Genomic DNA, 922,746 nt, shown 5'->3' with positions numbered 1-922,746 from the left:
GAGAAGGCTTACGTTTCCCCATAAGTTCTTCCTCCGGTTTCTCCTCTCCCTTTGCCTTCTGGTCCTTAGTTAGACATAGAAGGACCCTGCATATTTTTGCAGGGCTTTTTTTTTTGATAAACCTCTGATATCTAATTTTCTTTGTCATGATTCGTCAATGAAGTTGTCCTTCTCTTTTATGAGGGATAATGATAAAGTAATGAATAATAAGTTAGTTAGGAGAGGTTTAATTGATTCAACGTTTTATTGAAATTGGACAAGGATATTCCGATATATATGAGTTGCTGGAAGTAGGCCGCAATCAGAAACATCGAGTTGCAAGGCTTTTGGCTATGCATTCTACTATTGATGATAAAAAGGTAACATCATTGGTTATCGTCATGCAGCCCACAGATCCCGGGAAATTCCAGCCACTTTACATTTGCCGTGAAGGTATACCGAACCCTCACGCCACCAAAAACAAACGCTATGAGCTTTTTGAGAACTTGGCGGAGGAACTGGATAGACCAATTATTGAAATCGACGTGAAACCTTCGGTGCTCTTTGCAGAAATCGAGTTGTACTACCAACACTTAATCGGCATTTTGCGAATGAATAGATATTTGCCCCCATTAGGTTGAAAGATGTTGATGCCAGAAATTGAAAAAAGCTGACTCCGCATGAGTCAGCTTTTTTCAAATTCCCATTTTATAATCATATTCTTTCGCTTTATCCGGTTTGGAGTTTTCGAACTCCACCTTCAAAAAAGGCTTGTAAGAAAGGTCCACTTTTTTAACGAACGAATAATTATTCAGCTTTTCCACTAGTGGTTCCACTTCATCCATATTCGTATAAAGCACTACATATTTCAACTTTTTTGAAACATAATGGATATTTCCAAATTTCCTAAGCATTTTGGCTTGTTTTAATGTATGTAAATAGACGATGATTCCCTGTCTCGCTCCAAGCATATCAATAACTCCCTTTTATAAAGGTTTTAACTAAGTGTAGCATAGCAGAATCTTTACTTTCAACCAAGAAAAAAAGATTATAAACGAAATTCTCTCACTATTATGAATATACACACTGTGAAGGGAGACAAACAACGATGGATTTAAACCAAATTTGGAGTCAATTTATTGATCATCTATTAGATAATGATGAAATTACCCAAGCTTCGATAAAAAAGTTCACAGGTATACCATTTATATATATCCATTATCATCCGGCACAAAATGGTAATAGTAAGCTTTCCTTCTTAATAAAAAAAGCTGCAAGCCTTTCAATGCGTGGCAAGCAGCTTCATTGTGAAACCATTTTCGTACGACAGGAAGAACATTTATATGTATTCCGGCATCGTTTTTATGTGCCGCAGCAAAAGATGTTTTGCTGTGGCAACCTATGTCCGGATTGTATCTTATATCGCAGTTAATCACTTTGTAACGTATCAGGTTGACCAACTGTCTCGTTGAAGATTCCTTACATGACACAGCCACCGAACTCCGTAGCAATATCGAATTTCGGTGGCTGCATGTTCTTATATAGCGGCCTGAATGTTCACGATTCTTGCCATTACTTTAAGCAGAGCATCCACAACTTCCGCCGGTTCCGCAGCTTCCCGTTGAACATCCACCTGATGAAACAAAAAATGGATTCCCCGCTGGGGTTTTGACCTGTTCAGAAACGGCTCGGCCAATTCTTCCGCTTATTTCATCAAGAACGGATTGTAATTCGGTCTCCGCCAGCTTAAACCTTGCTACGGCAGGATGCATATCCATGTCTCGTTTAGCTTGCCTGGTTTCTAAATTGATGCGTTTATAATCCGGATGATATTTACCGAACCTCTGAACATCTTCAAATAGATCCTTTAGCGAAGTAAACTTGGAAATTTTCCGCTGTGCCTCTTTGTCGCTTTGTAATTTATATAAACTAAGAAGGTATTCTTCCCCTATTTCAGAATGAAGGATCATTTCAGCTAATCCATCAGCCTGTTGTAAAATGTTGATGATTTCCATAGTAGCAAGCATTAACAAGCTCACCTCCACAACCATTTTACCATTTCTCCCTTTTAGATGCTAATGGTTTGATTAAATCGAGGAAGTGATATGTACCTCAATCTCTTTTTGCAACCCTGTTTTTTCACCTGAACTATTCAAGACTTCCAGCTTAATTTTATGCATGCCATTCGGGACTTCCTTTAAGATAAATGCTGCCGTTTTCATATCGACTTTCTTTTGATTATCAATAAATACGGACACAGTTGCCAATTGTTCAGGATTTGATTCAGAAAAACCATAGTTTTTCAAGTAGCACTCGACATAGACAGAGTTGCCTTTTACAAAAGTTTTTACCCGAAAGTCCTCATCTGAGTTTCGGATGCTCGATACAGTGGTGGCAGCTTTATGTGTAGAAACATCTTGCATGGCTACTCCTGAATTTTCAGGTTCCGGTATTTTCTTTCCACAACCCGACGCTGCCATCAACACTGTGAGAGCCAAAATCAACTTTCTCATTCCATCGTCCCCCTTTTGCCTTTATTGTTCGCCAAAAGGAGTAATTTACTCTTATTTTCTTCATTCACCTGAAGCATTCATCGCTTGAAACATATGAAGCATCATTGAGGCAACCTGAACGCTATCCGAAAATTTAGAGACCCGATGTGGAATCGACTTCTCAAAATAATATTTCGCTTCGGTTTCAAACACATCCACTTCATGGGGATTACGCATTAACCTTTTGTACCATGCAGGCTGAATCCTCAAGTAATTACGCATATCTTCGTTTGTTTGAATGAATTCATATATATTCTGACGCATGAAAAACCCTCCTTAATCTTTGGTGAATAAAAAAGGGTTAGCTCTCTGCTCTTTTTCTTTTGGGGGAGGACTGGTATCACCTGACTTATTCCCTTGGAAAGCAGATAGTACTCCTTGGATTGCACCGATGGCCTGATTGGCATTCGTAATATATTGTTGAATCTGCCCCATATCCATATTTTTAACTGCACTCATTAACGAACCGATCAACTCAGTGCTTTGGTCTCCCTTTTCAACCGGCGGTGATGGGGACCCTGTATTCACTTTGGACTCGCCCACACTGCCGTCAGCCTGCCAGCGTGGATGATCTTCTCCGAGTAAATACCACTCTTCAAAAAGTTCCTGCCATGTTGCTTGTTTGCTTCTCACTTCATTCACTAAATTAGGATGTTCCTTTACAAACTCCCGAAATCCATCCACGGAGGGCCGCTTTCTTTTTGCCATTACTCTCACCTCACACTTAGACATCGCCTATTGCACCATATGCTAAAGGTAAATAAAAAGTGCATAACATTCCTTTTAAAATGCAATTAGATGATTTGGGGATGAGTACCCTTATAGTTCCAAAAGGGTATGCTGCCGTGACTGCGGATATCCAAGTTGGTTATGTAAACCCCTCCATTGGCGATCGATTCCGTGCAAATTAATACTTAGGCATACAATCATCATCAAGGGAAAGGTCAACCGTGATGATGGGGAACTTGCGCTACAAAGACAGGGACCTTTTTCATTTTCAAAATATAATCCAGAACAAGAAAACGGACCCAAATCGGATCCGTTTTTTTTATCTCTTTATGAAATTCTGGGTGTAGTACTTTTTATATACCCCGACGCCCAGACCTGTAAATTCCTCGTTCAGCATCGCATCCCGATGCCCTTTGCTATTTAGCCAACCTTCCATGACTGCAGCTGCGTCAACATAATTAGCCGCTATATTTTCACCTGCTGACCTGTATTTTACATGGCCTGCATCGAGACGCTTTTCCAAATCCCCATTTGTTTCAGTAACATGGGTTCCTTCAGGTGCGTCCGTCATTTCCCGGCTATGAAGGTAAGCAACCTCTGCAGTTGGCGCATCCCATTCTAAAGGCTTCAAATCAAACCTGCTGCGCATTATATTCGTAATATCGAATATTTGCTGCTCATTGCCCTCTTCCACTTTCGCCAAGTCTTCATCAGAAAGGTCCTTAACTGTCACAAGTTCACCATGATAGGTCAACTCATACGGCTGTTGTTTCAATAAGGCGGAATCATTCAAAAATCGGATGCTTGAAACAGTCCCGGTGAATTTATCCAAATATAGCTGAACATTAATATTCCCTAAATCAATCAACGGCCTCATGTTCATATCTTCCTCCGACAATTCAAAACGATAGGAACTGTGACCAACTTCAATATCAACAGTGGGTTCCACATATAAGCTGGAATAGATGGCATCAATCGATTGTCCAATTTTAAAAGGAGCGACATTGACCTCATCACCGATTCCATAAGCAGATACCACTTTTTCATTTTCAACGGCTAATTGGAAATAATTATCATAGTCCTTTTTATAAACCCACCATTCATATCCATAGGCGGACATATCAATTCGATCTGGCTTACCATATTCCTTTTCTATCTCTTTTGCATTTTTCCCGATCGTTACCGCCAGACCTTCTGTCACTTCAGTAACCCCTTCCTTTTCAGAGGAAGGGCTTTTTTCATTTATATGTCCATTGGGGTTAACACCTTTGTTACCATCAATAAGAGGGTTTCCTTCATCTTCATCGCCGATATTAAGATAAATACCTATTACGAAAAAAATAATAATTAACACCAACACCTTACCTAAACCGCGCAGAGGAACACTCCCTCTCTCTATCTAATTTATGTATCCAATGCAAAAACCTTTCTTACCTGATTATATCACTGTTCAATCATAATTTTCTAATTTACGATAGACTGTCCCTTCATTAAATTTATTTAAAAAATGGAACTTTTGCGAATGATTAAAATACCATGGTTGAGTTCATTGCAACTTCCACCATTTCGTACTATTATAAAATATAGGATAAAATGGTATATTATAAACATACTTGGAGATTTTTAATATATTCATGTACATAATATTTTCCCGGTATGTCATTTTAATTCTCAATAGTAAACATAGGAGGTACTACTCGTGAAATTTGAAAGCTTTGGAATCGAAAACATCACAGCCGACTTAAACCGATTAGATGACCTAATGCCGCAATATGGTTTAATACGTGCAGAACAATGGGATTACGAAAGAGTTAGTTACGATCGTAAGTTCGACTTAAAAGAAGGCACGTTTTACCTGAGAATACTTGGCTATGCTACAGAGGGTGATGTAGGCGCTCACAGGGCCGTCATCAAACTAATGGTTCCTCTATTAGGAAAACACTATTATCCACATGGAGTTGAATATGGTGAAGGAGAGGATTTCCCTGCATCACTAGTTAAACAAAGTGAAAAAATCCTCGCTCAAATTAAAGAAGAACTTACACAATTCAACGGCCTGTAAAAGCCGTTAGTGAAAAGTAGGTACAAAGAGAGAGGATCATGTGTGATGCTCTCTTTTTTTATATCCATTACAAAAGCCTGATGCTTATTTTGCACCAGGCTTTTTCGTTATTTTAAAATCCTAGGATCGCCTTTATTAAAGATGTTGTTTCGCCGCCATGATAAATGACATAAAGCAGGATGTACACAGCTACTCCAGTAATCCCAGTGAAAAACCAAATGATGCTTGTCGCAGGCCCAATTTTTTTATGAATGGCGAATTTACCTTTAAACCCAGTGGTAAGCATGATGATCCCCAAAACAGCTCCAGTTGTTGCAAGCGTTATATGGAAAATCAAAAAAATCGTATAATAAATTTTAATGTCAGCGGGTCCGCCAAATGACGTACTACCGATGAAGACCGTCCGGGAAAGATATATAGTGAAAAAGATTACCGCAAAAACCGCAGCTGCCATCATGGTTTTTTTATGGGTCTCGATTTTGCGTTGTTTAATTTGATACCAGCCTATTGCAACAGTGATGGCACTTAATACAATGAAGGCTGTACTTATCGTTGGAAGGATTGGTAAAGACATATGAATTGTAGTCCTCTCTATATTTATTAATCAACTACCATTTTATAAGAGGCAATCATAAAATTCAATAAAATCAAGGATTATTAACAGAATGCTCACTTTTATAGAATAGGCAAGTCAAATCACTGGCTATTTGGTTTAAATCGAAAATCAGGCAAAGGCAGATAAAAGACTTGTCCGCCCCAGACCAGTCTTTTATCGTACAATTATTCTACAGTCTGAAAATCCGAAGGTATCGGATCGATATCATTTTGGCCGCCATTCTCCTTTTTGAACCAAGCAAAGAAAATGACACCCAATACGTAGCCTAAAACGATTTCTTGAATCACCTTCATCAAAACCCCGCCAAGCTGTTGATCTTCAAGCAGTGGCAGTCCATTGAACATTTCTGGGCCACTGAGCGTTAAACCTGACAGTGCTGAAGCCGGAACGCAAAGTTCCATGGCACTGGCCCAAGATTCCGCATTGGTGAATGTATCATACATCGGATCATTAGCAAAAATGATTAAAGCGCAGGCAGGGGTCATTAGAATGCCACTCCCGAATATATAAGCTACTTTTTTCACACCTGATAGACTTTCACGTTCGGGCAGCTGATTGACAAGCGGGAACCACATCAAAACAGCAGTCGTAAATAAAAGGATCGTGTAGCCGGCATGAATCCACATCCCCGTTTTGATATAGTCGAACACTAACGGGATATGGTACAGCGAGAATAGAACATTAAATAGTAAAAGGGCGACAAGAGGTCTCGTAAAAAATTGAAATAACGCCTTCACTCCCCTTGAATTTATGAAAGTTCTCATAAGCCAATCTGGAATCGCAATGATAAATAAAGGCGGAATCACGAGATAGAGCAGTGCCATTTGAAACATGTGTGCACTGAACATGATATGGCTCAATAAATCCAGTGGGGATCCTTTTACCACATAAAGGAGGAACATGGCTATCAAAAAATAAGTTGCCTGTTTAACGGAAGGCGATGAACTGCCCGGAAACTTCTCCCCTTTTTTTGTCACCAGCCAAAAATAGCCTACGGTTATAAGTACGAGGGCGGCAAAATAATAAGGACTCCACAAAGCGCGAAATCCGAAAATATCAATAGACAAAAAAATCACCTCGTTCATAAACTTTTTCTTACTTTCATTATACCTAAAATGAAACATTGTAACAAATATAGATAAACTTGGATTGTTTTTCTGGAAAATCACCACATAAAGAAAAACCGGCTATCATTCAATAGCCGATTTTCTTTATGGTTTATAACCAAACAATCGTTGTGAACACAAGGACAGTTATCAAGCCGACTGCAAGGCCGGAAAATAAGAACAATGCAATGGTGCCATGCCCTTTATGCTTCATGTGCATGAAATAATACAATTGGAAAATCACTTGTACAACTGCCAGCAGCAAAATGACTGGCTTAATGAACCAATGTGAAAAACCCTCAATTCCTACTGCAGCAAAAGCAAGTAATGTAAAGAAAATCATAAGTGTAAATGATATCACTTGGTGTTTCATCTCTTCAGCATTTTTCTTACGGCGATATTTTAAATCGACATTCGGGTTCGCTGAATTTGATTGTTCATTCGCCATCAGTTATCCCACCATTCCCATTAAGTATACGACAGTAAAGATAAACACCCAGACTACGTCAATGAAATGCCAATAAAGACTCGCAACGAAAAATTTAGGAGCGTTATACAAATTCAAGCCCCTTCCTGCATTACGCACCATAAGACAAATGATCCAAGCCAAACCGAATGCAACGTGCCCTCCGTGAAAACCAACTAACGTATAAAACGCTGAGCCGAAGGCACTGCTCGTAAATGTATGATGGAATTCATGAACATAGTGATTAAATTCATAAATCTCGAGTCCAAGAAAACCTAAGCCAAGTGCAACCGTAATGACAAGCCAAGCCTGCATTTGTTTAAAGTGGTTATTTTTCATATGATACATCGCATACACACTAGTCAATGAACTGGTCAATAACAGCATGGTTGCTACAAAAGTAAGGGGTAATTCGAATAAATCTTTAGCTAGGGCTGCATCACCATTTGGAACTTTATCCTTCAATGCTAGATAAGTTGCAAATAATGAGGCGAATAATACCGTCTCTCCACCAAGAAACAACCAGAATCCCAAATACTTATTTTTACCTTCTAAAGTCGCTTTCTCGGGAGAAGCAGGCCAGGTAGCATCCGTGAATCTTTCATCTGTCTGCATTATGCCTTACCTCCCTTGTCTTTATCGTCCATAAGGTCTTCTTTATGAATATGGTACCCATGATCGTCTTTAACGGAACGGATAAACATTGAACCAAATGTTACCAAAAGTCCCACTATCATTATAGGCAGGGTCCAAGTCTTATCATCCATATGGTATAAAGCACCGAATGCGGCGATAAATAAACCGGAAGCAATCGTTAAAGGAAGAATGGATGAATTAGGCATATGGATATCCCCAAGTGGTTCTGCAGGAGTCATTTCCTTTTTCCCTTCCATTTTTTCAACCCAGTAAGGATCTAATCCCCGGACTAACGGAAGCTGTTTAAAATTATAAAAAGGCGGTGGTGATGGAATGGCCCATTCCAGCGTACGGCCATCTCCCCAAGGATCATTTCCGACTTTTTCATTCTTCACAGATGTAATGATGATATTGATGACCATAACCAAGACACCAAATGCCATCAAAAAGGCTCCAACAGTACTAATCATATTACCTGTATTGAAACCTTGATCGTCCAAGAATGTAAATACGCGACGAGGCATCCCCATCAAACCTAAGAAATGTTGAATGAAGAATGTTAAATGGAAACCAATCAAGAAAGTCCAAAATGTGATCTGCCCCAATTTTTCGCTTAACATCGTTCCAAACATCTTCGGCCAATAGAAATTGATTCCAGCCAGTAAACCTAATACAACCCCACCGACGATTACATAGTGGAAATGAGCAACAACGAAATAACTATCATGGTATTGATAATCAGCAGGTGCAGATGCGAGCATGATGCCTGTTACGCCACCCATTGTAAATGTAGGGATAAAGGCAACTGCATAAAGCATCGGAACCGTGAACTTGACGCTTCCTCCCCACATCGTAAAAATCCAGTTGAATATCTTAATACCTGTCGGTACAGCGATAGCCATGGTCGCAACGGCAAAGATTGCATTTGCGATCGGACCTAGACCAGTGGTAAACATATGATGCGCCCAAACCATGAAACCTAAGAAACCGATTAAAACGGTTGCAAATACCATCGATGAATAACCAAACAATCTTTTTCTGGAGAATGTAGCGAAAATTTCGGAAAAAATACCGAACGCCGGAAGAATCAGGATATAAACTTCCGGGTGACCGAAAATCCAGAATAAATGCTCCCAAATAATCGTATTTCCCCCTGCCGCTACATCAAAGAAATTCGCGCCAAACATCCGATCAAACATCATTAACACCAATCCCACGGTAAGCGGAGGAAAAGCGAATAATATCAATGCAGATACGACGAAAGTTGACCAGGTAAACAGCGGCATACGCATATATGTCATACCAGGCGTACGCATATTAATAATGGTTACAAGGAAATTGATCCCTGCAATTAGTGTTCCAAAACCTGATATTTGTAATCCGAGGACGTAAAAATCAATGCCATGACCTTCGGAGTGCAGGGAAAGTGATGCATAAGATGTCCAGCCTGCATCTGGAGCCCCCCCTAAAAACCATGAAAGATTCAGAAAAATTCCGCCAAAGAAAAACAACCAAAAACCTAACGAGTTCAAAAATGGGAACGCAACATCACGTGCCCCTATCTGTAATGGTACAACCGCATTCATTACAGCAAACACTAACGGCATGGCCGCCAGAAATATCATAGTCGTACCGTGCATGGTCAATATTTCATTATAAAATCCGGCACTTACGAAATCATTGTTTGGGATTGCCAGCTGGATACGGATAAACATCGCTTCCAAACCGCCGATTACAAAGAATAACCCGCCAGAGATAAGATATAAAATGGCGATTTTCTTATGGTCTACCGTCGTCAGATAATCCCAAACCGTAGCGCCAAATCCTTTTTTATTAGCGTACGTACTCACGATTTAACCTCCTTAATCAATGTTCTATTTGTCTTCCACCTTAAGCTCCAATAGATAAGCTGCCAGTGCATTAATATCTGAATCTGAAAGTTCGCCGTAAGTACCGGTCATCGTGTTGCCCGGTTTATACTTCTCAGGATCCTTGATCCATTTTTTCACATTCTCTTCCGTATGATCCAATACGCCAGCTACTTTTTGACGCTCACCGAATGTAGCCAGATTCGGAGCCTGACGAGCTGCTTCAGGCCTGCTGTCATTTGGTGTCACCGCATGGCAGCCTATACAGCTTTTATTAAAGACATCTTCACCCTGTTTGGCTAGATCACCTTCAACGACAGGTTCCTTCGCGGCTTTCATATCTTTAGTCCACGCTTCAAAATCGCTTTTAGACTTCGGTACGACCTTAAAATCCATCAAAGCATGTGAAGGACCGCAAAGTTCAGCACATTTTCCGTAGAACAAGTTGTTCGAATCTTCTGCCTTTTTACTATCGAATTCTAAGAAAAACTGATTGACCCCTTCTGTATTTGTATCCATCTTTCCTCCGACAGACGGTACCCAGAATGAATGCTTAACATCTGAAGCAGTTAAGTTGAAGTACACTTTTTGATCTGTTGGCACAACCAAATCCTGACTTGTTACAACGCCGAGGTCTGGATATTCAAATTCCCACCAATAAAGGTTTGCCCTAACATTCACGACAAGTGCATCCTTCGTTTTTCCATCCTTATCTTTCTTATCCATTGCCTTTGTGTCGGCTAAGTCGAAAGTCGTGACGACGGTCGGAACAGCCAGAACAATTAAAAGAAGGATAGGAATAACAGTCCAGATAATTTCGAGTTTATGACTTCCTTCAATTTGTTTCGGTATTGTTTCGTCGCCTTCCTTCCGACGGAAGCGTAGTAAAACTACAACGAACAAAATAATCACAACAATAATAACCAGTACCATGATTAGTGTACTCAATATCAGTAAGTCATACTGAGATTGCGCAACATCACCTGCTGGCTTCAGGGCGGATAGAAATGGTTCGCCGCAGCCCGAAAGGACAAGTCCTACAATACCCAGCAGAGCAATCAGGCGCCATTTGTGCAGCCTTTTTTTCATAGCTTCAGAAACCCCTCTTTCGTCAAAATTTTCTCACAAAAATAAAAATGGGCGCAATTGCGAATATTCTCTCTATGTCAATTTCTAAAAAAGAAAGAATCCCTAATCCAAGGAATTATTAAGATGATTCATGTAACCGCTCTTATGTATGACCCCGTTGGTTCCGTTAATATGTATGAATGGCGGTCAGTGCATTATTTATCAGTAAGCTGGAGCCTGTAAAAGAACAGGACGCCAGCTTATTTAAACCAAAACTATATGAGAGTGACAATGACCATCGCTACAAATAAAATGGTCATATAATTTAAAGAATATACAAACATGGATGTTGCCCATTTAACATCATCTTTCTTTTTATACCCCTTAATCCCCAAAATAAGCCAACCCGTGCTCAATAATGCAGCAAGAATAACTAGCGGAGTTCCTAATGGAGTTAAAAAGAAAGGAATGAACATTAAACAGACGATCCATAGCATAATCGATCTTTTTGCCGCCTTGAACCCTTTTACTACCGGAAGCATGGGTACCCCAGCTGCACGATATTCTTCGACACGCCTCATTGCAAGTGCATAAAAATGAGGAGGCTGCCACAAGAACATGATCGCGAACAGGACCCAGGCGATCTTATCAAGGCCCGGGTCGACTGCAGCCCACCCGATAAGTGGAGGCACCGCTCCGGATATACTGCCTATAATCGTATTCGAGACAAATCTACGTTTGAAAACCATTGTATATAAAACAACATAGGCGAAGACGCCGAATGCTCCTAGTATGGCAGTTGTCATATTAGTCAATGCAAGTAAAATCAGCCCTGCAGCAATTAAACCGAAACTTAATGCCAATACCTTTGAAGGCTGTACTTTCCCAGTTACCGTTGGACGGTTTTTCGTTCTTTCCATTAAATGATCGATATCACGGTCATAATAATTATTGAAACTGCAAGATCCCGCCATTATGAGCGCCGAACCTGCAAGTGTATAAAACACTACATCTAGATTGTGTAAGAAGCTAAGCCCCGAAAAATGAAGAGCTAACCACACGCCGGTAAAAGCTGTAATTATATTTGAATTGACAATCCCCACTTTTATAAGTGCGAGAAAATCCTTCCAAGCTGTTGTTTCAGGTATATCCGATTGAAGGGCGGCTTTACTGTCCTCCATGACAGCTTCTGACAAACCCCTTGTTTCTGACATTTGTTTTCCTCCTTTAAATCATTCAAAACAGACGCAAATGCAAAAAAAAACTTACATATGCTATAGAACATTATTTCATACTTTTTAATATTTGTAACCAAGGAAGCGTAAACAAAAAGTAAATTATTTACCAATGACCGTTGTCAATGGAATCCATCGAGAGCTTTCATTCTTAAATATCATGCTTAATAACAGTAAAATTTAGTAAAATCATTTCTTCAATATATTAAAACACATTTTTGGAAGCTTTTGTGAAAATTTTTCGGATATTTTTTGACCAATTTGTGTCTCAATAATTTACTTCTCTTGTATGCTGTTCATCAAGAACATGAATAATATGCTATTATCATCATCCCCTAGGCTCTATCCCTATTTTGCTCCTACTTGAAGATTTACACTCCCTTTATTTCTATCAAAGTCTTTAGTAACTTTCAACTATTTCAGGCATTTTAATTAATAGTTATAATATTAACTGAACTTGTAAAATCATTCTATTTTGTGTAATATCGAGGAAGTTCGACAAATATTATGAAAAACCTTATGCTATTATTAATTTTATGGAACAACCCTAATTTGCTACAGAGAAAAAGGTGGGGCTACTAGTGAAATCGTCTCTTAAATGGTTTGCTGTTTTAACAACGGTTGTAATGCTTTTCATCTTACTTGGTGGAGCTTTAGTCACGAAGACGGATTCCGGCATGGGATGCGGCAGGTCCTGGCCATTGTGCAATGGCCAATTGATCCCGGACAAAATCACGATTGAATTGGTCATTGAGCTTTCCCATCGACTCGTTTCAGGAGCTGGAGGTTTCCTTGTTTTAATATTATCGTATATGTCTTGGAAAAAAATCGGCCATATCCGTGAAGCACGTTTCTTATCCGTCCTTTCTTTTGGTTTTCTGTTACTACAAGGGTTGATCGGAGCCGCTGCCGTCATTTGGTCACAATCCGATTTCGTCCTTGCCCTTCATTTTGGCATATCGCTCATTTCCTTTGCTGCCGTCTTTTTACTGACACTGTTGATTTTTGAAGTGGATAAGAAATTCGAAGCAGAAAAACTTATCGTTGACAAACGAATGAAATTCCATATTATTGGCGTATTGATTTTTTGTCTGGTGGTCGTATATACAGGTGCTCTCGTAAGGCATACAGAATCCAGTCTTATCTGTAAGGATTGGCCTTTATGCGTAAATGACAGTCTTGCACTACCCTCCAACCTTTATGAATGGATTCAGATGGGGCACCGTGCAATGGCAGGCGCTATTTTTATTTGGGTATCATATGTGGCTTATATCGCAAAAAAACATTACAAAAATCAAAAAGTGTTATATGGCGGTTGGATTGCTGCATTCATTCTCGTATTTTTACAAGTTACCGCCGGTGCCTTTATCATTTTCTCAAGGCAAAACTTATATATCGCACTGACACACGCATTATTCATTGCCTGCTTTTTTGGTGTAATGAGCTATTTGATGCTATTGACATCAAGAAGCAAAAAAAATGCCCTCGCCAAGCAAAAAAGGAACTCCGCGCACTCTGTCAAAGGACAGGATGAACAGGATATAACGCCAACGGTACCCGCCCGTTAATGTCTGATTGTTCAATCAATAATATAATAAGATAAAACAAAACCACCATTCCCGGGAATGGTGGTTTTGTTTTATCTTATAGGGAAGTTCAATGACCGTACATTGCCTAAAAAGAGGGGATAGGGCAGCTTAAAACCTCAACCTACCCCCATATACCCCAAATCATTCACAAGGTCACAGTCAGCGATATTACTTAGTTATTTCAATCAATAAGTCTCCAGTACTGATCGCTTCTCCATCTTTTACATAAATATCCTTAATGGTCCCGGAGAATGGTGCTTGCACGGTCGTTTCCATTTTCATCGCTTCCGTAATGATCAGGTGATCACCCTGCTTGACCTGATCGCCTTTCTCGACCACTACACGAATAACCGTACCTGGCATTGTCGCACCAAGTTGTTCTTTATTTTTAGGGTCAGCTTTCATTTTTGATACAACGGAAGATTTAATGTTTTCATCCTTGATGATCACTTCACGTGATTGACCATTCAACTCAAAATACACAACCCGTGTTCCATCAGCCAATGGCTGACCGATTGAAACCAATTTTACGATGAGCGTTTTACCCTTTTCAATTTCAACTTCGATCTCTTCCCCTAGCCTCATACCATATAAGAAAGTTGCGGTATCGAGGTTGGAAACATCACCAAACAGCTCATTCGTTTTATTGTAGTCCAAGAATACTTTTGGATATAAGGCATATGCAAGCACATCGAAATCAGTGACTGCCCGTCCCAATTCCTTGAATAATTCTTCTTTAAGAGCTGCAAAATCCACTTCTTCCAATAATTCACCCGGTCTTACTGTTATAGGTTTCTTCCCTTTCAGGATAACTTCCTGAAGTTCTTTAGGGAATCCCCCAACTGGCTGACCTAGATAACCTTCGAATAACTCTATGACTGAATCAGGGAAATCGATGGATTTGCCTTTTGACAGAACATCTTCTTCAGACAGGTTATTTTGTACCATGAATAAAGCCATGTCCCCAACAACTTTGGATGAAGGTGTTACTTTAACGATATCGCCGAACATTACATTGACACGCTGGTACATTTCTTTAACTTCATGCCAGCGGTCCCCCAGCCCCACTGCTTTGGCTTGCTGCTGCAGATTGCTATATTGACCGCCTGGCATTTCGTGTTTGTAAACTTCGGTATGAGGTGCATTCATGCCGCTTTCGAAGTCATGATAGAATTTTCTGACCTCTCCCCAGTATTCTCCTAAACGCTCTAGTGAATCGACTTCCAATTTAGGCTGTCTGCTTGACCCCTCCAACGCATAATGAAGTGTTTGTACACTTGGCTGCGAAGTCAGTCCAGCTAAAGAACCAATCGCCGTATCAACGATATCCACACCAGCTTCGATCGCTTTCGAATACATGTAAATTCCATTCCCGCTTGTATCATGAGTATGCAGATGGATCGGAAGGGATGTCGTTTCTTTCAGTTCCGATACAAGGCGGTAAGCAGCATCAGGTTTCAAGAGGCCGGCCATATCCTTGATCGCTAAAATATGGGCACCGGCATGTTCTAGTTCCACGGCCATTTTTTTATAGTAGTCGATATTATACTTGCTGCGTGATGGATCATTCAAATCCCCGGTATAACAAATGGCCGCTTCCGCAATTTTGCCGGATTGACGGACTGCATCAATAGCCAATTCCATCCCTTTAACCCAGTTTAAACTGTCGAAGATACGGAAAACATCAATGCCTGCATCCGCTGATTTCTCTACGAATTCACGAATGACATTATCAGGGTAATTTTTATAACCAACTGCATTCGAAGCCCTTAAAAGCATTTGTAATAGGACATTAGGTGCTTTTTTCCTGAAACTTATCAGCCTATCCCAAGGATCTTCTTTCAAGAATCGATATGCGACATCGAAAGTTGCCCCACCCCACATTTCCATTGAAAATAAATCAGGAAGTAGTTTTGCTGTAGGCTCAGCGATATCAAGGATATCTTTCGACCTAATTCTCGTCGCCAGTAAAGATTGATGTGCATCGCGGAAAGTCGTATCGGTGATCAATACCTCTTTCTGTTCTTTGATCCAATTGACCAGACCCTCTGCACCTTGCTCTTCAAGTATATTTTTTGTACCCGAGATAAGCGGCAGGCCACCAACATTCGGAATTGGAGCTGGATCAAAAACAGGTTTTTTCTTTTTCTCGACTCCCGGGAATCCATTCACGGTCACATTTCCGATATATGAAAGCATTTTTGTCCCACGGTCTTTTCTAATTGGGAAGCTAAATAATTCCGGTGTTGAATCAATGAATGATGTATCATATTCCCCATTAATGAATTTTTCATGTTTTACAACATTTTCAAGGAAGGGGATATTTGTTTTAATACCACGAATCCTGAACTCCTTAAGGTTACGAACCATTTTGGAAGCTGCCTGTTCAAATGAAAGCGCATGAGTAGAAAGTTTAACGAGAAGGGAATCATAATATGGTGTGATGACCGCACCTTGGAATCCATTCCCAGCGTCCAGACGAACACCGAATCCCCCACCGGACCGGTAGACCATCATTTTCCCGGTATCAGGCATGAAATTATTCAATGGGTCCTCAGTCGTCACCCGTGATTGAATCGCATATCCATGTGTTTTGATTCCTGACTGTTCGGGAATCCCGATCTTTTTGCCATGGAGTTCATGCCCTTCTGCTACCATGATTTGGGATTGAACGATATCAATGCCCGTAATCATTTCAGTAATGGTATGCTCAACCTGAACCCGTGGATTGACTTCAATAAAGTAAAATTCGCCATTTGCGACAAGGAATTCGACCGTACCAGCGTTTACATAATCAATATTTTTTGCCAACTTGACGGCTGCTTCACAAATCCTTTCCCTTAAATCCTCGGAAAGGGAAACGGAAGGTGCCACTTCCACAACTTTTTGATGCCTTCTCTGAACGGAACAGTCACGTTCATATAAATGGACGATATTCCCATGAGTATCAGCCAAAATCTGAACTTCGATATGCTTCGGATTTTGTATGAATCTCTCTACATAGACTTCATCATTACCAAAAGCTGCTTTAGCTTCTGATTTTGCGCGATCATAAGCCTCTTCAACTTCTTCGATTTTTTCGACAATCCGCATTCCGCGTCCGCCGCCGCCTAAAGAGGCTTTTATGATAATTGGAAAACCGTATTGTTTACCAAATTCCTTTACTTCTTCAACACTGGTCACCGGTCCATCGCTACCAGGGATAACCGGAATATCAGCCAGTTCAGCTTGTGTTCTGGCTTTTACTTTGTCACCAAACATATCTAGGTGTCTTGATTCTGGTCCGATGAAGATTATGCCTTCTTCCTCACAACGTTTCGCAAATTCAATATTTTCTGAAAGGAAACCATAACCGGGATGAATCGCATCGACACCGCTCATTTTAGCGATCGCAATTATGCCTTCAATATCCAGGTATGCATCAATCGGCTTTTTGCCTTCCCCAACCAAATATGCCTCATCCGCTTTATATCGGTGATAAGAACCATAATCCTCCTTTGAATAGATTGCAACTGTGTGAATGTCTAATTCCGTACATGCCCGAAAAATCCGTATCGCTATTTCTCCACGATTTGCCGCAAGTACTTTTTCTATACGTTTCCCCATTGCTACCACCCTAATCAATATGTATTTTTATTGAATATATAGAAAAAAAGCGTGAAAGACTTTCACCACTCTTTATTCAAGAATTTATTTCCCAACTAAGGAGACCATTCTGATCAAGCTCATTTTATTGCGGATGTAATTATTTCGATATATTTTATATTTTCGTTTTTTACATCCGATAGAGACTAAAAAGAGCTCTGCACCAATAGCAAATGAAAATTTAGCTATAATAATATATTATCAATTTGATTTAACATTCAATTAATATAACCATAATACTAAAATTAACTGAATACAATAAAAAAATAAAAAATTACATATATTCGTATATAAAAACAAGGAATTAGCTCTGCCTTTCCGACTTACTATCCCATTGTTAATCAAAGGCATTCGATTGGAAAATCCCACATATTTAATGATTGATAGAGAAATTTGAAATGTGAAGATAACCATTGAACATTTCAACGAAAATTCAAAAAATAAAAAAAACAAAAAATAAAAAACACAATAGTGCTTCTACGGATTAATTAGTATGTCACTTTTGAATATAGTATAACACTATTAATTAATTATGTATATAAATAAAAAACTCAAACAATCATCGAGATTTGTTTGAGTTAGTATGTTTTATCTATTATTTTTTTAATGATGCTTCATGCAAAACTGACAATTCCTGTTCAAGGGCCTCCAAAAGGGATTTACCCTCGGTTTCCTCTACCAAACCTAATCGTACGGCAAAATCAATTTCTCGTGATAGGCCGAACATTTGTGTATCAAGTACCTCTTCATATAAAGGACATTGAGGCATAGTGAGATTTTCCATTTGAACTTTTATCAGTTTTAGAATCTTGTCAGCATCTGCTTTTAATAAAGCATAAGCTTTTTCTCGATGATTGACAAGCATATCAGATGCCATGTTAAATCCCCCCGCTCAGAGCGATTAAATCTTATCTCTAAATTCTACCTTTAGTTTTGTGAAAAAGCAAGGACATTGACAAACAATTTGCCATTGGGATATCACTGCCACCTCTCAAATGAATATATCCAGCCATGGAAATTGTTCACCATCGTGTAGATGTGACATTTCAATTATAATTGATTATAATCATTAAAGAGCAACAGAAAGGAATGAGATATTTGGAACCTATCGTATTTATAAATGGAAAAGTGAAATATCCAATTACGCTAGATCCTGGAGTATGGATTTTTGATGACCGTAAAGTTGAAATCGATACATATTTCCACGCTGAAAGAGTCCAAGTCAATGAATTAGAAGAATATACGATTGCCGCCTCCAAACATTGGCAAAAAGAAATACAGGAAGGCGCAATAATGCCACCCACAATAAAAACGGAACGAAAGTTTGAGAAGCAAAGATTGCTGGAAGGGACTTTCGGCATCCCTTTTGAACCTTTTTTAAAAAATGCCGAACCTGAAAATGGGGTAACTGAAGTCATCGTTACAACCGATAATGAGGAGCTTACATTCCCGTTGGAAACGGCACTTGAATTTTTCCTGGGCTTTTCCAAGGATGGAAAGCCGCTTAAAATATCTGATGGCGGCCCTATGGAAATTTATTTCGGAGACGCTTCCAACATCAATGATCCGATAAAAAATGTACGGTCTTTCACTGTTAAATAAGACTTAGTCCATTCTTACCGAAATCTTTAGAGCAATCGGCAAGGGACATCCCTTGCCGATTGGATTATAAAAGCGTAGCTGCGAGTTGGGCCAATCCAGATCTTTCCCCTTTTATCAATTTAACATGGCCGGCAATGCGCTCTGTCTTGAATTTTTCCACCACATAGGTCAAACCATTATTATATTCATCTAAATAAGGATGATCTATTTGCTCCGGATCCCCCATTAATACAATTTTGCTTCGCTCCCCGACTCTCGTCAAGATGGTCTTGACCTCATGTTTTGTTAAGTTCTGCGCTTCATCGATGATGATGAACTGATCCGGGATGCTCCTTCCCCTGATATAGGTCAGGGCTTCCACTTCAATCGAACTCATGCCAGCTAGAATGGCATCCAATTCCCCAGGTTTTTTCGTATTGAATAAAAATTGGAGATTATCGAAAATAGGCTGCATCCAAGGTCTTAATTTTTCTTCTTTTTCCCCTGGCAGATAACCAATATCTTTACCAACAGGAACAATTGGCCTGGCAACCAGAAGTTTCTTATATTGTGACAAATCTTCAGTTTGCATCAATCCTGTAGCCAATGCCAATAAAGTCTTGCCTGTCCCCGCCTTACCAATGAGCGTCACAAGCTGGATATCCGAACGAAGCAATAAATCAAGGGCCATCGTCTGCTGGACATTTCTCGGTTTAATTCCCCAAATATGTTCCCCTTCATACATCAATTTCTTGACTAGCCTGCAGTTCTCATCCACTATCCCAATCGCAGAAGCTGAACTCCCCAGCGTGTCCTTCATCAACAGGAATTGATTTGGGTAATATGAATCTTTTGTCAGTTCCTCCAGTGCCAGAAAACTTTTTTCATAAAACTTATTCAGATTATCAATCGATACAAACACTTCTTTGTGCCCAGCGTATATATGGTCCAGTTCTACGACACGATCATTTAAAAAGTCCTCTGCCTCAAGTCCGATGGCATCGGCTTTAACCCTGACGAGAGTATCTTTGCTTACCAAAATGACCGTTTTTCCATCTTCCTTCGTCTCTTCTTCCAAAGATAAATTTTTCGCGACTGCCAATATCCTGTTATCATTCGTTTTCTCCACAAAAATTTCCTGAAGCTTATGAAATGAACGGTGGTTGAGTTCAATCCTTATGCTGCCTCCATTATGAAGCGGAATGCTCTGATGAAGCTTCCCTTTTTCACGAAAGCTATCGATCAATTTCGATACTTGCCTGGCATTCCTTCCGATTTCATCCATATACCGTTTTTTCGAATCCAATTCTTCTAATACGACTGCCGGAATGACAACTTCATTATCTTCGAATGAATAAATCGAGTACGGATCCTGCAACAGGACATTCGTATCTAAAACATAGATTTTTTTCCCCAATATGACGCCTCCTGCCTGCTCTTTAGGATATGCCTTACCATTTACTACACTCAGAAGTTATGTAGCGGACGAGACTGTTGATAAAATATATGTTCATTTGCATAAAGATAGAAGAACATTTACAGACTATAAAGAAAACTTCCAGCAAAAAATGCTATCCCCAACATTGAAGACAACATGTTTGGCTGCATTTTATACTTACATGAATCAGACTTGGGCAATGGTGGACAGGCTGGAACCAACAAAAAACATTAAGGAGGTTGCACTTTGCAAAAATTCATATTGTCGCTCGCTGCTGTTCTGTTGATGACAGGTTGCTCAATGAATAATAAAAATGAAGTGTCTGAAAATAATGCGAAAAACAATTTAACGAAAGTCAATAACTCGACCATTAAGGAAGCAGACAGAAATACAGGTCAGCAAACAGCGGAAAGACTCACAGGTTTGGCTAAATCCATTCCTGAGGTGAACGATGCCACCGCAGTCGTACTTGGCAAATATGCCATCGTCGGAATAGATATCGACCAAGATATTGAGCGTTCACAGGTCGGAACGATAAAGTACTCAGTTGGAGAAACTTTAAAACATGATCCTGAAGGTGCAAATGCCCTCATCGTCGCTGACCCGGATATAAATGAGCGGATCAGGGAGGTGGCCAGAGACATTAAAGACGGTAAACCGGTAACCGGGATACTAAATGAACTGGCTGACATCACAAGTCGGGTCATTCCTGAGGTTCCTGGTGATATTTTAACCCCAACGCCGTCCAAGAACATTGAAAAGGAAAAAAATAAACTTGATGATGAAACGGAAAGAAAAGAACTCGATAAAGAGCAAAATGACCAATCCAATCACTTTAAAGAATGAATATTCCTAACCCGAAGTCAATCTTCGGGTTTTTGCCTTTATCCGCCATGAACCAACTTACGTTAACGTTCATATGTTAGTTTCACTTTATCCTCGTTTTACCATAAAAATATTGGTATACTTAAAAGCATATTCAAATTGAAGTGAGGTTCAACTAATATGAAGGTTAAATGTGTAATATGCGATCAAATTGAATCTATACCTGATGATAGCCCAGAAGCTAAGAAACTTCGCAACCGCCCTATACATACCTATATGTGCAATACATGCAACCAACGCATAGAAGAGCGTACGAACGAACGGATTGCAACCGGAAACTTCCGTCTTTACCGGACTATCAAAAATGAAGATGAATGGTAGAATAAATTATAAAGTTTCCCTGATTGGTCTCACCAATGGAATTCTGCTTGGATTGATAATGAAGTGGGTCGAAATGTTTTCCGGTAAACAAGTTTATAAGCTCCTATTGAATGTGGATTTCCTTCCTTTAATCGGAGCTGTTTCCTGGACCGAGGCAACATTGTTCTTTTTCCATCTCCTTTTCTCACTGGCAATTACGTTCAGTTACGTTTATATTCTTCGTCCTTTAAAGATTTTCAGGAATTGGAACAAATACACACTTGCATTTTTCACGATCATTCCAGCAATCATGCTTTACTTCCCATTATCGGCGCTGTCGAAAACAGAAGCTGTCCTTCCTTCTGATTTGACAGCTTTCTTTTTGTGGACAATCTTACATCTTTTTTACGGACTTTTCCTCCCCAAAGCAATATAAAAAAGAACCGTGCGTATATCGCACGGTTCTTTTTATCATTACTCGATATTTTTATACTTATCTGGCTCTAACTGTATTTGGTCTAACATGATATCAATCAATTCAATCGGATAACGTTGCTTTTTCATTTCGTCCCCCAAAAGATATTCGACGAAATAAAAAGGTTCTGTTTTTGAAACCGAATCGATTATCACCTGATGATCATCTTTCAGCATCTGCATGAAAAACATTTCTGTATCACGTGCTGCTGTATCATCAGGCCTTGCATCACAGACAACTTTGATCGTCAACCAATTGTATAAAGCATCCTGTAATGATTTCATCATCTTAAGCCTGTTCTTCTTTTCTCGAATTATGAAGACGGATTCGATAAATCCCCAGAACAAGCGAAGCGATGACTAATGCTTCCCCCATAGGAAGAAACACAGCAAAGAAAGAAAGAAGGGTACATCCAAGTGCCATTACCACATAAATGACCACATTTTTTAGCAAAGGTAACTTTTTGGCAAAACCTAACTGATAGACTAGGATGCATAATCCAAAGACCGTCAAATATAAATACCACATTCCCGCTTCAGGATTTTCATCCACTCTGTACAATGCTGCAAAAAATGATAATCGCTCTTGGATATCCAATCTTTTCTCCTCCTCTTGCTATTTATTTTTCTTCAACAGCAACTTTTTTTCTTTTAGCTGCTCTTTCACGTTCGTTTTTATCAAGAATTTTTTTACGAAGACGGATTGAGTCCGGAGTTACTTCACAGTACTCGTCATCGTTCAAATATTCTAGAGCTTCTTCAAGTGACATGATTCTTGGTTTTTTCATGGAAGAAGTTTGGTCTTTATTTGCTGAACGCATATTTGTCATTTGTTTCGCTTTAACGATATTGACAGTCAAATCGCTATCACGGTTATGTTCCCCGACGATCATGCCTTCATAAATATCCGTACCTGGCTCAACGAAAATAACCCCGCGGTCTTCTACTTGCATAATACCATATTGTGTAGTTTTTCCTGATTCCATGGAAACAAGAACACCTTGACGTCTTCCGCCGACTTGACCTTGTGCCATTGGTTGATAGCTGTCAAATGAGTGGTTCATGATACCATATCCACGTGTAATCGTTAAGAACTCAGTTGAATATCCAATAAGTCCGCGAGCTGGAATCGTGAACAGTAAACGAACTTGACCGCTTCCGCTATTGATCATATCCAATAATTCACCTTTACGGGCTCCCATTGATTCCATGATCGAACCAGTGTGCTCCTCAGGTACGTCGATTTGTACACGTTCAACTGGCTCACAACGGACACCATCAATCAAACGAACGATAACTTCCGGTTTAGAAACTTGCAGTTCATAACCTTCACGTCTCATGTTTTCGATCAGGATGGAAAGGTGAAGCTCACCACGGCCTGAAACAATCCAGACATCCGGAGAATCAGTATTTTCGACTCTTAAGCTGACATCCGTCTGTAATTGGCTTCTCAAACGCTCTTCGATTTTACGAGCTGTAACGAATTTACCTTCACGGCCTGCGAATGGGCTGTTATTTACAAGGAAAGTCATTTGTAATGTTGGCTCATCAATACGCAGGATAGGTAGAGCTTCAGGGTGTTCGGTCGGACAAACCGTTTCCCCTACGTTAATATCCTCCATACCAGAAACGGCAATTAAATCACCGGCAACTGCTTCTTGGATTTCAACTTTCTTCAAGCCAATATAACCAAAGATTTTCGTTACACGGAATTGTTTAACCTTTCCATCAAGTTTCATTAATGAAACTTGTTGACCTACATGCATTTTACCGCGGAATACACGGCCAACCCCAATACGTCCTACGTAATCATTATAGTCAAGTAAAGCCACTTGGAATTGAAGCGGTTCATCTGAGTTATCAATTGGTGCTGGGATCGTTTCGACGATTGTTTCGAAAAGTGGGGTCATGTCTTTTTCTTGTTTAGTAGGATCTGAATCCAAGCTTGCAGTACCAGCAATACCTGAAGTGAAGACTACTGGGAATTCTAACTGTTCTTCTTCAGCTCCTAGTTCGATGAATAAGTCAATTACTTCATCTACCACTTCATTTGGACGTGCAGAATCTTTATCGATTTTGTTCACGACAACGATTGGTGTAATCTTTTGTTCCAATGCTTTTTTCAACACGAAGCGAGTTTGCGGCATACAGCCTTCATATGCATCAACAACAAGAAGAACGCCATCAACCATTTTCATGATCCGTTCCACTTCACCACCAAAGTCGGCATGACCCGGTGTATCCAAAATATTGATTCTTGTATCTTGGTATTGAACTGCTGTATTTTTCGCAAGAATCGTGATTCCGCGTTCTTTTTCAATCGCATTAGAATCCATCGCACGTTCTTCCACATGTTCATTTTCACGGAAAGTACCAGATTGCTTAAGCAACTGATCCACTAACGTCGTTTTACCATGGTCAACGTGGGCAATGATGGCTATATTACGAATATTTTCTCTTAATTTCAAAAAATTCACTCCTAAAAAAGTTTGTGTATAACGTATCACTAGTATTAGCTTACATATTATATCACAAACATACTAGAAACAAATACAGAAATTATGTACAATAGATATATTAGGGGTGATATTAATGAACATTAAATGGAATTTCTTAATATTAGCGGTATTGGCAACATCCAGCATTGGCTCCATTGGCATCTTCATTGCTGAGAAGAGCTTGATTGGAATATTAGCTGCAATCGTCATTCTTTGCGGAATCATGGGGTTCGGTTTCACTCAGAAGAAGAAATTGCGTGAAGCCGGGAAGTTATAATATAAAAAACTCGCTGACAGACAGCGAGTTTTTTTTTGTTAATTATTTCATAACGAACATTTAAATCCATACGTCCCAAACTTTGGTACTGCCTTCAATTAGGCCTTGATACTAATGACTGGAATTTCCTGATAAGTATTTATCGAATACTTCTTTATGGAGCCCTGGTTTAGATACGAAAAGTGAGTCACCTTTTAAGAAATCCAATTTGTCACCTTTAATATTACTAACTTCCCCGCCCACTTCCTCAACCAGTAAAACTCCTCCGGCAAAGTCCCAAGGCATGAGTCTCATGGTTATGTATGCATCAATCCTTCCAGCTGCTACGAAAGCCAGCTCCAATGCTGCGGAGCCATAAGAACGTGTCCCTCTTGCATCCCGAACTAGCGGTGCCAAAAGATTCGGATCGATTCTTCGGTTTTCCGTTACCCAGCTTGCATTAATGGAAATTATCGCTTTGCTTACTGATGCCTCTTCAAGAGATGGCAGCCTTTGATCATTCAGAAATGCTCCTTGCCCCTTAATCGCATGATATAATTCATCACTAAAGACATCATAAACCATGCCGATTTTTCCGATGCCATCCACATAAACCCCAAGGGAAATTGCAAAATTCCTCTGTTGATGAATGAAATTCAACGTTCCATCAATTGGATCGATGATCCACACAGTACCTTTTAGGTCTTTAATATCATTGCCCATTCCCTCTTCCCCGAATATGCGGTGTTCAGGGAAAACTTCGTTGATTTTTTCGCAAAAAAACTTTTCTATCCCCTTATCCATATTAGTAACCAAATCATTCGGATTCGTTTTCATTTCAATATTCAACTTGGTTTTAAAGGACGCCCTTAGCCTAGTACCCGCTTCTTTCATCCATAACTTCGCATATGTATCCATTTCCTTGACCGATGCCATTATAATATCCCCGTCCTTTGTGATCAGAAACTACATTAAAATGATCCTTTTCTAAAGATTAAAGCAAATATAGCTTGCCTTCAAGTTTTTAACATCTTAAATTTTCCATTTTTTTAACATGAGGAAAGAAGATTCCTTGACCACCTATCCATTAATCGGTTTTCGCAATTATGAGCTAGCCAGCACAAATACTTTCAAGCCACTTTGAATTTACGTTTCCCTTCCTTATTAAAGGGACCTGGACTAAATAAAATACTACCTTATTTATTATATTGGACATTTAATGAAAAACGGACACATTATTTTTTAATAAAATAAAGTGTCCGCTCATCTATAATAAAATTCCTTGTATTGAAATTGATTCATTTCCTTTATTCATTCTCCTTCAAGATCTCTGCAGCCAATCAGTTACAAGGCTTTCAGTTTCAACAATTCCAAGCGGATGCGTTCTAGCCTTTGCTTGCATTGTGACCTCTTTTGGTCATTTTCTTCACCGATTGCTTCAAAAAGGGTTGCTAATTCATAGTCCATTTCCATCCTTAACACTGCAGCTCTATGTCTTTCAACTTCTTTAGCTTTTAATGCTTGGTTCATGACTTGTTTCATAATTAACATTCTCCCTTCATCAATTAACGTAATTTTCTGAATTTATTTTATCATATGACTTCCTACCTCAAATAGCAACTAATTTGTGCTATAACCTATAAGGAATTTTACATGCCAACCCAAATCGTATTTTTTTATATATTACTTTTACTTATGCTACAATATGTGCAGATATTACGGTAGGAGAGATGAAAATGAATATAGCAAGTTTTACAGCAGATGATTTTGATGTTTTTAAAATTGATGGATTGGAACCGCGCATGGATGCTTTAAAAGAACGGATCCAGCCCAAATTACAAGCACTTGGAGAGCACTTTTCTCAAAAACTGTCAGTTATGACCGGCGATGAAATGCACCCTCATGTTGCAAAGCATGCTAGACGGTCAGTGAATCCTCCTAAAGATACTTGGGTTGCTTTCGCTGCCAATAGCAGAGGTTATAAAATGATGCCGCATTTCCAAATCGGGTTATGGGAAACGCATATGTTCATCTGGTATGCCGTGATTTATGAAGCCCCTAATAAAACTGAAATCGGAAAGAAACTGGAGCAGCAGGCAGGCCGATTAGTCAATAGCATTCCCTCCCATTATGTTTGGTCAATTGACCATACAAAACCTGATGTCATCAATCATGATGGTCTTGGAGTAGATGATTTGAATTCAATGTTCACTCGTTTGCAAACTGTAAAAAAAGCCGAAATCCTTTGCGGTATAAAAATTTCCCGTGATGACGCTATTAAGTTAAAAGATGATGATTTCATTCAAACCATTCAAGATGCGTTTGAACATCTTTTACCCTTATATCAATTAAATTAAACACAGTTGCTTCGTATTCGGATTGAATATCGGGTGCCTTCAATTATTAAACTGGTTAAGAAAAAAGGAGAGCCTTAATGGCTCTCCTTTCCTCATTTTTGCACTACTCCTTTGCTTGCTTGTATCAAATCACCAATTTGATCTTCCTTACCTGTCTCGAAGCATTCGATGATCTTGCTGCCGACAATGACACCATCGCAGTATTGTATTGCATCACGGACATGATCTGGCGTCGATATGCCGAACCCAGCAAGAACGGGAACCGGACTTATCTCTTTTACCTTCTTTAAATAGCCTCCAAGTTCTTCCCCAAAGGCGTCACGGGCACCCGTAATGCCTTTGACTGTAACTGCGTAGATGAATCCCTCCGCCCCTGCAGTAATCTCAGTGATACGCTCTTTCGAAGACGTGAGTGTCACAAGTCGGATAAGAACGATCCCTGCAGTTTTGATTGATGAAAAGATGGCTTCTTCTTCAATCGGTAAATCGGGGATGATGCACCCGGAAATCCCTGCATTGAGACAGTCATTCGTAAACTCTTTAAGTCCATATGCCAGGATCGAATTCGTATATCCCATTAAAATAATTGGGATGGTCACTTCATTTTTGATTTCCATTACTTTTTTCAGGACATCTTTTAAAGTTGTTCCATTTTCCAAAGATCTGATGCCGGCTTGTTGGATAACCGGTCCATCAGCGACAGGATCAGAGAATGGTATACCTAGTTCAACGGCAGTCGCACCGCTGTTTTCAAGAAAAAGAAGCTGGCTCTTTAACCGTTCAAGCCCTCCATCCCCTGCCATAATATAAGGGATGAATGCTTTTTCCTTCTTCGTTTGACATTCTTCAAGCGCATTTGTTAATTTATTCATGTTCACTACCCCCCATCAATGATTGGACCGTTTCAACATCCTTATCACCACGGCCGGACAGGCAAATCACCAGTCCTGTTCCTTTCTCCATTTCTTTAGCAAGCTTTAAACCGTAGGAAATGGCATGTGAACTTTCTAAAGCAGGGATGATCCCTTCCTCCCTTGAAAGCATCGCTAGAGCTTCCAAGGCTTCATCATCGGTTACGGAAGTATATTTCACCCGATTTGTATCTTTTAAGTAACTATGTTCAGGCCCTACCCCTGGATAATCCAGCCCTGCAGAAATTGAATGTGCCTCCTGGATCTGACCGTCCTCGTTCTGCAGTACATACATGAATGCCCCGTGGAGCACCCCAGGTTTCCCCTTAGTCAAACTTGAAGCGTGTAATGGTGTTTCAAGTCCATGCCCTGCCGCTTCCACTCCGTATAATTTTACCGTTTCATCCTCAATGAACGGATAAAACATTCCCATTGCATTACTTCCTCCGCCTATGCAAGCAACTACTGCATCCGGTAGGGAGTGAACCACCTCCGAATATTGACGCTTTGTTTCATTCCCTATCACGCTTTGAAAATCACGTACAATAACGGGGAATGGATGCGGACCAAGAACTGATCCCATTATATAATGGGTGTCATCCACATTCGCCACCCAATATCGTAACGCCTCATTCACTGCATCCTTCAGTGTCCCGCTTCCTTGTGATACAGATATGACCTTGGCTCCCAAAAGCTCCATCCTGAATACATTCAATTTCTGTCTCCTGATATCTTCTTCTCCCATAAAGATGATGCATTCCAACTTCAGCAAAGCACACACAGTCGCCGTTGCAACCCCATGCTGTCCTGCACCCGTTTCGGCAATCACCTTTTTCTTGCCCATTTTCTGAGTCAGCAAAGCCTGACCGATCGTATTATTTATTTTGTGGGCTCCGGTATGATTCAAGTCTTCTCGCTTCAGATAAATATCTGCACCACCTGCAAGCCTCGTTAAGTTCTCCGCAAAATAAAGTGGTGTTTCCCGACCGATATACTGTTTCAGGTAATAATTTAGCTGCCTTTGGAATTCAGGATCATTTTTAGATTGTTCATATACTTCTTCAAGCTCCGTAATCGCCGCCATTAAAGTTTCCGGAACGAAACGGCCTCCATATGCTCCAAAATGTCCAGTTTTATCAGGCTGTGTATAAGTGTTCATCAATTCATTCCTCTTTTCCGGCTGTATATTTTGCCTCATTAATAAATGCCTTTATTTTTACGGCATCTTTTAATCCGTTTGTTTCAACGCCGCTGGCTACATCAACTGCGAATGGTGAAACGGCATTAATCGCTTTTCCGACATTTTCCGGAGTCAGCCCACCCGCTAGAATTACCTTCCCCAGTGGCAGATCCGCTTTTCGGATCATATCCCAATCCAAAGTCAATCCCTTTCCAGATGAACTCTTAGGAAGATCTACTAATAGATAATCTGCTGGGTATTCTCGAAGGTTTTCAAGGTCTTTCTCTGAATTGACGGCAAAGGCCTTGATAACCGGTAGGGGCATTCTGCGGGCAAAGCTGGCAGACTCGTTACCATGAAGCTGAATATAATCCAATCCTGCAATTTCAGCACTTTTTATCACTTCTTGTTCAGTTTGATTAGCAAACACTCCGACCTTTTTAACCTGTCCAGCTAGATTTGCTCCGAATTCTCCTACTATCTCTGGCTCAACCTTCCTGCTACTCTCGGCAAAAATGAAACCAATGAAGTCTGCTCCGGAACTAACAGCAGTCTGAGCGGCTGCCAATGTCTTTATCCCACAGATTTTCACTAACATATTAATCTCCTTATATACTCATTTGCAATTCGGCCATCGTGTGCGGAAGATTTGATGCAGTCATCAGTGTCTCCCCGACTAAAATCGCTTTTGCACCAGCTTCCTTCACACGCATCACGTCTTCTTTTGTTTTGATTCCACTTTCACTGATAATGATATGGCGTTTAGGATCAAGTAACTTCGCCAGTCGTTCCGTTACAGCCAAATCCACTTTGAAGGTCTTTAAATTTCGATTGTTAATCCCTATTAACTCTGCATTCAGCTCTAGAGCCCGTTCCAGTTCGGCTTCATCATGGACTTCCGTCAATACTTCAAGCCCTTTTCTTTTTGCATATTGATATAATTCATGAAGGCGTTCTTTAGAAAGTGCTGCCACAATCAATAGAATGATAGTGGCACCAGCTTGATGGGCGCGATCGATTTGGATTTCATCGATGATGAAATCTTTGCACAACCTGGGAATCCGTATGGCCTCGCTTACGATTCTCAAATCTGCAATTGATCCTTTAAAGAAAACCTCATCCGTCAATACGGATATCGCTGCCGCTCCGCCACTTTCATATGAAAGGGCCTGCTCGATCGGATTTACATTGATTTTAATGTCCCCTTTTGAAGGGGAAGCCCGTTTTATTTCCGCGATAATCGCCATTGATTTCGCCATTTTCAAATTTTTCACCAAAGATGGTCTGACTATGTTGATCATGACCGAATCGTCTAAGCCCCTTTCTTTTAATTTTGCGACTTCCACCTTTTTCTGTTCGATGATTTTCGTTAAGATATTTTCCATTACATGACCACCTTATTTCTATTGCCATAAGCAATCAGATTTTCTAACTTTGCAAGAGCCGATCCGCTATCAAGGCTTTCTTTAGCCATGGAGATTCCCTTTTTGATCGTTGCTGCCGTACCATGTGCGTATAATCCCAATCCAGCATTCAATAAAACGGTATCACGATAGGCCCCTTTTTCCCCTTTGAGAAGCCTAAGCATGATATCGGCATTTTGTTTTGCGTCACCGCCGCGGATGGCATCATTTCCGTAAACCGGCAGATCCACTTCTTCAGGGTGCAGCGTAAATGGGATAATATCCCCTTGCTCCAAAAGCACGAGTGAATTTTCTCCCTGCAGGCTCGCTTCATCCATAAACCCGGCACCATTTATCACGACCGCGCGTTTCCTGCCTAATTTATGTAGGACTTCCGCAAAAAGCTCGAGCATATCACGTCGATTAATTCCCATTAATTGCGTGTCGAGTTGGACTGGATTTGTCAGAGGACCGATTAGATTAAATATCGTCGGGATTTTCAGTTCTTTTCTCACTTTCATTATCCGTGCAATATTAGGGTGGACCGATGGAGCAAATAAGAATGTGATCCCATTTTCCTCCAACAGTTCTTTTAACATGTCAGGCTCCAAGTACAAATTAACACCTAATTCTTCCAATACATCCGCACTCCCCGTTTTGCTTGAAATGCTGCGGTTTCCATGTTTGGCAACCTTGACACCGGCCCCGGCAAGAACGAATGCTGATGCTGTACTTATATTGAAGCTTTGTGACCCATCTCCTCCCGTTCCGCAATTATCCATAACATTAATAGAGCTTGTTCGTACACTTCTTGCTTCTTTTCTCATGACTCTGACAAGGCTTGCTATTTCACCTGCGGTTTCCCCTTTGGATTTTAGGGCAATGATGAAAGCTGCCATCTCGCTTTCGGTTATATCTTTAGAAAATAACGCTTGGGCTGCTCTGCTCATCTCTTCTTCCGTCAATGTTTGACGCTCTGCTAACTTCGCTAAATACTCCTTCACCGCTAACTCCCCCAGTCGTTTTTTTATAAGATGGATTGTTCCTTCTCAGATTGGAAGGTTCCCGCAATCTCATAAAATTGATGTAATAATTCCTTGCCGATTTTCGTCCCTATTGATTCAGGGTGGAACTGTAAACCGTAAAGCGGGAAATCTTGATGTTTCAGGGCCATAATCTCCCCATCATCCAGTGCTACTGCCGTCACAGTCAGTTCATCTGGCAAACTCGCCCTTTCAACTACAAGGGAATGGTAACGCATTACCGGGAATTGTAAGTCCTGTTTGGCAAATACACCTGTTCCATCATGTTCGATAACCGATGTTTTCCCATGCATGATTTGTTTCGCTCCAACCACATTCGCACCAAAAACCGCCCCAATGGCCTGATGCCCCAAACAAATGCCTAATAGCGGAACCTTTTCATAAAAATTACGGATGATTTCCATACTGATACCAGCATCTTCCGGCCTGCCGGGTCCCGGGGAAATGACGATTGCCATTGGATTCAGTTCCTCAATTTCCGCAAGGCTGATTTCGTCATTCCTTTTTACTATGATTTCTTTTTCCACTTCTCCTAAATATTGATAAAGGTTATAAGTGAACGAGTCATAGTTATCAATTAATAAAATCATTTTGTGTGAACCTCCATTAAAGCGCGTGCTTTATTTTGTGTTTCTTCAAATTCCGTTTTTGGATCTGAATCATATACAATTCCTGCCCCTGCCTGTACATAGGCCTTGCCATCTTTAATGATCATCGTCCGAATGGCTAATGCCATATCAAGATCCCCTCCAAAACCTATGAACCCTATCGAGCCCGAATACATCCCCCGTTTACAATTTTCCAGTTCATTGATCAGCTCCATTGCCCTGATTTTTGGAGCACCTGAGACTGTTCCGGCAGGGAGGCAGACCGTCAGCGCATCTAAACTCGTGAACCCTTCCCTAAGCTTTCCGCTAACCTTCGAAGCAATATGCATGACATGCTGATATCTTTGAATTTCCATTTCCTCGGTAAGGTGGATTGAACCGATTTCGCAAACCCTGCCAAGATCATTCCTACCCAAATCAACAAGCATCTTATGCTCGGCAAGTTCCTTTTCATCCATCAGCAGGCTTTTTTCGAAGCCTTTATCTTCTTCATCCGTTTTCCCTCTTGGTCTTGTACCGGCAATGGGATTAACATGAACCATTCCTGATGAAACACTGATCAAACTTTCTGGAGACGACCCAATAATTGTATAGTCACCAAATTCTATATAAAACATATAAGGAGAGGGGTTGGCTAAACGTAAACGACGGTAGGCATCGAAAGGCTCCCCATCGAAGTCCGCTTTGAACCTTTGTGATAAAACAACTTGGAACACTTCACCAGCTATAATCGCTGATTTAACTTCAAGGACCATTTTCTCGAATTCATCCTGACTGAAATTCGATTTGAATTCCAAATATTCCGACGATATTTCCTTTGACGGTTTACTTGCCTGATTGATTTTTTCCTTCATCCCCAATAAACTTTTTTCACTATCTTCTTCCGCAGTCAAAAGATGGATCTTCTGTAGAACATGATCGAATATATACAGTTCTTTATAAAAGAGAAAATGAGCATCAGGCATTTGCAGAGAATCAGGAGGCACCGGACCTATATTTTCATACAGACGAATGATATCATAGCCCATATATCCGATTGCACCACCGTTAAATGGCGGAAGATGTATGGGAGCCTCTCCTATCTCCACTAGTAATTCGTTTTTTAGAAACTCGATGATATTGATGTTCTTTACAATTTGATCACCTGTTTCAGTATCTTTCACATTTACTTGGCCAGCAAGTGATGTCACTTCCAGATAAGGTTTTGAACCTAGATAGGAGTAGCGGCCGTTGTCATGATGCGAATTTGAGCTTTCCAATAAAAACTTCTGGTCACCATCTAATTTCTGAAATATGGCAATGGGTGTGTGGATATCCCCTTCAATTGTGTCCATTTTGAAACGGAGTATTTTTTTTTCATCCAAATTATTCATCTCTCAATTCCCTCCCGATTCTTATGCGCTCTTATAAACCCCTGGAAGGGAAAACCCTTTTGGCCAAGTGCCGGAGTTTTCATTTCCTCTGGTTTTTTGATTTTTTCTCTAAAAGGTATATATATTGAAATCCCAATAAAAAAATCCCCCGCAAACACAAATATGTGTCTGCAGAGGACGGTAAACCGCGGTGCCACCTCAAGTTGGAAAAACGCATCATTTTTCCCTCTCAAGCAAGAAATGAAAAATTCTTGCGATTACCCTTTAACGGTGGCAGCCGAGTTTCCCTACTTATTTCAAGAAACCACTCATAAGTCCATTCATCTTCTTATATCGTACCGGTTTCCACCTATCCCGGCTCTCTGTTACGCATCTAAAAAGATTACTACTCTCATTCATAGATTTAATTATCATTTCCATAAAAACGCAAAAAGGCCCCTCATCCAAAGGACGAGGAACCCGTGGTACCACCTTAATTAGCTAAATTAGCTCACTTTACGGCATTAACATGCCTATCTCCACTAACGATGAGATAATCGCCAAAGCCTACTCCGTTCATCCGTTTCGGTTTGGGGCTCGGAAGTCCATTCGCTTAAATTCGTTCACCAGTTTTCAGCAACCACTGGCTCTCTGCAGAACATCATTAAGGTACTCTTCTTCGTCACTGCCTTTATCATTTTCTTGCTTATTATGTTAAAACAATCTTTTCAGTAAGTCAATGGAGTTTTCTAAAAATATTTTTAATTTTTCATTTTTATCCATTCCCCGTCATCGATTCCTTTTGCCTTCTTAATAACAAGATAGGCTGAATAAGTGCTGACTGATTCAAACTCATCCGTATACTTTTTTTCATCCGCCTTACCGGGAACTATTTCCTTGAATCTTCGGTAAGCCTTCATAAATTCTTCCTTTTGTATTTTATTTTCATAAGCCTTTTCTACAGCTTCAAAGAATTTGATCACATCTACGATTTCTTCAGTAGACCAATCAAGATCCATTGGATATTGATAATCCATACCCTAAACACGCTCCTTCTAGATAGTTTTTCATGCTGTCCGGCAGACCATGCATCATCAGTCTGCCCATTTTGAGCGAATTGCTTCCGCCTGGTCGATAATCCGACTGAATAGTTCAGCAGTCGATGGTACATCATGAATCAGCCCCATCACTTGTCCAGCCCAAGCAAAGCCTTCACCTTCGACACCGTCATGGATATAACGCTGATTCGCTTTTCCGCTTATGTAATCCTTCAATTGTTCATATCCGCCGTTTTCTTTTTCTATTTCAAGGATCTTATCGGTCCAGCTGTTTGCAATTACCCTTGCTGGTGCACCAATGGAACGCTTGATGACAACCGTATCATTTTCTGTGCCGGAAACCAAGGCATTTTTATATAATTCATGTGCATGAACACATTCCTTGACTGCTATGAATCGTGTTCCCATCTCGATTCCTTCGGCACCAAGTGCCAATGCTGCCATCAAACCTCGTCCATCGCCAAAACCACCCGATGCGATGACTGGAATATTAACGGAGTCCACAACTTGAGGAATTAACACAGAAGTTCCGATATCATCACGGCCTAAATGTCCTCCACCCTCCTGACCAACTACCATCACCGCATCTGCCCCAAGCTGTTCAGCCTTCATTGCCTGCCTTCTTGCAGCAACAAGCACGAGTTTTTTCACCTGGGTTCCTTTGACGTAATCAAGAAATGGTGCAGGGTTGCCGCCGGTTACGGAAACAGCTGCGATATCCTCTTTCAAGGCTGCTTCCAGCATGTGTTCATAAGGTCTCCCATGCTGACCGATTGCAAAGTTCACACCAAACGGTTTATCCGTCAATGATTTGGTTTTTCTAATTTCATCTGTCAGTTGCTCCGGGTTGTCCAAGGACATGGCCGTTACCTGCCCCAGCCCTCCTGCATTCGAAACTGCCGCAGCCAGGTCTGCATATGCTAAATGGGCCAATCCCCCTTGTACGATTGGGTATTGAATACCTAACAAATCGGTCACACGCGTTTTCCACTTCAAACTCCTCAGCTCCCTTTTCATTTTATGTGGTTTGTTTATTTAGCTCTCAAAAATCATTAGTTTCATTATGGCAAATATTGTTTAACCGTTCAATTTTTAAACTCACCTACAATATTGATAAAAGAAGAATTCTTGAGTAAATCCAGTAAATACTAGGAAAATGGACATTTATAATCTGCTCATAATTTTATTGAGCCCCTTAACAATAAAGACATATATAAATTGTTTAAGTCAGGACATTAAAGTCACTCTAGGCATTTATTATAAGACGTGCTATAATTCATATGTTTTATGTCTATCCACAAGTTTACTAACCATACGATGGAATCGGAGAAACATACGATCATTAATAGAAAGGGAGTATGTACTCCCAAATATTACGTACCTATTTTATTGAAAAGGGGCCACAAAGAATTGTCACAGAATGAAACACCCTTATACACTGCCTTATTGCAGCATGCAAAAAAAAATCCCGTTCAATTTCATATTCCAGGTCATAAAAAAGGAAAAGGAATGGACGCTGATTTCCGTAATTTCATTGGAGAAAATGCATTATCTATAGATTTAATCAATATCGCTCCACTCGATGATCTCCATCAGCCAAAGGGGATCATTAAACAAGCTCAGGATCTTGCCGCTGAAGCTTTTGGGGCGGATCACACATTCTTTTCCGTTCAAGGAACAAGTGGAGCAATCATGACGATGGTCATGACAGTTTGCGGACCTGGGGACAAAATCATCGTCCCAAGGAATGTACATAAATCCGTAATGTCTGCCATTGTGTTTTCCGGAGCTGTTCCCATTTTCATCAATCCTGAAATAGACAAAGATTTGGGCATCTCACACGGAATCACCGTAGATGCCGTCGAAAAAACTTTAAGGGAACATAGCGATGCAAAAGGATTGCTTGTCATCAATCCAACCTATTTCGGCATTTCGGCTGATTTGCAAAAAATAGTGGAAGTTGCTCATTCCTACAAAATCCCAGTACTGGTAGATGAAGCACATGGTGTCCATATACACTTCCATGAAGACTTGCCGATGTCAGCCATGCAAGCTGGAGCGGATATGGCTGCAACGAGTGTTCATAAACTGGGCGGTTCACTAACGGGAAGTTCCATATTAAATGTAAGGAATGGATTGGTTTCCGCAAATCGTGTTCAAGCCATATTGAGCATGCTCACAACCACCTCAACCTCCTATATCCTTCTGGCTTCCCTGGATACGGCCAGAAGACAACTTGCGACGGTAGGCAGGGAAATGATTGATGAAGCAATCAATCTCGCAGGGTATATCCGCGAGGCCGTTAATGAGATTCCTTATCTTTACTGTGTCGGCAGCGAAATTCTCGAGAGTGAGGCAGCCTTTAGTTATGACCCGACTAAATTGATCATATCCATCAAGGAATTGAATATTACCGGATACGACGTTGAGAAATGGCTTCGTGAAAAGCATAATATCGAAGTGGAACTTTCTGACTTGTACAATATCCTTTGCCTGATAACACCTGGAGACTCAAAAACAGAAGCGGACCTTCTGATTACTGCCCTTAGAGACTTGGCCGATGAGTTTAAGGAAATGGCGGCTGAACATGAAAAGATCGAAGTCCTGCTTCCTGATACACCACCCTTGGCTTTATCACCAAGGGAAGCATTTTATGCAGAAACCGAAGTGGTTCCCATTGAGGAATCTGTCGGCAAAATTAGCGCTGAGTTCATCATGGTTTACCCGCCTGGAATCCCAATCTTCATACCAGGTGAATTGATTACTGAAGATAATATCAATTACATCCGGAAAAACATCGAGGCCGGCCTTCCTGTTCAAGGCCCTGAGGACCCAGAAATAAAATATTTACGTATCATTAAAAATTGATTGATCCCATCAAACCAGAGCGAAGTGCTGCTCTGGTTTTTTTGCCCCCTTTATTATTGAGCATGTAGCTCCCGATAAACTGAAGATTTTCGCTTCATTGACTTCTATAAAAAGGGTGCTCCAGGTTACAATCCTGAAACACCCTTAAATTCTATTAATCTTATAATCCTGTTTCGATTTATTTTTCAGAGGCAGCTGTATCACAGCTTTGGCAGTTGTGATTGTGTGTATATAGTACACTTACTTTTTCATCTTCAAAATGTTCAATCGTGCTATTGCAAGTTTGACATACGATAGTTCCCATTTTTACAACCCCTTCCTCTATATTGTATGCATCAATGACGTAATGTAACCGCTTTATATGAATTATAATATAACACATTTATTATTTCAAGCTAAAAAGTATAACATATATACTTTTTTCCCATTTAATGAACCCTCTTGTAGGAAGCAATTGACTCCAATCGTTCGTTAGACGATTCCTTTTTGGGCCCTGGAGCTCATTTCATCACACCTCTTGCTTTTGCATAGCAAGGTGAAAAAGGAATTTCGTCTTTTAATTTACATATAGATATGTATATAATACATCCATAAAATGTTAATATAATCTTACATCCTATCGATTTAAGGGGGATCCACATGACTGAAAATGCCTATATCAAACTTGTTCCTGAGTCCGTGAAAGGGACTGTAACCATCGAAGATGTGAAAGAACTGCTGAACTATTATCAAATGATCACAGCGAAAACCGGAAAGCAACTGGATTGGGACTATGATAAGAAAGCATTTCCTTATGAAATGAAAGAACCAGAAAAGATGAAAGATAAGGCCATATATCTCCAATCCAAAGAAGATCGATATCACATGATATTGATAGGCGTTGACCAAGAAGTCGTTAAGGATGAAGACGGATCAGAGCGGATTCAATCCTATATCCAATTTACCCTCCCTGAAACAGCAACTTTCGGTGATAAGGGGAAAGCTAATGAACTGTGCAAGTTCCTTGCAAAGAAATTACGGGCGCAGCTACATCTCTTCAATAAACGGGTGATGTATTATTATCCAAGGAAATAAAAAACCTGCAGAAGCCGGAATTGGCTCATGCAGGCGTTTCAATTAACTTTGGATCAAGAATCTCATAACCATTCTTTTGAAAACCTTTCACGATATCCTCAATGGCTTCACTCGTCCATTGCCGGTCATGCATCAGTAAGTTCGCACCATTTCCTAAATAAGGGCTGTTCAACATGATCTCCCTTAAAGCTTTTTTATCCTGATACTCTTTTTCCCAGTCGTATCCATATGTCCAATTCATGACCAACATTTTTTCTTTCTCAGCGACTTTTTTTGAATGCTCGGTATTCAATCCAAATGGCGCCCTGAAGTACTTAGGGCGTACCCCTGTAATGCCTTCTACCAAATTGTTCAATTTTACGATTTCCCGCTCTTGTTCCTTTTCGGTTAACTGTTTTAAATTCACATGGGAATAAGTATGATTACCGATAGAAAAACCCATTTCATGAATTTCTTTTAGCTCCGCTTTATTTTCATCATTTCCAAGAAAGTGACCGTTCACGAAAAAAATCGCAGGTACTTCAAGGCGCTTCAGCGTCTGGGCGATTTTCAGAGAATATTTATCAGGTGTATCATCAAATGTTAACAGCACAACTTTCGGATTTGCATCCCCAATTGGTTTAAATGACCAATATTCTTTGTCCACCCGATATTCTGCCTTTACATGCCCATCGACAATTGTTTTTGACGTTTCGTTTTTCAGATCTTTCTCTTGCTGGCTTTCATCTTGGACCGTTGTTGTCGTTTCCACACTTTTTTGATTATCATTTTCCGTTCGACTGGAACTCGGACCATTGCATGCCATCAATAAAAATGATATTAATGTAAATAATGCTACTCCTTTGTTAATCATGGTTCCTCCGTGGTTTCTTGTGTCATTGCGGCTTGCTTAAAAATTCAATAAACGGGTACTAGCATTTCCAAAAGGATTTGCAAAATACCGTAGCATAATAGACTTATCACGGTAACAAGCATTGTTCGCCTATTGGATTTTAAAATCATTTTACCAATGTAAATGGCTAGATAGGAAAAGACCAGAAACATGAATACTTTGAAAACGAAACGATCGTTAACAGACAGCCATTCAACTAATGTATACCCACTCCAAACGATTAGTTGAAAGAGGATTACCAGATAATTTTTCAAGTGATCCACCCCATTTTGATATGAATATATCAGCCATGATCTTTTTATTGGCAAAAAATATTCCTTTAACATATCGCTCATCTTATTTTTTTATCCTTTATTACCTTTTTCAAACCCTTTCAAGGAAAAAAGTAAGAAGTCCTTTTATAGCTTATGCCCTTTTTACCCTTTTCATTTAACAAGCGTGAAGAAAATCATGACTGGGGAGTCATCCTTCATATTTGTATATCTGGCAAACAAAAAAAGCGTACTGCATTAGGCAGTACGCTTTTTTATAAAAATCAATTACTTGATGATGTGAATAGGAGTTCCAAGGGCAACTTCAGCAGCTTCCATTGTGATTTCCCCTAAAGTTGGATGTGCATGGATTGTCATTGCGATATCTTCGGCAGTCATTCCTGCTTCGATAGCCAAACCAAGTTCTGCAATCATATCAGAAGCGTTTGGTCCTGCAATTTGTGCTCCTATAACCAATCCGTCTTCTTTGCGAGTGATAAGCTTCACAAATCCGTCCGTATTATTTAAAGAAAGAGCACGTCCATTTGCAGCGAATGGGAATTTAGAAGCAAGCGCTTCGATTCCAGCTTCCTTCGCTTCTTTTTCATTATAACCGACAGAAGCAAGTTCCGGTTCAGAGAATACAACAGCCGGAATAGCAAGATAGTCGATTTCAGATGAATGTCCTGCAATGGCTTCAGCTGCAATTTTACCTTCATAAGAAGCTTTATGAGCCAACTGAGGTCCAGAAACGATATCACCGATTGCGTAAATGTTTTTTACGCTAGTACGGCATTGTTTATCCGTTTCGATCAAACCACGATCAGTCATTTTGATTCCGACTTGCTCCAGGCCGATCTCTGCCGTATTTGGACGACGTCCAACTGTTACTAAAACGTAATCGGCTTCAACTTTTTTCTCTTCGCCTTTTACTTCATAAGTAACGGTTACACCTGTTTCAGTTTCTTCCACGCCTTTAGCATTTGCTTTAGTAACAATTTCAGCACCCTTGTTTTTAAGGTTACGCTTAACAAGTGCTGCCATTTGTTTTTCAAAGCCTGCAGAAAGGATTTCTTCCGTACCTTCAAGGATGGTAACTTTAGTGCCGAAGCTTGCGAATGCTCCGCCAAGCTCAGTTCCAATGTAACCTCCGCCGATTACCACGATCGAACTTGGAACTTCTTCCAAAGCAAGAGCACCAGTGGAATTAAGTACACGTTTCGTATATTTAAATGACGGAATCTCGATTGGCGATGAACCAGTGGCGATGATTGCGTTTTTAAATGTATATGTTTGGGCTGAGTCTTCATTCATAACACGGATGCTGTTTTCGTCAACGAAATAAGCTTCTCCAGTTACAACATCAACATTATTACCTTTTAATAGGCTGCTTACACCGCCTGTTAATTTTTTAACAACAGAACCTTTCCAAGCTTGTACTTTAGAAAAATCAACAGAAACTTTTTCTGCAAAGATACCCATATCTTCTGAATGCTGAGCTTCATGGAAACGGTGTCCAGCCGAAATTAAAGCTTTCGATGGGATACAGCCTACATTCAAACAAACTCCGCCGATTGTTCCTTTTTCAACGACCGTTACTTTCTGTCCAAGCTGTGCTGCGCGAATTGCGGCAACATATCCCCCTGGGCCTGAACCGATCACTAAAGTATCTGTTTCGATTGGAAAATCTCCTACTACCATTGTTTACGCCTCCATTAACAATAATTCTGGGTCGTTCAATAACTTTTTGATATGATTCAATGCATGTTGAGCTGTTGCTCCATCAATCATGCGGTGATCAAAGCTCAGTGATAATGCCAGAACTGGAGCGGCGATAATTTCCCCGTCGCGTACAATTGCTTTTTCGGCAATGCGTCCAATCCCTAGAATGGCAACTTCTGGATGATTGATTACAGGTGTGAACCATTGACCGCCTGCGGAACCGATATTCGTAATGGAGCAAGAAGCACCTTTCATTTCGTTAGGAGCCAATTTGCCGTCACGGGCTTTCGTCGCTAATTCATTAATTTCTTGTGAAATAGCAAAAGTTGATTTACGATCTGCATCTTTTACAACTGGAACGAGCAGTCCTTTGTCTGTGTCTGCCGCAATTCCGATATTGTAATAGTGTTTATGGATAATCTCACTAGCCTCATCATCAAATGATGTGTTAAGCATAGGGAATTCACGCAATGCACTTGTTAACGCTTTAACAACATAAGGTAGGAATGTAAGCTTGATTCCTTTTTGTGCAGCAATTTCCTTGAATTTCTTACGGTGAGCAACCAATAGCGTCACATCGACTTCATCCATTAATGTAACATGCGGAGCTGTCTGTTTGGATTTCACCATTGCTTTGGCGATCGCTTTTCTCATGCCGCTCATTTTTTCGCGAGTTTCAGGATATTGCCCTTCTGGAATTGAAACTTTTTGTTTTTCGGTTGTTTCCGTATCATTTTGTTGTGAAGCTTCACTTTGAGCTGCCGGTTGCTGTGGAGCAGTTTCGCCGTTTTTGAAAGCATCTATGTCATCTTTCATGATGCGGCCGTTATCCCCAGAACCAGAAATCTCACGAATATTTACCCCTTGTTCGCGTGCATATTTCCTAACAGAAGGCATGGCGATGATACGTCGTGAAGGATCTGCCTCAACTTGTGGTTGTGATCCCGCGCCCGTTACACCATTATTTTCTTGAACCGGAGCAGTCTCTTTCTTGACTTCCTGTCCAGCTTCAGCAGTTGCTTGAACCTGGGCCTCCGTATTCTTCTCACCTTCTGCCTTCGCTTCTTCTCCATGATCCCCTTTAAACTGAAGATTTTCATAACCTGGAGCATCGAAAGTTACAAGTACATCGCCAACAACGGCAACCGTTCCTTCTTGAACAAGGATTTCTTCAACGGTACCTTCCACCGGTGATGGGATTTCAACAACGGCCTTATCGTTCTGAACCTCGCAAAGCACGTCATCTTCTTGAATCTTATCTCCTGGTTTTACAAACCATTTCACTATTTCACCTTCGTGTATACCTTCTCCGATATCAGGGAGTCTAAATTGGAATGCCACTGAGTTCAACCTCCTATATTAAATCATACTTAGTGCTTTGAATAAAGTCCTTTATCTTGCATTACCGTTAATGCGATATTACTTTCCCAAGCAGGACATTCATTCCCATTACTTAAGATTGTTAAAACTTCAAGACTTTAGTCGCCGTTTCAATAATGTCTTTATAATTAGGGAGCCATACTGTTTCAGCTTGTGAAAACGGGAATACCGTATCAGAAGCCGCCACTCGCAACACTGGAGCATCTAAGCTCAAAATGGCACGTTCGTTAATTTCCGCTACGACATTCGCTGCTATACCAGCTTGCTTTTGTGCTTCTTGAACAACGATAGCGCGTCCAGTTTTTTCTACAGAAGCAATGATTGTATCGATATCCAATGGAGATACAGTCCGTAAGTCGACCACTTCGACGGAATGTCCTTCCTTAGCCAATTCCTCAGCTGCCTTGATGGATTCCTGTACCATCGCACCATACGTAATAATGGATAAATCCGTTCCTTCTCTTTTCACATCCGCTTTTCCTAATGGAATTGTATATTCTTCTTCAGGAACTTCCTGACGGAAAGAACGGTACAATTTCATGTGCTCAAGGAATATGACAGGGTCATTATCACGAATAGCTGAAATCAATAAGCCTTTTGCATCGTAAGGAGTGGAAGGGATAACTACCTTTAACCCTGGTTGCTGAGCCATTAAACCTTCCAAGCTATCAGCGTGCATTTCCGGAGTATGCACTCCGCCCCCAAAAGGTGAGCGAATTGTAACCGGTGCACTGTAACGTCCGCCTGAACGGTAGCGCATACGAGCAAGCTGACCGCTTACGGAATCCATTACTTCATATACAAACCCGAAGAATTGAATTTCAGGAACAGGACGGAAACCTTGTAAAGAAAGACCGACCGCTAATCCACCGATTCCAGATTCAGCAAGAGGTGTATCGAATACACGATCTTCACCGAATTCTTTTTGAAGATTTTCCGTTGCACGGAAAACTCCTCCATTAACACCAACATCTTCCCCAAAAACGAGTACATTCTCGTCATTCTTAAGTTCTGTACGTAATGCTTCTGTAATTGCTTGAATCATCGTCAATTGAGCCATGGCTTACTTCGACTCCTTCTCTTTATAAATTTCATATTGTTCTTTTAAGTTATAAGGCATTTCTTCATACATGATTTCAATCAGGTCTGTAACCTTCTGCTTAGGTTCTGCATCTGCCAATTTGATCGCTTCTTTAATATCGTCTTTTGCTTTTTCTATCGTTTCGTTCTCTAATTCTTCATTCCAAAGTTTTTTGTTTTCCAAGAACTTGCGGAAACGAACCAATGGATCTTTCAGTTCCCACTCGTTATCCATTTCGGAAGTACGGTAACGTGTCGGGTCATCCCCAGCCATCGTATGCGGACCATAACGGTAAGTTAATGTTTCAATCAATGTAGGGCCTTCACCATTAATTGCACGTTCACGCGCTTCTTTAACGGCTGTATAAACGGCCAACGCATCCATACCATCAACTTGGATGCCAGGGATACCTGCAGCCACACCCTTCTGGGCTAATGTTTTCGATGCTGATTGCAAATCAACCGGTGTCGAGATTGCGAAACGGTTATTTTGCACGATGAAGATAGCCGGCGCTTTAAATGCACCTGCAAAGTTAATTCCCTCATAAAAGTCACCTTGTGAGGTTCCGCCGTCACCAGTATATGTGATGGCCACAGCTTTTTTCCCGCGTTTCTTCAACCCAAGAGCAACTCCTGCAGCTTGGATATATTGAGCGCCGATAATGATTTGAGGGGAAATTACATTGACGTCTTCAGGAATTTGATTTCCCTTAAAATGTCCCCGGGAGAATAAGAATGCTTGCCAAAGCGGAAGGCCATGCCAAACGATTTGCGGAACATCACGGTAGCCAGGCAGAATGAAATCTTCTTTTTCCAAAGCATACTGGGAAGCGATTTGAGAAGCTTCTTGACCGGCAGTCGGTGCATAGAAACCTAATCTACCTTGGCGGTTCAGTGATATAGAACGTTGATCCAAGATGCGTGTATAAACCATACGACGCATTAATTCTTGCAATTGTTCATCACTTAAATCAGGCATTGCCGCTTCATTAACGACTTCTCCCTCTTCATTTAAAATTTGAAAAGTTTCAAATTGTTCTTCTACTTTCTTAAGCTGATCCTGAACATTAAATTTAGCTTGTTTAGTTTTTTGAGCCATTTGGCACCTCATCCTTTCATTAAAAAGGTTTGCTATTATTATTCTATAAAGCAAAAATAGTTTGCTTTTTAGTTTCTTCAACAATTCATTCTTTTATTTTTCCCTTAAGACCAATCCTCAAACGTGGATATGCTTAATATGTCTCAATCTTATTCTGTACCATAAAAAAAATCAAGGAAAATGATACAAGAATTTTTATAGATTAAGTTTACAAGATGAATTAACATCAAGTCAATCACTTGGAGTTCCTTATAATTTTGATTTTATAGAATTTCCAATACTCATACTTCTTCTCTGTATTAGTTTTGACTTTACAACTGTACTATTAAATTTCCCCTAATTTTCAATTTAAGGATGGCAAAGGATAACATTTAAATCCCCCAGCATATCGGATCAATTCCAAAACCGCTTTAACTATAGGCATTTGAGCCTTCGGAATAATATTCCAAAAAAATTTTCAAACGCTTTCATATAAGTCTGCTGTTAGAATTTTGATTATCGTTTTTTTTTAGTACAGGTATGAAAATTCCCCTCAAGCTGGTTGCACAAAAAAGGCTATTCTAGAATTTTCCAGACCCTAAATGAACTGGATTGAACAAAAATATGGGCTGTGAGTGAGAATCACAGCCCATCATTATTTATATTATTTTGTTGAATCAGCCATTTCTATGCCGGAACTATCATAAAAACTTTCTTTTTTTTGATTTGATTTTTCCGTTAATGCATTAAATTCCTCATTCGCTTTCAAAACCTCTGTATAAGAGGTATTTATTTTCTCGATTTGCACTTGTAATTCATCCATTTTCAAATCCTCTTTTTTAAATAGTTCATATAATTCACGATCATAAGCCAGACTTTGTTGATATGCATCATATAAATTATCGTAGGTGCTATAGCGCTCACTCATGACCTTTTTCATTTCAGTCGCTTCTTTTTTTATTTTTTCATCCTCTATTTTCCCGATTTGTTCATCTATCTGATTGAATTGTTCTTTTGAGGATTGCATACTGCTTTGTTCCTTTTCAATTATTTTTTCCCTTTGGTCGATATTCTTGGTGGCTTCATCTGAAAGCTCGACGATCTGTTCATAATCATCCAATCCAAGTTTAATTATTTTCTCATATTTTTCTTTTTCTTTTTTCTCCAAATCATTAAGTGGCTCTTGATGCTCGGTGAAATCACTTTCCTTTTCTGCAGTTTTCTCTAGGATTTTGTGGATTCTTTCTTCCGGTGAACCATTAAAACAACCAGTCAAGATCACAAAAGAAAGAAGTAAAATAACATATGGACCAAAACGATTCAACATAGACAGCTCCTTCTGATAGTACTTCGAAGATTCATATTTCTCTAAATTCCCTTATTAGCCGCAAACACTTGTTACAATCATATTCCGAACAGGTTTTTTTCATTACTGGGCGCCAGCCTACACCCTTTAAGCCATACTGCATAGGCTGTAGGGACCGTTTCAAATCAGAGTGGTCAGCATTTTAATAATACAAAAAACGGAGGTATGAAATTATGTATGGAGGTTACAACCAGGATTGTTGTTATCCGGTTTCCGTTGCACCCAGCTATGGTTATGGTGATGGTGGAGGCGGCTGCGGCTTTGGAGGCGGCTTCGCTCTAATCATTGTCCTGTTCATTCTGTTAATCATTGTCGGCGCGTGCTTTTGCTAACCAGATAATTACTATTACCTTTACCCGAAAATGTTAACTATTTACCCTAATTCACAAAAAATGATTTATTTTTTTAAATAGACCTCAACACGCAAATAATATAATGGCTGGGATAGGAATTAATGACTTGATTCCATCCCTTCCATTTTTCTTTCATTAGATCATCCATTAACTTTCAGTATTTTTTTTGTTAAAATAATCCTATACATATTATAAGAATTTTTGTGGGGTGAAAGATTATGCTTACCATGGATGATTTTGTTAATGAAGACGATCCAATCTTAAGGCAAGTCGCGGTAGAGGTTCCGCTTCCGGCATCAAATGAAGATAAGCAACTTTTAGCCAGCTTGATGGAATATGTCCAAAACAGCCAGAAGCCCGATATTGCTGCACTATACGGGTTAAGGGCAGGAATTGGCTTGGCTGCACCACAGGTGAATGTTTCAAAAAGGATGATCGCGGTTCATTTGAAAGAAAAAGATGGTCAACTGTATAGCTATGCACTTTTCAACCCTAAACTCATCAGCCATTCAGTGGAAAAAGCATATTTGACATCCGGAGAAGGCTGCCTTTCCGTAAATCGTCCCGTTTCCGGCTATGTGCCCCGTTATGCTCGAATAACGGTTGTGGGTACGGACCTGGAAGGAAAATCGGTTCAGCTCCGCCTGAAAGGCATCGCAGCCATTTGCTTTCAACATGAAATCGACCACCTTAATGGAATCATGTTTTATGATCATATCAATCCGGAAGACCCCTATGCCATACCGGAAAATTCAATTGCGGTGGAAAGGTAACGTAATAAGCAAAACCCCCGTCTGTTGGTTGACGGGGGTTTTGTTTTTTATATCAGTTCAAGTTCCTTCAAACCAAAAAGTATGCCATCATCATCGACATCCTTGGTTACAAAGTCGGCCTCTTGCTTCACAAGTTGACCGGCATTCCCCATTGCCACGCCATATCCCGCTACTTTTAACATCTCTATATCATTTAAGCCATCTCCAAAGGCGTAAACATCCTCCAGAGCAAACCCGACTTTTTCCATTAATATTTTAATGCCTTCAGCTTTTGAACCCCCGAATGGAAGAACATCCGTTGAATACTCATGCCATCTAATGAAATGGAAGTCATCATATTTCCCAACAAAGTTCCCTTCTTCATCTTCCGAACAGAATAATAAGGCTTGGTATATATCATGGTCCTCATAAAAATCTGCCACATGTTCAGGGTGGGGAAACTTCAGGCTGCTTAATGCTTCTTCAATTCTGCTATGATGTGGAACACTCGATTTCATTGTCTCCTCATTCATGAAAACGATCGGTATTTCATTTTTTTCAGAATGTTCGTGGAGCCGTTTTATCTCAGGTATGCTCAAAGGGTTTTTATAAACGACTCTCCCTTCAAAAACAACGTATTGTCCATTGAAACTTACAAATGTATCGATACCAAGCTCTTCCCTTAAAGATTCGAACATAAACGGAGCCCTTCCTGTGGCAATCGCTACAAAAACCCCGCTATCCTGCAGTTGCTTAATGGCTTTTTTTGTTGAAGCAGGTAACTTTTTTTCATGATCAAGCAACGTTCCGTCAATATCAAAGAATACGATTTTCACTAACGATTCACTTCCAATTCATTCATTTTTTCCTTTTTTAATATGTACCCATTTAATAATTGTCATCAAGATAAGTCAAGTAACACAACCGGATTCCACTCAATTTACGTTTTTTATTCACGAATGGGCATATACTATTCTTAATAGAAAAATAACTCAGGCTTCTTAGATTACTTCTCCCATCCTTCTTGCCTCCAAAAATCCCAGCTGCATGTTTGAATGAGCCTTTTTTTTCAAAAATGGGCCAAGGACCTGTAAAGACGTATTTACATTATTGAATAATCCTATACAATAATAATTAAGGGAGCGTGATCGCCATGTTAAAAAAGCTTCGTAAAAAGCTTGCTAAACAATGGAATGATCTTTTAAGAAAAAAATCTATCGCATAATTTGCCACTCATTCCTGCCTTGGCCGTCATCCATATGCGAATTTTTTTCGGACAGTCCTTCAAAAACTTGCGGAGGGCTTCTTCCTTGTTGTAAAGTTCTTGTTAAGCATTCTTTCTTTCTATCTTGGCTTTTATATGGTCAGGTGAATACATATTTCAATAAAGATATGAGGCGTAGTGTTTTCATGAAACGCTGTACACAGTCGTACTGTATTAATTAGAAAGAAATCGTTTACGAAAAAAAAGATCCCATGATTTAAGTTTTACACATGGCAAAAACGGATAGGATATAAGATAGAGGAAGACACAATTGGATTGATACCAGAATCGGCCATCTATTTTTTTATATACTTTTATACATTGGTATATTTAATTCATCAAACCCCTTCCGTTTTTATGGCGGAGCTGGGTTTATTTTTACATGATGTTGAAAAACATGAAAAAATTGTTGTTTTTATATATAATGAAAAAAGCAATGCAAACAAGTGAGGAGAGATTAAAATGGTTTTTAAGGTATACTATCAAGTAACCATATCAGAGGTTCCCATCAGGGAGAATACTAAAACAATGTTTGTCGAAGGTGAATCCGTTCGTGACGTTCGTTTAAAATTAAAAAAGGAACCTTATAACGTAGAAATCGTATTACCTGTAACCGGAGCATATTTAGAATATGAAAAACAAAATGAAGATTACAAAGTATTGGAGCTATAATTTATGAAATTTGTAAAAAACGATCAAACAGCTGTATTCGCCCTGGGCGGTTTAGGCGAAATCGGTAAGAACACATATGCTGTTCAGTTTCAAGATGAAATCATCATCATTGATGCTGGAATTAAATTTCCTGAAGATGAGCTTCTCGGTATTGACTATGTGATTCCAGATTACAGCTATTTAGAGAAAAATGTAGATAAAATTAAAGGTGTTTTCATTACTCATGGCCATGAAGACCATATTGGCGGGATTCCTTATTTACTTAGAAAAGTGAATGTCCCTGTGTACGGCGGAAAACTGGCACTTGGACTGCTTCGTAATAAATTGGAAGAACACGGCCTTTTACGTCAGACAACCATGATTGAAATCAGTGAAGATGAAGTGATCAAGTTCCGGAAAACGTCCGTCTCATTCTTCCGCACAACTCACAGTATCCCTGACTCTTATGGAATCGTTGTAAAAACACCACCTGGACAAATTGTCCATACTGGTGATTTTAAATTCGACTTCACACCAGTGGGCGAGCCTGCAAACCTGACCAAGATGGCTGAAATCGGTAAAGAAGGTGTATTGTGCTTACTCTCGGATAGCACTAATAGTGAAGTGCAGAACTTTACTATGTCCGAAAGCCGTGTCGGCGATACCATTCAAGACATTTTCCGTAAGGTTGACGGCCGGATTATTTTTGCAACGTTTGCATCGAACATCCATCGTCTTCAGCAAGTTGTTGAAGCAGCCGTGGCTAACGGCCGTAAAATAGCCGTTTTTGGCCGAAGCATGGATTCAGCCATATCAATTGGACAAGATCTTGGTTATATTGTAGCGCCTAAAGATACATTTATTGATGTACAGCAATTGAATCGTATGCCTGCGAATAAAGTAACCATCCTTTGTACAGGGAGTCAAGGTGAACCAATGGCAGCATTGTCGCGCATAGCGAATGGCACTCACCGTCAGATTCAAATCATTCCTGGTGATACTGTAGTATTTTCATCTTCACCTATCCCAGGTAACACAATCAGTGTTTCCAGAACGATCAATCAATTATATCGTGCAGGAGCAGACGTCATTTCAGGTCCTTTGAATGACATTCATACATCAGGACATGGCGGACAGCAGGAACAAAAGCTAATGCTTCGTTTGATTAAACCAAAATTCTTCATGCCAATCCATGGTGAATACCGTATGCAAAAACTACATGCCCGCCATGCAGTCGATTGCGGAGTTCCGGAAGAAAATTGCTTTATCATGGATAATGGTGAAGTTCTATCCCTAAGTGAAAACACAGCGCAAATTGCTGGTAAGATCCCTTCAGGTTCGGTTTATATCGATGGAAGCGGCATCGGGGATATCGGTAATATCGTTCTCCGTGATCGTCGAATCCTTTCCGAGGAAGGCCTTGTCGTTGTCGTTGTCAGCATCAATATGAAGGAATTCAAAATTGCATCCGGACCTGACATCATCTCACGCGGATTTGTTTATATGAGAGAATCTGGAGACCTTATCAGCGATGCTCAATCCTTGATAACTAAGCATTTAAATAAGGTGATGGATCGAAAAACTACACAATGGTCTGAAATTAAAAATGAAATTACAGACACTTTATCTCCATTCCTATATGAAAAAACTAAACGCCGTCCAATGATCCTGCCGATCATCATGGAAGTCCAATAATAAAAAAAAGCCCAGCCATCATTTGGCTGGGCTTTTTTTGTTTAGATTTGTAAATCTCGAACGTTGAATTCCACTCCAGGCACTCGCTTTCCGCGGGCGGTCCGGGAGCCTCCTCGGCTCCTTAGCGCCTGTGGGGTCTCCCTTGGACGCGTACTCCCGCAGGAGTCTCGAACACCCATTCCAATCAACTTTGTTTTAACAGTTAGATAGAACTCCTTTTGCCTACAGGCTTTTTTGTTTTAAAAAAGGAGTATTAACACTTGAGGTGATAAGGATGCTTGAATAGATTTTCTATCGTATCTTAATGGAAAGCTTCCAAAAGTAAACTGATAAGAAGCATATATTTGTTGATTCCACACTGTGGAAAGCCAGTGCCGGAAACACGAGTTTATCAAGTACGCCTTCAAGAAGAACTAAATCAAAATAGAGAGTACAAATCATCCAACCTATTTGTGCGACTTGTTCACTTTTATCACAGTGTACGAAAGTAAAGATCATTTGTGTCATTATGTAGATGTAAAATCTATATATGCGAAACGCAAAGAAACAATATTGCGTGTACTCGCAGATGTAAAAGAAAAGAATGGTTTTCGTAGGACTACTTAAGGGAATTAAAAAATTGTCGATGCAGGCAATTCTCTATAACTACTTCAAATCCAATAAAAAAACAAAAAGGTTTCGGAATGAGACCATTCCAAAACCTTTTTGTTTTCCTTTGATAAAAGCGCTGCTCGATTTTAGCATGACACTTACTTATTCTACAATCTTTTTTTCGAAACGATTGATGTCGGAATCTGCTCCAATGACGATCAATATATCGCCTTTATGAATTAAATCGTTTGCCTGAGGAGAAACATTGATTTCATTCCCTCTTTTGATCGCGACTATATTCAGCCCATAATGAGCACGGATATCAAGGTCAAATATCGAGTTTCCATTCATCTTTTGGCTTGCAACAATTTCGACGATGGAGTGTTCATCAGAAAGCTCTAAATAATCGAGAATATTATTGGAGACGATATTATGGGCAATCCTTCTCCCCATATCTCGTTCGGGGTGCACGACATAGTCGGCCCCGATTTTACGAAGAACCTTCTCATGATAATCATTTTGCGCTTTAACCGTAACATTTCCGACACCCAATTCCTTAAGCATAAGAGTCGTCAATATACTAGCTTGAATATTCTCGCCAATCGCTACAATGACGTGATCAAAATTCCGAATCCCTAAGTTTCTCAGTACATTTTCATCTGTCGTATCCCCTACTACGGCATGTGAAGCTATTCTGGCAAATTCATTCACTCGATCTTCGTCAGCATCGATAGCCAGAACCCCTAATCCTTCTTCAGCTAATGTCTTGACTATGCTGCCGCCAAAACGGCCAAGTCCAATCACCGCAAATTCTTTTTTCACAATAAGCCCTCCAACGTCATTCGTTCTCTCTTTAGAGCATGTTCTGTACTGAAAAGCATTTTTTACGCTTCGCTTCCTTTAAACGTTATATAGTCCGTTAAGTGATTGATCGCGAGTTCAATCGCAGTTTCATCCGGACTTAACTTAGCGTGGTGCAATCCGTAATCCGATGAAACCCCCAGCCAGAACATGAATCCTGGAATCTCCTTTAACATATAACCAAAATCTTCACCAGTCATCGCTTCCGTACAGCGATGCAAATGAACAGCAGTTGACTTCTCTGTAAATTCCATGAATTCCCGGGTCAACCGTTCTTCATTATACACCTGGTGATACATCGCACCATAGTCGATTTCAGCCAAGCACTCATATCCCACTTGTATGCCATCCACAAGCGCTTTTATTCTTGCCTTGACCTTTACCATCGATTCGGGGTTAAGGGTGCGTATTGTGCCTTCTAACCGCGCTGTCTCCGCAATAATATTTTGAACGGTGCCTCCAGTAATCTTCCCAACTGTAATGACAGCTGAATCAAGTGGATTGACATTCCTGGAAACGATTGTTTGCAGCTGCCCTACAAGCGAGCATGCCGCAATGACCATGTCATTTGTTTCATGCGGATAGGCTGCATGCCCTCCTTTCCCCCTCAAATCGATGAATAATTCAGATGTATTGGCAAATAGAAGCCCTTCTTTAACGGCAATCGTCCCAACTGGATACTCTGGAGCAATATGTAATGCAAGAATCATATCCGGCTTCCATTTTTTCATCGTTTCCGATTTAAGCATGGGTTCAGCTCCGCCAGGACCCTCTTCTGCGGGCTGGAAGATGAATAGCAAGTCATCATCGATTGGATTTTCGGTGAAATATGTCAATAATCCCAAACCTATGCTCATATGAAAATCATGACCGCAGGCATGCATATATTCATCGTGGTTGGATGCGAACGGCAATCCAGTTTCCTCTTTTATCGGCAGACCGTCAATATCAGCCCGGTAGCCAATTGTTTTCCGCGGGTTCATTCCCTTCACTTTCACGAATATCCCAGTCCGCCAAGTTTCTATTTCCATTCGCTCCGGGGCCAGTTTCATTATGTAATTCAGTAGGTATTGCTGCGTCTTGAATTCTTTGAACCCTATCTCCGGTATTTGATGCAAATCACGCCGGATCTCGGCAAAAGGATTTATTTTCACATTATTTCCTCCTATACAGAAAGCGTGGATATATTTATCCACGCTTCAGGCAATATTCACTAAAGAAATTAAAGTTGACGAAGTTCTTGCATGATTTCTGTTTTTGATTTTGTTTTTTCGTCAATTTGTTTAATGACCCTCGCCGGGATACCAGCAGCCACGGAGTAAGGAGGAACGTCTTTCGTTACAACTGCACCAGCCGCCACAACTGAACCTTGACCGATTTTCACACCTTCTAGTACGACCGCATTAGCTCCGATTAAAACATCATCTTCCAAAATGACCGGTTGTGCGGAAGGCGGCTCGATGACACCTGCTAAAACGGCACCTGCACCTACGTGACAGTTTTTACCCACTGTTGCACGCCCGCCCAGTATTGCGTTCATGTCGATCATTGTGCCTTCACCGATGACAGAACCAATATTGATTGATGCACCCATCATGATTACTGCGTTGTCTCCAATGGATACTTGGTCACGGATTATTGCGCCAGGCTCGATACGGGCTTTGATGCCTTTTAGGTCCAATAAAGGAATGGCAGAGTTTCGGCGATCATTTTCAACTACATAATCCTCGATTTTTGATCCTGCTGCCTTGATTGCTTCTTCGACTTCAGACCACTCACCGAATACAACACCTGTATTTCCTGTTATGAAAGTTTTAGAAGCTGGACCAAAATCCATGCCTTCTAAATCGCCTTTGACATATACCTTTACAGGTGTAGATTTTTTACTATTTGAGATAAAAGAAATAATTTCGTTTGCATCCATTTTATTCATTCCGGGTAAACCTCCTAAATATGTATCATTACTCGTTTTAAATTTACCAGACAACTGCCGGCAAGACAAGTTGAATGTCACTCTTATATATTATTCTCCCCTATTGACATTTTCGTCAGCTGACCTATAACATTCCTTGGTCGCGAATATGCTCTTTCACCACTTCCGTGAATGCTTGCACTTGCTTTAACTGGAAGGCAGATTCATAGCCGCAAAGCCATGTATCTCGTTCGATTGAGTGGTTATGCCCATCCAGTAGAGGGATTTTAAAAACATTCGTATCTTTATCATGTAAAGTGATGGCTGGCAGGATTGCATATCCTATACCATTGAACACCATTTGTTTGCATGTTTCGATTTGATCCACGACAATGGTGTTTTTTGGCGTCGTTTTAAATTGCCGATGCCACCAGTCCTGGATTTCCTGATAATAATTCGAATCGCTTTTAAACTGAATGAATGGCCGGTCCGTTTCGAACACTTGATTCAGTTCCTTCATTTCAGTATCCACCAAATAAAGCATATCCGTAAACAAATGCTGTTTTACCCCTTTCCAATCCGGGGCTCCCCTTATGATGCCAATATGCACCTGTCCTTCATACAAAGACTTTAAAATTTCACTGCTCCAGCCAGTGATTAAGGAAATTTTGGCATACGGATATTTTTGAACGAACTTTTTCAATACTTGGGGCAGCCAATTTTGGCCGACAATCGAAGCACAGGCTATTTTCAAAGTCCCATATACTTCATGGTCCATAGCTTGAATACTTTCCCTGACCTTTTCTTCTTTTTCGATGACCTCATTGGCCAAACGAATTACCGCTTCACCTGCAGGCGTCAGTGACAGCCCTTTTTGTGAACGCAGAAACAGTTTCGAGCCCCAATCCTTTTCTATGGATTGTAAACGCTGTGATAAAGCCGGCTGGGAAACGAACAACCGCTCAGCTGCTTTTCTCATATTCATTTCCTGAGCAAGCACGGATAATAAATGAAATTCTGAAAATGACATACACACCAACCTCTTGATAATTAATTCTTATCATGATGATTTAATTTATTTAAATTTTATTATCAACAAAGTCGGCTTATAATACAAGAGAAAAGAAACGGGGTGAATATCCTTTGACGATCATTTTACTGCTTGTCATCAGTTTTGCAGCATCCTTTGTCGGCACATTGGCTGGGAGCGGCGGCCTTATCGGAATGCCATCCCTTCTTTTGATAGGTTTACCCATACACCAGGTTATTGGTTCAGTCAAATTTTCCAATATGTTTTCTTCTTTTTCTAGCTTTTATATTTTATTCAAGAAAAAACAGCTAAAATTGAAGGATGCCCTCCAGTTAATCCCATTTGCCCTTTTCGGTGGCTTATGCGGTGGCCTGCTTGCTAATTCATTCTCTGAGAAGGCAATGAATTTGTTAGCCATCTGTCTCTTGACTGTCGCTTTGATCATGAATTTCATAAAAAAACCGCAACCTTCCGATGAATCGGATTGGCATCTCCCAAAAAAGGTTTATCCATCCCTATTCGGAATCAGTGTCTATGACGGAATGTTCGGACCCGGACAGGCAACCATGCTCATGTATACCTTTTTAAGAAATGGTGCCACCTACCTTCAATCCCTGGCCTTTACTAGATTCCAAACTTTCATTAGCTGTACAGCTGCATTCATTACCTATTTCATTGCCGGTAACATTGCATGGGAGATTGCCATTTATTACACGATCGGTTCCCTTATCGGATCACAGCTAGCCTTGCGTGTGGCGCAAAAAATCTCCACTCGACAATTGAAATTCATTTTACATTCGGTTACGATCGCATTGTTAATTCAATTGGTCATCAGAGTCGCGTTTCCTTAAATGCAAAGGCAAACTCTCCATATAAAGAGTCTGCCTTTTTTCCCTACGCCTTCTTATTCTTCCTTAGTCTCGTAAGTAACAGGAAGCTGATTACAGAGAAGACTAGAACAATTAGATAAATAGTCTGTAGAGACAATGTAAGTCCTTCCTGTAAAACATTTACCACATTTTCAGGAAGCGACATGCGTTCTTCACTGTTCAACAGTTTATTTGCCGTATCTATCGTCACTCCCGAGCCGGCTGGCGCATGTTCATTCAAGTAGGCTTGAAGCCTCATATTCATGATTCCTCCAAGTAATGCAGCACCTACAGTATTTCCTAAATTACGCATGAACATATTGGAAGCTGTCGCAATGCCCCTTCGTTCCCAGCTGACGGTTTTTTGAATGACGACAATGAATGAGGTAGAAGTCAAGCCCATGCCTACACCGACAAAGAAGGATCCCATGGCAGCAATAATCGGCCCAGCCTCCGGCTTCATCCACACCAGGATCAAGCTCCCAAGGATCAATGAACACCCTCCAAGGAGGGAGGTTGATTTGAATCCTATTTTCATCAATAACCTGCCAGAGACCATTGATGCGATCGGCCAGCCAATTGACATGGCTGTCAATGTAAAACCAGCTACCGTAGGCGAGCGTTCCATCACCCCCTGAACGAATGTCGGGAGGAAACTTGATAATCCGATCATCATCACCCCTGTCGTCAGGGATACAAGATTGGCAATCAGAATGGAACGCTCCTGCCAAATTTCAAATGGCATCATCGGTTCGGCCGCTTTCTTTTCCTGAAGAATGAATAAGATGAAGGTGATGATGGCCACTAATGCCAAGGATATGACTGGAGCTGAAGCCCATGACCATTTCACTCCTCCTTCTACGAGTATCACCATAAGAGTGGATATGGATAACGTCAATAGCGTTGCACCTAGGTAATCGATATCACGTTTTTTCTTTTCGATATTTTCATGAAGGAAAAACCAAATCCCAATAAAAGATAATAAGCCCAAAGGGATATTTATCCAGAAGACAAGCTTCCAAGTCAGGGACTCAACGAGCAAGCCGCCCAAAGCTGGCCCCATGACAGCCGAAATGCCCCACACGCTCGATAGATACCCTTGAACGCGTGCCCTCTCTTCATTTTTATAAATATCACCAACAATTGTCGAAGCTACAGGAGCTACTGCCCCCGCCCCAAAACCTTGTATAAAGCGATATATGATGAGTTCCGTCATAGAATCTGCAAAGCCGCAAAGAAGGGAGCCAATTAAGAAGACAATGATTCCAAATAATAAAACAGGTTTTCTCCCGAGAATATCCGATAGCTTTCCATATATCAAGACTGTTACAGCGTTCATTAGCAAATAACCTGAAAACACCCAGCTGTAAAGTGAAAAACCGCCTAAATCACTTACAATGGCTGGCATTGCCGTCGAAACGATCGTTCCTTCAATAGCATTCATAAACATAGCCAACATGATGGCAGCTAATATGAAGGGACGTTTCAATTTTTTATTCTGCACCTTAGCACTATTCACTTCTTGGCCCAATTTCAGCATCCTCCCCTAATAGACCCTACTGTTTATAGACTTTACCACTAGCTGGATTAAATATGTAAAAACAAGAAAACTCGCCAACTGGCGAGTCTTGAGGTTAACTATCATTTTAAGCCTTACTTATTTATCGGGTGTATTTTGTTTAAATACCTTTTTCAGGATTGCTCTTCTCGTTAAGATACCTTCAAATACATGTTCGTCATTCTCCACACAGACAAAAGGATGATCAATCAACAATTCCACACCCTTGGTCAATGTATCTTCAATATGCAGGCGAGGTATTTCTATATTCATTATTTCGGAAACTTTTTTATTCTCAAGATTATCAAATTCAATTCGTTCCAGTCCCAAGATTGAATCAAGAATGACTGGTGTGCTAATTAAACCATGCAGTTTATACATCGGATCTAACACAGGAATGGCCGTATAACCGCTCTTTGTTAATACCAATAGTGCATGTTCTAAATTATTGGTTACCTGCACGTGGGCCACGCGTTCAGAAGAAATCATTAAGTCTTTAACGCTGGATTCCAATAAATCCCCATCATGAGTACCGATCATGTTAAAACCCCTTACCATATGTTTTTATATACAGCTCTTTCTATAGTTTAACATATGTAAGCAGAAAAGGCTCATTCCTAGACCAATAAAATCCCAAACGGCGGGATTTCTGCAAGAGATCTTTAGCCTTTACTAGTTTTGATGTTAACCTGTTTAAAACCGCATTCCGGGCATTGATAAATCACATTTTGGTTCGATTGTGCCGTTAATACATTATCCATTTCTCTTTCCTCACCGCATGCTGGGCATATTACCATTGGATTTTTCATTTTACATCCCTCCAATTAATAAGATGTGTAAATTTCACTGCTTCATTCACAATAAAAAAGCCGCTTCCAAAGGAGGCGGCTTTTCGTAATTTTTTTAAGATTGAAGAAGATCAAAGATTTCAATGGTAATCATATCAATATTATCGAATTGATATTTGGATGATTTCCCTTTATCACTGTATACTTCAAGCTCGAACATTTCTGTTTTGCTGAAATATGTAACCTGGCACTTTTTCACACCATCTATTTCAAAAAAACGTTGAGCAGATTCAGATTCCTTCGCTTGCTCTTGAAGACTTTTCAATCTGGTAAGGATGCCCTGTAATTGAGACATACTCCCTCTCCTTTCTGAATAAAACCTTTTCGATAGGTTTTCACTATACCATACTTTTCTATCCAGTAGCCACGCTGAAATAAATTCAGAATAATTTAAAACTTCATTCTTTACATGGCACTATTAACAGAATAAAATAAGGAATGGATTTTGTACATGAAAAATTTTTTGGGGGTAGATTCTGTTGCAAAACATTAGTGAACTTGGTTATCGCATTTCATTGATTGATGGTTTTGATTTGGATAGAAGAAATCGTACAGGTACATATGTAATTGCCGATGAAGACATCACATTAGTCGAAACTTCCGCCAGCCCTTCCATCCCCCACTTAATGAAGGGGCTCGAACATTTGGGAATCGCCCTCGAAGATATTACATATATCATTCTTACCCATATTCATTTGGACCATGCAGGTGGAGCAGGACTTTTTTTACAGCATTGCCCGAACGCCAAAGTGATCGTCCATCCAAAAGGTGCACGTCATCTAGAAGATCCAACACGTTTGATTGCTGGGGCTAAAGCAGTCTATGGTGAAGAATTCAACAAGCTTTTCGATCCGATTTTACCTATTCCGTTTGAAAGAATGCTGATTAAACATGATCGGGAATCCCTGCAAACAAGTGATAATTCAAAGTTGACCTTTTATGACACTCCCGGGCACGCAAACCATCATTTAAGCATATTCGATTCGGTTTCAAAAGGGATGTTTTCAGGTGACACCATAGGCATCTATTATCGTGAACTCGATGAAGAAGGTCTGGAATTTTACTTACCTTCCACATCGCCAAACCAATTTAACCCCGAAGCGATGCTTGCAGCAGCGGAATTGTATGAAAGCATCGGCGTCGAACGTATATATTTTGGCCATTATGGGGTTTCCGAAAACCCTAAGGAAGTATATAAACAACTTCATTACTGGCTGCCTAAATTTGTTGCGACTGCCAAGTCGGCATATAAGGAATATGCGAGCTTTGAGGAACGAGTGGCAGCGACCAGTAAAAATATTTTCACGGAAGTCGCCTTTCATTTAGGCGAAAAAGGAATCACCACAGATCATCCTGTTTTTGAAATCATCGCCATGGACCTGAATGTTTGTTCCATGGGATTGATAGACTATCTGGTAAAACAGGAAAAAGTTAAGTAGAACGGTACTTGGGGTGTTTTCCTATTCAAATGTCCTGGCATCCTCTATAATGAAAAAATAAACCTTACCTAAAGAATACATGGAGGATTGAAATGAAAGACGTTACGCTATATACCCAACCTGATTGCCCTCCCTGCAAAATCATGAAAATGTTCTTTGATGATAATAATGTCGTTTACAAAGAAAAGGATATTAAAGCAGATGGACAAGCCCGAAAAGAATTAACGAATAAATACGGTGCCTATTCCACACCTACGGTCGTCATCGATGGGAAAGCCATTGTTGGTTTTGAATTGGACGAAATAAAAAAAGAACTGAATATATAAAAAAAGTCTAGAGAAGGCCGTGACCTCCTCTAGACTTCTTCATTTCAACTCCATATTTTTCAATTTAAAGAACTTTCCTTATTTCATTTTATCACTTTCATACTTTACATCCATTACCTTCCAAACGCCATTTTCCTTTTTCAAAGTAACTGATTCAACATGTTTTTCCATCGATACCGGTCCGTCCCCAGTGTCCTGGAACTCCTCCTGAACATAAATGACATCACCGTTTTTCCCATATACAATTTCCGTATTCTTGTCATAACTGAAAAAAGGGATATAATACGGAGCGAAATCTGATCCAAATGCGGTATAACCGCCATCGACTTTCACTACATTCGCTTGGACAAACTTCTTGATGAAATCACCTGTGAAATGTTTATCCAACTTCCCTTCTATCGCTTCCTTAGTACGTACTTTCTCACTGATCGAACCTTGGTTCTCCATGGCATCCTGTACCAAAGATAGTACTTCCTCTCTATGTAAGCCCTCCGCTGAAGCAGTGAACCCTCCACTCAAAAATAAAAGGACACTGGCAAGACATGCAACTAGATACTTCCTCATTACAATCATCTCCTTGTTATAGAGTTTCTCCTAATGGTTATGATTTTTGCCTATGCCTTTCAATACCCGTCAAAATCAAAGCCAAACTACAAAATCAAATTCTTCGGGATACCTTGATACCATTACCCATTCTTCACAATAAAAAAGGAGATTTCATGATATTGAAATCTCCCTCTCACAATTATCGAAAAGCATAGTAAAAAATAAAACCGGCAACCAAAATCGTCCCGACGAAAAGGGAAACGAATACCGGGTTCATTAAATAAGGATGTTCTTTAACGGAATCATCGATAGTCGAATCATATCTGGCCTTCACTTTCTGTGCCCTTGCTACAGAATAAGTATAAAAGAGCAGATATAATGCCATGATTGTAACGATTATGATTAGAATCCAGATGTACGTGCTCAAAATATGTCTCCTCCAAGCGCATCATTTCTGCTTATCGTTACACATTTAAAGCGATTATATTCATGAATCGATATTTATAATAGTGCTTCATTTTCATATAAATAACTATAAGAAAGATCACAGAAAATGTATTCCTTATTATTCAGGGGATATGAAAAGGTCCGTATAGTTTCCCCCGTTTCGATATCACTGTATAAATCGGATAGTATTCCTTTTTTCTCATTGCGCATCTTTACGATATTTTCGAGAAAATAAGGTCTCCAGCTCCAATTTTTATTCATATAATTGGGTTGGACTAACCATTGCCCGTCCTTATGTAGGATATTGGGGGATTTTTGATACCCCTCTTCATCACAAATATAAAGCCGAAAACATACAGAATCCAACTTTTTCGCCAAAATACCGAGAAAATCTTCATGGGAGCCGTTCCGCTTTTGCTGTTTTAAGAAATTTTGCATATTCTCGTTGAATTGCAAAGTCTTTTGATAAACGGCTTCAAGCTTCTTGGTCTCTAAAGAAATGAAGGACTGACATTCTTGATGGAATTTTTCACGAAGTAAATCTTTATTAATGAATTCGCCTTCCGGTTTCGCCAAAAAATACCCTTGATAATATCGTCCCCCATTCTTCCATGCAAAACGAAGCTGGTATTCGGACTCAATGTTCTCAAATAGTAAATTGGCGCCGATTTTTCGCGCAAGCATGCTTAGAGAAAACAGGATTACCTGATAGGCATCTCCACCTGAAATGCGAAGCTGGTCCAGGTTAACTTTTAAAATATTCGGAGAAATCTGTGCGATTCGGTCCAATTGCGTATCTTGTCCTAAATGATCTAAAGCTATCTTAATCCCATATGTTCTAAAGTAAGCAAGCACATGCTGCAAAGGATCTAAGTTTTCCGGGCTGATTGTGTCTGATAATTCCAGTACGATCCGGTGCATTTCCTCCGGTTGAAAATGACGATGTAAAATCTCCATGAATTCTTCGCCATGATCCAGCATAAGCAAATTAGGATCCCTGTTGATAAAGATAAGAAAATCTTCACCATAGTCTTTTATTCTCTCCAAAGCAATTTCAAGTACGTAATTATCCACTTCCACCCTATACTCTTCCGGCACTGCAGAATTGTGAAAAAAAGGTCCAAGGCTTTTATATTCCGATTGTTCCTCATAGCGCCCTAGAATTTCATACCCGATTACCTGATGTTGATCTGCACTGAAAATCGGTTGAAAGAATGGTGTCACCCTGTCTAAATTCTTTAATATCTTTTCTGTATCCATGATGCATCTTCCCCCTAATTACGAAAACACCAATATGCCAAAATTATACCATTAGTTTCTTGCATTGATAATAAATATTTTAATTCCTACTGCATAACTCTTTTTTCAGAACCACATTCATCCAATCCATTTGAAAAGAAACACATTGAAAAAGCATTGTCCATAAATGGAACAATGCCTTATGTCTTATCAAAAAGGGAAGAACCACGGGATCGTGATCACCATGATAACGCCAATGAAGATCTGTATGGATATCCCGATCATGATAAAATCTTTATGCTTGTAATCACCCGCCGTCATCACAAGCGCGTTGGTAGTGGCAACCCTTGGAGTCGATAACGCCAAACTGCCAGCAACGGCAAGGCATATAAACACAGGTAGGGGATCGATGCCTTGATTCACCGCAGATGTCAGTGCAATGGGCGTCATGATTACCGCCGCGGCTCCATACGGGATGAATTGGCTCAGGATCAGTGTCAGGAGATAAAAGAACGCTAATATGCCGTGTGCCCCGATATTACTGAATAAAACGGCCAGCCAATCACTTATCATCCTCACTCCGCCCGTATTATCCAATGCAGCCGTTATTCCGAACATGGCTGCAATCAAAAGAACAGGTTCCCAGTTAATCTTTTGGTAAGCATCCTCCATCGAACGGACACAGCCAGTGATCACCATCAACAATGCGGCCGTCAATACCGATAGTACGGCAGGGACGGACTCCATCGATAATAGAATGACCATCAATGCAGTGATTCCCAAGGCAATCCATGCTTTGCCCTTGGAGTTGACCGGAGAGCCATCTTCCGAGGTACTTCCAATAACGATGACATCCTGTAAATCCGAGGAAATCCTCTCAATGTTCTCCCATTCCCCATGTATCAGGATTGCATCCCCCGGTTTAAGGCGTTCCGTTCCGACATCGGCTTGAATATATTCGCCATTCCGATTGATTGCAAGCACATTACATTGGTATTTCTCACGAAAATGCACATCAATCAAGGTTTGATTTTCATAATCCGAGTTCGGGACGATCAATATTTCTGTCAATCCAAATCTACTGCTAAGAAAATGTTTCTTTATTTGTTCGGTATTGAAATGTTTAAACTCCAGTTCATAGTTAAGTGCCAATCTCTCAACTGCTTCTTCTTCCCCAAACACCAAAATGATATCTTCAGGATGAAGAACCTCATCCGCCCTTGCTGAAATCGTCAGCTGTCTTTGCAACAGCGGTAATTGCTTATCCTTTGGCTTCCGCTGGATTTCAATCAAAGTCAATTCATACTGAATAGGAAGCTGGAGGTCAGACAGCCTTTCTCCAACAATATCAGAAGTAGCGGGTATATGCAGATAATGCAATCTGTCATATACTTTGTACATGCCTGCAAGCTCCCCTGCCGACAGTCCCTTGACACTATTGTTCGCGGCAATCGTCTTCTCGGGAAGCAACAGGCGTCCGAGTGTCAACATGAAGAATAACCCTGCTGCAAAGGCGATCAAGCCCACGGGTGTAAAGTCAAAAAACTCTAATGTCCCTATTCCGTTTTGCCGTAAGACATCAGCAACGATCATATTGGAGGGAGTACCTGTCAGTGTTAATAGCCCTCCAATACTGCTTGCATAGGCAAGTGGCAATAAATACCTTGTCGGACTTGTTTTTTGTTTTAAGGCCATGCTCATAACGAGCGGAAGCAGTATGGAAACAATTCCTGTTCCGCTTAAAAAGGCACTTAATATTCCTGCTGTCAGCATGACGATAAGCAGCGATTTCCATTCACTGCCCCCACATAAACCCAACAACTTATTTCCTGCCTTTTCCACGATTCCTGTATTTAACAGGCCGGCACCGACTATAAATAGCCCAGCCAGCATGATGACCACTTGGTTCGCAAACCCGGCCACTAGTTCATCCAATGTAAGAATCCCCAGTAAACCCAGAATGGATAGTGCACTAAGTGCAATTAAATCTGCTCGAAATTTCCCTTGTATAAAAAGCGCGATCGCGCATAGAAGTATAATCAGTGTAATAAACATTGGTTCGGTCATCATGTTACCTCCGTATAGATGTTCAATTTCAAACCGGATACGGTTTCATCAAACTCCAGTTTACATGTTTTTCATATGCTCATAGAAGATATTTTCTTCATTTTATGTATATTGTTTGTTAGTATGAGGAAGTAACATTTTTATATTAGATAGGTTGATTAATTTGAATAAACCCATATCCAGAAGAACATTCTTAAAGAAAAGTTTTGGTACATTGGCTACCTTAACCGGTTTAGGTATTGGCGGAAACTATTATGCCCATAATTTGGAACCTAAGTGGTTAGAAATCAAGCATAAAATCATCAGCCACCCGCTTATCCCAAAAGGTTTTCATGGCATGAAAATGGTCCAATTCAGTGATACGCATTTAGGCTTTCAATTTCAGCTTAAAGATTTACAAGCAATTGTCAATAAGATAAACCAACTGGACCCTGATGTTATTTTATTTACCGGAGATTTGATGGACCAGCCTAATAAATATAAGGATTACCAGAAAATCCCTCTCGTTTTAAATCAGCTCAAAGCGCCACTTGGAAAGTTCAGCATCTACGGTAACCATGATCATGGGGGATATGGCTCAGAAATTTACAGCGATATCATGGAAAAATCCCATTTTACCATGTTGCAAAATACCTCAACTAAGATTACCTTATTAACGGCTGAAGAAATAGTCATTGCCGGGGTTGATGATGCCATGCTAGGAAAACCTGATTTTGAAAAAGCACTATCTGGCATTCCTGAAGAAGTGTTCACCATTATGCTTTCGCATGCCCCTGACCTTGCCGACACATCAAGGACTTATGACATCCAGTATCAAATAAGCGGTCACAGTCACGGAGGACAAGTACAAATCCCCTTTGCCGGTGCCCTTGTAACTCCCCCATACGCTGAAAAGTACCGGGAAGGCACGTATGAAATCGATTCATTAACTTTACATGTTAATAGAGGGCTTGGCACTACCCGTCTCCCATATCGTTTCCTTTCACGTCCGGAGTTGACAGTTTACGAATTCCAATCCGAAAAATGATAGGAAAAGAATACAGGGGAAAACCGCCAGACTTTTTAACAAAACCTGTGCGAATAAAACGACTTGTTGCCATAAATCATGTGTAATGGACTCCTATGAATTATAGCATTAGAAGTATATCTGAGAAAACCAGGTTTTTTTTACCAGTACCAAATGGTAGTTGCCATAAAGGTTATACCATACTTAAATAGCCGCACAGGAAAGTTCCGATACACCCTAAAACAGACACCGTTATATAGATAAGGCTATCTATATAACGGTGTTTCCTAATAAGTTCAAGTGTTTCCATGCTGAATGTTGAAAAGGTCGTAAAAGCACCCAGGAAACCTATTGTCAGAAAAACCTGCAAAGATAAAGCCCAGCTTTCTTTCTGTGGAAGCGCCATTCCAAGCCCAAAGGAACCTATAAGGTTAATCAGTAAAATGCTAATGGGTATCGAGACGGCTGGCAATAGCCTATTAAAAATAATCTGCAAGACATATCTTGAGGCCGCTCCCAAAAAGCCTCCTATAAATACCAAAAGAACCTCAATCAAAGGGACTCACCTCTCCGTCTATTAAAAAGTCCCAGTCCGAAGAAACCAGCAACCAAACCAAAAAAAAGCGTGGCACCAATATACAGTCCCGCCAATGCCAGAGAAGTCTGCAGTAGATCCACCACTTCTTGTGAAAATGTGGACATCGTGGTGAAACCGCCGCAAAACCCGCTGCCCAGCGCTAAAAAAACAAGCGATCTCTTTTTCGAGGCGAAATAGCCATTGATCATTCCAAGTAAAAAGCTGCCTACTATATTTATTAAGAGGGTTCCAAACGGGAAGAAGGAATGACCAGCAGTCAAGATTACGCAATATCGCAATATCGCTCCAGCCGCTCCTCCAAAACCGACTGCAAAAATGCTTTTAAACCGATCCATCAAGGTCCCCCCAAATTATTCTCATAAGTAGATTCATTATAACAGATTAAGATGAAACAGGCTCTTTTCTTAAAAAAATCCATACTATGTAAAGAATTTGAGAAAAGGAGGCAAATTATGCAAACACAGTATTTTCCTTACTACCACTATCCGCAGACCATTATGCTACAGAACGATTACAGAAATGCATATGGGAATGAATATGGACCTGAATATTGGAATGACGAGCGCTTCTTTCCTTTCTTTCCGCTATTGGCGCCTGTAGCTTTTGTTGCAGGATTGGCAATTGGACCGTTGCTATTCAATAACCGTCCACCTATCTATCCTGTCTATCCTCCATATCCTCCTCCATACCCGCCCGCTTACCCTCCTTACCCCGCTTATCCAGCGTACCCTGCTTATCAAGGCTTTCAGGGTAACCAGCAACAATTCGGCGCACAGGCTGGGGTATCTGAAAATATCAATATATACACTAAATAAGGGTTGGAAAGAAGGCGACAAAAGCGCCTTCTTTTTCTTGGACTAAAAGGCGTCGGATTGAATTTTACTTCCCTATATATTTTGAAGTGGTATAATATGAAAATGAATAGATGGTAAAGTGTTGGGAAATGATGGTCATACCCTAGAGATGTACATGCATTATTTTTTCACTTTTTTCTGCCTGGTTGCACACACGTCTCTATTTCAACCAATATATAAAAACGGGTTTTTACTGAAGGAAGTCTGTTTATAACGTCCTTCTAACCTCATTAAGAAAAGGAGTTTCCACAATGAACCAAACGAAAGGACATTCTGAAAGGGATGAGTTTTCGATAAACTCCCTTGCCCAAGCCGTGTTTATTGTCAATAAACATGCAAAGACTGCATTGGAGCCCAAGAATTTATATAATTTAAAACGACTCGCATTAAGCAAGCTTATGCAAGAAGGAAAAGCGAAGAAGATTGGACTTCATTTCTCTGATAACCCTCGCTTTGCAGCACAACAATCCGACGTCATTGTCGAATGCGGATCATATGTTTTTCATTTACCTCCCACAAAGGAAGATTTGAAAAAACTACCCCACCTCGGCAGCCGGGCAGCTTCCATACGGAACCCTAAAGCCGCGTTGTCATTATCCAAGGCAAAACAGATCCTGCAAACTTACGTTGGACAAGCAGGTGAAAAACAACCGAACAATACCAACATCGAGAAAAAGGCTCACGGACGTGGGTCGGTCAAGCAACCTTTTCACAATCCATTCCCATCCTCCTTTTTAGGAAAAGGTTCCAAGTATTAATCATTGATAAACCAAACGGGCCGTGAGGTAACGCCTCATCGGCCCGTTTTCACATTCATAATACCAATCTGTCTATCAACTTTATAAGCTCTGCAATTTCTGGCTTGCTGATTTGTGCGTTAGCCCCTACGACCTGACCTTTATGACGAAGGCTGTCAGTAATCAAAGAAGAGAAAATAATCACCGGCAACCCAGCGAGTTCCCCGTTTTCCTTTATTCTTCTAGTCAAATGATGTCCATTCATTTGAGGCATCTCAATATCGGTAATTACAAGATGCACTTCATCTTCAACCACTTTTCCTGATTCAATTAAATTCTCCAGATAATTAAATGCATCAAGTCCATTTTCATAAAACTCCAAGTACTTGAATCCCGCTTCTGACAATGTATCAAAAAGCAGCTTTCTCAGTAATGGAGAATCTTCTGCAATCAGGATTCTCTTGTCTGAATTTTGCCGGGTACCAAGCTTTTTAACCTGTTGGATGTTTATTCCTGATTCTGGATTGATTTCGACCACTATTTTTTCAAAATCAAGTAATAGTAACATTTCTCTATTTAATTTTATTACTCCGATAATCTGACTTTCAAGGCCTTGATACATATCCGAAGACTTTTCGATTTGGGACCAGGAAATACGGTGGATCTGTGTTACGGTATGGACATGGAAAACCACTTTTTGCTGATTGAATTCAGCCACTATGAATTTATCCTGCTCAGGAGTTTCAGATGGCGGAAATCCTAAAGCATACGCCACATTCACAACTGGCAGGACTTCTCCACGAAGTTCAATGATCCCCTCCACATTTGGATGGGAATGAGGGACAAGCGTGATGGGGACAGGATTAATGATTTCCTTCACCTTGATTACGTTAATGCCGAATTTATTCTTTCCGAGACCGAATTCCACTATCTCAAGCTCATTCGTGCCACTTTCCAGTAATATTCCTTTATTTGCTTCCATTGTGTCATCTCGCCCTTCTCTTACTTTTTCATTTCATAATTCCACGAAAAATTATGGTTTTATCAATGAACTCATACCTAATAATTCGGTTAAATATTTCTTTTGTTTAGAGCACAGATAAAAAAAGGATCAAGAAGTGATTATCTATTGAAGCCAAACTAAAAAGGGACCCATCAGAGTCCCCCTTTTTCCAAGTTCATTTTTCACCATTGCCATTCCGCCCATCATATCGATCGTAAAGGGCCTGTCTCTTCGACATTCCCCCCTCCATGATATAACCGACATGGGTATAAAGCAGACCTGATAGGGTGGTCGCAAAATAACGCCCTTCATCCCTTCCAAACCCTATTCGCATTTAGAGGAAAGCAACAAAGAATATAAAATAAAGCTTATATGCATGTGGAAAAGTGAATTGATGATGGTCCCCCCGATTAAAACGAATAAACCATTCGTTTTCCCTCAATTTCCATTATAAAAAAATACTCATCTCAAATGAAACTTAGAATAGCAGGCCAGTTGGGTCATTTCATCTCTTTCGCGACGTATTCTTTGGATTGAGCCAACCTTTTTTAACAAAGAATAAAAACATCATCAAGGCAATTCCGCCCATCATTCCAAGAATGAGGAAATAGCCATAATGCCAATTTAATTCCGGCATATATTCAAAATTCATCCCATATACGCCCACTATGAAGGTCAGCGGCATGAAAATGGTAGTGATGACAGTCAATGTCATCATCGTTGAATTCATATTATTAGAGTTCACAGACAAATAACTATCACGTATATCGGATGAAAAATCTCGATAGGATTCAAGCATTTCAGCCAATTTAAGAAGATGATCGTACACATCATTAAAATAAAGGTGCTGATCTTTCAAGTAATTCAGTCGCTCCGATGAAATCATTCTGTACAATAAGTCACGCATCGGCAATATGGTCCGACGGAGCCTGGACATATCTGTACGTAAATCGAAAAGCTGATCCATCAATTCGTTAATCGTGTCATTTTCAGTATTTTCCTCAATGCTACCCAATTCGCTTTCAATTTTATAAACAGGTGGGAAAAATTCATCGACGATCCTGTCAATTATCCTATGCATCAAGAAAAAGGGACTCTGCTTCAACATTTTATTACCAGCAATTTCTTCCCGTACCTTTTCCAGTTCAATCATATCTTCCTTATGAAAACTGACTATCCATTTTTCACCAACGAACATATCCAATTCCACTGCTTTTAATGCCTTCTCCCTTAGAGCATGAATCACAAGAAATTGGTAACCCTCATAAAAATCCATTTTTGGACGTTGATTAAAATCATCCAGGCAATCTTCAATTGCCAGCGGGTGAAAGTGAAAATGATTGGATAAAAGTTCGATTTCCTTGTTTGTGGGGTTGGAAAAATCAACCCAGAACCACTCGATATCCGGATTATTCATTTCCGTTAGCGGTAAATCAAAACTGATTTCTTGATTAGAAGTAATTGCGCAAGTCCTTATCAAATGTATCAACCCTCAAAATTTTCTTATCATACATTATACCTTTAATTCATTAATCTCAAAAAGTTTTCTCCCCCATCCAAACTAAATGATAAAATAGAATGAATGAGTCAAACATAACATAATTCATGTAGTTAGATAAGGGAGGATATTCATAGATGGAACATTTAATAAACCCTCTAGTAAAAGACGTACAAATATCAGGAATCCGTAAATTCTACAATATGGTCGCTGATATCGAAGGCACCATTTCCTTAACGATAGGACAGCCTGACTTTCCAACTCCAATGCATATTAAAGAAGCGGCAAAACAAGCCATCGATAATGACTATACCGTTTATACTCACAATGCCGGCTATCTGGAATTAAGGGAAGCCGCTTCAAAATATGTAAAGGATAAATACAAGCTTAGCTATGATCCGGCGAATGAAGTCCTAGTGACTTCTGGTGCCAGCGAAGGCATAGATATTACCTTTCGGACGATTCTCATCCCAGGGAACGAAGTAATATTACCGGGTCCGGTATATCCGGGATATGAACCCATCATTAAGATGTGCGGTGCAACACCTGTTTATGCCGATACAACAAAAAATGGATTTCGTTTGACTGCAGATATAATTGAAAAGTACATAACCGATCATACACGGTGCATCGTTCTGCCCTATCCATCGAATCCGACCGGGGTAACATTATCTGCCGAAGAATTATTGGACATTGCCGAACTTGTAAGGGGCAAGGACATATTCATATTGGCTGATGAGATATACAGTGAACTGGTATTCGATCAGGAGCATGTTTCGATTGCCACTTTCTTAAAAGAACAAACCATCGTCCTGAACGGATTGTCCAAGTCCCATTCCATGACCGGGTGGAGGATTGGCCTTCTGTTTGCGCCTGTAGCCATCTCTCAGCATATCCTGAAGGTTCATCAATACAATGTAACTTGTGCCTCCTCCATATCGCAGAGAGCTGCCTTGGCAGCATTGACGGCAGGCAGAGATGATGCCATTCCCATGAAGACTGAGTATTCCCGGAGACGGGAATACGTATACAGTCGCTTACAAGCGATGGAACTGGAAATAGTCAAACCAAATGGTGCCTTTTACTTCTTTATAAAGCTGCCAGAAGGCTATGCCTCTTCCCTTGATTTTTGCCTCAAGCTTGTTCAACAGGAAAAAGTGGCAGTGGTCCCTGGAGATGCCTTCTCTCCCCTTGGCGAAGGGTACTTCAGGATATCTTATGCCTATTCCATGGAAACCCTTGAAAAGGCTTTGGACCGTATTGAAGCTTTTTTAGCTAAAAAGTAACCGAAAAAAAAAGTGGCCTTCAATTGAATGAACAATTGAAGGCCACTTTCCTAATTTTCAAAGATGTCAGGCTACCGAAGGTTTTTCACAAAACCAGTCAACTAATACAATCTCCGTAAAAAACGAATTTCCCGATATCCTTCTTCCTTATTTGTCGTGGTAAGGCTCACTTCAACGATGGATCCAAGTAAATCAGCCATCACTTCTTCAAATTCCTTTGCGGAGCGCGGCTTTGAAAAACCTAAACTCTTCAATTCGCGCATCAGGATCTGAAAACCGGCATTCGTTTCGATATGACTGAATTTCACCGGCAAGATTAGCGGACTTTCATTCATTAATTTCAGATCCCAACGAATGGGCTTTGTTTGATGAATGGTTTTTTCTCGTTTAAAGCCTTCAATCCTTACAATATATCGACCATCTTCTAATTCCTGGAATTTCATATTAATATCATCGAATTCGCCCATAGCTTTCACTCCTTTTTGTAAAGGCTGTCGCTATCAGCTTATTCATGGTAAAGAAATGCTAGCACTTAATTATAATGTTTATATAACGCCTGTGTACCGCTATTTTCCTCGCCAGCTTCTGCCAGCCCCTCATATAGGGATTTGCTTAGGCTTAATCCAGGAGCGTCCATTCCCATTCTTTCCGCTTCATCAAGTGCAATCTTCATATCCTTGATAAAATGCTTGATATAAAAACCAGGTTCAAAATCCCCTTCAACCATACGCGGCACAAGATTGGACAGTGACCAGCTTCCGGCAGAACCCGATGATATGCTTCTTAATACCCGTTCCGGATCCAACCCCGCCTTTTGGGCATAGGAAATCGCTTCAGTCACTCCGATCATATTAGATGCAATGGCGATTTGATTGCACATTTTCGTATGCTGTCCCGAACCAGCCGGGCCTTGATGGACAACATTGCTGCCAATGATATCAAAAATGGGCAGGACCGCTTCAAATGCCTCACTAGACCCGCCGACCATGATCGTAAGCTTTGCATCACGGGCACCGATATCTCCTCCGGAAACCGGTGCATCCAATGATTCCATGCCTCTTTTCTTGGCTTCCTCCGCTATTTTCACTGCCAAAGACGGAGTCGAGGTCGTCATATCGATTAAATGGGTTCCTTGTTTCCCGTTTTCGATAAGCCCATTTTTCCCAAGATAGATTTCTTCCACATCACTAGGGTATCCTACCATGGAAATGATCACATTAGCTTTCTGCGCAATTTCCTTTGGTGCAGATGCCCACTTCGCACCCTGTAAGAGCAGTTCACTTGCCTTATCCTTCGTCCTTGTATAAACAAATACCTCAAATCCCGCCTTAAGTAGATTTGCGGCCATGCTTTTTCCCATAACTCCTAAACCTATGAAGCCGATCACTTTGTTCGATTGTATCACTGCAGATTCCTCCAAATCATTTTGTTTCAAAAATCCTTAAATGGACTTTATCATTCCTCCGTCAACTAAATAGGACTGCCCCGTTAAATATGTATTGGCACCTGAAACAAGGAAAGTAACGAACTTTGCAAATTCCTCAGGCTCCCCATAACGGCCAACAGGGATTTTGTTAATGGATTGTTCAGTCATCTCCTCAGGAGTGACGCCTTGTTTCTCTGCATTCATTTTATCAAGGTGCTGAACGCGGTCCGTTGCGATTCTTCCTGGTCCAACTGTATTGATCAATATCCGGTCTGGTGCTAATTCTGAAGCTAACGTCTTTGACAATCCAACGATTGCAGTCCGGAATGTATTCGATAGAATCAATCCTGGAATCGGTTCCTTAATGGATGAAGAAGCAATATTAACAATTTTCCCGCCCTGTTTTTTTAAATGTGGCAAGCTCTCTCGGATTGTCCTTATGAAGCTTAGTAAATTAAGTTCGAAAGATTGTTGCCATTCTTCATCATTGAAATCTGTAAATGAACCCCCTGGAGGACCTCCGGCGTTATTAATAAGAATATCGATACCTCCGAACTCTTCAGCAGTCTGCCTAACCAAGCTTTTAATATCTTCAGCTTTTGTTATATCCGTTACCATATAAGCAACTTTACCCGCCCCAAGCTGCGATATTTCCCTTTGCACGGCAGCAAGCTTTTCTCCATCACGGCTGGCTAGCATGACATTTGCTCCTTCTTTAACCAATTCAGCTGCCATGGCCTTCCCCAAACCTTGACTTGAAGCTAAGATCAAGGCATTTTTCTTTTCCAAATGTAATTCCATATTTTATCATGACCTCCATTTTCTCAAATTTATAATTCCATTATATCGCCATATTCGAAAAGTGAAAAATCTGAATAATCATTATTGTGATTTTTTATATCCAGCGGTCACAAAAAAATTGCCGGTTGGATAACCCAACCGGCGTCAAAGGGGGAAATGAGAATGTCAGCTGCCCTAATAGAGCTAAACAACTGTGCTTGCTTTTTATTTACCCCCATTTTGGTGCAATAAACATTTTTTCTTAAATGTTCAAGCAAAAATTATAGGAAAGCACCCCATCCGAAGATTCTGTGGATGGGGTGCCATTTTTCCTCATTTTTTTTATTTCTTCAAAGCGTTAATTACCGCTTCTTTCACATTATCATTCGTATCCAACCCTAAAACTTCCTGAGATAGTTTTTTCATCTCTTCAAGCGAAAGTTGGCTAATTAAAGAACGTGCTTTTAAAATCGAAGTGGCACTCATTGAGAATTCATCAAGACCCAATCCGATCAAAATCGGTATGGCAATTTCATCTCCAGCCATTTCCCCGCACATCCCGGCCCATTTCCCTTCTTTATGAGCTGCATCTATGACCATTTTAACCAGGCGTAAAATCGCTGGGTTATATGGTTGATATAAATAAGATACTCTCTCATTCATTCGGTCAGCGGCCATCGTATACTGAATCAGGTCGTTAGTGCCTATGCTGAAGAAATCGACTTCCTTAGCAAATATATCAGCCATCACTGCAGTTGAAGGGATTTCAACCATAATTCCGACTTCAATTTTTTCGGCAACTTGAATGCCATTATCAAGCAATTCCTGCCTAACTTCAGCCAAGACGGCTTTAGCCTCACGGAATTCAGCTAGTGTGGCGATCATCGGGAACATGATTTTCAAATCCCCATAAATGCTTGCGCGAAGCAGGGCACGGAGCTGAGTCCGGAAAATCTCCTGCTCATTTAAGCAAAGGCGAATCGCACGGTATCCAAGGAAGGGATTCATTTCCTTAGGAAGCTCTAAATAAGGCAACTCCTTGTCTCCGCCTATGTCAAGCGTTCTGACGACTACAGGCTTACCTGACATACCTTCCAGCACCGCTTTGTATGCCTCGAACTGCTCTTCTTCACTTGGAAAGTCATTTCTGCCCATATAAAGAAATTCCGTACGATATAACCCGATGCCTTCACCGCCATTTTGATGAACGCCATCCAGATCTTTCGGAGTACCGATATTTGCAGCCAATTCCACATGATGGCCATCATTTGTAACGGTTTGTTCATGAACCAGTTTAGCCCACTCAGCCTTTTGCATGGCATAGGCTTCCTGCTCCTCTTCGTAGCGTTTCACGAGTTCCGGAGTAGGATTTATGTGCACTTCACCCTTTAGCCCGTCAATAATGACCAAGTCACCATTTTCAATGGACGAGGTCACTGATTTTGCTCCAACGACTGCTGGAATTTCCAATGAACGTGCCATTATGGCTGAATGGGATGTACGTCCACCGATATCGGTCGTAAACCCTTTGACGTATGCCGGATTCAACTGTGCTGTATCGGATGGAGTCAAATCCTCCGCAATGATGATCACTTCTTCAGCAATCATGCTTGGATTTGGAATATGAACACCTAAAAGATGCGACAGTACCCGTTTCGTGACGTCACGGATATCCGCTGCCCGTTCCTTCATGTATTCATTATCCATTTGTTCAAACATCGTAATGAACATGCTTGCGGTTTCATTTAAGGAAAACTCAGCGTTGACGCTCTCTGATTGTATTTTATCCTGAATGGGAGTTATAAGTTCCGGATCAGCCAAAACAAGCAGGTGTGCGTCAAAGATAGCGGCTTTATCGGCCCCTAAATCTTTTTCGGCTTTATCCCTGATTATCTCCAATTCATTTGTTGACTTTTGAATAGCTTCCTTAAAACGGGATATTTCCGCCCCGACATCTTCTATGCTTCTTTTTTCAATCGATAAATCTGGCTCTGTCAGTCGATAGGCTTTAGCGATGGCTATTCCGTTTGAAGCTGCTATTCCACTAATCAAAGTGGACATTATTCTGCTAATCCTTCTCTGTTCAACGTTTCAGCAAGTGTATTTAGTGCATCATTTTCATCGCTTCCTTCAGCAGAAATCGTAATTTCCGCACCTTGGCCAATACCCAGTGACATTACACCCATAATGGACTTAAGGTTCACTTTTTTCTCTTTATAAGAAAGGTTTATTTCTGAATCAAATTTTCCTGCAGCTTGTACAAGCAATGTAGCCGGACGGGCGTGAATTCCTGTTTCTGCAGTTACTGTAAATGTTTTTTCTACCATATAAATCAATCTCCTTTAAGATAAATTAACAAAAATAGGTTATGTAAGGGAGTTTCTCCATCCACTCAGGAAAGAAATGAAAAAAGAAATGCCCTTTTCCTTATCAGAATAGCATTATCATTCCCAACAAACAAACCAAAACTATTGGTACCTACAAAATATTACAAAAATATAGATGGAACTGCAACTATTACTTTTCAGATTCTTCAAAGATTAAATGGACAACTGTGCATTTTTGGTAAAAAAAGCCCTGAAACTCAGCATAATGAAAAGGACCACCGTTAATGAAACACTTCCGAGAATCCCGATTAATATTGCAATCTGGTATTCAATGGCGATGAGCGGGCTTATCCCAGACAGGATTTGCCCTGTCATCATTCCTGGAAGGAAGATAATCCCCATCCCGAGCATATTGTTCAAAGTCGGGAGCACTGCGGAGTCGAATGCAGCATCCACATATTTCTTCACAGCCCTCGCTGGAGTCGCCCCAAGCATCAACATCGCTTCCACCTTTTCACGATTACTGCTAATCCCATCATGGAGGTTTTTAAGCGCCAATGTCACTCCAGTCATGGCATTCCCCACGATCATCCCTGCAATTGGAATGAAATACCTCGGCTCATACCATGGCGTGAAATGGATCACGACCACATTAAAATAAAACAAGGCCGCCATGGGTCCTGACAACATACTTAGGATAACCATCCTTTTGATTTTCTTATTAATTGTATAAGGCACTTGCTTAAAAATATTATGGATGGAAAACAGGGTCATCGCACATAAAAATCCTAAAGAAAGTAAAGGGTGGGGATTTTCAAAGATATATGTCAAAACATATCCGGCAAGAATGAGTTGGACCGTCATCCGTACCGTAGCGAGCATGATTTGCTTTTCCCGTGAAATCCCTCGCCATTTCACGATTATGAGCAGAATCACTACAAATAGGTAAGCCGCACAAAGACGCCAGAACTCAATATCTATTATCCCATTCGCCTCCATTAATAGTCACCCTCCTTCGCCTTTTTCAGAACGATTCTCTTTTCAGCACATATTTCCGCAAGCTGTTTTGAATGGGTTATCATGATGACCGTTCCTTTTTCCCGCTTCACTTCTTCTAAAAAACGGCTCATGACCGTCAGCTCGGCTTCTTCATCAAGAGCTGAAGTCGGCTCATCCAGCAAATACATCTCTGGTTTCAATAAAAGTAACCTCGCCAGTGCCAGCCTCTGTTTCTCTCCGCCAGAAAGATTCTCCGCCCCCTCGTCTAAAGACTTCTGCAACTGGACGGTTTCAAGTGCTTTAACCAATTCGGCTTTATCCTTTTTTTCCCGTTCGGTCAATTCCAGGCCAATCTGCAGGTTTTCTTCAATCGTACCCGGTAAAGTGAACGGTGCCTGAGAAAGCATTGTGACCTTACGCCGGAGCTCTATCGGGTTGAATTCATCCAGCAACCGATCCTGATAATAGATCGAACCGCTATCCGGGTCATCCATCCTGTTCAATAATCGGAGCAGTGAGGTTTTCCCTGCACCGCTTTCCCCGGTCAAACAAGTAACCATACAAGCGGATATTCTCAAATCATCAATTTTCAAAATCCCTTTATACCTAATATTTTCAAGCCTAAATATCATTTTTACACGCCTGCCTCCCTTACTTCCACCTTATCATTATAAGAAACTATCATGATATGAGGTAGCGATGATGTAAAAATTTCAATGATTTTCATTTTCTTTCCCTTTTTTATAGGTTAGTATTATTCCTGCCGAATATATCCATGACGGACGTGGAAAACACCTAAATAAATGGAGGGACTTATCATGAACGGAAATTCCTTTTTACATTCTTATCTGAATGTTTTTCTCCTGACTGCACTTTGCCTGATCACGTTGTCTGGCTGCCAGGCTGCATCAGATAACCTAATTAAGCAATCCAAACAGGAAGATTCAATTTCCAACGAAGACATCCGATCCAGTGCGGGTTCTTCAAATGAAGAAAAAGGCAAGACATTCACAGCCGAGATCATTAAAGTTGTTGACGGAGATACAATAAAAATCAAAATGGCTAATGGAAATGAAGAAACGGTCAGGCTCCTTTTGGTAGATACTCCAGAAACCGTGCACCCATCCAAGCCCGTTCAGCCTTTTGGACCTGAAGCAAGCAAATTCACCAAGGAACTAATGCCAGCGGGTTCTGAAGTGGAAGTAGAAACTGGCATAGGTGAAAGAGATAAATATGGCCGACTGCTGGCCTATTTTTATGTTGACGGTAAAATGGTGAATAAACTCCTGCTTGAAAAAGGACTGGCCAGGGTAGCCTATGTTTATGCACCGAACACGAAATATCTAGATGAATTGGAAAATATTCAGAAACAAGCCCAAAAAGACGAAATCGGTATTTGGTCAATTGAAAACTATGCAACTTCAAAGGGGTTTGATGATTCGAAGTCCGTAGAAGCTTCAGTGGAAAAGCCAACTGCATCTTGCAGTAACCCGCAAATTAAAGGGAATATAAACTCTAAAGGCAACAAAATATATCACATTCCTTCGGGCCAATATTACGAAATAACCAAACCGGAAGAAATGTTTTGTACCGAACAAGACGCACAGGATGCTGGATTCCGAAAATCGCAAAGTTAACAAATACAATGGTTAATAGTATGCCCGCTTCGGAAATCACAATTAAGAACGTATAAGGGGGCTTAAAAGAGGATCAGTTTGCCTGCAGTTTTTTTATTTAAAAAAGTTCCAGCTTGATTTCAGAAATCCGCTCCCTTTCCGCCGACCGTCCGCCGGGCCTCATCAAAGCAAGCAGTTAGAGGGTCTCGGCCAGACAGTTATTCGGGAGGAGTGTCGCAAATTGTTTTACTTTCATGGTTCGGGATGTGACCATTCTGAACTCCCTTTGTCGATAAACTGAACACCTCCCCATGATATATGGCTTTACATTAAATGAAAAACACATCCAATCTAAGGATGTGTTTTTCATTTGGCCATCCCCTCATTAAAGTTCTATTGAATCAACATTTCCCTATTAATAAGATCCTCGTTAATCCCTTTAAAACCCACTGTTTATTCCTTCCATTTACCCTTTATGCCATTTGGCTTTAGCCGAACGATTTATTTATGGTAGAAGCACCCGGGAATACAGGAAAGTGCACTTTCTAAAGGTGGCTTGCTTAATGGAAGATTTCTCAGCACTAACGTCTGAATTTACGCCGATGATCCATCATATAATCCGCTCACTTTCCATCTATAAAAATAAGGATGAATATTTTCAAGTAGGATTGATTGCTTTATGGGAGTCATATAGGAAATTCGATGAGGAATACGGTAAGTTCTCCAACTATGCCTTTACGGTAATTAAAGGAAAAATTCTGAACGAATTAAAGCACCACCATAAATATGAAGCCCACACCGAACCATTTGACTCCTTCATTCTAGAGATTAAAGATCCATTTTCAATACACGATGAGGCTTTTGCCATCGATAATATCTTAACCTACACGGATGGATTGACACTGAATCAGCAACGCTGGCTTTTACAGACGTACTTGGAGAATAAAACGGTGACTGAAATTGCTGAAGTATATCAAGTTACTACCGCAGCCGTAAATTCATGGAGAAGGTCCGCTTTAAATAAATTAAGGAAACAATTGATTTTTCCATAATGAATAATTTAGGGTGGCTCAATCATGAGCCACCCCCCAAAATATACATTAACTTCTCGCTTCTTCTAAATACGTATAAATTATCACACCGTTATGTTGAGCATTCCCCCGAAAATGTTTAAAGTCTTCCCTTTTAACAAGAACCTCACGAAAAGGTAAAAATTCTTCTTTTGTTATCCTGAATTCATCCATTTCCCGATTTGCCAGTTTATCGAGTACATCTTTTGCTTCTTCTGCATTCATAAGATTGTCCTCCTTAATTATCAAATGTTCTATCATTTCTACAGGAGAAATTCCGTTTTTATTTTAACATAAGCTTGCCACTTAATATAATTCAGAACTTTTTGAGGCCCACTGCTACATAATTCTTTACGAATGCTTTAAAATAGTGCAAACTGTATAGTAAAATATCATAATGTAAAATGATTGGCATTTTTTGTACATAGAATTACATACTGGTACGCATAACTGCGTTCACAAGATATACCAAATTATGCCACATCATTACATCTGCTTCATTACAAGAAATCGTACCTTCCTTTAAAAGTTTAGCTTACTGTACCGACATAAGAGATAACTTTTTCTCTTACTAGCACTTCCCACGTCAAAATCTAAACTGCAAGATGTTCGAATAATCCAATTACTCCATAGTTACTTTTTGATCATTGGAAACAAAATGGGAAAGGATGATTACCATGAAGAAAGCGGAAGTTGGAAATATCATTGAATTTAGAGAAGGCTTAAAAGGAATCGTCGAGAAAGTGAACGAGAACTCAGTAATCGTGGACGTCACGTATATGGAAAATTATCGTGATTTGGAACTTGAACAGAAAACCGTCGTCAACCATAAAAATTATAAAATCATAGGATAATTCAATGTACTCAAACGGGATGGTTACTAGATGACCATCCCGTTTTTCACTTTATCGAAATCCTCCGAATTGATTCTCCCGCTTTTTGTAACCATTTCCATTTCATACCGTCTAATTCATTAAAGGGCAAAACACCTGTATTTGATGCAGGTATATCCAAATTCAGATTGGAATTTCTATCAGAAAGATGAGGGGAACACATGATTAGTTGGACACGTTATATTGGCTGTGTCACATTCGCCGCTTTTCTTCTGTCTGGCTGCGGTACGACCATAGACGAAAATGCAGATGAGCCACAGGAAGATTCAGTAAAAGAAGGGAACGAAGGCAATACTTCTCAAGGAGATAATCACAATAACCGAAGTGATAACAAAGTAAGACTGATGGAGCAAAACCTGCAGTATACAATTAACGGGGAAGCAAAAGAAAAAACAGCTTTCCTAAAAAAAAGTGATAACCAGCCGTTCAGCCTCTATGTTTTGCAACAATTCAGATTAAGTGCCGAAGAACCAGGAAAGGATATTGTGTTCCTGACTGAAGATGACTCCATTTATATGAGAATCGAATTGTTGAAGGCGGATGTCAATTGGGATGAGGTGGAAAAAAATGTTCAAGCCCAGCTGAAAAGCATTTCAGAAACAATTAGCGATCCTTCACTTGATGTCGAGGGCGGAACGGGCTTTGAAGTGGAAAGCGGCGATGATGTGATCACTTCCATATTGCTCAAGGATGAAAAATCACCCGTCCGCTTAACTATATTCACGAAAAAAGATAGAGATTACCGGGATGCTTTTCTAGAGATGGCTAAGACGCTGATGAAAAGGTGAACATCCACTATACCCTGATACGGAGGGCTAAGGACTGGCCCCCCGTTCTTCATTACTCCTTCCCCGCCTTGCTTTTCCAGACCAATATTAAAAAAAGGAGGCTTATGTATCCAAAAACCGGATAAATATATCCTAGTAACCTTCCATATCCGAATTCACTGATGATCAAAGCTATTAAAAAAATCACCGCTATGATCATCATGCTTGGCAATTTAATATAATTGCTGATTTGCCTCTGTAATCCATATATGTTTCCGATGACCGAAGTGAATATCTCCCCGTAAATCACCAAAATGAACATCCAATATAACTGACTGGCTGCCGTTCTCATAATAACCGCTGAAGGAATTTCATATCTATTCACGTCAGGAAGTGTCATAAGCGAAAAATGCCCCGTCAATAAAATGATCGTCAGGAATATCCCCCCAAGAATTGCACCATGTTTAATGACCTTTTCATCTCGAACCTCATACGCAACCGGAACCAGCACAGCCTGTGCCAAAGCAAGGTTAAAGGCTGTATAGGCAAATGGTGACAAAATCATTTTCACGGTGATCACTTCATCAGGAACTTTTGTAAGGGTCTTAAAGAAATCCCCATTATCCAAAGTCGAGAAAAAAAGGATCAAGCTAAAGCAGATCATGATCGGTACAACAAAAGAGTTCACAGTGAAAACACCGCGCATGCCCATCATCAGGACCAAGGATGCCAGTATGATCGTAGACCAACTTCCTATACTTTTAGACACGCCAAGTTGTTCTTCAAAAACGGCTCCTGAACCCGATATCATGACAGCCGTCACCCCTAACAGCATGATAAGGAAAAAGAAGTTGATGATTCCCGCTATTTTCCTCCCAAAAAGAAATTGGTTGAACTCCTCATAAGAAGATGCTCTTATCCTTGCGGAAATGAGCATGATTTTCGTCCCAGTGAAAATGAAAATATAACCTGCTATTAAAATCCCGATAAAGCCATAAGAGCCATAACGGGTAAAAAACTCGACAATCTCTTTTCCAGTTGCAAATCCTGCACCGACGACTGTGCCTACATAAACTGCTGCAATCTGAAAACTCCCTGACCACCTTGACAGCATACTCTCCCCTCCTCACTACATTTATATGTAAGGAAGAGATATTTAAGACAAGCCGAGCGATATTCCTTTCGTCGGCTGTTTTTTTCCTGGGCTAACATTCTCTCATTGTGAAGTCTGAAACTCCCTATGCATTTCTCTGTGGAGCTTAAATCAGCACTTTTCATGCCCAACATTCCGAACGTATGAAAGATTTAAAAAAACGCTTGGAATTATCTCCAAGCGTTCGTATCATACAGCCTAATTTTTCATAATGCCTTATCATCTACAGTGGAGAGCCATTCGTCTATCACCTTTACAACGGACTGTACAGTACCGTCATCAAATGGAGATTTCAGATTCGCAGATTCAACAAGATCAAGGAACGACTTGCTGCCTCCAAGTTGGCACAGATTCAAATAATCACCCCAAGCCGTTTCATCTTTTTCAGCCGACCTTTTCCAGAATTGGAAAGCACAAATCTGGGCCAATGTATAGTCTATATAATAGAAAGGTGATTGATAAATGTGGCTTTGCCGCTGCCAATACCCGCCATTCTCCAAGAATTCATTTCCTTCATAATCGCGATGTGGCAAATATTCCATCTCGATCTTACGCCAAGCCTGCTTTCTTTCAACGGGGGAGGCATCAGGATTTTCATAGACAAAATGCTGAAATTCATCAACAGCTACCCCATACGGAAGGAATATGAGGGCACCGCTTAAATGGGAAAACTTATACTTTTCCGTATCTTCCTTGAAAAACAGCTCCATCCATGGCCAAGTTAAAAATTCCATGCTCATCGAATGGATTTCACATGCTTCATATGTAGGCCAATAATACTCAGGAATGTCAAGTTCACGGCTGCGATACACTTGGAATGCATGGCCTGCCTCATGCGTCAAAACATCTATATCCCCGGAAGTACCGTTGAAATTAGAAAAGATGAATGGAGCTTTATAGTCTTCTATAAAAGTACAATAGCCACCGCTTTCTTTTCCTTTCTTCGCCACAAGGTCCATCAGGTCATTATCAATCATATAGTTGAAAAACTGATTAGTTTCAGGCGAAAGCTCCTGGTACATCCTTTTCCCATTTTCGATGATCCACTCAGCATCGCCTTTTGGAATGGCATTACCCGTTCTGAAATGAAAATTCTCATCATAATAGTTCAGTTTCTCCAATCCAAGACGTTCGCGCTGACGTCCCTTCAGCCGGGTGACAAGCGGTACCACTTCCTCTTTCACCTGCTTGCGGAATGCAGCAACCATTTCAGCATCATAATCAGTCCGTGTCATTCGATAATACCCAAGTTCCACGAAATTCCCATAACCTAGCGCTGTCGAAATCCCATGCCTCACCTTGACAAGGTCATCGAATATACGATCCAATTCCGCCTGCTTTTCTTCAAAGAAACCGTAATATGCCTCACTTGCATTTTTCCTTAACTCACGGTCCGAGGACTCCATAAAAGGCTGGAGCTGCGCAAGTGTTAATTCTTTTCCATCAAAGTGAATTTTTGCTGAGGCAATCAATTGTGAATATTCACTTGATAATTTATTTTCTTTTTGCAGCTGTGGTATGATTTCAGGCGAAAAAGTTTTGAGTTGGGCCTCTGCCAGGTCAAATAGTTGAGTTCCCCATTTCTTCTCAAGCTCCTTACGATATTTCGAGCGAACGAGTTCATTGTAAAATTTTGAAGTTAACTCTTCCATTTCAGGGGAGAAGTCATCTAAATAATCATTCTCAGCTTTATAAAAATCATCATTTGTATCAATGGAATGCCGTATATAGACCAAATTAAACATCGTACCTACATAATTTCGGATTTCATTTATTTCTTCCATGGCTCTTATTTGCGCATCAGCATTAGCAGCGTCAGTAAACTTTTCCAAAGCTTTCATGAATCGGGTTTTAATTTCATCCATTTCAGGACGTTTATATTCATACTCATTAAATTTCATATGTACGCTCCTTTTCACGATTTAAAAACATTTTATCAACCTGAGTAGCGTTATTCATCGAATTCGTTTTCAAGACACATTCACCATTATCACGGTTATCGTAATATAATTTAATTCGCCACAGCGTTATTAAAAACCTTTATGTCCTCAAAACAAATTCAGATTTTATCAGAATAAAAAACCAGCACCTGTAGTGAAATCCGGGTGCTGGTTCTTTAGCTAATTTTGAGCGGAATACCCAATCTTTTTAAGCAATTCGATAACGGTGGCCTTTTCATCGTGCGTAAGTACACTCATGATATCATCGATTCTTTTTTCATGCTCAGGAAATACTCCTTCAATAAAGGCCTTTCCTTTATCCGTTATTTTTGCAAAGGTTACACGGCGATCCTCTTTACATGCTATTCGCTGTAGATATTCCTTCTGTTCAAGTTTATCCACGACATAGGTAATGCTGCCGCTAGCTAGCAGGATTTTTCCGCCTATTTGCTGAAGGGGCTGATCCCCTTTATGATAAAGCAATTCCAATACGGCAAACTCAGTTGGATTCAAACCCTCTTCAGCTATATGTTTATTTACCACATCATTAATAGATCGATGGGCTCTAGACATCACAATGAACAGTTTCAAAGACTGTTGGATGTTATTATTCTCCATAACTTCACAACCTTAAAAATTTTTAATTAAAATATCTTGAATTAAAAGTTATTATATGACATAAAGACTTTTTTGTCAATCTACCCTGTTAGTATGCACTATTGTTTAATCATTCATTTTGATATACTTGAAAAAAAAGCTAAAGTAGTGACAATCATGAAAACAAGGCATAAATTAACCGCATATCTACTTATTGTTATTTTACCATTAATTATTCTCTCAATCATTTATTGGGTACATTTAGAACGTTCCATTCAAAAAGAAAGACAGGAACAAGCTGAATGGGCGGGAACGGTTTATCAAGAATACATAGATCAAGTTATCAGAGAAACGAAGGAAAACCTTGAGCTGCTTAGCCTTAGCAGTTCCGTGCTTTATATGGATAACAAAAAAACCGAACTTCTTATGAAATGGATCAAAGATACAGATTCCAGGTATGCCGGAATCTATTGGCTAAATCGTGACGGTGTCTCCATTTCAGGGACGAATAAGAATTTCAATCATTACTATTTAATTGAACAGAATGATATAGAACTTGCAGTAAAAACCCAAAAAGCCGTTGTTGTAGGAACAAAGGAGCTATATAGCCCTGATTACAATTATTTTTCCATTTTTGCTCCCATTCTGGATCATGATAAAAAAGTGCAAGGGTTTTTATTGGCACATATCAGGCTGGATCATATGGAAAATATATTAAAGATTCTCAGCCCTGGTCATACCTTTAAATTGGAAACAAAGGACAAAACCCGAATTTTAGATATAAATGCCGACGAATTTACTGGACATTCTAAATGGGTGGATGTTCCTTTGACCGAAGTCGATTGGAAACTATCCGTCAAAGTGCCCGATAAGATTAACACAAATAACATCAATGTATTTTTAATGCTTGTCTTTTTCACCTTCTTTTTTACTCACATGATTTATACCATCGTGGAGGAGCTGATCGTTCGCAGGAATACCAAAAAACAAAAGTTACTAAACGAAAGGCAAAAAATAGATTTTGTCGGTACATTGGCTGCCAGTACTGCACATGAAATAAAAAACCCACTTACCGGCATAAAGGGGCTAGTGCAGTTATTGGTTGAAAAACACCCTGAAGAACAAGATCAGTTCTATTACTCTGTCATCATGAAGGAAATTGAACGGATCAATAGTATCGTCAGCGAATTTTTGATTTTAGGGAAGCCGATGGCCCAGACTTTATCCTTATATGATATCCGCAGTATCATTGCTGAATTGAGACCAATAATAGAATCAGAAGCACGTCACTTCAATATTGAAGTGGAATGGAATATCATAAAGGAGCCGATCCTGGTTCATTGTACAAAGGACCAACTCAAACAAGTCATCCTCAACATTGCCAAAAACGGTTTCGAGGCCATGGAAGTTGGGAAAAAGTTAAGGATTCGAATTCACCATGAAAATGAATGGGCTAAAATCATGATCACCGACATCGGGCAAGGACTGAAAGAAAAAGAAATAGGTAAAGTGTTCGATCCCTTCTATACATCGAAAAAGGAAGGAACGGGATTAGGGCTATTTGTGTGTAAACGAATAATTGAATCTTTTAACGGTACCATAGAGTTTTCAAGTAAACCTCTGAAAGGTACAACCGTAACAATCAGCTTACCGCTGATAAAAGACCACCCTTAGCAAAACTTTGAAGAGTTTCATTTTTTTATCAATGCCAGTAACGATTCCGATTTATTTAAAGGTGTCATGCATACGGTGCATGCTTCTTGAATCTATTTATGGAATAGGTAAAAATCTTAATCAGGAAGAAGGAAATATACAGATGGGAAGTATCGCTGCCATTAAAACAAAACCGCAAAAACAAGATATGACTCTGAAAATCATGATCATAATTGGCATATGCCATTTAATGAATGATTCTCTTCAGGCCGTCGTACCGGCCATGTTCCCAATCCTCGAAAAATCAATGTCGCTAACATATACACAGCTGGGAATGATTGCATTCTGCCTGAATATCGTCTCATCCCTCCTGCAGCCGGCAGTTGGATTCTATACGGATAAAAAGCCAATTCCATATGCATTGCCCATTGGGTTGACCAGTACTTTAATTGGGGTCATCATTCTCTCAATTGCCCCAAACTATACCATTATCCTTGGTGCAGTCATCTTGATGGGCTTAGGGTCGGCCATATTCCATCCGGAAGGCTCTAGGGTGGCCTATATGGCAGGCGGACCAAAAAGAGGCCTGGCACAATCGATTTATCAGGTCGGCGGGAATAGCGGGCAGGCACTTGCCCCACTCATCACAGCCATCGTGCTTGTTCCTTTTGGTCAAAAAGGCGCACTCTGGTTTGCCCTGGTTGCCTTGATGGCCGTTATCCTATTGCTGTATATTGCCAAGTGGTATTCCCAAAAATTAGTTCACTTCCAGCCTAAAAAGCTTGCTGCAAAAATAATCAATAAAGAGCGGTCCCATAAAGTGGCCAAAGCCCTGGTATTGATATTATTCATAATCTTTGCCCGTTCCTGGTATGTATCGTGCATGACGAACTTTTACAGTTTTTATTTGATCGAGCAGTATTCATTCACGATAAAATCCGCACAATTTTTCCTATTTGCCTTTTTGGCCGCCGGTGCTGTAGGTACATTTTTTGGAGGTCCGCTTGCTGATAGATTCGGGCGTAAAAATGTCATTTTCTTTTCTTTCGCTGCCAGCATGCCAATAACCGCACTTTTACCATTCGTACCTCCTACAGCCGCTTTTATTTTATTATTGATGGCGGGATTCATTATAATGAGCAGTTTTTCCGTCACTGTAATATACGCACAGGAATTGGTCCCGGGAAAAGTCGGAACGATGGCAGGCTTGACAGTGGGGTTAGCCTTTGGAATGGGTGCCATTGGATCCGTTTCATTGGGAGCCATTGCAGATATAATTGGAATCGAATCCATGATTAAGCTAGTGGGATTCCTTCCATTACTGGGGATCATCAGCATACTGCTGCCGACTGATCTGACATTGAAAAAATGGTATACAGAAGAATGACTGCAAAATAGTTTTTTCCTGGAACATTTTCTTTATGTCTAAATACAATAAATTATTGTTCCGCCCAAAAATTCACTAATGAGTAAGTACCATACAAAGGAGAAATTTATGAGTGGAGTTTTATTAGGCAGCATCCTATCTGCTATGTCTACAGGGTTTGGTGCGTTACCAATCTTGTTCATTCAAGGTTCAATCACACATCGATTCAGAGACACGCTTCTGGCATTTACGGCTGGAATTATGATGGCTGCTTCGTTATTGAGCCTGATCCCGGAGTCTCTGGCCACCGGAGGATATATGCAGCTAGTCATTGGGGTTTTTCTCGGGGTAATGACATTAACGATCATGGAAAAAAACATTCCTCATATCGATCTCAGCCATACGAAAAGTGGCATTCAGTTCGATGAAAAGGCTTTGCTCATCATCACTGCCATTACACTCCATAATATTCCTGAGGGTCTTTCTGTTGGGGTGAGTTACGCCTCTGATACTGCTGATACAGGTAATTTGATCGCTTTTGCCATCGGCCTGCAAAATGCTCCGGAAGGCTTACTAGTCGCCTTGTTTTTAATTAATCAAAAAATCGGTAAACTCACAGCGTTCCTGATAGCTACCTTAACCGGTACCATCGAAATAATTACCGGCTTACTAGGTTTTTATTTAACCTCTTACATTGGGTTCCTGGTTCCATACGGCCTAGCTTTCGCCGCCGGGGCCATGCTTTTCATCGTTTATAAGGAATTGATTCCTGAAAGCCATGGGGATGGTAATGAACGCACATCTACCTATTCCTTCATTGTCGGCCTTTTGTTCATGGTCATATTATTGGAAGTTTTGTAACTCCCGAACTTCCTCCATGGCTGGCTCCATCAAGTGAGTCAGCTCTTACTTTTCATTAATCAGTGTAACCCATTCAGAAAAATTAAGACTTCTAAACCAATCCCGATGCATGAAGGACACCTTCTGGTGGCCTCCCCTCGATATATACCCCAAATCCAAAGGAAATTCAAAAGATATATTGTCTTGATTATATAAGTCTTTCATTAATTGTTTTCTGATATGTTTACAAAGGTTCATTTCACCAGAAATCACACAAAGTTGCTTGTCTCCTTGCCTGCTACTTTAAAAAATCATGCATGCATTCAAATCCCCTCTAAAAGGAAATGTCGTCATTAAAGGGTTGCTGCACAATAACAACCATCTCTTCTCGCTTATTTCTCACTTCCACTGATGAATGATGTTGAAGGATTAAATACTCATTTATAAGTTTGTCAAGCTGCTCACTTTGGCGAAGGGTATACTCATGATTTAGTCCATACATTTTGGCCAGCTCCATCATTTCCCAACGCTTCATTCGAATCTCAGAACAAATTTCCGTTGCACACCTAGAATTCATAACAACATTCACTACTCCTGCCTTTTTAAAGTTACATTATAATAAAGAAGTATTACAAAATATGCCTTATATGTAAATAGATTCGCAAAAAAAGACAAAACTTCTTAAATTGCGATAATGCTTTACCTACCAGCAGACAGGATATGACGGAAATTTCTAAGCATGAACCTCTAGATTGATTATGACGATTTCATATGAAGCCCGCTCCGAAAATCGATTCGAAAGTTCTGCAATTTGGATGTCATTCTTATTTTCCGCTTAATTACTTCGGAAGCTTCTCTATAATGGAAGCACAATATTTTTTATGGTTACAACCCTTAATTGTGATTCCAAGATAATAAATAATGAAAAAAGGAATCCAATAAAGGATTCCCCATTAACTAATGAAAAATTTCATATGCTTTCCGTTAACTAAAAAAAGGTTTGGAACATCCCCTTCTGCATTACTCAAATGGCAAATAAATATGAAAGCTCGTCCCTTTTCCCACTTCGCTTTCCACTTCTATATAGCCATTGTGCTCTTCAATGATTTTATAGCTGACCATGAGCCCGAGCCCCGTTCCCCTATCTTTCGTCGTATAAAAAGGTTCACCCAATTTTTTTAGCATTTCCGTTGAAATCCCCATGCCTTTGTCAGTAATTGAAATGCAAACGTATTTCTCTGAAAATCGGCTTGTTTTAATGGAAACAGATCCCCCATCCGGCATGACTTCCAATGCATTTTTGATGATGTTAATGAACACTTGCTTTAACTGGTTCGCTTCACATAACACGTTAAATTCATCTTCTTCAAAGTCTGTCTCGAATTGAATATTTTCCAATAGTGCCTGAGCGGCCAGTAATTCCAGTGTCTCTCTCAATATGGTATGAACATCCTGTTTGAAAATTTTTAGCGCCTGCGGTTTTGCCAGTACCAAAAATTCCGTGATAATGGTTTCGATTCGCTTAATTTCGGAAGTAATTACATGAAAGTATGTGGAAAACTCCCCCTTAACACCATCCTCAAGCAACTGGATAAAACCTTTTAAGGCTGTCATTGGATTCCTGATTTCGTGAGCAATTCCCGCCGCCAGTTCACCTACTACATTCAAAGTATCCGATTTTCGGATTTGTTCCTGCATTTCGAGATTTTTACTCACATCACGGAAAATGCTTAAATTCAGGTTCGAATATAAATTTTTCCTCGTCAAAAATTCAATATGCTTAACCCTTCCATCTTCGTATGTTATCGGAATGATGGAAGAGTAGACCTCATGCTTATAAACATTTTCAATGTGAGCGTTCAAGACTGGAGCATTTTCAGGAATTTTTTCGATGAATCCCTTTACAGATAAAGATAGCAGTTTGCGCTTCGAAATCTCCAATATTTTCTGACCAGCTTCATTAATATCGGTGAACCCTTCATGATTCCATAAAATCAAGCCGTCTAATGTTCCCTCAAAAATCTTCCTGAACTTCTTTTCACTATCCCTTAATTCCTTCTCAATCAGCCAGCGCTCACTGACATTTCGAAAGATCGTTACGTTATATCCGTCACCTTCATGTTTTTTGGCAGTCAATTCAAGCAATTTAATTTGGTTATTAGGCATTTTATAAATCAGCTCACCCCGCACCTGGGTGTCTCTTTCAAACGTCTCCATCATCTGGCCAAAATGGTTTTTATTGCTGTACACGTATTTCCAGATATGACTGCCGATCAAATCCTCTCTGCTGGATTCGAATATTTTACATGCTGAATGATTGACCCGAAAAATAATCCCGTCATCATTCCAGAATATGATTGCGTCCATGGACTGATCGAATAATTCGGCAAAAATCCGTTCGCTCGTCTCTAACTTTTTTTCTATTATATTTGATTCTGTAATTTTTCGAAGCACCGACATATATAATTCATTTCCTACCGTTGAACTTAACGAGAAAGTGAAATGATGCAGTTCATCCCCAACCTTTATCTCTACCTCTCCTTTGAAGTTCGACTCATCAAAGGCTCTTTGTATGCTCTCATCCCAATATTCCCTATAATATGGGGATATGAGGTCCCTCATATTCTTACCGACAATATCTTTTTTCGGGATGCCCAAGACATGGATAAAGGCATGGTTCACTTCCATTATTATTCCTGAACTGTCAAATAGAACGATGCTTTCTATGGCTGTATCGAAAATGTCCAAAAACATCTGCCTTGACATCCTTGTTTCCCTTGACGAAGAAACATCCAATGTCACATCCCCCAAACGGTAGAACTGCTGTCCTTCGGAAAAAGAGCCTATACGTATAAACTCTATTTGCTTAAGGGCTCCGGTATGTAGCTGGATAATTTGCCTTTCACTTTCATTCGAGGTTTTTAGGGAACTTGAAACTTCCTGGTTATTTAAAGGGATGACATCGAGAAAATCAGTTATCTTCATGGACTCCAGCTGCTCTTTCGCGGTTTCCAGCAGGGCACAAGCAGCATCATTGGCATAAGTGAGACGCAGTTCCTCATCAACCCTAATATAAGGCTCTGACATCGAATTGAAAATGTTCAAAAACCCTTCGATCTGTTTATTCAATTTTAAAATTTCCTGTTTATATTCCGTTTCATTCTCATAACCGATTTTCATATTAACCCCCCTCATCAAAACCCATACTTACCAACTTTATTCGACATCCATCTTGATTTTCCCTCGGTATTTTTCGAAAATCGGCGCAATCAAACCATTCCAAAATTATCCTATATATCAAATTATAGTATATTGAATACTATAAAACTTAGCGTTAAGCTTAATTTAAGGTTATTATAATAAATTTAATAAATATTGATTTAGTACAAGGTATTTAGGGTATAAGAAATAACAATGCTTTCTAGCTACCTTAAAAATTTATTAAATGGAGGCAACGATGAAACAACGTGATTTTTTCTTCGATAACGCCAAGTTCATTCTTATGGCTTTTGTCGTCTTTGGACATTTGCTGAATACGTATATACATGACAGTGAAACGATATATGCTTTATATAAAACCATTTATTCCTTTCACATGCCTGCCTTTATCCTTGTTTCAGGGTTCTTTGCGAAAGGTTTTTATCAAAAAGGGTATTTAGGTAAAATTACTAAAAAACTGATTTTGCCCTATATCATTTTCCAATTGATATATACCGTTTACTACTATTTCTTATATGAACGTTCTGCCATTACTGTAGACCTGCTTGACCCCCAATGGTCGCTATGGTTCCTGATCAGTTTATTCTGTTGGAACATCATGCTCCTTGGTTTCTCAAAGCTAAAGCCATCTGTAGGCATAGGTTTATCTTTTTTAATCGCATTATTGATTGGATATATTGACAATATCTCCAATTATCTTAGTCTCTCCAGGACATTCGTTTTTTTCCCGATGTTTTTGATTGGGTACCATTTAAGCAAGGAACATTTAAAAAAACTATTCACTCCCAAAGTTCGTTTGGCTTCACTTAGTGTCATGTTATTGATTTTTATCGGTTTTTATTTAAATGCCGATATCAATTATAAATGGCTGCTCGGTTCGAAACCATATGCCGAACTTGAAGATGCGACAATCGTGTCCATGTTTAAACGCCTGGGATTTTATGGATTGAGCATAATTTCAGTGTTCAGCTTCCTTTCGTTCATTCCACGCGGACAATACTTCTTTACGAACTGGGGTAAACAAACCCTTTATGTCTATCTGCTGCATGGTTTCTTCATTCGGTTTTTCCGTGAAAGCACCATCCAGGAATACTTCAGCAATACAGAGAGCTTTATCATGCTCGCTGGCCTCTCATTCTTGATTACCGTATTATTATCAAGTGAAATGATCGCTACCATGGCGCAGCCGATCATCGAATTGAAAGCGACCAAGACAAAACGTTTCATGACTAAAACGAAAGAGTATATTAAACAAGCTTTTTAAATAAAACGGATGAAGCATTTTCTGCTTTATCCGTTTTCGACTTTCAAGCTGAAAAGATTCCCCTTCAATACCATAACTCATTTTTCAAATGGAGTACGCTATGGTAAAATTACTCGTTAGTGCTTGTTGGCTTAAAAAGACATGTACACGAAAGGAGCCAGGCGTTTCTTTTACGCCCTTTAACATGAATATAATAATCAGTACTCTTAACGCAAAATATATCCATACATCGCTATCCATCCGATATTTAAAAGCTTATGCCCAGCCAGATTATGATGTACAGCTGGCAGAATATACGATAAAAGATCCAATTATGAACATAGTTGGTGACCTTCATTCCAAAAAACCTGATGTCATAGGGTTCAGCTGCTATATTTGGAACATCGAGGAAACAATGAAAGTCGTAGCCATGCTGAAGAAGATCAATCCAGAATTGGTTATCATTCTTGGCGGACCTGAAGTCACCTATGATGTTGGGGAATGGCTTGATCAAATTCCCGGGGCTGATTTCATCGTAATTGGCGAAGGTGAAGTCACCTTCAAGGCCCTTTTATCTGAAATTGAAGGTTCGAATGACTATAAGAAGGTCGGCGGCATTGCGTATCGACAGGATGGAAAAAAAATCATCCAGCCTCAGAACGGCAAGGTTGATTTGAAATCCCTCCCTTCTCCCTATCGTTTGGAGGAAGACCGCGGCGATCTATCTAAACGTGTCACCTATATCGAAACTAGCCGAGGGTGCCCGTTCAGTTGCCAATTTTGCCTTTCATCGATTGAAGTGGGTGTCAGGTATTTTGATCGTGAAAAGATTAAAGAAGATATCAGGTACCTTATGGCTAATGGTGCCAAGACCATTAAGTTCGTTGACCGAACCTTCAATATCAGCCGAAGCTATGCAATGGAAATGTTTCAATTCTTAATCGATGAACATCTTCCCGGTGTGGTTTTCCAGTTCGAAATCACGGCGGACATCATGCGTCCGGAAGTTATCCAGTTCTTGAACGATAATGCCCCTGCAGGATTGTTCCGCTTTGAAATAGGGGTACAATCGACGAATGATCATACGAATGATCTAGTTATGAGAAGGCAGAATTTCGAAAAATTGACCAGAACCGTCACGATGGTAAAAGAAGGTCAGAAAATTGATCAGCATTTAGACCTAATTGCCGGGTTACCTGAAGAAGATTATCATTCTTTCAGAAAGACTTTCAATGATGTTTTCGAGCTCAGACCCGAAGAGATGCAGCTTGGTTTCTTAAAGATGCTTCGTGGTACTGGCTTACGGATACGTGCTGATGAACACCAATATATATACAGCGAACATGCTCCATATGAAATCCTAGGAAATAATGTTTTATCCTTTGATGACATTGTCCGCATTAAACAAGTTGAAGATGTCCTTGAAAAATACTGGAACGATCATAGAATGGATCACACCACGGAATATCTTGTCAAAACAGTATTTCAATCACCATTCGACTTCTTTCAAGATTTCGGAACCTATTGGGATGATCAAGGCTGGTCACGAATCGGACATCAGCTTGAAGACTTGTTCAGACGCTTACAGCAGTTTTTGGCTTCCCGGGAATCTGCTGAACTGAAAAACATTATCGGACTCATGAAATTGGATTATTTCATGAACCAAAAATACAAACCACGTAAGCCTTGGTGGGAAGCTTCATTAGATAAAAGTGGGCGGAAAGAGATATATGAAGAGATTCTGGATAAACCTGAAAAGCTTGGTTCCTCTTTCACAGCCTTGGCACTTAATGAAAAAGAAATACACAAGCACACATTGCTCGAGGCACTTCCCTTTGATTTGGAAACGTATTTAGCTGAGGGAACAATCGTCGAGAAACCATCGTTCATGCTTGCCTATTTTGATCCGAGTGGTAAGGGATCAACGATATTCCCTCTCTCAAAATCTGACAGCATTATTTTTTAAGAATAAGGACGGACCCAAGAATTGGGTCCGTCCTTATTTACTTATCACTATCACGTTTTTTATTTTCTTTTGCCAAAATTTCATAAATTTTGGTTGCGTTCATATCGCCGCTAAATTCGATTCCAAATTCAGTTCGTACATGTTGTCCCATCTTTTCCTGGCTGTTCTGTTTTTCTTTATCCATTAACTTCTTCCTTTTCTGCCTTGCTTTGAATTACGGTTGGCACCTTTCATTGCATTTTCCTCCAATGCGAACTCATTGGAAAATTCATTTTCAGCCTGGTTTCTTTTTGGCGTTTTACTTGCTTTGACAGCACCATCCACATTGGCTTTCCGTTTCATTTTCATCCACCCTTTTCATATAGTTTACATTTTAGAATGGGGTAAAAATGCCTGAAATTATTCAGGGATAATATAGGGACAGACGAGAAAAATAACCGTAAAACGGAAAGGGAGACACTACATGAAAAAGAAATTGGATTCACCAATTGTCGACGATACACAACCACACCAAATTAACGCACCAAGCTTTAAGGGAACCGGCATAAAACCACAGGCTCCATTCGTCAATGATTATGGAGTCGTCATTGGCGACAGTAAATATGCATCTGAAAACTCACCACTCGAAAATTGGAGCGAAAATACAGACCCGGAAATCATGGCTGGAGACGAATGGATACACCCCACTAATGATATAGGCTGGAATTCAACTGAAAACCGTGAACTGTTAGAGGCTAAAAAAGCGCCGCAGCCGCCTTTCATGCATCCCGATAAGGATGTGAGCACTGATACGGATTGAATCGTTCTTGAGGGTCCAAGGAACTAGTGAAACCTCATTAAAATACAAGGGGTGCATCATATACACCCCTTCTTCTCATTTTACCTGCAAAATCAACTTCCCTTTCGTTTGACGGGCATTCATTTCCTCATGAACGGCTGCTGCCTTTTCAATTGGGTAGATGCCGCCGATAGTTAGCTTAAGTTCCCCGGACGTGACGTAAGAAAAAAGATCTTGAATGCTAGGCAACAGCAAATCTGGGTGTTTCATGATCTGTGGCAGGAAAAAACCTACGACGGATTGATTGCGCCTCATTAATTGCTGCGGGTTCATCGTATAAGGCTTACGACTGGCATTACCAAAAACCACGAGACGTCCAAATGGAGCCAAACATTTCAAAGTTTTATTGAAAACATCCCCTCCTGCCATTTCCAGCGCCACGTCTACTCCCTTTCCGGACGTGACCTCACGGACTTTCATTTCCCATCCTTCTTTCGTGTAATCGATAAGTTCATCTGCCCCCATCGATTTAGCCAGTTCCAACTTTTCCACTGTGCTGGCGGTAGCAATCACTTTTCCAGCCCCGAAGATTTTGGCTAATTGTACGGCAATCGTTCCCACTCCACCTGCAGCAGCATGGACCAATACCGTTTCCCCCTGTTGCATGCGTCCCATTGTCTTTAGAATATGATAGGCGCTCAGACCTTGAAGTGGCAGGGCAACAGCTTCATGAAACTGTATGGCATCAGGAAGCGGAATGGCCGAGAATTCATCTGAAAGGGCATATTCTGAATATCCACCCGATTCAATTAAACTCACTACCCTTGTACCGGGTTTGATTTTGGTCACCTTTCCACCAACTTCCACCACAACGCCAGCCACTTCCGCACCTGGAATGAACGGAAGCGGCGTAGGTACCACATATTGCCCTTCCCTTCTCGCTGTATCTGCATAATTGACGCCGACACAATCGATTTCAATCAGAACTTCATGCCCAGTTGGCACGGGCCTTTCCATTTCTGTCAATTTCAGTACTTCCGGTCCGCCGTATTCTTCAAAATGAATGGCTCTCATCTTTATCCCTCCCTTATTAATTCCCTGTAAATTCCGGTTTTCTTTTTTCTTTGAATGCTGCAACTCCCTCCAGATGATCTTCTGTGGAGGCCATCAAGGTTTGCGTGATACGTTCCTGTTCGAGCATTTCATCAAGTGTAGCCGTAAATGAATGGCTAACGAGCTTTTTCATCATCCCATAAGCTTTTGTCGGTCCATTTGCCAGCTTTTCCGCAAGTTTCAATGATTCCTCTTCAAGTTGATTGAGTGGATATATATAATTAATGACACCTAACTGGTATAAGCGTTCCGCAGAAATTGGCTCGGCAGTAAAGAAGAGCTGCTTTGCAAGGTGGGGCCCTACTAATTTAGGTAAAAAATACGAACCACCTCCATCAGAGATCAGGCCTACCTGTGAAAAACTCATGGCAAATTGACTATCATCGGAAGCCACGATCAAATCACAGGCGAGTGCCAAATTAAATCCGGCCCCTGCCGCAAATCCATGGACGGCAGCGATTACGGGAACCTCAGAAGCATCCAGAGCCAATATGCATTCATTCATTCTGCCAACATGATCATACAATTGACTTGCAGAGGCCTTCCCCATTGACTTAACGTCACCTCCCGCAGTGAATGATCTTCCCGCCCCTTTGATAATGACTGCCCTTATATGTGGTGTTTGTTTTACATCCTTAATCGCTTTCGTTAAGCTTGCAATCATATCCGGGCTAAATGCATTCAAGCTTTCAGGACGATTCAAAGTCAGGATCATTACATTATCGGTTACCTCTGTCAATAAGTGTTCTTTTAACATTTACCCATCCCCTTTTTCTATTTGATCAACCAGCCGCCATCCACCAATAAATCCGTCCCAGTCATATAGGAAGCCTCCGGCGAAGCAGCAAAGGTAATGACATTACTTATTTCCTCCGCTTTCCCCACTCTTTCCAGTGCCGTGTTCCGTTGAATCGACTTTACGAATTTTTCATTTTGCAATCCATCCTCCGTTAAAGGCGTTTCAATGAATCCCGGTGATACGGAATTGACCCGAATGCCGGCTGCAGCGAGTTCCAGTGCCAATGATTTCGTTAAACTGATGACCCCTGCTTTAGCAGAGCTGTAATGCGGGATGAATGCCCCTGCCTGATGTCCTGACAGTGAAGCCACATTCACGATTGCCCGATTGATGGCTTTATTTCCACTGCCAACTCCTTCTTCCATCACTTTTCCCAAGTACTTGGAAACTAGAAAGACACTTTTCAAATTGACATGTTGAATCATATCCCAATCAGCTTCAGATGTATCCAAAAGCTTCGAGGACTTTGATCCACCTGCATTATTGATTAAAATGTGAAGGTCACGATATTGTTCCTTCACATACATGGCCAGATTCTTTACATCTTCCTCGACGGTAACATCTGCAGGGAAAATGTCGGCTACGGGAATCGTGTGCCTTGCATTGATTTCTGCAGCTGCTTCCTCCAGCTTTCCTTTCGTCCGCCCTACCAACAACACTTTTGCCCCTTCGTCCGACAGGCGCATCGCTGTAGCTTTCCCAATACCGGAACCTGCACCTGTCACCACCGCTATTGACTGTAAAAATCTCATGCCCTTCACTCCTTATCCAGGTATTGAACTACGTTTCCTGCCTTTTCAATTCAGCTTCGATCTTTCCATCCACCAACTCTGGGACAAGATCCATCGAACCTTTTTGCGCCGCCAATTCCAAATCTGCGATCAAGCTGTGTTTGTCAAACAACTGTCCGACATATGATGATTTCAGGATATCAAAGGCATTTTCGCTATTCGTTCGATAAAGCGCTTTTGCAGCCTTTGCTGCATCGTTGAGTATGAACGTACCTTGTGATCCAGCAATCAGGCAATCTATCAAATGACCTGCCCCGTAAAAGTCTTCCAGACTGAATTCACCAGAGTTTCCCGAACAAACGATGATGATCGTTTCTGTTTTATGATGTTTTTTTATTTTTTCAGCAACTGACGGATTATTTAACAAAGATGCGATATAAACCTTTTTGGCAGCGGCTGAATTCCTTAGCGCAACCGTTCCATTAGTCGTGGACAATATTAAAGTTTTGCTAGGTACCAACTTACTCAATAGCGTCGGACTTGGATACATTAAATCATCAACCGGCTTTGCTTTTAGTTCCCCTGCCACTATGGAATCCCCCTGGTCCAATTCCTGGCATTTCACCAAGGCATCCACTGGATCCATGACAGGTATCACCTGGCGTGCTCCATCATGAAGTGCTGAAATAATCGTTGTGGTCGCTAATAACACATCCAGGATGACCGCAACTTTATCCCCCTCTTGAAGCTTTTCCCTATTTATCTCTTCTTTTTTTAGTAGCAAATGAATGTTTTGTATATATTCCATTTAATTAAACTTCCTTCGCAGCTACATTTGCAGCATGAGTGAGTAAGCTTTTAACCGTTTTTCCGAGATTGGAAAAACGGGGATCATTTGTCTGGCCTTTTTTATATCGATAATAGATTTGCTGAAGGATGACAGCTAACTTAAAATAACCAAAGGTTAAATAAAAATCGACGTTGGAAACATCCCTGCCGCTTCTTGCTGCATACGACTCGATAAATTCCCTTCGTGTCAGGAAACCGGTTAAAGTCGTGATTGACGCTTGACCCACACCGAATTTGATAAGTTCCGGGTCACCGCTTTCCGTCCAGTAGCTTAAAGCCACTCCTAGATCGGCTAGCGGATCACCAACGGTGGACATTTCCCAATCAAATAAACCAACCATCTCTGTAAGATCCTTGTTAAACATGGCATTATTGATCTTATAGTCATAATGGATAATTGAAGTCTGGCTATATTTCGGGATATTCTGTTGAAAATAATCGATAAGCGGACGAATTTCCTTGTTTTCATCTGTCTTTGCTCTCTCATAGCGGGAAATCCATCCGCGTACTTGTCTTTCAATGAACCCTTCAGGTTTGGAAATTTCCACCAACCTCGTTTTCTCATGGGGAATCGAGTGAAGATCAGCAAGCCGATTGACCATCACATATGAAAGCTGTCTGCACTTTTCAACAGTAGGCTCGATTCCCTTGGGAAATTCGGTATCTATTACAATTCCATGTTTCCTTTCCATTAGGAAAAAAGGGGCCCCCGCAATCGATTCATCATCCGAGAACAGAATAGGCTCGGGAGCTGCTTGAAAATATGGGTTGATTGAAGAAAGGATATGATGTTCACGCTTCATATCATGTGCCTTTGGAGCAACAGGACCAAGAGGTGGCCTTCTGAGGACAGCCTCCCACTCACCAATTTTCAGCTGATAGGTCAAATTGGAATAGCCCGTGGAAAATTGTTGCAATTCTAACGGTTCATTTGGAAGATCCAATACATTTTTTCTTAGGAAACCTTCTAATGCAACAATATTCAGTTCCTCGCCGGGCCGAACAGGAATCGTATCGTCAACCATGTTCTTCCCTCCTTTAGACTTTTTTCATTCTAATTATGAACAAGATGTGAAATGAGCTTTTCTTTAATAAATTCAGGAATAGGTTCACTTTTTTGATTCAAAAAATTAAAACAGACTAAAACTGCACTTCCCCTAGCAATCACTTCCCCAGTTTGTGAACAGAGGATATCATGGACCATTTCACAACTTTTCGTACCTACCTTTGTCAAAGATGTACGGATGGTCAAGAGTTGATTGAAAAATCCCTGAGCAATAAAGTCGCATTTAGTGGAGGCTAACAAAAAATTCCAAGATTCGACATTCGCCGCTAGGCCTAAATCTTCAAAAAATTTCATGCGTGCTTCTTCGAGGTATATGAAATAGCTTGTGTTATTGATGTGGCCCAAAGCATCCGTTTCGGAAAAACGGACGTTGACTTCCAATTCATGCATAAGACCCCTCCTTGATTAACGATGTACGAAAGCAGGTTTACGTTTATCCAAGAAAGCGGAAACCCCTTCTTTAACATCTTCAGTTTGGAAGATTTCTTGAAAAAGATTCGTTTCAATCTCTAGACCTTGTTCAAGCGTTGCCTCACTTCCTTCATTAATCGCTTTCTTGATTCTCGAAAGTGCCTGAAGTGAGTGCCTTGTCAATCGTGAGGCCAAGATTTTCGCTTCCGATAAGCCGCAGCCTTGCTCAACGACTTTATTGACAAGCCCGATCTTTTCCGCTTCTATGGCACCAAGCGGATCACCGGTAAATATAATCTCTTTTGCTTTTGCGTTTCCTACAAGTCTGGACAAACGCTGTGTACCGCCAGCTCCAGGAAATAAGCCCAATTTTACTTCCGGCAGACCAATTTGAACCTGTGTTTCTGCCACTCTCAAATCACACGCCAGAGCCAGTTCGCATCCACCGCCCAAAGTCAGGCCATTTAATACAGCTATCGTAGGTTTAGGTAACTGGTCGATTTTGGTTAGGATGGCATGACTTTCCTTTACCATTTCTTTCATATTCGGGTTCCCCATCATGTTAGGGAATTCTTTTATATCAGCACCAGCGGCAAATGCGATATTGCCTGCACCGGTTATGAGTACCGCAACAGTTTCAGTATCTTTTGAAAGTTCATCGAATGTTTCTCCCAATTCTCTGAATACTTGTTTACTGATTACGTTTAATGGAGGATTATCGATGGTGATGACCGCAAGCTTATTTTCCTTAACCACTCTAATTAATTTTGTCATCAATTCTTCACTCCTTGGTTTGGATAATCATACCAGCCTTTTCCTGTTTTCCTGCCTAATTGTCCTTTATTCACCTTTTCTTCTATACAAGCATTTGGCTTGTCTTCTGGATTTCCAGTTTCATTGTATCGCTGCTTCATGACAAAATATCCCACATCAATACCTGATAGATCCATCAGTTCAAAAGGGCCGATGGGATGGCCTAAAGCTTTCCTGCAAATTAAATCGATATCCTTATAGTCCACAATTCCTTCCTCATACAAATATAAGGCCTCACGCTGCAACGCTCCCAAAATTCGGTTTGCTACGAATCCCGATATCTCTTTCCTTAACAAAACTCCTGTCCTATTCATTCTCTCTGTGACTTCCATCGCAAGTTTCGCTGTTTCCTCCGATGTTTGATCACTCACGACAACTTCAACACAATCCATTATTAGAGGCGGGAAAAAGAAATGCATATTAATGAACTTATCCGGACGATTCGTCACACTAGCAATCAGGCTATTGACAATCGTTGAACTATTCGTTGCAAAAATGGTTTCTGCTGGCGCCAATTCTTCAAGTCTAGCGAAGACTTCCCGTTTCACATCAAGTTTTTCAACAACCGCTTCAATGATCAAATCAGCTCCACTGGCCGCTTTCTCAAGATCGGTGGTATATTGAAGACGGCTAAAAGCAGCCAACTTACGATCTTCGGACAATTTTCCTTTTTGAACCCATTTAGTCAAAATGACGTCCAATTTTTCTTGGGCTGTATTCAACGCGTTTTCCTGAACATCCTGAAGAATCGTTTCGTAACCTCCAAGTGCAGCAAGCATCGCAATTTGATGCCCCATCTGCCCAGCCCCAATTACGGTTATTGATTGAATTTGCTTGTTGGTCATGCCTTCTATCTCCCTTCTACTAACTGGTTAGTATGTAACCTGGTCACGCTTCAATTCCCTGCAGAATCATCCCCATAAAAATGGCTGCAACTTCCTGTTCGGTTTTTTCACCTTCTGGGTCGAACCAATGATAGCTCCAATTGGCCACACCCAAAATAGCAAAAGAGATGATGGATGCATCGAGATTGGAACGTAGTTCTCCGTTCTCGATGCCGCTAATCAGCACTTGCTCGATTTTATTACGGAACTCATCCCGCTTAGGAAGGATTTGTGCAAGTTTTTCATCACTTAGATTTTTCATTTCACGGAAAAACACCGTTGCGCTGGATTTTTTGGTTTTGATGCTTTTTAACAGCATCAATACCATATCGAAAAGCTTATCCCTACAACTTTTCCCAGGATCCAACATGATTATTTCCTGCTCACTAAGCAACTCGCCTATATAAGCTAGATGAATATCCATAAGCAACTGCTCTTTGCTCGTAAAGTAATAATAAAACGTTCCCTTCGTAACCCCGACCGACTCGACGATATCGGAAATCGACGTTTCACTAAAGCCCTTCTTTTCAAATAAGCGTATGCTATGTTCTGTCATTTTTTCTTTCATGTTTGCATCCTCGCAATCTGTTAAAATTTCAGCTGAATTGATATCATACGCGTTCGTACTATCAAAGCCCTCTTATTTCCTGGAAAGTTCTTCTCTTAAAGCACGCCTTAAAATCTTTCCGACATTTGTTTTCGGTAACTCATCACGAAATTCAACGAAATGCGGAACTTTATAAGCCGATAGGTTTGCTCGGCAGTAATCGATGATTTCCCGTTCATTTGCCGTTTTATTATTTTTAAGTACAAGCACAGCTTTTACCGACTCCCCTCGGTAAGCATCTGGAACTCCGATGACAACCGCTTCCTGGACAGCAGGATGTTCATAAAGAACTTCCTCTACATCTCGCGGATATATATTATAACCACTTGCGATGATCAAATCTTTTTTCCTGTCGACAATATAGAGATAACCGTCTTCATCAACTTTGGCGATATCACCCGTATAAAGCCAACCATCCCTAAGGGTCACCGCCGTTTCCTCCGGCATATTCCAGTAACCTTTCATCACTTGAGGTCCTTTGACGACCAATTCCCCCAATTCGCCAGGGGCCATTTCTTTTGTCCCGTCCCCCAGGTCCATCACTTTATATTCAGTCGAAGGGAAACCAATCCCGACGCTCCCAGGCTTCCTTTTTGCAAATGCCGGGTTACAATGCGTTGTTGGCGAAGCTTCCGTAAGACCGTAGCCTTCCAATATCTTCGCACCTGATTTTCGTTCGAACTCACGCAGCAGTTCCACGGGCATCGGTGCACTTCCGCTGTTACAGACCTGGATTGAGCCCATTCCATATTCTTCTGCCTTTGGATGATTCGTCAACGCTACATACATGGTCGGTACACCAGGAAAAGTGGTCGGCTGTTCACGCTTAATTGTTTCCAGCACCTCTTCTATTTCAAATCGTGGCAGCATGATGGAATCACCCGCAATATACACGGATAAATTCATTGCGGACGTCATTCCAAAAACATGAAAAAGCGGGATGACCGACAGCGTTCTTTCAGAGCCCATTTTTAATTCATGCTTGAAGAATTCATACGATTGAACGACATTGGCCAGAATATTGCTGTGAGTCAGCATCGCCCCTTTTGAACGGCCGGTTGTTCCTCCTGTATACTGTAGAACGGCTATATCATTTTCCGGATCGATTGATACGTGATTGATTTTGCCGTCCCCCGCCTTCATGAATTGGTCAAAAGAAGCATCAGGCTGGAAATCTGCATCCGAAGACTGAAGGCTTACGGCGATGATATTTTTCAGATTTGCATGTTGCTGAACACTTTTCACTTTCGGGTATAATCCATCCAATACAACGATCGTTTCAGCACCGGAGTCATGTAAAATATGCTGAAGCTCCCTTTCAACCAGCATTGGGTTGATTTGGGTGATAATGGCTCCTGTTGCCAACGATCCATAATAAGCTATAACGTATTGCGGACAGTTAGGTAGCATGATGGCGACACGATCGCCTTTTTGAACACCTTTTTTTTGCAGGGCTGAAGCAAAGGCTTGCGACGCATGAAAAAGTTCCTGATAGGATATCTTTCGGTCATAAAAAGTAATAGCTGTATTGTTTGGATAGGACTGACATGCATTTTGAAGGATCCTTTGCATCGGAAACTCAGGGACTTTTATTTCCTTTGAAATTGAATCAGGATAAACGGAAAGCCATTTTTTTTCATTCATCATTTCATACCCTCCAGCCATATTTACTCATCTTTCATTACTTTGCATGTGAACCCCCATCGACAATCAAGATATTTCCAGTCACAAAATCGGATGCCTTTGAGGCCAGGAAAACCGCTGCCCCTTTCAAATCATCATCACTCCCTAATCTTTTTAGCGGCGTGGAATCCAAGATAGGATTCTTTCCTTGCTCAAGAACCCCTTTCGTCATTTTTGTCGGAAAGAACCCGGGTGCGATTGCATTAACATTGATATTATGCTGACCCCATTTAACAGCTAAATCCTTCGTTAAAGTAATGACCGCCCCTTTACTCGTATTATATCCGACCGTATCGAGCACCCTCGGGTCGGTCCCCCCTAATCCGGCAACGGAAGCGATGTTTATGATTTTCCCATGTCCCTGTTCAATCATGACCCTGCCTGTTGTCTGGCTCATGATAAAGGTTCCGGTTACATTGACATTCATCACCTTCTGCCATGCTTCAAGGGGCATGTCGACGGCTGGTGCCCCCCAGGATGCCCCGCTATTGTTTACTAAAATGTCGATGGCACCAAATTCACGGTAAGTTTCGTTAACAACTTCCTGTACATCTGAAGGATTGGTGATATCACACTTCAGGGAAAGCGCCCTGACTCCAAACTTTTCGATTTGTGAAGCAACTTCGTCGCATGCCTCCTTCTTCCTTGAACAAAGAACGACATTTGCCCCAGCTTCGGCAAAGCCGGTCGCTATTTGTGCTCCCAATCCTCTCCCTCCACCGGTTATGATCGCCGTCTTTCCAGTTAGATCGAATAAGTCGGTAACTTTCATATTTTCACCTCATGCTTTTGCTGGTATTTTCGAAGTTCTATCTTAGCAACTTGTGAGCGGTGAACTTCATCGGGACCATCAGCAAGCCTTAAAGTCCGTGCATTTGCCCAATGTGCAGCAAAAGGGAAATCATCGGAAATCCCTGCAGCTCCAAAGCCTTGGATGGCCCTGTCCAGCACATTCAATGCCATATTTGGTGCCACCACTTTTATCATGGCAATCTCCGCCTTCGCTTCCTTGTTCCCGACAGTATCCATCATATAAGCAGCTTTTAAGGTCAGAAGTCTTGCTTGTTCGATTTCAATGCGTGAATCAGCAACCCACTCCATGATCACACCTTGTCTCGCCAATGTTTTACCAAAAGCGACACGGTTTTGAATGCGCTTACATAATTCTTCAAGAGCTCTTTCAGCAGCGCCGATCAGCCTCATGCAATGATGTATCCTTCCGGGTCCGAGTCTTCCTTGGGCAATCGCAAATCCTTTGCCTTCCCCCCATAGAATATTCGTTGCCGGGACCCTCACATTTTCAAAAGTGATTTCGGCATGGCCATGCGGGGCATGATCATAACCAAACACAGGGAGCATTCTCTCGATTTTGACACCCGGTGTATCCAGCGGTACAAGAATCATTGACTGTTGTTCATGCTTGGACGCCTCAGGATCCGTCTTACCCATGACGATGGCAATCTTGCATCGGGGATCACCTGCGCCTGAAGACCACCATTTTCGGCCGTTTATGACATACTCATTACCCGTCTTTTCTATCCTGCATTCGATATTGGTCGCATCGGAAGACGCCACTTCCGGTTCTGTCATCGAGAAACATGAGCGAATTTCCCCAGCAAGCAAGGGCTTCAGCCAGAGTTCCTTATGTTCATCTGAACCGTATCTCACCAACACTTCCATATTACCAGTGTCCGGCGCATTACAGTTGAAGATTTCAGGCCCTATCGACGACCTACCCATGATTTCACAAAGCGGGGCATATTCTAGATTTGTTAAACCCGCGCCATAACCGCTATCAGGTAAAAATAAATTCCATAATCCTTCTTCTTTTGCTTTTGCCGTCAATTCAGATAAAATCGGGGGTATTTCACTCCAGCGGCTCTTCTGTGCTTCAAGCTGCTTCTTGTATATTGATTCATTTGGGTAAACGTGCTTTTCCATGAATTCCGTTAACTTCTTTTCCAGATCTTTCACCTTTTGAGTATGTTCAAAGTTCAAATTGAATTCCTCCTTTTAAACTTACTAACCGGTTAGTATGTTATTACTCTTAAAGTATATACATAATATTCAGATTTTTTCAACGATTAAATCATTATTTTCTTGTCATTCGTGGCCCTGCATCCGGACCTTTTCGTTCTCACTATATTCCCTTTGTTGGACGGTTGGAAAGATACAAACGATTTTCGTACCTTTTTTCAGTTCACTTGTGATGAAAACTTTTCCTCCGTGCTTTTCGATGATTCTAAAACAAACGGAAAGACCCAATCCCGTTCCTGTTGTTTTTGTAGTGAAAAATGGCTCTCCTACTTTTTGAAGGGAGTTTTCCGGGATACCCTCCCCTTCATCCAAAATGCTCAAAAAAACTTCCCCATTTTTTTCATTTATGCTCACAAAAATATTTCCGCCATTCGGCATCGATTCTATGGAATTTTTTATCATGTTTATTAATACTTGCTTGATTTGATTTTCATCAAAGTACATAAAAATAGGTTCTGAATCATAATTTTTATGAATTTGAATATTGTTCAGTACGGCATTTGTCTCCAACAGCGTTACGACATGGTTGCAGCTCTCCTTTAAATCCTTCTCAAGAAAAACCGCCTCAGCAGGTTTCGATAGCAGCAAGAGTTCATTCAGAACTTGCTCGATTCGATTTATTTCCGAAAAAATAATATCATAGTATTCCTGCTTTTCAGAACCGCCATCTTTAATCAACTTCACGAATCCCATTATCGCTGTCATCGGGTTCCTGACCTCATGTGCAATCCCTGCCGCAAGTTGGGCAGCCGTTGATAATTTGCTTGATGTGATTGCCAGGTGTTCGTTTTGGCTCACAAGCTTTTCCTCCGCATGTTTACGTTCATTGATTTCCGATAATATGCCCGCCGTCCCGATAAATTTCCCAGCGTCATCGTAAATTAGTTTAACGAATGCTTCAACCCAACTTGTTCCCTTTTTCGCATTTAGTTTAATGTCCGCACGAAAATATTTATCCCCTCGATGAAAGGAGTCCGCAAAGGTCTTTAATACGTCTTGATAAGAAGCGTTATCCATATGCTTAGAAAAGTGAAGCCCCAGGGATTCATTCACGGTTGCACCACTCATTGATTTCCATGCCGGGTTTAAATACAACCATTTACCTTTCTCATCCGTTTGGAAAACGACCTCATTGAAGCTATTGATTAATTCTTTAGAATAATTGGAGATAATGCGATAACGCCCTTCGCTATCCTGCAACAAAGCAATCGTTTTCCGGTTATGATCGAAGATGGCACCCAAACACCAGGCAATGGTTAAAATTACGATTAAATATATTCCTGCAAAGGCGGAAAACCTTCGTTCTTCATGCCCCAGCCACCCTATATAGGGTAATATCAATATGAAGAAAAGGGCAGGGACAAAGATCCTTCCAGTATATTTCTTCACTTCTTCCACCTCCTCACCAAAATGATTTATACTTCATCCGAATGAATTCAAAGTAAGGGGGCAAATTAAGCATATTTTTGTATGTTTAAATAGTTGAATTACTCACTTATAGGTAAATTTCAACATTTTTGTCCATGATTCCTGCAAACAAAACAAAAAACCTTTCCTAGATGGAAAGGTAATGTTCTACTTAAATCATTTACCCAATGATGACACGTTCCTTTGGATAATGATAATTTTCCGTAACTTCTTTATGGCCTATGATATACAGGAGGGACGTTATCCCAACACGGCCAATGAACATAATGATCATAATGACAATCTTACCCGTATTACTGAGTTCAGGCGTAATTCCCATCGAAAGTCCAACTGAACCAAAAGCCGAGCATACTTCAAAAATGATTTGCATCAAAGTAAAATTCTCAGTAATCGATAAAATGAAGACCGCAATTATGCAAAGGAGCGATCCCATGATCATAACTGCTGTCGCCTTACGAATATCATCGGGATGAATCTCCCGCTTGAACACTTTAATGGAACGCCTTCCCCTCATGAAATTCCATAAAAATAGAATCATGATGGCCAGAGTCGTTGTCCGTATCCCTCCCCCGACTGAACTTGGGGATGCTCCAATGAACATTAAAATGCTCAGCAATAAAAGGGTCGGTTCCGAAAAATCGCTCACATTCATCGTTGCAAGGCCACCACTTCTAGTATTCGATGACATAAATAGAGAGTAAAAAAAAGATTCGTGCCAGTTTTTATCTTTAAAAAACCCGTTCATTTCCAGCAAGTGAATCAGGATCGTTCCCCCAATGATAAGGGAAAAGAAAGTGACTGATGTCAGCTTCGTGAACAAAGAAAAATGAAACTTATAAGTACGGGCTTTATTGGATAAAAACTCTTTCAACTCAATCAAGACAGGAAACCCGATTGCTCCAAGGGTAAGCAGGATAATCGTGATGAACTGTACAAAATAATCGTCTTTAAATGGAATCATTGAAATACCGGTAATATCAAAACCAGCATTCGTGGTGGCACTTATGGCTAAAAATAAGCCATTTAAAAAGGCTTCTTTCCAGTTAGGAAAATAATTCAGAAAGTAAATGCCTAAAACTAGAGCTCCAATCATTTCAATTACGACAAATATCTGAATGATTTGAATCAATAATTTAACAAGCCCCGAAAGATTCGATTGGTTTTGATCTGTCATGATCAATTGTCTTTCCTTCAAACCGATTTTCTTACCCAAAATCAACCAAAAAAACGTTCCAAGTGTCATAATGCCAATACCGCCAAATTGGAGAACAAACATTAGAATGAAATAGCCTACCTCATTATACACTTCGGGTAAACTAACAACTGTTAGGCCTGTTACACTAACTGCACTTACGGCTGTGAATAATGCATCCATGAATTTAAATTCCACGCCTGGCTTAAGAGCAACCGGCAGACTCAACAGTATGGTCGAGATACTTACGGCCAAAAAGTAATAACCGACGATAAGCTGAGCGGGTGTTAACTTTGATAATATTTTTTTGATAGCAAACATAAAGAGTTTCCTTTCTTACTCCTTTATAGTTATGCGAATCACATAACCATTAAAAATCTAGTTTACCCTTTTTTCATTCTTTTTTCATTCTTTTTTCCATTCTCTTTTAAAACTGACTTACTTACAACAAATAGGCAGGTTTACCAATAACTTTGATGCTGCTCATATAAGTAAAACTCCACATTCTACTTATACTATCATTACAGCGGCAAAAGCCGTTGAAAAAGTAAAGGGGAGATTCAAATGGCTAACAGCAGTAACAACCTTCTTGTTCCTGGAATCGAACAAGCATTAGAACAAATCAAATATGAAATTGCATCTGAATTCGGTGTACAATTAGGTTCCGATACTTCAGCACGTGCCAATGGTTCAGTTGGCGGAGAAATCACGAAACGTCTTGTACAACAAGCACAATCTCAACTTAAAGGTCAATAATTCTTATTACAATTTAATATCCATGGCTAAGAGTCCAGCTGCATGCTGGACTCTTTTTAATCATTATGTCCATTTCCGTTTCCATTATTGCCTTTACCCCATTTCGACTTATCCCAATCTTTCTTATCTTGTTTATATTGCTTATCATGGTTATCTTGCTTACCATGTTTATCCTGCCTATCCTGTTTATCTTGCTTACCTTGTTTATCTTGTTTATCCTGGTTATTTTGCTTCCCTTGTTTATCCTGCCTGTCGTGCTTTTTATGATCATTATTATTCTTTTCATTGACTGATGGAACTTTTTTCACATCGATCTTTTTATCACTCTTTTCATTTTTCTGCTCGTTCTTTGATTGGTTGCTGTGATCGCTATCCGATTTTCCTTTTGGCTTGTTGCTTTTTTCCTTGTTTCCATTTATGGCATTCCGTTTTCCAATTGTATCTACCCGTTCGGTTTGTTCCTTAATTTTGGTAAATTGCGTTGCCGGGCCTTTCCTTTCAGTCGGTTTGGCTTCATTTGCCGGCTTTTGCTTTATTTCAATTGCATCATTCTCTTTTTTCTTTTCCCAATCCGATTTGTTTTCCGTACTCAGCGTTACACCCTTCTCTTTCGGAATAACAACCTTTCCCTCGATTTTTTTATCTGGCGCTGGAGCAGGCTCCCTCTTATTGACTTTTACCTTTCCTTTATCTTTATTCAACTTCTTTTCGAGATACCTACCCGTGGATATGCCTTGTTCCCTTGCTTGCTTCCGATCGCTTTTTGTTGCCTGGATCACTTTCATTCTTGTATCAGAAACATTATCCTGCTTAGATATTTCTTTTATCTCTTCTTTTAAATTCTTATCCAGTTCTTTATTTTTTTCCAATAACGTTGTGGAAACGACTATTTGTTTATTTCCTTTCAAATAACCAAGTTGCTTCGTCGTTTCAACGATTCGGTTTGTAACAGTCTTTATATTCTTGCCTTTCCAGTCCTTCAGATGATCAATCACAAGCTTGCCGTCTTCATTTAAACCGGTAAGTTTGAGAACTTCTAAATCATCGTCAAGCTCCAATTCAATGCTTGGATTCACATCTATCGTCATATATGCCGACACGGGACCAGAGAAATAAGAAGGAAGAATCGAAAAGAGTATCAAGAAGGTGGAGGCAATGCTTAGCACGGCCGTTTTTTTGAAAGATGAATAAAAATTGGAAAAAGCTAAAGTGAAATTTTGTTTAGCAGGTGAAAAAGTGATTTCCTCACCCACTTCATATACCCGTTCCTGCCTTTTGGTTTTCAGAAATTCACCCTCGGGGGTCAATAGGGTTACATATCGCTTATTAACTGAAAGAATAACTCCTTTTTTCATCCATCGATAGCCCCTTTTATATAATCATTCAAATACAAAAAATCTCCGTTTATTATGATTGCCACAGCAATGATGTACTTTCTGTTCCGTTCAATCGTTTTTCTGCTTACTTCCACTTTTCCCTCAAGCTGTTTTACGGGCAGCCGCTTTTTTGCAAACAGGGTTTCTTTCAGTTCGTCATCTTCCATTAACAATTTAGCGATCATGATAGCTCCCTTCCTGGCATCTGCATGTTTGGGAGAGTTTTCAACTAAATCCTCAAATGACAGACCAAAATCCTGTAGATGGCTTATATAAAGCTGAATTTCTTCTTTTCTTCTTTCCGATTCCTTCTGCTTCTCGTATTCATTGATGGAATTTTCATTATCGATATATATATGGCTTTGATCATTATCATCATTCAGTGATAAATCCAATAGTACTTCTTTTTGTTTGGATTGGCTTCTTAAATAATCTATAACCCTTCGTTTAACGAGGGTTTCGGCAAATGCCAATAAAGAACGGCCTTTTTCCGGGGAATATTTATCGATTGCCTCGTTAAAAGCAATCATACCAATACTGAATTCATCATCCGATTCGTATATGTAACGTTTGCAAACCGACGAGACGGTTTTCGCAATAAAAGGTTTGAATGACTCTATAGTATCATTACGAAGGCTAATATCCCCTTGTTGAATTTTCAATACGGTTTCTTCTAAAGAACGCTTTTTTTTGAATGCTGTAAACAACAATCCAAGCATTTGCTCACCTCGCTCCTGTTGAACATAAAATACGCATCAACATACTTATCTTAAGCGGAGGGAGTCTAAAAGACAGTACCAAAAGAACTATTTTTGCAATTTAAATGAAATCACATAATATATCAACATGATAAAATACTTAGTTTTTTCTCGTTTATTACAGTGCAATTACAGTAAAATAACTTTTTCCGGGTTTTCGTCCAATACAATGGGACAATTGTCATTTTTATAACCGGAATTTAATATTCACATCTTTTAACATATCATACGTAAACATACCTGCGCTTTTGAGGGTAATCTCCATAAATACATTAAGAAGCAAAAAAAATAGGCGTGACCAGCACGCCTGTTTTTTTAAGCTTCCTGTATTTTTTTCTCTTCTTTTTCTTTTTTGCTTGAAATGATCCAAGCACCTGCTGCAATTCCAATCAAAACAGCCCAGAAAATCGATTTCCAAAGAGTTGATTCAGGGAAATGATGATCGATGACAGCCAATGAAGGGTGTGCAAGTGTGTGTACCGCCAATTTCACTCCAACCCAACCCACAATCAAAAATGCTGCCATTTCAAGTGAAGGACGCTGATGAAGCAACTTCACGAATGCAGTTGCTGCAAATCGCATAATGACCAATCCAATCAAACCTCCGAGGAACATGACAGCGAATTGCCCTCCGTCAATACCGCCTACTTTCATCCAGCCTGTTGCAGGAAGTGTAACAGCCAGTGCGACGGCAGCCAACATGGAATCGATTGCGAAAGCTATATCAGCCGCTTCAACCTTTACCACGGTCATCCAGAAGCCAGATTGCTTTTTGGGTTTCTTGATTTCCTTATCACCTTTACCAGCGTATTTTTTGTAAATGTTCTGAAAAGCAATGAAAAGTAAATAAATCGCACCGATTGCTTGAACTTGCCACACGTCGACAAGAAAGGAAATAAGGAATAAACTTGCAAAGCGGAAAACAAAAGCTCCCATCAGACCATAAAACAAGGCTTTTCGCTGTTGTTCTTTTGGCAAATGCTTAACCATGACAGCCATGACGACTGCATTATCCGCAGCAAGTATCCCTTCCAATCCAACCAAGATAAGAAGGACCCAGCCATATTCCAATAATATTGATGCTTCCATCCATTCAACCTCCAATAGTTAGTATTTCCTTCCTATTGGCATTGGCAAAATAAAAAGACCTCTGCCGTATAGGCAAAGGTCTTGCTGAACATGAAATCATGTCAACAAAGCCGATGAATGTTTAACATCCACGTAATGACGACTTTGTTTTAGGGCGAACCCTAACGCTACTCCCCTTTGAAAAGGAAAATCAGTTATTAAGTATATTAATAGTATACGCGCGAGTTATGAAAATAACAATCTTTTTTATAAATGGATCTCACTTTCGGTTCCCTTTGGATAATTTCATCAATCGCAAATATTCTTTGCCGAAACGAATCCAGTTCGGTTTGGCAGAAAAGTAGTTCTGAAACAGCGATAAAAAACTCGGGTATTTCCCTTCATATGGATACCATTGTATTTCTGTATTGTTTTTACCATTATCGATCATGATCGCTTTTTCATGGCAAAAAATCTTCAATCCATGCTCGCCATGATAGCGGCCAACCCCACTTTGTTTGGCACCGCCAAATGGTAAATGATGATTAGCAACCGTTATCAGCACATCATTGATCGTCACCGCCCCGGTTACTAACCGTGACGCAATCCTGCTTGCTTTTTCCCTATCCATTGTCCAAACGCTGGAATTGAGTCCATATTCACTTTCATTTGCCAGGGCGATCACTTCTTCCTCCGTATCGAAAGGTATAACAGGCAACACGGGTCCGAACGTTTCTTCTTTCATGATTTTCATGGAATGATCGACATTGGACAGAATTGCCGGCGGAATGAAATGGGTCTGTCCCTTTTTCCACTCTTTTGGAGGTGTTCCGGTTTCAAGTACGGCCCCCTTATTCAGTGCATCCTCCAGGTGTCCAGCCACAATATCAACTTGTGCCGGGAAAGTCATTGAACCGATATCATCGTTCGATTGCACTCCCTGCCTCATGGACTTCGTTTTTTCTTTAAGAAGCATTAGAAATTCCTTATAAACAGGTCGTTCCACATATACCCTTTCTACACTCATGCACACCTGCCCACTATTTGTGAAAGCCCCCCATAGAGCCCCGTTCACAGCCCGCTCCAAGTTAGCATCACGCAGAACGATCATCGGATCCTTACCGCCAAGCTCCAGAGTCGTTGGGATCAGGTGTCTTGCTGCGACCTCACCAATCATTTTTCCAGTCCTTACAGATCCAGTAAAAAATATATAATCTGGTTTTTGCTCAGTTAATGCCGCACCCAATTCTTTCCCTCCATGGGCAAACTGTATAGTCCCTTCTGGGAAACCAGCTTCAAGAAACAGATTTTCGATGCACACACCAACTAAAGGAGTTACCTCTGATGGCTTGGCGATGACTGTATTTCCCGCTGCTAGAGCATTAAGAATAGGTACCATGGAAAGCTGCAGCGGATAATTCCATGGTGAAATGACGAGAATTGTTCCACGGGGCATATAATGGATATAAGATTTTTTACCAATTAACATGAGTGGAGTGGTGACCTTCCGTCCGGAAAGAGTCTTCACTGCATGTTTCTCGATATGCTTGATTGCATCAATCGTGGGCATGATGTCAGCAACCAGCGCTTCAATTTTCACTTTTCCCGTATCTTTTGAAACGACTTCAGCTATTTCATCCATTTTTTCAACCATCAATAATCGAAGCCGTTTTAAATAGTGCAGTCGTTCCTTGATGGGAAGATTCGACCATGATTGGAACGCATGTCTTGATTTCTTATATATATGAGGAATCGACTTCAATGGCGTTGGGACGATTTCCGCAATCTTCTCACCTGTTGCCGGAGAAAACACTTCCAACTTGTCATGTATTTCTTCCATAACTACTCCCCTTGCTTTACCTTATTTTTATTGGTAATCCATATCATTTTTATCCTTTAAATAAAGATCGACCTAGGAGGAACCCCTTCCCTGAAATGCAGCAAAACTTCTCGGCTGCAGTGCTGTCAAAACGCCCTTTCTAAGTGACATTTTATAGTAGCGACTCTATTCCACTCCTTAATATGCCAGGACGGATTGATAAGAGTGCCTGACTACTTTTCTTAAACACTTCATGAGAGAAACGTTCATAAACTACTAAACGTACGAGTTTTTTCCTGAACCTTCTTATATAATGCCAGAGACGCAGCAGCCTGTATAATATAATCGATTGGAACCAAGTTCACAACCGTTACCCTCTCCCCATAAAATCCCTGTTCGATTCCCTGCAACATAATTGGAGCTAAGTATACCTCTTAAGATGAGTTATTCTTTTAGCAAATTCGTGTACAGTATCCGCGACATCACGTCACGTTTTACAATTCATTTGGTGAAACCCATGAACTACGGCCCAGTCATCAATAACCTTGAATAGTAATCTCTATAGCTCCGCATAAATGGAATATATAGTAAAAAGTTTTCGGTATTAAAAGGAGTATTCACATTTACTATCGAAGGTAATGTATAGGAATCCAAATTTGGCTATAAGCAAAAAGGAAATCCGGGAGACTAGTTTATCGGTTTTAGTGTTTAATATTGGGTAATGGAGGATAAATTCATATTATCGAATAAAAATTATTATCTATATAACCGATTTTCCGTTACTATATAAGAAGGCGATTTTTTCGCGCATACATATTTGAGGTGAGCGCACAAGTGAAAAGAATAATTAAAGCATACGACTTCCCTATTTTCATCGCTGTCGTATTACTCTGTTTGTTTGGTTTAGTCATGATTTACAGTTCGAGTATGGTTACTGCTGTTGCTCGATACGGTCAGCCCATGGATTTCTTTTTTGAGAAACAAAAAACGGCCTTTCTCATTTCATTCCTGGCAATGATCGTCACGATGATCCTTCCTTATAAGATGTACAAAAACAAAATGTTCTTGATGTCTATGATGTTTGGAATGGCCGGTGTCCTTTTGATGCTATTTATCTTCGGCCATACAGCTGGAAATGCCACAAGCTGGTTCAAGGTAGGGACAGCATCGATCCAGCCAGCAGAATTTTCCAAATTGGCGATAATCATTTATCTGGCCGCCATTTACGGAAAAAGGCAGGATCGAATCAATAGTATTGATAAAGCCGTCATCCCCCCGATTTTCTTTCTGGTATTCATCTGTTTTTTAATCGGGATACAACCTGACTATGGAACGGCAGCAGTCATTTTCCTGATTTCAAGTACCATGATCATTTCATCCGGGATGTCTTTTAAGAGCATATTCAAACTTTCTTTGATTACTGCGATATTCGTTGCGATATTCGCATTAGGAGTACTCGTGACAGGTAATTTCTCATCCGTCCTCTCAGAAAATAAGGTGTCTCGTTTTACGGGGTTTGCAGACCCTTTCGGAAAGGCAGGAGAAAGCGGGTATCAACTCGTCAATTCATTATTCGCGATAGGATCCGGTGGCCTTACTGGAGTGGGACTCGGTGACAGTGTACAAAAATACGGGTACCTGCCTGAATCACATACTGATTTCATCATGGCCGTCATTGCAGAAGAGCTCGGGATATTCGGAGTCGGGTTCGTTCTTTTGACACTAGGTTTTATCGTCCTAAGGGGGTTTGTGCTTTCAGCAAAATGCAAGGATCCTTTTGGAAGTCTTTTATTGATCGGCATCTCATCCATGATCGGCATTCAAGTTGGCATCAACGTTGGCGGAGTGACTGGTCTTATCCCAATTACAGGGATCACTCTTCCATTCATCAGTTATGGAGGATCTTCCTTACTGCTGCTCATGCTTTCAATGGGCATATACCAAAATGTCGTAATGCGAATGAATATACTTGAACAGAAAGAACAGGTCGTGTCCATCCCAAAAGATGAGATTGCGTCTTCAAAATAATCGATCAAATACACCCCTGACATTTATTTTCATGTCAGGGGGTTTCCTTCTCTGTAAGGTTATTGAACTTCACATAAAAAAACAGGCAGTCGAAACCGACCGCCTGTTTTTTTCATTTATAATGGATACCGATTTTCGTAAAGCCAGAAATCAGACTGAGCAAAGGACAAAGTAGGCAGAAGAATGCAAATGGGGCATATTCAAGGGTTGAAACACCCAATACCTGTGTCAGGAATACACCGCAAACACCCCAAGGAACCAGAGGATTCACAACTGTTCCCGCATCTTCAAGTACCCTCGCAAGCGTTTTGGGCTGCAAGCCTAAATCTTCATATTTCTGCTGAAAGGCTTTCCCAGGCAGTATAACTGACAAATACTGTTCACCCACCAGGAAATTCACACTGATTCCTGCAAGTACAGTAGCGGAAATCACTTTCGCTACACTCGTCAATGAATCCTGGATCGCTTTTAAAATAGAAGGTATGACTCCCAATTCGAACAATAGTCCGCCCATGGCCAATGCCAACAACACCATCGAAACGGAGAACATCATACTTTCAATCCCGCCCCGCGATAAGATTGAGTCAAGTTGATCCATTCCACTCTTGAGTACAAATCCGCCGTATAAAATATCTGCTAGTTTTGCAACCGTCAAATTAGGCGTTTGAATGAAAGCGATGATGGCTGCCGAAATGATTCCTGCCGACAATGTCGGAATGGCTGACACCTTTTTCAAAGCCATGATTAGAACGATGACAAACGGAATCAAACTCCATATGCTTATATTCGTTTCCATTTCCAGGGCTTTGGTCATGGCTTCGATTTCCTCAACACGAGCAACTTTGACATTCGGTGAAAGGAAGTAAAAGATGATTAGCGATATTAAAAAACCTGGAATCGTAGTCCAAAGCATATTATTAATATGTTCAAACAATGGTGCTCCAACCGTTCCCGATGCAAGGTTGGTAGAGTCGGATAATGGAGACATTTTATCCCCAAGAAATGCACCGGAAATGATTGCACCGGCTGTAATCGCCAACGATAAATCCATCGCAGTCGCCATACCTATTAAAGCAACGCCGATTGTGGCTGATGTTGTAAGTGAACTCCCGATACAGAGCCCAATTAGCGAACACACCAGAAACGTGATCGCATAGAAATATTCCCCAGAAATCCAGTCAAACCCATAGTACATGATGGTAGGGATCGTCCCGCTTGCCATCCAGATGGAAATCAGCATTCCAATGAAAAAGAATATATAAATGGCTCCCATACCAGTACCTGCACCTTTGACGATAGCCGCCTCCATAATCGAAAATGGCAGCTTCTTGATCTTCCCATAAACAAATAAGAAAAGGATTGCCGCAATTATTGGAATATGGGGGGCAAGTCCATAATGTATGATACCAGTTGCAATGATTAAGAATAGAATGGCCAAAACCCCAATTGCTTCAAGTAAGGAGAGTTTTAGCTTTGCATCTTCAAGACGCATGATGTATTTCCCCGCTTTCAATGTTGTATATTCTCTGAGGTAAGGCTTGGACCTTTTCACTCCTCACAATTACTGAAACGCTTTTAAGCACTAAAGTACTAGCTAAATATATAGGAGTTTCAGGAGATTGTCAAAGGAATATTTTAGTATAATACGATTTTATCAGCGATACTTCTCTTCACTGATAAAACGCAAACCATTACCACTCTCCTTCCGATAGATATATGTTCAATTCATTCCATCATAATGACTTTTATGTGATTCGATGATTAATTGGGCTAATTGCAATGCCTTGGTTGACTCATTGATCTTTACTAAATAATGAAACAGCTTTTTCTCATAATGATCGATCAGGACTATGTAGCCTGTTTTCCGGAAATAGGGCAGAGCTTCTTCTTCTATTAAACGGTAGAATTTTTCTTCCTCTTCCTGGATTGCATATAGATGCAATTGAAAATAAAAGGGTGGCATGCCATTATGTTTTTGGGCAAGTCTCAATCCTTTTTTAGCTAGGTCCGTGAGCTCTGTATCATTCAATAACTTTCCTTTTATCGCGTTGTTGATGTATCCATCCAAAAACATCGTGTAAAAAGGATTATCTTCATCAACGAGTTGAAGCGCCCTTTCGTATAATTTTCGTGCATCATCAAACCTTTTCCTTCTATAACATTCGAAAGCAAGATTGTTAAGGAGCTTGGATTTACGATCATATGCCTGGCACGTATCACACATTTTTATTAAGGAATCGTATTTTTTCTTGGTATCATCAAAGTCGTGAAGTTCCCTTGTGTTCAACTGAACAAGCATCATCGTTTCGGTATCGATGATTCTTAGTACATTCAATGTTTTCTGAAAATAGGCTAGCGCTTTTTCAGCGTAATAGTAGGATGCAATATTGGAATGTGTTGAATGGTGTGCCAGTGCAAGATGATAATAATACTCATTGTGATGGTATCCGGAATGATCAATGCTCGTAAGGATGTTGATGCAATCCTTGAATTGTCCAGTCAGAAAATAATAGATGCCCATAATATGTTTTAAATAATTGCGTTCGTATGATGAGAGCTGTGACTCTTTCCCTTGGATGATTTGTATCGTTTCAAACGCTTTCTCCGGAAGGTTCATGAATAGATGATACCTTGATAGGATTAAATTATAGGAAGCATGAAAATCAGGAAGCTCTCTAAGCGGCTCATCTTCTATTTCTTTTTTTAATCTAGCGGTGTCTTCCGTCTGTTGTGAAATCAAAGCATTCTGCCACTCATCAAGCTTTCCGCTCAGCAGATGGTATTTTCTCACTTCTTCTGTTATATCAATTTGCAGCCTCTCGGATAACAGGGTTATCATCTCTTTGGAATACTCGGTAATCCCACGTTCAATCTTGCTTAAATGTGTAATGGAACAAATTCCTTGTACAAGCTCCTTTTGTGTCATTTGAGCTTTTTCCCGATAAAACTTAATGATTTTACCCTCCACCAAAAATTCCCCCATGTAACTTTTTCCTCCCATTATAGCAAAAAAAGTAAAAGCCCCAGGAAAATTTCTTTCCTGGGGCAAATGCTATTGATTCGTTTCTAGTCCTATGAGACGTAAAAAGTATTCCAAACCTTTATTGCCGATTTTTTCTTTCGGCACTTTATTACTTGGTGCATCCGGCCCTTTCGCCAAGAAGTTTTTCTCGACATGGCGGACGTCCAATTCATCAACGATACCGTCTTGATTGATATCTTCTTTCACTAAGGAGTTATCTTTAATACCATATGCATCAACGACTTCCTGAATATCTTTAATGTCGATGACTTTATCTTTATTGATATCTCCTGCTAGATTCATATTTGGCCTGATTCTAATATTCTGTCCTAGAAGTGTTCCATCTTTTTCTTTACCTGGAACGAAGTTTGTATAGCTCTTAAGATGTGATGGCGTTTCAACGACAAGCGTATATTCTTGGTTTGATGCAGGAATCCCTTTGACTATATATTGTCCCCAATCATCAAGTGTTCCAGGATATTTTTTCCCAGCTTTTGATTGCGCATAAACTTTCACACCGATTTTGGTGATATTTCCTGGCTTTATATAACCTTCCTCACTTAAAAACGCTTCTGGAGAAATCGATCCGTTTAAAGTTGAGTGCTTAGAAATAATTTTATATCGGTCAACGCTGTAATGTGGAAGATCGGTTGCAGTATTGCCTCCTTGTTTTATATAAGAAGCTTCCCCTACATCCAATCCCGCATATAAATGATAAAAGGTATCATCGACAAGTTTAAAGGATACATCCAGTAAAGGCATATCTCCGTTTAAACCTTTAAATGCCTTTCCTGTTAATTCAGCGCCAACTTTGACTACATTAAAATAATCAGCATCATTAACGACTGGCTTGGTTAAAGAAACATCCAACCCTTTTTCTTTTGCATATTTTTTTATTTCACTAGAAAGTTTAGCATTTTTAAATTGATAAAGGTCACCTTCATACTTGATCGTATATTCTCCTGAAAGGAACCGTTTTACATTATTGACTGATAAAGTCATGGTAAAGGTATCATCCTTTTTCAGCACTTCTTTATCATAGTTTGATGTTACATATTCAGTCCCTTCTTTTAAAAACACATAATCTTGAGGATTCATTGCTGTTGCCATATCTGTAGTTGCCAACCTTAGATAAAGTGCATCATTTGCAATATCACTTTCTTCGATTCCGAATTTCGTATTTCCTTCAGGATCGATTGGGAATTCCCTGCCAAAATATGCGTATTTGCTCGTATCGTAAAACATAGTATTGGAAGTTTGGTCATAGTCCAAACCTTTCTCTTGAAGTACTTTTACTGTCGCATCATTGACATTGCCGTGTACATAGAAAGCCTTCTGACCATCTTCTTCTGTAAACATCGAGTCATTTATTTCATATACGCCTGGTTCTTTGTCCCATTTTACGTCTGGAGGGGTGTTATCGACTATTGCGGCCGTGCCAGCTGAGTAGGCTTTTCCCGACTCATCACTTCCTATGAACTCTAGAGTGTAGTCCCCTTCTGGAAGTTTCTTATACGTATCGGAAATCGGATGCTCTGGATCGTTTGTAAATGGATATACATGACCAGTAAACGCAAAAAGAATATAATATGGTCTATCTGGTTCGAACCTAGAAGCATTGAGGCTCCCTACGAATCCTAATGGCTTACCGGACTTCGTATCTTTTAGGATAACATCCACCGTTTCCATTGGGCTTTTCAACTGAAACATTGCATTCATAAATGGATTATAGTATTGCCAAAACGGAAAATCATTAGCAATTGATGGACTGTCCGTTTCAACATAATCAATACCTTTATCCGTTACGGTGATCGAAAATGGAATTTGATACGTTTCTTCATCATTTTCAGAATTTGTGATGTGAAGGTATCCTTCATATGCCCCTTCTTTTGCTGTTGCAGGAACGATGATGGTTGGTTCGATTATTTTGGAATTACCTTTGGCCACTGTAACCGACTTCTTCACTTTTACCTTTACGCCATTTGCATTGGCATCTTGTACACCTTTAATATTTTTATGGTATTCAACATCAATGGTATATTTTTTCTTTTTTCCCTTATTTTCAATTTCCACTTTTTTCGTGAGTTCAATCGCTTCATCATTGTCTCTTATATATTCCCGGCCAAATGCAAGTGAGCCCGTTTCCTCGTTAATTTCTGTCGTTTTATCACCTTCGACAATTTCGGTTTTATCCAATACTTTTATCGAAGTATCCACATGCACGGCATCATAGGCATCGATACGGCCTGCCCCTACTTCATTCACCGAATGATCTTTTTGTAAATCAACGGATGTATTCATGAGTGCTTCTTTCACATCAAATGGGTCATAATCCCCGTGTTCTTGTAATATTAAAGCAGCAACACCCGTAACATGCGGTGTAGCCATTGAAGTGCCTTGCATACGTCCGTAAGATGTGGTGTAATCAATTCCATCATCTGGACTATTGATATATTCCGGCTCTGTGGAGAAAACGGCAACGCCCGGCGCAACTAAATCTGGCTTAATATCGTAATTTCCGTTAACTGGACCTCTGGAACTGAAGTCTGCCAAATTATCTCCGACTGTTTTCGTATTCCCTGTATCTTTAAATGTAAGGGATCCATTTTCAACAGCTTTTAATTTTACCCCATCTTCTTTGGTTAATCGGAAAGTAGGGATAAAATCAGTTCCTTCCCCAACATATGAGGTGATTTCGCCATCCACATTGTTATAGATGATAACTGCTTTTGCCCCAGCGGCCTTTGCATTCTTTATTTTCACATCAAACGTAAGCGTTCCCCGCTCAATAAGAGCAATTTTATCTCGAACATCTTTCCCTTTAAAGTCGCTTTCCTGTCCAATGCCGGTATAAACGACCGGAAGCGATTGACCAGTTAATTCTTCAATCCGATCCGAAAAGTTTTTACCTAAAAGTTTCATGTTTTCAAATGTATTCTTTCCAGCCTCAGCAGTTATGGTAGGGATCTTCATGGCAGAATCACTTGCCCCAACTGAAATGCCAAGGGCAGCTGTTCCAGGAGAGCCTAAAGTTTTCGCACCTGGCCCCGCATTACCGGCAGCAACAACGGAGACAACTCCAGAAAGCATTGCATTGTTGATCGCTACAGAAGTAGGATCAAGCGGATCATTGACAGATGATCCAAGTGATAGATTCATGATATCCATACCATCACTGACTGCTTTATCAATTCCTGCTATTACACCTTCATTTGAACCGGAACCATACGGTCCTAATACACGGTATGTATAGAGGTCGGCTTCAGGAGCAACACCTTTCACTGCATAATCCACTTCATTTGTTTTTGTTGCGGCGATCGTTCCAGAAACGTGTGTGCCATGAGCTGTATAGTAAGCAGAACCACTGCTGGTGAATTCCGGTTGACCGGATGATTTCCAATTTTCATAGGTTGTCTCCATCGGGTCTGCATCATTATCGACGAAATCCCAGCCCTTAACCGATGAAGGCTCAATGTCCTTAGGATTCTCGCCTTTTTTACTTCTGTATCCTTTATATGCTTTGGTTAAATCGGGGTGATTATAATCGATGCCAGTATCAAGGACACCAACTTTGATCCCTTTTCCTTTTATATTTTCTTCATGAAGTTTATCTACTCCAATTTGAGGAATGCTATCAGCCATTTTTGGAGTGATTCCTTTTTCTTGAACCGGAAGCTCCAATTGGATTTTTGCATTATTCCAGATTCGTTTAACTGCCCCTGATTGAAGTAAATCTTTTACCGCAACTCCTGGCAACGTCATGGAAACGCCGTTAAATGCATGTTTATATTCTCTGTTTATCGTTAATTTACTGGAATCATACTTGGAAAAATCTTTTTTCTTTTTCAAAGATTTAATATAGCTATTAAATTCTTGATGTGACTGATCTACGTTATTTTTTGCGGAAGCAATCGTCATTTTTTTCCCAAGCACCGCTTGTTTTTTGACGGCGACCTGTGCAGGAGCTTGTTCGAACTCAACAATTACGGAAACCAGCTCCGGGCTATTTGTTTTTATATCTGGAGAAATGGTGAAGTTAGGACCAGCGTTTAGCTTCTGAATTGCTTGTCGTTGTTCCTTGGATAAGTTCGATAAAATGTCTTCAACATTTTTATGGGTAACCGTCACTTCTGGTTTCTCCGCCAATGGATGAATCGAAAAGGTTGTAGATAGAAGAAGCCCGGCAGCAAGGGTGCCTGATACAACATGTTTCCCTTTAGAAAATTTCATTATTCCGTTCCTCCTTATTTTTTAGAAGATTTAGTATCTTCTGTTAAATAATAGAGGATAGATGTTAATGCTGTAAATTGGGGTAATAATCTTGGTTGTATCTCCCTATAGAACGAGAAAAACCCCCTTTATTATCATGACGATTGGAGGGTTATGATGTGATTCTATCCATCCATTTTTCACTAGCATGCATTCTATCAGGCCGAAAGAACTATATCAATCGAGGAAATTACCCCACATTTCCGAAAGTACTTTACGAGTGCCAACATACAGGAAGGTCATAATGTTAGACAATTGAAGTTATAGTACATTGTATAATGTACGAAAAGAAACTTTGAATATTAAAAAAGATCCAGATAATGAAAAAAAGCCCGTGTACATCACACGGACTTTCTTCATTATTTCAAATCTATTGGATTATATAATTCCACGTCAGGATTTTTATCTTGGAACCAACGAAGTGCAAACTCATTTTCAAATAAGAATGCATATTTATCAAACCGGTCTTTAACAAGGATGCTTCTTGAGCTATGAAGTTTTTCATCTAGCTTTTCATCTTCAGCCCAACGTGTGATTTTACTGCCCAAACGCTCCATCAAGACTTCAACATTGTACTCATTCCTCATTCGATGCTCGAATACTTCAAATTGAAGTTGTCCAACTGCACCAAACAGATATTCTAGATTTAGATTTTAAATTTCATCAACTGCTGCATTCGTATGTGTAATTATACTAATCCTTTTATTATAATACTATTTGCGACGCATTTTCCTGGACTTACACCTTTAATCAAACTCCATCCCCTTAAATGAAAATAGCCAACATCTCCTCTTTTCAAAAAAAGGTTAATGTTATACAATAAGTTTGTTAAGCATTTCACAAACTTCCGTTGAAAAGTATCCATCCAAGAAGGATGGATACTTTGAAGGCTACATTAACAAGGATATATAGATAGGTAATGTAATTAAAGATAGAATGGTACTAATTACAAATGAAGATGCTGTTTCAGTTGATAACGAATCAAATCTAGTTGAAATCATTGCCGCTACAGCAGATCCCGGAAATGATACTAGCAAAATAGCTTTAATTGTATCTGCATGATCAAGGCCAATTAGATGGGCAACCAGAATCATATATAATGGAATAGCCACAACTTTTAAAATGGAAATACCAAAAGCAATTGGTCGTAAGCTAATCTTACGGATACCCACGGTTACACCAACAGCAAATAATGCAACCCCAGATGTCACTGACCCAATTTGATCGAGCGCATTTTTTATGATATCCGGTGCCTGGAACCCTAATAGTGTTAATACAACAGCAAGTAAGGGAATACATGCAAGCGGTTCGCTAAGACCATGCAAAACGATACCCAAAATGTTTGTTTTTTCATCTTTAGATTTACCCAATCTGGATTGTCCGACCGTACCAACTATTGTTGCTAATGGATCCAGAAGGGCATTCACCACAATACCGGTAATCGCAATAGGTATAGCTATCTCTTGCGCCCCAAACAAACTGCCTAATACAGATATCCCCATAAAAGCAAAAGCTGGCTGAGTTGCGTTTAATGAAAACATAGATGCTGCAGTTAAATCGTATTTAAACACCAAACGAGCCACTATTAAAAGGATAATGTAAAAGCCAATAACACCTATGGTCATAGTTAAGAAAAATGACCATTGATTAATTAAGGTTTGTTTTGAGGTTGTTGTGATCCCAATGAATAAGTGTGCAGGTAATGCAAATTTTGTAACTAACGTATTAAGCCCTTTGGATGATTCTGAATTAAAAACTTTAAAATAGCCACCCAAATAACCAATAATAATTGTAAAAAAGATTGGTATCAATGTTAAAAATATATTCCCAATATTCACTCGAGATGCACTTCTCTTTCCAAAAAATTGTCCTATTTAAAAGATTCTAATATGACTGACTTATACGGAGATTCCCCTAAAACGGATCCCTATTCTTTTGAGACAACAAAATAATCTGGAATTATTTCCTATGAATAGTTTTGTACTCCGGCTTCCACATGGATTCTGTAATTGCTTTTTCAATATCTGTTATATCCGCTTTCGCAACTCCTTCTTCAATGGCTGTCTTGGCCACTTCGATGGCTACAGATTTAGAAACCTCTTGCAATTGTTTGATTGAAGGGAGTAAAGAAGCACCATGCTTATTGCTATCCGATAATCTTGAAACAGCAGATGATGCTGCTGCAAGCATGCCCTTAGAGATTATTGTTGCTTCTGCGACAATTGCACCAAGTCCAAGTCCTGGAAAAATATATGCATTATTAGATTGTCCGATTGTATAAGTCACACCATTATAGTCAACATCATCAAACGGGCTTCCTGTCGCTATTAAGGCTTTACCTTGAGTCCACTTTATAAGGTCTTCAGGAACAGCTTCCGCTAAGGCAGTCGGATTTGACATCGGCATAATAATAGGATGTTCCACGTGCTTTGCCATTTCTTTTACAACTTCTTCTGAGAAAGCTCCTGTTTGACCAGAGGTGCCTATTAAGATGGTTGGTTTAACCTTTTTTATTACCTCTAATAACGGGATAATTCCGACTTCATTCCGAGCCCATTCCTCGACTTCTTCAGCTTTCCGGCAATACGACTTTTGGAATTTCAAAACATCCGGAATGTCATCTATCAACAATCCACGATAATCGACGGCCCAAAAGTTACCATATGCCTCTTCTCTGGAAATGCCATCAAGGATCATGGCTTCAACCATCTGATCAGCATTACCGATTCCTGCTGCACCTGGACCAAAAACAACAACTCTTTGTTCCTTTAAAGGAACACCAGTTACTTGTAATGCAGACTTTACGGCGGCTAGTGTTACTGCACCTGTACCTTGTATATCATCATTAAAAGTGAGGATCTTTTCGCCATAATTATCGATTATATTTCGTGCATTTATATTTCCAAAGTCTTCCCAGTGAAGTAATACCCTTGGGAAGAAGGCTTGAGACTTTTTAACAAATAAATCAATGAATTTGGTGTATTCATCACCGCGAACACGCCCAAACCTGTTACCAATATACAGTGGATCACTAATCAGGCTTTCATTGTCAGTCCCAACATCCAGGACAATAGGCAGCACCCTGCTTGGATCAATTCCCGCAGCTGCAGTGTAGACTGCCAATTTGCCAATGGCTATGTTAATTCCGCCAACTCCCTGATCTCCGATTCCAAGAATACTTTCAGAATCTGTAACAACTATTAAATCGATATCATCAGATGAAAGGTCCAGGTTTTTAAATGCATCTTCCATTCCCTCCATATTATCAATAGATAGGTATAGACCTCCTGGACGGTGATATTCTTGGGAGTACTGTTGAATGGCCTCTCCTACAGTAGGTGTGTAAATGATCGGAAGTATTTCACTTAGATGGTCTTTAAGTAGGCGGTAAAACAGTACCACATTCCTATTAAATAAATCATATAACATTCCATTCTTCCGAATATTGGTAGGTTGAGTGGAGAATTGTTCATAAGCTCTTTTTACTTGTTCCTCAAGAGTAAGCACCTGGGATGGCAGCAAGCCTACCAATCCTAGTTCATTTCTTTCTTCCTTAGTGAAAGCAACCCCTTTATTAATAAAAGGGTTTGACAGAATACCTTTTCCTCTTAAAGTTGTTTCCAAGCCCTTTTTTGTCTTTTCATATGCTGTCATAGACGTACCCTCTTCCTAAAAATGTATATTTAAAAATGATCATTACCAGGCAATAGAGTATATTCTTCCCCGGGGAAGTGTAATTACTAAAAGAAAACTGTAAAAAGGAAAATAAATATACAGCACATAAAAACTTAAATATTTCCTCATTACTGCTTATTTGTTCAATCCTTGTGAAAAATTTATAAATAACTCAATCGCCAGTCTATATCTTAGTAGTCATTTACGGGGGACACTAGCTTATTTAACTAATTTTAGTATTATGTAATTAAAAAAAGTAAGCAGCCATTTGGCTACTTACAGATAACGTTGAATAATATGGCTCTTGTCATCATTAAATTTGTGTTGGGAGACTGGTCGGCCTACCGTTCCATAGATTACCTTAACATCCAGGACCCCGATATCCTTCATGAATTTTAAATATTTCCTTACTGATACCCTGGATATACCCGCCACATTTACGACTTCCTCTGTTGAAAAGGGAGCATTTTTAAATACCCGTATCACATTCCATATAATCTTTAAGGTATCTTGAGCCAATCCTTTCGGTAATTCCTCTGGTAAATGAATTTCTTCTTGATGCAATATTCGATAATCTAATTCTTCTTGATTTAGCATATTTTTATCTTGAATAAAATCTGATTTGTTCCGATATGCTGATAAGGCCGCGTTAAAACGTTCAAATTCAAACGGCTTAATTAAATAATCAACAGCGCCTAGTCTTAATGCTTTCTGAATCCTCTCAATGTCCGACGCAGCAGAAATGACAATAACATCTATCTCTTTTTCACTTTCTCGAATTTGTGAGAGTAAATCGAGTCCATTTTTCCCTGGCATGAAAATGTCTAATAGAACTAACCCTATTCTTTGATTTTCCAATACATTCAGAGCTTGATCCACTGAGGAACAGACAGCAGCTAATTCGTATCCATCGACTTGATTCAAATAGCGCTTATTGAACTCTGCAACCATCGGGTCATCTTCTACGATCATTACCTTAATCATCCTACATCACCCTTGCTTTTGTATGGTATATAAACCACAAACGTTGTTTCTTGACCTTCTTTTGAACTAATATCGAGATCTCCACCTAGCTTATCCAGGCTTGCCTTAACCAAATATAAACCAATCCCCCTGTCCTCTCCTTTTGTTGTAAATCCTTTTAGAAGGATATGATTAAGATTGGCATCAGATATTCCCTGTCCAGTATCATGAACTTCAATAGTTAAAATATCATCTGCATAATCAAACTTTAATTCAATTCGTTTAACGGGCCTTTTTTCCACTGCTTCTATAGCATTGTCAATCAAATTTCCTATTATCGTAATTAGCTCATGAGTAATAGATGCATTTTCTGGTTCTGGCAATTGAAAGTCAGAGGATAATGCCAGCTTAGCACCTGCTTCCCTGGCATAACTTAGTTTTCCAATTAAAAAACCGGCTAGTACTGGATCTTTAACGGTTTTGGTAATAAAGCCAATCTCGTTTTCTCTGTGGTCAACAAGATCACTAATATATGCTGCAAGCTGATCATAGTAATGCATATGCACCATACCAAGTATTACATGAAGTTTGTTCATGAATTCGTGCGACTGGGCCCTTAACGATTCAGCATATAAACGGACTCCAGTCAGCTGTTCCGCCAGCAGATGTATTTCAGTTTTATCACGAAATGTAGCCACGGCACCTACGATTTCATCCTTCACAAATACTGGTACCTTATTCACTAGTAAGACACTATCTTTTAAATCCTGCTCTTTATCTAATTCGACCTTGCCGGTCTCCAGGATTCTATCCAGGTTTGAGTCAGGCATGTAACTAGTTACCTTTTTACCCGTTGGATTTTCATTAATGCCCGCTTTTTTAAATATCTTTAAAGCTGCTTTGTTTACGAGAGTAATGGTTGAACTCTGATCTACCGCTATAATTCCCTCCCGAACTGATTGTAAAATGGCGTTTCGCTCTTTTAAAACCTTCGCAATAGCAAAAGGTTCCAGCCCAAATAATATTTTCTTAATATACCTTGCCAAAAGTATTGCCCCGGCAATTCCGGTTAATATTCCAAAAACGGTTCCTACATAAATATTAAAACGGCTTTTTAAAACAGCATCATTAACTTTTTGAAGAGAAATACCGACCACCACGGCTCCAATTTGATTATCCTCTGAATCATAAACAGGGGTGAAAGAACGCAAAGACCTGCCTAAAGTTCCTTTGGAAATAGATATGTGCTCTCTACCTCGTAATACATCTTTCTCATCCCCTCCAACAAATTTTTTCCCTATTTTACTTGGATCGGGGTGAGTTTTCCGAATTCCATTATTATCGATTATTACTACAAATTCTACATCTGTCGATTTTTTTATCCTATTGGTAAATTGCTGAACTTCCTGATTTTTCCCACTTCCACTTAACGCTTCAATTACAAGCGGCGTTTGTGCTGCCATGCGTGCTACGTTTACTGCTTTTTCAGTCTGGCTCTTCTCTATTGTATCCGCAACAGTTTGGCTAATAAGAATATCTGTAATAAATAATGATAGGGCTACTACCCCACACACCAGTATCATAATAGTAAACTGTAGACTCCATTTCCCTTTTTTCACTGCTACACACCTCTTTGGTCTAAAAACTCTATTAACTTTAAGGAAGATACTTTTTATGTTAAGTATGTTCATTTTGCTTACATCACACAATTATTCGGTACTTTATCAAGTTCCAAAAAGGTAGCCAATTGATTTAATTCAATTGTGATAAGATATTACCTAACCATTTGTCAATCGTATCCTTAAAAATACTGATTCATCTGCAATATTTTCCAATGATAAAACCGACTATACCTTCGTAGGCTTGGGTATAAATGCATACCTCGGTAGTTGAATATAAGTTATTTTTGCTATTCTCCTCCTGCACCAGGGTTAAAGCCACAAATTTTCAATTATTATTATGCAGTTCATTAAGAAGTTTCGCGGAATATCCCAGCAATTCTTACCATGCTAAAAGTTGCTACGATTTTCTTATTTAACCTTTCCAATTAGTTACTATTTAATTTTCAAAAATACAGCTGTCTAACATCTTCTATCTCCCTGTTTCCGTTTATCTAAAGTCGACATGTTTAAAACAGGGGTAATGATTAAAATACCCGCATTTTCAACAGATTTCAAATCAACAATGTATTAAGACAGTACTCAAGGTTTAGACTTACTCATCAATTGTGTAAAATGGCCTAAACATAGAAAAGATCATTTAATTACTAGAGATATGTTAATGATCATGAAAAAAGATTAGTAATTGTAGTCATCAGTGAAGATGTATACCGGGCATTTGAAACCTATAAATCGAAAATACATGCAAATCCTACTTATGTATTTATAACATCAGTCTTTATTGTTTATATTACTTTTATCTGGAATCTGCTTTTTTGATTACACAAAAAAAGCTTGCAGATTTAGACCCTAAAAGGACCTTATTCTCCAAGCTGAACAATCTCCACCATCCGAAGTTTTCCAGTTAAACTATTGATTTAAATGATATACATCCCAAATGTCAGGGGTTACTGATCCAATGTACCAAGCTAATCCTCCGCCTAGGTGATTTTGTTTTAACAGTAAGTCGAAGCCTGATTGATTTTGAAGTTCCTCCATAAATTTGCTCTATAGATAATTTCACATAATAACAGGTAAATATAGCCGCGGAAACATGTTTAAGGTACTATCAAAAAAACCTTTCGATATTTAAACAATGCTCCAGATAATGAAAAAAGCCCGTGTATATTACACGGGCTTTTCCATTATTTCAAATCCATTGGATTATATAATTCCACGTCAGGATTTTTATCTTGGAACCAACGAAGTGCAAACTCATTTTCAAATAAGAATGCATATTTATCAAACCGGTCTTTAACAAGGATGCTTCTTGAGCTATGAAGGTTTTCATCCAGCTTCTCATCTTCAGCCCAACGTGTAATCTTACTGCCCATGCGCTCCATCACGACTTCAACATTGTACTCGTTCCTCATTCGATGCTCGAATACTTCGAATTGAAGTTGCCCAACCGCACCAAGCAGATATTCTTCCATCCGAACCGTTTTGAAGAGCTGAATTGCCCCTTCTTGTACAAGTTGGTTAATTCCTTTATGGAAATGCTTCTGTTTCATGACGTTTTTAGCTGTTACCCTCATGAATAGTTCCGGTGTAAACTGAGGCAGCCTTTCAAACTGGAACATGTCTTTGCTAGTTGTGATCGTATCTCCAATCTGGTAGTTACCGGTATCATATAAACCGATGATATCTCCGCTTACCGCTTCATTTACGGTGTTCCGATCATCAGCCATGAATTGGGTAGAAGAAGACAGGTTAATCGGTTTCCCTGTCCTGCTCAAGTTTACGCTCATTCCACGCTCGAATTTACCGGAGCAGATACGAAGGAAAGCAATTCGGTCACGGTGTTTTGGGTTCATATTCGCTTGGATCTTGAAAATAAAGCCAGAAAAATCATTACTAACAGGGTCCATTTCACCAGACGTTGTCATCCGTGCTTGTGGAGCTGGTGCAAATTTCAAATAAGCATCCAAAAACGTCTGAACACCGAATGTCGTTAAAGCACTTCCGAAAAATACGGGACTTAGTTTTCCATTCGCAATGTTTTCTTCAGAGAATTGGTTACCCGCTTCCGTTAACAGCATGATTTCTTCCAAAGTTTGCTCATATAACTGGGAATCCTTAAGTTTATGATCCACTTCGAGTTCACCTTCGTCATTCAACGGAAGGAAACGCTCTTCCCCTTCAGTTTTGAACTGTTCAATCCGATTATTGAACCTGTCGTAAATGCCCACGAAGTCTTTTCCCATCCCAATCGGCCAGTTCATTGGATATGTTTCTATACCTAATACCTCTTCGAGTTCGGCAAGCAATTCAAGCGGCGTTTTACCTTGTCGGTCCATTTTATTGATAAAAGTGAAAATCGGGATGCCCCTCATCCGGCATACTTTGAATAATTTAACTGTCTGATCCTCGATACCCTTTGCCGAATCGATAATCATCACGGCGCTATCAACAGCCATCAGTGTACGATAGGTGTCTTCACTAAAATCTTGGTGGCCTGGTGTATCGAGAATATTGACACGGAAATCATCATAATCGAATTGCATGACTGAAGATGTAACGGAAATTCCCCGTTGCTTTTCAATCTCCATCCAGTCACTTGTTGCATACTTCCCTGTTTTTCTAGCTTTAACTGTTCCGGCATCACGGATCGCGCCGCCAAACAGCAATAATTTTTCTGTCAAAGTCGTTTTCCCGGCATCCGGGTGAGAGATGATTGCGAAGGTCCGTCGGGATTGAACCTCGTCTATTAATGTAGTCATAAAATGTTCCTTTCATTATTGGAGTCATCAAAAAAAATTTATAGGAGATTTACTATATTTTTTACATTGGAATAGCAACCTTTCTTTGTATGAAAAAATCCTGATCCTACACAATATATGTAAGAAAAAATATATCATAAGGCATGAGCCTTGGCTACTCTGCATTCATGTCAATCAACCTTTCTATTTTAACACGATATGAAGGAAAGATGTAGAGGTGAATGAAACACCATAAGAGGATTTGTCCAGATGGCAAAACAAAAGACGCTTAATCAGCGCCCCTTATCTTTATCCTTATGGTTATCGTTCATTTATTCATGGTTTAACTCATTTACCTTGCAGTTTTAATCGCTTTTTGATTCCGCTTGTTCTTCCAACGTTTTTTTACTTCCTTGAATATGATGGGAGCAGCAAAAATGAGGGCCCTTTTTAATAATTTTTTCATTTTTCATCCGTCCTTTCTTTCTTATCCTATACCCGATTATTTTAATTTCAACCATAAAGGCTTTTCCTTTTGGACATGGCATCCCCGTCAAATTTCAAACCAGGAAAATTCTCTGCACGACAATACCGTTATACTTCCCTTTATAAAACCCTAATATTATTTTCCCTAAATGGGAATGTATAAATTGCTTCCATTTGTTTTATCCTTTATAAAGGTGGGTATATACTAAAAAACTGGAAATTTCTCCAGGGGTTAGTGGGTTAATAATATAGGCTTTCACATATTATCAAGCATCTTCGTATGATACTTTAACTTGAATGTGGATGCTTGATAATGTGTGAATTGATTTTCCCATCCAGGTAAAATCATCACCATTAATATTTTTTACTTTTTAGGAGGATTCATCGAATGACAGTAACAGGTAAAGTGAAATGGTTCAATAGTGACAAAGGATTTGGATTCATCGAAGTACCAAACGAAGATGATGTATTCGTACATTTTTCCGCCATTCAAGGAGAAGGTTTCAAGAGCCTTGATGAAGGTCAAGAGGTTGAATTTGAGATCGAAGAAGGAAACCGCGGACCTCAAGCCAAAAACGTCGTAAAACTCTAAAGCATAGATACACAAACATAATTGATAGGCAATGTAAAAGGATGCCGCCATATTGGGCGGCATCCTTTCCTATATATGTGTACAAGCGAATTATTCACGTTATCTTTCATTAAAATGATCCACAATGAAGCCAGGAACATGTTCGCCAGAAAAACTCTTAATGTCCACATCTCTGCTTTCTTTATAATAAAAGGCAGCTGAATACTCTCCGCCCCAATCGATTTGGGCATTATCAATGGCCGTCTCGATTTCCAAAGCCGTCTTAATTTTCAAGCGATTTGGCTGTTGTTCAATCTGCTGTGCAAGTTCACTTTCAGAACTCGAATGATAAATTTCCGAATCGGTCTTCGCAACCAGGATATAAGAGATATCATCAGCCATTAACCGAGCTTTTTCCGATTGTCCGGTACTTTCCATCCATTTTGAAAACTGAGTATATGAAGAGTCCCAATTCATATAAATGGTTTTGTTATTATTCAAAAGAATTTCGATGGTGGCATAATCACCAAAAGAAGATGTCATTTGGGCGAACGATTGATTATTCAGATCCTCAGACAATGCCTGTACGGCAGTTTCCAGCTGTTGGCCGTCCGTAATCGTTATTGATTTGTCCACTTGTCCGCTCGCCGTTATCTTGATTTTAGATATGTCTTCAGTAGAAACATTCAATAACTCATTAACCATTTTTTTATATTCATTCGACTCATATATTTTCGCCAATAGCGGCATGTAAGAGTCGTAATTTTGCAAATGGTACTCTCTTGCTAACCGTTTGCCATTCTTGAGTTCATACATCAGAAATACGGATTGTCCATCATTCAATTCACCAATGGAAACCTTTTTACCCTTATCGATAATTTCCTGATGCAATAACCTGATCGCTTCTATATTTTCCTTCTCATTAAGATAATTGGAAGCTTTATTCGACGTGTCATCATCTTCAAAAAACAAAGGAGAATCGCCAATATAAATTTGGCTAATCATCTTTTCATCAGGAACCTTGGCCTTATACTGAATGGGATCTATTTTTATAAAGAGTGTCAGCACAATGATAACCACTATAAATGTTACATAACCTTTCAGCTTGACCCGTATTCGCCAAGTCTTTTGCAGGACGATTTCCCCTAAATAATATCCAAGCAAAGAACCGACGGCATATCCGAAGAAAATCCACCCAGGTTTTCCTGTCGTTTCGCTAAAATAAAGACCTGTGAACAGCATCATGCATAATGTCAGGACGAATTTAAATAATGGCTTAATCTTCGGGTAAACAAATGCCTGCGACACATGCTCCAGCTTTCTCCTCTCATAGAGAAAAAGAGAGCTGATCAGAAATAGAAAGGTTACTATACTATAAATTAATGTATTAATAGAGAAAAAAGTGATTTTTTCCATCTCCGTTGCTGCTAATAAGGGGGAGATGCCATTCATATTGGCACTAAGATAATAATCTGTTGAAAATCCTTCTATCAAAAACTTCACATTGGCTGCAAACAAAACAAACAGCCCCACCGGCAAAGCAAGAAAAATATAGGTCAGCAATCCTTGAAATGCTGATAATCCCGTCACCATTCCAACAAGAACGGCAACAGAAAAGATCAAAGCTTCCAAAATAAATGTAGTCCCCATCCAAGACCATATATCCGTCATGGTATATAGCCTTTCTACATCAATTGCCGAGTGAAATAATATCAATATTGAGCCTGTAAGTAAAATCGGTAAACCCATGAAGCCAATTCCCGTCCCAATCATATGAACGTAGATGCTGCGTCTAGTAATCGGTAAACTATGAATAAAGTCTGAAGCTTGTTTCATTTGTAAGAACCGAAAAAGGAAGATGGCAAGTAATACTGGAATAACGATGACCAAGACAAACTGTATCATCTGCTGACAGGAAAAAAGGTTTTCGAATTCCACATATTCATTGTTCTCATTCAAGATAATCGCTAACATTTCCAGAGGCAGGGCAAATATGAGGCCTACGAGATACAGGAAGCCAATCCAGCCAGTGCTTCTGAATATATAGATAATCAGTTCTCTATTAAACCAGGTTATTCTGGATGACATAACCGATATCCCCCATTTCATAAATGAATATCTCCTCTAGAGTAAGTGGGAGAATATCTAATATTTCTGGCTGATACTGATTAAAGTGCGATTTAATCATGGATTCTTTACCTTTAACGATGCAAACGATCACGCTGCCGCGTCTTTCCTTATTAAGAATTTGAATTCCGCGGTATAAACCGTGGGGAATTTTATGTTTAAAGGCAATTTGCACTTTGTGTACATCCGCTTTTAAGTCATTCAAATCCTTTTCGATAACAAGTTCACCCTTGTGCAAAATCCCTACATGATCGGCTAAATCTTCAATTTCCCTGAGATTATGGGACGATAGTAAAATCGTCATACCCCTTTCCGATACATCCTGAATCAACAACTGTCTCACATTTTTACGCATGACCGGATCTAATCCATCAAAAGGTTCATCCAGGATGAGAACTTCCGGCATCGTCGAGAGTGCGAGCCAAAAAGCAACCTGTCTCTGCATCCCCTTCGATAGTTTATGTATTTTAGTTTGGATGGGGATCTGGAATACTTCCTGTAATTGATAGAAACGTTCTTGATTCCACTCACTATAAATATGACTATAAAAACCTGCCATTTGCATGATCGTATAGTTAGCCAGGAAATAAGGTATATCAGGAAGGAAGAAACAACGATTTTTCACTACACGGTTTTCAAACACATATGATCGATCAATAAGAACTTCACCTGCGTCCTGTATCAGATTGCCTGAAAGCATTTTTAATAAAGTCGTTTTCCCTGCCCCATTTGAACCTAATAACCCGAATATGGAGCCTTTTTGTATGAACAAGGTGACGTTTTTGATCGCTTCTTTTCCTTCATATAATTTACTCACCTGTTTTATTTCAATCATGATTCTCCCCCCTTTGCCAATGGACTGATTTCCTTTATTAATCTATAAATTTCATGTTTATCGATTCCGATATACAGAGCTTCAGCGAGTACCTTTGAGAGCTCCTTTCTGATCTTTTCTTCTTTTAATGAGTTTTTTAAAGATTTAGGAGGTGCCACGAAATTCCCTTTGCCTGGCAATGTATATATAAACCCGTCAGATTCAAGCTGCTTGTACGCTTTCTGGATCGTATTCGGATTGATGGTCAATTCCTGAGCCAATATTCGTATGGATGGGAGCTGATTATGTTCCTGTAAAACTTCATTGATCATTAGTTCCTTAAACTTATCCATCAATTGCTCATATATCGGCTTTCCACTTTGGACATCCAACTCAAACATCATCAACCCCTCCTAGCAAATGGGTGTATTACATCTCCTAATACAGTACATTATAAAACAATATCTTCCAATTTAAAACCAATTTCAAACAATACTACCCATACATTTGCTTTCATTTTGTTTAAAAAGACTTACAGTAGGGAACTAAAGATAATAAGAATAAACAAAGGAGTTGTTTTCATTGAAACCATTATATACAGCTACAGTTACCGTACACGGTGGTCGTGAGGGACATGTTAAATCAGAGGACGGGATTCTGGATTTCGATGTGAGGTCACCGAAGGAATTAGGTGGTTCCGGTGAGCGTGCTACAAATCCTGAACAGTTATTTGCAGCCGGTTATGCAGCTTGTTTTGACAGTGCCTTGAATCTTGTTCTGCAAAAAGAAAAGAAAAAAGTCGATACTTCCGTGACGGCAAATGTCACGATTGGTAAAGATGAGGAAGACGGTGGTTTTAAATTAGCTGTAAGGTTGGATGTTTCGATTCCCGACCTAAGCAGGGAAGAAGCCGAAGACTTTTCCAAAAAAGCTCACATGACCTGCCCTTATTCAAAAGCAATTCGCGGGAACGTCGATGTCACCTTGATTTTAGTATAAAAATATGTAAGGGAATGGATACGGCATTAAGGCCGGCTCCCTTCCCTTTTTACTATTTCACTTCTTCCAATCCCTTCAACTTCAAAAGAAAGCCCAGACCTATTACCGCCATGATGATCAGTGACCCTAATGCCATCCGGCTCGCCAATGTACCGAGGTCATGGAATACCAACGTTATCGTTCCATATAAAAGCGGACCGATTATGGAAGAAACTTTTCCGGAGAATGCAAATAGTCCAAAAAATTGCCCCCTCTTCTCTACCGGGGTCAATTCAATGATATATGTCCGTGATGTCACCCACATCGAACCTAGTGAAATACCAAACATACTCCCTGCAACCCAAAACCAAAGAGCGGTTTGTGCGAAGACTGCTATAAATAAAGCGACCAAGAGCAGAACTCCCACATATGTCACTGCTAGCCGCGGTCCCTTCGACTGAGTGATATATCCAAACAGAAACGATCCGGCAATACTCGATACTGTCGATACCAAGTAAAGCAAAATGAATCCGCTTGAGGAAAATCCAACTACAGTCTTGGCATATACGGCCATCATGCCTATAGTGGTAGCAATTGCATCATTTAAAAAGAAATAAGCAATCATGAATGTAAAAACCAATCGATAGGATTGCATCTCTTTAAATGTTGATTTAATTTCCTTATAACCGGATAAAAAAGGTTGTTTCGCTTTTTGCTGTTTTGGAGTCTCTTTTAAGAAAAAGAATAAAGGAAGGGAAAAAACCAGAAATAAAATCGCCGTTGGAATAAAGGCTTCATGTGAACTCCCTTTACTAATGAATGGATAGATCGACAGTCCCACTAACGTTCCAAGATAACCTACCGCCACTCCAAATCCTGATATAAGCGGCAATTGCTGTTTCGTGCCTAAATCACTCATCATCGTATCATAGAAAACAAGACTCGAATGATAGAAAAACTTTGCTATCACAAATAAAAGAATGACGATCGCTAAGGAAATTGGAATGCCCAGAAGCTTTCCATCGAACGGAGCCCCTCCAAATACCCCCATTAAAAATGTACATACAACAGAAATGAGTGTAAAAATTATAATGTATTTTTTCATTTTTCCCGTTCGATCGATCATGACTCCGAACAGCGGGGAAAACAAAACAAGAAACAAACTGGCAATCGCATTAGCGTAGGAGATGAAGGTACTTGCAATCTGATCAAGAACGGCATTTTCCCCAATCTGTTCCTGGAGGAAGAATGGAAAGAAAATCGTATTTATATTAGAAGAAAAAATCGTATTGGCAAAATCGTAAAACGCCCAAGAGAGAATGGGCAGGGAAAAATATAAACCAAAATTCCCCTTCCATTTTTTAGACTTCGGTTTCACCTGCAATTCCATCCGCTTTCCCTCCTTTATAGATGCTTAAATTATATGTATTCCATACCTTTACAATAAATCCTTTAAGTCTGGATTATAACATTGTGTAAAACATGATTTTTTCCTGCCTAACATGTAAAATTATGAAATAAGGCTGTCCTGCTAACTCCTTCTTTATATTCTTTAAGTTTGGGTAAAGGATATTTAAAATAATGTGCCTAATAGGAGTGTGAAAGATGATTGCATTTATTCTTATTATCTTGTTAACCATACTTGTCCTGTTCGCTATCTACGCTAAAAGATCAAAGAGTGATTTCCCTGAAAGCTTCATAATGCAGCATTCCCCCCTTAAAATTGGACATCGCGGTGCATCTGGATATTGCCCCGAGAATACAATGGCATCTTATATTAAAGCAATTGAATTGGGAGCTGATTTCCTGGAAGTGGATATCCATCTTAGTAAAGATGATGTACTTGTGGTTCATCATGATCCCACACTGGATCGAACCACAAACGGCAAAGGGAACCTCCGTGATTACACGGCAGCCGAATTAAAGGAACTTGATGCAGGAAGCTGGTATCATTCTCGCTATAAAAACGAAAGGATTCCTTTACTGAGTGAGGTATTGGAGAATTTCGGGTCAGAAGTTGGAATCTTAATCGAAATAAAACATCCATCTGCTTATCCTGGCATTGAACAGAAACTTGCAGAAGAATTAGAGAAATTCCAAGAATATTCAACAAGTAAAAATAGGATAATGGTACATTCGTTCGATATGGAATCCATGAAAAGGTTTCATCAATTAATGCCGGACATACAAGTGGGCGTATTGATAAAACGGCGAATTAATGACCAAAAATTAAAAGAGATTGCCGAGTTTGCATCATTTTTGAATCCAAAGCAAACGATTTTAAGTACGAAGCTGCAAATGCGAATCCAAAAGCACGGGATGAAAGTATATACATGGACCGTTAACAATAAAAAACAAATGCGCATGTTCAAAAAGATGCAGTTAGATGGTATCATTTCTGATTTTCCTGATTATTTCCTGGATTGAAACTTTGAATGTGTTTGCCTATTATTTTTTCTTTAAAAACGTTCCAGTTGATTTCAGAAATCCGCCCCTTTCAACATCAAGCGGGATCTTGGCTAGCCAGTTATTCGGTAGGGGGTCGCAAATTCCTTCAAGCCAGTCAGGGTTTCATTTCAAGTATTCTTTAATAATCATGGTTCGGGGTGAGACCATTCGATCTCCCCCTTTGTCGACAAACTGAACAATCCGCAAATGCGGATTGTTTTTTTTAATAACATTGAAATGATTGTATCTCATGCCCATCCGTACCATTATAGGCCCATCACTGTTGGCCTCGTCTCCATCGATAACCTGCCACGGAATTTAACCGACAAGTGGGGGAAAGCCAAAATGAGCGGACATTCTTAAGCCATACATAAGTATGTTGGTAAAAGCACCCTTTCATTGAACCAGTGTCAATTGCCTTATACATCCATCGTGAAAGTTGTGGAATAATTAAAGACGGAGCTATATGAGGCGGGCCTCCTCCATAGGACGGACCAGGCGGAATCCTTACATCCATTATTTGATCTTTTAATGGATTATCCATGCTTCGGGGATGTGCATTTTGATATAAATTATTTTCAGTACCGTTATGACGGTTCTGTTTATCGAATGAATTGAACTTCCTTTTATCCGTATGTAGACGTATGACCATGTGTGCAATCTTCGCTCTCGAATCTAGGTTCTATATGACCTTTAACGAGAAATTAATGCACCAGAAAATATTCCCTGTTTATTTTTTGAAAAAATCCCTATATTTTTTGGCTTTCTTGTACTAGAATTTGATATAGTGTTCTTAATGATTTAAACTTATTCAAGTCCCTAAATCGTTTTTGGGGCGAACTAAATTTTCTTATCTTAGAAAAAACGAGGGATTCCTATGTGGGAATTATTATTAGAATTCGATTATCAGACCGTTCGCCATGCGGTATGGGCAGGTTACTTATTTACCTTTGTCTTTCCACTGGCTGCGTTTTACTTCTTAAATAAAAAGCAATCACTCTTGAACGACAAATATCAAGCTTCCGTTCATTCAGATAAAAGTAAATCTCCTGTTCAGAAAGGCAGCACTTTTGACTGGCGCGGTGCACAGCGCTTTTTCACATTTATCCGGCACAAGGATTCACCCGATGATTCCGATGAGCCAAGCCTCCTTCTCGTTGTTTAAACATTAACAATTCGAGGAGGAAATTATAATGAAGAAGAAAAACATGTTTCTAATTGCCGTCCTATTTTTGGCAACGACCCTTTTGACAGGATGCTCAGCAGCAACGAGCGGTCCATTTCATACTGCATTGGTTAATCCTATGACAAAAATGCTAGAATTTAATGCTGATTTATTTAATGGCAACTATGGTATAAGCATCATCATGATGACATTTTTGATTCGCCTTATATTGCTTCCACTGACTGCCAAGCAATATAAAACACAGCTTAGCATGAAAACGAAGATGAGTGGGCTGAAACCGGAAATGACAGCAATCCAGCAGAAAATCAAAGAGACGAAAGATCCAGCTAAACAAAAGGCCCTTCAACAGGAAATGATGCAGCTTTACCAAAAACATGGAGTCAATCCTTTAAACATGGGCTGTCTGCCGCTCTTAATTCAAATGCCGATTCTAATGGGCTTTTATTATGCGATTCAAGGTTCCCATGAAATTGCGACACATAGTTTCCTTTGGTTCAGTCTTGGCCAGCCGAATATTGCCATGGCGATTATTGCTGGTGTCATTTATTACTTCCAATCGGTCATTTCCATGAGACAAATGCCGGAAGAACAGCAGAAACAAATGAAGATGATGAGCCTGCTCTCACCAGCAATGATTTTATTCATTTCTTTCTCTGCTCCTGCTGCATTGCCGCTGTATTGGTCGATCGGAGGCATATTCATGATTGTTCAGTCAATCGTGCTTCAGCGAATATATAAAAAAGACCATGCCGCTGTCTCGGCTGTAAAAGAAACGGGTATTAAAAAAAGCTAATCCACTTGGATTAGCTTTTTTCATATCAGTCACTTTCCAGCTTCACTGAAACTCCTCAAGCTTGCCTTGATGGACAGTGAAGGGATTTTTAGGGCGAAATGCACTTTATTTTATTTCTTCGGCAATGGATTTGTTGTTGAAACCTTTTCGAAAAACCTCTCTACATATTCGAAATCCGTGTAAAAGAACAATAATAGATCACCCGGTTGTGATGTTTCCCAGGCTTTTACGAATGCATCCAATTCATTAGGTTCGATGAATGTCCGATCTTTATGTAACCCAGCTTCTACGGCAGCTCCCTGAAGCAGCCCCGCTACTTCAAACGGCTCCCTTCCACGCAAATCATCATCTTCTTTAATGATGAACAGATCAGAATTCATGGCCGCCACCTTGGAGAGCCTGATAAGCTCTTCATCAATACGGTCCCCCGGTCCTGCCAAAACAGTGATAAGACGATTTTTGTTATAGGCACTGACCGTTTCGAATATAGCCTTCAATCCTGCTTCATTATGTGCATAGTCGATGATGATCGTGCGCTCTTTCAATTTTTTTAAATTGAAACGTCCTTTGGACAAATTCGTATCAGGCATAAATGTGGCAGCCTTCCTTCTTAGTTCTTCCATTGAAATGCCTTGTGTTTCGGCTGCGGCTAACGCCTGAAGTAAATTGGCGATATTATGACGTGCCATGCCTGAAATCGTAATTGGAATAATGGTGCAATCCATAAATTGATGGATGACTCCATCAGATGAATGACAAATCACGCCTTGTTCATTGACGTACCAAACTTTACCTCCCCCATTTATCGCAGCCTTCACGTGAGGCTGGGTGGCATCAGTAGAGGTGTAAATAACCTCCCCATCTGTATAGGCGTTCATGGCAGCTACATTCGGATCATCTGCATTCAGCACACAATAGCCTGTTTTCATTACGACTTCGGCTACCAGCCTCTTTAATTTTATGAGATCATCCAATGTATCGATTCCATCATGGCCGAGGTGATCCTCACTTACATTGGTAATGATCCCCACATCACATTTACGAAAAGCCAGACCTTCACGCAGAATTCCGCCCCGGGCCGTTTCCAATACGGCTACATCAACTTCAGGATGGGCCAATATCATTCTTGCACTGACAGGGCCACTGCAGTCACCTTGATCCAATACCTCATCGCCGATATAGACTCCATCAGAATTTGTCATACCCACCTTTGTTTTTTCATTAGTAAGAAAATAATGAACCAATCGCGTTGTTGTCGTCTTTCCATTTGTACCGGTCACTGCAATGATCGGTATAGCCGCCTCTTCCCTAGTCGGAAATAAGTAATCGACAATGGCTTTGCCTACATCCCTTTTTTTTCCTTCACTCGGATAATGATGCATTCGAATTCCCGGTGCAGCATTCACTTCAATAATCGCAGTCCTTGAATGTTCGATTGGTTTTGATATATCCTCACAGATAAAATCTATTCCGGCTATATCCAAACCGATCGCTTTCGCGGCAGCAACAGCCATATTTTTAATGGTAGGGTGAACCTGGTCCGTTACATCGATTGCCTTTCCACCAGTCGAAAGATTTGCATTGCCGACAACTTGAACCAACTCCCCTTGATTCGGAATGGTATCGAGCGTCCGGTTCGATTTTTCCAAGTAACACGTCACGGTATGTGTAAGTGGAACTTTTGACATCGGCTTTTCATGACCTTCTCCCCGCAACTCATTACAATTTTCCTTTTCTATCAAACTGCGAATCGTTTCCTTACCGTTGCCAATAACATAGGGAGGAAGCCTCAAACTAGCGGCGATAAGTTCTCCGTTGACTATCAGTAACCGATAATCATGTCCTTCAATATGCCGTTCGACAATGTACTTCTCCACATGCAACTCCAAACAATTAATTACATTGAATAGTTCATCCTTATTTTTGATATGGGTGATGACACCCTGCCCCTGTCTCCCATTATACGGTTTTATGACCAGTGGAAAACCCAGCCTGTCCGCCGAGGCAAAGATATCTTCAATGGAGTGGGCAACTTCCCCTTCAGGTACAGGGAGACCACACCCTCTTAAAATTGATTTAGTCAATGATTTGTCACATGAATTCTCAACGGCAATATTCGAAGTTTGGCTAGATATTGTCGCCTGGACATACTTCTGCCTTGTACCGGTTCCTAACCGCAGTAAGCTTTCATCACCCATTCGCTCGACAGGGATATCTTTTGCCTGCGCTGCCTTAAAAATGGCTTCGGTACTTGGCCCCAGTTTATTTTTATAATATAACTGCTCTATTTGTTTTACATAAGATTGTACATTTATAAGTTTCTCACCATTCAGGATGGCTTCCACGATATCTTTTGCTGCTAAAAAAGCTTGAAGACCTGAGTGAGGCTCCTGATAGTCAAAGGTAACATAATAAACACCCTTCTTTTCCATCATTATCGTTTTTCCACGAACGGCTTCGATTCCGGCCAAGTTTTGAAGCTCAATCGTTATATGCTCCAATATATGTCCCATCCATGTTCCTTTTCTCAGCCTTTCGGCGAAACCGCCTCGATACCCTTTTGAACATGTATGGCTTCCCAAGTTCGGGAGCGCCTTTAACAATTTTTCATTGAATCCAGGTATTGAATCAGATGGTTTCTGTTCAAGTTCCCCTATATCCAATTCAATGCAAATCGTAGGTGTGTAAGCAAAATAATTAGGTCCTTTTAAATAACGGACTCGATTGATCATCATTGTTGGATCCCCTTTTTCATCAACAATTTCCTGGTAAGCAGGTCAAAACGGTATCCCCTGGTTAGTGCATGAAGATTAAATCCCGAGAGAGTCAACTCTTCACTGCCATTATCAGAAGATGTGATATTGATATAATCACTGGTGCTGCCATCAAGAACCAATACTTGATGTTGGCCAACTACTTCAAAATGACCGTCTTTAACTAAAATTGCTGTATTTTCATCAATGCCAATACCCATAATTTCTTTATTCCCTGCAATCGCACTTAACAGACGATCAAAGCGGCCACGCTGGGAAAAATGTTGATCGATTATCAGGCCGTCAAGGAAGCCAAAGCCTACCCCAATTTCAACCTTTAATTTATTGGCATTCAGCATCGTGTCAGCAGCGACGATCATGTACTTACCTAAAATCGAAGCGCCAGCACTTGTCCCTGCTATCACCATTCCTTTATGCCAGGCTTTAGAAAGGGCATCGTGGAACTTGGTTTTCCCAATCAGTTCAGACAATCGGCTTTGATTTCCCCCTGAAATGAAGATAGCTGAAAAAGATTTCAGCTGTTCACAAATTGCAGGATCATCTGCATCCTGCCTTGAATCCAGCTTGATCACTTCCACCCTGTTCACGCCTAAATCCCTGAAGATCTTGATATACTCTGCACTCACTTCCTCAGGAATTTCACTTGCTGTAGGCAATATTCCTATTCCGCCGTCGTTATGGGTTGTAAGCTCGACAAATTTATTTAATACTTCACCTTCAAGGCACTTATCCTCTGCCCCGCCAATGATAAGTAATTCACCACAATTCATTCATCATACTCACCTTTACAAATGGATTAACATCATGAAACAGAACACATAATGACTAGTATGGCAAATTCTTTCAGTCTTCATTCATAAAAATGGAAAACTGCATAATTTTGTTTAACTTAATGGAAAAAGAGGAAAAGTAATAGAGTAAAAAAATAAAAGGAGTGTGCAAAAATGAGCCAAAACCAATTAAAAGAAAAAGTATTGAACATCATTCGTGATCATAAAATAGGAGTTTTATCTACAGTTGAAAACAACAAACCACATTCACGCTATATGACATTTCTTAACGATGAATTAACTTTATACACACCAACGAGTGGAAAGACGGAAAAAATTGATGAAATTGAAAAGAATCCTAATGTTCATATTCTGATCGGCTATGATAATGAAGGATTAGGCGATTCCTACCTGGAAATCTCAGGTACCTCGAAAATTAACGATTCACAGGATTTGAAGGATAAATTATGGAATGAATCATTTGAAGATTGGTTCGAAGGTCCGAAAGATCCCAATTATTTAATCCTTCAAATTAAACCGGAAAGCATTCGGTTGATGAACAACAATGGTGAACCTCCACAAGAATTATCATTATAATTTGTCACTAACGAGTAAAGGGACCAAACTCACGACTATAATAAGAATATCGCTAAAAAACCAATAAAAGCCCGCACTCATGTGAGTGCGGGCTTTTTTCAAGATTAAACCAACTCTGATTGGAGATAATGCAAAATCAGATTGGCTGTATGTTTTAATGAAGAGACATGCGTCCGCTCGAAGGCATGTGAAGCATCAATCCCCGGTCCGATTAGACCATGTACGACATCATAGCCTGCCCGGATCGCTGCGGAAGCGTCCGAACCATAATATGGATAAATATCGACGCGGTAGTCGACAGCATTTGCTTTGGCAAGGGCGACTAGATGCTGACGTAATTTATAATGATAAGGACCCGAGGAGTCTTTTGCGCAAATGGAAACGCTGAATTCATCCGTAGATTGTCCATCACCGATCGCTCCCATATCGACAGCTAGATATTCCACTGTTTTCTCAGGGATATTGGAATTACCGCCATAGCCGATTTCTTCATTGTTTGAAATCAGGAAATGGGTCGTATATGCCATTTTTATCTTTCCTGCGGAAATGAGGTCAATGATATGAAGCAGGATGCCGACGCTTGCTTTATCATCCAAATGCCTTGATTTCAAAAAGCCTGTATCCGTAACTTCCACTCTCGGTTCAAAGGAAACAAAATCTCCAACAGAAATGCCAATGGCTTCAGTTTCCGCTTTAGTTTTCACGACAGCATCTACCCGGACCTCAATTGTCTCATCATCACGCTTGGCATCCCCGGCATTTTTATAAACGTGGACAGAGGTCTGATTGATTAAGATGGTCCCAGTGATAATTGCTCCGTCAGCTGTGTGGATTTTACAATACTCCCCTTCCACTGAGTTCCAGCGAAAACCGCCGATCATCGACAATTTAAGGCGGCCATTTGCCTTGATTTCCTTTACCATGGCTCCCAGAGTATCGACATGGGCAGTAAGCAATCGATGTTTGCCATCATCTTCACCTTTTAATGAAGCAAGCAATGCCCCTTTATTCGTGATCTTGTAAGGAACCTTCCTCTGCTCCATGAAATCAGCCGCGTATTTAATCGCTTGATCTGTATAGCCGGAGGGGCTAGGTATGGACACCAATTCTTTTATGTATGATACGATCTCTTCTTCTTTGATCAAACTCATGCATATCTCTCCTTTCCTCTTTGTTCATTATATCTTTTCATGGGAACTTTTAACATATTAAAAGACCGCCAAAAGACGGTCCTATTAATCGATTTAACTCATATGGGCCAGGACAGGCAAGATGGCCATAACTAATGTTGAAATGCCATATAACGCTAAATTATCCATATTAACTTTTCTTTTCCACTTATCTCGCCATACTTTGTATCTGCCCATATCTTCGTTCCTCATAAAAAAACCTCCTTCATGATGAAAGTTCAACTTATTTCACCTGTCTTTGTTTGTTGGACATTTCCTTCATATATTCCAAGAAGGCAATTCTCTTTTCGTCTGGATAGGCTACAATGTCAGCAATGATTTCCTCTTCAAGAGGTTTCAGTAACCGGCCAACCGATTCAGTAAACAATATTTCTAACTCTCTCTTTGTTTCATTAGGATTTCTCACTTCCATCAATATCACCCTTCCAATTACTTACTATTATCTATATAACCTTTATCCACTTCATTGAAACGCAAAAAAATCGACCGCCCATAAAGGCAGCCGATAGTCATCAATTAAATTATTTCGTTACCCCCACATTATGCCACTGATATTGGCGGCCTGCGAGATAATCATAACCTGTAACGCGTTCATTCACTCCTGCCAATTGATAACGGAATAATGTCGGAATGACCGGAACCTCATCATGGATCAATTCTTGCCACTCATTATACGTATCGATTCGATATTGATCATCAAAGGCTTCCTCTGAAATCCCTTTAGCAAGAAGCTCATCATTTTTTTCATTCACCCAGCGGGTATAGTTAAATTCCGCAGATCTAGCCCATAGACCAGATGGATCCGGATCGGAAGCTACTCCCCATGCAGCTGAATAAACATCAACTTGATCATTATCCTTTTTCAATAGGTCATAGAATGAATTGAACTCATGCAGCCTACCATCCTGCAATTCAACGTCCAAACCTACTTGTTCCCATTGTTGGATATAATACCTTGCAAGAGGCTCGGAAACATCGGAACCGCTCATGGAAGCAAAGTTGATCTTGAACTCTTTTCCATCTGCATCTTCACGCATGCCATCCTTATTCGTATCTACAAATCCTGCTTCATCCAAGAGTTTTTTAGCTTTTTCAGGATTATATTCATATGGTTTTACATCTTTATTATTATATTTAAAGTTCGGTGTAATGACAGAGTTGGCAGGGAAGCGAAGGCCCTTGTACATCTTTTCGCCAACTTCTTCATTATTGATGGCATATGCCATCGCCTGACGAAGGCGTTTGTCTCCGAATTTAGGATTCTCATCCATAATATTTTCTTCTTTTTCTTTATCATAGTAACCGAAATTGAAACCAATATAGGAATAAGCCAATTCAACTTTCCCCAATAATTCGACATTATCCAATTCCTTGGCCTGATCATACTGCTCAGCCAAGACCTCCGCTACATCGAGGTCACCATTTTCAAGTGACTTGACGACAATAGACGGATTCACGACTTTCAATGTGATACTGTCCAATTTAGGTGCACCGCGGTAATAATCTTTATTCGCTTCAAATTCGACTGCTTCCCCCTGAACGATTTTCTTCACTTTGAATGGTCCAAAACCAATCGGATTTTTACGGATTTTATCCGAAGATTCCAACTCTGCAATCGGAACATCTTTTAAGTATTCTTTATGAAGCGGGTATGTCCATAATCCAGTCGTGACGGAAGGATTCGCTTTTTTGAATGTGAAAATGATTTTCTTGCCGTCGACTTTAATGCCTGAAATCTTATCCGCTTTCCCTTCATGATACTCTTCCATACCCTCGATTAAAGCCATTTGTTCATCATAGCGTACACCTTTGTAATCTTTGCTTCCCATGACAAGATATGCATATTCTAAATCGGCACCTGTCACAGGTTTTCCATCTTGCCAATTTACATTATCCTTAATCGTCAGCGTAACCGTTTTATGATCGTCTGAAATCTCATAGGAAGCGGCACCTTCATTCGTATATACATAGTTTTCATCTGTATCCAATAAATCTTCATCAAAGAATGTGATAACTTGATTATCGGGTTCGCCTTGATAGAAAACTTTGTTTAATATCCCTTCAAACGGAGTATCGGATACCAAACCATATGTCAAATGGCCGCCTTTAATCGGCTCTCCTTGATTTGTCGTCTTTGTCGGGAATTTAGAGGTATCGACCTGTTCGACATCTTTCCCTTTTTTCTCTTTCGTTGACGATTTCTCCGTATCATTCGAACATGCAGCAAGCAGTAGAGACGAAATGGCCAATGCACTTAATACCTTACTGTAGCTTTTGATTTTCATATCCTACACTCCCCTTTTTTTATCCTCTTCTTTGTCTTGCATCGGCGGCGCGTTTTAACGCTTGACCAACGAAATTTATACTCAGCATCAACACTAGAATCATGAGTGATGCGGGTACCCATATCCACCACTTGTTTTCCAGAACATCTGGATTTCGAGCATAACTGATGAGCGTCCCTAAACTAGGTGTGCTCTCCGGAAGACCGAACCCTAAGAAAGTCAAACTGGATTCTAAGCCAATATTGCCTGCAAGGTTCAAAATGAAGTTGACGATGATCAATGAACTGACATTGGGCAGAAGCTGAAACAGAATGATTTTCCAATGTGGTGTCCCCAGTGTCTGTGAGGCGTGGATATAATCCAGCTCACGCTCAGACAAAGCCTTTGAACGAATCAGCCGTGCCTTTCCTGTCCATAAAAACATCGTCATGATTAAAATGAAAACATATACATTGAAGATCGGCACAATCACGACTACAACGATGATGAACATCATTTGCGGCAGGGCAATCACGAAATCGATAATACGCATGATCACATTATCGGTTGCCCCGCCGAAGTAGCCCGCCAGAAGCCCTAATGATAAACCGATGATAGCCGTGAATAATGTAATGAATAAACTGATCGTGAATGAATTTCTGGTACCTATTATCAGTTGTCCGAATACATCCCGGCCACCATAATCGGTTCCAAGCCAATAGTCTGAAGATGGTTCCAAATAAATGGAGAGAAAATCTACCTTGGCTATTTCCTTGGCGTCCATGAAAAACGACGCACCGTAAACAAAAAGCAATATGGCTGCTAATATAATCAATGAGCCCATGGCAAGTTTATCCTTTTTGATTTCCTGCCAGATGATCTTGATTCCTGAAGGGCTCACATCGTTAACTTGTATGTTCTTTCCGGTTTCCACTTTCATTTCCATACGACTCACCCCGCTCCTATTCTATCCGTATGCGCGGATCGACCGCACTTAGTATGATGTCCGAAAGAAGAGTGCCAAGCAGAGTGGCAAATCCCGTCATCATGACGATGGCCGTGACAACGCTGAAATCTCGCAGACTGACTGAACTAAGGAAAAGCTGCCCAAGTCCCGGATAACTGAAAATGGTCTCGATTATGACCGCGCCGCCGACCAATCCAGTAATTTCATAACCTAAGAATGCTGCTATCGGTAAAAAGGAATTTCTCAGGATATGCCGTGAATATACTTTTGATTCAGGCACTCCCTTCGAACGCGCTGTCCTTACGAAATCCTTGATTTTATTATCGATGATTTCATTTCGCAAATATTGGATCGTACTTGTTGTTGCAATTAAAGCTGTACTTAAAGCTGGTAAAATCAAATGATTGATCTTGCTTACAACATAGGCGAATGTTCCTTCATCCACTTTTGAATCGACACTGCCACCAGACGGGAACCAATCCAGGGCAAATCCGAAAACGAATAACATGATTAAAGCAAAAATGAAAATCGGCGTGCCAAACCCTAAATAGCTATAACCCGTAACGGTTTTATCCACCCAGGTATCGTTATACCTTCCGCTAAGTATGCCTAATGGAATAGCAAGCATATATGTAAAGATCAGCGTGACCAATGCCAGGAACACCGTGTTCCAAAGCCTGTCTTCGATCACATCCATAACGGGCGTCTTATGTGTATAGGAAATACCGAAATCCCCCTGTACTGCATTGGATGCCCACCTTAGATATTGTTGGTACCAAGGGTCATTCAAACCCAGCTCTTCCCTGATCCTATCAAGTTCGGCTGGATTGGCCCTAGGGTTGATTTCCTGGCCTGACAGTGCATCTCCCGGCATTGCTTTTGCCATCATGAAAACGATGATGCTCAATAAAAAGAGCTGCGGGATCATTACTAATAATCGTCTTAGAATAAATTTCCACATATTCCTTCCACCTCCTTATTGTAATGCGACTCTATGTGTCGATGAGATTGGCTTCAAATCGTAAGCACGTCCATTCTCATCGAAATATTTTGAGTAGGTAGACTCATATTCTGAGGTGAGTTTTTTTCTAAGCTGCACTTTATCTTCGCGAACTTCCGGCTCTAAATCCGGAATGGCGGCAATCAGGCGCTTCGTGTATATATGTTGGGGATTTTCATAGATTTCCTCGCTTTTGCCTTCCTCTACCAATCTACCGCGATACATAACACCCATCCGGTCACACATATGCCGGATTACGCCTAAATCATGCCCGACAAATAAATAAGTCAAATTGAACTCCTGTTGGAGATCCTGAAGAAAATTCAATACCTGTGCCTGAACGGAAACATCCAATGCTGACACCGGTTCATCCGCAATGATCAGTTTAGGTTTCAATGTCAATGATCGGGCAATTCCAATCCGCTGGCGCTGCCCCCCTGAAAATTCATGAGGATACTTGTGAATCGATTCAGGACTCAGTCCGACTTTGTCCAAGAAGTCCTGTACGATTTTCTTTTCCTCTGAAGGGGATAACCGTTCGAAGTTCCTCAGCGGTTCGGCAATGATGTCCAGTACCCTCTTCTTCGGATTCAATGATGAATACGGATCTTGAAAAATCATTTGGATATCTTTTCTGAATGGTTTAATTTCTCTTCTACTTAGAGATGCTAAATCCCTGCCTTCAAACAGGATTTGTCCGGATGTCACCTCATTCAGTTTGACCACTGCCTTGCCTGTCGTGGACTTGCCGCTTCCGGATTCACCGACCAAACCATATGTTTCCCCTTGCTGCAATTCAAAGGAAACACCGTCCACGGCCTTTACGTGATCGACTACCCTTCGAAAAAAACCGCCCCTTATCGGAAAATGCACTTTGAGATTATCTAATTTGAGTAATGTCATTGGCCGATGCATCTCCTTCAGCTTGAAAATAAAATTCTTTATAGCAGGTACAACGCACAAAATGATCGTTACCCACATCGTGAAGCCGGGGTGTCTCTTCATGCGCATGTTTAGGTATCCAAGGAATCCTATCTTGGAAGCGACATCCTATCCGATCCATTTTCGCTATCGATGGAACGATTCCTTCGATAACGTGCAAACGATTTTTCTCGTTTGCAGCAGAAGGAATCGAATTTAATAACGACCTCGTATATGGATGCAGCGGATTGTTGAATATCTCTTTAACACTTCCCGTTTCCACTACCTGACCTGCATACATGACAACGATCCTGTCTGCGACCTCTGCTACGACGCTCAGATCATGTGTAATTAAGATGATCCCCATTTTTGTCCTGCTCTGGATATCTTTCAGCAGATCAAGTATTTGCGCTTGAATCGTAACATCCAGTGCCGTCGTGGGTTCATCGGCGATGACCAGTGCAGGATTGCAAGCAATGGCAATCGAGATCATTGCCCTTTGGCGCATTCCGCCCGAGAGCTCATGCGGATATTGCTTGTACGTCCGTTCAGGGTATGGAATTCCCACTTGTGTCAAAAGTTCGATCGTCCTGTTCTTTTTTTCAGCACTGGAGAGTTCAGTATGGTAATCAAGATTCTCCTCGATCTGCTTTCCTATGGTCATGAGCGGGTTCAAAGCCGTTAAAGGTTCCTGGAATATCATACCCAATTCCTTACCCCGGACTTTATTCATTTGTACATCATTCAACTTTAGTAGATTTTGACCTTTATAATTGATGTTTCCTTCGGATTTCGTTCTCTGCTTATTATGTAATTGAATGATAGATAAGGCCAATGCACTCTTTCCACAACCTGATTCTCCAACAACTGCTACAATTTCATTTTCATTCACCGTAAACGAAACATCATCTACCGCTGCATGATATTTGTTGCCGATTCGAAATGAGGTAGTTAGGTTCTCTATTTGCAAAATAGCTTTCTTCATCCTTGCTCCCCCTAAACTATTTTATCGGGAAAATAATTAATCTTCTGATAATTATTTAAAATTTTAATCAATTTTTTACAATTATACAATAGTTTTTATAGAAAATAATCACATTTTTTTCATTTTTTATAACTTTAGGAATAATTTTCTGCAATAAAAAATCGTTTCCTTTATAACGGTTATACAGTAAAGTTTTGAAGTCCGATTAAATGTAAAGAACCAGTAATTTTAAATTTATTATTCCAAGATAACTATTTTACAGTTCATATCTATTTATTGACCTTGTCGTTTTACGTACAGCAGAATGGTTCTGATTTAATTTTTTTGATATTTCAGAAAAGTTAGTACATTTGTAAGAATATCATAAAACAGGTAATTATTTCATATATATTTCAATACTTTAAAAAAAACACTTTATTTTCATTAAATGCCATGAAACCTTTTTAAAACAGATTCGTAGAAATCGGTAGAAAATAAATGATGAGGTGATTGAATGTATTCACAAACTGTACAAACATATATGCCGTCCGTCATGCGGACGTTCGCTTTGTCACTTGCCGTTTCCGTCTTAGGGATGGCTCTCGGCACTATTGTTCCGCCATCCATGTTTCTTCCCTTAGCGATACTTGAGATCGCGATGTTGATTGGAGCATTCATATTGCGGAGGAAAAAAGCCATCGGTTATACATTTTTGTATAGTTTCACATTGATTTCAGGAATTACGACATATCCGATCATTGCACACTACCTAGCCGCTGCAGGGGCAAATGTGGTGATTCTGGCAGGTGTTACTACGACAGTCGTATTTGGTGGACTGGCGGTTTATGCCACGACCACCAAAAGGGACCTTTCTTTCTTGGGAGGAATGTTATTTGCGGCCTTGCTAGCTTTAGTGGTCATTAGCATTTTCAACATTTTCTCTCCATTAAGCTCTACAGCCATGCTGGTCTTTTCCTTTATTGGGATTTTAGTTTTCAGTGGCTATATTTTATATGATTTCAATCGAATGAAGCATTACGGGGTAACAGCCGAAGAAGTACCGCTCATGGCCTTGAATCTATATCTTGATTTCATTAACCTATTCATTAACATCTTGCGCTTCTTTGGTATTTTAGCAAGCGATGACTAAAAGTCAGATATGATCAAACCTAACAAGGTACATAAAAAAGACGCTTGGACTTATCCAAGCGTCTTTTCACGTTTCTTTCCCATACGGATAATATCATCGCTGAAAGATGAGAGTACTGATTTTCCCAAAAACTATGGCGATTAATAAAAGACCAAATCACAATGAATTTGGTCTCAATCATCAATAATAAGGCTAAATAGATGCGTATCTTATTTATATAATCCTGGCTTCGATTGATCGGTCCATGGCAGTTTCACACCGAAAGTACTTGCAATGAACTGTGTATCTTCCCTTCTTTTCTTTCTTATTTGGGCACGTTGTTTTGCTGATTCATTTAAATTCATTTCCATCTCTGTTTCAGGAACCAAACGCGGGACCGGAATTGGTTTACCTTCTTCATTAATGGCAACAAACGTCAAGAATGAAATGACGCATAAATTCCGATCTCCTGTAACTAAATCCTCTGCAATCACCTTTACGATGATTTCCATTGATGTTCTGCCCGTATAAGTCACGAAGCTTTCAAGGCAAACTGCATTTCCTTCGTGAATAGGGTGCAGGAAATCGACAGAATCAGTTGATGCCGTAACGACGTTGCTTCGCGCATGACGCATGGCTGATATAGCCGCTACATCATCAATGTATGCCATTAATTTGCCTCCGAACATCGTACCAATATTATTTGTATCCGGCGGGAGGACAAGGCTTGTTTTTATGACCAAAGAGTCCCGGCAATGTTTTGTTTCTTCCATGGTGACTGCACTCCTTTATGTCTGATTTCTCACTATTCCACTTTATCGAATTCTTACCTGTAAAGCAATTCACATGCTTATTTTCCTGCTTTTATTCAAAATTTATGCGGTATATACTGAAGCCACCCACTATCACTGCCCTTTTGGCCGCTTGCCTTGTTGCAGCTCACCCAGGCTCAAGCCAAATGTCATTTGTAAATGCGGATAATCCTTGAACCCTGCCCAATCCCCTCCCCAGTCAAAACCTAACCCTTTAGCGATGGTTACAACTTCCATCCAATCTGACTTTCCATTATTGTTGCCGTCATAACTCATATCCCAAATGGCCTCGCCTTGTTTGTTAAGTAGGGCAAAATCGATCGCCAAACCGAAATTATGCAGCGACTCGCCACCTCTTGCATTCGTTACGATGTTGCCCGAGCCTGATCTGCCCTTTTCATAAAGTTCATTTTGCTCGGCTAAAGACCGGAACCCCGCCGTAATGATAACTGGGATGCCTTTGTCATTAGCCACTTGAATGAGCTCGTCTTTTTTTTCGGCGACGATCGGATTCAGCTCGTCAGTCAGTTCGATTTCATCTAGATCAGGCGGAAGCACATACTTGATCAAGAGCCACAGCAACAATCCGAAAAAGCCCAATACCAAACATGTCCTTACCCAAGTGGCTTTCACTGAATAATCCTTCCTTTACGAATATCATCTGAAAGTGAAAAACTCAACCAAAGACGGATGAGTTTTTCTTCTATTATTTATAACTTTGCTTTCAATTCTTCAATTTGCAATAAATGCCGTTTTTCATGTAGTCCCACGAACGGGATCCATTGCTTCAAGCTTAAATCTTTAAACAAAGGGTGTGGAAAAGACTTTAGTTCGAGATCTATTTCCTTTGCATGGTCAACGACCTGTACAAAAGCTTTTCGGGATTCGGACAACTTTTCTTTAACCTCACTCAAAGATTGGTATGATTCTGACGGAATGACAAATGGGGGGGCCTGGACCTTCACTTCACGATTTAAAGTAAGCTCGATCGGTTTATCCACAGCAGGATTGCTATCGTCGCCTTTCAATTTATCGGAAATGCCCTTTGTTATGGCTCTCTCCATTAAATATAAATGATCCAAAACCTGGATGATGCTCCATCGTCCTGTTTCAGGATGGGCGTTCAGCTGTTCATCCGATAGGCCGTTGACCGCATTTAAAAGCTCTTCCCTGATTTTTTCATTTTCATTCATTTTTAGCATCTCCTCTTATCAGCCTCGCTAACCTCCTTTAATTATTCCATGTACTATAGGAAAGTGTAAAATGATAATACTTTTTGACTGAAGTGAACCGATTAAAAGTTGTCTATTTTTTGAAAAGCTCTATGATAGTCATAAAGGCAAAACTCATCTAATTCAAATGACTTTCAACATTCATCAAGGATAGTCTAAATAGGAGTGATCGCTATGAGTGGAGGACATATTCCATTCAGCCACAAAGGCCGCAGTACCTTACATGCAATACCCTCAAAAGGAAGCATATGGTTGATGCTTAAGCAAATGTTCAATCGGGTTCCATCGAAGTGGAAGTTTTGCACTTTGGTTTTATGTATCATGCTTTTCATTTCATTGCTTGAGTTCTCCATCCCCCAGTTGACGCAGTTTACGATTGATACAATCATTCCCGAAAAAAGATATGACTCGTTAATCTGGATTGGCGCAGGAATTCTTTGTGCTGCCATTTTATTGGCTTTACTGAACTACTTTAACAGCTATATCGTTTCCAAGGTCGGTCAAAAGGCTATTATGGATATACGTAATAGCATGTATGACCATATTCAAACACTGGATATGAAATTCTTTGATAAAAACCGTACTGGTGACTTAATGTCGCGGTTGACCAATGATGTCAATTTACTGCAGCAGCTCATCTCTTCGAGCATGCTTCAAGTCTTGACTGACACGGTGACTTTCATTGCCGTGGCGGTATATATGCTTTTCATTAACTGGAAGCTGACCATTGTCCTTCTTTTTACATTCCCTTTCATGTTCTATATCACAAGGGCATTCGGGAAACGCATCAGGATGTCATTTAGGTCTGTGCAAAGTTCCGCAGGAGATGTCAGCAACCAGTTACAGGATTCCATTTCAGGAATGCGGCTCATTCAATCTTTTACAAATGAAGAATTCGAATCAAGGAGATTTGCGGAGCGTAATCAGGAAAATATGGCTGCAAACCTTAAGTCCGTTCGGCTACGTTCCATGTTCGGTCCGATTATTGATTTATTGAACAATATCGGTCTTGTAGCAGTCATTGTGTTCGGTGCTTGGCAAGTGATGGAAGGTGAATTCACAATAGGATTAATCGTGGCCTTTCTCGCCTATTTGAGGTTACTGCAGAGTCCAGTTCGCAATTTTAGCCGGGTCATCAGCATTGTCCAGCAATCAGCCGCCGCCTTTGAGCGGATAACTGAAATATTGGAAACCCAACCTGAAATAAGTGACAAGGGAAATGCCATTGAACTCCCTGCGATAAAAAAGCAAATTGAATTTCAATGTGTTGATTTTGCTTATGATGAGAGTGTACCTGTACTCAGCAATTTAAACCTGACCATGAAAGCTGGTCAAGTAACTGCTCTGGTCGGCTCCTCTGGCGCTGGAAAATCGACCATCACGAGCCTTTTGATCCGATTTTATGATCCGCAAGATGGCACGATTAAAATGGATGGTCATGATATCAAAGAAGTGTCACTGAAATCATTACGGGGACAAATGGGAATTGTTTCCCAGGATATCATTTTATTCAATGGTTCAATCCGTGATAACATCGTGTATGGCAAACTTGATGCTACAGATGCTGAAATCAACGAATCCGCCAAAGCGGCAAATGCGCATGACTTTATCAGTGCCTTTCCTGATGGTTATGATTCTCAGATTGGAGAGCGCGGAGTCAAGCTTTCAGGCGGACAAAAACAGCGCATTGCCATAGCTAGGGCACTTTTGAAAAATCCGCAAATCATCATTCTCGATGAAGCAACGGCGGCCTTGGATACAGAATCCGAACATTTGATCCAGCAGGCATTGTCACGTTTAATGAAAAACCGGACTTCAATAGTAATTGCACATCGTTTATCGACCATTCATGATGCTGATCAAATTATCGTTCTGGAAAAAGGGCAGGTTCATGAAAAAGGAACACATCAACAGTTATTGCAAAACAACGGCAGATACAAGCAGCTCCATGACTTGCAGTTCCCTCAACTAAAAGCGATATCAAATTCCTAGCTACTTTGCGGGCAAAAATGCACAGAAAGCCTTCCTGTGCATTTTTGCTTTCATTTGAAATCATAACTTTCCAAAACCCGATTCGCAATGAGCTGATACCCTTTTTCATTCGGATGTAACTTATCACTGAAATACTCTGTTTTCTTTTTATCTTCAAAAAGATCATTTGTAGGAATGAATAACATCCTTTTATCTTTATCCGCTATTCCCTTTATTGACAGGTTATAATCGCGAATGTGCTTTTCAAGTTTTTGATTGTCTTTAATTGGGTTATATAATCCTACTACCAGAATATCCGCTTTATCGTTTGCCTCTATCAATGTTGATGTAATCTTTTTCAGATGGCTGATATACTCCCGTTTACCCTCATTGATTTTTCGGTCACTTATTTTCTTCAAGTCCCCGCCGTTGCTATTGATCAAGTCATTCGTTCCAATATAAACGATGAAAGTATCGGCTTCATCAAGTTTCGTTTTAATGCGGTAATCATCAAGCTGTTTCATCACCCCATCCGTTTCCTGGCCTTTTATACCGTAATTCCAAAAACTCACTTTTTGTTCGGATTGCGGATTATTCAATTCATCCTCAAGGCCTTCTATATATCCTTCTCCGTCCTTATCCCCTTTTCCATAGGTTAATGAATCTCCAAAAGCCATCACCCTTTGCACATCTTCCGACTCCGAGGCCTGAAATTCATATGCAGCAAAACATATAACTAGTACTATAATCAATAAACCTGCCAATTTTTTCATTTGGTTCTCCTCTTGTCTCTTTACTAGAAGTATTTAATCTTTTACATACCCAAAAAATCTGCAGTCTTAACATAAAAAAATTGTCAGATAAAGATTTAAGAGTGTATGATAATATAAAACTTTCAATGGATTGAGTGTCATTCACCGTCCCTTAAACAAAAAACGGGATTACCCTTCATTCTGGAGATTGAATAAATGATAGTTAGGAGTTTAAATCATGGAAGAGCACATAGAGTTTAGAGAGGCAGAACTATCTGATCTACCCAGAATTGTTGAAATATATAATTCGACAATTGCTTCAAGAATGGTCACGGCAGATACGGAACCTGTATCCGTCCAATCGAGGGTTAAATGGTTTGAGGAACATCATTCAGAAAGTAGACCGCTATTTATCATTACTATAGAAGGGAAAACTGCTGGATGGATGAGCTTCCAATCCTTCTATGGCCGACCGGCATATAATTCCACTGCCGAAATCAGCATTTATATTGATGATTATTTCCGGGGAAAAGGAATCGGACAAATTTCGATTCAAAAGGCCATTGAATTGAGTCCAAAATTAGGTGTTAAGACTCTATTGGGTTTCATATTCGCCCACAATACACCAAGCCTTAAGCTTTTTTCCAAATTCGGGTTTGAAGAATGGGCACATTTACCTCAAGTTGCCGAGCTGGATGGCATTGAGCGGGATTTGGTCATTCTTGGTAAACGTGTCGAAATTTAATATTATTCTTTAGAGCTATTGCCTTGAGCAGTAGCTTTTTCATATTAATCGAGGTCGAATTGGCTAATTTAAAAATACCTATATGCTTTCTGGAGGGGAAAATGTTCAGAATCTCTTTTACTTGTTAACGCATTTAATAGCATATCCAATTCTTGACTGGCTTGAACAGTTAGCAGACTTGTTAAGCCGTAAATTGCTGCCAAGTTGATCATTTCTTTTCTCTTCTCTTCTACTTTTTCTATCGTTACCTTACGGCAAGGCATTATATAGCCACCTCCCATTTATTCAATATTTTTACACTTTCATCATAATGAAACTACTAGTAAAAATCAACTATTTTTCAGAAATTAAATGTGTTATTTTAAAGGATAAATGTGACAAAATGACTATTTCATTCTAAAATTATGTATATTTTGTGTCATTTTCTATCAAACGCAAAAAAAGCATCCACTAGTGTAGACTGCGAATGCTTACATCATATCCCTTATCCAAAAACCCAAAATATAGTCCATCGTTTACTATGTCATCCATTCAGAAGGTGACTCAGTATTTGGTCTATTTATAACAATCTTATATTCATCTTCAAGTACTTTTAATGGGGCATCATAAAGGTGCCTTTCATCAGAGGTTTTGTATACTCCATTGGCCAATAACTCTTCAATAAGCTTTGCCTTCCTCTGTTCAATCCTCTTAAATAATTCTGCCATGTAAATGGCTCCTTTCCTAGTCTTCCTAGAGCCTGCTTCTAGTTAGCTAAACTTTATCAACTTGTTTGATTTTCACCAAATTATATATACCTTTTCCATTATGTCACTAAACGTTATTTCCCAAAAATAAAAGCCCCTTCTAATTCAAGAAGAGGCTGACAGTGTCCGTACGGCTCTTCTTATCTTCCAAGCATATGCTTGTTGGATTTAGCACAGTTCCCAAAACGGGTCCGCTGCCGAGGTTTCGTTGGGCCAAGTCCCTCCACCTCTCTGGATAAGAAATCGATATATAAATGATGTAGACATGATTTTATCCTAATAACTATCAAAAGTCAATTACCTGGTTCTCCCTTTTTTCCTGGACATAAAATGGTCCCTCTTTCAAATGCGGGTTGCATTTTCTTGTCTTTCTGATATGATGTCAGTAATTACATACAATTCACACCACTAGGGGAGTCTTTTTTAAGACTGAGATGGAATTAGTTCCGGACCCTTTGAACCTGAACCGGCTCATACCGGCGGAGGGAAGTGGATGATATCGTCCATTTACAGACTATATCCATCTACCCCGTTCCGTATTCAGGAACGGGTTTTTTCATTAACAAGGAGATCCATTCTAAAGGAGGATGAACAATGGAGAATGTTAAATTAGAACCATTCAGTGATAGACTACATGCACGGTCAAAAGAAATTTGGAAAAGGAACCATTCACATCCCTTTGTCCAGGCAATTGGAAATGGTACGCTTCCTGAAAACAAATTTGCCTATTACCTGAAGCAGGACTATATCTATCTTATGGATTATTCCAAGCTCTTTGCTTTAGGTGTCATCAAAGCTCATAACATCGAAACCATGGCAAAGTTTGCGAGTATTTTAAATGAAACCCTTCAAGTGGAAATGGATATTCATCGGCATTATGCTTCCGAATTCGGGATCAGTTCCAAGGAATTGGAAGATACAGAGCCTACTCCAACCACTCTAGCCTATACAGGATACATGCTAAATGCAGCTCAGCATGGGACTTTGGCAGACTTGATCGCCTGTCTCCTGCCCTGCGCTTGGGATTATTATGAAATCGGTTTGCTATTAAAAGAACAAAATGGAGCAGCATTGGAAAACAATCGCTACGCAGATTGGATAAGGTCCTATTCATCTCCTGAATTCGGTGAAGCACACAAATGGCTGATCGCTTTGTTGGAAGAATTGACGGAAGGCATGCCAGAAACGGAACTTCTTAGATTAGAAAAGCACTTTTTGGTTACTTCCCGATATGAATATTTATTCTGGGATATGGTTCAAAATGAGCAGGATTGGCCGCTGTAGGTCGTTGACATGATGATGAATCCTATCAAGAAACTGACGTTGACTGCCATGATCACGGCTATAACGACGCTGACCAGTTCATTTATTTTCATACCTGCAGGATTTGCAAAGGTCTTTCCTATTCAGCATCTGGCAAATGTCATGACTGCCGTTCTATTGGGGCCAGCTTATGCTGTGACACAAGCTTTTTTAGTTTCCATCATTAGAAACATGTCTGGTACCGGTTCAATTTTTGCCTTTCCCGGGAGCATGATCGGTGCACTTTTGGCTGCCATCCTTTATCGAAAAACACAAAGCTTAAAATTCGCCTGTTTAGGGGAAGTGATCGGGACCGGTATTCTCGGTTCCCTAGCCTGTTATCCACTTGCCCTCCTCCTATTGGGAGAAAAAGCTGCTCTTTTTGGTTTTTTACCGGCTTTTATGCTCAGTTCATTCGCTGGTGCGATTTTAGCTTTCATATTACTTAAAATACTTCTAAAAAATAATTATATGAAGGGGTTTTTTTATGAAAACAGCATTAACCATCGCAGGCTCTGATTCAGGGGGCGGCGCTGGAATACAAGCGGATTTAAAAACATTTTCTGCACATGGTGTCTTTGGAATGTCTGCCATCACAGCCGTAACCGCACAAAATACAATGGAAGTCCGTTCAGTACAGCCAATTGAAACAGCAATCATATCAGATCAAATTGCAGCTATCTTTGAAGATATTCATGTCGATGCAGTAAAAATAGGCATGCTTGGATCAAAAGAAATCGTGGAAACTGTCGCTGCGTCCCTTAAAACCTTCTTGCCTGCCATCGTTATCCTTGACCCTGTCATGATTTCCAAAAGCGGCCATCATTTGCTCGGCGAAAAGGCTGTCTCTGCCTTAAAAATGGATTTGCTTCCGCTTGCAACACTTGTAACCCCAAATGTACCGGAAGCGGAAGTACTTACTGGCTTGTCGATTCGAACGGAACAAGATTTCTACAAGGCATGCATTTCAATACAAGAAATGGGTCCCAAAGCCGTTTTACTTAAAGGAGGCCATGCAGCAGGAAATCCAAATGACCTTTTTTATGATGGGACTGACTTCCAATGGATCAAGGGAGAGCGCATTCATACGAAAAACACTCATGGCACGGGCTGTACTCTATCATCTGCCATTACATCAAACCTGGCAAATGGGCTGCCATTGCAACAGTCGATCGAACAGGCCAAGACCTATATTTCTGAAGCGATACGCAATAGCTTTTCAATCGGCAAAGGTCATGGACCTGTCCACCATTTTCATTCATTTTCAAAAAAAGAACGGAGTGAATTAATATGAAGGTTTCTGCAGCCGATTTATTCGTGAAGGTAAAAGAAAGAAAACCACTCATTCACCAAATCACCAACTTTGTTACGGTCAACGACTGTGCAAATGCCACCCTTGCCATCGGTGGTTCACCAGTAATGACTTCGAGCCCAAGAGAAGTGGCGGATATGGTCAAATTAGCAGATGCATTGGTCTTGAATTTCGGTACGATCGATGATAAAGCCTTTGAAGCAATGGTGATTGCCGGTAAGACGGCAAATGCCCTGGATATCCCGGTCATTTTGGACCCGGTGGGAGTTGGTGCCACCCCCTATCGTACAGAGCAGGTCAAAGAGCTCCTTAGTAAGGTTACTTTCCAAATCATTCGCGGGAATGCGAGTGAGATTCTTTCATTGATGGGTGGGGATAACGTTACACGCGGGGTGGATTCGGGGGAACTAGCGATTAGCAATGCAGAGCTGGCTGCACAAGCAGCAAATAAATTGAACAGTATCGTCGTGGTCAGCGGAGCTAAGGATGCGGTCAGCGACGGAAAACATACGTCCATCATCGACAATGGGAACCTCCTTTTAACTAATGTTACAGGTACCGGCTGCATGTCCACCGCACTTATCGGCACTTTTTCCGGAGTCACCGACGATTTCTATTCTGCGGCAATTGCCGGTATCTCTACCATGAGCATTTCAGGGGAACTAGCTGCTGCAAACCTTCAAAAAGATGAAGGAACAGGAACGTTTCGCGTGCGATTAATCGATGCAATATCAAGAATGGATAAGGAAATCTGGATGCATGAGGTGAAAATAAATGAAGAAGTCCCAAATTGATTTAAGCCTGTATTTAGTTACGGAAGAATCCCTAGCATTAGAAGAATTGGCCAGAATCATTGCAGAATCGGTTTCAGGAGGAGTCTCGATCGTACAACTTAGAGAGAAAAACAATTCCTCCCTTTCCTTTTATAAAAAAGCTTCTGCATTAAAACAGTTATTGAACGAGCTGTCCATTCCCCTTATCATCAACGACCGGGTGGATATAGCCCTTGCGGTTGCAGCGGACGGAATTCATATTGGGCAAGATGACCTTCCACTGCCTGTCGTCAAACAAATGGTTCCTGAAGATATGATTGTAGGTGTATCTGTCTCCACTCTTGAAGAAGCTCTCGAAGCCGAACGAAATGGAGCAGACTATATCGGAGTCGGTTCAGTTTTCCCTACAAAGACCAAACAAGATGCAACCCTAATGGCCATTGGGGATCTGGAGGAAATTTGCCGCAGCGTATCCATTCCCGCCGTAGCCATCGGGGGTATCACTGCAGATAACATTTCCACTCTTTCTGATAGCGGGCTATCCGGTACCGCAGTCGTATCGGCCATCATGAATGCAGATAGTCCGAAGAGAGCCTCCGAATCCCTTTTAAAAATCATAAAAGACTTTAATTAATGAAAAGAGGGGACTGATTACAGTCCCCTTCCTTTTGTTTATGTCAAAACGGTATTCTTTGTTTCCTTCCCAAAAGCTACGGCAATGGCACCCACTAGAATAGCGATTGTAAAAATGGTGAAAATCGATGAAATCGGTGTGTCTGCGGCAACTAAATACCCTACAAGCAACGGTCCAAGGACACCGCCAATCCTTCCGATCCCTGCAGCTAACCCAGCACCTGTACCACGAACTGCTGTTGGATACTGCTCAGGTGTATATGCATAAAGTGCACCCCATGCCCCCAGGTTGAAGAAAGATAGGAACATCCCGGAAACTATCAGCAGTGCCAGCCCCTCTGACGATCCAAAGAAAAAGGCACTAACGGCGGTTCCAATTAAGTATGTGATCAAAACGAATTTACGTCCCAGCTTCTCTATCAGCCATGCAGCTGAAAAATAGCCCGGAAGCTGTGCAAGCGTCATGATCAAAACATATTCAAAACTTTGAATCATGCTGAAGCCTTTTAAGACCATCACACTTGGCAGCCATAAAAACATCCCATAATAAGAAAAGACCACGCAAAACCATAGAATCCATAATACAAGGGTCTGACGGGAGTATTCCTTTTTCCAGACACTTTTCATATTGCTTAATATAGACGGTCTCTGCTTTTTTTCTAGTTCCGTATACTTCGGTGAATCCGGCAGTTTCAAGCGCAGATACAGCGCATATAAAGCTGGAACTGCGCTCAATAACAATGCAACACGCCAACCATAAGCCGGAATGATGAAGTAGGATATGAGTGCTGCCAAAATCCAGCCAACCGCCCAAAAACTTTCAAGAAGGACGACAACCCTTCCCCTTTTACTTGCTTCAACACTTTCAGAGACCAATGTCGAGGCAACCGGAAGTTCTCCTCCAAGTCCCATTCCAATCAAAAATCGCAATATCAAGAACAAGCTGAGTGTACTGACTGCTGCAGACAGGCCACTTGCGATTGAAAACAATAATAATGTAATGATAAAGACATTCTTCCGTCCGACCCTGTCGGCCATCGCACCAAAGAATACGGCTCCAACAGCCATTCCGATAGAATTTATGCTCCCAATCCAGCCAACCTGCTCACTGGTTAAGTTCCATTCCTGTTTCAAAGCAACAATAATGAAAGAAAGCATACCGACATCAAGTGCATCGAACATCCATCCAAGACCCGCAACACCTAGTAACTTACGTTGCGATATCATTTTCGCATCATTTCCCATATATTCCTCCTGAAGAACTTTAGACCTTCTTGTTATTTTATCCTTATTCATTTTAACTATTAACTTTCATTTTTGCTATAGTATTTACACATGTCATGACAAAATAATACTTCTTTACTTAATTATGATGATGAAATCTTGAATATTCTGTCGAATGATATAGATTGAATATTCCCTTTTTTTCATTTATCATAAAAATTGGCATAAATCATAGCGTTAACAATAAGTCATCATGTTCTGCCCAAGATAATCATTTTATTCAGGAGGGTAATTATGACAAATCTAACGTTAGAAGTAAGTGGAAAGCTGCAAAAATTTTTAACAGGACCAAAAAAGCTCTATATTAATGGTCAGTTTGTAGAAAGTGCTTCAAAAAAAACCTTCTCCACACCTAATCCTGCTACAGGACAAAAACTTGCAGATGTTTATGAAGCTGATAAAGAGGATATCGACTTAGCCGTCAAAGCTGCACGCAAAGCATTCGATGAGGGGCCTTGGTCAAGAATGAGCGCAGCTTCACGCAGTAGGCTAATGTATAAACTTGCTGATTTAATGGAAGAAAATAAAACTGAACTTGCTCAATTGGAAACGTTGGATAATGGTAAACCAATCAGTGAAACTACCAATGCCGACATTCCTTTAGCTATAGAACATATGAGATACTTTGCTGGCTGGTCCACCAAGATTGTTGGACAGACCATTCCAGTAAGCGGAAATTATTTTAACTATACAAAACACGAGGCTGTTGGTGTTGTCGGCCAAATCATCCCATGGAACTTTCCGCTTCTTATGGCGATGTGGAAACTGGGAGCGGCACTTGCTACAGGTTGTACGGTTGTATTAAAGCCTGCTGAACAAACTCCGCTTTCCGCGCTTTACCTGGCTGAATTATTGGCTGAAGCCGGTTTCCCTGATGGGGTCGTCAATATCGTTCCCGGTTTTGGTGAAACCGCTGGACAAGCACTTGTCGACCATCCGCAGGTAAATAAAATTGCATTTACCGGTTCGACCGAAGTTGGAAAATTGATCATGCGCTCCGCTTCATATTCATTGAAACGGGTCACATTGGAACTTGGAGGGAAATCGCCAAACATCATCCTGCCTGATGCGGATTTCTCAAAAGCCATCCCTGGAGCTTTGAATGGGGTCATGTTTAACCAAGGGCAGGTATGCTGTGCCGGTTCCAGGGTTTATATCCAAAAGAAACATTATGATAATGTAGTTGCCGATATGGCAAGCCATGCAAAAAACATAAAACAAGGGGTAGGTTTAGATCCAAGTACACAAATTGGACCGCTTGTTTCCGAGGAGCAGCAAAATCGGGTAATGGGCTATATTGAAAAAGGGAAAAACGAGGGTGCGGAAGTTCTTGTCGGCGGAAATAAACCGGGTGAACAAGGCTACTTTGTTTCTCCTACTATATTTGCTGGTGTCGAAGAGGATATGACGATAGCCAAAGAAGAGATTTTCGGGCCGGTCATAGCGGCAATGCCATTCGAGGATTTAGATGATGTCATTAACCGTGCAAATGCCAGTGAATATGGATTGGCTGCCGGCTTATGGACTAGCGATATAGCCAATGCCCATTATGTTGCAGGAAAACTCCGTGCCGGTACTGTATGGGTGAACTGTTATAACGCGTTCGACGCAGCTTCCCCGTTCGGCGGTTACAAACAATCCGGAATCGGACGTGAAATGGGATCTTATGCACTGGACAACTATTCTGAAGTGAAAAGTGTCTGGATTAATTTGGGTAAATGATTTTTTGACTATTAAGAAAGAGGGTCTCAAAGAGGCCCTCTTTCTTTCAGTCCATTGTTCACTGTCCCAAATAATTAAATTATTCAACTATTCAAACCTTTTCAATAGTCTTTCCTTCTATAATTTTGGTAGAATGCAAGATAGACAAACCGGCTGTGCTTGAGCTGGCTCGGGAGGTTACGTGTTCATACGGTAATGATGCCGGGGTTTGTGTTAAGGTGAATGAACCTTAACTGATTCATCTCCTTGCCGGTTATGACGAAATCCTGTCTAATAACTATAAGTTTTCACAAACGATGTAAAAAATTTCTTTTTTATATGACAATTAAGTACAATTATAAATGTAGAAAATGGAAAAGGAGTTTTGAAATGATGAGTGATTTTCAAACGAATTTAGAAAAATATGCAGAACTTGCCGTAAAAGTCGGCGTAAACATCCAACAAGATCAAACCCTGGTCGTAAACACAACATTAGAGGGTGCTGACCTAGTGCGTCTCATTGTAAAAAAGGCTTATGAGAACGGTGCGCGTAATGTCATCGTTAATTGGAATGACGATATCGTGTCACGTACTAAATATGAACTGGCACCGGATGAGGTGTTCCACGAGTATCCAAAGTGGCGAGCGGAAGAAACGATTGAACTTGCAGAAAACGGAGCTGCCTATCTATCCGTAATCTCCTCCAGCCCTGACTTATTAAAAGGTGTAAAGCCAGAAAGGATTGCCAACTTCCAAAAAGCATCCGGGACTGCACTGAAGAAGTGGCGTCAGTATATGCAATCCGATAAAGTAAGCTGGTCCATCGTTGCCGTCCCTTCAATAGCTTGGGCTGATAAAGTATTCCCTGAAGAGGCAGAAGGAAAACGAGTTGATCTGCTATGGGAAGCCATTTTCAAAGCAGTTCGTGTTGATGTGAAGGATCCTGTGGAGGCCTGGAAAAAACACGATGATACCCTGCATGAAAAGGTTGATTATTTAAATGACAAGCATTACCAAAAATTGCATTACACGGCTCCTGGAACCGACCTGACAATCGAGTTACCCGACAAACACCTTTGGGTCGGAGCAGGAAGCGTCAACGTACAGGGTCATGAATTCATGGCTAACATGCCTACCGAAGAAGTGTTTACGGTTCCATTGAAAACAGGTGTTAACGGTACGGTTTCCAGTACGAAACCCCTTAGTTACGGCGGCAATATCATTAATAATTTTTCCGTGACCTTTAAGGAAGGACGGATCATAGAAGTAAAAGCGGAAGAAGGGGAAGAAATCCTAAAACAATTGGTTGAAACGGATGAGGGTTCACACTATCTTGGCGAAGTGGCACTTGTTCCATTCAACTCACCGATTTCCCAATCGAATGTTTTATTCTTCAACACACTTTTCGATGAAAATGCATCAAACCATCTTGCTATCGGCAGCTCTTATGCTTTCTGTATTGAAGGCGGAAAAAACATGAGTCCAGAAGAGCTTGCAGAAAATGGACTGAATGAAAGCCTTACACATGTCGATTTCATGATTGGATCTGAGAAAATGAACATCGAAGGCATCAAACAGGACGGCACTTCGGAACCTGTCTTCCGTAATGGGGATTGGGCGTTTTAATTAAAGCGTTGATATAGAGGCGTTTCTAAGGTCTAAAACCTTGAGTAGTCACAGAATTGGTCACATTTCTTTAACTTTAAACAAATTATCAAGTTCATTAGCCACGTGTTTCTGCATACTAGGAAGCACGTGGCTATTTATATAACGTAATTTTGAATAGTTGTATAACCAACCCGCTTTGAAAATATTCTATACTACCAAGTCTAGGGTTAATACAACATTTATTAAAGCTACTATAAGTTTTGATATGTACTACCGCTACATTCAATTTCATTTGAATCGACAAGTCTTGAATAAATTGATCAAAAGGTAATTTAATCGGATCAACACCAGCTAGAAATTCACTAAGATAATGTTCCGCTTCCTACTTAACATTCCTGTATTAGTAAAATTGATAAAACCACCAATCTTAATGACTGGTGGTTTTTGTGTATTTATAAAAAAGACAAAGTATTTTAAATCAAAAATACTTTGTCCACTAATTAATATACTAGCGCAAACGGATGAACACGGCAACTCCGGTTAGACCAGAGTCAAGGTTCAATACTTGTACAAATCTATTTCCAAGTAAACAAAGTACAGCATCTCTGTATAAATCACCGCGATCTAAAGTGTTAGCGCAAGGAGCAGCGCTTCCAATCACTGTAGCTTGTACAATTCTACGCTGAGCTAAAGGTATTAACGAAGCTCTTTCCCAAAGAATCGTAACTACATCCACAGAAATAGAACCAGAACCAGAACCAGACATATAATTCACCTCTTTTCGTTGTTAATATATTTAATGCAATTTCAGACAGCTTGGTTCATTCTTTTGTCATGCTATACAAAAAAGAGGCAGATATATTATCTAATTATTCAAGAAAAATTCTAGCCACTTATTCAAAAGGAAACGAGCGCCAAAAGGGAAATCCAGGAACACTTTGAAATCCACCAAGTCGTCGAAGCCACTGCCCAGATTGTCGAGCAATACATCTGAAGCCGAGCTACGAATGAAACTTGGTAGTACATCTGTCAAAGGACTCTTAGTCGATTTCGGCGATAGATTCCATTTGAGGAAATTAACAGGAAGTATACAATTCATTTCGATAAAGGTTTTCTCCGATTGAATTTCATAGCCCTGATGATTTAATGGAGATTGTGGAGCGGATTAGTAAGAAGGTTTAGGTAATTTGGGGTTGTGAATGAGAATGTGACGTTATCAAGACGTTTTTGACTAACTTAGTGACCGCTTTTGAAACCCAAAAACATGCGTTATTAAAGGAGTTGTGACCAGTTTAGTGACCAAAAATGTGACCGCTCATGTAACGAAATAAATAATACTAAAAAATCGGTCTGAAAGTTCGTGATTTAGGGTTTCCATTCTTTTAATACAAAAAGAAGTTCCAAAAATAAATGGAACTTCTTTTTTATATGAATTTTAAGGTAGTTTGAATAAGCCATTATATTGATAATAATCAGTTCGTATAAACCTATTAAATAGCTTCCGTTTTTTCGTAGCCAATTTGCCATATAATCTTTCAAAATCTGGATGGGACGTAATCATATAAACGGTCCAATTATCAAGCTTAGTGAAAGCTTGACCCATTTCTTTATACATTTGCTCTACCGCCTTTCTGCTCCCCAATCCGCTCACCATATGGAGGATTCTCACCAGATTATTTCTTTTCCAATTGCTTCTTATTATAATATGGCTTTGGATAAACAAAAAGGAATACAAATAAACCTCTCTCTAAGTTTGGGAGAGGTTTATTGTAAGGGAACAATATTTACTGTTTAGGCTGATTATAACTGGACTTTTTCTGGTCACGCAGTGGTCACAAAAATGGTCACATGTGGTCACAAAAAATCGTTTTTTCTAGTTGTTATTTATTTTTATCATTTTATTCAAAAATCACAAAACCCTTATATATCAACGTTTTCAGCCCACATCGATGGCATCAAACAGGACGGCACTTCGGAACCTGTCTTCCGTAATGGGGATTGGGCGTTTTAATTAACTGACATTCTTGAAAACCTTCTAATTCATAGCCACGTGATTCCTGTATTACTTAGGAACATGTGGCTGTTTTTTTTGCATCGTTAATCAATCACCATCAGACTTTTAGCTTTTGTCCAGCCAAAATAATTGGGCTAGTTCCGTATACATAGCCTGATTTTTTTAACCTAATATATCATTGGAATATCTTGAACACTTCTTTCATTCGCAAATATGTTATACTATTAGTAAAGAGGGTGGCTAAATTGAGAAGCAATAAGTATAATACTGGTGAAACAGTAACTATTCAGGATACTAATGAATCAGTAACCATTAATAAATGGGCATATGTAAAAAATATGAAGAGATATTCTTATACTGTTAAAGAACATCCAACTACTTTTTTCTTTGAAGAAGAATTAAAAAAAGCTTGATGACAAGTCACTAAAACCCTACTCATTTCAGAGTGGGATTTTTTTCGCTTTCATTTTTAGTACAATAAAAAACAGACTCCCATCGAGGAAGTCTGTTCATATCGGTTACGATTTAATTTAAAAATTAAGCTTTTTGAACGTTAGCAGCTTGAGCTCCACGAGCACCTTGCTCAACGTCGAAAGTTACTTTTTGACCTTCGTCTAAAGATTTGAAGCCTTCGCTTTGGATAGCTGAGAAATGTACGAATACGTCGTCTCCGTTTTCACGTTCGATAAATCCAAAACCTTTTTCTGCATTAAACCATTTAACTGTACCTTGTTCCATTGTTGTTGCCTCCTAGTGCATAACACACATTGTATTACTATTTTTAATCATTTGGAAAATAATCAATATCCTCTTCCACAATCAAAAACAATTCTTTATTAGATTAACATGAATTGCTGAAGATAGCAAATTATCCAGTGATATTTAAGGTTTCACAATCTTTTCTCCTGCCTATTTTCTTTATTTATCCAATTTAATGATTCAGATATTAATTAATGGGTATATCAGAGTAATAAGAAACATTACCAAGAATGATCAACAAGGAGGTCAATCAATGAAATATTACAAAGTATCCAATAGCGGTTTTGACAGTAAGGTTATTGTAGCCTATAGCGGGTATGAGGCACTCGGATATTATTTAATGGAAATCGATGATCAACTTGGTTTTGTTGATGATATAGATGTGGAAGAAGTGGATGCGGATGAACAAGTCGAGATTTCCTATACGGGTTTCCCCGTTTATAAGACACTTAAGGATCTATATCAAGAGAAAGATTTTTGGGAAGTTCCTAATGTTGTCGTGGAAGTTGAATAAAGAAAGCACCATCCCCATCTTTAGGAGAAATCAATATAAGCCACTGGATGTTACTTCCCAATCCACTCTGTCAAATAGTATTTAGTAATTGCAAGATATTCACGGGTATATGATTTCAACAGTGACACTTTTGGTGTTTTTGCCGGCATTCCCTTCATGTTCAAGCCTTCTTTTCTTGCTATTTCAACTGCCCGGTAGATATGAAAGTCATTGCTTACGATTAATCCTGAAGCTGCTGTATCAGGAATGAGTTCTTTTGAGAAAACAATATTTTCGTGTGTTGTTGTAGATTTGTCTTCCATCATGATGCGCGCTTCTTCAATTCCCTGGGCGATTAGCCCCTGTTGCATTGCTTTCGCTTCCGAAATATCTTCCCCCGGTCCTTTGCCGCCAGATACAATGGCCAATGTATGTTTATTGGCCGTTAAATATTCTGCAGCTTTATCAATCCGGTATTGTAAGGATAATGATGGAATCGAACCTTTGACCCTTGCTCCAAGAATAATGAGGTAATCGGCATTTTCCGGAATTTGCTGGTGAATGCTTTCTTGAATTTTCATGTGTAAAAAACCAAAATACCCCAGTAATATAACAGCACTCATTAAACCTAATTTCATCGCGCTTTTCAAGGTTTTTCCCCGCTTCATTTTCCTTTCATTTAACATTCTTTCCCACTGACCCCTCTATAGCCAAGATCGAAGAGCGTGAAATCATGAAAGATCTCCCGCTCTTCCAAAAATATTCAAACTGACAGTTTATTCTGCGACCATATCATCATATATCAATTTTCCAATTTTACTGATTACTTGACGGCTTTCTTCCTCTGATTTCATATCTTCAGTAAGAACTGCAGCATAAACAGTTTGTGTTTCTGAACGAATGATTGCACAATCATGGGAAACTCCACGAATTCCGCCCGTTTTGCTTGCGACCTTGACCCCTTTGCCCATTAGTGATGGAAGTTTATCCCTTAATTGCTGATTGTCAAATACACGCAATATTCTTTCCTGGCTTTCTTTCGTTAAAAAGTTTCCTGTATGTATCGCTTTCAAGCAGGTAATCGTATCTTCCGCCGATATGGTATTGTCGCGCCCTTCTTTTAATGCCTTAAAATCCTGCATTTTTCGTTCAAGGACAGTATTTTCCAAACCAAGTTCCTTGATGCATTGATTAATTTCCTCAAATCCCAGCAGGTTCATCATCATGTTCGTGGATGTATTGTCAGAAACAGTTATCATCAATGTCAATAAATCCTCTACAGTTAAAAATACCTTATTCGATAAGACATGCAGGACTCCAGATCCCCCTGTCACTTCATTAGGAGGGATGGTCACTGGTTGATTCAAATAGATTTTCTTTTGTTCACTTTGACGATAACCTTCGATGATCATCGGTATTTTGATAAGACTCGCTGATTGAAAGGATTCATTCTCGTGATATCCAATCGTATCCCCAAGACCATTTTCAATTTTATATGCGATTTTCCCATTAAATGTTTCAATTAATGCCAAGATATCATGTTCTATAGTATGTAAGGTCATCTATTCCCTGTTCCTCCCTTAGATATCATTTAAACCCCTATAAAAAACTCCCTTATCCCCTAACTTATTCTACCATGTTAAAAGCAGTACAATCTTCTTCTAAATTCCAATTGAATAATTTTTTGCATAAAAAAAGAGCCTTCATATCGAAAGCCCCGTTAATAACTATTATTCATCTAGATTTAACTGCCCTGCCCTTCACTAATGGGAATCGTTTCTTCTCAGTTGTATCCACCTGTGTGATTTCACCATCATGTATGGTTATTATCACGGATCCATATTGCAGATCTTCCAAGCTTGAAATGATATGCCTGATTTTCAATTCTTCTTTCTTTTCCATAATATCTCCCCTTCACTACTGGTAATAAAGCTTCGTTTCATGCCCAATGTTTAAAGCGTTCGCACGAAAAGCACACGTCCGCTTCCCGCTTTCCATGTTTCTTGAGGAACTTGGTTTACCTATCATATCCTCACATTACTTTCCGTATAAGAATAACCAGTTAATAGGAACTCCACATTCCCCTCCCCTCACTATAAAAATAAAAGGCACCCGTCATCTAACAGAAGTAGATGTAAGGGTGCCTTTAGTTGACTAATCGGCAATATTCGGGAGTTGCATATGTTATAGAAAAAACGATTCAAAGCAAAAATCGCATTATTCTTACCAATTAACTTGGTATTTACTAATATAATCCAATTCCCTCGTTTTGTCAATATGAATTAGAATTTTCTGATTAGTCTGCGTTTTACATTTTACTTATTTACCACTTTACCAAACTAAACTATTTGAGATATACTATTTTAGTATAAGTTGTCGGAATAAACACACACTGTATTTAAGAAAGGTTCGATATAAATGGTAAATAAAAAATGGGGTTTATTGATTTTGACCACATTCGTTATTGGGAATATGGTCGGCGGCGGAATTTTCATGCTCCCTGCTCAATTAGCACAGGTATCCAGTCCATTAGGGGCCACATTGGCATGGATCGTTACTGGACTGGGAGTCTTTCTAATAGCTTTGGTGTTTGGTAATCTGGCAATCCGGAAACCGGATTTGAAAGCTGGACCGCAAAGTTATGCTCAATCATTATTTAAATCCCCTGCTAAAGGAAGGGTTTCAGGATATAGCATGGCTTGGGGCTATTGGGCTGCGAATTGGGCTGCGACAGCTTCTGTCATCATTTCATTTGCTGGTTACCTATCAACGTTTTTCCCGGTGATGCATAGTGCGAAAGTGATTTATACAGTCGGTTCGTTTCACCTTGAACTAGGTAAAGCATTAACGTTTGCGGTATGTTCCATTGCCCTTTGGGGGATTCAGGCAATCTTGGTGAGAAGTTTTAACAGTGCTGGGAAAATGAATCTTTTTGCTACGGTTACCAAAGTGCTTGGATTCTTATTTTTCATCATTATCACGATATTCATCTTCGATACTTCCAATCTAGGGAACGGAGCTGAATTTTATGATAAGGCGGGATCTGCAATCTCTTTAGGTGATCAAGTGAATGCTGCTGCAATTTCAACATTATGGGCCTTCATCGGTATTGAAGCTGCCGTCATGCTTTCAAACCGAGCCAAGTCACAAAATGATGTAAAGAAAGCGACGATTCTTGGTTTGCTTATCGCTGTTGCCATTTATATCGCCATTACTTTATTGACGATGGGTGCCATATCACAAGACGATTTGAAAATATCACAAAAACCGCTTGTTGACGCCCTGCAAGCTGTAGTTGGTTCAAGCGGTACGTATTTAATGGCTGCTCTTGCCGTCATTTCCTTATTGGGATCTACAATCGGATGGATTGTCGTTGCATCAGAGGTTCCTTACCAGGCCGCGAAATCGGACCTGTTTCCGGCCTATTTTGCGAAAGCGAACAAAAATGGCACACCCGTCCGTTCTATGACAATAACAAATATCATGACACAGATATTCTTATTCTCCACTATTTCGGGTACGGTTTTGGAAGCTTATAAATTCTCGATGATCGTCGCTACACTCGCTTACTTGATCCCGTATCTTGCTTCGGTTCTGTATCAATTGAAACTAGTCATGACTGGGGAAACCTATGACATCATGAAAGGCTCAAGAGTACGTGATGGCATCATCACCATCCTGGCGTTAATTTACTCGATCTGGGTCATCAAGACGGGTACAGCTGATATGAATACATTCATACTTGGCATAGCCTTATATGTATTCGGAATCGTCCTATACCCACTATGGATGAGAAAAAAAGCATAACCTTAAACACCTTGGCATCCATAAGTGCCAAGGTGTTTTTTTATATATCTCTCATAATCAATCTAGTTTTCAGCTGAACCGTTTCCCCTGAGCATAACTCCCTCAATCCAGTCATTTTTGCAGACAAATCCAAATTAGGAGCATTCGTTACCCATGTATATGGTTCAGGACAGACGAACCCCTCCTGGTTGAACAATACCCAAAACTTAAAATGCTGATCGCCATGATAGATGACCTGTATGCCAGCCTCTTGGTCAGTGAGTATGCACTCGTTTTCCAGTGCTCTTTCCTCATCATAGCCAAATAGGTCATCAAATAGCCGGCCGTCCAAGCTAATACCGTTTTGGATTTCCAATGTATTGGCCGTTTCATGAATTGCACCAGTGGGCAATGACCTTTCATTCAATTCCCAATGTTTATTGACGGGAAGAGATATACTGCAATCCTCCAATTTACTCCTTGGTCCAAATGGAAAATTGAATACAGTATGATAACCTGCTCCCCACGGAAAGGGTTCAATGCCCTTGTTGGTGATTTCCAATTGTATTTCCAATGTTTCTGCCCTTAAAGAAAAAGACATATTCACAGTGATATCTAGTGGAAAGCTACCTTTTAGATCAAAATCGCTGCTTGAAAATTCAGTATTAATGACGATTGCTTTCCCGTTCACTTCCTTTTTGCAGACTTGCCACGGCTTGTCATGCAAAAAACCATGAATATGATTGGATTTTTTCATTTCATTGATTGGAAACTTATACACAGTCCCCTTATATGTAAATTGACCATCTTCAATTCGATTAGGAGGAAACAGGATTGGCATTCCGTATAAAATGGGAGCTTTTTTATACTCTTCCACACTATCCGGAGTGCGCAGCAACTCAATATCCTTATGCTTGTACCTTAACGAAAGCAGATTGCTTCCTAAAGATGGCGCAAGTATCGCTTCCACTTTTTCATTGCCGAACTTTATGGCCTTTTCATTTAAAAAAGTGATATCTTCAATGTAACCTTTCACTTTTTCTCCTCCTTTGACTTGAACATATATCCATCCTACTTCCACGGCCTATTTTTTGCAACAAATGGAAAATATATATTTCTGAGTTTAAAATAAGTGTTGGTAATCTAGGATTTTGCTTAGCTCGCTTTACTATTTTTCTATCTCTTTTATCCTTTTCCTCCGCACAGATCGACTTGTGCCTTATTAAATAAAAAAAGGATGCCGTTTACGGCATCCTTTTTTACTTATCTATTACTTTCACTTACTAAAGCCACTATGCCTTCTTCATCATCCAATACAAGTTCAATACCCGAGTATGGATCTTTATTCATATATTCATCCAGCCATAAGCGAAGCGCTTCTATCAAGTTGATGGTAATTAACACTTGTTTCCGGCCATCGACGAACGCTTCCGCCGAAAAGCCATAATCATCATCAAACATTAACTCCACTTCTACCTCATTGGGTTGTACCTGCTTTTTACGGGCAATGTAAACACAAACCGCATTGATGATATCCTGTTCGGAAATCTTTAGCCTCTCCATGGGTTTGTATCCTCTTTCTTCTTCTTATCCTTGAAATATGTGAATATTTTACGGATAACAACGATTAATACAACGACCGCTAACACGTTGATTAATAGACCAAGTATAGAACCAAGAGCTCCCATATTGGCGAATAGGCTACCAAAAAGTAAACCTGCCAGTCCACCTAGCATAATTCCTTTCATTAAGCCGCCTTTTGAAAATGTATTTCCACTCTTGGCTTTATTAGCAGTAGTAGCATCTGACTTCTTCGTTTCTTTATTTTGGAAATTCGAATTATTATTATTGTTGCTGTTAAAGCTTCTTTTTCCGGACTTGTAACCCCTTGCATCGACTGACTCCGAATGATCTTGGAATACATAAGTGCCGACTGGCGAGAATGCTAGTGTAATTGTAAGTAATGCAGCCATAAATTTTTTCATCATGTTTTTTTTGCCTCCGTTTAATAGTATGGAATGTTGTTTCATTATATCTTTACCCAGATTACTGAAAGTCCACATCACCTATCCTTGTTTTATCTTATAGTATTTACGTTGAATTTCAAAATAAGTTTCATTTTTTTTCGATTTTTTTCAAAAAAAATAAGCAGGGGCATTTTCTCCCCTACTTACTTAAAGAACGATTAGTTTACACGAACGACACGGCCGTTGAATACATCTGCCCAATATCCGCTTTCCATATTGGCGATCGCAACACCTGTTGAACTTTGGGAACCGATAAATTTGCCGCCGCCGACATAAATACCGACATGCCCATCAGTTTTATAGGTATTGAAGAACACTAAATCTCCAGGTTGTTTTTGACTACTAGATACTTGACGTCCTGCACTTTTCAATGCATCCGTACTTGCTGGAAGGTTCACACCAGCTTGTTTATAAGCCCATGCAACGAATCCTGAACAATCGAAAAGACCGTTAGCGATATCGGATGCCGTTCTTCCGCCACCAAATTTATATGTGGAGTTACCGATATATTTATAACCTGCTGTAATTGCAGAGCCTGTATTTGCACTGCTAGGCTTGCTTGATGTTTCAGTTTTACTGGCTGCAGGCTTACTAGCTGCTGCAGGTTTATCAGCAGAACTGTTTTTAGATGAATTAGATGATGATTCACCTTTAGACGAACCAGATGCTGACGATTCAGCTTTAGAAGCACTTGATGATTCTTTACTAGATGAACTTGATGTTCCTTCACTAGAAGATTTAGAAGAATTCACTTCTTCAGCAGCACGGTCAAGATCTGCTTTTTCTGCTGCTTTACGTTCTTCCTCTTTTTTGATATTTTCACGAATGGACGCAATTTGTGCTTCTAAACCTGCATCCTTATTCTCTAAAGATTGTTTTAGGGCCGCTGTTTCCGACTCTTTCACTTCAATCTTAGCCTTCATATTGACAGTTTCAGCTTTTTGATCTTTAATTTGAGATTGCATGCCTTTAAGCTCTACTTCCATATCCTTTAGGCTTTGCAATTTTTTCTCAACAGTCGCTTGTTTTTTTTCTAAGTCAGCTTTATCCGCTTCCTGTTCTTTAAGAATCTGTTGGTCAGCTTCCACGATAGTGGCTACCGCTCCAACACGATTAACGAATTCACCAAAGCTTTTAGAACCTAAAACAACTTCTAGGTACTCAACGTCCCCGCCGCTCTCTTGGAATGAAACCGCGCGCTCTTTCAAGACTTCCTCGCGTTTTGCGATTCTCTCTTCCAGCGCTTTAATTTCTTTCTTTAAAGAATCTATGTCTTTTTCGGTGTCTTTAATTTCTTGTTTAGTATCTTTGATTTTTTGGTCATTTTCTTTCATTGCCGATTCTATCTGGGCAATTTGGGCATTCATCTTCGTTTGTTCTTTTTTCAATTCCTGAATAACTTGTTCTGCCTCTGAAATATCTGATTGTATTCCTGTGCGTTGTGATTGAATATCCGAGATAGATTCAGCCTTTACAGACGGTATGGCAAAAGCGCTTCCTAATCCAAGCATAATTGTCGTGTTCAATACGATAAGTTTTTTCTTCAAACTCATTTCCCCTGCTTTCCTCCCCTTGCATTTCCATCGACCCACTTCTTTTTCTCTATGAAAAATGATTAGTCAAAATAAATTGCTGGGAACTCTTCTCTATTTTTTTTACTCTTTATGTAATCTTCAAGGTTGTGATTATATTAAATACATTTCTTAAACTCTACTATGTTTTCATCTAATTCGTAGTATATCATCAGATTTTGTCAAATGCGTAATAACAATATTACAATTATATTTCAATTTTAACATTAACCATAAAAATTCGACTTTTTCCCGTGATAAAACATCCAATATCTTACATAACACTCTTCTTATTTTGATGCAAGACTTTTTATCTAGTGTTTAGCACAATGTGACCATAGACTATTGACGGGTAAAAACTCACCATTTCCGAATGCAAGGAAGCCCTTTTGCAACAGATTGCAGTTTATTTACCTTTCGTACAGGAAGGTCCTGCTGTCAGCATCATTAAAAAAATTAAAAAAACTAAAAAAAACCGCTCTTAGCGGTTTTTCCGTCAATATTCGACTCATTCTTAAATCCCAGCCATAAAGTCGACAAAAACTCTCAATTCTTTTGGGCGGACATATACCCTTTCCCCTTTGCTTATTCCCAGATTCAAATATTGTTCTTTCGTCAGTTCGATTTCCAGCGGTTCGTTTGTATCCTGACGAATGACTTCTATCCGGACGATGGGGCCAATTGTATGGATATGGTCAATGATGGATGCAATCGAGTCCTTTTCCGATGGTTCTCTTTCTATGATAAAGTTATGATTCCTTACATAACCAGTGCCCATTCCATCTTCAATGTCCGGGGCATTCATTTCCACATTCCCAGTTACCAATTTCCCTTTATGGACGTTGCCCTTAAATAGATTGACACTGCCGAGAAAATCATAAACAAAGGGATTTTCAGGATGATCATATACTTCTTCCGGGGTTCCAATCTGTTCAATTTTCCCTTCATTCATGATTATGACCCGATCAGCAACATCCATCGCCTCTTCTTGATCATGCGTCACGAACACACTCGTAACATTGAATTCATCGTGAAGCCTTCTTAGCCAACGCCTAAGTTCCTTGCGAACCTTGGCATCCAATGCCCCGAATGGTTCATCAAGCAAAAGGATATTCGGTTCAACCGCAAGGGCCCTTGCCAATGCGACACGCTGCCGCTGGCCGCCTGATAATTGGGATGGATAACGATCTTTATATCCTTCCAACTTGACAAGCTGAAGCAATTCGGTAACTTTTTGTTCAATAACTTTTTTACTGGGCCTTATTTTTCTAGGGCGGACCTTTAATCCGTAGGCGATGTTATCAAAAATCGTCATATTTCGAAAAAGGGCGTAATGCTGAAAGACGAAACCCACATTTCGATCTTTTACATGTTTATGCGTATAATTCTCTTCATTGAAGAGAATCTTTCCGTTCTCTGCCTGTTCAAGACCGGCGATGATACGCAGTAATGACGTTTTTCCCGATCCGGAAGGGCCAAGGAGGGCTACGAGTTCACCGCTCTTTATTTCCAAATTGATGTTTTGGAGTGCTTGATAGGACCCGTAATATTTTGTAACATTTTCAATGATGATACTCATTTCATTCCTCCTAACTCGCTTTGGTTGATTTAAAGTCCGTTTTCCATTCTATGAAACTTTTAATGATCAAGGTCATGATTGCAAAGATGGACATCAGGGATGCAACGGCAAAAGCAGCCGAAAATTGATATTCATTGTATAAGATTTCAATATGAAGCGGCATCGTATTGGTCATGCCCCTTATATGGCCCGATACGACCGATACAGCCCCAAACTCACCGATTGTCCTTGCATTACAAAGGATGACTCCATATAGAAGTCCCCACTTTATATTTGGAAGCGTCACATACCAAAATGTCTTGAACCCTCCAGCACCCAGCGTGAGTGAAGCCTCTTCTTCAGACGTCCCCTGACTTTGCATGAGCGGGATCAATTCGCGTGCAATGAATGGGAAGGTGATGAAAATGGAGGCGATGACAATCCCAGGTATTGAAAAAATCACTTTAATGTCAAAGGATTGCAGCAGTGGACCGAATGTTCCATGTAAGCCAAACAGTAGGACAAAAATCAACCCAGCAATGACAGGTGAAACAGAAAAAGGCAAATCTATCAGTGTTATTAAGAAGTTTTTTCCCTTGAATTCATATTTTGTTATGGTCCACGCAGCCACAACACCGAATATGGCATTAAGTGGCAAGGTGATGAGGACGACGATCAATGTTAACTTAATCGCAGCCAAGGAATCAGGATGGACAATGGCGGCAAAATAAGCTTCTGCACCTTTTTCAAAAGCCTTTACAAAGATCGCGATTAATGGGACAACTAAAAACAAAGTCAAAAATAGCAAAACAATGGAGATAAGGACCCATTGTATGGATTTAGGCTCTTTTGTTGCGTTTCTCGTAATACTGACTGGGTGCTTCGTTTTAGCAACCACTGAATTACCATGTTCCATCATATCCCCTCCTACTTCCCTGAATATCTTTTGCCGGTCCACCATTGCAAGATATTGATGGTGAACAAAATTATAAATGTAATAATGAGCATGACGGCCGCAACAGCTGTTGCCCCTTCATAATCATATTGTTCAAGCTTTGTCATGATGATCAGCGGGGAAATCTCCGTTTTAAACGGCATATTTCCGGCAATGAAGACAACGGACCCATACTCTCCAAGTGCCCTCGCAAACGAAAGTGCAAAACCCGTCAATATCGCTGGAATCAATTCCGGGAAGATAATTTTAATGAATGTCTGCATTCGATTCGCCCCTAAAGAAGCAGACGCTTCTTCCATCCCTTTTTCAATATTTTCAAGCACCGGTTGAACCATCCGCACCACGAATGGGAGACCGATAAATATTAGGGCGATGATGATCCCGGCAGGAGTGAAAGCGATTTTAAAGCCGAAAAATTGTCCGATCCATCCGTTCGGTGAGTATAAGGTGGTCAAAGTAATTCCTGCCACGGCAGTCGGGAGGGCAAAAGGCAAATCCACCAGTCCATCGATGATCCGTTTGCCGGGAAACTCATAACGAGTAAGCACCCAGGCAATTAACACGCCAAAAACTGCGTTCACAAAGGCCGCAGTTAACGCTGTCATGAAACTCAATTTATACGAAGCAACAACCCTTGGCTCAGTTATGGTCGCCCAAAAGTCCTGAAGACCCATTGAAAATGTGTTTAGAAAAACCATGGATAACGGGATCAAAACAATGATGGAGAGATACAGCAATGTAAAACCCATCGTCAATCCAAAACCGGGTATGGTCCTCTTTTTCGTCTGTTTACCTTCTGTCACTATATTCATAGCTTCGCCTCAGCTCTTTTTCCGATTTATGAAGGAGAAGGTGATAAAGCCATCTTCTCCTTCATGCTTATTACTGTTGATAAATCTCGTCAAATGTACCGCCATCATTAAAATGTGTTTCCTGGGCCTTTTTCCAACCGCCAAACGTATCTTCAACAGTCACCATATCGATTTTTGCAAATTGGTCTTCGTATTCAGCGAGAACCTTCTCATCCCTTGGACGATAGAAGTTTTTCGCGGCAATTTCCTGACCGACATCCGTATATAGGTATTCCAGGTAAGCTTCAGCCACTTCCTTTGTTCCTTTTTTCTCGACCACTTCATCGACAACAGCTACCGGTGGCTCTGCTAATATACTGATGGAAGGATTGACGATTTCATATTTGTCATCACCGAATTCTTCCAGTGTTAAATAGGCTTCATTCTCCCAAGCGATAAGTACGTCACCAATTCCCCTTTCTACAAAAGTGGTGGTTGCACCGCGGGCCCCTGAATCCAGGACTTCAACATTCTGATAAAGTTTTTTCATGAAATCCTTCACTTTTGTTTCGTCATTATCGAAATTCTTCTCCGCATAAGCCCAGGCAGCCAGGTAATTCCACCTTGCCCCTCCGCTTGTCTTCGGATTTGGTGTTATGACGGATACATCCTTTTTAATAAGATCATCCCAATCTTTAATGCCTTTAGGGTTATCTTTTTTCACCAAAAACACAATCGTTGATGTGTATGGTGTCGAGTTTTCCGGTAAACGTTTTTGCCAATCCTTCGCTAATAGGTTACTAGCTTCATAAATGGCATCAATATCATAAGCCAATGCCAATGTAACGACATCCGCCTCCAATCCATCAATAACGGCCCTGCCCTGTTTACCAGATCCGCCATGTGATTGTTGAATCGTTACATCCTGACCGGATTCTTCTTTCCAGTGCTTAACGAACGCTTCATTGAATTCCTGGTACAATTCCCGTGTCGGATCATATGACACATTCAAAAGCTCGACTGACTTTGATGTCCCTTCCCCTTCCGTTTTTTCCGAGTTGCATCCTGCAAGTACACCGAAGGCTAAAATCAAACTTGTCAATACCATCAATTTTTTCATGGAATCCCCCCTGTTTTTTGCTACAAAAAAAGCACACTACCTCCCTTTCTATTTTTATTCAAGGAGATAGTATGCCTTCAGTTCTCTGATCAGCAAATATTCTGAATTTATTTATCATTAACATAAAGCAAAGTATACCAAGTTGTCAACTGTGTTTTATAAATAAACATGTCCTTTTATTTAAATAATTGCGTGTAGAAAGTTAAAGTATTTCCCAAACGAAAAGGGCTCGATCCAACGGGGAGATCGAGCCCTTTAATACCTGGCCAACTCTCATGAATTTGATGCTTTTTGATACAGCTTATTGTCCACGATATACTTATAACACTGATCAGGCAGTAAATATCTTGGTTCCCCGCCCATCGCGAATTCATCCCTTATATATGTAGAACTGATTTCCATGGAGAGGCCTTTATCTATAAGGTGAAATGTATTGCCGTCATCATAATTCCTTAGCAATGGACTTTTGGATATGATTTTCAGCATATCTATCCCATCCCGCGCCATGACGATGAATTTATGATTGGCAATCAATTTTTCCCTGAATTTCCATCGTAAGTGTAACGGTAACTCCTGATTATCAATATCTTCAAGTAAATCTGCACCCATTATGAAAAAAACTTCGTCCTTTGGAAATCGTGATTTAAAATGTTCCATCGTATACCAAGTATATTGTTTACTCGTTCCGGCGCGTTCATTAATTTCATAATCACTAACTTCGAATAGCGGGTTGCCCCCTATTGCGAGCTTGAGCATTTCCCAACGGTGTTCATTGCTCGTTTTCATCTGTTTATCGATACGGCCATTTGCGCAAGGTAAAAAAATCACCTTGTCTAGCTTTGCACGATGCGCAATGGTCGATGCTGTCCATAAATGCACATTCGTGACCGGATCGAAGGAAGATCCATAAACTCCAATTTTGCCCATCCTTATCTCCCCCATCTGCTTTTCTTTTTCCAAGCGGCCCTGACCGGACTCCCTTCCCCGGCTTCTTATGCAACCGGCAATGCAGCCAAATCGTACAGTCCAGGCTTCAGTACATCAATGACCAGCCCTTCCATTGACCTGTTGCCAGCAACAACCGCCGGCCCCCTGTATGCCTTCAGAATCTTTATTGCCATGCTTTCAGCTGCATCCACCTTTACTACAGTAGCAGTGCCAATATATAAATATGATTTCTTTCCATTTCCATCAAAATGAAAGGGGTCATCAATTTGAGTTCCTAATGTGTACTCATCCGGATTTCCCCTACATTGACAGCTGACCCTTCAGCCATTGGTGAATTCAGCCGATATGAATATTGCGTATCTCCTGGCCTATGCCGTATTTTCATTCAGGCTCTGAAAATATCTAACCACGGATCCATGTATATCTCCCGCCCATTCCAAGCTTAAAGTTTGGTCCTTAAAGTCCAAAGCTCAGGAAAAAATGGCTGTTCGACCACTTTCTTCAGATAACTTACACCGGACGATCCGCCAGTTCCCTTTTTATTACCGATGATCCGTTCGACGGTGCTCATATGATTGAATCTCCAGAATTGTTGTTGACTTCCAATATCAACGAGCTTTTCGGCCAACTCATACAAATCCCAGTATTTATGCACATCACGGTAAACTGACAGCCACGCGTTTTCAACACTTGCATTTTCCTGATAAATTACAGACCAATCCCTGTTACGGACCGATTGATCAATGGGAAGCCCTCTTGCAGCCAAAGCCCCTATAGCCGCATCATAAATACTAGGTTTATTCAAGGCTGCCATCATCGACTCATAAAGCTCGGGCTTGTGACGGAAAACGGCCAATATATGCGAATTCTTTTGACCCATTGCAAATTCTATCAACCTGTTCTGAAATGATTGAAACCCTGAAGAGTTTCCTAGTTTCTCCCGGAATTCCATATAATCGGATGGCGTCAAAGTCGAAAGCACATTCCAGGATTGAACAAGTTGCTGCTGGATCCTGGCCACTCTGGATAGCATCTTAAAGGAATGCTCCAATCGTCCTGCCTCAATAAGGGCTGTTGCTGCAGTCAATTCATGGAGGATCAATTTCATCCATAATTCACTTGTTTGGTGAATGATGATGAACAACATTTCATCGTGATGACCGGAAAACCGATGCTGACTTGATAATATTTGATTTAAATGCAGGTAGTCCTCATAGGACATATCTTTTTCAAAATCAGTTACCATACTTTCTTCCAAACGATGTTCATCTCTTGGACCCTTATCCATACTATCCCTCTTTCCCTTTACATTCTTTTGATTTTCGACATCAATACATAAACGATGCAAAGAAAGATCAGCCAAGGAACACCGAACTGGAGCACAATTTTAAACGGGCCAGTGAACCAGGTGGATACCGTCAAAGCAAACAAAAGAATTGCACCAAGAATCGTTAGATATGGAAATCCGTACATTTTAACCGGTAATTTGCGTCCCCCTGATTTCTCCCACCGCTTCCTGAAAAATAAGTGGGAAATGAACACCATGAACCAGGTAAAAATGGCTCCGAACATCGATATCCCCATCATGAATGCATATGAAGTATCAGGAAGCAGGACCTTTACTCCTGCAGCAAGAAATATGCCCAAAGTAGATATGAGAAGGGCCATTACCGGGACTCCTTTATTGCTCACTTTTTGAAATAGGGCTGGAGCCTGCTTCTGCTCTGATAATGAAAATATCATTCTGGTGGAGGCATATAATTGACTGTTCATTGCAGATATTGCAGCGGTTAAAATAATGAAATTCATGATCCCCGATGCCCCGGGAATATTCAGGATTTCCATTACCCTAACAAATGGGCTTTTATCAATACCCGCCGATTGCCATGGAACAATCATTAACATGATCCCGATTGTCAGTACATAAAAAGTGGCAAGCCGGAAGACAGTTGCCTTCAAAGCTTTAGGGACGGCAATATCCGGATCCTTCGCTTCTCCCGCCGTCACCGCAATCAACTCAGTTCCTAAAAAGCTGAAGAGAGAAATGAATATGGCGACCCAGAGCCCCCAAAAACCGAAAGGCATAAAACCGCCATCATTAGCAAAGTTCTCAACACCGATCCCGCTTGAAGGTTCAGCGCCAATCACCACGTAGGCGCCCAGTAGTATGAATATGACAATGGCGCTGATTTTGATCATGGAAAATACATACTCAAAATTCCCGAATGTATTGACACTCGTCGCATTTACATAGATTAGCAGTGCAGCAAACAGGAAGATCCAAACGCTCCCAGGTACATCCGGGAACCAATATTTCATGTAAACAGCGATGGCACTCACTTCGACACCAATGGCAAGGACATTCGCTATCCAATATGAATATCTCACAACAAATCCCGCAAATGGACTTATATATTTTTCAGCAATGGTTCCAAAGGATCCCGATGTTGGATGGGCTACAGTCATTTCCGCCAAACAGCCCATCAGTAGCAGGACAATGAATGCACCAACTGCATAGCTGATAAGAACACTTGGACCTGCCGTAGAAATCGCAAGGCCGCTCCCCAAAAATAATCCGGTGCCAATTGCACACCCCATGGCAATCATTGTGATTTGACTCGATGATAATTCACGATGCAGCTTATTTTTCTCCATATGTTGCTCCCATTCTAGGCAATGATTCCCCTTTTATTTTCATAGTTTTCATATAATCTGCCGGGCGGCCCCTTCCGTCCAGCCGTCTATTCCATACCTTTTCCAATCTTCCTAAGACTTCATTAAACTTTTCTCAGCCCGCTTCGATAAAAGTCCCAATGAGTTGCCATCCATATAAATCATCCCTGGGTTCAAATAGAACTCCTCTCTGTAAGAAACTAATGGATCTTCCTGATCCAAAGTTTTCGCATATCTTTCGTTGACATGAAATTATTGATATCCATGTTCTCCCCGCTTACTTCCCATCCACTATTTTTCACTTGTAAATCCCTACCCCTTCCCATGCCAACCTTATCATTCTGTCAGGGTCTTTTTCAATATAATCCTTTTTATCAAAAATCATGGTGTAGTGGTTGGTTTCATCATATTTCGGCCAAATTTCACCTTCCGGGGGATTGGGGTTTCCATGTTTCGCAAAGTTGACCCAGTGGCCCTGCATTCTATGGGAAACCTTTAGGGCAGCTGACCTTGAACCAAATGAAGTAATCCGTTTCCCAAATGCCGAGTCGAAAGTCTGGAAGGCAAAAGGGATTTCCATACCATGCGTCGCCCCTAATTTACTTATGCGCATTGCCGCCGTTTTATAATCAAAACGGTACATCCAAGTTTTTTCAAAGCGGCTGTATGCCTCTGCATACCAAACCGAGGGAATATGGAAAGTCGCATCACGGCCAATGCCAAGCACAGCTTTCTTTTCTGGGTAGTTTATATAAGCATTCGTAATTCGCTCTTTCGCCTCTGGATCTGTATTTTCGAACATTTTATGAATCATTGCCGCATTAGTTGGGATTAAAGGGGGATCCATCTGTTCGAATAATGTCGCTTCGTCCCTATTTGTTCCTATAAGCAAGGATATTCCCTTTGCTTTTCCGGATCGAATTGAATCTAGTGGATAATCGGGCAGGAAGTCACCATCTACGACAGGTCCAAATGATAGTGAGCCCGGCATGGCTTGTGAGTTTTCCCGTAAGAGTTTGTAGGAGGCCGCGACAATCTCTTGAACTGGAAGTGTTTTTAACCGATGGATTTCATTCTTTTCAATGTCCAATATCTCAAGGAACCTTTCACTGAATTGGCGCGCAAATCCTTTTCCGTAAACAGATGTCGGAGCGGGACTTTCTGCAATGGCCTGTTTAAAAAGACCTCTCGCTGATGGAACAGTAAGTAAAGTCGTAACCGCATTGCCTCCAGCTGATTCACCAAATATCGTAACATTATCAGGGTCGCCGCCAAACGCTTCTATATTCTCTTTAACCCATTTAAGAGACGCAACTTGATCACGTAAACCTAAATTGGTTTCAAATATTTCCCCATCACCTGCAAACTCGGTAAAATCCAGATATCCCAGTGCCCCCAGCCTATAGTTGATGCTTACTACGACTACATCTCCATTTTTAGCCAGTAAATGTCCATTGTACATATCAATGGATCCAGCTCCCGTTATATATGCTCCTCCAGGAATCCAGACCATGACCGGGCGTTTTTTATCATCAGCTCTAGGTGACCAAATATTCAGGAACAAACAATCCTCATCCATTTTTTCATTTCCGGCCATTCCTGTTCTTACCGCCCGATCCATCGGCTGCGGGGGAATGGGACCAAAATCCACTGCATCCATGACACCGCCCCACTTATCAACTGGCTCCGGTGAGCGGAAACGCAGACCATCAATCGGAGCTTTCGCATACCTGACTCCACGCCATACGCATATATCGTTTTCCATAGTACCTTGAAGATGTCCTTTTACCGTCGTAACTATTGATCCAATCATTCCCTTTCACCTCTTCATATAGTAGTAGATATTTAAGTTCTTCTTTTTCCATTCCCTTATATCCTTCATCTTTATCGAAAAAAGATCTATAGAGTCAGTTCAGCCAAAATAAAGTACTGCTATCATATAAAGCTCCGGTTATGAGTTTGGATATAGATTTTCAAATGACCAGTTCAACAAAAAAAGACCCAACCAGGTCTTTTTTTGTTGAACTCGGCAATTAGCTTAGGTGAGCATGGCAATGATGCTCAATAAAGAGCTACCCCGAACTGAAAGCTGTTGTGCAGCATATGTTAATTGCTGTTCATCGAGCTGTTCCAGTAACGGCTTTAATTCAAGCAATTCATTCTCCAGTCCTTTAAGGTCTGTAGATATCTTGTCCACCATCAAGAGCACTTGCTCAGAATCAACAGTGGTTTCAGACAAGACTTGTAACCGTTCCTTGATTTCAGTCAACGGCATATTCTGTTCCTTATACCGATTAATCATTTGAAGACGATTTAAAGCATCTTCTGTGTAATATCGATATCTTGACCCAGTTTTTTCATAGTTCAGCATTCCTAATTGTGTGTAATAGTCAATGGTTCTTCGCGAAACATTCGCAAGTTCAGCAAGCTGGCCAATCCGATATACATCCACCCAGATAGTCACCTTCTTTTTAAATCTACTGTTAACGATACTATAACATAACTATCCTAAAAGGTGACTTCGAGGATGAATCTATTAGACTACTTTATCCGAATTGCCCTTCAACTGCTTCTTGGCAAAATAAAGGGCATCTTCCTTCGATTTAAAAAAGTGCTGTTTTTCTATTTTATGATACAAACCTGTGCTGAGTAACAATTCCTTTGGTTGCTGCTGGATTCCGGAAATGATTAATTTCCCCTTATATTTACCGATGCGATTAACAATCGCCAATAGTGCAGCCTCTGCTGAAGTGTCCATATATGTTACCCGGCGCATGCTTAATACCAACACTTTCGTCTTATTATCCAAGTTCTCCAAGATCGATGACTCCAGGACGTCTATCGAACCAAAGAAGAGGGGACCTTCCAAGTTATACACATTGATCTTTGAATCCGAATTATCGATTGGAACAATCTCAGTAACCTCATGACTTCTTTCCCTAACCTTTAACGTGTGGCTCATTTTTGCAATGAAGGTGAGAAATGCAATCAATAAGCCGATTCCCACTCCCATGATTAAATCAGTGAAGACAGTGACGAGGAAGGTGACCAGCAAAACCGCAGAATCCGCCGTCTTCGTTTTCAATACATGAGCGAATTCCTTTCTTTCACTCATATTCCATGCAACAAACATCAATATGGGCGCCATGCTAGCCAAAGGTATATGTGCTGCATATGGAGAAAGCACCAGCAAAACCAGTAAAACGACAATACCGTGAATGACTCCGGACATCGGGGAGACTGCCCCGCTTTTTATATTGGTGGCAGTCCTGGCAATAGCACCTGTTGCAGGTATCCCGCCGAAGAATGGGGTCGCGATGTTCGCGATTCCTTGCCCAACCAATTCCTTATTGCTATCATGCTTGGTTCCCCCCATGTTATCGGCCACGGTAGCGGATAACAATGACTCGACACCGCCTAACAAGGCAATTGTAAATGCAACGGGAAGGAGTGTAATAATGACTTCCACTGAAAGCTCCGGCACTTGGAATTCCGGAAAACCTTTCGGAATCGCTCCATACGTGGAACCAATTGTAGCCACCTTATCGGGAAATAAAAAGTAGGCTGTCATTGTTGATATTAGCAGACCCAGAAGCGGTCCTGGCACTCGTGGCAGAAGCCTAGGTGCCAGCAGTATGACGACAAAACATATAATCGCAACAAACACACTATATATATTGATCGTTTCTGCTTTAATCACCAGTTCCTTCATGTTATCCATGAACGCTTCATGTTTTTCCACTTTCATGCCAAAGAAGTTGGCAATTTGCCCTGAAAAGATTATTATCGCAATTCCTGTTGTAAATCCAATGATGACTGGACGAGGAATGAACTTCATCAAATTGCCCAACTTAAGAAGACCCATCAAGACCAATATCATCCCCGCTAAAAACCCGGCAATAAGCAGACTTTCATACCCATATTGCATAACGATTCCAAATAATAAAGGAACAAACGCCCCGGTTGGTCCTCCAATTTGATACTTGGAGCCACCCAAAATCGATATGAGGATTCCAGCGATGATGGTCGTATATAACCCATATATCGGTTCGACGCCTGAAGCAATTGCAAAAGCCAATCCTAAAGGAATGGCTACAACACCTACAACCAATCCTGCCGTTACGTCCTTTTGAAAACCCTTCATATTATATCCTTGAAATCTAGAATCTTTTATCATCCTTTTCAAACTCACATCCTTAGTCGTTTTTTTAAATTGGAATCTACCATCATCAGGAAAAATGACGTTCTTTCATTTTTGAGGGAGTTGCTTGATCGAAATTAATCTAACTATTGTAGTTTTTTCAACGGGACAAACCATGCGGGGGACTTTTCAAAACAAAGAAATAATCGTCATATGTAATCTCCTTTGTTAAGTTATTTGACATGGTCTCGACCACGCTTCAACATTATACAGTAAAACGTAGAACTGTACATTGTTAGTAACATTAACATTTGTTTACAACTTTTTGCATTTTTTTACATCCACATTACAATCCGGGACCATACTTCCAGGCTGGTTAATTTGAAGCCGGAGATTCAGACTACAAATCAGGAAGTTTGAACTTTGGACTAATTCCCCATATCTTAAACCTTGATTACAATAGAAAAAGCATGTTTTGAGAAAGGTTTCTCAAAGCATGCTCTATAAACCTAATTTCGTATTTCGGCTCAGGCTATATATATACATAAAACCTCTTGATTAAAATCAAGAGGTTTTCTTTTAGTTTACAGCTCTTCTCCTCTCGTCTCGATAATATTCTTATACCAATGAAACGACAGCTTCTTTTTCCGGTTTAACTGATCATGATGATCCACGTAAATAAATCCGTATTGCTTCTTATACCCGTTTAACCAACTTAATAGATCAATGACAGACCATGCGTAATACCCTTTTAAATGGATACCTTCTTCGATTGCACGTTTGATCACTTTTAAGTGTTCCTCAATATATTTAATACGGGGAACATCCACTATTTCACCATCGATAATCGGATCCTCATCACCAAGCCCGTTCTCTGTAACATACATTTTAATATCACCATAACGTTCTTTTAACATATGCAGCCCATCTAAAAATCCTTGAGGTGAGATTTCCCAGCCCCATTTTGTATATGTTTTATCTTCCATCTTTACGGTCCGATAAAAGCCATCAAAAGACGGGTTCCCTGGAGCTAGAGTAGATGTTTCTCTTGAATGCTCCATGTTTGAAACGGCTTCCCGATTTTTTTCCACGCGAATGGGCTGGTAATAATTGAGTCCAATAAAATCATTTTTCTCCGCATTTCTTTTTAGCGTATCCAGTTCTTCTTCGGTCCAACTTGGCGTCCAGCCTTTTTCCTTTAATTGCTCAACCACATAACCTGGATATTCACCTTTTAAAATAGGGTCATAATACCAAAAAGTTTCATATTCATTGGCATGCCGAGCAGCCAATACATTGTCATGTTTGTCATTTATACTGTAAGCAGGCAGGAAAACATGGGTAATCCCAATTTCACCGTAATGATTCAGTGTCTTGTATACCTCTACCGCTTTTGCATGTGCATAAAAAACATAATGTGTCGCTTGAAAGTATTTATTTTCATCGTTTTGGATTCCAGGCGGGTGCGCTCCTTTTAAATAGCCCAGACCGCAAAACATAACCGTTTCATTAAACGTGATCCAATGTTTGATGCGGTCTCCGAATGCGCGAAAGCAAATTTCCGCATACTTGACGAATGCTTCAGCTGTTCGCTTATTCGTCCATCCCCCATCTTGTTCAAGCGTCAAAGGCAAATCCCAATGGTACAGAGTAGCAAATGGAACAATCCCATATTTTAAGCATTCATCAATAACATTATTATAAAATTCCAAGCCTTTTTCATTTACTTCCCCGTCACCTGTCGGCAAAATACGTGCCCATGAAATGGAAAACCGGTATGATTCAAGTCCCATCTCTGCCATTAATTTAATATCTTCTTTGTAACGATGATAATGGTCTATCGCTACATCCCCGTTTGTACCTTCATATGTTTTCCCAGGAATCTTTGAAAAGACATCCCAATTCGTTATACCTTTTCCATCTTCATCCCATGCTCCTTCTATTTGAAAAGAAGCAGAAGCTGCTCCGAATAAAAAATCATGTGGAAATTTCATTATAAACCCTCCTTTTTCATACCAACTTATATAATTGATAATAATATATTTTATTTATTGGTACAAATATTAATATGATTATATTACTTTCATTCATATTTGACTACATAAACTTTACATTAAAGATAGTATTTACTATGAAGAATGAATAAATCCAGAATCAATAATTCACGAAATTAAATGACGTTCATTCTGCAGAATCAATCTCGCTTTTTTAACAAAAGGTGAATAACTTATTAGTTGTTAGTTTCATATGAACACATACAAAACCCGTCCTCCTTTGGAGGACGGGTAACATATTATTCAAGACATTAACAATCACTCCACAACCGGGAGCCAACCTTTTATCCCAATCAACTTTTCCCAAAGCGGATCTGGAATGACCAGTTCATCCTGATCCTTTTTTGAGAGGGTAGTCCGTATTTCCGCTTCTTTTCCAGACCTGATTTTTTCAATCCAATGCGGTTCCATAAGAAGCTCACGGCCAAGGGCGATAAAAGGGACACCCGTTTCCATAGCTTCTGCAACTTCATCAGGTGTATGCAGTGATCCTACGCCGACCACAGGAATACGATTACCTACTTTATCGTAAATTTTAACGATGCGCGACTTTGTCCTATCACTCTCACGGAATGAGCCATTCCAGAAGTGACCTACCGATATATGTAGATAATCCAGGTTTTGATTCGCTAGTCTGTCAACGAATTGGATCGTATCATCTAAAGTGATTCCAGGATTGCTGCCTTCTTCAGGAGAAAGGCGGTAGCCGATGATAAACGGCTTTTTCGCATGCTCGGCAACCGTTTTCTCGACTTCATTCACAATGGTAAGCGGGAAAATCAATCGTTTTCCCAGTGTCCCACCCCAGTTATCCGTACGACGGTTCGAGTGTGGCGAGAAGAATTGTTGAAGCAAGTACGTATTGGCACCATGTATTTCCACACCATCAAATCCTGCTTCGATGGCCCTTCTTGTTGCTTCGCTAAATGCCTTAATAACCTCTTGTATTTCGTCTTCACTCATTTCCCGCGGTACAGGTGCTTCATCGTTTGAAGCAATGGCACTTGCAGAAACAGGCTGGTTATCAGGCAATAATTCCGGCGGACTTTGCCGGCCTCCATGATATATTTGCAGAATCGCTTTTGACCCGTTGGACTGGATCGTTTCGGCTAGTTTTCTCAAGGATGGGATAAAGGAATCGTCATCTGCACTAAGCTGGCCTGGGAATCCCTTTCCTCCAGCAGATACATAGGCACATGCCGTGACCACCGCACCTACACCAGCCGAGCGCTCAGCGTAATAGGCCAGTTCATCATCGGTTACAACGCCTTGATCATCCGAAGAATAAGTGGTCATAGGAGCCATCATGATACGATTTTTCACTTCTACCCCTGATGGAAACTTATATGGTTGAAAGATCTTTTCGTATTTTTGATTCATGCCAATCCTCCCCCTTTACTCTTAGTGGTGATGATGTCCGTGCGGTTCTTTAGAAGGGTTCGTGATTTCAAAGCCTTCTTCAGGTACATAAAAATATTTAATCCAGACACCATCTAGAAATTCTTCACGTGAATCAAGTAAAATATCGATATCTTTATCTGTTTTGACGATTTCATCATGTTCTGCCGGTGTATCTAGTTTCATGTCATAATGGGCATGATCGCCATGCATATGGGTGACATATACACGAATCATCTTCCCTTTTGCTTCTTCAGTGCTCAGCATTTTTTGTAAGACCTTTGCTGCATTACGATTAATTTTGCATTTCATGTCCATTCCCCCAACAATAAAATTATCCCTGTACTGAATTCTACCCAATTACGGGTTATCAGTAACATCCATTTTTACCCTTCCTTATTGGCCATGTCCACTCAAATGCTTAGCGGTCTGAAGGAAAGACGATGCCGATTTGCTTTCTTGCTTCATCCATGATTTCCATAGTCAATAGTGAATTCGAGTATGAATTTATATCGGACTCCATTTTCCCCTGCTGTATCAATTCAACAAATTCTTTCGCTTCATAATACATGGTAGGCATATCCTGTTTAACCGAAATATTTTCTGTGGTTCCATCCCGATACTGAATATCCACCGCTTGCGGTCCTGAAATTTTCTGAATGATGATGCTTCCAAGTTCACCTTGAATTTCCGAATGCAAATTGGATTCAGTAATTTTGGAGAATATGACGACTGCCTCCATTTCATCATAGGAAAGCAGAATCGTACCTTGCCCATCGACCCCTGATTCAAGCATCGTTCCTGATGCCTGTACCTTATTTGGTTTACCGAACAGAACAACAAGCGGATAGAGTACATAAATACCAAGATCCATTAAAGAGCCACTGGAGAATTCAGGATTGAATGCATTCAGCACAGTGCCTTGTTTATACGAATCATATCGAGATGAATATTGGCAAAAGCTTCCCGAGAAACGCCGTACCTTCCCGATTTTATCCAAATTCCCCTTTATACTTTCGAAATTCGGCATGATGGTAGATTTCATCGCTTCCATCAATAGCACATCATTTTGTTTTGCAGCCTCAATCATTTCCCTTACTTCTGCCGCATTTGAAGCCATTGGTTTTTCACATAATACATGTTTTTTATTTTGTAAAAACAACACGGCTTGCCTGCAATGATGAGAATTAGGGCTTGCTATGTATACAGCGTCAATTTCATTGCTGGCGGCCATTGCTTCTAAATTCGTAAAAGTCGTATGTACTTCGTATTTATTGGCAAATTCCTTGGCTTTCTCTTCTGTACGTGAGTACACGGCTGTTAACGATAAATCCTCTACATGCTTTGCAGCCTCCAAAAATCGTTCCGTGATCCAATTTGTACCTATTACCCCTAATCTTATCAACATCCTATCCCCTTTCAGGCTAACTTTATTATGTCCTCAATATACAGACATTTCACTGAAAAACAAAGTTTAATGAACACTCGCAATTGTTTAAATTGGATTTTTTAGGCAATGTTCGTTTATAATTTTTCTATAATACCACTGCCATGATGTTTCTACATACTCCCTAACGGGAAAGCAAACTTAAAAGGAGCGTGTGAAGTTTATGACAGAATTAATGAAAAACAAAGTTGCCATTATTACCGGTGGAGGATCGGGAATTGGCCGGGGTGCCGCCCTGAAACTAGCTGAAAACGGCGCGAACATCATCTTTTTTGACCGTACAGTCGAAAATGCCGAAAAAGTGAAGGATGAAGTGGAAAACCTTGGTCGAGAGGCATTAATCATTAAAACGGATGTTTCCAAGGCTGAGCAAGTTGAACATGCCTACAAGACGGCCCATGAACATTTTGGGAAAATTGATTTTGTATTTGCAAACGCAGGCATTAACGGAGTGATTGCCCCTATAGAAGATATAAAGCCAGAAGATTGGGATCAGACGCATACCATCAACCTCAAAGGCACCTTTCTCACCATCAAATACGCCATTCCCTACATGAAGGAAACGGGTGGCAGCATCGTAATCAACAGCTCCATCAATGGAAACCGATATTTCAAGAATTTTGGTTTTTCTGCTTATAGTTCATCCAAAGCTGGTCAAGTCGCCTTTGGGAAAATGGCTGCACTCGAATTGGCAAGATATAAAATCAGGGTAAATACCATTTGTCCCGGCTCCATCGATACGAACATTCACGATAACACATTCCCGGAAGATGAAAACTTAAAAAAAATCAGGATTCCCATTGAATATCCGCAAGGCTCTCAACCCCTGGCGAAGAAGGCGGGGACTACCGAACAAGCTGGTGATCTCGTATTGTTTCTAGCATCAGACATGTCTTCCCATATTACGGGCACGGAAGTTTATATCGATGGAGCAGAATCGCTATTATGATTCATACTTACGCCCCTAAAGGAAAAAGCTGAAATCCACATCAGGGATTTCAGCTTTTCCTAATTAAACTCGCCTTAACCCACGACGGGCAAGGATTAAATAAGCGCACATGGCGATGACATGACAACTTACCATCACAATTCCCATCGGCAAGGGTGACTCACCTGAACCTAGTCCCACCAAGGGAGCCATTAGTGATCCTAATATGAAAGGAAGCAGGCCAATTAAAGCCGAAGCACTGCCTGCTGTTTTTTTCTGATTTTGCATCGCTAAAGAAAAACTCGTTGTACCGACAATACCGACGCTGGAGACGGAGAGGAATAAAGCGACCAAGATTCCTGCCAACCCAATTTCGAGAAGGACTGAGGCAAGAAGTAATATTCCCCCAAACAAAGCTAGACATAATCCCATTTGAAGCAGTTTTTCTTCTTTAACCTTCCCTGCCAGCTTCCCGGCAACTTGTGAAGCGATGATGATCCCAATTCCGTTTATTGCAAAAATCAGACTGAAGGTCTGTGGGGAAACGCCATAAATGTTCTGGAGAACAAAAGGTGATCCGGAAATATAAGCGAACATGGCGGCACTTATGAATCCTTGTGAAAAAGCATAGCCCATAAACACACGATCTCTCAATAAGTTCCAAAATGTCCTGATAGTATCATTTACCCCACCTGGACTTCTGAGATTGGACGTTAAAGTTTCCTTTATCCCAAAAAATGCAGCCGCAACCATAATGATACTTAATACTGAAATGACAACGAAGACTCCCCGCCAAGACGTGAACTGCAAAAGTTGACCGCCAAAAACCGGAGCCAATATCGGTGCCGCCCCATTAACAAGCATTAACATGGAGAAGAACTTGGTCAAATCCGATCCTGAAAAAAGGTCACGAACTATCGCCCTTGAAATGACAATGCCTCCCGCTCCCGCAATACCTTGGATAAATCGTAATAATAAAAGCAATTCAATGGTTGGAGCAAAAGCGCATAACAGAGAGGAAATGCAATAAATGGATAAAGATATGATTAACGGTGTCCTTCTTCCTTTTGCATCACTTAGCGGCCCTAAATAAATTTGTCCTAAAGCCAATCCTAACAAGCAGGCAGTCAAGCTCAGCTGCGCTAATGACGTACTGCTTTTCAAATCCTCTGCCAGTGCAGGGAGACCCGGTAAATACATATCAAGTGACAGTGGTCCAATCGCTGCAAAAGACCCCAGCATAAGAGCCATCAACAGCCTTTTGGATTTAGTCATTTCGATGCCTGATGATATCGTTTCCTTCATTTCAATCATTATTACCCCTATCCCTTTCAACTAATTGTTTTTCCTGAATAAAACTCGACTTTCTTTATTTTACAAAAGATCCGAACAATTTACGATAAGTATGCTTCCCTTGAATTGGATTCTTCCCTCCAGCACTCTATTAAGTAATGTTCAAAACTCAGAAATCTTCTAAAAAGGAAAAATCTTAAATGAGGAAATATATTTGAGGATACTACGAACCAAAGGGAAAAACTATTAAAGTTCTAAACGATTCCCCATAAAAAATGACCCCATTTTGGGGTCATTTTGATTTATTCAACAATACTAAATTACGCGGAGTATCACCAGATAATCCATCCATCAAGTTTTGTGCAGCAAGAGCTGCCATCTTCAATCTTGTGGCAATGCTGGCACTCCCGATATGCGGCAGTGTAACGACATTGGGCAATGTTAGCAGCGGGTGATCCACAGAGACGGGCTCTTCTTCGAATACATCCAATCCAGCCGCCCAAATCTCTCGGTTTTCCAGCGCCTGGTACAACGCCTTTTCATCGATAATCCCGCCTCTTGCGGTATTTATGAGGACAGCCGTCCCTTTCATTAATTCCAGCTGCTCCTTGCCAATCATATAAGTGGTTTCCGGTGTGAGCGGCAGCATGACACAAACGAAATCCGATATTTGGAGCAATTTTTCAAGGGGCTGATATACGATTCCTAATTCTTTTTCCTGTTCATATTTACGGCTTCGATTAAAATAAATCAAGTTCATATCAAATCCCTTAGCTCTTTTTGCAAGGGCTTCCCCAATCCTACCTAATCCGATTATACCAAGCGTTGCGCCGTGTACATCTTGTCCGGTCAGCTGCATCGGCGACCATGTTTCCCACCTTCCGCTCCTTAAATAATCTTCTGCCTCCATCATCCTTCTTGCCGTTGCAAGCAGTAAGCCGAAGGTTAAATCAGCTGTCGTTTCCGTTAAAACCCCCGGTGTGTTCGTGACCATGATGCCCCGTTTTGTTGCACTTCTAACATCAATATTATTATGGCCCACTGCCATATTCGCGATGATTTTCAGGTTAGGCGCTCGTTCAATCAGTGACTCATCGATTTGTTCCGTCAATAAGCAAAGCAGACCCTCGACTTCTTTCATTTCTTCTTCAAGGACTTCTCTAGGGACCGGTATATCCTCTTGATCCCACATCCTGACATCATAATTCCGACTAAGACCTTCGATGATTTGTTCCGGTAATTTCCTTGTAATATAAATTTTTGGCTTCAAACCATAACCTCCTATACCGTTTCATTCCATGTAACACATTCTTGCACCATTTTTCACCTTCAGTTTTCATTACCCAACAATTAATTTTAAGAATATTGGCTAAATTACTAGCTTGTTTATTCAATTTTAAAATAAACTAGATAAATAGACCATCCATTTCCAATCATTCTTACTATTAATTTTCTCGTTTACAAGGAGGCTTCCGCTTGACAGTTTTAATTCATTCAACTAATCATAGAATAATAACCCTTTAAATCTATTCGATCATTAGTAATACAACAATTTTCCAGATGAAGTTTATCTCGATTTAGGAGGATATGGGACGTTCATGAAAACGAAAACAACATTTAAAATTTATCCAATCATAGCTCCAAGCGCTTTATCTTTAAAAAGTATAAACTTTTATTTAGTTAAACAGGATGAATCTTTAACATTGGTCGATGCAGGCATGAATGATGACGTCTGCTGGAATGCACTTCAGCAAACATTAAACGAAAATGGATTTAACGTTGGAGATATCACGGAAATTTTATTAACCCATCACCATGGAGACCATGTTGGTTTGGTCAACCGGATTACCGAACTCCATCCGATTCCCGTTTATGCCCATTCTAAATCCATTCCCCGTTTAAAAAGGGACCCTGACTTCTTAAATATGAGAATTGAATTCTATAAGCAGCTTTACATTGAGATGGGCTGTGGTGAACTTGGAGATAAACAAGTGGCTTACCTATTCAACGCGGTCGATAATAATAAAGATCAAAAACTGAATGGTGACATCATCGCAATCACGGAAAAACAATGGCTGAATTTTGAAGTGATCGAATTTCCCGGGCATGCCCCGGATCAAATTGCTTTCCTTGACCAAGAAGGGAAACGGATTCTTGCCGGTGATTTATTGATTGAACATATATCAAGCAATGCCTTGATCGAACCTGATGAAAACGGTAATAGAATGCTGACTCTTGTAGATCATATCGATTCATTAAAACGCTGTTTAGCATTACAGGTGAATCTCCTCTTTCCTGGTCATGGTAACATCATTGAACAACCTGGTCATTTGATTGAAAAAAGACTTAATAGCATAGAGAGAAAATCACAAAAAATCCTGACCTTGATAGAATCCGGAATTTCTACCGGCAATGAACTGGCAAAGGAGTTTTACAAACAAAAATATATTGCAGAATTCCCGCTCGTCATGTCAGAAATCATTGGCCATTTGGATTATTTAGAATATCAGGGGAAGGTCACGAAACAACTCGTTGAAAATGTAGTTCATTATCAAGCTAAATGACATCAAAAAAAGGCTGGAATCATTAAAGATTTCAGCCTTTTCTTGATGATGAAACTCACACACACACTACAACCTCTCTGGAAAAAATGCCTTTCCTGGCCACACAGCGATCAGCAATTTCAAATCCTGCTTCTTTAATCATATGATCCATCGTGTCGATCGTTACGACGACGACCTTGTCAGCAAAGCCTCTGGCATGTTTAAGGATCGAAAGCTGATCTTCCGGCGTCGCATGTGTATATAAATTGTAAGGCATATCGATAATCGCTACATCATATTTACTAATGACCTCCGAAATCGGACCTGTAGTTACATCACCTTCGAGGCCGAAATAGGCAATGTTCTCCCTGGAACCGTCGGTAACAAGCGGGTTAATATCCCGGCCATCAATATTGATCCCCATCGATAGGGCTTCTACCAATACCGTTCCAATTCCGCAGCATGGATCAATTGCCTTCACTCCATCCGGATGTGGAACGGCTATGTTGGCAATGGCCCTTGCCACTCTTGTGCTAAGCGCTGTTGAATATTCCCGGGGCTTCTTCATATGTTTTAACCAAACCGCTTCAGGCTTGACATACTTCCCAAAATACCAACGTCCGCCAAGTGTCACGATTCCAAAGACCTGATCAGGATTACGCACATCGGCATTTCCCTGAATATGCCAGCCTATCTCCCGTTCAATTTCACGCTGTCCATCATAATCTATTTTTGCATCTTTATTCAAATCATTAATTTTTACGAATAATACTTTGAACGTCGAATCAGGCAAATGAATACCTTTCACTTGCTCAACGATTTCGGATATGCTTTCCCCTTCAAACATGACGTCGACCCGCCCTTTTATAAAAGGGCTTCTGCTCGGTTCAATTGCTATATCACTTTTCAAAATATTTCTTGAAGTCTCAAAGCCAAAGAACGAGCGCATCTCCATTTTAGATAATGAGCGTTCGTCAGGGCTGCATGTAAACGTATATATATATGCCGGTTTGCGGCTATGATTAATCAATCCATTCCCATCCTTCATTACTTTAGATTATATCTTTCTATCAAACATAGCTGTAATGGTATAGAAAAGCAAATGGGATCGTATGTAAAAAGCATGAATGCTTTTCTTTCAACACTCACGCTGTTAAATTTTTCATTGTTCCATCACTATTAGGAAAGGAATTATTAATCCAATTTATGCAGCCGGCTATTTATATACTTTGCACGTGCCTCAATGAATTTCAGGATGAATTCGGGCTCATTATCAAATTTCACAATATCCCCCTTGATATATGGATCTTTTGAAACATAAGGCCTTATTTGATCATGCATTTCCTGAATGATAGGTTTCATATAGCCCACGTTAAAATGATTGTTCAAAATCTCCTTTAGAAGTTCTTGGTACCGGACACGAAATCCCCTCACATCAAGGATTCTAGCAGTCAATGTATTGAATCCCTCGATTCCCACATAATCCTCTTCCATCACTTTCCCGTTAACATCCCTGCCCCATGTCGCATCATAATCCCATGGAATCATTTCAAAGAGTCCAGTATCTCCATTTCGATACAAGGCATAGTTATGAACGAATCCATCATAGTTTTGCGTAAATATGACACCGGCCAGCCAGCGCAGGTACTTTTCCACATCGACATATTTTACGATTTCCTTTTCAAAATCCACTCTTGAAATTGTATTGATTTGGAGGATCAACTCTTGTAAATATAATTCATCCTTTGCTGTCCCGCATTTTTTTTGATAGCCCATCTCCAATGATTTTTTGATTCCTTTATCCAAATCGCTCATCAATGAGAAATTGGCATCACCATCCACTGCATAGAAAATGGCTCCCTTGGGCAGCCCCCTTGTCTTCAAATAATATTCATCCACCGATTCCAATTCTAGGTATATCCCTTCGTCCTTTCCGTTCAGATTCAGGAAAACGAACTGGGAGTTCGGTGATAAGGTGCCTATATCCGCAAAAAAGTCTAAAGATAATTTATTTCTTAGTAAAGATTTATCTTTATATTCGGCATTTAAATGAACTTCCTTGGCATTCTTATAAGTATTAGGTTTATAAAAGACTACATTATAGGATTTTTTGCGAAAACCGCGGATATGTGAGCCACGGTAAACAATATCAATATCCAGTTTTTTTCTGTTAAGTGTTAACTTTGCCGGTAAAGGATCATTGCACCATATATCTCTGCGAAGTTCCATTAAATTAACTGGTGGAATAAAAAGCTGGTACACAGGCAGCTTCTTGTCAGCATTCATATAACCCTTCACTTCACTTCCCTTTCACTTTCATACTAAATTATGAAAAAAAGCGAGGGATGTCACCAAAAACAAATTTTTATTAAAAATTGTGCTATTATCTCTGGCATATTACGTACAAGCGCATAGTTTAACGTATAGAAAGGGGGATATATAAATATGTCTGACATCATTCGAAATATTCAAAATGCGGTGGATAGAGCCAATTCCTTCGGGTTAGGCGATTTCATGTATAATGACCCATGTTCAAAAGGCCGTTCTTCACGTAAAAAAAACAATAATAGGCGAACTTCCCGCAGAAACACTAAACGTCGCACTAGCAGGAGGAGGTCCACTCGCAACATGCAAAGACGCACTAGCAGGAGGGGGTCCACTTGCAGCACGCAAAGGCGCACTAGCAGGAGGAGGTCCACTTTCAGTACGCAAAGGCGCACTAGCAGGAGGAGGTCCACTTGCAGCACGCAAAGACGCACTAGCAGGAGGAGGTCCACTTGCAGCAGACAAAGGCGCTCCAACAGAAACCGTTGTTCGTCCAACCACTGCAGTTGGCTTTGCGGCAATAACTTTCGCAATAGACGGAGAAGGTGCTTCTAGTTTCATGGTACCGTTTTAATGTACAACAATATTTTTTTACTAGATATTAAGCTTTACTTTAAAGTCCAATTTCTATAAAAAAACACAAACTCGTCCTATAGGTAGGGGCGAGTTTTGTGTTTTTAAAATTATCACGATCGTTAAATCCAGTCAAATGTCCCGTTCCTTAAACAATAAAAAACACTGCCATTTATAATGACAGTGGACTTAGTAGACAAAAACAAAGTGATTGGAACGGAAGGTCCTAGACACCTGCGGGATAAACGCCGAAGAGCTCTCGGACCGCCCGCGGAAAGCGGGTGCCCTACGTGCAAAAAACGTTCAAATTTTACAAACCCACAGGAAAAGTTCTGGCTTGATTTCAGAAATCCGCTCCCTTTGCCGACTGTCTGCCAAGCCTCATCAAAGCAAGCGCCCGGGGGGTCTCGGCTAGCCAGTTATTCGGCAGGAGTGTCGCAAATTTCTTCAATTTAGTAAGCGTTTTATAAAACAGGAAAAAACCATAAAGTGTAACCTAGTCTTAATCAAGTCTTGTTTTTAAATTATGGTAATCATCCATCAGTAAAATCATGAAAGGGATTCGGGATGAGACCATTCCCCCCCTTTTTGTAGACAAAAGGCTTTCTATCTAAATTTTTAAAACAAAGTTGATTGGAGCGGGTGTGCGAGACTCCTGCGGGAAAAGCGCGTCCAGGGGAGACCCCACAGGCGCAAAAAGCGCCGAGGAGGCTCCCGGGACCGCCCGCGGAAAGCGAGTACCTGGAGTGGAATTCAACGTTCAAGATTTAACACCCCCTCAAAAAAAACGTTCCATATAAAACAATAAAAAGTCATGTAGTATAACCAAGTTTTGTTTTAAAAATATGGTTTGCTAACGATTGAGAACTACTAGCCAATTGGTCGCAAAATATCAAACAATGCTTTAGCTATAAATATTCTACCGCTATTCCAACCACTATTAAAATACTTATTAATAGCAAAAGATTTATTTTAAAATATTCATCCATGAATGATTTAGCACCTCTCTACAGTTGCCTAAGAATGAACATTTGGTCCAACTCCAGCATAAGTTCCTGTTCAAGCGAAACCGGCAGCGGGTTAAAATCAGTTCACTAATATTTTCATAAAATCCGCAGCTCCATCATTTATTTGCCATGAACCTGAATCTATAAAAAAGGATCCTACCCTTTTACATACGGTAGGATCCTTCAAGTTTCGCTTATTTAACGGAGACCAATTCGAACTGTGCATACACATCCTTCAACCCTGCTTGAATGGCTTGACCGGCCTTCCCACGATAATGCATTTGCACACGATCAATCAATTCTTCGATACCATCTTTCAGGCAATAACCGCGTAGCAGTTGACGAATGAATTCCCTGCCATGTTCTGTAGCAAGTGTACAGGAAGCTTCGACTATTACGCCATATTTAAAGTCAAGCTCTACCGTGATCGTGATGGAATCATATATATTTCTCGCTGCCATCCCTTGTGGAAGTTTTGCATGCCCTGCAATAAGGTATGTGTTCATCATCTGATCTCCTCTATCTATAGTTAATGGACGGAAACTTGCTCGAAGGGCCATGCAGGCAATTGCTTACGAAGCTCTTTATCTTGTCTGTAGCCAAGTGCGTATTCGCCCTGCATTACAGTATGAATCTCACGGGTTCCTTCGTAAATGACCGGGGCTTTTGAATTCCGCAGAAAACGTTCCACTGGATATTCATCCGAGTAGCCGTAGGCACCATGAATTTGAACAGCATCATTGGCCGCTTCGTTAGCAGCATTACATGATATCCACTTTGCAAGTGATGTTTCCTTCGTATTCCTTGTTCCTTGATTTTTCAAGGTACCCGCTTTAAAGACCAGCAATCTGGAAATCTCTAAATTTGCGGTCATCTTGGCAATCATCTGTTGAACGAGCTGATGCCTGCCAATCTCTTTTCCGAATGTACTTCGTTCATGGCAATACTTCAAGCTTGCTTCCAGGCTTGCTTCTATTAACCCTACAGCACCTGCGGCCACTGTAAACCGGCCGCTGTCCAATGCCGACATGGAAATTTTAAAGCCCTCACCTTCTTCACCAAGCCTATTCTCGACCGGAACTTTTACATCCGTTAAAAAGATTTCGCCTGTATTCCCGGCACGAATTCCTAATTTCCCTTTAATGGCTTTCGACTCCACTCCCTCGAAAGTCCGTTCCACAATAAAAGCAGTGATTCCCCTTGAACCGGCATCATGATCCGTCTTGGCGAAAATGAGGAAATGATCTGCATAATCACAGAGCGAAATCCATGTTTTTGACCCGTTCAAGATATAATGGTCCCCAACACGTTTTGCTGTTGATTTCATTGCCGCAACATCAGACCCTGCATTCGGTTCAGTCAGCCCAAAAGCGCCAATCTTGATCCCTTTTGCCTGGGGTACTAAATATTTCTGTTTTTGTTCTTCCGTCCCCCATTGCAGCAAGGTCATGCTATTTAACCCTGTATGTACAGAAACTGCAGTTCGGTAAGCCGTATCGCCTCGCTCCAGCTCTTCACAAACGATGGCAAGGGTATTATAATCCATTCCGACTCCACCATACTCTTCGGGTATACAAACGCCCATCAACTGTAATTCCGCTAACCTTTTTAAAATATGCGGCTGGAATTGACCTTGCCTATCCCACTCTTGAATGTATGGGATAATTTCCTTATCCACAAATTTCCTTACCACTTTTTTCACACTTTGCTGCTCTTCTGTTAATTCGAAATTCATCATTAAAATTCCTCCTAAATAATTTTATTTTCCTTGAATTTGCTTATTTGGTCTGGACTATATCCAATTTCAGCCAAAATGGAACCGGTATGCTCACCATACAGTGGCGGATGCTTTCTCATCGTAACCGGCGTTTTTGAAAGGTTCAGTGGCGATCCCGTCACTCTAAGATCTTCGATTGTGGGATGTTCTATGTTCACCAACATGCCTCTTGCGATGATTTGCGGGTCCTCGAACATCTCTGCGATATCATTGATCGGACCATTGGGTATCCCTGCATCATCAAATAGCCTTTTCCATTCTTTCTTTGTCTTTCCTTTCAACAAATCCTCTATTATCGGTATTAATCCTTCCTTGTTCAGCAAACGTTTTTCATTATGCTTAAACTGTTCCTGCTCGGCTAAATCAGGTCTGCCTATAACGGCTGAAAACCTCCTGAACTGATCATCATTTCCTACAGCCACAACAAGCTCCCCATCACTTGTCCGGAACGTTTGGTATGGAACGATATTGGGATGTTGGTTTCCCATTCGTTCAGGGGTCTGGCCACTGAATAAATAGTTGCTGGCGACATTCACCAATGAAGAAACCTGGCAATCCATTAACGAAATATCAATTTCCTGTCCTTCCCCCGCTTTATCCCTATGATGCAAAGCGGATAAAATGCCAATGCATGTATACAAGCCAGTCAATATGTCAGCTATGGCCACCCCGACCTTCACGGGGCTTCCATCTTTTTCTCCTGTGATGCTCATCAAACCACTCATCGCTTGAATGATATAATCATAGCCAGGCAAATCTTTATAAGGTCCGGTTAAACCAAATCCCGTAATCGAGGCCATGATCAGTTTGGGGTTGCATTCCTTTAAATCCTCATAGCCTAACCCCAGTTTCTCCAACGTGCCCGTCTTGAAATTTTGAATCACTATATCCCCTGAATACACCAACTTTCGGAAGATCTCTTTCCCTTGTTCCGACTTTAAATTCAAGGTCATGCTTTGCTTATTTCGATTGGCACATAAATAGTAAGCGCTTTCTCCTTGGGCGAATGGCGGACCCCATCCTCTCGTTTCATCCCCTGACTCATGATGCTCGATTTTAATAACCTCGGCACCCAAATCACCGAGAATCATTGAACAAAACGGCCCCGCCAAAACACGGGATACATCGATAATCCTGACTCCTTCCAAAGCTCCATTCATATCATCACCCCTTTCAAACTGTCAGGATACACAAAAAAGAGCCAGTAAAACCAACAATGTCATTACATTGAATGTTTCACTGACCCTTATCCACGAACTGTCTTCCTGCAAAGGAAGATCAAGTGAACCAAGTCAATTTTTATGGATTCCAGTTTTATGACAAGCCGGCCATGCAGCAAGGTAACTTGCTGTCATCGGTTTGGTAAATTAAGTATAGTCCAGTTTTTTGAATTTTGCAATAATTTCGTTCAGGTGTTTTCATTACATCCACTATTATACTCTTTAGCATACTTCCCGTTTAATATAAAAATACACCCCTCAATCCAGAGTAATCGGAAATTGCCTTTATTCGTGAGGCATGTGATGATTGAATATGCATAACTGTCAATATATGAATTTTTCATACTATCAATTATCGCTCGGTAGAAAAGGAAAGTTTAAAAGGAGATGGCGATATGGACAATAAAAAAGCGGAAATAATCGAAGCTATCAAGAAATACCAAACAATCATCATTCATCGCCATGTTAATCCGGACCCGGATGCATTGGGATCACAAATCGGTTTAAAGAAGCTATTGAAGCATTCCTATCCTTCTAAAGAAGTCTATGCGGTAGGCGAAGAAGTGGATAAGCTTCTATTCATTGGTGATATGGATGTCATTTCCGATAACAAATACAAAGGTGCCTTAGTGATTGTTTGTGATACTGCCAACATTTCACGGATCAGTGATTCCCGATATGATCACGGGGACATGCTAATCAAAATTGACCACCACCCCGATTATGAGCAATTTGGTGATCTTTCTTGGGTCGACCCCTCTTATAGCTCTGCCAGTGAAATGCTTGTTGATTTATTATTGGAATTTCCAGAAGGCTTTATCATGAATAAAGAAGCGGCTAAATCATTTTATACAGGAATACTTAGTGATACAGGTAATTTCATGAATGGGAATACAACTCCAAGGACATTAAAAATGGTTTCGCACTTAAGAACTTATAATATTCATCCAGAAAGAATCCATAACAGCCTTAATATAAAGACGAAAAACGCTTCAAGACTTCAAACAGACATTCTCATGAGCTTCAATGTAACCGAAAAAGGGGTAGCTTACTTCATTATTACGGAGGATCTGTTAAATATGTATGGTGTGGATCGAATTGAAGCTTCGAATTTAGTTAATACGCTATCAAGTGTCAGGGGCAATAAAATCTGGGTTTTCTTCATCGAATATCCTTCTGAAATCCGTGTCAGGATACGTTCACGTAATATTCCCATCGCTTCAGTCGCACGTCAATTCAATGGTGGAGGACATTCACTGGCTTCAGGCGCTACCATCCATTCCTGGGACGAGGTTGATCATGTTATCCAAGCATTGGATCAAGTCTGCCCATAACAGGGAGTTCATGACCTGCCGTGGTATGTGTATGATTATAATCCCAGGCGCAATACGATGAAATAATTCTGCCTTGACCTGATTACAAAAAAAGCGCCAAAGCCAGGGTGGCTGAGGCGCTTGCTTGTTTCAATTTATTTGGACACTTCTTCAAGAATTGATAAATCGATCATGCCTTTTATATCATTGCTAGGAATATAACCAGCTTCTTTGCTTATGTCTGCCATTTCCTGAATGACTTGCTCATTAACTTCAGTTGTCACTTCAAGGCGTGAAAATGCTGAAGCCACTTCTTCTTTACTTAATTCTTTTCCAGTCAGTTCCTTCAAATGCTTAATAACCAATTCTTGGCTTTCTTCAGGGTTGTCTTGTATAAACTTCACCGCTTTTTCATGCGCTTTCAAATAGGAAGCAGCGAGCCCCTTTTTATCCAAGAACTTCTGGCTTGCAGCCACTACCGTGTTAGGTGAGTCTTTCCCCCATGCAAATTGATCCCAGTCAAGCAATAACTTTCCTTTTGCCTGGTTTTCCAATACATAACCCCATGGTTCCTGAGTTGCTGCTGCATCGACAGATTTTTGGACAAAAAGGGCGGTTGTGTCAGCAGGTGCCGCCGCATACAGCTCAACTGTCCCCCCATTCGTAGTCGGTTTTAAGTCAACATCTTGAAGGGCCTTCCTAAGCATGACATCCTGTGTGCTTCCAATGACGGGAATCGCTACCTTTTTACCGCCCAAATCTTTTAAATCCTTAACTTTGCTGCCCTCGCTAGCCACAAGTACGGCACCTCCATTAACAGCCCCGGAGATCAAGTGGTATTCAGGGTTTTTTACGTAAAAGTTAAGCAATGGACCAGGCCCGACCGTTCCGACATCAATGGCGTTTGTAGCCATTGCTTCCATGAATAATCCGCCATTGGCCACTGTTTTGGTTTCAATCTTAACATCTTTACCGAACTCTTCTTCGAAAAAGCCTTTTTCGAGGGCAATGATCGTTGCACTGTGGGTTAAGTTAGGAAAATATCCAATTTTCACGGTTTTCCCCCCTGAACCTTCTCCTTCTTCATCATTGCTGCTGGATTGAGTGCATCCGCTTACTATTCCGATTAACAACACAGACAGAATAAGGGCAAAAAATGATTTTTTCAGCATATTTTTCTCTCCTTTTGAACTATTATTTTATTAAACTACCGTTACTTCACTCCCCATTTCAGTTGAACATTACGTTCAAGGCGGGAAAAGACAACATTATCCACGATTGTTCCGATGATTGCGATGATGATCATCACGGAGATGACCAAATCCATTTGTCCCAGTGATCTGCCCATTTCCAGCAATTGTCCAAGACCGCCTCCCCCGCCAAGTAATTCACCTGCCATCAGTGCACGCCAGGAAAAGGCCCATGCAATTCGGAGACCGGATATTATTTGCGGGACGGATGCTGGTAAAATCACGGTGCGAAGAAAATGAAACCCGGTCGATCCATATGTTTTGGCAACCCGCTGATACAACTGGGGTACATTCCGAAAACCACTTGTTGCATTAACCGTCATCGTCCAAGTTGCGCCGATGGTGACAATAAAGAGAATCGAAAAATCATTCAATCCAAACCAAATGATCGCTAAAGGGAACCACACGATACTCGGGATGGACTGTAATGCCGTCACGACGAATCCTAAAGTGTCTTCAACCAATTTAAAGCGCCAAATGAAATATCCTAATATTAGACCTACTATAATGGCAATCGTAAAGCCGATCAGGATACGGCCAAGGCTTTTTGCGATGGCTTCAGTTATTTGTCCGCTCATCAGTCCATTAAACAGAGTTTCCAAAACCTGGGTCAAGCTTGGGAACATGAATTCCGGAAGACTGGAAAGTCTAGATGTGACTTCCCATATCCCCGCTATCATCGCGATGAATATGATTCGTCTTAAAGCTGTAATCATTCCCCATTTCCTCCTTCAGCACTTTTTCAATTTCCTCCTGTAAAATCGATAGAACCCTTTGTTCTGTATGCAAAGTTACACTATCCGGCATAACTCCATCTTTCATGGAAGGGACGGAAATCGTCTCTTTAATTTTCCCGGGACGGGTTGCAAAGACGATAATTTTTTCGGAAAGCTGAACAGCCTCACGAATATTATGGGTAACGAAAAAGATTGTCACTTTAGTTTTTCTCCAGATTTCGAGCAGTTCTTTATGCAAGACCATCCTCGTTTGCTCATCCAGCGCAGAGAATGGCTCATCCATCAACAGGATATCCGGTTCCATCACCAACGCTCTTGCGATGGCCACCCTCTGTTTCATGCCCCCTGATAGTTGATGTGGATAGGAGTCAACATATCGGCTGAGGTGAACCATTTTTAAAATGTCCAATGCCTTGGCTTTAGCCTCTTCATTGGGAATTTTCTTTAACTTCAATCCGTATGTAACATTTTCAAGTACCGTCAACCAAGGAAATAACCCCGCCTCTTGAAATACTACGACCCGTTCCGGACCTGGCTTCATCACTTTTTTTCCAGCTACACGTATTTCACCTACATCTGCCTTATCAAGTCCGGCAATCAGATAAAGGAGTGTGGATTTACCGCATCCTGAAGGGCCGACGATCGAAACGAAGCTTCCTTTCTCGACCTCTATGTTTATCTTATCAAGCACCTTTATGCTTTCTTTCTTTTCATTCTTAAAACTTTTTTCAATGCCATCTATAGTTAAATACATTAAGTCACCCCACTTTTATATCGCATCGATTTACTAAACATTATTTCTTAATAATGATTAATCCAATGGTTTTTGTCAACTATAAAAATGCAAAAATTCTAATTTATCGGTATCTTTCTATTCAACTGTCAATGTATTGATAAATATTCCAAACTTACACAAAAATACATACGGGCAAATTCCATTCAGCAAATAAAAAACCTGAGCCCTTTTAAGGGTTCAGGCTAATTTAAATATCCATTTTTATAACATTAAAAAATCCTGCTTCCATACAATTTATCCTTCATTTTTTGTGTCCTTGCATGCAGAGGCTTTTTCAAAATGATACCTAATATGAGCGTGATTACTAAAAAGAGAATCAAGATAAAAATGTCCTTGCCAGCTACGCTCCATGTTATTCCCCCTACAGATTCACGAAGTAAACCCACAGCATAAGTGAATGGCAAGAAAGGGTTAATATGTTGAAAAAAGGGCGGTGTGACTTGAATGGGGAAAGTGCCGCCGGAACTTGATATTTGAAGGACCATCAAGACGACGCTTATCCCTTTTCCAACATTTCCAAGAACGGAAACGAAGGTGTAGACAATGAGTGTAAATACTGTACTTATCAGAACAGAAAACAGGATGTACTCAAATTTATCCGCTACATAAACACCGATAAGGATGATATTCCCAATGGAAACACTAAGAGCCTGCATTACCCCAATGATGAAAAATATAAGATACCTCCCGATATAAATTTGATACGGGCTGTAGACTTTTTGAGAAACACCCACGCTAAGCATGGAAATCAATATTGTACCGCCCACCCAAAGGGAAAGTGCCGTAAAGAAAGGGGACATGGCAGATCCATAGTTCGGAATCGGAAAGAGACTGTGCTTATTGAGCAGCACTGGTTCTGAAAAAAATTCACTTTCTTGTTCAATATCATTCCTTAGGAAATCGATCACTTCTTCCATATCATAAGACTTATCGATTTCCCTCATTTTAGAAGCTAGAGCCTTTATTTTCGTTTCGATTTCCGGAAACTTATTCATTAACTTATCGATATCCCCTGTACGTGTTTCCAATGTTCGATTGGTCTCATTCAACAGCGTCCTCACCTCAGGAAGAACCTTGGTTCCCTCCGCCATCGTGACCTGGACATTATTCAATATTGATTCCGTTTCGTTCCAGATTTCATTGAATTTTGGCCCTGTTTCCTTTGAATAACTTTCCTGGAAGCTTGCCAAAACTTGATCATTTTTCCCGCCAAGTTCGATAAGATTACCGTAAGCTCGGTCATTTAGCGCTTGAAGTTGGTTCGAAGTATTATCCCTTAATTCATCAACTAGCTGTATTTCTGGCTGAAGCAAGTTTTTCCCATTAAATTGATTGACTCTCACCAATAAATTATACATACTGTCCAAAAGGTACAACTCTTTATTTATCCTCGTTACCCCTTGTTCCACTAGCAGATTCGACTCATTGTCAGGCAAATCCTGACCCGTTAACCGGTTCGCCAGTACTAAAACGGATTCATTATCGCTCCTGATATTCACAATATCATTTTTCAAAAGGGGATTGATTTCTTCGAATGCCTGCCTTGTTGAATCTACATAACTAGAAACGTCCGACACCAATTTGTCCTTCTGCGACGTTATTCCTTCTATTGAATCCAATCCATCATTGACCTTCTTAATGATATCTTCAGCCTTTTTAACATGTGTTTGAACGGTTTTAATATTTTGTTCAAGCTCAGGCAGTTGACCCTCTAATAAATACACCATATTCTTCATTTTTTGAATTGTCGGCAACTCGTTTTGAAGGGTGATTCCCAGTTCATTAAATATTGCAAGGATACTCCCACTGGCCGATTTGATAAAGGTTTTGCTCACATTGTCCACAATGCTGTTTGCACCCGCTGCCGTAATTTTAGGAGCAATGGAATTGATTTTTTCATTAACATAGTAATCAATCTCCGCCTTTTTAGGGTCATCGGTCATGATTGTCGCAATATGTTCGGAAAAGTTCTCGGGAATGATGATGGATGCATAATAATCCCCCTTTTCCACCTTAGCTTTCGCCTCTCTTTCCGAAGTGAATCTCCAGCCTAAATCCTTATTCTCCTTTAACCCCTCTATGACTTCCTTGCCTATGTTCACGGCTTCGCCATTTAACTCCGCACCTTTATCATTATTGGCAACACCGACAAGAATTCCTTCCGTATTTGCATACGGGTCCCAAGATGCGACAATATTAAACCATGCATAAATGGAAGGGATGAACATGAGAAAAACTACTACGATACAAACAAAGAAATTTTTATAAATGCTTTTTAAATCGTCAATGAAAATTTCCCGAATATTTCTCAAAACATACCCCCGTGCAAATGTATTTTGATACTATTATTCGAAGAAATTTCTTAATCGATACTAAGTAAACATATCCATGGATTTATTGAACCAAATAAAAAGAAGCAAGTAACGAACTACTTGCTTCTTTTTGTTTGATTAATTGTTCATGATCTATCGCACCCATTGAATCATCTATCAATTTATTCTAGATGGATCCAAATTCAAAGACGGTTTTTTAGTTACAGAATAAACGGCAGGGTGCAAGAACATACTATCACAAACTAACTGCACGGAGTCTTGTAAGGGAGAAATAGTCATGTCAGACGCTGTTGAAATCATCTTTCGAACATTTACCTCTTTTATTTTGTTATGGGTATTTGTCCAGCTCCTCGGTAAACAGACAATTGCCCAGAGGACCTATCACCTTTATATCGCTTCAATTACGATGGGGACAATTGCAGGAAATCTGGCATTCAATATTAAAATTAAATTCCTGTATTTTATCATAGCAATTATTATTATGGGTACCGTCGTTTTTATGCTGAATCTTCTAGCGGTTAGAAATCCGCGCTTCGGGAAATGGATCGCTGGAGAACCTGCTACCTTAATTCAAAAAGGGAAGATTCTCGAAGAGTCAATGGAACGAATGGGGTATTCACTGGATTCTCTTAAACAGGCTTTGCGTGGAAAAGATGTCTTCAACATAGAAGAAGTCGAATATGCCATTTTAGAGATTAATGGCTCCCTCTCTGTATTAAAAAAAGAACAATACCAAAATGCCACCAAGCAGGATTTACCTTTACTGCCCTCTGCAGGAACTGTACCGATTGAACTGGTCTATGACGGGAAGATCTTATATGAAAACTTATCCAAACACACCTACGATGACGAATGGTTAATGGCTGAACTCAAAAAAAGAAACCTTGCTGTTTTTGACATCTCGTATGCTGTCGTAGGGTCAAAAGGAAATTTGTATATTGATTTGTTTAAGGATCAATCAAGGGAATAATCCATTGCATTTCAGCGAGAATCATAACTAAGATTAAAAAATATCATATCAATTTTTGTTAAATATATCGCATTCTGGGGTAATTGGATAGCAGAAATAATAAAAGTGGTTTTTCCAGAAGAAAAAACCACTTTTTCAGCCTATTATGAATTAACTCTTTTCAATCACGTTTATCAATTCCCTCAAATAATCCGGTAGATCAGGCGGACGCCTGCTTGATACAAGGTTACCATCTACGACGACGGGCTTATCTATCCAAGTCGCCCCGGCATTTTCCATATCATCTTTAATGCCCGGTGTACTCGTTACATTCTTCCCTTGTAAAATTTTAGCGGAGATCAACACCCAACCAGCATGACAAATTTGCCCGATGGGTTTTTTATTTTCTTCCATGCTTTGGATAAGTGATATCACTTCAGGAAACCGGCGAATTTTGTCAGGTGCCCATCCCCCCGGTACAAGAATGGCATCATATTCTTCAGCTTTAATACTGCCATACTCATAATCAGATATAGCTGGCACACCATATTTTCCAATATATGTTTCATTTGCCTTTTCTCCAGCAAGGTGAACAATCGCTCCTTCTTCTTTTAAACGTAAAATGGGATACCAGAGCTCTAAATCTTCAAATTCATGGTGCACAAGACTGATTATTTTCTTTCCTGCTAATCTCATGAAAATCTCTCCTTTTTCGTTCTATTCCCCTTTACCATTCTTCCCTATTACTTCCCTTTATCTACTGCCTATACACTTTACTCGTTAACCGATGCATCAATATTTGGTCTAAAAATCAACCTTTACCAAGTACAACCCAGCTGCCTCCGCCATACGGCCCGTTTGGATTCTCTCTTTTGACTCTAAAATGCTTGGTATATTTTCAGCATCTATTTCACCCAACCCAACTTCTATCAACGTCCCGACAATCTTTCTAACCATATTATAAAGAAATCCATCGCCTCGCACTGTAATTTGGATGAATCCGGCATTTTCTTCTATATCAATGGAATATATTTCACGCACCATGGATTTTTTCTTAGACTTTGCATTTGAAAAAGCCGTGAAATCATGTTCACCTATAAAATGTTGACATGCTTTTTTCATTCTTGTGATATCCAGCTTTTTCTCTACATGCATACTGTATTTTCGCATGAAAGGATTTGTATATTGCTCGTTCCAGATCTTATACAAATAGGTTTTATCCTTAGCATTATAACGGGCATGAAAACGATCAGGAACTAGCCTAACCTCGACAATGCTGATATCTCTTGGTAAATACCTATTCAAATAATTCATGATTTCAGCTTCAGTCAGATTTTCACCAATCTTAAAATTGGCGATTTGAGCAAGGGCATGTACACCGGCATCCGTTCTGCTGCATCCGATGATCTCGATTTTTTCCCCCACCATTTCCGTTAAGACATTTTCTATTTTTCCTTGAATCGTATCATCACTATTACCGAGTCGTTGCCAGCCTTTATATCGCCCGCCATCATATTGAATGGTCAATTTATAATTGTTCATTGCTTCCTCCTTATTTTATTACTGTATAGTCATCTAAACAGAAAATTCTTGATAAAATACAAGCCCCCATACAACTCCTGCTGTATGAGGGAACAGATGGTCTTTTCTTAGAAACACATTTAAATTGTTAAGTTATTAATGGGTTTTGTAACTGCTCCACAAGTCTACAGTAAAAGGAGTTCCATTTTAAGGGTTCGTTCAGGATACACCCCACAGCCTCATGGACCATGATTTATGTAAAGATCCTGCAGCTCATCCATGCGATTCGATAGTAAATCCTAGCAATCAAACTAAAAAAGCACTTCTGCATAGTGTACCAAAGTGGCTAACGTCATGCAACGAACGATTCACCGTCACGCTCAGTTTCTGTACAACTTTGTGCAATGCATAAACACACTGGAGTAATAAATGGAAATGAAAAATAAAAAAGACCCAAACCCTTGTTATATCAAGGATTTAAGCCTTTGATAGTTGATGACCTGTGAAGGATTCGAACCTACGACCCTTCCCTGTCAAAATATGATAGGTTTTACCTGATATATAAAAAGTAGTGATCACTATTCCATTCTTGTCCAAAAAAGAAAAATATATGGAAACTATCAATGATATTTTTCTACGTTTACTTACATTAAAACAACTTTCAAAGCTTGACTATGAAGGAGACTCCTTCATAGTCAAAAAGCTCCAAATAGATATTATGAACGATCACTTTCTAATCGGTTTAGTAAATTCCATATATTCACATCAATTGGTTATTAAAAATATATAACATAATTAATTGAGCATTAGCTTATGCATAAATATGGAGCTTCTAACTTCAAATTCTGTTAAAAAGGTACAACTACTAAAAGATAGAAGAATGAGATGAGTGTTTTGGAAGTATCTGATTTAAAAGCCTGTATACAAGTTGCTAAGAACAAAAACTGAGGAGCGCTTCGCCACACCTATAATTGGGATTAAAATAGTTAAGATGGATTGTTTTATCCATGTTTATCATTTTAAAGTATTTTCATTAAATCCTTTTTTATAGAAGTATCTTATATAACTACCGAAAGAGAATATAATCGTTTTGGCGGTTCGTACTTAGTCCAATTAAATTTATAAATAAGTTCAATATCTTTTCCGATCTTGGTATATGCTGTCTTATGCATTCTAGCAGGTTCCACAGCATAGCCTTTGTATATTGGAAATTCTTCTCCAGCAGTAGATTCTATAACTCCATAAACAATACCAGGACTGTATTACTTTTCTCACCATTTTTCACATCGCTAACCTCATTTTTTTTAGCTTTTTTTACTCCATGTTCATTACCTCCATCCATCTAGTATTTCTGTGATAGGTACACTCTATCTTAATTATAAAAAAATGTAATACTTGAAAGTTAATACTCTAGAAAAATATTCCTAAAAGGAAAAGAAAAAATACGATATAATAAGGATATTAGCAAGATGATAAATCAAGAAGAAGCTCACATAGGCATAGTGTCACTGGGGTCATCTGTTTTCCCATTTACTCTAGGAGGTACATTTTGAAAGAATCTAAATTGAATAAAGGATGGTTAAGTTTGGGGGCAATCGGGTTATTTTTCCTAGGAAAAATGAAATGGTTGTTTGCGCTATTGAAAATAGCAAAAGTAGGTTCCCTGATTTCTATTTTCGTTTCATTAGGAGCGTATGCCTTGGTTTACGGTTGGAAATTTGCCGTAGCCCTAGTCTATCTAATTTACATCCATGAAATGGGGCATTTACTTGCTGCTAAGAGAAAAGGCATCAAAACATCCAATGCCATTTTCATCCCTTTTGTCGGAGCGTTAATTGCCCTGAAAGAAGAACCCAAGAATGCTAACCAGGAAGCTTATCTTGCCTTCGGAGGTCCTTTATTAGGTACATTAGCATTTCTACCAGCCATCCCCCTATTTATGATGACGGAAAATCCATTTTGGCTTTTAGTTATTACACTTGGAGCCATGATTAACCTATTTAATCTAATGCCTGTGCATCCTCTTGATGGAGGACGTATAGTAGGAGTCATCTCCACAAAGCTTTGGGTATTAGGGATTATCGGAATGGTTGTATATTTGTTTCTCCATCCAAATCCATTTTTAATTCTTTTCTTATTATTGGGTATTTCTAAGTGGTGGAAAGAATTCCGTAGCGAGACAACCAGAAATCAAAGAGACATCATTATTGAATTGAATCAATTTGGATTAAGGCAACTTGAACAATATGCAGGTGCAACAGATGAAGAAAAAATTCGCGTGGTTAATATTTGGAATATGGAATTAAGCCAACTACATGAAAAGTTTAACAACATGAAGAGTTGGCATATCCCGCTATTTGATGATAATAAGTTAAAAGAAAAACAGCTGACCGAGGTAAAATTAAATATTTATAGATCCTTAATGGATGCTGCTAATTCGAATGAATACCAGTACGGACCAACCGATTTTGAAAATATAGGCACGTATGAACGAATAGTAGCAACGTTCTTTAAAGAAGTGCAAGAACAAACTGAAATTAGGGATAAAGAGAAATCCTATTACTCATCGAGTCTCAAAACAAAAGTCATCTGGTTCTCATTATACATTGGGCTTGCCATTTTCTTAATGATTACAAGCTTATATGCAGGTGATTTAATGGAACAATATAAAACTTTATTACCGTAATACATTATGAAAGGGGACCTCATTTATGAGTGTCCCCTTTGACTGTCCATTTATTTAAGCTTGTGAAACATTAATGTTGATTATGTATAAAAGATAGCACTAAGCGTCCCATTCTATGCGCATAACATTGAAGGTTTCTGTTAATACCATCATATATAGCAAGAAATTGTTCTCGATTAAATTGCTTCAAGTTTGGTTGGATAAAAACATCTTAATTATGGTCTGCTGTATCGGAATTACTGCTATGAACAAATTGTTGGATGAGCAGGTCTTAATACTTATCTACGTAATCGTTCTCTGTAGCCCACTTCAACTATAATACTTCCTCTTTATCTAGTATATGTTGTTCATTAAAACCTTTCTTCAGAAGTATGTTCAGTCCAGTGTATTTCTTTAGTCAAGTAATCGATATGCTTTTCCATGTTTTCTCTTAAAAATTGAGCACGAACTTTGAACTTCATTTTCTATTTGTTTATTTATCAAGCTTTCTAAGACAACTCCTCTTTCTCTGGGTCTTGTCTTATTGGATATCAGTTTAATTTCTCACTCAAAGTCAGCTCCAGAGAGATTCTCCAAGGAGGCTTCTTTTTCTTGTTTTAGTTTAAAGTCGGGTCGCCATTTTCTTAGAGTACATTAATTTATTAGCATTTTATCTAATTCACGAACTTTATCATATGACTCCAATAGTTGTTCAGGTATTAATGTTCTCCCATAATCCCAAGCATTAGTTTCTATTTCAGATTTCAGCTTTTCTTTTTCTTCTTCGTGACCATACATTAAAATCCTTAAATCATGTTTGTTTTTCTTAAAATCTAAATAATAACCAATCATACGATAAAGAATAATTTTAACAAAGTCTTCCTCTGTCTCTTTAATTCTAATTTTCCCTTTATAACCGTTAACTTGAAGGTAATTGAATTTTATAGTATTGGTCGATACGTTATAACTCATAGGTGCACTTAGATTATTGTCAAATTCATAAATAATATCCAAATTGTGCTCATTTAATGTGTTATTAATTATCTTTTCGATATCGCTTATATAAAGCATTTAACTATCACTTCCCTTTTAAAGACTTACTTCATTATAGTAGTAGATTAAGTTATTCTTCCTTTATCAATATAATATACTGTTGATATATTAAAATCACACAGTTGAAAATAAAGGAAATATTTACTATATAATACTGAAGTGGAGGGTAAGTCCTACGAGAAGTGTGATTAATCCCCTAATAGACCCCCTAAAAGGAATTTGCTTTTAATTACTCTTCCATACATTCCTCCTTCTATTTATTTCACTTTAAAACTTTCTATCATTGGTTGTAGTTCTTCTTGATATTGTTCTACCATCATTTCTAGTGAAGGCATTGTATTATACTTTTCAAGCCAAGAAACGTAATCTCTGAAGTCTTTCATCGTTTGCCAATATTTTGCATAGTCTTCATGCGTCATGTTCAGAGCTTCCAAAAATTATTCCCGTGCATGGTATTTGGTAGTAAAGGTAATCCAACACATTATAGTAAAGTGGATTTTACCGAAGAATATGATTATGTACCTTTTAAAGAAAAGCCAAAAAGATGGTCTTCTTTTAACCTCCATCGTTAGCTGAATAAGCGATAGGCTTTGCCTTGTCCTGTAATAAGTTTAAATGCTGCTCTATCCGCCACCAATTGAGTAAATAATATATTATGAACTATACCTTTGAAAACAAAAAAAGGCCCAAACCCTTGTGATATCAAGAATTTGAGCCTTTGGTAGTTGATGACCTGTGAGGGATTCGAACCCACGACCCCTTCCCTGTCAAGGAAGTGCTCTCCCACTGAGCTAACAAGTCGTATGTAATGACTGACTGGTTACTTAAGTACATAATTTATTATAAGTTTTTTTGTTAAAAAGTCAACGCATTATATTAAAAAAGTTTTAATTTTTTCTTATTTTATTTCCCCGCTCCGCAAAACACGAACGAACATTCCCTTTCCACTTGCATATAAAACATTTGTTCGCATATAATGATAGCAAGCAAGTCAGCAAAGGAGTGACAGGGAATGAAATATATACTTCGTAAACATATGGAAGAAAATGCTCCATTGGAGATAATTTATCTCTCCGAACAAGGTAAGATTACGCAGCGGAAAATTCAGGTGCTTGAGATTTATCCAGGCCATATTCACGCATTCTGTTTTCTAAGGCAGACAAAACGGACATTTAAAGTGGCCAATATCCTTTCTGCCCGCCTCATTAAGGCCAGGTTTGACAGGTCTGGATGAAGATTGTTAATCAAGGTTCAACCTATTAACTCTTCTTCTTCCTGGATATACTTTTCCTGTTCAGTTAACGATTCTTCTTCATCCCTCAGACGATGAGCTAACCTTGAGGCGGCACTCGCGGCAATGCTTGCAACGATATCATCCAGGAAGGTATGAACGATTCCTTCTTGCTTCTTATCAAGTTCGTGTATGACGCCTATTTTATTTTTATCTAAATGGCCAAAGGTCGTTACAGCAATGCTTCCGTAACCGAGTACTGCACCAAAGGCAATCGTTTCATCCACTCCGAATAGCCCTTCATCAGACTCAACAATCGATTGCAGGGGTTCTGATAGCTTTTTTTGCTCTGCCAGTTTATCCAGCTCCACACCGACTAAAATGGCATGTTGAATTTCCCTTTTCAACAGGACACGCTCAACGCTGTGGATGCATTCCTCCAGCTTAAGATCAGCTTTGTACGGGAACTGCAATTCATAAACGATTTTTGCAATTGCCTCCACACTGACACCACGCTCTAATAATGTTCGTTTAGCCGCCTTTGTTACTTCCCTGCTGTGTACGTGTACATCTGCCATTTTATTCGCCACCTTTTTTGTATTATTTTTCTATATCCTTGTATTATAACACCTTATAATTTAAATTTTTAGAAAATATAACGAAAATTTTATATTCTAAATTCTTGTCACGGGAAAAAGTCGCAAGGCTATGCTAAAATAATCAAGTAAGTTGTTTTTCATTATTATTTATCATTGAGGTGCGGGAAAATGAGTTTACGCAAAGGCACAATTAAAGAGTACATGTTTAAAAGCGAAGCTTTAGCAGAAGAATTGGAACTGCTTGTTTACTTGCCTGCTAATTTTTCGCCATTGTATAAATATTCGCTTGTGATTGCTCAGGATGGCCGTGATTATTTTCAAATGGGCCGAATTGGTAGGGTAGCAGATGAACTGTTAGGGAACGATGAGATCGAGAATATCATCATTGTCGGCATTCCTTATAAAGACCGCTTTGACCGCAGGCGCAAATATCATCCGGACGGGGAACAGCACATTTCATACATACGTTTTCTTGCACATGAACTTGTCCCGTTTTTAGATGATGAATTCCCAACCTATCAAATGGGACATGGTCGAACTTTGATCGGTGACTCTCTTGGGGGTACAGTTTCTTTATTGGCCGCTTTGCAGTACCCGCATACATTCGGGAAATGCATCATGCAGTCGCCACTTGCCAATGAAGCAGTAATGGACGCTGTACGTAATTTTGAGGATCCGCATCTCCTCGAACTTTATCATGTGATCGGGACTGGTGAAACAGATGTTCCGACGACGGATGGCAACAAGGCAAACTTCATAGAACCAAATAGGGAATTGCATAAATTAATAAATCAAAAAGGATTTCCTTGCTTCTATGAAGAATTTGAAGGTAATCATACCTGGAAATATTGGCAGGCAGATTTAAAACGAGCACTATTGGAAATGTTCTAATTTACTCGAAATCATCTCTTTGAGATGGTTTCAAGTAAAAACATGTCCAACTATAATACAACAAAAAAAATATCAGGAGGTTTTATTTATGAAATATGGTGTTGCAATTTTCCCTTCAAAAAAACTTCAAGATTTAGCTAACTCCTATCGCAAACGGTATGATACGAAATACGCTTTCATACCACCGCATCTGACGCTTAAACCAACGTTCGAAGCGACGGATATGGAAATTTCAACAATCGCGGAACAATTAAAAGGCATTGCTCAAAAGTGCAGGCCTTTTACGATGAGCGTAACGAAAACGAAGTCTTTCCAACCCGTAAGCAATACTATTTATTTCAAAGTGGAATTATCCGAAGGGCTTCAAGAGCTTCATGATGCACTTAACAATGAGGACTTCATGAAAAGTGAAAGTGAACATGCATTTGTCCCGCATATTACCATCGCTCAAGATTTATCCGATAATGAGCATTCTGATGTTTTAGGCCAATTAAGCATGCTTGACATCAGCCATGAAGAAGAAGTTAAACGAGTTCACTTGCTGTATCAACTTGAAGATGGGGCATGGACCGTTTATGAAACATTTAGATTAGGAGCTGAATGATTTCGTGTTTGTAAAAATCGCAGAGAACAGCCAAGAGCTTGAAAATGCATATATGATTCGAAAAAAAGTGTTCGTCCAAGAACAAAACGTCCCTCTTGAAGAAGAGATCGATGAATTTGAAAAAGAGTCCACACATTTCGTTTTATATGATGAGCAGCATCAGCCAATCGGTGCCGGCCGCTTCAGGGTCATTGACAACATTGGTAAAGTCCAGCGCATTTGTGTAATATCATCGGGCCGTAAGAATGGTGCCGGCGCCATGATCATGAATGCCATTGAGGAATACGCAATCCAGCAGGAAGTGCCTCAATTGAAGCTTGATTCCCAGGTGCATGCTATCCCTTTTTATTCAAAATTAGGGTATGAGATCGTTTCCGACGAATTCATGGATGCTGGCATTCCTCATAAAACGATGAAGAAAACCATTTTATGATATAAAAAAGCTGTCCTTTCAGTCTTCTGATTGGACAGCTTTTTTGTTCGTTCATGGACTTAAATATCGTTTTATAAAAAAAAACATTTGCGTTCAATGGCAATCTCCTCAAAAATACATAGTCTATATATAGAAAGCAAGAAGGAGGGAAAATTTTATGGGTAACAATGAATTTAACCTGGAGGAGTCTCAAAAAAGACTGATGGAACTGCTGGTTTCGAGGACTATGAGAAAACATGGTTTCAAAAAGGATAAAGTCGATCTAACTGAAAGAGAGAGAAACAACCTTAAAGAAACCATTCGTTATTTACAAGAGCAATCACAAAAAATCATAAACCAAGAAAAGAACATCACGGAACATGATGTTAATCCAGTTACAAATTCCATTCACAATAAATTCACGGATTCCAAAGATAAATGACGCACCATATCACCTAATCACCCTACTTGCTGGCGAGAAATAAGTAAAACGAGACATAGCAGCACTTACATTTCATTCCTAAAGCTCCAGCTTCTTTATTATTCATCCCCCACACACTAATACTTTCTCTAAGTATTAAAAAAATAGACGAATTAACTGATTTATTCGTCCAACCAGATTAATCATCAAAGCATATTTTAATAGGGAATAAAACCTAAGGAGGAAAAAACAACATGAACCAAAATGTATATCGTAGCAATTGTAACACACATGATGATTCTGAAAGATCATGGTCGGCTCTAGATTCCGCTTCCAGACATCCCCTGTCAGGATTCTGTGACGATGACACAAAGATTGAACAAGAGGCAAGACAGGATAATAATCAAGTACAGCTTTCTGAAGAACTTATTTACATTAAAGACTCTTGTAATGTAAATGTCACTTCAACGGATGTTAAAGCGGCCCTTTCTCTACAAGCTGCACTACAAGCTGCTATTGCGGTCATCGTAAGCATTTCCATTGCAGATGCTGATAATGCTGAAAAGATCACTCAAGAATTAATCCAATCTTCTAATGTTAAACAAATCACGCGCCAAAAAACAATTGTTGAAAACAGCCGTGATATCGACATTACAACAACTGATGCACAAATCGCTCTAAACATCCAACTATTACTGCAACTATTGTTAGCTCTAATCGTGGAAATTGACATTCTTTAAAAGAATCAACACAAAAAGGACACTTCACGTGTCCTCTTTTGTCTTTCATGGAGAAACTAGACAATTTTATTGATAACCCTTCCTTTTCCTGTCATTCCAGCCGTTAAATCTTCACTGACCCTCATGCCCATTTGATATTTATATATGCCTGCTCCATATGTACTTACCCGATCATTATCTTGTATTTGAAGTAATCCTCCAATGCTTTCCCTTTCCAACACCTGATCAAAACGGATAGGTTGAATGAGTGTCGTTCCTTTAACAATTCTTACTTTCTCTGCAGCTTCGACCTTCCTGTTGGCATATTGAATATAATCAAATTGTGTGACAGGTGCTATGTATCCCATAGTAACCCCTCCTTATATTTAAATAGTTATGTTGTCATTTAATTACCTATCCGGAACCATAATTTAAACATGATTTCCGCATTCTTTTTTCCTAATCTTCTGGTATGATGAGTATTGCCGATATTTTTAATAGATTAGAGGTATCCATTTATATGAATCAAGCAAAATCTGGCAATGAAATCGTACATTTACATACCGTTTCAGCTGGTGAGCTGCAGACACTTTTTGAAAAAGGAAAACGTGATCAGCTTTCTTGTATCATTTGTCATAAACCAGTGAAATTATTTATTGGAATCCATGAGACACCTTATTTTTATCATAGTGACCCGTCGCAGGGCCCCTGTGAAATGCCCATTTCAGAACCGATGAACGAGGACAGGCCATTAGAATATATGGAACAGAATGGATTTAGGATTCCAACATCACGAACCATTACGGAAACAAAAACCATTACAGAACCTTTCCTTAAAAGCCGGCCCATAACCGGCAATCCGAAATATTCAGATAAACCATATGGTCTGGCACAATCAGAGGAACCATACTTTCAAGAATTATCCTCATCAGGGGTTGTACTCGATGCAGAGCAACTCAAGGCCGTAATGACGATCGATGGTCCAATTCTCGTCCTTTCAGGAGCAGGCAGCGGGAAAACCCGCGTATTGACGGTACGCACTGCCTATATGCTTACAGTGAAAAAAATTGATCCAAAAAGTATCATGCTTGTAACATTTACGGCAAAATCCGCAAAGGAAATGCAGCATCGTCTGCTCGGCTATCCCTCTATGACGCCTTCCCTTGTTTCTCAAATCGTTAGCGGGACCTTTCATAGCATCTTTTATAAAATCCTGATTTTCCATGAACCAGCCAAATGGCAGCGCGATTTCCTATTGAAGTGGGAGTGGGAAAAAGAAAAGGTATTGAAACAGGCTGGCAGGGAATTGGAACTTGATGATAAGGAATTTGCATATGATCAAGCCCTTCAACAAATCGGGCTTTGGAAAAACTCTTTGGCCTTTCCAGAAGATATTCACCCTAAGGACGATTGGGAGAAATCGTGTTTATTTTTATATAAGAAATATGAAGAATATAAACAGCAAACAGGGAAGTATGATTTTGATGATATGCTTGTAGGCTGTTATGTATTTTTAAAAAATCACCCGGATTTTTTAAAGAAATATCAGCAAAGGTTTAACTACTTTTTGGTAGATGAATTTCAGGATATCAATAAAGTTCAATATGAATTGATAAAACTCCTCTCTGCTGAATCAAAAAATGTATGTGCAGTTGGAGATGATGATCAATCCATCTATTCATTCCGGGGAAGCGATCCGAAGTATATTTTGAATTTCAATCATGATTTCCCTCAATCCCAAGTAGTGAAGCTGACGGAGAATTACCGCTCTTCTCATGAAATTGTCGCTACAGCGAACCGATTGATTAAGCGCAACCAGAACCGGATGGAGAAAAAGATGAGGGCACAGCATGATTCAGGAAATCCCCCTATTTTATTTTATCCTTATGATGAGGAATTGGAAGCAACGATGATCGTATCCGATATCCAAGAGAAAATATCCAAGGGAGCAAATCCTGGGGACTTTGCAGTATTGTACAGGACACATACGATGTCCAGGGCCATTTTTGAACGGCTAGCCGCTTCCAACCTGCCATTCGTCATTGAAAAGGATGCGGATTCGTTTTATCAGCGCAGGGTCATCCGCGGCATGCTTGCCTTTATGCGCTTGAGTTTGTTTCCTCATGACAGCAAGGCAGCATCTGATGTCCTTTCCTCCTTATTCTTAAAGCAAAGTATATTACAGGAGTTAAAAGCAATGACAATATTGCAGGATTGTGATTTTATCGATGCATTTGCTTTTGTTAAGACAGGACATGCTTTTCAAGAACGAAAATTAAAAACGATTCCAGGACAGATCCGCTCTTTAAAAATTATGTCGCCACTCGTAGCTTTAGAAATCATCGAGAAAGATTTAGGATACCAGGAATATGTAAAAAAACGCGGAAATGATGCGAACCTGGAAAAAGGGTCCGATGACATTCGTGACTTAAAGGTGGCAGCAAATCGTTTTCCCACCGTCGCCGCTTTCCTTGAACATGTCGATCATATGACTGCGATGGTCCAAGAGATTAAACAGCTATCGAAACATTTTAAGGATGCCATACAGCTTACCACCATACACCGTTCCAAAGGGCTTGAATATAACACAGTATATGTTCTTGCTGCTGTCGATGGCAGCATTCCTCATGATTTCGCACTTGAATCTTACCGGAAAGGGGAACTATCCCCTCTTGAAGAGGAAAGACGATTGCTCTATGTAGCGGCAACCAGGGCTAAAAAGGACCTTTACCTTTCCATCCTGCAAACTAGACGCGGACGGACCGCCCATCCATCACGTTTTCTGAAGCTTTGACCAAAGCTGATGCTATCCCATCTTAGGAAATGGAAGGATAAAACAAGATGAGGTTAGGAGTGGTCTCATCCCGAACCATGTTTAAGACTAGTTTATACTTTATGGATTTTTACTGTTTTATGAAACCCTTACTAAAATGAAGAAATTTACGACACTCCTGCCGGAAAACTGACTTGCCAGGAAACCGCTAGATGCTTATGGCGAGGAGGCTTGGCAGGCAGTCGGCAAATTTCTGGAATCAACTACAACTTTTTTTAAAAAAAACTGCAGACAAACTCGCTTTTCTTCGAGTTTGTCTGCAGTCTGAAGGCCTGCATGATAGCAGGCCTTTTTTCACTTTTTATTTATCATATTCGAAATAGTACCGAAATCCAGCTTATTCCCTTCAGCTACGATGGAATGGACGATTTTATCTTCCGTTTCTTTATTGACCGGTTTGTTCGCTATTTTTGAAACACGCTTAATGACATTTCTAACAGTTGTTTCATCTTTGAAATTGGCTCCTTGCAGCGAGTTTGCCAATTCTAATACATCTTTCATATTTACGCCGGTTTTACCTTCTATGTTTTTAAAAAAGTTATTATCCATACCTAAGCCCCTCCCTTTTCTGTACCTATCCTATGGCATTATCAGAAAAATGGTGCTTGGCCCAAACAAAAAAAAAAGGAATAGGCTTCTTCTGCCTATTCCTTTTTCCTTAGCAGAAAGAAGCCCCTACAATGATCAATAGGATAAACAATACAACGATTATCGCAAAAGTGGAACCGCCGCCGTATCCATAACCACCGCCGTATCCATAACCGCCGCCGTATCCATAACCGCTGCCGTCACAACAACCGTAGCCACCAAAACCAAACATATATATCACCTCGCTCTCGCTAAAGCTTACTGATAACATATGTAGGTCTGGACAAATATGTATAGGCCATGTCCTAGTCCAGGCTGCCTATTTCCGCTTATTTCATCCTTTTGGTCTGAAAACCAAAGCTCCGATGAATCCAAAGACGATTGCTGCAGAGATACCGGAACTCGTAATTTCAAACATACCAGTCAGTACGCCAACGAGCCCATGTTTTTCCGATTCCATCATCGCCCCGTTCACCAGCGAGTTCCCAAACGAAATGATCGGTACGGTTGCTCCAGCACCGGCAAAGTCAATAAGCGGCTCATATAAATCAAATCCGCCAAGAACAGCTCCTATTACAACGAACAAGCTTAACGTATGTGCTGGTGTGAGCTTAGCAACATCGAAAAGAAGCTGGCCGACGACACAGATCAAGCCACCGATGACAAAGGCCCAAAAAAACATTGCTAACATCGAAATCTCTCCTTTTTCATGAATTCATTCCATATTCAATGGCCACCGCATGGGCAATGCACGGAATCGTATCTTTTTGCTGGACGGAAAGTGGTGACAATAATGCTCCTGTTGCGACAAGCAGAATTTTTTTATATTTACCAGAAATCATCTCATTTAATATATGACCGTATAAAACCACTGCCGAACATCCTGCACCGCTCCCGCCAGCCAAAACAGGCTGATCCTTTTTAAAAATCATCAATCCGCAATCTTTGAATTTTTCCTGATTGATGTCACAGCCCTTTTGCTTTAATAAGTCAATGGCTGACTCCCTCCCTATCTGACCTAAATCACCAGTAATGATGAAATCATAATCATCCGGGGTCAAACCAGTATCTTTGAAATGGGCAAGTATCGTATCGACTGCCGCTGGGGCCATCGCTCCCCCCATATTGAAAGGATCTTTCAATCCCATGTCAATGACCTTTCCGATAGTGGCCGAGACAATATGGGGAAATTCCCCTTGCTTGCTTCCACCAGGAGCAACCAGCGCCACCCCCGCTCCTGTTATCGTCCATTGGGCTGTAGGTGGTTTTTGCCCTCCATATTCAGTTGGATAGCGAAATTGTTTTTCAACAGCTGCATTGTGGCTCGAGGCGCCTGTCAACACATAGTTAGCCCCGCCATAATTAGTGATGAAAGCAGCTAGAGCAAGCCCTTCCATTGAAGTGGAACAGGCTCCAAACAATCCGAAATATGGAATTCCATTAGTTCTGGCTGCAAAGCTTGTAGGTGTAACCTGATTGATTAAATCACCAGCCAAAAAAAATTGTACCTGTTCCTTGTTGATCTTACCTTTTTCCAATGCAAGCTCAACCGCTTTTTCCATCAAATGTCGATGTGCCTTCTCATATGATTCCTGCTCCATCCACAAATCGTCGTATAGGATATCGAAATCACCCGCGATTTCTCCATTTGCTTCAAATGGACCGCCTGTTACCCCTGTTTCCAAGATGACCGGTTTATTGGTAAACATCCATGTTTGTTCTCCCTTTAACACGCTTAGCCCCCACTCATTTGATAAATTGTTTTTATCAACGCCACGACAAAGGCTGAAAATACTCCAAATAAAATGACAGATCCGGCCAATTTAAACATATTGGATCCAACACCAAGTACAAAACCTTCCGTCCGATGTTCGATTGCTGCCGAAATGACTGCGTTACCGAATCCTGTAACAGGGACGGCACTTCCTGCCCCAGCAAACTGGCCAATGCGGTCGTAAAATCCGAAACCGGTCATCAAAAGGGCCAGGAACACCATGGTGGCAGTTGTAGGACCTCCGGCTGTCTGTTCCGTAAAGTTGAAAAAGTAAATATAGAAGTAGGAAATGGCTTGTCCCACTATGCAGAAAATGCCACCTACTAAAAAGGCTTTCAAACAATTCTTCACTATTGGTCTTTTAATTTCATGCTTCCCTTGGAGCTCTTGATACGCACTCTGCTGTGGGGTAGTTTTCTCCTTGCCACTCATAGCTGAACCTCTCTTCTAAATTAATTCTTTTTGAAGTTCTTCAATTTCCTTGAACTTCTTCCTTGCCTTTTTTTCGGGTACATCTTTTTCTTTGAGTAATTCGTTCAATCTTACAGATTCCAAAAATATTTTATAATCGCTTGATACGATAAAATCATTTTTAGGAAACTTCTCTTCCAGATTTTCAGTCACAGTCTTTTCAATTTTCTTCATATGAAAACGTTGCAGGTGCTTAACTTTATAAGCGACGATAATCTTTTTTTCGTTTTTCACGACGATCACGTCATAGATGGTGTCTTCATTAGCAACTGTTTCCTTGACCTTTGAGATCAGTCCCTTTTCATCCTTCTCATCCATTCCATTAATGATATCCATCGGTTCAGGATTCGTACGTTTAATCATTGCTAAATTCTCCGTTTTTCCATCATTCTGATTGCTGCAAGCAGTAAGCACACACAAAAAAACTATAAAAACCAGCAAGCTGCCCTTAAAATATCTTCCTTGTCTGAGCATAGAATCACATCCTAATTTATCGTTCTATTGTTATTTTCTTGTATAACTGTTTTTTTATGAATGGTAGGATTAGGAAATAAAAAACCTTTCCAAAATGGAAAGGTTTTTTCACTCAATAGCCTTTATTTTTATTGTTATTATTACAGCCGCAGTCTTTCTTGATTTTGACCGGCTGATCTTTTTTAATCGGTTTTGCATAAGCCCATGGATTCTGTTTCTGATTCAATTTATACTCCTCCTTCAAGATCTATACCATACTATATGAACGAAGAGACAAGTTGTTTCCAATCAAATGTCCATAATTTTGCTGATTATGACCTCAATGATTGCGCCTACTGCTGCTACGGCAAGGATTAATATCAATACGTCGCCAATAAACCAATGTTGGATATAAAGAAAAACCAGAAAAAGGCTTACCCAGACACCAACGCACCAAAAACAGCTCAGCAATTGACCAATCCAGCCAAGCAGGCCCTTCTCTTTGGGCATTAAAAATATTTCCACATCCCCTTTTTCATTTTTTTCCTCTATTTCTGTAAAAAAGGGGCGGCGCAGCGGCTCCAGGATCTTATCGAAAACGATCAAGCGTGTCAGCCTGAAGGAAGCCAAGCCTAATATTATAAATAAGGTAAATTCATTTTGTGGGGGAAACATTTAATATTGCTCCTTCACTTAGGTTCTTCAATTATTTTGGCATCGATGATATCCGGCAGGCCCACGAAACGAATATGGTTCCCTCTTTTAATCTTCACTGATTCCCCCTTCATTCCCAATACATGAAACTGAATTGTTTTTCCGTTAACAATAGCCTCACATAATGGCTTTGGAAAACCTTGATGATTGGATAGGCGGGAAATGATGTCGCGGGAAGATTCTTTCTTCTCCACCTTTTTCCTTTTTCTCTTAACTGGTTTTTCGTTTTCTTGTTCTATTTGTTCAGGATGTTCCATTTGTTCAACCGGAGTTTGCTCAGGGACATATTGTCCGGTGATTTTCCTTAATCCCGTAATCTCTTTTTCAATTTCCTTCATGGCATCATAAACACCGAATTCTCGTTTGACTTTTTCGATTTTTTCTTCTTTTTGCTCGGCTTCCTGTAGTTCGGGTTCAGGCTCAACGCTGTCTTTAGGTGTAGCTTTTTTCGTTCGAAAATCACTTTGCATATTCCCACGCTGATCTGATATTTTTACTTGATCGACATATAAAAGTGGTTTGGATTCCTTATCGCCATTTTTCTCTGACATGAAAACCCTCCTTAATATTTCAGGATATCCACAGACTGCAGCTGCTCCATATGGTATTGGACAACTTTTTTCCCAAATTTATGCCTTATGAATAAACTGGATTCTTTTTTTTGTTCCAATTTCCCAAACAGTGTACGGTCATTGATGATGAACTTACAAACAGGTTTAGGTGCAAAGGCTGGAAGCCGGGACAATAACTCCACCAATTCCTCGGCAGTATATGGAGTGCTGATATTTTTTTCATTCAAATTAATATGTCTCTTCAGCGGATTGTATATGGTTTGTTTTCCAACAGCACAAGGCAGACCAACTTTCTTCACGTCCATGATTCCCCTCCTTCTTTTTCACGAATAGGGTTGAAAGCAGGTTTTTGCCGATTCTCGCAAATAATGTATATCAGCTCTATGTATCATTTATATGAGATTCACCCTTCTTTATGCTGGAGATGTGCCGCTCCTCAAAAAAGGACACTAACCAAACTTAAGTATGGTGGGGATTAGCGGAGAAAACTAAAACATTTGAAGATGAAAAAATCGGAAAGATTTCAATTGAGGATGTAGCAGTTCATACCTGCAAAGTGGACAATCAACAAAAAAAGGGACCGATATCGGCCCCCTCAATTACTGTCATCCGATTATATGATAACCAGAATCCACATGGATATTTTCCCCGGTAATTCCGCGGGACATGTCACTTAATAAAAATACTGCCGTATCCCCTACTTCTTCCGGAGTCGTTGTACGACGGAGCGGTGCTTCTTCCTCAATCTTCTTTAAAATTGTATTGAAGTCACGGACACCTTTAGCGGATAAGGTACGGATTGGACCAGCTGAAATTGCATTCACTCGGATGTTATCTTTGCCAAGATCACTTGACAGGTAACGGACATTGGCTTCTAGTGAGGCCTTGGCCACTCCCATTACATTATAATTTGGCATGACCCGTTCACCGCCAAGATACGTCATTGTGACAATGCTGCCACCATCCGGCATGATTTCCTTCGCCGCTTTAGCTACAGCCGTCAAAGAGAATGAACTGATATTATGGGCAAGCAAGAACCCTTCACGGCTCGTGTTGACGAACTCGCCGTCCAGCTCTTCCTTGTTAGCAAATGCGATACTGTGTGCCACGCCATGAATGATACCTGTTTCTTCCTTAATCATCGCAAAACATTTTTCAATGCTTTCATCCTTCGTTACATCACATTGTAAAATGGCGGAAGGCTCCCCTTCCAATGTAGAAGATAGTTCCCTAACGCTTTTTTCCGTACGGTCTTTTCCGTAAGTGAATATCAGCTTTGCACCTGCTTTATGTAAGGAACGGGCAACTCCCCATGCAATACTTCTTTTATTCGCTACACCCATTATGACAAACGTTTTTCCCTCTAATGAAAAAGTCATCGTATGTGACCTCCTATTTTTAATACAAGTTATTAGTACCTGCTACTAATGATAGTATATCAAAATTCCTTTGATAAAAACACCGTTTTCTAAAGTCCTGTGGGAATAGCCCTCCAAGAGGGCCTTCATTGACTTATAGTAAATAGCCCATTAATAATGTTGCTAATCCGAAATAAATAAGAATACTGATAAGGTCGTTGATTGTTGTAATGAAAGGACCTGAAGCTACCGCTGGGTCGATTTTCATTTTATGCATAAGAAGCGGGACGATTGAACCGGCAAGTGTGGCCACGATTAGAGTTATGAAAATGGAAATACCGACTAATAATCCTAGCATTAAATCACCTTGCCAAAAATAGACAATGAAAGTGATGGCAATTCCACATGTCAGGCCAATAATAAGGCCAGTTCCAGCCTCTCGAAAGACCAGTTTCCACTTGCTTTCTTGTTCTAATTCACCTGTTGCGATCCCTCTGACCGCTACTGCCAATGCTTGTGTTCCTGTATTTCCAGCCATGCCGCCAATCAATGGAATAAATACAGCAAGAATCGCTTTTTGACTTAGTGTTTCTTCGAATCGGCCGATCAAACTCGCAGTCAGCAAGCCTAAAAATAAGAGGATGACCAACCATGGCAGCCGTTTTTTTGCAGCGGAAAATGGACTCTTATCAACATGATCAAGATCAGAGATACCTGCCAATTTAGAATAGTCATCGGATGCCTCTTCATCCATGACGTCAATGATATCATCAACCGTTATAATCCCTAATAAATGGTTTTGGAAATCGACGACTGGCACGGCAAGGAAGTTATAGTCCCTTATTTTTCGTGCCACCTCTTCCTGGTCTTCAGATACAGGTACGGAAACTACCCTGTCATCCATTAAATCACCGATTAAAGCATCTTCATCAGCAATGATCAATGTCCTGAGCGATAAAACACCAAGCAACTTCTTATCCTGATCGGTTACGAACACATAATAAATTGTTTCCGCTTCCGGAGCTTCCCTTTTTAAGATCTGCATGGCTGATCGAGCGGTTTCATTTGCTTCAATGGCAATGAATTCTGTCGTCATGATACTTCCTGCCGTAGATTCCTCATAGTTCAGAAGCTCCTGGATTTCACTTGCCGCTTCATCATTCATGATGGTCAAATAGCTGACTGCCTGCTCATCATTGATTTCATTCAGGACGTCAGCCGCATCATCCGCATACATATGGGAAAGCATATCGGCTGCGTAAGTAGGATTCATTTCAGCCAACAGGCTTTCGTAATCCTCTTCATCTATTTCTATATTTTCAAAAAGGTCCGCCATTTCTTCCGGTGACAAATATGTGTAGACGACAGATCTGAATTCATCTGACAAGCTTGTATAAAATTGAGCCTGATCATATGGATGCATTTCAAGGAACTCCGTACGAAACTGATCTAGACTTTCCGTTTTTAGCGCTTCAAGCAAAAGCTCGTTATTCATTTGACTATTCTCCCGCTCCCGGTCCTTCATCTCCTCCATAACCATACACCTCCTAAAACATATTTTTTCATTTCCTCGTTTATATTTTATTTTTTTAAATAATACTATACTAATACCATAAACATATACAAAACAAACAAAGGGTGTGTCAAATGAACATCGATATCATAGGGGACATTCATGGATGTTTCGCTGAATTCAGGCAGCTGACCGAAAAAATGGGCTATACATGGGAGACTGGGTTTCCTGTACATCCCTCTGGAAGAATTCTCGGCTTTGTAGGGGATTTAACCGATCGCGGCCCAAACTCCCTTCAAGTAATAGAGGTTGTCCATGAATTAGTCATTAACCAAAATATAGCAAGGTATGCCCCAGGTAACCACTGCAATAAATTGTATCGTTATTTTTCAGGCAATAAAGTTCAAATTTCACACGGTTTAGAGACTACTGTAGCTGAATATGAATCACTGAACATTCGGGAGCAGAAGAAGATCCGAAAAAAGTTTATGGATCTGTATGAACGTTCCCCACTTTATCAACTCATCGATAAAGGGCGATTGATCATTGCCCATGCAGGAATTCGCAGAGACTATATTGGCCAATATAGCAATAAGGTAAAAACCTTTGTCCTCTATGGTGATATCAATGGCTCCAAACATCCCGATGGGTCACCGGTCAGGAAAGACTGGGCACAATCATACAAAGGGGAAACATGGATCGTATATGGACATACACCAGTCCCTGAAGCTAGACGAGTCAATCATACATATAATATTGATACAGGCTGCGTCTTCGGTGGAAAACTGACGGCTGTCCGTTATCCCGAAATGGATCTTCAAGAGGTGCCTTCTTCCATGCCATATATAGCGGAAAAATTCAGGACATCTTTTGATTAACCAAAAAAACTCGCCATCTTGGTGAGTTTTTTTTGCGTCTATGAAGTTTTTTCATAATCTTGGTTTCGTTTAATGCAGCCCGGACGGATATAAAGTCAGGAATCCCATCCTTTACTTCCCTCGAGCAAACGGGTCATATCTTCTGGTAACTCTTCTTGAAACAACATCATCTTCTTGGTGAAAGGATGTAAAAATTTCAATTCAAAACAATGAAGGGCTTGGCGAGGGATACCTCTCCTGTTCCCTCCATATAAATCATCACCAGCCAGCGGGTGACCAATATGCGCCATATGGACCCTGATTTGATGTGTACGCCCTGTTCGGAGTTCCAAATTAAGGAATGTATGGGACTCTGTATGTGCCAATACCTTAAATAGGGTACAGGCATACCGGCCATCCTCCCTGACTTCCCGTTCAATGATGCTGGTCGATTTTCGTCCGATTGGCGCCACTATCTCTCCTACAGGTCCTTCAACGATTCCTTCAGCTACGGCTTGGTATCTCCGTTTAACCTGTCCTGATTTTTGCTGTTCACTTAAAAGATGATGGATATGCCGGTGCTTGGCAATTAAAACCAAACCTGATGTGTCCCGGTCAAGACGTGTAACTATATGGATCGTCGCCTGTATTCCCGTCTTCCTATAATAACCCGCCAGGCCATTCGCCAGACTGCCGTTGGGATGCTCGCGGGAAGGAATGGTATTCATGGAAGGGGGCTTGGCCACCACCAATACAAACTCATCTTCATACCTGACATTCAGGGGGATGGGTTCCGGCAAAAGACCTTCGCTTGCCTGCTCCGGCGGAAATATGACGGTGACGATGTCGCCCGTTTCAATCCGTTCCCTTACGGTCACTTCTTCGCCGTTCAACTGGATATATCCACCTTTAAACTTAATATCCGTTAATGCTCGTTTTGAAATATCGCATTTGCTGAGAAACTCTCGCAATAAAGAGCCAGAATCCTCTTCAAAAACCGACCAGGTCAAAGAAAAGTTTTGATTTGACATGAGGTGAATCTATCTCCTTAATTAGCAATAAATGAATCATGCACTCTTTTCCAGAAAGGAAAAGGGCGGAATCTGGCAAATCGGATCTTTTCATCTGCCACTCGGCACTGTATCGACTTTACATTTTCCTGAAGCAAGGACAAATGGTCGACCGTAATTTGAAAATTGACCGCATTGACCGGCCTGAACATACACGTATGATGTGCCGGCAGCAGAAGTGGAGATCCTACCGTCCTAAACACCCGGTTATTAATGGATGCCAATTCGGTAATCTGGATAGCATCGATTGATGGATGGACGATGGCACCGCCAAGCGCCTTATTATACGCCGTGCTTCCAGATGGCGTCGCAATGCATAAACCATCTCCACGGAACGTCTCGAAATGCTGGCCGCGTATTTCAACGTCCATGACAAGCGTCCCTTCCACACTTTTGACCGTCGATTCATTCAAAGCCAAAAATCTTGCTTCCCGTCCTCCATGCTGATAACGGACAATCGTTTCGAGCAGTGGATATTCCACTATTTGAAATGGGGTTTTAGCTAAAGCTATCACCAATTTTTCAATTTCATCAGGGGTCCAATCTGCATAAAAACCAAGATGTCCTGTATGTACACCGACAAAGGCAGTTTTATCCAATCGATTCTTATAACGGTGAAAAGCATATAATAAAGTGCCATCACCACCGACAGAAATGACAATATCCGGCTGATCTTCGTCATATTCCAAATGAAAGTCCTGAAGATACGTTCGCATCCTTTGCATTAAAGTATTCGATTTCGCATCTCCTTTTGACGTAATCGCAAATTTCATGTAATACCACCTCACAAATTAGATTTCTTCTCGTTTACCCATTTATGCGTTCAAGAATCTTTCTTCCTGGAAAAAAGACGCTGTGCTTCCTGGATTTCCGTACGGATTTGCGACATCTCTGCATCAAGCAGGAAGGCCGCTTCCGCTGCACGTTTGAGTCGCAGTTGAATATCTTCCGGGAAAATGCCTTTATATTTATAATTCAAAGAATGTTCAATCGTTGCCCAAAAATTCATCGCAAGAGTCCTGATTTGTATTTCGGCAAGGATATTTTTTTCGCCATGGATCGTCTGGACCGGATAGCGGATTACAACATGATAAGAACGATAGCCGCTTGCTTTTTTATGGGAAATATAATTCCTCTCCTCGACTATCTCGAAGTCATTGCGACCTCGTAAAAGTTCAACTACCTGTTCGATATCATCCACGAACTGGCACATCATGCGAAGCCCTGCAATATCCTGAATTTCAGTTCCCAATTTATCAATGGGAATATCCTTCAGGCTCGCCTTATCCAAAATGCTGACAATCGGCTTTACCCTGCCTGTTACAAATTCGATCGGCGAGTGAATATTCTCTCTCTCAAACTGTTTCCTTAATCCCTTTAGCTTAACCTTTAATTCTTCGACAGCCTGAGTATAAGGCGCCAAGAAATCGTCCCAACTCTCCATTGCCACACCACCTATATCTATCTAAAAAGCGCCTGTTCAACTCTGGTATGGGCAGAACGCTCTCCTAAATCCAGCAGTCACATGACTTATGCCAATTCACCGCTGGATCCTATTTCTTTTTCTAGCAAAAAGTATGTATTTAATTTCTATATATACGATAATCCATTTTTCGTGCTCAACGTTTATATTTTATCATATCCTGCAATTGATTCCTAAATATTCAAGTATAATAGCAAAAATTATTGAATTCAATTTGACAGCTGGAATGGTTCTTATATGATTAACCTAAGAATCAGTCAGAAAGGATGGAACACATGAACCAGCATATTGAAATTGAATTTAAAAACCTTTTAAGCGAAAAAGAATTTCGTCAACTGATCGAATACTTTCATCTCGGGGCATCGAACTTTAAAACCCAGAAAAATCATTACTTCGATACACTCGGATTCACTTTGAAAAATCAAGATTCTGCGCTTAGAATCCGGGAGAAAAACGGGCGTTACGAGCTGACTTTAAAACAGCCCGCTACAGAAGGATTATTGGAAACGAATCAAGATATTCCTGAAGAAACCGCATATGCATTTCTGTATCATAACACATTCCCTGATGGCGAGATCCAACATCTTATCCTCGAATGCGGAATTGATCCAAAAGATTTTACCTGCTTTGGGACACTAAAGACAGACCGTCTTGAATTTCCTTACAAAGAGGGTTTACTTGTATTAGATCATAGTTCGTATTTGAATCAGGAAGACTTTGAGCTTGAATATGAAGTGACGGATGCAAAAGCCGGGAAAAAAAACTTCCTGACCCTCCTTGAAACCCTTCAAATTCCGGTAAAGGAAACCGAAAATAAGGTTAAGAGGTTTTATCGCGCCAAATTCCAGGAATAATCCTGTTTGAACCCATTCGGAGGTGGAGAGTTTGAAAATCCAAGATTTCAAAACGTTTATGGAATTACAAGCAATCCAGCAATTCACAAATAGCAGCATCACAAATACAAATTCATCTCGATTCGTTTTCCAGGACATGCTCTCGGAACTGGTTTCGGGTGATGCTCTTGAAAGCACTTCGCAGAAATTGGGTTCCTTATTATCCAATGTGGACGCGGAAACGAAATCCTTTCTTCAACCCGGCGGCCTAACATCCATGAACATCAACACGATATCCGCTGCCCATCCTAACAATCAGAGCAGCAGCGAAACCGCAACAAACTATGATCATATAATCAGCCAGGCGGCCAGTTTATATAATCTCCCGGAAAAACTGATTAAGTCTGTCATTAAACAAGAATCGAACTTCAACCCTGAAGCAACCAGTTATGCGGGTGCTACTGGCCTTATGCAGTTAATGCCAGCAACTGCAAAAAGCCTTGGGGTGGATGATGCAACCGATCCAGAACAAAACATCATGGGCGGGAGTAAATATTTAAGTCAAATGATGGAACGATATGACGGGGACATCCAGGTTGCCCTTGCTGCTTATAATGCAGGGCCAGGAAACGTCGATAAATATAACGGCATCCCGCCCTTTAAAGAAACTCAGAACTATGTTCAAAAAGTTTATGGGACATTTTCAAGCTAAAGCAAGCTGACCTTGTTTATTTGTGACGGGTCAGTTTTTTTCATGTCTATATATGGCTTCTTCCACAAACCCAGAACAAATGGGAGAGCCCCCCAAAGGTGTAATTTCCGATCATCCCCCTGTGTCATACTACAGATGTAAAATTTTCTTTAAGCTATATATTTGTTATATCAGTACGTCATTGATAAAATATGAATAAATATCAACCATCTTTCTTTAAAAGGAGTAATCAACATGATGCAAGGGAACCCTACACCATATGAATTAATTGGAGAAGGGCAATTACACAAATTAATTGATGTGTTTTACTCCAACGTTAGTCAGCACCCGGATCTGCAGCCAATATTCCCTGACGATTTAACTGAAACGGTCCGTAAGCAAAAACAATTTATGACTCAATATTTAGGCGGTCCCTCTTTATATACCGAAGAGCATGGCCATCCTATGTTGCGGGCTCGACATATACCTTTTGAAATTACACCAGAACGTGCGAAAGCATGGCTTTCATGCATGTATCAAGCTATGGACGAAGTTGGCCTTGAGGGTGAGATTAGGGAGTTTTTCTATCACCGCCTCTATTTGACGGCACAGCATATGATCAATACATCCGGAACTGACGGGAAAGGAGAAGACAGTTGAGCGCACAAAAACCAGTTTTCAATATTTCCGATTGGATCAAGACGCAGCATTGCTATGATATAGGAAAAAAGCCAATTGAAATTTATGTTTTTGTTGATCCGCTTTGTCCCGAATGCTGGGGCTTAGAACCAATTATTAGGAAATTACAGATAGAATATGGCCAATTGTTCAGTTTACGCCATGTTTTAAGCGGTAAAATCGATTCTCTTAATATGGGGAAAAATAAAAATTATGAAAACATTGCTCAAGTTTGGGAAAAGACAGCCAGCCGCTCGGGAATGTCCTGCGACGGGAGCCTTTGGTCTGAAAACCCAATCTCTTCTCCATATACAGCTTCCATCGCAATAAAAGCAGCGGAATTGCAGGGGCGTAAATTGGCCATTCGCTTTTTAAGGCAGCTTCAAGAATATGTATTCATAGGAAAAAAGGATATATCCAATATCGAAGTCTTGACCGAATGTGCCAAAATGGTTGGACTGGATGTGGAGGAATTCCTTTATGACATCAATTCTTCCAGTGCAGCCAAAGGCTTTCAATGTGACATGAAAATCACAAGCGAAATGGAAGTAACTGAAATACCTTCCCTTGTCTTTTTCAATCAAAATATTGAAGAAGAGGGAATAAAAGTTTCAGGTGTCTATTCTTACGAGGTATATGTTCAAATTTTAGAAGATATGCTCAATGGTCTTCCAGCCCCTGCAAAACCCCCCTCTCTCGAAGAATTTTTAAGCTGTTTCAAACTAGTGGCCACAAAGGAAATTGAAACTGTTTATAATATGAATAAGAATAACGTCGAGTTGGAAATGAAAAAGCTTGTTTTAAAACAGTTGGCAGAGAAGATTCCTGCTAAATACGGAACGTTTTGGAGATATACAAAGAAGCAGTCATGAATTTGACTGCTTTTTTGTTATATTTAAAAAGGAAAAACCATGCAAATCAAAAGATTGCATGGTTTTTTTTATAAGAAAATAAGGGGATGGGAGAAATTTTTCACGATCAAACAAAGGGGTATAAGTTTGTTTGTGATTCACTTCACAATAAACAATATAACAGATAACCCAGTTATGTTTCAACTGTATGTGTAACATTTCACAAATTGTTCACAATATATATTTTTCATTTTTTAATTATCGTTTCTGGTATATATAGCTAAATAAGAGCCAATTTTTAATTAAAAGACATAAGTGTTTTTGATATCTGATAAGCGTGGGAATGAATCTAATTGTGAAGTGAATCACAAGAAATATTAGATCATTTGTTTTTATTTCCTAATCTTTCGTACAACTTTTGTTACAACCGGCGTCATTTTGTTCTTTTTACTTTTGATGCAAATGAAAAACCCCGGCAAATCACGAAATTTGCTGGGGTTTTCATCTATTTATACGAATAAGGGGATAGGAGAAATTTCACGACGAACAAACAAAGGGGTATATGTTTGGGATGTGATAACTTCTATATCTGTACTATAGCAGATTATACACCTTAATTGCAAGAACTTTGTGCGCAACTTCACATTATTGTCATATTCTTAGAATACTGCTTATTTTAAAACATACTATCTAATAAAGCGCAGATGAGCTTTTACTGCGGCCAGGTTGGAGGTGACCAAATTGAAAGGCTTTATTCTACTTATACTCTTGATAGGGTCGCTATTTGTCCAGCTGCTCGGTATCATGAACCTCATTCCTCTGTATTTTACCTCCCCTATTTTATTTTTTGTTTTCTTCATAATTCTTCATAGCTTAAATCAGAGAAATCGTTTTAAAGGATTATGACGGACATTCATATAAGTTGAAAAGGACCCGAAGTGCTCGGGTCCTTTCCACATCCTATTTATTCAAAAGCTCTTCCAACTCATTTAATTTTTCTTCGAATACATTCATGGCTTCTTGTACAGGTTCGGCTTTAGTCATATCGACGCCAGCCTTTTTGAGCACTTCAATCGGATAATCGGAACTTCCTGACTTCAAGAACTCCAGATACCTTTTGACAGCAGGCTCTCCTTCTTCAAGGATTTGCTTGCTTAATGCTGTTGCTGCACTGATTCCAGTTGCATATTGATAAACATAGTAATTATAGTAGAAGTGTGGAATGCGCGCCCATTCCAAACCGATTTCTTCATCAATGGTCACGTTCTCTCCAAAGTATTTCTTGTTCAGCTCATAATATTCCTTAGTAAGCATATCCGCTGTCAACGCTTCCCCATTTTGAGCTTTTAAATGAATCGTATGTTCAAACTCTGCAAACATCGTTTGCCGGAACAATGTGCCGCGGAAACCTTCCAGGTAATGATTCAATAAATAGATGCGTTTCTTTTCATCTTCGATTGAATTCAGTAAATAATCGTTCAACAAGTTTTCATTACAAGTTGATGCAACTTCCGCTACAAATATGGAATAATTCCCGTATGGATATGGCTGATATTTACGTGTATAGTAGCTATGAACCGAATGCCCAAATTCATGAACGAGCGTGAATAAGTTATTGACGTTATTTTGCCAGTTCATTAAAATATAAGGATTCGTCCCATATGTACCAGAAGAATAGGCACCGCTTCGTTTCCCTTTGTTTTCATGCACATCGACCCAACGGTTTTCAAATCCCTCTTTCAAAACGTTCAAATAGTCCTCCCCAAGCGGAGCAAGACCTTTAAGGACATAATCTTTGGCATCGTCATATGTCACTTCCATCTTCACTTCTTTAACAAGAGGAGTGAATAGATCGTACATATGAAGTTCATCTAATTTCAGTACTTTTTTACGTAAATCAAGATAACGGTGCAGTAATGGCAAGTTGTCATTGACCGTTTTAACGAGATTATCGTATACGGTCTCCGGAATGTTATTATTACTTAACGCCGCTTGGCGTGCTGATTCATATTTTCGAACCGTGGCATTGAAGTTGTGGTTTTTCACCTCACCTGACAGGGTTGAAGCAAATGTATTACGGAACTCTCCATACTTGCTGTATACCCCTTTAAATGCCTCCTCACGTACACGGCGATCTTCACTCTCAAGAAAACTGATATACCTTCCGTGAGTAATTTCCACTTCATTTCCCTCTTCATCCTTGATGGTCGGGAATTTCAAATCGGCATTGTTAAGCATTCCGAAAGTATTGCCCGATGCATCAAGTACTTCTGATGCTTGCGCCAATAATTCTTCCTGCTCTGCAGATAAGATATGGGGTCTCTGAAGATTAATTTCCTCTAAAGAATGTTTGTATAATTTCAGATCTTCTTTTTCTTCCAAAAACCCTTCCACTTTGTTTTCATCAATACTCAATAGTTCAGGAACCATAAATGAAAACGCAGCCGCTGCCTGGGCGTATAAAGCTTTTGCCCGATCCTCCATCCCTTGATAAAAAGGATTGGTTGTATCTTGATCATTACGCATATGTGAATAAGAATAAACTTTCCCTAGCTTCTCGAATACCTCATCTTGGAGTTGAAGGGCCGCAAATAATTTTTCTGCGCTTTCTCCCAACGTCCCTTTATGTCCCTCCGCTTTCTTGAGGTCTTCTTTTACCGCTTTGAAGGCAGCTTCCCAATCTTCCTCGGTTGCGAAGATATCTTCCAGTCTCCAAGTATCTTCAGGAGCTATTTCACTTCTTGAAGGTAATGTATTCGCTTTTGTTTCCTGTGCCATAAAAAAATTCCTCCCCATTCTATAGAAACTTGCCATTGGGCTAACTCGTTAAACCGGATCGAACGCTGCAATACTTCATTCGGCGTTCATTCTTTCTTAAAGTTTTCTTAATTCCCAGTTCTTATTACTATTTCTCCATTAACAAAAATAATCCTGCCCTTTCATCTGAATTCAAGATAAATAGAGATGTTATCACTGATTATACTGGATATTCTCCTTTTCCATCATCAATTTATGCTTATCATAGAAATTTTTTTCCAAAATTTGAGCTTGATCACTGGTGAAGGGAAGGGTAATTTCCCTTTCAACTTTAAAAACCCCTTCTTTCAGCTTTGATAGATAACCAAATTGCTCCAAAAGCATGATATATTGACCTACAGGATACTCGATGGGTTTCTCATGAAGCAATGGCAACGGTCTGAACTTTATATCCCCTTTTTTTGAACGCTTTCTAAAAATATGAATAATATCAGCTATAAAAATCTTTTCCCCTGTTCTTTTCTCTTGAAACACATCCATGTATAACCATGCCTGCCATTCGATTGAGGCTGTTTCGATCAACAGCATCCCTCTGACGGGAACACCCACTTCAATTGGAAGTGTCGCAGGTGAAATATGATGTAAATATAGCCCTTCGAAAAAAGGATCGCATCTCCGTGCTGTTTTCATTCGATGAAGGGACCAGCCATTTCGTTTATATCTCCATGCAGGCAGAAAAGGGAATCGAAAGCAGTTTTGGGGCAATGCCCGACTAGGGGGAAGGAGCTTTAAAGAAGCTGTTGTCAATTCGGCAAAGACGGTTCTGGGGGTAAAAGGAGTGAGGTTTTTCAATACTGATAAATGATCAGTTTCCGGACAATACATCCAAAGAAAAGGATGATGGAAGCTGCCGGTGACGAAGAGCCAGTGGAAGCGGGATAAACTGAATTCATACAAACTTTTCCTTTTTAAGCGTTTTGCTGCGAGAATCCAAATTGGCTTGATGCCTATGCTTTGATAGGCTTTTGTCCTTTCCATGAATTCAACCTCTGGGATAACTGAGCATTGAAATTCTATTGCATAGCGATTACCTCCTATCACAGCTAAAATATCAGCCCTTTTCTTAATTTCAGGAAGGTAGGCTTCTAAATCCACTTGATAACCATGTGATAAGAACCACTGAAACAATTTTCTTTTTCCCATTAAATGATAGGCGGATTCCGGTTCTGAAGAAGCGCGGCATGACGAACTATTTTTATGGGCGAAATGCGGGATCCTGACTTTTCCCGCTTTGATGGTCATTTCCATCTTGCAGCATGGACAGTAATAATCTGCTGACTTTCTCCATTCATCAATCACGTTTGCCGGTATCTTTTCAGGGAGGGTAATCCATGTCCCATCCTTCTTTATCGCAGTTAGCATACATCTCCTCCTCTTCCACTACATTCGCCTGCTTCGCTTAGGATTCCTTTTAATCCGCAAAAAAAAAATGCCTGATCGGCATAAGAGAAAGAATCTAAAGAAGGGGTGAAAGCAATCGGCAAGTGGACTCCAAAACTTTCAAACCGAAATTCCGTTTGGAAAACGCATCAATCTCCACTTCTTGGGATACCTTTATATCTTCCAAAAAATCATTCACCAGCTGCTGAGTACTTTCCGTCCGGTAGAGAAAAGCATTGACTTCGAAATTCAGGTTAAAGCTTCTCATATCCATATTGGTTGTCCCAATTGATGCCAATTGTTCATCCACGATGATGATTTTACTGTGCATGAAGCCTTCATTATATTGGAATATACGAGCTCCGGAAGCAAGTAATTCGGGAAAATAAGTTCTCGAAGCATGAAATACGATACGTTTATCGGGGTTCTTCGGGACGAGCAGCCGGACATCCAAACCACTTAAAGCAGCCACCTTCAATGCTTGTAAGATATCGTCATCAGGAACGAAATACGGGGAGGCTATCCAGACGGACTTTTCTGCTGAAGTGATCATCTTAAAAAAAATGCTTTTAATGATCGTCCACTCACTATCAGGTCCGCCGCCAATCAATTGAATTCCGCCATGTCCGTGATGGTTCGGCAGTCCGGCCATGAGATATTCATCACTTAAAAAACTAGTATTGGTGCTATAATACCAATCCTGCAGAAATATGAGCTGTAAAGTTCTGACCGCTTCCCCCTTTATGATAAGGTGCGTATCCCGCCAAGAACCGAATTTCCGATCTTGTCCCAAATATTCATCCCCAATATTGAGACCGCCGATGAAACCGACAGAGCCATCTATCACAATTATTTTACGATGGTTACGAAAGTTGAATTTATTATTTAATAAAGGGAGATGCAACGGACCAAAGGCCACCATTTCGGCTCCCGCATTCTTCAGTTCATCGATATAAGAGCGTGCTAACTTCCAAGAACCAACCGCATCATAGAGAAATCGGACCTCTACCCCTTCTTTTACTTTTTGTATCAAGATGTCTTTTAACAGTCCGCCAATGCGGTCATCCCTAACAATATAATATTCTAAATGAATATGATGTCTGGCTTTTTTTAATTCTTCGATGATATTGGAAAATGTCTCCTCACCATTCCTTAAAACCCGGGTTTCAGTCTGAAATGAAATAGGGCTATTCCCCAGCCTATTTGCAAGAGTGATTAACTGCTGAGGGTTCTCGCCCATTTCCTTAATTCGTTCATTATAATCCGCTTCGCGGCTTATTTTCACGAAACTCTGTTTGTCCAAAAAGTACTTCTTGCGAAATATCCTCTCTTTCCGAAAATTACGGCCAAACAAAAAGTAAAAAATGAAACCGATGAATGGGAAAGCGCCAAAAATAACAAGCCATGTTATGGTCTGGATGGGATCTCGGTTTTCCAGGAAAATGTTGAATCCAATTATCACCAAGAAAATGGTCAATATAAGACTAGAATAAAAAATCAGCCCTCCATCGACGCCATTTATTAGAAAATGCCATGAACTGACCAACAAGAGAATAAGCAGACCGACGCCAACTATATTCTTCACCTAGACTACCTCCAATTAACAAACAAACACAGGCATATTTGAAAAACCTCCATGCTAAGGCAAAAAACACTTAATCTTGGACGAAAAGGCCGATTTCTACTGAAATCGGCCTCAACAGTCTATGCGAAATATTTATCGACCGTTGTGAATACATCATTTTCGATAACTATCTTCCCGTACTCTTCAAGCATGTGCACCGTTATAGGTGACTCCTGACTATATTCCAATAAAAGACTTAAAACATTATCGATTTCTTCCTCATCAATCTCCGCCTCGGAAAATTCGATATAAAGATAATATTTATTCTGATAAACATAAAGTTTTGTTGTCCAGTCATCCAAGCCATGACGCTTGCTTAATGAAATGACATCTTCAAAATCCTCGAAAGTCGTGATGAATTCAATTATACCATCCTCGAATGTCATACCGCTTTCTTCATCTTTACCATGAAAATGTTGATCAAGAAGCGTATCCATCTTGTCTGATACATTCAAATCCCTTAACTTATCATCTGAAAGAGGCAGCTCGAGTTTCTGACCATCTTTGGCAAGCTGGGCTTTTGTGACCAAAACTTCCAAGCCTTTTTCAAGGGCTTGAACTTGAATCCATAAGGGTCCTTCAATCATGAATTCTTCTTCTTGATGCACTTCATCCATCATTTCCCAAAAAAGTTCCTCACTTCGCTCGCGGCTGTACCAAATTTCTTCGCGATCAAAGCCTCTTTCCTCAATATCTATATAGGAAATATAAAATTTAACTGTATCGTCATTAATGCGTTCGATTTCCATGATTCCCCTCTCCCTTCCTTTCTCATTTTGAAGGGATAATAACCCCCAAGCGAAAATTGCTCTTAAAAGCTCTTTACCCGTAAGTGAATACTGTAAATCATGATAGTCATTAAAACAGACTATTTTACATCATTTTATGACAAAACCTTGAAGAAGGGAAATAAAAAACATTACTTATCTAAAAAACAATTGTTTGCCTAATATTCCATTCATTCTATAAAATAATTCATCCTCATGCAACTATCCTAATGCTTTATTCAATTTTAATCTTACTGCCATTAATGCCTTATTATATACACAGAATGATGAGCTTCATTCTTTATTTTTTCTTTAAATGATGACAGGTTCAAGGGACCTTCTGCAAATCCAAAACGTCTGCTGTCGCCTAAGGATTCTTTTATGTTCCCCTTCATTAAGTTAAAAAAATCAGCGGAAAATCGTTATGTATAAAGAAAAAGCCCTGCACATTTCCTGGCAGAGCTTGAAAGACCTTATTAGTTGACCATACGTTGTGCTTCCCGTAACTGGAAGGTACGGACTTTACGTGGTAAAAAGCGTCTTATCTCATCTTCATTATAACCAACTTGAAGCCGTTTCTCGTCAAGGATAATTGGACGTCTCAACAGACCTGGATTCTCCTTGATCAATTTATATAATTCTTGAAGAGGCAGGCTCTCTAAATTTACATTTAACTTTTGGAAAGTTTTTGACCGTGTTGAAATGATTTCATCGGTTCCATCTTCTGTCATTCGAAGAATTTCTTTAATCTCATCAATCGTTAACGGTTCTGAAAAAATGTTTCTTTCTTTATATCCAATCTCATGTTCCTCTAACCATGCTTTTGCTTTTCTGCATGAAGTACAACTAGGTGATGTATATAATGTTACCATGTTTACTCACACTCCCTAAATATAGAATCGGTGATCTATGAGGGGAAATCTACTATTAGTATTCATAAGTACCACTCTAATTTGAAATAATTTTAAATAAGTATTTCATTTTCTTTATTATACACTAATTTATTTAAAATGAATACCCTTTTTGATATTTGGAAAAATCCTTTTAAACTTCTAGTTTAGCCTGTACTATAGCTTTTTCCGTTTTTTATGTAATACATTAAAACCGCTTTTTCTAATTGAAAATACCTACCTACCATTCTCATTTAACTCTCATTACGGCCCTCATGATTTTTTAAATAACTCGTTACTTTTATTTACCCCCAATCTTTTTCAATAAACAAGATCATGTTAATATATTTTCTTTAATCAAATGCAAATTCCTCCTTTTACATTAAAAACCATTCTTTTAGCACATATATTTCCAAAAGTAAAAAAATAATTCGAAAGAATCAGCGATAAGGGAGCATTCTACCATCCAAGAAGTTATAGAAATTCATTTTACCGTAAAATATGAACAATAAGAAAAGACAGATTGCCTACAGTCTAAAAAACGATCCAGTTGTTTTCAGAAATCCGCTCCCTTTCCGCCGACTGTGGGGTCTTGGCGGAGCCAGTTTTTCGGCAGGAGTGTCGCAAATTTCTTCACTCTAGTGTGGGTTTCATCCCATATTAATCATGAGGGGAACCAAACCTTCTTTTAAAATCATGGTTCGGGGTTCGAAGATTCCTTTTATTGACAAATTTTAAGAAAAGACAGTTTGCCTCAATTTTCAAAAAATGTTCCGGTTGTTTTCTGCTGGAACACTTTTTCGGCCGTTCACGCAATTTTTTTCCTTTACTGTACTTTTTCCGACAAATTAAAAAGGGCCGGTGAAACAACCGGCCCTTTTTCTCAAATTTGCACCTCTTTAAAAATATCCGTTTCCTGACCTGCATTCAAGCTTAGTACATCCTCTACATCTTGATAAGATTTCCCATAAAGATCATCATCTTTGTAAGTATGGATTTCAGAATAAATCTCTTTCATGAAATCAAATACGTCTTCTTCATCAACAGATGGGTTTGCAGGCCAATATAAGATTTCCATAGGCGTATCCTCCTTGGTTGCAAGCGATTTTCGGCTGTAGGAAATCGAAGAGGCGTGCCGGAATCCTTCCCTTTTATAAAATTTCAGCCTTTTAAATGTGTCATCATCATTTTCTTGTACTGGTTCTACTTCCAGCAAGATCGTTTTCTGCTTTTTTTGCAATTTTTGAATCAATTTCCTCCCTAGTCCCTGCCCCCTTGTTTTCTTAGATACAAAAAGGTAATCAACGAATATAAACTCTTCCCCTTCCACATACAATAAAACATGGTCGGGACCTTCATCTTTTTTATAAATTTCCTGTTTATCTTCTAAAAGAACTTCTATATGTTCTTTGGACTTCATTTCTTCAATAGGGAAATACTGATTTAGCTTTTCATACCAATTCATAATTTAATCTCCTCATTTGCTAGTTTATACTTTCCAGATTATTTCTTATCCACTACAATGGAACTTGAATAGCTTGAAAATATTAGGAGGGTTTTGATGGTCAATTACTTTTTGGACTTTTTTTTAGTCGCTGCTTGCGTTATTGGCATTACAGCTGTGAATGGCGTTGTGACGAATGGCATCGGCGAAAAATGGTTTGGCGGGAAACGTCACTCTCATATTTTCGATCAATCGAAACGAATTCAGTCAGGGTGGAGTCAAGTTGGCGGGAATAAAAAGCGGTAATTCAGAGAGAATATGGATGACCGGAAGAAACTTCCTAGGTCATCCTTTTTTTCATGGGGTATAGTCTACTCCCTTTGTATATCGATTTGCTGCATTCCATAACAAGTATTCATCAATACCATTGTCATTCAATGCTTTTATTTGGGCTTCCACTTCTTCCTTACCATACCTTTGGTAATTCCCCTCTCCTAAATATGAGGCAGTAAAATCTTGTAACCAAGGCCTTGAAGTAGGTGGTGTTTTTAATTCCTTCAGCTTCCCGTTTTCTAATTTCGCATATTCCTTAACGAGATTATAAGGCTCCAAATCAGGCTTATCGATACCAAAATAAGATGTCCAGTGACTCGGATAGATCATCGAGGAAATTACATCAACATTCTCAGAAATTTTTGTAAAGTTTTGCCCAATTCCGGGAGCTTCAGGCAATGTAGCCGCATATCCAAAAATATCCACTGACACTTCCACACCATATGGCTCCAGTTGTTTCCTCGCATAACTTACGAAATCTGTCACTGCCTGAACCCTTTTGGCTGTATTACTCACTTTCGCTTCATCATATTCACCTACATCATATTTCAAATCATCTTCTTTATTTTCGAATCCTTCGGGGAAACGGACATAGTCAAATTGAATTTCTTTAAAACCCATCTTTGCCGCTTCAATGGCAATACCGACATTATAATCCCACACCTCTTTTAAGAATGGGTTAACGAAGGCTTCCCCTCGACCATTCTTCCATACCTTTTCTCCATCTAAAAAAGACAATTCAGGCTTCTCTTTGGCCAAATGGGAGTCTTTAAAGACGACTACCCTTGCAATCGGATAAATCTGTTTATCCTCAAATTTTTTCAGCATTGATCTTGGGTTTTTTATGTAGTCTTTACCGATCCCAGCATATGGAGAATCGGGATCTTCGGGTTTATAAGTAACGTTCCCCCTGTCATCCTTAATGTCAATGACCATCGCATTCAAATCGGTTTCATCTACATATTTAATAAGCTCATTCAATTTATTGCCACCCGCTGCAGGCCCTGTCACATATATTCCGCGCACAGCATCCGGATAGTCAAATTTCAACCCCGAATCAAAAACAAAACGCGGTACGCTCACAGGCAATTCTTTATTTTCTAATGCCACCTGCCTGGTTTCGTTCATGCTTTGCGCATGAACTGGCTGTTGAATCAGGAATATGCACATACCTGTCATCAACCATTTACACATTGGTTTCATTTTCTCCACCTCATTCGCCATCAGTCATCAATATTCAACAAATATAATAAACCCCTTTCTTTAATACCACAAACAATTAACTTTACTCCTATATATTATAAATAATTAAAAAAACTGCCTTACAATGTTTCAACCTTAAGAATACGTTCATAATCCTGTATTCCCTTGTGAGTATCCTTCCCTAAAATGGTCTGCTCATTGTGATATATGTTAAACGGTTTGATTTTCCTTGAACCCTTCATTTCTTCCATGTCAAAAAAAAGAAACGGAAAATCCTTTCTATTGGCTTGATTGCCGTTTCGATTATACATTTAATATGAATAAATGCTAAAATACAGTATAGTGGACATTTCGTATTCTCAGAATGGCATCGATACAGGACAAAACGGCCCTCCACAAGATTTTAATGAGCGTTTTTCCCCATCACAGGGGCACGCACATTTCTTTCAAAGAAAGTGGATTCATTTTCTATTTATCCTTACAATAATGAAGAGCGAATATCCATTTATCAATAAACGTATTTAGAGGAGTGACTAGCAGTTGAAAAGGATTTTCTCCGGCATTCAGCCATCCGGTTCCGTTACTTTAGGAAATTACATCGGAGCCATGAAACAATTCGTTAACTTACAAAATGAATATGAATGTTTCTTTTGTATTGTTGACCAGCATGCAATTACAGTTCCACAAGATCGCATTAAGTTAAGGAAAAACATTAAAACATTGGCCGCTTTATATTTGGCCATTGGTTTGGATCCTGAAAAGAATACCATCTTCATTCAATCAGAAGTACCTGCGCATGCTCAGGCAGGCTGGATTTTACAAAGTATATCCTATATAGGGGAACTTGAGAGAATGACGCAATTTAAGGACAAATCCGCTGGCAAAGAAGGGGTATCCGCAGCACTGCTTACATACCCGCCGCTGATGGCTGCCGATATTCTCCTTTATAGTACAGATGTGGTTCCTGTCGGGGAAGATCAAAGACAGCATCTTGAATTGACACGCGATTTGGCTGAACGGTTCAATAAAAAGCATAATGACATTTTTAAAATTCCGGAAATCAGCCTCCCTACAGAAGGGGCCCGTATCATGTCCCTTCAGGAACCAACCAAGAAAATGAGCAAATCTGATCCTAATAAAAAGGCAACGATTGCCTTATTGGATGATCCGAAGCAAATCGAAAAAAACATCAAAAGCGCAGTTACCGATTCGGAAGGAATTGTCCGTTATGATAAGGAAAACAAAGCGGGTGTTTCCAACCTGATGTCCATATACTCCATCTTCAGTGGAAAATCCTATTCAGAAATTGAAGAGATGTATGAAGGTAAAGGTTATGGTGACTTTAAAAGTGATTTGGCTGAGGTGGTTCTTGGAGAAATCCTACCAATCCAGGAACGCTTTAATGAATTGATCGATTCGCCTGAATTGGATGAGATTCTGGACCGCGGTGCAGAAAAGGCGAATATTGAAGCCAATAAAATGATCAGAAAAATGTATAATGGCATGGGACTTGGCAGAAAGAGATAAAAAAAGACGATCCTCATCGGATCGTCTTTTTTGTTCATAATATCGATGGGCTATCGCCGGCCTCCACTTGCCAAAGCTTTTCAAAAAAAGGCTGCCCCTTCACAAGGTTTTCACAAAGTTGAAGATGCTTCTCTGACCAGCCTTCCTTCATTTCTTCATATAACTCAAGCCAAGCTATCTGAAAATCCATTTCTTGAATGCTTTCATATTTCTCAGGGGCCCATTCTGTATACCAATAGCGGATTTCAGCTGTGTTTTTCGCAGTGAATAATTGGTCCATGGCCATGAATAGCAATTGCTTAAGCTGTCTTTCTTTTCTTGTCAAACCGTTCATGAATAAGGGAGACGGCGACAAAATATGATATTCTTTCTCAGATGTAGGTTTTTCAGTAAAGGTGTAATCCATCTCATCATGGTTTTCTATCATGTCATAAACAATTTGTTCCTGCCGGGGAATTATTCTGCTTTTCCTAATCGGAATATGATAACCTATCGTATCAACAGCTAAAATTCCATTTCCATCAGTCACGATAAAACAATAGTCAAGCTGAATTCTTTCATGATTTTTCCTTGCATATGCTTTTTGATAAACATCATTGAGCAATGGCTTAGGTAATTCTGACAAGTCGTTCTCTATGTAGTGGAACAATGTTGATGACACTTTCAACAAAGGAACTTGATCTAGTAGTTCGATCCCGTCATCCTTCCTCCATTCATGAAAATGACAAATATTATAGCCGTTTTCTTCTCCTTCAAACCAGTTAACCCATACATCATGAAGATATAGCATCATTCATCCCTCACTTAAACAAATTTCTGTTTGTCAATCAGTATAGGCAGGAACCATACAATTTATTCCTATTCTAGAAAACAGATTAAGAAAAAAAGAACGTATATATTAACTCTTTTTTGATAAGAATTCTTCAGACTGGATAATGAATGATCTTTTCACAGAGAGCTTTTCAAAATTTTTCACCAGGTAATAGCCACTACAGTATCCAAGCATATACGGATATCCTTTCGCCCCAAGGAGAAGTGTATCATGAAGAGGATCTGTACGTTTTATCATGTGCTTTTCCTCTAAATGCTTGTTCCAAAATTCCCGTAGTTTATCTTCCTGATATAACTTAGTCCATTTCGCTAAAAATTTTGTTCCTAAATATTTTCCCACCGTTCTTTCCGCCAGTCCTTCCATGATCATCGTATCCAGGAGAGTGTATTCTTTTTCGCCCTTTTTCAAATGATGCAGACGGCAAACATGATGATATTCATGAATCAACAGGGCCTCCATTTCCTTTTCGGCCATCCCCGTGCCGTAAAAAAGGAATAGTTTATCTTTAAATGCCAACCCTGACTTCGTTTCAACTTTTTTATTCCATATCCCTGAAGACATGAGCGGAAAAATATATATGGGAACATCAGGCCCTCCCCAAAGCTTCTTATAGGCTGTAAACAAGCTTTGAGTTTTTTCCCATGCATTATTTTCTTTTAAGTCTTTCCATGTGAGTTTGGTTTTTTGATTCGGCGAATACATGCCATGCTTTAATAAATGATGATAAATCATGTTCGAATCAAGGGTATTGTTGAATGTACTTTTAAGTCTTTCCATCATCTGTACCGGGCGGTTGAAATCCTTCATCATCCATTCATCGGTTGAAATGACTCCCATTTCCCATACACCTCCGCTTCCTATTGACTATCGTATGATTTTAAGAAGGCGGTTGACACATTTTATATCCCTCGCATTTGCATTTTCCCTTCAAAATAAAAAGAGCAGATCCCAAAGGATCTGCTCTTCCTTCATAACTTATTGATACTTCTTGAAAAGAATGGTTGCGTTATGTCCACCGAATCCAAGTGAATTACTGATGGCTGCATTGATTTCGCCCTTCCTTGCTTGATTCGGAACATAGTCCAAATCACACTCAGGGTCTGGTGTTTCAATATTGATGGTTGGAGGCAATATGCTGTCCCTTATTGCCTGAATCGTGAATATTGCTTCCACACCGCCTGCTGCCCCTAACATATGGCCTGTCATCGATTTAGTGGAACTTATTGCAAGTTTATTAGCATGGTCGCCAAAGACTTCTTTGACTGCCATCGTTTCGTATTTGTCATTGTATGGCGTACTCGTTCCGTGGGCATTCACATATTGGATGTCTTCCGGATTCAAACCTGCATCCTCAATTGCAATTTTCATTGCTCTTGCCCCGCCTTCTCCACCTGGTGCCGGAGCGGTAATATGGAAGGCATCTCCAGTTGAGCCATAACCAGCTATTTCAGCATAAATCTTGGCTCCTCTATTCAATGCATGTTCAAGATCTTCCAGAACGATAATTCCAGCTCCTTCCCCAATTACGAAACCATCACGATTAAGATCAAAAGGACGGCTAGCCGTTTGTGGATCAGGGTTGGTCGATAAAGCCGTATTTGCACAAAAGCCTGCAACCGACATTTTTGTGATTGGCGCTTCGGCCCCGCCTGTGATCATGACATCGGCATCGCCCCGTTGTATGGCTTTAAACGCATCACCAATTGAATTTGTTCCTGTTGCACAGGCTGTTACCGTACATGAATTGATTCCTTTAGCACCCAGTAAGATAGAAACCTGGCCGGCTGCCATGTCCGGAATCATCATTGGAACGAAAAATGGGCTCACCCGTTTATATCCTCTGTTTAAAAAGTTTTCATGCTGTGTTTCAAGTGTCTCCAGACCGCCGATACCCGAACCGATCCAGACCCCGACACGTGCAGCATTTTCATCGGTTATTTCCAGCTTGCTATCATTATATGCCATAACGGAAGCTGCAATTGCATAATGGGTAAAACGGTCCATTTTGCGTGCTTCTTTACGATTTATATATGTCTCTATATCAAATTCCTTGATTTCAGCAGCCACTTTAACGGGGAATTCCTCAGCATTCAAACGAGTTAAAGGTCCTATTCCCGATTTCCCCTCGATTATATTCTTCCATCCAGTTTCTGCATCATTACCAACTGGAGAGATTGCTCCAATACCTGTTACAACTACACGGCGTTTAGTCATTAAAAATGGCTCCTTCCTATTTTTAAAGCACTTACGTTTTGCTTCTTCTTTTATTTACCCCACCTAAGAGCGATCGCTCCCCATGTAAGGCCACCACCAAAACCGACCATGACGATTAAGTCATTGTCCTTGATTCTTCCCGCTTCCATTTCTTCCACAAGGGCCATTGGAATGGACGCTGAAGAAGTATTCCCATATTTATGAATCGTTTTTGTCATTTTTTCAAGCGGGAGATCCAATCGTTCCCTTGAGGCTTCCATAATGCGTATGTTTGCTTGATGCGGGACAAGCAGATCCACATCTTCTTTTGTCAAACCAGCTTTGTCCAATACACTCAGGCTGGATTCCCCCATCTGACGGACAGCAAATTTAAATACTTCACGTCCATTCATATGAATGAAATCTCCTTCCTGTAATAAGTGCTTCCCACCGGTTCCATCTGCTCCTAATTCAAAGGAAAGGACTCCTTTGCCTTCAGATACAGGTCCAAGTACAACTGCACCCGCTCCGTCACCAAAAAGTACAGCAGTATTGCGGTCTTCCCAATTGGTTACTTTCGAAAGTTTTTCAACACCGACAATCAACACATGCTTATATGCACCTGACTTAATAAATTGCTGTGCCGTGATCATTGCATACATAAAACCGGCACATGCAGCACTTACATCCATTGCAGCTGCCTTCATCGCTCCCAATTTCTCTTGAATCATGCAAGCGACAGAAGGAAACGACTGATCAGGTGTAACAGTAGCTACAAGAATTAAATCTATCTCTTCAGCAGAAATTTCCGCATTTTTCAATGCAGCTTTTGCGGCTTGATAAGCCATATCTGATGTATCAATATCATCATTTGCAATTCTTCTTTGCTCAATACCCGTCCTAGTCCGGATCCACTCGTCGGAAGTGTCCATAATTTTTTCTAAATCCGCATTTGTAACGATTTTGTCGGGTAAGTAGCGGCCAAGCCCTAGTATTCCAGCATTCATCTTGCCATCCCCTTATATTTTTATGAGTTATTATAATCATCTATTATTACCTGGTACTAATTTTATATAAAAAAAGACTTCCTTGCAAGAGTTAACAGTTTGAAAGGCTAAAGAAATCTCTTTCAGAAGTCGGTCAAGCGCCTATGCCAAGGGAGATTTAGGACATACATTATAAATAAAAGGAGGAATTCATTGTGGACATCTTCAATCGCAACCGCGAAAGAAACCCGGATGATCATTTTTCGAATTTGATGTTTGGCAGGAAGGCTGAACCGGAGCAAGAGGAATCGAAAGTTGATAACATGCAATTGATGGAGAACGTTGAAACATTGATGGGCTTATACAGTCAATACAAACCGACCATTGATAAAATTAATCTGAACCCATTGATTGCCAAGTTCTTGAAAAAAGAATAAAAATATTAAGGCTGCCGTTTAACCGGACAGCCTTCCTTTAATTAACGCTGAGCATCTTGTTTACCAAGCTCATAAGCTTCTTGCATTACGCTTTTAAAGAGCTCCATGAATGGCTCTGCCATCTCCATTGAGAATGTAATCCCGCTTGCTTCAAGCTTCGCTTTAGCCTCTGGGAAGTATTTCATGGCGATCCCCATAAATTCAAGAGTTTTATCTGAACTCATTCGCGTTTCCCCCCTATCTTTTGAATATTCATCCAATTGATCATTGTGATGCCAAATATAGCTCAATATTATCATAATTCCACAAGACCCATTCGTAAAGGGCGCACATAGAAAATCATGAATATCTTTTGATGTGAATTCCTATCCTTGAACATTATAGTACAAGACATATAGATTAGAGGCAAATATACAGTTTTGCACTTCCCTAATATCGAAACCTATCGATTTCATATTTTCCCGATCATGCACTTCGCCTTCATATTTGGTTATCGCTCTCCCAAGTCAGTCTCGCTTTCTCCACTTTTTAAGTAAGTTTAATCGTTTATTATGTTTTCTTTGTAGAGCAATGCCTTCTTCCGGTTCCATTTTGCATTGCACTTCAAATATTGTTCCTTTATTGATTTTAGTTGTTGAGTGGGAAGTGAATGAATCCATACTTTCACTAAATATTAACCTGGCACATTTATTCCAATGGTCATCAATACTGCTGCACAATTGGATGTCCCTATCGGAAGAGGAGGTAAGCACTGCTTCCAAAGCGTTAACAAAATCAGTGATATAGAGAGCATCTCCGGTATATTCGGCAGCAATTGCCGCATTGATATCAGACTGTCCAAGCTGATTGATTCCAGCTTCAAAGCTCATGCCTTCCGATTGCCAAGGTCCATAAATCGTCGGTAAAAATATGATTTTCGTAGAATCTATTTCACGAATCGAGCTTAATATGGACTGAAATACACAGACATCTTTTTCAATGGGCATGAAAAGTACGAAATTCGGCGTTTCTTCCTTGCCATTTTTGAATTTCTCAATGAATGAAACGATTTCGCCTATCAGAAAATCGATTTTGTCCAATTTTCCGCTTTGAATATCGTAAAGAGATATGAACACCGTGTCCTGCTGTGAAATATCCAATAATTGAAGCTTATTTATCGGAAAGTATATATAATTTGAATTCCTGCCTATTTCAAGTTCCTTTTCTTCCATAATATATTGACTTGCTTCGGAATCAGCCCAATCAATTCCGATTACTTCTTTACCTTGGTTCAAAAAATATTGAGTCACATAGAATCCCACAAATCGATAAGTGCCAATGACAATGTTTGTTTGCATAAATACAGCCTCCTCGTATGCCATCAAGCCCACTTCACCCGGCACGTCTAGTTTTTTTAGATGCTGTATCGTATGCAAACTATTGTAAAAATATATCACTTCTCATAAAATCTCTTCATTCTCATTGAAAAACTTTTGTATTTGATAGGGGATTTTATAACGTTTTTCGGGCAATATATACGTCAGTTGCAAATCTGCTTTCCTAGCCAGCTGGATTTGCCGATAAAGGGAGGCTTGCTCTTTCCGTAAGCTTCCAAAAACCTGAATCACTTTCATGGGGATATTCTCTGCAATAACTGAATCCTCAGTGTCCAGGATATGCTGTTCACATTCTGCTGGATCAAGCTCATATGCAGCAGCAACCTCTGACAGCCACTTTTTAAAGAAGAACTTGTTTTCCTTTTCTTTCTCCAGTTGTGCTTTCAAAGAAAAAACCGGATCAATCAATACGACAGACCGAATTTTATTTCCAAGTTCATTCATTAGCTTTAGGGCAAGTAGTGCGCCTGTCCCCTCTGCCAATATATGAACCCTTTGATTGACTATTTCTTTTTTCATGAAAAGAATATATAGGTTAAGGGAAAGGTCCAGTGCTTTAGGACTGCCCCAGTTGGCTCCGTGAAAATTGGATGAAAATAGCGTGTATCCGTATTTCTTTAAATATTCCAATATCTGCAGCCTGCCAGGATGCTGCAGCCAAAAGCTGCTGTCTTTTTCGACAAAATGACTACGGTCTCCAATTACCATTACGGAAAAACCACTGGGCCGCTCTGGATAATAGATGATATTCCATTGGTCATCAATTTGAAAAGTTCGTTGTTCCATCGTTCAAACTCCTTTAAGGAATATTACTACTACTATATTAATTTATGAAGAAAAATAGAAAGGGTCAGTGGAAACGCCTAACTTCTTATCTTAAATTAACCAAGCATGGACGATTTTTGTTTTAATTTTACCCTATGATTTCCCATTTGGAGTTTGGAACCAACTTGTCTGCCGGAAAAAGTTCTCTTATAATTTAATGTATTGAATTATTTAAAGGTTATTATTAAAAACACGTTTTAACTGTATATTAATTATGGTAAGATAAAAATGAATGTAGTGGAATGAGGTGAAATTCGATGCGTTATGCTTGGGCAATTTTTTGGACATTCTTATTAGTGCATATGACTGTATATGTTGTTTCTTCCATGATCGGACTTTCATACGATGCTGCGCAGGGAACGATTTTAGGATTAGCTGCTGCTATCCTGATTCTTATCATCCCTGCTATCTTGCCTGCCGGGCCAGCTAAAGACTCTCATCAACATTAAGAAGAAGCAAAAGAGGACATCCTTTTTAGGATGTCCTTTTTGTTATACCGTACTTTGCTTACGTGTAAACTACATTTCAACGTTTTTATATGAGGACCAATTCATCATGATCATGATCAATCGTTATTCCTTCTTTAAGCTCAACAGTCCCAGCTATGATTTTACGGGCGATTTTCGTTTCCAGATGCTTTTGGATGAATCGCTTCAGCGGTCTTGCTCCATATACCGGGTCATATCCCTGGTCCGCAATGAATTCCTTAGCCGCTTCTGTGACGTTCAGGACTATATTTTGTTCAGTTAACCTTACCTGTAATTGATGAACCATTTTATCCACGATTTCAACGATTTCTTGTTTCGTCAGAGGTTTGAATAAAACAATGTCATCAACGCGATTTAAAAATTCGGGACGGAAATGGCCTCTTAATTCTTTAAAGACCTGATCTTTTATTTCTTCTTCAATGCCACCATCCTCCCGGTTGGACTGCAATAAGAAATGGGAACCGATATTGGAAGTCATGATGATCACCGTATTTTTACAGTTGATTGTTCTGCCTTGGGAGTCTGTAATCCTTCCATCATCCAACATTTGCAGCAAAATATTGAAGACTTCCGGATGCGCCTTTTCAATTTCGTCTAATAATATGACTGAGTATGGGTTTCTCCTAACAGCCTCCGTAAGTTGGCCTCCTTCCTCAAATCCAACATATCCAGGAGGTGCACCAACAAGGCGTGACACGGAATGTTTCTCCATATATTCCGACATATCGATTCGAATCATATGTTCCTCACTATCGAATAACGTTTCTGCCAAAGCTTTTACCAATTCGGTTTTACCGACACCAGTCGGCCCAAGAAAAATGAATGAACCGATCGGTCTGTTTGGATCTTTAATTCCCGCCCTTGCTCTTAAAACGGCATCGGATACGAGTTCCACCGCTTCTCCTTGACCTATTACGCGTTCATGCAGGATATCAGATAGGCGAAGCAGTTTTTCCCTTTCACTTTCCACCAGCTTGCTTATCGGAATTCCGGTCCACCTTGCAACAATCGAGGCAATTTCCTCCTCCGTCACTTCCTGGCGAAGCAATCGTGATTCCTGTTTTTCCTTTTCCAATTCGTCTTCCATTGTTTCCAATTCTTTTTGAAGCTGTGGAATCCTTCCATGCCGAAGTTCAGCTGCCCGGTTAAGGTCATAGTCATTCTCTGCCTGTTCCAGTTCATGACGCAGTTTCTCAAGCTCTTCACGTTTATCCTGCACCTTCTGAAGCGCTGATTTCTCCATTTGCCACTTGGATTTCATGCTATTCGCTTGATCCTGAAGTTCTGATAGTTCTTTTTGAAGCACTTCCAGCCTTGCCTTGCTTTGAGAGTCCTCCTCGTTTTTCAGGGCCGCTTCTTCAATTTCAAGTTGCATGACTTTTCTCGTGATTTCATCCAGCTCGGATGGCATTGAGTCGATTTCCATTCGAATCATCGCACATGCTTCATCCACAAGGTCTATCGCTTTATCCGGTAAAAACCGCTCCGTTATATATCGGTTCGAAAGGACAGAGGCCGCAACGATCGCCCGATCATGTATCCTGACGCCATGGTGAATTTCAAACCGTTCCTTTAATCCCCGCAAAATTGAAATCGTATCTTCCACATCCGGTTCAGGAACCAGAACCTGTTGGAAACGGCGTTCCAGAGCCGGATCCTTTTCAATATATTGCCGATATTCATCAAGGGTCGTTGCACCGATACAATGCAGCTCACCGCGCGCAAGCATCGGCTTTAACATATTTCCGGCATCAAGTGCGCCATCCGTTCTTCCTGCACCGACAATTGTGTGTAATTCATCAATGAATAAAAGAATTTTACCGTCACTCTTCTTGATCTCATTCAACACCGCTTTTAGGCGTTCCTCAAATTCACCGCGGAATTTGGCCCCTGCAACAAGTGCACTCATATCTAGTGAAAAAACGGTCTTATCCTTTAAACCTTCCGGCACATCCTTCCTGACGATCCTTTGTGCCAACCCCTCGACAATCGCTGTTTTACCTACTCCAGGTTCTCCTATTAATACAGGATTATTTTTCGTTTTACGTGAAAGGATCCGAATGACGTTACGGATTTCCGTATCTCGGCCGATTACTGGATCGACCTTCCCCGATTTAACCTCAGCAACGAGATCTCTGCCGTATTTTTTTAGTACTTCATAAGTGCTTTCAGGATTTTGACTAGTCACTCGCTGATTCCCCCTTATATCGTTTATAACCCGTTTTGCTTTATCATAATCAATTCCATATGATGAAAAAAGCCTGTTTACATTCGTTTTATTGACTTGCAACGACGCAAGCAGTATATGTTCGACGGATAAATATTCATCCTCCCACATTTGCATTTCCTTTTCGGCAGCCGTCAAAATTTGCTGTAGGGAGGTTGACATGTAAACCTGGGAAACACTCCCGCTCACTTCCGGTAATCGATCCAGTTCCTTATTTAGCTCTATATCAAATAGATTCATCGGTTTACCAGATTCCGATAAAATCCTGATTAATAAACTTTCATCCTGTTCCATTAAGGCCTTTAATAAATGCAGCTCCGTCAACTCGGGATTCCCTCTATCTTTGGCTAGTTCCTGGCCGCCAATGAACGCCTGTTGGGTTCTCTCCGTCATATTATTAATATCCATCTTGAAACCTCCCATTCATCTATATCATGAACGAATTATCACTCGGTTTGACCAACTTTGACCTTTATATTTTCATTATACTTCTAATTTTCCCCATGTAAAGGAAAGTTATAAAAAATGCAGGAGGTATGGAGGATAAACGGAAAAAACCTTTCTTCAAAAAGAAGAAAGGCAGACCCATTTGTAAAATGCATAAAATCCCTGATTTGGATGAAACAAAACGACTTATGCTTTTACGGCCGTTTTATTATAACCATGAAATTCATCGACGAATTGGAAATCTTTATCCGTGCGACCTGCAAGGATCGTATCTCTGAGCAGAATGCCTGCATCGGTCGTATTGTGGATGATTTCCCCCCACATTCTTGCACTCGTTTGAACATTAGCTGTACGCGGAATGCGTTCCTCTTGATATTCCAAAAATGCCTGTTCAATGTCATTTCCATGCTTATGAAGCATATCCGACAAATAAGCTGCATCTTCTAAAGCCTGGCAAGCCCCTTGTGCCAAGTATTGGAGCATCGGATGTGCCGCATCGCCCGTAAGCGTAATTCTTCCTTTACTCCAATTATCAATTGGTAACCGGTCATACATCGGCCAGCGGCGTTGCCTTTGAATGAATGAAATCGCATTCTGAACAAGCTCACAAGTTCCGGCAAATACACTGTCCATTTCTTCCGGGGTTCCCCATTGATCGGTTTTTTCGTTTTCTTCCGTGTATTGAGAACTTTTGAACACCACTACTTGGTTGTATAGTTCCCCCCTTCTAACCGGGTATTGAACAAGATGAAGGTTTGGCCCAATCCACATATACACATCATCTAAATCTCCATGGCTCGTAACCTCTTCCATCGGAATCGCTCCCCTGTATGCAACATATTGAGAGCAGATCGGTTGATCTTCCACAAAAAGTTTCCGTGCCTTGGACCATAATCCATCGGCTCCAATGACAGCAGTTCCTGAATGTTTAGACCCGTTGGCTGAAGTAACCGTAACTTCACCTTCATTTTCTACTGTTTCAATAATGGTTTGGTTCGTAACCAGTTCAATATACGGGTTATTTTCACAAGCTTCAGCCAGTACTTTATGCAAATCGGAACGATGCAAGACAACATATGGCGCTCCATATCTTTCTTTATAAACATCACCTAAATCCAAAGCGGAAAGCTCTTTGCCGGAAAAGGCATCCATCAGCACCAATCTTTTTGGAAATACTGCAATTTCATTGATTTTATCCATGACGCCTAAACGCTGCAATACGTTGGTGGCATTTGCTGCAAGCTGAATCCCTGCACCAATTTCTCCAAATTCGGGAGCTTGTTCAAGGACCTTTACATACTGTTTAGTTTCTGCGATTCCTAAAGCAGTTGCCAAACCGCCAATTCCCCCACCGATAACTATGAATGGTTTTTTTTCTGTGCTCATCATCAATTCCCCCTATATTAGTTGCTTTTAGCCAATGTTGCGGACAATGCCACAGTAAGCGTTTTCATTCGGCTGGCATTCCATATATTCATCAGGATCAAGCTGAAAGTCCCAAACAGATTACTTTTAAACCAAAACAGGCTTGAATTCACTTTCAATCTTTTGGTAACCATTGTTTGTGTCTAATGCCTGTTGCTGTTCCAAATCAAATCTCTCCATTATTGGTAGGTCGTTTACCGAGAATAAGTAAGAATCCGCTTCTGCAACGTGCTCATGCCATGCCCAATTCGGAACGACGAAATAATCTCCCTTGGACCAGTCAAAACGCACTCCATTAATAACTGTATAGCCTGATCCTTGGTGCACTTGATAAATTGTGGAATGGGTATGGCGATGCGCTTTCGTATGGAAACCTTTAGGAAGTTTCTGCATCCATGCCCCCATCGTCGGATTGGCCGTTTGGCCATTTGACGGATTGATATATTCCACTGCGAAACCTTCATATGGGTCCGGTTCGAAATTCATTAATCCTTCTATCGCTGCTTTTGTGCCTTTCCACTTGTAATTGGCAAGCGGTGCCACTTGTGAATAACGGTCGGATACTGGACGAACCATCCCGCCTTGATAACGGAGCTCTGAAAAATTATCCGGACGTTTAGGCGTTTCAATCCGATCTGGATATGGTTCAAAGAAAGTGCCACCTATGGAATAGATGGTTGGGATATCAAGGGCATCCATCCAAATCATTGGTTTTTCGCCTACATGTCCATGACCATGCCATAGGTTTTTAGGCGTGATCAAGAAATCTCCTTCTTCCATGAATATCCTTTCTCCCTGCACGATGGAGTAGGCACCTTCACCATTCGTAATGAAACGAAGTGCACTTTGGGAGTGACGGTGGGAAGGGGCCACTTCACCTGGCAACAATAGCTGAACTGCTGCATAAAGCGTTTGTGTCGTTGAAGCCCATCCCCAAGGCTGGCGATAAGTAAGGCCAGGGTTTTGAAAATAAATGGCCCTGCGCTCCCCTCCTCGGTCAGGTGTGAAGATTTCAGCTGCTTCCATCAATTTTTTTGTCAAAAGCTCTTCTTTCCATAAATAAGCATGTGCATGAGGTTTAGGTTCATGGTCCATCAAAGCGGGAATGGCTTCCCACAGTGGCCCAAGGTTATACTGCTGAATATCCTTTGTAAAATCTTTTACGATTGTACTGTTCATGTATTCCGATTTTTCAGCCATATTAATCCCTACTTTCTTTTTTATCTTTCCTCACTGGATTTTAGAAAGATTTCGCTTAATTTGATCATAGTGTCCTGAAACATGCTCATCGATGAAGTGATCGACTATATAAGAAACTGGTTTGTTTCCGAATTTAGCGAAATTCCGGTGTGGCGATTCTTTGGATAGTGTTTCTTCATCTAAATTCCCCAGACTGCTCTCCACTTTATATTTAAGCTCCTCCACTTGCTTCATAACATCCTCTACAGCAATTTTGTCAGTATCGGTAACTGCTGCCAATCGGGCTGGATCTTGCAATCCACGCCCCCATTTGGCTCCAGGCATCGCTATTACAGTTTCCACTTCACCTAACCAATAAGGAATGGCCTCAGCTAAATGGGAAAGTATCTGCATGATAGACCATTCATCATCTGCCGGCTTAAATCGGATCGTTTCTTCCGGTAGGTTTGCCGCTGTCTCAAGAATGTGGTCGATTGATTGTTGAACCGATTGGATTGATGTCCCGATCTCCTGATAAGCCATTTTATTTTCCCTCCCCGACACGTCGAACACGATTTTCAAGATAACCTATTTTGTCGATTTCGATTTTGACAACGTCACCATCTTTTAAGAACACTTGTGGATCACGGGCTACTCCTACCCCACCAGGTGTTCCTGTGAGTACGATGTCACCTGGTTCAAGAGTCATTAAATTCGATAAGAATTCAACTAAATACTTCACATCGAATACGAAGTTGGATGTATTCGTTTTTTGGCGTTCTTCACCATTTACCGTTAATCGGACATTTAAGCCAGATGGATCGGATAGTTCATCGGAAGTGACTAACCAAGGCCCCATCGGAGCACTTCCTTCAACCGTTTTCCCTTGAAGCCACTCAAGTGTACGCCGTTGGATATCACGGTACGTTACATCATTCGCAATTGTATAACCAGCCACATACTCAAGAGCATCTTCTTTTGATACATTACGTGCCCTTTGTCCGACTACAAAAGCGAATTCCGCTTCATAATCTAGTTGTTCAGAGATTGGGAAAAACGGTATATCATCCTGGGGACCGATTACTGTATTGGCGAACTTTGCGAATACCACAGGGAATGGCGGCAGTTCACGACCCATTTCAGCAATGTGCTCACGGTAGTTATGTCCGACACAAATAATTTTGCCTGGCTTTTGGACAGGAGCCTCAAGCTTTATATTTTCAATTTCATGCACCAATTTATGTCTGAAGGAATCACGATTGTTAATAGCATAGTCCGCAGCCTTTTTCGCGATGGAAAGGCTTTCATTCCCTCCCTGTAAAAACGCCTCCATTGTTGCAGGGACATACGCTTCAGCGATTTGTTCACTGCGAAGTTTCCCTTCGCTTTCAAGAAGCGCTTGATAGGCATAGTTCAAGTCAACTACTACATTATTCGGGTAAATTGCACCAATACGTTTAAATCCTTGAATGCTGAAAGTTACTAATCTCATATTTCATTCTCCTTTATTAATCCGGATTTTTTAAAAACCTCTTTTTGATGCCACCATCCTAATTCTGCTGGATTCACTTCACAAACCAGAATTTGAACGGCTATACATCTTACTAATTTTACTTATAGATAACTTTGTTCACTATTTATATAAATAATAACTTAATTTTCGGAATACTGTCAAGAAACTATTGCAAATTTTTGTGCAAATGTTATCATCTACACCATTATGAGTACTTCGGAATCAATTTTAAAATCCGCTAAATTTATTTATTTAAAAGGAAAAGTATATTGATAGCTTCAAGCAGCAGGCGGTTTTTCGTGCTAAATTTCATTTATATTTTACAGATTCTGATATACTAGACCTAAATTAAAACAGATTAGGGAGATTGACTTATGGAAATCGTAAAATCCGGTTCGACGATTCAATCATTACAAATAGGGATGGGCATCATAGATTTACTTGCTTCCCAAAGGACTCCTTTAAGATTCTCTGATATTCAAGAATTAACGGAAATAACGAAAAGTAACCTCTATAAGTATTTGAATACTTTGACTCAGCTTGAGTTGCTATATCGTGATAAGACAACCGGTATGTATCACCTTGGGAGCAAACTGATTCAATACGGCATGGCAGCGATAGGAAATGAGGATGTCACGAGCAGAATAACTCCTTATTTACAGGAAATCAGTCACCATACTTCTTGCACAGTCCTTTTTTCCGTTTGGACATACGATGGACCAATCACGGCGAAAATTTGGAATTCCAACCAAAACTTAAACATCGGGGCACAGTTAGGTACGCGTCTTCCGCCATCATCCTCATCCGGAAAGGTATTCACTGTTTTTCAGGATCCTTCCTTGACAGCCGAATGGATTGAAAAAGATCGTAATGTTACAGGCTCGTTCCTTAAAGAAACAGATGAATATCATGAAATTCGGAGATACAAAATAGCTTTTGCCAAAGAGCCTCTTGTACCTTCTGTTTCCTCCATGTCCATTCCGGTTTTTAATTATAATTCAGAATTGTTGGGAGCGATCACTGCCGTTGGGTTCACCGAAAGCATTCCAGATCATTATGATGATCCCTTAAGCGACTATTTAAGAAAGAGCTGTTTGGAAATCTCGAAAATATTCGGTTATTCCGCTGAATAGAAAAAAGCAGGAAAAAGGATGCGATCATTCCTTTTTCCTGCTTTTAGATGTTTCATGGCTTCCGCTTATATGTCCAGATCCGGTTATGATTGGATGTTTCAGGAAAAGAATCCCCTGCATCAAGCTTTACCATTTTCGGATTCACTACCGTGCTGCCCGTTTCACCGATTTCTACGTAGGTCCCATTATTAGGTGCCTTCTGACCCGGCTTAAATTGACGATTTTGCCCCATAGATCTCACCCCTTTACATGCTTTCCCTGTTATTATTACCAGGTTCCTTTCTTTCATGTCAGAAAAATTAGGAAAGTGGCTTGAATCAAAAAGGCATCTGCTCAGAGAGCAAACGCCTTTTTTTTAAGACATTAAGTCCACCAGGACCGCCTTTTGGGCATGAAGACGATTTCCGGCTTGGTGGAAAACGACGGAATTAGGTCCATCGATGACTTCAGCCGTTACCTCTTCTTCCCTGTGTGCAGGCAGGCAATGCATGAATAAGTAATCTTTTTTAGCAAGTTTTACAAGTTCACTATTGATTTGATAATCTTTAAAAGCTTCTAAGCGGATACCATTCTCGAATTCCTGCCCCATGGAGGTCCAAACATCGGAATAGACGATATCCGCATCTTCTATAGCTTCCGAAGCGGAGGTCGTGACCACAATTTCACTGCCAGTTTCTTCTGCCACTTTTTGAGCATAGGCGACGACCTTTTCATCAGGTTTGTAGGCCTCAGGACACCCAATGGAAAAATCCATTCCCATTTTTGCACAGCCTACCATCAATGAATTGGCAACATTATTGCCATCACCGATATAACTCATCTTCAAGCCTTTTAACTTCCCTTTTATCTCGATGATTGTCAAGAAGTCTGCAAGCACCTGACAAGGATGCGCAAGATCTGTTAATCCATTGATGACTGGGATAGAGGCATTTTCTGACAATTCCAGGATTTTTTCATGCTCGAAGGTACGAATCATGATGCCATCAATATATTCAGAAAGGACTTTTGCAGTATCGGAAATAGTTTCACCACGCCCAATTTGCAAGTCATTGCCACTTAAGAACAAAGCGTGTCCGCCAAGCTGCATCATGCCTACTTCAAAAGATACACGGGTACGGGTAGACGATTTTTCAAAGATCATCCCTAGCGTTTTCCCTTTTAAAGGCGTATATTCTTCACCAGCATGCAATTTGGCTTTAATGGCCTGCGCTAGCTTTAACAAATCTGCAATTGCCGTTGGTGCAGACTCCTTCATGGTTAAAAAATCTTTTCCATTTAAAATCTTCGCTTGTGTCGGTGCCGTCATTGAACTCATACGTGTGACACTCCTTTCGAATATGGTACAAGCCATTCCTGAAGCGAGGTAACCCCTGGATCAGCATTTTCTAACGATTGTAGATAGGCCTTGAAAGTCTCTTCTTCCGTAAATGCAAGCAGTCGGTATTTCGCTGCAAGTAACCTTAGCTTCTTATCTTCTTCCGTTGTTCCATATGCCAAAACGACTGCCGCGTTTCCTTCATTTAACCATTTATCAAAATCTGAATTCCCCAATGTCAAACCCGCTTCTTTGATTTGCATTAACAAATCTTCACTTAATTGGACTGATTCTGATTGATAAACTCCTGTAGTATGTTTAGCTTTTTGAGCATGGAATACTTTGGTCAACGCTTCATTTACCGTTTCTCCAATGGCGATTCCTTCACCTGTTGATTTCATTTCCGGACCTACTTTCGAATCAAGTCCGCTAAGTGCAAATGTAGAGAATACTGGATATTTGACGACAGCATATGGAATTTCCTCCATTAAGCCTGTTTTATCGAACACATTCGACAATGAATATTTCCCGAGCAATATTTTTGTCGCTATTTGCACCAAGGATACATCAGTCACTTTACTGATGATTGGAATTGTCCGGCTGGCGCGAGGATTCACTTCCAATACATATACACTATTTCCCTCAATCACGAATTGGATGTTCATGAGTCCTTTATACCCAAGTTCCCTAACTAGTTTTTTAGCATAAAGGGTCATTTTATCTTTGATATCATCCGTTAAGGATTGAGCTGGCAATAATGCCATGCTATCCCCTGAATGGACGCCTGCTTTCTCTATATGTTCTGCAATGATGGGAATGTATACTTCATTTCCATCCGCAATCAAATCGATTTCGGCTTCCTTCCCTGGAATATAGGAATCGATCAACACGGGATATACAAGTGCCGATCCATTTGCGATTCTATTCAATAAGCTTTCCTTGGAGCGGATGATTTCCATTCCCTGGCCGCCAATTACGTAGGATGGACGTAAGAGCACTGGAAAACCGATTGCCTCTGCACTGGCAATTAATTGTTCTTCACCATTAGCCATTGAACCCGGTACATGGGGGATATCCAGTTTTTGAAGAAGCTGATAAAAACGATCACGGTCTTCCAATTGATCAAGTGTATCGAATGAAGTCCCCAACAAATTGACACCGTATTCTTCCAGACCTTTTGCCAAGTTTATCGCAGTCTGCCCACCGAATTGGACGATAACATCTTCAATATCTTCCGCCTCTATTACATTCAGAACATATTCAAGAGTTAAAGGTTCGAAATATAGGCGGTCTGCCGTCGCAAAATCCGTGCTTACCGTTTCCGGGTTATTATTGATCATGATCGTTTCGACATTTTCATCCTGGAGTGCATAAACACCGTGAACCGAACAATAATCAAATTCAATTCCCTGTCCGATGCGGATCGGACCGCTGCCAATCATCAACACTTTCTTTTTAGCCGTTTTTTTCTGTTCGTTCTCACCAAAATATGTTGAATAATGATAGTTCGTATGTGATTCGAACTCGGCTGCACATGTATCAACCGTTTTGTAGACAGCAGTTACGCCCAGTGATTTCCGGTGTGCTCTCACTTCCATTTCATTTACTTTCCATACGGAAGCAAGATAGCGATCTGAAAAGCCCTTTTCCTTGTAAGATTGAAGTTCTTCCCTTGTTATCTGATCGATTTCCTTAGCTTCAATTTCCATTTCGTTTTGGATCAATGAAGCAAAGGATTTAAGGAAGAAATAATCTATTGCTGTCGCTTCATGGATTTCTTCAATCGTCACACCTTTTCTAAGCATTTCAAAAATGACAAAGATTCGTTCATCAGATTTTTCGGCAAGCTTTCCCCAAAGTTCAGGAACCGTTTTATTTTTCAGCGATGATAGCTGCAGCCCAATCGTTTTCAATTCCAAAGAATCGACGGCCTTTTGGACTCCACCCTCAAAGCTGCGGTGTAAAGCCATCACTTCACCAGTCGCCTTCATCTGTGTTCCCAATTTGCGGTTGGCGGTCGTGAATTTATCGAATGGCCACCTCGGGAACTTCACAGCTACATAGTCAAGAGCAGGTTCGAAGCTTGAATATGTGCTTTTCGTTACAGGGTTGATGAGCTCCGATAAATCGTAGCCGACAGCGAGCTTTGCAGCTATGCGGGCTATGGGATAACCTGTTGCTTTGGAAGCTAGTGCCGATGAACGGCTGACGCGCGGGTTTACTTCTATTAAATAATATTGCTTGCTATTAGGATCAAGTGCAAATTGAATGTTACAGCCGCCAATGATACCTAAAGCAGAAATGATTTTAATGGAAGCGGCACGCAGCATCTGAAACTCATCGTCCGATAAAGTCTGTGATGGTGCCACGACGATCGAATCACCTGTATGAATCCCTACCGGATCGATATTTTCCATATTACAGATGGTGATGCACGTATTGTTGCCATCTCGCATAACTTCATATTCTACTTCCTTATAACCAGCTATGCTTCTTTCAATCAAGCATTGTGTTATTGGGCTTTCTTGCAGTCCGCCCCGTACAAGTTCCTTAAAGGTATCCAGTGAATCAGCAATCCCACCGCCAGTTCCACCAAGTGTATAAGCGGGACGAACGATGATGGGGAAACCGATTTTGCCGGCAAATGCCAACGCTTCTTCAAGAGTATGAACAATTGTACTATCGGGAACGGGTTCACCTATTTCAAACATCAGCTCACGGAACAGTTCACGATCCTCCCCTTTTTTGATGGAGTCGATCGGAGTTCCCAATAATTTGACTTTATATTTTTCAAGTACTCCAGCATCATCCAATTGATAAGCAAGATTCAATCCTGTTTGACCGCCTAATGTAGCGAGCAGGCCATCCGGCTTTTCTTTGGAAATGATCTTTTCCAGTACATCAACTGTTAAAGGTTCGAAATAGACAGCATCCGCATTCATATCATCAGTCATGATCGTTGCAGGATTGTTGTTGACCAGTATGACTTTATATCCTTCTTCCTTTAAAGCAAGGCAGGCCTGTGTACCTGCATAATCGAATTCGGCGGCCTGCCCGATGACAATCGGCCCCGAACCAATCACTAAAATGGTCTGTATCGTGTCGTCCTTAGGCATAAGCTTTTTCTCTCCCGCTATAATCATTTATCATTTGTAAAAAGTCGTTGAATAGTAATGAACTCTCGATAGGTCCTGGATTTGCCTCTGGGTGGTACTGGGTAGTGAAGATTGGCAAGTCTTCATGCATGAGCCCCTCAACCGTGTTATCATTCACGTTTCTGAATCTCACTTGCAGCGATGTTCCTTGTAAGCTCGGTTCATCAACCTCATAACTATGGTTCTGCGAACTCATATACACCTTTTTCGTTTTCAAATCGACCACGGGCTGATTCGCACCGCGATGCCCAAACAGCATTTTTTTGGTATTTCCACCTAAGGCAAGGGCCGTTAATTGATGACCGAGGCAAATGCCCATCGTTGGAAAATTCGTAATGATCTTTTTTATGTTTCCTAAAAGGTATTCAAGCTGTTTTGGATCCCCAGGCCCATTTGAAAGCAAAATACCATCTGGCTTCAAGTCCTTGATTTGTTCGAATTCAGTATCGAATGGTACGACAGAGACTCGGCAGCCTTGCTCGACCAATGAATCCAATATGGATTTTTTATAGCCGAAATCCATCATTACCACGTGCTTGTCGCCTTCCCCAAAACTCTCGACAACCTTTGTGGATACCTCAGCAACGTGGGCTGATAAACCAACCAGGCCGGGTACGGCAGTGTATTCTTCTTCCGCTGTGATGACTGCCTGCATGGAACCTTCCTGTCTTATATTCTTAACGACCGCTCTTGTGTCAACATGGCTTAAAAGAGGAATGTTCCACTTGTCTAAATATTCTCCAAGTGAATATTTAGCTTGATAATGGGAATGGCTCATATTTCCTTCATATACAATCACACCGGCAACATGCGGCTTCTTACTTTCAAAATCATGTTCATTGATTCCATAATTTCCGATCAGTGGGTATGTGAAGATGACAATCTGGTCCTTATACGAAGGATCTGTCAACACTTCTTGATATCCGGTCATTCCTGTGAAAAAGACAATCTCTCCAGTGATTGTTTTTTCAGTCGCTTTAGTCAGCAGTTCCCCTTCAAAGACGGAACCATTCTCTAAATATAGATAGCTTTTCATGATCTTCACCTCTTTAGATGATGTATATTTATATATACGATAGCATAATTATTCATTTTGTTCCATAAAAATTCAATAAATTTAGATAGTTTGTTTTATTCCCAATACTTTTTTTATTTTATTTATCGCCATATCGATCTCCGATTCGGTAACTGTCAGGGATGGGAGTAAACGAAGCACTTTAGGACCTGCACTCAATACAAGTAAGCCCTCTTCTTGCAGTTCCATTAAAAACACCTGAACATCTTGTTTACATTCAATTCCGACCATCATTCCCAGACCGCGAATCTCTTTCACTTCTTCCATGTCCTTCAATGCTTTTGCCAATTCGCTCCCAAGGTATTCAGCCTTTTTAACGGTTTCTTTTAAAAAACCTGATTGGAAAATTTCCTTTAACACGGCTTCGGCCGCCGAAACACTAACGGGATTACCTCCAAAAGTGGATCCATGACTTCCAGGGTTAAAGAACTCAGACAGCGCTTCCTTCCCAATCATTGCACCGATTGGCAGGCCATTTCCCAGCCCCTTTGCTGAAGTGATGATGTCCGGTTGGATATTGAAATGCTGGAATGCAAATGGTTTCCCTGTACGCCCTATCCCAGTTTGAATTTCATCTATGATAAGGAGAGCTCCGTGTTTTTGGCATTGTTTTTGAATCGTGTCCAGATATGATTGCTGTACAACATGGATGCCGCCTTCTCCTTGAACTATTTCAATCATTACAGCTGCCGTATTTTCATCGATGGCTGCTGTCATGGCGTCATTATCATTAAATGGAACATAGTCGAACGAAGCTAGCATCGGTCCGAAACCGGTCTTGATTTTTTCCTGCCCCGTTGCAGCCATCGTTGCAAACGTACGGCCGTGGAAAGACTGCTGACATGTGACAATTTTGCTTTTCCCGGTAGCTTTACGTGCTAGTTTGATAGCTGCCTCATTTGCCTCGGCACCGCTGTTGGCAAAGAACACCTGACTTAAACCAGAGGCATCAGCCAGCATTTTTGCTGTCCGTTCCTGTAGGGAACTTTGAAACATATTCGATACATGCCAATATTTATTTAGCTGTTCCGTGACGGCCATTTTTACCAACTCATGACAATGTCCAAGATTCAAAACCCCGATTCCGGATGTGAAATCAAGATACTCTTTACCTGCTGCACTCGTAATCTTCAACCCTGACGCTTTTCTTGGCTCAATGTTCCACCTTGCATATGTTGGAAATAAATTACTCATTGAAATACCCCTTCTTCCTGAAGAAATTTCGTACCGATGAATTGTCCGTCTTGATAAAAATGATCTTTCCCACTAACGATCATCACTTCTTCAATCCCTTTATTCAGTACCGACAACGCTGTAGTGACTTTCGGGATCATTCCCCCATGGATGCTTCCATCCCTTATTAAATTCTTCGTTTCCGTTTCATTCAATCTCTCAATGATCTGCCCATTTTTCAAAACCCCTTTAACATCTGTCACAAATAAACACATATCGGCCGATAGTGCCTTCGCTACAGACCCTGCAGCCATATCGGCATTCACATTTAATTTAGTGCCTTCTTCGGTAGTTGAAATGGGCGTCAATACCGGACAATAACCTTTTTCGAATAAAAGTCCGAATAATTCCGTATTGACTTGTTGTATTTCACCAACAGCTCCAAGTTTCTTTTCATCGATATAATCACCTGTGAGAATTCCACCGTCCGAGCCATTTAAACCGATTGCCTTGATGCCGTGGGATTCCAATTTATGAACGAGGCTGCGGTTCGATTTGCCTGCCAGCATAAGTTCCACAATTTCCAGCACTTCTGTGGTCGTTTTTCTTAAACCATCTTCAAATACTGGATCAATTTCAAATTTTTCAAGCATTGAATTTATATCAGGGCCGCCTCCATGCACAAAGACAATATGGTACCCGCGGTCTTGTAACTCTTTAACACTATTGAAAAACGACTCCGATAACTCATTTATGATGCTGCCGCCGCACTTTATGACTAATATGTCCATACTTTTCACCTCTTACGAACGATAGCTCCCGTTTATTTTCACATAATCATAGGTTAAATCGCAGCCCCATGCCGTGCCTGATTCATTACCATCTTTCAAATAAACATTAATGATGATACTTTCATTTTCCAAGTATGCTTTGGCTTCTTCCTCAGAAAACATTACCGGCTCACCATCATTAAGTACGACGATATCACCAAAAACGATCGTTGTTTGATCCGGATTGAATTCCACTCCGCTTCTTCCCATCGCAGCAATGATTCGTCCCCAGTTTGCATCCGCTCCAAAAGCTGCCGTTTTCACTAGATTTGACCCAACGATCGTCTTCGCCATCATCTGTGAATCTTGCTTCGTAGGCATGCCATGAACATTCACTTCTATCAGTTTTGTGGCACCTTCTCCGTCTTTCGCAATTTGTTTGGCGAGATTTTCGGAAGTTTGTTTTAATAATTCCAGGAAAATGGACCATTCAGGATGGTCAGGTGTCAATGGTTCATTGTTCGCTTCTCCATTCGCGAGCACTAACACCATGTCGTTCGTTGAACAGTCACCATCAACCGTGATTTGATTGAATGTATCATTTGTAATGGAGGAAAGTGCCTGCTGTAAATCATCCGGTTCAATTACAGCATCCGTCGTAATGAAACCAAGCATTGTGGCCATGTTTGGATGAATCATTCCCGAACCCTTCGCAGCACCGCCCATTTTCACGGTTTTTCCGTCAATAATCGTTTCATAACCACAGCTCTTCGTTACAATATCCGTTGTTAAAATGGCTGTACCAAAAGCTTCAGCAGCTTCAGGTGTATTTTCTGGCTGCAATGACTCTATGCCTTTTTTTACTTTTTCCATTTCCATGAATTCACCTATGACTCCCGTTGAAGCCACTGCAAATGAATGGTCCTCCAAACCGAACTTTTGAGCCGCTAGCTTCCTCATTTCATTTGCATCTTTTAAACCCTGTTCACCTGTACAAGCATTCGCACAAGCACTATTCACTACAATGCCGTGAAGTTTTCCATTAACGGCTATGCTATCTTTCGTTACATTGATTGGAGCGGCTTGAACTACATTTTGTGTATAAACCGCCGCGGCTGATGCTGGGACATCGGTAAAAATGATGCCAACGTCCTTTTTAGAATAGCGTAATCCTGCATGAACACCTGACGCTTTGAACCCTTGGGGCATTAAAATGTTTCCTTCTTGAATTTGTTTGATTTCTTCAACTGGCTGTAATGTTTTCATTATTTTCCTCCAAAGTTTACGGATATAGCGGACTGTTCCATAGTCCTGCCGTTTCTTCTAGTCCCATTAATATATTTGCATTTTGAATGGCCTGCCCTGCAGCACCCTTCACTAAATTATCAATAACTGAAACCACCGTTACCTTACCTGTTCTTTCATCATAATCAACGCCTATGTCGCAAAAGTTCGATCCATATACTTGTTTCGTGGATGGAAAGCGATCAAGGGGCTGTACTCGGACAAATGGGTGGTTCTCGTAAACGGTTTCGTATAAATCCCTTAATTCAACATTTGAGGTTTCCCGATTAACCTTTATATACATCGTCGCCATAATCCCTCTTGTCATTGGAACAAGATGGGTATTGAAGGTAATAGGCTGTAGACCTGTTGACCATCTCCCAAGCTGTTGTTCGATTTCCGGTATGTGTTGATGTTGATTTACCTTATATATCTTAAAGTTCTCATTCATTTCACTATAATGGGTGACTGCCGAAAGTGATTTACCCGCCCCGGAAACCCCGGATTTTGCATCGATGATCACATCGGCAGCTGCTCCGGCCAATCCTTCAGTGAATAAAGGGGCAAGACCTAATAGTGATGCGGTTGGGTAGCACCCTGGATTTGCAATAATCGTTGCTTTTTTTATTGCTTCGGCATTCCATTCAGACAATCCGTATACGGCTTCTTCAATAATGTGCTGAGGAGCTGCTGGTTTTTTATACCAGTGTTCATATTCACCTGGAGTTTGAAGCCTGAGGTCTCCTGATAGGTCGATTACTTTAATGTCAAGGTCAGAAAATTCCGAAATCAATTGCGAGGAAACACCAGAAGGAGTTGCAAGAAATACAATATCGGATTTTTTTGCAATCGCCTCCGGGTCAATTTCTTCTAATTTGTCTTTCATATGCATTAAATGTGCATTTTCTTCAGATAAACTTCGGCCAAATTGGGAAGAAGTATGCAATGATTTTATTTTAAATTGCGGATGATTATTCAAAAATCTTATTAGTTCCATTCCTCCATAACCCGTTGCACCTACTATTGATACGTTCATAAAACCATCTCCTATAATTTCAGGTCCCTGTCATTCTTTGATTCTATTATTATAAGACTGAATAAAAATAAAATCAAATGTATTTTTATAAAATTCTAAACTAAAATTTTAAATGAAAAATTATCCATAAAAACTCCTAGAATTATCCAAAGTTGTTGACTACTAGTGCTTTTTCCGTTTAAATCAAAGGTAGTGATTGAGTTTTAACGGCATTTGGAAAGGTGGTCATTTGCATGAATGAATTATCGTTATCTAATCGGATGCATTCAATTTTAGATAATAAACAGCAAGTTAAACATATGGAAAAAGGGCGCTATCTTTTTCAGGAGAGCACCCCAGCAAGTGATTTGTATTACATTTTAAAAGGTAAAGTAGAAGTGAGTAAGGTTGTTCCTGACGGTCGGGAATTAACTATACGCATTAGTTCGGAGAATGATTTGGTTGGGGAAACTGTCTTATTTTCTCCAAATCCTAAATATATGATGAATGCAAAGATGATGGAAGATGGAACTGTTGCGGTAATTTCCAAAGAAGCATTAGAAGAGAAAATCGCCTCAGATAGCCACCTTGCAGTCGAGATGATGACATGGTTATCGGCTCAAAACCGTAAAAATCAGGCTAAATTCCGCGATATGCTCCTGCACGGCAAGAAAGGTGCCTTTTACTCCACCCTTATCCGTTTATCAAATAGTTATGGCACTGAAGCAGAAGACGGTAAAGTTATCAATCTTCCCTTTACAAACCAAGAACTCGCCAATTTTTGCGGCACATCCCGCGAGGTAGTCAATCGAATGCTCGCTCAATTAAGGAAAAACAATGTCATCTCCATTAAAAAGGGACGCATTACGATTCTTGACTTTGACTTTTTGAAACAGGAAATCGACTGTGAAAACTGTCCAATAGAAATCTGTACCATCGATTAAATCCCACATAAAAAGCAGTAAATACATAATGCCTTACTGACCTTAAAATGATCGGCGTTTATTTCCAGGCTGAATTTTCCCTAGGACCATTTAATTATTTTCATTTTCATGGATTCCTATAAAAAAATATAAATATGCATAAAAAAAGCATAAAAATCGATTTCGTCCATTGACTGGCATCAGAAGTTCCTAATAACTATATAAAAAATGAAGGGATGGCGTAATTGCCATCCCTTCATTTTTTATTCATTCGGAAGGAGTATTTGTATATTACCCGCCAATGAATGACATTTCGATTTTTTCCTGTTTCTTGGCCGTTCCCGCTGCCCGCTCATCCGAATAGCGATCGTCCCTGCGATTCCAAAGCGAAATGATGAACCCGGTCAATTCTTCATCTGTCATGCCGGAACGGAGCAATGACTTCAAGTCATGTCCCTTTCCATTAAACAGGCATGTATATAAACTTCCATTAGCAGAAAGACGTGCACGTGTACAACTTGAACAAAAAGACTCGGATACCGAGGTTATGAAGCCCACTTCTGCAGTAGTGCCCTTATAACGGAAGCGTTTTGCCACCTCTCCAAAATAATCTTCTTCTACCGGTTCTAGATCGAATTCGGTTTGGAGCATTGCAAGCAGTTCTCTTTTCGTAATGACATTCTTCAACTGCCAGCCATTTGTATGTCCGACATCCATGAATTCTATATAGCGTAATTGAATGCCCTCATCTTTACAAAATCGGGCCATCGGCAGGATTTGAGATTCATTGGTTTCTTTTTTCACTACCATATTCACTTTAACGCCAAGCCCAGCTTCTTTGGCAGCTGCGATGCCTTCAATAACAGGCTTTATACCGATATTCCTGCCGTTCATCTTCTTGAAAAGTTCATCATCGAGGCTGTCTAAGCTGATATTCACCCTCTGCAAACCAGCTTCCCTCAAATTCACGGCATGTTTTTTCAAGAAGACACCATTCGTAGTCAGTCCAATATCTTCAATACCTTCAATTTTAACGAGATTTGAAATCAGAGTGGTGAGATCTCTCCGGAGTAATGGTTCCCCGCCTGTCAACCTTAGTTTTTTTACCCCTAAGCTTGCGAATATTTTAGAAAGCCTTACAATTTCCTCATAGGATAATAGCTCACTTTTAGGCAGGAACTGAAAATTCTCATGAAAAATTTCAGCAGGCATGCAATACTGGCAGCGAAAGTTACAGCGATCTATGACTGAAATCCTTAAATCCCTTAGTGGCCTGTCCAATGAATCTTTAATTTGACTGTTCAATTAACCACTCCTAGCCGAAAGTATTAGAAAAAACCAGACCATAAAAAGTGACTCAATTGAATGGGTTCACTGTTTTTTGACTGGCTTTTCATTTCTATATAGAGTTATTATTTGATTCCTAATGCAATTTTAGCATATCTGGACATTTTGTCTTTCGTCCATGGCGGACTCCAGACAATCTTCACATCCGTTTCCTTTACCTCTGGGATATCTTCCAGAACCAATTTAACTTGATCGACGATCGTCCCAGCCATCGGACAGCCCATTGCTGTCAATGTCATCGTCACCGTAGTCAGACCTTCCTCATCCATATCCACATCATATACCAAGCCTAAATTAACTATATCTATACCAAGCTCAGGGTCAATGACCTGCTCCAAAGCTCCAATGATAATGTCTTTTGTATCTTGATCCACTTCGATCACTCCTTTTATGGAAAATCTCTTCGTTTTAGATTATCGGTTTCATCATTATGCCCGTTTTAGACTTTATTTTATGTCCGTATTAGAATCATAACAGATTTTGAGTGAGTACTTAAGCATTTTGCACAGTTGACAGTAAATGTTTCGCGAACCAGTCTGCAGTCATAAGTACGCCTTCCCTACTCACTTTATGTCCAGCCTTAGGATCAAGGATGAAATCAATTTTTTCATCTGCCTCATTATACCCTGCTTTGACAGCTTCATAAAAACGATATGCATGTTGATAAGGAACAACCGGATCTTTGGCACCATGCCAAAAAAGAAGCGGACGGTTGGAAAGCTTATCCTGATTCAGACTCAAATCAAATGGCTTGAGCTGTTCAATCACCTTGGCAACTTCCTCATCAGTAGCTGGGAAATTAACTTTCCTTTTCTTAATCTCCGCCATTTGGAGCTCTGCATACGCGACATATGATGGGTTTCCCATTAAACTGACTCCGGCGGATATCCATTCATATGCAGCCAGGGCCCCATTAGTCACTATTCCCCCCATAGAGGTACCAGCTACGCCTATTCTGTCAGGATCAATTAATTTTCGGGATAATAAATCATCCTTCAGCAAAGATAAATCCCGGATTGTCTGTAAAACCATTTCCCAAAAACGGGGCATCATTTGAGAATCACTTAAGCCAGCTTCCCTTTCCCCATGATGGATCATATCGGGAAGAAGCACACGAAAACCCTTTTCTGCCATTAAATAAGCATAGTGAAGATTGTGTTCTTTTGCACTTTGAAAACCATGTATAAAAATAATAACCGGCAATTCCTGATTGAAAGTGGTTTCTTCACCTACGTGCAGTACAGGAATATGTCCAATTAGTTCTTTTTCAATTATTATCAAGTTAACCCCTCCGAATAATTTGTTCCGGTCTTTTCAATGCCATTATCAATATGGCATTGGCATTCATCATTCCACTCCTTAATCCCGAGCTTCGCTTTAATCATCATGATCTTGGATATAGTAATATCATACAGGAATGCATAAAGAATGAAAAAGATTTACATTTACTTTAAAATAGGCTTAACAATATTTGCATATAATGAAATCAAAAAGAACAGAAGGTGTGTACATGGCTGAGAAACATTTAATCGTATTAGATCTTGATGGTACTTTACTTACAGATAACAAAACAATTTCTTCAAGGACTAAAAAAACACTCCTAAAACTAAAAGAAGATGGACACGAAGTTATGATCGCTACCGGGCGTCCCTTTCGCTCAAGTGAACTTTATTACCGGGAATTGGGGTTGACTACACCAATCGTTAATTTCAATGGCGCTTTCGTCCATCACCCATTACATACAAGCTGGGGGGTATACCACTCTCCACTTGATATAAGTGTTGCGAAAGATATTGTTGAAGCGTGTGATCAGTTTAAATATCACAACATCATCGCAGAAGTCCGGGATGAAGTTTATGTTCATTATCATGATGAAAAGTTGATGAACATGTTTAATGTAGGAAATCCGATCATGAAGACAGGTGACTTGCGCAATTATCTTCAGGATTCCCCAACTTCGATGCTAATTCATACAGATAGTGAATTCGTAGGACAGATTCGCCAGCATTTATCCGATGTCCATGCAGAATTAGTCGATCATCGCCGCTGGGCAGAGCCTTTTCATATCATCGAAATAATAAAAAGCGGGTTAAGTAAAGCCGTAGGTTTAAAACGTGTATCCAACTATCTGGAAATCCCTCAAAACAGGATAATCGCTTTCGGTGATGAAGATAATGATTTGGAAATGCTCGATTACGCGGGAACCGGGGTGGCCATGGGAAATGCGATTTCACCAGTAAAAACGGTAGCAAATACGACTACATTGACGAATGAAGAAGATGGTATAGCGGTCTTCCTCGAAGAAAAATTCAATATAAAAGCCTAATACGTCATTTTTTACCTTAATAATATCTCTTTTTCAAGCCAAACTAATATGGACAACAGCTTCCATTCCGTTGTCGACAACGCTCAGAATCGGAGGAGATAAGAATGGGTAAAAGCAGTAAATCTAAACGATTTGTACAGCAAGGCAAAGAAAGTGTTGCCAGGCATGCCGAAAAAATCCCTTATCACACTACGTTTGAAGAGGCTGAAAAAGACAGGTTAAGAATTATGTCAGAACAAAGCTATGGTGGTTTCTAATGGGAAACAATTTATTCCAGAAGGCAAGGGAATTTGTTGAAGAAGCTCTCCACTCTGAGCATGAAGGTGACCAGCATAAGACAGAGGAAATCGCTAAAAATGCTCTTCACTCTGAGCATGAAGGTGACCAGCGCAAGACAGAGGAAATCGCTAAAAACGCTCTTTCATCAGCCTTTGCCAATACGACCGAGGCCGAAAAAGAACAACTGCGAGAACTCCAGGAAGAGCTGGAAAACCACTCTAAATAACGTGAAAGCCTCCAGGATTCCTGGAGGCTTTCGCTTTGTTTTCATCAATTGTTATTTCGTGCCTTACCGCCTTTTTCACCAATTTCTTTATAAAAGCCTTTACCATGGGAATCAGCAGTGGCTTCTCCGCCCTTTTGTCCAATTTCTTGATAGAATTCCTTCTCATGATTATCCGATGTAGCTTCTCCGCCCTTTTGCCCAATTTCCCGGTAAAAATCCTTGTCGTGATTTTTAGAAGTGGCTTCCCCGCCTTTACGACCTGCTTCCTGTCTGCTCATTTTTTCGTCGTTAGCCATTTTTATCACTCCTTCATAAGATTTTAAATTGGCGCTACAATATAAGAATTAACCGTTTGATACAGGCAATAAACATAATACGCCTAAATATTATCTTTTGTAATAGAAGTGTAATGGCCTTAATTTTTTGTTAATATCATTCCCTGCGGAAAGTTCCAACAATGCCTGAAGTTTCTATGATATTTGTGAAAGCGTGTGGATCCACTTCCTTGATGATCTTTTCAAGGTCATACAGTTCATACCTTGTAATGACAATCAATAACATTTCCTTAGTTTCATTCGTGAACGCCCCTTTTGCAGGAACCCTCGTGATTCCGCGAACTAACTTAGCATGGATTGCCTGTTTAAGTTCTTCGCTTTTCTTTGTAATGATCATGGCCGTAAGCTTTTCATGACGCGTATGAATCGCGTCAACGACACGCGTCGATGTGTAAAGGGTAACAAGTGTGTACAAAGCTTTTTCCGGTCCATAAACAGCACCTGCCGTTACAATGATCACGCCATTCAGCAGAAATAAATAAGTACCCACGGGTTTGTCCTTCTTCCGTGACAGTAGCATGGCGATAATATCCATTCCGCCAGTCGACGCACCGTATTTCAAGGTGATCCCCACACCTACTGCAGCTATGACTCCGCCAAATACCGCATTTAATAATATGTCAGGTGACCAGCGTGTAATCGGAATGATTTCCATAAAGAAGGACATCAAGACAACGCTGAGGAAACTATAAAAAGTGAAAGACTTTCCAACCTTTCGCCAAGCAATGATCGTCACTGGAATGTTCAATAAAAGCAATAGAATACCTGTCGATACATTAAAAGGAGCAAAAGAACCAATCATCCTCGATAGAAGCTGGGCCACTCCTGTAAAGCCGCTTGCATATACGTTTGCCGGTATTAGAAAAAAGTTCATTGCGACGGCATTCAGTAATGCTCCGACCACAACTATGATAATTTTCTTCATTTCACCACTGTACATCCTAAAAACCTCCATTTCACCCTTATTCTATTATCTTTTTACCCTTAATTATTTATTCTATTTACGTAGAGATTGAATTTTCACCGTTACGTGCTACACTAAAATGTAGAGTGACCACTCATTTTCTAAAAATTGTAAAAAGAAAGCAGGTGTATTATGGCTATCACAATTCTGGCAGATAGTGCATGTGATTTGCCGTTGTCTTTCTATAAGGAAAACAATGTTTCATTAATTCCTTTACAAGTCCATCTTGACGGGAAAAATTATGAAGATTTACTTACCATTAATTCTCACGAAGTCTATCAAGCGATGATTGAGGGAAAAGCCCCGAAAACATCGCAAGCTTCACCAGAATGCTTTATAGAACTTTTCACACAGTTTGCCAAAGAGAAAAAACAAGGGATATATATAGCCTTTTCCTCTGAGTTATCAGGAACATATCAAACGGCAGTGATGATTCTTAATCAGGTGAAGGAAGAGTACCCTGACCTTGACATTGAAATCGTCAATACGAAATGCGCTTCGATGGGCGTCGGATTAATTGTAAAGAAAGCAGCCGATCTAGCAGCAAACGGTGCCACTAAAGAAGAAATCCTAGCTGACATAGAATTCCAAACCCGGCATATGGAGCATCTATTCACTGTAGATAACCTTGAGTATTTGGCCCGTGGCGGCCGCATCTCCAAGACATCTGCCCTTGTTGGCGGTTTATTAAACATTAAACCGTTATTGCATGTAGAAGATGGGAAGCTTGTTCCGCTTGAAAAGTTACGCGGCAAAAAGAAATTGATTAAACGTGTAATCGAATTAATGCACGAAAGAGGAAAAAATTTAAAAAACCAAACGATTGCCATCAGTCATGGTGATGATGATGCGACGGCCCTGGAATGGAAGGAAGCCATTAAAAATGAATTCGGGACAACCGATTTCATGGTCCATACAATCGGCTCCGTCATCGGTGCACATGCCGGTCCTGGTACAATTGCCCTCTTCTTCTTAAACGATACCCCTGAGAAATCATAAACATACATACTCCATTCCATAATTGTGAACAATATATATTGATCAGATAATGGAAGGGAGTTTTCTCTATGTCAAAAACAACCGATGACAACAAAAGGCCAAAAGATAACCAAGCGAGAAATGCTGAAAAAAATGTCGCCTATCAGGAAAATCTTGCTGCGGGTAAGCACTCCTATTCGAAGAAAACAGACCATAAATGAAGCGAGGGGCTTGTCCCCTCGCTTTTTTAATATGGTTTAGATAGTTGTCTTCCTATCACACTTTCTCTATAATAAAGGAAATAAAACCTGCTGGAGGTAAGTGATGGCAAAGGAAAATTCATTTGATATTGTTTCGAAAGTAGACTTTTCAGAGGTAACGAATGCAGTTACCATGGCTATGAAGGAAATACAAACACGCTATGATTTTAAAGGGAGTATAAGCAGCATCACCATTGAAAAAGAAGACCTGGTTTTAGTGTCCGACGATGAATATAAGCTCGAACAGCTGAAGGATGTTCTCATCAGTAAACTCATTAAACGTGACGTACCAGTCAAGAACCTGGACTATGGCAAATTAGAAGGAGCTTCTGGCGGAACCGTTCGCCAACGGGCTAAGTTGATTCAAGGCATCGATAAGGAACAAGCAAAAAAAATCAATACCATCATTAAAAATAGCGGTCTTAAAGTGAAAAGCCAAATCCAAGATGATCAAATCCGTGTTACCGGTAAGAACCGTGACGATTTGCAAGGAATCATTTCCGCAATCCGGGGCGCTGATCTATCCATTGATGTACAATTCTTAAATTACCGCTAAGTATGAAGGCCTCACCTTTGGGTGGGTCTTTTTTATTTGCAGCATTGCCTCGATAGCCGTCTTCCCTCCCTTTTTTCTTCAAATGAATCTCCTTCATGTAACAAGGAAAGACTAGTCATGTTCCCTTAGTTATATAAATAATTACCTATGATTTACTTGGTCATTTTTTCCATGTTTTCTTTTTTCTAAAAAAAGGAATAGAAAAAGCATAGATAATTAAACAGGAGGCGTTTTAATCTTGACTAACCAAAACCAAAATCAGAACAAACAAGGATTTCCACCTCAACATCAACAGCATCAACCTGGATTGGAAACAAAAATGGAACCGAACCCTGATTCAGTTAAAGCTGCCTACAAAGGAAGCGGCAAACTAAAAGGTAAAACGGCAATCATAACAGGAGGAGACAGCGGAATCGGTAAATCGGTTGCCATTTATTACGCCAAGGAAGGAGCAAATGTGACAGTTGCATACTTGGATGAACACGAGGATGCCAAAGCGACTAGAGAATTGATCGAAAAAGAAGGACAGAAATGTTTACTCATTTCCGGAGATATCGGTGATGAATCCTTCTGCCAGGATGTCGTCAAAAAAACGGTTGATGAATTTGGCGGTTTGGACATACTAGTCAACAACGCCGGTGAACAGCATGTGCAGACAAGTATCCTTGACATTTCAGCTGAACAATTGGAAAAAACGTTCCGCACGAATATTTTCTCGATGTTCCACTTAACTAAAGCTGCATTGAAGCACCTTAAAAAAGGAAGCAGCATCATTAATACAACCTCTATCACAGCCTATCAAGGCAACCCAAAACTAATCGATTACTCTTCAACAAAAGGTGCAATATTGGCATTTACAAGGGCCCTGTCGAACTCTATTTCAAAAGATGGCATCAGAGTGAACGGTGTTGCGCCAGGACCGATCTGGACACCGCTGATTCCTGCCTCATTCGGGGAAGAGGATGTTGCCAAATTCGGACAGGATACTCCAATGGGCCGTGCAGGGCAGCCAGAGGAATTAGCACCAGCATATGTATATTTGGCAAGTGATGATTCATCCTATGTCAGCGGACAAGTCATCCACGTAAACGGCGGGACCGTGGTAAACGGATAAGCTTTACCCTTTCAAAAGTAGTGGATTTCACAAATCCACTGCTTTTACTCTTTCAAGCAGGATATTTCCGGTTAAAGCGGAATATATGAATGGGAAGGAGTGGAGTCATTTTTGAAAAATATTGTAGATCCATGGTTCACCGTTCAGGAATTGGACTCAGAAACGTTTGCAATCAGTGAATATGGTCATTGGGAGAAAGTCCATTCCTTTTTATTACTTGGGGAGACCCAAGCTGCGTTAATCGACACAGGATTAGGCATCTGTTCAATTAAGCGGATTACAGACCAGCTTACCGATCTTCCGATTATCGTCTTGACGACACACGTTCATGCCGATCATATTGGCGGTCATGGGGATTATGAAACAATTTATGTTCATGGTGATGATGCCAATTGGCTGATCAACGGCATTGAAGGTTTGTCCTTGGAACAAATAAGAAAGAACATGGCCCGGGACATCACTGTCCCCATACCCGAATCATTCGATCCTTTTACATATAAGCCATACCGGGGGTCCCCTGATAGGCTCTTATCGGATGGGGACACGATTGATCTTGGGAACCGCAGTTTAGGCATTTATCACACACCTGGGCATTCACCTGGCCACATCTCAATTTTGGATAATGAAACAGGTTATTTATTTACTGGCGACCTGCTTTATTCAGATACTCCAGTTTATGCATTTTATCCCTCGACAAGCCCTGAAGACCTTGTGAATTCATTAGAAAAAATCGCAAAAATCAAGGCAGTATCCAAAATTTATGGCGGACACAACCAACTCGGCCTCGAACCAGGGATCTTTGAGGAAGTCCTTGAAGCCATTCAATACCTTAAAGAGAATAATTTAGTCAGACACGGAACGGGTGTACATGCATTCAAAAGTTTCAGTGTACATTTCTAGGAAAAAAAAGGCATTGCTTTTATGCAATGCCCTTTTCGTTCAATAAGTCATGGCCATTACACCTTGCTTGATCGATCTGCAGGAATGCCTTTCCACGAAATGATGTGGAATGATGGTCCCAGCAGGAGCATCTCCAGTCTGCAGCATTTGAATGATGCCCTTAGCGGCCTGATAGCCCAAATCAAAAATATTGATATCTACGGAAGTCAGGGCTGGTAATGACAGTTCAGAGAAAAGAACGTTATTGAAGCTGACGATTGAAATTTCTTCAGGAGTGCGCACGCCCATCTCACGAAGTGAATGCACGATGCCAAGTGCCATAAGATCATCACTGACCACCAAAGCGGTTGGTGGTTCATCGATGGATAGTAACCTTTTTGCAGCTGCTTGTCCCCCTTCATGCAAAAAATCTTCATGCAGGGTATATTCCCTCCTTCGATCGATTCCAGCCCTCTTCAATGCCCGTTCATATCCTGACAGGCGATCAAGGGTCATCACAAGGGTTACGTCACCTCCGATGAATCCAATCCTTTCATGTCCTAGCTGTACGAGGTAATCCGTTGCCTGTTCGGCAGCCAAGACATTATCATTATCAACATATGTTATCTCCTCGATAAAATCATAGGGTTTCCCAATGATCACAAATGGAAAAGCCCTTGCTCTCAAATAGGTCAGAATGTGATCGTTCATCCTTGAATACATCAGGATTATTCCATCAACCATCCCCCCCTGCACCATATTCACTACTCCTTCGTAGATTTCATCTTCTGTTTTTCCCGTGCTTAGCAACAGGGAATAATGATTTTCCTGAGCTCCCTCACTTAGACCCTGAAGGATCGTCGGAAAAAACGGATTTTGATAATAATCATTTGAAGAACTTGGCATTACCAAGCCAATGATCCTGGTCGATTGATTGGCAAGACTACGTGCAATGAAGTTTGGATGGTATCCTAATTTACTCATCGCCTTACGTACCCGTAACTTTGTTTTTTCACTTATCCGAGGATTGTTTGCAATCACTCGAGAAACTGTTGAAGGAGCAACATTCGCTAACTGTGCCACATCTTTTATTGTTATGGCCATGCATTTCCCCTCTCCCCTCTTAGCCTTTATTGACTTCATTTAATACAAGGTGAATACCAATAAACACTTCTCTAATATTCGTTTTATATTTATACATTTTGTATGTATTCATAATACACTCAGTTCGATAGTTATATCCATACTTTTTTTAATGTTTGTTCAATTTTTCAGAAAATACTTACTTTTCCGTTTTTTTTCATCTTTGTTTTAAAATTCAAAAAGAAGCTGATGTATGATCAGCTTCTAAAAAACGGCATGTCTATTGGAGATTAAGAAGTCAGACGACTAACTACATAGGATTTAAGCTGATTTCCAATCAAGTCCATAGAAGTGATATACAAATTAATAACGATAAACCCTCGTTTCATATGGACGTAAATCAATAAGGGACACCTCAGGACAATCCTCATAATTAGCTAGCAAAAGTTCCATTTCCCCCCAGTGAGAGAGGTCGATTTGGTGGTGATTCATGCTAAAATTACATACTACCATGACTGAATTATCATTCATGTTTCTTGTATAAATATAAAGTTCAGGATGATCTTCCCATAATAATTCATATTCCCCGTAAACAAGGACCTGATGTTTTTTTCGAAGATCAATCATCTTTTTATAAAAATGATAAATGGATGACGGGTCATTTTTCTGCTGTTCTACATTAATGGCGCGATAATTGGGATTAACCCTCATCCAAGGTGTTCCGTGCGTGAAACCGCCATTTTCAAAATCATTCCATTGCATCGGTGTTCGTGAATTATCACGGCCGCTATGCCAGATAATGTTCATGATTTCATCATGCGGACGACCTTTGGAGGTCTCTATCCGGTAAAAGTTTTTCATTCCTACATCATCATAATCATCAATCGAATCAAATTGGACATTCGTCATGCCAATTTCCTGACCTTGATAAATAAAAGGTGTGCCTTGCATGAAAAAGTAAAGAGCCCCAATCATTTTTGCGCTTTCCAACCAGTATTGATGATCATTTCCCCAGGTGGATACACTTCTTGGCTGGTCATGATTTTCAAAAAACAAAGCATTCCATCCTTTGTTTTTCAGCCCCTTTTGCCATTTGGTCATTGTGCGCTTTAACCCCTGAACATCAACATCGTGATTCTGTCCCCTATTCCAAAGTCCAAGATGTTCAAATTGAAATATCATATTGAACTTCCCATTCGATTCCCCGACCCATTCTTCCGCCTGCTCAATCCTGACGCCATTGGCCTCACCGACCGTCATGATATCATACTTAGAGAAAGTCTCTTCTTTCAACTCCTTAAGGTAATCCAGAATCCCGTCCTGATTGGTGTGCATTTCAAACGCAGGTACGTACTGATGCCAATATGGATTGGGCATATCCGGAAGGCCATCACGCTTATGAATATGCGTGATCGCATCAATTCGGAAGCCATCGATTCCCTTATCGAGCCACCAATTGACCATTTCATATAATGCCTTTCGTACATCAGTATTTTTCCAGTTTAAGTCTGGCTGCTTTTCGGCAAATAAATGTAAATAGTATTGATTGGTCCTTTCATCGAATTTCCAGGCACTTCCGGAAAAGATGCTTTCCCAATTATTAGGCTCACGACCGTCCTGCCCATCCCTCCATATATACCAATCCCGTTTCGGATTATCGCGGGACGAACGTGACTCTACGAACCAGGGGTGCTCATCACTTGTATGATTCAAAACAAGATCGAGTATCACCTTCATCCCACGTCCGTGAACATCTTTCAATAATAGATCAATATCTTCGTTTGAACCGAATTCATCGGAAACTGCTTGATAATCACTAATATCATAGCCATTATCCGCATTGGGCGATTTATAAAACGGACAAATCCAAATAACATCTATCCCTAATTCCTGCAAATAGTCAAGCTTTGAAATCAAACCTTTTATATCACCGACTCCATCACCATTACTATCCATGAAACTGCGCGGGTATATTTGATAGCAGACCGCTTCTTTCCACCAGGTCTTATTCATGCTGTAACCTCCCGATCCTGTTTTCCACAAAGCCTTAGGGACAATGTTTGGCGGCTACCGACAATCGAGAGGTATATGATTATTTTGGTTGGTTCCGTTTTGAACGCTTAATAACCAAAGCAATGAATATACCAAAAATAAGAAGAACCAATCCTATGACTAACAGGTAAGGAATATTAATAATCGATTTAGGTGACAGTGTGTAGACTTCTGTCGTCTCCCTGTCGATTACGATAGAGTAACTGTTGTCCTTACTGCGGACCAGATCCCCATTCAGCATACCTCTCAACTCTTTATTACTTTCAAGTTCCTTATCAGTAAGGTTTATCGTTTGAGTTTCAGTCGTATTGTTCATGGCGACGACAATCGTTTCATCACCATATACACGCTTGAATACCGAAGCTCCACCTTTTTCATATAAAAGCTCCATATCCCCCTTTACCAACGCTGGGTACAAGTCTCTGAGATCAGAAAGCTTTGTTATATATTCCACCAATTCCTGTTCTGTCTTAAAATTCATCAACTTGTGATTATCCGGGGCATTATCCCCATTTAAGGCAATTTCCGATCCATAAAATACGATTGGCACCCCTGGCATCGTATATAGATACGACAGCGCCATTCTCCATCTGGAACCTGGATTTTCGTTATGGTCGGCTGCATCCTTTGTAAAACGGGGCATTCCCTGTGTATCCATGAATAATGCCTGCTGGGCATTGCCCCCTAATTCATCTTCGCTTTTCTCAAACGCATTAAAAACAGGTTTCAATTCTTTATCGGGTGCAGCAAATGCTTCCCGTAGCTCAGCATTTTGTGGATAAGCCATAAAAGCATCGATACCCGTCTTCTTGTAGCTTGATATCAAATCGGCATCACCTTGTACATCGCCGATTGTATAGAAATTTGATTTTTCAGATTTGACTGCATCCACAAATTCCTTCCAAAAATCTTTTGCTACGTATTGGACTTTATTTATACGGTAACCATCAATATCGGTTTCCGTTATCCACCATTTGGCAGCATCAAGTAAATATTTCCTTGTTTCCTCATTATCTTGATTCAAATCGGGAAGATCATCAACCCAGCCTGTTTCCAAATCCTTTTGGCTACTGTCCTGGGAAATCTTTTTTTCTTCATGGAACCAATCTTGTTTTTTTGGATTGGTCAGCCACGTGGAGTCAGGACCCACATTATTTGCTTGAAAATCAATGATCACCTTCATATCGCGTTTATGTGCCTCATTCACGAGTTTTTTAAACTCTTTCAATGTCCCATAATGTTTATCCGTTTTATAGAAATCTGCCACCCAATCGCCATGATAGCCATTTTCATCATTAGCGAAAATCGGTGAAAGGATGATAGCGGTATAACCCATATCTTTTAAATAATTCAGTTTCTTCGTGACACCTTCGAAATCCCCACCATTAAACGTGGAAGGGTCATTCACGTTCGCATCTCCATTATTTTGAGTATTCCCATCGAAAAATCTGTCGATCAATAATGAATATACGATTTCATCCTTCCAAGTTCGTTGTTCTTTTTCAGCTGCTCCTACTGGAATGGCGTAAAAAAGAAGCAACGGAATTAAAGCGAGTGATAACACTCTTTTTCTCATATCCGCTCTCCTCCTAGCTATCTCTTTACGCCTTTAAGATTAGCCTTTTGACCCCTTAACGTCAAATCCAATTTATAAAAAACTTTACACTAAAGGGACAAATTGGAGATACTGGTCATGGTTACCGAATCGGAAAAGGCAGAACACGATTAACGTTCTTTTTTTATCGTCTTAACCGCTTTATCCAAGGCCCTTTTTGGTTTTGCTTTTTGAGTGCTTATTTCATCCATGGCTGCATTCATCGGTCCCCATACCCTATTCATTTCCGGTATACTCGGCACTGGTTCAGCGTATTGTAATTGTATACTTATGGCTTGTGCCCTTTCATTTTCATTGATTGCGACATTGTGTTTGATTGATTTATTAGGAGGGATTTCCCCGGTTAAATCATAACGCTGCATTGCATTATCATCATTTGTCAAATATTCAACTAACTTCGTAGACCAATAAGGATGTTTTGTGAATGCTGTTACATGCCACCCTTTGATTTCCATCAACGTTTTCATTGGCTGGCCATTGGGCAATTCGGGCATGGGGGCAATTCCTGTATCCTTTCGCCCGGTAAATGAGTCACCGTCACTCATGATAGAAGCCAAATTCCCTTGTATGAACAACTTCTCGATCGCTGCCTTGTCGCCTTTAGGAATCACCCCCGCCCTATACCATTTTTGGATGTACGCAGCCCCTTTTATGGCACCCTTATTATTCAAACCAATGTCGGAAGGGTCCAGTTTTCCATTCTTATCTTTAAAAATATAACCTCCCATTCCAGCGATCACTCCATAAGAATCATGGAAATCATTCCATTTGGCATAGAAACCATGCACGTTACCCTTTCTTAATTCCTTCGCCATTTTATAAAGGTCATTCATCGTCTCAGGAGCCTTAGCCATCAATTTTTTGTTATAAATGAAAACGGATGTGTTTACGGATTTTGGCAATCCAAATACCTTATCTTGATACATCTCCCCACTAATTGAAGGTTCAATGAAGGCATTCAATACCTCATCTTCCACCTTCACTTCCTGAATTAAGCCTTCCTTCACGATTTGCCCGACTTTTTCATGAGAAAAAGTTACGACATCCGGGGCCTTTCCGTTTCCGATTGGCCCATCACTTCGAAGCCGCTCATACATCTCGGTAGCTATTTCAAGCTCTTCATGCTCAACTTTGATTCCATATTCTTTTTCAAAAGCTTCAATCACCGGCTTTAGGGCCTCCGCTTTACCTTTTTCCTCCCAAATGATCAATTTTTCCGGCTTCGCTTCATTGCTGGCTTTGTCTTCTTTTTTCTTATTTTCTTTCACTACTTCATTCTCCAAATCTGAACTGGTACCACAAGCACTTACACTAACGATTAAAAACATGGACATGAACAAATGAAAAATCAGCTTCTTCACTTTCATTCTCCTTTTTAAAATGTTTATTCTATCATGTCCAAAAGCACCAAATAATACTGTTTTTCAGTTCAGTCATTCAAAAAAAGCCACTTAATGAAAACGTTGCCAAATCTATTGTTATCATTATATGAACGGCTTTGGTTTTTACAACATTTTCCTTGGTGTATTTATTTCCTTGTAGTGATGAACACTTTTTGTTATTTTTTAGTTAATAAGTGCTTTTTTCAATTGAAATCGGGTATATAACCATATTGAAAAACACTTAACCTGGCTTAGTGCAACTTCATGGTGCCCCCCCCCTCATAAACAGCCGGAAAGTTTCCTTTTTCACATCCCCAAATACCTATAGAATTGGAGTGGTTTTATAATGGAATTTTCATCCATACACCATAGACCTAATGACAATTACGGCTATACCATCAACACTGAAACCCTACATATCCGCCTACGTACGAAAAAACAAGATATCTCCTCAGCTGGATTGATTTTTGGGGATCCATACATTTCAGATAATGATGGTCAGTGGCTGTACGAAGAACTTCCCATGAGTTTATCAGGCAGCGATAACCGTTATGATTATTGGCATATCTATGTGAAGCCTCCCTACCGAAGAATTCGATATGGGTTCAAGGTATCCTCAGAAGATGAAAGTGCCATTTACACGGAAAAGGGCTTCTTTAAAGAACCACCCCGAGATCCCGGAAGCTATTTTGCGATTCCCTATCTACATCAAAATGAAGTTTTCGGGGCACCGGAATGGGTCAAAGATACAATTTGGTATCAAATTTTTCCTGAACGATTCGCGAACGGAAACCCCGAAAATGATCCGGAAGGTGTGATACCTTGGGGAAGTGAAGAACCGGCCGTGGACAATTTTTTTGGCGGGGATTTCGAAGGAATCATTGAACATTTGGATTACCTAGAGAACCTCGGCATCAACGGAATTTATTTCACGCCAATCTTCCATGCCTACTCCAATCATAAATACGATACGATTGATTATCGGAGTATCGATCCGCAATTCGGAACGAAGGAAACATTGAAAACCCTAATAACCGAATGCCACAAACGGAATATCCGGGTCATGCTTGATGCCGTTTTTAACCATAGCGGCTACTATTTCCCCCCTTTTCAGGATTTACTCGAAAAAGGGGAGAAATCAAAATATAAGGATTGGTTCCACCCACATAGCTTTCCTCTTAAAGGAGGGGAAAGGCCCAATTATGAAACATTCGGTTTTTTTGAATCGATGCCAAAATTGAATACTGCGAATCCGGAGGTGAAAGAATATCTGCTCGAGGTCTCGACTTATTGGATCAAGGAGTTCGATATAGACGCCTGGAGGCTCGATGTGGCAAATGAAGTCGATCAGCCATTCTGGCGTGAATTTCGAACAACGGTGAAAAATATAAAGCCTGACCTTTATATTCTTGGGGAAATTTGGCATGACTCGATGCCATGGCTTCGCGGCGATCAGTTCGATGCGGTCATGAATTACCCGTTTACCAACCAAGTTTTTCGCTTGGTCGCTTCACAAACCATCAATGCGCGCGAGTTCACTGAAGAAATGACAGCCATCTATCACAGTTATCCTACCAATGTTTTTGACGTGACATTCAATCTTCTTGGAAGCCATGATACACCGCGGATTTTCACGGATTGCGGGGAAGATCTAGCTCGAACCAAGCTCATCCACGCAATCCTTTTGACATTCAATGGCAGCCCTTGTATATACTATGGAGATGAAATCGGCTTAACCGGAGGCATGGATCCAGGGTGCCGAAAATGCATGATCTGGGAAGAAGAAAAACATAATACCGAGCTTTTCAATGAAATTAAGACATTGATCCTCTTGCGAAAAGAAGAAAGATTACTTGCCAATGACGGAAAGTTCAAATTCCTTGATACAGCCGGTAACGATAATATCGTGGCCTACCAAAAGTATAATGGAGAACGTTCTGTCGTGATCCTCATCAATCCGACGGATGTCCAGCAATCCTTTACCCTTCCTTTTGATTTGAAAGGACGTACACTAACCGATTTAAGAACAAAAGAAACCACACAGGAAGGTAATTTTGAACTGGGTGGTTATCAATATAAAATTCTCGCATTCAATCATTGAAGCAATGAAAACGGGGCAATGAAAGTCATCCGCCCCGTTTTTTTCAATCGATTATTTGGATATCATATTCTTTGAACCATACATGGGTTTGTGCCAAGTGAGCAAGCAACTGTGGACCTGACATCAATTGCCCGAACCACGGCACTTTAAAAGCGGCACCCTTGGAATCTACTATATCGGTTAGCTTCTGTTTATCGAAAAACTCATGCAGGACCGAATTTTTATCCGTAAGTAAGTCTTTCAACCACGCCTGCACACGGTCTGTATAAATAGGGTTATGGGTTTTTGGATATGGACTTTTTTTACGATACAATACCTCATCAGGTAACAGCCCCTCCAACGCCTTCCTTAGAATACCCTTCTCACGGTTGCCTTCCATTTTCATTTCCCAAGGAATGTTCCATGCATATTCAACAAGGCGATGGTCGGCAAATGGAACGCGCACCTCTAGACTTGCACCCATACTCATCCGGTCCTTCCGGTCAAGGAGCGTCGTCATGAACCATAATAAGTTCATATAGAAAAGCTCTCTCCGCTTTGCTGCCACACCGCTTTCCCCTTCCAATTTAGGCGTTTCGGCAAGGGTGGTCAAATAAGCTTCCTGCGCATATTCCTCGAGCTTCAATTTCTCGCGCCATTCCGTTTTTAATAAAGATACCCGCTCCCCAGTCGATCTCATCCATGGAAAACCAGCACGATTCAAATCATCCTCACGATGAAACCAAGGATAACCGCCAAAAATTTCGTCCGCACATTCGCCGGATAGGCCTACGACAAAATCCCGCTTGATTTCCTTACAAAACCAAAGTAAAGAAGAATCGACATCCGCCATGCCTGGGAGGTCCCTTACAAGGACAGCTTCCGTTAAATAATCCGTCAACTGCTCTTGAGTGATGATCGATGAATGGTGAACCGTATTAAAGGTATCCGACATCTTTTTAATCCAATACCCATCAGAGTTAGGCTGAAAGTCATTTGCCTTAAAATAGCGCTCATTATCTTCATAATCGATGGAATACGTATGAAGCTGGCCTTTTCCTTCTTTTTGATAGGCGTTTGCCGCAATGGCTGTTATCGAGCTTGAGTCAAGCCCTCCCGATAAGAAGGTACACAGCGGAACATCTGATACAAGTTGCCGTGTGACTGCATCTTCGACAAGGAAGCGAACCTTCTCGGCCGTCTCATCAAGAGTATCCCGATGTTCTTCGCTTTTCACATTCCAATATCTCCAAATCCGGAGGCCTTTCCTTGATAAGGTAAGCGCATGGGCAGGCCTTAATTCCTGGATATTATGAAATACGCCTGAACCTGGCTTTCGGGATGGACCAACACCAAAAACTTCAGACAACCCTTCGCGGTCAATCTCCGTTTTAACATCCGGATGGGCCAGAATCGCCTTAAGCTCCGATCCGAAAATGAACCCGCCGTCCCTTTCCGCGTAAAAGAATGGTTTTACTCCCATGCGATCTCTTCCAACGAATAATTTCTGTTCCTTTTCATCCCAAATCGCAAATGCAAAAATCCCATTGAACAAGTCAATGCATTTTTCTTTCCATTCTATATAAGAAATTAGTAAAACTTCTGTATCAGAATGACCGTTAAAGGAATATCCTTTTAATAATAGCTGTTTACGAATATCCTCGGTGTTATATAGCTCACCATTATAACAAAGTGTATATCTGCCGTTTTCGTGATTTTTCGTCATCGGCTGTTTTCCGCCTTCCGCATCGACAACCGTTAACCGTTTATGACCAAAGGCAACATGGGCTTCGCTCCAAACATTTTCTTCGTCTGGCCCCCGCTTTGCCAACGTTTTTGTCATGTTTTCCAGTGTTTTCGTTTTTGTCCGTAAATCTTTTTGAAAATGCACCCAGCCTGTTATCCCACACATTTTACACTTCATCCTTTCTATCCGGACCATCAAAAATAGATTGGCTCCCTGTCTTAAAAAAGATTTACAGTCCCTAAGTACCGATCAGCAATTCCGTAGGACTACCCTGCCCACATCGCCCGGCGTTGTTAATGAATTGTTGAGCAAAGCATCCCGTGTTTAAACATAGCCTATGCAAAGACGGAAAGATGGTTATTTGTCCATAAAATTTTAAAATATACAGTTATATTTTCATTGGATTTTGACTAAAAAGTAGGTGAGGATTCCACTATTGGAGGTATATGTATGAGTCAGCAACAACGAATCAAGTTAATGAACAGGCAAACAAGAGCTTTTACCGAAGGAACAGTGGAAAATATCAATCAACAATGGATTTTTTTCGATGATGAAACAGATGAGGCCTGCTCCATTGAAGACCACGTTGATAGCATCATTGAAGTGTACAGGGGTGGGCGCTGGCAGCAAGGAGTAGTTGAAGAAGAGGGGAAAATCTTGCTTCACCGGGAAATCACCTTCTTAAGGGAAAATGAGCCCATTCGGATACGCAAAAAACTGCTCTACTCTTTTGAACGTTTATTGGAAGAATTGAACGATGATTCCTTTTTCCAATTTGTAACGACATTGAATTCACTTGATTTTTCTATTTATGATTGTATATATAGTTATAACCAGCTCACCTTTTTAAGGGCCGTCCCTAACCAGTCCGGCGTGAATTTCTTCACCTTTGATAATGAGAGCCAAATATGCCTCGTCCAGCACCACTTTTCTTATGGGAAAAAGGATCACGATCGTTTTGAATTCACCCTGAACACTGGAAAAAGGATCGTCATTGAGAAAGTGAATTCACAATAAAGGATAAAAGAAAACGGGTAAATGAGGTTTCCTCATTTACCCGTCTTCAATTCAGTATTAAAAAAAGTCCATTCCTTGTGGCAGCGAAAGCCCTAAATAAAGGACGAATATAAGCGCTACGATGAACAATATCCACATGGCACTTGTGCTTTTCCCTTTTTTCGTACGGACCAGCACCATTTCCATCGCCGCAATCACGATGATTCCAACAATCATTTTTACTGCGTAAGCACCAAAATCAGTGATCAGCATACCGCCAGTCAGGAAAATCAATAGATAGAACAACCGTGTTATCATATGTAGCATTTTCGCTTTCGGATTTCCACCTTTAAGCATCGAATATGTGACAAAGAAAAGAATGATTCCGATAACCCAAGCCGTAATATGCATATGTGTCATTTTTTTGCCCCCTCGTTCAGTTTCCATTTCATCATATCATAGGCTTTTACAAAAAAACAAAACTAAGGAATCACCTGAACGGGTAAAACCAACAATTTAATGAACACCATTTACATTTCTTCTTAACTGGTCCCTACCTGCGCATAACCGGCTTTTTACCATATGTAACCAAACGCCATATATATTCAACCGGTCCGTATTTAAACAGCCCCATCCACAATAAGGAAAGCAGAATTTGGAGGCAAAACAGGGCTATTAAGAAAACAAATCCTGTCGTATAAGAGACTGATCCATATAAGCCAAGGCCATATGAATAAAAAATGGCCGTACATACTATCGATTGGAACAAGTAATTGCTCATCGACATCCTTCCGATATACGAAAGCGGGTGTAAGAGGCGGAAAGCCCCTGCCTGTTCCGCCAAAAGCGTAATTGCCGTGATATAAAAAATCGTAAGTAACGGCCCTCCCAAATAATCCTGCACGAATATCGTACCAAAATGGTAAACCGTCACATATGGCAGAATCTTAATTGACATGCCCAATAGCAAGCTTACAATCGAAATCATCTTCAATTGTCGTTTATATTGGGTTGGATTTTGGAGAATGCCTTGTTTTGCAACGCCTGCTCCAATTAAAAAAAACGGAAAAATCGATAAAAAAAGGATAATGGCATTATTAGGGTTATTCACCATATACCAATCCAGTGCCCTTTGACTCATTATGTCCGTAAATGTACCAGATTGATAAACTTCCAAAGACTGTTTCATCATCGCCGAATCAGTCGTTATTGCCATCCCTTCCCTATCAAAAATGCCCAATATAAGAAATAGCGAACCCAATATCGCAAAAGGCAGGACATAACAAACCGAGCCTAGCAGAATTAAATTCCTGCCCTTCATTTTATAAAAAAATAAAAATGCAAACCCAAATACAGCATAATTAATGAGGATGTCCCCATGCCAGATGAAAAAAGCATGAATGCACCCGAGTATCAGCAGGAAACTTAGCCTTTTCATATATAGTAAAGGAAATGAAATACCCTTTTCTTCAGTCCTTACAGCTAGTATGATTGCCCCGAAACCGAACAGAAAGGCGAATAATGGATAAAAGCTGGCCTGTGCGACAATATCACTGAATCTGTACAAAATCCTGTCCCATCCCTCGGACCACCGCTCGGCACCATCTATGTACAAGAGCGGAGAGTGGAAAGAAGGCATATTCACTAAAAAAATACCTAAAATGGCTAATCCACGTAAAACATCGATGCTTACGATCCGTTTATTTTCCTGCAATGGTACCATTGTGCCCTTCATACCGTACACCCTCTTTCATCCATACAGATTTAGCATCTTTTCTATAACTCCATTGCATCATCTTTAACTTTCGTGACCGCTTTTTGCTTTTTTATCAGTATGACAAACAAGCTGCCCAATAAGCAAAAGATTCCTGCAAGAAAGAATGCCCATGTATAGGAATTGAATATTTTGAAGATAAGCCCTCCACCGTACGCCGCCACTGCTGCACCCACCTGATGGGCCGCGAATATCCAACCGTATACAATCCCGCTTTTCTCCATGCCAAAGACTTGCCTTGAAATGCTTATGGTTGGAGGAACGGTGGCTATCCAATCCAAGCCATAAAAAACGGAGAAGATTATCAATAGACCGATAGAGCCTTCATTTAGCGCAAAAGGAAGTAATACGAGGGAAGCACCCCTTAGAGCGTAATACCAAAACAACAGCCAACGGTTATCGAAACGATCTGATAACCACCCGGATACAGTCGTACCAATCAAATCAAAGATTCCCATGAAAGATAGCAGTGATGCTGCCGTCACAACCGGTAAACCAAAACTAATGCAGTAAGAAATGAAATGTGTGCCGATCAACCCGCTCGTTGAAAGACCGCATATAAAAAAGCTTCCTGCCAATAACCAGAATTCCTTCACTCTCACTGCTTCAATCAATGACTGAAAAGCCATGGCGATGGGGTTCTTCTTTTGGACTATAACAGCCTCCTGACTTTCCTCTTCTAATCCATATGGAAGAGTGCCAACTTCCATCGGATTGTTTTTCATGAATAAAAGGATGATTGCCAGCATGATCAAGCTAAGGATTAAAATTAATCCAATCGCCCATCTCCATGAATAATTCTCAATGATGATGGCTAAAACCGGAAGTAAAATGAGCTGGCCTGTGGCTGTACTTGCCGTGAGTATCCCTACCGCCAGCCCCCGCCTCTTCTCGAACCAACGATTTGCCACATATGGGCTCAAAACCGTTAAAAACACTCCAGAACCCAATCCAATGATAATTCCCCAAATTAAAATGAGCTGCCACTCATGCTCCATGAAAAAAGTGAGGAAAATCCCTCCCAATAAAGTGGACATGGCCAATACCATCATTTTCTTCAATCCAATCACTTCAATTAGAGCGGCCATGAATGGACCCGATAATCCATAAAGAAAAAGACTTATGGCGAAGGCTAAAGAAATGACGGACCGGTCCCACCCGAACTCACTTTCAAATGGTACGATGAATACTCCCGATGATGACCTAACGATTCCCGCTACAATAATCGAGAAGAAGGTTATGATTAAAATAACCCAGCTATAATGAATACGTTTCAATGCTCTCCCCCACAATCCAAAAATCTTAGAATCAACATGATGAAAAAGAAAAATTATAATAATTTGAAATATTTTATAATAGTAACACTTTATCGTTAAACAGGATGCTTTTTTCGAAACAAATTCCAGTGCTCCTAAAATGACCGTCCATATCCAACAATGGCATGAGTTACTCTTCATAGTTTAATATGAAACCGAATTTAAAGGGAAACAGAAAAAACGCTGATCATTTCTGACCAGCGTTAGCGAGGCATCAATTAACGAATCTTCCTAATTTCCCCTTAATTTCCCAGTAATCATTACGGAGATGGATTTTTTGTATTTTCCCCGATGCCGTTTTTGGAAGCTCATCGACGAACGATACACTGGTAACTGATTTGAAATGAGCTAGTTTTTCCCGTGTGAAGGACTTTATATCATCCTCCGTTAATTCCACGCCCGTTCTTGGCACAATGAAGGCATGCGGCGTCTCTCCCCATTTTTCATGCGGAACGGCAATGACTGCCGCTTCAAGAATTTCCGGATGTTCGTAGAGTACTCCTTCCACTTCTATGGAAGAGATATTTTCTCCGCCACTAATGATGATATCCTTTTTGCGGTCAACGATATCAACATTGCCATTTTCATCGATTGTGGCCATGTCCCCAGTATGCAGCCATCCATTTATTAGTGTCTGGCTTGTCGCTTCTTCATTTTTCCAATAACCTAACATCACTCCATGACTGCGGACGATGAGCTCCCCGATATCCACGCCATCATGGGCCACTTCCTCCCCATTGCCATGGATGACCTTTACCTCACTGCCTATGATGGGATATCCGGCTTTCGCCTTCATTCTGTATTTTTCTTTTTCAGAAAGATCATCGAATTCAGAACGAATCAGCGATATCAGACTAACCGGTGTTGATTCAGTCATTCCGTAAATTTGAATGAATTCCCAGCCTAACTCTTTTTCCACCCTTGTAACGAATGCAGGAGGCGGTGCGGAACCCGCAACGACGATTCGGATATCCTGCTCGATATTCGTAACATTCCGTTCATAATATTGAAACAGCGAATTCAGAACCGTGGGTGCCATATGCATTATGGAAACCTTATGCTTTTGCAATGCCTCAAATATCATTTCGGGGCTGGTTTTCCTCAAACAAACTTGAGTGGCACCATTTGCCGTATAATAAAATGGGGCACCCCACCCATTCACATGGAACATCGGCAGTACATGCAAATATGTATCGCGGTCATTGACCCTGAAATGATGCATCGCACCCAGGGCATGTAAATAGTTATTGCGATGAGTCAGCATCACCCCTTTGGGATTTCCTGTGGTCCCGCTAGTATAAAGGAGGCTCGAAACATCATTTTCATCCACGGACTCCCGGTTGAAGCACTTGTTATCATAACGTTCCAGCCAATGGTTGTAATCGGTTTCATTTATCTCTTCATTTTTATAATGAACGATTATGTGCTCCACCGATTCAAGTTCATCCTTGACAGGGAAAATTAGATGATACAATTCCTGATCTACGAAAAGGACCTTTGACTCGCTATGGTTCAAAATGAATACATAATCGGCAGGCTTCAAACGGATATTCAATGGAACGATTACTGCCCCAAGCTGAAAGACCCCATAAAAGCCTTCAAGCATTTCAATTGAGTTAGGTGCCAAATATGCCACCTTGTCACCCTTTTTGACTCCAAGGTCCCTTAAACCATTCGAAAGCTGGTTGACACGGCCGTTCAGCTCTAAGTATGTTAAAACCTTGTCATCTCCAATGATTGCTTTCTTATCGCCATATAGTAAGGCTGCTCGATCCAAGAAATGCGATAATACTAATGGTACATTCATTTCCTCACCTCTAATTTTATTTGAAGATTCTGAATTAGTATTATATTACCATATCTGTTATCAAAATTCCAATAACATTTACCATTGTTATATAACAATATATTGGTAGGCAGATGAATCACATCAATCATGAGTCAACATACAATACATTGAAACTCCCTTCAGTGATAGGCTCATGGCCTGAGATTCAAGGGAAAAACCAGAATAAAAAAAGGGTGATTTTCTTGCCAGCCATCGTAGGAGTCGTTCAAGTTATCAACGTCGGTAGCAGTGGAATTGTCCATATTGGGGACGTCTTTAAGATTAGTCCATATACCACCTCAAAAACGTTTGCAGGTGCTGGCTCTTTTAATACAGGTGAATCCATATCCCTCTATAATGCCTACAGCACCACAAATACAAATGATACAGATGGTGTCGATCAGCCACTGGTCTTAAATCTCTAATGGCTTTAAGAAAGGAGTCAGCATGATCTTCAATATTCACCAGACCATACAAATCAATATGATAAAAATTGAAAGCATCGCCAATTCATCCGTTTTTCAAATAGGAAGCGCCGGGGTTATTAAACCATATTCCACCTTAGCCAATACCGGAGGCTTCACTGAGCCTGCTCCACAAATTGAAGCTGATGTAGTCCCATCAACCAGTTTCGTCCCGTTTACCCGCTCCTAGTTCATAGGCATTCACCTACCTCCAACTTTTTCATATACTGTCTTATATAAAATTAACTTATGTGAAGGTGGGGTGTTGAATCGTGAATCAGGATCTATATTCATATTCCATACAAATGCAGCGTTTTCTTGAAGCCCAGGATAAACGGATCATGAAACTTGAACACGAACTCAAACGCCTGAAAGATGAACTAGCCGAGCTGAAAAATAAACCGCCAATCCATGTAGATAAAATTGAATATAAATTCGATCAGTTAAAGGTCGAATCTCTAGATGGAACATTGAATATCGGTTTAAATCCAACTGATCTTAACAACATTGATGAATTTGCCGTCAACAACCAACCTGTTCAACCTAGCCCTAACCTATTTCCAGGCAGGGAGATCGTCGTCGAGGAAATTCACAACGATATACTTTCAGACTTGGAGAATATGATTCACGATGCGGAAAACCAGCTTAAAATATCATTGGAACCCTCTTATCATGATTTTATTAAGCAGGACGTCGAACGCCAGCTGCATCAACGAATCAATATGTATTTCGATAATCTTTCGTACGCGGAACGTGCTCCGCAGCAAAGGGATAATATCAAGGAAAAGATCAGGGAAAAGGTGAAATCCGATATTCAAACCGCATTATTTCAATTCATTACCCATTCACAAGCCGAGACAGGAGGAAATCCAAATGGAGTTTAATGTAACCAATCACCAGCTTTGCGTAGGAGATATTAAAATTACCGGTGTAGCAAGCTCTGCTTTATTTCTCATAGGGGATGTACAAACGGTCCAACTATCTTCCGCATTCGATACCCCGCCGGAATCCCTTATCATCGGACCATTCGTCCCATTTGCTCCAAAAGGATAAAAGAGATGTTTTCAAGAATATCAAAAGTAAAGTCTATATCTTCCAAGACACTCATTTTTAGCTCCACCATGCAGATTGGAGACTGTTCTTATATTGACGGAAAATCATTTGCCTTGGCAATCCAGAAGAAAAGCGAAACTTTCCAGTCAGTCGATATTCATTTCGAAGATTATGAAATTTCCAAGAGACCATTTTATATTCCGAGATTGAATGAACCAGTCATATCAAGTTTTTCAAATCCGAATCCCTTCATACGGGTCGGCAATATCAATATAATCGGGATATCAACCTCATCTGTAGTTGGTGTGGGGAACGTAGGCCATGCACGTATGGAATCAAGAGTGAAACACATTCGGGAGATTCCTAAAAAAACCGAAGAGACACCAATTGAGGGTTCAACCAACACCACTTAAATTTTAAAAGGAGGAATTCATATGCCAGCTATTGTCGGTCCAGTCCAAATATTCAATATCGCGGAAGGAAACCTGTTATTCGGGGATGCAGCCGTCATTTCGCCGAAATCTTCCAGCAAAACTGTCACCGGATCTGGTTCAGCTAACACAGCTGCAATCGTTTTTACGGCCAATGGCCTGAATGGTAGTAATGTCCTTGATGTCAATGGGGTCGACCAGCCCATTACAGGGAATAATTAGTCTAAGAAAAAGCCTCCCCTTTCCAGGGAGGCTTTTAAATTCGGCCTATTTTTCTAACATGTTAAATACTTGCTCGACATCTTTGTCTCCCCTGCCTGATAAATTGACGATCAGTATATCCTCTCTTGTCAACTCTTTCGCCAGCTCCAAGGCGTGAGCTAGAGCATGTGAGCTTTCGAGAGCTGGAATGATTCCCTCTGTTTTGGATAATACCTGAAAAGCCTCAAGAGCTTCTTCCCCTTTAACCGTTACATACTCCGCCCGTCCGCTATCTTTCAAAAAACTGTGCTCGGGTCCTACGCTTGGGTAATCCAATCCGGCTGCTATGGAAAATGTCGGTTTTGGTTCCCCTTGTTCGTCCACTAACGTCAAACTTTTGAATCCGTGCAATACTGCCGGGACACCTTGCGAAATACTTGGTGCTTCACTTGGCTCTACACCAATTAAACGGACATTTTCTTCATCGATATAATGAGCAAAAGCACCAATTGCATTACTTCCCCCTCCTGCACAAGCAATGATGGCAGTTGGCAGCTTTCCTTCCTTTTCAAGGATCTGGCGCTTTGATTCTTCACTTATGATTGATTGAAAATGCTTAACGATCGTTGGATATGGGTGTGGTCCCACTGCTGAACCAAGCAAGTAAAAAGTATTTTCATAGTTTTGCACCAAATCATTCAATGCCTCATCAACGGCATCCTTCAATCGACCCTGTCCCTTTTCGACCGCTACGACCTTTGCCCCCAACAATTCCATCCGAAAGACATTCAATGCCTGCCTCTCCGTATCCAGCTTACCCATATAGATCACACACTCCATGCCAAACATCGCACATGCTGTCGCAGTCGCCACACCATGCTGCCCCGCGCCCGTTTCTGCTATGATGCGTTTAGCACCCATCCGTTTAGCGAGCAGGATTTGTCCGATCGCATTATTAATTTTGTGAGCACCTGTATGATTCAGATCCTCACGCTTCAAGTATATTTTTGCCCCGCCAACCTTTTTCGTTAAATTCTTCGCAAGTGTTAACGGATTTTCGCGCCCGACATATTCTTTCAAATAATATTGAAACTCCTCAATGAATTCCGGGTCATCCTTGTATTTCAGGAATTCCGTTTCCAAAATATCCATAACTTCCTGAAGTTCACCTGGTACGAAGCTTCCACCAAACTCACCAAAGTACCCCTTACTCTTGATCTCACTCGTCATACTCTTCTCTACTCCTTTAAAAAGGTATTTTTCTCCACTAGTATATAGTAAGCATTTATACTTTTTCAAACTATTCTGTTTATTTAACCAAAAAGAAGGTCCCACATCAATGGGACACTCCTTCTCTCTTATACTTCCAATAAATGCGAGCCATCAAAGAAAAACAAGTAACGCCCGGTTACCTTCTTATTCATTATCCCTTCAACAGCCCTCGTATAAAGCTGAAGCTGCATCCGGTATCTATCGGCAAGAATCTCTTTAGCCCCTTCATACCCGCTAGCAAAACGGCCGGTGATGGTATCCGTTTTATAATCGAGGAGCACAAGACCTTGTTCATCCTCAAAGATACAATCGATCACACCTTGAATAAGTATCTCTTCATCTCCAGCTGCCCAATCGCTATAAGCTTCCTTTGCAGGCAACGACATCGTAAATGGCACTTCACGGCGAATGCTCCCGGCCCTCTGCATTCTTTGCCCGATTTCACTGTCAAAGAAATCGACGATCGTCTCAGGGTCCACAGCTTCTTTCTGTTCCTCCGTCAACAACTCACGTTGAATCAAGTCAACGATCAGTTCCTGAATCGATTGAATGGTAATCTCTTTAGATAGATCGATATGCTGCATGACTAAATGTGTAATCGTACCCCTTTCAGCGGGGGTCAGTGACTTTTCTTGCATGAAAGTCGGCCGCTTCGTGATAGGCCGCTTAAATTTACGCAACAACTCTGTGGAGCTTTGCTCGTCCTTGAGTTCATATTGACGTTTTAGTTCAGAAACGGATTGCTTGGAACGATACACCGTCGCATCATGCTCTGGGTACTCCCATTCCAGCTGTTCCTTGATATCATCATAAAACTCGGAAACGATACCGACCTTCTCCGATTTCTGGACATGATCAAGCATTTGCTCTTGAACCAGTGCCTCTTCCTCATCCAGAACAGCAAGCTCTTCACTTGGAATGACGGAAATGGACCAATTCGATGGATGCGACTCCATTTCCAAGCCAAGACCTGCAGCACCAAGAGAATCCCGATGTCGGGCAAGGGATGGACCAATCCAATCAAGATAACTTTTTGCACCTGCCCGTACATAGTCCTTTAATAGCCACTCTCCATGTGCCGCATTACTTTCCCAGTTCTGCTGCGTTTTTTCAGCATCATTGATACTGGCAATCAAATAAAGCTTCTCCTTAGCCCTTGTAAGCGCCACGTAGAGGACACGCATCTCCTCGGCAATTAATTCAAGTTGCTTTTTTTTCTTGAAAGCCAATTGAGGGAGGGATGGATAAGTTATCCGTAATTCGGAATTCACATACTTTGCCGCAAAGCCATAATCCTTGTCCAGTAAATAGGGCTTGCGTAAATCCATCATATTGAATTGCTTGGAAAGGCCGGCAATGAACACGATCGGGAACTCAAGCCCCTTTGAGGAGTGAATCGTCATCAGCCGGACTACATCTTCCTGTTCCCCTAAAGCCCGAGCTGCCCCTAAATCATCCCCACGTTCTTGCATCCTTTCTATAAAACGCAAGAAACGGAACAGACCGCGGAAAGAACTTGCTTCATATTGCCTTGCCCTGTCATAGAGCGCTCTTAAATTGGCCTGACGCTGTTTGCCACCCGGCATCCCACCTGCAAAATCATAAAACTGCGTTTCGCGGTATAGTAGCCAGATCAAATCTGATAATGCTTCCTGCCTGGCAAGCTTCCTCCACTTCACTAGTTTTTTATAAAACGCAGAGGCTTTTTCATAAAGCCCCGGATGTTCTTCCGGGTCACTCTTTCTGTAAAAATCAGCTAGCGCTTCGTAATAGCTTCCTGTATGGAATAAACGCACCTGTGACATCTCTTCTTCATCCAGCCCGACGATAGGTGAACGGAGAACGGATGCCAATGGGATATCCTGTTGCGGGTTATCTATCACCTTCAATAAGGAAATCATGATGGCCACTTCGGTCGCTTCAAAATACCCTGTCGATAAATTGGCATATACTGGAATCCCCTGCTTTTTAAATTCCTCCATGATTTGCGGTGCCCATGGCATCGATCGAAGAAGAATGACCATGTCTCGATAAGTGGCAGATCGGTACTTTTTGGTTTTCGTATCATATATCCGATGCTTTTCGCTTATAGCCTTTTTAATGAGCTTGGCCATCTGCCTTGCTTCGAGCTGTGCTTTTTCAAGCTCCTCGGCTTCAAACCCGCCGTCCGATCCTTCCGTTTCCGAATGAGCTTCCGGATCGGCTGTTCCATCAATTAAATGGAGTTCGATCGGATTTAGATCGTCTTCGGGATATGGGGCACCTTTTTTCAATTGGGCATCTTCATCATAATCAATCTCACCGACTGTAATGCCCATCAACTGTTGAAACAAGAAATTGGTCCCATCGAGAACTTCCTTACGGCTCCGGAAATTGCGGTTTAAATCAATTTTCAGTCCGGAATCAACACCATCATGAGTAAAACGTGTGTATTTTCCAAGGAAGAGATTCGGTTCCGCAAGCCTGAAACGGTAAATGGACTGCTTGACATCGCCAACCATGAAAAGATTCCCATTATATTCGCCGTCAGCCGTCACCAGTTTTAAGATGGATTCCTGAACCAGGTTCGTATCCTGATACTCATCTACGAGTACCTCTTTGAACTGGCTCCTATATTCTACGGCTGCCGCTGAAGGTTTTCGTTCACCATCCACAGTTTCCCCTGTCAAAATTTGAAGACAATAATGTTCCAAATCGGCGAAATCCACCAAGTTCTTTTCTGCTTTTGCAGCGAAGAATCGATCGTCAAACTGTTTAACAAGCATTACAAGTGTATCGACATAGCCCTTGAGCTCCCTTATATCACGCAGATAGCTTTCCGGTTTACGGGAAAATAACTCTTCCTGTAACGATTTGATGATCTTCTTCGCCTTATCACGATACTTGGTAGCCTCATCCGTAACTTCTTTGATAAAATCTCCACCAGTAAGGCGTTTTGCCGTTCCAAATTTCACATTTTGGATTTCTTCATAAAGAGCGTTCCAGGATTGATCCTTCACTTCCGAAAGTTTAGCAACCAGGGCAAGATCAGCTATATAGTTCTCAGCCCTTGGTGCCGGCCCCCCAGGGATTTTTGTCAACGCAAATGAGCGTTCCAATAAGTCCCTGGCAGTGTCCATTTGTAAACCAATATCAAACTTCAATGAATCGATAAACGAAAGATCATCAATCCCATCATCATCTGCCAACTCATACATGCTAGCAGCACCATCGAGCCATCGGGCCGGATCAGGATTCGATTGCGAAAAATCATGAAGCGATCGAACGATATTCTGAAGCGCATCATCGTTTCGATCGCTTGTGAAAGCATCAACCAAATTAAAGAACTCTTCATTATCACTTTGGCCATACTGCTCCTCGAAAAGCTCTTCCATCACTTCATCACGGAGCAGCTGGATCTCCGTAGAATCTGCAATCCGGAAGCCCGGGTCAATATCCGTCAGATAATAATACTTCCTGATCACCTCTAAACAAAAGGAATGAAGTGTGGAAATCGAAGCACGATTAATCAAGCTCAACTGCTTACGCAAATGCTGTGAATGCGGATTATCATTGATCGCTTTTTCTAATGCCTCACTTACCCGATGGCGCATCTCGGCAGCCGAGGCATTGGTGAATGTAACGACGAGCAGTTCATCTACATCGATTGGATCTTCTTCGGAAATGACTTTTTGAATGATCCGATTGACCAGCACCGCTGTTTTCCCTGAACCTGCAGCGGCCGCAACCAGAATGTCCTGATCTTTAGCCCATATCGCCTTCCATTGATCTTCCGTCCAAGTCACGTCTCCTGGCAGAGCAGGAATTTTCGTTTTACTCATCGTTCTCTCCCTCCCCCCTTAATAGCTCAAGAACGTCATTTTGTTTCTTCTGTGCCAAATTCCTGAATTGGTTTTCCTCCAGTGACTGGTCGAATTGACATACAGATTTAAAGGAACAGAAGGTACATGGCGTTTTTTCCTTTAATTTATATGGCGTTATATCCACATCACCATCGACCATTCGATCACCAGCCTCCTGATAAATACGGCGCACATGATGATTCAGAAGCGAGAACTCTTCCCTGCTGGCAACTTTGGAAGCCGCAAGGAGCGATCCGTCCTTTTTAAATCCAGCTGGAATGATATCCGACTTACCCGAATTTTCAATATCAAGCGAGGTATCCATCATCTGAATGACATTTGAATGATCTAGTACAAGTCCATTCATTTTAAAACTTTTATAAATTTCTTCTTCAATTTTATCCAAACTGAGCATTCCCTTTGATTTGACAACAGGATTATGCACATGAAAATACAAAACGCCGGCTGGAATCGCTTCTTTTCCTATAAGCGACTTGGAATGGGTGACGACGATATCTAAGTATGTCAACATTTGCAGCGCGAGTCCATAATACACTTCACTCATGTTCAGTTCCTTTTCACTCGACTTATAATCGAGCACACGCAAATAGACACCCTCATCTTCTTCCGCTTTATCCACGCGATCGATCCGCCCGATCAGTTCCATCTTCGTACCGTTTTTCAATGTGAAAGAAAGTGGAGGAAGCTCGCCATTTTTTCCGAATCCAAGTTCTAATCCGACTGGGGCAAAACCGCTCACCTTTGCATGTTCACTTAATACGATCGAGGCCCGTCCAATCACGTGTTCCAGTTTCCGGCGTAAATAGTGATGGCGGTTCGTACTTAACAAAATCTGATTTTGGAGTTTAGGAGCAAGTCTCTCCACAGCAATTCTGGCCAGTTCCAAGCATTGTTCCGGGGTCAATGCAGACCATGGAATATCATGTTCCTTTAAATAATCGGAAATCATTTTCAACGCTCCATGGAACATCTCGCCTATATCCGGGGCATCCAAACGGAAAATTTGCCGTTCCCGCAATTTCAAGCCATGAGCGGCATAATGGGAAAACGGGCAGCTATTGAACATTTCCATCCGGGATACACTTGTAAGAATGCTCTCACCGTATAATTGCTTACTTGTTTCCTCAGATAATTTCTTTGTTCTATTTTGATAAAAAAGACTCGATAAAACCTTAGTTGCTGAAGGACCGGCCATTTCATCATCCATAATGGCATTATATACATCCCACCATAGTGAATGGATTGGATAGTTCCTTTTTTTCAGCTGCAATTGGGCAGCCAGGTACGATAGGGCAACATCATGATTTGCAGCATATTTCACCTGTTCCTCAGCAGGCAGATCGGACGGATCGTTCATATAATACACATCGGACACGTTCGGCAATACGTCCCTTACCCGTTTCAAATAAGATGAGGGTAAAAGTGCCTTTCCTTCCTCATCGGCAAGCGGATATGATAAATAAAGGGCCTCAGCAGGCGTAGTAAAGGCTTTGTACGCTGTAAACTCCTCATCCAGCAGGCGCACTTTTGAACTTGGGGCAACATCAAGTCCACCAGCCAGCAGCGCCTCACGATCACTATCTGAAAATATCCCGTCAGATACAGCTTTTCCTGGCAAAACCCCTTCGTTCAGGCCGATGACAAAAGCTGTCTTCACATCATCCAGACGGGATAAATCTAGATTAGCGACCAATACTTGGTCAATTGCCGGCGGTACCAAAGAAAATTCAAGCGACTCCAGACCAGCTTCAATGATAACTGCAAACTGTTTCATGGAAAGCTCTTCCCCGCTCAGCAGTTCAACGAATTGATCCAATAGGTCGACAACTGCATTCCATGTTTGCTCATGCTCTCTTGCCGATACCAAATCACCTGCTGCTTCTGCCTCTTGTTTCAGCTTTTCCAATTTTTCCGATACATGCAATTCTTCAAGATATAGATAAAGGGCTTCACACAATTCCCTGCCATTAACAGCCTTTTTAACACGTTTTGAGAGCTTCAAGATGGGCTCGGTAAATAATTGCTTCAGCTCATTCAACTCTTGCTCAAGCTGCATTTCCTTATCCGTTTGATTCCGGTCCTCGAGTTCCAGTCCGCGGAAGCGCCGGTAGGTCCAACGATCTTTGGACGTCCACCTGCTTCCTTTAATGCCACGGGCCAGCACATAGTTTTCCAGCTTATCTACCTGTTCGCGCATTCTATCGTGGTTATTTTGCAGCGGAAATAGAAGCTCCGTCTTGATGGCACGAAATACCGGCTCATAGCGCCAATAGCCATTGATGATCTCCAAAGTGGAACGAATCAGCTCAATCAGAGGATGATTCAGCATCGTCCGTTTGGAATCGACGAACAAGGGAATTTGATAATCCCGAAAAACAGTTTGTAAAATATCTGCGTACGCTTCTCCATTCCGGACTAAAATCGCAATATCACTGAAACGGTGCTGCTTCTGTCTGACCAGCGACAAGATGTCCCGGGCAACTCCTTCGATCTCGGCTCTGCGGTTAACTGCCTCGGCGATCGTTACATCAGGCGACTGCTCAAAAGTTTGTGCAGGTCGAATGGCAAAATAAGTTTCCAGATGATTCAGTCCTGGGCTCTTTCCAAACCTTTCCGTTCCTTTTAAGATTCGATCTTCTGAAATCGGTATGCCATTCCTCAATCCAGCCTGATAAAGGTGATGATATAGATTTCCCGTTTGCCTGAACAACTGTAAATCATCCGGAGCATATTGTCTGTAGGGCTGATCTAACGTCAGCGAGATCGTTACACTCCTGCACAGCTTGATCATTTCTTCCACAATCAATAATTCCTGTGGAGTCAAACTATAAAAACCATCAATATATATATCCGCATCCCTTATATAGGAAGAACCTGCCATTTTCTCGATCAGCAAAGTGAAGTAGTCTTCTGAATCTAAATATTTGTTAACCATTTCATCCTCAAAAGCCTGATAGACCAATTCAAGATCATGCAGTTTATCCTGAATGCCGCTGCCAGCCTGCGAGGTTTCGGCCAAATAGTTTTGAATGTCATCAGGTTGGATGCAATACTGCTTGAACTCAGCCAGCATTAGCTCCATCTGTGCAATGAACCCCTGCTTATCAGCAGAACGACGAAACATCTTTAACTCTTCCTTTTTATCATCCATGATCTTCCGTATCAACATATTAACGCCTACGCTGTCCAAATGCAGCCGGCTCATCCCCCCGGTCTCCTGAAGAACGCGCCAAGCAAGCCTGCTAAAACTAAAAACCTGTGTCCGGATCATTCCGGCAAGGCCTGGTGTTTTAATTAATTTATATTCAGATAGAAACGTCATCTGATCAGGAACGAGGTAGATAATTGGATTTCCTTCGGGATCTTCTGCCAATTTGGAGCGAATTTCGTCCAATATATTCGAAGTTTTCCCTGCACCCGATCTTCCCAGTAAAAAACGGAGTGACATCTCTTTTTCCCCCTTACAACATAATATCTAGATCCATCATACCAGAAATACTTTAGTCACCATGACTAGGTTTCTGTTTCCAATTAGATTTACTTTCTATTATTTTACCGTTTCCCTTTAAAAAACACCAATCGTACGTTCGCGTTTTTCCCCAAAAGAAAAAGCCCACATAATTTTGGGCTTCCACGATCATTCACCTGTAAATTTATAATTGAAATCTTTGACCGGCCAATATCGAACATCCACTTTACCAACAACATTTTCAACCGGTATATAACCAAAGTGACGGCTGTCAGCACTTTCAAGACGATTATCACCCATGACAAAAAGTTTGCCCTCCGGAACTTTGGTTACATCCGTCAATTCTTTTAATGTAAAATCACCCGTAAAGTCCTGTTCCGGGAAACCTTCCTTGAATTTCTCAAGATAAGGCTCATCCACTTTCTTACCATTTACGTAAAGCCAATCATCTTTATAACGAATTTGGTCACCTGCAATCCCTATAACTCGCTTAACATAATCTTCTTGTGAATTCGCATGAAAAACAATAATGTCAAAGCGGTTGATATCATGAATCTGGTAATTGATTTTATTCACGACAAGTTTATTTCCATCTTCTAGGGTCGGCTGCATCGACTTCCCTTCAACATCATAGCTTGAAAAGAAAAATGTACGGATTAAGATGTAAATAACAAAAGCTATCATCGCTGGTTTTATCCAATCGGATAAAGAATTCTTATTTGTTTTTTCCATCTAGTTCAACCCCTACTGCATTTATATACTAATTTATTGCCCTTCTTCCCTCTTCATGCTTTTATTTAACCGGACTTCAAGTCTTTTCCCCACATACCATAGGATAAAGATGACGATCCCGATAATGATCGTACGCACAGGTTTATGAATTAAGGATACTAAATCGTAACCTACGAAGCTGATCGTAAAAATCATCACCGCTTTCCCTCCCACTACTGCAAGTCCATATTGCAAGGGACTGACTTTTGAAAGTCCTGCCACGATATTAACGATGGCCGAAGGTGTAAAAGGGAAGCAGAGCAATATGAACAAAGGACCGAATCCATGGCTTTCCACCCAAACCATCAACCTCTGCACCTGTTTATGCTTTTGCAAAAATCGGAAAAACCTCGTTTGTCCATATCTTCTAATAATCCAAAAGATCAAAAAAGAACCCGCTACCGCACCAATCCAAGAAAATAAAAATCCCCACCATAGGCCAAAAGCCGTTGCATTAGCAAGCACGAACACCACTAAAGGCAAAAAGGGCAAAAAAGCTTCCAGCATCGGCAGTAAGATCCCGGGAATTGGACCGAATGAGCGATATTGCTGAATAAGTGCAGATATATGATCAAGTGTAAACCACTCACGTATAGTATCCAAATCCATAATTATCTCCCTCGACATGCTGCTATCCAAGCAGCATAAACTTATTAAAAACTGTTTATTTTAGATATATCACTTTCCCCTGAAATTGCAAGAATTATTATCCATATACCTTCATACTTTCCCTAACTCCGGAAAACATAATCTTGTTAACGAATATTTCTAGATTTATCAAAACCGCTTGCATATACACTGAAAATACATTAGGATAAAAAAACAGAACAAACGTTCTTTTTTTTACATAGTATACATACTAATATTAAAAACCGTGCTACTTTAGAAAGGAGCGGTCAAGATGACCCGCATTCCAGAAGATGACCGAAATATGATTGAAAAAGCCATCTACCTCCCTATGGTTATAACAGTCTTAAACCGGGATCTCAAGGTCATCGAAATTAGTCCGTTTAAATTAAAAAGGCCCTATTCGGAGCTAGTCGAACATATTTTAAAAGTGGTTCAAGACGAACTTGCCGAGGTAAGGCGATATTTGCGCAAGGAGAATATTAAGGTTAGTGAAATCAAACGCGATGAATCCTTCACGATGTATTGTTTTTTATATAAAGGATACGAGGAACATCATAATTATTTCAATCCCCGCCTTCGCAACAAAACCGAAGACTTGTTATGTTATTACTTTTTCGAAAAAAGACACCGTTCAAGGAATTAGCGGGTTACAGCATCACCACTATATGTTTGTGAACTATGGGTGTTTGGAGCCTTTCGGGAAGGGTACAGATGACCTTCGTTGTAAGTATGTATGCCATTAACAACGCATCCCACCTTTCCTGCTTCATAAAGTTACGGGAGGCCAATTTTTGATAATCAAGATCTATAGGACTTACTTACCTCCATTCACCTGTATGAATGTTCCATAATCATATAATAATTGGCTTGTTCAAACATGGATTTTCAATTTTCGATCAAGGCATAACCTATGTAATCAAGTGAACCATTTTAGTTTTAAGATTCTTTAAATCAAAGTTATTTACATATTCCTTGGCAAAGGTTGGAGTGACCCCCGTTATGATCGTTTCCACCCTCATCAAACCAAAGCACTCATCATATTGATGAGAAAGTTAGGAAAACAGCTTTCTTGAAAGAGGCGCTTCGACAAATCAATGGTAAAGTAACTAATGTCATTACCCGCCGAAGAATGTAACACATCACTCATGATTTGAACTGAACGATTCAAGGACACAGTCCTTAACGATATTAGGTCGGGCTCGTATAATAACCATTATCCAACACTATCATTTTAGAGTCCGTATAATGTTTTTGCAAAAGATTGTTAATTGCATATCCATACTTACTATCATCTATTTGTAACCATCAATTGATATGTAAAGTATTAATTTACCTGCCAAAAAAATAAGAACCTTTCGCGAAAACGCTTGTGAAATACTGAACAAAATTATTGATACATCATGTGGTGTCTATTATATTATGCATTATGAAGTGAACCATTAACAAATTCATACCCCATTGCTTGATTGTAAAAAATTTCCTCAATCCCTTATTTCTTATAAAAACCATGCAATGTTTTATTTGTATGGTTTTTATAAGAAATAATTAATTTGAAAGTGCAAGACATTTCCGATATGGTATCAATCCTAGTTCTCAATTGCCTCTTGAAAGCTATCTTGTATATATTCATTACAAGTTTTATATCTATTCAATTCTGCTTATATCATCCGGTCGAACTCCATAATATTCATCTATTATTCTTAAGCAGTAAACAAACTCATCAACATTCTCTATAACGCTCTGTACTTTCAACTTCAGATACGTAGCCTGCTCCTTCAATACCAAGCATGTAAACTCTTATAACATTCTTCTTATAATATTCTGAGAGAAATAGATTTTCTATTGTCTTTTCACCTGTAATTTAATAGCTTTGTTAATTAAACATAAATACCTAGGTCTATTTTACCTAACCACGATTCAGACGCCCATCTTCCTTTTTTTATCACAAGGAAAATTATGTCCAAATCCCCATTTTCCCTGTTACACATGGTAAATTATTATTGGAGGGAAAAAAATGAAGAAAATAAATATTCTACTGGTCGCTGTTCTTGTTTTGTCTTTATTCACAGGACTTAAAACAACCGAGGCAGCCTCAAATGTGAAGGTACATTTCATCAACGTAGGACAAGGAGATTCAATCCTTATTCAAACAGGTAACGAAAACGTTTTAATCGATGGCGGCGGTAAAGGAAAGGGCGACGAAGTTGTAGCCTACCTAAAAAAACAAAAGGTAAAAACACTTAATGCATTAGTATCAACTCACCCAGATGCGGATCATGTGGGCGGTCTGGCTTATGTGATAAAATCGCTTAATGTGAAATCTGTGTATGCCCCTAAAATTTCTCATACTACCCAAGCATACAAAGACTTTTTAACGGCTGTTAAGCAGAAGAAGCTTACAATAAAAAAGGCGCAGACTGGCGTGGAAATCAACACTAAAGCTAAGGATAATTCCCTTAAATTCATTGCACCTGTTAAAGAATATGCTAAGTCTGACTTAAATAATTGGAGTGCAGTCCTTTTACTTAAACACGGCAAAAAAACATTCTTGTTTACAGGTGATGCTGAAGTAAAAGCAGAGTCAGATATGCTGGCTAAAAAACTGGTACCAAGTGTGGATGTACTTAAAGTCGGCCATCATGGTGCAAAAACATCAACAAGTTCAGCTTTCATTAACAAAGCAAAACCGAAATACGCTGTAATCAGTGTAGGGAAAAATGGATATGGGCACCCTACTTCTACTGTTGTAAAACGGTTGAATTCAGTGAAAGCCAAAACTTATCGCACAGATAAATCAGGTAACATTATTTTTACTTCTACAGGTCAGAAAATTACTGTAAAGACGGTGAAATAAATGGTACAAGGAATTATCGATCGCTTCGAGGGAAAGATCGCTGTCGTTGAAATCGAAGGTGGCGACATGAAGGATTTTCCTAAAAGCGCTCTTCCCAAGGGAGCAAAAGTAGGAGATATGCTGATTATCGATGGTAATACGATCACCATTTCCAAAGAAGGCACTAAGCAGTTAAGAAAAGAGATTGACGATTTAATGGATGAATTATTTGAGGATTAATTCCGGGGCCCTTCTTTAATAAGAAGGGCTTGCTTTAATTTTGAATGAATCCCGTTTGCATTCTTTTATGATTATCCCTGAAACCCCACTAACGCGGTATATACTTTGACATTACCTCTGAAGCCTTTGCCCCATTTGCATCGGAAAACAGATAGAAGGATTTCCTCTTTGTCTCCTCAATTCTCTGGATCAATTTCGTTTTTAAAAAAGATGTCCGGTGCAGCTGGTTTTCGAAAGAACTGCATGATACTGCTATATCGATAGTTTGTCTATTCCTGAATGTGATGGTTGTATGTTTGGAATCCAGGCGATCATAGGATGCCACATGCTCATGTGATAGCCAGATGCATTGAGGACGCAACGGAGATGTAGTCGGAAAGAAGAAAATCGAACTGGTCGGATCAATCGCGATCGGTGCTTTATGTGTGATGTTTATGAGCTGTTTCGTGCCTTGCTTGCGTCCTTCATAACTTGATCCGAAGAACTCACAGCTTTTCTTTATTATTTCCATGGGTTTAAACGGGGAGATGAACTCGTCCTCCATTTCAACGATACGGGAATATATTTTACTGCCATAATTGATTGGCGAAACCATTAGTGTATGTGGCGTGATTTCATATTCCTCGATGATTCCCTGATTGTTTTCCTTCATTTTTAATCCACCTCTTCCTCATTACTAAACACCGCTTTTACTTTACCGAAGCTTATACTCTTGATTGCTTGTACCCCTCCATTCCCCATTGTCTAAGAAGAGTGAAGGGGAATAGTAAATGTATGTTAAATTACTCACTATAATAGCACAACCCTAAAACATAAAAAGGGAGTTCACGAAAAATTAAGAATTCTTTTATTTAGTGGCTTTTTCGTCATCTAAATGACACATTCTCTATTAATGTTTAAATTTTTTAAATTTTCAGTTGATTTTATCCGCTCAAATCCATATAATAATAAAAAGGGTCAGGGGTGGTAACTTTGAAAAATGAAAAATCTTATTCAGAGTCAGTGAAGTCCTTATCAATGAGCGAAATGAAAAACGATGCCGTGGTTCAGGAAATGTTAATTGATATGATTATTCAGGAAGCCGTCCTTACTACCAAAAAGAATATCCTTGCAAAACAGATCGATGAAGCCTTGGATATGAAAAACAAACCTTTATTCTTAAAACTAAGTTCTGAAATGAACGTTTTACTAAAACAGTTCGGCAATTAAAATGCATGAATAAAAAAGCCTAATGATCAGAAAAGCCTCCCATAATATTGGGAGGCTTTTCTAATTATCATCACTCTTTATGAAACATCCCCATGACCTCGGCTGTTTCGGTTATATTGACAAAAGCATTCGGATCCACTTCTTTTATCATCGTTTTTACATCGGTTAACTGATAACGTGTAATGACTGTCATCATTACTTTACTCTTTTCTCCTGAATATGCACCTTCACCATCCATGACTGTAATTCCACGATAAAGGTTGGTCAAGAGCTTGGTTTTCATTTCGTCACTCTTTTTGGTAACGATCATCAATGTTAATTTAATGTGATTGGAATGGATCGTATCGATCACCTTTCCTGCTGCATAAATGGAAATCAGCGTATATAATGCGGCATCCCAACCAAAGATGAAGCCTGAGATAACCACCACAACTGCATTCATCACCGAAAGCAATGTACCAAGTGGAAAGTCGCTCTTCTTAGCCAAAAGCATGGCAATGATATCAAAACCGCCTGAAGAACCTGAAGCACGAAAGATGATGCCTATACCGAATCCCGATATGATTCCGCCAAATAAAGAAGACAAAATCGGATCAGTGGATATTCCGTGAACTGGAATGAGGTATAAACTGACGGATATCACGACAACTGATAATATCGTATAGGTGATAAAGCGTCTCCCTAATTTCAAGTATCCAAGAATCAGCAATGGCAGGTTCAACAGAAAATTCAATATCCCTGTGTTGACCGGAGTGATGATTCCGAACATAATCGCAAGTCCACTAAGTCCGCTGCTTAAAATTAAATGAGGTATCAAAAATAAGTTATAGGCTACTGCAACAAGCACTGAGCCCATAGTGATCAAAAGTACATTATACATATCCGATCTCCTTAAAACGAACTGGGAATTTAATTTATTATAGTAGAGAACCTTAGGTTTTTAAAAATAATAGTTTTTTCTGAAAACAACTTACAAACTTACATTTTTCCGATATAGAAGAAAAAAGCCAGCTGGTTTTCAGCTGGCTTTCAATCACCCTTTGTATCTGTATTTTCAACCGTTGAAATCCGCTCGAGCATGGTTGGATGGGAATACCGCAGCCATTTAACCAGGAATGGTGGGTTGACTTGACTCAAACCCGACCTCGTGAGTTCCTGGAACGTCGTGATTGCTGATTCTTTATCCCCGGTCATTTCAATGGCATAACGGTCAGCCCTTGTTTCTTGATATCTGGAAACATAATTGGACAGCGGACTCGAAGCAAAGAGCAGCACAGACGTTATTAAGAGAAATAAAGGAAGAGAAGAAATGCTGTCAATAGAACGAACCTTTAACAGATGGCCCCAGCGTTTAATGATAAAGTTCATGATTTTCGATGTCATCCACAAACCGATTAAAGTCAGTCCTAAATAACCTGCAATCCCTATATAAATATGCTTTTCCACATAATGAGCCATTTCATGTGCCATGATAAAAAGGATTTCATCTTCCTTCAGTTTGTGCAGGGTCGTATCCCAAAGGACTATTCTTGAGTTGGAACCTATGCCGGTCACGTATGCATTCAAGGCATTTGTCTTTTCCGCCATATTTACTTCATACACGTGTTCAGCAGGAATTTCAGCCTGTGAGGCAAGTGCCAATATTTCCGTTTCCAGCTCTTTATTTTTGAGCGGATAGAATTCATTATATAGCGGATCAATCAATACAGGCTGTACAAACATCAGAAACAAGGTAAATGGAATGGACAACATCCAAGCATAGAGCCACCACTTCTTCACACTTTTCTTCATTAACCAATACAAAACGGACACGATGATGAACATCATCCCGAAATTCACCCAGAATTCGATGACTCCATCCTTCATCCACGAGGTGAAACTTTGTGTGCTTATATGGTAACTCCTGCTCATCCGATATCCGATGAAACTGATTGGAAACAGTGCCAGGTAAGAAATAACGGAAAGCCAGAATAAGTAGATGCCCGTTCTGACCGCTTTCCATTTCGAGACTGCCATTGACGACTTTTCAAATGCTTTTGAAAAACCAAATAATAAAATGAAGAAATACAGCAGCCATTCATATGGCCTGGATACGAAAAAAATAAAATTCCGCAGTCCTGAATACTCTTCGCTAAGCTTTAGTTCCCTTGCATTCAGAAATGTTGCAGGATCTGCTGCAGTTCCACGCAAAGCTTCGGGAATCGAGGTATCAGCTCCATAAAAAATATACCAATACATCGCCGCTGCATAAAGGATATATAACAGAATCGCTCTTCCAGCCCATTTTCTAACCATGATGCCCCTCCTTAAACGAATCTCCTCTTAATAGTTTAATCCAAAATGGACAGGTTAGAACCGCATTTCCCTTCTATATTATTTATTCCTTTCAATCTCCATCATTTTTTTATTTTTTCTTCTTTATTATCAACCTTAAGATTTCACAGAATACACCTTCAGTCAAAAATGTACTTCCGGGATAATATTGACATCGAGGAGATGAAATGATGAATATGCAGAGATATTTTTAAAAAAACGGAGGGCTTTGGAGGTTTAAGGTAACGACGACTTTATCCCTTTGCCGGCACCTAATTACCTTGATGTAAATCGTTTCATCAAATTTTTTGGAATGCGAAATCGATAATGAAGCCGACTAACGGAACAGCGGGCATGAGTAGTCATCCCTTCATCCCGCTTTTTTGAAAACTATACAAAAGTGCCATAAGCTCCGGTCGATTATTAACATTCAGTTTTTTGTAAATACGGCTTATATAGTTTTTTACCGTGCCGATGGATAGAAAAAGTTTTTTTGAGATTTGCTGATTTGTTTCACCTTGGGTCAGCAGGATAAGCAGTTCATACTCGCGTTTAGAAAAGGCCCCCAATTTTTCGATTGCCTTATCCAAAGTTACTGGTGATCTTTCAACATCCTGCTGCAGCTTCTTCATTAAAATTGATTTAAATGAGGCGGGATAAACTATCTGACCGTTGGCACATTGACGGATTGCCGACAGCACTTGTTTCATTCCGCCATCCTGTAACACATAACCTGCTGCACCATGGCATATCGCTTCGATAAGATAATGATCTTCTGAATAGTCAGTAAAAATGAGGAAAGGAGTGGATGGATGTTTTACCTTTAGGATCGGCATGACTTCCTGTCCATACTTCCCAGATGACCGGGCATCAATAAGAATGACATCTGGCATGACTGATGATGTGTGATTAAAATCAAGAAGGTCCATTTCACTTCCAGTCACCCCTATGGCCTTAATGTCTTCTTCTTTTTCGATGAATTCCTCAAATCTTCCCTGACCACCATATATCAATAGCTTAATCGACTTCATAACATCACCTGTTACTTTCATTATTGTTATTAATCCGATAATTTTTTATAATTGCCCGCGCTAATAGTTCTATTGGTCTATACTTTACATCATTAATTCACCTGATAACAAATTTAAACTGTAAAATGCTTAAAAAGTGTACCTCCTGACAGTAAAAAGGCTATCACCCGTTTGTCTTCAGGATGATAGCCTTCTTCTTTGTTCCTCATCTATGAGCGTATCAAGTTTCATGATGCTCTCCTGTGCCCGGGGAAAATCAATTTTGCGATAATGGTGTTTTCCACCTTCTTCTTCATCTTTTTCGTCGGCCCATTTGACGACTTGCTGAAGCGGTGTACGAATAATATCATTTGAAGGTAAGAACGAATCGGTGTGAAATAAAATGGCGAGGGAAATGGTCTTTGCCTTTATCGGGTTTTCCCCCAAGCGGATTAAAAGTTTATGTGCTCGTTCTGCACCTTTGATGGGGTGAATATCATTTTGTTTATACAAATCATAATCCCATTTACCATTGCGATACCAGGTGAAATGACCCATATCATGCAAAAGTCCAGCTTTAGCAGCAATATCAGGGTCGACATTATACTCGTTTGCTAAGTGAAACGCATGGTATGCTACCGCAATCGCATGTGCCAGACCTGAACGGTTCAAGTATTTTTGAGCAATGGGATGTGTAAAAATATCCAAAAGCTTTACATCTCTCATCTAACCCCTCCTTACAATTATGTGGAAATTTTTAATGACAATCATAACTCTTTTCGAAACAAGAATCAAGGTTTTAAGATTCTCCAATATATTTTATGCAGCATGATACACTTTGGTTGTACAAAAAAAGGACCATTGCCGGATATAGGCAATGATCTCCTTATGATCAATGAAATTCAGTTTTGCAGTACATGGTTTTTCAAAGAGCGACGTAAAATTTTACCAGTCGCGTTTTTTGGAAGTTCAGCCAAAAACTCAATTTTTGCCGGTACTTTATATTTGGCCAAATGTTCCATGCAATAGGCAAGCAGTTCTTCCTCTGTCAATGCATTGTTTTTCTTTACCACATAGCACTTAACCACTTCCCCTTGATTGGGATCGGGAACGCCTAGGGCTGCTGCCTCAACTACTTCAGGATGGGCATACAGAACCTCCTCCACTTCACGTGGATAGACATTATAACCACCGACGATGATAAGCTCCTTTTTACGATCTACAATGAAAAAATAGCCTTCATCATCCATCCTGGCTAAATCGCCTGTATATAACCAACCATTTTTCAAGACAGCGGCTGATTCTTCAGGCATTTTATAATAGCCCTTCATTACATTCGGACCTCTGACAACCAATTCTCCTACCTCATTGATTTGCACTTCTTCTCCAAGCTCATTGACCACTTTGTTTTCCACCCTAAGGATGGAGGTTCCGATGGATCCCGACTTCCTTGGACGATCCAAAGGATTGAAGCAGGTAACTGGGGAAGCTTCGGATAAGCCATATCCTTCTGAAACCCTGACATTAAATTTTCGCTCGAATGATTCAAGAAGGGACACAGGCATTGCGGATCCTCCCGATATGCATATTCGTAACGACTTCAAAGCATCTTCATTCGCATCTGGATATTGGAAAAGAAAGTTATACATCGTAGGCACTCCAGCAAAAACGGTTGCATCATATTTTTTGATTTGCCTGAATATTTCCTTTGGACTGAATTGCGGGACAATTAAAAGCGTACCTCCGCTTATCAATGGGGCATTCACAACTACCGTTAAACTGAAAACATGGAACATTGGCAATGTCGTAATGACACGGTCACTTTCCGAGATTTTTAAATATTCACCAATATCATGTGCATTGGAGTAGATATTGGTATGTGTGAGCATGGCCCCCTTTGGTTTCCCCGTTGTTCCGGAAGTATAGAGTATGATTGCCGTATCTTCAGGATCCAGTTCTGGCCCTTTAAAACCGTCATCCCCCGTTTCGATCATTTTTGTAAACGATTTCATTTTTGGGTAGATGTTAAATTCGCTAATATCCCCATTATCCTGCTGCGTTTCGCAAATAACATATTGTTCTACGCTTGAGAGGATCGGGTTCATTTTCTCTAGTAAGGGTAAAAGCTTATCTAATGCCACAACAACCTTTACATCGCCATTATTAAGGATATAACCAATCTCGTCAGGTGTGTAAATTGGATTGACGGGAATTACGGTCGCCCCTGCTCGCATAGCCCCATACAACGAAATGATGAAATGTGGAGAGTTGCCTAATAACAGCGCAATGTTATCACCTTTGGAAACACCCAGCCTATGTAATTCGTCTGCGAACTTCGTAACGGCTTTATCCAATTCCCCATATGAAGTGGATTGATCCATAAAGTAATATGCTGGCTTATCCGCCTTTTTTAAAGCCATTTGATGAAGCTGTTCAGATAAATTCATCTTTCTCCCTCCCCTGCAAATAGCATGAATGAATAGTCATTCATTTTTATGGTGAACTAAATACATTTTTATTATATTAAAAGAAAGCTATTACAGCAACAATTTTATCCATATTCAAGCAATTACTGTCATTATTAGGCACAAAAGCCGTCCTATTAAGTCGGGACGGCTTTTGTGGCTTAATATATTAGTGCCAATATTTCTTCTTTCGTTACATTGCCAAAATAATGACGAACATCGATCTCATCTAGTACCCTGCTGATTGCTTCCTTTTCATAACGTGTTCCAGTAAGCTTTTGTTCAATATCCGCAACCTCTCCGACCCCGAAGAAATCGCCGTAGATTTTACAATTTTCAATAATTCCCCTGTTCACTTCAAGGCGGATGTCAACAGACCCCACAGGGAATCTATGTGAGTTTTGCAAGTTGAATTTAGGCGATTTTCCGTAATTCCACTCCCAGTTTTGATACCTTTCTTCAGAGATTATGTGAATTTTCTCCCAATCCGTCTCCGTTAAAATATACTCTGTAACCTTACCGCTATCTTTGAAAATATTTTGCAGAAGGAACGAACGGAACTCTTCAACAGACATCGGTTCTTTTAAGAAATCAGCAATATTACCGACACGGCTTCTTATTGATTTTATCCCTTTTGACTCTATTTTATCTTTTTTCACTTTTAAAGCGGATACAATATGATCCATTTCTGATTTAAACAGCAATGTCCCATGACTGAACATTCTGCCCTTCGTTGAAAACATCGCGTTTCCCGAAATTTTCTTTCCTTCAGCCAGAATATCGTTACGACCGCTCAATTCAGCATGTATTCCAAGTTTCTCAAGCGTTTCCACGACAGGTTGGGTGAATTTCTTGAAATTATGGAAACTATCCCCATCGTCCCTCGTAATGAAACTGAAATTTAGATTCCCTAGGTCATGATAAACCGCTCCCCCCCCGGAAAGGCGGCGAACAACTGTAATGCCATTTCCTTCTACATAATCGGCATTGATTTCTTCAATCGTATTTTGATTTCTTCCTATGATGATTGAAGGACGATTAATGTAAAATAAAAGATAGGTTTCATCTATATTTAAATGTTTAAGTGCATATTCTTCAATGGCAAGGTTAATTCTTGGATCTGTAATTCCCTTATTATCAATAAAAAGCACAGTTGTTCCTCCTTGTAGACTTCATATCACTGATGTTTCATTTATAGTTGGAATTCGAGATTGGTTTTAGCTACAGCTATTTCCCTTTTGAATACCTCGGATGCTTCTTTTTTCAGTTGATCAAGATTCCCATAATGAGGGAGATGAGTTAACAGCAAAAGCTGGACGTCAGCCTTTTCCGCTAGCATGCCCGCTTCTCTTGCCGTCATATGCCCCGCCTTTGAACCATCCATATCACTGTAAAAGTTACTTTCACATAGTAAAACATTTGCGTCTTTAGCGAAATCTGCAAGCTCATCCATATATGAACTATCCCCTGTGTAAACTATCGAATGATTTTCTGCTTCAATCCTCATTGCAAAACAAGGGACTGGATGATTTGTTTTCATGAACGTAAATTTACACGGTCCAATGGTTAAGGGTTGATCAGCAGTGTAGGCTATCCCCTTTGTCACGTCTTTATAAGTTAACTTACCAAACTCGACTTCGTCCAAATCATGACCATAAATAGGAATCGTCCTTTTTTCGCTGCCCAATATCTGCTGTATGAACGCAGCGTGCTGCAGGACACCAATATCCGCTACATGATCCGGATGATAGTGGGATAATACAACTGCACCAAGATCCTCCGGCTTCATATGGTTTTGCAGCTGTGATAGAACACCGCTGCCACAATCAAGCAGAATGCGAAAATCTTCATATTCAAGCAAATAGCCGGAACTTGCCTCATTTTTAGCTGGATAACCGCCCCAGCAGCCAATTACGGTGATTTTCATGCTTAGGCACTCCTTTTTTTCTCTCAATGACTTCCCCATTAATATAAACTATTCTTGCCCTTATTTCACCTTTTTTACTTATGTTATAAAACATTCATTGACATTGTAAATCTGTTATAATACAATATAACTATAGAAAAGCGAATAATAAAATAATTCAGGAGATGATGTTCATGATTCAAAGTAGCGTTGAGTTCTTTAAAAACCTGCCTCCGAAACAATGCACGGAATGCGGAAAAAAAATCGAAGAACAGCACGAATGTTATGGAAACCACTGTGATCATTGCCTTTCTGGAGAGTAGTATTCTTGTGTTCCACCATCCGCTTCCCAAATAGCAGGATGAATTCATATAAGGTTCAGTTTCGCAGCTGAAAAACATCCCCAATAAAAAGAAGAGATACCGCTCATCGGCATCTCTTCTTTTTATTGGGATTCATTGACTTTCAGCAAAAAAATAGAATTATCACTTTACGGATAATCCTTTGAACAAATATATTTTAAATAGTTCAGCAATTTCCTCTTTCTCTAACGGGGCATGGTTCCTTTCCCAATCAAAAATCAGGGCAAGGTACATCTTTAGCATCAGGAAAGCTGTTATCTCTGGATCGCAAGGCTGTATATAGCCCTTATCAATCGCTATTTTTAGTTTTTCCTTAATGTAGGATACAATGGCTTCTTCCATTTCATTAACCATTTCCTGAACGGCCGGCGTACCAATTTCCCGCTCTTCCTGAAGAAGTTTTAAAGATAATTGATGTTCCTGCCTGAACTCCAGAATTCGATAAACGGCCCGATGCAGATTTTCAAAAAAGGAGAATTGATCATCCAAAGATTGTTCAGCTTCATATTTCATTTCCTCTATCATCCGCTGAACGATTTCTTTAAACAGCTCCTCTTTATTTTTATAAAAGGTATAAATGGTCCCTTTTCCCACATTGGCAATTTTAGCGACTTGATCCATCGTCGTTGCCTTATATCCAAAAAGTGAAAACGACTTGGTCGCGGCTTCTAAAATTAATTTTTTACGATCAACAGACATTTCCCACCTCGATCCTGACCAAACGGACAAAATAGTCATTATGTTCAACGATATCATACCAAAAATATTCAGTCTTTTCAATTAAATTTTCGATTTTTTAGAGAAACAATGGCCATCCTCATTAATGGACAGCCACTTTTTCAAAAGGGGTATTTATTTAAATCACTCAGGTAAAGTAAAAAAAGCGTCGCTTTTCCAGGTGCATGGCATCTATCAACTTCATATGAAAATATGTAGAGCGAATTGTAAGCATGGTTAAACTGGTTTCCTCTATTGATTAATCACTTTTCCTGTAATTTGTTTAAAATGATTGTAGCCAAAGCATCGATGAATTCAGGTTTAACATTGGGCATATCCGGCCTATAGTAACCTGCACCAATCTCTTCTGTCACAACCTTACATTCATAATCATTATCATAAAGGACTTCAAGGTGCTCGGCAACAAAGCCAACAGGAATATAAATGAAAGCTTTATAACCTTTTGTTCGATGAAGATCTCTGGTTAAATCCTGTACATCAGGTCCCAACCATGGTTCAGGTGTTTGTCCAGCGCTTTGCCAGCCTACTGCATAATTGGTAACCCCTGCGCCTTCAGCAATCATGTCTGCCGTTTCTTTCAGTTGATTTGGATACGGATCTCCTGATTGCAGGATTTTTTCAGGAAGGCTATGTGCCGACACAATCAAAGCGAAGTTATCGCGTTCTTCCGAGGACATTTTCCCGATTACTTCTTTTATTTGGTCTACCCAATATTGAATGAATTTCGGTTCATCATACCAGCTTTCAACGGAAGTTATGGTCAGGTCCCCCCATTTAGCGGCTTCGTCCTGGGCACGTCCATTATAAGACTTCACGCTGAATGTTGAAAAATGCGGTGCCAATACTATACTGACCGCTTCTTTGATTCCATCTTCATGCATTTGTTTCACTGCGTCTTCAACAAAAGGTTCAATATGTTTCAGTCCAAGATATGCCTTGAATTCAACTTCTTCCTGAACGGAATTCAATTTCTTTTCAAGGGCTTCAGCTTGTCCTTCCGTTATTTTTGCAAGCGGGGATAATCCACCAATCGCTTCATATCTGCCTTTTAGGTCGGCAATCAATTCATCGCTTGGCCGTCTCCCATGACGAATATGTGTATAATATCTTTCAATATCCTCTTCAGTGTATGGAGTACCATAAGCCATGACTAAAAGGCCCATTTTTTTTCTTGACATGAAATTACACCTCATTTAAAGATTTCGTTCTTTTATTGTGCATCCAATTAAGGATTTTTAGCAAATGGTTCGCTCACCTTACTTCATTTTTGATGAATATTCATGAATGAAAGCGGTCAGCCTCTTCAGTGTTTCCGGATTTACGGAAGGGAAAACCCCATGTCCCAGATTAAAGATGTAGCCGTCCTGTTCCATGCCCTGATCCAGGATCCTTTTCGTCCGTTCTTCTATAACATCCCATGATGATAAAAGAAGGGCAGGATCAAGATTACCTTGTACCGTTTTCTGTATTCCCATTTGTCTTGCTTCTGTAATTGGCAGTCTCCAATCGAGCCCGACTACATCAATCGGAAGATCATTCCACTCAAGTGCCAAGTGACTTGCGCCGACCCCGAACATGATTAGCGGTACATTTTCTTCACGCAATGAAGTAAAGATACGTGTCATGATCGGCTTGATGAACACGCGGTAATCTTCAACGTTCAAAGCACCTACCCATGAATCAAAGATTTGGATGGCACTAACGCCGGCTTTAATTTGTGACTTGACATATACGATGATCATATCCGCTAGCTTATCCATTAATGCAAACCAGGCCTTGGGCTCGGAATACATGAAAGCTTTCGTTTTATTGTAGTTTTTGGATGGGCCGCCTTCAATCATGTATGAAGCAATGGTGAAAGGTGCCCCGGAGAAACCGATCAAAGGAACGGACAATTGCTCCGTGGTCAATAATTTAATCGTGTCCAACACATATGGGATATCTTTCTCTGGGTTCAATTCGCCTAATTTTTCAACATCTGTCACCGATTGGATCGGGTTGGCTATGACTGGACCGATTCCGGACTTAATCTCAACATCCACACCAATGGCTGGTAGCGGTGTCATTATATCTTTATATAAAATCGCAGCGTCTACGTCATATTGCTCAACTGGCAATCTAGTCACATAAGCGCATAATTCCGGCTGATGAGTAATCTCAAAAAGGGAGTACTTCTCTTTCAACTTACGGTATTCCGGTTGTGAACGGCCAGCCTGACGCATATACCAAACAGGCACATGATCCGTTTTCTCTCCTCTTGCAGCTTTTAAAAATGTATCATTCGTAATTTCCTTAGACATTAATATCCACCTTTCAAGCAATCACGTTTCTATTTTTATTCATTACCTACATAGAATATCAGAAGGATGTTGAATTTGAAATCGAATCTCCTTAAACTATAGCTTTTTCTATAATAGAAGTATAGCCAACCTATTTATTTGTCAGAAAATCGACTTTTTTATAAGTATCTTACCGGTATCAGACTATTGGTTAGATTGAAAATGGTAAAAGCACTATTCATTGGGTAAAATGGGTATACAGGTACTATATAGATATTGGAGGGGAATTTATGAATGTATTCATCACATCAGGCAGTTTCAATTTTTTGAAAAGCAAAAAAGATAAGCATCCGAATGAAAATATATTACTTATGCAAAACCCTGACACTACAGTACTTTTACATGAAACAGAAGGTAAAACGCTCTTCAGCTCTCCACGTAAGTATGAAGTAGTTGATGGGAAAGGGAACCTTCAGGATCATGGGTATGTAGTCATGAACAATATACCTGTCAGTGAAGAAGGAAGGCCGGTATTCGAACATCGTTTTAAAAACAGGGCAGGATTCATTGAAAATGAACCAGGTTTCGTCGCACTTCGTGTACTGCGGCCAATCAACTCTGAAACTTATGTAATCTTAACGATTTGGGAGAAACAAACCGATTTTTTGAACTGGAAGAAATCCAGTTCCTTTCAGAAGGCGCATAACAGCGACTCCAAAGCTCCCGTTACGAATTCCAGCCAGAAGATGTTTTCAGGTGAAGCCTATGTAACGCAGTATACTTTGGTGAAGGATTCAGAAGAATAATCCAATCTTGCTCAATAGGAGGCCCATCCCTCAAGGATGGGCCTCTTTGAATATATAGTAATACAGAGCGTTATTTGGGACTGCCCAAAAATCATATGAACCTATAACAATCCGACAAATTCCTACTTTATTTCCGGGGAAATGCAACGGGTATTTACAATTATTTTATCTGAACCCTTTTTTCAAAGTACTTTAGGCCCGAGGAATTCATACAATTTAAACAAGGTTAAAATATATGCCGCTCCTAATGCAAAACCTGCCAAGATATCAGTTGGAAAATGAACTTTCATAGCGATCCTACTGACCCCGATTAGCAGAACCAGACAAACGAAACCGATTCCCACTGCCCATTTCAAAGAGTTTCCTTTAATTTCTTTCATGATTAAATAAGCAACCATACTGAAGAAAATAAGGCCCACCATTGCGTGTCCACTGGGAAAACTGAAGCCAGCGATCTCCATCAAATGATTTTCAGGGCGCACTCTTTTAATATGATTTTTTATCCACCCATTTAATACATCACCCCCGGCCATACCGATAGAGAAGATGGCCATGGTCCAATAATCCTTCTTTATTATCCACAAATATAGAACACATAATAAGCTTCCAAAACCAATGAACTTGGATTTCCCAAGATAGGTAATGGACTTGAAGAAAGTGAACGAAAAAGTATTCTCACCTACGGAAATAAGTTTCGTAAAATATGTATCGAACGCTAAAGGCTTTCCACTCTCGACTTCTTGCATCAAAAAAAAGAATAGCAGCAAGCAAATCAAAACCATAGCAAACCAGGAATATTTAATCATGATATATATCTCCTCAAGGTATTTAATTCACTTTGGATCATTCAGAATATGATATACTATTTACAATTAATCCAATCATTAGGAGGCGCAAAATGATACAGCGATTACACGATCTTCTAGATGGTTCATATGAAGAAATGGTTTCCATCAGACGTTATCTTCATCAACATCCCGAGCTTTCCTTTCAAGAAACCCAAACGGCTGCCTTCATCGCTGGATATTATGAAAAACTTGGAATCGAACACCGGGCGAATGTAGGCGGTAATGGTGTTATTGCCAAAATCACAGGCAATAAGCCTGGTAAAACCGTAGCTTTGCGCGCTGATTTCGACGCCTTACCCATTCAGGATGAAAAAGAAGTTCCCTATAAATCTTCCGTACCCGGGGTAATGCATGCGTGTGGACACGATGGCCATACAGCGACACTCCTTGTCCTTGCAAAAAATCTGAATGATCTGAAGGATGAGCTCGAAGGTGAATATATATTTATCCATCAGCATGCTGAAGAATATGCTCCAGGAGGTGCCAAACCGATGATTGAGGCTGGCTGCCTTGATGGGGTGGATGTAATTTTCGGCACCCATTTATGGGCTACGGTCCCTACCGGAACAGTCCAATACGCTTATGGACCCATTATGGCCGCTGCTGACCGTTTTGAAATCACCATTCAAGGGCAGGGCGGACATGGAGCCCAGCCGCATAAAACCCGTGATGCAATCGTAGTCGGCTCCCAGCTAGTCATGGCCCTACAGCAAATCGTAAGCCGCCGCCTTAACCCAATAGATTCTGCAGTCATTACAGTCGGTTCCTTTGTAGCGGATAATGCCTTTAACGTCATTGCAGATAAGGCTAGAATAATCGGGACCGTCCGCACTTTCAAGGAAGATGTCCGTTCATTCATAAGCGAAGAAATGGAGCGGGTTATTAAAGGAACCTGCCTAGCTGCCGACTGCACTTATGAATATCAATACTTTCAGGGTTATCCAGCTGTTATTCCACATGTTGAGGAAACTAAATTCCTCATCGAAAGCACTGAATCCGTCAAGGAAGTTTTGATTACAGAGGAAATTGACCCGGATATGACAGGTGAAGATTTTTCTTATTATTTACAAAATGTGAAAGGTACATTCTTCTTTACGGGGGCCAAGCCAAAAAATGAACATACATATCCGCACCATCATCCTTTGTTTGACATCGATGAAAAAGCGATGCTTATTGCAGCCAAAATATTAGGCACTGCAGCTGTAACCTATCACAATAAGAAACAATCATCGCAAAAGGTGAATGAATCTTTATTACGGTAATGATAAAGGGACGGGTTCTCCCCGTCCCTTACTCTTTTAGAAGTCTGATTCTGTAACAATTGACTGCCGTCTCCCCAAGTTGTTCCAACAAATGATGGTTGGCATATGCACCGACAGCTGCCCCAAACCCTGGGACTAGCTGGAACATTTTGATGACATCGATGTGATCGCGATATTCCTGCTGAAATTCTTGCCAGTCTATTTCCGGCCATTTCCCTGAATCCCATTCTTCTATTACCCGTAATGTTTCCAGTTTTTTTTCCTCGCTCGAAAATGCCATCTGAAAGATATGGAGTATGAATAGGCGTTCCTCATATTTATTTGGATCAAAACCATATATACGGGATATTTCGAATAATAACTTCATCTTGATGCTAAGCAGTAATGGGAAATCAGCCAATCCAATTAAAAGTCCTGCAGCTCCGGTTCCAACACCTTCTATAACGGCCGTTTTCCGATAGGCCGTTACAGTTTCCGCAACCCATTCTTCTTTTTGCTGCAAGGATAGAAGCACTACATTTTTTTCTTTAGACATATATTTCGAACCTGATAATACGGCCTCTATCATCCCTTTAATACTATCAGTAATCATTTTGTGCACTCGGTCTGGAATATAACTATTCATTTTGATTTGTGCCTTTTTGGATATCCGCTCAAGCTTGCCGGATTTCTTGGCTACTTTCTTTTTCCATGATATTAGTTCCGATAATGCCTTTTGTCCATATTCATCCATCATTTAACACCTCCGTTAAATATGTATATACCACCTATGAGGCTTTTAGTTTCAATTTTCATTTCTTAAAAGAAAAAGCTGATTTTATGAAAAATCAGCTTCTGATTAAAAGTTTTTAATTTTCTTTGCTGCATAAATTTTAAAACCGAGCAAGAAAACAAGCCCCATTGCCAAGGCGGCTAAAGCGGACATCCATTCCCCTTTCACTAGCAGGACCAAACCGAAGACAAGGTCCTCAAATAATAAGAAATAGGAAATAAGCTTTATCACTGCAGATTCTCTCATTTTTGCTGGCAATGGATACAAGGAGACCCATACCTTCCATTCATGAGCCTTCCAAACCGGCAGCAATTGCAGGGCTGTCATGAATAGGAACATGAAGGTTACAATCAAATGTGCCCATATGTTAGTGAATACACTTAAAATCACTGACCCAATGATAGTCAAGCGAAAACAAAGTCCCACATAATCATTCGATCGCAACAGAGTACGGGCGTAAAGGTAGGTATACGTTGATTTTTCACCATACGGAATGAATGATAATAGCCAGTCCATCCATTTCCTTCTTGCTACCTTTCCTTTCAAATGAGGAACATCAGTAAACATGTTCGCTATTCGATAAAAAGAATTCATCCTCTTGTTTTCCAATTCCACCAGCCGTTCCCACTTAAGCACAAACCCTTTAGTTGCGCTTCGGTAATACATGTAAAGTCCTAACAATAATAAAAATGTTATAAGTGCAAACAGTATATTTGCCCTTGAACAGATGAAATAAAGAATCACTCCATTAAGTAAAAAGCGGATGAGAGAGTCCCAATGGCTCACTGATGTATCCTGATATTTCAACACCTGCCAGCGCATGGTTAAATTCAAGAACTTCAAAATAAGCAAAACGACCAGGATGATCCCAAGGTCCGTGCCTCCTGCACCCGTAACCTTCGAATACATCGGTATAGATGCGATGAGGACAACCAGAAGAATAAACCCCTGCATGACCCAACTTAATATCAGTGAATTTTTGAAATAGCTTCTCAACTTCGTTTCAAGCGGAAGCAGGAATACCGTATCAGGTTCTTTCAAAAAAGTATTAATCGGGCTTCTGGTCACAATGATCGATAAAACAAAGGCCATGATCAATTCAGCAGGGAAATCACTGTCCAACGTCTTCACCCAATCACTGTAATAATAGGCCAAACCACCAAGTACCAATACCATGACAAAAACAAGATGGCCATTAAAAATATAGCGCAGATATTTTTGCGTTTCATTTATATAGCCTAAATATCTTTCCTTCCAGAGATTTTGACTATTCATGACCGATTTCTTCTTTCGTCAATTGAATATATAAATCGTCAAGAGTTGCCCCCGGCATGGAAAATTGTTCACGAAGCTGCTCAAGATCGCCTTTTGCCCGGATCTCTCCATTATGCAGTATTATGAAAGAATCACAATACCTCTCGGCTGTTGCCAGTATGTGTGTAGACATTAAAATTCCCGCTCCGCTCTCTTTCATTTTCCTCATCAAATCGAGCAGGGATTGAATGCCTAATGGATCTAGACCTACGAAGGGTTCGTCGACGATATATAAAGACGGCTGTACTAAAAAGGCGCACATTATCATGACCTTTTGCTTCATTCCTTTTGAGAAATGGGCCGGAAACCATTTAAGCCTTTTTTCCATATGGAATTCCTTTAATAGAACGTCCATCCTTTCTTTATATGTGGCTTCCGCCAAACCATGTGCCATGGCCGTAAGCTTTAAATGCTCCTCAAGTGTAAGCTCATCATACAAGATTGGCGTTTCTGGAACATAAGTGAATTGTTTCCGATATGTATCCGGGTCCTGGGCAAGAGTTTTACCATGAATCGAGACACTTCCGCCTTTCGGCTCCATGAGTCCGATGATATGTTTAATCGTCGTACTTTTCCCAGCCCCATTTAGCCCAATTAACCCCACTAGCTCATTTGGTTGAATGTCAAAACTTATTCCCTTTAAAACGGGCGTTTTTGTATATCCGCCCACTAATTGCTTTATTTCCAATAAGGACATATAAACGATCCTTTCTATATAGAGGTTCTTATTTCCATTTTATCAAATTCTCCTGCTTTTATATAGTCGAGTGTCCCCGGAACTAAATTTCCATAAATAACCAATTATATTTTTCCTGCTTGGTGGTCATCATAAATAAGGAAGAAGGGGTTAGTCATTACGTGTGATTCACATCATATTGTAAATGAGGTGTCAGTTAAAGACGTATTACACTGAAATACCCAACTGTTTTATTACAAATGATTCACATCATATTGTAAATGAGGTGTCAGTTAAAGACGTATAACTGAATTAAACCAGAAGCTTCATTAAAAAAAATCGTTTCGAGCAAGGAGATGGTTCTCTTGCACGTAAAAGCAGAAAAATCATTCAATAATTATCAATTATGCTTTGAAAGTTGATGAAACTTTTAAAAATATAGGAGATGGTTGCTTTGAATGGAAAATCTCTAATCAGATAATAACCATATTTTACTAAAATGTAGATGAGGTGTTTGTCGCAGAGAATTTATGCTAATGCGAATTTTGAAGCAAAACCCCCTTTTTCAACAGGCAGGGTGCAACTTATGTTGCATCCTGTTTTTATGATTTTTCCTTTTCTCAAGGATTCAAGCTATGGTACGATTAACCAAATACATTAACTTCTAAAGGGGCGTTTTTAATGAGTGATTGCATTTTTTGCAAAATAATCAATGGGGAAATCCCAAGTTCCAAAGTTTTCGAAAATGAACATGTATTGGCCTTTCTCGATATCAGTCAAGTAACTAAAGGCCATACGCTGGTAATACCTAAAGTACATAAGGAAAATCTTTATGAGTTGACACCCGAGATTGCCAAGAACCTTTTTGAAGTGGTGCCGGAAATTGCCCGCGCCATGAAGCAGGAATTCCAACCTGTAGGCCTGAACCTTTTAAATAATAACGGTGAAGCCGCTGGACAGTCCGTTTTCCATTTTCATATGCATTTAATTCCTCGGCATGGTGAAGGAGACGGCTTTGGGGCTGTTTGGAAAACGAATACCAGCGACTATACACCAGATGACCTGAAACAAATCGCTGACTCCATTGCACAGCATTTAAAATGAGACCGTGATGGCGTGTGCAAATTTCTTTTTCCTTTCGTTATACCTTTTTAATTGAACGTTAGCTAACACTGGTTGCATGAAAAAACAATGATCCCGATTTGGTCCTCACTCAAAATGGAGGACCTTTTTGCATTGGCCCATCATTAAAACAAAATGTCACCTAAAATTCTAAATTTTCCTCCTATTGAATTTAGTTTTCTGGTAGGATATATGAATAGTCTCAAATACTTTATCACATAGTCGCATAGGAGGAAAAAAATTGAAACGTGCACGTAATTTTAACGCTGGGCCAGCCGCCCTTCCCTTAGAAGTTTTACAAAGAGCCCAAAACGAATGGTTGAATATTGAGGATTCCGGTATGTCGGTCATGGAATTAAGCCATAGAAGTTCGGAATTCGAAAAAATTCATAACCATGCCATTCAATCATTAAAAGACCTCATGGAAATTCCTGAAAATTATGAAGTTCTCCTGCTTCAAGGAGGAGCAAGCCTACAATTTTCCATGATTCCCATGAACATTTTGAATGATGGGAAAAGGGCAGATTATGTCCTAACTGGTTCTTGGTCGGAAAAGGCATTAAAAGAGGCCAAAAAGGTTGGTGAAACGGCTGTTGTCGCTTCATCAAAAGATGAAAAATATACGTTCATCCCTAAAGTCGAAGACATCCAATTGAATGATGATGCTGCATATCTTCATATCACAAGCAATAATACGATTTACGGTACGCAATGGAAGGACTTCCCGGAAACAGGGGGCATTCCTTTAGTAGCTGATATGTCAAGTGATATTCTCAGCAAAAAAATTGATGTTAGTAAATTCGGCATCATCTATGCAGGTGCACAAAAGAATCTGGGTCCATCGGGAATCACGGTCGTTATCATCCGTAAAGATTTAATTACAGATAATGACAAAGTTCCATCCATGATGAACTATTCTATCTATTCGAAAAATAATTCTTTATACAACACTCCCCCGACATTGGCCATTTACTTATTGTCCCTTGTGTTGGATTGGGCAAAAGAACAGGGCGGCGTTGAAAAGATTGCTGAAGTCAATGAAGAAAAAGCAAAAGTCATTTATGATGCCATCGACGGCAGCGATGGTTTTTATAAAGGCCATGCCCTACCGGACAGCCGTTCATTAATGAATGTGACGTTCACGCTTCCGTCAGAAGAAGCTGAAGTACAATTCCTTAAAGAGGCAAAGCAAGCCGGATTCGTAGGACTGAACGGTCACCGTTCCATTGGTGGCTGCAGAGCATCCATCTATAATGCTGTCCCTATATCCCATTGCCAGGACCTTGCGGATTTCATGAAGAAATTCCAGGAATCGTATAAAGCGAAGGAAGCTCAAATCCTTTAATTAAAACAAATATAACTTCTAAAAAAATAGGTCTTATGATATACTATTTTAAACTTCTTGCAACAGGCAATAGTGCATTGTTGAAGAAAAGATGTTAGTTGAGATGAGAATAGGAGAGATGAGTAAATGAAAACGAAAACCCTTGTGTCACTGTCCCTATTAATCGGGATTGGGGCTGCCCTGCATTTTATCGTACCTGGATTCTTCCTTGGAATGAAACCGGATATGATGCTGTTGATGATGTTTTTGGCGATTACCCTGTTTCCCGCGAAGAAGAATGTTTTCATTGTCGCCCTGGCTGCTGGAGCCATCTCTGCCATGACAACTACATTTCCTGGTGGACAGATTCCAAATATCATAGACAAATTGGCAACAGCCTTTCTGTTTTACCTTTTATTCATCAGTCTTAAGAAGTTTTCAACATCCGTTGTCACCGTTAGTATCTTGACTGCCGTAGGAACAATGATTTCCGGCGCTGTCTTCCTTGGTTCGGCTTATTATATCGTTTCCCTTCCAGGGCCTTTCGTTGCACTTTTCGGCGCTGTTGTACTTCCTGCCGTACTGTTAAATACAGTTGCGATGGTCATCATTTATCCAATTGTGAACGGCATCGTAAGAAAATCAAATATACCCATTAATGCTTAAGCAGCAGGATCATCATACCTAAAAAAGCACCGGAATATCCGGTGCTTTTTTTCCAATCTTATGAATCTGGAATTCTAGTCAGAATCATCCTTCATCATTGAATCAATATCCACATAAACCAAATGAAAAGCAGTAAAACCCCGGGGAGGCCCATAGCGAAGGCTCTAGCCTGGAGTACCCTCTTAGGCGGATAGATGCCAGGAGTTTTAGCTCGCCTTAGAAAATACCCCATTCCGCACACGCATACCAGACCTATTAAAAAAATGATTTTCATTCTTTACCCACCAGTGCCATCCATGTTCCGACAGCTTGTTTTTATTATCTATATGCTGATCTTCCTTTTATATGAAGCATTATTAATAAAGCTTCAAGTTATTTTTAAATATTATATATTTACTCTCTAAGTTTAAAAAAATATTTTTGTGATATAAAGATAAAATGGTCGATACTCTTCCATAAGGATGAAAATTATGGTATTTTGATATCAATAGTATTTCTCTCCCTATTTATCATAATTTCCAATTGATGCTTTTTTCAGCAGGGATTCAGACCATGGAAAGCGAAAACATAATATAAAATGAGGTGATCCTAATGAAAGCAAAATCATTAATAATTGGCTTTTTGACTGGAACAGTAGTAGCTGGTGCGGCAACCTTACTTTCAACACCAAGTTCAGGTAAAGACCTACGGACCCGCATCAAAACGAATACCGAAGAAATTAAGAATACAATTGATGAGTTAAAGGTAAAAATGCTAAATATTAAAGATGACACGATGGAGGCTTCACAAATCAGCAAAGAAACGGTAAAAACGTTCATTTCGGATGTTCAGGTCGTCATCGAGAACTGGAAGCGGGAAATCGAACCCAATAAAAATGAATTATTGAAGAACGTTCAAGAAATTGAAAATTCATTGAAAGAATTGGAAGCGGCCTCCCCTTCTTCTAAAAAGATTAATAGCTGACATCGTCACACAAACTTGATTCTCCATTTTTCCCAATAAATTACATGGTTTATTGGAGAAGAATGGAGAATTCATTAAAAAACTAAAATTTTCTAAAAATTTTGCAAATATTTTTCTTTATTAATTTTTATTTTATTGTCATAATAAATATATAGAATCTTATAAGTAGGTGAGCCCATAATATGCAGAATAAAAATTATTCTATGAAAGAAGCAATGATTTTTAGTCAACGAATTGCACAATTAAGCAAAGCATTATGGAAATCGATTGAAAAAGATTGGCAGCAATGGATCAAGCCCTATGATTTAAATATCAATGAGCATCATATTCTTTGGATTGCCTATCATCTTAATGGCTCTTCCATTTCTGATGTTGCAAAATTTGGGGTCATGCATGTTTCTACGGCATTTAACTTTTCAAAAAAATTAGAGGAACGCGGATACTTAACATTTTCCAAAAAAGAAAATGACAAAAGGAATACGTATATAGAGATCACAGCGGAAGGTGAAAAAATTCTTCTTGATTTAATGGAGACATACGACCCAAGCAAGAACTCTGCTTTCTCAGGTGCACTTCCACTGCGTGAGCTTTATGGCAAGTTTCCGGATATGATTGAAATGATGGCCATCATCCGTAATATCTACGGTGAGGATTTCATGCAAATCTTTGAACGATCCTTTGATAACATTGATCAGGAGTTTACTGACGTGGAGGGTAAAATCACAAAAAAAAAGATAGAGAAAGAAACTGAGCCAGTTTAATCTCATACTCTATCCATTTCCTTCATGAATGATACATATAAACCTTGTGAGAGGCATGCATCAATGCATTCCTTTATGGTTATTTTTGGATTAACATTTCTTTCAAATTGATTAAAAAGCGGTCGAAAGTTCATATACCCTTCCGCTTTTTCTATTTCATAGCGTTTGCTCAAGATATCACATGTTTCCAATAATTCTTTCGCTTCCTTCTTCGTGAAATTTTTTTCCACAAATAGATAATCCAACTTGGCCTCCGGATTGCGTATCAGGTTTAATAAAAGCCGTTGATGAAAACGGAGTATTTCTATTTCTTCATTTATATTTTTCATACATCACTTATCCCCAATCGATCATTCAATTTATCCTAAAAGGCATATAACCATTTTTTGATTTTTCACGCTCAGTAATCTGTCAGATCCCTGGTTCAAAACCTGGCCTTAAACGCCCTTAGCTTGCCTACACACTATATTGATTTTATCTTAAAGTTAATCCAAGAATTTCATTGCTTTTTCCACCCATTCATCGTAATGTATGTAAGTATATTAAAACAGCTTTGGAGGGCTGATTTCGAAATGAATTCGTGGAAAACAATTGACGTGGCAAAACAATATGGCAGTTGCCGTCTGATCTTTTTTGCAGTTTTTACTATATTGTTGTCTTTTGTTCTGATCTATACATTATTAAGTGTCTTTTTAACTCATGTTATTTTGTATGGCGATCAAACAATGGTATTTTTTAGCCTATTGCTCTTATTATATCCTGTTCACAAACTATTACACTATTTACCTTTACGATTATTATGTAAAAAAGTAAAAACTTCTTGGTCCTTGAAGTGGAACCTTGTGCTTACATGCAAAGTCAATGTACATGTTCCGATTCGAAAGCATCTTTATCTTTTGACCCTTGTACTGCCTTTCGTCATTATGTCTATCATATTGATTGGTTGTGCCCTTAGTTTTCCACATTACATTCATTATTTCACTATTTTATTATCCATGCACACCGGATTATGCGTATCGGATTTTATTTATATAAAAAACCTGATTGGTTCCCCAAGGCATTCTTTTATCGAGGAACATCTCGAAGGATACGATATACTTATTCAAAAGTGATTTCTTATTCATTCATAAAGATGTCCAATAAGATTTTTAAGTATCTTTTTTCATTATAATTTGGTATCGTATTTATACATGATGTTTTGCAAGGAGGGATTTTAGGTTTTGATCTCGTTCTGGTTTATTATTTTTGCTATTTTGATCCTTTATAATATTAATAGAATGACAAACTCTTTATGCATTCAAAAGGAAATTGCTGAAGACCGGCAGCCTAAAGTATTCAGGACCATTAATGTATTAATTACAATTATGTTATTATCCTCCTATATTGAAATTTTGTATACGTAGAGATGAGCAACAAATGATGGCCATCATTTGTTACATACATTGGTGATACCCGGGGCATTATCCACATAAAGAAAAAGGGCGAAGCAACAGCTTCGCCTTTTATTTATGAGTTTATAACCAAGAAGCTCCAATGATGATTAACAGGATGAAAAGAACGACAATTAGAGCAAAGCCTCCACCTATTCCTCCAGACATTGATCTTCCTCCTTTCCATTCTTAAGTAATTGTAATTTCATGCACACCCTTAAATCCGCCAAAAGGAATCCATTCCTTTCTAAGCTTGATATTCACTTCGTCTTTTTGTTGAGCGGCTACCCTATCCTATTCAACTCCATCACAAAAGGAGTGGGCTCTTTCCATTATTAATTTTGCAGCCGATTAGAAACAGGCTGATCCTATAATTATTAATAATATGAATAACACCACTAACAAAGCGAAACCTCCGTTAAATCCATTACTCATTTTACTCCCCCCTTTTGTTGTCCTCGATTTATCATATGTAATGATTTATTATCTGGGTAGGCGTACACCCATTTTTCAAAAAAATCTTAGTCATACGCCAATATATTATTTTTTGTAAAGCAACCAGAATATGTTATAGTTAATTTTGTGGAAATACGAAAAATAGCAAACCAGAAACTTAAAACTAGGAGTTGTTTTTATGAAGAAGTGGGCATTATCGATTGCTGTTACTGCAGGGCTGATTGGACTTACAGCATGCAACAGCGACAAGGAAGCAGTCGTGGAAACTAAAGCGGGGGATATAACTAAAGAGGAATTTTACAATGTAATGAAAGACCGTTATGGTGAAACCGTTCTTCAGGAACTTGTTTATGAAAAAGTTCTTTCTGAAAAATATACAGTAACTGATAAAGAAGTTAAAGCTAAAACGGACGAACTTAAAGAGCAAATGGGTGAAAATTTCGAAACGGCCCTGGCCTCTTCCGGATATAAGAGCGAAGATGATCTTAAACGTGCACTTAAAATCGGCATGCTTCAAGAAAAAGCAGCCGTAGCCGATATAAAAGTTAAAGAAGCTGATGTGAAAAAAGCTTATGAAGACTATAAACCACAAATCAAAGCGAGACATATTCTAGTGAAAGACCAAAAAACAGCCAACGAAGTTAAAGCTAAATTGGACAAAGGCGAAGATTTCGCTAAACTTGCAAAAGAATATTCAACAGACACAGGCACAGCTGAAAAAGGCGGCGAGCTAGGCTGGTTCGGACAAGGTGAAATGGTTCCTGCATTTGAAGAACAAGCTTACAAAATGAAGAAAGATGAAATCAGCAAACCGGTTAAATCCGATTATGGCTACCACATCATCCAACTTGAAGATATAAAAGAAAAGAAATCATACAAAGATATGAAAAAAGATCTTGAATATGATTTGAAAGTCGCTCAAATTGACCAAACTAAAGTTCAAGATATTTTGAATGCAGAAGTTAAAAAAGCGGACGTGAAGATTAAAGATAAAGATCTAAAAGATGCCATTACTTCTGGTGATGCAACTAAAGCAGAAAAATAATTCGATAGTAAAAAGCGACAGGACTTTGTCCTGTCGCTTTTTATCATCATTCAGCTATGCCCCCTGATTTATATCCTTTTTACGCCTCTCGCGCTCTTCTTCCATGCGTTCAATGTACTTTTGACCTTCCTTCTCAATCCAAGCATCATCTATGAGGCGTTCCTGCCTAGCTGTCCAAATTGACATGACTGCACTGACAATTATCCCAATAAACACGAACCATATCCAAATTGGCATGTCCATTCCCTCCCAAAAAATCTACTATTCATTTACTAGAGAATATGCGCGAACAAAAAAAATATGCTTCTTTCTCCATCGAGAAAGAAACATATTTCATTAAAATGTTGGTTTATAGAATGAACGATTATCGAGTGCGAAGACTCTTTCCGTAAATTCACCCGGTTTCACTTTTTCTAATGCCCGGTCCATCATATTTATCTTGGCATCCATATTATCAATATAATGCAGCACTTCCGCTTCCCTAACCATTGGCGGTTTTGGACTGCCCCACTCAGCTTTACCATGGTGGCTTAATATCAAGTGCTTGAGAATCATGACTTCTTCCGCTTCAATGCCCAATTCCTCTGCAGCTTTGCCGACTTCATTTACCATGATGGTGATATGCCCCAACAAGTTCCCTTCCACTGTATAAACAGTCGAAACAGGTCCAGATAGCTCATGTACCTTTCCAAGGTCATGGAGAATGACTCCTGCATACAATAGATCCTTATTGAGGGAAGGATATAGTGTTGAAATGGCCTTAGCCAGCCCTAGCATCGATACAACGTGATAGGCCAGACCCGACATATACTCATGATGGTTCTTGGTTGCAGCAGGAAACGTCAGGAATTCATTTTGATATTTTTTTATGAGATGCCTAGTCACCCTTTGGATATTCGGATTCCTCATTTCAAAAATGAATTGAGTGATGGTTTCCATCATTTCTTCCTGACTTATAGGGGCCGTTTGTATTAAATCGGCTTTCGTTACCCCATCAATATCTGAAGTAATTCTGATATTACGGATTTTCAATTGGCTGCGTCCTCGATAATTCTGGACTTCCCCTTGAACTTTCACCGTAGCTTCCGCACTGTATGTTTTCTCATCAGCCTCGGAAACATCCCATAGCTTTGCCTCGATCTCCCCGGTTTTATCGCACAAAATCAATGTTAAAAACGGCTTTCCATTACTTGCCACCGCTTTTGTACTCGTTTTAATGTACATATATATATCTACTACTTCACCAATTCCGTAGTGTATGATCCCATTTCCCATGCGACTGCCTCCGTTCAATTAAATATCAACATTATAACATACCAATCTCGTTAGTGCGTTTAGTTTTCGTTAATAAGTGATAGACAATGGACAAGAAAAAGCCTAAGCTGACCGTCTGTTATCACTCCACAAGAAAACCAGGCTTGACCCCAAGCCTGGCTCTTCAATCAAATCTATTTCAACAGTTATTGTTCGGACAATACGCGCATTTTTCCTGACCCTCAATTCGGTAATATAAACAGCATGTCACCCGCTTATAAGGATTCATGGACGCCGGAACACTTTTTTCCCCAATGAATCGTTTAAAAGGCGAACGCGTTTCAATATTCAGCCATACTTCATCTTCAAGCAGCATTTCAATGTCCTTTTCAACTCGCGTCTTTATATCTGCCTGCTTCAATAACTCACTATACATCCATACCGTATAACTCCAAATATTTTCCCAGAGCACTAGTTTAGATATTTTAGCAGTTCCGGAAAAGAAGCTCATGGCATCAGAACCAAAACTGCTTAATATGGAATGTAGGGCAGATGCGCTTTCCTTTTCCGTGACATTGCTCCACCTGTTAGTTTTTAGTAAAAAATTCGGGAGCCAATGTTTATCTTCTGGATCATCCAAAACGCCAATTTCCTGAAGTGTGCCTTCCCAAATAAGCCGATGTTTGCTGAACATGTAAAATTGTGCCGTGACAAAAAAAGCATAGCGTCTGAACCACATTGAAATTGCTATCCTTGACGTTTCAGCTCCAGTCCGGGCTTGTGCATACTGAATAAGCTCATCAGCATGATTGAAGGTCTTGGAAACTTTGGCTTCATCTCGAAAGGAAATGCGATATCCCTGCAGCTCTTTTTCAATAGCTGGTGTTAAGTTATGCATTGGCCAGCGCTTTTACCTGACTTTGGGCGTAGCGGCCTTTACCAAACGGGACACACATGGGACTGCCGAAAATTGGATCAAAAGAAATTTGACATTCCATGCTGAATACATGCTGTACCAATTCAGGCGTGATGATATCCTCTGGCCGGCCTTGAGCATGTATCGCCCCATCTTTAAGTGCCACCAGATTATCCGCATAACGGCAAGCTAAATTCAAATCATGAAGCACCATCACGATCGTTCGGTTCTCAAACTCATTCAAGTCGAACAATAAGTCCAAAATCTCGATTTGATGGGTCATATCAAGATATGTAGTCGGTTCATCCAATAATATGACGTCCGTATCCTGAGCCAGCGTCATTGCTATCCATGCCCGTTGCTTCTGGCCTCCCGATAATTCATCGACTGCCTGATCCTTTAAATCGGTCAGGTTCGTCGCTTCAATTGCCTTTTGAACTTTTTCTTCATCCACGGAACTCCACTGTTTCAACCAACTTTGATAAGGATATCTTCCTTGTTTAACAAGTTGATAGACTGTAAGTCCTTCAGGAGCAACCGGGGATTGTGGGAGAATCGCCATCTTTCTTGCTACATCCTTCGATGACATGGTCGAAATCGCTTTGCCTTCGAGCAAAACTGAGCCGGATTGAGGTTTTAACAATCGTGCAACCGACCTTAGCAGTGTTGATTTTCCACATCCATTAGCACCGATGAATACGGTGATCTCCCCTTTGGGTATTTCTATATTCATATCATTTATAATTAATTTATCACCATAACCGAGCGATAAAGACTGTGTGTTAATAGCTGGTCGCATAAAAATACTCCCCTTTTAGTCTAATAATACTAGTTTAATGAAAATGATTCTCACTGTCAATCCTTTAAAAAATATAAACCAAAAAATCCGTGTCCCATTCCTCTTAAACGATTCATTACAGTGAATACTCCTTTAAAGATATGAAGCTTCCATTGGAAACATTAATGTAAAAAAATTAGCACATCATATTAACTTGCCATATCATTTACCACTTCCTGTAGCTTCAGAACGATTCAATAATCCATTCTCCCCCTCGGCGCAAACCCTATCAGAATTTCCATTTAGCGGAAAATAAAAAAGCCCTCCATATGGAGAGCCTTTTAACCGACCATCAGGCGATTTGTACAATGTTCCAGGGATTCATCCCTAATGAAGGTAAATAAATCCTGAAAGATGAAAGGAATTAATCCTTCTGCAATATTCCATGCATTGACCTCTATTTGATAAAGGATTTCTGATTTTCCTGTATTGTATAGCTCCTCACTAAGCACAGCAAGGTCGGGATCCAATGCGTGGCCCAATTCATGTGTGAGGATCACCCATGAATATTCCTCAAGCCTTGCAAGCGATCCTTGGGAGCGTTCACACTGAATTTCGATATCTCTCTCATATAAAGTGATGCTATGTCCTTTGGCAGAATATTTTCCCCCAACACATCGTTCACCAGGAAACTCCTTTTCGATTATTAGCTCCAAAGAAGAATCATGGTGGCTTACAAACTCATTCATTTTCAATGACTTCACTCTCTTTATTTATAGTTTATAACCCATTATATTTCGGGATGATCAAATCATTCATATCCTGGCGCAATACGGGGCTGGATAGACGAATCACTTGGTTTTCGCTAAAGTACTCCATTATATATCGGTGACAAGTAAAAAATAAAATTTGCCGTTTTTCCGAAACCATTTCCAATAACTTGAGCATCCGTTTTGTCCTTTCCGCATCAAAATTGACGAAACTATCATCAATGATGAGAGGGAATGAATCATTTTCAAAAGTATGATCAGCAAGTGCGAGCCTTAGGGAAACATAAATTTGCTCTGCTGTCCCGCGGCTGACCTCTTCAACCCTGAAACTCAAACCATCACTGCGCTGTACCCAAATGCCTTCTCCCGACTGATCAAGGATGATTTTATTATAGCTTCCATTCGTTAAAAAGGAAAAATGCCGCTCTGCATCAGCGATGACCTTCGGTAGGCGTTCCCTTTTATATCGATCCAAGGTTTTATTCAATAAGCTTTTGGCTATTGCCAATTTCGCCCATTCCTTCGCCTCTTCGTTAAAAGCAGCTTTTTCTTCATAAAAACGATGAAGTAAGTCATCATAAATCCCTGACACTTCAAGCTGTTTTATCTTATGCTTCGTATCCGCCTGTTTCTCTAATAAAAGTGATTTCACCTTTACAGAATCCTTACGTTTCCGTTCTAAATTTTCAAATGTATACGTGTTGATCCCCTGTTTTAGGTAAGTTTGGATTTGTTCAGGCAGCATTCTGGATTGCCCAATTTGAATGGTGATCAAATCAAGCTGTTTTTGTAAAGCAATTTTCTTTTCTGACAATGCAGCGTCTTGCCTGAACTCTTCCTCGTCCTTAACCTTCGCTAACTTAAAAAGCATTTCCATTTCTGCATCAAGATAGCCTTTTTCCATCGTCAACTGCTCGATTTCGTTCGTCAAATGACTCCGTTCCTGCATCCATTGTATTAGTTGAACGGAGTATTCAACCGCTTTATTCATTTCCCGTTTCAATAGACCAATCGCTTCCCGCCATGTGGATGGTTCAAAATCAAGGCTGTGTGCAAAATGAAATAAAGCCTTCGATTTACCCTCAAATTCTGCATGCAGAAAATTGTGCATCTTGATTGCTTCATATTTCCTATCTACGGCTTCCTTCCATTTCTCAAGAAGTTCAAATACAGATTCAAGATTGATTTCCATTCCGGGATAAGACAGACCCCAACCGCTTAAGATGCTCCTCACTTCTTTATCCAATCGGTCCCTGCTAGCTTCCCAAGTAGCATATTCCTGAATGGTCGATTCAAACGCTTCCTCCCTTTCTTCATATTTAAACATTTCACTTTCAAACCGCCTTTGAAGACGTTGGTCCATTTCAAGCAACCGACCCATCGACTCTCCTTCACTCACTCGATTGGTTTCACTGCCAATTGCAGCCCTTTTCCTTTTCATCTCATCCAATTGCCTGATATATCCGGACAATATATGATCACCTTTAAAGAGATGCCTGGAAACTACAAACAGAACAGCCATGGATAGAAGTATAATCCCCAACAAAATCTGTTCACTGAAATAACTTCCAATCGCACCTAAACAAAGAAGTACTATTAAACTGCCATTCATGATAAGTGAACGTTTACGATTATGCGCTTCCTTCTTCCTCTGTAAAGCCAATTGCTTTTCAAGCTCAAGTATTTGTTCATCAAGAATAAGGGATTGTGCCGCTTCAAATTCGATGTTATTCTGCTTGTTGTATAAGGTCTCCAGCTCGATTCTTTTTTTATCTGGAAGTAACTGGGTCTTTATCTCCTTCAATCGGGATTCTGTAGTTTCCAGACTATCCTTTTGCAGTCCATATTTCTCATCAAGCTGTTTTTTATCATTTTGGAGTTGATGCTTTTCCCTCTCGGCCCTTTTCACCTTTTCCTTCATGAATGTACTGATATCCAGTTTTCTTATTTCATCATCAGAAACATCCAAGAATAATTCCTGCTTCACCTTTTCAATATTCTTTTCTTCCAACAGCCTTTCGTGTTCCGCTTTTCTTATATCCAGCTCGAGCTTCTCCAGCAATGTTCCTTGATCTATCGCATGTTCAATCTGCTCTTTATGCTCCTTGATGAACGGATTGATTTCGATTTCCGTGAGTTTTACCTCAAGTTTGTCCATTTTCTCAGTCAATGCCGCAAGTTGGGCTTTCATGGGCATTCCAACTGCCTGAAGCTGTTCAAGTCTTTTTAAGCCATCAACAGGAAAACTTACATCCGGAATTTCACTTATTTCTGTTTCAAGTTCCCGCTGTTCTTCAACCAAGGGTTTAATCCGCAAAAAAGTGCTCACGTTAACGAGGTTTTCTTCAATCTCCTGAATATCTATCGTGACTTTAGAGAGCTCCTCCTTAAGTTTTGCTTCTTCCTGAAGCAATGCCGTATATGACTGCTGTTCTTCTTCAGATGCTTTCACCTTTTTCTGCAATTCCTTAAGTTCTTTCAATCTCACATTCAGTAAAGGTTTTTGGCCAGATGGCTTGAACCTTAAATCGAGCTCCTTTTGCAATTTCGTTTCGGCTTCAAGAAGTTTATCATTCCCAATCAGACCAGCTGAAAGCAGATATTTACTCATGGTCCCTTCACTTAGTGTATGTAATCCCTGCAGGCCCTGAAGGTCGAAAGAAAAAATGGCTTGGTAATAGTTTTTATCAACGCCATGGAGAATCTCATTCAATTCTTCCTCGCCGCCGACCCTTCCATCCTCGAAGGTCAATTTTACATCACCAGTAGCCTTTCCCTTCACACGCTCAATGACGATTTCCCCGTCATTTTTTGTTATGATACTGAGCCTTCCCCCATATTTGGCATGCATTTTGGGCTCATAACGCGGTTCGTTTTGAACCTTTGTCGGAAAACCAAACAGCATACTATGAATGAAGGACATGATGGTTGACTTGCCCGATTCATTTTCCCCAAAGAAAACCTGCAGCTGTCCCAATTCAGGAAAACGCTGATTTTCCAGTTTGCCGTATCCATAAACATGGAGGTCTTTAATAATCAAATCCGTTCCTCCTCCCTACAGTCATTTATTCGCTTCAAAAACTTGCAAAAGCCATCTTTCCGCTTCATCCAAAAGTTCCCTCTTCTCTTCCGGCTCTATTGAATCAAGAAACCTTCTTGCACCCGGATGAATATAAAGCGGGGCCAGAGCAGCATCCGTATCATCAAATTCAGATGCAAGCATCGATACCTCAGCCATAAAGGGCGATATTCTTTCATTTGACCTAATCATCGGCATGGACTGGATGACTTTGATTTTATACACCCAGATAAATGGTTCCCCTTGGTCCTCTTCCTGCAAGATCCGGGTCAATTCTTCAAGATAATCCCCGGAAGGGCCTGCTGCGTCACCAGCATCCAGCTTCAATTCCAAAAGAAAGCTTCTCCCATCGAAACCCTTCTGTTCAATTACTTCCTTGCATTGCTTGAACAGGGCATCAAAACCACCTTCCGCGGATATTCCAATTGTTTCGCTTTCCCATATCACCTCAGAGGTTTCAATAAAAGAATGACGCTTCACGTCCCCATCGAATTCGACAAGCAAGCACCCTTTAATGCCGGACTCCTTTCTGTTCCTGCCTTGAATATTTCCTGGGTATATCACTAGCGGATCTTCTGATACAACCTGATGTTTATGAATATGGCCTAATGCCCAGTAATCGAAATCTTTAGCAGCTAGTTCCTTCAATGAAAAAGGGGCGTATGGGCTATGTTCGGAATTGCCTTCCAAATTCCCATGAAGCAGACCTATATGATAATCGGCCCCTTCAGCTTTTATGTAGGTTTCAATCATTCTCTCCCTTACGTGACGGCGTGGATAACTGAATCCATAAAGGTGGACAGTCGTCCCATCGATTTTTTCAAACCGTTTCACTTCGGTTTTCCCTGAAAATACGTGGACATTATTCGGCAGCTCCACAGTAATCCATGAGCCGCTGAGATGATCATGGTTACCATGAATGATATAAGCAGGAATCTGATGCTGCTGGAGTTTTTCCATTTCAGCTCGAAAGCGGACCTGTGTCCGGAGACTCCGATTTTCCCCATCAAATAGATCCCCCGATAACACGATAAAGTCAACCTGATGGGAAATTGCTTCATTAATGATAGTTTTAAAAGCTTTAAACGGACTGTCCCTTAATTCCTTTAATATAGATAACGGCATATCCTTCAACCCTGAAAAGGGACTATCCAAATGGAGATCCGCCGCATGAATGAACTTCACACCGCTCAAAGTTATCACCTCGATTTCTTTCAACATTTCACATTTAATTTTAACACGCCCAGAACATACTTTCCCATATATTATTATTTTAATCGCATTTGGTACCTAGTTATTCCAGTATGGGCAAATTCAATAGGAAAAAGACCGAATGGCGTGAACAATGTTTCATGCACGGCATTCGGTCTTTTCTTCATTTAAAAATATCCATACTTAAATATCGTTCACCATTATCCGGTGCAATGCATAATACTCGTTTGCCACTTCCAAGACGACGGGCTTCCTGCAGGGCAGTCCAGACAGAGGCACCTCCTGAAGGTCCAATCAATATACCTTCCTTCGAAGCCAAATCCTTCATGGTGGAAATCGCATCTTCATCTGCCGCTTGAACGATTTCATCAAATACCTCTGTATTTAAAATGTTGGGGATAAAACCAGGGCTCGTACCCACTAACTTATGAGGACCAGGCTTTCCGCCGGAAAGAACTGGGGAACCCTTAGGCTCGACAACGACAACCTTTAACTCCGGCAGATGTTCTTTTAAGGCTTCACCTGTACCGGTTATCGTTCCTCCCGTTCCAGCAGTAGCGACAAACACATCCAGGTTTCCATCCATCTGATCCAGAATCTCGACTGCTGTCGTCACTCTGTGAATATCAGGATTGGCTTGGTTTTCAAATTGCTGCGGAATAAAACTATTCGGAATCTCTGCAGCAAGTTCCTCAGCTTTACGAATGGCTCCAGGCATCCGCTCTGATGCAGGGGTGAGGACAACTTCCGCTCCGTATGCCTTTAAGATATTGATTCTTTCTTTCGACATATTATCTGGCATGACCATAATGGCACGATACCCCTTTGCCGCGGCATTCATAGCAAGCCCAATTCCTGTATTCCCTGATGTTGGCTCTATGATCGTGGCCCCGGATTGAATGATACCATCCAATTCAGCCTGCCTAATTAAGTTGAAGGCAGCCCGATCTTTTACGCTGCGGCTCGGATTGAAATATTCAAGTTTCACAAATACTTCAGCGTCACCCTCCGCTGTTAAATGATTAATCCTTACAACAGGTGTATCTCCTATCAATTCAGTGATATTATTAACGATTTTTACCGTCATTCAAAAAATCCCCCTTCGATCCATACACTTCCTACCTTTTACTCAGGTTTATTATATCATTTATGATTTTTCATTTTAAAGAGAGAATTCCTCTAGAATAAATAGGTTTTGTTTTCATTCTTTCCAAACTTAAAGGAAGAAACCATGAAATTAGTTCGATTTTGTTATTTTCCATCATTTTTCAAGATATTCAGCTACTTATCAATATTCCCTGTCTTAATACATTCCCCCACATAACAATAGTCAAAATTGACAGATAATGATAAAATTTTTATAACAGTACCTATCTTTAGATAAAAGACAGCATTATTATTGACAAGGGAGTTTTTGAAAATGAGCAAAATATACAAATTAACCGTTTTTGAACCGTCAGGGGAAAAACTATTGGATGAATCATTTACAGCCGAGAATGATGAAAAAGCAAAAGAATTGGGACAAAATCTATTAAAGGAAAAAAACTATCAAGATCAAACACATCGCTGTACATCACCTTCAGGCGCATTATTGCTTTTTCATCGCTGATTGAAAGTAGAAGCGCAATCGCTAAAAATATGATCAAGTTTCCCGCATCTTCCTTTTACTCTAAATAGAAAGGCCGTCACAATAACGTGATGGCCTCGTGTAGACAAACTCGATGAAAACTCAGTTTCCCTGCAGTTTTTTTATTTAAAAAACGTTGATTTCAGAATTCCGCTCCCTTTCCGCCGACTGTCTGCCAAGCCTCATCAAAGTAAATGTCTCCGGGGTCTCGTCTAGCCAGTTATTCGCCAGGAGTGTCGCAAATTTCTTCAATCCAATGAGGATTACAGTAAAAAAACCATAAAGACCGGAGCACTTTATTCGACCTACACCGCACTTAATTCGACCGTTCATGAATTTTTTACGACCTTCACCTCACTATTTCGGACTTCGAGCCCCTTTTGTCTAAAACAAAGGCCGTCACAAAAAAATGACGGCCGTTTTCATTCATTTTCCGATGAAGTTCGGTTTTCTTTTTTCCACGAAAGCTTTTATTCCCTCTTGGTGGTCCGCTGTTTGGCGCATTTTCATCTGAGCAGCTTTTTCAATCTCAAGGATCTTAATTAATAGTGGGCGATTTTTTTCACTAAGGATCTTTTTCGTTTTAATCATGGCCTGAACCGGGCTTTGCAGCCATGATTGCACTTTCTTCTCTACCGCATGTTCCAACGTTCCTTCTGCCACTTCATGAATGAGGCCCTTTTCTTTTGCTTCAAGCGCTGTAAGCACTTTACCCTCCCAGATCAATTCTTTCGCACCCACTTCACCAAGACGGCGTTCAAGGAAAAAGTGTCCGCCGCCATCAGGGATTAATCCAATCCCGATAAAATTCATCGCAACCTTACTTTCCGAATCGGCAATAAGGTGATCGGTTGCAAGAGCTATACTCAACCCAAGCCCTGCAGCTGCACCATGAATGGCACTGATGGTCAATTTAGGCATGAAGTATAGAGTGGTCACCAATTCACTGATTCCATCCATCAGTTCATCGAAAGCGTTTTCTTTTCCAGGCGAGAGCATCATCTTAATGTCACCACCTGCGGAAAATGCTTTCCCATTCCCTTTTATAATGACGACGTCCACTTCATCATTCTCACTTACTTCCTTAAGGGCATTAATGAAATCATACAGCATTTTCGGATTTAAGGCATTCATGGCCTCTGGACGGTTCATTGCAACAGTAGCCGTCCTGTCCGAATATGTGATTAAAACAGTGCCAGAAGGTGATGTCGATTCAATACTCAATTTATTTCCTCCTCTTTCGTTCTATTACTCTATTATATATTTTTCTTCCATTAACGGAATAGGTAGAAAAGTTACAATTAAACAAATATAGCATTATTTATTGATATATTTATCCTGAAGCTGATCACGCAATGCCCTTTTCAAGAACTTCCCAACACCCGTTTTAGGGATTTCATCCAAAAAGACCACTTCATCGGGCAGCCACCATTTTGCAAACTGCGGCTTTAAAAATTCTATGATGTCCTCCTGGGACACTTGACCCTTGTATGCGTCCTTCAAAACAACACAGGCAATCGGCCGTTCTTGCCATTTTTCGTGAGGCACTGCAATTACCGCCGCCTCAAAGATTGCTTCATAGGCCATTAATGCATTCTCTATATCTACGGAAGAAATCCACTCACCGCCGCTTTTTATCAAGTCCTTGGTCCGGTCGACGATTTTCACGAATCCTTCTTCATCAATCGTGACAACATCCCCCGTATACAGCCAGCCATCTTTAAACGTATCCTCTGACCGCTCATCCTTAAAATACTCATTCGCTATCCAAGGACCCCTGATCAGCAATTCGCCCATTTCTTTTCCATCAGGTTTCACTTCGCCATCCTGACCGATCACTTTAATTTCTATCATTGGTGAAACAAGGCCCTGCTTGGCCTTCAACTCATAAAGTTCTTCTTCAGGGAGATCTTCCTGATAGCTTTTTGGTTTGGATACAAATACGAGCGGGCTTGTTTCAGTCATTCCATAGGCATGCAGGAATGGTATCCCATACTTTTGTTCAAAGGTTTTAATCATGCTTTTCGGAGCAGCCGACCCTCCGCATAAAACAGCACGAATGCTGCTCGTATCATGGCTGCCTTCTTCTAGCTCCTTCAATAAGCCCAGCCATATCGTCGGAACCCCTGCTGCGATTGTAACCTTCTCCGTTTCTATAAGCTCAGCCAAAATCTTTGGTGTGAAATAAGGTCCCGGCAAAACCATCTTCGTTCCAAACCAAACACTGGCAAAAGGCATGCCCCAGGCATTCACATGAAACATGGGCACGACAGGAAGTGCCACATCACGTTCGCTTAATGCTGTAGAATCGGCAAGCCCCAGTGCAATCGCATGCAACAAAATTCCGCGATGTGAATAAACCACACCTTTTGGATTCCCGGTCGTGGCCGAAGTATAACATATGCCGGCAGGTGCATTTTCATCCAAGGTTTGAATGAATGGCTGTTTCGGATTCCCTTCGGCTAATAATTTTTCATAATGATAAATAGGTGAAAGGGTCGTTTCAGGCAGCTCATCTTTATCCGTCATTATGATATAACCTTCCACTGTCGTTAACTCATCTTTAATTGCTTCCAAAAGGGGGATGACATCCGGGTCTATCAATAATAATCGATCCTCCGCACTATTGACGATATAAGAAACATGTTGAGGAGACAGACGCATATTGATTGTATGTAGGACAGCACCATGACAAGGAATCGCAAAATAAGCTTCTAAATGCCGATGATGGTTCCAGGCAAGTGTTCCAATACGGTCACCTGTTTGAATACCGAATTTTTCAAGATTACTGGTCAGCCTTCTTGTACGCTCAGCAATCTCAGCATATGTAAATGTGTGAATTCCACCATCCGTACGCGAAACTACCTCTTTCTTCGGAAAATATTTTTCAGCTCTCTCAATGATTTGAGTCATGATCAATGGAGTATCCATCATTACAATCTCCCCCTTATATTAAAAGCATCCTCATTATATATTCGACCAGAAAAAAAATAATCCTTTTTCCCTAGATGCCATTTACGATTATTTTGAATCAGGCTTTATCTAGATGAAATTTTTAAATCAGTTTGACGACAAAGAGGGGATTCGGAAAGGGAGCGGATTTCTGAAACGACTGGAACGTTTTTTAAATAAAAAACTGTAGGCAATCTCGCTTTCTTCGATTTGAAAGGATCAAACCGGTATATAACGGAATCATTTCTTAGGAGCGTAATCTGAGAAGTTATTTTTAAACCATTCAAATTTAGCGGTGCAGTTCGATGGTATATTTTTTATGTTTCTTTCTAGAAAAAAGAGGAAATAGTAAAGATACAATTATATTTAGAGGGAGCTCATTTATGGTAAACAAAATAAACGAAGAACTGGAAGCTTATTGCGCGAGTGAATACTCAAAGCTATCACGGGTGATCGTCTGTGAACCACGTTATATGGAAATCCGGGAGATCATTAACGAAACACAAAAAGAGTTTCAAGAAGAAAATATCGATCAGGCACTTGCCTTTAAGCAGCATGCCCAATTTATAAAGGCTCTTGAACATGAAGGGATTGAAGTCATAAAACTTCCGCCACAATTTACATATCCAGAACAAGTTTTCACGAGGGATATCGGTTTTACTCTTGGCAATATCGTATACGTTGCTGAATTGGCAACAGGTATCAGGCAGGGTGAAGAACAAATATTGAAATCCTGGCTCGAAACGAATGGTATTTCATATTTCAACCTCCTCAAAAATCATATTGAGGGCGGGGATGTCCTTATTGACGGAAAGACCATCTATATTGGAATCAGTGAAAGAACGGATGAAACATCCGTCAAGCATCTTCAAACCCTATTACCGGAATACGATGTCATCGCGATTCCTTTCATTGAAACATTCCTTCATTTAGATTGTGTTTTCAATATCATATCACCGACAGAGGCGCTTATTTTTCCGGAGTCCTTTACAAAAAAAGAGATGGATATATTAGCTTCACGTTATGACATGATTGAAGTGACTAAAGAAGAACAATTCACATTAGGAACCAACGTGCTTTCAATTGGGAATAAAAAATTATTCAGTCTACCATGTAATAAACAGGTAAATCGTCAGCTTCGTGAACGTGGATACGAAGTCATTGAAGTCGATATAAGCGAAATCATCAAGTCCGGTGGCTCTTTCCGCTGTTGCACCATGCCGCTATTGAGGACAACGAATAAGAAGACTGATTCAGCCTGAGCAGATGAAAGAAACCGGACTTGTATGGAAGTCCGGTTTCTTTCTCCTTTTTTAAACATTGAACAGGAAGGATTATCGGTTTAATTCTTTTTTTAATGCCTCGATTCCATCCATTACAGTTTTTAAATTTTCAACATCATTCAAGCTGTTTCTTGCATGCAGCAAAACCGGTCTAACTGATTCCACCGAACGTCCAAACTCGTACATCCATCCATATCGAGGGACCATCCAAGTATGAAAATGGTGGGAAGTATCCTCATTGTAAAAATAATAAACGTGTTTTACCCCCAATACTTCCCTTTGAGCTTTTCTAATCCTGGTTAATAAGTTTATGTAATCAACCTTTTCTCGTTCATTTAATTCATCAAAGCACATAATATGGCGTTTAGATGCTAATATCACTAAACCTTCAATGGGGTATGCAACGTCTTGGTGAGCATGAAAATATTCAGATTCGACTATTACACCACCCTCTGCTTCTACTTCCCCACTTGTCAAAGCACAGCTTAAACATTCAACTTCCACCATTTTTCCATTAAATAAAGTAATTTCCCTCATAAGCCCCTCCAAAAGATTACCCCATAAAAAGCTGGCTACTCGGTCACATGTGAATTCTAAATGCAATAAAAAAATGCTTTTCTGGAGGTTTTTGAAAGTACAGGTCTTGCCTTTCTCCTCCTTTTCATTAATGCAGAAGTCTTAATATAGTTTCAGAATCCTTTTTATTTAACTGTGCATACTGGCTATGTTCATCCTTCGTCAATTCTACAATATTTTCATCAGTATTAACCCAAACATAATATACAGCTATTTTACCTTCGCTTTTTTCATCATTAAAATAAAAGATGAAGTCCGCCTTAGGATGATCCTTCTCCAATGCGAATTGTTCCCAATCAGCATTCTTTACTATTTCTTTTGTTTTTTCTGTTTTCCCCATTTCTATCTTTTCTTTATATGCTTCGAATTTGTAGTTTTTACCTTCATATTTTTGGACGGAAATATGTTCTTGCTTTGTTGTACAACCTGAAGCTAACGTTATTGATAATAGGCCAAGTGCAACTAGCAGCTGTTTCCTTTTCATCATATGTCATCTCCTCATACCATAATGGATTAATTATCCAATATATTTTCATTATACTAGTCCACACAAAAGAGTAATAGGAATGTTTGTCAATTAATTAACAGCAAAAAACCCCTCAAGCTTTTAGCTTAAGAGTTCATGAACCCTGTATCTCTTAGGCATATGTCCGGCATTCAACCAAACCAAACAGAGCTACTCGCTTCAATTGCATTTATTCCGATTATCATCTGACAATTAAAGCCCTTAAAAAGAAATTAATAATTGATAATCCTTTCCTTTGTGAAAAGACCTACCTAAAATTTGATAATATTGAATTATCCTTGCTATAATTTCATGAGATAGCGTTTAGAAAAACAAGATTGAAAGGGGAATGTAAAATGAATTATGTAAAAAATCAGCTAACGGTCATGCGCAGTAATCTTTTAAAAGAAATCGAGGGAATCAATCCAGAGTTTATGGATGTACAGCCTGAAGGTTTTAATAATACAATCCATTGGCACCTTGGACATGTCCTTACTGCAGCCGAAAATTTTTTATTGAAATCCAACAGTGAATTGCCAGCGAATTACAGCCAACTATTCGGATATGGTTCAAAACCAGCGGACTGGAACGGGGACGTACCTACCGTTGAATTATTAAAGCAACAGCTGCATGAGCAACTTGATCGACTTCTTGAAATTCCGGAAGAACGATTGACAGAAAAGACAGCACAGCCTTTCAACGGAATGGAAACAGTGGGGGAATTCATTAATTTTGTAGTGCTCCACGAAACCAATCATATTGGACAAATTCACGCAATGAAACTCTTTATACAATCCAATAACTGATTAAGCCATAACTGTCACTCTGTTTTCTTGAAAAAATGTGTGGCAGTTTTTTAATTTACCAGTCAAATATCCTGTTTTAACACTAATGGCTTCTGATATGTAAGTATGGGCGCGTTTACACGTGAGTTTCGAGCTTTTACTCTTGAGTTTCGAGCGGTTACTCGTGAATTTCGAGCGTTACTCGTGAATTTCGCGCTTTTACTCGTGAATTTCGAGCAAATACTCGTGAATTCGAGCGTTACTCTTGAGTTTCGAGCTTTTACTCGTGAGTTTCGACCAAATACTCGTGAGTTTCGACCAAATACTCGTGAATTCCGAGCTTTTACTCGTAAATATAATCAAAAGGAGCCCCCGCTTTTTAAGCGAGGGCTTTCATCTGTTCATTCTCTTTCCGTAAAAGCGAAGTAAACGCCTCTTCATGTCATCTGGTCCTGGTTATACATATAATCACTGTATGCTTTTTCCGCTGCGGCTTCCGAAGTGAACAAAGCATCATCATCCTCAATCGTATGAAATGTATCGTTCAGGAACAAGGCAACTGCATTGGGGTCTTTGGGATGCGGAACAATTTCCGCTGCCCTTATATTCGAAACGGTGGGAACATGGGGATTATTATAAATCACAAACACCTCATCACCGACTTGCACTTCTTTTGCATTAATTACACCCATTGGATTCTTCCTTTCCATTACTGATTTTCCTATAGTTTATGGAAAGAAGCTTATAATTATTTATGAAATAAAACAGGCCTCTCAAGCAGCATTATCTGATTGGGGCCCCTTCTATATGAAGGAGCCCCGCCATTCACTTAAGCATATTCATCTTTTGTAAAAATTCGATTGGATGCTGTTTCCGGAAAAATTCCCTCAGCATATAGGCAACACCATCTTGATCATTGGAGCGCGTCACCCATTTTGCCACTTTCCTTACTTCCTCATCCGCATTGCCCATGGCAACTCCCAGACCAGAACCGGCAATCATCTCCATATCATCCAATCCATCACCAATCGAGACGATTTCCGTTCTTCTCACCTCTAAATGGTCAGCTAAATACAATACACCACTCCATTTAGAAACCCCCTTCGGAACGATTGTCATTTTATGTCCCGGATGTAATATTACATCCACTTCAGGGAACATTTTTTTTATCAATTTCAACATATCATTTCGATCAATTTTTTCTGAAAATATTACATCCATCTTCGTCGGGGCCATCGGCTGGTCAATAAGCTCTTCACTGATATCGTCGACATAATTTTGAGCATAAATATTTTGATCATTCAAATACATAACCGATTTACCTAGCAAATTCTCCGGAAGGTTCACCCGATTGCCCAGCGAGTACTTTTCATGAATGAGCAATATTTGGCACGTGGTCTTTTCAAGCATTTGCACGAGCTCTACAGTCAGTTCTTCCGATATTCTTTTTACCATTATCGGCTTTTCTATTGAAGCTCCGACAAAGGCTCCTTGCTGAGCAACGATCATTGGATTTATTTTTAGGGCTTTGGCCACTTTTTTTGCTGAGTGATAGTTTCTTGACGTCACAAGTGCAACATGGACACCTTTTTGGTGAACATAATCTATTGCTTCTTTAGTCGATTTATTTAAACGGCCATTCGACTGGAGCAATGTCCCGTCGATATTGACCGCAAGTAGTCGATATACCATGCTGATCTCCCCCATCTGTAATATCCTCTTTCAAATTTATGACTAAAATTTCGGGAATAGAACAAATAGTGGTTCACGACCCTTGCACTGGTGCATTCAGGGAACAAAAAAACCCCCAACCATTATAGAAGGGAGTCTCCAACTGCTTATTGCTGTTGTTCAGGCAAGCCATATAAATCTTCAAGCGGCTTCATGATAATTTTATTGAGGTCTGCAATGACCATGCTCATCCGTTGTTCAGCTTCCATCAATTGTGAAATGGTTGGGTTTTGTTGGACAAGCTGTACCGTCTTTTGTGCTTGCTCAACTTCTTCCGGTGAAATCTCCTGTCCCATCATTTGCTTTTGCTGCAATGACATTTGCAGATTACGGAAGTTTTCAAACATTCCTTTTGTTGCTTCATCAGAATTGACAAGATCATATAAGCGTTGCAAATCGGCATATTCATTACTTGCCCTAATCGCCTTTTCCATTTCATACGCTGCATCATATACGTTACTCATTTATTTCCCCTCCCGGTAATCATTGTATTCATACACCTTTTCCACTATAACAAATCCGATTGAGAATTACACGTCATCCTATTAAAACAGTTACGAAACCTTGAAATAAACCGAGGATTCTACCCCCTTTCCTCAAGTCGGGACACCGTAAATGACGAAACCTGTTCTTCCACGATATCTCCAAATACTTTGTGTGAAAAATTAAGTACTCGGCACCTTTTTCCACGAAGGACGAGACGCCCTTTTGGACAATGGTGTCCGGGAAATTGGCATCAATTCTCGAACCGGCTCTCTTCATTCCCAATTGATCAAGCAATTGTGCAGTACTTTTTTCCATGTACAATGCTTTCTTTACTTCTGCCTTCACGAAAATTTTCATATTCTGTATAGAGGCATCATTAGCAATTTGCCTAATTGTTTGGCTAACTCATCCAGCCGCTTCGGAATCAACCCTGGTGTCAACGGCAGCTGTTCCCCGAAAGAATAGATTGGTTTATAAGGTCTGAACAGCATTCTGATAGCTAATTAATTAGTGAAGCACTTATTACAGTACCTACAAAGACACCATAAACAGTATCTTCACCCAAAACTCACCCTTGAATTTCTTTTATTGCTTGAAATAAAGGCTTGATGACACCTTCTAATAAAAAAAACATAGAATGTGTTATCCACATTTGCCCATCATTTACTTATAAAAGGATATCAAACTTAGTGCAAACGGGGAATTATTATGAACCTTAACCATCAGAAAGTTTTCATTACGGTAAATTCCGTAGAGACTAGAAAGAAGTCGCTACTGTTTATCGAAGAAAACCTATTTGAGGAATGGGGCCTTCAATTTGGAGAACCCTTAACGATCATTGCTGGATGCCGTTCCGTCCCGGTACTTGTCCAGCCATTCCCGTCATCCCAGCCTACATTGAAACTTTCATATGATATGAACCAAATTTTATCCTTACCCGTTTTTTCCAATCCAATCTCCGTCTCATACCATGCGGAAGGAAGGTCAATTAAAATAGGCCCATTCTTCGCTTCACTCATGAACCAGACCCCGTTGCAAGACGGGACATTCGGCGAGATGGAAAAATTTTATCAGGAAATGAAATCATATTGTAATCAGCAGGGCATCCCCTTCTATTTAGTAAAACTGCAGTCTCTTCAAGATGGGGTTGTGGAAGGCTATCTGCCTGGACAAAATGGCTGGCAAACCTTTCCCCTCCCCATTCCTGATGTAATTTATAACCGGATACATTCGCGCAAACTTGAGGAATCGCATTCTTTCAACCTGTTTAAAACTGAACTGGGGGAACGGTCGATACCGATGTTCAATGGAAGGTTCCTCTCCAAACATCATGTACATGAGCTGCTAATCTTAGAAGATGAGCTGTTGCCAAATTTGCCAGAGACGATCCTTTTTAACGAAAAGGAATCTTTCTTGACTTTTATAGATAGGCATTCGGTAATCTACTTTAAACCTTCAGCAGGCAGCCAAGGCAGGAATATTTGCAGATTAACGCAAGTAGCTGGAAAATGGAAAATCGAGCAATCTGGACATCTCCAGAATGTACATTTTGCTGATACGGATGAAAAGTTGTATGAAACGTTAAAAAGATTGTCCAGAAAACGATCCTTCATTCTTCAAAAAGGGATTTCCCTATTCGAAATCGATCAGAGAAAAGTTGATTTCCGCATACTTCTTCACCGGAACGATCAGCTTGAATGGAAAGTTTCATCAATGGTTGCCCGGATTGGGGACCCTGGTACAATCGTTTCCAATCTTGCACAAGGCGGATTGATGAAAAATGGGCCGGATTTTCTAAAGGAGGCATTTGACCTTCAGGGCGCCAGCCGCATATATCAAAAGCTCGTACGGCTGTCTAAAAATACTGCCCAGGCCTTGGACGAAAACCATGACGATTCATTCGGTGAGCTAGGGATCGATTTAGCACTGGATACCGATACACATCCATGGATCATCGAAGTGAATTCAAAACCTTCGAAAAAATTTCAAGGCAACTATGAAACCTTTCGTCCATCAGTAAAATCCATCATAGATTTCATGCTTGCCCTTAACCGCGAAAACCATCCATAAAAAGGAGTTGCTAGCTCGTGTTAATAGGATTAATGGCCGCGTCGGATACACATGAAAACAACTACTTCACCGAAATAGCCAAAACCGCGAAATCATTTAATATGAAAGTTTGTAAATTCTCACCTGAAAATATTGATATGAATCTGAAAAAAGTGCGTGGCGAGCGTTTTGATGCCGAGAATGAAACTTGGATTGCCACATCTTTTGATTTACCTGATTTTGTATATGATCGCTGTTTTCACGGATTAGTTCGTGAATCAACGGAAACGCGACACAAAATCGATTGGTTAAAGGATAACTCGAATTTCTTAGGACTGGGCCTTCCTGGTAAGTGGGAAGTGTACCAAATCCTAAAAAACCATCCACACCTGCAGGCATTTTTTCCAGAGACCGTACAAGTGACGACACCTGAAGATATTACCGGTCATTTGGAACGCCTGGATAAAATCATCATCAAACCTGAATTCGGTGCAGGCGGTACAGGAATCTATCTCCTTTCAAAAACCGAAGACGGCACTTTGGTATCCATGACGAAAAAGGGCACCAAATATGACCGCCCATTCTCCTCCAAATCTCAGCTTAACAAATGGCTGCAGCATTTATTAAATCGATACCGTTACCTTTGCCAGCCATATTTGGAACTTTGCAACCAAAATAACGAGCCATTCGATTTACGGATTTTCCTTCAAAAAAACGAGAAGAATCAATGGATGGAACGGGGCCGCGGAATTCGTACAGGACAAAAAGACGGAATTACTTCAAATCTTGCCACAGGCGGAGAAGCCATTCCATTAGAGACTTTCAACAAAAGAAACCCGGAAACGATTTCGATTGCTGTCGAACAAAAGATTCAGCATATCCTTCGCACCCTGCCCGTAGAAACCGAAGCTGTCTTTGAAAGATTATTCGAATTGGGGATTGATCTAGGCATCGATAAAAAAGGCCAATTATGGATCATGGACATTAACTCGAAGCCTGGAAGGAAAATCATTCAGGCACTACAGCCGGAGACCATGAAAGATATTCATCGCGCACCGTTTCAATATAGCCAGTATTTATCCGAACATCTTCAGAAAGCAGGTGAATAGAAAGTGAGAAAGACTTATCCTGCCGAAATTGCCGCTATCCCTGGCAATGTTCTCTACTACCCTTCAGAGCTTGGAGATTTGGCAGAGATTGAATTAATTTATTTCGGACGGCATTCATGTCCTGCCATCGTCAAACAAAACCCAGCCGTCAATCAGTCAATCGTCCTATCGGAAAGTCTTGCGGAATCCCTAATATTCGATCATACCGATATTCCCCTTCATTTATTCATTTACGGCAAGAGCATCCATATCGGACCGCTTGTCGGAATATTTTCCTCAGGCTTCACTGGCCTTTCAAACAAACCATTAGGGGAGAGATCGGAATTTTTCGCAAAGCTACTTTCGCTTAGCAGGACAACAGGCTGTATCCCCTTTGTTTTCGGAGAGAATGTAATCAATTGGGATGAGGAGACAATCAAAGGCTATGTGTTTGATAACGATTACTGGCATATTGATGAATTTCCTTTTCCTAATGTCATCTATGACCGTCTCCCAAATCGGTTGACGGAAAACCGCGATGGACCTAAAGAAGTGAAACAAAAATTCCAAAAAAAATATACCATACCATGGTATAATCCTGGATTTTTCAATAAATGGGATGTAAATGAAAGGCTATGCGCAGATGAGCAGGCACTGCCTTATTTGCCGGAAACGTATCCATTTCAATCCATGTCCGTGGTGGAAACCCTTCTTTCCCATTACCGGCAAGTTTATATAAAGCCCATTCACGGCAGCCTCGGTCTAGGGATTCACCAAATTCTTTATGATAAGCATGAGGATGTTTACTATTGTCGCTATACAAATGAAGCAAAAGAAAATAAACTGCAAAAATTCCCCACATTGGAATCCATCGTTAAACATATTTTTCACGACCGACCGCTTGAGAATCTTATCGTGCAGCAGGGCATCCCATTAATTCGATTTGAAAAACGTCCAGTGGATTTCCGGGTCCATACGAACAAGGACAGTAATGGAAAATGGCAGGTAACCGCGATCGCCGCAAAAATCGCCGGCGCCGGCAGCGTCACGACCCATATTAAAAGCGGGGGTGTCATCAAAACGGTTGCCGAACTGTTTGGAGATGACGATGAGGCGAAAGAAGTCGAACGAAAGCTATCGGAAGCCGCGCTGATTTTAAGTGACAGTATAGAAAAGAACTTGGACGGCATCATTGCAGAAATAGGATTTGATTTTGGATTGGATAAAAAAGGGCAGGTTTGGATGTTTGAAGCCAATTCCAAACCTGGACGTTCCATATTCGCCCATCCAAAACTCAAGGATTTCGAATTGCTGACCAGAAAGCTAAGCCTTGATTATGCCATTTATCTTACGGAACAAACGATTACGAAATCAATCAGTGTGCCGCGATGAACATTTTTTACGATATCCCCACTGAAAATTGGTACCACAATCATGAGAATGCTGAACTTTTCGCCGGCTCTGCCGAAGAGGAAATCCGCTATAAAAAGGACCATTCGAATCAACCCCTAATTCCAATCACGATATTTCCGGGTAACCGGATGCTTGCCGTAGGAATTTTAACTGTTTCCAATCCCAAAAAGGAATCAGGTTTGGGAGGAAACCTGACCCTTTTTCGGGACCTATCATTATATTTATTAAAACATGGAATATTAGCGTATGTATTCACAGGAAATGCCCTTCATCCCGATTCGTTGAGGGGGTATGTTTTTTCCTCCATTTCAAACAAGTGGATCGAATGTAAAGTACCCTTCCCTGACATCGTCTATAACCGTATCCCCTCGAGGAGCTATGAGGCGTCAGAGGAATTCCAACATCTTATCACTCACTTTAAAGATTACCGAATGAATCTATTCAACCCCTGTTTTATAGATAAATATGTGATGTTCGAAGCATTAAATGAAGATGGATTCCTCACAAATCACCTTCCACCCACAACGGTCTTACGGAACAGCGATTGCCTTTATGCTTTCCTGGAGACCTACAGACATATATACCTTAAACCCTGCAAAGGAAGCCAAGGGAAGGGCATTTATACCATAATCAAAAATGATGATGATACACTATTGTTCAATAGCTTAAAGCATAGTGAGTCCTTCCCGGATTTCGCATCATTCTGGGAAACAAAAAAAAGGGATTTATTAATAAGGAGCTATCTTGCTCAACAGGCGATCAGACCAAAAAAACTTTTTGGACATCGTTATGATTACCGGATTCTCGTCCATTATGAAAAAGGTTTTTATAAAGTGACCGGTAAAGCGGTAAGGATGTCACAAACTCAGGAAATCACCACCCACACTCCCCGAGGTGGTAAGCTTTTTCCTTATCAAGACCTGCAATCAAGAAGCCTGAATCTAAAATTAGCGAATATCGCCCAAAAATGCGGAGAGATACTATCGAAAAAAATCGGGTTTCTCGGAGAGTTTTCCATTGATATAGGGGAAGACGAATCGGGCTCGCTCTTCATATATGAAGTGAACTCAAAGCCCATGCAATTCGATGAGGTGGAAATTGAAACAAACAGGCTTTTGCATTTAAAAAATCTTTTTATTGAATTAACTTTTCCCAACCTGACAATAAAATAACACCTCCAGCTGCCGTTTTCCATTATAATTAAATGAGAAACTGTATATATGGAGGTAATACATATGATCACTCATTTTCAATGGGCACCATTGCATAAGAATCTGCCAGGATGGAGAATTTCCTTTTATTTCAACAAGCAGGCAGTCCAAGCCTTGTATCATAAAGATGGATCCATCGAGTGGACAGCCAACCCGCCTTCCGAAACAGATGAAACCAAACTCAAAAGCATGATACATGATTTAATGATCTTCCATGTATATGAATGAACCTAATCAGAATAAAAAAAACTCCTTTGCCTAAACTAAAGAAAAGGCTAGGAGGGATTAATTTTGGATAAAGAAAAAATGACATTTTTGAAGGATACCGAATATAATGGCAAGGACTCCGTTTACCTGGATATCGACCGTATCATCAATGAAGGAATGGCGGGCGGAAATGTGTATGAAGTCGCAAACCTTCAGAACATCGAAGAAGCACATGATTTTTATGATGAAACAGATCCCAACGAAAATAAATAAATTATGTGGGCTCTCTTATGGAGAGCTCTCCTTTATTACTTATCCCGTTCATCTCCCGCTTGCACTACATTCCCCCTATAAAAAGTCCGTCTTTTATAAGTAATCAAGAAAAACAACTTCCTGGATGGAAGTTGTTTGAGTGACAATTAGAAAACCCAGACAGTTAAACGGATAACATTCAAATATTTCCATTATCCCTGGCAATCAAAATATTTTCTTTTAATATCGATGTAACGATATGCTCTGAATCCCATTCATGCCCAGATATCTCGATAAGGGGATAGCGATTCGGTAAAACGACCTGCTGGATTTCATGAACGGTCAGCCCTTGAGAATGCAAGCGTAAAATTTCACCTTGGAGGTTTTCCAAATAATCCAGCTTTTTTCGAAACATGTCCTTCCCATCAGGGACATGCCCAGCATGGCAGCAAAACACTTCCCCAAAGTCATATTGAAGTAATCTTTTAATGGAATCGATGATGACCGGGACAGACTCTTCCCGTAAGACAAGCTTTGTTTTTGGTGTTACGAAAAGGTCTCCTGAAAAGAGCATGCCACTATTGTGATTCAAATACACCATATGGTCCTTTGCATGACCAGGGGTAAAAATCGGCTCCCACGTTTGGGTGCGGGAATGAATGGCCCTCCCTACCGGCTCAGCTTTAAAGGCGTCTCTCTTTCCCCAGAAATTTTTACGATATTCAGGATATACAGCATCCTTTGCACAAACCTCAACCGACATCGGATGAATGAAAAGCGGGACCTTTTTATGTTCCTGTATCCATGCAGCGCCCCCGGTATGGTCTTCATGATAGTGAGTCAGGGCCACTGAGTCGAAGTCTGCGGTCTCATAGAATGGAATAAGCTCTTCCAATAAAATCTGTGCGCCAGTATCTATCAATAGACCATCCGTTAAAAAGACATAAACACTCATCCCCGATTTGTTCCCGCCAGGAGTCCCGTTCACACAAACCACATCATTTATCGTGTTAATCTCTAACATTCAATTGCCTCCCCATCATTACACAAAAATAGTTTCATCTTCCTTTTTTTAACTTTACTATAATAAATGTATTACCACTTCACCTTTTTGACAAGGAAATTTTGGAATAATTAACCTGGACGTAAATGCTGGATTATTGCATAATAGCCCTTTTTTCACGAATCATTTTAACGGACCTTACTAAATTTTAATAACAAAAAATCATCCCAAAATTTCAGAAACGATTGACATTGTCGGATTTTACAAATAATATAGATTATATTAAAAAACTTGAAATATTCTAAAATAATAATTTACTTATCAAGAGTGACGGAGGGATCAGGCCCTGCGATGTCCGGCAACCGCCCTTAAGGAATGGTGCCACTTCCTGCAGAATGATTGCATTCTGAAAGATAAGACGAGATATAATTTCGCTGCCTCTTTCTGAATGATAGAGGCAGTTTTTTAATGTTTAAGGGGGAAAGCTCATGATTGAAATCCGTTCAGTCCGAAAGGAATACGTCTCGAAGAAAAACCGAGTTATCGGAGTGGATAACGTATCTTTAACCATTCAAACTGGAGAAGTGTATGGAATTGTCGGCTACAGTGGAGCTGGAAAAAGCTCATTACTCCGCTGCTTGAATTTGCTTGAACGTCCGACAGGTGGAAATATCATCATCGACGGCATTGATTTAACCTCTTTATCAAGTAAAGAGCTTCGTAAACAACGTCAAAAAATCGGAATGATATTCCAACACTTTTCACTGGTCAGCTCAAAAACTGTTTATGAAAATGTCGCTTTCGCCTTAAAGGCCGCGCATCGATCGAAGGATGCCATCAGGTTACGTGTATTGGAATTGTTGGAAATCGTAGGGCTCAGCGATAAGAAAGATGTCTATCCGGCGCAGCTTAGCGGTGGACAGAAGCAACGGGTAGGCATAGCCCGTGCCTTAGCAAATGATCCCACTGTACTATTATGTGATGAAGCGACTTCAGCCCTTGATCCAACAACTACAAAAGCGATTTTACAATTATTGAAAAAGATAAGCAGTAAGATTGGCATCACCATCGTGTTGATTACACATGAAATGGAAGTGGTCAAAGAACTATGCCACCGTGTCGCCGTCATGCAGGATGGCCGTGTAATTGAAGAAGGTTCCGTTTATGAAATATTTTCACAGCCTAAGCAGGAGTTAACGAAGCAATTCATTAGCAGTGTTCTGGATTTCGAACTCCCTCCGCACTTGATTGAAGAAAGTAAAGGTACGATCATTAAAATTCAATTCGAAGGGCAAACCGCCGGTGAGTCGATCCTTTCGGATACTCTCCAATCCCATTCAGTAAAGGGTAATATTTTACACGGTAAAATTGAGTATATCCAGGATGTCCCTTTAGGCATTTTAATCATCGAGTTATTAGGCGATGCCGCTCAAATTCATTCGGCATTGCAATATATAAAAAATCGTTCCAGTTCTGTGGAGGTGTTAAAACATGTCACTGCTTGATTCCATCGTCAATATTTTACCTGATCTTAATAAAGCCTTTCTTGAAACGATTTATATGGTCGGCGTTTCCCTTGCAGTAGCCCTGCTGATCGGTTTACCGCTTGGAGTATTGCTGTTTACGACAACAAGGAATTTATTTTTTGAGAATAGCATCGTGAATCGATCTCTAGGATTCGCAGTCAATATTGTACGTTCAATCCCGTTCATCATTCTCTTGGTCGCCCTCCTTCCTTTAACGGATCTTCTAACTGGATCGACGATAGGGCCAAGAGCGGCTTCTGTATCCCTGTCGGTGTCCGCAATACCTTTTTTTGCAAGAATCGTTGAAACGGCATTACGTGAAATAGACAGAGGAGTGATTGAAGCTGCAATTGCCGTAGGTGCCACTCCATGGATGATCATTAAGGATGTACTTCTTCCAGAGGCAAAACCGGGTATCATTCAAGGACTGACATTAACGACCATTTCGCTTATAGGTTACTCAGCAATGGCAGGGACAATCGGCGGTGGCGGAATTGGCGACCTGGCCATCCGGTACGGTTATTACCGTTATGACAATACAGTCATGATCACGACGATCGTCGTGCTGATCTGCCTTGTGCAAATCATTCAAATGGTTGGTGACAAGGCCTCATATATAGTTAACAAACGATAGGGATCAGTCATTTTTCAATGATTCAATACATTTCATTACTCAGGAGGAATTTCAAATGAAGAAAATAGCTTCGTTATTATCAGTCTGTGCACTTGCCCTTGGCTTGACAGCATGCGGGAGCGATGATGCATCCCCAAAAACTGAAGACAAAAAAGAATTGAAGATCGGGGCGACTACCGGTCCCTACGCCGATATGGTTAAAGAGGCCATCAAACCAGGTCTGGAAGATCTCGGTTACAAAATAGAGATCGTCGAATTCACCGACTATATCCAGCCGAATAAGTCCCTTGGCAACCATTCGATCGACGCCAACCTCTTCCAGCATAAAGTATACATGGATAACTTCGCTAAAGAAAATGATTTAAAGCTTTCCGACCTTATCATAGTTCCAACAGCACCAATGGGCATATATTCGAACAAGTATAAATCATTGAAAGAAATTAAAGACGGTACATCCCTTGCAGTGCCCAATGATCCGGTTAACCTCGCACGTGCACTTAAAGTGCTGGTGGATGAAGGGCTGATTGAAGTCGATCCAGATGTCGACCCTTTAAAAATATCTGAAAAGGATGTAACGAAAAATCCAAAAAACATCCAACTCAAACCATTGGAATCCGCTCAATTGCCTCGGGCAACAGACAGTGTTGACCTATCAGCGGTCCCTGGCAACTTCGCTCTTGCAGCGAAAATGGACCTCCAGGATGCCCTTGTTTTAGAAAAAATGCCGGATATGTATCGAAACGTTGTTACAGTGAATACAAAAGATGTAGACTCTCAATTTGCCAAGGATATTAAATCAGTAGTGGAATCCGACCAGTTCGAAAAAGTCATCGATGACAAATTTGCCGGATTCGGAAAACCAGACTGGATGAATTGATCAAAATAATCGAGGCCTACTTCCCATTTATTGGGAGCAGGCCTTTCATTAAGGAAAAAGTGGCGGCCGCCATGGAAAACCTTAAAATCCTTACAAACCACGCAAGCAGATCCACGGACTAAAAAAGCGATGGAGTTTTTAGTACATCGCTTTTTTAATTCCTTCAAGTTGTTCGTTTAAATCATCCTTTTCAGCAAGCACACTTAATGTGCCTTCAGTATTTCAATATAATAAAAAAAAGGTTTCAATCTACTGTCTGTTTCCATAATTCGAGGAGATCACTTTCATGCTGTCTGTGGATGCCTGCTTTTCTATCGGCAGATTCCGGACGGCCCTTTTCCCAATTCCATATATCTTCGAGAGTTTCTGATAGGGGACGGAATGTTAGTCCATTATTGATGGCTTTATTGTTATCGACAGCCAAAAACCCATTCAAAGGTTCCTTAGCTCCCGGTAAAGGGAATTCTTCTGGTATCCATAAAGGCATCTCTCCCCACGGCTCCACTTTATTGTCATCCAAAAATTTTTCAGATACCCATGTAAAGGCAGCATTACTTCCTGTTACCTTTTTGCAGCCTTCAAGTAATTGCCCCATATTTAGTGTGTAATCAGGTCCAACGGCATTATATGTACCTGTCATACTTTTTTCTATCATTTGGATGATCCATTGAGCTAAGTCCCTTGCATCGATGACTTGGATTGGACGTCCAGGGCGTCCCGGAGATAAAATTTCTCCCCCTTCTGCTATTCTTTTAAGCCAGTACGGCAATCGGTCTGTGTAATCATATGGACCTACTATTTGCCCCGCACGAATTGACAAAACTTTCCCCGGCAGTTCTTTTTCAGCTGCTTTTTCGCTTAATGATTTTAACGGTCCATAATATTCACCGTATATCGGTCCAGCAGTTCCGCGGGTGATCCCTTCCGCTTTATCTTCATTTAGTGCATGAACTTCTCCATTTTCATCAATGCCTGGTTCGGTTGGATCACTATAAACTGAGATGCTTGAAATATATGTATAATGTCTAACTTGATTAAGCAATCTGCAAGATTTCGATACAGTTCGAGGGATAAAACCCGATGTGTCAATGACTGCATCCCACTGTCTCCCTTTCAACATTTCAAGATTCCCGTCGCGGTCCCCTCTTAACTGTTCTAGTTCGGGGAAAACATAAGGATCGCTTCCACGATTAAAAAGTGTGACTTCATGCCCTTTCTCTATCGCAGCTTTTGCTAAATACCGGCCTAAAAACCGTGTACCACCCAATATTAAAATGTTCATAAGATTCCCTCCTCTTTAACGATATTCCATAAATCATACGCAATACCCTTTCCTAAAATTAATAATACTTGCAACTTTTCTTTGATTTTCCCTTTTAGGAAAAACTAGCAATATCGTATTCTTTTGAACTTTATTCTTTTTCGCTATAATGATATGGAAAGGGAGAAAGAAGGTGGAAACGATGCTTGAAAATCTTAAACAAAAATTCCCGAACGCCCTTACCAATAAAATGGATACTGATGAAATTTCTGACTATGTTTGGTTCGAAGACTCGAGAAGTTTACTTGGCATTCACCGTTCAGAAATCACAGCCGAAGAAATCCGTTTATTGGAACTGCTTTTTGCTCCTTCCATAAACCCATATAACCTCAATGCACATCCAGACTCATCATGGAAAACCTTTTTATCCGAACCGAATGCACCATTGCCTTTAACGAGCTGGGAGAATGTTCGATTTCTTCATTTCAAGCTGACTCATGCTGATTTTTCCAACTCCGATTTTGAAGAAGCCTTCCTCGCTTTCGTTCCATCTGACGCAACTATTGTCTGGGAAAATGAAACGGCAGGAGTATTAATTGAAACGAACGAGGATGAACCTTTATCAACTAAAGAACTAATCGCCATTTCTTCCACGCTTGAAAGTGACTTTTATGTAAAGACCCGTATGTTTACCGGGCGCTTTCACCCTATAAATCAAGACCTTCATCAGCACTGGACTCAGGAGAAAAAGTGTTTTGATTTGGCACAGGTGCATCTGCCAGATCTAAAGGTGGCTGATTTGGCAGACATCATCCCTCACTCATTAATAAATGATCCATCCGTTAAGGATGCAAAGTGGTATATCAATGAGATTCTTGGCAAGACCAAGCAGGATACTGAACTGATCAAAACGATTAAAACGTATATCGAATGTAATTCAAATGCCACCTATGCCGCCAAACAGCTTTATATACATCGGAACAGCTTACAATACCGAATCGATAAATTCTCTGAAAGAACTGGTCTCGATATTAGAAACTTCCGTCATGCGCTTACTGCATACTTGATACTTTTACTAAATGATTAACTTTCAATATAAACAGGTAATATCACCCTTTTTTGTGCAATGTGCCCATACTTTTTTCAAATCCGATAGCTTAGACTATAGCTAATTGGTACAAGTAATCAGGAGTTTAAAAGGGGGATTTTTCATGGCAGAGTTAGTGTTGGAACATATATTCAAGATTTATGATAAAAAGGTGACAGCTGTTAAAGACTTCAACCTTCGTGTTGCCGATAAGGAATTCATAGTTTTTGTGGGACCTTCGGGTTGCGGCAAATCGACAACATTAAGGATGATTGCCGGACTTGAAGACATTTCCCAAGGGGATTTATATATAGACGGCAAGCGAGTCAATGATGTCCCCCCTAAAGATCGTGATATTGCGATGGTTTTCCAGAACTATGCCTTATATCCTCATATGTCCGTATATGACAATATGGCATTCGGATTAAAACTCAGGAAAACGCCAAAAGCGGAAATCAAGCAAAGAGTCAATGAAGCGGCAAGGATTCTCGGACTTGAAGAGCTGCTAAACAGGAAACCTAAAGCCCTTTCAGGTGGTCAGCGCCAGCGTGTCGCACTTGGCCGGGCAATTGTAAGGGACGCAAAAGTTTTCTTGATGGATGAGCCATTATCCAATCTCGACGCAAAGCTAAGGGTTCAAATGCGTGCGGAAATCGCCAAATTACATAAACGGCTCGACACCACAACGATATATGTCACGCATGACCAAACAGAGGCAATGACCATGGCGACACGTCTTGTTGTAATGAAAGATGGTATCATCCAACAGGTCGGTGCACCAAAGGACGTTTATGAGAAACCGATAAACGTTTTCGTCGGCGGCTTTATCGGATCGCCTGCCATGAACTTCTTTACTGGAACATTAAAAGAAGGCACAATTAAAATAGGCGAACAAACACTTGAAATACCTGAATTGAAGATGAAAATGCTGCGTGATCAAGGATATGTCGGAAAAGATATAATCCTTGGCATCCGTCCGGAGGATTTCCATAATGAAGGTGCTTACTTCACGAAGTCCCCTAACACTGCATTCACAACCCAAATTGATGTGGCCGAACTGATGGGCGCGGAGATCATGCTCTACTCCACATTAGAGGGGCAGGACTTCGTCGCACGCGTCGATGCCAAGAATATTATCCAGGCAGGCGAAAACATCGAACTTGCCCTCGACATGAATAAAGCACACTTTTTTGACAAAGGGACTGAACATCGCATTTTAGTTGAAGAAGATGAACAGATGCAGGAAAGCATGAAGTTATCTGCCAATTAAACGTAAAAAGACCCATTCATAATGGGTCTTTTTACAATTTATTCACATATGGGGTATATTCATTCCTGGACCAATACCACTTCATCATGTCCGCATTCAGAGCATTTCATGAGATGTGGGCATTGTCCTTTTTGAAGGGATTGAGGGTATCCGTCGTTTTCTTTAAGTATGTCGATATCCATATAAGCACTGTAATCATCAGCGTAGTCCATGAATTTCCCTTTATCTTCAAGATCACTGCCGCATTCCGGGCAATTCACATGAATTTTTCTCAGACCGTTGCAAAGCGGGCATAAAGACATTGTTTTTCCTCCTGTTCCCGATACTTATGATCTCAGTATTTGTTGGTTCCATTATTTTAACACATGGAAACACCCTCCCTAATACCAAGGGAGGGAATTTCCATTCAATTATTTATTAACCATGTTAGCAGGATCGACCCATGCTTTGAATTCATCTTCCGTCAGGAACTCCAATTTCAACGCAGCTTCTTTCAATGTTGAGTTGTCCTTGAATGCAGTTTTGGCGATTTTGGCTGCTTTTTCATAACCGATATGCGGGTTCAATGCTGTTACCAACATAAGGGAACGTTCTACATTTTCTTTGATTTTATCTTCATTTGCAGTAATGCCAACCGCACAATTATTGTTGAATGAATGAATGCCTTCCGTCAATAATTTTACCGTTTGCAGGAAGTTATAGATGATTACTGGCTTGAATACATTCAATTCAAAATTACCTTGGCTTGCTGCAAAGCCAATTGTAGCATCGTTACCCACGATTTGTGTTGCAATCATGGTAAGCGCTTCACTTTGTGTTGGATTGACTTTACCTGGCATGATGGAGCTGCCTGGCTCGTTTTCTGGAATGGCTATTTCGCCGATTCCGCTTCTTGGACCACTTGCCAGCCATCTGACATCGTTTGCAATTTTCATTAAATCCGCTGCCAATGCTTTTAAAGCACCGTGTGCGTAGACGATTTCATTATGGCTTGTCAATGCATGGAACTTATTATCAGATGTGACAAAAGGATATCCTGTATCAGCAGCAATTTGTTTGGCGGAAAGTCCCGGGAATTCTTTTTTTGTATTGATTCCGGTTCCTACAGCCGTTCCGCCTAGTGCAAGGTTCAATAATTTTTGGCTGCTTTCCTCAATCATCGCTAGATCTTTGTCGAGCATCGCTTTCCAACCGGAAATTTCTTGTCCCAATGTTAATGGTGTAGCATCTTGAAGATGTGTCCGGCCAATTTTCACGACATCCCAAAACTCTTTTTCTTTTGAATCGAATGTATCACGAAGAGCTTTAATGGCAGGAACCAATTTTTCAGCGACTTCCATAAAGGCAGCAATATGCATGGCTGTCGGGAAAGTATCATTGGAGCTCTGTGCCTTGTTAACATCATCATTCGGATGAAGGATTTCAGAATCACCATTTTCTTTTAACCATTCATTTCCTTTGTTAGCGACCACTTCATTCACGTTCATATTACTTTGCGTGCCGCTTCCCGTTTGCCAAACTACAAGCGGGAAATGTTCATCTAGCGTACCTTCAAGGATTTCGCCGCAAATCTTGACAATGGCATTCTTTTTAACTTCCGAAAGATCACCAAGATCATAGTTCACTTTTGCCGCAGCTTGTTTAACGTATGCAAATGCACGAACTAATTCAATCGGCATTTTTTCGTTACCAATTTTGAAATTGTTACGGCTTCTCTCAGTTTGTGCTCCCCAATATTTATCAGCAGGAACTTTCACTTCACCCATCGTATCTCGTTCGATTCTGTATTCCATGTGTTCTCCTCCTATGTTTGCACTATTCATTGAAGACCATTTGCATATGAAATGAATAATGTCGTATTATTCTTTCTCTCCATACATTGTACAAACTTTATTATTTTAAAGCAAAAATATCCGCTGACCCTTTCACTTTTTCTGGACCCTTCATGTTTATATGAAAATTCGGATATTCTTTTTTTTAGACACATAAAGTGTAGAGGCACTAAGCTCCAATTGACCTGGTCATGAACATCCAAGCATTATCCATCACAAAATGTTCTTGACAGTATTTTGTATATATAGTAAATTCAAAAGAAATTGAATAATCTAAACTCTTATCGAGAGAGGTAGAGGGAATGGCCCGATGACACCTCAGCAACCTTCATTTGTTTCAAACCAATGAAAAGGTGCTAATTCCACAAGTTTGTGAACTTGGAAGATAAGAAGAATGACTCGTCCTTACTTAATCAAAGTCTTCTTCTTAAAGAAGACTTTTTTTTATTTTATATAACTCAAAGGAGCAGTGAAAACCATGTACAAAACTGAAACATATCTTGCTCAATTAGGAAATCGCAGCGAAACGGCGACAGGAACAGTCAATCCGCCGGTATACTTTTCAACAGCTTTTCGCCATGAAGGAATTGGCCAATCAACGGGATACGACTACACAAGGACAGGTAATCCTACACGCCAATTATTGGAGCGTTCCATCGCCGATCTCGAAAAAGGCGACCAAGGTTATGCCTGCAGTTCAGGAATGGCCGCCATTTCCACTATCCTTGCCCTTTTTAAATCAGGTGATGCATGGATTGTCAGCGAAGATCTTTATGGCGGTACATATCGTCTGTTAGAACAAGGTTTTAAAAAATGGGGGTTGCAGTGTGACTATGTAAACACTTGTTGTTTGGAGGATATCGAAAAAGCCATCACTCCTCACACGAAAGCCATCTTCATCGAAACTCCCACTAACCCCCTTATGCAGCAAACGGACATTAGCGCTGTTGCCGCATTGGCCAAACAAAATAATTTATTGTTAATCGTTGATAACACTTTTTACACGCCTCTTATTCAACAACCCATCCTGCTTGGAGCGGATATCGTGATTCACAGTGCAACCAAGTATCTCGGTGGTCATAATGATGTGCTCGCAGGACTGATCGTTGCTAGCGGCGCTGAATTATGTGATGCACTTGCCTTCCATCACAATGGAACCGGAGCTGTCTTGAGCCCCTTTGATTCTTGGCTGTTGATGCGTGGAATGAAAACCTTGGCATTGCGGATGGAGCGTCATGAAAAGAATGCCAAGATACTTGTAGATTACTTGTCGGAACATGATTGTGTCACGGACGTATTGTATCCCGGCAGAGGCGGCATGATTTCATTCCGTATCATTGATGAATCGGCAGTCAACCCATTTTTACAATCGCTCTCTTTAATTTCGTTTGCAGAAAGCCTTGGAGGGGTTGAAAGCTTCATCACGTATCCCGCTACACAAACGCATGCCGATATACCGCTTGAAGTCAGAACGGCAAATGGAGTTTGTAATCGCCTGCTCCGCTTCTCCGTTGGCATCGAGGACAGCGATGATTTGATCCAGGACTTACAGCAAGCATTCGCACATGTAAAAAGGGAGGCACTACGATGACAGATCATGATTTTAGCTTTGAGACCAAATTACTTCATAATCAACATAAATTCGATCCTGCAACGGGCGGTGTGAGCGTTCCCATTCAGCACGCATCGACTTTCCATCAATCCGATATCGATCAATTCGGCAAATATGATTACAGTAGAAGCGGGAACCCCACTCGTGAGGCGCTGGAAGATATCATTGCCGAACTTGAGGAAGGCACACACGGATTTGCCTTTTCATCAGGTATGGCTGCCATTTCAACAGCTTTCCTGCTGTTGTCTGCCGGAGACCATATCGTCATTTCCGAAGATGTGTATGGCGGAACGTTCAGGATGGTCACTAGTGTATTGACGCGTTTCAATATTGAGCATACATTCGTTGACATGACGGACCTTGAAAGCGTCAAAGCGGCCGTTCAGCCAAATACCAGGGCCATATACATCGAGACGCCTTCAAATCCGTTACTTAAAGTGACCGATATTCAAGCCGTATGTGATATCGCAAAAAAAGCCGGTGCCTTAAGTTTTGTTGATAACACATTCCTGACTCCAGCATTGCAAAAACCACTGAATCTGGGTGCTGATGTTGTCCTTCATAGCGCGACGAAGTTTTTATCCGGACATAGTGATGTGGTAGCTGGGCTTGCAGTAGTGAAAGATCCGGAATTGGCAGCAAGACTCGGTTCCCTCCAAAACTCCTTTGGGGCGGTTCTTGGTGTCCAGGACGCCTGGCTTGTAATGAGAGGTCTGAAAACCTTGTCAGTTAGAATGGAGCACTCCCAAAAAGGGGCGGAAAAGATTGCAGCCTACTTAAAGGAGCAGCCCTTGGTGAAAAAAGTGTATTATCCCGGCCTTTCCGATCATCCACAGCACGCCATCCAGAAAGGCCAGTCACTTGGAGCGGGGGCGGTCCTATCATTTGAATTGGACAGTGAGGAAGTCTTCCGTTCTTTCGTGAACACTGTCGAGCTCCCTGTTTTTGCCGTAAGCCTTGGAGCGGTCGAATCTATATTATCTTACCCGGCCAAAATGTCCCATGCTGCCATGCCTGATGATGAAAGGGAAAAGCGAGGCATCACGAACAGCTTGCTCCGCCTCTCTGTCGGACTTGAAAATCCGGACGATTTAATAAAGGACTTCGATGCAGCCCTCGTTAATATTGCCAAAGGGGAAGCAATTTCTGCAAAATGATTTCAGGATGGGTGCCTCATATATTATGGGCACCCTTTTTCTTAGCATCATTATTAACTCTTTTTCACCTTAGTCATAAAAAAAGACCATCGATCTCCCGATGGCCTGACTCTCATTTCTTCATATTATATTTATCCAGGAAGCGATCCACCCGTCCGCCTTTTTCAGCAAACTTCTGCTTTCCAGTATAAAAGGGGTGCGTATCTGAACTGATTTCCACTTTTAATAATGGATACGTTTGGCCATCTTCCCACTCGATCGTTTCATTTGACGCTTTCGTGGAGCCTGTCAAAAATTTATACCCACTGTTGGTATCCATGAATACCACTTGTCGATAATCTGGATGAATTTCTTGTTTCACTATAATCACCTCATCGTCTGTATAGGTATATCTTAAACGTAATGATTACTATTATCAATAATTTTGCTTGAAGGTGCCGATTACGGCACCCTCATTATAGTTTGGTCTTGATTATCCATCCTTATTCGGGTGTTCAGCCAGCCACGCCTTTATGTGGACCAGCCTGCAGTTCATACATTTGATAATACTTCCCTTTTAATTCCATTAATTCTTCATGTGTACCTTGCTCAGCAATCCGCCCTTTATCCAGTACAAGAATTTGGTCGGCATTTTTTATCGTGGATAGTCTATGGGCAATGATGAAGGTCGTTCTCCCTTTTTTCAGCACTTCCATTCCCTCCTGGATAATTGCCTCGGTTTCAGTGTCGATGCTTGCTGTCGCTTCATCCAGAATCAATATCGCCGGATTGAATGCAAGAGCACGTGCAAAAGAGATTAGCTGCCGCTGTCCGGAAGACAACGTTCCTCCTTTTTCAATCACGGGTTCATCCAACCCTAAAGGAAGATGCTTCAGCACTTTGTCCCCCCCTACATCTCTTAAAGATTTTTCAACCATTTCCCTTGTGATGCCTTTATGATTCAGACTGATATTGGAAGCGATGGTGCCAGTAAATAAATAGGGATCCTGAAGGACGATTCCCATATGCTCCCTAAGCGTCTGATGGGGGATATCCAATATATTCGTGCCATCGATTTTGATTTGACCTTCACTACTGTCATAAAAACGGAACAATAAATTCATTATGGAACTTTTTCCTGACCCAGTATGGCCAACTAAAGCGACCGTTTCCCCTTGTTTAGCTGAGAAGGAAATGTCCCTTAACACATATTCATTATCTTTATAACCAAAAGAAACATTTTCGAATTGCACATTTCCTTTGTATCTGGACATGTTTTCATCACTGACTGCCACTCCCTGCTCATCCAATAAACTGAATGCCCGCTCCCCTGCAACAAGTGCCTGTTCAAGGTTAGCGAACTGATTGACGATTCCGTGAAGCGGATGAAGCAGGCGGCTGATCAAATCAACAATTGCATACATCATCCCTAAAGAAATGGCTGAACTCGCTGTAAGGGAAATCCCGCCGAAATACCAGACGAATGCCATTAGTGCCAAAACCTTAATGACACCGATCAAGTTTCCGCCCGTCAACGAATTCAAATGGAGCATTTTATTTTGATAGGAATAATGCTCCCGGTTCAGATTTTCAAAAGATTGTTTCGTCTCCTTTTCACGCCCAAATGCCTGGATGATGCTCATTCCAGAAATGGATTCATTGATCATCCCATTAATATCGCTGACCCGTTCCCGAATGATGTGATTATATTTCGAGGCGAATTTACGGTATACCATCGTCCAGATAACGATGATTGGAATAAGTAAAAGACCAATGGTACCGACTCGTGGATCCAGAATATACAAAGCAATCAGAACCCCGAAGATATTAATCGTACTCGAGAAGAAGTTGGCGAGCACGGTTACATATAATTCCCGGATCGCTTCCGTATCATTAGTGACCCTGGCTACAACTTTACCCGCTGGCATATTATCGAAATAACGTATCGGCAGACGGGAAATATGCGTAAAAATATCATTTCGCATCTTCTGTATGATTCGGTTCGCCGCTTTCTGTAAATAAAAACTCTGCCCATATTGAAAAAGGGAGGAAAGGATGACAAGACTAAAATAAAAAGCCACTAGCTTAATGATCCGCGGGATTTCCGGTTGGTAAAACCGCATCACTTCCTGACTCGACAATTTCACTGCTTGCGCACGCTGCTCTTTCCCGTCTTTCTTGATGATCAACGATTGGTTCTCCAAGGTTCTGCGCCCCTCGATAGGGACAGCTTCATTTACGAAGACAAATTGATTGCCAACCTGCAGAACATGGACTTCCCTGCCTTTCTTCTCACCTTTTGCAAAGTAATCAGCCCGTTTATACCAATTTCCATCATACTTAACAGCATCTTTTCCTTTACCCGCTTCATACCAGGTAGATTCAATGCCAAGTATATGTGAATCGATGATTTTCTTGGCAACGAAAGGACCTGTTAAATCGGCCGCTACCGAAAGTGCCAGCATGATCAGGGCGCCAATGATCAATTTTTTATAAAAGGCAGCATAATTAAAAAGTCTCTTTACGACCCTCATGCCTTCACCTCCGTCCCTTCGTCAACCTGCTGTCGTTCATATTGCGCTCTATACCAGCCATCCTTCTGCAGTAAATCCGCATGAGTCCCCTCTTCGATGATCTCTCCGCTGTCCAACACGATAATTCTGTCCGCGTGCTGAACGGCTGATAAGCGATGGGTTGTGATGATTGTCGTTTTCCCTGCACGTTCATTTTGGATATTTTCGATGATTGTCGTTTCTGTTTTTGCATCCACAGCGGATAAGGAATCATCCAATATAAGGATTTCTGGATTTTTGACCAGTGCCCTGGCAATCGAGATCCTCTGCTTTTGCCCTCCAGATAGAGCGACACCCTTCTCACCGACGAGTGTCTCAAGACGGTTGGGCAGCATCATTAAGTCCTTCTCAAAATCCGCAAGCCGGATAGCTTCAGCCAGTTCCTCTTCCGTTGCATCCATTTTACCGAATAAGATATTTTCCCTAACAGATTTCGAGAATAAAAAATGGTCCTGTGGAACGTAGCCGATCCATTTACGAATATCTTCAAGATTCAGTTGCTCCAGCGGCATGCCTGCAAAAGCGATTTCACCTGTTCCTAAAGGATATTCCCGCAGCAATTGCTTCACGAATGTCGTTTTTCCACTTCCCGTTTTCCCCACTATCCCCAATGTTTGACCGCGCTCAAGCTGAACGGAAATATTGGATAGATTCACAACCGTTGAGGAAGGGTATGTAAAATAAACTGAATTGAATTGGATATTTCCCGGTTTTTGAATACTCTTCAGACCGAATGAATTTTTCACATCCGCTTCATATGAAAGGGTATCCTGAACACGATCTAGCGAAGCATTTCCCCTTTGCATGACATTGATCAGTTCACCCACCGCTATCATCGGCCAAATTAACATGCCTAGGTACACATTGAACGAAACAAGTCCGCCAAGCGTTATGGCCTGTTGAAACACAAGATAAGCCCCGTAGCCCAACCCGATTAAATAACTGATGCCGATGATAATGCTGATTGTCGGATCAAAGAGGGCGTCGATTCTTGCCACGGCTAGATTTTTGCGATATACATCCTCTGTCATTTCATCAAATCGCTTTTCATCTTCCCGTTCCTGGACATAGGCCCGGATAACACGGACACCTGAAATGGATTCCAGGACCTTGTCATTTAAAGTACCAAAGGCTGCTTGTGCATCCGTAAAACGTTTGTAAATTTTCTTCACGTAAATTTGCATCATCACTGCCATGATCGGCAGCGGCAGCACCGCCGCAATCGTTAACTGCCAGCTGATCGTGGCTCCCATCATGACCACAACCGTAATGGTGAACAGCACCGAGTCAACAAGCGTCAATATCCCAAAACCAGCAGTGAGGGATATTGCCTTTAAATCATTGGTTGCCCTTGCCATTAAATCCCCTGTACGGTTTTTTTCATAAAACGTCGGCGTCATTTTCAGCAAATGGCCCATAAATCCGGACCTTAGCTTTCGTTCGACCAGGTTACCGCCGCCGAATAACAGATAACTCCATAAGTAACCAAATAGGTAACTGCCGCTCAGTACCATGAGCAAATAAATAACATATTTCATGACCCCTTCCTGTGTCATGCTGCCATTGTTCATATCATCGATGGCATTCCCGACGAGTTTTGGCGGGATAACCTCCAGGATATTCACCAGACACAGAAATAAAATCGCCAAGGTATAACGCCGCCACTGTTCTTTAAAGAACCAGGACAGCTTTTTAAAAATCGCAAACATGAATTTCCCTCCCTTTTGTTCAAACCTTTCACTCGCTAACCGCTTTCTGGATCTCCGGGTTGCAATAAGATTTCCAATGTCTTTCGTCTCATTTAAAATTCCTCCTATCTTTTATATGGAAAGGATGCTAATGCACCTGTACCCCAAATACCAAAAAGCCCCCGCCAATTAGCGGAAGCTTTTCTAGATGCGTAATAACACATATAAAAGCGCAGGCCGCGCGCGAAAATTCCACAACCTGCGCTTTAAAATGATCAATGAACACGTCGAATCCTTTGTCTAGAACGACAAGGTTTCAGGGCAGGCGGACGTATGATATTCGGTTGTGACATCACTGTGCTTAACTGATTTAGTCATGACGTTCGCCTCCTTTTCTATTATTTAATGGTAATTTTTAACTTATGTTTAAAGATTACTACGTGTGCCTATCTTTGTCAATTGCGACTTTTCTAGATTATTGCTGGATAATCCTTTATTCTTATAAGAATGACGTAACCTAAGGAGGTTCAGCATATGCAATGGAGAAAATATATACTCCTGGCGGTTCCCTTTTTATTTTCATCCATTTTCATCTTATTTGCCGTACCGGTAAAATATAGAATATTATCCTTCATTCCTGTGTTTCTTTTCTGGATAGTTTATTATATTTTATTGTACCTGGAAAAGAAGAAGAAAAATAACTGATGACAAAGAAATCCGGGGGCGTTGCAAATGCAACGCCCCTTTCTTGACGGCTCTGCATATAATGATCGAAAAACATTCGTGGTGATTGTATGCTTTCCCAATATTTGCAGAAGCTGATGGGCAAACACCCTGTCAAAACAAAACCCATCATCGATGCTGAAAGATATGACACGCTAAAATCCCGTTTACAAAAAGAGCTCTTTCAGCCTTTTGATGAGTCAAAAGCATTTTTTCCTGAGGAAACTGCCCTTATAAAAAGCATTCGAACTGAGACGGCTGCCTTGAACCGGAACAATATCACAAGAACACAAGCATATCTTGCCTTTTACAATCGTAATCCAGAGGTCCATTGGGCCTTTTTAGCACATATGGTTTCGAGGAATGGGGGATACCATATGACTGACTTGAAAAGTTCGACCATGACCCATCTCCTTGACAGAGCCGAACGGCAGAAATTTTTCCTGTTCCTTGAGCGCGCCAATTCAGCCATATTTGCAGATGCCTTCCCCCAGCTTCTTTTATATGAAAATGCTAAACAAAAAGAACTTCCGCTAAGAAAGTATTTACCAGTATTCCGCATTTCAAGATTCATGGCCCCGATTTGGGAATCTTTCATCGAAGATCCCCATTCACCCCTTTTGACAACGGCCCTTATCATAAATGAACAAAGAATGCTTCAGGAAAGGATCTTAAAGCGCACCCGTCATGGTGAAATCCTCCGCAGGCTTGATTTTCAGCTTCAGGAGTACTTAGGCTTCATGAAAGTGATCTTTCCTTATGCAAACAAGCAAAAAGGACTTCATAACTTGACAGGCCTTACCGTCGAACGCTTTGCCGACCCGAAACAGCGTATTGAAACGGGGAAATTATTATATGGGCTTCTTTTTCAGCATCCGGTGGTTTTTCGCGGTGTTGGCCAATTTACAAAAGAGATTCCCCACACTGGTTCCAGAGAGGATTACTGGGGAAGCATATATACCTCTGATGGATCCACGTCAAAAGATGATAAAGTCTACTCCCCCACTCTGCATGATGCATGGGAAGATCAACTTTTCTTTCCTCCCCATTCCTTTGATTGGTTCACTAATGAAAGCTTCATAGAAGATTTACGAAGCACACCGATCAATAAAAAGACGGACCTGACCAACGAGGTACTCGAAAATGTCAAGCAGCTGAAAACCCTTAACGGAATGAAATCCATTTTCTAGCATCAAGCCTCTTGCTTTGAATATCCCATCCCCCATTTGGCAAGAATGGTTAGCAAAAAGAATGGGTGAATCAAATGAGAGGCATTGTACTATTGAATCCACATTACAAAATCGGGGATTTACATACGAATGAAAGCTTTGCAATCCAAAAGATTATGACGGACAAGTATATAGAATGGAAGAATATTTCCCCGGTCATACTGAATCCGTATCAAATCCATCCTTATTACACCATCCCGCATGAGCTTCTACTCAATTTACAAGATAAAAAAACGAGTCAAATCGATTGCCTAGTGCTTCACTCTCTAGAAACGATCGAACGCTTCATCTATATATACCCTGAAAAATGGCTTGAGCTTTGCGGATATTTCAAAGAGGTTATCAGCGTCTCGACTCAAACTCCCGTTAAGAAGTATGAAGCAAATTAATGCTTAAAATAAAAAATCATGGTACTAAAGTCATTGTGAATGATTCCAAAGGTTAAAGTCATTAATTGTTCATTCATTTACTTTGTGAGCTCCCCTTTTTCACAGAAGCGACTCATATATACATCTCTCCCCCCCCCCCCCATGATTGTCGCTGTGCCGTTTCGCCCTCTCTTTATCTATTAAACTCCCTTCGGACTCATCGGCCTTTATATCAATTTTCCCAATTATAAGATTACTAGGAATTATATAACTTCAAAACATTCTTTTGGAAATATAGATAAATTTACGGATAAAGCATAGAAAAATAAGTTAATTTTATATATCATTGGAGATAGGAATTTTCTTATTTTTTACTTTTACTAGAAAGGAATGTTACTGATGGCCAAAGAAAAAAAGAAAAAAACCCCAATTCCTTTCCGACTGAACTTTATGTTCTTTTTAATATTCATTTTGTTTTCAAGCCTAATCATCCGGCTTGGCATCGTCCAAATCGTGTATGGGGATGATTACCTTCGAGAAGTGGACCGAACGGAAAACGATGTGGCCAATACCCCCGTTCCCCGTGGCAAGATGTATGACCGCAACTTGAATCCGGTCGTTGATAATGAGCCACGTAATGCCATCACTTATACGAAATACCCGAATACGAAAACGGCCGATATGGTGAAGACGGCAGAGGTCCTTGCTACCTTGATAGAAAAAGATACCAAAAAGGTGACCCTGCCGGATAAAAAGGATTTTTGGATTTTAAAACATCCGAAAGAAGCCGATGCCTTGATCACCAAGGCCGAGAAGAAGAAAGTAATCGAAAAGAAACTGGAGCAAAAAGATTTATACAAACTTCAAATGGAACGGGTGACCGATGAGAATGTCCAGGAATTTTCCAAGGATGAATTGGAAGTGATCGCCATCTTCCGGGAATTCAATAGTGGCTATGCCCTCGCACCGTCGATCGTGAAGAATAAAGATGTCACCACTAAGGAATTCGCCAGGGTCAGTGAACATTTGGATGAAATGCCAGGCGTGGACGTAACGACGGATTGGGAAAGGACCTATAAGTATGATGAGACCCTCCGCTCGGTTCTTGGCAAGGTCTCTTCTTCCGAAGAAGGCATTCCCAGTGAAAATATTGACTATTATCTGGCACGCGACTATACCAGGAATGACCGGGTCGGAAAAAGTTATATCGAAAAACAATATGAAGATGTCCTGCGCGGTCAAAAGACGCGGGTTGAAAATGTGCTGAGCAAAGGGGAAGTCATCAAAACGAATACCCTCACTGAAGGGCAAAGCGGAAAAGACTTGGTCCTGACAATTGATATGGAGCTGCAGCAAAAGGTAGAAGCTATCATCGAGAACGAATTGCGGAGAACTAAGGCTAAAGGAAATACCTACTTATTGGATCGTGCCTTCGTCGTTTTGATGGATCCGAACACAGGCGAGGTGCTAACCATGGCCGGTAGACAATACGGCCGCAACAGTAAAACCGGCTTGACCGAAATGAACGATTTCGCCCTTGGTAACATTACGACATCCTATACGATGGGGTCATCTGTTAAAGGGGCCACTGTCTACACGGGCTTTCAGACAGGAGCCATCGCACCAGGGTCAGCTTTTTTTGACAGAAAACTCCTTTTAGCAGGGGCTAAGAAAGGATCTTATAGTGATTTGGGTTATGTAACAGATGTCTCCGCGTTAAAGAAATCGTCGAATGTCTATATGTTCATGACGGCGATCAAAATAGCGGGCGGGCATTATATACCACATCGACCGTTAGGAATCAACAGGGAAGCTTATGCCATCATGCGGAATCATTATGCCCAATTCGGATTGGGTGTCCGTACAGGCATCGACCTGCCAAATGAATCAGTCGGATTTAAAGGAGTCGATATGTCAACAGACGGATTGCTGCTGGATTTATCGATTGGACAGTATGATACATATACTCCTATGCAATTGGCACAGTACGTATCGACGATTGCAAATGGCGGAAAAAGGCTGGAGCCCCGTATGGTCAGGGAAATAAGGAATCCTTCCAATGAACACAATGAATTGGGGAGCGTTTTTAAAACAATGAGCCCCAAAGTGTTAAATGACTTAAATGGGAAAGACGTTTGGATACAGCGTGTCCAGGAAGGATTCAGGCAGGTTGCCCAGGAGCCAGGCGGGACGGCCTATAAATATTTCGGCGGGAAGTCCTACCGTGCGGCAGCAAAAACGGGTACTGCCGAGGCCTTTTACGACGGACCGCGGAGGAATCAATATAGCGCGCCAGTCCCGACTATCAATCTGACACTTGTAGGATATGCACCTCACAATAATCCGGAAGTGGCATTCTCTGTCGTCGTGCCATGGGTGTATCAAGGCAAGCCCTCTGATGATATTAACAAACGGATCGGGCGGGACGTAATGGACGCCTACTTTAAATTGAAGGAAAAAAGAGCAAAAGGTGAATCTGATGCAGATAAGGCAGTAGAAAGCACTCAATGATAATTACAAAAAAGGCCTGCTCGATTACGAGCAGGCCTTTTTTTGATGCTTCATTTATTCCAGCTTTTGAACGAATTCCTTATATAGAGCCCTAAGTGCATCTCCCCTGCTGATGATGCCGACGACTTTATCATTTTTGTCCACGACGGGGATTTTCTTGAAATGATGCTTGGAAAGGACCTTTATCAATTCATCTAACGGATCTTCGGGGGAAAGCTTTGTTATCCTTTTATTTTTAATGATTTGTGAGACTTTATCATTCATTTTGGATGTAACCTTTTCATCCAATTCTTCACCGGGAAGAACCGTAATGTATGTGAAATACCCCATGATGGCTTCTTCTGCAGGTGTCAAATAACGAAGGATATCCCCGTCCGTAACCATTCCCAATAGTTTATCATGTTCATCCACGACCGGTACCCCGCCCACTTTATTTTCGATTAAGATTCGCAGAATTTCCTTTAATGTAAAATTTGGACGGGCTACATAGACTTCTCTTATCATGAAATCCTTAACTAACATATTACCACCCCTTTTTTATGTTTGGACGTTCTGTATTCATCTCTCTACTCTATTAATAATACCCTTACTTACTCTATTTAAAAACCGTTGCCGCCTGAACTGCCTTTTTCCAGCCAGTATATAATTCCTTTCGTTCCTGTTCTTCCATCCTGGGTTCGAATTTCTTATCGACTGCCCATAGCTTTGAAATCTCTTCCTGGCTTTCCCAATACCCGACAGCGAGTCCAGCCAAATACGCTGCACCTAACGCTGTCGTTTCACTAATAACCGGTCTTTCGACGGGGACATTCAGGAGACCGCTTTGAAATTCCATCAAGAAGTTGTTTTTGACGACCCCGCCATCGACCCTCAATGACTTTAGGTTAATCCCTGAATCGACTTCCATGGCGCTAAGGACATCTTTTGTCTGGTAAGCCAACGCTTCCAATGTTGCCCGGACGAAATGCTCCTTCGATGTCCCCCTTGTCAGTCCGAATACAGCTCCCCTGACATCACTATCCCAATAAGGGGTGCCTAATCCAACAAATGCGGGGACTACATAGACTCCATCGGCTGAAGTGACCCGCAAAGCATACTTTTCACTGTCTTTCGGATCATGCAAGAGTTTCAGCCCATCCCTTAACCATTGTATGGCCGAACCTGCGACAAAAATACTGCCTTCCAAGGCATATTCGACTTTTCCATTCAGCCCCCATGCAATCGTGGTCAACAGGCCATGCTCTGATTTCACTGCCTTTTCTCCTGTATTCATCAGCATAAAGCATCCGGTGCCATACGTATTCTTGGCCATTCCTTTTTCAAAGCATTCTTGGCCGAACAAAGCTGCCTGTTGATCTCCAGCTGCTCCGGCAATCGGGATTTCGTGTCCAAAGAAATGGTGTGGCGCTGTTTTCCCGTATATCTCTGATGAAGAGCGAACATCCGGGAGCATCGATTGCGGCACTTGCAAGATTTCCAGCAGCTCTTCGTCCCACTTCAGGTCATGAATGTTATACATCAGCGTCCTTGAAGCATTCGAATAATCGGTTACATGTGCTTTACCACCCGAAAGTTTCCATATCAGCCACGTATCGATCGTACCAAACAATAAGTCTCCGTTTTCAGCCTTTTCCCGTGCCCCATCTACATGGTCGAGAATCCATTTCACCTTTGTACCGGAAAAATAAGCATCAATCAACAAACCGGTTTTCTGCAAAAATAAGTCATCGAGACCCTCATCCTTCAAATGAGTGCAAATTTCGCTTGTCTGCCGGGATTGCCAGACGATGGCATGATGGATAGGCTGACCTGTTTCCTTATCCCATACCACGGTCGTCTCCCGTTGATTCGTTATGCCAATTCCAGCGATCTGTTCCGGTTTTACATTCATTTCCGATAGACAGGAAGCGATTACCGATAGGATGGAACCCCAAATTTCATTGGCGTTATGCTCCACCCAGCCAGGATTGGGGAAATATTGGGTGAATTCCTTTTGCGCAATATGCAAGACTTCCCCGCTTTTATTAAATAAAATGGCCCGCGAACTTGTCGTTCCCTGGTCCAATGATAATATGTAAGTCTCCATGGTTGTCTCCCCCTACACTTAAGATTACGTTTCATTTCAGCTTAAGTGTCATGCTGTTTTTTCTTTCTTCATTTTACTAGATATACCCTTGAAAACAAAAAATATATAAATCACGGCGAAAAACTGAAAAATATTGGCAGGTTAAGAGTTTATCTTTTACAATGAAAATAAGGCGGATAGGAGGAATGGAAAATGAATAACCATGAAATAGATTTTAAAATATATGGAGATGACATGCAGTTTGTTGAAGTGGAATTGGACCCTCAGGAAACGGTGATTGCCGAAGCTGGAAGTTTAATGATGATGGAAGATCGAATTAAGATGGAAACCATCTTTGGCGATGGGTCTTCGAATGGTGACAGCGGAATGATGGGTAAGCTATTCGGTGCCGGGAAACGGCTCCTTACTGGTGAGAGTCTTTTCATGACGGCTTTTACGAATGAAGGACGAGATAAAAAACACGTTTCATTCGCCTCGCCTTATCCAGGTAAAATCATCCCGATGGATTTAAGCGAGCTCGGCGGGAAAATCATATGTCAAAAAGACGCTTTCCTGGCGGCAGCAAAAGGCGTTTCGGTCGGAATTGAGTTTCAGAAAAAAATAGGGGCAGGCTTCTTTGGCGGTGAAGGCTTCATCATGCAAAAACTTGAAGGAGATGGAATGACCTTCGTTCATGCCGGCGGTACGATCCATAAAAAGGAATTGGCAGCAGGAGAGATTTTACGCGTCGATACAGGATGTTTAGTGGCAATGACTAGCGGGGTAGATTATAATATTGAAACTGTAAAAGGCGTGAAAACCGCTTTATTCGGAGGCGAAGGTTTATTCTTTGCAACATTAAAAGGGCCCGGAACCGTGTGGGTGCAATCATTGCCATTCAGCCGGCTTGCCAGCCGTGTATTTGCTGCAGCGCCGCAAAATGGAGGATCATCCGAAGAAGGCAGCGTAGCTAGAGGCTTATTCAATTTATTCAACGATAAATAAGAACCGACCAATGGCTGCCATCCTGGCAGTCATTGATCACTTTTGAAAAGGATGGGTAGCTACATGCAGCTTGTTAAGTGGTCCTACATGAGACGCTATAATATCAGGGCAATTTTTGATCAATTCCCAAATTCGCCTGTTATTTTCCGAAAAATAAGAGATTACTATTTTGTTTATACCGTTCACTGGACAGCTGCCGATGCCCCTATCGGCATAAAAGAGCTTGAAGAAATGGAACAGCTGCTCAACCGTGAGCTCGGAACTGAACTGCAATATCTCTATCGGAAAAAATGAGTTACTCCTCGTACATCATTTTTCTTGTCATGCCTCCATCGACGATAAGATTCGCACCCGTAACGAAATCATTTTCCGTTGCCGTCAAATAAAGACAGGCCCTTGCAATGTCTTCCGGTTTGCCAACCCGATTGGAAAAATGCTGCTGATGATCTTTATCCCTCAGAGAGTCATAATCTCCCGTTTCAATCCAGCCCGGAGAAATCGAATTGACCGTAATTTTCTCTTTGCCTAAAGAAGCGGCAAGTGCATGTGTCAGTGCTTTGATCCCTCCTTTTGTCGCTGCATAGGACTCCGAATCCGGCTCAGACATTATCGCTCTGGTTGATGCTATATTGATGATTGCACCTCCCTTTTCATTTTTCCGCATCGATTCCGCGGCTGCCCGGGAACAAAGGAAAACACTGCGCAAATTCGTATTCATCATATCGTCCCATTCCTCAATCGTCAGATCATAAAGCGATTTGAATAATGCCTTTCCTGCATTATTGATTAATATATCAATGGATTTATATGTTTTTAAAGTTACATCCATCAAATGTTGGATGTCAGCTTCCTTTCGTACATCCGTTTTAACGAACATTGCTTCATGACCGTTACTTTTAAGCTCTTCCACATACAGAACACCTTCCCGCTCGTCCAAATCTGCGAGAACGACTGAAGCGCCGCTTTCTGCATATCCCTTGGCCACGCCTTTACCTATACCATTCGAAGCGCCTGTTACAATCACCGTTTTATTTGTGAATCCCATTATTCCATCCCCTCTTTCACAGATTTGTCCCTATCATAATATCCAATTCGCTTCACTTCAAACATTTCCACGATTGATCAACTAATCCTTTTCCTTATCATCAAAAATCTGCAGAACCCTTATATTTTTGTAGCGGCCCTAAAGTGATGTATGATAGATAGTAACAACAAGAATGAATCACGGTGAAAGGCATTCGCCATTATCTTTCTTACAGTGTGAAAATTTATATTGGAGGAATGTAAAAATGGACTTATTAAAAAATGTGTTTTCTTTAGGATTAGGTGCTGCCGCTGCTACAAAAGAGCAAATTGAAAAAGCAGTGGACTCTCTTGTGAAAAAAGGCGATATCTCAAAAGAAGATTCCAAGGTTCTTATTAAGCAATGGGTCGAAAAAGGGGAACATGCCCAAAAGCAGCTGGATGATTCCGTCAAGGCTAAAGTCACCCAAGCGCTCAATGGCCTAAACTTGGCAACTAAAGAAGAAGTTCAGGAATTGGAGCGCCGTATCGTGATTTTGGAAAAACAGAACCAAAACATACAATCCTGATCAGGAGGTACTTGAATGTTTCGCAAGCGACTGAAACACGCACATCGTTACCAAGAAATCATTAATGCCTTCTTGAAAAATGGTTTTGGTTACTTCATCTATCGTCTGGGATTATCCGAGAGCAAAGCTGCATCGAAACTCCAACCCGATGAAAACCTGAACCTCCGCTCAATCGGAGAGCGGCTGCATACGATATTACAAAACTTGGGACCTACATTCATTAAACTTGGTCAGATTGCAAGTACGAGGCGTGATTTCGTTCCTGACGAAATCGTCCGCGAACTTGAAAAGCTACAGGACCAGGTCACCCCCTTTCCATTTGAGAGGGTTCGCAAAATTGTCGAAGCCGAATTGGGTGATTCTTTGGAAAACCTTTTTCTTGAATTTCATGAAACCCCACTGGCAACCGCTTCGATTGGGCAGGTCCACACGGCACGGCTTCCATCACAGGAAGTCGTAGCAATCAAAGTGCAGCGGCCCGATATCCTGCCGACTGTGGAAACGGATTTGGAAATTCTCGATGATTTGGCAAGACTAATGGAAGCACGCATATCTTGGGCAAGACGCTACCAAATCAGAAAAATGATTGATGAATTCGCTAAATCACTCCGTGCAGAACTCGATTATAACTCCGAGGGCCGAAACGGAGAAAGAATAGCCAAGCAATTCATCGATGATCAAGGGTTTAAGGTACCAAGGATTCATTGGGAGTTTTCCACAAAAAGGGTCCTGACGATGGATTTCATACAAGGAATTAAGATCAATCATTTTAAACAGCTTGATGAAGAAGGTTATGATCGCCGGCAAATTGCGGAAAGATTAGCGAATTCCATGCTTCAGCAAATATTGATCGATGGCTTTTACCACGGCGATCCCCACCCTGGCAATATCATCATTTTACCAGGGAATGTCGTCGCACTCATGGATTTCGGAATGGTGGGACGGTTGGAGGAAGAAACGAAGTTTCAGTTCGCCTCGCTTGTCATTAATCTGAAACGCGGCAGCACCAATGGATTGATCAAGACGCTTTCAGAGATGGGCCTCCTGACGGATGAAATCGACATGGCCCCATTAAGAGGGGATATCGATGAACTGCGAAATAAATATTATGATATCCCATTGAGCCAAATCAGCTTAGGCGGAGCTGTCAATGACCTGTTCACGGTTGCCAATCGGCATCAAGTCCAAATCCCTCCCGAATTCACGATGCTCGGCAAGGCTTTGCTTACCATGGAGGCAATTGTCGAAGGATTAGATCCGAATTTCAGCATTATGAAGGCAGCTGAACCTTTTGGGGAAAGGCTTTTTAAGGAACGCTACAATCCCAAAAACATTGCGAAGAACGCCTGGAATCAATTCATCGAGTCTGCTGAAGCCATTGCCGAATTGCCCAAGGATATCAGGGAAGTGACAGGTATCATTAAAAAAGGGAAATTGCGGCTCGATATCAACATTCCCGAACTCCAAGTTTTTTTACATAAGCTTGATCAAATCTCGAACCGGCTGTCTTTCAGTATTATCCTGCTAGCATTCAGCATAATCATGGTCGGTCTCATTATCGGCTCTGCAATAGGCGGGGAAACCTTGATCCTATGGAAGATACCGGTTATCGAGATTGGATTTGTCGTTGCAACCCTGATGTTCTTACTTATGCTCTACACCATATTCAGATCCGGAAAAATGTAAACTTACGAAAAAGGGGTTCGGTTTGATCTCCGGACCATGATTTTAAAACATACTAGGTTATCCTTCATGTTTTTTTACTGTTATATAAATGATACCCTTGTAAAATTGAAGAAATTTGCGACACTCCTGCCAAGCCTCTTCAAAGCAAAGTCCCTACAGGCCTTTGCTTTGAAGAGGCTTGGCTCAGTCCGAGGAAAGGAAGCTGATTTCTTAAAGTAAGTTTGCCAACATTCTGAAGGGAACTCCTATAGTAAGGGAATTCCCTTTTTTCTTGATTTCATTCATTTGTTATTTATCCGACGTTCATAAGAGACGGCATATGCACTATGGCGAAAATGCAAGATTCGGTCTTCCGAGCATTCGATTCCTTCAGGAATATTGGTTGGATCGAACATTAATGTATCTTTTGACACTGCCGATTTTCTGGAAATCATTAAATGCCCTATCGTGATTACCTGTTTATCTTCCGACCAAGCTGTGGTTGGATCGTCAGTCGGGTCATTTTCCCCTCCTATTTGGATGTTCAATTTAAAGCCCACCGGACATTGCTTGAGCCTCTCTTCCATTTCTTCATCCAGATACTCCGGCGCCTGCTTGGCCACCTCCTTTTTTTCTAGCATACTAAGGCCGGCATCAGGTACCCACTCGTACTTGATGGCCTGCCGCCTTCCTTCCGCGTTAATGAAATAGAATGCATGAATGGAGTAATATTGACACATTGAGAAACTCGCTGGAGAACGCATTTCTTTAAGCATTTGCAGGCTTGCCTTGCTTTCAGGGTATTTCCACATGATTTTTGCAAGCTCTTTCAGATTGGGGAAACCTTCTTTGGCAGCCTTGAAAAAGTCAGCAATATCAACAAAAGCTTCCGGTGTTTTCGCAAAGAATAACGGAATGGTCACAGTAATAAGATCTGATTCCTCTCCATTCGGCAATTGAAACTTGACGGCCATGCCCTTTACAGGGGAAATGGCATCAGGATGGCTTGGAATCGGCGAGCTATTTGAAAAACGAATGATCACCGGCACAGCTTCATCCTGAAGATGCGGAGCCACCGTTAATGGGGACGCTTTTCCGTTTGGGGTAAAAACCCCCTCATAAACATATCCCCTTGCATGCGCACGCCGATAACCAGGATATGTTCCAGCTACATTTTCAATCACATTAACTGCTTCTCTGGCTAGTTCAGGTTTAAAGTCGTCCATTCCCTCCAATATCTCACCCCACCTTTTCAGATTCGAATCCATTATTACATGTACCCCTTATTCCAATACTTATTCTTATTGAATCACCGAAAGCATTAATCGCCAAAAAAACACCTGGAAATATCCAGGCGCTGCACACATCATGTTAGAAATTACTCATTCCAGTTCCCGCTCCACCTTTGAAAGGATCACATGGGTAACAGTTGCCGCAAACGGAATGGTCCGATTGATGAATTCCTCAACTTCTTCAAGGCTCTCACTGTGGATTTTCAGCATAAAGCAAGCCTGCCCGGCAATTCGATAACAAAAGTCAACATTCGGCACCTTGGAGATATACTTTTTGAATTTCTCATATTCCCCATTTTTTATCGTTGCTTCCACGATACACTCAATTGGAAAACCAATCTTTTTATGATCAATCTCGGCAACATAACCTTTAATGATCCCGAACGACTCCATTTGCCGTACCCGTTCGGCAACGGTGGGAGCGGAGAGGTTTACTTTCTTTGCCAATTCCCTCATGGAAATTCGGCTATTCAACGTTAATTCAGCAAGGATGCTCTGGTCTTTTTCATCAATTTTCATTCTATAAATATTTCCCTTCTTTTCTTTACATTTATTCATTATTAAACCGAAATGCTTTACAAACGGAATTAAAATTCCTGGATTTTTATATTAGGATTATCTCAAAGGAGAGATGTACATGACAAGAATAAAAGAATCATCGCGGGGATCCAGTCCATTTCAAAGATTATTTCATTCTGAAGAGATTTCGCATAAATGGTCGGATCTCTCAGATTGCATATCTGCAGATGGGAAACTTTCAAAGAAGTTAAAGGAAAACGTCAGAAGGGTTCTGGCATACGGTAATGGCTGCTCATATTGTCAGGCAAAAGGGATTCCACTAAAGCCGGAAGATATGAAAGAAAGCTATGCAATCGCCTTTGCGGAAGTATTCCTCTTGCAACGTGAAAAAACGGAGGAAAAGTTCTTCCTAGTATTGAAGGAGGCATTCAGTGATGAAGAGATTTCTGAACTATTGGCATTCATTTGTTTTACAACGGCCCAGCAATATTTCGGGGCTTTGATGGATTTATAATAACACCAAAAAAGGAACAGGCACTGCGCCTCGTTCCTTTCTGTAAATCTTCATTAGTTTCCGTGCAAACCCATTTACAAGGATCGGTTGAAATTCCACTTAGGATTTCGCACCATGATCCTCCATTTCATTGATCCTAGGAAGGATGGAGCGGGAAGGTACCGGGGATGTCAAAACCACGGATGTATTCAGATGTCCATATGGTATTAATCGATCTATCAGTAATCTCATGCTGTCCATATCAGCCAAAGCCGCTTTCAAAAAATATCCAACAGTTCCTGTTACACGATGGCACTCGATAATGTCTAAATCATTTTTCACCAATTGCTCAAAATCGGAAACTGGAACCTTAAGTTCACTCACCTGAATGAACACAAGTACACCCCTTCCTATTGCCAGAGGTGAAACCCTTGCGCTGAACCCCTCAATGATCCCCTTTTCTTGCAGGCGATACATACGTTCAGAGATGCTAGGTCGACTGAGAGCCAATTTCTTCGATAGTTCACTAATCGTAATGCGTCCATCCTTTTGTAAAAGTTCCAGTAAACTGACATCTATTTCATCCATGAAGCAACCGCCTTTCATAATGAAGGAATATAAGCTTATATTTCTTTAAAATGTTGTATGGATAGTGAAAAATACATTCTTTTTTGTATGTAATTTTATCAGTTAATATTCTATCATTAAAATAATCCAATAGAAAAAGAAAATTCAGAATTTACCAAGGGGAGGAACCTGCATTGACCTTTACGAAAATCCCGGTTCGACAAAACATCGAAAGCATTAGCCCATATGTTTCGGGCAAGCCAATTGAAGAAGTGCAACGTGAACTTGGTCTTGAAACGATCGTTAAATTGGCATCCAATGAGAATCCATTCGGCTGCTCAACTCTAGCAAAAGAAGCCATGATTACCGAAATGGAGCAAACCTCCTTTTATCCTGAAGGTATGGCACCTGCATTAGCTGAAAAGTTGGCAAGGAAATTGAATATCAATAAAGATCATATCATTTTAGGCAATGGATCTGATGAAGTGATTCGTTTATTAACACGAACCTATATCCAACAAAATGATGAAGTCATCATGGCTGATGTGACATTTCCACGATATGAAACAAATGTATTGATTGACGGCGGCAAACCTGTAAAGATACCTCTTATTAATGGTGTACATGACCTGAAGGGGATGTATGATGCCATAACAGAAAAAACAAGAATGATATTTGTCTGTAATCCCAATAATCCGACAGGAACAATCGTTCAAAAAGAAAAGTTACGCTCTTTTATCGAGAAGGTGCCGAAACATATTTTACTGATTGTTGATGAAGCATACTATGAATATGTCGATGATGCAGAATATTTAGAAACCTTGCCGCTTTTAAATATGCATTCAAATCTGGTCATCTTACGCACTTTTTCAAAGATTTATGGACTGGCTGCATTAAGGATTGGATACGGTTTAATGGATGCTTCCATCATACAAGAGCTAGTTAAAGTGAAAGAACCCTTCAATACCAATCGTTTAGCACAGGCTGCGGCATTCGCTTCCCTCGACGACCATCGATTTGTTGAGAAATGTGTTCGTAAGAATGGGGAAGGAAGAAGATATTTAGAAAACGAACTAAGCAAGATGGGATTAACATTCTTCCCTTCACATGCCAACTTCTTGATGGTTAATTTGAATCAGCCTGGCAGGGACATTTTTGAGAAGTTATTAATTCAAGGTGTCATCATCCGTTCCGGTCATTTGCTAGGCTATGAAAATACTATCCGCGTGACCATCGGCACTCCACTTGAAAACGAGAGGTTCATATCCTCCTTAAAACATATAATCAATGAAACGTCAGGTACATGAACGATCGAAATGAAGTTGCAGTATATCGATGATTATTAATGAAAGATACGACATGGACGCCTTTGCCCATGTCGTATCTTTTCCGTGATTTATTTAGCAATATCCTTTTCTATTATCGTTGTTTCCTGTTCATCCCCACTTTTAAATTTAAAAATGGAAATCGAGATTAATGCAGCCAACACAATCAGGCAAGCAATGATACTGATCCGATTCTGTTCACTGAAAACGAACGATACACAAATGATGCTTAAGGTGATTATGGCAAACAAGGTTACATATGGAAATCCCCACAATTTAAAACTCGGGGCTTTGGGATATGAATTGCGAAGTTTTAGCTGCGCTAAACAGATGCTGATCCATACAAGGGATACTACAAAACCTGGAAACGCCATTAATAAAGTAAATGCCTTGTCCTGTGCAACGAAAGTAATCATGGAGCCGACGACCAATACAAAAGCACTTAATATCAAACTATACAAAGGAACGCCATTTTTTGATACATAAGAGAACGACTTGGGAGCTTCCCCTTCTGCAGCCAAAGAATGCAGCATGCGGGTACACCCATATATTCCAGAGTTAGCGGCAGATAAGACGGCCGTAATCAAAATGAAATTCATGATATGTGCAGATCCCTGAAAACCGGACATTGACAAAACTTGTACAAACGGACTTGCCTGGTCGCTAATTTCGTTCCAAGGAATCAAACCGCAGATTACAAGTATCGGTAAGGTGAAAAATAATACGACTCTCCAAATATAGTTTTTAATGACCTTCGGTAAAATGCGTTCCGCATCCTTTGCTTCGGTTACCGTCACCCCGATTAACTCTGAACCGCCATAGGAGAACATGACGATCAGTAATGCCGAAAAGATGGACATCCACCCATTTGGGAAAAACCCACCATGCCCGGTGAAGTTTTGAAGATAATTAGATCCGCCGCTTGGGATGACTCCAAATAAAATACAGGCTCCCAATATGATGAATACGATGATCATTGTAATTTTAATGCCAGCAAACCAAAATTCGAATTCACCATAATTTTTGACATTCATCATGTTAATCCCAATGATGAAAGCCGCACACCCCAAACTTAATATCCATAGCGGGATTGCTGGGAGCCAATACTGCAAGAAACTTCCTGCCACCACTACCTCAATGACACATACGGATAGCCACATGAAACAATACATCCAGCCTATGATGAATGAAAAGCGGTTACCGAATGCTTTCTGAACGAAACCTTTCATATTCGTATTTGGATAGACAATTGCCATTTCCGCTATAGCACCCATGACCACAAGCAGTAATAATCCTGCAAAAATATAAGTGAATATGACTCCGGGCCCTGCTAACGATATGGTTTCGGCACTTCCTTTAAAAATGCCAGTACCTATTGCCCCTCCCATTGCCATCATGCTAATATGCCGCGGCAATAATTTTTTTTGCAGTGACCCACCATTTGATTCCATTACATCTGCCTCCTTCTTTCCATAATTTTTTCATATAAAAAATTAAACCCATTTCAATCGTTGAATGGCGAATAGATAAGTTATCTCATCAACCGTTTTGGTTTAGGAGTGGAAGGATGCAAAGCCTTCTTGAAAAATCTTTTCATACTTCACCAAAGTAAAAATGATATCAATATGTTGTTAGTTTTACAAGAGGAATCATCGCAGGCTATTACGGATCCTATCTGGTCAAACGCCGGGTAAAATTTTGAAAATAGCGTGAATTTGCTGATAGCCTTGCCTTTCGAGGACCAATGACAGGTTTCTGACTCCATTAAAATAAAACACTCTAATCGGGGACTACTTTGGTAATCCCCATGACTTTACCTTTTCCTATTTATTTACGATGTGAATCGCATGTCCCAAAACTGCCTCAGCCGCTTCCATCCACCCCTCAGTCAAAGTTGGATGTGGATGCATGATGAGGGCTATATCTTCGACCCTAGCCGCCAGCTCAAGGGCAAGGACCCCTTCACCTATAAGGTTGGAAGCATCAGCACCTACCATATGCATTCCGAGCAATATGTGGCTATCAGCATCCACGATCACTTCAGCAAATCCTTCTGTTTCATTCGTTGCAAGCGCCCTTCCATTGGCACTGAACGGAAATTTGCCGATTTTGACGCTGTATCCCTGTTGTTCAGCTTCTTCACGGCTTAAACCAACACCAGCTATTTGTGGGTCCGAGAAGATTACATAGGGAACATTAGGTGAGTCAACGGCACTTGGCAGCCCCCCTATCACTTCAGCTGCCACTATACCCTGTTTGGACGCTCGATGCGCAAGAGCTGGACCAGGTGTAATATCACCGATGGCAAAGATGTGCGGCACATTTGTACGACATTCCATATCCACTGCTATATGGCCTTTTTCACCAACTGTAACTCCAGCCCGATTCAGGCCAATTTCTTCAGAGTTAGGTACCCTCCCAATTGTAACCAGGGTCTTTTCACTCACGACCACTTCCATCCCCTGTTCCTCTGAGGATACATGAAGGTGTACATGGCCATCCACTACACTCGCCTTTTCTACCCTCGTGGATGTTTTAATATTCACCCCAAGCTTCTTGGCATTCCGGGTGACTTCCTTTACAAGGTTTTCAGCAATTTGGGGGAGTATGCGATTGGCCATTTCAATGATGGTCACTTTAGTACCTAGCTTTGCAAATGCCATACCCAATTCGATTCCGATATATCCACCGCCAATGATCGACAAGCTTGATGGAACTTCCTGCAGCTGCAAAGATGATGTTGAATCCAATATATATTCTCCATCGACTTTAATGAAGGATGGAATGAATGGTCTGGACCCCGTCGCAATAATTGCCTGTTCAAACTTGTAGGTTTCAAAATCGCCATCGGTTTCAACTCCAATACGGTCATCAGATAAAAAGGCTGCTTGACCTTTAACCACCGTCACTCCATTTTCCTTACACAAATGGGCAATACCTTGCCTCAACTGAGATGTGATGCCCGCTTTCCAATCCTGCCAAACTCCCAAGTCCATAGTGGTACTTTCCTGGGATAGCCGGATTCCCATTTTCCCTAAATCGTTAAGCCTTTGGTATTGATCAGCTGTGTGAATTAATGCCTTTGAAGGTATACAGCCCCGATTAAGGCAAACCCCGCCCAGCTTTTCCTTTTCAACCAGCACGACCGATTTTCCTAACTGGCCGAGACGGATAGCCGCAGCATATCCTCCCGGACCTCCTCCAATGATGATAACATCCGTCTCTACAGCAACTTCCCCTACTACCATTTATCTCATCTCCACAACTAAACGAATTGGATTTTCCAGCAATTCCTTGATTCTATTGGTAAAATGCACCGCTGTTACCCCATCAATCAAACGATGATCGAAAGAAAGAGACATATTCATCATTAAACGGATAACACCTTCCAAATCGCGAACGACCATGCGATGTTCCATTTTATGCAAAGCTAGTATGGCCGCTTCCGGATAGTTAATGATCGGGGTCGCGTGCATCCCTCCGATCGGTCCTACATTGCTGATGGTAAATGTACTGCCTGTTATTTGATCAATGCTCAACTTCCCTTCACGGGCTTGGGCTGCCAATTGCCTGATTTCATCAGCCAGTTGGAAAATGGTCTTATGATCGGCATGTTTTATGACAGGAACTATGAGACCCTCTTTTGTATTCGTCGCAATCCCAATATGATAATAATTCTTCAGGATGATTTCATTGGTCTTTTCATCAATTGAAGCGTTTAATGTTTTGAACTCCTTTAAGGCGATGACAATGGCTTTAACGAAAAATGGCAGAAAAGTCAACTTAATATCCTTATCATCGGAGTACTCTTTTAATTGATTTTTAAATTCCTTCAATCGGTCCATTTCCAATTCATCTACATGGGTTACATGAGGAATGGTCGAAACCGACTTTACCATATGTTCAGCGATTTTTTTTCGAATGCCTTTAAGCGGGATCCGCTCTTCCCACTCATTTTCCACTCCTTTTGCCTGGATGGCATCATTAATCTGGTCCATCTCTTGAACAATCTTGTTATCATGATGTTTGGCATCTTCCAGTGTAATCGAGTTATTTTCTTTAAACTGCTTCAGGTCACTTTCGGTAATTCGCCCAGCCGGACCGGAGCCTTTAACCTTCTCGATATCAACCTTCATTTCCCTCGCCATTTGACGAACGAATGGCGTTGCCAACGCACGCGCTACCTCATGATGCTGTTTAGTCGTAATATGCTCTGCATTTACTTTTACATCACCAGATTGCACGACTTGGATTTCTTCTTCAATCATGCCTTTATCCGGAACTGACACATCGTTCTCTTCCTGAATTGTGAATATGGTGGTTCCCACTTCCACGATATCCCCTTCGGAAAAAAATATTTTCTTGACCACTCCCGCCGCAGGAGCCGTCAGTTCTGCATTGACTTTATCCGTTTGCACCTCAACAATGGGTTGGTCCTGTTTTACCGCCTCCCCTTCTTTGATGAGCCATTGGATAATTTCCCCTTCATGCATCCCTTCCCCTACATCAGGAAGTTTAAATTCCATCATGCGTCATCCTCCTTCTCCCTTAATCACAATTAAAATGATAATGTTTCGACAATTCCTTGTTTTACACGGTCAACAGTCGGTAAATAATGATCTTCTATTGTAAACGGCGGAACCGGTACATCAAATCCTGTTACACGCTTAATCGGCGCTTTCAGGTAAATAAGAGCTTCATCATTAATGATGGAGATAATCTCCGCACCTAATCCGGCAGTCTTATGGGCTTCATGGACGATTAATGCACGACCTGTCTTTTTAATGGATTGCACGATCGTATCCCTATCTAAAGGGTATAATGTTCGAAGATCGACCACTTCACACTTCCAGCCTTTTTCTGCTTCAATCTTTTTCGCGGCATTCAATGCCTCCCTTAACATGGCACCCCATGCATAAATGGTCAGATCGCTTCCCTCCTGGACCACTTTTGCTTGCCCGATTGGTATTCGGTACATTTCTTCGGGAACTTCTTCCTTAAAAGCCCGATACAATTTAGTCGGTTCCAAAAAAATCACAGGATCTGGATCTTCGAGGGCTGAAATGAGCAGCCCTTTTGCGTCATATGGATTACTGGGTGCAACCACCTTTAAACCCGGGGTATGGGCAAAGAAGGTTTCGACACTTTCGGAATGAAGTTCAGGGCCCCTGATTCCGGCACCATATGGCGTACGGATTAAAAGGGGCACCCCAAATTGCCCACGGGTACGATACCTCATACGGGCAGCATGGGAAACGAGTTGTTCGAATCCCGGATAAATAAAGGCGAGAAACTGTATCTCTACTATGGGCAGCATTCCATTAAGGGCTAAACCAATGGCAGAGCCGATGATTCCGGATTCAGCTAATGGCGTATCAACGACTCGATCTTTTCCATACTTCTCATAAAGTCCTTCCGTCGATCGAAAAACCCCGCCATTCACTCCAATATCCTCACCCAAGATCATCACGCGATCATCATGACCCAGCATTTGGTCCATCGCTTCCGTAATAGCCTGGAGCATCGTTAAATTTTTGCCCATTATTTCTTCCCGCCTTTCCTTAGGATTTGGTTCAATTCCTGCTTCTGTTCCTTTAAATGCCATGACTCCTCGGCATATACATGGTTAAACATTTCGAGCGGGTCGGATTTTGGATACCCTTCGGCTTTTTGAAGGTGAGCATCAATCAGTTCGTTGAATTGTTTTACCGCCAATTCCTCCTGCTTTTCATTCCAGTGACCTTCTTTATTCAAATACTTTCTAAGACGTGTAATCGGATCCCGGTTTTCCCTCCAGAACGTTGAAATTTCGTCCTGATCGCGATATATGTTCGGATTGTCTGCAGTAGTATGGGCGCCATAACGAAAGGTAATGGCTTCGATTAATGTAGGTCCTTCCCCTTTAAGCGCTCTTTCGACAGCTTGCTTTACAGTCAGCCATACTGCGAAAATATCATTTCCATCCACTCGCACCCCATGGATGTCATAAGCGGCAGCCCGCTGGGATATTGTTTTGGATGCCGATTGCTTTTCAAAAGGGACACTGATCGCGTAGCCATTATTTTGGCAGAAAAAGATTGTTGGGGTTTTATAAACTCCAGCAAAATTCAGTGCCTCATGAAAGTCCCCTTCAGAAGTGGCTCCATCACCAAAATAGGCAATGCTAACATTCTTTTCGCCTCTAATCTTACTTGCCCAAGCCGTTCCAACTGCATGAACCATTTGAGTGGCAATTGGAACACTTGGAGGCAATATCCTTTTTCCTTCTGGACAAATTGAGCCATCAAAATGCGCCATCCAGTATAGGAAAACACGGTATAATTCCTGCCCATGAATGATTGCCGCTCCATGATCACGGTATGTGGGAAACATCCAATCCCCTGCCGACAACGCTAAAGCGCTTCCTACCTGGGATGCTTCCTGTCCTTCGAAAGGTGCATAAGTTCCAATCCTGCCTTGGCGCTGGAGATTAATGGATTTTCGGTCAAATGTTCTGAGCAGGAGCATGCTCTCATACATCTTTAACATAAGTGATTTATCGATTTTCCCATCAATCGTTTCAATGATTTCCCCATCAGGAGTCAATACACGAAACATTTCCGGCTCAACTTCATTTGAATACGCTTTCATTATTGGGTTTCCCGTCTTTTCCATTTCATTTCTCCCCTTAAGATAGATTTGTTTCGCAAACTTACCAAGGTTTTGAACAGTCATGAAATAACAGCCCAAAATGTATTTATTGGTCTTTATGTCTGTGATTAAATGCTGTTTCATAAACTAATTTCCTTATATAAAAGGATAATACATCCATGTTTTTAATAATATGTTAAATAGAATGAATTTTTCGCAATTTACCTTTATTTAGAATATGTTTTCTGATACCTCACCTTCATTTTGAAAACGAGAACCTTTAATGGGGAAATATCATATTGATTACCTACAAATTGTTGATATGCTCGATCAATTCAAGACCTATCCAAAAAGTATCCAGCACAAAAAAAGACCCATTATATAATAAATGCGTCTTAGACTAGTTGCCTGCCGTTTTTTTCTTTAAAAATGTTGCAGTTGATTTCGGAAATCCGCTCCCTTTCCGCCGACTGTCTGCCAAGCCTCATCAAAGCGAGCTCTGTGGGGTCTCGGCTAGCCAGTTATTTGGCAGGAGTGTCGTAAATTTCTTCAATCCAATGAAGGTTTCATTCATATCCAAGTTTACTTTTAAAATAATGGTTTGGGATTAGATCAATCGAACCCCTTTTTGTCGACAAACTGAGACCCATTATATAATTATGGGTCTTTTTGCATTTCATGATTGATGGGGGTATTACAAGCATCGGAATTCGCTCCTGCCATAACCGAGATCCATTCGCGGAATACCCTACCAACAACATTAGAAAGATCTACCTTTCAAATGTTCCTTTCACGACTGCTTGACCATCTTTGACCATTATCTGCCCCATCGCGATAACACTATCCATTTCTAAAGTTTTTTTCTTCATCATGATGATATCGGCGTCCTTACCTACCGCAAGCTGCCCCTTTGTAGAAAGTTTTAAAATGTTTGCCGGATTTTCCGTCACAACTCTTATGGCATCGGCAATTGTCACTCCATCCTCGAGGATCGCATCGACAACACAATCATATAAGGACATGCATGTACCAATGTTCAAACCGCGCAGGTTACCGCCGCCATCGAAGTCAGGCAGGCTGGCTTGTCCATCTGAAGTTATGGTGATCTGCCCGATTTCAACGCCTTTTTCCAGTGCCATTCTTATTGCTGTACTTGCTTTGACCTCGCCTTCTTCAAGGAACTTCTGGATCGTACTTGTCGTAAAATCGATATACCCCCCTTTTTTTGCATATTCCACACCTGCATTGAATAAATGCGGATTTCGGTTTATATGTGTAGGGTAGAACTGAGTGATCGGTATTTCCGTTGTCTCGACAACTTCTTCAATTACATGCAAATGATCTAGACTGTCGCCTACATGAATGTTGACGATACCGCTTTTCCCGGACAACAGACCTCCATTACGCGCCTGAGAGGCCAGTTTAGCCAGTTCAGCTGCAGTCGGCTGTGAAGAACGATGATCGGCAATGGCTATTTCGCCAACACCGATAATTTTATCCACAAGAATCAAATCATCTTCGATTTTACCGGTTAACGTCTTGACTGGAACTTGATAGGAACCAGTTTGAACGAAGCAGCTAATTCCTTCTTCTTCAAGCGCTCTCGCTTTAGCAAGCAGTGCTGGCATGGTCCTTGTCGTTCCATCTGTTCCGATGACCCCTACCAATGTCGTTATACCCGCTAAAGTGGCATCTGTTAATTGGATTTCTGGTGTCCTCGTTTTAAAGCCCCCTTCCCCACCTCCGCCGATAATATGTACGTGAGCATCTATAAAACCCGGAACCACAATTTGACCACTCGCATCAATCACTTTCATTTCAACGAAATTGGCAGGTACATCAATCTTGTCCTCAATGAAGCCAATTTGCTTTCCAACCAAGAGGATATCTTTTTGGCCCATATATTCTGGACCATAAAGCTCCCCATTTTTAATAAGTGTGAGCATTGTTCGTTCCCCCTCCAAAAATTGAAATTTTCAAATAGGTTTCAAAATCTTTCACACGGGTAAATATTCAACATGACCCGCTAACAATTACATAAAAAAGACCAAACATACTTGTTCATTTAAAAAGTTGTAGCTGAATTGACATCTTGATTATGCTTTTCCAAAAGTATAAAAACAAAAGGAGTAAACGACATGAATAAAGTGATTTCTTCTGACATTAAAACAAATAAAAGATTATCCATGCGGCAAATCATGAACCTATATCAAGTTACAAAAGAATTTAAAGGGAATATATATTTTATCTGCAACCATAAATTGGTCGATGCCAAGAAACTTTCGACTTTCGTATCCTTTGTGCTCATTCTTCAAGAGTGTGCAACCATGAAAGTCATACTTGAAGGCGAGAATGTACATGCCATGCTAGAAAAAGTACAGGCTATATGTAAAGAAAATGATGAAAGTTCATTTGGATTCCAATCGAACCAAACCGTTAATATTTAAATGATTCCAACTACGTCATGAAGAGGGTGTATAGAAGTGAGAACCATTTTAATGGTGATAGGCGCAATCGTCGTAATCGGCATAATAGCAAATCTCATTTTTTAAGAACGATGAAAGACTGTCAATTATTGACAGTCTTTTTTGTTGAGTGAATTAAGCAAAAGCTTGTTCATGCTCCCTTTCCTGAGAATTACCACGGCAACTTCCAGTCCCTCCATTTATTCAAACCTTCCCGAATTTCATTTCCTTTATCAATCCAATATTGTCTCTTTTGCTTCTCCTCTTCTTTTGCGTTTTGCTCAGATACAAGTGCCTGTTGTTCAGCTATAAGCGGACCGATATCTTGAGCTTTAAAGGATTGAGCGGCTTGATTCTGTAAAGCTTGCGACATTATTTTTTGAAAGATGATTGCACTTCCCTGACTGCTGTGTGTCGTTAGATAATGCTTTTCGTCCGTCTTATCATATCCAGCCCATACAGCACCGACCAGCGAAGGTGAATAACCGATGAACCATTGATCTTTAACCCCTGATATTCCTTCGATGGGAACTTGTGTGGAACCTGTTTTACCTGCTATTTCATAACCGGAAACAGCCGCGTTTTTCGCTGTGCCATATTCCACTGTTCCAAGCAGCATGGCATTCATTTTGTCGACGGCGCCTTCAGAGGTCACTTTGGTGCTTTTCTCTTTCCAAGCCGCTACCTCTTTTCCATCGGCATTTTCTATTCTTACAATAGCATGGGTTTCCATCCTTTCCCCATCGTTGGCGAAAGCTGAAAACGCTCCCGCCATCTGCAGCGGGGACACACCTTTTTTCATCCCCCCCAAAGCTATCGATAGGTTTCGATCATCCTTTTCATATGGAATCCCAAACCGTTTAAGTGAATCAAGCCCCTTATCGATGCCAATCTCATTCAATAGCCAAACCGTTGGTACATTCAAGGAGTTCATCACCGCTTCATACATCGGCACTTCTCCTTTATATTCACCACTAAGGTTTGTTGGCTCATATTCACCGAAGCTCATTTTTTCATCCTTTAAAGGGTCAGTGATATCGTATCCCTCTTCAACCGCTGGCAAGTATACGACAAGCGGTTTAATGGATGAACCAGGAGATCTTGTCAGCTGGGTTGCCCGGTTATATCCCATGAATTGATGCTTACCTCTCCCACCGACAAGTGCCTTTATGCCTCCCGTTTCAGGATCAAGGAGGACAGACCCGCTTTGAACCAGTTCATCTGCACTTGTTCCCACTGGAAAATTGGCATCATTCGCATACACGGTTTCTGTAGACTGCTGCATGGATTGGTCCAGTGTCGTGTAAATTTTGTAGCCCTTTGAAAGCAGCTCCTCAAGCTTGATTCCATATTTACTCGATGCTTCTGATAAAACTTGATCGACATAATAAGGATATTTACCTCTTAATGGATCGGTTTCCTTCTCCCCCATAAGAAGTGTCACCGAATCTTTTTTTGCAGCTGCTTCTTCGTCTTTCGTCAAATAACCATGTTCCGCCATTCTCGAAAGAACCAAATCACGCCTCTTGACTGCCCCGTCTAAATTCTTGTAAGGATCAAGCTTAGATGGCAAGTTAATGACACCCGCCAGCAAAGCTGCCTCGGCAACGGTCAATTCAGAGACCTCTTTTGAAAAATAAATATTTGCAGCCTTTTTGATTCCCCATGCCCCATGGCCAAAATAAACTTGATTCAAGTACATTTCCAAAATTTCATCTTTTGTATATTGATTTTCAACTTCCTGGGCTAGAAAAAACTCTTCTATCTTCCTCTTCAATGTTCGTTCCGATTCCAGCATCGTGATTTTCACAAGCTGCTGGGTGAGAGTGCTCCCGCCTTCAACAACACTTCCAGCCTTCGCATTTTTAACCAAAGCCCGCATAATTCCTTGATAATCTATGCCGTGATGTTCATAAAAACGGTGATCCTCAATGGAAACCACCGCTTGTTTCATATGTTCCGGTATTTCATCTATCGCAACCCCTTCAGATTTATTGGCCGTGATTGTACTGGCAAGATTCCCATCCTGATCATAGATTCCTGTCGGTTGCTGAAGAATATTTTCAAGATGGCTTATATCTGCACCCTGCCTGAAATACAATAGTGAACCGGCGCCTAAAACCACAATTGCCAATATTATAATAAGACCTAATTTCACTAACCCTCTCATTTGTACCCCCATTTTCCCATCTGCGACATGTTTCATTAAAAATATTTTACCCTTTTTATTAAAGAAAACACGCCGATTGAATAAAAGGCGCCCTTTTCTTGTAGCACTATACTCGCGAATCGGCATCCTTGCTGATGATATCCCTTCATCGCCTGAGCATGCCAGCTAAATGAAGGACCAGATTTCATCCTACCATTTTAACTATGCTCGTATCTATCCTTTACCCGTAAAAGGCAATCTATATACCGATTAAAGGCGTGAAGCCATTTAAAAGTGGGTATAACACTTATAACGTCTTATAAAGGGGAGAGATGATATTAATGAAAGACTTAAAACATATTGTCGTCGCTTTTGATGGAAATGAAGAGAGTAAACGGGCGGTGGAATATGGAGCAACATTGAAAAAGGCCTTTCCAAAAGCCGAGTTAACCGTAGTTCATGTCCTGAATGATAAGGTTGAACAGCGTATCATGGGAGACGCCTCGGCTCCGGGGTTCGTACCTGCTGCAGGATTTTATGTGGATCCAGTCCAGACACATCCCGTTATTGAAGTCGATCAGCCAGGACCTCAAAAGGTAAATGACACCCCTTCCCCCGTCGAGAATAGTATTCAGAACGCAGAAAGTAATACGTTGAGATTGTTAAGTGAATGTCAAGTCAAGGGGAAATTCGAACTATTGGAAGGATATGCCCCAGATAGCATATGTGACTTTGCAGCAAGAACTTCAGCCGATCTTATCGTTGTCGGAAATAGTGCTAAAAGCGGTTTGGAGAAATTCTTCCTTGGCAGTACAAGTAGTTCCATTGCGAAAAACGCACCCTGTTCGGTATTCATTGCAAAATGAAAATTGAGCGGCTTCGCCCTGTATGGCTCAAGTAGAGCATTTTCCGAAAAAGGCCGGATCCTTATAGAATCCGGCCTTTTTGTTAATAGGATTTTTTCAGTCATACATTTGGAGCAGCCGAAACACACTGGGGCGCTAATTGCTGCCCAAAACCACATCCTACACAGCGCTAACTATCAGGTTCAAAGTGTCACTCTCAGCCATTTGGCTCCCTTTGCGGAAGTATTTAATTTTCGATCATCGGTTAGAATATACTATTAGTTTCTACAAATGACAATTAAAGAAAATGTACATATCATCTCAACTTGCCATTCCCATTTTATGGCGATATTCTTTTGTTTAACCAACTTCTTTACAGACCTTCATTACACCTGCCATTAATCAAGTTAGATGGCTAAATACGACAATTTTCTATAGACTCACTAAGTTTTGATTTAATAAGCCTAATTTACATTGGGGAGGGGAGGGAATGGACATGGATAAACATTCGATTTCAGCTGAAAAAGGCGCCTACATAAGCATTGCCGCTTACATGTTCTTGTCTGCTCTTAAATTGTCATTTGGTTATTTCGGTGATTCTAAAGGGCTTTGGGCTGATGGTTTAAATAATACGACCGACATCATCGCTTCCTTAGCCGTATTGATCGGTTTGAAAATCTCAAAGAGACCCCCTGATGATAATCATTCATATGGACATTTACGGGCGGAAACCGTAGCCTCGTTGGTAGCTGCCTTCATCATGATCACCGTAGGCCTTCAGGTAGTATTCAGTGCCATTGAATCCTTCATTAACCAAGATTCAACAACCGTTCCCAGTATGCTGACCGGTTATGTCGCTCTTTTCTCTGCAATTTTCATGTACGGAATCTACCGTTATAACTTATCATTAAGTAAAAAGATCAACAGCACTTCCATCTATGCAGTTGCACAGGATAATCGTTCCGATGCCCTTGTCAGTGTTGGTGCTTTCATTGGAATAATCGGTTCTAAGATGGGAATCCCTTGGCTGGATGCGATAGCTGCAGCAGTCGTGGGGGTCATCATATGCAAAACGGCCTGGGACATCTTTCGCGATGCCTCCATCTCTTTAACTGATGGTTTCGACGAGCAGCTCCTGCAAAAGATCGGACAAACCATTATATTGACAGAGGGTGTTAAAGACATGAGTGAAATTAAAGCCCGGATGCACGGCAGTGAAATCTTGCTCGAAACTACCGTTCATGTTAACCCTCTCTTGACCGTCATTCAAGGTCATGATATTACAGTTAAAATCGAAGAAAATCTTTTGAAGGAATATAATATCCAGCATGCAATCGTTCACATCGAACCATATGCATTTCATAAAAAAGGTAACCGTCATTAACTTTACGGATACCTTTTTTTGTTATCAATTACTGTAATAAAACTGTGTCAAAAAAAGGGATTTATTGATTGATTGCCGAATATTTATCCAATTGACACATGTTAAAAGGACATTAATCTGTTATCATGAAATTAAGATGTAATTATTTTGATATTTTGTAATTTTATTCAAATAAAGCAAGTTCTGGGTCAAAAGTAAATTCATTTTCCTACAGTATGGAGGGCAAAATGGTATCTAATCGAGAAATGACCATTCACTTTTTATCTTCTCAAAAAAGCAGTATCATTTCCAAGTGGAAAGATGAGTTGCTGCATTTACCGGACGGATATCTGGGGTATTTTAAAGGAGAAGTGGAAAATATTTTCAATCTTCTAATGGATCAGCTTGGAAAATCGGATACTGAAATAGACGATGTACTGAAGGTCGTAGGGGAAAAAATTGCGTCTGATCGAGTTAATAAGCAATTGGATATGGAAAATTTCTTTTCCACTGCAACCATCGGGAGATCCATCATCATAGAGCATGTTTTGAATTCCGAATCACCCAAAGAAGAAATATCGGATCTAATTAAGCAAATAAACGTTTACTTCGATAAACTCATTCATATTGCATTTTCCCATTATACCGAATTGAAAACGATGGAGCTTGAAGAAAGCTATCAATTCATAAGCCCAAACCATAAAGACCGGTTGACACTCCTTGGCCAAATGACCTCAAGCTTTGTCCATGAATTCAGAAATCCACTGACTTCCATCATGGGATTCATACAATTGTTACAGGCAGAACAACCTGAGATAAAATACCTTGATATCATTTCGAAGGAATTGGATCAGCTCAATTACCGGATCACACAATTTCTTAATATTTCCAAAAAGGAAACTTCAGCATCACCACCAGATCTATTTTCCATTGCTCAGCTTGTGAATGAGGTGATCGAATTTTTATATCCAAGCATTTTGGAAGTTAATGCTTCCATTACGTGTAATATTGCCGAGGATGCCGTAATTTCCGGTTCTAAAGAAGAATTCCGTCAAGTTTTACTTAATATTATATTAAATGCCCTTGATGTGGTTGCAGGGATGTCTTCCCCGTCCATTTACATTTCAGGCTCTGAATCACCACCCGGCATTCTTACTTTAAATATATCGAACAATGGGCCGAAGATACCTGACGACGTCCTGCCGAATATTTTTGAACCATTCATCACCACAAAAAAAAGAGGAACGGGATTGGGATTATTCGTCTGTAAAGAAATCGTTTTAAAACATCAAGGAACCTTATCCTGTCACTCTACCGATTTCCTTACGACCTTTTCCATTCAATTAAAAACTAAATAATGGATAAATATCCTTTTTTCCTTAGGTTTTTAGTGTGAAATTTTTGACTGATTGACGTCCAGTTACTTATACTAATAGGTAGGTTCCACTACTAATCGAGGTGAATGATCCTATAGATTGAAAATAAAAACCAGAGAAATTTTCATACGAGATAGACGAGACTTATTTTTCATCTAACATTTTATATACTAATATCATTTCATTCATTATTGGTTTTGGGAGGTGACTGGGATAATTAAATCGTTCTCAACATCTGGCGATTCAATTAAGTCCCACACTAATTGGACATATTAAGTTTTTTATTTGTCATTATTTTAATTGCTTTAACGGCCTTTTTTGTAGCTTCGGAATTTTCAATCATAAGAGTTCGTAGCTCTCGGATCGATCAATTGATTGAAGAGGGAAACAAAAAAGCCATTGCGGCAAAGAAGGTTACATCCGATCTTGATGAGTACCTATCCGCGACACAGCTTGGAATTACCGTAACTGCCCTTGGATTGGGGTGGCTAGGACAACCGACCGTCCTCAAATTGGTTGGGCCTTTATTCAAGGCATTGAACATCCCTCAAGAAGTCGCAAGCATTCTGACATTCGTTATTTCATTTTCCCTGATTACGTTCCTGAATGTGGTTGTAGGTGAATTGGCTCCAAAGACGGTTGCCATCCAAAAGGCTGAGCAAGTGGCCTTGGCAATTGCCAACCCGCTGATTTTTTTCCATAAGATAGCCTTCCCCTTCATTTGGGCCTTGAATCATTCTTCCCGATTCGTTGTCGGATTATTTGGCTTTAAGCCAGCATCTGAAAGCGAAATAGCCCATACGGAGGAAGAATTACGTTTCATCCTATCAGATAGCTATAAAAGCGGAGAAATTAACCAGTCGGAATTTAAATATGTAAATAACATCTTTGAGTTCGATGATCGTGTTGCCAAAGAAATCATGGTTCCAAGGACAGAAATCATGACCATATCCAAAGATGAAACGGTACAGGAATTCGTCGATGTGGCCAAATTGGAAAAATACACTCGATATCCTGTTGTCGAAGGTGATAAAGACCATGTCATCGGCTTAGTGAACTTAAAGGAAGTTTTCTCGGATCTTATTAAGAACCGGGAAATCCATATCAAAGCGATTGAAAATTACGCTCGTCCGATCATTCGGGTGATGGAAAATATACCAATTCACGATCTGCTGTTAAAAATGCAAAAAGAACGCATTCATATGGCCATTTTGATGGATGAATACGGCGGAACTTCCGGACTTGTCACAGTCGAGGATATCCTCGAGGAAATCGTTGGGGAAATTCGTGATGAATTCGATATCGATGAAGTCGCCTCGATCAGGAAAATTAAAGATGGACATTATATTTTAGACTCTAAACTTCTTGTAAAGGAAGTTAATGATCTACTTGGCATTCACTTAGAAGAAGATGATGTCGATACTATAGGCGGATGGGTCCTTACTGAAAATTATGATGTGAAGGTAGGGGACATCATGGAAAAAGACGGATTCTGCTTTAAAGTGATTGAAATGGAAGATCACGCCATTCGTTCTATTGAGGTCACCAAAAAGGTCGTACAGCTTCCTCTGGAAGAAGACCTTCCTCAAGGATAATGATTAAAAACAGCCACGTAAAAGGTGATTTTACGTGGCTGTTTTTTCGATTTGTTTATTTATCGGGAAACCTTCCCATTTTTTTGACCGTTACGATTGGAGGAGTGCTCTTTTTTTTCCATAAGATATACAGCATGATAAAGATAAAGGAAAAACCAGCAGCCGGAATTAGATAAGGTTCAGTTATTTCCCGGATTTGCTGCCAATTCTCGCCGAGGACCCTTCCTAGGGTCAGGAACAATATGGTCCAAGGTATGACAGCCGCAACCGTATAAAATATAAACTTCCATACGGACATCCTAGCAATTCCGGCAGGGATGGAAATAGCATGGCGAACCACTGGAATGAATCGAGCCGTAAAAATCACGCCTACGCCATACCTTTGAAACCACTCTTCAGCATTTATAATATGATTTTCTTTTATTAAAATATATTTTCCATACTTCAAGAGAAAGGGCCGTCCTCCATAATAACCAGCCCAATAGAGAAACAGTTGTGCCATCGTCCCGCCTGCCACGCCTGCAAGAACAGCTCCCCAAAAATTCATTTTCCCCAGGCCGACCACATAACCACCGTATCCTAGAACAAGCTCACTCGGGATGATTTCAACCATAAGCCCCAATAAAATCCCCATATATCCCATTTCCACAAACCAATTCAATATCGTCATAATAAGCTGTGATATCATGCTATCGGACTCCCCTTACCGCTAATTTCAAATTGTTTGTCCTTCTATCCTATTTCAGCTCATAACGTTCTATTCGGTTTTTCATATCCAGTTTCACAATGCATCACATTTAGGAATGCACAAAAAAAGACCAGCTGATATATACTCCGGTCTCATTGCATCAATATTCTTTTAGCTCCCGTTTTTGGGAAAATTGAGAAAAAACAGCTGTGGTGAGTAAGGATGAATCATTTTGCGAAACATTAGTGAAAATCTCCTGGCGTGATTTCGTTTTTTCAATATGAATCCCGAGATTTTTATACTTGTTGATTATTTGATTGTTCATGCTTACCCTCCCTTTCTGCTGTACCGTTATCCTTTAACTTCCCATTTAACTAAAGGATAAAACCTGTTTAAACAATTCGCTCCAAAAAACAATCAATTGACTTGAATGGTTTGCAGTTGATGTTCATGCACTTCGTCTTTTTCAACATGTACCTGCACCTTATAGGTTCCCGATTCTTCGAAAGATACCTTATTTAGATATGTTCCATCTCCATCTTCTTCAGCTTTGGTGAAATGACTCTCTTCGCTGCCTTCCTTCCACACCTCGAAATTCACATCTGCATTTGTCAGTGGCTTCCCATTCAATTCAACTGTCGCTTCAAAGTCCGAACTGTTTCCTGCCTTTACAGGTTTACTTTGAAACTCGATGGATACATCCGTACTTGGATGAACCGATGCGCCTTCACTTTCATGTTCTGGAACGACAACTTCTTTTTCAGGCATTACATGAAGGCCTTTGGCCGTTACATGGGAGACTACAATATATTTGCCTTGTTCTTCAAAAGTATGCATCACTTGATACATGCCACTTCCAGTATTCTTTGCTTCAAGCATTTCCCGTTTATCCTGCCCTGACTTTCTCACTTCAAACAGTACCTCATCTGCTTCATTCACCAATTGGCTACCCTGTTTCACTTTCGTTTCAAGAATGACTTCTTTTCCTGGCTCCAATTTGCCTTTAATGACAATTGATGCATCCATCGATTCTGGAACAGCACTGTTCACTTCCTTATCCTCTGGCATTTCAGACTCTTGACAACCTGCCAGCATAACTAACAACGCAGTAAACATATAGAGTTTTTTCATATGAACTTTCCTTTACTATTTATTAGACTAAAAATCTGTCCTTTTCATATTGCCCATCCTTTCCTTTTTTCAGATTTTTATACATCATTTAACATTAAATAGTTCGCATCACGGTGACTGAGGTCAGCATGGCTACCGCAATTATCGTTAAAAATGAATATAAAAAGATTGAAGTCCCCACAACATTCAATCCGCAAAGAAGTACGCATCCATCAATTATAAAAATCAGCAAACCTACATTGAATCCGCTCTTCCTGGATAGGATCTGCGCCAGCATATCCGTTCCGCCTGTTGATGTCCCATACCGAAGCATCAAGCCGATTCCTAATCCAATCAAACCTCCCCCGATCATCGCACTTACATAAATGGGAAGATTCCATCCGATGACAGCGTCGGAAAAAATATCGATGCATAAAGAGGAAAAAAGCAGGCCATGCAAGCTGTTCAGGAATAATTTCTTTTCAAAGTACCAAGCATATATATATAATGGAATGCTGCTCAAAATCACACCCAGGCCTGTCGGAAGTCCTATATAGTAATGAAAAATCAGCCCAATCCCTATCATGCCGCCATCCAATAAATGATAAGGTATCAGGAAAAAATTGATTCCCACGCCTACAAGCATGCTGCCGGCAATGATCGCTGCCATCCTTTCCATGATTTTCATGGCTGCCACCCCCTTTAATCTGCATTTAGAACTTGTCTTGGACTCTATAGAATATGTATGAACCATCGAAAAAATAATGAAACTGACCAATTTTTTATGAAACCGCCTATAATTTTCTGAATATTCTATAATATCATACAATAAAGTAGAGAAAACAGTCAAAAACAGCTAATTATTAGCTCAAACTGATCCTTTACAAGCAATTTACCGGATTTATGGTGCCGGAAGCTATTTGACTGAATGATTAACTCTTTCTATAATGAAAGTATTTAAATTAATTAGATTGAGGTGATTTGATGGGGCATTAAAGAATGTTCGTTTTGACAGGCGGACGCTGATTTGCGTAATGGATATGTGCATCCTATTGAAAAATGGCTGCACTCCTTCAGACAGAAATTCTTCTATTTCCCGTCTACGCATCGCCAATCGGCATATACTATTATTCTCTTCATCACTTAAAGAAATGGGAGTTCAAGCGGCTGGACATCAATTACCACAGCCACTTTGAATGATTCCCGATAATATTCAGCACGGCAAAAAAAATATACTTGTATATTTTAAAAATGTAGGAGGTGTACTCCTTATTCGTCTCGAAGGCGAGTTAAGGGAGACTATTTGGACATAATAAACTTGGTTCTTATTGCCATTTTAATTGCTTTAACAGCATTTTTTGTAGCTACGGAGTTTGCGATTGTTAAAGTGAGAAGCACGAGGGTCGATCAATTAATTGAAGAAGGAAAGCCGAATGCTCTTTCAGCAAAGAAAGTCATATCCAACCTGGATGAATACCTTTCAACATGCCAGCTCGGAATTACCGTTACCGCTCTAGGGCTTGGGGTGCTTGGGGAACCGACAGTTGAAAGGATTTTGCACCCACTCTTGAATCAATTGAATCTTCCAAATTCAGCTTCACATGCACTCTCGGTTGCAATTGCCTTTTCTTTAATTACTTTCATACATGTGGTTGTTGGGGAATTGGCACCAAAAACATTGGCGATTCAAAAAGCGGAGCAAGTAACTTTATTGGTTTCCAAACCTTTAATTGCTTTTAACAAAATCATGTATCCTTTCATCTGGGTACTGAATGGCTCTGCAAGGACGCTTACAAGAATGCTAGGATTAAAAGCAGTTTCCGAACATGATTTGGCTCATACAGAAGAAGAGCTTCGTATCATTGTTTCCGAAAGCTACAAAAGTGGCGAAATTAACCAATCAGAGTTTAAATATGTGAATAAAATTTTTGAATTCGATGATCGGATTGCAAAAGAAATCATGGTTCCACGTACAGAAATTGCAACGGTTTCCAAAGATGATACGATTCAACAGTTTTTCACCGTCATGGCGGAAGAGAACTTTACACGATATCCTGTCATTGACGGAGATAAAGACCATGTTATCGGAATGGTCAATATAAAAGAGCTATTCACTGAAATGATAGACAGGAACAATCAGGCAGCATCAACGATCCAACGATATGTTCGTCCGATCATCCGTGTCATTGACAGTATCCCAATTCACGATTTACTTTTAAAAATGCAAAAGGAGCGCATCCACATGGCTATCCTCATGGATGAATACGGCGGTACGTCAGGTTTGGTGACCGTTGAAGATATCCTTGAAGAAATCGTTGGCGATATCCGCGATGAGTTCGACCTGGATGAAGTTCCAGATGTCCGCAAATTAAAAGAAGATCACTACATCATCGATGCCAAGGTATTAGTCAGTGAAGTGAATGATTTACTTGGATTGGATATCAATGACGAAGATATTGATACGATGGGCGGATGGATCCTTACCGAGAATTACGAGGCCAAACAAGGTGATATCCTGACTTATGGTCCCTATAACTTTAGGATAAAAGAAATGGAAGATCACCATATTCGTTATATTGAAATATACAAACAAGCAAAAGTCGTAAGCGAAGTAAAAGAATTCCCGATAATATCACAAACTGAAATCGTTTCATGATAATAACCCCCGTTCCTAATTGACAATAGGAGCGGGGGTTATTTTTTTCCAACTGGTACATGAAATGAAATAAAAACATATTATATAAAACCTGCTTCATTTAACATTGAATGATTACATGAAGTATAGTTCTACCTTTATTGTTTCATACTGTTAGAAAAGCGATACTTTTTGAAGGAGTGAGGAATCATGAAACTCATAACCATTTGCCAACACTGCAAAGGGAAAGGGAAAACCCGCTATCTGCAATTCTTTTCCCGGGACTGCAATCATTGTAACGGTCAAGGTAAAGCTGTAAAGGATATGTCAAATTTAAGAAATCAGGCAAAAAACATCTAATAATCTTTCATATTTTGAAGTTGGGTTTGATGACACCTGCCCTCTTTAGCGTATCATAAACAATCAGTATCGAAGGTCCAAGGAAAAGCCCGATGAAACCAAGCATTTTAAACCCTAAATAAAGGCTGACCAAAGATGCCAATGGGCTCAATCCCATATTTGCTGAATAGATTTTCGGTTCGATGGTCCTTCTTACGATGGTAATGACCAGGAATAGGATGATGAGGCCAACACCTAGATGATGGTTTCCTTGAGCCCAAACAATTACTGCCCAAGGAACCAGTACAGATCCCGTCCCCAAGATAGGAAGAATGTCCACAACTACTATTAACAATGCCAATGGAATTGTATACTTCACATTTAATAACCACAGTCCTCCATAAGCCATGATGAAAGTTATTAAACTCAAAAGGATTTGTGCCTTGATGAAGCCTACGGCTGCCATACTTAAATCTTGATAAACTAGCGAAATCTTTTGATAAGTGGATGTCTTTAAATAAAGGACTGCCTTTTTTCTTAACTTAGGCAATTCAAGACTAAATAAGAATAAAGCGATTAAATAAATTAAAAAGTCAATGAAAAATCCGGGAATGAGTGTAACGAACTGAACCATATCCTGAACAAAGCCCTCTGTGAACCCCTCTAAAGCCCTGACTCCCTTTTCCATCGTTTGTTCAATGGACTGTATGAGATTTGGCGGCAACGTTTGGGAATACCTTTCCCATTGCCTAATGACTGGCAATATAGCCGTCAAATACACTTCACGTATGAAACCAGGAAATTCCTCCGAATAGATAATGACCTTCTTGATTAATACCGAAAAGGAAAAATAAGTGATGCTCATAAGCCCGCCTACATATAGAGCAAACGAAATCAATACTGCCCAAAAGCGATGCAGCTTTGCCGTTTCACTAATCATGCGGACCAATCCATCCAAAAGAATGGCGGTAAGCAATGCTAAAATCAAAGCCCATGAATAGGGAATGACGATTAATATGCCTAAAAGGAGAATACCTCTCCAAAACCAACGGAAAAAGACGGCGACATTCACTGAACAAACCCTCCTTGCACTTTCCTGTTCTCCTTATATTTATGAAATGGGGTCACATATATTTCGCTTATACGTTTTATTTTCTCAATAAGGGGAAAAAGAGATACAAAGAGATGGAGGGATTGACATTGGATAATAAAGATAAAGAAAAGTATCTTGAGGAACGTAATGATAAATCCAAGGCATTCAAGAAAGATCAGGAAAAACAGCTGGAACGTGATCAAGTGGTCATGCCCATTGATGATTTACCAATTGATGAAATAAAATATGAACGACAAGAAGAACGAAATAAAAAAGAAACAAAGCACCGCTCCACCAGCGAGAGGGTTTAACCAAAAACCAGCCACTTTAGAGGCTGGTTTTTGGTTGCAGAATAATTGCATTCAGCTTCAAGGTGATGTGTCGTATTGACTTTTACCAATTCTCGGCGGCACTTTGGTACCTGCTAATAGAACATTTGAAGAAAATATATTTTTGCCATCATATATTAAGGTCCCTCTTGTAATTTTTTGAAAATTCAGTACAATTGGACTCTCCCATAATTCATTCGCATTGCCGGAATCCCCCCTCTCCTGCTTTACTTCCAAAAATAAACATTGACTGAAAAAAATGATTCTTTACAATAGACTTTTAAGAATTAAAGAATATAATGGACTGGTCGACCATTATAAAGGAGAATCATATGACGAACCCTACTCAATTATTTCATCAATATTTACAAGTATCGAGATCATTAGTCAGCAAAATGAATGAACAAATTACAGCCCTTGAAATTTACCATAATCAGTGGACAATCCTCAATTATTTAAAGAACTGTGGATATTCCACAATTCCCGATATTTGCAGTTACTTGGATGTTGATAGTGTTATCATCACACGTTCGGTCAACAGCATGGAACAGAATAATATGATTAAACAAGTTCCTGGAAAAGATGAACAGGAAAAACGAATCGAACTGACTTCCCGGGGAAAAGAAGTACATACAAAATGTCTTAAGATTGCAGAAAAAATCGAAGGAAAAGCCCTGGAAGGCATTACTGAGGAAGAACAGGAAATATTTTTCCAGACGGTCCTTAAAATCCTCAATAATATAAGAAACTAAAATGGATACCTTATATCATTGTTGAATAAGTGTAAATCAAGGCCTTTTCCTTATTTTTTCGCACCAAGCTATAGCCATGCCATTTTTAAAAGTCGGATTCCCGCTTTGATTTCCTTTTCGGTTAAACCACCGTACCCAATCAAAATAGTCGGATCTTTCACATTCTTAGAATGATAAACCGAAGTTGGGCGGACTTTAACCCCAACACTGGCTGCCTTTTGAATGAGCTCTGCCTCACTGCTGCCGTTTTTTACTTTTAAAAGAACGTGCAATCCTGACTTTTCACCGATTACGGCTACACGATCATGGAAGCTCTCTTCTATTTCATTCAGCAGCACCTTATTTTTTTTACGATAAATCGTTCGCATTTTATTTAGATGGCGTTCCCAATGTCCATTTTTCATAAAAAGACAGAGCGTTTCCTGAATCAGTCTGGAAACGGTCTGTTTATATCCAATTAACTTCTCCTGATAGCGGCAAGCCAGCTCCATGGGTAACACCATGAATCCCACCCTGATTGATGGGATGAGCGACTTTGAAAAAGTGCCTAGGTAGATGACCGTTCCCTTTGTGTCCAACCCCTGCAAGGACGGAATCGGTTTACCTGAATGTCGGAATTCCCCGTCATAATCATCTTCAATGATATAACCTTTTTTTCCCACTGCCCAATTCAGCAATTCCACCCTTCTAGTTATCGGCATGATCATACCGGAAGGAAATTGATGGGAAGGAGTGACATAGGCAACATTCGCGGCACTCTCTTTCAAGGAGTCCACACTCATTCCACTTTCATCCAAGGGTATGAATGCCATATCCGCTTCCTCCAACCTCAGTACCTCCCTTACTCGATGAAAGCCAGGGTCTTCCAACCCAAATACCCGCTCATTTCCAAGAAGTAACCGCAGCAGATGGATGAAATACTGGGTACCTGCCCCAATGATGATTTGATCAGCCCCGCAGCGAACTCCTCTCGATTGAAATAGATAGGATGAGATCTCAGACCGGAGCCCCCATTCCCCTTGAGGATCACCGCTCATGAACATTTCCCTTTCCTGTAGATACAATGTATTGTTCAAGCATTTTTTCCACACGGCATGCGGGAAAGAATCCACGTCCACCCGTCCATGATTGAAATCTATCTCATTTCTTTCATTCGGAGGGCACATCATCCCTTCTTTTACAGGCAAAGGCTCATTCAAAGGTGAGATCGGCTCTAAATCGGCTACGTAATAACCTTTCCTTAATTGACTTTCCACATATCCTTCTGCCATCAACTGCTGATAAGCCGTATCCACTGTATTTAGGCCTATCCCTAAATGCAAAGCTAGTTTTCGTTTAGAAGGCAGCTTCATTCCGGCCTTTATTTGTCCATTCTGTATTTCCTTAATAAAGTATTTATACAATTGGACATATAAAGCTTCTTTATTCGTTTTATCTAAGTTTAGAGTGATTTCAAACATTTGGTCCTCCTTCAAACTGGTTCCATAAATTATATCAGCGTTGGCCCTTATTGCAGGACCAGAATATTTTTATAATGAAGATATCAATCAAGAGGAGGAGACTATGGAACATATCGAATTATTCGGGAAACACGTGATACTCACCCCGATGATGGATCATCATATCGAACCGCTTTACACCGCTTCCCTGCCAACTGAAATATGGGAATGGAGCGCAACAAAAATTTTGTCATATGACGAGGCGATTTCCTATGTAAAGGATGGCATTCGAGCAAGGGAACAGGAACTTCATCATCCATTTGTCGTTATCGATCAGACTGATGATTCGATAGTTGGCAGCACGAGCTTAAGAAATATTCAATTTCATAATCAATCCCTGGAAATCGGTGCGACTTGGTATCATCCCGACAAATGGCGGACAGCCATTAACACAGAATGTAAGTACCTGCTATTGCAGCATGCTTTTGAAAAGTGGAAAATGAAACGGGTTGAATTCAGGACGGACGAATGCAATAAAAGATCGCGTGCAGCAATAACCAGGCTCGGCGCCCTAGAAGAAGGCATTTTGAGAATGGAGAAAAAACTGCAAGATGGAAGGATTAGGAACACGGTGGTCTACAGTATTCTCGAGCATGAATGGCCCAGTGTGAAAAGGAATTTGGAAGCCTTTTTGAAAAGGTGAAGATATGAAAAAGAGTGCCGTTGTTTTGCACTCTTTTTCTCTTGCTGCTATCTTTCATGTGAGTCTTTATTAATCTCCGATAAAAAATCCTTTTGCCTTTTTGTTGATCGAATGAATATGAAAACGCCAAGCGCAAATAAAAACGGCATTAGTAAAGCAAAAAGAAGATAAATCATATCTCCAATGAACAAGTTCATTCCCCTAAGCAATGCGACGCGCACTTTTGTCTGTAAAGCTTTTCAGTCAAACTTGGATGATCATTGCTTAGTCTAAACTTTGTGACATGCGAATCATATCCTGACATTGAATCCCATTTTCATAAATGGCCTCGGAATAGTTTCTATTAAAAAAATCCCGATCGACCCCAGTTATTCTAAAACCGCATTTTTGGTAAAGGGCAAGCTGCCCTATCCCCGAATTTCCCGTGCCGATTTCAATCGTTTTATATCCCTGTTCCCTTGCATGGCCTATGGCGTGTTCAATCAATTGCCTGCCGATTCCTCTTCCATGGTGCCGTTCATCCACCGCGATGTTCATTATCTCTATCAGTTTTGGACCTTTTTGCAGTAAAACATAAACACCGATCATTCGCTCCTCAGTCACGGCAACAAAGCATGTTCCGCTTCCCAAGTATTCCTCGACCAATTCCCTTGAAGGATCTGCCAAAAGCAATAAATGCATCGGCGGTGGCTCATCCATGAATAATTCCCTTATCTCCATCTCCATCCAAACCCTTCTCATTTTAGTTCTTCTACAAGAAGTTCAACCAATTCCGATGCGGGAAGTTCCCTGCTCACCCTATATCCTTGTCCTGCCCACAAAGCCATCAATTCAGGATTGTTTTTTTGTCCAGCCACTTTTCGCATTTGCTTTGTCATGTGATGGACATAAGGATAGGCGACTGGTGCAACGCCATCATATTCGGTTATAAAGTGATTCACCAACCCGCGTGCCCTCCGGCCGCTGAAGGCTCGGGTAATAGAGGTCTGGGTAAATCGGGGATTTCCTAGAGCTTCCTTATGGACGGGACTTGCCCCGCTTTCGGGACAGCGAAGGAAAGCTGTTCCCAATTGTGCCGCTGTTGCTCCCGCTTCGAGCACGGCTGCGATATCCTTTCCATGCATCAATCCACCCGCCGCAATGATCGGCAGGTTCAGCTCACCTTGTATCAACCGTATCAAAACTAAAAGACCGTAATCATCTTCTGTGCGGTTTTCAAAGCTGCCCCGGTGACCCCCTGCTTCAAACCCCTGTACACATAGTACATCCGCACCTCCTTCCGCCGCCCTTTTTGCTTCCTGAAGGTTGGTTACTGTCACGGCTATAAGGGAACCGACATTCTGGAGCTCCCTTATTACATCATCCGTTGGACATCCAAACGTAAAACTGACGACGGCGACCCCGGCCTCCTTCAATACCGTTATTTTATTTTCCCAATCATCGTCATCACTATCGGCTTTTCCAATCTCAGCCCCAACGCTCTCGGCCTCTTTTTCGATCTTTTCACGATAGGCAGATAATATATTTTCATCCACCGCCTCGTTGCCTGGCACAAAGACATTCACGCCAAAAGGGTGCTCAGTCAACTGACGGGTCTGCCCTATCTCGTCCTTCATCTCTTCTGCAGTCTTATAGCCAGCTGCGAGAAAGCCCAATCCTCCTGCATTGGATACTGAAGCCGCAAGCTTCGGGGTGGAAGCTCCTCCTGCCATCGGTGCTTGGATGATTGGATATCTCATTAAATCTTTCAACATTCCATACAACTCCTTTTGATTTTTCTTCATGCCCTTATCATTTTTACGTTTTCTTGATATAATGATTATCTGTAAGAGAAAAGTGTCTAAATGATCACCCTTTATATCTTGCAAATATAAAACATAGGTGGTAAATAAAAATGGAAACAAAACCATATAGAGTATTACTTTATTATTTGTATGTGCCCATCGAGAATCATGAAGAATTCGCAGCCGAGCATCTTGCGGCATGTAAAGTACTTGAATTGAAAGGCCGTATCTTGGTGGCAGCAGAAGGTATCAACGGAACAGTTTCTGGTACGATCGAACAAACCAACAAATATATGGACATGATGAAAAGCGACCCCCGCTTTGCCGATATCGTGTTTAAAATAGATGAAGCTGACGGCCATGCTTTCAAAAAAATGCATGTTCGTCCACGAAATGAACTTGTAACGCTTCGTTTGGAAGAAGACATCAACCCGAACCGGACGACAGGCAAATACTTGAGCCCGAAGGAGTTCTTCGAGCAAATGCAAGATGAAAATGCCATCGTCCTTGATGCCAGAAATGACTATGAATTTGATTTGGGACATTTCAGGGGTGCAATCAAGCCAGAAATCACGAATTTCCGTGAACTTCCGGATTGGGTCCAGGAAAATAAAGAAATGTTCGAAGGCAAAAAAATCCTAACGTATTGCACCGGCGGTATCCGATGTGAGAAATTCTCCGGCTGGCTTGTCGAAGAAGGCTTTGAAGATGTAAGCCAACTGCATGGCGGCATCGCAACATACGGAAAGGATCCCGAAGTCCAAGGTGAGCTTTGGGATGGTCAAATGTATGTATTCGATGAAAGGATTGCCGTACCTATCAATCAAAAAGAACATGTCATTGTCGGTCGAGACATTTATTCCGGCGAACCTTGCGAACGCTATGTTAATTGCGCTAACCCTGAATGCAACAAGAAAATCCTTTGCAGTGAAGAGAACGAGCACAAACATATGCGCAGCTGTACTCATGAATGCCGAGTGCATCCCCGTAACCGCTATGTAGTCGAGCATAACCTTTCTGAAGAAGAAGTGGCTGAGAGATTACAGCTAATCGAAGAAACCATTACCGCAAAATGATAAAGCAAACCCGAATCAGTGGACATGATCCCTATTCGGGTTTTTTTATTCTTTCAAAGTAAATCTTATTTTCCTATATTAAACCTATGCCTTGGGCTTCATCCCACTGCAAGAATTAACTATGATCTTTTAATACCATCTGCTTCTAATGCAATATTACTTACTCTCTTACTTCTATATCACAATAGAAAAAGCCTTCTTAAAACGTAAAAAGAAAAAATTCAGCTCTTTTAAGATTTTAGCGGTCAGCGGTTTTACCTTCAATAAAAAGAGCGATTCCTCTTTTGAAGAATCGCTCTTGCTTCATTAATGCTATTTTTCCTCTGCACTTACAACAATCCCGCAAGCTTGCCTATCGCCTGCATCACCAGTTTTCAAGGTATCTACATCAGGTCCTTTTTCTCCATTGGCTTCATAACGGTCAGGAATATTGGCAAAGTTGTCTGGATTCGCATGAACGATTACAGCCAACTCTTCTTTCTTCAGCTGGTCTATCGTCATGTTATCCAATGTTGCCGTATATTTGGCTGTCCCATCCTCTTTTACATATAAAGGGGGCATATCCCCTGCATGTTTAGAGTGCGTGTCATCAGTTGGATTAAAGTGTCCTCCCGCTGTAGTGAACGGGCCTTCCTTAGCATCCGGCTCACATACTGCGTTTTCGTGGACATGGAATCCATGATAGCCTGGCTCAAGGCCTTCCAAAGCGGTCTCGATCACTACAGTATTCTCTTCGGCGGTAAAGTTAACCGTCCCAAGTGTTTTACCTTCTACATCTTTAACTTCCGCTTTCACCTGCGGATCAACCCCTGTTTCTGTTCCTTGTCCCACTGTAGTCATTTCCTCGGCATCATTGTCGGACTGATTTGAGTCATCCGCTGAATTACATCCATACAGTAAAAGGGCAGCACATATTGGCAGCACAAGTTTTTGTTTATAGTTCATATAAACTCCCTCACTCTCTTATATGTATCTTCCTCTTATTACTTTCCACCATAATGGAAGAATAAACAGAAATCGGAATAAATAGGAAAATAGATTATACCGTGAGGGTGAACACCTTACTAAATTCACAGACAGGAATTTTGCATTATAGCTTAATGGGCTCACATTTTACAAAGTGATGACCCCAAAAGTAATCGCTGCAATCGTCATGATGATGGTTGTCCCAAATGCCCATTTAAACAGGAATTTTTGGTGATCCCCAAAATCCACGCCTACAAGGCCAATTAATATGAATGTTGCAGGCACCAATGGCGATAATGGGAACCCTGCGGTCGAATGGCCTAATAAAGCCGCCCTTCCGATTTCTACAGGAGCAATACCGAAGTTCGATGCAGTTTCACTTATTATTGGCAGAATACCAAAGTAATAGGCATCAGGTGAAAAAATGAACCCCATCGGAATGCTCGTCAACGCTACCACCAGTGGCAAATGTGCCCCGAGCCACTCTGGAATGACAGTTACGATTGAAGCCGCCATCGAGTCCATCATCTTTGTTTCTGTGAATACACCCGTAAAAATCCCTGCAGCGAAAATGAGTGTACAGATCATCACAAAACTATTGGCATGACTTAAAATCCTTTCCTGCTGTTCTTTTGGGTTCGGAAAGTTAACGAATAGTGCAATCGCAAAAGCAGTGGCAAATAAAATTTGGATCGGCAGCACTTCCATCACCAGCAAAACCATCAGTAAAATCGTCAAGAACCAATTAAACCAAAAAAGCTTGGATGTTCCTTTAGGTGCGGTTTCAACAGCTGCAGCCTGTTCACCCATACCAGGTTGCATGTTCGCCTCCACCGAACTGACTCCTAATCTCTCCCTTTCCTTTTTGCCAAGTACATATGCCGAAAAAAGCGTCCATAAAAGACCGCAAATCATGACCGGAATGAGAGGAATGAATAACTCCGATACTTCAACCTGAAGGCTCGCGGCCGCCCTGACCAAAGGACCTCCCCAAGGAATCATATTCATGACGCCAGCGGCTAAACCAACAACACAGGCCAATACGAGCCTGTTCATCCCTAATTTGATATAAAGCGGCAGCATGGCTGAAACGGTGATCATGAATGTGGAAGAACCGTCTCCGTCCAAACCTACCAACATGGTTATAATGGCGGTTGCCATGACAACCTTTAGCGGATCTCCTTTTACAAAACTGAGTATTTTAGCGATCATGGGCTCGAATAAACCAACGTCAATCATTAAACCAAAGTATAGAATGGCAAAAACGATCATGACTGCTGTCGGTGTCACCTTTAAAATACCCGCAACCATCATATCTCCCATTTCCGAGGCAAAGCCACCAATCAGACCAAATGCTATCGCAGTGAAGATAAAAGCGACAACCACTGATAAGCGTTTTGTGATGACTAAGACCAGAAACGTTAAAATCATGCAAAATCCTAAAATCGTCAACATGTTAAAAACTCCTTTAAATGAAAAAGTGAATACCTTTGTTTAATTTGATTTTTCTGAAAAATCAATATTTTCACATTATACCATTTGCATATTCATTAAAAAACCTGTAAAACAAATTCGTTTAATAAATTAGTTAAATTATGTATACTATTATTTAGGAACCCGAAGTTTTTTTCGGAGGAAAGAAGTGTTGAATGTAAAATGAATGATCATAAAATAGCTAAACGGAATCTTTTCATCATGTGGTTCGCCAATTTCTTCATAGGCGGGAGCATGACGATGGTTCTCCCATTCATATCCTTATACATTGGTACATTCGGAGATTATTCGACTCAATATATCCAGCATTGGTCCGGATGGACATTTGGAATCACTTTTGTGACTGCCTTTTTATTTTCTCCCATTTGGGGACGAATTGGTGATCGGTACGGCAGAAAAAAAATCTTGATTGCCTGTGCCTTTGGGATGGGGCTGTCCATTTTCTTGATGGGATTCGTTGAAAATGTTTGGCAGCTATTCGTCTTAAGGATGTTCACCGGAATATTCACTGGCTTCATTTCCATGTCACAGGCCTTCATATCAACGCAGACCCCTAAAGAAATTGCCGGACGTGTGCTGGGAACCTTGCAAACGGGAAATATAACCGGTTCCCTTTTCGGACCTTTGCTTGGCGGCCTGCTTGCAGACACACTCGGCTATTCAACCGCCTTTAAATTCACCTCCATCACCATTTTCATTTCTGGACTTCTTGTTTTTGCAACCAAGGAGTACCGAATGGAACGGCAGAAGGGAACAAAGTCGAGCTATACAAGCAGGGAGGTTCTATCGCATATCTTAAGGAATCCCATCCTAGTCAATGTCATGCTCATTTCGACACTTGTTCAAGTTGCCCACTTCAGCATTCAGCCCATTCTTTCTTTATATGTTGGCGAGCTGCATGGAACTTCCAATCTTGGATTTTATTCAGGTATCGCCTTTTCTGCAGCAGGCCTGGGGAATTTATTGATGGCGCGTCACTGGGGCAAGATAGGTGATCGTCATGGACATGTGAAGATTCTTGTGCTGCTTCTTTTTCTAACTGCTACTGTCTACTTGCCCGGTGCCTTCATCAATCATTTTTGGCAGCTTGTTTTGGTACGTTTCATACTTGGCATGGCAATAGGCGGCATCATCCCTGTAAGGATTGCCTACATTCGCCAGGAAGCTCCTGTCGCAATGCAGGGGGAAGTACTTGGGTACAATACGAGCCTGCGCTTTTTAGGCAATATCATTGGACCTGCGATGGGCGGAATGGTTGCTGGTTTCTACGGATTCTCCGCCGTTTTCATCACGACCAGCACGTTACTCCTCATAGCGGGACTTGTCCTCTATTTCGCGATGCACCGCAATCCGGAATTGGCAAGATCACATTAATCACACTTTGGCAAGAAAGCCTGCTTCCAGATGGAAGCAGGCTTTCTCATGTTTAATGCTCATACAGCTGTAGTGCTGGATACTTCTGGAACTGGATTTCGTTTCGGTCGTTTTCCGATACAGGCAGTGCGGCAAAAAACGAACAAGAGTCCTGCACTCATGAAAAAGGAATATTGGAAACTAGCTGCTGAACATGGTTTCCCAAGCTATAGGTACATAGCATACCAAAAGAGTCTCTTTCATTCGTACTTTTTGTACGAATCGAAGAGACCCTTTTGTATAACTAGCAACTAAAAAAGTACCCGTTCCAAACCTTTCTTCTCTATTTTCCTTTTGGACAATCCAGCTGATTGCTGTTGATACTTAATAAAAGGGGAAGGTTGGCCGCAGTCATAAACACTTCATAACGCATCAAATTTTATGTTAAGATTATTTTAGGCAAATTTTATGAAAGTAAAAGACGCAAAGCCACGGGCCTAACACAACATCTTAGTTGTCATGGCAGCCGGGCTGCCAAGATTTTTCTTGAATGGATCACTTATTATCAATTGCCCCTATTTAATTTGCCTAAAATTAAAAATAGGAGGGTTATATATGTTTTTTCCAACCATTTATTCAGCTACTACGGATGAGAGACACATAGTTAAAGATCAAAATACTTGTGCATGCGGCACAAGGTATAATGTATTCTCAATGTTGACCAGAAGCGACCTTCGAAAGATCAGGTTCAAGCATTATAAAGAAGTGACATGTCCTAAATGTAAATCAAGTATCATTGATAAGGAATAGCCTCTTAACACCGGGAGGGTTCCTACTCCAAAAACTTTGATAGAGCTGGCCTTTTCACCCTCACCACTTCTATGTATGTTGAAAAGGGAAGTTATTGTTCCGGTAACAATAGCCATCTTCCTCATGCCTCCCTACCCAGATTACACACAAAATCGAATAAAAAAAAGATCCTTTCAAGATCTTTTATCATTGCTATGTAAAGTGAATATGCGGCGGAATATAACTGGCTCGATTCATATAAATCATGCAGTTTATAAGCTCTACTCCGCTTCCCTTTTGATATTCCATCAACTGGGTCAATTATTTCTCAAGTAATAACTCGGCAAGTCCAGGATCTTTCAGGTTATTCAATAGCGTGTAGGAGCCCAATTCGTCAAAAATGGCCAAGACATTTTTCGGGAATCCATTTCGGGGAACATTATAAGCATGCATGGCCTGTTTGTAGTCATAATAATAATCGTCCAGCTTATTGGTGGTACCGCCCACCCTCATAGTATCGTCAAGGAAAGCTTCTTTAATATCGGATATTCACTAAGATAATGATTTATCCCTTCCCAGTATGAGGATGCGAGTTTATTTCCCTTTCCACCGGTATCATCAAAATCAGCATATCATCCCGTTTTGTCACGATGATTTCTTTATATTTAAGATAAAGCTGTTCTTTCATATGATCCCATTCCGAGGCTTTTTCCGCTTCTCGATCAGATTCGAATGGGCAGTAAGTGATTCCTCTTCCAGTTTCAAAACGGCAATCCGGTGTGGCCTGTATAGATCATTGTTCATCAATGACTATTTTAGCCTTATCTTCTATTTTCTCTTCAAACAATTTAGTTATGTAACTGTCCTTTACCTCTTCTTCGAAAATTTCCGGGGAACATTCACCTAGGTGAATGGGAAAAGAATCAGCAAAATGCGGCGAACCGCCTTTCCATACTTTTGGATATAAACGATCATCATCCCTCAATACGATCGCCACAAACCCACGAAAATTCTAATTGAAATGATTCCACCGTAAAATCCAATGTTTCTTGGATTGTATCGAATTTCACTAAATTTCTTGCAGTAAATCTTAAACGACTCTCAATCTTTTCCAATAGTTTCGTTCTTTTCTCACTCTTATTCATAGGAGTAACCCCCATTTTCATTCATAATAAAAGAATAATACTTTTAAATACAGAAAAATCTGAATCATGAAAGCGAAATTCATTCAGAAGGCTTTGGAAATTTTTTGCCCTTCCTTATTGGATGATGCCCACGCCATTTCTCCGGATTTCCTTTTTTAGGAATTTTAACTTCTTTCGCCAATGCTAAGAAATGAATAGCCCTCGGTTTGTCGTTAATATTATCCATATAGATAGAAAGAAGGACTCATGCTATAATTTAGTGCGTTAAAAAAGAAATGAACACACATAGATAGAAAGAAGGAGTGTTTCTTTGAATACATCTGGATATAAACAGGAATGGTTCGGCAACGTTAGAGGAGATGTCCTATCGGGAATTGTCGTTGCCTTGGCATTGATTCCGGAGGCGATTGCCTTTTCGATCATTGCTGGCGTTGACCCAATGGTTGGTCTATATGCCTCATTCTGCATTGCCATCGTCATCTCTTTTGTCGGCGGAAGGCCGGGAATGATATCGGCAGCCACTGGTGCAATGGCACTCGTCATGGTCGATCTTGTTAAAGATCATGGCTTGAACTATTTACTTGCTGCAACAATATTGACTGGTTTGCTGCAAATTTTACTAGGGGTTTTAAAAATCGGGAAATTAATGAAGTTCATACCGAAGCCGGTCATGACTGGTTTTGTGAATTCTTTAGCCATCTTGATTTTCACGGCACAGCTCACCCATTTCGTGGGCGAAACATGGATCATGTATGTCATGACAGCCGTTTCTTTAGCTATCATTTATCTTTTTCCGCTAATCACGAAAGTCATACCTTCACCACTTGTAGCAATCATATTCATGACGATCGTTGCAGTTACCACGGGGGCTACGGTGCGGACGGTTGGGGATATGGGGCAATTGACCGAAGCGCTTCCGATGTTCATGCTTCCAGATATCCCTTTGACCTTCGACACTTTGGCGATCATTTTCCCTTATTCCATAGCTCTTGCATTTGTTGGCCTGCTTGAATCATTATTGACAGCTCAAATAGTCGATGAGATGACTGACACGGACAGTAATAAAAATAAGGAAGCCAAAGGCCAGGGGATTTCGAATATCATTGCCGGATGCTTTGGCGGCATGGCAGGATGTGCGATGATCGGCCAATCCGGTATCAATATTAAATCGGGAGGAAGGGGCCGGCTCTCCACTTTTGTAGCTGGCGCTTTCCTTATGGTATTAATCGTGGTATTGAATGATGTCCTTATTAAAATCCCGATGGCTGCACTTGTCGCAGTCATGATCATGGTTTCAATCGGGACCTTTGACTGGTCTTCTCTAAAGAGGCTCGTTAAAGCTCCAAAGTCGGATGCAGCCGTGATGATCGTGACGGTCCTCATTGTCCTTTATACACATGATTTATCAAAAGGGGTATTCGCCGGAGTGCTCTTGAGCATGATTTTCTTTTCGGCTAAAATTTCTAAAGTGGCTGTAGAGAAAACGGAAGATGTCCAGGCTAAGAAAATCATTTATCATATCAGCGGGCAAATATTTTTCGCTTCTGTCCAGGACTTTGTTTCGAAGTTCGACTTCAAGGAAAAAGCCGATTCAATCGTCATCGACTTTTCCCATTCTAAAATCTGGGATGCTTCAGCAGTCGGTGCTGTTGATACGGTTGTTCTTAAATATCAGCTTCTGGGTATACCTGTCCAAGTGCAAGGACTCGATGAAGAAAGTTCGTTATTGCTTGAAAAACTCGCCACCTCAGAAAGTAAAATATCTTGAAGTTGTAAAATTTTGCTGAATAGAAACTTTTCAAACCGACAAAATAGATAACATGAATGATTTCCTTTTGAAAGGAGCGAAAAGCATGACACCCGAGCAGGATTATACGGCAGCAAATCTGTCACCGGATTTATTGAATGAACTGAAAAGCTTTGAAAGCAGACTTGGCGAGGAAGCCAACAAAGAACTGATTGTCATTGCCTATGAAAAAGAAAAGGAAGCTTTGAATTAAGAAAAAAGACTCAAAACACCCTTAATGGTGGTTGAGTCTTTTTTTTTGCATGTACAGAAAAAGGATGCCCATGTTTTTAATGAGCATCCCTTCTACTGTATTATTTGCTGAATACGTCCGTTAAGACTGGCACGATTTGTTTTTTACGCGATACAACGCCTTCTAAGACGGCGATGTTATTGTTTAATGAAACGTCGTATGCTTTTTCCACTGCATAAGCTGCTTTACCAAGAGCCAAGGCAACAGAATCATTAGTCAAGATATCCGTTACGACAAATAGGAATAAGTCCAATTCCTTCTCAGCGATGACCGCTTCAATCGCCGCTTCCAATTCTGCTTGCTTAGCAAGGACTTCGTTCGGATCTACAGCATTGACCTGTGCTATCTCCACTTTAGCCATTCCCATGGAGAATTCCTTTGCATCAAGAGTGATAAGCTGGGCAATCGTTTTGTCGCTCAAGTCAGCTCCAGCTTTCAACATTTCTAAGCCGTATGTTTCAGCGTCGACTCCCGCAATGGCAGCCAGTTCCATTGCTGCTGCAACGTCTTGCTCCGTGCATGTAGGAGATTTGAACAATAACGAATCGGAAATGATGGCAGACAACATAAGACCTGCGATTGCTTTAGGGACTTCAATGCCGTTTTCTTTATAAATTTTATTTAAAATGGTTGCCGTACATCCAACTGGTTCCGCACGGTAATATAGTGGATCGCTTGTTTCAAAGTTAGCGATACGGTGATGGTCGATAACTTCCAACACACGGACTTGGTCAATATCTTCAGCACTTTGCTGGCGTTCGTTATGATCGACCAGGATTACGCCTTCAGCTTCCCCTGCAACTTTTTCCACAAGGCGGGGAGCTTCGAATTTGAATTGGTCCAATGCATATTGAGTTTCACCATTTACTTCACCCAGACGAACTGGTTCAGCGTTGATACCTAACTGCTTTTTCAGGTCTGCATAAGCGATTGCTGAACAGATTGTGTCTGTATCCGGGTTTTTATGTCCAAAAACTAATACTTTTTCCAAGATTTTATCCCCTTTTTCTTAAATATTTTTCCGCGAATCCCCTCATTGCAATAAGGGAGAGCCACCTTTACTAGACAATTTATTTTAACACAAAATCGCGTAAAATCAGCGCTTGAATTACCCATTCCCCAATAAAATCTTTCATTCCTTCACACTCTGCCATCACTTTGTCAATAGATAAGGATTGGTTTTTTTCAAATATATTAGTTGAATTATCATCGTATATGGCTTACGATAATATAAGCAGAAATACTAGATATTGATTATACAAACATTAACAATAACTATATATAGAATTTTTTATAATCCAAGGTGCCAGTGATGGCTGAAAAGGGAATCCGGTGTAAACCCGGAACTGTCCCCGCAACTGTAAATGTGACGAAATGAGATACCCACTGTATAGCTCTCTATACGGGAAGGACTCAAAGTAGGGTGATCATGAGTCAGGAGACCTGCCTTGAATTTTTCACGTTTCTTATTCTTCGGGGATTGAGATGATGAAACGATAGTTTAACGGCTATTTTTTCATGGCTCTTTTATTCTATCGTTTGATCCGCTCAATTCATTGGGCGGTTTTTTTATTTTAGCGGAAGTTAACAAGGAGGATCATTAATGACTCAAACATATAACTCTACCATAAGTGAAAATGACACAGAAACGAAATCCATCCAGCTCGAGATGTTGTCAAAGGAATTCGAAGGCCATCTCGATATGGAGAAGTTCAAAAAGCGTTTTACAAAATGGCTAGATCGCAAAAGTGACTCAACCGAAGAACAGGCATCAAGAAAACTGATTCAGCTCGCTCTTGAAAGTGTGGATATCGATGCTCCGGATTGGACGTTCGTTGCTGCAGCAGAACTGTTGAATACAATGTATAGGGATGCACAAGCCAATCGAGGTTATGAAGGCATGAGTTATGGCCCATTCTATGAGCTGATCACGGAACTCTCCCAGCTTTCAGAAGGTCAGCGTTATCCCATTTATAAACCAGAACTGCTATCTTCATATACGAAAGCGGAAATTGAGGAATTGGGTTCGGTGATCGACCCGGAAAAAGATAAATTATTCTCTTACATAGGCATCTACTTATTGAACGACCGCTATCTAGCCCGCCCACAAAAGGATAAGGTCTACGAACTGCCACAAGAACGTTTCATGATCATCGCGATGGAAATCATGCGATTGGAAAAAACGGAGCACCGCCTGCAACTTATAAAAGAAGCATACTGGGCCATGTCCAATCTTTATATGACCGTTGCGACTCCTACACTCTCCAATGCAGGTAAAACACATGGACAGTTAAGCTCTTGCTTTATCGACGCAATTGAAGATTCCATTGACGGAATCTACCTATCAAACTACGATGCGGCAAAAGTATCTAAATTTGGCGGCGGTGTCGGTCTTTACGTCGGTAAGGTTCGCTCGCTTGGTTCTGATATCCGGGGCTTCTCTGGAAACAGTTCCGGCACGACTCCCTGGATTCGACTATTCAACCAGACAGCGGTAAGTGTCGATCAATTGGGTCAACGTAAAGGTGCCATCGCGATTTACTTGGATGTCTGGCATAAAGATATCATGAGCTTCCTCGATTTGAAGACACAAAACGGGGATGACAGATTAAAAGCCCATGATATTTTTACAGGTGTATGTATACCCGATTTATTCATGGAAGCTGTACGCGACAGAAAAGAATGGTATCTTTTCGATCCGCATACCGTTAAGCAAACCCTTGGATTTTCACTTGAAGATCTTTATGACGAGAAGAAAGGCGAAGGAAGCTTCAGGAATCATTATGCACTTGCTGTCGAGGCCGCAGAAAATGGCAGGCTTCCAAACTATAGCTTTGAAAAAATCAATGCGATGGACATCATGAAAAGCATCATGATTTCTCAATTAGAAGAAGGCGTACCGTATATGTTCTACCGTGATGAAGTGAATCGGAAGAATCCCAATAAACATAAAGGTATGATTTATTGTTCTAACCTTTGCACGGAGATTGCCCAAAACCTAAGCCCTTCGACGATCACGGATGAATATGAAACGGAAGATGGAGATGTTGTTGTGGTTCGTAAAAGCGGCGATTTCGTTGTCTGCAACCTTTCATCCATTAACTTGCCCCGGGCAGTGGGCAGCGATGTTTTGGAAAGATTGATTCCCATTCAGATCCGCATGCTGGATAATGTCATTGATGTGAATAATCTTCCTGTCAAACAGGCATCCATCTCGAACAAACGTTACCGGGCAATTGGTTTAGGAACGTTTGGATGGCATCATTTACTTGCCACGCAGAATATTTATTGGGAATCCGATGAGGCTGTTCACTATGCAGATGCTTTATACGAAAGGATCGCATACTTAACAATCAAGGCATCCAACGAATTGGCCAAGGAAAAAGGATCATACCCATATTTTGAAGGATCTGATTGGCATACAGGGGACTATTTCGAACTGCGTGACTATACAGATCAAAAATGGATGGATTTAAAAGCAGACGTGCAGGAACACGGGACCCGTAATGGCTATTTAATGGCCATTGCCCCGAATTCTTCGACAGCTAAAATCGGTAATTCCACGGATGGAATCGATCCTTTGTATGAAATTGAATTTTACGAAGAAAAGAAAAACTTCAAATTCAAGGTGACCGCGCCAGGCTTGACGCCAAATACGTATGAATATTATAAAAAGACGCGATTTAATTTGGACCAACTGGAAAGCATCAGGCAAAATGCAGCGCGCCAACGCCATATTGACCAAGCAATCAGCTTTAATCTGTATGTACACAATACAATCAAAGCGAAGGTCCTATTGGATATCCATTTAACGGCATGGGAAAGCGGATTGAAATCAACGTATTATGTTCGTTCGACTTCTTCCGAATATGACAATGCCTGCGAAAGCTGTTCAAGTTAACGACAATCATAACCCAGTAATCTATTCTTAAAGGAGTTTTCACGAATGACCAATCATATCAAAAAGATTCGGATGCTCGAACCTACGCATCCAACCAAGGCAACCGGTGTTTTCAAAGGAGAAGCTTCAGGCTTCCTCCTTTGGAACGATATTCAGTATGAAAAATTCTATGATACCTATACACAGCTCATCAATAACTTTTGGAAGCCTTCGAGCGTGAACATGATTCAGGATAAAAAGCAGTGGGGCGAATTGGACGAAGATATCCAGGACGCTTTTCTCGATATCCTTACGATGATTGCTGGAATGGACAGTCTTCAAACGCCCACTTTAGTAGAAATCCTCCGGTACATTAAAGATCCGGCGGCAAAAGCTATCCTGGCCAACATGGCACAGCAGGAATCGATCCATAATGAATCTTATTCCTATATCCTTGCTTCCTTGATTCCTGTAGGCAAGCAAAAACAGCTTTTCGACCGCATTAAAGAACATCCTGAAGTGATTAAGCGTAACCAACCGATCGTTGATGCTTATCAAACGTTCGTGGACGATCCCAGCCCTCAGCATTTATTCGAGGCACTGATCCATTCAACGAACCTTGAAGGGATATATTTCTATCTGGCTTTCGCCTTTTATTATAATTTAGGACGACAAAATTTAATGACTGGTTCCGCTACGATGATATCCTATATTCATCGCGATGAAATGGTCCATTTCGATTTCATTGGAATGCTCGTTCAAATCTTGATGTATGAATATCCTGAGTTAAATAATGAAGAAAACACGAAGTTCATCTATAAAACGATTGAAAAAGCAGTCGAACTCGAAAAAGAATGGTCTGAATATATGCTCGAAGATATCCAAACCAAAGCCGATCTCGATTTGGAAGAATTCAATGAGTACATCGAATATATCGCCAACAAACGGTTACGTATGCTAGGCCTTGAAAATTTGTATAAAGAGTATGGCGAGAATCCGATGCCATGGATCAAAACGTTCGATGATGAATCCATCGGACTTACCAAAACCGATTTCTTCGAACAGAAGTCAAGGACATACAGTCAAGTAAATGCCAGCAATGGGTTCGATGAGCTGTAAAGTTGCCATTGTCTATCATTCTGCCGGCGGCAATACAAAAGCGCTTGCTGAAGCCCTTGCTTCCCTTTTACCTGAAGCTGGACTATATCGAATGAATGAATTCGACATACGCACATTGCCGGATTACGATGCATTGATCGTCGGCACCTATACCTGGGGCAATGGGGAGCTTCCTGCTAAATCAGCAGCCTTTTATAAAGAATTGGAACAGTTGCCTATTGCTCATCTGAAAACGGGAGTCTTCGGCACTGGTGAAACCAACTATCATCATTTTTGTGGGGCGGTCGATCATTTCCGGGACATGTTATTTGCCAAGAGCCAGTTATTGGTGACATTGAAGATAGAACAGATGTATCAAGAATCGGACTTGCCCAGACTTCAAAAGTTCGCCTCGCTTTTCCAGGACTGACTGAAGGGGATATGCGTTTTCGCATATCCCCTTTCAGTGTTTTTTTAAAAAACTTGGCTCCCTCTATCGTAGCAGCGGTAAGCATGAAGTATAATGGAAGAAAAAAAAGGAGATAATATCCAATGACTGAAGATATAACCCAGTTCCTGCCTATCCTTTTTATGCTTGTGCTTGTCGCATTCATTATATTCATCGTGTTTTTCCTGGCAGGACATTTTAATCGTTCTAAACGGATCGAAGAAAAATTGGACAAAGCATTAAAGGAAATGGCCGAGAAAAAGGAAAAATAAAAAGACTCCAAAATCGGAGTCTTTTTTTTATATGCGTTCAATTATTTTTGAACGTTAGCTGCTTGTGGTCCACGAGCGCCTTGCTCGATTTCGAAAGAAACTTCTTGGCCTTCTTCAAGCGTTTTGAAGCCTTCGCCTTGGATAGCTGAGAAATGTACGAATACATCGTCTTGGCCTTCAACTTCGATGAAACCGAAACCTTTTTCTGCGTTAAACCATTTTACTTTACCTTGTACCATGATAGTTCCTCCTGTGTTTGGAAAAATCCATTTTATTACTATTTTTGGTTCTGGATAATGTTTCAAGAGGAATCCTATTACAGTAAATCCTTCTATCAAACTTATTCCGAACAAAAATAATTACTTATATTATATCATGGGAATTCCTAAAAAAACAAGATTATCACAGTAAATCAACCGACAAATTATCCTAAAATTCTACATATTCCTCTTCTTTCTTTGTCGGAAGCCTTCGTCCAATAAGTAGCGCTCCGCCTCTACTGGACTCTCGAAACACTCCTCAAGGTTCGAGCCTGAATACACATTCCATAGCAGGTCTTCCCTTTCAAGTGTAAGCTCTTGCTTTTCAGGGCCAATCCATGTCCCTTCCAACCTAGCGAACTCGTTTTCCTCTTCTTCGAATTCAACCGGAGGTTCAGATAGGTAATCGACGCTTTTTTGGATCAATTCTTTTAATTCCGCTTCATTATAGTCACGAATATTGATAAAACCTTTACGGTCAGTGTCTTTTTTTCTCATATGCCCTGCGTAAACGAATCCATTTCCATTGGGATGCAAGTGCTGAACGACGATCTTTTTCTCCTGGACACTATCTGGATAATGAAAGTTCACCCGTCCCAATGAAACATCTTTTCGCTGTAATTCCGGAAAAGTTTCAATGATGCTCAATTTTTCTTCAAATGTTAACAAATTTCTTCCTCATTTCATTAGTTCATATTGTTTGTCGATTATAACACAGACTGATTAGAAACAATAATCTCCCTCTTCCATTATAATGTAATGAAAGGGAGTGATAAGATTTGATCATGAAAATTCGGGATTTGGACTCCGATTATGGCCAGCAGCTTTTTAAACTTCAGAAAGAGGCCTATAAGGTGGAAGCGGATATGATCGGTTTTGCCCATATTCCTCCTCTATTGGAAACATATGAATAATTCATTCCTTGTCATGAAAAGTTTTTATGCTACTTAAAGGGTGATGTCTTAGCGGGTGCAGTATCTTTTCAAAAGAAAATGGTCAAATGCTGATTTGCAGAATGGTCGTCCACCCTGATTATTTTCGGCAGGGTATCGCGGATGCACTGTTGCATGCTCTTCAATTACAAGGCGACTGGGAAAAGATATCCGTTTCTGAACCTGCCTGCACGGAACCTTTACGAAAAAAGCGGCTTCACACATAAAGAAGACATAGAAGCCTCACCTCACTTTTTTCATAAGCATATTCGAGAAAAAGCTTTCATTTTATGTAGGTCACGATAAAAAGCATAAGAAATGAAATGACAATGATTACGGCAACCCATAGCCAGGCAAATGTCATATTCCCCGAGTCCATGGCGATATATATCGCAGTCGGTATGGTTTGTGTCTGTCCGGGAATGTTTCCGGCAAACATGAGTGTCGCTCCGAATTCCCCCAACGCACGAGCAGAACTCAAGATGGCACCTGTGACGATGGATTTCACCGCCAATGGAAGGGATACATTCAGGAACAATCTCCACTCGCCGGCCCCGTCAACTCTTGCTGCATTTTCGATTTCTTCATCTATACCTTCAAAGCCAGTTTTAGCGGATTGGTACATAAGCGGAAACGCTACTACGGTAGATGCAACTACCGCTGCCCACCACGTGAACATCAGGGGCTGATCAAAAACCCTTTCAATGAATTGTCCCGGCACTCCACTCTTGCCAAAAATCACAATCAATAAAAACCCAACGACGGAAGGCGGCAAAACAAGCGGCAATAAAAACGCTGTTTCCAACAGGACCCTTCCCTTGAACTGCTTTTTAGCCATCATTCGCGCCATGATAATTCCTAAAATGAAAACAAGGATACCCGATAGTCCCGCTACTTGTATCGATAGCCTGACTGGTGACCAAAAATCCCCTGTCATGATACTATCCGCACATCACTGTTAAATATCGGCCTATGCAGGTCCTTGTTCGGCATCATTACCCAAACGGCTTTTTTTTCATTAAAGGCAGATTTCATTTCATTTTCTCCCTTTCTTTTTAAAATAACATTTAAGTTTATTTTTCTTGACATCTTGCTGACACAAAGAAACGTTAAAGTAAGAGTATCACAAATATAAAAATAATTTCATTCCAATAAACTTGAAAACTTTGAAGGAGTCGATTTTAATGGTAACAATTTATACTACTCCAAGCAGTCTAGCCTGTCGTAAAGCAAAAGCTTGGCTAAAGAAGAACGAAATTTCCTTTAATGAACGCAACCTATATTCCCAACCTCTTTCTATAGAAGAAATAAAAGAGATTTTACGTAAAACGGAAGGCGGGACAGATGAAATCATCTCAACCCGTTCCAAAAAATTCAAAAGCCTGAATATCGATATAAATAATACACCACTTAATGATCTATGCAAGCTTATCCAAGATAACCCGGATTTACTTCGCCGGCCAATCATTTTCGACCATAAGAACTTGCATGCAGGATATAATGAAGAAGAAATGGGACGTTTCCTTCCAAGGAAGGTCCGTCATGTACAATTATGGCGTGCAATCAGCCAATTGGCTTAATAGTTAGCGTCACGCATAATAAAAGGGTTGTCCATTACATCGGACAACCCTTTTTTATACCTGATCCGCTTTCTCTATGACAATCGTGAAGGTGGTGCCTTGTTCATCGCTATCCTTAAGCACTAGATCACCCTTTTGCGCTTTTGCGAGCATCTTACTGAATGGCAGTCCCAAACCTAAACCACGTACCTTCAACTTTTTGTTTTCACCTCGATAAAATGGTTCGAACACAAATTGTTGTTCATGTTTTGGGATCCCCCGGCCACTGTCTAGTACATCAAGGCAGATTCGTTCTTCATCCTTTTCATAAAGGTGAATCGCTATTTTCCCTTTGCCATCAAGTGCATGTCTGGCATTATTCAAAAGGTTAATGACGATTTGCTGCATCCGCAATGAATCAATTTGACCAAAGACCGGTTCATCAGGAACTTTTATCTCAAGAGCGAACGCTTGATCATCATCCTGGGTCACCTGCCAGCGATAGGCGATTTCCTTGATGAATATATTGATATTCTCTTTTTGCAGCCGAATTTTAAAAGCACCTGCCGATATGGCATTATAATTGAGTAAATCCTCTATCATACCTTGTAAACGTTGAGTTTCCTTTAAGGAAATATCGAGGAATTCCTTACTTTGCTCTCCCTTGACGACATCATCCTTAACCGCTTGTATCAGTCCGCTAATGGAAGTGACTGGCGTTTTCAAATCATGGGTTACGCCTGCAAGCAATTCCGCCCGCAACTTCTCCATGACCTTCAATCGATTGGTCATTTCCTTAAATGATTCTATCAGTTCATAAATTTCTTCTTCCTTGATTTCCTCTTCCTCTTTGAAATGGATATCATAGTTGCCTTCACGAACCTGGACAGCGGCGTTAGCTACGTCTTGGATGGGACGTGAAATCTGCCTGGAAAGAAAATAAATGACCCCCGTTCCCAGAATCAGTAGGCCTCCAATCATGATCGCCAACAAGCCATGATCTTGGTTGATTTCCTTCAATGCCCCTTCTTCCTGTGCAATGACCACCCAGCCTCTCGTCTCATCATTAAACGTAATGGGGGATTTGACGACATATACTTTGTTGTCGGAAATCTTGACCTTCTGGATTAACTCCGTATTTTTCATGATGACGTCCGGGAGTTTATTTTCATCCGGATCTATATACAATTGTGGCATCGTATATATGATGGTGGCATCGGGATCGACGATATAGATGATTGGCTGTTGGTTCAGATGAAGGATTTTCTCCCTTTCCTCTACAATTTCCGAAAGGATCGGGCCAACGACAATCTGACCATTTTCCTTAATCGCCCGATCGGATGTTTCATCAGCTAAGTACTTAAGAAGGCTAAGCCTATATTCCAAAGCCGTTTTTTCCATCCACCATAAGGAAAAAACAGACAATAAGATCAAACCGGAAATCAAGGTCAATACGTATCTCTTAGTCCAATAGCGTTGTAAAGTGGTTCTTTTTTTAGTTTTCATAGACACTCAATTGATACCCCAATCCACGCAATGTTTTTATTTCCCCCTCAGTTACAGGCCATGCATCTATCGCCTTCCTGATCCGTTTGATCGCCAGGTCCACCGCCCGGTCACTGCCGTCATAATCCATGCCCCACACTTGGTCGAGCAGCTGTTCTCTCGTGAAAATTTGATTAGGGTGCTTAGCGAAAAAAACGAGCAGCGACAGATCACGCGGCGTCAAGTTTATCTCTTCCCCATTCAAATGCACCATATAAGACAGATCATCGATGGTTAAACTCCCAAACTCATGTACATGACCATCTTCCGTAACAACCGATGAGGATCTTCTTAAAACGGCATGCACCCGGGCCACGACTTCTTCGGCAACGAAGGGTTTGGAGATGTAATCATCCGCACCTGACTTAAATCCCGATAATCTGTAATCGACATCTGTCAGTGCAGTCAGCATGATAACCGGACATGTATCGTCCTCCCGAATTTCCTTCAATATATCCCAGCCTTCCTTACCCGGCAGCATGACATCAAGCAGGACAAGGTCTGGCTTCGTTTCTTCAAACACTGGAATGGCCTTTAGCCCATCGTAAACTTGGACTACATCAAAACCTTCCCGCTCCAAATATGCTTTCAATACCATCGATATGGCGATTTCATCTTCTACTACAAGAATTTTCTTCATTTATGGATTCCTCCTTCCTGAATTATAGTGGAATCATTTTGTATATGCTAACCATTAAAACTCCAAGCATTTTCCCTCAATCTTACCCTTTTTATGTGTCAGGATTATGTTCGCAGTAAAATTAACCGATGTTTTCACTTAGCTAATTATGTGCAAGTGATCTCGATTCATTTTAACAGGAATGCTGCTAAATGGTCGTAAAAATCATTCAGGAAAAACTATGATTTTCTTATTAAACTTTTAAGAGGCTGGCTCTATACTGAGCCAGCCCTTTTCAATTACAAGTCTCGTGTGGATTGGGACAGCCCGCTTCCTGTCTTTCCACTTGGATCGTGCTATGTTCGATCCCAAACCGATCGTGAAGTAGTTTTTGCGCTTCTGCCAATACTGAATCGTGATTACCGCTCTCATCTATGACAACATGGCAGCTCATTGTCAAAAAACCAGAGGTGATCGTCCAGATATGGAGATCATGGACATCGGATACTCCGACCAATCCCATCAAGGATGCTTTCACTTCATCCATATCGACTTGGTCTGGTGTGCCCTCCATCAAGATATGAAAGGAATCCCTCACTACCCTAAAACCGCTGATAATAATTAAAATTGCGACTATGACGCTCGCAATCGGATCTGCAATTCCCCAATCGAAAAAATAAATTAAGAGGGCGGCCGCAATGGCACCCACAGATCCAAGCATATCACCAATAACATGTAAAAAAGCACTCCGTACATTCAGATTGTCTTCCTTATCTCCGCTCATTAAAATCCAGGCCGCAATGATATTAACAAGTAAGCCGATGATTGAAATCATCAGCATTCCCAAGCTTTGCACCTCAGGGGGATCCAGGAACCTCTTAATTGCCTCTACAAAAATGAATACGGATATTACGATCAAGGTCAATCCATTCAAACAAGCAGCAATGATTTCAAACCGTTTATATCCAAACGATTTGGAAGATGTCGCTTTTCTCTCCCCCAACCTTATCGCTGTATAACTAAGTCCTAAAGCTGCCGCATCGCTAAGCATGTGACCTGCATCCGACAGTAAAGCCAAACTATTTGTCAAGAAACCACCAATGACCTCGACTATCATAAAAGTGGAGATTAATAAGAAAGATGCCAACAATGCTTTTTTATTATTAGAATGGTGGTGTCCGTGCCCATGATCATGGGAGTGACCATGATGATGTCCCATGCCATCCCTCCTCTCGGATTTGAAACTTATATATAGTATGGGATAAATCCAGAATGGTTTCAAATGATTCATTTCCAGGATTCACTGGAAGAAAAAGGGTGATGGAAACAAGCAGGACGAGACGTTGTTCGAAAAAACAAAATTCTGCCTTCAACCATTACAAAGTAAAAATAAACGCTACAGACCTTTCCTGCAGCGTTTTTCCCGTTTATCTATCCTCTTGCATCGTATCATCGACAATGGCGTACAGATCCTTATTAAACAATTCATCATTACAGACAAGACTATGCCGTTCCATCTCTTCCTGCTCTTGACTTACCTGTTCCAGTTCCTTTTCCTTCATAACGTACCTCCAGCATCATGATGTTTGCCTATTATCGTATCCACAGGCATGTACCTTTATGCTCAACATTTTCCCAAACTTCCTCATTTATAAACGTATTAGGCCTGCTGCCCGCCATGGAAGGCACGTATAATGAATTCATGCTCTGGAACTTGTAAACTTTGATACGATAACAGGAACGATGTATTATCATAGGCGACTTTTTCAAGCTTTACCTGTATACCGGTATTTTCAATCGTAACAATGGCATAAGGAGCAATTGGTTCACTATTGCAGCCAAGAGAACCAGGGTTCAGGAATATCGTTCGGTCATTTTTAAAGAGGTGGATAGGATGATGATGTCCAAACCCTATTAAATCGTGATGCTGATCTTTGAAAAGCATTTCTAAGTTATTTAAATGCGGTTCAACTATTTTACTAAATGGATTTTGGCTTATGTGCTCATCCAATTTCTTCGATTCCATGTGATAATGGGTGAAGTAAACGGAGTGATCATTAATGATATGATGTATGGTTCGAGGCAATTTTCCCAATTCATTTATGAATTTCCGCTGCATCCTTTCAGCTATCCATTCATGATGCTCCTTTACATGAATATGACCGTCCGGATGCGGCTCCCCGTTAATGATGGCCAGAACAGCTTCATCATGATTTCCAGTTATCATCGATAAATCATTTCTTGAAAATAAAAGTTCAAGGACTTCATTTGTATCAGGGCCAATCCCGACCATATCTCCCAAACAATAGAGACGATCTATATCTTCCCTTTGATCAATATCCCTAAGAACGGCTTTTAACGCTGAAGCATTTCCATGCACATCCGTTATAATGGCAACTTTCATGACTTAGTTCAGCTCCCTTCCCCCCACAATCCACATGGTATATTATAACATTTAAAACGAAATCAAAAAAATATTCGGGCTTATTTCCCCTTATTGCGCACGCCCATTTTTTATGAATAAGCAAACACTTCGGCCTAGAATACATAGTATGAAGTATTCCCGGTAAAGATGTTTTGCTAGGTATGTAATTCATAATATGTATTAAGGAGGAAATCAAATGGGTGGACATTGTAACGATCGTTGCGACGACGGCTTTGGCGGTTTCGATAACGGATTTGCATTGCTGATTGTATTATTCATCTTGTTGATCATCATCGGAAGCAGTTGGGGATTCGGCGGCGGCTTCGGTGGATGCTGCTAATAATGACATAAATCAAAAAGGCGCCTGATCAAGGCGCCTTCTTTGTTATGAATTGACTTTTAGTTTTTGTCTTTGCTTTTGTTTTTGAGTCTTCATAATGAACCAAATGATTATAAGTGCGATTGGGATAAGCAAGAAATTCGCATATTGTGAAAAGATGGCTCCTGCCTGCTCCCATCTCGGTCCTAACTTATACCCTAGATAAACATAAACGCTAGTAACAGGAAGCATCGCCATATAGGTATATAAAATGAATTTCCAAATACTCATTTTCAATATCCCGCATGGCAGCGAAACGGCGGTACGAATTCCTGGTACAAACCGTCCAAAAAAGGCAATTCCCCCACCAAACCTTTCAAAGAATCGGTCAGCCTTATTCAACTGCTCATCTTTGATCAAAAAGTATTTCCCAAACTTTAATACAAGCGGTCTCCCGCCATACTTGCCTAAAGCATAAAGCGTCAATGGGCCCGTTACCCCACCAAACGAACCGGCAAGAATAGTCAAGTATAAATTCATATCACCTTGATAAACCCAGTATCCAGCTAGTGGCAAAACTATTTCAGCAGGAATGAATTCAAAAGTCAAAGCTAACAACACACCGAAATAGGATAAAGATTTAAACGCTTCAATCATATCCATTATTAAAGTTTCCATTGAGGTTTCCCCTTTTCCAACTTTTATTACATATAAAAGGCGTGCTCCCAGATTGATTCTGGGCACCCCTTGATTTCAAAAAGGACATTCTCCATTGTATCACAAGTTCAATCACATTTTTCCAAAATGTTATCCTAAAACAATGTACCTTATGGAGTCCATTTTATGTTATCGGGCTATTCACATAAGATTTCAGATTGTATGAAGAATGATCATATAATTTCAGATGGTCCAGAAATGAAAAAAGCTTGAGGACGAATTTACCTCAAGCTTTCGGTAGTTTACCAAGGAATAAACCCATGAACTAATGACAAGATGGGCCCCTCCGCTCTCAAATCATAAAAGGGGCAGAGAGCCTGCTCAATCCATCCTCCATTTGTTTTTTCGCATCTTTCATCATGCCATCAAGTAATTCCTTAACAGTGGGTATATCGTCAATCAATCCGGCTACCTGGCCGCTGTTCATGAATCCATTGTTAACATCCCCGTTCATCGCCCCATTAATATGATGGACTTCAGAGGTCATTTCACGATAATTCACAGGAGACAGTCCCTGTTTTTCCAAACCCAGGACCTTCTCGGTATATGGGTCCTTCAATACTCTTCTGACCTGGCCAAATGTTCTTCCCAAAATTACCGTATCATTGCCCATCGCTTCGATTAGTTTCTGCTTATATGACGGATGGAACGGCGCTTCTTGTGTAGCGATCAGCCTGGTTCCTAATTGGACTCCTGAAGCCCCCAGCATCAATGCAGCTGCCAAACCCTGCCCATTGCCTATTCCGCCAGCTGCCAAAACTGGAAGCGTCACATGCTTGCTGATTTGCGGAATGAGTGTAAAGGTCGTCATTTCCAGGTTCGAATTGATGCCGGCAGCTTCAAACCCTTCTGCGACCAACACATCAGCCCCTGCAGCTTGCGCTTTTTGCGCGTGCTTGACCGACGCAACGATGGCGATCACTTTTACATTCTTTTTTTGAAATAATGGAATGAAAGGGGCAGGATTTCCTGCAGATAAGGAAACTACAGGTATATCATGCTTCAGGACAAGATTCACTAACTCATCAGTATATGGACTAACGTTTATTGGAATGTTCAACGCAAAATTGTTATTGGTTTTATCTTTGGTTTCGAGAATGATTGCTTCTACCTGTTCAGGATTCATCGTACCGCACCCTATTGTCCCAAGTCCCCCTGCATTGGATACTGCAGCCGCAAGACTTGCATTGCTTATATTCCCCATGCCGCCTTGTATAATAGGATATTTTATCGCAAAAAGTTCACAAATATATTTCACTTTCATCCCTCCCTGTCAATTTAATGTTATACTATATTCATTAGAAAAACAATTCTGACTTTTCAAAAGGAGCGAGACTATGATTATACCGTATAATAATAAAAAACCATCCATTGATGATACTGTTTTCGTGGCACCTGGCGCTCATTTAATCGGTGATATTGCGATTGGGAAAGACTCTACCATTTGGTTTAATGCCGTACTCCGCGGTGATGAAGATTCAATTACAATAGGTGAAAAATGCAGTATACAAGATAACTCGACCATTCATTTATTTGAAGGATGCCCGGTTGTCATTGAAGACGAAGTGACGGTTGGTCACAATGTTATCCTGCATGGCTGTAAAATAGGCAAACGATCCATTATTGGAATGGGTTCAACGATATTGGATAATGTAGAGATCGGCGAAGAGTGCATCATCGGAGCGAATACATTGATTTCCTCTGGCAAAATCATACCCCCACGTTCACTGGTTATTGGTTCCCCGGGGAAAGTGGTCCGCAGATTGAATAATAAAGATCTTGAATTGATCCAACTTTCCATCGATACATATGTTCAAAAAGGGAAAGACTTCAAAGGGATACTTGATTAATTATTGCAGAAGTCGAAAATGATAATGTGAAAAGAGCTTCTGCAAGTCGTCATTAGCGACTGGCTGAAGCTCTTTTTCACTTAATGATAAGTGGATGATCCTTGGCATCATAGGTTTCGTCTTTCCGGCATAAATCATTATTTTCCTGAAATACGCTTTCAAAGAAACGGCTTGCTGGTTCAGCCAAGACTTGATAATACTGGCTAAATAAAAGAGCAGCATGATTCCCATTCCACTTTGAAGGCAGAAGTTCCTTTGGCAGGCCCGGATCGATAAATAAAAACTTACGGTATTCATGCACCAAGTTCGTTCGTTCCACAAAACAATCGGCATCGGACATTTCGCCCCTGTTAATGATGCTTTGATGAACGATGAATTGTTTGCTGTATTTCTCGATGAATTCTTCATATTTATTTTCAATCTCTTCCAAATGCCAGCTTTTCTCTACAAGCGATTGGTTTTCTTTTGGACCTTTGTACTCCGAAATGAAAAAATCAACATATTCATTGATGTCATATTTCTCTATCAAGCGATTGATTTGTTTCTCCAAATCATTAGGGGAAATCCAGCAACCACTTGAAAAACTGCCAAACCCGCTCCATAATAATTCTTTACGGAGATCATCCCGTAATTGCCGCTTATCTTCAGGGATCGTATACATTAAGATACGCCATTTACCGTCCCATTCATTCGGTTTCATCTTATATATGCGATTGGCCGCTTCATCCATTCTCTGCACACCGCGATCAGTCAAAAAGTAATAGCTTTTATTTCCCTGCTTCTCTGACTGAATCCATCCTTGCTTGACCATTCGTGAAACGGCTACACGTACGCCCTGCTCATTATGACCGAATTCCTTCAATAAACGAATTAAACTGCCTATCCAGATTTTATTTCCATAGTTACGGATATAATCGCCGTATATCGTGAAAATCATGGATTGAGTGTTAGTACCTATCTTTCTCACCTCGCCCTTACATTGTTACTATTTTCACACGGAAGACATAATAATTATTATATCTTTTTAAAAAGAAAGCGCAATATTATTCACCAGTAAATCGTGCTTTTCTCCGTTCACTAAATGCTAGGAGTGCTTCCAATCTGTCTTGAGTCGGGATGGTCAATTCATAGGCCTTTCCCTCTATGGCCATTCCGGTTTGCAAGTCCGTATTCAGTCCTTGGTCAATCGCATATTTGGCTTGTTTGACTGCAATCGGCCCATTTTTCATGATATTGGCTGCCAATTCCTCACAGGCTGACATAAGTTGATCCCTTGGCACGACCCTCAAAAGGATCCCTAATTGACATGCCTCTTCTGCAGTCAGTTTTTTAGCGGTGAAGATCAATTCCTTCGCTTTCATTTCCCCAATCAATCTCGGCAGCCGCTGTGTACCGCCTGCCCCAGGAATAATGGCCCAGCTAGTTTCAGTGAGCCCCAAAGAAACACTTTCGGCAGCAATTGCAAAGTCACATGAAAGCAGCCATTCAAATCCTCCCCCCAATGCATATCCATTGACGGCAGCTATCGTTGGCTGCGGAAGCCCTGCGATACTATTAAAAACATCGCGAATCGCTTTAACGTTCCTTCTTACTTCCGCATCATTCAAAGACTTCCTTTCTTTCAAATCCGCTCCCGCACTGAAGGCCTTTTCCCCTGCACCGGTGAAAATGACGACACGGATATCGCCGTCATAATAAACTGCATCGATGACTTCCTGCAGTTCACAAAGTGTCTCATAGTCGAAGCAGTTCAATACGTCGGGCCGATTCACTGTTACATAGCCGATTTGATTTATCACTTTATATATAACCTTGGACATGAGTCTCCTCCCCCTTAAAAAAAATGACCCTTATGCAGATAAATCTAATAAGGGCCGGCCCCACCATCAATCTTTTTCAATATTTTCTATAATGGCTGAAATGCCTTGGCCAACGCCTACACACATCGTCGCAAGACCATAGCGGACATTCCGCTTTTTCATTTCGTGGACGAGCGTTGTTAAAATACGCGCCCCGCTTGCACCGAGCGGATGGCCAAACGCTATTGCCCCGCCGTTGACATTCACTTTCTCCTGATCCAATTTCAATTGGCGGATGCACTCCAAGGATTGGGAAGCGAATGCTTCATTCAATTCCACTAGCCCGATGTCTTCAATGGTCAAGCTTGCCCTCTCCAATGCTTTTTTAGTGGCATGAATCGGGCCAAGGCCCATAATGGACGGTTCTAAGCCCGCTACCGCCCCTACAACATATTTGGCCAGAGGTTTCAATCCAAGCTCCCGTGCCTTTTCTGCACTCATCAAAAGTAATGCCGAGGCTCCATCATTTACGCCTGAAGCATTACCGGCCGTTATAGTGCCGTCTTTAAAGATCGGTTTGAGTTTTTCCAACTTTTCGATGGTCGTGTCAGGACGAGGGTGTTCATCCTTCTCGACAATGACTTCATTCCCTTTACGATCCATATATCGAACAGGTACGATTTCATTAATGAAACGCTCATTTTCCACTGCTTTTTTCGCTTTTTGCTGGCTTTGATACGCGAATTGATCTTGGTCCTCCCTTGAAACCGAAAAACGCCGGGCAACGTTTTCAGCCGTTTGAGGCATCGAATCCGTGCCATACATTTCTTTAAGTTTCTCATTCGTGAAGCGCCATCCGATCGTTGTATCCTGAAGCTCCATTGAACCCCGCGGAAATTCACTCTCAGGTTTGGCCATGACGTACGGCGCCCTTGTCATGCTTTCGGTACCGCCTGCGATATAAATATCGCCTTCACCTACAGCAATGGAGCGTGCAGCATACATGACGGCATCCAGTCCTGATCCACACAAACGATTTATTGTCGTTCCAGCCACGTTCACCGGAAGACCAGCTAAAAGGGCGGACATCCTGGCCACATCGCGATTATCCTCTCCTGCTTGATTTGCATTTCCGAAGATGACATCTTCAATTTGATCTGGCGGCAGCTCTGGATTGCGATCGGTCAGCGCCTTGATTACAATTGCACCGAGGTCATCCGGACGAACGCTTTTCAAAGCGCCTTTATATCTTCCGATTGGTGTTCTCACAGCATCGATAATCACAACATCCTTCATTTCCTCACCAGCTCGCCATCTTTTGTATAATCGTACACACCTTTACCTGACTTTCTGCCGAGCCTGCCAGCTTTAACATACTGTTCAAGGAGCGGGGCCGGGCGGTATTTCTCACCAAGTTTACTATGTAAGTATTTTAAATTATTCAAACGGGCATCCAATCCCACCAAATCACCTAGCTCAAATGGTCCCATTGGGTAATTCAGCCCTAACTTTATTGCCTTATCGATTTCTTCTGGTGTTCCTAAACCTTCTTGAAGCATATAGAACGCTTCATTACCTACCAAACAGCTGATCCTGCTGGTAACAAACCCAGGGAATTCATTTATGACCACGGTTTCTTTTCCCATTTTTCCGGCTACCTCTTTTATTAAGGCTGCCGTTTCATCGCTGGTTTCTAGACCACGTACAATTTCAACGAGTGGCATCTTTTGTACAGGATTGAAAAAATGCATGGCAATCGTTCTTTCGGGACGCTTTCCATAAGAACCAATTTCCGTAGGGCTCATCGTGGAAGTATTGGTTGCAAAGTAACAGTCTTCTTTTGCATGGACTTCAATCGTTTCGAAGACTGCCCTCTTAATTTCCGCCTTTTCCGGAACTGCCTCTATGATCAAGTCGGCATATGCTGCTGATTCTTTCAAATTGGAAGAATAGGAAAATCTGCTTTTTGCGGCTGCCGCTTCTTCCTGGGTGATTTTTTGGTAGCGCACACCCTTCTCAAAAATGGAATCGATCTCTTTTCTTGCACTTTCCAAAGCATCCTGATTCACATCCACCAGTACTACATTAAAGCCGCCTGTGGCTCCTACATAAGCTATTCCCCTGCCCATGACACCAGATCCGACAATCACTAAATTTCTAATCATTCGTTCATTCCTCCTTCAAAAATAAATAGGGGCTGGCTACGATGAACCAGATCAGCATTCATCCATACCTGAATTACTTTTCCGACATACCGTTCAGCCAGCCGCCTATTTTATGTTTTATTAAATTCCAAAGGGATTTAAGGGACGGCTTCCATAATAGGAAATGATGCTTTTCGTTTCTGTATAAAGATCAAGTGTCTCAATACAAAGTTCCCGGCCGAACCCTGACTGTTTATACCCTCCGAAAGGTGTTCCAGGAAATGCGGAGAATGGGCAATTTACCATGACGATTCCCGCTTCTATTTGATTGGCCACTCTAGTCGCACGCCCGCCATCTTTTGTCCATAGAGCTGAACCTAAACCGAATTCCGTATCATTTGCGAGTCTCACAGCTTCTTTTTCATCTTTGAATTTCATTATGACAACAACCGGTCCGAATATTTCCTCTTTCACTACATCCATTTCATGATTGACATTCGCTATCACCGTCGGCTCATACCAATAACCGTTTTCGAAACCTTCAATTACCGCTGGCTTTCCTCCTGTCAGGATTTTCGCTCCGTCAGTAATGGCAGATTGTACATAATTGTCGATTACATCCAATTGCCCTTGATCTATGACTGCACCGACGTGTGTTTCTTTGTCGAGAGGATTGCCCAATTTCAATTTTTTCGTTTTTTCTACGAATCTGGCAACGAACTCATCATATATGTCTTCGTGAACGTATAAACGGGATCTAGCTTCGCAAGACTGTCCAGTATTGTAGAAAATGCCATATAATGATCCATCGATAGCTGCTTCAAGGTCCGCATCTTCGAAGACAATATTAGGTGACTTACCTCCAAGCTCCAATGTCACCCTTTTTAATGTCTGTGATGCTTTGCCCATGAGATCCCTGCCAATTGGCGTAGAGCCCGTGAAGGCCACCTTATTCACTTTCGGATGCTCGACAAGATAATTCCCTACGTCCGATCCAGGCCCTGGAATGATATTGACCACGCCTGAAGGAACACCAGCTTCTAAACAGATTTCCCCTAATACAATGGCAGTCAGCGGCGTTAACGAAGCTGGCTTGACAATGACTGAACAGCCAACTGCGATTGCTGGTGCAATTTTCCACGCTGCCATCATCATAGGGTAATTCCAAGGGATGATTTGAGCACAAACACCTACTGGCTCTTTTTCCGTATAGTTATGGAATTGACCAGGAACATTATTGACAGATCCGCGGTGTGCAACTAAAGCGCCTGCATAAAACTCGAAATCTTCAATTGCCTGCATGACTTGGCCTTGCGCTGCAGAAATGGATTTGCCGCTGTTCAGGACTTCCAATTCAACCAATTCATTGAAGCGTGAACGCATGATTGCAGCAATTTTGTTCAATACACGAGACCGTTTATTGATCGGAGTTTTCTTCCATTTACCATTATCAAATGCTTCACGAGCAGCTTGAACAGCTCTTTCTGCATCTTCCTTAGTGGCTTTTGCAACCTTGGCAATGATTTCACCAGTCGCAGGATTGTACGCATCAATCGTGGATCCATTAGAGCTTTCCACTCTTTCTCCATTAATGATCAGGTGGTAATAATCACGTTTCGTTTCCGCCTTTTCAAATGCTGACTCTTGAACTCTTACCATGTACTCCCACTCCCTTTTCTATATTACTTGCCTATGAATTGAGCCTTCCTTTTTTCAATGAATGCTGCCACACCTTCTGCATAATCCTTCGTTAAGCCAGCGATCCGCTGCCCCTCCGCTTCTTCTTTTAAGTATTCTTCCAATGAAAGGTGATAGGATGCCTCTAAGTATCTTTTGATTAAGCCGATTGCTTTCGTTGGTTTGTTTGCGAGATTCTCTGCAAAGGCTTTCAATTCCTCGTCCCATGCTTCCACACTGATCACTTTTGTAGCGATCCCGATATTTTTCGCCTCGCTAGCCGTAACCTTTTCCCCTAATAATGATAATTCCAAGGCTTTCGCATGACCGACAATCCGCGAAAGGTAATACAGATTTCCTGAATCAGGAATCAATCCGATATTGACAAAGGCATTTATAAAACTGGCTTTTTCAGAAACAAGCCGGAAATCGCATGCTAGTGCAAGGCTGAAACCGGCCCCTGCAGCCACCCCATTGACCGCTGCGATGATCGGTTTTTCACAGCTTGCTATTTGCTGCATCATTGGACCGTAATTTTCACGCAGCAATTGACCTAAATTCATGCTATCATCCAAATCCGATAAATCTTGTCCCGAGCAAAAGGCCCTGCCTTCCCCTGTGATGATAATGGCCCGCACTTCATCGGACCCCGCAGATGTTTTGATCGCTTTTTGTATTTCTTTATTCATTTGGGAAGTAAAGGAATTAAGTTTATCAGGACGGTTCAAAGTAAGCCAAGCCACTCCGTTTTCAACCCTATAAGTGATCGTTTCGAACATAGAGCACTCCTTATCCGCCTGTGAATTTAGGCTTTCTTTTTTCAACAAATGCTTTCATTCCTTCTTTTTGGTCTTCTGATGCAAAAAGAATATAGAAGTTCTTTCGTTCAAATTGCATACCCTCATATAAGGAAAGATCAACAGCTTTATTGACGGATTCTTTAATCAGCCTTACAGCTAACGGAGGTTGCTTTGCTATCTTTCTAGCAAAATCAATCGATTCTTCCATTAACAATTCAGGAGCAACGATCTTATTGATGAAACCGTATTGCAAAGCTGTCTTAGCATTGATCCTTTCAGCCGACAATATCCATTCAAGCGCCTTCATTTTGCCTACCAATTTCGTCAGCCTCTGCGTTCCGCCTGCACCAGGCATGACTCCAAGAGTCACTTCCGGAAAGGAAAACTGGGTGTCGCTGGCGGCAATCAAGAAATCGCAGGATAAAGCAAGTTCAAAACCACCACCGAATACAAAACTTTTCACCGCACCAATCACAGGCTTCTTAACTAGGCTAATTCGATCCCAATCGGCAAATTGGTTCGTTAACTCCAGATTAATTGGATTGTCGTTAGCCATTTCGTCAATATCAGCTCCAGCAGAAAATGCTTTTCCATTGCCCGTCAGCAAAATCACCTTCACTTGTGGGTCGAGGTCGAATGCCTCCATGGATGAAACGATTTCCCTAACCATTTTCCTGTTAAGCGCATTCAATTGCTTCGGCCGATTTAAAAAGATATAACCAATGCCGTCCTCGATTGACGTTTCAATGAATTGAAGCGCATTCATTTTATTTCTTCGCCGATCATCATCGTTACAAGTTTCCCCGCAAAGCCCATTAAGTCTTTCCCTGATGCTTTGCCTTCCGGAGAACGCATTCCTTTTTGCAGTGCATCATGGTCTTCATAATACATTTCACATAGAATGTGATACTCAGAGTCTTTGCCCATTGGTGTCCCGACTATTTTAGTGACCTCCATTTTTTGAAGACCAGGAATTTTTTCCGTTATCGGACCATGTACATTGAAGTAGTGCTCATCGAATTCTTCCTTGTTTTCAGGTTGTTTATAAAGGGCGATTAGTTTTACCATTTTAGAAAACCTCCATTTTATTAGATCATTTTTATCATCGGTTTCATCGCTTCGAACGGATTTTTACACGATTTGCAGTATAAAATGCTGCGGCAAGCCGTTGGGCCGAATATATTTTCCATCGTGACATAAGTTGATTCACAATACGGGCAATCCACATGCCATGATCCATCACTTTTCATTTGTCGAGGAGGAGGGGAGATTCCGAAAACCTTCAATCCAGCTTTCCCTTTTTCCGTAATTCGATCGGATGTCCACGAAGGGGAACGTAAAAATTCCACATTTACATTTCTTACGGCAGGCAGCTCTCGAAGGGCTGTTTCCACATTTTTTTGGATGATCGACAATGCCGGGCACCCAAGAAAAGTTGGCAGCATTTTTACCGAAACGTCCTGGCCCGAAACCGTCACGTCTTCAACCATCCCCAAATCCAGGATACTTACTGTATCGATTTCGGGATCTTTAACGTCTTCCAGGAGCTTATAAATTTCTTCTGTGTTTAACTGTATGGTCGACATGGTACCCCTCCCCTTTCCACTGATTCACCATGAAGCTGCTTTATCGGTTGCGTACACTTCACTTAACGTTTCTAGCGCCTTTTCCAAATCTTCCGTATGCTGGCCATTACGACCATCACCTCTTGCCATGCCTATTTCAATAGTTGTTGCTAAGCCTACACTTTCAAAAATTGGGGTGATAGCCTCAATCCATTTTTTCTGTAAGTCAGCTTCGCCTTCTATCAAGCCAAGCTCCACCATTTCCTCTCCATATTGTCCAAGTGAAAATACGCCGGCAAAATCCGGCATTGTTTTCCCAATCGCCGCTTTCATTCTCGAAACCGCTTCCAAGTGACCAGATCCCAGCAATTGGACGAACCATGTTTTCCAGTGCATCAAATGATAGTAAAGTTCCATCTGTACCTTTTGTGCCACCTCAGCAAGCGGTTCATATGAACATGAATGAAGGGATTGAACCTTAATCGCTTTGGCTTGGGTATAAAAATAATTCCGCACTACCGCAAACGCCCAATCATATTCCGGATCTTTCAAATAGTAACCAGGACCATTGACCAACTCGAGAATGATCGCATTGCGCCGTTCCTTGGCAGGACGGTCGTGAGCCAATTTATCTGCATCGTCTTCACCGAGTTCATCCAGCAATTTATAATATATGGCTGCATGCCCCATCGTGTCTTGAGAAATCGAAGCGGATGCAACATCTTCTTCGATATGCGGTGCGAGTCCAAGCCATTCTGCACCACGGTATGAATGGATGAAGTCATCGTCCGCCAGTTGAAGCAGCAATTCCTTGATTGCGATGTCCTTCAATGATTCATTCCTCATTTTTTACACCTCCAGCCCAAGACATTATCTCTTTTTCATCGAGCATTCCCTGCTCATACTTCCGCCATTTTTTCTTTAAATACCCGTATCCTTTTGTGGTCCTGTAATCTTTATTATCAATACGTTGAAGCGTTTTCTTTTCCTCGACCGTCATTTTCCGTATATTCTGTCTTTTCACGACCCAGATATCATCAACCGCTTCACGTCTCATGAAGTTTTCTTGCGCCATCATGATGGCAATATCCTCATTTGGGGCCAGCAGGCTGAAGTGGTATTGAACGGGTGATGATTGCGTTTTACGGCTGAATACTTCAAATTCTTCAAAGTAATTTCCTTGTCTAGTTTCCATATCGTCCTTCCCCCCTCCATTAGATGACCTTTGGCGCCAACGCCTCACGTACCCATTTATTATTTTCATAAGAAATTCTTCGAAGGCTTAAGCGATCCTGCGAACGGGGGCCTTCATTCCTTGCGAACACCTTCAATTTCCCCCAATCGGGTTGTTTGTAAATCCAGGATTCAGATGCTTTATCAAACCTAAGCGTTTCATCGGGAATGCTAAAACCGAGTGAAAGGATCCGCTTCACATATTTAGAAAAAAAGGCTTGTCGAAGCTCTTCATTCGTACTGGTTCTGATTCTGTACTTAATCGTTATATCCTGTTTGGATGTACCCACTTCATTCTTGCTGGGAGGTCCAAAGAAAAGTAATAAAGATTCCCACCAATAATCGATGGAGTCTTGAACCAATTTCCTTTGTTCTTCCGTCCCTTCAGCCAAAGCCATGATTATCGCTTCACCATGTTGGGCGTGAAAAACTTCTTCCGCGCAAATCCTTTGTAACGCCCGGGCATAAGGTCCGTATGAGGCGCCAAGCATGTTCGTCTGGGAAATGATGGCCGCACCATCAACCAGCCAGCCAATCAATCCAGCATCGCCCCAGGATTTGGCTTCCATATGGAAAACATTATGAAACTTTAAATCTCCTTTAAACAAATCTTGCATTAGGTCATCCCGTTTTTTTCCGTACGGCTTTAGCAAATCCTCGGCTACCCGAAGTAATAATTGCCCATGCCCCATTTCATCCTGCACCTTTGCCATGATTCCAAGTTTTCTATTTAAGGTCGGGGCTTTAGGCACCCATTCCTTTTCTGGAAGAGCCCCCATGATTTCACTGATTCCATGCATCGATATTAACTTGATTAAAGTGCCCCGGTATTCTTCCGGCATCCAATCATCCGCTTCTATCTTTTCTCCTGCTTCGATTCTGGCAATGAATTGATTGAGCTTTTCTTCTCCTGCCATATCATTTAAAAGAACGTTCATCCAAATCACCTCTTTTTGTAATATAACGTTTATATAACGTTATTATATTTTATTGTTATACTCAATGCAAGACTATTCTGTCTTTTTTCATAATAAAAGGAAATTATCAGGGGATTTCACGAATCTTTTAATCCACTAAAACTTTAAAGGGCGAAGTTTCAACTTTAATTGAATCTGTTGGGCAGCCTTCCATTGCATCATCCAGATCATCAAACAAATCTTCCGCGATCTCTGCAGTTCCTTCATTTTCATCCAGGATGACAAATGCCACCCCCTCATCATTGTAATCAAAGATTTCCGGGGCAGCGGCGCCGCATGCACCGCAAGCAATGCAAGTTTCTTGATCAACAACTGTATATTTAGCCAAGATGCCCTCCTCCTTCTCTATTTCATGATTGGTTCCATCTCCGCTTCCATTAAGAGATGGAACCATGGTTAACCACGAATGCATCCGCTTTATGTATCGCGTTTTCGCACCACTTGTTCGAGTTCTTTTGCTTCACGTATTTCAATCGGTACATAAGCAGTCAAATACTGAACGTCAGAATTATGTTCATGAGCACGGAATTATAAACTAATGACTTCATCCTTCCGCTTATCAACGACACGAATTGCTTTTCCTTCTGAACGTGGTATGCTTTTTGGAATGTTGACAACAACATCCATCGTTACAAGACATGCGGATTTCAAATGATGCTGAATCGTTTTCCTTAATATCTCTACATTCCCATGCGTTAAGTCTTCTTCAATCTCCCTATAGAAACCGCTTTCAATTTCAATATGCAGTTCAACACCGTCCATTTTCCCCTTCTTAACGAGATGAATCTGATAATGAGGCACAATTCCCTCCATTTGGAATAATACACGCTCAATTTCAGAAGGAAATACATTCACTCCCCTGACTATTATCATATCATCCGTTCTGCCTTTAACACGGGACATTCTAGTTGTGGTCCGCCCGCATTTACACGGTTCATGGGTAATTGAGGCGATATCACCCGTCCGATAACGAATGATTGGCAGCGCTTCCTTTGTAAGGCTGGTAAAGACAAGTTCCCCATCTTCGCCGTCCTCCACTGGTTCAAGCGTGTCCGGGTTAATGACCTCGACAAGAAAATGGTCTTCTGCGATATGCAATCCATCCTGTGCTTCATGGCATTCTATTGCGACTCCGGGCCCCATGATTTCACTTAGTCCGTAAATATCAATGGCTTTCAAATTCAGTTTTCTCTCAAGTGTTGCCCTCATTTCCTCTGACCATGGCTCAGCTCCGAAAATCCCATACTCAAGCCCATTATCTGCAGGATCAATTCCCATCTCTTCCATCTTTTCGGCGATATTCAAAATATAAGTAGGGGTTCCACAAATGCCGCGCGGTTTAAAATCATTGATGATGGTAATCTGCCGATCGGTATTCCCACCTGAAATGGGCACTGTCGCAACTCCTAGCTTTTCTGCACCGCAATGCAAACCAAGGCCCCCTGTAAACAGACCATATCCATATGCGTTATGGAAAATATCTGACTTGCGACCTCCTGCTGCTACAATTCCACGTGCGACGATTGTTGCCCAGTTTTCCAAATCATTTTTCGTATACCCGACAATTGTAGGCTTTCCGCTTGTTCCGGATGAACCATGAATTCGTGTGACATCCTCCATCGGAACGGCGAATAAACCGAATGGATACTGATCACGAAGAGTCTGTTTTTTTGTAAAGGGAAGCTTTATTACATCGTTTAGGGTTTGTATATCTTCTGGTCCTAGGCCCATCTCCCTAAATTTTTCTCTGTAATAAGGTACATTTTCATATACATGGCTTATCGTTTTTTTTAGGCGAGCCAATTGTAAACTTGCCATTTCAGCACGCGAAGCCGTTTCAATTTCCGGATTGTACATTGTTTCAGTCCCCCTCAATTTTACTATTGTCCCACCTGACATACATAACGATAATAAAACGGAGATTAAATTATTGTTATGATTTATTTCAAGATTAATACGTCATTTCCACGTTGTCAATAATGTTTTTTAATTCAGAAAAATGACCGAACAAACAAAAATATTAATTTACTAAATTTTCAGACTATGTTAATTTTAACAATGATATATCATTTTATCAAACATTCGTTTTAAAAACGTACTACAACAAAAAGGGGGCTTATTATGGAATCAACAGCCAAAACTGGGCATTCACCATCAGGTCATGACAGCGGAAATAAGTATCGTCAATTAATTGAAACGGAAGAATTTAAGTATTTGCTTCAAAAGAAAAAAGCTTTCATCGTACCTGTCACTCTCTTCTTTCTTACTTTTTATTTTGTTCTGCCTATTTTAGCTGCTTATAGTGAAGTATTGAAAGGTGAAGCATTTTTCAATATTACTTGGGCGTGGGTATATGCACTTCTCCAATTTGCCGTCGTATGGTTAGGAGGAATTGTCTATATCAAAAAAGCGGCGAAGTACGACAAACTGGCTAAAAATATCTTAAAAAAATATGAGAAGGTGCTTGTCGAATGAGCATTTTATCCCTCACACTATTTTTGGGCATCATTTTGTTAACGCTTACAATAACCTATTACTCTTCTAAGAAAACGAAAAATGCCAGTGACTTTTATACTGCCGGCGGCGGATTGACAGCATGGCAAAACGGATTGGCCGTAGCAGGTGACTTTATGTCAGCCGCTTCTTTCCTGGGAATTACAGGTGCAATCGCACTGATTGGTTTCGATGGCTTTTACATGAGCATCGGGAACCTTGTTGCCTTTCTTGTCTTATTGTACCTTGTGTCGGAACCACTTCGCAATCTAGGTAAGTTTACGCTGGCAGACATGATTTCAGCACGCTTCAAATCAAAAAAAGTGCGAGGGATAGCTGCCGCCAATACACTTGTCATTTCAATCTTTTACATGATTGCACAACTTGTTGGTGCAGGGGGATTAATTAAACTGCTGCTCGGCATCGATTATTGGCTATCCGTCCTACTTGTCGGTGTACTGATGACGATTTATGTAATTTTCGGCGGGATGAGAGCGACAAGCTGGGTGCAGATCACCAAAGCGGTTCTCTTACTAGGCGGTTCCGCTGTGCTGACGTTCATCGTATTTTCCCGTTTTAATTTCAACATTTCAGAGATGTTCCATCATGTCCAAACTGCAACACCACTCGGAAAGGAATTCTTGAATCCTGGAAATAAATACACCGATGGACTCGACATGATTTCATTTAATATGTCGCTTGTCCTTGGAGCAGCAGGCCTTCCGCATTTACTCGTCCGCTTCTTTACAGTAAAGGACGCAGCTACCGCAAGGAAATCCGTCGTATATTCCACATGGTTTATAGGGATATTTTTCATCATGACGATTTTCCTTGGTTTCGGTGCTGCATCTTTCGTCGGTTTTGAGCGGATCGTCGCTGCAAACTCGGCTGGAAACATGGCCGCGCCCCTTCTTGCATTAACCATGGGCGGTGAATTTTTATTCGCATTCGTTTCTGCTGTGGCATTTGCCACGATTTTAGCGGTTGTATCCGGTCTTGTTTTAACGTCGGCATCCGCTTTTGCACATGATATATACGGTGAAATCATCAAGGAAGGAAAGATTACGGAAAAACAGCAAATACTCGTCGCCCGAATGGCTTCTGTCGGCGTAGCTGTCATTTCAATTTTACTCGCTTTATTTGCACAATCAATGAATGTCGCTTTTCTTTCAGTCCTTGCGCTTGGAATTGCTGCAAGTGCCAATTTACCGATCATCCTTTGCACAATATATTGGAAACGCTTCAACGCAACCGGAGCGATCACAGGAATGTTATTCGGGTTACTCAGTTCCATCATACTGGTCATGCTCAGTCCCAATGTATGGAACCCGGAACCTGGAATGGGTATTTTCACAGGCAATCCCCTCTTCACGATGAGTAACCCGACCATTTTCACCGTACCGCTTGGCTTTATTGGAGCCTACTTAGGTACAATCTTGTCAAAGACAAAAGATGAGGAAAACAGTTTTCCTGAAGTACTGTTCAAATCTAACACCGGATATGGGATAAGTTCAGCAAAAGACCATTAAAAAAGGGGGATTTCCATGACCACACATTTAGATCAGGATATTCACGAATTGCATTATGACCAAATCAAACAAGTACTGGTCGACGAACCATATGCTTCTTTTCTCGGGATGAGATTGACGAAACTCGGTCCCGGCACAGCGGAAGCAGAATTGACTCCAAGTGACCATATGCTCAATGCACATGGAACGGTTCACGGTGCCATTATCTTTTCACTTGCTGATTATGTGTTCGCAGCAGCCAGCAATTCATATGGCAAAATAGCGGTTGGCGTTTCAAATAACATCAACTTCTTATCAGCTGGCAAACGTGGTGAGACTTTAACCGCTAGAGCGAAAGAGATAAAGAAAAACCATAAACTGGCATGGTATAAAATAGACGTGTTAAATGAAAGGGAATTGATCGCTACCATGGAAGCGATGGTATTCAGGAAAAATCAATATTTCGTCGACAAAGTTGAAAAGTAACGTTTGAAACCGGACAAGCAATCCACTTGTCCGGTTTCTTTTCCCCTTGATTTACACATGATACATACGCAGAGCTGATAAAAAGGGGGGATTCCCGATTCGGAATCCCCCTCCCCTATTTTATAACCCTTCTTCTAGTTATTGAACGCAATACTGGAAACTATCACTATTAACCACTTCCCGCACTCCCGTTCACTTATCCCATCCGTCTGATAAGCGAATTTCCCTCTATGCCTTCCCAATGATCATGGCCAGGTTTGCTGAAATGCACATGGACATCAATTAATCAAAGAGATCCTTGTGATGCTACCATTCTCTCCTTCTTTCCCAAATACACATCCAGTGCAGCCTGCAAAGCCTCTCCCCGGTTAACTTGGAACCCCTGGCGCAAAAGGACAGCTTCCAAGGAGGCCAATACAAAGAGGATGTTTTCTTTCCTACAACTGAATCCCATGGTCCCAATTCTCCAAATTTTTCCGTGAAGCGGACCAAATGAGGACGCGATCTCAATACTGAATTCATTCAACAGCATGGCTCTTACAGCTTCACCATCGATTCCTTTTGGAATTTCGATGCAGGTTACACACGGAAGTTTGTTTTTCCCATCCCCGAATAACGTTAGCCCCATCGCCTTGATCCCTTCAACAAGAGCAGCTTCGTCAAGTTCATGACGGGCAAAGCGCGTTTCCAGACCTTCTTCAAGCACAAGACGCAATCCTTCACGTAACGCATAAATCATGGAAGTCGCTTCTGTATGGTGATTCAAACGGCGCGGCCCCCAATAATCCTGCAGCATGCTTAAATCGAAATAATTACTGGTGATCGGACGGCGGACCGAAAACTTTTGGTTGTCTTCATCCGTCGCAATGCCACGTTCCACCTTTTTGCGAGACTGGATGATTTCTTCTATTCGCTCGTTATACGTAATCGGTGCCATACCCGAAGGAACGGACAAGCACTTTTGTGTCCCTCCTATCAATCCATCAATACACCATTCATCCACCTTAACATCAGTGCCCCCGATGGAGGCAACCGCATCCACAACAAGCAGGACACCCAATTCACGGCAGGCCCACCCGATTTCCTTCAAAGGCTGCATACAACCAGTGGAGGTTTCCCCATGCACGATTGCTGTTATTTTAGGGGAGACTTTCTTGATTTCCGCAATGACTGCTTGCGGTTCGAACACTTCTCCCCAAGGACATTCCATCGTATGGACTTCAGCTCCGTATCGCTCACAGATTTCCACCAATAAATGACCGAACCTTCCGAATATAGGAACCAGGACCTTATCTCCCGGCTCAATGATGCTGCATAGAATCGCTTCATTACCGGATCTTGAGGTGCCATCAATCGGGAACGCCCATTTGTTTTTCGTTTGAAAAACCAAACGTAGCATTTCCATCACTTCATTCATGATAGTGGTGAATGCAGGATCGAATTGCCCTAATATCGGTGTGCTCATCGCCCTTAAAACACGCGGGTCAACTTCGACCGGTCCTGGTGTCATGATCGTTCTCATCGGTGCATTCAATTCTGAATATGCCATTTTAACCAACTCCTTCATTAGGCTAATTTATAAAGTATTTCACTCAAAAATTCGATTACCTTTTCCAAATCCGCAACACTCTTAAACTCCTTAGGTGAATGGCTGATCCCCCTTACTTGGAACGGACAGCAAGCAAGTCGGACAAAACGAACCAAATTCCTGTGCATCATTGCCGGATCCGCTGACCATATTTTGGTATGGTATATTCTTCTCTTCAGCTATCTTTCGGGCAAAGCGATTCATTTCCCGATCCATCGCAACAGGTTTGACATCCATCCATTGTGAAACCCCCAGCTTCCTTTGCCAAGGAATCGACCGAGTCGGTCAGAATGATTCCACCGGAGGGATCGGTTCCCTCAAGCCTGCCAAACAAGTTGCCTACACTATCAAAATATGTAATAAGGTTTTCTTTTTCCATCTCAGCTTTCATTGCCTGCTGAGCTTGGAATATAATAACCGGGTCACCCCATTGTTGACCCGAAAGATGCTAACCATTCTATCATCGAACGCACCATCATCTTTTTCATCTATCAATTTTCCGTTTTGATTGACCATTACATCGCTTCCCTTCACAATACCCATTCATGTTATGAATATTCACGAAATTTATCTCATGTATTATTTTACTTGCTTTCGCATTTAACTTCATTGACATTTTTGTTAGTATTTCGGTGCTTTTTTGTGCAAAATAACCAACTGAAAGCAAACCAATCATAGTCAGATTTCTATGATCAAAAGAATTGGTACTTATTGTTATAGTTTGCTCCTAATCATATTTCACTGGTATTTTTTGATAAATTAAGATACTAGTTCTACTTATGAAGTCCAACTTACTTCTGATGGTCTGCGAACCTAAAAAGATGATGGCAAATCTTGTTACATCTAATTCATATATGTTTACCTAGCTTCTTCTTTTTATAAAGGATTAGACCAAAATGGGGAACAAGTAATCTTGATCACTTGTCCCCCATTTTATCGAATAATCACTTATTTTAATCCGATGCCCCGTATGAATTTACTAGTAGAAGTTAAGTTATGACACTACGCCAAGTTTCATGAAATTAGTAACATTGCATCCTAGTTGTTCTGAATGCCCCAGAAATCACTTATTGTTACAACTATATTTCTTCGCTTCAATTCGTCGTCGATGCAGGATAGGCTCAGTATACCCACTTGGTTGGTTATAGCCTTGAAACACTAGGTCGCATGCCGCTTGAAACGCCACTGAGCTGTCGTAATTATCCGCGATACATTGATATGCTGAATCTCCACTGTTTTGTTCATCCACTACTTTAGCCATTCGTTGTAAAGTCTCCATAACCTGTCCTTTTGTACAAATTCCGTGATGAAGCCAGTTAGCGATATGCTGACTCGAAATTCTTAGTGTGGCACGGTCTTCCATCAACCCTACATTGTTGATATCTGGTACTTTAGAACAACCAATTCCTTGTTCTACCCAACGTACAACATAACCAAGGATACCTTGAGCATTGTTATCTAGCTCTTGCTGAATTTCTTCCGGACTCCATTCGGGGTTTTGAGCCACTGGGATTTCTAAAATATCATCACGTAAATTTACTGGATTCTTTTTCAACTCATCTTGTACCTTTTTTACATCCACTTGATGATAATGAAGAGCATGCAATGTCGCTGCAGTTGGTGAAGGCACCCAAGCTGTATTCGCCCCTGCTTTCAAATGGCCAATCTTTTGCGTTAGCATTTCCGCCATCATATCAGGCATTGCCCACATTCCTTTACCAATTTGAGCTCGACCTTGAAAACCGGTTGCCAGACCTACAATGACATTCGATTTTTCATAACCTTGTAGCCATTTTGATCCTTTCATGTTATTTTTGAGAATCATAGGTCCGGCTTCCATAGAAGTATGAATTTCGTCTCCGGTTCTATCTAGGAACCCGGTATTAATAAATGCCACTCTTTCTTTAACTTGGCGGATACAAGCTTTCAAGTTCAATGAAGTTCGACGTTCTTCGTCCATAACACCAATCTTCAGTGTATTTCGCTGTAGACCAAGCATGTCTTCCACACGATCAAAAAGTTCATTGGCAAAAGCCACCTCTTCGGATCCATGCATTTTTGGCTTTACGATATAAACTGATCCTTTAGATGAATTTTGATATTTACCATTCCCTAACAGGGAATGTTTGGAAAGTAAACTAGTCATGACTGTATCCATAATCCCTTCAGGAATCTCTTCACCATTTGCATCTAGGACTGCGTTTGTGGTCATTAAGTGTCCCACGTTACGGACAAACATAAGTGAACGACCAGGCAAAGAGAATTCTTCTCCATCTGGTGCTCTGTATAAACGATCCGGGTTCATTGTACGTGTCATTACTTTATTATCCTTTTTGAAAGTTACAGTCAGATCACCCCTCATAAGACCTAACCAATTTCGATATACCAGGACTTTATCATCAGCATCCACTGCGGCAACTGAATCCTCACAATCCATAATGGTCGTAAGGGTAGATTCCATTAGAATGTCCTTAACGCCTGCTTTATCTATTTTACCGATTGGGTGACTTCGATCAATCTGAATTTCAATATGCAAACCATTATTTTTTAATAATATAGCCGATGGCTTTTCGTATTCACCTTGATTGCCAACTAGCTTAGATTCCTCTACTAAACTCGTAATTTCTCCATTTCTGAGTGTAACAGCCAATTTCCCATCTACTACTGCATATTTCACAGCGTCTCTATGTGAATGAACCTTTAAAGGAGTTACTTGATCAAGAAAATTCTTTGCAAATGAAATGACTTCTCCACCGCGTACTTCATTGTAGCCCCCTTCTCGGTAGGCTCCTTCTTTTTCGCTAATAACATCTGTTCCATATAGGGCATTATAAAGGCTTCCCCACCTTGCATTAGAAGCGTTAATAGCATAACGAGCATTATCAACCGGGACAACTAGCTGCGGCCCAGCTTGGAAGGCTATTTCATCATCTACCCCTTCTATCGTAATATGAAAGTCTTCTCCTTCAGGTTCGAGATAGCCAATTTCTTGTAAAAATGATTTATATTTAGCAAAGTCGATCTCTCTATTTTCTCTAAGCCATGTATTGATTTTGGTTTGAATTTCATCACGACGAGCTAACAATTTTTTGTTTTTTGGAGACATGTCATATACCAATTTTTCAAAATCAACCCAAAATTGTTCCTGATTCAGTTCGCTTCCAGGTAGCCCATTTTTATTGATAAATTCAAAAAGTACCGGAGCGACTTGAAGATTACCTATTTTCACATATTCTCCCATGGTGTATTCCTCCTTTAAAAATTAGTTTGACTCCCGGCATACGCCGAGAAGAATTTTCTTAGTTGACCTCTCCTCCCTTTGAACGGGTTCAATACTTAATTTGTTATCGATTAATCAAGTTCTCAATTTATTGTTTTGTTTCTTATAATCAATTTCAAGTTTATCGTTAGAGATGTCCAAAGTAGTCTAATATTATATGAACTCCTTTTTTCTTCACTCGTAAAATGAAATCCATTTTTTTAGAATAATCACCTTTTGTTGTTGTTGCTCATTTATTCATTTTCAGGTAGATATATCGGTTACTGCCCGACTTCCAACTTATTTGTTAACTTATTCCAATCAATAAACTTTTCCAAAAAGATCGATATAATGACACCCATAATGAGACCATTTGTAATGAAAGGCTGCAAGAGGACTGGAATACTGCCGAATAATGCTGGCGGGATATTCATAATGCTAACTCCAACCAGGACTGGTCCCGCTAAACGGAGTATCGTTTCAGAGTTGAATAACGTTCCTTTCAGGCTGTTTAATGCGGTCCCAAACAATTGAAGGTATGCGACAAATAAAACAGCGTTACCTATTGTTAGTGGTATTGTTCCTAAGAATCTCCCTAATGGCGGAATAACTCCAAGGAGAGTAAACAAAAATCCGCTTATAATGAATGGCTTTCGTTTAAATAAATTGGTACTTTGTAAAAACCCTATCGTAGATGTAAATGGTGTAAAAGGGACCAAGCCAAAAATCGAAGTGATAAACGCAAAAATACCTGTTATAAAAATAGATCTCCTGTATTGACTATGTTCCGCCTTTTCCTTGTAAACATCTGCAACAGCTTGAATAGAAGCGAAAGAATTCGTTAAATTCAGAAGGACCGCAAAAAAGGAGACAAAAATAATACCAATATTCAAGTTTGGAGTTCCAAGGGGAAAGAAAGTGAATTCCATACCTGAAGAGCTAGCCGTCGGAAGATCTGAAGGGAAAATAATTCGATATAATGACCATCCTACGATAATTCCGATCAGGATTGAGAAATTGCCTAGTATTTTCCCTCCTTTAATCCTTAATAAGCCAACGAAGATAACAATCAAGATTGAAAACAAACTGACAGGGAGATCAATCGTTCCACTTTCGGTTATTTTAAACATACCTTTGAAGAAAATAAAGATGAGCTGAAAGGTTAGCAAAAATATATAAACACTTATCACCATCGGCTTAATTACTTTTTGTATGATATAAATCAGGTTAAAAGCCGCAAGCAATACGGTTACAGCTCCAGCCAGCAAAATACCTGTTGCAATTCCTCCTCCTACGGTTGCAAAATCCAATCCGAGTGCAGATGCAGAGATGCCCATATTTATCATCAGACCCCACATTAACCCCGAATGGCTGTCCAATAATGGATAACGATGCCCAATCCAGGCCTGCAGAATACAGGATATGCCTGTAAAGATAAAGGAGCATCTTATCGTCATTTCAATTGTTTCTGTAGGAAGCTGGAATGCTGCTCCTACAGAAATTGGTACGACAACCGTATTGGCAAAAATAAAAAAAAGCCACTGTAAAGAGGACAATAATGTTACAGTAACTCCTTGCTGTGTCATCTTAATCATCACCATTTCCGATTTCTGGATTTTTGTAAAATCTGTTTGCGAGTTTTTAAGGAAGCCAGTTCTTAAAAGTATTGATTTCCTTTGGAATCCATAGTTTCTTCGTAAAAATTACAAACCATCTCTTTTTATTAATAAAAATATAAGCGAAGCGCTGTCTTCATTACAATCGCTTCGCCTTAATCACTTTTTTTGTTTTTTGAAAGAAGAAACTTAAATTATTTTGTAATTGTTTAATAATCTTACCTTTTTCTAATATCTTGTTATATCCATAGGCAATGCCCCTGCAGCAAAGCCTACAAACATGAATCGACTGTTTCCTGTATTACGCATTCCATGAATTTGATTAGGCTTGGCCAATACTACCATTCCTTTTCTGATCGTAATCTCATTCTCTAAATCAGGAAAGTATGTTCCTTCCCCCTCAATGCAAACCCAAATGTCATCAACATTCGAATGGGAGTGTAAAAATACTTCCTGCTCAGGTTCAAGACACCAAACTGCCCCAACAGTTTTATCCGTTTCATAGAAATAATTTTTTTGTGGTGCATCCGAATCGAATTTTGCTATTTTATCGATTTCAAAAACTCTTTCCTCTATTATCGACTTTTTGTTCAAAATTACATTCTGGTCCATATCTCAGCACCTCTTTAATATTTAATGGTTTTGAATTACACTTACCAGATCTCCCTAAAATACAATTCTGCCCGCATTAAATCTCTTGAAGTCTACGCATTCCTTCTAAGTGATGTGACCTTTTTTTTACAAGGATGCATCACGATTACAATCTTTAGAGTAAACATATGTTAAATTTTCTCTTCCTACCGCATAGGCTGCTTGATGTACATATGGACCCATAAAAATGTAATCTCCTTTCTTTACAGGAACCCACTGATTATCCAGATTATACATCCCTTCTCCCGAGAGTAAGTAGGCGCCATGTTCTTGCACATGTGTTTCGATGAACGGATGAGATGCAGCAGGATCAAAGGATAGAATATGAAAATTCATATCAAAATCTATATCAGCAGGCAAAAGATCTTTAAGATGGACATTATGCATATCATCATAAATCCTGAATTCAATTTTGTTCGCATGGTTTGAATAAACCCATGGCCTCCGTCCTTCAAGTGGACGATACTTCTGCTTATATAGGAATAGTTTAGAATCTCCATCCAATTGGTTTTCTAAATACATTTTTGTTCCTGGCGGACAGTATAAATAACCGCTTTCATCGAGGACAAACTCTTGTTCACCTGCAGCAGCTTTTATTTTTCCTTCAATAACATATACAAATGTCTCTACATCTTCTTGTCCGCCAAACCCCTCGCTGTTCCTTCCGTCCTTTTGCATTGTCACAATGTAATCGACAAAGCTTGCTCCAAGCTTTGGAGAACCCAAAATGGAAATGATACAATTCTCAAATCCCGGAACAACATTATTAACCAATCCTTCAGGTGCAATTAAAGCATATTTACCGTGCTCAATTATTGATCTGCTTGCTAATAAATCTTTAGGATAACCCATCTTTTAAACTCTCCTTTTAATCGTATTTTGTGAGCTAATTCATATGACTCCAATCAACGTTTTAATCGTGAGCCAATGCGCCCTTTGAAAATATGTAACTCATGGTGTGCCCTGTTCCCGATATAGATCACCTTATAATTGAAGCTCTTTTCATATATTATTAGCTTGTGTCAGAAACAGTTAAGTCCCTTATATAAATATTAACCGCTTTCATTTAATTAGTCTTTATGCCTAATCGATAAAAACGTTTTATATTTTTGTCTATTATAGATAAAACAATTTATCTTCTTATTTCTTCATCCATGACTTTTTCTTTTAGGTAATCAGGTTCTAGTTTCTTACAGGCTTCTTTTGCTTTTAAGATTGTGTAAGCCTAAAATAAATGTCTGAAAAAGACTCATCCATAATAAGCTAATAAAATGAATGGAGATTTTCTCAGTCCTATAGCTTAACAATCCTAGATTTTAATTTTTTCCACAGTGGTAATGCTTCCATTTTCAAAAACAATAGCCCCATTGACGATTGTTGTCGTTACTTGCCCTTTGAATGTCCTGCCAACATAAGGCGACTGCTGATGGCGGTAGAACAAATTTTCCTTTTTCAGCTCGAAGCTTCTGTTCAGATCAACTATCGCCAGATCAGCGTCGCTATCAACGGCTATTATCCCTTTATGGGGATAAAGGCCAAATAACTTAGCTGGATTCGTGGATGTTAATTCAACAATTTTCCCCAGAGGAAGATTACGGTTGAAATGCCCCTCTGTCAACATAATATTGAGTGTAGATTGGGCACCGGAAATCCCACCCCAGGCACTGAAAAAGTCTTCATTTATTACTTCCTTCATAGATGGAGGTGCTGGTGAATGGTCGGATGCTATTACATCAATTTCACCGTTTGCTACAGCTTCCCATAATTGTTCTACTTCTTCATCATCACGCAGTGGAGGGCAGCATTTTGCCAATCCGCCTTTTTCCTCTAAGTCTTTTAATGTCAAAGATAAATAATGGGGGCATGTTTCTACCGTAATATCCAGGCCTCTTTGCTTTGCCTGATTGATGACATCCACTACTTTCCGGCTGCTCGCATGAACGATATGCAGTTTACAACCTGTAGCTTCTGCATATGAAATTATTCTTCTTACCGCTTCAATTTCGGAAATTATCGGTCTTGAATCTACGAAGTCTTTTGCAGTCGTTTTATTTTGTCTTTGTTTTTCTTGTGCAAGCTGATCACAAATGACTGTACTTTCAGCATGAACGGCTAAAAGTGAGCCTACAGAGGCAATTTCTCTCATCCCTTTAAAAATCGTAATATCATCGACATGATTGAAATCGACAATTCCGCTCGGTGACATAAAAGCTTTAAATCCAATTACTCCATTTTCATCAAGTTCCTTAATATTCTCAATATTTTCTGGTATAAGCCCACCCCAAAAGCGGCAATTGACTACCGACTTTTCTTCGGAGCAAGCTCTCTTTAATTCCAAATATTCTTTATTGATCGTTGGTGGTGTACTGTTCAATGGCATATCAAAATAGGTTGTCACCCCACCTGCCGCTAAACTTCTGCTACCAGTTTGAACACCTTCCCACTCAGTTCTGCCTGGCTCGTTGAAATGAACATGAGTATCAATTAATCCTGGGAGGATGTGCTGCCCCTCAACATTAATTTCTCTTGTTGCTATAGCATCAATATTTTTTCCGATGGACACTTCTTTAATTTTCCCTTCCTTAATTGCAATATCTCCTTGAACAATCGAATCAAACATTACAAGATTTCCATTTCTAATGATTAAATCATATGTAGCCATAGGTTCATTCCTTTCTATGGGAAATCAAATTTTATAAGAACTATTAAGGCCAATCCTCTATTACAGTTGCATAATGAAGAAACCCGCCAAGGCGGTCAATAATGAGTGTACTTTCCCCTTCAACGTTTATTCCTGCCTAAAAGTGTTTTTTTAATATTCGGACTATTTTACTGACTGTTTCACATTCCCATCAATTAAGCCCCTTTAACCACATCCTCTCGTTTCTGTACTTTTCTTGAAGCAAATAACTCCTTATTGACAAAAACAATTTTAACCATTGCAAAAAATTATGATTGTATGCGCTTCAAAATATAAATATAGTTGCTAAATATAATAAAAACTTGAGATTAATGGAATGTAAAAAAAATCTTGAAAACAGTTTCATTAACCTTTAATCCTCTATACAATTGATTATAAGCGGATTAATTCACAAAATCATTATGCGATGTAAACAATTACCATTTAAATTTTTGTCCAAATTTAACAACATTTGTTTTTCTTCCCTTTATAAAAAAAACTGACAAAATGTAGAATTAGAAGGTGTATGATGAAAAAGGTAGAAGATTTATTTATCGTTGATGTGTTTCAAGAAGCCAAAATTATTGCTGGACATGCCGGACTTAAAAGGAAAGTAGAATCAATTGAGATTTCAGAAACACCAGATGCCATCAATTTTTTAGCTAAGAACTCCCTATTATTGACAACAGGATACGGTTTTAAAGACGACCCTCATGCATTATGCAATCTCATTTCCCAAATTAATGAACTTCCATGTGCAGGGATTGCCATTAAACTTAAAAGATTCATTGATAAGATACCGCAGGATGTAATCGAATTAGCTGACTCATTAGAATTTCCAATTATTCAAATTCCAGAGACATTAACATTAGGTGCGGTTGCTCATCAATTATTAAGCTTTATATGGGATAACCAAATTGAAGAGTTATTTTATGCGATGCATATTCACAAGGAATTTACCAATATGATGATAAAAGGCTACAGTCTGAATTCTTTAATTGAAAATCTTGGCTCCCTATTAAAATGTCCTGTTCTCCTACTAGATCCTATTGGTGATGTGACATCCTTTTCTCATCATTTTCGTACAGGAAATATGAAAATCGTTATGAAAAATGTTCAGGAACACATTAAAAGTGATATAGAAACATACCTAGAGAAAAACCAGTTCACAATCGATATCCAAAATACTGACATTTCTATAAAAATGTTTCGGGTAAAAACTATGCGTCCCTATCCATATTTACTATTAATTCTTCACCCTGAGAAGCTTTCATACCCATCTTCCCAATTAGCTATAGAGCAAGCATCAACAGTCATTTCGTTCACGCTGCTTAAAAACGAGGCTATTAGAGAAAATAGTCGTTTGTTAGAAAATAACTTTTTTGCTTCCCTTGTTGATGGAAAGATTTCTAACAAACAAGAAATTATTCATAGGGGAAAACAGCATGGCTTAATCGACAATATGAAATACGTATGCATTGTATGTAAGATTGATGATAATAAACAAAACGCTTTACAAAAAAGTGCAGATATTATGAATAGATTATACGACTATTTATATAAATTTTTACACAAATCATTTTTAAAAATAGATACTAACAACATCGTTTTTATGAAAGATGGATATTTTGTTATTTTGATGCAATCTCCTCTGAATATTAATGATTCGATTAAAAGCATAATAGAAGAAAGGCTGAAGGAATTCCAGAATGAGGCTTATTCAAATCTGAAAATTTCGTTATCGTTTGGAGTTGGTAACTTTTCTAATGACCTTACCTATATCCACCTTACATACGAAGAGGCAGTGGAAGCATGGACACATGGGTCTGAACTGTTTCAAAATAAATTTATAAACTTTTACGAGACCAAGCAATTAACCGAACTGATTCGGTTAATTCCCGAAAAAGATTTAAAAAAATTTTATGAGAATACTTTACGTTCTTTATCCTATCCGAAAAATAAAGATGAAAAAGACTTAGTTAATACCTTATTGGTATATCTGGATAATAATTGTGAACTTGCTATTACATCCAGGAAACTGTTTGTTCACCGTAATACCGTTAAATACCGAATTGCCAAATGTGAGGACATTTTGAATTATTCCGTCCATGATTCAAAAAACTCACTTCATTTACGTATAGCTTTACTCATGTATTCAATTTTCAGAGATGACAGTGATTAATAAGTAATTGTAATTACTAAAAACAGGTATTGACTGAAGGTAAACTGCCCACGCAGACAGAGATCAATTTGATGAGTAAATCTCGACTTTTTATCTGGAAGTGACGCTACAAAATCCTTGAATCATGGAGGAATCCAGGAATTTCAGTGACTTTTTTATGAACATGATAAAGATTCCATACAGAACTCCTTTTGTACGCATGACTGTTTCATCGCATGAAAGGTCTCTGTCTTAAATATATTTCTTTATCGAATGAGCTTTTCGAAGGATTGGAACCTTATAGGAAAATGCTACTGATAACAGTTGACTGATTTGTTCAAGAGGTACTAATTGAAATGTATTCATTTTGAAAAAACTCGTGATCCGATACAGTCGGATCACGAGTTTTTTTGTAAGTTCTCTTTTAGTTAGTAGTCTTATATTCTCCACAAAATCTTATAAGTCCCTCAATATTGTTTTGTAGCTATCTTAATTACTGTAGAGTAAAGAACTCTAGCTCCTACACCCATATCTTCTACAGTAACGAATTCATCAGGGTGATGACTAAGACCATCTTTACAACGAACAAAAATCATTGCAACATTCGTTACATCCGCCATAGCCATTGCATCGTGACCAGCACCACTTACAAGACTGATAACGCTACCATCCAGTTCGATAATGGACTCCTCGATTACTTTAATCAATTGTTCATCACAGTATACAGGATCGGCTTCCATGACTTGCTCAAAATAGATTTGAAGTCCTCTTGCTTTTGCTACTCTTTCACTTTCAGTTATTATAGCATCAATGGCTTTTTTCTTACGATCCACATTTAAATCACGGATATCCAGCGTGCCTGTTACAAGGCCAGGTATTACATTACTAGCACCCGGACTTACAGTAAGTTTGCCAACAGTCGCCACTAATGGTTCATTTTGGATAGCGATGTTCTCAATGTAAGAAATGAGATCACTAGCTCCTAAAAGTGCATCTTGTCTAAGGGCAACAGGAACTGTACCTGCATGTCCTGGTTTCCCGATAATCTCAAAATAAAATCTTGTAGCACCAGCAATCCCACGAACTATGCCCACAGGTTCATTCTCCTTCTCAAGCACAGGCCCCTGTTCGATATGAAGTTCCAAATAAGCGAGAAGTTCTTCTGGAGTACGACTAGCTTTTTTATAAGCATATGGGTCAGCAATACCAATTCCTTTTAACGCTTCAGCAATTGTTATTCCTTGTTCATCTGCCCTTTCTAAATCTTCAGCAGTAAAAGTTCCTGCAATCGCTTTACTACCGAGGAAAGTTGAGTGGAACCTTACTCCTTCCTCATCACAAAAACCTACCACTTCGATTGGATTGTATAACATAATGCCATTATCCTTAAGAGTTTGAACAACCTCTATTCCAGTTATAACTCCTAAAATACCGTCATATTTACCTGCTTCAATCACGCTATCTAAATGTGAACCAATCATTAAAACTGGAGCTGTAGGATCTTTCCCTTCATAACGTCCGATTATATTGTTAAGAGCATCTTTTCTTACCGTCATCCCAGCTGCTTTCATCCACTCTTCAACTAGACTTTCTGCTTTTAAACTTTCAACTGTGAAAGGTAGTCTAGTGACACCAACAGATGTAGATGAACAAGCAGCAAGTTCTTCGGTCCTAGTGTTGATTCTTATAGCATCAACATCCTTCTGAAGTTTAACCAATCGATCACTTCCTTGCCAATTTAATCTCTAAGAAAAATTTTGGTTATTTATTACAAAATCCAGTTACTTAATGCAAAGCCATATTAACACCTTATTTAGTCGTTGCTCAATAGGAATTCTGCATGATAAGCTAATTAAATGTTAGATTAAACGGTGACAAGCAAAAGTGCTTGTCACCGTTTAGTACATATCGTAAATATATATAGGCTAACTAACTAAACGCCCTTTTTTTGAATGTAATAATGACCATGCATCAATGAGAGTACGTTTTGACTGTGCAATTACAATATCTGATGATTCTGTACCTACAGGTTTTACTTCAAAAGCGACTATATTCTTTATACCCTCACCGATGTAACCAATTTCTAATAGAGAACGTAAATACTCCGCTAATTCAGAAACATCAACTTCACTTCCTGGATATCCGAAACGCGGATGCTGATCGCCGTAAGCAGGATCAGAAGTATCTTTGATATAGCAATTTCCAATATGGGCATGGTTAATATAATCACGAGCAACCGTTAATGCATCACGAGACGTTTCACGTTGCATTGGTAAATGACTTAGATCAAGCATTAAACCGAAAGTAGGATCTACTTTACGAACTTCTTTTGCAACTTCAACAGCAAGTTTATTCGAACCGATTAGACACTTCTTATCAGTCTCATCATCAAATGTTTCAAGCGAGAGTACTAAATCACCTTTAGATTTTGCATAATCGCATAATTCTTTGATAGAATTCGTTAGTAATTGTAATGCAACATCTTGTTGAGTATCTGGTTTAGCCCCACTTAAGAAACCAAGTTTAGCAGCATTTACTTCGTAAGCTTGATCAATTCCGCCTTTTACTAAATCGATAGCCCTTCTACGCTCAGCTTCATCAAAAGAATTAAGGTTTCCTTTATTTCTTAATAGAATCGGTTGTGCACCAAATCCTACAGTCATTCCACCAGATTGTAAAATTTGAGTAGCCTCTTTACGTTCTTCAGGATTGTTAATAGATGTAATTTCAATTCCAGAGAAAAAATCATCTTGTACAATTTTCTTAATTGTATCAACAGTTGGGCCATCTCCACCCATTGTTTCCGGATAAGCCATAAAGTGAACAATTCCTACTTTCATAGAATTATGAAGATTCGCTGACATTGTTTCGCCGATTTTTCGGCTTCCCTCCTTTAATAAACCATTATTTAAGTACAGTCAATATTACTAATATATTTTTTGAAGCAATAGGTACTATCCCATTGCTTCAAAAAATCACTCCCACCAAAGTAATGATTATTTAGAATAATCAATTTTTTCAGAGTATTTGAATCCATTAAGTGCACCGTTGTTAGAGAATTCGCATGCGTTCTTAGGATCTGGATCAACTATAACTTCGATTAAATATGGTTTACCTGAATCAACTGCACGTTGTAGCGCTGGTTTGATATCATCATAATGTGTAACAAGCTCACCACGAACACCCATGCCTTCAGCCGTTTTAACAAAGTCGATTCCTCGCTCTTCATTATCACATAATTCATTTTTGTAAATTAAGTCCGTAGAAATTTGGCGTTCATTATAGAACCAGTTTTGTTGTTGACGAATTAATCCCATTAATGAGTTATTCATACAGAAAATAATTACCGGAATATCATGTTTTGCAGCTGTAGCAATGTCCTGTAATGACATACCTAAGCTTCCATCACCAAGGATGTTTACACTTTGTCTTTCAGGGAATGCAAGTTTCGCTGCCATTGCTGCACCAAGGCCCCACCCCATTGTCCCCGCACCACCAGTTAATAAGTATGTTCTTGGTACATACGTTTCAAATAATTGAGAGGACCAGATTTGGCTGATACCGCAGTCATGTGATACGAAGGCATCGCGATCTAAGAATTCACGAAGTTCTCGCAATGCACGCTCTTGTCTGATTGGAAGTGTTGTGTAATCCGTTTTACGTGCCCATTTCTTACGCTCTTCAGTTAAGTTAACTCTAGTACCTACTTCGGCAGTTGCAGCTACATGGGCACCAAGTGCTTTATGGGCTTCTGTAAGTTTAATCATGAATGTTTTAACATCAGAAACGATACCTAAAATCGTTGGTACAACTTTACCAATTTCCTTATTATCAAGATTTACGTGGATAATTTTCTTACCGTTTTGTGTGAATACCGAAACATTACCAGTTGAACGATCAGCGAAACGTCCGGCAAGGTTGATTACTAAGTCAGCTTCAACAATTGTTTTGTTACCGAATGGAGTATCAAGCATCGTTCCCATACGTCCAGCGAATAAAGGGTGATCGTTAGGGAAAGTATCCATCCCCATGCCAGAAGTTACTACAGGGATTTGCAGTTCTTCAGCTAACGCTTTTAATTCAATGGTAGCGTTTGCAATGTTGACCCCTCCACCAGAAAGTAAGACCGGTCTTTTAGCATCTTTTAATAATTCTAGTGTTTTCTCTATATCAGCGTCAGAAGCTTGTGGTAAGTTATCGACTGGAGTAGAAGCGATAAGCTCATCTAGGTCTACTTCTATTTCTACTTTTTGTTGATCAATTGGTAAATCAAGAAGGACTGGACCTTTTCTGCCAGTAGTTGCTGTTACCCATGCTTCATGAATAAATTCAGCAGTTTTCGAGCCGTCAGTTAAACGGTAAGCAGCTTTCGTTACAGGTTTTGCCATTTCAACGATAGGCGCTTCTTGGAATTGCATTGTTCCAATTAGACTATTTTTTTGTTGACCAGTAATTGCTATCATTGGTATGGAATCCATCCATGCACTATAAAGACCAGTTAAGAAGTTAGTTCCACCAGGACCTGATGTGGCAGCACATACACCTACTTCACCAGTTGCTCTTGAATAACCGTCAGCCATGAAAGCACCAGTTTGTTCGTGACGAACAATATATGATTCAATTTTAGTTAATTCTTTTACTGCATCATAGAATGGTAAAATTGCAGCTCCCGGTATACCATAAACGTGTTTCACTCCTCTTTTTTCTAAATACAAGGCAATTAACTCAGCAGCTGTCATTTTTTGTTTAGCCATTTATATCTCTCCCTTTTGATCCTTTTTTATATTTTCAAAGATTTGAGCAATCGAATCTTTATCCCCAACATTGCCTGGAAATACGATATAAGGTGTATCTTTGAACTTAGCTTCACTTCCGGTTAACCATACCGGAACACCGGCGATCGCTTGCCCTAAAATTTTTGCATATTTTATTTCTAAGCCTTCAGTTGCCACATCACTCGAAGTTATACCACCTTTTGCCATGATAAATTTCGGCTTTACTTTTAGTGAGCGAATAACTTTAACTAAAGAACTTGAAACAGTTTGACTAATTTTTAAGTTTTCTTCCTTATCTTTCGCACTAATTAAATCCCTGCTTGTATAAACAAGCGTATCGCGATTAGAAGAAATATTATGATCTACTAATTGACATACTCGTGTTAGCTCTTCAGTTCTTGTTTCTTTATTTAGAACTTTCACAACATTAATTTCGATTTGTTCAATCGGGTATTTATTCATTAGTGCCTTAATTTGTTCCGTAGTTTTATTCGTGTGAGAACCTACTATAATAAATCCACCATTGTTTTGGTTTTCATCATTTGAAACAATCTCATTAGCTGATAAATATGGACGATCCTGAATTCCCGCAATCGATTTTACAATAGATGCTGCAGTTCTAAACAAGAATTGCTTGCCAGAATCAATTGCTTTAAGGACAGCTAATGATACGATGTCTAAATCATAGTAAGATTTAGCATTTACGATAATAGGAGTATTATTGTTAGCAGATAGTAAAATCTCATAAACTTTATCAATGCCACCAGTATGAATATCTTCAAGTGAAATGATCAAAGCTGACTCTGAAGCTACGCTTCCATTTGTCTTCTCTTCAATCCATTTCGGCAAATTAGCAGTATTGAAACCGAAAACGGAATCATTCGCAAATTCTGTTTCATTTACTGGGACAAGCTGGCCATCCATACCTAAATAATGAATATTATCTATGGTGTAACGATGTGCTTCAAAAAAAGCCGGTATGATTAAATGACCTGAAATTTGTACATCAGCAGTTTTTAATAATTCATCTTGGAGCACATTAATTTCAAGTGGATAATGCCCTCTTAATGTTGAGTCACTTCTACTGATAATTGAATAATTAATACCCATTTCCTTAGTAACGTCAACAATGTTTTGGACAATCTCTCTATTGATGTTTTCCGTTTTTTCTGCATTATAACTTCTTGTGTTTGTTAAAATATAAAGTACACTTCTCTCATCAGATAATCCTTTTTTTATCCAGTCTTTTCCCCAGTCCGTGATGACAAAAATATCATGTACCGTTTGGACACCAGTTGGATCATCATCTAAAACGATAAACTTATGTTTTGTTTGTTTTAAATGAGCTTTGATTTTAGCACGAAGGCTGTCATCCGATTTAGAGAAGAGGTCTAAAGTATCCTTTAAACTTAGATATTGGGTTGCGTTTGACAAAAACCCTCCCCCTTTCATTATCTAAAAATGTGTTTAGCTAGTTACTCTATGCCCTAATAATTCATTTGCAGTAGAAACAATACGGTGTGCTCTTAATTCAAATAAATCAAGTAATTCATCCATTTTTCCAGAAACTCCAAAACGGTCATTTGTACCGATTCTTCTTAATTTAGCTGGTTGGTTTTCTGATAATACTTCAGCAACTGCACTACCTAATCCACCTATAATTGAATGCTCTTCAACTGTGATGACATGTTTTGTTTTCGCAGCAGATGCAATAATGGCTTCTTTATCAATAGGTTTAATTGTATGGATGTGTAAAAGATCGGCGCTTACACCTTGCTTTTCCAATTCACCTACTGCTTTTAGTGATTCATCAAGCATTATCCCGGTACTGATGATTGTAATATCAGTTCCTTCACGGTATTTAATTGCTTTACCTATTTTGAATGGTTCTTCTTTTTTTGTAACGATCGGTACTGGTAATTTGCCAACACGCAGGTAAATTGGTCCGTCATGGTAATAAGCAGCTTCTACTGCTTTTTCCATTTCAACCGCATCAGCTGGAACAATTACAGTCATACGTGGAAGTGAGCGCATTAAAGAAATATCTTCAAGCGGTAAATGTGTTGCACCTTCTTGAGCAGCTGATGTACCAGCGTTATGACCGACAATTTTCACATTGTTATTTGAATAACATACAGAAATTCTCATTTGATCAAATGCGCGCCCAGTAAGGAAGTTTGCATAAGCATTTGCAAATGGTACTTTACCTGCTACTGCCATACCGGCTGCAGTACCTACTAAATCACATTCAGAAATACCGATGTTGAAAAAGCGTTCTGGAAATCTATTTTTATATAGATTTGTCATATTTGATTTTGCGCAGTCCGCGTCAAGTACCACTAAATTGTCATGTTTTTCTCCAAGTCTAATTAGTGCATCAGCAAAACCTTTACGTGGTGCTTCTTGATTTGCCATCTTAAGCCAACTCCTTTAAAGCGATTTCTAATTGCTCTTCATTCGGAGCCATTCCATGCCAATCATGTGTATCTTCCATAAATGAAACTCCCTTACCTTTAACCGTATGAGCTAGAATTGCAGTAGGTCTGCCTTTAGTGCGTTTAGCTTCTTTATACGCTTCATTAACTGCATTAATATCATGACCATCAATCTCAACAACGTGCCAACCGAAAGCTCTAAATTTATCACCAAGATTTTTTACACCTTTTACATTTTCAACAAAATCATCAAGTTGAATTTTATTCCAGTCGATAATCGCACAAACGTTATCAAGATTGTAATGTGCAGTTGTCATTGCCGCTTCCCATACTTGACCTTCTTGTAATTCTCCATCACCTATCATGCAATATGATCTTCTATTGCTACCATCTAGTTTTGCAATTAATCCAACACCATTAGCTACTGATAATCCTTGACCAAGTGATCCTGAAGATATGTCTACACCTGGAATATGCTCTCCACATGGATGCCCATGTAACCTACCGTCAACATCCCTGAATGTCATTAACTCTTCAACCGGGAAGAAACCTTTTTCAGCTAATACTGAATAAAATACAGGTGTACAATGCCCCTTAGATAGGAAGAAACAATCTCGGTCTTGCCAATCTGGGTTTTTAGGATCAACATTCATGTGTTCAAAAAATAGGACGGACATTAGTTCAGTTGCCGATAAGGAACCACCGGGATGACCACTTCCAGCATGGTTCGTCATTTTAACTATGTGCCGGCGAATTGTTTTCGTTAGATTATTATAAAATTTGCCTTTCTCTTTAGAAAAATCCACTATTACTCCTCCTTTTAGTCGCTTAATAAGCAACATAGTTTCATTAAATGATTAAAAAAATAAGTATTTTGTTGCTTATTAACTAACCATGTTTCTTATTTTGATATTATCACCGTTTTTTGAATATTTCAAGTATTTCACCATTAAATTTTTTATAAAAATTTTTCGAAGGCCAAAAGATCAAAGTGCCTATTCGAAGATAAACTTGAATTATTAAATTTCCACAAAAAAAAAGAATTGGTCTTATACCAATTCTTTTTTCACATAATTAATTGTCTGTGTAACCAAGCCTTTTGGAAATCTTTTTACCAATATCCATTATAATTGGTTTAATTTCAGTTAATCTTTCTTCAGTCATTCGGATACTTGGTCCTGATATACTAACAGCAGCAGTAATTTTCTTCCGATTATCAAAAATTGGCGCTGCAATACAGGTGATTCCTTGTTCATTTTCTTCAATTTCTCTACCAATACCTTCGTTCCTAATTTTCCCCAATTCCTTAAAAAAAGATTCTTTATCTATAATCGTTTGTTCAGTATGTTTTGGTAAACCATGCTTGTCAATTATATCTACGATCTCATTTAATGGCAGATGGGCTAAGATTACCTTCCCAACTGCCGTACAGTGCATAGGGGCCCGTCTTCCTACTTGTGAATGTGTTCTAAGGGTTTCACTTCCCTCAAGTTTTTCAATATAGATTACCTCTCCTTGATCATATACGGTCAAGTGGATCACTTCATTAATATGTGATTCTAACTCTTCCAGAAAAGGTTTAGCTTGAGTTCTCAAGTCAATAGATTCAAGTAGCATCGAACTTAATTCTAAATATTTATAGCCTAATCTATATTTTTTAGTTTCAGGATTTTGTTCGATGAATCCATGATCTACAAGAGTACTTAATAGTCTGAATATAGAGCTTTTATTTAAATCTAGGTTGGAGGCCAGCTCAGTAACCCCTATCCCTTCTTTACGCTTGCTCACTAATGAAATAATTGTTAACGCCCTATCTACTGACTTAACCATTTATATTAACCTCCGATTAAATCCTATATTACTGATCCTGTTTCTTTATCTTACCACAAGAGCAATCCACAGACATAATACCAGTCAAAAAATAAAACAAAAAGAAGGTATGACGCCATTAAGTGCAACTTAAGTGCCCTTTTAGGTCAACCTTCTTTACATAACTTTATGCTTGTACGAAACTACTTTTTGCCGAAATGAACTTCCCAATTGGATGACTTACAATCCCTTTCTCAAAATCAAATACTAGTTGTCCCCTTACAAACGTTTTCGTCACTCGACAGTTAATCTTTCTTCCAACATATGGGCTTTGTTGATGGCGGTAATACAAATCTTCTGGCTGAATGGTGTATGATTTATTTGGATCAAGGAGAATGATATCAGCGTCATAGGAAACTTTAATGCTTCCTTTATTTCTTAAGTTAAATATTTCTGCAGGTTTTGTCGCAATCATCTTTGAAAATTGACTTACAGAAACCCCACGATTCTTAACAGCCTCGTCAAACATTAAATCAACATTATTTTGGCAGCCACTAATCCCTCCCCACACATCAAACATATTATTGGTGTTGCTCTGCTTCATTTCTGGGGGACATGGAGAATGGTCTGAGGCCAGGATATCAATTTTCCCTTCCTTAAGAGCTTCCCATAATTTATCTTGTTCTGTTTTAGTACGAAGCGGTGGGGCGCATTTCGCAACAGGTCCTATCCTTTCAAAGGTTTCCATATCTAACGTGAAATAGTGAGGACACGATTCTATCGTAACCTCTTGGCCTAGTTTACGTGCTTTAAGGATTTCTTCAACAGCCTCTTCACTGCTAATATGAACAAAATGTAATTTACATCCAGTCTCTTTACCTAATAACAAAGCACGTTTTACAGCATCAACCTCAGTAAAAATGGGGCGGGACTCTACATAATCTCTTGCTGTTGTCTTTCCTTGTTTTTTCTTTTCAATTGCCAGTTTATCAGTAAGTTCTGCATTCTCAGCGTGTATAGATAAAATATGCCCCAACTCCGATAGCTTTTTCATACCTTGATATAGAGTAAAATCATCAACATTTTTAAAATCTCCAATTTCCTCACTACCACATGTTGCCATAAAACATTTGAAGGCCACAACACCTTCGTTAGAAAGATCCTCTAAATCTCCGAGATTATCAGGAACTAATCCACCATACAAAGCATAATCAACATACGCCTTTTTTTCAGCAGATCTTAATTTTAAATGCAGTGAACTCTTTGTAGTCGTTGCCGGCAAAGCGTTTAATGGCATATCAACAAATGATGTTGTCCCTCCTGCAGCCAGAGCTTGAGTTCCTGTTACAAACCCTTCCCACTCCGTTCTGCCTGGCTCGCAAATATGAACATGGGCATCTATCATCCCAGGCATGACATATTGATGAGCAGCATCTATAATTTCAGCGGATTCTCCGACTATTTCTTTTGAAATTTCTGCAATTTTACCATTAAGTATACCGATATCTAGTTGTTCTACTGTATTTTCAAATACTACATTTCCGTTCTTTATGACTAAATCAAACTTCATTCTACCAACCCCTTTTTTCAATTTTCAGTATATTGACATTGCTCAGCTGCCTTGTTTATTTCATCCTCAGCTTGCATCAATCCATTATAAATAGACAGAGAGAATACACCCTGGAAACATAGAAATACAGGTTTACTTTTCAAAAATAGTACCCTTTTTGAATTTTGAATCTTTAAATGCAAATTTCATCAAAAGCAAATATGCAATACCTGCCACAACAACGCCGATAATCCATGCCAGCTCCACTTTCACACAGGCTGCACCGGCGCCGATAAGCAATGCAAGCACCGCTGCTGGATTATACCCGGCAAATGGACCGTCTTCCTTATACAAATCTGCAACATTTACCTTTTGCTTTCTTAATATATAATATTCGACTAATAATATAGAAACAATCGGTCCTAAAAATGCGGAATATATAAGGATGAAGATTCCAAGACCCTTTGCCGAAGAGTCTTGCACAAGAACCCAAGGGAATGAGCAAAATGCAAGCAGTCCGGTTATGGTAACTGCAGGTTTATATTTCATTTTTGTAAGCAATGTAATAACATAGGTTGGCGGAATAATATTGGCAACCATGTTTACTGCAACCGCACCCAAAACAATAAATGCGGATACAAAGAGTGTAATATAAGAGTTATCCACCACGACCGCAAACGCTTTCACAGGATTGTTGATGCCGGTTGCGGAAGCAAGCATTCCACCGATTGTAAGTGTCAAGCCGTACGCTATTAAAATAGGAAGAAAGTACAAAAACCCGCGTTTTGTGTCGCTAATACCAAATTTCAGCTCCCTTGAATAGTCCGCTGCACTTAAAAAGATAGCCGCATAATTTCCCATAAACATCATGATCAATGCAAAGAAAGGTAAGCCCCATGATCCTTCTGCATGAACCCATTTTTCTGCAATAACATCGCTATAGGAAGTTAGTAGTACACCAAATACATAGAGAAGCGCTAGTACAATAACAATAGACGCAAGCGTTTCCACCCATTTAATGGCATGGAATCCATACAGCGAAAGTCCAATTTGCACCAACTGTAGCACTACAAAGCAAATGCCAACATTATCAAAGGCACCGCCCGTAATGATCTTCGCAATTTCATTTAAGGCAGTACCGCCAATCCAACTTTGAAAACCGTACCAAACGATGGCGGGAATACCGCGCATCAGTGATGATATTATGGAACCTTTCAGCCCAAAGGACATTCTAAGCTGTACAACATATGGTATTCCCGTTCTGTATCCGAGCCTGTCATTTAAAGCAAAAACAGTTGAAATGATACCAATTGCCATGATAGCTGCGGCAAATGTCTGAAAGATGTTTAACGTAGCGATTCCCGCTACAATTATACTAGCTCCAAGCGTCATATTACCTAGATTAACACCGTCACCAACCCACATGAAAATATAGTCTAACGGACTTACCGTCCTACCTTCGTCAGTTTTCGGATTAAGTGATTCATCCACACCCGTATCATGTTGGATCTGCGTTTCTTGTGGAACATAACTTTCTAAATTTGTAGACATGATACATCCAACCCCTTTTCTATTGTTTGCCGCATTTTAATGCATTGGTTAACAAGTTAGGTCTTAGATGTTTGCCAAGGCTATGATATGATACAAACTTCCTTCTAAGTGGTCTTTACTTTTCTTCATTCAGCAGGAATTAAAATGCGAATTTGTTTTGTTAAAAGTACTATTTCCCATCGAATACTCGAGGCATTGTCGCGCATTAAGCAACAACGTTTCTTCAAAATCGCAAAAAAACAACATGACAACTACTTTATATTTGCAAATGATTTCGAAAGACAGTATCACCTCCTTAAAAACCTCTGTTAGTAAGCGCTTTCAATTATCATATATCAATTTACAATTAAAGAAATATATCTGACAAGGAAGACGATATCTGTAATTCCTCATTAAAATGAAGATTTGACTCAATTTCACTAAGATGAATGAGAGATAAGCGTTCTGCAAGATCACCATCCCTTTGCTTAATAGCATTAAAAATTTGCAAATGATCGTGAGAACCACATGTTTCCATTTTACTTCTTCCATAGATTGCTATAATCACATAAGTTAGGGAAATTAAGTCTTCGAGATATTGATAAAAATACGAATTCCCTGCGATTTCAGCTATTTTTAAATGAAAATCCCCAGATATTTTTAAAGATTCATAAAAATCCAGACTACCATAAATATGTCGTTCTTCTTCAACTAGAGTCTCTAGTTCTTGTAATTGTTCCTCGTTATAGAGTCTGCATGCTCTTCGAACTGCTTCCCCTTCTAAGATTCTCCTCATTTCAAATACTTCTTTTGCTTCTTCAATTGTTGAACAAGAGACAAAGGTACCTTTATGCTCTTTGATTTTCACTAATTTTTCATATTCCAATCTGCGCAGGACATTTCGAACAGGAGTACGGCTTACGCCAAACGATTCAGCAAGATCCTTTTCTATTAGTTGCATATTTGGCCGAAGCTTTTGCTGGATAATAGCTTGCTTGATTTTTTTATAGATATCTATTTCTAAACTATTCAACACTTTATACCTCCCCTCAATGAAGAATTCAAAATTGAATGCAGTATTGTATACAATACTGGGTAAAAAAATTTGAAAGGGATGATTTTACTAAATTTTATATAACCTGATCATTTAAATTAAGTTGTTTAACATGCTTCAATCTGTCTGTTTTCAAAAATCAGTGCCAAAATTTAAAAATCTAGCGCCCTCGTTGTCTCTTAATAAGCAACGACGTTTCAACTAGTGAGTAAAAAATATAACATTTTATTCTATATTTAATAAATTCTTCACATTTTTTATACTATCACCACTAACTTAGTTTTTCAACAAAAAAATATAATATTCAGAATATTCAAGACTTCTTATTTACAAAAATTAAATACTATTATCATAGCAGAATGCAGTTTTTACTTTAAGCCTATTCCTTTAAGGTAATAACAACTTTTTGCACCTCACCACCACATTTTAAAACAATATAGGAGAAGAGGCTGACCTTTTGTAAGGCAGCCTTTCTATTATAAAATAAAATGAGAAAAAAAGATTTTGATGGAGTAACATTTTACTTCTTAGGTTTAATGAAAAACAATATGCGTTCTTTAAACATGTTGTATATTGCTTACTTATATCACTTTTTAACTTTTATAAATGACTTAATTGCTTTTAGAGCTGCTTCATAGTTCGGATGTTCCGTAATTTCCGGAACGTATTCAACATACTGTACAATATCTTTTTCATCCACAACAAATACTGCCCGGCATTCTAAACGATGTTCCTTTATATATGTCCCATAAGCCGTTCCAAATGACATCTTAAAATGATCTGAAAGGGTTTGGGCTTGTTCTATTCCTGCTGCTCCACACCATCTTTTTTGTGCAAATGGAAGATCTACACTAATTGTTAACACTTCTACATCATTTCCTAGATTGCTAGCTAATTGGTTAAATTTCCGTGTTTGTGCGTCACATACTCCTGTATCAAGAGAGGGAACACATGAGATAAGGCGGACTTTCCCTTTTGAATCTTCAAGTGTAACTTTTGAGAGATCGTTTGCTAATACTTCAAAATTTGGCGCTTTCTCACCAACACGAATTTCATTCCCAATCAACGTAACTGGATTACCAGCAAATGTTACTATACTTGATCTTTCTAAAGACATATTATTTTTCCTCCTATTACCTTAGCAATTCTTCTAAAAAAGTTATCTTCAACTATAAGCAGTATAGCCATCTATTATGTGGTTAAGGGTTTATCTATGTGTCTAAAATAAGGGGTACAGTTCAAAGTTAATATCATATTGCTTCTTAAACATAGTAGGAAGCGCTATCACTACTTATTAAAAAGTTTTCAATTTTTTCTTTTACTACGTTCTGAACTGCGTTTTGGACTAAAGTCACTGTTTCAGTCGGTAGTTCCGACCACTCTTTTTCTGTAACATGATTTTCTCGATTAAGAGTTTTTATCATCATATGTTCTAAATCTGTTGCAATATTCACTTTACTAATTCCACCATTAGGAATTTGAATTACATTCTTAATCATCTCTGAAGGAGTGCCTGAACCGCCATGTAACACTAAAGGTACAGATGTTAATGCACGAATTTCCATTAAACGTTCAATATCAATTTTTGGATCTTTAACAAGATAAACCCCATGTGAAGTTCCGACAGAAACCGCTAATGCATCAATACATGTCTCTTCTACAAACTGTTTTGCTTCTTCAGGCTCTGTAAATAGCTCTTCATCAACGTCGGTTTCAATAAAGTCGGTTGTCCCTATCTTGCCTAATTCAGCTTCAACAGTTACGCCTCTTGAATGTGCATACTCGACAACCTTTTTTGTTATCTCAATATTTTTCTTAAATGGCTGCTCTGATGCATCAATCATAACAGATGTAAAACCAACTTCGATGGCTTCAGCAATTACATTGATATCCTTCGTATGATCTAAATGTAACACAGCAGGAATCGTAATATTCTCCTCTTGGATCACACGATAAAACTCTCGGCTAAATTCCGCTAAATTAATTCCATATCGTTCCTGCTCCCTCTCAGAAGTTTGAACAATAACCGCAGATTTCTTTTCTTGGGCCGCTCTAAGTATAGGAGCTACCATCTTTGTAGCTCTAGGGGTAAACGAACCAACAGCAAATTGATTTTGCGTAGCTACTGCAAGTACCTTTGTTAATGAACTAACATTGTTTGGTTTTAAATTTACTTTCATTCATTCAAACTCCCTTACAAGATGATTTAACTTATTTCGTTCATTCACGCACTATCTGTTACTTAATAAGCAACATTGTTTCCTTTTAATTTTAATTGCTTTTCTGAAAATTCCAACACCTTTTTTTTCCTCTTCCTTACCCACTATCTGAAAAAAAGCGTCTGCATTTCTATGTACGAGGATTCGCCATCTGACAGCCACTTATCAACAAGGGTTTTGTAAATATAATGCTATTACCATGTAAAAAAACATTCTCGGCAAAGATAAATGAACCCATTTACTTACTGATAAATTTGCAATTCAAATTAAGCTTCTACTATTGTTTCTGAATTTAATGAATTTTCTTTTTCGGTATTATTGCCAATCGTAAGGGCAATAATTGCTGCAACAATCATTGCTGCAATCATTAATATGAAAGTTGAATTGTAAGAACCACCGCTGCTTTCAATCATATAACCCATAAGTAACGGGGAGATAAAACCTGCAATTGATCCGAAACAGTTAACAGTAGATGAACCTGCAGCCATTATTTTTGCAGGAAGTGTGTCAACAACCAGACCCCAGAATGCTCCTTGAGCTAAGAACATGAAGAATGCTGCAACACATTGATACGTAATGACCACTGCAGTAGAAGTAGATTGAAGCATTAATAATAATGCTAACCCACTAATTACAGCATTAGGGATAAACACCCATTTCCTCTTTCCTTTTACTTTATCTGACAAGTACCCACCAAGAACAATGGAAACTGTACCTACTAAATACGGTAAGGCGCTGAAAATACCAGTATCCATTAAAGAAAGCCCTCTAACATTTATCAGATATGATGGAAGCCAAGAAGTGAATCCCCAGAAAGTAATATCAAAGAAGAACCAAATGAACGCCATTTGCCATAAAATCGGTTTTCTAAATAGTTCCTTAAAGGAAACTCCTGAGTTCTTTTCTTCATTCGATTTTTCAAACTGAATGTCTTCATCTAATTCTGCAAGCTCATCTTTCGTCATTTTAGGATGATCTTTCGGATTATCTTTGAATTTAAACCAGATATACAGACCGAGTATAATGCCCGGAATACCCATTACGATAAAAACTGTACGCCATCCAAATGCCCCAATAATTGCTGCTGCAGCAATAGCAGCAATTGCCGGTCCTAAAGTATTAACTGTTGACTGAATTCCAGTAGCTGTTCCTCGTTGCTTACTAGGAAAGTAATTAGCTATTCCTTTATAAGCAGCACCTGGTAAACATGCCTCACCTAAACCGAAAACGAATCGAATGAGTAACATAAGTGGATAAGAAAAAATAAAACCAGTCAATGATGTGAAAATTGACCACCAAACAATCGCAATGCTCATCACACGACGAAAGCCAAATTTATCTGATAACATCCCGCCCGGAATTTGGAACAGTGCATACCCCGCAAAGAAAATACTTAACAGTAACCCTTGAGCTGTTGCCGTTAAATTAAGATCTTCACCAATATAAGGCAATGCAATAGTGATAACCATTCGATCCAGGAAAGAAAACAGCCAACATAACCATAATACGAATAAGACAGTATAACGAACTTTCCATTTAGATTTCTTTTTCATCTGCAGTTGTTTGTTCATTAAACAAAACCTCCTGAATGATTTCATTTCCATCATGTAAAGTTGTGCCTTTTCTAAACTAGTTACGATGTTACAGTCTAAAACACGGGACATTACCAATGATAACTTTTATACAAGCGCTTACATTTCTTCCATTCCAAAAAATAAATTATTAGCATATTTACATCGCTTTGGTGTTAAAAGCAAGTTTTATTTAATATTATTTCCTTTCAAAGAAGCGCTTTCAAATCATTTTTCTCACCCCCTTATAAATAGATTTGAAGAATATTAAAACTGAAGATGTATAATCGACACTCGAAGTTTCTTAATAAGCAACATCGTTCCTTTCTATAACCAAAAAATTTTGTATAAAAAGAATGATTAGTTATGTCGATATGTATAACAATCATTGTGCTGATTCATGATGTTTTAGCGTAATAGCAAGAAGGCGTTTTTTAATGTTTCAAATCCCTGTAGACTTTATTTCCTACATAGATCTTTTAGTCCTTCATAATTGGTTTTTAGTTGCTTATTAAGAAACCGAGTTTCACCATAATTCCAATATCATGTTATTTATAATATTCTTACCTGAATTGAATTCTAACATGTGTATGAATCTCTTTCAAGAAAATTCTGAATTTTGTATTTTCATCCATTCTTTTACTAATAATGTAATAGTGATTGATATTCTATTGTATTGATTTTATAAGAGCAGATGAACTTACAAGACACCAGAAATTACCAGATACCTATTTAACAAAGAAATTATAACGGCTTTACCCTATACACGTCCTCGAACAAAAGAAGGGTTCTTTCGCAAACATGACCATGAATACGATGAACATTTTGATTGTTACTTTTGCCTTCGGGCTAGCGAGTATAAATCGCCAAAACACATCTGTGCAACTGCCGAGTTATCTTATTAATTAAAAATAAGCTATTAAAACACATGACAAAACCCCACCTGTTCCCTTAGCGACTGGTGGGGTTTCTAACTGGCTTCTACATCTACATCAACCGGGAGGTCCATCTTGTGCAATCACGTCCTTTCGTTTAAACGGCTAATTTACTGTATTCATCCAACTGATCTTTAGTTAGATTTTTGATAAAATGGTCAATGTTTATCGACTCGATTTCATACCTTTCGCAAATCTTTAAATAACTTTCATAAGCTTTATCATAAATGTTCATCATCTAGATTCCTCCTCCTGTTATATAACAATAAATTTAACTTAATAATAATATATAACAACCCTGTTTTCCCGTCAATGTATTTTTCTGAAAATTCGGTAATAATTTCATTCTCTTAGTATGTCCAATATTGTTCTTCGCTAACCGTCATATAAAGAAAAAGCCGCCTTAGCGACAGCTCCGATCAAAAGCTGATTCACCCGTTATTTCCATAAAGCAAGATATAGAATGCCTGTTACATTAACGACCAATTGAATAACGTAAAAAACCAATTCTCCATTTAGGAAAATTGGTTTTTACCATTTCAACGATAGGTTATCTAAGCAATGCAGTCAGTAATTATTTGTAACTGCTACAAGCACACTAGTGTTTTTAGTTCTACCACTAATAACTCCACCTAAAATTTAGTGCGTCCAAGGGAGACTCCACAGGTGCGGCGCCTAGAAGGCTCCCGGACCTCCCGCGGAAAGCGAGTGCCTAGAGTGGAAAATAATGATTTCGGCAAACTCGATCATTATCAGGTTTGTCTACAGTCTGAGCAGGTACTCTGGCCTGCTATTCCTTTTAAATATTAACTAAACAGCGCTTTGTTTGTTCCCTTTTTTGACGGGGATGGAGTTGGAAGTATTTCTTTTTGCAATATGGGGCCGTAAGTATCGACACGACGGTCTCTAAAGAATTGCAGAATTTTTCTAGTCTCTTCTATTTCTTTTAAATCAATTTCTTTCACAATAATTCCTTCTTCATCATCAAGTGAAGCTAAAATATTCCCGAATGTATCGCTAATGAATGAACCACCGTAAAAATTCATGTCCTTTTCCTGGCCCACTCGATTTGTCGCAGCAACAAATACACCATTCGAAATGCCATGAGCGGAAATTGCCTTTTCCCAGGATGATCTTGTCGATATCTCGGGATGATCTGGCTCTGAACCAATAGCGGAAGGATAGAATAATATCTCTGCACCTTGTAAGCTCAAAATTCGGGCAACTTCTGGATACCACTCGTCCCAACAAATCCCGACTCCTATTTTTCCATAAGCCGTTTCATAGACAGGATACCCAGTATTGCCTGGAACGAAATAATATTTTTCATGATACTGGGGACCATCCGGAATATGATTTTTTCTTGTAATCCCTAAACATTCTCCATCAGCATCAAATACAGCTGCACTATTAAAATAAATACCAGCACCTGCTCTTTCGTAAAAAGGTACAATCAAGACAATTGCTAATTCCTTTGCTAATTCACCCATTTCGGCTAATGTACCGCTATCTACATCTTCAGCTAAATCATAATTTTTCACACTGACCGTTTGCGGAAAATATTGCGAAGAAAATAATTCCTGTAAGCAAACGATTTGTGCACCTTTATTTACTGTTTCTTTTATTTTCTCTATCGTTTTTTGAATATTTTGCTCAATGAATTCTCCACAATGAATTTGGATAAGACCAACTTTTACTTTTGACATCTTCTCACTACCTCACTTTTATTTTTTTATCTTATACAGTTTGGACGACCGGGTTTTCATATACGATCTTTCCATCCATGATCGTCATCTTCACTTCTGTTTCAAGAATTTCCTCTGTTGATATGCTAAATAAATTTTTATTTAATACAGCGATATCTGCTATCTTCCCTGCTTCCAATGTACCTAATTCATTTTCTCTAAATGACCCGTATGCCGGTATGGCCGTGTAGTATTTTAACGCTTGTGCCAATGTTACTCCTTCCGACTCTTGCCACGCCTTCCCGATTAAATCTTTTCTGGTGATTGCCTGATAAATACCCATCATAGGATTTAGGGGCACTACAGGAAAATCTGTACCAAAGGCAATTTTAGCACCAGTATCCACTAGTGTTTTGATAGGATAATAGAGAGGTTGTTGTTTTTCACTGATTCTGGCTGTATACGCCTCACTTTCCATTAATTCAATGTGTTTAGGTTGAAAGGAAGCGATCACATCCAATTCCCTAAAGCGATGAACATCATCTGGATGCAATACCTCCACATGTTCAATGACATGTCTAGCGTCTCTTTCTCCATTTACGTTTCTCGCTTCTTCAAATGCATCCAATGCTAAGCGGACTGCACCGTTTCCAATAGCATGGAAACGAATTTGAAAATTTTCCTTATCTGCCTTTTTTACTAATTGTTTAATTGTTTCAGCTGGATAAGTCGTTCCGCCTTTTGTATCTGGACGGTCTTTGTAATGATCCAATAAAAAAGCAGTATGACTTGTCACAACACCATCTATAAATTGTTTTAATCCAGAAAAGGTGAGCTTGTCTGACTGATAATTTGTTTGTAATTCCTTTGCGATAGCTAAATCCATTTTTAACTCCGGCGAAAAGTGAATTCTGGTTGTAAGTAACCCTTCTCTCTCAAATTCCTTAAAAATTTCAAGATCGTCTAATGGATTTGGCGCAATTTTAGCTCCGTATAAGTCATTAACGGATGTGATTCCCAATCTTTTTGTTTCATTAAGAAAACCTTGGAATAGGCTTACACGTTTATCTTTCGGTAATTTGTATGCATGTTCCGATGCATACCCAATTGCCTGTTCAAATAGAAGGCCTGTCAGTTCCCCATTTTCATCTTTTCCAATTTCTCCATATTCCGGATCTGGGGTGTCCTTCGTTAAGTGAATCATTTCCATTGCTTTACTATTGATCCATGCGTAATGCACTTCTGCATTGAATAATAAAACAGGGCGATCACTAATATATTTATCTAGTGTTGTTCTATGTGGCAACACTTTGTTCTTCCAATTGGTATGATCCCAACCGACACCAAATATCCACTCATCATTTGGTCTCGTTTCTGCAAATTCACCTACTATTTTGGCTGCATCCTCTTCAGAATCTGCATCAAATAATTTGGCACTGTCCTTCTGTAAAATGCTTCCCATCATAATGTGCATATGAAAATCATGAAATCCCGGAATAATTAGTCCGTCTTCCATGTCATACACTTTTGTTTCATTTCCAAGGAATGACATTATATCTTCTTTAGAACCGATTTTAATAATTTTATTATCTTTAATAGCGATAGCTGCTTTTATTGGCTCATCTTGTAACCCAGTGAATACATGTTGACCAGAAAGAATGATGTCTGCACTTACCATTTTTATCCTCCTTAATGAATATAGCTTTTATGCTTGAATTTCTTTTTCAATCGCACTATCAATAGAAAGCTCTGGTGGCCGTTCACTAAACATTTTCGTATTAGAAAGGAGCATGATGAAACCAACTCCAAACCATCCCAGTCCAAGTAAAAGTGCCTTTGAATCAAGACTGGTCCATAACCAAATTGTGAAACCAGTACCAATCAGCGGCAATATTAGGTACTTTAGTGTGTTAATTCCGTTTCGCTGTTTTTCTTTAATAAAATAATGGGAAATAACCGAAAGATTAACAAATGTAAATGCAACGAGCGCCCCAAAGTTAATAAAGGATGATGCTGTCACTAAATCAATAAATAACGCAGATAAAGCAAAAATGCCCACTAAGATGATGTTGTGTGTTGGAGTTTGAAATTTTGGATGAATATGACCAAAAATTCTCTTTGGAAGAACCCCATCTCTCCCCATCGCATACAAAAGTCGCGAAACACTTGCATGAGCTGATAAACCAGACGCCAGCCCCCCGGTAATATAACCTGCTAGAAAAATAGATTGAAATAAATTACCCCCGATGTACATAGCAATTTCCAAGGAAGCGGAATCTGGATCTTTAAAAGCTTGGAAATTTGGGTAAACAAGGTAACTGATGTATGAGATGGTGACAAACAGACCTCCCCCTATTAACGCAACGAGGAAAATAGCCTTTGGAATTATTTTTTTCGGATTAATGGTTTCCTCCGAAAATGTAGTAACAGCATCAAATCCTAAAAATGATAAACATAAAATGGAAGATCCTGCTAATACTAAAGATAGCGGTATCTCTCCATTCACAAATGGAGAACTCATGAATAATGTTCCTGAACCCATTCCGTTTAGTAACCCTTTAATTGAGAGGAATGTAAATATAACTATTATTAAGAATTGACAGGCAACTAATAAAAGATTTATTTTTGTTGCTATTTTCACTCCAATTATATTTACAATGGTGATTAAAATTACAAAGGCGATTAACCAGACGGAAAAAGGAACGGATGGAAAATATGCGTTTAAGTAAATAGCGATTAGTAATCCATTGATCATTGGCAAAAATAAATAGTCTAATAGTATAACCCAGCCTACTAAGAATCCAAGGTGAGGATTAAAAGCCTTTTGAGTAAATGTATACGCAGAACCAGCAACAGGGTAGGCCTTAACCATTTGACCATAACTATAGGCTGTAAATAACATACCAACCAAAGCTATAATATAAGCAGCTGGCACCATCCCTTTCGTTATTTCCGCAACCACCCCATAAGTAGAAAAAACTGTTGTAGGTGCCATATAAGCCAACCCAAATAGCACTAAAGGAAATACTGTTAACGTACGTCTTAATTTTGCATTCTCCATGTATCACTCCACCCTTATTCGTGATTAATTAACTAATATGCAACTACCATACCAAGCGGAGATTGATTATTTCGCGATTTAATTATTGATATATTCCCAATAATTACAATATGCAGATTATTTAATAGATTAATAGTTTTATGCAATCTTACATCAATTATTTAAGATTGCATAATTAATCGTTAGAGACGAAGATGTCTCACCGCGTATTCTGGTTGATCCGAATAAGGTTCGAAATAAGCTACGTGCCGCAATGGCGTCATCGATAAAGAGTCCTTTAGGTTTCTAATAGATATGTAGGCTTTGTAAATCGTATTTTGAACAATGTCTAGAGAGTCACTTTCATTTTTTACATACAGGAATGCTGTTCGATAAAGTTTTTCCTTTTCTTTATGAACCAGATTTATGAATGCTTGGTCGTCCCCTTTTTGAGCCTTTTTTACCGTATTTAAATGGAACATATTTTTTGCTCCTTTCTTTCAGACAACAGTTAGACTGACACCTAGGTCATCTCGTTTCAATTATTTGGATAAAAATGAATATTTCATAATTTCTCAATTAAAATCAAAAAAAACTGTTACTTTAGGTGATAATTTGCACTTATTTTAAGTGTTATTTTGCAAGTATATAAATACTGTTACTTTTCATTTTTTTGTCTTTTTTTATAATCGAAAACGACGTATAGAAGGGGTCACGCAACATTTCAGTATTTTGTACACTAAGCAAATCACAGCAAAAAAAGTAGTTCTACTATCAGAAAGAACTTTAACAAAAATAGCAAGCAATTGACATATAAGCGACCATATAGGCAATGAAAAAAGAATCTCCGATTGGAAGATCCTTTTATACTTCTTATGCTTCTTATTAAACTAACGCACCCGTTAGTTCAAGAACTATTCAGTTCTCTTTTGTAAAAAGATGGAGTCCCAAATCCAAAAAACAACAGATGCGGAAAGGCTTAATTCATAATACTCTTTCATTTTTACTACATTCATATCAAAGCCTAAATTTTCTACTATATAAAATATGAATACGGCTATAAATGAGAAAATATTGTAAACGAATAAGTAAAATAAGTTAAATTTTCTTGGATACTTATTGAAAAAAACTTGTAATGGCACAGCAAAAATTAAGTAGGGAATAACAATATAAAAAGAATACACAATAATACCAGGTAACAACCAAGAGAGCTCTCCACTAAAAATAACTATAACAACAGATAAAGAGATACAAGAAAAAAATAGGCTAAAAAAGTAATAAGGTATTACATCGCTAAGTTTCGAGACCTTTTCGCTTAATTTCCAAATTTCCAATATTACTCACCTTCCAAAAAACACATGTAAATTTTTTTCATTCTACCATCAATTTTTCAACTAATCTCCCCTTTAGTCCAACAAGAAAAGGGCTACCGAAGAAATCCTATTATTTTGAATTGACTGAATTTTAGGTTTGTACTATACTTGGTATACCACATACCAATAGGAGGAAAAATGAAAAAAATAGAGACAGTTATGCCGTTAAGAGATATAGCTTTTGAGGCAATTAAGAAATCAATTTTGAATTATGAACTTCTACCGGGTCAAGCAATTTATGAAAGAGACCTAAGTGAAAAGTTAGGTGTAAGTAGAACTCCTGTAAGAGAATCTCTGTCGTTGTTAGAAAGAGAAAAATGGATCATTTCAAAACCACGGGTTGGTACGTTTATTAATGAAATAACAGAAGAAAATGTAATTGAAGTAATGGAAATTCGAATGATTTTTGACCGATTCTCACTAGAAAAAATATGTGGAAATATTACTCCAGAACAAATAAAAGTTTTAGAAGGTTACATAGAGGAGCAAGAAAAAAATAAAACAGATCACCAAAGATTTATTGAATTAGATAAAGAGTTTCATTCTGAAATTGTATTATTAACTAAAAATCAGCGATTAGAAAAATGGTTTGAAGAAATTGGTGATCAGATTAGATGGTTTGGGTTAAAAGCCATAACTGAGAAGTCGCGTATTGAGGAAACAATAGCTGAACATAAAGCAATTGTACAAGGTATAAAATCACAAGATATTAATCAACTTCTGGTAGCATCATATAACCATGTGGAAAATACAAAAAATGAAATCATTAGTCAATTGAGGAGGAATTCAAATGAGAAAAGTAATTAATTTACATCTTTCTAATGGAGAGGTTAAAAAACATGAAATTGATATTAATAAAGTAATTGTTGTTGGATATGGGGGAAGAAATATAGAAAAAATTCAAGAACACATAGATGAATTAAAAGAAATAGGGATTGCACCTCCACCTCATGTACCGATGATATATCCACAAAAAATAGAACAACTGAATTTTTCTAATGAATGTAATGGAAGTAAATTTTCCTCAGGGGAAGCAGAATATGTGTTATTCCATGACGGAAAAGAATGGTTGGTTACCCTTGGCAGCGATCATACTGATCGAGAAGTAGAAAAAGAAGATATTTTAAAGTCTAAATCAATATGTGATAAACCTCTTGCAACTGATTTTTGGAGATTAGCAGATTTAAAAGAAGACTGGGATAATATTATTTTACGTTCTTATGTTACTTCAAATGGGGAAAAGTGTTTATATCAAGAAGACACTTTAGAAGCACTCTTAGAGTTTGATGTTTTATTGGAAAAGCTGGACAAATTCGGGGAAAAGGATTTAGAACATACTGTTATTTTTTCAGGTACTGTTCCTACAAAAAATGGATTTGTTTTTGGTGATAAATTTGAATATGAAATTGAACATCCCAAATTAAACAGAAAAATTAAACATCATTATTCCATGGTTTATTAAGGGGGGACTATTTTGAAAAAGAAACCTACTAAAGTTAGATGGGGACTAGCATTCTTTTTCTTTATAATCGGTGTAATCGCTTACATGGATAGATCAAATATTTCAATAATAGCAAAACCAATGATGGATGATTTAGGCTTAGATAAAGTTCAATTTGGTATGCTTGCATCATTATTCTCATTAGGTTACGCGTTAGTTCAAATTCCAGCAGGACTTATGGCAGAAAAGTTTGGTCCAAGAAAAATGATCACTTTTGCTCTAGTATGGTGGTCAGTATTTACGGGTTTGACGGGTGTAGTTAAATCTCACGGTCTATTGTATATGGTGAGATTCTTATTTGGGATAGGTGAAGGACCGATGTTTCCAGCTAACGCCGTATTTAATACAAACTGGTTTAGAAGAGATGAAAAGGCCAGAGCATCTAGTGCTTTATTGGCCGGTTCATATTTTGGACCAGTTATTGCCCCTATCGTTACGGTTTATATCTATCAATATTTTGGTTGGCAAGCTGTATTTTATATTTTTGGATTAATAGGAATAATCATTGCGGGTGTATGGTATGTTATAGCTCGAGACTATCCTGAGATACATAAATTAGTGAATGAACAAGAAAAAGAATATATACTTGAAGACAGAGAAATTGTTGAAACAGCTAAAGTTAGAGCCCCATGGAATACTTTTCTGAAAAGCTATAGATTTTGGGCGTTAGGATTACAATATTTTGTTGTTCTATATATCATTACTTTCTTTTTAGTTTGGTTACCTACCTATTTACTGGAAGATAGAGGGTTCTCATTAAGTAAAATGGGATTTGCTGCAAGCCTGCCTTGGTTAGCAATACTGATAACTGTAATGACTGGTGGTATTCTTTCTGACTACTTAGTACGTAAAGGTTTTTCAAAGCAAATATCAAGATCCTCTTTAGCTATATCAGGTTTAATAGTATTTATTATATCAATGTACCTTGCTGTTATGACAGTATCGCCTTATATGAATGTTTTATGGTTATCATTATGCTTGGGTTCACTAGGATTCACAGTAGTGTGTTCATGGGCTTCTGCTACAGACTTAGGCAGAAACTTTTCAGGTTCCGTTTCAGGTTGGATGAACTTGTGGGGAAATCTAGGAGCATTTGTATCACCGTTATTATGTGGTTGGTTAGCAGAAAACTTTGGGTGGAATATCACACTGGGAGTAACTATAATCCCTGTGTTTATTGCAGCTATATTATGGTTGTTTGTAAAACCGGATACTTCGTTACTAAATAATATTGAGGAGTGAATAATGTGAATTATTTGGTATTTCAAATGGATTTAGAAGTTGGGAATCCAGAAGAGAATAGGAAAATCATTGAACGCTGGTTAGAAGCTAACTACAGTGATGATTTGGACGTTGTAGTACTTCCTGAAATGTGGTCTACGGGTTATGCGTTAGAAGAATTGAAAGAAATCTGCAAAGTGGATGGTAATCAATCAATTGAATTTTTACAATCACTGGCTAAGAAGTTTAATGTAAACTTGGTGGGTGGCTCGATTGCCGTACTAGAAGGTAAAGATATCTTTAATCGTGCAATTATTGTAAATCGAATGGGTGAGATTGTTCATACATATGACAAGATGCACCTTGTTCCGATGTTAGATGAACCCAAGTTTTTAACAGGCGGTCATAATCAAGTGGAAGTATTTGAACTTGAAGGTGTGAAAATGGGGATTATTATTTGTTACGATTTACGATTCCCTGAAATTATTCGTGACTTAGCATTACAAGGTATTCAAGTGCTACATATAGTAGCAGAATGGCCACTCGCAAGAGAGACACATTGGAATACGTTACTTCGTGCGCGCGCAATTGAGAACCAAATGTATGTTGTTGCATCAAATGTAACGGGAACAAAGTTAGGAGTGGAATTCGCAGGTTGCTCACAAATTGTAGATCCATGGGGAGACATTGTTCAAAAATTAGATCAAGAAGTTGGTGAATTAAAGGCAACTTTAGATTTAGAAAAAGTACCTCAAATAAGGAAAGATGTTCCCATATTCGCTTCCAGAGTATCAGAAAAGTATAGAAAGTTATAAAATAGGAGCTACTCCAGAGATACAATCTGGTGTAGCTTTTTAAGTTTAATTCTTTTGGGTATAAAAAGCATAAATTTAACATGGTAAATTCAGATAAGGATATATTTAGATAATTTCTTATACAACTAACTGCACCGATAGTTGAATAAAGAAAAAGCTGCCTTAAAGACAGCTTCGATCTTCAGCTAACGCACCCGTTAGTTCATTAAGAAGAGCGATTCTGGAATATTGAAAAAAAGAGGCCATCCTTTTTGGACAGCCCCCTTTCCGCTAATTATAAAATTTCTAGTAGAGCTCGATATCATTATATTGGTCACTTCAGAATGTTACCATCTATACTTCAGAGAAGGTATCTCCAAAATGAATTGGCTTCAATCTTTGAAAACTATGAGAATACTGCAATTTTACGTGCGATAGATTCTGTTAAACGAGATGCTACTTTTGGAACAGCCCATTTAATAATTGGTGTTAACACCGCACCAGATAATCCGCCTGCATGGATTTCCACCGTACAAGTCATTATTGTTTTACCATTGACATCTTCTGCAGTAAAGTGACCGCTTCCTGTAAAATTATCTGATAAACCTTTTAGTTCAAACTTAATATTTGAAGGTTCATTCCATTCGGTAATATCTACCTGCGCTTGTATTGTTTTTTTAATACCTTTCACACTACCTTCAAATGTCCAAATAGATTGCTTGTCATTTAAGATTTCATGTTCTTTATAGGCTGGTACTGTCGTTGCCCATTTTTCGAGATCACTGACATAATCCCAAACTGCTTGTACATCTACTGGAACTACTACAGTATGCGTTCCCGTTGCCATTATGATCCCCACCTTCACTATGTATGAATTGTAACTTTACATTTCTACAAAATAATTATTACATAAAAAGCATAAACTTACATCACTAATTATACATAGCTTTCCTTCTTCCAATCCCCCAATTATTTGTAGAATCAAAATTTTCCAATCCTCCACAATCCGGCCCTTTAATGGAATAACAGGACTGACGTTTTTAAACGACTTTAATGTCACTTAACAGTATTCCTTAATAAACTATCCTGCCCCTTTAGTTCCATAAGAAACTTCTATGGCGGCGAATGGGGCGTTCTCCCTTCCTGGACGTGAATAAATAGGGACTCGGGACGCTTTGGGCTTACTCAAAGACCTCTTCAAAGCAATTCGCGATATACATGTCGCGGATTTTTTGCGTTTTGCCTTCCTTGACCCGAAGAATCTTGTTTTGTTTGCCTTTAAGGTCCAGGATCTGCTTCGTGGTGAGCTTGAGTAGGTGCCCAACACGTAGGCCGGTCTCACAGCCTACAACAAAAGGATGTAATCGCGCTCCGAACAATGGCGCTTCAGCGCCCATTTCATATCTTCTAACTGCTGCTGATCCCGGATCGGCTGCACATTTTTTTGTTGTGTCATCATCATCGACCTCCCCTTCTTCAAACCCTTATGTACCAATGATTTGAATGTACGATAATTTCACAAAATCATACATTTCTAACTTTTAGGCATTCATTTTAACTTATGAAAACATAGATTTTTCATTTTTACTAGATATATGGAAGGATTTAACCAGGCTAATGATTAATTAAGAAATACATAGCTATTAAAGATAGGATTATGGGAACCTTTCCCCCAATATCCCGACCACAAAAACCCTTAACTTCATCCTCTTTATGGATGAAGCTAAAGGTATACATATATATAACAACTATTTTAAAACTAAGATGGAATCAACATTCACCTCCGTAGAAGTTTTACGGGCAACAGGATCTGCCTGACCAGTCCATTCAATAGATAATACGTGCTTACCTGCAGTTAGTCCTGTTTTACTGAAGATTTCTTCTTTATACTTAGGAGTAGCAGCATGCAAGCTATAATTTGCTGATTTTCCGTCCAATGTCACTTTTACAATTCCTTGTTTGTCATTTTTTATAGCTTTATAGGATATTCCTGTACCATTAAACACAATTTTCACAGTTGAACCGGTTTGGTTTGTACTTGTGTATGAGCTTGCCGACGCACTTCCATCGGATATTTTATTCCATGTTCCTTCATATCCAAAATATTTACTTGTATTTTCATATGTTCCTGCTCCAATGCCTTCTGTAACAGAAAGAGTGTATTTTCCAGCTCCACTAAATGCGTGGGCATTCAAATAATATGTGCCTGTTTTAGGAGCTGTAAAAGTAAAGGACTCCTTGGATGAATTTGTAATTTCTGAATGTGCTACAATGCCGTTGCTCGAATTTACAGTCTTTGTAGTGTCGTTATACAAATATAAATCAAAGTCCGTCCCGGAATCACCAGTTAGTGTAGCCTTCACCTTTTCCCCTTTTAATAGTTTAATAGAATAAACATCATTTTTATCTTTACTTGCATCAAGTGAAGTACTGATACTCCCTCCCTTCCAAGTAATACCAGGAATATCAGAATCTACCTCGAAATTAACAGCTTTCCCTGCATTCACAAGTCCTCCCGTACCAACTTTTCCTGTTAATGAAGACAGCTTTGTAGTGGTTCTCAAGATAGCATCCTTGATTTGAACGGGAGTATATGATGAACGTGCGCTTTTTACTAACGCTGCTACTCCTGTAACATGCGGGGTAGCCATGGATGTTCCATCAAGATATTCATAAGCCGTAGAATAGTCGCCTTCCACACTTGGGGTTGTACTTAAAATACTTTCACCAGGAGCAGCGACATCTACGCTTTTTGCACCGTAGTTAGAAAAACCTGAAAGATTTCCTGTATTGTTAATAGAGGCTACAGAAAGAATGTTAGGCAAATCATAAGCAGCAGGATACATTGGACTTGTATCCGAGTTCTCTGCAAAGTTACCTGCCGCAGCTATAAATAAGGTGCCTGAGTTTTTAATAGCATCCTTTAATGCTTGTGAATTTTCTCCTCCACCCCATGAGTTATTCAAAATCTTTACACCTTTTGCCTTAGCATATTCAATGGCAACAATCGCATCAGATTCGTACCCTCCATATGGTCCGAGAAACTTGAGAGGCATAATTTTCACATTTGGAGCAATACCGGTAACTCCAATTTTATTTGCTTTTGCAGCTATTGTTCCTGCAACATGAGTTCCGTGGAAGTCTTCCTCTCCTCGAATGAACAATCTATTATTTTTATCATAAAAATTCCAGCCGTTTACATCGTCTATATATCCATTTTTATCATTATCGATTCCATCGTTAGGTATTTCTTCAGTGTTTACCCAAATTTTATCTTTTAATTCTGGGTGATTAATTTCGATTCCTGTATCAATCACTCCAATAACAAGAGAGGAACTGCCCTTTGTATTAGCCCATGCTGCTTCCGCATTTATATCAATACCTTTTTTACCAACTTGTCCTAATATTTCCTGTCCAGTATTTTTAAGTCCCCATAGTTCGCTATATAGGGGATCTGTAACTGCTGTCGGTTGATATACATAGTTTGGCTCTACATACTCAACATTAGAAGAAGCGTTAAGTTCTTTTAACACATCTGCCATCTTTTTATTTTTGGAAAATTTCATTACATGTGTTCCTTCTTTATTCAATTCTTTTGCATTTGTTAAACCTAAAGTAGTGCTCAGGGATCCTAGACTTTTTATGGAGTAATTCTTTTTAAATTTTACGATAACCTCATTTTCTTTATACTTCTTTGGTTTGTTATTATTAAAATAAGTAAGGATTTCCCTTTTTTTAACTTCGCTACTATCTACTTTTATTATCTCCTCTTGTATGTTTCCTTCTACCTTTTTCTCATGTTTAACAACTTGAGGAGTATTCGTAGAAGTGGCAGCAAATGTTGTTGTCCCCCCAAATAATAATCCTACAGCTCCGCATATACCTATTATCTTTTTTTGTATTCTCATTCTCTAATCTCCCTCAGCTTTTTTGTTTTCATGATAATAATTTGGTAAGAACAAAAACCTCCAATATACTATTTATTAGATATGTAATTCTTTCGCCAAAAAGGATCAAATTCAGTGTTTTTCAAATAGAGAACAACTAATTTTTTCCTTAGCTGGTGTTTTTTAACAACTAACCACTAGTTTAATAGATGTGAATTAAATATTCAAGTGTTCATTTAGAAAAAAATGTATATTAATAAGGTGAATGAATAAATAGAAAGGGCATGTTTTGAAAAAAGATGAATCAAAACATGCCCTTATACTATTTAATTGGACTATTCTTTTATAAAAAAGATTGGTCATTTTTGTGTTCCTTCATCAACTAACGCACCCGTTAGTTCATTAAAGCTAGTTTATTATTTGTGATTTTTCAATATTTGAACCTCTTCTTCTAGTTTATCTATTCTTTGTTGAAGTGCTTTCTTCGGTTCTGAAATCCTTCGACCTAATATAACGAAGAAACCAATAATAGCAATAATTCCTCCAGCAAAAGCAATAATAAATAACAGTGCAACATCAAACATATAAACAACTCCTAATTTATTTAGGGATTTCAGATTGAAATAAATCGTCCCCAGTATGACAACAGAATTAACAAAAATAAGATAGCAGAAATAACAAACACTTTTTTACTGTTATTTTCACCATCTTCTTTCTTTTGCATCATTTTCATTCTATATTTCATTTGTACCTTTTTCTTTTTATCATCTAATTTCATATAGAGGGTAGACTCCTTAGTGAAAAATAATTAAACTTATTTTACCACAAAAACCCATTTTTCTTAATGAACTAAACTGCCCCGTTAGTGCCATAAGAAAACGGCTTTAATGGGTATGAAGAAGAGATGAATAGAACTATAAAAATGAAAAAACTGGTATGTAACCAGCTTATTAAGTAAATAACAGTTGAAAAAAAAGGAAAAAAACCATAATTATATAAGGGAGTTATTTTTTCGTTATCTAAAAAATTTTTAGGAGGACTCGCTCGTGTTTATAAAAAAATTCACTGTAGGACTCCTGCTTTTAGGTAGTCTTGCTGCTTGTGACAACGAACAAGTCACTAATCCTGAAAAGGTAAATAACCAAGAAGGGATAAGTAAGGCAGAACCTACAAGAACTAACAATCTTCCTGAAGCAGCCAAGTATCATCCTATATATGGTGGCTGGATAACAGATAAGTCATACATAATGATTTCATTATCCGATACTGAAGGAAATATATTGGAAAATATCGTGAAGAAAAACGAAAAAAAGGATAGAAAATATTTCAAACTAGCAGAATCAACGGACAATAAAATAACTGCCATAATGACTAGTAAAGAAGGATCAAACAGGAATTCATTTTTCACTTTAGAGTTAAATAAAGAAGAAAACGAATTAACTATCACGATGCCTAACGAGAACCCAGTTACCTATATAAAAGCAACGATGGATCCAGAGGAATTTAATCCTGAGTTTGTATGGTGAACATTATATGTAGAGTTGAAACAAAGTTTGATCAAATTATTCCAAGAAACCTTGATAAATGAATAAATAGAAAGAGCATGTTTTGAAAAAAGATTAATCAAAACATGCCCTTATACTATTTAATTGGATTATTTTTTATAAAAAAGATTAATCATTTTGTGTTCCTTATGCAACTAACGCACCCGTTAGTTTAAGTACATCTATTCACAAACTGTGTTTTCTATGTATTAGATCAAATCTCATTAGCACTCTTTCCAAGAATACTGTACCGTTAGCTTCATAACAAAAAAAACTGCTAATTATCAGTCTTAAGCTTAAACTTTCTCCATTTAGTTAATTAAGAACATAATTTTTATTGTATCTCTTGCATATTATTTTTCAGGTTTAATATAAGGAACGATTTGTGCAGTGGCACCTACTGAAGCACCGCGGATAAAATCTTGATTCTCTAAGGCTTTGAAATTGTTTGTTTTTCCAGTGAGCATTACCCCTAAAATTTTCACTTCACCGAACTGCTTATTTTTATTTACCTTTAAAAATTCTTGAATTGTTTCATCATTCCCCTTTGAATCATACTCTTTAAGACTATCGACAAAGCTTGAATATAATTCTTTAGGGTTGTCGGAAAGTTCAAACCCATAAACTGGCATACCAGCTGGCCCCTTGCTTTCATCCCTAATTGGAGAAGCCATATACAACCATACGATGTTTAAATTATCAGGGATTTTTGCTTGTATTTCCTGTAACGTGTATGGTTTATCAAAGGAAATGGCAACTTCTGCAACGTGGTTCTCCATTTCCGAAATTTCCCCTAATTCATTTTGTACACCATTATAGTATTTTTTTATGGATGGATGATAAAATGTTGCTGATTTACTCTTTGTCTGTTTATCATACTCATAGAACTCTGTATCAGACCAATGAAATCCTGGTACTAACTCGTTCGTGTCAATATTGACTCGAAACCAATCATATGAACTTGTAAGAGTGCTCCATTGAACTACATAACCATTAATATTCTTAGAACGGTTTGTAATAATGTTACCCCCAAACATCGATGAATTACTTGTTACTTGAGAGTCGATATGAATATTAGGTTCAGCAATGGCATTATGTAAAAAAAGCTTTCCGTGAAGTCTTGTAGAGCTTTTCGCTGCAAAGTAGTTACCTGTTTTATAAAAGATAGGTAAGAGAATTAGTACTACAATAATTGAAGTGATGATAATTTTTAGTAGATGTTTTCGTTTAGCCTTTTTTAAAGCATCATTTAACGAAGATTCCATCAATGTTGTCCTCCTATTTTTGAGTGAATAAATTTACGTGCACGATATAATTTTTGCTTTACACTGTCTACTTGAATATCCAAAATAGTTGCAATTTCTTCATATGAAAAATCATAGTAATACTTTAAAAAGAAAATTTCTTTGTATTCTTTTTTTATGTCTTTTAATAAATAAAAAATCTCATCTTTATTTAAAACCGTATCAAAATCGCAATCGATATGTGATAGCTTTGAATAAATTTCCTCAGTTAAGTAAATGTTCTGCTGCTCCTTTTTCCTTTTCAAATCAATATATTGATTAAGTGATACTCTAAAAAACCAAGGACGTATATTGCTCTCTGTTAATTTATCCAATAGCGTGTAAATTTTGTAGTAGGTGTTTTGAATTATATCTTCTGCATCTTCTTTTTTTGCTCCTCTCGCTAGTAATAGCTTGAACACTTCCTCTCCTAAATTGATAAGAAAGGAGGTTAATACATTTTCTTTTTTCATCTTTTGTCCTCCCTATACTTATACAACGAATGAGTGATATTAGATGTATACACTTAGATGAATTAAATTTTAATTTTTTATGAATTGGTACTAAGATATATGATTCTTTTTCCGAAAATAAATAGCTTTATTCCTAAAATATTGTTTAAAGTAGACAACTTTAATAACCTCCCATCACAAGAGGGTACTGCATTTCTAAAACAAAACTAAACTACTTAATTATCTATAAAGTAATATTTTTACCGATTTGAAAATACCTCTTATGCAACTATCCTGCCCCGTTCGTATTATAAAGGTCAGCCAGTTATTTCTGGTTGAACAATTTTTATATCGATATATGATAACGGTAGCCGGGGTAGAACGTTCCTGCCCGTGGGGCTTGGACCCCGTCAACTAAACAGTTCGCCCCCTACTTGCTTAAACATGATTTGGCTGGTTGGGACCAAGATCTCGTATAACAAGCGAAGCTATGATACTGCAAGAGTGATTAGGGGTTACCGGCAATATTATGTTTTTGGAGGAGATAAAAAATGAATCCAGTGGTTGGTCTGGATGTAGCTAAAGGTGAAAGTCAGGTTCAAGCGTTCTTGGATAAAAAGAAGCCTTATAAAAGAAGTTTTAAAGTAGCACATACCATTGAAGGACTAGAGAGCTTACACCAATATCTTAGAGAGATAGAAAACGTTACAGGAATTCGACCTCCGGTCGTTTTAGAGTCTACTGGGCATTATCATACGCCCGTTGTACCATAATAGTTTCGAGTTGATTTTCTTTAGTGATGTTATTGGCCTCACAAAAGGATGACTCCTCAATTTTCTTTTTCACATGCATTCATATCCTCCTCTTTTTCTATAGTTAGACGATTCACATAGAATAATGGTTCTGTTTTTTCCAAAAGAAAATAACTACTCACAATTAAAATATATATTCCCTTGTCTAGCTGGACTGCACTCAACGATTTTTAGATTTTTTCACATTAATTTGATGTATGATTATATAAAAATACTTTTAAAGGCCGCCAATTGGCGGCCTACTTATGGCGCTAACGCATCTGTTAGTTGAATAAGATGTTGATTTGGTGAAATCCATTTATTGCTACTAACATATTTTTATTTAGAAAGCTTTACTTAGTTGACCATTAATTATTTCATGAGAATCATATTCCTATCCCTAATAAGGAATTATAACTCCAACGCTCACATAGTTTACTGAATCTTGTTCAATTAGTGGTAATAAGTCTTTTACCTTCCCTGTTAATATGATACCACTCACCTGAACAGTTCCTTTCTGTTTGATTGATTTTATTAATGGCTCTACATTCGTATCTTTCTCGTCTTTTTGAGATAAATTTGATAATACCTTCTCGAAGTTTTTTACGTCTTCTGCTATATTGTCAGTCCCTTTTTCTGGAGATGTAATTGTAAAACCATATGCATAGTCTCCGATTACATACCCAGGCATAACTGATACTTCGACATCAGGGTTTTGCACCCATGCCCACTGAGCAGTTGGAAATTGTTTCAGCACTTGATTTGTATTCATTTCTTTCTTAAATGAAATGCCTATTTCTACCACACTAGTTGAAGCTAAGGATTGAAGTAACTTACGATCATCTTCTACTTTTTTTTCACCAGGAACATAAAAATTAACCACTCTTTGTCCATTTCGATAAAATTGCCAACTATCTGTTGATGTTATTGAATTATCATAAATAGTTGTAGGTGAATCATAGATTTTAAACCAAGTTTGTTCGTTGTACCATGTGTATGGAATCCCTGCAATATCTTTTACATATTGGTCCTGATTAAGAGCAGAATCTATACTAAAACTAGTGGTAGATTTATCATCGTGGATATTCGCACCATAAACTTCGTTTTGTTCAAACTTCACTGAAAAATACTCTGACATTGAATTTTGCATATGATTATACGCAATGATGAAAGTGATTCCTAAAATCATAAAGATACTTACCGTCACAATGGTTGATACAATAATTATCTTCTTTAATGATTTCTTTTTCGCTTTTTTTATCAATGGTTGGAACCCGTCCTTGGCATTGAAAATTGAATCTTTATCCATATCATTTTACCTCCTCAATCATCTTTCTCATTTTTTTCTTTGCTCTTGCTAACTGTGTTTTAATTGATTTATCGGTTGTACCATAAATAATAGCAATATCCTTTAAGGACAAATCTCCACAATATTTGAGTAACAGTATTTCTGCATATTTTTGTGGTATTTTACGTAAACACTCTGATAGCGTTATATGTAATTCATTCTCTATAATAATTTGCTCTGGTGTTGACCAATCCAGTAAATCTTCGAGATTAAATGTATTTACATAATTATTTTTATACTTAAGTTTTCTTAAGCTATCGTAATATTTATTAATTGCTACTCTGTAAAGCCACGCATCAACATACTCTTCCTGAAGAGTATCTAGATATTGTACAAATTGAAAAGCCGTTTCTTGAACAATGTCTTCCGCATCCTCTTTGATCGCTCCCATTTTTAGCAAAAAGAAATACACAGCCTTCAATTTTTTATTTAGGTACAAGCTTAATTGTTCATCCATGACCACCCTCCTACACTATTAACGATTGAGTATTCGATAAGTAAACAATAATTATCAAATTTTTTCATAAAAAAAGATAGCCTTCTGCAGAAGACTACTCAACAAAGCTAAATATAAATTAGTTAAATAATATCTGAACTTGCTATGTTACTTGAATAACTCCCTATAAATTACCTAATTCGATGTCCTTCTAAATATTCCGTCTTATTGCACTATCCTGCCCCTTTAGTTCAATAAGAAAAAGGCTGCCGAAGCAACCCCTGTTATAGCACTAACGCACCCGTTAGTGCTATAAAAGTTAAATTAAAAAAACACTTACAAAAAGTACTAATACAGTCCATATAAATGATGATTTAATCTTTTTCGAATTTGAAATTGTATTCTTTTTAATTTTATTTATTATACTTAACACTAAAACGTTTATTAAAAATATAAAATAATAGATAGTTATGAATAAAATCGACCTACTACTTTGAATTACTTCACTGAGGGGACTTATAAAAAACGCACTAATAAATATAACTATTGATATAACTAATAGGAAAGATATTATTATGTGCATTTTTTGCCAAATAGGATGCAATAAAAAAGTATTACTTTTCTTAGATTGAAAAAACATACATAAGCTAAATAAACCAATAACAACAGTAATAAATAATAGTGTCATTAACATCTGTACTGTAATTATAGTGTTTGATGAAATTGACGTTGCCATATCGTTCTTAAAATAATCGGTTATAAATGCCAGAATTCCTAAAGTGGCTACTATAATCCCTTGGAAAAACGTCCACCGTGAAACCATCAATACATACACACCTCTCTCTATATTTACTCTACGAATAGAGAGCCCAGTTAGTTTCATAATATTTCCTTATATAATTAACATACCCTGGTAGTTGAAAAAGTTAATGCATTCTTAGTGAACTAAATCTTCCGAATGCGCACAACAAAAAAGCCAACAGATTTTCTGTCGACTTTATGTTTTCCTATTAAACTAACGGATCAGTTAGTTTTAAAACAAATTATTTTCACATCTATTTATCTTCGTTATTACTTCTCTCATTATTTTGAAGATAAATCTTTTTAAGAGTTGAATTTATATTATTCAAAGCAATAAGAATAACCCCTAACATAACAAAGGTTACTATCTCCCCAGTAAACCAAGATACTATTCCTAAAATTACAGCATAAAGTATGTATAACCAATTACTCATTTATTCAATATCCTCCCTAATATACTAATTTCACTACAAAATTTCATTTTATTTAATGAACTAACCTGCCCCTTTAGTTCCATAAGAAAAAGCTGCCTTAGAGACAGCTCCGATCTTCAGCTAACGCCACCCTTAGTTAATTGTTCAGTGTTAGATTTCAAACAATTCTTTTTTCTCTTCTTTTGATAGACCCGTGAAGAACTTTTTATGTACTCTTAATTCTTTTTCTTTTTTAGGTAAGACTTTTTCAAACCAAGTTACAGCCATAGGAGTATGTTCTGGCTGAGCATTAACTTTTTCTAAAAACCATTCATATTCTTTCACAGTTTCATCAGTCAGAAGCGAAATATCTTTTTTTCTACTTTTATAATCAAGTTCAGCAAGTTCTTTTGCAGTGATATGACCATTAATTTTTTTTACTACTCCAATTTCAGAAGGCATACGCTCATCATTTACAGACACAAAGTAATATATATAGTTAGGTAATCTAAAAAGCCCCTTTTTTGTATCCTTATTATTCGCAATATAAAGCCAATCTCCCTTATTAGCAAAACAATTGAAATCCTCATCCTTAATCGCAATTAACATTTTTTCATACTTTTTCATAACACAACACCTCCACTATAAAAAATATATAAGCCATACCAATATGTTCAATAAATAGATCAAGCGTTCCTTCTCTTATGGAACTAAACTGCCCCTTTAGTTCCATAAGAAAAGAGCTGCCTTAAAGACAGCTCTGATCTTCAGCTAACGCACCCGTTACTTTAAGTACAATTCTTCACAAACTGAAATTGCTTAACAAAACTGACCTGCAGCAGAACATCGAAAAGGCGCTTTCTAATTGAAGGATTACACCCAATATATATAGAAACCGACTAAATTAATATCTATTTGAATTATTTATTGGAATGAGAGGAAAGACCCCGACCTATAAGGTTTGCAGAAACAGGCTTTTTCCCTAATTCCCTTGCCCAAAGTGATAATTGCCCTATATGGTGAATTTCGTGAGCAATAGTATGTCGCATTATTTCACCCCAAGTATCCGTCACAATTCTTCCATCTTGCAAGGTATCATAAAATAATTGATTTTCCATACTAGCATCCCAGTTGTTCACAAAGTTTTCCACTTCTAAATGAAATTCAGCGTCCAATTTTCGAACTTTGTTCAAGCTTTTATAACTATCGAAACTCTCCTGAAAGTCAGTTTTACCTTGTAAGAGACGTATCCAGCTCCATTCGACATCAACAATATGGAAAAGTGTATGTAATTTACTTCCCATTCCACCCGTTCGGTTCCGCAGAAGTTCTTCTTCACTTAACTCTTCACACCAACGATACCAGTCTTCTCTTACCATCCAGTTATATCTAAAAAAAGTTTGCAAAAATGCCCCTCCCCATTTAGAAAATAATTTAACTGTTAAAATACTATTAGAGCAATGCCAAACATTGTTATATATTACTATTTATACAAACATGGGTTGAATTCCTTTTTCAACAATCCTGCCCCTTTAGTTCCATAAGAAAAAGCTGCCTTAAAGACAGCTCCGATCTTCAGCTAACGCACCCGATAGCATTCCTGTAGAGCGTTAAATATCGGCTTTGAAAAAAACAGAGCCCCTCAGTATGATGAGAGTACACACAAACCAAAACTCATCTTAAGGAGGAAGCTCTACTATGAATTTTAAAATGCAAAACAAACAAAATCAACTAATTGAAAGAATCACGAATCGTCATCTTGTTGTAGGAATTGATATTGCACAACAATTTCATGTTGCTCGAGCAGTTAACTATCGAGGAATTGTGGTCGGTCATCCTCTAACCTTTGAAAATAACGATGAGGGGTTTACTAAATTTCTAAGTTGGATCAAAGAACTTAAACGAATAAACCGTTTAGACACTGCCATCGTGGGCATGGAACCTACCGGTCATTACTGGTTGAATCTATCAAAATGGTTATTTGAACAAAACGTTGAAGTTGTTACAGTAAATCCGCACCTTGTTAAAAGGAATAAAGAGAACCGAGATAATACCCAATCTAAGAGCGATAAAAAGGACGCTCTCGTCATCGCTGATGTAGTGAAAAATGGCTATTATACATTGATTCATCATAGCCCAGAATCCATAGAAAAACTTCGAGTCCTTATGTCTAACAGGGACATGATCGTTAAACGGCTTGTCAGCTCAATCAACCAAATAAATCGCTGGGTAGATATCGTCTTTCCTGAACTACGACAAGTCTTCAAAGATGTAACAGCTAAGGGAGCTATCGCAAACCTTCGCTTATTTCCCACTCCAGTCGAACTATGTTCGTTACAGCCTCAAGATATCATTATGGGATGGAAATCAGTGATGAAAAGACATGCGGGTGTTCCAAAGGCTCATTCACTGATCGACTTAGCGAACAAATCGGTTGGTACAAAAAAAGCTCTTGATGCTTATAAACTTCATTTGAAGCAATTGCTTGAGGAATACGATCTTGCGACCGTCCAACTTGAAGCAGTTGAACAGGAAGTCACACACATACTCATGAAAATTCCTTATGCTGAAAAAATACTAGCGATTAAAGGAATTAGCACGATTACACTGGCTGGTATTCTTGGAGAATCGGGTGATTTAAGTGGTTTCGCTCATGGCAATGCTTTATTACGTCACGCAGGACTGCACCTTTCCGAGGCAAGCTCTGGAAAATGGAAAGGTCAAATTGTTTTATCCAAACGTGGTAGGTCCCGACTTAGACGTTTCCTATTTCTTGCGACGATGAGTCTGATTATGAATAACCCAGAGTTCCAAGCCATTCACGCCACAAATGTTAAGGTGAAAAAAACAAAGAAAATGAAGTCTGTCATGAAGTTATGCGGTAAACTCGCCAGAGTTTTAGTGGGAATGGCCAGAAGTGGATCTGACTATTCCCCAGAAAAAGTTTACCCGATCACTCCAGAAGCAGCATGAAACTTACCTTTTGATAATGTCATTCACGAGCATTGGCTTATTCGTAGGAATTCAAAGAAAGCACGAGTACTGGATGTAATGAACAAAAGGGCAATGACCCGTTCCGTTAGCAAAACCGGCCTCCACCCCTTGGATAGGCATGACGAAGGAATGAAAGGGCATATGAATATGACCCGTTGAGACATGGGAGGGAAAGCCTCCAAGGGCAGCGTGGAAAATGCGTGCAGTATATGTAATAATATGGGATTTTCAATAGATCCCCTATTTCAATCTGCCCTCATCTTATCAAAACGGTCCTATCTCTTTCGTTCATCTAAAGCAACCTATACCATGTGGTTTGAAATCCTGCGAATAAGCGAGTATTCGTGAGCATTATCTATTAAACTGAGGAAGTTCATTAAGCAAAAAGGTCACCAAATGGCAGCCCCGGAAAACTGCAGTAATAATATACGTGCAAAATAGCACTTAAAATAAGTGCAAATTATCACCTAAAGTAACACAATTCCGTAAGTTATGATACCAACTTAGTTAAAATAAAAACACCCCATTTCTGGGGTGGATATCTCTTGGTCATTTGTTCTTTAGTTCTTTAACGAGTTTCTTCTATTTTACTCATTCCCCTATTTTAAGGTAACTACCAGAACGGTCGTTTTACCGGCTACAGATTGTCCACTATAGTGATACTCTAAATGTGTCACAATGTCTCCATTGGTAATGATCATCGGTGTAATAGTACTTGATGCTTTTTCCTTTACTAGTTCAAGGCTGTAGGTGACCAATATGTCTCCTGCTTTAACCTGGTCACCTTCTGCCACACAAACGGAAAACCCTTCTCCTTTCATGTTAATCGTGTCCAATCCAATATGAATCAATATTTCCAGCCCTTCTGCCGTTTCCAATGCAATGGCATGCTTCGTCGGGAAGACATTGATGACTTTTGCATCAGCCGGTGCCACTACCTTCCCTTCGATAGGAAAGAAAGCAATACCATCTCCCATCATTTTCTGTGAAAAAACTGGATCCGGTACATCTTCAAGCTTTAAAATTTCTCCTTCAATTGGCGATACTAATTTTATTTTCGAAATTTTTGTTTTTTTCCAAATAAGTTTTTTAACAAAGTAATACCTCCAATTATTTTTAATATTCTGGCTGAACAGCAAATTTCTTAAGCAATCACTTTTTTGATTTGTTCTTTTAGCTGGTCTGATTTCGGTCCAAAAATTGCCTAGATGTTATTTCCTACCTCCAAAACGCCAGCAGCTCCAAGGCCTTTTAATCGGTCCTTATCAACTTAGCAAGCCAATCGGTCGGTACTTTTCCGTTTAGGGCAGGCGCCATTATTGATCGATTTGCTGCAGTTGATAAATCGCTTCTTTGGCCGGAATGGAAGAGATTGCTCCTTTTCCAGTCGTAGTAAGAGCGCCACTAGCGTTTGCAAAGCTTAGGATTTCTTGGTGATGAAGTTCAAGAACTTCTTCCAGATTTCCTTGCCGAACGTCTTTTTCTAATAACTGATACAGCAAGCCTCCGATAAATGCATCCCCAGCCCCTGTTGTATCCTGTACGCCGACGCGATACCCGGTTGATTCGTATTTTTTACCTCTTACATATAATTCGGCACCTTGAGCTCCTTTTGTATAAATTACTGCTTTAACAGCACCAGTAAATAACGAAGAAACTGCTTTTTCTTTGTCAGTAATCCCGGTAATAAACTCAAGCTCTTCATCAGAAATTTTCACAATATGAACCATTGGAACAAACTCTAAAATCGTTTTCCGGCATTCTTCAGGATCAGTCCAAAGCGGAAGGCGGACATTTGGGTCAAAGCTGATGATTCCGCCTTTTGCTTTTACAGAAGTAATGGCTTTCACATGCGCATGCTTCATAGGACTTTCCACTAAATCGACTGAACAGAAGTGGAGGAGGTCGCCGTTTGCAAACCAGCTATCGTTAATTTCAGTCTCATGAAGCAGCAAATCGGCAGAAGGATTGCGGTAGAAAGAGAAATCACGTTCACCATTTTCAAGCAAAGATACAAAAGCAAGGCCTGTGTTGGCTTCATTCGTTCTCGTAATTTTATCTATTTTCACGCCGGCTTGCTGCAATTGTTCTAAAAGAAAGTCCCCAAATGAATCCATTCCGAGCTTAGTAATTATCGATGCATTGCCGCCATTTCTGGCAACTGATACAGCAACATTCGCTGGAGCGCCTCCTGGAGCACGCTCGAATTCCATTACATCTTTTAGTGCGATTCCTTTTTGAAGGGGGATAAAATCAATTAATACTTCACCGATTGCATATAAATTTCTCATACCTTACCTCTCGCTTTCATACATAACTCCATTTTTTTGCTTGAAAAGTGGTGCTTCCAGATAATGCAAAGAAACGAATTTCATTTCTGTTTTCACGAGGGAAGATCCGGCTCGTGAATACTTCTTCACCGTCATTGATGAAAATCTCAACAGAAGAGGTATCTACAAATAAATGAAACTTAATTTTTTTGGTATTCACAAAGCATTTTCGGATTGTTCCATAAGCTTCTCCAACGGTCTCACCTGAAGAAGAGCGGTCAAGAATGACTTTTTTCTCTACAGTATCATATTTAATGACCGTTTTTTCATCATCACCGGCCCTGAATTCAATACCAAATTCAACGGCATCGTTGTTTTCAAATTCACATACCATTTCATAGGATACTCCTTTGAATTCTTCATACATGTTCTTGGTGTTCTTCAAAACACCTTTTACTTCAGTTTCCTGCCTGCGTAGCGCTTGAAGTTCCTGCACTGGCCGCTGAATCAGTTTGCCGTTTCGAACAGATAATTCTCTTGGCAGTGTTAAACAATGCGCCCAGCCATTTTTGTCTGTGGGTAGGTCGATTTCAGGCAAGCCCATCCATCCGACAAGGATACGCCTTCCGTCAGGATTAACCATTGTTTGCGGCGCATAAAAATCAAAGCCTCTGTCAAGTTCCTGAAAAGAGCCATGTGATAATGAGTGGGTTATTGTATCTAGCTTGCTGCCAATAACATAACCGGATTGATAAATATTGTGGTAAAGGTCTCCCTTGGGCTCCAAACCTTGTGGAGAAAACATCAGTACACCATAGTTTTGCAGTTCAAAATAATCTGGACATTCCCACATATATCCAAAAGTTCCGAGGTCAGTTTGTAACTCTCCTTCAAATGTCCAGTTTACTAGATTGGAGGAACGATAAAGGACGACACATCCTGTTTTGTCTTTCCGCTGTGCACCGATTACTGCATAAAAGGTATCATTTTCTCTCCAAACTTTCGGGTCGCGGAAATGATTAGTATATCCTTCTGGTACGTCCCGAATGAATGGATGGGTCAATTTTTCAATTTGTCCCGTTTTCTCCATGATGGCGATACATTGATAGGGATGTCTTTGCCAATTCTCATCACGGGTGTTGCCGGTATAAAATAAATATAGTTTTCCTTCATATTCAATAGCACTTCCGGAATAGGCTCCATGGCTGTCATAATAATCATCCGGTGCGATCCCGATGCCGGCATTTTCCCAAGAAACAAGATCTTTTGATTTCGTATGATACCAATACTTCAACCCATGTACAGGACCAAGTGGAAACCATTGGTAGAATAAATGGTACTCGCCATGATAAAAAGAGAAGCCATTAGGGTCATTAAGTAGGCCGGATAAAGGCTGTATATGAAAGGTTTGTCGCCATGTGCATTCATTTACTCTTGTTTGCAAATTTTGTAGCTCTACCTGATTAACATCTTCAACGCGGCGATAACGCTGTTCTTTTGTCCATCCCATGTGATCAAACTCCTTTAAAAAATCAGAGGGCTGTTCCTTGTTTCGAACAGCCCTTTTCATATTAATAAATTAGGCTGCTTCTTTTCGAGAAAGGGCAGCAACTTTTTTATCTGTCCGATTTGCTAAACTGAATGTTGCGATAAAGGCAACAGCAAAGGAAATGGCCATACCAATTATATAAAAGGTAATTGTATCTGTTTTGATGGAAATAATCCCTGGTAAACCTGCAGCGCCAAGTGCAATCGCCTTTACTTTGAAGAAGGTGACGAAAGCAGAAGCCACTCCTGAACCTATAATTGCTCCAATAAATGGATACTTCAGTTTTAAGTTAACACCGAACATTGCAGGTTCTGAAATCCCTAAAAGAGCCGAAATACCCGCTGCAGATGCCGTACCTTTTGTTTTTTTATCTTTCGTAATGAAAGTAACTGCAAGGGTTGCTGCACCTTGAGCAATATTGGACATTGCTGCAATTGCGAAAATAAAAGAGCCCCCAGTTTTTGAAATATCAGAAAGCAATTGTGTTTCTACAGCAATAAAGCTATGATGCATACCTGTGATAACGATTGGTGCGTAAAGAAGTCCAAAAATAGCTCCTCCGATAAAACCAGTTCCATCATATAAGAAGATGAGACCGTCTGTTAATAAGTTCCCTGTAGCACGAGTAATCGGTCCTACTACTGTGAACGTTAAGATACCAGTAATAAAAATTGTCAATAATGGTGTTAAAATATTGTCTAGTGCGGAAGGAATGACTTTTCGCAAATACGTTTCTATTTTTGCTAAAATAAAGGAAGCAACAAGTACCGGCAACACAGTGCCTTGATATCCGATTTTTTCAATTTCAAATCCGAGAATATTCCAGACTTGAATTTCACCGCTTACTAAGGCTCCTCCGTATCCCCAACCATTCAATAAGTCAGGGTGAACCATTAGCATTCCAAGTGTAGCACCCAGATAAGGATTTCCGCCAAACCGCTGTGTGGCAGAGAAACCGATTAAGATTGGAAGGAATACGAATGCTGCGTTGGCAAATGTATTAATTAGAGCTGCTAAATCTGCGAATCCCGGGTTAGCTTCGACAATTGATTGCCCTGCGATAAATAAGTCAGGTGCTGTGAGCAAGTTGTTAATCCCCATCAATAGACCGCCGGCAACAATTGCAGGAATAATAGGAACAAAAATATCAGAAAGCATTTTTACAAAGCGCTGAAGCGGATTCATTTTCTTCGAACCAGCATCTTTTACATCTTTCGTCGACATTTCAGTAAGTCCAGTTAGCTTTGAAAACTCTTTGTATACTTCATTAACAGTTCCCGCACCGATAATAATCTGGTATTGTCCTCCAGTTGAATATGTTCCCTTTACTGCATCCATCTCATCTAGTTTTGCTTGATCGACTTTATCTTCATCATGTAAAGCTAAGCGGAGCCGAGTCGCACAGTGTGCTGCAGCTGCCACATTTTCTTTCCCGCCGATTGCCTCCAATATTTCCTGGGATACTTCTTTATAATTCATAATGATCCTCCTTTTAAACGTTTATAAACGCTGACTTGGAACCGGTTCCGTTTGAATTCAAAAAAATATATGAATAAATTAAGCAACGGAACCGGTTCCAGCATAAACCAAAAAAATATAATATCAACAAGTTGATTCACAGAAACCGGTTCCATTTTAGAAGGGGAATATTTGGTAACCGATTTCATTTTGATTATAATCCGTGTAGTAAACGATTGTCAACGCTTTCTCTTTCAATAATTTTATATTTTGATAGAGATAATTTTGGTAATTCTTCCCCGTTAACAAGCTTCACGATACTTTTAGCTGCCATTTGTCCTGCTTCTTTGTAGTAAAATTTCGCTGTAGTTATGCCTGGGTGTATCATCTCTGTTACTTCATAACCACCAAATCCAGTAATCGACAAGTCTTCTGGGATTTTTAAACCTCTTAAATAAGCTGCTTTCAAAGCACCAATCGCTATATTATCAGTTGCACATACGATAATAGAGGGAGTGAATTCTTCAATAATAGAGGGGACATTGATTAATGCATCTGTTATGCTGAAGCTTGTTTCATAATACCTTACTTCACAGTCTGATTTTTCATCTATCGCCCGCTGAAATCCTTTTTTTCGCATGACTCCTACAGCAATATCTTTTCCTGTTACGCCCAAAAAAGCAATCTTACGGTGACCTTTTTCCAGCACATGTTTTCCGAGATCATATGCTGCTTCATAATCATTGTGTATGATGCTGTGAATTGTTTCATGCTGCTGACCAACCAGTAAAACGGGCAAGTGCAGCTCTTTGAAGGCCTCTAAATGGGCGTCTGTAACTTGGGATGGAAGCAAAATCATTCCCGCAACCTTTTGCTTAGCCAGTGTGTAAATATTTTCAATTTCCCGATCTAAATCCTGACCGGTATTTGAGATCAGCATTTGATAATTTAGTTCTCTTAATTGTTCATCAATGCCAATTAACGTATGAGAAGAAGCATACGAATCAAGTCTCGGTACGATGGTACCGATTATATTAGTTTTCTTTGCTTTTAAACTTTGAGCGAAGGCATTAGGAGCATAGCTGGTTTCATTTATCACACGTTCGATTTTATTTTTCGTTGCCTCACTAACAGAACCATTATTTAGATAACGTGAAACTGTACTCTTAGCAACTCCGGCAAGCTTCGCGATATCAGTAATTGTAACCAAAGCATTCATCTCCGTCTTTATATGGATTTATTTATTATACACCAATATGTTTAGTAAATTAAGAGGTGAATATAGTTGATTATTTAAACAGGAAATTTTACAACGTTATCATTGCAAATTTAAATGTAAACGCATTCACGTCCAAGTAGGAGGTGTAAAATATGGAAATTAGTAAAGAGGTTACATTTATACAATGATAAATAGAACTAACCATTAAGAGAGAAAAAATCCTTTCTTTTCTATTTAGCTCTCTTCCTAAATGGGTATAGCACTCCATCAACCCAATTACGAAACATTTCGTATACATCCTAATTAGTTTTAACATTACCAAGAAATACACCCATAAGTTCATTATAATAGTATTCTTTATCACTAAATAACGCTTGAAACTCCTTATCATCTGAGCGGATGGTAAATACGCCTTGCTTGATCTATATTTCCCGCAGATTCATTTAGGGATTGAATGTGACGAAGGGCATCACAAAAGTAACGCACTTAATGATGAAATTCGAACATTAGAGATTGGAAAAATGTTTCAAGCAGTTAAGGAAAATGAAATTAAGATTGAACGAATAGATGCCACTGACTCAATAGAAATGATACATACTAAAATTGAAGAGATCGTTCAACTAATCAATAAAATGGCTTCTAACAGCAAGATAATACCTTGGTCTGAAGACGTAGATTATGCAGCGTTAGCAGTCAAGAAGGGTACATTATCCGTTTATGATGAGTTTACGTTTCGTACAATTTCAGAGGCGATGCGTTGTCTAGGAAAGAATTATGATAGTCTTCAAAAATCTTATTGGAAGTTTAATGAACGCTATATGATGTGGTTCCCCCAGTTATCTATAGACATTGGACAAGGAAATGTCTCAAATACTCGAGGATGGATTAACCTTTTTAACAAAAATTGGACAGAAATTGAAGAAAAAAGAATGGAAAAGGATTATATTCCGCTCAACCTCCCGGAGGGTAAACCAAGAGATCGAATTACATTTATGAAGGTTAAGGACCCCATTTTTAAAACTAATAAGTATCAATTTGTTGGTATTTTTCAGTGGGATCATATCGAGGGGAATTCGGTATTCTATAAACGAGTCGCCGAAGAAATTGATTTAACCCCCTACAATAAATAAATGGGAATGATAATTGCGTCTCCATTTTAGCAGATAGCTTTAATCAGGGAGGATTTACCTCACTACTTTCTTCTTATTCAGCAAAGAGTACGTTGTTAGCGAGTATACAAAAAGGCCTCTAATCGGGGCTTTTTATACGTGTTTTCAACTTTCGTCCACTCAAATACCATATTAAATTAGTGTTGGTTCATTACCAATTTAACCAAACGATAATTCCTAATATGATAATGGGAATGAGAGCCATAAAGATCCCATAAAAAGAAAGTTTAAATTCCTCAGGATTTCCCATAAACGCTCTTTGACCGGCTCTATCCAGGGAAGGTTTTTGTATTTTACTTTGTTCTTCAGTTTTTTTACTCATAACTTACCCCTTTTATAAATTTGTCGACTTCATTGAATTTACGTACCTTTTTACTACTATGTTTCAATCGTTTAGATACTTAAGTAGATATTAACATAAATATCCAAAAATAATTGGGTTAATTTGTGATTAATACTAAATTAAAGCAGACCGAGGTTAAATTAGAGAGAGGTATATAGTTTAAACCGACATTTTAACTAGCTGCCCCGTTTGTTCCGTAAGAAAAAGGTTGCCGCAGCAGCAACCTTCATTATTGAAGTAAAATATTTTATTATTCCTCGTGTTTTTTACCTGTCACTGCAAATTGTTCTACTTTCCCGGATTTTTTATCATACTGGTAGTAATATACACTGTCTTTATCGTCTTTAAATCAACAGCTATTTCAAATCTTTTCTTTCCTTTTAGCTTAGCGTTATCAGTCACTTTAATTTCTTCTATGTTGTCTTCAACATAGTTCTTCTCATTGATTAAGTATTTATGGACATCCCATTTTAATTGTTCAGAGTATTCTAATTCCGCACTTGTAGGTTGTGTGGAAAAATAGAGAATACTTCCCCCTATAATTAAAACGGCCACAATCCCTAAGAATATTAAAATATTTTTCATTTCTTTATATACCTTGCTAATAAGTAAATTCCCCCTATTATTATTACTGCCCAAAACACTAAAGGAGTTATTTGTATTAAGTTTTCCATATTCATTCTCCTTTCTTCATAAAGGTTTTTTTTAGCTCCTCTAAGATGCCATCGTAGCGAAAATTATTCCAAAACCAATATAAAAAGCCGAGGAGTTAACCTCGACTTGTGTATACTTTTAACCTTTAATGTTTTACCACTATAATCGTTCTCTTAGAACTAGTATTCCCTGCTTTATCTTTTGCAGTTATAGAAAGTGTAGTTCCTTTTTTCTGTGCTTTAATGTTAACTGAGTAGATACCTTTAGAACTAGCTTTTGCTGAACCAATGGATTTACTTCCTACTTTAACAGTTACAGTTGAGTTTGCTTCAGCTTTCCCTTTTACAACTTTATCGTTATCATCTACTTTATTTACTGTTGGCTTGCTTGGTGCAACAACATCAGCAACAGTTACCGATACACTTGAACTCACATTGCCGGCACTATCTTTAACTGTGATTGTCAATTTAGTCCCTGCTTTTTGAACAGGTATTTTAATAGAGAATGTACCTTTTGATGTTGCTTTTGCTGAACCTAACACCTTACTTCCATTTTTAACAGTAACAGTAGCACTGGCCTCTGCTTTTCCAGTTAATACTTTGTCATTATTATCAACCTTATAAACTGTTGGCTTAGATGGTTTAACATTGTCTACAAATCCAGTTCCGATAGCGTATATGTCTTCTGTTGTATTATCGTCAATATATTCGTTGTCTAGGTCTATGACACCCACATAGTATGTGCCCTTCTTAGCTTGATACGCTTGTATTTCAACTCCATCCTCATCTTCCTCATAGCCTAAATATTCTAAGTTATTGCTTTCAACAAAATCTTTTTGAACTGCCCCGAACCCAAGATCGATAAAGTATGAGTCCGTAAATCCTGCTACTAACAAAACGCCATCACTAGGAACGACCACTTTATGTAAATCCAAATCATTCAAAGGAAGCAACTGACCAATAGATGATTTTTCATAAGAAGTATTATCTGCTGAACCAAAGTCGTTATTGGGCTCAGTTTCCAAAATATAATTACTACTGGAAGAACTACTCATTCTACCCATTTTGTTAGAACCTTTAACTGATAGCGATTGAGAACCATTTAGTTTTTTTTCAAGTTGATTAAATGTTTTAGAATCAATAATACCTTTTTCAAGAGGCTTTTCCAATTGGCTTTCAAAGGCCTTCCTCGCCAAGCCGTTATCGTTTACTTCTGCCTTAACAACCACTACTGACAATGATGAAGCAAATAGACCTACAGAAACCAATGACAATATACCTTTGTTACGCACAAAACGTCCCCCTAAATTCGTTATAACGAACTATTTACTTCACTTATATTAATACATAAGTACCTGAATTTCCATAAGTTTCTTTTTTATATTTTTTTCATAAGAATACATTAAAATCCAAACGATTAAGGTTCTCGCTGCGAATTAGGAAGAGAAATGGCGAAGAATAGCAATTGAATTCCCCTATGAAGTTACATAGCCTAAATTTTTTTCTGTTCTTAGTGGTGAGAAGTTATATTGAAACTTTCTTTTTATTTTTTCGTATATAGCTTTATAATGTTTGTTTCATTATTGATGAACGCCTTATTAAGATAAGGTTCATTATTAGGAGGGGCTTAATTGTTTAAACGGATTTCCTTATTTATTTTCGTTAATATTCTCGTATTAATCACCATTACCACGATCACCACGTTACTAGGTGTAGAAAGTTATATTGGTGGCGGTGGTTACGGTTCCCTACTTGCCTTTAGCGTCATCGCCGGTTTTGCTGGTTCCTTCATTTCTTTGTTAATGTCCCGTAAAATGGCGAAATGGGTTATGGGTGTTCAATTAATTGATGAACATTCCCCGCGTGGCGATCACGAACGCTTTGTATTGGAAGAAACCTACCGATTAGCACATACGGCTGGTTTGAAAGGTATGCCGCAAGTTGGTATTTATCATTCACAAGAGGTCAACGCATTTGCTACTGGACCAAGCAAAAAACGTTCTTTAGTAGCTGTTTCAAGCGGTATGTTAGAAAGAATGGATCGAAAGGCGATTAGTGGAGTTATTGCACACGAAATAGCACACATTAAGAATGGGGATATGGTTACAACCACACTCTTGCAAGGAATGATAAACACGTTCGTTATTTTCTTCTCCCGTATTGCTTCAAAAATCGTTTCAAGTTTTGTAAGAGAAGAAGTTGCCGGTATTGTTTACTTCGTATCTTCTATAGTTTTCGAGATTCTATTCGGTATTTTAAGCAGTCCCATTATCTTTTGGCATTCAAGAAAACGTGAATTTAAAGCGGACAAATTAGCTGCCGATTTAGGTGGAAAGGCAAATATGATTCACGCTTTAGAATCATTAAGACATACCACGAACTTGGTTGATGACAGCCAAAAGTCTATTGCTGCCTTTAAAATTAGTGGTAAGGGTAAATTTTCCAGACTTTTTTCTACACACCCACCATTAGAAAAACGTATTGAACATTTGAAATCACTTTAATAGATAAGACTTCCTACATTTAAACCATGTAGAAAGTCTTTTTTTGTTAGGCTGTTTTCTAAAAAATTGTTGCTCTCAGGATAAAAAACCAACAACCTTCAATATATGGTAAATTATAAGTGGTTCTTATTCAACAAACGGGCAGTTTAATGGAGTTGCATTTTAAACGTTTGTACGTAGGAGTTAATTTTGGGGTTGTTAGTACAAAAACACAAAATATCAACATTCAAAAGTTTATGGAAGATTATAATTTATCTGGATTAAGCATTGCAGCAATTAATGGTGGTAACATAAGAAGTACAGAATGCTTTGGTTTACTTGAAGCAGAAACAGATAAAAGTGTGGAAAGTAATTCTATATTTAGTGCTTGTTCAATCAGTAAATTTTTAACCTCAATTCTAGTGAACCTGCCCCGATAGTTCCATAAGAAAAAGCTGCCTTAAAGACAGCTCCGATCTTAAGCTAACGCACCCGTTAGTTCATTAAGAAAGCCTTTATGGAAGCAAAGAAAAGAAAATAAATAAAGAGATAGCAATATTCATATACCCCCAAAATCCTTTTCTGTCTTTTTGAAGTTCGGCTAATCCTGTCACCAACATAAGTGCCCCAAGGAAAAACATATAATACGGAAATAACTCAAAGGTTTGAGTTATTAGACTATAACCTGATAGAACAATAACCACTATTGTTAAGATAATTCTAACCATTTTCAAGAATATATTTCCCCCTAAAAATTAAGTTCTGTACAATTTCTTTTTCAATCATACCATTTGACACCTTTTCATTTGTGTAAAAAATGGAAATTCCTTCTTTCACTAACCTGCCCCGATAGTTCCATAAGAAAAGCTGCCTTAAAGACAGCTCCGATCTTAAGCTAATGACCTAGTTAGCTTAATTAAGTTTTCTTTCATAAACATGAAAATAGTAGTTATAAGGGTTTTTTTCATTCATAATCCCTTTTTCAACAGATACTTCTTTCCATTCATCGAAGTTAACTTCTGGGAAAAATACATCTCCTTCAAATTCATGATGAATCTTTGTAATATACATCTTCTCAACATAAGGCAAGAACATATTATAAATCTGTTCTCCCCCGAAAATAAAAATCTCTTCTTCATTTTTACACAACTCAAATACATTTTCGATTGAATGGACAATTTCACAACCGTCAAAGCTAAAATCCTTATCTCTCGTCAAAATAATATTTCTTCTTTCAGGTAAAGCCCTTCCGATTGATTCAAGGTTTTTTCTACCTAATATAAGTGAATGTCCCTTTGTAGTATTTTTAACATACTCCCAATCCTTTGGAATTCTCCATGGAATATCATTCTCTTTGCCAATTACTCTATTCTTGTCCATCGCAACAATTAAAGAAATTTTCATATATGACACAGCCTTTTTTCACTATTTTACCATGTACTCTTGTATTTCTATTACTATTCGTTGTTCAACTAACCTGCCCCTCTAATTCAATAAGAAAAAGGTTGCCTAAGCAACCCCTGTTAATGAACTAACGCACCCGTTAGTTTTAGTAGATTTCTTCACATACTTTTTAGTATTTCAGTTAATACAGGAATTCTGCCCCGTTAGTTGAAGAAGAGAAAGACTGCCTTAAAGGAAAGGGAAAAGACAAAAAAAGAAGAGTAGCTTTCGCTACCCTTCCTCTACAATTGCGCCCGATTGTTATGCTTATCTACTGCATCTATTGCAGGCGGTATGGCGCTTAAAGATATTTTTGATTATTGAAACAGTTTTATTCTTCATAGTCCTCACCATCCCCCTATAGATATTACCAAAAAATACAAATGAATTGTTGAACTAACCTGCCCCTTTAGTTGAATAAGAAAAAGCCGCCTTAAAATCAACATTTATATTTGAGAAATTAGGCTTTTTTCGTTGCTCCGTTAAAGCGCCCTTTTTTTGAATAAGAATTTTCTTCAAATCGAGACAGATTGGCATATAACGTTTTCACATTCACGAACCCTGCGAGACTTAGAACGAAGTTCTTAGGCTAGCAGGGTTGTCGCCTGAATCTGGCTTCCCTGTTTCTTCTCCTGGCGACCAAGGGGCTCGGAGAGTCCCGCAGCGTGAATGCTGTGTTATATGACGTACCCGACTTCTTCGAGATACTTTCACACTGCTTTTCTGTTTCAATTTTTACTTCAGTAATGTATATTTCAGTAAAGGCTTTTTATAAAACGTCACTTACTTATTTGTTACCGAGTTGTTCCGCCAAACCGATTAGAAGTCCTTCGGTTCCACGAATGTAGCAGAGCCGATACGAGTCATTATATGCAATAAACTGATGCGAAAAATTTTTAGTCCTTCCAGAACCATTTACGAATCCATTTGGCAGGAATGGCAACCAATACAGCAATAACAATAAGAACTACTTTAAGTATAAAAAATCGTTCATCTAAAGGTATCAAAATATTTCCTCCACATGTATGACGTATCCTCGTACTGAACCACTTCGCCAACGAGCTGAGCACCATACTTAGTGAGTCTGGATACCATTTCGTCAATGTCTTCAACGGTGAACATGACGCGTAGATAACCGAGGGCATTTACAGGAGCAGTCCGGTGATCTGATATAGTAGGTGGGGTGAGAAATCGCGAAAGTTCAAGTCGGCTGTGGCCATCTGGGGTAACCATCATAGCAATCTCTACGCACTGAGAACCCAATCCGGTTACGCGACCAGCCCATTCACCTTCGACAGTGGCTCGCCCTTCGAGGTTCAAGCCAATCTCCTCGAAGAAAGAGATTGCGTCATCAAGGGATTCTCAACGATGCCGACATTGTCAATTCTTAGTAATTTGTTTTTTTCCATAGTTTTATCTCCTTATGTGTAAAAATTTATTATCTGATCATCTTCATAATTATTCTATTAAAAAGTTACAAAATCCTTCCTAACAAAAACCACCTTGTCACAGTTCATGATAACAAAGAAAAGTCACAGTATAGGAAAATGTGAAATTGGGTTTTCGAGTATTTGTTAAGAACAACACTTCGTAAACCCTCAACTATTGGAATATTCGTGAACCTTATTTCGTGGATGCCTTCATGTTCAAATAGTTTCAAAAAATTCGATACCGTAGTTGCTATTCGATAAAACAACTTCGACTTCCCCACAAAATAATATTCCTGCCCTGTACTCCATTAAATACCCCTTATTCAACTAACCTACCCCGTTAGTTCCATAAGAAAAAGGTTGCCGCAGCAACCTCTCTTATTGAACCCGTTAGCTTAATAAAGGTAGCCTAAAAAATCTAGATCTCCTTCGCACCAATCATACTTACCAACTTCTTTAATCATTAATCCCTCAATTACTTCATAACCTATTCCCCTTGTAATTTGACTTTCATGGTCAATTTTTAACCATTTACATTTGTTCGTAACTGACCTGTATCCATTTTTCAAATACAACGTTTCGTTGTCAGCAAATAACAATAAAAAATCAATATTTCTATTGCAACAAAACTGTTCAATTTCTAAAAGTAACATCGAACCTATCCCTTGCGAGCGAGTGTTTTGGGTGACACATAAATCAATTAGACCAAGCACTCTTATAGGATTTCCGTTAAGATTCATCACTCTGTAATCTATTCCTACCTGTCCTACAAGTTGATTTTTTTCGTTAAAAGCTACAAACCTAAAATGGGGTAATTGTTTAAAATAAATTCTGTTTTTTGGATAGTCTTCTTGAAAACATTGGCTTAACAATTCTTGTATCTTTGAGGTTAAATCATTACCCATCTCATAATCAAATACCATATCTATCTTCATATTATCTTCTCCAATTATCATCATTAGAGTACCCCTGTCTTCTTCAGCTAACGCACCCGTTAGTTCATTAAGAAAAGCGAAACTTCTTCAAGAATCGCGCCCTTTAATGGAGTAATCATTAATTTTCTAGGTTAGACAATGGATAATATACTATTAAGACAATTATCCATTCTACCACCACCTAATAAAATCTTTTTATAATCTCAATTAGATAATATGGTAGCGACATCTTGAATTGCCTTTCTACCTGCTAGGCTAATACCACCTAACTGAAAAAAGCCATGTGTAACTCCAAGGTACCGTTGGCATTGTGCTTCTACCCCTGCATTAAGTAAACGACGATAAAAATCTTCACCTTCGTCAACAAGAGGGTCAAATTCAGCAGTTAAAATGTGAGTCTCTGGTAGCCCTTCGAGATCATCTGAGTATAACGGACTTGCTTCTGGGTGCTCAGGAGGTAGACAATTTGATAAATAAGCCTCAAAGCCACTTACTAAAGCATCGGCTGTCACCACATAATCATCACCGAATTTTTTATAACTATCGCTTGATGCCTTTGCATCAAGCATTGGGTAAATTAGAATTTGCCGTTTAGGCATCAAATGGCCTTGTTTTTTTAATCGTAAACACGTTACTAAAGCAAGATGTCCACCTGCGCTGTCGCCAGCAATAGAAATGTTGTCTGGATTCCCTCCCCAAGATAAAGCATGCTGGCGTACGACATGAACGGATTTCACCGCATCGTCATGAGCTGCTGGATAAACATGCTCTGGCGCTAACCGATAATCAACAGCGATAACTAAAGCGCCTCCTAAGTTAGCTATCTGTCGCAACTGGCGATCGTGAGTTTCAAAGTCACCACTAACAAAACACCCTCCATGATAATAAATCATAATTGGAAGGTTACCTTGATCTAATGGCTTGTATATACGAAGCCGTAAGTCATCGATTGTTTGTTCAAAAACATCCCATACCGGCAAGGCTTCACCAGCTAAATTAATTGAGCTCAGATATCCCTTCCGACGATCCTGAATTGTTTGTTTACTTGCTGACGGACGACTGCTATTGATAAACTGCGTAACTAATTTTCGAATACCAGGTTCTAGGTAGTTTAAATTTGTCATTTCTGGTTCACCCTCTATTTTTGATAGTAATATTTTAACATGAACAAGCTAGGAATTAATTTAGAGCTTCCTGATTTACTTAGTAACCTTCATCCCCAAAAGGAGATCTTGTTAGCGCGCACCTATGAGTATGATTTTCTACAATCTGGCCCAATTGTTGAATAAAGATCAAACAGCACGCTTCAACTATCCTGCCCCGATAGTTCCATAAGAAAAAGCTGCCTTAAAGACAGCTCCGATCTTCAGCTAACGCACCCGTTAGTTCAACAAGGTTTACATTAGCCCTGACGTAATATCTTTTGAAACATTCTCGGTTGATGTTTTTCAAAACCTTTTATCAATTCTTTTCCAAAAATAGTGATGGTTTCTTCCCAAGGGTGTCCTAATATTCCCCATTCAAAATTCTTATGAATAAAAAAGTAATAATCACCGTTTGGAAAAATAGGTACTGTCCATTCATCAAATTCACTTTTCGGAAACTCCATACGGGGGTTTATCCAATAACCTGGATGTTGCCAATCTAACGCATACATATATTCATTTTTCTGTGTGAGTTCTTGAAAAACAAGCAATGACTTATCCTCTAGATCATTGTAAATCTCATCATAAGTATCTGAATCTCCGGACCAATTTAAATACGGGGATACATCATATGTGATAAATGGATTTGGCACTTCAAAAGATGGGAACTTTGATATGCTTGGTTCAAAAGTAAATTCTTCATATATCCTATCCCATACCTCTTTATATTCTATTGTAGATAATTCAATCCAATTTTCCATTTGAATAGCCACCTTTACGATGCTTTTAATGAGGGTTATTATATCACTTCTTCTTCAACTATCCTGCCCCGTTAGTTGCATAAAGAAAAAAACTGCCTTAAAGACAGCTCCGATTCACCTAACGCACCCTATAGTTGAATAATAATTATTCGTTTTCCTCAATTAGATTTCCATCTTTATCATAATACTTATAATTCCGAAATGTATATTCATTTTTACCGGTTTGAGGTAAATCCATCCAATTAACAGTTGCCTCATTAGGAGTAAACTCTTGCTCTAATTTCTCTCCATTTATAGTTACTTGCATTTTAGCAATTTCATTTTCATTATTAGTAACAAACATAAACATAGGAAGGTCAGGAATGAAAGAACTAAATGTCTCGTTATCCATAACTTCTATATGATTCCATTTATAGTTGTTATCTTTATTTTTATTAAATTGAATATAGCCTGGACTATTGTTAGATAAAAATGCTACAACTCTTAAGTCATTAAAATCTTTTATCTCTAGAATTTCAATTGATTTATTTCCATATCCCTCAATTGAGTTAATTACTTTCACTATGGACTCTTTATCATTTCCATATAACTGCTTAGTACCGTTAAAATAAAACATTAAAATTACAACAAATAGTAAAATAGCAACTGTGGTAAATCCTAAATTCCTTTTATTCAACAATCTTCCCCCTCCGAGAACACTCTTTACACCTCTTACTATCTTTAACTATCCTGCCCCGATAGCTGCATAAAGAAAAAGCTGCCTTAAATACAGCTCCGTTTTTTAGCTAAAGCACCCGTTAGTTCATTAAGAATTGAGTTAATAAATATATCTAAAAGTCTCATATTTTCCATACTTGATAACAGTTTTAAATTCTTCTCCACCATTTTTATCCTTTAACAAAGCATCCATCTTATCATCTTTAATATTGTAATGTCTCTTATTCAGAAAGCCTACACTTCGGATTGTTGGATGGTCTAAAAATGGTGATAAGTCACCATCTAACACATTAGTATCAACAAATCTAAAGTCAATTAGGTTAGGAAATTGATTTAAAAAATTCAAATTTTCAAGATTACCGCAAGAATTAAGGCACAGGACCCGAAGATTTTTCAGAGAGAATAATTCTTCATTTGGTACAAATTTCTTAGATTCGATTAATATGTAAATGTTCTAGCGAATTGGCTAATCCAGAAAAACCAAAATCATTTTGTAATTTAGTACAATAATGTAATTCTAAACGCTTTAATTTATTCATTTTTTCTATCCCAAGTAAATCTTGTATATTGGACCAGTTTAATTTTGATAGAGGAGATTTTCAGGAATACCAACAAAGTTGCCCAGCTTATTCTTTTTATGATGCCAAAGAGTTAAATACTCAATGTTTTCAAGCTCCATCTCATTAAACTTATCTTCTTTTAAGTTTAAATAAGACTGAAGATTATCTGGTATTTGTTCAAACCAAATCGTATTATTTCTCCAGTTATCCATTATGAATCGCCCCTATATTCACCATCATTTCTTTTATATTATCATTAGAACTTATTAAACTAAACTGCCCCGTTAGTTCCATAAGAAAAAGCTGCCTAGAAGACAGCTCTGAACTTCAGCAAACGCACCCGTTAGTTGAACAAGGAGACATCCTTTAGTTGAATATCTCGTCTATTTCATTTCTGTCGTAATCTAATATCCAATCGTTGTATTTGTCATAAACATTTCTTATTGTTTCGGGCGAGGTCGCCAATAAATCACAGCCCCTGTCATCATAAACGTGATATATAGTTTTCCTGTTGATGTTTATAAAATAGACGCTATTAAAAATACTTGGTCTTATACCCATATCCTGATTGCAGATTGCTTTTAACATAGGAACGTATTTTAAGTCAGACGTTTTACATTTTAAAGTAAATCTATGTGTTTTATATGTTCCTTCTTCATCATCGTCAGGAAAAATATAAGGAATTGTTTTTTGGTTTAACCCATATAAGACCGATTTCTCTTTAATATAACGAGAAAAAGTTTTTGATTTATGTTTATAACCATCTGCATAATCGTTTACGTCAACTACTATATATATATCATCGTTATTAGAATGCACGGACTTAAATAAAGTGATAGCCCTTTTATATACTCCTTGTAGATATGGACTATTTTCATAATCGTATTCTCTAACATAGTCCACACCTAATTCAAAACGGATACCAATTTTCCAACTATAAAACAAGGGTGGTCTAAGTTCTAAGTTCGGGAAATTCTCATCCATAAAGTCGTTTAAATGCATTTTTGCACCTCTTTAATTTCCTTCATTGAAAAAGTACTGGTAGTTGAAAAAATCATATCATTGCTTAGTTTCTCAAATATACGACATTATCGCTTCTTTCTACTTGAAAATTTAAATCATCCTTAATATTAAGCATATAACCAGCATCTTTATAATTCTCAGATTCAAGAGATATACCGTATCCATTATTCTCAGGATAACCATATAAATAGCAGACCACTTTTCCATCTTTCAAAAATACAATTTGATTCATTCCTTCATTTACAGTCTCGCTAATAGTATCCCATTTATAACCTACCGTTTCATAAATATAATCTTTCGGGGTATAAGGTTTAAAGGAATATACTACATCCCAGTCAAACGGTGTTACATCTGATAAATTTATTGCTTCAACAGATTGTCCAATTGATAGTACTTCTTCTTCTAACAACACTTCGTTTTCATCCCATAAATCCTTCTTTAATAGATTTATAAAGATAGCTATGCATATTACACCAATAGCAACAATAATCCATACTCTCTTTTTAGATTTCATATCTAAACTCCACCTTGAACAGCAACCTTCCTACCGAAATTAGTCACTTCATTATAACAATGATTTCCAAAATAGATGTGAATTCTTAATGAGCTAAACTGCCACGATAGTTCAATAAGAAAAAGAGCTGTCAATTTCAATAATATGAGATTTACTAGGAAAACTTGGAATTTAAGTTGTTATATATTAAGATAGTATATGATGAATATTTTCCATATATAGGAGGAGACATATGAAAAAGAAAATTCTACATACGGTACTTTCGATTGCAGTAGGAGCAGGGATATTGTCCGTTGGTGGTGTTCCTATCCAAGCTAAGAGTCAAAACCAGGAGATGAATGACACATACGCAATAGCTTTTAAAAGTGGATTACCAGAGAATTATCAAGAGGTAATACAGAAAGCTGGTGGTAAAATAACCAAAGTTCTTCCCGAAGTTGGAGGAATAGAAGCTCAATCTGACGAGCCTTCTTTTCTTAAAAACCTAAAAGGTAATTCTTCAATAGAAGCTGCTAACAGAGAAATTCCCCTAACCTTAGACAAAACAGCAGTCAGCCCTTATAACTATGAGTCTAGTATCATCAGCCAGCAAAATTCAGAGAGTTATTGGGACTCCCAATGGGATATTCAAAGGGTGACCAACGACGGGAAATCATATGATTTAGAAACAGGCGGATATAAAAATAAAGATGGTAGTATTACTCATAAAGCAGTGGTGGGAGTGATTGATACTGGAATTGATGTGTCTCATCCTGACTTAAAGAATAATATAATAGGTGGTCGTAATCTTGTTCCTGCTGGAATGGATGAATCTGAAACAGGTGATCCTACTGATATAAAAGATCGCAATGGGCACGGTACTCACGTTGCCGGGATCATTGGAGCAAATGGTAAAGTAACCGGTGTAGGACCAGATTTAGGAATCCGATCCTATCGCGTATTATACTCAGAGCAAGCCCTTGGATTACCAGCTTGGATTATAGATGGAATTATTGCAGCAACAAATGACAAGGTAGATGTTATTAATATGTCTCTTCGTTTCTATAATAATACCAAAATGACAATTGAGGGAGAAAGTTATAAATCAGTCGCTGAAACGTTACTTTGGAAGAGAGCTATTCAATATGCAGTAAAGAATGGAGTAACTGTAGTAGCCGGTAGTGGTAATGAAAGTTTAAATTTAGATGACAAGAAGGAAGTAAACGAATTTTTAAATAAAATGTATGAACCATATGGAATGAGCGTGAAAGGGCCTGCAACTGTAGTACCAGCACAAATGCCAGGAGTTATTAATGTGTCTGCCTCCACAAGCTGGTCAACTCAACAGCTTGCTTTCTACTCTAATTATGGAAACAGTGCTATTGACGTGGCAGCTCCTGGAGGAGATTATGGACCTAAATATGCAGAAACCAATGATCCTGCGGCGGCTGATCCAAGTAACTTAATCCTAAGTACTTGGCCTACCTATTTAGGTACTTCATATGAGTTTAATGCTGGTACTTCTATGGCCACTCCTCAAGTAGCTGGAATTGCAGGAGTTATTAAGGCAGCTCATCCGGAGTATAAACCTGCCCAAGTAACAGCACGTATTAAGCAAACAGCTCTTGACTATGGAAAGAAAGGACAAGATGCTTTATTTGGTTCAGGAGAAGCAAATGCTTATAGAGCATTAGAAAATATAAAGAAGTAGCTTATGTTTCTAAATAAGAAGTACAAGAAAAGGAAATCATCTTTTCAAAATAAATATAGAGGCTACTGATTAGGTGAGTGGCCTCCATCTTTAACTCTTGCACCCGTTAGTGAAAGAGCAAAAAGGTATTAATCCTTACAAAACTTCAATGCTTTATTCTTTCTTTTTCCAAGACATTAAATCAGAAAATGCCAATCCAAATAATACACCTAAAGGAATACCTAAATCCCAAACATCTATTTCCGAACGTCTAAAAAAATAAGAAAGAAGATAGTGCAAAGCACTTAAAGAAATATACCAAATAATAAACGTAAAAACCTTTTCTTTTTTGAATCCAATTTAACTTCCTTGTATTCGCAATAACTAAAAAGATGGAGAACAAACCATATAGAAGAAGATAAATTACATATCCTATAATAAATTTAAGAGATAGCGAAATATCAATATCCTTATATATTATAAATATCGTAGTATGGTTCCTGCCAAAAGTAGAATAAATAAAATTAAGTTTAACGAGATACATTTCTTACCTTGAAAGTCTAGATACCTTTTGATTATCTCTAAATATCAGAACTTGTGTATTGATAACTAATTCCTTGTTCAACTAACCTGCCCCTATAGTTCCATAAGAAAAACGGTTAAACTTTTTTCATATCGGTACGACTTTATTGTAGATTAAACACCTATAAGAATAAAGAAAGCCTACGATCCTTGCTATTTAAGGAAGTAGGCTTTTTTTACTTTTTCTTTTTATGTAGGCTATGTTGATGAATATTGTTGATATTTATTAAAGAAATGAGTAACTTCTAATTCAAAGAAGTTACTCTTCTTTATCAAATTAATCTTTAACTTTATTTTTGTGTCTATTTGCTAACTTCATAGCGAAGAACTGAGGTATCAAATTCAAAAAACTAACCAAGATTAATAATTGATATGGAGTTAGTGGCTTAAAATAGCCACCCCATCGTTCGTTCCTTGTCATCTCGTTTATGAAATAAAATGAAATTATTACAGATAATATATTACCAATAATAAGAGAGATTGAATTATTAAAGAGTTTGCCGAAGAAAGCAAGAAGTGAAGTCACTACAATCATAATTAAATAGCCAAGCATTGAACGGTTAGCAAAATCTTGGTGCATTGAAAAATAAACAAAAGGAAAACAGTATAAACAGACTATTAGAATACCAATTACTATTTTTCTTAAAACAAGCAAAATCTTATTCTTCATATATCCCCATCCCTATACCTTTGTCTATCTCGATAGTCCCCACCTCCTGTAATTCATTTAAACGACTTAAACTCTCTTCTTTATTAAAGGAACTATGCCAACGATAATCATATTGATCCAATATACGGTAATGGTTACTAATCAAATTTTGTTGCAAACGAAAATCCCCTCTATACTCGATTTTTTTCCACCATATCTTACCACCCATTGTTTTTTCTTTAGGCGTACCACCATTTTTGCTAGCAATTAACTGAACAAAATCAACTGGATTGTCACCAATTGATGATATCAACAATTGGCTATGATTAAACAAAGCACAAAATGCAACAACGGTGGTCCAATTGGCTTCTGTTCTTCTTTTTTCAATTTGAACTAGTGTTTTTTTTGAAATCCCTAGAATTTCAGACATCTTATCTTGAGAAAAACTTTGTTCTGTTCGGACAAGTTTCATTTTTTCTGATATTAAATTGATGAATTCTTCTTTTTCCATATATACTAAATACTCCTTTTTAGTGTAATTTTACACTAATAGTATTATTTTTCAACAAAAATAAACTCATTGGCTATAGATACTATGGAACTACTAAGTTAAATATTTGAATAATCTGAAAACTGTTGGTATAATAGAAAAAAGGTCAAGGAGTTGGTTTCCTATGGAAAAGAATTTGGCTAATACACCACCACAACCTGAAATAAACGTCAAGGATTCTGAATTTGCTGAAATGGTGATAAACAAAGCCCTTCTTAATTTCCGAAAAGAGCAAATCCGAAAAGAGATTGACCAGTCATTACAGGATAAAAACAAAGAAGAATTCCTACGATTAACAGAGGAATTGAAAAACATTTCTTAAAATGTTGTTTATAAAATGAACTTAACATATTTGTAACAAGACCCATCTTCAATAAAATGGCCCAATTGTTGTAACCTCTTCTACATGCTGTCTAATTTTCAAGGTAAACATAACTTTAACAAACTCAGACGAATACAAACGAGTTTTGTTTTTTTATGTAGACTATGGACAATTGTACTTATCTCCTTTGCAAACGCTATTCATTTACAATTTTAATGGGAACAAGCTTATTACTTAGTTAGATAATTTAACAAATTATTAGCAGTATCCTTAAGCCAATTTTTCAGAGTACAGGGAATCAGTGCTCACTTTGGAACGGGAAAAAAATAAAAAACCTTAACCGTATTCGCTAATTTTTTTTATTTTTTTCCGGAATGCGTTGACTGCTAATAAGAGTAATGGGAGAACAAGTCCGTACGTTGAAACGTATAGCGGCCAAACTTCTTTGTCAAATGTGGCTGAATGGGCGACATCGGGATGTATAATTAAGGAAAGCGAAACCACGATCATCCCTAAAGGTAGCGTGAGTGGGCGATAATTGTTTATTTTCAACGTTTGTGCAAGACCGATAACGGACGCGTAAAAATAAAACACCATTTTAAAATAAATAGTGATAAGCCATATGATGGCGATTATGGCTTCTACCCGTTGCAAAAAATCCCCTATGTTTATCTTCCTAGCCAAAGCATAACTTGGATACATCTGTCTGGCACTATTATCAGCACCTAAAACTAAAATAGTTAAAGTGATAAGGATGATTAAAAAGATTCCTCCAATGAGCATTCCGATATAAAAGTTTTTTTCAGCTGCTTTTGGTTGATTCATTGAAACAGGAAAAATCATTAATAAAACAATCAAAGGCAAAGAAAAAATACTTGTAAAAAGAAAAACAGCCCGTATCATCGGTTTTAATCCTGTTTCAAATACGGGTTGTATGTTTTCAAACTTAAATTGAATTGGAGGTAAAAATACTGAAACCACTAGAATTATGAATAAAAAAACAATGAAAGGAAATAAAATTTCTCCAGTACGAGCCAACGTTTCAAGACCAAGGCGAATTCCCATAATTAAGATGCATGCGAAAAGAATTTGGATCGCTTCAATAGGGGTGTCCGGCATGATCTGTGTCGTCAAGAAATTACCAACATAAAACAATAGTTCTCCAGCGGCGTAAAGTGAAAAGAAAACAAACGTAAGAGAAATTGCCTTACCTAACCATTTGCCGAGAAGTGTTTCATTGATTTCAACCAGTGTCATAGTGGGGAACATCCTGCCTATAGCGATATATAAAGCCACCACCAATAAACCTATGCCTGTACCGATTACAGCTGCAATCCAAGCATCTTGTTTTACCTCTTGAGCCAGTTTTCCAGGAATCACCAAGATGGTCGTACCTATAGAAAATAAAATAACTAATATTACAAATTGCCGAGCACTAATTTTAATATCTTTTACCATAATTCAACATCCTATCAATGGTTATTATCCCTATTGTTGACCTTGTTTTGTTAGAATAAACTCTAGCCTTAGGAGTGCTGCTACATTTGGCGTCTGTCAATGGTAAGCGGACTGACGGGAACATTAAGGAGTTAACGGACTCATCTATCCAAGAGGGAGGTTGATTTTTTTAGTGCAATCCAACGTGCTACGTTGGCTGGGTCGTGGGCGAGTAGCCCACGGTCTTATAGGGGTAGCGAAGCGATTGGGGCTCCCCAACAATCTATATTTGGGTACCAAATACACAAGGATTGAGAATGGCTGCTCCCTAGATTGATCGGGAGGGGGCATTCGAAATTGCCCTTCAAGTGCGAGCGATTGGAAACAACAAATGTAACCCCATTCCTTGTATAAACCCAACCAATTATTTTATTTTTTTCAGGAATGAATTACCAACCGTACCGACGCGTCGGATTTCTCCTTGTACCTTTATATTTACAGGCAAGTTCTCAAAATTTTTATCCCAATCTTTTTTGAGTTTTTCCCAAGCTTTAGGATCAGCTCGATGAATCGCCTCACCAAATCCAAAAATGTCTACTTTTTCATTTTCCTGTACCTGTTTTATTGCCTTTTTGAACATTTCCTCCGTTTCTTTTTCATAAATTTCCTCTAATTTTTCAAACGTTTCTGGTTTTGTCAAATCGATATGGCATTCTACTTCACCTACATTGCCTTCTACACGAACATTTAGATCTATCTCAGGTTTTCCATTCTTTATCTTACCTTTCATTTCCGTGTTTGACTTTTTCACTTCATACACAGCTTTTCCGCCTTTAGGACACGGTATATTCACAACTGTACTTTTCTCCTTGTTTGTAATGACGTTATACGTTTTGCTTTGTTTCTCATCTAACCAACCGACTAATTTATCCTTTTTGAATGCAGCTAAGTTACCATACTTTACTCGAGCAGGGGGATTAATCATTTCTACATTCTGTTTGCTCAAAGATGTTTCTTCATCACCTTTTATATCTGCATGGATTCCTGTTAACACTGGCCTTTTTCCGTCACTTACCATATCCGCGATCAATTCATCTAATGTAACGGCACTTGTACCTGCCCATGCTTTTTCCGAGACTTCAAGGGTAGCAAACAAATTATTGGCAGGTATTTTTTCTAAAGCTGTGGGCACCTTCAGGATATCTTCTGCATTCATTCCCTTAGCTACGGTGATATAAAAATCTGAGCGCATTTCCCAATCCCTAGAGAGAAGATCTAATGGTTTTCCAATTCCTTCTTTTGCTAATGACTCACCAATCACGAGCATTCGAAGATGTGAGGGATATATTTTTCTTGGGGATTCCTTTGTCATTTTTCGGACAGCTTCAAATACGGTTTTCCCTTTCGCCTGATAGATGACGACCGGTGAAAGGCCGGAACCTCCCCCCCCTTTTCCCTGAGATACTTCTCCTGGATTTACCACTTGGGCGGTTACAAGATATTGATCATCCCTTGTACTATCTAGCCCTATGGCTAGCGTTATAGCAAGTTCATTTAATTCACGACGATTCCAGCAACCCGTAGTAAATAATAGAAATACAATCAGCATGATAAGCATTGTAAAGCTCCGTTTCATAGGTTAAACTCCTTTCACTCGATTTTTTCTATTATTTGGTTTATTACGGATTATTTTAAAGTGACGATTTCATTTTTATGATCCATCTTCGCTCTTGCCCAAACGTTGAAATTAAAGAACTACCGCATGTTGACTTTTCCCCTAGGGATGATCATCATCAGCTTATCTCTTTTCAGTTTTCCAAATATAGTCTATTTCCAAGCATCTTTAAAGACTATATTGATTCCTTACTCTCTAACTTGTAGGCTTTTTTTCTCTCTAATATTATTAGGGCTAGCGATCGTTCGAAAAAAAAAGTAAATCTGATTGGAAAATAAATTCGCACATAAAAGATAGAATACATGTTACGGTAAATGCTTCTAAAAAAATAACAACCTTCAAGGTTTTAAAAGTCGTTGGCCGGACGGAGGAACAGGAACGGAACCGCCAACCTTATATACGATAATCTATGAAGTAAATGATCACATACCCATTTTTGCCGTTCTAAGCATCTTTTGCCTATTCCATTTTCACTTTAATAATGTCTCAATCATGTCGGAAAGCGGTTTATAAATAGCTGTAATCCCATCTAGTGGATTGGGAACCTTGATATTCAGCGCTTGGGCAATGCTTAACGCGGTTCCGAATAGTAGAAGAATGGAAAATATCCATAATTCCTTTTTTAATTTATTCCTCAACAGATGAGGAACATCGATCGCGATAATCACAGCGACGATGACAAGGATTCCTGCAACAGCCACCACTTTCGACTACTCCTTTCTCTACTTTCTTTATAACAGAATGGGATACGGTACCGTCCAATCTTTGTATCTACCTATACATTCACAGACAAGTCAAAAATGTTTATTCCAATCCTTCTTATACCTTTTTGGTAGCTTAGAATCGCAATGATAAATGACTTCATCCAATCTAAATAGAAGCATTTTGTGTATTTTGATACCATTTAGAAAACTTTGTTTTCAATCTTACATTTTATTCCGCGGTGGTTTCGGTGCCGAAGCGTGTTCGCGTTTATTGTTTTTCTGGCTGATTAAACGGGGCCGAGAAAACATCCCCCATCTAGGTACCCGAATAAACGTATCCTTCATGTCTTCACGGATATAAGGACCAAAAGGACTCATATAGGGAACCCCAAAGGAACGCAAGCTGCACAAATGAAGAACAAGTGCGATGAAGCCAACGATTAACCCGAATATGCCAAAAGAAGCGGCAAGCGCCATCATCGGGAAACGGAGCATTCGAATCGACATGGACATGGTAAACGCAGGAAGCACAAAGCTTGAAATAGCCGTGATTGCAACAACGATTACCATGGCAGCAGATACGATTCCAGCGTCTACCGCCGCTGTTCCAATCACCAATGTCCCTACAATAGATATAGCTTGACCAATAGCTTTTGGCATTCGTAAACCAGCTTCCCGCAAGATTTCAAACGCCCCTTCCATTATGAGAGCTTCAATAAATGCAGGAAAGGGAACCCCTTCTCGTTGAGCGGCTAGACCGATCAGCAGTGGAGTTGGTAACATTTCCTGATGGTACGTGGTGATAGCGATATATAAGGATGGTCCTAGTAGAGCAATAAAAATAGAAAAAAAACGAAGCAAACGAATAAGGGTGCTAATGTCTGCACGCTGATAATAATCTTCCGCAGACTGAATAAAGGAGATGAACAGTGCTGGGACGACTAGAACAATCGGCGTTCCGTCCACTAGTATGGCAACTTTCCCTTCCAAAAGCTCGGCGGCAATCACATCAGGGCGTTCCGAATAATATATAGTCGGAAAGGGACTGTTTGTTTCATCTTGAATCAATTCCTCAATATAACCACTTTCTAGGATTGCATCGATATCGATTCGATCCAGACGCTTGTGCACTTCTTCGACGACTTTGTCATTCACAATTCCATCGATATACATGATCGCTACATCGGTTTTGGTCAATTCCCCAATTTTTTTCGATTCCAACCAAAGTCGGGGGGTTTTTATTTTTCGGCGAATTAACGCCGTATTGGTACGCAAGTTCTCCGTAAAACCTTCCTTTGGCCCCCGAACAACGGTTTCCGTGGTGGATTCCATAACACCACGGTCTTTTCCACCACGCATACCGATTGTAAAACCTTGTGCATATCCATCCAATAAGAGAATAACATCCCCTGATAACAAGGAAGTCAATAAAGAACTGAATTCCGTAACATCCTGTATGTCTCCAACCGCAAGGATGCAATCTCTCAATACTTGTAAAACATTCTGGTGAGACGATATCATTTGCTCCTGATCGGGATGAATATCTAACATGAGTGATTCCATGATAAAGTTCTGAATGGCATTAGTGTCCACCAAACCATCGGTATAAAAAATACATGCCTTAACGATTCCCTCTTTGCCAATTTGTATTTCTCTAATCACGATGTCGCCGCTATTTCCAAGCTGTTGCTTTACATGTTGAATGTTTCCTTGGAGACTTGTTTTTAACAAGTCTTTGTTCGTTTCCTTATTTTGATCGCTTTGCTCGAATAAGAAGCGATTACCGTTGTTTTTTCTTTTTTTCTTAAAAAAACTCATACATTTTTCCCTCACTCAGTATTTTGACTCTTTAAAAGGTAGACTTATTAGAAGTTATTGTGTTACCGAATGAAGTGAAGTGTTTGATGTCTTCATTATTATCCTGCCTATTTTCCAATTTTTAATACATTAAGGAAATAAATAGTTCTCGACAATAAAACGTGTTTGTAGAGAAGCAGGAACCTCCCTTTCACAAGCTACGCCTTCAAACGGTTGCCCGAAACATTTATGAGCGATCATCGTTATAAAGTGCAGGGTAACCTTTTATTGAACAGGAATATATGGAATTCAACCGTCCAAGTGAAGTCACAGTCCTCACACCGTTGACTGTAAACAGGTACATGAATATAGAGGGTTCCTCCATTCGAAACCCAGACATGGCGGAGCATTCGATGGTTAGAACTGGCATGATCTTACTCGATTTAAAACATAGCGGACATACATTAGGATTGAGAAGTTGCTATCAATGTTTTGGTTTGGTCACGATAACATTAGAGGAGATTTTTCTTTTTTCAATATCCAGTACGTTTTGTTAAAGGGGAGCTAAATCCGTCTATACTTGAAGGAATTTCATACAGTTTCTCATTCCTCAAATCGTTTCTGTACCCTATCGTTTATTAATGTTAGATGGTCATTTAGTGTTTTGTTCTCTTATCCATTGTTGTACCTTAAACAATCGAAAGTCGAAGGCCCTTTGAAGTAATCCAGTCAACCGATATTGGAAGAAGTCCTTTTTCTGGAGTCTCATAAGAGCATCTTCATAAGAAGAAAAGCAGAGCTTTTGAAAAAGAAACCAATCTAACGTCAGTTTGATGTTCTCAGGGTTCTTCCAATAATTAACTGGAACGTTAGCCAATTCCCACGGTTGAAAATGACCAGGATACACAGCATTAATCACTTGATAAGGAGAATAATCAAAAGAACGAAAAATACCATTAAGTTTTTGATCTTTAAAGAAGCGATGGTTGATTTTCAAAGGGATTTCTTGATGGGGTATCTTGCATTTTTCTTCAATCAGGAATCGAACGACTTCAATTGCCCTTTTTCTTCCGTTTTCCCCTTTCCAATAATTATTGGAAACTTGATTGAATTCCCAAGGTTGAAACTTTCCAGGGTAAGCATTTTCAATTACCACTATAAAACCCTTCCATCCATGAACATGAGAAGGAGGTCGTAAACGGTGATTCCAAAGTGTTTCCGCTTTGACTTTTCGAGGAATTTCTTCTATAGGAATTCCTAAGTAATCTTCAATGAGGTAACATGTTAGGAAGGCTAAATATTTCATTCCCTGATCTCCTACAAAAAAGTGGTTAGGAAATCGTGCTCTTCTTCCATCTAATACATCCCGATAAATTTGGATTATCTTTTCTTTTTCTTCCATAGGAAATCGCTCCTTTCTCTATTGCAAACTATATCCAAAAATTAATATAATACCAAATTAACTCCATCTAATGCGTTGGCCTTACCATCTCATATCTTGTTCTAACCACTTGAGATATAGGGGGATTACTGTGACAAGAAAGAGGTAAAACGGCTGCACATAAAAATATGATAATAAAGTTGTTTAAAATTGGACTGTAAAACTCTTGAGATTCATGGATTTACCCTTTTTTAAACCATTTTTTTGTTACTTAAAACACTTAATCGACTTTATTGTTTTTAAACACTTTATTGTCATTCAACATCTTTTGGTGGTTTCTTAGGCAATTTCATTCTGTTTGGTCTCTTCCTTTTTTCGAAAGGCACTTATTCCTAACAATAGTAGAGGAAGAAATAGCCCATAGGTTGAAGCATGTACCATAAAAATGCCTTTATTGTATTGATTATAATCAAGAATATCAGGATGTAAGGTCACAGACATGACAACCATAATCATCCCTAATGGTAAAGTAAGTGGTCGATAGTCTTTTACATTTAATGTTTGGGCAAGACCTGTAATCGCTGCGTAAAAATAAAATATCAATTTAAAATACATTGAAATAAACCACATGATAGCCATTACTGCTTCAATCCGTTGTATAAAACCCCCTACATTGATTCTTCTGGCTATCGCATAACTTGGATACATGTGTCTCGAAGCAACATCAATACCTAAAACCAAAATGCCTAAAACGATAATGATGGTTAAAAAGAGGCCCCCAATGATTATTCCTGAAAAAAAGGCTTGTTTGGCTTGTTTTGGCTGATTTACAGACACGGGAAAAACCATTAATAATACAACAGAGGGTAGACAAAAAATGCTGACAAAAATGAGGCTTGACCATATAATGGGTTTCATTCTTACTTCGAATATAGGCTGTATGTTCTGAAAATCGATTTGAGGAGCAACAGAAACTACCAAAATGATAAATAGGATAATGAAAAAAGCAAAGAAAATCTCGGCCGAACGAGCCAAGGTTTCAAGTCCAAGGCGAATTCCCATGATCACAACGCACGCAAAAAGAATATTGATCATTAATACGGGTGTATCAGGCATCATTTGTGTCGTCAAAAAAGTCCCAACCTGGAATAAAAGTCCTGCTGCAGAGATAAATGAAAAGAAAACAAACGCAAGAGAAACGGTCTTGCCTAACCATCTTCCGAGAAGTTTTTCATTAATTTCGACTAATGTCATATTCGGATAACGGTTTGCTAAGGTAATGATTAACGCCACTAGTAATAAACCTAGTCCTATACCGAGTAAAGCTGAGATCCAGGCATCTTGTTGTGCCGTTTTTATGATAGCAGCTGGAATAATTAAGATGGTCGTTCCTATAGAAAATAAAATCACCAAAATACAAAATTGACGAGGGCTGATTTTAACGTTTTTTACCATATTCTACACTTCCTTGCAAATATCGACTGAAGAATCACGAGTCGCTACCACTTATTCCTTAAAGACTCCCTTTGAACAAACCAAATTATAGGATTGAGTAATCCCATTCAAACTAGCTGTCACAATCAGGAATAGCGAATTGATGGAAACATTAAAATTCGACATAAGAGCCCTTGTTTTACCAAACGAAACGTAAAATAAAGTCCGACTACCCAGGAATATTGAGTTTCATTACAGCTCTTAACATTTCTTTTTTCTCCTTTTAGGTAATTATCACCATCTATTTAATATTCTAAACAAAAACAGGCAGCAAACTACGCCACCTAACATCCTATTGCATTTGTTGTTTTTAATAAAATTTCGATCAGAATCAGCTCCTATCATTGAGAAATCAATAATGGTTTAAGAGAGAGGATCTTTTGATCAAACTGTATTCTAAACCGTGCATCTTTTTTACAAACGGTTCAATTTTATTTTACAGTCACACTTATAACGCCAATCTTTTCTATTATTGTTCGTGCTATGTATTTAAGAATTTTCATTCCCAGTGTTCCTTTGCCTTTTTCGAAATGTATTGATTACCAGCATTAAAATAAGGGGACTTCCTGTATTTAGAAGTCCCCCTTCTTATTCTTCAACATAAAGTCGTTCAATAATGAGATTGGATAACTTCTCTTGTAGACAATCTTTCCCCTATTAAATTAGGCTCGAACACTTTAAAAAGGAGTATAATCTAAGTTTGATAATCCAAAATGGTGTCATAGTTTTCTCCTCCAAATATGATTCATCGACTATGAATAATTGAGGGTTCTATTTCATCCATTACTGTCATAAAGTTTACGAAAAAAAGTCTAAACCTCTTTTCTACAACTAAATACACCCAATAAAACACGGGTGAAATTCGTACAAGCTATATATATCAGTGTAATTTTAAATACGCCCAAATATTTTACGGATACAATTGAACCATTCCCATCCTTCTGTCCCCTTGTGCTATATCGGCATTACGGAAGAAGGAACGAACAATGTATTAAAACATTTTAGCGTTTTTACGTTTATTGATTAATTGTTTATATCGTTTATGTTTAAGATCCCATGCTATGTTCTACTGCATTATCCCAACTAGGAAAGTAATACAATGCGTTTTTCATTAACTCAGGATCTGACTTCTTTACCCCTTTCTTCCTAGATAGCTTCCCTTCTTTTTCTACTAATTCAGAAATTTGATTCACGACTTCTTCAACACTCATATTTACTTCCATTTGTTCCCTCCTTCTCGTTCTTAGTTATATATTTCTCTCTCATGAAAATAAATACAATCAATCTTCAACTAAATTTCACATTTAGTTGAAGAACATATCGGTAATTTGTCACTTTACAATATAACCTTTAATATTTTGCGAATTGTTTAACTGAAACAACTCCTCCCGGCTTAAGACCATTATGTGAGTTTAAAATATCCAACAGAAAAATATTGATATTTTCACACAACGTTCAAACATTATTGAAAACGCTTTCAATTATTGGTGTATACTATATTTTATACTCCCTATTGTTGCATTTTTTACTAATCATCATAAATAAATGTTTACTAGCATAAAAGTAACTTTTATAAAGCCAGACAGGAAGAGAAATAACCTCATATGACAGTTTTGCGGAATAGGTTCTTTGTCAATGAGTCGTGTTCGTCTGTTGGTTCAAGCCGTTTAGCTGGAACATGGTGAATAATATTTACCAATTAGGAGGAATATGCGGTCCACCGGCTACATAGCCGGTGGCGTTTTTCATTATGTAAAACAATTAGTTTTTTCCAATGCCAAAGACTGTACCTTCATTAAAAATCAAATGACAGCTCAGGCATGAATTGATTCATATGTTTTTGGATTTCGTTATATTTGTCGGACTGATCACTCAAGGCTTTCATTGGAATGATCTCATATGGCCGATTGACCCAGGTTGGCAGGAATTTGGGATTTTGCAGTTCGATTTTCACATCATCCCCGGTTTGGATTTTCTTTACGCCAATTTGCATAATACCGCCGATGTCTTTGTAATCTCCCTGCTGGCCGGATAAGAAATTCCCAAGCGAATAAGCAACAAATGCTCGTTCGCCGTTTGGTTTTGTAAGCCATGAAACAGGCTGCAAAACGTGTGGGTGGTGGCCAATAATAATATCAGCACCTGCATTAGCTGTCGTTTGAGCAAGCAGCTTTTGTTCATCATTAGGCAACCGTTCATACTCTTTGCCGAAATGCAGACTGACCACAACGACATCTGAAACTTTCTCTGCTTCTTTAACTTCCGCCTGAATTCTCGTGGTATCAATTAAATTCACAAGATGCGGCTTCCCCGCAGGAACAGGAATCCCGTTCGTTCCATACGTATAGCTGAGAAACGAAAAGGTAATATCGTTTCTTTTTAATATCCGAATGGTCTGCTGGTCTTCAGACGATTGATAAGCTCCTGTATAAGGCATCCCAATACTGTTCCAGTGGTCAAGCGCATTCAAAATGGCCTTTTCTCCTCGGTCAAGTGTATGGTTATTGGCGATTGTCACGAGATCAACCCCGTTTGCCTTTAGAGCATCTCCCACCTCAACCGGTGAATTAAAGGAAGGATATGAGGAAAGCCCTATTTCTTTTCCGCCAATCATCGTTTCCTGATTAGCCACCGTAATATCCGTTTTTCCTAGATAGGGCTTCACAAATCGGAACATCGGATTAAAGTCATACGAGCCGTTTGACTTGCGGGCGGGTATATACACCCTATCGTGAATTAAAATATCCCCCACAGCACCTATGGTTGCTGCAGTTACTTTTTGTTTCGGAACAGGTGTATGAGCGTGAGATGAAGCGTTTTCGGGTTTAAGTTTCTCTTTATTTTCTGTTTTTGTTTCCGAGACTTTTGGTTCCTCTTGAAATTGACCTTTTACAAATGGTGCAAGAATCCATAACAAACACATAAATATAGCTAAAAACACTAGTATTCTTTTCATGGCAAATGCTACCTCCTACTATTATAGTAGGGTGTTTTTAGGAAATAACAACAAAAATATCTATTTGATATTTAAAATGAACACATCATTTTTTTGAAACAGATAACGAAATAGGAAAAAAAGTGAGACATATCATGTGTTGCTATGTCAGATGTGCTTGCTACCTCTGATATGCCTACTGTATCTGAAAGCACTTGTCTGTCACTTTATGCGGTAATTTGCGTATATTTTAAGTGCTATTTTGCACGTTAGATACATTCAAAAGCTTTAGTACGTTTGTTTGAAACTAAGCGGAGACTAATTAATTAGTCTCCGCTCTTGATATTTACGATAGAATAGAAGTAATAATATTTGCCTATAAGTTTGGATGAATCTTTAACACTAGGCAGAAAATTTTAAACGAAGTGAGCAGGGAGGCAAATAGGTGAAGAAATGGATCATAATTTTAGTGGTGATTATTATAGCGATAGGAACGTATTTCGCTTGGCCTAAAACGCATTTAAAAGAGCCAGTTGTCATGTCGGTTCAATTTGACGAAGCTGCTAAAACTCTAGCAGTCTCCTATATAGTTGAGCAAGATGATAGTACGTATGTAATGGAAATTGCACACGAAACAAAAGGTTTTTATCCGCCTCGTTCGAACGGGGATGGGGAAACGGATTATACACAAGTACTAGCAAAGCAAAATGGCTATGAGCTGAGAGAAGATATTGTTGAACTGACAGACGATCAACTCGAGTATTTTCTATCTCTAGATGGACGTGCAGTACCCGTTGACATTTCGTTTGAAGCCTATTCACCAATTGAGACAATTCTCGTGCTTTTATTGAAAGATGAGGGTGTTGAGGTAACAAAGCAAGATGAAGCACTTCTCTATACATATACAGCACCCGAAGATATAACGATTGATTCGATTGGCCACTATGACAGCGTAGCGACGATTTCCTTTGAAGAAGCTGTGTTCCCCTTAGCTCTTAAAAAAGGAAAATCTGTCGATGTCTTCATTCATGAGCCGTATAAACTTAGCTCACAGGATGAGCTGCTTATTGAAATCACTACGACAAAGGATCAGTCGTATACAAAGCATTTCCGTTTGACGCAGTCCATTCCAAAAGGATACTTAAAGCAAATCGCGAACGAAGCGAATGATGAATAGACTTACTAGAAGTGAGCTAACTTGTCACCGTTCAACGAATAGCTAATTTTAAAAATGGGCACCAATCATATGTGACCACTTTGGATATCGGATAAATACCCTTCTCATATATAGAGGGGCTTTTTTAGGCTCATTTACTAGAATCATTCAGTGATTGATTTCATAACATAAATTTAAAATATCTTGTAAATTTTGAGTACACTCATAGTAAACAATTAAAAAGCTTGTTACTTTAGGTGATAATTTGCACATAAAAGAATCAACTGTAGGAGTGATCAAAAGGTCCTCATGAACCCCATCATATTAGTTAAATAAAAAGAAACCATGTTGTAAAAATAATCAATATGGATTCTTTTCTAGTGATTTAGTATACGGTTTTTATAAAATAGTTTGATTATTTTTAGTGATCCTTATAGAACTAACGCACCCGTTAGTTTAAGTAGATTTCTTCACAAACTTTTTAGTATTTCAGTTAATACAGGAATGCTGCCCCGTTAGTGACATAAGGATTTTTAAACAACATTATTATTTTTTAATGACTTTATTGTAAATTAAACAACTTTATTATCTCTGTACAGTAGCGTCAGGAAAATGCGGATTTACAACGTTAAGGAAGTTTCAATATTAAAAAACCTAATTTCTCAGCATTAAATGAGAAATTAGGTTTTTTCATTAATAGAAAAAGACTTATAAGTATTTATCACTAATCACTTTCATATGGTGTAACTCGTGCCCGACAATGCCATATGCAAAGGTACCTATCGAAACTGGGCTGTTCATTACAGTTCCATTACGATCCCATGCTGCATCATCAATGGTTGAAATAAGACTTAACGTGTTGGAGCGTACCGTGTCTAAACCAGCTAGTAGCTGCTCCCAGGATAATTTGTTGAAGTTTGCCGCAGAAACGTATTGATCCTGATCCATTGCTGGGAGTGGTGCACTTTCATTTCGTGCAATGGCAAGCATTCGATACGACATCACACGTTCCACGTCGGCCAGATGCCCAATCACTTCTTTTAAAGTCCATTTCCCTGGTGCGTACGCCTTCCTTGCTGACTCCTCTGATATGCTGCTCAAGAAGGTAATGGTCTTAGTTCGTTGCTTACTAAGTATTTCTTCAATATCTCCATCTGGCACAAGACTAACATACCTATCATACTCTGGATTTTCAATAGATAATGGTCGTGGACGCACAAGAATCCTCCTCATCGGAATAGTTAATTATGGTTCTAGACTAATATTCGACTGTCAAGAAGATATTTCCTTTATTTGATATTTAATTTCATTACCGCAAAATAATTGCAAATTAAACAACTTTATTATCTCTGTACAACTGATTTATGCAGTTAACATAATACACATAATAATGGATTAATTCACTTTTTATTCCACTAACCTGCCCCGTTAGTTGCATAAAGAAGAAACTGCCTTAAAGACAGCTCCGATTTTCAGCTAACGCACCTGTTAGTGGAACATAGTCGCAAATCATAAACTAGTATTGAACAAGGCTACCCCGAATACATCTATCTCACAAATGTAATAAAGTCAATATTAACTGGTTCAAAACCATCTGCTCGAAGTCGTGAGTTAATCTGTCCCCGATGATACTGACCATGCAATGCTACATGAGTTAAAATATCCCGTACAGAATTCTTAAACTCTTTTCCTTTACTATTTGTGTAGGATATTAATTTATCCAGGTCAGTATTTGATAAATTAGTAAGAAACGTTGTTAAACTCTCTTTATTTTGCATAACAAGCTCTGCACAGACTTCTATATCGACCTCTGACCAGATGGGCAGTCGTGAACTGTCCAATCCTTGTAATCTAGTCATCCATACTTTTTCTGCAAGTAGGATATGGGAAAACAAACGGCTCACCTCTCGATTTTTATCTTCAATACTTTGCAATGTTTCAAGAATACGTTGATTAGCCCAATTTAAATGCTCATACATCTTTTGGATATTTTCCAATGAGAATCTCACCACCAATGAATGAATTTCCCAAAAGGATTTCCCCTTTTAAAAACCAATTTTCTTCCATTTTATATTACTATATAATTCCATTTATTCGAGTGAAATAAAAGGATTCTTATTCAACTAAACTGCCCCATAAGTTCCGTAAGAAAAAGGTTGCCGCAGCAACCTCCATTAATGAAGTAAAGCACCCATTTGTTGAATAATGAAATTTGAAATTTCACTCCGTCCAATCATAATAATTATCTACCAATATTGTACTTGTGTTTTCCGCCTCATCTTCATCAAAATCTCTATCCTCAATCCATTGTGATAATGAATAATTTCGTGAGCCATACTATTTAAAATAGCAAAGACAGCATCCTCTTCTCCTCGTTCAGATACTAATTCTTCATAATCCCCTGTTGCAACTCTAATGTATGGCTCCACATCCTTATCGTAAGGAGCAAAAAACGTCGCACTAACCATCTCTTTAGTATCTAAAGTTTTAATCTGATAATCTTTCTTAATGTACACAACACACCTTATTGGAAATTTCTTATTTATTCGTAACCAAATAGCAAAATATATACAGGCTTGTCTTACTCTTGAATTAACACCTTGTTCGTATCTTACTCTTAACCCTGAACATAGGTACTGTATATTAGACATCATATCTTTGCCCTTCTTCAACTAATCTGACCCGTTACTTCAATAAGAAAATAGCCAGTAATGGCAGCCTTTATCTTTGCCTACTTATAGATCTTTTTGATTAACATTTAGTTCAATCAAATTACCATCTGGGTCGGCACAAAAAATTTGTGCAAATCCACTTTTTCCGTATGGTTTTTCAAGTATTTCAACTTTATTCTGTTTTAACCAATTAAGAGTATCATAGTGGTTCTCGACTCTAAGGGCAAAGTGACCTTCTCTGCTGGATAAGCTTTTATCCTTACGAATTGTCTGTGAAGAGGGATCGACTATCAAGTGAAGTTGATGTCCCTCTATTTCATACCAGGCACCTGGAAAATCAAAATCAGGACGCTGTATTTCTTTTAAACATAAAGTTTTACCATAGAATTCTTTTGCTCTTTCCAAATCTGTCACAGTAAGACTTACATGATGGAGGCATTTATATTTAATCAAAACCTTCACTTCTTTCATTTAAACTATTTTTTTACCTTAGTCATTTTGTGGCTAAGATGACCCCTTGCACCGCATCTGGAGCTGGATCGGTTAATTTAAACTATTCGGCAGCTAGAATCAATAATCCTTCTTCAACTAAACTGCGCTCGATAGATGAATAAAGAAAAAGCGAACTTAAAGTCAGCTTAGATCTTCGCACCCGTTAGTTAAATAGACTATATAACAATCCTATTTCTGGTGATATTATTCTTGAATCTCTTTAATGCTTCTTCCACAGAAATAGGCGTGTCCCATTTTTAGTTTTTCTACTGTTGTAAATAAGTATTTTTGATGCATTTTTTCTATTCTTTCATTATAAAAGACTTTGATTTTCACATAATTAGTCACTTGGATTAATAAAAAATTTATTTCAAAAATTCTTACTTTAATGTACAATAACATGTAGTTTATATTTTTGCAGAATAGTTTTAATAATAAGAAAGGGGATATGTATGGTTCTAATTGGTGTTCTTTTAATCATGATTGGCTTCGTACTTAGATTCAATTCGGCAGTTGTGGTAACGATTTCAGCACTCGTTACGGGAATGATTGCAGGTATTCCCATTACTAGTATTATTACGCAATTTGGCGAAGCATTTACAACTAACAGGTACATGTCTATTCTCATAGTCACGCTTCCCGTTATTGGGCTGCTTGAAAAAAATGGTCTCCAGCAGCAAGCTTCAAAGGTTGTATCAAAAATTAAAGCCATCACAGTTGGCCGGGTATTGACCATGTATTTATTGATCAGGGAAGTCGGAGCTGCTCTTGGTTTAAACAGCCTTGGTGGTCATCCGCAGACTGTACGTCCGCTGATTGCCCCAATGGCAGAAGGGGCTGCTCTAACAAAATATGGTAAGCTACCGGAGAAAGAGCAACAGGAAATCCGTGCACACGCTGCCGCTACCGATAATATCGGCTTGTTTTTCGGAGAAGATATTTTCGTGGCGGTTGGTGCAATTCTATTGATGAATGGATTTTTTGAACAGAACAATATACCTGCTGACCCAATATCAATGGCGTTATGGGGAATTCCTACTGCCATCTTTGCTTTTATTGTACACGCCATTCGCCTCCGTATGTTTGATAAAAAGCTGGATAAACGTTTGGGCAGTCGTGGCCAATAATGATAAACACTCCAAAGAGAAAGTGAGCATCTATTATGATATTCTCAGTTGAAATGATTTACGTATTGATGGGCATCATTGTTCTAGGCTGCTCCCTATATATTTTCACTGATCGGACGAACAGCCGCCGGTTGACTACGGGAAGCTTTTACTTGATTTATTCAATTACATTAATGTTCGGCCAAATTATTCCGCCATTTTACATTGGGCTTATGGTTATTATTATGGTTTTAATCATTGCAGGTGGCGGGTTAAAGAAAAGCGAACATGTTGAAGAAAGCATTACTGTAAAGGAAGAGCGAAGAAAACGGCTTGGCGGCCGTCTTTTCCTACCCGCCATCTTGATTCCTATTTTAACCTTAGCTGGTTCTAAGCTGCTAGACGGTGTTAAAATTGGCGGAAAGGCTTTGCTGGATCCATCTAATGTAACGATGGTTGCTTTAGGTCTGGCGTGTTTGACTGCCATTATTTTTGCGATGGTGATGACACGCGGAACACCTACAGGAGCTGTGAAAGAATCACGTCGCCTGCTAGAATCTATTGGTTGGGCTGTATTGCTGCCACAGCTACTTGCAACATTGGGAACCATTTACACAAATGCAGGGGTTGGTACAGTCGTTTCCAAAGCTGTAACAGCAATCATTCCCGAAGGTTCGCTATTTTGGATTGTGGTCATTTTCTGTCTCGGCATGGCTATATTCACTATGATCATGGGGAACGCCTTTGCTGCCTTCCCGGTTATGGCTGCAGGTATCGCCATTCCTTTTCTGATTAACCAATTTGACGCTAATCCAAATCATATAGCTGCCATATCTATGTTTGCGGGTTATTGTGGAACATTAATGACGCCAATGGCTGCCAACTTTAATATTGTGCCGGCAGCCTTGCTGGACTTGAAAGATAAAAACCATGTCATAAAAGTTCAAGTTCCAACAGCTTTGGCAGTATTAGCTTTCAATATCGTACTTATGTACTTACTTGTTTCATTAGGAGTATAGGAGGGATCTTCATGAAGCAAAAAGTGTTATTAACCGGGTTTGAGCCCTTTGGCGGAGAAAGAGTAAACCCTTCCTGGGAAGCAGTAAAACAGTTACATGGAGAAGTTATTGAGGATGTGACTCTAGTTGCTGAACAAATCCCAACTGTATTCGGGAAATCAGTTGCAGTAATGGAGCAGCTTATCCAGCAGCATAATCCTGACATCGTTATCTGTGTAGGACAAGCCGGGGGTCGGCTTCACATCACACCTGAAAGGGTGGCAATCAATATGGATGATGCTAGAATCCCAGACAATCAGGGAAACCAGCCTATTGATGAGCCTATTACAGACAAAGGGCCAGTAGCCTATTGGTCTACGATCCCCATCAAAAGAATTGTCGAAAACATGAAGGAAAGCAACATTCCTGCATCGGTATCCCATACCGCCGGAACATTTGTATGCAACCATATCTTCTATGGATTAATGGACTATATCACCCGAACCTCATCAAGCATCCGGGGTGGATTTATCCATATTCCTTTCATTCCGGAGCAAACTATTAATAAAGAAGCGCCTAGCTTAAGCCTTGAGACAATTGTTAAGGGCATAAAAATAGCTGCTGTCACAGCTGCTAAATATGAATCGGATATTCATACAGTAGGCGGGACGACCCATTAATTGTACCGTTTTTTTAAAATTTGACCGATTTACTTGTTTTGGTTATAATTCATGATTGGCCTCATGTTTATGATGTTTTTGTCCTTTTCGCTTACGAGCTTGGGACACTTTCATCATATCAAGAGGTCTTTTTGTGTTCAAATCTCATTCATTAATAATTCCATAATAAAAGGAGCTACTGATAATGAAGTAAAGCACCTGTTAGTTCATTACTGTTTTTTCCATAACCCACCTGAACAGGGAGTAAAGCCACAGGTTTCATAAAAGTTTTTATGTTTGGAATCATACGTTAAGGTAACAATTGCTAAACCATACCGTTCAGATTCGCTTAATAATTCTCTTACTAACCCCACACCAATTCCCATTTTTTGAAAATCAGGATGAACAATTATGTCTTCCATATAACCATGTTCTAATCCCATACCAGCAACATAACCAAATGCTATAAGTTTATTATTTTCGTTTCTTACTCCAGCCCAAAAGTTACATCGTTTGAATAAGGTTGGGAAGTCTTTGTCTCGTCTTCCCCAACCAATCAGTTCCCTTAATTCTGGTACTTCATGATTAGATATTGGCATGTTTATTATGACCTTATAGTACATTTAATTCCCCTTTCATCATCTACAATAGAATTCAATATTATAAAGTCTTATTCCTTGTACAACTAATCTGCCCCGTTAGTTCCATAATAAAAGAGCTGCCTTAATGATAGCTCAAATTTGCAACTAACCCACCCGTTAGCCATCCATGAATCGCAAAGAATGAAAATGGTTAGGAAGTGTCAATACTGATACTGACCTTAATCCGGTCAACCCAAATCCATAGACTAATTAATTAACGCTCTCCTCTTTTTTTAAGCGATTGAGCAGAGTCTTCTTAAGTATTGTCATTTTTCCATTTTTAAAGAAACTTATTTTCATGGTAGTTGTATAAGAAAAGCGATTCTTATTAAAGAATCGCACCCTTTAACTGAATAAGAAGGGACTATATTTTATTGAAATTATCGTCAACAAACCTCTTCATTTTATCTGTACAAGAACGCTAAGTTTCCAGGTTAGTAATTTTGCCGAAAAGTAATGCATCATAATACTTATCCTCTATAAAATAGTGGTCTTTTAATCGTCCTTCTAACCCATACCTGTTCTTTTCAAGTATCCGTGCAGAGCCAATATTGGCATGCACTACCATAGCATGGAGCTTATGAAGATTAAGTGATTTAAATGCAAAATCACTTATCAATGCAACAACCTCTGTTCCATACCCCTTATCCCAATGATGTTTATGCAACACATAACCAATTTCAGCTTGGTTTGCTTCTTGGTCAAAATTGAAAATTATGGCTGTTCCTATAATTGCTTGAGTTAATTTTTCAACAATGGAGGAATATAAATGAGTTCCTGCCGACTCACGTTTTAACATTATTTCAATGAACTGACGAGTTTCCTCCAAAGTACTCATCAAATTCCAGCCAATAAATCGTGAAACCTCTTGATCTGACGCATATTGATGTATCTCTTGAACATCCTCTATCCTTAGTGCTTTGAAGTAGATTTTTTCACCCTCTAATGAATGAAATAAAACAGCCTGCTTCTCCATTTTAACCTCCTCTAACTACGCTTTGTTAATGAACCTCTTATGGTAGCGAAAATAAATGTCCCCAAATAAGGGTTAAATATCATCGAACTCATCTTAGTATATCCTTTCAAATAATTTTCCATATATATGTTTCAACTGTTTCCTCGGCAATCTGTCCCTTTAATGGAATAACATGACTGACGTTTTTAAACAATTTTAATGTCACTTAACAGTATTCCTTATGGAACTATCCTGCCCCGTTAGTTCATTAAGAAAAGCGATTCCGGAATATTTAAAAAAAGAGGCCATCCTTTTTGGACAGCCCCCTTTCCGCTAATTATAAAATTTCTAGTAGAGCTCGATATCATTATATTGGTCACTTCAGAATGTTACCATCTATACTTCAGAGAAGGTATCTCCAAAATGAATTGGCTTTCAATCTTTAAAAAACTATGAGAATACTGCAATTTTACGTGCGATAGATTCCGTTAAACGAGATGCTACTTTTGGAACAGCCCATTTAATAATTGGTGTTAACACCGCACCAGATAATCCGCCTGCATGGATTTCCACCGTACAAGTCATTATTGTTTTACCATTAACATCTTCTGCAGTAAAGTGACCGCTTCCTGTAAAATTATCTGATAAACCTTTTAGTTCAAACTTAATATTTGAAGGTTCATTCCATTCGGTAATATCTACCTGCGCTTGTATTGTTTTTTTAATACCTTTCACACTACCTTCAAATGTCCAAATAGATTGCCTGTCATTTATGATTTCATGTTCTTTATAGGCTGGTACTGTCGTTGCCCATTTTTCGAGATCACTGACATAATCCCAAACTGCTTGTACATCTACTGGAACTACTACAGTATGCGTTCCCGTTGCCATTATGATCCCCACCTTCACTATGTATGTATTATAACTTTACATTTCTACAAAATAATTATTACATAAAAAGTAGAAACTTACATCACTAATTATACATAACTTTCCTTCTTCCAATCCCACAATTATTTGTAGAATCAAAATTTTCCAATCCTCCACAATCCGACCCTTTAATGGAATAACAAGACTGACGTTTTTAAACGACTTTAATGTCACTTAACAGTATTCCTTATGGAACTATCCTGCCCCTATAGTTCCATAAGTGATTGCAGCCTCTAAAAGACACCTCCTACGGTTCCGGGGGTGTCTTTTATTTTTCGTTATACGGTGGTTTCATTCTTCCCACTCATAATCGGGATTAAATTCTTGCGGGTTTATTTCTGCTTGTTTATATGTAACGGGTTTTTCATTTGGCAACGTGACAGTTATTTCAGTTTTTTCTTTATTTAATTCTAGCGTTAGAAAAGAAGTCTTGTTTGATTCTGTGCTAAATATTATACCGGTTAGTTTTGATCCAGTAGATTCTGATAACTGGAAATGCTTTATGATTTTATCTTTTCCTGCTTTAGTGAACTTTTCTAAAGTGAACTTGGCTCTGCCCTCGCCATCGTCACCATCACTTTTGATAAGTATATAAGATCCACCGTTCATCCAGCCACCATATATATGATACTTGGGTGCTTCGTAAGAGGGCACATCCTCTTGTTGTTTATAATCTTGTACCTCATTTTTTTGCTCTACATCTACCTTTTCATTTTTTATGACTTGTTCTTGTACATCGTCACAAGCAGCAAGACTCCATATAACCAGGAGTCCTACGAAGATTTTTTTAAAAGTAAACAAAGGCGTCCTCCTAAAATATGGATGTAAATTTCGAAACCTATTAAATTATCCACCCTAACATTAATGACAGCTCTGATCTTCAGCCAATGCACCTGTTAGTTCTATAAATTTAACAGACATTATACTTTGCTCTGCCGATACGCTTCCCTCACCCTCTCAATCTGGGCAAGGTGTCCTCGAACATGCTCAACACGGAATTCCAGCAATTGCTTAAATGTGCACCGCTCTGCATCGTCATATACCCCCACCCGCTCGCTTTGTTCATTTGTCAGATGGTCCAGAATGGGCTGCATACTGGAACGCAGCAATTGGAACAGGAGCAAATACTGTTCACGGTCCATCAGATCATACCCCAAGCCATTCGCCCATGCGTCTTGGTCAAACGAAAGCAGAAGTGGCTCCTGCTCCGCCAAGACTTTTTTCAGCCGATGTGTAGACAAGACCTCAGCATCCGTCACATGGATGAGAATGTGATGGATGCTCCACTTGTCCGGTGCGGGCTTGAAACGAAGCTCCTCCTCCGCTAATCCTTCGATAGCTTTCCGAATCATTGCGTATCCACGACCATACTCTTCAATCAACGCTTCCATTTTTGTCCCACCTTTTCCCAAAACCTTCTTCAATTTATATTCTTGTTTTATCATAATAATCCTTTAATATCTTTTTCTTATTCAACTAATCTGCCCCTATAGTTCTATAAGAAAAAAATTCTAGTATTTATTTCGGTTTATCATGTTTATAACCGGTTAAACTTTTCTGATTGGATGTTGTCAGGCAAGGATTTTCTACTATTGCTGTACTGATTCTTAAAATGTTTTCTATATTTTTAGCTGTACTTCATAGTAACAAAGGTATAATTTTTAAAAACAGAAAACCTTCTTATAAGTACAATCGTCTATAACTAGGGAAGGAAGTGTGAACTGTTTTGGAGGAGTTTGTGTTGAAATGGTCTCAAATGAAAGATGACAAATCCTTACTGGATGAAATCATGTCCCTTTATGGCCAGGATATTCTGCAATTGGTCTATTCCTATGTAAAAGATGCAGTTGTGGCAGAGGACCTGACACAGGAGATTTTCATCAAATGCTATAAGGCGCTACCCACGTATAACCAACAATCAAATATAAGGACGTGGCTTTGGAGAATTGCTATTAACCATTGTAAGGATTATAGGAAAAGCTGGTACTTCCGCAAAGTTTCGACTGCGGAAGAAGAGCAGGAATGGACTTCTTCCGATAATGTGGAAGAAGAGATCATTCAGCAGGATGAAGACAGGCAGCTTGCTGATGCAGTCATGGAACTGCCAATCCAGTATCGCGAGCTCATTTATCTCCATTATTTTCAGGAAATGAAGCTCAAGGAGATTTCTGAAATTACCGGGGTTAAACTTGGAACGGTGAAGACCCGGATGCGCCAAGCGAAAAGACGGTTAAAAACCTATTGGGAGGAATCCACCGATGGAAGATAAATTAACACGCTTGAAATCGGCTATGAAAAAGCATACATTTCTTGATTTGAAATTCACTGAAAACCATAGAAACTCCATCCATACTGCTATCGAAAAGCAGGATGTAAGTAGGGAAGACATCTTGATTGGTATTTTCAGATCATTGGATAAGGAGAAAAGTGGTTATCAAATTAATAAATCTCTTTACCAGAAAGGCATCCGGAAATTTGAAAATAACGAAGGCTCCTTATATGCTACGTTGCATGAGCTTGAGAAGGAAGGCTGGCTCCAGTCTTTTTGGGAAACTGAAGAAAGGAAGCTCTATTCCTTGGATGAACGTGCGAAAAAGTGGCTAAAGAAAAAGGAATCTAAAAGTGGTTCCGCCTCTGCTAGTTGGCGGACAGCGTTTGAAGGAGGAAGAACCGATTGAGAAGCAATCATTTTTTAGATGAGGTTTCGTCGTATATCCGATCAAAAGAAGCAAAAAAATATATAGAAGCTGAATTAAAAGCCCATCTGCATCAAGCTAAAACTGAACTGGTCAAAAAAGGATATAAAGAGGATGAAGCAGAGGAACTGGCTGTCCGGAATATGGGAAGCCCCTCTGACATTGGGCAGAAGATGGACAAGCTGCACAGGCCGAAGATTGATTGGAAGCTAATGAGCATGTTTCTGTTCATGTCAGCTACGGGCCTGTTTTTGTTTTGGTTCTTATTTAAGGATGGTAATTCATTTTCAGTGCTGAAGCAGGTATGTTCTGTCACAGGAAGTGTAATTTTGGCCTGTGTCATTCTTTTTTTCGATTATCGGAAATTTCAGAGATGGGGCTGGGTTTTCTTTACGATGGGATGTCTGATTCTTTTTCAGTTCCAATTTTCCAATGTATTAGTGAACGGCAGTCCTCGAATTAATATTATGGGTTTATTGTCGGTCGATTCTATTGTGGTTCTGCCACTTTTTCTGCTTGCCTGGGCCGGAATGCTGCAATCAAAAAAGATGAATGTTTATTTGGCTGCCATTTTATACGTTTGTTCTGCCTTTTTGTTTATGTTTACAACCAACTTGCAGGCGACGGTGCTTTATTCATTGATGGTTGCTGTAATGGTCTGGAAGAGCAGCCTAAATAAACGGAAAATCCTTATCACTGCAGCGGTCCTGCTTACTACATGTGTTTCACTTCTGCTTATATCCTTGAAAGATATAAGGGCCTATCAATTTGAAAGACTTTTTGCGTTCGTTACGCCTGAAAAATTCAGTGAGACATCGGGGTATATGTATTTGAAACTGGAAAAGCTAATTGAAGATGCCGGATGGTTTGGCCATTTTGGTTCCCTCGGGAAGATTGATTTTTCAAATGAAATGATGACGGATTTTATCTTTGTAACGATTACCTATACGCTTGGCTGGGCCGGGGCCTTGCTCATTGGTCTGCTGTTTTTATGGATGATCTGGCGAATCTCTCGTATATTCCAAACTGTGAAAGACCCATTTGGGAAAATGCTTGTTTCCGGCAGTTTTGCCATATTCACTGCACAGGTAACTGTCAGCATCGGAATGTCTCTCGGCTTATTACCAATAATGAGCGTATCCCTGCCATTTATGAGTTATGGTGCTTTATCAGCGATGATTAACGCCTGCTTGTTTGGACTGGTTTTAAGTGTGTATCACAAAAAAAATATTATACTGATGAAGAAAATATGAGAGTATGGTACTGTAGCTCATATTCTCTATTTTGAAGAAACTTGGAATGGGTAAAGGAATGAAGATTGAAAAATGCAATGTATTATGAGGATAATTATCAGGTGGAAAATTCCCTAAAAGTTGAATATATAGGAACTGATAAATGATCAGTAAGTCGATTTAATAAAATAAAGAACTAATTTAGATCTAAGTGTATTTTGGAATCAAGCTTGATCAAAATTTTCACCTGCCCCCCATATTCCAGCGTAAATAATAAGAATCCATTTTGAAATAAGATTGATTAAAATGGATTCTTTTCTTGTCGAGCAAGGTAACCCTTTATAACCTCTTCACCCGATATTTACGTTGTTCCATGGATTATATCACCAATTCCGCCTCGTTTACTTAGTGCGAATAATAAGAGAGCTATTAAACTAATTAAAAGAAATGAAAACGGAATTAGTACAGTCCATAAAGGCTGTTGATCAATACTGAATGGGAAAATCGTGCTTAATGGTGAAAAATTTGGTACACCTAGCACACCCGATACAAAGTTAAAAACATGGTGAAAAACGAATGGAACGGATAAAGCAATAAAATTGGATCTTTTGAGGAGCATTAGTAGATATGCAATAGTGGAATATACTATTGCGTTAATGGAAACCCGCAGTGAATATACAAGACCATATGTGAAATCCCCAACCGATAAGAGCTGAGAAAATGTAACTGCAGACTGACCTCCACTGGAAGTTACATAATTTATAATACCTAAGTTTGGTTCTATATACCTCGCAAAAACAAAAGAAAGAAAAATCATTAAAAATGTTATAAAGCACGTTAAAAATGCGTTTATTAGTCCTTTGCTTAGTATATAGATTCTAAGCGAGACTCTAGGTTGAGTGTATGAAATAAAGTTATTTTTTTGTTCATACCAAAGATCAGGCAAATAAATAATGAGAATGAAAACAGGAAAAAGTAATGGAATGAATGCAGAAATAATTGATTGAAATAATTCTATTGGTTCATGAAATATGTACCCATGTATCATTGAAAAAAATGATATGGTTGGAAGAAAAAAAATAATCGATAACCATATAAATAGATTCTTTTCAGAATAGGCTCGTTTTAACTCAACTGAAAGCTGATTCTTTAACATACATATTTACATTTACCTCTCACTTTAATTGAAATATCTGATTTGAGTTAATAATTTGACACTGAACAGTTAAGACTTCCTCTGTAACCTGATCATTAAAGCTTGCTTAGATTGTTATTTTTGAATTTTAATTTCCAAACCTCTTCTTCGAGATTAACAATTCTTTGTTGTAGCTCTTTCTTCGGTTCAAATATCCTTCGACCTAATATAAAAATGAAACCGGTAATAGCAATAATTACCCTAGCAAAAGCAATTATTAATATAAATAGAATATCTCCCATCTATCATCTAATTTCATATTGAAAGTAGACTCTTAATGAAGGTAATAAAGTTTATTTTACCACAAAAAACCATATTCGTTCTTCAACTATCCTGCCCCTCTAGTTCCATAAGTAAAGAGCTGCCTTAAAGACAGCTCCGATCTTCTATGTATCCTTAGTGTGGTCTATATTACCTCAAATTGTATTAAAAGGGGATTATTTATATAATATTTACATAATCGATAATGAAAATCGTTTTCAATTATGTTATTATATCTCCTAGTCATTATTTTTTATTTATAGGGAGGAAAAGTATGTTTATTGATCTTTTAAGGCTTAACAAAAATGTCTCCATTCTTTTAGCTGTGTTGCGTGTGTATCTCGGATATACATGGGTTATGGCTGGCTGGGGGAAATTAACAGGCGGACAATTTGATGCTTCTGGTTTCTTACAGGGTGCGTTGGCAAATTCAACTGGAGAGCATCCGGCTGTTCAGGGATGGTGGGTTGCATTCCTTGAAAATGTAGCCATTCCTAATGTAGAGATATTCAATACGTTAGTACCTTGGGGAGAATTCCTCGTCGGGATAGGATTATTGCTGGGTTGTTTCACTAAAACAGCTGTCTTTTTTGGTCTAGTTATGAACTTCTCTTATCTGTTTAGTGGCACGACAAGTACCAATCCACAACTTGTTCTATTATCTATGTTTATCCTTGTTTCTGCTATGAATGCAGGAAGGTATGGGGTAGATGGCATGATTATACCTACTCTTAAAGAAAAACTATTTACTAACAAAACAATAGAGGAAAAGAAGGTAGCTTAACAAAGAGTAGAGTATTAAAAAAGAGGTCGGGATAAGTATCCCGACCTCTTTTTTTGCGATAATTGTGATTATGTGAAAGTATTTCTTCACCCCACATTAATTTTTTTAATGCAACGTCTGCTACTGCTCCAAATTTCCCTCACCTTTTTTGGAAGTATCACCTGATAATTAAAAGGTATTTGGGAGTAGAAAATCCGATTATCTTTGCTTCTTATCTATATCCAATAATTGCAACTAAAATCACTAGAAAGATACCTATAAACGTATGTCCCCGTTTCAACGACCTAAGTTATCCAAGAAAAGGGCGCGTTTCTGGGGCAAGAAATGCGCTCTTAGCAGACGGTGCCTTTGCATTAGGAAGATTATCGAAGGTAAACAAGAAATAACAGAAATACTAAAATAAATATCCTTATCCCAAGCCTTCTCAATCAATAGAGGAGGGCTTTTTCGATGTCGCTGCGAAAACCAATATATCGTAAATTTGTATGTGTCAAAAGGATGGTAAAAGAATGCTACTGCTGATTGGCATGATCCCATTTTTTAAAATGAAATAGATTTGCGTTGTGTACAATCTCTGTTATATAGTTCATGGTGATTTTTGCAGCCGTTTGAAAATCGTAGCTTTTGCGATTATTTAAAATATTTGTAAACATTCCCTGCCATACTAAAATGGTTAATTCATTAATCGCATCAACGTTTTCTTCTTTAATGTAGCCCTCTCTTAGTGCAATTTCTAAAAAGGATCTCCCTCTTTTTGACACATTACGTTCGAATAGGATAGTCTTTAATTCTTCAGGAATGTTAATCAAATCAGACGGATAGATTTTATAATAGTCTTCGAGTAGCTTTTCAGGTTGATCAGCTAGGTCCATAATAAAAACCGCATGGAAAATTTGTGGTTGCTGAAAAGAGTGATTACAAAAACATTCCCATGCTAATAAGTACTTTTCAATTGGATCTTTTCCTTTTTCAATATAAAGAGCTACCTCATCTGTGTAGCATTTCAAGAATTTCATTGAAGCGAAAAAAATCAAATGGGAGACCTCAGAAAAATAATTATAAATGGTTGCGCTATTATAGCCCGCTTTATCCGCAACTTTCCTTATTGTTACATTCTCTAAACCTTCTTCTTCGATAATTTCAGCTGTTGCGTCCACAAAGTATTTCCACATGCGGCCCATTTGTATTTCTTTTTTTTTCATATCTATTCCCCTCACATTTTTAAAAAGATATAGGTCCATTTCGATTATAGATGGCCTTACTGAACCCTTTAAAACAAAGCTTCCTGTTTTCTTATCTATATTTTAAGTGGCGTGCCAATCAATAAAGTGCTGATGGATAAATTATACCAAACTATGGCAGGGAAGCCGAAAGAACATTAGCCCACAATAGAAACGTATAAAAATAAAAAGCTGGCAAAAAACAAAACGTTTATCGCCAGCCTCTTTACATTTTTGGGGATTTTTAAGAAAACCTCATTATTCTATCACTTGGCAGCCTTTTAATCCTCTTGTTTTTGCTAACTTGCTTTCATTTCTCTCTTCTGAAGCTTAATCTCTTTTCGTTTTTCTTTCGTTACTCTTTGCCAAATTATAGCCGTAATCAACCCAACAATCGTCAAGGCTAATAAAATAGTAAATAATACCTTATAACCGTCTGTACCACTCCAGTGATCCAAACAAGCACCTGCAACAATTGGCATAAAGATTTCTCCACTATACCCAATAATCATCAAGGGCATGGCAACTGTTCCTGTTGTTTCGACAGGATAGTCTCCTTCCACTAAAATAGCGAAGTGCGTTGCCTGTAATGCATACATTGATATATAAATAATTGCTATAAAAACTAACAGTAATAAGATGAAAGAAGGCTTTCCGGGTAATACGATGAGAGCAGCTAAACCGATTGCCAGAACACAATAGCCAATTATGACCATATTCGAAATACCAATTCGATCCCCGATAATGCCAGAGCCAAAACTTCCGATTGGGCGACAGTATTGTGAAAAGTAACCCAAAGCAGCGGCAATTATTGTTGAAGCGCCAAAGGCGGCCGTTGCATATGGCGTAATATAATAGAAACTATTAATCATCGCATAAGACGTTAAAATAAGAATGGCTGCCAACCAGGTTGTTGGCATTTTGAGAATCCTCAAAAGTATTGCCCAATCAAATTTTTTATTTGCCTTTTCTTTTATTTCATCACTACTGTTGTTACCATCAGGTTCCTTATAAAGTAACATAATCATGATCCCTAAAAGAATACACATCACGGAATAGAAAATAATCACAGAGGACAATGCCAGCTTGTCACTCAGTTGCTTTGCTAAAAAGGCAAAGAGTCCTAATACCAAAGCAGATTCGATAACTTTGGCAGCACCGCGTCCGCCTTCAAAAAAGCCGAATGCTTTTCCTTGTTCATTTTCAGCTGCTAACGAACGGACGGCTTTTATTAACGCTACCCAAAAGGTCATGATGGATGTTATACCCCAAGCTGCATAGATTAGCAGCAACACAGGGTAAGGGGGATACAATAGTAAAGTAAAGCCTAGAATCCCTGTCGCAAATAAGGATATTGACAACAAGTGCTTCGTTCTCCATCGATCTGCCACATACCCTCCAAAGATATAGGAAATCAAACAGCAAACTCCATACGCACTACCAAGCGTACCCATTTGTGTATTGGTTAAGTGAAAGGCATTTAAGAATACATCATAATAATAGTTTCGAAAATAAGGCAATGTATAAATCATTTCACCTGCAATGATTAAAATGACTAGAGTAGGTATATTTTTCCTTAGTTTTCCTTTCATCTCTTTTCTCTCCAATCGCTGGCTTTTTAAAGTCCTAAACGTTCAATCTTTTGATCCCAATTCTTATGAAATGCCGGTCGGTCGTTTTCTTTAACATCCATTTCCCCAACAATCATAAAGTTTTCTGCATCAGAAGTTTGCGTAACGGTAATGTCAGCGTCAATCCACCAACCCTCACGGCCAATTCTCATTTTTTGACAAATGCTATATTTCGCGGAAAGAGGATTAGCATTACTTAATGTCAACTCTCGTCTCAAATTGTGTTCAACCGTAACATCGATGTCATCAAAGCGATAGACCCCTTCACCAAATACCCCTCCAACACCATCGGTTATGCAAGTCCATGTATCCGTTAAAATATCGTATGAAATGGAACGATCGACTTTTCCCTCTGAAATCATAGTTGTCGGAGTTAATGGCGCGCTTTGAGGACTCATATTCGGTCCAGATACCCGGCTTCCTTTAAAGATTGGTAATGAAAACTTTGCGGTTTCTAGATTCAGAGTAAGTGTTGCATCCTCAGGCATTGTCCAAAACATTGGCCAAAAAGTTGTTGCAATAGATAAACGTACCCGGTGCCCGGATTTAAACTTATGCCCGCAGCAGTCTAAATTAACAAATGCATTTACCTTTTCACCAGGGGTTAACAAGTCTACTTGATCATGTCCATTTAAATGGGTTAAATTCATTACTCCATAAGAAACACGGGTAACGGCTCCATCTGGTGCCACATCTGATAGTTGTGCGAAGAGCATTGCCTTTGGTTTGTCACTTGTTAAGTGTATTTCAAATCTTGGATAACCAACTATTTCTAATGGGCTTTCTAAGACCTCCCCTTCAAATACCATCGCCATACCATCATCCAACCGTTGGTCTGACGGACTTTCACCCGGTACTCCGGCACCCATCCATTCACCTGATAAAAGGCCGTGATTTAAAGGTGTTTTTAATAACACTCGCTCTTCTGTTTCATCTCTTTCTTCTAGCAATTTACCATGAGTCAATTGATAAGTTTTCTTTAGAACTTCATTTGATGGCCAGGAATCGAGTCCAACCCACTCTCCTTTACTTACTGGTTTAATGGAAGAAGGAGGCATGCTTTCCTCAAGCCATACATTCACCATTGGTCCATCCATCGCATCGTTCTCTTTTCCTTTTAGCCAATGGTCCCACCATTTAACAGCTTCTTGCAAAAAGCCCATTGCTGGTCCTGGAACTCCATCATGAGGGTAAACGTGTGCCCAAGGACCAATAATCCCCTTTCTAGGAACTGAAAGCCCTTTCATTAAACTTAATACGGTATTCGTATAAGAATCTTCCCAACCATCGATGGCTAGAACTGGCACTTCAATGTCATCGTAATTTTCACAAACTGAACCATGCTTCCAATAAGCATCTCTCGTTTGGTGCTCCATCCATTGCGCCATCCATAAAGGCATTTCCTCTAATCTTTCCAGCCATTTTTCACGCCAGCTATCCCCAACAACATGAGGGTCAAGTGGACGCAACTGATAGGCTAGCATAATGGCCCCCCACCAGAAATTATCATTTAAGAGGCAGCCGCCTTTATAGTGGATATCATTGTTATACCGGTCATCGGTAAACCCGAGCGTAATAATTGCTTTTAAATTTTTGGGTCTTCTGGCTGCAACTTGAAGGGAATTAAAGCCCCCCCATGATTTACCCATCATACCGATATTTCCATCACACCAATTTTGCTTTGAGATCCAATCAATAACTTCCAGAGCATCATCTTGTTCTTGCTTTAAGTATTCATCCCTTAGCAGACCATCTGATTCTCCCGAACCTCTCATATCCACTCTGACAACTGCATACCCGTGCCCGGCAAAATAACCATGCATCGGTTCATCTCTTGCCCTTGTACCGTCTGTTTTTCTGTAAGGAATGTACTCTAAAATGGCAGGCACTTTTTGACCTTCCCTAACTTCAGGCAACCAGATACGACTTGATAGTCTAGTTCCATCTTTTAAAACAATCCAAGTGTTTTCAATGGTTTGAAACGCATAAGGAAAATTAGTGATAATTTCTTTTTCTTTATATTCGGTTGGCATTTTTCATCCTCCTTTTAGTCTTTTTTCATCCGGCGTAAAGTAGTCATTATCATTATTTTTTAACTCACTTTAAGCGCTTTCTATAAATTTTTAATCGAAATTACAAAGAAATCATAGTAATTTTATAATCATGATTACATTTGTGAATCTAGTATATCACCCGAAGATATGATGAACAACTTAAAATTTTCGGAATTTTTCGATTAAATTTTCCTTTACAAAAAAAGAAAAGATGATTTGTTCTTCACCTTTTCTTTTATTCATAATGTAATCACTTTTAATGTATCGTGATATATTTATAAGAATAAAAAAGTAGTTCCTGCTTTTCTCCGTTGTGATGTGGTTAATACTATATTGTTCCATGAAAGAGAATGCATTATATTATCCAAGTTAGGACTATGAGAATGAGAATCAGAACAACAATTCGGTGAGGTTGGATCGCAATTATTAATGGAATATCGGGATTAAGAGCTGAATCTGTGGTAGCCGTGGCAAAAAATACATGCCTTAGTTCATGTAGTAGTATGGAATTATTAAATCCATCATTTGTCTGTTTCTAATAACAATATATTGGTAAAATCGTGAAGTTGTTTGTTGGGTTTCTGCACACTTTAAGTACAAGTCATATACCTGATTTACTCGCTTCCTTTCGTGCCTGCCATCCTAAAATCAATTTTCGTCTCGGACAAGGTCCCTCCCATAACCTTATTGATCAGATGCAATCAGGAGAATTCGATCTTTGTCTAATTGCTTCAATGGAGATTAAATCACCAATTGTATGGAGACAGCTTTGGAAAGAAGAACTTTTTGTTATTGTCCCTAAAGCCCACAAATACTCTAATCGTAAAAATATTACGTTAGAAGAAATTTCAGATGAAGCTTTTATCTCTTTAAAAAAAGGTTTTTCCCTTCGTATCACCATCGAGCAAGCTTTTAAAGAAGCGGGAATTACACCTAAGATTACATTTGAAGGAGAGGAAGCAGACACCGTTGCAGGGCTTGTCGCTGCTGGACTGGGAATTTCAATTCTGCCGAATTTAAAGGGGACAGACCAAAGTAAAATAACAAAAATACCTATCAAAAGTCCGCATTGCCAACGGACAATTGGAATTGCTTGGGTAGAGGGAAGATATTTATCACCTGCAACTCAAAAATTCAAACAATTTATTTTGGACCATTCCTACGAAGAGTAGGAGTGGTCATTCTTTTGAGCTAAATTTTATTTAATAATCCCCCTATGGAACTCCCTTTACTTCCATAAGAAAAGGAGCTGCTAGTCAGCTCCTGAAGCAAAGTACCTTTTAGCTAAATATCGGTTATTTATACAAGATATCATCTCTTAATGAAGCAACTTTAGTTAAAGCTGTATCTATGTCGGCTTCATTCACTCCAAAGTGAGCAAGTGCATCGTTTAGATGTTTTACAATGGCATCAAAATGGGCTGGTTGCAGATTCAATCCTTGGTGAGCTTTTGCCATGGATTGTCCAGAATATTGTTTTGGACCACCTAATGCAAAACTAATAAATTTTGTCTGATGACGGCGTTGTTTTTCCATATCCGTCTTTTCAAAAAAATGATTAACTGTATCATCCTTAAGAACCAACTCGGAGTAAAAATAGTCCACAACTTTTGCTATCGCTTCTTCTCCGCCAACTTTTTCATAAAGTGTTTGTTCCATATATACACTCCTATTTTGTAGTTAATAGAAGTATTTTCTGTAGATTATTTCGTTTTTATTCCTTATCTTTCATCAAATCCCTTTAATTGAAAATAAGCCATCCGGCACCATACGATCTTATGCAGCTATCCTTTCCCTTTAACTCCATAAGTGTGCTGCCAAAGCAAACTCCCTTAATGAAGCAAAGAACCCGTAGTTCATTAGCCCTTTGGGTATCCTGCTGTTTGAAAACAAACTCGAAAAATAAGGAGAAGTCATCATCCATTAGAGGTTATTAATTTCTACAAAAAACTAATTGTGGACTAACACTATAGTCGCTTCTCTTTCCTTTTCCTACTCAAAGAATCATAACTTGAACAGTAGATATTAATTTTAAAATAAAAAAGTTACCAGATTGGCCAAAAAATAAGTATAAGAATGTAATAGATTGGATAAACTAATAAAAAAGGAGTGGGAGATTATGGAGACTAAAATTAAAGAAGGAACAAAAGAAATGTGGCGCGAAATTAATGAATGTATAACTCATAAAATTAATGAAAAACATGATTTATCTTTTCAAAAGAAAAGTAATGATAATTATATGAATCTATATATTCAAACAGCAGTATTACACACCTTATTTGAGCTTTCGGATGAGTTCAGGAAAATCGAAAGAAAATATAACCGCTTGTGATGCTTCTGGAAAGGTCATGCACTAAAAAATTCAACTTAATGGTGGATTAGGATTAAACTCTTTAAGGGAGCCTTTTAATCCTAATCCATGTTTTTTCTTTCCAGCTTTATTACTTCATCATTACCGCTGCCGACAATTTGACTAACATCATTACTGTACCATTTGTTTCCCTTCCCTATAAATCCCTCTTTTCATTCCAACTAGAATCCATTTTTCAATCTTACATTAAAAAAAAAGCAAAGATTATTCGTCAATCGAGACAGTATACTAAAGCTTAAAACACCTAACAAAACCCCACCTTTTCCTATTAACAACTGGTGGGGTTTCTAGTTGTGGTTTCTACATCTACGTTAACCGGTCCCTCTTTTGCAATCACGCCGGATAAATTGGCTTCAATGTGTAAAGTAGTTTTTTAATGGAAGATTTTCAAGGGAGTTGTTTTTCAAATGGTACGCTGTGTCTAAAACTATTTTTTGTTCTTTTATAAATAACTAAAATCCTTTATATTTAATATAACTTACTGATTTTTGAATCGAATGAAGCTCGGTATAGCTTTATAATTAACTAAAATTATTGAAAGAATATTTTTGAAAGAGAGCTGAAAGCTGATGTTGTGGTCACCGCTATTCGAAAATGATGTACCTGCAGTTATTCTTCCTTAACGGTAGAAAATTGCATCTCCGTTAAGGACTGGGAATATTTAGTTAAAACGGAGGGTACAAAATGAAAAACACTATATTAGGTTCTTTATATTTATCACTCGCTGCTAGCATTTGGGGCGGGATGTATGTTGTGGTAAAAGTTGTGGTAGAGGTTGTTCCACCACTTGAATTAGTATTATTACGATATGTAATTGCGATTTTAGCATTGCTGACAATTGGTTTTATAACAAAACAATCTTGGCGGATTGAAAAACGAGACTGGCTTTTGGTTTTCATTATAGGACTTGTTGGAAACACAATTTCTATTGTAACCCAGGAAGTCGGTACGCTACTATCCACTGCACAAATGGGAGCCATCATTACTTCGACAACACCTGCATTTATGGTGATATTTGCACGTATCGTTTTAAAAGAAAAGATTACTTTTAAAAAATCAATTTCTGTTATTTTAGCGACGATCGGTGTCGGTATCATTGTCGGAAATGCCCATATTGGCTCATCTTACCAACTTGGGGGCGTATCACTGCTTATTGCTGCATTAACTTGGGCACTTATGTCTGTTCTAATTAAACGAATACCTGGGCAATATTCACAAATTGTTATAACGACATATGCAGTGCTTGTGGCAATTGTCTTTTTAACACCTGTTACGATTAGTCGATTAGATGAGCTTGATTTTCAAGCAATCATGCATCCATCCATATGGGGCGGCCTTTTATACTTGGGCGTTATTTCCACAGCATGTGCCTTTTTACTGTGGAATCGCGGACTGCAAATGCTAACCGCATCAAGTGGGGGATTATTTTTCTTTTTACAACCTATAGTGGGTACTTTTTTAGGTTGGTTAATACTAGGTGAACAAATCGGCTTGTCTTTTTGGATAGGTACAATATTAATTTTTATTGGTGTGTTATTAGTCATTCGGGAAGAATAACCCATATTAAAAAGTTTGTTAGAGTTATATTTTAAAAAGTACCCTATAGAGCAGTCACTTTAAAAAGGTCTGCCTATAGGGTACTTTTTGTATTTTTACTTGTTTGTTTTTCTTAGGTAATCCAATTTTTATTTACTTCAACCTATTGCATTGAAATATACCTTTTATACATTCATTACGTAATTATTATCATGATTTCATGTACATTTCGAAAGCATTTTTGTTATCATTTATTCATAATCATGGAAAAGAATTCTAAAACCAAGGAGGAATCGTTCTTGAAAAATCCATATACGGAATTGACGATCGGGATGATGAGAACGGGGATTTTAGGTTTCGGCGGCGGGCCATCTGTCATCCCGCTCATCCGCCACGAAGCAGTTTCCCGTTATCACTGGCTCGACGATGATGAATTCGGGGACACTTTGGCGATTGCCAATACACTCCCAGGACCTATTGCCACTAAGATGGCAGCATATCTTGGTTATAAATTAAAAGGCTGGCCTGGAGCCATCGTCAGCGTGGCCGCTCACGTTTTACCTTCATGCATTGCGATGGTTTTCTTGATTGCATTCATTAATGTTTTAAGTAATTCGGCAATGATCAGTAATATGATCGCTGCTGTAATGCCGGTTGTTGCTGTCATGCTTGGTCAAATGGCTTATGAGTTTGGCGAAAAGACGGTAAAAGGGTTAGGAAAGGTGCTCGGTATCACCTTCTTTGCGATTTCCTTTTTGCTTCTGCAGGTCATTTCCCTGCATCCGGGTATCGTCATTATGATTTTCCTTTTATATGGTGCTTTCCATTATAAATTAAAGGAAAGATTGAAAAATAAAAAGGTTAATAGGAAGGAGGAATCCACTTAATGGGTCTTATTATCCCAATAGGAGTAGCTGTTTTTCTAGCGTTTTTCATTGCCAATATTCTTGGTTATGGCGGAGGTCCAGCCTCGATTCCGCTTATGTATGATCAAATCGTCACTCGTTATGGCTGGCTTGATAATACCGAGTTCTCACAAATGCTTGCGTTAGGAAATTCACTCCCAGGACCGATCGCCACGAAAATAGCCGCATATGTCGGATATGATGTATATGGCTGGCCAGGATTTCTAGCCGCATTGGCAGGCACGATCATCCCTTCAGCCGTGGCTTTGATATATTTATTAAAAATCCTACGAAAATACAAGCAATCACCTATCGTAAAAGGCATGTCCCTGCTTGTACAGCCCGTGATTGCGATCATGATGTTATTGCTCACCTGGAATATGGCCGAGGATGCCGTCGGTTCCATCGGCTACATCCATTCAATCGTCATCGCTGGATTGGCCTTTTTGGCCCTAGGTAAATTCAAGATCCACCCGGCCTTCGTAATCATCCTTGCCTTTGCGTACGGCGGCTTTATCATCCCGCTCACATTATAATAAAAAATCCACCTATATAGGGGGATTTTTTCATTTAAAGCTTCATGCCCATCCGGCTTTTATAACGTTTAATGAGAATTTGGCAATCAACGCTGACAACACCGACGACCGCATACAGCTTCTCATTGAGAAAACGTTCCATCTCCTGGTTATCAGTAAAGATTCCGTGCATATGGAGTTTACTCGGACCGGTCATATGATATAAACTCGTTACTGCCGGTTCACTTTCTAATTGCTGTGCGACCGATTCCAGATATTTAGGCTCAACCTCAACGTTAAAGAATGCCGAAACATGGATACCGACCTTAGCAGGATTTATGACCGCTGTGAACCTCTCGATCACACCGTTTTCAACAAGATGATTGATTCTCATCTGAACCGCAACCCTGGAGAGCTCCACTTTCTTCGCTAAGTCGGTATACGAAATTCGCGCATCTTCATGTAAAACCGAAATGATTTTCTTATCGATCTCATCAACTTTCAAGCTGGGAATCTTAAAGTCCTCTGCCATCCTACGTAACTCCTTTTCGATTTCTTTATTCCATTATCGCAGAGAACACCAGCGGATCACAACAATCTTCCTTTTCACTTTTTAACCTCCATTAAAAACGGCAGAAATTAAGCGATAGCCAAAATATATGGCCTGCCCATTTTCAATAATCCCCTCCAATTTGCCATGAACATCCATCATATATGTAGTTTTTCAAACTTAGGATACATCATTTCGTCTAGATGTATGGCTAAAAGCGAAGCCGTCAAACAGATGAATTCCGATAGGAATCAGAGCGGGACAAATTGACGGCATCGGCGACACCCCTTAAGAGATAGTAAGGGAAACCATCATCCTCCTCCGTAATTAATGGGAGCAAATGAGTACCTGCCAGACTGCAGTCCCCCCTCCTCATTCGAAAAATTGAAAGGCGGGGGTTTTACAGACCGTTTAATGCAGGATGAAAGTTAATGAATAGATCCAATGGACACTTCCTCAATCCTTAGTTTGAAAAGTCTTTGCGATGTTTTTGTATTCCTCTTCATTGAGAATGCCCATTTTTTTGAATAATGCGGAATAAGCGATTATTTTTTTCTGCGTACGGTTTGTACAATTCATATGGTTCAGCTCCTTTCTTACATAGTATTCACTTACGACAAAATGTTTCCTTAATACAAAATATTTCGAATGAACTAAATCAAAAAACTGCCCAATTCCCTGGCAGTTTCATATTGTTATAGGTGATTAAAATAAGACTAGTATATATAAATTCAAGTAATGAATAAGCATCTATTTTTTTAATAACAACGGGATGCACTCCGAACCATCTTGAAGGCAGTTTTTGTACGTTAATGAACGCGTAACCGCTCCCTCCAGCATTAAGCTAATGACCTCGCCAATTTATTGGCTTGTTCCCTTTTAAAACCGTATTATTGTTTAAGAAGATGCGAAGAAATTGAAGAAATGCATACTTTCTTCATATTTTTTCGCTAAACTGACTTTATTCTATAAGAAGGTGAATGCTCCTGAAAATCTCATTTAAGCTCGGACTATCTATATTTGTTTGCATTTTTTTGATAGAAACCGTTTCCATGGTTTACTTGCATAATAAAGTGATACATTCCCGTGTCAATCAGGAATTGGATTCACTGAAGGCCCGTGGCAATAGTCATCGTGATGTGTTGGAAATTACGTATTCCGGCTCAACCCTTCAGCATATCGGCCTGATGGAATCACATAACGATACAGATGTCGTGATTACGGATACAAGAGGAGATATTCTGATATCTTCCGAAAAGGTAAATGGGGGAATGGAAAAAATCTTAGCTAAAAACCTACCGCAGGTACCCCGAAAAGGTCTGATCATCCAATCGAGTTGGAAGGATGAAAGATATATAGCCACCGTTACGCCATTTATCAGCGATGAAGAAAACAAAGGCTATGTTTATATGTTCAAAGATACAAGAGATGTGGAGGATTTAATCGCACAATTGAATAGGCATTTCCTTCTTGCGACCGCTTTGCTCCTTTTCTTCATGCTTGTCATCATTTATTTTCTATCAAAGGCTTTAACTAGACCACTGATAGCGATGAAGGAAGCGACAACCAAGCTCAGCAAAGGGAATTTTTCAGTGGCTGTGCCAGTACGATCTCATGATGAACTCGGGGAGCTCGCCCAATCCATTCAAAGCTTGGCTGATGAATTGAACTATTTAAAGAAGGAACGGAATGAATTTTTGGCAAGTATCTCTCATGAACTGCGCACGCCGCTAACTTATATAAAGGGATATGCTGACGTTGCCCGACGGAAAGATTTGGATGATTCCGAACGATCACGATATTTAGAGATCATCCATGATGAATCAGAACGATTAAACAGATTATTGGACGAACTATTCAATATGGCTAGAATGGATCTAAATACATTCACCATATCAAAAGAAACCGTCAAGCTCTCTTCATTCCTGCGAAACATTCACGAAAAAGTTTTACCGGCTTTTACAAATGAAAGAATTCAATTGAATCTGGAATGTAAGGATGATTTATTTATAGATATAGATCCCTCACGGTTTGAGCAAGTCATTCTTAACCTGCTGGATAATGCGCTGAAGTACTCGAACGAATATACAGTCACCACCATCAAAGCCACTGAATGCCTTGGCAGGATTTCCATCTCCGTAATTGATCAAGGAGTTGGCATTCCCCCTGAAGATATCCCCCATATCTTTGATCGTTTATATCGTGTCGAGAAATCACGCGCCAGAGATACCGGTGGATTCGGATTGGGGCTCTCCATCGTCAAGCAATTAGTGGAGATACAAGGAGGAACCATTTCGGTTAAAAGCGACTTGAAGCAAGGAACGTGCTTCACTATCACATTTAAGGAGATAACAAATGAAGACAGTAGTTCTGGTTGATGATGAACAGAGAATGCTTGATCTATTAGATCTATACATTACACCTCACGGATATACATGCGTGAAGATTAAATCTGGACATGAAGCCATACAGTTCTTAAGGCATAAACATGCGGACATAGTACTTCTTGATGTAATGATGCCTGAGATGGATGGGTGGAAAACGTGCGAAAGGATCCGTGCGTTTTCCAATATTCCCATAATCATGCTCACAGCCCGGGATGCTGCACAAGAAATGGTGAAAGGGTTGAAAAAGGGCGCAGACGATTATATTACGAAACCCTTTAATGAAGATGTTTTACTTGCCAGAATCGAAGCGGTCACGCGGCGAGTGCATAATCAGGATGATCATGTGATCTTTAGGGGGCTAAAATTAAATGAATCCGCTTATGAAGCACATTATCATACCAAAACAATCCCATTAACACCAAAAGAGTTCTCACTGTTGCGCCTGTTTTTAAAATCCCCAGATCAAGTGTATTCCAGAGACCACCTCCTTTCGACCATATGGGGATTTAAAACGGATACGGAAGATCGGACAATCGATTCCCATATTCGAAATATTAGAGAGAAATTGCGTCATGCCGGTTTTCCTGCAGATCAACATTTGAAAACGGTCTGGGGCATCGGTTATAAATGGAGTTCCGTGGATTGATATGAATTTCATTTCTGAGGCATTACTTTCCAGCGGCCCTTTTTCCATTGCTGTAAGTTTAGCATTCAATATATTGATTAGCGTGCTTGGTTTTATTCCAAGCGTATTCATCACGGCTGCCAATATCACCGTATTTGGATTTGAAAAGGGGTTGATCCTTTCTTACATGGGGGAAATTGCCGGAGCAGTGGTCAGCTTTTGGTTATATCGAAAGGGCTTTCAAACATTCAAACCCAAGTTCATGAAGAACCGGTGGATCATGAAGCTGCAAAAGTCACAAGGATTTCATGCATTTTGGATGATTCTGATGCTTAGGCTCCTTCCTTTTATTCCATCCGGCGTGATCAACCTCACAGCAGCATTAAGCAAGACGGGAATGATGATTTTCTTTCTCGCGACATCCATCGGAAAACTGCCTGCCCTCCTTGTCGAAGCGTATTCGGTAACACAAATATTGAAGGCATCGGACGATGTAAGGATTGTTTTGGTACTGTTGATTCTGGTAATCGCAGTCGTTTATTACTTTAATAGAATTAAGAAAAAAGGAATGTAGTAATAAGGCTTCTCTACTTTTAGGGTAAATTAGTAGGGATTTTCTTTTTAACCCTACAATTGATAAGGAGCCGTCCCCCCTTGGTCTCCAAGGGTTAACGATCAGATCCAGAAGGCTGATGCGACCTTTTCTTTCCACGAAGCATTACCCCATTATATCAGGATATGATATTCGACGAGTTCGTTGTTTAATATATCCCTGTGCTGCGAACGGTTTCGAAACCATTTTTCTGCGCCGCCTTTTCATTAAAATAACAAAAGAAAGACACCACGATGGATGGGTCGAAATGCTTTCCTTTTTGTTCGTTTATGAAAGATAATGCCCGCTCCACTGTCCAGGAATCTTTATACGGCCTTCTGCTGGTCAATGCATCGAACACATCCACAATGGCAACTATTCTAGCTTCCAATGGGATGTCCTCACCTTTCAAACGATGTGGATATCCAGTTCCATCCCATTTTTCATGATGATGGAGGATGATGTTTTCAGCCACTTCCAGGCTGCTGATCACATCATTGTTCATTTCCTTTGAAATCTTATTCAAAATATCGGATCCCATTAACGGATGCATCTCGATGATTTTTCGTTTATATGGAGATAACGGGCCAGGTTTGTATAATATCCCCTCAGGAATCTCCGCTTTCCCGATATCATGTAGAATACTTGAATGAACGATATGATTCATATAGCTTTTAGATAGTTCAAGCTGGCATCTTCGATTATAAACCATAACTAGCCGCTCGGTTAGGTTTTGAACTCTCAAGGGCCTGAATCACGGATTTCGAATGAAATGGCGAAGACCTTTAACAATTCCCTTTGAGTCTCTGCCCTTTTCTTTTCCGAGAGGTAAATCCCTTCTTTCAATTGTTCCAGTTCACGGAAAATCCCTACAAAATACCACTGCCCCCCTAGATGAATAGGAGTAATCGTAATAGAGAAATGCCAAATGTCACCCGATTTCTTTCGGTTGGTGAAGACCCCTGACCAAGGATTTCCTTCCCTTAACTCGTTTTTCAGGGATGTGTATGTATACAAAGGTGTTATCCCTGACTTTAGGAATCCAGCTTTGAACCTAATGATACTGTTCCTTGAATACCCTGTCGTCCTTTCATAATATCCATTATTATCAAGTATGCGATGATCTTGATCCGTAATGATGACGGCATCCCCCAACTTTAAATATCCTGCCAATTCAAATGGCAGCCTTGATTTTCCTTTCAAAATCTATACCTCCAATAGCTGAATATCCGATCCTGTCCCTTTGTTTCACTTTTCTCATTGTCACGGCTCACTCCGTTCATGATTAAAATTCTCAACATATAGGCTAAATGAACTACATTCGGATGATAAGGTATAAAATACCATACAAGTTTTAGATACAATAGTTACTAAGCAATGTTTGTGTGTAAGTGATAGACTACAAGTTTCTGTCTCACCACGTATCAGCCTTCGCATTCCTTTTAAGCTTATTTCATGACGAAGGGTAAAATGGTTCATTTCCGCGAATGTTACACTTATATAATGAGATAATGCCTATACTATCTTCCTGTTTTCTGGAAAAAAGAATGAATATATTGTGTTTTAATGGGAAATTCCTTTATAATGCGCATTAGATGATTTTTTAGCATTGAATACGAGAGGAGACTGAAATATGAAGAAACTATTGTACCCAATCATCATTGGATTATTGGCAGTTGTTCTAACGGCTTGTGGTTCGAACGATGAAGCTGATAAGAAAAATGACGAGAAAGAGACTAAAACAACTGAGAAAGAAACGGCTAAAGCAACTGAGGAACAGCAAAAACAAATGGAAGAAATGCAGAAGAAACTAGACAAGCAAAAGGTGGATGAAAAGAAAACGGTGGCCATCGTCAATGACGAAAAAATTTCAGGTGCGGAATATAATACCGTGTTGTCTACCACACAAATGCAGATGCAGCAATTCGGACAAGACCCAACAACCAAGGAGGGAGCCAAACAAATTAAAGAGCAAACGCTCAATTCTTTAGTTGGGCAAAAATTGCTGCTTCAAGCAGCTGATAAAAAGGGCTACACAGCTTCCAAGGCCGAAATTGAAAAGCAACTTGCCGAAATCAAAAAACCATATGAGAGTGAAGAGAAATTCAAGGAAGCGATGAAGCAAGCAGGTCTGAATACGGAAACGCTGAATGCTCAGATCGCAGAGAACATCCCATATACGAAGTACGTCGAAAAAGAGATTAAAGTGGAAGAAGCAACTGATGAAGAAATCCAAAAGTATTACGACCAGGTTGCAGAGCAAGCTAAAACAAGCGGACAGAAGGTACAGAAACTCGAAGAAATGAAGCCGCAAATCAAGGAACAACTAGAGCAGCAAAAGAAACAAGAAAAGCTTGTGAAGCATGTGGAAGAACTTCAGAAAAATGCTAAGGTCGATATTAAGATTTAATAATGAAAAGAGCTGCCAAAATTGGCAGCTCTTTCTTTATGGTCTTTGGTCCGCCTACTAACACTCTTTAGGTAAAGGAGCATTGGCTAATCACGACTGGGTAAAGAAAGTTCAAAATGAAGAACCATTGGAAGCGTTCGATTCGGAAAAAGTATTACATCCAACTGCTGTTATTAAAGATTTCGAATTGTAGATGAAAAAATAAAATGTTTAAAAACGCCTATCCAAAAGTAATTTAATACTGCATCTCCAAAAAGCATCAATATAAAGCAGAAAAAACTGCCGAGTGATCGGCAGTTTTTTCTGCTTTATAAATATTTCCGGTGAATACCCTTTCCATCATAGGAAAACAGGACTTCTTTTCCTTCAATGACTGATTCCATATGAACGGAGCGGCCCCAGAGCTGATGGATATATGGCATGACTTTTTCGAGGTACTTCAAATCCAGTTCAATATCTTCATACCAATGTTTTAGATAAAGTTCCCCATTGCGCATGAAGTCCCCATCATTTACTGTGATATAAGGGAAACCGCCGTTAACCCTCATACTCACGAGTTGATCACGAACATTCTCCCATGCCTTATCGACGATTTTATAATCCTTGCCCTGCTTTTGGAATAAGTACATATCCTCCCGCATGACCAGATCTTTCGTCAAATAATTACGGAGAAAGGAAATATCCGATTCGATTTCCCTGACTTCGAACATCTTTTCCCGGCCAGATCCAGGCTTGACGCCCAGCTTGATCATTTCTTCAGTTGGATTATCATAGCGTTCTTCAATATCTTCAAGCACCTTCAATCCTAGATAATAAGGATTGATGCTGGTCCGTGATGGCTGAACGACGCCTGCGTTCAGTTTTGCGAATTCAATGGCTTCCCCTGAGGATAGATCCAATTCACGGATTATGCGCTGATGCCAGTAGGATGCCCAGCCTTCGTTCATGATTTTCGTTTCCAGCTGCGGCCAGAAATACAGCATCTCTTCCCTGATCATCGTCATGATATCCCGTTGCCAATCGGTTAAATCCCTGCTGTACTGCTCTATGAAAAGCATAATATCCTTTTCAGGCCTTGGCGGGAATTTTTTTCTCTTTTTAATGTTCGATTGCTTCGGTTTATCCTTATTATCAAGGTTCCATAAATCATCGTATTGTGTGGCTGTCGGTTTTATTTCCTCTTCTTCTTCCTCATCTTCCATCGTCCAGGCAAGTTTCGGTCTCATCAGCGACGGATCGATATGTTCTTCAATGGCTAAAAGTGCATCGAGAAAGGTTTCCACTTCCTTTTTCCCATGCAGGATTTCATATTCACGGATTCTTTCTGCCGTTGCCGACATACTTTCTACCATATCTCTCTTAGTATTATTAAAACGTATATTATTCTTAAAGAAATCACAATGCGCCAAAACGTGGGCAACAATCAATTTATTTTGTACAAGTGAATTGGAGTCCAGTAGAAAAGCGTAACAAGGATCAGAGTTAATGACCAGTTCATAGATCTTACTTAATCCAAAGTCGTACTGCAGCTTCATTTTATGAAATTGCTTCCCAAAGCTCCAATGAGAAAAACGGGTCGGCATCCCATAGGCACCAAATGTATAAATGATTTCTGAAGGGCAAATTTCATAACGCATCGGGTAAAAATCCAACCCGAACCCCGTTGCTATTTCTGTAATTTCACTAATGGCATATTCCAGAGCCTTTTGCTCCGCTTCATTCATCCGAAATCCCCCTTGTCTTCCGCCTTTAAACTAATGTATGAAAAAAAGGAGGAAAAATGCCGTGATCATGAGTAAAGGTCCTCGATAACAGAAAAAAACACCTCCATGAAGAAGATGTCAGGCCAAATGTTTCATGCCGTTCTACACACAGTCCTATTGATATTAAAATTTCACTATTTCCGTATTCACAGCCTCTTTTTTCGTTTTTGAACGGATCCAGGAAATGATGAGCGCTGCTATGATTACAAAACCTAAGTACCCTGTGATCGGGTATACCGTCCCAACCAATTCAATAAAGCCAACGAAACTTGCAAGGAAAGCGAGGATCCCGACCATAATCACGGATATTTTAAAGCGTTTCGTTTCCGCAGGCACCAACCTGGCGGTGAATGCATACAGCATCCCGACAGCGGTATTATAAATCATTCCTAAAAGGATGATTGATAGGAGATATCCCAACCATGGAGAAATCTGATTCGCTAAATGAAGGGTAGGCATACCTGAGCCTTCTATGCCCTTCAAGTCGGACATCATCCCCAAATTGATCAAGAATAGCAAGATCCCCAATCCGATACCTCCTAGAATTCCTCCCATACCAGCCTCTTTCTTATTCTTGAAGGTCCCTCCCATTACGGCTAGCATGGCAATTCCGGCAGTCATATTATATGAAACATAAAGTAATGAACCCATCATCCAATTTCCGGTTGCAGCCGTCCCTTTACTTGAAGATGAAATGATTTGATTGAAACTTAGATCGGATGTGAAAAATGAATAACCTGAAATAATGATCATGATAACAAATAAAAACGGTGTTACGGCACTTATGATGGACATAATTTTGTTAACATTAAGTAAAAGAGTACCAATCGTGAGAACCGTCATGACGATTGCACCAACTATACTTGGAATCCCGAATTGTTCTTCAAAAATCGTTCCGGAACCGGCAATCATGATTACTGTAACGCCAAACAAGAAAAATGTGATAATAATATCGACCACCCTGCCTATATAGCGGCCACAAATATGATCGATGATGCTTTTATGGGAGCGTGTTTGGAGAGTGCTCCCCAATTGAGTAACCTGCATGCCTAAAAACGCGAATAAAGCGGTTGCCACCAAAATTCCCAATACACTGTAGATTCCAAAACTCGTGAAGAACTGTAATACTTCTTGTCCTGAAGCGAAACCTGCTCCAATGATGATTCCAATATATGCACCTGCAAGATTTACACTGTTTTTCATATCACATACCACCTTAATTATATGATTATTCTGACAATTAAAGTTAAAAGAAATATCTTCCCTTTCATCATTATCCTGTTCTACAATCCCCTCCCAGCTTCAAGTTAACGGGCCGAAGCTGGGAGGCACTTTTATTTACAAATTTTGTACATTTATCATTTGGTATATCTTTTACTATAGGAAGTGAATTCATCGACCGCAGCGTAATCTACTTCATAGCCAATGCCAGCCGCCTTTGGAACGGTTATGACTCCATCTTCCACTGTAACCTCCGGTTGGATGATGTCTTTATGCCAATAATTCGCGGATGCTGCCGTATCACCAGGCATCGTGAAGTTATCAAGTGTTGTCAATGCGATATTATGGGCACGCCCCACACCAGATTCCAACATGCCTCCGCACCAAACCGGTACATTCCTTTCTTTACATAATTCATGTATTTTCATTGCTTCCGTTAAACCGCCAACCCTGCCGATCTTAATATTAATGATTTTACAGCTTCCCAATTCAAGGGCTTTTCTTGCATCTTCCACGGAATGTATACTTTCATCCAAGCAAATCGGTGTTTTGATTTCCGCTTGTAATGTGGCATGATCGACAATATCATCTGATGACAAAGGTTGCTCGATCATCATTAAATCAAATTGATCAAGCTGTTTCAGTAATTCGATGTCTTTCAGACGGTAAGCGGAGTTTGCATCTGCCATGATCGGGACATCGGGATATCGATTGCGCACTTCCCTGATTACATCTACATCCCAACCTGGTTGGATTTTCATTTTTATTCTTTTATACCCATCCTTCAATCCGGCTTCTATCTTCGCCAGTAATTCAGGTACCGTTTTTTGGATGCCGATACTGATCCCAACATCGATTTTTTCTAGTTCCCCGCCTAAAGCCATACTTAATGGGATATTATTTTCTTTTGCGTATAAATCCCAGATGGCTCCCTCGATTGCCGATTTTGCCATATTATTTTTACGAATATGCGAGAACATATCCGATACATCACGGGGATGTTCTATTTCTTTATCCAATACAAGCGGTATCAAGAAATCCTCCAGCATGGTCCAATTGGTTTTTATGGTTTCTTCGTTATACCAAGGTGCTGAAAACGCCACAGATTCAGCCCAACCTGAAAGCCCCTCTCCATTTTTCACTTCCACAAGAATGAACTCCTTATCCACAAACGTTCCAAAGCTTGTTGTAAAGGGAGCTACCAAATCCATATTTAAATGACGTAAACGCACTTCTGTTATTTTCATCCCGATTCCCCTCTTATTCTTGTTTTTTTAATAAATAGTTTTGAATATTTCCACCTTGTTCCCGTTCAATCCCTGCTGCAACATAACCTTTGGCAAAAAGCGTTTTGAATAATTCACCGGTTTTTAACCGCCAATCAATCGCAAGGCTGAGATCAGCTTTTTTGATTTGTTGAATATCTGTCGGAATGGGTATGGCGATCACCTCTGCATTGGTTTCAAAATGATAATCCTTGATGTAAGGAAAGCCTTGGTCATTCATTCCTGTCGTTACGATGTGTATGGCTTTATCTGGAAGCGGAGTCTCTTCCTTTGCTTCCTGCCGTATATTCCATTCCACCATGAATCGATCAGTGGACAATCCTTCATTGAGGGTATCCTTCATATTTCCATAACAATCATCCATATACGTAGAGCAAACAGCTTTTAGCTTACCGATGTTCAAGTTTGCATTCACACTTTCCAATGGATCATACGTCCATGTGATTAAGTCGTAACCTTTTTTGAGTGCTTCTTCTTTTTGTGCAAGTTTAAGTAATTTGCCGTAGCCCTTCTTTTGATGGGCAGGATGGATTGCTAACATATGTGAACAAAGATATGCCCTTCCGTCCTTGAATCCCGGGAAACTGTATTGAAACCCGACTAACTGACCATTGATGTAGCCGCCTAAAACAAGCCCGCCGTTTTTGACTGCCGTAATCGTCTGATGGATGGGAACGCAATCCATGCCCCATACAAGAACTTCCAGTCGCTGCACTTCTTGTAAATCCTCCAGTGTTGATAGGGATTTAATGATTAATTCATCAGTCATGCAAGTGTCCCCCCTCCCCATATTTCTCGAAAGTCAGTATGATGGCTTTGGTCAGGATTTCAATCCCCGATAACAAAGCATCTTTGTTGAACGTCATGTTCGGATGATGGAGCCCTGGTGCCAAATCACAGCCCAATCCAAGCATCGTCGCTTTGAGTTCAGGTCTTTTCAACGTATAAAAATGAAAATCCTCTCCTCCTGTCGTAATGACAGGCGCTACCAGATTTTCTTCCCCGAGTGTATTGGCTATCGCTTCAGACATTATTTCCTGGGCTTGATCGTTCACGGTTGCTGCGGCAACATTGGTTCCCGGTTCGAGTTTCACTTCCACTCCATGGACAATGGCCAAAGATTCTGCAACCTTTTCCACCTTTTTGGTGAGCTCTTCCATCATTGCATTATCCTGTGCCCGTAAATCCAATGAAAAAGTGGCTCTCCCGGGGATGATATTGGAGCTTTCTCCTCCAGCAAAAAACTGCGTCATTTTTGCCGAATAAGGGATGGATGGATTGAGATGGATACCATTTAACAAAGTGATGAATGCTGCTCCTATCTCGATGGCATTTTGCCCTTGATGCGGTCTGGCTCCATGTGCATCAGTCCCCGCTATTTCTCCTTTAATGAACTGAGCGGCACCATGGACAATGGCTGGCGCCGCTTGCCCATCCTTCACTTCCTCAACCGGTCTTAAGTGCACCCCATAAAGGAAATCGACATCATCCAATACTTTTTCTTCAATCATCTTCAAGGCGCCCGTACCTTTTTCTTCAGCAGGCTGAAAAATGAATTTCAGTTTGCCTCTTGGATGAAAGTCCATTTCTTTCAATAACAGGAATACTCCAAGTGCCAAGGTCATATGCCCATCGTGTCCACAGGAATGATTGGCTTGAAACGTCCCATCCACCTCCTGCCAAAGTGCATCGATATCCGATCGTAACCCTACCGTGAAATTCCCATCCCCAATTTCCCCAACCACTCCTGTACAGTCCTTGAATGTTTTCACCGTACACTGATTTTCCGTTAAAATATTTGAAATGAAAGCTGTCGTATTCACTTCATTCCAACTCGTTTCAGGATGTGCGTGTAAATGGTCAAAGATATCGAGTATACGAGGCCTTAATTTTTCGATAGACTGTGTGATATCCATTTCTGTCTCCCCCTTGTATCCCGGTTTAATCGGCTTGTTCACCGAACTGATGGAAATTTAATCTCAAAAGAAAAATTCATCTTGATTGAACGCATCATATATAGCTTTTCTTTCTTTGAAACCCTGTTCATCCTTAATCGATACACCAGCTACTAAACTATTCAATAATGAGAATAACACCGGTGCCGTATCGATAGTGGAAGTTCTAGGTGTTGAAATGGGCAATAATATGTCAGCGTATTCAGCAATTGGAGCCAGTTCAGAATCCGTAACACCAATTACAAATGCACCCGCTTTTTTGGCCATTTCCGTGATTTTCACCGTCTCTTTAACATAGCGGTGAAAAGAAATGGCTACAAAAACGGAATTTTCAGTCATTTTATTCAACAGTAAAAAAATATCATCTGTATCAGGCCTATATAAATGGACCTCTTCCCTAACAAGCCTAAGCGTAAAGGTTAACCAATGTGCTGCTGAAAATGATAACCGGTGTCCGGATATCAAAACATTGTCAGCTGCCGCCAATTTATCAACTGTTTTGGAAAAATCTTCATTTGATAAATTTTTCATTGTCTTTTCGATGCTGATGATATCTTGCCCCATCACCTGAGCCATGAAGTTTGGCTGATTCGCGGCTTCAAGTTTTGAAGAATGATATTCATTCAAACTGCTACTCTCGTATATCAACTGATTGCGAATAAGTTTTTGAAGTTCCGCATATCCACTTAACCCCAATGAATAACAAAAGCGGATGATGGTCGTTTCACTCACCCCTATATCTTTTCCGAGCTCTTGAGCTGAAGTGACTGCAAATGTATGTGAATGCACTAACAAGTATTTTGCTACCTTTTTTTGACCTGTGGATAAACCAGGGAATACTTCTTTAACTTTTTGCTGTAAATCCATAAAACATCCCCTCTGAAGCAAGATATGAATCCAATACTTTTTATATGACAATATGAAGTTTACACTTCATCAATAATAGAGAGTATTCTATCACGGGACTCCAAAAAAAACAATAATATTCTGAATTTTGAATAAAAAAAGAAGGGGCAATATCATTCAATCACACAAAAAAACCACGAAGATGGACTCCGTGATTTTTCTTAATCTTATTTTTTATGACGCTTAGCATAGCCACAGCGTTTACATAATTCTTCAACTGCACATCTTCTTGAAAAACCATCATACATATTTTTCGCACGTTCACCATTTAAAATGTCTTCAAGTGATGTTTCGAATATATTTCCAAGCGGTATTTTCCCTTCACTATCCAAGCAACAAGGTACCACTGTACCATCCACCAAGATGCCTAACTGATCTCTAAGGGCATAGCAGAAAATATTTTCATCGATAATGTCACGGTCCAATTCCGGCCACTCGAATTTTTCGGCCATGTTTATATAAACCCGGTCCTTCAACTTAATATTATTCTTTTGCTGAAGTGCTTCACTTAAGCGGATGTCCAATGAAAGCTTCTCCTCCAGCATGCTAAGAATATCGTCGTTCAGGCCATTACTCGCTTTTAATTCAGCCGTATCCATATTCCATAAACGGATGGCACAAATCACTTCACTTTTTTCATTTGCTTCATTTATGAAATCGGCAATATTACTGACATAAGAATCAAGACTATTGCTTGTATCGTTTGCCTCAAAGCTATGAAGTGAAATATTCACCTGCCGAAGGGCTTTTTTGGAGAGTAGCTTGTCTTTGACCTTTTGAATCAAAGTACCGTTCGTTGTAATATTAACCTTCAGGTCATTTTCAGCACTGATATCCAGGAAAGTACCCAAATTTTTATTTAAAAATGGTTCACCCATCAGATGAAAATAAATATGATCGGTGTGTGGTTTAATTTTCTTGATTACATCCGTAAACCCTTCAGGATCCATGAATTTCAGAGTCCTTTGCAAGCTGGAACTTGGACAAAAATTACACTTCAAATTACATATATTCGTAATTTCCACATAAACTTTCTTAAACTTTCTCATTTTCTAATACCCCTACAATCAAGCTTATTGTTTCAATCTGATACTAACTATACTGGTTAGCTGCTCATAAATGCAATGAAAACTTCATGGCAGCTGAACGGATGTGAATCACTTTCCATTGGCAACTAACCCGGTATCCACCATTTTCCGGACAACCTATAAAAGAAATCAGAAAAAAACATCTTCTCGAGGTGAAGATGTCCGGTAAGATGCATACCTTGAATTTTCCGTTTGTTCTGACCTCACTTTCCTTTTTGCTCCGTGACCTTCAAACTAAGTAATTTTTCATTTTTCAAATCATGTTGTACGGTCACGATGACATTGAACTTCTGACCTTTATCATCGACCAAAAATCTGAAATCGTCTTCGACGAGATTTTTCGATACAGTTTTTCTGCCCTTATATTCGTAATCATTAATATTAACTTCAGGATAATCTGCTTGCACAACTGCAATTGCAATCTTTCCGTATTTTTCGTAATCGGGTTTTTGGGCCTGTGCTGAAATGGCCCCTGCTTGTATGATCAAAAAAATCCCCATTAGCATCACGATGACTTTTTTCAAAATCTTTTCCTCCTTATACTTTCCGCTTACTATTATTATGTAAAATTGCTCAGTTGTTATGCAGCTGCTTCGCTTCTTTTACAAGCATGATTCCAACTAATCGATTCCTCTTCCACTCCTCAGGAAACACAGCCAACGGCGGATTGGTTTCATCCACTAAATAACTAAGCTCGATCGTCATTCCCGGGCGGCGGAATTCAGTGATGAACCAATCCGTAAATCCGCTTCCTACCGCTTCTTTTTCCGGAAAGGTCAGTTCATACCCAGTCAATTCGGCAGTCTTTTTGGCAATCCCATAATCCCTCGCCATATTTTTCCGTTTATTTTTGTAATGCCAAAAGATTTCCCTTCCTGAGGTATGGTAGGAAACAGCAATAAGGGGATCGACCTCCTTCGTGAAATCCGTAAGTGCTAATACTTCAGCTGCTTCTAGTGGTTGTTGGCCTTTATAAAATTGATACGTTGGTTTTGTTTCATCACTCATGACTTCTTTCCATCCAGCCGGATACTGCCTGTTTAAATCAATGCCTTTGGCGTTGGCTTTCCACCGGGACCAATTCCTGCTAAATCGGTTCATTTTCCATACGGCAGCCTTTTCAAAAACATTTAAGTTGGAGAGATCACCTTGCTGGATACTTACTCCATCTGGATTCAGCATCGGGATGAACCAGATGCTCACATCATCCAATGATTCCGTCCGGTATTCTCCAACAGGTTTACCCGCTCGATAGGCGGCTGCATACTCTTCAAGCATGCGCATTAAAAGTATGGAACTGAGCCATTCCCGTCCATGATGTGATCCCACCAGCAAAATCGATCTTTTTCCTTTTCCTAATTTGACTGCCTTTATATTTTTCCCTTTTTCAGTTTGCCCGATTATTTTAACGTCCAATTCATACTGCTTCTGGATTCCTTGCAGATCACTTTCCATCTGTTCAGGGGAATACACTTCTGCCGCCAGCGATGGTTCAGGAAAAAAAAGCAGTACCAATATTCCAATTACCATTATTTTTCTCATGTACTCACCTTTTATTTTTATTCAGGAAAAAAGCAACAACCGCGGTCCAAATACATCTCCACTTATTGTAAGGAAATGTTCTGTCTTATCTGAACAAAATACAAATAGCTCCTTATTAAGGGGGAGAAGAACATGAGGATTGCGGATTATGATCAGGCATTGTTTCACACACACCGTTCTGATTGGGACAGCTTGTTAGTATTGATGGTTCGAACGAAAGATCACTTTCTTTCGAAAAAAATAGAACATTTTTTGCACGCTTACAGGTTTGAACATGATTATCAAATCGTTCAATCCCAGCTGTATGCACTGCTTCGCTATCTTGATCATGCGGCAGAACAAACAAGTGATTATTTAAGTGAACTTCCAAGCTAAAATCAACTATAGTTTTTGCAAAACGGGAAAATTTATACAAGAGGATTAATTATCGGGGATATAACTTTGGCTGGTGAAACCCTATAAAAAACAAGGAAGGGTCAGGTATTTTAATACCTGACCCCCATTTCATTATTTTTTCATTGAAGTATATGCAGTTGCATACATTTTAAGCTCTTCAATCATACCTTCTACAAGTACGGCAGACTCTTCAAATAAACCATCATTTTCGTAATCGAAGCAATGTGGATCCAGTACCAATTGTTTAGCGATCACATTTGCATAAAGGCTTCGACCCACTGTCCTCATGGAATTCAAGGCGTTGATTCCGCCTTTACCTCCGCCGGAGACAGCCAATAGTGCAACTGGTTTATGCGTGAATTGCTCACTGCTTAGAAAATCCAAGGCATTTTTCAAGGCCCCGCTCATGGAACCATGATATTCCGGAGTGGTCAGAATTACGCCATCAGCTTCCTCGATGCTTTTCCGAAGACCTTGAATCACATCCAATTGATATTGCTCACCTTCACCTGAATATAAAGGGATTTCACTATTGCTTAAATCAATAAGTTCCGCTCCGTATTTCTTGGATATGTAGCGTGAGGCTATCCCCGTACGCCCTTGTTTACGTGGTGAACCATTAATGATTACTAATTTCATGAATTTATACCTCCATTATTCCCTATGTTTTCCGAGATCAGTCGCCAATACAGTATACCAAAACGGAAACGGAATTTCCTAGAATTTTGATCATTCATGCTGCTAAAAATTTGCCATCACAAAAAACGAAAGACCGAAGAAGGTCTTTCGTTTAGCTTTCATACATTTAAACTAACGCCTCAATCTTGCTCATGAAATCTTCCATGACTCCCGATAACTTGGACTCAGCTTCTGGCATTGATTTACCTTGGACACCGAAATAGAATTTAATTTTCGGTTCAGTGCCAGAAGGACGAAGGCAAACCCATGTACCATCTTCAAGGAAATACTTCAATACATTTGATTTCGGAAGCTCGATCAATTCTTCATTATTTGAAAGTAATGTACGCTTTTTGCTGCGTTGATAATCTTCTTCAGAAACTACTGGAATGCCAGCTATTCGGGAAGGAGGATTTTGACGGAATTGATTCAATATTCCAGAAATCTGTTTTGCTCCCTCAATGCCCTTTAAAGTCAATGAACGCAATCCTTCCAAGTAAAAGCCGTATTTTTCAAACACATTCAGTAACCCTTCATATAGTGTCAATCCCTGCTTTTTATAATGAGCACAGACTTCAACAGCCAGCACTGCGGCTTGAATGGCATCCTTATCACGTGCAAAGTCTTTAATCAGGTAACCGTAGCTTTCTTCATAGCCGAACAAAAAGCTATTTTCCCCGCTTACATGATACTGATTTATTTTCTCGGCAATGAACTTAAACCCGGTAAGTACATCAACCGTTTTCAAGCCATATGACTCGGCAATCGCCCGCCCGATTTCTGAAGTGACGATTGTTTTTAAGACGACACCATTTTGAGGAATCTTCCCTTTTTCTTTTTTCTGGGACAGTAAATAGTCCAGGAAAAGTGCACCTGTTTGATTTCCAGTCAGGACAACATATTGACCTACCTCGTTTTTCACGGCAATTCCAAGCCGATCAGCATCTGGGTCCGTTGCTATCAATAAGTCCGCTTCCACTTTGTTTCCAAGTTCGATGGCCATTTCAAATGCAGCTGGTTCCTCCGGATTTGGTGACTTAACTGTCGAAAAATCCGGATCTGGCAATTCCTGCTCCTTAACGATATGCAAATTTTGATACCCTAAGCTTTGCAGTGCCCGCCTGACGGATTTATTGGCCGTTCCATGAAGCGGTGTAAAGACGATTGACACATCTATTTCCTCGGCAAGCTGCGGATTCTCGGGAACTGTGAGCAACTCACGATTATATGCCGTATCCAATTCCTCCCCGACCATTTCGATGAGGCCCTTCCCTTTAAGGACTTCAGCTTCTTCAATTTGAATTTCTAGCTCATTTTCAATTGCATTCACGTAGCTGATCACTTGATCGGCTGCTTCCGGTGGCAATTGTGCTCCATCTGGTCCATAAACCTTGTAACCATTATATTCAGGCGGATTGTGGCTTGCCGTGATGACGATTCCAGCAAAAGCATTCAGCTCGCGAACCGCGAATGACAATTCCGGAGTCGGACGCAATTCATCGAATAAATAAGCCTTCACCCCAAATGTAGCCAAGGTCTTAGCTGCTTCGAGTGCAAATTCCGGGGACTTATGTCTCGAATCATAAGCGATCACAGTCCCTCTTCCTTTTGCTTCTTCTCCAAACGAAGAGATATATTGAGCCAACCCAACCGTAGCCTTCCTTACAGTGTAAAGATTCATCCGGTTCGTTCCCACTCCGATTTCCCCACGCATTCCGCCTGTTCCAAATTCTAAATTTTTATAAAAGGCATCTTCGAGTTTTGCTTCATCCCGCTGCATTTCCTCAAGGAGGACACGTAATTCCCCATTTAAATTCTGGTACCCTGCCCAAGTGGTGTATAAAGATTTCCAGTCCATCTCCAACATCTCCTCCCAAACGCCTAATTTGCAATTATTATGTATCTGCCTTACATATACAAAATTATCATATTTATTCCAATAAATGAAGTAAAGGCTCGTAATGAAAAGAACCAAATCTAGCGTTCTTCACATCACGAGCTCTTTTACCTCTTTATTTTTCGCCATCTTTGTAATGCAGATTGTAAATATCATGGCGGCGATCTTTCAATTGCCTTACAGTACCAGACTGACGCTCCCGCCTTAAGATCTCCAAATCAACATCGCCAATCAGGACCATCTCAAGGTTCGGGCTGGTTTCCCCAACTATGCCGTCACGCGCAAATTCGAAATCCGATGGAGCGAAGATTCCCGATTGGGCATACTGAATATCCATATTTTCCGTTTGCGGAAGATTCCCGACCGTTCCGGAAATGACGGTATAAATTTGGTTTTCCACAGCACGGGCCTGGGCACAATAACGAACTCGCAGGTAGCCTTGCCTGTCTTCTGTACAAAATGGAGTGAATATGATTTTGGCTCCCATGTCGGTAGCAATCCGGGCGAGTTCCGGAAACTCAATATCATAACAAATTTGTATGGCGATTTTTCCACAGTCCGTATCAAAGACTCGAACGCGGTCACCTGCGTTAATACCCCACCATTTTCTTTCATTTGGTGTGATATGAATTTTATATTGCTTTTCAATCGTCCCATCGCGACGGAATAAATAAGCGATATTATAAATATTGTCATCATCTTCTTTTACGAAATGGGAACCGCCGATGATATTGACGTTATACCTTACAGCTAAAGTGGTAAACAATTCAATGTACTGCTCCGTGAAATCCGACAGTTTCCGTACAGCCAAGCTTGGTGATCTTTCATTCAAGAAAGACATCAGCTGGGTGGTGAATAATTCCGGGAACACGGCGAAATCCGCATTAGCATCCGAAGCAACGTCGGTGAAATACTCGACTTGGTTAGCGAAGTCTTCGAATGAATCGATTTTACGCAGCATGTATTGCACGACGCAGATCCTTACCGGTTCTGATGTTTTATAATAACGTTTTGTTTTCGGTTGATAATCGACGTTATTCCACTCCATGAGTGTAGCATACTTATTCGATTGCAGATCATCCGGCAAATAATTAGGATTGATCCTCATAAGCGTGAACCCATTTAAAAGCTGGAACGAAAGAACCGGATCATATATTTTATGCAATTGCACTTCTTTCACATATTCCCTTGGTAACAGTTCATCCGCATGTTTATGATAATTGGGAATCCTGCCGCCGATAATGATGCTTTTTAAATTCAAATGGGCAACAAGTTCTTTCCTTGAATCATATAGTCTTTGACCAATTTTCATCCTGCGGAATTTAGGATGGACCATGACCTCGATCCCATATAAATTATAACCGTCCGGATTATGATTCGTGATATATCCATTATCTGTTACATCATCCCATGTATGTCGGTCATCATATTCGTCAAAATTAATAATGAGACTGGAACATGAGCCAATCACTTTTCCATCATATTCAGCCACAAACTGTCCTTCCGGAAAAATTGCCAGATGACTCTCAAGCTGTTCTCGCTTCCAGGGAACCATTCCAGGAAAGCAACTCGACTGCAAAGCAATTATTTCATCTATGTCTCCTAGCCTCATATTACGTATTTCCATTATTTTTTCATATTTATGCAGGTCCAAATTAGGCATTTTCCTCAGACTCCTTTAATCTCTTCCATAAGAATTATACCCCTTATACAAAAATTAAAACAACTGAACCTACCCATGGATTTCAAAATTGCATGGATAAAAGCCAATCTTAATGTCCGTTAAAAAGAATATATATTTTACAGACCCCGTCCATACATACTATACTTTTCATGAGAGCAAAAAGAGATGGGGAAGAGGAACCATGAACAAGACTATTTGCAATGGGGAAAACTTATTAACTGTAGCCTTGGCTGCTCCATCATTGCTATGTTTGGAAGCTTTTATTTCTCTGAAATTAAGCAAAATGAACCGTTTGCGCTCTGTTGGTACAAGCGGATCATCACGGATCCTTTTACAATCATTTTAGGAATTGCAATCATTCGAAAAAATCATTGGATTTGCTTTTATACCATGATAGTAACAGCCATCGGTGCATACATTTCCACATATCATTATTTTGCAAAGGTTTCAGTCTTTCCCGACCACACCCTTGCATGAGGAATGGTTCCATGTACAGGACAATATATAAACGTATTGGTTTCATCACCATCACGTTCTAGCCTTGACTGCATTCATCATTATTTTTTACATCGTATGGACAAGATCCAAGGAGGTTGCAGCTTAATGAAGAAAATGGCTATATTTTTAGTGATAATCGTCGCCCTTTTTGTCCTGCTGGGCGTTTTTACAAACATGAAAAAAGAAGAAAAATCAAAAGGAAATCCATACGGCAAGGATAAGCTTAAACCTGCTACTGTCGATCAGCTGGATGACCCCAATTATCAAAATTTGATCCTTCCTGTAGAGTTGGAGCAGGACCTCCAAGATAGTAAAGACGTGACCGTTTATTTCTATAGTCCTACGAATTCAATCAGTCAAAAAACCACACCAGTCGTGGCACCTTTGGCAGAGAAATTGGGTATTGATCTTGTTCAATTCAATCTTTTGGAGTTTGAACAAGGATGGAGCGACTATGGCATCAAAAAGACCCCGACCATCGTTCACTATAAAAATGGTGAAGAACAAGAACGAATCGTCGGCTTTAATGATGAAGTAACGTTCGAGAAATGGTTCGAGGACCACGATATTAATTAAGGATGTAGAAAATGAGCCGGCCCTAACGGAAATGCTTCTCCCGTTATAGCCGGCTCATTTTTTTTGCCTTATACTAAATATTGATTCGCCACCTGGATGTCCATCATCTGCATATCATTATTCGCTTCATGGTTTATACTTGAAAAATGGTCATAATAAAAGGGGAAGAATATTCCGCATTCATTCAATAGTGTGATGTTATGTTGGAACAATTCTTCAGATTTAGATTCCATCAATATAAAATCTTCTCTCTTCTGTTTGTCTAATATCGACATAAGGACTTGAAGACATGTCATTACTTGAAATGCGTCTCTTAATGTTGCCAAGTAAGTAACAGAACTTTGATTGGGCTTTAAAACGCCAATCTCGCGAAAATGAAGGATTTCACTTTCCGTAAAGTATTTTGGAAATACAGATTCGTAGAAACGAGAAACGAGACTCGCTATTTCTTGCTCTTGTTCTTCAGTTGAAGAAAAGACCGTCTTCACTAAAAAAACCACCTTTTTTCAGATCCGTTAGACCTATCTATTATATGTATATTCTAGGACAAGCGATTTCTTTCCCATTAGAATAACATAAATTTTGTAAAAAATATGTGGTAATTTCCACCACGGAAACATCAGCAATAGGTCCAAGGTTACTTTTTTCATGACTCATCTATAATTATTATATATTTTTTTCATTTAATTAAAACCAAAGTAGTCGAAAGTAGGAGTTTAATTGGAAAATTTTAAATTAACTAACCAACATTTAATAATAGATGTTCTCCAAAGTTGGAATGGATTAACATTGGAAAAGCTTTTTAGGGAGCGGTGGAAGGCCCCAAAGAAATTAGTCCATGAATGGAGGATGAGTAAAGAAGTGACAGTGAACGGAAATTCCGTCACATGGTCAACTGTTCTTAATGAAGGAGATACGATCAGCATCCCTTTATTGGATCAAGCTGAAAATGAAACAGTTCAAGCGGCAGACTTAGGAATTTCCATCATATATGAAGATGAAGTGTTATTGATAGCCAATAAACCGGCTGGAATGGATACTCACCCTTCTCAACCGGGTGAGTCACACTCCCTCATCAATGGAGTGGCGCACCATCTTCAAAAAACTGGCCAGTCCTGTATGATCAAGCATATTCATAGGCTTGATAAGGATACCACCGGTGCGGTCCTTTTTGCCAAAAACCGCCTCATAGGGTCCATGCTGGATAGAATGTTGGAAGAAAGGGAAATCAAACGGACCTATCTAGCTTTAGTCGAAGGAAACATTAAAAAGAACGAAGGCGAAATCAAAGAAAAAATTGGCCGCGACCGACACCATGCCACGAGACGAAGGGTTTCCCCTACAGGCCAGACGGCAGTCACCCATTTTCAGGTACTCAATCGCGATCCCAAGAAAAACTTGACGCTCGTCAGCTGTACACTGGAAAGCGGCCGAACCCACCAAATCAGGGTGCATTTCAGTCATTTGAATCACCCCTTGGCTGGAGATACTTTGTATGGCGGAAAAAAGACATTTCCACGTCAAGCCCTGCATGCAAGGAAAATCGAATTCATCCACCCCATTTCAGAAAGAAAAATGAGCCTTGAAGCTCCTTTCATTGATAGACCTGAGATATTCGATGTCACCATTTAAACTGAATAAACACCGTTCGATTTCGGAACGGTGTTCTTATTTCTTCCATTAATATGAAATAGTTGCCCATTTTTTTGTGAACCAGCTGCAGGATTTTCTGCATTTGGGCTTAATTGATGGTTTATAGGCATGTCGGGACGAAATCCGTTCATTTTGGCAAAAAAAATAGCTGGCCACTTGGGCCAGCTTAATCTTTGCATTTATGAAGCTTTTCTCATGCCTTTTAAGATAAGGCTTAAGACGAAGACAAATACGATAGCACCAATCAATGCTGGAATTATAGCGAAATCTGCTACTGAAGGTCCCCAGTTCCCAAGAATTAATGAACCTAACCATGCACCAACAAAACCAGCGATAATGTTACCGATAATTCCAAATGGTACGTCACGTCCAACGATCATACCTGCTAACCAACCAATGATACCTCCGATAATTAATGACCATAAAAATCCCATAATATATTTCCTCCTTCAAATTAGTTATTTTTTCAATTTCTGCAGCAGACTCCAAGAAATCAAATCACTTCCATATTGTCATGCCTTTTTTCAGTTATTTTTAACTTTTACATTCAAATGGTATGATGCCGATTACGCACAATATCTAATGAATGTGAATGTTTTAGTTATTGGGTGGAGTTAGCTAGCTATAGCCCTTGAGTAACTGATTGGACAATCCTCATGTTAGTGAATTTTTTCTTTTTGTTTGCCGCTGTACTCATTATTTTCCCCGTTTAATTAATCTAAAACCTAATTATTTTTAAAAATATTTGGCAACGAAAACAGGATTAACAGACATATTAAACGGGTATACCATAGGCTTAACTTTGTTACATAGTTATTATAAGCAATAACTGTCTCAATTATGTTCATGAGGAAAAAGAAAAAGGGTGCCCCATTCGGGACACCCTCCTATCATTTGCAGTATTCTTTTTAGAACAAAAGTTCATCGGGATTGCTTCCGAACCGTTCATTTTTGTTCAAGGCATCTATTTGATTCATTTCATTCAGGCTTAAAGAAAAGTCAAATACCTCTGCATTTTCCTCGATACGGGAAGGCGTAATCGATTTAGGTATTACAACTAGATCATGTTGTAGATGCCATCTAATCAACACTTGTGCTGAACTTTTCCCGTGCTTCTTCGCTATATGATTAATTGTCGGCTCTTCCAATAGGTTCCCTCTGCCTAGCGGGCTCCAAGACTCAACCTTTATTTCATGTTTTGCACAGTAATCACGAATTTCGACTTGAGTCAAAAGTGGATGCAATTCAATTTGATTGACTACCGGTTTCACTTCACTGTTTGCAAGTAAATTCTCCAAATGATGAACATGGAAATTACTTACACCGATTGATTTCACCTTTCCATCCTTATAAAGCTTTTCCAATGCCCTCCAGGTTTCCAGATATTTATCTTTTCCCGGCCAGTGGATCAGGTATAAATCCAAGTATTCCAAACCAAGGCGATTTAAACTATCATCAAATGCCTGGAGCGTCGTTTCGTATCCTTGCTCTGTATTCCACACTTTAGATGTAATGAACAATTCTTCACGAGGCACTCCGCATTCCCGAATCGCCTGACCAACACCTTCTTCATTTTCATAAATGGCCGCCGTATCAATCGCACGATAACCAACTTCGATCGCTTTCTTGACGGACTCAACCGTTTCATTGCCGTTTTTCACTTTAAATACACCGAAACCCAACTGTGGCATTTTAACTCCATTATGTAAGGTGATCATTTCCCCAATATTTGAAATCATTCCATCATTCCCCCTTACTTTTATTTACCAATTATACATCCCTCCACCTTCTATTTCTAACCATAAGCCTCGGGATTTATAGAGCCTCTTAAGCGAAAAGACACACTTAAATACCAATTATATATATTAAAGGGATTATTTTATCTTTTTAATCATTCACAAAGTTAAATATTTTGTAAAAAAATGACGAAACATCTATCCTTATAGGTATGAAATTCGTTACAATTGAATAGTTCGGCTTAAAACCAAGTAAAAAAGAAGGTGCCAAATTTTAAGAATAATCAAATGTAAAACTCCCATCCTAATTATTGAGGAGTTGCAAACTGTCCTGCCCATTCATGGGCGGCAATCCATATATACTTTACATACTTGAAATTAAGGGAGTCCTCCATGTATGAATAGCATACTCATCTTAACCGCGCTAATTATTATTTTTGCTTTGGTCTTTGACTTTATCAATGGTTTCCATGATACGGCTAACGCCATCGCTACAGCAGTATCAACCAAGGCGCTTAAACCACGTCATGCAATCATCATGGCTGCGGTAATGAATTTATTAGGAGCACTGACCTTTACCGGTGTAGCGCATACCATTACGAAGGATATCGTTGATCCTTTCACATTGAACAATGGTTCTTATGTAATCCTTGCCGCCCTGCTTTCGGCAATAATATGGAATTTAATCACTTGGTATTTTGGCATTCCAAGCAGTTCCTCCCATGCGATCATTGGTTCAATAGCGGGAGCTGCCATCGTGGCTAGTGGATTCGATGCGATTAAATGGAGTGGATTCACTAAAATTGTACAAGCATTGATTCTATCCCCTATCCTCGCCTTCACGCTTGGATTCATTGTATACAGCATCTTCAAGGTAGTATTCAAAAATAATAATTTAGGAAAAACCAATAAGCGATTCAGGAGAATACAAATTCTCACGGCGGCCATCCAATCTTATACACATGGAACGAATGATGCTCAAAAATCCATGGGTATCATCACGATGGCTTTGATCGCTAACGGATATGCCTCTACCTCTGAAGTTCCTTTCTGGGTACAACTATCCTGCGCAATAGCCATGGCACTTGGTACATCAATCGGAGGTTGGAAGATCATCAAAACCGTCGGCGGTAAAATCATGAAAATCCGCCCAGTTAACGGTGTGGCTGCCGATATGACTGGAGCATCCATCATTTTCGGTGCAACCTTCCTGCATATGCCGGTCAGCACGACACATGTCATTTCTTCTTCAATACTTGGGGTCGGTTCAGCACACCGCATCAAAGGGGTAAAATGGGGAACCGCAAAAAACATGTTGATCACTTGGTTCATTACATTGCCAATTTCTGCTTCCTTAGCTGGAATCATTTACTATTTAATTGCTTTATTTTTATAGAACCTTTTGCCTTTCCATATTGGAAAGGCATTTTTTCTGCAGATTTCCCCTTATAATTGTAGGGTTTTTCCCATTTTTTAATTTTCCTTGTGTTTTTATATAAAGTTTTATTAAGATTTTGTAAATTTTCGTCGAAAAACCTTCACGGATACTACATGAATTCGTTACAATCAATTTGTTAATACTAAGCGTACGACTAAAGTGCGTAAATTTGCATGACTAATTGGGAGGCTTTAACATGGCTTTTAAATCAAAAAAAGACAAATTCGCAGTAATGCTTTTTAACATCGCTCAAAACCTTAAAGAAGGTGCTGACTATTTCGCGGATTATAAACTCAAAAACATCTCCGATCTCAAAGTATTTTCAGATACGATGAAAGACTATGAGCATAAAGGCGATTCAATGGTTCATAATGTGATTAAAGAGCTGAACAATGCCTTCATCACTCCTATCGAACGGGAAGATATACTTGAATTGACCATGAGAATGGATGATGTCATAGACGGTTTGGAACACTGTGCAGCATTATTCGAGATGTACTCAATTGTCAATGCAGATGAGTATATGCTTAAGTTTGTGGATGCAATCAAACAGTGTACGTATGAGATTGAAAATGCTGTCGATACACTATCCACTAAGAAATTGCCAATGATTCGTGAAAATGCAATCAAAATTAAAGATCTTGAATCAGTTTGTGACGGAATCCAACGTCAATCAATCAAAAACTTGTTTACAGTTGAAAAAGACCCAATCAGGATCATTCAATATAAAGAAATTTACGAAAGCCTTGAAGAGATCGCCGATCACTGTCAAGCAGTGGCCAATACACTTGAAACAATCATAATGAAAAACGCCTAAGGAGTACCCCAATAAATGGATACTTTATTAATTTTAACAATATTAATCGTTTTCTTTGCTTTAGCATTTGACTTCATCAATGGTTTTCATGATACAGCCAATGCAATAGCGACTGCTGTTTCAACAAAGGCCATGAAGCCTAGGCATGCCATCATCATGGCAGCCATCATGAACTTCGTCGGAGCTATGACATTTACTGGAGTAGCGAAGACCATAACGAAGGATATCGTGGATCCGTTCACGCTTCCGAATGGTTCATATGTAATCATGGCTGCTCTGCTTGCCGCTATCATATGGAACCTTCTTACTTGGTATTACGGAATACCAAGCAGTTCCTCCCATGCATTGATTGGTTCGATTGCAGGTGCCGCCATTGCTGCAGCAGGCTTCGAGGGCATTAAATGGGAAGGGTTCATGAAAATTCTTCAAGCTTTGATTTTCTCCCCGCTAATTGCTTTTGCAATCGGGTTTATCGTATACAGCATCTTTAAAGTAGTCTTTAAAAACAATAACCTGACAAAAACAAACCAAAAATTCCGTACTATACAGATTGCTACTGCGGCACTTCAATCGTATACCCACGGAACGAACGACGCTCAAAAAGCGATGGGTATCATCACGATGGCCCTTATTGCAAATGGTTATGCATCAAGTACCGATATCCCCTTCTGGGTTCAATTCTCCTGTGCACTAGCAATGGGGCTTGGAACTTCCGTCGGCGGATGGAAAATCATTAAAACCGTTGGCGGCAAAATCATGAAAATCCGTCCGGTCAATGGTGTTGCAGCGGATTTAACCGGTGCTTTCATCATTTTCGGCGCGACAGTAATACACATGCCAGTCAGTACAACCCATGTTATTTCGTCTTCAATCCTTGGTGTTGGATCAGCACATCGTGTCAAGGGCGTAAAATGGGGAACGGCAAAAAGGATGATCATCACTTGGTTCATTACCATTCCCATCTCGGCAACATTAGCTGGTTTGCTTTATCTTTTAATTAACTTCTTATTCTAAAATAAAATCCCTTCCGGTTTCCATCGGTAGGGATTTTCTGTTTTAACAAAGGATTTATCTATGCTTATTAATAGGAAATCGTTTAAAATTCAAGGAGAAGGAATTTTTTTTAGCGAGGGGCAAGATAAAAATGAAGGAATTCGAAAAAAATAGAGATATTTTTAAAGACCTTTATGGAGATATGATGGAGTTTGCCGATAGAATCAGTTCTGTTTTGGGTTGCCCCATTACAATCGAGGACGGTAACCATCGCTTACTTGCTTATAGCACACACGATGATACTACGGATCAGGCTCGTATTATGACCATAATCGGAAGACGTGTCCCTGAAAAGGTCATCAACAGTTTATGGAAAGATGGCTTCATCCCCGCGTTATTGAAAGCAGATGCCCCCATTAAAATCGGGGCCATCAATGATGTCGGTCTCGGTAACAGGGTTGCGGTTTCCATCCGGAAAAATAATGAAGTACTTGGTTTCATTTGGGCTTTGGAAGTAAATGAACCTTTCTCCGAAGAAGATATGAAATTTCTCCAATTCGCTGCCAAGGAGGCGAAGAACCAGTTACAGCAATTGCAATTGAAAAAGAAAAGGAAAGAAGCAGGTCATCAAGAGTTCCTTTGGCGCATGTTGACCGGGCACTACCAAGAAGAATCGGAAATAATTGAAAATTTCAAGAAATTTTCCATCCACGTTCCAGTGGTTTTTTCCATATTGGTATTCGAATTTCCTAAAGAGATCAATCGTGAAGTGGAGCGCTACATTTCATACATGTTAACGACCACTCAAAAGATAAACAGTTCCTTATTTGCCATTGACCATAACAAGCTCATTCTTTTCGCGGGAGGCAACCAGGAAAACAGCCCTTCTTTCACTTCATCGATTTATGAGTTCATTCCTTTTTTCATTCTGGAGATGAAACGGCGTTTCGGTGTCGAGCATATTCTTGGAACGGCTGGCAATATGTATAAAAACTTAATGGATGTTAAATCAAGTTACGAAGAAGCTCAATACACCCTTAAAATGAAGAATATTTTCCCGGATGACATGAAACTCATTTTACATTATGAAGAACTTGGCATGTTTCAAATGATTGAAACACTCGCAAGCAACAAACAGCGTCGTGTTCATCCTTCCATCCTTAAGCTAAAAGCATATGACATGAAGAACCAGACGGAAATGCTGCAAACACTCACTGTCTATCTAGAGAAGGACTGCAACCCAAATGAAGCTTCAAGTAATCTTCATATCCATGTGAATACATTGAATTACAGATTAAAAAGAATCTCTGAAGTGGGAAATATTCGGCTAAAAGACCCGATTCAAAAAATGTCCCTCTTTCTTAACATTAAACTTAATCAATATGATGAATTTCACAAGAAAAATTAATGATATATTCCCTGATATGGAATACTAGAAGTGTGGAAAGGTTGATCATATGAAACTTGAAACAAAAGAAGAGCTTGAAAAAGAATTAACAATCATTGAAAAATGGGAGAAAGATCAGAAAGGACTATGGTTTTGGGAACGGATCGGGCGGATCCCCTTCAAGCTATTGGATAAGTTGACACCGGATTTCATTCAGAAAAAGTTGGGTGTCATGCTTGATGAAATCGGCAGCTACATTCAGAATGGCGGAAAATATTTAACGAAAGAATCTCATATTCTAAGTCAGCTGCAAGCCAAGGTTCCCGAGTTGGAAATTAAAGCCCTGGAAGATGTTTCAAGCATGCCCCTCCATATCATGGATAGCGTGAGTCAGGATATTAAAAATTCAGGCAGCAAATTGGCAACGGTTCAAGGTGCCACTACAGGGATTGGCGGAATCTTCACCTTGGCCATCGACATCCCCCTTCTTCTCGGCATGTCGATCAAAACGCTTCAGGATATCGCCATCACATATGGCTTCAATCCTAAAGACCGCCAAGAACGTATTTTCATCGTCAAATGTCTGCAATTCACAACATCGGATGTTGTCGGCAAAAAGGCTCTTTTAAATGAATTGTCGAAAATGAACCAGACCGATTCCCAATCAAAAAGGGAAATAGCATCCGAACTGCAAGGTTGGCGGGAAGTCGTTTATACATACCGTGATCAGTTTGGCTGGAAAAAGCTTTTGCAAATGGTTCCTGTTGCCGGAATAATCTTTGGCGCCCTTACAAATCGTTCCATGATTGCCGATATAGCCGATACGGGAATCATGCTTTATAAGAAAAGAAGGATTTTAGAGCGCATTCAAGAGCCTATTGCAAAGAATTGAATTCAGCTTTAAAAAGGTCTTGTTCCTGGCGAGCCCATATTTTTTGACACTGCGTTTGTGGAATTCCACAAATACACCATTTTCAATTTTCTGATTTCCACATACTAACTATTTCTTTTTCCAACTATACTTGTGATACAAATAGTAAAAACACATTATTGGAGGGATTAAGATGAGAATAGGAATTCCAAAAGAGATTAAAAACAATGAAAACCGTGTAGCTATCACTCCAGCTGGGGTTGTGGCATTAGTCAATGCAGGTCACGAAGTATTAATCGAAATGAACGCAGGTCTAGGAAGCAGTTTTACAAATGAATCATATCAAGAAGCTGGTGCTGTTATAGTCGAGGACGCTGCTAGCGTTTGGTCAAGCACAGAAATGATCATGAAAGTAAAAGAACCTATCTCATCTGAATATAAATATTTCCGAAAAGATTTAATCCTTTTCACATATTTACATCTTGCGGCTGAACCAGCACTAGCTCAGGCCCTAAAAGAAAGCGGTGTCTTGGCCATTGCTTATGAAACGGTTGCAGTAAACCGCACACTTCCTTTATTGACACCAATGAGTGAAGTTGCAGGACGCATGGCTGCACAAATCGGTGCTCAGTTCCTTGAAAAAAATAACGGCGGCAAAGGAATACTATTAAGCGGAGTTCCTGGAGTTAAACGTGGTAAGGTCGCTGTTGTCGGCGGAGGTATGGTTGGAACGAATGCTGCTAAAATCGCTATTGGATTAGGCGCAGATGTTACCATTCTTGACTTAAGCCCTGACCGTCTACGTCAACTTGATGATATTTTCGGAAATGAACTGACTACACTTATCTCCAACCCTTATAATATTGCGGAAGCAGTTAAAGATGCCGATTTAGTAATCGGTGCTGTATTGATTCCAGGTGCTAAAGCTCCTAAGCTCGTTACTGAAGAAATGGTTAAATCGATGTCTCCTGGTTCAGTCATTGTAGATGTTGCAATCGACCAAGGCGGTATCTTTGAAACGGTCGACCACATAACAACACATGATAACCCTACTTATGTTAAACATGGAGTAGTGCATTATGCAGTGGCGAATATGCCAGGAGCAGTGCCTCAAACTTCTACAGTTGCATTAACTAACGTAACAGTACCATTTGCACTTCAAATTGCAAACAAAGGTGCCATCAAAGCAATCCTTGAAAATGATGCACTTGCTAAAGGCGTCAATGTTGCGAACGGTGAAATCACGTTCGAAGCAGTTGCCACAGACCTTGGCTACAACTATGTAAGTGTTGAAAATGCCTTAAACTCAAATAACATTAACGCTTAATAAAAAAATAAGACTCCAGACACAATCTTGTCTGGAGTCTTATTTTTTTGGACGAGAATCCCGTTGAAGCTGTACTTCTTCATACAATATCTGGATCATGTCGGATTATCTCGCACTACTGGCGATATTCCGAATATAGTCGGAATATCGGCACGATCGGGCGATTTAACTAGATATAGGTCGAATTATCAGATCGAATGGACCATTTTTCCGATTAGAGCTCGAATTAAAGTCGAAAATCATTTTTATGCGAATAAATGTTTATATTTCGTGATATGTAATTGGCATTTTCGGCTTGGCCCCAATAATACGCAAGATTTCCACCACATTTTATATGGGATCAAGTTTGTTTGATGTTATTACTAATCTACAAAATAGAATATGCCTCTTAATCTATGAAGATCTTCCCAGGATTCATTATTCCTTTCGGATCTAATCCCTGTTTGATCGTTTTCATCACTTCGTAAGCTCCTCCATGCTCCCTTCGCTGATACTTCGATTTTCCAAGTCCTACCCCATGTTCACCCGTACATGTACCGCCTTTTGTTAATGCATATTCGACGATTTCTTCATTTAACCTCTTCGCTTCTTTAACTTCTTCAGGATTTTTCAGATCGATCATGAACAATACATGATAATTCCCGTCACCTACATGTCCTACAATCGCACCCTCCACTTTGGATTGTTCGACCTTCTTCCTTGTATCCAGTATGGCATTCGATAATTCATGAAGGGGCACACTTACGTCGGTCACCATCAGCTTCTTTCCAGGTGCGCTGTGAATGAATGCGTATGCGAGGTTATGGCGCGCTTCCCATAAGGCATTCCGTGCTTTTGAATCGGTTTCAAACTGGATATCCCCACAGCCAAAATCACTTACGATTTCCTTGGCAAATTTGACGTCCTGTTCCAGTCCGGCAAAATTCCCATGAAACTCGAGGAATAAAGTTGGTTGGACATCATAGGATTTGTCCATGAATTGATTAACTTTTTTTATGGACTCGGCATCAACCAATTCAATTCGTGCAATCGGGATTCCAGCAAGCATGATCCCATTAACCGCAGATACTGCCTGTTCGACGGTTGGAAATGAAGCTCTCCCAGCCATGGTGACTTCAGGAATGCCGTATACCTTTAAAGTCAGTTCAGTAAATACACCTAGCGTACCTTCTGAGCCGACAAACAAGCCATTCAAGTGAATGCCTGAAGATGATTTTGTCGCTAAACTTCCGGAATGAATCACTTCACCGTTTGCTAAAACCACTTCCAAATCCCTGACTTGATCGCGCATTATCCCATATTTGACCGAGGTCGTCCCACTTGCATTCGTAGCTGCCATCCCTCCCAATGTAGCATCGGCGCCAGGGTCGACGGAAAAGAACAAACCGTATTTTTTTAATTCTTTATTGAGTTGCGTCCTTGTCACACCTGGTTGGACCTTCACAAGGAAATCATTTTCCCTGATTTCCAGTATATGATTCATCAAGGACAAATCCAGGGAAATTCCCCCTTTGACTGGAACGACATGCCCCTCCAAACTTGATCCCAATCCAAAAGGAATGACCGGTATTTCATGCTCATTCGCATAACTCATGACTGCGCTGACTTCCGCAGTATCCCTTGGATAAATGACCATATCGGGTAAATGCGGAGTGTGATATGATTCATCATGGCTGTGCTGTTCCAATAGTGTTTCATTCACCGTTACTTGTTCTGCCGTCAGTATCTTCCTAAGTTCTTCTATATAACCATTCATTATGCTGCCCCCTCTTTTTTCACCAAACATTCTGAAAATATCACACAAAATGAGATTGCCCGCTAATAGGCAATCCATCTTTCTTCACTTACTGAAACCTTTCGTTTTATCCGTGCAGGCCTTCATTGCTTGCAGAATGCTGGATCTTAGCTGATTCTCTTCTAAAGACGCTACCGCAGCTATCGTTGAACCGCCCGGCGTGCAGACATCATCCTTTAAAGCAGCAGGATGTCTTTCCGTTTCCAGTACCATTTTAGCAGCTCCCATTACAGCTTGTGCTGCCATTCGGTATGCTTGTTTTCTTGGAATGCCATCACGGACCCCTCCATCAGCCAGCGCCTCGATGAACATGTATACATAAGCAGGCGACGAACCGCTGATGGCCGGTACTGCGTCCATCAAATCTTCATGCAGGATTTCCGTTTTACCGAAACTATTCAGCAATGCAGTCACTTCCTCTATATCAGCATCGGTAATTTCATCATTGATGCTCATGGCCGTCATGCCTTCACCGACAAGCGAAGGAGTGTTTGGCATCGTCCGGACAACCTTCACTTTTTTTCCGAAGCTGCTCTCAACTAAAGATATAGTGATCCCAGCTGCCATGGTAATGATCACAGCGTCTTCTTTCACATGATTCTTCACTTCTTCAATCACTTGCTTATGCATGGCAGGTTGGATCCCTAGAAAGAGAAAGTCGGCAAAACCGGCAACCTCTATATTATCCAAAGTGCCTTTAACGTTATATTTCGTGGTGATTTTAGTTTTGGTTTCCACACTCGCAGTACTGACCATGATCCCTTCAGGTGAAATGACCTCTGCAAGCAACATGCCCTCAAGCATTGCCTCACCCATTTTGCCGCATCCAATAAACCCGATTTTTTTATTCATATCTTACACTTCCAATCATAAGTTCATCTATATTCCTTCTTATTATATCGGATATCATAAATGGAAACACGTTGGAGATATTAATCAGGAAGGATTTGGTGGTTTCTGGTCGAATTACTTAATTGTTATGGATGAATCTTGATATCCACCTTCATGCAATTGAAATTTTCAGCGAAAAAACCGTTGACTAAATGGTCATTTCGGATTTATAATTTTGACCTATCAGTCACAAAACGAATAAGGAATACAGTTCCAGGAATGGAGAAATCGTATGCAAATGGAAAAAAAAGCGGTCAATACTAAGCTAGTTTTAACAGGATTGATCATTGGAATGTTTTTCAGTTCATTGGAACAGACGATCGTCGGTACGGCCATGCCGACAATTATCGGCGAATTGAATGGTTTTACTATCTTTGCATGGGTGACGACTGCCTATTTAATAGCCTCAACGACTGTTGTACCCATTGTTGGAAAGCTATCTGATTTATATGGAAGACGTTCCCTTTATCTGCTTGGTACGATCATTTTTACGATTGGTTCGTTTTTATGTGCCACAGCCACTTCGATGGAGCAATTGATCATTTATAGAGGGCTGCAGGGAATCGGCGGCGGGATGATCATGCCTTTATCCCAAACGATAATCGGCGATATATTCTCTGCCGAACAAAGAGCCAAATGGCAGGGTGTATTTGGAGCCCTTTTTGGTTTAAGTTCCGTCATTGGTCCTTTTCTGGGCGGCCTGATCGTTGACCATATAAGCTGGCATTGGATCTTTTTGATCAATGTACCGACGGGCTTACTATCTGCCATTTTGATTTATGTAGGATTGAAACATGAAGCCATAAGGAAAGCAGAGAAAGTGAATATCGATTATCTGGGGATTTTCACCTTGATTCCTGGTATTGTGCTGTTACTGCTGGGCTTGACCTTCGGTGGTGATAAATTCGAATGGTTATCACTGGAATCTCTCTTGATTTTCGGCAGCACCATTGTCTTCATTGCCCTATTCATCATTTTTGAAAGAAGAGCAGTCGAACCGATCCTTGATTTATCCCTTTTTAAAAATAGAGTTTTTTCCACCACGAATATTTTGGGATTCCTGCTTGGCCTTGGCATGTTCGGGGCAATCATGTTCGTCCCGCTGTTCATGCAAGGCGTACTGGGAGTTTCACCAACAAAAGCGGGGTCGACCATGACTCCGATGATGATCGGTATGATTCTTTCCAGCATCATTGGCGGGCGGTTACTATTGAAATTCCGTTTTCGTACCGTGCTTACCTTTGGAATGGCCTTTGCAACGCTTGGCTTCTTCCTAATGAGCATGATGGACGGCAGTACGACTATTTTCACTGCGTACTCATTCATGGCCATCCTTGGAATAGGTATGGGTCTTGTCATGCCGACATTGATGATTGCCGTTCAAAACGAGTTTCCAAAATCCCAGCTAGGGTCGGTTACAGCGGCTTCCACATTCTTCCGATCTATAGGTGGAACGATGGGCATCACAATTTTGAACGCTGTCATGAATCACAATCTCCAGCAAAATATGGATGATGCGGTCGTAAGCCAAAAGGACCCTATATTGCATGAGGCACTGAAAGCATTAGCCGATAAAACGGATGCGTTATTCAACATCATGCTTTATCCGGAAAACCTTAAAATGCCGGCAGAAGTCAGCAATGTCCTTGTAAAAACGATTGAAAATGCTTGGATCGATGCATTCTCCAGTGTTTTCATCACCGGTATCTTTTTTGTTTCCGCGGGGATATTAGTGGCACTTTCTGTGGGTTCAGGACGAATCAAAAAAGATCAAGAATCGGAAAAAGAATTAGGCTAAAAATATGCTCGGGACCGGCTGATATATTCAGCCGGCCTTTTTAATCCCTTCATGTTTCTTTTTCATTGATAAGGGAATTTTACCTGTATGAGACTAAATGGAGTGATACTATGATAAACCATTCAATTTTACCTGCGGATTTTTATCAGCGGCCCACGCTTGAACTAGCAAAATCCCTTCTTGGCTGCCTCATTGTAAAAGAAACAGCGGATGGAACCGCTTCTGGATTCATTGTTGAAACAGAGGCCTATATTGGACCTGGGGACAGGGCCGCACATAGTTTTGGAAATAGAAGGACAAAACGGACGGAAGTGATGTTCGGTAATTCCGGATTGATATATACATACGTCATGCACACACATACACTGGTCAATGTCGTAAGCGGCGGGCCTGAAAATCCGGAGGCCATTTTAATCCGGGCAGTTGAACCGTATTCCGGGCTTGAGCTAATGCATGAAAGACGCGGAATTGCCGATATTCGTAAATGGACTGATGGACCTGGAAAGCTAACAAAGGCACTAGGCATCACCATGGATGATTATGGTCGATCTTTTACAGATCCCCCGCTATATCTTGCTGCCGGAAAAATGCCTGAACACATATCCAGCGGCCCCCGCGTCGGAATCGACAACTCCGGGGCAGCAAAAGATTATCCTTGGCGTTTCTGGGTTACCGACAATCCGTTTATATCCCGTAAAAACCTAATTAATAAAGCTGTGCCGAAAAATAAACCATGATTATATCCCCTCTAAGTGAACTGTGTAAATTCTGTGTATGTTACACAACTTAGAGGGGATTTTACTTTGTCCGTAAGCATCCCGAAATCCATATCAAGAGTCGTGTATGAAAGTATTATGAATATAGCTAATGACAGCCATAGCCTTAAAAGGAACACGGCTTAAATTGAAGTAATACTTAATTTCTGCCAAACTTATACATTCGATTATTCAAGTCCCCTCAATATCCCATAGTTCAATTTCCATAATTTCCTTACCCATTCAACTTCCCGCATATTCCCCCAGTAATAATAAATTGACTTCCATCTATTACGAACCTAATATAGTTAAGTCAGCAATATGGAAGGTGGTTTATGATGAACGTTCAGGCTCTTTTGCAAATGAATACAATTTTTATTAGTATCCTAATTGAATCCCTTCCCTTCATTTTACTGGGAGTCCTTATATCTGGAATTATCCAAATGTTTGTGTCAGAAGAGATGATTGCAAAAATCATTCCGAAAAATCCGATCTTATCTGTTCTATCCGCAATAGGTGCAGGAGTCTTTTTTCTTGCCTGCGAGTGCGGGATCGTCCCGATTACCCGCCGTTTGATCGCTAAAGGGGTTCCTCTTTCAGCGGCCATTGCCTTTATGCTTTCTGCACCCATTCTCAATCCGATCGTCCTGTTTTCCACCTATATAGCGTTTGGTAATAGCTGGAGCATGGTTTTCTATCGTGGCGGAATTGCATTCGCGGTCGTCCTGATCATTGCATGCATCCTGTCTTTTCAATTTAAGACAAATCAGCTTAAACAGGAACATATCGAACATATACATCACCATAAACTTACTTTTAAAGACAAAATAACGGGGATGTTCAAACACTCGATTGAAGAATTCTTTTCTGTTGGAAAATACTTAATCATTGGTGCATTGCTGGCAGCTGCCATTCAAACCTTTTTGAAAACATCCCTATTGCTTGAAATCGGTCAAGGAAAACTATCCGGGAATGCAGTCATGATGGCTTTGTCCTATGTCATGTCCTTGTGTTCCCAAGCGGACGCCTTTGTTGCAAGTTCTTTTAGAAGTACCTTCTCGCCCTCTTCACTAGTTGCTTTTCTTGTATTTGGGGCCATGTTTGATATTAAAAATACGATCATGCTTTTAGGTACCTTCAAAACAAAATTTGTTTTATGTTTGATGGCCTATATATTTATTTCCGTCTTAGGCCTAACTTTATTGTTTATTTCTTAAAGAGGGTGTTTTATATGGGAAGATTATTCATATTACTTGGACTTACTTTTTTATTCATGCATTTACACGCCTCAGGGAATATATCTAAATACATTAATATGGAATATTCATATGTTTCACAGATTGCCATCTATATACTGGCAATATTCACGTTAATGGGATCTTACTTATATTTTAAGGAAGATGATCAAGAAGAATGTGTTGATTGTCAGTGTGGACATGATCACTCCCAGGAAAATAAGAAATGGAAAAGGAACCTTACTTATTTCCTATTCTTCATTCCCATTTTAACCGGTCTCTTTTTGCCTGTTGCCACTATGGACTCCAATATTGTAGAAAAAAAAGGATTTCATTTCCCGGTATATGAAGACTCGGATGAATATAGCCAGCATCAATTCCTGCAGCCGGATACGAGTCTTTATTATGGCAAGGATGACTATTTAACTTTAATGGATAACTCTCTCAAAGGCTTGGTTGATCGTGATAGTCTTCAATTAACAGATGAAAACTATCTAAACGATTTAGAAGCCATCTATTACTCTCCTGGAAAGTTCACTGGCAAGCAAATAACGTTAACCGGATTTACGTACAATTCAAATGAGCTAGCCAAAAACCAGGCATTCCTGTTTCGTTTTGGGGTCATTCACTGTGTCGCGGACTCTGGGGTATTCGGTATGCTAATCGAATTTCCTGAAGGAATGCATCCTAAAAATGATGAGTGGTATTCCGTGACAGGTGAATTGGAATCCATTTATTATCAGCCATTCAAGAAAACCATTCCCCTGCTCAAAGTATCATCACATAGTAAAATCGCTGAACCGGATGATCCCTACGTTTATAGACAATATTAAAAAATGAATCATGGAAAGGTAAGGATATGCTATACTTACCTTTCTTTTTAATTACCTCAAACTTCCATTTTATGAAATGCTCTTTTTATCCATTTATGCGAAATTACAGTATGGCCCTCTTACACTCCACCTGAATCCCATAAACCCCCATTTTCCTGTAGCAAGATTACTTGAAAAATGACGAAAAAGTTTAATTTTATTTATATGGGTCATGTTTTTTATATTCCATACCCTTATAATATAAATGCTACATATTTTTTTACCACATCAGGAGGAACTTTCCTAAATGAACAATTCTAAAAACTCTTTCATTCTTGCAGGAACTATTATAGGTACCCTAGTGGCAGGCACTTCCGCTTATGCTGGTTCTTATCAAGTTAAATCAGGGGACACCCTTGATGAAATCTCTAAAGCTAATCGTACAACTGTCCAAGCATTAAAATCTCAAAACCATTTGACTAGTAACCTTATTTTTCCCGGCCAAGTCTTGAAGGTTAATAACCTTAACAACCATACAGATAAAAATATAGATAAAACCGAAAAATATGTGGTTAAACTGGGGGATACTTTATCAAAAATCGCTAAAAAATATAACCTTTCCCTTAGTGCTCTGCTTAAATTAAACACTGATATTTCTAATTCGGATCGAATTTATATTGGCCAAGCCATCCGGGTTTCCGGAAAAGCCCCTGTATCTAGCTCTACGGCTAAAAACAGTCCTTCTAATGCTACATATAGGGTCAAATCCGGTGACACCCTGGATAAAATTGCTAGAGTCAATAATATGACTGTCAAACAATTAAAGTCTAAAAACCATTTGACTAGTAACCTTATTTTTCCCGGCCAGGTCTTGAAGGTTAATACCCTTAACAACTATACGAGTTCGAATAATAGTAAAAATACAACAGAAGTTTATGTGGTTAAATTAGGGGATACCTTATCAACAATCTCTAAAAGATATAACCTTTCCCTTAGTGCCCTACTTAAAATGAACCCTACTATTTCCAATTCAAATCGTATTCGTATCGGCCAATCCATCCGTGTTTCCGGGAAAGCCTCGGCATCTGCAATTAAAAAACCGTCCAAATCGACCAAGGCGGATCAAGTTTTGGCTGCTGGCGCTAAATATATGGGAGCCAGGTATGTTTACGGTGCGAGCACTTCACGCACTGATGTATTTGATTGCTCTTCATTCACATTAAGGGCATTCCAAAGTGCAGGTGTTTCCTTGCCTCGAAATTCAGTGGCACAATCACACGTTGGTACAGCTGTATCTTCAAAATCCCTCCAAAAAGGGGATTTAGTATTTTTCGATACCAATAATGATGGTGTAATCAATCATGTGGGAATTTATGCCGGTAACGGTCAAATGCTGAATGCTTCTACATCTAAAGGTGTATCCTACGCTAACATCAACAGTTCTTACTGGGGACCTAGCTTTGTAAAGGCAGTTCGTGTACTTAACTAAATGATTGATGGCAATAACCGATTGATGGCTAAAAAATTAACTCTATAAGCCTTGATAAAAGAGCAAAAAAGCGTGTATTGATAAACTATCATACACGCTTTTTTGCGTATTATAATGTCAAATAGCCGCCAACTGGTATTATGGCTTATAACCATTCTCATTATCTTTTTGGAATCCATCCTCACTCGCGCATTAACCTTTGCATTTCCACAATCGCATAATTAAGTTGATTACTGACACGGACTCCTTCCAAGCTTGATAATTCCTTTCGTTGGGCTATTTCATCCTTCTTTTTTCTATGATAGACAATCGTTTGTTGTAAGAACCAAGCTTTTCTTAATAACATCATCATCACCTGCCTGTTTTGTCAAATGTCTATCCTGCATTTCCACTTGCTTTTTATGAACTTTTTCTTCAATATGATCTATGAATAGCTGATTATTGTTGAGATTTTCTTTATTCGATTCTATTAACCGCGCTAATGATAAATTTTTACGCATTTTTTATGCCCCCTTATCTACAGAAATGGCCGACCGTAAAAAGAATGGTTTTCTCTACTTAGGAAAAATAGATATTTTCCCTATTACTTCGTGACATTTTCATATTACTCTTAATTTCAAAATTCTCGGTTTCAATTTTGAAATGCCAGTGACCAATATTGGTATTATCATTCTGGGTATATCCTGATTACTTTTTCAACTTGCCACTCTTGTCCTTGATCGGGCCGTATAGATATATCGTAAGTACGATATCTATACCAACAAAAAAAAGGCCTTCATAACAGAAGACCTTTCTTTAAAAAACGTTCCAGCTTGATTTCAGAAATCCGCTCCCTTTCCGCCGACTGTCTGCCAAGCCACATCAAAGCAAGCGCCTGTGGGGTCTTGTCTAGCCAGTTATTCGGCAGGAGTGTCGCATATTTCTTCAATCCAATAAGGATTACAGTAAAAAACCATAAAGTATATCATAAGTATTGTTTTAAAATCAGTTTTCGGGATTAGACCGTTCCGAATCCTTAACAAACCCTCAAAAAATCATGAAAGATAACCAGTTTTCTTTTAAAACATGGTTCAGCGTGAGAGCATTTTGAACATGGCATTACTTTAGTTTCTCTTGCTTTTCAAGATACTGCCTCATTTTTTGTAAATATTCCGGGGCATCCATTTGATCTTTCACGACCAATTCTATGAGGCAAAGGTTATCGGCGTTCTGAGCATTTGTAATGGCATCATCCAGTTCACCATTCGTCTCGACTCTTGCTGTAAATGCCTCTTGACCAAACGCTTCAGCCAATTTTGTATAATCCCACTCTGGTATCTCGTTGTATTTCTGTTTTTCTATATCGACTTTTACGTTCAAGAATTTTTCTATCGTGTAACCGTTATTGTTGAGAATAAACACGATGGGCTTGCAGCCGTTCTCCAGCATCGAGCTTATTTCCTGTGCTGTCAGCTGTATCGAGCCGTCCCCGGTAAACAATAGAACACGTCGGTTTCTATCCGCTATACAAGCACCGAAAGCTGCGGGCGTGGCATATCCGATGCTTTGCCAGCCTCCCTGGGCTATGTAGGTCGCCCCTTTCGGCAACCTGACCTGTGACATGCCATAAGAGAATGTTCCTGTTTCCGTGACCACAATGTCATTTTCTTTTAACAATTGCTGAATTCGAGGATAATAGGAAGCCGCTTTCAGTGGTGCTGATGGGTCTTCCACCATTGTGTCATACGGAAATGAGATGTTTCCAACAGATTCGTTCTGCCGGTAACCAATGTCCTGGAGCGCAGTTAAAATTTCCTCCGCCCTGACATTCATATAACTGGCTTCCCCCACTTTTAATGTGTCAGGTTGAATTTCCACCATTTTCAACGGGTTAAGCTTTGCTGTACCTTTGGATGTATTGACGTCTGACCAAACAGCTCCAACGGCTATGATGAAATCCGCTTCTTCAACAGTCTGAGTTACATCCTTACTTCCGAAAGCTCCGCCGTATACACCTATATACTGGGGATGGCTCTCATCCAACCCGCTTTTTCCCTGCATTAACGAAGCAACTGGAATATTTAACCTCTCAACGAGCTGCATTACGGGTTTCTGCAAGTTATAACGAAGTGTTTTCACATCGACAAGCAGAACCGCTTTGTTTACATGTTCTAACATCCCTTTTATATGCTGCACTGCTGACTGCAGCGCATCGACATTCGTTTTGGCCATATTTTCAGAAGTCTCACCGTGAGAAAGCAACGGTTTTTCAACAAGATCGATGGCCACTACCAAATAAACGGGCTTTTTCTTTTCTTTCGCGATTCTGATTGCAGCCGGTATCTCCCTAGCTGCGTTTTCCGGGGTAAGAATTGCCGTATAACTGGTGATATGCTCATAAACCTTACGGAAAACATCAAAATCTCCGTCCATTAACGTATGGTGGGCAAGCTCCTTATCCTGTTGCATCATGGACTTTGGCGAGCCGACAATATGTATGAGCGGCACATTTTCACTGTACGCGCCAGCGATTGCATTACATGCGCTCATTTCACCGACACCAAAAGTGGTGATGAGTGCCGAAATTCCCTTCACACGGGCATAAGCGTCCGCAGCGTATCCTGCATTGAGTTCATTTCGTCCATTAATAAACTCAATCCCATCGTAATCTTCCAAAGTATCTAGCAATGAGAAATTATAGTCTCCAGGCACACCAAAAATCTCTGTAATACCTTCTGCTTTTAAGCAGTTGTATAAATATTGTCCCAAGGTCCTTTTTTCAGCCAAGTCAATCACTCCTTCAATCGATTACTCTCTACTTTATTTATACCCAAACATAAGTAGGTTAACCGTAAATATCCATATACTTAAGGTGGGTTCGCTACTCTATTACTCTAGTTTTAGCTTTGATGAATGAAGTGAGTGAGACTATCTCAGGCAGGGTTCTTATAAAAAATGATTCAATTCCAAATCAAAATATCTGAAAATTCTTGATTCCATCACTATTTTTGATTTATATTTGAATCACGGGAACAGTGGATAAGGGGGAAAATGATGAGTGATAACAATGTCAAAAGAGTTTTGGAATGCATCATCAACACATCCAATAATAATATTACCGTGACCGATGAAAAAGGATTCATTTTATTCACGAATCCTAACCATTGGTGGATATATGGAATCGAACCAGAACATTATCTTGGAAAATCCGTTTACCAGCTCGAAACGGAAGGAATCCTTTCACCTTCGATTTCCGCGATGGTATTGAAAGAGAAAACACCTGTCCAGATCATGCAGCATACGAAGACGGGAAAAATCGTCATGTCTACTGCCTATCCCATCTTTGATGAAGATGGTGAATTGATTCGTGTCGTCAGCTATGCCCAAGATCAAACTGAAATCAGGAACCTCCAGGATCAGTACGGTCAATTGGAGAAAAAGATTCAAGAATACCAATCGGAGGTCGAGGAACTTAGGGAACAGGAGGAGCTGATCTATCGCAGCAAGGAAATGAGGCAAATCGCCAAAACGATACACCGTGTTTCCAAAACGGATGCGACAGTCATGCTTCTTGGTGAATCCGGTGTAGGGAAGAGCGTATTCGCCCGCAGGCTGCACAATCAGAGTTACCGCAGCAAAGAGCCATTCATCGAAGTCAACTGCAGTACCATCCCAGAAAGTCTTTTTGAATCTGAAATGTTTGGGTATGAAGCGGGATCCTTCACCGGAGCGCAGAAGCAGGGGAAACAAGGGCTAGTAGAACAAGCAGATAACGGAACCTTATTTCTGGATGAAATCGGTGAGCTTCCGCTGGATATGCAAGTGAAATTATTAAATGTCCTGCAAGAAAAGACTTTTAAAAGGGTGGGCGGAAAAAAAGAGCATAAGATAGATTTTCGGCTTGTAACGGCAACCAATCAAAACCTTGAGGAAATGGTGGAAAAGGGAACATTCAGGCTCGATTTGTATTATCGCTTAAATGTGATTCCCATCCAAATACCGCCATTACGAGAAAGAAAGGATGATATTGCCATCTTAATCAATCATAATCTCGAAATCATCAACAAGAAATACAAGTCAGATAAGAAATTGCACCCTTCCACTTACGAAATACTGATTCAGCATAAATGGTCAGGAAACGTGCGTGAATTGGAAAACCTGATTGAACGGCTCATTTTGACCTCGGAAGACTCCATAATTTTCCCTGGCTTTCTCCCCTCCCATTTCCATGGACAAGAATCTTTTGAGAAAATAGATGATACCCTAATGATTGACGATATGATGGTTGATGATAGTGATCTCAATACCGCCCTCGAGCAAGTGGAAAAATGGATGATGATGAAAGCGAGTAAAAAATGTAAGTCCACATATGAGATGGCTAAATTCTTAGGGATCAGCCAGCCTTCCGTCGTCAGGAAAATGAAGAAATATAAAGGTCATCTGCCCATTAAGTAAAAGGGAACTGAAAGAAACCATAAAAATAGGAGACCATCGCAATGAAGGTCTCCTATTTCTTACTTATTTGACACGCCTGCAGATTCAAATGTTGCCATTTCTTTAATGACCAATGTCGCTGCCTTAAGGATGGGGTATGACAGGGCAGCCCCTGTTCCTTCCCCGATTCTCATTCCCACATCGAGGATCGGCTCCTTGCCAAGCAGTTCTATGGCCGTTCTATGACCAGGTTCTGCAGATCGATGTCCAACAAACATATAATCAGCTGCACGTCCGGAAATCAGGTTTGCCAATACAGCAGCCGTGGTTGTAATGAAACCATCAACAAGAATGGGAATACGGTTATTCGCTGCAGAGAGCATGGCCCCTGCCATACCTGCAATTTCGAACCCGCCGATTTTCATCAAAATATTGATTGGATCATCTGGATTAGGATTTCTTAATGAAATCGCTTCTTCAATTATTCTTCGCTTATGTAAAATGCCTTCTGACTTCAATCCTGTTCCCTGCCCCACTAGTGACTCGACGCTTTTCCCGCTTACGATGGAGATGATGGCGGTACTGGAAGTCGTATTTCCGATTCCCATTTCACCAAGAATCAGGCAGTTCGCACCACGGGCAATCATTTTCTGTGCACGGTCATATCCAATTTCAAGCGCTTGAATTACTTCTTCCTTTGTCATTGCCTCTTCCTTATAAAAGTTTCTAGTTCCATTGCGGACTTTTCTAGAAGTTAACCCTGGTGCTTCGATATCTGCATCGATCCCTATATCGACAATGTCCAAGTAAGCATCTATCGCGCGGCTTAATACATTGATGGCAGCACCGTCATTCAGGAAATTAAGTGCCATTTGTTCCGTCACTTCTTTTGGATAAGCCGAAATACCTTCTTCCGTAATTCCATGGTCGGCCGCAAACACGATCACCCCCGGTTTCGAAATGTCCGGAAATGCCTCTCCTGTCATCTTGGCCAGTTCGATTATCCATTCTTCAAGCCTTCCTAAGCTTCCCTGAGGAACGGTCAGTGAATCAACATGTCCTTTAACCTGCCGTCCCATTTCTTCATCCAGCATCGGGATGGAGATGGCAGCTAACCCATTCGTCATTTGTATACCCCCCACAATCCAAAATGAAAAACCTTAACCACAGGAAAAGGTTCTTATCCATCATCTGCTATAAATACAACTTAGTCTATATAATTATCCTCTTGGCTTTCTATTTACTTCGGCACTCCCATTTCATTTAATGGGTAGATACGAAATTTCACTTTGCCCATTAGTGATTTTTCAGAAATAAAACCAAATCTTCTTCCATCCCAACTATTCCTTCGATTATCCCCCATGACAAATAAATGACCGGCAGGCACCCTGGATTTCCCAAGTAAATCACTCAAGGTAAAATTCTCCGTCAGATTTTCTTCAGGTGGAATTTCCCCTTTTTTTAATTTCAAATATGGTTCTGTATACTTTTTCCCATTGATATATAAGATATCATCTTTCATTTCAACGCTGTCACCTGGTAAACCGATCACCCTTTTTATATAATTCTCTTCCGCGTCCGGAGCATAAAATACGACCATATCGAAGCGCTCCGGCTTTCCGATTTTAGCTACCACTATCCGGTCATCATTTTCATAAGTCGGCTCCATTGATTCACCTTTTACTGTAACTGGTGTAAATAAAAACTGTTGGCAAATGAACACGATCATTAAAGCGAATAAGATAGATTTCAACCACGAGAACACTTCAATTTTCATATTCTTCATAAGGACTCCCTCCAATCCATTGTGAACGGCTAAATCAACGATAATTGCTGTATTTTTGGCTGGCGCGCCAAAAACAATTCTTTAGCACTGTTTATCCCTTATGCTTAAGTTTGCCGTCGGTGATTTTTAGAAGAGATATTCCAAAAGAAATATCTGGAAAAATTGTAACATATCCTTTTATCGCTTGCGAGAATAATCATTTTTAATAAAAGGAGTAGAGAGCAAATCATGAAAAAAAGGATAGCGAGTTTTAGCTATCCTTTTAACATAGTACAAATATTGTTCCAAAACTTAGTATTTATTCCAAGTTAATACAGCATCAAGTGGCAAACGGACTTTTTCAAAGCCTGCTTTAGTTCCTTTTCCAATGGAAATTAACATGACAGGTTTGAAGTTTTCCGGTACATTGAATGCATCCACAAATTTGGCTTCATCGAACCCACCCATTGGGACTGTATCGTATCCTTTTGCTTTTGCAGCTAACATGATCTGCATGGAAACCAAGCCACCGTCAATCATGGCTACACTTAAAGCCTTTTCAGCGGAAAAGTTGCCGTAATTATGCAGAATAGAGGCTACATATGGCTCTTTGATTTCATTCTTCATGATCCCTTTATTGACTAATTCACCATAAATCTTCTCTGCATTTTTGTAACCTTCTATATCAGCTAAAACGGCAATGACAGCAGATGCATCGACGACTTGTTGTTGGTTATTGGCGATTGGGAGCAATTCTTGTTGGGTTTGCTTATCTTGAATCACAAGGAATCTCCATGGCTGTAAGTTGGAAGAAGACGGTGCTTGAATCGCAATATCCAGGATTTCGCGAATTTCCTCTTCAGTCATCACGTATTCAGCATCGTACTGGCGAACAGATCTCCGTTCTTTTGCTACCGTAATGAAGTCCGTATCATTAAGGACTTTGGGCTTTTCAAGCGGTATATTCAATTCTTTCGATTTATTTAGGTACTCTTCTTTACTCATTATATTTTTTGTCATTTATAATGACCTCCATTTAACTGTAATTAATACAGGAACAGTATATTACGCATACTGTTCTTTTGTCAAATACAGTTTGAGAAAAACGAAACCATGTCAGTTTCGTTTTTCACATTAAGATTTCGAAAGTAAATCAGCAATCGTTTTCTGCTCCAAGCCTTGTATAATCCAGCTCTCCATCTCGTTTTTTAAACCGCATAAAGCTTCGCGTGAAGATGGTTGAAAGCATTTCTTATCATTCACATCAAGAAAGCCCTTTGAAAAAGGTTCGGATTTAATTGCAGCGTATATATCTGCAAGAATGATTTGTTCGGGATTTCTGGCAAGTGAATATCCCCCATCCCTGCCTTCCTTTGCTTGAATCAGCCCTGCCTTCACTAAATTACTTAATATTTTTCTAAGAAAGCCGGACTCCGAATCAAGCTTATCAGCCAATTTATTACTATTGCATAATCCATCATGATCAGCAAGAACAAGCAGGGCTTGTACTGCAAGACTAAACCACATTATACTGGAAACCTTTTCTGACATTTCTTTCACCTCTCCCCTCTACTTTAAACTATTTTTCGATGAATATACAACGCTGCATCGAACAAACCTGCCAAAATCTCTTTTTAATGAACACAACCGGGAAAACCCTTTTTGGAACGATGAATCCCTCACCAAATCTATCCTTCCAATACATGCTTTTCATCATTTTTAAAAAATACAAAAAAATAAATAGACAAATTACTTGTCTTACAAATTATTTCTTTAGGAATATGGTAAACTTACTTAATAGAATAGCTCAGGAAGTGAATGAATGATGCTGAAAGCAATAAATGAACAAATGGATAAAATCATGCCTCTCATCACACCGTTAAGCGTGGTGATTGGGGTACTATTGGCCGAACATCTAATGGATTACACTTTTCTTGTTCCATGGATATTCGCCTTCATAACATTTTCCGGAAGTTTAGGCTCCAACTTTAAATCTTTGCAACAGGCTGTCACCCACCCTTTACCTGTTTTCATAGTATTGCTCATCCTTCATATGCTCATGCCTATTTGGGCTTTTGGTCTCGGCCACTTAGTGTTTCATGGTGATGCCTTCACGATTACCGGCCTAGTCCTGGCTGTAGTGATACCAACCGGTGTCACCAGTATGATATGGGTATCCATTTATAATGGGAATGCCATACTTGCCCTAACCATTATCTTGATCGACACCCTACTCTCACCATTCATCGTTCCTTACAGTGTTTCCCTTTTTGGAGGCGGTTCGATCGAAATGGATTTGGGGTCGATTGTGAAAGGATTAATCGGAATGGTCGTTCTTCCCTCCATGCTTGCCTTGTTCTTGAATCAGGCTACAAAAGGGAAAATACAATCTACACTTTCCCCCCGCTTAGCTCCATTTTCCAAGATAAGCGTTGGAATCGTAGTCATATTGAACAGTTCAAAAATCGCTCCTTACTTAACCCATTTCGATAAGAAATTAATGATCATGGCCTTCCTGGTTTTGTTCATAGCTGCTTCAGGGTATGCCCTTTCTTGGATGGTCGGTGCATATTTAAGATGGGAAAAGGAGGATATCATCACCTTGACATTTACAGGCGGTATGCGGAACATCAGTGCTGGAGCCGTTCTTGCAACAACCTATTTCCCTGCTGCCGTCGCTGTTCCCGTTGTACTTGGCATGCTGTTTCAACAAATGCTTGCCTCCTTTTTTGGCTATGTCATGGAAAAGCATTTTCACCGTGGTATGAATGAAGGGTGATCCGCAGAATGATTATTTCTCAAGCATCCTTTTTCCCTTTCATTTATATTCCAATTATAATAGGTAAGTGGAACATATTTACATGATTATCCATTACAAATCCTTGGAGGTATTGAAGATGAAAGTTGTTGCAATAGTGGGAAGTATTCGTAAAGAGTCCTACAACCTTAAGCTAGCAAAATATATTCAAACTAGATATCAAGATCGGTTTGATCTCGAAATCTTGAACATTCGGGATTTACCTTTTTATGATCAAGATATTGAAAATGACCCTCCATTAGTTGTAAAAGAATTTAAAAGCAAAGTGGCCGAAGCAGATGCAGTCTTGTGGGTAACACCTGAATACAATGGTACGATTCCAGGCGTATTGGGCAATGCAATCGATTGGTTATCACGTGTCGATAAAGTCTTGATCGGCAAACCTTCATGGATCATGGGTGCGTCAATGGGGCAATTAGGAACGGTTAAAGCTCAATTGCATTTGCGTGAGATCCTATTCGCATTAGGCATCTCCTCCCCGCTCCTTCCCGGAAATGAAGTATATGTTGGTGCAGTGCATGACAAAATCGATAACGAAGGCAGGCTTACACATGAGTCGACTGTCCAGTTTATCGATGCGGTCGTCGATAACTTCATTAGCTGGTATAATCATCACACTCGTTAATGCTTTTTTAACAAGAATCCCAGCAGGAATGATCCTGCTGGGATTCTTGTTGCATCATAAAAGAGGAATTTAACTAAATTCATCCTCTTCCCGCTTGGAATGCGGGGTATTTTGTCATTCCTCCGTCAGCGAATAGAGTGATGCCCGTTACATAACTGGATTCTGAAGATGCCAGCCATGCAGCAACTGCAGCAATTTCTTCAGGCTTTCCGATATACCCCATCGGAATCATGCTTTCAAGATCTTTTTTCTTTTCGGGATCTTCAAGCTTGTCGGCATTTATTGGCGTGGCGATGGCTCCAGGACCAATGCTGTTCACACGGATCCCTTTTGGTGCATATTCAAGAGCCAGGGTTTCCGTAAGCAGCTTCACCCCGCCCTTGCTTGCCGCATAGTGAACGAATAAAGGCCAGGGAATCATCTCATGTACACTGGACATGTTTATAACATTCCCTTTAATATCGTTCTCGATAAAATACTTGATAGCTTCACGGCAGCCTAGGAAATTTCCTGTTAGATTGGTATTGATTACCCTATTCCAGTCGCTTAACGGCATCTCGTGAGATGGAACCGGATTTTCAATTCCTGCATTATTGATGAATATATCAAGTTTCCCGAAATTCTTTATCGCTGATTGAACAAGGTTAATGACATCTTCTTCAATGGTGACATCGCCTTTTACTGCAATGGCTTCCCCACCATTTGTTTTGATTTCTTCCATTACACTATCTGCTTCCTCTAATTTAGTACGATAATTAACCACGACCTTTGCCTTTTCCTTAGCAAAGCGAATGGCCATCGCTTCTCCTAAACCAGTGGATGAACCCGTTATAACAACGACCTTACCTTCTAAATCTGTATACATTTAATCACCCTCCAATTAACTTTTTGCCAACCCGAGCATAATCCCAGCTATGATGATCAAGATTATTCCAATTACAATTCCAATTAGTTGGCGCTTCGTTTTCTTTTCACGTAAAATGATGATCCCGCCAATAGTTGAGATGACTATGCCCATTTGCGAAAGGGAAAAACTAGTAGCCACTCCCACACGGGGCTGGGATATGAATAAAAACATGTTCCCTGCAGCCCATATCAATCCCGGAATGATATTGCGAATCGTATATTTGTTAAACGGTTTATGTTTAAAAGTCAATAACAGACCGCCTATCACCATACCTATCGCTTGAGGGAACAACGCTGACCACCCGTCAACGTCAAAAAGACGGGCTACGACCACATAAACCAAATAACCGAATGTCGAGATGAGGAGAATAACAATTCCTTTCTTCAAGTTTCCCGACTTGCCCTCTTTCGATTCTTTATCTTCCAAGGAGGTCAAGACGATTCCTATAATAATGAAGACTAAAGCCAAAACGCCTAAAATAATCGCTTTCATTGTAGACCATTCATTAAAAACTATGACCCCGAATAAGGTGGTTGAAATGAGCTGCAATCCTGTTGATATTGGCATGGTTTTGGAAACTCCCATTAAATCAATGCTCTTAAGCTGATTAGCTTGTCCAACAGCCCAAAACAATCCAGATACGACTCCGACTCCAAACACCAGGAGTGACAATTTAATATCTGCGAAAATATAAACACCAATTGAAAAAATCAAGGCGCCAATCGTTGTACCTAGTGTTTGACTATAGGGTCCACCCCCGAGTTTCACATTAAATAAAACGATGCTTCCCCAGAATAATGCCGGCAAGAGAGCTAATAATATATCCATTTACAACCCCCATATATGTAAGTTCAAACTAAGCAGTAAATTTCATTTTGTCTTCTTAATATGTTCGCATTATTTGAATTGACCCTTGGTAATTTTATGAAGTGTTTCCCCTAAAGTAGTGTTCAACACAAAAAGGGCTGCAGACGCAGCCCTTTTTAATGATACTGATTGATGCTAGCCACCATGTTGATGATGTTGCATGTCCATTTCCGAATCATCAGCGACTTTGAAATAATCACTTTCCTAAACAGCCGTCGTACGGATAATGATGATGGAGAAAGTTTTATATTAACATTAATTAAAGCTTTAAAAGAGGAAGTATCCCCACATCTTACTGCAAATCCTTTTTATTGTACGGGCCTCATAGTTACTGTGAATTTATGAGTTGGTAATGAATGTTCATACTCAAATATCGGCAGCGTAAGTTACTGCTGTCTTTTTTAAAAAGATTATAAAAAAAGCAAACCTTATGTAGGTTTGCTTCTTTTCTTAGATAATGAAACTTACTTCTTCAAATGATATGGCACAGTCGTAACAACCACATTTCTTCTATAAAGTAAGTAGGCGCGAATCAGTAAACTTGATTGGTTATGAAGTATATTGTGCCAGCCCTTCTTTGGAATGAATTGGGGGATAATCACCGTAACTTTATAATTGGCTTCACTAGCCTTATGTTCAACCGTATCCACAAATTTAGTTAGTGGCTGAATGATACTTCTGTAATAAGAATTCAGTGTAACGAGTCTTACATCTGGTTGCCATTTTTTCCATTTTTCCACGAATTTCTTTTCATCTTCTCTTTCAAAAGCAACATATACGGCAATAACCTGATTTGCTGATAGAGATTTTGCATAATTTAAAGAGTTCTCAACCACGTGAGTTATACCCGCCACGGGTACAATGATGATATTTCCTTCAATTGGTAAGATCGGCTCACATGTTGTAATCCTTAGTTGGTCACCAACTGCTTCATAATGCTTTCTAATTCGATGAAAAATTAAAATGATGATAGGTAAAAAAATCAAAACAGGCCAAACCTGAGTAAATTTGGTTAAAAAGAATATCATCGTGACGATAAAGCTAATCATGGCACCAATTGAATTAATGGTTAATTTCATCATCCAGCCTTTTGGCTTTTCGCGAATCCATTTAACAATCATCCCGGTCTGGGACAACGTAAATGGAATGAATACCCCTACCGCATAAAGCGGAATGAGATTTTCTGTATGTCCTTCAAATGCGACTATTAAGATGATCGATGCAAGTCCCAGTATGATAATTCCATTAGAATACCCCAATCGGTCCCCTCTTATCGTAAACGCCCGTGGAATGAATTTATCCTTCGCAAGATTTACCGCAAGCAGAGGGAAAGCCGAATAGCCAGTATTGGCTGCCAGTATCAAGATCAATGCAGTCGTACCTTGAATGAAGAAATACATGAAATTCCGTCCAAAGATCTCTTCAGCAATCTGGGAGACGACCGTTACCTCCGCGCTTGGAACAATGCTTAAATAATAGGCCAAGTATACGATTCCCGAAAATAATACTGCTAGTAAGGAACCCATGGCTATTAAAGTTTTCGCAGCATTATTCGGGGCTGGATCTTTAAAGTTCGGGATTGCATTGGAAATCGCTTCGACTCCTGTCAATGCGGAGCTTCCTGATGCGAATGCTCTTAGCAGTATAAATAAACTGATGCCCGCTACCGGAGTCCCGATGGACGTGTGCAATTCCGGTGAAACCCCACCCGTCAAAATCTTGTAAATCCCGACACCAATCAAGATGAACAATGCTAAAACGAATAGGTACACCGGATAGGCCAAAACAGAGGCCGACTCCGTAACCCCCCGAAGGTTCAGGATTGTAAGCAGAATGACGAAAATGATGGCTATGATGACATTATATGAATGCAGGCCAGGAAAAGCGGACGTGATGGCATCCGTACCTGCAGAAACACTTACAGCGACAGTTAATATATAATCCACCAATAAGGATCCTCCAGCTATCAACCCTGGATTGACACCTAAATTGTTTTTTGAAACCACATAGGCCCCCCCGCCATGTGGATAAGCGAAAATTATTTGTCTATAGGACAAAATCAAAGCAGTTAACAGGATCAATACCCCAATCGCGATAGGGATGGAATACCAGAATGCCGCAGCACCGACCGTGATAAGGACGATTAATATTTGCTCCGGTCCATAAGCAACCGAAGACAAAGCATCAGAAGATAAAATCGCCAAAGCCTTTGTTTTGTTAAGCTTTTGTTCACCAAGTGCATTTGATTTTAAAGGTCTCCCAATCAAGAACCTCTTTATAGAAGATAACATCAAGAATTCACCACCATATTTAATTTATAATTTTATGTTACCCAGCTGTAGCAAAAAACAAGACGAAATAGAAAAATGCCTACAAGTCATAGCTAAATAGACCTGTAGACATTAATTTTTTTGTCTAACAAGCTCCACCTTCCTTCTCATATAACGCTTACGAGGTTAGCTGTCGGATTCGGACCTAAGAGTAGCCCTACCTTGAAAGGATTCACCCCTTGGATTGTAGTAACAATCCCAATAACGGGTCCCCCGCACCATAAGGTTTAAGCGATTTAGAAATATGAAACTGTTGATTATCATACTCCCGTGAAATGAAAAAGTAAATGAAAATTTTGCACATTAATAGAATAATCTTTGTAGGTGTAGTTTTGTTCTTGACGTATATAACATAAGTCATGCAAACACATGGTTCGAAGGGAGGAAAGAAGGTAAGTAAACGTCTAAAAAGAAAAAAATCAAGGAGTCAATGAACAAAAGATGGTCAGAAAAAGGAAAAAATGATCGCCACATGGAGATCGTGAAGGACGAATAGTAACAATCTGCCCCCAGCTTGAATCATTAAACTTGCATTGATTTTCGCTTTTCGATTCCCCTTTATTCGTACAACCGGGGGCATTATCCCACTGATCCACCCTAATTAGTTCCTTCCTTCTTGAATTGGTCTCAAATTGCTTTTTTTAAAGACAAAATATTTCTGGCCAATATAGTTAAGAACTGTGTAAAAAATTGCTCCTATCAGCACAGCCACATTTTGTTGTATGGGTAAATGAACGGATCCTTCCATTGATTCTGCAATAGCTTGGCCTAAAGAATATGCGGCGGAATAACAAATCAGGATGACGCAAAAGAAACGTGCAACTCCTCTCCGCCATTCTATATCGCTTTTAAAAGTAAAAGTTCTGTTCAAAAGAAAACTCGTTACAGCTCCCGTACCATTACCGATAAAGGTGGAGACCCAGTAAGAGAATTCAAGAACATTCATGAGAAAAAGCATGATGGAAAGTCCAAGCGCTGTATTGACTATCCCAACCAATAAAAAGCGGATAAAGGAGTTAGTGTGTTTTAGATAGTTTTTCAATACTGTTCCGTTCATTGTCTAGTTGCTCCCGTTTTTTTAAATCGAGCGGATTAAATAGATCCAGATCAACTATATATTTAGGCCGGCGTTTGGATTCATTATAGATTTTACCGATATATTCCCCAATCAAGCCGACAGCAATCAACTGTAGTCCACCGATCAACCATATGGAGGTGATTAATGAGGTCCATCCAGTTTCGGTCTGCCCATAAAACTTTAACCATAAAAAGTAAGACCCAAAGAGTAAGCTAATGAAAAAGGAAAGACATCCTAGCCATAATACAAGCCGAATCGGTGTAACTGAAAAAGAAGTAATGCCATCAAGCGCAAAAGCAACCATCTTCTTAAATGGATATTTCGTTTCCCCAGCCAATCTTTCTTTTCGGTCATAATAAACAGAGTCCGTCTTAAACCCAATGAGCGGTACGATCCCCCGTAAAAAAAGATTCGTTTCATCAAATCGTTCCAACTCCGCGATCGCCCTCTTACTCATTAGCCGGAAATCGGCATGATTATAGACAAGGTTAACCCCCATCTTGTTCATCATTTTATAAAAACCAGTTGCAGATGTTCGTTTAAAAAATGAATCAAGATCCCTTTTCTGGCGGACACCGTATACAATTTCACACCCTTCATTGAATTTTCGAATGAATTCAGGGATGACTTGAATATCATCCTGTAAATCTGCATCAATGGAAATCACACAATCCGAGGCTTCTTTGGCTGTAAACAATCCTGCCAGAAGTGCATTTTGATGTCCTGCATTCCGGGAAAGCTTTAGCCCACGAACAAGTTCATTATTAATCGTTTCCTTATAAATGATCTTCCATGTTTGATCTTTACTTCCATCATCAACCAGTAGAATTTTACTTTGACCAGAAACAACGTTTTCTTCGACTAACCCCCTCACCAATCCACAAAGTTGGGTAATGGTATCCTGCAATACGCTTTCTTCGTTATAACAAGGTACAACAATCGTTAGTATCGGTGAATTCACTCTATTCCCCCCTTTTCACATGACTCTGTATAAATAAATTTTCCACACGCTTCCTTTTTTCGTGAAACTCCTATCTAGTACCAATCCGTTTTCCTTCGCGTTCTTGATTGGTAGGGCAGAAAATATATACTTGCCACCTAATCCTTTAAACGCATCCATATTAAGGTCTAAATTTTCCAGCTCTTTCTTCGAGCTTTTCTTGAACATATAATGCTTCCCAAGCTCATCGGTAAATAGGTAACAACGTCCTCCCCATTCATCAAAGTAGATTCTGATGTTTTTATTCTTAGCCAATTCGTTTTCAATTATTTGACGAAATTGATGTTTGTAAGTAAGCGGATAGAAATTGTTATAGCTATCTAGCGTGTAAAATCCATTAAATTGAGCAATTGCGGGATGCAGCCCAATGCTGGCAACACGATATTCTTCCTGCGGAAGGTCAATATGATCTTTTATTTCCTGAAAAAGGCTTTCTGAATAGAACTCTTTAAAAGAAGGTTTTTTATTATGAGTGATTTCTTCATTGAAGCCCATTAAGACAATAATTTGAACGGCGATGAAAATAGAAAGGGTTTTCTTAGCATAATCGCTGTGTTCCCAAATGATTTTTACCGCGAGGGCAAACCCCATATAAATTACCATCGGCCTTAAAAAGTGAAATCTTGCAAAATTAAAGGTATCCAGAGTGTGAAACCTTTCCGTTAAAGGAAGCCAGCCTTTATAAAACCAAAATGCGTACCATGCTGAGAGGATAAAATTCAAGCAAAATAAAAAAACATATACCTTTTCCTGTCTCCACAGTTTTTTGGTCAGAATAATATAAAGGGCAAAGATGGTAATCGGCAGGATGATAAGCGCATGTACAGTCATGACATGCGTATGGCCAAGAACGAAATTTTTGAATGTAAGCTTAATGACCCACTCGAGGGGCAGCCTTGCGTGAAAATATTCATCTCTGCTGTTTGGCTCCGAATCAAAAATGAATGAAGCGACCAAACGATACTCCACCATTCCAAAAATGACGGTCATATACACGATTGAAAGAAGAAACGTTATATTCCACCCTTTTCTCCTGATCACATCCGTTAGCCATAGAAACCCCATTGCAACAAGAAAAAAGAAAAAGCCAAGCACGATGCTTGAATAAAGCGGTAAAAGTGTAAGGACCAAATAATTCTTCCAAGAATGGTCCTTGCTGCGAATATTCAAAAAAGCCCAAAGTGCAAGCGGCATCCCAAGTGTACTGAGCATTCCCGATGGCCAAAATGGGGTAAGGGCAAAGGCTAAGGATGTTCCAACCCTAATCCAGCCTGATCGGCTTCCTGTAATCAAATGTTTCTTTAATAGGATATACATACCAAAGAATGCAATAAACCTTGTTATCGCCTGGCTTATTGCATATGCAACCATTGTCGGAAAAAGAGCATAAAGCCACACGATAATACTGAACTCACTGCCAAAAGCATTTCGGGGCAGCCCATTCATAATCTGGGGAACTTTGGCGTCTATTGCACCGAATAACTCACCGCTTTCTGAAAGGACTTTATACCAGGCAAGGTTGGAATCCAAATTATCATGTACGCGAATATGCGCATTTTCTCCAAGGATGAATAAAGGAGAAAGATATAAAAAAATGACGAGTAAGGCAAAAAGGATTTGAACTCTCTCTTGATTTTCAATTGGCAAAATATACACCTCTTGACCAAATTCATATATCCATAATATTTGCTTCAAAGGTAAATCTATTCTATTTCAGGGATTTATTTTAACCTATTTTGAAATAGGTCAACCAATGACCACATAAAATGAAGGGTAGAACAAAAAGCATATTAAAGAACCTTAAAAAGGGGCTGGGCTATGATAAAGAAAGCGGTGATTCCAGCAGCCGGTTTAGGAACACGATTTTTACCTGCCACGAAAGCTCAACCAAAGGAAATGCTGCCGATTGTCGATAAGCCGACCATTCAATATATTATCGAGGAAGCGGTACAATCAGGGATTACAGATATTATCATCGTTACGGGTAAAAACAAACGTGCCATTGAAGATCATTTCGATAAATCAATTGAACTTGAAATGCTTCTGCAAATGAAAGGTCAAAATGATCTGCTTAACATCGTGGAGAACATTTCCAACATGGTGGATATCCACTATGTAAGACAAAAGGAACCTTTAGGTCTGGGGCATGCGGTTTTATGTGCCAAAACTTTTATCGGAGACGAACCTTTTGCCGTCCTGTTAGGGGACGATATCGTGGATAGCCAGGTTCCAGCTTTGAAGCAGTTAATGGAACAGTATAACAAGGTTCGTACGAGTATTATCGGATGTAAGGAAGTGTCACCTGCAGATGTCTCCAAGTATGGGATCGTAAATTTCCAAGAACGATATGAGGATTTATTTCTGGTAAGAAACTTGGTGGAAAAGCCAAAAGTGGAGGATGCACCATCAACACAGGCGATTATTGGCCGATATATTTTATCACCTGCGATTTTTGAAATCCTTGAAACCGTACAGCCCGATCGGAAGGGGGAGATCCAGCTTACCGAAGCTTTAGACCTTTTGTTAGAAAAGGAACCATTATACTCGTATATCATCGAAGGAAATCGATATGACGTCGGCGATAAATTCGGCTTCCTCCAAGCTTCATTAGATTTCGCCATGAAACGACCTGAACTTCGTGATCAGCTAATAACATATTTAAGGCAGCTGTTCCCTTAATGAAATTAATATACCCCCGCCCAATTACCTAGAGGTGATTGGGCTATTTCGGGTTCACGCCTTTGGTTGTAAAATGATCCACTAACATATCCCTTACCATAATCTCTAAGCAAAATATAACTGTTTATTATAAACGCTTCCGTGAAATGTAAAAGCAAGTGAAAATGTTCGACATAGAAAGAATAATTTTTAATCAGGGAGGTTATGTTGATAACGTATCCTTCATTATTGATCCTAACGACGATTTCCAGAAAGGGCTGTTGAAAAACACATGCACAAAAAAACTAATACTCCAATAATATCCGATGATTTTTTAGATCAAGTGGTTAAGGAAATCAATGCACAATTTGGCGGGCCCATTAATGAAAAGAATGATCGTTTCCTGCATGGGGACGATCAAGAAAGAACTTGAATCCCACATCATTAATCCAAAGCGTTTATGAAAGACTCTGGCTCTATTCATCCAGAGTTTTTTTTGCTAACTTATGAAACTTTATTTTCCCCATAGAATTATTTCCCCTTTCTATAACAACTTGTCCAAACCGTTTTAGCTTATCCTCATAGAATGATTACATGTAATTATTTTATAGAAAGGGGAAAAACTACATTGAGCCACGCTGATGATGTCTACCGCACTTCTCCAAAGGTTCCAAAAGGAAGGCTGATTTCCGGACATACAAAGGAGTTTCAAACTGATCCCATTGGCTTTCTGACCCGCTTGGCCAAGGAATATGGGGAAGTCGCTAAATTCCGTTTTGGACCATTCCATAATGTTTATCACATTTCAAATCCTGATTTAATAAAACAAATACTCGTAACAAAACAAAAATCCTTCGTCAAATCCAGGGACTTCAATGTTTTAAAACCGCTTGTCGGTGAAGGTCTACTTACAAGCGAAAAAGACTTTCATATGCGACAGAGAAGGCTTATCCAACCCTCTTTCAAAAAGACTCATATTAGCCAATACGCCAAGGATATGATTGATACCACAATGGATTATATATCAACTTGGCAACATGATGATGAACGGATTATAACGAAGGATATGATGAACATCACTCTCGGGATAGTCAGCAAGACCATGTTCAGCATGGAATTCAAGGGTGGGTATGAAATTGTTGGAAAACCGCTGGAAACCGCATTAAGAATAACAGTCAAAAGGATGAGAAAGATTTTTCGTATGCCATTATGGGTACCGACTAAAATCAACCGTAAATATAAAAAGGCGATACAAAGGCTTGATAAAGTGATTTACGGCATAATTGAAAAACGGAAGAACGACACAGTAAAACATGAAGACATGCTTGGAATCCTGATAGACGCCCGTGATGACAAAGACGGATTGGGTATGACAAGCCTTCAGGTCCGTGATGAATTAATGACTATTTTTCTTGCCGGTCATGAAACGACAGCAACTGCTCTTTCCTGGGCACTGTATGAAATTTCGAAACACCCAGAAATTCAATCCAAGCTTTTCAGTGAAGTGAATAGCATTATCGGTCACCGGACACCCAAGGCTGAAGATTTCATGAAATTACCATACACTCAAAATATCATTCATGAAACACTTCGCGTTTATCCGCCATCGTATATTTTATCCCGTGATGTGGCGGAGGATGTCGTAATAGGAGGATATCGCTTCAAAAAAGGCGATATGATTCTAATAAGTTCTTACGTGATGCAGCATAATCCAGAGTATTTTGATCAACCTGAATCATTTATTCCAGAGCGATTTGAAAATAACTTTTTGAAAAGCCTGCCTGCGTTCGCTTACTTTCCATTTGGCGGAGGACCTCGGGTTTGTATTGGCAATCATTTTGCCATGATGGAAGCGGTGCTTGTCCTGGCCTGCATTGCAAAGCAGTATAGGATAAAGCTTGCTCCTGACCATCATGAAGTAACCCCCCTTCCGGCCCTTACACTCAGACCAAAGAATGGACTGCGCATGGTGATAGAAGAAAGGGATGCAGAAGCCTTCGAACCTGGAGAATCCTATTTTTGAAGTATTATGAATGATCTCAAATAAAAATAACGTTCATATTGGTTCGATTAACTCCTATAACAGGCTGGCCTATTCTTTTTAGAAAGGAGGGATGAAAATATGTATATGCTCCATTCACCACAGAATGGAATCATCCACACTGAATTGCACTATTTAGGGATGGCCTCGCAGGTATTTACCGGTTTTTTGGAATTTATAAGTGAAATTGAACCGATACAAGAAACGGAAAACCTACAGGCGGCCCCTATTCTCTTTTTATATGAGAACGGATAGTCTCGTTAGATTTTCCTATATTGAAGAAAACCGACCTTGAAAGTAACCGGTTCTGATACCTGTCTCAAACGATTTATTTGTTCTAAAAAATGTATGTTATTATGTACAACTATTTGCACCGAGTTTTGCGGTGATTTTAGTATATTTCAATAAAAAAGCACAGTTATTTAAACTGTGCTCTTCTTTTGAAAAAGCCTTCTTAGTTGCTGCTTTCAAAACCATATCATCATCGCTGACCATACGCCACTTGTCCGTTTTCATCATCTGCTTAGTTAATAACAACTGTGCCATCGTCGTATAAGTATGGTTAACGTGTAACCCATCTACATACCAAAAAAAATCACCTATCAGTTTGCTTTTCGTTTGATTCATTTCATAAATTCCAAATATTTTTAGATAATAAAGACTACTCCTTCTTTTCTGATTAGGAGTCTATTCCAATTCACCTGCCTAAATTGACATTTTTCCGATTCATGATATATTAATATAGTTACTTTAGTACGGAAAAGCGTTCAATAATAGAAGAACTTTTTAGTTTTATTTATAGACTATTTTATTAAAATAATGAATGAAAGGCATGAATAAAATGGAGCAGACTCATCAAGATTTAAAAAAGGGCCTATTGCCGCGGCATGTCCAGTTCATTGCTTTAGCAGGAATGATAGGAACAGGGATTTTTAAGGGGAGTTCCGATACATTAAATATGGCAGGTCCAAGTGTTGTAATAGCCTATATAATTGGGGGGCTGTTGTTATTTATTGTAATGGCCGCATTAGGAGAGATGGCAACCGCTTTTCCTAATTTGAACGTACAACATCTCATTAATAAAGCTTTTGGGTTTCAACTATCCTTCATAGTCGGATGGCTCTATTGGTTTAATTGGATTATCGTAATCATTGTAGAAATAGTCGCTGCCGGCAGTTTTCTACAATATTGGTTTCCAACAGTGCCATTATGGCTGTTAAGCATACTTTGCGCTTCGGTAATAATAGGAATTAATTTATTTCAAGTAAAATACTATGGAGAACTCGAATTTTGGTTTGCGGGAATTAAAATAATAACCCTAATTGCCTTTATTATTTTAGGAGCTTTGATCCTGCTAGGACTTTTTCCTAGTTCGGCTTCATTTTCTAATTACACGGAACATGGTGGTTTTTTCCCAAAAGGAATTGACGGAATGTTAAGTGCACTTTTAGTGGTGATGTTTTCATATGGGGGCGCAGAATTAATTGGTGTAGCCGTCACGGAAACAAAAGATAGTCAGCGGGTCATACCAAAAATAATTAAAGGAACAGTATGGCGGGTGATTCTTTTCTATGTCTTGCCGATACTTATTATTTGTGGGGTAATACCTTGGAACCAGGTAAGCACTGAAGTAAGTCCTTTCGTTCAGGTTTTCAGCTTATCGGGTCTTCCCGGAGCAGCCGATATTATGAATTTCGTTCTTTTAACCGCTGTGTTATCAGCTGCAAATTCAGGTATATACGCTACCTCAAGGACATTGTTCACTCTTTCCCAGAATGGGGAAGCGCCTAAGGCATTTTTAAAAACAACCAAAAAGGGTATCCCGCTTAATGGTATATTTTTAACTACATTATGTATATTGGCTGGTGTATTTTTATCCTATTTGACTCCCGACCTGATTTTAAGCTACCTTATGGCCATTCCTGGATTCACAGTTTTATTATTATGGATCAGCATTTGTTCCGCGCAATTGAAGCTGCGTAATCAATACACTGGTAAACCAGGTTTCCGGGTAAAATGGTACCCATATACAACTATATTAGCCATCACTGCTTTAAGCATTATCTTTTTGGCATTTATCTTTAATAAGCAAAACATCATTGGGACCACAGTGTGTCTTGTCACGTTAGCAATATTCATCCTTCTCTCTTTTATTGTCAAACGAAAAAAATAGAAATATTATAACCCCTCTTAATTTTAATAGAGGATTTGAGACTGTAGACAAACTCGATGAAAGTCGAGTTTGTCTACAGTCTTTTTAGTGCTAGAACAATTTGAACGTCGATTGGAACGTAGGGAACCCGGCGGTCCGGAAGCCTTCTTGGCGCCTTTGCACCTACGGGGTCTCCCTTGCACTCGCTTTTCCCGCAGGAGTCTCGTACCTTCCGTTTCAATCAACTGGAATGTTTTTTTAAAACTATAGGCCAACTGGCGGTTCATTAAATTTGTCTACAGTCTGGCGGTTCCATCAATAGAAATGGTCTCACCCCTAACCATGATTTTAAAACAAACTTGGGTTATGCCCTTTGGGATCAAACCCTCTTTGAATTGAAGAAATTTGCGACACCCCTGCCGAATAAAACTGGCTAGTCGAGACTCCACAGCCGCTTGCTTTGATGAGGATTGGCAGACAGTCGGCGGAAAGGGAGCGGATTTCTGAAATCAACTGCAACTTTTTTCTGAAGAATAAAAGGGAAACAAATTTGGACTTAAAATACCCCATTTGCTCCATTTTCAATATACATATGTTAAAATAACCAATGAACCAATCATCCTACAAATTAGAGGTGTGTATTTTGACCATATCCAAAACAAATCGCTTATCACTTGTAGAGCAAGTCGTTTCCCAAATCGAATCGTTAATCGAATCAGGTGAATGGAAAATTGGAAATCAAATCCCCCCTGAAATGGATTTGATCCAACAGTTCGATGTAAGCAGAAATACATTAAGAGAAGCTGTACGATCACTTGTTTATGCAGGTCTTTTAGTAACGAAACAAGGAAAAGGAACATTCGTAAGGTCATCAAGTGCCTTGGGGGCTGCATTTGAAAGAAGGATCCAGCAGTCAAGTATATTAGAAACGTTAGAGGTCCGTCATGCCCTTGAAAAAGAGGGAGCTCAGTTAGCGGCATTAAGACGTAATCAAGAAGATATAGATCGATTGCGGTTTCATATATCAGCATGCAGTAAAGCTGCCGGGGCAAAGGATATCAAGGCTTACGAAGAAGCCGATATACAGTTACATAAATCGATTATGGCCTCATCACATAATGATTTATTGATTGATTTGTACGAACATATGGAACACTCCCTGAATGAATCCATCCATCAGATAGTGGAGATGAGTTCTGATGTGAACTTTCATTTGAACATTCATTGCAATCTTGTAGATGCCATCATCGAACAAGATGCGAACCGGGCAATCGAAACAGTGAATGAATACATTGCACAATTCAAAAAATCTTTAGAGTAAGTAAGGAGAAGATTATGGGCATTAATCAAGCGGCAAATCAACTAGAACAAACAAAAATGGATATTAAACCCAAGGTTGGACTACTCATCATCGGAATCATTCTTCTTGGGGCAAATCTTAGGGCTCCCTTAACATCTGTTGGCCCCCTTGTCACTTCGATCCGTGATAACTTGGGGATATCCAATACATTATCAGGTTCATTAACGACATTGCCTCTGCTTTCTTTCGCTTTATTATCACCATTTGCACCTAGGATAGCACGGCGTTTTGGAATGGAGCTCACACTTTTCCTTTCCTTGATATTATTAACAATCGGGATTGGGGTACGCTCAGCTGGCGGAGTGCCGACATTGTTCATAGGGACCATTTTAATCGGGTTAGCCATTGCAATCGGCAATGTATTGTTACCCAGTCTGATTAAGCATAACTTTGCCAGGAATATCGGTTTGATGACAGGAACCTATGCTGTTTCCATGAATTTATGCGGCGCAATAGGTTCCGGGATCAGCATTCCCCTTGCTTCTTCATCGGGATTGGGATGGGCTGGTGCCCTTGGATGTTGGGGAATCTTATCACTTATTACAGTCTTCTTATGGATGCCGCAATTAAGACGGCCATTCAAGTCAGGTAAGGATGTACAAACAGCACAAAAGGATAAAAAGATTAACTTATGGCGTTCTGGATTAGCCTGGCAGATAACATTCTTCATGGGATTACAATCGTTTATTTTCTATACAGTAATTACCTGGATGCCGGAAATCCTGGAGCAAAAAGGCCTGAACGCTGATGAGGCCGGCTGGATGCTATCCATCATGCAGCTTGCCGTCATTCCCATAACATTCCTTGTGCCAATTTTAGCTGGCCGCCTACAAAGTCAGCGTCTGTTAGTGGTCCCGCCTGTCGTCTTCCTTATCGCAGGGATATTCGGCATATTATATGGAAGCACTCTGTTCATACCAGTATGCATGATATTGATTGGAATTGGAGTCGGAACCGTATTCAGTTTATCCATGATGTTTTTTAGTCTTCGAACACAAAGCACCCATGAGGCGACGGAATTATCAGGAATGGCTCAATCATTCGGGTACCTCTTAGCTGCCATTGGACCAGTATTATTCGGATTGCTTCATGACATTACACACAGCTGGACAGTTCCCTTATTGATGTTGGCCGCAATATCGGCACTTATTTTCATTGTTGGAATGCGTGCAGGAAATAATGAATATGTAACTACTCAATAAAACCAGTCATTTCTGAGAAGATATAAAAGGTTAAACGGCTATGGCCCCGGTATTGTACCGGGGCCATTTTCTTAGCAGCCACTGAGAACAATACGACAGTTCTTGATCCGCCAAATCCTTAAGTGACTCCATCCCGAAAAGAGACCCTCCCCATCAAGGGCACCCTGTGTTTATCCAAAATTAGCATGGTGGGTGAACTTAGATATTTAGACTATAGTTAGCGAAGTAAAACATTGACCTGCTTCCGATCCCCAGTTTTGGAAATCGTGTTTTATAAGCTCCAAATGAAGGGAAATAGCCGATTTTAGAAGGCATCATTTCATGTTTTAAAATTCAAGAGAATGATCTGTGGTTTAAATTGAGAAGTGAATGTATGGCGTTCTCGCTTTGGTCATTTCGGGGCTCCCTTATCTTTAGTAAATTATCAACCTTAAACTCTGTCAGATAAGTAATGCGTTTCACCTTCTCCTTTTGGAGAAAAAAGAAATGACCCAGGCTTAATGACGAGGTAGTTTATTAGCTGCATATTACTGCTCATTATCAGGGGGGTAAAATACAAAGTGAATAAATGCCTTAAGACTGGTCTCAATCAATGTCTTCTTCAAATGGATATAAAATATTAGGATTTAAACCATACCTATCAATGAAATTCTTTCGAGTGAACATCTTGATTTCTTTTAATTCGGAAGGAGTTGGAAACGAAGAAACTTTATATACAGGAATGTGTTCAATATTAATTAGCTGCCCTAAATCTGTGGTTATTAAGATATCAAACCCGTTTTTTCTAAAAAGTGAATCTATATCGGAAAAATCCATTACAAAAATATTTAGCTTGTTCCCGAAATGATGTTTTAATACCTCACGAATATAATCTTTCTCTACATATGAACGACAAATTAATGCAGTCTCTATAACCATTTGGTTTTGTTTTCTTAAAATTGAAGCTTGGACCAACATGAATATTTCCAATATTTCTATATTTTCAAAAGAAATAGTAAATTCATCTGATATACATTGTGCTATATCTTCAATAATTCCGAATAACAGATTATTTTCAAAATAAGGAACGAACTGTAAAATATTATTTATCCTTGTATCCGTTATTAACTGAAAGTCAAACGATATCCCACGAAGAGTTTGCGCAAATTCGTACATGAAAATATCATCCTGGGAAACATCCAACCCAATTTTCGTTGATAAATTACTTAAAAATTGACTTAGAGGCTTACCGCTATCCGAATTAATTTTGGAACGAATGTAACGAAGCTCTTGGGTACGATTTAAAGACATTTCTTCGCTCATTAGATATAAGGAAAAAAATAAAATTTCCCGAATCTGTTTCTCCCTATTTGGACATTTCACCATGAATTTGAATAGTTTCTTTGATATATCAAATGCTTTGGATTTTTCATTTTCATCTATAACAACTTTTGGGAATGTCACAAAACAATTGTGGGTTATTCGAATGTTAGAGATATGTAGGATTATCGCTAGTCTTTGAATGGCACCCATGTGTAAAGAGGTTGTATGTTCCTTCAATAGCTCCAGTAGAGTGTCTTGAAAATCCTTAAGATTAAAAGATGTAATAAAATCGTTTAAATTGCCTGACATATACTCTACATACTGCATGATGAATCGCCTTACCTTTTTTTCATCACCAACAATTTTAAACGGACTATTTGATAATTGAACTTCGGCATTTTTTAATACCTCTTCTATTTTCTCTAACTGTCGGTACACTGTGGAGCGACTGATATGCACTTTTTGAGTAATATACTTTATCGTCACTCCATTGTTAAAAAGAATTAATTCCAAGGTTTGAAAATAGGTATTTTCACTTTTCAGATGAAACCAAAGTTCTTCCAAGGTGCCGTGTTTAGGTTTCAATAATCTTACGCCCTGAACTTCATTCTTTTCGATTTTCCATTCAGGTGGAAGATTTGAACTCATATGTAATATATCCCGCCATAATGTGCTTTTCGAATAGCCTGTTTTTTTGGATAGTTCCGTTAAACTGCACCAGTTATCTTCATAAAATAAATGATACAGCAGTTTTGAATAACGATCATTAAATCGATTCATACAATCACCTTTAACTTTATTGATTTTCATATCTTCTTATTAAAACTATTAATATTCATGTTGAGTATTAATGCCTAACATTTATAATTTTCACACACTTTTTTTAAAATTAACAGAAAATACGCACTACTTACTACCCAAATTTACCATAATTTTATTCCAGTGACGTTTCATATGCGGTACGGGAAAATCAATTTTTGAAACTTATTTTTGAAGACATCGAATACTATCAACAAACTTTGTATAGTTGTAAGGTTTAAAACGATAAATATAGTTAGTAATAAACCCCAAATTAGCAATGAGGCATTTCATTTTAGAAACAATTACTTTCGCAAGATCAATCGTTAAGCAATCATGGTTTTCTTTAAAGCTTTCATTTGTTCTTGACAAAAAAACACCTCATTCTTTTATAGAGGATTTGAAGAGAGCACACTTTAAAAGAATGCAGTGTTACTATTTTTTTTGAGCAACTCCTCAAAGGCAATGCCCTTGTAATGAATCCGAAGGAGAAGTTAAAAATTCATAGAAGTCTTCTATACTGAAGAGGAAGAACACATTTATTCATGGGTTTTATACATTCCCTAACAAGATTCAATAGAATATTGAAAGATAAATCGTCTTTTTATGTTGATGTTATAACCCCAAACATCACGGTGAATTAAAATATAACAAAGGAAAGAAAAAGACTGTCTAGAATTTCTCGACAGCCTGACCAACCTCCAGGCGGGTGTCTCAACTGCCATTCTATTCAACAACCTTCACTCATCAATTTCCATAATGGGACCCCTTTTGTGGATTCTCTACATAAGCGGGGGCAGTCTTTATCAAATGGGATATATGTGCTAATTCGAATTTCTCATGCTTAGCATCAAAGGAAAGAAGCTCGACTTTTAAATCATTTCTATAGATGTAAATAATTTTATATTCTCTTGATTTATAAATCACTTTATCACCTATCTTCATAAGCACGCTCATTTCTAATGTAGATTTAAAAAGGCTGCCAAAAATCAAAAGATGTTCAAGAGTTTTTCACCCAGGATCTTCCTTATCATAAATGATGGTATGCAGCTCTATCGCTTTTATATTTTCAACTAGTCTTTTTCTTGTAAGCTCAATCTCTCTGAAATTCAAACCATTTCGTTTATTGGATAAACATACTAGATTGTCGATATCTTGATAAATCTGTTTAAATGTAATTCTCATATTTTGGTTTGCCTCCTTTTCATTGTAAGGAAGGTTTCTTTTAAAGCGTGCTTTATTTCATCTGCTCAATGTAACAGCATTGAACAGTTCCTTTAATGAATTAACTCCTATCACACGGCGAAAGGATCATCGGGCTATTTTAGACGGTTCAAGTACTTCCTTAACAATTGCCACGACCCGCTCTTGATCTTCAAATGTCATGCCCGAACCGGACGGCAAACATAAACCTTGTTCGAATAACATACTTGAAATGCTTTTATCCCCGCTTTCTGTAAAAAATGCTGCATTTTTAAAGACAGGCTGTAAATGTAATGGTTTCCATACTGGTCTGGACTCAATATTTCCTGCTTCTAACGCATTAATCACGTCAATGTATCGTACTCCATTGATTTTGTCGTCTATTGTTAATGCGGTAAGCCAGCGATTCCCCATCGTATCTTTTAACTCAGGCATGAAGGTAATGCCAGGTATGTTTCCCAATGATTTTTTATACCGATCAAAAATTTCTCTCCGAACTTTTACACGGTCATCCAATACTTCTAGTTGGGCACGACCGATTCCAGCTAGAATATTGCTTAAACGATAGTTATATCCAATCGAGCTATGCTGATAGTGAAGCTCTGGATCACGTGCTTGTGTAGATAGAAAGAGAGCCCTATGTAAAAATTCCTCGTTATTTGAAACCAGCATGCCCCCACCGGAAGTTGTTATGATTTTATTTCCATTAAACGAATAAATCCCTATATCTCCAAACGCTCCAGTTTGCTTCCCCTTGTAAGTGCCACCAAGGGATTCTGCCGCATCCTCTATTAAAGCAACCTTATATTTCCCGCAAATGCTCTTGATCTCATCCACCTTTGCACTCTGTCCAAATAGATGGACCAAAATGACGGCTTTTGGAATTTCCCCCTTTTTCCTAGCGTATTCCAAAGCCAGTTCCAATGCCTTAGGTGACATATTCCATGTATCAGATTCGGAATCAATAAAAACAGGCTTCGCCCCTTGATAGATGATAGGATTTGCACTGGCTATAAAAGTTAATGAAGAACAGAATACGGTATCACCACTGGTGACTCCCAATACTTGCAATGCCAAATGAATGGCCGCAGTTCCTGAACTTACTGCCAATGCCCCCTTAGTGCCTGCATATTTGGCAAATTCCACTTCCAAAGCTTTTACGTTCGGTCCCAGTGGCGCTATCCAATTTGTCTCGAACGCTTGGCTAATGTACATTTGTTCATTCCCACTCATATGAGGAGGCGAAAGATACAATCTTTTATTCTCCATCCCACACACTCCTTATTTTATTATCCTAGCTGGGGACCCCACAGCTGTAGATGCATCAGAAATGTCTTTAATGACGGTTGACCCGGCTCCAACCGTACACCATTCCCCTATCGTTATGCTTGGTATGACCGTAGAACCAGCTCCCATCAAGGTACCAGTTCCAACCTTGACAGCTCCTGTCAGTGTTGCACTTGGTGCTATATGGATAAAGTCATCAAGATGGGTATCATGCTCAATAACTGAAGACGTATTAACAATAACGTGATTCCCCACCCTCGCGCCTGCGTTCAAGACGACATTAGGCATAATGACCGTTCCTTTACCTATCGAGACATTTTTGCCCACTACAGCAGTGGGGTGAATGACTGTCTCATAATCCATTACATCTAAATTCAGCTCGTTTACGATTTTAAATCTTAAATCGTTCCTGCCTATCGCAATAATTACCTTACATTCAAAATGAATAAACAACCTTCTATAGCTTAAGATGGGGCCAAAGTATACATTTCCCTTTCTTTTCAGCACTTCGTATTGATCATCTAAAATAGCCATGAGCCGATATTCATCCATTGCTTCAACAATATCTTGAACAACTTTTGAGTGCCCGCCCGCACCGATTATTACGATTTTCTTCAATTCACATCACTTCTAACATCATCAAATTTGGAGTTTCCTTAAGATAAATATCCTCAGAACCTGGAGATTTTCTAACTGTTTCCTCCAGATTCGATTTCATTTGAGTTTTGGTAAATCATCAATCAATATCATTCATCCTATTATCCAACAAATTTTCGGGTTGTTACATGCCCTTCTTGGGTAATGGCTTCCTGTTTACATACCTTAATCAAGGTAAGGTATATGATCTTCATATCCAATAAAAAGGATTGATTTTCTACGTACCAGACATCAAGCTCAAATTTTTTCTCCCAAGAGATTGCATTGCGTCCATTCACTTGTGCCCAACCTGTCATTCCTGGACGGACATCATGCCTCCTAGCTTGTTCGGAAGTATATAATGGGAGATATTCCATTAATAATGGCCGTGGGCCTACAAAACTCACATCCCCTTTCATGACATTGAATAATTGAGGTAATTCATCTAAACTTAATTTTCTAAGTAATTTCCCAAAATCGGTTAATCTCTTCTCATCAGGAACCAAATCCCCATTTTCATCTTTTTCATCCGTCATCGTTCTAAACTTATACAAAAAAAATGGTTTACCATTAAGGCCTGGGCGCTCCTGCTTAAAAATGACAGGTGAACCTAATTTCAAACGGATGAGGATGACGATAAGCAGCATAAGAAGTGAACTGGATATGAGCGCCAGACAAGATATCAATAATTCAAAAGCCCGTTTCATTTTCCCCTCCCAAATCATCATTGTGTATCGTTATCAAGTAAACGAAGGAATTCTTCAGATAGCTTTACGGAATTCCAGTAATCAATTGCAAATGTTTTCTGGTGATTGCTATCATCACCTGGATATGAGCCATTGTCACGGTATGGGAACTTTGTTATTCTTCCTATAATTTGCTAAATTCAACATTCTATCTTTTAACGTTTCTTCGCTCAAGACATCATATGTTGTGATAATATCTTTTATTGCATTCCAATTTACCTCTCTTGGTTTTCCAATATGGATTTTCGGATAGATCTGATTTAAGTAAACTTCATCTTCCCCAAGCAATTCTTCGTATAATTTTTCTCCTGGCCGAATTCCAGTATAGGTTATCCCAATGTCTTCAACGTTGTAACCTGACAGTTGGATAAGCTTTTTAGCGAAATCGACAATTTTGACAGGTTCGCCCATATCAAGTACGAATACCTCTCCTCCTTTGGCCAGAACTCCTGCCTGAATGACTAATCTCGAAGCTTCCGGAATCGTCATGAAATAGCGAATCATATCCGGATGAGTGACTGTCAAAGGTCCTCCTTTTCTTATTTGTTTTTTAAAGAGTGGGATGACGCTGCCATTACTGCCAAGGACATTTCCAAACCGGACCGTTACAAATTTAGTATGACTCGACAAACTCTTATACTGGATCATCATCTCTGCTAAACATTTAGAGGCACCCATTATACTTGTCGGATTTACGGCTTTATCTGACGAAACCATGACAAAAATATTCACCATGCCGGCCTCCGATGCCTCCGCAACGTTCATCGTGCCTATCATGTTATTTTTCACCGCTTCTTTAGGGTTGGACTCCATAAGCGGTACATGTTTATGGGCGGCCGCATGATAGACTATATTTGGATGATGATGTTCGATTACCTGAAACATCCTCCTGCGATCCTGAATGTCTGCAATTTCGGTCACGATTTCAATAGTATTTGCATAAGCCTCCCGCAATTCCAACTCGATCGCATAAATGCTGTTTTCACCATGTCCAAGCAATACAATTTTAGCTGGATTATACTTCATGATCTGACGACAGATTTCTGATCCAATTGAACCGCCTGCACCTGTTACTAAAATAGTGCCATCAACAATCTTTTCTGAAATCCCTTTATCATCAAGTTGAACGGGTAAGCGACCCAATAAGTCTTCCATCTGGATATCCTGCAATTCATTAATTGGAACCTTACCTTGAACAATCGCTTCCAGGCTAGGGACAATTTGAGTTTTTACGCACGTTTTAGTGCATTCTGAAAAAATGTCATTTATCTCCTCTCTTTTCAAAGAAGGAATCGCAATCACGATATGTTCTATTTTGTATTGCTCGACCACTTGAGAAATATGTTTTGTTGCTGCTACTACTGGTATATTGAAGATTTCTAAACTTAGTTTCGTTTTATCATCATCAACGAATGCAACTGGGACTAACTCTATATTTCTGGATTTTAACAACTGACTCGTTATCATCGCCCCGGCAGATCCGGCTCCTACGATCAACGTTCTTTTTTTATTTGGTGATTGCTTAATGTATCGTTCAAAATAGATTCTCCATGCCAAACGTGAGCACCCAATCATGGCCATATACAGAATCCAGGTAATGAAAAGTTCTCTAATATAAAGAAAATCGGTAAAGTATAGCTGAAAGACGGTTGTAATGGTAATAGAAAAGGCCGTCACTTTGAATATATTGAACATTTCCCTGATACTTGCGTATTCCCATGCCTTTTTATATTGTTTCAAATAAGCAGTAAAGAAATAATGACACAAGAGCAAAATAAGCGTACCCGTCAGTGTAAATGCCGGAAGTTCATCATATGGATGTAATAACCAATAACTTAAAAATACAGCTGTCACAACAATCATGGCGTCCAGTAAGACTAATGTGAAAAGCCGGTTATAATATGTCAAATCTACTTCTCCCCATATTAATATTTTTAGTCAAACAAGAGTTCCTTAACTTTCAATCCGTACAATACATTCTCGGCATTTTCATTAAAGGCGTCGACCATTTCTTGTCCGAAATTCTTTTCAATCAACTTATGTGCTTCCCTGATCTGAAAACCTCTTTTTCCAACATTATGAGCATCTGATGCAATAAAATGAGTAAGACCTGAGTGAACTAAATATTTGGAAAACCTTTTTGTTCTCCATCCGAATTTACCCGTGATGCTCCCTGCTGTTATTTGTGAATACGCACCCTTCCAAATTAATTCTTTTAAAAGTTGCGGATTTTTTATTATTTCCAAATTCCTCTCTGGATGAGCGATGATCGGTGTCATCCTTTTCATTTGCAAATCATAAATTAATCGTTCCGTATACCTAGGCACATGATTAGAAGGTAATTCGAGAAGGATGTACTGCGAACCATTCAAGCCCATGATTTCATTATTATCATAATCATCTGAAAGTTCATCAGATATCCTTATTTCCTGCCCTGGCCATACTTTTAGCGGGATTTCGAGATCAGCTAGCACTAGGTTTAATTTTGCAGTTTCTTTCACGACTTTTTCCTTTTCATTTTCATATATCCCCTTATTATAATGAGGGGTTGCTATTATGTTAGAAATTCCTTGATCTACAGCTTTTCTCGCCATTTCTATACTTTCCTGGATATTTCCAGCACCGTCATCCATCTTCGGTAAAATATGACTATGAATATCAATCATTGTTATCCCCTCTTTGGCTAACCGCGAATGCTAAATTCATAAAACTTCCAAACTACATTTTTTTATCTACCATAATAGTAATATTCGTCTGGATGCTTTTGTTTTTTCTTATTTAAGATTGCGCCCAGAAGCTTTGCATTTGCATTTTCAAGTAATTCCTTCGCTTTTTTTGCTTGCTGTATTTCTGTCCTTCCGCTGCTGACCACTAAAACAACGCCGTCTGTCATATTCGCTAGTACTTGAGCATCTGTAACTGCATTAACAGGCGGTGTGTCCAGTATTACTAAATCATAATTCAGCTTTGCTTCATCCAACACTGTCACCATTCCGTTTGACCCAAGCAACTCTGATGGGTTTGGCGGGATGGGCCCACTTGTCAACACATCCAAATTGGGATAAATGGAAGGTTGTACAGCATCAAGTAATTGATTTTGCTTTGATATGATATTCGTTAACCCCAAGTAGTTCTCCATGTTAAAGTTAGTATGAACACTCGGCTTTCTCAAATCTGCATCTATGATGAGAATGCGTTTCCCTTGCTGAGCAAATACTGCTGCGACATTGATTGAAGTGGTCGATTTTCCTTCACCAGCATTTGCAGAAGTGAAGATCATCGACCGTATGTCTTTTTCCACAGCGGAAAATTGAAGGTTCGTTCGAATCGTCCTATATTGCTCCACAACCGGTGACTTCGATTTCAACATGGAAATACTGCTTCTTTTTTTAATCTCTGTCATTTTATATCGTTTATTGCGTGCCAAGCTTTTCACCTCTTAAGGCTGTGATTACAGATTTATAATTTCCGTTTTTTTTTATCTTCCATTAAATTAACGATGCCTAGCATCGGGATCTTTAAATGTTCTTCAATATCAGACTCAACTTTGATTGTTTTGTCGAAAAATTCGATCATGAATGTAAGAAATAAACTTATGATCACCCCTGCAAAACATGCAATGATCGTATTCGAGATCGGATTCGGTTTTATGGGTGATGAATTATCTCCTATAGTTGCTCTGGATAAGACATTGACATTGTCCACATTCATAAGCGCTTTTATTTCAGATTGGAATATGTCTGTTATTGTACTGGCGACACTAACGGCAAATTTAGGGTCAGCCCCCTCAACTTTAATGGTAAATATTTGTGAATTCCCATTACTGACGATTTTGATTTGTTCCGACAATGCTGAATTTGAAATATCTAGATTCAGTCGTTCTTTGACTTTTTCTAACATCATCGGACTTTTTATGATCTCGCTGTACGTTTCGATCAATTGAATATTGGTTTGAATCTCACCTACATTGTAAAGTTCTGACTTTTCTTTGGATTGATTGACTAAGATTTGTGTAGAAGCTTGGTAAACAGGTGAAAGAATGAAAAAGCTAACGATTCCCGTCATTGCCGTTATAAGGGTTGTGATGATAATAATGAGCACGATGCGTTTTTTTACCATTTGAAAAAGATCTTTTATATTGAGTGTCTCCCTCATTCAATCAACTCCAATCCAACTAAAATACTTACCGTTTATCCTTTTCTTTTTTCTGTTTCCTATAATTTTGCGACCTTATCAGAAAGCAGTCCATTTTCCTCCATCACATTCTTGGAATCGAATATTAATGAAGCATTATCATGGACACTTTTCCAGTCAAAACAATTGTGTGGTGTTCCAATGACAACTAAATCGGCTTTTTGAAGAATGTCAGCATCATATTTTTCCACCGGTATAATCTGTTCGTTGATTTGGATTTCTTTTGCATAAGGTTCGATGACGGTTAGATTCTGGACCTTGTTTTGTAATCGTTCAAGTAAGCGGATGACCGGGCTTTCCCTTAAATCGCCAATATCACTTTTGTAAGTTGCTCCCAAAACCACAATATGTGAGTGTTTCATGAGCTTGTCATTGGCTGCAAGCAGTTCAAGTATGCGCGTATAAGAATAGTGAACCATTCCGTCATTAATATCCCCAGCCAATTCAATCATTTTTGTCCGGTGACCGTGTTCTTTTGCTTTATAGAGCAAATAGTATGGATCGACCGGTATGCAATGCCCGCCGACACCAATGCCTGGGGTGAATTTCATGAACCCGTATGGTTTTGAGGAAGCCGCATTGATCGTTTCCCATATATCAATTTCCAGTTCATTGCATAGAACCGTAAATTCATTGACCAAAGCCATGTTAATCCATCGGAAAGTGTTCTCAAAGATTTTGCTTAATTCTGCAACACGGATCCCATTAACACGATGGGCTGTCGGTCCGATAAACATACACGCTAGATCTGTACAGGTTTCCGTCATCCCCCCGACGATCTTTGGTGTGTTGCTTAAATTAAACTTTTTATTTCCTGGATCTATTCTTTCCGGGGAATAGGCTACAAAAAGGTTTTCCCCAATCACATAACCCATTTCTGTTAATGGTGTACAGATATATTCTTCTGTCGTTCCCGGATATGTTGTACTTTCCAAAATAACCATTGTACCTTCATTCACATGTTCAGCCACAATCTTCCCTACATCTCTCACATACGAGATATCAGGTTCCTTCAACTTATTAACTGGGGTGGGAACACAAATCAAAAGGACATTCATATTTCCAAGCTGCTTCATATCCGTCGTCGCCGTAAATCGCTTTTTGTTAATCAATTCGGTAAGCTCGTCATTATCTACATCATTGATATAATTGATTCCGCACTTTAAACTTTCCACCTTTGTCACTGAAACATCGAATCCGGTCACATTATAACCTTTAGATGCATAATGACAAGCTGTCGGGAGTCCAACATACCCCAATCCAATCACTCCGACTTTAGCCGTCTTGTTCTTTAATTCTCTTTGCAGAGCAGATTGCAGCGAGTATTGAGCTCTTTCTTGAGTTATCGCTGTTATCATGATTCAACTCCTCCATTCCACTTATAAAAAACATAACGGTATTTAAGACTAACAAGCCATAATGTAAATTCACCGGACATGCCAATACATAAGATAAACTAGCAATCTTTCAATACTATTGAGCTAAGTCATCAAAACCCAGAAACTCATATTTATGGTCGATTCACTTACTGGAATTTGAACATCCGCTTTGTTTGTTCCATTATTTTTCGTTAGCATTAATAAATTATCATAATTACTTTTGATGCCAGTTCCAGATTTCGAATGAATCGTTCTGTTTTTGGTTCATCTACCCTGTATATCCTGAATTTCATGTTTTTTCACCCTGATGAACACCCCAGCACCAACAGCATTGTTATTCCTTTCTTTTACGCATTTTAGCGCATTTATATAGTTAAATTTTTGGTCAGTACTTACTCAGTATATTTGGAAATTCCAGTTCAAAAAATATTGCAAGCAGCTAGCAAAATACCATTAAAAAAACTTTCCACAACCTATTCTTCTTTTAGTTTTAAAAAAAATACAAAAATCCCCCGATCGAATTGGCCTTTATCAAGGTGCCATTACTCGGGGGAATTTAACCAAGTTTTCACGAACAGATCCTACTTTTTAGGAGCGTCCGCTGTCATGTCTGTCACTTTGTCAATTATCCATTCCTGCTTTTCTTTAGTGTCGGTATTTTCATACTGCACCTTGAACGGTCCCTTTCCTTCTATTACGTAGTATCCATTTCCTTTAACACTTTTGCCAGGTGACAGTTGTGTCCCCAAATTATCTCCCGGATAGATTCTCAGTTTTTTATTTTCTTGATTCCATACCGACATTTCAAAAACGTCTACAAATCGTTCTTCTGCCGTTTTATTAGTTGCCATAAGCTGTAACTGTAAAACCTGTTTCCCTTTTTGCTCTGGATGTTCAAGCTTTAAAGCCTTTTCAATCCGAATGCTCACGCCAGATACGGTTTTATCTTGTCCTGTTTCTTTTTTATCCGTTTCGTCCTTAGAGGAAGTATTCGTTTGCTTCTGCATATTTTTCTGTTCATCCTGGACTTCCTTTTCTCCTGAAATGCAGCCTGTCAAAAATATGGTTAAAGTTAATATACAGATCCCAATACTTCTGAACCTTCTCTTCAATATCATGATTCCACCCCTTTAAAAAATATAACTCCTTCTTAAAGAGAGATTCTTCAGTACCTTTTATCCAATTCGAAAATTGGAATTAATTTCTCAAAACGAAAAAATGCCCAAACAGCGTTTTCAAACATGTAAGAAGGACCCACTTCCTATAGAAGCGGCCTTCTTACCATCCTTACCACATTGATTATTTGACTATTGTTTTTGCTATATCTCCTCCAACTACTAGAGGTCCATTGTCAACCTCAATGACATCTCCTGCTTGCAATCTTCGGGTAACCCCATTTTCATCCACAATAAACCGGCTGTAAATTTGGTAACTTCCATCCGGATTAATGACTCCTGATCCCGTTTGATTAAGGGAAACCGTTCTCTGTGCTAATCCATTCACTAGCAAACGAAGACTCTTAGTTCCTTCGGGTGCTTTACCCGTAACATAATCCGCATTAGGTGCCACAGGATTCACCTGCAGTTTCTCCGCTTCCTTGATTACTGTAGTATGAGCTTGTATGTTCGCTGGAGTCCGCATTCCGTAGTCAACCGTTACGATATCGCCTGGTTGTAAGGTTAAATTATTTCCATGATCGTCCACCCCTACGTACCTGCTGTATATACTGAATCTTCCATCTTCATTGACAGGTGCCGTACGCAGTGCTACGCCATTTACCAGTAACCGTACGATCGTTGCCCCTTCAGGCGCAGTTCCCGTTATAGTTTGTGCATCTTGGTACACAGTGTCAATCTTTACAGGTTCACTAGGCATAAACTGTACTACCCTAACAGATGAACTCTCGCTGACATTCCCTGCCGTGTCTGTAAGGGTGACCGTAATTATCGTATTGACAGGTTGGTTTGGAATCGCAATCTTGAATTGCCCGTCTTGACCTACAACTCCAGTATATTTCTTGGAATTAATGGTGACAGTCACATTTGCTTCAGGTTCACCGCTTCCTGTTACTTCTTTACTGTTTGTAGTAACTTCATTTAGTTTCGGTGCATTTGGAGCTGTTATATCTTTATCCAATAGATCTTTCGCTTTGTTCAATAAGTCTTGCAGTCGGTCCTTTTCTGCACCTTCAGGAAGCTTATTGACCGCTTCTTGGGCTTCGTCAATCGCCCCTTGATCCGTCGTTCCTTTCAATGTATCGAACTTATCGTCCGTGAACAGATCTTCCACTTTGTTCTTCGCATCGGCTAGATCTTTTTCTGCCTGTTCTTTTTTGTTCAATAGATCTTTCGCTTTATTCAGCAAATCTTGCAGTCGGTCCTTTTCTTCACCTTCAGGAAGCTTATTGACCGCTTCTTGGGCTTCGTCAATCGCCCCTTGATCCGTCGTTCCTTTCAATGTATCGAACTTATCGTCCGTGAACAGATCTTCCACTTTCTTCTTCGCATCGGTTAGATCTTTTTCTGCTTGTTCTTTTTTGTTCAATAAATCTTTCGCATTATTCAGTAAATCTTGCAGTCGGTCCTTTTCTTCACCTTCAGGAAGCTTATTGACCGCTTCTTCGGCTTCATCAATCGCCCCTTGATCCGTCGTTCCTTTCAATGTATCGAACTTATCGTCCGTGAACAGATCTTCCACTTTGTTCTTCGCATCGGTTAGATCTTTTTCTGCTTGTTCTTTTTTGTTCAATAAATCTTTCGCTTTATTCAGTAAATCTTGCAGTCGGTCCTTTTCTGCACCTTCAGGAAGCTTATTGATTGCTTCTTGGGCTTCATCAATCGCCCCTTGATCCGTCGTTCCTTTCAATGTATCGAACTTATCGTCCGTGAACAGATCTTCCACTTTCTTCTTCGCATCGGTTAGATCTTTTTCTGCTTGTTCTTTTTTGTTCAATAAATCTTTCGCATTATTCAGTAAATCTTGCAGTCGGTCCTTTTCTTCACCTTCAGGAAGCTTATTGACCGCTTCTTCGGCTTCATCAATCGCCCCTTGATCCGTCGTTCCTTTCAATGTATCGAACTTATCGTCCGTGAACAGATCTTCCACTTTCTTCTTCGCATCGGTTAGATCTTTTTCTGCTTGCCCATCTTCATCTTTTCCTAATTCAATCTTTTTTGTTTTACCAAATTCAATATTGAAATTCTCTGGATTACCACCAATTGATTGAGCTACGTTATACTTATACATAGCTTTCCAAGTAATATTGCCACCTGATTTGCCAATATAACTATTTGTAGGATCGCCTGTCACACTCGTCCAGAGCTTGACCATGCCCGTATCCATACTCATCGCAAGCGAGGTACTTAAATTATTTAATGCTTGTTTTTTCATTGATGACAATACAACATTCTCAGGATTATTAAAATCAATGGCGGTTTGTTTATTTTCCACTTCCAAAGCATGACCTTCTTCTGTAGTTACATAGAGTTTCGCTTGATTATTGATCTGTGCTGGTCCATAAAGCGAGATCATTGGATATGAATCAGTACCAGATCTATTCATTTGTACATCTGCACCAGCATCCACGTTAAATGACTTAAACATTCCAGTGGACGTAACTCCTTTTGCCCCATCAAACTTTACCTTTGCGTTATTTCCAACTGAAAAATCCACATCGCCACCTGTTGCATAAAATATTCCATAACCACTCTGAAGTGTCTTAATTTCCACATCCGCATTTGGTGCGATCTTAAATTGAGGTTCTTTTGAAATCGACCAAATAAGGGCTTTGGCACTATTATGGCTTATTGTAGTTTCACCATCGATTTCCACACTTCCAGTTTGCGCCATCTCATGGGTTGGTGATGAGCCTGACACTGTACTATTATTAATATAAATGTCGTTTGTTCCTTTGAAAATTGCCTTCCCGTAACGGTTAAATATTAGTTGAGGTCCGCTGTAATTTACATTTTCGAATATTTGATCTACATTTTTTGTTCCATCATGTATTGTAATGGGACCATAATAGTTCTTTCCATTAATACTTAAGTTCTTTACATGGACACTGCTTAATATATTACCATTGGCATAAATACCGGCTGTTGACCCTGTTGATCCTGTTTCCGTTATTGTATGGTTATTACCTTCAATTACGATTTCCGTTTTTGCCGGGTGAATTTTAATCGATCCGCTTATATCAATGCTTTGCCCAAGATGGATCGTTGTAATTCCATTATCAGCCTCTAATGCACCCTTCAACCCTTGAAAATTATTGACTACTGCTTCATTTACCATCATTTTTGAGACTGCTTTTCCTGGTAATTGAGTTTCAGTCGTTTGTGTACGGGCTTCTTGAGTTTTCACCTCTGACTCTTGTGAATTAGAACTCTCCTCATTCTTTGGTGTGGATAGTTCTTCTGCAAATCCTGTACTTGGCATTAATAGAGAACTTGCTAAAAGAAATGATGTTGTCATAACGTTAATAGGTTTTAACATTTTACTTTTCTTCATAAATGAAACGCTCCTCTAAATATTGATTTTACTTACAAGATTAATATTACTTTTTTTCGACATGTACCTCGTTCCAATAATGATTCATAAAAAATCATTTTAGGAACCATATTAGGGCATTAAACATCAATTTTAATGTGATAATTTTCATTTATGGTGGTGGATTTAAACGACCCTGCATTTTATAAAAGCATATCTTCCTATCAAAACCACCGTTTAAACACAATAAAACTCAATGTTACTTTTTACTGGCTGCAATCATTATGATCACATAACTAAAAAATGTGATAAGAGAAACCATTGGTTCCCGCTTATCACATTTTCCCTTGAAAGGATTTATCCTATTTGGTTTTTATTTTCATTCCCTGAAGCGTTTCTTCTATTTATCTTGTAACTCATTTTCATAACGTTCCGCCTGCATTATGTGGACATATCATCCAACGTATAAGCGGAGACTGGGTACGCGCCCATAGACCTTTCCCCCGTGATCCTCTACATAACATTTTTACTTTTATTCACCCTTTTTTCTATGGGCACTTTTAAGAAAGGTTAGTGACGTTATTAAAATAAGGGTGATTTTCAGCGTATTTATCTCTTGTTTATTCAATAAAAGATACATCAAAAATAAGACTAAAAAGGCTTGAATGAAATAGATCCTGTATTTCAATAGGGTGGACCAAGTTTGTGACACCCATAGTAAAAATAAGTTAAATTGCTTCGACATCATCTTTCTCCTTTATCATGATGTTGATATTATCTAGATTCATATTCTGGCATCATTATATACAAATAGGTGAGTGTAGGTTATTTCATAAAATAAAATCATTCGTTCAGAAAAGAAATGCAGTTCATTTTTCATAAATGGAACTTTGTTCAATTTGATTTTTCATTAGATTTTGAAAATGTTGGTGCAGATCAGAGAGCGGCTGATTTTTCTATAGAGGAACTAATTTGGATAAAATTGTATAATGGTAAAAAGGAAGATTGGGCATCGCAGATAAAATCGAATGGCTTCCGGGGGAACAGACATCCTTCTAATAAAAAACAGCCTGCCCCCTAGGAACATAGAGAACAGGCCGCCTGAGTGGTTATCCAAGACACAATGTTTTGGAACCGCTCAGAGAATTGGGTCTTCTTTTACAATGGGGTTTTGGGGAAGTGTCCTCACTGCTACATAATTTTATAATATATACAAAATCATATCGTTCCAAAAATGAAATGAGACAAACCATTTTTTATATTGTGCTCCCGTAAGATATCATCAAGCCGGTGTCATGAACGAAAACAATAATTTATATCTTGAATTTATGGACAAATGCTTTTCATCACGTCATTAAATCGTTCGATTAGCTTTGCAAACTAATATTGTCGGAGAAACCACAAAAAAAAACGATTGGGAATAAAAAGAATTCACATGCCAAACGATAATAAGGGACTAAACGAATAAATGGATCGAGCAGTAAACAAATGATCAATGAAAGATATTCCTTACATATTGGCGGGAAGGTGAAAAAAGAGTGAACAAGTGTTACTTTCAGCAGCCATCACACTCTGTGGAACTGAATTTTTTATAATTTTATTGATCGATAAATAAAAAAGATTGTAGAGAAAATGAAGTTTCCCTACAATCCTGAACAAGCTAACGCGTTTCTTTATGCATACTTCTTACTTTCCTCATCTTTAAAAAAGCTCTTCATTGCGTGGAAAACGTCAGCCTTTTGCTTAAGAATATAGTACCTGAATTTTTCATTATCGATATTCTTATAAGCTGTCATCAATGTCGAATGACGATTGTATTGATTGACTTCCCCATACCCGAACATATTGGAAACCTTCATGAGTTCTTCAACAAGTTTAACGCATCGGACGTTATCTGATGTTAGGTTATCACCATCGGAAAAGTGAAACGGATAGATATTAAACTTCGCGGGGTCATATTTATGATCAATAAGTTCTAATGCTTTGCGGTATACGGACGAACAAATCGTACCGCCGCTTTCCCCTTTTGAAAAGAAATCCTCTTCCGGAACAACTTTCGCTTCTGTATGATGGGCAATAAACTCGATTTCCACCGTTTCATATTTTGTCCGCAAGAAACGGTTCATCCAAAAGAAAAAGCTTCGAGCCATATATTTTTCCCATAACCCCATACTTCCAGAAGTATCCATCATTGCCAGTACAACTGCTTTGGAATCAGGTTTCTGAATCTCATTCCAGGTTTTGAATTTAAAGTCTTCCTTATAAATAGGATGAAAACCTGGTTTCCCCGTTAAGGCGTTCCGTTTGAAAGCCGAAATCATCGTTTTCTTTTTATCGATATTTCCCATTAGGCCTGTCTTGCGGATATCGTTGAATTCGATGTGTTCAAGTGTGTGCTCCGCATGTTCTTTCTTCTGAAGATTAGGGAGTTCCAATTGACTGAACAGGGCTTCCTCCAATTCCATCATCGACACTTCGGCTTCATAATAATCCTCACCGGCCTTGTCACCCGCACCTTGGCCCTTACCGGCTCCGGCATCGGACGGTGAGCCATCCCTTGCGACCACATCCCCCACTTTACTGTCTCCATCGCCTTGCCCTACATGTTTGTTTTTATCATAGTTATAACGAATTTTGTATTCATCCAAGGAGCGAATAGGAATCTTGATAACATCCCGGCCATTGGACATTACGATGCTTTCTTCTGAAATTAGATCAGGCAAATTATTCTTGATCGCTTCCTGCACCTTTTCCTGATGACGTTGTTGATCATCATAACCTTTCCGATGGAGGGACCAATTTTCCTGTGAGATAACATACTGTTGATTACTCTCTTCCGACATTCTCTTCCCCCCTTAAAAATGTTTGCACGCTTTTCATCATTCCTTCATATAATAAGTTAGTGTGGGAATGCCCACATTATTCCGGTTTTCCAATGAAAAATACAGTGAGAAAAAACGGATTAAAAGAAAAGTATTACTCTATCTTATGCAGCGATGCAGGATAATTTACAACAAAATTCAATAATGGATGTTTGCCTATGAACTAGACAAGTCCTGACAAGGGCGTTATGGGCCATTTAAGGTTTTTTCTAAATGTTACTGCAAAATAAGTATTTCAAGAAAAAGAACAGACTTATGATTATCAGGTCTGTTCTTTTTTAAATCAGGTTCTATTTGTCGGATTATAGGATAACTTAAAATACCTTTTTGAACTTAGCGACATAATTGATCTGCAAAACAGAGACTTCCAAGGACATCATTAAAAAGCAATGAAATACAACAAAAAGGGTGTCCCAGTATTTTTTCTGGACACCCCTTTTACACAGATAGAATGATTCTGGTTGTGATTTTCGTCAATCTTCATCTTCCTCTATTTCATGTTGAACTGTACCTGGTCGTTTATCCCACTCTTTCAATTCTTCATTCGTCCTTTGATTTTCCATCTGCTTTCCAAGTTCTTTCATCTCTTCATAGTCCTTAGCCATGGAGCTATTTTCCGGAACATGTTCTTTTTTCAATTCCTCTTTACTCATTTGCCATCACCTCTACTTATTGATACCCAATATTTCCAAACCCAAAACATAACATATCTAATGGAAATGTGGGGTATAGATAAAACATTATGAGCAAATGTAAGGAGGTGCAGGAAATATGCAGACAACTACCCTTTATGTAAAGGAAGCAACGTCAGAAGGCCCGATTTTAAATCTGGAGTCCATACTTTTGAAAACGGAAGGTGTGGAACGTGCGATCATCGATGTTGATGATGGGGAAATTAAAATCGATCATAGCGAAGACAAACTATCCCTGAATCAACTTATTACACTTATTGAGCAGTATGGCTTGAATGTAACTAAATAGAAATCAAAAGCACCGGGCTCCCCTCCATTCCGTAGGGCCCGGTGCTTTGTTTGGTTCATTATTTCCAATTCCTTGTCAAAGCACCCTTTAACACCTTCAAAAGGTGCATGATTTCAATGGGAATTCAGAATTTGAAAGGAATCGATTGGATTTCCTCTAATCCAATTTTCAAGCATCCCGCCTTCCGCAAAAGGAGATAAACCCCTGCCCGATATGGGGCAGGGGCAAAAAATTATGGATTACCGATTTAACAAGCTGCCCACATAGCGCAGTAAATCATTGGCTGAAGTCGAATTATACCCGTGCTCGTCGATAAGTCTCGTGATGACCTCGTTCACTTTCTTCAGTTGCCTTTCGTCTGGTGTCTTCGTTGAAGTAGTGATCTTAACGACATCCTTCAAATCCGCGAATAGTTTTTTCTGGATCGCTTCCCGTAAACGATCATGGGAATTATAATCGAATCGCTTGCCTTTACGTGCATATGCAGAAATGCGAATCAGTATTTCTTCGCGGAATGCTTTTTTTGCATTCTCGGATATTCCAATTTGTTCTTCTATCGAGCGCATCAATTTTTCATCAGGGTTGATTTCCTCCCCAGTCAATGGATCGCGCAGCCTTGATTTATTGCAGTATGCTTCGACATTATCAAGATAGTTATCCATGAGGATCTTCGCCGACTCTTCATATGAATAAACAAATGCCTTTTGCACTTCATTTTTTGCAATGGCATCGTATTCTTTACGTGCCAGTGAAATGAAATTCAAATACCTCTCCCGAAGTTCGTTCGTGATGGACGGATGCTGGTCAAGACCTGCCTTTAATGACATAAGTACATCCAATGCATTAATGGACGGATTTTCCTTACGAATGATCGTAGAGGAAATTCGGTTAATCACATACCGCGGATCGATTCCGCTCATGCCTTCGTCCTGGTATTCTTTTTTCAATTCATTGATGTCTGCGGAATTAAATCCTTCGACATTTTCCCCATCATAAAGCCTCATCTTTTTCACTAAATCGATATCGCCCTTTTTGGGATCCTTCAGGCGGGTCATGATGCTAAAGATTGCCGCCACCCTTAATGTATGCGGAGCTATATGAACATCCGAGACATCACTTTCACGGATCATTTTTTCATAAATCTTTTCTTCCTCGGTAACCTTAAGATTATATGGAATAGGCATGACAATGATACGGGAATGCAATGCTTCATTTTTCTTGTTGGAAATGAACGATTTATACTCTGTTTCATTCGTATGAGCCACAATGAGTTCATCTGCACTGATCAATGCAAAACGGCCTGCTTTAAAATTCCCCTCTTGTGTCAATGATAGCAAATGCCATAAGAACTTCTCATCACATTTCAGCATCTCCTGGAACTCCATCATCCCGCGGTTCGCCTTGTTCAGCTCGCCATCAAAGCGATAGGCACGCGGATCTGATTCCGATCCGTATTCGGCAATGGTCGAAAAATCGATGCTGCCCGTCAAATCAGCAATATCCTGTGACTTAGGGTCTGAAGGACTGAATGTTCCAATTCCAACACGCTTATCCTCTGAAAGGAAAATACGCTCGACCATCACATCTTCAATCCTGCTTCCATACTCCTGTTCTAACCTCATTACATTCAGCGGTGATAGGTTTCCTTCAATCCGGATGCCATATTCTTCATAAAAATCATCCCGTAAATACTGCGGAATGAGATGCAGTGGATCTTCATGCATCGGGCATCCTTTTATTGCATAAATCGCACCAGAGTCTTTTAATGAATAACTTTCAAGTCCACGCTTCAGTAAAGATACGAGTGTGGACTTCCCACCTGACACAGGACCCATGAGAAGCAATATCCGCTTACGGACATCGAGCCGCTTTGCCGCCGGATGGAAATATTCCTCGATGAGCCTTTCCAGTGAATCCTCTAGGCCAAACAACTGACCGCTGAAAAAATTGTATTTCTTTGTCCCATTTACTTCTTCTATCCCTGCATCTCTGATCATGTTGTATACACGTGAATGAGCAGATTGAGCAACTAAAGGCGTTTCTTTCAATATTTCTAAGTACTCTGCGAAGGTGCCTTCCCACTTCAGCTTCTGTTCATCTTCTCTAAATTTTTCGATTTTCTTTAAAATATCCATTAAGGAACCTCCCCCTGTCACTTTCAGAGAATACTTAAATCTATGCTCCAAGTCTGACAAACATGTCAGACTTTAAAAAGTGGCCGGGCATTGTTTCGAATCCCCTTGACCCTCCATGCATCGAAAAAGGCTTAATCATTGAGAATTTATGATAAATATGCTGACAAGAAAATTTGTGTGCACTCCTGCTAAAAATTAGGGTATACTAAGCCTATACTTAAGTGGGACAATATGGGTAAAGGGAGGTCATAACATGGGCACAGTTATTATCGTTGGAGTTGCTATTACATTTTTAGCCGCTATCTTCACTGCCGGATATGAAGATAAACCAGGTGTGAAATAAAAAAATAACAGCCTTTTCTTAAATTCCAAAAAGGGGGACAGCAAATTAAATTTGCCGTCCCCCCTTTTTGTGTCCTCATCAATATAAATAGAAAGAAGCACTTTCGAAGTCATTCAATGAATGTAATAGCTTATTGGAGCATGCTAACCAATGTAGTGGATTCATCATTTATACAGCGTTCTTTTTATCAGTTTGAGTTGCAATGTTGTTCTCCATCGACCTCAAGTCTTCATTTACTTTTTGTCCTTGTTCCAAATATTCTGTTTGAAATCCACTCTTTATTGCCCAAGTATAAAACCCTAGAGATAAACATGTAATGATGACCATATCCCAACCAAATGGGATTATGTTTAGTCCACCAAACTTTTCACTGCCTAAGTATGAAATGGTCATCATACAGAGTAAGTAAACAACCATCCAAAGCCCAGCTGAAAAGTTTTGACGGAATCCCTTCCATTTTATTTTTGATTGATAATAGAAATAAATAGGAAGACCAATCATAATGATAAATAATACTTGTCCTGTCAGTGGCCATCTTGCCCAATATAGAACCAAAGAGGCAAAAACAAAGCCAAGTGGTGCAATGATGCTTAATCCTTTTAGACGTAATGGTCTGTACAAATTCTGACCTGTGCGCCTTAATGTCATAACTGTAACTGGACCTGTAATATAAGAGACTAATGTCGCAACCGATATAACCTCTGCCAAAACGCCCCAGCCTCTAAACATGAATAAAAATAAGAAAGATACACCTAGATTCAAAAACATGGCTTGACGAGGGATACCATAAAGTGGATGCAGTTTTCCAAAAACGCTTGGCAAATATTTATTCTTTTCCATTCCATAAAGCATTCGTGACGTTGTCGCCGTGTAAGTTATTCCTGTCCCGGACGGAGAAATAAACGCATCCACATATAGTAAAATAACTAACCAGTTTATACCTAGAACAATTGCTAAGTCAGCAAACGGTGAATTGAAATTCAAATGTTGCCATCCGTTCACGATCATGGACGGATCCACGGCTCCTATAAACGCAACCTGTAATAAAACGTAGATGACCGTTGCAATTAAAATGGAGCCAATTACGGCAATTGGGATCGAACGTCCAGGATTCTTTGCCTCACCTGCCATATTAATTGGACTTTGAAAACCGTTAAATGCAAAGATGATACCAGAAGTTGCTACAGCTGTAAGTACACTTGCCCAACCATTGGGAGCAATACTTCCTGCAGAGGTAAAATTGGATCCATGAAACCCGGCAAATAAAAGTGACCCAATCGTAAGTCCAGGTATAATAACCTTAAAGACTGTAATAAATGAATTAGCTTTCGAAAACAAACTAACCGTCCAGTAATTTAATAAAAAGTAGACGATCAGTAAGGCAGAGGCAATTGCCAAGCCTCCCCCAGTAAGACTTCCGTTTTCCACTAAACCATGTGTCCACCGTGCCCATTCCCATGGCCATGAGCTCATATATTGAACAGAAGCGATCGCTTCAACTGGAATTACGGAAACGATTGCAATCCAGTTTGCCCAACCTGCAAGAAACCCTAAAAAAGAACCATGAGAGTATTGCGTGTATTTTACCATTCCCCCAGCTTCAGGAAACATAGACCCTAATTCACTGTAAGAAAGTGCTATAAATAAAATAACGACCATCCCGATAATCCAAGAGATAATGGCAGCGGGTCCTGCGATTTGTGCCGCTCTCCAAGCTCCGAATAACCAACCTGAGCCAATAATGGACCCGAGTCCTACCATCGTTAACGAAAATGTTCCCATCTTTCGCTGCAAATTATTCATATGTTCATCACCATGCTTTCCAAAATTATTCCTTTATAATAAGGTTCTTAAAGTAATTGGATTTATGATTTGTGTCAAATACATCCAACTGAATCTTAAAATAATTGCTGCATTACATCACCTCTTGTTAAATATCGCTTTTTTATAAGAACAGATTATCTTGCTTTTAGAAAATACTTAGATCCCATTCCTGTGCCATTTGTTTCAATAACATACTACCTGTTACGCTATTCCCATATTCATCAATGGCTGGTCCGTATATGCCAATGCCACATCCATCTTGAAAAGGCATTCCGCTTCTGGCACTTGGAGGAACTAGTGCCATAATCCCGCCAGATACTCCACTTTTGGCTGGCACCCCAACAAAAGCCGCAAATTTCCCCGAAGCATTGTACATACCACAAGTAAGCATTAATGCTTTGGCCAGCTTAGCCACTTTTTTAGGGATTACTTGTTCTTTACGAAGAGGATGGTAACCATCTTGTGCAAGAATCAGTCCAAGCAAGGCTATGTCTTCTGTGGTTACTTCTATGGAACATTGCTTGAGGTAAACCTCTAAAGCTTCCTCTACATCCGATTCTAAATAATTCGTCTCTTTTAAATAGTGAGCTAAAGCTCTATTTCTATGGGAAGTTTGCCACTCAGATTGATACACTTCCTCATTGATGGTTGGGCGCTTCCCTAACAAATTTTCAAATAATGCATAGAGAAATTCCAATTTTTTTTGTGAAGAATCCCCTGGGAGAAGCGATGCTATTGTAATCGCCCCTGCATTTATCATAGGATTAAACGGTTTTCCCGGCTTATGCATTTCTAAACGAATAATTGAATTGAAAGCATCCCCAGTTGGTTCCACATCGACCCTCTCTAACACATAAGAAATGCCGCATCCCAAGCATGCGGCTATAAAGCTGAGCACTTTCGAAATACTTTGCAGCGTGAAGGGGACTTCCCAATCCCCTGTCTTGATCATTGTTCCACCAGGCTCCAGTATGCAAATACCCAATTGCGATAAATGTGCATTTCTCAATGCCGGTATATAATTGGCGGTTTTCCCTTCAGCAGCAAAGGATCTGTAATGTGCTACCCATTCATCTAAGTCGGCTTTTCTTTGACTATTAACATGAATGTCATACTCTTTTGACAATTCTTCAATCACATTCTTCCACCTCTTCAGTTGTTGTATCATTATTTTTTCAATATGAGCGTCTTTCCGAATGCCATCAAGCTTACTTGTAATAGATTCGATGAAAATATAATGAATATTCTAAATATTGTTAAGCGCTTTCAAAAATTTCTATCTACGTTAATTTTAAATTGGGAACTACATAATCATACGAAAACCTACAAAATCAAAAAAATAAAAATCCACAAAAAAAACGTGTTTATTTCACATATTCCGTTACCATTTATTGTGGATAGAAAAAAAGATTGGGTTTGCCATAATTGGTTATAAGCCGTTCTATTCAGAAACAAAGTAAGCGTTGTATTGAGGCCGATGAAACTGTATACTGATTTTTTAAACAAATTGGGAGGTGACGACTTGAATCTCAGTACGTTAATGAAAAAAGAGGTCAATATCCTTGCTTTGATGTTGTTAACAGTGCCTTTAGCAGGCGAATTGAGTTTTTATCCTTTAAATGAAACGTTTCGGGTAAGTTTTGGTCCGCCTGTACTTTTCTTCTTTTTACTATTATTACAGAAAACACCTGCCATTTTTTCAGGCTTCCTGACAGGAACAATGGTTGTGGTATTTCGTATCCTAATAGACTTTTTCATGCTTGATAGTTTTTCCTGGTCTTCCGCTTTTCAAGTCCATTTTCCAAGTTTCTTTTTTTATTTCACCTACTCCTTTCTTTTTTATTTAGTGAAAATCAATCGCTTTCAAAACCGATCGTTGATTATTGGATTTATTGGTCTTATTATCGAAATATTGTCTGACTCAATAGAATTAATCTTTCAATATATTGTATTAGAAACAACAATTACGTTAGGTTCACTAAACGAGATGATCATGATCGCATTCGCCCACAGTTTTATCGTTTTAAGCTTTTTTAATATGATGAAACTATATGAAGCACAATCAAAGGAACGGCAAATCAGAAAACAAAATGAACATATGCTGATGCTCATTTCCAATTTATATGAGGAAACGATCCACTTAAAAAAAACATTAAATAATGCAGAGAATATTACAAAGAAATCGTATGATTTGTATCGAGAATTAAAAGGACTGGAAAAACGGGAAAAGCAACTTCATGTTCCTACAGAACCATATAGTCAAAAAGCATTGCGCATCGCGGGTGAAATGCATGAAGTCAAGAAAGATAATCAACGAATTTTTGCTGGTCTCTCCAAACTGATTTCCAATGAGAGTTTTAGGGATTATATGAATGCTGCTGAACTTTTTCATTTAATCATCCGAATTAATGAAAAGTATGCCTTATCATTAGGAAAGGATATTCAATTTGAATACTCATTAGATGGAAAAAACGATTCACATTATCATGTATACACCGTATTATCCCTTTTCAATAATTTAGTCGCTAATGCAGTGGAAGCAATTGAAGAAAAGGGAATCGTACGTTTAAGTTTGAGTGAAATTCGCGACAATGTAGAATTCAAGGTTGCTGATACCGGACCTGGAATTCCTCAAAAATATCAGACTGTCATATTCAAACCTGGATTCACTTCAAAATATGATCATTTAGGGACACCTTCAACAGGGATTGGTCTCTCATATGTTAAAGAAGTCGTAAAAGAACTGGGAGGCGATATCCTGTTTGAGAATAGTTTTAACGGTGCCGTTTTTTCAATAAAATTACCCATTCATAAGTTGATCCAGAAAGGATGATTCCATGCGTTTTTTTATAACAGATGATGATTGTGCAATACGTTCAAACTTGAGCCAAATTATTGAGAACGAAGATTTAGGAGAAGTGGTGGAGGAAGCCGAGGATGGAAGTCTATTAGAAGGACATATTTTGAATTTAAAACAAATTGATATACTATTTATTGATTTATTAATGCCCATCCGGGATGGCATTGAGACACTTCGTCATATAAAAAATACATTTAACGGAAAAATAATAATGATTTCGCAGGTTGAATCAAAGGAGCTGATTGGTGAGGCATACTCACTTGGAATCGATTATTATATTACTAAACCAATCAATCGTATTGAAATATTAACAGTCATCCGAAAAGTCATGGAACGCATTCATTTAGAAAGATCGATCACAAATATCCAAGCCTCATTAAACAGTGTATTGAATTTTGAACAGCCAAAAGTTGATAAATCCAATAGTTATAATGAAAAAAGTATAAGAGAGGTGGGTGAATTCCTTTTATCGGAATTAGGGATCGTTGGAGAAAATGGTGCAAAAGATTTAATGGAAATGCTTCAATATTTATTTATGTATGAACGTACTTTTACTTTTGGAAAGCATTTCCCGACCCTTAAAGATATCTTTGTAGAAATCACCAAAAAAAAGCTCGGCACATCAGCTTTGCAGGTTGATATCAATCGGGAAATAAAAGCTGCCGAACAGCGAATACGCAGAACGATTAACCATTCGTTAAATCATTTTGCTTCGCTCGGTTTAACGGATTTTTCAAATCCGAAGTTTGAAAATTACGCTTCTAAATTTTTTGATTTCACAGTCGTTCGCCAAAAGATGAAAGAACTGCAAAATGATTCAACAATAGTTCTTACACCTACCCGGGTAAATACAAAAAAGTTTATTCAAGTATTTTATTTCGAAGCGAAACGATTGAGTCCTGATGAAATAATTAGATATAAATAATCCTAATTTTTAAAAACTACGGCAGCTCTGAAAAAACATAAAATCCCCTGAAAAATTTCAGGGGATTTTTGCAAGATTTTATTTTTTCAACAATAAATACATGAAATAAGGAGCACCAATTAATGCAACCATGATACCTGCAGGGATCCCCTCAGGTTCAATTATATTACGGCCTATTGTATCGGCAAGCAACAATAGCCATCCACCGATTAAAATGGCAACCGGAATGAATAGTTGATTTCGAGGTCCTACCAAAGATTTTGCTATATGCGGGGACATGAGTCCAATGAATGCAATTCCGCCTGTAACAGAAACGGCAGCCGCGGCCAGTGCTACAGCCGTGATTAGCAATACGATCCGCTCCTTTTCAATCGATACTCCGACCCCAATTGCTACCGGTTCACTTAAACCAAGCAGATTCAAACGATTTGCTTTATATAAAGTGAATGGAATGAGGATGATTAACCATGGAAGAACTGCCCAAATGAAAGGCCAATCCGTTCCCCATATATTTCCCGCCAACCATTTTGCGATGAAATCGACTTTGGCTCGTTCCGCTGATGAAATAAGGACAATCATCAGGCCTGAAAGCGCCATTGAAAAACCAACCCCGATCAACACTAACCGAACGGGTTCAAGGCCGCTCCTTCTCTTATATGAGAGGATATATATTAAGCAGGCCGTCAATAACGCGCCGATAAAACCGACAAGCGGAACCATATAAACAAACGATCCAGCGTCAAGCGGGAAAAACAGAAAGAAAGCGGCTATGGCAACACCAGCTCCTGAGTTTATCCCGATGATTCCGGGATCGGCTAAATCATTACGTGTGATTCCTTGAAGGATGGCTCCCGACAGTGCAAGGGCCATGCCTGCTAAAATGGTAATGATGATTCGTGGTAATCGGACGGAAAATAATATGAATTCCTCTTTAAATGTCCCTTGTCCGAAAAGCGTTGGAATCAGTCGCCCTAAAGAAAGATTCGAATATCCCGAACACGTCCCTATAATGATCGTAATGATAATGAGTGCGGATAGTGCACCTACTATCCATCGCTGTTTTTTGACTAAAGCTGACTGGATCATGAAAATGCTTTACCTCCTTTACGCACGATTAAGAGGAAGAAAGGTAAACCTATCATCGCAACAATCGCTACCACAGGTGTTTCATATGGAGAATTGATTGTACGGCCGATCGTATCGGCAAGTAGCATGAAAGTGGCTCCTAAAATCGCGGACATAGGCAGGATGAATCGATAATCCGTACCCACGAAAGCCCGAACCATATGGGGGACCATTAACCCGATGAATACCATATTTCCAACAAGTGCAACGGCAGCGCCAGCCAGGAGAATGATGACTACGAAGAGAACCGCCTTTATTTGTGTTGTCTTTTGACCTAATCCTACCGCCACTTCTTCACTTAAGCTCAGTATGGTGAGCTGTCTGGAAAAGATAAGGGAGATCAGGATGCCTATTAAAATGAACGGGACGATTACACGAAGCTGGTCCCATGATGTTCCGATATTACCGCCGGCAGTCCACATCGATACATCTTTTGATATTTTAAAGTAAATACCGACCCCCTGTGATACAGCAAATAGGAATGCAGAGACCGCAGCACCAGCTAACACGATTCGTAAGGGAGAAAAACCACCCTTCTTCATCGCAGCAATGCCAAAAACCATGATTGTCCCGACAGCGGCACCAATAAAGCACGCACCCATGATTCCTAAGTTATTAGCCGAAGGAACGAATGCCAGCGTAATGGCAAGGCCTGCATTGGCCCCTGCCGTCAATCCAAGCAGCCCCGGATCAGCTAGTGGATTCCTCGTAATTCCCTGCATGATGGCACCTGAAACGGCAAGTGCTGCACCCACAAAGATTGCCCCCACTTCGCGAGGGAGACGGATTTCACGAATGATGGAAATCTTCTCACCGGTAGCATTGGACGTCAGTGCTTGCCATACATCCTTGACGGTGGCATCGGCTGCACCAAATACCATCGATATGATGAACATGCCGATAAAGGCAACGATCGCTATGATCAGTTTATATATAAATGGGATGAAACGTTGATTTTCATTAGTCATCTGTCTCTCTCATCTCTTTTTTTATAGAATAAAAGGAGAGGAATTGGCATCCCTCTCCCTCGCTGTATTATTTTCCAAGAAAACTTTTGGAAAAGAAGTCTAATTGGTATTCCAATGTTATTGGATCATTGAAGAAGAATTTTTTTGCATCAGCTTCAAACATTTGATTGTTTTTAACGGCAGGTATGTTTTTAAACGTATCTGTTTGTTGGAAGGAACTGTCCTGATCTTTGTTATTGCTCAAAATGACATAATCACCGGCATAGTCTTTCAGGACTTCTAATGATAAGGCAAAGTAACCATCTTTCAATGCCACTTCTTTTACCTTTTCAGGCATGCCCAATTTCATTTCTTGATAAAGGATTTCCGTTCCACGGCCCCAATTATCGCCATATACATAGAACTGTTTGTCAAACTTTTCGAAAACGGAAACGGTAGCATCTTCTCCAATTTTAGCCTTAATTTCATCACCAGTGGTTTTTGCCCGTTTTTTGAAATCATCCACCCAAGCTTGCGCTTCTTTTTCTTTATTCAAAAGCTTACCAATTTCTACATGCTGTGTTAAATAGTCCACTTTTCCGTATGTATACGTTACAGTTGGAGCAATTTCCTTTAATTTATCGAGATTTTTAATCGTTGATAAACCAATGATTAAATCCGGATTCAACTCGATGATTTTTTCCAAGTTTTCGTCCGTTACTTCCTCGACATTTTTTAACTCTTTAAAGTTCGGGTTCATTTTAGACCATGAATCAACCCCTACAAGGTTAACATCCAATGCCATTACGTTACCTGCGAAAGAAGATAGTACTAAAACACGCTGAGGATCTGCCGGAACTTCAACAGGACCATTTTCAGATTGATATGTGATGGTACCTGATTTTTCCTTTTTGGAAGCGGAGCTTTTTTCTTTTTCGGTCGACTCGTTACCACAAGCACTAATAATTAACACTAACAGCAGTATAAACGGAATCAATATCTTTTTCATTTGTTGTCCTATCTCCTTTTAATAAATTGTATGTGCTGCACATTGGTTTGTTCGTTCGTTGATCTCGTCCGATAACCGCGTCAATATGGAAAACTTCCTTAAGCACTTCATGCGTGATGACTTCTTCACAATCTCCCGCTTTGACTATTTCCCCGTCCTTTAAGGCAATGATATAGTCAGCAAAGCGAGCAGCTTGGTTTAAATCATGAAGAACCATGACGATCGTACGTCCCTGTTCTACATTCAGCCTCTGTAATAATTCCAGAACCTCTAGTTGATGCGCCATATCCAAATAGGTGGTCGGCTCATCAAGGAAGATGATTTCCGTTTCCTGGGCAAGGGCCATGGCAATCCAAACACGCTGGCGCTGACCTCCTGAAAGAGCATCCACCGGACGAAACTTAAAGTCTTTCGTGCCAGTCACTTCGAGTGCCCAATCAATCACATCATAGTCTTTTTGCGTCAGCCGTCCAAAACCTTTTTGATAGGGAAAGCGCCCATATGATACAAGCTCTCCAACTGTCAATCCACTTGCACTCTCAGGTGTCTGCGGAAGTATGGCCATTTTTCTTGCAAGGATCTTAGTGCTTTCTTTTGATATATTCACTCCATCTAAAACAACCGTACCCGATTGATTTGGAATGATCCTGGTGATCGCTTTCAAAAGTGTGGATTTTCCACATCCATTTGAACCGATGATCGTTGTGATTTTTTTATCTGGAATTTCCACACTGAGATCTTTTACAATTAAACGTTCACCATAACCAATATTTAAATTCTCTGTATATATGCGAACCATTATTTAACCTCCATTTACTTAAATAATAGGTAAGTAAAAAATCTAAATGAAAATGATTATCATTATCCATTACCTAATTACTATAATTCTATCTATATATATTGTCAATGGTAATTTCATGGGTATATAAGAAGAAATTCTGCCGGGATTTTTTGAGCCGAACCGTATATAAATGAAAACGGTAAAGATCCCGGAAACATTTCCGGGATCTTTACCGCTTGGCCCATACTCAAGACTTTGAAAGATGTCATTTATGTGAAGGCAAGAATATTCCTAATAAGCAATTTCATCTATCAATGTTTCTTAAAACCTTGTTTTTCAACATAATCTTTCATGTATAACCTGCTTTTCTTTCCAAGCATTCCAGCCATTTGCTCGGTCCAGGTGTCTTTTCGTTTACCTTTAGTCCGTTGCTCGTAATAGCTGGAAATCGTTTCATTATACTCTTCAAGTTGTCCGACGAACTCTTGCTTATCCTCCTGATATCCATTTTCATGATAGATATTGGCCAGCGGCAAACGCGGCTTTTTATCCGAACGGTTTTTCGGATATCCGACCACTAGTCCGAATAATGGCATAACGCGATGCGGTATATTCAAAATCGCTGACACTTCCGGGAGATTATTGCGGATCCCGCCTATATAGCAAATGCCAAGATCCATTGATTCTGCTGCCAATGCTGCATTTTGAGCCGCAAGAGCAGCATCGATACAAGCAACCATGAATTTCTCCGTACTTTCAATCGATTCGGACAGGTCCGTGTTTTCCATTTCGGAAACCATATCCTGACGATATAAATCGGCGCAAAAGACGAATAGGTGTCCATTCTTCTCTACATATGATTGTGGTCCGGCAAGTTCAGCAAGCTTGGCTTTCTTTTCCGGATCGGTTACCCCTATGATTGAATACGCTTGGATATAGCTTGAAGTCGATGCCGCTTGGGCACATTCCACAATCGTATTGATTTGCTCCTCAGACAATAACTTGTCCTCAAAAGAACGAATGGAACGGTGATCTAAAATCTTCTCAATAATGTTATTCAATGCTCCCACCCCTTAAGAATATGTAAAGTAAAGAATCCATCATCGGGGCTCAAATGCCCCCGATGACATTATGACATTGATGAAACTCAACCTTTTGTTTTTAAATCCAATTCACGGTAATTTTGCTGTCTCAGTGCCTCATAAACCAAGATGGCAGCCGTGTTCGACAGATTAAGGGAACGTACTTTATCCGTCATCGGAATCCGCAGGCACCGATCCATATTCTCTTGGATCAGTTCTTTCGGGAGACCCGTCGTTTCACGGCCAAAAATGAAGTATATTTCACTGTCTTGATCACTGTAATCGAAGCTGGAATGCGGCTGCTCTCCGAATTTCGTTAAGTAATAAAATTCACCGCCGGCATTTCTTTCATAAAACTCTTCTAACGAATCATAATAATGGATCTTTACATTCTCCCAATAATCGAGCCCGGCCCGTTTAAGCTGTTTGTCATCCGTCGAGAAACCGAGCGGGCGGATGAGATGTAAAGACGTATCCGTCCCTGCACATGTTCTTGCGATATTTCCTGTATTTGCTGGAATCTGTGGTTGATATAAAACTACATGTATTGACACTTCATTTTCACCTCTAGTTTGAACTTCACCTTAATTATAGCATTAAACAAAAAAGACTAAAAACCAATCACCCTCCATCCAAAATCACAAAGAATTTATAAACGATGTTCGGTGTATACCTGGTCGAATCCTCATACGTCCAATATCGGTGACGGCTGTTCATCGTATGTGCATTCACAAGCGGCATCCCGTCCTGATCCTTCGCCGTAACAATCAAGTTATGATCAAACCGTCCGTCCCCTTCGAAATCTATGCAGAGGATATCACCCAAATTCAATTCCTGGGCCGACTCCACCTGCTTTGTTCTGATGGCATTCCCGGCTTTTAGCAGATGATATAAGGAATGGGCCGTCGTCCATGTATAACTCCAGCTTTTCCCTCTTATCCACCAGCCTTTATTTTTGTTTGGCGCCCCCCACATCGGTATTCCTCCCGCATGTAAACATTGTGAAATGAAATTCGTACAATCATCAGTGAATTTATGATAAGCCGGATTGAATTCATTCCACCAACGCTCGGCATATTGGACGGCCTTCATCCGATCATATTTATATGCGAGACGGCCTGCGCCTGGATCACATTTTGGCGGTGCCTCTTCGGTTTCAAAGCTGGGAAAAAGCTCACGTTCATCCACTATATACCCATTTCGAAACCGGGCCTCCCTTTCTTCCATTTCTTCTTCTATATAAAATGAATCCTCCTGTTTCAATAAATATTGCAGATGCACATGATATGTCAGGACTGTATCATTGTCTTCCTTTTTCTTCGAACTTACCTTGCCTGCCGCATTCACCCGAACAATTTCCGCAGCACGGTTCCTCATCATTTCCTTCTTCAAATGTAACTTCCTTTCACTCCGTTCCAGATCATCGGAAGTATAAAACTCCACTCTTTCTTGTAAAAGGCGTTGCAATTGTTCCCTCAAGTTCATGCCCTCCTTCTTACCATCTATGCTAATGTGTATGTGCGAAGGGGATTAAAATGCACCTGACGATTTCCCCCCGCCTTTTTACGATTTTAAAGGGCAATCCAAACAACCCTCACATTCATAAATTTTAAAGTCACGTGTGAAGCCTTTCCGTATGGGTCGATTACAGTATGGCTTTTTTTATAATTATAATCAAAATAATATTGGGGAAAATATAAGAATGAATACACAATTTTCTAACCTGATTAGACCAGATTGGAGACGGAAATTTTGAGCTTTATTGAAGTGTTAAGTAGGGTAGTCGCTGCTTTTGTGGTTTTACTATTGATGACTCGAATTATGGGAAAAAAGCAAGTAAGTCAGTTGACTTACTTTAACTATATTACAGGTATCACTATCGGCGCGGTGGCTGCTTCCATCACAATTGATACAAGTATTGATATGGTTGACGCCTTCGTTAGTTTAATCGGTTGGTCCGTACTCACTATTCTTGTAAGCTTTATTAATTTAAAATCTCCAAAAGCTCGTATAATACTTGACGGCGAACCTACAATTGTAATCAAAGATGGAAAAATCCTAGAGAAAGCGTTGAAAGGGGAAAGATTAAACATGGATGACCTTAGCATGCTATTGCGAGAACAAAGCATATTCTCCATGCAAGAGGTAAACTATGCCGTTTTAGAACCAAATGGTCAATTGTCTGTCTTAAAAAAAGTGGATAGCCAGAGTGTTTCCAAAAAGGATATTACTTATGTGAAACCATTATACATACCTACAGAAATTATTGTGGATGGAAAAATCGTTCCTCATAATTTAAGTAAACTGAGTTTAAACCAAAGCTGGTTGGAAACGCAATTACAGCAGTTTGGTCTATGCCTACAAGATGTATTTTATGCTGAAATACAAAGTGATGGCACTTTGTATATAGATAAAAGACAAGATAACCAGTCTCCTCCACGTTAAGAGGAAAAGGGGGAACTCAAGTCATTTAAATTTGGACAGTCATGCTTCTAGAGCTAACGATTTGCTGATTATTAACAGCCCAATAATCTCTCTTTTTAGGTACCCGCAGGTATATATATTTATATATAAACAAATAATTTCCACCATAAGGAATAGCGTAGCAACTAGCTATTCAGAATGGCAAGTGTCCGAAAGAAGTGGTGCTGCAGCTCACCTTAAGTATGAATTGGTAGATGCCGTAACAAATATACCCGTATAACAACAATCTTATTACGGAGATGTAAGTTCTGCTGATAATCGATACTGGTTTTATCTTCTGTTCAATAATGTATTTACTACAAAAGACTACTACTTAGTGGTTATAAATTGGGAGCTATCCGGTTAACTTTAGTGGTAATGTCCATAACTAGAAAAAAGAGAAAGAAGCTGTCCCAAAAGTCATTTACGACTTTTGGGACAGCCTCTACATCTTAAATATCATTTTGTTTCCAAGGTAAACTGCAGTCCTTTCTCAATTTCCGCTAGTACCTCTTCATCCGTTTCCTTCATTCTTGCTTCTTCCAGAATGGAAACGGCCTGCTCCCGGCCAATTTTCCCTACTGCCCAAGCCGCCGTTCCCCGGATTACGGGCCTTGGATCTTCCTTCATGACCTGTATCAATTGGGGCAATGCCGTTTCATCTTTGAAGTGGGCCAATGCTAAAATCGAATTTCGTTGGATTGGCTTTTTACCACGCCAAGAGCCAGATACATGGCCGTATTTCTCTTTAAAGTCCCGGTTTGAAATCGTAAGCAGTGGTTTCAACAGCGGTTTCGCCAGCTCTGGGTCGGGTTCCATCTCTTCATGGAAATGAAAATCCATTCCTTTGTTTTTCGGACAAACTGTCTGGCATGTATCACACCCATACAAACGATTGCCTATTTTCGTCCTGAACTCATCCGGAAGGAAACCTTTTGTCTGCGTTAAGAATGCAATGCAACGCTTGGAATTTAGCTGCCCGCCCTGAACGAGCGCACCAGTCGGACAAACATCGACACATTTATTGCATGTCCCGCATTGATCTTCCATCGGTTGATCAGGTTCAAATGGCAGGTTGGTAATCATGTCCCCCAAATATACATAAGACCCGAATTCCGGAGTGATGATCATACTGTTTTTTCCACTCCAGCCAATTCCCGCACGCTCAGCCACTGCCCTATCTGATAATTCACCCGTATCAACCATGGATTTCGTCAATGCCCCTGGCACTTTATCTTTAATGAAATTCTCAAGTAACTGCAATCTATTTCGAAGAACGGTATGATAATCCGTTCCCCAAGAAGCCCTGCAAAAGATCCCGCGTCGCTCACTTTTTGTACTTTGCGGAGCATCCTTCAATTTCGAAGGATAAGCAAGCGCAATCGAAATGATGGATTGCGGTTTATCGAATATCAATTCAGGCCTTACCCTCTTTTCTATATCGGTTTCTTCAAACCCTGACTGATAATCCAGCTCCTGTTGGCGTATCAGCCGACCTTTCAATTCGGTAAAAGCCGTGGCCGATGTAAAGCCGATTTTATCAATGCCGATTTTCTTACTATATAAAATCACTTCTTGCTTGAATGAGTTCATATCCATATTAATCACCTACTTCATTCAGTATTCCCATTGAAGCTTGAATCCATTTCAAACCATTGCTATCTATGATAAACTAATTGCAATCATTTTTGGAGGTGAAACGGTTGGAAATTACCATATCAGCTAATCTAAGCAGTAAAATCCCTGAATTCAAAGTTGGGATCATTACATATGAAAACATCGAAGTAGGTCCCTCCCCGCAAATGGTGAAAGGAAGACTTCAACTATTTCAGGAAGCACTTTTCTTCGACCTTGAAGAAAAGGAATTGACCGACTTTTCCGGCATTAAAGCGTGGCGGGAGATTTTCAAGGCTACAGGAACAAACCCGTCACGGTATCGCCCCTCCGTGGAAGCCCTTTACCGCCGCGTAAAAAAACAGAATTACTTGGCACCCATCCATTCAGCCATCGATTTGAATAACTTCTTCTCACTGTTATATGAAGTTCCGATCGGCATTTATGATGCGGACAAATTATCAGGAGACATCTCGATAAAGATTGGCGAAGGGTCAGATGGTTATGATGGTTTGAACGGCCGCATGAATTCCATGGAAAATATGATTACATCAGCCGACCATTATGGCGCATTCGGAAGTCCTTACGTTGATTCAGAACGCACGAAAGTCACCGAAGGAACGAAAAAGGCCATCCAAATCATATATTTACAACCCAATACTCCAATCACCGAAGCAAATCAGCTAACGAAATCCTTGATGGACATGTTCCTTGAAATCCACGGTGGTGTAGGGACTTACTCGATTGTAGAAGGATAATTAAAATTGAATAGAAATAAGCCCTTTCCACAATCGGAAGGGTTCTTTTCATGATTTTCCCTAACTTATATGGATAATTAATAAAACCAGTGCGCGAATATCCTTTTATTCAACCGTTCGGTCATACCTAATTACACAACTTTTTCAGTTTGGACAATAAAAGCACAAACTTATTCAAACTGATTCTACTAACGTAGTTAATCTCATTGAACAAGTTTGTGCTGCATCGAAATCCCCACTCTCCCAGATGAAGGATCTTCAATAAATAGAAAACTACGATTTTCGTTACGGTATGACATCCGGTATTACCGCTTCCAAAGAATGTAGTTAATTGGGACAATAAAAAAATCCCACTGTAAACAGTAGAATTCTTGTAATAATATTTAAACGCAAAGCTTCGTTCTCCAGGTAACGAAACCCTACGTTATGAGTATGTATTGGAGCGGGTGAAGGGAATCGAACCCTCATCATCAGCTTGGAAGGCTGAGGTTTTACCACTAAACTACACCCGCATATCCTTGTAGAACTTTGTCGAATCACTAACAAAATTAATTATATAGTTTAATGTGAAAAAATGCAATAGTTCTTTTAAAAAAATTTAATAATTAATGTATTGTAACGTTAATATATTCATTCACTCTAGTAAAGATGTTAAAAGTCCCCTGATTCAGAGAACTTTTTCATCCTATATGATGATTTAAGACCAAATGACTTCCATTAACCGCGGATAAACCTGCTGTGCCGTTTCAAGCAGCATGATTAACTTCCTGAACGCCAGATCCGGTACGATGTCCCCCTCAATGGAGTATGAATACCGAATGGAAATGGTCCCATTTTCTTCATACAGCTTGGAATACCTAAAATTAGCATTATATTCATTCAGCAGTGTATGTACATCCTGTTTCTTTTCAGGATTCTTCAACTCGGCGACATTAAAGCAAAATAAGTCCGCCACATTTTCATCTTGATTGAAAGCAAATACTAAAAGGACCTTCCACCCGTCCTTTAACTTTTGCTCAGCTCTAAAAAAGGTGGTGCCATCTTCATTCAACTCATTCATATAGATTTTCTCACTAGTTAAAAAATCACGAAATTTAGCAACGTTTGACATGGTTCATCACCTTTCTGTTTGTAAGTACATTTTATAATGAAAACAGGCATTTTTACAGACTTTTCTATAATCCTGCCAATTTCATCCTATTAACAGTGGGGCGAATGAGATTCTAATAAGAACTCCCTTATTAGAATCGCTAGATTGATTAGCTCGTTGCTTCACCGCTAAACCGAAGTGCTTTTTGAAGATCCAAAATTTCGTGGCGGATTTTTGAGTACCCTTCAATTTCCGGAACCTCTTTATTAGTAAGTGACCGCCCCTTATCTGCAGCGATTGCCATTGTTTCAAAAACATACAGTAATTGAGCAAGTTCACGCTCTGAAAGTACCGACCGATCAGAGAATTTCAAGCTTGCATTTAAATAATATCCCAACTGTTCTATTGAAAATATTACGGGCCAAAGAGATTCCAGTCTAGCCTTGTTTTTGAATATCTCACCAAGAGCAGCATTGTAGACCGTTAATAGATTCACCATATTGGTTTGCATTTTGTTCCTTTCACTGCTTTCATCGATTGCAAGTTCATTATCATGTCCAGAGAACGCCACCAACAGAAATTGCCCCTGGCTTCGAATTGTTTTGGCCATCAAATGATTGAGAAGGCTTGAGGCCGATTGACTGCCGATTAACAGCGATCCAAGAAGACCTATCATGCTCCCAACGACGATATCTGTTATTCTTACGGTCGCAAAAAAACTAAAATCATAGCTTTGAGTTGAATATTCCGCCATGATTAAAGCTGAAGGGGTAAAAAACATCGCCGCCAATCCATAATTCCGTACGATGAAAAGCTCTGTAATGATTGTCAAACACAAAATGATCAGAACGATAATGAACTCGTTATGAACGGATGCAAGAATTAAGCTTGCTAATAGGAGTCCGATGATTGTCCCGAAGGTCCTTTGTACCGCACGATGAAATGTGGCAACGATGGTCGCACCTGACATAACGGCTGCACAGGATAAGGGAATCCAGTACGAACGGTTAAAATCAGCGGAATAGGCGATGATGGCGGCAATGGTAAGGATTGTTCCATATCGAATGGAAGAGAGAAAGACAATCGAGTTCTTATCGAACGCCCCAAGAAAAATCGTTTTTAAAGAAGGCTTTGAGATTGAAGCTTCTAGGTGGATTTTACTAACCGGTTCATTCATGATGGCATCTGCATTGTAAATTTCAACGAATAGCTTTTCAACCTCTAGTTCCATTTGGTCCGGCTGAAGAATCTTTGATTCATTTTTAATTTTAGATGCAATGGAGTCGGCCAAGGCACGTACCGATTGTCCTAATTCTGGCGGTAGCACAACCTTTTTGTGCAAGGATAGTTCCAATGCTTCCAGGAAAATGACATTCGCCTGGTCATTCAATAGAAACAACCGCTTTAACATGTCTGAGCTTCGCCTGTTTGAAAACCCGGCTAACAATGTATCTTCGGCTTGTTTCATCGCCAATACCGTTCTTTGTCTTGCTGCATTGAATCTCCCGGTGCCTAGCGAATCAAAGAATGCACCCAATTCTCTGTACACCTTTTCCACCGCAAGCTTTTCTGGTCCATGAGGATTGAAAAACCAGCCTAACATACAAATTATCCAAGACAGTGCCCCACCCAATAAAACAAGACCTCCACGCAACGGCGCAAGCGTCTGATCAATGGGCATACCTGTCGCTAGCGCAAAACTCAAGACAAAGAAAACCGCCGAAGGACCGGTAATCTTTAATGCACCAAAAATAAAAAAAACACTTGCCCCGATGATCCCCATCATTATGGCTGTTCCCAATTGGTATGGAGCCAAAAGTGTCCCTAATACAACAGATAAAGCAAGACCCACCATCACAAAGAAAATCTTTTTAGCTCTTTGGTGATACGGTTGGTTAAATACGTATAAATAAGTGAACCCGCCTATTCCTGCCAGTAAACCGTACGCTAAATTGCCGAATAATAAGCCAATGAAAACAGGTAAGGCAGAAGCTACCCCCGCACTTAAAGCTTTTATCCAAGGAAATGGATTCTTTTTTAATTCAAAAGCCTGTTTAAATGTCGTATGTATTACATCCAACTTCAGAGGTTTTGAAGATGTCCCTTGCTTATTTTTACTCATTTCAATTTTTCCTTTCATTAAATGATTACCTAGGTAACTATTCTTTTAACTTTATCATAACATTATGCTGAGAGTTATGTTTATAGAGACCCTTTTTTAATATCCTTCATATGGAACAAAAGATACGGTAAAGGGTAAGTAATTCTTGAATGTCTTTGTTTTTCACCTACTTTTCGTATGCTTTCCACACGTATCGAAGTCCTTGACTTTCAAGAAGGAACATCACTGTCATGACTTCAACAGATATGTAGACAAACACGGCCTTTCATGTGTGGTGACTAGTATCGAAATTATTGATGATATATATAACTATCTTATCTCGGATGTTTTTCATAGCGACAAATTGTCCGAAAACGACATTGATCCCAACATATGAAAATCCAGAGAATTCTTTGCATATTTTATTCCTAAGGTTGATTATCTTTCATGAAGGACATGATTTGTAAATGATTAGGAATGGACACCCCTATATCCAAACAAAAAAAGGTCGAAGCACATCAATTTAGCTGAAAGATGTGCTTCGACCTCTATTATTGGTTTGACGGGATTTTTTTGAAATAACAGCTCTTTTAATACACCCTCATTTTCAAAGGCCAAACAAGATTCCGCCTCCACTTTGTTCCCTAATCTTATAGTTGAGCGAATTCAGGTTCCGCAACTTTTACAAGCTGTTTACCGAGGTTCGTTCCTTTAAACAAACCTAAAAAGGCATCAGGTGTGTTTTCGAACCCTTCAATAATCGTTTCTTCATACTTCAGCTTTCCTTCTTGAAGCCACTTACCTAAATCCGTAGCCCCCTCTTGGAATCTAGCGGCATAATTTCCAACTGTGAAACCTTTCATAAGTGCACTCGTTTTGATCATCGCCGATTGCAGACGCGGCCCTAGATCTTTCCCTTCTGCATTATACGAGGAAATCGTTCCGCATAATGGAATTCGGGCATTCGCATTCAAAAGTGTGAAAACAGCATCGGACACCTCGCCGCCCACATTATCGAAATAAACATCGACTCCATCGGGAACAGAATTAGCTAAATCTGTCTTAAAACTATCTCTTTTATAATTTACGGCTCCATCAAATCCGAGCTCTTTCGTTAAGTACTCAAGTTTTTCATCTGAACCGGCGATGCCAACAACCTTCGCACCTTTAATCTTAGCAATTTGTCCGACTACTGAACCAACTGCTCCAGCCGCTCCTGAAACCACTACAGTTTCACCTTCTTGAGGTTTACCAATATCAAGCAAGCCAAAGTATGCAGTTAAACCGGTCATTCCAAGAATCCCTAAATGAGTTGTGACCGGAGCCACCTTGGGATCAATCACGCGGATTTCCTTTTCGGTGACAACTGTGTATTCTGCCCAGTCGATATTCCCAACAACGACATCCCCTTGTTTGAAGGAGTTCGATTTGGACTCAACAACTTCAGCAACCACTCCACCTGTGATAACCTTATTCAATTCAAATGGAGCAATATATGATTTGGTATCTTGCATTCTGCCACGCATGTATGGATCGACAGATAAATATAGTGTACGTACTAAAATTTCATTATCCTTTGGTGTGGGAACTTCACTCTCAACAAAGTTAAAATCCCCTTTTGAAGGCATACCTTTTGGACGATTTGCCAGGGTGATCATTTGTTGTTTGGTTTGTGTCATCATTGTTCCTCCTTGGTTTTGAATACGAAATTTCGAAAAGAAGCGTATCACCGATGAAGTTCTTAGGTCAAAGAATATGATTGGCTATTGCTTCCATAACACTCTTTATGTAGCCTTTCCTGAAAATCCTAAACTTGCTACGACCTATTATGTCCCATGTTTTTCATTCATATAAAGGACATCAGGAAATGGCTTTGTTACCTTCAATATTCATTTTAAGAATAAATAATGTACGTGGACTTCTACCATATGCGGCTCGCTTCCCCAAAGAAATTTAACGGCCTTTCCCCGTTTGGATACCGTGAAAAGGCCGCAGCTTGAAATACACTATTTTTTATGTCTGCTTGGCAAATGTTCAATCTTAGCAGCTACTTTTTTCATCTTATCTATATTCCCGATTCATAACGTCGGCCTGGACAGTTTGTACTGAAATCATCGAGACTATGTTCGCCCTTGAAAAATCTTTGCAAGCATATATGAACTTGGTTTTATGGATAGTCTACATCAATTTTGAAATAAACATCGTTGCAATTCCAAAGTAAATAAGTAACGAAAGTATATCATTCAGTGTTGTAATTAGCGGACCAGAGGCAACGGCAGGATCGATGTTGAATTTATATAATATTAAAGGAATAATGGTCCCAGCTAATGTCCCGATAATTAGGGTCATCACTAACGAACTTCCAACCACTAATCCCAGAATGGGATTTCCCTGCCAAACATAAGCTATGATGGAAATTAATATTCCACAGGTAATTCCTATTATCAATCCAACTTTCAGTTCCCGTATAATAAGTCTGGTTACAACACCTTTATCCGTATCACTAGTGATTAGGCCTCTTACAACAACAGCTAAAGATTGAGTACCTGTATTTCCAGTCATCCCTGCTATCATCGGCATAAAGAAAGCAAGTGCAACAACTTTGGACAATGTTTCTTCAAAACCGCTTATAATGGTTCCGGACACTAAGCCGATAAATAAAAGTAAAATAAGCCAGGGTAGCCGACGATATGCGGCCACGTGCGCCTTCGTGTCAAAGTCTATAGCTTTACCGGAAGCCGATAATTTTTCAATATCTTCATTCGCTTCCTTAATGACAACATCAATAATATCATCGACGGTTACAATTCCTAATAACTCATTATTTTTTTCAACTACAGGAATTGCTAAAAAATCATATCGCTCAATAACACGAGCTACCTCTTCTTGGTCTTCATAAGCAGATACGGAGATAACCCGGCTATACATAATATCTTGAATTTTTTCAGATTCATCATTTATTATTAAATCCCGATATGAGACGACACCTACTAATTTTTTATCATTATCTATTACATAAAGATAGTTGATCGTTTCCGAAAACTCCGCAAAGATTTTCAGTTTTTCAACTGATTCTCGAACCGTATAATGTTGGGGGATCCATACAAAACGGTTTGTCATTATTCGCCCGGCCGTTTCAGGGGGATAATTCATGATATTTTGAACGATTTTTGATTCTTCTTGTTTCATGCCTGAAAGAAGTTCTTCGATTTTTCCAGGGGATAGATCCTCTAACAATGAAGCTAGATCATCATTATCCATTAGATCCATTACATGGCCGGATTTCTCTATCCCTAATTTACTAAGAATTTTTAATTGATGCACTTTCTCAACTTCTTGAATCAGTTCAGCGATTTGTTCAGAATCAAGTAACAACAAGAAACGTGTATGGTGTTTTTCTGGCAGCCCCTCAAAAATTCGCGCAATGTCATATGGTTGGAGTTCTTCTAATATTGCTTGAAATTCTTTCTTTTTGCCCTCTTTTAAAACTTTTATGATTTGTAAAGTTATTTGATCTTCCGTCAGGATTCTTATCATTTCGTCACTCACTCCTTTTTAGGGGAGCCAAAAAATATTTCCCTTAAATATTAAGAGTAAAAAATATTATTATTCCCCTTCCAAAATCTTTGTGTTCATTCAATTTTCATTAAGCTTCGAATATATCGTCGTGAATAGTTCCCCACTATCCTCACCTCCAGGAAAAAAATAAAAACACCTCCATTACAAATGAAGGTGTTAAATACGTTTTATATGCGTACATTGTCTGGATGACAAATACATACAGCCGTTTATGACTGAATGACAAATAAAAGCATAAATCCAGTTCCTCCATTCGTAGAGCTTTAGCACTGTGTGGCATAGGACAAAGCCAGCTACATTAAAAACCACCTTATGTCGATGGTTTCTGTTGACCCATTGGCGTCTTTCGACATTTTTGGGCAGTAGCGTATCTCCTACACAGGAGCCTCACCTAACGAGGATATTTAATTTACAAATCCACTCTAAAAGAGTTTCTTTTAGATGTCAATGTTTGATTCAAATAATTCTAATTTTGACCTAATATCCTACCTTTAAAAGAGGACCATGAGAACCACACCGACTTAAGCGCTCCCGATTAAGACGGTCTGATTGAATGTCTCTTCGATATTTTTTTAAAACGTCCCACATTGCCACCATATTTAAAAGGATACACCGGAAAAATAAACACCATTTTAAGGGAAAATATTGGAATTATATATTAAAACTTACTTATAATGAAGACGGATATGAATGACTGAAACAAAAAAACACGTTACATGTTCTAATAAAAAATATCTTTTTATCTCTAATTATTATAGAAAGGAAATGGCTCAAATGAAAAGACCTTTGGCGATTATATGTATTATCGTAAGTGCTTTTGTATTAATGGTAGGTTGCAGAACCGAGGACGCGGTACAGGTGGAAGAGAAATCGAAGGAAGTGAGCTCATTGAAAGCTATTGAGGGCAGGTGGGAGGGAGATATTAAGATTCCAAATCAACCGCTTCCAATCATTGTTCATTTTACGAACAATGATGGAACGATAAGCATTCCTGTACAAGGGTTGAACGAATTCCCCTTAACAAGTGTAAAGTTAAGTAAATCAGACTTGTTTTTTGATATGGAAATCCAAAATCAGAAAATAACGTTTGATGGGAAAGTAGATCAGGAAAGGATTTCAGGAACATTTGTTCAAAATGGGCAAGCGTTCCCCTTTGAATTGCTTAAGAAATCCAATCAGGCAGTTGAAGAGAAAGAATCGGGTGAAATCGTGCAGGCCGACTTAAAGAACGGAACCATTAAAGGCCTTTTGGAAACACCAAAAAATGAAGGGCCTTTTCCTGTGATGATTATAATTGCGGGTTCTGGTCCGACCGATAAAGATGGTAACACCATTGCAAATCCCGGAAAAAATAATAGTTTAAAAATGTTAGCCGAGAGTCTTGCAGAAAAAGGTATCGCAAGCATTAGGTATGATAAACGCGGAATTGGTGAAAATATGCAATTGGCAGGAAAAGAAAAGGACCTGAGATTTGAACAATATATTGATGATGCAGCTGCTTGGGCTCAATTTGCCAAAAAGGATGGCCGTTTTTCCAAAGTTGGCATCATCGGCCATAGTGAAGGCTCTTTAATCGGGATGGCAGCCGCAAAGAAAACAGAAACAGACATATTCATTTCATTAGCGGGTGCAGGCGAGCCCATTGACCAAGTACTCATTAAACAGCTTGAAGAGCAACTGACACCGACATTATTAACGGAATCCAAAGATATACTGGCAAAGCTAAAACAAGGAAAACAAGTCGGGACTGTCAGTGCTGATTTGCAAAGTGTATTCCGACCTTCTGTTCAACCTTACATGATTTCATGGATTCAATATAACCCGATAGAATTAGTAAAGGAACTGAATATCCCTGTTCTAATCGTAAACGGTAATAGAGATATTCAAGTGCCGGCAACTAACGCAAAAGCGTTACATAAAGAAAAAAGCGATTCTGAATTACTTATCCTTGAAAAGATGAATCATGTATTGAAAGAAGCCCCTGCAGATCGAAAGGGAAATTTAGCAACCTATACAAATCCTGAACTACCATTATCCCCTGGATTGGTGAATGGAATCATTGAATTTTTAAACAAAAATGACATCACAAGTAATGACGGTCATAAAAATAACAATTGAGAATTGTGTCTCCCCCGGGTTCAGGTGATTGGGTTGTTGGCATTCATAATGATCCCATAGGCGTTGATATAGAAGAAGTCAAAAATGTTAACATCTATGAAATTAACAAAAGTACTTTTAGCAGTAAAGAATTTTGGTATTTAATTAAATCACCCAAAGCTAAAGAAATTGAAATTTGTGGCCGCTGAACGAAAGCTGGTTATAGTGTATAGGCTCAGGTTTTTTGGTTTCCCCAAATACTTTTTAAATCATGAATAGGAGTGATCAATATAGTTTAGAAAGACCAACAGGGGAATTCTTAAAACTAAAAACAAAAGGCAGAATCAATCTGCCTTTTGTTTTTTATATTTTCACCGAGATACTCTGTCCCACTTTTAAATCATATGCTAATAATCTTTTTTGAAAGAGCAAGAAAAATAAAAAGGCGCTTATTAAGGAAGAAAAAAGCAGCAACCAAAAGCTCCCTCATGTCGAATTAATGTACAAGTGCTAGTACCTGTGGAGCAAATATTCGACTGGCCCTTCATATAAAGTACATACTAAAATCAGTTTTTGTCATTCCAAAAATAGCAGGTAAAATATATTCTATCGAGGTAATTTTCGGAAATATTATCCACTTAAAATGGCCCTCCTGACGATATTCACCAGTTTGGAATTGGTGAACGACTCTTTTTCAACAAAATCTTACTTTCAGAAAAACAATGGTAGGTAATCTAACAAAGAGGAAGATTTTGTATAAAATCATTAGTATAATTGATGAAATTACAATATGAAAGGAAAGATCTCTATGAAGATGCTTATACATGCTTTTAAAAAAAACACCACATGTATCCTTGAAATCATTTATCTGTATATACTATTCTTTTTTTCAGAGCTACAATCTACTACTGCAAGTATATTAAAAATAAAGTAGCGATTTATGTAATTTAAACCTCTTGAATGAACTTATGATAAAAGATCCTCTAGTTTCAACATTCCCAAACGATTATCTCCATAATCAGAACTTTCAATAGTCAAAACAGCTTTTTTAAACGCTTTGTCTGTGTAAGATCCCTCAAGGGCGAAATGATAATTCCCTTTGCTCGTTCCAGATCGATAGCATGGAGGTCTGACAGCGTTTTAAGAATTTGACTCAGCCTTCTGTGACTCTATTCTAACCAACCTGACTTCAAATGCAGCTCAGCCCCTTTTTTTCAACGGGTAATGATAATTTTTTATCATCCTTACTGATGAGCTATCACTTACTGGCCTTGAGATGCAGTGTGGAAGAAGTTCGTTTCCTCACTGCATCTCAAGGTTCATGTTTTTTTCTTGTTGTACGTCAAAATATTTTTATCACATGCCTATATCCTGAAAGGCAATTTTCGGTTTTTATCTTTGAAACAATGGTTTGAATATCACTTGAATTAGATGTTCTTTTCAAGTGAAAACATAAGTTCACCAAAAAGGGACAAACTGTATTTGAAAAAAGAAAGGAGATGTGAGACATGACAAAAAAATTCAATAAAGGCAGCCGTAATCAAAATTCACCGCAATTACACGGGCAAGCTCCTGTTAGTGGGGACAACAGTAAAGGAAATAAAAGAAATAAAGATCAAAGTTCCAAAACAGAGTAATAATGAAACAAACCGGCCATAATCAGACCGGTTTGTTCCTTTTGTAGCCAAAAAGTCCAATTCATTATCGACGTTATCCCGACTGTAAATAGAGTCCTACAAAACTTTCCCCAGAAAAGAGGTCATTCGTTCATTATCATATCGGAAGTGAAAATAAATTAGCTATTTGATTCTTTTTGTATCTGAACCTTGTGCCCTTCCGTTGTCGTCTCCAAACTATCGGTACCATGATGAGTATAATTAATGTTTTTTGTCATAAGGCTTACCGCCACCAAGACTACAATATTGATAAATAGGGCAATAATTCCTACATTCAAGTCTTTAATTGCTTGAGGAAGATAAGGAAATAGTTGACTGATTTTTATGTTCCCCAGTTCCATAATAGAGACTAGCACTCCTCCTGTTATTATCCCGGCAAATGCTCCATGTTTGGTTACAAAATTCTTTCTCATCAAACTTGCGAAAAAGGCAGGAGCAAGTTGTGTGATGAAATTATAGGCGATTAATGCGAGACTAAAGAGGGTGTTTCCACCTTTAAAGGTCAAGTAAATCCCTACGAGAGAAATAATGGGAACCAAGTATTTTACCAGTTTTGCTATTTGATTTTCCGTTGCTGATGGAGTGAATACGCTATATACATTTTTTGCAAGCAATGTTGATATTGACATTAACAGCATGGAACTTGGGACTAGAGCGGCTAACACGCCTGTACCACCGATTAAGCCCACAAACCATGGATCAAAATCCTGTTTAGAAAGCTGCAGCAAGATAAGATCGGCGTCGCCGCCTTTTAATCCAGGCATCTGTAAGATCGCTGCAAACCCGACAAAAAAGGCAAACAATAAAATCAATTGATACATTGGCATTAGGATGGCATTTTTCCGTAAGGCTTTTTCGCTAGATGCAGCATAAATAGGTGAAAACCCGTGCGGCCACATATAAAATCCAATAGAGCTTAATACAACAGTGGATATATACCACGAAACGCTCATTCCCTGATTTGGAAGTATGGTATAGTTCGGCTTTGCCTGTTCAATGGCCTCAAACATAGGTTGGAGCCCGCCATAATAATGAAGTGGGAAATAAACTCCTAAAAATACGACAATGCCAAGAATCAGAATATCCTTCAAAATAGCTGTCCTGGCAGAACCGTGAATACCGGAAACCATTACAAAAATGGTAACGCCAATTGCTCCGACCCAAATGGCTGCTGTAGAAGAGATTGCCCCATATGATGTTGCTGAAACGATATATCCTAACCCCTTCAATTGCAGGACTAAGTAGCAAGTACAAGCTATAACACCTATTACAGCAACAAGCACACCTAGATAAGGACTTTGATATTTTTTCACAAAAAAATCTGATTGGGAAACTAATTGGTGTTTCTTTGCATACTTCCAGATAGCAGGAAATGTCCAATAGGAGATCACTGTAGCCAGACAGCCATATGTCACGATGCTAAATATGGAGCCTCCTTCCCCATAAGCCGAACCACTTGCACCCAAAAAGGTAAAGGTAGTATACATTTCACCTGCGGACAAGAGGAAAATCAATAGGGCTCCCATCCCGCGTCCTCCAACCGACCATTGTTCCAAGTTCATTTCTTTCCCTTTTTTAGCTTGGATACCGATCAAAACAGAAATGACGAAAAAAAACAGGATAAAAAAAACGGCAATATTCATCTTGAATCTCCCTTCTGATTAGCTGGATCCAGTAGATAAATAATCCCCATTATACCTGTGGTGAGCACAGACCAGAGTACAATCCAAAAATGAAAAAATGGCATTCCCAGAACATAGGGAGTTACTTTATTTGTAAACAAAGCGCCTACAATAAAGCCAAGAAACGGGACAATTCCGAGCCAATATATTTTTTTCAAACTCTTAACCCCCTAGTATGTTAGATTTAACATTTTCAAAGTCCCATGAACAAATAACTTCACCCCATATTGTAAAGCCTGTTCATCGACTGTGAATTTGGGATGATGGTGAGGATAAATAATCCCTTTTTCTTCATTACGAGCTCCTATTACAATATAAGATCCCGGAACTACTTTTTGAAAAGCAGAGAAGTCTTCACTTCCCATAATTGGCTTTAAAATCTCCCGGCTTCCTTCACCAAATACTCCACAGATCGTTTCGTCCATCAATCGGGTAACTTCTTCATCATTAATGGTAGGGGCATAACCAAACTGATAATCGAATTCATAAGTAGCTCCATGTGCTTCCGTAATCCCTTTTACTATGCGTTCGATAAAGGTTGGAACGTTTTCCCTCAGTTCCGGATTGAAGCTTCGAACTGATCCACCAATGCTTACCTTACTTGGAATGACATTAATCGCACTTCCCGCATGGAACTGGGTCACTGAAATCACAAGGGCTTCCTGGGCATCTCGATACCTCGAAACAATGTGCTGGAGATTCGATACAACCTGAGTTCCAATCGCTATGGGATCGACGGTAAGTTCAGGCTGCGAGGCGTGCCCCCCTTTACCGACCACGGTAATGTTAAAAGTATCAGCTCCAGCCATCACCGGACCGTAACCCAAACCAATTTTCCCTAAAGGAAGAGTCGACAAGAGATGGGCGCCAATAATCATATCCACCCCATCCAGCACACCGGCTCTCACCATTTCTTGAGCCCCACCGGGTGGCAGTTCCTCAGCATGTTGAAATAAAAAGCGCACCTCCCCTTTAATTTGATCCTTTAACTTTGTAAGAATTTTTGCTGTGCCAAGCAGCATCGCCGTATGCCCATCATGTCCGCAAGCATGCATAACTCCTGAATTCTGTGACACAAAGTCAAAATCATTCTCTTCTTCAATTGGAAGCGCATCCATATCTGCCCGCAGTGCAATAACCTTCCCAGGCTGCTGACCGATCAAACGAGCCATAATACTCGTCTTTGTCGGACGTGAAATTTCCAATTCACCAAAAGTTTGCAGCTTTTCATAAACAAATTGTGCTGTTTTTTCCTCCTGAAAAGAAAGCTCCGGATACTTATGTAAATATCTTCTCCAAGTAACCACTTCATCTTTAACAGCCTCGATCAAATCATGAATCATTATCGTTTGAGACACCAACTACAACCCCTTTTTCATTCAATTTACATAACAGCCCTTAATTTAGGATAGTTTAAGGAAAAAATTCCTTAAATAGAGTATAATCTCCCTCGGTCTTTATTTCAATATTTTTTGAAAATTCTAAACCGTTCCCAAACCTCATTTAGTTGCCAAGTTTTACAAAAATTTGAAACACAGCATAAAGCAGAAAGGCACCCCAATTATGGGTCCCTCAGTTTGTAGGTTCTATCTAACTGTTAAAAAAGTTGATTGAAAACGGAAGGTGCTTGACTCCTGCATAGAAAAGCGTGTCCATAGGAGAACACACAGGCGCGAAGGCGCCGAGGACGGACCGCCCGCGGAAAGCGAGTTCCCTACGTTCCAATCAACGTTCGCATTTTCACGAACCCTCAAAAAAAACTGTAGACAAACTCAATTTTCATCGAGTTTGTCTACAGTCTAAAGCACCCCAAATATTGGTGCCTGTATTTTATAATAATCGATAAATTTTACTCGGCCTTCCACGAGTGGCGTTAGCCTCTTCCCCAATGCATTGTGCCAAATCAACTTCGCACATATCTGCAACAATTCGCCGTACATTGCGCTCTGTCATTTCAAGATGTGTCGCTAAATCCTTTGTAGTAAATTCACTCCAGCCCATTCTTTGAACGAGAGCCGATATTTTCTTATACGTTTTAACACTGATATTTCCGTTTTTCAACTTTTCTATAAGAGGTTTATTGTGGGAACGGGTATCATATTGCAATTCTTTCTTTTTGCCTGGTGATTCGATAATTTTGCCATCATCTTGAATAATTACAATTTCACGCTTTTTCATCTCTTTCGAGTGTTGAATAGCCCGAAAAGCATTGATTTCCGCTGAATAGGCAGTCTCACCGAAGCCAATTCCAACGGTAACGGGTGTATCTGCTTCAAAGGCCAATTTTTGAATAGTATCTTCGAGCGTAAATATTTCTCGTTCAATTGCGCCGCGAGAACTAAAAATCATGTACCTTCCATTCCCTTTCTCTGAAAAGGAACCATTTATTTTTTCTCCAAGCTGAATCAACATTTCTTTTAGGCGAAGCTCCAAGTACTGTAAATGATATGGAGTTTTCATTTCCTCTGCCACTTTGTTAAAATATTCGACTTCAATGATTTCAACTCCGATTTGTGTACCCTTAAAGTAGGATGTCTTTACTTTCTCAGAAAGAATTCGAAGCGTTTGCCGCACTTCCATCTTACTCATCGACATACGATAGGCTGGAATGCCATATTCCCTTAAAGCTTCACACACGGATGGAAAACAGGAAAAAGCTCCTTCTGTCTTTCCCGTATTCCATAAATCCAAGTGAAAATGTACCAATTCATCCGTATCAACATCTGTCTCAAACACTTTCGTATAAATCTTTTTGGTTTTTATATTCAACTGTGACAAAGCTTCTTCGCTAATATTATTTGAGGACATAGTATCAATACTTAGATGCTCAATGATTTTCCCTTGTTCGTAGATCATCTCTAAAAAGGATTTATAAAAACCTGATTCCGTGGCTGGAACATGGACCATTATTTTATCTGTGCCTAGTGTTTTGTTGGCGATTTCATAGGGAAGTGGACCAGAAAAAAGCCATGCATGTACGTTAGAATCATGTTCCTTTACAATTTCCTCTACCTCTTCGGTATTTACATAGGGAAAAGAGATGAATTCCAACTCATGTTTATATTCTTCTGCCAAGTCTAATATCTGTTCTATAGAAGCTTTTAGACCGACCAGTCCGATTTTATACATCCTGTATTCGACTTCCTTTATCATCTGTAATATATTCATTGTTCTTTATAGAATATCCTAGTTTAACATAATTCACATTATCGTAAGTTCTAATTCTTCTGTTGTTTTTCCATAATTCATTCATTTTATCTAACTTTTATTTAATTTGTATTAGAGTTCTGTTTATTAGTTTGGTTTGTTACTCTTGATCGTATAAATAAACCAAGAGAAATGAAAAATAACAGTAGCAAAAAGAAAAGAATGATAGAAATGGTATTTATAGCTGCAAAAACATACCTAACCAAACCAACATTTACCTTTTACACCATTTTATCATGCCATATGAAAGAAAAATACCTTGTATACGTTATTCATGTGAGGTTTACAAAACACCCTCGTTTATACACCATTGATAAATCAACGTTTACGCATCTCAAGCGCACCTAAATGGCTGCGTAAGGGGATATTTATGCAAATCTTATTCAATAAAATGGTTCAATTGTTGAACAAAGAGCAAACAGCACTCTTTAACTATCCTCCCTCAATATTGAAAGTAACTTTTCACTCAATTATCTTCCTAGAATACTTTAAATACTCATGATTTTCTTAGTACAGATAACATTAAAATGTGCGCGCTACCTCTTGTACGAAAAAACTATCATCATTTGTTCCTCACGTTCGTAATAAACTGATGATAGCTACACTGTTAAAATACCTTTAAAAATCCTTACTAGAAGTTTAAAAGATTGATTTCTCATAAATAGATTGAAAAATTTGATCACCTGTTGGTTATTACGATAACCTATTTGGCCTAAAAAAGAAGAACATTCATGTTAACGGGAGGAAGAAGGATGCATCATAACGATTGGAAAAGGAAATGGAACGGATTTTCCAAGACGTTTCCGTATTCTCTTTTAGATGTAAAAGATGAATTAAAGAAAAAAAGTAAAAAACAGACTGCTGTTAAAACGTGGGAGTTAACGGGAGAAGAGACAATGTTAATACATGAAATAAAAGAACGAACAAGACAACACAACAATAATAATGTGACACGAACTCATGCCTATTTTCAGTTTTACCTCCGTTACCCAGAAATACACTGGGCACTACTTGGACATATGGTATCGCGTAATGGCGGTTGGAATATGACGGATTTAAAAGGGGATTTATATACAAGACTATTGTCGGAAAAAGATCAACTTATCTTCTTTTCTTTTTTGGAACGAGGGAACTGGTTAATCTTCCAAGATGTGTACCCACAATTTTTGTTGTATGAACAAAGTGTCAAAAGATCAAAAAGACTGTTTCATCTTCTACCTTTTTTCAATGTATCAACGTTTATGGAAACGTTGTGGAACCATTTTTGGAGAACAGGCGACCAGTATATATTAGCCATTGCCACTGTTATTAATGAACAAAGCTATTTAGAAAAAAGGGTCATTCAAAATGCCCATTTTAAAAAGACCGTACTAAATAGTATTGGATTCAAACTTTATGATTTTTTTCGCTTTAATCACATTCTTTTTCCATACTATAAGGATGAGACCAAACAAGAAACATTACTAGTCGGGAATACAATGAAGCATTTCACCTCCCTTCATGAGCGAATATTGCTGGGCAAGCGATTATACTCACTGCTGTTTAGCCGTGAGAACATCTTATCAGGAGTAGTAGATTGGGCTCATGATCATCCACATACCGGTTCGCGAAAAGACTACTGGCCGCATTTGTTTAATGATGTAAACGAATCATTCTCCCGTGCATTTTATAAACGTCGAACAAAAAAATGCCAATTAAGAAAAGGTGCGGATCGTTTATACAGTCCTCGATTAATATACACATGGAAAGATCTTAATCATGAGGAGGAGGAAAGCAAAGACTGGTTTGAAGACTGGCACATCATGGACTACTTAATCGATAAGGGAGAAAATATAGATGGGGAGATTTATGATGAATACTGCACAACGCTTGAAAAAATTGAACTTGCCATTCTGGCAAAAAAAAACGTCTTACTCCGAGAAGAAGCAGAATATGAGTAACCATCGGGCTTTTGTAGCCACAATAATTTTCTCTTGTTTCATCGGAACGTATTTAGACTTACTGTTTGTAGGTAAACAAATGTATTCCTTTCCGGCAAGACCATTCCCAGGTATATTTACAATCAATGTCGCTTTTACATTATTGATATTGCCAATCTTTACTACGCTCTTTTTATGGATCGCTAAAGCGTTGACTGAATTATCAAGAATACTGTTTATCGTTTTGATTGGACTTTGTATAAGTGTTTCCGAATCGTTTTCGGAGAATTTAGGATTGTTTACTCATAGCGAAGCATGGCAACATTCTTATTCCCTTTTCGGATACATGATCTTCATGCTCATTATTTGGAAATTTTATCGATGGTTTCAATAACAATCGACCGTGTTATAGGAATCTAACAAACAAACTTGCTAAATACGAAAAAGTACATGCCAATTTGGTGTTATGGATAAAAAAACAAAGGGGGTCACAAAAATTAAAATAAAATTTTTGTGACCCCCTTTGAAATATGCTAGGAGGGTTTCCCTTCTGGATTTGATGATTAAAGACTAAAATAGCTCACTACTTTTATAGATTTGCTTATGGAAAAAACCTTATAAAAACATTCCCGAAAATCTAGTTCTCAACTATTTTCGGCACTCATAGCCAAGATATGAAGTACATGATATATAATGCATCTAAATATAATGGTTGTGAAACGTAATTAAACCTTTTTGAGCTTTTTATTATTTGGGCTATCTCAATTCCTCTCTTTTTTAGCACATTTTAAGGAGTGAATGTATGAAAGAAATTGGCATCAAATCATATTTGTCTGTTGGAACTGTCAGTAACCCTGTTTATGATCCTAAAAGTAATAAGTTATTCTTTATTGCTGATTATTCTGGTTTACCGCAGGTTTGGGCAAAGGATTTCGATATAAGTGAACCTACCCGAATTTCTTTTACTAATGAACGAATTACTTTTGTTAAATACTTAAACAGTTCATCACAACGCGGACTATTCATCGGCATGGATGTCGGGGGTAATGAGAAGCAACAACTGTTTTTACTCAAGAGTGATGGTGTACTGATCCCGCTTACCAACTCACCTGACCATAAACATGAATATGGTGGTCTCTCACCTGATGGAAAATGGATAGCCTGGTCAAGCAATCGTCGACATTCTGCCTATTTCGATATCTATATTCAAAATGTCGAAACATTAGAAAAACAAATGGTTTTGTCAAAGGATGGTCTCTATACCTCCATCATGTGGTCTCCTGATTGTAAATCATTATTGATTCGGAAAACAAATTCCCAGTTGGATAACGATTTAGGTTTACTGAATCTTGGCACAGGAGAAATGACCTGGTTAACAGATCATCAGGGTGAAGCAAGCTATAAAAACCCTCATTTCAGCAAGGATGGAGATTATCTCTATTTATTAACAAATCAAGATAGAGAATTTTTTGGGCTCGCGATCATTGATCTTTCAACAAAACATCTCACTTGGCTGGAGGTGGGACAGTGGGACTTTGAAGGCCTCGCTATGAGTAAAGATCATTCAAAGTTAGCTTTTTCAATTAATGAAGGAGGTATTTCAAGAGGCATTCTTTTAGATCTAAAATCAAGTGCCCTTTATACATGGAAAACACCAATGGGGGTGATAACTAGCTTAACATTTTCACCCGACAATCAAAAATTAGCCTATGTATTCAATGGGCCGACCTATCCGTCTGATATATGGCAGGTTGACTTAAGGAAAATGAAGACAGAACGGCTTACTCAATCTCTTCAGACAAAGTTTTTGGAAAATAAATTAATTGAACCTATTCTTATTTCCTTTAAATCTTTTGACAATCTCCAAATACCTGCCTTTTACTTCAAGCCAAATACCCAATCAGAAAAAATTCCTGTTATTCTATATGTTCATGGGGGTCCAGAAAGCCAAATCCGTGCTGTTTTCAATCCAGTTCTGCAGTATTTCCTAAGCCTTGGCTATGCAGTAATTACTCCTAACGTACGCGGGAGTACAGGATATGGAAAAACATATACTCATCTTGATGATGTTCGTAAACGAATGGACTCCGTTAGAGATCTTGTTTCTTTAGTAGATTGGTTAAAGAAAGAAGGATGCGCTGATCCTAATAGAGTTGCCATTATGGGAGGGAGCTACGGAGGATTTATGGTTCTTGCAGCCATCTCTCACTATCCGGAATTATGGTCTGCTGCAATTGATCTCGTTGGGATTTCAAGTTTCAGAACTTTTCTTAAAAAAACCAGTCCGTGGCGACGCAAACTTCGCGAAGTTGAATATGGAACTATTGAAAAGGACGGAAACTTTTATGATCTGATTGATCCATTGAAACTAGCTGACCGGATTACCAGTCCGCTGATGGTACTTCACGGGTCTAATGACCCACGCGTCCCAATTGAAGAATCTGAACAAATCGTAAATAAATTAATAGCAAGAAATCACCCTGTAAAGTTTATCTGTTTTGAAAATGAAGGTCATTCCATCGTAAAACTAAATAATAAAATTACTGCCTATACGGCAATAGCACATTTCCTCAATCAATATATTGGTAAATAATATCCCAATGCGCCTTTTATACTTTGAAGGGTGATTAAAAGGAATTAGCGTACCGACTATAAGGAAATGTGGTTCTTAGTTTCTTTAAGAAAACTAAAGTCTCGTTTGATATGAGTAATAAAATTTATCCTATTTTATCATAATTTTTTTAAAAACTAACTTGCTCCATTTGTTGCATAAAAAAATGAGCTGATCATCATCACAGCTCTTTAAAGAACGATTGCACCTGTTAGTTGATTAACGAATAAAAATATATTTATCTATTCGTGTGTTTGAAGAGCTAACTTTATTCCCAAACCAATGTAGACTATACCTCCGACTTTCCCAAACCAATTTGAACTGCTGTTAGATTTAACTAATAACTTGTTGCCAATTGTACTTGTTACGAAAACTAAGAGAGTGGTATACATTATGCTCATCAGTACAAATGTTAACCCAAGCATTAAAAGCTGAATTGTCACTGGGGAACCATCACTTTTTACAAACTGTGGTAAGAAAGCTAAGAAAAATAATGAAGTCTTAGGGTTTAGTAATTCAATTAACAAAGCCTGACGAAATGATAGATTATTATTCACTTTCTTAGTAATAGGTTTTTCAATTTTTTTTGATTTTTCAAGCAAAGCTCTTATTCCTAAATAAACTAAGTATGCTGAACCTAAATATTTAACAACTCCAAAAGCAAGTGTAGATGTCATTAATATCGCGGAAAGTCCAACAACTGCCGCAAGAGTATGAATTAAGTCACCAACAGCAATACCCAAGCCTGTGATAATTCCATTCTTTTTTCCACCTTTAATAAATTGAATTCTTTATTGCACTATCCTGACACTTTAGTTGAACAAGGGTATTTTTTCTCTAATTAGAATGTAACGAACGTACATTCAAAAGTTCATATAATGGATCTTATAAGCTGGAGTTTAGAAGGATCTTTTTAATTGGAGGATTCTTTTATATGCTTATTGAGGTACCACCACATGCCCATCAAGCTAAGAAAATAGGACACCTCCAAAACGATAAAATGAGCTTCTTTGTTACAAGAAAGCCCCAAATTTTGTTCTGAGGGTATTCTAAATTGTTAACTTGATGGCAATGTTATGCTACCCCAAGGAGAGTTAATTAAGGGAAATACTCAAAACTTTCCTCGGTAATCAAATTGCATTTTCGTGTATATCAAAAATGTCGAGATATTACTTCTTTAACATATAAATTTTACGAGGTCTTCCCCGAGGTGATTGAAGTTCTTCTCCTTTGTATTCCACTAAACCGCTTTCACTCAAACTACTCATAATTCTCTGGGCATTTCGGACGGTCATGGATAAATGAGAAGCTAAGTCTGAGGAAGTGAAGCCGTCCCAGCCCATACGATCAACCAATGCTTCTATCTTTTTATACGTTTTTACACTAATGTTAGCCTGATTCAATTTATCTAGCAGTTCTTTATCATTAGAACGGAAGGTATATGCCAATTGTTCTTCTTGACCTACGGATTCAATCATTACACCATCTTCTTGGATAACAACAATTCCGGAACTGTCTTGCTTCTTCGAATGACGGATCGCCTTGCGGGCATTGATTTCTGCTGATGCAGCCGTCTCACCAAAACCAATACCAACTGCAACTGAGACATCCATATCAAGGGCCAGTAATTGAACAGTACTTTGCAAGCTGCCAATTTCCCGTTCAATTGCCTTGCGTGAACTAAATATTTGATAGCGGCCGTTTCCATTTTCTATGAGGGATCCATCTAATTTTTCGCAAAATGAAAGCAATGTTTGTTTAATTTTCAGCTCCAAATGCTGAAGATGATAACGAATATTAACCTCGTCCACAAATTGATCAAACTGATCAATTTCAATAATCTCTACACCTATCTGACTATCTTTAAAATAGGTGCTTTTTGCTTTTTCAATCAAAATCTTGACCGCTTGTCGAATTTCCATCTTTGTCATATTTATTTTGTAGACAGCAACATTTTCTTTCTTCAAGGCCTCATATACAGATTGTAAAACGGTTAGGACAGCATGTATCTCCCCTTCCCTCCACAACTGAAGATGAAATTGAACAATTTCTTGATAATCATATTGTTCATCAAATGTTTTTACATAAATATGTTCGGTGGAAATCCCTAGCTCTTGCAGCGACTCATGCAAAAAAAAGTCTTCCAATCGAATCATATCGATGGATAATTTATCGAAAAAATGTTTTTGATCTGCAGACATTTGTAATAAACATCTATATAAACTAGATCCTACAGGAGGACAATATGTAAAATTGGCCTCTGAATCCAACATTCCTTTTGCTATTCTATAAGGAACTGGTCCAGAGAAAAACCAACCATTTACAGTACTTTGGTGATTTTTTATAATGTCCGTTACCTCACGTGCATCTTCATATGGAAAATCAATAAAATCTATTTCATGTTCAAATTCATTAGTAACATCCCGAATTTTCTTTATAGATGAAAGTGGACCTACAACCCCAATTTTATACACGTTTATTTCACCCCTACATCATACTATTAGTTTTATTATATCAAAATAACCAACCCTAACAGGGAATAATAAATGAGATCCAAATATAAAAGCATGTAAAGCACCGTTTGACATAAATAAACGGTGCTGCTTAATATGGTTTCTTATCTTTCGTGAGTTCAAGAGTGGCAGGACTTATTGATTAAAAGGTTTCGAATCCTATTGTTCATTTAACAATAATTACCAGAAAATATTTTCCCTTTTTTCTGAAAATTTTATTGAAATAGATTATTCTTAATTATATAATACATTTAACGAAAATAGCGTTAAATATTCGTTAAATAAAAATCAGTATATTGGAAGGAATTAATGAAGTTCACAAAGGATGAAAGACGGTAATTTGAGTTTAAGGCATGTTTAGAGAAAAAGTTTATAAATGGAATGGTGCAAAACGCACAAACTACAAATGGAAGAAGGTTTAGGAGGAGAATGTAATGGAACAAAAAGTAATCAAAGATACAACTAATCTTCAAAATCATAAAACGGGTGGTTTTTTCAATCGAGTAGAGCGAATAGGAAACAAGATCCCCCACCCCTTTATCTTATTTATTTATATGATTGCCTTTTTATTTGTTGTAACCGCTCTCTTATCAGTTTTCCATGTTTCGGCATCGGACCCCATAAGTGGAGAGAAAGTGGAAGTTCAAAACCTCTTAAGCCGTGAAGGCATCCAATGGATTTTGCCGAATATGATTAAAAACTTTTCCGGCTTTTTACCACTGGGATCTATTTTAGCTCTTATGCTAGGAGTAGGATTAGCAGAAAAAGTTGGATTGTTAGAAGTTTTGATTCGGAAAATGTCGTTAAAAGTCTCAGGGAAATACGCTAGTTATTTAGTTGTATTTGTTGCCTTTTTTAGTCATGTTTCTTCTGATGCTGCGCTTGTTATTATGCCTCCCCTTGGTGCTTTAATTTTCCTTGCTGTGGGACGTCACCCTGTTGCTGGGTTGCTCGCTGCCATCGCTGGGGTTGGTTCAGGTTTCACCGCCAACTTATTAATCGTCACAACAGATGTCTTGCTTTCAGGAATTAGTTCGGAAGTAGCGAAAGGCATGAATGCAAATTTGACCGTTAATGTTACTGATAACTGGTTCTTTATGGCGACTTCCGTTCTCGTACTAACGGTAGTTATATCCTTGATTACAGATAAATTCGTCGAGCCGCGCTTAGGAAAGTATGAAGGTGGCGGCCAGCATAAAAAATTGGAGCCATTAACGAAGCAACAAAACAAAGCACTCCTGGCTACAGGAATTTCAGCATTGATTTTTATAGCTGTTATGGCCGTTCTAGTCGTTCCAGAAGGAGCTCTATTGCGAAATCCAGAAACTGGAGCCATTCTCCCCTCTCCATTCATGTCTGGAATTGTCGCAATCATCTTACTCTTCTTTTTTACAGTTTCTATTACTTATGGAGTTAAGGTGGGAGCAATCAAGAAACAAAATGACATTCCGGAATTATTGGTGGACCCAATTAAAGGAATGGCCGGATTTATTATTATGGTTTTCCCGCTTTCCCAGTTTGTCGCTTGCTTTAACTGGAGTAATATGGGTAAATTTTTGGCTTTATCCATCACAGATCTCTTGGAACAGCTAAACATAGAAGGTGCACCTGTCCTAATTGGGCTAATGTTCTTATCTGGACTTCTTTCCATGTTCATTGCCAGCGGATCTGCAATATGGTCTATATTGGCACCCGTTTTTGTCCCAATGTTCATGGTATTAGGCTATCATCCTGCCTTCGCCCAAATGTTGTTCAGGGTAGCGGATTCATCTGTACTGCCATTGGCACCTGTATCTCCATTTGTCCCGCTATTCTTAAGTTTCTTACAAGAGTATCGAAAAGATGCAAAACTAGGAACTTATTATTCTCTTATTTTGCCTTACCCGATTATCATCTTCATCATTTGGACGCTATTGGTAGTCGTTTGGTATTTCCTTGGCCTCCCAATTGGTCCCGGAGTATATCCGAAATTACCGTAATTTGAAAAAATCTCAAGTGCCCCGCATGCCCCTTATCCGACTTGAGGGGCTGGGCTGCTTGGTCTGGACACCAAATCGTATTATATGAATTATCATCAAATAAATTAGGAGTGAAACGAATTGGATATTATTTCTTTAAGACGTGATCTTCATCAACATCCAGAAGTTGGATTTACGGAATTTCGAACTGCTTCAAAGGTAGTGGAAGCACTAACTTCTCTGAAATATAACGTGATATTTGGAAAAGATGCTTTAGATGGTGATTCTCGCCGGGGAGTCCCCCCTATAGAAGTATTAGAGGAAACATTTAATAGAGCATTACAAGATGGCGCCAATCCAAAAATCCTCCAAGAAATGGAGGGTGGATATACTGCCGTCATTGGTATATTAAAAGGAAAAACTGATGGCCCAACCGTAGCTTTCCGCTTTGATATGGATGCATTGCCTGTTACGGAAAGTACTGATTCTGACCACTTCCCGCAAATAAACGGTTTTCGTTCCAAATATGAAGGGAATATGCATGCCTGTGCACACGATGGCCATACAGCAATTGGCTTAGGACTTGCTGAAAAATTAGCTGATGGGAATTTCGCAGGAACGGTAAAACTTATTTTTCAACCAGCTGAAGAGGGAGTACGCGGTGCCTATTCAATGGTACAAAAAGGGATTTTGAATGATGTGGATTATTTATATTGTCTGCACCTTGGCACAGATGTCCCCCTAGGAGAATTTCATGGTGGTTCTTCCGGCTTTTTAGCAAGTACGAAAATGGCCGCCCATTTTCATGGGGTATCTTCTCATGCAGGTGCTTCTCCGGAAAAAGGGAAAAATGCATTGTTAGGAGCAGCCACCGCATTATTAAATATACATGCCATTCCAAGATTCAGTTCAGGTTCTACCCGCATAAATGTAGGTATTCTTAACGGAGGAACAGCCGCTAATATTATTCCAGCGCATGCAAAAATGGTCATTGAGACCCGGTCTGTATCCGAAGAAACAAATGCTGAAGTGGAGCAACGTGTTCGAAATATCGTGGCTCATAGTGCAGGTATGCATGAGCTTGAACATGAAATTGAAATTATAGGTCAAGCAATTACGATTCGTTGTGATCAAGAACTTGTCGAACTGGCCATGGAAGAAGCCAGGAATGTAGATGGTTTTTCAACAATCAAAGCATGCAGGGAATCCGGTTCTGCAGGTAGCGAAGATGCAAGTTTTATGATTCGAAGAGTACAGGATATTGGCGGAAAAGGGACATATATGATTATTGGGACTGATATTCCTGCACCACATCACCACCCTAAATTTGATATTCAAGAAGAAGTTTTACCAAGGAGTGCAGAACTTTTGAATCTAATTGCAAGACGCCTATTAAAATAATTCTTCAGAATATATATAGGAAGGAAAGAGTGTAAAATGACACATGTAAATAGATTATCGGAAATCATTGAACAAAAAAAAGAAAAATTCATTGAAGTCAGTGACTGTATATGGAATTTTGCAGAAACACGCTTTGAAGAATATCAATCTGCTGAATTGCTATGCAGCACGTTAGAAAACGAAGGATTTTCTGTTGAAAAAGGTGTTGGAAACATAGAAACGGCATTTATCGGTAGCTTTGGGACCGGTAAACCTATTGTGGCAATCATGGGAGAATTTGATGCGCTATCAGGTATGAGTCAAAAAAAAGCTACAGCTAAACAAGAGCCAATAGTACAAGGTGAAAATGGCCATGGATGTGGTCACAATTTACTTGGTACGGGATCTTTAGCTGCAGCTGTTGCTGTGAAGGATTATATGGAAGAGAATCATATAAATGGGACAGTTCGTTATTATGGATGTCCAGGAGAAGAAGGCGGATCAGGCAAAACCTTCATGGTCAGAGAGGGTTTGTTCGATGACGTTGATTTTGCATTTTGTTGGCACCCACTGGATGTTAACGGCGTTATGTCGATGGATTCGCTTTCCAATTTCCAAGTGTATTATAAGTTTAAAGGCAAAAGCTCTCATGCAGCAGCATCACCACATTTGGGACGGAGTGCTTTAGATGCCGTAGAACTTATGAATGTTGGCGTGAACTATTTAAGAGAGCATATTATTCAAGAAGCAAGAGTCCATTATGCCATAACGAATTCAGGTGGATTATCGCCTAATGTTGTCCAACAAGATGCAGAAGTTCTTTATTTATTACGAGCTCCAGAAGTTTCACAAGTTCAAGATATTTACTTGAGAGTTTGTAATATTGCTAAAGGAGCTGCCCTTATGACAGGAACTGAATTGGAAATCGTTTTCGACAAAGCCTGTTCCAATGTTATCCAAAACAATGTACTAGAATCCGTCATGTACAAGAATTTTCAAGAATTAGGTATTCCACAACACGATGATAAGGAAAAACAGCTTGCCAAAGAAGTCCGCGCCACCTTAACCGAACAAGAAAGGAACGGTACAATCAATCCTTTTAAAGATAATCAAGATGATGCATTGGCAAATTGGTTAGAACCCATCGAGGGCTCCCAAGCGCCATTAACAGGTTCCTCGGATGTGGGAGATGTTAGTTGGATTGTTCCTACTGCCCAATGCACAACAGCTTGTTTTGTTCTTGGGTCACCATTGCATAGCTGGCAGTGGGTTACACTGGGATCAACATCCATTGCCCATAAAGGAATGCTTCATGCTGGCAAGGTTATTGCGGCAACTGCAGTAGAAGTGCTTCAAAATCCGGAATTAATTGAAAAGGCAAAAACAGAGCTAAAAGAACGATTAAAAGGGAAAAACTATATCTCCCCTATTCCGCAAGATGTAAAGCCTTTAGTTAAAAGATAGACTAGATTGGTGAGTTGCTGTAATCGTCAATTGTCCGTAGATATATGGTAATTTAGTTCATGGAAACTTATTAAGTATAAAAAGGGGTTCGGAAAACATATCTTTCATCAAAAGATGTTCCCAAACCAACACCTTCAACTCCTCAAGTATGGTTTTTATCTATATGTTAGAACAAAGTTGATTGGAGAGAAAGGTGCGAGACTCCTGCGGGAAAAGCGCGTCTAGGGAGACCCCGCAGGCGCAAGCCGAGGAGGCTCGCGGACCGCCCGCGGAAAGCGAGTGCCTGGATCGGAAATCTACGTCCAAATTGTACAAGCCATAAAAAAACTGTGGTAAACTCGATTTCTTCGAATTTGTCTACAGTCTCAGGGATCTTCGATTGGAAGGTCCCTTTTCCATTTTGGCTTTTATTAACTCTCGGAAACCTCTAAGTGTCATAAAAATTAATGGTAAGAAAGCTTATCCCTTCATATTCAACAGATATCCTTCAATATCGTTCTTGCTTTTTAATATAACTATTAGCTTTTCAGGGTCACTCTTTTGAAGTTCTGCAAATCTCTTATTCATTTCTTTCTTGCGAGGAAAGTAGGTGGTCATGATAAATTTAACAAACTGCCAGTCTAATTTTTCATTGCAGCCTTCGCCCATATCAGGTCTTGTTTTACCTAGATAAGATAACCAACGTTTTATAACACGGTAAAGGCAAACACGGAGAGGAAGTTCTAAATAAATAATCGTATCGGCAAGCTCCGAACGTAAATTAAAAGAATTACTATAGTTGCCTTCCATTATCCACTTGTCATGACTCAATACTTCCTTCTGAGCAGAAATAAAATCCTCTAAGGGAGCCTCCACCCAGCCAGGCCTCCAGTAGAATGTATCCAAATGATGTACTTCGATATCCAAATTATCTCCAAGTCTTCTTGCAAAAGTGGATTTTCCGACACCCGCGGACACTCCGATAACCATGATACGTTCCATTTATATACCAGCTTCCTCACTTTATTAATTGAAATAACCAGTAAGTCTACCAAATATATATAACCTTTAATATCCGTCTTCCTCTGCACTTCCCTTTTAGTTCCATAGAAAAGGCGACCCTTCTTGAATGAAGAATCGCATCAGTTATAGAAAAGATAGTATAGTTACTGCGGTGTCCTGTCAATGAACAAGCCTGACTTATATTATATCTCTATTAAATCAGTTGCCCTAAATGTTTCTTTGCCTCGTAATCAACAAGTTTTTCATCCTGCTTAATTCGTGCCAGATAATCCGGGTTGGCTATAAGCGGACGTCCAATCGCCGCAACGTCAATAATGCCTTTTTCCAGTGCGGCTTCTGCGGTTTCAGGATCAAGCCCCCCTACACCAATTATGATTCCATCCCAGTGGCTGCGTACCAATTCATGCATCGTCAATCCTCTTGCAATCGGTTTGGTAAATTCCATCGTGGATGGGTGAATCATTTTGACTCCTGTTTCATTGAACGCTTCAATAAATGTTTGGATCGCTTTTTCAGGGTCTTCCCACATGTAAGACGGCTGGTCAATTTTCAAAGCCGAAAAACGAATAAGGGTACGTTCCACTCCAACCGCATCAATAACTGCTTTTAGCACTTCCTTCATAAAAGTCAGACGCTGTTTTAAATCACCACCGTACCGATCGCTCCTTTTATTGGAGGTGTCAGAATTGAACTGGTCTATTAAGTAGCCGTGTGCACCATGAATTTCAACGCCGTCAAAGCCAGCATCCATTGCATTCTTTGCAGCTTGTTTATATTGGGTCACAACTTCTGCAATATCCGTCTCTGTCATTTCTTCAGGAATGTCAAAAGGTTTACCGAATCGGGAAACCTTACCTTCTGCAGCGATGGGTGACGGAGCCTGCGGAGGAAGTCCTCCTGCAATTTCATGGTGACTTGCACGGCCCACATGCCAGATTTGCGCAATAATCGTTCCGCCTTCTGCGTGCACTGCTTCCGTTACTTTTTTCCAGCCGTTGATTTGCTCTTGAGTATATATTCCGGGAACTCCAGGATTGCCCTTTGCTCTTGGTGAAATCACTACACCTTCAGTGATGATAAGTCCGATTCCATCTTGAGCCCGTTTTCGGTAATATTCTACGGTCAGGTCATTCACAACACCAGTTTCGTTATCGGCAAACGACCGTGTCATAGGAGCCATTGCCGTTCTTGTTTTTAAGTTCCATGCACCTATTGTTACAGGTTCAAACATTTTGGTTTTTATTGTATTCATTTGAATTCCTCCTGTTAACCGCTTTACCTAGGCTAAATTTTAGTAACTATTACTGTGTAAGATTATCCGATAAGTGGTTGATTTTCAAATAATTCACTCTGTTTTTATAGCTTTCGATAAAATGTGGTAATAAAACCCAATAAAAAAAACGATTTATTCTCGGTGTTATTGTTTTTTCCAAACAAAAAGCCAGACAGAGAAAATTTTTTCCCTGCTGGCTAATTTATATTTTTTCATTAATATCTTATTAGTCTCGTGCTGTCCTGATAAAAAATGACACGATCAAACCAATGATTGCAAGGACGAGACCGAAAATAAAGGCATCTTGAACGCCTGCAGTCAATGAACCGCTGATGGCAGATGGATCGAACGGATCTTCTGCATTTGCCATATAATTTTTTTGGGATGCTGACATGATTGTAATGGCAACGGTTGTACCGATGGCCCCCGATACTTGTTGCAATGTATTCATTAGAGCCGTTCCATCCGGATAAAGATTTTTCGGCAGTTGATTCAGACCATTTGTCTGGGCCGGCATCATGACCATCGAAACACCAATCATAAGGAGGGTATGCATGACGATTACCATAATGATCGTCGTTTCAGTCGTTACGTTCGTCAAAGTCCATAACATGACAAGCATGATAATGAAGCCTGGGATCACTAACCCTCTTGGCCCGAACTTATCAAAAATGCGCCCAGTAACTGGAGACATAATACCATTAAGCACTCCACCCGGTAATAGTACAAGCCCAGCAGAAAACGCAGCTAATGCAAGACCGGTTTGCAGGTATAACGGTAAGAGAATCATGGATGACATGATGATCATGAAGGTGATGAAGACGGTTATTAACCCTAACGTGAACATCGGGTATTTAAAAACGCGCAAATCAATCATCGGTTTGTCCATGTTGAATTGCCTCACAGCAAACAGGAATAGCGCTATAAGTCCAACAATGATCGAAGATAGAACTATCGCGTTGCTCCATCCTTGCTCTCCGACAATACTAAAGCCATAAACAATACCCCCAAAACCAATGGTCGATAAAATAATGGATGGTACATCGATTTTAGGTTTGGTTATCGTTGAAACGTTTTGCATATATTTGAGACCGAATAGTAAAGCGATCACAAAGAACGGCAAAGACACCCAGAAAATGTAATTCCACTTTAGGTTTTCGATAATCAAACCTGAAACTGTCGGTCCGATGGCTGGGGCAAACATGATCACCAGCCCCATCAATCCCATTGTCGCTCCCCTTTTATGAATAGGGAAAATCAATAAAATGGTATTGAACATGAGAGGTAATAAAAGACCCGTTCCGATTGCCTGGATGACACGAGCTAGCATCAAGATGCCGAACCCAGGTGCAATTGCTGCAATGAGCGTCCCAATGATGGAGAACACCATTGAGGCAATGAATAATTGACGAGTATTGAACCACTGAATCAAGAGTCCTGAAACGGGAACCAATATCCCCAATGTTAATAAGTAACCCGTTGTCAGCCATTGCACGGTGGAAGGACTGACATTGAATTCTTGAATTAGATCCCCCAGCGCCATGTTTAATGCCGTCTCACTGAATAACCCAATGAACCCTGCAATTAAAAATGCAATTAATATAGGGGTCGTTCTAATGACTGGGTTTTGTTGCTGTGTTGCATCTGCAGACATAAAATAATTCCTCCAATTACTAACTGTTCGACCTAAGCTTAAGATAATTTTTCCGCATGACTTATTTATTTATCAGCAATAATGGTATCTGTTCCGCAATGGCTTGGAGAGGTTCCCCGTTTTTTGCCGTTAAGGATAAAAGGATACCGCCCTCAATTAAAGCATTAATTACGATACTCAATTCTTTTGCCCGTTTCTCACTGAATTCCGCCTCGAGTAATTTCTTCACATATATGGATTGCCAATCTTCTATCGCTTCTTGACAAGCCGTTCTTATCTGCTCACTCGTCGTATATGTTTCCGCTGCAATCGTCCCGATTGGCAGTCCTAATAGATTTTCACTATCACCAAATACCTCGGATAAATGAAAAATATGAGACTGAATGGCTTTGATAGGGTCTTCAATTTCATCAAATCCCCGTTTAATTTCATCTATCACGAATTCTTTTGTATGAATAATCGCCTCGATCGCCAATTCTTCTTTGCCTTTCGGAAAATAATGATACAGCGAACCTTTTGGGATGCCACTTTCCTCAATAATGTCCTTGAGCCCTACACCGTAATATCCACGTATCCGAAAAAGTCGGGAAGCAGCCTCAATAAGAATGTCTTTCGAGTTTCGTTTTTCTGCCATAGCTGGATCACTCCTTGAAATTATATCAACCGGTCTATTAGAGACTATACTTGGATATCATTGTTTTGTCAAAAATGACAAAGCCTATGAATGGAATATGCTATTGAACTCATTGAAAACAAAAAGAACACCTCATAATGGTGTTCTCTGCAAGTTTAAAAAATCGAGGAATCAATACCTACAATCTGCTACTTTTTTAGAACGCTTCCATTAATAATCAAAATAATCGGCCGGCCATCGTTATCTTCAAGGATTCTTGTCATGATTTTTGAAATCAAGAATAGCAATTACAAACATGCCAAAGCTTAGCATTAGGGAAATAACTTCGAAAGTACCCATTCATACATCGCCTCCTTATATCCAGCTTTTCCTGATCAGAGATTGTCCTATACAAGAAAAAGATGAAGCAGGGGCTTTTAAACAAAAAAAGCAAACCCATCAGGGTCTGCCCTCGTACTTAATTCTTATGATTGATCGTTGAAACTTTCTTTTCAAAAGACCGATTACTGTTAATAACCAAGTTTTTTTTCCACAACGTTCATTAGGGGTTTACCGTCAGAAAAAAGCTTTAAATTTTTCAAGAATAATTCCATCACACGATCTAGGTATTTGGAAGAGTTGTAAGCATTATGTGGGGAAACCATGACATTTTCCAGCTGCCAGAAAGGGTGATCCTTAGGTAAAGGTTCTACTTCAAACACATCTAGAGCCGCTCCTGCTATGTGCCCATTGCTCAAAGAATCAATTAAATCTTCATCCACAATCGTATTACCGCGGCCGACATTAATTACATAGCTGCCTTTTTTCATTTTATTTAAGCGTTCTTTATTAAAAAAGTATGAGGTATCTTTTGTAAACGGGAGTGCCAAGACGACAAAATCGGACTTGGAAAGGACCTCATCCACTTGATCCATACCCATTATCAAATCCGCAGGTTCATATACTTTGTTCCTCTTGGAGGGATTCCGGCGGCACCCAATAACGGTCATACCCAGTGCTTTACATCTCTTCGCTATCTCATAGCCAATATCACCATACCCAATTATCCCCACTGTCGCATTTTCAAGATCTTTCACAGGAATTTCAACCCAGGTTTTGTTTATTTGATTTCTGATCATTGTCGGTACGCCTCTTGCTAACGAAGATAGCATCGCAATTGTATGCTCGGCTATCGGGACAGATGTGCAGCCTTTGACATTGGTGATGATGACATCACTGTTCTGTATATCTTCATTCAGCATGGCCTCAACCCCAGCACTGTCTGAATGGACCCATTTAATCCTTGGAGCTTTTTTTATAATGTTAAGATTATCATGAAGCCCCAGCGTATAAAGGACATCAAACTTTGATAAATCAACTGTTGGCTGTGGTTCAGGTTCGCCGAATTCCCATGGCTCGACAACAACTTCTGAACAAATCGCCTTAAACTCATTGATGTATTTTTCCGGTATATCGACCCTGATATAAAGTGAAGGTGCTATTTTCTTAGAACCAGACATTATAAAACCTCCTCAAGAACCTCCGATTCCCTTTTCCCTCTTTTATGGGAAGGCAATCCGTTGCGATTATACCATGCCGTGCTTTATGATCATTTCAAGAAATCTGGTTGCTCTTTTCTGATTCTGTCCCAAAGAGGCTGAAAACTCAGCCAACCCTCATATTCCGTTCCCGTTTGTTCTGCCGTTAACTTTGCATACTCTTCTTCTATAAAAATCGGGTTACCTACAGATTCAGCCATTATCTGTGCTTGACATGAACGTTCCATCGTTATGAACCACCAAGCAGCTGAATCTGCAGATTGGCCCACCGTAAGCAGACCATGGTTGCGGAGGATGACAGCTTTGTGTTGACCTAAAGCCCTAGCGATGCGTTTTCCTTCTTCAGATGCATAAACCACACCAGTAAAATCATCGAACAATGCATGGTCTTTATAGAATTGGCAGGCATCTTGCGTAATCGGATCTAGCAGTCTCCCTAAAGAAGACCATGTCTTTCCATATACCGAATGAGCATGTGCCGCTGCAATGGCATCCGGTCGTGCTTTATGGATTTCCGAATGAATGGCAAAGGCAGCACCATTCACCGAATGTTCCCCCTCTACAATATCACCTTTATGATTAACCAATATAAGATCGGAAACGGAAATTTGACTAAAATGCATCCCAAACGGATTGACCCAGAAATGGTCTGTATATTTAGGATCGCGGACCGTAATATGGCCAGCTATCCCTTCATCGAAACCAAACTTTGAAAAAAGACGGAAGGAAGCTGCCAACCTTTCTTTCCGGTGATTACGCTCTTCTTCCAGTGTATTGAATGTCGCGGGTTGCAGGGAAATTATCTTTGTCATTTTTCTTTCCTCCTCGATTCTTTTTCCTCATTTTTTCCCTACCATCAATTAGCCAGGGTGTCCATGTCCGCTTTCTCCTTTACATCTTGCTTTACCTCATTATTGGGGCTAAGGAAAGTAAGGGTAGTGATCACGACAAAACTAGTAGCGAGTCCGTATAGAATGGGTTGAGTGGAGGAGGGTCCTTTAATGACCAATCCAACAATAATAACGATCATGCTAGCTAGAATGGAGTAGAATGCCGCTTTAGCCGTGACTCTCTTCCAAAAGAAGCCAAGAATGATTGGAAAGAACACAGCGCCGGATAAGATTGCGTAAGCTACATCCAGTGCAACTAAAATATCTTGTATCCATATCGCAACGATTATGGTCAATACACCAATCGTTAAAGTAGTATACCGTGATGTTTTTAAAAATTGTCGTTCACTCATTCCTGGGCCGATGTATTTTTTAATGATGTCATTAACAACCAAAGTGGATGAAGCCAGCAATGTTCCTGAAGCAGTGGACATTAGGGCTGAGGCCACACTTGCAATGACAACCCCCAATAGGCCAGCAGGTAGAGTTTCCATTGCTATACTAGTAAATGCATTTTGTGGATCTCCTAAATTAGGAAGAATAATAAAAGCGCACATTCCTATGATACTTATTGCAATCGCGTAAAAAACACTATATATTCCAGCTCCAACCGTACCGCCACGAGAGACCGCTTTGGTTCGTGCGGTAAAAAGACGCTGCCAAATATCTTGTCCAACAACTACACCTAAAGTAAAAAGTAAAAAATATTGAAAAATGGTCTCTCCGCCAATGTTGCCTAACTCAAAATGTGATGCAGGGAGATTTTCTTTAAGTGAGCTCCACCCTCCTGCCTTAGAGATACTCATTGGGAGCATGATAAAGAAAATCCCGACCGTCATGATGACGAATTGTACTACATCAGTCATGGTGACTGACCACATTCCTCCTAATATTGTATAAAATAAAACGATTCCACCTCCGACTATCATGGAAACTGTTAAATTCCAACCAGCCAAAACATGTAATATCGTCCCCATCCCGATCACTTGCGTTACAGTCAGCATGAATGTATAGATAACCGAGACCAAGGCACTTACCAATTGGGTTTGAGAATTGTAACGCTTCTCAAGCATTTCACTGATCGTCAGTACTTTTAAATCAAAGATCTTATTCGTTAAAAACAACCCGATTGCGATAATCCCGAGCCCAATCATCACCACTAGCCAAATACCGGATATCCCAAACTGATAACCTAACTTTGCTGTTCCTAGAGTAGAAGCTCCCCCTAATATCACAGCAGCTAAACAGGATAAATACATAAAATGACCGAGATTACGTCCTGCCACAATGAAATCATCTGCTGTCTTTGCCCGTTTGGATCCGATTACTCCCACAATGATTAAAACAGAAAAATATAGAATCATGATCGATATATCCAAAATATGCATTTATACATCTCCTTTTGGGCTTTTTATGTTCTATCGCTTTGTAAAGAGGGAAGGAAGGGATTTCACCGATACCTTCCTTCTTTCCAGTAAAAATGAGGAATTAATTGTTAAGCTGTGTTTCCAAATCTCCGGCTCTCTCTTTTTTCTCCAGTTTCCCTTTTTTTGCGAGAGCGATGAGTGTGATGAATTCATAGACAATATTAGCTGCTGCGGCAGCCGTGATTTGTCCATGATCATATGCAGGTAAAACCTCAACAAGATCGAATCCGACAAAATCTATATTCGTCAATCCTCTTACTAAGCTTAAAGCATCATCAATGCTGGCCCCTGAAACTTCCGGTGTCCCCGTTCCAGGTGCATAAACGGGATCTAAAAAATCAATATCAAAAGATAAAAAGACAGGCCCGTCAGCAACTCGCTCGTGAATGACCTCTAGCATTTTTTCGACGCCGATTCGTTTATAATCGTTCGTCGTATAAACACCCAAGCCTAAATCCCGAGCATCCTGAAGGTCTTCCGGCCCGTAAAGACCACCCCTCATACCAATTTGGAGAGATCGCGATACATCGATGAGACCCTCTTCTATTGCGCGGCGAAAAACGGTGCCATGATTGTACTTTTGATCGAAATAACTATCCCAAGTATCTGAGTGAGCATCGAATTGAAGCAGGGCAACCGGTCCATGTTTTTTTACGATTGCACGCAGCTCCCCTAGAGTGATAGAATGATCGCCCCCTAATGAAATGGGAATGATCCCTTTTTCAATGACAGGAGTAAGCTCTTCCTCGATCTTTTTATACGTTTCTGAAATATAGCCCGGAATGATCGGAATATCCCCATAATCAATCCCTGATATGTAATCAAAAATATTAATATCTTGTTCTGGATTATAAGGGCGTAAAAGGATGGAAAAATCGCGAATGGCTTCTGGTCCGAATCTCGCACCCGTTCTAAATGATTGCCCGGAATCAAATGGAATTCCCGTAATGACAAAATCCATATGTTCATCTACCCGTTCAACAAATGGGAGCCTCATAAACGTACGCACTCCACAAAAACGGGGTGATTTGAATGAGTCTTTCGGTTGATACTTCATCATGTAACATCCTCCTAAATTCTAATTCTGCTATTATTATTTTTCACTCCACTGCAATGGCAGATGCCATACAAACTTCCATCCAAATAGAATGGACATATACAACACCTTGTTTGGAAATTCTCTTCTTACCTTTTACTTAAGCAAGATTCAGGCCAACTATTTCGCTGCGGTATATAAGGCTTTTCATTATTTTGTTTCATCAAATGATTAAAAACTTAATCATTTTCTTGTTTTTTGATTTAATTTTTGATTATTTAGACTATTTGATTTATATTTTAATTAAACAGCATCCCAAAACCGAAAGGAGCGGAATGTATGTACGACGACATGCTGGAGGAAGAACTAAATAAGATTATTGAAACATCGAATAATAACATTCTCATTACCGATCAAGATGGAATCATTTTATATTCCAACCCAAAGCTTTGGGAGATTTATGGTATGGAAAGTGACTCTTATATCGGTACCTCCGTCTATCAATTAGAAAGCGAGGGCCTTCTCACACCTTCCATCAATGCGATTGTTTTAAAAGAAAAGAAAGCGAAGCGCATAATGCAGGAAACGAAAACGGGTCATGTTGTCATGTCGACTGGCTATCCCATTTTTAATAAGGAAGGACTACTCGTTAGGGTAATCAGCTATGGTCAGGATCAAACCGAGATCCTGCAATTGCAGGATCAATTTGAACAATTACAACGAAAAGTAAAAGGCTATCAAACGGAAGTCGAGGATTTAAGAGAAAAGGAACTGGATTACCATTATTTGATTGCTAGAAGTAATGAAACGAAGCATATTTTAAAAACGATCCATAATGTTGCAAAAACCGATGCCACGATTCTCTTATTAGGACCTTCCGGGGTAGGGAAAAGCACTTTTGCCCGTGCTGTTCATGACCAAAGCAACCGAAAGAAAGAACCTTTTATCGAAGTGAATTGCAGTACGATACCTGATAGCTTGTTTGAATCGGAAATATTTGGCTATGAGCCGGGATCATTTACAGGGGCAAATAAACAAGGGAGGCAAGGCCTGATTGAGCAGGCTGACAGCGGAACTCTTTTCTTGGATGAAATCGGGGAACTCCCACTTGCCATGCAAGCTAAATTACTGAAAGTATTACAGGAAAAAAAGATAAAGCGCATCGGTGGAAAAAAAGAAAACCATATTAACTTCCGCCTGGTTGCAGCAACTAATCAAGATTTGAAGGAGATGGTAAGTCAAGGTAAGTTTAGATTGGACTTATTTTATCGTTTGAATGTGATTCCCATCCAAATTCCGGCATTACATGAACGTAAAGAAGATATCCCTCTCTTAATTCAGCATTACTTACAGAAAACCAGTGATAAATACCAGAAATTCAAAAAAATCCATCCATCGAGTTATGAAGTTTTGACTCATTATCATTGGCCCGGAAATATACGGGAATTAGAAAACTTAATTGAACGGTTGATCCTGACCATCGAAGAACCAATTATATTTCCCGAACACCTTCCGCAATCCATCACAGGGCAAATTGAACAGCCTGAAGACTCCAACTTCCTTGCAATCGAACAGGATTGTAAAGAGAATTTCGATTTAAAGAAGACACTGGAAAAGGTTGAAAGGCAACTGATTGCAAAAGCATGGGAAAAATGTAAAACCACATACGAAATGGCAGAACATTTGGGCATCAGCCAGCCAACAGTCATCTATAAATTAAAGAAATACAAAAAGTATTTGTAATTTCATCTGGACTAGAATCCCTGCTGACCTTGAATGGTCCTTAACCTTTAGTCATAAATGAATTCAAGCTAAGGGCGCTTTTTGAAACCTTATATGCCGGCAATTCAAAGTGAAAACTTTGAATCGGAAATAAGGCCAATTAAAAAGCCCTAAACATTCAATCAAAAAAAGTCCACATTCAAGATGAATGGGATTCACAAATATCATTTACGTTTCCATATTATTACGGTTAAAGTTTACATTAATTAAACGAATGATAGTCAGTGAAGCTTCTGCAACACCTGTTAGCGACCATTCACAGGAACGGTAAACACAGTGTTGGTTCCATTCACTGTGAATGACCCTGAATTTTTGTTACTCATAAGCGGAAACCGGTTGCCCCCACTATTCCTGTTGGACCGGTTTCACCTGTTATTCCTATCGCTCCTGTAACTCCGGTTGTTTCTCTGCTTTATAGACTCAATAATTCATACTGAAAAATTCATCCTTGTATGTTTCCCCAAAAATGGGTTTTTTCACATCTTAGTCGACATGCAAAAAGGCTCCCATAAATGGAAGCCTTCAATTACTAACATAGCAATCTTGTCAAACATTTTATGCATTCAAGCTTTTTTCCAATTTGGAACCGCAAGATTCGCGGATGATCAACTCATCTTCCAGAACGAATTTTTTCTTTTCAATGGTTCCGCCTTTCATTAATGTCAGCAATAGGTTCGTTGCCTTTTTAGTATTTTTTTTGACCATCAAGCAATATAAGGATCGTCGTCAAATAAAATCGATTTCATTTCTTTCAGGGGTTCCACCTGAAGAAAAAGGTGAACACCTAACCTGGCGCACGAATCGTAATCAAATCCCAACTGGGACCGGTCTTGGTTTCAGATAAACTAACCACTACTTTAAAGACATCTTAATGGTATTTTTAAATATTAATATTTCTAAACTTAATTGATTTTATCTTAGGAATCCTAGCCATCCTTAGAACTAAACCACTTATTAGTTCATAAATATTAACATACTAAACGACCTTCCTGCTCTCCCACTCTTCACTTTTCCATCAAAGACACCATTCTAAAAAAATATTTTACTATATCAGCAGATTAGGAATAACATAAACCTATTTTGAGATGATTCCATCAACAAAAAGAGGCACCCATAATGGGAGCCTGAATTTTTAGTGAAGGTAAGCTATTGTATGTGAACGGCCACCATTCCGCATCCCTATGCGACACGATAGTTGAGAAATGTGATATTCCACCCAGTAACTTAACTTTTCTAATGTACGGAATCTAAAAAAAAGGATAGTAAGTTATTTCACTGCCTTTTTAATAGCCTTCACTTCATATAATGATCCTTCCGAACTGACGATATATTCAGGCTTTGGTTTCCCAAGGTTTGCTTTATGGCCTGCGATATGGGCTTCACTCTTTTCCCACTGCTTCCAATGCGCCTCCGACTCCCAATTGATCATAATGATGACCTCTTCATCGCCGCGTCGCACTTTTTTCACCTAGTCGATAACGATGCTCATTATCAATTATTGCGCCTTTGACTTGGGGCCTCAGAACTCTAAATCCCAAAAACAAAATAAAAAATGAATCAGAAAGTCATGCAGATCTTCCTGACCCATTTTTTATTGTCATTCACCTTTTATCTTTAAGACTTTTGGGAACATAGTCATTAAGTTTGTTAAATAAAGAAGTAATATAGGAGCTCAGTTCAAATCGATCATCCTGAACAAATTCAATTAACGACACTCCATCCTTTTTCATATCTTTTCCCCCTTTTAGTATTATCCCGGTGCATGAACATTTCAGTCACTAATACCTGTGTATCCCGCCATTAGTCCACTTACATCTACTCTCCATCGTTTTCTTTATTTGATTATACAAGAAAGCGCTTACAATGTAAAATATTATAATACTATAGATTGCTATTTAATTAGAATGTTCCAGTTATATAAAGCTTCATCTTCATCATATTTAAATTATCAAGCAGTGCTGGCTTTTAGGTGTACTTTCAATATCATTACTACTTGTCTTGTTCACAGTGTATGAAATTTCATGAAATGCCCTTCAATATTTCAGTTAAACGAAGGAACTCTTCCTTATCACGATTTCTTAATGAGTCATCGATTTCTTTTTCGATTTGTGCTCTCCGGTAATCACTAAGGGCCTTTTTTAAAACCATTTCAGCCATCTCTTCAGGTTCAAGCGATGTTCCTGGCAATTGCTTCTCCATACGAAACCAACTCCTTAACCTTTTTTCTATTATACTAAATAACTTGGAGATTATTATTATTTCTTTAAATCTTATCCTTTCCTCTTTTTCATTTCCTTATCCACATGATTTCCACTTTGCCACTCTTCTATACATAAAAAATTCTAAATGTTTTGAGTTTAATTCTCCACCTTAGTTAAGACTTTTTCATTTTATCCGGGAAGATTAAATCATTATTCCCATTACTTTAGAACGAATTATATTCCAATACAGGTGATGAGAGCTATGTTATTCGCTTCATTTTTTCAGAAAAATCAGAAATATATTGACCGGTATGGAAAGGCCCTCTAAAATAATCTAAATAATCCATTTTTTTACTTATATTCCTTAAGCATCATTATTGTTCATTTCAGCTTTATTTATTGCTGTAAACAATTTTGATGAAATACTACGCATTAAAGGAGCATTTCCATGAAAAAAAGTCGCGTTCTTTTCGCTAGTTTAGCTGGTTCCGTTATTGAGTGGTATGATTTCTATTTATACGGGACAGCAACAGGCCTAGTTTTTACAACTCTATTCTTTCCCAATCATGATCCTGCGATTTCACTTCTTCTCGCCTTTGTCACTTTCGGGGCTGGTTACGCTGCCCGGCCAATCGGAAGTATCCTATTCGGCCATATGGGTGATCGCATCGGACGAAAGGCAGCACTCATGTTCACCCTTATTGGTATGGGAGGGAGTTCAATGCTTATCGGTGTTCTTCCCACTTATACCCAGGTTGGGTTGGCCGCCCCCGCCATCTTGGTGGTGCTGAGGTTGATTCAAGGAATTTCCTTGGGAGGTGAATGGGGCGGAGCCATCCTATTGGCAACGGAATCTGCTCCAAAGGGTGTCCGTGGGTTATATGGATCCATTCCCCAACTAGGGGTCCCCATCGGTTTGGTTGCCGGTTCATTCAGCCTAACCCTTATCAGTTCCTTGACAACCGATGCCCAATTTTTAGCTTGGGGTTGGCGGATTCCATTTCTTTTAAGCGGTGTTCTGATCGCATTGGCAATCTGGGTAAGGAGTGGCATTGAAGAAACGCCGGAGTTCCAGCAGCAGAAAGATAGCGGTGATCTTGCGAAGGTTCCCATTATTGAAACGTTGAAACACGATTGGAGAAGTGTGCTGCAAGTGATCGGACTAAAAATTGGGGACGGGTTCTTCAATGTATTCATCATGTCCTATGTTCTCGTCTTTACTACACTGTATTTTGGTTATTCCAAAGATTCAGCCCTTACCGGTTTAACGATTGGCTGCGCTACAATGCTAATTACCATTCCTGTCATTGGTTACATTTCAGATTTCATCAATCGAAAAATCATCTATTTTGGGGGCCTGATTCTCCTTTTCGTCTTGGCCATCCCATATTTCACAATGATTGGGCGTGGGGTTGGCTGGTTCTACATTATGCAGGCAGTTGTACTCGGCGTCATCTGGGGAGCCATTTTTTCTACACAAGGGACATTATTCTCAGAGCTCTTTCCAGCCAAGGTCCGTTATACTGGATTATCTGTCGGTTATCAGGTCGCGGCAGCCATTGCAGGTTTCGGTCCGCTCATCTGGACTGCCATGGCTGAATCATATGGCCCATCCCCTTTGGTATTTGGCGGATTCATGATGGCAGGTCTCGCAATTTCCCTGGCGCTTTGTATATTATCACCGCATTTCAGCAGAAGGATGGAAAAGGATAAAACACTCAAACCACATGAGCTGGATTTGAACTGATTATAAAATCTCTGGCATGAGTAATAACAGAGGCTGCACGTCCTATCACGGACGAGCGGCCTCTGTTATTTTGAATGCATATACCTCGCTATACTTCCTTGCTTCCTACAATATCCAAAAGATCAGAAAGCGTCCGGATTTCATATGTGGGCTTGATTCCCAGATTATTATCCTTTTGATGGGGATTGTACCAGCATGTATCCATTCCATAATTCAAACCGCCCTGTATATCTGATGTCAAGGAGTCACCCACCATCAACGCTTTCGATATATCCGTGATCTTTAACTTGGAAAATGCATAATCAAAAATCCCTCTATCAGGCTTCTGAAACCCAGCCTCTTGTGAAATTATCAAAGTCTCAAAGGTATTGCAAAGGGGTGACCCCCCGATTCTTGCTGTCTGCACTGTTGTGAAGCCATTTGTTATAATAGCCAGCCGGCATCCTCCAAGCTTCTCACAAACCTCTAAAGCCCCGGGCAGAAGATGTATTTCCTTTCCCAAATGTCCAAGGTACGCACCGCTGAACGCATCCGCATCGATATCAAGCCCATGCTTCAGGAACAATCGCTTGAACCTTTCCACTCCCAGATTTGTTAAATCAATACGCCCCTGTTCCAAGTCCCTCCATAATACCTGGCTGATTTCTTGGTAGCATCCCGCATAATCCTCCGCCCCTGTGGGCAAACCGAACTCCAAGAAGACTTCATGCAGTGCTTTTTTTTCCGATATCCCAAAGTCTAGCAATGTATCATCAACATCAAATAAGATAATCTCGTATTTCATCGCTGCCTCCATAATCATTTTAGTCCAACTTAACACATTTCCTTTAGTTACGTATTAATTATGCAAATTCATGGTTGAAAACTACAAAAAGGATAGCTTTTAAAGGCTATCCTTTTTTGTATGGTTCTTTATAGAAGACGCACCCCAATTCTTTATCGATAGTCATAGAAGTTAAGGCGAATAGGACGGTTTCCAATACCACGCTTCCATTGATCAAGAAGTGATTATTCGTTTAACCGGCTCTTCTTCCTGAACCATTTGTTGGTCTTTTCTTGTAAAAGCACTAACAGCCAGCATGACGATAAGGTTAAAGGTAATGGCGACGATCCCTATATCAAGATCCTGTATGAAATGTGGTGCCTTCGGTAATAAAGTGGCCATTGTTGCCTCTGCCAGAGTAAAGTAAGCGACCAACACCACCCCTAAAATCATTCCTGCAGAGGCCCCCGCTTTACTTACTGGATTTCTCTTAAGCAAGCTGAATACTAAAGGCGGGAAAAGCTGCAGGACAAAACTGTAAGCCATGGTCAGTAACGCAATCATCGTATTACCTCCATAGAATGTAAAGATTAAGGAGACCAATGATACGATTGGAACAAATATACGGGTTAGTTTGGCAAGCTGTTCATTCGATGTGTCAGGCTTAACGGCTTTATAAATATTCTTTGATAAAATCGTGGCTGCCGTCAAAATTAACATCGAGCATGGTACAAGGGCTGCAAGCATGCCTGCTGCTCCGACTACGCCAACAATCCAGGGCGGGAAAGCATCTTTCGCGATTTTAAATAAGGCAAGGTCGGTATCTCCGCCTTGTAGATTCGGTATCTGCAAAACCGCCGTAAAACCGATAAAAAGAATGAAAACCAGAATGATTTGATACAGAGGTAAAATGGCAGAGTTTTTCCTGAGAGCCGATTCGTTTTGGGAAGATAAACTCGCTCCAAAGCAATGCGGCCACATATATTGGCCCAATGCGATGGTCAGGCAAAGGGAAATATACCAAGAGATGCTAAACCCTTCATCCGGAAGCAATAAGAATCCCGGTTTTGTTGCTTCAAGAGTTTCGAACATTGGTTGTATTCCACCGAAGTAATGTATTGGCAAATAAATGCCCAAAAACACAATTACGACAAGAATGAGGATATCTTTCAATACTGCCGTCCAGGCCGAACCATGAATACCTGACACATATACAAAAACAGTTACGCAGAGCATTCCGATCCAAACAGCAACCGTTGGGGGAATCAATCCATATGATGCTTCGGAAACGATGATTTGAAAGCCTTTTAATTGTAATACGATATAGGGAATCATTGATAGGACCCCGATAACAGCAACCAGAAGTCCCAATGGCTTACTATTATACTTTTTTGTGAAAAAGTCAGATTGCGTCAGCACATTATGTTTTTTTGCATAGCGCCAAATAGGGGGTAAAATCCAGAAAGGAACGATGTAAGTAAGAGCACAAAATATATAGATAGTGGGACCGCCCATACGGTATGCCGCTCCGCTGGCGCCAAGAAACACAAAAGTCGAAAACATCTCTCCTGCCATCAGAACGAACATGATTAAAGAACCGAAGTTCCTCCCCCCGACTGCCCACTGGTCAAGCTTCATTTCGCGCCCCTTTTTTGCGCGGATACCTAAGTAAAAAGCCAAAACAAGAGTCATGATGATGATTAATATGGAACTGTTCATTTATTCTCCTCCTGTCTATCACAGATCACACTGCTAATATAAAGGCAGATGGATGTCAAAATAAGCCAGGCTGTGGACCAAAAGATAATGAAAGGCAAACCGAATATATATGGCTCCACACGGTTAATCACGGATAATGAGCCAATCGCGGGTATGACGCTGAGCAGCACAATGATTTTCTTCAAATTGAAGTCCCCCTCTTAATAAATCTGTTAATGAAACGACTGTGAAAGCGCTTAAAAAAATGGGTTATGCACCTTGTTCCTTAACCACCTTCACAATGGCAGTAGCTTCACTACTAACCTCAAAAAAAGAAACAATATTACAAATTTTCAAACTGCTATTATCATTTTCTCTCTAATTAAGGTTGCAGGTCGGATTCCAGTGTAATCACCTTTTCCCTGGCTTACATTTAGCATAAGAGACAAAATTATGCATCATCTGTTATGTCATTTCCTTATGCCTGGAATCTATTATAATGGATGAACTTTATCCCCCCTTCCTTTTATTATTTGCAAGAGTTATGCCAATCGCTTTTATTCATGACCATTCACCTATAACTCTTTTAATACTAGTGATTTAAGAATCCCAATGGCCTTACAATTTTGTTTTTTAATATTGATCATCTGATTCCTGAGTTTTAATCACCTCACCTGAACTGTTTTTAACTCATTAAACAGGTGACAATGTTGAAAACCAAACATAAGGAAGTCTCCTCCCTGCATTTATAATCATTTTTCACTTGTAGGAATGATTGGCAATAGAATGTGAGAAGGAAATTCCCTGCTATGATAAATCGTTTGTCTGGCCGTTTTTGTTTCACTGCTTTCAATCATTGATTTCCCTATATTCGGGTTGGGGGCATATTGCGGGAAACTGCTCGATGAAATTTCAAGCAAGATTCGATGACCTGGAAGAAATACATTGCTTGTAGCCCACAAGTTAATTTCGTATTCAACGATTTCCCCATCCAGTTCTTTTTCAGCTCGATGGCCGTTCCGGTATTTTGCGTTGACGATTCCCTCGGTTAAAATAAGCGCTGTGCCATCCGGTGATTCATCCACAAGCTTTGCAGTAAAATCAGTGTCCGCTGCGTCAGTTGATGCAAACAACTTCACTTTAACCGGACCTGTTACTTCAAGTGCTTCTTTCAATGGCTCAGAAGTATAAACAAGCACGTCGTTCCGCTTTTCGATTTCGCTCTGATCATATGGCCCCATTGTAAGTGGGCCGGAAAAAAGTGTAGCTCCACCCTTTGTCGGTACAGGGTTTTGGGGATCATATATATATGAATCCGTCTTTTCACCCTCCTGCTCATTTCTGCTTAAGCGCCCATCACCTGTTTTCGTATTCGCTTTTCCATTACTGTGCAAATAATAACTCGTATATTCAGTCCGTTCAAGTGGCCATTCCATTTCATCACGCCATACATTAATCCCCATCACAAATATTTTCACGGGCGCTTCCTTCTCAATACCATTTTCGATGCCTTTCAGCCAGTGATTAAACCAGCGAATATGAAGGGTGGTAATATCTTCTTCAAGGTTAATCCAATCCCCGGACGCGTGCACTCCAAAAGAGCGTTCACCTTGGACCGAGGAAAAAAGGCCATGGCTCCATGGACCAACAATTAGTTTTTGAGTATTGCTTAGTTGGCCATTCACTTTGTTCATTTCCACGTAGTTTTCCAGAGTAGGGCCGATAAAACAATCATACCAACCGCCCAAATGAAAAGCAGGCAGCTGTATCCTATCAAATCTCCCAGTAATACTTGAATTCTGCCAATAAGTTTCGTCTTCGATTGGGTGATTCAAATGTTCAAAGAAAAAGTTATCTTCGTCCAGAACCTTTAATGGCGGCCAATCATTAATAGGTGCATATGCATACAATTCCTCAATATTGTTGAGGGAGTCAGCAAGCATTCGAAATTCTGAAGTCATTTCCTTATTTTTTTCATACTTCCGCTTCAGCAAATCAGGCATAATCGATTCCAATGTCCACGTTTCAAAAAGGCCGAGAGCAAAAGCCCCATTACGATAAACCGTTCCATTTCTTTGGTCATTCAGCGTCATTGCTGGAAAAATGGCGATTAAGTGTGGAGGTTTTTTTTCTGCTGCAAGCAGCTGCGTGTATCCATAATAGGATAGGCCAAACATGCCCACTTTTCCCGTAGAATACGAGAGTGAAGCCGCCCATTCCACTGTGTCGTATCCATCATCTGCTTCCTGGCTGAATGGCCGGAATTCTCCTTCTGACTGAAATCTTCCTCTCACATCCTGTATGATGACAACGAACCCATTTTCTACAAGCCGATGGGTGTCCAAATAACGATGGGAATAGAGGGGTAAGTCCTTACTGTACGGAAGCCTGGTCAATAACACCGGAAAATGCCCAGTCAAATTAGGTCTGTATACATCCGCATAAAGTACGGTGCCGTCCCTCATCGTGCATGGCACATTTTTTTCGACAACTATTTCAACTTTTTTCATCATAACCGCTCCTCTTAGCTATACCATTGTTTTGAGTTACTTTTGACTTTGAATTAATGATCCCCATTCTGTGTTCCTTTCGTAAAAACAAAGAGACCAAGTGCTTTTCTTTCCAAGCCTTGGCCTCTTCCTTTTTTATAAACGATTGGCTTAACACTTGGATGCATCATTATATTCCGATGACCATTCAAGTATATTGAATGATCCTTTATCAATTCACGTCAGACCTTGGATAAAATGATTGACTCGATGATATCCGTTACCCGGTCCCCCACTTCGGAAGTAGATGCCGTGCCATTCATATCGGGTGTGAGCACCCGGGCTTCCAGCAACAGTTGCTCAATTGCATCAAGAACAACCTTACCATGTGATTCATAGCCAAAAAAGTCGAGCATTTGGCTTGCTGACCAAATGGAGGCAAGCGGATTTCCGATACCCCTGCCTGCAATGTCAGGAGCTGAGCCGTGAATTGGTTCGAACATCGATGGAAATTCCCTTTCAGGATTAATGTTGGCACCGGCAGCAAGGCCGATTCCTCCGGCAAGCGCTGCTCCTAAGTCTGTTAAAATATCACCGAACAGGTTCGAAGTGACAACGACCTCAAAGCGCTTCGGGTCTTTGATCATCAGCATTGCCGCTGCGTCGACAAGATATGAAGCCGTTTCGACTTCGGGATATTCCCTGCTGACCTCTTCGAATACTTGATCCCAGAAAACCATCGAATAATTCAGGGCGTTGGCTTTAGAAATGCTCGTGAGCGATCTGCCTTCTTTTTTCGCGGTTTCAAAAGCATATCGGATGATCCTTTCCGTCCCTTTACGGGAAAACACACCGTTTTGCAGAACAACTTCATGTTCCTGCCCTTTAAACAGCCAATCTCCTGCGCCAGAATATTCACCTTCACTGTTTTCGCGGATGAACAGCATATCAATATCTTCACGTTTCACATCAACAAGAGGCAAGTGAGCCCCTTTTAATAATGTCACGGGCCGGATATTGACATACTGATCAAAACTTTTACGGATTTTCAATAATAGCTCCCATAGTGAAATATGGTCTGGAACGCCCGGAAACCCGACCGCTCCCAAATAAATCGCGTCAAACGCTTTCAGCTTTTCGATCCCATCATCATCCATCATTCTACCATTTTCGGCATAAAATTCGCAGCCCCATGGGAAGTATGTGAAATCCAATTGAAAACCTGAATCCAGTTCAGCCACTTTTTTTAATACTTTTATGCCTTCATTAATCACTTCAGGGCCAATGCCATCTCCTGCTATGACCGCAATTTTGAATTGTTTCATAAATGATCTCCTCGATTTTCAGTCTTGGTTCCAAACGACCAATTTCATTTCGGTCATTTCTTCCACAGCGTATTTAATGCCTTCACGACCAGTCCCGCTTTCTTTGACTCCGCCGTATGGCATTTGATCGACACGATAGGTCGGCACATCATTGATGATCACACCGCCTACATGCAATTCCCTTGATGCGTACAATGCGTTTTTCACATTGTTTGTGTATATCCCGGCCTGCAAGCCAAAGCGGGAATCATTCACTTGATCAATCGCTTCCTTCACTGAACCCACTTTATTTACAATGACAACCGGAGCAAATGCTTCCTGGCATGAAACTTTTAGCGTATGATCCGCATCTGTAATGATTGTCGGCTCAAGAATGTCACCTTGCAATTTCCCCCCTGCTGCGATCGTTGCCTTACTGCTTTTAGTTTCCTCAATCCAGCCCAATACACGTGCTGCTTCCCCTTTGGAGATTAAGGCGGAAATATAAGTATCCGGATCCAATGGATCGCCAATTCTAAGTTTTTTGGCCGCAGCAGTGAATTTTTCGACAAACTCTTCATACACTTCTTCATGTGCATATACACGTTGCAAAGAAATACAGACTTGCCCCTGATTGGAGAAGGCACCCATGATGCAACGATCGATAATTTTATCGATATCTATATCTTTATCAATGATTAAAGCCGAGTTCGAGCCAAGTTCAAGTGTGGTCTTTTTCAGACCAGCTTTGTTGCGGATTCCGATTCCGACGCTTGGGCTGCCCGTGAATGTGATCATGCTTACCCGATCGTTTTCTACAATCGCTTCTCCGACAGTGCCGCCCGGACCTGTCACTACATTTAATACGCCAGCCGGCAGACCCGCTTTTTCAAAAATTTCTGCGATGAAAAGTGCGGACAGCGGAGTTTGCGAAGCAGGCTTCAAAACAATGGTGTTCCCTGCAGCTATTGCCGGTCCGACTTTATGAGCCACTAAATTCATCGGGAAGTTAAATGGGGTGATGGCACCAATGACCCCGATCGGCTCTCTTAACGTGTAACCAATTCGGCCAACACCGCCTATGGCTGCATCAAAAGGAATTGTTTCACCGTGAATCCTTTTAGCCTCTTCAGCCGAGAACTTATACGTTTCGATGGTCCTTCCAACTTCCGCTTTTGCGAACATGATCGGTTTGGCTGATTCACGGGAAATGATTTCTGCCGCTTCTTCCGCATTCTCCATTAATAACGCGACAGCCTTCTCCAAAATATCCGCCCTTTGATAAGCTGGCATTTTTGCCATGACCTCGCGAGCATTGTAGGCGGCTGCAATCGCCTTTTCGGTCAGCTCTTTATCCGCCATGGCAATTTGGGCGATTTCTTCCCCGGAAAAAGGGGAATATAGCGGGGCATAGCTTTCCGTTTCGACTTTTTCGCCATTGATCATCAGAAATTGTTTCATCGATTTAAATTGATTCGCTAATTTACTCATTTAGGGCCTCCAATACCATTTCATGAAATTGAACAATTGCTTTTTCTGAAGAAGAATACCTACCTTTGTTAAAAGCACGGGAGCGGAAACCGATTTGTTCCAGCTCTACAAGTTCCACATCCTCTTGTCGGACTTGTTCAGCAAACGTAACAAGATCTTTCTCTTCCTGAGTCAAATTCTCATCGCGGAAATAATATGTGTAAACAGCCAAAGTCGTTTCGTGATCAATCGGAACCATTTGAATGGTTGCCATATTTCCGGGACCTGGATAGATGGTCAACATCAAGTTAGGCCACAGCCAGAAAAAGGATCCACCCTGCATTTCCGCCTGATTTAAATCGACCGTTCCGTAATTTTTATCCGGTTTAACGATCGAACCCTGCAGTGAATAGTTATCGCAGGTAATGATTTGGTAATCATCCATATCGAGCGCTGCAACAAAGCTTGGATGTGCTACATGGCAATGGTCACATTCTAAATAGTTATCTATGAACGCTTTCCAGTTTGCCTTAATCACCCTCGTTTTTTGACTTGTTCTTTTTAACTCACTTAAAAACGGATATTTACTTAAACGGTCAAAGAAATCGCCGTAGGATTCGCTAAGCGGTTTTGCATTATCATCCAAGTTTACAAAAATTAAAGATTCCAAGATTTCCATGCGAACGGAGCGTAAACAGGCATCTTGTACACAGGCTTCATCTTCTCCTTTAAAATTCGGCGCTTTGTTCAATTTCCCATCCAATTTGAATGTCCAACCATGATAACTGCATTGTAAAATTTTCTTCTTGCCTGATTCACTTTTTTCAAGCTTAGTGGCACGATGCGGACAAACGTTATAAAAAGCGCGAATCTCCTCATCCTGGCCGCGGTTCACTATGATCGGCTCGTTGGCTACTTCTGTCGTAAAGAATGATCCCACTTTTTCCAATTGGCTGACATGACCCACAAGCTGCCAAGATTTAGAGAATACTAGATCGATTTCCTTTTCGAGAACTTTCGGATCCGTGTATTTGTCATATGTCAATGTTCTCTCAAATGTACGATTTGTTACATTTTCCACCTTGTTATAAGCCATCATTCATTTCCCCCTAAAAAATGATTACTAGCATCCCTGCCATACTAGCTATTAAAATTTGATATTTTTTAATTGATCCGACCTTCCGCTTCAACCGGCTGACACTGGTATATTGGCGAAAGGTTCCGTCGCCAACTTAATCGAATCTGTCGGACAACCATCAAAAGCATCTTCCAAGTCTTCCTCCAGATCTTCGGATACTTCAGTTATTCCTGTGTTAGCATCCAGGATTGAAAAGGCGATTCCTTCATCGTTATAATCAAAAATTTCCGGTGCAGTCGCTCCACATGCCCCGCAAGCGATACATGTCTCCTGGTCAACTATTGTGTATGTAGCCATGTGGTTTCCCCCTTTTACATAATTAAACGGACGCTGTGCTTTTCTCTTTACCTCCCATTGTGCTCGTGCTGTGCAGCGGCTGAACTTTCGCACTTGGGTCGATATGAACTTTTGCATTGCTCACTGCTGTTGGAGCTTCACCGAACCCGCTAGCAATCAGCTTCACCTTACCTTCGTATGTGCAAATATCTCCTGCTGCGTATATGCCTTTGATATTCGTTTCCATTCTAGAATTGACAACGATGGAATTGTTTTCGATTTCAAGACCCCAATCCTTTATTGGCCCTATTGATGATACGAATCCATAATTGACAAGAACGTCATCGACCTCCAATTCAAACAGTTTTCCACTCTTTGCATCCGTCACAATCACTTTTTCTATATTTTCTTCCCCGATCAATCCGGCTGGGAGATAAGGAGTCAAGACCTCCACCTTGGATTGTTTCAAACGCTCTACACTGTGTTCATGGGCACGAAATTTATCCCTGCGGTGAATGAGTGTCACTTTTTCGGCTATCGGTTCAAGCATTAGCGACCAATCGACCGCCGAATCACCGCCACCGAACACAACCACTTTCTTATCGGCGAATTGACTCATATTCTGGACGAAATAATGAAGGTTGGCATTCTCAAATCTTTCTTCACCTTCAATTTTTAGTTTCCGAGGCTGGAATGCCCCGTTTCCAGCAGTAATGATTATCGCTTTCGTGTAATGTGTTTCTTCGGATGTCGTAATGGCAAACATCCCATCCGAAGTACGAACAATGGTCTCTACAGATTGATTAAGACAAATATCCGTTTTGAATTGACCCATTTGTTCCAGTAATCGATCGATGAGCTCTTGGGCCTGGATTTTCGGGAAACCCGCAATATCATAAATGTATTTTTCAGGGTACAAAGCAGATAGCTGCCCTCCCAATTGTGGGAGACTTTCAATGATTTTCACTGAAGCTTGGCGCATCCCCGCATAAAAAGCGGTGAACAAACCAACCGGTCCTCCCCCGATAATAGTGATGTCAGAGACTTCATACTTTTCTTCCAAATTCATTCCCCCCTAGATGTCTTCCTTGAAATAAGATAATTCTGCTTACTAGAATTCTGCTATGCTTAGATATCGATTCATGCAATAACTTGACATGCAAACGTAGCACTTCGTCAATTTCACCAATTGATAATTTTATATAATGCAATATGCATGCCAACCTCGAGAACCCCTCTTAATAAACAAAATATTTTGAATTCACTTTGAAAACGCTATCATACCGAGTTATAATTAACTCGAAATTGATGAAACATTATTCAGAATTCACTCATTCCCTTTTGAAAAGAGAGGATTACCTTATGAAAAGTACGGATTCAACTGAAAGTGTGGAGATGACGCTCCAAACTCTATTAAAAATTCTTGATCATTCCTCAGATGAGATTTTCGTCCTTGACGGCGAACAGCGGATTCTTTACGTCAACAAGGCATGTGAGCGCCATTACGGGCTGAAACCTACTGATGTCATCGGCAAATATAATGTTGACTTATTAGAAAAAGGGTACTGGAAGCCCTCCATCGTGCCTGAAGTATTTAAAAGGAAAAAGCCTTGCTACATGAAACTGCAAACGTATATAGGGACTGAATTGATGACATCCGCGATTCCAATTTTAAATGATGCGGGGGAAATTGAACTGGTCGTCACTACATCCACAGAAACCCAAACGTATAAAATGTTAAAAGCAAATGAAGCAAGTGGTGAGTCAAAAATCACTCAAGACGAAGATGAAACGGGGAGATTCATTACTAATAGCGGTAAAATCAACCGCATCCTCACTTTTTGTGAAAAGGTGGCGCCGACTGATTCCACGATTTTGATCCAAGGGGAATCTGGAACGGGAAAAGGAGTGCTTGCCCATTTCATCCACCGGATCAGTAAGCGGAAAAGTAAACCTTTCCTGACAATCAACTGTGCAGCCATTCCGGAAGAACTGCTCGAATCCGAACTATTCGGCTATTCAAAAGGTGCATTTACCGGTGCAAACAAAACTGGAAAACGCGGATTGATTGAATCCGCAGACGGTGGCACTGTCTTTCTTGATGAAATTGGGGAAATACCCCTCGCTCTGCAGGCAAAGCTTCTCCAAGTAATCCAGGACAAACAATTCATTCCCGTCGGCGGCAGTGAAATGAAAAAAGTCGACATCCGCATCGTCGCAGCAACAAACCAGAACTTAATAGAAATGGTCAATGATAAAAGATTCCGGGAAGATTTATTTTACCGTTTGAATGTGATTGATATTCAATTGCCTCCATTGCGAGAACGTAAAGAAGATATCATTCCCCTTACGTACAATTTTTTAAATAAGTTCAATGAAAGATATCATGAAAATAAAGTCATTTCGGAAGAATGCTTGAACCTATTAATTCATTATTCATGGCCCGGCAATGTACGCCAGCTCGAAAACTTGATTGAAAGGTTGGTCTTAATAAGTGACTCCGTTATTTTAATGTCCGACTTGCCTGAAATGATAACCGAGAACGTTGAACAGGTCACACAGATTGAACTCCCCACTTCTCTCGATAAAGCACTTGATGAAACGAAACGGATATTGATCAGGAAATCTTACCAAACATATAAATCATCAAGGAAAGTCGCGAAGGACCTCTCTATCAGCCAAACGAAAGCCTCAGCATTGATCCGGGAGTACTGTGGGGACTTAATGAATAAATAGGCACAATGAAAATGCCAATGTCTGTCTATCCTTAAACAAGTCCATTTGCCCCCAACCGAAACATGCTGGTCATTCGTTGCTAGTGATCGATGGTGAATGGTAAACACTTATATTCCAATTCATACGGGCTTCCATTTTAAATCAATCACTTAGCTATTAAATTCAGGTACGAACAGTAAATAAGAGACTTCCCCTTTGCGGGCAAGTCTCTTATTTTTAAGAAGATCCAACTATTTTTTCGCCTCTCGGCTTTGTACTATTTGAATCTGGTTCCCTTGTGATGCCAATTTGATTGAATTTATCATTAATGGATAGATTGTATGTCAATGATCCCGTGCCGGCTTCATCAGGCTTGAAAGTTCCTGCATTTGTCCGTTTTCCATCTTTCAGCAACCACACCTGATACACCTCGGACTTTTGAAGGCTCGGCAAATTCTGAATCTGAACGATTAACCTTCTTTCTTCACCTTGCTGCAAAATGTATGCAGCACCGTCCGTATTCATGTTTACAGCGGTCTTATCGGCAGGCTGCAAAGATAGCGATGTTTTAACCTCCATTGGCAGATCGATAGCTGCAAGTTCTTTTTTCAGTTGAATATTGGAATATAACAGCACGAACGCCAAAACCAGGGTGGCCAGCAAGAGACCTGAAGTGACTGGTGTAAACTGCTTAAAGAAAAAACTACTCCAATTCTTTTCCCTTCTCACCGGAACTTCATCATCAGTCTCAAAGACAAAATTCATAACCTCTGATTTCAGGGAAGAAGAAGGTTCTATTTCTTCGAAATCCCATTTCAATGACTTCCAGGCTTCCATCATTTGTTCATACTCCCTAGTGCATTCAGAGCATTGCATTAAGTGTTCCGTGAATGCTTTTTTTTCTTTTTCTCCCAGTTCACCCGATAAAAATGAAAGCAGGTTAGTGCACTCTTTATCCATTTACAAACCACCTACTTCCAAATACTTTTTCAACAATTTAAGCGACTGGTGAAGTCTGCTCTTGATGGTACCAATCGGTTCATTTTCAATTTTGGCAATTTCCGTTAACGAGTACCCTTTCCAATACAGTAAATCAATCAGCCTTTTTTGCGGCTTGCTTAACTTACTTTTTGCATTGGCAATTTCACTGTGTAATATTCCATTTTCTATATCATTATTAGGATCTTCTATGTCAATTGGATGGTTCATGTCCATGTGTTTGTTATTCCGGATATGAACGCTGTCTTTACGGACATAATCCACACACACATTTCGTGTAACGGTCAAAAGCCAGCTTACAAAGTGGCCCTTTTCGGGATTGTAACTGCTTTTTGTGGTCCAGAGCTTTAAAAAGACCAACTGCACAATCTCTTTTGTTTTTTCAGCATTTCCATTTGTGAACTTAAAAATAAATCCATAGATTAATTTAATATGCCGGTCATAAAGTTCTTCCAGAGCAGGACGATGCTTTTTCATTACTAATGCCATCAATTCCTTATCAAGTTTTTCTTTCAATCGCACCTGCAACTCCTCACAAGTAAATTTGGAAAAAACGTGTAACAGGAACGACCATCAGTGATCGTCCCCTTTTTCTTATTTTGGAAAAACCGTCTTGTTATTTACAATATACCAAACATTTTTCACACCTTCGCCATTGACATCTCCCGCTGCCTTATCATTCACAAAATAGTAGAGTGGAAATCCTTTGTACGTTACCTGCTCTTCCCCTGTATCTTCCCTTTTAATGGTTCCAAAGTCTTTTTCCTCAAATCCTTTAGGGGCGGCAAAATCCCTTTCCATGAACGGTGGCCATTTTTTGAGACAATCACCCATGCAATTGCTTTTTCCTGATTTATCATTCTTGAAAAAGTAAAGTGTCATTCCCTTGGAATCAGCCAGGTATTCGCCTGTTGTTTCACTTTCCAATAATTTTAGGCTTACTGCTTTTTCATCGGCAGTACCACTAACCACTTGATCATTTTGGGGTGAATCATCTGCTTCATTTCCACATGCCGCCAAAACTAGGACCATCATAAAAACTGAAAATACCATCCACTTTTTCATATACTCTCACTCCTCATAAATTTTACTTCCATCCCCATTTTTGAAATACTTGATGGGATTCTTCCGTTTTAAGATAATCAATGAATTGTTTTGCTTTTTTCTTGTTTTCACTCTTACTTGTTATGCTTACCGGGGTCCCTCTATAGAGCTTGTCTTCTTCAGGAAGTTGAACCAGGTCCGTCACATCCGCCAGACGGTAATGCCAGGATTCATATGTAATCCAGGCGTCCAATTTAGAATTTGCCTTCCATAGATCGATAGCTTCTGCACTGGACTTCACTGAAATGTCAATATTCCTGCTAATTCCGGGGATCAACCCTTTTCCTCCAGCCAAATCTTCCCATAGCCCCAGTTGCCCGGCACCATTAACATCCACAATCTTTACGCCCTCATTCGTTAAATCCTCCAATGACTGTATATTCTTTGGGTTTCCTTTTCTAACCAGAATTCCAGCTGACCGTGCATACAAATCTGTACGTTTTTTTTCATCAAGGATCTCCGGATGATCATGCATGAATTCAGTCAGCATATACTCGGACCCTCCGTAAATGATATCCGCATCCCGTTTGGCTTGATCAATCCATTTTTCTTCGGGTCCCGCTGTAACTTCAACTTTTATCCCCGTTTCTTTGGTGAATTGTTCCGCCACTTCCTTGATAGGCCCAAGAGGGCCACCTGGACCGTATACTTTTACGACATCGTTGACAGCTTGCCCCCGTTTCGTACCCATTTCCGGTGAAAATCCTAACAGTACTGCCATTAATGAAATCCACCCGACAAAAATGACCTTTTTCAAGTCTTTCTTCTCTCCCTTCTAAAAAGCCTTTGTACTATAGATAACGGGACAAACTTCCAAACGGTTTGAAAAAAATTGTTAATTATTTTTATAAAACTTGTTCCCAAATATTTGACCCTATTTTTAGGTCTATAACGAATATCATCCTACTGCCAAATAATTTGGTAAAATGATCCTCAGCTATTCTACTTTTTCACTCATAACAAAAAAACCCCATTCGAAAAAGTATCTATTTTCGAATGGGGCATGTCATTAATAAAAATTGTTTTATTTTCGGTTCTTTAGATTCAGGGCGACTAGGGTAGGACAAACATACTCTTTCAATTCTCTTAAACCAAGTGGCAGAAAGGGTTAGCTTGATTTGCTTCCCTTTCTCTGTCTATTTCTTTTTCTAACCATAGCAATCACCAACAATAACAGAGGTATAATCGTTTGCATCAAAATTCCATGAAAAGGGAAGGCGACGATATCATATCGACTGACAGCCATAGAGCTAGGATACGACCAAAAGCTGAATTCTACAATCAAAATCCCTATCGGCCATACAACAGGACGATAGTCGGAGAGATTCAGCCACTGCGCGGTACCTAAAGCAGCCGCATAATAAAACACAGAAATTTTGACAAACGCTCCTACTATCCATACGGCCATGATGGCGGACTCCAAATGTTCAAAAAAGTCGGCCAAACTGATGTACCGAGATACATTCATCATGGGATAATTCTTCGTGGCTGTTGTTGACCCGAGTACAAAAAGAACCAGAAGATTCACCACAATTAACGTCATCATCACGGCAAAAACAGACATCATCCCGGATTTCATCCCTTTTTTCATATCGGTTAAAAAAGGGAGGAGAAAAATCATCAAAAAAAACTCGCTAAACCATCCACCCGGTATAATTGAACCCTTGATTGGAGGCATAATTCCATTCCCCAATATCGGGAATATATTCTTAAATTCAAGATCTGGGCCCAGTAGGACGATTAAAAGGAGGAGTGGAAAGATAAAAACAGGAACCAACAATTGGGCAGCTCTCCCCATCGCCTCTATCCCTCCACGGACGATAAAGGCACAGAGGAGTACCATCGATGCCATGATCACGCTAATCGGGGTTTTGACCAGAAAAGAGTCAACAATAAATTCTCCGTAACTTCTTAGGATTTGCCCTGTGATCGGGATATAAAAAAACAAGAATAAAAAACCGAGAATTTTCCCCGGAATCTGACCAATGATCTGTTCACTGAATTGGATAACCGTTTGTTTCGGATAAAGTTTGTGCAGTTTATAAGTGATATACACCGTCGCATACCCGATGAGAGACGCCAAAATGGGGGACAGCCATAAATCAGTTTTGGCATATTTCGCTGTGATGCTTGGAACACCGAGAACAGCCGTTGCCACAATCGTCGGATACATCATGAATGCCATCTGTAAAGATGAAATTTTACCTTTCTCCATCATCTTCCTCCTTTCCGTGATAGTATGTAAATTTGAAATCATGCAGCTAACAGATAGATTTACTTTTCATATACTCTTCAATCGGCTTAAAAAAGAGTTTCAATCCATTCAGCTGGTTTCGGTTCCTTTATGATTTCTTTTCCTTACAACAGCAATCACCAACAATAACAGAGGTATAATTGTTTGCATCAAAATTCCTTGTAAAGGGAAGACGCTTGTATCATTGCGATTGACATCAATAGTACTAGGCAACGACCAAAAACTGAATATGACAATCAAAATCCCTATCGGCCATACAACAGGACGATAGTCGGAGAGATTCAGCCACTGCGCTGTACCTAAAGCAGATGCATAATAAAATACGGAAATTTTCACAAACGCCCCTACTATCCATACCGCCATGACGGCGGACTCCACATGTTCAAAAAAGTTGGCCAAACTGATGTATCGAGATACATTCATCAAGGGATAATTCTTTGAGGGTGTTGTTGACCCGAGTACAAAAAGAACCAAAAAATTCACCACTATTAACGTCATCATCACGGCAAAAACTGTCATCATCCCGGATTTCATCCCTTTTTTCATATCCGCCAAAAAAGGAAGAAGAAAAATGATCAGAAAAAACTCGCTGAACCATCCTCCAGGTATAATCGCACCCTTGATTGGGGGCATTAAGCCATTTTCCAATACCGGGAATATATTCTTAAAATCGAAGTCAGGAATCAGCAAGATGATTAAGATACAGATTGGAAAAATAAACACCGGTACAAACAACTCAGCAGATCGCCCCAACACTTCTATTCCCCCGCGTACGATGAACGCACACAGAAGTATCATCGATAACATGATCACACTAATCGGGGTACGTACCAGAAAAGAGCCGACAACAAATTCTGCGTAGGCTCTAAGGATTAGACCCGTGTTCTGGATATAAAAAAACAAGAGTAAAAAACCGAAAATTTTCCCCGGAATCCGACCAATGATTTTTTCAGTGAATTGGAAAACCGTTTGTTTTGGATAAATTTGGTGCAGTTTATAAGCGATATACACTGTCAGAAACCCTATGAGCGCAGCAAAAATGGGGGACAGCCATAAATCTGTTTTGGCATATTTGGCAGTGATGCTTGGAACTCCGAGAATAGCCGTTGCTACTATCGTCGGATACATCATGAATGCCATCTGCAGAGATGAAATTTTTCCTTTCTCCATCTGCTCCCTCCTTTCTTTAATGGAATGATTTTAATCTCGCAACACCCACTAATAGATTCACTTTTCCATAAACTCTCCAAATGGCCTGAAAAGAGTTTCCACCCATTGAGTGGGTCCTGACATCTGTGGGAGATTGAACATGGACAGAACCAAGCCAGTGAAGAGCAGTGTAAGAAATGCCACTTTATCTTTTTTGGGATTTTTTTTCATTTTCGGCCATTCAAACAAAATGATTAAAGCTACGATCACGGTTGTACATAAAAAAGCCCCCCATCTCACTTGTCCTTCACCTCATTTTCAGACATTCCTGCCGGTTTGTTTATATAGCCCTGTCTTCGAATATGGGCCGCAACATCGATTTCCACTTCCATCTCAGCGAATATATCATCCCAGTGGTTTTCGACCTTATTAAACTGTTTAGGATATTTCCTATAGAAATCTTTACCCAACCCTAAAATGTCCGCTTTCTTATCCTGAATATGCAGAAAAGCCATCTCGATGCGATTTTCTATATCTTTTTGATATGCTCGTTCTGCAGCATTAATAGATTTTGGACTTGAAAGGTCTAAATTCGTTTCATTTTGTATAACAGCTCCTTCTGTATTTACCTTCACCAAAAATCTCCATTTATTATTGATAATTTGCGGAATGATCTTGACTTGGGCTGTCACTGGATTTAAAGAAATCTCCCCTTTCATACCTTTAGGTTGAAAGGTCACGGTATATGATTCAATTTCATCTCTTAACCACAATAGCCCTCTTGTTTCCTTTTCCGTCATCGTCCCGGTCATCTTATCTTTTTTAAAAACGGCTGTTCCGACAATGTAAGGAATTCCCTGTAATTTCGTTTGCCCTTTCGCTGGCGGCAATATTTTAACGAATGGAAGTGCAGCCGATTGAGGCTTACCCGTTAACATTTCATCTAAATCCTGTAGTGTGACCAGCATCCCAATATGTAAATCAGATAGTTCTCTAAGCACTTCCCCTGAATAGTTTTCCAGGGGTGGCAAAGATTCAAGGATAGGCTTTGCTTTCCCTTTGCTGACATACACATTTGCTTTCTCTCTTGGCTGCGGATGGCGCAGCAAAAAATCCAGCTGCTCTTGAATTCCTTCCTTCGCTAACTTTTCACCGAATACAAATACTTTACAATGTCCCCAAAATATTTTTCGCGGAAGCCTGCTTTGAAGCTTAGACAATGCATCTGCAATATTGGAGCCTTTTGCAGATCTCACCATTGTCGTAACCCCACTCCCCCCTTGACTGCTCCCTCCTTGACCGCCTCCACTGCTTATTGAACTTGGAATAAAGACCTGGACGGATAGTTCGATTTGATTATTCCCCTTCTTATCGATGGCGGCTGCTGTGACAATCGCCAAGTCAGTGATTTCTATTCGATCCCAACAACCGCTTAGAAAAGGGGTCGTTCCACAAATAACGAGCAAAAGAAGGACGTTTTTCATGAAATGACGCCTCTTTCCTTTCTCCAATATCCTTTTTCGCCTCCAGCTATTATTCACTCCGTTTCACTCCCCCTTTTTGGATTTGGACTCTGTTCCGGGGCTTGACGGTATACATTAGAATCCCCTGTGAGACGCGGGCGTGTATCCATCATCCACCAAGGGGCTCTCCACAGCACATCTTTCAGCTCTTTACCTTTTAACGGCGCCAGTGGCGCTAAGTATGGAACGCCAAAGGACCGTAAGCTGCATAAGTGAATGACTATGGCGATGATTCCCATCACGATGCCAAGCAGTCCTAAGGTACCGGCAAGCAGCATCATTGGGAAACGCAGCATCCGGAAAGTAATTCCGGCAATATAACGGGGCATCATAAAAGAAGCGATTCCCGTAATCGCAACCACAATGACCATTGGCGCTGAAACCAACCCCGCTTGTACGGAAGCTTGACCAATCACTAGCGCTCCAACAATGCTGACAGCGGAACCTACTTGCTTCGGCAATCGGACCCCAGCCTCTCTCAGTGCTTCAAAGGTTATCTCCATCATCAATGCCTCAACTAAGGCTGGGAAAGGGACCGCTTCCCGGGATGCTGCTACGCTTAGCAGGAGTGCGGTTGGAACCGCCTCATGATGGAACGTTAAAATAGCAACATAAAGTGAAGGAAGCAAAAGAGATAATCCCATAAAAAAATATCGTAACCAACGGATAAAAGTGCCTGCCATAAAACGTTGAGCATAATCCTCTTGTGATTGAATCAAAGAAAAGAAGGATATTGGTGCAATTAAAGTAAAAGGGGTTCCTTCTACAAGAATGACAGCTCGTCCCTCCAGCAAGCTGGCACAGGCTACATCCGGCCGTTCTGTCGACATAATCTGAGGGAAAGGTGAAAACGGATTGTCCTCGATCATTTCCTCGATGTACTCGCTTTCTAAAATTCCGTCTATTTTAATTCGTTCCAACCGAGTTGTAATCTCTTCAATCAATGTTTTATCCGCAAGGCCATCAATATAAGCAATTGAAACATTTGTCCTGGTAAGAGTTCCAATCTTCATCGATTGTATTTTAAGGGCAGGACTTTTGATAATACGTCGCAATTGGGACGTATTTACTTCTAGAGATTCAATAAATCCCTCTCGTGACCCCCTAACTCCCCCCTCTGCCACAGGTTCTTCAATCGCCCGCTTTTCCCATTTGGACAATCCCAGAGAAAATCCATCGCTTCCCCCTTCATATAGAAGGATCGGGTTTCCAGAGGAAATCGATTCAATGCAATCCGCCAACATATTCACTTTTACCACTTTAGGAACGGGCATTTTATGTTCAATAAACTCATTTAATGGTTGTGGTTCTTTTGATGACTCTTGCATGAGTGGAGATAGCACATATTGCTCTATCGCCTCGATGTCTGAGAGTCCCGCAATGTAAATGAGCATCGCCCGCGTCTTTCCGAAAAGTAAGAACGAGCGGAACATGACATCCGAGCAATTATCATAAACAGAACGAAGTGTTTCTACATTTTGACTGAAATTCACATCAAGTGAATCTGCAGGCTTGGAATCCAGGTAATCATTTTGTACCAGGGATTTTTTTTCTTTCTTTTTTCTTAACAATTTGCCAACATTACGAATCAAGCTGGTTACCCCCATTTTTTTGCAGGTCGCTCTAACTCCATTTTTCTATGTTTCTTCATTAAGGGTATTTTATACAGAAAATCCTGATTCCAGCATGAACTTATATTTAGCAGAATTGAAAAGCTACGTTATAAGTTGATATTGAATAAATCGTAAACCTTTGTGATATCCTGTTTGTAATTAATAACTAAGGGGTATAACAAAAACCGAGGCTACAGATTAGTCGAATATATCGTCTCTGTTTAAGTATGGATTTTGACCAAGATATGCAAGGCCATAAAGTAGGGGATACTTTTTAAAGGATGTATATTCTCTTTAAAATACCTCTGCTTTTTTATCTTTTTCATAGAAGTTTCATGGGCAATCAGACTAAAACATTAGAAGATAAGGGAGATTCTATGTCATTCTTAATCACATTGCTCGGATTATTGGTTTCCACAATAATCGCTACAATATTAAATGCCAAATGGACTCGTATTCCACTACCGATATATCAGATATCCATGGGAGCAGTGCTTTCATTATTGCCATTTCAATTATCGTTGGATTTTCATTCAGAATTATTCATGATCTGTGTCATAGCTCCGCTGTTCTTTACAGAAGGAAAAAATACGTCCCGTAAAGAAATGCTTGAATTACGAAAGCCTATTCTGTTATTGGCCTTTGGGTTAGTATTCGTGACCGTTTTTGCAGGAGGTTTTTTCATCCACTGGTTAATACCCGATTTGCCGATGGCTGTCGCTTTTGCTTTAGCAGCCACGATTACCCCTACGGATGCCGTAGCGGTACAATCGATTACAAAAGGATTGAAATTGCCCGGAAATATGATGCCCATCCTTGAAGGTGAATCACTTTTCAATGATGCTGCTGGAATCGTTGCTTTTAAAGTTGCCTTGGCAGCTGCTTTAACTGGAGTATTTTCTATAAAAGATGCTTCGCTTAATTTTATATTTGTAGCTTTAGGCGGTATTTTTATAGGTATCCTATTAGGCTATTTAATCGTTAAATTACGATTATTTTTACGGGTTCATGGACTTGAAGAAATCTCCATGTCCATTGTTATTGAACTGATTACGCCTTTTGCCATATATATGGTAGCTGAAGAATTCCATGTATCCGGCATCCTGGCAGTGGTTGCTGCAGGTGTAATACATGGCATCGAGCGGGATCGCCTGCAGAGCTCCACTACTAAATTGCAAATTGTATCAACTAATACATGGTCTGTATTAGGTTATGTTTTGAATGGACTTGTATTTGCCTTGTTAGGATTCATGTTGCCGAGTATTTATCAGGAAATTGAGTCCGGCTTAAATAGGGGTAATCTTTTTGGGATAAGTGTTTTGATTGTTCTTTTATTATTGATGATCCGTTTTATTTGGGTATACATTCTGCATGATACTTTTACGAAAAACAGAGTGAATCCATTAGAACAATTCATCATGTCAAGGGTTCATCCAGAAGATAGCAATGACACCGATGAGGAGAATGTTTCAAGATCACGATTTGCATTTTTGACATCCGTTAGCGGCATTCATGGAACCATTACATTAGCTACAGCTTTATCCATACCATATTTCATGCCGGATGACACTTTATTCCCAATGCGTAATACAGTCTTGTTTATCGCAGCTTGCGTTATATTGTTAAGCGTCATATTGGCTACAGTTCTCTTGCCATTACTGGTAAAGACACCGATTGAATTTAAAGATGAACGCCTAACCACTGAAGAGGCTTATAAAATTGTTTTAAATAAAACGATCAATCAGCTGAGCAAAGAAGCAACCATCAATAATCAGAAAGCTGTCAATCAAGTGATGGAAGATTTAAATGAACAACTGATAGATTTGGAGAGGGGAATAACGAATAGACCGGATAATCGGACAATACGAGATTTAGTGGAGATAGGTGCCAACAAGGAATTGGAGGTCGTTTCCGGATTAGTCGAAAAAGGGACTATATCGGAAACAGCCTTTGAACTTTATAAAGTGTATATTTCAAGAACCTTAAATTATATGCAAAAATCGTCGTTGAAAAGGGCTTTGATCAATTTGCAGGCGATTCTTTTCAAGAAAAAGATCAATGTCAAATGGGATAAGAAATGGGAAGCAAAATTAGAGGACTCCATCGTTAAAAATGCTGACCTGATCCGGGAGTTCCGTAAAGCACAAAAAGAAGCTTCAAAGGAAGCTATTTCATTGATCAAACAACAAACTACACCTAAAAACCGTCATGAAGTCATGCTTGTCATTCAAAGATATAATCGTTATTTGAATCCATTCGCAACATTAAGTGAAAAAGAAGCAAATCGCTTTAAAGAGATGGTGAGTCACTTTCAGTTGAATGTGATGCAAATCGAACGTGATATCATTCAGCAAATGGTTGAAGATGAGCAAATATCCATGCAAACGGCAACTGAGCTTAGGCAAAACTTAATCTATGATGAAATGTTAATGATACAAAATTGATAAATTATAAAGAGACACCGATACAACAGGGAGCGGTGTCTCTTTATTTATATCCAAAGGGGGTAAACAAATGGAGTAATACCACAGGAAAAATGAAATGAAAAGACCTGCTATAGATCAAGCAGGGATAAGGGATTTCAGTTTAAGTTGGTACGGTATCTTCATGGCACCTGATCCCATTATCCTTTTTGGTGTTCTTGTTCGGTCAAATGGTAAGTTAATAGTTTTGCAGCTTAACTGTTGTTTCAATTGAACATACCTCAGTTGATGCACATGAAGCCGGCGGGTTATATGAAAATGCCTTTATTTTCTTGCGGTTCAGCTTTACACCGCTCTAACTGATCAATCCACGCTCAATTCCTTCTTTTATCAAGTCCATCATTCAATATTTTCATTTGGAAGCGGAAGTAGAGATAGAATACGGTCCAAATGATCATATAGAATGGTATGAAAATCCCAATTCCTATAGCTAAACCTTTTAAGCTGAATGGAATCCAACCAACAAAGAAGGATAATAGGAAGTAAAGAATGCTGACAGTTAGGAAGTGCAGAATGGTTTGAGTTAACAAATTCCATTTTTCATTTTCAAAGAAGAGTGTTGCCGTGCTGAAAAACCAGCCACATAATAGGCATCCTATCGCATTTTTCACGAATATTCCACTGTCTAATGATGTGATCTCCCCAAAGCCAATGACCCCAAAACACGTCAACACCATCACGAGTGCACCAAAGCAAATCCCTACAAAGCTACGGAATAAAAGTGTTTTCATCATAATCCCTTCCTTTTCCATTGAAATGCTTTCTTGATTCCTTGAACATAGTGCCGAGAAACATATTCTTTTTCTCCTGATCGGAAATACACACATTACGTCCCGTTGAAAGATGCCTCAAATCTGCTTAAATCATCAAGGTTGGCTATCACTGACTTGGACAATCGAACGAACTGGTTACCAGGAAGATCCCTTTCAAGCTCATATAATCTTTCTTTCATTTCGAAAGTACCCTGTTTCGTCCGCACCATTATGGAATCCTGCTCTGTGAACAAACAGATTATTTCTTCCGCCCGGAAAACATGCTGCATTTCTCCTTTCCTGCCGACAAAATACGGTCTTTTCCTCTCCCTCAAGCGCTCCATCAGTTCCTGGACTTCCTCATTCCATTCATGATTTCGGATAAGCACCTCTATCGCTTGGACCTCCTCATCTATCTCTACGTTTATTTTCATCTCTGCGACCTCCCTTTGCTTATAATGTAAGTATATTGATATTTTTGACAATTCGCTTGTGATTTCCAGCTACATGCCACTTTATAGCGATAACATGCTTGAAATGAATACTCAGATACACGAAATAACCGCCCAAATAATTGGACGGTCCTTTGATACAAAAAATCTAATTCTGTATTTGAATGCGTTTATATTGATTAAGATCTCTCTTTGCTTGTAAAAGTACTTGGCATCACCACAGCGATTACCTCTCCTCGGGCGCAAAGTTTATCGATGGCAAAAACCTCTGTTTCTATTCTCCATTTCTTAGGATGAATTTCATGAACCGTCCCAACGGCTATTAATGGCACATCATTTGGGGTTGGCTTTACGAACTCCACTTTCAGTGAAGCTGTCACGAACCTTGGAGGCTCCACTCCATCTCCAACTTCATGACCATTTTTACGATGCAATGCAATAGCAGCGGAACCTGTTCCATGACAATCAATTAAAGATGCAATCAAGCCGCCATAAACAAATCCTGGAATTGCGATATGCTCTGGTCGTGGTGTATAAATTGTCCTTGTTTGCTCGCCTTGCCAACCCGTTCGAAAATGATGACCATCTTTGTTTAAGCGACCGCATCCATAACACCATGCAAATTCATCTGGATAATCATCTTGAATCGCTTTTAGCACATTTTCCTCCATCATCTCTCCCCCTTTTTCAGAATATTATAACATCTTTAAAGGATAATCGGTCTATTTGGGTAATTGCTAAAAGATTAGTTTTTTTTGTAATTCCGTGATTCTTTAGTAAGCTTACGTCCAAGTTTTAATTGGAATGGTAAACTGACGCAGCTTTATACATACTGTGGAAATCGACAACATACATAACAAGTTTGCAAGAAGCCCTGGTCCTTTACTCGATATAAATGACAAAGGCCCCTGTAAGCGTGCAGCATTCAGGAGCTTTCCTTTGACTAATATATAGTTGTCTGCCATTGCATTGACTAATTGCATTATTAGAAGTTAAGCCTTTTTCTTAAATCCCAATACTTGAATGTCATTTTACCCATTTTCGACTTCGAAAGTGAATCATATTTACGTCCAAGTGTTAGGTTTTGTTTTTCTAACTTAGTAATTTGTTTAAGTTGAACTGTGTTCAGTTTTTTTAATTGCTTTACTTCTTTAACTAATTCTTTATTTTTCACTTTAATTTCAGTGTTTTTATTATCGACAATTGCCCGTTCTTTCATTGAAATTTCCACATCTTTTGGTTTTAATTTAGGATTGCTGTAGGTTTCAAATCCTATCGTTTTTAAATATGGCATGTTATTTTGAAAATTTTGTTCAAAGTTTCCATAACTTTTATGGATGTGGAAAAATGTATAACATCCAGCTTTTTCCGCTGAAATGATTTGACCATACCCAGACAGTTTAAATAGTTTTTCAACTCGTTTTATTTCTTCAGGTATGTTTTTGACAATATAGGTGAAAACTTCGTCAACATTAAACTCTGCAGGCAATTTTTTCACTTTTTTTGATGGTGTATGCTGATTCAGTTCATCAAAGTCATCTTCATCAATATAAAACATATCCGTACTTTCATTTACATAATCTGTAATACGTTTGCTCCATAATAGTCCTTGCAGTTTTTTTATCGCTTCCGAAAATAAAAACTGTCTGCTAACTTGATACATTCGTTGTGCCGCAAACTCATATATATCCTTATTACATAGCGCTAATTTGACAGCGTCACGGAAATCCTTCTCTGTAACGGCATATAACGGGTAATCTTCGCCAAAAAGCTTTATATGCATTTCGGTTGGATTCATTATTACAGCCTTCCTTAAGATCCCATACTCCAATAGCTTTGTAGACAGTTCCAGACTGCTGTCCATTTCCACACTTCTCCAGGTTATCCCAATATCACCGTTCACGATTAATTGTTGAGCATTCTCCCTTGTCAATGCCCCGTACCATGTAAGCCCATCTGTATTTTTAAGGAGGTATGCCGCTTCTTCCTTAAACTGAGAATCATCTTTAACCCATTTGAATTTATCCCCTGCTACATCAAGTGATAGATTCGGAATCTCGCGTTTTAATTCTTTAAAAGCAGTAATGATGGGAATGGTCTTCCAATCCGGGTCGAATTTCCCTGTATATACAAGTTTGTTTTTTAACCGGTTCTGCCCTTCTGCTGATTCAACGTTCGGTATCATCGGGGTAAGTAGGGAAACTTTGTTTTTTTCTTTATTCAAATTAAGAATCTCAATGACAAATTCGCACATCTCTTCTGTTTGACATAAGAAATACGCACACTGATCATATATATTTTTGATGCTCTCAAATTTTTCTTCATTAACATCCTGACCTATGTGAGTCAAGCCTGTAGCATAAACTAATGTATTCTTTATGATATGATTATGCTTTGCTATTTTTTCAACAGTCTCAATGCTTCTTACAAATAGCCAATCATATCCCTTTTGACTCCAATAATGAGAAATGAGCATTTCAGCTATATCAAAATCAATGACACCTTTTTTTACCCATTCATCATCGCTGGCTTCAAAAAAAGGATCAACAAAAGGATTGAGGATGGTTATATTATCAAATTTCTCAAGAGGCTGAATTAAGATATCACGTTTGACCGGGCTAGCTAAAAGTAAGTCAACTTCGATGTTGGAATCTAACGCAATGGTCGATGCTAAGGAAGATAAAAATACTGCAGATCCATCCATTGAATTCATGTCAATAAAGCCAAATAGAAGCACCTTCATTTTTCTGTTTTCAACTAGTTCATGTGAATTCAAAGTTTTCACTCCAATGACTGAAATCTGATATGAATTTTTATTTTTTTATTTGTTCTTTAATAGATGATTTAAGCGCAAGATATTTTAACGTGAATTTCCCTGCATATGTAACGTTGAATTTGTGTTCTAATAACTTAAGTCTTCGTATTTCTTTGTTAAGCTTAATATTTTCTTTTTGGGCCATCTTACTTTTTTCTAATTCTTCCCGTAGCATATTATTTTCTTTTGTAATATTCTCAATTTTTTTTTGCTTTTCAGCCCCACTTTCCTCTATGAGCTCCAATGTCATGGACATCATGTCTTTCATTTGTAATTCAAGTTCCTCATACATAGTTTTCCAATATTCGTTTCGTTCGTCCATATTGAAAAAACTCCCCTCATTTAACCTTGGATAATCTCCAATTCTCTTTTAATAACAACATCTACCGCGCATTTTTCACGAATCGACTGAGAAGCTTGTTTTGACACTCTTAAAAATACGTCCGAGTTGTAATATAAGCGCTCTATTGCATCGGCAATTTCGATAGGGGACTCAGGCTTTGTTAGAAGGCCAGAAACATCGTGTTTTACGAATTCCGGGATTGCCGTAATATCTGTTGAAATCGGCACTAGCCCACTCGACATTGCCTCACACATAGAAACCCCTTGAGAATCCAAACGGGTCGGGCAAAGGAAAATTCCATACTCCTTATGTAATGCAGCGATTTGCTCCTGAGATAGGAAACCTTTATGAATCGTCACATTCTCAAAATCCCGGATTGACTCAACGGTTTGATCGAACAATTTCCCATCACCATAAAATGCAAATTCCAACTTATCGAAGTATGGTCTCTTCGATAGTTCCAGCACTGCTTTCACCGATAAATCATTGGCATATTTTCGTGAAGCGTATGGCCTGATTGAAAGGACTTTTGTCCGCTTTTCAACAGGCTTTTCGATAAAGGTAAACAGATTGTCATCTATTACATTAGGAATGATTACTGAATTTTTCGATTCTGCTCTTGCGTCACATTCCGCAATATGTTCTTTGAACCATTTGGAAATATGAACAAATGTTGTATCCAATTCATTCGTTTGATAAAACCAATTCATAAAAGAAAGCTGTTCTACATAATAGTCGTCCGACATTTCAAGTATCTTCCTCAAGCTTTCAGGGCTTTCAAGAAAATTAAACCATCTTCTATGCCATGCTTCCGTTTCAAATCCATGTATCCAGGTGATAATCGGTAAATCTGTGTTCGTTTCTTTTATCGCTTGTACCATTTTGGGATTAACAAAATGAATGAGCGCTTTTTTATGTACTTTATGATTTAAGAAAATGCGCAGATGCTGTTCAGTTCCTCGATAAACAGGCACATCTTCATACGTATACTTTTCTGCTTTTTTATAGGCAGGATGCAAAACAAAGACATCAACCTTCAAACCCTCATCCAGATAAGCCTTGACTCTTCGGTGGATAAACCCATTCCGATATAACTGATCTTCATGTGGATAAGCATTCGTAATGATTACATATCTATCTTTTTCACTAAATGTAAGCTCATATAGATTTATAGATTCCTCCATTTTTGTTCACTCCTACTATTCAGTCATCTTCAATCAGCCTGCTACTTATCTGTAAATGAAGGATTTTTAGAAGACCCTTTTCCAATCACTTTTAAAACCGTCAATCGATTATAACAAACATGTATTACTGAATATTGACATCAATATGAGATTTCTGTAAATAAAAGTAAAGTTTTCATGAACTTTTATATGTTTTTGTTAAGTTTCAGTAAGAACATAACCGGGAGGATCAGCATTCGTATAATCGCCCTCTTACATATAAACTATTGTATTTTAAGTCTGTTAATTGGACTTGGGAGTGTAGAGCATAAAACCAAAAGCTTAGACTTGATTATTTTTTATATCCTTAATGGAATTTATTGGTTTAGACACCAGTCAGTAAACTTTTTCTACCTTCAAGAATTATTCAAGCATGTTTTTGCAAGAATAGAATAGAATCGAAAAAAGACCAATTTGCTGAAGAGAGTGATATAGATGGAACCAATTACCTTTAAAGCATGCGCAATCACTAATGAAATTGATTTGAACAAGATCGCCATTCATTGCGGCATCCCTAAAAAATTCACCTGGGAAGAGCCTTTAATCCTTAAAGGAGATATTCTAAGTTCCATCCTTAATAAAAATGTGGACGAATCTCAACAGGTGCTGGTTTTTTCCTTTGGCAGCATTGTCTTCATTAATTACTCACACGCGGATGAGATTAAGGAATTTTCATCCTTTATCCATTCTTTCGAGCCGGACATTGATCTCGTTAATGTAGATAGATATACAGACGATTACAGCCTTCACTTCAGTGAAACTGAAAACATCAATTTGACAGACGAATATGTAGTTGTGCCTAAATATGAATTTTTCTACCCTGAATTAATTTCCACTATTCTCGCAAAATCGGTGGCACTTGAAAAAACCGAGGAACAACTCGGAAAAATTCACGACAAGCTCGAAACCATGATAGACCGACTGGAAAAAGGCAAGCTGAGAATCGGCAACAAGGAACTAGCAAGGACGACGGCAAAAATCGTACGTCACGAGTACAATACCCTAGCGTATATCATGATTCTGGATAAACCTGATATTACATGGACAAGCAGTATCGCCGGCGAATTTTATGACAGAATGCTTGATTTTTTTGAATTGAATGATCGGTATAAAATCTTGAAAAGTAAAACTGAAATTTTATATAACATTATGGATGGGTTTTCTAACATCAGCCATTCGATCAGGGGACTATTCGTTGAATGGATCATTGTGATTCTCATTGTCTTTGAGATTGTTCTCACGATTTTAGAAATTGTAGGATGGATACCGTGAATTCTAAACATATCGTATCGATATTAAAATTATAGGGAAAAATCTCAAATAAGCATCATTAAGATGTTTCAGACTGTAGACAAATTCGAAAAACGGGTTTGCTTACAGTTTTTTTCTTTGAAAAACGTTCCAATTGATTTCAGAAATCCGCTCCCTTTCCGCCGACTGTCTGCCAAGCGTCTGCGGTGTCTCGGCTAGCCAGTTATTCGGCAGGAGTGTCGCAACTTTCTTCAATCTAATATGAGTTTCTTCCCATATAAAAGAGTAAAAAATTTTGGTAATCCTTCCATTGCTAAAGCCGTGAAAGGGATTATGGATAACACCATCCCGAACCCAATTTTGTCGACAAACTGAAGGGTCATTAAGATGCCTATTTTGCGTTTAACCACTCTTTCATTTTTAAGATACTGTGTATGGAAGTTTAATTAAATCCCATACACACCGGGGACTAGGTACTATGGGAGATTCCCATTTCCTTTATGCCTCTAATATGATTGATCCCCCTATCGTTTACCTCTCATGGGAGAACGTTTTGTCTTCTATCATACTCCCCCGAGGTTGCAAACACGTTCCACTGCCCTCTATATATTCCGGAGTTATCTAAAGCTCCCTTAATCCAAAGCAAAATGGAAAATAAATTCCTCCCCTTCTTCCCCGTTAAATCTGTATCCTTTGTCAAGGAATCCAGCTTTTTTATATAAATTTATCGCTGGAACATTCGAATGATGCACCGTTAGAATAATCTCATTTTTATCTGGATGACTTAGTTTGATCATCTCAGGCAACACTTTTAAAGTCTTAAAAGCCAGCCCCTTTTTTTGATGGCGCAAATCCAAGGAGAATGATTTAAGAAGAACCGCATTCTCATTACTTGTATATTGATTTCCTGCTTTATCCGTATATAAGGCAAAACAACCAATCAAATCCTGATCTAAATAAATGACCATGGGGAGATTATATTTATCCTTCCTGAAGTCTTCGATAACTTTCAAAGGTAAAGAAGTATAGATTGCTTGTTCTATAGGTAAACAATAGTTGCTCAGCGCCTCATAGTCATTTTCCATAAAAGGTCTAATAGTTAATCCAGTCACCAAACATACACCCCATTTTTTACATTTTGATAAATCCATATTAACAGATACTAAAATTTCACAATCCACTACATACAATAATCCCCAAGAAAATTTTCACAAAAAAAAGGAATGGCTTGTTTGCCATTCCTTCAGACTGTAGACAAACTCGAAGAAAAGCGAGTTGTTTAAATTTTTTTAAAAAACGTTCCTATTGGTTTCATCCATAAAAAAAGTAACTATGAAGGATAAACCAAGACTTATTTTCTTCTTCTGTTTTGCATCATGATGTTAAATCATTCAGACGCTGATAATTCACTTTCCGTTACCCATTTATGGTTCTTTACTTTTTCTCCCCCCGTAGTCGGTGTGAAATCGACCATATAAACAGTCGTTTTTTCAGCAGATTCAACTTCAGCGACTGTCCCGTTCATCCCTTCCATATGAGAAGCACTTACTGTGATCTTCGCTCCGGGTTCATACGTCTTCTCACCTGCATCTTTGATTTCTTCGTGTATGATCCATTTATGGTTTTCCACCTTTTCTCCGCCAGTTGCAGGCGTATACGAAATTGCATAAGCAGTCGTATCAAATGCACCCACTATTGTTGCTTCCGCCCCCTTCATGCTTTCCATATGACCTGATTCGATAATCGCTTGACTTCCAACTTCATAGGTTGGATTTTCTGCAACTTTTAATCCTTCTGGAACATCGCCCGAGCTAGAATGGTTCATGTCCATTTCACTATGTTCCATTTCTTCTTTTTCTTCTTTGTTTTTATCATCGCTGTTGGAACATGCGCCAAGGACTAAAAACAGCGCTGCTAATAATGATAGGATGATAGGCAATTTTGTTCTTTTTTTCATGAATAAAACCTCCTTTATGATCGCATCCATTTTAGCAATTAAATATGCAGAAAATAAGGAGTGACTTGTAGCAAAAGAAACGGTGCCCTCATACTTTTTTTATGCAATAGTCCTGTTTAACCTGATAGCGTTAATAATAAAGGTCTGAAAAAAGAAGAACCTTTCTCCGCAGATAGAAAAAATCACCTTTCTTTGGTTGAACAGAATTCAATTTAGCCACCACAATCGCTACTTTTATTGCTATTCGACTTTTCTTGCAGAAACTTTTTGAATTGCTCTTTTGTAACATCCGATTTCATTGCCAATGTGACTAATTCCAGCCATTCGGCAGGAAGGTTTCTATCAAAATCCTTCATATCATCATCTCTTTCTTTTTATTTTCAGTCTATTTTTCCAATTTTGTGTAAAACTATATTCGGAAATCATTATAAATTATCTCAATCATCCATAGCTGCATTTTAGTGTAAATTTAATAAGTCTTTACATTTACATATAAGGCCCCAATGTTTGTTTGTAATCAGGGAATTCCCCATTCTTCTATATTAGTAACCTTAATTATTTAATAATAAAAGTGAACAGCTTGCATTCGAGCGTGGTTTAACAGAGGTAAAAAGAGATGGTTTATTGATAGAGGTTATTTGAGGTGAACAATCCTGCCGGATATTGCCTGGAAATCAAGCAAGAAGGACTTGGTCAAAAGTCCTTCTTATGTCTAGTTTCCCAAAGAGTCTCCCAAAGTTGATTGTTCGATTTTTTGTATGATATGTGAAAGGTTCATTGAGGCATGTTTTTTATAATCCCTGCCTATGGATTTGAATAACCCTTTCGCTATACCTATTAACATGGTTTTGGTATGTCCATCCGAAATAATGCACTTATTAGGGAAACTTGATTCAGCTTGCGCACCGCCAATCTTATTAGCTGTTTCCTTAATAAAATCAATGATTTTAATTTCCTGGATTTTTCCTTGGATATCGGTTTTATAGATAATTTGATTTCTCCAAAGCTTTAGCTCAATCCTCTGTTTAGTATAATCGAAGAGGTCTTCCGTAATATGAACATTGCTCATTTGAATGGAGTCTTTAATCGGATACAATTTCGGGTTAGGATTGATTTTCTTAATTAATGATTGGTCAATCGTGACCTTTTCCCGCTTAATGCGCGTAATTTTCGTTTCACATAGAATCAGCCTTAACTGTCCGGCAATTATATTGTTGAACTCTTCTAAACCAAAGAGTTCAACGAGCATTACGCTATATTCCAAAATGGTGATCGCTTCATCGAATTTTCGTTTAGCAGCTGCATTCGATCTAGTAAAAACCAATCGATTCTTCCTCTCCATATCCTTCTCACCCCACTGAATTAGAATCTATTGAATAAATAGTAAAAACTTCCGTAATGGATGTTTTAGACTGTAGACAAATTCGAAAAAAGCGAGTTTACCTACAGTTTTTTAGAAATTCGCTGCCTGTCCGCCAGCCTCCTCGCAGGTATTCATAAAAAAGACTGTCGGGAATGGACAGTCTTTTGGTATGGACGCCTTTGATATTCAGCCCTTTTTTCCACTATCTATCGAAGTGCTGTTTCATTAACTCCTTAAATCGTATTCCATCTATTTCTTCTTTAGTCACTTTCCCATCTTCCCACTGTGTAAAGGATGTATCAGTTAAAGTGATGTTCCCGCTGTTTGTCAAACGGGTGATTAATGGATGCTTATTAAATGGCGATTGGGGATTTTCCCTGATGATCGTTTGGACTTCATTAAGTTCCGCTACATTTCCTACCGGTTTTGAAGAATCAAAAGCATACCCTATTCTCCAATCGCGATCTTTATGTTTCAGTTTTAATTCAAGGATATGATCTCCATGATCGGTACTTTCTTTTTTTATCCTGAATTCACCATTTTGGGAAGCGACCGTTTCCCCGTTCAACGGTACTGGTTTTAAAGGCAGATTCCCGCCAAAACCCGTATCGATCAAATAGGTTCGGCCCTCATGGTTCAATAGAATGGTGACATGGGTCCTTCCTATGGTCATCCACCCCTGATTATAGATGACACCCCGAACCAAGAATACATCAAAGTCATTTTCCTTCAAGAAAAAATAAAGGGCTGCATTCAATTCATAGCATAATCCACCCTCATTCCTCACGAGGACTTTGTTCATGATATTCGTTTTATTGATATCACTCAGATGGGATGCCATGATTGATAAGTTTTCAAAAGGAATGGTTTTCGCTGTCTTATCCAGAATTTCATCTAATTTCTCAAATGTCAGTTTCACATCTTCCTGGAGCCCTATTCTTTTCCTGAATAATGAATTCAGTTCATTCATTAAGATTCCCCCTTTAGACAGATACCGACGAAGAGTATCTTGACTTTGTATATATTCATTATACTTTGTCCATATTTCATTCTTCAATCAATCTGCCATTAGCTCCACCTTTTCCCTTTCCGCCACTTCCCCAGAAACTTCATTCACCAATATTGGATGGGCCATATAACCGGATTTCCCTTCTCGTGAAACAATATTCGTTCTATTTATCGCAGAGGCTTTCAACTTAATTAATGTTCGCCCTATTCGGGGTGGACTTAGAAAAATCTTTAAATAGTAATTATTCTGCACCTACTGCTTTCATTTGTCCCACTTCTTACTATTTAAAATGGTGTCTTGAGGATGGAAACTATGCTACTCCAAAACATATCCACACGCAAATAATCAGATTTTGTAAACATAAAAAAAACGATGTCCCTTTAGGGGCCATCGAGCTTTTTTTTGAAAAGTTTCTATTACCTTTTATTAAGCGATTGACTTCTATCCAGGTCATGATGCAATTGTGCTGCCGGAACCTTAGGGTTAGGAATCTGCCCTTTTGCAACTGGTTCAGCTACATAAACAAAATCCCCCGTACCATCTGGGGCGCTTCCTGTTGCCCACAGTCCATCTCCTGATTCATTACCTTCTGACAAGTTCCAGAATTCGTACGCTTCCGGTTGAGATTCCATTTCCGCTTCCGGTGGGAATGACGCGGGAACGACAACGCCATTTTTTTCTTCAAGTTCTGCAATGGCCGCAATCCATTGATATTGGTGGTAACGATCACGGGCTAACATTTTACGGAAGGTTGCACGTACCCCTTCATCTTGTTTAAGTTATTTATCTAGCAGCTGTCGTAATTTCAAACTGCCGCTATAAAAAATGGCCCTTATACCGTATGTTCTTTTGGATTCTTGGCACAATCTGTGCAGCCTCTGCAATTATAGGCCCTATAGCCACTCGCGCGCATATGGACTTCACGGCGCACATGGTTGGTCATTTACTGCTTGGTATGATTGCACCAATCCTCCTCGTGCTTGCTGCACCTATTACTCTTGCACTGCGAACACTTGATGTACAATCAGCAAGACGCCTTTCAAATTTGTTGAAAAGTTGTCCGCTGCGCATTTTAAGTAATCCAATCACTGCTTCCGCGCTTAATATTGGGGGACTCTGGATACTTAATACGACTGCGCTATATGGGTTGATGCATCAAAATGCCCTTCTACATGCATTGGTGCATTTTCACGTGTTCATAGCGGGCTATCTATTCACTGCGTCCATGATTTATATGGACCCTGCGCCCCACAGGTTCAGCTTCATGTTTCGAGCTATCGTATTTACAATTTCACTGGCCGGCCATGATGTCCTTTCTAAATATATTTTTGCCCATCCTCCAAGCGGAGTCACCAAGGAACAAGCGGAAAATTGTGGAATGTTAATGTACTATGCCGGTGATGCCATTGACGTTGCACTTATTTGCATCCCTTGCTATCAATGGTTCAAAGCCACCCGGCCTAAGGGTTCACTTGCCTTGTAGGAAGGACGGTTCCATGATTACTTTTTTGGTAAACTCCTATGTTTCTGTTTAATCGTCCAACATTTAGCTCATACTAATTTTTGATGAAAAAAATTTAGGATGGAGCTGGATGGAAAATGGAATTTGAAGCTAACAATTCTACTGAAAATGCTCTTCGTGATTATAAAGCTGGAATCGGTGTCTTTACGCATAAAATGCCTGATCTCGCAGAGAAATTCAATTCGTTTACGGAAGAGTGCTTTAAAGAAGGTCAATTATCCCAGAAAGAAAAACAGCTTATCGCACTTGGAATAAGCTTATATTCACAAGATGAATACTGTATTATCTATCATACAAAAGGATGTCTTGATCAAGGCTGTTCCGAACAAGAAATTCTTGAAGCCATTGGCGTGACTGCGGCATTTGGCGGAGGAGCCACCATGAGTCAGGCTGTTACCCTTGTCCAGGAATGCATCCAGGAAATAAATCAGATGAAACAATGATAAAGAAGGGATAGGAGAGTTAGTCCTTTCCCTTCTTTATGTTCTTAACAAATGCTTTTAATGACTCATATTGTTGTTATTTCCTTGTGCGGGTGCATACGAATTCATCATTTGTTGCATATCCTGCTGTGCAAGCTGTGGAACTTGGTAGTAATGATGTTTGTTTTGATATACCGAAATCTCATAGGCCATTTCAATGCAATTCGGAACGGAAGCTGCTAATACGCGGCGTACCACCGGATTCGTTATTTCTACCGCTGACATCGCTTTCATGGATGCTGTAGACTTGGCAGCTCCCAGCATCATGGCTGAAATGCATTCATCCGTAATTTCCGAGACGGATTGCAAAGGTTTCTTTGGCTGTGTTGGAGTCAATCCATATATAAAATCGTTACCTTGATTCATTTTGTAGCTCTGAGTCCGTTTAGAAGGATCCTGGCCCGTTTGGAAGCACTCCAATGTAATATTATATTCATCTTGGATGAACTGATATTGACGATCCAGAATATCCAGCAATTCCTGATCCTGTACATGCTGACGCAAAAGAGTGTATGTGTTTAAAGTAACAATGGTTCCAGACAACACTTCATGTACATCGAATACTTCGTGACCACCGTGATTCATTTGTGGGGGAATGGCACCCGTTTGCATGTTCTGGTGTACTTGACCTTGTTGATATTGGTTTTGCATTGTATTTCCCTCCTCGTTTTATCAATCATGTGAACAAGTTTAGTATGTTAAACCCCAACTGGATTATTCAAACCAACCTCTTCCAAGAAGACCAATTAAGCTGCAGTCATGTTTTCTGTATAAAAAACGTGAAGTTTTAAACTATAAACACTTTTATTTGAATGGGAGGATTTCTAATGACACAAAAATGCTTCTATTGTACTGATGAAACGGAAGAAAAAAAATCCATGATGTAACGTTTCAAGTTACTGACATGGATAGAAATGAAATGCTCTGTGATGAATGTTATCAAGAAAGGCTACAAGGAATAAAAGGCTAAAATCACTCCAACGTTTTCCAAGAATTAACAATGCATACATGGATTAGTACAGGGTAACTTAACTACGTTAAACAGTGAAATTCTTAAGGAGGATGGTTATGGGAATTTTAAGCGAAAATCCGAAAGAAGAGCCTATGCATTACGGTGAGGTATTTGGAACATGGGCATTTCTAACAACAAAAGGCTTGATTGCACCGCGAAGATATTGCACAGATGTTCGCGCAATTCCATACCAAAAAGTGCTGAATTCCTACGATTGAATAAGGAAAAGGGATGGCTTGTCCCTCATCCTCTTCATATTACTAAAACAAGTTTGTAAAAAGTAATGAAATATCCCCTTAATCATGTTGACTTTGTGATTGAATGCCCCAACATGATTAAGGGGGTTAATTCGGATAATGAAGGGACAATTAAGGCATCACTACCATTGCAGACTTTCGATTAAGTAGCACTTTGTACATTGTTGACTATAATCATTCTTTACAAATTCATGATTACAATTCTCCCGAAAAATGTTCAGCTCTCTTTTCAGCTGTTCCAATTGAGTTTCCAACTGTTTCATTTCAACTTTTATCTGGATTACCCGATTCATCGAATTCTCCCTCTCGTCGGAATCATTGATAGATTTCCCCGTCGGTTTTCCTGAATTCATTCGCTTTTTCTTTAAGCCCTTCATCGATTACCGACTCAAAACCCAGACCCTTTTCCTTCGCCAGATCACGGATGTCCTGAGAGATTCTCATACTGCAGAATTTCGGGCCGCACATTGAACAGAAATGAGCTGTTTTGGCACCTTCAGCCGGTAGAGTTTCATCATGATATTCGACCGCCCTTTCAGGATCGAGGGAAAGATTGAATTGATCTCTCCAACGAAATTCGAATCTAGCTTTCGAAAGGGCATCATCCCGTTTTCTTGCATGCGGATGACCTTTAGCAAGGTCAGCTGCGTGGGCCGCAATTTTATAAGTTATGACCCCTACCCGAACATCCTCTTTATTCGGAAGTCCCAAATGCTCTTTCGGTGTCACATAACAAAGCATGGCAGTTCCAAACCATCCGATCATGGCAGCACCAATCGCAGAAGTGATATGATCGTATCCAGGAGCTATATCCGTTGTCAATGGTCCCAGGGTATAGAATGGTGCTTCTTGACAGACTTCCAGCTGCTTATCCATATTTTCTTTAATTAAATGCATCGGTACGTGACCAGGTCCCTCCACCATGACTTGAACATCGTGCTTCCAAGCAATCTTCGTCAGTTCCCCAAGTGTTTCCAATTCAGCAAATTGTGCCTCATCGTTTGCATCTGCAATGGATCCCGGACGGAGGCCGTCACCTAATGAGAAAGAGACATCATACGCCTTCATGATTTCACAAATCTCTTCAAAGTGAGTATAGAGAAAACTTTCTTGGTGGTGGGCCAAGCACCATTGTGCCATGATGGAGCCCCCTCGGGAAACGATTCCCGTAACTCGCTTTGCTGTCATTGGGATGTATCGCAAAAGCACACCAGCGTGTATGGTGAAGTAATCGACACCTTGCTCAGCCTGCTCGATTAATGTATCCCGGAAAACTTCCCAATTTAAATCCTCCGCGACTCCATTCACTTTTTCCAATGCTTGATATATCGGAACCGTCCCAACTGGCACAGGTGAATTTCTGATAATCCATTCCCGAGTCGTGTGAATGTTCTTTCCAGTGGAAAGATCCATTATATTGTCTGCACCCCATCGTGTAGCCCAAGTCATTTTCTCCACTTCAGCTTCGATCGATGAACTAACAGCGGAATTTCCAATATTCGCATTTATTTTCACATGAAAATTACGTCCGATGATCATTGGCTCACTTTCAGGATGGTTAATATTTGCCGGAATGATAGCCCGTCCGCTAGCTACCTCTTCTCTTACAAACTCAGGGGCTACATTTTCCCTGATCGAAATGAACTCCATTTCTGGAGTAATGATACCTTTACGGGCATAATGGAGCTGGGTTACGTTTTGGCCTTTCACTGCACGCAATGGTTTTCTTTTCAATCCCGGAAAAACTTCGGCGTTGGATTGTGACTCAACTTTTTTATACCCGTTATCTTCGGGCTTTATTTCACGGCCATCATACTCTTCAACATCTTCCCGTTCCACAACCCAGCTTCGTCTAATCGGGGCAAGACCTTTACGAATATCAATGGGATAATCTGAATCCGTATAAAAACCGCTTGTGTCATAAACTCGTAAAGGCGGATTTTCCTCTTCGCCGAATGCCCCTGTAGTCGGACTTAACTTAATTTCACGCATAGGTACTTTAATATCAGGTCTAGATCCCTCAACATACACTTTTTTACTCCCGGCAAAACTGGACATAATTGAAACGTTCATGTCATTTACAGAATTACTCATCATGATTTCATTTCTCCTTTTTAAGTTCATTTAAAAAGGACAAAATCCAATCCATTTCGCACGAAAAAGCCAGATCTCATATTTAAGACCCGGCTAACGTTAGTATGACTAAAGAAATGACCAATTGAAATGTCATTGTTTAGTAGATTCTAACTTCCCCACGCTGGTATGAACCAGATCAGGTCCTGAGGGTTAAGAAGCTTAAGCGCTTCTCTCTCAGCCCAACTTTTATTGGACACCCCTAGTCTGAATAATTTAATTGATTACAGGGTAACTATATATCACCCTTTTCATTCTGTAAATAATTTGAAAGACCTAATATTTTCATTACACCTCTCCAAAATTTGTTATTTGGAGAGGACCGTTAATTATTTCCCCAGGCTCTCAAGGATTGGGTAAAGCTCCTCTAAATGCTTGATTTCATAGGTTGGAATCACTTCATTCCGTTCCTTATCATGGCGATTTATCCAAACCGACTTTATACCTACCCGTGATGCTCCAAGGATATCGGTCATTAAATTATCGCCGACCATCAATACTTCATCCTTATCAAGCTCCATGATTTCCAAGGCATGCTCAAAAATGGAGGCATCTGGTTTACCTCGTCCAAATGCGCCTGAAATCACGATTTGGTCGAAATAAGGAACCAGTTCAGGCGTAATTTCAAGTTTGGTATTTTGCAGTTCAGGAGATCCATTCGTAAGCAATAGCAATTTGTACTTCCCTTTTAATTCATCCAGAACACGGAAGGATTCTTCATAGATAAATGGCTTTTTGCGTCTCTCGGCCGGGAAACGTTCTGCCAGTTCAAGCCCAAATTCCGGATCATCGATCCCTAATGCCTTCAAACCTCTCGTCCACGCTTCTTTCCGATAAGCCGGTGCAATCCCGGCCATCTTCCGGAATTCATCATGATCATCCTGAAAATTTCCCCATAATCCCTCAAATGGGTTGATTCCGATCATTTGAGTGAATGCATATGTATCGTAAGAAGAATAAAGCTCACGTGCTTCCTTTCGCACCGCTTCTTCAAACTCGTCGACATTCAGATCATATTTCTCCTTAGCCACTTCGCATGTGGCCACAAAAGCCTCTTTTACACTTTTCTGATCCCATAGTAATGTATCATCTAAATCAAAAAAAACTGCCTTCAGCAAAATGTCCACCCCTCTTTCCCTATTATTGAATTCGTAAAAATTACACTATTACAATAATAAACCACAACCAATAAAAAAAGAATAACTATTCGGAAAATGCCTTCCTCTTTCTTAAAATAAGCAAAAATGACTTACCCTTTCTGGTGGGAAACCTAATATTTTCTCCTTTATCATCTTTCAAATACATAAAGCTTTCCATTACTGGCAATCCTGAATTTTGGACCAGTGAACCTACGTCGTATCAGCTCTTTCCTTATATATACCATGAGGGCGGCATGACTCACGATCAGAACATCCCTGTCCCCCTTTGCTAAGACCTCATCCAATACTTTATTGATTCTTCGCTCTGCGATCTTAATTTCCGCCCTTGTCTGCTTGTTGATTACCGAGCAGCAGCGAATCCAGATGGCCCAAAGGATGAACGGCAGCTTAACCTTTCCTTTAAGAGGAGGGGAAGGTATTTCCCGCAGCTCCTCCATCCGATGAACCGTACCTGGATAGATATGTTCCGCTGTCTTGACAGCTCTCGACATATCACTGCTATAACATTCCTGCCATTCCTCCACACCAAATAAAGTCGTTCCGTAAATGATATCCGCTGCATCATAGTCCTCAAACCATTGCTTCATATCATCCGCCGTCACAGGTCTCCCAGTGGGAAATTCATGTGCCACCTTAAAGTGCCGTACCAAACCAATTTTCATATATTCTCCTTTTTATCTTTTAAAATATACATTTCGTTTTCTTGTAAAAGTCCTTATCAATATATTACCCTATGTAAAACCATAAAAAAATGTATGTTGAAACTATAAAAAGCCTTACTGATCTCTCCTTGTCATTGTGTATGTTTAAAAAACCTTACGGATTGTGTCACTATAAACATTTGATTATGATAGCATCGAAAAAAGAGAAAGCATTTCGCCTTCTCCAGTTTTGGTTTATTCTATGAATTGAATTTCCGTTATCGTACATCTTTTCCTGAATTTATATTTCCCGCTCAAATCACTGAATTGATAATCATTGAGGGATTTCCCCAGTTGTTCCTTTAGCTTATCCACAGTGATTGATTCCTCAATTGTCTCTTTCCAATTTTCCTTTCCTATTAACTCTTCGAACGGAATTGTAGTCAGGACTTCATCATATATCTGGATGCTTTGATCGATGCCGAAGCTGCCATAGATACTGCCATTTTCATCAGCAAAGATATGCTCCGATTCCAATTCTTCCACCAATACTTCTAGATATTCCTTTGACTTAACAGGCTTGATGGCAATCTCTGCTTCCGCCGTTACAGGTCCCAATCTCTTATCGACGATCTCTATCGTCAATTTAACGTGAACGGGCGGATACCCAAACCCTTCACAAAGTTCTGCTGCCGAATTATATGCCATCTATACATCCTCCTTTTGTCACTATCATTATATAATATAAATACTCCATCTCATTACCAAAAACCCTTATTCAAGTTCACTTGGCATATGCTCGTTCATCAATTGAAGGGTCAGTCGTCACATTTCCGGATTCCCCTGAAACGAAAGCCACCCATTATAGTAAAAAAATCAGTGTAATCCTGATTTCTTCAGTTCAAAGGCATAATTATCATTCATATTTCACAACTCTTTTATACGTTTATTCATAATACGCCATTTACTATTTGTGAACATAACCAAAAAGTCCAATGCAGCTCCATGCATTGGACTTTTTATAAGCTTCAGATTATGGCTTTAACACCACTTTAATGCATTCATCTTCGTGATCGTTAAAGATTTGATAAGCTTCATTCGCTTTTTCGAGAGGGACTTTATCGGATATGATTTCCGTGGGGTCGAACTTTCCAGCCGTGATTTCATCAAAAAGCTTTGGCATGTAGTGAATGACTGGTGCTTGCCCCATTTTCAGGTTAATGTTCCTTTCAAATAAATTGCCTAATGGGAACATGTTATATTTGGATCCGTATACGCCAGTCAATTTGATCGTACCGAATTTACGTACGGCGTTAAGTGCAATCTCGATCGCGCTTAACGTTCCGCCCTGAAGTTTCAGCTTTTGCTCAATCGCCTCGATCGTTGATTTCTTGCCATCCATACGCATCTATGACCTCATCGGCCCCGCCTGAAGTGATTTCCTTAATGTAGCTGCCCATATCGTTATACTCGTCGAAGTTATACGCCTCAACCTTATTCATCTGTTTTGTCTTATTGAGCCTATAAGGAAGATTGTCGATTGCAATGACCCTTTTTGCGCCTTTCATCCAAGCGAACTTCTGAGCCATCAAGCCAATCGGGCCACAACCAAGTACCGCTACCGTATCATCTTTCTTGACTCCAGCGTTTTCTACACTCCAATATGCGGTTGGCAGCACATCGGACATGAACAATAGTGCCTCATCTTCAAGTTCACATGACTCTATTACAAAAAAAGCCCCGGAAAACCAGGACTCACATAATTACTTATTAATTCCCATTTTCATTGTGATTATCATGCTTGTACTCTCTTAGTACCTCGCTGAATACATCAGGATAATTAGTGAACAGCCCCGTTGCACCCCATTCAAGAGCCTTTTTCATATCCGCTCTGTCATTTACTGTATATGGATGGAATTGAAGGTCATGACTGCGAACCATCTTCACATATTGTCCATCAACCTTATTGAAGTTCGGGCCAACGCCAATTGCATATTCCTTAACGGATTCCAATTCTTCATCTGAAATGGTTGCTGGGTTCTTATAAGAATAGAGTTGCACAAGCGGTAACTTTGGATTCATGTCATGAACCTTCATAAGGCTTTCTTTACTGAACGATTGTATTAATACATTCTTGGTACGGCCTTTTGAATCCACCATTTTATATTCTTCCAGAACCTGCAAAAGTTCTTCTTCCATTCCTGGATATACTTCAGGGGACTTTGTTTCGATATAGTAATTGGCCTGCTTTCCGAACTTCTTAAAGACTTCTTCAAGAGTGGGAACCTTTAACCCTCCATATACCTCTTTTGCCAATTGCGGATATTTTTCATTAAACCATGAACCGGCATCCAGTTGCTTGATTTCTGCCAGCGTTAAATCCTTCACCAGACCTGTACCATTCGTCGTACGATCCACCTTTTCATCATGCATTGCTATCAATCTTCCATCCTTGGTCATCTGAAGATCGATTTCTATGTAGTCACCTTTCATTTGTTCTCCCAATTGATAAGCGGGAATGGTATGTTCAGGTGCATAACCAGAAGCTCCCCGATGTGCAATATTCACGATTTTCTTCTCATAAATAGATGAATTGGAATGATTTCCATTTGCAGCTGAGGCCCCCATGGAAGTAGCTTGCAATATAATGGCAGCACTCATCATACAAAAACCGAATTTCTTTATATTCGTTTTCATTTTCCCTCTCTCCCTCCTATTATTACCATCATTTTAGAAGGGGAATGTGAATCTACAGATAATATAATGTAAAGAAACAATATATTAGTCAAAATGAGTAAAATAACCTATCAAAAAAATTACCCACAGTGCTTTCATTAGTTTGTTGTACCTAACCCAATATGAATGATGGCTTAATTATTTGATTAAGCCTCTTTATCCAAAAAAATTATAAATGAGAAATGTGCTAAACATGGATACTGGTAATCTAATAAGAAAATATAAAAAGTTTCTTGGCATGTACATATTGAAATAGTAGAAAAAAACAGTCACCCAAATACCAACAACTAAACATTTACTCCTTGTTACTTAACTCCTTTCTTCGCTGTTTAATACGTCTTTAACCGTTTCATTAATACGTCAAGTCTGCTATATCCATAATAAACCATGCTTAAAGCCGATAAATTTCAGATATTAGATCAGATGTTACAATGTTGACATACCAAGGGGGCATGGACAGAATTGTTCCCTAACTCCTTGACCTCCCCTTCCGGTACTATATATAGAGAGACTATCGATGGCAAAATCTATCTTTTTCTGATTTACAAAAAACTAGTATCATATTACTATTAAGCAAACAACAGAATATTAATATTAAGGGGAATTATGTTAAAAAATTATCAATATTATCAAAACAAACACCGATTTATACTGAAAGCATTCATGGCAATGATATCCTTTTTACTATTAGTTGGGATTTCTGTATCACCTATAAGTTGGAAAGATAATCCCTACGAGATGATATTACAGGTCATTTTAATATCGGGGATGATAATTTCTCTGTTATTTTACTTAAAAACAGAAGTCAATTTTTATAAAACCCTATTCATTTTCTTAATTACTGTTTATTTATACGGAAAATTCTTGATATTTCCAGATACCGCAATCATGCTGGCTTTATTTGCTTTAGCACCCTTGATTCCCATTTTTCTCTTTGATAAAATCGGGTTTTATATTGTCGCCACTTTAAATTTCATATTAGGTCCCGCTTCCATCTTGATCATTTCAAAATCGGATCTTCAATATACTTATGAATATGTCGCTTTGGATAGTTTCGGCAACACGCTTAATTTCATCGCTATACAAATCATATTGGTATTCGTATTCATAGGAACCAATAATAGGGTGGAATCCACTAATGCATTTCATAAGGAAATACAGCAGGCCAAACAACTGAACTCAGTCGGACAGCTCGCTGCCACCATTGCACATGAGATACGTAATCCGATTACAGTCGTAAAAGGATTTGCCCAGTTATTAGATCAAGAGAAGGAACTGAATGAAACGGAAAAATTTTATGTACAGACCATGCTTACAGAACTTGAATATACACAAGTGATAATCAATGACTATTTGTCTTTGGCAAAACCTCAAACGGATAATGTACAGGTCATTCCTTTAAATTTCGAAATCCAAAAGATTTCCGATCTATTAACGAGTTTCGCTAATAATCGCAACATAGGCTTTCTCTTGGATTTCCGTGACGACCTGCACATTAACATGAATCCCATCGAGCTTAAGCAGATACTGGTCAATATCATGAAAAATGGAATTGAGTCAATGAACAATCCCGGATTCATCAAAGTGGAAACAGAGCAGGAACGCACTATGGCAAAAATACGAATAACGGATACAGGAATAGGCCTCTCCAAAGAACAGCTTGCAATACTCGGCACCCCATTTTATTCGCTTAAAGACAGGGGAACAGGTATCGGCCTGACCCTTTGTTATTCCATCGTTCAAAAGTACAAAGGGAAAATCGTGGTGCAGAGCGAATTGAACAAAGGAACATCGTTCACCATTTATTTGCCCTTACATAGAGAAATCAATTAAAAACACGCTACAAACAAGAAAAGGATGACCATCCAAAACAGGGCGGTCATCCTTTTCAATTAGGCTTTAAAACTATCTTGCCATTTCAATAAATGATTTTCTAAAAAACGGACAAACGAATCGGAGATTTTGCCAGCGAGGGCAAAAATGATGATGCCTACGAATACGACGTCCGTTTGCATGAATGAACGGGCATCCTGGATCATGAAGCCCACCCCTCTATCCGCACCCAACAATTCAGCTACGACCAGGCACATCCAAGCCGCACTTAAGGCTAAACGGATACCAAGCAATATGTTTGGCAAAGCTGCCGGAATCATGAGCTTCGTTATTTGTTCCAGACGGCTAAACTCTAAGATTCGGGCAACATCGTATAGTTTTTTATCCACATTCCGAAGGCCCAAAAAAGTTTGTAAATATAGAGGAAAAAAAGCACCTAAAGCAATAAGCAGCACTTTGGATAGTTCACCAAACCCGAACCACATAATGAATAAAGGGGTAATCGCAAGTAAAGGAACTGTTCGTAACATTTGAATGCTTGGATTAAGATATTCTTCGGATTTTTTTTGCATGCCAACGATGACTCCTAGCAATAAACCTAAAAAACCACCGAATGCAAAGCCAAGAAGAGCCCGCGTTAAACTGATTTGTAAATGCATGCCCATTTCCCCTGACTGAACGAGATCAATGAAAGTCGTGACGATTAATAAAGGTGATGAGAATAATTGGGCAGGCAGGATGCCAGCCGAACCTAATGATTGCCATGCAATCAACACGACAACGGGAAGGAACGAACCCCGCAATGCTGATTTGGCAAGTTTGGATTGTTTTTTCGTTTTCCTTATGACAAGCGACTTGTTTTGAGCAACGGTCTGTGTAGACATATTTTTCATCCTTCCTTTTTTCAAAAATTAATTAAATGCTCCAATCTTCCCTTTCTTCAGGATGATGATCAAGTTGGGTTAAAATGACGGTCCTGAATTCCTGAAACGCTTTGCTTGTTCGAGTTCTTGGATATGGTAAATCAATTGGAACGATAGCTTTAATCCGTCCAGGCTTTGCCTCCATGACTACCACTTTGCTCGATAAAAAGATGGATTCATCAATATCATGGGTGACAAGCACCATCGTTGTCATATTCTTCTCCCATATTTCTAGCAAAGCCTCTTGAAGATGCGTTCGCGTGAAAGCATCCAATGCACCGAATGGCTCATCCAGCAATAAAACTTCAGGATTACGTAATAAGGCCCTGGCAATGGCAACACGCTGCGACATTCCACCTGATAATTGGCGTGGATACGCCTTTTCAAATCCTTTTAGTTTAACAAGTGAAATTAAATCATCCACCCTTTTTCTAATATCCGGTTTTTTTAATGGAAGGTTACCTGCAATATTTTTCTCCACGTTTAGCCATGGAAATAAGCGGTGCTCCTGAAAAATGAAACCACGGTCTTTAGATGGGGCACTAACCGGATGATCCCCTGCTATGATCGAGCCGTCAAAGTCTGAATCAAGTCCTGCGACCAGCTTTAATAATGTGCTTTTCCCACAGCCGCTCGGACCAATGATGGTGACGAACTCACCATTTTTGACTCTCAGATTTAAATTATCCAAAACATGGACACTTTCATTATCATTCTTAAATGTTTTGCTTACATGATTAATTTCTAACGTCGCTACCAATATCCTCACCCTTTCTCAAATAAAAAAAAATAGAGATCCAGCAATAAGGCACATATTGTCCCTTTGCTGAATCTCTAGTTAACTAGTCGATTCAATATTTCATTTTATATTAACTTATCGATTATTTATAATCAACACCGAATACCAATTTATTTTATCGGATTAATCAATAAATAAATTGACAGATTATTCTAACACCTGTTAAGATGCATTCATACACAAATCCGCTTCACAAAAAACCAATTAAATAAAGGTCATGTGAATCAACTGGACTACCGGAGATTCAATGAAGAGTAACCCCGGCATACTCTTCGTTGAATCTCTTTTTTGTCATTAATCTGACTATCCAGATGTGGTAAGTGTAATAAAAAAGGAGGGAATTCATGAAGGAATATCGTAACAAGTTAACCGCAGTATTACTTGCCATCATAAGCATTGCTGTATTGGCAGGTTGTAATTCTGATGCCGGTAAAGCTTCCGGGAAAAGTGATCCACTTAAAGTTCATATTGCCTTAAATGGCAAGATGGGGCCATTGGTCATTGCAAAGGAAAAGGGTTTGTTCGACGAAGAGTTTTCTAAACTGGATGCCCAAATCGAGTGGAGTGAATTCCCGAGTGGTCCCCCGCTTTTGGAATCCCTCGCTTCCAATCGGGTTGACCTATCTTTTTTAGGGGACGGTGCACTAATAGCCGGAATTGATAAGAATCTGCCATTTGAAGTGATTGCACAAACAGGTCGAGGTGAGTCATCTGTCCGGATCCTGGCTCAGCCAGAAGGTGACATAAAGAAGATTGAAGACTTAAAGGGAAAAACGGTCGGTGTTGCCTCGGGGACAACGGGTCATGTGTATTTAATCAAGGCATTGAAAGCTCATGGTTTAACGACTGATGATATTAAACTCATCAATTTACAACCGGATGATGCTCAATCCGCTTTTGAAACCAAACAATTGGACGCCTGGGCGATATGGAACCCTTATTACCTTAATAATATTGAAAAAGGTAATGCAGTCGCACTTAATGTAAAAGGAAAAATATTAGCTCCTGGTGCAATCATTGCACGTAACGAATTTGCAAAAGCACATCCTGAAATTGTAGAGGCCTATTTAAAGGTTTATAAAAAAGCTGCCGATTGGCAAATTGAAAATCCAGATGAAGCATCTGAAATTTATTCTAAAGAAACTAAATTGCCTGTGAGCACAGTCAAGAAAATAATAACGGCTGAAGAACCAAATATCTACTTTACCGAAGATGCCATCAAGGCACAACAAGAATCAATCGATACTTTAGCTGGTGTGGGTTATATCAAGAAATCATTTAATTTTAAAAATCAGATCCACAATGAGTACATTGATGAAGCTTTTAAAAAATAAAAAAACATACCTTACAGGAGGAGATTGATTATGACGGAAACTAAAACACAACAATTAAAAGTGGTACCCGTAGCAGGAAGGATTGGAGCGGAAATTCAAGGAGTCCAATTAAGCGGAGACTTGGATTTAGCTATTTTCAGTGAAATCAAACAAGCGTTAAACGATCATAAAGTCGTATTCTTCAAAGGTCAAAACCATTTGGACGATGCCAGCCAAGAAGCATTTGCCAAACTATTGGGTGAGCCTTATGCACATCCTACAGTACCGGTCAAAGACAATACTAACTATATTTTCGAACTTGATTCCGAACGGGGTGCTAAAGCAAACCATTGGCATACTGATGTCACTTTTGTTCCAGAAGTTCCTAAATACTCTGTTTTAAGAGGTGTAACCATCCCTGATGTTGGTGGCGATACAGTCTGGGCAAATACCAATAAAGCATATGAGGACCTGCCGGATGGATTGAAGAAATTAGCGGATGGACTATGGGCAATCCATACAAATGAATATGATTATGCACAATTCAAACCAGCCGAAAACATTGATGATGAGGTTAAAAAGAAATATCGTGATATATTCGAATCGACCATTTATAAAACAAGGCATCCAGTCGTTCACGTGCACGCAGAAACAGGAAAAAAGCATTTGTTATTAGGCGGCTTTGCTGGAAGAGTGGAAGGATATACAACAAGTGAATCTGAAAGATTATTAAGCATCTTCGATTCATACGTCACGCGCTTAGAAAATACCGTGCGTTGGCAATGGAGTGAAGGGGACGTGGTCATTTGGGATAACCTAGCCACGCAGCATTACGCTATTGCCGATTACGGGGACCAGCACCGCGTCGTTCGCAGGGTCACTGTAGGAAAAGACGTTCCCGTAAACAAGGAGAACGAGTCGAGCAGACTAATTATTAAGAAATAAAACTCCTGTATCAAGTGTAAGAATCCATTACTTGACTTCCCCATAAGCGAATGACTGAGTTGAATGGTAAACACTCAAACCTCCTGAGGAACTGGCCTTATTGGAGTAATGTCAAAGGTAAAAAAGAAACTGCCGATATAGATATCGACAGTTTCTTTTCGTTTTCATCCAGCTTATTTTTGACTTACTGATGGCGTTCTTATCAGGATTAATTATCCTGAACGATTATTTCATCAATTATACCGTAATCTTTCGCCTCTATTGCGCTTAAGAAGTAATCACGATCTGTGTCCTTCGCCACCTTTTCGATAGGCTGCCCAGTCCTTTCCGAAATGATTTGATTGATATGATCCTTTAGTTTCAAAATCCTTCGGGCAGAAATTTCAATTTCCGTGGCTTGCCCCCTCGCACCACCAAGCGGTTGATGAAGCATTATTTCACTATTTGGCAAAGCGCACCTTTTCCCTTTCGTACCCGCCAATAAAAGCATGGCACCGAATGATGCAGCCATCCCCGTACATACAGTCCGGATATCAGGCTTAATATATTGCATCGTATCATAAATGGCGAAACCGGCACTGGTCGATCCCCCCGGACTGTTTATGAATATGGTAATTTCCTTCTCAGGTGCATCTGCTGCCAAGAATAACAATTGGGCAACCACACTATTGGCTAAATGATCGGTGATTTCTTCCCCAATCATGATGATACGGTCTTTTAGAAGTCTGGAATAAATATCATACGAGCGCTCACCCTTGCCTGATTGCTCAATTACATATGGAATTGTGGTCATATCTCTTCTTCCTCCTAACAATGATATTGGCTATGCAGCCATTGAGAGTGTGTTTGAAGGAGTGAAGCTTGATTTGGAAAGAATCGAACGATTCATAAGTTTAGGAATCATCGATTCACTGTTCAGGGATTTGAAAGATGGGATGCTTCTAATGAGGATATCAGGATTCTGGGCTTTTAAAGCCTGTGTCATCAGTGACAAGAGCCGCTGTTCCTCATCATCCTGCCAATCTTCCACACAAGACAACTTACGCTCTTCAACGTCATCGGCAAAACGCTTTTTCACACGGTTCAAGATTGCCTTTACAGCCGTTTCCGTGGTGTGTAAATAATCTGAGATTTCTTTTGACCGATAGAGGAATCCTTCCTTTAACAGGAAAACAACGGCTTGTTTCGGGGTAAGTGACTTTATTATATATTCAACCGTTTCAAAGGCATTTTCCCCAACTGATCCCTGTTGTTCGATATCCAACAGTTCGTCTAATGATTCTTTTTTTCTTTTTCGTATCGTATCAATCCAGGAATGGCGGGCTATAGTCTTCAATAAAGCCGTTGTTATCTCGGTTTTCTTTCCATAGCCCTGCATTGCCTTCAATATCGTTTCCTGTGCCAAATCGTCCCCATCCCAATTATTTTGGGTCAGGAATCGGCAAAACCGAAGTAATTCAGGATAGACTTCACGCAAAATCGCACCGTTATCCTTTTCTTCAGAAATATCTTCCCTTAACTTATTTATCATTTTTCTCACTCCTTCAACACCCTCTATCCTATAAACGTTTCAGAAAGAGAAAAAGATATGGGGGTGAAAAATTTTCCTTCATTCTTCATTCTATTCTATTCCATTTTTTCCATTGGATTTCCTTTCATACTAAAAACCTGTTTGGTTAAGATCCTAACAGGCTAGTGTCAATGTTCTATATGCAGCAAATATGGCCTCCCCCGCTGTACCCATTCGTCACCAATCATTTCAGCGAATTCTTATTTTCCAAAACACTTCATATTCCCCGTAAATCCCGCTCCGTTCCATTAAGCCAACCAGCCAAATCTTTGGATGCCCCCCGCTCACGGTAATGTTCGGCAATATGTCCTTACCTTTTCGCTATACCCTGACGTCCCGGATATCCTTGTTGTCCTGAACTTCAAATTTACGGTTGATCCATAGGAACTCTGCTGCTATTCCAAGTGTTCAATGCATTCAACCGTATATTCGCTAGGTTCCATAACGTTTTCTTCAATACCGAACCAACTGGAGGTGCGACTCTCATTAGCGCTATCTTTACAATAGTTCACCAAAGAACCTGCTGGCTTCTCTTCTTGATCGCTCATCTCTTCAAAATTAACTGATCGCTCGTTATGACGCCCGCTGTCTGTCTTTTCATTCTCCAAATCTGCGAACATGAACATACAGTAAAAAACCGCAACCATAATTGCCATAGTAAACAACCTTGACATTAAAGGCAGTAACTTTTTCAATATAACTAAACCTCTCTTCTTGGTGGTTTCCCCAATCTTGTTAAAGCATAATAAATTCAGAATGAATTAATTCATCTTTTAAATATCCATCAAAACATCACTTTAGAAAAATATTCCTATAGATTCATTATATCAAGTTCTAGAAGTTTTTAATGCCCTTATTCAACCTTAATACGAATAAACAACTAAAATACTCCGAACCCTTAAAAGTGGACAGTCCCAAAAATATCAGATACACCTCACATTGACTTCCATCCTTTTCAAGTGTTACTCTTAAATTAATAAAAAAGTATACATTCAAAACACTGATTCCATTAGCGTGAAATAAGGGTGATCTCATTTGCCAAAAGAACATTTAATTGACGTTCAACCAATCAGATCATTGGAAAAATTAGATGATATGAAATGGTCACTGAAGAGACATTGCAGCGAGAGAGACTACATATTGTTCTTGTTAGGCATCAATACCGGCTTGCGTGTGTCTGATTTATTATCGCTGAAGATAAAGGACATTAAAGGTAAGATGGAGGTCATCATCAAGGAAGGCAAAACAAAAAAGCCAAGAATAATACAGCTTAATAATGTATGTAATGAATTGGCAGCCTATATAGCCACCATCGATAGTGAATGGCTATTCCCCTCACGCAAGGGCGATAAGCCAATTAGCAAGATACAAGCCTATAGACAGCTTAATAAAGCAGCGGACATGGTGGACATCGAGGGCGTCGGTACCCATACCATGCGGAAAACGTTCGGGTACTGGCACTATAAACGAAGTAAGGACCTTGCTGAGTTACAAATGCTCCTTAATCATTCACATCCTGGAATTACACTAAAGTACATAGGGATTGCTGATGAAGGAACAGAGGACAGCTTAAATGATATTATGGGAGGACGGAAGAAATGTCACTGACTGAATACAATGCAAAATATGAATATATCATTCGAAGCAATATTTCCGATAGGCAAAAGGCATTGAAATTAGCTGATTTAATGACCGATATGGAAGGCCACATTAGAAATGACATCGGGGAACATCGGAATAAAGAGGTACATGCATTATATAAAAAAGTATCTCTCCTATCCAACTTGTTATGATCACCTTAAGACCCTTGCCATATGTGCAGAGGTCCTTTTTTTGCCGTGAAAGTGAGTGATTTGTTTCTTTAAGGCTATAGACTGAACCTCATTTAAGCCTTTTCCTGTAAGATCACACCAAACATAACGAAAAAGCTCTTATTACAAGCTTCATTCTCTCTCTTCTCTGACTCTCATTAGCCAGACAACATCCGAATTAAAAATAACTCATCGCTAATGGTGTCAATGTTTAAAAATTAAACATACTTAGAGAATACTTTTTCGCCATCATTTCCAAGATTTTTATCCCGGCAACGCTGTTCCCCTTCTCATCCAGCGCTGCACCATAAATTCCAATCCCACATTTTCCGGGGACGGCCCCCATGATTCCCCCTGAAACACCGCTTTTAGCCGGTATGCCAACATTGATGGCAAATTCACCTGATGCGTTATACATGCCGCAGGTAACCATGAATGTCTTGCAAATACGGGCAATGTCCCCGGGGATGATTTGCTTTCCCGTCAACAAATCTTTCCCATTCATGGCCAGCACACAGCCTATCCTCGCCAAATCCTGGCTGTCCATTTCAATAGCACACTGCTTCGAGTACAATTCGATTAAGTCCTCCACATCCTCATTTATTACATTATGCTGCTTTAAAAAATAGCTTAACGACCTATTTAAGTCTGCTGTATTGTATTCTGACCGGGCAACATCTTCATTAAAACCAATAGTGGGATTTTGTGTCATTTCCCGGATAAAATCTAAAATACGCTTGAATCGTTCATTCACACTGTCACCTGCAATCATGTGGGTCACAGTCAATGCTCCTGCATTGATCATCGGGTTTAACGGCTTGGATGGCTTGTTTGTCTCTAACTTGGCAATCGAATTAAAAGGGTCACCAGTAGGTTCTTTACCTACATAGGAAAAGACATATTCCTCCCCTTTTTCCATTAATACAAGAGCAAGTGTCAAAACTTTCGATATGCTTTGCAGGGTCATTTTCCCACTTACATCCCCCGCACAATATCCTGTTCCGTCAGGATAGTAAATAGCAACTGATAAATCCCTAGGATTTGCCTTTTCAAGAGCAGGTATATAGTCTGCCACCGTTCCCAAATTTGTATATTCTTTTGCCTGATCGACCAGTTGCTGTAACTCGTCATTGGACCTGCATTGACATCCCATATTGTTCACAATTTGCCGCCCCTTAGAAAATTTGTTATTTGAAGTGTCTTAAATAGTGGTTTTATTATTTATTACCATATTTCATCGATATTATTTAAAAAATACGTAGCGGATAATAAATAGAAAGGAAGGTTAAAGGCGCTACTTTCTTCGTTTTATAGAAATTTTCAAATGCTGCTTCATCTATTATTTACTGATTTTAATTCTCCTTTGTAAGGACTTATCATACTTCCCTCCTGTCTTATCTAAAGACACAGGCTCTGAATTATTTTCGTCGTGTTAAAGACAAAGAAAACAACTACATATGCGACAACGGTAAAGCAGTAAGACAGCTAAGCTAACGCCTTGTAAAAAATCAGGAGCAACTTCACTGTTCTTTAAAGAAGATTTAATTGAAAAAAGAAGGAATTATACGTCCTTAGACGGAAATATAGACCATATGAATATTATTAAACTTTCATATGTATTTCACAATTGATGGAAAGTAGGAAAAGCCATGGGAAAATCGAAAAGTTTACAAGAAATCTATAACTCCAACCGTCCAGAAAATAATGAACTTTTCCGAGCGATACAACAGCATCTACAAATGAAGCATCCAGACAAACGAATGACAGCTACTAGAACATTGCAAATAATTGTGGCTGATTGTGTTTCATCTGGAGAGCTGCGTAATGTGGAAGCCCGCCTTCTTTACAGTTAATACGGATCTGTTGTTTCATTAGCCCTTTGAAATATTCAAACACATAAAGGATCTCATCAATGAAAGAATTTATAAAAAATCCAAAAAAATTTGGCCTAATCGTGCCACTTGTGACACTGGCTTTTTTTTGCAGCTATTTACTGGATGCTCAACCAGATACAACTTAAATAAATAAGACAACTCGATTATGAGCTTTCTTTTTTTAAGCAGGTAAAATCGGCCCATTTGTTGAATAAAGTAAATGGAATGAAGTAAATAATATGTATCTCTTCTATCCATCTTGTTATGATCGATTCCGAGACCTAGCAATCGAGCTTGAATCAACATGTCCCATGTAATTTGGTTCGTTTCGTAAACTCAGCAACATTCATTCTTTCGCGTACTTCGGGCAATCACTTTTGCCTTTGGAAAAGTCGCCTGTTATATACATATCTACTTTCAACTGGTGAGTTAAAATGCACAAAAGATAAAGATTGACAACACTTTTATCGTGACTCATACTAGAAGTGACTTAATGACAGAATATTGAGAATAGTGGAGGGGTAATTATGAATAAGATTTTCGTTCCTAACGCAATCGCCACTTTAACAAGTCTTTTCTATAGTTCGACTACAATGAATGAGTATCTAGCAATGAGAACCGCTCAATTCTACATTGAAGACCTGAAGTTATTGCAAGACGTGGAAGCTGTTGCCTTGGCAATTGAAAATCAAAATGCTTTCGCTTTAATGTCTAAATTTAAATTATTTGATTATAAGGCTGCTGAAGAAATTGAAATCGCACTATCCTCTTCTGGCTATACGGAAGCAGAGCTAAGTGCTATGAATATTGAAATCTAAAATCATTGACCAATCTGTTAACGGAACGAATGGTAGAGTTAATACTCTTTGATCCATTCGTTTTATTATTAATCGTAAGAACAAACGTACTCTATACTATTGCTGATAAAATAATTATTTAATGGATAATATTTCTCATGACTCCCCGCAATATCTGTGGCACATAAATTCATGTATCGCCTTCATTCTTGAGTGATGAAAAATCAATGCACAATATCCCGCACATTTTGTACATATGTTGTAGTGCGTCATAAACGAAAAAAGCTTCACACAATTAAGTGTGATGCTTTTTGTAATAGCGATTCTTCGCTATTGATGATACCGGTGGCCGGGGTCGAACCCGCACTCCAGAGGAACACGATTTTGAGTCGTGCTTCGGGCAATTTCGAAATGAAAACGAACCCTTATCCATTGATATATCGACAATATAAAGCTTGAATGACGTCTCACTATTCGGTTGTATTCGTAAGATTCATTTTCAACGTGTTCACCGCTTGAACGTTTGTAAGTTATTGTTTTCCTATGTAGCTTAGAATGGACGGATATTGGAAATGATAGAATATCCCCCTCCCGAACACTAGTATTTAGAAATACAATAATAAGACGCCGCCCGCGTGGGAAGCGTCTTTTTCTTTTGTTTGTTCTGCATTATTAAAAATATCAAATAAGTATAAGGGAAGCCCATATACCTCTTGGGTTTCTCCTATTATTATAAAAAAATCAACATTAACATTTAACACAGCCATAAAAAACTCCCTTCCAAGTCGACTATTATGAACATCATGCCTTGTCCACTTTTTTTACAGTCTACCTGAAAAGGGTAACATCAAGTCGAAGTCAGACATTACCTAGGTCGGAAAAATATAACAGCATTTTCAGCCTGAGCGTTTACAAACCCATTCCTAACCATACATAATACAACATCACTTATAGGAGCACCTACCCGTAGGAACTTTCTACACGGGGATGCGCTTCCGATTATTTCAATTTTAGCAATATTCTCAAAGTTATCTTCATCTCTTACTATAATGACTACATCTGGACGCTTATTACTCATACAACCACCTCCTTTTGATGTCATAAATTAAATTATTCAGTTGTACATGAAGTTGTCGCGGCTTTTTTATTAATAAATTTCTAGGAAATAATTATCATTTTAAAGCAATGGGAGAGTCGCTAGATTCTTATCGAATAAACTTCACCGCGAGGTCGCCACGGAGATCAATCGGCAGCTTTGTTCCGCTAACAGGTAACGTTAGTTCAAACAACCGCCCTTTCAGTGGGCGTTTTTTCTAGGTCGAAAATCAAAACATTCTGATTTAACATAGCCTAAATAAAAACGCACGACTAAAAATCCGTGAAGACACGAAAAAACGGCTTTCCAATTAAGGAAAACCGCTTTATATCGTCGTTCTAAGATACCGGTGGCCGGGGTCGAACCGGCACTCCAGAGGAACACGATTTTGAGTCGTGCGGAAAGTATCCACGTTAAATATATCCGTTAAAACGCCGTCACCATTGGCGTTAGATTGTTCAGCAAATCAGACGGATTCCACCGTCGCGTACGACCGTATCAGATTAACGATAGTATACCCGGAAATGTCGAAATATGCAAACGAGTGTCGTAGTATGATGGCGCATTATATAATAGAAGAAAGGCGACCAATTGCGGTCGCTTTTTGGACTTACACGGACGTATCGCCAATGCGCCCGTTCATATAGTCAACAGTAGTCTCAGGATACTCTGTATTGGTTTCCAATAAAAAATTTTATATCCATATGGTTACTTAATAGTTTAAGATTATTTGTTAATATTTTATGTTATTATCATAATGGTTAGCTTATCCATAAAAGGATGTAACTGAAATGAGTGAATAATAGAACTATGACTCGGAGGAACTTATAATGAATAAATTTAGATGGTCAATGGTTGGACTTATAGTAGCTGCAGCAGCTATTTCAGTAATAATAACAATCAATCAGAACGCTAAAAATTTTGAAGCAAAGCAAGAAGATACGACTCCTGTTTTGGAGACAACGGAAGTGGAATACGAGACAACTGAAGAAGAAGATACGGAAGTAGAAACTATAAAAAATGAAAAAATTCTATATGAACTAGGTCTTGGCCCATCTTCAAAAAGAGAAGACGTTATGAAAACAATGCACAGTATGACTCATCAAAAAGTAGTTTCTGAAGAAAAATGGTACAACCTTGAAATGAATTCTGAAAACATCAATGCAGTCTATGAATTCATTAATGATAGCGAAGTTATCGACTATAAAAGTGAATTGCTAAGAATCGTAGGAAACTGGAAAGAAGGAAACTTCGACAATATAGTGGAAGATCACAATTACCTTTGGGGAGAACAAAATGGAAATGTCGGTAAAGCTACTGGAACTCTTACTCCTGAAGAAGAAGCTCAATTTGTTAAAGCAAACTTTGAATAGTCATTAAAAATCGAGCCCATCGAGTATTATATTAATATAAACAATAGGGGCTATTTCCGCTGACCCCCAAAGTGAAAATTTGATTCGCGGATTTATAATTCAGCAGATTTAGAGATATTCGCCCCCTGCCTTGGGGTAAATCGGTCATACCCCGGCTGCCCCTCCCGATACACACGCATATGTCTTCGTTGGCACACGAATTGCTTTATTATTTTATTCATTTCGTTGTATGAAGCACGCAATTCTATTAACATAATAGACATTTGAGGCAGTCGATATGCAACACAAACCGCGTCATAACAACGTTTGTGCACAACGGATTATTATCGAATATACACTTATGTAAACATCGTTGATTTAACGCGATTTATACTACGCTAATAAGGGCGATGTACCCCGCTATACTGCATAATGCTGTCGGCCATTCCGTGTATAGGACACTGCATAAACGGTAAGCTGAGCCCCGGAGTTTCAGGCGCCTATGCCCACGAGGAGCACCGTACAGGTGAAACGGACGCTCAGCCCTGGTATACGCCCTGTATTCGGAATACTTCGGAATGATCCCGTATCTTATCCTTTTAATACTCTCGGTAACAATTATTGACCGCCTTTGCTATGTCTAATAAAATCGGGTAATGCGTCGAAATGACGAAAGCTCATTCCGGTAGTATTTTATCGTATGTTCACGGATATTCCTTATTTCCCCATCCTTCAAAAACAACGCCAGTGCGTCGTCGAAGTCAAGGAAATCTGACCGCATGCTCCCACGCAGCTTCGAAATATCTTCCGTTGCTAAATCGTTATTACTCTTTCCCTTGCCAATTTTCGCCACTCTAGTACGGTTAATTACCCGATACAGCGCGTACGATTCGCCGCGTACGACTTTTACCTACAAAATCGTGCGCATACAACGAAAAAACGGCGACCTACCATTGCGGGTAGATTGCCATCAAATCGACGTTTATATTAACGTATATGATACCGGTGGCCGGGGTCGAACCGGCACTCCAGAGGAACACGATTTTGAGTCGTGCGCGTCTGCCAATTCCGCCACACCGGCATGTATGTTGGAGGCGGCAACCGGAATCGAACCGGTGGTAAAGGTTTTGCAGACCTCTGCCTTACCGCTTGGCTATGCCGCCAACGTTTTTGGAGCGAAAGACGGGATTCGAACCCGCGACCCCAACCTTGGCAAGGTTGTATTCTACCACTGAACTACTTTCGCATATGGCTGGGCTAGAAGGGATCGAACCTTCGCATGACGGAATCAAAATCCGTTGCCTTACCGCTTGGCTATAGCCCATTAACGTTGTATTCATTATATCACATTTATTGAAAAATGGGGCGACTGATGGGAATCGAACCCACGAATGCCTGAACCACAATCAGGTGCGTTAACCACTTCGCCACAACCGCCATTATAAGATTAAAATTGGCAGGGGTAGTAGGACTCGAACCCACACTGGAGGTTTTGGAGACCTCTGTTCTACCTTTAAACTATACCCCTATAAGATGGTGGAGGGGGGCAGATTCGAACTGCCGAACCCTAAGGAGCGGATTTACAGTCCGCCGCGTTTAGCCACTTCGCTACCCCTCCGCATATGGATGAAACATGGTGCCGGCAAGAGGACTTGAACCCCCAACCTACTGATTACAAGTCAGTTGCTCTACCAGTTGAGCTACACCGGCACTACTATGGTGGCTCAGGACGGAATCGAACCGCCGACACAAGGATTTTCAGTCCTTTGCTCTACCGACTGAGCTACTGAGCCAAACAATGAAAATGGCGGTCCCGACGGGAATCGAACCCGCGATCTCCTGCGTGACAGGCAGGCATGTTAACCGCTACACCACGGGACCATAGATTGCGGGGACAGGATTTGAACCTGCGACCTTCGGGTTATGAGCCCGACGAGCTACCGGACTGCTCCACCCCGCGACGTTAATAATGTTGCTATTAGGAATCAAGTTTTCGTGTTTAGCGTTTCAATAGGATGAATAATCAAACCCATTATGTAGAAACAACTTGTTCTTATTGAAAAATGGTGGAGGATGACGGGATCGAACCGCCGACCCTCTGCTTGTAAGGCAGATGCTCTCCCAGCTGAGCTAATCCTCCAATATGTTGTCTTAATGGTGACCCGTACGGGATTCGAACCCGTGTTACCGCCGTGAAAGGGCGGTGTCTTAACCGCTTGACCAACGGGCCAGGTATAAAATGGCGGAGAGCAAGGGATTTGAACCCTTGAGACAGGGTTACCCGTCTACACGATTTCCAATCGTGCTCCTTCGGCCACTCGGACAGCTCTCCAATAATGGCTCCGCAGGTAGGACTCGAACCTACGACCGTTCGGTTAACAGCCGAATGCTCTACCACTGAGCTACTGCGGAACAATACAAGCTTGGCGACGTCCTACTCTCACAGGGGGAAACCCCCAACTACCATCGGCGCTGAAGAGCTTAACTGCCGTGTTCGGAATGGGAACGGGTGTGACCTCTTCGCTATCGTCACCAAACATTGTTAGCATTTCCAAGACATATATTAGTATAACATCTTTTTGAGAAAATGCAAGAAGAAATTTTCATTCCTTCAAAACTAGATAATAAGAAGGTATTTCATTTTTTTAAAGCGTTGGTTAAGTCCTCGATCTATTAGTATCAGTCAGCTCCACATGTCGCCACGCTTCCACCTCTGACCTATCAACCTGATCATCTTTCAGGGATCTTACTAGCTTGCGCCATGGGAAATCTCATCTTGAGGGGGGCTTCATGCTTAGATGCTTTCAGCACTTATCCCGTCCGCACGTAGCTACCCAGCTATGCCTTTGGCAAGACAACTGGTACACCAGCGGTGCGTCCATCCCGGTCCTCTCGTACTAAGGACAGCTCCTCTCAAATTTCCTGCGCCCGCGACGGATAGGGACCGAACTGTCTCACGACGTTCTGAACCCAGCTCGCGTACCGCTTTAATGGGCGAACAGCCCAACCCTTGGGACCGACTACAGCCCCAGGATGCGATGAGCCGACATCGAGGTGCCAAACCTCCCCGTCGATGTGGACTCTTGGGGGAGATAAGCCTGTTATCCCCGGGGTAGCTTTTATCCGTTGAGCGATGGCCCTTCCATGCGGAACCACCGGATCACTAAGCCCGACTTTCGTCCCTGCTCGACTTGTAGGTCTCGCAGTCAAGCTCCCTTGTGCCTTTACACTCTACGAATGATTTCCAACCATTCTGAGGGAACCTTTGGGCGCCTCCGTTACTCTTTAGGAGGCGACCGCCCCAGTCAAACTGCCCACCTGACACTGTCTCCCACCCCGATAAGGGGCGCGGGTTAGAATTTCAATACAGCCAGGGTAGTATCCCACCAACGCCTCCACCGAAGCTAGCGCTCCGGCTTCTCAGGCTCCTACCTATCCTGTACAAGCTGTACCAAAATTCAATATCAGGCTGCAGTAAAGCTCCACGGGGTCTTTCCGTCCTGTCGCGGGTAACCTGCATCTTCACAGGTACTATAATTTCACCGAGTCTCTCGTTGAGACAGTGCCCAGATCGTTACACCTTTCGTGCGGGTCGGAACTTACCCGACAAGGAATTTCGCTACCTTAGGACCGTTATAGTTACGGCCGCCGTTTACTGGGGCTTCGGTTCAAAGCTTCGCTTGCGCTAACCTCTCCCCTTAACCTTCCAGCACCGGGCAGGTGTCAGCCCCTATACTTCGCCTTGCGGCTTCGCAGAGACCTGTGTTTTTGCTAAACAGTCGCCTGGGCCTATTCACTGCGGCTTTTCTGGGCTATTCACCCTAAAAAGCACCCCTTCTCCCGAAGTTACGGGGTCATTTTGCCGAGTTCCTTAACGAGAGTTCTCTCGCACACCTTAGGATTCTCTCCTCGCCTACCTGTGTCGGTTTGCGGTACGGGCACCTTACATCTCACTAGAGGCTTTTCTTGGCAGCGTGGAATCAGGAACTTCGGTACTATATTTCCCTCGCCATCACAGCTCCGCCTTAATGGAAACGGGATTTGCCTCGTTTCCGGCCTAACTGCTTGGACGCGCATATCCAACAGCGCGCTTACCCTATCCTTCTGCGTCCCCCCATCGTTCAAACGATGTATAGGTGGTACAGGAATATCAACCTGTTGTCCATCGCCTACGCCTTTCGGCCTCGGCTTAGGTCCCGACTAACCCTGAGCGGACGAGCCTTCCTCAGGAAACCTTAGGCATTCGGTGGAAGGGATTCTCACCCTTCTTTCGCTACTCATACCGGCATTCTCACTTCTAAGCGCTCCACCAGTCCTTCCGGTCTGACTTCAACGCCCTTAGAACGCTCTCCTACCATCGACACCTAATGGTGTCAATCCACAGCTTCGGTGATACGTTTAGCCCCGGTACATTTTCGGCGCGGAGTCACTCGACCAGTGAGCTATTACGCACTCTTTAAATGGTGGCTGCTTCTAAGCCAACATCCTGGTTGTCTAAGCAACTCCACATCCTTTTCCACTTAACGTATACTTTGGGACCTTAGCTGGTGGTCTGGGCTGTTTCCCTTTCGACTACGGATCTTATCACTCGCAGTCTGACTCCCAAGAATAAGTATTTGGCATTCGGAGTTTGACTGAATTCGGTAACCCGTTGGGGGCCCCTAGTCCAATCAGTGCTCTACCTCCAATACTCTCATCTTGAGGCTAGCCCTAAAGCTATTTCGGAGAGAACCAGCTATCTCCAGGTTCGATTGGAATTTCTCCGCTACCCACACCTCATCCCCGCACTTTTCAACGTGCGTGGGTTCGGGCCTCCATTCAGTGTTACCTGAACTTCACCCTGGACATGGGTAGATCACCTGGTTTCGGGTCTACGACCTCATACTCATTCGCCCTATTCAGACTCGCTTTCGCTGCGGCTCCGTCTCATCAACTTAACCTCGCATGAAATCGTAACTCGCCGGTTCATTCTACAAAAGGCACGCCATTACCCATTAACGGGCTTTGACTACTTGTAGGCACACGGTTTCAGGATCTATTTCACTCCCCTTCCGGGGTGCTTTTCACCTTTCCCTCACGGTACTGGTTCACTATCGGTCACTAGGGAGTATTTAGCCTTGGGAGATGGTCCTCCCTGCTTCCGACGGGATTTCTCGTGTCCCGCCGTACTCAGGATCCACTCAGGAGGGAACGAAGTTTCAACTACAGGGTTTTTACCTTCTTCGACGGACCTTTCCAGGTCACTTCATTTACCCCGTTCCTTTGTAACTCCATGTTGAGTGTCCTACAACCCCAAGAGGCAAGCCTCTTGGTTTGGGCTAATTCCGTTTCGCTCGCCGCTACTCAGGAAATCGCGTTTGCTTTCTCTTCCTCCGGGTACTTAGATGTTTCAGTTCCCCGGGTCTGCCTTCAGTACCCTATGTATTCAGGTAAAGATACTGTTCCATTACGAACAGTGGGTTTCCCCATTCGGAAATCTCCGGATCAAAGCTTACTTACAGCTCCCCGAAGCATATCGGTGTTAGTCCCGTCCTTCATCGGCTCCTAGTGCCAAGGCATCCACCGTGCGCCCTTTCTAACTTAACCGTTAAAAAAGTCTTACAGATGCTTTGAAAAAAATTAATTGCCTTCTATCTATTATCTAGTTTTCAAGGAACAAAGCAGAAAGAATCCATCACATCGTGATGCTTCTCTTTCCTATTTGAATGAATTACTCATTCAAAACTGAACAAAACAAAAGCGCTCTCGTAATTATCCTTAGAAAGGAGGTGATCCAGCCGCACCTTCCGATACGGCTACCTTGTTACGACTTCACCCCAATCATCTGTCCCACCTTAGGCGGCTGGCTCCATAAAGGTTACCTCACCGACTTCGGGTGTTACAAACTCTCGTGGTGTGACGGGCGGTGTGTACAAGGCCCGGGAACGTATTCACCGCGGCATGCTGATCCGCGATTACTAGCGATTCCGGCTTCATGCAGGCGAGTTGCAGCCTGCAATCCGAACTGAGAATGGCTTTATGGGATTCGCTTACCTTCGCAGGTTTGCAGCCCTTTGTACCATCCATTGTAGCACGTGTGTAGCCCAGGTCATAAGGGGCATGATGATTTGACGTCATCCCCACCTTCCTCCGGTTTGTCACCGGCAGTCACCTTAGAGTGCCCAACTGAATGCTGGCAACTAAGATCAAGGGTTGCGCTCGTTGCGGGACTTAACCCAACATCTCACGACACGAGCTGACGACAACCATGCACCACCTGTCACTCTGTCCCCCGAAGGGGAAAGCCCTATCTCTAGGGTTGTCAGAGGATGTCAAGACCTGGTAAGGTTCTTCGCGTTGCTTCGAATTAAACCACATGCTCCACCGCTTGTGCGGGCCCCCGTCAATTCCTTTGAGTTTCAGCCTTGCGGCCGTACTCCCCAGGCGGAGTGCTTAATGCGTTAGCTGCAGCACTAAAGGGCGGAAACCCTCTAACACTTAGCACTCATCGTTTACGGCGTGGACTACCAGGGTATCTAATCCTGTTTGCTCCCCACGCTTTCGCGCCTCAGTGTCAGTTACAGACCAGAAAGTCGCCTTCGCCACTGGTGTTCCTCCAAATCTCTACGCATTTCACCGCTACACTTGGAATTCCACTTTCCTCTTCTGCACTCAAGTTCCCCAGTTTCCAATGACCCTCCACGGTTGAGCCGTGGGCTTTCACATCAGACTTAAGGAACCACCTGCGCGCGCTTTACGCCCAATAATTCCGGACAACGCTTGCCACCTACGTATTACCGCGGCTGCTGGCACGTAGTTAGCCGTGGCTTTCTGGTTAGGTACCGTCAAGGTACCAGCAGTTACTCTGGTACTTGTTCTTCCCTAACAACAGAACTTTACGACCCGAAGGCCTTCTTCGTTCACGCGGCGTTGCTCCGTCAGACTTTCGTCCATTGCGGAAGATTCCCTACTGCTGCCTCCCGTAGGAGTCTGGGCCGTGTCTCAGTCCCAGTGTGGCCGATCACCCTCTCAGGTCGGCTACGCATCGTCGCCTTGGTGAGCCATTACCTCACCAACTAGCTAATGCGCCGCGGGCCCATCTATAAGTGACAGCGTAAACCGTCTTTCCATCTTCTCTCATGCGAGAAAAGAACGTATCCGGTATTAGCTCCGGTTTCCCGAAGTTATCCCAGTCTTATAGGCAGGTTGCCCACGTGTTACTCACCCGTCCGCCGCTAATCTCAGGGAGCAAGCTCCCGTCGATTCGCTCGACTTGCATGTATTAGGCACGCCGCCAGCGTTCGTCCTGAGCCAGGATCAAACTCTCCGAAGAAATGTTTGACTTGCTCATTTGCTTTTTTGATAGTGTGTGCTCACTTAAAATTTAACGTTGGCGCTTTGTTTTGTTCAGTTTTCAAAGAGCAATTTCGTTGTCGTTTACCTCGTAAGCGACTTTTACATCTTATCATGTTTTCAACTTCGTTGTCAACATGTTTTTTTAATTTTTTAAGTTATTTTCGTTTTGATGAAGCTGCGAAAGCTGATGTCCCGCAGCGACATGTATTAATATAACACCTATATTATTAATGGTCAACAATAAAATTGCATTTTTTTAAAAGTTTTTTGATACCCGATAAAACCGATGATATACCTCGTGCCCTTTTGTCTCCGCTTTGATAACATCGATTACCTTCTTCTCTATCAAATATTCCAATAAAACACCTAAGTCTACTGAATAAAACTTTAATTCCGGATGCTCCATTAGCTCCGCAATCGTCCACGGTTCTTCTTTCGTCCCCATTATTTCAACCAAATGCTGTGAACCCGCATTCGTCCTAGAATAAATAAGAAACTCACTCGCAAGGAATAGAAGCTCCAATCTTTTTTCGAGAGTTTCCTCACTGCTGATCAATTCTTTATACAACTTGAAGATTTCAGGTTCCATATGCTTCACTTGGTTCCAGACAGTAACCTCCGGATAAAAGCCTTGTTCAATTATTTCCAAACGGGCCAAGTGATGCAGGGAATGAACGATATGGTTGTACGCCTCAAGATGATGGCCTTTTTCAAAGAAGCTTTTCCCATCCATGTACCTGCGAATTAACTTTGCGAATTCCATCCCCATCTTTAACTTCCTTCCATAGAAGGGGAACTCACGGATTTCGGTTTTCAAACGGGCCAAATATTCATTCCGGTCAAAAAGGACCTTCCCGTTATATATCCAGTCAACCACTTTGCGGTTCGTGCCTAATAGGAGCCATTCTTTTAACTGGTCTTCCTTTACGATATGCAAGGCTGCCTTTTTATCCTGGTAAGTGTAATGTTTTAAAAACACGGCCTCTTCGGCTTCGTCTGCAATTACAAAAAGGATGTAGTCAAATGTATCGGTGATCGGGCTATTATCATCTCTTTTTTCTATTAACAAGATTCCAAGTGTAGATTTTAAACTTGCTCGCTCTTGATAAATCGGGCGAAGGATATCTTCCATCATAAATTCCTCCAAAACCTTTTTTTTTAGATTTTCGACAAAACTCTTCAAATTCCTGCTTATTTCCCTTACCCCAAACTATTTCAATTCAAAAGTAATATGTATCCTTTATTTCTTTTTTGTTCCATCCATGGTTTATGTTATAGTTAAATTTATATTTTAGGAGGGACAATCCATGGCTAAATATTCTAGCAAAATCAATAAAATCCGTACTTTTGCTTTGAGTTTGATTTTCATTGGCTTTATCGTAATGTACCTTGGGCTTTTCTTCAAAACGAATCCTGTTGTCATGACGATTTTCATGGGGCTCGGCCTTTTATTCATCATCGCAAGCACTGGGGTTTATTTTTGGATTGGAATGCTTTCTACAAAATCGATCCAGGTTGTCTGCCCTAACTGCAGCAAACCTACAAAAATACTAGGGCGTGTAGATATTTGCATGCATTGTGAAGAACCATTGACACTTGACAAAAAGTTGGAAGGCGAAGAATTCAACGAAAAATATAACCGGAAAAGCCTGCATGACTAGAGGAATTCCGCTAGCTGAATTCCCTTTCAAGAAGTCATTAACAATTGTATCATTTTTTGATAACATAAAAAAAGTTCCAACCAAGTGGAGGAACTTTTTTTAATGCGATTCTTTTTTCGCACAATCCGTACAGTCGCCGTAGATTTCCATCCGATGATGACTAACATTGAAACCGGTGACTTGTGCAGCGAAATGCTCGACTTCATCCAATGCAGGATAATCGAAATCCACAATTTTCCCGCAAGTTTGGCAAATTACATGATAATGATTCGTCGTCACAAAATCAAACCTTGCAGAAGAATCACCATACGTAAGTTCTTTTACCAAACCTACCTCACGGAACACACGCAGGTTGTTATAAACCGTTGCCACACTCATATTCGGAAACTTGCCTTCCAGCGCTTTATATATATCATCAGCGGTAGGGTGGGACATGGAGCTTATCAAATACTCAAGTATCGCATGGCGTTGAGGAGTTATTCTTACACCGGTATCTTTTAAGGAATCCAACGCTTCTTTTAACTGAACTTCAGACACCGTCATCCACCTCTTTTTCTCATTAAGTATGAATTCTTAAATTGTAATATTTATAAATAGTGTACCTTTTATGCGTTGAATTTGTCAATAATTCAATGGCTTAACCATTCTTTTTTAGTTTATTCATGAACACATTGAGTCTTTACCATTTTTGCATTGAGTTTAGTATCCCCTAGTTAAGTCGATTACGTTGGTAAAGTCTTTTCCAGCTTTCAGGTATTCACGCATGTTTTTTTCGAAAATGGCAAAGGTTCTTGGTAAATATTCTCCGCTTTTACTTGATAGATGCGGTGTGACTGTGACATTCTCCATCCTCCAAAACGGATGCCCTTTTCCCAAAGGTTCCGGATCAAATACATCCAAGATGGCATGAGACAATTCCCCGGCATCCAGGGCTTCGATCAACACTTCATCGTTAATCAGGTCGCCGCGGCCAATATTCACGAATACTGCAGATTCTTTCATTGCTTTAAAGTGCTCTTTTTCCAAAAGGCCCTTCGTTTCATCAGTACTTGGCAGGACGGATACGATATAATCGGCTCCCGGTATGGCTTCCAATAAATTATCGAGAGTATAAAGGTGATCGATGGATTCCACTGGCTTCCCGCTCCGGTTCACTCCCACCGTCGTCATCCCAAAGGCTCTCCCAAGACGAGCCACCTCTCCTCCAATTGCACCGACACCAATAACGAGCATAGTCTTGCCATTCAATTCTCCTACTTCAATCTTTCTATCCCACAATTCTTCCTTTTCATTCTTCATAAGCAGTTTCAATTTCTTTTCATATTGCAAAAGCATCCCTATCGTATACTCGGCCATCGGGATTTTATGAATGCCTCTTGCGTTGGTCACCAGAATGCCACGTTCCTCAATGGCTTTAAATGGCATTAATTCCATCCCTGCGCTCATGACCATGATCCATTTCAAGTTCGCCGCTTTCCCAATGATTTCTTCAGTTAAGTCTTCACCATATGTAATTAGTATTTTCGCTTCACGAAGCGGCCCATCAGTCCATCCTTTTTGATAAATGAAGTTCAAATCAGGAAAAGCTTCCATCATCTTCGTTTGGATGCCTTCATTCGGAATGACAGTCGAAAGTATTAACATGTTTATCTCTCCCTTTTAATTAACATAAAAAAACACGGGCTCTATGTGTCCCGCGCAACTTTCTTTGAGGAGGTATTCCCTTAATAAAGCATATTCAGGTGTCCCCTTTTTGAGTTGGACAAAAGCCTTACCCTTATTAAAAAAGGCTTTTTTAATAAGAATTTGGGTTTAATGCATGTAATTCCGGCAAAATGAAAACGCCATCCCTTCTAATCGGGACGTCGTCAAAATAGATGTCACCGCCCCCATATTCGGGACGCTGGATCAAGACCATATCCCAATGTATCGATGATCGGTTTCCATTATCCGCTTCTTCATAAGCAAGCCCAATAGCCAAGTGCAGACTCCCGGTTATTTTCTCATCGAACAATATATCGTCCATAGGTTCCAATATGTATGGATTGATTCCAATTGCAAACTCCCCGATAAACCGGGACCCTTCATCAATATTCAGAATTTGGTTCATTTCAGAGTCACGATTGGAAGTTGCTTTAATGATTTTTCCCTTTTCCAAGTTTAATTCTATGTCACTAAAGGTGATTCCTTCATAGGTTGTGGGTGTGTTGAAGGATATCCTTCCATTGAGACTATCTTTTATGGGTGCTGTAAACACTTCCCCATCCGGTAAATTCTTTTTTCCGGCACATATGATGGCCGGCATACCTTTAATGGAAAAGGTCAAATCTGTCCCTGGTGAAACGATCCTGACTTTGTCAGTCCGTTCCATCAATTGTTTTAACGGTTTCAAGGCCGCCTCCATTTTCCCGTAATCCATGGTGCATACGTTCAACAGAAAGTCTTGGTACCTGTTGAAGGTCATGCCGGCTTTTTGCGCTGATGCGTTGGTGGGATAATTAAGTAAGACCCAACGTCGGTTGTTTACATAGAAAAGAGTGGGGGAATTCATAGCCTCCCCTTGAAGACGGTGCCTCTCGATGGGAACATCAGTCATTTCCACATCGTTTTCTTCCCCTGTGATGATGATGACTGCATCGATATCCGTATATTTCTTCAGAGCCCATTGCGAAGATGTGTCAAGTTGTTCCTTCACATTCCCTTGTAACAGGTGGCGGCTTATCTCATCGTCTTCGAGTTCTACATATGGATAAGCACCCACTCTGTATATTTCATCAATCAGCTCTTTCAATAACGGTTTCGTGTTGATATGCCCTCGTATGAGGATTCTCTCTTTTGGCTGTGTTTGTATCGAATGATGAATCAGCCTGGCTGCAAGCTTCGTTATTCGCTCATCCTTCATCTGCCTGTCCCTTATTTTTCGAGGTCGCGAAGAGTTTCAAGCGCTTCTTCGACGTGGCCTTTGACTTTTACTTTACGCCATTCTTTGACTACCTTACCAGCCTTATCTATCAGGAAAGTTGAACGTTCAATGCCCATATACTCCTTGCCGAAGTTCTTTTTCAATTGCCACACACCAAATGATTCGGCCGCTTCATGATTCTCGTCAGCCAGCAGCAGAAAAGGCAATCCATGTTTTTCGATGAATTTTTCATGACGTGCCGCTGGATCTGGGCTAATACCAATGATGACCGCGTTCAATTCCTCGAATTGCTCATTATGGTCCCGGAAATCACAGGCCTCCGTCGTGCAACCTGGCGTCATGTCTTTTGGATAAAAATATAAAACAATATTTTTCCCCTTAAAATCCGATAGGGAAACTATTTCACCATTGTTTGCAGGGAGTTTGAAATCAGGTGCTTTTTCTCCAATTTTAACAGTCATATTGAACCCTCCATTTCTTTCATTATGGTAAGAGTACCCAATAATCGAAAGAAACACAACTTTCATTTACCCTTCCTATCTTTCTGCTCCAAATCGATAACTGTCCGAATTACGAACGCTGCTGGCAGTGTATACCCGATGAAAGCCTGAATGGTAGCTATCATCCTGCCCATGCCAATCGGGGCTATATCTCCATACCCTACAGAAAACATCGTCATCGCACTGAAGTAAAAGGAAGTCTTCAACTGTTCATAGAAAGTGCCATCCAACCGATTGCCCATATCAAGAATCACCGAATGATTCTGAAGCTCGTATAATAAATAAATCAGTGCAAATCCAACCAATATCGTCGCATATAAATTGCCAAGCCACAGCATATCCTCCAGAGAAAACTTCTTTCCTCCCGACTCAACAAGAAATAACGTACGAATGCTCATCACCATGCAAAAAATGATTCCTGCAATCAAGATGTAGAAAGTCATCCCCCACGCCCCATTTCAAAACGCCACTCTCTCTATACATACTCCCTGTCCAAACAATATATTCTTTTTTAGGTACAGACCTCATACTTATCAACAACACACTCAATAAACTGATTCTTTTCCCGAATCTTTTTTTCCATGTTGACCCTTTTGGTCGGATATGTTAAGATTGTCTAAATTTTTATAATAGTTTTTATTTTAAAAATCTTCGGCCTGCAAACAGTTTATAAAGGCAGGTTTTGTAAAATTTCATATGTGGAAATAGGTTCCTAATTTTAAATTAGGATTAAAAGGGAAGTCCGGTGTAATTCCGGCACGGTCCCGCCACTGTAATGGGAGTGTTAGCGCCATCCAATATGCCACTGATCAAAGGATCGGGAAGGCCGCCGCTAATGATAATCCCTAAGTCAGGAGACCTGCCTATTTCGACAACACTGTTTTAACCTACGGGAGATAGGGAGGTGTTAGGGACCTTATAATTGTAAGGGGCATTCTGCATGCCTCTTATTTTAAGCATTTCTAACTTTCTCTTTTGACGGTTGGGGATGCTTTTTTTATTGTTCAATAAAATGAATGTAGGAGGATGGGAATTTTGAAAAGCAGTAGTTTGGGTTACCCACGAATCGGGGAAGATCGTGAATGGAAACGTACATTGGAAGCTTACTGGTCAGGTAAAATCGATGAAGCGGAATTTACGGCACAACTAAAGGCAATCCGTTTAGGCAACATACAAAAACAAAAGCAACGGGGCATTGATATCATTCCTGTCAATGACTTCACTTTCTATGATCAAATGCTCGATATGTCCGTCATGTTCGGTCTTGTTCCTGAACGTTATTCAGCCTATGAAGGCGGTAGGGTTCCCCTTTCCGTATATTATTCAATGGCTCGCGGAAACAATGATCAAGTCGCTTCCGAAATGACGAAATGGTTCAATACGAACTATCACTATATTGTCCCTGAATTAAAACTGCCACAGCTGACTTTAACAGAAAATAAACCACTTGCAGCATATCGGGAAGCCAAGGAAAAGCTAGGGATTGAAACGAAGCCCGTGTTGATTGGACCTTATACCTTCATCTCCCTTTCCAAAGGCTTCAATAAACAAGAGATCCCTAGTATCATCCTGAGCTTGCTTCCCCTATACACGCAAATCCTGCGGGAGTTGGAGCAAGAAGGCGTGAAGTGGGTACAAATGGACGAACCTTCTCTTGTTTCATCCATTTCCAAGGATGATATGCAAACTGTTACTTACCTATATGAAAAGCTGAATGAAGCAGCACCAAACCTGAACATCATGCTACAAACATACTTTGATGCCGTGGAACACTACCAAGAAGTCATCGAATTAAAAGTCCAAGGAATCGGTCTTGATTTTGTACATGATAAAGGGAGGAATCTAAGTAATCTTGAAGCATTCGGCTTCCCAAAGGACAAAGTGCTTGCTGCAGGTGTGATTGACGGAAAAAACATTTGGCTATCTGATTTATCGAAAAAAATTCAATTAATTGAGACTCTTAAGAAAAAGGTAGCCGAAGACCAAATCTGGCTTCAGCCCTCTTGTTCCCTGCTTCATGTCCCAGTGACCGTTCGGAATGAAACCGCACTTTCAAAAGAAGTGAAACAGGCCCTTGCTTTCGCTGATGAGAAACTTGAGGAAATCACACTCTTGGTCAAAGGGAATAATCAAGGCTTTGAAGCAATCGCCGAAAAAGTCGATGCCAATAAATTTACGGTTCAAACGTTAGCAAGTTCAAATGCACGGAATCATGGGACTGTACAATCGAAAGTCGAAAAGGTTAAAACCAGGACCGCCGGCCGTCACATTCCATTTAAAGAGCGTTACCAAAAACAACAGGAATTTTTCAAATTGCCTTTCCTTCCTTCGACTACCATCGGTAGCTTTCCGCAGACATTTGAAGTTAAACAAGCACGCGGGAAATTCAAAAGAGGAGAATGGACCGCTCAGAAATATGAAACATTCGTAAACGAAGAAATCGGCAGGTGGATCGAAATCCAAGAAGAAATCGGTTTGGATGTTCTCGTTCACGGGGAATTCGAACGGACGGATATGGTTGAATACTTCGGCCATAAGTTAGGCGGTTTCATCTTTCTGGAAAAGGGTTGGGTACAATCCTATGGATCCCGCTGCGTGAAACCACCAGTCATCTACGGCGACATCCATTTCATCGAACCGATGACAGTAAGGGAAAGTGTGTACGCACAATCACTGACGAAGAAGACGGTAAAGGGAATGCTTACAGGTCCTGTTACGATTTTAAATTGGTCATTTGTCCGTGATGATATTTCCAGGGAGAATGTTTGCTATCAGCTGGCACTCGCTTTAGAAAAGGAAGTCATTGCATTGGAATCTGCTGGAATTAAAATGATTCAGGTTGATGAGCCTGCACTTAGAGAAGGTCTGCCATTGAAAAAAAACGATCGCGACGAGTATTTGAACTGGGCTGTGAATTCATTCTTGATATCCACATCAAGCGTGGAGGATACAACCCAAATTCATACGCATATGTGCTATTGCGACTTCAACAGTTTCATGGATGTCATCTCCTCCCTCGATGCTGATGTAATTTCCATCGAAACATCTCGTAGTCATGGGGAGCTTGCTTCCGCATTCGAGGAAAAAACATATGAAAAAGGTATTGGCCTTGGTGTGTATGATATTCACAGCCCGCGTGTGCCCGCAGTGGAAGAAATGGTCGATATGATTGAACGGGGCATCAAGGTATTGAATAAAGACCAGTTTTGGATCAATCCAGACTGCGGCCTGAAAACAAGGGGTATCCCGGAAACCGTCGCTTCCCTGAAAAACATGGTCGAAGCAGCAAAAATCGTCCGTGAAAACCTTTTAGCCAAACCAACAGGCCAATGATTGAAAAGAACGTTGCCCATCCAACACAGCAGTCACGGACTTTTTTAACCGACCTTGTTTTTCCACCGGATACAAATCATCACAATACCATCTTTGGCGGAAAAGTAATGGCATATGTTGATAAAATAGCCTGCATTTCAGCTATGCGCCATTGTCGAAAACCGTTGTGACTGCTTCAAGCGACTCTTTTGATTTTTTGGCCCCCATCAAGACAGGGGATGCGATCAACCTTGAAGCTTATGTCACCTGTGCTCATCGCACATCAATGGAGGTATTCGTGAAAGTGGAGCGTGAGAATCTATTAACAGGTGAAAAACAGCTTACGGCACGCGCTTTTTTAACGATGCTGGCCATTGATGAAGACGGCAAGCCGACAAACGTACCTAAGGTCATTCCGAAAACGGAAGAGGAAAAGCAGCAATATGTTGAAGCACAAGCAAGATATATTGAAAGAAAGAAAAAACGGAACTAAACAAAAACCCCTTCAACATGAATGCTGTTGAAGGGGTTTTTTTAGTTCCCTGCCCCGCGGTACCTCTTCACTCCCTGATTCCATATGAAAACGGATATCACGAAAAAGGAAACCCCGATTACAGGTGTGGCAAATGCATATGCATACCACTCTTCTTTTCTTAGGAAATAAGATGCCGGATAGACACCAACAAACGCGAATGGCAGCACCCATGTAAGGACAAAACGGATGACCTTATTATAAATATCAACTGGATAGCGCCCGTAGTTCCCGATATTGTACATCATTGGCATGATGGATGTTTTCGCATCCGACCAGAACCCAATACTTGCTATCGCAACGAATATGGCTGCATAAGCAAGGGCCCCGCCTATTGCAAAAATGATGAAAAGAATCGGGTCATACCACGCAAGCTGAAGATCCAATGAAATCCCCGAATAGAATATAATGATCAAACCGGTCACAACACCAAATAACGCTTCTAGTTCGATTCTTTCTAAAATGACTTGAAACAGGCTATGTATCGGTCTTGTTAATATCCGATCCATTTCACCTTTGACGATATAGCGGTCATTAAAATCCCAGATGTTGAAAAAGGCAGAAAAAAGGGCAAATGGGATAAGGAAGAATCCATAAATGAATATGATTTCTTCCCGGCTCCAGCCGCTTAAAAATTGGGTATGCCCAAAAACGACTAAGATAAATACCAGATTCACGACCTGATTCAGCAGGTCAGATAGGATTTCCATGAAGAAATCGGCTCTATATTGCAATCTGGTTTTCATATATTGACTCACATATTGAAAAAACATCGATACATAAAACATCCCGTCAACCTCCTTGAATAATCAGCTGTTTTTTTGCGACTATCCATAAAAGCTGAATCGGTATTATGAGAATGATGCACCAAATTAACTGCTGTAAAAGCGCCATGGCAATTTCGCCTGAACTGTACCCGTTCGTAAAAATCATGCTTGGTACATAGCTGATCCCTTGAAAGGGTAGATATTTCATCACTTCCTGCGCCCATACCGGATAGAAACTGATGGGCAGCAGCAGACCGGAAAATAAATCAATGATAACCCTTTTAGCCCGGATCAATCCGGCATTATTATATAAGAAAAAGGTAGTGATCCCCGTCAATAAGTTAATCTGTGTATTGATGATGAAGCTGAACAGCAAGGAAATGCCGAACATCCCCCACGTAGCCGGCTCGTGCGGCAATTCGATAGGAAAAATGAAAGCTACCAGCAGCATTCCTGGAATCGAGAAGAAGAAGAAACGAAATATCCCTTCCCCAAGTCCTTGCATCGTTTTCATGCCTAAATAGTTATACGGCCGGATCATTTCAATGGCGACCTTGCCGTCTTTAATTTCAGTGGCGATTTCGCGGTCAATATTATTGAAATAAAAAGCGCGTGCCATCCATGCAACCGCGACATAGGTTGTCATCTGCATACTTGAAAGTCCTTCGATGGAGCTTTTTTCCCCATATATCGCATTCCATAAGAAATAATAGGCACCGATATTAATGCTATAAATTAAAATGCCGGTATAATAATCTGTTCGATACGCAAGCATCATCAAAAAACGCATGCGGATCATTGCAAGATACTTTCCCATGGCCCTCTCCCTTCTTGATAGACACGTTGTTTCTTAATGATAAGAGAGTCAGACAGTGCCTTCTTCGTAAATGTTGCGAACAATCTCTTCAATGGACGTTTCATGGATTTTGATGTCCTTTATTTTAAAATGAGCTACAACAGCCGAAACAAGCTGTGAAATATGATCACTTTCTTCTTTCAACAAGGCAATGTATGTTTGATTTTTCTCATCATAAACCCAGTTAGCAGTAAATGGGAGCGCCAATGATTGCAATTCCTTCAATGCGATCGGCTCGATGAATTGAAAATGGATCTGTTTTTCCTCAGCCCAGTTATCTTTCAAACTCTGTAATTCCCCATCATAAATGATCTGTCCCTCATCAAGCATGATTACGCGCTCACATAATGCTTCAATATCACCTAAATCATGGGTAGTCAAAAGGATCGTCGTATTATATTTCTCATTGATTTCTTTCAGGAACTCACGAATCTTCATTTTCACGAGTACATCAAGTCCAATCGTCGGCTCATCCAGGAACAGCAAAGGCGGATTGTGGATCAAGGCTGCCGCAAGCTCGCAGCGCATCCGCTGACCAAGTGAAAGTTTACGCACTGGCTTGTCCAGCAAAGGTCCGATATCGAGCGTCTCGATGACATGTTCCATATGATCGTTATATTGTTCATCCGTTACCTTATAGACCTTTTTTAGCAGCCTAAAGGATTCTTGAACTGCAATATCCCACCAAAGCTGTGAGCGCTGACCGAATACGACTCCGATTGTCTGAGTGAACTTTTCCCTTTCTTTATGTGGATTCATTCCATTGACCGTGATTTCACCTGCTGTCGGTTCCAAAATACCTGTCAGCATTTTGATCGTGGTCGATTTCCCTGCACCATTCTCCCCGATATAAGCTACCATCTCACCCTTTTTTACAGTAAAATTGATATCATTGACGGCAGGGACGATCTTATAATTTCTGGTAAGTAAATCCCGGAAGGCACCCTTTAGCCCTGTACGGCTTGATGCCGACTTAAATTCCTTCCGAAGCTGTTTCACTTGAATTGCATCACTCATCCTGTTACATCCTCCGTAATCTCTTGTCCTAATGAATTAGTTTATCCAACCTAACCTTTTTAGACAATAAAAATGCTTGGATGCCAAATACCATTTTCAGGGCGAAATGATCGTTGTATAAGATACATATATAAAGGAGACGAGTATGCTATGAATATCAAAAAATTATTACTATCCCAAATTGAAAAGGTCGTTTTCGACCTTCGATATGACTTCCTTTATGAAGATGAGTACGGTGAATTATTATGCCAGGTCATCCAAAGGGATTCCAGCGGGTCGATCGAAAGCACACCCATCAGTTTCCATCTTTGCATTAATGAAGAGAAAGGAACCGGCCATCTAATCTATTACCAAGCCCAGGGCGAAATGAACCGCCAATCATTCGACATCGAAAACCCAGACACCATCTTGGCCATTCTTACTTTCATAATCGAAGTTTTGGGATCCGACCCCGTTTCCGAAACAAAATGATGGCCCGGAATCCTGATGTTCTAGGGCTGCAGCGTTTCCACCAGGGAACTAATCACATTTCCTAGCCTTCCACCCCAGATTTACGGACGGAAAAGTGCTATGATAAAGAGGAAATATGTTTATATTTTTAGGAGGTTTTAAGATTGGATTTTAGTAATTCGGAGCTTTTACATAAAGAGGCATTAGAACATATCGTTGGCGGGGTTAACAGTCCATCCCGTTCTTACAAAGCTGTAGGAGGCGGTTCACCGGTTGCGATGGATCATGCCAAAGGTGCTTATTTCTGGGATGTTGATGGCAATAAATATATCGATTATTTAGCTGCATATGGCCCGATCATCACAGGTCATGCGCATCCACATATTACGGAGGCCATCGTTAAAGCTGCAGAAACGGGCGTTTTATACGGCACACCGACAAAACATGAAGTCAAATTTGCCAAAATGTTGAAAGAAGCCATACCATCCATGGATAAAGTCCGCTTCACCAATTCAGGAACCGAGTCCGTCATGTCCACCATCCGCGTTGCCCGCGCTTACACAGGACGGGATAAGATCATCAAGTTTGCAGGCTGTTACCATGGACACTCCGACCTTGTTCTTGTCGCTGCAGGTTCCGGCCCGTCCACTTTAGGTACACCGGACTCTGCCGGCGTTCCAAAAAGCATCGCACAAGAAGTCATCACTGTACCTTTCAATGATATCGAGTCATTTAAAGAAGCACTGGATAAATGGGGCACTGAAATTGCAGGCGTGCTGGTAGAACCGATTGTCGGCAACTTTGGAATCGTGGAACCAAGCCCTGGCTTCTTGGAAGAAGTCATTTCATTATCGCACGAAGCCGGATCACTCGTCATTTTCGACGAGGTCATCACAGCGTTCCGCTTCATGTATGGAGGGGCACAGGACTACTTGGGAATTCAACCCGATTTGACCGCGCTTGGAAAAATCATCGGGGGCGGGCTTCCTATCGGTGCCTATGGCGGTAAAAGAGAGATCATGGATTCTGTCGCCCCGCTGGGACCTGCCTATCAAGCAGGTACGATGGCAGGAAATCCTGCTTCCATGCTTTCCGGGATAGCTTGCTTAGAAGTACTTAAAGAAGAGGGTCTGTACGAAGAGCTTGACCGGCTGGGAAAAATCCTTGAAGAAGGTATCCTGACAGCGGCCCGCCAATATAATGTTCCGATCACCATCAACCGCCTTAAAGGGGCATTGACGATCTATTTCACCACAGAAAAGATTGAAAACTATGAGCAGGCGGAAAATACTGATGGCGAAATGTTCGCTAAGTTCTTTAAACTCATGCTCAACCAGGGAATCAATTTGGCACCGTCCAAATACGAAGCCTGGTTCTTGACAATTGCCCACACGGATGACGATATCGCTTATACTCTAAAAGCGGTTGAACATGCATTCAAAAACCTAATATAATAAATCGAATCAGCATAATTATGCATTTTTTATACACCCTCAGGATATACATCAATCTTGGGGGTTTCTTATTACCCTGTAATAAATCTTTAACATTGGCATTTCAGGCCACTTCCCACATAAATCCCATCAATCACAGCATCCATCCCATTGTATAAAAAATTGATTTCTGAATATTTAAATGATATGATATGGATACATTTATATACATTTATACACTTTCTTTCAATCTATCAAAACTTGGACTATTGTTCGGGTTTACTAATATTTCCCCCATTAAACACATGCTACAGGAGGTGAAAGGCAGAGAATAAGGGAAACCTTATTCAAGCCACATATATGGCCCAACAATGGACACCTGCTACATTCAAAGAATTTCACAAGGAAGAACATGATGCCTGCGGTATCGTTTCCTGCATCGAAAAAAAGAAAATCCCTACTAACGAAAACATCTTTGCCTGTATCGACGCCTTGGTTAAAATGAACCATCGCTGCGGCTTCATCAATGGTGAGGGCGATGGCGCCGGCATCCATATCGATATTCCCCGGGCTCTTTGGAAAAAGAAGCTTGAAGCGGTAAACGTCGATTCAAGCATCGTCGATCAAGATTCCTTCATAGTCGGCCACTTATTTTTAAGCAAAAAAACAGAAGCTAACGACTTAAAAATCGAAGTCAAGGAGAAACTGCTCCAGCATGGTCTCTCATTGATATTCGAAACGGATAAAGCCTACCGCTCCGAGGCATTGGGACCGATTGCCATTCAAGAAGACCCAGTGTTCTGGCAATTTGCCTGTTCCTCCACCATCAATAACAACCAGGAGCTCTCAAATGTTCTTTTTGAGCTGACTACCGACATCGAAAAAAGTGATTTCATCCATGTTGCATCTTTAAGCCAGCATCATGCGGTATACAAAGTGATGGGTGCGGGGGATACGCTCCCTGCCTATTATCTTGATCTTGCAGACCCTTTGGCTGCCTCCACCATGACACTGGGACATAATCGTTTTTCAACTAATACTCTCTCAAGCTTCTTCCGGGTCCAGCCTTTCAGTGTACTTGGTCATAATGGCGAAATCAATACTATCGCCAAATTGCGTGATGAAGCGAAAATGATCGGAGTTCCCATCGCTAAAGATGGAAGCGACTCACAGGATTTAAACAAGACGATCGAGACTTTCATCTGCCGTCATGGCTACTCTTTATTTGAAGCTGTCGATCTTATGTTTCCGCCAATCATCAATGAAATCAAGGAATATCCCGAGCACTTACAAGACTTATATACGTATTTAAGGGAAGCATGGGGTCATTTTGCACAAGGTCCGGCAGGCATCATCTCCCGTTTCGGCGATGAAGCCGTGTTCTCTGTCGACTCTTTAGGCTTGCGCCCACTATGGAATATTGAAACGGAATCATCCTACATGTTCACTTCCGAACCAGGAATCATCCCTTCCAGTGAATATACCGGAGATCCGAAACCGATGGGTCCAGGGGAAAAAATCGGTTTGAAATGGAACGGCGACCGCATTGAATTGTACACATACAAGGATTACCAGGATAAAGTATTTGAACTCTTCAATGATCGTTTCGTCCTTTCCAATGACCGAGTCCGCTTACAGCCCCAAGTTTTTGAAAAGGTTATCTCCATGACAAACACGCAAGCCATTCATAATGGTCAATATAAAGCCTTTGGGTGGGAAAGGGAGCATGTACAATTAGTGGAACAGATGGCCGAAAAAGGCGCTGAGCCCATTCGTTCACTTGGTCACGATGCGCCACTGGCAGCACTTAATCCCCAGCGGACCAACATCGCTGATTTCATCAAGGAAAGTGTGGCCGTTGTAACTAACCCAGCGATCGACCGGGACCGGGAAACCGAGCACTTCTCAACAAGAACCATCATCGGAAAACGTCCTTCCCTATTCGAAGCGAATAAGGCGGGAAATGTCACGGAGCTGCTGACTCCCTTATTGATTGAAGGATCAACGGGTTATGAGTGCTCGTCAATCGTATCGCAGCCAAGCTATGATCAGTTCATTAAATATAACCAAGATCAAAAACTCGTGCACTTCATTTCATGCACGTTCAATGAGGCTGAAAACATCACGGTTGCCTTGACCAGGATAACGGATGAAAGTGTCAATGCAGTGGATGAAGGAAAAACGCTGCTCGTTCTGGATGATGCCCTTGCCCATCAAAACGGCAACCTTTGGCTTGATCCCCACCTTGTCACTTCAGCCGTCGATCAAGCGTTGGTCCGCACAGGCAAGCGCCGTGATTGTTCCATCCTTTTACGTTCAGCATCGCTAAGGTCATTGCATGATATCATCGTTTCTTATGGTCTTGGGGCCAACTTAATCAGCCCCTATTATATGTTCCTTTCCTTATCTTCAGATGACATCAAGGGGGTTACCAATCTATATAACTCCTTGACGAAAGGGCTTGAGAAAGTCATCTCGACCATTGGCATTCATGAGCTGCGCGGCTATGGAAGACTTTTCTCAAGCATCGGTTTACATGAGGAAATCGCGAAATATTTAAATGTGGCTAACTTCTTCGGATCCAATGATCTGGACTATAATTTCGATAAAATCAAGGCAGATGCCATCCAGCGGGCGGAAGATTACGGCAATGAAAAAGAACGGATGGGTAAGACCTTCCATCTGTTCCCTAGGATTTGGAAGTCTATTGGAGAAGTTGCTTCAACCGGGGACTATGATGCTTATCGCGAAAAGATCACCGAACAGGAAGAATCCAATCCTACGACGATCCGCCACTTGACATCATTAAAAACTTCAGATGCTTCCATCCCTTCTGAAGAAGTCAGTCTTTCGGTCGGCGAACAGGAATTGCCGTTCGTCATAGCATCCATGTCCTTTGGATCACAAAATGAGATTGCTTTCCGGGCCTATGCGGAAGCTGCCGAGAGGTTAGGCATGATCAGCATGAATGGTGAAGGCGGGGAAATAAAGGATATGCTGGGCAAGTACCCGAAATCCCGCGGACAGCAAATCGCTTCCGGCCGTTTCGGGGTCAATGCAGAACTCTTGAACTCTTCAAATCTATTGGAAATTAAAATTGGGCAAGGGGCAAAACCAGGTGAAGGCGGTCACCTTCCCGGTTCCAAGGTCACAGCGAAAATCGCAGAAGCCCGAAATGCAACAATCGGTTCCGATTTGATCTCCCCTTCCAATAACCATGATATATACTCAATTGAAGATTTGGCCCAAATGATCCATGAGTTAAAAACGGCAAATGACAAAGCGAAAGTTGCCGTCAAAGTACCAGTCGTTCCAAACATCGGTACGATTGCTGTCGGTGTCGCAAAAGCGGGGGCCGATATCATAACGCTTTCTGGTTTTGATGGCGGAACGGGTGCTGCCAGGATCCATGCACTCGCACATGTCGGTCTACCAGTTGAGATTGGTGTTAAAGCGGCCCATAATGCGCTGCTTGAGTCAGGTATCCGACAGAATGTTGAAATTTGGGCTGACGGTGGGTTAAAAAGCTCGATGGATGTATTGAAGGTAATGCTGCTTGGTGCAAACCGTGTAGGTTTTGGGACCCTTTCGATGATTGCCGTCGGCTGTACAACGTGCCGCGGATGTCACCTTGATACTTGCCATGTGGGAATCGCCACCCAAATTGAATCGGAAGCGCAGGCGAAAGAACATGGACTGCGCCGTTTTGTTCCACGAAAATTTGATTTAGCCGTTCAAGGATTAACGAATATGTTCAGTGCATTTGCAAAAGAGCTCAAATCTTTGACTGGGTCACTTGGGGTGAAGAATCTTCAGGATATCGTCGGACGTTCCGATTTGCTACAGCAAGTTAAAGGTCAACAATCATTGGATTTAACCTATTTATTGAAAAACCTGGATATAACACCGTTCTCCCATAAAGAAACGGCGGCATATTTGAATGAAGGCTCCATGCAGGTAGCTGTTGGCGCTGAATATCTTGATTCGCATGTAGATGATCTGCAGCAATCCCGTAGCTATAGCTCGATCACTTCCGAGCAGCGTGTACTCGGCAGCAGGGTGTCCTGTCACCGCGTTAGGGGCAGATTGGATGGATCATACAAAAAACTTCCTCCCGTTCACCTATCCTACCAGGATGGTTCCATCCCGGGTAATGGACTTGGGGCATACAATACGGAGGGAATTTCAATCAGCGTGAATGGCGGTGCCCAGGATGGCATTGGCAAAACATCGATTGGCGGTAATATTGCCATCTTTAAATCTCCAGGAAAAGATGGAAAGTTCTACAATGGCTCCGTCGGTAAGGGCTTTGGTTACGGTGCACAGCATGGTCTCCTCATTGCCCAAGGCGATGCCGATGCCAGGGCGGGAATCCGGCTTTCCGGAGCGGATATGATCATTGGGGGATTATTGAAACAACCACTTCCTGAAAAGGAAAACGGTAATATTGCGGTAACTTCCAATATTAAGGGATTCGCTTTTGAATACATGACAAATGGAAGAGGTTTAGTTCTGGGTGATCCCGGTCCATGGATTTGCGCAGGGATGACAGGCGGTGTCGTTTATTTACGGCAACAGCCCGAATCTGGATTAACCAAAGAGGTCATTAAGAAACGGGTTGCGAAAGGGGCAAAGATTTCCATTGAGCCCCTATCCGCAAAAGGCCTGCAGGATGTGGCTGAACTTCTGGGCAAATACACGGCCCTCTTGAAAGATCATGGCCAACCCGAAGAAGCGGCCTCTTTAGAGACACTGCTTCAAAATCCTGGAGAGCACTTCCTTCAGGTCGTTCCAGTTAAAGAACAGGCGGATCCTGCCGTATCCACGGAGTGATGCCGAAAATTAAAAAAGGCTGATGCTCTTCAATTCGAGCATCAGCCTTTTCCAGTCATATACCTCAGGAATAGTCTTTAAACGATGGAAAAACACAGTTGAAAACAATCAACAAATTGCCTATCGTTTCTTTATATATTAAACTTGATTTTAACTATTGTAACTCTAAGGAAAATCCTGTATATTACTTTTTGTTTACATCTTCTTATTTTAGTGTAAAGTACTAACAAATAAGTTAGAATACAACTTTAAGCAAAAGCCTATATATAAATAGAGCCTTTTCTTACCACGATCCATTACAACACAAAGAAAGGATTAACCCATATATGAAGTTTGGTGCCCGCATTCTCAAAACAGGAATAGCAATTGTTTTAGCGCTTTATCTATCGGAACTGCTTAATCTTCCTGCTCCTGTCCTTTCTGGGATTGCTGCAATTTTTGCAATACAGCCGACCATTTACCGTTCATATCAAACGGTGTTGGAGCAAGTTCAAGGAAATATCATCGGCGCATTGGTTGCTGTCTCCTTCGTTTTGTTGTTCGGAAATGATATTTTTATAATCGGTCTTGCCGTAATGGTTGTCATAACCATCAATTTAAAACTGAAAATGGATAAAACGATTGTCCTTTCCATCGTGACGGTCATTGCCATCATGGAAAGCCAGGAAGGGGAATTCCTGAATTTTGCCTTTATTCGTCTCTCATCCGTTTTGCTCGGTATCGTTTCTTCTTTCATCGTGAATCTGGTTTTCATTCCTCCAAAGTACGAAGCAAAGCTTTATACACGCATTACAGATGTAACGGAAGACATCTTGAAATGGATCAGAATCAGCACAAGGCATGCTACAGAACACACTTTATTGAAAAAAGACATCAGCCGATTGAAGGCGGAGTTACTCGATCTGGAACATATCTATTCCATGTACAAAGAGGAACGGGAATATTTCAAGAAGAACAGTGTAGCTAAAGCAAGAAAGCTTGTCGTTTATCGGCAGATGATCATAACGACAAAAAAAGCGTTTGAAACCTTGAAGAGAGTCCATAAATTCGAGAATGAAGTATATCAAATGCCTGAAGATTTCCAACGGAGCATCTTACAACAGCTTGATTCCTTGATCCGCAAGCATGAACAATTGATATTACTGCATATCGAAAAAATCAAGTCCATCGACGAGATTGAAGATTGGGACCAGGATTGTCTAAGTCGTAAAGAGCTGCTCGCCCACTTTTTCGAACAGCAAAATCAAGTGGACGAAATGCATGATAATCTGGGCCATCTCTCTGCCCGCCTTGTACCATTGATTTCTGCAGTCATAGAATATGACGAACAATTGGAGCATCTTGAAAAGCTGATCGTCAGCTTCCAGTCCTTCCATAAGGAAGATAACGAATTATCTGTCCAGTATGAAGAAGATTAAAAAAGACGGTTCCCGGGAACCGTCTTTTTTCGTCTCTATTTCGAGCAGGCTCCTCATTCAATCATCCAAAAGGTTCTTATCAGCAGCCTTTTCAATCGTATCCAATTTCTGCAAAAGATCCTGCAGCTCATCTTCCGAGAATGAGTTGAAGTTCTTGCCCATCAATTGGTTATGATCCGCAAGGACTCTCCCCAAAATCGCTTCCCCTGCCTCTTTCAATTCAAGATTGATGACCCTGCGATCCTTTTCTGATGGCTGCCGTTTCACATAATCCATTTCGACCAGCTTATCTACAAAAACGGTAATCGCACTTGGCTTTACTGTTAAGAAATCAGCCAGCTTGGTCGATTTGATCGACCCCTCTTTTTTCAATATCAATAATATGAAAAACTGAGGCGACGTTAATCCATAAGGCTGAAGATTTTTTGCTACGATGGCCCTAAGCTTCTTCCTAATCCGAAAAATCTGCATTTCTATACTATTAGTTACTTCCCATTTAAATTCCAGCCTTCTCACTCCTTATATAGGACAATCCTACCTCTTAAATTTAATTAAATGCCATTCCATTGTCAAATTTACTTTCCATATATCCTTAAAACTAAAAAAAATTCAAATTTTTACCGTTCCTCTGTATTTATTTCCCACTATTTTTCCGAATAAATTACATGACAAAAAATAATTAAACTGGTAAACTCTTTACTTATAATATTAATACTTATAAAAATTAATATTTATTAAAATTAATAAATAAACTTTAGAATAGGAGGCGTTATCCAGTCTGGTAATGAACGTTAATCAAAGGGAATACATCATCAATACTTTTGGAGGCGAAACAAGTGAATAGAGGACGTTTAGTTTTAATCAATGTCATTGGTTTGGTTATTATTGTAGCGGTATTAGCCGGTGGGGCTTATTACTATTATGAAAGCACGAATTTCATTAAAACGGATGAAGCGAAAGTGTCGGGAGAGCTATATACCATCGTTGCCCCCGCTGCCGGTAAATTAGCAGATTGGGACTTACACGAAGGAGACAGTGTAAGTAAGAATGACCAAGTTGCCAATGTAACCACCTTAGATGGAAAAGAAGCAGTAAAAACCGCAGCACAAGGTACAATCGTTAAAACACAAGTGCATGATGAGCAGCTTGTTCAAGCGGGTCAAACGCTAGCTCAGACCATCAATATGGATGATCTGTCCATAACGGCTAATATTGAGGAAAATAAATTGAAGGATATCGAAAAGGGTGACAGCGTCGATATTATCATCGATGGAGATCCCGATACTGTTTTCGAAGGTACATTGGAACAGATCGGTTATGCCACAACGTCTGTCTTTTCAGTGATGGGCAATCAAAACAGCAGCGGAAACTATACGAAAGTCACTCAAAAAGTACCAGTTAAAATTTCCATCAAAGCACCATCCGATAAAGTTCTGCCTGGAATGAACGCAGAAGTGAAAATTTCAACTAAATAAACCGGCTACACAGTTATACAGAAAGGAGGCTTTTCAATAAATGGCTTCTCAAACCATCTCAGTAAATGAAAACAAGGGAATGAAACAGTTTGCCCCCATGTTAATTATCTTAATGCTAGGTTTGTTCATGGTCATTTTGAATCAAACTCTGCTTAGTGTCGCCATGCCGAGGATGATGGCAGAATTCAATGTAGCCGCGACTACGATTCAATGGTTATCAACTGGATTCATGCTCGTGAATGGAGCCTTGATCCCACTGTCCGCTTTTTTAATAGAACGGTTTGGCACGCGGATTTTATTCCTTGCTGCCATGTTTCTATTCACTGTCGGGACATTCATATGCGGCATTGCACCTAATTTCCCCGTCATCCTTACAGGCCGGCTGATCCAGGCGGCTGGCGGCGGGATCCTTCAGCCATTGGTCATGACGATCATCCTTTTCATCTTCCCTCCGGAAATGCGCGGGAAAGGAATGGGGATATTCGGACTGGCCATTATGTTTGCCCCTGCCATCGGTCCGACTTTATCAGGTTGGGTCATTCAGGAATATAGCTGGCGGGTCATGTTCTACGCAATGGTGCCATTAGGCATGATAGTCATAATACTTGCCCTTTTAAGCATGCATAATGTAGCAGAACCAAAGAAAATCAAATTGGATTTATTGGGCGCCTCTTTATCCTTGCTAGGAGTTGCATCATTACTATACGGTGTCAGTGAAGCAGGTTCCAAAGGCTGGACGGATTCAATCGTTCTGGGAACGATCATCATCGGGCTGATCCTATTGACCCTATTTGTGGTTCAACAGCTAAAATCGGAAACACCTATGCTCGACTTCCGTGTATTCAAGTATGACATGTTCGTATTATCGAATATCATTTCCGCCATCGTCACAGTGGCCATGTTTACTGGGATATTCTTATTGCCAATATATTTGCAGACTTTAAGAGGCTTCACACCAGTTCAATCCGGTCTATTGATGTTACCCGGAGCACTTGTGATGATGGTGATGTCACCCATTTCAGGAGCATTATTTGACAAAATCGGTCCTCGTCCATTAGCACTTTTTGGTTTAGCGATCACTGCTGTCACAACCTTCGAATTTGCTAATTTGACTACGGAAACTACCTATTCGACTTTGGTCATCATCTATGCCATCCGCGCACTTGGAATGTCTTTACTGATGATGCCGATCATGACAGCAGGGATGAACCAGCTTCCTAAGCATTTGAATACACATGGTACTGCAATGAGCAATACGCTGAAACAGGTTACCGGAGCCATTGGTACGAGCTTCGTGACGACCATTTATACTACCCGTGCTTCTTTCCATGGAACTGCTTTAGGAACGGAAATGAGTACGAGTGATCCCGGTTTTGTTCAGAATTTCCAAACAATCGTCCAATCCATCATGAGTTCGATGAATCAAACTAGTGAACAGGCACAGGAAACTGCCATGTCGCTGATTTCTTCACAAATCCAGGGTCAAGCAAATGTGATGGGAATCAATGATGCATTCTTTTGGGCAACAGGCTTCGCAATTGTCGGTATCGTTCTCTCACTGTTTTTGCGTGACGTTCGGAAAGACAAAGCAATGAAAAAAGCTAAACAGGAACATTTGGATGTACCTTTGCTTCCTTCACCAGTAAAAAAATCGGTTTAACTAAATGGGGGAATAAAAATGAAGATCTATGTTGTTTACGACAGTGAAGGTAACCATACGAAAGCACTTGCCGAATCAATAGCTCAAGGAGCAGCTGCGGTTCCTGGGGCTGAGGTTCTCATTGACCATGTAAACGAGGCGGATGTTTATAAGCTTCAGGAAATGGATGCAATCATTTGGGGCTGTCCCGGTCATTTCGGCACCATCAGTTCGAGTTTGAAAACATGGATTGATAAACTTGGGTATCTATGGGCGGAAGGTGCGCTGATCAATAAAGTGGGTGCTGTATTCTGTACGACCGCCACCGTACATGGCGGACTCGAGGCTACCATGCTGAACTTAATCACCCCAATGCTTCACCAAGGAATGATCATTGTGGGCTTACCCGGCACTGTCCCGGAAAACGCCTTATATGGTTCCTACTATGGAGTAGGGATAAGCTGTCCACCCGGTGTGGATGACAACATCACCAAAAATGACTTGCAGCTTGGAGAAGCATTAGGAAAACGGGTAGCCCATGTCACTCGTTCATTCATAAACGAGCTCTAGGAGGCTTGATTCAATGGGCATAATTCTAATTATCATCGTTGCCATATTAGCGGTTACGGGCTTAATCACGTTCAATATCAAAGCCTTATCACCTGAAGATAAGCCGCCGGGGATCGAGGAAGAGAACTCATTGGAAGAGTCCTCTTTCTCTTCGGCAGATGATTCCGTTACCGAAATCATCTCCCCAACAGACAATGATGAATTGAAAATGAAAGATCAGGATTATCGTTTGGCTCTTTCCAAGCTTCACAATCTAAAGCCAAATGATGAGCCAACTGCAGAAAAAAAGCCTAATCTTCGCAAAATGAAAGACGCGGAATATCGTGGTACATTGGAAGACTTCCAGGAAAATCGTGACTGAAACACATCCCCCCATTCGGCTATTCGCCTCTTTGGGGGTTTTCAATTACTATGCATGAAAGAAACATTTTCGACCTCTGCCGCCACCTTTAGCTTAAAGATCAACTGCAGGCTTAACTTATTTTTCTGGTTGACAAATATTCACAAAGACTTTAAGCTAAGGTAATGCAACACAAACAATTTTTTAAACTCAGCTTTTGTTGAGAGACGGAATTTTAAAAGGTTTTCCTTTTTTCGTTCGTCACTTGCCTTTTTGGCAGGTGGCGATTTTTATTTTTACAGGGGTGAAAAACATGCAACTTTTGAAGTATTCCATAATGGTCTTAATCGGTTCGATCTCATATGGCACATTATCCACGATGATCAAGTTTGGATTCATGGATGGCCATTCTTCTGGAGAACTGGTCGGCAGTCAATACCTCGTCGGTTGGCTGATTGTCTCCGTGTTATTTCTTTTTTCGTTTAAATATAAAGTTTCATGGAAGAGTGCCGGATTACTTTTAATCACGGGCATGATGTCCACTTTCGTCGGAAAGGCATATGCCGTTTCCGTATCCGAGCTTCCCGCTTCGATTGCCGTTGTCTTTTTATTTCAATTTACCTGGATAGGCGTCCTTATAGAAAGTTTCTTAAATAAAAGACGCCCGGATAAAAATAAACTCATTGCCATTTTCGTTCTCTTCATCGGTACATTATTGGCGGGGGCGATCTTTGGTCAGCCTCTATCCGCCCTAAGCCTGAAAGGCGTATTGTTCGGACTATTGTCTGCGTTGCTTTTTGCGCTGTATATGTACTGCAACTCTCAATTCGCAGTTGGGGAATCTTCAATGAAACGGTTGTTTTTCATTGCAACGGGTGCCATGCTGACTGCTGTATTCACGACTAATCCCGTCACACTTGTGACGAATCTTGTCCAAACGAACCTATGGTACTACGGTCTGCTGCTCGGCACTTTGGGTGTTTTAGTTCCTTTCTTTTTCTTTGCTGTCAGTTTGCCGAAAGTGGGTGTCGGGCTTGGAACGATTCTTTGTGCAGCAGAGCTGCCTTCAGCGATGGTCGTTTCCGTCATCTTCTTGAATGAACAGGTTACGTCACTGCAATGGTTCGGGATGTGCTTGATCATCGTCGGCATCGCCTTGCCTGAGGGAATAAAGCATCTGCCGCAATTCCTTCCTGACAGAAAAAAAACGCTGCATGAAAAAAGGATTTCATAACGTTTATCCACCAGTTCGGATAAGAATAAGAAAGACCATTCCCGTTAGCGGAATGGTCTTTCTTTTGTATATTGTTTTTCCTTTTCTCCTTAAGCATCCAATTGTTGCACTTGAAATAGGTTGTAGTAATGCCCTTGCTTTTTCATAAGTTCTTCGTGTGTTCCCATTTCCGTAATTTCCCCATTATCGATATGAACGATCCGATCGGCATGGGTGATGGTTGATAGTCGATGTGCCACGATGATGGTGGTCCGGTTTTTCGCCAAAATATCCAGCGCCTCCTGGATATAGTGTTCACTTTCCAAATCCAATGCGGATGTGGCTTCGTCGAGAACAAGGATTGGCGGGTTTTTCAAAAATACCCTCGCAATGGCCACCCGTTGCTTTTGGCCTCCGGATAATTTAACTCCCCGCTCCCCGACTTTCGTTTCATATCCTTCTTTTAAACCCATGATGAAGTCATGGGCATTCGCCGCCTTTGCCGCTTCAAATACTTCTTCATCACTTGCATCGGGCCGTCCCATAAGGATGTTGGCCTTAACCGATTCACTAAATAAGATATTATCCTGTAGAACCATTCCTATTTTATCTCTTAGGCTGCGGACTTGATATTTACGGATATCCGTCCCATCCAATAATACCCTTCCCTCCGTTACATCATAGAAACGGGAAATCAAACTGACGATGGAGGATTTCCCTCCGCCGCTCATCCCGACAAGTGCAATGGTTTCCCCTGGTTTAACATCCAAATTTATATGTTTCAAAACGGGTGCCTCTTTCTCGTCATAAGCAAACGATACATCCTGAAAGGTTATTCGGCCATCCACATGCTTCAGCTCTTTCGCTCCTGGTTCGTCATCGATATCATACTTCTCATCCACAAACTCAAAAACCCTGTCCATGGACGCCAATGTCTGGGTCATTGTCGTCGAAGAGTTAACTAAACGTCTTAGGGGATTATATAGCCGGTCTATGAAACCGACGAAAGCAACCATGGTACCCAGTGACAATTGTTCATGAATGACCTGATAGCCGGCAAATCCTATCACGAGCAGGGGGGCAATATCCGTGATCGTATTCACGACAGCAAATGACTTAGCATTCCAGCTCGTATGCTTTAGGGCCTTATCGAGGAAATTCTTGTTCTGCTTCGCAAACAATTCCTGTTCCCTGTCCTCTATCGCAAAGCTTTTGATGACTGACATCCCTGAAACCCGTTCATGAAGGTGACTCTGTACATCCGCTAACGCTTGGGACCGAATCCTTGTATAGGTTCTCAGCTTGCCGAAGAAATGCTTAATCGAAAATGCGTAAAATGGAAGCATGATGATGGATACAATGGTTAACTTCACGTCCATCGTAAACATGATGACTATCACTATGATGATCGTTGCGATATCGAGCCAAAGGTTCATCAGACCCGTAATGACAAAGTTCTTCGTTTGTTCCACATCCGTGATCATCCTTGAAATGACCTCGCCCACCCTTGTATTGGAATAATATTTAAAACTCAGTTTCTGTATATGAGTAAATAAATCATTACGAATATCATATAAGATTTTCGTTCCGGTCCATTGAGCGAAATATTGACGGTAATACTCAATCGGCGGTCTGACTGCAACGAAAATGAATATCATGATGGCCATTGCCCATAAAAGGCGTTCGGACTTCACGGCTTTGGACAGGTCACCATTTCCGATGATGTCATCCACTATATACTTACTGAGCAATGGAAGCAAAAGCGGAATCGCGAACTTTAGCAATCCAATCAGTACCGTCCCGATTATCTGCCATTTATATGGTTTGACGAATTGCAAATATCTCTTAATGCTCCCCACGGATTTCCTCCTTTTCTGAATCATTAAATCCAAATGATAAAAATAGTCCATAACAGTCAATTTGGAATCTTATATCTTATATCTTATATGCAATTATATTTTCCTTTTCGATGATTAACTATCAAAAGGATTTTCATTCACTAACTTTCATAACCATTTATAGGAGGTTTAATGGTTCCTGCATTCTTGAAAGATTGAATCAGATAGTAGGCATGATACATAATGAAAAAGCCTGCCAATTATGCAGCAGGCCTTTTCTATCATCGATAGGTTAAAAAGCGTTCATACCAACTATCAATAAACTCTGCGGAGAATGGTCCTTTTCGCTGGCGTATCATATAAATCAAATAGTCTACGTTCTGTTTCAATATTGAATCGATGGCATCCGGGTAATTCATTTCTTTCCGATGCCTTTCATATTCATCCTCATCCAGCAAATTAAACGTCATATCTGGGAATACTTTAATGTCCAGGTCATAGTCAATGTATTTCAATGCTCCCGATTCGTATGTGAACGGCGAACTGATATTGCAATAATAATAAACCCCGTCCTCTCTCAACATACCAATAACATTAAACCAATACTTTGAATGAAAATAGCAAATCGCCGGCTCTCTCGTAATCCAAGTCCTTCCATCTGATTCAGTTACCATAGTACGGTCATTCGCTGCTATCACCAGATTTTGGGTCCCTTTTAAAACGGTCGTCTCTTCCCAGATACGATGGATATGTCCATTATGTTTATAGCTATGGATTTGGATTTTTCCTCCTTCGGCAGGAACAATCCCCATTTATCTCTCCCTACTTTCTATAGACACCCTGACAGCGTACTGTGCCCTATTCCGTTTGCAGTGTTGTGTGAATTTGAAAATATATACTTTTTTCCATTTACCCTATATTCCTATATTATAGCGATTTATTCATAAATTTAAAACAAAAGTGGCTAATCTCCCAGTGAAAATGTGTAAATAAGTCGAAAAAGTCTGACCATCCACCCATTTTAACTAAGAAATTAGCCGGTTATTTATCGTATGGCAGCCTGTCCTTGCTGAAAATAACGGATGACTTCTTCCGTTTGCTTCTCGAACATATCATGGATACTTTTCAATTCCTGCTTTTTGAGTTGAATATCTTCCTGAATGGTGACTGCTTCACTCTCCTCTTCCAGGGCAAGGAGTTGCTTCTCTATATCTTGGCATCTTTCGATTTCGGATTGTAAAAGTAAAAGCTTATCCATCGTTTTCAACTGGTTGTTTATAAGCCGGTTAAATTCCTCCATGAATGCACCTTCCTAATCTGTATTTTTTCTATAGTATGTATATTCTATTTTTATCCGTTTTTTCCTTTGACATAAAATGTAAACACGACGTAACATTTGTCGAATCCAATGAAAGGCAAAAAAAAAGCACCCTTCATAAAGAAGGATGCTTTTCATCGGCGATTAGCCTTGGCTTTTATTGCTTTGAGATTTTTGGTTTTGTTGTTTCACTTCTTGAACGTTAGTTTCAGAAGCAAACTCTGTACCGTATTGGCCTTGTGCTTGACCTTGACCCTTTTTTTGCTGAGATTGCGCGTTTTGTTGTCTCACTTCTTGAACGTTAGTTTCAGAAGCAAATTCTGTACCGAATTGTCCTTGACCCTGTTGAGATTGCGCGTTTTGTTGTCTCACTTGTTGAGCATTAGTACCTGCTTGTGATTTATTCATGTTTTTAGCCATTGATATCACCTCCACGATAATAAGATAACCATTATCCAGGAGTGTTATCCAACTAAAAACATTTAAATTTTTCCAGTTATATTAAACAAGCAATGAAATGCCTCCATCAACTATTACGGTTTGTCCACGAATCATACTGGCTCCATCGGAAATTAAAAACAGGATGGTATTCACCATATCTTCCACCTCGACCATCCGTCCAGCCGGAGTCTGTTCTGCCGCCTCGGCAAGCATTTCATCCCGATTCGGGAAAGACTTCAGGGCATCTGTATCGATCACACCGCCTGAAACGGCATTGACACAAATATTTTTTGCAGCTAATTCGACCGCTAAATATCTTGTCAGGGCTTCAAGCGCAGCTTTGGAAACTCCAACAGCTGTATAATTTTTCAAATAACGAATGGACCCTAGTGAACTGATGCTGACGATTTTCCCCCCGCCGTTCCTCTCCATTAATTTCGCCGCTTCCTGTGCACAGAAAAGGAGGGCTTTTGTATTGATGTCCATGGTCCAGTTCCAATGGGATTCCTCCAGCTCCATCAACGGACGCTGCACTCCTGAAGCCGCATTATTGATGAAAATATCCAAACGTCCATAATAAGCATCGATTTCCTCGAACATGCTTTTCACTTTCGCAACGTCACCGACATTTGCCTTAACTACAAGAGCTTTACGCCCCAACGCTTCAATTTCGGCTGCCACTTCTAATGCTTTTGACTTGCTCCGGGCATAATTAATAACGAGGTCGTAACCTTCCTCTGCAAGCCTTATTGCCGTGCTTCTACCTAAACCTTTACTGCTACCTGTAACGAGTGCCACTTTTTGTTCCATTCGTTTATTCATCCTTTCTGAGTAAACACCGAGTATTAAAAATCATTTTTTAAGGAGTGTTACTGTTATGTATGTTGGACGTGATATGACAGAGTTGTCGATGATGAAAAAATCGGATTGGGAAAATAGTGAACTTGCCTATTTTCATCACTCCCTTCAACAAATGGTACCTTATTTAAACCAAGAAGGACAGAGTATCCATAGCGAAATCGTCAAAGAAATTGAAAATAGAGGCGGACTTAACAGGCAGGAAGCCGATTATACTCATGGAACGAAAACCCTTTACGATTGATTCTATACGGATATGGCTTTGAAAATCAACAAATGGAAGAGGATATCTTAGCGGATATCCTCTTTCATGCTCCCAATATCACTAGCGCCTTTTTTTAATCACAATTTTATTATAAGACGTTATAGCCATTGCGCAAATCAGGGCTGTCCCCAAGAATGTTAACGAATATAAAGAAGGTGAAATTACCTTACCGAATACTGTTTCATTCTGGAGCGCCCCTGCTTGTTCCCATGCATTTTCAATGTCCGGTTTATATCGGCTCGTTTTTATGGACCCCACCATTATCGCACTCCCAAAATATAAAGCATGAATGATGATTGAACCCATGAATGCTTGAATGACTATCCTCATTTCCACGCCCCCAATACCCTTATATTACCACATAACCAAATGAGAGCCTTTATTCAATACGTTCTTTTTCTTTATACGCCTTCATCATTTTTTGGTGGGAAACCGGAAATGCCAACTCCTCCATCTCTGCTTCACTCACCCACTTAAGTTGCTGTTCTCTAAGTGTCTCTTCACTGATGGCATCTTTGACCACTCCAATATATGTGTCCACTTTCCAAACGAGATGTGAGAAAACATGTTCAATTCTCACAAGCGATTCAGTGATTTCAGGTTTGACGCCATACATTTCCTGAAACCGACTCTCGAAGAATTCCCGCTTATGCAAAAGGGATGAATGGTTTTCGAAGTTCGGATATTCCCAAAGATTTGCAAGCAATCCTTCTGATGCTCGCTTGTGAATTAAAAATTCACCTTTTTCATTCGTTAAAACGGCCGCTACAATTGGTACATCCCGTGTTTTTTTCTTTTGGATTTTCACCGGCAATTCCGACTGAACCCCGGATTCAAATGCTAGACAATGACTTTGAACGGGACATAATAGGCAGGCAGGCTTACCTGGTGTGCAGATTAATGCTCCAAGTTCCATCAAGGCTTGATTGAAGGCAGAGGTATGTTCATGATCGATCAGCTTTCTGACGGCAGCTTCGAATGTTTTTCTAGTCTTTGGCTTTGCTATGTCTTCATATATCATCAATATCCTTGATAAAACACGCATGACGTTTCCATCAACAGCTGGCTCAGGCTTGCCGTATGCGATACTAAGAATCGCACCAGCTGTATAAGGGCCGACACCTTTCAATTTTGAAATTTCCTCGGGATCATCCGGTACGATTCCATTATATGATGCCTTCACTTCCTGAACGGCACTATGCAGATTCCTTACACGTGAGTAATATCCCAGCCCTTCCCATGCTTTTAGGATTTTCTCTTCATCGGCATTAGCAAAATCCTCGAGTGTTGGGAACCATTCCACAAATCGGTTGAAATAAGGAATCACCGTGTCCACTCTCGTTTGCTGCAGCATTATTTCAGAAACCCAAACACGGTATGGATCCTTATTTTCCCTCCATGGCAATTCTCTTTGTTCTTCGAGAAACCAGGAAACCAAATCTTTTTGAAATTCTTCGATTTTTATTTTTTCTATTGTCGGGATCGTTATTTCTTTCACATCAGTTCCTCCAAAGATGTTAAACTCTTATCAAAAAGGGGAATACCTATAGTAGGTCATTCTTTTTTTAATATCATGTTCATATCCATTTATTTGTAACAGGCATGGAAAAAAGTAAAAATTTTATTCATTTGATGGTTAATATATAAATACGGTATGATGAGAGAAGACCATTTTTTTCAAATTGTGGCAGGGAGGTTAGTTTTTTGGATACAGGTACTCACTTTGTCATGGGAATTGCTCTTGGAGGTCTTGCCACATTAGATCCTGTCATTGCGCAGAGCCCAGTCACTGCAAGTGCAGTCATAGCAGGTACAATATTGGGATCACAAGCTCCAGACATTGACACCGTTTTAAAATTAAGGAATAACGCTGTATATATTCGAAATCACCGTGGAATCACGCATTCCATTCCCGCTGTTTTACTTTGGCCCTTGATTATCAGCGGAGCACTTTTCGCCATCATACCTGAAGCAAATTACCTTCATCTTTGGCTTTGGACCTTTTTAGCCGTATTCCTTCATGTATTCGTGGATATATTCAATGCTTATGGGACCCAGGCTCTTAGGCCAATTTCATCAAAATGGGTAGCTTTAGGGGTCATCAATACATTTGATCCGTTCATTTTTGGAATACATGTTGCCGGCCTGATATTATGGGGCTTTGGATTTCCTCCAGGCTATTTATTTCTTTCCATTTACGGAATACTCGTCATTTACTACATTTCCAGATTCAGGGAACAAACTTTTATAAAAAAAGTGGTCCGACGGCAAATTCCTGGAGCAAGGAAAATTCTTTTATCACCGACCATGCGTTTTCACCGCTGGAAAATTGCGGTTATTACCGAAAAGAATTATTATGTGGCACGAGCCGATAATGGATATGTGACGATACTTGATACGTTCGATCGAGTGCCATTACCTGAAAGTGAAATTCTCGAAGCCGCCAAGAAGGATATCAACTTGGCAGCCTTTCTGTCCTTTTCCCCGGTTTACCGCTTTGAAATTGAACAGATAAAAGAATATTATGAAGTCCGTTTTATCGATTTAAGATACCGAAGCAATGGATATTACCCGTTTGTGGCAGTGGTCCATTTAGACAGCGAATTGAATATCTTGAATTCTTATACCGGCTGGATCTTTAGCGAAGCGAAACTGCAGAAGAAATTGAATATTATTTTGTAATCGCTGTATATTGAAAAAGAGCTGATTCCAGGGAACCCTCTCTGGAATCAGCTTTTTTAATGCAGTCGATTCTGCTGATTTAATAACTGTCGATATTTAGGGTTCTTTGCAATGAATTCGTGGAATTGCTCGCCGTAGTTATCAATCCAGGTCCTTACAACACGCGATGTCATTTCTTCTCCGGCATATTCATGCCCAGCCTTTGCATAGGTCGCTTCGAAATCTTCCCATAATAATTCCACCCAAGTCAAAGCTTGCTCATACGTGATGTGTTCATTTTTCTCAAGCAGTATCTTGGTTAATCTTTCATGGTAATCATTCATTAGAACCACCTCATTGCCAATATTTTTACAGAATGAACTATACTGTCCCATACCCATACTAGTTGTAAGCGGAAACGCTTCTTTCTTTAATCTGATGCTTGGAGGAGAAAAATTTGCGAAATAAACAAAAAGGATTCCCCAACCAAAACAATAATAAATTCCATGGCGAGCCTCGTGCAAAGGCAAGATATGCTTCAAAGCGTGCAGATGGCAGTATTAATACACACCCTCAAGAAAGAATGAAAGCATCAAACGAGAGATCGAATTAACAGGTACACCAGAAGGAATCGGGTTTCTTCCCCGGTTCCTTTTTATTTCAGCATTGAAATCGGAAGTGCTTCTTCCTTACCGCTACCGCCTAAGCGGTAACCCCAGGCGAATACGCCGTTCATATAATCAATTTTGAAATAGACTCCGGGATCTCCGTCAATTTGATATATTTCACCTTTTTTGAAATCATCCGGATTTAACAAATAGGCCTTGGCCATCGTCACTTTTCGTTCCAATACGGAGTATTCATTAACCATTCCCAATTGCTCTGCTTTTCTCGCTTTTTCAGTCAACGCTGCAATTTCCTGTTGTAGTTCATAGGCGGACAACTTGCTGTATCTTACGTCGCTCATATATATGACTCCTTAAATGAAATATTAATTTACTTCTATATTAAACAAAATTTAGTGATTTGGCTATCGATGCACTTAATCCCCATCAGGATTGGAAAGATAACGCTCAATCAATTCTATTGGAAAACCTTTTCGGTATAATGCCTGCTTCATTTTTTGTTCATATTCGAAGCCTTCATGGTTTTTATATCGGCGTTGCATTTTTTCGGCATGGTGGCAAAGAGAATCCCATTGTTCATCTTCATCCTTTTCAACCGTCACATCTTCAACTGCTTCATGGATGACATCTCTAGGGAAACCTTTCCGTAACAAGGTTTGTTCAACTTTCAGCCTTAAAGCCCGTTCGGAAATGTTTTTTTCCTTTTTGACCGCTTTTCCAGCTAGTTTCCTTGCATGATCAATCTGAATATCATAGGGGTATTCCTTCAATGCCTCGACAACCAACTTTTCTTGCACCCCCTTTTCCTTAAGCTCGAGCTTAAGGGTAGTGGGCCCTTTATTGCCTCCATTCACATGGGTCCGTACGTAAGCCTTGGCAAATTCAAGGTCGTCTAAATAGTTAAAGCTGTATAGTTTATGTATCGCTTCTTTAATGATCGGCTCTTCCGTCTCCTTCTTTTTTAAATAAAGGCGAATTTCCGATTCCGAGCGCATTCGATATGATAAATAATTAAGTGCATCGGTAAATGCTTTTTGGATTTCATCATGGAATTGTATTTCAGCCAAAATCAGGTCATCAAGTTCCATGCCCTTTTTCAAATGAAATTTCAATAGCACTTCTTCATCTACACTGAAGGCATATTTTTCGTCAACGAAAATATTATAACGATCTTTACGTTTCTTTTGGGTTGTTATTTTTGTTATGTTTGGCATAAATCCACCCCCACCCCTACTTTACCCCTTTACGTTTACCATTTCTATATATAGCATGTCTAAAAATGAAAAAAGAACATGGGCATGTTAAAGTGAAGGAAAGAAAGGGAAAGGAAGTGGTTTTCATGAAAATTGCCATTGCTGGTGGAAGCGGTTTTGTCGGCACAGCCCTTATTGATGAATTATCAAAAGAAAATCATGATATATATATTTTGACACGTCATCCCGAAAAATTTAAAAAACAGACTAATTTGACATATATCGGCTGGTTGACCAAGGACGCAAAGCCGGAAAAGCACTTGGCGGGGCTTGATGCTTTCATAAACCTTGCTGGTGAATCCCTGAACAGCGGGCGTTGGACACCTGAACGAAAACGCCGGATTGTCGAGAGCAGGGTCGAAGCCTCCAAAGAGATGAACCGGATCATTTCCATACTGCCCGATAAAGTGTCCTTCATTATTAATGCAAGTGCAATCGGATATTATGGTACTTCGGAAGATGAGACCTTTACCGAAACCTCTGAATCCATTGGTGATGATTTCTTGGCCCGTACTGTTCAACTATGGGAAAAGGAAGCGGCTAAATCACGCTCTTACAGTAAAAGGTTGGTCCTAACAAGATTCGGGGTGATTCTGGGAGAAAAAGACGGCGCACTGCCAATGATGGTTCTCCCTTATAAACTTCTCGGCGGTGGAAAGATGGGCAAAGGGAATCAGTGGCTTTCCTGGATTCATATCCATGACGTGGTCCGTGCAATCATCTTTTGCATGAACGATCAACGGATAGAAGGTCCAGTCAATTTTACGGCACCGAACCCCGTTCAAATGGATACATTCGGGAAAACGATAGGAGCTGTCCTGCACCGGCCCCATTGGTTACCCGTACCTCCCTTCTTCCTCAAGAAACTGCTAGGGGAAATGAGCATACTTGTGCTTGAAGGACAAAATGTCCTTCCCACTAAACTTAAAGAGATAGGATTCACCTTCTCCTTTCCAACCCTTAAAGAAGCTTTACAAAATATCTTAAAAGAAGATTCTCACGTATGAAAGGGTCATTTTAGGAAAAAATAGGGATATTAAGTGAAATGGAGATGATCTAATTGCTCAAAAAACACGATAAAGAGAAAAGTAACTTAACTAGTACCCAAGCGATTCTTTATGCTCGCGAATTTAAAAAAGCAGATCGAGCTGGTGGATATACCGAGAAGAAATCCCGTCGTTAGTTTGGAGTTTTTTCCCGTACATTTTGAACAGCCACTCAACACAAAATAAGCTGGAGATGATTAGTGAATTCATCTCCAGCTTATTTTTTATTCTAGGGGGCGCTAACATGGGACGAAATAACATACACCATAATCGAGATAAGAACAAACAAAAACTTCCTCAGGTTCCTAAAAACCTGAAAAGTGACGGACTTGACGTTGAATATTCTTCCGAACTGGCTGACCAGGAAGACATCGAGGCACAAGCCCGGGCCAATGCGGCTGACCGCCGTGCTCATAATCGCCGTTAATAAGCAGGATAAACCAAACCAAGGGGGAGTAAATCAGCCCCTTGTGTTTTCTTTATTTACATAGCTTATCCACAACCCTGTGTATATTGTGGATATATTCTGAAAATACTGACAAACTATAAGTACAATAACTCACCTTATTAACATGAAAATAATGTTATTTCTGGATAACCCTGTGGATTATGTGGATAAAAGGGATGTTATGCTAATCACGCTGCATTTTTGTTGTGGATAACTATTCTCTCTTCTTGATTTGTTCCACAGGATTATTATTTATATAATAGTTCATCTATATCTTTTACGGTCTTTATTAAATTTCTTCCTTCCAAGTATTATCGCATGCGAAGCAATACTATATGGCTTTTCCACCCTAACTTGTCAGTGGTTTTATCCGCTACTGACCCCGGCATTAAAGAAGGTTCCCCAAACTTTTACCATCAACATTATCTTCCAACTGTTTACGAAGCAAGAATTTTTGTATCTTCCCGCTTGCGTTTCGGGGCAGCTCATTACAGAAGATATATCTTCTTGGACGTTTATAGTTCGCTAGTGTAACACTGTTTTTACACCAGGTTTCTAAATCTGTTTCCGCTAGCGAAGGGTCTTTGGCTACGATGAAGGCCGTCACTATTTCCCCCCATTGTTCATCCGGCTGACCCAGTACTGCACAGTCGAGAACTCCTTGGTGTTCATATAGTGTATCTTCCACTTCACGTGGATAAATATTTTCCCCTCCAGAAATAATCATGTCGTCCACCCGGTCCTTGACCCACAGATATCCATCTTCATCCAGGAAACCGATGTCACCGGAATGGTACCAGCCTTTGTAAAGCGCCTTTTCGGTCTCTCTATCTTTTTGAAAGTAACCCTTCATGATACACGGACCCTTCACAAGGATTTCCCCTGTTTCCCCAGGTTCCATCCTATCCTCGGGATCCGATGGCCCTTCGTCATTCGGACGGGCAATGATGATTTCATGATCGGAACATGCCTTGCCGGCAGAACCCGCTTTCCTAATTTGATCTTCCTCCAATAGGAGAGTGATGGCGGGACCCATTTCAGTCATTCCATAAGCTTGGATGAACTGGATGCCGAGTTTTTCCTGACAGGCACGTACAAGTGTTGGAGCCATCGGGGCTGCTCCATAAAGCCCAAGCTTCAAACTCTGGAATTTGTACTCATCCAAGTTTTCCTGGATGAGCATGTTCCACATCGTAGGTGCAGCAAAAAACTTGGTGACTCCTTCGGATTCAATCAGTTCCATGACCTTTTTGGGATTAAACTGATGTAATATGACATTTGCGGCACCGACCTGTATGCGAGGTAAAAAGGAACAGTGCAATTCAGCACAATGAAACATCGGCGCAGTGATCAAACCGATATCAGAGCGTTCATACTTCATGGCCTCTTTTAAAATCTCGGCCTGTTTGACCATGTCTTTATGAAGGTGAATGACCCCTTTGGGGCGTCCGGTTGTCCCGCTCGTATACATGATGGCATAGACATCATCTTCGTGAACGTCCACTTCATCTGGCTTCGATGAAATACTGGCCATTTTCTGGCGGTAACCTTTTGCATATCCAGGCACATCATCATCTATATACCAAAAAGCCGTTGTCGGAAATCGTTTTTCAACCGCGGCAACGTTCGATTCCAATTCGTGTTCGAATAAAACGATCTTTGGAGCAGCGTCGTTCAAGATGAAGGCCAACTCTTCCGGCATTAAACGGAAGTTGATCGGGTTAAAGATTGCACCGATTTTTGCACAGGCAAAGAATGCTGTTGCAAGCTCTTCATTGTTGTAAAGGTACGTAGAGACCCTGTCCCCTTTTCGCACCCCTTCCGCTTGAAGGGCCGCCGCCAACCTATTCACCTGCTCATTCCATTGAATGTACGTATAGCGGATATTTCTTCTCACGTCGTATATAGCTTCTTTAATGGGAAATTTCTGAACCGTCTGATCAAAGATATTTTTAATCGTTACTGACATATCATGTTCCTCCTCAAGTAACCACCATCAACAGGAAGAGTTCAGGCAAAGCCTGCAGATGGTCGGCTTCATCCCTTTTTCAGCTTTTACTTTCGTGCGAATTATGAATGTTCATAAATGGATAGTCCGGCTTCAGTCCAATCTTTCAATGATGGTTGCATTTGCCATGCCGTGGCCTTCACACATTGTTTGCAGCCCATAACGGCCGCCCGTCCTTTCTAACTCATGGATCATCGACACCATCAATCGGGCCCCACTTCCGCCAAGAGGATGACCCAAGGCAATCGCCCCGCCATTTGGATTCAGCTTTTGGGGGTCTGCCCCCGTTTCTTTTAGCCAGGCAATCGGTACAGGAGCGAAAGCCTCATTCACTTCAAAGATATCGATATCATCAATTGTAAGACCTGCTTTTTCCAAAGCTTTTTGGGTGGCGGGAATCGGTCCCGTAAGCATCAGGGTAGGATCTGACCCGACAACAACCCGTGTATGCACTTTAAAGCGCGGTTTCACTCCAAGTTCTTCGGCTTTACTGCGTTCCATCAATAATAAAGCGGCAGCACCGTCACTGATCTGACTTGAGTTCCCTGCATGGATTAAACCGCCTTCTTGAAAAACCGGTTTCAATCCAGCAAGTACTTCAAGCGTAGTTCCATCCCTTGGGCCTTGATCTTCCGTAACTTCGATTTGATTTCCTTCTTTATCAGTACCCGTTACTGATATCATTTCACGGAAAAAATGCCCTTCTTTTTGAGCACGTATTGCCTTGGCATGACTCTCAACGGAAAACTGATCACAATCTTCCCGTGTTATTCCCCACTTATCGGCGATTCTCTCAGCTGACAAACCTTGGTTGATCACCTCATACGAGTCCATATACTTTTGGCTTGTTACAGCACCTTGATAATTAGACCCCATGGGAACTCGTGACATGTTTTCCACACCACCGGCCACTACCACATCCATATCACCTGACAAGATGGCCTGGGAAGCGAAATGGACTGCCTGCTGACTTGATCCGCATTGACGGTCAATCGTCGTTCCCGGAACTTCAATCGGAAATCCAGCAATCAGTGCAGCAACCCTTGCTATATCACCGGCCTGTTCGCCCGACTGTGAAACACAACCTAAAATGACATCATCGACAATAGCAGGATCGATGCCTGCCTTTTCAATCAGCTTCTTCAATACTTCCCCTGCCAGATCATCTGGGCGAACGTCTTTCAAGACACCGTTCCTTCTGCCTACTGGCGTGCGGATCCCTTCAACGATAACCACTTCCCGCATATACTCTCTCCCCTTCTCATCCTATTATTATAGACCCAGATTCTTAGCGATGATTTTCTTCATGATTTCATTTGTCCCGGCATAGATGCTTGCTACCGGAACATCCCGATACCTTCTGGCAATCTTGTATTCCTCCATAAATCCATAGCCGCCATGGAGCTGCATGCATTCAATGGATATTTTTCTGGCAGTCTCCGTCAAACGCCATTTTGCCATCGAAACTTCCGTTACAACCTGTTCACCAGCCATATGTTTGGCGATCAATTGCTCTAGGAAGGCACGCCCCATTTTGATTTCCGTTGCCATTTCCGCGATTTTGAATTGGGTATTTTGAAACTGACTTACGGATTTTCCGAACGCTTCCCTGCCCTTCACGTACTCAATCGTATCGGCCAGCATATCCTCAGATGCGGTTTGAGCACAAATTGCTACCACAAGGCGTTCCTGCTGCAGTTTTTCCATTAAGTAAGTAAACCCCTTGCCTTCTTCACCAAGCAGGTTTTCCTTAGGAATACGGCAATCCTCGAAGATGAGTTCTGCTGTATCCTGACAGTGCAAGCCAAGTTTCTTCAGTTTTCGCCCCCTGGAAAATCCGGGTGTATCCCTTTCGACCACGACTAAGCTAACACCTTTATGTTTCGGAACGGCACTTGGATCCGTTTTACAGGCAACGATGACCAAATCCGAATGAATGCCATTTGTGATGAATGTCTTTTGGCCATTTAATATGTAATGATCTCCATCCAAAATGGCAGTCGTTTTAATATTGGCCAAATCCGAACCTGTGCCAGGCTCTGTCATGGCAATGGCTGTAATGATTTCCCCTGTCGTGCATTTAGGTAGCCAGCGCTGTTTCTGCGACTCATTTCCGTATGCGGAAATATACGGAACGGTGATGTCACTGTGAAGTCCGAAACCAATGAAACCAGAACCGACTCTTTCCAATTCTTCATTAATTATGACAGCAAAGCCCCAATCTACCCCGGAACCCCCATAATCTTCACCAAGGTCCGGACATAAAAAACCCTGTTCCCCCATTTTCACCCAGAATGACCGGGGAATTATCCTCTCTTCTTCCCATCGTTCATAGTTGGGAACTGCTTCTTTCTCTAAAAACTTTCGGAATGACTTACGGAAAATTTCATGATCTTCACTTAGGTATGGATGCTTCATCTGTTTTCTCTCCTCTCCATTTCTTTGTCCGAGGCTCTTTTTCCAGATTTACATGGATTGCCCTGAAGGAATTAACAACTTACCTGGGTGACATTCTAATGGCCCCATCAAGTCTGATGGTTTCCCCATTCAGCATTGGATTCGTTATGATGCTTTCCGTTAGTTTAGCGTACTCTTCGGGATACCCGAGCCTTGGTGGGAATGGCACGGTTTTACCTAATGACGTCCTAGCTTCTTCAGGCAATGAATCAAACATCGGAGTATGGAATAGACCGGGTGCAATCGATACGACACGTATCCCTTTAGTGGCAAGTTCCCTTGCGATCGGCAAAGTCATAGCAACAATCCCCCCCTTAGAGGCACTATATGCGGCTTGTCCGATTTGTCCTTCAAAGGCAGCTACCGAAGCTGTATTGATAATGACCCCACGCTCCCCCTCTTGGTTCGGTTCATTTTCGACCATTTTTTCCGCCGCAAGCCGGATTACGTTAAACGTACCGATCAAATTGATCTGCACGACATTTGAGAACGCTTTCAATTCATGTATACCTTTTCTGCCTATGACCTTCTCTGCAATCGCAATGCCTGCACAGTTGATGACCGTATTGATGCTCCCGAATTTTTTCATTCCTTCATCCAATGCTACCGATACGCTTTCCTCACTAGTTACATCCGTTTTAATAAACAGCACTGAATCTCCCAATTCCTGAGCCATTTTAGTGCCGTTTTCTTCCGAGAGGTCAAATATGACCGCTTTTCCACCTTTTTTAATGATGTTTCTTACTGTCGCAGCTCCCAGACCAGAAGCCCCGCCTGTCACAACTGCAATGGTTTCTTGAATTTCCAAATTCCCACCCCATTTGTTTTCTAGAATATATATTCATCTCTCACTATCATCAAAACCTATTTTCAAGATTAATTTCACCGCTTGCCTGTTTCATCGTTCACTTTCAAGTCATGAAGGGTTTCGGTAAAGCCTTTGATTACCTGTTCAAAATCCTGCTTCAACCCATCCAGCTCTTTAATGCGTTCATTAATTTCGTTTAATTTCTGTCCTGCAGTTTCAATCGTTTTTTCCAATTGCTTAATGCCTGTCCTATCCTTATCGAATAAAAGGACTATATCCTTTATTTCCACTAACGAAAAACCATATTTCTTACCGCGCATTATGATTTTGAGCTGTGCATATTCTTTCTTTCCATAAACTCTTTTTCCCGATTCAGTACGCTTTGGCCTAAGCATACCCAGTTCCTCATAATATCGGAGGGTCCTTGTCGTCAATCCGAATTCTTTTGCTAACTCAGAAATGGTGTACATGTTAAAACCACACTTTACAAAGGGATTATTTACCTTTATTTTAACATTGACGTTAACGTAAACTTCAATAAATATTCACAAAATTTATAATATATAAAACTGCATGAAAGATTTATATTGATATACTATGGGTATATTCTTTTAAAAGAAGGGAATGATCGATCAATGCTATGTTCAAAAATATTAGTTGCTTATGATGAATCTGAATTGGCTCTTAAATCTTTAGAAAAAGCGATTGAATTAGCGAACCTGGATCCCGCTATAGAAATCCAGATACTTCACGCTGTAACGCTGCCGATCAAACCAAATATATATGGCAATGCCTTTCAGGAAATCGAAGAATCCATGCTCAAATATGGCAAGGAAGTGATTAAAAAAGCGGAAGCGCTTTTATCCGAAATCCCGAATGCATCCCAGACATTTGTCGTAGAGGGTTCAGCCATCACGACTTTATTGGAACATGCAAAATCCCAGAATTGTGATCTTATCATCATGGGCAGCCGCGGATTGAGTGGTTTCAAGGAATTCTTAGGCAGCGTGAGCCACTACATCGTTCAACATTCCCCAGTGCCCGTCTTGTTGGTCAAATAAAATTTACGGCAGATACTCTTGCCAGCCCTTTCATAAGCTGGGTTCCCCCTTTGGAGTCCAGCTTATTTATGCGTGCATGAAACCCCAGCATAGCTTATCATGTTTTACAAACACTTCCGTTTACGGGTAAAATGAAACTAATTTTAAACGAGGATAACAGGTGACGCAATGGATATTAAACATTTGCAATACTTTATAGAGGTAACCAATTTCAATAGCTTCACTCGTGCTGCCGACCATCTATTCATTACCCAGCCGACCATCAGCAAAATGATTAAAAACCTGGAAACCGAGCTAGGTGTTGAGCTTTTTGATCGTTCACGTAAGCAACTGATCTTGACCGATGCAGGCAGGGTTGTCTTAGAGCAGGCAAAATTGATTGATAAGGCCTTTCACAATTTAGAAACGGAAATGGACAATTTATTAGGTTTAAAAAAGGGACATATACGCATCGGGCTGCCGCCGATCATCGACGCTTCTTTCTTCCCCCGAATTCTTAGCCGTTTTCACGAGGACTATCCCAATATTACCTTTCAATTAGTAGAGGATGGTTCAAAGAAAATAGAAGAATCCGTCCAAAATGACTTAATTGATATAGGAGTAATAGTCCTGCCAACCAACACCGCACATTTTCATCATTTTGCTTTTTTGGAAGAAGACATCAACTTGATTGTTCATCCCACCCATCCGCATGCTTATAAGGAAGAAATCGATTTGGCCGACTTGGAAAACGAATCTTTCATCTTATTCAATAAAGATTACGTCCTTCGTGATCTCATCATTTCATCCTGTAATGAAGCTGGTTTTTCTCCACATATCGTTACTGAAAGCTCACGCTGGGATTTTATTGAGGAAATGGTCTACTGTAAACTTGGCGTTGCTCTATTACCGGAAAGTTTATGCCGTCATGATGAGCGCGTAAAGACAATCAAGGTTAAAAACCCCTCCATCAGTTGGAATTTGGGATTTATATGGAGTAAGGACCATTACCTTTCATACGCTGCAAAAGAATGGCTGAAATATACGAGGGAAGCGTTGTCTCATAAGTAGTGAATTATCCAGCATCATTGATGTAAGCACTATCATAGATTTGGGTTATGCACATGATAACATCTAACCATTTTACAAGGCGTTACGGCGGGGGTAGACTAGTATAAGTAAAAAGCACGGTAAATGCTGATGGATTCAATATATTCTAAAAAGGAGATATTCATGATCACTTTATCTAGTGTCGATGAGTTACAGGCAACAGAAGCAGCTCTGGAAAAGATTAAATATTCATACCCCGAACTATTTAATAAACTGCTCCATGTCGTTGCCTTAACACGGGCTCTTCAATTTAAATATCAATTTATGGGCACATTAATCATGGATGAAAACCCTGACGAATACACCCCTGAATTCGTTATGCCCTCCGTTATCGGATTATATATAGAGGAAGTTCAAAAGTTAAAGGATGATCCGAATATCCAGGTATTACTTCAGACCTTCTCCCAAATTAAAAATATTGGATATGCCAAAATCAGTATGCTCGTGCTCGGTAAAAGCCCTGAATCGCTTTTAGGCGCTTCATATATCAAATGAAGCCCCCTGATATGCCCCGAAAAAAAAACCTCCCTTAATGGAAGGTTTTTTTCTTTACGTGTAATTAAAGCACTTTACTCAAAAAGGCTTTAGTTCTTTCCTGCTGGGGATTATTAAAAATCTCACTTGGAATATTTTCTTCAATAATATAACCTTCGTCCATGAAAATCACGCGATCTCCAACTTCTTTTGCAAACCCCATCTCATGGGTCACAACAACCATGGTCATGCCTTCCTTAGCCAGTTGCTTCATGACCTCAAGAACTTCACCGACCATTTCCGGATCTAGAGCGGAAGTCGGCTCGTCGAATAGCATGATTTTGGGTTCCATCGCCAACGCCCTGGCAATTGCGACGCGTTGCTTTTGTCCCCCCGATAATGAATCCGGATATGCGTTCGCTTTCTCGGCAAGTCCCACTTTCTTAAGTAGCTCCATCCCTCTTTGGGAAGCCTGTTCTTTGGAGATCTTGCGGACCTTTATAGGCGCAAGCATTATATTCTCAAGAACAGTCTTATGTGGAAATAAGTTAAAATGCTGAAATACCATGCCAACTTCCGTCCGGACTTTATTGATATTGACCTTCTTGTCTGTCGTATCAAGCCCTTCAATGAAAATATGGCCCCCCGTTATCGTTTCAAGTTGATTGATACACCTGAGGAAAGTGGATTTACCCGACCCAGAAGGACCAATCACCACGACTACTTCCCGAGGGGAAACGATTGCATTGATATTTTTCAATACATCATTTTCGCCAAATGACTTCTTTAGATTCTCCACTTTGATCATTCTGTTTTCAACCTTCTTTCGAGTCTATTTAATACGAAACTTAAAATGAGGGTCAGGAATAAATAGATGAAGGCACACGCCAAGTATGGCTCCCACACTTTAAAGTACTGACTCCCCATCGCTTTCCCCCAGTACATCAATTCCGGGGCAGCAATGACACAAAGCAGGGATGAATCCTTCAATAATACAATGAATTCATTTCCTAACGGAGGAATCATTCGTTTGAAAGCTTGGGGCAATACAACATGCATCATTGTTTGGATATGGGTCATTCCCAATGAACGCGCCCCTTCCATTTGCCCTTTATCGATGGATTGAATGCCCGCCCGGAAAATTTCGGCAATATATGCGGCTGCATTTAAAGATAAAGCAATGACACCTGCAGTTACTGCATTCGTTTCCCCAGTGAAAAAGGGCACAATTCCAAAATGGATTAAAAAGATTTGAACTAAAAGCGGTGTTCCGCGAAAAACCGTGACATAACAGTAAAATGGAAAGGCAAGCACTTTGTTTCTCATGAGTTTCCCTAAACCGATAAATAACCCCAAAAAAGTTCCGATGAGAATGGAGGAAACCGACAGCCCTATTGTAAGCAACGTTCCTTTTAATAAGAAAGGAGCATATTCAAAAATAATATCCCAGCGAAAACTCATTTTGTTTCCCTCCTAAGACCAAAAAAACTGCGTAACTTCACACGTAAAGTTACGCAATCTTTTACTATCCCTTTTTTTTATTGTTGTGCTTTCAACGTTTCAATATCTGGATCAGTACCAAACCACTCTTTATAGATTTCTGCATATTTCCCATTTTCATAAATGGCATTCACGGCTTTATCGAACTCCGGTTTCAATTCACTGCCTTTTGGGAACATAAGACCATAAAACTCCTCATTGAAGCTTTTGCTGTCTTCAACGACTTTCAGTTTTTGATCGGGGTTATTTTTCACATATTCTTCAACAACCGTATTATCAGCTACGACAGCCGAAGCTCCGCCTTTTAGTAATTCCTGAATGGCCAGGTTATTGTTTTCGAATTTTTTGATATCCTTGTGATTCTTTCCAAGAAGTTTCTCTACCGCTTCCTGTCCAGTAGTACCAGTCTGTACGGCAATGACGTTTCCTTTCAATTCATCTCCTGATTTTATATCACTATTCTCAGGAACGAGAATCTTGTTTGTGGATAAGAAATACGGAACAGAGAAGTCATAAGATTGTTTTCTTTCGTCATTCACTGTAATCGCAGATATGGCGACATCCGCTCTCTTACCTTCGATTTCAACAAAAATCGGATCCCAACCAACAGTTTCCACTTTAACTTCATAACCCGCTTCTTTTGCAACGGCATTGATGAAATCAACATCGAATCCTACAATCTTATCTCCTTCAAGATATTCAAATGGAGCATAGTTGGCGTCCGTCACGATCCTGAGTGTTTTCCCATTGGACTCTTCTTCTTTACCAGTTGTCGAGACTTCCTTATCCTTCCCGCATCCTGTCAAGACTAGTAACAAAGAAGCAACCATGGCAAACACTAAAAAAGAAACCTTTTTCAAAATAATCCCCTCTTCTCTCTCGTAAACTCTCTTTTTTTTAAAAAAACAGATAAATCTAACTTTAGAGAACATTCAGTATATTCTTGTAAGAATATTATACGTTTATTTGTTTTTTTATGCAATAAAAAGTCGATAAATAACTTTAGTAAAATAAAATTTTAATCAATTAACTCGGTAAATCAAAAACGCAACTATGCACTAATAGGGAAAGTTGCACCCTTTTCCCCTTTACTCGAATTAATGGATATTATATTGAAAACAGTTAGCGCCATCTTTCAAAAGGTTTAATTGAACAAAAATAAGCAGCGGCCATATTAGCGTGGCCGCTGCTCGAATGATTATTATCGGACTTCCATATTCCCCTCTTCAATATCCAACATATCCAACAGGAAGATGAAGATCGGTATCCCGATGATCAATCCCCATATCCCAAGGAAATGCTCGGAAAACAATAGGATGATGAAGGTGAAAAATGTTGGAAGATTTGTTTTTGCCGACATGAATTTCGGATTTAAAATATAGCTTTCAATTGCATGGATCACAACAATCATGATTAATACAGCAATCACTTTGGGCATGCCGCCAATGCTATAGGCAATCATGCTAAGTGGAATGAGGGATATGATGACTCCTGCAACCGGAATCAAACCCAGGAAGAAAATCATGATCCCTAGACCGAGCAACTGCGGGAAGCCAAGGATCCATAAGAAAGTTACCGATAGGACGGCATTCGTAATGGCTATCAAGAACTGGACCTCAATCACCTTTCCGAATGAATTGATGAATTTGACGCCAAAGTGGCTTAAGTTTATAAAGAAAGATTTAAATTTGGCCCGCTTGAATTTAGAAGTGAAGCGAATGATTTTATCTTTTTCCAATAAGAAAAATAGACTGAGCAACATGGAAATGAAAATTTGAAATGCCAGTTTACCGAAATCGGATATATAAAGATAGAGTGTATTCATCTGAGTTTGAAGATCGAGCGGAGATTTCAGCTCGTTCATTATATTAATGGCATATTGAATGACCCTACTATCTGGTGGATGTTGAAAGAAGAAAACGATCTGTGTCACTAATTCCGTGAATTGTAGCGTAATGACCGGTAGATATTTATAAAGAACGATGGCTAAACAAGAAATGACGACTGCATATAAAAAGCTTATAACAACCTTAGAATTGATATGCATCACTTTATTCAGCCGAATCATGATAATTTGCTCCAGCCTTCCCATCAGGAAAGTGAAAACAAATGTGAATAACACGATATTAACCATACTACCGATGCTAATTAAAAAGAGGACTAACACAATTAATGTAATTAACCTTGAAAAACCTTCGCTTTGCAAATACTCTTTTACCACTTACCTATCTCCTAACTACCATTCTGCCGTGATAATTCCTTCTACCTTTCATTTTACACGTAATTGAGGAATTCTACTACAATTACCTTCCATTGACAAGAAAATTATTTGAATGATCAGTAAAACTCATGGTGGAGACGCCGTTAAGAATTTTTCGTAAAATTCAATCTTTTATCCCAAGCCATTTCTGCATGAAAAAACATCTGCCAAATCGGCAGATGCTAATCTTCATCCTTCACATCGATATCTTCGGGGATGGGTTCGTTATAATAATCCGCTAAATCCCTCTTATACTTCTCCATCTGTTCAAGATGCATATTAAACTGATCTTTAAAAATCAAATGCTGCTCACCATCATGAACGGTACGAATTTTATTTTGAACGATCAAACTTTCTATATAAGATTCCGGCATCGATAGATATTCCGCAGTCTCTTTTACTGTCAAGTACATGCCTTCACCCCTTTTCCTCTCTAACTATACTAGATATGAGGCATTATTTGAAGTGCTTGGTTTTTGATTGAAAATCCCTTGCATGACAAGCAAGGGACGAAACATTTACAGGGTTTTGGCATGCAACCTCAACAGCTTAATCGAGTTCCGTAAATGGAACATTTTGACTAAAAAAACTTACAATCACTTCCAACAACATGTAAGATAATGTTAAAGTAATATATCGATATATTTAGAGGAGTGGACAAAATGACTTTCTTTTATGTCATTCTTGCGGTAATTTTTGCTGTTTTACTGGTCAATTTCGTTAAAGGGCTAAGTGAACCGGCTAAATTAGAACGCTATCAAAATGAATTTCGTAAATACCATGCTGAAACTTTAGATCTGCATGCAACGGAAATCGTTTCAGAAGCATTGATAGAAAAGCTTAATAAAGCACTGGATTTCAATTATATGGAAAAGGTCAATGTTGAATTCCGCCTGAAGCATCCACGGGACTCACAGATAAAGGTCAATCAGGCATGGCGAGAATTGAAACGCTACTTGATTATGGCTGCAGTGTTTGGAAAAGTTGAAATGTTTAATTCAGTCATCGATGAGTTGTGGCATATCATGCTGAAATATAGACGGGAATATGATGAGTTTTGCCAGGATTTCATCGGTAGGGCCATTCAGCACCATCCTCATTCAGAACCTGTTTTCAAACCCGATGAGCGCACTCTTTTTGACTTTTACTATGTACAGCTATTTACCGTGGATTCCCATTCCATTCAAAAATGGGGCAAATTTTTCAAACATGATAAAGGGCAAACGCTTCTCCGCGATTTTGAAACGTTGGAGCTGGAGCAGTTAAAAGAGAAATATATGCGGAAACCGACAAGTAAGCAAGCCGAACGGACCTTTGAATCTTTCACATCCCAATTTAAAGAAAATCGCCCCATGACAGAATTGAATTGGCGGAAAACGTACGACCAGACGGACTACGCAGCTCCTGCTTATTTCACTTATGCAAGCACCGATGATTTTGACAGTGAATTTAAAGATATTTTCGGGAATGAATCGAACACAGTTTCCTCTGGATCCGGCCATGCCGATCATGGTGGTCATAACGGTTCCCATGACAGCAGTTCTGATTCCTCTTCAAGCTGTTCTTCATGCAGTTCTTGTTCGTCTTGAGCTTCTAAAGCGTTTCAGTTTGTATCCACAAGCATATAAACTTGATAATGGATTGATGAAGCTAAGTTTGTTACTCAATCAAAAATATAGCTTTTAAGTGCTCTCAGTTTGTAGACAAAAAGGGTTCGGAATTTATAAATTCCGAACCCTTTTTGAGATTTCCTTTGAATTTTCGTCCAAGGTTAAGAGATTGGGTATCTGACGCATTTCATTCCTTCTTCATTAATTCCACCGATTGAACCAATTCTTTATCCTTTGTTTATTTTTCTCAAGTACCTCCTTCGATGTCCGGTTGTCTTTTTGTTTTTTCCATTCAAAGAAAGATGCAATTCCGATAAGCAGCCCTCCGCCGATGATTAAATACAGCCACCATGGCATCTCGCCCCACATCGAATTGGTATTCATATAGACATTGAATAAAATGGTCCCGGTTCCAGCGATAAAATAGGATTTGTATTTCATCATGAATCCAAAGAGCATTGCTGCCAATGACACCGTGCCGATAATGAGCGCATCATATAAGGTGTTTCCTGCCATTGCATCAATGATCAAGGCTGAAAACAAGAGGAAAACAATACCACTTTCGATATATTGTGTGATTTTGCCTTTAACAAAGATTTTCCTCAGCAGAGTGGTGCTGACAATGAACAGCGGCAGAATATTCACCTCCTCCTCAAGTACAGCAGGTATCGTGAGCTGATCGACAATGACCCAATACGGATATAAACTGAACAATATCGCTGCAGCCATCTGGGATTTTCTTTCCAGCACCCCTGTAGTCGTGCTTCTCATCAAAATGAAATAGGCCGGAATCAGAAGTGCCACGAAGATTTCCAAAATGAAATGTGCTGGTCCCCCCGTCAAAACATCCATGTTCATGGCAAGAAGAAACAGCAGACCATAGACTCTGTAAAAATCCAATTGAAGTCCTGCCCCGCCTTTATCAAGCAAGCCTTTAAAGAATTTCCTGCTTAGCAGCACCATTATGGCCGTACACCCAAAAAGGAATGCCGCTCCAACGAAAGGCTGTAATGTGTCCGCGTACATGATGATGATCCAATACGGATACAAACTGAGAATTCCCGTTAGCCAAACGTAGATGACCTTTTCTTTTACATCCTTTGTGAAAGTTCCAATCAAGAAGAAGTAAACCGTGATCAAGAGCGAGACGACAACCTGGAGTAACTGGCTTGATGTTTCAGTTACTGGAATTCCCCTATTCATGGCAAGTAAAAACAGCAGGCCATATATCCTGTATGCATCGATGGTAATACCTGTTTCTTCCTTTTTGATTAAACCATCGAAATAACGCCGGCTTAAAAGCAGCATCCCTGACATACAGCCGAAAAGGAACATCAATCCCTTTACAACCGATAGGCTGTCGGCATAGCCGACGATGTTCAGGAAGGGATACAGACTGACTAGAGCAGCAATATTGGAATAGATTTTCTTTTCTGGCTTTTCCGCTGTCAAGTTTCTCAGGAAAATGAAATAAGCGGTTAACAGAAGCGATACAAAGACTTGGAGTAACTGATGTTTAGTACCATTAAAAACCTCTACATTCATATCGATCAAAAAGAATAAACCATAGATCCTGAAAGGATCAAAGCTGATGATGCCTGATCCATTTTTCTTGAGTAACCATATGGAATACAGTCTGCTTAACAACAACATTCCTGCCATACAGCCAAAAAGAACTGCCAAACTCGTGACGACTGAGAGTGCATGGGCAAAGTCCATGATATTGATAAACGGGAAAAGTCCGATGATGGCCGCTATTCCCGAATAAATGCTTTTTTCTTTCGTATGGATCGTGAATCTTCCCATAATGATGAAGTAGCCAGGCAACAACAGGGAAACAAAAATCCCCAAAATTGCAGAACCTGTATCGCTCATAAACACTTCCAGATTCAAAGTGCACAGATATAACAAGCCAAAAATCCGATAATAATCAATTACTCGCTTCGTTCCCTCTTGGTTGACCAATCCTTTGAAATGGCGTCTGCTAGCCATCACCATCACAGTCATGCATACAAGCAATACGATAATCGCCATAACCAAAGGTAATGTATTTACATACATATTATAGAAGATGAACGCAAGGCTTAGAGGAACCACAACATAGTTCCGCCAATTCCTTTTCATGAGCAGATACCAGGCAAATAAGAACTGTACAGTCATCACTCCTACCCAGACCAGTTCCCTGTTAGTCGGAAAATCCCGGATTGCCGTTTCCAATATGGATATGCTTATCCCTAAATGAATGAATGGAATAAGATAATACTCCATGATTCCTTTCCAATTCTTATTGGAAACCGACCACAGAATGGTTATGAGTCCTGCTGTTATCATCATGGATATTGATGTAATGAACTCTATTTGCCCCACGTTTGCAAAAAATAAATGGACCTGCAGGAAAAGGGCTGAAAACCCCAGGTACGTAAAAACGTATTTTTCCCATTTCACATGTGCCCTTAAAGCACTCAAAATATAAATCAACAGTTGTGCAGCATATAGGAACGGTGAACTTTCCGTATTAACAATGAGCAAATATCCAACGGGAATCGCCAGCAAATTGGCAAAGTGACTTGTATATTGGAAGTACAATTTCCCTTTCCCCGAATATTTCCCAAGCCATTCTCCCAAAAGGAAAAAGATAATAGGACCTAGCAGCACAAACGCAATCTTCAACACCATTGAACTCAAATCAAAAACATCGTAGAGTGAAACATATAGGCTGGCACTTGTAATCACGACAGGCACCCAGAATATGTGCTTCCGATGTATATGGACGGACCAGCCGTTTATTGCCGTAGCTATGGCGATGACTCCGCTTTCCTCCAAAGGTTTCAGTGAATCGAATGGAATCGATACCAAGGAAAGGAAGGAGAGTATCTGTGCGCTATATGCAAAAACAGGAAATAATTTATGATAACCCTTTTTAAATGTGTAAGCTGCACCGATGGAAATCAGTGAAACCCCCATTAAATAGACGCTAAGCGTTATATTTGACCGGACCCACTCTAAACTCTCCAACAAAAATGGATAGAAAGCAACCAAAGCCAGTACGAAAGTGATTGGAAATCCGTATATGGCGTTTTCCTTCATATGCTTTGATTCGTCTTTTATATATGTGATTAAGAATAGCCCCGAGATCATGGCGAGCGCGGCACTAACTGCAAGCCAATCCATTTCGCTGAATTTAATGGTCAGTATCACTAACATGATCATTGGGGAGATAAGTAAGATACTCTTCTTAAACAGGCTGTACCTTGGGTGACGGTTATATAAATATACTCCAACATATTGAATGGCCTGAAGAACGAAAACAAGATTTAAAATGGTAGAAAAAGAGACTGGCAAAGCAAAGAAAAGATACAGGAACGCTAAGTCGAAAACAACAACAGCCGGGTACGTGAAGCTTGGATTTCTCGAATGAAGGGAAAAATGGACAAGCTGAGCGGATACTATCATGAGCGCGATGAATATTTGCGCATAGTTCTCCTGGTACACCATCGCGTTACTATATAAGAAAACGATACCGCTCTCAATCAAACTGGTGAACATGAAGTTCTTGGAAAGCTTAGTCATTTTAGATTTAGCCAGATATTTCGATAGCATAGTAAAAATGATTGGTACAAGTGCAAAAGCAATGACCATGTATTCACTTAAAAATGAGTTAAAAACAAAATGGATATATCCATACGTGAAAACGGCGCTAAAAGCCATTTCATAATATTTTTTTTGGAATTTGACCGAAAAAATTAAAAACAACACAGAAAAGACCATCAACGTTAGCGAGTACACCAAGTTACTTGAAAATAACGTCAGGATCACAAAGGCTTCCACGATGATCTTAAACTGGATGAATTGAAAAATGAATGGTTTGAATAACGTTAATGCTTTTTGATTTTTCAATTGCTCGATATTCCATAATAGTATTAAATTAAGAATGCCAATCGCCAAAAACATCCACTCGATAGTCGGCGTCACAAAGGCCAATCCGAAATAGCAGGTAATGCCAAACGTGAATATCGAAATGAAAATGAATATTTTCGACTTAAAGTAGTCAGCAATCTTACAATAAATCGCTAAACAAAGTAATCCCCCAAGAAACCCCAGTAGCCCCCGCCCCCCACCATTAAGTGAAAGGTACTCTCCAAAAATCCGATAATATGAAGCTGATAAAATCGTAATCGGAATGAATAAACCCGCTAGCGTCAGGAATGCAAAAGCTGTCTGTTCAATTTTCAGCTTCGAAGCGATGAAGGCCATTCCTGCAAAAATGACGGATACCATTCCAATGAAGAAAACTTTCAGGACCGCATTCAGATCCCCCCAAGAGGAAGTTGCTAAAATCAACCCGCCGAACAGAAGCAATATGACCCCGGTGAGCAGGATGACCGAGATATTCCGTTCCCTGATTTGCTCAGGTGTTTTCTTCGGCTTTGCCGGTTTTACCTGTTTCTCCCGCTTGATGGCCTGCTTTTGAATAACAGGTTTCCTATCAGTGATCTCCTTGACCGGTTCAAGACTTTCCTCGAAAGCTGATTCATTAGTTTCATATGTGGTCTCCTCATCTTTCGTTATCGTTTCTTTCACTCCACTAGATTCACGTAATTTCAATGAAGATTCTTCAATCAGACTATCTTGTACCCTCACTTCGGCACTTTCACCGATAATCGTTCCATGTCCTTGGATGGATTTCTTTTTTTCATGCCCTAAGCGCTTTTGTTTATGGAGGGCTAATTGGAAATGCCGATTGTATGCCCTGCTAATCCGTATATATTCTGATTTAGGGATGAGCCGCCTTTCCCATAAAACATCCAGTTCTTCTTGGAAAATACGCTTCCTTCTTTCTAATGTCATTTCTTCGTTTGAAGAATCATTCATCCCAAGATTCCCCTTCCTTCAAATAGACCTTCTATCATCTTATGTATATTCTCTTTTCGATAATAACAAAGTTTTTCCATTTTTTATATATTAAGGATGATACACTGATAAAACAAGGAAGCCAGTGGTGTTCCTCCTGACTCAAAAAAAGAATGACTTCTATTGAAGCCATTCAACGTCTTTCCATTGATTTTAATTTATCCTCGCTCCTGATGATGCACAAATAAACGATCATTGAAATGAAAATCGAGGCGGCTGCCGTGATATAGATGCTCCTATAACCGAAGAGGAAGCTTATTTGCCCGAACACGATGGCACCTATGCCCACACCAAGATCGAAAAATGAAAAGTATGTTGCATTCGCCATCGCCTTCCGATTGGGTGCCGTCTTTTCAATTGACCATGCCTGCAGCGCTGGCTGGACAGAACCGAATCCAAATCCATAAAGCACTGCCGCAATGTAAAGGACCGCTTCACTCGGCATCCATGCAAGCAGCAGCATCCCAGCCATGATGAGTAATGTTGAAGGCACGAATATGGCTCGATGTCCCCTTCGGTCATATAATCGACCCGCGAATAATCTCGTGACCATGAGGGCCATTGCATATACTAAAAAGTACCACTGAATGCCATCTACACCTTTTTCCGCTGTATATAAGGGAAGGAAGGTTGCAATTCCACCGAATGTAACGGAGATGAAGAAAATGAGCAAAGATGGCTGAAGAGCACTTTTTTCATATATATCAAACCTTTTGGCTCTGACAGCCGCCGAAGGATCACTTTCCACTTTTTGATACCGAATAAGTGATGCTGCAATGATGGCAAACAAACCTAATAATGAACAGATCAAAAACAACTCTTGAAACGGAATGACGGTAACTAGAAAAAGACCCAATGATGGCCCGAATGCAAGTGCTAAGTTACCCGATAATCCATAATACCCCATCCCCTCGCCACGCCGTTTCGCAGGGATTATATCGGAAGCAATCGTTCCTGATGCCGTTGAAGAAAATCCCCATCCGACGCCCTGTACAATCCGCATCATGAATAACAGGCCGATGCTCCCCATAAACCCGAATGAACCCACGGACAATGCAAAAATGGCTAACCCGGCAGAAAAAACGATGCGTCTTCCCTTCGTCTCCAATAATCTGCCGGCAATTGGCCGAACAAGCAAGGCCGAAAAAGTGAAGATTCCAAGGACAGCCCCCACCAGGCGGTCGTCACCGCCAAGCTGCTCAACAAACAGCGGGAGGGTCGGCATCGTCATTTGAAACCCCATGAAGATGCACATATTTGCCAAACAGATCATGATGAAATCACGTGTCCAGATTTTATCAGTGCCTCTTACCCGTTCATCCACTAAGCTTTCCCTCATACCCCTTCACCTTCTAATTAAAATAGTCATTGCCAGTTTACTAAAATTGGTTAAAATAAGCGAATGATTTATTTCGTATACCTAAATATATATAAAAATAAAAGCCCAGTATGACACTGGGCTCCCCCTTCATATCGAAATGCCAATATGTTCGTTTCCGTTCACTTACCTTCCTTACGCAAAAAACGATTTAAGTTCGCCAGGCTTTCTATTCATCATTCTTACAGCGAATTGTTTTATTTCAAAATTCCATTAAACCACCCAGGTATCAACCATTCTGCTAGTGAGGAATGGTGGTATTGCCCTTGCCCTAGCTTATTGTATCCCTTATCTTTCATCTACCCGCCCGAACGAGTTTCTGTTCTTTTCTACGCCGTTTATCTTGAAACATTTTTTGATCCGCTTCCATGAATAAGCTATCCATATTCCGTTTGGAATGCGAACGGTAAGCATGCCCGAATGACATACTGATGTGAGGGACTTTTTTTAGGGAGTTTTGCAGAAGGATTTCTTCCTTTAATAATTCACAAAGAGATTCTACTTCTCGCTTGCTTCTATCAATCAGCAGAATGGCAAACTCATCTCCTCCTACTCTCGCTACAACTGCGATGTCCGAGAAAATCCGTTTCAATAGATTGGCCGCTTCTTTAATCAATTCATCCCCTTTCTTATGACCATACGTATCATTCATAAATTTCAGCTCATCTAGATCACACAATATCATGGCAACCGGAGTGTCAAAATCAAGATTGGATTTGGCAGATATTTTATCGAAAAACTGTCGATTATGGATATTCGTTAATGGGTCATGGGACATTTGATACTCAATATCCTGTATGAATCTCACTCTTTCATCAATATTCCGAATGATTCCTTGAACAGCTACCAATTGCTCTTTTTCATATATAGGTGTAGCATATTCCTCGAACCACCAATAATTCCCCTCGATATCTCTCCAGCGTTGAATGACAGACTTAGTATAATCAATCCCAACGTATATCTTTTCATTTAGGATATCAAAGTCATCAGGATGAATCCTTTCAAAAGGCGAGGAAGGGTCATTATAGGCTTCTTCCAAGACGCCTTGACCTAGTAGTGTATTGATGGACGGACTTAGATACCTGAACTTGGAACTTGGGATTGATTCGTAGCAGTAGATAATATCCTTAGAACTTTCCACTATATTAAAAACCTCTTTTTGCTCTTCGAATCCTTTCTTCAGATAGTCCTTTTCCCTTTTCTTGCGAGTGAAGATCATACATTTAAATATATTTAATGACAACTTATTGAATTTCATTCTACAGCCCCCATACTTTGAAGTCATTTTCATTAAAATCTTTTCCTTAGATTTGATGGCGGACTTACACTCATTACTTTTAACATAATTATCCTTTCCATATTATAATTCTAAACAACTAAAAGGAAAAACTATTCCTAGAAAGGGGACCACTTCCAGCAAATTACCCACTCTATGATAAAATGAAAAACAGAAGAACCACTGGCATTTTCTTTATTATCGGAAACTCGTCTATTCCTCTCCAGCCGGTCAGTACTTTGTTCCAACAAATATTGGCTTCTGTTTATGGCTCATTTCTAAATTGGCATTATTATAAAACACCTGCTGCTCATGAAGATGAAATGGCCGCATAATTGAATAAAGCCGATCCCAATTGGATCGGCTTTTTCATGCTTCACTATTTCGTTATCTCGATTTTCCCATTATTCGTTTCCAATTTCACTAAGTTTTCACCTTTGCCAATGACAGTATCGCCCTCATACTTACCAAGGATATCCACTCTCCCATTGTCAACATGAACATCGAAAGTTGTATTTGTCGGTTCATTCTCCGTTTTGATCATGATTTTACCATTATTACTTTCGAAGTCGATCTCCCTATCCAAGTCTTTCGTGACCAATGTAATTTTACCGTTATTCGATGACCCAACCAGTTTTCCCTCCACATTATTAAGATCCACTTTTCCATTAGCAGATTTCACTTCAACTTTTTCGGTTATTATATCATTTAATTCTACCCGGCCATTTTGAGATTTCACATTCAGATTTTCACTTTTCAATCCTGATATTTGCAATTTTCCATTATCGGATTCGACGACAAAGGATTTATAAGATTCATCAGGCACATACACCTTTAAATGTAAGGATTGAATATGAAAACCAAAGCTAAAGGTACGTCGATCTTTTAATTGTACCGAAAGCTTCTTCCCTTCCACATCGGCAGTGAAATCCAACTTGGAAACATCCATCCCTTTTGAAACCAATTCTATCCTGGTCTCCTTATCCTTCGTTGGAACAATTTCTACAGCTGCATTGTCAGTGTCGATCTGAATGTCCGTCACGATTTCAGAAATCGTTTTTTCCTCTGTAGTCGTTTCCTTATTCGTCACTTGGGAAAAAGTAAACATACTTCCTATTACTCCGACCAGTAACAATACAAGTGCAATGATCGATATTTTTTTTACATTAATCATTTTTCAAACCGCCTTTCACAAGGGAAGCGTTAAATTTTAAATAGCGAATAAATCCTTTAGTTAAAGCATTCGTAGCGGCAAACATTCCCATGGCAATGAAAATGCCAATCCCGCATAGTCCCAATGCGAAGAAAAGATCGAATAATTGAAAATTGCCTATGGCAAGGTTAAAAAGAACGCCAAACGGAGCAAGAATGAACGCGATCGCCGAAGCCCATCCTGCAATGACAACTCCGATCAATGCTACAAATGGTCCCAAAACGATCACTAAATTAAAGAATCCCAAACCAATGACTGCCCAAACCGCCCGCATTACATTACCTGCAGAAGTCGTTTGTTCGACCTGACCAAGATGATAGGATGCCATAAGTTCCTTTGAAATCTGTCTAGGATTCCCAAGGGATTTGGAGATTTCCTGCTCTGACTTCCCTTCTTCCATTCCAATTTCGAAATACTCTTCGTAATCTTGAAGGATATCTTCCCGTTCCTCTAAGGTAAGTCTGGTTAAAGAGGCATTCAATTGTTTTAAAAATTGTTCTTTATTCATTGGTTCACACCTTCCTTGATTAATTGATTGACCCCATTGGAAAATTCATACCATTCCGTCAGCAGCTCTTGAAGGTATCTCCGGCCTTTGTCCGTTAACTTATAATACTTGCGCGGAGGCCCTTCTGTTGATTCTTGCAAATATGACGTAAAATACTCCTCCTTCGTCAAGCGACGTAAAAGTGGATATACCGACCCTTCCGATATTTCAATTTGATCCGAAATCTTTTGCACAAGTTCATATCCATAGCGATCCTGCTTATCCAGTAAGACCAGGACACATAGTTCCAGGACACCTTTCTTAAATTGTACATTCATAGCACCATCACTCCTTCCAAGAGTCTTTTAGTATAGTTCAATAAACAGTACTGAACACCGAACAATACATCTTATGTAAATAATTTACCACATGGTACTGTTCATTGCAAGGTACTGTTTTTTTTGTACTATATGCATTCCTATTAGGGTAGAAGAAAATTAACATTATATTCAAAGCTGCAAGAGAATACGATGTATAATAGTAAAATATGGAAGGAGGAGTTAATTTGGCCAACAAAGAAATAACAAAAAAGCAATTCGAATTTCTTGAACATGAATTTAATTACCTTGAAAAGGAAGGAATCATCTCCCAGCAGGAGAAAGTGAGGATGTTAGGTTCCTATGATGTAAAAGGTAATTTGAACTTCATCACTATTCTATTATCCATTGGGGCACTTCTTTTAGGTTTAGGCGTATTGACCTTCGTAGCCAGTAACTGGATCTATTTAAGTAAAGCGGTTAAATTCCTGCTTATCATTGCATGCCTCATCGGAGTGAACTTTGCTGGCGTGAAGGTGCAGGCACGCTTGCCCAAAACGTCACGAAGTCTGCATTATGCAGGTATTCTGATTTTTGGTGCAGGGATTTTTCTAATCGAGCAGATGTTTAACATCAGCATCAATTTCAACAGTTCCTTTTTATTATGGGCGATCGGTACGGTATTCATTGGTTACTATTTGAAGGATGTCTTTGTTCTCCTTTTTACATCTTTCCTGCTTTTCATTTATATTAACGGAAGTATATTCGTTGATGAAACGTCTTATCCGCTTGCCATTCTTATATTTCTACCGGCTTTATACATTCTGTTAAAGAAATTCGATTACCCTAAATATTTGACTTTTTTCATTAACGCTTTAGCCATCAATACAATTGCCTTATTTCTTATGGAATTCGTGCCGAAGCTGGGTTTTGAAAATTCGAATACAATTGTCCTTTCCATTCTGTTTGTATTGGGAATCGTGCTTGCCTATATTCCGGTAAGAGCAAAATTACAGAACATCACACACATACAAGGGCATATCTTACATGGTATTACCGCACTCTTCCTTACCTTTGATTTTTCAATCTGGTTTCCTTTAGCTTATTTCGTTTTTCTGCTTTATCTCATTCTAAAAGGCAGTTTGACCAGCATCGTAATAATATGTGCACTGATTTTCAGATATTACATCTACTCCTTTGACTTCCTGCCAAAATCGCTTACATTCATCATTGGTGGAATCATGCTTATCGGTTTTGGCTTCTTCTTTGAAAATCAACGAAAAAAAGGAGGGGAACTCAATGAGTAATCCATCATTCCGGCCACTCATCGTATTTTCCATTCCAGTCTTGATTCTGTTAGTCTTGGCATTTCCTCCGGTCTGGACAACAATGACAGGAGATGTAATCAAGATCAAAACAGCCCCGGTCGACCCGACTGATTTGTTTAGGGGAAGCTATGTGGCTTTGAAATACGAAATTGAATCAGTTAAGCCGTCACAAGTCGATGACTCGATTAAAACCGGGTTCAATACAAGAAATATGGGTGATTATAAAAAGGTATATGTACGTTTAAAACAAAACACTGATGGACTATACGGTGTCGATTACGTAACGAAAGAAAAACCCGGCAAAGGCGTTTACCTAAAAGGGGAATTGGAAATCCCATATGACCTGCAAAATGCTAAAACCATTCAGATCAGATACGGTCTGGACAATTATTTCGCATCCGAAGAAAAGGCAAAGGAAATGGAGAAGGACGCATTGGCTAATCCTTCAGTGGCCGTCGTAAAAGTTCGTAATGGCAACGTTGTTTTAACCGATATCATCATTGAATGAATGACCCCCGGATATGACCAGCAAAAAGAGCATCGGTTTTTCGATGCTCTTTTTTGCAGGACTTTTTCATATGAACATCAGATTGTTACTTAATAACTCGTTTTGCCCCTATATATTTTTCCTTCCAATACTTATCACTCATTTTGACCACCTTAACCCCTTTAGTGGTGGTCCCGACAAATGTACCATTTCCATAATAGATTCCTACAAAAGAGACCTCCCCTTTCTTACCTGTCGCATAGAAGACTAAATCGCCCGCTTTTAAATCATTTTGCTTCACGGCCTTTCCGGTTTTATACTGTTCCGCACTCGTTCTCGGAATTTTCATTTCCGTTGCGGCATTTTTATATACATACTGGGTAAGACCGCTAGCATCAAACCCTTTTGGAGTCGTCCCCCCATATTTATATTTGCTCCCAACCTGCTTCTTTGCCAAAGCGGCAACTTCATCACCATAATTGATAGAGGCTGAAGCATTAGCCGGACTGAAAATGAATGCCATCAATAATGCCCCGATTAAAACTATGGCTGCAAACCATTTTGAAACTGGTAAACTATAACTCATCCTTTTTCCTCCCCAAACTGAAAATGAACCACAATTTTAAATGTATGTTGCATTTCGGTTTTTAGACCAAAATCATTATCCCAAATCATCATCTCTGCCCAAAAAACAAATAACCAGATAACGCCGTTGTGTAGCAAGTAACGGTGTTATCTGGTATATTCTACTCTTCAATAGATGAAAGAATAGTGTCCATTACTTAGGCTCCTTGTATTGTCGGGCATTTTCACTGTCGCTTAGACCTTTAGTGGTATGATCGACCACACCGCCGACCCCAAAGAATGTAAGCGCTATGAAGTTAATGATGCCTAAAGCCCCGTTCAATGCATCATCAGTAATGGTAAAGCCTATAGGGGTAATGAAATTATTTATGAACGCAGCAATCATCTGGGCCAATATTAAAAGCCCTGGAATGAGTACCGTGAATATAAACGTAGGATTCTTAAAACGCACTTTCCAGTTGATCATTGCTTTTCCCCCTCTCTATCATATTAAGCCCGCTTCATTTAAGAGGGTTGCGGACTTGCTATATATTATGCGGCTTGTCCATCTTACGTTCGGAAATTCCATTCATAATCTATCACGCTAGTTCCCCTAAACAAAAAAAGCCCATCCGAGGATGGACCTTCTCTTAAACTTCAAAGTAGTTTTTTTAAAACACTAGAGAGCGCCTCACTTTAACAAGTAAGGAACAACTTCCTCAAGCTATATATATTCCTCAGCGTGCCCATGATCGAGCGTTCTTAAAACCTGAATATATTAAATGCTGGATTTTTCACACTCCAATTTTTTTCTCCAAAAACAATTTGATCCGTTCAGCAGCTTCTTTCAATCTCTCGGCCGGCTGGACCAAGGCCATCCGGACATACCCTTCCCCTTGCTTCCCAAAAGCATCGCCTGGGACGACCGTAACCCCTGCTTTTTCAATCAATGCATAGGAAAAATCCCGTGATTTCCAGCCAGCAGGAATTTGGGCCCAAATAAACATGGTAGCTGAGGTTTTCGGCACATGCCATCCCCCTTCAGCAAGACCTGATATCAAGGCATCACGTCGGGACTGGTATTCCTTAACTTGTTCTGATAGCAGCGAAAGATTAGAAGTTAGCGCCATCTCGGCAGCTTTTTGGATTGGATAAAAAACCCCATAATCGATGTGTGATTTCAACGTTCCCAGGATGTTCAGCGCCTCTCTATTGCCCACCGCATACCCAATGCGGCAGCCCGCCATATTAAAAGTTTTGGAAAGTGAGTTAAATTCAATCCCCACTTCCTTGGCACCAGGAATGGACATAAAACTAATTTGCGGATGATCATCAAAAATCAACTCTGAATAAGCAAAATCGTGAACCACCATGATCTCGTTCTTTTTCGCAAACGATATGACTTCCGAAAAGAAATCTTCATCAGCAAGGGCGGTGACAGGATTTCCCGGATAACTGATGATCATCATTTTGGTCTTTTTCACTATTTCATCCGGAATAACGTTGAGCTGCGGCAGGAAGGCATTTTCGGCAGTAAGCGGCATCGGATGAATGATTCCGCCGGCAAGCTCTACACTCGCTTCATAAATTGGATATCCTGGATCTGGCACCAGCACATAATCTCCAGGGTTAATCATCGCCGTTGCCAAGTGTGCAAGGCCATCCTGCGATCCCATCAGTTGGAGGACTTCCCTTTCTGCATCCAGCTCCACTCCATAACGCATCCGATAAAAATAACGGACTGCCTCATTGAATTCAGGCGTACCTTTTAACGTATACCCGTAAGAACTGGGATCCTGCGCATATTTCACAAGCGTATCCATTACAAAATCAGGCGGTGGTAAATCCGGACTTCCTACACTCAAATCGATAACATCCACCCCTCGTTTCATTGCATCCTGCTTGCGGGTCGCCAACTCTGAAAATATTCCTGTTGTGAATCTTCCGACTTTTTCAGATGGAGTCATATTCATTCTACGATTCCCCTCTCTTAATGATTTTCTATCTATCATTATAGCAATCAATCTCGAGTATTTTAAGAATTCATCAGTATCTGTTCCAGAGCCTCATCAAGATGATGGAATTTAAATACATACCCCGCCTTTTCCAGCCTCTCAGGTATGACCCACCTGCTTTTTAATATCAATTCCGTTTCGGTCCCCATAAATAAAGCCCCCATTTCAAGCATGGGTGTTGGACAGGGAAATCCTATCCTAATATTCATGAGCTTTCTCAAATGAGCCATCAGTTCACGATTTGTAACTGGATGAGGCGATGAACAATTGAACACCCCGCTCAACTCTTGATTCTTTCTCAGAAAAAGGACAATGTTAAATAAATCTTCTATATGTATCCAACTGAATTTCTGATTTCCTGATCCTTGATGGCCTCCCAGTCCGAATTTAACCAAATTCCTATATGGGGTCATCACTCCCCCATCGCCCAATACAATGGCGATCCGTAAAGCAATTTGTCTCGTCTTGGGTAATCGGAAATCGAAAAATGAGAGCTCCCACGCTTTCGCAACATCTACAGAAAAACCTGAACCGATTACACCATCCCCCTCCGTCATTGGTTTATCTTCAGCATGCCTGTAAATCGTTGCCGTACTTGAGTTTATCCATAATGAAGGAGGATTTTCACATTGTTCAATCGCCTTACCTAGCATTTCAGTCGTATCAGTTCGTGAATCCAATATTTCTTTCTTATTCTTGGCATTGTAGCGGCAATTGACCGTTTTTCCTGCTAAGTTGATTAACATATCCGAATTATCGATCGTTTCCCTTATTCCTTCTTTATCTTCCCAGCCAGTATGCGGGGTTTGCCTGGAGATGATCCTTACCTCATATCCCAAATTCCTGAAATGCTTTTCAAAGTATTGACCGACAAAACCAGTCCCGCCAGCTAAAACCACTTTCTTCAGCATATAACCAACCCGCTTTCTTTTAGAGTGAATAGGCCGAGCCATAACCAGTTTAAATCTTTTTGTGAATTACTTCACAAGTATACCATCTTATTACATTAATTGGTATCACGAATAAATAACATACGCGTGCAACAATTTGTGAACTTGTCCAGGAAAATAAACTGGTCCTGATTGAATTAAACAGGAGCGATACTTTACATAATAGAAGGAATACGCAAAGATTAATACCTGAACAGATCATTGGATTTTCTATATTTTCAAAATAACCCCATATTCTCAGCGTCCATTCGTGTATAGTTAAAATATACCTGCTAAAAGGGGAGATAATTATGAAATCGATAGAACTAATCATCTTAAATCTTGAAGAGGTTAGAAGAAGAAACATTAAACTATGGACATCAATACCTAAAAGCACACTCCATTGGAAACCGGACGACAAGGCAATGAGCTGTTTAGAAATGGTTAGACATGTTCTTGATAGTGAGCATTACTATCATTTATCCATTAAAAATCAAGGTAGCCTACAAGTTTATGAATCACCATTTGAAAAACAGCCACTTACCTCTGTTGAAGCGGAATTGAACTTTGCCGAACCTTACAGGCGTGATTTTTTGGAAACAATCATATCCTTCAGCGAGGACGACTTATCCAATATTAAGATCGATCGCTCCGATATGGGATATATCAGGGATTTAGGAGACATGTTGCTAAGAATCGCTTATCATGAGTCTGTACATACTGGTCAATTATTAGACTACTTAAGAACTGCTGGAGTTCCTAGAATTAACGTTTGGGATTAATTACATCATTTTCAAAGGTGTTTCATCATGGTGAAGCACCCAGACTGTAGGCAATCTCGATGAAAATCGAGTTTGCCTACAGTTTTTTTATTGCTTGTACAATTTGGACGTTGATTTCCGCTCCAGGCACTCGCTTTCCGCGGGCGGTCCGGGAGCCTCCTCGGCGCCTTTGCGCCTGTGGGGTCTCCCCCTGGACGCGCTTTTCCCGCAGGAGTCTCGTACCTTCCGCTCCAATTAACTTAGTTTTAAATTTCAGATAGAACCCTTTTGCCTATTCTTTATTGTTTTAAAATAGAATTATTTAAACTTGAGGTGATGAAGATGCTTGCTAAACATGATTCTAGAGATCAACTTGAAGTGATTACTTTAAATCAACTGGTGCAGCAGACCGCAAAAGTTTTGTATTGGGACCGATTGTAGCACCTGGAAATTCACATGACAGTCAAATCTTAGAGCCACTAGTTGAACAAGTGATTGAGAAAGTTGGAAAACCGGAAGCAGCTGCCGCAGATGCAGCTTATAAATCCCCTGATGCTCCACTATAATCAAACATTCCAATCTATCACCAAGAAAATGTTTTATGCTAAGAAATTGTGGAAAAGTAATTATAGGAGGGATAAGAAATGATGTTATCTAAAAAACCAGCGGCCAGAATGATTAGCACCGTTATTCTAACCGGTTCTCTTTTAGGGGCAGGTGCATCGTTATCAACAGAACCGGTTGAGGCTGCATCCACAATGGATTCCGCCCCTCCCATAGCTAAGGAACACGCTCTTACCACCTTACATGAAATCTACAACAAAGCTTTTTCAGGAGAAATGCCTTATACTGCCATGGGTTTGAAAATTAATGAAAACACCCAAAAAGATGTATATGAGACATTCGGTTCTCCCCCTGAGCCAAGTAACACAGATGAAACTTTTGACTATTACCATGCAGAAATGGGGCATCCGGGATTTGCATTTGCCTATAACGATGACAAGACCATCTCACAAATCCGATATTTTGGGACAAATGTAGAACGGGACCATAATCTAGGAAGCATCACACCAAAAGTTTTAGGAAAACAGCTCGGCAGTGCTGACGAAATACGCCATATTTCCAGTACGAATGAAATCAACTACATTTACAAGACAGGAAATTATGAACTACAATTCATTGTCGGTGAAGATCGGACTGTAGATCATATCAATCTACTACAAGCTAAATAATATTTACGGCAAAATAGTCGTTACAGGTTGTAGAGAAAGAAAATTTTCTCTACACCTTTTTTATTTCGAGCCCCTCCCCTTTATTCCCTTTCAATTTCCAAACCACTGTTACCAGAATCGGTCTTTCCATTTACAAAAACCATACTCACCCCAAACGGATTCTTAATATTTTTACAATAAAATTAGCTTGTTCAATATTATTTCAATATATGGAGGTTGTCGGTAAGATGATTAATAAGTTCAGGGCTTTCACAGTATCGGTTCTAAGCATAGCCATCCTTTTTCAAGGTCTACCTGTCGCGGGTGCTGCAAATGATGCAGAAGACAATCAGACAAATCCGGGAGGCAGATGGATGAAGGGGGAATATCATGCCCATACCACTCAGTCAGATGATACCGAGGGATCACAGAGCCTTGAAAGCTTGCTAAATAACGCATTTGATAAGTATGGCCTGGATTGGATGGGAATTTCCGACCACTTGAGGATGTCTTCAAGGGATGATGAGGGACATTTGATTCCAGGCGGGCCGATACCGCTGTCTCAAGGAATCATTCAATATCAAGCCCCGAAAATGGAACAACTGCAAAAAGAGGGCAAATATAAAAATAAAGTCATCTTTTCAGGCTTCGAATGGGATATGCCTACATACGAGCATGTCGGCATAGGCATTTTGGGAGATCAGCCGAGCTCACCTAAAAGTCTGAAAGCTGGCAATCAGTTCGAATATCTGTTCACCAACCAGGATGAAAAGATGTTCGATTCTAAGGATGTAGCTGTCTGGAAAGTACAGGATCAAAGAGCCAATAAGACATCCGAGGATGCCCGAACAGCATTGGCATGGCTTGAGAAAAATTATAAGCATACAAGTTATGCCATATTGAACCACCCATCAAGAAAGAGGGTGTACAACATATCTGATTTTCGTGACTTCAACAATATCGCCCCGGATGTCATGTTCGGATTTGAAGGTATGCCAGGTAACCAGATGGAGCCAGATCGAGGCGGATTAAATCTGACAACACCGGAAAACCGGACCTATGGCGGATCCGATTATATGCTTGCTAAGGTAGGGGGGGCATGGGATGCACTTCTTGGGGAAGGTCGTAAGTTCTGGAATTTTTCCAATTCGGACTCCCATTTTGAAATCAGTGAAAACCGCCTATACTCCAGTGGTTACTGGCCAGGAGAATATTCCAAGAATTATACATGGGTAAATGGCTCATCAATAAAATCCGTCCTTGATGGCATGCGATCTGGGAAATCCTTCTCTGTTTTTGGTGACTTGATCGATGCCCTTGATTTCCAAGCTAAAAACGGAAACAACACGGTTGATATGGGTGGGGACCTTAAAGTGAAGGAAGGACAGATGGTCAAGATCACCATCCGATTTAAGAGCCCCCAAAAAAACAATAACGGGGACCCCGTCAAGGTGGATCACGTGGATCTAATTTCCGGGGAAGTAACCGGGAAAGCAGTGCCTGGAACACCTGCTTATAATAAATCCACCAATGATACGACAAAAGTTGTTAAACGCTTTACCAGTAAAGACTGGAAAACCGATCGCGATGGTTTTCATACCATCACTTACAAAGTCAAAGCAAATAAGGATCAATATTTCCGTTTGCGAGGCACGAACCTAGGGGAAAATGTCTCTGGAGAAACGATGGACGGGGAACCGCTGATCGATAAAAAGACTGAAATCGAGGATAACGAAACGCGTTTTTCGGAAATAAACAAACGTAACTATAAAGACCTTTGGTTCTATTCGAACCCTATATTCGTCAGCGTAGAGGATAGGAATCATGAAAAACACTAAGGTAAAAAGAATCTTGCAATAGTTCCGGACGGCCCAAAAAAGCCCCTTTTCCACTTAGCTAAAAATCATGTGGATGAGGGGCCTTTTGTCCCCTTGGATTCTTAATGATCACTTCCCTTTCAAATCCTTTTTCGGATAACGATACATCTTTCTTTTAGTATTATTTCACTTCAATGCGTGAAAATCCGTATAATTCACCAAGTTTCATTAACAATAATGATGTAAGTTATTTTCATTGACTTTTTTCCTTTTCTTGTATAGTATCACAGAGTATCAATCCCTATCAGATTACTAGGAGGTTTACCCAAATGAAAAAAATGGTTGCACTTTTATCGCTATTGTTAGCTTTCACGGTTGTACTTACCGCTTGTGGTACCAATACCAAAAATGAGGCAAACGATACCGACAATAAATCTTCATCACAAGAAAGTCTGTATGATAAAGTCAAAAAAGATGGCGTATTAACTGTTGGAACTGAAGGTACATATCCTCCTTTCACATTCCACGATGATTCAGATAAACTAACGGGGTTTGATGTTGAAATTGCTAAAGAAGTGGCAAAACGCCTTGGAGTGAAAGCTGAATTCAAGGAAACACAATGGGACGGCATGTTTGCAGGCTTGGATGCTAAACGTTTTGATATGATCGCAAACCAAGTGGGTATCGATGAAGACCGTCAAAAGAAATATGATTTCTCTGACCCATATATTCAATCAGGGGCCGTATTGCTTGTACACAAAGATAATTCGGATATTAAATCCTTCGATGATTTGAAAGGCAAGACCTCTGCACAATCTTTAACGAGTAATTACAATGATCTAGCCAAATCACATGGTGCTGAGGTTACAGGCATTGAAGGATTTTCTCAATCTGTACAGCTTATTGGTTCTAAACGTGTAGATGCCACGATCAATGACAAATTATCGTACCTTGATTATAAAAAGCAACACCCGGATGCACCTATCAAAGTCGCTGATGAGGAAGAAAGCGGAGTCGCAAGTGGTTTAATGTTCAGAAAAGACAGCGGCAAATTAGTGGAAGAAGTAAATAAAGCACTTAAAGCAATGAAAGATGACGGCACATACGCGAAAATCTCGGATAAATGGTTTGGTGAAGATGTTTCTCCTAAGTAATATTTTCACCGACCCCGAGCGTATGGACCAGCTTGTTTCCATCGCTCAAACCTCCCTCTATCCCATGATAGAGGGAGCTATTCAATATACGATTCCACTAACGCTAATTTCATTTGTTCTCGGCCTTATTCTCGCTGTACTCACAGCATTGGCTAGATTATCTTCCATGAGGATCCTTCAAATAATTGCGCGAGTATATGTGTCAATCATCCGCGGGACACCTTTACTTGTGCAATTATTTATCATTTTCTATGGACTTCCAAATTTAGGTGTAACCATCAGTCCTTTTATATCGGCTATAATCGGATTCACACTAAGTGTTGGAGCATACGCTTCGGAGATTATAAGAGCTGCCATTTTATCGATACCTAAAGGGCAATGGGAAGCGGGCTATTCGATCGGGATGTCATATACCCAAGCTTTAAAGCGGATCGTCTTGCCGCAAGCAGCGCGTGTATCCGTTCCCCCATTATCCAACACGTTCATTAGCCTTTTAAAAGATACATCGCTTGCATCACTCATTCTTGTAACGGAATTATTCCGTAAAGCCCAGGAAATCGCTGCAAAAAACTATGAATTTCTACTACTATACATAGAGGCAGCTGCTTTATATTGGATTTTGTGTACCATTCTATCTTTCATTCAAGGAAGTTTAGAAGACAGACTTAATCGTTATGTAGCAAAATAAGAACCGCAGTAGTTAAAGGAGATTTTAAAATGATCAACATTAAGAATCTTCATAAATCATTTGGTGACCTTGACGTATTAAAGGGCATCGATTTGGAAGTGGAGCAAGGTAAAGTCATTGTATTGATCGGTCCTTCGGGTTCAGGTAAAACAACCTTTCTTCGGTGTTTGAATCTCCTTGAAGTACCCACGGACGGGACGATTGAAATTGATGAAACCATAATGGACTTCAAAAAACCCGTTAGAAAAAATTCAATTACATCTTTCCGCAGTTTGACAGGGATGGTTTTCCAAAGCTATAACCTCTTCCCCCATAAAACAGCATTGGAAAATGTAATGGAAGGCCCCATCATTGTAAAAAACATAGCCAAACATCAAGCGAAAGAAACGGCTGCTGCCCTGCTTACAAAAGTGGGCTTAGGTGAAAAAATCGATTTTTATCCGTTTCAATTATCAGGCGGACAGCAACAACGAGTGGGAATTGCAAGGGCCCTGGCCATGGAGCCTAAGGTCATGCTATTCGATGAACCCACGTCCGCTTTAGATCCCGAACTAGTTGGAGACGTGTTACAAGTCATGAAAGACCTGGCGAAAGAAGAAGGCATGACAATGATCGTGGTAACCCATGAAATGCGTTTCGCCCGTGAAGTCGCCGACGAAGTCATTTTCATGGATGAAGGAAAAATAATGGAGCGGGGAACACCCGAGCAAATTTTCACAAATCCTAAAGAAGCTCGTACACGTAAATTCCTCAATATGATTCAATAAAAAAACGGTGCTATTCAAGCACCGCTCGCGGCTCCCCCCATTTTTAGAAATGGGGGGTTTTTGCATTCATTAAATTAATTAATGAGATGCTTGGACCTGTCTTGTCTGTGTCCTTACATGGTATAACTGAAAAAGAATCAAAGCAAAAACGGAAAGGATTGCGCCCGATATAAATGGTAAATCAATCGAAATCGAAAATAACCAACCGCCTATCGGGGGACCCGCAATCCTGCCGAACGAGTCGAAGGAAGATAGCAGGCCAGTGACACTGCCATGGCCCGTCATGGAACTTTTGGTCAGCAGTGCCGAAATTGCCGGCCGGATGAACCCATTACCCAATCCGAAGATCGTCAGGAAAATCGCCGATGTCCAAAAACCGGAAGAAAACAGGATGAGAATGAAACCAACTGCCGACACGATGATTCCCATTCGGATAACCGCGCCTTCCCCATATTTCTTTGTCATCCTCCCCACTAATCCACCTTGAACGATCGCACTGCCAAACCCCATGATCATGAAGATATAGCCTAATTGTACAAGACTTATATCAGCCTTTTTGGCTGCAAAATAGGCAAAAGTCGTTTCGAGTCCTGCCATTGAAAGGGTGACGATCAATTGCAGAAAGAACATGGTTTTAAGAGGCCCTTTAAAGGCTTTCCACATCGACTCTTTATTTATTGACTGTTTGGCCCTCTTTTCAACCGTATGTGATTCCTTTAGTATCGCAATCACTAAGAATAAAGTAATCAAAGAGGATATACCTGCAATGTAAAACGGTAAGTTCAAACTTGATTTGGAGAATACCCCGCCAATCGCCGGTCCGAAGATGAATCCAAGCCCTGTAGCGGCCCCGATGATTCCCATCCCTTTTCCCCGATCTTCCGGCGTCGTGATATCAGCCACATACGCCATTGCGGTTGGCATGTTTGCCGATGACAAAATCCCACCAATGATTCTGGCTACAAATAATACCCATAAGGAATCTGCCGAAGCCTGGATGAAAAACGAAAGGGCCAGTCCAGCAATCCCGATAATCATGACAGGCTTACGTCCTATCCGGTCAGATATACGTCCCCACATCGGGGCAAAAAATAATTGCATTAATGAATAAACAGCCATTAAAAGACCAAGCTCAGCAGGACTGCCACCAACCTTTTCGGCAAGGAACGGAATGACGGGAATGATGATCCCAAATCCGACCATGACTAAAAACATCACTAAAAAAAGAACGGGTAACACCTTTTTTGTTTCCATTATTTTTTTCTCCTTTTATTCTTCCACATTCGCTGCATACTTTTATTTAAAGGTTTGGGTCAAAAGAACAGCAACGAATTCCTTAATTACACTACTTAGCATAATCTTCCTAACAATACTTTAAACAGTTTATCATACAACCTTTACCAAATCAGTATGAAGTACGCTCTTCTTTCCGAAACTACCTTAACTAAATAAAGACCAGGCATCAGAATCCTGATCTTTACAGTAATTTTTCAGGTAATAGTACTTACGTTTTTTCCACTTTGTTTCGTGAAAATAATGAATGAGTTCGTTAAATATCTTTCCTCCCCTTATTTTTTCTTAAGGGGTACTCTATACTGTAGGGTATGATTGATGTTTGGGAGGTAGCAGAATGTCGAATGATCAGTGGATTTTAATTATTGACGACGAAGAAGATTTGGCACGTCTCATGGAGACAGTTTTACATAAAGAAGGTATCCCGAATATTGTTACGGCGGGGACGATTGCGGATGGGTGGGCAAAGTTTCAGGAGTTCGATCCATCACTGGTCTTGCTTGATATAATGCTGCCTGATGGTGAAGGCTATGATTTATGCAAGCAAATTCGTGAAGTGTCGAATGTACCCATATTATTTTTGTCGGCAAAGGATGAGGAAATTGATAAGCTTCTAGGGTTGGCGATTGGCGGGGATGATTATATTACCAAACCATTCAGTCCGAAAGAAGTTGCATATCGAGTAAAGGCGCAGCTGAGGCGTGCGGGCTTTTCAGAGGAAAAGGCCGTTCCGAAAAAACGGCAAGTTGGTCCTTTTGAGCTTAGTGCAAATGAAAATGAAGTGAAAAAGGATGGCAAAACGCTTGAGCTCACAGCTAAAGAAATCGGATTGATGAGCTGTTTTATGCATCATCCGGATCAGATCATGAGCAAGGAAACTTTATTTGAAAAGGTGTGGGGCGATGATTTCTTTGGCTCTGATAATACAGTGATGGTACATATTCGCCGTTTACGTGAAAAAATCGAGGCAGACCCTTCAAAGCCTTCATTTTTAATAACCGTTAAAGGGCTTGGTTATAAATTACAAACCAAGGGTGAAACAAAATGAAGTGGAAATTGACACGGCGATTTTTAGGATCCGTTGTGACAATTGTTGTAATCGTAGGGATCGTAAATACAATTTTACTTTTATCTCTACTCTTTTATCGAGCCATGCATAATTTCGAGGCAGAGGAAGTTTCAGCTGAAAACTTTAGCAGAACCTTTTCACAATATGTGGAACTAATAGATAACAAACCGATCGTAAATGAAGAAGGGCTAGAAAAACTGCGGAACAATAACGCCTGGATACAATTTTTGAATGATGAGGGGGAGCAAGTTGCAGCCTTTTATACACCTCAAAAATTGCAAACCGTATATTCTCCTGTTGAAATCGTCCAAATGTATAAGTATAAGGAAATTGATGCAGAGACGACTGTTTTTGTCGGCGAAGCCCATAATTTCAGCTATTTTGTAGGAGTTAAGGAACGGAAAATTGGCCGCTATGTAATAACCTATGATTATGAAAAAGTTTTTAAGAACTTTAACATCTTACTAGTAATATTTTTAATCGTAGATATCATCATTGCATTAGTCATTGGATTCTTATTTGGGAAAAAATTAACGAGTCCGCTGAACATTTTAATAGAAGGAATTCAGCAGCTTCGGGAGCGGCGCTTTAAAAAAATGAGCATACCAAAAGGCGTTTATGAAGATGTATTTCGAAATATGAATGAACTATCGGTGAAGTTGGATCAGTATGAAAAAGAACGTGATCAGCTCGACCAAATGCGCGAGGAATGGATTAGCAATGTTTCTCATGACATGAAGACACCACTTGCTTCCATCCATGGATATACAGAATTGATGAAAGATAACGCCACTGAATTAACTCCACAGGAATTGTATGAGTTTACATCCATTATTAATAGACAGTCCGTTTATATGAAAGATTTATTGGATGACCTGAATTTAACGATGCGTTTGCGCAACCAACGACTTCCTTTGCAATTTGAAGATGTTGATATCGTTGGGTTTATAAGAGAAATGACGATCGAGCTTTTAAATGATTCACAATTTGGTGATCAACAGGTTGAGTTTGTGGCAAATTTGGACAAAGCAATACATAAAGTGGATAAAAAACTACTGAAACGGGCGATATTTAACCTAATCTATAACGCACTCGTGCATAACGAGGAAAATGTCGTTGTGAAAATACAAATTGATGATATTGGTCCACAATCAGAACTGCATACCCAAATTACCATTGCCGATAATGGCCGCGGTATTCCCGCCAAAGACTTAGAACAGGTTTTTGAACGCTACTATCGAGGTACGAATACTGCCAGTAAACATGGGACCGGTTTAGGAATGGCCATTGCAAGGGACATCATTCTGGCACATAAAGGTAAACTGGATTTGACTAGCATTGAAAATAAGGGAACCACAATCACGATACTTTTATAATTATTTTTCTTGCAGAGAAAGGGCTGTCCATAATTTACAGACAGCCCTTCTTTCCTATTTATTTTGTTTGTGCCTTTTTTGGAATGTCTTCGAATTTCACTTCATCATATGACGATACTTCATCACCATTTTTCACGTACATCTTTAAGTAAGCATCTTTTCGAAGATTTTTTTGTGCCGTGAATTCAAGCGGTAACGTTTCACCATCTGCATTTTTGGCGTCAAGTTTATAAGAATAGTAAGTCATCACTGAACCATCATCCAGTTTGGTTTCATGTTGTACCCCATCCTCTGTAATTTGCAAATAATAATTGTCGGCATTCATGCGGTTAAAGTCGATTTTAGTAAGAGCGAAGACTCCTGCCGCTCCCAGTATAAACAAAATGCCAACTACCATAAGAAATTTCTTCATTTCGATCATCCTTCTGTTTTATTATTTTGTATGATAATACGATTGTAGGAAGCTGCCGTTAAGATATAATACAGACCGTAAATAACCGTATAAGCGATCATCCAGATCAACACAGGTTTTGCAAGATTCATCATCAATAAGCCCGAGAAGGCTTTTAAAGCAACCGCACTGTGTAATAACCCCACTGCCAGTGGAACGAAAAAGATTACAAGCACTTGTGATGCAATGGATTTCCGCATTTCCTTTGCGTTAACGCCCATTTTATGAAGCATATTGTATTGTGATTTATCTTCCTCTGCTTCCGTTAGAACTTTAAAGTAAATGATACTGCCTGTTGCCGCTAAAAAAACCAGGCCAAGAAAACTTCCGATAAAGAGCAATGAGCCTACACCTTCGATGCTTGTTTGGAAATCTTGAGGGGCACTGGAAAATAGCGCTTCTTCAGGCACTTGTTTTGCAATTTTTTCAGATAAATCCGTGGAAGCTTGATCAACACCGATGACACGATATTTTAGCGCTTCCCCTTCTTTTTGCAATAATTTAAATTGATCATTCGATACGACCACTGCAATGCCTGCAGTTCCGGCATTTAGTACTGTTTGTGTTTTAAAGCTTTGGAATGTGATTGCCGTGTTGTTTTCTGTCCTGATGGTCTTGTCCTTGTATTCAGGTGAGAATCTTTTGTCATATCCAATATCTAAAATGACTGCTTTGCCATTATTCACATGCAGTGCTTCCTTGCCTTGCACTTCTGCTAATTTGTTATATGTTCTTTCATCGATTATCGTGTAAATCTTTTTATCCGAGCTATCGAATGCCGATCCCTTATTCAATTCTTTCGTATTAAATGTGACAGATAGTGCTTCGACATTTTCATCATACTTTGTATTTGGCAATACAGCGCTGACTTGATGATCGCTTTTTGCATCCGTTTGCTGATACATGAAGGTATTCGGATCAACGGTCATAACTTGGTCATTCGCGTTGTAATAAAGACCATAAACCGCACCGCCAGCCGTTACCGTAGTAGCACTTAACACCGCAATTACGGTCAATGTACGTGCATTCCCCCGAATTCGATATAGCAGTTGCGAGATCGTCATCAGATGCAGGCCTTTCCAAAGCCATTTTTCATTTTTCTTAATCACGGCCAACACAAAGCCTGTAACGCTATGAAACAATAAAAACGTACCGGCAATAACCGTTGTCAAAATGATAAGTGACGTCATTAAAAAGCCGACCTTTTCCCACACTTTAGAAGTAAAAAGATCTTGCATCGCCAACCAATAACCCATGACAATCAGGGAAACTCCCAGAATGGCTACAATCATCGATGGCTTCGGAGCCGCTTCCCCTTTTTTCGATGCATGGAAGAGATCAATTAGTTTAAATTGATAAATTAAACGATAGCCCTGGAATGATGTCACCAAGAAAATAATAAGAAATACGATAGAGGTGTTCAAAGCTGCAGATCCCGAAAATGTAAATGGTGCCATGACATCATAGCCCATTAAATAGATCAAAATCGTCATGAACCCTTTTGAACAAAGAAATCCAAGTAAAATCCCCACAACCAATGAAACCAAACCTAGCAATAGGTTTTCAAAGAAGAGCATAAAACCAATCTGACGATTACGTACGCCAAGCAATGCATACAATGCCACTTCTTTTTTACGTTTTTTCATAAAGAATGAATTGGAATAGGCAATAAAAATGGCAACGAAGAAAATCAGGATGACTGCCGCACCACTCATCAATGAATCTAATTTCTGTGATGAAGCCGTTTGTTCTGCAATTGTATCGCTATATTTTAATGTTACAAACGTGAAGTAGATGATAATGCTAAATACCATGGATGCGATATATAAAAAATATTGGGAGAGGTTTCGAGCAATATTTTTTCTCGCTAGACTAAATAACGTCATCTACCTCACCTCCAATTGTTGCAAGGACATCCATAATTTCTTGGAAGAAAGCTTTACGTGATTGGCCACGACGATAAATTTCTGCTGAAAGCGTACCATCCTTGATGAAAATGATCCGCCGGCAGAAGCTTGCGGCATATGCATCATGTGTCACCAACATGATGGTGGAATGATTTTTTTCATTTAGTTCACTTAAGCTTTCCAGCAGACCTGTTGCTGATTTTGAATCAAGTGCACCTGTTGGCTCATCAGCCAGGATCAATGCAGGCTCTGTCACAAGCGCTCTGGCTGCAGCTGTTCTTTGCTTTTGCCCACCGGAGATTTGGTATGGGTATTTAGCTAATAAATCTTCAATCCCAAATACTTTAGCAATACGATTCACCAAGTTAGTAATTTCTTTCGCTGGAACTTTCGCAATCGCCAGTGGTAATAATATATTTTCCTTCACAGTCAATGAGTCTAGCAAATTATAATCCTGGAAGATGAAACCAAGATTATCACGTCTGAAATCCGTTAAGTCAGCACCTTTCATATCGTGAATGCTCGTATCATTCATAAAAATTTTCCCTTCAGTCGGCGAATCAATGGTTGCCAACATATTGAGCAACGTCGATTTACCCGCTCCAGAAGGTCCCATGATCCCTACAAACTCCCCTTCATGAATGTCAAAAGATATATTTTCCAACGCTGTGTAGGCAGCGCTTGATTTACCATATGTTTTTTTTATATTTTCCACTTTTAATAATGGTTCCATTTGTTTCACCTCTTCAGTATTGTTGATACTTATACTTTACATGCTCATTCTTACAGCATCTTTGTGCCAACCTTACAGCAAGCTTAAATCCATAAAAAAAACGCCTTCCATTTAAATGGAAATGCGTTTTTTTGGATTTTTCAAAAGGAAAAGTATTCGGGCATGGATCTTTATCATTTAACTTTGCTTCAATAGCCTGCGGTCGATTACAAAATTCCCAAATGGGATGAATGAAACGATGAAAATCATAGCCATTTTTAAAAAGGACCATTTTGATATGATGCTCACATAAAGTAATAAAAGCCCAAACACGACAAATAAGAAACCATGGATGCTTCCTAAAATGAGTGTTGCTTCCCCAATATCCAATATGTACTTAATGGGCATACCAATGGCAAGCAATAGAACATATGAGATTCCCTCAATTATTGTAATAAACCGAAACCATCCAATAGCTGTAGAAAACATTCGCACATCCCCTTATTCATTGTACAAGTATGGCACAAACAGACTTCCAGCTTCTTGTCCCCCATCCAAAATGTGTTCCTCTATCATATTATATTACTGGCAGATCCCCTAATAAATAGTACCAGATTTTCCTAAAAATAGAACAACAAAAGAAGCCCAATCCAAGGATTGGGCCAGATTATTTCTATAAGCTTAAAAAATCTTTCCAATTACTTACTACCAAGTAGCTGTTTTTAGTCCCTTAGCATCTTAAGTCACATGTTAAAATTCCCTATTTCACTTTTCAACCAGGAAGGTTCAATATTTCCTTCTATAACACCTTGTTTACGTTTACTTCCATATTCCGCTATTTCTTCGAGACGCTTTTGTTCATAAGTTAATTTTTTCTCTGCTCTGGAAAATACCTCTTCAATTTTAACCTGTGAAACAACAACTACACCATCTTCATCTCCTATGACTAAATCACCAGGATGAACATTTACACCGCCACATGTGATCGGCGTATTAAGATCTCCCGGTCGATCTTTACACGGCCCTTTTGGAGTGATTCCCTTTGCAAAAATCGGAAACCCCAATTCACAAAGAGCCTCTTTATCACGAACAAAACCGTCAATGATAATCCCCTCAAGTCCTACTGCGTGCGCAGCCCCAGCCATTAACTCTCCAAGGTAGGCATTTCCTTTGTGACCTTTCCCATCCGCAATTAATACATAGCCTTCACTTCCAGCATAAATGGCTTGATGAAGAAGTAAATTATCTCCCGCAATCATATCAACCGTCATGGCTGTTGCTATCACTTTCATTCCGGATGACACAGGCTTTATCTTATAATCCATTACACCAGCATTAGAATCATACAAAGCGTCTGCTATAAGGGTCGTATTTAACTTTTTAGCTCTATCAATGATTGACTTGGGTAATAACGGAGGCTTTGGGGTTAAGCTATTCAATGCTAACACCTCATTTTGTTATTTATTCATGAAAATTGATCGTTTCTTTCGATTCTACAAACAATAATAACTAGATTGATAATGTACCGAAAAGGATAGCTGTAATAATCATAACCAACGCTGATCCGACAGCGTATTTAAGTGAAAACTTAATATGCTCCCTAAACTCTATGCCGACAAGCCCAATCAATACATATACAGACCCGACCAATGGACTTAATAAATGTAATGGCTGCCCTAATAAAGAGGCCTGTGCAATCTCCAGTTTATCAATACCGAATCCCGAAGCAGTCTCAGCAATGATTGGAATAATACCGAAATAATAAGGGTCATTTGCCATTACAAACGTAAATGGCATACTGGTCAATCCTACAATTACAGGCAATTGTGGACCTAGAAAGTCTGGTATAATATGCACTAAAGTTGAAGCCATGGCATCCACCATTTCAGTTCCCTCCAATATTCCTGCGAAAATACCCGCAGCAAAGATCAAGGAAGTGACAGTTAGAATGTTTCCTGCATGTGCTTCAACTCTTCTCTGTTGCTCTTTTAAATTCGGGTAGTTTACAACCATGACTATAACAAATGCAATCATAAATAGAGCAGGTAATGGCAAAATTGCTTTAACTAAGGCAAAAACCAATAATAGTGTAAGAATGATGTTGAACCAATACAATTTGGGTCTTTTTAATGATTGGTCCGTAATGTCCTCCATTGATACGGCTATTTCACCTTCTGTTTCTGTATAATGACCATAAACACCTAACCTTTTGCGTTCCCTAACCCCAAAAAACACGCCTAGCCCAATGACATATACTGCTCCAGCGATTATAGATGGGATAATTGGTCCTAGGAGTTCCATAGCGTCGTATCCAAAGATGGACATTACCCTTGCAGTTGGTCCCCCCCAAGGAAGTACATTCATGATTCCCATTGACATTGCTGGGAGACAAGCCAGTATTAACTTATTCATCCCTAACTTCTCGTATAATGGCAATAATGCTGTAACGACAATAAGATACGTGATCGTTCCATCCCCGTCCAACCCTACCAATAAAGACAATACTGCAGTAGTAACGGAAATCTTTAATGGATCCCCTTTTGATATCTTCACCATTCTTGTTACCAAGGGATCAAACATACCTGCGTCTATTAATATTCCAAAATATAAAATGGCGAATATCACCATTATTGCGGTTGGTGCAATTGTTTCAATCCCACTCATCATCATAGGTCCTAAATCAGTGAATCCGCCTATCAGAGCAAAAATGACCGGAATGATAATCAGGGCATTAAGTGCACTTAATCGCTTACTCATAATTAAATACATAAAAACAACAATCATCATGAATCCTAATATGGATAACATATATACCCCCCTTGTTTTGTATCCGTTTTCATTCAGAATTTCTTTAAAGGGATTCACTTGAATCCCCTTTAGTAATCACCCAAGCTTTTTTTGACCTTTTGGTTTAGAATGCAGCCTGTTGTTCGGCCCTGCCTTAAGAATAAAGCTTCCACCATCGTGCCCAATTGTACTTTTGATATTGCTGGCGATTTCGAGTAATGAGTCAAGATTAATGGCTGTCCGGATTCCCATTTCATGAAAGCCATGTACAATATCTTCTGTGGGAATATTTCCTGCAGCGTTAGGGGCATAAGGGCATCCTCCCAATCCAGTGGTGGAACTATCAAAATCAGTGACCCCTTGCTGCAAGGCTGCTACTGCATTGGCAAATGCCATTCCTCTTGTATTGTGTAAATGTAAAGTGAACTTGAAACTAGGGAATAAACCTCTAATGATACTTAACATTTCGGATACTTGCTTTGGATTTCCCATTCCAGCCGTATCTGCCAAAGAAACTTCGTTAACCCCCATATCTTTGTATCCTTCAAGAATGGATACTATCTTTTCCAGAGGTACCTTACCTTCATATGGACAGCCAAATGCTACCGCAATTGAACCTCCTACTTCTACACCATATTTTCCAGCAAGTTCTACAATCGGCAGGTGATCCATTTGTGCTTCTTTAACTATACAGTTGGAATTGGATAGGCTATGTGAATCTGTGGCAGATAATAATATCTTTATTTTTTTCATTCCTGCATTAATAGCACGTTCCGCCCCGCGCAAGTTGGGAACCAGCGCTCGGAACTTTACTCCATTTAAGTCCTGAACCCGCTTTACCACCTCTTCAGCATCTTTTAATTGAGGTATTGCTTGAGGATGCACAAAAGATGTAACTTCAATATGTTTGATCCCTGTACTTGCCAGACCACGGATAATGCGAATCTTTTCTTCTGTCGGTATCCATTTGTCTTCCATTTGAAAACCATCTCGCGGGAGAACTTCCCATATATTCACTTTATCAGGTACGATCATTTGTTCATTTTTCATGTTAGATGACCCCTTTGGCTTTTAGATTCGTTAATTCCTCTTCAGATAAACCAAGTTCTTCACTAAACACTTGTTTGTTATGCTCTCCCAGTTCTGGTGCACGATGACGGATACGCCCTGGTGTTTCTGAAAACTTAGGTACAATGCCGGGAACTTTAATCGTTCCAAACTGAGGGTGATCAACTTCCAAAATATTTTCCCTTGCTTGATAATGAGGATCTTCAAAGATATCCTTTATGCTTAATATTGGTGAAATGGGAACACCAAACTCATCCATTTTACTCAAAAGCTCTTTTTTATTTAGGGATTTCATAAAAGTCATAACAAGTTCTTGAAGGAAGCTATCGTTATTCATTCGTTTTTTATTTGTTATATAATCAGGGTTTTCTATCAAATCCGACCGCCCCATAGCTTGAGCCAGACGTTCCCATGTTTTTTGTGTACTGCATACCATAACAACCCAATGTCCGTCTTTTGTTTGGTAAGTACCGGAAGGACTTGAATGACCATGAAGCATAGGTGCTCTCTCTCGTACTTTACCGAGTTGGTCATGTTCAGCAATTAAGAAATCCATCATCCTGAACATCCCTTCATATAGTCCCATCTCAACGATTTGACCTTTTTCAGAGTTAGAAGTTTCACGATGAAAGAGAGCGCTTACAGTTCCAAAAGCAATATAAATGCCCGATATATAATCAAGTAAAGAAAATGAAGGACTTACTGGGGGGCGATCCTGAAACCCTTGTAAATAGGTATATCCCGAAAAGGCAGTACTAGGTGTTCCAAACCCTGCCTTTTCTGCATATGGTCCCGTTTGCCCGTAACCCGATTGCCTAGTCATAATGAGACGAGGATTCACTTCTCTCAGCTCTTCATAGCCTAGTCCCCATTTCTCCATTGTTCCAGGCCTGAAATTTTCTATCAGGACATCTGCAGTGCGAATTAATTTTTTAAATAACTCCCTCCCCTCAATAGTGCGAATGTCCAAAGTTATAGACTGCTTATTACGTGCAAGACCTGGCCACCTCAATGGTTCAGAACCCTTCCACGGTCCAAGACCCCTTAAAGGATCCCCTTTATCCGGAAGTTCCACTTTTAACACTTCAGCTCCCAAGTCCGCTAATAAGGTAGCTGCAAACGGAGCAGCAATCACAGTCGATGCATCGATAACACGAATTCCAGTCAAAGGTCCATTTGTTGGATTATCCATAATTAATACTTCCTCCTTGAAATTATGAGTCTGGTATTTTTGCTAAACAAAATGGGAATAAGAACTTTTACATAAAACTCTTTATTCAGTTCCATCTAATGAAACAATAAATTTCATTAGATGGAACTTTATGAATGAATTATAACAAAGCCACTTTTATCTGTCACGATAAAAATTAAAAAATTCTGTCTTTTAATCATTAAAATAAAAAACAGCGCCCAGTAAAAAAAGGCGCTGTCAATAAATCTTGGCCACAATGTGGCTATTCTTTTGGGTCATTAAAACATTCTGAAATTTTTAAAGCATTCATCTTCACTTCACTTTTTATTGAATCCATTACAGCTTGCGTAAATCTTGTACTTGGCCCAGATACGCATAGACAAAAATTCACTTCTTGATCCACCCCAAAAATAGGTGATGCAACTGAATTAACTCCGGCCCCTCTTTCGTCTAAACTCATAGCAATAGATTCTTTTTGAATAATTGGCAATTCGTCTGATAGACTAATTCGTAATGCTTCGGAATCTAAATTTTTTAGAATTGATTCAACAAACGCCGGAGACTGAAAAGCCAATAATGCCTTCCCACCCGAACCTTTCTCCAATGGAAGTGCCTCTCCAATGCTTACTACATGACGGATTGATTGATTACTGCCGTATCGTGCAATACACCTTCGTTCCTTATTTTCAAGCATATATAGACTCACTGATTCTCCAATTTCATTTCTTAGTTTCTTCATGAATGGTTTTGCAAGTTCCGTTATTTCAAATGAAATGGTATTTTCCGCAATACGACCAAACTGATACATTTTATAGCCAAACTGATACTTTGAATTGGAGAATTTTTTTTGCAGAAGACCATTTTGTACTAGTGTATCTAATAGTCTGGAAGTTGTTGATTTTGCCAAATCTATCTTTTTCGAGATTTCCGTTAAGGATAATTCTGACTCTTCTAAAGTAAAGCAGTTCATTATATTAATTGACCGTTGAACTGTTCTTGACCCTTTCAAGCCTTCATTTTCATCCATATAAGCCCCCCCTTTACAATTATTCACCAACTGATTCTTGGCCATTTAAATGTGCTTCATTTATATTACGAGTGGTAATTTCAACATCATTTAACCAAAGATGGCTTTCCTTAATACGTTCAATTCCGAAACCAATTCGCTCCCTCATCCATATGCACGAAGGGAATATCCGTATCAATTACACCTTTGATTCGTTCTAATTCAACATTTTCCCCTTCAAGCCATTTCGAAAAATCTATTGAAGTCGGCTCCTGGTTCCCTCCCAAGGCAATCCAAGCTTTCATCTCCTTAGGTAAATAAGCGGAAGTATGAATCGTTCCCGCCCAGCTGCTATATAAATCCGAGAAGACACCTTGATTGGTATCATTAAACAACCTGTAAGCATCGTAGGCAGATGAAAGTCTCCCTTCATGATCTTGGATGATCTCCAATCGGCGTTTCGAATCGATAAGATGGTTACGGTTCTCATTTTTCATGATTTCAAAGTGATTGGTACAGGCATTTGACGTGCGCACCTCTACATTTCTCGGAGAGGTTTCAACGATATAGGTACTTCCGCTTTTATCATAGACGACGTAAGTGAAGGAATGACGATGCGGGATTTCCTTCAACATCGCGACCGCTTCTTGTACGTTCGCACAAGATTCAACAATCAGTCTGCCAATCATGCAGCAAATGAAACCATCACCAGGGTTCTTGCGATTCATGAAATTATAGCCTATCACCAGACCCTTTTCATTCATTCCATCCATTCGACCAGTCCCTCGCTGACTCGGGCCGATGCTTGAATACCCTTGATCGGTTGGCTGGAATAAGACATATCGTCCTTCATAGGTCTTTGGGTGGTAATCATAATTGCGAATGAGATAATCATCGCCAGTCATGATGGAGCAGCCCGACCGAACATAATCCAATCGGTATCCACCGAACTCTTGCAGCACGCGGTCAATTGGCCATTTCAACGCTTCTTGCAACCCCAGTAATTCTTCCCAAACTCCAGGGGCGAATTGTGTAATTGCTTTCTTGACCTCTTCTTCCTCAACCGTAAACCGCGGCTGCCTAATCTTCCACTGATCTTCACGATTTTTTACCGTTAGTGAATCTTTTAATTTCTCCCCTTGCATGTATCCAAACTCATAATGTGTACCCCGAAATTGTATGACATCACTATATATTTGCTTCACGGCTTATCCCTCATTTACAGTAGTTGCTATTCAAATTAAGGATACTTGAAGTATTGTTGAAAATAAAGAAGATAAACCTTAAATTTCCCCACGGGTTTGCCTATAATTTGATTTACCCTAAAAAATGAAAATAGCCCCTCTCAATTAAAAGAAGGACCGTTTCTATCAGAATTTCATGTGAAATTAATGTATTAAGTTCAATATTTATTGTCTTTTAGAATTATTCTGTAATGAATTTCAAAGATTCCTCATTGTACTTCTTTATATCAACTACATCAAAGCCAAAAGATTCTTGATAATCATTGTCCGCGAAACAAAAGTCCATTCCTTTAAAGCTAAAAACTTACTTTTAATATCCTTTTCAGTTAAGGGGAATGAAAATCCCTCTCCATTTTTCTTATAAATTTTCCTACATCCAGCTATTTTAGACAACTTTGATGTTATTGGGCCAAAAAACAATCTTGTCCAACTTCGTTCTAGCAGATTCTATTGCATCATTTTTGACATTATTTTTTCTATTTCGGCTAAGTTGGTTGCCGTACACAATAAACCAAATGAAAAGATACTCAGGCCAAGTAGCAGTTCCGCTTCTTAAACTCGATATAATCACATCATAAGTTGAAAACAAGATAAGCCTTAAAAATTTTTGAAACAACTCACCACCCCATATCTCCCTCATAATCTGTAACTAGGCACATTTATGAGGGGGACGGATCATGGAGATGGAATTAACTGCACTCCATTGGATTTATGTTGTATTTATTGCATTGATAATCGGGTTTATGGTAAAACGTCGTGATACTACCCTCATCTGCATAATTGGGATTTTCCTTTTGGCTTTAGTGGCTACAGGCAGTTTAGCCTCATCCGTAAGCGGGATATTCAACAGCTTCATTTTCGCAATTACGGAATTAATGTCCACGATTTTAATCATTTCAATCATCGTTGCCATGAGCACGGTTTTAACGAGGTCCGGCATTAATGATGTCATGATTGCACCGTTTGCGAAATTCATTAAGAATCCTACACTTGCCTTTTGGGTAATTGGAATCGTCATGATGATAATATCCTGGTTCTTCTGGCCATCACCTGCCGTTGCCTTACTTGGGGCTGTTCTGCTTCCCGTTGCCTTACGGGCTGGTTTACCTGCTCTTGGCGTGGCGATGGCGATGAACCTTTTTGGTCACGGAATAGCTTTATCAGGGGATTTCATCATTCAAGCTGCTCCTAAACTAACGGGGGATGCCGCTTCCATACCAGTCGGTGATGTCATCGCTGCGAGCATTCCCCTTGTCATTACAATGGGGGTCGTCACCACCATCTCCGCCTTTATCCTTTTAAAGCGGGATATGAAGCTTGGAAGAATCAAGGCTGCGGATAATGAGGGAATCATCACAGATCAGACAATTAGTGAAGATCTGCTCACACTGGGGCAAAAGAAGTTTTTTGCCGTTTTCATTCCGATTGCCTTTCTGTTGGATGTTGTGGCATTGTCGGTTTTGAAGTTGCAAGGCGGAGATGCCACGGCGTTGGTTGGCGGTACAGCCGTTTTCATTTTGCTAATTTTATCCCTTGTCGCACATAAACAGCAAGGACTTGAAAAATCAACGGCCTATTTGATTCAGGGTTTTCAATTTGGCTTCAAAGTATTCGGACCTGTGATTCCAATCGCCGCATTCTTCTATTTAGGTGATTCTGGATTCAATCAGATCATCGGTGACTACTTACCAAAAACATCACTTGGCATCGTCAATGACCTCGGTGCCGCCTTAGCGGCCTCCGTTCCTTTAACGAAAGAAATAGCCGCAGTCACATTAACGGGAATCGGTGCCATCACTGGATTGGATGGATCGGGCTTCTCAGGCATTTCTTTAGCCGGATCTGTCGCCAAACTATTTGGAACGGCAATCGGAAGCGGAACCGCCACCTTGACTGCACTCGGGCAAATAACCGCGATTTGGGTTGGCGGAGGTACCCTGATTCCATGGGCATTGATACCAGCCGCTGCAATATGTAACGTCAGTCCCTTTGAACTTGCCCGCCGGAATCTGCTTCCGGTAACCATTGGTTTGGCAGTCACTACGATAGTCGCGATGTTTCTCATTTAATCGATCTGCATCGACGTTTGTCGACTCTGAAGCACGGAACGGCCTCTCAATTTCCATTCCCATATTTAAAAAGAGGTTCGGTTAGTCTCACCCCGAACCCTGAAAATGACTTGGTCATCCTTCATGTTTTATTACTTTTTTATATGGAGTGATTGAAGAAATTTACGACACTCCTGACGAATAACTGGCTAGCCGAGTCCCCACAGACGTTTACTTTGACGAGGCTTGGCAGACAGTCGGCGGAAAGGTAGCGGATTTATGAAATCAACTGGAACTTTTTTAATTTGTTTACAATGTGAAAGGACTGAATAAATCAGTCCTTTCACATTGAAGATCGGGTTTCATGCTTATCCAAGCGGATAATTCAAAACTCACATTATATTAAATTTTTTTGACTTCTGAAACTAATTGGCGGAACAAATTTCGGTTGTATTCAAGACAGTCCGCAACCTTAAATCAGAACTTCACAACGACTATTGAGTAAATACTCTTGAATGATTTTTAAAACGATAGACTGGTTTTGCTTTATATAGAAATGATCACCCTTTAATATATGCAATCCTTCAATATGTGCAATGTATTCATTCCAGCTTTCGATACTTTCCTTCGTCACGGTATCATCCGAGCCCAATAGCAAAACGGCTTTATTTCCCACCTTCTTATCGCGTTTTTTTTCATGGTGATAGTTGGCTAAAACATTCAAGTCCGACTGGATTATCGGAAGGAATATATTCATGAAATCTTCGGTTTCTAGGAGTTCCTTGTTCGTTCCCCCGATTTTTTCAAGCGATCGTTTTAAATGTTTTGCATTAGAGCAATCGATTTGGTCTAATTTATAATTTGGAGACGATTTACTTGAAATGAATATATGCTCTACTTTTTTAGCATTTCTCTCTTCTAATTTTGCTGCAATTTCAAAGGCTACAATCGCACCCATGCTATGTCCAAACAAAGAGATGCTTCCCAGTGTATCCATTTGATGCTTCGTTTCCATTTCTTTCATTAATATATCCGTCAAATCCGCCATATGGTCACACAATGGTTCACTATATTTACTGCCATGTCCTGGGTATTCCAGCGGGATTACCTCTATCCCATCATCATCAAATTTCCATTCTCTATAAAAAGATGCACTTCCCCCGGCATAAGGGAAACAAAAAAGTGTCTTCTTCAGCCCTTCCATCCCCCTTCTCCATGATCGATTATTTCAGCATGAACTTCATAAAGCTTTCAACATACCCTGAATCGATTTCCGGCATTTTCATTGATAGCAATTCCATTTCCTCCTTGGTTTTGGATTGCAGGATTTCCGACTCTTTTAATTTTGTTGATTCATCAATTAACTGGGACAAAGCACTTAATGAATGAATCTCGTTAGATTGTGTCTTTTCTTTTAATGATTGTAACCATTCTTCCAAATCCATGTTGGAGTAGGGTATTTCATTTTTTTCGAAGAAGGCGGTCACGAATTCACTTGAAACCCTCTGATCATTGAACATATGATAGATCCCGAGCTTCTGATTCTCATTCAATCTTGATATTTTGTAAATGAACTCACTTACAAAGTCGACTGGCATCAATTCAAAATGAATTTCCTCTTTAAATGGCAATATCCTTTGTTCAATAAATGATTCAAAAACCTTGTACAACATATCCTTCTCGTTCCAAACCCCGTTTGAATTAGATGAAATCCTGCCTAAGCGGAAAATATCGATTGTCAGTCCATGTTCCCTTGCTTGAAGAAGCAATTTCTCGGCAACCCATTTGGACTGGCTGTACCCGATCATTAAATCGGGGGAGTAAACCAATTCGTCTTCCTCGTCCCATTTCCTTTCGCCGGTCAAGACAGAAAGCGTTGAGGCATAATGAATGTTTTTCCGAGTGTATGATGAAGCAAACTTAATGATTTCCACTACACCATTCACATTCGAAATCTTTGATTTGCTATATGGCTCGAAGAAATTCGTTTCGGCACCGACATGATACACATGAGAAACATCATTGCTTAATTTCTCATATGTCATATCATCCAAACCAAATTGATGTTTACTAAGATCCCCTTCAATTACAACGATTCTACTTACGAAATCATCCTGCCAAAGACCGTATTTCATTAAGGTATCTTTCAATCTATTTCTTGAAGGAAATCTAACCAAACAATAGATTTTGACATCTTCCAATTCCAGTAACAATTTATTTAATAGATGTGCCCCTAAAAACCCTGTTCCACCTGTAATCATCATATTTTTTTCAATTTCAACTGGTTTAGTGGATATTTCCCTTATTTTCTCCATCAACGCTGGAGCGAGCATGGAATCCTTCTCCATCACTGCTTCCATGCTGCCAGCTGATTCGGCTTCAAGTGCCTCAACAAATTTATTGACTGTGTTATTTTCCAATAATATTTGTAAAGTGGCCTCAGGAAGTACGGTTTCCTTCATTACATAGACCAGTTTTGTAGCTAAAATGGAATGGCCTCCATTTTCAAAGAAGTTGTCGTCCAATCCTAGACTTGGATTTCCTAATACATTTCTCCAAATCTCCAATACTTCTTTTTTCTTTCCAGTTTCTTGATTGGCTAAGGCAGTTTTATTTTGCATGATATCCATTTCCAATAATTTGTCTTTATCCACTTTACCGTTGGCATTAAGCGGGAACTCATCTACCCTGACAAAAAAATGGGGAATCATATAATTCGGCAATTCATTGCTCAGATAATCTTTAATATCCTTTTCAGCGTTTTCCGCTTTTTCATCTTTATGTTTGTAATAAGCGATAACATAATTCTCATCATTGATGTTTTTAACAGCAACTACTGAACTTTCAATCTTCATGTATTTATCAAGCTTTTCCTGAATTTCATTCAGTTCAATTCTAAAGCCGCGAATTTTCACTTGACTGTCTTTTCGGCCTTTGTACAGAATTTCACCATTGTGTAACCGGACGCCATGATCACCTGTTTTGTACCACTTCGCCTGATTCAAATCATTCATGAGCAAAGCTTGTTCCGTTAATTGCGGCTGATTTAGATAGCCTCTCATGACCCCTTGACCGCCAATGTAGATCTCGCCTATTTCCCCATCCTCTACCTCTACTTGTTCTTCAGATAGAATCTTGATTTCTACATTGCTCAATGGCTTTCCAATGGGAATAACATCTGCATCTTTGTCTTCGACCTCATGGCAAATGGCAAAAGTCGTGCATTCAGTTGGTCCATACCCATTAATCAAGGAAAAATGACCGATTGTTTGCTTCAATCTTCTCACATGGGAAACCGAGATTTTATCTCCGCCAACCACAATTTTCTTTAATCCCTCAAAAATTAATGGATCCTCATCAACCATTGCATTGAAAAGACCTGTCGTAAAAAAAGCCACATCCACCTTTCCAATGGATATCGCTTCTTTCCAATCATCAAAAGAAGTGAACTCATTCGACATCAAGAATAAAGTTGCGCCATTCAATAAAGCTCCCCATATCTCAAAAGTTGCGGCGTCAAAACACGGGTTGGAAAATTGAGCCACTCTATTATTTTCGTTTATTTCAAGTATTTCAGAGTTCATTACTAAATTGACTACACTCTTATGCTCTATCATCACACCTTTCGGCTTTCCAGTCGTTCCTGATGTATAGATAACATACGCGAGACCATTCTCCGAAGAACGGTTAACGGGAATGTGCCCTTCCTTGCTTAATTCATTAATCTCAAATGGAATTGGTTCAATATCCAATTCACGGAGCTTCCCTTCTTGGCCATTAAACGATAAGAAGAAATTCATATCCGTATCTGCAATCATATATTCCAATCTTTTTAATGGGTACTTTTCGTCTATCGGAACATAACAACAGCCTGACTTTATTATCGCAAGCATCCCGATGATCAGTTCAATGGACCTTTTGCTTGGAATCCCGATCATTGTTTCTTCTTGAATCCCCAAATCAATGATCCTTTTAGCAAGATTATCTGAAAGAATATCTAATTCTTTAAAAGTAATTTGCCTGTCATTTTCACAAAGTGCCGCTTTTGACTGATTATCTTCCACGATTTTTATAAAAGCTTCAGTTATTGACATCAATTTATTCGTCGTCATCGATTTACTTATCATCGGGCCCCAACTTTCAAGTGATTTATTAATTTACCAATAGATAGTATTGTTTCATCTTCTGTTAGTTTTAAGAATATTTCCTGCATGGAATCCATAAAACGTAAAATTTCATTTTCATCGAATTTACTTTCTTTATAAATGATTTTATAGTGCAGCTTGGATTGCACTACAGCCGCAGAGAACGTAAGATCAAAATTGGTCGATTCACTTCCAACTGAATTTTCGATCATGATTTGCGAATCCTCTGCCAGTTCTGTGCTCGGATAATTTTCGAATACAAATATATGTTGGAATAATTCCTTATCCCATGGAATTTCAGCGTATCTCTTTATATCCGTAAGTGAACTGAACTCATACTCTCTCATTTGTAATTGCTTGTTTTGAATAGCAGTTAGATAGGATTGTAAATCATCATCCCAATCGATTTTCAAAGAGAATGGCAGAGTATTGATCAATAAGCCTACAGCTGATTCAATATGCGGAATGCTGAGGTTCCTTCCTGAGCTTGTCACCCCATAGCATACTGAGTCGCTTTCACTGAGGTAGGATAGAACGATGCTCCAAACTCCTTGAACAACGCTATTAATGGTCTTTCTATGACGCTTGGATAATTCTATTAATCTTTCGGTAAGCTCTTCAGGTAAGCTATATTCAATAACTTTATCCGATGTAAAAGCTACCTTATCCGTTTTATTACTCACTAGTGCTTTTACTTGTTCGAAATCCCTCAATTCTTTATTCCAAAAAGCTGCTTCTTCCTGTTTATTAATATTCCTGACATGATTCATGACTTGTTTATAAGCATTCTTATGTTCATCACTGTCTTTCGTCGTATTGGATGGGCTTCGGTAATTATCCAAAAAATGATTAATGACAATTTGCAGGCTCCAGCCGTCTATTAAAGCATGATGATGTGTCCATATGAATTTATAGCGATGATCCGATAACTGAATCAAAGTGATGTTCATGAGCGGGCCATTCTCTAAATCCGTTTGTCTGTTTTTGCTATGCTCTAAAAGGTTTTCTAGTTTGGATTCTGACTCGTCTTCACTAAACATCGTTAGATCCACATGATTAAACACATAATAAATGTCATTAAGTATGATTTGATAACGGTCCCCCAATTGATTGCGCCTGAAAACGGATCTTAGAACGTCGTATTTTCTGCAGGTTTCATTCCAGGCTTCTTCTAATTTAACCAAGTCCAGATCACCTACTAAATCAATGGATAGCTGTGAAATATATTCAGGACTTTGGGTTACTTCGCTATGGAATAACATTCCTTCTTGAAGTGATGTCACTGGGTAAATCTCTTCAATGTTATTAAACTTATTAATGAAATGGGTGATCGTGCTTCCATCGACTATTTTCTCAGCTTCAAAATCCGTTTCGACAATAGAGTCATTCAAATCTGCACTTCCACTTAAAATTTTGTTTAAGTGTACTTCAACTTCTTTACATATCATTCGGAAGTTTTCATTGCTGCTATCGCCAATAATATTCAGCACGAGTCTATTGTTTACGATGCTGGCGACAAAATTGAGTTTATATGGAAATTTATAGTTCAAATCGATATTGCTGCTATTGGTTTGTTCCATATCACCAGTGTTATTAAACTGACCTAGATAGTTGTAACTCACAAGGCTATCTGGATAGTTATGATTCCGATTGGAAATATACTTCAGGATTCCAAAGTCAAACCCTTTGTTTGGCACATTTCTTAATATGTTTTTTGTATTTCTCAAGGTTGAGCCCAAAGTCGCCATTCCTTTAATCCTTACTGGATAAATCGAGGTGAACCACCCTACCGTCCTTGATAAATCAATATCATCCTCAATACCCTCTCTTCCATGCCCTTCCAAATCGAGCCAAAATTCATTGATTCCCATTCGATTGGAAAGTGCATGTGCGATAACGGATAATAAAACTTCATCAATCGTCGTTTTATGTTTTCTTAAAGTATTTTTAATGAGGTTTTGAGTTTGGGCCTCATTCACTTGTATTTTATACATGTTTTCAAAATCACACGTTTCTCCTAAGTCTTCCGTCAGCGGAGATACTGGAACATTTATTTCCTTTTCCCAATATTGAACGGCCTCTTCTGGTAGGTCAGTGTTCTTGTATTCGTTTAGTTTCTCGGACCATTGTTTATAAGAAGTCGTTTTTAAAGGCAGTGATGGTTCTTGTTCATTCTTTATCTGTTGATAGCACCTTTCGAAATGTTCAAGAAGTATCCTCCACGAAACACCATCAACCACTAGGTGATGAATCACCCAAAAAACCCTTACCTCCCTTTGATCCCTGAATAGAAGGAACTTCATCAAAGGGCCATTGTGTATATTTAAACTTTGTTGGGCGTTTTCTTCTAGCTCATTAATTTCCTTCAAGCTTTTTTCATCTTTAATACTTGAAACATGATACTCATGAAAACTGCAAGCTGTATCAGCATTTGAAATATTGCCAATATATGAATCACCATGTTTTTCAAATAAAGTCCTTAAAACGTCGTGCTGATCAATTAATTTCATGATGATTTTTTTATATTGTTCAGTCGTCAACGTATTATCCTTCATCAAAACGACTGACTGATTCCAATGATGGATATTCTCATGATTTTCATTAAAAAACCAAGATTGAATAGGCGTCAACGGGACATAACCTGATACCGTTTCTTGAACCACTTGTTTTTGCTCCAGCTCATTTACAATATTCCCTAGCTCACGGACCGTTTGAAATTCAAATAAATCTTTAGGAGTTATAAATAAATCTTTTTCTTTTGCGGCAGAGCATATTTGAATACTGATGATTGAATCACCGCCACATTCAAAAAAGTTATCTTCCGGTCCTATAGTGGGATCGTTTAAAACATTTCTCCAGATTGTCAGCAGCTCTGTTTCAGTTTTGGACAAATCTTGCACATCCAGCACTTTTTCCTTCCTCTCATTCAACTGTTCCGTCCATTTCGGCAGGGATTTCCGATCAACTTTTCCATTCGGCGTCAAAGGAAATTTATCCAGTTGCATAAAATGAGCAGGAATCATGAAAGCAGGCAGTGTATCTTTCAATCGTCTTCTGATTGAATCTATCGAAACCTCATCATTCACCGTATAATAAGCAATTAGCCTTTTATTCTCAAATCCATCTTCCATTACCGTTACATAACTATCCTTGATTTCTGCTATTTTTCGTAATGAAACATTAACCTCCGATAGTTCAACACGGTATCCCCTTATTTTCACTTGATCGTCCGCCCTGCCTATATAAACTAATTCCCCAGCTTTGTTATGCTTAACTAAATCCCCAGTTCTGTATACATTTTCGGCAGGGTTGAATGGATTGGATATGAATCTTTCATTTGTCAGACTCTCATTATTCAAATATCCCCTTGCTAACCCAATTCCTCCAACGTAAAGTTCACCAACTGACCCTGCCGGCACTAGTTTCCGGTTTTCATCCAACACAAGTACGACCGTGTTGGTCAGAGGCTTCCCGATCGAAACAACGAATTCATCTGTAACATCCTCATTCGGGGGAAACATTTTAAAACTTGTACATACCGAATATTCCGTAGGCCCGTAGCCATTGAAAAACGATATATGTTTAAACTTTGAAACGAGCTCAACTGGACATTCAGAACCTGCAGATCCCAACACTTTAATCGTGCTCAATTCAATGATTGGCAGTTCTTTCAATACAGCAGGCGGTAAAATGATATGAGAAATTCCTTCACGCTTAATTTGTTCAACAAGTTTACTCATGTCAAATTGATTTTCTTTATCTACACTTATATGCAGCTCGGCACCGAATAATAGTGTGCTGAAAATCTCTATGACGGATGAATCAAAATTAAACGTAGCGAATTGCAGCACTTTAGCTGATGTATCTAAACACATCATTTCATTTTGGTTATAAACTAAGTTAATGATTCCTCTATGTTCTAACATTACTCCTTTTGGCCTGCCTGTCGTTCCCGAGGTATAAATGACATATGCTAAGTCTCTCTGATCCGCAATGTGAAGATTCGTTTCCAATAACAAATCCGATTCTTTTTCAATATCTTCAAAATATATTATTTTGGATGGGTCAATCAAACCATTCTTTCCGAGTTCTTTGTGACTCAAGCAATAGGAAATGGACGAATCCTTCACCATGTAGCTTAATCGTTCATCAGGATAATGAGGATCCAATGGAACATACGCAGCACCAGCTTTAATTACTGCCAACATCCCTGTCACCATATCAATTGATCGATTCATATAAATTCCGATTCTTTCTTCTTTAGAAATCCCTTTGCTTAGTAAATAGTGTGAGAGTCGATTGCTCTTATCATTCAATTCGCGATATGTAATGGTTCTCGGACCATCAACAATGGCTATCTTATCAGGAAACCGCTCAACAATTTTATGGAAGGCTTCTGGGATTGTGTCATTGATCCCCTCAAAACGAATGGTTTCTCCCTGCCATTCTTCCAATAATACTTTTTCCTGCCTCTTACTCACGACGGATACCTTGTCAATCGATCGTTCAGGCTGATAGGTAATTTTCCTAATCCACTCTAAGAAATTTTCAGCTAATAATTGAATGGTTTGTTCATTGAAGATCCCTGAATTATACTCAAAAGCGAATAAAAGCTTATCCTCATATTCTTCTGCAGCTAAACTCAAATCGAATTTTGCTGCCTTTGATTTTATTACTTCAGGCGTTATCTTTATGTATTCACTTTCAAATGAAGCTTTGGCATTATTTTGTAAAATGAAGACGGTTTGAAATAATGAAGTGCTTGCTAAATTTCTTTCAGGATTAATGACTTCAACAATTTTCTCCAATGTCATATGCTGATGGTCATAGATGTCGATGATATGGTTTGTATTTCTTTCAAGAATCTCTTCGAATGTTTCCTCAAGTCCCAGCTTTAATCTAAAAGGCAGTGTATTGACAAAATAACCTATCGATTTTTCTGTTCCTTCAATCATTCTATTCGCCAAAGGACTTCCGACGATGATATCGTTTTGACCTGTATATTTTGCTAGAAAAGACTGGTACATCGTTAGCAGTGTCATGAATAATGTCGAGTTTTTTTCAAGGGACATCCGTTTTAAACCTTGGAGCTCTTCACTTGTTAGTTCCACTATGAAACTACTGCCATCGGTGCTATTTTCTTTTGTACGTATCGTATCTAAAGGAAGCTCCAATTTAGGTAATTCCCCAGATAAGTTTGTTTTCCAAAATAGCGATTCTTCTTTAATGTTATGTTCTAGCCAGCTTTTCTGCTCAATGGCAAAATCCTTATATTGTTTAAAGTCGTTTCCAAGGATAAGTTCCTTTTCATTCACTTCACTGTCATAAAAAGATAACCATTCGTCTAAAAATATACTCACCGACCATCCGTCAAATATGAAATGGTGGAGATTCACAAATAAAACAGACTCTTTTTCGCTCAATTTAACCAGTTTCACTGTCATGAGAGGACCTTTTTCCATTTCAAAGATTTCCGATTGGACATCTTCTTCAATTTGCAGCATACGAATCGTTTGCTGTTCGGGCTTTAACGCAGAGAGGTCGATTTCATCTATTTTAATGTACAAATCTTCCTTGATCTCCTGGTAGCCTTTCCCGGCATTTTCACGGACGGTGGTCCTTAAAATCTCATGTCTATTAACGACACGATTTACTGATTTTTCCATCATTGAAGTATCCACTGCACCAGTAATTTTATATTTCTGAGGGATATTATAATTGATTGTCTTACCATTGAGTTTTTCGTTGAACCACAAAGCCTCTTGGTTACTGGATAAAACATGACCTTTTTGTTGCGCTTCAATGTGCTCAATGTCATGTTCTGAAATTTCATTAATGATGAAGGCCGTCAACGAATCGATTGTTGAATTTTGAAAAATATTTTTCAAGGTTAGAATTTGATTGTATTCTTTGTTTAATTTCGTCAATAACTTCATGGCTAAAATCGAGTGTCCGCCCACTTCAAAAAAATCAGCATCTTTATCGATTTGACTTGTTGATAAGACTTCCAAAAATGTCCTTTCCACAAAAGATGAAACTACTTCCGTTTCATCTTTCGGAGGCGTATTCACTTCCGGAAAGATCTTATGACTTAGCAATTTCAATGTAGGATTTTCAAACAAATCGGCTAATTTCATATTCCCATCAAGTCTTTTATTAATTTTAGATACCAATTTCATGGCTGTTATCGAATGCCCGCCCAATTGAAAGAAATCAGAATCCTCATTAATCTCACTGTTCAAGAAAAACTCTTGCCATATTTCTTTAAGTTCTTGATTAACGGATGCGGATGTGATCTTATGGTCACTTGTTGCTTGATGGTTCTTACACACATTATTTTTTAGTTTTGAAAAATCAACATCGACATATATTTCGTCAATTTGCTGTACTTTTGTAATTTGATTGGCAATCTCCATGAAGGCTGAATGGATATCATTTACTAGTGAACGCTCTATGAAGCAGGAATTAAAATACAATTTGCATGTAATCGTTTCTTTATTATCCTGGGCTTGTAATGATAATGGAAAGCTATGTTTCTCTTTTCCTCCTTCGATTTCCCAGTTAATATCAAACCCTTCATTTTTCGCTTCCGGATAATTTTCATAAACAAATAAAGTTTCGAAAATCGGATCTTCCTTCTTTAATTTCGTATGCCTTTTAATATCCACTAAAGAAATTTGAGAGTAATCAAGCATATTGTTTAATGTTTCCTGGAACCGTTTCAGTAAATCAGTAATGCTATCTGTATCGTTCATTTCAGCTATCATCGGAATCGTATTAATGAGCAGCCCAACAATTTCTTCGGATTTGAATAAGTTATTCGACCTGCCAGAGCTTACAATTCCAAAGACTATTCTATTTTGATTGGACATTTCCTTTAGGACGATCGACCAAATTAACTGCAATAATACATTAATCGTTACATGGTTTTTAGCGGCAAATTCCCTTAAAAGCTCACTCTGTTTTTTATCCAGCTCCCAAAATAGATCATTCTCCTGCTGGTTTTCCTTCACATGCTTCAGAACGGGGAATGTGATTGTCGGCTGCTCAATATCCTTTGCTAGCTCTTTCCAAAAACGGTTTAGATCTTCCGCATCGATTTTATTCATATACCTGATAAAATCTCCATATTGCTTCGGCTTATCAATAAGCCGTTTGGAGTCTTTTCCTACAATTCGGCTGTAAATAACAAAGAGTTCATCGATGACTATGCTGGTACTCCAGCCATCCAAAATTATATGGTGATGAGTCCAAATCAAGATATACTGATTTTCTTCGATTTTCACTAACTGGAGGTTCATCAAATTGGAGTTATTCACATCCATCTCCTGGGATTTGGATGTCACTCTCTGAATTTCATTTAATTGATCATGTTTACTCAACTCTGTCATATCGATTATTTCTGGTTGATAATCCATTGCATTGAATACAACCTGAACATTGTTTTCGATATTTTTAGAGATGACCTTCATCCTTAATGCTTCATGACGTTCTACAACCTGACTCCACGCCTGGAATAATGCATTTACTTCAAGAGCGCCCGTTATCCTGATTCGCATTTGAGAAATGTAAAGGTTCTCTGCTGTATTGTTCATTTCCAGTTCATAAAGGATTCCTTCTTGAAGCGGAGTTAATGAGTAGATATTCTGAATAGATTTCTCCAATTTTGCGCCTCCCGATTCCATTATCTTTTGTGTCATCCATACCTGCCGACTGCAATCCTTAATCACCTTATTTATTGGAATTCAATATATGAAACAAATCTTCCTCAGTAAGCATCGCATCCGGAAAATCACTTTCTATTAAAGAAGCCTGGTCAAATTCAGTTCCCCTGATTTCCATGACGACATTACCAATAGCTTCTATTATTAAGTTCATCTTTTCTTCAGCTAATTTTGAGATTATTTTTATGAATAGTTTTCCGTCCTGGATCAATGCCAGGAAATGGAGTTTTGGTTTATTTTCAAACTCACCAAAGTCCCTGCTATTGGATGATTCAAATTGGGAGTCCAATCTTCCTAAATAATTAAAAGTAACGTGGATATCCGGCTCCTTAATGACCCCAGGGCGTAAATATTTGATAACGCCATAATCAAAACCTTTATTTGGAATTTCCCTTATAGCATTCTTCGTGTTTTTTAAAGTGTCATCAAACGTCTCTCCTGAATGCAGCAATATCGGATACATCGCAGTAAACCAGCCAACGGTCCGAGTAACATCCATTGTTTCATCCGCCATTTCCCTGCCATGCCCTTCTACTTCCATCCAGAAGTCCTTCACTTCAAAAGACTTTTTCAAACTCTTTGCAATTAATGACAATAATACTTCTTCTACAGTCGCTTTTGATTGCCTTGATAATTCCTGGATCAATATTTCAGTTTCTTCTTCACTGAATGATTTCTCCATCGTTCTTTCTTCTTTAGCTATAAAGGCTTCCGCTATCTTAAAATCCGTTATTTCACTTTTTGTTTTTTGTTCCCAATAACGGAGTGTTTCAGGGTCCATCAACGATTCATTGTATTTTTTCAAGAAGTTTGACCAGTCTTTGAATGAAGAAGTTTTATAAGCAAGCTTCCCTGTTTGATTGTTTAAAGCTTGATCATGGAGAGTATTGAAATCCTCAAGTAAAATTCTCCAGGAAACTGCATCAATCAATAAATGGTGGATTACCCAAAAGAAGCGATACTTGTTTGATTGTTCTTTTAAAACAAGCATTTTCATGATCGGTCCATTACTTATGTCCAATGAACGTTGAGCCTTACTTTCCCATTCATCTCTCATTCTTATTCGCGTTTCTTCATCTAAATGATGTATATCCTTATAGACTAACTCCCATGTTTTGTGTTCTGAGTCTATATTCCCGATATATTTATTGTCATGTTTTTTAAATAGGGTTAACAATCCCTCATGATGTTCCACGATATGAGATAGAATTTTTTCAATGTCCTCCATTTGAGCACAGGAATCTTTACTAAAAACAATGGACTGGTTCCAATGATTGATGGAAGTCGTGTGTTCTGCAAAGAACCATTCTTGGATGGGGGTCAGTTCCACATTCCCTCTAGTGGCTATAGGTTGAATCATGACCCTTTTTTCGATTTTCGCGATCGCTGACAGCTCTGCTACCGTTTGATTTTCAAAAATAGATTTTGGACTGATGATTATATTTTCCTGCCTTGCTAGAGAACATATTTGAATGCTCTGAATGGAATCGCCGCCAAGTTCAAAAAAGTTATCTCGGATACTTATGTCATCCAACCCTAAGACAGTCTTAAAAATCCGAAGAAGCACTTTCTCATTGACCGTCTCAGGTTCTTCCACTGTATTGCTTCTAGTTACGGGTACCGGAAGAAGCGCTGAATCAATTTTCCCATTTGCATTTAACGGAAATTTGTCCACTTGCATAAAGAATGAAGGAATCATGTAACTTGGTAATCTCTCTTTTAAAAATGCTTTTAAGTGGTCATGATCAACTTGTTGTTTGGATGTGAAATAAGCGATTATTTGTTTATTTAAGTTTGGCTGATCCTGAACCTTAATGAATGAGTCACTTACTTGCGGATACGCATTGAGATTGACCGAAATCTCATCAACTTCCACTCGGAAACCTCTTATTTTTACTTGATTATCTTTACGCCCCAGAAAAATCAACTCACCATCGCTCGTGAATTTTGCAAGGTCGCCGCTGCGATATAAACGCTTTCCAGATTTAAAAGGATGTTCAATGAACTTTTCTTTTGTTAAATCATCATTATTCACATAGCCAACAGCTAACCCTTCACCACCAATATATATTTCCCCTGCGGCACCTATCGGGACAAGTCTTTGCTCCGGACTTAGTAAATAGACGTCAGTATTCAGGATAGGTTTGCCTATCGATACTTTATTATTAGCAGTCTCATTGTTTTCGAATGCTTTAAACATTTCAATGGTGGTCCATACTGAATATTCCGTTGGACCGTAGGCATTATAAAAGTTTATATTTCGATAGCGATCCAGCAAAGCTATTGGACATTCAGATCCGGCTGAACCAACGAATTTCACATCAGATCCCTCTATATTGAGCTCTTGCAAAACTGCAGGCGGCAATACTAGGTGGGTTAACTTTTCCCTTTTGATTTGATATTCCAACGCGAATAAATCAAACATTTCCTCCTTATTATTCCCGATATGCAGCTCTGCACCATTTAATAAGCTTCCAAAAATCTCATAGATAGAAGCGTCAAAATTAAATGTGGCAAATTGTAATACCCTAGAGGTCTCAACAAGTTGTAAGTACTTATTTTGACTTTTTATTAAATTCACTACTCCTCTATGGGATAACATGACACCTTTAGGTTTTCCTGTCGTTCCCGAAGTATAAATAATGTAAGCCAGGTCGGAAGGTGCAATCGATTCGTTACAGCACTCGGTATCCACGTAATGGACGGATTCAAGATAAATCACTTTAGCTATTTTTTTTATGGCAGGAACCTCAACTTGATTCGTAATGCATATATCCATTTTCGAATCATTAATGATATATTCCAATCTTTCAGCTGGCAGCATAGGATCAAGCGGAACATATGCACATCCGGCTTTAATGATTCCCAACATACCTATCACCATATCAATCGATCTGTTTACATGCAGCCCCACCTTATTGGAGCCATTTTCGATATTATTCCTAAGCAATTTCGCAATCACATTTGATCGTTGATCTAATTCCGAATAGGTAATGGACTTACCATTATCAGCAACGGCTAATTTCTTTGAATGCTTCTTAACGATTCTTTCGAATATGGAGGTGATCGTCTCATTTTGATGTGCATCCGAAACCTCACCTTGCCACTCAAATAACAATTGATTCATTTGATTGTCATCTAAATGCTCCAAATGACGTATAGGTTTATTTGCATTTCTGCAAATTTGGAATAACCATTTTTCAAAACTCAACATGAGTCTTTCAATTGTTTCCCGTCTGAAAAGTTCATCGGAATACTCAAACTCCAGGATTAGGTTATGGGAACCTTTTACTTTTATGGTCAGGTCATAATTTGAATAAGGAATTTCGAATTTGTCTTGTTCAAGAGTGAAGAATGAATTGCTAAAGTTCCCATCAAAGCTTTCTTCCATTGCCAATGCTGTTTGGAACAATGGGGAATGGCTGAGATCCCTGTCCGGATTAATGATTTCAACGATTTTTTCAAATGGAAAGGCCTGATGTTCCAATACATCCAAAATCACTTTACGATTTCGGTTCAATATTTCATGAAATGATTCTGTGGCATCCACGGTCAGCTTCAATGGCAGCGTATTGACAAAACATCCAACTGTCCGGGCAAATTCTAGCTGGCCGCGGTTTGCCACGGTACTCCCGACAATGATTCGATTCTTCCCGGTATATTGACTTAAAAACACTTGATAGGCGGTCATCATAAAAGCATATAAAGTCGTGCCATTCTCCTTTAAAATCCTATCTATCAATACACGGAGTTCACCCGTTATCGCCATTTCCATTCTTCCACCTGAGTATGAAGGTGATTTTGGACGTTGAAAGTCAAATGGAAGTTCCAATGCTTCTTCCTCTTGATCTAAATAACTTTCCCAAAACCTCCTTTGGCTTGGCGTACTTTCCTTGACCCACTCCTTATGCCAGACAGCATAATCTAAATATTGCATGTCCAGAGGAGGAATATCCCCAACCTTGCCCGTTTGAATTCTTTCATAAATCTCCATTAACTCTTCGAAAAAGGTGACAAACGATACTCCATCAAAAATGATATGGTGAAAATTGCATACTAAATAATGTTTTTCTTCGTCAATTCGAAATAGTTTCATATTAAATAAATGATCATTTTCCAGGTCGAAACATCTTTCCATTTCTTCAGTAAGATGGGAGGTGACCATTATATTACTGACTTCGGGATCTACTTCCCGACAGTCTTCATAGGCAATTATGTTTCTGCTTTTTTTTGATAAGAATTGAAGGATTTGATGTTCTTCACCTTTGAAATTGGTTCGCAAAGTTTCATGGCGTTCAATCATGAAATCTAATGCCTGTTGCAGGTCATCAATGTCCACTACTCCATTTAAAATGAATTTAAATGGCATATTATAGAGCATTTTCCTTTCATTCAGGCTGTCAAACAGATACATTCGATCTTGATTATGAGATAGCATCCCTTCACTTTTCCCACGTTTATAAGGCTGATTTACCTCGACTTCCCTCATGCTGATAAGCATGTCCAGAAAACTTGCCAGCTTTTCTATATTCCATTGACTTGAAATGATTTCCGGTGTTAATTGAATACCAAACTCCCGTTTTATCGAAGACATGAACTCATCTTTTTTTTCATTTGTGCTTAGTGATTCATTCATGTCCTCCATTAGTGATATTTCAAAAGGTTCGATAACAACTGAAATCAAGTTTAATAGCCTATCTTCCGTTTCACTGATTATCCTGTTCATAGAAAAACACCTCAATTCTTTTCCATTCAACCTAACTTATTAATATCATCCAATTGTTTGATGAGTACGGATAGTTCCTGGATGGTTGATTGTTCGAACATCACTTTGATTGGTAATCTCACTCCCATGTTATTCTTCACCATTTGAATGAATTGCATGGCTAAAAGGGAATTCCCTCCTAAGTCAAAGAAGTTGGAATCTGTACCTATAGTCTCTTGTTCTAAAATCTCTTTCCAAAATCCTATAAGCTTTTCCTCAATTAACCTTTCCTTAACAGCAATAGTTGTTTCCATATATATCCCCTCACTTAACTTTCATTTTTTCTAACATTTCGCTTAAGATTCGATTAAATATAGGAAGTACTGATGACCTTAACTTTGGATTGACCGCTGCCTCATTAAACTTAATTTGAACACTTGAACCCGGGGTGATGATAATGACGATTGGATAATGGGTCGTTTCCCGTCCTTCTTTCAAACTCACATTGATTTCATCATTATTAGCTAGTAGCATGGGATAGTTTTCAAAAGCATATAATGATTCAAACAAATGATTCTCCAAATTAGCCCACTCATAAATCTCTGATAATGGTGTATTCTCATAGGCACTTAGTTCCAAAAACTCTTTTTGAACTTCATCGAGCAGTTCAATGTAAGTCTTTTCTTGGCTGATATGCTTTATAAATGGCACAGTATTGATAAATGGACCAACCATGGCCTCAATATTCCGGACTGGGATATTCCTGCCGGATGTCACTACACCGCAGCATACATTTTCCGTACCTTTTACTTCTTTTAAAGTGGCTAGCCATATAGTTAGAAAGAAAGTATTCATGGTAATCTTGTATTCCTGACAGAATCGTTGAATGGTATCAATCAATTCCTCATCCAGTACTTTCAAGTAACAATTTTCAATGTATCCCTCGCCTTCCAACACTCCCGTTATACTGGATCCGGAATTTCGGGCACCTTCCAATTTCCCTGCCCAATATTCCCGCAGCTCCTTATTACTCGTATAATCTTTCATATATTCAACATACTCTTTAAATGAAGCACTACCGGATGATGATGGTGCTATGGAATGATAAGAATTAAAGATGTCATTAATAACCATCGAATAACTCCAGCCATCCATAATAATATGATGGAATGTCCATATTAATTGGTATTCATTGTCCGTAAGCTTAACGATCATAAATCGATTCAACCTATTGTTCTCGATATCTATCATCTTATATTGATCTGCTAACAACTTTTCCAGCTTTACTTGTTGATCCATTATTTCTTCATATTCAATCTCGGGATCCATGGAATTCATTAACAATTGGTAGAATAACCCTTTTTTACTTGAATATAATTTCGTTTTTAAAATGTCATGTTTCCCTGACGTTGTCACAATGGCATTCTTTAATTTTTCAAAGTCCAGAAAACCTTTAATATCAAATATGAGTTGCACTTTATACTGGCTGCTCTCACTATCAAACAAGCTATGGTACAACATCCCTTTTTGCAAAGCAGTCAATTCATAAATATCAATAATTCCTGTTTCTTTGCGCAGTAGTTGGTTAAGTTCCTCTTCAGGCATATCCAACAATGGAAAGTCTTCCGGACGGTACATCTGTTTTACCAATTTTGTTTCTTCTTCCAATGTCCGCAACAATTCCGGCAAATTGCGTTGAAAATATCTTTCAAAATCTTCTCTTACGAAATGTCTGTTATAGTTTATTTTTATAGTTTGCTCTTCGTTCACTACAAGCAATTCAATATCGACTTCATGCTCGGTATAGGAATTATGTTGAATATCTTGTTCACTAAAAAAGATGACCTCTTTTGCAGCCAATTCATTACTTTGGTGAAATCTGCCTAAATTATTAAAACTGATGATCGGCCTATTTTGTTTCATATGTGTCTCGCCACATAATTCGGTCAAGATTCCATACTCAATCCCTTTATTAGGCAGTGTCCTTAACTTTTTCTTTGTACCTTGAATCGTGTTCGAAATGGTTTCTTTATTTTCTATATAAACCGGGCTCATGGTCGTAAACCATCCTACTGTCCTGGACAAATCGACACCTGCAAATAATTCTTCGCGGCCATGTCCCTCCAAAGTGAAATGAATATCCTTTTTATTAAAATACTTCCCGATTAGCGTTGCGAAAACTGATAAATATATTTCATCAATAGATGCTTTATACGCTTTTGTCATTTCATTATAGATTTTGTTTGTAATCTCTTTATTCAGCTTCAATTCAAATGATTTTCCATCGTAAACATTCCCTGTTTTGACTATGGCATTTTCGTTTACTGCCTTATGTTCATTCAGCCAGTACTCTTTAATGCCTAATGGAATGCTATTTTTGTATTGGTTTAGATTATTCGCCCATTCCTTATATGATGTCGTTTTAGTATCCAGTTTTAGTTCTTGATCGTTGATATCTTGAATATATAGCCGGTCAAAATCTTCGATCAATATTCTCCAGGAAACCCCATCAACAAGTAAATGATGAATGATCCAAATGATTACATGCTCATTTTGGCCAGTATTGATGCATTCGATTTTCATCAGTGGTCCGTTTGAAATGTTCATGCCCTGCTGTGCACCGTTCCCGAGTCTAGCTATTTCCCGTTCCTGTTTGTCCTTATTCATGTTCGATAGATTTACGTAATTCATAGTCCAATTTTCAGTCGAATCGATATGCTCTTCCACTTTCGAAAATGCTTCATCTTTATTGAACCTTGATCTCAGCCCATCATGATGTCTAACGATATGAGCCATGATCTTTTGCAGCCGCTTCTCATTCAATTTCGGGTATCCCTTTAACGTTACAGATTGATTCCAATGATTATAATTATTTATTTGTTGAGTGAAAAACCAACTTTGAATAGGTGTAAATGGCGCCTTTCCAAAAACATCAGACTGATTTATCGTTAAATCGCCCGTCAATTCCACAACCTTTGCCAGCTCTTCGATACTTTGTTTTTCAAAGATGTTTTTTGAAGTAATGAAAAGATTTTCTTTCTTGGCAAGTGAACAAATTTGAATGCTTAGGATGGAGTCTCCTCCACATTCGAAAAAGTTATCAAAGATGGTTATTTCCTGATTATTCAACACCTCTTTCCATATCTTTAACAATTTTTGTTCCGTTCCATTATTGGCACTTTTATTGTTGGTTCCTTCCATGTTCGTTTTTGTATCCGGCAGGCTCTTCATGTCGACTTTGCCGTTAACGGTTAGCGGAAATGACTCCATTTTAATGAAATAAGAAGGAATCATATATTGGGGAAGATGATTCTTCATATAATCCCGGATATAATTTTCTTCCAGGTCATTGTCAGAAATATAATAAGCAATGATGAATTTCTTTGCCTTAGATTCATCTTTTATCGCTATAAAGCAATCCTTTATACCTGTGCATTTATTTAGAACGGCACTGATCTCGCCAAGTTCGATACGATATCCCCTGATTTTCACTTGGTCATCCGCTCTGCCTGCAAATAGTAAATTTCCATCCTCGGTATACTTAACTAAATCTCCAGTTTTATATAGCTTCCTTGAAGGATTGAACGGATTTGGGATGAAGCTTTCAACGTTTTTCTCCAGATTATTTATATATCCTCTTGCAATGCCTTTCCCGCCGATATACAACTCGCCTATTTGACCCTTAGGAGTGGGCTTTATCCTGGTATTGAATACATATGCTTCTGCATTTAAGATCGGCTTTCCGATCGGGATCACTGTATCATCACTTGAAAGTACCTTATATGCTGTCGAAACGACAGTGCCCTCAGTTGGCCCGTAATTATTATATAAATCAAAATTCAAATGATCGGGTATTGTTTTTAAACGATCTCCACCTGTCAAAATGGCTCTGATTGATTCTGGAAATTTCATATCGTTGATAAATAATTGCTCGAGCAGTCCCGTTGAAAAAAACGCTAGTGTGATTTTCTCCTTTTCTAACTTCTCCGAAAGGATCTCTACATCCAATAAATCATAGTAATCCAATATCACGAGTTTATTCCCATTTGTCAGGTAAGGGAATATCTCCCAAACGGAAGCATCAAAAGATGTATTCGAAACTAGTACTGCTGCATCTTTTCCATCGACAGAATAATAATTGATATGCCAATTACAGAGGTTAGCCAACCCTCCATGTTCAATCATGACCCCTTTAGGTTTTCCCGTTGTTCCTGAAGTGTAGATGATATAGGCCAGATCACTTTCCGATATCTTTCTTGAAACGAATTCTTCGCATTCAATTTCTCGTTCTTTTAGTATGTCTTCGATACATATTAGTTTTCCTTCATCACCGGGATACTTTGAAAGTCCTTCTTCATTACTTAAACAATATTTGATTTGAGAATCCTCAATCATATGTTTCAGCCGTGACTCTGGTTGTGACGGGTCCAAAGGCACATATGCCGCCCCAACTTTCATAATGGCTAAAATGGCCGTAACCATATTGATCGATCGATCCATAAAAATCCCAATTCTATCTTCTACATTTACATGGTTTCGGAATAATCGGTGCGCCACCTGATTTGCCCGGGCATTTAACTCGCTATACGTCACTTGGTCATCACCATGAACAATGGCAACATCACTGAAATTTGTACTTACTATATTCTCAAACTTAGTTATTACATCTTCAAAACGCTGATCTTCCACTTCTTGATTTACATTGCCTGTACCCATTTCGATTATTGATCGTAACTGTTGAGGCTCTAAGTAGGTGATGTCCTTTATCTTCTTGCTTTCCTCGGTTGTAATCTCTTGCAGCCAATACTGAAAATTACTAGCCATTCTTTGAATCGTCGCTTTATTAAATAATGATTTGTTGAATTCAAACGAAATGAATAATTCATCCCCATCCATTTCTTCTGCCTGAACAACTAAATCAAATTTAGCTTTAAAGGTATTGATTTTTTTCGGCTTTAACGTGAAATTTCTATATGCCAGCTTTTCTTTTTGGTTATTTTGCAGGACAAATACTGTATCGAACAATGGCGTATTTCCCATGGTTCTTTCTGCCGATAAATATTTCAAAATTTCCCTAGTAGGTAAATTTTGATGGTCAAAAACACCTGCAATAACTTTTATATTTTTCCGCAATATTTCTTCAAATGAATCTTCCTGGGATACATTTAATTTAAAGGGCAATGTGTTGACGAAATATCCTATCAATTGTTCAGTATCCACATGGTTTCTCTTTGCCAAAGGACTTCCGACGACAACTTCCTCTTCATCAAAGTACACCGATAAAAAGGTTTGATAGGCGGTAAGTAAACTCATGTACAAAGTCGATTTCGTTTTTTTATGAAGACTTTCCAGGTTGTTTTGAATTTCTTTAGGTAACAAAAAGCTGATAATATCGGAAGTGCTTTTACCTTCTCCGGTTTTTTGATGATCATATTGTAAAAAGGACTTTTGCCGTAATGCAGTTATTTCATTACTCCAGAACTCATTATCCTTACCACTTACATAATTTGGCGAGTTTTTTTGCCATAAAGCATAATCTCCATATTGGATTGATTGGTTATCTCTATCATTTCGTTCGCCATTCTCGATTTCCTCATAAATGGAAAACCAATCATTGATCATTAATGGAATCGACCAACCATCAAAAATAATATGGTGGATGTTACATAATAATTGATGTTCACATTCATTTGTCTTCACTAGCGAAATCGATAAGAGAGGACCATTTCCTAAATCAAATTGCCGTTCCGTTTCTTCCATCACCAAGTGATTTATTTTTTCTTCCTGCATGTCTAAAGGAATATCCGAAACATCGAAATAGTTAATATAATGATGAATCGACTCATCGAAAGCCAAGATGCCCATTCCAGATTCTTCTCTAATGACACTTTTTAATATTTGATGTTTATTGCTTAGCTCATCTAAAGATAGTTCTAGATTTCCTTCATTCACTTCACCTGATATTTCATACGAAAAAACTATGTTATATAACGATTTGTCTACATTGGTTTTGTGAATGAACCACAAATTTTCTTGTTCATATGTTAAAGGGTATGTATTTCTGGCATTAATATTGATCGGTGTATAATCTTGCTTTACCTCTTCTTTTTGACGAGTTTCTATGACCCGGGATAATTTCATAATCGTATCGTTCTCCAATAAAACTGAAGGAGCAATTTCAATTTGAAATTGATTTTTAATCTTGACAATTAATCTCATTATCGATAATGAGTTCATTCCACATTCAAGTAGGGACTGATTATTTTTTATAACCCCATTGCCTATGATGCTAACAACCAATTCTCTTACTTTTTCACTAATTGTTTCATCCACTGGACTCTTGATATTCGATGGAGCTTCACAGTCTTTTATGACGATTTTGGGTAATAAAGATTTATCCAGTTTGCCATTTACCGTTAGGGGGATGTTGTCCACCTTGATAAAAAAGCTTGGTATCATATAGGCTGGCAAAGAGCTTTTTACACTTTCCCTCAAATAATCAGCAGCTAATTCTTCATCAGCAACATAGTATAAAAATAGATGCATATCATCATTAAACGCTTTATCCATCGTAACGACTGCATTCTTGATGTTTTTCAAATCATTATATGAGCTCTCTATTTCCCCTAATTCAATCCTGAAACCTCTTAACTGCACTTGCTCATCATTCCTGGCGATATATTGCAGATCACCATCATCCAAAACTTTCACTACATCCCCTGACTTATAGTAGCGAACATTATCAATATCCGTAAATTTCATCTTATTCATCATGGTATTTTTATAGTAGCCTAGCGAAACACCTTTTCCTGAAACGTATAACTCGCCCTCTTCATCTCCAGTTACTTCTTCTCCATTTTGATTCATCACCTTGAACCCAAGATGTGGCAAGACTTTTCCGATATTCGTAATTCCTTTTTCCACATCACTCTTAGCGATTTCTTTGTATGTTACATGCACGGTGGTTTCAGTTATTCCGTACATATTTATTAGCTTTGGCAGCCTGCCATTTTCGGGAGAAAACCACTGCGTCAATTTCTTGAAGTTTAATGCTTCCCCTCCAAAAATGATGTATTTTAAACTTAATTCATTTTGTCGGTTTATGAGTTCACCAATCACCTCGAAAAAAGCGCTTGGTGTACAATTGAAAACGGTTGTTTGTGTATTTATCAATAAATCAACAAAGGATATTGGATTTCTGCTTTCCTCAAATGAAACCACTACAACTTCTCCGCCATATATCCAAGCCCCCCACATCTCCCAGACGGAGAAATCAAATGCGTAGGAATGGAAAAATGTCCATATATCTTTATTATTAAACTCGAACAAACCGTCGCAGCCTAAAAACAAGTTCATGACATTTTCATGTGAAACGCAAACTCCTTTAGGCTTTCCTGTAGAGCCCGATGTGAAAATGATATAAGCTGGATCCTCTGGATCAATTAAGGTATGGAAATTCTCACCTGCCATATCATTTGAATTCTCTATCACTTCATCGAGGGTTACATAATTGCAATCAATGCCGCTAATCCGGCCTTTATCCCCAATCAATAACTTCAATTCTGAATTCTTTATTATATGCTTTACTCTTTCATCAGGACTTTTAGGGTCGATAGGTACATAGGTAGCCCCCAATTTAAGGAGTGCTATGATTAAAAATAAAACATGCTCCGACTTTTCAATATAGATTCCGACATTATCTCCTTTATTTATCCCTTTCTCCTTTATGTACAGCGCCATTTTATTTGCCAAGATATTCGTTTCTTTATATGTAAATTGCATATCCTTATTTCTTACTGCAATATTGTCACCATATTCCCTAACACTTTCTTCAAATAGATTCGCTAAAGAATTCATCTTCATCATTTTCCCCCATTATTTTAAATATGTGCCTGATGCAACTGTCAACATATGAAAAACTAAAGAAATTAAAGCTATTACAATCGTTATGATTATTGCATTTCTTCTCTTGACGAGCGCCAACTTTTCCAAACTAAAACTGAATAGTATTAAACTGACAATGTAAAACAATTCAAACTCGGCCATGAAGGTGTGAAGAATGGAACTTTTATCATGTACCAGTAAGGATAAACTAGTAAATGTGGTTTCCTTGCTTTTAACCAATAATGCGATTATTGCATTAACACCAGATCCAATTACGATGCATATCCCAGCATTTATGACAGCTTGGCAAATTCCTTTAATATTTACCGGTCTTTCTTTTAAAACTAAAAATAATAGGCACACAATTAATATTTGAATGATGAAAGTAACCAATAATCCTAGAGCCCCCATTATAATTGTGTTAATGGCAAAACTCATGGCTCCGATTTCTGAAATGGACATGCCATTTAATACATTCATCCCTTTTTGATCCGCAGTATATAACAAAAGCGTCGTTTCGATACCTGCGATTAAACTGAGTATCAATAACGAAAATATTAACTTATGAACTCTATCCTCTTTTTTAAAAAGATATTGTACTAATTTATTATTGTTTTTAAATTCAGCATTTGCTTCCATTTTTAATTCCATTGGTATTCCCCCTCAATTATTTTCGTAGAATTTATTGGAAAGGTAACGCTTCTTATTTCATCATTCACGAGTACAACCGTTGATTTGTACTGGGAAAAATTCCTATAGAAAAGTGAGATGTTATCATGATTCATTTCAACCTTGGAAATCTCATAGATTTCCAGTGGTGAGGTCAATCCTGTTTTTAGTATTTTTGATAGACTTTCTTTTGCACTAAAGAAAATTTCCTTATTTAAAAGACCTTCACTATCCTTAATCATTTTTTTCTCGGTTTCTGTTAAATAGGTCTCTAAAAATTCAGAATCAGTTTTCGTTTTAGTTTCAATATCGATTCCCATTGGATGCAGTTGATCAAAAATCAATATTCCGAATGTTTTATCCGTATGAGTGATGGATATACCAATGTTCATGTTCATTAATAAGAACAAGTTATTAACAATAATGGGCTGTCCAAAGACTCCTTTCAACAGTGATACATTCTTTATTTCATCCAAATCTATATCTAAAAACTCCATAATTGCTTTTTTTCCAAAGTACAAACTTTTCTTTGCTTCGATGGTTCTTTTGCCATTTTGCAAATTAAGATAATTCCATTCCTTTTCGTTGAAAATATCATCAATATAGTCCAAATTGACTGAATCCGCTTCATAAAACTTGATGTAAGATTTATAAATTTTCTTCTTATTCATAAAATATTCAATCAATTATAATTTCCCTCCCCTCTTTTTTTAAAAACCTCGCATTTTTTCTCCATTTTTTTCCTCAAAAATTTCTTTTTTTAAACAATTATTTCATTTTCTAGGTTAATTATTACCTATTATCATTATCGATAACACTTTATCACAACAATTTTGCCGAGTCCATTAAAAATTTGTAAATTATCTACATTACATAATAACTTTACCAATTTTTTATTATTTTTCCTTCTTAGTAGTATTTTCATAGGGATTTTAGTATGAAATACTTTAAAAAATGTGCATGAAGTGAATAAATTTTCTAATTAAAAAAGCCATATTTTATTTTTCACTATAATTTGTGAAAAATAAAATATGGCTTTAATACTGTTCGATCATTTTGGTTGTTTCGTAAAAATGTGCATTGCCTTTTTTAATATCTCATTCTCTTCCTGTAAATCTTTAATTATTTTATCCTTTTCCTCTTTCAGACTGAGACCTGATAAACCAATACTGGAGTCCGCCTGTCCCTCTTCATTTGTTTCTTTATAGATATTGACCCAATTTCTTAATGTAGGTGTCGAGATATTAAGTTCTTCGGCCAATTCCCTAGGTTTTCTGCCTTCTTCCAATACTAATCGAGCAGCATAAATTTTAAAATCTCTATCATGGTGCTTCCCCATAATAAGACACTCCTTTTTTAAATTTATTTAGTGCCGATTTTCTGTACTTCCTTTATATACTTTTCTAATATAACGACTTTCATAAATTATATTTCAACCTATTAATCAAAACGGAATTGATCGCTATTACGATCATTAATATTATGAGAGCTCCCATCAGGGGTTGGACACTGAACCAAACCAAGCCAAAATGAATGGCTGTAACCATGATTAATAATGGCAATCCATAAAGCAGGCTTATTAATACATTGGGGTTTGATTTAATGGCAGCAGATGGGTTCTCCCATTCTATACTTGGATTTTTCATATCATATAATGGTGTTAGAAGATTATAGCAAACCACTAAACAAGAAGTAATTAATAACATGACTGCATTTTCCATTTCCCAATAGCCAAAAACTGCAAATATCATAAAGCTGATCAATACGGCTATAATTCCTATTATTGATGAAAATATCACTTTAGAAAAATAAACATATTTTTCATCAAAAGGGGCACTTTTCAGTAAATAATGATATTTCCCTTCTCTTGAATATGGGGTTCCGCTTATATTATTAATACAGCACAAGAAAAGGATCGAATATGAAAAGTATTTATCAAAGACTCCCTCTTTCGTTATATTCAAATAATTCGGGAACACTTCATTCTGAATCAGCAATAACATGACAAGTGAAAAGACTGGCGGCAATAAAAGACCTAAAGCGATTTGCATCTTAAAATATGCTTCAGACTTAATGATCCATATCTCTCTTTGTAAATAGTTACTCCATTGATTTTTTGATATATTAACCTTTGAGTTTTTCATATTCGCTTTGTTATTTCCCAATAACCCGTTTTTGAAATAATTAACGGAAATGTTTTCTATAATAAATGAATACAATAGGAAACCAATTACTAGTATCGAAATATAAATAATAATAAATTGAACTGTTATTTCATTTGATACAAAAGCATCCAGAATCCACTTAATCACTGGAATCATATTTGCGGTTTCAAACATATGTCCCATTATGGATTCCAACGAGTTTTTAAGCCCTTCAAAAGAATTCAAATCTATTTCCGAGATGACCTTTGATATGGCAATCGATGATTTTCCAGCAAAATATACAATGGAAATAATCGCAAGCATGAGGATGACAGCAATGTTCACCATTAAGTATGCTACTTTATTTTTGAATCTATAATAATACCTATTAATGCACGATAAGATAAAAAGCAGGAGCAAAGCCGTTAAACCATTGACAATCGGTAAAAATATGAATAATTTAAACGCTTCCATAAACTTTAGATCGAATATCAAGAAGCCTATTGTTGGCACCTGGATTACCATTGATAAGATGATGGGGACCCATAAGCTACTTAACACCTTAGCCCTTGATATTTCTTTATAGGTGAGTGGCAGAGGCGCCAACACTTTAAATTCATAATACGCAAATATTTGTGATGTGGACAAATAGCAAACCAACGCAAAGACGAGAATGCTAGAAATCGTTACATTATAAAACAAGAAGACCTCGGTATCTCCAAGAAAATAAACAAAAGCGTTTACGACAGTCAGCTGCAAAAACATATAAAAAACGGCTATTATCAGTACAGCCTGCAACATTGTCTGCTTGGGCATTTTATAGAAGGAAGAAATGAAAAATCTAGTTAACTGAAGTTTTTCCTTCATATACCTGAGCCTCCATAAAGGTAGATTCTAATGAACTTTCACCTATTATATTTTGTATTTCATCATGCAGGATGATTTTCCCCTCTTTTAAAATAGCCACTGTATTACAAATTTTCTCTGCCACATCCAGCAGATGCGTCGAGAAAAACACTGTACCGCCCGTTTCAACATATTGTTTGATTAACCCCTTAAAAACTAAAACGGCGTTTGGGTCTAATCCATTTAACGGTTCATCCATAATGATGATCGGGGGATTAATGGTAAAAGCCGCTATCAGGGATACCTTATGCATCATTCCATAAGAATAACTTCCCATTGGCTTTTTAATGGACTCCTGCATCCCAAACCGATTGATATATTTCCCCAAACGTTCTTTGTCATCATTTCCATATAGGTTCATCAAGAAACGAATCCAATCAAATCCCGAAACATTGTTAAAAACATTGATAGTATCAGGGATGAAGAAAAATTGTTTTTTATATTCTATGCCGTCTTCTTTGGTAAGGCCATTTATTTCAACCTTTCCATTTTCAGAATCTAAAATACCCGTAATAATATTCAGCGTCGTGGTTTTCCCTGCACCATTTGCCCCTATAAAACCTAAGATTTCCCCTTTTTTGATTTCTAGATTTACACCATTCAAAATCTTCTTGGCCGAGTAGCTTTTCTCTAAATCTGTGATGCTTAACAAAGTTATCATCCTCCCATCACTTCATGATTAACACATTTCCATCCCCAACTTACTCGTTATTGAATTTCTTTTTTGAAATCCATATATTCGTTACCAATATCGTTACTGCCGTTAACGCAAGTGCCGCTATTGCACCCCAAATCGCCTGTGAATTGACTGTGCCTAAAATCAGTACTTCCATGGCATGTTTACTCATGCTTGCCGGATTCACATTGTCTATAACCGGACTTAACCCAACTATGATTCTACAGCCGAGGAGAAATACTATCGAAATTAATGCAATAATACCCTGACTATTAAAAATGGTACTGATCATCGTCGTGAATGAAACGATAAATAGGATCCACAGCAGATAGAACAGCAAAGCCACTACTAAATCCCCAAAATCAACACTCGTAAACAAAAAAACTACATACAGATATGAAACCAAATATCCCAATGCTACACTGCAGGCAACAAACAGATAATTGGAAATGATTTTCCCGCTTATATAAGATCCAACCGTCACTGGCCTTGTAAGAATGAAAGCCAGCATTCCATTTGCTTTATCGGATTGTACGACTCCCATCATGGAAACGATGATGATCATGACCCCTAGCTGATCGAATTGAGACCCTAAGGTACTAGCAAGAACTTCGCCGCCTTTTTGGGCAGCCATGCTTGGATCAATGGTGATCCCTTGGCCCCCGCCCAGTGCCTCTAATATTGAAGGTAAATAATAGCTTACGACTGGTTGAGTTATTCCTAAAAATATAAATACAAGCGGCAGCCAAATCACTTTATATTCACGTAACATCTGAACAAATTCCTTTTTAGCTAAAACGGCAAAATTATTCATTTTTCCACCACCAATTTTAAGAATATCTCTTCCAATGTATCGTTATCTATTTCGAACCTTACAAGATCAACATTATGCTCTAAAGCATTCGCCAGTAACATATTCTTGTTTGACTCAATATTTTCCACTTCTATCTTCAATTTATTTCCCATTACCTCTACACCTTTGACAAAGTTCAAGCTTTTAACGTTTTCAATCCATTTTTGACTTTTAGAGGTTATGTCGACATTGATTTTATTTCCGCTATTCCTGTTTAATAATTCCGACATTGTTGTGTCCTCAATTTTTTTACCACTTTTTATAATGACAAACCTCTCACATATTTCTTCTGCATCGCTTAATATATGCGTCGATAATAAAATTGTCGTATCTTTCTTTATATCTTTTATGATGTTTAACACTTCTCTTCGGCCGATTGGATCCAATGCAGAAACCGGTTCATCCATGACAATCAATGCTGGTTTATGTAACAGCGCCTGTGCAATTCCAAGCCTTTGTTTCATTCCGCCTGAAAAAGTCCGCACTTTGGAGTTCTCTTCCCCGCTCAACCCCACTTTTGACAATATCTCTGGAATGCCGCTTAATAATTCTTCCCTCTTGATACCTGAGAGCTGACCCATGAAAGTGAGGGTCTCTTTGGCAGTCATCCATTGAAAGAAGTTTGGGTATTGTGGTAAATAGCCTATTTCCTTTTTCATTTTTGAAATTTTCTTACCATCAAGCAATACTTCTCCCATACTTGGATCTATAATATCTGAAATCACTTTTATTAGTGTCGATTTACCAGCCCCATTTGGCCCTATCAATCCAACACATTCCCCTGATTGAAGTTCCATTGAAAAATTACTGACCGCTGTTTTTTCTTTGAATTTTTTTGTAACATTTTTAATCTCTAATTTCATATTCTTTCACTGTCCTTTCTACCAATAACGAAATACAGAATTGGACCGATAGTATTTGCAAAAATAATGATGAGTGTCCACAATAAAACATTTTTCCTCGTCTTTCGATTTCTGTATAAATCAATTAATGCTATAAGCACTAAAATCATTCCAATAGCAATTACCGGTAAAATAATCGGCAGAATAGACATGAAATCAATATCTTTCAATTCGTTCCATCCATAATGCAATTCCATATATACCACTCCTCTGAAAACGAAATATTATTATCATTATCGATAATGATAACATGCAAAATGGAATTTTGCACCTATTTTTTTCTTTAATAAAATATTGTTTTAGTTTTTATTGTTATTTATAATGATAATATTATCACAATGAATAATAATAAAAATATAGTGTTATTTATTAAATTTTATTTCATGAAGACATTATTTTTTTACACTTATTTGAAAAGGCTTATTATTTACTTCGAAAAAATATTTCTGTAATATTATTTTTCAAACCGTGTCATTTTTATTTAAATGAAAATGATTCAAACATTACAATATATGATGAATTAAACTAATTATTCATGGCCAACATTAAAATTGATTGGAAATTATCCAGTTATAATTTCCAATGTGAGGAGAATAAGATGATTAATAAAGCTGAAATTTTAATGCATCCTGTAAGAATAAAGATTACCCAAGCTTTAATGAGAAACAGGGAAAATGGCTTAACACCATTGGAAATGTTAAAAATCATTAAAGATGTACCCCAAGCAACATTATATAGACATATACAGGTTCTGTTGGATTCAGGGGTCATTCGCATTGTAAAAGAGAAAAAAGTGAGATCCGTTTCCGAAAAATACTATGTTTTAAATGAAGAAGAAGCGCGACTTAGCGGGGAAGAATGGAAAAAATCTTCTAATGAAAAAAAGGTGAATTATTTTTCTTATTATCAATTATCCCTTATGACTCAATATCAAAACTATCTTAATAAATTAGAAGAAAGAGACTGCGCGGAGGATGGCTCAACCTTTTCCCTTTTAGAACTAAAGCTTGATGATGAAAGCTTTATTAACTTCCAAAATGAATTGAACGATTTAATGTTAAAATACTACAAAGCTACGAATCAAAGTGCTAAACAAGACTCTCCTATTCGAACAATCGGCGTTACAATTATTCCAGAATCATAAAAAATGAAAAGGCTGTTCCAAAACCATGGACTCAAGAACGGTGAATTCTATAGATGGAAACGTATCTATATATTCAACCAATCAGGTTGCAATCTCCGTTTTGAAACAGCCATTCATTATGGAAGAAACTCTAAAATGGGTTTACCACTCTTTTTTTGGACAGGTCAAAAAGTGCCATACCCGCTGTCAACAGTTCCCCAATGCTTCCTTGATGCTGCTGTATACTTCGTCCCACAGGTGCTTTTCTTCAGCAAAAGCCGCAGTTATCTTTTTAATAACTGCTTTTTGCTCTGCCTCGAAACGTTCATCATCCTTGGCCGGCAGGTCAGACCTCAACTCCATTACGTACTCTTGTACCTTTGGTGCACGAGGTCCCCAAACAGCTTTTTCTTCACCATTATTATCAATGAATATAAAAATAGGGATCGAACGCGCTGTTCCATTCGTTAAGTATTGATCCATCAGTTCAAGATTTTGATCTCGTAAAACCATGCGAGTTTCAATATTTGCCGCTTCAGATATATTCAGCAATATAGGAATATTCATCATCGCATCTCCGCACCAGTCTTCAGTAATGACAATGGCTCGAAGTTCCTTCGTCTTTAATTCATCAAAGAACCCTTGGTCCTCTGCAGAAATGGAAAAACCCTCCTGAATCGATTGTAAGTTTTCTTTATGAACTTTCATCGAAGCTACAAATTCTTTAGCAGGAATCCCCTTTTCAAACCATTCATTCAGTGTCGTCATACTATTTCTCCTAACTATTTTTAAATTAAAAGTACCATAAACCACTTATTATTTCATTGTTTCCACCCTGAAAAATAAAATGACAAATTGGTAAATTAAAACCATGTTTTTCTTTCCCGGGTAAAGGGAAAACTCTAAATACATTCAATAGCTTGCTAACTACCTATTTTATATTCATTAAAACATTGTTTTTTAGTTTAGGAGATGAAATTTTGTGGAAGGTTTTCTCTTTGCGCTACTCCCTGCATTGACATGGGGCAGCTTAGTGCTTGTTTCCGAAAAACTCGGAGGCAACTCTTATAATCAAACGCTTGGCATTACAATCGGTTCATTACTTTTCGCCATTATGATGTCTTTCGTCAATCCGCCGGAATGGAGCAGTCTAGTGTGGATTGTCGGCATCATTTCCGGGATAGGCTGGGCATTCGGGCAGTTATTTCAATTCAATAGCGTCAAGGAAATCGGGGTATCGAAAACCGTTCCAATCTCAACAGGACTGCAAATTCTAGGAAATACATTTTTTGCGGTTATCATTTTCAGGGAATGGAATGACAGGATAACAGTCATCATCGGCATTGTTGCAATAATCTGTTTAATTACAGGTGTCTTGCTGACGAGCTACGGCGATGGTGATAACAAAAAAGCGGGAAACATGAAAAAAGGGGTTTTTTATCTTGCCATTTCGACGGTGGGTTATGTTACATATGTCATTGTTGTCAGATGGAATGAAGTTGACGGATGGTCGGCGATCCTGCCGCAAGCAATCGGCATGTTCCTGGCTGCCCTGCTCCTTTCCATCAAACATAAACCGTTTAATAAGTATGCTAGGCGTAATATTCTAACCGGATTGATGTGGGCAGTCGGTAATATCGGTCTCCTGCTTGCTAATCCAAAGGTGGGCGTTGCCATCGCATTTTCATTTTCCCAAATGGGAATCGTCATTTCCACTTTAGGCGGCATCTTTCTTTTAGGAGAGAAAAAATCCAAAAAGCAAATGGCCTTCGTCATCATCGGGTGTGTACTCGTAATTGCTGGCGGAGTCATGATCGGCTTCACAAAAGAATAGTCAAAGGAGCGATGAATGATGTATGAAGATTTAGAGAAAAAAGTGGTAGTCATTACTGGGGCGGCAAAAGGGTTAGGAAAAGCCATGGCCGAAAGGTTCGGTAAAGAAAAAGCACATGTCGTATTAAATTATCACACTGAAAATGACGACCATGAGGAAATCATTAAAACGATTGAAGCTGCAGGCGGGAAAGCCGCAGCGATTCAAGGCGACGTTTCAAAGGAAGCTGATGTGAAGAAATTGCTTTCATTCGCTGCGGACACCTTTGGTACGATCGACATCATGATCAACAATGCTGGTATTGAAAATGAAGTGCCCAGCGAAAAATTGACGTTGGAAGATTGGCAGAAAGTCATCGATGTAAATCTAACGGGGATGTTCCTGGCAAGCAGGGAAGCAATCAGTTACATGCTCGATCATGGTATCAAGGGCAATATCATTAACATGTCATCCGTTCATGACCGGATACCTTGGCCTCATTTTGTCCACTATGCAGCAAGTAAGGGCGGAGTGAAGATGATGACTGAAACTCTTGCACTTGAATATGCTCCCAAAGGGATTCGCATTAATAATATTTCACCTGGCGCAATCGACACACCCATCAATGCCGAAAAATTCAATGACCCAAAAGCTAAACAAGAAGTCATCGACCTGATACCGATGGGATACATCGGAAAACCGGAACAAATTGCCGCTTGTGCCGCTTGGCTAGCGTCCGCAGAATCTAGCTACGTAACGGGAATGACCTTATATGCTGATGGCGGAATGACCAAATATCCAGGATTCCAAGCAGGAAAGGGCTGAACTTAACTTGTTAGTTTTAGTAGCTGTTGATATTTCCCTTCTATAAACAAGAGACCTTTATGTATATGGATAGGAGAAAGAATTTGAGGGACTAGGATTTCTCCATAGTCCCTCTTTCCCTTGTCCTTCCCTTATATATGACTTTATTTGATGGATTCTAATGAAAATGCGAGTAATTTAATCCCTTATTCCCATTAATTTGTTATTTCTTCGTTAACAAAGCGATTTTTTGGATTCTTTAATCCAAGATGATCACGGAGAGTGTCTCCTTCGTAGTCCAAACGGAACAAACCTCTCTCCTGTAAAATTGGAACCACCAACTCGACGAAATCCTCTAAGTCGCCTGGTAACAGTGGAAATTGAAGCATAAAGCCATCTGAAGCTTTTTCAGTAAACCATAACTCCATTTCATCGGCTACTTGAGCTGGTGTACCGACAAATCTATCCCGTCTGGCAGGACTGAAAAATCTCGCATATAATTCACCGACTTTTATGTCTTCTTCATCAATAATTTTCTTCATTTCATTAAAATTACTTTGTATGCTATTTACTGATGGAAAATCAACATCCTTCGCTGGTGTATCTAAAGAATATTTTGAAAAATCTACGTTGCCCATATAACCAGAAACGAATTTCAAACTCTCATAAGGGTCAACGAGACTTTGGAGTTTATTGTATTTTTGAATGGCTATTTCTTCGGTTTCTCCGATAATAGGGGAAATTCCGTGAAGGATGTGGAGCTCTTCCCCGCTTCTTCCAAAATCCATTAAAGACGATTTTAATTCTTGATAATATCGTTTCGATTCTTCAATGTTATCCCAATGAGTGAAAACGACTTCGGCTGTTCGAGCGGCTAATCGCTGCCCTGGTATTGACGCACCCGCTTGAATAATAACCGGCTGCCCCTGCGCCGAGCGTGCAATATTCAACGGACCTTTAACTGAAAAATAGTTGCCTTTATGCCGAAGCTCATGTACTTTATCAGGATCAAAAAAATGTCCCGTTTCTTTGTTATGCACAAACGCATCATCTTCCCACGAATCCCATAATCCTTGGACAACGTCGATGAACTCCTCCGCTCGTTCATAACGATGATCGTGCGCCCAATGTTTATCGCGACTGAAATTCAAGGCCGTTTCTCCGGTCGCATCAGCTGTCGTAACAACATTCCAGCCCACCCGTCCGCCGCTTATATGGTCAACAGAAGCAAATTGGCGAGCGAGTACATAAGGTTCACTGTACGTTGTAGAAGCTGTCGCCCCAATGCCAATTTTTTCTGTCGCTGCAGCTAATGCTGTAATAAGTACAATCGGATCAAACCGATTAAGTATTTGAGGATGTGATTCATGATTAATGGCCAAACTATCTGCCACAAAGGCAAGATCAAATTTCCCTTTCTCCGCAATTTTTGAGAGTCTTTGCAAAGCTTTTACATCGATACTTGCATTCGGATTTGATGCCGGATGCCTCCACGACGCAACATGCATGCCTGTTCCAATCAGATAAGCAGCTAACTTCATCTGTCTGTCTTGAGCCATTCTAATCTCTCCTTATTTATTAGAATATATCTCCTTATAACTGCTCAATTCTTTCAAGGTAATGAATGTTGGAATATAGTTTCCATTATAGGTCTCTTCAATAAACTTAGCCGTTTTCTCTGATTGATAGAGATCAACTAGTTTTCGGAAAACTTCATTGTCTTGGTCTTCACTCCTGGCCGCTATAATATTTATATATGGCTTTGCAGTACTACTTTCATGCACAAGAGCATCTTTTAAAGTGAGTCCCGCTTCTACCGCAACTCCATTATTAATCACCGAACCAGCTGTATCTTCCATCACACGTGGGGCACTTGCACCATCGACAGGAACAATTTTGATTTTCTTCGGATTTTCCTTTATTTTATCCTGTCCACCATTCCCGTCAAAGTCATCAACAACCTTTAAGAGTTTAGCTTCTTGTAATAACAATAAGGCTCTCCCCCAGTTAGCCTGGTCATTGGGCACAGCAATTTGTGCACCATTTGGAATCTCTTCCACCGATTTATATTTACTTGAATACAAACCAAGAGGAGCAATAATTGTAGTCCCAATTGGAACGATGTCTGTATCGTTTTTCGCATTAAATGAATCTAAATAGGCAACATGTTGAAAGGCGTTGATATCAATATCCCCTTCTTCCAGCGCTGCATTCGGATCATAAGCCGATGAGAAATTAGCAATTTCAATTTCCACCCCTTCTTTTTCAGCCTGTTCCTTTAAAAATTCCCATGTTCGAAGTTCAGAATTTCTAATCCCGACCTTCACTTTCGTTTGTTTCCCTCCTGCATTCGTTGAGTCACTCGTGCAACCTGTCAATAACACCCCCAAGATAAGCAATATAGGTAAAATACATTTTTTCATTATTCATTCCCCTCTCCCTCTGTTCAATACCGCCACTACACCCTTCTAATTTTTCGTTCGAACATATTTCCTAAACTTTGAACTCCCTGAACTACAATTACTAGAATTACAACGGTGACGAATATCGTAATGGTGCTAAAGCGTTGATAGCCATATGTTATCGCTACATCTCCAAGTCCACCGCCACCTATAGCTCCTGCCATAGCTGTAGCGCCCACTAAACCAATTGTTGCAGTTGTTATACTCAGAATTAACGACGCAAAAGCCTCAGGCATTAAAAACCTGAAAATAATTTGTAACGGCGTTGCTCCCATGGCTTTCGCGGCTTCAATAATGCCTTCATCCACTTCCAATAGCGAATTCTCTACTAGTCTTGAGATATAAGGGCCAATATGAAGCACGAGTGGTACAATTGCTGCTGTGGTACCAATCGACGTACCAACAATTAGTCTTGTAAATGGGATAATCGCCACAAGCAAGATAATAAACGGAATCGACCTTAAAATGTTTACAATTGGATTCACTATAGAAAAAATAAATCTATTTTCATAAATATGACCTTTTCTTGTTACAACCAATAAAATGCCTAAGAATATTCCGATGATGCTTCCAAAAAAAAGTGAAATACTAACCATGTACAGCGTTTCCCACAAGGCGTTTAAAATGAGCTCTTTGCTTACTTCCATCCTTCGTAACCTCCTTCACTTCAACCTTTTGATTCTTTATAAACTGTAATGCCCGATCAATTTCATCATCATTTCCTACTATTTCAACAATTAAATTACCAAATGGGATGCCTTGTAACTCAGTAATATTGCCGAACAGAACGTTTATTTCCACATTAAACCTCTTCGCTGTTCTTGAAACGATTGACTGCCCAGAGCTCAATCCCAAAAAATCAATTTTAAAAATACGGCTGAAATAGGTATTCTCATTGAGCAATCCATAAACACTTGATGGCACTTCATCGCGAACAACCGATCGAATGAAGTTACGTGTTGTTTCTGTTCGTGGACGGGCAAAGATATCGATCACATTCCCTGATTCAATCACGCTACCATCCTCCATCACTGCAACCCGATTACAAATTTCTTTAATCACTTCCATTTCGTGCGTGATAATAAGAATGGTAATTTTATATTCATCATTTATCCGTTTCAGCAAATTCAAGATTGATTTTGTTGTTTGTGGATCCAAAGCTGATGTTGCTTCATCACATAATAAAATGGAGGGGTTTGTAGCCAATGCACGGGCAATCCCGACACGCTGCTTTTGTCCACCTGATAGCTGATTTGGATAATTCATTGCTTTGTTTTCTAGGCCAACAAACCGGAGAATCTCATAAACTCGTTCTTCAATCTCTTTTTTCTTTTTTTTACTTAACAATAACGGCATCGCTACATTATCAAAGACTGTTTTGGAATTAAGTAAATTAAAATGCTGAAAAATCATGCCGATATTTTTCTTAGCTTCACGCAAATCTTTTTCAGACATCTTTGTTAGATCTTTTCCTTCTACAATCACTTCACCTAAAGTAGGATATTCTAGCAGATTCACAGTTCGGATGAGTG

Annotated in this window: 854 protein-coding genes, 17 tRNA genes, 3 rRNA genes, 18 pseudogenes, 10 riboswitches and 2 other annotated features (1 of these 904 only partly in view); of the genes and pseudogenes, 282 read left to right on the top strand and 610 right to left on the bottom strand. The window is 39.7% G+C overall.

Annotation, left to right across the window (positions count from 1 at the left end):
• Positions 1–230: 230 nt before the first annotated feature.
• Complete coding sequence (locus MKY17_RS07775) at positions 231–620, top strand: methylthioribose kinase (protein WP_098371100.1); 390 nt, start codon at positions 231–233, stop codon at positions 618–620.
• 54 nt (positions 621–674) lie between these two features.
• On the opposite strand, the gene MKY17_RS07770 is transcribed toward MKY17_RS07775, so the two are convergent.
• A complete protein-coding gene (locus tag MKY17_RS07770) occupies positions 675–950 on the bottom strand; it encodes a YlbG family protein (protein ID WP_048684554.1) in 276 nt (91 codons plus the stop codon).
• A gap of 137 nt (positions 951–1,087) precedes the next feature.
• On the opposite strand from MKY17_RS07770, the gene MKY17_RS07765 reads away from it, so the two are divergent.
• Positions 1,088–1,411 carry a hypothetical protein gene (locus tag MKY17_RS07765; RefSeq protein ID WP_098371101.1) on the top strand — a complete coding sequence of 108 codons (324 nt, stop codon included), beginning with the start codon at positions 1,088–1,090 and terminating at the stop codon, positions 1,409–1,411.
• A 145-nt stretch (positions 1,412–1,556) separates the two neighbouring features.
• Here the strand turns inward: MKY17_RS07765 and MKY17_RS07760 are convergent, their stop codons facing one another.
• The 4 genes from MKY17_RS07760 to MKY17_RS07745 are packed head-to-tail and all read right to left on the bottom strand — an operon-like array spanning position 1,557 to position 3,239.
• Positions 1,557–2,006, bottom strand: coding sequence for a YlbF family regulator (locus MKY17_RS07760; protein WP_098371385.1), 450 nt, complete (start codon positions 2,004–2,006; stop codon positions 1,557–1,559).
• A 60-nt stretch (positions 2,007–2,066) separates the two neighbouring features.
• The gene (locus MKY17_RS07755; protein WP_098371102.1) at positions 2,067–2,492 is read right to left on the bottom strand and encodes a hypothetical protein; all 426 of its coding nucleotides are present in this window, start codon (positions 2,490–2,492) and stop codon (positions 2,067–2,069) included.
• Between the two features lie 60 nt (positions 2,493–2,552).
• Positions 2,553–2,795: a YlbE-like family protein gene (locus MKY17_RS07750; RefSeq protein WP_098371103.1), complete on the bottom strand. Its 243-nt coding sequence runs from the start codon at positions 2,793–2,795 to the stop codon at positions 2,553–2,555.
• A gap of 12 nt (positions 2,796–2,807) precedes the next feature.
• Positions 2,808–3,239 carry a YlbD family protein gene (locus tag MKY17_RS07745; protein ID WP_286177006.1) on the bottom strand — a complete coding sequence of 144 codons (432 nt, stop codon included), beginning with the start codon at positions 3,237–3,239 and terminating at the stop codon, positions 2,808–2,810.
• Positions 3,240–3,298: 59 nt separating this feature from the next.
• On the opposite strand from MKY17_RS07745, the gene MKY17_RS07740 reads away from it, so the two are divergent.
• Complete coding sequence (locus MKY17_RS07740; protein WP_339201624.1) at positions 3,299–3,442, top strand: hypothetical protein; 144 nt, start codon at positions 3,299–3,301, stop codon at positions 3,440–3,442.
• 137 nt (positions 3,443–3,579) lie between these two features.
• Here MKY17_RS07740 and MKY17_RS07735 read toward each other — a convergent pair whose 3' ends face one another.
• Entirely contained in the window at positions 3,580–4,614 is a 1,035-nt protein-coding gene (locus MKY17_RS07735; RefSeq protein ID WP_286177007.1) for a CAP domain-containing protein, read from the bottom strand.
• Between the two features lie 345 nt (positions 4,615–4,959).
• Here MKY17_RS07735 and MKY17_RS07730 point away from each other — a divergent pair, with 345 nt between their 5' ends.
• Complete coding sequence (locus tag MKY17_RS07730) at positions 4,960–5,322, top strand: YugN family protein (protein ID WP_076366720.1); 363 nt, start codon at positions 4,960–4,962, stop codon at positions 5,320–5,322.
• 112 nt (positions 5,323–5,434) lie between these two features.
• On the opposite strand, the gene MKY17_RS07725 is transcribed toward MKY17_RS07730, so the two are convergent.
• The 7 genes from MKY17_RS07725 to cyoE all read right to left on the bottom strand — a co-directional run bounded on the left by MKY17_RS07725 (position 5,435) and on the right by cyoE (position 12,296).
• Positions 5,435–5,896 carry a DUF420 domain-containing protein gene (locus tag MKY17_RS07725; protein WP_179891037.1) on the bottom strand — a complete coding sequence of 154 codons (462 nt, stop codon included), beginning with the start codon at positions 5,894–5,896 and terminating at the stop codon, positions 5,435–5,437.
• 206 nt (positions 5,897–6,102) lie between these two features.
• Complete coding sequence (gene ctaG, locus MKY17_RS07720) at positions 6,103–7,014, bottom strand: cytochrome c oxidase assembly factor CtaG (protein ID WP_339202339.1); 912 nt, start codon at positions 7,012–7,014, stop codon at positions 6,103–6,105.
• A 142-nt stretch (positions 7,015–7,156) separates the two neighbouring features.
• A complete protein-coding gene (gene ctaF, locus MKY17_RS07715) occupies positions 7,157–7,492 on the bottom strand; it encodes a cytochrome c oxidase subunit IVB (RefSeq protein WP_048684534.1) in 336 nt (111 codons plus the stop codon).
• Positions 7,493–7,495: 3 nt separating this feature from the next.
• Positions 7,496–8,125 carry a cytochrome (ubi)quinol oxidase subunit III gene (locus tag MKY17_RS07710; RefSeq protein WP_098371107.1) on the bottom strand — a complete coding sequence of 210 codons (630 nt, stop codon included), beginning with the start codon at positions 8,123–8,125 and terminating at the stop codon, positions 7,496–7,498.
• Complete coding sequence (gene ctaD / locus MKY17_RS07705; protein ID WP_098371108.1) at positions 8,125–9,996, bottom strand: cytochrome c oxidase subunit I; 1,872 nt, start codon at positions 9,994–9,996, stop codon at positions 8,125–8,127. Before ctaD ends, MKY17_RS07710 begins: the two co-directional genes overlap by 1 nt.
• Before the next feature lie 24 nt (positions 9,997–10,020).
• Positions 10,021–11,103 carry a cytochrome c oxidase subunit II gene (gene coxB / locus MKY17_RS07700; protein ID WP_098371109.1) on the bottom strand — a complete coding sequence of 361 codons (1,083 nt, stop codon included), beginning with the start codon at positions 11,101–11,103 and terminating at the stop codon, positions 10,021–10,023.
• Between the two features lie 254 nt (positions 11,104–11,357).
• Complete coding sequence (cyoE, locus tag MKY17_RS07695; RefSeq protein WP_098371110.1) at positions 11,358–12,296, bottom strand: heme o synthase; 939 nt, start codon at positions 12,294–12,296, stop codon at positions 11,358–11,360.
• Between the two features lie 602 nt (positions 12,297–12,898).
• On the opposite strand from cyoE, the gene MKY17_RS07690 reads away from it, so the two are divergent.
• Positions 12,899–13,885, top strand: a complete 987-nt coding sequence (locus tag MKY17_RS07690; protein WP_098371111.1) for a heme A synthase — start codon at positions 12,899–12,901, stop codon at positions 13,883–13,885.
• Positions 13,886–14,074: 189 nt separating this feature from the next.
• Here MKY17_RS07690 and pyc read toward each other — a convergent pair whose 3' ends face one another.
• Both pyc and MKY17_RS07680 read right to left on the bottom strand, forming a co-directional pair.
• On the bottom strand, positions 14,075–17,512 hold the full coding sequence (pyc, locus tag MKY17_RS07685) for a pyruvate carboxylase (RefSeq protein ID WP_098371112.1): 3,438 nt from the start codon (positions 17,510–17,512) through the stop codon (positions 14,075–14,077).
• Positions 17,513–18,146: 634 nt separating this feature from the next.
• The gene (locus tag MKY17_RS07680) at positions 18,147–18,428 is read right to left on the bottom strand and encodes a YlaN family protein (protein ID WP_098371113.1); all 282 of its coding nucleotides are present in this window, start codon (positions 18,426–18,428) and stop codon (positions 18,147–18,149) included.
• A gap of 221 nt (positions 18,429–18,649) precedes the next feature.
• Between MKY17_RS07680 and MKY17_RS07675 the strand changes: the two genes are divergently transcribed.
• Positions 18,650–19,153 carry a hypothetical protein gene (locus MKY17_RS07675; RefSeq protein WP_098371114.1) on the top strand — a complete coding sequence of 168 codons (504 nt, stop codon included), beginning with the start codon at positions 18,650–18,652 and terminating at the stop codon, positions 19,151–19,153.
• A gap of 64 nt (positions 19,154–19,217) precedes the next feature.
• Here the strand turns inward: MKY17_RS07675 and MKY17_RS07670 are convergent, their stop codons facing one another.
• Complete coding sequence (locus tag MKY17_RS07670; protein WP_098371115.1) at positions 19,218–20,549, bottom strand: PhoH family protein; 1,332 nt, start codon at positions 20,547–20,549, stop codon at positions 19,218–19,220.
• Between the two features lie 267 nt (positions 20,550–20,816).
• Here MKY17_RS07670 and MKY17_RS07665 point away from each other — a divergent pair, with 267 nt between their 5' ends.
• The 3 genes from MKY17_RS07665 to MKY17_RS07655 all read left to right on the top strand — a co-directional run bounded on the left by MKY17_RS07665 (position 20,817) and on the right by MKY17_RS07655 (position 22,191).
• The gene (locus MKY17_RS07665; protein WP_098371116.1) at positions 20,817–21,416 is read left to right on the top strand and encodes a YhcN/YlaJ family sporulation lipoprotein; all 600 of its coding nucleotides are present in this window, start codon (positions 20,817–20,819) and stop codon (positions 21,414–21,416) included.
• 159 nt (positions 21,417–21,575) lie between these two features.
• Positions 21,576–21,776, top strand: a complete 201-nt coding sequence (locus MKY17_RS07660; protein WP_072272690.1) for a YlaI family protein — start codon at positions 21,576–21,578, stop codon at positions 21,774–21,776.
• Positions 21,760–22,191, top strand: a complete 432-nt coding sequence (locus MKY17_RS07655; RefSeq protein WP_142323954.1) for a hypothetical protein — start codon at positions 21,760–21,762, stop codon at positions 22,189–22,191. Before MKY17_RS07660 ends, MKY17_RS07655 begins: the two co-directional genes overlap by 17 nt.
• Before the next feature lie 38 nt (positions 22,192–22,229).
• On the opposite strand, the gene MKY17_RS07650 is transcribed toward MKY17_RS07655, so the two are convergent.
• From MKY17_RS07650 to typA, 3 genes are read right to left on the bottom strand one after another with little or no spacing between them, the layout of a single operon-like run.
• Entirely contained in the window at positions 22,230–22,517 is a 288-nt protein-coding gene (locus MKY17_RS07650) for a hypothetical protein (RefSeq protein ID WP_311316533.1), read from the bottom strand.
• Position 22,518: 1 nt separating this feature from the next.
• Positions 22,519–22,827 carry a YlaH-like family protein gene (locus tag MKY17_RS07645; protein WP_034314008.1) on the bottom strand — a complete coding sequence of 103 codons (309 nt, stop codon included), beginning with the start codon at positions 22,825–22,827 and terminating at the stop codon, positions 22,519–22,521.
• Positions 22,828–22,849: 22 nt separating this feature from the next.
• A complete protein-coding gene (typA, locus tag MKY17_RS07640) occupies positions 22,850–24,697 on the bottom strand; it encodes a translational GTPase TypA (protein WP_098371118.1) in 1,848 nt (615 codons plus the stop codon).
• 124 nt (positions 24,698–24,821) lie between these two features.
• Here typA and MKY17_RS07635 point away from each other — a divergent pair, with 124 nt between their 5' ends.
• Positions 24,822–25,004, top strand: coding sequence for a YlaF family protein (locus tag MKY17_RS07635; RefSeq protein ID WP_034314013.1), 183 nt, complete (start codon positions 24,822–24,824; stop codon positions 25,002–25,004).
• Between the two features lie 111 nt (positions 25,005–25,115).
• Here the strand turns inward: MKY17_RS07635 and MKY17_RS07630 are convergent, their stop codons facing one another.
• Both MKY17_RS07630 and MKY17_RS07625 read right to left on the bottom strand, forming a co-directional pair.
• On the bottom strand, positions 25,116–25,919 hold the full coding sequence (locus tag MKY17_RS07630) for an inositol monophosphatase family protein (protein ID WP_098371119.1): 804 nt from the start codon (positions 25,917–25,919) through the stop codon (positions 25,116–25,118).
• Positions 25,920–26,327: 408 nt separating this feature from the next.
• On the bottom strand, positions 26,328–26,525 hold the full coding sequence (locus MKY17_RS07625; protein WP_034314018.1) for a hypothetical protein: 198 nt from the start codon (positions 26,523–26,525) through the stop codon (positions 26,328–26,330).
• A 194-nt stretch (positions 26,526–26,719) separates the two neighbouring features.
• Here MKY17_RS07625 and MKY17_RS07620 point away from each other — a divergent pair, with 194 nt between their 5' ends.
• The gene (locus tag MKY17_RS07620; RefSeq protein WP_098371120.1) at positions 26,720–27,340 is read left to right on the top strand and encodes a DUF1054 domain-containing protein; all 621 of its coding nucleotides are present in this window, start codon (positions 26,720–26,722) and stop codon (positions 27,338–27,340) included.
• A 92-nt stretch (positions 27,341–27,432) separates the two neighbouring features.
• Here MKY17_RS07620 and trpA read toward each other — a convergent pair whose 3' ends face one another.
• The 9 genes from trpA to MKY17_RS07575 all read right to left on the bottom strand — a co-directional run bounded on the left by trpA (position 27,433) and on the right by MKY17_RS07575 (position 35,912).
• On the bottom strand, positions 27,433–28,212 hold the full coding sequence (gene trpA, locus MKY17_RS07615) for a tryptophan synthase subunit alpha (RefSeq protein WP_098371121.1): 780 nt from the start codon (positions 28,210–28,212) through the stop codon (positions 27,433–27,435).
• Positions 28,205–29,410, bottom strand: a complete 1,206-nt coding sequence (gene trpB / locus MKY17_RS07610; protein ID WP_098371122.1) for a tryptophan synthase subunit beta — start codon at positions 29,408–29,410, stop codon at positions 28,205–28,207. Before trpB (MKY17_RS07610) ends, trpA begins: the two co-directional genes overlap by 8 nt.
• 4 nt (positions 29,411–29,414) lie before the next feature.
• On the bottom strand, positions 29,415–30,029 hold the full coding sequence (locus MKY17_RS07605) for a phosphoribosylanthranilate isomerase (protein WP_098371123.1): 615 nt from the start codon (positions 30,027–30,029) through the stop codon (positions 29,415–29,417).
• 10 nt (positions 30,030–30,039) lie between these two features.
• Entirely contained in the window at positions 30,040–30,816 is a 777-nt protein-coding gene (gene trpC, locus MKY17_RS07600; protein ID WP_098371124.1) for an indole-3-glycerol phosphate synthase TrpC, read from the bottom strand.
• Positions 30,816–31,838, bottom strand: coding sequence for an anthranilate phosphoribosyltransferase (gene trpD, locus MKY17_RS07595; RefSeq protein WP_098371125.1), 1,023 nt, complete (start codon positions 31,836–31,838; stop codon positions 30,816–30,818). The genes trpC and trpD overlap by 1 nt, the downstream gene beginning before the upstream one ends.
• Before the next feature lie 23 nt (positions 31,839–31,861).
• A complete protein-coding gene (locus MKY17_RS07590) occupies positions 31,862–32,467 on the bottom strand; it encodes an aminodeoxychorismate/anthranilate synthase component II (protein ID WP_098371126.1) in 606 nt (201 codons plus the stop codon).
• Positions 32,464–33,858 carry an anthranilate synthase component I gene (gene trpE, locus MKY17_RS07585; protein WP_098371127.1) on the bottom strand — a complete coding sequence of 465 codons (1,395 nt, stop codon included), beginning with the start codon at positions 33,856–33,858 and terminating at the stop codon, positions 32,464–32,466. Before trpE ends, MKY17_RS07590 begins: the two co-directional genes overlap by 4 nt.
• A 170-nt stretch (positions 33,859–34,028) precedes the next feature.
• Positions 34,029–34,266, bottom strand: a binding site (T-box leader).
• Between the two features lie 35 nt (positions 34,267–34,301).
• Positions 34,302–34,532: a binding site (T-box leader), on the bottom strand.
• A gap of 66 nt (positions 34,533–34,598) precedes the next feature.
• Entirely contained in the window at positions 34,599–34,874 is a 276-nt protein-coding gene (locus MKY17_RS07580) for a UPF0223 family protein (protein ID WP_098371129.1), read from the bottom strand.
• A gap of 57 nt (positions 34,875–34,931) precedes the next feature.
• Positions 34,932–35,912 carry a nitronate monooxygenase family protein gene (locus MKY17_RS07575; RefSeq protein WP_098371130.1) on the bottom strand — a complete coding sequence of 327 codons (981 nt, stop codon included), beginning with the start codon at positions 35,910–35,912 and terminating at the stop codon, positions 34,932–34,934.
• 393 nt (positions 35,913–36,305) lie between these two features.
• On the opposite strand from MKY17_RS07575, the gene MKY17_RS07570 reads away from it, so the two are divergent.
• Positions 36,306–37,763: an aminotransferase class I/II-fold pyridoxal phosphate-dependent enzyme gene (locus tag MKY17_RS07570; RefSeq protein WP_098371131.1), complete on the top strand. Its 1,458-nt coding sequence runs from the start codon at positions 36,306–36,308 to the stop codon at positions 37,761–37,763.
• Positions 37,764–37,941: 178 nt separating this feature from the next.
• Here the strand turns inward: MKY17_RS07570 and MKY17_RS07565 are convergent, their stop codons facing one another.
• Positions 37,942–38,067, bottom strand: coding sequence for a GapA-binding peptide SR1P (locus tag MKY17_RS07565; RefSeq protein WP_072272684.1), 126 nt, complete (start codon positions 38,065–38,067; stop codon positions 37,942–37,944).
• A 335-nt stretch (positions 38,068–38,402) separates the two neighbouring features.
• On the opposite strand from MKY17_RS07565, the gene MKY17_RS07560 reads away from it, so the two are divergent.
• The gene (locus tag MKY17_RS07560; protein WP_098371132.1) at positions 38,403–38,837 is read left to right on the top strand and encodes a DUF1885 family protein; all 435 of its coding nucleotides are present in this window, start codon (positions 38,403–38,405) and stop codon (positions 38,835–38,837) included.
• Positions 38,838–38,862: 25 nt separating this feature from the next.
• On the opposite strand, the gene MKY17_RS07555 is transcribed toward MKY17_RS07560, so the two are convergent.
• The 7 genes from MKY17_RS07555 to MKY17_RS07525 all read right to left on the bottom strand — a co-directional run bounded on the left by MKY17_RS07555 (position 38,863) and on the right by MKY17_RS07525 (position 46,567).
• Entirely contained in the window at positions 38,863–39,690 is an 828-nt protein-coding gene (locus MKY17_RS07555; RefSeq protein WP_098371133.1) for a polysaccharide deacetylase family protein, read from the bottom strand.
• A gap of 44 nt (positions 39,691–39,734) precedes the next feature.
• Entirely contained in the window at positions 39,735–39,992 is a 258-nt protein-coding gene (locus MKY17_RS07550; RefSeq protein ID WP_311608312.1) for a hypothetical protein, read from the bottom strand.
• Between the two features lie 276 nt (positions 39,993–40,268).
• Entirely contained in the window at positions 40,269–41,681 is a 1,413-nt protein-coding gene (lpdA, locus tag MKY17_RS07545) for a dihydrolipoyl dehydrogenase (protein WP_098371134.1), read from the bottom strand.
• A gap of 3 nt (positions 41,682–41,684) precedes the next feature.
• Positions 41,685–43,043 (bottom strand): dihydrolipoamide acetyltransferase family protein, encoded by a 1,359-nt coding sequence (locus MKY17_RS07540; RefSeq protein WP_098371135.1) that lies wholly within the window; start codon positions 43,041–43,043, stop codon positions 41,685–41,687.
• A 121-nt stretch (positions 43,044–43,164) separates the two neighbouring features.
• The gene (locus MKY17_RS07535) at positions 43,165–44,142 is read right to left on the bottom strand and encodes an alpha-ketoacid dehydrogenase subunit beta (protein ID WP_098371136.1); all 978 of its coding nucleotides are present in this window, start codon (positions 44,140–44,142) and stop codon (positions 43,165–43,167) included.
• A gap of 3 nt (positions 44,143–44,145) precedes the next feature.
• The gene (gene pdhA / locus MKY17_RS07530; RefSeq protein ID WP_098371137.1) at positions 44,146–45,261 is read right to left on the bottom strand and encodes a pyruvate dehydrogenase (acetyl-transferring) E1 component subunit alpha; all 1,116 of its coding nucleotides are present in this window, start codon (positions 45,259–45,261) and stop codon (positions 44,146–44,148) included.
• 643 nt (positions 45,262–45,904) lie between these two features.
• On the bottom strand, positions 45,905–46,567 hold the full coding sequence (locus MKY17_RS07525) for a YkyA family protein (RefSeq protein ID WP_098371138.1): 663 nt from the start codon (positions 46,565–46,567) through the stop codon (positions 45,905–45,907).
• A gap of 212 nt (positions 46,568–46,779) precedes the next feature.
• Between MKY17_RS07525 and MKY17_RS07520 the strand changes: the two genes are divergently transcribed.
• Together MKY17_RS07520 and def are read left to right on the top strand one after the other, a co-directional pair.
• Positions 46,780–46,938, top strand: coding sequence for a YjcZ family sporulation protein (locus tag MKY17_RS07520; protein ID WP_098371139.1), 159 nt, complete (start codon positions 46,780–46,782; stop codon positions 46,936–46,938).
• 239 nt (positions 46,939–47,177) lie between these two features.
• Complete coding sequence (def, locus tag MKY17_RS07515) at positions 47,178–47,732, top strand: peptide deformylase (protein WP_098371140.1); 555 nt, start codon at positions 47,178–47,180, stop codon at positions 47,730–47,732.
• A gap of 47 nt (positions 47,733–47,779) precedes the next feature.
• On the opposite strand, the gene MKY17_RS07510 is transcribed toward def, so the two are convergent.
• Positions 47,780–48,547, bottom strand: a complete 768-nt coding sequence (locus MKY17_RS07510) for a Cof-type HAD-IIB family hydrolase (RefSeq protein WP_260397991.1) — start codon at positions 48,545–48,547, stop codon at positions 47,780–47,782.
• Positions 48,548–49,437: 890 nt separating this feature from the next.
• Here MKY17_RS07510 and MKY17_RS07505 point away from each other — a divergent pair.
• The 3 genes and pseudogenes from MKY17_RS07505 to MKY17_RS07495 form a co-directional block, all read left to right on the top strand.
• A complete protein-coding gene (locus tag MKY17_RS07505; protein WP_034314070.1) occupies positions 49,438–49,647 on the top strand; it encodes an RNA polymerase epsilon subunit in 210 nt (69 codons plus the stop codon).
• 3 nt (positions 49,648–49,650) lie between these two features.
• Complete coding sequence (gene rnjA / locus MKY17_RS07500) at positions 49,651–51,321, top strand: ribonuclease J1 (RefSeq protein WP_034314071.1); 1,671 nt, start codon at positions 49,651–49,653, stop codon at positions 51,319–51,321.
• A gap of 519 nt (positions 51,322–51,840) precedes the next feature.
• Positions 51,841–52,150: pseudogene (locus MKY17_RS07495) on the top strand (hypothetical protein); the annotation flags it as partial.
• On the opposite strand, the gene MKY17_RS07490 reads toward MKY17_RS07495, so the two are convergent.
• From MKY17_RS07490 to MKY17_RS07475, 4 genes are all read right to left on the bottom strand, one after another.
• On the bottom strand, positions 52,075–52,734 hold the full coding sequence (locus MKY17_RS07490; protein ID WP_098371142.1) for a TrkA family potassium uptake protein: 660 nt from the start codon (positions 52,732–52,734) through the stop codon (positions 52,075–52,077). The pseudogene MKY17_RS07495 and the gene MKY17_RS07490 overlap by 76 nt on opposite strands.
• 62 nt (positions 52,735–52,796) lie before the next feature.
• Positions 52,797–53,921, bottom strand: coding sequence for an N-acetyldiaminopimelate deacetylase (locus MKY17_RS07485; protein WP_098371388.1), 1,125 nt, complete (start codon positions 53,919–53,921; stop codon positions 52,797–52,799).
• A 74-nt stretch (positions 53,922–53,995) separates the two neighbouring features.
• The gene (gene dapD, locus MKY17_RS07480) at positions 53,996–54,706 is read right to left on the bottom strand and encodes a 2,3,4,5-tetrahydropyridine-2,6-dicarboxylate N-acetyltransferase (protein ID WP_098371143.1); all 711 of its coding nucleotides are present in this window, start codon (positions 54,704–54,706) and stop codon (positions 53,996–53,998) included.
• Positions 54,707–54,830: 124 nt separating this feature from the next.
• Positions 54,831–55,715 carry a LysR family transcriptional regulator gene (locus MKY17_RS07475; protein ID WP_063231999.1) on the bottom strand — a complete coding sequence of 295 codons (885 nt, stop codon included), beginning with the start codon at positions 55,713–55,715 and terminating at the stop codon, positions 54,831–54,833.
• A 113-nt stretch (positions 55,716–55,828) separates the two neighbouring features.
• Here MKY17_RS07475 and MKY17_RS07470 point away from each other — a divergent pair, with 113 nt between their 5' ends.
• Positions 55,829–56,566, top strand: a complete 738-nt coding sequence (locus MKY17_RS07470; RefSeq protein ID WP_098371144.1) for a sulfite exporter TauE/SafE family protein — start codon at positions 55,829–55,831, stop codon at positions 56,564–56,566.
• 43 nt (positions 56,567–56,609) lie between these two features.
• Here MKY17_RS07470 and MKY17_RS07465 read toward each other — a convergent pair whose 3' ends face one another.
• The 4 genes from MKY17_RS07465 to MKY17_RS07450 all read right to left on the bottom strand — a co-directional run bounded on the left by MKY17_RS07465 (position 56,610) and on the right by MKY17_RS07450 (position 59,285).
• A complete protein-coding gene (locus tag MKY17_RS07465; RefSeq protein ID WP_286177008.1) occupies positions 56,610–58,115 on the bottom strand; it encodes an MDR family MFS transporter in 1,506 nt (501 codons plus the stop codon).
• 126 nt (positions 58,116–58,241) lie between these two features.
• Positions 58,242–58,682 (bottom strand): cyclic-di-AMP-binding protein CbpB, encoded by a 441-nt coding sequence (gene cbpB / locus MKY17_RS07460; protein ID WP_063232001.1) that lies wholly within the window; start codon positions 58,680–58,682, stop codon positions 58,242–58,244.
• 122 nt (positions 58,683–58,804) lie between these two features.
• Complete coding sequence (locus MKY17_RS07455) at positions 58,805–58,951, bottom strand: hypothetical protein (RefSeq protein WP_098371146.1); 147 nt, start codon at positions 58,949–58,951, stop codon at positions 58,805–58,807.
• A gap of 94 nt (positions 58,952–59,045) precedes the next feature.
• Entirely contained in the window at positions 59,046–59,285 is a 240-nt protein-coding gene (locus MKY17_RS07450; RefSeq protein ID WP_034314086.1) for a YkuJ family protein, read from the bottom strand.
• Between the two features lie 184 nt (positions 59,286–59,469).
• Between MKY17_RS07450 and MKY17_RS07445 the strand changes: the two genes are divergently transcribed.
• Together MKY17_RS07445 and MKY17_RS07440 are read left to right on the top strand one after the other, a co-directional pair.
• A complete protein-coding gene (locus tag MKY17_RS07445) occupies positions 59,470–60,429 on the top strand; it encodes an MBL fold metallo-hydrolase (protein WP_098371147.1) in 960 nt (319 codons plus the stop codon).
• 92 nt (positions 60,430–60,521) lie between these two features.
• Positions 60,522–60,755 carry a glutaredoxin family protein gene (locus MKY17_RS07440; protein WP_076366808.1) on the top strand — a complete coding sequence of 78 codons (234 nt, stop codon included), beginning with the start codon at positions 60,522–60,524 and terminating at the stop codon, positions 60,753–60,755.
• Between the two features lie 78 nt (positions 60,756–60,833).
• Here MKY17_RS07440 and MKY17_RS07435 read toward each other — a convergent pair whose 3' ends face one another.
• From MKY17_RS07435 to MKY17_RS07420, 4 genes are all read right to left on the bottom strand, one after another.
• Positions 60,834–61,319 carry a DUF3993 domain-containing protein gene (locus tag MKY17_RS07435; protein ID WP_179891038.1) on the bottom strand — a complete coding sequence of 162 codons (486 nt, stop codon included), beginning with the start codon at positions 61,317–61,319 and terminating at the stop codon, positions 60,834–60,836.
• Positions 61,320–61,500: 181 nt separating this feature from the next.
• The gene (locus MKY17_RS07430; RefSeq protein WP_098371149.1) at positions 61,501–61,728 is read right to left on the bottom strand and encodes a hypothetical protein; all 228 of its coding nucleotides are present in this window, start codon (positions 61,726–61,728) and stop codon (positions 61,501–61,503) included.
• Positions 61,729–61,802: 74 nt separating this feature from the next.
• Positions 61,803–63,008 (bottom strand): EAL domain-containing protein, encoded by a 1,206-nt coding sequence (locus MKY17_RS07425; protein ID WP_098371150.1) that lies wholly within the window; start codon positions 63,006–63,008, stop codon positions 61,803–61,805.
• A 189-nt stretch (positions 63,009–63,197) separates the two neighbouring features.
• Entirely contained in the window at positions 63,198–65,054 is a 1,857-nt protein-coding gene (locus MKY17_RS07420) for an SLC13 family permease (protein WP_286177009.1), read from the bottom strand.
• A gap of 163 nt (positions 65,055–65,217) precedes the next feature.
• Between MKY17_RS07420 and MKY17_RS07415 the strand changes: the two genes are divergently transcribed.
• A complete protein-coding gene (locus MKY17_RS07415) occupies positions 65,218–66,081 on the top strand; it encodes a metallophosphoesterase (RefSeq protein ID WP_098371152.1) in 864 nt (287 codons plus the stop codon).
• Positions 66,082–66,253: 172 nt separating this feature from the next.
• Here MKY17_RS07415 and crcB read toward each other — a convergent pair whose 3' ends face one another.
• Positions 66,254–66,616: a fluoride efflux transporter CrcB gene (gene crcB / locus MKY17_RS07410; protein ID WP_098371153.1), complete on the bottom strand. Its 363-nt coding sequence runs from the start codon at positions 66,614–66,616 to the stop codon at positions 66,254–66,256.
• Complete coding sequence (locus MKY17_RS07405) at positions 66,613–66,993, bottom strand: CrcB family protein (protein WP_098371154.1); 381 nt, start codon at positions 66,991–66,993, stop codon at positions 66,613–66,615. The genes crcB and MKY17_RS07405 overlap by 4 nt, the downstream gene beginning before the upstream one ends.
• Before the next feature lie 117 nt (positions 66,994–67,110).
• On the opposite strand from MKY17_RS07405, the gene MKY17_RS07400 reads away from it, so the two are divergent.
• Positions 67,111–67,473: a hypothetical protein gene (locus MKY17_RS07400; protein ID WP_179891039.1), complete on the top strand. Its 363-nt coding sequence runs from the start codon at positions 67,111–67,113 to the stop codon at positions 67,471–67,473.
• Positions 67,474–67,763: 290 nt separating this feature from the next.
• On the top strand, positions 67,764–68,270 hold the full coding sequence (locus MKY17_RS07395; protein WP_098371155.1) for a YkyB family protein: 507 nt from the start codon (positions 67,764–67,766) through the stop codon (positions 68,268–68,270).
• A 55-nt stretch (positions 68,271–68,325) separates the two neighbouring features.
• Here the strand turns inward: MKY17_RS07395 and MKY17_RS07390 are convergent, their stop codons facing one another.
• The gene (locus tag MKY17_RS07390) at positions 68,326–69,231 is read right to left on the bottom strand and encodes a chemotaxis protein (protein ID WP_098371156.1); all 906 of its coding nucleotides are present in this window, start codon (positions 69,229–69,231) and stop codon (positions 68,326–68,328) included.
• A gap of 526 nt (positions 69,232–69,757) precedes the next feature.
• Entirely contained in the window at positions 69,758–70,741 is a 984-nt protein-coding gene (gene corA / locus MKY17_RS07385; RefSeq protein WP_179891040.1) for a magnesium/cobalt transporter CorA, read from the bottom strand.
• 146 nt (positions 70,742–70,887) lie between these two features.
• Between corA and MKY17_RS07380 the strand changes: the two genes are divergently transcribed.
• A complete protein-coding gene (locus MKY17_RS07380) occupies positions 70,888–72,036 on the top strand; it encodes an aminotransferase A (RefSeq protein WP_098371157.1) in 1,149 nt (382 codons plus the stop codon).
• A gap of 101 nt (positions 72,037–72,137) precedes the next feature.
• Here the strand turns inward: MKY17_RS07380 and MKY17_RS07375 are convergent, their stop codons facing one another.
• From MKY17_RS07375 to MKY17_RS07345, 7 genes are all read right to left on the bottom strand, one after another.
• Positions 72,138–72,503: a hypothetical protein gene (locus tag MKY17_RS07375; RefSeq protein WP_034314117.1), complete on the bottom strand. Its 366-nt coding sequence runs from the start codon at positions 72,501–72,503 to the stop codon at positions 72,138–72,140.
• A gap of 65 nt (positions 72,504–72,568) precedes the next feature.
• Complete coding sequence (locus MKY17_RS07370) at positions 72,569–73,441, bottom strand: NAD(P)-dependent oxidoreductase (RefSeq protein ID WP_260397988.1); 873 nt, start codon at positions 73,439–73,441, stop codon at positions 72,569–72,571.
• Positions 73,442–73,477: 36 nt separating this feature from the next.
• On the bottom strand, positions 73,478–74,263 hold the full coding sequence (locus MKY17_RS07365; protein ID WP_098371158.1) for an SDR family oxidoreductase: 786 nt from the start codon (positions 74,261–74,263) through the stop codon (positions 73,478–73,480).
• 321 nt (positions 74,264–74,584) lie between these two features.
• Positions 74,585–76,303 (bottom strand): phosphoenolpyruvate--protein phosphotransferase, encoded by a 1,719-nt coding sequence (gene ptsP, locus MKY17_RS07360; RefSeq protein WP_098371159.1) that lies wholly within the window; start codon positions 76,301–76,303, stop codon positions 74,585–74,587.
• Positions 76,303–76,569 (bottom strand): phosphocarrier protein HPr, encoded by a 267-nt coding sequence (locus tag MKY17_RS07355; protein WP_076366836.1) that lies wholly within the window; start codon positions 76,567–76,569, stop codon positions 76,303–76,305. The genes ptsP and MKY17_RS07355 overlap by 1 nt, the downstream gene beginning before the upstream one ends.
• A 213-nt stretch (positions 76,570–76,782) precedes the next feature.
• Entirely contained in the window at positions 76,783–77,568 is a 786-nt protein-coding gene (fetB, locus tag MKY17_RS07350) for an iron export ABC transporter permease subunit FetB (RefSeq protein WP_098371160.1), read from the bottom strand.
• Positions 77,568–78,200, bottom strand: a complete 633-nt coding sequence (locus MKY17_RS07345) for an ATP-binding cassette domain-containing protein (RefSeq protein WP_098371161.1) — start codon at positions 78,198–78,200, stop codon at positions 77,568–77,570. Before MKY17_RS07345 ends, fetB begins: the two co-directional genes overlap by 1 nt.
• A 186-nt stretch (positions 78,201–78,386) precedes the next feature.
• Between MKY17_RS07345 and MKY17_RS07340 the strand changes: the two genes are divergently transcribed.
• Both MKY17_RS07340 and MKY17_RS07335 read left to right on the top strand, forming a co-directional pair.
• Positions 78,387–79,205 (top strand): thermonuclease family protein, encoded by an 819-nt coding sequence (locus tag MKY17_RS07340; protein WP_098371162.1) that lies wholly within the window; start codon positions 78,387–78,389, stop codon positions 79,203–79,205.
• A gap of 542 nt (positions 79,206–79,747) precedes the next feature.
• Positions 79,748–80,236: a sigma-70 family RNA polymerase sigma factor gene (locus tag MKY17_RS07335; RefSeq protein ID WP_098371163.1), complete on the top strand. Its 489-nt coding sequence runs from the start codon at positions 79,748–79,750 to the stop codon at positions 80,234–80,236.
• 48 nt (positions 80,237–80,284) lie between these two features.
• Here MKY17_RS07335 and MKY17_RS07330 read toward each other — a convergent pair whose 3' ends face one another.
• Complete coding sequence (locus MKY17_RS07330; protein ID WP_098371164.1) at positions 80,285–80,479, bottom strand: hypothetical protein; 195 nt, start codon at positions 80,477–80,479, stop codon at positions 80,285–80,287.
• A gap of 452 nt (positions 80,480–80,931) precedes the next feature.
• On the opposite strand from MKY17_RS07330, the gene MKY17_RS07325 reads away from it, so the two are divergent.
• Positions 80,932–81,108, top strand: a complete 177-nt coding sequence (locus MKY17_RS07325) for a DUF2187 family protein (protein ID WP_064505160.1) — start codon at positions 80,932–80,934, stop codon at positions 81,106–81,108.
• 200 nt (positions 81,109–81,308) lie between these two features.
• On the top strand, positions 81,309–81,935 hold the full coding sequence (locus tag MKY17_RS07320; RefSeq protein ID WP_098371165.1) for a hypothetical protein: 627 nt from the start codon (positions 81,309–81,311) through the stop codon (positions 81,933–81,935).
• Positions 81,936–81,987: 52 nt separating this feature from the next.
• Here the strand turns inward: MKY17_RS07320 and MKY17_RS07315 are convergent, their stop codons facing one another.
• The 3 genes from MKY17_RS07315 to MKY17_RS07305 all read right to left on the bottom strand — a co-directional run bounded on the left by MKY17_RS07315 (position 81,988) and on the right by MKY17_RS07305 (position 85,625).
• Positions 81,988–83,028, bottom strand: a complete 1,041-nt coding sequence (locus MKY17_RS07315; protein ID WP_098371166.1) for a hypothetical protein — start codon at positions 83,026–83,028, stop codon at positions 81,988–81,990.
• 245 nt (positions 83,029–83,273) lie between these two features.
• Positions 83,274–84,968 carry a M3 family oligoendopeptidase gene (locus tag MKY17_RS07310; RefSeq protein WP_098371167.1) on the bottom strand — a complete coding sequence of 565 codons (1,695 nt, stop codon included), beginning with the start codon at positions 84,966–84,968 and terminating at the stop codon, positions 83,274–83,276.
• Between the two features lie 219 nt (positions 84,969–85,187).
• A complete protein-coding gene (locus MKY17_RS07305; protein ID WP_076366852.1) occupies positions 85,188–85,625 on the bottom strand; it encodes a MarR family transcriptional regulator in 438 nt (145 codons plus the stop codon).
• Positions 85,626–85,781: 156 nt separating this feature from the next.
• Between MKY17_RS07305 and MKY17_RS07300 the strand changes: the two genes are divergently transcribed.
• The 3 genes from MKY17_RS07300 (at position 85,782) to MKY17_RS07290 (ending at position 89,484) form a co-directional block, all read left to right on the top strand.
• The gene (locus MKY17_RS07300) at positions 85,782–87,278 is read left to right on the top strand and encodes a sensor histidine kinase (RefSeq protein WP_179891041.1); all 1,497 of its coding nucleotides are present in this window, start codon (positions 85,782–85,784) and stop codon (positions 87,276–87,278) included.
• A gap of 142 nt (positions 87,279–87,420) precedes the next feature.
• On the top strand, positions 87,421–88,644 hold the full coding sequence (locus tag MKY17_RS07295; RefSeq protein WP_098371391.1) for an MFS transporter: 1,224 nt from the start codon (positions 87,421–87,423) through the stop codon (positions 88,642–88,644).
• Between the two features lie 108 nt (positions 88,645–88,752).
• Complete coding sequence (locus MKY17_RS07290) at positions 88,753–89,484, top strand: ZIP family metal transporter (protein WP_098371169.1); 732 nt, start codon at positions 88,753–88,755, stop codon at positions 89,482–89,484.
• Positions 89,485–89,797: 313 nt separating this feature from the next.
• Here MKY17_RS07290 and MKY17_RS07285 read toward each other — a convergent pair whose 3' ends face one another.
• Together MKY17_RS07285 and MKY17_RS07280 are read right to left on the bottom strand one after the other, a co-directional pair.
• On the bottom strand, positions 89,798–90,040 hold the full coding sequence (locus tag MKY17_RS07285) for an aspartyl-phosphate phosphatase Spo0E family protein (RefSeq protein ID WP_098371171.1): 243 nt from the start codon (positions 90,038–90,040) through the stop codon (positions 89,798–89,800).
• Between the two features lie 443 nt (positions 90,041–90,483).
• Positions 90,484–92,643, bottom strand: coding sequence for a PAS domain S-box protein (locus MKY17_RS07280; RefSeq protein ID WP_179891042.1), 2,160 nt, complete (start codon positions 92,641–92,643; stop codon positions 90,484–90,486).
• Positions 92,644–92,920: 277 nt separating this feature from the next.
• On the opposite strand from MKY17_RS07280, the gene MKY17_RS07275 reads away from it, so the two are divergent.
• Positions 92,921–93,946 carry an acyltransferase family protein gene (locus MKY17_RS07275; RefSeq protein ID WP_098371173.1) on the top strand — a complete coding sequence of 342 codons (1,026 nt, stop codon included), beginning with the start codon at positions 92,921–92,923 and terminating at the stop codon, positions 93,944–93,946.
• 184 nt (positions 93,947–94,130) lie between these two features.
• On the top strand, positions 94,131–95,891 hold the full coding sequence (locus MKY17_RS07270; protein WP_339202337.1) for a B12-binding domain-containing radical SAM protein: 1,761 nt from the start codon (positions 94,131–94,133) through the stop codon (positions 95,889–95,891).
• A gap of 37 nt (positions 95,892–95,928) precedes the next feature.
• On the opposite strand, the gene MKY17_RS07265 is transcribed toward MKY17_RS07270, so the two are convergent.
• Both MKY17_RS07265 and MKY17_RS07260 read right to left on the bottom strand, forming a co-directional pair.
• Positions 95,929–96,075 carry a hypothetical protein gene (locus MKY17_RS07265; RefSeq protein WP_179891043.1) on the bottom strand — a complete coding sequence of 49 codons (147 nt, stop codon included), beginning with the start codon at positions 96,073–96,075 and terminating at the stop codon, positions 95,929–95,931.
• Complete coding sequence (locus MKY17_RS07260; protein ID WP_098371175.1) at positions 96,075–96,233, bottom strand: hypothetical protein; 159 nt, start codon at positions 96,231–96,233, stop codon at positions 96,075–96,077. The genes MKY17_RS07265 and MKY17_RS07260 overlap by 1 nt, the downstream gene beginning before the upstream one ends.
• 121 nt (positions 96,234–96,354) lie before the next feature.
• On the opposite strand from MKY17_RS07260, the gene MKY17_RS07255 reads away from it, so the two are divergent.
• Positions 96,355–96,690 carry a DUF3905 domain-containing protein gene (locus tag MKY17_RS07255; protein WP_098371176.1) on the top strand — a complete coding sequence of 112 codons (336 nt, stop codon included), beginning with the start codon at positions 96,355–96,357 and terminating at the stop codon, positions 96,688–96,690.
• A 75-nt stretch (positions 96,691–96,765) separates the two neighbouring features.
• Here MKY17_RS07255 and MKY17_RS07250 read toward each other — a convergent pair whose 3' ends face one another.
• The 14 genes from MKY17_RS07250 to MKY17_RS07185 all read right to left on the bottom strand — a co-directional run bounded on the left by MKY17_RS07250 (position 96,766) and on the right by MKY17_RS07185 (position 110,603).
• A complete protein-coding gene (locus MKY17_RS07250) occupies positions 96,766–97,743 on the bottom strand; it encodes a zinc-binding dehydrogenase (protein WP_098371177.1) in 978 nt (325 codons plus the stop codon).
• Positions 97,744–97,759: 16 nt separating this feature from the next.
• Positions 97,760–98,539 carry an enoyl-CoA hydratase gene (locus MKY17_RS07245; RefSeq protein WP_098371178.1) on the bottom strand — a complete coding sequence of 260 codons (780 nt, stop codon included), beginning with the start codon at positions 98,537–98,539 and terminating at the stop codon, positions 97,760–97,762.
• 17 nt (positions 98,540–98,556) lie between these two features.
• Positions 98,557–99,333, bottom strand: coding sequence for an SDR family oxidoreductase (locus MKY17_RS07240; RefSeq protein ID WP_098371179.1), 777 nt, complete (start codon positions 99,331–99,333; stop codon positions 98,557–98,559).
• Positions 99,334–99,361: 28 nt separating this feature from the next.
• Positions 99,362–100,120 carry a 2-phosphosulfolactate phosphatase gene (locus MKY17_RS07235; RefSeq protein WP_339201602.1) on the bottom strand — a complete coding sequence of 253 codons (759 nt, stop codon included), beginning with the start codon at positions 100,118–100,120 and terminating at the stop codon, positions 99,362–99,364.
• A 4-nt stretch (positions 100,121–100,124) separates the two neighbouring features.
• Positions 100,125–101,186 carry a phosphotransferase family protein gene (locus tag MKY17_RS07230; RefSeq protein ID WP_098371180.1) on the bottom strand — a complete coding sequence of 354 codons (1,062 nt, stop codon included), beginning with the start codon at positions 101,184–101,186 and terminating at the stop codon, positions 100,125–100,127.
• Between the two features lie 29 nt (positions 101,187–101,215).
• Positions 101,216–101,617: a thioesterase family protein gene (locus MKY17_RS07225; RefSeq protein ID WP_098371181.1), complete on the bottom strand. Its 402-nt coding sequence runs from the start codon at positions 101,615–101,617 to the stop codon at positions 101,216–101,218.
• A gap of 15 nt (positions 101,618–101,632) precedes the next feature.
• The gene (locus MKY17_RS07220) at positions 101,633–102,412 is read right to left on the bottom strand and encodes an enoyl-CoA hydratase (protein ID WP_339201600.1); all 780 of its coding nucleotides are present in this window, start codon (positions 102,410–102,412) and stop codon (positions 101,633–101,635) included.
• Positions 102,412–103,296: a 3-hydroxyacyl-CoA dehydrogenase family protein gene (locus MKY17_RS07215; protein ID WP_339201598.1), complete on the bottom strand. Its 885-nt coding sequence runs from the start codon at positions 103,294–103,296 to the stop codon at positions 102,412–102,414. The genes MKY17_RS07220 and MKY17_RS07215 overlap by 1 nt, the downstream gene beginning before the upstream one ends.
• Before the next feature lie 43 nt (positions 103,297–103,339).
• Entirely contained in the window at positions 103,340–103,903 is a 564-nt protein-coding gene (locus MKY17_RS07210; protein WP_098371184.1) for a TetR/AcrR family transcriptional regulator, read from the bottom strand.
• Between the two features lie 72 nt (positions 103,904–103,975).
• Positions 103,976–105,586, bottom strand: a complete 1,611-nt coding sequence (locus tag MKY17_RS07205; RefSeq protein WP_098371393.1) for a long-chain fatty acid--CoA ligase — start codon at positions 105,584–105,586, stop codon at positions 103,976–103,978.
• Positions 105,587–105,623: 37 nt separating this feature from the next.
• On the bottom strand, positions 105,624–106,397 hold the full coding sequence (locus tag MKY17_RS07200; protein ID WP_098371185.1) for an SDR family oxidoreductase: 774 nt from the start codon (positions 106,395–106,397) through the stop codon (positions 105,624–105,626).
• Complete coding sequence (locus MKY17_RS07195; RefSeq protein WP_098371186.1) at positions 106,394–107,623, bottom strand: acyl-CoA dehydrogenase family protein; 1,230 nt, start codon at positions 107,621–107,623, stop codon at positions 106,394–106,396. The genes MKY17_RS07200 and MKY17_RS07195 overlap by 4 nt, the downstream gene beginning before the upstream one ends.
• 105 nt (positions 107,624–107,728) lie before the next feature.
• Positions 107,729–109,051, bottom strand: coding sequence for an ATP-binding protein (locus MKY17_RS07190; RefSeq protein WP_141992464.1), 1,323 nt, complete (start codon positions 109,049–109,051; stop codon positions 107,729–107,731).
• A 199-nt stretch (positions 109,052–109,250) separates the two neighbouring features.
• Complete coding sequence (locus tag MKY17_RS07185) at positions 109,251–110,603, bottom strand: TrkH family potassium uptake protein (protein WP_098371188.1); 1,353 nt, start codon at positions 110,601–110,603, stop codon at positions 109,251–109,253.
• A gap of 243 nt (positions 110,604–110,846) precedes the next feature.
• On the opposite strand from MKY17_RS07185, the gene MKY17_RS07180 reads away from it, so the two are divergent.
• Positions 110,847–111,038 (top strand): alpha/beta-type small acid-soluble spore protein, encoded by a 192-nt coding sequence (locus MKY17_RS07180; protein WP_034314196.1) that lies wholly within the window; start codon positions 110,847–110,849, stop codon positions 111,036–111,038.
• 56 nt (positions 111,039–111,094) lie between these two features.
• Here the strand turns inward: MKY17_RS07180 and MKY17_RS07175 are convergent, their stop codons facing one another.
• The 4 genes from MKY17_RS07175 to MKY17_RS07160 form a co-directional block, all read right to left on the bottom strand.
• Positions 111,095–112,393 carry an anti-sigma factor domain-containing protein gene (locus MKY17_RS07175; RefSeq protein WP_098371189.1) on the bottom strand — a complete coding sequence of 433 codons (1,299 nt, stop codon included), beginning with the start codon at positions 112,391–112,393 and terminating at the stop codon, positions 111,095–111,097.
• Entirely contained in the window at positions 112,390–113,133 is a 744-nt protein-coding gene (sigI, locus tag MKY17_RS07170; RefSeq protein WP_076366895.1) for an RNA polymerase sigma factor SigI, read from the bottom strand. Before sigI ends, MKY17_RS07175 begins: the two co-directional genes overlap by 4 nt.
• Before the next feature lie 354 nt (positions 113,134–113,487).
• Complete coding sequence (locus MKY17_RS07165) at positions 113,488–114,261, bottom strand: TerC family protein (RefSeq protein WP_098371190.1); 774 nt, start codon at positions 114,259–114,261, stop codon at positions 113,488–113,490.
• A 259-nt stretch (positions 114,262–114,520) separates the two neighbouring features.
• A complete protein-coding gene (locus tag MKY17_RS07160; protein WP_098371191.1) occupies positions 114,521–116,080 on the bottom strand; it encodes an aldehyde dehydrogenase family protein in 1,560 nt (519 codons plus the stop codon).
• A gap of 813 nt (positions 116,081–116,893) precedes the next feature.
• Between MKY17_RS07160 and MKY17_RS07155 the strand changes: the two genes are divergently transcribed.
• Positions 116,894–118,087, top strand: coding sequence for an FtsW/RodA/SpoVE family cell cycle protein (locus tag MKY17_RS07155; RefSeq protein WP_286177014.1), 1,194 nt, complete (start codon positions 116,894–116,896; stop codon positions 118,085–118,087).
• A gap of 112 nt (positions 118,088–118,199) precedes the next feature.
• Here MKY17_RS07155 and nhaC read toward each other — a convergent pair whose 3' ends face one another.
• The 9 genes and pseudogenes from nhaC to MKY17_RS07110 all read right to left on the bottom strand — a co-directional run bounded on the left by nhaC (position 118,200) and on the right by MKY17_RS07110 (position 134,394).
• Positions 118,200–119,579, bottom strand: coding sequence for a Na+/H+ antiporter NhaC (gene nhaC / locus MKY17_RS07150; protein WP_098371192.1), 1,380 nt, complete (start codon positions 119,577–119,579; stop codon positions 118,200–118,202).
• A gap of 228 nt (positions 119,580–119,807) precedes the next feature.
• Positions 119,808–121,070 (bottom strand): helix-turn-helix domain-containing protein, encoded by a 1,263-nt coding sequence (locus tag MKY17_RS07145; RefSeq protein ID WP_260399647.1) that lies wholly within the window; start codon positions 121,068–121,070, stop codon positions 119,808–119,810.
• A 69-nt stretch (positions 121,071–121,139) separates the two neighbouring features.
• Entirely contained in the window at positions 121,140–125,339 is a 4,200-nt protein-coding gene (locus tag MKY17_RS07140; RefSeq protein WP_339201592.1) for a S8 family serine peptidase, read from the bottom strand.
• A gap of 398 nt (positions 125,340–125,737) precedes the next feature.
• A pseudogene (locus MKY17_RS07135) lies at positions 125,738–126,019 on the bottom strand (peptide chain release factor 3); the annotation flags it as partial.
• 249 nt (positions 126,020–126,268) lie between these two features.
• Positions 126,269–127,216, bottom strand: coding sequence for an AEC family transporter (locus tag MKY17_RS07130; RefSeq protein WP_098371195.1), 948 nt, complete (start codon positions 127,214–127,216; stop codon positions 126,269–126,271).
• Between the two features lie 121 nt (positions 127,217–127,337).
• Positions 127,338–129,032: an NAD-dependent malic enzyme gene (locus MKY17_RS07125; RefSeq protein ID WP_098371196.1), complete on the bottom strand. Its 1,695-nt coding sequence runs from the start codon at positions 129,030–129,032 to the stop codon at positions 127,338–127,340.
• A gap of 297 nt (positions 129,033–129,329) precedes the next feature.
• Positions 129,330–130,037: a response regulator gene (locus MKY17_RS07120; RefSeq protein WP_098371197.1), complete on the bottom strand. Its 708-nt coding sequence runs from the start codon at positions 130,035–130,037 to the stop codon at positions 129,330–129,332.
• Positions 130,034–131,635: a DcuS/MalK family sensor histidine kinase gene (gene dcuS / locus MKY17_RS07115; protein ID WP_098371198.1), complete on the bottom strand. Its 1,602-nt coding sequence runs from the start codon at positions 131,633–131,635 to the stop codon at positions 130,034–130,036. The genes MKY17_RS07120 and dcuS overlap by 4 nt, the downstream gene beginning before the upstream one ends.
• A 1,184-nt stretch (positions 131,636–132,819) precedes the next feature.
• Entirely contained in the window at positions 132,820–134,394 is a 1,575-nt protein-coding gene (locus tag MKY17_RS07110) for a peptide chain release factor 3 (protein ID WP_144550105.1), read from the bottom strand.
• An 853-nt stretch (positions 134,395–135,247) separates the two neighbouring features.
• Here MKY17_RS07110 and MKY17_RS07105 point away from each other — a divergent pair.
• Positions 135,248–135,451, top strand: coding sequence for a cold-shock protein (locus MKY17_RS07105; protein WP_061462203.1), 204 nt, complete (start codon positions 135,248–135,250; stop codon positions 135,449–135,451).
• A 99-nt stretch (positions 135,452–135,550) separates the two neighbouring features.
• Here the strand turns inward: MKY17_RS07105 and MKY17_RS07100 are convergent, their stop codons facing one another.
• From MKY17_RS07100 to MKY17_RS07090, 3 genes are read right to left on the bottom strand one after another with little or no spacing between them, the layout of a single operon-like run.
• Positions 135,551–137,518: a DUF6449 domain-containing protein gene (locus tag MKY17_RS07100; protein ID WP_339201586.1), complete on the bottom strand. Its 1,968-nt coding sequence runs from the start codon at positions 137,516–137,518 to the stop codon at positions 135,551–135,553.
• Positions 137,493–138,392, bottom strand: coding sequence for an ABC transporter ATP-binding protein (locus tag MKY17_RS07095; RefSeq protein WP_098371201.1), 900 nt, complete (start codon positions 138,390–138,392; stop codon positions 137,493–137,495). The genes MKY17_RS07100 and MKY17_RS07095 overlap by 26 nt, the downstream gene beginning before the upstream one ends.
• Complete coding sequence (locus tag MKY17_RS07090; RefSeq protein ID WP_098371202.1) at positions 138,389–138,772, bottom strand: GntR family transcriptional regulator; 384 nt, start codon at positions 138,770–138,772, stop codon at positions 138,389–138,391. Before MKY17_RS07090 ends, MKY17_RS07095 begins: the two co-directional genes overlap by 4 nt.
• 181 nt (positions 138,773–138,953) lie before the next feature.
• On the opposite strand from MKY17_RS07090, the gene MKY17_RS07085 reads away from it, so the two are divergent.
• On the top strand, positions 138,954–139,370 hold the full coding sequence (locus tag MKY17_RS07085) for an organic hydroperoxide resistance protein (protein WP_339201585.1): 417 nt from the start codon (positions 138,954–138,956) through the stop codon (positions 139,368–139,370).
• Positions 139,371–139,422: 52 nt separating this feature from the next.
• Here the strand turns inward: MKY17_RS07085 and MKY17_RS07080 are convergent, their stop codons facing one another.
• Positions 139,423–140,739 carry an MFS transporter gene (locus tag MKY17_RS07080; protein ID WP_144527006.1) on the bottom strand — a complete coding sequence of 439 codons (1,317 nt, stop codon included), beginning with the start codon at positions 140,737–140,739 and terminating at the stop codon, positions 139,423–139,425.
• 215 nt (positions 140,740–140,954) lie between these two features.
• On the opposite strand from MKY17_RS07080, the gene MKY17_RS07075 reads away from it, so the two are divergent.
• The 3 genes from MKY17_RS07075 to yidC all read left to right on the top strand — a co-directional run bounded on the left by MKY17_RS07075 (position 140,955) and on the right by yidC (position 143,776).
• Entirely contained in the window at positions 140,955–141,776 is an 822-nt protein-coding gene (locus MKY17_RS07075; RefSeq protein WP_098371205.1) for a glycerophosphodiester phosphodiesterase family protein, read from the top strand.
• An 898-nt stretch (positions 141,777–142,674) separates the two neighbouring features.
• The gene (locus MKY17_RS07070; protein WP_098371207.1) at positions 142,675–142,962 is read left to right on the top strand and encodes a hypothetical protein; all 288 of its coding nucleotides are present in this window, start codon (positions 142,675–142,677) and stop codon (positions 142,960–142,962) included.
• Positions 142,963–142,990: 28 nt separating this feature from the next.
• Positions 142,991–143,776 carry a membrane protein insertase YidC gene (yidC, locus tag MKY17_RS07065; RefSeq protein WP_144527003.1) on the top strand — a complete coding sequence of 262 codons (786 nt, stop codon included), beginning with the start codon at positions 142,991–142,993 and terminating at the stop codon, positions 143,774–143,776.
• A gap of 110 nt (positions 143,777–143,886) precedes the next feature.
• Here the strand turns inward: yidC and cphA are convergent, their stop codons facing one another.
• Together cphA and MKY17_RS07055 are read right to left on the bottom strand one after the other, a co-directional pair.
• Positions 143,887–146,511: a cyanophycin synthetase gene (gene cphA / locus MKY17_RS07060; RefSeq protein ID WP_339201582.1), complete on the bottom strand. Its 2,625-nt coding sequence runs from the start codon at positions 146,509–146,511 to the stop codon at positions 143,887–143,889.
• On the bottom strand, positions 146,508–147,320 hold the full coding sequence (locus MKY17_RS07055; RefSeq protein ID WP_339201580.1) for a cyanophycinase: 813 nt from the start codon (positions 147,318–147,320) through the stop codon (positions 146,508–146,510). Before MKY17_RS07055 ends, cphA begins: the two co-directional genes overlap by 4 nt.
• Before the next feature lie 174 nt (positions 147,321–147,494).
• Here MKY17_RS07055 and MKY17_RS07050 point away from each other — a divergent pair, with 174 nt between their 5' ends.
• Positions 147,495–147,917, top strand: coding sequence for a pyridoxamine 5'-phosphate oxidase family protein (locus MKY17_RS07050; RefSeq protein WP_098371211.1), 423 nt, complete (start codon positions 147,495–147,497; stop codon positions 147,915–147,917).
• Between the two features lie 104 nt (positions 147,918–148,021).
• Here the strand turns inward: MKY17_RS07050 and MKY17_RS07045 are convergent, their stop codons facing one another.
• The 8 genes from MKY17_RS07045 to MKY17_RS07010 form a co-directional block, all read right to left on the bottom strand.
• Complete coding sequence (locus tag MKY17_RS07045) at positions 148,022–149,068, bottom strand: M42 family metallopeptidase (protein ID WP_339201577.1); 1,047 nt, start codon at positions 149,066–149,068, stop codon at positions 148,022–148,024.
• 93 nt (positions 149,069–149,161) lie between these two features.
• Complete coding sequence (locus MKY17_RS07040) at positions 149,162–149,299, bottom strand: hypothetical protein (protein ID WP_339201575.1); 138 nt, start codon at positions 149,297–149,299, stop codon at positions 149,162–149,164.
• Positions 149,300–149,330: 31 nt separating this feature from the next.
• The gene (locus MKY17_RS07035) at positions 149,331–149,519 is read right to left on the bottom strand and encodes a hypothetical protein (RefSeq protein ID WP_339201573.1); all 189 of its coding nucleotides are present in this window, start codon (positions 149,517–149,519) and stop codon (positions 149,331–149,333) included.
• Between the two features lie 109 nt (positions 149,520–149,628).
• Positions 149,629–151,392 carry an oligopeptide ABC transporter substrate-binding protein gene (gene opp4A / locus MKY17_RS07030; protein WP_098371213.1) on the bottom strand — a complete coding sequence of 588 codons (1,764 nt, stop codon included), beginning with the start codon at positions 151,390–151,392 and terminating at the stop codon, positions 149,629–149,631.
• Positions 151,393–151,411: 19 nt separating this feature from the next.
• Positions 151,412–152,317 (bottom strand): ABC transporter permease, encoded by a 906-nt coding sequence (locus MKY17_RS07025; RefSeq protein WP_098371214.1) that lies wholly within the window; start codon positions 152,315–152,317, stop codon positions 151,412–151,414.
• 16 nt (positions 152,318–152,333) lie between these two features.
• Positions 152,334–153,299 carry an oligopeptide ABC transporter permease gene (opp4B, locus tag MKY17_RS07020; protein WP_098371215.1) on the bottom strand — a complete coding sequence of 322 codons (966 nt, stop codon included), beginning with the start codon at positions 153,297–153,299 and terminating at the stop codon, positions 152,334–152,336.
• Positions 153,300–153,314: 15 nt separating this feature from the next.
• Complete coding sequence (locus MKY17_RS07015) at positions 153,315–154,241, bottom strand: ATP-binding cassette domain-containing protein (protein WP_053534228.1); 927 nt, start codon at positions 154,239–154,241, stop codon at positions 153,315–153,317.
• Positions 154,219–155,244: an ABC transporter ATP-binding protein gene (locus MKY17_RS07010; protein ID WP_098371216.1), complete on the bottom strand. Its 1,026-nt coding sequence runs from the start codon at positions 155,242–155,244 to the stop codon at positions 154,219–154,221. Before MKY17_RS07010 ends, MKY17_RS07015 begins: the two co-directional genes overlap by 23 nt.
• Before the next feature lie 493 nt (positions 155,245–155,737).
• Here MKY17_RS07010 and MKY17_RS07005 point away from each other — a divergent pair, with 493 nt between their 5' ends.
• Positions 155,738–156,373, top strand: coding sequence for a Bax inhibitor-1/YccA family protein (locus MKY17_RS07005; RefSeq protein WP_098371217.1), 636 nt, complete (start codon positions 155,738–155,740; stop codon positions 156,371–156,373).
• Positions 156,374–156,582: 209 nt separating this feature from the next.
• Here MKY17_RS07005 and MKY17_RS07000 read toward each other — a convergent pair whose 3' ends face one another.
• The 3 genes from MKY17_RS07000 to MKY17_RS06990 all read right to left on the bottom strand — a co-directional run bounded on the left by MKY17_RS07000 (position 156,583) and on the right by MKY17_RS06990 (position 158,357).
• A complete protein-coding gene (locus tag MKY17_RS07000) occupies positions 156,583–157,125 on the bottom strand; it encodes an acyl-CoA thioesterase (RefSeq protein ID WP_076366945.1) in 543 nt (180 codons plus the stop codon).
• 132 nt (positions 157,126–157,257) lie between these two features.
• Positions 157,258–157,734, bottom strand: a complete 477-nt coding sequence (locus MKY17_RS06995; protein WP_260397996.1) for a M15 family metallopeptidase — start codon at positions 157,732–157,734, stop codon at positions 157,258–157,260.
• 140 nt (positions 157,735–157,874) lie between these two features.
• The gene (locus MKY17_RS06990) at positions 157,875–158,357 is read right to left on the bottom strand and encodes a DinB family protein (RefSeq protein ID WP_098371219.1); all 483 of its coding nucleotides are present in this window, start codon (positions 158,355–158,357) and stop codon (positions 157,875–157,877) included.
• Positions 158,358–158,570: 213 nt separating this feature from the next.
• Between MKY17_RS06990 and MKY17_RS06985 the strand changes: the two genes are divergently transcribed.
• The gene (locus tag MKY17_RS06985) at positions 158,571–160,388 is read left to right on the top strand and encodes an ABC transporter ATP-binding protein (protein ID WP_098371220.1); all 1,818 of its coding nucleotides are present in this window, start codon (positions 158,571–158,573) and stop codon (positions 160,386–160,388) included.
• Positions 160,389–160,438: 50 nt separating this feature from the next.
• Here MKY17_RS06985 and MKY17_RS06980 read toward each other — a convergent pair whose 3' ends face one another.
• Positions 160,439–161,140 carry a GDSL-type esterase/lipase family protein gene (locus MKY17_RS06980; RefSeq protein WP_098371221.1) on the bottom strand — a complete coding sequence of 234 codons (702 nt, stop codon included), beginning with the start codon at positions 161,138–161,140 and terminating at the stop codon, positions 160,439–160,441.
• 217 nt (positions 161,141–161,357) lie between these two features.
• Here MKY17_RS06980 and MKY17_RS06975 point away from each other — a divergent pair, with 217 nt between their 5' ends.
• Positions 161,358–161,864: a GNAT family N-acetyltransferase gene (locus MKY17_RS06975; RefSeq protein ID WP_098371222.1), complete on the top strand. Its 507-nt coding sequence runs from the start codon at positions 161,358–161,360 to the stop codon at positions 161,862–161,864.
• A gap of 68 nt (positions 161,865–161,932) precedes the next feature.
• Here the strand turns inward: MKY17_RS06975 and MKY17_RS06970 are convergent, their stop codons facing one another.
• Together MKY17_RS06970 and MKY17_RS06965 are read right to left on the bottom strand one after the other, a co-directional pair.
• On the bottom strand, positions 161,933–162,127 hold the full coding sequence (locus MKY17_RS06970) for an aspartyl-phosphate phosphatase Spo0E family protein (RefSeq protein ID WP_098371223.1): 195 nt from the start codon (positions 162,125–162,127) through the stop codon (positions 161,933–161,935).
• 255 nt (positions 162,128–162,382) lie between these two features.
• Positions 162,383–162,571 (bottom strand): Fur-regulated basic protein FbpA, encoded by a 189-nt coding sequence (locus tag MKY17_RS06965; protein ID WP_076366955.1) that lies wholly within the window; start codon positions 162,569–162,571, stop codon positions 162,383–162,385.
• Positions 162,572–162,747: 176 nt separating this feature from the next.
• Positions 162,748–162,852, bottom strand: a riboswitch (SAM riboswitch).
• Between the two features lie 158 nt (positions 162,853–163,010).
• Positions 163,011–163,115: riboswitch (TPP riboswitch) on the top strand.
• Between the two features lie 89 nt (positions 163,116–163,204).
• Between MKY17_RS06965 and tenA the strand changes: the two genes are divergently transcribed.
• The 5 genes from tenA to thiE are packed head-to-tail and all read left to right on the top strand — an operon-like array spanning position 163,205 to position 166,631.
• Positions 163,205–163,894, top strand: a complete 690-nt coding sequence (tenA, locus tag MKY17_RS06960) for a thiaminase II (RefSeq protein WP_098371224.1) — start codon at positions 163,205–163,207, stop codon at positions 163,892–163,894.
• A 15-nt stretch (positions 163,895–163,909) separates the two neighbouring features.
• Positions 163,910–164,431 carry an energy coupling factor transporter S component ThiW gene (gene thiW, locus MKY17_RS06955; protein WP_098371396.1) on the top strand — a complete coding sequence of 174 codons (522 nt, stop codon included), beginning with the start codon at positions 163,910–163,912 and terminating at the stop codon, positions 164,429–164,431.
• Positions 164,400–165,206, top strand: a complete 807-nt coding sequence (gene thiD, locus MKY17_RS06950; RefSeq protein ID WP_098371225.1) for a bifunctional hydroxymethylpyrimidine kinase/phosphomethylpyrimidine kinase — start codon at positions 164,400–164,402, stop codon at positions 165,204–165,206. Before thiW ends, thiD begins: the two co-directional genes overlap by 32 nt.
• The gene (thiM, locus tag MKY17_RS06945; RefSeq protein ID WP_098371226.1) at positions 165,203–166,018 is read left to right on the top strand and encodes a hydroxyethylthiazole kinase; all 816 of its coding nucleotides are present in this window, start codon (positions 165,203–165,205) and stop codon (positions 166,016–166,018) included. Before thiD ends, thiM begins: the two co-directional genes overlap by 4 nt.
• Positions 165,999–166,631 carry a thiamine phosphate synthase gene (gene thiE / locus MKY17_RS06940; RefSeq protein WP_098371227.1) on the top strand — a complete coding sequence of 211 codons (633 nt, stop codon included), beginning with the start codon at positions 165,999–166,001 and terminating at the stop codon, positions 166,629–166,631. Before thiM ends, thiE begins: the two co-directional genes overlap by 20 nt.
• A gap of 38 nt (positions 166,632–166,669) precedes the next feature.
• Here the strand turns inward: thiE and MKY17_RS06935 are convergent, their stop codons facing one another.
• Positions 166,670–167,875 (bottom strand): MFS transporter, encoded by a 1,206-nt coding sequence (locus MKY17_RS06935; RefSeq protein ID WP_098371228.1) that lies wholly within the window; start codon positions 167,873–167,875, stop codon positions 166,670–166,672.
• Between the two features lie 273 nt (positions 167,876–168,148).
• Between MKY17_RS06935 and MKY17_RS06930 the strand changes: the two genes are divergently transcribed.
• The gene (locus MKY17_RS06930) at positions 168,149–169,636 is read left to right on the top strand and encodes an aldehyde dehydrogenase family protein (protein WP_076366967.1); all 1,488 of its coding nucleotides are present in this window, start codon (positions 168,149–168,151) and stop codon (positions 169,634–169,636) included.
• A 372-nt stretch (positions 169,637–170,008) separates the two neighbouring features.
• Complete coding sequence (locus tag MKY17_RS06925) at positions 170,009–171,241, top strand: aminopeptidase (protein WP_098371229.1); 1,233 nt, start codon at positions 170,009–170,011, stop codon at positions 171,239–171,241.
• A 490-nt stretch (positions 171,242–171,731) separates the two neighbouring features.
• On the opposite strand, the gene MKY17_RS06920 is transcribed toward MKY17_RS06925, so the two are convergent.
• On the bottom strand, positions 171,732–171,989 hold the full coding sequence (locus MKY17_RS06920; RefSeq protein WP_098371230.1) for a hypothetical protein: 258 nt from the start codon (positions 171,987–171,989) through the stop codon (positions 171,732–171,734).
• Between the two features lie 669 nt (positions 171,990–172,658).
• Positions 172,659–172,887: pseudogene (locus MKY17_RS06915) on the bottom strand (class I SAM-dependent RNA methyltransferase); the annotation flags it as partial.
• A gap of 595 nt (positions 172,888–173,482) precedes the next feature.
• Here MKY17_RS06915 and MKY17_RS06910 point away from each other — a divergent pair.
• On the top strand, positions 173,483–173,650 hold the full coding sequence (locus MKY17_RS06910; protein ID WP_179086028.1) for a hypothetical protein: 168 nt from the start codon (positions 173,483–173,485) through the stop codon (positions 173,648–173,650).
• 124 nt (positions 173,651–173,774) lie between these two features.
• Here MKY17_RS06910 and cspC read toward each other — a convergent pair whose 3' ends face one another.
• Positions 173,775–173,975, bottom strand: a complete 201-nt coding sequence (gene cspC / locus MKY17_RS06905) for a cold shock protein CspC (protein WP_010331195.1) — start codon at positions 173,973–173,975, stop codon at positions 173,775–173,777.
• 274 nt (positions 173,976–174,249) lie between these two features.
• Between cspC and MKY17_RS06900 the strand changes: the two genes are divergently transcribed.
• Positions 174,250–174,510 carry a hypothetical protein gene (locus tag MKY17_RS06900; protein WP_098371231.1) on the top strand — a complete coding sequence of 87 codons (261 nt, stop codon included), beginning with the start codon at positions 174,250–174,252 and terminating at the stop codon, positions 174,508–174,510.
• A 50-nt stretch (positions 174,511–174,560) separates the two neighbouring features.
• Here MKY17_RS06900 and MKY17_RS06895 read toward each other — a convergent pair whose 3' ends face one another.
• The 3 genes from MKY17_RS06895 to MKY17_RS06885 form a co-directional block, all read right to left on the bottom strand.
• Positions 174,561–175,175 (bottom strand): YdcF family protein, encoded by a 615-nt coding sequence (locus MKY17_RS06895; protein WP_260399646.1) that lies wholly within the window; start codon positions 175,173–175,175, stop codon positions 174,561–174,563.
• Between the two features lie 90 nt (positions 175,176–175,265).
• Positions 175,266–176,051 carry a serine hydrolase gene (locus tag MKY17_RS06890; RefSeq protein WP_098371232.1) on the bottom strand — a complete coding sequence of 262 codons (786 nt, stop codon included), beginning with the start codon at positions 176,049–176,051 and terminating at the stop codon, positions 175,266–175,268.
• A 172-nt stretch (positions 176,052–176,223) separates the two neighbouring features.
• A complete protein-coding gene (locus tag MKY17_RS06885; protein ID WP_098371233.1) occupies positions 176,224–176,391 on the bottom strand; it encodes a YezD family protein in 168 nt (55 codons plus the stop codon).
• A gap of 516 nt (positions 176,392–176,907) precedes the next feature.
• Between MKY17_RS06885 and MKY17_RS06880 the strand changes: the two genes are divergently transcribed.
• Positions 176,908–178,296 carry an amino acid permease gene (locus tag MKY17_RS06880; RefSeq protein WP_141992495.1) on the top strand — a complete coding sequence of 463 codons (1,389 nt, stop codon included), beginning with the start codon at positions 176,908–176,910 and terminating at the stop codon, positions 178,294–178,296.
• A 40-nt stretch (positions 178,297–178,336) separates the two neighbouring features.
• On the opposite strand, the gene MKY17_RS06875 is transcribed toward MKY17_RS06880, so the two are convergent.
• The 18 genes from MKY17_RS06875 to MKY17_RS06790 all read right to left on the bottom strand — a co-directional run bounded on the left by MKY17_RS06875 (position 178,337) and on the right by MKY17_RS06790 (position 198,916).
• The gene (locus tag MKY17_RS06875; RefSeq protein ID WP_339201567.1) at positions 178,337–179,311 is read right to left on the bottom strand and encodes an aldose 1-epimerase; all 975 of its coding nucleotides are present in this window, start codon (positions 179,309–179,311) and stop codon (positions 178,337–178,339) included.
• Between the two features lie 227 nt (positions 179,312–179,538).
• Positions 179,539–179,838 carry a YxcD family protein gene (locus tag MKY17_RS06870; RefSeq protein WP_098371236.1) on the bottom strand — a complete coding sequence of 100 codons (300 nt, stop codon included), beginning with the start codon at positions 179,836–179,838 and terminating at the stop codon, positions 179,539–179,541.
• Positions 179,826–180,260: a hypothetical protein gene (locus MKY17_RS06865; protein ID WP_283902731.1), complete on the bottom strand. Its 435-nt coding sequence runs from the start codon at positions 180,258–180,260 to the stop codon at positions 179,826–179,828. Before MKY17_RS06865 ends, MKY17_RS06870 begins: the two co-directional genes overlap by 13 nt.
• A 200-nt stretch (positions 180,261–180,460) precedes the next feature.
• Entirely contained in the window at positions 180,461–181,855 is a 1,395-nt protein-coding gene (locus MKY17_RS06860; RefSeq protein WP_339201565.1) for an NlpC/P60 family protein, read from the bottom strand.
• Between the two features lie 532 nt (positions 181,856–182,387).
• Positions 182,388–183,452 carry a sulfate/molybdate ABC transporter ATP-binding protein gene (locus MKY17_RS06855; RefSeq protein ID WP_339201564.1) on the bottom strand — a complete coding sequence of 355 codons (1,065 nt, stop codon included), beginning with the start codon at positions 183,450–183,452 and terminating at the stop codon, positions 182,388–182,390.
• 10 nt (positions 183,453–183,462) lie between these two features.
• Complete coding sequence (gene cysW / locus MKY17_RS06850; RefSeq protein ID WP_098371238.1) at positions 183,463–184,347, bottom strand: sulfate ABC transporter permease subunit CysW; 885 nt, start codon at positions 184,345–184,347, stop codon at positions 183,463–183,465.
• 11 nt (positions 184,348–184,358) lie between these two features.
• On the bottom strand, positions 184,359–185,198 hold the full coding sequence (cysT, locus tag MKY17_RS06845; RefSeq protein ID WP_098371239.1) for a sulfate ABC transporter permease subunit CysT: 840 nt from the start codon (positions 185,196–185,198) through the stop codon (positions 184,359–184,361).
• Between the two features lie 70 nt (positions 185,199–185,268).
• The gene (locus MKY17_RS06840; protein WP_098371240.1) at positions 185,269–186,297 is read right to left on the bottom strand and encodes a sulfate ABC transporter substrate-binding protein; all 1,029 of its coding nucleotides are present in this window, start codon (positions 186,295–186,297) and stop codon (positions 185,269–185,271) included.
• 273 nt (positions 186,298–186,570) lie between these two features.
• The gene (nadD, locus tag MKY17_RS06835; protein WP_098371241.1) at positions 186,571–187,224 is read right to left on the bottom strand and encodes a nicotinate (nicotinamide) nucleotide adenylyltransferase; all 654 of its coding nucleotides are present in this window, start codon (positions 187,222–187,224) and stop codon (positions 186,571–186,573) included.
• A gap of 463 nt (positions 187,225–187,687) precedes the next feature.
• Positions 187,688–188,533, bottom strand: a complete 846-nt coding sequence (gene kynA / locus MKY17_RS06830; protein WP_339201562.1) for a tryptophan 2,3-dioxygenase — start codon at positions 188,531–188,533, stop codon at positions 187,688–187,690.
• A 17-nt stretch (positions 188,534–188,550) separates the two neighbouring features.
• Positions 188,551–189,900: an amino acid permease gene (locus tag MKY17_RS06825; protein ID WP_098371243.1), complete on the bottom strand. Its 1,350-nt coding sequence runs from the start codon at positions 189,898–189,900 to the stop codon at positions 188,551–188,553.
• 316 nt (positions 189,901–190,216) lie between these two features.
• Positions 190,217–191,731 carry a carboxylesterase/lipase family protein gene (locus MKY17_RS06820; RefSeq protein WP_339201560.1) on the bottom strand — a complete coding sequence of 505 codons (1,515 nt, stop codon included), beginning with the start codon at positions 191,729–191,731 and terminating at the stop codon, positions 190,217–190,219.
• A 225-nt stretch (positions 191,732–191,956) separates the two neighbouring features.
• Positions 191,957–192,370: a MerR family transcriptional regulator gene (locus tag MKY17_RS06815; RefSeq protein WP_179891048.1), complete on the bottom strand. Its 414-nt coding sequence runs from the start codon at positions 192,368–192,370 to the stop codon at positions 191,957–191,959.
• Positions 192,371–192,454: 84 nt separating this feature from the next.
• Entirely contained in the window at positions 192,455–194,095 is a 1,641-nt protein-coding gene (locus MKY17_RS06810; RefSeq protein WP_339202329.1) for a SulP family inorganic anion transporter, read from the bottom strand.
• A 548-nt stretch (positions 194,096–194,643) separates the two neighbouring features.
• Positions 194,644–196,053, bottom strand: a complete 1,410-nt coding sequence (locus MKY17_RS06805; RefSeq protein ID WP_339201558.1) for a GH1 family beta-glucosidase — start codon at positions 196,051–196,053, stop codon at positions 194,644–194,646.
• A 318-nt stretch (positions 196,054–196,371) separates the two neighbouring features.
• Positions 196,372–197,493, bottom strand: a complete 1,122-nt coding sequence (locus MKY17_RS06800; RefSeq protein ID WP_339201556.1) for an NADH-dependent flavin oxidoreductase — start codon at positions 197,491–197,493, stop codon at positions 196,372–196,374.
• Positions 197,494–197,514: 21 nt separating this feature from the next.
• A complete protein-coding gene (locus tag MKY17_RS06795; protein ID WP_098371248.1) occupies positions 197,515–197,823 on the bottom strand; it encodes a heme biosynthesis protein HemY in 309 nt (102 codons plus the stop codon).
• A 109-nt stretch (positions 197,824–197,932) separates the two neighbouring features.
• Positions 197,933–198,916, bottom strand: a complete 984-nt coding sequence (locus MKY17_RS06790; protein ID WP_144527157.1) for a Gfo/Idh/MocA family oxidoreductase — start codon at positions 198,914–198,916, stop codon at positions 197,933–197,935.
• A 205-nt stretch (positions 198,917–199,121) separates the two neighbouring features.
• Between MKY17_RS06790 and MKY17_RS06785 the strand changes: the two genes are divergently transcribed.
• Positions 199,122–199,907 carry an SDR family NAD(P)-dependent oxidoreductase gene (locus tag MKY17_RS06785; protein WP_098371249.1) on the top strand — a complete coding sequence of 262 codons (786 nt, stop codon included), beginning with the start codon at positions 199,122–199,124 and terminating at the stop codon, positions 199,905–199,907.
• 63 nt (positions 199,908–199,970) lie between these two features.
• Here MKY17_RS06785 and MKY17_RS06780 read toward each other — a convergent pair whose 3' ends face one another.
• Together MKY17_RS06780 and MKY17_RS06775 are read right to left on the bottom strand one after the other, a co-directional pair.
• The gene (locus MKY17_RS06780; RefSeq protein ID WP_339201553.1) at positions 199,971–201,200 is read right to left on the bottom strand and encodes a multidrug effflux MFS transporter; all 1,230 of its coding nucleotides are present in this window, start codon (positions 201,198–201,200) and stop codon (positions 199,971–199,973) included.
• Positions 201,201–201,471: 271 nt separating this feature from the next.
• Positions 201,472–202,449, bottom strand: coding sequence for a D-glycerate dehydrogenase (locus MKY17_RS06775; RefSeq protein WP_098371251.1), 978 nt, complete (start codon positions 202,447–202,449; stop codon positions 201,472–201,474).
• 328 nt (positions 202,450–202,777) lie between these two features.
• Here MKY17_RS06775 and MKY17_RS06770 point away from each other — a divergent pair, with 328 nt between their 5' ends.
• Positions 202,778–203,743, top strand: a complete 966-nt coding sequence (locus tag MKY17_RS06770; protein WP_098371252.1) for an MBL fold metallo-hydrolase — start codon at positions 202,778–202,780, stop codon at positions 203,741–203,743.
• 55 nt (positions 203,744–203,798) lie between these two features.
• Here MKY17_RS06770 and MKY17_RS06765 read toward each other — a convergent pair whose 3' ends face one another.
• Both MKY17_RS06765 and MKY17_RS06760 read right to left on the bottom strand, forming a co-directional pair.
• Positions 203,799–204,752 carry an RNA methyltransferase gene (locus MKY17_RS06765; protein WP_339201552.1) on the bottom strand — a complete coding sequence of 318 codons (954 nt, stop codon included), beginning with the start codon at positions 204,750–204,752 and terminating at the stop codon, positions 203,799–203,801.
• A gap of 164 nt (positions 204,753–204,916) precedes the next feature.
• Complete coding sequence (locus tag MKY17_RS06760) at positions 204,917–206,008, bottom strand: CotH kinase family protein (RefSeq protein ID WP_098371402.1); 1,092 nt, start codon at positions 206,006–206,008, stop codon at positions 204,917–204,919.
• Positions 206,009–206,243: 235 nt separating this feature from the next.
• Between MKY17_RS06760 and MKY17_RS06755 the strand changes: the two genes are divergently transcribed.
• On the top strand, positions 206,244–206,621 hold the full coding sequence (locus MKY17_RS06755) for a hypothetical protein (RefSeq protein ID WP_098371254.1): 378 nt from the start codon (positions 206,244–206,246) through the stop codon (positions 206,619–206,621).
• A gap of 1,200 nt (positions 206,622–207,821) precedes the next feature.
• Here the strand turns inward: MKY17_RS06755 and MKY17_RS06750 are convergent.
• The 3 genes from MKY17_RS06750 to MKY17_RS06740 are packed head-to-tail and all read right to left on the bottom strand — an operon-like array spanning position 207,822 to position 210,564.
• Positions 207,822–208,133, bottom strand: a complete 312-nt coding sequence (locus tag MKY17_RS06750; protein ID WP_096338406.1) for a DUF3870 domain-containing protein — start codon at positions 208,131–208,133, stop codon at positions 207,822–207,824.
• Between the two features lie 23 nt (positions 208,134–208,156).
• Positions 208,157–209,362, bottom strand: coding sequence for an acyl-CoA dehydrogenase family protein (locus MKY17_RS06745; protein WP_098371403.1), 1,206 nt, complete (start codon positions 209,360–209,362; stop codon positions 208,157–208,159).
• Between the two features lie 14 nt (positions 209,363–209,376).
• Positions 209,377–210,564, bottom strand: a complete 1,188-nt coding sequence (locus tag MKY17_RS06740) for a CoA transferase (protein ID WP_339201549.1) — start codon at positions 210,562–210,564, stop codon at positions 209,377–209,379.
• 455 nt (positions 210,565–211,019) lie between these two features.
• Here MKY17_RS06740 and MKY17_RS06735 point away from each other — a divergent pair, with 455 nt between their 5' ends.
• The gene (locus tag MKY17_RS06735; protein WP_339201547.1) at positions 211,020–211,958 is read left to right on the top strand and encodes a bifunctional oligoribonuclease/PAP phosphatase NrnA; all 939 of its coding nucleotides are present in this window, start codon (positions 211,020–211,022) and stop codon (positions 211,956–211,958) included.
• Between the two features lie 134 nt (positions 211,959–212,092).
• Here the strand turns inward: MKY17_RS06735 and MKY17_RS06730 are convergent, their stop codons facing one another.
• The 4 genes from MKY17_RS06730 to MKY17_RS06715 all read right to left on the bottom strand — a co-directional run bounded on the left by MKY17_RS06730 (position 212,093) and on the right by MKY17_RS06715 (position 217,032).
• On the bottom strand, positions 212,093–213,109 hold the full coding sequence (locus MKY17_RS06730) for an aliphatic sulfonate ABC transporter substrate-binding protein (protein ID WP_098371258.1): 1,017 nt from the start codon (positions 213,107–213,109) through the stop codon (positions 212,093–212,095).
• A gap of 41 nt (positions 213,110–213,150) precedes the next feature.
• Positions 213,151–213,903 carry an ABC transporter permease gene (locus MKY17_RS06725; protein WP_098371259.1) on the bottom strand — a complete coding sequence of 251 codons (753 nt, stop codon included), beginning with the start codon at positions 213,901–213,903 and terminating at the stop codon, positions 213,151–213,153.
• On the bottom strand, positions 213,836–214,678 hold the full coding sequence (locus MKY17_RS06720; protein ID WP_063232114.1) for an ABC transporter ATP-binding protein: 843 nt from the start codon (positions 214,676–214,678) through the stop codon (positions 213,836–213,838). The genes MKY17_RS06725 and MKY17_RS06720 overlap by 68 nt, the downstream gene beginning before the upstream one ends.
• A gap of 251 nt (positions 214,679–214,929) precedes the next feature.
• Positions 214,930–217,032 carry a YhgE/Pip domain-containing protein gene (locus MKY17_RS06715; protein WP_098371260.1) on the bottom strand — a complete coding sequence of 701 codons (2,103 nt, stop codon included), beginning with the start codon at positions 217,030–217,032 and terminating at the stop codon, positions 214,930–214,932.
• Between the two features lie 298 nt (positions 217,033–217,330).
• Here MKY17_RS06715 and MKY17_RS06710 point away from each other — a divergent pair, with 298 nt between their 5' ends.
• Positions 217,331–218,023, top strand: coding sequence for a DUF421 domain-containing protein (locus tag MKY17_RS06710; protein ID WP_098371261.1), 693 nt, complete (start codon positions 217,331–217,333; stop codon positions 218,021–218,023).
• Between the two features lie 150 nt (positions 218,024–218,173).
• Here the strand turns inward: MKY17_RS06710 and MKY17_RS06705 are convergent, their stop codons facing one another.
• A complete protein-coding gene (locus MKY17_RS06705; RefSeq protein ID WP_098371262.1) occupies positions 218,174–218,698 on the bottom strand; it encodes a type 1 glutamine amidotransferase domain-containing protein in 525 nt (174 codons plus the stop codon).
• A 108-nt stretch (positions 218,699–218,806) separates the two neighbouring features.
• Entirely contained in the window at positions 218,807–219,544 is a 738-nt protein-coding gene (truA, locus tag MKY17_RS06700) for a tRNA pseudouridine(38-40) synthase TruA (RefSeq protein WP_098371263.1), read from the bottom strand.
• 1,528 nt (positions 219,545–221,072) lie between these two features.
• Here truA and MKY17_RS06695 point away from each other — a divergent pair.
• A complete protein-coding gene (locus tag MKY17_RS06695) occupies positions 221,073–222,209 on the top strand; it encodes a site-2 protease family protein (protein WP_098371264.1) in 1,137 nt (378 codons plus the stop codon).
• 633 nt (positions 222,210–222,842) lie between these two features.
• Here MKY17_RS06695 and MKY17_RS06690 read toward each other — a convergent pair.
• The 3 genes from MKY17_RS06690 to MKY17_RS06680 form a co-directional block, all read right to left on the bottom strand.
• Positions 222,843–223,259, bottom strand: coding sequence for a hypothetical protein (locus MKY17_RS06690; protein ID WP_054397148.1), 417 nt, complete (start codon positions 223,257–223,259; stop codon positions 222,843–222,845).
• A 239-nt stretch (positions 223,260–223,498) separates the two neighbouring features.
• Positions 223,499–223,660: a hypothetical protein gene (locus MKY17_RS06685; protein ID WP_179891049.1), complete on the bottom strand. Its 162-nt coding sequence runs from the start codon at positions 223,658–223,660 to the stop codon at positions 223,499–223,501.
• A 310-nt stretch (positions 223,661–223,970) separates the two neighbouring features.
• A tRNA-Val gene (locus tag MKY17_RS06680) sits at positions 223,971–224,042 on the bottom strand.
• Positions 224,043–224,253: 211 nt separating this feature from the next.
• Between MKY17_RS06680 and MKY17_RS06675 the strand changes: the two genes are divergently transcribed.
• The gene (locus MKY17_RS06675; protein ID WP_076367067.1) at positions 224,254–224,475 is read left to right on the top strand and encodes a hypothetical protein; all 222 of its coding nucleotides are present in this window, start codon (positions 224,254–224,256) and stop codon (positions 224,473–224,475) included.
• 17 nt (positions 224,476–224,492) lie between these two features.
• Here MKY17_RS06675 and MKY17_RS06670 read toward each other — a convergent pair whose 3' ends face one another.
• Positions 224,493–225,050 (bottom strand): phosphatidylglycerophosphatase A, encoded by a 558-nt coding sequence (locus MKY17_RS06670; protein ID WP_339201543.1) that lies wholly within the window; start codon positions 225,048–225,050, stop codon positions 224,493–224,495.
• A gap of 189 nt (positions 225,051–225,239) precedes the next feature.
• Here MKY17_RS06670 and MKY17_RS06665 point away from each other — a divergent pair, with 189 nt between their 5' ends.
• The 5 genes from MKY17_RS06665 (at position 225,240) to MKY17_RS06645 (ending at position 228,139) form a co-directional block, all read left to right on the top strand.
• Complete coding sequence (locus MKY17_RS06665) at positions 225,240–225,962, top strand: alpha/beta hydrolase-fold protein (RefSeq protein WP_141993165.1); 723 nt, start codon at positions 225,240–225,242, stop codon at positions 225,960–225,962.
• Between the two features lie 88 nt (positions 225,963–226,050).
• The gene (locus MKY17_RS06660) at positions 226,051–226,566 is read left to right on the top strand and encodes a YjcG family protein (RefSeq protein WP_076367073.1); all 516 of its coding nucleotides are present in this window, start codon (positions 226,051–226,053) and stop codon (positions 226,564–226,566) included.
• 4 nt (positions 226,567–226,570) lie between these two features.
• Positions 226,571–226,999, top strand: a complete 429-nt coding sequence (locus tag MKY17_RS06655) for a GNAT family N-acetyltransferase (RefSeq protein ID WP_339201541.1) — start codon at positions 226,571–226,573, stop codon at positions 226,997–226,999.
• A 157-nt stretch (positions 227,000–227,156) separates the two neighbouring features.
• Entirely contained in the window at positions 227,157–227,420 is a 264-nt protein-coding gene (locus MKY17_RS06650; protein ID WP_141993163.1) for a hypothetical protein, read from the top strand.
• A gap of 233 nt (positions 227,421–227,653) precedes the next feature.
• Positions 227,654–228,139 (top strand): spore coat protein, encoded by a 486-nt coding sequence (locus MKY17_RS06645; RefSeq protein ID WP_098371269.1) that lies wholly within the window; start codon positions 227,654–227,656, stop codon positions 228,137–228,139.
• Positions 228,140–228,195: 56 nt separating this feature from the next.
• Here MKY17_RS06645 and MKY17_RS06640 read toward each other — a convergent pair whose 3' ends face one another.
• Positions 228,196–228,486 (bottom strand): hypothetical protein, encoded by a 291-nt coding sequence (locus MKY17_RS06640; protein WP_098371270.1) that lies wholly within the window; start codon positions 228,484–228,486, stop codon positions 228,196–228,198.
• A gap of 152 nt (positions 228,487–228,638) precedes the next feature.
• Between MKY17_RS06640 and MKY17_RS06635 the strand changes: the two genes are divergently transcribed.
• Positions 228,639–230,912: an ATP-dependent helicase gene (locus MKY17_RS06635; RefSeq protein WP_098371271.1), complete on the top strand. Its 2,274-nt coding sequence runs from the start codon at positions 228,639–228,641 to the stop codon at positions 230,910–230,912.
• A 333-nt stretch (positions 230,913–231,245) separates the two neighbouring features.
• On the opposite strand, the gene MKY17_RS06630 is transcribed toward MKY17_RS06635, so the two are convergent.
• The 11 genes from MKY17_RS06630 to mgtE (MKY17_RS06580) all read right to left on the bottom strand — a co-directional run bounded on the left by MKY17_RS06630 (position 231,246) and on the right by mgtE (MKY17_RS06580) (position 238,376).
• Complete coding sequence (locus MKY17_RS06630; RefSeq protein ID WP_034314458.1) at positions 231,246–231,500, bottom strand: stage VI sporulation protein F; 255 nt, start codon at positions 231,498–231,500, stop codon at positions 231,246–231,248.
• 109 nt (positions 231,501–231,609) lie between these two features.
• A complete protein-coding gene (locus MKY17_RS06625) occupies positions 231,610–231,777 on the bottom strand; it encodes a YjcZ family sporulation protein (protein ID WP_339202324.1) in 168 nt (55 codons plus the stop codon).
• Positions 231,778–231,873: 96 nt separating this feature from the next.
• Complete coding sequence (spoVAE, locus tag MKY17_RS06620; protein WP_098371273.1) at positions 231,874–232,230, bottom strand: stage V sporulation protein AE; 357 nt, start codon at positions 232,228–232,230, stop codon at positions 231,874–231,876.
• Positions 232,231–232,246: 16 nt separating this feature from the next.
• Positions 232,247–233,272: a stage V sporulation protein AD gene (gene spoVAD / locus MKY17_RS06615; RefSeq protein WP_098371274.1), complete on the bottom strand. Its 1,026-nt coding sequence runs from the start codon at positions 233,270–233,272 to the stop codon at positions 232,247–232,249.
• Positions 233,273–233,274: 2 nt separating this feature from the next.
• Positions 233,275–233,745 (bottom strand): stage V sporulation protein AC, encoded by a 471-nt coding sequence (gene spoVAC, locus MKY17_RS06610; RefSeq protein WP_098371275.1) that lies wholly within the window; start codon positions 233,743–233,745, stop codon positions 233,275–233,277.
• Positions 233,746–233,760: 15 nt separating this feature from the next.
• Positions 233,761–234,258 (bottom strand): YhcN/YlaJ family sporulation lipoprotein, encoded by a 498-nt coding sequence (locus MKY17_RS06605; protein WP_098371276.1) that lies wholly within the window; start codon positions 234,256–234,258, stop codon positions 233,761–233,763.
• Between the two features lie 288 nt (positions 234,259–234,546).
• Positions 234,547–234,912, bottom strand: a complete 366-nt coding sequence (locus tag MKY17_RS06600; RefSeq protein ID WP_098371277.1) for a DUF1360 domain-containing protein — start codon at positions 234,910–234,912, stop codon at positions 234,547–234,549.
• A gap of 14 nt (positions 234,913–234,926) precedes the next feature.
• Positions 234,927–235,502, bottom strand: a complete 576-nt coding sequence (locus MKY17_RS06595) for a hypothetical protein (RefSeq protein ID WP_098371278.1) — start codon at positions 235,500–235,502, stop codon at positions 234,927–234,929.
• An 11-nt stretch (positions 235,503–235,513) separates the two neighbouring features.
• A complete protein-coding gene (locus MKY17_RS06590; protein ID WP_098371279.1) occupies positions 235,514–235,828 on the bottom strand; it encodes a hypothetical protein in 315 nt (104 codons plus the stop codon).
• 300 nt (positions 235,829–236,128) lie between these two features.
• Positions 236,129–236,902 carry an enoyl-ACP reductase FabI gene (gene fabI, locus MKY17_RS06585; protein WP_098371280.1) on the bottom strand — a complete coding sequence of 258 codons (774 nt, stop codon included), beginning with the start codon at positions 236,900–236,902 and terminating at the stop codon, positions 236,129–236,131.
• Positions 236,903–237,035: 133 nt separating this feature from the next.
• A complete protein-coding gene (gene mgtE / locus MKY17_RS06580) occupies positions 237,036–238,376 on the bottom strand; it encodes a magnesium transporter (protein WP_339202322.1) in 1,341 nt (446 codons plus the stop codon).
• A 152-nt stretch (positions 238,377–238,528) separates the two neighbouring features.
• Here mgtE (MKY17_RS06580) and prpE point away from each other — a divergent pair, with 152 nt between their 5' ends.
• Positions 238,529–239,272: a bis(5'-nucleosyl)-tetraphosphatase PrpE gene (gene prpE, locus MKY17_RS06575; RefSeq protein ID WP_098371281.1), complete on the top strand. Its 744-nt coding sequence runs from the start codon at positions 238,529–238,531 to the stop codon at positions 239,270–239,272.
• A 95-nt stretch (positions 239,273–239,367) separates the two neighbouring features.
• On the opposite strand, the gene MKY17_RS06570 is transcribed toward prpE, so the two are convergent.
• Genes MKY17_RS06570 through MKY17_RS06560 form a run of 3 tightly spaced genes read right to left on the bottom strand, consistent with a single transcriptional unit; the run spans position 239,368 to position 241,765 of the window.
• Positions 239,368–240,282 carry an RluA family pseudouridine synthase gene (locus MKY17_RS06570; protein ID WP_098371282.1) on the bottom strand — a complete coding sequence of 305 codons (915 nt, stop codon included), beginning with the start codon at positions 240,280–240,282 and terminating at the stop codon, positions 239,368–239,370.
• 17 nt (positions 240,283–240,299) lie between these two features.
• Positions 240,300–241,094 (bottom strand): NAD kinase, encoded by a 795-nt coding sequence (locus MKY17_RS06565; protein ID WP_053534153.1) that lies wholly within the window; start codon positions 241,092–241,094, stop codon positions 240,300–240,302.
• Positions 241,095–241,144: 50 nt separating this feature from the next.
• Positions 241,145–241,765: a GTP pyrophosphokinase family protein gene (locus tag MKY17_RS06560; RefSeq protein WP_034314484.1), complete on the bottom strand. Its 621-nt coding sequence runs from the start codon at positions 241,763–241,765 to the stop codon at positions 241,145–241,147.
• A gap of 314 nt (positions 241,766–242,079) precedes the next feature.
• On the opposite strand from MKY17_RS06560, the gene MKY17_RS06555 reads away from it, so the two are divergent.
• From MKY17_RS06555 to MKY17_RS06540, 4 genes are all read left to right on the top strand, one after another.
• Complete coding sequence (locus tag MKY17_RS06555) at positions 242,080–242,658, top strand: CYTH domain-containing protein (protein ID WP_339201534.1); 579 nt, start codon at positions 242,080–242,082, stop codon at positions 242,656–242,658.
• A gap of 31 nt (positions 242,659–242,689) precedes the next feature.
• On the top strand, positions 242,690–243,349 hold the full coding sequence (locus tag MKY17_RS06550; RefSeq protein ID WP_339201532.1) for a lytic transglycosylase domain-containing protein: 660 nt from the start codon (positions 242,690–242,692) through the stop codon (positions 243,347–243,349).
• A 234-nt stretch (positions 243,350–243,583) separates the two neighbouring features.
• Entirely contained in the window at positions 243,584–243,988 is a 405-nt protein-coding gene (locus MKY17_RS06545) for a globin (RefSeq protein ID WP_053534150.1), read from the top strand.
• Between the two features lie 23 nt (positions 243,989–244,011).
• Positions 244,012–244,878 (top strand): ClpXP adapter SpxH family protein, encoded by an 867-nt coding sequence (locus tag MKY17_RS06540; RefSeq protein WP_260398031.1) that lies wholly within the window; start codon positions 244,012–244,014, stop codon positions 244,876–244,878.
• A gap of 939 nt (positions 244,879–245,817) precedes the next feature.
• Here MKY17_RS06540 and pepF read toward each other — a convergent pair.
• From pepF to MKY17_RS06510, 6 genes are all read right to left on the bottom strand, one after another.
• A complete protein-coding gene (pepF, locus tag MKY17_RS06535; RefSeq protein ID WP_339201529.1) occupies positions 245,818–247,635 on the bottom strand; it encodes an oligoendopeptidase F in 1,818 nt (605 codons plus the stop codon).
• 192 nt (positions 247,636–247,827) lie between these two features.
• Positions 247,828–249,036, bottom strand: coding sequence for a competence protein CoiA family protein (locus tag MKY17_RS06530; RefSeq protein ID WP_339201527.1), 1,209 nt, complete (start codon positions 249,034–249,036; stop codon positions 247,828–247,830).
• 94 nt (positions 249,037–249,130) lie between these two features.
• Entirely contained in the window at positions 249,131–250,639 is a 1,509-nt protein-coding gene (gene cls, locus MKY17_RS06525; protein WP_339201525.1) for a cardiolipin synthase, read from the bottom strand.
• Between the two features lie 119 nt (positions 250,640–250,758).
• On the bottom strand, positions 250,759–251,427 hold the full coding sequence (gene mecA / locus MKY17_RS06520; RefSeq protein WP_098371288.1) for an adaptor protein MecA: 669 nt from the start codon (positions 251,425–251,427) through the stop codon (positions 250,759–250,761).
• Between the two features lie 494 nt (positions 251,428–251,921).
• Positions 251,922–252,317, bottom strand: a complete 396-nt coding sequence (spxA, locus tag MKY17_RS06515) for a transcriptional regulator SpxA (protein WP_034314502.1) — start codon at positions 252,315–252,317, stop codon at positions 251,922–251,924.
• Positions 252,318–253,218: 901 nt separating this feature from the next.
• Entirely contained in the window at positions 253,219–253,800 is a 582-nt protein-coding gene (locus tag MKY17_RS06510) for a GNAT family N-acetyltransferase (protein ID WP_098371290.1), read from the bottom strand.
• A 96-nt stretch (positions 253,801–253,896) separates the two neighbouring features.
• Between MKY17_RS06510 and MKY17_RS06505 the strand changes: the two genes are divergently transcribed.
• On the top strand, positions 253,897–254,085 hold the full coding sequence (locus MKY17_RS06505; protein ID WP_098371291.1) for a hypothetical protein: 189 nt from the start codon (positions 253,897–253,899) through the stop codon (positions 254,083–254,085).
• A gap of 51 nt (positions 254,086–254,136) precedes the next feature.
• Here MKY17_RS06505 and MKY17_RS06500 read toward each other — a convergent pair whose 3' ends face one another.
• Positions 254,137–255,282 (bottom strand): putative glycoside hydrolase, encoded by a 1,146-nt coding sequence (locus MKY17_RS06500; RefSeq protein WP_260398029.1) that lies wholly within the window; start codon positions 255,280–255,282, stop codon positions 254,137–254,139.
• 573 nt (positions 255,283–255,855) lie between these two features.
• Here MKY17_RS06500 and trpS point away from each other — a divergent pair.
• On the top strand, positions 255,856–256,842 hold the full coding sequence (gene trpS / locus MKY17_RS06495; protein WP_098371292.1) for a tryptophan--tRNA ligase: 987 nt from the start codon (positions 255,856–255,858) through the stop codon (positions 256,840–256,842).
• Between the two features lie 34 nt (positions 256,843–256,876).
• Here the strand turns inward: trpS and MKY17_RS06490 are convergent, their stop codons facing one another.
• From MKY17_RS06490 to MKY17_RS06475, 4 genes are all read right to left on the bottom strand, one after another.
• Positions 256,877–257,632, bottom strand: coding sequence for a YjbA family protein (locus tag MKY17_RS06490; protein WP_034314514.1), 756 nt, complete (start codon positions 257,630–257,632; stop codon positions 256,877–256,879).
• Between the two features lie 108 nt (positions 257,633–257,740).
• Positions 257,741–258,511 carry a DUF2268 domain-containing putative Zn-dependent protease gene (locus MKY17_RS06485; protein WP_098371293.1) on the bottom strand — a complete coding sequence of 257 codons (771 nt, stop codon included), beginning with the start codon at positions 258,509–258,511 and terminating at the stop codon, positions 257,741–257,743.
• A gap of 138 nt (positions 258,512–258,649) precedes the next feature.
• The gene (fabF, locus tag MKY17_RS06480; protein ID WP_098371294.1) at positions 258,650–259,888 is read right to left on the bottom strand and encodes a beta-ketoacyl-ACP synthase II; all 1,239 of its coding nucleotides are present in this window, start codon (positions 259,886–259,888) and stop codon (positions 258,650–258,652) included.
• 50 nt (positions 259,889–259,938) lie between these two features.
• Complete coding sequence (locus tag MKY17_RS06475; RefSeq protein WP_098371295.1) at positions 259,939–260,874, bottom strand: beta-ketoacyl-ACP synthase III; 936 nt, start codon at positions 260,872–260,874, stop codon at positions 259,939–259,941.
• Positions 260,875–261,068: 194 nt separating this feature from the next.
• Here MKY17_RS06475 and MKY17_RS06470 point away from each other — a divergent pair, with 194 nt between their 5' ends.
• Positions 261,069–261,290, top strand: coding sequence for a hypothetical protein (locus tag MKY17_RS06470; RefSeq protein ID WP_339201520.1), 222 nt, complete (start codon positions 261,069–261,071; stop codon positions 261,288–261,290).
• A 41-nt stretch (positions 261,291–261,331) separates the two neighbouring features.
• Here MKY17_RS06470 and MKY17_RS06465 read toward each other — a convergent pair whose 3' ends face one another.
• The 3 genes from MKY17_RS06465 to MKY17_RS06455 form a co-directional block, all read right to left on the bottom strand.
• Positions 261,332–261,514 carry a ComZ family protein gene (locus MKY17_RS06465; RefSeq protein WP_098371297.1) on the bottom strand — a complete coding sequence of 61 codons (183 nt, stop codon included), beginning with the start codon at positions 261,512–261,514 and terminating at the stop codon, positions 261,332–261,334.
• Positions 261,515–261,796: 282 nt separating this feature from the next.
• Complete coding sequence (locus MKY17_RS06460) at positions 261,797–262,627, bottom strand: hypothetical protein (protein WP_098371298.1); 831 nt, start codon at positions 262,625–262,627, stop codon at positions 261,797–261,799.
• A gap of 102 nt (positions 262,628–262,729) precedes the next feature.
• On the bottom strand, positions 262,730–263,452 hold the full coding sequence (locus tag MKY17_RS06455; RefSeq protein ID WP_098371299.1) for an alpha/beta hydrolase: 723 nt from the start codon (positions 263,450–263,452) through the stop codon (positions 262,730–262,732).
• A 296-nt stretch (positions 263,453–263,748) separates the two neighbouring features.
• On the opposite strand from MKY17_RS06455, the gene MKY17_RS06450 reads away from it, so the two are divergent.
• Positions 263,749–263,940 (top strand): YjzD family protein, encoded by a 192-nt coding sequence (locus MKY17_RS06450; protein WP_098371300.1) that lies wholly within the window; start codon positions 263,749–263,751, stop codon positions 263,938–263,940.
• 85 nt (positions 263,941–264,025) lie between these two features.
• On the opposite strand, the gene clpB is transcribed toward MKY17_RS06450, so the two are convergent.
• From clpB to MKY17_RS06425, 5 genes are all read right to left on the bottom strand, one after another.
• Complete coding sequence (clpB, locus tag MKY17_RS06445) at positions 264,026–266,614, bottom strand: ATP-dependent chaperone ClpB (protein WP_339201517.1); 2,589 nt, start codon at positions 266,612–266,614, stop codon at positions 264,026–264,028.
• A 225-nt stretch (positions 266,615–266,839) separates the two neighbouring features.
• The gene (locus MKY17_RS06440; RefSeq protein ID WP_098371302.1) at positions 266,840–268,039 is read right to left on the bottom strand and encodes an FAD-dependent monooxygenase; all 1,200 of its coding nucleotides are present in this window, start codon (positions 268,037–268,039) and stop codon (positions 266,840–266,842) included.
• 126 nt (positions 268,040–268,165) lie between these two features.
• Positions 268,166–269,278, bottom strand: coding sequence for a cupin domain-containing protein (locus MKY17_RS06435; RefSeq protein ID WP_098371303.1), 1,113 nt, complete (start codon positions 269,276–269,278; stop codon positions 268,166–268,168).
• Between the two features lie 30 nt (positions 269,279–269,308).
• A complete protein-coding gene (locus tag MKY17_RS06430; RefSeq protein WP_098371304.1) occupies positions 269,309–269,800 on the bottom strand; it encodes a DinB family protein in 492 nt (163 codons plus the stop codon).
• A gap of 1 nt (position 269,801) precedes the next feature.
• A complete protein-coding gene (locus MKY17_RS06425) occupies positions 269,802–270,749 on the bottom strand; it encodes a fumarylacetoacetate hydrolase family protein (protein ID WP_098371305.1) in 948 nt (315 codons plus the stop codon).
• Positions 270,750–271,144: 395 nt separating this feature from the next.
• On the opposite strand from MKY17_RS06425, the gene MKY17_RS06420 reads away from it, so the two are divergent.
• On the top strand, positions 271,145–271,903 hold the full coding sequence (locus MKY17_RS06420; protein WP_098371306.1) for an IclR family transcriptional regulator: 759 nt from the start codon (positions 271,145–271,147) through the stop codon (positions 271,901–271,903).
• A 52-nt stretch (positions 271,904–271,955) separates the two neighbouring features.
• Here the strand turns inward: MKY17_RS06420 and MKY17_RS06415 are convergent, their stop codons facing one another.
• The 8 genes from MKY17_RS06415 to argC form a co-directional block, all read right to left on the bottom strand.
• A complete protein-coding gene (locus MKY17_RS06415) occupies positions 271,956–272,135 on the bottom strand; it encodes a YjzC family protein (protein WP_034314546.1) in 180 nt (59 codons plus the stop codon).
• 123 nt (positions 272,136–272,258) lie between these two features.
• Positions 272,259–273,218, bottom strand: coding sequence for an ornithine carbamoyltransferase (gene argF, locus MKY17_RS06410; protein ID WP_098371307.1), 960 nt, complete (start codon positions 273,216–273,218; stop codon positions 272,259–272,261).
• The gene (locus MKY17_RS06405; protein WP_098371308.1) at positions 273,215–276,334 is read right to left on the bottom strand and encodes a carbamoyl phosphate synthase large subunit; all 3,120 of its coding nucleotides are present in this window, start codon (positions 276,332–276,334) and stop codon (positions 273,215–273,217) included. Before MKY17_RS06405 ends, argF begins: the two co-directional genes overlap by 4 nt.
• A complete protein-coding gene (locus tag MKY17_RS06400; RefSeq protein ID WP_098371309.1) occupies positions 276,327–277,409 on the bottom strand; it encodes a carbamoyl phosphate synthase small subunit in 1,083 nt (360 codons plus the stop codon). The genes MKY17_RS06405 and MKY17_RS06400 overlap by 8 nt, the downstream gene beginning before the upstream one ends.
• A gap of 81 nt (positions 277,410–277,490) precedes the next feature.
• Entirely contained in the window at positions 277,491–278,642 is a 1,152-nt protein-coding gene (locus tag MKY17_RS06395) for an acetylornithine transaminase (protein WP_098371310.1), read from the bottom strand.
• Positions 278,639–279,412 carry an acetylglutamate kinase gene (gene argB, locus MKY17_RS06390; RefSeq protein WP_098371311.1) on the bottom strand — a complete coding sequence of 258 codons (774 nt, stop codon included), beginning with the start codon at positions 279,410–279,412 and terminating at the stop codon, positions 278,639–278,641. The genes MKY17_RS06395 and argB overlap by 4 nt, the downstream gene beginning before the upstream one ends.
• A 12-nt stretch (positions 279,413–279,424) precedes the next feature.
• Positions 279,425–280,657: a bifunctional ornithine acetyltransferase/N-acetylglutamate synthase gene (argJ, locus tag MKY17_RS06385; RefSeq protein ID WP_098371312.1), complete on the bottom strand. Its 1,233-nt coding sequence runs from the start codon at positions 280,655–280,657 to the stop codon at positions 279,425–279,427.
• Between the two features lie 16 nt (positions 280,658–280,673).
• Complete coding sequence (gene argC, locus MKY17_RS06380; protein WP_098371313.1) at positions 280,674–281,711, bottom strand: N-acetyl-gamma-glutamyl-phosphate reductase; 1,038 nt, start codon at positions 281,709–281,711, stop codon at positions 280,674–280,676.
• Positions 281,712–281,944: 233 nt separating this feature from the next.
• Between argC and MKY17_RS06375 the strand changes: the two genes are divergently transcribed.
• Positions 281,945–282,634, top strand: a complete 690-nt coding sequence (locus MKY17_RS06375) for a Crp/Fnr family transcriptional regulator (RefSeq protein ID WP_098371314.1) — start codon at positions 281,945–281,947, stop codon at positions 282,632–282,634.
• 270 nt (positions 282,635–282,904) lie between these two features.
• Here MKY17_RS06375 and moaA read toward each other — a convergent pair whose 3' ends face one another.
• The 3 genes from moaA to MKY17_RS06360 all read right to left on the bottom strand — a co-directional run bounded on the left by moaA (position 282,905) and on the right by MKY17_RS06360 (position 285,241).
• Positions 282,905–283,918 carry a GTP 3',8-cyclase MoaA gene (gene moaA, locus MKY17_RS06370; protein WP_098371315.1) on the bottom strand — a complete coding sequence of 338 codons (1,014 nt, stop codon included), beginning with the start codon at positions 283,916–283,918 and terminating at the stop codon, positions 282,905–282,907.
• A gap of 107 nt (positions 283,919–284,025) precedes the next feature.
• Entirely contained in the window at positions 284,026–284,334 is a 309-nt protein-coding gene (locus MKY17_RS06365; protein WP_063232206.1) for a metal-sulfur cluster assembly factor, read from the bottom strand.
• A 118-nt stretch (positions 284,335–284,452) separates the two neighbouring features.
• Positions 284,453–285,241, bottom strand: a complete 789-nt coding sequence (locus tag MKY17_RS06360) for a prolyl oligopeptidase family serine peptidase (RefSeq protein WP_098371316.1) — start codon at positions 285,239–285,241, stop codon at positions 284,453–284,455.
• Positions 285,242–285,470: 229 nt separating this feature from the next.
• Between MKY17_RS06360 and MKY17_RS06355 the strand changes: the two genes are divergently transcribed.
• The 3 genes from MKY17_RS06355 (at position 285,471) to MKY17_RS06345 (ending at position 286,791) form a co-directional block, all read left to right on the top strand.
• Positions 285,471–286,286: a Cof-type HAD-IIB family hydrolase gene (locus MKY17_RS06355; RefSeq protein ID WP_076367175.1), complete on the top strand. Its 816-nt coding sequence runs from the start codon at positions 285,471–285,473 to the stop codon at positions 286,284–286,286.
• A gap of 104 nt (positions 286,287–286,390) precedes the next feature.
• Positions 286,391–286,543 (top strand): hypothetical protein, encoded by a 153-nt coding sequence (locus MKY17_RS06350; protein WP_164468789.1) that lies wholly within the window; start codon positions 286,391–286,393, stop codon positions 286,541–286,543.
• The gene (locus tag MKY17_RS06345) at positions 286,543–286,791 is read left to right on the top strand and encodes a DUF3813 domain-containing protein (protein WP_098371317.1); all 249 of its coding nucleotides are present in this window, start codon (positions 286,543–286,545) and stop codon (positions 286,789–286,791) included. Before MKY17_RS06350 ends, MKY17_RS06345 begins: the two co-directional genes overlap by 1 nt.
• Positions 286,792–286,850: 59 nt before the next feature.
• On the opposite strand, the pseudogene MKY17_RS06340 reads toward MKY17_RS06345, so the two are convergent.
• Together MKY17_RS06340 and MKY17_RS06335 are read right to left on the bottom strand one after the other, a co-directional pair.
• Positions 286,851–287,087, bottom strand: a pseudogene (locus MKY17_RS06340) (general stress protein); the annotation flags it as partial.
• Positions 287,088–287,223: 136 nt separating this feature from the next.
• Positions 287,224–288,066: a YitT family protein gene (locus MKY17_RS06335; protein WP_098371319.1), complete on the bottom strand. Its 843-nt coding sequence runs from the start codon at positions 288,064–288,066 to the stop codon at positions 287,224–287,226.
• A gap of 156 nt (positions 288,067–288,222) precedes the next feature.
• Here MKY17_RS06335 and MKY17_RS06330 point away from each other — a divergent pair, with 156 nt between their 5' ends.
• The 5 genes from MKY17_RS06330 to MKY17_RS06310 all read left to right on the top strand — a co-directional run bounded on the left by MKY17_RS06330 (position 288,223) and on the right by MKY17_RS06310 (position 291,898).
• The gene (locus MKY17_RS06330; RefSeq protein WP_098371320.1) at positions 288,223–289,089 is read left to right on the top strand and encodes a DegV family protein; all 867 of its coding nucleotides are present in this window, start codon (positions 288,223–288,225) and stop codon (positions 289,087–289,089) included.
• A gap of 68 nt (positions 289,090–289,157) precedes the next feature.
• Positions 289,158–289,289, top strand: a complete 132-nt coding sequence (locus tag MKY17_RS06325) for a DUF3941 domain-containing protein (RefSeq protein ID WP_076367185.1) — start codon at positions 289,158–289,160, stop codon at positions 289,287–289,289.
• Positions 289,290–289,392: 103 nt separating this feature from the next.
• The gene (locus MKY17_RS06320; protein ID WP_063232211.1) at positions 289,393–289,884 is read left to right on the top strand and encodes a YajQ family cyclic di-GMP-binding protein; all 492 of its coding nucleotides are present in this window, start codon (positions 289,393–289,395) and stop codon (positions 289,882–289,884) included.
• 238 nt (positions 289,885–290,122) lie between these two features.
• Complete coding sequence (locus MKY17_RS06315; RefSeq protein WP_098371321.1) at positions 290,123–290,998, top strand: SDR family oxidoreductase; 876 nt, start codon at positions 290,123–290,125, stop codon at positions 290,996–290,998.
• A 120-nt stretch (positions 290,999–291,118) separates the two neighbouring features.
• The gene (locus tag MKY17_RS06310) at positions 291,119–291,898 is read left to right on the top strand and encodes an MBL fold metallo-hydrolase (protein WP_260398028.1); all 780 of its coding nucleotides are present in this window, start codon (positions 291,119–291,121) and stop codon (positions 291,896–291,898) included.
• A gap of 39 nt (positions 291,899–291,937) precedes the next feature.
• On the opposite strand, the gene MKY17_RS06305 is transcribed toward MKY17_RS06310, so the two are convergent.
• The 4 genes from MKY17_RS06305 to MKY17_RS06290 all read right to left on the bottom strand — a co-directional run bounded on the left by MKY17_RS06305 (position 291,938) and on the right by MKY17_RS06290 (position 297,988).
• Complete coding sequence (locus tag MKY17_RS06305; RefSeq protein ID WP_098371323.1) at positions 291,938–292,981, bottom strand: LacI family DNA-binding transcriptional regulator; 1,044 nt, start codon at positions 292,979–292,981, stop codon at positions 291,938–291,940.
• Between the two features lie 342 nt (positions 292,982–293,323).
• On the bottom strand, positions 293,324–294,973 hold the full coding sequence (locus tag MKY17_RS06300) for an alpha-glucosidase (RefSeq protein WP_098371324.1): 1,650 nt from the start codon (positions 294,971–294,973) through the stop codon (positions 293,324–293,326).
• Positions 294,974–295,052: 79 nt separating this feature from the next.
• The gene (locus MKY17_RS06295; RefSeq protein WP_098371325.1) at positions 295,053–296,588 is read right to left on the bottom strand and encodes an alpha-amylase family glycosyl hydrolase; all 1,536 of its coding nucleotides are present in this window, start codon (positions 296,586–296,588) and stop codon (positions 295,053–295,055) included.
• Positions 296,589–296,737: 149 nt separating this feature from the next.
• The gene (locus MKY17_RS06290) at positions 296,738–297,988 is read right to left on the bottom strand and encodes an extracellular solute-binding protein (RefSeq protein WP_098371326.1); all 1,251 of its coding nucleotides are present in this window, start codon (positions 297,986–297,988) and stop codon (positions 296,738–296,740) included.
• Positions 297,989–298,355: 367 nt separating this feature from the next.
• Between MKY17_RS06290 and MKY17_RS06285 the strand changes: the two genes are divergently transcribed.
• Positions 298,356–300,110, top strand: coding sequence for a glycoside hydrolase family 13 protein (locus MKY17_RS06285; RefSeq protein ID WP_098371327.1), 1,755 nt, complete (start codon positions 298,356–298,358; stop codon positions 300,108–300,110).
• Between the two features lie 43 nt (positions 300,111–300,153).
• Here MKY17_RS06285 and asnB read toward each other — a convergent pair whose 3' ends face one another.
• Entirely contained in the window at positions 300,154–302,001 is a 1,848-nt protein-coding gene (gene asnB, locus MKY17_RS06280; RefSeq protein WP_098371328.1) for an asparagine synthase (glutamine-hydrolyzing), read from the bottom strand.
• A gap of 285 nt (positions 302,002–302,286) precedes the next feature.
• Here asnB and MKY17_RS06275 point away from each other — a divergent pair, with 285 nt between their 5' ends.
• Entirely contained in the window at positions 302,287–302,853 is a 567-nt protein-coding gene (locus MKY17_RS06275) for a DUF2777 domain-containing protein (RefSeq protein ID WP_076367203.1), read from the top strand.
• A 57-nt stretch (positions 302,854–302,910) separates the two neighbouring features.
• Here the strand turns inward: MKY17_RS06275 and MKY17_RS06270 are convergent, their stop codons facing one another.
• From MKY17_RS06270 to MKY17_RS06255, 4 genes are all read right to left on the bottom strand, one after another.
• On the bottom strand, positions 302,911–303,252 hold the full coding sequence (locus tag MKY17_RS06270) for a YisL family protein (RefSeq protein ID WP_063232221.1): 342 nt from the start codon (positions 303,250–303,252) through the stop codon (positions 302,911–302,913).
• A gap of 133 nt (positions 303,253–303,385) precedes the next feature.
• Positions 303,386–304,567 (bottom strand): DUF418 domain-containing protein, encoded by a 1,182-nt coding sequence (locus MKY17_RS06265; RefSeq protein ID WP_098371329.1) that lies wholly within the window; start codon positions 304,565–304,567, stop codon positions 303,386–303,388.
• A 41-nt stretch (positions 304,568–304,608) separates the two neighbouring features.
• On the bottom strand, positions 304,609–305,883 hold the full coding sequence (locus tag MKY17_RS06260; protein WP_098371330.1) for an MFS transporter: 1,275 nt from the start codon (positions 305,881–305,883) through the stop codon (positions 304,609–304,611).
• Positions 305,884–306,136: 253 nt separating this feature from the next.
• The gene (locus MKY17_RS06255) at positions 306,137–307,729 is read right to left on the bottom strand and encodes a long-chain-fatty-acid--CoA ligase (RefSeq protein ID WP_339201507.1); all 1,593 of its coding nucleotides are present in this window, start codon (positions 307,727–307,729) and stop codon (positions 306,137–306,139) included.
• A 224-nt stretch (positions 307,730–307,953) separates the two neighbouring features.
• On the opposite strand from MKY17_RS06255, the gene MKY17_RS06250 reads away from it, so the two are divergent.
• The 6 genes from MKY17_RS06250 (at position 307,954) to MKY17_RS06225 (ending at position 309,920) form a co-directional block, all read left to right on the top strand.
• Positions 307,954–308,175: a spore germination protein gene (locus MKY17_RS06250; protein WP_098371407.1), complete on the top strand. Its 222-nt coding sequence runs from the start codon at positions 307,954–307,956 to the stop codon at positions 308,173–308,175.
• Between the two features lie 22 nt (positions 308,176–308,197).
• The gene (locus tag MKY17_RS06245; RefSeq protein WP_098371332.1) at positions 308,198–308,404 is read left to right on the top strand and encodes a spore germination protein GerPB; all 207 of its coding nucleotides are present in this window, start codon (positions 308,198–308,200) and stop codon (positions 308,402–308,404) included.
• Between the two features lie 82 nt (positions 308,405–308,486).
• Positions 308,487–309,098 carry a spore germination protein GerPC gene (gerPC, locus tag MKY17_RS06240; RefSeq protein ID WP_098371333.1) on the top strand — a complete coding sequence of 204 codons (612 nt, stop codon included), beginning with the start codon at positions 308,487–308,489 and terminating at the stop codon, positions 309,096–309,098.
• The gene (locus MKY17_RS06235; RefSeq protein ID WP_098371334.1) at positions 309,088–309,267 is read left to right on the top strand and encodes a spore gernimation protein GerPD; all 180 of its coding nucleotides are present in this window, start codon (positions 309,088–309,090) and stop codon (positions 309,265–309,267) included. The genes gerPC and MKY17_RS06235 overlap by 11 nt, the downstream gene beginning before the upstream one ends.
• Before the next feature lie 5 nt (positions 309,268–309,272).
• Positions 309,273–309,680 carry a spore germination protein GerPE gene (locus MKY17_RS06230; RefSeq protein WP_098371335.1) on the top strand — a complete coding sequence of 136 codons (408 nt, stop codon included), beginning with the start codon at positions 309,273–309,275 and terminating at the stop codon, positions 309,678–309,680.
• A gap of 21 nt (positions 309,681–309,701) precedes the next feature.
• Positions 309,702–309,920 carry a spore germination protein gene (locus tag MKY17_RS06225; protein ID WP_098371336.1) on the top strand — a complete coding sequence of 73 codons (219 nt, stop codon included), beginning with the start codon at positions 309,702–309,704 and terminating at the stop codon, positions 309,918–309,920.
• Positions 309,921–309,965: 45 nt separating this feature from the next.
• Here MKY17_RS06225 and trpB (MKY17_RS06220) read toward each other — a convergent pair whose 3' ends face one another.
• From trpB (MKY17_RS06220) to MKY17_RS06200, 5 genes are all read right to left on the bottom strand, one after another.
• Positions 309,966–311,129, bottom strand: a complete 1,164-nt coding sequence (gene trpB, locus MKY17_RS06220) for a tryptophan synthase subunit beta (RefSeq protein WP_098371337.1) — start codon at positions 311,127–311,129, stop codon at positions 309,966–309,968.
• A 128-nt stretch (positions 311,130–311,257) separates the two neighbouring features.
• Entirely contained in the window at positions 311,258–314,992 is a 3,735-nt protein-coding gene (addA, locus tag MKY17_RS06215) for a helicase-exonuclease AddAB subunit AddA (RefSeq protein ID WP_098371338.1), read from the bottom strand.
• On the bottom strand, positions 314,985–318,482 hold the full coding sequence (gene addB, locus MKY17_RS06210) for a helicase-exonuclease AddAB subunit AddB (RefSeq protein WP_098371339.1): 3,498 nt from the start codon (positions 318,480–318,482) through the stop codon (positions 314,985–314,987). Before addB ends, addA begins: the two co-directional genes overlap by 8 nt.
• A gap of 189 nt (positions 318,483–318,671) precedes the next feature.
• Entirely contained in the window at positions 318,672–319,235 is a 564-nt protein-coding gene (lepB, locus tag MKY17_RS06205; protein ID WP_098371340.1) for a signal peptidase I, read from the bottom strand.
• A 33-nt stretch (positions 319,236–319,268) separates the two neighbouring features.
• A complete protein-coding gene (locus MKY17_RS06200; protein ID WP_098371341.1) occupies positions 319,269–319,883 on the bottom strand; it encodes a TVP38/TMEM64 family protein in 615 nt (204 codons plus the stop codon).
• 292 nt (positions 319,884–320,175) lie between these two features.
• On the opposite strand from MKY17_RS06200, the gene MKY17_RS06195 reads away from it, so the two are divergent.
• From MKY17_RS06195 to MKY17_RS06185, 3 genes are all read left to right on the top strand, one after another.
• Positions 320,176–320,547, top strand: a complete 372-nt coding sequence (locus tag MKY17_RS06195) for a hypothetical protein (RefSeq protein WP_098371342.1) — start codon at positions 320,176–320,178, stop codon at positions 320,545–320,547.
• Positions 320,548–321,918: 1,371 nt separating this feature from the next.
• On the top strand, positions 321,919–322,758 hold the full coding sequence (locus MKY17_RS06190; protein WP_098371343.1) for a ComEC/Rec2 family competence protein: 840 nt from the start codon (positions 321,919–321,921) through the stop codon (positions 322,756–322,758).
• Positions 322,759–322,977 carry a DUF3006 domain-containing protein gene (locus MKY17_RS06185; RefSeq protein ID WP_098371344.1) on the top strand — a complete coding sequence of 73 codons (219 nt, stop codon included), beginning with the start codon at positions 322,759–322,761 and terminating at the stop codon, positions 322,975–322,977.
• 88 nt (positions 322,978–323,065) lie between these two features.
• On the opposite strand, the gene MKY17_RS06180 is transcribed toward MKY17_RS06185, so the two are convergent.
• Positions 323,066–323,629: a competence protein ComK gene (locus MKY17_RS06180; RefSeq protein WP_098371345.1), complete on the bottom strand. Its 564-nt coding sequence runs from the start codon at positions 323,627–323,629 to the stop codon at positions 323,066–323,068.
• Between the two features lie 320 nt (positions 323,630–323,949).
• Here MKY17_RS06180 and MKY17_RS06175 point away from each other — a divergent pair, with 320 nt between their 5' ends.
• Entirely contained in the window at positions 323,950–324,186 is a 237-nt protein-coding gene (locus MKY17_RS06175; RefSeq protein WP_034314641.1) for an IDEAL domain-containing protein, read from the top strand.
• A gap of 70 nt (positions 324,187–324,256) precedes the next feature.
• Here the strand turns inward: MKY17_RS06175 and MKY17_RS06170 are convergent, their stop codons facing one another.
• The 7 genes from MKY17_RS06170 to MKY17_RS06140 all read right to left on the bottom strand — a co-directional run bounded on the left by MKY17_RS06170 (position 324,257) and on the right by MKY17_RS06140 (position 331,901).
• Complete coding sequence (locus tag MKY17_RS06170; protein WP_098371346.1) at positions 324,257–325,066, bottom strand: YitT family protein; 810 nt, start codon at positions 325,064–325,066, stop codon at positions 324,257–324,259.
• 149 nt (positions 325,067–325,215) lie between these two features.
• Positions 325,216–326,481, bottom strand: coding sequence for a M48 family metallopeptidase (locus MKY17_RS06165; RefSeq protein WP_098371347.1), 1,266 nt, complete (start codon positions 326,479–326,481; stop codon positions 325,216–325,218).
• 380 nt (positions 326,482–326,861) lie between these two features.
• Positions 326,862–327,530 carry a response regulator transcription factor gene (locus MKY17_RS06160; RefSeq protein WP_179891050.1) on the bottom strand — a complete coding sequence of 223 codons (669 nt, stop codon included), beginning with the start codon at positions 327,528–327,530 and terminating at the stop codon, positions 326,862–326,864.
• 177 nt (positions 327,531–327,707) lie between these two features.
• Positions 327,708–328,235, bottom strand: a complete 528-nt coding sequence (locus tag MKY17_RS06155) for an HD domain-containing protein (RefSeq protein WP_098371349.1) — start codon at positions 328,233–328,235, stop codon at positions 327,708–327,710.
• Positions 328,236–328,411: 176 nt separating this feature from the next.
• On the bottom strand, positions 328,412–329,956 hold the full coding sequence (locus MKY17_RS06150) for a fatty acid--CoA ligase family protein (protein ID WP_098371350.1): 1,545 nt from the start codon (positions 329,954–329,956) through the stop codon (positions 328,412–328,414).
• Between the two features lie 179 nt (positions 329,957–330,135).
• Positions 330,136–331,125 (bottom strand): lipoate--protein ligase, encoded by a 990-nt coding sequence (locus MKY17_RS06145; RefSeq protein WP_098371351.1) that lies wholly within the window; start codon positions 331,123–331,125, stop codon positions 330,136–330,138.
• Between the two features lie 41 nt (positions 331,126–331,166).
• The gene (locus MKY17_RS06140) at positions 331,167–331,901 is read right to left on the bottom strand and encodes an MBL fold metallo-hydrolase (protein ID WP_098371352.1); all 735 of its coding nucleotides are present in this window, start codon (positions 331,899–331,901) and stop codon (positions 331,167–331,169) included.
• A 173-nt stretch (positions 331,902–332,074) separates the two neighbouring features.
• Here MKY17_RS06140 and yhfH point away from each other — a divergent pair, with 173 nt between their 5' ends.
• Entirely contained in the window at positions 332,075–332,203 is a 129-nt protein-coding gene (yhfH, locus tag MKY17_RS06135) for a protein YhfH (protein WP_065310849.1), read from the top strand.
• A 162-nt stretch (positions 332,204–332,365) separates the two neighbouring features.
• Here yhfH and MKY17_RS06130 read toward each other — a convergent pair whose 3' ends face one another.
• From MKY17_RS06130 to hemE, 3 genes are all read right to left on the bottom strand, one after another.
• Positions 332,366–332,941: a TetR/AcrR family transcriptional regulator gene (locus MKY17_RS06130; RefSeq protein ID WP_098371353.1), complete on the bottom strand. Its 576-nt coding sequence runs from the start codon at positions 332,939–332,941 to the stop codon at positions 332,366–332,368.
• 281 nt (positions 332,942–333,222) lie between these two features.
• The gene (hemH, locus tag MKY17_RS06125; protein ID WP_098371354.1) at positions 333,223–334,158 is read right to left on the bottom strand and encodes a ferrochelatase; all 936 of its coding nucleotides are present in this window, start codon (positions 334,156–334,158) and stop codon (positions 333,223–333,225) included.
• 78 nt (positions 334,159–334,236) lie between these two features.
• Complete coding sequence (hemE, locus tag MKY17_RS06120; RefSeq protein ID WP_098371355.1) at positions 334,237–335,280, bottom strand: uroporphyrinogen decarboxylase; 1,044 nt, start codon at positions 335,278–335,280, stop codon at positions 334,237–334,239.
• Between the two features lie 269 nt (positions 335,281–335,549).
• Here hemE and MKY17_RS06115 point away from each other — a divergent pair, with 269 nt between their 5' ends.
• Entirely contained in the window at positions 335,550–336,065 is a 516-nt protein-coding gene (locus tag MKY17_RS06115) for an antibiotic biosynthesis monooxygenase (protein WP_098371356.1), read from the top strand.
• A gap of 182 nt (positions 336,066–336,247) precedes the next feature.
• Here MKY17_RS06115 and MKY17_RS06110 read toward each other — a convergent pair whose 3' ends face one another.
• Positions 336,248–336,871 (bottom strand): phosphatase PAP2 family protein, encoded by a 624-nt coding sequence (locus tag MKY17_RS06110; protein ID WP_098371357.1) that lies wholly within the window; start codon positions 336,869–336,871, stop codon positions 336,248–336,250.
• A 92-nt stretch (positions 336,872–336,963) separates the two neighbouring features.
• Here MKY17_RS06110 and MKY17_RS06105 point away from each other — a divergent pair, with 92 nt between their 5' ends.
• Positions 336,964–338,175 carry a M20 family metallopeptidase gene (locus MKY17_RS06105; RefSeq protein ID WP_098371358.1) on the top strand — a complete coding sequence of 404 codons (1,212 nt, stop codon included), beginning with the start codon at positions 336,964–336,966 and terminating at the stop codon, positions 338,173–338,175.
• A gap of 28 nt (positions 338,176–338,203) precedes the next feature.
• Here the strand turns inward: MKY17_RS06105 and MKY17_RS06100 are convergent, their stop codons facing one another.
• From MKY17_RS06100 to MKY17_RS06090, 3 genes are all read right to left on the bottom strand, one after another.
• On the bottom strand, positions 338,204–338,911 hold the full coding sequence (locus MKY17_RS06100; RefSeq protein ID WP_339201496.1) for an EcsC family protein: 708 nt from the start codon (positions 338,909–338,911) through the stop codon (positions 338,204–338,206).
• A 102-nt stretch (positions 338,912–339,013) separates the two neighbouring features.
• Positions 339,014–340,222 carry an ABC transporter permease gene (locus MKY17_RS06095; protein ID WP_098371359.1) on the bottom strand — a complete coding sequence of 403 codons (1,209 nt, stop codon included), beginning with the start codon at positions 340,220–340,222 and terminating at the stop codon, positions 339,014–339,016.
• Positions 340,215–340,958, bottom strand: a complete 744-nt coding sequence (locus MKY17_RS06090; RefSeq protein ID WP_076367270.1) for an ABC transporter ATP-binding protein — start codon at positions 340,956–340,958, stop codon at positions 340,215–340,217. The genes MKY17_RS06095 and MKY17_RS06090 overlap by 8 nt, the downstream gene beginning before the upstream one ends.
• A gap of 660 nt (positions 340,959–341,618) precedes the next feature.
• Here MKY17_RS06090 and MKY17_RS06085 point away from each other — a divergent pair.
• From MKY17_RS06085 to MKY17_RS06065, 5 genes are all read left to right on the top strand, one after another.
• Positions 341,619–342,041, top strand: coding sequence for an HIT family protein (locus MKY17_RS06085; protein WP_076367272.1), 423 nt, complete (start codon positions 341,619–341,621; stop codon positions 342,039–342,041).
• 259 nt (positions 342,042–342,300) lie between these two features.
• Complete coding sequence (gene serC / locus MKY17_RS06080) at positions 342,301–343,404, top strand: 3-phosphoserine/phosphohydroxythreonine transaminase (protein ID WP_098371360.1); 1,104 nt, start codon at positions 342,301–342,303, stop codon at positions 343,402–343,404.
• Positions 343,405–343,530: 126 nt separating this feature from the next.
• The gene (locus MKY17_RS06075; RefSeq protein ID WP_076367276.1) at positions 343,531–344,049 is read left to right on the top strand and encodes a tryptophan transporter; all 519 of its coding nucleotides are present in this window, start codon (positions 343,531–343,533) and stop codon (positions 344,047–344,049) included.
• Between the two features lie 591 nt (positions 344,050–344,640).
• The gene (locus tag MKY17_RS06070) at positions 344,641–345,012 is read left to right on the top strand and encodes a YtxH domain-containing protein (RefSeq protein ID WP_098371362.1); all 372 of its coding nucleotides are present in this window, start codon (positions 344,641–344,643) and stop codon (positions 345,010–345,012) included.
• 182 nt (positions 345,013–345,194) lie between these two features.
• On the top strand, positions 345,195–345,773 hold the full coding sequence (locus tag MKY17_RS06065; protein ID WP_034314691.1) for an HTH-type transcriptional regulator Hpr: 579 nt from the start codon (positions 345,195–345,197) through the stop codon (positions 345,771–345,773).
• Positions 345,774–345,775: 2 nt separating this feature from the next.
• On the opposite strand, the gene MKY17_RS06060 is transcribed toward MKY17_RS06065, so the two are convergent.
• Positions 345,776–346,102 carry a DUF1878 family protein gene (locus MKY17_RS06060; RefSeq protein ID WP_098371363.1) on the bottom strand — a complete coding sequence of 109 codons (327 nt, stop codon included), beginning with the start codon at positions 346,100–346,102 and terminating at the stop codon, positions 345,776–345,778.
• An 891-nt stretch (positions 346,103–346,993) separates the two neighbouring features.
• On the opposite strand from MKY17_RS06060, the gene MKY17_RS06055 reads away from it, so the two are divergent.
• The gene (locus MKY17_RS06055) at positions 346,994–347,176 is read left to right on the top strand and encodes a hypothetical protein (RefSeq protein WP_034314696.1); all 183 of its coding nucleotides are present in this window, start codon (positions 346,994–346,996) and stop codon (positions 347,174–347,176) included.
• Between the two features lie 111 nt (positions 347,177–347,287).
• Here MKY17_RS06055 and MKY17_RS06050 read toward each other — a convergent pair whose 3' ends face one another.
• Positions 347,288–347,371 (bottom strand): YjcZ family sporulation protein, encoded by an 84-nt coding sequence (locus MKY17_RS06050; RefSeq protein ID WP_061462016.1) that lies wholly within the window; start codon positions 347,369–347,371, stop codon positions 347,288–347,290.
• Between the two features lie 183 nt (positions 347,372–347,554).
• Complete coding sequence (locus tag MKY17_RS06045) at positions 347,555–347,638, bottom strand: YjcZ family sporulation protein (protein ID WP_098371365.1); 84 nt, start codon at positions 347,636–347,638, stop codon at positions 347,555–347,557.
• A 199-nt stretch (positions 347,639–347,837) separates the two neighbouring features.
• Between MKY17_RS06045 and MKY17_RS06040 the strand changes: the two genes are divergently transcribed.
• Positions 347,838–348,704, top strand: a complete 867-nt coding sequence (locus tag MKY17_RS06040) for a peptidylprolyl isomerase (RefSeq protein WP_098371366.1) — start codon at positions 347,838–347,840, stop codon at positions 348,702–348,704.
• 54 nt (positions 348,705–348,758) lie between these two features.
• Here the strand turns inward: MKY17_RS06040 and MKY17_RS06035 are convergent, their stop codons facing one another.
• The 8 genes from MKY17_RS06035 to cysK form a co-directional block, all read right to left on the bottom strand.
• Complete coding sequence (locus MKY17_RS06035) at positions 348,759–348,947, bottom strand: sporulation YhaL family protein (RefSeq protein WP_048677962.1); 189 nt, start codon at positions 348,945–348,947, stop codon at positions 348,759–348,761.
• Positions 348,948–349,040: 93 nt separating this feature from the next.
• Positions 349,041–349,979: a 3'-5' exoribonuclease YhaM gene (gene yhaM, locus MKY17_RS06030; protein ID WP_098371367.1), complete on the bottom strand. Its 939-nt coding sequence runs from the start codon at positions 349,977–349,979 to the stop codon at positions 349,041–349,043.
• A gap of 178 nt (positions 349,980–350,157) precedes the next feature.
• Positions 350,158–350,856: a (2Fe-2S)-binding protein gene (locus MKY17_RS06025; protein WP_098371368.1), complete on the bottom strand. Its 699-nt coding sequence runs from the start codon at positions 350,854–350,856 to the stop codon at positions 350,158–350,160.
• The gene (locus tag MKY17_RS06020) at positions 350,849–351,673 is read right to left on the bottom strand and encodes an ABC transporter ATP-binding protein (protein ID WP_098371369.1); all 825 of its coding nucleotides are present in this window, start codon (positions 351,671–351,673) and stop codon (positions 350,849–350,851) included. The genes MKY17_RS06025 and MKY17_RS06020 overlap by 8 nt, the downstream gene beginning before the upstream one ends.
• Before the next feature lie 320 nt (positions 351,674–351,993).
• A complete protein-coding gene (locus MKY17_RS06015; protein ID WP_260398024.1) occupies positions 351,994–352,401 on the bottom strand; it encodes a hypothetical protein in 408 nt (135 codons plus the stop codon).
• Between the two features lie 31 nt (positions 352,402–352,432).
• Positions 352,433–355,462 carry an AAA family ATPase gene (locus tag MKY17_RS06010; protein WP_339201490.1) on the bottom strand — a complete coding sequence of 1,010 codons (3,030 nt, stop codon included), beginning with the start codon at positions 355,460–355,462 and terminating at the stop codon, positions 352,433–352,435.
• A 21-nt stretch (positions 355,463–355,483) separates the two neighbouring features.
• The gene (locus MKY17_RS06005; RefSeq protein WP_286177030.1) at positions 355,484–356,686 is read right to left on the bottom strand and encodes a DNA repair exonuclease; all 1,203 of its coding nucleotides are present in this window, start codon (positions 356,684–356,686) and stop codon (positions 355,484–355,486) included.
• A 190-nt stretch (positions 356,687–356,876) separates the two neighbouring features.
• Positions 356,877–357,800, bottom strand: a complete 924-nt coding sequence (cysK, locus tag MKY17_RS06000) for a cysteine synthase A (RefSeq protein WP_089364653.1) — start codon at positions 357,798–357,800, stop codon at positions 356,877–356,879.
• Positions 357,801–358,133: 333 nt separating this feature from the next.
• Between cysK and MKY17_RS05995 the strand changes: the two genes are divergently transcribed.
• Positions 358,134–358,322, top strand: coding sequence for a YhzD family protein (locus tag MKY17_RS05995; protein ID WP_098371372.1), 189 nt, complete (start codon positions 358,134–358,136; stop codon positions 358,320–358,322).
• A 444-nt stretch (positions 358,323–358,766) separates the two neighbouring features.
• Here MKY17_RS05995 and MKY17_RS05990 read toward each other — a convergent pair whose 3' ends face one another.
• Together MKY17_RS05990 and MKY17_RS05985 are read right to left on the bottom strand one after the other, a co-directional pair.
• Complete coding sequence (locus MKY17_RS05990; RefSeq protein WP_098372505.1) at positions 358,767–359,564, bottom strand: enoyl-CoA hydratase; 798 nt, start codon at positions 359,562–359,564, stop codon at positions 358,767–358,769.
• A gap of 93 nt (positions 359,565–359,657) precedes the next feature.
• A complete protein-coding gene (locus MKY17_RS05985; RefSeq protein WP_098372506.1) occupies positions 359,658–361,274 on the bottom strand; it encodes a long-chain fatty acid--CoA ligase in 1,617 nt (538 codons plus the stop codon).
• A 401-nt stretch (positions 361,275–361,675) separates the two neighbouring features.
• On the opposite strand from MKY17_RS05985, the gene MKY17_RS05980 reads away from it, so the two are divergent.
• On the top strand, positions 361,676–362,554 hold the full coding sequence (locus MKY17_RS05980) for a dimethylarginine dimethylaminohydrolase family protein (RefSeq protein ID WP_179891119.1): 879 nt from the start codon (positions 361,676–361,678) through the stop codon (positions 362,552–362,554).
• 72 nt (positions 362,555–362,626) lie between these two features.
• Here the strand turns inward: MKY17_RS05980 and MKY17_RS05975 are convergent, their stop codons facing one another.
• The gene (locus tag MKY17_RS05975; protein WP_098372507.1) at positions 362,627–363,112 is read right to left on the bottom strand and encodes a diadenosine tetraphosphate hydrolase; all 486 of its coding nucleotides are present in this window, start codon (positions 363,110–363,112) and stop codon (positions 362,627–362,629) included.
• 127 nt (positions 363,113–363,239) lie between these two features.
• Positions 363,240–363,638, bottom strand: a complete 399-nt coding sequence (locus MKY17_RS05970; RefSeq protein WP_098372508.1) for a hypothetical protein — start codon at positions 363,636–363,638, stop codon at positions 363,240–363,242.
• Between the two features lie 374 nt (positions 363,639–364,012).
• On the opposite strand from MKY17_RS05970, the gene MKY17_RS05965 reads away from it, so the two are divergent.
• Complete coding sequence (locus MKY17_RS05965; RefSeq protein WP_098372509.1) at positions 364,013–364,462, top strand: DinB family protein; 450 nt, start codon at positions 364,013–364,015, stop codon at positions 364,460–364,462.
• 416 nt (positions 364,463–364,878) lie between these two features.
• On the opposite strand, the gene MKY17_RS05960 is transcribed toward MKY17_RS05965, so the two are convergent.
• From MKY17_RS05960 to MKY17_RS05940, 5 genes and pseudogenes are all read right to left on the bottom strand, one after another.
• Entirely contained in the window at positions 364,879–365,151 is a 273-nt protein-coding gene (locus MKY17_RS05960) for a transcriptional regulator SplA domain-containing protein (protein WP_260398022.1), read from the bottom strand.
• A 115-nt stretch (positions 365,152–365,266) separates the two neighbouring features.
• The gene (locus MKY17_RS05955; RefSeq protein ID WP_098372632.1) at positions 365,267–366,133 is read right to left on the bottom strand and encodes a Cof-type HAD-IIB family hydrolase; all 867 of its coding nucleotides are present in this window, start codon (positions 366,131–366,133) and stop codon (positions 365,267–365,269) included.
• A 146-nt stretch (positions 366,134–366,279) separates the two neighbouring features.
• Positions 366,280–366,636 carry a YlbF family regulator gene (locus MKY17_RS05950; protein ID WP_098372510.1) on the bottom strand — a complete coding sequence of 119 codons (357 nt, stop codon included), beginning with the start codon at positions 366,634–366,636 and terminating at the stop codon, positions 366,280–366,282.
• 399 nt (positions 366,637–367,035) lie between these two features.
• Positions 367,036–367,223 (bottom strand): annotated as a pseudogene (locus MKY17_RS05945) (DUF445 family protein); the annotation flags it as partial.
• Positions 367,224–367,470: 247 nt separating this feature from the next.
• Positions 367,471–367,677 (bottom strand): hypothetical protein, encoded by a 207-nt coding sequence (locus tag MKY17_RS05940; protein ID WP_179891120.1) that lies wholly within the window; start codon positions 367,675–367,677, stop codon positions 367,471–367,473.
• 37 nt (positions 367,678–367,714) lie between these two features.
• On the opposite strand from MKY17_RS05940, the gene MKY17_RS05935 reads away from it, so the two are divergent.
• The 6 genes from MKY17_RS05935 (at position 367,715) to MKY17_RS05910 (ending at position 372,899) form a co-directional block, all read left to right on the top strand.
• The gene (locus tag MKY17_RS05935; protein ID WP_179891121.1) at positions 367,715–368,728 is read left to right on the top strand and encodes a YheC/YheD family protein; all 1,014 of its coding nucleotides are present in this window, start codon (positions 367,715–367,717) and stop codon (positions 368,726–368,728) included.
• Between the two features lie 17 nt (positions 368,729–368,745).
• Positions 368,746–369,816: a YheC/YheD family protein gene (locus MKY17_RS05930; RefSeq protein ID WP_098372514.1), complete on the top strand. Its 1,071-nt coding sequence runs from the start codon at positions 368,746–368,748 to the stop codon at positions 369,814–369,816.
• Between the two features lie 3 nt (positions 369,817–369,819).
• Positions 369,820–371,187, top strand: a complete 1,368-nt coding sequence (locus MKY17_RS05925) for a YheC/YheD family protein (RefSeq protein ID WP_098372515.1) — start codon at positions 369,820–369,822, stop codon at positions 371,185–371,187.
• A complete protein-coding gene (locus MKY17_RS05920) occupies positions 371,184–372,380 on the top strand; it encodes a YheC/YheD family protein (RefSeq protein WP_339201483.1) in 1,197 nt (398 codons plus the stop codon). Before MKY17_RS05925 ends, MKY17_RS05920 begins: the two co-directional genes overlap by 4 nt.
• 63 nt (positions 372,381–372,443) lie before the next feature.
• On the top strand, positions 372,444–372,647 hold the full coding sequence (locus tag MKY17_RS05915; RefSeq protein ID WP_076367323.1) for a YheE family protein: 204 nt from the start codon (positions 372,444–372,446) through the stop codon (positions 372,645–372,647).
• Between the two features lie 63 nt (positions 372,648–372,710).
• The gene (locus MKY17_RS05910) at positions 372,711–372,899 is read left to right on the top strand and encodes a hypothetical protein (RefSeq protein WP_098372517.1); all 189 of its coding nucleotides are present in this window, start codon (positions 372,711–372,713) and stop codon (positions 372,897–372,899) included.
• 178 nt (positions 372,900–373,077) lie between these two features.
• On the opposite strand, the gene MKY17_RS05905 is transcribed toward MKY17_RS05910, so the two are convergent.
• Positions 373,078–373,902, bottom strand: coding sequence for an MBL fold metallo-hydrolase (locus MKY17_RS05905; RefSeq protein ID WP_098372518.1), 825 nt, complete (start codon positions 373,900–373,902; stop codon positions 373,078–373,080).
• Positions 373,903–374,196: 294 nt separating this feature from the next.
• Positions 374,197–374,301: riboswitch (SAM riboswitch) on the top strand.
• A gap of 68 nt (positions 374,302–374,369) precedes the next feature.
• On the opposite strand from MKY17_RS05905, the gene MKY17_RS05900 reads away from it, so the two are divergent.
• The 3 genes from MKY17_RS05900 to MKY17_RS05890 are packed head-to-tail and all read left to right on the top strand — an operon-like array spanning position 374,370 to position 376,918.
• Positions 374,370–375,386 carry a methionine ABC transporter ATP-binding protein gene (locus MKY17_RS05900; RefSeq protein WP_098372519.1) on the top strand — a complete coding sequence of 339 codons (1,017 nt, stop codon included), beginning with the start codon at positions 374,370–374,372 and terminating at the stop codon, positions 375,384–375,386.
• Positions 375,373–376,041: a methionine ABC transporter permease gene (locus MKY17_RS05895; protein ID WP_098372520.1), complete on the top strand. Its 669-nt coding sequence runs from the start codon at positions 375,373–375,375 to the stop codon at positions 376,039–376,041. Before MKY17_RS05900 ends, MKY17_RS05895 begins: the two co-directional genes overlap by 14 nt.
• A gap of 55 nt (positions 376,042–376,096) precedes the next feature.
• Positions 376,097–376,918, top strand: coding sequence for a MetQ/NlpA family ABC transporter substrate-binding protein (locus MKY17_RS05890; RefSeq protein ID WP_098372521.1), 822 nt, complete (start codon positions 376,097–376,099; stop codon positions 376,916–376,918).
• A gap of 244 nt (positions 376,919–377,162) precedes the next feature.
• On the opposite strand, the gene MKY17_RS05885 is transcribed toward MKY17_RS05890, so the two are convergent.
• A complete protein-coding gene (locus MKY17_RS05885; protein ID WP_098372522.1) occupies positions 377,163–378,200 on the bottom strand; it encodes an NAD-dependent epimerase/dehydratase family protein in 1,038 nt (345 codons plus the stop codon).
• A 181-nt stretch (positions 378,201–378,381) separates the two neighbouring features.
• Here MKY17_RS05885 and MKY17_RS05880 point away from each other — a divergent pair, with 181 nt between their 5' ends.
• Both MKY17_RS05880 and ugpC read left to right on the top strand, forming a co-directional pair.
• Positions 378,382–379,266, top strand: coding sequence for a helix-turn-helix domain-containing protein (locus MKY17_RS05880; RefSeq protein ID WP_179891122.1), 885 nt, complete (start codon positions 378,382–378,384; stop codon positions 379,264–379,266).
• 124 nt (positions 379,267–379,390) lie between these two features.
• Complete coding sequence (gene ugpC, locus MKY17_RS05875; RefSeq protein WP_098372524.1) at positions 379,391–380,536, top strand: sn-glycerol-3-phosphate ABC transporter ATP-binding protein UgpC; 1,146 nt, start codon at positions 379,391–379,393, stop codon at positions 380,534–380,536.
• Between the two features lie 59 nt (positions 380,537–380,595).
• Here ugpC and MKY17_RS05870 read toward each other — a convergent pair whose 3' ends face one another.
• The gene (locus MKY17_RS05870) at positions 380,596–380,838 is read right to left on the bottom strand and encodes a hypothetical protein (RefSeq protein ID WP_098372525.1); all 243 of its coding nucleotides are present in this window, start codon (positions 380,836–380,838) and stop codon (positions 380,596–380,598) included.
• A gap of 108 nt (positions 380,839–380,946) precedes the next feature.
• Positions 380,947–382,329 carry a class II fumarate hydratase gene (fumC, locus tag MKY17_RS05865; RefSeq protein WP_098372526.1) on the bottom strand — a complete coding sequence of 461 codons (1,383 nt, stop codon included), beginning with the start codon at positions 382,327–382,329 and terminating at the stop codon, positions 380,947–380,949.
• A 317-nt stretch (positions 382,330–382,646) separates the two neighbouring features.
• Positions 382,647–382,760, top strand: a riboswitch (SAM riboswitch).
• A gap of 86 nt (positions 382,761–382,846) precedes the next feature.
• Between fumC and MKY17_RS05860 the strand changes: the two genes are divergently transcribed.
• Together MKY17_RS05860 and metC are read left to right on the top strand one after the other, a co-directional pair.
• Positions 382,847–383,959, top strand: coding sequence for a methionine biosynthesis PLP-dependent protein (locus tag MKY17_RS05860; RefSeq protein ID WP_098372527.1), 1,113 nt, complete (start codon positions 382,847–382,849; stop codon positions 383,957–383,959).
• Entirely contained in the window at positions 383,956–385,137 is a 1,182-nt protein-coding gene (gene metC, locus MKY17_RS05855) for a cystathionine beta-lyase (RefSeq protein ID WP_098372528.1), read from the top strand. Before MKY17_RS05860 ends, metC begins: the two co-directional genes overlap by 4 nt.
• Before the next feature lie 112 nt (positions 385,138–385,249).
• Here the strand turns inward: metC and MKY17_RS05850 are convergent, their stop codons facing one another.
• The 3 genes from MKY17_RS05850 to MKY17_RS05840 all read right to left on the bottom strand — a co-directional run bounded on the left by MKY17_RS05850 (position 385,250) and on the right by MKY17_RS05840 (position 389,398).
• Positions 385,250–385,498, bottom strand: a complete 249-nt coding sequence (locus tag MKY17_RS05850; protein ID WP_098372529.1) for a type B 50S ribosomal protein L31 — start codon at positions 385,496–385,498, stop codon at positions 385,250–385,252.
• Between the two features lie 133 nt (positions 385,499–385,631).
• Positions 385,632–387,650, bottom strand: coding sequence for an ABC transporter ATP-binding protein (locus MKY17_RS05845; RefSeq protein ID WP_098372530.1), 2,019 nt, complete (start codon positions 387,648–387,650; stop codon positions 385,632–385,634).
• Positions 387,647–389,398 (bottom strand): ABC transporter transmembrane domain-containing protein, encoded by a 1,752-nt coding sequence (locus tag MKY17_RS05840; RefSeq protein WP_098372531.1) that lies wholly within the window; start codon positions 389,396–389,398, stop codon positions 387,647–387,649. Before MKY17_RS05840 ends, MKY17_RS05845 begins: the two co-directional genes overlap by 4 nt.
• Positions 389,399–389,911: 513 nt before the next feature.
• On the opposite strand from MKY17_RS05840, the gene MKY17_RS05835 reads away from it, so the two are divergent.
• The 4 genes from MKY17_RS05835 to MKY17_RS05820 all read left to right on the top strand — a co-directional run bounded on the left by MKY17_RS05835 (position 389,912) and on the right by MKY17_RS05820 (position 394,208).
• A complete protein-coding gene (locus MKY17_RS05835) occupies positions 389,912–390,082 on the top strand; it encodes a hypothetical protein (protein WP_339201481.1) in 171 nt (56 codons plus the stop codon).
• A gap of 89 nt (positions 390,083–390,171) precedes the next feature.
• On the top strand, positions 390,172–391,290 hold the full coding sequence (locus tag MKY17_RS05830; RefSeq protein ID WP_098372532.1) for a DUF2515 family protein: 1,119 nt from the start codon (positions 390,172–390,174) through the stop codon (positions 391,288–391,290).
• A 74-nt stretch (positions 391,291–391,364) separates the two neighbouring features.
• Positions 391,365–391,718 (top strand): hypothetical protein, encoded by a 354-nt coding sequence (locus tag MKY17_RS05825; protein ID WP_098372533.1) that lies wholly within the window; start codon positions 391,365–391,367, stop codon positions 391,716–391,718.
• 378 nt (positions 391,719–392,096) lie between these two features.
• Entirely contained in the window at positions 392,097–394,208 is a 2,112-nt protein-coding gene (locus tag MKY17_RS05820) for a penicillin-binding protein 2 (RefSeq protein WP_098372534.1), read from the top strand.
• Positions 394,209–394,262: 54 nt separating this feature from the next.
• On the opposite strand, the gene MKY17_RS05815 is transcribed toward MKY17_RS05820, so the two are convergent.
• Positions 394,263–394,730 carry a CBS domain-containing protein gene (locus MKY17_RS05815; protein ID WP_098372535.1) on the bottom strand — a complete coding sequence of 156 codons (468 nt, stop codon included), beginning with the start codon at positions 394,728–394,730 and terminating at the stop codon, positions 394,263–394,265.
• 73 nt (positions 394,731–394,803) lie between these two features.
• Positions 394,804–396,294, bottom strand: a complete 1,491-nt coding sequence (glpK, locus tag MKY17_RS05810; RefSeq protein ID WP_098372536.1) for a glycerol kinase GlpK — start codon at positions 396,292–396,294, stop codon at positions 394,804–394,806.
• Positions 396,295–396,486: 192 nt separating this feature from the next.
• Between glpK and MKY17_RS05805 the strand changes: the two genes are divergently transcribed.
• Positions 396,487–397,278, top strand: coding sequence for a TIGR00266 family protein (locus MKY17_RS05805; RefSeq protein WP_098372537.1), 792 nt, complete (start codon positions 396,487–396,489; stop codon positions 397,276–397,278).
• A 63-nt stretch (positions 397,279–397,341) separates the two neighbouring features.
• Positions 397,342–397,572, top strand: coding sequence for a hypothetical protein (locus MKY17_RS05800; protein WP_054397303.1), 231 nt, complete (start codon positions 397,342–397,344; stop codon positions 397,570–397,572).
• A 1-nt stretch (position 397,573) separates the two neighbouring features.
• On the opposite strand, the gene MKY17_RS05795 is transcribed toward MKY17_RS05800, so the two are convergent.
• Positions 397,574–398,323 (bottom strand): glucose 1-dehydrogenase, encoded by a 750-nt coding sequence (locus tag MKY17_RS05795; protein ID WP_098372538.1) that lies wholly within the window; start codon positions 398,321–398,323, stop codon positions 397,574–397,576.
• Between the two features lie 244 nt (positions 398,324–398,567).
• On the opposite strand from MKY17_RS05795, the gene MKY17_RS05790 reads away from it, so the two are divergent.
• Together MKY17_RS05790 and MKY17_RS05785 are read left to right on the top strand one after the other, a co-directional pair.
• The gene (locus tag MKY17_RS05790) at positions 398,568–398,870 is read left to right on the top strand and encodes a hypothetical protein (protein WP_098372539.1); all 303 of its coding nucleotides are present in this window, start codon (positions 398,568–398,570) and stop codon (positions 398,868–398,870) included.
• Between the two features lie 15 nt (positions 398,871–398,885).
• Positions 398,886–400,556, top strand: a complete 1,671-nt coding sequence (locus MKY17_RS05785) for an AarF/ABC1/UbiB kinase family protein (protein ID WP_098372540.1) — start codon at positions 398,886–398,888, stop codon at positions 400,554–400,556.
• 281 nt (positions 400,557–400,837) lie between these two features.
• On the opposite strand, the gene MKY17_RS05780 is transcribed toward MKY17_RS05785, so the two are convergent.
• Together MKY17_RS05780 and MKY17_RS05775 are read right to left on the bottom strand one after the other, a co-directional pair.
• Positions 400,838–401,803: a catalase family peroxidase gene (locus MKY17_RS05780; RefSeq protein ID WP_098372541.1), complete on the bottom strand. Its 966-nt coding sequence runs from the start codon at positions 401,801–401,803 to the stop codon at positions 400,838–400,840.
• 114 nt (positions 401,804–401,917) lie between these two features.
• Entirely contained in the window at positions 401,918–402,346 is a 429-nt protein-coding gene (locus MKY17_RS05775; RefSeq protein ID WP_098372542.1) for an Lrp/AsnC family transcriptional regulator, read from the bottom strand.
• Between the two features lie 118 nt (positions 402,347–402,464).
• On the opposite strand from MKY17_RS05775, the gene MKY17_RS05770 reads away from it, so the two are divergent.
• Positions 402,465–402,860, top strand: coding sequence for an alkylhydroperoxidase (locus MKY17_RS05770; RefSeq protein WP_098372543.1), 396 nt, complete (start codon positions 402,465–402,467; stop codon positions 402,858–402,860).
• 99 nt (positions 402,861–402,959) lie between these two features.
• Here MKY17_RS05770 and MKY17_RS05765 read toward each other — a convergent pair whose 3' ends face one another.
• A complete protein-coding gene (locus tag MKY17_RS05765) occupies positions 402,960–403,427 on the bottom strand; it encodes an Lrp/AsnC family transcriptional regulator (RefSeq protein WP_034314805.1) in 468 nt (155 codons plus the stop codon).
• Between the two features lie 173 nt (positions 403,428–403,600).
• On the opposite strand from MKY17_RS05765, the gene hisC reads away from it, so the two are divergent.
• On the top strand, positions 403,601–404,713 hold the full coding sequence (gene hisC / locus MKY17_RS05760) for a histidinol-phosphate transaminase (protein ID WP_098372544.1): 1,113 nt from the start codon (positions 403,601–403,603) through the stop codon (positions 404,711–404,713).
• 89 nt (positions 404,714–404,802) lie between these two features.
• On the opposite strand, the gene MKY17_RS05755 is transcribed toward hisC, so the two are convergent.
• The 6 genes from MKY17_RS05755 to iadA all read right to left on the bottom strand — a co-directional run bounded on the left by MKY17_RS05755 (position 404,803) and on the right by iadA (position 413,307).
• A complete protein-coding gene (locus MKY17_RS05755; RefSeq protein ID WP_098372545.1) occupies positions 404,803–406,182 on the bottom strand; it encodes an amino acid permease in 1,380 nt (459 codons plus the stop codon).
• Between the two features lie 372 nt (positions 406,183–406,554).
• Positions 406,555–407,979, bottom strand: a complete 1,425-nt coding sequence (gene lpdA / locus MKY17_RS05750; RefSeq protein ID WP_098372546.1) for a dihydrolipoyl dehydrogenase — start codon at positions 407,977–407,979, stop codon at positions 406,555–406,557.
• The gene (locus tag MKY17_RS05745) at positions 407,980–409,260 is read right to left on the bottom strand and encodes a dihydrolipoamide acetyltransferase family protein (protein WP_098372547.1); all 1,281 of its coding nucleotides are present in this window, start codon (positions 409,258–409,260) and stop codon (positions 407,980–407,982) included.
• A gap of 29 nt (positions 409,261–409,289) precedes the next feature.
• Positions 409,290–410,273, bottom strand: a complete 984-nt coding sequence (locus MKY17_RS05740; RefSeq protein WP_098372634.1) for an alpha-ketoacid dehydrogenase subunit beta — start codon at positions 410,271–410,273, stop codon at positions 409,290–409,292.
• Positions 410,273–411,361 carry a pyruvate dehydrogenase (acetyl-transferring) E1 component subunit alpha gene (pdhA, locus tag MKY17_RS05735; protein ID WP_098372633.1) on the bottom strand — a complete coding sequence of 363 codons (1,089 nt, stop codon included), beginning with the start codon at positions 411,359–411,361 and terminating at the stop codon, positions 410,273–410,275. The genes MKY17_RS05740 and pdhA (MKY17_RS05735) overlap by 1 nt, the downstream gene beginning before the upstream one ends.
• Before the next feature lie 770 nt (positions 411,362–412,131).
• The gene (gene iadA / locus MKY17_RS05730) at positions 412,132–413,307 is read right to left on the bottom strand and encodes a beta-aspartyl-peptidase (RefSeq protein ID WP_339201477.1); all 1,176 of its coding nucleotides are present in this window, start codon (positions 413,305–413,307) and stop codon (positions 412,132–412,134) included.
• Between the two features lie 192 nt (positions 413,308–413,499).
• Between iadA and MKY17_RS05725 the strand changes: the two genes are divergently transcribed.
• The gene (locus MKY17_RS05725) at positions 413,500–413,808 is read left to right on the top strand and encodes a hypothetical protein (RefSeq protein ID WP_098372549.1); all 309 of its coding nucleotides are present in this window, start codon (positions 413,500–413,502) and stop codon (positions 413,806–413,808) included.
• A 190-nt stretch (positions 413,809–413,998) separates the two neighbouring features.
• Here the strand turns inward: MKY17_RS05725 and MKY17_RS05720 are convergent, their stop codons facing one another.
• Positions 413,999–415,996, bottom strand: a complete 1,998-nt coding sequence (locus MKY17_RS05720; RefSeq protein ID WP_339201475.1) for a PBP1A family penicillin-binding protein — start codon at positions 415,994–415,996, stop codon at positions 413,999–414,001.
• A 320-nt stretch (positions 415,997–416,316) separates the two neighbouring features.
• On the opposite strand from MKY17_RS05720, the gene MKY17_RS05715 reads away from it, so the two are divergent.
• From MKY17_RS05715 to MKY17_RS05700, 4 genes are all read left to right on the top strand, one after another.
• Positions 416,317–416,841 (top strand): universal stress protein, encoded by a 525-nt coding sequence (locus tag MKY17_RS05715; RefSeq protein WP_179891123.1) that lies wholly within the window; start codon positions 416,317–416,319, stop codon positions 416,839–416,841.
• A gap of 469 nt (positions 416,842–417,310) precedes the next feature.
• Positions 417,311–418,204, top strand: coding sequence for a cation diffusion facilitator family transporter (locus MKY17_RS05710; RefSeq protein ID WP_339201474.1), 894 nt, complete (start codon positions 417,311–417,313; stop codon positions 418,202–418,204).
• 227 nt (positions 418,205–418,431) lie between these two features.
• On the top strand, positions 418,432–419,541 hold the full coding sequence (locus tag MKY17_RS05705; protein WP_179891124.1) for a histidine kinase N-terminal domain-containing protein: 1,110 nt from the start codon (positions 418,432–418,434) through the stop codon (positions 419,539–419,541).
• 281 nt (positions 419,542–419,822) lie between these two features.
• Entirely contained in the window at positions 419,823–421,154 is a 1,332-nt protein-coding gene (locus tag MKY17_RS05700; RefSeq protein ID WP_098372552.1) for a hemolysin family protein, read from the top strand.
• A 55-nt stretch (positions 421,155–421,209) separates the two neighbouring features.
• On the opposite strand, the gene MKY17_RS05695 is transcribed toward MKY17_RS05700, so the two are convergent.
• From MKY17_RS05695 to MKY17_RS05680, 4 genes are all read right to left on the bottom strand, one after another.
• Positions 421,210–421,839: a DedA family protein gene (locus MKY17_RS05695; protein WP_339202316.1), complete on the bottom strand. Its 630-nt coding sequence runs from the start codon at positions 421,837–421,839 to the stop codon at positions 421,210–421,212.
• A 163-nt stretch (positions 421,840–422,002) separates the two neighbouring features.
• Positions 422,003–422,167: an Lmo0850 family protein gene (locus MKY17_RS05690; protein ID WP_179891125.1), complete on the bottom strand. Its 165-nt coding sequence runs from the start codon at positions 422,165–422,167 to the stop codon at positions 422,003–422,005.
• A 92-nt stretch (positions 422,168–422,259) separates the two neighbouring features.
• On the bottom strand, positions 422,260–422,973 hold the full coding sequence (locus MKY17_RS05685; RefSeq protein WP_098372553.1) for a FixH family protein: 714 nt from the start codon (positions 422,971–422,973) through the stop codon (positions 422,260–422,262).
• Positions 422,974–423,067: 94 nt separating this feature from the next.
• A complete protein-coding gene (locus MKY17_RS05680) occupies positions 423,068–423,640 on the bottom strand; it encodes a YitT family protein (protein WP_311608592.1) in 573 nt (190 codons plus the stop codon).
• Between the two features lie 615 nt (positions 423,641–424,255).
• On the opposite strand from MKY17_RS05680, the gene MKY17_RS05675 reads away from it, so the two are divergent.
• Positions 424,256–425,608, top strand: coding sequence for a hemolysin family protein (locus tag MKY17_RS05675; RefSeq protein ID WP_098372554.1), 1,353 nt, complete (start codon positions 424,256–424,258; stop codon positions 425,606–425,608).
• Between the two features lie 346 nt (positions 425,609–425,954).
• On the opposite strand, the gene ytvI is transcribed toward MKY17_RS05675, so the two are convergent.
• Positions 425,955–426,998: a sporulation integral membrane protein YtvI gene (gene ytvI / locus MKY17_RS05670; protein ID WP_179891126.1), complete on the bottom strand. Its 1,044-nt coding sequence runs from the start codon at positions 426,996–426,998 to the stop codon at positions 425,955–425,957.
• Positions 426,999–427,126: 128 nt separating this feature from the next.
• On the opposite strand from ytvI, the gene MKY17_RS05665 reads away from it, so the two are divergent.
• The gene (locus tag MKY17_RS05665) at positions 427,127–427,330 is read left to right on the top strand and encodes a hypothetical protein (RefSeq protein WP_098372640.1); all 204 of its coding nucleotides are present in this window, start codon (positions 427,127–427,129) and stop codon (positions 427,328–427,330) included.
• 350 nt (positions 427,331–427,680) lie between these two features.
• Positions 427,681–428,100: a MarR family winged helix-turn-helix transcriptional regulator gene (locus MKY17_RS05660; protein ID WP_098372555.1), complete on the top strand. Its 420-nt coding sequence runs from the start codon at positions 427,681–427,683 to the stop codon at positions 428,098–428,100.
• A gap of 68 nt (positions 428,101–428,168) precedes the next feature.
• Here MKY17_RS05660 and MKY17_RS05655 read toward each other — a convergent pair whose 3' ends face one another.
• Complete coding sequence (locus MKY17_RS05655; protein ID WP_098372556.1) at positions 428,169–429,560, bottom strand: PLP-dependent aminotransferase family protein; 1,392 nt, start codon at positions 429,558–429,560, stop codon at positions 428,169–428,171.
• Between the two features lie 103 nt (positions 429,561–429,663).
• On the opposite strand from MKY17_RS05655, the gene MKY17_RS05650 reads away from it, so the two are divergent.
• Positions 429,664–430,242 (top strand): GNAT family protein, encoded by a 579-nt coding sequence (locus MKY17_RS05650; protein WP_098372557.1) that lies wholly within the window; start codon positions 429,664–429,666, stop codon positions 430,240–430,242.
• 264 nt (positions 430,243–430,506) lie between these two features.
• Here MKY17_RS05650 and MKY17_RS05645 read toward each other — a convergent pair whose 3' ends face one another.
• Both MKY17_RS05645 and MKY17_RS05640 read right to left on the bottom strand, forming a co-directional pair.
• Positions 430,507–430,962, bottom strand: a complete 456-nt coding sequence (locus MKY17_RS05645) for a GNAT family N-acetyltransferase (RefSeq protein ID WP_098372641.1) — start codon at positions 430,960–430,962, stop codon at positions 430,507–430,509.
• Between the two features lie 17 nt (positions 430,963–430,979).
• On the bottom strand, positions 430,980–431,996 hold the full coding sequence (locus MKY17_RS05640) for a nitronate monooxygenase (RefSeq protein ID WP_286177159.1): 1,017 nt from the start codon (positions 431,994–431,996) through the stop codon (positions 430,980–430,982).
• 140 nt (positions 431,997–432,136) lie between these two features.
• Here MKY17_RS05640 and MKY17_RS05635 point away from each other — a divergent pair, with 140 nt between their 5' ends.
• Positions 432,137–433,102, top strand: a complete 966-nt coding sequence (locus MKY17_RS05635) for a rhodanese-related sulfurtransferase (RefSeq protein ID WP_098372558.1) — start codon at positions 432,137–432,139, stop codon at positions 433,100–433,102.
• Between the two features lie 312 nt (positions 433,103–433,414).
• Here the strand turns inward: MKY17_RS05635 and MKY17_RS05630 are convergent, their stop codons facing one another.
• On the bottom strand, positions 433,415–434,047 hold the full coding sequence (locus tag MKY17_RS05630; RefSeq protein ID WP_098372559.1) for a superoxide dismutase family protein: 633 nt from the start codon (positions 434,045–434,047) through the stop codon (positions 433,415–433,417).
• Positions 434,048–434,215: 168 nt separating this feature from the next.
• Complete coding sequence (locus MKY17_RS05625) at positions 434,216–435,523, bottom strand: citrate:proton symporter (protein ID WP_098372560.1); 1,308 nt, start codon at positions 435,521–435,523, stop codon at positions 434,216–434,218.
• A gap of 201 nt (positions 435,524–435,724) precedes the next feature.
• Between MKY17_RS05625 and MKY17_RS05620 the strand changes: the two genes are divergently transcribed.
• Positions 435,725–436,936: an MFS transporter gene (locus tag MKY17_RS05620; RefSeq protein WP_098372561.1), complete on the top strand. Its 1,212-nt coding sequence runs from the start codon at positions 435,725–435,727 to the stop codon at positions 436,934–436,936.
• Between the two features lie 427 nt (positions 436,937–437,363).
• Positions 437,364–437,454: riboswitch (cyclic di-GMP riboswitch) on the top strand.
• Positions 437,455–438,025: 571 nt separating this feature from the next.
• Here MKY17_RS05620 and MKY17_RS05615 read toward each other — a convergent pair.
• The 4 genes from MKY17_RS05615 to MKY17_RS05600 all read right to left on the bottom strand — a co-directional run bounded on the left by MKY17_RS05615 (position 438,026) and on the right by MKY17_RS05600 (position 438,849).
• Complete coding sequence (locus MKY17_RS05615; protein WP_098372563.1) at positions 438,026–438,217, bottom strand: hypothetical protein; 192 nt, start codon at positions 438,215–438,217, stop codon at positions 438,026–438,028.
• 52 nt (positions 438,218–438,269) lie between these two features.
• Positions 438,270–438,392 (bottom strand): hypothetical protein, encoded by a 123-nt coding sequence (locus MKY17_RS05610; RefSeq protein ID WP_260398020.1) that lies wholly within the window; start codon positions 438,390–438,392, stop codon positions 438,270–438,272.
• 105 nt (positions 438,393–438,497) lie between these two features.
• Positions 438,498–438,689: a hypothetical protein gene (locus MKY17_RS05605; protein ID WP_098372564.1), complete on the bottom strand. Its 192-nt coding sequence runs from the start codon at positions 438,687–438,689 to the stop codon at positions 438,498–438,500.
• Positions 438,679–438,849: a hypothetical protein gene (locus MKY17_RS05600; RefSeq protein WP_179891128.1), complete on the bottom strand. Its 171-nt coding sequence runs from the start codon at positions 438,847–438,849 to the stop codon at positions 438,679–438,681. Before MKY17_RS05600 ends, MKY17_RS05605 begins: the two co-directional genes overlap by 11 nt.
• 310 nt (positions 438,850–439,159) lie before the next feature.
• Here MKY17_RS05600 and MKY17_RS05595 point away from each other — a divergent pair, with 310 nt between their 5' ends.
• A complete protein-coding gene (locus tag MKY17_RS05595; protein ID WP_098372565.1) occupies positions 439,160–440,617 on the top strand; it encodes a SulP family inorganic anion transporter in 1,458 nt (485 codons plus the stop codon).
• Between the two features lie 85 nt (positions 440,618–440,702).
• Positions 440,703–440,849, top strand: coding sequence for a hypothetical protein (locus tag MKY17_RS05590; protein ID WP_179891129.1), 147 nt, complete (start codon positions 440,703–440,705; stop codon positions 440,847–440,849).
• Between the two features lie 100 nt (positions 440,850–440,949).
• On the opposite strand, the gene MKY17_RS05585 is transcribed toward MKY17_RS05590, so the two are convergent.
• Positions 440,950–441,879, bottom strand: coding sequence for a manganese-dependent inorganic pyrophosphatase (locus tag MKY17_RS05585; protein WP_098372566.1), 930 nt, complete (start codon positions 441,877–441,879; stop codon positions 440,950–440,952).
• Between the two features lie 293 nt (positions 441,880–442,172).
• Positions 442,173–442,354: riboswitch (cobalamin riboswitch) on the top strand.
• Positions 442,355–442,491: 137 nt separating this feature from the next.
• On the opposite strand from MKY17_RS05585, the gene MKY17_RS05580 reads away from it, so the two are divergent.
• The 4 genes from MKY17_RS05580 (at position 442,492) to MKY17_RS05565 (ending at position 446,586) form a co-directional block, all read left to right on the top strand.
• Positions 442,492–444,789 (top strand): ribonucleoside-diphosphate reductase subunit alpha, encoded by a 2,298-nt coding sequence (locus MKY17_RS05580; protein WP_098372567.1) that lies wholly within the window; start codon positions 442,492–442,494, stop codon positions 444,787–444,789.
• Positions 444,790–444,834: 45 nt separating this feature from the next.
• Positions 444,835–445,887 carry a ribonucleotide-diphosphate reductase subunit beta gene (locus tag MKY17_RS05575; RefSeq protein ID WP_098372568.1) on the top strand — a complete coding sequence of 351 codons (1,053 nt, stop codon included), beginning with the start codon at positions 444,835–444,837 and terminating at the stop codon, positions 445,885–445,887.
• Positions 445,859–446,296 carry a flavodoxin domain-containing protein gene (locus tag MKY17_RS05570; protein WP_098372569.1) on the top strand — a complete coding sequence of 146 codons (438 nt, stop codon included), beginning with the start codon at positions 445,859–445,861 and terminating at the stop codon, positions 446,294–446,296. Before MKY17_RS05575 ends, MKY17_RS05570 begins: the two co-directional genes overlap by 29 nt.
• Positions 446,297–446,418: 122 nt before the next feature.
• Positions 446,419–446,586, top strand: a complete 168-nt coding sequence (locus MKY17_RS05565) for a hypothetical protein (RefSeq protein WP_179891130.1) — start codon at positions 446,419–446,421, stop codon at positions 446,584–446,586.
• 41 nt (positions 446,587–446,627) lie between these two features.
• Here the strand turns inward: MKY17_RS05565 and MKY17_RS05560 are convergent, their stop codons facing one another.
• Positions 446,628–446,825 carry a cold-shock protein gene (locus MKY17_RS05560; protein ID WP_028393295.1) on the bottom strand — a complete coding sequence of 66 codons (198 nt, stop codon included), beginning with the start codon at positions 446,823–446,825 and terminating at the stop codon, positions 446,628–446,630.
• A gap of 198 nt (positions 446,826–447,023) precedes the next feature.
• Positions 447,024–447,515, bottom strand: a complete 492-nt coding sequence (locus MKY17_RS05555) for a hypothetical protein (protein ID WP_098372570.1) — start codon at positions 447,513–447,515, stop codon at positions 447,024–447,026.
• Between the two features lie 110 nt (positions 447,516–447,625).
• Here MKY17_RS05555 and MKY17_RS05550 point away from each other — a divergent pair, with 110 nt between their 5' ends.
• Positions 447,626–447,760, top strand: coding sequence for a hypothetical protein (locus MKY17_RS05550; RefSeq protein WP_286177161.1), 135 nt, complete (start codon positions 447,626–447,628; stop codon positions 447,758–447,760).
• 301 nt (positions 447,761–448,061) lie between these two features.
• On the opposite strand, the gene modB is transcribed toward MKY17_RS05550, so the two are convergent.
• Positions 448,062–448,715: a molybdate ABC transporter permease subunit gene (gene modB, locus MKY17_RS05545; RefSeq protein ID WP_098372571.1), complete on the bottom strand. Its 654-nt coding sequence runs from the start codon at positions 448,713–448,715 to the stop codon at positions 448,062–448,064.
• 247 nt (positions 448,716–448,962) lie between these two features.
• Between modB and spx the strand changes: the two genes are divergently transcribed.
• A complete protein-coding gene (gene spx, locus MKY17_RS05540; protein WP_034314875.1) occupies positions 448,963–449,358 on the top strand; it encodes a transcriptional regulator Spx in 396 nt (131 codons plus the stop codon).
• Positions 449,359–449,412: 54 nt separating this feature from the next.
• On the opposite strand, the gene MKY17_RS05535 is transcribed toward spx, so the two are convergent.
• From MKY17_RS05535 to MKY17_RS05515, 5 genes are all read right to left on the bottom strand, one after another.
• The gene (locus tag MKY17_RS05535) at positions 449,413–450,843 is read right to left on the bottom strand and encodes a HAMP domain-containing sensor histidine kinase (protein WP_260399655.1); all 1,431 of its coding nucleotides are present in this window, start codon (positions 450,841–450,843) and stop codon (positions 449,413–449,415) included.
• Positions 450,833–451,522: a response regulator transcription factor gene (locus tag MKY17_RS05530; RefSeq protein ID WP_053534009.1), complete on the bottom strand. Its 690-nt coding sequence runs from the start codon at positions 451,520–451,522 to the stop codon at positions 450,833–450,835. The genes MKY17_RS05535 and MKY17_RS05530 overlap by 11 nt, the downstream gene beginning before the upstream one ends.
• A gap of 274 nt (positions 451,523–451,796) precedes the next feature.
• Positions 451,797–452,720 carry a cation diffusion facilitator family transporter gene (locus tag MKY17_RS05525; RefSeq protein ID WP_098372573.1) on the bottom strand — a complete coding sequence of 308 codons (924 nt, stop codon included), beginning with the start codon at positions 452,718–452,720 and terminating at the stop codon, positions 451,797–451,799.
• 208 nt (positions 452,721–452,928) lie between these two features.
• Complete coding sequence (locus tag MKY17_RS05520; RefSeq protein WP_260398019.1) at positions 452,929–453,063, bottom strand: hypothetical protein; 135 nt, start codon at positions 453,061–453,063, stop codon at positions 452,929–452,931.
• A gap of 98 nt (positions 453,064–453,161) precedes the next feature.
• On the bottom strand, positions 453,162–453,905 hold the full coding sequence (locus MKY17_RS05515; protein ID WP_098372574.1) for a metallophosphoesterase family protein: 744 nt from the start codon (positions 453,903–453,905) through the stop codon (positions 453,162–453,164).
• Positions 453,906–454,122: 217 nt separating this feature from the next.
• On the opposite strand from MKY17_RS05515, the gene MKY17_RS05510 reads away from it, so the two are divergent.
• The gene (locus tag MKY17_RS05510) at positions 454,123–454,266 is read left to right on the top strand and encodes a YjcZ family sporulation protein (RefSeq protein WP_098372575.1); all 144 of its coding nucleotides are present in this window, start codon (positions 454,123–454,125) and stop codon (positions 454,264–454,266) included.
• Between the two features lie 45 nt (positions 454,267–454,311).
• On the opposite strand, the gene MKY17_RS05505 is transcribed toward MKY17_RS05510, so the two are convergent.
• Positions 454,312–454,923, bottom strand: a complete 612-nt coding sequence (locus tag MKY17_RS05505; protein ID WP_076367448.1) for a DedA family protein — start codon at positions 454,921–454,923, stop codon at positions 454,312–454,314.
• A 331-nt stretch (positions 454,924–455,254) separates the two neighbouring features.
• Positions 455,255–456,220 (bottom strand): DUF561 domain-containing protein, encoded by a 966-nt coding sequence (locus MKY17_RS05500; protein ID WP_098372576.1) that lies wholly within the window; start codon positions 456,218–456,220, stop codon positions 455,255–455,257.
• 79 nt (positions 456,221–456,299) lie between these two features.
• Here MKY17_RS05500 and MKY17_RS05495 point away from each other — a divergent pair, with 79 nt between their 5' ends.
• On the top strand, positions 456,300–456,812 hold the full coding sequence (locus tag MKY17_RS05495) for a gamma carbonic anhydrase family protein (RefSeq protein ID WP_098372577.1): 513 nt from the start codon (positions 456,300–456,302) through the stop codon (positions 456,810–456,812).
• A 76-nt stretch (positions 456,813–456,888) separates the two neighbouring features.
• On the opposite strand, the gene paaX is transcribed toward MKY17_RS05495, so the two are convergent.
• From paaX to MKY17_RS05425, 14 genes are all read right to left on the bottom strand, one after another.
• Positions 456,889–457,770: a phenylacetic acid degradation operon negative regulatory protein PaaX gene (paaX, locus tag MKY17_RS05490; RefSeq protein ID WP_098372643.1), complete on the bottom strand. Its 882-nt coding sequence runs from the start codon at positions 457,768–457,770 to the stop codon at positions 456,889–456,891.
• An 85-nt stretch (positions 457,771–457,855) separates the two neighbouring features.
• Positions 457,856–458,632 carry an enoyl-CoA hydratase-related protein gene (locus tag MKY17_RS05485; protein WP_098372578.1) on the bottom strand — a complete coding sequence of 259 codons (777 nt, stop codon included), beginning with the start codon at positions 458,630–458,632 and terminating at the stop codon, positions 457,856–457,858.
• 66 nt (positions 458,633–458,698) lie between these two features.
• On the bottom strand, positions 458,699–459,907 hold the full coding sequence (locus MKY17_RS05480; RefSeq protein ID WP_098372579.1) for an acetyl-CoA C-acyltransferase: 1,209 nt from the start codon (positions 459,905–459,907) through the stop codon (positions 458,699–458,701).
• Positions 459,904–460,776 (bottom strand): 3-hydroxyacyl-CoA dehydrogenase, encoded by an 873-nt coding sequence (locus MKY17_RS05475; RefSeq protein WP_098372580.1) that lies wholly within the window; start codon positions 460,774–460,776, stop codon positions 459,904–459,906. Before MKY17_RS05475 ends, MKY17_RS05480 begins: the two co-directional genes overlap by 4 nt.
• 120 nt (positions 460,777–460,896) lie before the next feature.
• Positions 460,897–462,414 (bottom strand): aldehyde dehydrogenase family protein, encoded by a 1,518-nt coding sequence (locus MKY17_RS05470; RefSeq protein ID WP_098372581.1) that lies wholly within the window; start codon positions 462,412–462,414, stop codon positions 460,897–460,899.
• 23 nt (positions 462,415–462,437) lie between these two features.
• Positions 462,438–463,211, bottom strand: coding sequence for an enoyl-CoA hydratase-related protein (locus MKY17_RS05465; protein ID WP_098372582.1), 774 nt, complete (start codon positions 463,209–463,211; stop codon positions 462,438–462,440).
• 10 nt (positions 463,212–463,221) lie between these two features.
• Positions 463,222–463,998, bottom strand: a complete 777-nt coding sequence (locus MKY17_RS05460) for an enoyl-CoA hydratase-related protein (protein WP_098372583.1) — start codon at positions 463,996–463,998, stop codon at positions 463,222–463,224.
• Entirely contained in the window at positions 463,995–464,300 is a 306-nt protein-coding gene (locus tag MKY17_RS05455) for an EthD family reductase (RefSeq protein WP_098372584.1), read from the bottom strand. Before MKY17_RS05455 ends, MKY17_RS05460 begins: the two co-directional genes overlap by 4 nt.
• Positions 464,301–464,320: 20 nt before the next feature.
• A complete protein-coding gene (gene paaD, locus MKY17_RS05450) occupies positions 464,321–464,818 on the bottom strand; it encodes a 1,2-phenylacetyl-CoA epoxidase subunit PaaD (RefSeq protein WP_098372585.1) in 498 nt (165 codons plus the stop codon).
• Positions 464,819–464,842: 24 nt separating this feature from the next.
• Entirely contained in the window at positions 464,843–465,643 is an 801-nt protein-coding gene (gene paaC, locus MKY17_RS05445) for a 1,2-phenylacetyl-CoA epoxidase subunit PaaC (protein WP_098372586.1), read from the bottom strand.
• The gene (gene paaB, locus MKY17_RS05440; RefSeq protein ID WP_076367474.1) at positions 465,633–465,992 is read right to left on the bottom strand and encodes a 1,2-phenylacetyl-CoA epoxidase subunit PaaB; all 360 of its coding nucleotides are present in this window, start codon (positions 465,990–465,992) and stop codon (positions 465,633–465,635) included. Before paaB ends, paaC begins: the two co-directional genes overlap by 11 nt.
• Before the next feature lie 19 nt (positions 465,993–466,011).
• Positions 466,012–466,968 (bottom strand): 1,2-phenylacetyl-CoA epoxidase subunit PaaA, encoded by a 957-nt coding sequence (gene paaA, locus MKY17_RS05435; protein ID WP_098372587.1) that lies wholly within the window; start codon positions 466,966–466,968, stop codon positions 466,012–466,014.
• A 127-nt stretch (positions 466,969–467,095) separates the two neighbouring features.
• Positions 467,096–467,335, bottom strand: coding sequence for a ferredoxin (locus MKY17_RS05430; protein ID WP_098372588.1), 240 nt, complete (start codon positions 467,333–467,335; stop codon positions 467,096–467,098).
• 200 nt (positions 467,336–467,535) lie between these two features.
• The gene (locus tag MKY17_RS05425) at positions 467,536–468,864 is read right to left on the bottom strand and encodes an AMP-binding protein (protein ID WP_098372589.1); all 1,329 of its coding nucleotides are present in this window, start codon (positions 468,862–468,864) and stop codon (positions 467,536–467,538) included.
• Positions 468,865–469,128: 264 nt separating this feature from the next.
• On the opposite strand from MKY17_RS05425, the gene MKY17_RS05420 reads away from it, so the two are divergent.
• From MKY17_RS05420 to MKY17_RS05410, 3 genes are read left to right on the top strand one after another with little or no spacing between them, the layout of a single operon-like run.
• Positions 469,129–469,482: a DUF485 domain-containing protein gene (locus tag MKY17_RS05420; protein WP_098372590.1), complete on the top strand. Its 354-nt coding sequence runs from the start codon at positions 469,129–469,131 to the stop codon at positions 469,480–469,482.
• Positions 469,479–471,029: a cation acetate symporter gene (locus tag MKY17_RS05415; protein WP_098372591.1), complete on the top strand. Its 1,551-nt coding sequence runs from the start codon at positions 469,479–469,481 to the stop codon at positions 471,027–471,029. Before MKY17_RS05420 ends, MKY17_RS05415 begins: the two co-directional genes overlap by 4 nt.
• 15 nt (positions 471,030–471,044) lie before the next feature.
• Positions 471,045–471,494, top strand: coding sequence for a hotdog fold thioesterase (locus MKY17_RS05410; protein ID WP_098372592.1), 450 nt, complete (start codon positions 471,045–471,047; stop codon positions 471,492–471,494).
• Between the two features lie 286 nt (positions 471,495–471,780).
• On the opposite strand, the gene MKY17_RS05405 is transcribed toward MKY17_RS05410, so the two are convergent.
• The 8 genes from MKY17_RS05405 to MKY17_RS05370 form a co-directional block, all read right to left on the bottom strand.
• Positions 471,781–473,043, bottom strand: coding sequence for an alanine--glyoxylate aminotransferase family protein (locus MKY17_RS05405; protein WP_098372593.1), 1,263 nt, complete (start codon positions 473,041–473,043; stop codon positions 471,781–471,783).
• A 90-nt stretch (positions 473,044–473,133) separates the two neighbouring features.
• A complete protein-coding gene (locus tag MKY17_RS05400) occupies positions 473,134–473,319 on the bottom strand; it encodes a hypothetical protein (RefSeq protein ID WP_286177163.1) in 186 nt (61 codons plus the stop codon).
• Between the two features lie 150 nt (positions 473,320–473,469).
• Entirely contained in the window at positions 473,470–473,598 is a 129-nt protein-coding gene (locus MKY17_RS05395) for a hypothetical protein (RefSeq protein ID WP_286177164.1), read from the bottom strand.
• A 547-nt stretch (positions 473,599–474,145) separates the two neighbouring features.
• Positions 474,146–476,323, bottom strand: coding sequence for a malate synthase G (locus MKY17_RS05390; protein ID WP_098372595.1), 2,178 nt, complete (start codon positions 476,321–476,323; stop codon positions 474,146–474,148).
• 299 nt (positions 476,324–476,622) lie between these two features.
• Positions 476,623–477,927 carry a uracil/xanthine transporter gene (locus tag MKY17_RS05385; RefSeq protein WP_098372596.1) on the bottom strand — a complete coding sequence of 435 codons (1,305 nt, stop codon included), beginning with the start codon at positions 477,925–477,927 and terminating at the stop codon, positions 476,623–476,625.
• Between the two features lie 258 nt (positions 477,928–478,185).
• The gene (locus tag MKY17_RS05380; RefSeq protein WP_286177165.1) at positions 478,186–478,569 is read right to left on the bottom strand and encodes a cupin domain-containing protein; all 384 of its coding nucleotides are present in this window, start codon (positions 478,567–478,569) and stop codon (positions 478,186–478,188) included.
• 126 nt (positions 478,570–478,695) lie between these two features.
• Positions 478,696–479,460, bottom strand: coding sequence for a (S)-ureidoglycine aminohydrolase (allE, locus tag MKY17_RS05375; RefSeq protein ID WP_098372597.1), 765 nt, complete (start codon positions 479,458–479,460; stop codon positions 478,696–478,698).
• Positions 479,461–479,917: 457 nt separating this feature from the next.
• Entirely contained in the window at positions 479,918–481,270 is a 1,353-nt protein-coding gene (locus tag MKY17_RS05370; protein WP_098372598.1) for an allantoinase, read from the bottom strand.
• Positions 481,271–481,817: 547 nt separating this feature from the next.
• Between MKY17_RS05370 and MKY17_RS05365 the strand changes: the two genes are divergently transcribed.
• Positions 481,818–483,470: a PucR family transcriptional regulator gene (locus MKY17_RS05365; RefSeq protein WP_179891132.1), complete on the top strand. Its 1,653-nt coding sequence runs from the start codon at positions 481,818–481,820 to the stop codon at positions 483,468–483,470.
• Between the two features lie 446 nt (positions 483,471–483,916).
• On the opposite strand, the gene MKY17_RS05360 is transcribed toward MKY17_RS05365, so the two are convergent.
• From MKY17_RS05360 to MKY17_RS05270, 19 genes and pseudogenes are all read right to left on the bottom strand, one after another.
• Positions 483,917–485,167, bottom strand: coding sequence for an allantoate amidohydrolase (locus MKY17_RS05360; protein ID WP_098372600.1), 1,251 nt, complete (start codon positions 485,165–485,167; stop codon positions 483,917–483,919).
• Positions 485,168–485,374: 207 nt separating this feature from the next.
• On the bottom strand, positions 485,375–486,265 hold the full coding sequence (locus MKY17_RS05355; RefSeq protein WP_286177166.1) for a sugar phosphate isomerase/epimerase family protein: 891 nt from the start codon (positions 486,263–486,265) through the stop codon (positions 485,375–485,377).
• A 180-nt stretch (positions 486,266–486,445) separates the two neighbouring features.
• Positions 486,446–488,203, bottom strand: a complete 1,758-nt coding sequence (locus MKY17_RS05350) for a thiamine pyrophosphate-binding protein (protein WP_098372602.1) — start codon at positions 488,201–488,203, stop codon at positions 486,446–486,448.
• Positions 488,204–489,658, bottom strand: a complete 1,455-nt coding sequence (locus tag MKY17_RS05345) for a four-carbon acid sugar kinase family protein (protein ID WP_179891133.1) — start codon at positions 489,656–489,658, stop codon at positions 488,204–488,206.
• Positions 489,659–489,691: 33 nt separating this feature from the next.
• Positions 489,692–490,639 carry a transketolase family protein gene (locus MKY17_RS05340; RefSeq protein WP_098372604.1) on the bottom strand — a complete coding sequence of 316 codons (948 nt, stop codon included), beginning with the start codon at positions 490,637–490,639 and terminating at the stop codon, positions 489,692–489,694.
• Between the two features lies 1 nt (position 490,640).
• Entirely contained in the window at positions 490,641–491,465 is an 825-nt protein-coding gene (locus tag MKY17_RS05335; protein WP_286177167.1) for a transketolase, read from the bottom strand.
• Between the two features lie 268 nt (positions 491,466–491,733).
• Positions 491,734–492,489, bottom strand: coding sequence for an IclR family transcriptional regulator (locus MKY17_RS05330; protein ID WP_095391007.1), 756 nt, complete (start codon positions 492,487–492,489; stop codon positions 491,734–491,736).
• A gap of 166 nt (positions 492,490–492,655) precedes the next feature.
• Positions 492,656–494,038 (bottom strand): allantoinase AllB, encoded by a 1,383-nt coding sequence (allB, locus tag MKY17_RS05325; RefSeq protein WP_098372606.1) that lies wholly within the window; start codon positions 494,036–494,038, stop codon positions 492,656–492,658.
• Between the two features lie 132 nt (positions 494,039–494,170).
• Positions 494,171–495,568, bottom strand: a complete 1,398-nt coding sequence (locus MKY17_RS05320) for an NCS1 family transporter (protein ID WP_098372607.1) — start codon at positions 495,566–495,568, stop codon at positions 494,171–494,173.
• 346 nt (positions 495,569–495,914) lie between these two features.
• Positions 495,915–496,580, bottom strand: coding sequence for a GntR family transcriptional regulator (locus MKY17_RS05315; RefSeq protein ID WP_260398016.1), 666 nt, complete (start codon positions 496,578–496,580; stop codon positions 495,915–495,917).
• Between the two features lie 607 nt (positions 496,581–497,187).
• Positions 497,188–497,718, bottom strand: a complete 531-nt coding sequence (gene tpx / locus MKY17_RS05310; RefSeq protein WP_098372608.1) for a thiol peroxidase — start codon at positions 497,716–497,718, stop codon at positions 497,188–497,190.
• Between the two features lie 145 nt (positions 497,719–497,863).
• Positions 497,864–498,781, bottom strand: a complete 918-nt coding sequence (locus tag MKY17_RS05305) for a class II fructose-bisphosphate aldolase (RefSeq protein ID WP_098372609.1) — start codon at positions 498,779–498,781, stop codon at positions 497,864–497,866.
• Positions 498,782–499,086: 305 nt separating this feature from the next.
• On the bottom strand, positions 499,087–500,418 hold the full coding sequence (locus MKY17_RS05300) for an MFS transporter (protein WP_098372645.1): 1,332 nt from the start codon (positions 500,416–500,418) through the stop codon (positions 499,087–499,089).
• Between the two features lie 1,005 nt (positions 500,419–501,423).
• Positions 501,424–501,564 (bottom strand): hypothetical protein, encoded by a 141-nt coding sequence (locus MKY17_RS05295; RefSeq protein WP_153246179.1) that lies wholly within the window; start codon positions 501,562–501,564, stop codon positions 501,424–501,426.
• Between the two features lie 568 nt (positions 501,565–502,132).
• A complete protein-coding gene (locus MKY17_RS05290; RefSeq protein WP_098372610.1) occupies positions 502,133–503,032 on the bottom strand; it encodes a carbon-nitrogen hydrolase in 900 nt (299 codons plus the stop codon).
• Between the two features lie 31 nt (positions 503,033–503,063).
• A complete protein-coding gene (locus tag MKY17_RS05285; RefSeq protein WP_286177168.1) occupies positions 503,064–504,689 on the bottom strand; it encodes an amidohydrolase in 1,626 nt (541 codons plus the stop codon).
• A 27-nt stretch (positions 504,690–504,716) separates the two neighbouring features.
• Positions 504,717–506,072: an APC family permease gene (locus tag MKY17_RS05280; RefSeq protein ID WP_141993033.1), complete on the bottom strand. Its 1,356-nt coding sequence runs from the start codon at positions 506,070–506,072 to the stop codon at positions 504,717–504,719.
• Between the two features lie 275 nt (positions 506,073–506,347).
• Positions 506,348–506,533 (bottom strand): annotated as a pseudogene (locus MKY17_RS05275) (RNA polymerase subunit sigma-70); the annotation flags it as partial.
• 432 nt (positions 506,534–506,965) lie between these two features.
• Positions 506,966–507,385 carry a UPF0715 family protein gene (locus tag MKY17_RS05270; protein ID WP_179891135.1) on the bottom strand — a complete coding sequence of 140 codons (420 nt, stop codon included), beginning with the start codon at positions 507,383–507,385 and terminating at the stop codon, positions 506,966–506,968.
• A 177-nt stretch (positions 507,386–507,562) separates the two neighbouring features.
• Here MKY17_RS05270 and MKY17_RS05265 point away from each other — a divergent pair, with 177 nt between their 5' ends.
• Genes MKY17_RS05265 through MKY17_RS05250 form a run of 4 tightly spaced genes read left to right on the top strand, consistent with a single transcriptional unit; the run spans position 507,563 to position 510,961 of the window.
• Entirely contained in the window at positions 507,563–508,231 is a 669-nt protein-coding gene (locus tag MKY17_RS05265) for a GntR family transcriptional regulator (protein ID WP_098372614.1), read from the top strand.
• Positions 508,215–508,886, top strand: coding sequence for a DUF2848 family protein (locus MKY17_RS05260; RefSeq protein ID WP_098372615.1), 672 nt, complete (start codon positions 508,215–508,217; stop codon positions 508,884–508,886). The genes MKY17_RS05265 and MKY17_RS05260 overlap by 17 nt, the downstream gene beginning before the upstream one ends.
• 12 nt (positions 508,887–508,898) lie before the next feature.
• Positions 508,899–510,167 carry an MFS transporter gene (locus MKY17_RS05255; RefSeq protein ID WP_098372616.1) on the top strand — a complete coding sequence of 423 codons (1,269 nt, stop codon included), beginning with the start codon at positions 508,899–508,901 and terminating at the stop codon, positions 510,165–510,167.
• 5 nt (positions 510,168–510,172) lie between these two features.
• On the top strand, positions 510,173–510,961 hold the full coding sequence (locus MKY17_RS05250; protein ID WP_098372617.1) for a carbon-nitrogen family hydrolase: 789 nt from the start codon (positions 510,173–510,175) through the stop codon (positions 510,959–510,961).
• Positions 510,962–511,346: 385 nt separating this feature from the next.
• On the opposite strand, the gene MKY17_RS05245 is transcribed toward MKY17_RS05250, so the two are convergent.
• From MKY17_RS05245 to MKY17_RS05230, 4 genes are all read right to left on the bottom strand, one after another.
• Entirely contained in the window at positions 511,347–511,787 is a 441-nt protein-coding gene (locus MKY17_RS05245) for an SRPBCC family protein (RefSeq protein WP_098373400.1), read from the bottom strand.
• Between the two features lie 901 nt (positions 511,788–512,688).
• Positions 512,689–514,848 (bottom strand): S8 family serine peptidase, encoded by a 2,160-nt coding sequence (locus MKY17_RS05240; protein WP_098373225.1) that lies wholly within the window; start codon positions 514,846–514,848, stop codon positions 512,689–512,691.
• A gap of 395 nt (positions 514,849–515,243) precedes the next feature.
• Positions 515,244–515,411, bottom strand: coding sequence for a hypothetical protein (locus tag MKY17_RS05235; RefSeq protein WP_179891172.1), 168 nt, complete (start codon positions 515,409–515,411; stop codon positions 515,244–515,246).
• Positions 515,412–515,440: 29 nt separating this feature from the next.
• Positions 515,441–515,605, bottom strand: coding sequence for a hypothetical protein (locus MKY17_RS05230; protein ID WP_098373224.1), 165 nt, complete (start codon positions 515,603–515,605; stop codon positions 515,441–515,443).
• Positions 515,606–515,873: 268 nt separating this feature from the next.
• Between MKY17_RS05230 and MKY17_RS05225 the strand changes: the two genes are divergently transcribed.
• Positions 515,874–516,353: a hypothetical protein gene (locus MKY17_RS05225; protein WP_098373223.1), complete on the top strand. Its 480-nt coding sequence runs from the start codon at positions 515,874–515,876 to the stop codon at positions 516,351–516,353.
• 371 nt (positions 516,354–516,724) lie between these two features.
• Here MKY17_RS05225 and MKY17_RS05220 read toward each other — a convergent pair whose 3' ends face one another.
• Both MKY17_RS05220 and MKY17_RS05215 read right to left on the bottom strand, forming a co-directional pair.
• On the bottom strand, positions 516,725–517,636 hold the full coding sequence (locus MKY17_RS05220) for a sigma factor regulator N-terminal domain-containing protein (protein WP_098373222.1): 912 nt from the start codon (positions 517,634–517,636) through the stop codon (positions 516,725–516,727).
• Positions 517,636–518,127, bottom strand: coding sequence for an RNA polymerase sigma factor (locus MKY17_RS05215; protein WP_098373221.1), 492 nt, complete (start codon positions 518,125–518,127; stop codon positions 517,636–517,638). Before MKY17_RS05215 ends, MKY17_RS05220 begins: the two co-directional genes overlap by 1 nt.
• A gap of 530 nt (positions 518,128–518,657) precedes the next feature.
• On the opposite strand from MKY17_RS05215, the pseudogene MKY17_RS05210 reads away from it, so the two are divergent.
• A pseudogene (locus MKY17_RS05210) lies at positions 518,658–518,873 on the top strand (IS110 family transposase); the annotation flags it as partial.
• Positions 518,874–519,297: 424 nt separating this feature from the next.
• On the opposite strand, the gene MKY17_RS05205 reads toward MKY17_RS05210, so the two are convergent.
• The 5 genes from MKY17_RS05205 to MKY17_RS05185 form a co-directional block, all read right to left on the bottom strand.
• A complete protein-coding gene (locus MKY17_RS05205) occupies positions 519,298–520,206 on the bottom strand; it encodes an anti sigma factor C-terminal domain-containing protein (protein ID WP_098373220.1) in 909 nt (302 codons plus the stop codon).
• Position 520,207: 1 nt separating this feature from the next.
• Positions 520,208–520,702, bottom strand: a complete 495-nt coding sequence (locus MKY17_RS05200; protein ID WP_098373219.1) for a sigma-70 family RNA polymerase sigma factor — start codon at positions 520,700–520,702, stop codon at positions 520,208–520,210.
• Positions 520,703–521,736: 1,034 nt separating this feature from the next.
• Positions 521,737–521,916 carry a hypothetical protein gene (locus MKY17_RS05195; protein WP_053345736.1) on the bottom strand — a complete coding sequence of 60 codons (180 nt, stop codon included), beginning with the start codon at positions 521,914–521,916 and terminating at the stop codon, positions 521,737–521,739.
• Positions 521,917–522,066: 150 nt separating this feature from the next.
• Positions 522,067–522,522: a hypothetical protein gene (locus MKY17_RS05190; protein WP_098373217.1), complete on the bottom strand. Its 456-nt coding sequence runs from the start codon at positions 522,520–522,522 to the stop codon at positions 522,067–522,069.
• A gap of 293 nt (positions 522,523–522,815) precedes the next feature.
• On the bottom strand, positions 522,816–523,301 hold the full coding sequence (locus MKY17_RS05185; RefSeq protein WP_339201448.1) for a DinB family protein: 486 nt from the start codon (positions 523,299–523,301) through the stop codon (positions 522,816–522,818).
• Positions 523,302–523,593: 292 nt separating this feature from the next.
• Between MKY17_RS05185 and MKY17_RS05180 the strand changes: the two genes are divergently transcribed.
• Positions 523,594–524,868, top strand: a complete 1,275-nt coding sequence (locus MKY17_RS05180) for an IS110 family transposase (protein ID WP_098373215.1) — start codon at positions 523,594–523,596, stop codon at positions 524,866–524,868.
• A gap of 620 nt (positions 524,869–525,488) precedes the next feature.
• Here MKY17_RS05180 and MKY17_RS05175 read toward each other — a convergent pair.
• The 5 genes from MKY17_RS05175 to MKY17_RS05155 all read right to left on the bottom strand — a co-directional run bounded on the left by MKY17_RS05175 (position 525,489) and on the right by MKY17_RS05155 (position 531,376).
• Complete coding sequence (locus tag MKY17_RS05175) at positions 525,489–526,028, bottom strand: PTS glucose transporter subunit IIA (RefSeq protein WP_339201445.1); 540 nt, start codon at positions 526,026–526,028, stop codon at positions 525,489–525,491.
• A 177-nt stretch (positions 526,029–526,205) separates the two neighbouring features.
• Entirely contained in the window at positions 526,206–527,180 is a 975-nt protein-coding gene (locus tag MKY17_RS05170; protein ID WP_057277268.1) for a carbohydrate kinase, read from the bottom strand.
• A gap of 16 nt (positions 527,181–527,196) precedes the next feature.
• Positions 527,197–528,669: a sucrose-6-phosphate hydrolase gene (locus tag MKY17_RS05165; protein ID WP_034314995.1), complete on the bottom strand. Its 1,473-nt coding sequence runs from the start codon at positions 528,667–528,669 to the stop codon at positions 527,197–527,199.
• A 69-nt stretch (positions 528,670–528,738) separates the two neighbouring features.
• Positions 528,739–530,187, bottom strand: coding sequence for a sucrose-specific PTS transporter subunit IIBC (locus MKY17_RS05160; RefSeq protein ID WP_098373213.1), 1,449 nt, complete (start codon positions 530,185–530,187; stop codon positions 528,739–528,741).
• 193 nt (positions 530,188–530,380) lie between these two features.
• Complete coding sequence (locus MKY17_RS05155) at positions 530,381–531,376, bottom strand: LacI family DNA-binding transcriptional regulator (protein ID WP_286177209.1); 996 nt, start codon at positions 531,374–531,376, stop codon at positions 530,381–530,383.
• A gap of 419 nt (positions 531,377–531,795) precedes the next feature.
• On the opposite strand from MKY17_RS05155, the pseudogene MKY17_RS05150 reads away from it, so the two are divergent.
• Positions 531,796–531,999 (top strand): annotated as a pseudogene (locus MKY17_RS05150) (AbaSI family restriction endonuclease); the annotation flags it as partial.
• Positions 531,973–532,515, top strand: coding sequence for a hypothetical protein (locus tag MKY17_RS05145; protein ID WP_339202313.1), 543 nt, complete (start codon positions 531,973–531,975; stop codon positions 532,513–532,515). The pseudogene MKY17_RS05150 and the gene MKY17_RS05145, both read left to right, overlap by 27 nt.
• A gap of 190 nt (positions 532,516–532,705) precedes the next feature.
• On the opposite strand, the gene MKY17_RS05140 is transcribed toward MKY17_RS05145, so the two are convergent.
• The 3 genes from MKY17_RS05140 to MKY17_RS05130 form a co-directional block, all read right to left on the bottom strand.
• The gene (locus tag MKY17_RS05140) at positions 532,706–532,876 is read right to left on the bottom strand and encodes a hypothetical protein (RefSeq protein ID WP_155726552.1); all 171 of its coding nucleotides are present in this window, start codon (positions 532,874–532,876) and stop codon (positions 532,706–532,708) included.
• A gap of 309 nt (positions 532,877–533,185) precedes the next feature.
• Positions 533,186–533,482 (bottom strand): hypothetical protein, encoded by a 297-nt coding sequence (locus MKY17_RS05135; RefSeq protein ID WP_098373209.1) that lies wholly within the window; start codon positions 533,480–533,482, stop codon positions 533,186–533,188.
• Between the two features lie 214 nt (positions 533,483–533,696).
• Entirely contained in the window at positions 533,697–534,842 is a 1,146-nt protein-coding gene (locus MKY17_RS05130; protein WP_098373208.1) for an Ig-like domain-containing protein, read from the bottom strand.
• 339 nt (positions 534,843–535,181) lie between these two features.
• Here MKY17_RS05130 and htpX point away from each other — a divergent pair, with 339 nt between their 5' ends.
• Both htpX and MKY17_RS05120 read left to right on the top strand, forming a co-directional pair.
• Positions 535,182–536,054: a protease HtpX gene (gene htpX / locus MKY17_RS05125; protein ID WP_063236483.1), complete on the top strand. Its 873-nt coding sequence runs from the start codon at positions 535,182–535,184 to the stop codon at positions 536,052–536,054.
• A gap of 149 nt (positions 536,055–536,203) precedes the next feature.
• A complete protein-coding gene (locus MKY17_RS05120) occupies positions 536,204–536,473 on the top strand; it encodes a serine hydrolase (protein WP_098373207.1) in 270 nt (89 codons plus the stop codon).
• Between the two features lie 75 nt (positions 536,474–536,548).
• On the opposite strand, the gene MKY17_RS05115 is transcribed toward MKY17_RS05120, so the two are convergent.
• From MKY17_RS05115 to MKY17_RS05065, 11 genes and pseudogenes are all read right to left on the bottom strand, one after another.
• Positions 536,549–536,761, bottom strand: coding sequence for a DUF3953 domain-containing protein (locus MKY17_RS05115; protein WP_286177210.1), 213 nt, complete (start codon positions 536,759–536,761; stop codon positions 536,549–536,551).
• A 184-nt stretch (positions 536,762–536,945) separates the two neighbouring features.
• Positions 536,946–537,437 (bottom strand): DfrD/DfrG/DfrK family trimethoprim-resistant dihydrofolate reductase, encoded by a 492-nt coding sequence (dfr, locus tag MKY17_RS05110; protein WP_339201443.1) that lies wholly within the window; start codon positions 537,435–537,437, stop codon positions 536,946–536,948.
• A gap of 826 nt (positions 537,438–538,263) precedes the next feature.
• A pseudogene (locus MKY17_RS05105) lies at positions 538,264–538,359 on the bottom strand (VOC family protein); the annotation flags it as partial.
• A 149-nt stretch (positions 538,360–538,508) separates the two neighbouring features.
• A pseudogene (locus tag MKY17_RS05100) lies at positions 538,509–538,885 on the bottom strand (VOC family protein); the annotation flags it as partial.
• Positions 538,886–539,301: 416 nt separating this feature from the next.
• On the bottom strand, positions 539,302–539,865 hold the full coding sequence (locus MKY17_RS05095) for a GNAT family N-acetyltransferase (protein ID WP_339201441.1): 564 nt from the start codon (positions 539,863–539,865) through the stop codon (positions 539,302–539,304).
• A gap of 179 nt (positions 539,866–540,044) precedes the next feature.
• The gene (locus MKY17_RS05090; protein ID WP_339201439.1) at positions 540,045–540,965 is read right to left on the bottom strand and encodes an alpha/beta hydrolase; all 921 of its coding nucleotides are present in this window, start codon (positions 540,963–540,965) and stop codon (positions 540,045–540,047) included.
• Between the two features lie 278 nt (positions 540,966–541,243).
• Positions 541,244–541,747: a DUF2716 domain-containing protein gene (locus tag MKY17_RS05085; RefSeq protein ID WP_339201438.1), complete on the bottom strand. Its 504-nt coding sequence runs from the start codon at positions 541,745–541,747 to the stop codon at positions 541,244–541,246.
• A 145-nt stretch (positions 541,748–541,892) separates the two neighbouring features.
• Positions 541,893–542,423 (bottom strand): hypothetical protein, encoded by a 531-nt coding sequence (locus MKY17_RS05080; RefSeq protein ID WP_098372284.1) that lies wholly within the window; start codon positions 542,421–542,423, stop codon positions 541,893–541,895.
• 618 nt (positions 542,424–543,041) lie between these two features.
• Positions 543,042–543,236, bottom strand: a complete 195-nt coding sequence (locus MKY17_RS05075; protein WP_260398243.1) for a hypothetical protein — start codon at positions 543,234–543,236, stop codon at positions 543,042–543,044.
• 154 nt (positions 543,237–543,390) lie between these two features.
• Positions 543,391–544,026 carry a DUF3885 domain-containing protein gene (locus MKY17_RS05070; protein ID WP_286177129.1) on the bottom strand — a complete coding sequence of 212 codons (636 nt, stop codon included), beginning with the start codon at positions 544,024–544,026 and terminating at the stop codon, positions 543,391–543,393.
• 64 nt (positions 544,027–544,090) lie between these two features.
• Entirely contained in the window at positions 544,091–544,561 is a 471-nt protein-coding gene (locus tag MKY17_RS05065; RefSeq protein WP_098372283.1) for a hypothetical protein, read from the bottom strand.
• Positions 544,562–544,793: 232 nt separating this feature from the next.
• Here MKY17_RS05065 and MKY17_RS05060 point away from each other — a divergent pair, with 232 nt between their 5' ends.
• The gene (locus MKY17_RS05060; RefSeq protein ID WP_339201436.1) at positions 544,794–546,251 is read left to right on the top strand and encodes a S8 family serine peptidase; all 1,458 of its coding nucleotides are present in this window, start codon (positions 544,794–544,796) and stop codon (positions 546,249–546,251) included.
• Positions 546,252–547,089: 838 nt separating this feature from the next.
• On the opposite strand, the gene MKY17_RS05055 is transcribed toward MKY17_RS05060, so the two are convergent.
• On the bottom strand, positions 547,090–547,482 hold the full coding sequence (locus tag MKY17_RS05055) for a hypothetical protein (RefSeq protein ID WP_339201435.1): 393 nt from the start codon (positions 547,480–547,482) through the stop codon (positions 547,090–547,092).
• Complete coding sequence (locus MKY17_RS05050) at positions 547,472–547,972, bottom strand: transcriptional regulator (RefSeq protein ID WP_339201434.1); 501 nt, start codon at positions 547,970–547,972, stop codon at positions 547,472–547,474. The genes MKY17_RS05055 and MKY17_RS05050 overlap by 11 nt, the downstream gene beginning before the upstream one ends.
• Before the next feature lie 163 nt (positions 547,973–548,135).
• Here MKY17_RS05050 and MKY17_RS05045 point away from each other — a divergent pair, with 163 nt between their 5' ends.
• On the top strand, positions 548,136–548,333 hold the full coding sequence (locus tag MKY17_RS05045) for an IDEAL domain-containing protein (protein WP_056527760.1): 198 nt from the start codon (positions 548,136–548,138) through the stop codon (positions 548,331–548,333).
• Between the two features lie 336 nt (positions 548,334–548,669).
• Here the strand turns inward: MKY17_RS05045 and MKY17_RS05040 are convergent, their stop codons facing one another.
• The 8 genes from MKY17_RS05040 to MKY17_RS05005 all read right to left on the bottom strand — a co-directional run bounded on the left by MKY17_RS05040 (position 548,670) and on the right by MKY17_RS05005 (position 559,777).
• Positions 548,670–549,791: an endospore germination permease gene (locus tag MKY17_RS05040; protein WP_098373226.1), complete on the bottom strand. Its 1,122-nt coding sequence runs from the start codon at positions 549,789–549,791 to the stop codon at positions 548,670–548,672.
• Positions 549,792–550,194: 403 nt separating this feature from the next.
• Complete coding sequence (locus MKY17_RS05035; protein ID WP_098373227.1) at positions 550,195–551,406, bottom strand: Ger(x)C family spore germination protein; 1,212 nt, start codon at positions 551,404–551,406, stop codon at positions 550,195–550,197.
• A 509-nt stretch (positions 551,407–551,915) separates the two neighbouring features.
• Complete coding sequence (locus MKY17_RS05030) at positions 551,916–552,149, bottom strand: hypothetical protein (protein ID WP_098373228.1); 234 nt, start codon at positions 552,147–552,149, stop codon at positions 551,916–551,918.
• Positions 552,150–552,371: 222 nt separating this feature from the next.
• Complete coding sequence (locus MKY17_RS05025) at positions 552,372–553,967, bottom strand: spore germination protein (RefSeq protein ID WP_098373229.1); 1,596 nt, start codon at positions 553,965–553,967, stop codon at positions 552,372–552,374.
• A gap of 631 nt (positions 553,968–554,598) precedes the next feature.
• Positions 554,599–555,348 (bottom strand): hypothetical protein, encoded by a 750-nt coding sequence (locus MKY17_RS05020; protein WP_098373230.1) that lies wholly within the window; start codon positions 555,346–555,348, stop codon positions 554,599–554,601.
• Positions 555,349–555,666: 318 nt separating this feature from the next.
• Positions 555,667–556,782, bottom strand: a complete 1,116-nt coding sequence (locus MKY17_RS05015) for an endospore germination permease (protein WP_098373231.1) — start codon at positions 556,780–556,782, stop codon at positions 555,667–555,669.
• Positions 556,783–557,867: 1,085 nt separating this feature from the next.
• Positions 557,868–558,044, bottom strand: coding sequence for a hypothetical protein (locus MKY17_RS05010; protein ID WP_179891174.1), 177 nt, complete (start codon positions 558,042–558,044; stop codon positions 557,868–557,870).
• A 572-nt stretch (positions 558,045–558,616) separates the two neighbouring features.
• Positions 558,617–559,777, bottom strand: a complete 1,161-nt coding sequence (locus MKY17_RS05005; RefSeq protein ID WP_098373232.1) for a CapA family protein — start codon at positions 559,775–559,777, stop codon at positions 558,617–558,619.
• A gap of 424 nt (positions 559,778–560,201) precedes the next feature.
• On the opposite strand from MKY17_RS05005, the gene MKY17_RS05000 reads away from it, so the two are divergent.
• Positions 560,202–560,933: a hypothetical protein gene (locus MKY17_RS05000; protein WP_098373233.1), complete on the top strand. Its 732-nt coding sequence runs from the start codon at positions 560,202–560,204 to the stop codon at positions 560,931–560,933.
• A 687-nt stretch (positions 560,934–561,620) separates the two neighbouring features.
• Here MKY17_RS05000 and MKY17_RS04995 read toward each other — a convergent pair.
• The 4 genes from MKY17_RS04995 to MKY17_RS04980 form a co-directional block, all read right to left on the bottom strand.
• Entirely contained in the window at positions 561,621–562,130 is a 510-nt protein-coding gene (locus tag MKY17_RS04995) for a DinB family protein (RefSeq protein WP_098373234.1), read from the bottom strand.
• Positions 562,131–562,459: 329 nt separating this feature from the next.
• Entirely contained in the window at positions 562,460–562,909 is a 450-nt protein-coding gene (locus MKY17_RS04990; RefSeq protein ID WP_098373235.1) for a DinB family protein, read from the bottom strand.
• A 249-nt stretch (positions 562,910–563,158) separates the two neighbouring features.
• On the bottom strand, positions 563,159–563,566 hold the full coding sequence (locus MKY17_RS04985) for a hypothetical protein (RefSeq protein WP_286177211.1): 408 nt from the start codon (positions 563,564–563,566) through the stop codon (positions 563,159–563,161).
• 81 nt (positions 563,567–563,647) lie between these two features.
• Positions 563,648–564,037 carry a VOC family protein gene (locus MKY17_RS04980; RefSeq protein WP_098373236.1) on the bottom strand — a complete coding sequence of 130 codons (390 nt, stop codon included), beginning with the start codon at positions 564,035–564,037 and terminating at the stop codon, positions 563,648–563,650.
• 491 nt (positions 564,038–564,528) lie between these two features.
• Here MKY17_RS04980 and MKY17_RS04975 point away from each other — a divergent pair, with 491 nt between their 5' ends.
• Genes MKY17_RS04975 through pcp form a run of 3 tightly spaced genes read left to right on the top strand, consistent with a single transcriptional unit; the run spans position 564,529 to position 566,860 of the window.
• Complete coding sequence (locus MKY17_RS04975) at positions 564,529–565,203, top strand: DUF969 domain-containing protein (protein WP_098178254.1); 675 nt, start codon at positions 564,529–564,531, stop codon at positions 565,201–565,203.
• 35 nt (positions 565,204–565,238) lie between these two features.
• Positions 565,239–566,201: a DUF979 domain-containing protein gene (locus tag MKY17_RS04970; RefSeq protein ID WP_098373237.1), complete on the top strand. Its 963-nt coding sequence runs from the start codon at positions 565,239–565,241 to the stop codon at positions 566,199–566,201.
• A gap of 11 nt (positions 566,202–566,212) precedes the next feature.
• Positions 566,213–566,860, top strand: a complete 648-nt coding sequence (gene pcp / locus MKY17_RS04965; protein ID WP_098373238.1) for a pyroglutamyl-peptidase I — start codon at positions 566,213–566,215, stop codon at positions 566,858–566,860.
• Positions 566,861–567,069: 209 nt separating this feature from the next.
• On the opposite strand, the gene MKY17_RS04960 is transcribed toward pcp, so the two are convergent.
• From MKY17_RS04960 to MKY17_RS04940, 5 genes are all read right to left on the bottom strand, one after another.
• Positions 567,070–567,462: a GNAT family N-acetyltransferase gene (locus MKY17_RS04960; RefSeq protein ID WP_098373239.1), complete on the bottom strand. Its 393-nt coding sequence runs from the start codon at positions 567,460–567,462 to the stop codon at positions 567,070–567,072.
• Positions 567,463–567,901: 439 nt separating this feature from the next.
• On the bottom strand, positions 567,902–568,456 hold the full coding sequence (locus tag MKY17_RS04955) for a GNAT family N-acetyltransferase (RefSeq protein WP_098373240.1): 555 nt from the start codon (positions 568,454–568,456) through the stop codon (positions 567,902–567,904).
• Between the two features lie 429 nt (positions 568,457–568,885).
• Entirely contained in the window at positions 568,886–569,326 is a 441-nt protein-coding gene (locus tag MKY17_RS04950; RefSeq protein WP_339201428.1) for an SRPBCC family protein, read from the bottom strand.
• A gap of 330 nt (positions 569,327–569,656) precedes the next feature.
• Positions 569,657–570,166 carry a hypothetical protein gene (locus tag MKY17_RS04945; RefSeq protein WP_098373318.1) on the bottom strand — a complete coding sequence of 170 codons (510 nt, stop codon included), beginning with the start codon at positions 570,164–570,166 and terminating at the stop codon, positions 569,657–569,659.
• A 119-nt stretch (positions 570,167–570,285) separates the two neighbouring features.
• Positions 570,286–570,756: a DinB family protein gene (locus tag MKY17_RS04940; protein ID WP_098373395.1), complete on the bottom strand. Its 471-nt coding sequence runs from the start codon at positions 570,754–570,756 to the stop codon at positions 570,286–570,288.
• A gap of 347 nt (positions 570,757–571,103) precedes the next feature.
• Between MKY17_RS04940 and MKY17_RS04935 the strand changes: the two genes are divergently transcribed.
• From MKY17_RS04935 to MKY17_RS04920, 4 genes are all read left to right on the top strand, one after another.
• Positions 571,104–571,634, top strand: coding sequence for a sigma-70 family RNA polymerase sigma factor (locus tag MKY17_RS04935; RefSeq protein ID WP_286177217.1), 531 nt, complete (start codon positions 571,104–571,106; stop codon positions 571,632–571,634).
• Positions 571,624–572,043 (top strand): PadR family transcriptional regulator, encoded by a 420-nt coding sequence (locus MKY17_RS04930; protein WP_098373320.1) that lies wholly within the window; start codon positions 571,624–571,626, stop codon positions 572,041–572,043. The genes MKY17_RS04935 and MKY17_RS04930 overlap by 11 nt, the downstream gene beginning before the upstream one ends.
• Positions 572,040–573,314 carry an FtsW/RodA/SpoVE family cell cycle protein gene (locus tag MKY17_RS04925; protein ID WP_098373321.1) on the top strand — a complete coding sequence of 425 codons (1,275 nt, stop codon included), beginning with the start codon at positions 572,040–572,042 and terminating at the stop codon, positions 573,312–573,314. Before MKY17_RS04930 ends, MKY17_RS04925 begins: the two co-directional genes overlap by 4 nt.
• Before the next feature lie 1,709 nt (positions 573,315–575,023).
• Positions 575,024–575,533, top strand: a complete 510-nt coding sequence (locus tag MKY17_RS04920; RefSeq protein ID WP_098373324.1) for a DoxX family protein — start codon at positions 575,024–575,026, stop codon at positions 575,531–575,533.
• Between the two features lie 512 nt (positions 575,534–576,045).
• Here the strand turns inward: MKY17_RS04920 and MKY17_RS04915 are convergent.
• From MKY17_RS04915 to MKY17_RS04905, 3 genes are all read right to left on the bottom strand, one after another.
• A complete protein-coding gene (locus tag MKY17_RS04915; RefSeq protein WP_098373325.1) occupies positions 576,046–576,735 on the bottom strand; it encodes a TetR/AcrR family transcriptional regulator in 690 nt (229 codons plus the stop codon).
• 317 nt (positions 576,736–577,052) lie between these two features.
• Positions 577,053–578,345 carry an MFS transporter gene (locus tag MKY17_RS04910; protein ID WP_098373326.1) on the bottom strand — a complete coding sequence of 431 codons (1,293 nt, stop codon included), beginning with the start codon at positions 578,343–578,345 and terminating at the stop codon, positions 577,053–577,055.
• 26 nt (positions 578,346–578,371) lie between these two features.
• A complete protein-coding gene (locus MKY17_RS04905) occupies positions 578,372–580,417 on the bottom strand; it encodes a CocE/NonD family hydrolase (RefSeq protein ID WP_098373327.1) in 2,046 nt (681 codons plus the stop codon).
• Between the two features lie 593 nt (positions 580,418–581,010).
• On the opposite strand from MKY17_RS04905, the pseudogene MKY17_RS04900 reads away from it, so the two are divergent.
• Positions 581,011–581,610, top strand: a pseudogene (locus MKY17_RS04900) (LysR substrate-binding domain-containing protein); the annotation flags it as partial.
• Positions 581,611–581,733: 123 nt separating this feature from the next.
• Here MKY17_RS04900 and MKY17_RS04895 read toward each other — a convergent pair.
• Positions 581,734–582,096 (bottom strand): group 1 truncated hemoglobin, encoded by a 363-nt coding sequence (locus tag MKY17_RS04895; protein WP_098373329.1) that lies wholly within the window; start codon positions 582,094–582,096, stop codon positions 581,734–581,736.
• A 460-nt stretch (positions 582,097–582,556) separates the two neighbouring features.
• On the opposite strand from MKY17_RS04895, the gene MKY17_RS04890 reads away from it, so the two are divergent.
• From MKY17_RS04890 to MKY17_RS04875, 4 genes are all read left to right on the top strand, one after another.
• Complete coding sequence (locus MKY17_RS04890) at positions 582,557–582,769, top strand: hypothetical protein (RefSeq protein WP_098373330.1); 213 nt, start codon at positions 582,557–582,559, stop codon at positions 582,767–582,769.
• Between the two features lie 723 nt (positions 582,770–583,492).
• Complete coding sequence (locus tag MKY17_RS04885; RefSeq protein ID WP_098373331.1) at positions 583,493–584,365, top strand: EamA family transporter; 873 nt, start codon at positions 583,493–583,495, stop codon at positions 584,363–584,365.
• Positions 584,366–584,643: 278 nt separating this feature from the next.
• Entirely contained in the window at positions 584,644–585,231 is a 588-nt protein-coding gene (locus MKY17_RS04880) for a chromate transporter (RefSeq protein WP_098373332.1), read from the top strand.
• A complete protein-coding gene (locus MKY17_RS04875; protein WP_098373333.1) occupies positions 585,231–585,785 on the top strand; it encodes a chromate transporter in 555 nt (184 codons plus the stop codon). Before MKY17_RS04880 ends, MKY17_RS04875 begins: the two co-directional genes overlap by 1 nt.
• Positions 585,786–585,819: 34 nt before the next feature.
• On the opposite strand, the gene MKY17_RS04870 is transcribed toward MKY17_RS04875, so the two are convergent.
• Positions 585,820–586,296 carry an Lrp/AsnC family transcriptional regulator gene (locus MKY17_RS04870; RefSeq protein WP_034315019.1) on the bottom strand — a complete coding sequence of 159 codons (477 nt, stop codon included), beginning with the start codon at positions 586,294–586,296 and terminating at the stop codon, positions 585,820–585,822.
• 998 nt (positions 586,297–587,294) lie between these two features.
• Here MKY17_RS04870 and MKY17_RS04865 point away from each other — a divergent pair.
• From MKY17_RS04865 to MKY17_RS04855, 3 genes are read left to right on the top strand one after another with little or no spacing between them, the layout of a single operon-like run.
• Positions 587,295–588,692 (top strand): HAMP domain-containing sensor histidine kinase, encoded by a 1,398-nt coding sequence (locus MKY17_RS04865; RefSeq protein ID WP_098373334.1) that lies wholly within the window; start codon positions 587,295–587,297, stop codon positions 588,690–588,692.
• Entirely contained in the window at positions 588,670–589,347 is a 678-nt protein-coding gene (locus MKY17_RS04860; protein ID WP_098373335.1) for a response regulator transcription factor, read from the top strand. The genes MKY17_RS04865 and MKY17_RS04860 overlap by 23 nt, the downstream gene beginning before the upstream one ends.
• A gap of 1 nt (position 589,348) precedes the next feature.
• A complete protein-coding gene (locus tag MKY17_RS04855; protein WP_098373336.1) occupies positions 589,349–589,900 on the top strand; it encodes a VTT domain-containing protein in 552 nt (183 codons plus the stop codon).
• Between the two features lie 187 nt (positions 589,901–590,087).
• Here the strand turns inward: MKY17_RS04855 and MKY17_RS04850 are convergent, their stop codons facing one another.
• Entirely contained in the window at positions 590,088–590,630 is a 543-nt protein-coding gene (locus tag MKY17_RS04850) for an HD domain-containing phosphohydrolase (protein ID WP_286177219.1), read from the bottom strand.
• Positions 590,631–590,659: 29 nt separating this feature from the next.
• A complete protein-coding gene (locus tag MKY17_RS04845; RefSeq protein ID WP_260398111.1) occupies positions 590,660–591,121 on the bottom strand; it encodes a PAS domain S-box protein in 462 nt (153 codons plus the stop codon).
• Between the two features lie 430 nt (positions 591,122–591,551).
• Here MKY17_RS04845 and MKY17_RS04840 point away from each other — a divergent pair, with 430 nt between their 5' ends.
• The gene (locus tag MKY17_RS04840) at positions 591,552–592,328 is read left to right on the top strand and encodes a SurA N-terminal domain-containing protein (RefSeq protein ID WP_098373337.1); all 777 of its coding nucleotides are present in this window, start codon (positions 591,552–591,554) and stop codon (positions 592,326–592,328) included.
• Between the two features lie 308 nt (positions 592,329–592,636).
• Here the strand turns inward: MKY17_RS04840 and MKY17_RS04835 are convergent, their stop codons facing one another.
• The 9 genes from MKY17_RS04835 to MKY17_RS04795 all read right to left on the bottom strand — a co-directional run bounded on the left by MKY17_RS04835 (position 592,637) and on the right by MKY17_RS04795 (position 602,089).
• Complete coding sequence (locus tag MKY17_RS04835; protein ID WP_098373338.1) at positions 592,637–594,052, bottom strand: SpoVR family protein; 1,416 nt, start codon at positions 594,050–594,052, stop codon at positions 592,637–592,639.
• Positions 594,053–594,214: 162 nt separating this feature from the next.
• Entirely contained in the window at positions 594,215–595,294 is a 1,080-nt protein-coding gene (locus tag MKY17_RS04830; RefSeq protein ID WP_098373339.1) for a hypothetical protein, read from the bottom strand.
• A gap of 155 nt (positions 595,295–595,449) precedes the next feature.
• Entirely contained in the window at positions 595,450–596,559 is a 1,110-nt protein-coding gene (gene menC, locus MKY17_RS04825; RefSeq protein ID WP_098373340.1) for an o-succinylbenzoate synthase, read from the bottom strand.
• 13 nt (positions 596,560–596,572) lie between these two features.
• Positions 596,573–597,367 (bottom strand): GNAT family N-acetyltransferase, encoded by a 795-nt coding sequence (locus MKY17_RS04820; protein ID WP_098373341.1) that lies wholly within the window; start codon positions 597,365–597,367, stop codon positions 596,573–596,575.
• Positions 597,360–598,514: a M20 peptidase aminoacylase family protein gene (locus tag MKY17_RS04815; protein WP_179891179.1), complete on the bottom strand. Its 1,155-nt coding sequence runs from the start codon at positions 598,512–598,514 to the stop codon at positions 597,360–597,362. The genes MKY17_RS04820 and MKY17_RS04815 overlap by 8 nt, the downstream gene beginning before the upstream one ends.
• Positions 598,515–598,577: 63 nt before the next feature.
• Positions 598,578–599,420 (bottom strand): MurR/RpiR family transcriptional regulator, encoded by an 843-nt coding sequence (locus tag MKY17_RS04810; RefSeq protein ID WP_098373342.1) that lies wholly within the window; start codon positions 599,418–599,420, stop codon positions 598,578–598,580.
• 206 nt (positions 599,421–599,626) lie between these two features.
• Positions 599,627–600,508 (bottom strand): radical SAM/SPASM domain-containing protein, encoded by an 882-nt coding sequence (locus MKY17_RS04805; protein ID WP_076367611.1) that lies wholly within the window; start codon positions 600,506–600,508, stop codon positions 599,627–599,629.
• A gap of 242 nt (positions 600,509–600,750) precedes the next feature.
• The gene (locus tag MKY17_RS04800) at positions 600,751–601,071 is read right to left on the bottom strand and encodes a DUF3889 domain-containing protein (RefSeq protein ID WP_098373343.1); all 321 of its coding nucleotides are present in this window, start codon (positions 601,069–601,071) and stop codon (positions 600,751–600,753) included.
• A gap of 49 nt (positions 601,072–601,120) precedes the next feature.
• Positions 601,121–602,089: a M14 family zinc carboxypeptidase gene (locus MKY17_RS04795; RefSeq protein WP_098373344.1), complete on the bottom strand. Its 969-nt coding sequence runs from the start codon at positions 602,087–602,089 to the stop codon at positions 601,121–601,123.
• Positions 602,090–602,221: 132 nt separating this feature from the next.
• Between MKY17_RS04795 and MKY17_RS04790 the strand changes: the two genes are divergently transcribed.
• Positions 602,222–602,464 (top strand): YhdB family protein, encoded by a 243-nt coding sequence (locus tag MKY17_RS04790; RefSeq protein ID WP_076367617.1) that lies wholly within the window; start codon positions 602,222–602,224, stop codon positions 602,462–602,464.
• A gap of 132 nt (positions 602,465–602,596) precedes the next feature.
• Here the strand turns inward: MKY17_RS04790 and MKY17_RS04785 are convergent, their stop codons facing one another.
• From MKY17_RS04785 to MKY17_RS04775, 3 genes are all read right to left on the bottom strand, one after another.
• On the bottom strand, positions 602,597–603,124 hold the full coding sequence (locus MKY17_RS04785; protein ID WP_098373345.1) for an NADPH-dependent FMN reductase: 528 nt from the start codon (positions 603,122–603,124) through the stop codon (positions 602,597–602,599).
• Between the two features lie 166 nt (positions 603,125–603,290).
• Complete coding sequence (locus MKY17_RS04780; RefSeq protein WP_098373346.1) at positions 603,291–605,021, bottom strand: phospho-sugar mutase; 1,731 nt, start codon at positions 605,019–605,021, stop codon at positions 603,291–603,293.
• A 154-nt stretch (positions 605,022–605,175) separates the two neighbouring features.
• Positions 605,176–606,723 carry a carbon-nitrogen hydrolase family protein gene (locus MKY17_RS04775; protein ID WP_098373347.1) on the bottom strand — a complete coding sequence of 516 codons (1,548 nt, stop codon included), beginning with the start codon at positions 606,721–606,723 and terminating at the stop codon, positions 605,176–605,178.
• A 186-nt stretch (positions 606,724–606,909) separates the two neighbouring features.
• Here MKY17_RS04775 and MKY17_RS04770 point away from each other — a divergent pair, with 186 nt between their 5' ends.
• Together MKY17_RS04770 and MKY17_RS04765 are read left to right on the top strand one after the other, a co-directional pair.
• Positions 606,910–607,221 (top strand): disulfide bond formation protein B, encoded by a 312-nt coding sequence (locus tag MKY17_RS04770; RefSeq protein WP_260398110.1) that lies wholly within the window; start codon positions 606,910–606,912, stop codon positions 607,219–607,221.
• Between the two features lie 126 nt (positions 607,222–607,347).
• Positions 607,348–607,818, top strand: a complete 471-nt coding sequence (locus tag MKY17_RS04765) for a thioredoxin family protein (protein ID WP_098373348.1) — start codon at positions 607,348–607,350, stop codon at positions 607,816–607,818.
• Between the two features lie 68 nt (positions 607,819–607,886).
• Here MKY17_RS04765 and MKY17_RS04760 read toward each other — a convergent pair whose 3' ends face one another.
• Positions 607,887–608,306, bottom strand: a complete 420-nt coding sequence (locus MKY17_RS04760; protein WP_098373349.1) for a DUF5365 family protein — start codon at positions 608,304–608,306, stop codon at positions 607,887–607,889.
• Positions 608,307–608,538: 232 nt separating this feature from the next.
• Between MKY17_RS04760 and MKY17_RS04755 the strand changes: the two genes are divergently transcribed.
• The gene (locus MKY17_RS04755) at positions 608,539–609,450 is read left to right on the top strand and encodes an RluA family pseudouridine synthase (protein ID WP_098373350.1); all 912 of its coding nucleotides are present in this window, start codon (positions 608,539–608,541) and stop codon (positions 609,448–609,450) included.
• A gap of 200 nt (positions 609,451–609,650) precedes the next feature.
• On the opposite strand, the gene MKY17_RS04750 is transcribed toward MKY17_RS04755, so the two are convergent.
• Both MKY17_RS04750 and MKY17_RS04745 read right to left on the bottom strand, forming a co-directional pair.
• Positions 609,651–609,905: a GlsB/YeaQ/YmgE family stress response membrane protein gene (locus MKY17_RS04750; RefSeq protein ID WP_179086047.1), complete on the bottom strand. Its 255-nt coding sequence runs from the start codon at positions 609,903–609,905 to the stop codon at positions 609,651–609,653.
• A 474-nt stretch (positions 609,906–610,379) separates the two neighbouring features.
• A complete protein-coding gene (locus MKY17_RS04745) occupies positions 610,380–611,210 on the bottom strand; it encodes an aldo/keto reductase (protein ID WP_098373352.1) in 831 nt (276 codons plus the stop codon).
• Between the two features lie 394 nt (positions 611,211–611,604).
• On the opposite strand from MKY17_RS04745, the gene MKY17_RS04740 reads away from it, so the two are divergent.
• The 6 genes from MKY17_RS04740 (at position 611,605) to ald (ending at position 618,040) form a co-directional block, all read left to right on the top strand.
• The gene (locus tag MKY17_RS04740; RefSeq protein ID WP_098373353.1) at positions 611,605–612,603 is read left to right on the top strand and encodes an inorganic phosphate transporter; all 999 of its coding nucleotides are present in this window, start codon (positions 611,605–611,607) and stop codon (positions 612,601–612,603) included.
• Between the two features lie 238 nt (positions 612,604–612,841).
• Positions 612,842–613,462, top strand: coding sequence for a DUF47 domain-containing protein (locus MKY17_RS04735; protein WP_063235631.1), 621 nt, complete (start codon positions 612,842–612,844; stop codon positions 613,460–613,462).
• A 15-nt stretch (positions 613,463–613,477) separates the two neighbouring features.
• Positions 613,478–614,476: an inorganic phosphate transporter gene (locus tag MKY17_RS04730; protein ID WP_098373354.1), complete on the top strand. Its 999-nt coding sequence runs from the start codon at positions 613,478–613,480 to the stop codon at positions 614,474–614,476.
• Between the two features lie 130 nt (positions 614,477–614,606).
• The gene (locus MKY17_RS04725) at positions 614,607–615,863 is read left to right on the top strand and encodes a helix-turn-helix domain-containing protein (RefSeq protein WP_286177220.1); all 1,257 of its coding nucleotides are present in this window, start codon (positions 614,607–614,609) and stop codon (positions 615,861–615,863) included.
• A gap of 49 nt (positions 615,864–615,912) precedes the next feature.
• Positions 615,913–616,734 carry an EcsC family protein gene (locus MKY17_RS04720; protein WP_098373355.1) on the top strand — a complete coding sequence of 274 codons (822 nt, stop codon included), beginning with the start codon at positions 615,913–615,915 and terminating at the stop codon, positions 616,732–616,734.
• A gap of 172 nt (positions 616,735–616,906) precedes the next feature.
• Positions 616,907–618,040 (top strand): alanine dehydrogenase, encoded by a 1,134-nt coding sequence (ald, locus tag MKY17_RS04715; RefSeq protein ID WP_076367639.1) that lies wholly within the window; start codon positions 616,907–616,909, stop codon positions 618,038–618,040.
• A 388-nt stretch (positions 618,041–618,428) separates the two neighbouring features.
• On the opposite strand, the gene MKY17_RS04710 is transcribed toward ald, so the two are convergent.
• Together MKY17_RS04710 and proC are read right to left on the bottom strand one after the other, a co-directional pair.
• The gene (locus MKY17_RS04710) at positions 618,429–619,796 is read right to left on the bottom strand and encodes an FAD-linked oxidase C-terminal domain-containing protein (RefSeq protein WP_098373356.1); all 1,368 of its coding nucleotides are present in this window, start codon (positions 619,794–619,796) and stop codon (positions 618,429–618,431) included.
• Between the two features lie 84 nt (positions 619,797–619,880).
• Entirely contained in the window at positions 619,881–620,687 is an 807-nt protein-coding gene (gene proC, locus MKY17_RS04705; RefSeq protein WP_098373357.1) for a pyrroline-5-carboxylate reductase, read from the bottom strand.
• A 271-nt stretch (positions 620,688–620,958) separates the two neighbouring features.
• Between proC and MKY17_RS04700 the strand changes: the two genes are divergently transcribed.
• The 5 genes from MKY17_RS04700 (at position 620,959) to MKY17_RS04680 (ending at position 626,815) form a co-directional block, all read left to right on the top strand.
• A complete protein-coding gene (locus tag MKY17_RS04700; protein ID WP_098373358.1) occupies positions 620,959–622,524 on the top strand; it encodes an MDR family MFS transporter in 1,566 nt (521 codons plus the stop codon).
• A 110-nt stretch (positions 622,525–622,634) separates the two neighbouring features.
• On the top strand, positions 622,635–623,261 hold the full coding sequence (locus tag MKY17_RS04695; RefSeq protein ID WP_098373359.1) for a DNA-3-methyladenine glycosylase: 627 nt from the start codon (positions 622,635–622,637) through the stop codon (positions 623,259–623,261).
• A gap of 356 nt (positions 623,262–623,617) precedes the next feature.
• Complete coding sequence (locus MKY17_RS04690) at positions 623,618–624,496, top strand: permease (protein WP_098373360.1); 879 nt, start codon at positions 623,618–623,620, stop codon at positions 624,494–624,496.
• Positions 624,497–624,510: 14 nt separating this feature from the next.
• Positions 624,511–625,347, top strand: a complete 837-nt coding sequence (locus MKY17_RS04685; protein WP_098373361.1) for a TIGR03943 family protein — start codon at positions 624,511–624,513, stop codon at positions 625,345–625,347.
• Positions 625,348–625,633: 286 nt separating this feature from the next.
• Positions 625,634–626,815 (top strand): C40 family peptidase, encoded by a 1,182-nt coding sequence (locus tag MKY17_RS04680; RefSeq protein WP_098373362.1) that lies wholly within the window; start codon positions 625,634–625,636, stop codon positions 626,813–626,815.
• Between the two features lie 296 nt (positions 626,816–627,111).
• Here the strand turns inward: MKY17_RS04680 and MKY17_RS04675 are convergent, their stop codons facing one another.
• Positions 627,112–627,315 (bottom strand): FbpB family small basic protein, encoded by a 204-nt coding sequence (locus tag MKY17_RS04675; protein WP_098373363.1) that lies wholly within the window; start codon positions 627,313–627,315, stop codon positions 627,112–627,114.
• Between the two features lie 598 nt (positions 627,316–627,913).
• The gene (locus MKY17_RS04670; RefSeq protein WP_286177221.1) at positions 627,914–629,581 is read right to left on the bottom strand and encodes a thiamine pyrophosphate-binding protein; all 1,668 of its coding nucleotides are present in this window, start codon (positions 629,579–629,581) and stop codon (positions 627,914–627,916) included.
• Between the two features lie 264 nt (positions 629,582–629,845).
• On the opposite strand from MKY17_RS04670, the gene MKY17_RS04665 reads away from it, so the two are divergent.
• A complete protein-coding gene (locus MKY17_RS04665) occupies positions 629,846–631,249 on the top strand; it encodes a sigma 54-interacting transcriptional regulator (RefSeq protein ID WP_098373365.1) in 1,404 nt (467 codons plus the stop codon).
• 59 nt (positions 631,250–631,308) lie between these two features.
• On the opposite strand, the gene cobT is transcribed toward MKY17_RS04665, so the two are convergent.
• The 4 genes from cobT to MKY17_RS04645 all read right to left on the bottom strand — a co-directional run bounded on the left by cobT (position 631,309) and on the right by MKY17_RS04645 (position 634,544).
• Positions 631,309–632,355, bottom strand: coding sequence for a nicotinate-nucleotide--dimethylbenzimidazole phosphoribosyltransferase (gene cobT, locus MKY17_RS04660; RefSeq protein WP_098373366.1), 1,047 nt, complete (start codon positions 632,353–632,355; stop codon positions 631,309–631,311).
• Between the two features lie 113 nt (positions 632,356–632,468).
• Positions 632,469–633,014: a signal peptidase I gene (lepB, locus tag MKY17_RS04655; protein WP_098373367.1), complete on the bottom strand. Its 546-nt coding sequence runs from the start codon at positions 633,012–633,014 to the stop codon at positions 632,469–632,471.
• A 291-nt stretch (positions 633,015–633,305) separates the two neighbouring features.
• The gene (locus MKY17_RS04650; protein WP_098373368.1) at positions 633,306–634,013 is read right to left on the bottom strand and encodes a nitroreductase family protein; all 708 of its coding nucleotides are present in this window, start codon (positions 634,011–634,013) and stop codon (positions 633,306–633,308) included.
• A gap of 114 nt (positions 634,014–634,127) precedes the next feature.
• Positions 634,128–634,544 (bottom strand): Rrf2 family transcriptional regulator, encoded by a 417-nt coding sequence (locus MKY17_RS04645; RefSeq protein WP_098373369.1) that lies wholly within the window; start codon positions 634,542–634,544, stop codon positions 634,128–634,130.
• A gap of 271 nt (positions 634,545–634,815) precedes the next feature.
• Here MKY17_RS04645 and MKY17_RS04640 point away from each other — a divergent pair, with 271 nt between their 5' ends.
• Positions 634,816–635,772 carry a bile acid:sodium symporter family protein gene (locus MKY17_RS04640; RefSeq protein WP_098373370.1) on the top strand — a complete coding sequence of 319 codons (957 nt, stop codon included), beginning with the start codon at positions 634,816–634,818 and terminating at the stop codon, positions 635,770–635,772.
• Positions 635,773–635,890: 118 nt separating this feature from the next.
• Positions 635,891–636,436, top strand: a complete 546-nt coding sequence (locus MKY17_RS04635; protein ID WP_098373371.1) for an NAD(P)H-dependent oxidoreductase — start codon at positions 635,891–635,893, stop codon at positions 636,434–636,436.
• 79 nt (positions 636,437–636,515) lie between these two features.
• On the opposite strand, the gene MKY17_RS04630 is transcribed toward MKY17_RS04635, so the two are convergent.
• The 6 genes from MKY17_RS04630 to MKY17_RS04605 all read right to left on the bottom strand — a co-directional run bounded on the left by MKY17_RS04630 (position 636,516) and on the right by MKY17_RS04605 (position 644,268).
• The gene (locus MKY17_RS04630; RefSeq protein WP_098373372.1) at positions 636,516–637,301 is read right to left on the bottom strand and encodes an SDR family oxidoreductase; all 786 of its coding nucleotides are present in this window, start codon (positions 637,299–637,301) and stop codon (positions 636,516–636,518) included.
• 15 nt (positions 637,302–637,316) lie between these two features.
• Complete coding sequence (locus MKY17_RS04625; protein WP_098373373.1) at positions 637,317–638,171, bottom strand: RhaT/GlcU family sugar-proton symporter; 855 nt, start codon at positions 638,169–638,171, stop codon at positions 637,317–637,319.
• Between the two features lie 503 nt (positions 638,172–638,674).
• Positions 638,675–640,501, bottom strand: coding sequence for an APC family permease (locus MKY17_RS04620; RefSeq protein ID WP_098373375.1), 1,827 nt, complete (start codon positions 640,499–640,501; stop codon positions 638,675–638,677).
• A gap of 138 nt (positions 640,502–640,639) precedes the next feature.
• Positions 640,640–640,784: riboswitch (cyclic di-AMP (ydaO/yuaA leader) on the bottom strand.
• 357 nt (positions 640,785–641,141) lie between these two features.
• Entirely contained in the window at positions 641,142–641,597 is a 456-nt protein-coding gene (locus tag MKY17_RS04615) for a GtrA family protein (RefSeq protein ID WP_098373376.1), read from the bottom strand.
• Positions 641,557–642,579 (bottom strand): glycosyltransferase family 2 protein, encoded by a 1,023-nt coding sequence (locus MKY17_RS04610; protein ID WP_098373377.1) that lies wholly within the window; start codon positions 642,577–642,579, stop codon positions 641,557–641,559. The genes MKY17_RS04615 and MKY17_RS04610 overlap by 41 nt, the downstream gene beginning before the upstream one ends.
• Before the next feature lie 15 nt (positions 642,580–642,594).
• Positions 642,595–644,268, bottom strand: coding sequence for a DUF6044 family protein (locus MKY17_RS04605; protein ID WP_098373398.1), 1,674 nt, complete (start codon positions 644,266–644,268; stop codon positions 642,595–642,597).
• Positions 644,269–644,436: 168 nt separating this feature from the next.
• Between MKY17_RS04605 and galU the strand changes: the two genes are divergently transcribed.
• From galU to MKY17_RS04585, 4 genes are all read left to right on the top strand, one after another.
• Complete coding sequence (galU, locus tag MKY17_RS04600) at positions 644,437–645,297, top strand: UTP--glucose-1-phosphate uridylyltransferase GalU (protein ID WP_098373378.1); 861 nt, start codon at positions 644,437–644,439, stop codon at positions 645,295–645,297.
• A gap of 271 nt (positions 645,298–645,568) precedes the next feature.
• Positions 645,569–645,709 (top strand): hypothetical protein, encoded by a 141-nt coding sequence (locus MKY17_RS04595; protein ID WP_098373379.1) that lies wholly within the window; start codon positions 645,569–645,571, stop codon positions 645,707–645,709.
• Positions 645,710–645,904: 195 nt separating this feature from the next.
• Positions 645,905–647,299, top strand: coding sequence for a cytochrome P450 (locus MKY17_RS04590; RefSeq protein ID WP_286177222.1), 1,395 nt, complete (start codon positions 645,905–645,907; stop codon positions 647,297–647,299).
• A 99-nt stretch (positions 647,300–647,398) separates the two neighbouring features.
• A complete protein-coding gene (locus MKY17_RS04585; protein ID WP_179891180.1) occupies positions 647,399–647,572 on the top strand; it encodes a hypothetical protein in 174 nt (57 codons plus the stop codon).
• Positions 647,573–647,671: 99 nt separating this feature from the next.
• On the opposite strand, the gene MKY17_RS04580 is transcribed toward MKY17_RS04585, so the two are convergent.
• Positions 647,672–647,944 (bottom strand): hypothetical protein, encoded by a 273-nt coding sequence (locus MKY17_RS04580; RefSeq protein WP_098373381.1) that lies wholly within the window; start codon positions 647,942–647,944, stop codon positions 647,672–647,674.
• Positions 647,945–648,158: 214 nt separating this feature from the next.
• Here MKY17_RS04580 and MKY17_RS04575 point away from each other — a divergent pair, with 214 nt between their 5' ends.
• The 3 genes from MKY17_RS04575 to MKY17_RS04565 all read left to right on the top strand — a co-directional run bounded on the left by MKY17_RS04575 (position 648,159) and on the right by MKY17_RS04565 (position 652,031).
• Entirely contained in the window at positions 648,159–649,490 is a 1,332-nt protein-coding gene (locus MKY17_RS04575; RefSeq protein ID WP_098373399.1) for an amino acid permease, read from the top strand.
• 622 nt (positions 649,491–650,112) lie between these two features.
• Positions 650,113–650,790, top strand: a complete 678-nt coding sequence (locus MKY17_RS04570; protein ID WP_098373382.1) for a FadR/GntR family transcriptional regulator — start codon at positions 650,113–650,115, stop codon at positions 650,788–650,790.
• Positions 650,791–650,804: 14 nt separating this feature from the next.
• Positions 650,805–652,031 (top strand): MFS transporter, encoded by a 1,227-nt coding sequence (locus MKY17_RS04565; protein ID WP_098373383.1) that lies wholly within the window; start codon positions 650,805–650,807, stop codon positions 652,029–652,031.
• Positions 652,032–652,616: 585 nt separating this feature from the next.
• Here the strand turns inward: MKY17_RS04565 and MKY17_RS04560 are convergent.
• From MKY17_RS04560 to MKY17_RS04495, 14 genes are all read right to left on the bottom strand, one after another.
• Entirely contained in the window at positions 652,617–654,113 is a 1,497-nt protein-coding gene (locus MKY17_RS04560; protein ID WP_179891181.1) for a helix-turn-helix domain-containing protein, read from the bottom strand.
• Between the two features lie 1,029 nt (positions 654,114–655,142).
• Complete coding sequence (locus MKY17_RS04555; protein ID WP_179891182.1) at positions 655,143–655,316, bottom strand: hypothetical protein; 174 nt, start codon at positions 655,314–655,316, stop codon at positions 655,143–655,145.
• Between the two features lie 126 nt (positions 655,317–655,442).
• Complete coding sequence (locus MKY17_RS04550; protein WP_098373386.1) at positions 655,443–656,603, bottom strand: aminotransferase class I/II-fold pyridoxal phosphate-dependent enzyme; 1,161 nt, start codon at positions 656,601–656,603, stop codon at positions 655,443–655,445.
• A 12-nt stretch (positions 656,604–656,615) separates the two neighbouring features.
• Entirely contained in the window at positions 656,616–657,239 is a 624-nt protein-coding gene (locus MKY17_RS04545; RefSeq protein ID WP_098373387.1) for an acetyltransferase, read from the bottom strand.
• A 140-nt stretch (positions 657,240–657,379) separates the two neighbouring features.
• The gene (locus MKY17_RS04540) at positions 657,380–657,964 is read right to left on the bottom strand and encodes a sugar transferase (protein WP_098373388.1); all 585 of its coding nucleotides are present in this window, start codon (positions 657,962–657,964) and stop codon (positions 657,380–657,382) included.
• Between the two features lie 135 nt (positions 657,965–658,099).
• The gene (locus tag MKY17_RS04535; protein WP_098373389.1) at positions 658,100–659,911 is read right to left on the bottom strand and encodes a nucleoside-diphosphate sugar epimerase/dehydratase; all 1,812 of its coding nucleotides are present in this window, start codon (positions 659,909–659,911) and stop codon (positions 658,100–658,102) included.
• A 26-nt stretch (positions 659,912–659,937) separates the two neighbouring features.
• The gene (locus MKY17_RS04530; protein WP_098373390.1) at positions 659,938–660,669 is read right to left on the bottom strand and encodes a CpsB/CapC family capsule biosynthesis tyrosine phosphatase; all 732 of its coding nucleotides are present in this window, start codon (positions 660,667–660,669) and stop codon (positions 659,938–659,940) included.
• Between the two features lie 62 nt (positions 660,670–660,731).
• Positions 660,732–661,439: a CpsD/CapB family tyrosine-protein kinase gene (locus MKY17_RS04525; protein WP_098373391.1), complete on the bottom strand. Its 708-nt coding sequence runs from the start codon at positions 661,437–661,439 to the stop codon at positions 660,732–660,734.
• 23 nt (positions 661,440–661,462) lie between these two features.
• Positions 661,463–662,158: a Wzz/FepE/Etk N-terminal domain-containing protein gene (locus MKY17_RS04520; protein ID WP_098373392.1), complete on the bottom strand. Its 696-nt coding sequence runs from the start codon at positions 662,156–662,158 to the stop codon at positions 661,463–661,465.
• A gap of 59 nt (positions 662,159–662,217) precedes the next feature.
• A complete protein-coding gene (locus MKY17_RS04515) occupies positions 662,218–663,555 on the bottom strand; it encodes a nucleotide sugar dehydrogenase (RefSeq protein WP_098373393.1) in 1,338 nt (445 codons plus the stop codon).
• Positions 663,556–664,157: 602 nt separating this feature from the next.
• Positions 664,158–664,694, bottom strand: coding sequence for a hypothetical protein (locus MKY17_RS04510; RefSeq protein WP_098373394.1), 537 nt, complete (start codon positions 664,692–664,694; stop codon positions 664,158–664,160).
• Positions 664,695–664,875: 181 nt separating this feature from the next.
• Positions 664,876–668,085 carry a toxin Cry1Ac domain D-VI-related protein gene (locus MKY17_RS04505; RefSeq protein ID WP_339201412.1) on the bottom strand — a complete coding sequence of 1,070 codons (3,210 nt, stop codon included), beginning with the start codon at positions 668,083–668,085 and terminating at the stop codon, positions 664,876–664,878.
• 1,652 nt (positions 668,086–669,737) lie between these two features.
• A complete protein-coding gene (gene yhbH / locus MKY17_RS04500; protein WP_098370935.1) occupies positions 669,738–670,907 on the bottom strand; it encodes a sporulation protein YhbH in 1,170 nt (389 codons plus the stop codon).
• 512 nt (positions 670,908–671,419) lie between these two features.
• Complete coding sequence (locus MKY17_RS04495; protein WP_098370934.1) at positions 671,420–671,599, bottom strand: hypothetical protein; 180 nt, start codon at positions 671,597–671,599, stop codon at positions 671,420–671,422.
• A gap of 118 nt (positions 671,600–671,717) precedes the next feature.
• On the opposite strand from MKY17_RS04495, the gene MKY17_RS04490 reads away from it, so the two are divergent.
• Entirely contained in the window at positions 671,718–671,927 is a 210-nt protein-coding gene (locus MKY17_RS04490; protein WP_098370933.1) for a hypothetical protein, read from the top strand.
• Positions 671,928–672,166: 239 nt separating this feature from the next.
• Here the strand turns inward: MKY17_RS04490 and MKY17_RS04485 are convergent, their stop codons facing one another.
• The 3 genes from MKY17_RS04485 to MKY17_RS04475 all read right to left on the bottom strand — a co-directional run bounded on the left by MKY17_RS04485 (position 672,167) and on the right by MKY17_RS04475 (position 677,364).
• Complete coding sequence (locus MKY17_RS04485; protein WP_098370932.1) at positions 672,167–674,062, bottom strand: PrkA family serine protein kinase; 1,896 nt, start codon at positions 674,060–674,062, stop codon at positions 672,167–672,169.
• Between the two features lie 511 nt (positions 674,063–674,573).
• On the bottom strand, positions 674,574–676,208 hold the full coding sequence (locus tag MKY17_RS04480; RefSeq protein WP_098370931.1) for an APC family permease: 1,635 nt from the start codon (positions 676,206–676,208) through the stop codon (positions 674,574–674,576).
• Between the two features lie 166 nt (positions 676,209–676,374).
• Positions 676,375–677,364 carry a glutaminase gene (locus MKY17_RS04475; RefSeq protein WP_286176995.1) on the bottom strand — a complete coding sequence of 330 codons (990 nt, stop codon included), beginning with the start codon at positions 677,362–677,364 and terminating at the stop codon, positions 676,375–676,377.
• A 435-nt stretch (positions 677,365–677,799) separates the two neighbouring features.
• On the opposite strand from MKY17_RS04475, the gene MKY17_RS04470 reads away from it, so the two are divergent.
• Together MKY17_RS04470 and MKY17_RS04465 are read left to right on the top strand one after the other, a co-directional pair.
• Positions 677,800–679,062 (top strand): ATP-binding protein, encoded by a 1,263-nt coding sequence (locus MKY17_RS04470; protein WP_098370949.1) that lies wholly within the window; start codon positions 677,800–677,802, stop codon positions 679,060–679,062.
• A gap of 4 nt (positions 679,063–679,066) precedes the next feature.
• A complete protein-coding gene (locus MKY17_RS04465) occupies positions 679,067–680,014 on the top strand; it encodes a response regulator (RefSeq protein ID WP_098370929.1) in 948 nt (315 codons plus the stop codon).
• Between the two features lie 78 nt (positions 680,015–680,092).
• On the opposite strand, the gene MKY17_RS04460 is transcribed toward MKY17_RS04465, so the two are convergent.
• From MKY17_RS04460 to MKY17_RS04430, 7 genes are all read right to left on the bottom strand, one after another.
• Complete coding sequence (locus MKY17_RS04460; protein WP_098370928.1) at positions 680,093–681,100, bottom strand: iron ABC transporter permease; 1,008 nt, start codon at positions 681,098–681,100, stop codon at positions 680,093–680,095.
• Positions 681,097–682,107 carry an iron ABC transporter permease gene (locus tag MKY17_RS04455; protein ID WP_098370927.1) on the bottom strand — a complete coding sequence of 337 codons (1,011 nt, stop codon included), beginning with the start codon at positions 682,105–682,107 and terminating at the stop codon, positions 681,097–681,099. The genes MKY17_RS04460 and MKY17_RS04455 overlap by 4 nt, the downstream gene beginning before the upstream one ends.
• Positions 682,108–682,174: 67 nt before the next feature.
• Positions 682,175–683,095: an iron-hydroxamate ABC transporter substrate-binding protein gene (locus MKY17_RS04450; RefSeq protein WP_098370926.1), complete on the bottom strand. Its 921-nt coding sequence runs from the start codon at positions 683,093–683,095 to the stop codon at positions 682,175–682,177.
• A complete protein-coding gene (locus MKY17_RS04445) occupies positions 683,046–683,894 on the bottom strand; it encodes an ABC transporter ATP-binding protein (RefSeq protein ID WP_098370925.1) in 849 nt (282 codons plus the stop codon). Before MKY17_RS04445 ends, MKY17_RS04450 begins: the two co-directional genes overlap by 50 nt.
• A gap of 293 nt (positions 683,895–684,187) precedes the next feature.
• The gene (nfsA, locus tag MKY17_RS04440; protein WP_098370924.1) at positions 684,188–684,937 is read right to left on the bottom strand and encodes an oxygen-insensitive NADPH nitroreductase; all 750 of its coding nucleotides are present in this window, start codon (positions 684,935–684,937) and stop codon (positions 684,188–684,190) included.
• Positions 684,938–685,023: 86 nt separating this feature from the next.
• The gene (gene trmL, locus MKY17_RS04435) at positions 685,024–685,512 is read right to left on the bottom strand and encodes a tRNA (uridine(34)/cytosine(34)/5-carboxymethylaminomethyluridine(34)-2'-O)-methyltransferase TrmL (protein WP_098370923.1); all 489 of its coding nucleotides are present in this window, start codon (positions 685,510–685,512) and stop codon (positions 685,024–685,026) included.
• A 67-nt stretch (positions 685,513–685,579) separates the two neighbouring features.
• Positions 685,580–686,437, bottom strand: a complete 858-nt coding sequence (locus MKY17_RS04430) for an amidase domain-containing protein (RefSeq protein ID WP_098370922.1) — start codon at positions 686,435–686,437, stop codon at positions 685,580–685,582.
• Positions 686,438–686,710: 273 nt separating this feature from the next.
• Between MKY17_RS04430 and MKY17_RS04425 the strand changes: the two genes are divergently transcribed.
• Positions 686,711–687,403: a DUF421 domain-containing protein gene (locus MKY17_RS04425; RefSeq protein WP_218925108.1), complete on the top strand. Its 693-nt coding sequence runs from the start codon at positions 686,711–686,713 to the stop codon at positions 687,401–687,403.
• Positions 687,404–687,880: 477 nt separating this feature from the next.
• Here MKY17_RS04425 and queG read toward each other — a convergent pair whose 3' ends face one another.
• Positions 687,881–689,020, bottom strand: coding sequence for a tRNA epoxyqueuosine(34) reductase QueG (queG, locus tag MKY17_RS04420; protein WP_098370921.1), 1,140 nt, complete (start codon positions 689,018–689,020; stop codon positions 687,881–687,883).
• A gap of 104 nt (positions 689,021–689,124) precedes the next feature.
• Between queG and MKY17_RS04415 the strand changes: the two genes are divergently transcribed.
• On the top strand, positions 689,125–689,793 hold the full coding sequence (locus MKY17_RS04415) for a phenylalanine--tRNA ligase beta subunit-related protein (RefSeq protein WP_098370920.1): 669 nt from the start codon (positions 689,125–689,127) through the stop codon (positions 689,791–689,793).
• A gap of 438 nt (positions 689,794–690,231) precedes the next feature.
• Here the strand turns inward: MKY17_RS04415 and MKY17_RS04410 are convergent.
• The 5 genes from MKY17_RS04410 to mgtE (MKY17_RS04390) form a co-directional block, all read right to left on the bottom strand.
• A tRNA-Gly gene (locus MKY17_RS04410) sits at positions 690,232–690,305 on the bottom strand.
• Positions 690,306–690,490: 185 nt separating this feature from the next.
• Positions 690,491–690,904, bottom strand: coding sequence for a YbjN domain-containing protein (locus MKY17_RS04405; protein ID WP_063235961.1), 414 nt, complete (start codon positions 690,902–690,904; stop codon positions 690,491–690,493).
• A 148-nt stretch (positions 690,905–691,052) separates the two neighbouring features.
• Positions 691,053–693,005 (bottom strand): FUSC family protein, encoded by a 1,953-nt coding sequence (locus MKY17_RS04400; protein WP_098370947.1) that lies wholly within the window; start codon positions 693,003–693,005, stop codon positions 691,053–691,055.
• Between the two features lie 629 nt (positions 693,006–693,634).
• A complete protein-coding gene (locus MKY17_RS04395) occupies positions 693,635–694,663 on the bottom strand; it encodes an NADP-dependent oxidoreductase (protein WP_098370919.1) in 1,029 nt (342 codons plus the stop codon).
• A 499-nt stretch (positions 694,664–695,162) separates the two neighbouring features.
• Positions 695,163–696,521, bottom strand: a complete 1,359-nt coding sequence (mgtE, locus tag MKY17_RS04390) for a magnesium transporter (RefSeq protein WP_098370918.1) — start codon at positions 696,519–696,521, stop codon at positions 695,163–695,165.
• 282 nt (positions 696,522–696,803) lie between these two features.
• Positions 696,804–696,969: riboswitch (M-box (ykoK) riboswitch) on the bottom strand.
• A 368-nt stretch (positions 696,970–697,337) separates the two neighbouring features.
• On the opposite strand from mgtE (MKY17_RS04390), the gene MKY17_RS04385 reads away from it, so the two are divergent.
• Together MKY17_RS04385 and MKY17_RS04380 are read left to right on the top strand one after the other, a co-directional pair.
• Positions 697,338–698,681, top strand: coding sequence for an alpha/beta hydrolase (locus MKY17_RS04385; protein ID WP_098370917.1), 1,344 nt, complete (start codon positions 697,338–697,340; stop codon positions 698,679–698,681).
• 1,487 nt (positions 698,682–700,168) lie between these two features.
• Positions 700,169–700,297: a hypothetical protein gene (locus MKY17_RS04380; protein WP_255256698.1), complete on the top strand. Its 129-nt coding sequence runs from the start codon at positions 700,169–700,171 to the stop codon at positions 700,295–700,297.
• A 158-nt stretch (positions 700,298–700,455) separates the two neighbouring features.
• Here MKY17_RS04380 and MKY17_RS04375 read toward each other — a convergent pair whose 3' ends face one another.
• The 4 genes from MKY17_RS04375 to MKY17_RS04360 form a co-directional block, all read right to left on the bottom strand.
• Positions 700,456–701,979, bottom strand: coding sequence for a sodium:solute symporter (locus MKY17_RS04375; protein ID WP_286176990.1), 1,524 nt, complete (start codon positions 701,977–701,979; stop codon positions 700,456–700,458).
• Entirely contained in the window at positions 701,976–702,176 is a 201-nt protein-coding gene (locus MKY17_RS04370) for a DUF3311 domain-containing protein (RefSeq protein WP_098370916.1), read from the bottom strand. The genes MKY17_RS04375 and MKY17_RS04370 overlap by 4 nt, the downstream gene beginning before the upstream one ends.
• 12 nt (positions 702,177–702,188) lie before the next feature.
• Positions 702,189–703,376 (bottom strand): M20 family metallopeptidase, encoded by a 1,188-nt coding sequence (locus MKY17_RS04365; protein ID WP_286176989.1) that lies wholly within the window; start codon positions 703,374–703,376, stop codon positions 702,189–702,191.
• A 472-nt stretch (positions 703,377–703,848) separates the two neighbouring features.
• The gene (locus MKY17_RS04360) at positions 703,849–705,147 is read right to left on the bottom strand and encodes a hypothetical protein (protein ID WP_098370915.1); all 1,299 of its coding nucleotides are present in this window, start codon (positions 705,145–705,147) and stop codon (positions 703,849–703,851) included.
• An 830-nt stretch (positions 705,148–705,977) separates the two neighbouring features.
• Between MKY17_RS04360 and MKY17_RS04355 the strand changes: the two genes are divergently transcribed.
• The 3 genes from MKY17_RS04355 to MKY17_RS04345 all read left to right on the top strand — a co-directional run bounded on the left by MKY17_RS04355 (position 705,978) and on the right by MKY17_RS04345 (position 709,737).
• On the top strand, positions 705,978–707,165 hold the full coding sequence (locus MKY17_RS04355) for a DUF2515 domain-containing protein (protein WP_098370914.1): 1,188 nt from the start codon (positions 705,978–705,980) through the stop codon (positions 707,163–707,165).
• Complete coding sequence (locus tag MKY17_RS04350; RefSeq protein ID WP_286176988.1) at positions 707,158–707,538, top strand: CBO0543 family protein; 381 nt, start codon at positions 707,158–707,160, stop codon at positions 707,536–707,538. The genes MKY17_RS04355 and MKY17_RS04350 overlap by 8 nt, the downstream gene beginning before the upstream one ends.
• A 408-nt stretch (positions 707,539–707,946) precedes the next feature.
• Positions 707,947–709,737: a S9 family peptidase gene (locus tag MKY17_RS04345; RefSeq protein WP_098370913.1), complete on the top strand. Its 1,791-nt coding sequence runs from the start codon at positions 707,947–707,949 to the stop codon at positions 709,735–709,737.
• A gap of 260 nt (positions 709,738–709,997) precedes the next feature.
• Here MKY17_RS04345 and MKY17_RS04340 read toward each other — a convergent pair whose 3' ends face one another.
• Positions 709,998–710,534: a LysE family translocator gene (locus tag MKY17_RS04340; RefSeq protein ID WP_260398117.1), complete on the bottom strand. Its 537-nt coding sequence runs from the start codon at positions 710,532–710,534 to the stop codon at positions 709,998–710,000.
• 390 nt (positions 710,535–710,924) lie between these two features.
• Positions 710,925–712,229 carry a hypothetical protein gene (locus MKY17_RS04335; RefSeq protein WP_098370911.1) on the bottom strand — a complete coding sequence of 435 codons (1,305 nt, stop codon included), beginning with the start codon at positions 712,227–712,229 and terminating at the stop codon, positions 710,925–710,927.
• Between the two features lie 473 nt (positions 712,230–712,702).
• Between MKY17_RS04335 and MKY17_RS04330 the strand changes: the two genes are divergently transcribed.
• From MKY17_RS04330 to MKY17_RS04320, 3 genes are all read left to right on the top strand, one after another.
• Positions 712,703–714,247, top strand: coding sequence for an AbgT family transporter (locus tag MKY17_RS04330; RefSeq protein ID WP_098370910.1), 1,545 nt, complete (start codon positions 712,703–712,705; stop codon positions 714,245–714,247).
• A 120-nt stretch (positions 714,248–714,367) separates the two neighbouring features.
• Positions 714,368–715,627, top strand: coding sequence for an amidohydrolase (locus tag MKY17_RS04325; RefSeq protein ID WP_098370909.1), 1,260 nt, complete (start codon positions 714,368–714,370; stop codon positions 715,625–715,627).
• A 36-nt stretch (positions 715,628–715,663) separates the two neighbouring features.
• On the top strand, positions 715,664–717,070 hold the full coding sequence (locus tag MKY17_RS04320) for a M20 family metallopeptidase (RefSeq protein ID WP_098370908.1): 1,407 nt from the start codon (positions 715,664–715,666) through the stop codon (positions 717,068–717,070).
• Between the two features lie 459 nt (positions 717,071–717,529).
• On the opposite strand, the gene MKY17_RS04315 is transcribed toward MKY17_RS04320, so the two are convergent.
• From MKY17_RS04315 to speB, 8 genes and pseudogenes are all read right to left on the bottom strand, one after another.
• Positions 717,530–718,051, bottom strand: a complete 522-nt coding sequence (locus MKY17_RS04315; protein WP_098370907.1) for a topology modulation protein — start codon at positions 718,049–718,051, stop codon at positions 717,530–717,532.
• 214 nt (positions 718,052–718,265) lie between these two features.
• A pseudogene (locus MKY17_RS04310) lies at positions 718,266–719,312 on the bottom strand (alkene reductase); the annotation flags it as partial.
• A 259-nt stretch (positions 719,313–719,571) separates the two neighbouring features.
• Positions 719,572–720,999 carry an MDR family MFS transporter gene (locus MKY17_RS04305; protein WP_098370905.1) on the bottom strand — a complete coding sequence of 476 codons (1,428 nt, stop codon included), beginning with the start codon at positions 720,997–720,999 and terminating at the stop codon, positions 719,572–719,574.
• Positions 721,000–721,060: 61 nt separating this feature from the next.
• Positions 721,061–721,633 (bottom strand): TetR/AcrR family transcriptional regulator, encoded by a 573-nt coding sequence (locus MKY17_RS04300; RefSeq protein ID WP_098370904.1) that lies wholly within the window; start codon positions 721,631–721,633, stop codon positions 721,061–721,063.
• A 509-nt stretch (positions 721,634–722,142) separates the two neighbouring features.
• Positions 722,143–723,132, bottom strand: a complete 990-nt coding sequence (locus tag MKY17_RS04295; protein WP_098370903.1) for a D-2-hydroxyacid dehydrogenase — start codon at positions 723,130–723,132, stop codon at positions 722,143–722,145.
• An 89-nt stretch (positions 723,133–723,221) separates the two neighbouring features.
• On the bottom strand, positions 723,222–723,983 hold the full coding sequence (locus MKY17_RS04290) for a class II aldolase/adducin family protein (protein WP_098370902.1): 762 nt from the start codon (positions 723,981–723,983) through the stop codon (positions 723,222–723,224).
• A gap of 44 nt (positions 723,984–724,027) precedes the next feature.
• Positions 724,028–725,449 (bottom strand): sodium:solute symporter, encoded by a 1,422-nt coding sequence (locus MKY17_RS04285; protein WP_098370901.1) that lies wholly within the window; start codon positions 725,447–725,449, stop codon positions 724,028–724,030.
• Positions 725,450–725,549: 100 nt separating this feature from the next.
• On the bottom strand, positions 725,550–726,548 hold the full coding sequence (gene speB / locus MKY17_RS04280; RefSeq protein WP_098370900.1) for an agmatinase: 999 nt from the start codon (positions 726,546–726,548) through the stop codon (positions 725,550–725,552).
• 315 nt (positions 726,549–726,863) lie between these two features.
• Here speB and MKY17_RS04275 point away from each other — a divergent pair, with 315 nt between their 5' ends.
• Positions 726,864–728,267 carry a sigma 54-interacting transcriptional regulator gene (locus MKY17_RS04275; protein ID WP_286176986.1) on the top strand — a complete coding sequence of 468 codons (1,404 nt, stop codon included), beginning with the start codon at positions 726,864–726,866 and terminating at the stop codon, positions 728,265–728,267.
• Between the two features lie 594 nt (positions 728,268–728,861).
• Here MKY17_RS04275 and MKY17_RS04270 read toward each other — a convergent pair.
• The 4 genes and pseudogenes from MKY17_RS04270 to MKY17_RS04255 all read right to left on the bottom strand — a co-directional run bounded on the left by MKY17_RS04270 (position 728,862) and on the right by MKY17_RS04255 (position 730,505).
• Positions 728,862–729,014, bottom strand: coding sequence for a hypothetical protein (locus tag MKY17_RS04270; RefSeq protein WP_286176985.1), 153 nt, complete (start codon positions 729,012–729,014; stop codon positions 728,862–728,864).
• 559 nt (positions 729,015–729,573) lie between these two features.
• Positions 729,574–729,786: pseudogene (locus MKY17_RS04265) on the bottom strand (antibiotic biosynthesis monooxygenase); the annotation flags it as partial.
• Positions 729,787–729,907: 121 nt separating this feature from the next.
• Complete coding sequence (locus MKY17_RS04260; protein ID WP_260398103.1) at positions 729,908–730,036, bottom strand: hypothetical protein; 129 nt, start codon at positions 730,034–730,036, stop codon at positions 729,908–729,910.
• Positions 730,037–730,325: 289 nt separating this feature from the next.
• On the bottom strand, positions 730,326–730,505 hold the full coding sequence (locus MKY17_RS04255; protein WP_098370899.1) for an IDEAL domain-containing protein: 180 nt from the start codon (positions 730,503–730,505) through the stop codon (positions 730,326–730,328).
• Between the two features lie 450 nt (positions 730,506–730,955).
• Here MKY17_RS04255 and MKY17_RS04250 point away from each other — a divergent pair, with 450 nt between their 5' ends.
• Entirely contained in the window at positions 730,956–732,254 is a 1,299-nt protein-coding gene (locus MKY17_RS04250) for an MFS transporter (protein WP_098370898.1), read from the top strand.
• An 88-nt stretch (positions 732,255–732,342) separates the two neighbouring features.
• Here MKY17_RS04250 and MKY17_RS04245 read toward each other — a convergent pair whose 3' ends face one another.
• The 9 genes from MKY17_RS04245 to MKY17_RS04205 all read right to left on the bottom strand — a co-directional run bounded on the left by MKY17_RS04245 (position 732,343) and on the right by MKY17_RS04205 (position 742,455).
• Positions 732,343–733,038 (bottom strand): YjjG family noncanonical pyrimidine nucleotidase, encoded by a 696-nt coding sequence (locus MKY17_RS04245; RefSeq protein WP_098370897.1) that lies wholly within the window; start codon positions 733,036–733,038, stop codon positions 732,343–732,345.
• Positions 733,039–733,251: 213 nt separating this feature from the next.
• Positions 733,252–734,736: a sodium:solute symporter gene (locus tag MKY17_RS04240; RefSeq protein ID WP_098370896.1), complete on the bottom strand. Its 1,485-nt coding sequence runs from the start codon at positions 734,734–734,736 to the stop codon at positions 733,252–733,254.
• Positions 734,733–734,921, bottom strand: a complete 189-nt coding sequence (locus MKY17_RS04235) for a DUF3311 domain-containing protein (RefSeq protein WP_089363537.1) — start codon at positions 734,919–734,921, stop codon at positions 734,733–734,735. Before MKY17_RS04235 ends, MKY17_RS04240 begins: the two co-directional genes overlap by 4 nt.
• Before the next feature lie 546 nt (positions 734,922–735,467).
• Positions 735,468–737,228, bottom strand: a complete 1,761-nt coding sequence (locus MKY17_RS04230) for a CocE/NonD family hydrolase (protein ID WP_098370895.1) — start codon at positions 737,226–737,228, stop codon at positions 735,468–735,470.
• 218 nt (positions 737,229–737,446) lie between these two features.
• A complete protein-coding gene (locus tag MKY17_RS04225; RefSeq protein ID WP_098370894.1) occupies positions 737,447–738,529 on the bottom strand; it encodes a tartrate dehydrogenase in 1,083 nt (360 codons plus the stop codon).
• An 18-nt stretch (positions 738,530–738,547) separates the two neighbouring features.
• Entirely contained in the window at positions 738,548–739,999 is a 1,452-nt protein-coding gene (locus MKY17_RS04220; RefSeq protein ID WP_098370893.1) for an aldehyde dehydrogenase family protein, read from the bottom strand.
• Positions 739,992–741,074, bottom strand: a complete 1,083-nt coding sequence (locus tag MKY17_RS04215) for a ring-hydroxylating oxygenase subunit alpha (RefSeq protein WP_098370943.1) — start codon at positions 741,072–741,074, stop codon at positions 739,992–739,994. The genes MKY17_RS04220 and MKY17_RS04215 overlap by 8 nt, the downstream gene beginning before the upstream one ends.
• 90 nt (positions 741,075–741,164) lie before the next feature.
• Positions 741,165–741,413, bottom strand: coding sequence for a ferredoxin (locus tag MKY17_RS04210; RefSeq protein ID WP_098370892.1), 249 nt, complete (start codon positions 741,411–741,413; stop codon positions 741,165–741,167).
• A 22-nt stretch (positions 741,414–741,435) separates the two neighbouring features.
• Entirely contained in the window at positions 741,436–742,455 is a 1,020-nt protein-coding gene (locus MKY17_RS04205) for an NAD(P)/FAD-dependent oxidoreductase (RefSeq protein ID WP_141993776.1), read from the bottom strand.
• Between the two features lie 299 nt (positions 742,456–742,754).
• On the opposite strand from MKY17_RS04205, the gene MKY17_RS04200 reads away from it, so the two are divergent.
• The gene (locus MKY17_RS04200) at positions 742,755–744,128 is read left to right on the top strand and encodes a sigma 54-interacting transcriptional regulator (protein WP_339201396.1); all 1,374 of its coding nucleotides are present in this window, start codon (positions 742,755–742,757) and stop codon (positions 744,126–744,128) included.
• Positions 744,129–744,344: 216 nt separating this feature from the next.
• On the opposite strand, the gene MKY17_RS04195 is transcribed toward MKY17_RS04200, so the two are convergent.
• The 9 genes from MKY17_RS04195 to MKY17_RS04155 all read right to left on the bottom strand — a co-directional run bounded on the left by MKY17_RS04195 (position 744,345) and on the right by MKY17_RS04155 (position 752,659).
• Entirely contained in the window at positions 744,345–745,067 is a 723-nt protein-coding gene (locus MKY17_RS04195) for an anti-sigma factor (RefSeq protein ID WP_098370889.1), read from the bottom strand.
• Positions 745,068–745,622 carry a sigma-70 family RNA polymerase sigma factor gene (locus tag MKY17_RS04190; protein ID WP_098370888.1) on the bottom strand — a complete coding sequence of 185 codons (555 nt, stop codon included), beginning with the start codon at positions 745,620–745,622 and terminating at the stop codon, positions 745,068–745,070.
• Between the two features lie 78 nt (positions 745,623–745,700).
• Positions 745,701–746,171: a hypothetical protein gene (locus MKY17_RS04185; RefSeq protein ID WP_098370887.1), complete on the bottom strand. Its 471-nt coding sequence runs from the start codon at positions 746,169–746,171 to the stop codon at positions 745,701–745,703.
• 22 nt (positions 746,172–746,193) lie between these two features.
• Entirely contained in the window at positions 746,194–746,931 is a 738-nt protein-coding gene (locus tag MKY17_RS04180; protein ID WP_339201393.1) for an extracellular solute-binding protein, read from the bottom strand.
• 387 nt (positions 746,932–747,318) lie between these two features.
• Complete coding sequence (locus MKY17_RS04175) at positions 747,319–748,425, bottom strand: endospore germination permease (protein WP_098370886.1); 1,107 nt, start codon at positions 748,423–748,425, stop codon at positions 747,319–747,321.
• 108 nt (positions 748,426–748,533) lie between these two features.
• Positions 748,534–749,634, bottom strand: a complete 1,101-nt coding sequence (locus MKY17_RS04170; protein WP_098370885.1) for an endospore germination permease — start codon at positions 749,632–749,634, stop codon at positions 748,534–748,536.
• 57 nt (positions 749,635–749,691) lie between these two features.
• Positions 749,692–749,913 (bottom strand): hypothetical protein, encoded by a 222-nt coding sequence (locus MKY17_RS04165; RefSeq protein WP_098370884.1) that lies wholly within the window; start codon positions 749,911–749,913, stop codon positions 749,692–749,694.
• Positions 749,910–751,097 carry a Ger(x)C family spore germination protein gene (locus tag MKY17_RS04160; RefSeq protein ID WP_142323952.1) on the bottom strand — a complete coding sequence of 396 codons (1,188 nt, stop codon included), beginning with the start codon at positions 751,095–751,097 and terminating at the stop codon, positions 749,910–749,912. The genes MKY17_RS04165 and MKY17_RS04160 overlap by 4 nt, the downstream gene beginning before the upstream one ends.
• A 53-nt stretch (positions 751,098–751,150) precedes the next feature.
• Positions 751,151–752,659 (bottom strand): spore germination protein, encoded by a 1,509-nt coding sequence (locus MKY17_RS04155; protein WP_286176994.1) that lies wholly within the window; start codon positions 752,657–752,659, stop codon positions 751,151–751,153.
• 467 nt (positions 752,660–753,126) lie between these two features.
• On the opposite strand from MKY17_RS04155, the gene MKY17_RS04150 reads away from it, so the two are divergent.
• Positions 753,127–755,193 (top strand): Na+/H+ antiporter, encoded by a 2,067-nt coding sequence (locus MKY17_RS04150; RefSeq protein WP_339201391.1) that lies wholly within the window; start codon positions 753,127–753,129, stop codon positions 755,191–755,193.
• 353 nt (positions 755,194–755,546) lie between these two features.
• On the opposite strand, the gene MKY17_RS04145 is transcribed toward MKY17_RS04150, so the two are convergent.
• The 6 genes from MKY17_RS04145 to MKY17_RS04120 all read right to left on the bottom strand — a co-directional run bounded on the left by MKY17_RS04145 (position 755,547) and on the right by MKY17_RS04120 (position 760,778).
• Entirely contained in the window at positions 755,547–755,966 is a 420-nt protein-coding gene (locus MKY17_RS04145; RefSeq protein ID WP_179891033.1) for a DUF3021 domain-containing protein, read from the bottom strand.
• Positions 755,967–756,058: 92 nt separating this feature from the next.
• Positions 756,059–756,418, bottom strand: coding sequence for a LytTR family DNA-binding domain-containing protein (locus MKY17_RS04140; protein ID WP_286176982.1), 360 nt, complete (start codon positions 756,416–756,418; stop codon positions 756,059–756,061).
• A 197-nt stretch (positions 756,419–756,615) separates the two neighbouring features.
• Positions 756,616–757,107 (bottom strand): PaaI family thioesterase, encoded by a 492-nt coding sequence (locus tag MKY17_RS04135; protein WP_098370880.1) that lies wholly within the window; start codon positions 757,105–757,107, stop codon positions 756,616–756,618.
• 314 nt (positions 757,108–757,421) lie between these two features.
• Positions 757,422–759,212 (bottom strand): hypothetical protein, encoded by a 1,791-nt coding sequence (locus MKY17_RS04130; RefSeq protein ID WP_098370879.1) that lies wholly within the window; start codon positions 759,210–759,212, stop codon positions 757,422–757,424.
• 37 nt (positions 759,213–759,249) lie between these two features.
• On the bottom strand, positions 759,250–759,573 hold the full coding sequence (locus MKY17_RS04125) for a hypothetical protein (protein ID WP_098370878.1): 324 nt from the start codon (positions 759,571–759,573) through the stop codon (positions 759,250–759,252).
• 20 nt (positions 759,574–759,593) lie between these two features.
• A complete protein-coding gene (locus MKY17_RS04120) occupies positions 759,594–760,778 on the bottom strand; it encodes a glycosyltransferase family 4 protein (protein ID WP_098370877.1) in 1,185 nt (394 codons plus the stop codon).
• Positions 760,779–761,252: 474 nt separating this feature from the next.
• On the opposite strand from MKY17_RS04120, the gene MKY17_RS04115 reads away from it, so the two are divergent.
• Complete coding sequence (locus MKY17_RS04115) at positions 761,253–762,089, top strand: RMD1 family protein (RefSeq protein ID WP_098370876.1); 837 nt, start codon at positions 761,253–761,255, stop codon at positions 762,087–762,089.
• 102 nt (positions 762,090–762,191) lie between these two features.
• Here MKY17_RS04115 and MKY17_RS04110 read toward each other — a convergent pair whose 3' ends face one another.
• The 7 genes and pseudogenes from MKY17_RS04110 to MKY17_RS04080 all read right to left on the bottom strand — a co-directional run.
• Positions 762,192–762,323, bottom strand: a complete 132-nt coding sequence (locus MKY17_RS04110; RefSeq protein ID WP_286176981.1) for a hypothetical protein — start codon at positions 762,321–762,323, stop codon at positions 762,192–762,194.
• Positions 762,324–762,700: 377 nt separating this feature from the next.
• Entirely contained in the window at positions 762,701–763,180 is a 480-nt protein-coding gene (locus tag MKY17_RS04105) for a GNAT family protein (protein WP_260398102.1), read from the bottom strand.
• Between the two features lie 275 nt (positions 763,181–763,455).
• Positions 763,456–764,025, bottom strand: a complete 570-nt coding sequence (locus MKY17_RS04100) for a YdhK family protein (protein ID WP_098370875.1) — start codon at positions 764,023–764,025, stop codon at positions 763,456–763,458.
• 212 nt (positions 764,026–764,237) lie between these two features.
• On the bottom strand, positions 764,238–764,381 hold the full coding sequence (locus MKY17_RS04095) for an anti-repressor SinI family protein (protein ID WP_142323951.1): 144 nt from the start codon (positions 764,379–764,381) through the stop codon (positions 764,238–764,240).
• 356 nt (positions 764,382–764,737) lie between these two features.
• Positions 764,738–765,367, bottom strand: coding sequence for a hypothetical protein (locus tag MKY17_RS04090; RefSeq protein WP_142323950.1), 630 nt, complete (start codon positions 765,365–765,367; stop codon positions 764,738–764,740).
• A 223-nt stretch (positions 765,368–765,590) separates the two neighbouring features.
• Positions 765,591–766,358, bottom strand: coding sequence for an arylamine N-acetyltransferase (locus MKY17_RS04085; protein ID WP_098370873.1), 768 nt, complete (start codon positions 766,356–766,358; stop codon positions 765,591–765,593).
• Positions 766,359–766,813: 455 nt separating this feature from the next.
• Positions 766,814–767,170 (bottom strand): annotated as a pseudogene (locus MKY17_RS04080) (manganese catalase family protein); the annotation flags it as partial.
• A gap of 8 nt (positions 767,171–767,178) precedes the next feature.
• Here MKY17_RS04080 and MKY17_RS04075 point away from each other — a divergent pair.
• Both MKY17_RS04075 and MKY17_RS04070 read left to right on the top strand, forming a co-directional pair.
• Positions 767,179–767,880 (top strand): cytochrome c oxidase assembly protein, encoded by a 702-nt coding sequence (locus MKY17_RS04075; RefSeq protein WP_098370872.1) that lies wholly within the window; start codon positions 767,179–767,181, stop codon positions 767,878–767,880.
• Between the two features lie 116 nt (positions 767,881–767,996).
• Positions 767,997–768,362: a carboxymuconolactone decarboxylase family protein gene (locus tag MKY17_RS04070; RefSeq protein WP_098370871.1), complete on the top strand. Its 366-nt coding sequence runs from the start codon at positions 767,997–767,999 to the stop codon at positions 768,360–768,362.
• A gap of 57 nt (positions 768,363–768,419) precedes the next feature.
• Here the strand turns inward: MKY17_RS04070 and MKY17_RS04065 are convergent, their stop codons facing one another.
• Complete coding sequence (locus MKY17_RS04065; RefSeq protein ID WP_098370870.1) at positions 768,420–769,052, bottom strand: spore coat protein; 633 nt, start codon at positions 769,050–769,052, stop codon at positions 768,420–768,422.
• 417 nt (positions 769,053–769,469) lie between these two features.
• Here MKY17_RS04065 and MKY17_RS04060 point away from each other — a divergent pair.
• Positions 769,470–769,690: pseudogene (locus tag MKY17_RS04060) on the top strand (hypothetical protein).
• 102 nt (positions 769,691–769,792) lie between these two features.
• Here MKY17_RS04060 and MKY17_RS04055 read toward each other — a convergent pair.
• From MKY17_RS04055 to MKY17_RS04025, 7 genes and pseudogenes are all read right to left on the bottom strand, one after another.
• Positions 769,793–769,963 (bottom strand): hypothetical protein, encoded by a 171-nt coding sequence (locus MKY17_RS04055; protein WP_179891032.1) that lies wholly within the window; start codon positions 769,961–769,963, stop codon positions 769,793–769,795.
• Between the two features lie 22 nt (positions 769,964–769,985).
• On the bottom strand, positions 769,986–771,767 hold the full coding sequence (thiC, locus tag MKY17_RS04050; RefSeq protein WP_098370869.1) for a phosphomethylpyrimidine synthase ThiC: 1,782 nt from the start codon (positions 771,765–771,767) through the stop codon (positions 769,986–769,988).
• Positions 771,768–771,902: 135 nt separating this feature from the next.
• A riboswitch (TPP riboswitch) is annotated at positions 771,903–772,017 on the bottom strand.
• A 115-nt stretch (positions 772,018–772,132) separates the two neighbouring features.
• A complete protein-coding gene (locus MKY17_RS04045; RefSeq protein WP_098370868.1) occupies positions 772,133–772,921 on the bottom strand; it encodes an HAD family hydrolase in 789 nt (262 codons plus the stop codon).
• Positions 772,922–773,091: 170 nt separating this feature from the next.
• A complete protein-coding gene (locus tag MKY17_RS04040) occupies positions 773,092–773,625 on the bottom strand; it encodes a histidine phosphatase family protein (protein WP_098370867.1) in 534 nt (177 codons plus the stop codon).
• Positions 773,626–773,859: 234 nt separating this feature from the next.
• Positions 773,860–774,312, bottom strand: coding sequence for a hypothetical protein (locus MKY17_RS04035; RefSeq protein WP_098370866.1), 453 nt, complete (start codon positions 774,310–774,312; stop codon positions 773,860–773,862).
• Between the two features lie 325 nt (positions 774,313–774,637).
• A pseudogene (locus MKY17_RS04030) lies at positions 774,638–775,328 on the bottom strand (zinc-binding dehydrogenase); the annotation flags it as partial.
• A 46-nt stretch (positions 775,329–775,374) separates the two neighbouring features.
• Complete coding sequence (locus MKY17_RS04025; protein ID WP_286176993.1) at positions 775,375–776,232, bottom strand: glycerophosphodiester phosphodiesterase; 858 nt, start codon at positions 776,230–776,232, stop codon at positions 775,375–775,377.
• A 714-nt stretch (positions 776,233–776,946) separates the two neighbouring features.
• Between MKY17_RS04025 and MKY17_RS04020 the strand changes: the two genes are divergently transcribed.
• Positions 776,947–778,173 (top strand): ATP-binding protein, encoded by a 1,227-nt coding sequence (locus tag MKY17_RS04020; protein ID WP_098370864.1) that lies wholly within the window; start codon positions 776,947–776,949, stop codon positions 778,171–778,173.
• A 59-nt stretch (positions 778,174–778,232) separates the two neighbouring features.
• On the opposite strand, the gene MKY17_RS04015 is transcribed toward MKY17_RS04020, so the two are convergent.
• Positions 778,233–779,057: an ABC transporter permease gene (locus MKY17_RS04015; protein ID WP_098370863.1), complete on the bottom strand. Its 825-nt coding sequence runs from the start codon at positions 779,055–779,057 to the stop codon at positions 778,233–778,235.
• A 31-nt stretch (positions 779,058–779,088) separates the two neighbouring features.
• Positions 779,089–779,856 (bottom strand): ABC transporter ATP-binding protein, encoded by a 768-nt coding sequence (locus tag MKY17_RS04010; RefSeq protein WP_098370862.1) that lies wholly within the window; start codon positions 779,854–779,856, stop codon positions 779,089–779,091.
• Between the two features lie 383 nt (positions 779,857–780,239).
• Here MKY17_RS04010 and MKY17_RS04005 point away from each other — a divergent pair, with 383 nt between their 5' ends.
• Both MKY17_RS04005 and MKY17_RS04000 read left to right on the top strand, forming a co-directional pair.
• Positions 780,240–781,229, top strand: a complete 990-nt coding sequence (locus tag MKY17_RS04005) for an aliphatic sulfonate ABC transporter substrate-binding protein (protein ID WP_098370861.1) — start codon at positions 780,240–780,242, stop codon at positions 781,227–781,229.
• A gap of 30 nt (positions 781,230–781,259) precedes the next feature.
• Positions 781,260–782,153, top strand: a complete 894-nt coding sequence (locus MKY17_RS04000) for a TauD/TfdA family dioxygenase (RefSeq protein ID WP_098370860.1) — start codon at positions 781,260–781,262, stop codon at positions 782,151–782,153.
• Between the two features lie 208 nt (positions 782,154–782,361).
• On the opposite strand, the gene clpP is transcribed toward MKY17_RS04000, so the two are convergent.
• The 3 genes from clpP to MKY17_RS03985 all read right to left on the bottom strand — a co-directional run bounded on the left by clpP (position 782,362) and on the right by MKY17_RS03985 (position 784,379).
• A complete protein-coding gene (gene clpP / locus MKY17_RS03995; RefSeq protein ID WP_098370859.1) occupies positions 782,362–782,946 on the bottom strand; it encodes an ATP-dependent Clp endopeptidase proteolytic subunit ClpP in 585 nt (194 codons plus the stop codon).
• A gap of 30 nt (positions 782,947–782,976) precedes the next feature.
• A complete protein-coding gene (locus MKY17_RS03990; protein WP_098370858.1) occupies positions 782,977–783,684 on the bottom strand; it encodes a sigma-70 family RNA polymerase sigma factor in 708 nt (235 codons plus the stop codon).
• Between the two features lie 434 nt (positions 783,685–784,118).
• Positions 784,119–784,379 (bottom strand): hypothetical protein, encoded by a 261-nt coding sequence (locus MKY17_RS03985; RefSeq protein WP_098370857.1) that lies wholly within the window; start codon positions 784,377–784,379, stop codon positions 784,119–784,121.
• 439 nt (positions 784,380–784,818) lie between these two features.
• On the opposite strand from MKY17_RS03985, the gene MKY17_RS03980 reads away from it, so the two are divergent.
• Both MKY17_RS03980 and MKY17_RS03975 read left to right on the top strand, forming a co-directional pair.
• Complete coding sequence (locus MKY17_RS03980) at positions 784,819–785,331, top strand: tyrosine-type recombinase/integrase (RefSeq protein WP_098370939.1); 513 nt, start codon at positions 784,819–784,821, stop codon at positions 785,329–785,331.
• Complete coding sequence (locus tag MKY17_RS03975; RefSeq protein WP_098370856.1) at positions 785,322–785,516, top strand: hypothetical protein; 195 nt, start codon at positions 785,322–785,324, stop codon at positions 785,514–785,516. Before MKY17_RS03980 ends, MKY17_RS03975 begins: the two co-directional genes overlap by 10 nt.
• A 229-nt stretch (positions 785,517–785,745) precedes the next feature.
• On the opposite strand, the gene glsA is transcribed toward MKY17_RS03975, so the two are convergent.
• Entirely contained in the window at positions 785,746–786,687 is a 942-nt protein-coding gene (glsA, locus tag MKY17_RS03970) for a glutaminase A (protein ID WP_098370938.1), read from the bottom strand.
• A gap of 496 nt (positions 786,688–787,183) precedes the next feature.
• Here glsA and MKY17_RS03965 point away from each other — a divergent pair, with 496 nt between their 5' ends.
• Together MKY17_RS03965 and MKY17_RS03960 are read left to right on the top strand one after the other, a co-directional pair.
• On the top strand, positions 787,184–787,387 hold the full coding sequence (locus MKY17_RS03965; protein WP_098370855.1) for a hypothetical protein: 204 nt from the start codon (positions 787,184–787,186) through the stop codon (positions 787,385–787,387).
• Between the two features lie 548 nt (positions 787,388–787,935).
• Entirely contained in the window at positions 787,936–788,226 is a 291-nt protein-coding gene (locus tag MKY17_RS03960) for a hypothetical protein (RefSeq protein ID WP_098370854.1), read from the top strand.
• Between the two features lie 584 nt (positions 788,227–788,810).
• On the opposite strand, the gene MKY17_RS03955 is transcribed toward MKY17_RS03960, so the two are convergent.
• Together MKY17_RS03955 and MKY17_RS03950 are read right to left on the bottom strand one after the other, a co-directional pair.
• On the bottom strand, positions 788,811–788,972 hold the full coding sequence (locus MKY17_RS03955) for a hypothetical protein (RefSeq protein ID WP_179891030.1): 162 nt from the start codon (positions 788,970–788,972) through the stop codon (positions 788,811–788,813).
• Between the two features lie 98 nt (positions 788,973–789,070).
• The gene (locus MKY17_RS03950; RefSeq protein WP_098370853.1) at positions 789,071–789,283 is read right to left on the bottom strand and encodes a hypothetical protein; all 213 of its coding nucleotides are present in this window, start codon (positions 789,281–789,283) and stop codon (positions 789,071–789,073) included.
• Positions 789,284–790,131: 848 nt separating this feature from the next.
• On the opposite strand from MKY17_RS03950, the gene MKY17_RS03945 reads away from it, so the two are divergent.
• On the top strand, positions 790,132–790,674 hold the full coding sequence (locus MKY17_RS03945; RefSeq protein WP_098370852.1) for a DUF6241 domain-containing protein: 543 nt from the start codon (positions 790,132–790,134) through the stop codon (positions 790,672–790,674).
• Between the two features lie 979 nt (positions 790,675–791,653).
• Here MKY17_RS03945 and MKY17_RS03940 read toward each other — a convergent pair.
• The 19 genes from MKY17_RS03940 to MKY17_RS03850 form a co-directional block, all read right to left on the bottom strand.
• A tRNA-Leu gene (locus tag MKY17_RS03940) sits at positions 791,654–791,734 on the bottom strand.
• Between the two features lie 8 nt (positions 791,735–791,742).
• Positions 791,743–791,816 (bottom strand) — tRNA-Cys (locus MKY17_RS03935).
• A gap of 8 nt (positions 791,817–791,824) precedes the next feature.
• Positions 791,825–791,899 (bottom strand) — tRNA-Gly (locus tag MKY17_RS03930).
• A 3-nt stretch (positions 791,900–791,902) separates the two neighbouring features.
• Positions 791,903–791,977: transfer RNA gene (locus tag MKY17_RS03925), tRNA-Gln, on the bottom strand.
• A gap of 37 nt (positions 791,978–792,014) precedes the next feature.
• A tRNA-His gene (locus tag MKY17_RS03920) sits at positions 792,015–792,090 on the bottom strand.
• Positions 792,091–792,107: 17 nt separating this feature from the next.
• Positions 792,108–792,181 (bottom strand) — tRNA-Trp (locus tag MKY17_RS03915).
• A gap of 6 nt (positions 792,182–792,187) precedes the next feature.
• Positions 792,188–792,271, bottom strand: a tRNA-Tyr gene (locus MKY17_RS03910).
• 16 nt (positions 792,272–792,287) lie between these two features.
• Positions 792,288–792,363: transfer RNA gene (locus tag MKY17_RS03905), tRNA-Thr, on the bottom strand.
• Positions 792,364–792,370: 7 nt separating this feature from the next.
• Positions 792,371–792,446: transfer RNA gene (locus MKY17_RS03900), tRNA-Phe, on the bottom strand.
• Positions 792,447–792,458: 12 nt separating this feature from the next.
• Positions 792,459–792,534: transfer RNA gene (locus MKY17_RS03895), tRNA-Asp, on the bottom strand.
• A gap of 5 nt (positions 792,535–792,539) precedes the next feature.
• A tRNA-Met gene (locus MKY17_RS03890) sits at positions 792,540–792,613 on the bottom strand.
• A 104-nt stretch (positions 792,614–792,717) separates the two neighbouring features.
• Positions 792,718–792,793, bottom strand: a tRNA-Val gene (locus tag MKY17_RS03885).
• A 15-nt stretch (positions 792,794–792,808) separates the two neighbouring features.
• Positions 792,809–792,883, bottom strand: a tRNA-Glu gene (locus tag MKY17_RS03880).
• 10 nt (positions 792,884–792,893) lie between these two features.
• Positions 792,894–792,985 (bottom strand) — tRNA-Ser (locus MKY17_RS03875).
• A gap of 5 nt (positions 792,986–792,990) precedes the next feature.
• Positions 792,991–793,065 (bottom strand) — tRNA-Asn (locus MKY17_RS03870).
• 9 nt (positions 793,066–793,074) lie between these two features.
• A 5S ribosomal RNA gene (rrf, locus tag MKY17_RS03865) occupies positions 793,075–793,190 on the bottom strand.
• 116 nt (positions 793,191–793,306) lie between these two features.
• A 23S ribosomal RNA gene (locus MKY17_RS03860) occupies positions 793,307–796,239 on the bottom strand.
• 175 nt (positions 796,240–796,414) lie between these two features.
• Positions 796,415–797,965: ribosomal RNA gene (locus tag MKY17_RS03855) — 16S ribosomal RNA — on the bottom strand.
• Together the 16S, 23S and 5S rRNA genes with 15 tRNA genes alongside form the textbook arrangement of a ribosomal RNA operon.
• A 279-nt stretch (positions 797,966–798,244) precedes the next feature.
• Positions 798,245–799,120: a nucleotidyltransferase-like protein gene (locus tag MKY17_RS03850; RefSeq protein ID WP_098370630.1), complete on the bottom strand. Its 876-nt coding sequence runs from the start codon at positions 799,118–799,120 to the stop codon at positions 798,245–798,247.
• 175 nt (positions 799,121–799,295) lie between these two features.
• On the opposite strand from MKY17_RS03850, the gene MKY17_RS03845 reads away from it, so the two are divergent.
• Positions 799,296–799,649: a YgzB family protein gene (locus tag MKY17_RS03845; RefSeq protein WP_076371179.1), complete on the top strand. Its 354-nt coding sequence runs from the start codon at positions 799,296–799,298 to the stop codon at positions 799,647–799,649.
• A 99-nt stretch (positions 799,650–799,748) separates the two neighbouring features.
• On the opposite strand, the gene perR is transcribed toward MKY17_RS03845, so the two are convergent.
• The 5 genes from perR to MKY17_RS03820 form a co-directional block, all read right to left on the bottom strand.
• Positions 799,749–800,186 (bottom strand): peroxide-responsive transcriptional repressor PerR, encoded by a 438-nt coding sequence (perR, locus tag MKY17_RS03840; protein ID WP_179086146.1) that lies wholly within the window; start codon positions 800,184–800,186, stop codon positions 799,749–799,751.
• A gap of 162 nt (positions 800,187–800,348) precedes the next feature.
• Positions 800,349–801,293, bottom strand: coding sequence for a D-2-hydroxyacid dehydrogenase (locus MKY17_RS03835; RefSeq protein ID WP_098370629.1), 945 nt, complete (start codon positions 801,291–801,293; stop codon positions 800,349–800,351).
• Between the two features lie 151 nt (positions 801,294–801,444).
• On the bottom strand, positions 801,445–802,551 hold the full coding sequence (locus MKY17_RS03830; protein WP_098370628.1) for an aminopeptidase: 1,107 nt from the start codon (positions 802,549–802,551) through the stop codon (positions 801,445–801,447).
• Between the two features lie 11 nt (positions 802,552–802,562).
• Positions 802,563–803,033 carry a thioredoxin-dependent thiol peroxidase gene (gene bcp / locus MKY17_RS03825; RefSeq protein ID WP_098370647.1) on the bottom strand — a complete coding sequence of 157 codons (471 nt, stop codon included), beginning with the start codon at positions 803,031–803,033 and terminating at the stop codon, positions 802,563–802,565.
• A gap of 62 nt (positions 803,034–803,095) precedes the next feature.
• A complete protein-coding gene (locus tag MKY17_RS03820) occupies positions 803,096–803,515 on the bottom strand; it encodes a potassium channel family protein (protein ID WP_098370627.1) in 420 nt (139 codons plus the stop codon).
• Between the two features lie 246 nt (positions 803,516–803,761).
• A riboswitch (cobalamin riboswitch) is annotated at positions 803,762–803,954 on the top strand.
• Between the two features lie 144 nt (positions 803,955–804,098).
• On the opposite strand from MKY17_RS03820, the gene metE reads away from it, so the two are divergent.
• Complete coding sequence (gene metE, locus MKY17_RS03815; RefSeq protein ID WP_179891021.1) at positions 804,099–806,405, top strand: 5-methyltetrahydropteroyltriglutamate--homocysteine S-methyltransferase; 2,307 nt, start codon at positions 804,099–804,101, stop codon at positions 806,403–806,405.
• A pseudogene (locus MKY17_RS03810) lies at positions 806,402–806,877 on the top strand (acyl-CoA thioesterase). Before metE ends, MKY17_RS03810 begins: the two are co-directional and overlap by 4 nt.
• A gap of 41 nt (positions 806,878–806,918) precedes the next feature.
• On the opposite strand, the gene MKY17_RS03805 reads toward MKY17_RS03810, so the two are convergent.
• The 3 genes from MKY17_RS03805 to MKY17_RS03795 are packed head-to-tail and all read right to left on the bottom strand — an operon-like array spanning position 806,919 to position 809,556.
• Positions 806,919–807,704, bottom strand: a complete 786-nt coding sequence (locus MKY17_RS03805; protein ID WP_098370626.1) for an ABC-2 family transporter protein — start codon at positions 807,702–807,704, stop codon at positions 806,919–806,921.
• 4 nt (positions 807,705–807,708) lie between these two features.
• Complete coding sequence (locus MKY17_RS03800) at positions 807,709–808,500, bottom strand: ABC-2 family transporter protein (RefSeq protein WP_098370625.1); 792 nt, start codon at positions 808,498–808,500, stop codon at positions 807,709–807,711.
• Positions 808,501–808,548: 48 nt separating this feature from the next.
• Positions 808,549–809,556: an ATP-binding cassette domain-containing protein gene (locus MKY17_RS03795; protein WP_098370624.1), complete on the bottom strand. Its 1,008-nt coding sequence runs from the start codon at positions 809,554–809,556 to the stop codon at positions 808,549–808,551.
• A 150-nt stretch (positions 809,557–809,706) separates the two neighbouring features.
• On the opposite strand from MKY17_RS03795, the gene MKY17_RS03790 reads away from it, so the two are divergent.
• The 4 genes from MKY17_RS03790 (at position 809,707) to MKY17_RS03775 (ending at position 817,690) form a co-directional block, all read left to right on the top strand.
• Complete coding sequence (locus MKY17_RS03790; protein WP_098370623.1) at positions 809,707–810,027, top strand: hypothetical protein; 321 nt, start codon at positions 809,707–809,709, stop codon at positions 810,025–810,027.
• 143 nt (positions 810,028–810,170) lie between these two features.
• On the top strand, positions 810,171–811,460 hold the full coding sequence (locus tag MKY17_RS03785) for a glutamate-1-semialdehyde 2,1-aminomutase (RefSeq protein ID WP_144550586.1): 1,290 nt from the start codon (positions 810,171–810,173) through the stop codon (positions 811,458–811,460).
• Between the two features lie 339 nt (positions 811,461–811,799).
• Positions 811,800–816,272 (top strand): glutamate synthase-related protein, encoded by a 4,473-nt coding sequence (locus tag MKY17_RS03780; RefSeq protein ID WP_098370621.1) that lies wholly within the window; start codon positions 811,800–811,802, stop codon positions 816,270–816,272.
• 326 nt (positions 816,273–816,598) lie between these two features.
• Positions 816,599–817,690: an aromatic acid exporter family protein gene (locus MKY17_RS03775; protein WP_098370620.1), complete on the top strand. Its 1,092-nt coding sequence runs from the start codon at positions 816,599–816,601 to the stop codon at positions 817,688–817,690.
• Between the two features lie 57 nt (positions 817,691–817,747).
• Here the strand turns inward: MKY17_RS03775 and MKY17_RS03770 are convergent, their stop codons facing one another.
• Positions 817,748–818,161, bottom strand: coding sequence for a MarR family transcriptional regulator (locus MKY17_RS03770; RefSeq protein WP_076371209.1), 414 nt, complete (start codon positions 818,159–818,161; stop codon positions 817,748–817,750).
• A gap of 365 nt (positions 818,162–818,526) precedes the next feature.
• Here MKY17_RS03770 and MKY17_RS03765 point away from each other — a divergent pair, with 365 nt between their 5' ends.
• From MKY17_RS03765 to MKY17_RS03745, 5 genes are all read left to right on the top strand, one after another.
• A complete protein-coding gene (locus MKY17_RS03765; protein WP_098370619.1) occupies positions 818,527–819,165 on the top strand; it encodes an HlyD family efflux transporter periplasmic adaptor subunit in 639 nt (212 codons plus the stop codon).
• Between the two features lie 40 nt (positions 819,166–819,205).
• Positions 819,206–820,825 carry a DHA2 family efflux MFS transporter permease subunit gene (locus MKY17_RS03760; RefSeq protein ID WP_098370618.1) on the top strand — a complete coding sequence of 540 codons (1,620 nt, stop codon included), beginning with the start codon at positions 819,206–819,208 and terminating at the stop codon, positions 820,823–820,825.
• A gap of 18 nt (positions 820,826–820,843) precedes the next feature.
• On the top strand, positions 820,844–821,374 hold the full coding sequence (locus tag MKY17_RS03755; RefSeq protein WP_063234827.1) for an NAD(P)H-dependent oxidoreductase: 531 nt from the start codon (positions 820,844–820,846) through the stop codon (positions 821,372–821,374).
• A gap of 13 nt (positions 821,375–821,387) precedes the next feature.
• On the top strand, positions 821,388–821,735 hold the full coding sequence (locus MKY17_RS03750; RefSeq protein WP_098370617.1) for a hypothetical protein: 348 nt from the start codon (positions 821,388–821,390) through the stop codon (positions 821,733–821,735).
• A gap of 292 nt (positions 821,736–822,027) precedes the next feature.
• Positions 822,028–822,948, top strand: coding sequence for a DMT family transporter (locus MKY17_RS03745; protein WP_098370616.1), 921 nt, complete (start codon positions 822,028–822,030; stop codon positions 822,946–822,948).
• 89 nt (positions 822,949–823,037) lie between these two features.
• On the opposite strand, the gene MKY17_RS03740 is transcribed toward MKY17_RS03745, so the two are convergent.
• The 5 genes from MKY17_RS03740 to fabL form a co-directional block, all read right to left on the bottom strand.
• Positions 823,038–824,786: an ABC transporter ATP-binding protein gene (locus MKY17_RS03740; protein WP_098370615.1), complete on the bottom strand. Its 1,749-nt coding sequence runs from the start codon at positions 824,784–824,786 to the stop codon at positions 823,038–823,040.
• Positions 824,787–825,046: 260 nt separating this feature from the next.
• On the bottom strand, positions 825,047–825,577 hold the full coding sequence (locus MKY17_RS03735; RefSeq protein WP_063234823.1) for a DUF402 domain-containing protein: 531 nt from the start codon (positions 825,575–825,577) through the stop codon (positions 825,047–825,049).
• Between the two features lie 233 nt (positions 825,578–825,810).
• Positions 825,811–826,065 carry a YgaB family protein gene (locus MKY17_RS03730; protein WP_098370614.1) on the bottom strand — a complete coding sequence of 85 codons (255 nt, stop codon included), beginning with the start codon at positions 826,063–826,065 and terminating at the stop codon, positions 825,811–825,813.
• A 162-nt stretch (positions 826,066–826,227) separates the two neighbouring features.
• On the bottom strand, positions 826,228–826,503 hold the full coding sequence (locus MKY17_RS03725; RefSeq protein WP_098370613.1) for a gamma-type small acid-soluble spore protein: 276 nt from the start codon (positions 826,501–826,503) through the stop codon (positions 826,228–826,230).
• An 81-nt stretch (positions 826,504–826,584) separates the two neighbouring features.
• Entirely contained in the window at positions 826,585–827,334 is a 750-nt protein-coding gene (fabL, locus tag MKY17_RS03720) for an enoyl-[acyl-carrier-protein] reductase FabL (protein ID WP_063234820.1), read from the bottom strand.
• 67 nt (positions 827,335–827,401) lie between these two features.
• Between fabL and MKY17_RS03715 the strand changes: the two genes are divergently transcribed.
• On the top strand, positions 827,402–827,626 hold the full coding sequence (locus tag MKY17_RS03715) for a hypothetical protein (RefSeq protein ID WP_076371141.1): 225 nt from the start codon (positions 827,402–827,404) through the stop codon (positions 827,624–827,626).
• 81 nt (positions 827,627–827,707) lie between these two features.
• On the opposite strand, the gene MKY17_RS03710 is transcribed toward MKY17_RS03715, so the two are convergent.
• Together MKY17_RS03710 and mutY are read right to left on the bottom strand one after the other, a co-directional pair.
• Entirely contained in the window at positions 827,708–827,977 is a 270-nt protein-coding gene (locus tag MKY17_RS03710) for a hypothetical protein (RefSeq protein ID WP_098370612.1), read from the bottom strand.
• A 49-nt stretch (positions 827,978–828,026) separates the two neighbouring features.
• Positions 828,027–829,145 carry an A/G-specific adenine glycosylase gene (gene mutY / locus MKY17_RS03705; RefSeq protein WP_098370611.1) on the bottom strand — a complete coding sequence of 373 codons (1,119 nt, stop codon included), beginning with the start codon at positions 829,143–829,145 and terminating at the stop codon, positions 828,027–828,029.
• 206 nt (positions 829,146–829,351) lie between these two features.
• On the opposite strand from mutY, the gene MKY17_RS03700 reads away from it, so the two are divergent.
• Positions 829,352–830,329 (top strand): metal-dependent hydrolase, encoded by a 978-nt coding sequence (locus tag MKY17_RS03700; RefSeq protein WP_098370610.1) that lies wholly within the window; start codon positions 829,352–829,354, stop codon positions 830,327–830,329.
• A 56-nt stretch (positions 830,330–830,385) separates the two neighbouring features.
• Here MKY17_RS03700 and MKY17_RS03695 read toward each other — a convergent pair whose 3' ends face one another.
• Positions 830,386–830,652, bottom strand: coding sequence for a YfhJ family protein (locus MKY17_RS03695; protein ID WP_098370609.1), 267 nt, complete (start codon positions 830,650–830,652; stop codon positions 830,386–830,388).
• A gap of 113 nt (positions 830,653–830,765) precedes the next feature.
• On the opposite strand from MKY17_RS03695, the gene MKY17_RS03690 reads away from it, so the two are divergent.
• The gene (locus MKY17_RS03690) at positions 830,766–830,921 is read left to right on the top strand and encodes a small, acid-soluble spore protein K (protein ID WP_098370608.1); all 156 of its coding nucleotides are present in this window, start codon (positions 830,766–830,768) and stop codon (positions 830,919–830,921) included.
• A 42-nt stretch (positions 830,922–830,963) separates the two neighbouring features.
• Here the strand turns inward: MKY17_RS03690 and MKY17_RS03685 are convergent, their stop codons facing one another.
• Together MKY17_RS03685 and recX are read right to left on the bottom strand one after the other, a co-directional pair.
• Entirely contained in the window at positions 830,964–831,275 is a 312-nt protein-coding gene (locus MKY17_RS03685; protein ID WP_034305394.1) for a YfhH family protein, read from the bottom strand.
• A gap of 75 nt (positions 831,276–831,350) precedes the next feature.
• Positions 831,351–832,148, bottom strand: coding sequence for a recombination regulator RecX (gene recX, locus MKY17_RS03680; RefSeq protein WP_098370607.1), 798 nt, complete (start codon positions 832,146–832,148; stop codon positions 831,351–831,353).
• A gap of 125 nt (positions 832,149–832,273) precedes the next feature.
• Here recX and MKY17_RS03675 point away from each other — a divergent pair, with 125 nt between their 5' ends.
• The 3 genes from MKY17_RS03675 to MKY17_RS03665 all read left to right on the top strand — a co-directional run bounded on the left by MKY17_RS03675 (position 832,274) and on the right by MKY17_RS03665 (position 833,660).
• Complete coding sequence (locus tag MKY17_RS03675) at positions 832,274–833,194, top strand: TIGR01777 family oxidoreductase (RefSeq protein ID WP_098370645.1); 921 nt, start codon at positions 832,274–832,276, stop codon at positions 833,192–833,194.
• A 53-nt stretch (positions 833,195–833,247) separates the two neighbouring features.
• Positions 833,248–833,370 (top strand): YfhE family protein, encoded by a 123-nt coding sequence (locus MKY17_RS03670; RefSeq protein WP_081088510.1) that lies wholly within the window; start codon positions 833,248–833,250, stop codon positions 833,368–833,370.
• Positions 833,371–833,477: 107 nt separating this feature from the next.
• A complete protein-coding gene (locus MKY17_RS03665) occupies positions 833,478–833,660 on the top strand; it encodes a YfhD family protein (protein ID WP_034306455.1) in 183 nt (60 codons plus the stop codon).
• 409 nt (positions 833,661–834,069) lie between these two features.
• Here MKY17_RS03665 and MKY17_RS03660 read toward each other — a convergent pair whose 3' ends face one another.
• The 5 genes from MKY17_RS03660 to MKY17_RS03640 form a co-directional block, all read right to left on the bottom strand.
• Complete coding sequence (locus tag MKY17_RS03660; RefSeq protein WP_098370606.1) at positions 834,070–835,650, bottom strand: fatty acid--CoA ligase; 1,581 nt, start codon at positions 835,648–835,650, stop codon at positions 834,070–834,072.
• A 132-nt stretch (positions 835,651–835,782) separates the two neighbouring features.
• Positions 835,783–836,934: a thiolase family protein gene (locus MKY17_RS03655; RefSeq protein ID WP_098370605.1), complete on the bottom strand. Its 1,152-nt coding sequence runs from the start codon at positions 836,932–836,934 to the stop codon at positions 835,783–835,785.
• 27 nt (positions 836,935–836,961) lie between these two features.
• Entirely contained in the window at positions 836,962–838,107 is a 1,146-nt protein-coding gene (locus MKY17_RS03650) for an acyl-CoA dehydrogenase family protein (protein ID WP_098370604.1), read from the bottom strand.
• Between the two features lie 79 nt (positions 838,108–838,186).
• Positions 838,187–838,954: a 3-hydroxyacyl-CoA dehydrogenase gene (locus MKY17_RS03645; protein WP_098370603.1), complete on the bottom strand. Its 768-nt coding sequence runs from the start codon at positions 838,952–838,954 to the stop codon at positions 838,187–838,189.
• A gap of 74 nt (positions 838,955–839,028) precedes the next feature.
• Positions 839,029–839,424: a MerR family DNA-binding transcriptional regulator gene (locus MKY17_RS03640; RefSeq protein ID WP_098370602.1), complete on the bottom strand. Its 396-nt coding sequence runs from the start codon at positions 839,422–839,424 to the stop codon at positions 839,029–839,031.
• Between the two features lie 165 nt (positions 839,425–839,589).
• Here MKY17_RS03640 and MKY17_RS03635 point away from each other — a divergent pair, with 165 nt between their 5' ends.
• The 3 genes from MKY17_RS03635 to MKY17_RS03625 all read left to right on the top strand — a co-directional run bounded on the left by MKY17_RS03635 (position 839,590) and on the right by MKY17_RS03625 (position 841,599).
• Positions 839,590–840,015, top strand: coding sequence for a universal stress protein (locus MKY17_RS03635; RefSeq protein ID WP_339201381.1), 426 nt, complete (start codon positions 839,590–839,592; stop codon positions 840,013–840,015).
• 168 nt (positions 840,016–840,183) lie between these two features.
• Positions 840,184–841,065: a LysR family transcriptional regulator gene (locus MKY17_RS03630; protein ID WP_098370600.1), complete on the top strand. Its 882-nt coding sequence runs from the start codon at positions 840,184–840,186 to the stop codon at positions 841,063–841,065.
• Between the two features lie 162 nt (positions 841,066–841,227).
• Positions 841,228–841,599 (top strand): hypothetical protein, encoded by a 372-nt coding sequence (locus tag MKY17_RS03625; RefSeq protein ID WP_098370599.1) that lies wholly within the window; start codon positions 841,228–841,230, stop codon positions 841,597–841,599.
• Between the two features lie 64 nt (positions 841,600–841,663).
• Here MKY17_RS03625 and MKY17_RS03620 read toward each other — a convergent pair whose 3' ends face one another.
• The 5 genes from MKY17_RS03620 to MKY17_RS03600 all read right to left on the bottom strand — a co-directional run bounded on the left by MKY17_RS03620 (position 841,664) and on the right by MKY17_RS03600 (position 845,751).
• Positions 841,664–842,386, bottom strand: coding sequence for an amino acid ABC transporter ATP-binding protein (locus MKY17_RS03620; RefSeq protein WP_048685484.1), 723 nt, complete (start codon positions 842,384–842,386; stop codon positions 841,664–841,666).
• Positions 842,383–843,039, bottom strand: coding sequence for an amino acid ABC transporter permease (locus tag MKY17_RS03615; protein ID WP_098370598.1), 657 nt, complete (start codon positions 843,037–843,039; stop codon positions 842,383–842,385). Before MKY17_RS03615 ends, MKY17_RS03620 begins: the two co-directional genes overlap by 4 nt.
• A gap of 77 nt (positions 843,040–843,116) precedes the next feature.
• Positions 843,117–843,938, bottom strand: coding sequence for a basic amino acid ABC transporter substrate-binding protein (locus MKY17_RS03610; RefSeq protein WP_098370597.1), 822 nt, complete (start codon positions 843,936–843,938; stop codon positions 843,117–843,119).
• A gap of 341 nt (positions 843,939–844,279) precedes the next feature.
• The gene (locus MKY17_RS03605) at positions 844,280–845,299 is read right to left on the bottom strand and encodes an AI-2E family transporter (protein WP_260398008.1); all 1,020 of its coding nucleotides are present in this window, start codon (positions 845,297–845,299) and stop codon (positions 844,280–844,282) included.
• A 221-nt stretch (positions 845,300–845,520) separates the two neighbouring features.
• On the bottom strand, positions 845,521–845,751 hold the full coding sequence (locus tag MKY17_RS03600) for an excisionase family DNA-binding protein (RefSeq protein ID WP_098370596.1): 231 nt from the start codon (positions 845,749–845,751) through the stop codon (positions 845,521–845,523).
• A 249-nt stretch (positions 845,752–846,000) separates the two neighbouring features.
• Here MKY17_RS03600 and MKY17_RS03595 point away from each other — a divergent pair, with 249 nt between their 5' ends.
• Positions 846,001–846,927 carry a hypothetical protein gene (locus tag MKY17_RS03595; protein ID WP_098370595.1) on the top strand — a complete coding sequence of 309 codons (927 nt, stop codon included), beginning with the start codon at positions 846,001–846,003 and terminating at the stop codon, positions 846,925–846,927.
• Between the two features lie 222 nt (positions 846,928–847,149).
• On the opposite strand, the gene MKY17_RS03590 is transcribed toward MKY17_RS03595, so the two are convergent.
• The 6 genes from MKY17_RS03590 to MKY17_RS03565 all read right to left on the bottom strand — a co-directional run bounded on the left by MKY17_RS03590 (position 847,150) and on the right by MKY17_RS03565 (position 856,551).
• Positions 847,150–851,820, bottom strand: coding sequence for a hypothetical protein (locus MKY17_RS03590; RefSeq protein WP_098370594.1), 4,671 nt, complete (start codon positions 851,818–851,820; stop codon positions 847,150–847,152).
• A gap of 172 nt (positions 851,821–851,992) precedes the next feature.
• Complete coding sequence (locus tag MKY17_RS03585) at positions 851,993–853,198, bottom strand: MFS transporter (protein ID WP_098370593.1); 1,206 nt, start codon at positions 853,196–853,198, stop codon at positions 851,993–851,995.
• A 334-nt stretch (positions 853,199–853,532) separates the two neighbouring features.
• The gene (locus MKY17_RS03580) at positions 853,533–854,495 is read right to left on the bottom strand and encodes a sensor domain-containing diguanylate cyclase (RefSeq protein WP_179891020.1); all 963 of its coding nucleotides are present in this window, start codon (positions 854,493–854,495) and stop codon (positions 853,533–853,535) included.
• Between the two features lie 397 nt (positions 854,496–854,892).
• Entirely contained in the window at positions 854,893–855,687 is a 795-nt protein-coding gene (locus MKY17_RS03575; protein ID WP_098370591.1) for a DUF4097 family beta strand repeat-containing protein, read from the bottom strand.
• Positions 855,680–856,234 (bottom strand): DUF1700 domain-containing protein, encoded by a 555-nt coding sequence (locus MKY17_RS03570; RefSeq protein ID WP_098370590.1) that lies wholly within the window; start codon positions 856,232–856,234, stop codon positions 855,680–855,682. Before MKY17_RS03570 ends, MKY17_RS03575 begins: the two co-directional genes overlap by 8 nt.
• The gene (locus MKY17_RS03565; RefSeq protein WP_098370589.1) at positions 856,231–856,551 is read right to left on the bottom strand and encodes a PadR family transcriptional regulator; all 321 of its coding nucleotides are present in this window, start codon (positions 856,549–856,551) and stop codon (positions 856,231–856,233) included. Before MKY17_RS03565 ends, MKY17_RS03570 begins: the two co-directional genes overlap by 4 nt.
• Positions 856,552–856,778: 227 nt before the next feature.
• Here MKY17_RS03565 and MKY17_RS03560 point away from each other — a divergent pair, with 227 nt between their 5' ends.
• Entirely contained in the window at positions 856,779–857,837 is a 1,059-nt protein-coding gene (locus MKY17_RS03560) for a DUF2157 domain-containing protein (RefSeq protein ID WP_179891019.1), read from the top strand.
• Complete coding sequence (locus MKY17_RS03555; protein ID WP_098370587.1) at positions 857,830–858,366, top strand: GDYXXLXY domain-containing protein; 537 nt, start codon at positions 857,830–857,832, stop codon at positions 858,364–858,366. Before MKY17_RS03560 ends, MKY17_RS03555 begins: the two co-directional genes overlap by 8 nt.
• A gap of 85 nt (positions 858,367–858,451) precedes the next feature.
• Here the strand turns inward: MKY17_RS03555 and MKY17_RS03550 are convergent, their stop codons facing one another.
• The 4 genes from MKY17_RS03550 to MKY17_RS03535 all read right to left on the bottom strand — a co-directional run bounded on the left by MKY17_RS03550 (position 858,452) and on the right by MKY17_RS03535 (position 861,835).
• Complete coding sequence (locus MKY17_RS03550; protein WP_098370586.1) at positions 858,452–858,931, bottom strand: C40 family peptidase; 480 nt, start codon at positions 858,929–858,931, stop codon at positions 858,452–858,454.
• A 192-nt stretch (positions 858,932–859,123) separates the two neighbouring features.
• Positions 859,124–859,396: a phage holin gene (locus tag MKY17_RS03545; protein WP_098370585.1), complete on the bottom strand. Its 273-nt coding sequence runs from the start codon at positions 859,394–859,396 to the stop codon at positions 859,124–859,126.
• A gap of 307 nt (positions 859,397–859,703) precedes the next feature.
• Positions 859,704–860,882 (bottom strand): LL-diaminopimelate aminotransferase, encoded by a 1,179-nt coding sequence (locus MKY17_RS03540; RefSeq protein ID WP_098370584.1) that lies wholly within the window; start codon positions 860,880–860,882, stop codon positions 859,704–859,706.
• 62 nt (positions 860,883–860,944) lie between these two features.
• Positions 860,945–861,835: a TIGR01777 family oxidoreductase gene (locus MKY17_RS03535; RefSeq protein WP_098370583.1), complete on the bottom strand. Its 891-nt coding sequence runs from the start codon at positions 861,833–861,835 to the stop codon at positions 860,945–860,947.
• A gap of 329 nt (positions 861,836–862,164) precedes the next feature.
• Here MKY17_RS03535 and MKY17_RS03530 point away from each other — a divergent pair, with 329 nt between their 5' ends.
• The 7 genes and pseudogenes from MKY17_RS03530 to MKY17_RS03500 all read left to right on the top strand — a co-directional run bounded on the left by MKY17_RS03530 (position 862,165) and on the right by MKY17_RS03500 (position 868,251).
• Positions 862,165–862,635, top strand: a complete 471-nt coding sequence (locus tag MKY17_RS03530) for a DinB family protein (protein ID WP_098370582.1) — start codon at positions 862,165–862,167, stop codon at positions 862,633–862,635.
• A gap of 380 nt (positions 862,636–863,015) precedes the next feature.
• Positions 863,016–863,165 (top strand): annotated as a pseudogene (locus MKY17_RS03525) (IS5/IS1182 family transposase); the annotation flags it as partial.
• 93 nt (positions 863,166–863,258) lie between these two features.
• Positions 863,259–863,846, top strand: a complete 588-nt coding sequence (locus MKY17_RS03520) for a YjgB family protein (protein ID WP_286176950.1) — start codon at positions 863,259–863,261, stop codon at positions 863,844–863,846.
• Positions 863,847–864,073: 227 nt separating this feature from the next.
• Entirely contained in the window at positions 864,074–865,663 is a 1,590-nt protein-coding gene (locus tag MKY17_RS03515) for an S-layer protein (RefSeq protein WP_098370581.1), read from the top strand.
• Between the two features lie 308 nt (positions 865,664–865,971).
• Entirely contained in the window at positions 865,972–866,796 is an 825-nt protein-coding gene (locus MKY17_RS03510) for an amino acid ABC transporter substrate-binding protein (protein ID WP_098370580.1), read from the top strand.
• Complete coding sequence (locus tag MKY17_RS03505; protein WP_098370579.1) at positions 866,780–867,484, top strand: amino acid ABC transporter permease; 705 nt, start codon at positions 866,780–866,782, stop codon at positions 867,482–867,484. The genes MKY17_RS03510 and MKY17_RS03505 overlap by 17 nt, the downstream gene beginning before the upstream one ends.
• A gap of 29 nt (positions 867,485–867,513) precedes the next feature.
• Entirely contained in the window at positions 867,514–868,251 is a 738-nt protein-coding gene (locus tag MKY17_RS03500; protein WP_098370578.1) for an amino acid ABC transporter ATP-binding protein, read from the top strand.
• 78 nt (positions 868,252–868,329) lie between these two features.
• On the opposite strand, the gene MKY17_RS03495 is transcribed toward MKY17_RS03500, so the two are convergent.
• Positions 868,330–869,505: an MFS transporter gene (locus MKY17_RS03495; RefSeq protein WP_098370577.1), complete on the bottom strand. Its 1,176-nt coding sequence runs from the start codon at positions 869,503–869,505 to the stop codon at positions 868,330–868,332.
• A gap of 376 nt (positions 869,506–869,881) precedes the next feature.
• Here MKY17_RS03495 and MKY17_RS03490 point away from each other — a divergent pair, with 376 nt between their 5' ends.
• Positions 869,882–870,592, top strand: a complete 711-nt coding sequence (locus tag MKY17_RS03490) for a response regulator transcription factor (protein WP_098370576.1) — start codon at positions 869,882–869,884, stop codon at positions 870,590–870,592.
• Positions 870,589–871,989, top strand: coding sequence for a HAMP domain-containing sensor histidine kinase (locus MKY17_RS03485; RefSeq protein WP_098370575.1), 1,401 nt, complete (start codon positions 870,589–870,591; stop codon positions 871,987–871,989). Before MKY17_RS03490 ends, MKY17_RS03485 begins: the two co-directional genes overlap by 4 nt.
• 58 nt (positions 871,990–872,047) lie before the next feature.
• Here the strand turns inward: MKY17_RS03485 and MKY17_RS03480 are convergent, their stop codons facing one another.
• The 10 genes from MKY17_RS03480 to MKY17_RS03435 form a co-directional block, all read right to left on the bottom strand.
• Positions 872,048–872,401, bottom strand: coding sequence for a YxeA family protein (locus tag MKY17_RS03480; RefSeq protein ID WP_098370574.1), 354 nt, complete (start codon positions 872,399–872,401; stop codon positions 872,048–872,050).
• A gap of 5 nt (positions 872,402–872,406) precedes the next feature.
• Positions 872,407–874,326 carry an ABC transporter permease gene (locus tag MKY17_RS03475; RefSeq protein ID WP_098370573.1) on the bottom strand — a complete coding sequence of 640 codons (1,920 nt, stop codon included), beginning with the start codon at positions 874,324–874,326 and terminating at the stop codon, positions 872,407–872,409.
• Positions 874,313–875,080 (bottom strand): ABC transporter ATP-binding protein, encoded by a 768-nt coding sequence (locus tag MKY17_RS03470; RefSeq protein WP_098370572.1) that lies wholly within the window; start codon positions 875,078–875,080, stop codon positions 874,313–874,315. Before MKY17_RS03470 ends, MKY17_RS03475 begins: the two co-directional genes overlap by 14 nt.
• Before the next feature lie 177 nt (positions 875,081–875,257).
• A complete protein-coding gene (locus MKY17_RS03465; RefSeq protein WP_034305497.1) occupies positions 875,258–875,548 on the bottom strand; it encodes a DUF3817 domain-containing protein in 291 nt (96 codons plus the stop codon).
• 254 nt (positions 875,549–875,802) lie between these two features.
• Positions 875,803–876,498: an RraA family protein gene (locus MKY17_RS03460; protein ID WP_098370571.1), complete on the bottom strand. Its 696-nt coding sequence runs from the start codon at positions 876,496–876,498 to the stop codon at positions 875,803–875,805.
• A 70-nt stretch (positions 876,499–876,568) separates the two neighbouring features.
• Positions 876,569–877,867, bottom strand: coding sequence for a CitMHS family transporter (locus MKY17_RS03455; protein ID WP_098370570.1), 1,299 nt, complete (start codon positions 877,865–877,867; stop codon positions 876,569–876,571).
• 75 nt (positions 877,868–877,942) lie between these two features.
• Positions 877,943–878,896, bottom strand: coding sequence for a hydroxymethylglutaryl-CoA lyase (locus MKY17_RS03450; protein ID WP_098370569.1), 954 nt, complete (start codon positions 878,894–878,896; stop codon positions 877,943–877,945).
• Position 878,897: 1 nt separating this feature from the next.
• On the bottom strand, positions 878,898–880,106 hold the full coding sequence (locus MKY17_RS03445) for a CoA transferase (RefSeq protein WP_098370568.1): 1,209 nt from the start codon (positions 880,104–880,106) through the stop codon (positions 878,898–878,900).
• Positions 880,107–880,368: 262 nt separating this feature from the next.
• Positions 880,369–881,133 (bottom strand): IclR family transcriptional regulator, encoded by a 765-nt coding sequence (locus tag MKY17_RS03440; RefSeq protein ID WP_179891018.1) that lies wholly within the window; start codon positions 881,131–881,133, stop codon positions 880,369–880,371.
• A gap of 119 nt (positions 881,134–881,252) precedes the next feature.
• The gene (locus MKY17_RS03435; RefSeq protein ID WP_098370566.1) at positions 881,253–882,317 is read right to left on the bottom strand and encodes a C45 family peptidase; all 1,065 of its coding nucleotides are present in this window, start codon (positions 882,315–882,317) and stop codon (positions 881,253–881,255) included.
• A 716-nt stretch (positions 882,318–883,033) separates the two neighbouring features.
• Here MKY17_RS03435 and MKY17_RS03430 point away from each other — a divergent pair.
• Entirely contained in the window at positions 883,034–884,425 is a 1,392-nt protein-coding gene (locus MKY17_RS03430; protein ID WP_098370564.1) for a hypothetical protein, read from the top strand.
• 451 nt (positions 884,426–884,876) lie between these two features.
• On the opposite strand, the gene MKY17_RS03425 is transcribed toward MKY17_RS03430, so the two are convergent.
• The 14 genes from MKY17_RS03425 to MKY17_RS03360 form a co-directional block, all read right to left on the bottom strand.
• A complete protein-coding gene (locus tag MKY17_RS03425; RefSeq protein ID WP_098370563.1) occupies positions 884,877–885,608 on the bottom strand; it encodes an alpha/beta fold hydrolase in 732 nt (243 codons plus the stop codon).
• A 19-nt stretch (positions 885,609–885,627) separates the two neighbouring features.
• On the bottom strand, positions 885,628–888,531 hold the full coding sequence (locus MKY17_RS03420) for an amino acid adenylation domain-containing protein (protein ID WP_098370562.1): 2,904 nt from the start codon (positions 888,529–888,531) through the stop codon (positions 885,628–885,630).
• The gene (locus MKY17_RS03415) at positions 888,528–896,213 is read right to left on the bottom strand and encodes a non-ribosomal peptide synthetase (RefSeq protein WP_179891017.1); all 7,686 of its coding nucleotides are present in this window, start codon (positions 896,211–896,213) and stop codon (positions 888,528–888,530) included. Before MKY17_RS03415 ends, MKY17_RS03420 begins: the two co-directional genes overlap by 4 nt.
• 67 nt (positions 896,214–896,280) lie before the next feature.
• On the bottom strand, positions 896,281–900,999 hold the full coding sequence (locus MKY17_RS03410; protein WP_098370560.1) for a non-ribosomal peptide synthetase: 4,719 nt from the start codon (positions 900,997–900,999) through the stop codon (positions 896,281–896,283).
• 26 nt (positions 901,000–901,025) lie between these two features.
• A complete protein-coding gene (locus tag MKY17_RS03405) occupies positions 901,026–901,292 on the bottom strand; it encodes a phosphopantetheine-binding protein (protein WP_098370559.1) in 267 nt (88 codons plus the stop codon).
• 10 nt (positions 901,293–901,302) lie between these two features.
• Positions 901,303–908,841, bottom strand: coding sequence for an amino acid adenylation domain-containing protein (locus MKY17_RS03400; RefSeq protein ID WP_339201372.1), 7,539 nt, complete (start codon positions 908,839–908,841; stop codon positions 901,303–901,305).
• 12 nt (positions 908,842–908,853) lie between these two features.
• Positions 908,854–909,513, bottom strand: coding sequence for a hypothetical protein (locus tag MKY17_RS03395; RefSeq protein WP_098370557.1), 660 nt, complete (start codon positions 909,511–909,513; stop codon positions 908,854–908,856).
• Positions 909,504–910,217, bottom strand: coding sequence for a 4'-phosphopantetheinyl transferase family protein (locus MKY17_RS03390; RefSeq protein WP_098370556.1), 714 nt, complete (start codon positions 910,215–910,217; stop codon positions 909,504–909,506). The genes MKY17_RS03395 and MKY17_RS03390 overlap by 10 nt, the downstream gene beginning before the upstream one ends.
• Before the next feature lie 365 nt (positions 910,218–910,582).
• Positions 910,583–910,870, bottom strand: coding sequence for a transposase (locus MKY17_RS03385; protein ID WP_098370555.1), 288 nt, complete (start codon positions 910,868–910,870; stop codon positions 910,583–910,585).
• A gap of 79 nt (positions 910,871–910,949) precedes the next feature.
• Positions 910,950–912,542 carry a hypothetical protein gene (locus MKY17_RS03380; RefSeq protein WP_098370554.1) on the bottom strand — a complete coding sequence of 531 codons (1,593 nt, stop codon included), beginning with the start codon at positions 912,540–912,542 and terminating at the stop codon, positions 910,950–910,952.
• A complete protein-coding gene (locus tag MKY17_RS03375) occupies positions 912,517–913,233 on the bottom strand; it encodes an ABC transporter ATP-binding protein (RefSeq protein WP_179891015.1) in 717 nt (238 codons plus the stop codon). The genes MKY17_RS03380 and MKY17_RS03375 overlap by 26 nt, the downstream gene beginning before the upstream one ends.
• A gap of 49 nt (positions 913,234–913,282) precedes the next feature.
• Positions 913,283–914,071, bottom strand: a complete 789-nt coding sequence (locus tag MKY17_RS03370) for an ABC transporter permease subunit (RefSeq protein WP_098370552.1) — start codon at positions 914,069–914,071, stop codon at positions 913,283–913,285.
• The gene (locus MKY17_RS03365) at positions 914,068–914,973 is read right to left on the bottom strand and encodes an ABC transporter ATP-binding protein (RefSeq protein ID WP_098370551.1); all 906 of its coding nucleotides are present in this window, start codon (positions 914,971–914,973) and stop codon (positions 914,068–914,070) included. Before MKY17_RS03365 ends, MKY17_RS03370 begins: the two co-directional genes overlap by 4 nt.
• Positions 914,970–915,209, bottom strand: a complete 240-nt coding sequence (locus tag MKY17_RS03360; RefSeq protein ID WP_034305547.1) for a PLD nuclease N-terminal domain-containing protein — start codon at positions 915,207–915,209, stop codon at positions 914,970–914,972. The genes MKY17_RS03365 and MKY17_RS03360 overlap by 4 nt, the downstream gene beginning before the upstream one ends.
• 401 nt (positions 915,210–915,610) lie before the next feature.
• Here MKY17_RS03360 and MKY17_RS03355 point away from each other — a divergent pair, with 401 nt between their 5' ends.
• The gene (locus tag MKY17_RS03355; protein ID WP_098370550.1) at positions 915,611–916,156 is read left to right on the top strand and encodes a helix-turn-helix domain-containing protein; all 546 of its coding nucleotides are present in this window, start codon (positions 915,611–915,613) and stop codon (positions 916,154–916,156) included.
• Positions 916,157–916,342: 186 nt separating this feature from the next.
• Here MKY17_RS03355 and MKY17_RS03350 read toward each other — a convergent pair whose 3' ends face one another.
• On the bottom strand, positions 916,343–916,903 hold the full coding sequence (locus tag MKY17_RS03350; protein WP_098370549.1) for a thioredoxin family protein: 561 nt from the start codon (positions 916,901–916,903) through the stop codon (positions 916,343–916,345).
• Between the two features lie 214 nt (positions 916,904–917,117).
• Between MKY17_RS03350 and MKY17_RS03345 the strand changes: the two genes are divergently transcribed.
• Positions 917,118–917,969: a GRP family sugar transporter gene (locus tag MKY17_RS03345; protein ID WP_098370548.1), complete on the top strand. Its 852-nt coding sequence runs from the start codon at positions 917,118–917,120 to the stop codon at positions 917,967–917,969.
• An 18-nt stretch (positions 917,970–917,987) separates the two neighbouring features.
• Positions 917,988–918,773 (top strand): glucose-1-dehydrogenase, encoded by a 786-nt coding sequence (locus MKY17_RS03340; protein ID WP_098370547.1) that lies wholly within the window; start codon positions 917,988–917,990, stop codon positions 918,771–918,773.
• Positions 918,774–918,967: 194 nt separating this feature from the next.
• Here the strand turns inward: MKY17_RS03340 and MKY17_RS03335 are convergent, their stop codons facing one another.
• The 4 genes in view from MKY17_RS03335 to MKY17_RS03320 are tightly spaced (at most 35 nt apart) and all read right to left on the bottom strand, a layout consistent with a single transcriptional unit that may run on beyond the window.
• Positions 918,968–920,311 (bottom strand): LLM class flavin-dependent oxidoreductase, encoded by a 1,344-nt coding sequence (locus MKY17_RS03335; protein ID WP_098370546.1) that lies wholly within the window; start codon positions 920,309–920,311, stop codon positions 918,968–918,970.
• Positions 920,312–920,323: 12 nt separating this feature from the next.
• On the bottom strand, positions 920,324–921,175 hold the full coding sequence (locus tag MKY17_RS03330; RefSeq protein WP_098370545.1) for a MetQ/NlpA family ABC transporter substrate-binding protein: 852 nt from the start codon (positions 921,173–921,175) through the stop codon (positions 920,324–920,326).
• A gap of 35 nt (positions 921,176–921,210) precedes the next feature.
• Positions 921,211–921,861, bottom strand: a complete 651-nt coding sequence (locus MKY17_RS03325) for a methionine ABC transporter permease (protein ID WP_098370544.1) — start codon at positions 921,859–921,861, stop codon at positions 921,211–921,213.
• A protein-coding gene (locus MKY17_RS03320) for a methionine ABC transporter ATP-binding protein (protein ID WP_098370543.1) crosses the window boundary here: on the bottom strand, positions 921,803–922,746 show its 3' portion. 136 nt of this gene lie beyond the right edge of the window; the window shows 944 of its 1,080 coding nt (coding positions 137–1,080); its start codon lies off the right edge, out of view; it ends in the stop codon at positions 921,803–921,805. Before MKY17_RS03320 ends, MKY17_RS03325 begins: the two co-directional genes overlap by 59 nt.

It is taken from the genome of Peribacillus sp. FSL P2-0133, from assembly GCF_037975445.1.
Classification (GTDB): domain Bacteria; phylum Bacillota; class Bacilli; order Bacillales; family DSM-1321; genus Peribacillus; species Peribacillus simplex_E.
The sequence above is the reverse complement of the archived record's forward strand: the minus strand, read 5'-3'. Positions and strand labels throughout refer to the sequence as shown.

Coding starts and splice junctions, on each gene's coding strand:
- MKY17_RS05400 (WP_286177163.1), bottom strand. CDS start 473,319: ATGGATGTCAAACCTGTTGCGATGGATCGGGAAATGAATCGCTTTGCC.
- MKY17_RS07015 (WP_053534228.1), bottom strand. CDS start 154,241: ATGACATTACTCAAATTAGATAATCTCAAAGTGCATTTTCCGATAAGG.
- MKY17_RS07050 (WP_098371211.1), top strand. CDS start 147,495: ATGAGCCAAAACCAATTAAAAGAAAAAGTATTGAACATCATTCGTGAT.
- MKY17_RS06190 (WP_098371343.1), top strand. CDS start 321,919: ATGAAGAAAATAAATATTCTACTGGTCGCTGTTCTTGTTTTGTCTTTA.
- MKY17_RS06105 (WP_098371358.1), top strand. CDS start 336,964: ATGATACAGCGATTACACGATCTTCTAGATGGTTCATATGAAGAAATG.
- MKY17_RS03545 (WP_098370585.1), bottom strand. CDS start 859,396: ATGATCAACTGGAAAGTGCGTTTTAAGAATCCTACGTTTATATTCACG.
- MKY17_RS03745 (WP_098370616.1), top strand. CDS start 822,028: ATGCAACTTTTGAAGTATTCCATAATGGTCTTAATCGGTTCGATCTCA.
- MKY17_RS06990 (WP_098371219.1), bottom strand. CDS start 158,357: ATGAATGAAAATGAAAAAATCAGGGAAGAGCTTTTAAATGCGGTCAAC.
- MKY17_RS05600 (WP_179891128.1), bottom strand. CDS start 438,849: ATGAATAAGAGTGAGAAAAGAACGAAACTATTGGAAAAGATTGAGAGT.
- MKY17_RS07300 (WP_179891041.1), top strand. CDS start 85,782: ATGAAAACAAGGCATAAATTAACCGCATATCTACTTATTGTTATTTTA.
- MKY17_RS04905 (WP_098373327.1), bottom strand. CDS start 580,417: ATGCCAACCGAATATAAAGAAAAAGAAATTATCACTAATTTTCCTTAT.
- MKY17_RS04515 (WP_098373393.1), bottom strand. CDS start 663,555: ATGATAACAGCGATAACTCAAGAAAGAGCTCAATACTCGCTGCAATCT.
- MKY17_RS06705 (WP_098371262.1), bottom strand. CDS start 218,698: ATGAGATTAGCAGGAAAGAAAATAATCAGTCTTGTGCACCATGAATTT.
- MKY17_RS03370 (WP_098370552.1), bottom strand. CDS start 914,071: ATGAATAATTTTGCCGTTTTAGCTAAAAAGGAATTTGTTCAGATGTTA.
- MKY17_RS03980 (WP_098370939.1), top strand. CDS start 784,819: ATGAAATGGTCACTGAAGAGACATTGCAGCGAGAGAGACTACATATTG.
- MKY17_RS05090 (WP_339201439.1), bottom strand. CDS start 540,965: ATGACAAATTTAAACTACCTAGAACCTGGTATTCGAAAATTAGTTACG.
- MKY17_RS06900 (WP_098371231.1), top strand. CDS start 174,250: ATGAAATATTACAAAGTATCCAATAGCGGTTTTGACAGTAAGGTTATT.
- argC (WP_098371313.1), bottom strand. CDS start 281,711: ATGAACGTATCAATAGTAGGTGCAACGGGTTATGGAGGAATGGAACTA.
- MKY17_RS06285 (WP_098371327.1), top strand. CDS start 298,356: ATGGAATTTTCATCCATACACCATAGACCTAATGACAATTACGGCTAT.
- MKY17_RS07240 (WP_098371179.1), bottom strand. CDS start 99,333: ATGAGATTTTTACAGTCAATAGCGGTGGTGACAGGTGCAGGTTCCGGT.
- MKY17_RS05960 (WP_260398022.1), bottom strand. CDS start 365,151: ATGGAAAGGAAGAATCCAATGGGTGTAATTAATGCAAAAGAAGTGCAA.
- MKY17_RS05640 (WP_286177159.1), bottom strand. CDS start 431,996: ATGTTGAAAGATTTAATGAGATATCCAATCATCCAAGCACCGATGGCA.
- MKY17_RS03945 (WP_098370852.1), top strand. CDS start 790,132: ATGAATAAATTTAGATGGTCAATGGTTGGACTTATAGTAGCTGCAGCA.
- MKY17_RS03380 (WP_098370554.1), bottom strand. CDS start 912,542: ATGAAGGAAAAACTTCAGTTAACTAGATTTTTCATTTCTTCCTTCTAT.
- MKY17_RS03780 (WP_098370621.1), top strand. CDS start 811,800: ATGGCCCAACAATGGACACCTGCTACATTCAAAGAATTTCACAAGGAA.
- MKY17_RS05805 (WP_098372537.1), top strand. CDS start 396,487: ATGAATAACCATGAAATAGATTTTAAAATATATGGAGATGACATGCAG.
- MKY17_RS04625 (WP_098373373.1), bottom strand. CDS start 638,171: ATGGATATATTATTAGCTCTCTTGCCGGCATTATTCTGGGGAAGCATC.
- MKY17_RS06975 (WP_098371222.1), top strand. CDS start 161,358: ATGGAAGAGCACATAGAGTTTAGAGAGGCAGAACTATCTGATCTACCC.
- MKY17_RS05985 (WP_098372506.1), bottom strand. CDS start 361,274: ATGATGGATACTCCATTGATCATGACTCAAATCATTGAGAGAGCTGAA.
- MKY17_RS06675 (WP_076367067.1), top strand. CDS start 224,254: ATGAAATATATACTTCGTAAACATATGGAAGAAAATGCTCCATTGGAG.
- MKY17_RS06595 (WP_098371278.1), bottom strand. CDS start 235,502: ATGTCAGAGAAAAATGGCGATAAGGAATCCAAACCACTTTTATATGTC.
- MKY17_RS05330 (WP_095391007.1), bottom strand. CDS start 492,489: ATGGTTAAGTCAGTAGATAGGGCGTTAACAATTATTTCATTAGTGAGC.
- MKY17_RS04145 (WP_179891033.1), bottom strand. CDS start 755,966: ATGATGAAAACACTTTTATTCCGTAGCTTTGTAGGGATTTGCTTTGGT.
- MKY17_RS06045 (WP_098371365.1), bottom strand. CDS start 347,638: ATGAGTAATGGATTTAACGGAGGTTTCGCTTTGTTAGTGGTGTTATTC.
- MKY17_RS03570 (WP_098370590.1), bottom strand. CDS start 856,234: ATGAATAAAGAACAATTTTTAAAACAATTGAATGCCTCTTTAACCAGA.
- MKY17_RS07630 (WP_098371119.1), bottom strand. CDS start 25,919: ATGGCATCGGTCAAGGAAATGGATACATATGCGAAGTTATGGATGAAA.
- yidC (WP_144527003.1), top strand. CDS start 142,991: ATGAAGAAGAAAAACATGTTTCTAATTGCCGTCCTATTTTTGGCAACG.
- MKY17_RS04920 (WP_098373324.1), top strand. CDS start 575,024: ATGTTTATTGATCTTTTAAGGCTTAACAAAAATGTCTCCATTCTTTTA.
- MKY17_RS03490 (WP_098370576.1), top strand. CDS start 869,882: ATGTCGAATGATCAGTGGATTTTAATTATTGACGACGAAGAAGATTTG.
- MKY17_RS04805 (WP_076367611.1), bottom strand. CDS start 600,508: ATGAGAAAGTTTAAGAAAGTTTATGTGGAAATTACGAATATATGTAAT.
- MKY17_RS05570 (WP_098372569.1), top strand. CDS start 445,859: ATGCCAGCAATGGGTTCGATGAGCTGTAAAGTTGCCATTGTCTATCAT.
- MKY17_RS07230 (WP_098371180.1), bottom strand. CDS start 101,186: ATGGTTGACGATACGATTCCTGTTCGGCCCGGCGAGGAACTGAATATT.
- MKY17_RS05565 (WP_179891130.1), top strand. CDS start 446,419: ATGACTGAAGATATAACCCAGTTCCTGCCTATCCTTTTTATGCTTGTG.
- MKY17_RS04350 (WP_286176988.1), top strand. CDS start 707,158: ATGAGTAACCATCGGGCTTTTGTAGCCACAATAATTTTCTCTTGTTTC.
- MKY17_RS07520 (WP_098371139.1), top strand. CDS start 46,780: ATGTATGGAGGTTACAACCAGGATTGTTGTTATCCGGTTTCCGTTGCA.
- MKY17_RS04260 (WP_260398103.1), bottom strand. CDS start 730,036: ATGAAAAAGGATGGAGTGTCGTTAATTGAATTTGTTCAGGATGATCGA.
- MKY17_RS06040 (WP_098371366.1), top strand. CDS start 347,838: ATGAAGAAGTGGGCATTATCGATTGCTGTTACTGCAGGGCTGATTGGA.
- MKY17_RS06475 (WP_098371295.1), bottom strand. CDS start 260,874: ATGAATGCTGGAATACTAGGGCTTGGCCGCTACTTACCCGACAAAATC.
- MKY17_RS06110 (WP_098371357.1), bottom strand. CDS start 336,871: ATGATTAAATATTCCTGGTTTGCTATGGTTTTGATTTGCTTGCTGCTA.
- cysT (WP_098371239.1), bottom strand. CDS start 185,198: ATGAATATAGTGACAGAAGGTAAACAGACGAAAAAGAGGACCATACCC.
- recX (WP_098370607.1), bottom strand. CDS start 832,148: ATGCCAAACATAACAAAAATAACAACCCAAAAGAAACGTAAAGATCGT.
- MKY17_RS07035 (WP_339201573.1), bottom strand. CDS start 149,519: ATGGAAGTGAGAAATCCTAATGAAACAAAGAGAGAGTTAGAAATATTG.
- MKY17_RS05495 (WP_098372577.1), top strand. CDS start 456,300: ATGATTATACCGTATAATAATAAAAAACCATCCATTGATGATACTGTT.
- MKY17_RS04400 (WP_098370947.1), bottom strand. CDS start 693,005: ATGAGTAAAAATAAGCAAGGGACATCTTCAAAACCTCTGAAGTTGGAT.
- MKY17_RS03675 (WP_098370645.1), top strand. CDS start 832,274: ATGAAAATTGCCATTGCTGGTGGAAGCGGTTTTGTCGGCACAGCCCTT.
- MKY17_RS07580 (WP_098371129.1), bottom strand. CDS start 34,874: ATGGATTATCAATATCCAATGGATCTTGATTGGTCTACTGAAGAAATC.
- MKY17_RS03955 (WP_179891030.1), bottom strand. CDS start 788,972: ATGGCTGTGTTAAATGTTAATGTTGATTTTTTTATAATAATAGGAGAA.
- modB (WP_098372571.1), bottom strand. CDS start 448,715: ATGACAGGGGATTTTTGGTCACCAGTCAGGCTATCGATACAAGTAGCG.
- MKY17_RS03515 (WP_098370581.1), top strand. CDS start 864,074: ATGATTAATAAGTTCAGGGCTTTCACAGTATCGGTTCTAAGCATAGCC.
- MKY17_RS03620 (WP_048685484.1), bottom strand. CDS start 842,386: ATGATCAAAGTGGAGAATCTAAAGAAGTCATTTGGCGAAAATGATGTA.
- MKY17_RS06855 (WP_339201564.1), bottom strand. CDS start 183,452: ATGAGTATCATCATTGAAAATGTTACAAAATATTACGGGTCCTATCAA.
- MKY17_RS06255 (WP_339201507.1), bottom strand. CDS start 307,729: ATGAATGTACCATTAGTATTATCGCATTTCTTGGATCGAGCAGCCTTA.
- sigI (WP_076366895.1), bottom strand. CDS start 113,133: ATGCTTGGATTGTTGTTTACAGCATTCAAAAAAAAGCGTTCTTTAGAA.
- MKY17_RS04530 (WP_098373390.1), bottom strand. CDS start 660,669: ATGATTGATATTCATAGTCATATTTTACCGAAGATGGATGACGGTGCT.
- MKY17_RS05830 (WP_098372532.1), top strand. CDS start 390,172: ATGCTTTCCCAATATTTGCAGAAGCTGATGGGCAAACACCCTGTCAAA.
- MKY17_RS04255 (WP_098370899.1), bottom strand. CDS start 730,505: ATGGAGAAGCAATTGCCAGGAACATCGCTTGAACCTGAAGAGATGGCT.
- MKY17_RS04040 (WP_098370867.1), bottom strand. CDS start 773,625: ATGAAAATTGGTTTGGTACGGCACTTTAAGGTGGCACATGAATTTCCC.
- MKY17_RS04065 (WP_098370870.1), bottom strand. CDS start 769,052: ATGCAAAACCAATATCAACAAGGTCAAGTACACCAGAACATGCAAACG.
- MKY17_RS06840 (WP_098371240.1), bottom strand. CDS start 186,297: ATGAAAAAATTGATGGTATTGACAAGTTTGATTTTAGCCTTCGGTGTA.
- MKY17_RS04870 (WP_034315019.1), bottom strand. CDS start 586,296: ATGGCAGAGGACTTTAAGATTCCCAGCTTGAAAGTTGATGAGATCGAT.
- MKY17_RS05020 (WP_098373230.1), bottom strand. CDS start 555,348: ATGGAAGAAAAAGAAAAGATAATCCAAATTTATCGGGATGTATTAGAT.
- MKY17_RS06420 (WP_098371306.1), top strand. CDS start 271,145: ATGGAAATCGTAAAATCCGGTTCGACGATTCAATCATTACAAATAGGG.
- MKY17_RS05320 (WP_098372607.1), bottom strand. CDS start 495,568: ATGTCTACAAATTTAGAAAGTTATGTTCCACAAGAAACGCAGATCCAA.
- MKY17_RS05045 (WP_056527760.1), top strand. CDS start 548,136: ATGGAAAAGAATTTGGCTAATACACCACCACAACCTGAAATAAACGTC.
- MKY17_RS03430 (WP_098370564.1), top strand. CDS start 883,034: ATGGAGATGGAATTAACTGCACTCCATTGGATTTATGTTGTATTTATT.
- MKY17_RS03510 (WP_098370580.1), top strand. CDS start 865,972: ATGAAAAAAATGGTTGCACTTTTATCGCTATTGTTAGCTTTCACGGTT.
- MKY17_RS05630 (WP_098372559.1), bottom strand. CDS start 434,047: ATGAACTATAAACAAAAACTTGTGCTGCCAATATGTGCTGCCCTTTTA.
- dapD (WP_098371143.1), bottom strand. CDS start 54,706: ATGAATAAAATGGATGCAAACGAAATTATTTCTTTTATCTCAAATAGT.
- paaB (WP_076367474.1), bottom strand. CDS start 465,992: ATGGAAACTAGACAAGGAAATTACTTTGAAGAATTTGAAGTATTCAGC.
- MKY17_RS06485 (WP_098371293.1), bottom strand. CDS start 258,511: ATGGGAGTCATTTCAACCGATGAATGGATGATGAAGGATTTCAACCGC.
- pdhA (WP_098371137.1), bottom strand. CDS start 45,261: ATGGCTCAAAAAACTAAACAAGCTAAATTTAATGTTCAGGATCAGCTT.
- glpK (WP_098372536.1), bottom strand. CDS start 396,294: ATGGAGACTTACATATTATCATTGGACCAGGGAACGACAAGTTCGCGG.
- MKY17_RS05720 (WP_339201475.1), bottom strand. CDS start 415,996: ATGAGAGGGTTAGTGAAATTAGGTCTTATTATAATATTGGCAATTGTG.
- yhbH (WP_098370935.1), bottom strand. CDS start 670,907: ATGTCGGAAGAGAGTAATCAACAGTATGTTATCTCACAGGAAAATTGG.
- thiD (WP_098371225.1), top strand. CDS start 164,400: ATGAAAACAGCATTAACCATCGCAGGCTCTGATTCAGGGGGCGGCGCT.
- MKY17_RS07260 (WP_098371175.1), bottom strand. CDS start 96,233: ATGAAACGGAAAGCCAATGTGGATGGTGCTGTCAAAGCAAGTAAAACG.
- MKY17_RS04615 (WP_098373376.1), bottom strand. CDS start 641,597: ATGAACGGAACAGTATTGAAAAACTATCTAAAACACACTAACTCCTTT.
- MKY17_RS04740 (WP_098373353.1), top strand. CDS start 611,605: ATGAATAGCATACTCATCTTAACCGCGCTAATTATTATTTTTGCTTTG.
- MKY17_RS05685 (WP_098372553.1), bottom strand. CDS start 422,973: ATGAAAAAACTCTATATGTTTACTGCGTTGTTAGTTATGCTGGCAGGT.
- MKY17_RS07475 (WP_063231999.1), bottom strand. CDS start 55,715: ATGTCATTTTCAGAATTTCATTTATTATCCGTGCTTGCTCAGGAAATG.
- MKY17_RS06395 (WP_098371310.1), bottom strand. CDS start 278,642: ATGAGTAATTTATTTCCAACATATGCAAGGTGGAACATTGAGCCAAGA.
- MKY17_RS04910 (WP_098373326.1), bottom strand. CDS start 578,345: ATGAAAGGAAAACTAAGGAAAAATATACCTACTCTAGTCATTTTAATC.
- MKY17_RS05140 (WP_155726552.1), bottom strand. CDS start 532,876: ATGAGTAAAAAAACTGAAGAACAAAGTAAAATACAAAAACCTTCCCTG.
- MKY17_RS06050 (WP_061462016.1), bottom strand. CDS start 347,371: ATGTCTGGAGGAATAGGTGGAGGCTTTGCTCTAATTGTCGTTCTTTTC.
- MKY17_RS06320 (WP_063232211.1), top strand. CDS start 289,393: ATGGCAAAGGAAAATTCATTTGATATTGTTTCGAAAGTAGACTTTTCA.
- pdhA (WP_098372633.1), bottom strand. CDS start 411,361: ATGAAAGCGTATTCAAATGAAGTTGAGCCGGAAATGTTTCGTGTATTG.
- MKY17_RS03790 (WP_098370623.1), top strand. CDS start 809,707: ATGAATATCAAAAAATTATTACTATCCCAAATTGAAAAGGTCGTTTTC.
- MKY17_RS06770 (WP_098371252.1), top strand. CDS start 202,778: ATGAAAACGAAAACAACATTTAAAATTTATCCAATCATAGCTCCAAGC.
- MKY17_RS05395 (WP_286177164.1), bottom strand. CDS start 473,598: ATGGTCAATCAAAACGGAAAATTGATAGATGAAAAAGATGATGGTGCG.
- MKY17_RS03405 (WP_098370559.1), bottom strand. CDS start 901,292: ATGGAAACAACTATTGCTGTTAAGGAAAGGTTAATTGAGGAAAAGCTT.
- MKY17_RS03615 (WP_098370598.1), bottom strand. CDS start 843,039: ATGAGTTTTCGCTGGGATATTATTTTTGAATATGCTCCTTTCTTATTA.
- MKY17_RS04895 (WP_098373329.1), bottom strand. CDS start 582,096: ATGGAACAAACACTTTATGAAAAAGTTGGCGGAGAAGAAGCGATAGCA.
- MKY17_RS05355 (WP_286177166.1), bottom strand. CDS start 486,265: ATGGCTTATCCGGAAACAATGGGTGGAGATGGCCCAACTGTTGATACA.
- MKY17_RS04175 (WP_098370886.1), bottom strand. CDS start 748,425: ATGGAGAAAGGTAAAATTTCATCTTTACAGATGGCATTCATGATGTAT.
- MKY17_RS03555 (WP_098370587.1), top strand. CDS start 857,830: ATGAGTAATCCATCATTCCGGCCACTCATCGTATTTTCCATTCCAGTC.
- MKY17_RS04085 (WP_098370873.1), bottom strand. CDS start 766,358: ATGAATGAACTGAATTCATTATTCAGGAAAAGAATAGGGCTCCAGGAA.
- MKY17_RS07225 (WP_098371181.1), bottom strand. CDS start 101,617: ATGCATGAATTGGAAGTCAACGTCCGTTTTTCCGAAACGGATGCTTTG.
- MKY17_RS05165 (WP_034314995.1), bottom strand. CDS start 528,669: ATGGGATGGACAAAAGAACAGCGTTATCGCCGCGTTGAAGATGTTAAT.
- MKY17_RS04950 (WP_339201428.1), bottom strand. CDS start 569,326: ATGGCAACGGGAACGCATACTGTAGTAGTTCCAGTAGATGTACAAGCA.
- MKY17_RS04275 (WP_286176986.1), top strand. CDS start 726,864: ATGTACGACGACATGCTGGAGGAAGAACTAAATAAGATTATTGAAACA.
- MKY17_RS06725 (WP_098371259.1), bottom strand. CDS start 213,903: ATGATTACAGCTTTAAGACGAATCATATTCATCGCGATGATAGCGGGG.
- MKY17_RS04955 (WP_098373240.1), bottom strand. CDS start 568,456: ATGGAGAAGCAGGCTGTTTTATTTCATTCATTAGAGGGTGAAAAAATC.
- MKY17_RS07395 (WP_098371155.1), top strand. CDS start 67,764: ATGAACCAAACGAAAGGACATTCTGAAAGGGATGAGTTTTCGATAAAC.
- MKY17_RS05790 (WP_098372539.1), top strand. CDS start 398,568: ATGGACTTATTAAAAAATGTGTTTTCTTTAGGATTAGGTGCTGCCGCT.
- hemH (WP_098371354.1), bottom strand. CDS start 334,158: ATGTCAAGAAAAAAAATGGGCCTTTTAGTCATGGCTTATGGTACTCCA.
- MKY17_RS03835 (WP_098370629.1), bottom strand. CDS start 801,293: ATGTTAATACTTTCGACTGTCATTCCGAATGAAGGCATCCAAACGAAG.
- MKY17_RS06985 (WP_098371220.1), top strand. CDS start 158,571: ATGAGTGGAGGACATATTCCATTCAGCCACAAAGGCCGCAGTACCTTA.
- MKY17_RS07275 (WP_098371173.1), top strand. CDS start 92,921: ATGAAACAACGTGATTTTTTCTTCGATAACGCCAAGTTCATTCTTATG.
- MKY17_RS04215 (WP_098370943.1), bottom strand. CDS start 741,074: ATGGCTTATAACAAGGTGGAAAATGTAACAAATCGTACATTTGAGAGA.
- MKY17_RS03710 (WP_098370612.1), bottom strand. CDS start 827,977: ATGAGGATAGTCATTCAAGCATTCATGGGTTCAATCATCATTCATGCT.
- MKY17_RS07145 (WP_260399647.1), bottom strand. CDS start 121,070: ATGGGGGAATTTTTGGTGGAGGGTAAAATCATTAAGTTTTATCGGGAA.
- MKY17_RS06935 (WP_098371228.1), bottom strand. CDS start 167,875: ATGGGAAATGATGCGAAAATGATATCGCAACGTAAGTTACTAGGTGTT.
- MKY17_RS07660 (WP_072272690.1), top strand. CDS start 21,576: ATGAAGGTTAAATGTGTAATATGCGATCAAATTGAATCTATACCTGAT.
- iadA (WP_339201477.1), bottom strand. CDS start 413,307: ATGCTCACACTTATTAAAAATGGGGAGCTTTATGGTCCAGAATATATG.
- MKY17_RS07455 (WP_098371146.1), bottom strand. CDS start 58,951: ATGAAAAATCCAATGGTAATATGCCCAGCATGCGGTGAGGAAAGAGAA.
- MKY17_RS05195 (WP_053345736.1), bottom strand. CDS start 521,916: ATGAGTAATTGGTTATACATACTTTATGCTGTAATTTTAGGAATAGTA.
- MKY17_RS04550 (WP_098373386.1), bottom strand. CDS start 656,603: ATGGAGAATAAAAGATTGTATCTTTCGCCTCCTCATATGAGTGGGAAT.
- MKY17_RS05385 (WP_098372596.1), bottom strand. CDS start 477,927: ATGACACAGCAAGGAGTTACTGTAACATTATTGTCCTCTTTACAGTGG.
- MKY17_RS04565 (WP_098373383.1), top strand. CDS start 650,805: ATGGGCATTAATCAAGCGGCAAATCAACTAGAACAAACAAAAATGGAT.
- MKY17_RS07215 (WP_339201598.1), bottom strand. CDS start 103,296: ATGACCAACAAGCAAATTCAATCAATAACCGTAATTGGGGCTGGGCAG.
- MKY17_RS04450 (WP_098370926.1), bottom strand. CDS start 683,095: ATGAAAAAGATATTGATTCCGTTTATACTGCTGTTAGTGTTAATTATT.
- MKY17_RS04850 (WP_286177219.1), bottom strand. CDS start 590,630: ATGGTTTATAATCGAAGATGCCAGCTTGAACTATCTAAAAGCTATATG.
- MKY17_RS04975 (WP_098178254.1), top strand. CDS start 564,529: ATGGTTCTAATTGGTGTTCTTTTAATCATGATTGGCTTCGTACTTAGA.
- MKY17_RS06430 (WP_098371304.1), bottom strand. CDS start 269,800: ATGGCTTATCAGGAGATCGGGACATCAATCCAATCGGTTCAACAATCA.
- MKY17_RS06730 (WP_098371258.1), bottom strand. CDS start 213,109: ATGCTGAAAAAATCATTTTTTGCCCTTATTCTGTCTGTGTTGTTAATC.
- MKY17_RS06180 (WP_098371345.1), bottom strand. CDS start 323,629: ATGAAGGAAAACAATCAGGGAATCATCGAGGAATATGAAATCACGCCA.
- MKY17_RS07565 (WP_072272684.1), bottom strand. CDS start 38,067: ATGGGAACTATCGTATGTCAAACTTGCAATAGCACGATTGAACATTTT.
- MKY17_RS05655 (WP_098372556.1), bottom strand. CDS start 429,560: ATGTTTGAAATCACTCTAAACTTAGATAAAACGAATAAAGAAGCTTTA.
- MKY17_RS07680 (WP_098371113.1), bottom strand. CDS start 18,428: ATGGCATCTGATATGCTTGTCAATCATCGAGAAAAAGCTTATGCTTTA.
- MKY17_RS06650 (WP_141993163.1), top strand. CDS start 227,157: ATGGGTAACAATGAATTTAACCTGGAGGAGTCTCAAAAAAGACTGATG.
- MKY17_RS03725 (WP_098370613.1), bottom strand. CDS start 826,503: ATGGCTAAAAACATGAATAAATCACAAGCAGGTACTAATGCTCAACAA.
- MKY17_RS05410 (WP_098372592.1), top strand. CDS start 471,045: ATGACCACACATTTAGATCAGGATATTCACGAATTGCATTATGACCAA.
- MKY17_RS06345 (WP_098371317.1), top strand. CDS start 286,543: ATGGGAAACAATTTATTCCAGAAGGCAAGGGAATTTGTTGAAGAAGCT.
- MKY17_RS06490 (WP_034314514.1), bottom strand. CDS start 257,632: ATGCTATATCTTCATGATGTATGGGTTAACTGGTTTGAAGGAGAAGAA.
- MKY17_RS05840 (WP_098372531.1), bottom strand. CDS start 389,398: ATGTTTGCGATTTTTAAAAAGCTGTCCTGGTTCTTTAAAGAACAGTGG.
- MKY17_RS05915 (WP_076367323.1), top strand. CDS start 372,444: ATGATCACTCATTTTCAATGGGCACCATTGCATAAGAATCTGCCAGGA.
- MKY17_RS03640 (WP_098370602.1), bottom strand. CDS start 839,424: ATGTACACCATTTCTGAGTTAGCAAAAGAATTCGGATTGACGACAAGG.
- MKY17_RS05955 (WP_098372632.1), bottom strand. CDS start 366,133: ATGGTATATCGACTACTTGCGGTCAATATCGACGGGACATTGCTCCAG.
- spoVAC (WP_098371275.1), bottom strand. CDS start 233,745: ATGAGTGGCAAGGAGAAAACTACCCCACAGCAGAGTGCGTATCAAGAG.
- MKY17_RS03585 (WP_098370593.1), bottom strand. CDS start 853,198: ATGAGGGAAAGCTTAGTGGATGAACGGGTAAGAGGCACTGATAAAATC.
- MKY17_RS07655 (WP_142323954.1), top strand. CDS start 21,760: ATGAAGATGAATGGTAGAATAAATTATAAAGTTTCCCTGATTGGTCTC.
- MKY17_RS05365 (WP_179891132.1), top strand. CDS start 481,818: ATGAAAAAGGTAGAAGATTTATTTATCGTTGATGTGTTTCAAGAAGCC.
- ald (WP_076367639.1), top strand. CDS start 616,907: ATGAGAATAGGAATTCCAAAAGAGATTAAAAACAATGAAAACCGTGTA.
- MKY17_RS06435 (WP_098371303.1), bottom strand. CDS start 269,278: ATGGCTGAAAAATCGGAATACATGAACAGTACAATCGTAAAAGATTTT.
- MKY17_RS05590 (WP_179891129.1), top strand. CDS start 440,703: ATGACACCCGAGCAGGATTATACGGCAGCAAATCTGTCACCGGATTTA.
- MKY17_RS06225 (WP_098371336.1), top strand. CDS start 309,702: ATGCCAGCTATTGTCGGTCCAGTCCAAATATTCAATATCGCGGAAGGA.
- MKY17_RS06795 (WP_098371248.1), bottom strand. CDS start 197,823: ATGAAATGCAAAATTAATCGTAATGCAGCAAAGGTCTTACAAAAAATG.
- MKY17_RS07120 (WP_098371197.1), bottom strand. CDS start 130,037: ATGATTAAGGTAATGATCGTAGAAGATGACCCGATGGTTGCAGAGTTC.
- MKY17_RS06115 (WP_098371356.1), top strand. CDS start 335,550: ATGAATGTATTCATCACATCAGGCAGTTTCAATTTTTTGAAAAGCAAA.
- MKY17_RS04120 (WP_098370877.1), bottom strand. CDS start 760,778: ATGGAGGAATCTATAAATCTATATGAGCTTACATTTAGTGAAAAAGAT.
- MKY17_RS05800 (WP_054397303.1), top strand. CDS start 397,342: ATGCAGCTTGTTAAGTGGTCCTACATGAGACGCTATAATATCAGGGCA.
- MKY17_RS06760 (WP_098371402.1), bottom strand. CDS start 206,008: ATGAATGCTGACAAGAAGCTGCCTGTGTACCAGCTTTTTATTCCACCA.
- MKY17_RS05835 (WP_339201481.1), top strand. CDS start 389,912: ATGCAATGGAGAAAATATATACTCCTGGCGGTTCCCTTTTTATTTTCA.
- MKY17_RS05755 (WP_098372545.1), bottom strand. CDS start 406,182: ATGGAATCAAATGGTGGGTCACTGCAAAAAAAATTATTGCCGCGGCAT.
- MKY17_RS05015 (WP_098373231.1), bottom strand. CDS start 556,782: ATGGTAAAAAACGTTAAAATCAGCCCTCGTCAATTTTGTATTTTGGTG.
- MKY17_RS04620 (WP_098373375.1), bottom strand. CDS start 640,501: ATGTTATCTTCTATAAAGAGGTTCTTGATTGGGAGACCTTTAAAATCA.
- MKY17_RS07625 (WP_034314018.1), bottom strand. CDS start 26,525: ATGAAACAAGTCATGAACCAAGCATTAAAAGCTAAAGAAGTTGAAAGA.
- MKY17_RS03985 (WP_098370857.1), bottom strand. CDS start 784,379: ATGGCAATTATGGTTGCGGTTTTTTACTGTATGTTCATGTTCGCAGAT.
- opp4B (WP_098371215.1), bottom strand. CDS start 153,299: ATGTGGAAATTTATTCTAAGACGATTATTAGTAATGATCCCGCAGCTC.
- MKY17_RS05005 (WP_098373232.1), bottom strand. CDS start 559,777: ATGAAAAGAATACTAGTGTTTTTAGCTATATTTATGTGTTTGTTATGG.
- MKY17_RS05820 (WP_098372534.1), top strand. CDS start 392,097: ATGGCCAAAGAAAAAAAGAAAAAAACCCCAATTCCTTTCCGACTGAAC.
- MKY17_RS07390 (WP_098371156.1), bottom strand. CDS start 69,231: ATGGAAGCAAATAAAGGAATATTACTGGAAAGTGGCACGAATGAGCTT.
- MKY17_RS04285 (WP_098370901.1), bottom strand. CDS start 725,449: ATGCATATTTTGGATATATCGATCATGATTCTATATTTTTCTGTTTTA.
- MKY17_RS05350 (WP_098372602.1), bottom strand. CDS start 488,203: ATGGCTAAACAAAAAATGACAGCTGCTGAGTTAATTGCCTTGTATTTA.
- MKY17_RS06885 (WP_098371233.1), bottom strand. CDS start 176,391: ATGGAAAAGAAAGAAGAATTGAAAATCAGGCATATCATTTCAAGCTTG.
- MKY17_RS04320 (WP_098370908.1), top strand. CDS start 715,664: ATGACACATGTAAATAGATTATCGGAAATCATTGAACAAAAAAAAGAA.
- MKY17_RS04240 (WP_098370896.1), bottom strand. CDS start 734,736: ATGAACAGTTCCATATTAATCATCATCATGACTCTTGTTTTGGCTTTT.
- fabL (WP_063234820.1), bottom strand. CDS start 827,334: ATGGAACAAAAAGTGGCACTCGTTACAGGTAGCAGTAAAGGTTTAGGT.
- MKY17_RS06465 (WP_098371297.1), bottom strand. CDS start 261,514: ATGAGTTCAGATAAAACTCTTGAATTTATGGGGATCGCCATGAAATAC.
- MKY17_RS04485 (WP_098370932.1), bottom strand. CDS start 674,062: ATGGATATTTTAAAGAAAATCGAAAAATTTAGAGAAGATGAACAGAAG.
- MKY17_RS04960 (WP_098373239.1), bottom strand. CDS start 567,462: ATGTACTATAAGGTCATAATAAACATGCCAATATCTAATCATGAAGTA.
- MKY17_RS03550 (WP_098370586.1), bottom strand. CDS start 858,931: ATGAGTTATAGTTTACCAGTTTCAAAATGGTTTGCAGCCATAGTTTTA.
- MKY17_RS05010 (WP_179891174.1), bottom strand. CDS start 558,044: ATGGAAGTAAATATGAGTGTTGAAGAAGTCGTGAATCAAATTTCTGAA.
- MKY17_RS03685 (WP_034305394.1), bottom strand. CDS start 831,275: ATGAGCGACGTAAGATACAGCAAGTTGTCCGCCTATGAACTACAACAG.
- MKY17_RS03440 (WP_179891018.1), bottom strand. CDS start 881,133: ATGGATGAAAATGAAGGCTTGAAAGGGTCAAGAACAGTTCAACGGTCA.
- MKY17_RS04315 (WP_098370907.1), bottom strand. CDS start 718,051: ATGGAACGTATCATGGTTATCGGAGTGTCCGCGGGTGTCGGAAAATCC.
- MKY17_RS06505 (WP_098371291.1), top strand. CDS start 253,897: ATGGTCAATTACTTTTTGGACTTTTTTTTAGTCGCTGCTTGCGTTATT.
- MKY17_RS03330 (WP_098370545.1), bottom strand. CDS start 921,175: ATGAAAAAATGTATTTTACCTATATTGCTTATCTTGGGGGTGTTATTG.
- MKY17_RS05060 (WP_339201436.1), top strand. CDS start 544,794: ATGAAAAAGAAAATTCTACATACGGTACTTTCGATTGCAGTAGGAGCA.
- MKY17_RS07710 (WP_098371107.1), bottom strand. CDS start 8,125: ATGCAGACAGATGAAAGATTCACGGATGCTACCTGGCCTGCTTCTCCC.
- MKY17_RS04005 (WP_098370861.1), top strand. CDS start 780,240: ATGAAGGAATATCGTAACAAGTTAACCGCAGTATTACTTGCCATCATA.
- MKY17_RS05205 (WP_098373220.1), bottom strand. CDS start 520,206: ATGGATAAAGATTCAATTTTCAATGCCAAGGACGGGTTCCAACCATTG.
- MKY17_RS05475 (WP_098372580.1), bottom strand. CDS start 460,776: ATGATTAGAAATTTAGTGATTGTCGGATCTGGTGTCATGGGCAGGGGA.
- MKY17_RS06455 (WP_098371299.1), bottom strand. CDS start 263,452: ATGGAACAACGAACTTTTCAAATTGATGACCAATGGAATATCATCTAT.
- MKY17_RS07080 (WP_144527006.1), bottom strand. CDS start 140,739: ATGGAATTGCAGGTGAAACCGAAGTCTAAAAAATGGAAGGGGAATTTT.
- ctaF (WP_048684534.1), bottom strand. CDS start 7,492: ATGGCGAATGAACAATCAAATTCAGCGAACCCGAATGTCGATTTAAAA.
- MKY17_RS06890 (WP_098371232.1), bottom strand. CDS start 176,051: ATGACCTTACATACTATAGAACATGATATCTTGGCATTAATTGAAACA.
- glsA (WP_098370938.1), bottom strand. CDS start 786,687: ATGGGATGTCAATGCAGGTCCAATGACGAGTTACAGCAACTGGTCGAT.
- MKY17_RS07635 (WP_034314013.1), top strand. CDS start 24,822: ATGAACATTAAATGGAATTTCTTAATATTAGCGGTATTGGCAACATCC.
- MKY17_RS06920 (WP_098371230.1), bottom strand. CDS start 171,989: ATGTCTGGTTCTGGTTCTGGTTCTATTTCTGTGGATGTAGTTACGATT.
- ptsP (WP_098371159.1), bottom strand. CDS start 76,303: ATGTCCACTTTGATTAGTGGAATAGCAGCTTCAAACGGAATAGCCATC.
- MKY17_RS04510 (WP_098373394.1), bottom strand. CDS start 664,694: ATGATATTGAAGAGAAGGTTCAGAAGTATTGGGATCTGTATATTAACT.
- MKY17_RS04100 (WP_098370875.1), bottom strand. CDS start 764,025: ATGAAAAAAAGAACAAAATTGCCTATCATCCTATCATTATTAGCAGCG.
- MKY17_RS03845 (WP_076371179.1), top strand. CDS start 799,296: ATGGCTAAATATTCTAGCAAAATCAATAAAATCCGTACTTTTGCTTTG.
- MKY17_RS05295 (WP_153246179.1), bottom strand. CDS start 501,564: ATGATGAACATTTATGATAAAGCTTATGAAAGTTATTTAAAGATTTGC.
- MKY17_RS07125 (WP_098371196.1), bottom strand. CDS start 129,032: ATGACAGCATATGAAAAGACAAAAAAGGGCTTGGAAACAACTTTAAGA.
- MKY17_RS03750 (WP_098370617.1), top strand. CDS start 821,388: ATGGGCATAATTCTAATTATCATCGTTGCCATATTAGCGGTTACGGGC.
- MKY17_RS04580 (WP_098373381.1), bottom strand. CDS start 647,944: ATGAATCAAACGAAAAGCAAACTGATAGGTGATTTTTTTTGGTATGTA.
- prpE (WP_098371281.1), top strand. CDS start 238,529: ATGAACATCGATATCATAGGGGACATTCATGGATGTTTCGCTGAATTC.
- MKY17_RS06930 (WP_076366967.1), top strand. CDS start 168,149: ATGACAAATCTAACGTTAGAAGTAAGTGGAAAGCTGCAAAAATTTTTA.
- fabI (WP_098371280.1), bottom strand. CDS start 236,902: ATGACTTTTTCATTAGAGGGAAAAACGTTTGTCATAATGGGTGTAGCG.
- MKY17_RS04745 (WP_098373352.1), bottom strand. CDS start 611,210: ATGATTTCAAATATTGGGGAAATGATCACCTTACATAATGGAGTTAAA.
- MKY17_RS06735 (WP_339201547.1), top strand. CDS start 211,020: ATGGACAATAAAAAAGCGGAAATAATCGAAGCTATCAAGAAATACCAA.
- MKY17_RS07290 (WP_098371169.1), top strand. CDS start 88,753: ATGAGTGGAGTTTTATTAGGCAGCATCCTATCTGCTATGTCTACAGGG.
- MKY17_RS04875 (WP_098373333.1), top strand. CDS start 585,231: ATGGGTCTTATTATCCCAATAGGAGTAGCTGTTTTTCTAGCGTTTTTC.
- MKY17_RS03425 (WP_098370563.1), bottom strand. CDS start 885,608: ATGGAAGGGCTGAAGAAGACACTTTTTTGTTTCCCTTATGCCGGGGGA.
- MKY17_RS04890 (WP_098373330.1), top strand. CDS start 582,557: ATGGAGACTAAAATTAAAGAAGGAACAAAAGAAATGTGGCGCGAAATT.
- MKY17_RS05935 (WP_179891121.1), top strand. CDS start 367,715: ATGGAAAAATTTTATCAGGAAATGAAATCATATTGTAATCAGCAGGGC.
- MKY17_RS07745 (WP_286177006.1), bottom strand. CDS start 3,239: ATGGCAAAAAGAAAGCGGCCCTCCGTGGATGGATTTCGGGAGTTTGTA.
- galU (WP_098373378.1), top strand. CDS start 644,437: ATGATAAAGAAAGCGGTGATTCCAGCAGCCGGTTTAGGAACACGATTT.
- argB (WP_098371311.1), bottom strand. CDS start 279,412: ATGGACATATTAGTCATAAAGTGCGGCGGCAGCATCATAAATGAGTTA.
- tenA (WP_098371224.1), top strand. CDS start 163,205: ATGGAGAATGTTAAATTAGAACCATTCAGTGATAGACTACATGCACGG.
- MKY17_RS07435 (WP_179891038.1), bottom strand. CDS start 61,319: ATGAGGAAGTATCTAGTTGCATGTCTTGCCAGTGTCCTTTTATTTTTG.
- MKY17_RS04915 (WP_098373325.1), bottom strand. CDS start 576,735: ATGAAAAAAAAAGAAATACAAATGGGCCGCATGTGGAAATACTTTGTG.
- MKY17_RS03650 (WP_098370604.1), bottom strand. CDS start 838,107: ATGAAGCATCCATACCTAAGTGAAGATCATGAAATTTTCCGTAAGTCA.
- cysW (WP_098371238.1), bottom strand. CDS start 184,347: ATGGAACATGGTAATTCAGTGGTTGCTAAAACGAAGCACCCAGTCAGT.
- MKY17_RS04505 (WP_339201412.1), bottom strand. CDS start 668,085: ATGAAGAAAAGTAAAATGTTAAAACCTATTAACGTTATGACAACATCA.
- MKY17_RS05070 (WP_286177129.1), bottom strand. CDS start 544,026: ATGCATTTAAACGACTTTATGGATGAGAATTTCCCGAACTTAGAACTT.
- cspC (WP_010331195.1), bottom strand. CDS start 173,975: ATGGAACAAGGTACAGTTAAATGGTTTAATGCAGAAAAAGGTTTTGGA.
- MKY17_RS06860 (WP_339201565.1), bottom strand. CDS start 181,855: ATGAGTTTGAAGAAAAAACTTATCGTATTGAACACGACAATTATGCTT.
- paaA (WP_098372587.1), bottom strand. CDS start 466,968: ATGAACGTTCTTTTAAATGATATGGCAGGAGAAGAAAAGCTCAATCAA.
- MKY17_RS06170 (WP_098371346.1), bottom strand. CDS start 325,066: ATGTATAATGTACTTTTGATCACTATGGGCTCAGTGCTTGTTGCAGTA.
- MKY17_RS03400 (WP_339201372.1), bottom strand. CDS start 908,841: ATGAAGATGAATTCTTTAGCGAATCTATTTGAAGAAAGTGTTAGGGAA.
- MKY17_RS03565 (WP_098370589.1), bottom strand. CDS start 856,551: ATGAATGTACAATTTAAGAAAGGTGTCCTGGAACTATGTGTCCTGGTC.
- MKY17_RS04630 (WP_098373372.1), bottom strand. CDS start 637,301: ATGTATACAGATTTAGAAGGTAAGGTCGTTGTTATAACGGGTTCATCC.
- clpP (WP_098370859.1), bottom strand. CDS start 782,946: ATGACCACAATTCCATATGTAATTGAGCAATCAGGCAAGGGTGAGCGC.
- MKY17_RS05390 (WP_098372595.1), bottom strand. CDS start 476,323: ATGGGAGAATATGTGAAAATAGGTAATCTTCAAGTCGCTCCGGTACTT.
- MKY17_RS05995 (WP_098371372.1), top strand. CDS start 358,134: ATGAGCAAAATATACAAATTAACCGTTTTTGAACCGTCAGGGGAAAAA.
- MKY17_RS04770 (WP_260398110.1), top strand. CDS start 606,910: ATGGGGAAGAGGAACCATGAACAAGACTATTTGCAATGGGGAAAACTT.
- MKY17_RS06150 (WP_098371350.1), bottom strand. CDS start 329,956: ATGAATTTATCTGAACAGCTTCATCAAATGGCTTTAAAAAAGGCGGAT.
- MKY17_RS05635 (WP_098372558.1), top strand. CDS start 432,137: ATGGAAACAAAACCATATAGAGTATTACTTTATTATTTGTATGTGCCC.
- MKY17_RS06400 (WP_098371309.1), bottom strand. CDS start 277,409: ATGAAAAGCTATCTATATTTAGAGAATGGTTCCGTCTTTGAAGGGGAA.
- trpA (WP_098371121.1), bottom strand. CDS start 28,212: ATGAATAAATTAACAAATGCGCTTGAAGAATGTCAAACGAAGAAGGAA.
- MKY17_RS04125 (WP_098370878.1), bottom strand. CDS start 759,573: ATGGACGAACGAAACGAATATTGGAAAACTATGTATGAGGAACTTGAA.
- MKY17_RS04865 (WP_098373334.1), top strand. CDS start 587,295: ATGCTCCTGAAAATCTCATTTAAGCTCGGACTATCTATATTTGTTTGC.
- MKY17_RS05145 (WP_339202313.1), top strand. CDS start 531,973: ATGATACATACTAAAATTGAAGAGATCGTTCAACTAATCAATAAAATG.
- MKY17_RS05290 (WP_098372610.1), bottom strand. CDS start 503,032: ATGTCAAAAGTAAAAGTTGGTCTTATCCAAATTCATTGTGGAGAATTC.
- MKY17_RS04470 (WP_098370949.1), top strand. CDS start 677,800: ATGTTGTTAACAGTGCCTTTAGCAGGCGAATTGAGTTTTTATCCTTTA.
- MKY17_RS03625 (WP_098370599.1), top strand. CDS start 841,228: ATGATCACTTTATCTAGTGTCGATGAGTTACAGGCAACAGAAGCAGCT.
- MKY17_RS04020 (WP_098370864.1), top strand. CDS start 776,947: ATGTTAAAAAATTATCAATATTATCAAAACAAACACCGATTTATACTG.
- MKY17_RS06780 (WP_339201553.1), bottom strand. CDS start 201,200: ATGATTGAAATGAAGGAAACGATATCATCAGGCATCGAAATGACTAAA.
- MKY17_RS04295 (WP_098370903.1), bottom strand. CDS start 723,132: ATGTCTGGTTCTAAGAAAATAGCACCTTCACTTTATATCAGGGTCGAT.
- MKY17_RS05535 (WP_260399655.1), bottom strand. CDS start 450,843: ATGAAAACTAAAAAAAGAACCACTTTACAACGCTATTGGACTAAGAGA.
- MKY17_RS03455 (WP_098370570.1), bottom strand. CDS start 877,867: ATGTTATCCATATTAGGATTCATGATGATTGTTGTTTTTATGTATTTA.
- MKY17_RS04785 (WP_098373345.1), bottom strand. CDS start 603,124: ATGAAATTAGTAATCATTAATGGTTCACCACGTAAACAAGGGCGTACG.
- MKY17_RS04710 (WP_098373356.1), bottom strand. CDS start 619,796: ATGAATGGTTATATAGAAGAACTTAGGAAGATACTGACGGCAGAACAA.
- MKY17_RS06880 (WP_141992495.1), top strand. CDS start 176,908: ATGGTAAATAAAAAATGGGGTTTATTGATTTTGACCACATTCGTTATT.
- MKY17_RS04195 (WP_098370889.1), bottom strand. CDS start 745,067: ATGGATAAAGAGTGCACTAACCTGCTTTCATTTTTATCGGGTGAACTG.
- MKY17_RS04685 (WP_098373361.1), top strand. CDS start 624,511: ATGGGAAGATTATTCATATTACTTGGACTTACTTTTTTATTCATGCAT.
- MKY17_RS06970 (WP_098371223.1), bottom strand. CDS start 162,127: ATGCCTTGCCGTAAGGTAACGATAGAAAAAGTAGAAGAGAAGAGAAAA.
- MKY17_RS07010 (WP_098371216.1), bottom strand. CDS start 155,244: ATGAAGAAAGCTATTTTGCAAATAGAGAACCTAACTACCTCATTTCGA.
- MKY17_RS06060 (WP_098371363.1), bottom strand. CDS start 346,102: ATGAAAAATATAAATGAAGAAATAGAAATACTCCGTTTTCATCAACGG.
- thiC (WP_098370869.1), bottom strand. CDS start 771,767: ATGATGAGTAATTCTGTAAATGACATGAACGTTTCAATTATGTCCAGT.
- MKY17_RS05470 (WP_098372581.1), bottom strand. CDS start 462,414: ATGGTAAGAGTTCAAGAGTCAGCATTTGAAAAGGCGGAAACGAAACGT.
- MKY17_RS05575 (WP_098372568.1), top strand. CDS start 444,835: ATGACCAATCATATCAAAAAGATTCGGATGCTCGAACCTACGCATCCA.
- MKY17_RS06275 (WP_076367203.1), top strand. CDS start 302,287: ATGAGTCAGCAACAACGAATCAAGTTAATGAACAGGCAAACAAGAGCT.
- MKY17_RS04810 (WP_098373342.1), bottom strand. CDS start 599,420: ATGGATTTACAGCAAAAAGTTAAAGAAGTATTCCCTGGTTTATCCACA.
- MKY17_RS05895 (WP_098372520.1), top strand. CDS start 375,373: ATGTCACTGCTTGATTCCATCGTCAATATTTTACCTGATCTTAATAAA.
- MKY17_RS03755 (WP_063234827.1), top strand. CDS start 820,844: ATGAAGATCTATGTTGTTTACGACAGTGAAGGTAACCATACGAAAGCA.
- MKY17_RS04385 (WP_098370917.1), top strand. CDS start 697,338: ATGAAAAGACCTTTGGCGATTATATGTATTATCGTAAGTGCTTTTGTA.
- MKY17_RS04465 (WP_098370929.1), top strand. CDS start 679,067: ATGCGTTTTTTTATAACAGATGATGATTGTGCAATACGTTCAAACTTG.
- MKY17_RS04160 (WP_142323952.1), bottom strand. CDS start 751,097: ATGAAAAACGTCCTTCTTTTGCTCGTTATTTGTGGAACGACCCCTTTT.
- MKY17_RS07070 (WP_098371207.1), top strand. CDS start 142,675: ATGTGGGAATTATTATTAGAATTCGATTATCAGACCGTTCGCCATGCG.
- MKY17_RS07355 (WP_076366836.1), bottom strand. CDS start 76,569: ATGGTAGAAAAAACATTTACAGTAACTGCAGAAACAGGAATTCACGCC.
- MKY17_RS06530 (WP_339201527.1), bottom strand. CDS start 249,036: ATGCTAACTGCGATAAAGAAGGATGGGACATGGATTACCCTCCCTGAA.
- MKY17_RS05170 (WP_057277268.1), bottom strand. CDS start 527,180: ATGAGAAATTTATATGCAATCGGTGAAGTATTAATTGATTTTATCCCC.
- MKY17_RS06300 (WP_098371324.1), bottom strand. CDS start 294,973: ATGAATAAGACCTGGTGGAAAGAAGCGGTCTGCTATCAAATATACCCG.
- MKY17_RS06335 (WP_098371319.1), bottom strand. CDS start 288,066: ATGTACAGTGGTGAAATGAAGAAAATTATCATAGTTGTGGTCGGAGCA.
- paaD (WP_098372585.1), bottom strand. CDS start 464,818: ATGTCGACCATACAGTTAAACACAGAAGAAATTTATAAGCTCCTGGAA.
- spxA (WP_034314502.1), bottom strand. CDS start 252,317: ATGGTAACATTATATACATCACCTAGTTGTACTTCATGCAGAAAAGCA.
- MKY17_RS03850 (WP_098370630.1), bottom strand. CDS start 799,120: ATGGAAGATATCCTTCGCCCGATTTATCAAGAGCGAGCAAGTTTAAAA.
- nhaC (WP_098371192.1), bottom strand. CDS start 119,579: ATGCGTCTTGAAGATGCAAAGCTAAAACTCTCCTTACTTGAAGCAATT.
- MKY17_RS06070 (WP_098371362.1), top strand. CDS start 344,641: ATGAAAGCAAAATCATTAATAATTGGCTTTTTGACTGGAACAGTAGTA.
- MKY17_RS05860 (WP_098372527.1), top strand. CDS start 382,847: ATGTACAAAACTGAAACATATCTTGCTCAATTAGGAAATCGCAGCGAA.
- MKY17_RS06925 (WP_098371229.1), top strand. CDS start 170,009: ATGAGTGATTTTCAAACGAATTTAGAAAAATATGCAGAACTTGCCGTA.
- MKY17_RS03495 (WP_098370577.1), bottom strand. CDS start 869,505: ATGGAAACAAAAAAGGTGTTACCCGTTCTTTTTTTAGTGATGTTTTTA.
- MKY17_RS07380 (WP_098371157.1), top strand. CDS start 70,888: ATGGAACATTTAATAAACCCTCTAGTAAAAGACGTACAAATATCAGGA.
- MKY17_RS05885 (WP_098372522.1), bottom strand. CDS start 378,200: ATGAACATTTTAATATTGGGTGGTACACGGTTTTTAGGCCGGTATTTA.
- MKY17_RS05420 (WP_098372590.1), top strand. CDS start 469,129: ATGGAATCAACAGCCAAAACTGGGCATTCACCATCAGGTCATGACAGC.
- MKY17_RS04170 (WP_098370885.1), bottom strand. CDS start 749,634: ATGGAGAAAGGAAAAATTTCATCTCTGCAGATGGCATTCATGATGTAT.
- MKY17_RS06810 (WP_339202329.1), bottom strand. CDS start 194,095: ATGATAAAAGATTCTAGATTTCAAGGATATAATATGAAGGGTTTTCAA.
- MKY17_RS07310 (WP_098371167.1), bottom strand. CDS start 84,968: ATGAAATTTAATGAGTATGAATATAAACGTCCTGAAATGGATGAAATT.
- MKY17_RS07220 (WP_339201600.1), bottom strand. CDS start 102,412: ATGACAAAATTAATTAGAGTGGTTAAGGAAAATAAGCTTGCGGTCATC.
- MKY17_RS05615 (WP_098372563.1), bottom strand. CDS start 438,217: ATGAGGGTGGGCGGTACCACCAATAAGCTGGACGATTATTATTATGAC.
- MKY17_RS03465 (WP_034305497.1), bottom strand. CDS start 875,548: ATGTTTTCTACAGCTATTGGATGGTTTCGGTTTATTACAATAATTGAG.
- MKY17_RS05025 (WP_098373229.1), bottom strand. CDS start 553,967: ATGAGTTTTTTTAAGAAAAAAAGAAAAAACAACGGTAATCGCTTCTTA.
- MKY17_RS07110 (WP_144550105.1), bottom strand. CDS start 134,394: ATGACTACATTAATAGACGAGGTTCAATCCCGACGGACCTTCGCAATC.
- MKY17_RS06195 (WP_098371342.1), top strand. CDS start 320,176: ATGACCCGCATTCCAGAAGATGACCGAAATATGATTGAAAAAGCCATC.
- MKY17_RS07340 (WP_098371162.1), top strand. CDS start 78,387: ATGAACGGAAATTCCTTTTTACATTCTTATCTGAATGTTTTTCTCCTG.
- MKY17_RS04225 (WP_098370894.1), bottom strand. CDS start 738,529: ATGAAACAATTCAAAATTGCGGTCATAGCAGGAGATGGCATTGGCCCT.
- MKY17_RS04375 (WP_286176990.1), bottom strand. CDS start 701,979: ATGAATATTGCCGTTTTTTTTATCCTGTTTTTTTTCGTCATTTCTGTT.
- MKY17_RS04775 (WP_098373347.1), bottom strand. CDS start 606,723: ATGCCTAATTTGGACCTGCATAAATATGAAAAAATAATGGAAATACGT.
- MKY17_RS06600 (WP_098371277.1), bottom strand. CDS start 234,912: ATGTTTCCCCCACAAAATGAATTTACCTTATTTATAATATTAGGCTTG.
- MKY17_RS06235 (WP_098371334.1), top strand. CDS start 309,088: ATGGAGTTTAATGTAACCAATCACCAGCTTTGCGTAGGAGATATTAAA.
- MKY17_RS04210 (WP_098370892.1), bottom strand. CDS start 741,413: ATGGCTACATACACAATAGTTGACCAGGAGACATGTATCGCTTGCGGG.
- fetB (WP_098371160.1), bottom strand. CDS start 77,568: ATGGAGGCGAATGGGATAATAGATATTGAGTTCTGGCGTCTTTGTGCG.
- MKY17_RS05455 (WP_098372584.1), bottom strand. CDS start 464,300: ATGGTAAAACTAATCGCCCTTTATAAACAACCTGAAAACAAGGAAGAA.
- MKY17_RS04015 (WP_098370863.1), bottom strand. CDS start 779,057: ATGTCTACACAGACCGTTGCTCAAAACAAGTCGCTTGTCATAAGGAAA.
- MKY17_RS06800 (WP_339201556.1), bottom strand. CDS start 197,493: ATGAATCAAAAATACGAAAAGATCTTTCAACCATATAAGTTTCCATCA.
- mgtE (WP_098370918.1), bottom strand. CDS start 696,521: ATGATAAGAATCCTGACGGAAGATCAAATAACTTTACAAATCATAAAA.
- MKY17_RS07405 (WP_098371154.1), bottom strand. CDS start 66,993: ATGGATCGGTTTAAAAGCATTTTTGCAGTCGGTTTTGGAGGAGCGGCT.
- pyc (WP_098371112.1), bottom strand. CDS start 17,512: ATGGGGAAACGTATAGAAAAAGTACTTGCGGCAAATCGTGGAGAAATA.
- MKY17_RS05200 (WP_098373219.1), bottom strand. CDS start 520,702: ATGGATGAACAATTAAGCTTGTACCTAAATAAAAAATTGAAGGCTGTG.
- MKY17_RS04700 (WP_098373358.1), top strand. CDS start 620,959: ATGCAAATGGAAAAAAAAGCGGTCAATACTAAGCTAGTTTTAACAGGA.
- MKY17_RS05715 (WP_179891123.1), top strand. CDS start 416,317: ATGAAAGACTTAAAACATATTGTCGTCGCTTTTGATGGAAATGAAGAG.
- MKY17_RS03805 (WP_098370626.1), bottom strand. CDS start 807,704: ATGTTTTATGTATCGATGTTTTTTCAATATGTGAGTCAATATATGAAA.
- MKY17_RS07295 (WP_098371391.1), top strand. CDS start 87,421: ATGGGAAGTATCGCTGCCATTAAAACAAAACCGCAAAAACAAGATATG.
- MKY17_RS06425 (WP_098371305.1), bottom strand. CDS start 270,749: ATGAGATTAGTAACTTTCAGCATTCAAGGATTTAAACGTATTGGTGCA.
- MKY17_RS07345 (WP_098371161.1), bottom strand. CDS start 78,200: ATGATATTTAGGCTTGAAAATATTAGGTATAAAGGGATTTTGAAAATT.
- MKY17_RS03540 (WP_098370584.1), bottom strand. CDS start 860,882: ATGAATATGACTCCATCTGAAAAAGTCGGAAGATTCACAACAGGAATA.
- MKY17_RS05745 (WP_098372547.1), bottom strand. CDS start 409,260: ATGATGGAATTTAAACTTCCTGATGTAGGGGAAGGGATGCATGAAGGG.
- MKY17_RS04035 (WP_098370866.1), bottom strand. CDS start 774,312: ATGGCATATAATTCGGCAGCAGAACTTTGTGAAGGGTTTGGGTATCCG.
- MKY17_RS07315 (WP_098371166.1), bottom strand. CDS start 83,028: ATGCTGTCAAGGTGGTCAGGGAGTTTTCAGATTGCAGCAGTTTATGTA.
- MKY17_RS05260 (WP_098372615.1), top strand. CDS start 508,215: ATGAGAAAAGTAATTAATTTACATCTTTCTAATGGAGAGGTTAAAAAA.
- lpdA (WP_098372546.1), bottom strand. CDS start 407,979: ATGGTAGTAGGGGAAGTTGCTGTAGAGACGGATGTTATCATCATTGGA.
- MKY17_RS07270 (WP_339202337.1), top strand. CDS start 94,131: ATGAATATAATAATCAGTACTCTTAACGCAAAATATATCCATACATCG.
- MKY17_RS05775 (WP_098372542.1), bottom strand. CDS start 402,346: ATGAAAATTGATGAAAAAGACCAGAGCATCCTTGCTGAATTAACGTTG.
- MKY17_RS07560 (WP_098371132.1), top strand. CDS start 38,403: ATGACTGAAAATGCCTATATCAAACTTGTTCCTGAGTCCGTGAAAGGG.
- queG (WP_098370921.1), bottom strand. CDS start 689,020: ATGGATATGAACTCATTCAAGCAAGAAGTGATTTTATATAGTAAGAAA.
- MKY17_RS05780 (WP_098372541.1), bottom strand. CDS start 401,803: ATGGATTCGAATCTGAAAAGGTGGGGTGAGATATTGGAGGGAATGGAC.
- MKY17_RS04690 (WP_098373360.1), top strand. CDS start 623,618: ATGAACGTTCAGGCTCTTTTGCAAATGAATACAATTTTTATTAGTATC.
- MKY17_RS06270 (WP_063232221.1), bottom strand. CDS start 303,252: ATGACACATATGCATATTACGGCTTGGGTTATCGGAATCATTCTTTTC.
- MKY17_RS06660 (WP_076367073.1), top strand. CDS start 226,051: ATGAAATATGGTGTTGCAATTTTCCCTTCAAAAAAACTTCAAGATTTA.
- MKY17_RS03800 (WP_098370625.1), bottom strand. CDS start 808,500: ATGGGAAAGTATCTTGCAATGATCCGCATGCGTTTTTTGATGATGCTT.
- MKY17_RS05525 (WP_098372573.1), bottom strand. CDS start 452,720: ATGGGACATCATCATGGTCACTCCCATGATCATGGGCACGGACACCAC.
- MKY17_RS07055 (WP_339201580.1), bottom strand. CDS start 147,320: ATGAATTGTGGTGAATTACTTATCATTGGCGGGGCAGAGGATAAGTGC.
- MKY17_RS06785 (WP_098371249.1), top strand. CDS start 199,122: ATGACAGAATTAATGAAAAACAAAGTTGCCATTATTACCGGTGGAGGA.
- addB (WP_098371339.1), bottom strand. CDS start 318,482: ATGTCACTCCGTTTTTTACTGGGAAGATCGGGTGCAGGGAAAACTTCG.
- paaC (WP_098372586.1), bottom strand. CDS start 465,643: ATGAGGAATGAATCATTGAAGGACATCGCAATCAAGGAATTGCTGCTT.
- MKY17_RS07210 (WP_098371184.1), bottom strand. CDS start 103,903: ATGAAAGAAAAAATGACAGAACATAGCATACGCTTATTTGAAAAGAAG.
- MKY17_RS06375 (WP_098371314.1), top strand. CDS start 281,945: ATGAATGAATTATCGTTATCTAATCGGATGCATTCAATTTTAGATAAT.
- MKY17_RS03480 (WP_098370574.1), bottom strand. CDS start 872,401: ATGAAGAAATTTCTTATGGTAGTTGGCATTTTGTTTATACTGGGAGCG.
- MKY17_RS05950 (WP_098372510.1), bottom strand. CDS start 366,636: ATGAGTAACGTATATGATGCAGCGTATGAAATGGAAAAGGCGATTAGG.
- MKY17_RS04695 (WP_098373359.1), top strand. CDS start 622,635: ATGATAAACCATTCAATTTTACCTGCGGATTTTTATCAGCGGCCCACG.
- MKY17_RS04455 (WP_098370927.1), bottom strand. CDS start 682,107: ATGACTAATGAAAATCAACGTTTCATCCCATTTATATATAAACTGATC.
- MKY17_RS07045 (WP_339201577.1), bottom strand. CDS start 149,068: ATGAGTTTGATCAAAGAAGAAGAGATCGTATCATACATAAAAGAATTG.
- MKY17_RS06510 (WP_098371290.1), bottom strand. CDS start 253,800: ATGAATTGGTATGAAAAGCTAAATCAGTATTTCCCTATTGAAGAAATG.
- MKY17_RS07330 (WP_098371164.1), bottom strand. CDS start 80,479: ATGAATGCAGAAGAAGCAAAAGATGTACTCGATAAACTGGCAAATCGG.
- MKY17_RS05965 (WP_098372509.1), top strand. CDS start 364,013: ATGAATTATGTAAAAAATCAGCTAACGGTCATGCGCAGTAATCTTTTA.
- pepF (WP_339201529.1), bottom strand. CDS start 247,635: ATGGCACAGGAAACAAAAGCGAATACATTACCTTCAAGAAGTGAAATA.
- MKY17_RS07450 (WP_034314086.1), bottom strand. CDS start 59,285: ATGTCTCAATTACAGGGCATCCTTACCAGATTGAAAAGTCTTCAAGAG.
- MKY17_RS07040 (WP_339201575.1), bottom strand. CDS start 149,299: ATGAGGAACGAAGATATGGGCAGATACAAAGTATGGCGAGATAAGTGG.
- MKY17_RS06025 (WP_098371368.1), bottom strand. CDS start 350,856: ATGCATAACTTAACACCAGCTATTGAAAAAGAGCTGCAGGGATATCGC.
- MKY17_RS06745 (WP_098371403.1), bottom strand. CDS start 209,362: ATGAATTTCGAATTAACAGAAGAGCAGCAAAGTGTGAAAAAAGTGGTA.
- MKY17_RS06065 (WP_034314691.1), top strand. CDS start 345,195: ATGCAGAATAAAAATTATTCTATGAAAGAAGCAATGATTTTTAGTCAA.
- MKY17_RS03665 (WP_034306455.1), top strand. CDS start 833,478: ATGGGACGAAATAACATACACCATAATCGAGATAAGAACAAACAAAAA.
- MKY17_RS03575 (WP_098370591.1), bottom strand. CDS start 855,687: ATGATTAATGTAAAAAAAATATCGATCATTGCACTTGTATTGTTACTG.
- MKY17_RS04290 (WP_098370902.1), bottom strand. CDS start 723,983: ATGACAAAGATAATTTCCCTGCAACCCGCGACATTCAATACACTGGAA.
- MKY17_RS05890 (WP_098372521.1), top strand. CDS start 376,097: ATGAAGAAAATAGCTTCGTTATTATCAGTCTGTGCACTTGCCCTTGGC.
- clpB (WP_339201517.1), bottom strand. CDS start 266,614: ATGGATATTAATAATATGACGGAGAGAACCCAACAGGCGTTCATTGGC.
- MKY17_RS06640 (WP_098371270.1), bottom strand. CDS start 228,486: ATGGGATACATAGCACCTGTCACACAATTTGATTATATTCAATATGCC.
- menC (WP_098373340.1), bottom strand. CDS start 596,559: ATGAAAATAACAGAAGTGCGTTTACGTCATTTAAATATGGATTTGGTA.
- MKY17_RS05180 (WP_098373215.1), top strand. CDS start 523,594: ATGAATTTTAAAATGCAAAACAAACAAAATCAACTAATTGAAAGAATC.
- MKY17_RS07760 (WP_098371385.1), bottom strand. CDS start 2,006: ATGCTTGCTACTATGGAAATCATCAACATTTTACAACAGGCTGATGGA.
- MKY17_RS06075 (WP_076367276.1), top strand. CDS start 343,531: ATGAAAACGAAAACCCTTGTGTCACTGTCCCTATTAATCGGGATTGGG.
- MKY17_RS07280 (WP_179891042.1), bottom strand. CDS start 92,643: ATGAAAATCGGTTATGAGAATGAAACGGAATATAAACAGGAAATTTTA.
- MKY17_RS07075 (WP_098371205.1), top strand. CDS start 140,955: ATGATTGCATTTATTCTTATTATCTTGTTAACCATACTTGTCCTGTTC.
- MKY17_RS03830 (WP_098370628.1), bottom strand. CDS start 802,551: ATGAAGGATGAGCGAATAACGAAGCTTGCAGCCAGGCTGATTCATCAT.
- MKY17_RS07770 (WP_048684554.1), bottom strand. CDS start 950: ATGCTTGGAGCGAGACAGGGAATCATCGTCTATTTACATACATTAAAA.
- MKY17_RS04000 (WP_098370860.1), top strand. CDS start 781,260: ATGACGGAAACTAAAACACAACAATTAAAAGTGGTACCCGTAGCAGGA.
- MKY17_RS04305 (WP_098370905.1), bottom strand. CDS start 720,999: ATGTCTGCAGATGCAACACAGCAACAAAACCCAGTCATTAGAACGACC.
- rnjA (WP_034314071.1), top strand. CDS start 49,651: ATGAAATTTGTAAAAAACGATCAAACAGCTGTATTCGCCCTGGGCGGT.
- MKY17_RS04540 (WP_098373388.1), bottom strand. CDS start 657,964: ATGAAACGGGCTTTTGAATTATTGATATCTTGTCTGGCGCTCATATCC.
- MKY17_RS04095 (WP_142323951.1), bottom strand. CDS start 764,381: ATGAAGGATTTTGATAGAAACCTTCCTGCCGAATGGCTGGAATTAGTC.
- MKY17_RS05880 (WP_179891122.1), top strand. CDS start 378,382: ATGCTTGAAAATCTTAAACAAAAATTCCCGAACGCCCTTACCAATAAA.
- MKY17_RS05845 (WP_098372530.1), bottom strand. CDS start 387,650: ATGAGGGTCGTAAAGAGACTTTTTAATTATGCTGCCTTTTATAAAAAA.
- cobT (WP_098373366.1), bottom strand. CDS start 632,355: ATGACGAATGGGTTAGCTGCCATCTCCATCCCGATGCTGGATGAAGAA.
- bcp (WP_098370647.1), bottom strand. CDS start 803,033: ATGACTGTTAAAATTGGAGAAAAAGCACCTGATTTCAAACTCCCTGCA.
- MKY17_RS06750 (WP_096338406.1), bottom strand. CDS start 208,133: ATGAACACATACCTTATTGCAGGGCATGCAAAACTTCCACAAGGGATG.
- MKY17_RS05770 (WP_098372543.1), top strand. CDS start 402,465: ATGACAAGAATAAAAGAATCATCGCGGGGATCCAGTCCATTTCAAAGA.
- MKY17_RS05900 (WP_098372519.1), top strand. CDS start 374,370: ATGATTGAAATCCGTTCAGTCCGAAAGGAATACGTCTCGAAGAAAAAC.
- MKY17_RS06645 (WP_098371269.1), top strand. CDS start 227,654: ATGAACCAAAATGTATATCGTAGCAATTGTAACACACATGATGATTCT.
- MKY17_RS06155 (WP_098371349.1), bottom strand. CDS start 328,235: ATGAGAGATGTAAAGCTTTTGGATATTTTTACACATCCCATTGCTCAA.
- MKY17_RS07400 (WP_179891039.1), top strand. CDS start 67,111: ATGCAAACACAGTATTTTCCTTACTACCACTATCCGCAGACCATTATG.
- MKY17_RS04930 (WP_098373320.1), top strand. CDS start 571,624: ATGGAAGATAAATTAACACGCTTGAAATCGGCTATGAAAAAGCATACA.
- MKY17_RS04970 (WP_098373237.1), top strand. CDS start 565,239: ATGATATTCTCAGTTGAAATGATTTACGTATTGATGGGCATCATTGTT.
- MKY17_RS07245 (WP_098371178.1), bottom strand. CDS start 98,539: ATGTTAAAAGAACACTTATTGACAGAGGTAACCGATAATGTAATGATC.
- MKY17_RS03395 (WP_098370557.1), bottom strand. CDS start 909,513: ATGGAATTAAAAATGGAAGCAAATGCTGAATTTAAAAACAATAATAAA.
- MKY17_RS03580 (WP_179891020.1), bottom strand. CDS start 854,495: ATGAAATTCAATAAGTTGTCATTAAATATATTTAAATGTATGATCTTC.
- MKY17_RS05940 (WP_179891120.1), bottom strand. CDS start 367,677: ATGAGTGAAGCGAAGAATGGGCCTATTTTAATTGACCTTCCTTCCGCA.
- MKY17_RS06160 (WP_179891050.1), bottom strand. CDS start 327,530: ATGAAGTCGATTAAGCTATTGATATATGGTGGTCAGGGAAGATTTGAG.
- MKY17_RS04940 (WP_098373395.1), bottom strand. CDS start 570,756: ATGGAAGCGTTGATTGAAGAGTATGGTCGTGGATACGCAATGATTCGG.
- MKY17_RS05680 (WP_311608592.1), bottom strand. CDS start 423,640: ATGAAAATCATGGAAAGGATGGCAGCGATCATTGCCGGCAGCATGCTT.
- proC (WP_098373357.1), bottom strand. CDS start 620,687: ATGAATAAAAAAATCGGGTTTATTGGATGCGGCAAAATGGGTGAGGCA.
- MKY17_RS07750 (WP_098371103.1), bottom strand. CDS start 2,795: ATGCGTCAGAATATATATGAATTCATTCAAACAAACGAAGATATGCGT.
- MKY17_RS05560 (WP_028393295.1), bottom strand. CDS start 446,825: ATGGTACAAGGTAAAGTAAAATGGTTTAACGCAGAAAAAGGTTTCGGT.
- MKY17_RS05340 (WP_098372604.1), bottom strand. CDS start 490,639: ATGGCAAATCAAGAAGCACCACGTAAAGGTTTTGCTGATGCACTAATT.
- MKY17_RS06295 (WP_098371325.1), bottom strand. CDS start 296,588: ATGAGAAAAAGAGTGTTATCACTCGCTTTAATTCCGTTGCTTCTTTTT.
- MKY17_RS04730 (WP_098373354.1), top strand. CDS start 613,478: ATGGATACTTTATTAATTTTAACAATATTAATCGTTTTCTTTGCTTTA.
- MKY17_RS07100 (WP_339201586.1), bottom strand. CDS start 137,518: ATGTCATCCAGAATAACCTGGTTTAATAGAGAACTGATTATCTATATA.
- MKY17_RS03445 (WP_098370568.1), bottom strand. CDS start 880,106: ATGGATAATCCAACAAATGGACCTTTGACTGGAATTCGTGTTATCGAT.
- lepB (WP_098371340.1), bottom strand. CDS start 319,235: ATGGAAAAAACAAATAAGAATTCTTTATCCGATTGGATAAAACCAGCG.
- MKY17_RS04250 (WP_098370898.1), top strand. CDS start 730,956: ATGAAAAAAAGTCGCGTTCTTTTCGCTAGTTTAGCTGGTTCCGTTATT.
- MKY17_RS07090 (WP_098371202.1), bottom strand. CDS start 138,772: ATGTTTGAGTTGGATGTCCAAAGTGGAAAGCCGATATATGAGCAATTG.
- MKY17_RS06630 (WP_034314458.1), bottom strand. CDS start 231,500: ATGGATAATAACTTTTTTAAAAACATAGAAGGTAAAACCGGCGTAAAT.
- MKY17_RS04115 (WP_098370876.1), top strand. CDS start 761,253: ATGGAACCAATTACCTTTAAAGCATGCGCAATCACTAATGAAATTGAT.
- MKY17_RS04815 (WP_179891179.1), bottom strand. CDS start 598,514: ATGGATATCACACAGTCTATCGAAAAATTAAGGCCTCGTATACTCGAT.
- MKY17_RS07305 (WP_076366852.1), bottom strand. CDS start 85,625: ATGGAGAATAATAACATCCAACAGTCTTTGAAACTGTTCATTGTGATG.
- MKY17_RS05305 (WP_098372609.1), bottom strand. CDS start 498,781: ATGAAAGTAAATTTAAAACCAAACAATGTTAGTTCATTAACAAAGGTA.
- MKY17_RS04665 (WP_098373365.1), top strand. CDS start 629,846: ATGATGAGTGATAACAATGTCAAAAGAGTTTTGGAATGCATCATCAAC.
- allE (WP_098372597.1), bottom strand. CDS start 479,460: ATGGGTTATCCTAAAGATTTATTAGCAAGCAGATCAATAATTGAGCAC.
- MKY17_RS03595 (WP_098370595.1), top strand. CDS start 846,001: ATGACTTTCTTTTATGTCATTCTTGCGGTAATTTTTGCTGTTTTACTG.
- MKY17_RS03795 (WP_098370624.1), bottom strand. CDS start 809,556: ATGAGTGATGCAATTCAAGTGAAACAGCTTCGGAAGGAATTTAAGTCG.
- MKY17_RS06865 (WP_283902731.1), bottom strand. CDS start 180,260: ATGAAAAAATTTATGGCTGCATTACTTACAATTACACTAGCATTCTCG.
- MKY17_RS05460 (WP_098372583.1), bottom strand. CDS start 463,998: ATGAATGCGCTTCAATTCATTGAAACGTCAATCGAGGACGGCATTGGT.
- MKY17_RS03500 (WP_098370578.1), top strand. CDS start 867,514: ATGATCAACATTAAGAATCTTCATAAATCATTTGGTGACCTTGACGTA.
- MKY17_RS05280 (WP_141993033.1), bottom strand. CDS start 506,072: ATGGAGAATGCAAAATTAAGACGTACGTTAACAGTATTTCCTTTAGTG.
- MKY17_RS04460 (WP_098370928.1), bottom strand. CDS start 681,100: ATGATCCAGTCAGCTTTAGTCAAAAAACAGCGATGGATAGTAGGTGCA.
- MKY17_RS05580 (WP_098372567.1), top strand. CDS start 442,492: ATGACTCAAACATATAACTCTACCATAAGTGAAAATGACACAGAAACG.
- MKY17_RS06165 (WP_098371347.1), bottom strand. CDS start 326,481: ATGGTTAGAAAATGGGCTGGAAGAGCGATTCTGTTATATATCCTTTAT.
- MKY17_RS03335 (WP_098370546.1), bottom strand. CDS start 920,311: ATGGCTCAAGACAGACAGATGAAGTTAGCTGCTTATCTGATTGGAACA.
- MKY17_RS06185 (WP_098371344.1), top strand. CDS start 322,759: ATGGTACAAGGAATTATCGATCGCTTCGAGGGAAAGATCGCTGTCGTT.
- MKY17_RS04885 (WP_098373331.1), top strand. CDS start 583,493: ATGAAAAACACTATATTAGGTTCTTTATATTTATCACTCGCTGCTAGC.
- speB (WP_098370900.1), bottom strand. CDS start 726,548: ATGATGAAGTATCAACCGAAAGACTCATTCAAATCACCCCGTTTTTGT.
- MKY17_RS03960 (WP_098370854.1), top strand. CDS start 787,936: ATGAATAAGATTTTCGTTCCTAACGCAATCGCCACTTTAACAAGTCTT.
- MKY17_RS04230 (WP_098370895.1), bottom strand. CDS start 737,228: ATGATGAAAAAAGTTGAAATAGTTGTCGAAAAAAATGTGCCATGCACG.
- MKY17_RS04780 (WP_098373346.1), bottom strand. CDS start 605,021: ATGGACTGGAAATCTTTATACACCACTTGGGCAGGGTACCAGAATTTA.
- MKY17_RS05240 (WP_098373225.1), bottom strand. CDS start 514,848: ATGAGAATACAAAAAAAGATAATAGGTATATGCGGAGCTGTAGGATTA.
- MKY17_RS05245 (WP_098373400.1), bottom strand. CDS start 511,787: ATGGCAACGGGAACGCATACTGTAGTAGTTCCAGTAGATGTACAAGCA.
- MKY17_RS06965 (WP_076366955.1), bottom strand. CDS start 162,571: ATGGCAGAATTATTTAAGAGGATTGAACAGAGGAAGGCAAAGCTTATT.
- MKY17_RS04560 (WP_179891181.1), bottom strand. CDS start 654,113: ATGAATCGATTTAATGATCGTTATTCAAAACTGCTGTATCATTTATTT.
- MKY17_RS03760 (WP_098370618.1), top strand. CDS start 819,206: ATGGCTTCTCAAACCATCTCAGTAAATGAAAACAAGGGAATGAAACAG.
- MKY17_RS05705 (WP_179891124.1), top strand. CDS start 418,432: ATGGTATCTAATCGAGAAATGACCATTCACTTTTTATCTTCTCAAAAA.
- MKY17_RS05620 (WP_098372561.1), top strand. CDS start 435,725: ATGAATGATCATAAAATAGCTAAACGGAATCTTTTCATCATGTGGTTC.
- MKY17_RS04575 (WP_098373399.1), top strand. CDS start 648,159: ATGGAGCAGACTCATCAAGATTTAAAAAAGGGCCTATTGCCGCGGCAT.
- MKY17_RS05265 (WP_098372614.1), top strand. CDS start 507,563: ATGAAAAAAATAGAGACAGTTATGCCGTTAAGAGATATAGCTTTTGAG.
- MKY17_RS04445 (WP_098370925.1), bottom strand. CDS start 683,894: ATGGTTCGCATATATACAGAGAATTTAAATATTGGTTATGGTGAACGT.
- MKY17_RS05530 (WP_053534009.1), bottom strand. CDS start 451,522: ATGAAGAAAATTCTTGTAGTAGAAGATGAAATCGCCATATCGATGGTA.
- MKY17_RS05380 (WP_286177165.1), bottom strand. CDS start 478,569: ATGGACCAGAATGTAATTTTGAACAAAAAGTCGATAATAGAGGAAAGA.
- MKY17_RS07335 (WP_098371163.1), top strand. CDS start 79,748: ATGGAAGATTTCTCAGCACTAACGTCTGAATTTACGCCGATGATCCAT.
- MKY17_RS05120 (WP_098373207.1), top strand. CDS start 536,204: ATGGAGTTGCATTTTAAACGTTTGTACGTAGGAGTTAATTTTGGGGTT.
- MKY17_RS04555 (WP_179891182.1), bottom strand. CDS start 655,316: ATGAGAATTACATTTAAACAGATTTATCAAGATATCGACAATCTAGTA.
- spoVAE (WP_098371273.1), bottom strand. CDS start 232,230: ATGTTAGCAATGTTTTTTTGGGCCTTTGTCATCGGTGGCTTGATCTGT.
- MKY17_RS07000 (WP_076366945.1), bottom strand. CDS start 157,125: ATGGAAGAAACAAAACATTGCCGGGACTCTTTGGTCATAAAAACAAGC.
- MKY17_RS04200 (WP_339201396.1), top strand. CDS start 742,755: ATGAAAAGTACGGATTCAACTGAAAGTGTGGAGATGACGCTCCAAACT.
- MKY17_RS05235 (WP_179891172.1), bottom strand. CDS start 515,411: ATGTTTGATGTTGCACTGTTATTTATTATTGCTTTTGCTGGAGGAATT.
- MKY17_RS07255 (WP_098371176.1), top strand. CDS start 96,355: ATGAAAAAGAAATTGGATTCACCAATTGTCGACGATACACAACCACAC.
- thiE (WP_098371227.1), top strand. CDS start 165,999: ATGAAGAAGTCCCAAATTGATTTAAGCCTGTATTTAGTTACGGAAGAA.
- yhaM (WP_098371367.1), bottom strand. CDS start 349,979: ATGGGAAATGGGATCATACACTACGGAATTGGTGAAGTAGTAGATATA.
- MKY17_RS07160 (WP_098371191.1), bottom strand. CDS start 116,080: ATGGAAGAAATACATGACAAGTTGGAAGTGTTTTCTCCGGCAACAGGT.
- MKY17_RS04480 (WP_098370931.1), bottom strand. CDS start 676,208: ATGAATAATTTGCAGCGAAAGATGGGAACATTTTCGTTAACGATGGTA.
- MKY17_RS06265 (WP_098371329.1), bottom strand. CDS start 304,567: ATGAAGGGCACAATGGTACCATTGCAGGAAAATAAACGGATCGTAAGC.
- MKY17_RS05610 (WP_260398020.1), bottom strand. CDS start 438,392: ATGAAAGAACAGCTTTATCTTAAATATAAAGAAATCATCGTGACAAAA.
- fumC (WP_098372526.1), bottom strand. CDS start 382,329: ATGGAATACAGAATCGAACGAGATACGATGGGTGAAGTGAAAGTTCCT.
- MKY17_RS06665 (WP_141993165.1), top strand. CDS start 225,240: ATGAGTTTACGCAAAGGCACAATTAAAGAGTACATGTTTAAAAGCGAA.
- MKY17_RS07095 (WP_098371201.1), bottom strand. CDS start 138,392: ATGATTGAAATAAAACAGGTGAGTAAATTATATGAAGGAAAAGAAGCG.
- MKY17_RS06130 (WP_098371353.1), bottom strand. CDS start 332,941: ATGTCTGTTGATCGTAAAAAATTAATTTTAGAAGCCGCGACCAAGTCG.
- MKY17_RS04220 (WP_098370893.1), bottom strand. CDS start 739,999: ATGAGTAAATTAGCGAATCAATTTAAATCGATGAAACAATTTCTGATG.
- MKY17_RS05870 (WP_098372525.1), bottom strand. CDS start 380,838: ATGTCTTTATGCCCGCTTTGCAACGGTCTGAGAAAAATTCATGTGAAT.
- MKY17_RS04750 (WP_179086047.1), bottom strand. CDS start 609,905: ATGGGATTTTTATGGTCATTAATTATCGGAGGTATCATTGGTTGGTTA.
- MKY17_RS03520 (WP_286176950.1), top strand. CDS start 863,259: ATGATGTTATCTAAAAAACCAGCGGCCAGAATGATTAGCACCGTTATT.
- MKY17_RS07175 (WP_098371189.1), bottom strand. CDS start 112,393: ATGAAAAAAGGAGTTATTCTTTCAGTTAATAAGCGATATGTAACCCTA.
- MKY17_RS04090 (WP_142323950.1), bottom strand. CDS start 765,367: ATGGAGAGGAAGAATCGATTGGTTTTTACTAGATCGAATGCAGCTGCT.
- MKY17_RS03730 (WP_098370614.1), bottom strand. CDS start 826,065: ATGGAGGAATTTAACCGGCTTATAAACAACCAGTTGAAAACGATGGAT.
- MKY17_RS04765 (WP_098373348.1), top strand. CDS start 607,348: ATGAAGAAAATGGCTATATTTTTAGTGATAATCGTCGCCCTTTTTGTC.
- MKY17_RS04070 (WP_098370871.1), top strand. CDS start 767,997: ATGGAATTTGAAGCTAACAATTCTACTGAAAATGCTCTTCGTGATTAT.
- MKY17_RS04680 (WP_098373362.1), top strand. CDS start 625,634: ATGAACAATTCTAAAAACTCTTTCATTCTTGCAGGAACTATTATAGGT.
- MKY17_RS03715 (WP_076371141.1), top strand. CDS start 827,402: ATGTATGTTGGACGTGATATGACAGAGTTGTCGATGATGAAAAAATCG.
- MKY17_RS06415 (WP_034314546.1), bottom strand. CDS start 272,135: ATGGGGCAAAATCGTCAATTTAAGCCGGGTCAGAAGGCACCTAATAAT.
- MKY17_RS07165 (WP_098371190.1), bottom strand. CDS start 114,261: ATGGAAGCATCAATATTATTGGAATATGGCTGGGTCCTTCTTATCTTG.
- MKY17_RS05825 (WP_098372533.1), top strand. CDS start 391,365: ATGAGAGGCATTGTACTATTGAATCCACATTACAAAATCGGGGATTTA.
- MKY17_RS06440 (WP_098371302.1), bottom strand. CDS start 268,039: ATGAGCACAGAAAAAAAACCATTCATAGTTATCGGTGGGGGAATTGGC.
- MKY17_RS04330 (WP_098370910.1), top strand. CDS start 712,703: ATGGAACAAAAAGTAATCAAAGATACAACTAATCTTCAAAATCATAAA.
- metC (WP_098372528.1), top strand. CDS start 383,956: ATGACAGATCATGATTTTAGCTTTGAGACCAAATTACTTCATAATCAA.
- MKY17_RS05095 (WP_339201441.1), bottom strand. CDS start 539,865: ATGATGATAATTGGAGAAGATAATATGAAGATAGATATGGTATTTGAT.
- MKY17_RS05660 (WP_098372555.1), top strand. CDS start 427,681: ATGACGAACCCTACTCAATTATTTCATCAATATTTACAAGTATCGAGA.
- thiM (WP_098371226.1), top strand. CDS start 165,203: ATGAAGGTTTCTGCAGCCGATTTATTCGTGAAGGTAAAAGAAAGAAAA.
- MKY17_RS03420 (WP_098370562.1), bottom strand. CDS start 888,531: ATGATAAGTAAATCGATGACGACGAATAAATTGATGTCAATAACTGAA.
- MKY17_RS05480 (WP_098372579.1), bottom strand. CDS start 459,907: ATGAAGGATGTTGTGATTATCGATGCTGTGAGAACACCAATCGGAAGA.
- MKY17_RS06670 (WP_339201543.1), bottom strand. CDS start 225,050: ATGGCAGATGTACACGTACACAGCAGGGAAGTAACAAAGGCGGCTAAA.
- MKY17_RS07320 (WP_098371165.1), top strand. CDS start 81,309: ATGATTAGTTGGACACGTTATATTGGCTGTGTCACATTCGCCGCTTTT.
- MKY17_RS06035 (WP_048677962.1), bottom strand. CDS start 348,947: ATGGACATGCCAATTTGGATATGGTTCGTGTTTATTGGGATAATTGTC.
- kynA (WP_339201562.1), bottom strand. CDS start 188,533: ATGGATAAGGGTCCAAGAGATGAACATCGTTTGGAAGAAAGTATGGTA.
- MKY17_RS03360 (WP_034305547.1), bottom strand. CDS start 915,209: ATGGAATTGCATTATGGATGGAACGAATTGAAAGATATTGATTTCATG.
- MKY17_RS05710 (WP_339201474.1), top strand. CDS start 417,311: ATGGACATGGATAAACATTCGATTTCAGCTGAAAAAGGCGCCTACATA.
- metE (WP_179891021.1), top strand. CDS start 804,099: ATGGGAATTTTGAAAAGCAGTAGTTTGGGTTACCCACGAATCGGGGAA.
- MKY17_RS05970 (WP_098372508.1), bottom strand. CDS start 363,638: ATGATGAAAAGGAAACAGCTGCTAGTTGCACTTGGCCTATTATCAATA.
- MKY17_RS05505 (WP_076367448.1), bottom strand. CDS start 454,923: ATGGAAACTTTAATAATGGATATGATTGAAGCGTTTAAATCTTTATCC.
- MKY17_RS06355 (WP_076367175.1), top strand. CDS start 285,471: ATGGCTGAGAAACATTTAATCGTATTAGATCTTGATGGTACTTTACTT.
- MKY17_RS06805 (WP_339201558.1), bottom strand. CDS start 196,053: ATGAAATTTCCACATGATTTTTTATTCGGAGCAGCTTCTGCTTCTTTT.
- MKY17_RS05085 (WP_339201438.1), bottom strand. CDS start 541,747: ATGGAAAATTGGATTGAATTATCTACAATAGAATATAAAGAGGTATGG.
- MKY17_RS05135 (WP_098373209.1), bottom strand. CDS start 533,482: ATGAAAAATATTTTAATATTCTTAGGGATTGTGGCCGTTTTAATTATA.
- MKY17_RS04985 (WP_286177211.1), bottom strand. CDS start 563,566: ATGATGTCTAATATACAGTACCTATGTTCAGGGTTAAGAGTAAGATAC.
- MKY17_RS05065 (WP_098372283.1), bottom strand. CDS start 544,561: ATGAAATCTAAAAAGAGAGTATGGATTATTGTTGCTATTGGTGTAATA.
- MKY17_RS07620 (WP_098371120.1), top strand. CDS start 26,720: ATGAATATAGCAAGTTTTACAGCAGATGATTTTGATGTTTTTAAAATT.
- MKY17_RS05190 (WP_098373217.1), bottom strand. CDS start 522,522: ATGAAAAAGTATGAAAAAATGTTAATTGCGATTAAGGATGAGGATTTC.
- MKY17_RS07205 (WP_098371393.1), bottom strand. CDS start 105,586: ATGAATGAAAAAAAATGGCTTTCCGTTTATCCTGATTCAATTTCAAAG.
- MKY17_RS06230 (WP_098371335.1), top strand. CDS start 309,273: ATGTTTTCAAGAATATCAAAAGTAAAGTCTATATCTTCCAAGACACTC.
- MKY17_RS04860 (WP_098373335.1), top strand. CDS start 588,670: ATGAAGACAGTAGTTCTGGTTGATGATGAACAGAGAATGCTTGATCTA.
- fabF (WP_098371294.1), bottom strand. CDS start 259,888: ATGACTAAACGCCGTGTAGTTGTAACAGGTATTGGAGCAATCTCTCCA.
- trpC (WP_098371124.1), bottom strand. CDS start 30,816: ATGGAAAATATCTTAACGAAAATCATCGAACAGAAAAAGGTGGAAGTC.
- MKY17_RS03340 (WP_098370547.1), top strand. CDS start 917,988: ATGTATGAAGATTTAGAGAAAAAAGTGGTAGTCATTACTGGGGCGGCA.
- MKY17_RS04380 (WP_255256698.1), top strand. CDS start 700,169: ATGACAAAAAAATTCAATAAAGGCAGCCGTAATCAAAATTCACCGCAA.
- MKY17_RS05795 (WP_098372538.1), bottom strand. CDS start 398,323: ATGGGATTCACAAATAAAACGGTGATTGTAACAGGCGCTTCGAATGGT.
- MKY17_RS03325 (WP_098370544.1), bottom strand. CDS start 921,861: ATGGAAGTAAGCAAAGAGCTCATTTTAAACGCCTTGTGGGAAACGCTG.
- lepB (WP_098373367.1), bottom strand. CDS start 633,014: ATGAAGAATATGAAAATTGAAGTGTTCTCGTGGTTGAAATCTATCTTA.
- opp4A (WP_098371213.1), bottom strand. CDS start 151,392: ATGAAAATCAAAAGCTACAGTAAGGTATTAAGTGCATTGGCCATTTCG.
- addA (WP_098371338.1), bottom strand. CDS start 314,992: ATGAGTAAAACGAAAATTCCTGCTCTGCCAGGAGACGTGACTTGGACG.
- MKY17_RS04720 (WP_098373355.1), top strand. CDS start 615,913: ATGAAACTTGAAACAAAAGAAGAGCTTGAAAAAGAATTAACAATCATT.
- thiW (WP_098371396.1), top strand. CDS start 163,910: ATGAATCCTATCAAGAAACTGACGTTGACTGCCATGATCACGGCTATA.
- MKY17_RS05815 (WP_098372535.1), bottom strand. CDS start 394,730: ATGTTAGTTAAGGATTTCATGATAAGAGAAGTCTATGTAGCCCGTCCA.
- MKY17_RS04180 (WP_339201393.1), bottom strand. CDS start 746,931: ATGGCAGTACTGTTAGGATTTTCACCGGAAATGGGTACGAAACGGGGG.
- MKY17_RS03535 (WP_098370583.1), bottom strand. CDS start 861,835: ATGCTGAAGAAAGTGGTTTTAGCTGGCGGGACTGGTTTTGTCGGTCAA.
- MKY17_RS04185 (WP_098370887.1), bottom strand. CDS start 746,171: ATGAAAAAGTGGATGGTATTTTCAGTTTTTATGATGGTCCTAGTTTTG.
- MKY17_RS03990 (WP_098370858.1), bottom strand. CDS start 783,684: ATGATAAATAAGTTAAGGGAAGATATTTCTGAAGAAAAGGATAACGGT.
- MKY17_RS06690 (WP_054397148.1), bottom strand. CDS start 223,259: ATGCTTTATATAAGCGATATCGAAAAGATAATTAATAACACATTAAAT.
- MKY17_RS04245 (WP_098370897.1), bottom strand. CDS start 733,038: ATGAAATACGAGATTATCTTATTTGATGTTGATGATACATTGCTAGAC.
- MKY17_RS03695 (WP_098370609.1), bottom strand. CDS start 830,652: ATGAATGATTACCATGAAAGATTAACCAAGATACTGCTTGAGAAAAAT.
- trpB (WP_098371337.1), bottom strand. CDS start 311,129: ATGACGAGTGAGATCAAGAGTAAGGGGTACTTTGGTGAGTTTGGTGGA.
- MKY17_RS03660 (WP_098370606.1), bottom strand. CDS start 835,650: ATGTCAGTAACGATTAAAAATATCTTTGATCAGACGGTTCAGAAATTT.
- def (WP_098371140.1), top strand. CDS start 47,178: ATGCTTACCATGGATGATTTTGTTAATGAAGACGATCCAATCTTAAGG.
- MKY17_RS07650 (WP_311316533.1), bottom strand. CDS start 22,517: ATGATGAAATCATTACAGGATGCTTTATACAATTGGTTGACGATCAAA.
- MKY17_RS03655 (WP_098370605.1), bottom strand. CDS start 836,934: ATGCGGGAAGTGGTTATCGTTGAAGGGATCCGCACGCCAGTAGGCAGA.
- MKY17_RS07185 (WP_098371188.1), bottom strand. CDS start 110,603: ATGTTTGCTATCAAAAAAATATTATCAAAGTTAACACCCGCTCAGCTT.
- MKY17_RS04140 (WP_286176982.1), bottom strand. CDS start 756,418: ATGAAAATAAACGTAGAGATAGATGAGGAGGTCCAAGCGATAGAGGTG.
- MKY17_RS04820 (WP_098373341.1), bottom strand. CDS start 597,367: ATGACTGATGAATTAATCATTAAATCCCTATCAACACTGGAGGATTTA.
- MKY17_RS05625 (WP_098372560.1), bottom strand. CDS start 435,523: ATGTTGACGATTTTAGGATTTTGCATGATTTTAACGTTTCTGGTCTTA.
- MKY17_RS05650 (WP_098372557.1), top strand. CDS start 429,664: ATGGAACATATCGAATTATTCGGGAAACACGTGATACTCACCCCGATG.
- MKY17_RS04840 (WP_098373337.1), top strand. CDS start 591,552: ATGAAGAAACTATTGTACCCAATCATCATTGGATTATTGGCAGTTGTT.
- MKY17_RS03965 (WP_098370855.1), top strand. CDS start 787,184: ATGGGAAAATCGAAAAGTTTACAAGAAATCTATAACTCCAACCGTCCA.
- MKY17_RS03365 (WP_098370551.1), bottom strand. CDS start 914,973: ATGAAATTAGAGATTAAAAATGTTACAAAAAAATTCAAAGAAAAAACA.
- MKY17_RS07420 (WP_286177009.1), bottom strand. CDS start 65,054: ATGACCGAACCAATGTTTATTACACTGATTATACTTCTATGCGCGATC.
- MKY17_RS04405 (WP_063235961.1), bottom strand. CDS start 690,904: ATGTCAAACGTTGCTAAATTTCGTGATTTTTTAACTAGTGAGAAAATC.
- MKY17_RS07555 (WP_098371133.1), bottom strand. CDS start 39,690: ATGATTAACAAAGGAGTAGCATTATTTACATTAATATCATTTTTATTG.
- MKY17_RS03355 (WP_098370550.1), top strand. CDS start 915,611: ATGATTAATAAAGCTGAAATTTTAATGCATCCTGTAAGAATAAAGATT.
- MKY17_RS03385 (WP_098370555.1), bottom strand. CDS start 910,870: ATGGGGAAGCACCATGATAGAGATTTTAAAATTTATGCTGCTCGATTA.
- MKY17_RS06500 (WP_260398029.1), bottom strand. CDS start 255,282: ATGTGCATATTCCTGATTCAACAGCCAGTTCATGCGCAAAGCATGAAC.
- MKY17_RS05690 (WP_179891125.1), bottom strand. CDS start 422,167: ATGAACAATCAAATAATCAACAAGTATAAAAATCTCGGGATTCATATT.
- MKY17_RS06020 (WP_098371369.1), bottom strand. CDS start 351,673: ATGCGACCAGCTATTAACACACAGTCTTTATCGCTCGGTTATGGTGAT.
- MKY17_RS07505 (WP_034314070.1), top strand. CDS start 49,438: ATGGTTTTTAAGGTATACTATCAAGTAACCATATCAGAGGTTCCCATC.
- MKY17_RS05230 (WP_098373224.1), bottom strand. CDS start 515,605: ATGAAATTAGATGATAAAAAGAAAAAGGTACAAATGAAATATAGAATG.
- hemE (WP_098371355.1), bottom strand. CDS start 335,280: ATGTCTAAGGAAATTACGAATGATACATTTTTAAAAGCTGCAAGAGGA.
- MKY17_RS05050 (WP_339201434.1), bottom strand. CDS start 547,972: ATGGAAAAAGAAGAATTCATCAATTTAATATCAGAAAAAATGAAACTT.
- MKY17_RS07605 (WP_098371123.1), bottom strand. CDS start 30,029: ATGTTAGTGAAAATCTGTGGGATAAAGACATTGGCAGCCGCTCAGACT.
- MKY17_RS07235 (WP_339201602.1), bottom strand. CDS start 100,120: ATGGAATATATACAAAACATTCATTTGCTACTAAAAAAAGAAGAGATA.
- lpdA (WP_098371134.1), bottom strand. CDS start 41,681: ATGGTAGTAGGAGATTTTCCAATCGAAACAGATACTTTAGTGATCGGT.
- MKY17_RS03590 (WP_098370594.1), bottom strand. CDS start 851,820: ATGAATGATTCTTCAAACGAAGAAATGACATTAGAAAGAAGGAAGCGT.
- MKY17_RS07575 (WP_098371130.1), bottom strand. CDS start 35,912: ATGAAAAGGGAGCTGAGGAGTTTGAAGTGGAAAACGCGTGTGACCGAT.
- MKY17_RS06200 (WP_098371341.1), bottom strand. CDS start 319,883: ATGGATTTGGATACTATACGTGAGTGGTTTACACTTGATCATATATCT.
- MKY17_RS03775 (WP_098370620.1), top strand. CDS start 816,599: ATGAAGTTTGGTGCCCGCATTCTCAAAACAGGAATAGCAATTGTTTTA.
- MKY17_RS03975 (WP_098370856.1), top strand. CDS start 785,322: ATGTCACTGACTGAATACAATGCAAAATATGAATATATCATTCGAAGC.
- MKY17_RS04300 (WP_098370904.1), bottom strand. CDS start 721,633: ATGGCAGAAAAACGAAACTCGAAAGACATTCTTATTGAGGCTGCTTCC.
- MKY17_RS03820 (WP_098370627.1), bottom strand. CDS start 803,515: ATGACTTTCTACATCTTGATTGCAGGAATCATTTTTTGCATGGTGATG.
- trpB (WP_098371122.1), bottom strand. CDS start 29,410: ATGAACACTTATACACAGCCTGATAAAACTGGACATTTTGGAGCATAT.
- MKY17_RS05765 (WP_034314805.1), bottom strand. CDS start 403,427: ATGGATGAAATAGATGTCAGTTTACTGGAACTTTTACAAAAGGATGGA.
- MKY17_RS05465 (WP_098372582.1), bottom strand. CDS start 463,211: ATGTTCGAAACGATCACTTATAGGGTTGAAAACGGAGTGGCTTGGCTT.
- MKY17_RS04790 (WP_076367617.1), top strand. CDS start 602,222: ATGAGGATTGCGGATTATGATCAGGCATTGTTTCACACACACCGTTCT.
- MKY17_RS07765 (WP_098371101.1), top strand. CDS start 1,088: ATGGATTTAAACCAAATTTGGAGTCAATTTATTGATCATCTATTAGAT.
- MKY17_RS07755 (WP_098371102.1), bottom strand. CDS start 2,492: ATGAGAAAGTTGATTTTGGCTCTCACAGTGTTGATGGCAGCGTCGGGT.
- MKY17_RS04495 (WP_098370934.1), bottom strand. CDS start 671,599: ATGAGTAAAGAGGAATTGAAAAAAGAACATGTTCCGGAAAATAGCTCC.
- MKY17_RS06980 (WP_098371221.1), bottom strand. CDS start 161,140: ATGAAAAAATTGGCAGGTTTATTGATTATAGTACTAGTTATATGTTTT.
- spx (WP_034314875.1), top strand. CDS start 448,963: ATGGTAACAATTTATACTACTCCAAGCAGTCTAGCCTGTCGTAAAGCA.
- MKY17_RS03470 (WP_098370572.1), bottom strand. CDS start 875,080: ATGGAACCATTATTAAAAGTGGAAAATATAAAAAAAACATATGGTAAA.
- MKY17_RS07375 (WP_034314117.1), bottom strand. CDS start 72,503: ATGGGCGAATTCGATGATATTAATATGAAATTCCAGGAATTAGAAGAT.
- MKY17_RS05645 (WP_098372641.1), bottom strand. CDS start 430,962: ATGGAGATAAGGGAATTATTCATGGATGAGCCACCGCCGATGCATTTA.
- MKY17_RS06560 (WP_034314484.1), bottom strand. CDS start 241,765: ATGGAGAGTTGGGACGATTTCTTGGCGCCTTATACTCAGGCTGTCGAA.
- MKY17_RS05425 (WP_098372589.1), bottom strand. CDS start 468,864: ATGTACAATCCGGAAATTGAAACGGCTTCGCGTGCTGAAATGGCAAGT.
- MKY17_RS06685 (WP_179891049.1), bottom strand. CDS start 223,660: ATGACGCATGAAGACTATGCAAAATATTGGCAAACGATGAAAGACTTC.
- MKY17_RS06090 (WP_076367270.1), bottom strand. CDS start 340,958: ATGTCCTTATTGGAAATAAAGCAATTAGTGGGCGGATATACAAAAACG.
- MKY17_RS06565 (WP_053534153.1), bottom strand. CDS start 241,094: ATGAAATTTGCGATTACGTCAAAAGGAGATGCGAAATCGAATACTTTA.
- MKY17_RS05785 (WP_098372540.1), top strand. CDS start 398,886: ATGTTTCGCAAGCGACTGAAACACGCACATCGTTACCAAGAAATCATT.
- MKY17_RS05485 (WP_098372578.1), bottom strand. CDS start 458,632: ATGTCCAAGGTTATATATAAAGTGATAAATCAAATCGGCTATGTAACA.
- MKY17_RS05300 (WP_098372645.1), bottom strand. CDS start 500,418: ATGAAATCATTCAGGAGGTTTTGTTTAATGAACAAACAACTGCAGATG.
- MKY17_RS04355 (WP_098370914.1), top strand. CDS start 705,978: ATGCATCATAACGATTGGAAAAGGAAATGGAACGGATTTTCCAAGACG.
- MKY17_RS05510 (WP_098372575.1), top strand. CDS start 454,123: ATGGGTGGACATTGTAACGATCGTTGCGACGACGGCTTTGGCGGTTTC.
- MKY17_RS06325 (WP_076367185.1), top strand. CDS start 289,158: ATGTCAAAAACAACCGATGACAACAAAAGGCCAAAAGATAACCAAGCG.
- MKY17_RS06720 (WP_063232114.1), bottom strand. CDS start 214,678: ATGTATTTAACTATAGATGGCATTGAAAAAAGTTTTAAGAATGAAAAG.
- MKY17_RS05920 (WP_339201483.1), top strand. CDS start 371,184: ATGAACATTTTTTACGATATCCCCACTGAAAATTGGTACCACAATCAT.
- argF (WP_098371307.1), bottom strand. CDS start 273,218: ATGAGTTCAATGACGGCACCGACACAAGCGAAGATTTTAAATGGAAAA.
- MKY17_RS05515 (WP_098372574.1), bottom strand. CDS start 453,905: ATGAAAGTTGCCATTATAACGGATGTGCATGGAAATGCTTCAGCGTTA.
- MKY17_RS04795 (WP_098373344.1), bottom strand. CDS start 602,089: ATGAGAAAAATAATGGTAATTGGAATATTGGTACTGCTTTTTTTTCCT.
- MKY17_RS05285 (WP_286177168.1), bottom strand. CDS start 504,689: ATGGTAAGTGCAGACATCATTCTTTCTGGTCAACATGTATTCACTGGG.
- MKY17_RS06085 (WP_076367272.1), top strand. CDS start 341,619: ATGAGTGATTGCATTTTTTGCAAAATAATCAATGGGGAAATCCCAAGT.
- MKY17_RS07590 (WP_098371126.1), bottom strand. CDS start 32,467: ATGATTTTATTAATTGATAACTATGACTCGTTCACTTATAACCTTTAT.
- MKY17_RS03770 (WP_076371209.1), bottom strand. CDS start 818,161: ATGCAGATTTTTCGGATTAGGAAGAAGCTTAGGGCCATCGTAGCAAAA.
- MKY17_RS05215 (WP_098373221.1), bottom strand. CDS start 518,127: ATGAAAAAAGAAAATGTATTAACCTCCTTTCTTATCAATTTAGGAGAG.
- MKY17_RS05975 (WP_098372507.1), bottom strand. CDS start 363,112: ATGAGGGAAATTACTTTATTTAATGGAAAAATGGTGGAAGTTGAATGT.
- MKY17_RS05075 (WP_260398243.1), bottom strand. CDS start 543,236: ATGGATAACTGGAGAAATAATACGATTTGGTTTGAACAAATACCAGAT.
- MKY17_RS06350 (WP_164468789.1), top strand. CDS start 286,391: ATGGGTAAAAGCAGTAAATCTAAACGATTTGTACAGCAAGGCAAAGAA.
- truA (WP_098371263.1), bottom strand. CDS start 219,544: ATGAACAATTATAAATTGACCATTCAATATGATGGCGGGCGATATAAA.
- MKY17_RS05055 (WP_339201435.1), bottom strand. CDS start 547,482: ATGAAGAATAAGATTTTGCTTGTTTTAAGAAAAATAGTAATTGGTATT.
- tpx (WP_098372608.1), bottom strand. CDS start 497,718: ATGTCTTTAGAAAGATCAAGTATAGTAACATTTGCTGGTAATCCAGTT.
- MKY17_RS05035 (WP_098373227.1), bottom strand. CDS start 551,406: ATGAAACGGAGCTTTACAATGCTTATCATGCTGATTGTATTTCTATTA.
- MKY17_RS06755 (WP_098371254.1), top strand. CDS start 206,244: ATGACCCATGTTCAAAAGGCCGTTCTTCACGTAAAAAAAACAATAATA.
- MKY17_RS05040 (WP_098373226.1), bottom strand. CDS start 549,791: ATGGTAAAAGATATTAAAATTAGTGCTCGGCAATTTGTAATATTAGTT.
- MKY17_RS04135 (WP_098370880.1), bottom strand. CDS start 757,107: ATGGAGGAAAATGTGCTAAAAGCGATTCAAGATGATTATCCAGATGAA.
- MKY17_RS04830 (WP_098373339.1), bottom strand. CDS start 595,294: ATGAAAAACAGTGTAAATCTTGCAGGTGCATATATTGGAATCATCATT.
- MKY17_RS06095 (WP_098371359.1), bottom strand. CDS start 340,222: ATGAATAGTCAAAATCTCTGGAAGGAAAGATATTTAGGCTATATAAAT.
- cyoE (WP_098371110.1), bottom strand. CDS start 12,296: ATGTCAGAAACAAGGGGTTTGTCAGAAGCTGTCATGGAGGACAGTAAA.
- MKY17_RS03485 (WP_098370575.1), top strand. CDS start 870,589: ATGAAGTGGAAATTGACACGGCGATTTTTAGGATCCGTTGTGACAATT.
- MKY17_RS04360 (WP_098370915.1), bottom strand. CDS start 705,147: ATGTATAAAATCGGACTGGTCGGTCTAAAAGCTTCTATAGAACAGATA.
- MKY17_RS07285 (WP_098371171.1), bottom strand. CDS start 90,040: ATGAATTCTAGGTGTGCAACGGAAATTTGTTCTGAGATTCGAATGAAG.
- MKY17_RS05980 (WP_179891119.1), top strand. CDS start 361,676: ATGGTAAACAAAATAAACGAAGAACTGGAAGCTTATTGCGCGAGTGAA.
- MKY17_RS06870 (WP_098371236.1), bottom strand. CDS start 179,838: ATGGAGAGGCTAAAGATTTCCGAACAGGATATCATCAATGCGGTTTGT.
- MKY17_RS05405 (WP_098372593.1), bottom strand. CDS start 473,043: ATGGCATATTCAGAATTGAATGCACCGATGAGAACGATCATGACACCA.
- MKY17_RS06590 (WP_098371279.1), bottom strand. CDS start 235,828: ATGGACGTGAAGAAAGTTGGTCTGCCTTGTGCTGTTGGAAAACAAACC.
- MKY17_RS07025 (WP_098371214.1), bottom strand. CDS start 152,317: ATGGAAATGAAAGTGGAAACCGGAAAGAACATACAAGTTAACGATGTG.
- ugpC (WP_098372524.1), top strand. CDS start 379,391: ATGGCAGAGTTAGTGTTGGAACATATATTCAAGATTTATGATAAAAAG.
- MKY17_RS07525 (WP_098371138.1), bottom strand. CDS start 46,567: ATGTTGAATCGTTTTGGTCCATATGTTATTTTACTTCTTTCTTTTGTG.
- MKY17_RS06460 (WP_098371298.1), bottom strand. CDS start 262,627: ATGCAAACAAACATTGTCATTGGCACTTATCGATTTGTGGGATTCTAT.
- MKY17_RS05370 (WP_098372598.1), bottom strand. CDS start 481,270: ATGGCTACATATGATTTAATCATTAGAAATGGAAATCTTGTAATGTTT.
- trpE (WP_098371127.1), bottom strand. CDS start 33,858: ATGAATAATTTGGATGAAAAAAAAATACTCCGTTTCAAAATGGACACA.
- MKY17_RS05415 (WP_098372591.1), top strand. CDS start 469,479: ATGAGCATTTTATCCCTCACACTATTTTTGGGCATCATTTTGTTAACG.
- cphA (WP_339201582.1), bottom strand. CDS start 146,511: ATGATGATCAATCGAGTCCGTTATTTAAAAGGACCTAATTATTTTGCT.
- cysK (WP_089364653.1), bottom strand. CDS start 357,800: ATGACGGTAAAAATCGTTAATAATATCACTGAATTGATAGGAGATACA.
- MKY17_RS03350 (WP_098370549.1), bottom strand. CDS start 916,903: ATGACGACACTGAATGAATGGTTTGAAAAGGGGATTCCTGCTAAAGAA.
- MKY17_RS03635 (WP_339201381.1), top strand. CDS start 839,590: ATGCTATGTTCAAAAATATTAGTTGCTTATGATGAATCTGAATTGGCT.
- argJ (WP_098371312.1), bottom strand. CDS start 280,657: ATGAAAACATTACAGCCAGTTGAAGAAATCAAACAAATTCAAGAAGGA.
- MKY17_RS04635 (WP_098373371.1), top strand. CDS start 635,891: ATGAAAGTTGTTGCAATAGTGGGAAGTATTCGTAAAGAGTCCTACAAC.
- MKY17_RS06450 (WP_098371300.1), top strand. CDS start 263,749: ATGCGTTATGCTTGGGCAATTTTTTGGACATTCTTATTAGTGCATATG.
- MKY17_RS03450 (WP_098370569.1), bottom strand. CDS start 878,896: ATGAAAAATGAACAAATGATCGTACCTGATAAAGTGAATATATGGGAA.
- MKY17_RS06820 (WP_339201560.1), bottom strand. CDS start 191,731: ATGATTGGATCAATAGTTACGACGGTAAAAGGACATCTTCAAGGTACT.
- MKY17_RS04675 (WP_098373363.1), bottom strand. CDS start 627,315: ATGCGTAAAAATTTATCATTAGCGCGGTTAATAGAATCGAATAAAGAA.
- MKY17_RS07365 (WP_098371158.1), bottom strand. CDS start 74,263: ATGGAATTACATTTGGAAAAGAAAAATGCCTTGATCTTAGCTTCAAGT.
- MKY17_RS05160 (WP_098373213.1), bottom strand. CDS start 530,187: ATGAATTATAAAGAAGTATCCCAGGAAATATTGGAGGCAATCGGCGGG.
- cbpB (WP_063232001.1), bottom strand. CDS start 58,682: ATGATCGGTACTCATGATGGGGATTTATTGGAATCCAGCGTTAAAGAC.
- MKY17_RS04595 (WP_098373379.1), top strand. CDS start 645,569: ATGCACAAAAAAACTAATACTCCAATAATATCCGATGATTTTTTAGAT.
- MKY17_RS04395 (WP_098370919.1), bottom strand. CDS start 694,663: ATGACACAAACCAAACAACAAATGATCACCCTGGCAAATCGTCCAAAA.
- MKY17_RS07265 (WP_179891043.1), bottom strand. CDS start 96,075: ATGGATAAAGAAAAACAGAACAGCCAGGAAAAGATGGGACAACATGTA.
- dfr (WP_339201443.1), bottom strand. CDS start 537,437: ATGAAAATTTCTTTAATTGTTGCGATGGACAAGAATAGAGTAATTGGC.
- pcp (WP_098373238.1), top strand. CDS start 566,213: ATGAAGCAAAAAGTGTTATTAACCGGGTTTGAGCCCTTTGGCGGAGAA.
- MKY17_RS06015 (WP_260398024.1), bottom strand. CDS start 352,401: ATGAATGAGTTTGTAAGCCACCATGATTCTTCTTTGGAGCTAATAATC.
- MKY17_RS06605 (WP_098371276.1), bottom strand. CDS start 234,258: ATGCTCAGACAAGGAAGATATTTTAAGGGCAGCTTGCTGGTTTTTATA.
- MKY17_RS05115 (WP_286177210.1), bottom strand. CDS start 536,761: ATGGTTAGAATTATCTTAACAATAGTGGTTATTGTTCTATCAGGTTAT.
- yhfH (WP_065310849.1), top strand. CDS start 332,075: ATGATTCAAAGTAGCGTTGAGTTCTTTAAAAACCTGCCTCCGAAACAA.
- MKY17_RS07005 (WP_098371217.1), top strand. CDS start 155,738: ATGTATTCACAAACTGTACAAACATATATGCCGTCCGTCATGCGGACG.
- nadD (WP_098371241.1), bottom strand. CDS start 187,224: ATGGGCAAAATTGGAGTTTATGGATCTTCCTTCGATCCGGTCACGAAT.
- MKY17_RS03950 (WP_098370853.1), bottom strand. CDS start 789,283: ATGAGTAATAAGCGTCCAGATGTAGTCATTATAGTAAGAGATGAAGAT.
- MKY17_RS05725 (WP_098372549.1), top strand. CDS start 413,500: ATGAATAAAGTGATTTCTTCTGACATTAAAACAAATAAAAGATTATCC.
- MKY17_RS05740 (WP_098372634.1), bottom strand. CDS start 410,273: ATGGGCAAAAATTTAACGATGCTCCAGGCTATTACGGAAGCGATGGAC.
- MKY17_RS03530 (WP_098370582.1), top strand. CDS start 862,165: ATGAAATCGATAGAACTAATCATCTTAAATCTTGAAGAGGTTAGAAGA.
- MKY17_RS04855 (WP_098373336.1), top strand. CDS start 589,349: ATGAATTTCATTTCTGAGGCATTACTTTCCAGCGGCCCTTTTTCCATT.
- MKY17_RS04650 (WP_098373368.1), bottom strand. CDS start 634,013: ATGACAAAAAATATAATGAGTAAAGAAGAGTACCTAAATAAATCGAAA.
- MKY17_RS04645 (WP_098373369.1), bottom strand. CDS start 634,544: ATGTCAGAAAAGGTTTCCAGTATAATGTGGTTTAGTCTTGCAGTACAA.
- MKY17_RS07200 (WP_098371185.1), bottom strand. CDS start 106,397: ATGAAAGTTACCGACTTATTCGATCTAACTGGAAAGACGGCGATCATA.
- MKY17_RS07180 (WP_034314196.1), top strand. CDS start 110,847: ATGGCTAACAGCAGTAACAACCTTCTTGTTCCTGGAATCGAACAAGCA.
- MKY17_RS04055 (WP_179891032.1), bottom strand. CDS start 769,963: ATGAATCGGGTAATCCAGATAAAAGTTGAAATGAAACAGTTGGAAACT.
- MKY17_RS07425 (WP_098371150.1), bottom strand. CDS start 63,008: ATGGATACAGAAAAGATATTAAAGAATTTAGACAGGGTGACACCATTC.
- MKY17_RS06825 (WP_098371243.1), bottom strand. CDS start 189,900: ATGGAGAAAAATAAGCTGCATCGTGAATTATCATCGAGTCAAATCACA.
- MKY17_RS06710 (WP_098371261.1), top strand. CDS start 217,331: ATGTCAGACGCTGTTGAAATCATCTTTCGAACATTTACCTCTTTTATT.
- MKY17_RS03505 (WP_098370579.1), top strand. CDS start 866,780: ATGTTTCTCCTAAGTAATATTTTCACCGACCCCGAGCGTATGGACCAG.
- MKY17_RS06330 (WP_098371320.1), top strand. CDS start 288,223: ATGGCTATCACAATTCTGGCAGATAGTGCATGTGATTTGCCGTTGTCT.
- MKY17_RS06305 (WP_098371323.1), bottom strand. CDS start 292,981: ATGGCCATAACAATAAAAGATGTGGCACAGTTAGCGAATGTTGCTCCT.
- MKY17_RS05905 (WP_098372518.1), bottom strand. CDS start 373,902: ATGTTAGAGATTAACACGATAAATGATGTGGTTTGTGTGAACGGGACT.
- MKY17_RS05520 (WP_260398019.1), bottom strand. CDS start 453,063: ATGAAGGAAAAGGAACTGGAACAGGTAAGTCAAGAGCAGGAAGAGATG.
- MKY17_RS06555 (WP_339201534.1), top strand. CDS start 242,080: ATGAACCAGCATATTGAAATTGAATTTAAAAACCTTTTAAGCGAAAAA.
- MKY17_RS06405 (WP_098371308.1), bottom strand. CDS start 276,334: ATGCCTAAGGACGACACGATACAGACCATTTTAGTGATTGGTTCGGGG.
- MKY17_RS07440 (WP_076366808.1), top strand. CDS start 60,522: ATGAAAGACGTTACGCTATATACCCAACCTGATTGCCCTCCCTGCAAA.
- MKY17_RS07250 (WP_098371177.1), bottom strand. CDS start 97,743: ATGAGAGCCATTCATTTTGAAGAATACGGCGGACCGGAAGTACTGAAA.
- MKY17_RS06570 (WP_098371282.1), bottom strand. CDS start 240,282: ATGTCAAATCAAAACTTTTCTTTGACCTGGTCGGTTTTTGAAGAGGAT.
- MKY17_RS06895 (WP_260399646.1), bottom strand. CDS start 175,175: ATGTTAAATGAAAGGAAAATGAAGCGGGGAAAAACCTTGAAAAGCGCG.
- MKY17_RS04150 (WP_339201391.1), top strand. CDS start 753,127: ATGTCATTCTTAATCACATTGCTCGGATTATTGGTTTCCACAATAATC.
- MKY17_RS07105 (WP_061462203.1), top strand. CDS start 135,248: ATGACAGTAACAGGTAAAGTGAAATGGTTCAATAGTGACAAAGGATTT.
- MKY17_RS04025 (WP_286176993.1), bottom strand. CDS start 776,232: ATGGGGGCCTCAGCTGCAAATGGAAATCATTCCAATTCATCTATTTAT.
- MKY17_RS06545 (WP_053534150.1), top strand. CDS start 243,584: ATGATGCAAGGGAACCCTACACCATATGAATTAATTGGAGAAGGGCAA.
- MKY17_RS03410 (WP_098370560.1), bottom strand. CDS start 900,999: ATGAACAGGATAATCAGTGAAACGGAAGATAGGCTATTAAACTTGATT.
- MKY17_RS04735 (WP_063235631.1), top strand. CDS start 612,842: ATGGCTTTTAAATCAAAAAAAGACAAATTCGCAGTAATGCTTTTTAAC.
- MKY17_RS07325 (WP_064505160.1), top strand. CDS start 80,932: ATGAAGAAAGCGGAAGTTGGAAATATCATTGAATTTAGAGAAGGCTTA.
- MKY17_RS07725 (WP_179891037.1), bottom strand. CDS start 5,896: ATGTCTTTACCAATCCTTCCAACGATAAGTACAGCCTTCATTGTATTA.
- MKY17_RS07140 (WP_339201592.1), bottom strand. CDS start 125,339: ATGAAATTTTCTAAAGGGAAACATGTTGTATCAGGCACCCTTGCTGCC.
- MKY17_RS04640 (WP_098373370.1), top strand. CDS start 634,816: ATGATGCTGAAAGCAATAAATGAACAAATGGATAAAATCATGCCTCTC.
- MKY17_RS04585 (WP_179891180.1), top strand. CDS start 647,399: ATGTATATGCTCCATTCACCACAGAATGGAATCATCCACACTGAATTG.
- MKY17_RS03475 (WP_098370573.1), bottom strand. CDS start 874,326: ATGACGTTATTTAGTCTAGCGAGAAAAAATATTGCTCGAAACCTCTCC.
- MKY17_RS03630 (WP_098370600.1), top strand. CDS start 840,184: ATGGATATTAAACATTTGCAATACTTTATAGAGGTAACCAATTTCAAT.
- MKY17_RS07535 (WP_098371136.1), bottom strand. CDS start 44,142: ATGGCTCAATTGACGATGATTCAAGCAATTACAGAAGCATTACGTACA.
- MKY17_RS03600 (WP_098370596.1), bottom strand. CDS start 845,751: ATGTACTTGACAGTAAAAGAGACTGCGGAATATCTATCGATGCCGGAA.
- MKY17_RS04835 (WP_098373338.1), bottom strand. CDS start 594,052: ATGAATGAAGCGGAGCAAAAGGCTCTGGAATATGCCATTAGTGAAATT.
- mgtE (WP_339202322.1), bottom strand. CDS start 238,376: ATGAATAACGAGCTTTTGCTTGAAGCGCTAAAAACGGAAAGTCTAGAT.
- MKY17_RS03735 (WP_063234823.1), bottom strand. CDS start 825,577: ATGGGGATTGTTCCTGCCGAAGGAGGAAAAATCCAAATCCATAGCTAT.
- MKY17_RS06100 (WP_339201496.1), bottom strand. CDS start 338,911: ATGATGGATGAATATGGACAAAAGGCATTATCGGAACTAATATCATGG.
- allB (WP_098372606.1), bottom strand. CDS start 494,038: ATGAAGTTTGATTTAGTCATAAAGAACGGAAATGTAGTATTTGAAAAT.
- MKY17_RS04345 (WP_098370913.1), top strand. CDS start 707,947: ATGAAAGAAATTGGCATCAAATCATATTTGTCTGTTGGAACTGTCAGT.
- MKY17_RS06740 (WP_339201549.1), bottom strand. CDS start 210,564: ATGAATGGAGCTTTGGAAGGAGTCAGGATTATCGATGTATCCCGTGTT.
- mecA (WP_098371288.1), bottom strand. CDS start 251,427: ATGGAAATCGAACGCATTAATGACGATACAGTTAAATTTTATATTTCC.
- coxB (WP_098371109.1), bottom strand. CDS start 11,103: ATGAAAAAAAGGCTGCACAAATGGCGCCTGATTGCTCTGCTGGGTATT.
- MKY17_RS06140 (WP_098371352.1), bottom strand. CDS start 331,901: ATGAAAATCACCGTAATTGGCTGCTGGGGCGGTTATCCAGCTAAAAAT.
- MKY17_RS04490 (WP_098370933.1), top strand. CDS start 671,718: ATGCAGACAACTACCCTTTATGTAAAGGAAGCAACGTCAGAAGGCCCG.
- MKY17_RS06635 (WP_098371271.1), top strand. CDS start 228,639: ATGAATCAAGCAAAATCTGGCAATGAAATCGTACATTTACATACCGTT.
- MKY17_RS04520 (WP_098373392.1), bottom strand. CDS start 662,158: ATGAGGGAGACACTCAATATAAAAGATCTTTTTCAAATGGTAAAAAAA.
- MKY17_RS06245 (WP_098371332.1), top strand. CDS start 308,198: ATGATCTTCAATATTCACCAGACCATACAAATCAATATGATAAAAATT.
- MKY17_RS04725 (WP_286177220.1), top strand. CDS start 614,607: ATGAAGGAATTCGAAAAAAATAGAGATATTTTTAAAGACCTTTATGGA.
- MKY17_RS05220 (WP_098373222.1), bottom strand. CDS start 517,636: ATGGAATCTTCGTTAAATGATGCTTTAAAAAAGGCTAAACGAAAACAT.
- asnB (WP_098371328.1), bottom strand. CDS start 302,001: ATGTGTGGGATAACAGGCTGGGTGCATTTTCAAAAAGATTTACGGACA.